Annotated in this window: 508 protein-coding genes, 1 tRNA gene and 5 pseudogenes (1 of these 514 cut by a window edge); 246 read left to right on the top strand and 268 right to left on the bottom strand. The window is 43.0% G+C overall.

What is annotated here, in order from left to right; all coding sequences use genetic code 11:
* Positions 1–124 precede the first annotated feature (124 nt).
* Positions 125–3013, bottom strand: a complete 2889-nt coding sequence (locus tag HC965_RS06595; RefSeq protein ID WP_191030709.1) for a triple tyrosine motif-containing protein — start codon at positions 3011–3013, stop codon at positions 125–127.
* 315 nt (positions 3014–3328) lie between these two features.
* Here HC965_RS06595 and HC965_RS06590 point away from each other — a divergent pair, with 315 nt between their 5' ends.
* From HC965_RS06590 to HC965_RS06545, 10 genes are all read left to right on the top strand, one after another.
* Positions 3329–6424, top strand: coding sequence for a TonB-dependent receptor (locus tag HC965_RS06590; protein ID WP_191030708.1), 3096 nt, complete (start codon positions 3329–3331; stop codon positions 6422–6424).
* 14 nt (positions 6425–6438) lie between these two features.
* Positions 6439–8022 (top strand): RagB/SusD family nutrient uptake outer membrane protein, encoded by a 1584-nt coding sequence (locus tag HC965_RS06585; RefSeq protein WP_191030707.1) that lies wholly within the window; start codon positions 6439–6441, stop codon positions 8020–8022.
* A gap of 51 nt (positions 8023–8073) precedes the next feature.
* Positions 8074–8961 carry a hypothetical protein gene (locus tag HC965_RS06580; protein WP_191030706.1) on the top strand — a complete coding sequence of 296 codons (888 nt, stop codon included), beginning with the start codon at positions 8074–8076 and terminating at the stop codon, positions 8959–8961.
* Positions 8962–9085: 124 nt separating this feature from the next.
* Positions 9086–10036, top strand: coding sequence for a family 16 glycosylhydrolase (locus tag HC965_RS06575; RefSeq protein ID WP_191030705.1), 951 nt, complete (start codon positions 9086–9088; stop codon positions 10034–10036).
* Positions 10037–10071: 35 nt separating this feature from the next.
* Positions 10072–11382, top strand: coding sequence for a glycosyl hydrolase (locus tag HC965_RS06570; RefSeq protein WP_191030704.1), 1311 nt, complete (start codon positions 10072–10074; stop codon positions 11380–11382).
* A 34-nt stretch (positions 11383–11416) separates the two neighbouring features.
* Positions 11417–13654 carry a glycoside hydrolase family 3 N-terminal domain-containing protein gene (locus tag HC965_RS06565; RefSeq protein ID WP_191030703.1) on the top strand — a complete coding sequence of 746 codons (2238 nt, stop codon included), beginning with the start codon at positions 11417–11419 and terminating at the stop codon, positions 13652–13654.
* 41 nt (positions 13655–13695) lie between these two features.
* Positions 13696–13944 carry a hypothetical protein gene (locus HC965_RS06560; protein ID WP_191030702.1) on the top strand — a complete coding sequence of 83 codons (249 nt, stop codon included), beginning with the start codon at positions 13696–13698 and terminating at the stop codon, positions 13942–13944.
* Positions 13945–13963: 19 nt separating this feature from the next.
* Positions 13964–15718 carry a fimbrillin family protein gene (locus HC965_RS06555; RefSeq protein ID WP_191030701.1) on the top strand — a complete coding sequence of 585 codons (1755 nt, stop codon included), beginning with the start codon at positions 13964–13966 and terminating at the stop codon, positions 15716–15718.
* An 18-nt stretch (positions 15719–15736) separates the two neighbouring features.
* The gene (locus HC965_RS06550; RefSeq protein WP_191030700.1) at positions 15737–17230 is read left to right on the top strand and encodes a fimbrillin family protein; all 1494 of its coding nucleotides are present in this window, start codon (positions 15737–15739) and stop codon (positions 17228–17230) included.
* A 188-nt stretch (positions 17231–17418) separates the two neighbouring features.
* Positions 17419–17625 (top strand): hypothetical protein, encoded by a 207-nt coding sequence (locus tag HC965_RS06545; RefSeq protein WP_191030699.1) that lies wholly within the window; start codon positions 17419–17421, stop codon positions 17623–17625.
* On the opposite strand, the gene HC965_RS06540 is transcribed toward HC965_RS06545, so the two are convergent.
* From HC965_RS06540 to gpmI, 3 genes are read right to left on the bottom strand one after another with little or no spacing between them, the layout of a single operon-like run.
* On the bottom strand, positions 17622–18203 hold the full coding sequence (locus HC965_RS06540; protein ID WP_191030698.1) for a DUF3109 family protein: 582 nt from the start codon (positions 18201–18203) through the stop codon (positions 17622–17624). The two genes, HC965_RS06545 and HC965_RS06540, sit on opposite strands and share 4 nt — an antisense overlap.
* A gap of 50 nt (positions 18204–18253) precedes the next feature.
* Positions 18254–18619: a four helix bundle protein gene (locus HC965_RS06535; RefSeq protein ID WP_191030697.1), complete on the bottom strand. Its 366-nt coding sequence runs from the start codon at positions 18617–18619 to the stop codon at positions 18254–18256.
* Between the two features lie 24 nt (positions 18620–18643).
* Positions 18644–20158 carry a 2,3-bisphosphoglycerate-independent phosphoglycerate mutase gene (gpmI, locus tag HC965_RS06530; protein ID WP_191030696.1) on the bottom strand — a complete coding sequence of 505 codons (1515 nt, stop codon included), beginning with the start codon at positions 20156–20158 and terminating at the stop codon, positions 18644–18646.
* 173 nt (positions 20159–20331) lie between these two features.
* Here gpmI and HC965_RS06525 point away from each other — a divergent pair, with 173 nt between their 5' ends.
* On the top strand, positions 20332–22818 hold the full coding sequence (locus HC965_RS06525) for a thiol:disulfide interchange protein (RefSeq protein ID WP_191030695.1): 2487 nt from the start codon (positions 20332–20334) through the stop codon (positions 22816–22818).
* A 214-nt stretch (positions 22819–23032) separates the two neighbouring features.
* On the top strand, positions 23033–23962 hold the full coding sequence (locus HC965_RS06520) for a magnesium transporter CorA family protein (protein ID WP_191030694.1): 930 nt from the start codon (positions 23033–23035) through the stop codon (positions 23960–23962).
* 116 nt (positions 23963–24078) lie between these two features.
* Here HC965_RS06520 and HC965_RS06515 read toward each other — a convergent pair whose 3' ends face one another.
* The 6 genes from HC965_RS06515 to HC965_RS06490 all read right to left on the bottom strand — a co-directional run bounded on the left by HC965_RS06515 (position 24079) and on the right by HC965_RS06490 (position 32979).
* Positions 24079–25620, bottom strand: a complete 1542-nt coding sequence (locus HC965_RS06515; RefSeq protein WP_191030693.1) for a DUF5723 family protein — start codon at positions 25618–25620, stop codon at positions 24079–24081.
* A 181-nt stretch (positions 25621–25801) separates the two neighbouring features.
* Positions 25802–26404, bottom strand: a complete 603-nt coding sequence (locus tag HC965_RS06510; RefSeq protein ID WP_191030692.1) for a ribonuclease HII — start codon at positions 26402–26404, stop codon at positions 25802–25804.
* Positions 26405–26505: 101 nt separating this feature from the next.
* On the bottom strand, positions 26506–28710 hold the full coding sequence (locus HC965_RS06505; RefSeq protein WP_191030691.1) for a sodium-translocating pyrophosphatase: 2205 nt from the start codon (positions 28708–28710) through the stop codon (positions 26506–26508).
* 355 nt (positions 28711–29065) lie between these two features.
* A complete protein-coding gene (trxA, locus tag HC965_RS06500) occupies positions 29066–29548 on the bottom strand; it encodes a thioredoxin (protein WP_191030690.1) in 483 nt (160 codons plus the stop codon).
* 87 nt (positions 29549–29635) lie between these two features.
* Positions 29636–29851, bottom strand: a complete 216-nt coding sequence (locus HC965_RS06495; RefSeq protein WP_191030748.1) for a DUF6132 family protein — start codon at positions 29849–29851, stop codon at positions 29636–29638.
* 281 nt (positions 29852–30132) lie between these two features.
* Complete coding sequence (locus HC965_RS06490) at positions 30133–32979, bottom strand: two-component regulator propeller domain-containing protein (RefSeq protein ID WP_191030689.1); 2847 nt, start codon at positions 32977–32979, stop codon at positions 30133–30135.
* A 289-nt stretch (positions 32980–33268) separates the two neighbouring features.
* Between HC965_RS06490 and HC965_RS06485 the strand changes: the two genes are divergently transcribed.
* Positions 33269–35458 carry an alpha-galactosidase gene (locus tag HC965_RS06485; protein WP_191030688.1) on the top strand — a complete coding sequence of 730 codons (2190 nt, stop codon included), beginning with the start codon at positions 33269–33271 and terminating at the stop codon, positions 35456–35458.
* Between the two features lie 81 nt (positions 35459–35539).
* Here the strand turns inward: HC965_RS06485 and HC965_RS06480 are convergent, their stop codons facing one another.
* The 9 genes from HC965_RS06480 to rimP form a co-directional block, all read right to left on the bottom strand.
* Positions 35540–35863 carry a heavy metal-binding domain-containing protein gene (locus tag HC965_RS06480; protein WP_191030687.1) on the bottom strand — a complete coding sequence of 108 codons (324 nt, stop codon included), beginning with the start codon at positions 35861–35863 and terminating at the stop codon, positions 35540–35542.
* Between the two features lie 264 nt (positions 35864–36127).
* Complete coding sequence (locus tag HC965_RS06475; RefSeq protein WP_191030686.1) at positions 36128–37339, bottom strand: cysteine desulfurase; 1212 nt, start codon at positions 37337–37339, stop codon at positions 36128–36130.
* Between the two features lie 18 nt (positions 37340–37357).
* Positions 37358–38701, bottom strand: coding sequence for a Fe-S cluster assembly protein SufD (gene sufD / locus HC965_RS06470; protein ID WP_191030747.1), 1344 nt, complete (start codon positions 38699–38701; stop codon positions 37358–37360).
* Positions 38702–38703: 2 nt separating this feature from the next.
* Entirely contained in the window at positions 38704–39456 is a 753-nt protein-coding gene (sufC, locus tag HC965_RS06465) for a Fe-S cluster assembly ATPase SufC (protein ID WP_191030685.1), read from the bottom strand.
* 15 nt (positions 39457–39471) lie between these two features.
* On the bottom strand, positions 39472–40977 hold the full coding sequence (gene sufB, locus HC965_RS06460; RefSeq protein ID WP_191030684.1) for a Fe-S cluster assembly protein SufB: 1506 nt from the start codon (positions 40975–40977) through the stop codon (positions 39472–39474).
* The gene (locus HC965_RS06455) at positions 40955–41485 is read right to left on the bottom strand and encodes a CvpA family protein (RefSeq protein WP_191030683.1); all 531 of its coding nucleotides are present in this window, start codon (positions 41483–41485) and stop codon (positions 40955–40957) included. Before HC965_RS06455 ends, sufB begins: the two co-directional genes overlap by 23 nt.
* 112 nt (positions 41486–41597) lie before the next feature.
* Entirely contained in the window at positions 41598–44786 is a 3189-nt protein-coding gene (gene infB, locus HC965_RS06450) for a translation initiation factor IF-2 (RefSeq protein ID WP_191030682.1), read from the bottom strand.
* Positions 44787–44841: 55 nt separating this feature from the next.
* Positions 44842–46140: a transcription termination factor NusA gene (gene nusA, locus HC965_RS06445; protein ID WP_191030681.1), complete on the bottom strand. Its 1299-nt coding sequence runs from the start codon at positions 46138–46140 to the stop codon at positions 44842–44844.
* 2 nt (positions 46141–46142) lie between these two features.
* Positions 46143–46610 carry a ribosome assembly cofactor RimP gene (rimP, locus tag HC965_RS06440; RefSeq protein WP_167961297.1) on the bottom strand — a complete coding sequence of 156 codons (468 nt, stop codon included), beginning with the start codon at positions 46608–46610 and terminating at the stop codon, positions 46143–46145.
* Positions 46611–46782: 172 nt separating this feature from the next.
* Between rimP and HC965_RS06435 the strand changes: the two genes are divergently transcribed.
* Positions 46783–47178 (top strand): hypothetical protein, encoded by a 396-nt coding sequence (locus HC965_RS06435; RefSeq protein ID WP_191030680.1) that lies wholly within the window; start codon positions 46783–46785, stop codon positions 47176–47178.
* A 65-nt stretch (positions 47179–47243) separates the two neighbouring features.
* Here the strand turns inward: HC965_RS06435 and HC965_RS06430 are convergent, their stop codons facing one another.
* Complete coding sequence (locus tag HC965_RS06430; RefSeq protein WP_191030679.1) at positions 47244–47942, bottom strand: SprT family zinc-dependent metalloprotease; 699 nt, start codon at positions 47940–47942, stop codon at positions 47244–47246.
* Positions 47943–48069: 127 nt separating this feature from the next.
* Between HC965_RS06430 and HC965_RS06425 the strand changes: the two genes are divergently transcribed.
* Positions 48070–48852, top strand: coding sequence for a head GIN domain-containing protein (locus tag HC965_RS06425; RefSeq protein ID WP_191030678.1), 783 nt, complete (start codon positions 48070–48072; stop codon positions 48850–48852).
* A 98-nt stretch (positions 48853–48950) separates the two neighbouring features.
* Here HC965_RS06425 and HC965_RS06420 read toward each other — a convergent pair whose 3' ends face one another.
* The 10 genes from HC965_RS06420 to HC965_RS06375 form a co-directional block, all read right to left on the bottom strand.
* Positions 48951–49454: a hypothetical protein gene (locus HC965_RS06420; protein ID WP_191030677.1), complete on the bottom strand. Its 504-nt coding sequence runs from the start codon at positions 49452–49454 to the stop codon at positions 48951–48953.
* A gap of 297 nt (positions 49455–49751) precedes the next feature.
* Positions 49752–50231: a hypothetical protein gene (locus HC965_RS06415; RefSeq protein WP_191030676.1), complete on the bottom strand. Its 480-nt coding sequence runs from the start codon at positions 50229–50231 to the stop codon at positions 49752–49754.
* On the bottom strand, positions 50221–50730 hold the full coding sequence (locus HC965_RS06410; protein WP_044654420.1) for an RNA polymerase sigma factor: 510 nt from the start codon (positions 50728–50730) through the stop codon (positions 50221–50223). Before HC965_RS06410 ends, HC965_RS06415 begins: the two co-directional genes overlap by 11 nt.
* A 61-nt stretch (positions 50731–50791) precedes the next feature.
* The gene (gene argB, locus HC965_RS06405) at positions 50792–51565 is read right to left on the bottom strand and encodes an acetylglutamate kinase (RefSeq protein ID WP_191030675.1); all 774 of its coding nucleotides are present in this window, start codon (positions 51563–51565) and stop codon (positions 50792–50794) included.
* A gap of 56 nt (positions 51566–51621) precedes the next feature.
* Positions 51622–53514 carry a biosynthetic arginine decarboxylase gene (gene speA / locus HC965_RS06400; RefSeq protein WP_191030674.1) on the bottom strand — a complete coding sequence of 631 codons (1893 nt, stop codon included), beginning with the start codon at positions 53512–53514 and terminating at the stop codon, positions 51622–51624.
* A gap of 70 nt (positions 53515–53584) precedes the next feature.
* Positions 53585–54655 (bottom strand): hypothetical protein, encoded by a 1071-nt coding sequence (locus HC965_RS06395; RefSeq protein ID WP_191030673.1) that lies wholly within the window; start codon positions 54653–54655, stop codon positions 53585–53587.
* A 10-nt stretch (positions 54656–54665) separates the two neighbouring features.
* Positions 54666–56432, bottom strand: a complete 1767-nt coding sequence (locus HC965_RS06390) for an HSP90 family protein (RefSeq protein ID WP_191030672.1) — start codon at positions 56430–56432, stop codon at positions 54666–54668.
* A gap of 9 nt (positions 56433–56441) precedes the next feature.
* Positions 56442–58943, bottom strand: coding sequence for a tetratricopeptide repeat protein (locus tag HC965_RS06385; RefSeq protein ID WP_191030671.1), 2502 nt, complete (start codon positions 58941–58943; stop codon positions 56442–56444).
* Positions 58944–59098: 155 nt separating this feature from the next.
* Positions 59099–59626 carry a shikimate kinase gene (locus HC965_RS06380; RefSeq protein WP_191030670.1) on the bottom strand — a complete coding sequence of 176 codons (528 nt, stop codon included), beginning with the start codon at positions 59624–59626 and terminating at the stop codon, positions 59099–59101.
* A 40-nt stretch (positions 59627–59666) separates the two neighbouring features.
* Positions 59667–60269, bottom strand: coding sequence for a nitroreductase family protein (locus HC965_RS06375; protein WP_191030669.1), 603 nt, complete (start codon positions 60267–60269; stop codon positions 59667–59669).
* A 139-nt stretch (positions 60270–60408) separates the two neighbouring features.
* Between HC965_RS06375 and HC965_RS06370 the strand changes: the two genes are divergently transcribed.
* Both HC965_RS06370 and HC965_RS06365 read left to right on the top strand, forming a co-directional pair.
* On the top strand, positions 60409–61044 hold the full coding sequence (locus tag HC965_RS06370) for a viroplasmin family protein (RefSeq protein WP_191030668.1): 636 nt from the start codon (positions 60409–60411) through the stop codon (positions 61042–61044).
* A gap of 33 nt (positions 61045–61077) precedes the next feature.
* Positions 61078–62847, top strand: a complete 1770-nt coding sequence (locus tag HC965_RS06365; RefSeq protein WP_191030667.1) for a glycosyltransferase family 39 protein — start codon at positions 61078–61080, stop codon at positions 62845–62847.
* On the opposite strand, the gene HC965_RS06360 is transcribed toward HC965_RS06365, so the two are convergent.
* The 7 genes from HC965_RS06360 to HC965_RS06330 form a co-directional block, all read right to left on the bottom strand.
* On the bottom strand, positions 62834–64810 hold the full coding sequence (locus HC965_RS06360; protein WP_191030666.1) for an LTA synthase family protein: 1977 nt from the start codon (positions 64808–64810) through the stop codon (positions 62834–62836). The two genes, HC965_RS06365 and HC965_RS06360, sit on opposite strands and share 14 nt — an antisense overlap.
* Before the next feature lie 38 nt (positions 64811–64848).
* Positions 64849–65268, bottom strand: coding sequence for a GtrA family protein (locus HC965_RS06355; RefSeq protein ID WP_167961265.1), 420 nt, complete (start codon positions 65266–65268; stop codon positions 64849–64851).
* Positions 65252–66208, bottom strand: coding sequence for a glycosyltransferase family 2 protein (locus tag HC965_RS06350; RefSeq protein WP_191030665.1), 957 nt, complete (start codon positions 66206–66208; stop codon positions 65252–65254). The genes HC965_RS06355 and HC965_RS06350 overlap by 17 nt, the downstream gene beginning before the upstream one ends.
* The gene (locus tag HC965_RS06345; protein WP_191030664.1) at positions 66205–67008 is read right to left on the bottom strand and encodes a polysaccharide deacetylase family protein; all 804 of its coding nucleotides are present in this window, start codon (positions 67006–67008) and stop codon (positions 66205–66207) included. The genes HC965_RS06350 and HC965_RS06345 overlap by 4 nt, the downstream gene beginning before the upstream one ends.
* A gap of 15 nt (positions 67009–67023) precedes the next feature.
* Positions 67024–68859 carry an ABC transporter ATP-binding protein gene (locus tag HC965_RS06340; protein WP_191030663.1) on the bottom strand — a complete coding sequence of 612 codons (1836 nt, stop codon included), beginning with the start codon at positions 68857–68859 and terminating at the stop codon, positions 67024–67026.
* Positions 68860–69012: 153 nt separating this feature from the next.
* On the bottom strand, positions 69013–70146 hold the full coding sequence (locus HC965_RS06335) for an ATP-binding protein (protein ID WP_191030662.1): 1134 nt from the start codon (positions 70144–70146) through the stop codon (positions 69013–69015).
* 80 nt (positions 70147–70226) lie between these two features.
* Entirely contained in the window at positions 70227–72314 is a 2088-nt protein-coding gene (locus HC965_RS06330) for a BT4734/BF3469 family protein (RefSeq protein WP_191030661.1), read from the bottom strand.
* A 560-nt stretch (positions 72315–72874) separates the two neighbouring features.
* Between HC965_RS06330 and HC965_RS06325 the strand changes: the two genes are divergently transcribed.
* From HC965_RS06325 to HC965_RS06300, 6 genes are all read left to right on the top strand, one after another.
* Entirely contained in the window at positions 72875–73486 is a 612-nt protein-coding gene (locus tag HC965_RS06325; protein ID WP_191030660.1) for an HU family DNA-binding protein, read from the top strand.
* A gap of 271 nt (positions 73487–73757) precedes the next feature.
* Entirely contained in the window at positions 73758–74579 is an 822-nt protein-coding gene (locus HC965_RS06320; RefSeq protein WP_191030659.1) for a hypothetical protein, read from the top strand.
* A 205-nt stretch (positions 74580–74784) separates the two neighbouring features.
* The gene (locus HC965_RS06315; protein ID WP_191030658.1) at positions 74785–76479 is read left to right on the top strand and encodes a lipopolysaccharide assembly protein LapB; all 1695 of its coding nucleotides are present in this window, start codon (positions 74785–74787) and stop codon (positions 76477–76479) included.
* A gap of 148 nt (positions 76480–76627) precedes the next feature.
* On the top strand, positions 76628–77002 hold the full coding sequence (locus HC965_RS06310; RefSeq protein WP_191030657.1) for a DUF3244 domain-containing protein: 375 nt from the start codon (positions 76628–76630) through the stop codon (positions 77000–77002).
* 114 nt (positions 77003–77116) lie between these two features.
* Complete coding sequence (locus HC965_RS06305; RefSeq protein ID WP_191030656.1) at positions 77117–78628, top strand: MAC/perforin domain-containing protein; 1512 nt, start codon at positions 77117–77119, stop codon at positions 78626–78628.
* Between the two features lie 117 nt (positions 78629–78745).
* The gene (locus HC965_RS06300; protein ID WP_191030655.1) at positions 78746–80209 is read left to right on the top strand and encodes an MAC/perforin domain-containing protein; all 1464 of its coding nucleotides are present in this window, start codon (positions 78746–78748) and stop codon (positions 80207–80209) included.
* A gap of 141 nt (positions 80210–80350) precedes the next feature.
* On the opposite strand, the gene HC965_RS06295 is transcribed toward HC965_RS06300, so the two are convergent.
* The 12 genes from HC965_RS06295 to HC965_RS06240 all read right to left on the bottom strand — a co-directional run bounded on the left by HC965_RS06295 (position 80351) and on the right by HC965_RS06240 (position 91540).
* Complete coding sequence (locus tag HC965_RS06295) at positions 80351–81742, bottom strand: hypothetical protein (RefSeq protein ID WP_191030654.1); 1392 nt, start codon at positions 81740–81742, stop codon at positions 80351–80353.
* Between the two features lie 75 nt (positions 81743–81817).
* Positions 81818–82930: a dTDP-4-amino-4,6-dideoxygalactose transaminase gene (gene rffA / locus HC965_RS06290; RefSeq protein WP_191030653.1), complete on the bottom strand. Its 1113-nt coding sequence runs from the start codon at positions 82928–82930 to the stop codon at positions 81818–81820.
* Complete coding sequence (locus HC965_RS06285) at positions 82927–84111, bottom strand: acyl-CoA reductase (RefSeq protein WP_191030652.1); 1185 nt, start codon at positions 84109–84111, stop codon at positions 82927–82929. The genes rffA and HC965_RS06285 overlap by 4 nt, the downstream gene beginning before the upstream one ends.
* 2 nt (positions 84112–84113) lie before the next feature.
* Positions 84114–85196: an acyl-protein synthetase gene (locus HC965_RS06280; protein ID WP_191030651.1), complete on the bottom strand. Its 1083-nt coding sequence runs from the start codon at positions 85194–85196 to the stop codon at positions 84114–84116.
* Positions 85197–86606 (bottom strand): AMP-binding protein, encoded by a 1410-nt coding sequence (locus tag HC965_RS06275; protein ID WP_191030650.1) that lies wholly within the window; start codon positions 86604–86606, stop codon positions 85197–85199.
* Entirely contained in the window at positions 86606–87586 is a 981-nt protein-coding gene (locus HC965_RS06270) for a transketolase family protein (RefSeq protein ID WP_191030649.1), read from the bottom strand. The genes HC965_RS06275 and HC965_RS06270 overlap by 1 nt, the downstream gene beginning before the upstream one ends.
* A complete protein-coding gene (locus tag HC965_RS06265; protein ID WP_191030648.1) occupies positions 87583–88401 on the bottom strand; it encodes a transketolase in 819 nt (272 codons plus the stop codon). The genes HC965_RS06270 and HC965_RS06265 overlap by 4 nt, the downstream gene beginning before the upstream one ends.
* A 1-nt stretch (position 88402) precedes the next feature.
* Positions 88403–89158 carry an SDR family NAD(P)-dependent oxidoreductase gene (locus HC965_RS06260; RefSeq protein ID WP_191030647.1) on the bottom strand — a complete coding sequence of 252 codons (756 nt, stop codon included), beginning with the start codon at positions 89156–89158 and terminating at the stop codon, positions 88403–88405.
* Entirely contained in the window at positions 89142–89381 is a 240-nt protein-coding gene (locus tag HC965_RS06255; RefSeq protein ID WP_191030646.1) for an acyl carrier protein, read from the bottom strand. The genes HC965_RS06260 and HC965_RS06255 overlap by 17 nt, the downstream gene beginning before the upstream one ends.
* A gap of 25 nt (positions 89382–89406) precedes the next feature.
* A complete protein-coding gene (locus HC965_RS06250; RefSeq protein WP_191030645.1) occupies positions 89407–90147 on the bottom strand; it encodes a hypothetical protein in 741 nt (246 codons plus the stop codon).
* A complete protein-coding gene (locus HC965_RS06245; RefSeq protein ID WP_191030644.1) occupies positions 90144–91070 on the bottom strand; it encodes a glycosyltransferase family 2 protein in 927 nt (308 codons plus the stop codon). The genes HC965_RS06250 and HC965_RS06245 overlap by 4 nt, the downstream gene beginning before the upstream one ends.
* Before the next feature lie 44 nt (positions 91071–91114).
* A complete protein-coding gene (locus tag HC965_RS06240) occupies positions 91115–91540 on the bottom strand; it encodes an EamA family transporter (protein WP_223854743.1) in 426 nt (141 codons plus the stop codon).
* A gap of 189 nt (positions 91541–91729) precedes the next feature.
* On the opposite strand from HC965_RS06240, the gene HC965_RS06235 reads away from it, so the two are divergent.
* Complete coding sequence (locus HC965_RS06235) at positions 91730–92521, top strand: family 6 glucosyltransferase (RefSeq protein ID WP_191030643.1); 792 nt, start codon at positions 91730–91732, stop codon at positions 92519–92521.
* Positions 92522–92544: 23 nt separating this feature from the next.
* Here the strand turns inward: HC965_RS06235 and HC965_RS06230 are convergent, their stop codons facing one another.
* The 3 genes from HC965_RS06230 to HC965_RS06220 form a co-directional block, all read right to left on the bottom strand.
* On the bottom strand, positions 92545–93456 hold the full coding sequence (locus HC965_RS06230; RefSeq protein ID WP_191030745.1) for an alpha-1,2-fucosyltransferase: 912 nt from the start codon (positions 93454–93456) through the stop codon (positions 92545–92547).
* A gap of 2 nt (positions 93457–93458) precedes the next feature.
* A complete protein-coding gene (locus HC965_RS06225) occupies positions 93459–94427 on the bottom strand; it encodes a glycosyltransferase family 2 protein (RefSeq protein ID WP_191030642.1) in 969 nt (322 codons plus the stop codon).
* 115 nt (positions 94428–94542) lie between these two features.
* Positions 94543–95535 (bottom strand): glycosyltransferase family 2 protein, encoded by a 993-nt coding sequence (locus tag HC965_RS06220; RefSeq protein ID WP_191030641.1) that lies wholly within the window; start codon positions 95533–95535, stop codon positions 94543–94545.
* Between the two features lie 116 nt (positions 95536–95651).
* Here HC965_RS06220 and HC965_RS06215 point away from each other — a divergent pair, with 116 nt between their 5' ends.
* Both HC965_RS06215 and HC965_RS06210 read left to right on the top strand, forming a co-directional pair.
* A complete protein-coding gene (locus HC965_RS06215) occupies positions 95652–96776 on the top strand; it encodes a glycosyltransferase family 1 protein (RefSeq protein WP_191030640.1) in 1125 nt (374 codons plus the stop codon).
* Positions 96773–97600 (top strand): glycosyltransferase family 2 protein, encoded by an 828-nt coding sequence (locus HC965_RS06210; RefSeq protein ID WP_223854741.1) that lies wholly within the window; start codon positions 96773–96775, stop codon positions 97598–97600. The genes HC965_RS06215 and HC965_RS06210 overlap by 4 nt, the downstream gene beginning before the upstream one ends.
* A 16-nt stretch (positions 97601–97616) precedes the next feature.
* Here HC965_RS06210 and HC965_RS06205 read toward each other — a convergent pair whose 3' ends face one another.
* The 3 genes from HC965_RS06205 to HC965_RS06195 form a co-directional block, all read right to left on the bottom strand.
* Positions 97617–98762: a glycosyltransferase gene (locus HC965_RS06205; RefSeq protein ID WP_191030639.1), complete on the bottom strand. Its 1146-nt coding sequence runs from the start codon at positions 98760–98762 to the stop codon at positions 97617–97619.
* Between the two features lie 626 nt (positions 98763–99388).
* Positions 99389–100828, bottom strand: coding sequence for an MAC/perforin domain-containing protein (locus HC965_RS06200; RefSeq protein WP_191030638.1), 1440 nt, complete (start codon positions 100826–100828; stop codon positions 99389–99391).
* Between the two features lie 652 nt (positions 100829–101480).
* Positions 101481–102464 carry a glycosyltransferase gene (locus HC965_RS06195; RefSeq protein ID WP_191030637.1) on the bottom strand — a complete coding sequence of 328 codons (984 nt, stop codon included), beginning with the start codon at positions 102462–102464 and terminating at the stop codon, positions 101481–101483.
* 196 nt (positions 102465–102660) lie between these two features.
* Between HC965_RS06195 and HC965_RS06190 the strand changes: the two genes are divergently transcribed.
* Genes HC965_RS06190 through HC965_RS06165 form a run of 6 tightly spaced genes read left to right on the top strand, consistent with a single transcriptional unit; the run spans position 102661 to position 108050 of the window.
* Complete coding sequence (locus HC965_RS06190; protein ID WP_191030636.1) at positions 102661–103470, top strand: glycosyltransferase family 2 protein; 810 nt, start codon at positions 102661–102663, stop codon at positions 103468–103470.
* 1 nt (position 103471) lies between these two features.
* Positions 103472–104521: a histidinol-phosphate transaminase gene (locus HC965_RS06185; protein WP_191030635.1), complete on the top strand. Its 1050-nt coding sequence runs from the start codon at positions 103472–103474 to the stop codon at positions 104519–104521.
* Positions 104518–105249: an NTP transferase domain-containing protein gene (locus tag HC965_RS06180; protein ID WP_191030634.1), complete on the top strand. Its 732-nt coding sequence runs from the start codon at positions 104518–104520 to the stop codon at positions 105247–105249. Before HC965_RS06185 ends, HC965_RS06180 begins: the two co-directional genes overlap by 4 nt.
* 17 nt (positions 105250–105266) lie before the next feature.
* On the top strand, positions 105267–106079 hold the full coding sequence (locus HC965_RS06175; RefSeq protein WP_191030633.1) for a phosphorylcholine transferase LicD: 813 nt from the start codon (positions 105267–105269) through the stop codon (positions 106077–106079).
* Between the two features lie 28 nt (positions 106080–106107).
* A complete protein-coding gene (locus HC965_RS06170) occupies positions 106108–107241 on the top strand; it encodes a glycosyltransferase family 1 protein (RefSeq protein ID WP_191030632.1) in 1134 nt (377 codons plus the stop codon).
* Positions 107238–108050, top strand: a complete 813-nt coding sequence (locus HC965_RS06165) for an FkbM family methyltransferase (RefSeq protein WP_191030631.1) — start codon at positions 107238–107240, stop codon at positions 108048–108050. Before HC965_RS06170 ends, HC965_RS06165 begins: the two co-directional genes overlap by 4 nt.
* Here the strand turns inward: HC965_RS06165 and HC965_RS06160 are convergent, their stop codons facing one another.
* The gene (locus HC965_RS06160; RefSeq protein WP_191030630.1) at positions 108051–108962 is read right to left on the bottom strand and encodes a serine/threonine protein kinase; all 912 of its coding nucleotides are present in this window, start codon (positions 108960–108962) and stop codon (positions 108051–108053) included.
* Positions 108963–109194: 232 nt separating this feature from the next.
* On the opposite strand from HC965_RS06160, the gene HC965_RS06155 reads away from it, so the two are divergent.
* Positions 109195–110253 carry a glycosyltransferase family 9 protein gene (locus tag HC965_RS06155; RefSeq protein WP_191030629.1) on the top strand — a complete coding sequence of 353 codons (1059 nt, stop codon included), beginning with the start codon at positions 109195–109197 and terminating at the stop codon, positions 110251–110253.
* Here the strand turns inward: HC965_RS06155 and HC965_RS06150 are convergent.
* The 3 genes from HC965_RS06150 to HC965_RS06140 are packed head-to-tail and all read right to left on the bottom strand — an operon-like array spanning position 110236 to position 113012.
* Complete coding sequence (locus HC965_RS06150) at positions 110236–111312, bottom strand: glycosyltransferase family 1 protein (RefSeq protein ID WP_191030628.1); 1077 nt, start codon at positions 111310–111312, stop codon at positions 110236–110238. The genes HC965_RS06155 and HC965_RS06150 overlap by 18 nt on opposite strands.
* A gap of 59 nt (positions 111313–111371) precedes the next feature.
* Entirely contained in the window at positions 111372–112403 is a 1032-nt protein-coding gene (locus HC965_RS06145) for a glycosyltransferase family 9 protein (protein WP_191030627.1), read from the bottom strand.
* A gap of 3 nt (positions 112404–112406) precedes the next feature.
* The gene (locus HC965_RS06140; protein ID WP_191030626.1) at positions 112407–113012 is read right to left on the bottom strand and encodes a DUF4254 domain-containing protein; all 606 of its coding nucleotides are present in this window, start codon (positions 113010–113012) and stop codon (positions 112407–112409) included.
* A 117-nt stretch (positions 113013–113129) separates the two neighbouring features.
* Here HC965_RS06140 and pdxB point away from each other — a divergent pair, with 117 nt between their 5' ends.
* Positions 113130–114170: a 4-phosphoerythronate dehydrogenase PdxB gene (gene pdxB, locus HC965_RS06135; RefSeq protein ID WP_191030625.1), complete on the top strand. Its 1041-nt coding sequence runs from the start codon at positions 113130–113132 to the stop codon at positions 114168–114170.
* A 94-nt stretch (positions 114171–114264) separates the two neighbouring features.
* On the opposite strand, the gene purN is transcribed toward pdxB, so the two are convergent.
* Complete coding sequence (gene purN / locus HC965_RS06130) at positions 114265–114891, bottom strand: phosphoribosylglycinamide formyltransferase (RefSeq protein ID WP_191030624.1); 627 nt, start codon at positions 114889–114891, stop codon at positions 114265–114267.
* Between the two features lie 98 nt (positions 114892–114989).
* Between purN and HC965_RS06125 the strand changes: the two genes are divergently transcribed.
* Genes HC965_RS06125 through rnc form a run of 3 tightly spaced genes read left to right on the top strand, consistent with a single transcriptional unit; the run spans position 114990 to position 117405 of the window.
* A complete protein-coding gene (locus HC965_RS06125) occupies positions 114990–115226 on the top strand; it encodes an acyl carrier protein (RefSeq protein ID WP_002558672.1) in 237 nt (78 codons plus the stop codon).
* Positions 115227–115241: 15 nt separating this feature from the next.
* On the top strand, positions 115242–116504 hold the full coding sequence (gene fabF, locus HC965_RS06120) for a beta-ketoacyl-ACP synthase II (protein WP_191030623.1): 1263 nt from the start codon (positions 115242–115244) through the stop codon (positions 116502–116504).
* A complete protein-coding gene (gene rnc, locus HC965_RS06115) occupies positions 116470–117405 on the top strand; it encodes a ribonuclease III (protein ID WP_191030622.1) in 936 nt (311 codons plus the stop codon). The genes fabF and rnc overlap by 35 nt, the downstream gene beginning before the upstream one ends.
* Here rnc and HC965_RS06110 read toward each other — a convergent pair.
* A complete protein-coding gene (locus HC965_RS06110) occupies positions 117347–118357 on the bottom strand; it encodes an ATP-dependent 6-phosphofructokinase (protein WP_191030621.1) in 1011 nt (336 codons plus the stop codon). The two genes, rnc and HC965_RS06110, sit on opposite strands and share 59 nt — an antisense overlap.
* A 136-nt stretch (positions 118358–118493) precedes the next feature.
* Between HC965_RS06110 and HC965_RS06105 the strand changes: the two genes are divergently transcribed.
* Complete coding sequence (locus tag HC965_RS06105) at positions 118494–120002, top strand: GH3 auxin-responsive promoter family protein (protein ID WP_191030620.1); 1509 nt, start codon at positions 118494–118496, stop codon at positions 120000–120002.
* Between the two features lie 259 nt (positions 120003–120261).
* Here HC965_RS06105 and mnmA read toward each other — a convergent pair whose 3' ends face one another.
* Positions 120262–121380 (bottom strand): tRNA 2-thiouridine(34) synthase MnmA, encoded by a 1119-nt coding sequence (mnmA, locus tag HC965_RS06100; RefSeq protein WP_191030619.1) that lies wholly within the window; start codon positions 121378–121380, stop codon positions 120262–120264.
* A gap of 52 nt (positions 121381–121432) precedes the next feature.
* On the opposite strand from mnmA, the gene HC965_RS06095 reads away from it, so the two are divergent.
* From HC965_RS06095 to cysS, 3 genes are all read left to right on the top strand, one after another.
* Positions 121433–124270 carry a DEAD/DEAH box helicase gene (locus tag HC965_RS06095; RefSeq protein WP_191030618.1) on the top strand — a complete coding sequence of 946 codons (2838 nt, stop codon included), beginning with the start codon at positions 121433–121435 and terminating at the stop codon, positions 124268–124270.
* A gap of 72 nt (positions 124271–124342) precedes the next feature.
* Positions 124343–125155 carry a Cof-type HAD-IIB family hydrolase gene (locus tag HC965_RS06090; protein ID WP_191030617.1) on the top strand — a complete coding sequence of 271 codons (813 nt, stop codon included), beginning with the start codon at positions 124343–124345 and terminating at the stop codon, positions 125153–125155.
* Between the two features lie 59 nt (positions 125156–125214).
* Positions 125215–126696: a cysteine--tRNA ligase gene (gene cysS, locus HC965_RS06085; protein WP_191030616.1), complete on the top strand. Its 1482-nt coding sequence runs from the start codon at positions 125215–125217 to the stop codon at positions 126694–126696.
* Positions 126697–126834: 138 nt separating this feature from the next.
* Here cysS and HC965_RS06080 read toward each other — a convergent pair whose 3' ends face one another.
* From HC965_RS06080 to HC965_RS06015, 14 genes and pseudogenes are all read right to left on the bottom strand, one after another.
* The gene (locus tag HC965_RS06080; protein ID WP_191030743.1) at positions 126835–129696 is read right to left on the bottom strand and encodes a chondroitinase family polysaccharide lyase; all 2862 of its coding nucleotides are present in this window, start codon (positions 129694–129696) and stop codon (positions 126835–126837) included.
* A 234-nt stretch (positions 129697–129930) separates the two neighbouring features.
* Positions 129931–131481 carry a sulfatase gene (locus HC965_RS06075; protein ID WP_191030615.1) on the bottom strand — a complete coding sequence of 517 codons (1551 nt, stop codon included), beginning with the start codon at positions 131479–131481 and terminating at the stop codon, positions 129931–129933.
* Positions 131482–131583: 102 nt separating this feature from the next.
* Positions 131584–132786 carry a glycoside hydrolase family 88 protein gene (locus tag HC965_RS06070; protein ID WP_191030614.1) on the bottom strand — a complete coding sequence of 401 codons (1203 nt, stop codon included), beginning with the start codon at positions 132784–132786 and terminating at the stop codon, positions 131584–131586.
* 149 nt (positions 132787–132935) lie between these two features.
* A pseudogene (locus HC965_RS06065) lies at positions 132936–134861 on the bottom strand (heparinase II/III family protein); the annotation flags it as partial.
* 11 nt (positions 134862–134872) lie between these two features.
* Positions 134873–138274 (bottom strand): glycoside hydrolase family 2 TIM barrel-domain containing protein, encoded by a 3402-nt coding sequence (locus HC965_RS06060; protein ID WP_191030612.1) that lies wholly within the window; start codon positions 138272–138274, stop codon positions 134873–134875.
* 11 nt (positions 138275–138285) lie between these two features.
* Positions 138286–139512, bottom strand: coding sequence for a glycoside hydrolase family 88 protein (locus HC965_RS06055; RefSeq protein WP_191030611.1), 1227 nt, complete (start codon positions 139510–139512; stop codon positions 138286–138288).
* Positions 139513–139539: 27 nt separating this feature from the next.
* The gene (locus HC965_RS06050) at positions 139540–140442 is read right to left on the bottom strand and encodes a family 16 glycosylhydrolase (RefSeq protein WP_191030610.1); all 903 of its coding nucleotides are present in this window, start codon (positions 140440–140442) and stop codon (positions 139540–139542) included.
* A gap of 93 nt (positions 140443–140535) precedes the next feature.
* Complete coding sequence (locus HC965_RS06045) at positions 140536–142218, bottom strand: RagB/SusD family nutrient uptake outer membrane protein (RefSeq protein ID WP_191030609.1); 1683 nt, start codon at positions 142216–142218, stop codon at positions 140536–140538.
* Positions 142219–142229: 11 nt separating this feature from the next.
* A complete protein-coding gene (locus HC965_RS06040) occupies positions 142230–145004 on the bottom strand; it encodes a SusC/RagA family TonB-linked outer membrane protein (RefSeq protein WP_191030608.1) in 2775 nt (924 codons plus the stop codon).
* Positions 145005–145034: 30 nt separating this feature from the next.
* Positions 145035–146894, bottom strand: coding sequence for a RagB/SusD family nutrient uptake outer membrane protein (locus tag HC965_RS06035; protein ID WP_191030607.1), 1860 nt, complete (start codon positions 146892–146894; stop codon positions 145035–145037).
* A 15-nt stretch (positions 146895–146909) separates the two neighbouring features.
* A complete protein-coding gene (locus HC965_RS06030) occupies positions 146910–150044 on the bottom strand; it encodes a TonB-dependent receptor (RefSeq protein WP_191030606.1) in 3135 nt (1044 codons plus the stop codon).
* A gap of 164 nt (positions 150045–150208) precedes the next feature.
* Complete coding sequence (locus HC965_RS06025) at positions 150209–150589, bottom strand: cupin domain-containing protein (RefSeq protein ID WP_223854752.1); 381 nt, start codon at positions 150587–150589, stop codon at positions 150209–150211.
* Positions 150590–150887: 298 nt separating this feature from the next.
* On the bottom strand, positions 150888–154898 hold the full coding sequence (locus HC965_RS06020) for a hybrid sensor histidine kinase/response regulator transcription factor (protein WP_191030604.1): 4011 nt from the start codon (positions 154896–154898) through the stop codon (positions 150888–150890).
* 173 nt (positions 154899–155071) lie between these two features.
* Positions 155072–156154 carry a glycoside hydrolase family 105 protein gene (locus HC965_RS06015; RefSeq protein ID WP_370539968.1) on the bottom strand — a complete coding sequence of 361 codons (1083 nt, stop codon included), beginning with the start codon at positions 156152–156154 and terminating at the stop codon, positions 155072–155074.
* Between the two features lie 284 nt (positions 156155–156438).
* Between HC965_RS06015 and HC965_RS06010 the strand changes: the two genes are divergently transcribed.
* From HC965_RS06010 to HC965_RS06000, 3 genes are all read left to right on the top strand, one after another.
* Positions 156439–158598, top strand: coding sequence for a polysaccharide lyase 8 family protein (locus HC965_RS06010; RefSeq protein WP_191030602.1), 2160 nt, complete (start codon positions 156439–156441; stop codon positions 158596–158598).
* A 178-nt stretch (positions 158599–158776) separates the two neighbouring features.
* Positions 158777–160012, top strand: coding sequence for a DUF2264 domain-containing protein (locus HC965_RS06005; RefSeq protein ID WP_191030601.1), 1236 nt, complete (start codon positions 158777–158779; stop codon positions 160010–160012).
* 292 nt (positions 160013–160304) lie between these two features.
* Complete coding sequence (locus HC965_RS06000; protein WP_191030600.1) at positions 160305–160715, top strand: PaaI family thioesterase; 411 nt, start codon at positions 160305–160307, stop codon at positions 160713–160715.
* A gap of 98 nt (positions 160716–160813) precedes the next feature.
* On the opposite strand, the gene HC965_RS05995 is transcribed toward HC965_RS06000, so the two are convergent.
* Together HC965_RS05995 and HC965_RS05990 are read right to left on the bottom strand one after the other, a co-directional pair.
* Positions 160814–161683 (bottom strand): DUF3108 domain-containing protein, encoded by an 870-nt coding sequence (locus tag HC965_RS05995; protein ID WP_191030599.1) that lies wholly within the window; start codon positions 161681–161683, stop codon positions 160814–160816.
* Positions 161634–163538, bottom strand: coding sequence for an Ig-like domain-containing protein (locus HC965_RS05990; RefSeq protein WP_191030598.1), 1905 nt, complete (start codon positions 163536–163538; stop codon positions 161634–161636). The genes HC965_RS05995 and HC965_RS05990 overlap by 50 nt, the downstream gene beginning before the upstream one ends.
* 316 nt (positions 163539–163854) lie before the next feature.
* Between HC965_RS05990 and HC965_RS05985 the strand changes: the two genes are divergently transcribed.
* Positions 163855–164463: a DNA-binding protein gene (locus HC965_RS05985; RefSeq protein ID WP_191030597.1), complete on the top strand. Its 609-nt coding sequence runs from the start codon at positions 163855–163857 to the stop codon at positions 164461–164463.
* Positions 164464–164614: 151 nt separating this feature from the next.
* On the opposite strand, the gene HC965_RS05980 is transcribed toward HC965_RS05985, so the two are convergent.
* From HC965_RS05980 to HC965_RS05965, 4 genes are all read right to left on the bottom strand, one after another.
* Complete coding sequence (locus tag HC965_RS05980; protein ID WP_191030596.1) at positions 164615–166144, bottom strand: right-handed parallel beta-helix repeat-containing protein; 1530 nt, start codon at positions 166142–166144, stop codon at positions 164615–164617.
* A gap of 89 nt (positions 166145–166233) precedes the next feature.
* Positions 166234–167826 (bottom strand): RagB/SusD family nutrient uptake outer membrane protein, encoded by a 1593-nt coding sequence (locus HC965_RS05975; protein ID WP_191030595.1) that lies wholly within the window; start codon positions 167824–167826, stop codon positions 166234–166236.
* Between the two features lie 14 nt (positions 167827–167840).
* Positions 167841–170915: a TonB-dependent receptor gene (locus HC965_RS05970; protein ID WP_191030594.1), complete on the bottom strand. Its 3075-nt coding sequence runs from the start codon at positions 170913–170915 to the stop codon at positions 167841–167843.
* Between the two features lie 341 nt (positions 170916–171256).
* Positions 171257–175348, bottom strand: a complete 4092-nt coding sequence (locus HC965_RS05965) for a two-component regulator propeller domain-containing protein (protein WP_191030593.1) — start codon at positions 175346–175348, stop codon at positions 171257–171259.
* Between the two features lie 225 nt (positions 175349–175573).
* On the opposite strand from HC965_RS05965, the gene HC965_RS05960 reads away from it, so the two are divergent.
* The 6 genes from HC965_RS05960 (at position 175574) to lpxA (ending at position 186161) form a co-directional block, all read left to right on the top strand.
* The gene (locus HC965_RS05960) at positions 175574–176050 is read left to right on the top strand and encodes an HU family DNA-binding protein (RefSeq protein ID WP_191030592.1); all 477 of its coding nucleotides are present in this window, start codon (positions 175574–175576) and stop codon (positions 176048–176050) included.
* A gap of 211 nt (positions 176051–176261) precedes the next feature.
* A complete protein-coding gene (locus HC965_RS05955) occupies positions 176262–179369 on the top strand; it encodes a glycoside hydrolase family 2 TIM barrel-domain containing protein (protein ID WP_191030591.1) in 3108 nt (1035 codons plus the stop codon).
* 192 nt (positions 179370–179561) lie between these two features.
* Positions 179562–180737 (top strand): efflux RND transporter periplasmic adaptor subunit, encoded by a 1176-nt coding sequence (locus HC965_RS05950; protein WP_191030590.1) that lies wholly within the window; start codon positions 179562–179564, stop codon positions 180735–180737.
* Between the two features lie 16 nt (positions 180738–180753).
* Positions 180754–183969 (top strand): efflux RND transporter permease subunit, encoded by a 3216-nt coding sequence (locus tag HC965_RS05945; RefSeq protein WP_191030589.1) that lies wholly within the window; start codon positions 180754–180756, stop codon positions 183967–183969.
* A gap of 11 nt (positions 183970–183980) precedes the next feature.
* A complete protein-coding gene (locus tag HC965_RS05940) occupies positions 183981–185372 on the top strand; it encodes a TolC family protein (protein ID WP_191030588.1) in 1392 nt (463 codons plus the stop codon).
* An 18-nt stretch (positions 185373–185390) separates the two neighbouring features.
* Positions 185391–186161: an acyl-ACP--UDP-N-acetylglucosamine O-acyltransferase gene (gene lpxA, locus HC965_RS05935; protein ID WP_191030587.1), complete on the top strand. Its 771-nt coding sequence runs from the start codon at positions 185391–185393 to the stop codon at positions 186159–186161.
* Positions 186162–186289: 128 nt separating this feature from the next.
* Here lpxA and HC965_RS05930 read toward each other — a convergent pair whose 3' ends face one another.
* Positions 186290–186931 carry a carbohydrate-binding family 9-like protein gene (locus HC965_RS05930; RefSeq protein ID WP_191030586.1) on the bottom strand — a complete coding sequence of 214 codons (642 nt, stop codon included), beginning with the start codon at positions 186929–186931 and terminating at the stop codon, positions 186290–186292.
* 111 nt (positions 186932–187042) lie between these two features.
* Here HC965_RS05930 and HC965_RS05925 point away from each other — a divergent pair, with 111 nt between their 5' ends.
* Together HC965_RS05925 and HC965_RS05920 are read left to right on the top strand one after the other, a co-directional pair.
* On the top strand, positions 187043–191098 hold the full coding sequence (locus HC965_RS05925; protein ID WP_191030585.1) for a two-component regulator propeller domain-containing protein: 4056 nt from the start codon (positions 187043–187045) through the stop codon (positions 191096–191098).
* 291 nt (positions 191099–191389) lie between these two features.
* Positions 191390–192925, top strand: coding sequence for an arylsulfatase (locus HC965_RS05920; protein WP_191030584.1), 1536 nt, complete (start codon positions 191390–191392; stop codon positions 192923–192925).
* Positions 192926–193191: 266 nt separating this feature from the next.
* On the opposite strand, the gene HC965_RS05915 is transcribed toward HC965_RS05920, so the two are convergent.
* The 9 genes from HC965_RS05915 to HC965_RS05875 form a co-directional block, all read right to left on the bottom strand.
* Complete coding sequence (locus tag HC965_RS05915) at positions 193192–194994, bottom strand: alpha-L-fucosidase (protein ID WP_191030583.1); 1803 nt, start codon at positions 194992–194994, stop codon at positions 193192–193194.
* A gap of 21 nt (positions 194995–195015) precedes the next feature.
* The gene (locus HC965_RS05910) at positions 195016–197445 is read right to left on the bottom strand and encodes a polysaccharide lyase family 8 super-sandwich domain-containing protein (RefSeq protein WP_223854739.1); all 2430 of its coding nucleotides are present in this window, start codon (positions 197443–197445) and stop codon (positions 195016–195018) included.
* Between the two features lie 43 nt (positions 197446–197488).
* Complete coding sequence (locus HC965_RS05905) at positions 197489–199762, bottom strand: DUF4955 domain-containing protein (protein ID WP_191030582.1); 2274 nt, start codon at positions 199760–199762, stop codon at positions 197489–197491.
* A 131-nt stretch (positions 199763–199893) separates the two neighbouring features.
* The gene (locus HC965_RS05900) at positions 199894–201834 is read right to left on the bottom strand and encodes a PL29 family lyase N-terminal domain-containing protein (RefSeq protein WP_191030581.1); all 1941 of its coding nucleotides are present in this window, start codon (positions 201832–201834) and stop codon (positions 199894–199896) included.
* A 29-nt stretch (positions 201835–201863) separates the two neighbouring features.
* Positions 201864–202748 (bottom strand): PL29 family lyase N-terminal domain-containing protein, encoded by an 885-nt coding sequence (locus HC965_RS05895; protein ID WP_191030580.1) that lies wholly within the window; start codon positions 202746–202748, stop codon positions 201864–201866.
* A gap of 11 nt (positions 202749–202759) precedes the next feature.
* Positions 202760–204721, bottom strand: a complete 1962-nt coding sequence (locus HC965_RS05890) for a PL29 family lyase N-terminal domain-containing protein (RefSeq protein WP_191030579.1) — start codon at positions 204719–204721, stop codon at positions 202760–202762.
* Between the two features lie 19 nt (positions 204722–204740).
* Positions 204741–205859, bottom strand: a complete 1119-nt coding sequence (locus HC965_RS05885) for a DUF5017 domain-containing protein (protein ID WP_191030578.1) — start codon at positions 205857–205859, stop codon at positions 204741–204743.
* A gap of 42 nt (positions 205860–205901) precedes the next feature.
* Positions 205902–207713 (bottom strand): RagB/SusD family nutrient uptake outer membrane protein, encoded by a 1812-nt coding sequence (locus tag HC965_RS05880; protein WP_191030577.1) that lies wholly within the window; start codon positions 207711–207713, stop codon positions 205902–205904.
* Positions 207714–207747: 34 nt separating this feature from the next.
* The gene (locus HC965_RS05875; protein ID WP_191030576.1) at positions 207748–210927 is read right to left on the bottom strand and encodes a TonB-dependent receptor; all 3180 of its coding nucleotides are present in this window, start codon (positions 210925–210927) and stop codon (positions 207748–207750) included.
* A gap of 147 nt (positions 210928–211074) precedes the next feature.
* Here HC965_RS05875 and HC965_RS05870 point away from each other — a divergent pair, with 147 nt between their 5' ends.
* The gene (locus HC965_RS05870) at positions 211075–212016 is read left to right on the top strand and encodes a tRNA-dihydrouridine synthase family protein (protein WP_191030741.1); all 942 of its coding nucleotides are present in this window, start codon (positions 211075–211077) and stop codon (positions 212014–212016) included.
* Between the two features lie 54 nt (positions 212017–212070).
* Entirely contained in the window at positions 212071–213321 is a 1251-nt protein-coding gene (locus HC965_RS05865; protein ID WP_191030575.1) for a DcaP family trimeric outer membrane transporter, read from the top strand.
* Between the two features lie 509 nt (positions 213322–213830).
* Here the strand turns inward: HC965_RS05865 and HC965_RS05860 are convergent.
* The 3 genes from HC965_RS05860 to HC965_RS05850 all read right to left on the bottom strand — a co-directional run bounded on the left by HC965_RS05860 (position 213831) and on the right by HC965_RS05850 (position 219132).
* The gene (locus HC965_RS05860) at positions 213831–216905 is read right to left on the bottom strand and encodes a chondroitinase family polysaccharide lyase (protein WP_191030574.1); all 3075 of its coding nucleotides are present in this window, start codon (positions 216903–216905) and stop codon (positions 213831–213833) included.
* Between the two features lie 36 nt (positions 216906–216941).
* A complete protein-coding gene (locus HC965_RS05855; RefSeq protein WP_191030573.1) occupies positions 216942–217655 on the bottom strand; it encodes a DUF6250 domain-containing protein in 714 nt (237 codons plus the stop codon).
* Positions 217656–217770: 115 nt separating this feature from the next.
* Positions 217771–219132, bottom strand: coding sequence for an LruC domain-containing protein (locus tag HC965_RS05850; protein ID WP_191030572.1), 1362 nt, complete (start codon positions 219130–219132; stop codon positions 217771–217773).
* Positions 219133–219457: 325 nt separating this feature from the next.
* Between HC965_RS05850 and HC965_RS05845 the strand changes: the two genes are divergently transcribed.
* Genes HC965_RS05845 through HC965_RS05825 form a run of 5 tightly spaced genes read left to right on the top strand, consistent with a single transcriptional unit; the run spans position 219458 to position 227795 of the window.
* Positions 219458–220630 (top strand): HEAT repeat domain-containing protein, encoded by a 1173-nt coding sequence (locus tag HC965_RS05845; RefSeq protein WP_191030571.1) that lies wholly within the window; start codon positions 219458–219460, stop codon positions 220628–220630.
* 5 nt (positions 220631–220635) lie between these two features.
* Positions 220636–222111 carry a glycosyltransferase family 2 protein gene (locus tag HC965_RS05840; RefSeq protein WP_191030570.1) on the top strand — a complete coding sequence of 492 codons (1476 nt, stop codon included), beginning with the start codon at positions 220636–220638 and terminating at the stop codon, positions 222109–222111.
* 32 nt (positions 222112–222143) lie between these two features.
* Entirely contained in the window at positions 222144–225110 is a 2967-nt protein-coding gene (locus tag HC965_RS05835) for a hypothetical protein (protein WP_191030569.1), read from the top strand.
* On the top strand, positions 225085–227238 hold the full coding sequence (locus tag HC965_RS05830) for a DUF4838 domain-containing protein (RefSeq protein WP_191030568.1): 2154 nt from the start codon (positions 225085–225087) through the stop codon (positions 227236–227238). Before HC965_RS05835 ends, HC965_RS05830 begins: the two co-directional genes overlap by 26 nt.
* Before the next feature lie 41 nt (positions 227239–227279).
* Positions 227280–227795 (top strand): DUF1573 domain-containing protein, encoded by a 516-nt coding sequence (locus HC965_RS05825; protein ID WP_191030567.1) that lies wholly within the window; start codon positions 227280–227282, stop codon positions 227793–227795.
* Between the two features lie 119 nt (positions 227796–227914).
* Here the strand turns inward: HC965_RS05825 and HC965_RS05820 are convergent, their stop codons facing one another.
* Positions 227915–228472, bottom strand: coding sequence for a DUF4348 domain-containing protein (locus tag HC965_RS05820; RefSeq protein WP_191030566.1), 558 nt, complete (start codon positions 228470–228472; stop codon positions 227915–227917).
* A gap of 214 nt (positions 228473–228686) precedes the next feature.
* Here HC965_RS05820 and HC965_RS05815 point away from each other — a divergent pair, with 214 nt between their 5' ends.
* Complete coding sequence (locus HC965_RS05815; RefSeq protein ID WP_191030565.1) at positions 228687–231305, top strand: thioredoxin-like domain-containing protein; 2619 nt, start codon at positions 228687–228689, stop codon at positions 231303–231305.
* Between the two features lie 8 nt (positions 231306–231313).
* Here the strand turns inward: HC965_RS05815 and HC965_RS05810 are convergent, their stop codons facing one another.
* On the bottom strand, positions 231314–232669 hold the full coding sequence (locus tag HC965_RS05810) for a DUF2851 family protein (protein WP_191030564.1): 1356 nt from the start codon (positions 232667–232669) through the stop codon (positions 231314–231316).
* An 83-nt stretch (positions 232670–232752) separates the two neighbouring features.
* Here HC965_RS05810 and dapB point away from each other — a divergent pair, with 83 nt between their 5' ends.
* The 4 genes from dapB to HC965_RS05790 all read left to right on the top strand — a co-directional run bounded on the left by dapB (position 232753) and on the right by HC965_RS05790 (position 236725).
* Entirely contained in the window at positions 232753–233517 is a 765-nt protein-coding gene (gene dapB / locus HC965_RS05805; protein WP_191030563.1) for a 4-hydroxy-tetrahydrodipicolinate reductase, read from the top strand.
* Positions 233518–233551: 34 nt separating this feature from the next.
* On the top strand, positions 233552–235036 hold the full coding sequence (gene lepB / locus HC965_RS05800) for a signal peptidase I (protein WP_191030562.1): 1485 nt from the start codon (positions 233552–233554) through the stop codon (positions 235034–235036).
* Positions 235037–235127: 91 nt separating this feature from the next.
* Positions 235128–236066, top strand: coding sequence for a signal peptidase I (gene lepB, locus HC965_RS05795; protein ID WP_191030740.1), 939 nt, complete (start codon positions 235128–235130; stop codon positions 236064–236066).
* 20 nt (positions 236067–236086) lie between these two features.
* Positions 236087–236725, top strand: a complete 639-nt coding sequence (locus HC965_RS05790) for a WbqC family protein (RefSeq protein WP_191030561.1) — start codon at positions 236087–236089, stop codon at positions 236723–236725.
* Positions 236726–236864: 139 nt separating this feature from the next.
* Here the strand turns inward: HC965_RS05790 and HC965_RS05785 are convergent, their stop codons facing one another.
* The 20 genes from HC965_RS05785 to HC965_RS05690 all read right to left on the bottom strand — a co-directional run bounded on the left by HC965_RS05785 (position 236865) and on the right by HC965_RS05690 (position 273767).
* Positions 236865–237761 carry an Rpn family recombination-promoting nuclease/putative transposase gene (locus tag HC965_RS05785; RefSeq protein WP_191030560.1) on the bottom strand — a complete coding sequence of 299 codons (897 nt, stop codon included), beginning with the start codon at positions 237759–237761 and terminating at the stop codon, positions 236865–236867.
* Between the two features lie 125 nt (positions 237762–237886).
* Complete coding sequence (locus HC965_RS05780; protein ID WP_191030559.1) at positions 237887–239599, bottom strand: DUF5597 domain-containing protein; 1713 nt, start codon at positions 239597–239599, stop codon at positions 237887–237889.
* A gap of 193 nt (positions 239600–239792) precedes the next feature.
* Positions 239793–240323, bottom strand: a complete 531-nt coding sequence (locus HC965_RS05775) for a hypothetical protein (RefSeq protein WP_223854735.1) — start codon at positions 240321–240323, stop codon at positions 239793–239795.
* Positions 240324–241188: 865 nt separating this feature from the next.
* Positions 241189–242496, bottom strand: coding sequence for an ATP-binding protein (locus HC965_RS05770; RefSeq protein WP_191030558.1), 1308 nt, complete (start codon positions 242494–242496; stop codon positions 241189–241191).
* A 211-nt stretch (positions 242497–242707) separates the two neighbouring features.
* Positions 242708–244954: a glycoside hydrolase family 3 C-terminal domain-containing protein gene (locus HC965_RS05765; protein WP_191030557.1), complete on the bottom strand. Its 2247-nt coding sequence runs from the start codon at positions 244952–244954 to the stop codon at positions 242708–242710.
* 206 nt (positions 244955–245160) lie between these two features.
* Complete coding sequence (locus HC965_RS05760) at positions 245161–247725, bottom strand: SGNH/GDSL hydrolase family protein (RefSeq protein WP_191030556.1); 2565 nt, start codon at positions 247723–247725, stop codon at positions 245161–245163.
* 36 nt (positions 247726–247761) lie between these two features.
* Complete coding sequence (locus HC965_RS05755; protein WP_191030555.1) at positions 247762–249777, bottom strand: DUF5125 domain-containing protein; 2016 nt, start codon at positions 249775–249777, stop codon at positions 247762–247764.
* Between the two features lie 21 nt (positions 249778–249798).
* A complete protein-coding gene (locus HC965_RS05750; RefSeq protein ID WP_191030554.1) occupies positions 249799–251289 on the bottom strand; it encodes a glycoside hydrolase family 30 beta sandwich domain-containing protein in 1491 nt (496 codons plus the stop codon).
* A 30-nt stretch (positions 251290–251319) separates the two neighbouring features.
* Complete coding sequence (locus HC965_RS05745; protein WP_191030553.1) at positions 251320–252855, bottom strand: RagB/SusD family nutrient uptake outer membrane protein; 1536 nt, start codon at positions 252853–252855, stop codon at positions 251320–251322.
* Positions 252855–255860: a TonB-dependent receptor gene (locus HC965_RS05740; protein ID WP_191030552.1), complete on the bottom strand. Its 3006-nt coding sequence runs from the start codon at positions 255858–255860 to the stop codon at positions 252855–252857. The genes HC965_RS05745 and HC965_RS05740 overlap by 1 nt, the downstream gene beginning before the upstream one ends.
* 209 nt (positions 255861–256069) lie before the next feature.
* Entirely contained in the window at positions 256070–257713 is a 1644-nt protein-coding gene (locus HC965_RS05735; protein WP_191030551.1) for a DUF6377 domain-containing protein, read from the bottom strand.
* 122 nt (positions 257714–257835) lie between these two features.
* Positions 257836–260340 (bottom strand): family 20 glycosylhydrolase, encoded by a 2505-nt coding sequence (locus HC965_RS05730; RefSeq protein WP_191030550.1) that lies wholly within the window; start codon positions 260338–260340, stop codon positions 257836–257838.
* Positions 260341–260359: 19 nt separating this feature from the next.
* On the bottom strand, positions 260360–261262 hold the full coding sequence (locus HC965_RS05725; protein WP_191030739.1) for a glycerophosphodiester phosphodiesterase family protein: 903 nt from the start codon (positions 261260–261262) through the stop codon (positions 260360–260362).
* A gap of 59 nt (positions 261263–261321) precedes the next feature.
* Positions 261322–263466, bottom strand: a complete 2145-nt coding sequence (locus tag HC965_RS05720; protein WP_191030549.1) for a fimbrillin family protein — start codon at positions 263464–263466, stop codon at positions 261322–261324.
* An 18-nt stretch (positions 263467–263484) separates the two neighbouring features.
* Positions 263485–264378: a fimbrillin family protein gene (locus HC965_RS05715; protein WP_191030548.1), complete on the bottom strand. Its 894-nt coding sequence runs from the start codon at positions 264376–264378 to the stop codon at positions 263485–263487.
* Between the two features lie 19 nt (positions 264379–264397).
* Positions 264398–265849: a right-handed parallel beta-helix repeat-containing protein gene (locus HC965_RS05710; protein WP_191030547.1), complete on the bottom strand. Its 1452-nt coding sequence runs from the start codon at positions 265847–265849 to the stop codon at positions 264398–264400.
* 55 nt (positions 265850–265904) lie between these two features.
* On the bottom strand, positions 265905–267680 hold the full coding sequence (locus tag HC965_RS05705) for a RagB/SusD family nutrient uptake outer membrane protein (RefSeq protein WP_191030546.1): 1776 nt from the start codon (positions 267678–267680) through the stop codon (positions 265905–265907).
* A 12-nt stretch (positions 267681–267692) separates the two neighbouring features.
* Positions 267693–270689 (bottom strand): SusC/RagA family TonB-linked outer membrane protein, encoded by a 2997-nt coding sequence (locus HC965_RS05700; RefSeq protein WP_191030545.1) that lies wholly within the window; start codon positions 270687–270689, stop codon positions 267693–267695.
* Positions 270690–270720: 31 nt separating this feature from the next.
* Positions 270721–271899: a glycerophosphodiester phosphodiesterase family protein gene (locus HC965_RS05695; RefSeq protein WP_191030544.1), complete on the bottom strand. Its 1179-nt coding sequence runs from the start codon at positions 271897–271899 to the stop codon at positions 270721–270723.
* Positions 271900–272117: 218 nt separating this feature from the next.
* On the bottom strand, positions 272118–273767 hold the full coding sequence (locus HC965_RS05690) for a DUF6377 domain-containing protein (RefSeq protein ID WP_191030543.1): 1650 nt from the start codon (positions 273765–273767) through the stop codon (positions 272118–272120).
* A 273-nt stretch (positions 273768–274040) separates the two neighbouring features.
* On the opposite strand from HC965_RS05690, the gene HC965_RS05685 reads away from it, so the two are divergent.
* Positions 274041–274943, top strand: coding sequence for an alpha/beta hydrolase (locus tag HC965_RS05685; RefSeq protein WP_191030542.1), 903 nt, complete (start codon positions 274041–274043; stop codon positions 274941–274943).
* Positions 274944–275011: 68 nt separating this feature from the next.
* On the opposite strand, the gene HC965_RS05680 is transcribed toward HC965_RS05685, so the two are convergent.
* On the bottom strand, positions 275012–279043 hold the full coding sequence (locus tag HC965_RS05680; RefSeq protein WP_191030541.1) for a two-component regulator propeller domain-containing protein: 4032 nt from the start codon (positions 279041–279043) through the stop codon (positions 275012–275014).
* Positions 279044–279295: 252 nt separating this feature from the next.
* Here HC965_RS05680 and HC965_RS05675 point away from each other — a divergent pair, with 252 nt between their 5' ends.
* The 8 genes from HC965_RS05675 (at position 279296) to HC965_RS05640 (ending at position 295528) form a co-directional block, all read left to right on the top strand.
* A complete protein-coding gene (locus HC965_RS05675; RefSeq protein ID WP_191030540.1) occupies positions 279296–280516 on the top strand; it encodes a glycoside hydrolase family 88 protein in 1221 nt (406 codons plus the stop codon).
* Between the two features lie 278 nt (positions 280517–280794).
* Positions 280795–283944 carry a TonB-dependent receptor gene (locus HC965_RS05670; RefSeq protein WP_191030539.1) on the top strand — a complete coding sequence of 1050 codons (3150 nt, stop codon included), beginning with the start codon at positions 280795–280797 and terminating at the stop codon, positions 283942–283944.
* A gap of 23 nt (positions 283945–283967) precedes the next feature.
* Positions 283968–285809 carry a RagB/SusD family nutrient uptake outer membrane protein gene (locus HC965_RS05665; RefSeq protein WP_191030538.1) on the top strand — a complete coding sequence of 614 codons (1842 nt, stop codon included), beginning with the start codon at positions 283968–283970 and terminating at the stop codon, positions 285807–285809.
* 40 nt (positions 285810–285849) lie between these two features.
* Positions 285850–288609, top strand: a complete 2760-nt coding sequence (locus HC965_RS05660; protein ID WP_191030537.1) for a SusC/RagA family TonB-linked outer membrane protein — start codon at positions 285850–285852, stop codon at positions 288607–288609.
* A gap of 13 nt (positions 288610–288622) precedes the next feature.
* Positions 288623–290299, top strand: a complete 1677-nt coding sequence (locus tag HC965_RS05655; protein ID WP_191030536.1) for a RagB/SusD family nutrient uptake outer membrane protein — start codon at positions 288623–288625, stop codon at positions 290297–290299.
* Positions 290300–290490: 191 nt separating this feature from the next.
* Positions 290491–292395: a heparinase II/III family protein gene (locus HC965_RS05650; protein ID WP_191030535.1), complete on the top strand. Its 1905-nt coding sequence runs from the start codon at positions 290491–290493 to the stop codon at positions 292393–292395.
* 10 nt (positions 292396–292405) lie between these two features.
* A complete protein-coding gene (locus tag HC965_RS05645) occupies positions 292406–293956 on the top strand; it encodes a sulfatase (protein WP_191030534.1) in 1551 nt (516 codons plus the stop codon).
* A 96-nt stretch (positions 293957–294052) separates the two neighbouring features.
* Positions 294053–295528, top strand: a complete 1476-nt coding sequence (locus tag HC965_RS05640) for a glycoside hydrolase family 30 beta sandwich domain-containing protein (RefSeq protein WP_370539967.1) — start codon at positions 294053–294055, stop codon at positions 295526–295528.
* An 88-nt stretch (positions 295529–295616) separates the two neighbouring features.
* Here HC965_RS05640 and HC965_RS26840 read toward each other — a convergent pair.
* Positions 295617–295811, bottom strand: a pseudogene (locus tag HC965_RS26840) (DNA-binding protein); the annotation flags it as partial.
* Between the two features lie 560 nt (positions 295812–296371).
* On the opposite strand from HC965_RS26840, the gene HC965_RS05635 reads away from it, so the two are divergent.
* From HC965_RS05635 to HC965_RS05610, 6 genes are all read left to right on the top strand, one after another.
* Positions 296372–298177 carry a transglutaminase-like domain-containing protein gene (locus tag HC965_RS05635; RefSeq protein ID WP_191030533.1) on the top strand — a complete coding sequence of 602 codons (1806 nt, stop codon included), beginning with the start codon at positions 296372–296374 and terminating at the stop codon, positions 298175–298177.
* A gap of 40 nt (positions 298178–298217) precedes the next feature.
* Positions 298218–299267 (top strand): hypothetical protein, encoded by a 1050-nt coding sequence (locus HC965_RS05630; RefSeq protein WP_191030532.1) that lies wholly within the window; start codon positions 298218–298220, stop codon positions 299265–299267.
* 6 nt (positions 299268–299273) lie between these two features.
* A complete protein-coding gene (locus HC965_RS05625) occupies positions 299274–300734 on the top strand; it encodes a hypothetical protein (RefSeq protein WP_191030531.1) in 1461 nt (486 codons plus the stop codon).
* A 7-nt stretch (positions 300735–300741) separates the two neighbouring features.
* Entirely contained in the window at positions 300742–301200 is a 459-nt protein-coding gene (locus HC965_RS05620) for a hypothetical protein (protein WP_191030530.1), read from the top strand.
* A gap of 26 nt (positions 301201–301226) precedes the next feature.
* Positions 301227–302792 (top strand): O-antigen ligase, encoded by a 1566-nt coding sequence (locus HC965_RS05615; RefSeq protein WP_191030529.1) that lies wholly within the window; start codon positions 301227–301229, stop codon positions 302790–302792.
* A gap of 130 nt (positions 302793–302922) precedes the next feature.
* On the top strand, positions 302923–303069 hold the full coding sequence (locus HC965_RS05610; RefSeq protein ID WP_191030528.1) for a hypothetical protein: 147 nt from the start codon (positions 302923–302925) through the stop codon (positions 303067–303069).
* Here HC965_RS05610 and HC965_RS05605 read toward each other — a convergent pair.
* Positions 303050–303670: an HU family DNA-binding protein gene (locus tag HC965_RS05605; RefSeq protein WP_191030527.1), complete on the bottom strand. Its 621-nt coding sequence runs from the start codon at positions 303668–303670 to the stop codon at positions 303050–303052. The genes HC965_RS05610 and HC965_RS05605 overlap by 20 nt on opposite strands.
* Positions 303671–303991: 321 nt before the next feature.
* Here HC965_RS05605 and HC965_RS05600 point away from each other — a divergent pair, with 321 nt between their 5' ends.
* The 7 genes from HC965_RS05600 to HC965_RS05570 all read left to right on the top strand — a co-directional run bounded on the left by HC965_RS05600 (position 303992) and on the right by HC965_RS05570 (position 314396).
* Positions 303992–304558, top strand: coding sequence for an RNA polymerase sigma factor (locus HC965_RS05600; protein WP_191030526.1), 567 nt, complete (start codon positions 303992–303994; stop codon positions 304556–304558).
* Positions 304559–304672: 114 nt separating this feature from the next.
* Positions 304673–305620, top strand: a complete 948-nt coding sequence (locus HC965_RS05595) for a FecR family protein (protein ID WP_191030525.1) — start codon at positions 304673–304675, stop codon at positions 305618–305620.
* 132 nt (positions 305621–305752) lie between these two features.
* Positions 305753–309088 carry a TonB-dependent receptor gene (locus HC965_RS05590; RefSeq protein WP_223854731.1) on the top strand — a complete coding sequence of 1112 codons (3336 nt, stop codon included), beginning with the start codon at positions 305753–305755 and terminating at the stop codon, positions 309086–309088.
* 5 nt (positions 309089–309093) lie between these two features.
* Entirely contained in the window at positions 309094–310380 is a 1287-nt protein-coding gene (locus HC965_RS05585; protein ID WP_191030524.1) for a RagB/SusD family nutrient uptake outer membrane protein, read from the top strand.
* Between the two features lie 13 nt (positions 310381–310393).
* Positions 310394–311335, top strand: a complete 942-nt coding sequence (locus HC965_RS05580; protein ID WP_223854729.1) for a phosphodiester glycosidase family protein — start codon at positions 310394–310396, stop codon at positions 311333–311335.
* Positions 311336–311347: 12 nt separating this feature from the next.
* Positions 311348–313129, top strand: a complete 1782-nt coding sequence (locus tag HC965_RS05575; protein WP_191030523.1) for an IPT/TIG domain-containing protein — start codon at positions 311348–311350, stop codon at positions 313127–313129.
* Positions 313130–313136: 7 nt separating this feature from the next.
* A complete protein-coding gene (locus HC965_RS05570; protein WP_191030522.1) occupies positions 313137–314396 on the top strand; it encodes an IPT/TIG domain-containing protein in 1260 nt (419 codons plus the stop codon).
* A 233-nt stretch (positions 314397–314629) separates the two neighbouring features.
* On the opposite strand, the gene HC965_RS05565 is transcribed toward HC965_RS05570, so the two are convergent.
* A complete protein-coding gene (locus tag HC965_RS05565; RefSeq protein ID WP_191030521.1) occupies positions 314630–315727 on the bottom strand; it encodes an SGNH/GDSL hydrolase family protein in 1098 nt (365 codons plus the stop codon).
* A 59-nt stretch (positions 315728–315786) separates the two neighbouring features.
* Entirely contained in the window at positions 315787–317007 is a 1221-nt protein-coding gene (locus HC965_RS05560; protein ID WP_191030520.1) for a pitrilysin family protein, read from the bottom strand.
* A gap of 104 nt (positions 317008–317111) precedes the next feature.
* Here HC965_RS05560 and HC965_RS05555 point away from each other — a divergent pair, with 104 nt between their 5' ends.
* The 5 genes from HC965_RS05555 (at position 317112) to HC965_RS05535 (ending at position 322369) form a co-directional block, all read left to right on the top strand.
* The gene (locus HC965_RS05555) at positions 317112–317645 is read left to right on the top strand and encodes a TIGR00730 family Rossman fold protein (protein ID WP_191030519.1); all 534 of its coding nucleotides are present in this window, start codon (positions 317112–317114) and stop codon (positions 317643–317645) included.
* A 4-nt stretch (positions 317646–317649) separates the two neighbouring features.
* Entirely contained in the window at positions 317650–318255 is a 606-nt protein-coding gene (locus HC965_RS05550) for an SIS domain-containing protein (RefSeq protein ID WP_191030518.1), read from the top strand.
* Positions 318243–319163, top strand: a complete 921-nt coding sequence (locus HC965_RS05545) for a carbohydrate kinase (RefSeq protein WP_191030517.1) — start codon at positions 318243–318245, stop codon at positions 319161–319163. Before HC965_RS05550 ends, HC965_RS05545 begins: the two co-directional genes overlap by 13 nt.
* Positions 319164–319298: 135 nt before the next feature.
* Positions 319299–320360, top strand: a complete 1062-nt coding sequence (locus HC965_RS05540; protein WP_191030516.1) for a tyrosine-protein phosphatase — start codon at positions 319299–319301, stop codon at positions 320358–320360.
* 74 nt (positions 320361–320434) lie between these two features.
* The gene (locus HC965_RS05535) at positions 320435–322369 is read left to right on the top strand and encodes a DEAD/DEAH box helicase (RefSeq protein WP_191030515.1); all 1935 of its coding nucleotides are present in this window, start codon (positions 320435–320437) and stop codon (positions 322367–322369) included.
* 168 nt (positions 322370–322537) lie between these two features.
* Here HC965_RS05535 and HC965_RS05530 read toward each other — a convergent pair whose 3' ends face one another.
* The 5 genes from HC965_RS05530 to ruvB are packed head-to-tail and all read right to left on the bottom strand — an operon-like array spanning position 322538 to position 329433.
* Complete coding sequence (locus tag HC965_RS05530; RefSeq protein WP_191030514.1) at positions 322538–324679, bottom strand: S46 family peptidase; 2142 nt, start codon at positions 324677–324679, stop codon at positions 322538–322540.
* Positions 324680–324698: 19 nt separating this feature from the next.
* Positions 324699–326054 (bottom strand): TIGR00341 family protein, encoded by a 1356-nt coding sequence (locus tag HC965_RS05525; protein ID WP_191030513.1) that lies wholly within the window; start codon positions 326052–326054, stop codon positions 324699–324701.
* Between the two features lie 2 nt (positions 326055–326056).
* Positions 326057–327553: an oligosaccharide flippase family protein gene (locus tag HC965_RS05520; RefSeq protein ID WP_191030512.1), complete on the bottom strand. Its 1497-nt coding sequence runs from the start codon at positions 327551–327553 to the stop codon at positions 326057–326059.
* A gap of 30 nt (positions 327554–327583) precedes the next feature.
* Positions 327584–328360: a dienelactone hydrolase family protein gene (locus HC965_RS05515; protein WP_370539966.1), complete on the bottom strand. Its 777-nt coding sequence runs from the start codon at positions 328358–328360 to the stop codon at positions 327584–327586.
* Positions 328361–328401: 41 nt separating this feature from the next.
* Positions 328402–329433: a Holliday junction branch migration DNA helicase RuvB gene (ruvB, locus tag HC965_RS05510; protein WP_191030510.1), complete on the bottom strand. Its 1032-nt coding sequence runs from the start codon at positions 329431–329433 to the stop codon at positions 328402–328404.
* 168 nt (positions 329434–329601) lie between these two features.
* Here ruvB and HC965_RS05505 point away from each other — a divergent pair, with 168 nt between their 5' ends.
* The 5 genes from HC965_RS05505 to ybeY are packed head-to-tail and all read left to right on the top strand — an operon-like array spanning position 329602 to position 334278.
* The gene (locus HC965_RS05505; RefSeq protein ID WP_191030509.1) at positions 329602–330846 is read left to right on the top strand and encodes a nucleoside recognition domain-containing protein; all 1245 of its coding nucleotides are present in this window, start codon (positions 329602–329604) and stop codon (positions 330844–330846) included.
* A gap of 46 nt (positions 330847–330892) precedes the next feature.
* Entirely contained in the window at positions 330893–331738 is an 846-nt protein-coding gene (locus HC965_RS05500; RefSeq protein WP_191030508.1) for a DNA adenine methylase, read from the top strand.
* The gene (locus HC965_RS05495) at positions 331731–333029 is read left to right on the top strand and encodes a hypothetical protein (protein ID WP_191030507.1); all 1299 of its coding nucleotides are present in this window, start codon (positions 331731–331733) and stop codon (positions 333027–333029) included. Before HC965_RS05500 ends, HC965_RS05495 begins: the two co-directional genes overlap by 8 nt.
* Positions 333030–333035: 6 nt before the next feature.
* Positions 333036–333851 carry a site-specific DNA-methyltransferase gene (locus HC965_RS05490; protein WP_191030506.1) on the top strand — a complete coding sequence of 272 codons (816 nt, stop codon included), beginning with the start codon at positions 333036–333038 and terminating at the stop codon, positions 333849–333851.
* Positions 333852–333864: 13 nt separating this feature from the next.
* The gene (ybeY, locus tag HC965_RS05485; protein ID WP_191030505.1) at positions 333865–334278 is read left to right on the top strand and encodes an rRNA maturation RNase YbeY; all 414 of its coding nucleotides are present in this window, start codon (positions 333865–333867) and stop codon (positions 334276–334278) included.
* Between the two features lie 144 nt (positions 334279–334422).
* On the opposite strand, the gene HC965_RS05480 is transcribed toward ybeY, so the two are convergent.
* The 11 genes from HC965_RS05480 to HC965_RS05430 form a co-directional block, all read right to left on the bottom strand.
* Entirely contained in the window at positions 334423–334845 is a 423-nt protein-coding gene (locus HC965_RS05480) for a lipocalin family protein (protein WP_191030504.1), read from the bottom strand.
* 5 nt (positions 334846–334850) lie between these two features.
* The gene (locus HC965_RS05475) at positions 334851–337568 is read right to left on the bottom strand and encodes a prolyl oligopeptidase family serine peptidase (RefSeq protein ID WP_191030503.1); all 2718 of its coding nucleotides are present in this window, start codon (positions 337566–337568) and stop codon (positions 334851–334853) included.
* Positions 337552–339909 carry a DPP IV N-terminal domain-containing protein gene (locus HC965_RS05470; RefSeq protein ID WP_191030502.1) on the bottom strand — a complete coding sequence of 786 codons (2358 nt, stop codon included), beginning with the start codon at positions 339907–339909 and terminating at the stop codon, positions 337552–337554. The genes HC965_RS05475 and HC965_RS05470 overlap by 17 nt, the downstream gene beginning before the upstream one ends.
* Positions 339910–339927: 18 nt before the next feature.
* Positions 339928–342261, bottom strand: coding sequence for a prolyl oligopeptidase family serine peptidase (locus tag HC965_RS05465; RefSeq protein WP_191030501.1), 2334 nt, complete (start codon positions 342259–342261; stop codon positions 339928–339930).
* A gap of 23 nt (positions 342262–342284) precedes the next feature.
* The gene (locus HC965_RS05460; RefSeq protein ID WP_191030500.1) at positions 342285–343997 is read right to left on the bottom strand and encodes a PKD-like family lipoprotein; all 1713 of its coding nucleotides are present in this window, start codon (positions 343995–343997) and stop codon (positions 342285–342287) included.
* 16 nt (positions 343998–344013) lie between these two features.
* Positions 344014–344775 carry a DUF4843 domain-containing protein gene (locus HC965_RS05455; RefSeq protein ID WP_191030499.1) on the bottom strand — a complete coding sequence of 254 codons (762 nt, stop codon included), beginning with the start codon at positions 344773–344775 and terminating at the stop codon, positions 344014–344016.
* Positions 344776–344802: 27 nt separating this feature from the next.
* Positions 344803–346296: a RagB/SusD family nutrient uptake outer membrane protein gene (locus HC965_RS05450; RefSeq protein ID WP_191030498.1), complete on the bottom strand. Its 1494-nt coding sequence runs from the start codon at positions 346294–346296 to the stop codon at positions 344803–344805.
* Between the two features lie 21 nt (positions 346297–346317).
* Complete coding sequence (locus tag HC965_RS05445) at positions 346318–349686, bottom strand: SusC/RagA family TonB-linked outer membrane protein (RefSeq protein ID WP_191030497.1); 3369 nt, start codon at positions 349684–349686, stop codon at positions 346318–346320.
* Positions 349687–349722: 36 nt separating this feature from the next.
* Positions 349723–350928 (bottom strand): FecR domain-containing protein, encoded by a 1206-nt coding sequence (locus tag HC965_RS05440; RefSeq protein WP_191030496.1) that lies wholly within the window; start codon positions 350926–350928, stop codon positions 349723–349725.
* Between the two features lie 248 nt (positions 350929–351176).
* Positions 351177–351746, bottom strand: a complete 570-nt coding sequence (locus tag HC965_RS05435; RefSeq protein WP_191030495.1) for an RNA polymerase sigma-70 factor — start codon at positions 351744–351746, stop codon at positions 351177–351179.
* A gap of 290 nt (positions 351747–352036) precedes the next feature.
* Complete coding sequence (locus tag HC965_RS05430) at positions 352037–352537, bottom strand: hypothetical protein (protein ID WP_223854727.1); 501 nt, start codon at positions 352535–352537, stop codon at positions 352037–352039.
* Between the two features lie 1228 nt (positions 352538–353765).
* Here HC965_RS05430 and HC965_RS05425 point away from each other — a divergent pair.
* From HC965_RS05425 to HC965_RS05380, 10 genes are all read left to right on the top strand, one after another.
* The gene (locus tag HC965_RS05425) at positions 353766–353981 is read left to right on the top strand and encodes a DUF3791 domain-containing protein (protein ID WP_191030494.1); all 216 of its coding nucleotides are present in this window, start codon (positions 353766–353768) and stop codon (positions 353979–353981) included.
* Positions 353978–354478 carry a DUF3990 domain-containing protein gene (locus tag HC965_RS05420; protein ID WP_191030493.1) on the top strand — a complete coding sequence of 167 codons (501 nt, stop codon included), beginning with the start codon at positions 353978–353980 and terminating at the stop codon, positions 354476–354478. The genes HC965_RS05425 and HC965_RS05420 overlap by 4 nt, the downstream gene beginning before the upstream one ends.
* 13 nt (positions 354479–354491) lie before the next feature.
* On the top strand, positions 354492–354686 hold the full coding sequence (locus HC965_RS05415) for a DUF3791 domain-containing protein (RefSeq protein ID WP_223854725.1): 195 nt from the start codon (positions 354492–354494) through the stop codon (positions 354684–354686).
* 740 nt (positions 354687–355426) lie between these two features.
* Positions 355427–357313 carry a tRNA uridine-5-carboxymethylaminomethyl(34) synthesis enzyme MnmG gene (mnmG, locus tag HC965_RS05410; protein ID WP_191030491.1) on the top strand — a complete coding sequence of 629 codons (1887 nt, stop codon included), beginning with the start codon at positions 355427–355429 and terminating at the stop codon, positions 357311–357313.
* 50 nt (positions 357314–357363) lie between these two features.
* Positions 357364–357894, top strand: a complete 531-nt coding sequence (locus HC965_RS05405; protein ID WP_191030490.1) for an adenine phosphoribosyltransferase — start codon at positions 357364–357366, stop codon at positions 357892–357894.
* A gap of 89 nt (positions 357895–357983) precedes the next feature.
* The gene (gene uvrC, locus HC965_RS05400; RefSeq protein ID WP_191030489.1) at positions 357984–359822 is read left to right on the top strand and encodes an excinuclease ABC subunit UvrC; all 1839 of its coding nucleotides are present in this window, start codon (positions 357984–357986) and stop codon (positions 359820–359822) included.
* A 108-nt stretch (positions 359823–359930) separates the two neighbouring features.
* Positions 359931–360383 carry a D-aminoacyl-tRNA deacylase gene (gene dtd, locus HC965_RS05395; RefSeq protein ID WP_191030488.1) on the top strand — a complete coding sequence of 151 codons (453 nt, stop codon included), beginning with the start codon at positions 359931–359933 and terminating at the stop codon, positions 360381–360383.
* Positions 360384–360448: 65 nt separating this feature from the next.
* A complete protein-coding gene (locus tag HC965_RS05390) occupies positions 360449–360787 on the top strand; it encodes a nucleotide pyrophosphohydrolase (protein ID WP_022138037.1) in 339 nt (112 codons plus the stop codon).
* Positions 360774–361676 (top strand): deoxyribose-phosphate aldolase, encoded by a 903-nt coding sequence (deoC, locus tag HC965_RS05385; protein WP_191030487.1) that lies wholly within the window; start codon positions 360774–360776, stop codon positions 361674–361676. Before HC965_RS05390 ends, deoC begins: the two co-directional genes overlap by 14 nt.
* Positions 361677–362081: 405 nt before the next feature.
* Positions 362082–362762: a DUF1266 domain-containing protein gene (locus tag HC965_RS05380; protein ID WP_191030486.1), complete on the top strand. Its 681-nt coding sequence runs from the start codon at positions 362082–362084 to the stop codon at positions 362760–362762.
* On the opposite strand, the gene HC965_RS05375 is transcribed toward HC965_RS05380, so the two are convergent.
* The gene (locus HC965_RS05375) at positions 362763–363737 is read right to left on the bottom strand and encodes a polyprenyl synthetase family protein (protein ID WP_191030485.1); all 975 of its coding nucleotides are present in this window, start codon (positions 363735–363737) and stop codon (positions 362763–362765) included. It abuts the gene before it with no gap.
* Positions 363738–363824: 87 nt separating this feature from the next.
* Here HC965_RS05375 and polA point away from each other — a divergent pair, with 87 nt between their 5' ends.
* From polA to HC965_RS05330, 9 genes are all read left to right on the top strand, one after another.
* Positions 363825–366674, top strand: a complete 2850-nt coding sequence (gene polA / locus HC965_RS05370) for a DNA polymerase I (protein WP_191030484.1) — start codon at positions 363825–363827, stop codon at positions 366672–366674.
* 333 nt (positions 366675–367007) lie between these two features.
* Positions 367008–367403 carry a DUF3836 domain-containing protein gene (locus HC965_RS05365; protein ID WP_191030483.1) on the top strand — a complete coding sequence of 132 codons (396 nt, stop codon included), beginning with the start codon at positions 367008–367010 and terminating at the stop codon, positions 367401–367403.
* 487 nt (positions 367404–367890) lie between these two features.
* Entirely contained in the window at positions 367891–368262 is a 372-nt protein-coding gene (locus HC965_RS05360; RefSeq protein ID WP_191030749.1) for a hypothetical protein, read from the top strand.
* Complete coding sequence (locus HC965_RS05355; protein ID WP_191030482.1) at positions 368255–368668, top strand: hypothetical protein; 414 nt, start codon at positions 368255–368257, stop codon at positions 368666–368668. Before HC965_RS05360 ends, HC965_RS05355 begins: the two co-directional genes overlap by 8 nt.
* A gap of 94 nt (positions 368669–368762) precedes the next feature.
* The gene (locus tag HC965_RS05350) at positions 368763–369509 is read left to right on the top strand and encodes a hypothetical protein (RefSeq protein ID WP_191030481.1); all 747 of its coding nucleotides are present in this window, start codon (positions 368763–368765) and stop codon (positions 369507–369509) included.
* Entirely contained in the window at positions 369506–369772 is a 267-nt protein-coding gene (locus HC965_RS05345; RefSeq protein ID WP_191030480.1) for a hypothetical protein, read from the top strand. The genes HC965_RS05350 and HC965_RS05345 overlap by 4 nt, the downstream gene beginning before the upstream one ends.
* A 239-nt stretch (positions 369773–370011) precedes the next feature.
* Positions 370012–370905: an IS1595 family transposase gene (locus HC965_RS05340; protein WP_191030479.1), complete on the top strand. Its 894-nt coding sequence runs from the start codon at positions 370012–370014 to the stop codon at positions 370903–370905.
* Positions 370906–370919: 14 nt separating this feature from the next.
* Positions 370920–371270 (top strand): hypothetical protein, encoded by a 351-nt coding sequence (locus HC965_RS05335; RefSeq protein ID WP_191030478.1) that lies wholly within the window; start codon positions 370920–370922, stop codon positions 371268–371270.
* On the top strand, positions 371236–371553 hold the full coding sequence (locus HC965_RS05330; RefSeq protein WP_191030477.1) for a hypothetical protein: 318 nt from the start codon (positions 371236–371238) through the stop codon (positions 371551–371553). The genes HC965_RS05335 and HC965_RS05330 overlap by 35 nt, the downstream gene beginning before the upstream one ends.
* A gap of 159 nt (positions 371554–371712) precedes the next feature.
* Here HC965_RS05330 and HC965_RS05325 read toward each other — a convergent pair whose 3' ends face one another.
* Entirely contained in the window at positions 371713–372246 is a 534-nt protein-coding gene (locus tag HC965_RS05325; protein ID WP_191030476.1) for a hypothetical protein, read from the bottom strand.
* Between the two features lie 464 nt (positions 372247–372710).
* On the opposite strand from HC965_RS05325, the gene HC965_RS05320 reads away from it, so the two are divergent.
* A complete protein-coding gene (locus tag HC965_RS05320) occupies positions 372711–374069 on the top strand; it encodes a hypothetical protein (RefSeq protein WP_191030475.1) in 1359 nt (452 codons plus the stop codon).
* A gap of 108 nt (positions 374070–374177) precedes the next feature.
* Here HC965_RS05320 and HC965_RS05315 read toward each other — a convergent pair whose 3' ends face one another.
* Positions 374178–374957, bottom strand: a complete 780-nt coding sequence (locus HC965_RS05315) for a LytTR family DNA-binding domain-containing protein (RefSeq protein ID WP_191030474.1) — start codon at positions 374955–374957, stop codon at positions 374178–374180.
* On the bottom strand, positions 374954–376987 hold the full coding sequence (locus HC965_RS05310; RefSeq protein WP_191030473.1) for a histidine kinase: 2034 nt from the start codon (positions 376985–376987) through the stop codon (positions 374954–374956). The genes HC965_RS05315 and HC965_RS05310 overlap by 4 nt, the downstream gene beginning before the upstream one ends.
* A 122-nt stretch (positions 376988–377109) precedes the next feature.
* Here HC965_RS05310 and HC965_RS05305 point away from each other — a divergent pair, with 122 nt between their 5' ends.
* From HC965_RS05305 to HC965_RS05225, 17 genes are all read left to right on the top strand, one after another.
* The gene (locus tag HC965_RS05305) at positions 377110–378015 is read left to right on the top strand and encodes a serine O-acetyltransferase (protein ID WP_191030472.1); all 906 of its coding nucleotides are present in this window, start codon (positions 377110–377112) and stop codon (positions 378013–378015) included.
* A 16-nt stretch (positions 378016–378031) separates the two neighbouring features.
* The gene (locus HC965_RS05300) at positions 378032–379498 is read left to right on the top strand and encodes a class I SAM-dependent RNA methyltransferase (RefSeq protein ID WP_191030471.1); all 1467 of its coding nucleotides are present in this window, start codon (positions 378032–378034) and stop codon (positions 379496–379498) included.
* A gap of 154 nt (positions 379499–379652) precedes the next feature.
* The gene (locus tag HC965_RS05295) at positions 379653–380204 is read left to right on the top strand and encodes an ORF6N domain-containing protein (protein ID WP_191030470.1); all 552 of its coding nucleotides are present in this window, start codon (positions 379653–379655) and stop codon (positions 380202–380204) included.
* 14 nt (positions 380205–380218) lie between these two features.
* Entirely contained in the window at positions 380219–382414 is a 2196-nt protein-coding gene (locus HC965_RS05290) for a DPP IV N-terminal domain-containing protein (RefSeq protein ID WP_191030469.1), read from the top strand.
* Between the two features lie 63 nt (positions 382415–382477).
* Positions 382478–383752, top strand: a complete 1275-nt coding sequence (gene purD, locus HC965_RS05285) for a phosphoribosylamine--glycine ligase (protein ID WP_191030468.1) — start codon at positions 382478–382480, stop codon at positions 383750–383752.
* A gap of 236 nt (positions 383753–383988) precedes the next feature.
* Positions 383989–384999, top strand: a complete 1011-nt coding sequence (locus tag HC965_RS05280) for a hypothetical protein (RefSeq protein ID WP_191030467.1) — start codon at positions 383989–383991, stop codon at positions 384997–384999.
* Entirely contained in the window at positions 384984–385463 is a 480-nt protein-coding gene (locus HC965_RS05275; RefSeq protein ID WP_167960946.1) for a YqaA family protein, read from the top strand. Before HC965_RS05280 ends, HC965_RS05275 begins: the two co-directional genes overlap by 16 nt.
* A 123-nt stretch (positions 385464–385586) precedes the next feature.
* Positions 385587–386342 carry a tRNA (5-methylaminomethyl-2-thiouridine)(34)-methyltransferase MnmD gene (gene mnmD, locus HC965_RS05270; protein WP_191030466.1) on the top strand — a complete coding sequence of 252 codons (756 nt, stop codon included), beginning with the start codon at positions 385587–385589 and terminating at the stop codon, positions 386340–386342.
* Positions 386343–386385: 43 nt separating this feature from the next.
* On the top strand, positions 386386–387315 hold the full coding sequence (locus HC965_RS05265; protein WP_191030465.1) for a metal ABC transporter solute-binding protein, Zn/Mn family: 930 nt from the start codon (positions 386386–386388) through the stop codon (positions 387313–387315).
* Positions 387316–387380: 65 nt separating this feature from the next.
* Entirely contained in the window at positions 387381–388151 is a 771-nt protein-coding gene (locus tag HC965_RS05260; protein ID WP_191030464.1) for a metal ABC transporter ATP-binding protein, read from the top strand.
* A gap of 261 nt (positions 388152–388412) precedes the next feature.
* Complete coding sequence (locus tag HC965_RS05255; RefSeq protein WP_191030463.1) at positions 388413–391826, top strand: protein O-mannosyl-transferase family; 3414 nt, start codon at positions 388413–388415, stop codon at positions 391824–391826.
* 111 nt (positions 391827–391937) lie between these two features.
* Positions 391938–392552 (top strand): polysaccharide deacetylase family protein, encoded by a 615-nt coding sequence (locus HC965_RS05250; protein ID WP_191030462.1) that lies wholly within the window; start codon positions 391938–391940, stop codon positions 392550–392552.
* A 632-nt stretch (positions 392553–393184) separates the two neighbouring features.
* A complete protein-coding gene (locus tag HC965_RS05245; protein ID WP_191030461.1) occupies positions 393185–393418 on the top strand; it encodes a hypothetical protein in 234 nt (77 codons plus the stop codon).
* A gap of 99 nt (positions 393419–393517) precedes the next feature.
* Positions 393518–394000, top strand: coding sequence for a hypothetical protein (locus HC965_RS05240; RefSeq protein WP_191030460.1), 483 nt, complete (start codon positions 393518–393520; stop codon positions 393998–394000).
* Positions 394001–394053: 53 nt separating this feature from the next.
* Entirely contained in the window at positions 394054–394692 is a 639-nt protein-coding gene (locus HC965_RS05235) for a porin family protein (protein ID WP_191030459.1), read from the top strand.
* Positions 394693–394803: 111 nt separating this feature from the next.
* Positions 394804–395526: a hypothetical protein gene (locus HC965_RS05230; RefSeq protein ID WP_191030735.1), complete on the top strand. Its 723-nt coding sequence runs from the start codon at positions 394804–394806 to the stop codon at positions 395524–395526.
* A 22-nt stretch (positions 395527–395548) separates the two neighbouring features.
* Complete coding sequence (locus tag HC965_RS05225; protein WP_191030458.1) at positions 395549–396022, top strand: lipocalin family protein; 474 nt, start codon at positions 395549–395551, stop codon at positions 396020–396022.
* Between the two features lie 214 nt (positions 396023–396236).
* On the opposite strand, the gene HC965_RS05220 is transcribed toward HC965_RS05225, so the two are convergent.
* Genes HC965_RS05220 through HC965_RS05200 form a run of 5 tightly spaced genes read right to left on the bottom strand, consistent with a single transcriptional unit; the run spans position 396237 to position 404576 of the window.
* Positions 396237–397634, bottom strand: coding sequence for a BACON domain-containing protein (locus HC965_RS05220; protein WP_191030457.1), 1398 nt, complete (start codon positions 397632–397634; stop codon positions 396237–396239).
* A gap of 21 nt (positions 397635–397655) precedes the next feature.
* Positions 397656–398927, bottom strand: coding sequence for a DUF4302 domain-containing protein (locus HC965_RS05215; protein WP_191030456.1), 1272 nt, complete (start codon positions 398925–398927; stop codon positions 397656–397658).
* 9 nt (positions 398928–398936) lie between these two features.
* Entirely contained in the window at positions 398937–399818 is an 882-nt protein-coding gene (locus HC965_RS05210; RefSeq protein WP_191030455.1) for a putative zinc-binding metallopeptidase, read from the bottom strand.
* Positions 399819–399831: 13 nt separating this feature from the next.
* Positions 399832–401427, bottom strand: coding sequence for a RagB/SusD family nutrient uptake outer membrane protein (locus tag HC965_RS05205; protein ID WP_191030454.1), 1596 nt, complete (start codon positions 401425–401427; stop codon positions 399832–399834).
* A gap of 14 nt (positions 401428–401441) precedes the next feature.
* Positions 401442–404576 carry a SusC/RagA family TonB-linked outer membrane protein gene (locus HC965_RS05200; RefSeq protein ID WP_191030734.1) on the bottom strand — a complete coding sequence of 1045 codons (3135 nt, stop codon included), beginning with the start codon at positions 404574–404576 and terminating at the stop codon, positions 401442–401444.
* A 922-nt stretch (positions 404577–405498) separates the two neighbouring features.
* Between HC965_RS05200 and HC965_RS05195 the strand changes: the two genes are divergently transcribed.
* Positions 405499–405720 carry a carboxypeptidase-like regulatory domain-containing protein gene (locus tag HC965_RS05195; protein ID WP_191030453.1) on the top strand — a complete coding sequence of 74 codons (222 nt, stop codon included), beginning with the start codon at positions 405499–405501 and terminating at the stop codon, positions 405718–405720.
* A gap of 157 nt (positions 405721–405877) precedes the next feature.
* Here HC965_RS05195 and HC965_RS05190 read toward each other — a convergent pair whose 3' ends face one another.
* The 3 genes from HC965_RS05190 to kduI form a co-directional block, all read right to left on the bottom strand.
* Entirely contained in the window at positions 405878–407119 is a 1242-nt protein-coding gene (locus HC965_RS05190; protein ID WP_191030452.1) for a DUF4861 domain-containing protein, read from the bottom strand.
* Positions 407120–407213: 94 nt separating this feature from the next.
* A complete protein-coding gene (locus tag HC965_RS05185; RefSeq protein ID WP_191030451.1) occupies positions 407214–408017 on the bottom strand; it encodes a gluconate 5-dehydrogenase in 804 nt (267 codons plus the stop codon).
* Between the two features lie 41 nt (positions 408018–408058).
* A complete protein-coding gene (gene kduI / locus HC965_RS05180; RefSeq protein WP_004307807.1) occupies positions 408059–408901 on the bottom strand; it encodes a 5-dehydro-4-deoxy-D-glucuronate isomerase in 843 nt (280 codons plus the stop codon).
* A gap of 442 nt (positions 408902–409343) precedes the next feature.
* Between kduI and HC965_RS05175 the strand changes: the two genes are divergently transcribed.
* From HC965_RS05175 to HC965_RS05145, 7 genes are all read left to right on the top strand, one after another.
* Positions 409344–412694: a TonB-dependent receptor gene (locus HC965_RS05175; protein ID WP_223854720.1), complete on the top strand. Its 3351-nt coding sequence runs from the start codon at positions 409344–409346 to the stop codon at positions 412692–412694.
* A gap of 2 nt (positions 412695–412696) precedes the next feature.
* Positions 412697–414286: a RagB/SusD family nutrient uptake outer membrane protein gene (locus tag HC965_RS05170; RefSeq protein ID WP_191030733.1), complete on the top strand. Its 1590-nt coding sequence runs from the start codon at positions 412697–412699 to the stop codon at positions 414284–414286.
* Complete coding sequence (locus HC965_RS05165) at positions 414283–416388, top strand: HAMP domain-containing sensor histidine kinase (protein WP_191030449.1); 2106 nt, start codon at positions 414283–414285, stop codon at positions 416386–416388. The genes HC965_RS05170 and HC965_RS05165 overlap by 4 nt, the downstream gene beginning before the upstream one ends.
* Positions 416389–416593: 205 nt before the next feature.
* A complete protein-coding gene (locus HC965_RS05160; protein ID WP_191030448.1) occupies positions 416594–418240 on the top strand; it encodes a glucoamylase family protein in 1647 nt (548 codons plus the stop codon).
* Between the two features lie 20 nt (positions 418241–418260).
* A complete protein-coding gene (locus HC965_RS05155) occupies positions 418261–419937 on the top strand; it encodes a glucoamylase family protein (protein WP_191030447.1) in 1677 nt (558 codons plus the stop codon).
* Complete coding sequence (locus HC965_RS05150; RefSeq protein ID WP_191030446.1) at positions 419934–421388, top strand: sulfatase; 1455 nt, start codon at positions 419934–419936, stop codon at positions 421386–421388. The genes HC965_RS05155 and HC965_RS05150 overlap by 4 nt, the downstream gene beginning before the upstream one ends.
* A 24-nt stretch (positions 421389–421412) precedes the next feature.
* Positions 421413–423251: a fimbrillin family protein gene (locus HC965_RS05145; protein ID WP_191030445.1), complete on the top strand. Its 1839-nt coding sequence runs from the start codon at positions 421413–421415 to the stop codon at positions 423249–423251.
* On the opposite strand, the gene HC965_RS05140 is transcribed toward HC965_RS05145, so the two are convergent.
* Complete coding sequence (locus HC965_RS05140; RefSeq protein ID WP_191030444.1) at positions 423248–423397, bottom strand: hypothetical protein; 150 nt, start codon at positions 423395–423397, stop codon at positions 423248–423250. The genes HC965_RS05145 and HC965_RS05140 overlap by 4 nt on opposite strands.
* A gap of 51 nt (positions 423398–423448) precedes the next feature.
* Here HC965_RS05140 and HC965_RS05135 point away from each other — a divergent pair, with 51 nt between their 5' ends.
* From HC965_RS05135 to HC965_RS05115, 5 genes are all read left to right on the top strand, one after another.
* The gene (locus tag HC965_RS05135) at positions 423449–426283 is read left to right on the top strand and encodes a triple tyrosine motif-containing protein (RefSeq protein WP_191030443.1); all 2835 of its coding nucleotides are present in this window, start codon (positions 423449–423451) and stop codon (positions 426281–426283) included.
* A 212-nt stretch (positions 426284–426495) separates the two neighbouring features.
* On the top strand, positions 426496–428058 hold the full coding sequence (locus HC965_RS05130; protein ID WP_191030442.1) for a sulfatase: 1563 nt from the start codon (positions 426496–426498) through the stop codon (positions 428056–428058).
* Between the two features lie 30 nt (positions 428059–428088).
* On the top strand, positions 428089–431112 hold the full coding sequence (locus tag HC965_RS05125) for a TonB-dependent receptor (RefSeq protein WP_191030441.1): 3024 nt from the start codon (positions 428089–428091) through the stop codon (positions 431110–431112).
* 35 nt (positions 431113–431147) lie between these two features.
* Entirely contained in the window at positions 431148–432920 is a 1773-nt protein-coding gene (locus HC965_RS05120) for a RagB/SusD family nutrient uptake outer membrane protein (protein ID WP_191030440.1), read from the top strand.
* A 5-nt stretch (positions 432921–432925) separates the two neighbouring features.
* Positions 432926–435166, top strand: a complete 2241-nt coding sequence (locus HC965_RS05115) for a glycoside hydrolase family 3 N-terminal domain-containing protein (RefSeq protein WP_191030439.1) — start codon at positions 432926–432928, stop codon at positions 435164–435166.
* A gap of 398 nt (positions 435167–435564) precedes the next feature.
* On the opposite strand, the gene HC965_RS05110 is transcribed toward HC965_RS05115, so the two are convergent.
* Entirely contained in the window at positions 435565–436326 is a 762-nt protein-coding gene (locus HC965_RS05110) for a Fic family protein (RefSeq protein WP_191030438.1), read from the bottom strand.
* A 360-nt stretch (positions 436327–436686) separates the two neighbouring features.
* Between HC965_RS05110 and HC965_RS05105 the strand changes: the two genes are divergently transcribed.
* The 3 genes from HC965_RS05105 (at position 436687) to HC965_RS05095 (ending at position 437906) form a co-directional block, all read left to right on the top strand.
* Entirely contained in the window at positions 436687–436932 is a 246-nt protein-coding gene (locus HC965_RS05105; protein WP_191030437.1) for a hypothetical protein, read from the top strand.
* A gap of 87 nt (positions 436933–437019) precedes the next feature.
* Positions 437020–437568 carry a hypothetical protein gene (locus HC965_RS05100; protein WP_191030436.1) on the top strand — a complete coding sequence of 183 codons (549 nt, stop codon included), beginning with the start codon at positions 437020–437022 and terminating at the stop codon, positions 437566–437568.
* Positions 437569–437585: 17 nt separating this feature from the next.
* Positions 437586–437906 (top strand): helix-turn-helix transcriptional regulator, encoded by a 321-nt coding sequence (locus HC965_RS05095; RefSeq protein WP_191030435.1) that lies wholly within the window; start codon positions 437586–437588, stop codon positions 437904–437906.
* A gap of 308 nt (positions 437907–438214) precedes the next feature.
* Here HC965_RS05095 and HC965_RS05090 read toward each other — a convergent pair whose 3' ends face one another.
* Positions 438215–438523, bottom strand: a complete 309-nt coding sequence (locus tag HC965_RS05090; RefSeq protein ID WP_191030434.1) for a hypothetical protein — start codon at positions 438521–438523, stop codon at positions 438215–438217.
* Positions 438524–438663: 140 nt separating this feature from the next.
* On the opposite strand from HC965_RS05090, the gene HC965_RS05085 reads away from it, so the two are divergent.
* Positions 438664–438885 carry a hypothetical protein gene (locus HC965_RS05085; RefSeq protein WP_191030433.1) on the top strand — a complete coding sequence of 74 codons (222 nt, stop codon included), beginning with the start codon at positions 438664–438666 and terminating at the stop codon, positions 438883–438885.
* Between the two features lie 303 nt (positions 438886–439188).
* Here the strand turns inward: HC965_RS05085 and HC965_RS26615 are convergent, their stop codons facing one another.
* Positions 439189–439632 (bottom strand): hypothetical protein, encoded by a 444-nt coding sequence (locus tag HC965_RS26615; protein WP_223854716.1) that lies wholly within the window; start codon positions 439630–439632, stop codon positions 439189–439191.
* Positions 439633–439739: 107 nt separating this feature from the next.
* On the opposite strand from HC965_RS26615, the gene HC965_RS05075 reads away from it, so the two are divergent.
* The 4 genes from HC965_RS05075 (at position 439740) to HC965_RS05065 (ending at position 441553) form a co-directional block, all read left to right on the top strand.
* Positions 439740–439991: a DUF4248 domain-containing protein gene (locus tag HC965_RS05075; protein WP_191030432.1), complete on the top strand. Its 252-nt coding sequence runs from the start codon at positions 439740–439742 to the stop codon at positions 439989–439991.
* 172 nt (positions 439992–440163) lie between these two features.
* Positions 440164–440631: an N-acetylmuramoyl-L-alanine amidase gene (locus tag HC965_RS05070; RefSeq protein WP_191030431.1), complete on the top strand. Its 468-nt coding sequence runs from the start codon at positions 440164–440166 to the stop codon at positions 440629–440631.
* A 111-nt stretch (positions 440632–440742) separates the two neighbouring features.
* A complete protein-coding gene (locus tag HC965_RS26755; protein ID WP_255508665.1) occupies positions 440743–440865 on the top strand; it encodes a hypothetical protein in 123 nt (40 codons plus the stop codon).
* Positions 440866–441082: 217 nt separating this feature from the next.
* Entirely contained in the window at positions 441083–441553 is a 471-nt protein-coding gene (locus HC965_RS05065; protein ID WP_191030430.1) for an HU family DNA-binding protein, read from the top strand.
* A gap of 583 nt (positions 441554–442136) precedes the next feature.
* On the opposite strand, the gene HC965_RS05060 is transcribed toward HC965_RS05065, so the two are convergent.
* From HC965_RS05060 to metK, 26 genes are all read right to left on the bottom strand, one after another.
* Positions 442137–442316 carry a hypothetical protein gene (locus tag HC965_RS05060; RefSeq protein ID WP_191030429.1) on the bottom strand — a complete coding sequence of 60 codons (180 nt, stop codon included), beginning with the start codon at positions 442314–442316 and terminating at the stop codon, positions 442137–442139.
* A 17-nt stretch (positions 442317–442333) separates the two neighbouring features.
* Positions 442334–442528, bottom strand: coding sequence for a hypothetical protein (locus HC965_RS05055; protein WP_223854714.1), 195 nt, complete (start codon positions 442526–442528; stop codon positions 442334–442336).
* Positions 442529–443153: 625 nt separating this feature from the next.
* A complete protein-coding gene (locus HC965_RS05050; RefSeq protein WP_191030427.1) occupies positions 443154–443405 on the bottom strand; it encodes a hypothetical protein in 252 nt (83 codons plus the stop codon).
* Between the two features lie 230 nt (positions 443406–443635).
* Positions 443636–443920 (bottom strand): hypothetical protein, encoded by a 285-nt coding sequence (locus HC965_RS05045; RefSeq protein WP_191030426.1) that lies wholly within the window; start codon positions 443918–443920, stop codon positions 443636–443638.
* Positions 443921–444090: 170 nt separating this feature from the next.
* Positions 444091–444360: a ribbon-helix-helix protein, CopG family gene (locus HC965_RS05040; RefSeq protein ID WP_191030425.1), complete on the bottom strand. Its 270-nt coding sequence runs from the start codon at positions 444358–444360 to the stop codon at positions 444091–444093.
* Positions 444357–444635 (bottom strand): hypothetical protein, encoded by a 279-nt coding sequence (locus HC965_RS05035; protein WP_191030424.1) that lies wholly within the window; start codon positions 444633–444635, stop codon positions 444357–444359. The genes HC965_RS05040 and HC965_RS05035 overlap by 4 nt, the downstream gene beginning before the upstream one ends.
* A gap of 11 nt (positions 444636–444646) precedes the next feature.
* A complete protein-coding gene (locus HC965_RS05030) occupies positions 444647–445903 on the bottom strand; it encodes a DUF4373 domain-containing protein (RefSeq protein ID WP_191030423.1) in 1257 nt (418 codons plus the stop codon).
* 5 nt (positions 445904–445908) lie between these two features.
* Positions 445909–446229 (bottom strand): helix-turn-helix domain-containing protein, encoded by a 321-nt coding sequence (locus tag HC965_RS05025; RefSeq protein WP_191030422.1) that lies wholly within the window; start codon positions 446227–446229, stop codon positions 445909–445911.
* Between the two features lie 33 nt (positions 446230–446262).
* Positions 446263–446532 carry a hypothetical protein gene (locus HC965_RS05020; RefSeq protein WP_191030421.1) on the bottom strand — a complete coding sequence of 90 codons (270 nt, stop codon included), beginning with the start codon at positions 446530–446532 and terminating at the stop codon, positions 446263–446265.
* Positions 446529–447788, bottom strand: coding sequence for a site-specific integrase (locus HC965_RS05015; RefSeq protein WP_191030420.1), 1260 nt, complete (start codon positions 447786–447788; stop codon positions 446529–446531). The genes HC965_RS05020 and HC965_RS05015 overlap by 4 nt, the downstream gene beginning before the upstream one ends.
* 174 nt (positions 447789–447962) lie before the next feature.
* Positions 447963–448033 (bottom strand) — tRNA-Gln (locus tag HC965_RS05010).
* Positions 448034–448177: 144 nt separating this feature from the next.
* On the bottom strand, positions 448178–449470 hold the full coding sequence (gene tyrS / locus HC965_RS05005) for a tyrosine--tRNA ligase (protein WP_191030419.1): 1293 nt from the start codon (positions 449468–449470) through the stop codon (positions 448178–448180).
* An 87-nt stretch (positions 449471–449557) separates the two neighbouring features.
* Entirely contained in the window at positions 449558–450217 is a 660-nt protein-coding gene (locus tag HC965_RS05000; RefSeq protein WP_191030418.1) for a TatD family hydrolase, read from the bottom strand.
* A 27-nt stretch (positions 450218–450244) separates the two neighbouring features.
* Entirely contained in the window at positions 450245–450520 is a 276-nt protein-coding gene (gene yidD / locus HC965_RS04995; RefSeq protein ID WP_370539961.1) for a membrane protein insertion efficiency factor YidD, read from the bottom strand.
* On the bottom strand, positions 450517–450906 hold the full coding sequence (gene rnpA, locus HC965_RS04990) for a ribonuclease P protein component (protein WP_191030417.1): 390 nt from the start codon (positions 450904–450906) through the stop codon (positions 450517–450519). Before rnpA ends, yidD begins: the two co-directional genes overlap by 4 nt.
* A gap of 5 nt (positions 450907–450911) precedes the next feature.
* On the bottom strand, positions 450912–451658 hold the full coding sequence (locus HC965_RS04985) for a uroporphyrinogen-III synthase (protein ID WP_167960868.1): 747 nt from the start codon (positions 451656–451658) through the stop codon (positions 450912–450914).
* Between the two features lie 4 nt (positions 451659–451662).
* Positions 451663–452496, bottom strand: coding sequence for a DUF4271 domain-containing protein (locus HC965_RS04980; RefSeq protein WP_191030416.1), 834 nt, complete (start codon positions 452494–452496; stop codon positions 451663–451665).
* Positions 452493–453080, bottom strand: a complete 588-nt coding sequence (locus tag HC965_RS04975) for a TIGR00730 family Rossman fold protein (protein ID WP_191030415.1) — start codon at positions 453078–453080, stop codon at positions 452493–452495. Before HC965_RS04975 ends, HC965_RS04980 begins: the two co-directional genes overlap by 4 nt.
* A 79-nt stretch (positions 453081–453159) precedes the next feature.
* Positions 453160–455400, bottom strand: coding sequence for a carboxypeptidase-like regulatory domain-containing protein (locus HC965_RS04970; RefSeq protein WP_191030414.1), 2241 nt, complete (start codon positions 455398–455400; stop codon positions 453160–453162).
* Positions 455400–456407 (bottom strand): DUF4249 family protein, encoded by a 1008-nt coding sequence (locus HC965_RS04965; protein WP_191030413.1) that lies wholly within the window; start codon positions 456405–456407, stop codon positions 455400–455402. The genes HC965_RS04970 and HC965_RS04965 overlap by 1 nt, the downstream gene beginning before the upstream one ends.
* Before the next feature lie 15 nt (positions 456408–456422).
* Positions 456423–457415, bottom strand: a complete 993-nt coding sequence (locus tag HC965_RS04960) for a thioredoxin domain-containing protein (protein ID WP_191030412.1) — start codon at positions 457413–457415, stop codon at positions 456423–456425.
* 73 nt (positions 457416–457488) lie between these two features.
* Positions 457489–458400: a hypothetical protein gene (locus HC965_RS04955; RefSeq protein WP_191030411.1), complete on the bottom strand. Its 912-nt coding sequence runs from the start codon at positions 458398–458400 to the stop codon at positions 457489–457491.
* A gap of 116 nt (positions 458401–458516) precedes the next feature.
* A complete protein-coding gene (locus HC965_RS26610; protein WP_223854712.1) occupies positions 458517–458780 on the bottom strand; it encodes a hypothetical protein in 264 nt (87 codons plus the stop codon).
* Positions 458781–459372: 592 nt separating this feature from the next.
* A complete protein-coding gene (locus HC965_RS04950) occupies positions 459373–459744 on the bottom strand; it encodes a DUF3244 domain-containing protein (RefSeq protein ID WP_191030410.1) in 372 nt (123 codons plus the stop codon).
* A gap of 94 nt (positions 459745–459838) precedes the next feature.
* Positions 459839–461506, bottom strand: coding sequence for a tetratricopeptide repeat protein (locus HC965_RS04945; RefSeq protein WP_223854710.1), 1668 nt, complete (start codon positions 461504–461506; stop codon positions 459839–459841).
* Between the two features lie 177 nt (positions 461507–461683).
* A complete protein-coding gene (gene metK, locus HC965_RS04940) occupies positions 461684–462976 on the bottom strand; it encodes a methionine adenosyltransferase (protein ID WP_044653537.1) in 1293 nt (430 codons plus the stop codon).
* A 228-nt stretch (positions 462977–463204) separates the two neighbouring features.
* On the opposite strand from metK, the gene HC965_RS04935 reads away from it, so the two are divergent.
* A complete protein-coding gene (locus tag HC965_RS04935) occupies positions 463205–463393 on the top strand; it encodes a hypothetical protein (RefSeq protein ID WP_191030409.1) in 189 nt (62 codons plus the stop codon).
* Here the strand turns inward: HC965_RS04935 and folK are convergent.
* The 21 genes and pseudogenes from folK to HC965_RS04830 form a co-directional block, all read right to left on the bottom strand.
* Entirely contained in the window at positions 463368–463853 is a 486-nt protein-coding gene (folK, locus tag HC965_RS04930; protein ID WP_191030408.1) for a 2-amino-4-hydroxy-6-hydroxymethyldihydropteridine diphosphokinase, read from the bottom strand. The two genes, HC965_RS04935 and folK, sit on opposite strands and share 26 nt — an antisense overlap.
* Positions 463854–463880: 27 nt before the next feature.
* Positions 463881–464198, bottom strand: coding sequence for a hypothetical protein (locus HC965_RS04925; protein WP_191030407.1), 318 nt, complete (start codon positions 464196–464198; stop codon positions 463881–463883).
* 9 nt (positions 464199–464207) lie between these two features.
* Positions 464208–465266: a tRNA preQ1(34) S-adenosylmethionine ribosyltransferase-isomerase QueA gene (gene queA, locus HC965_RS04920; RefSeq protein ID WP_191030406.1), complete on the bottom strand. Its 1059-nt coding sequence runs from the start codon at positions 465264–465266 to the stop codon at positions 464208–464210.
* 17 nt (positions 465267–465283) lie between these two features.
* Positions 465284–466006, bottom strand: coding sequence for a tRNA pseudouridine(55) synthase TruB (truB, locus tag HC965_RS04915; protein ID WP_191030405.1), 723 nt, complete (start codon positions 466004–466006; stop codon positions 465284–465286).
* Positions 466006–466860, bottom strand: a complete 855-nt coding sequence (locus HC965_RS04910; protein WP_191030404.1) for an undecaprenyl-diphosphate phosphatase — start codon at positions 466858–466860, stop codon at positions 466006–466008. The genes truB and HC965_RS04910 overlap by 1 nt, the downstream gene beginning before the upstream one ends.
* 2 nt (positions 466861–466862) lie before the next feature.
* Positions 466863–467105, bottom strand: a complete 243-nt coding sequence (locus tag HC965_RS04905; protein WP_191030403.1) for a DUF3098 domain-containing protein — start codon at positions 467103–467105, stop codon at positions 466863–466865.
* A 20-nt stretch (positions 467106–467125) separates the two neighbouring features.
* A complete protein-coding gene (locus HC965_RS04900; RefSeq protein ID WP_191030402.1) occupies positions 467126–468007 on the bottom strand; it encodes an ABC transporter permease in 882 nt (293 codons plus the stop codon).
* A 3-nt stretch (positions 468008–468010) separates the two neighbouring features.
* On the bottom strand, positions 468011–468910 hold the full coding sequence (locus HC965_RS04895) for a methyltransferase domain-containing protein (protein WP_191030401.1): 900 nt from the start codon (positions 468908–468910) through the stop codon (positions 468011–468013).
* Positions 468911–469063: 153 nt separating this feature from the next.
* Positions 469064–469705, bottom strand: coding sequence for a DUF6563 family protein (locus HC965_RS04890; RefSeq protein WP_191030400.1), 642 nt, complete (start codon positions 469703–469705; stop codon positions 469064–469066).
* Between the two features lie 129 nt (positions 469706–469834).
* Positions 469835–470167 (bottom strand): hypothetical protein, encoded by a 333-nt coding sequence (locus HC965_RS04885; protein WP_191030399.1) that lies wholly within the window; start codon positions 470165–470167, stop codon positions 469835–469837.
* A 114-nt stretch (positions 470168–470281) separates the two neighbouring features.
* Positions 470282–473173 carry a SusC/RagA family TonB-linked outer membrane protein gene (locus HC965_RS04880; RefSeq protein WP_191030398.1) on the bottom strand — a complete coding sequence of 964 codons (2892 nt, stop codon included), beginning with the start codon at positions 473171–473173 and terminating at the stop codon, positions 470282–470284.
* Positions 473174–473279: 106 nt separating this feature from the next.
* Entirely contained in the window at positions 473280–473708 is a 429-nt protein-coding gene (locus tag HC965_RS04875) for a hypothetical protein (RefSeq protein WP_191030397.1), read from the bottom strand.
* 157 nt (positions 473709–473865) lie between these two features.
* The gene (locus HC965_RS04870; protein WP_191030396.1) at positions 473866–474543 is read right to left on the bottom strand and encodes a hypothetical protein; all 678 of its coding nucleotides are present in this window, start codon (positions 474541–474543) and stop codon (positions 473866–473868) included.
* A 280-nt stretch (positions 474544–474823) separates the two neighbouring features.
* Positions 474824–475366: a hypothetical protein gene (locus HC965_RS04865; protein WP_191030395.1), complete on the bottom strand. Its 543-nt coding sequence runs from the start codon at positions 475364–475366 to the stop codon at positions 474824–474826.
* Positions 475329–479759, bottom strand: coding sequence for a DUF6443 domain-containing protein (locus tag HC965_RS04860; protein WP_191030394.1), 4431 nt, complete (start codon positions 479757–479759; stop codon positions 475329–475331). Before HC965_RS04860 ends, HC965_RS04865 begins: the two co-directional genes overlap by 38 nt.
* A complete protein-coding gene (locus HC965_RS04855; protein ID WP_191030393.1) occupies positions 479734–482838 on the bottom strand; it encodes a hypothetical protein in 3105 nt (1034 codons plus the stop codon). Before HC965_RS04855 ends, HC965_RS04860 begins: the two co-directional genes overlap by 26 nt.
* An 80-nt stretch (positions 482839–482918) precedes the next feature.
* Positions 482919–483014 (bottom strand): smalltalk protein, encoded by a 96-nt coding sequence (locus HC965_RS04850; RefSeq protein WP_149932071.1) that lies wholly within the window; start codon positions 483012–483014, stop codon positions 482919–482921.
* Positions 483011–483539: pseudogene (locus tag HC965_RS04845) on the bottom strand (N-acetylmuramoyl-L-alanine amidase). Before HC965_RS04845 ends, HC965_RS04850 begins: the two are co-directional and overlap by 4 nt.
* Positions 483540–483639: 100 nt before the next feature.
* Positions 483640–484143 carry an HU family DNA-binding protein gene (locus HC965_RS04840; RefSeq protein WP_191030392.1) on the bottom strand — a complete coding sequence of 168 codons (504 nt, stop codon included), beginning with the start codon at positions 484141–484143 and terminating at the stop codon, positions 483640–483642.
* A 121-nt stretch (positions 484144–484264) separates the two neighbouring features.
* Complete coding sequence (locus HC965_RS04835) at positions 484265–485155, bottom strand: DUF4373 domain-containing protein (RefSeq protein ID WP_191030391.1); 891 nt, start codon at positions 485153–485155, stop codon at positions 484265–484267.
* Entirely contained in the window at positions 485143–485463 is a 321-nt protein-coding gene (locus HC965_RS04830; RefSeq protein WP_191030390.1) for a hypothetical protein, read from the bottom strand. Before HC965_RS04830 ends, HC965_RS04835 begins: the two co-directional genes overlap by 13 nt.
* Positions 485464–485905: 442 nt before the next feature.
* On the opposite strand from HC965_RS04830, the gene HC965_RS04825 reads away from it, so the two are divergent.
* Positions 485906–486619, top strand: coding sequence for a helix-turn-helix domain-containing protein (locus HC965_RS04825; RefSeq protein WP_191030389.1), 714 nt, complete (start codon positions 485906–485908; stop codon positions 486617–486619).
* A gap of 241 nt (positions 486620–486860) precedes the next feature.
* On the opposite strand, the gene miaB is transcribed toward HC965_RS04825, so the two are convergent.
* Positions 486861–488237, bottom strand: a complete 1377-nt coding sequence (miaB, locus tag HC965_RS04820; RefSeq protein WP_191030388.1) for a tRNA (N6-isopentenyl adenosine(37)-C2)-methylthiotransferase MiaB — start codon at positions 488235–488237, stop codon at positions 486861–486863.
* A 336-nt stretch (positions 488238–488573) separates the two neighbouring features.
* On the opposite strand from miaB, the gene HC965_RS04815 reads away from it, so the two are divergent.
* The 3 genes from HC965_RS04815 to HC965_RS04805 all read left to right on the top strand — a co-directional run bounded on the left by HC965_RS04815 (position 488574) and on the right by HC965_RS04805 (position 492067).
* Entirely contained in the window at positions 488574–489056 is a 483-nt protein-coding gene (locus HC965_RS04815; RefSeq protein ID WP_191030387.1) for a ferrichrome ABC transporter substrate-binding protein, read from the top strand.
* 173 nt (positions 489057–489229) lie between these two features.
* The gene (locus HC965_RS04810; RefSeq protein WP_191030386.1) at positions 489230–490729 is read left to right on the top strand and encodes an acetyl-CoA hydrolase/transferase family protein; all 1500 of its coding nucleotides are present in this window, start codon (positions 489230–489232) and stop codon (positions 490727–490729) included.
* Between the two features lie 141 nt (positions 490730–490870).
* Positions 490871–492067, top strand: coding sequence for an ATP-binding protein (locus tag HC965_RS04805; RefSeq protein WP_191030385.1), 1197 nt, complete (start codon positions 490871–490873; stop codon positions 492065–492067).
* Positions 492068–492115: 48 nt separating this feature from the next.
* Here HC965_RS04805 and dacB read toward each other — a convergent pair whose 3' ends face one another.
* Positions 492116–493522 (bottom strand): D-alanyl-D-alanine carboxypeptidase/D-alanyl-D-alanine-endopeptidase, encoded by a 1407-nt coding sequence (gene dacB, locus HC965_RS04800; RefSeq protein ID WP_191030384.1) that lies wholly within the window; start codon positions 493520–493522, stop codon positions 492116–492118.
* 107 nt (positions 493523–493629) lie between these two features.
* Here dacB and HC965_RS04795 point away from each other — a divergent pair, with 107 nt between their 5' ends.
* The 6 genes from HC965_RS04795 (at position 493630) to HC965_RS04770 (ending at position 505494) form a co-directional block, all read left to right on the top strand.
* Entirely contained in the window at positions 493630–494193 is a 564-nt protein-coding gene (locus tag HC965_RS04795) for an RNA polymerase sigma-70 factor (RefSeq protein WP_191030383.1), read from the top strand.
* A gap of 75 nt (positions 494194–494268) precedes the next feature.
* The gene (locus HC965_RS04790; protein WP_191030382.1) at positions 494269–495429 is read left to right on the top strand and encodes a FecR family protein; all 1161 of its coding nucleotides are present in this window, start codon (positions 494269–494271) and stop codon (positions 495427–495429) included.
* Positions 495430–495465: 36 nt separating this feature from the next.
* Complete coding sequence (locus tag HC965_RS04785; protein WP_191030381.1) at positions 495466–498927, top strand: SusC/RagA family TonB-linked outer membrane protein; 3462 nt, start codon at positions 495466–495468, stop codon at positions 498925–498927.
* 34 nt (positions 498928–498961) lie between these two features.
* Positions 498962–500416, top strand: a complete 1455-nt coding sequence (locus tag HC965_RS04780) for a RagB/SusD family nutrient uptake outer membrane protein (protein ID WP_223854707.1) — start codon at positions 498962–498964, stop codon at positions 500414–500416.
* Positions 500416–502956, top strand: a complete 2541-nt coding sequence (locus tag HC965_RS04775) for a TlpA disulfide reductase family protein (protein WP_191030380.1) — start codon at positions 500416–500418, stop codon at positions 502954–502956. Before HC965_RS04780 ends, HC965_RS04775 begins: the two co-directional genes overlap by 1 nt.
* 21 nt (positions 502957–502977) lie before the next feature.
* Positions 502978–505494 (top strand): M60 family metallopeptidase, encoded by a 2517-nt coding sequence (locus tag HC965_RS04770; RefSeq protein WP_223854705.1) that lies wholly within the window; start codon positions 502978–502980, stop codon positions 505492–505494.
* Between the two features lie 265 nt (positions 505495–505759).
* On the opposite strand, the gene HC965_RS04765 is transcribed toward HC965_RS04770, so the two are convergent.
* The 3 genes from HC965_RS04765 to HC965_RS04755 all read right to left on the bottom strand — a co-directional run bounded on the left by HC965_RS04765 (position 505760) and on the right by HC965_RS04755 (position 508812).
* Positions 505760–506959 (bottom strand): TlpA disulfide reductase family protein, encoded by a 1200-nt coding sequence (locus tag HC965_RS04765; protein ID WP_191030379.1) that lies wholly within the window; start codon positions 506957–506959, stop codon positions 505760–505762.
* Positions 506960–507023: 64 nt separating this feature from the next.
* A complete protein-coding gene (gene lpdA, locus HC965_RS04760; protein WP_191030378.1) occupies positions 507024–508367 on the bottom strand; it encodes a dihydrolipoyl dehydrogenase in 1344 nt (447 codons plus the stop codon).
* Positions 508368–508395: 28 nt separating this feature from the next.
* Positions 508396–508812: a PH domain-containing protein gene (locus HC965_RS04755; protein ID WP_191030377.1), complete on the bottom strand. Its 417-nt coding sequence runs from the start codon at positions 508810–508812 to the stop codon at positions 508396–508398.
* 106 nt (positions 508813–508918) lie between these two features.
* On the opposite strand from HC965_RS04755, the gene nadB reads away from it, so the two are divergent.
* Entirely contained in the window at positions 508919–510490 is a 1572-nt protein-coding gene (gene nadB, locus HC965_RS04750; RefSeq protein WP_191030376.1) for an L-aspartate oxidase, read from the top strand.
* Positions 510491–510492: 2 nt separating this feature from the next.
* A complete protein-coding gene (locus HC965_RS04745; RefSeq protein ID WP_191030375.1) occupies positions 510493–510768 on the top strand; it encodes a DUF4884 domain-containing protein in 276 nt (91 codons plus the stop codon).
* A 58-nt stretch (positions 510769–510826) separates the two neighbouring features.
* Here the strand turns inward: HC965_RS04745 and rbr are convergent, their stop codons facing one another.
* Positions 510827–511405 carry a rubrerythrin gene (gene rbr / locus HC965_RS04740; protein ID WP_191030374.1) on the bottom strand — a complete coding sequence of 193 codons (579 nt, stop codon included), beginning with the start codon at positions 511403–511405 and terminating at the stop codon, positions 510827–510829.
* A 247-nt stretch (positions 511406–511652) separates the two neighbouring features.
* Here rbr and HC965_RS04735 point away from each other — a divergent pair, with 247 nt between their 5' ends.
* Positions 511653–513332, top strand: a complete 1680-nt coding sequence (locus tag HC965_RS04735; protein WP_191030373.1) for a SulP family inorganic anion transporter — start codon at positions 511653–511655, stop codon at positions 513330–513332.
* Between the two features lie 187 nt (positions 513333–513519).
* Here the strand turns inward: HC965_RS04735 and HC965_RS04730 are convergent, their stop codons facing one another.
* The 3 genes from HC965_RS04730 to HC965_RS04720 are packed head-to-tail and all read right to left on the bottom strand — an operon-like array spanning position 513520 to position 519196.
* Positions 513520–514884: an efflux transporter outer membrane subunit gene (locus HC965_RS04730; RefSeq protein WP_191030372.1), complete on the bottom strand. Its 1365-nt coding sequence runs from the start codon at positions 514882–514884 to the stop codon at positions 513520–513522.
* Between the two features lie 11 nt (positions 514885–514895).
* Positions 514896–518075: an efflux RND transporter permease subunit gene (locus tag HC965_RS04725; RefSeq protein WP_191030371.1), complete on the bottom strand. Its 3180-nt coding sequence runs from the start codon at positions 518073–518075 to the stop codon at positions 514896–514898.
* A 14-nt stretch (positions 518076–518089) separates the two neighbouring features.
* A complete protein-coding gene (locus HC965_RS04720) occupies positions 518090–519196 on the bottom strand; it encodes an efflux RND transporter periplasmic adaptor subunit (RefSeq protein ID WP_191030370.1) in 1107 nt (368 codons plus the stop codon).
* Positions 519197–519419: 223 nt separating this feature from the next.
* Here HC965_RS04720 and HC965_RS04715 point away from each other — a divergent pair, with 223 nt between their 5' ends.
* Complete coding sequence (locus HC965_RS04715; protein WP_191030369.1) at positions 519420–520331, top strand: AraC family transcriptional regulator; 912 nt, start codon at positions 519420–519422, stop codon at positions 520329–520331.
* Between the two features lie 73 nt (positions 520332–520404).
* Here the strand turns inward: HC965_RS04715 and HC965_RS04710 are convergent, their stop codons facing one another.
* Genes HC965_RS04710 through HC965_RS04680 form a run of 7 tightly spaced genes read right to left on the bottom strand, consistent with a single transcriptional unit; the run spans position 520405 to position 533058 of the window.
* Positions 520405–522444, bottom strand: a complete 2040-nt coding sequence (locus HC965_RS04710; protein ID WP_191030368.1) for a fimbrillin family protein — start codon at positions 522442–522444, stop codon at positions 520405–520407.
* Between the two features lie 31 nt (positions 522445–522475).
* Complete coding sequence (locus tag HC965_RS04705) at positions 522476–522949, bottom strand: hypothetical protein (protein WP_191030367.1); 474 nt, start codon at positions 522947–522949, stop codon at positions 522476–522478.
* An 11-nt stretch (positions 522950–522960) separates the two neighbouring features.
* Positions 522961–524142: a glycoside hydrolase family 88 protein gene (locus HC965_RS04700; RefSeq protein WP_191030366.1), complete on the bottom strand. Its 1182-nt coding sequence runs from the start codon at positions 524140–524142 to the stop codon at positions 522961–522963.
* A gap of 8 nt (positions 524143–524150) precedes the next feature.
* A complete protein-coding gene (locus tag HC965_RS04695) occupies positions 524151–526088 on the bottom strand; it encodes a heparinase II/III family protein (RefSeq protein WP_191030365.1) in 1938 nt (645 codons plus the stop codon).
* A 21-nt stretch (positions 526089–526109) separates the two neighbouring features.
* Positions 526110–527924, bottom strand: a complete 1815-nt coding sequence (locus HC965_RS04690; RefSeq protein WP_191030364.1) for a heparinase II/III family protein — start codon at positions 527922–527924, stop codon at positions 526110–526112.
* Positions 527925–527944: 20 nt separating this feature from the next.
* Positions 527945–529756 carry a RagB/SusD family nutrient uptake outer membrane protein gene (locus HC965_RS04685; RefSeq protein WP_191030363.1) on the bottom strand — a complete coding sequence of 604 codons (1812 nt, stop codon included), beginning with the start codon at positions 529754–529756 and terminating at the stop codon, positions 527945–527947.
* 29 nt (positions 529757–529785) lie between these two features.
* Positions 529786–533058 (bottom strand): TonB-dependent receptor, encoded by a 3273-nt coding sequence (locus tag HC965_RS04680; protein ID WP_191030362.1) that lies wholly within the window; start codon positions 533056–533058, stop codon positions 529786–529788.
* Positions 533059–533333: 275 nt separating this feature from the next.
* Here HC965_RS04680 and HC965_RS04675 point away from each other — a divergent pair, with 275 nt between their 5' ends.
* Complete coding sequence (locus HC965_RS04675) at positions 533334–534767, top strand: sialate O-acetylesterase (RefSeq protein ID WP_191030361.1); 1434 nt, start codon at positions 533334–533336, stop codon at positions 534765–534767.
* A 266-nt stretch (positions 534768–535033) separates the two neighbouring features.
* Positions 535034–539044 (top strand): hybrid sensor histidine kinase/response regulator transcription factor, encoded by a 4011-nt coding sequence (locus tag HC965_RS04670; protein ID WP_191030360.1) that lies wholly within the window; start codon positions 535034–535036, stop codon positions 539042–539044.
* Here HC965_RS04670 and HC965_RS04665 read toward each other — a convergent pair.
* A complete protein-coding gene (locus tag HC965_RS04665) occupies positions 538984–540261 on the bottom strand; it encodes an ATP-binding protein (RefSeq protein WP_191030359.1) in 1278 nt (425 codons plus the stop codon). The two genes, HC965_RS04670 and HC965_RS04665, sit on opposite strands and share 61 nt — an antisense overlap.
* A gap of 324 nt (positions 540262–540585) precedes the next feature.
* Positions 540586–541023, bottom strand: a complete 438-nt coding sequence (locus HC965_RS04660) for a DUF2000 domain-containing protein (RefSeq protein ID WP_191030358.1) — start codon at positions 541021–541023, stop codon at positions 540586–540588.
* A gap of 156 nt (positions 541024–541179) precedes the next feature.
* Here HC965_RS04660 and HC965_RS04655 point away from each other — a divergent pair, with 156 nt between their 5' ends.
* Positions 541180–541647, top strand: coding sequence for an Lrp/AsnC family transcriptional regulator (locus HC965_RS04655; protein ID WP_191030357.1), 468 nt, complete (start codon positions 541180–541182; stop codon positions 541645–541647).
* A 666-nt stretch (positions 541648–542313) separates the two neighbouring features.
* Here the strand turns inward: HC965_RS04655 and HC965_RS04650 are convergent.
* From HC965_RS04650 to HC965_RS04610, 9 genes are all read right to left on the bottom strand, one after another.
* The gene (locus HC965_RS04650) at positions 542314–546156 is read right to left on the bottom strand and encodes a TIM-barrel domain-containing protein (protein WP_191030356.1); all 3843 of its coding nucleotides are present in this window, start codon (positions 546154–546156) and stop codon (positions 542314–542316) included.
* 238 nt (positions 546157–546394) lie between these two features.
* The gene (locus HC965_RS04645; protein ID WP_191030355.1) at positions 546395–547945 is read right to left on the bottom strand and encodes a sulfatase-like hydrolase/transferase; all 1551 of its coding nucleotides are present in this window, start codon (positions 547943–547945) and stop codon (positions 546395–546397) included.
* A 176-nt stretch (positions 547946–548121) separates the two neighbouring features.
* A complete protein-coding gene (locus HC965_RS04640; protein WP_191030354.1) occupies positions 548122–550359 on the bottom strand; it encodes a glycoside hydrolase family 31 protein in 2238 nt (745 codons plus the stop codon).
* 40 nt (positions 550360–550399) lie between these two features.
* A complete protein-coding gene (locus HC965_RS04635; RefSeq protein WP_191030353.1) occupies positions 550400–552580 on the bottom strand; it encodes an alpha-galactosidase in 2181 nt (726 codons plus the stop codon).
* Positions 552581–552623: 43 nt separating this feature from the next.
* Positions 552624–555437, bottom strand: coding sequence for a M60 family metallopeptidase (locus HC965_RS04630; protein ID WP_191030352.1), 2814 nt, complete (start codon positions 555435–555437; stop codon positions 552624–552626).
* 104 nt (positions 555438–555541) lie between these two features.
* Positions 555542–556906: a DUF1735 domain-containing protein gene (locus HC965_RS04625; protein ID WP_191030351.1), complete on the bottom strand. Its 1365-nt coding sequence runs from the start codon at positions 556904–556906 to the stop codon at positions 555542–555544.
* 33 nt (positions 556907–556939) lie between these two features.
* Positions 556940–558856, bottom strand: coding sequence for a RagB/SusD family nutrient uptake outer membrane protein (locus tag HC965_RS04620; RefSeq protein ID WP_191030350.1), 1917 nt, complete (start codon positions 558854–558856; stop codon positions 556940–556942).
* 13 nt (positions 558857–558869) lie between these two features.
* Positions 558870–562268, bottom strand: coding sequence for a TonB-dependent receptor (locus HC965_RS04615; protein WP_191030349.1), 3399 nt, complete (start codon positions 562266–562268; stop codon positions 558870–558872).
* A gap of 40 nt (positions 562269–562308) precedes the next feature.
* Positions 562309–563247, bottom strand: a complete 939-nt coding sequence (locus HC965_RS04610; protein WP_223854704.1) for a FecR family protein — start codon at positions 563245–563247, stop codon at positions 562309–562311.
* A gap of 159 nt (positions 563248–563406) precedes the next feature.
* Between HC965_RS04610 and HC965_RS04605 the strand changes: the two genes are divergently transcribed.
* The gene (locus HC965_RS04605) at positions 563407–563952 is read left to right on the top strand and encodes an RNA polymerase sigma-70 factor (RefSeq protein WP_191030348.1); all 546 of its coding nucleotides are present in this window, start codon (positions 563407–563409) and stop codon (positions 563950–563952) included.
* Between the two features lie 64 nt (positions 563953–564016).
* Here HC965_RS04605 and HC965_RS04600 read toward each other — a convergent pair whose 3' ends face one another.
* Both HC965_RS04600 and HC965_RS04595 read right to left on the bottom strand, forming a co-directional pair.
* Entirely contained in the window at positions 564017–564790 is a 774-nt protein-coding gene (locus HC965_RS04600) for a radical SAM protein (protein ID WP_191030347.1), read from the bottom strand.
* Positions 564791–564915: 125 nt separating this feature from the next.
* Positions 564916–566964 carry a helix-hairpin-helix domain-containing protein gene (locus HC965_RS04595; RefSeq protein WP_191030346.1) on the bottom strand — a complete coding sequence of 683 codons (2049 nt, stop codon included), beginning with the start codon at positions 566962–566964 and terminating at the stop codon, positions 564916–564918.
* 145 nt (positions 566965–567109) lie between these two features.
* On the opposite strand from HC965_RS04595, the gene HC965_RS04590 reads away from it, so the two are divergent.
* The gene (locus tag HC965_RS04590) at positions 567110–567688 is read left to right on the top strand and encodes a DUF4294 domain-containing protein (protein WP_191030345.1); all 579 of its coding nucleotides are present in this window, start codon (positions 567110–567112) and stop codon (positions 567686–567688) included.
* Between the two features lie 347 nt (positions 567689–568035).
* On the opposite strand, the gene HC965_RS04585 is transcribed toward HC965_RS04590, so the two are convergent.
* On the bottom strand, positions 568036–568563 hold the full coding sequence (locus HC965_RS04585) for an RNA methyltransferase (RefSeq protein WP_022138859.1): 528 nt from the start codon (positions 568561–568563) through the stop codon (positions 568036–568038).
* 491 nt (positions 568564–569054) lie between these two features.
* Between HC965_RS04585 and nadA the strand changes: the two genes are divergently transcribed.
* Positions 569055–569993: a quinolinate synthase NadA gene (gene nadA / locus HC965_RS04580; protein WP_191030344.1), complete on the top strand. Its 939-nt coding sequence runs from the start codon at positions 569055–569057 to the stop codon at positions 569991–569993.
* Between the two features lie 68 nt (positions 569994–570061).
* Here nadA and HC965_RS04575 read toward each other — a convergent pair whose 3' ends face one another.
* From HC965_RS04575 to leuS, 4 genes are all read right to left on the bottom strand, one after another.
* Positions 570062–570904: an OmpA family protein gene (locus HC965_RS04575; RefSeq protein WP_191030343.1), complete on the bottom strand. Its 843-nt coding sequence runs from the start codon at positions 570902–570904 to the stop codon at positions 570062–570064.
* Between the two features lie 29 nt (positions 570905–570933).
* Positions 570934–571515 carry a non-canonical purine NTP diphosphatase gene (locus HC965_RS04570; RefSeq protein ID WP_191030727.1) on the bottom strand — a complete coding sequence of 194 codons (582 nt, stop codon included), beginning with the start codon at positions 571513–571515 and terminating at the stop codon, positions 570934–570936.
* 47 nt (positions 571516–571562) lie between these two features.
* The gene (locus HC965_RS04565; RefSeq protein WP_191030342.1) at positions 571563–572480 is read right to left on the bottom strand and encodes a YitT family protein; all 918 of its coding nucleotides are present in this window, start codon (positions 572478–572480) and stop codon (positions 571563–571565) included.
* Between the two features lie 95 nt (positions 572481–572575).
* Positions 572576–575410 (bottom strand): leucine--tRNA ligase, encoded by a 2835-nt coding sequence (leuS, locus tag HC965_RS04560; protein WP_191030341.1) that lies wholly within the window; start codon positions 575408–575410, stop codon positions 572576–572578.
* Positions 575411–576147: 737 nt separating this feature from the next.
* Here leuS and HC965_RS04555 point away from each other — a divergent pair.
* Complete coding sequence (locus HC965_RS04555) at positions 576148–577023, top strand: DMT family transporter (RefSeq protein ID WP_191030340.1); 876 nt, start codon at positions 576148–576150, stop codon at positions 577021–577023.
* A gap of 21 nt (positions 577024–577044) precedes the next feature.
* On the opposite strand, the pseudogene HC965_RS04550 reads toward HC965_RS04555, so the two are convergent.
* Positions 577045–577579: pseudogene (locus HC965_RS04550) on the bottom strand (RNA polymerase sigma-70 factor).
* 143 nt (positions 577580–577722) lie between these two features.
* Here HC965_RS04550 and HC965_RS04545 point away from each other — a divergent pair.
* From HC965_RS04545 to HC965_RS04505, 9 genes are all read left to right on the top strand, one after another.
* On the top strand, positions 577723–578742 hold the full coding sequence (locus HC965_RS04545) for a FecR family protein (protein ID WP_223854702.1): 1020 nt from the start codon (positions 577723–577725) through the stop codon (positions 578740–578742).
* A gap of 176 nt (positions 578743–578918) precedes the next feature.
* On the top strand, positions 578919–582308 hold the full coding sequence (locus tag HC965_RS04540) for a SusC/RagA family TonB-linked outer membrane protein (protein WP_191030339.1): 3390 nt from the start codon (positions 578919–578921) through the stop codon (positions 582306–582308).
* A gap of 14 nt (positions 582309–582322) precedes the next feature.
* A complete protein-coding gene (locus HC965_RS04535) occupies positions 582323–583840 on the top strand; it encodes a SusD/RagB family nutrient-binding outer membrane lipoprotein (protein ID WP_191030338.1) in 1518 nt (505 codons plus the stop codon).
* A gap of 11 nt (positions 583841–583851) precedes the next feature.
* Positions 583852–584919: a metallophosphoesterase gene (locus HC965_RS04530; RefSeq protein ID WP_191030337.1), complete on the top strand. Its 1068-nt coding sequence runs from the start codon at positions 583852–583854 to the stop codon at positions 584917–584919.
* A 24-nt stretch (positions 584920–584943) separates the two neighbouring features.
* Entirely contained in the window at positions 584944–585933 is a 990-nt protein-coding gene (locus HC965_RS04525) for a metallophosphoesterase family protein (protein ID WP_191030336.1), read from the top strand.
* Positions 585934–586195: 262 nt separating this feature from the next.
* Positions 586196–587290 (top strand): glycoside hydrolase family 105 protein, encoded by a 1095-nt coding sequence (locus HC965_RS04520; protein ID WP_370539965.1) that lies wholly within the window; start codon positions 586196–586198, stop codon positions 587288–587290.
* Positions 587291–587323: 33 nt separating this feature from the next.
* Positions 587324–589426: a glycoside hydrolase family 2 TIM barrel-domain containing protein gene (locus tag HC965_RS04515; RefSeq protein WP_370539964.1), complete on the top strand. Its 2103-nt coding sequence runs from the start codon at positions 587324–587326 to the stop codon at positions 589424–589426.
* A gap of 758 nt (positions 589427–590184) precedes the next feature.
* Positions 590185–592776 carry a zinc-dependent metalloprotease gene (locus HC965_RS04510; protein ID WP_191030333.1) on the top strand — a complete coding sequence of 864 codons (2592 nt, stop codon included), beginning with the start codon at positions 590185–590187 and terminating at the stop codon, positions 592774–592776.
* Complete coding sequence (locus tag HC965_RS04505; RefSeq protein WP_191030332.1) at positions 592773–595268, top strand: zinc-dependent metalloprotease; 2496 nt, start codon at positions 592773–592775, stop codon at positions 595266–595268. The genes HC965_RS04510 and HC965_RS04505 overlap by 4 nt, the downstream gene beginning before the upstream one ends.
* A 104-nt stretch (positions 595269–595372) precedes the next feature.
* Here the strand turns inward: HC965_RS04505 and HC965_RS04500 are convergent, their stop codons facing one another.
* Genes HC965_RS04500 through HC965_RS04485 form a run of 4 tightly spaced genes read right to left on the bottom strand, consistent with a single transcriptional unit; the run spans position 595373 to position 601624 of the window.
* Positions 595373–596659: a hypothetical protein gene (locus HC965_RS04500; RefSeq protein ID WP_191030331.1), complete on the bottom strand. Its 1287-nt coding sequence runs from the start codon at positions 596657–596659 to the stop codon at positions 595373–595375.
* A gap of 12 nt (positions 596660–596671) precedes the next feature.
* Positions 596672–596878 (bottom strand): hypothetical protein, encoded by a 207-nt coding sequence (locus HC965_RS04495; protein WP_191030330.1) that lies wholly within the window; start codon positions 596876–596878, stop codon positions 596672–596674.
* A gap of 29 nt (positions 596879–596907) precedes the next feature.
* Positions 596908–598293, bottom strand: coding sequence for a RagB/SusD family nutrient uptake outer membrane protein (locus tag HC965_RS04490; protein ID WP_191030329.1), 1386 nt, complete (start codon positions 598291–598293; stop codon positions 596908–596910).
* Positions 598294–598306: 13 nt separating this feature from the next.
* A complete protein-coding gene (locus HC965_RS04485; protein WP_191030328.1) occupies positions 598307–601624 on the bottom strand; it encodes a SusC/RagA family TonB-linked outer membrane protein in 3318 nt (1105 codons plus the stop codon).
* A gap of 533 nt (positions 601625–602157) precedes the next feature.
* On the opposite strand from HC965_RS04485, the gene mutS reads away from it, so the two are divergent.
* On the top strand, positions 602158–604746 hold the full coding sequence (gene mutS / locus HC965_RS04480) for a DNA mismatch repair protein MutS (protein ID WP_191030725.1): 2589 nt from the start codon (positions 602158–602160) through the stop codon (positions 604744–604746).
* Between the two features lie 167 nt (positions 604747–604913).
* Here the strand turns inward: mutS and lgt are convergent, their stop codons facing one another.
* The 8 genes and pseudogenes from lgt to HC965_RS04440 all read right to left on the bottom strand — a co-directional run bounded on the left by lgt (position 604914) and on the right by HC965_RS04440 (position 617241).
* Positions 604914–605747, bottom strand: coding sequence for a prolipoprotein diacylglyceryl transferase (lgt, locus tag HC965_RS04475; RefSeq protein ID WP_191030327.1), 834 nt, complete (start codon positions 605745–605747; stop codon positions 604914–604916).
* A gap of 17 nt (positions 605748–605764) precedes the next feature.
* The gene (locus HC965_RS04470; protein ID WP_191030326.1) at positions 605765–606682 is read right to left on the bottom strand and encodes a ketopantoate reductase family protein; all 918 of its coding nucleotides are present in this window, start codon (positions 606680–606682) and stop codon (positions 605765–605767) included.
* A gap of 47 nt (positions 606683–606729) precedes the next feature.
* On the bottom strand, positions 606730–607833 hold the full coding sequence (gene ychF, locus HC965_RS04465; RefSeq protein WP_191030325.1) for a redox-regulated ATPase YchF: 1104 nt from the start codon (positions 607831–607833) through the stop codon (positions 606730–606732).
* A 167-nt stretch (positions 607834–608000) separates the two neighbouring features.
* Positions 608001–608411, bottom strand: a complete 411-nt coding sequence (locus HC965_RS04460) for a hypothetical protein (RefSeq protein WP_223854699.1) — start codon at positions 608409–608411, stop codon at positions 608001–608003.
* Positions 608408–609534 (bottom strand): annotated as a pseudogene (locus HC965_RS04455) (GyrI-like domain-containing protein). The gene HC965_RS04460 and the pseudogene HC965_RS04455 overlap by 4 nt, the downstream one beginning before the upstream one ends.
* Positions 609535–609766: 232 nt before the next feature.
* A complete protein-coding gene (locus HC965_RS04450; RefSeq protein ID WP_191030324.1) occupies positions 609767–613207 on the bottom strand; it encodes a bifunctional proline dehydrogenase/L-glutamate gamma-semialdehyde dehydrogenase in 3441 nt (1146 codons plus the stop codon).
* A 1329-nt stretch (positions 613208–614536) separates the two neighbouring features.
* Positions 614537–615679 (bottom strand): MFS transporter AraJ, encoded by a 1143-nt coding sequence (gene araJ / locus HC965_RS04445; RefSeq protein WP_191030323.1) that lies wholly within the window; start codon positions 615677–615679, stop codon positions 614537–614539.
* A 254-nt stretch (positions 615680–615933) separates the two neighbouring features.
* On the bottom strand, positions 615934–617241 hold the full coding sequence (locus HC965_RS04440) for a Fic family protein (protein ID WP_191030322.1): 1308 nt from the start codon (positions 617239–617241) through the stop codon (positions 615934–615936).
* Between the two features lie 222 nt (positions 617242–617463).
* On the opposite strand from HC965_RS04440, the gene HC965_RS04435 reads away from it, so the two are divergent.
* Positions 617464–618669, top strand: a complete 1206-nt coding sequence (locus HC965_RS04435) for an ATP-binding protein (RefSeq protein ID WP_191030321.1) — start codon at positions 617464–617466, stop codon at positions 618667–618669.
* 113 nt (positions 618670–618782) lie between these two features.
* Here HC965_RS04435 and HC965_RS04430 read toward each other — a convergent pair whose 3' ends face one another.
* Positions 618783–620246, bottom strand: coding sequence for a S9 family peptidase (locus HC965_RS04430; protein WP_191030320.1), 1464 nt, complete (start codon positions 620244–620246; stop codon positions 618783–618785).
* A gap of 206 nt (positions 620247–620452) precedes the next feature.
* Between HC965_RS04430 and HC965_RS04425 the strand changes: the two genes are divergently transcribed.
* From HC965_RS04425 to HC965_RS04375, 11 genes are all read left to right on the top strand, one after another.
* The gene (locus HC965_RS04425) at positions 620453–621979 is read left to right on the top strand and encodes a sulfatase-like hydrolase/transferase (protein WP_191030319.1); all 1527 of its coding nucleotides are present in this window, start codon (positions 620453–620455) and stop codon (positions 621977–621979) included.
* Between the two features lie 121 nt (positions 621980–622100).
* Positions 622101–623219, top strand: coding sequence for an aldose epimerase family protein (locus tag HC965_RS04420; RefSeq protein ID WP_191030318.1), 1119 nt, complete (start codon positions 622101–622103; stop codon positions 623217–623219).
* A gap of 42 nt (positions 623220–623261) precedes the next feature.
* Positions 623262–624914: a hypothetical protein gene (locus tag HC965_RS04415; protein ID WP_191030723.1), complete on the top strand. Its 1653-nt coding sequence runs from the start codon at positions 623262–623264 to the stop codon at positions 624912–624914.
* A gap of 21 nt (positions 624915–624935) precedes the next feature.
* Complete coding sequence (locus HC965_RS04410) at positions 624936–625340, top strand: hypothetical protein (RefSeq protein ID WP_191030317.1); 405 nt, start codon at positions 624936–624938, stop codon at positions 625338–625340.
* A gap of 21 nt (positions 625341–625361) precedes the next feature.
* Positions 625362–626984 (top strand): DUF1735 domain-containing protein, encoded by a 1623-nt coding sequence (locus HC965_RS04405; protein WP_191030316.1) that lies wholly within the window; start codon positions 625362–625364, stop codon positions 626982–626984.
* A gap of 40 nt (positions 626985–627024) precedes the next feature.
* Positions 627025–628005: a glycoside hydrolase family 43 protein gene (locus HC965_RS04400; protein WP_191030315.1), complete on the top strand. Its 981-nt coding sequence runs from the start codon at positions 627025–627027 to the stop codon at positions 628003–628005.
* A 139-nt stretch (positions 628006–628144) separates the two neighbouring features.
* Positions 628145–631324, top strand: a complete 3180-nt coding sequence (locus tag HC965_RS04395) for a TonB-dependent receptor (protein WP_191030314.1) — start codon at positions 628145–628147, stop codon at positions 631322–631324.
* A gap of 20 nt (positions 631325–631344) precedes the next feature.
* A complete protein-coding gene (locus HC965_RS04390) occupies positions 631345–633231 on the top strand; it encodes a RagB/SusD family nutrient uptake outer membrane protein (RefSeq protein WP_191030313.1) in 1887 nt (628 codons plus the stop codon).
* A 22-nt stretch (positions 633232–633253) separates the two neighbouring features.
* Complete coding sequence (locus tag HC965_RS04385) at positions 633254–636337, top strand: SusC/RagA family TonB-linked outer membrane protein (protein WP_191030312.1); 3084 nt, start codon at positions 633254–633256, stop codon at positions 636335–636337.
* 25 nt (positions 636338–636362) lie between these two features.
* Positions 636363–638159, top strand: a complete 1797-nt coding sequence (locus HC965_RS04380; RefSeq protein WP_191030311.1) for a RagB/SusD family nutrient uptake outer membrane protein — start codon at positions 636363–636365, stop codon at positions 638157–638159.
* A 30-nt stretch (positions 638160–638189) separates the two neighbouring features.
* Positions 638190–639092 carry a DUF1735 domain-containing protein gene (locus HC965_RS04375; protein ID WP_191030310.1) on the top strand — a complete coding sequence of 301 codons (903 nt, stop codon included), beginning with the start codon at positions 638190–638192 and terminating at the stop codon, positions 639090–639092.
* 221 nt (positions 639093–639313) lie between these two features.
* On the opposite strand, the gene HC965_RS04370 is transcribed toward HC965_RS04375, so the two are convergent.
* On the bottom strand, positions 639314–643324 hold the full coding sequence (locus HC965_RS04370; RefSeq protein ID WP_191030722.1) for a two-component regulator propeller domain-containing protein: 4011 nt from the start codon (positions 643322–643324) through the stop codon (positions 639314–639316).
* 208 nt (positions 643325–643532) lie between these two features.
* Between HC965_RS04370 and HC965_RS04365 the strand changes: the two genes are divergently transcribed.
* The 8 genes from HC965_RS04365 (at position 643533) to HC965_RS04330 (ending at position 655049) form a co-directional block, all read left to right on the top strand.
* The gene (locus HC965_RS04365) at positions 643533–645584 is read left to right on the top strand and encodes an alpha-L-arabinofuranosidase C-terminal domain-containing protein (protein WP_191030309.1); all 2052 of its coding nucleotides are present in this window, start codon (positions 643533–643535) and stop codon (positions 645582–645584) included.
* Positions 645585–645592: 8 nt separating this feature from the next.
* Positions 645593–647164, top strand: a complete 1572-nt coding sequence (locus tag HC965_RS04360; RefSeq protein ID WP_191030308.1) for a sulfatase — start codon at positions 645593–645595, stop codon at positions 647162–647164.
* Positions 647165–647187: 23 nt separating this feature from the next.
* Positions 647188–648318: a family 43 glycosylhydrolase gene (locus tag HC965_RS04355; protein WP_191030307.1), complete on the top strand. Its 1131-nt coding sequence runs from the start codon at positions 647188–647190 to the stop codon at positions 648316–648318.
* Positions 648315–649982, top strand: coding sequence for an arylsulfatase (locus tag HC965_RS04350; protein WP_191030306.1), 1668 nt, complete (start codon positions 648315–648317; stop codon positions 649980–649982). The genes HC965_RS04355 and HC965_RS04350 overlap by 4 nt, the downstream gene beginning before the upstream one ends.
* A gap of 5 nt (positions 649983–649987) precedes the next feature.
* The gene (locus tag HC965_RS04345) at positions 649988–652192 is read left to right on the top strand and encodes a glycoside hydrolase family 2 protein (protein WP_191030305.1); all 2205 of its coding nucleotides are present in this window, start codon (positions 649988–649990) and stop codon (positions 652190–652192) included.
* 481 nt (positions 652193–652673) lie between these two features.
* The gene (locus HC965_RS04340) at positions 652674–653537 is read left to right on the top strand and encodes an SDR family NAD(P)-dependent oxidoreductase (RefSeq protein WP_191030304.1); all 864 of its coding nucleotides are present in this window, start codon (positions 652674–652676) and stop codon (positions 653535–653537) included.
* On the top strand, positions 653534–654058 hold the full coding sequence (locus HC965_RS04335) for an RICIN domain-containing protein (RefSeq protein WP_191030303.1): 525 nt from the start codon (positions 653534–653536) through the stop codon (positions 654056–654058). The genes HC965_RS04340 and HC965_RS04335 overlap by 4 nt, the downstream gene beginning before the upstream one ends.
* Before the next feature lie 67 nt (positions 654059–654125).
* Complete coding sequence (locus HC965_RS04330; protein ID WP_191030302.1) at positions 654126–655049, top strand: AraC family transcriptional regulator; 924 nt, start codon at positions 654126–654128, stop codon at positions 655047–655049.
* A 205-nt stretch (positions 655050–655254) separates the two neighbouring features.
* On the opposite strand, the gene HC965_RS04325 is transcribed toward HC965_RS04330, so the two are convergent.
* Entirely contained in the window at positions 655255–655827 is a 573-nt protein-coding gene (locus tag HC965_RS04325; protein WP_191030301.1) for a DNA-3-methyladenine glycosylase I, read from the bottom strand.
* 189 nt (positions 655828–656016) lie between these two features.
* Here HC965_RS04325 and HC965_RS04320 point away from each other — a divergent pair, with 189 nt between their 5' ends.
* From HC965_RS04320 to HC965_RS04290, 7 genes are all read left to right on the top strand, one after another.
* The gene (locus tag HC965_RS04320) at positions 656017–657666 is read left to right on the top strand and encodes a DUF6377 domain-containing protein (RefSeq protein ID WP_191030300.1); all 1650 of its coding nucleotides are present in this window, start codon (positions 656017–656019) and stop codon (positions 657664–657666) included.
* 212 nt (positions 657667–657878) lie between these two features.
* Complete coding sequence (locus HC965_RS04315; protein WP_191030299.1) at positions 657879–660881, top strand: TonB-dependent receptor; 3003 nt, start codon at positions 657879–657881, stop codon at positions 660879–660881.
* A gap of 36 nt (positions 660882–660917) precedes the next feature.
* Complete coding sequence (locus tag HC965_RS04310) at positions 660918–662405, top strand: RagB/SusD family nutrient uptake outer membrane protein (RefSeq protein WP_191030298.1); 1488 nt, start codon at positions 660918–660920, stop codon at positions 662403–662405.
* Positions 662406–662428: 23 nt separating this feature from the next.
* Entirely contained in the window at positions 662429–663889 is a 1461-nt protein-coding gene (locus tag HC965_RS04305) for a SusF/SusE family outer membrane protein (protein WP_191030297.1), read from the top strand.
* A 22-nt stretch (positions 663890–663911) separates the two neighbouring features.
* The gene (locus HC965_RS04300) at positions 663912–665678 is read left to right on the top strand and encodes a glycoside hydrolase family 66 protein (RefSeq protein ID WP_191030296.1); all 1767 of its coding nucleotides are present in this window, start codon (positions 663912–663914) and stop codon (positions 665676–665678) included.
* Between the two features lie 162 nt (positions 665679–665840).
* The gene (locus HC965_RS04295; protein WP_191030295.1) at positions 665841–668387 is read left to right on the top strand and encodes a glycoside hydrolase family 31 protein; all 2547 of its coding nucleotides are present in this window, start codon (positions 665841–665843) and stop codon (positions 668385–668387) included.
* A gap of 282 nt (positions 668388–668669) precedes the next feature.
* The gene (locus HC965_RS04290; protein ID WP_191030294.1) at positions 668670–670007 is read left to right on the top strand and encodes an ATP-binding protein; all 1338 of its coding nucleotides are present in this window, start codon (positions 668670–668672) and stop codon (positions 670005–670007) included.
* Between the two features lie 622 nt (positions 670008–670629).
* Here HC965_RS04290 and HC965_RS04285 read toward each other — a convergent pair.
* From HC965_RS04285 to HC965_RS04255, 7 genes are all read right to left on the bottom strand, one after another.
* Complete coding sequence (locus tag HC965_RS04285) at positions 670630–672648, bottom strand: glycoside hydrolase family 65 protein (RefSeq protein WP_191030293.1); 2019 nt, start codon at positions 672646–672648, stop codon at positions 670630–670632.
* 261 nt (positions 672649–672909) lie between these two features.
* Positions 672910–675054: a glycoside hydrolase family 97 protein gene (locus HC965_RS04280; RefSeq protein ID WP_191030292.1), complete on the bottom strand. Its 2145-nt coding sequence runs from the start codon at positions 675052–675054 to the stop codon at positions 672910–672912.
* 25 nt (positions 675055–675079) lie between these two features.
* Positions 675080–676552: a glucan 1,6-alpha-isomaltosidase gene (locus HC965_RS04275; RefSeq protein ID WP_191030291.1), complete on the bottom strand. Its 1473-nt coding sequence runs from the start codon at positions 676550–676552 to the stop codon at positions 675080–675082.
* 52 nt (positions 676553–676604) lie between these two features.
* Positions 676605–678107 (bottom strand): SusF/SusE family outer membrane protein, encoded by a 1503-nt coding sequence (locus tag HC965_RS04270; protein WP_223854697.1) that lies wholly within the window; start codon positions 678105–678107, stop codon positions 676605–676607.
* Between the two features lie 21 nt (positions 678108–678128).
* Entirely contained in the window at positions 678129–680006 is a 1878-nt protein-coding gene (locus HC965_RS04265; RefSeq protein ID WP_191030290.1) for a RagB/SusD family nutrient uptake outer membrane protein, read from the bottom strand.
* A 28-nt stretch (positions 680007–680034) separates the two neighbouring features.
* The gene (locus HC965_RS04260) at positions 680035–683121 is read right to left on the bottom strand and encodes a TonB-dependent receptor (protein WP_191030289.1); all 3087 of its coding nucleotides are present in this window, start codon (positions 683119–683121) and stop codon (positions 680035–680037) included.
* Between the two features lie 534 nt (positions 683122–683655).
* Positions 683656–685329, bottom strand: a complete 1674-nt coding sequence (locus HC965_RS04255) for a DUF6377 domain-containing protein (RefSeq protein WP_191030288.1) — start codon at positions 685327–685329, stop codon at positions 683656–683658.
* A 343-nt stretch (positions 685330–685672) separates the two neighbouring features.
* Here HC965_RS04255 and HC965_RS04250 point away from each other — a divergent pair, with 343 nt between their 5' ends.
* Positions 685673–686995 carry an ATP-binding protein gene (locus HC965_RS04250; RefSeq protein ID WP_191030287.1) on the top strand — a complete coding sequence of 441 codons (1323 nt, stop codon included), beginning with the start codon at positions 685673–685675 and terminating at the stop codon, positions 686993–686995.
* Positions 686996–687668: 673 nt separating this feature from the next.
* Here HC965_RS04250 and HC965_RS04245 read toward each other — a convergent pair.
* Entirely contained in the window at positions 687669–691733 is a 4065-nt protein-coding gene (locus HC965_RS04245; RefSeq protein WP_191030286.1) for a two-component regulator propeller domain-containing protein, read from the bottom strand.
* Positions 691734–692063: 330 nt separating this feature from the next.
* Between HC965_RS04245 and HC965_RS04240 the strand changes: the two genes are divergently transcribed.
* From HC965_RS04240 to HC965_RS04205, 8 genes are read left to right on the top strand one after another with little or no spacing between them, the layout of a single operon-like run.
* Positions 692064–693263: a glycoside hydrolase family 88 protein gene (locus tag HC965_RS04240; RefSeq protein WP_191030285.1), complete on the top strand. Its 1200-nt coding sequence runs from the start codon at positions 692064–692066 to the stop codon at positions 693261–693263.
* A 25-nt stretch (positions 693264–693288) separates the two neighbouring features.
* Positions 693289–694539 carry an alginate lyase family protein gene (locus HC965_RS04235; RefSeq protein ID WP_191030284.1) on the top strand — a complete coding sequence of 417 codons (1251 nt, stop codon included), beginning with the start codon at positions 693289–693291 and terminating at the stop codon, positions 694537–694539.
* A 24-nt stretch (positions 694540–694563) separates the two neighbouring features.
* Positions 694564–697656 carry a TonB-dependent receptor gene (locus HC965_RS04230; protein WP_191030283.1) on the top strand — a complete coding sequence of 1031 codons (3093 nt, stop codon included), beginning with the start codon at positions 694564–694566 and terminating at the stop codon, positions 697654–697656.
* Between the two features lie 11 nt (positions 697657–697667).
* Positions 697668–699389 carry a RagB/SusD family nutrient uptake outer membrane protein gene (locus tag HC965_RS04225; protein ID WP_191030282.1) on the top strand — a complete coding sequence of 574 codons (1722 nt, stop codon included), beginning with the start codon at positions 697668–697670 and terminating at the stop codon, positions 699387–699389.
* 37 nt (positions 699390–699426) lie between these two features.
* On the top strand, positions 699427–699738 hold the full coding sequence (gene rhaM, locus HC965_RS04220) for an L-rhamnose mutarotase (protein WP_191030281.1): 312 nt from the start codon (positions 699427–699429) through the stop codon (positions 699736–699738).
* A 28-nt stretch (positions 699739–699766) separates the two neighbouring features.
* Positions 699767–701251, top strand: coding sequence for an alginate lyase family protein (locus HC965_RS04215; protein WP_191030280.1), 1485 nt, complete (start codon positions 699767–699769; stop codon positions 701249–701251).
* Positions 701252–701268: 17 nt separating this feature from the next.
* Complete coding sequence (locus HC965_RS04210) at positions 701269–702519, top strand: BACON domain-containing protein (protein WP_191030279.1); 1251 nt, start codon at positions 701269–701271, stop codon at positions 702517–702519.
* A 26-nt stretch (positions 702520–702545) separates the two neighbouring features.
* Positions 702546–703346: a DUF1961 family protein gene (locus tag HC965_RS04205; RefSeq protein ID WP_191030278.1), complete on the top strand. Its 801-nt coding sequence runs from the start codon at positions 702546–702548 to the stop codon at positions 703344–703346.
* A 62-nt stretch (positions 703347–703408) separates the two neighbouring features.
* On the opposite strand, the gene HC965_RS04200 is transcribed toward HC965_RS04205, so the two are convergent.
* Positions 703409–704278, bottom strand: coding sequence for an endonuclease/exonuclease/phosphatase family protein (locus HC965_RS04200; protein ID WP_191030277.1), 870 nt, complete (start codon positions 704276–704278; stop codon positions 703409–703411).
* A gap of 21 nt (positions 704279–704299) precedes the next feature.
* Complete coding sequence (locus HC965_RS04195; protein ID WP_191030276.1) at positions 704300–708283, bottom strand: hybrid sensor histidine kinase/response regulator transcription factor; 3984 nt, start codon at positions 708281–708283, stop codon at positions 704300–704302.
* Between the two features lie 156 nt (positions 708284–708439).
* On the opposite strand from HC965_RS04195, the gene HC965_RS04190 reads away from it, so the two are divergent.
* The 9 genes from HC965_RS04190 (at position 708440) to HC965_RS04150 (ending at position 721084) form a co-directional block, all read left to right on the top strand.
* Entirely contained in the window at positions 708440–709486 is a 1047-nt protein-coding gene (locus tag HC965_RS04190; RefSeq protein ID WP_191030275.1) for a glycoside hydrolase family 130 protein, read from the top strand.
* A gap of 17 nt (positions 709487–709503) precedes the next feature.
* On the top strand, positions 709504–710751 hold the full coding sequence (locus HC965_RS04185; RefSeq protein ID WP_191030274.1) for an MFS transporter: 1248 nt from the start codon (positions 709504–709506) through the stop codon (positions 710749–710751).
* 165 nt (positions 710752–710916) lie between these two features.
* Complete coding sequence (locus tag HC965_RS04180) at positions 710917–712077, top strand: glycoside hydrolase family 130 protein (RefSeq protein ID WP_191030273.1); 1161 nt, start codon at positions 710917–710919, stop codon at positions 712075–712077.
* An 8-nt stretch (positions 712078–712085) separates the two neighbouring features.
* On the top strand, positions 712086–715253 hold the full coding sequence (locus HC965_RS04175; protein WP_191030272.1) for a TonB-dependent receptor: 3168 nt from the start codon (positions 712086–712088) through the stop codon (positions 715251–715253).
* A gap of 14 nt (positions 715254–715267) precedes the next feature.
* Positions 715268–717208, top strand: a complete 1941-nt coding sequence (locus HC965_RS04170) for a RagB/SusD family nutrient uptake outer membrane protein (protein ID WP_191030271.1) — start codon at positions 715268–715270, stop codon at positions 717206–717208.
* A 33-nt stretch (positions 717209–717241) separates the two neighbouring features.
* On the top strand, positions 717242–717970 hold the full coding sequence (locus HC965_RS04165; protein WP_191030270.1) for a DUF3823 domain-containing protein: 729 nt from the start codon (positions 717242–717244) through the stop codon (positions 717968–717970).
* A gap of 26 nt (positions 717971–717996) precedes the next feature.
* The gene (locus tag HC965_RS04160) at positions 717997–718830 is read left to right on the top strand and encodes an endonuclease/exonuclease/phosphatase family protein (protein WP_191030269.1); all 834 of its coding nucleotides are present in this window, start codon (positions 717997–717999) and stop codon (positions 718828–718830) included.
* Between the two features lie 18 nt (positions 718831–718848).
* Positions 718849–720228, top strand: a complete 1380-nt coding sequence (locus HC965_RS04155; RefSeq protein ID WP_191030268.1) for an SMP-30/gluconolactonase/LRE family protein — start codon at positions 718849–718851, stop codon at positions 720226–720228.
* A gap of 61 nt (positions 720229–720289) precedes the next feature.
* Positions 720290–721084: an endonuclease/exonuclease/phosphatase family protein gene (locus HC965_RS04150; RefSeq protein WP_191030267.1), complete on the top strand. Its 795-nt coding sequence runs from the start codon at positions 720290–720292 to the stop codon at positions 721082–721084.
* A 178-nt stretch (positions 721085–721262) separates the two neighbouring features.
* On the opposite strand, the gene HC965_RS04145 is transcribed toward HC965_RS04150, so the two are convergent.
* Entirely contained in the window at positions 721263–721982 is a 720-nt protein-coding gene (locus tag HC965_RS04145) for a FadR/GntR family transcriptional regulator (protein WP_191030266.1), read from the bottom strand.
* A 240-nt stretch (positions 721983–722222) separates the two neighbouring features.
* Between HC965_RS04145 and HC965_RS04140 the strand changes: the two genes are divergently transcribed.
* The 14 genes from HC965_RS04140 to HC965_RS04075 all read left to right on the top strand — a co-directional run bounded on the left by HC965_RS04140 (position 722223) and on the right by HC965_RS04075 (position 743131).
* A complete protein-coding gene (locus tag HC965_RS04140; RefSeq protein ID WP_191030265.1) occupies positions 722223–725378 on the top strand; it encodes a TonB-dependent receptor in 3156 nt (1051 codons plus the stop codon).
* A gap of 13 nt (positions 725379–725391) precedes the next feature.
* Positions 725392–726909: a RagB/SusD family nutrient uptake outer membrane protein gene (locus tag HC965_RS04135; protein WP_191030264.1), complete on the top strand. Its 1518-nt coding sequence runs from the start codon at positions 725392–725394 to the stop codon at positions 726907–726909.
* A 21-nt stretch (positions 726910–726930) separates the two neighbouring features.
* Positions 726931–728616, top strand: a complete 1686-nt coding sequence (locus HC965_RS04130; protein WP_191030263.1) for an IPT/TIG domain-containing protein — start codon at positions 726931–726933, stop codon at positions 728614–728616.
* Between the two features lie 3 nt (positions 728617–728619).
* Positions 728620–730884 carry a chondroitinase-B domain-containing protein gene (locus HC965_RS04125; protein ID WP_191030262.1) on the top strand — a complete coding sequence of 755 codons (2265 nt, stop codon included), beginning with the start codon at positions 728620–728622 and terminating at the stop codon, positions 730882–730884.
* Positions 730885–730929: 45 nt separating this feature from the next.
* Positions 730930–733137, top strand: coding sequence for a heparinase II/III family protein (locus HC965_RS04120; RefSeq protein ID WP_191030261.1), 2208 nt, complete (start codon positions 730930–730932; stop codon positions 733135–733137).
* A gap of 229 nt (positions 733138–733366) precedes the next feature.
* Positions 733367–733711 carry a cupin domain-containing protein gene (locus HC965_RS04115; RefSeq protein ID WP_044654309.1) on the top strand — a complete coding sequence of 115 codons (345 nt, stop codon included), beginning with the start codon at positions 733367–733369 and terminating at the stop codon, positions 733709–733711.
* 4 nt (positions 733712–733715) lie between these two features.
* Positions 733716–735182 (top strand): MFS transporter, encoded by a 1467-nt coding sequence (locus tag HC965_RS04110; RefSeq protein ID WP_191030260.1) that lies wholly within the window; start codon positions 733716–733718, stop codon positions 735180–735182.
* 24 nt (positions 735183–735206) lie between these two features.
* Positions 735207–735959, top strand: a complete 753-nt coding sequence (locus HC965_RS04105) for an SDR family NAD(P)-dependent oxidoreductase (protein ID WP_191030259.1) — start codon at positions 735207–735209, stop codon at positions 735957–735959.
* A gap of 87 nt (positions 735960–736046) precedes the next feature.
* Positions 736047–737249 (top strand): alginate lyase family protein, encoded by a 1203-nt coding sequence (locus HC965_RS04100; protein ID WP_191030258.1) that lies wholly within the window; start codon positions 736047–736049, stop codon positions 737247–737249.
* A gap of 30 nt (positions 737250–737279) precedes the next feature.
* Positions 737280–738269 carry an alpha/beta hydrolase gene (locus tag HC965_RS04095; RefSeq protein WP_191030257.1) on the top strand — a complete coding sequence of 330 codons (990 nt, stop codon included), beginning with the start codon at positions 737280–737282 and terminating at the stop codon, positions 738267–738269.
* Positions 738270–738275: 6 nt separating this feature from the next.
* Positions 738276–739163, top strand: a complete 888-nt coding sequence (locus HC965_RS04090) for a heparin lyase I family protein (protein WP_191030256.1) — start codon at positions 738276–738278, stop codon at positions 739161–739163.
* A gap of 241 nt (positions 739164–739404) precedes the next feature.
* Positions 739405–740211, top strand: a complete 807-nt coding sequence (locus tag HC965_RS04085; protein ID WP_191030255.1) for an alpha/beta hydrolase — start codon at positions 739405–739407, stop codon at positions 740209–740211.
* A gap of 112 nt (positions 740212–740323) precedes the next feature.
* Complete coding sequence (gene cysK / locus HC965_RS04080; protein WP_191030254.1) at positions 740324–741271, top strand: cysteine synthase A; 948 nt, start codon at positions 740324–740326, stop codon at positions 741269–741271.
* Between the two features lie 93 nt (positions 741272–741364).
* On the top strand, positions 741365–743131 hold the full coding sequence (locus tag HC965_RS04075; protein WP_191030253.1) for a CotH kinase family protein: 1767 nt from the start codon (positions 741365–741367) through the stop codon (positions 743129–743131).
* A 257-nt stretch (positions 743132–743388) separates the two neighbouring features.
* On the opposite strand, the gene HC965_RS04070 is transcribed toward HC965_RS04075, so the two are convergent.
* The 6 genes in view from HC965_RS04070 to HC965_RS04045 are tightly spaced (at most 35 nt apart) and all read right to left on the bottom strand, a layout consistent with a single transcriptional unit that may run on beyond the window.
* Complete coding sequence (locus tag HC965_RS04070) at positions 743389–745746, bottom strand: glycoside hydrolase family 3 N-terminal domain-containing protein (protein WP_191030252.1); 2358 nt, start codon at positions 745744–745746, stop codon at positions 743389–743391.
* A gap of 8 nt (positions 745747–745754) precedes the next feature.
* Positions 745755–748067, bottom strand: a complete 2313-nt coding sequence (locus HC965_RS04065; protein ID WP_191030251.1) for a glycoside hydrolase family 3 N-terminal domain-containing protein — start codon at positions 748065–748067, stop codon at positions 745755–745757.
* Between the two features lie 25 nt (positions 748068–748092).
* Complete coding sequence (locus tag HC965_RS04060) at positions 748093–749727, bottom strand: cellulase family glycosylhydrolase (protein WP_191030250.1); 1635 nt, start codon at positions 749725–749727, stop codon at positions 748093–748095.
* A gap of 22 nt (positions 749728–749749) precedes the next feature.
* Complete coding sequence (locus HC965_RS04055) at positions 749750–750130, bottom strand: hypothetical protein (RefSeq protein ID WP_191030249.1); 381 nt, start codon at positions 750128–750130, stop codon at positions 749750–749752.
* 35 nt (positions 750131–750165) lie between these two features.
* Entirely contained in the window at positions 750166–751791 is a 1626-nt protein-coding gene (locus HC965_RS04050) for a SusD/RagB family nutrient-binding outer membrane lipoprotein (protein WP_191030248.1), read from the bottom strand.
* A 13-nt stretch (positions 751792–751804) separates the two neighbouring features.
* Positions 751805–751959 carry the 3' end of a SusC/RagA family TonB-linked outer membrane protein gene (locus HC965_RS04045; RefSeq protein WP_191030247.1) on the bottom strand. It continues 3025 nt past the right edge of the window, so 155 of the gene's 3180 nt are visible here — the last part of the coding sequence; its start codon lies off the right edge, out of view — the gene reads right to left on this strand; the stop codon is at positions 751805–751807.

The following is a 751959-nucleotide window of genomic DNA, read 5'->3' as shown; positions in this document are numbered from 1 at the left end:
CCGCTATTAGGGCTCACGAGGGACTTGCACCCGTTAGATAATACTCATGCCGAGCATACACGAGGAACGCCGACGGCGAAGGAGAAACCTTCGGTCGGCGTTTTTCTTTTGCCTATATGTGAAGTTAGAAATGTTGCAGGAAATCCGTCAGGTTGACATCGCGGCTCAATTCCATTTTCTTTCGCAGGCGATAGCGTGCCATTTCTACGCTACGAACAGACATATTCAGCAACGGGGCGATATCTTTCGAGCATAAGTCCATCTTCAGGTAAGCGCAAAGTCGCTTATCGCCTACCGTGAGTTGCGGGAAGTGTTCGCCCAGACGTTTCAGATAATCTTCGTAAACCATATCGAAATTATGCTCAAACTTCTGCCAGTCATCATCGTGCTCTATATTTTCCCGAATGTCTTTCTGGACTTTACCCAATAGTTTCACCATTTTTACTTCGTCTTCCCTACCTGATACATAAGTATTGAGTTTGTCCAAGTCTTCTTTTATCTTGAGCAGGATTTCATTCTTACGGATAAGATTCATCGTAGAAGTGGCCAAGTCCTGGGATTTATGTCGCAGATTATATTCCAATGTTTGATTCTTCAACATGACGATTTCCTGTTCACGCTTCCGTGCGTCTTCTTCAAATCGCAGTTGCTGTTCCCGCATTTCTTCTTCTTTGCGAAATTCCACTTCGGCTTCCTTCAATCGGGAACGCATCCTGTCAAAACGTATCAAGAGCCATATTAGTGTAGCGAACAAGATAAAATAGATGTAATAAGCCGTCGAACTCAGATACCACGGAGGGAGTATTTCAAAGTGATAGGCGGTTTCCGATATTCCCGGTTTGAACCGATTCTTGGCACGTACATGAAAGGTATAATCGCCTTGCGGGAGCTTGGTATATTCTTTCATAGCAATCATTGAATAGGAAGACCACTCCTTATCATAATTTTCAAGGAAATAGCTGTACTCCACAGCATCTTCTTTCTCAAATTCGGGCGCGACAAATTCGAAACGTAATGAATTATATTTGAATGGCAGTTTTCTTACGGACTGTTGTTCAATAGTACCTCTGGAACCATATATCAGAGAGTCTTTATTGTTATTGGTCAGATAGACGTTCTTTATAAATACGTCGTTACCCAGTTTCTTTTCATTGGCACGTACTTTGGCGAGATTAATCCAGGAGAAGCCATTTTCGGTGCTGAACAGAACATGATTCCTGTCAATGCAGTTTACGTTTTCGAAACCGAATATACGTTTGTCTTGCAGGAAATTCAAGGAGATGGAATCCAGGGTATAAGTTTGGTCGGGATTCCGGAAAGCAACCGCCTGCATAGTACCGGACATGAAAAATAAGTCACCATAAGGGGATTCGTATAGATGGGCAGCGGCGGGCAGGGCTGCGAAATACTTATTCAGTTCATCAAACAAGACAGCCTTATTACGGGTAAGGTCGAACTTATAGAATCCGGCATCAGAAGAAAATATAATACGGTTTCTAAACTCATTCACCAAATTGTTACGACTGGTCGGAAACCCTCTATTTTCAGCATAATACTCTACATTCAATACCGAATCCGCCTGTGCATCCAAGGTTAAACGGAAGAGTCCTTTCATCCAATGGGTCATCCATATCGTACCGTCATTATCCTCGGCAAACATACCGCTCGACTCTTTAAAACCCTTCAGGTAATGAGAAAATGTCCAACGCCCGTTACGCTTATGCAAAAGAAAAAGACCATCATAAGAACATCCTAGGATATAATCCGGACGGTTCTTCATACGCTCCAACTTCCAGGTTCCATTTACTTGCGGGATACGTTCCGCACGGTCACCCGTAATAATAAAAACGCCCCGGTCGTGTCCGCAAAACAATGTATTATCAATCTCAGTCAGATACCAGACCTGCCCTTTCATGTCTTGTACGGACTTGACTACCTGTTGTTGATTAGCAAGAGGATAGTCTATATAATAGAGTCCTTGGTTTGTACCCAGGTACAGTTTATCTTTATGTACCAGCGAGGCATAACCGGAACCGTATAGATTCTCAGAACCAAACAAAGAAAATTCGGGGGTATTAATGACAACATAATCAATCCCTTTATCCAAGCCCAGCCAAAGATTGCCCGAACGGTCGAATCCTACACTTAGCACTGTGTTATTCTGCATACCGGAAAATGTGTTCACATGTAGCGTTGAATTATCAGACAGGTTCTTTACGAAAAGCCCGTTTGCCACTGTCCCGAAAGCTATCGACTTGCCATCTGTAGCCGCACAGAACACTTGATTCTGTTTTAGAAAAGGATCAATATCCAATGACCAAGGCTCCAAATGTTTTCCGTCATACAGATATACTCCGTGAAAATCAGTAACAAACAGCATTTTGTTCTTTTCGTAAGGCAAAATAGCACAAACTTTTTTGCCTATCAGTTCATCGGTATAAGGCAGGGACATAAATGAATTCCCGGTCAGAATCATCGGGCCTTCCTCACGATTCGACACTAACAGAGAATTATGCACCACTGCGGAGCAATCTATTTTGTGATTGAAGTGATAGGTTTGGACGGTATCCGTATTATACTTATATACATCCCGGTTGCTCTGCAAATAGAATGAATGCTCAATCTTATAGATTTTCCATATTTCGGAGATATCTTTTATAGAATCAAACGCCTGCATCAGGGATTGATAAACAGCTCCTCCATTATTATCCAACTGATAATAACCGAACTCGTTGAATGCGCCGGCATACAAACGTTTGGATTCGGTATCATAAAATACTGAACGCACATTGGTATAGTTGGCTATGGGATAAGTCGCCCAATCCTTGCCATCAAATTCCAACACGCCATTGTTGTTGGCAAAGTAAATACAACCACCCGGATTCTGCACAATATCCCAGTTCTGCGTACCTGATTTATAATGCGTCTTACTAAAATTGCGCACAATCGGATAGATGGAATAAGCGGAATTATGGACAAATAAAAGTGATAGAATTAATAAGAACGTTCTCATAGTATTACTTTTTAATGGCTGATTCGTTTTAAACCCTCGGTTGATTACAAAGATAGGAAAATTGTTGGTTTGTAGGGTTAATCTAATGGAGCATTTTTAATTCATATAGTTCAGACATTTCAAAATAATTACTGATTTACAACAACTTATATATTTTATGTTGAGTTTTTATAGAATTAATAATTGAGCAATGTTGAGTTCTTGTGAAACAAATTACGAGGTATTCCGGGGCAAACAACTCTATCTTTGCAACGTCGGAACAAGACAGGGAATTGATTCCGGACATAAAATTGAGTTACACTTAAAATTAATACCATGAAAAGAGTTATTCTTATTTTTTGCAGCGTGCTGCTAGGACAAATCTCTTTCGCCCAAGCCCTTCGGGTCACAGGTCAGGTCACTTCCGCAGAAGACGGATTCTCACTGCCGGGCGTTACAGTTTCAGTAAAAGGTACTACTAATGAAGGAACCATTACGGACATGGATGGTAATTACTCCATCAATGTGAGTAAAGGGAAGACTTTAGTATTCACGTATGTAGGATGCAAAAAGCATGAGGTCACAGTACAAAAAGCCGGCGCAATGAATATAGTATTGCAGCCGGATGCACAGATGCTGGATGAAGTAGTAGCCATCGGTTACGGTACGATGAAGAAAAGTGACCTCACTGGTTCAGTTGCTTCCGTAAAAGCCGATCAACTACAAAAGACTCCCGCTGCCGGACTGGATCAGGCTTTGCAGGGACGTGCCGCCGGTGTCACAGTCAACGCCAATTCCGGTCAACCGGGTGCTGCTGCTGAAGTACGTATCCGTGGTATCGGTACGGTGAACAACAGTGCTCCTATCTATGTGGTAGACGGAGTAATTGTGGATAATATCACCTATCTAAGTCCGAGTGATATTGAATCCACAGAGATTTTGAAAGATGCTTCGGCCACAGCCATTTACGGTTCGCGTGGTGCAAACGGTGTGATACTGGTAACAACCAAGAAAGGCGGAAAAGACGGGAAAGCTATCGTTTCATTGAATGTATATGCAGGTGTACAGAATCGATGGAACAAACTGGATCTGATGGGAAGCCAGGAATTTGCAGAGACGCTCATCAACATGCACAATGTGAAGTCTGAAATGAGCTACTACCAAAAACAGGGATTCAACAAGTGGTTACAACTATACCGTTTAGGAAAATCCGAATATTACCCGAACAACTTGGATTATTCGCAAATTGATACCGACTGGCAAGATGAAGTATTCAATAAAAATGCATGGATACAAAACTATCATGTATCAGTGGATGGCGGCAATGATAAAAGCAGTTATTCGATGAGCGGAAGTTACTTCACACAGGAAGGTACTATCATGGGGTCTGACTACTCAAGAGTCACTCTGCGTGTCAATTCTTCACACAAAATCAAAAGCTGGCTGAAAGTGGGCGAGAACTTATCATTCATGAGTTCTCACGGCCGTAATGCCATGAACAACAGCAGTAGTCCGGGTGCATCAGTTCTCTCTGCTGCTATCGCGATGGCTCCGTGGGACCCGACTCACTATCCTGCCGGAAGCGTAAACGAACAAGGTAAAGACTTGAGCGGGCAAATCAGTGCTGCATCCAACTTCAAGAACGTAGTCAACCCTTATTCAATGGTAACGACCGCCGAACCTTCCGACAAGACAGAAAGATGGGTAGGTGATATCTATCTTGAGATTACTCCGATCAAAGGACTTGTTTTCAGATCGGACGTCAGCCTGGACTTAACGAATACCCGCTCCAAACTATATAAAGAGAAGTATGAATATTCTACTTATGACAAGTCAGAAAAGAACTTCATCTCCAGTAACATGGCACGTTATTCAACGGTAGGTGTCGAAAACACTTTGACATACACACGTGACATCAAGAAACATAGTTTCTCTGCCATGGTAGGTCAGACTACGGAAGAATACAACTATTACAGCATCGGCGGTTCCGGTTCTTCCATCCTGAATCCGACTGAAACGAACTGGTACTTGTCTCAGGCTACTGAGGATCAGACAAAGGCTTCCGACCAAGCTTCCCGCTCACGCCGTTTTTCTTTGTTGGGACGTCTCCACTACTCCTATAATAGCCGCTACCTTATCACGATGAATTTCCGTGCCGACGGTTCCAGCAAATTCAAGGAAAATCTTTGGGGATATTTCCCATCCACAGCCATCGCCTGGAGAATCAGCGAAGAAAGCTTTATGAAAAATATCGAATGGCTGGATAACCTGAAGCTGCGTGCCGGCTGGGGACGTATCGGTAACGATAAAATCGGTGACGACAGTTTCACGCTCAAAATGATGAATACTGGTCCTACATTCGTGGACTATGTACTCGGTAAGACACAAGGACTAGCCAATGGCGCTACCATCCTGACATATGTAAACAATGGTGGAAAATGGGAAACAACCGAACAATGGAATGCGGGAGTTGACTTCAGCTTATTCAATAATCTATTATCGGGTACAGTAGACTTATTTCTCCGCGACACTAAGGAAATGCTTTTGGGCGTAAAGGCTCCGGCACACGTCGGCAACCGTTACGATGCAACCGCAAACGTAGGTACAGTAAGGAACAAAGGTATTGAAATCTCACTCAATCACCTGAACAGAATAGGAAAAGTCAATTACTCTGTATCCGGTAACGTTTCATTCATCAATAATAAATTGACAGCATTGAACGGCGGTTCAAGAGTGTACGGTGACCGCACCATCTGCGACGAAGGATACGGACTATACACTTTCTGGGGATACCAGTATGAAGGAATCTATCAGACAGACCAGGAAGCACTGGATCATCTTTATGCCTACAAGGATCAGCCGAGCAATATCAGTTATCATGCAGGAGACGCCCGTTACAAGGACTTGAACGGTGATGGAAAAATCGACAATGATGACAAGACAGATATAGGTAACCCATTCCCGTGGTTGACTTACGGCCTCAACCTGGGGGCTGACTGGAAAGGCATCGACCTTCAGTTATTCTTTCAGGGAGTATATGGCAACAAGATATACAATGCAGTGAAACTCCGCACGGAAGGCACCGGATACGAATCGACTTTAAGTACCAGCATGCGTAATGTGTGGACGGCTTCAAACCCGAATGGTGACATTCCCAATCCTTACGGAAGTCCCACCAACAAGGAGAACAACAGCCGGTATATCGAGAGCGGAGCTTATTTAAGATTGAAGAACCTGCAAATAGGTTATACCCTACCCGCCACTATGGTGCGGAAAGTCGGCCTTAGCAGATGCCGTATCTATCTGTCGGCAAACAATCTGTTTACGATTACTCCCTATTCAGGCTACGACCCGGAAGTCGGCGGTGGTATTGATTACGGTAACTACCCACAATCAAGAACTTTCATGCTAGGAGCAAATATTAATTTCTAAGAAACATGAGCCATATGAAAAAGTATATTTATATCAGCATATTATGTTCGATGTCAGCATTATTATCTTCCTGCAACGACTGGCTGACAGAAGAAGGTCCTATGGTAACCAACGCTAAAGATTTCTTTACTAGCGGTGAGACTGCCACCCAATGTGTCAACGCGGCTTACGCCCCTCTGATGTGGGAATACAATACGACTTATTACCCTGAATGGTTTATTGGCGACGTTGTATCGGACGATGCTTTAAAAGGGGGACAAACACTGTTGGATATGTCCGACGTCTATGACCTGGAGAATTTCAAGACCATTTCTAACAACGGTTTATTACTCGACTATTATCGTTCACAATATCAGGGTATCGCACGCTGTAACCTGGCTATCGAAGAAATACCTACGGTCAATCTGGACGAGTCGATAGATGAAAAGCTCCGCAACCGGTTAATAGGGGAAGCAAAATTCCTTCGTGCCATGTATTATTTCCGCCTGGTACGTATGTTCGGCGGTGTTCCTAAAGTGGATTTTGTAGTTTACAGCAGTGACCAGTGGAAACAGCCCCGCGCTACTAAAGATGCTATCTACGAATTAATCATCAGCGACTTGAAAGATGCTGAAACAAAGCTCTGGAAGAAAAGCGAATATGAGGATAAAGATTTGGGACGTGCCACCAAAGGTGCCGCTCAAGCAATGCTCTTAAAGACATATCTTTATATGCACAATTATTCGGAAGCAAAGAAATGGGGAGAAGCCATCAAGATTCAGGAAACAGCCGGAGAATATGACTTATGCGGAAACTATGCCGACAATTTCACTTTAGAAGGTGAGAATGGAATAGAGTCTGTCTTCGAAATCCAATATATGAATGACGAGACTTCCGATTATGGAGAAGGAAACGGTTTCACCCGTGGAACATTTACCACCATCCTGACTCGTTCGCGCTCTACGGCTTTCGGCAGTTCTTCTGCCGGATGGGGGTTCAACAAGCCGACTCAAGACTTGTATAATGAATTTGAGAACAGTGATCCTCGCCGTGACGTAGCCATACTGAATCCTACTGATGCGGAAATTATCAACTCAACTGAAGAAATCTATTTGGGAAGCAGATATTGTAACCGGAAGTACAGCATGATGGGACAGGACGGAAAGTACATTCCTCTTTCACATGCCAGCCGCTCACCTCTCAATTACAGAGTGATTCGTTATGCCGATGTATTGCTGATGTACGCAGAAGCATGTTGTGAAGAGAATGCGACCACAGAAGCCAAAGCCGCACTGGAAAAGGTGCGCAGTCGTGCCAGAGGAAACAATCCGGCCATATTACCGGAATTCCCCGATTACAATAATTATAAAGATACCAAAGACGACCTGATGAAAGCCATTCGCCACGAACGCCGAGTAGAATTGGCTATGGAAGGACACCGTTGGTTCGACCTCTGCCGCTGGAACATTGTCAAAAAGACTATGGATACCTACAAAGCTAACGAAACATCGGAAGCAAGGGCAGAGATGGCAAACTTTATCGAAGGGAAACACGAACTGTTCCCTATCCCGCAAGAAGAGGTAAACCTGGGCGGACTTGAACAAAACCCGGGTTACTAAAATACAAACAACCCAAAAAAAACTTATTGTCTAATTAAAAACTTAATTATCATGAAGAAGAAAAATTTAATGCTGCTTTTTATCAGTGCCTTATTAATGGGATTTACATTCGCAAGTTGTGGTAGTGACGATGATCCGGTAATTGAAAAGCCGGGTACGGAAGAACCGGGCGGAGACGACCCCGACCCCGAAGCGGAAGCTGAAAGACAAGCATCTTTATCTGGAAGCAATTATTACGTTATTGCAATGGACCAGGCAAGCTATGAAAAAATAGAGAGTAAAGTCGTTGCAGATTTCCGCCCGAATGGTGCAGCAGACGGTACGGCAGCCGATGGAAAAAACAAGAACCTTTATGTATGGAACGGTTATGAACCGGGAGCGGAATCCGTAGGTCCGAACTACTATCTGGAACAAGGATGGACTAGTTTCCAGGCTAATGGAGAATGGAATGGAGCCGGATATTTTGTACCCTGGGCATTTCAGGAAGAAGGAGGGGAAATGGCATATATCACTGAAACAAAGAACGCTGTCGAAAAGCTTAAAAATATAGACGGACACTATGAAGATTATTATCTCCACATTGCTGTCAAAGATTTAAAGGCAAGAGATGTATTCCACAATATCACTTTATGGTACGTCGGTAAAGCAGACGGTTCCGACAATAAAGGTACAGTCGTTTTAGGTAATATCCCGAATGACGACGGACAATCTCCTTACAAAGATTTCAGACGTGACGGTGAATGGCAGGCATTCGATATTCCTTTGACTTTGTTTCAGGAACAAGGATTACAGTTCCGCTATGAAGGAGAACTTAGCCTGACTCCTTCCAAACCGGATGATAACAATGTAGGAGTAAATATCCTTTCACATTCAAGCAAGACTACTCTCGGAGTGTCTTTTGATTACGACGCTGTATTTATTTACAAGAAAGCAAAATAAGATTTAGTTCGTTTCAATAGGTATTTTCAATCAGTCTCCATCCTTCATCTATCCCTAATCTACTGTGGTGGAGACTGATTTACAAAGGATAATACAGCCTTTAAAGAATCAAATTATTTATATCATGAAAGCAAATAACAAAGTCATGTTCATACTCGCTATAGCTCTCGCATTCATCGGCTGTACTGAAACAGAAGAGCCATTATCTCCTAATGAAGAGGGAGGAAATGATGCTCCAATTGAGGAAAAAGAAATAGGTTCAGGAGAAACAGACGGTTATACACTGGTATGGGAAGACCTGTTCCACGGTTCAACCCTGAATACCAACAACTGGCAAATAGAAATAAACGGAGACGGAAACGGAAATGCCGAATTACAATATTATCGTGCCGAAAACATATCGGTAGGAGAAGAACCGGAAAGCAAAAAAAGCTGTCTGATACTGACTGCCAAAAAAGAAAACTATGAAGGCAAGTCGTTCACCTCAGGCAGACTGAATACCAACGGTAAATATGCATTCACTTATGGTAAAGTGGAAGCAAGTATCAAATTACCCAAAACAGCCAACGGCTTATGGCCTGCTTTTTGGATGTTAGGCAAAGCATACGCTACAGTGAGCTGGCCTGCGTGCAGCGAAATTGACATTCTCGAAATGGGACACCAGGATGGAATCCGGCAGGGTAAGACAGAGACCTACTTCAATGGTGCCATCCATTGGGGAACGGCCTGGAACCAGCATGCACAGGACTATGGTCCAAAGAATGATGTTGCACCTTATAGCCTGCAAGACGGAAAATTTCATTTATATACCCTCATTTGGGATGAAGAGAAGATTGCCATGTATCTTGATTTAGACAAGCAACCGGAAGCCAAACCGTATTTTGAAATGGCAATCACAGACAAGAGTGACCCGATATGGTCACCGGGAAATTATCTTCATCAGGATTGTTTCATCATCTTCAATCTGGCAGTAGGCGGTAACTTTCCGGGGATATGGAATCCCAACCTGGTAACAGCCTTGCCGGACGGAGAAGCTAAAATGTATGTTGACTTCGTCAAAGTATATCAGAAATAGCAAACCGATTAAAACAAAACTAAATAATTGAAACCATGAAAAAGATTATTTACGCATTTATCTTACTTGCATTATCATTCGGAGCTTGTTCAAGTTCGGATAATGACGGTGAGCCAGAACAGCCACCTCATAACGTCGACGAAGAACCTGTATTCGATTTCCATAACAAGCGGGGAATCGGCTACGGATTTGAGACAAAGTCGGATGCTCCGCTAATGGGTGAGAAAACTATTTTTTGGGGATACAACTGGGGACCGGATTGGGATAGCATGGAAGCGCAACTGAATCCATACGGAAAGGATTTCTGCCCTATGGCATGGAATGCCAGTTATAGCTCGACACGCATCAAGAAATACAAGCAGGATCATCCTGAATGCAAATACTTATTAGCATTCAACGAACCCAACTTGACCGACCAGGCCAACATGAGCCCTCAAAAGGCGGCTGTTTCCTGGCCTCGACTAAAAACATTGGCCAACGAACTGGGACTGAAAGTCATTTCACCGGCCATGAACTACGGTACATTCCCGGGATATTCAGACCCAATCAAATGGCTGGATGAATTCTTCGAGCTAGTTCCATTATCCGATATAGACGGGATATCTGTTCATTGCTATATGGTCTCTCCCGGTGCCTTGAAAGGTTTTATTGAGAAATTCAAGAAATATAAAAAGCCTATTTGGCTGACTGAATTCTGCGCATGGCCGGAAGAGAAACGCCCTATAAGCATCGCCCAGCAAATGAACTACATGAGCGAAGTGCTCAACTATTTGGAATCAGAACCATATATAGAACGATATGCATGGTTTACTCCCAGAGACAATGGCCCTTATACCGACGAGACAAAAACAGAATTTGCCAATGCACTCGTTACAGAGGCATCGAAAGCAAACAAGACCTATGAATTATCGGAACTGGGCATAGTATACGTAAATATGTCTACATTGGATAAAACTGTTTACTATACAAAAGACCAACAAATACCAGCCAGTCAGTATTGTGCCGTATCAGGCAACTTACACTTACGCCCATCGACGGATTCGGACGGTAGCATATTGGATATATGTGATTTCACACGTGACCATTGGGTGGAATATCAACTGGACATTCCCCAGGAAGGTAATTACAAATTAGAAATCCGCTATTCAACCTATATGAATAGTCAGACGGAACTGGCCATAGATGGTGAAGCCGCCACCAACCTGACATTACCTAATACGAGTGAAGCATGGAACACGCTTTCAACGAGTATCAGACTCAAAAAAGGCAAGCAAACCCTGCGCTTCAAAATAGCAAGTGGTAATATAGCTCTCAACTGGCTCCGTTTCAGCAACGAAAGTAATTAAGAACATTATAAAGACAGTCATAATACAAAAGAATATGAACACATTAAAGAAAGCCACCGTCTATGGACTGGCCGCACTCAGTCTCCTTGCCTGCAAACCGGGACAGGACGCTACGGAACAGAAGATAGATGCTCTACTCTCTAAGATGACTCTGAAAGAGAAAATCGGTCAGATGAACCAGTTGACAGGACTCGGACTGGCCGAAGATATGCAAGGTGCCATCCGTAATGGCGATGTCGGTTCAATCCTCAATGAGTTGGATTTAGCTACCACGAACAAACTTCAGCACATTGCCGTGGAAGAAAGCCGCCTGGGTATTCCGCTTATTTTTGCCCGGGATGTTATTCACGGATTCAAGACTATCTTCCCCATTCCATTGGGGCAGGCAGCAAGCTGGAATCCGAAAATAGCTGAGAACGGGGCACGTGTCGCAGCATTGGAAGCCAGTTCGGTAGGTATCCGCTGGACGTTCGCTCCGATGATTGATATCAGCCGCGACCCTCGTTGGGGACGTATTGCCGAGTCATGCGGTGAAGACCCTTATCTTACTTCCGTGATGGGAAATGCGATGATTAAAGGATTCCAGGGAGATACCCTCTCCTCGCCCACCAGCATAGCTGCATGTGCCAAGCATTTCGCAGCCTATGGTGCCAGCGAATCCGGTAAAGATTATAATACCACCTGGATACCGGAAATACAACTCCGCGAACTTTATCTTCCCCCTTTCAAAGCTGCCGTAGATGCCGGTGCAGCCACTTTCATGTGCTCTTTCAATGACATTAACGGAGTACCCTCTTCCGGCAGCACTTTCCTGAACCGCCAAATTCTACGCGACGAATGGAAATATGACGGATTGTTAGTCAGCGACTGGGGTTCTATCCAGCAAATGATTCCTCACGGCTTCTGTGCCGACCTGAAGGAAGCTGGTGAGAAAGCGGCCATCGCCGGAGTCGATATGGACATGATGAGCTACGCCTACATCAACCATTTGGAAGAACTTATAAAAGAGAAAAAGGTGGATGAGAAACTAATCGACGAATCAGTACGCAATATTCTTCGATTAAAATTCCGCCTGGGATTATTTGATAATCCATATATCAAGGAAGGTGCTCCTTCGGCATTTTATCTGAATTCTTCTTTGCAACAGGCTAAAGAAGCAGCCATTGAAAGTGCTATCTTACTGAAGAATGAACTACAAGTATTACCGCTCACTTCTTCTGTTAAATCAGTAGCAGTGGTAGGCCCATTGGCAGATGCACCTGCCGACCAGGTAGGAACCTGGTGTTTCGACGCAGAACCCGAACATTCTGTCACACCGCTGACAGCGATACAACAGGAATGTGAAAATAAAATCCGTGTGATTGCCGAACCGGGATTGACTTACAGCCGGGATAAGAGTGAAGCCGGAATAGCCAAAGCTGTTGCCGCCGCACGCCAGGCAGATGTTATCCTGTTCTTTGCAGGAGAAGAAGCCGTATTATCAGGCGAAGCCCGTTGCCGTGCCGACATCAGTCTGCCCGGAAAACAAACGGAAATGCTAAAGGCACTGAAAGCTACCGAAAAACCCGTTGTATTGGTAATCATGGCAGGAAGACCCTTAACCATCCCTGAAGAAGTGGAAATGGCAGATGCCGTACTATACAATTTCCACGGCGGAACAATGGCAGGCCCGGCTATCTCTGATTTGCTATTCGGCAAAGCTGTTCCTTCGGGCAAGTTGCCGGTGACTCTTCCGCGCATGGTCGGACAAGTACCCATCTATTATGCGCATAAGAATACAGGCAGACCGGCATCAAACATCACACTGATAGATGATATTGAAGTCGGTGCCAAACAGACGTCTATCGGTTTCACCAGTTATCATCTGGATGCCGGAGACGGCCCCCTGTTCCCCTTCGGATACGGACTATCCTATACTACCTTTACTTACGGAGACTGCCAGCTTTCTACCGGCAATATGAAGCCGGGCGATGTATTAACCGCTTCCTGCGACATTACCAACAGCGGAGCTTACGACGCACAGGAAGTAGTACAGCTATATATCCGTGACAAAGTAGGATCACTGGTTCGCCCGGTGAAGGAACTGAAAGGATTCAAGAAAATAATGATTAAAGCGGGAGACACTGTAAGAGTCAACTTCACCCTTACTACCGACGAGCTTGCTTACTGGAATGCCGATATGCAACAACGGGCGGAAGCCGGAGAGTTCACCGTATGGATAGCTCCCGACAGCCAGTCCGGTGAAGGTACAGACTTCAAGCTGACTAATTAGCCCCTATTTTTTATTCTCTATAAACACCTAATTTATACTTCATGAAAACAATTACTTTGTTTACCGGAAAGAAAAATTTTCTTTCCGGCAGCATAAACACACTCTGTTTGTGCGCTCTTTTCTTACTGGCAACGGCTGTTACAGCATGTTCTGACGATGAAGACGGAAAGCCCACTCCACCCCCGGTAGAGGAACCGGAACCGACTCCGGGAACCACAGAAGGTAACCTGGACGAATGGAACTGGGAAGGTGAAAACTCCGACAAGGGATTAGTAGACGTAGAACAATAATAAATCGAAGTAAACAGCCATGAAAACAAATAAAATCAAATTATATGCAGGAATGTTTACAACAGCCTGCATCGCCTTGACCGCCTGTTCGGAGGATGACAATGTAGCTGCTGCCGATGGTTCTCCCATCGCATTCACCGCTTCTATCAAGGCTCCCGCTACCCGTATCATTGATAACCAGTGGGAAGCAAATGAAAAAGTAGCGATTGCCATTGATGGTAGTGCGGAATACAGAATATACACGGTCGGAGCCAATAACCAAATGACCTCGGACAATGCATATGACTGGGATGGTACAGAGCACACGGTCAAAGCATGGAGCCCCATCCTGACAGAAGCAAAGGACATTTCCAACCAATCCGACAACGGCAAATTCTCTGCTTGTGACTTCCTCGCAAGCGAAGCTACCATCAAGTCTAAAGATGTGAAACTACAGTTTTCGCATGTCATGACGAGAGCCTGGTACGAGCTGCAAGTGGCCGAAGGATATTCGGAAGATGAAATCAACAAAGCCGTAATCGAATTTTATGGTTATCCCAAAGCTAACTTTACCAACGGTACTCTGACCGGAGAAGGAACCATAACCACCATAACAACCCGTAAGATGCTGGATGACTGGGGTGTAATGAGACGAGGAGAAGCCTTTCTCGTTCCCGCAGAAATGTGGAATCAACCGCTTATCAAAGTAACAATCGGTGGAAACACGTATACTTACACGCCTTCAAACAAAGACCCCGAAAGCGACGATGTAAAGAAGAAAAGAGGTGTTTTGGAAACTGGAAAATGGCAGCGCTATTACCTGAAAATCAAAGAGAGCGGACTGGAAGTGACCATGACCAGCAGTGTATCGTGGGGAAACAAAGAAGATATTTCTTCTGATGCCATTGAAAACGGAATGTTCCATGCAACAGTAAATGCCGACATCAGCGGAAAAGCCGACTATTCCGCCACCAACATCGAGAACGGTAATATCACCGGAGAAACATTCACTGTCACCTATACGGAAAACGGTACGGGTGGAATCGCCCGCGAAGGCAAGTGTGACATGACACGTACCACTAACGGCACATCGCATACGTATACTTTCTCGAATATCCGTTCCGATATTTCATTATCATACGTAGACGAGTATGTAGCAGTCGGCGATTATTTCTACAGTGACGGTACATGGGGTTCTGCCGAACACAAAGACGGCTTGCAAACTGTCGGCATCGTATTCAAAATCGGTGCAGGAAAGGGAGATGTTCCGGCAAATTATGGATTTACCAAAATTAGAGGATATGTCGCTGCAATATCGAATCTGACTCAGGACAGTTACAAATGGATAAATAACAGTGACGGGAATAATAATGAAAGTGCGCAACTCCTAAAAATGCTTGGTGAAGAACCGGACTACACGCTCGACAAAGAACGTAATAATCAGGAATTATATAACGGATACGCATTGACTCAAAGTATATTATCCCATATCAAAACGAGCATGGATGAATACCCCGTTTTCGCCCAGTTAGCCGGAGAGCAGTGGAAAGCCATTACTTCAGGAAATCAGACTTATTCCTGGTATTTACCATCCGTTGCGCAATTCAAGGATATTGCCGGTTCAGGAAAAGTCGTTCTTACGAACAATTACTGGACGAGTACAAATTCAGCCGACAAAGACGGTGAAGGAAATGTAACCCGTATATGGGCATTCAATTTCAAATCCGCAGATAATAATTCCGGAAATTGTTGGGGTAGCGATGCCTTCAAACTTCTTCCAATCTTAACATTCTAATTCTAAAAACATGAGATTATGATGAAACAAGTACTTACACATATCAAGCTGGCAACCATATCGTTACTTCTGTTTTCAGCTTGCGCCCAAGATGAAATGTTTGTTCAGGGAGAAGAAGGCGCTGCCGCTTCTCCGGGCATGCTCAACATTAACAGCGTTCGTGTCACCGATTTTAAGGGTGACGATGTGACCAGAGCCATCAATAATGGCAATGAAATCACCTTTGAATATGAAGACCAACTCGGAATATTATTGCTTGGCGCAGACGGAGAATTAATCAAAAATGCCCCTTTCAAATATACTGAAGCAGAAGGGATTGCCAGTTGGACGAATGTTGAAAGCCTTAATTATACCAGCAAGATAGCAAAAGCCATCGCCTACTTCCCCTACACGGACAAAGCGAATACCGCCAAATCCATGGAAGACCTGAAAGCAATTGTCGCACTGCAAGCAGACCAAAGTAAGGAAGAAGATTTCAAGAATATGGACTTATTGGTTGACGAAATAGCCGAAGTTTCATCCGCTACACTGGATATTCAGCTAAAGCACGTCTATTCTCTTGTCTCTTTCTCCGCAAAATCCACATTAAAGGTCGGCGAAGAATCATTTGATTATTTCACCGAATTATCTGATGTCGCTTTTGCCATCGCCGACAAGACATACACTCCTTGCTTGCTCGGTGGAGAATATGTATGTCTCATTGCCCCCGGAACAATGTTAACATCGGAAACCTTCCGTTATTTCTACAATACCGGAGAAAACACCTATGTGAAAACGTTGAAAGCAGCTAAAACACTGGCTCAGAACTCCCGTTATACTTTCCCCTGCGAAACAACCGCAGGCGGTGAAAGCACAGTTGCGGCCGGCGACTTCTATTGTATAACACCCAATGGAGCAACTGCCATTCTGCCGGGAAGCGCTTCAGCAATTCCTGCCGGTCTCACCTGTCACGGCATCGTTTTCTATACAATGAATAAAGAAGCCGCCCAAGCATTCGTGGATAACAATGGCATAGCAGACGTAACGATTGCAGATAACAACGCTCCGCACGGTTTGGTTGTATCTTTGAAAAATGGGAACAGAGTGCTTGATGCCTCTATCGGCGATGCAAACAAGGCCGAAATAACCGAAATGCTAAACGGTATCAGCCATGATGAAATGCTGGGATACTTAATCTCGAAGAAATTTGCTGAGAAATATGAAGTGAATTTCACGGCATTAAGCAAGCACACGGAGCCTGTTGCCGGTTCAATCACCGGATGGTACGGCGCTTCTATGAAAGAAATGTTTATCATAGGACGTGGCGGAGAAGGTACCGTAGCCAGCAACGCTGGAATCCAACTACTGAATAAACAAATTCAGAAAGCTCAGGGAGAGACTTTGAGCGGCAATATACCTTCCGTCAGCTTTGAAGCAAATGCCGGTTTCAAAATTCTTGAAAGTGGGTTGGGAACGGAACTAGGCTGGAAAGGATTCCCCGGCGAATCGACTCGTCCGATATGTGCCTTCTAGTATTTAATATATACATGTTATTCGGTTAAGAATTTCACTTTTCCATCTAAAAGAATGCCGGTCTGAAAGAGTCATCTTCCAGTACCGGCATTTTTATATCTACGTCCATCTCTTAATAAAACCTAACAACAGAAGCAAATTCCGGGCAAAATCACTATCTTGCATAAAAACCAAATACAACAGCAACTATGAAATTGAAAACTACGATTCCTAATCCCTTACTTGCAAAGATGAGATTGTTTCTTATTGTCCTGACTTCTTGCGTTATCGTCACCTGTATTTTCTTGATTATCATTCATCCGGAAGCATGGATTGCACCGTCCTTCGGAATAGTAATCGCCTTGTGTATATTGCTATATCAGGTATATTGTATCCGTAAGAGACGAAAATCCTAAATGAGATGTTGCTTCTTCAGTTCTTCGGCCACAACTTCCAGTTCTTTGTACCATTCCTCACCGAATTTACGGATTAAAGGTTCTTTCAGGAACTGATAGACAGGAAGATTCTCTTTCTTGCCCAGTAAAACTGCTGCCTTACATACGTCCCAACGATGATAATTTACCGCCTTATAAACCCCGTAATCGCCGATTCGGATGGGATAAAGATGGCAGGACACCGGTTTATAAAAATCTGTTTTACCTTCCCTGTATGCCTTCTCAATAGCACAATAGCAGCATCCTTTTTCATCATAACAGGTAAAGACGCAGTCCTTATTATTTACAATTGAAGTAACCAGGTCGCCCTCTTCATCTGTATACACCACCCCTTGCTTCTCAATGATCGCACGGGCTTCGGGTGCCAGTTCATCCCAAATAACTGGCAACACTTCTTCCAATTTCTCCACTTCATCCAGTCCTACAGGCGCACCTGCATCACCCTCAATGCAACACTCCCCTTTACAAGCATCCAGGTTGCAAAGAAACTTTGCCTGAAAGACATCAAGAGACACTACTACATCACCAATCTGTATCATTTTTATAAATTAAAAATTGAGAATTAAAAATTGAGAAATAAATGTTTGAGTTATCTATTAAGTGAATCTCTCATAGACTTTACAATAGAAACTAAGAGTGCAATCAATTCATTGCAATCTGAAGCAATAGATTGATAGACAATTTCTTCCATATAATGAGTATCTTTCAATAAAGATAGCCAATAAAACGTTTCATTTGCTTCTTTCAAAGCGACATTCATTTTGTTTAAGAAATCCGCACTACTTTGTGCATGATGAGCCTCAGCAACCAAAGCTCCGATAGCAGTTCCACTGCGCAATAACTGTTTTGATAAAACAAATTCTTTTTCAGATTCTACTAAAAACTTGTATGCGTTTACTATACGAATAGCAAACGCATACGATTTAGTATGAATAGCATTATTCTTTGCTATCATTTTTTAATTCTTAATTCTCAATTCTCAATTTATCAAAACGTTACCATCCATTTCAGCCGGAACTTCCAGACCCATAATTGTCAGGATAGTCGGAGCAACGTCAGCCAAACGGCCGTTTTCTACTTTCGCAGCCTTGTTCTCTGTTACGTAAACGCAAGGAACAGGGTTCAGAGAGTGAGCGGTGTTCGGAGTACCGTCTTCGTTCAAAGCACGGTCGGCATTACCATGGTCAGCAATGATGATTGCTTCGTAATCCTGTGCTTTGGCAGCTTCGATTACATCTTTCACACAAGCGTCTACAGCGATAACTGCTTTCTCGATAGCTTCGTAAATACCCGTATGGCCTACCATGTCACCATTAGCGAAATTCACTACAATGAAATCATATTTGTTTTCGTTGATGGCAGCTACCAGTTTATCTTTTACTTCGTAAGCACTCATTTCCGGTTTCAAGTCATAAGTAGCCACTTTCGGAGATGGAACGAGGATACGGTCTTCCTTATCAAACGGAGTTTCACGTCCACCGTTGAGGAAGAATGTTACGTGAGCATACTTCTCTGTTTCAGCGATATGAAGTTGGCTCTTGCCATTAGCAGCAAGATATTCGCCTAGTGTGTTGGATACATTTTCTTTATCGAACAGGATATGAACGCCCTTGAAAGAAGCATCATACGGAGTCATGCAGTAATATTGCAGCCCCGGAATAGTATGCATACCAGCTTCCGGCATATCTTGCTGAGTCAATACGACAGTCAATTCTTTTGCACGGTCGTTACGGTAATTGAAGAAGATTACTACATCGCCTTCTTTGATTGTTCCGTCAACGTTTGCATTTACAATCGGCTTGATAAATTCGTCTGTCACGCCTTCATCATAAGATTCCTGCATTGCCTGAACCATGTCGGTAGCTTTCTTACCTTCACCGTTCACCAACAGGTCATATGCTTCTTTCACGCGTTCCCAACGTTTGTCACGGTCCATAGCATAATAACGGCCGATGATAGAAGCAACCTTTCCGCCTGATTTTTCGCAGTGTGCAGTAAGTTCTTCAATAAAACCTTTACCGCTCTTCGGGTCAGTGTCGCGACCGTCCATGAAGCAGTGGATGGATGTATTGTCGATATTGTATTCTTTAGCGATGTCGCAAAGTTTGAAAAGATGAACGAGTGAGCTGTGTACGCCACCGTTGGAAGTCAAGCCCATGAAGTGAACACTCTTTCCGTTTTCTTTTGCATAAGAGAAAGCTGAAACGACTTCAGGATTCTTCATGATGCTATTGTCAGCACATGCACGGTTGATTTTCACCAAATCCTGATAAACCACGCGTCCGGCACCAATATTCAAGTGACCAACTTCAGAGTTACCCATCTGTCCATCGGGCAAACCTACGTTTTCACCGCTTGCCTGAAGCTGAGAGTGAGGATAAGTAGTTGTCAGATAATCCCAGTAAGGAGTGGGAGTGTTGAAGATTACGTCGTCTTTCTTTTGGTCACCTAGTCCCCAACCATCGAGGATCATTAAAAGGGCTTTCTTGCTCATAATATTTCAATATTTAAATTATCACTCTGATTTTCGGGCGCAAAGGTACAAAAAAGATGGTTACGTAAACGTTTAATCTATGTTAAGTTAGAGAGTAAAAGAGTACAAGGCTATGGATATTTTTCTTACTTTGTAAGAATACCATTAAACACTTTCATCAAAAAACTACTATTATGAGAACAACTCTACTTTGCATCTTACTTATGCTAACGGGCATGCTCAGTGCACAAACAATCGACAATCCGCCTTTTAAAGCCCGTTCGGGAAGTATTATCAATATTACCCGCATAGAGCGCACACCCGAAAGCACACGAATATATGTACATGCCATCTTCCGTCCGCACTGGTGGATAAGCCTGGACGGAGAAGATTATTTGGTAGACGTCGCAACCGGTAAGAAATACATGTTCAAAAGTGCCGAAGGAATCGAAATTAAGAAAGAGGTCTATATGCCGGATTCTGGGGAGAAGGACTTTGTCCTCATTTTTGAGCCACTGCCAAAGGAAACCGAGACTATCCACTTTATGGGCTCGGAAGAATCTACAGAATGGAATACATACGACATCTCTTTAACTCCACAAAAAGGAAAGAAAATCCCTCCACTGGCAGCCATCAAAGGCAACTGGTTCAAGACGGACAATCCCGGTCGGTGGGAATATGGAATTTATGATTCAATCACTATTATGAATAATCGGATATACACCAATGAAAGTATCCGTAAGAAGGGTAAACGAATTGAGATTACCGTCAAAGATAAGCAAAACGGCGATATCAGTACGCTGCTGATAACTCCACAGAAAAATGGTAACTGTGCCATAAAAACAGACAGAGCAGACGAATTGTTATATACCCGCCAGAAAGGAGACATAAGCATCCTTGAACCAGATAACGGTTTTCAACAATTCTTCCAAAAAGATACCACTTATCTGCAAGGCTATATCGATGGATATGACCCACGACTAGGGTTTGATACAGGACTGATTTACCTGTCTAATGAAATCACCCGCAAAGACTATCCGACTGTTCTACAAATAGCAAAAGATGGAAGTTTCACATGCAAATTCGTTATTAATCATCCGCTAGAGCAATCATTAACCCTCAATAACAACTGGATTCCCTTCTACATTGAACCCGGACAAACTCTCACCATGTATATTGACTGGGAAGAGCTAATGGCACGAAGTCGTGCACGTGACTACAATTTCCCCATGAATAATACAGCATACATGGGGCCGTCAGCTCCCCTTTCTTATATACTATCCGATTTTAGTAAATTAATTGCTTACGGTTATGGGGATTTATCCAAATCACAAAAGACACTTACTCCCAACCAATACAAGGAACATATGAAGCCCATTATCGCACAATGGCAACATGTTGCTGATTCCGTATGCCAAATCTATCAACCTTCTCCAAAAGCTATTTGCTTAATTAAGAATAAAGTAAAACTACAAACAGGGAATGCATTCTTAGATTTTGAAATGAGCAGAGATTATTATGCCCAACAAGACACAGCCAATCAAGTATTGAAAATCAAAGCTGATGATTCGTTCTACGATTTTCTGAAGGAAATGCCACTTGACGATAAAACCGTTCTTGCAGATGAGCGAGCAGACATCTTCATCAACCGCTTTGAATACATGACTCCACTTCGGAAGGCTTATTCGGACGAGGTCGATAATTTGGTGGACATTTCTTTCACTTATCCACAAAAGCCTCTCTTATCATTTCTCAAAGAAAAAGGGGTGAAGCTGAATGCAGAACAAGAAGAATTAAGGCAGAAGCATGAAAAACTTGCCGGACAAAAAGTAAGAATAACGCTTGCAGAACTTCAGGAAGAGGATATGAAAACGAATAACCTATTTAAACAAGAAGAAAAGCTGGTAAAAGAATACATAGACTATACTAAAAAACAGAAAATATCTCAAGAAGAAGAATCGCAACAAGCAAGCGATAGAGCAAGCATAGCAATGGAGCAAAAATATGGAGAAAAGAAAGATACTATAATTGCCCGGCTATGGGGTGACACCAATCCTCTCTTATGGCAAATAGCTAAAGTGCGTAACCTTACTTTTAATCTACAAAATATTAAAACAAAAACAATTGCCCGCGAATATGTAGACAACCTTAAACAGAATCTTACTGACGCATTCCTGGTGGCAGAAGCAGAGCAAGTATTCGAGAATGCTTATCCTTCGGAAGAAGCCTCATCCTATCAGCTTCCGGAAGGCAAAGCAACCGATATTTTCCGCAATATCATCAAGAATCATCCAGGCAAAGTTCTGTTTGTCGACTTTTGGGCAACAACCTGCGGGCCTTGCCGGGGCGGAATAGAAGCGACAGCAGACTTGCGCAAGAAATACAAAAATCACCCGGAGTTTCAATTTATATATATCACCGGAGAAAGAGAATCTCCTGCCGGAGCCTACAAACAATATGTAGAAAAGAACCTGAAAGGAGAAGCAAGTTATTATGTCACCGGGACAGAATATAATTACCTACGCCAACTTTTCCATTTCAACGGTATTCCCCATTATGAACTGGTTGAAAAAGACGGCAGCATCTCTAAAGAAAATTTAGGAAGCCATACCATTGGACAATATCTGAAGAAACGTTTCGACACTTCTGAATCATCGGAACAACAACAGGATGTAAAATAAATATAAACAGAAACAGTAGAAATTATAAAAAAGCGGTGCAAAAGGATGGAAGCCAGCTCGATTTTCCGTACCTTTGCACCGCTTTTAAATTAAAATCATAGAAATATGGACGATTCAAACCCGCGAACGTGCACAACTAGTATTAATTAAAGCGAACAGAGTCATTGCAAACTGGTGTCTCTGCTCGTGCTAAACAACGAAAGGAGACAATAAGATGAGAACGTATCTTTATTGTGAAGCTGGCTTTGTGGAAAAAACACAATGGCTTCCTAACAGCTGGGTAAACATAGTATGCCCGAATGATGATGACTTTGAATTTCTGACCAAAACGCTCAATGTTCCCGAATCATTTCTTGACGACATAGCCGATACGGACGAACGTCCGCGTACGGACACGGAAGGTAACTGGTTGCTCACCATTCTACGTATTCCCGTGCAGAACAAGCAGAACGGCAGTCTGCCTTTCGGTACTGTTCCGATTGGCATTATCACGAACAATGAAATTATCGTATCGGTTTGTTATCATAACACTGATTTATTACCGGATTTTATTGAACATACCCGCAGAAAAGGAATTGTTGTACGTAATAAGCTCGATTTAATTTTCCGGCTTATCTACTCTTCTGCTGTATGGTTCCTGAAATATCTGAAACAAATCAATTTGGATATCAGTGCCGCAGAAAAGGAGTTGGAGCGTAGTATTCGTAACGAAGACCTGCTTCGCCTGATGAGATTACAGAAAACACTGGTGTACTTCAACACTTCTATTCGGGGAAACGAAGTGATGATTGGTAAACTGAAAACGATATTCCAAGATACCGATTTTTTGGATAAGGAACTGGTAGAGGATGTGATTATCGAATTGAAACAGGCACTTAATACCGTAAATATTTATAGCGATATCCTCACGGGGACAATGGATGCTTTTGCTTCCATTATCTCGAATAATGTGAATACTATCATGAAGCGTATGACTAGCTTATCAATAGTCTTGATGCTTCCGACATTGATTGCCAGCTTCTATGGTATGAATGTGGATATTCATTTGGAAGAGGTTCCTTTCGCTTTTTCTCTGATTGTATTATTCTCTATCGGATTGTCAACATTGGCGTTCGTGATATTCAAAAAAATCAAGTGGTTTTAAATACAAAAAAGACAGCCTATCATCTAGTCGCAGATGATAGGCTGAAATTATACGTTTTTACTTCAATAGAGAATTAATTAAAAGAGAATGTTTAGAGAGAGAAATTAAATTTTATTTTATCCTTGTTTGTTTTCTTTTTTTCCACCCAATGGAATAGAAACTCCAACGAATCCATTCACAGAGTTAGAATTCTTTCCTAAGAACATATAGTCGGTTCCGAGGAATACCGGACCTAATTTCAGACCCAGACCGAATGATTTACCTGCCGACTGAATAACTGAGTAACTAAGTGCTACATTAAACCAGCTTTTCGGACGATAGTTTGCAGAGAATGTTAATTCAGTAAGTGCATCCGGCTGTACGAAACGGGTTGTAGACAATACGCCAACTCCCAATTTATTTTCGAATAAGCCATATTCAGCACCCAATACTAATGTGGAAGCCAAACGAGATTTGCGAGACTTACTTGCCTCTTCCGTTCTAAGTTGCAGCATTTCGTAATCGAGTACGTCACCACCGCTAACACGTTCCATGTATCCATTGGCATCTGTCTGCAAATTCTTAATATTATTTTCAATAGCAACAATACTTCCAGGGATATCATTAGGGTCAATACCTGATGTATAGTTACTTCCCTTCATATCAATACCTGCTGCATTAGCATTAGCTATTTGAGTACTACCTTTCGACCATGAGATGAATCCCAAATCCAAAATAGAAGCAGATACAGTCAGATTATCCATAATCTTGTAAGATGCTCCCAGGTCAATACCAAAACCATAACCAGCGATTCCCATATCCTTACTCTCAAAGTCGAAATCACTAATATAGTCCTGTCCATCTTCTTTTTTCAAATTCAATCCCTTGAAAGAACTTTCCAGATGAGCATCTACTGCCAAATTAGCGTGATAGTTATTAATTTCATTTCTTAACTTCGTAATATCCGCAGCATTCAAACCGGACAAATATGCAGGGTCTTGCAACTGACTAATACGAGCATCGCTAGGCAAACTCGCGTTCATTGCCACATTATTAAGCTTCAACTTCATATTACCGATACCCAACAAAGCTTTCACTCTAGCACCTACTGTCAAACGACTGTTTATCTGACGTGAAAGCCCCAAACCAACTTCAGCGTAAGCATTAATATCCAATTGCTGGTTGCTAATATCATAATTACTGTTTCTCCAATTATCTTCTATTGCATCCATCTCATTCAAGAAAGTAAACATATTCTTAGTCAGGTTCGCACCGATATCTGCACGAAGACCAACATTGAATGACCAGAAGTTTTTTCCTTTGTACCATCCGGCAGAAAGAATCTCTGTACTGAAGTTCACATTCATTTTATTATTATCTTTCAGACGGTTCATGAAATCTGTACTTTTATAGAAATCATCACCATCATCAATGATATCAATAATATCCTGATAACCTAATGAAGTAGAACCAACTGTTGCATTTATAGCACCAATAACCGGAAGGTTGAAATACCCCTTAGTCGGTGTCAAAGCCGGATTCAGTTGTTGACGATAGTGCGTCCCTTCCATAAAATAAGAAGTACGCAGGAACTGTGCATTTGCAGAAAGAGCGCAAATCAACATGATAGAAAATACCCCAATTAACTTAGTAGAGCATAATAGCTTGTTTGTTGCCATGATTTTAAACTTTTTAATTCTTGTTACCGTTTGCAAATATATAGCATTTTAATAACAATTAAAAGCACAAAACAACACTTTTTCAACCCAAACAGGACAAAATGAAGGTTATACGTAACAAAATCGTGCTTATTCTGCAAAAAAATGTAGAAAATATAGATTTCGAGAAAATAAAGCCGGTTTATAAGTCCAAAGTTAGCTGCCCGTCACCTAATAGATTGAATGTCATTCGGTGATAGGGAGTTGTACCATGTTCGGCGATGGCGGCACGGTGTTTTTTAGTTGGATAACCTTTATTATGGTCCCAGTCGTAAGATGGAAATTCTTCGTGAAGACGGTTCATATAATCGTCCCTGTATGTTTTGGCTAAAATAGAAGCGGCGGCTATTGAAAGATACTTTCCATCTCCCTTTATTACTGTAGTGTGGGGGATATCGGGGTATTTATTGAAACGGTTTCCATCAATTAGCAGATGCTGCGGGCGGGTAGTCAACTGGTCGACAGCACGGTGCATAGCCAGGAAAGAAGCACGCAGGATATTTATCTCATCTATTTCTTCGGGTGAGACAACGCCAACCGCCCAGGCGATGGCTTCTTTTTCTATTACCTCACGCAGTGCGTAGCGCTGTTTCTCCGTCAGTTGCTTGGAGTCATTCAACAACTCATTCTTAAAATCTTTCGGAAGAATAACCGCAGCGGCATATACCGCACCTGCCAGACAGCCACGACCTGCTTCGTCGCATCCTGCTTCAATCAGATTCTCATTTAAATAAGGTAATAACATCTTTATCGTTTTTATTCAGGCACAAAGGTAAAGGAAATAAAAAAAGGAGACTTGCTTTTTGTCTCCTTTTTCTTGGTAATTTCTTATTTCTTTCTCACTTCTTAGAATAAACTCCAGGCGACAGTAAGTCCTGCCATCACGATGGCTACCATGCTCATAAGCTTTATCAGGATATTCAAGCTGGGGCCGGATGTATCCTTGAACGGGTCGCCTACCGTGTCACCTACTACGGTTGCCTTATGAACTTCACTACCTTTGCCACCGAAGTTGCCTTCTTCTACATACTTCTTTGCGTTATCCCATGCACCACCGGCATTGGCCATAAAAATAGCCAAAACGAAACCGCTACTCAAACCACCGATTAACAAGCCAAGCACACCGGGGACACCAAAGATAAGCCCTGTAAGGATAGGGGCGACAATAGCAATGAGGGAAGGAACAACCATTTCACGCTGCGCACCCTTTGTCGAGATTTCAACACAACGTTCGTAATCCGGTTCCGTCTCGCCTGTCAGGATACCTTTAATTTCACGGAATTGGCGGCGCACTTCGTCTACCATATGTCCTGCCGCACGTCCAACCGCATTCATTGTCAAACCGCAGAACAGGAAAGCCATCATCGAACCGAGGAACATACCTGCAAGCACTTTCGGATTCATCAGGTTCACTTCATAAAAATTCATGAAGTCTGTAAAGGTCGCATTCGCCACGTTAAAGGGACTTCCGTCCGGAAGGGTCAGGTTCACATTTCCGAGACGTGCCAGGCCGATTCGAATTTCCTCAATATAGGATGCCAGCAAAGCCAGTCCGGTCAATGCGGCAGAACCGATTGCAAAACCTTTTCCGGTGGCAGCAGTCGTATTACCCAATGAATCGAGTGCATCGGTACGCTTGCGAACTTCGGCACCCAAGCCGGACATTTCAGCATTACCACCTGCATTGTCGGCAATCGGGCCATAAGCATCCGTAGCCAGTGTGATTCCCAATGTAGAAAGCATACCGACAGCAGCAATACCGATTCCATACAATCCCATACCGACATTGGCAAAATCACCGCCGGAAGCTAATAAATAGGAAGCAATGATACCTACTACCACAGCAACTACAGGGATAGCTGTAGAAAGCATACCTAAACCGATACCGGAGATAATGACCGTAGCAGGGCCGGTCTTACCGCTTTCACTCAATTTCTGCGTGGGGCGATAGGATTGGGAAGTATAATATTCAGTGGAGCGTCCGATTACGATACCGACTAACAAGCCGACTACTACGGCACAAGAAATCAAAATCCAGTTATCAAGTTGCAAGAGCCATAATATAAGGAAGGTAGCGGCCACGATAAGTACCGAACTGAGATTTGTACCAAAAGCCAACGAACCGAGCAGATCTTTCATCGTTGCATTCTCTTTGGTACGGACAGCAAATATACCTATAATAGAAAGGATAATGCCGACAGCCGCAATCAACATCGGAGCAATCACAGCTTTGAACTGCATCACCGTATCTGCCGAATGGATAAAGGCGGCAGCACCCAATGCAGCCGTTGCCAGGATTGAACCGCAATAAGATTCGTATAAATCGGCTCCCATACCGGCTACGTCACCGACATTATCACCGACATTATCGGCAATAGTAGCAGGATTGCGCGGGTCATCTTCCGGGATTCCGGCCTCTACCTTACCTACCAGGTCGGCTCCGACGTCAGCGGCTTTTGTATAGATACCACCACCCACACGGGCAAAGAGTGCTTGTGTGGAAGCTCCCATACCGAAAGTCAGCATCGTAGTCGTAATCACGCAGAGTTTATGGGTAGGTGTCAGTGCATCGGCAGGAATTACTGCATTCAGCAACAGATACCAAAAAGAAATATCAAGCAAACCAAGGCCGACAACCACCAGTCCCATCACCGCACCGCTTCGGAAAGCGATTCTTAGTCCGGCGTTTAGTGAGTTACGGGCTGCATTGGCGGTACGTGCCGAAGCATACGTGGCCGTTTTCATTCCAAGGAAACCGGAAAGACCGGAGAAGAAACCACCCGTCAGGAAAGCAATGGGCACCCATGCGTTCTGTACATGAAAGCCATAAGCCATTATCGAAAACAAAATAACCAATCCCAGGAATACACAACCTACTATTTTGTACTGTTGTTTCAGATAAGACATAGCCCCCTTGCGCACGGCAGCGGCTATTTTTATCATTTGGGGTGTACCTTCACTCTCTTTCATCATTTGCTTATGAAAGTAATAAGCAAAACAGAGGGCTAACACGGAAGCGACTGGAACCAACCAGAAAAGAATGTTATCCATAGATTCAAAATTATTAAAGGGTTTACAGTCGCTAAAAGTATGGAAATCAATCGGAAAAAGCAAGTAAAGAAGAAAGAATTTTCGACTCTGAAAGGAACAATCTTTCGCACATAGTTCCGAATGAATAAGTCGTTTGTTTTTGCTTGTCTTATTGGCGGGTTTCTATACAATTACCCCATCGTAATCAGATGGTATCTCATTGAATCCAGTTCCGCAGTCTTAATAAGTCCACCTTCATAGGCAACGTTTATTTCAGGAAGTAACATGGCTTCATCCATAAATGGAGATGATTATTAAAAAAACGGTCTTAGTTCCTGTGAAGAAATAAGACCGTCTTACTGATTATCAACTTATATCACTTTAAAAGGACTTTATCAATATAATCCTTTAACTGTTCCTTGGACATGGCGCCTACGCTCATTTGCGGCTCCCCTTTCATGGGTACAAACCAAATTGTAGGAAGACTTTGGATACCGAAAGCACCCGCGAGGTCTTGTTCGCTGTCAACATCTACTTTGTAGATATAAATTTTGCCGGCATACTCCTTAGACAATTCATCAAGTGCCGGAGCCATCTTTTTACAGGGAGCGCACCAATCAGCATAGAAATCAATAATCGCAGGTTTATCACCCAAGTACTTAAATTCCTTAGCGCTCGTTTCGTAATCAACTACCTTTTTCAGAAATTCCGCACGGGTCAGATGAATAGGGGCAGATTGCTCTTTCCCGGTTGAATCCGTATCCGGTGCGGGTGTTTGTTTACTTCCGTGTGCTCCCGAACAGGAAGCAAAGAGCAACAATCCCATCAATAGAAAGGAAGCAAGAATAGATTTTTTCATTGTTCTCATTTTTTAGGTTATTAATGCGTTATCTTCAGCGCGATTAACACCGGACATGGAGAAGTTGTTCACCATCCGCACGGCTTGTCAATCCACTTTCTTGGCAGTATTGCCCGGCTTGAATAGATTCAGGAGCAATCCACCCATCACAGCACCCCAAAGGGAACTGTTTACCGGCGAAGAGGTGATAGGACATGTACCTGTTGTACAACCTACGTATCTCCAATACAAATATCCTCCGATGGCTCCTATGAGTATTCCCGCCAATGTGAGCCAGTTCTTTTTAATAAATTCTTTAATCATCTTCATTCTAATGGTTTTAGTTACCTGTTTCTTATTAAACGTTCCTTCGTTCAAATGTCATGCAATGGATAACATTTTTTATAATATAAGGCAGTTTCGTTTCCCCGTAGAGAAACGCCAGTTTCCATACTGGGGAACGCGCGTGTCCTCGTATGGAAACGACAGTATCCAAGGCGAGAAACTGGAGTTTCCTTACATGGAAATTGCAGGAAACTCTAAGCGATTAATTTACAGGCGTATAGGTAGATTCATTTATTCCTTATTAGTTATCTTCAAACCTTCTATCTGTTCTTTTGAGCAAACTCCGTAGGAGTCACTCCAAACTGCTTTTGGAATACTTTGGCAAAGTAAGAAGGTGACTGGAAGCCTACCCTTTCACAGATTTCATTGATACGCAGTTCTCCTTCCTGAAGTAGTTCCGCCGCATGCTTCAATCGGATGACGCGGATAAAGTCGAGCGAGGAAAGGTCGGTCAATGCCTTAATCTTGCGGTGCAGGCTGGAACGGGACATGTTCATGGCGGTTGCCAATGCTTCTACATTATAGTTGGCATCGGAAAGGTTCTCACGCACTTTGGCTATCAGTTGGGACATTAGCTGTTCATCCGAACGGGACATTGCATCACCTTGCGGAGTACAGGCACCATAGGTAATCTGATTGATGAACATTTCATGTGTACGGTGGGATTCGCGTTCGCGTGCCAGTTCGGAGAGCAGTTGCTGTTCGCGAATCTTTTGCACTTCCCTGCGGCGATATGTGCGGAGAGCAAGTACAAAGCTACCGGACAGGAGAACTATATAAATAAGGTAAGCCCATACGGTACGCCACCAAGGGGGAAGAATATGTATCGGCAGAGTGGTTTCCTGCGGATTCCAGACAGCATCGTTGTTACTGCCACGCACACGGAAGAGATAGTCGCCCGGCGGGAGTTGGGCATACGAGGCTGTATGTGTATCGGATGTATAATTCCAGTCTTTGTCGATGCCTTCCATTTTGTAAGCGTAGCGGTTTGCACCCGGGGAGGTATAGCTCAGGGCAACAAAGTCAAAGCTGACGTTGGAACGGTAAGGCAGGCGTACGTCGTCTGACGTGAAAGGAGTCTCGCTACCTTGTACGCGCATGCCGGTGATATATACCGGAGGGACAAATGTATTCCGGCGGATTGTTTGTGGGTTGAAAGAGACAAGCCCGTTGATGGTTCCCATCCAAATAGTGCCGTCACTGGCTGCCAGGGCGGATTTATAGTTAAATTGATTATCAGGCAATCCGTCGTTTCGGGTAAAGACGTGCAGGCTGTCCGTTTCGGGATACAGGCAAACCAGTCCGTGGTCTGTGCCAAACCAAATGCGGTGCTGCTTGTCTTCTACGGCTTTGTAGGTAACATTGTCAGGCAGGCCGTCCGCTTTGGTGTATGTGCGGAAGTGCCCGGTTTCGGGATTGAAACGCATCAGTCCGCCACGGTCTGTAGAAAACCAGAGGAAGCCTTTGCTATCTTCCGAAATCCCTGTCGCTTCATTGGTGCTGATGGAAGTGCTGTCGCCCGGTATGTGTTTGTAACTAATAACATCACCCGTTTGTGAATTATATCTGAAGATTCCGCTACCCATAGTCGCTACCCATATATTTCCGGTTTTATCTTCGAGAATATCGCGCATATAGGCGTAGCCGAACTGCTCCATTTTCTGAAAGGTTCTCCCTTTATCCGCAGAGCGGAAGATATTCCAGCCGTCACCCAGCCAAATCACTCCCTGACGGTCACGGTAAAGGGCAAACACGGAACCTTCGCTGATACCGAGCCGGTCGGGATAACAGATTTGCACTTGTCCCTGAAAAGTATTTTTGGCAGAAGCGGAAGATGCAAGGTTTGGAATAATCCAGTCGACTCCGCCTTTGAAATAGCCTGCACCAATCAAGTCTTCCGAGACAAAGAGACTTAACACATTCTGACGGTCGGGAGATTCGGGGATTTTTGTAAAGGCTCGCATTTCCGGGTTCCAATAACAGACGCCGCCATCCTGGGTTGTAACCCATATCTTACCGTCTTTTCCTTCTGCCATCTCACTGATTCGCCGTCCGCAGACAGTGCCGGGAGCACCCGGAAGGTGAACAGAGAAATCGAGTGTACGGACAGGTAAGTAGCTGGCTCCGCCGAATTGCGTACAAATCCACATTCCGCCTTCATGGTCACGGTAGATTTTGTCGACAATGGCATCGCCAAGTCCATAGGTTTCTCCGGCATTCGCGGGAATATGCTGCACGTTGTTCCGTTTTTCGTTGATGATATAGACACCGTTTTGAGTTCCTATCCAAAGCTCGTCTCCGTAGCAGACAGCATAGCGGATTATTTTACGATATACTTCCGGTGCGGGAAACAGGCTGACTTCACCCGTCTTTTTATTAAACCGTTTCAATGATTCTTCGTGCACCCCGACAATCAGTTCATCGCCATAGTCGCACAGAGTAAAAATGAAATCTCCTTTGAGTGCTTCCGTGGCATAAGGTACGAAGTTATCCTGACCTGGATTATAACGGTAGATACCTGCTCCGTATGTACCCACCCATACTGTGCCGTCTTTATCTATGCAGATAGACTGGGGAAAGTTCCTGCTTTTATCTTTACTCGGACAAGGGATGTAACGGAACAGTTTCCCTGTTTCCACGTGATAACGGAAGACTCCCTGATTAGGGGCGTTCACCCAAATATTTCCCGAATGGTCTGCCAGTATATCTTCAATCCAGTGATTCTTGATTTGTTCCCCTTTCTCTGTACGGGCATCGAAGAAAGAAAATTTGCCCGTAGCAAGGTTTTGAATATAGACGCCGTCGTCCGTTCCGACCCATAACTGCCGTTGATTATCCTCAAAAAGGGCTGAAACGACCTGGTTTCCCTGCTTCAAAGTCTCATCGTAACAATGGTAGAGTTTCATGGAGACACCGTCGTAACGATTGAGTCCATTGCGTGTACCCAGCCAAATAAAACCGTAGCTGTCTTGAATGATGGATTTGACATGGCTGTTCGAAAGACCGGCCGCACCGTCTACTCGAATGAAATTATAGTGTCCCGCCACGGCAATGACCGGAAGGAAGAAACAGACAGAGAAGAGAAAAAGCAACAGTTTACTTTTCATACACGGATATTAGATAGCGACAAATATAGGTCTTTTTGCGCAAAATGCACAGGAGGGATGAAACATTTATTGCAACGGATGCTACAAATGTCGCACCAAAACGGCTTCACAGGCATTTGAAACATTTCTTGCACATCTTGACATAATCGTGTATAGCGACTTACTCTTCTGCCACCTATCTTTATCCCCGCAAACCGGATAGTCGTTTATACATGACAAATTATCATTATCTTTGTGACATACTTATACCCGCAAACTAACTAATACCGAATAATTATTATTAAAAACCATGAAGAAACTATTTGCATTGCTACTGGCATTGTTCACGCTTACGCAAGTGAACGCACAAGAACAGAATGTAATCCGCATCGCAACGGACAACACGGATTTAATCCTTCAAGTGGCTCCGAACGGACGCCTTTATCAGGCTTATCTCGGCGATAAGTTACTGAACGAACGTGACATCGACAATTTCTCCCCTTATGTGAAAGGCGGTACCGACGGAAGCGTATCTACCCGTGGCTGGGAAGTATATCCGGGCTCCGGCGCAGAGGATTACTTTGAACCTGCCGTAGCTATTACGCACAGTGATGGCAATCCGAGCACCATCCTCCGTTATGTATCTTCCGAACAGAAAGCAGTCGCAGGCGGAACGGAAACAATCATCCGTCTGAAAGACGACCAATATCCGGTAGAAGTGACTTTGCATTATATCGCTTATCCGAAAGAGAACGTTATCAAAACATGGAGTGAAATAAAGCATAATGAAAAGAAGCCGGTCACTTTATGGCGTTATGCTTCCACCATGCTCTATTTCTCCGCAAATGAATATTATCTGACTGAGTTCAGCAGTGACTGGGCGAAAGAGGCACAGATGAGCACACAGCCGCTACGATTCGGTAAGAAAGTAATCGACACCAAGCTCGGAAGCCGTGCCGCCATGCACACGCATCCGTTCTTCGAACTCGGTATCGAGCAACCGGCACAGGAAACACAGGGACGTGTGATGCTGGGTACTATCGGATGGACAGGAAATTTCCAGTTTACTTTTGAAGTGGACAATGTAGGCAATCTCCGTGTAATCCCGGCTATCAATCCTTATGCCTCTGATTATGAATTGAAAGCGAACGAAGTATTTACGACTCCCGAATTTATGTTCACTTTCAGCAATAACGGCACAGGCGAAGCCAGCCGCAATCTCCATGCCTGGGCACGCAACCACCAATTGAAAGACGGACAGGGTGACCGTCTCACTCTGTTGAACAACTGGGAAAATACCTACTTCAAGTTCAACGAAGAATTACTCTCCGAACTAATGAAGGAAGCCAAACATCTCGGCGTGGATATGTTCTTGCTGGACGATGGCTGGTTTGGAAACAAGCACCCGCGCAACAGTGATAATGCCGGACTGGGTGACTGGGAAGTGATGAAATCCAAACTCCCCGGCGGTATTCCCGCGCTCGTAAAATCTGCCAAGGAAGCCGGAGTGAAATTCGGCATCTGGATTGAACCGGAAATGGTGAATCCGAAAAGTGAACTGTTCGAGAAACACCCTGACTGGGCTATCACGCTGCCCAACCGTGAAACTTATTACTATCGTAATCAGTTGGTGCTCGACCTCAGTAATCCGAAAGTACAGGATTTTGTTTTCGGTGTAGTGGATAATATCCTGACTGAGAATCCTGAAGTAGCTTTCTTCAAATGGGATTGTAACTCTCCGATTACGAATATTTATTCTCCTTATCTGAAGAACAAGCAGGGACAGCTTTATATCGACCACGTACGTGGCATTTACAATGTGCTGAAACGTGTAAAGGAGAAATATCCCAATACGCCGATGATGCTTTGCTCCGGTGGTGGCGCACGTTGTGACTATGAAGCGTTAAAATACTATACGGAATTTTGGTGCAGCGATAATACCGACCCGATAGAACGTCTGTTTATCCAATGGGGATTTTCACAAATCTTCCCGGCAAAAGCGATGTGCGCACACGTGACGAGCTGGAATAAAAAGACAAGTGTAAAGTTCCGTACGGACGTAGCGAGTATGTGCAAATTAGGCTTCGACCTCGGGCTGAAAGAACTGAACGCAGACGAACTGACTTATTGCCAAGACGCAGTTGCCAACTGGACACGTCTGAAAAAAGTAATTTTAGACGGTGACCAATACAGACTGGTTTCTCCTTATGACGGCAACCATATGTCTGTGATGTATGCGGCACCGGACAAGAATAAGGCCGTTCTTTATACATACGATATTCATCCGCGCTATGGAGAGAAGCTGCTTCCTGTAAAATTACAGGGATTGGATGCCAGGAAAATGTATAAGGTGAAAGAAATCAATTTGATGCCGAATAGGAAATCGAACCTGGATGCCAACGAAAAAACATATTCAGGAGATTATCTGATGAAAGTGGGAATCCATGCGTTCACCACAAACCAGGCTTTCAGCCGTGTGATTGAATTGACTGCGGAATAAACTGATAGGCAAAAACAGAAAAGGGGATTCACCGTTTACCGGCGTTTCCCCTTTCTTTTTTACACACACAATAATAATCAATTAATCCTCAATCTTTACGGCTGTGCCGTTAGCAGTCACCATCAGCATACTGCCACTACCTCCTACTGTCTCGTAGTCCAAATCAACACCTATCACGGCATTAGCTCCCAGTTGGGCTGCCTGTGCCTGCATTTCTTTCAAAGCTGTATCTTTCGCCATACGCAGCACTTCTTCGTATGCGCCGGAGCGTCCGCCTACAATGTCGCGGATGCTTGCAAACAGGTCACGGAATACATTGGCACCTATAATTGTCTCGCCGGAAACTATTCCGTAATACTTCACTATTCTTTTCCCTTCAATGATGGGAGTTGTTGTTACTAACATAGTTTTTTCTCTTTTTAATTGATTCGCTATCTATTAGACGAGGAACACCCTTAAAAAGTTGCAGCTATACCGTAACTTTTTACGATATAGCTGCCATTAATGTTAAAGAGAGAGAATTTATAATATAAGCATGGTCTCACGACCCTCCAAATATTCCTTTTACATATTAGACGCTTGAAACTTCAAATCACTGCACTTGAAGGCATCTTTTTTTAGTTAAAGAATAAAAAAATCGCCATTCCCGTAGGAACAGCGATTCATATTTTAAAACATACGGCTGACGCGTTCGATTCCTGCCACCAGCGCATCAATTTCCGCTTTCGTATTATACATGGCGAACGATGCCCTGACAGTTCCTTCGATACCCAGTCGCTGCATCAAGGGTTGCGCGCAATGGTGTCCGGTACGGACGGCAATCCCTAAACGGTCCAGCAAAGTGCCCAAGTCGAAGTGGTGAATATTACCTACCAGGAAGGAGATTACTGCCCCCCGGTCAGCGGCTTCACCGAATATACGCATATCAGGTATTTCTTTCAGGCGTTGCAGGGCGTAGGTTGTTAGTTCATGTTCGTGTTTCGCAATCTTTTCCATGCCGATGCCGTTCACATAGTCGAGGGCTTTCGCCAAGCCTGTGGTTCCGATGTAATCGGGCGTACCGGCTTCAAACTTGAAAGGAAGTTCGTTGAACGTTGTTTTCTCGAAGGAGACGTGTTGAATCATTTCTCCCCCGCCCTGATAAGGCGGCATACGGTCCAGCCATTCTTCTTTTCCATAAAGTACGCCGACTCCTGTCGGGCCATATACCTTATGAGCGGAGAATACCAGGAAATCGGCATCCAAATCCTGTACGTCCACCTTCATGTGAGGGATAGACTGGGCGGCATCTACCAGGAAAGGTACGCCATGCGCATGAGCGGTAGCAATCATCTCTTTCACCGGATTCACAGTGCCCAGGACATTGGAAACCTGAACTACGCTGACAATCTTCGTACGTTCGGAGAAAAGCTTTTCGTATTCATCCAGTAATAGTTCGCCTTTGTCGTTCATGGGGATTACTTTGATGGCAATGCCTTTGCGGGCTGCCAACAATTGCCAGGGAACGATATTGCTGTGATGTTCCATCACTGAGAGAATAACTTCGTCACCCTCTTGCATAAACTCATCACCAAAACTGGAGACAAGAAGATTGATGCTTTCCGTTGTACCACGGGTAAAGACTACTTCGCTCGTGCTACGGGCATTGATAAACTGACGCACCGTCTCACGGGAGGCTTCATGCAGTTCCGTAGCTTGTTGCGAGAGGTAATGCACGCCGCGGTGCACGTTCGCATTCACGGAATAATACTCGTCCACCAACGAATCAACTACCAAACGGGGTTTTTGAGTCGTTGCACCGTTGTCGAAGTAAACCAAAGGTTTACCGTAGACCGTACGGCTTAATATCGGAAAATCCTCACGTATCTTTTGAATATCCATTTTCTTAGTGATTAATCATCATTTACAGATTGCACAACCCTGGCACCTGTTCAATTCGCCACGGAAACGTTTTTCGACCAACAGATGCAGACGGTCTTTCAATGCCTCCAAACGAATCGTATCAATGACTTCATTGACAAACGCAAACATCAGCAACAAACGGGCTTCTTTCTCTTCAATTCCGCGTGAGCGCATATAGAATAATGCATTCTCGTCCAGTTGTCCGACAGTTGCCCCATGCGAACATTTCACATCGTCTGCATAGATTTCCAACTGGGGTTGTGTATACATGCGGGCGTCGCGTGTAGCACAAAGATTCCGGTTGGTCTGTTGCGAGTTGGTATGCTGTGCGTCGGGACGTACCAATACCAGTCCGGCAAATGCGCCTACCGACTGGTCGTCGAGAACATATTTGAATAATTCGTTGCTGGTACAGTTCGGCACTGCGTGGTCGATGCTTGTATTATTATCTATGTGCTGGTTCTTGTCGGCAATTGCCATACCGCAAAGGTTTATTTCAGCGCCTTCGCCTGCCAGCAGCACTTCGGTTGTATTGCGGGTAGTACCGTTATGCAAAGTCATGCCATTCAGCAGGACATTACTGTTCGCTTCCTGTTTTACGTACAGGTTGCTGATACGGACTGTGCTGGTATGTGTTTCTTCCAGTTCGTACATATCGAATACGGCATTCTCTCCGGCAAAGACTTCAATAACCTGCGTTGCAAGGAAGTTCACGTTATCCATGGCATGGTCACAAATCAGCAAGCGGGCTTGTGCGCCATCTTCCAAGATAATCAGCACGCGGCGGTTTACCATAAAGTTGACATCTGCACGCAGGATGTTTACCAACTGGATAGGCTTTTCCACAATTACATTTTTCGGCACATAGAAGATGACGCCGTCTTGTGCAAAAGTGGTATTGAAAGCCGTCACGCCATCTTTGGAAGTATCCGCCAGTTTGCCGTAATACTTCTTCACCAGTTCAGGGTGTTGTCCGGCTACGTCTTTCAGACTACCGAAGATAACGCCTTCCGGCAAATGACTTTTGGGAAGTGCTTTGTTATAAAATGCATCGTTGACTACGAAATACAAAGCGGTGCTCATATTCGGCACGTCACACTTAAACACTTCATACGGGTTGACCGGGATAGCGAGACGATTCAGGTTCAGGCCGAAGTCCGGTTCAAAGTATTTGCTTACATCCGTATATTTGTACTTCTCCATCTTACGGGTCGGGAATCCGATTCGCTCAAAATCGGCAAAAGCAGCGGCACGGGGTGCATTCAGCACTTCGGCACTATGCTTGCAAATCATGGCTTCCGTCTGTGAGAAGAGTTCTATGTATTGTTGTTCAGCATTCATCATTATTCTCCTACTTCTTTCTTAATCCAGTCATATCCTTTTTCTTCCAGTTCCAGAGCAAGTTCCGGTCCGGCAGTTTTTACGATACGGCCTTTATAAAGTACATGTACCACATCCGGTTTGATATAATCGAGCAGACGTTGATAGTGAGTGATGACAATCGTGCTTGTGTCGGGAGTTTTCAGTTTGTTCACTCCTTCGGCTACAATACGGAGCGCGTCGATGTCCAGGCCGGAGTCTGTTTCGTCGAGAATACTCAAACGCGGTTCGAGCATTGCCATCTGGAAGATTTCGTTACGTTTCTTTTCGCCACCGGAGAAACCTTCGTTCACCGAACGGTTAGCCAGTTTATTGTCCAGTTCAACGACTGCACGTTTCTCACGCATCAACTTCAGGAACTCACTGGCTGTCAGTGCGGGCAGACCTTTATATTTGCGTTGCTCGTTCACGGCAGCGCGCATAAAGTTCACCATACTTACGCCGGGAATTTCCACCGGATACTGGAAACTAAGGAAGATACCTTCGTGGCTACGGTCTTCGGGACTCAACTCCAACAGATTCTTTCCATCAAAAGTGACCGAGCCTTTCGTTACCTCAAAAGCAGGATTACCTACCAGGACGGAAGAAAGTGTACTCTTACCGGAACCGTTCGGTCCCATGATTGCATGTATTTCGCCCGGCTTCACCGTAAGGTTGATGCCTTTCAATATCTCTTTGCCATTAATGCTGGCATGCAGGTCTTTTATTTCTAACATAATCACTTTTATTTTTTATCCTACACTTCCTTCCAACGAAATAGTAAGCAACTTCTGTGCTTCTACCGCAAATTCCATCGGAAGCTTATTCAAAACTTCTTTCGCATATCCGTTCACAATCAGTCCGATAGCATCTTCTGTCGGGATACCGCGTTGATTGCAATAGAATATCTGGTCTTCATTAATCTTGCTTGTCGTAGCTTCATGCTCTACCACTCCTGTCTCATTGCGAATATCCATATACGGGAAGGTATGCGCACCGCACTTATCTCCCAGCAACAGAGAGTCACACTGGCTATAATTACGCGCATTATCCGCTTTCTCCGCTACACGTACCAATCCGCGATAAGAGTTCTCGCTATGTCCGGCAGAGATACCTTTACTCACAATCGTGCTACGGGTATTCTTGCCCAGGTGAATCATCTTCGTACCGGTATCCGCCTGCTGATAATTATTTGTCACAGCCACGGAATAAAACTCGGCAGTCGAATTATCGCCTGTCAGAATACAGGAAGGATATTTCCAGGTAATTGCCGAACCGGTTTCCACCTGTGTCCAGGAGAGTTTACTATCCACTCCTTTGCAGTTACCGCGTTTTGTCACAAAGTTATATACACCGCCCTTACCTTCGGCATCTCCCGGATACCAGTTCTGAACAGTGCTGTATTTTACTTCGGCACGGTCGTGTACGATGATTTCCACAATAGCGGCGTGCAACTGATTTTCATCACGCATCGGAGCCGTACATCCTTCGAGATAAGAAACATAGGCGTCATCATCCGCTATAATCAATGTACGTTCAAACTGTCCCGTGTTACGGGCATTGATACGGAAATAAGTGGAAAGTTCCATCGGGCAGCGTACCCCTTTCGGAATATAGACGAATGAACCGTCCGAGAACACAGCCGAGTTCAACGCAGCAAAGAAGTTGTCACGGTAACCTACTACCGAACCCATATATTTCTTTACCAAGTCCGGGTGCTCCCGTACCGCTTCACTGAATGAGCAGAAAATAATTCCCTTCTCCATCAACGTCTCCTTGAAGGTAGTCTTTACGGAAACGGAGTCCATAACGGCATCCACCGCCATTCCGCTAAGCGCCATCTGTTCTTCCAGAGGGATTCCCAGCTTATTGAATGTCTTTATCAGTTCAGGGTCTACTTCTTCCATACTTTTCGGACCTTCTTTCTTCTTGGTCGGGTCGGCATAATAGGAAATAGCCTGATAGTCTATTTCAGGAATACGGAGATGTGCCCAGGTAGGCATCTCCAGCGTCAGCCAATGGCGGTACGCTTTCAGCCGGAAATCCAGCATCCACTCCGGCTCGTCCTTTTTCGATGAAATCAAACGAATCACGTCCTCATTGAGTCCACGCTCAATGATGTCTGTATGCACCTCTGTAGTGAAGCCATACTTATATTTCTCTTCCGCAAACTTCCTGACAAACTCATTATCGGTCTTCTTCCCTTCGAGTTCATCTTTCTGATTGGGGTTCTTCTTATTGGGTTCTTCTTGTTGCATCTTTATTCTCTAATATATATTGTTGCGTCATATTCTTTGCAGCAGGAAAAAATATCCCCGCAAACGTTTCCATCGGATAATATAACAAGGATTCCTCCTTTTTTGTTGCACTAATTAACTTATTATCGCCATCTATGAACTGTATCGCACCAATCACCACACTTGTTAACAACAGGAACTTCAATGCTCCCAGCCCGCTTCCTAACCAGCGGTTCAGCCAATTCAAGGAAACGGCTTTCATAGCTTTTGTCAACAATGAAGCAATCAGTACAAAAATCAGCGGGACGGCTATCCAAATCATGATAAAAGCCAATACCTGCGCAACTGTCATTGAATCGGTCACTGTCGGACAGAGCTTTTCTGCCAAAGAAGCGTACAAAGCCTTCGCCGCCATCAGGCCGATTATCAATCCCAAGATAGAAGCCAACTGACGAATGAAGCCTTTTATAAAACCTACAATCGCCCCTGCGCCCACTATAATAAGGATTATTATATCAATCGTTGCCATATTCCTTTACTATATTATACAATTCAGGCACGGATTTCACAGATTACACGGATTTATTAATGAACCGTGAAATCCGCGTAATCCGTGCCTGATATGGATTCAGTACTGCTTATTACAGTGTCTGTTTCACTTCAATTTCTTCGAACGCCTCGATCATATCGCCCACCTTCATGTCGTTGCAGTTCACTAAGCTGATACCGCACTCGAAGTTTGTACCTACTTCCTTTACATCGTCCTTGAAACGTTTCAAAGCATTGATGTTTCCGGTAAAGATAACGATACCATCGCGAATCAAACGAGCCTTGTCGCTGCGTTTCACCTTGCCGCTCTTCACCATTGCACCGGCTACAAGACCCACCTTCGTGATGTTGAACACTTCGCGGATTTCGATAGTCGCAGTAATCTGCTCCTTCACTTCCGGAGCCAACATACCTTCCATAGCAGCCTTCACCTCTTCGATTGCATCGTAGATGACAGAGTACTTACGGATGTCGACACCTTCCTGATCCGCCATCTTACCGGCAGCGCCCGAAGGACGTACCTGGAATCCGACGATAATTGCATCCGAAGCGGCAGCCAGAGAAACGTCTGACTCGGAAATTGCTCCCACACCCTTATGGATGACATTTACCTGAATCTGTTCCGTAGACAGCTTAATCAACGAGTCGCTCAATGCCTCAACAGAACCGTCCACGTCACCCTTAACGATGATGTTCAATTCCTGGAAGTTACCCAAAGCAATACGACGACCCAGTTCATCCAATGTAAGGATTTTCTGCGTACGCAAGCCTTGTTCACGAGCCAACTGTTCACGTTTGTTGGTGATTTCACGAGCTTCTTGATCGCTTTCGACTACATGGAAAGTGTCACCTGCGGCAGGAGCGCCATTCAATCCCAGAATCAATGCCGGTTCAGAAGGTCCTGATTTCGTGATGCGTTGGTTACGTTCGTTGAACATAGCCTTCACACGTCCGTAGCTTGTTCCTGCCAATACAACGTCCCCTACTTTCAGAGTACCGTTAGATACCAGCACAGTCGCTACATATCCACGTCCCTTATCCAGTGAAGACTCGATGATAGAGCCAGAAGCATTACGGTCCGGATTTGCCTTCAAGTCGAGCATTTCGGCTTCCAGCAATACTTTTTCCAGCAATTCTTCCACACCCAACCCTTTCTTGGCAGAGATATCTTGTGACTGATATTTACCACCCCATTCTTCAACAAGGTAGTTCATAGCGGCCAGTTCTTCTTTAATCTTATCCGGATTTGCAGTCGGCTTATCCACCTTATTGATTGCAAAGACAATAGGTACTCCTGCTGCCATCGCATGGTTGATTGCTTCCTTCGTCTGCGGCATCACGTTGTCATCGGCAGCCACAATAATAATGGCAATATCCGTTACTTTCGCACCACGGGCACGCATAGCGGTAAACGCCTCATGACCCGGAGTATCCAAGAACGTAATGCGACGTCCGTCTTCCAACTTTACGTTGTATGCACCAATATGCTGTGTGATACCACCGGCCTCACCGGCTATAACATTCGCCTTACGCACATAGTCGAGCAAAGATGTCTTACCGTGGTCAACGTGTCCCATCACTGTAACAATCGGAGCACGCGGTTTCAAATCTTCCGGTGCATCTTCTTCTTCAACGATGGCCTGTGCCACTTCCGCACTTACATATTCAGTCTTGAATCCGAACTCTTCGGCAACCAGATTGATAGTTTCCGCATCCAGACGTTGGTTGATAGAAACCATGATACCGATGCTCATACAAGTAGCGATAACCTGATTGACAGAAACGTCCATCATCGTTGCCAGCTCATTAGCCGTTACGAATTCGGTGAGCTTCAATACCTTACTGTCTGCCATTTCCTGATCTTCCAGTTCCTGCATACGGTTGGAAGCCATTTCACGTTTTTCCTTACGGTATTTTGAAGTTTTGTTCTTGCCTTTGGTTGTCAGACGTGCAAGAGTTTCTTTTACCTGCTTTGCTACATCTTCCTCGCTCACTTCCTGCTTGATAACAGGCTTTTTGAAGCGGTCTCTATTGTTATTGTTATTTCTCCGGTTGTTATTGTTGCCTTGGTTGTTGCCACCACCAGCGTTACCACTGTTGTTACCACCATGTCCACCGGCACCACCTTTACCTTGTACATTCGGTCTCGGAGCAGCAAAGTTGGAAGTTGCCACGTTGTTCACGTCCACCTTCTCCTTGTTGATACGATTCCGTTTCTTCTTGTTAACGTCAGCGTTATCTTTCGCTCCCACTTTCGGTTGCTTGGGATCATCCTTACGAATCTCTTTGATGATAGCTTCCTTCATCAACTTCTTCTGATCCTGACGGATTTTATCTTTCTCTTCGCGTTCACGACGTTTCTCTTCCTTCGATTTTTTCTTGGGACGAGTAGACTGGTTCAACGCAGCCAAGTCAATCTGGCCGATAACATTGATCTTCGCACCCAATTCCGGTTGACGGATTTTGAATACTTCATCGTCTTTAGAAGCCACTTTTTCTGCCGATGCTTCCGGTGCGACTTCTGCCGATGCTGCTTTTACAGGTCTTTCCACTCTGTTATTTTCTTCCGCCTTCACAGGTGCAGCTTTCACCTTCGGCTCTTCTTTAATCACTTCTTCCACTACTTTTTCAACTTCTGCCGGTTTCTTTTCTACTGTAGGTTCCGGTTGTTTCACAGGTTCCGGTCTTACAGGCTCCGGTTGTTTCACTGCCTCAGGCTGTTTCACAGGTTCAGCTTGTTTCACCGGTTCGGCTTGTTTTACTGTTTCAGCTTGTTTCACCACTGGTTCGGACTGAACAGGTGCTACCACCTCTTCCACCTTCACTTCGGGTTCTTTCTTCACTTCAGGTTTAACAACAGGTCGCTCCACAACAGTTTCTTTTTTCTGTTCCGGTTCCTTTTCTACCTTTTCTGTTTTACGACCGTTCAATTTATCCAAGTCTATTTTCCCGACAGGTTTAAACTTCGGACGTGCATCCTCAGGTACGACTGTCTTGATCACATCTTCCGACTTCGGCTTCTCAGGCTGTTTTTCGAAGCCCTCAATCGATACCGATGCCTTATTACGTTCCTTATTCTGACGTTCCTGAATGAAACGCTCCGATTCAAGTCTAAGGTTCTTATCTGTACTAAACTCCTTCACGAGGATAGCGTACTGCTCCTCGCTAATTTTAGTATTAGGATTAGCCTCAACGGTATGCCCTTTCTTTTGCAGGAACTCAACAACCGTTGTGATTCCTACATTCAAATCTCTTGTAACTTTGTTTAACCTTATCGTCATATTTTAAATTTAATGAATAAATGGAGCGAAGAAAATCTCAATTGTAATTACCTAATTACTCTTGTTCCTTTTCCGGTTCTTGTTCTTGTTCCGGCTCTTCTTCTTCAAACTCCGATTTCAAAATGTGTATTACCTCGTCCACTGTCTCTTCTTCCAGGTCCGTCTTTTCAATCAACAACTCGCGTGGAGCATTCAACACAGCCTTCGCCGTATCAATACCGATAGCCTTGATTGCATCAATCACCCATCCGTCGATTTCGTCTCTAAACTCATCGAGATAGATATCCTCATCAGCTACATTCTCATCCAACTCACGGAACACGTCGATAGTGTACTCAGTTAACATACTGGCCAGCTTGATATTCAAACCGCCTTTACCGATAGCCAGCGATACTTCTTCCGGTTTGAGGAACACCTCTGCTTTTTTCTCTTCCTCATTCAGACGGATAGAAGAAATTTTTGCCGGGCTCAAAGCGCGCTGTATAAACAATGAAATATTCGATGTATAATTGATTACGTCGATATTCTCATTGCGAAGCTCACGAACGATGCCATGAATACGACTACCCTTTACACCTACGCAGGCTCCTACGGGGTCGATTCTGTCATCATAAGATTCTACCGCAATCTTGGCGCGTTCGCCGGGGATGCGGGCAATCCTCTTGATGGTAATCAAGCCATCATTGATTTCGGGTACTTCCATCTCAAACAGACGTTGCAGGAAAACGGGAGAAGTACGTGACAAGATAATCTTGGGATTATTGTTCTTGTTATCCACGCGGGCAACTACTGCACGGGCCGTTTCACCTTTACGATAGAAATCGCTCGGGATTTGTTCGGTCTTAGGCAACAGCAGTTCGTTTCCTTCATCGTCAAGAAGCAACATTTCCTTTTTCCAGATTTGATATACTTCCGCATTGATGATTGTACCTACCTTATCTATATATTTATTATAAATACTGTCTTTTTCAAGTTCCAGAATCTTGGAAGCCAGTGTCTGGCGGAGATTCAGGATAGCACGACGACCGAATTTCGCAAAGATAACTTCGTCAGTCACCTCTTCGCCTTCTTCGTAGGAAGCATCAATCTTCTGTGCTTCGCTCAACGAAATCTGCATATTCGGGTTAGTTAAATCTTCATCGGCCACAACTTCACGGTTACGCCATATCTCGAAGTCACCCTTGTCCGGGTTCACGATTACGTCGTAATTCTCATCGGTGCCAAACATTTTCGCGATTACGCTACGGAACGACTCTTCGAGTACGCTAACCATCGTCGTTCTATCGATATTCTTCAGTTCCTTAAATTCCGAAAATGTATCAATCAAGCTGATTGTTTCTTCTTTTTTGGCCATAACTATTTAAAGCTAATTAAGTATTTAGTATATTTTATTTGCTCATAAGTGAAGGTTTCGTCCTCTTCTACCAGCTTCGGGCGCTTGGAACCTTCCATTTTAACTTTCTTCTGTACGGATACTGTAAACTTCTCTTCATCAGCATCTTTCAGGACACCTGCCAGTTTCTGTCCGCCTCTTGTCATCACTTCCACCTCTTGTCCGATGTGAATGTAATACTGTTGCAGCACTTTAAAGGGCTGTCCGATGCCGGCCGAGCCCACTTCCAGTTCATAATCTTCCTCTTCACGGTTCAGTTTCGACTCTATGTAGCGGCTAAGCTCCACACAATCCTCAATCCAAACACCTTCTGCATGGTCAATTTCGACCACAATCTTGTCATCCGGGCTCACGGTCACCTCTACTAAAAAGTAGTCTTTTCCTTCCAGCCACTCTTCTACAATCTGACAAACAGTTTTCTTTTCTATCATTTATTCACTATATAAGAACAAAAAAAGGAGCTTAATTGCCCCTCCACCTTTCATCCGTTTCCGGTTGCAAAGATATAAATAATCTGTTCGACTACAAAACATTAAAGAAAAAAAGTATGAATTAACAGTCTTATCTTCGTATCTTTACACCGCAATTAAAAAAACAGGCACTATGGCACATCGTCTCAACACCAATAAACAGTTCATGCTAGGCAACGGACTCCTTGCTTTCGCAGTTATCTTTGTAGTAGTTATTTTTATCTACATGAGTATGCGTTTGCAACGGGATAAACAGGAAGAACGACATTTTATCGAAACTTATACGATTAGTCTGGTAAAAGGATTTGCCGGAGATTCTATTTCATTGTTTGTTAATGACAGCCTCATTTCCAATAAAATCATGCCTGAAGAGCCCTATACTGTAGAAATCGGTCGTTTTGCTGAGCAGAGCGCTTTATTGATTGTAGATAATAATACAGAATTAGTGTCGACATTCGACCTTAGCGAAAGGGGTGGAACTTATCAATTCGAAAAAGAAGCGGACGGGATTAAGCAATTGGCCAAATAGAAAATGGATATTCAAATAGAAAACAGATGTTTCTAATACGCATTGCTACTTTAACAAAGTCCAGCCTATATTTCAGTACGATATTTTCTCAATTCCCCCCGCAAAGCCAATGCCTTGCCTTCTGTAAATTGATTCAAGAGCGCCCAAAAACGTTCACTATGATTCATTTCACGAGTGTGACATAGTTCGTGCAAAAGCACATAGTCTATCAAATGTGAAGGTAACAGGACTAAATAATAGGATAGATTTATATCTTTTCGTCCCGAACAACTTCCCCACCGACCTTGGCTGGAGTTTATTTTCACGCTTGCGTAAGGTAGCCCACACTGCTTGGACAAACGTTCCAAACGTGGCGGAAGAATACTTTTCGCATTCCGCCGCATTGATTCTTCAATGACTTTATGCAGCCAGTTTTGTAGTTTATCATCAGAGAAATCGGCATGAGGCGGACAAATAATCTCCATACATCCCAATCGGGAATTAGCGAAAAACTGTTCTTTCTCACCGGACAGCAGTGACAACTTGAAATGTTCCGCATCAATCTTATAATTCAGGTCAATCAAAGGACGAGCTATTTTCTGCCGGGAAGTCATAAGTTTGCTGCGCAGATTTTCGATTGCCCGCTTCACTTCTTTCATTGTAGTGCCCGGTGGTACCGAGACGTAGACAGCATCACTTTTTGTTCGGAACACGAGACTTTTTGCACGTGGATTAACACGTACTATCAAACACCCTAATTCATCATCTTCAATAATCTTATCCATTATAATCCTCCTGACAATCATTGCAAAAGTAATAAAAAAGAAGATTCTAACGAAAAAACTTATATAAGATGCAACTTTCCTGAAAGTTCCCCCGTCTAAAGAATATCAATCATAGAAAAACATTATTATGAAAACAAGTTTATTGGTCTTATTAGCTACGGGATTCTTTCTAATATTTACTGCCGGCTCTTGCTTGCAGGGAAAACACGTCACAGGTAGCAAAAACTACATCACCAAAGAAGTAAAAGCAGAAAACTTCAATGAAATCAAGTTATTGGGCAGTATGAACGTCACTTATTACCAAGATAGTCGTAGCCACATCAAGATTTATGGTTCTGATAATATCGTACCGCTTGTGGAAACTTCCGTTGACGGTAGCACATTAGTCTTGAAATTCAAAAAGAACGTAAATGTATGGAAAGGCAAATTAGAGATAAAAGTATTTTCACCGGATTTGAATAAACTGACCATTAACGGTTCAGGAGACGTAAACTTAGCCAATGGAATACAAACATCCAAAGATATTGGTATCCAAATCAACGGCTCGGGAAATATTCAAGGGACAAGATTCAAGTGTCAGAAAATGGCTATTTCAATCAATGGCTCAGGAGATGTAAGATTGCAACAAATAGAAAGCCAGGAATGTCATGCCAGGATTGCCGGTTCGGGAGACATCAGTCTCAACGGCAAAACCAGTCAGGCGAAATATTCCATTGCCGGTTCAGGAGATATTCGGGCTTCAGACCTTCAAGCCAAGAACGTAGAAGCCGGTACAAGCGGTTCTGGGAATATCAGTTGCTATGCAAGTAACAAGTTAACTGCCCGCGTTAGTGGAAGTGGTGATATTGCCTATAAAGGAAATCCTCAGGAAGTTGATGCTCCACGGAAGAAAGTAAGACAGATAAAATAGAAAGGAATATTCAACAGATATCCCCAAAGTATAGAATATAAAGAGTAAAGCTAGCATTAGTTAGCTTTACTCTTTATATTTTCCCTTATTCTCTCCTATTAATCAATATTTAAATCTTTAATTCCGAACCTTTCTTCTTGAGGTGTTGACTCATAGGGTTGCCAAGCAGATATATGTGTACAGATTCGATTAGGTTCTCTTAAATCAATCAGCCAAAAGAAATAACCTTTATCATAATAAATTCCGGCATCATGGGTCATTATCATACTCACTCCATAAAAGCCCCGTTTAACCGGATGTCTGATTATCTTAACATCTTCGACGATTGCTTTCGACTCCTGATTCCTTCCAAAAATTCTTTTTAGATTTTGCAAATAATCTTTGGAACTTTCCGTTTTACCACTGGGCAGAATTCTAAAACAGTTTTCGAAATTATCTTTGAAATAAGACATATCCTTATCCGCAAACGATTTACAATACTTATCAATATGATTAAGTATCGCAGAGCGATTTTCAAGTTCCGCTACACTCTTATCCGAATTCTGCTGTGCACTAATTGGGTATATCACAAACAGAAATAAAGCACAAACCACTATTCTCATATTTTCATTATTATTATGACACCACAAAAATAGTATTTTATCTGACTGTTAAGTAGATAATGTATTATATTTCACTTTTATACCCCTACATATGGAGAAAAGATTATTAAAATACACATTCCTCTATTCATTACTACATAAAAGCATAAAAGGGCTACTGCATCGCGCGGTAGCCCATTTATTTAGTTAGTTTTAATCTAAAAATTTGAGAGAATTGAAAACTTCACAGTTTCGCCTTCGTTGTTGTTTTAATTAAGCACACTAACTATATTATATGTTTAAAGCAAATGAAAATGTCTATTCGTTCATAACCTGCACCTTTGGGTTAATCTTCGCCAGGCTGTCAGCCAGGACCTGATCCGCTTTCACATCGTTTGAGATAGCGACTGATGGTGCTGTTACTTGTTTACCAATGGTATCTGTTGCCAATACACTTCCGTCATCGCCGGAGAAAGAATGTTGTGCTACATTCCCCAACGAAAGGATGATTGCAATTACGGCAGCGGCCTTGAACAGAGGAACGAAACGGCCGGTCAGTGTCAAGCGTTTTGCTTTTACGACCACAGGCTCCACCTCTGCCAGAATACGAGCGTCAAAGTCTTCGCCCAGTCCTACTTCCTGCTGAACCTGCTGATAAACAAACAAGTTCTTATAGCGAAGCAAATGAGCCGGTACGTCTTCTTTTGAGAAGAAGTCGCGCAATGTAGCTTCTTCCTCGATGGAAGTTTCGCATTGCCAGTATCGCTCCAGGAGCTGTTCTATATCCTTATAATCCATATTCGTCAATTTCTAAATACCTTTGTTTTACCTTTTGCCTGGCTCTGAAGAGGTTTACTTTGACCTGTTCCTCTGTCAGATTCAGCAGGGCTGCAATTTTTTTATAGCTTTCACCTTCAATGTCCCTCAGTTGCATGATAAGCCGCTGTTTTTCGGGAAGTTCGTTGACCAGCCTATTGATGATGTTCATTCTTTCATCATGAACCATCTGGTCGTACGGACTGTTTGCATCAGGTTCTTCCTCCATTTCGGGGGTGAGTTCCACGTTTTGAGCTTCTTTCTTCTGACTCCGGTCTATCGCCAAGTTCTTTGCCACTATCAGGCAATAGGCTTCAACCGATTCAAATTGCGACCACTCATCACGCTTGTTCCACACTCTTATCATGGTGTCCTGAACGACATCCTCGGCTTCAGCCCTATCCAGGGTAATTCGGAGTGCCAATCGAAAGAGTTTATCCTTCAGTGGCAAAATATCGTTTCGGAAGCTGATTTCTTGCATCTCTATAATAATGACGGGCTAGGATATGAAAAGTTACAGTTGCCCACTACTTTTTTTTGAATTATTTTTTTATTCTTGTTCCACCGTTGTCGTTAATCGCTGACGCTAAGGTAATTATCACTTCAGACACTCCCGCATTTATTGCTTCAAAAGAGTTCTCCAACTTTGGAATCATGCCACCTTGAATAACGCCATCGACTACGTATTGTTCGAATTCGGTACGGGTAATCTGCGGAATCACACTATCGTCATCGTTCTCATCGCGCAGCACTCCCTTCTTCTCGAAGCAATATACCAACGTCACATCAAACAAGGCCGATAAAGCTTTTGCCGTCTCTCCGGCAATGGTATCCGCATTGGTGTTCAGCATATTTCCTTCTCCGTCATGTGTCAACGGTGCCATCACCGGAACTACACCCTTATGTATCAAGTCCGACAGCAAAGTAGCATCCACCTTTTCCACATCACCGACAAAGCCGTAATCCACTTCTTTCACAGGACGTTTCACCGAACGAATCACATTCATATCCGCTCCGGTCAGCCCCAGCGCGTTGACTCCACGTGCTTGTAGTCCGGCCACAATACTCTTATTCACCAGGCCGCCATACACCATTGTCACCACTTTCAAAGTCTCCGCATCAGTGATACGACGCCCATTTACCATTTTACTTTCAATACCCAGTTGTGCGGCAATCTTTGTAGCCGAACGACCGCCGCCGTGAACCAGCACTTTATGTCCGTCGATAGCGGCAAAGTCATTTAACAACTGACGAAGGGTGGCGTCCTCTTCTACGATTTTGCCACCCACCTTAATTACTGTTAGTTTTTCTCTCATTTCTTGATTTCTAATAAGTTCACCGAATGGAGAATCCGGCTCCGGCACCTTGCCGGTTATTCTAAGTAAGTATATCCGTAAAGTCCCGAACGGTAGTTGGAAAGGAACTCTTTTCCCTCTTCCAGGGAAATCTTACCCTCTTTCACTGATTTCGTCACCCAAGTTTCGAGTGTACGCACCAGTTTCTTCGGATTGTACTGTACATAGTCCAGCACTTCCGCTACCGTTTCTCCATCAATAATCTGTTCTATATTATATCCTTTCTCATTCACGGAAACATGCACGGCATTCGTATCACCGAACAAATTATGCATATCACCCAAAATTTCCTGATAAGCCCCCACCAGGAAAACAGCCAAGTAATAAGGTTCTGTTTTCTTCAAGCTATGCACAGGCAGATAATGAGCCACGTTGCGCGTAGAGATAAAGTTGGCAATCTTACCGTCCGAGTCACAGGTAATATCCTGCAAAGTAGCCGAACGCTCCGGTTTTTCATCCAACCGCTGAATAGGCATAATCGGGAAAATCTGGTCAATCGCCCAAGAGTCAGGAAGTGACTGGAACAACGAGAAGTTACAGAAATACTTATCCGCCAGCAACTTGGACAATCCACGAAATTCATCAGGCGCATGCTTCAAACCACCGGCAATCTGATTAATCTCACGTGTAATAGACCAATACAGACGTTCAATCTGAGCCCGTGTTTTCAAGTCCACGATTCCATGACTAAACAAATCCAGCGCTTCTTCCCTAATCTGTTGGGCATCATGCCATGCTTCCAACATCTTATTCTGATTCAACGAATCCCAAATGCCATATAATTCCTGCACCAGTTCGTGCGCATCCGGAGCGATTATCTCTTCATCGTCCCATTCCGGCAAAGTAGCCGTTTCGAGCACTTCAAAGATAAGCACTGAATGATGCGCTGTCAATGCACGTCCACTTTCAGTAATGATATTCGGATGCGGGATGTCATTTTTATCGCTCACGTCCACTAACGTAGAAATAGAGTCGTTCACATATTCCTGAATGGAATAGTTCACACTTCCTTCACTGCTCGACGAACGGGTTCCGTCATAATCAACACCCAAACCGCCGCCAATATCGACAAACTCCACTTTAAATCCCATCGAATGAAGCTGCACATAGAACTGTGACGCTTCACGCAAAGCAGTCTTGATACGACGAATCTTCGTCACCTGACTACCGATATGGAAATGAATCAGTTTCAGGCAATCCTTCATTCCTTTGCTATCGAGAAAATCGAGCGCTTCGAGAAGTTCGCTGGACGTCAGACCGAATTTACTGGCATCACCTCCCGATTCTTCCCACTTGCCACTACCGGAAGAAGCCAGCTTGATGCGGATACCGATATTCGGCTGCACATTCAATTGCTTCGCCATCTTGGCAATCAGCTTCAATTCATTCATTTTCTCCACGACGAGGAAGATACGCTTGCCCATCTTCTGTGCAAGCAAAGCCAGTTCGATATAACTTTCGTCTTTATAACCGTTGCAGACAATCAACGAGTCGGAATCCGTATTGACAGCAATCACCGCATGAAGTTCCGGTTTGGAGCCGGCTTCCAGTCCGAGATTGAATTTCTTTCCGTGGCTGATAATCTCTTCCACCACGGGGCGCATCTGGTTGACCTTAATCGGATAAATAATAAAATTCTCAGCCTTATAACCATATTCTTCCGCCGCCTGTTTGAAACAAGACGACATCTTTTCGATACGGTTGTCCAGAATATCCGGAAAACGCAACAGCATGGGAGATGCCACATCCCGCAGTTGTAACTCATCGACCAACTCTTTCAAATCGACAGTCACTCCGTCTCTACGCGGTGTAACAACAACATGGCCTTCGCCATTAATACCAAAGTACGAGGTACCCCAACCTGTGATGTTGTAGAGTTCCTCCGAATCTTCAATACGCCATTTTCTCATTTTTCTGTGATTCAGTGTTTTTAGTAAATAATTGGACGGCAAAAATACAGATTAATCTACATGTTGCCAATTAATTGGACATTATTTCTTTCAATCGGTCTGTATATCCGCTATTTCCATTCCGGTCATCATACCGCTGTGCCAGTTCTGCAGCCTGCTGATAGAAATAATCACGCAGCTCAGAGACAGCGTAAACCCCATCCGCACGATAAAGAGGAAATTCTTCCGGCAAAGACAACCGAACTTCCTGACGGTCTGCATGTTTCATTGTCTCTACCATATCACAGGAGAAACGATATTTCTTCAGCAAGTTGGTGCGCAAGCTCCAGTCTATGCAACGTTCAACATATTCCCAGCCTCTTTCCGGCTTCGTCATCATATTGTAGGCAACAAACAGCCCCATATATGACAATAAATATTCATCTTTCTCTCTTCCCGCCAATCCTTCTTCGGCACGGGCACACATATCGGCAGCAATCTCCGGCTTACCGGCTTTCAGTGCATAATAAGATAGTTTCAGAAAAGCACGCAGATTCGCTTCGTAGCAACTCACCTGCTTGGTAATCAACGGCTGTGCCCGGCTGTAAGCCTCATCAAACTGCCCTGTTTCCAAATAATAATCCAGCATGAAGTTCAATTCGCAAGCCTCGCATGACTGGTCGTCAATCTTCTCCGCCAGCATCTTGTCAATATACTCTTTCGCCATCTCATACTGCCGCATCCAGACACATTCTACCGACCAACGATGATAATAACTCCGCAGGGAATATCCATTTCTCAGAATACGCGTCTTATAGTCCTCTCCAACCGCTTTCACCTGCTCCATCGGAATATCAGGAAGGTCGAAAGTACAAGCCCATATCCACTTGTATTTCCACAACAAATCATCTTCCTTAATAATATCCTTGTGATTTTCATAATCATCCAGGATTTTGGAAAACACTGTTATCTCTTCAGCATCCGCCGAAAGAAGATTCAGTTCATAAATAAGGTCGAGACGCATCTCCGTAGCCCATTCCACATCCTCATTATCATCCGCAATGCGAATCGCTTCTTTCAGCAAGTTTGCTTTCTCACGGGGGCGCAAGCTCTCATTTTGAGTCTGCAACAGCAGTTTTTGTATCTCAAGTGTGTATCTCATATTCTTTCAATTAATTCAGGAAGTTAATAAAATCATTCATTTTCGCAGTCATCAATTCGCTAAGCGAATGGTTAAAGAGTTCCATTTCCTCGCTGTTCACCGGATATTTTCCCTGAAGGAGCGACTGTACATACAGTATATGCACCACGTGCTGAAACATCTTATTGTCGCCTTGTATCCGCAACAGCGTCCGCACCATCTCATTATCCGCATTGAACGTCAATGTAGGGGGAATCTGCTTGGCAGTATTCACCGAGCCCAGCACAGCCGCCAGCGGATTGTTGGCACTTTTCACCGTATTTTCTTTCTCTTCCGCCACGAATATCACCGGAATATCCACCGGTGTGAAATGCTTCAGGCGACAGACACAGCCGAAACGCTTCAGCAACTCATTCGCTTTCGTCTCAAAATCCTGAAACTCCTTATTGGTTTCCACTTCGCCAAACTGCTCCAACAGCCGCGAAGGAGATATTTCATCCAGCGTCAGTTCCGAATTCAGGCGGGCATACTTTTTCAGCAACGTTTCATCAAATGTATAAGCAGCATTCACTACCAGCCATCCCTGTGCCCCGGCGATACGCCGCACCTGCCGGAAGTCTTCCAAGTTACGGGTATAGCATATTACATTGCCCGCCGAACGGATACTCCCGAAAGTACGGAATCCTTTATTAGTCTCAAAAGGAAGATAATCCATAAACAAACGGAGCAATTCATTATCTTCCGAAGCAATCGCCTTAATATGGAAGTGATGAACATCCAGAATCTTATTAAACACTTCACGATTATTCTGCACCAATCCCCGCAAATAATCCTTGATAGCCGTTCCAATCTCCTTCCTAGCATCTTTCAGCAAATCATTGCTCACCAAAGACTCCCGCGAAGCGGTAGACAGCAACCCGTCCGCATTCACCAGGCAACGAATAAAGAAAGCCCACGGCGGCAACAAGTTGCAATCATCCTCACTCAACAACATACGTTTCAGATATACCTTATGCGAATTGCGCACGGAAAACTGCGTACGGAAAGGCAGAATATAGAGCACGCCTTCCACCCGGCCGCTTTCGGTCTTTATCCTGAAAGCATCGAGGGCAGACGACTGGAAAGTCTTTGCCCCATAGTCGAGCAATTCCTTACGAGTCGCTTTCGGGTCGAGCCAGACAGGTGACGGGGTATTCACTAACTCCTCTTCACCCTGATAATGCAGATAAATAGGATAAGGCAGCACCTCGCCATAATTGACCAGTATCTTTTTGAACATCTCATATTCAAAAAGATGCATCCAGTCACTCTTGGGATGCAGCACCACTTGTGAACCGATAGGCTGTTCCTCGTCAGACAAAGTCAGCTCGTATGTGCCGTCCACCTTTCCACACCAACGGACAGCCTGCCCGCCCATTGCCGAACGGCTCTCCACCAAAATCTCATTGGTCACCACAAAACAAGACAGCAGTCCGATACCAAACCTGCCTATAAAATCATCCGCATCGGGCGTATCCCGCTTCGAACTTTCTCCGATAATAGTAAGAAAACGATGTACTTCTTCCTCTTTCAGCCCGACTCCATTATCCCGGAATATCACCGTCTTGTCATCATTCAGAAAGACATCAATACGACCTGCATAATTCTCGTCAATATTGCGTAGCGCCGTGATAGCATCTACGCAATTCTGCAACAACTCCCGGACAAAAGTATTCGGATTACTATAAATATGTTCCGACAACAGGGCAATCATCCCTTTCAGGTTGACCTGGAACAAATTATTCCCTTCTTTCTCCATTTTTCTCTTCTATTTTCTCCTTCTTCCAGTGATTTTCAGCGCTTTTTCATTACCATTTTCAGCCGCCTTCTCAAACCACTCCATAGCTGTTTCATCATTTTCATCCACGCCATTTCCCATCAGATAGGCGTTTCCAAGCTCAAATTGTGCTTTATCGTTATTTTTTTCCGCCGCTTTCATCAGCCATTGCACAGCCGTCTCCGGATCGGGCGTACAGCCTTCGCCAGACATCAGCATCTTGCCGAGATAATAAGTAGCGCCGATATTTTCGTTACCGGCCGCATCCGTAAACCAGCGATAAGCTTCGGCGTAATTCTCCTTCACACCTACTCCGTTGTAATAGCAAAGTCCGACCCGATACATACTTGTCACATTTCCGCTATCCGCAGCCAGTGTATAATATTTAAAGGCTTCCGTCTCGTTATCTTCCACTCCGATACCCATCTCGTAGCAGATACCCAGCCCCTCGCTGTACCATTCATATTCATCAGCTGCCTTTTTGAAATAAGAGAAAGCCTTTTCCGATTCATTCAGCCTGTCGTAGTCATACAGATAATACTCACCCATACGTATCATAGCCATCGGAATCTCGTTGGCAACTGCCTTCTCATACCATTCTACCGCCTTCTTATTATCTTCCATGCACGAACCGTAACCAAAGAAATAATAGTCCCCCATTTTGAACTGGGCATATCCATAGTCCTGTTCCGCCGCTTTTGTCATATATTCTACGGCCTTCTGCGGATTTTCTTCCACTCCGGTAGCATTTTCATAAGCCAGTCCCAACTCTGTCAGACAACGGGATTCATTCTTTTCCGCTCCCTTGGAGAAGCACTCAAGTGCCTTATCGAAGTCTTCTTCCGTACCGATACCATTCTTATAGCAACGTCCCAACGCGAAAAGCGCATCCGTATCCTCCGCTTCGGCAGCTTTTGCATACCAGCCCAAAGCTTCTTCCGGTTGCGCTTCGCCGATAACGCCTTTCTCCAAATAAAGCCCTACACGGAACATCGCATAAGGATAGCCCTCACCGGCAGCCTTCGTACACAGTTCGTAAGCCTTTTCATAACTCTTCTCCACTCCGTCACCGTTCTCATACAAGAACGACAATTCTATCATGGCGAAGCAGGAGCCCATTTCAGCCGCCTTTTCATAATATTCTCTTGATTTCACGGCATCCTTCACACCGCTATACCCATTAGCCAGGTAAAGCGCCGCACGGCAATATCCGTCGACATTATCCATCGAAGCCGCTTTCTCATAATATTCCATTGCCTTGGCATAATCCGGTTCTTCGGACAAGAAGCCGCGCTCGTACATCCATCCCAAACGATAGGCTGCATTTCCCGAACCCAGTTCAATCGCCTTCTCCAGCAACTCCTTCGCCCGGTTCATATCCTCTTCCACCAAGTCACCGTTGAAGTAAACGTTTGCCAGTCCCTCGATACCTGCGACGTAATCACCTGCCACACAACGTTCAAGACACATCAGTCCGCGTTCCACATTCTTATAGTCATCATTGTATAAGTAAATCAACGCCAATTCATACGCACTGTACAACTCACAATAGAGCATTCCTTTCTCCAGCCATTCAATCGCTTTAGGCATATCCAGCCACTCTTCTTCCTGATAATTATATCCCAGGAAGTTGGCAGCAGACCACACGCCGGCATGCCAGGCCTTTTCCCAAAGTTCAAAACCAAGTTCTTTTGATTTATTCAGTTCCGGATAGCGGAAATAGAGTGTACCTAAGTTTTTAAGCGTATATAAATTCGGAACTATCTCCAATGATTTTTCGTAATAAGCAGCTTCTTCTGCCACACCGCCTTCTTCCCTGTCGAGCGAATCTCCCAGTGCGGCATATGTATGTGCACGCAAGCGATGTCCTTCAGGCAGTTCGTTCAACAACTCCTGACGCATTTGCAACGCCTTCTCTTTATCACCCGTGAATTCCTCGGCAAACGCACGATAATGTCTGCCCCACAACAGAGCTTCGGGAGAAGAAAGAGCCGCAAAACGGCGTTCGCCCTCCTCTTTGTCCTGTTCGCAATAAAATCCCATGAATCGCCAATAAGCAACGGTTGCTTCCGCTTCCGCCCAGCCCATATCGGCAGCCTTTTCGTAGAATGGGAACAAATAACTCATATCGCGCTTCCCGTAACGAGCTTCGGAATACTGAGCGCCTTTCTGCGCCCACCCGGCTCCACTGAACACAGCAACCCGGTCGCATACCTGCATTACCTTTTCCCACCAAAACTCATATTCTTCGTCATTGAGGTCGACTTCCACATTACAGTCGAACGCGCTGAATATCAATTCAAAAAAGTCTTCTGTCAGCTTCTCATCCTCTTTGGTATCCAAGGCATACTCGCATACAGCCAATGCTTCCCACCAATTTTCCGCATTCAGTAATGAAGAAGGTGTATATTGTGGAAACCATGCCGCAGCAGGCTTTCCGGATGATTTAATCTCAGCAGATAATTTCTCATAATTCTCTTTTAATGTTCCCATGTTATAGACTTCACTTTTATTTTTGTGTTAATAATCAATATATAAAAACTCGTTACGAGTGCAAGGTACAAATATTGACTGAATGAACAAACAAGAGAGTCAAAAAAGATAAAGTCCGAAGAAAAAAGGGTATGACAAACTATCTTCAAGTGGGATTACACCCCGAGAAGTTGTTGCAAACGTTGCACCGACGCATCAATCTGCCAACGGTCTTCCAACTCGTCCGCATTGAAGATATATTGTGCCTGATGATAGAAAGACGCCCGTTTTTCCAATGCCTGAACAATGAACGCTTTCAGTTCGTCATCCTCTTTTCCCTGAAGAATGGGACGCTGTTGTTTGGCTACACGCAAGCGCCTGAACAACACATCTGGATGTACATCAAGAAAAACAGTCTTTCCCACCCGGTTCATAAACTCCATATTATCAAAAAAACAAGGCGCTCCACCTCCCGTAGAAATTACCACATTCTCAAACTCGGCTACTTCGTGGAGCATGCTCCTCTCCAGTTCCCTGAATCCTGTCTCGCCTCGTTCGGTGAATAATTCTCCAACGGTTTTGTGAAAACGCTCTTCAATATACCAGTCCAAATCAATGAACGATATATTCATCTGACGGGCAAAAGCCTTGCCCAATGTCGTTTTTCCGGCACCCATATAGCCGGTAAGGAAGATACGAACCATAAATGACTAATTTTGCTCACAAAATTAGTCATTTAATTCATTATTTGAAAACTTTCACCCGTTCTTCCAATGGCTGAAATTCTTTTTCACCCGGTTTGGCGGTAGGAAGTCCGAACGGCATTTCCGCAATCAGATGCCAGTGTTCCGGCAGATTCCATTCACGACGCACAGTATCGTCAATCAACGGATTATAATGTTGTAATGATGCCCCGAAACCTACATCTTCGAGCATTACCCACACAGCCAGCTGATGCATTGCCGAAGTCTGCACCGACCATCCCGGGAAATTCTCCTGATAAGACGGAAAGGCTTCCTGAAGCCCTTTGACTACCTTCTGGTCTTCAAAGAACAATACAGTTCCATAACCGCAGTCAAATGAATTATCTATTTTCTCTTCTGTCTTTACGAAAGCCTCAGCCGGCACGATTTTCTTCAACGCATCCTTTACAATCTGCCACAATTTCTTGTGAGATTCCCCCAACAGCAGCACTACGCGTGTAGACTGCGAGTTGAATGCCGACGGTACGTGGCGCACTGTCATATTGATGATACACTCTATCTCCTGGTCGGGTATAGGCGACTGATTAGTAATTGAATAGTAAGTCCGACGTTGTTTTAATGCTTCGCTAAAAGATTTTTCCATGATAGTTCCTTTCTTTAGTTCATATTCTTAAAGTCTCTTTTTTTTTATAACAAGTAGCCCCCCTAACTTGTTCAGTTAGAGAATATATTTGTACCTTCGCACCGTCAATTCATTGACTTTATTAATCTACCGTCAAAAAATGGCTAAACAGAAGTTCTACGTAGTATGGGAAGGCGTCACGCCGGGGATTTACACTTCCTGGACAGATTGCCAGCTTCAAATCAAAGGATACGAAGCCGCCAAATACAAATCATTCGATACCCGGGAGGAAGCCGAACGGGCACTAACCACATCTCCCTACGCCTATATCGGCAAAAACGCAAAAGCCAAATCAAATACATCCAAAACCGCTTCAGACACATTGCCGGCCTGTGTAATTGATAATAGTCTGGCTGTTGACGCCGCTTGCAGCGGCAATCCCGGTCCGATGGAATATCGCGGCGTACACGTTGCCAGCCGACAGCAAATCTTCCACTTCGGCCCGATGAAAGGGACAAATAATATCGGTGAATTCCTTGCCATCGTGCACGGACTAGCCTTATTGAAACAAAAAGGATTCGATATGCCTATCTACAGTGACAGTGTCAACGCCATCAGTTGGGTACGCCAAAAGAAGTGCAAGACCAAACTTCCCCGCACCGCAGAGACAGAAGAACTCTTCCTCGTGATAGAACGGGCGGAAAAATGGTTGAAAGAGAACACCTATACCACCCGTATCCTGAAATGGGAGACAAAAGAATGGGGAGAAATCCCGGCAGATTTCGGTAGAAAATAAATCAACATAAAAATTATTCAATAGAAGAAAAAAATGAAAATATTGACTTCAAACAAAGCTTTCTGGTTGTTATTAGCCATCTGCGTAATAACAATTCTGCCTTTTCTTGGTCTGTCAGACTACCATACGAAAGGTGAGCCTCGCGAATCTATTGTTTCCTATTCTATGCTGGATAGCGGAAACTGGATTCTACCTAGAAACAACGGAGGTGAAATGGCGTACAAGCCACCCTTCTTCCACTGGAGCATTGCAGCCGTTTCTTCGCTGTGCGGCGGCCATGTGACCGAGATGACCTCCCGCCTTCCGTCTGCCATCGCCTTGATTGCGATGACTCTCTTCGGATTCATGTTCTTTGCTAAAAGAAAAGGAGTGCAAATCGCGCTGCTGGCTGCCTTTATAACACTGACCAATTTCGAATTGCATCGTGCCGGAGCAAACTGCCGGGTAGACATGGTTCTGACAGCACTCACCGTGTGCGCCTTATATTGTTTCTATAAATGGTATGAGAAAGGGCTGAAAGGGGTTCCCTGGCTAGCCATCCTTCTTATGAGTGCGGGGACACTGACCAAAGGCCCCGTAGGCACCATCATTCCATGTCTGGTGGTAGGTGTATTCTTATTGCTCCGGGGCGTCAACTTCTTCAAAGCATTCCTGCTACTTTCTGCCTGGGCCATCTTGTCATTGATTTTGCCTTTCTGCTGGTATGTAGCTGCCTATCAACAAGGTGGAGAAGAATTTCTAGCATTAGTCATGGAAGAGAACCTTGGCCGTATGACCAATACTATGAGTTACGACTCATGCGTAAACCCCTGGCACTATAACTTCGTGACCTTATTTGCCGGTTACGTTCCCTGGATACTGTTAGTGGTACTTTCTCTTTTCACCCTGACTTACCGTAAATTCAGTATCCAACCCGCCGCCTGGTGGAAACGCTTCACGGCATGGATAAAGAATATGGACCCGGTAGACCTGTTCTCTTTCACCAGCATTGTCATCATCTTCGTTTTCTACTGTATCCCACAGAGCAAACGCAGTGTATACCTGATGCCTATCTATCCTTTCATCGCTTATTTCCTTGCCAAATATTTATTCTATCTGGTCAAGAAACAATCCAAGGTGATAAAAGTCTATGGAAGTATCCTCGCAGTAATCAGCCTGTTGTTGCTGGTATGCTTCATTATTGTGAAATGCGGACTTATCCCCGAAACGATTTTCCACGGCCGTCACGCACAAAACAACATCAACTTCCTGCGTGCCATACAGAATATCAGCGGAATAGGCTCTCTGCTATTAATCGCCATCCCGACATTCCTCGGCATCTACTGGTGGTTCTATCAGCGTAAATATGCGCTAAGCAACCGCTTCTTATATGCCATTGTCGTACTTACCATGGGATTATATCTTGCACTGGACGGCGCTTACCAGCCCCCCATCCTAAATTCTAAATCAGTGAAATTCATTGCGGCAGACATAGAGAAGATTGCCCCCGAAAACGAAGGCGTTATTTATGAATTCATTGAAGAAAGCCTTCATGCGGCAGGCGACCCCGTCCACTATTTCGAACTCAATTTCTATCTGCACAATCGTATCGACAACTTCTATCAGAAACGTCCTTCCGAAGGCTTCCTCTTAATCGGAACGAACGACGCAGAAAAATATCTTCCCGAATTTGAAAAAGAAGGTTATCAGTTCGAGCTACTTTATGAATCGCCCAAACCGGTACTCCGTCAGATTGCCAAGATATATAAATTTGTAAAACAGGCACAACCCGAAAACAGCGAGGTAACTCCTACTGCTGAATAACGGGCACAGAATCTATCGTTTTTCCATGCTTCACCAGGTATTCCGCCGACTGGAGCATGGAAAAACTATATTCTCTCAAAGGTAAGAAACTATCATCCATCGGAACAGTTACCAGTTTGCCATTGTCTATCCGGTACGTAAACTCCTGCTGCGTCTCATAATTATAAAGATACAACAAAGAATCATTGCGTCCCACTATCATATTGTCGGCTGTATAAAACATACAGGGACGTTCCTCACGCAGCAAGTCAACCCCGAAGTTATTCTGCAAATAATCAATGTTCAACATCCCCAGCACAGTAGGCTGAATATCCACCTGTCCGCCAAAAGAGTTTTTCTCTTCAGGAGTAATCTGACTGGAATAAATCATCAATGGAATATGATTATAAGATTGTGGAAGTTCACACTCGGCATCTCCCACAAGTTTGCCATGATCCCCTTCCAGCACAAAGATAGTATTGTCAAACCAGGGCTGCTTGCGTGCTTCGGTAAAGAACTTGCGCAAAGCCCAATCCGCATACTCTACAATCTGTGTTTCCGGTTCACTCGTTTTCGGATGGAAATAAGGCGGTATCACATACGGCGGATGGTTACTGATAGATAGCAGAGTAGCAAAGAAAGGTTGTCCGGTAGCCGCCCGCTGGTTCAGCACCGGAATGGCGTAATCATACAGAAAATCGTCCTGTACCCCAAAGCTATTCACCACTTTATCAGCCGGATAATCTTCCTGTGAGAATACTTCATCGAATCCATTAGTCCGGAAAAAGGCATTCATATTATCATATTGTCCTTCATGCGTCATGAAGAAAAGGTTGTGATAACCGTTTTCCTTCAGTACGGTAGGCAGACCGGAGTAACGGGGAATCACCGAGCCTTTCATCAAGTTCCGTTTCATCATGGCGGGGAAAGAATACAAAGTAGCATACAGGCCGTGATTGGTATGGATACCGGCAGAATAAAAATTGCGGAAACTAAGAGAACGGGTATACAGACTATCCAGGAAAGGAGTCAAAGACTCCGACTGCCCGAAATGCTTCATAAATCCACAAGACATGGATTCCATCATAATCAATACGACGTTAGGACGGCGATGCTGCATACTATCCGTTTTTGAAGCGTACCTGTGCACAGCCAATGGCGAAATTTCAGCTTCTCCCGGGCGATTCAGGAAAGCCTGCGCCTTGCTTATGGCTTCTTGTTCATCCATCAGATGCAGATATTTATTCTCAGGCCGCATGTCATCCATTACACTCGTCAGCAGATTAAACGTCGGGCTTACGCCCAGTTGGTTCAGGAAAGCGTCCTGACAGAAATACGCCGCACTCACTTTAATCGGATTGTATCCCGTACGTCCCCGGATGCCAAAAATACAAAGGCCGATAAGGCATGCACCGAATACAAACGCAACTCCTCTCTTCCATAAAGGGAATATAGTAAAGCCCGCACAACGTTTACGGAAATAGCGTGCCAGAAAAACAATCCAGAAAACGAAAATCACCATAAAAAGAAAGTACAACCCAATAGATAGATAATAGGCACTTTCTCCCAATATCATCCCCGCAGTGGTTCCTGCATAACCAAACCATTCGAATATAGACGAATTAATATGCTTAAAGAAATAATCAAAATAAGGCATATCCGATGCACTAATCAGATAAACCACTCCATAAAAGGTACTGAAAAAGATTGTGAAGAAACGGAACAATGCTTTCCCGTAGTAATTGCAGACTCCGCATACCACCGCTACCGTCAAAGGCAGTAGAAGTATATAGCAGCCTATTACGTTATCGAACCAAATACCATGTATGAAGGCTAGCATGGCCAGCACCTTATCCGACATTGCTTCGGGAGTCAACTGATGATAGGATGAGATAAAAAGCACCAGTCGAAACAACCCTGTAATAATCAGAGCGGAAATATGCACAGCCAGTGTATATAGTATAAGATTCAGAAAACGTTTCATAATAGCCTTTTCTTTTTATGAATTAAACGAAATGAAGATTATTTTTTTCCTTTATAAATATAAACGAAATGAAGAATCAGGAAATTAATAGGTACGACTATAATCATAACCAGTATCGGTGCCAGAAGCTCACCTGCCCCCATCCAAAGGAAAAGATTCAGCAGACCAATCTCAAGCAAATAATTAATAAGGTGACTAAAGCCAAAACCAATAGCATTATGAGAGGAAGGTTTTGAACGGAACGTAAAGAAAGTTGTCAGAAAATAGTTGCAGATAAATCCGACCGCATAACCTGCCGTAAAAGAAATATTGGCATTGGCAACCAGCAAAACCAGGCAATACACGCCATAATGAATAGCCGATGACACTGTACCGACCACTCCAAAACGAGCAAACTGCCAAAATTTATCCCGCCATTCCGGGTGCTTGTCCAGTATAGCCTTACTTATTCTTATCATCGTACAACACTTCTTCCACGTTATAGAGCGGGCGACGTTTCACCTCCCGATAAATCTTACCGATATACACCCCGACTGCCCCTATGGATACCAGAACTACCCCGCCGACAAACCAAATGGACAGCATCAAAGAAGCCCAACCATGTTCCGCCGTTCCCGAAATCAACGCATAAAGAACATAGAATCCTATCAGAATACTGATAAAGACGAATACAATTCCTAAATAAACAATGCCGTAAATAGGTTTCACCGAAAAAGAGGTTATGCCGTCCAAAGCCAGTCCGAGCATTTTCTTCAGTGTATATTTGGAAGTTCCGGCAGTCCGCTCCCGAATCACATCATCTACCGTCGTTGAAGGGAAGCCCAACAAGGGAATAATACCACGCAAATAGATATTTCGTTCTTGATAATGTGATAGCTGTTGCAAGACTCTCCGGCTCAGGAAACGGAAATCGGCGTGATTATAGATAGTTTCCACGCCCATCTGTCGCTGTAACTTATAAAAAGCGGTTGCCGAAAGGCGTTTCAACATCGGGTCTGCCTGGCGGGATACCTTCACTCCATATACCACATCATATCCTTCAGTATAGGCATCAATCATTTCCTCAATCGCATTCAGGTCATCCTGCAAATCGGCATCAATGGTAATAACGGCATCACTCCAGTCTTTAGCGGTCATCATACCTGCCATGATTGCATTCTGATGTCCCACATTTCGTGCCAAATTCATACCTTTGATATACGCATTTGTCTTATGCAACTGTTTAATGATGCTCCAGGTACGGTCCTTACTGCCATCATTCACAAAAAGCACAAAACTATCGGCACTGATTTTCTCCTTCGCAACCAGCTCGTCAAACAAGGCAGTCAAGAGACCGGCTGATTCTTCCAACACTTCCTCCTCATTGTAACAGGGAGACACAATAGCCAATTTAATCATTTTTCGTCCGGTTTATTCAGTTCAGCCAGTTTAATCTCTGCAAATTCCGAGTAAGTAATAAAGGGATACCCTTTTTCTTTCAGTTCCCGGATAAGCATATCCAGGCGTTCCTCCATTCCTCGGCCGGAATGATTGCGGATTATAAAAGGCATCTTATATTCGGGATGTTCATTCAATGGGTAAAATTCCCATGGATGAAAGTAAGTAACGAAGTATCCGTCATGTTTCAGCACCCGGTTTACCAAACGCTGGTACAGCCACATCGGCAGATTGTGGCAAGACAGCCAAAACAGCGGGAATCGAATCCATGGAGTTACAGAAGCGGGAATTTGAAGTACTTTCCCCGTCATAAAGCAAGTACGCGGTTCGGACAGATGCATATATCTGCCGGGGATGAATGCCGGATTCAATGAAGTATTATATACATATCCCATCCGTTCAATCTCCGCATCCGATACAGGAAACATTCGCGGCTGACGATAGCCCTTTATCGTTCTGCCCGTCAGGCGCTCGAGAATTTCTTTGGAACGGCTGACGTCAGAAGCCTGGGGCTGCCAATGGTCGCACCCATGCGCGGCAACTTCATGTCCTTCATCCATAATGCGCCGCATGACTTCCGGCGCATTTTCAGCAAAATTGCTTGTACAAAAGAAAGTGGCTCTCACCCCGTTATTTTTCAGACAGTCCAATATTTTATTTGTACCATAAACAGATACTTTCATTGCTTCGTCCAACGGGATATCTACCCCATGTTCACGGGGGACATCAAATTCCTCTGTATCAAAACTTAATAATATCATTGCAATATCGAAAAATTACAATTGTTGCATATCATGCAAACGTTTATAGTAACCGTTCAGTTCGATCAGCTCTTCATGCTTGCCACGCTCTACAATTTCTCCTTCATACAACACGCAGATTTCATCCGCATTCTTAATCGTAGAAAGGCGGTGGGCAATAGCAATCGTCGTACGTGTCTTCATCAAACGTTCCAATGCTTCCTGCACCAGACGTTCTGACTCGGTATCCAAAGCAGAAGTGGCCTCATCGAGAATAAGAATCGGCGGATTCTTCAGGATAGCACGGGCGATACTGATACGCTGGCGCTGACCACCGGACAACTTACCACCACGGTCACCGATATTAGTGTTGTATCCTTCCGGTTTTTCCATGATAAACTCGTGTGCATTAGCAATCTTCGCAGCTTCTACCACTTGCTCCATCGTTGCATTGTCCACACCGAAAGCAATGTTATTGAAGAAGGTATCATTAAACAGGATAGCTTCCTGATTTACATTACCAATCAGAGTACGTAAATCTGCGATGCGCACATCACGGATACTCGTTCCATCAATTGTTATATCTCCTTCCTGCACATCATGGTAGCGTGGCAGTAAATCTACCAAAGTAGATTTACCGGAACCCGATTGTCCAACCAACGCAATAGTCTGTCCTTTCTTTACAGTCAAGTCTACATGCATCAGTACTTCTCTCTTGCCATCATAGCTGAAAGAGATATCTTTAAATTCAATCTTGTCATTCAACCCTTTCAGCGGTTTCGGATTCGCAATCTCCTTAATCTTATTCTCTGCTTTTATAAGCTTGTCCACACGTTCCATAGAAGCCAAACCCTTGGGGATGTTATATCCTGCTTTCGCAAAATCCTTCAAAGGATTGATTACGCTATACAAAATCACCATATAGAAGATGAATGTCGGAGCATCAATCGTAGCGTTCTGCCCCAAAATCAACGTACCTCCAAACCACAATACAGCTACAATCAGAATCGTTCCTAAAAACTCGCTCATCGGATGTGCCATAGCCTGACGTATAGCAACTTTATTCGTTGCATCACGAAGCTCGTTACTGCATTTGGTGAATCGGTTAATCATCTTATCTTCCGCAATAAAAGCTTTGATAATGCGCAAGCCTCCAAGAGTCTCCTCCAATTGTGACATTGTATCACTCCACTTTGCCTGTGCTTCCAATGACTGGCGTTTCAGTTTTCTTCCGACTACTCCCATCAGCCAGCCCATTCCCGGTAATACAACGATAGTAAAGAGTGTCAACTGCCAGCTGACCGTAACCAATGTCACGAAATATATAACAATCAGAATCGGGCTTTTCATCAACATATCCAATGAACTGGTGATGGAATTTTCCACTTCCCCCACGTCACCACTCATACGAGCAATAATATCTCCTTTTCTCTCTTCTGAAAAGAAAGACATCGGCAGACGCATCACCTTGGCATACACCATGATACGAATATCACGTACAACTCCTGTACGTAATGGAATCATTACAGCTGAAGAAGCGAAGTAACAACCAGTCTTGAACAATGTCATTACCATCAGGAACAGTCCCAGGAAAATAAGAGCCATAGTAGGACCATTATCCACTATCATCTGAGATATATAATAGTAGAAGTTATTCTTAGCAACATCTGCCAAATCGCCGCTACCCCATTCCATAAAATGATATACCTTATCCGCTCCTTCTGTTTTAAACAGGATACTCAAAATAGGAATCAGAAAAGTAAAAGAAAAGACATTGAATACAGCAGACAAAATATTCAGCAAAACAGCCCAGCCGATATACTTCTTATAAGGCGACACAAAGCGTCGCATCAGTTGTAGAAATTCCTTCATTATTTACCATTAAAAAAGTTAAGACCGCAAAGATACAATAAAACTAATTAACTGACAGCGGTTTCACCTAATTATTAACGCGATTTATCGGAAAGCACCTCCAAGAAAATAACAAGTACACCTTTTATAAAACTCAAGAGGCTTCTATCTCACTCAATAACTTTCTTTCAGCCAAATACCCAAAAAGCGATCATAAATTTGATAAGTACCCATTTCCTGAGTCACAAAGTCTTTTTCTAACAATCCTTTCAATGCTGCTTGTACCGAGCTGGCAGAAGCCAACTTGTATTTTTTAATAAAAGCCCCCGAAGTAATGGCTTTGGCCTGCCCTTCTTTCGTAATGGCAATTAACAGTTCTTTCTGTTTCTCAGGCAAGCGGAAAAGGATTTCCGAATAAGTATATCTAAAAGAATCGACAATCTGCCGAATTGCATCCGTCACCATTCCGACTTTACACACCCCTCGCTCCGGAGTCATATCATAAAGTACATTCAAAACCTTTTGTATATACCACGTAATCCCTTCAAACTGTTCATAAATCGCAGCAACCGTTTCTTTTTCTATTGTCTTGCCGCCTCGTTCAAAATGCGTACAGGCAAAAGCTGTATATTCTTCCAAAGGAATACTACCCAAATGCATCATTGATACACTTTGATAGAAAGGTCTGGAAGCTGTCAGGAACATATTTCCCATTATATGCCGCTGGCTACCGGCAAAAATAAAACGGGCATTATTACAATGTTGCACATAAGTGCGTAATGTAGCTTCCACATTTTTCTCCGCATATCCGGTAATCTGCTGAAACTCATCAATTGCAACCAAACAAGGTTTATCTGCCTGCCCTAAATATCTAAAAATTTCGTCAAGCGTATTAGCAGGCGTCTGTATATCCCCCAAACCTAAGTTTAGGGAAGGAACGCCATTCACATCAAAAGAAATACTAGCCTGTAAAGACTTCACACATTCCCAAAAATTCTGCAGCGCCTTCTTTCCGGCAGGTTTAAGCACCTCTAGTATTTCTTTACTGAGTGCAAATACCAAGTCACGCAACGAGCGGCTATCGTATATATCGATAAAAAAAGTATAATAGTTTTTTTGAATTTCAGGAAACAGGAAACAGTGCCGAATCAATCCAGTCTTCCCCATACGCCGTGTAGAAACAAGAGCTAAATTATTCCCATTCATCACTTCACGCATCAACTGTTCACTCTCCCGACGACGATCACAAAAATAATCAGCAGATACATATCCGCTTGTTATAAAGGGATTTCTAATTATAGTCTTCATACCTCTTGGTTTTATTACGCAAAGATAATTATTATAAAGTAATAAAATAGATTTCCTACTTATTATTTCCTCTTATCCGCCTACAACCTTTGTTCAACAGCCACCACATGATAATAAACCCCATGCGTCTTCCTATACGACTTCACACCCAATCTTTGCAGAATACGTCCGAAGTAATTCACCTGTCCCGGAGAGAATTTCATTTTACTCGCCTTTTGTATCCGTTGCAATATATCCGCAGCAAGCATCCATTCTCCTTCCTCTTCATCTTCCGCAACCCGGTAATACACAAGAAACAATTGTTCAATAGCCGGCGACTGCTCAAACTCCTGATTGGCTTCTGTCAGGATAGCTTCTTCCTTTTCATCAAACCAATATCGTTCGTTGTGATACAGTGCCGTCATTGCCTGCGCATAAAGCTGCTCATAGTCAATGGGGCGGACCACATCAATCACTCCCATAACCTCAACACCGATATACCGACGGCTACCGGACGTATCCGTCAGCAAATCTTTATGGTTACTTGTCCCGATGAAAGAAGCATAGCGACGAAGTTCCTCTACTGCCGAAGCATTCGGACGACGTGTGTTAACGACCGGCTTTTGCAGGATATGTTTAACAAAAGGTTGCTGATTGATGCCAATCTGGTCAAACTCATCCATATTAATCAGCAAGAAACGGTTCAGGTACAACTCCGCATCCCGTTTCCGGCTAAAGTCGATGCTATCCGTATAATATGCCTGCAAACATGGCGGAAGAATCAGGCGGCAAAACGTCGATTTCCTGTAAGCCTGCGGACCGACCAATATAGGAGAAGTGCTGTTCGCATGATTTTTACTCAGCCCACGCCAATGCGCTATCATACCAAGAAACCAACGGCGGAATAATTGTTCCCAATGGGGATTGTCACAGGGAACCCGCCTAGCCAGGTCACCGATATAATCCTTGCCATTCCAACGGGGAAGGTCGTAAAGAAATTCCTCAACAGGTTGATAAACCGGTACACGATCAGAATTCAGATAACGCACCACATCCTTGTCCCAAAGTTTAATCCCTTCATACTGCGCATTCATGGTAATGCTCGACATCAACCGCTTGTCTACCGGACGAAAATAGAAATCAAAACTGTTTCGCTGCCGGCATTCCACCTGCGAAGTCAACTGGTTGAAACGAAACTCATAACGCCGTCTCATAAACTCATCCATCTGCATCACGAACAACTGTTCCGGCAACAAGCTGCTCTTACCCGCAAATCCCTTGCAGGTGCGATACACATTCTGCACTGTCTCGCGAATCTGGAAATCATCTTCCGGCAAGCGATAATGGGCACGCGACCACCGTACCGTATCCTCTTCGGGAATACCGGCACGAAAACAATGTCCAGCCAGGCAAACCAACAAAGAATGTATGTCATTTCCCGGAAAATACTCATCCTGCTCATCCAATGCACGTGCAAAAGCAGCCTCAAAAAGCACAGAAAGCGCATGATGGCTCTCATATCCCGGCGCAAGCCGTTGCAAAGGTGAAGTTTCCGTCTGCACCTGTTCGCGGTAAGTCGTTTCTGCCGGCATAGCCATAGGCTGCTTCAGATAAATAGGCATCGCTTCGGGATTGAAATACAAATCCGGATCGAAAGTCAAACGGCAATACTGTTCCAATGAAGGCTCTTTCAGTTCGATATCGAAAGGAAGCTGAGGTTGATAAAACTTCACGGCAAGCCGGTAAGCATGCGCATGGAAAAACTCCGCCTGTTCGCGGTCTTCCGGCAGAAGATCATCGGGATAAGTGAAGCGCACCCATATCTTCACCGACTTTCCGGAAGAACCGGTAAAGGCAAGGTAAGTCTGTGGTAGCTCCTTCACACGCTCTTTCACCTCACTCGCTTCCATAAGCCCAGACAGGTTATTCACCTGGATCATCACAATCCCGTTGTATTCATCCATCGTCATTATCCCGTTCTTACGGACAAAGGCTGCTGCAGGAAGCAGCTTCGGCACTTTCTGTACATAGTCATTTTTATCACCCGGAAGAATATAAGGCAGAACCTCCCTCATTCCTGAGACGAGTTGCGCTTTAGTTTCCACTTTCATCTGTTCTACGAGCTGTTCGATTTTTAACGTCCGCAGAGTATTTACTTTGCCGTCGTCTCTAATTTGTGTTATTCTCATTACTTATTTAGTTTGTCCTGCATATTTGTGTAGGGCGATTATTATAGCACAAATATACTGTAATTATTTCATACAAACAACTTTTCAGAAACACTTACTCCATATTCTACTAGAAAAGTTTTTTTTAATTTCATTTCTCATATTCTCATTAATTTCAGATAAAGCATAGATAATCAAACAAATAGACAATGAGAAATACTTTTTAAAAATCGTATTTCTCATTGTTTTCAAGGTATTTCTCATAGTTGGCCATCTTCCTTTTCTCATTCGCCAACCAACCTTATCTTATATAAAACCGAGCTATCATTTATATGAAAACAATAAAGTATTTACTTGTTTTCCACCTGATATTGTCGTATCTTTGAAAGAACATCCTAACCGTTCCACTCCAGTGCACAAGCCTGTTCACTACAGTAAAAAGTTATGTCTACTAGAGTGCAAAGTTCTATCCACTGGAGTAGAACGATAGAAATGCCGATAAGAAAATAAAATAATACAGGCAGGATAAAACAACAACATCAGTAACATAACATATAAACCACTATTAAATTAGAATAGCAATGGCAATACAATTCGAGTTTTACAAGAATCCCCAACCGGAAAAAGAAGGGGAAGAACCAAGTTACCACCCCAGAGTGGTTAATTTTCAACATGTCACCACCCAAAGACTGGCAAGAGAAATCCACATGGCAACTACTTTCGGAAAAGCGGAAGTAGAAGCGATGTTAATGGAACTGAGCAGATGCATGGGCAACCATCTGCGCGAAGGAGAAAGAGTACACCTGGATGGAATCGGCTATTTTCAAATCACGCTGCAAGCTACCGAACCCATACACTCGCTTACCACCCGTGCGGACAAAGTAAAACTGAAATCGATCAGCTTCCAGGCTGACAGGGATTTAAAAAGTTCATGTATGGCTACCCACCTGCGACGTTCGAAATACAAACCGCATTCCGCCTCTCTCTCAGAAGAAGAAATCGACCGGAAACTCACGGAATATTTTGCAACGCATCCCGTACTGACCCGCAGCAATATGCAGTCACTCTGCTGCTTCACCCAAAGCATGGCCAGCCGACAAATCCGCCGGCTAAAGGCGCAAGGCAACTTGATAAATATCGGGAAACCTACACAACCTATCTATATAGCAGGACCGGGACACTATGAGAAATAAATCCGGCGAGTATGAGAAATAAGCAAAATCAGCGTCATTTTGCGGAAAAGCTATGAGAAATACCTATTTTAAAAAGTATTTCTCATAGTCTATTACATTAGTTATCTGTTATTTATATCGAGTCTATGAGAATATGAGAAATGAAGATCGGAATACATATTAGTAAGACCTAAGAAAAAAAATCATTTATCAGCACACCAAACAAATATTTTTCCTATTTTTGTAAAAGTCATCAGAGACTTGACTATAAACACACTAAACTAAAACCATCATGAGAAACCTACTTAGCATTCTATTCATCCTACTACTTGTTTCATCTTGTTCAGACACAAGCAACACTATTCCTGAAATAACCGATGAGGGTGACCATACTATAGAAAAAGTTATTCCATTAGACCTAGAGATAGAAGAGACACAAAAAAACATCTTCGATTATACCGTATTCAGCTTATTTCCCGACCAATATGGTGTTATGTCTTCTTTATTCGATGTTTATGATTCAATCACATGGAAAGCATCAAATGTAGATGGTAGTTTAAAAATATTTCAGCATACAACCGGCAGTGCTAATTTTATACGCCAATGGTCTCACACTTTCACTAGTCCCGGTAATTATAAGACTTACGTATTAGGATATAAAAACAACGAGGTAATATACAGTGACACAGCGGAAGTAGAAATAACAAACACCAAGGATTTTCTCTGCTATAATTGGAAAGACATAAAAGGTTCTATAGGACACGGTGTCTCATATGTAGACGTTTTAAATGATTATGAATTTTCCACTTTTGAAGATATGCATCTAGGTATGACATCAGTTACAGTCTTCCTTATCGACAAGAAGAAAAATAACAAACCTGCTTTTCTTAAAAAAAGTAAGAAGATATTTACCGATTATATAAATTCACTATACTCCACTCAACCTATTCATTACGAAACAGAAAATGATTTATTAGAAAAATACAATGATTTATTTATATATAAGCCAAAGAGCACCTATCCTATATGTATATGGATAACCCCAAAGTCCAAAATAGCATTAATAAAGGAAGAAATACATAACGAATACCAGCTTTATGCAGAACCCAATTAATATACTAGAAAAATAAATATCGACAAAATTCATTCAAATCTATACATCATTCTTCACTTTTAAATCTTTGTCTGGCATCATTACATTTGCCATATTTTTTTACAGTATTTACAAAAAAAGAATACCTACAAAAGAATAATACACATTAAATTATTAATTTTGTATTATACCTTTAGCATTATGTCCAACCAAAGACAGTGAATATATGAAAAAAAATATAACTATAATTTCCATGTCTATCATCCTACTATTAGGATGTAGCAAAGAACAATCAACTTCCGACAAATTACTTGACAAAGTTGAAAGAGTCATGAAAATAAATCCCGATAGTGCATCAACCATATTGAAAAGTATATTATTGCCAGAAGAATTGAATAATGAGAATTTTGCACGTTGGTGTATGTTATCGGGTAAAATAACTGATAAAATCTTCGATTCCTTATTACCAACAGAACAATTCGAAAAAGCTTCTTCATGGTACTTACAACATGGAGTTCCCATTGAACAAGTACAAATCCTAATCTATCTAGGACGTTCTAATTCCGTTGATGGAAATTATGACAAGAGTATGTCCATATACACCAATGCTTTAGAAATAGCCCAAAAGAATAAACTAAATGATCAGATCGGATACATATATAGTTACATGGGAGATCTATACGAAGAAAAATCCATGCATACACAGGCTATTGACAAGTATAAAATGGCTGCTAGCTATTTTAAGAAAGCAAATAATACAGACAGTTACGCGTGCGCATTAAGAGATTTAGGACGTGAGTATGCATGCGCCGATTCAATATCACATTCTCTAAATATTCTACACACAGCAGATTCTATTTCAGCCAACTCTACAAACAAAAATATAAAAGCATCAATTTGTAATACCTTAGGAAATATCTATGCAATGCAAAAGAACTACCATGAAGCCGAAAAATATCTATTAATAGCACTAACTACTGGAAAAAACAAAATGCCCAATTATATAGCATTAACAGATCTGTATACTGCATCTGACTCCATAGACAAAGCCAAGGGACTACTACATAAAATACAAAAAAATGATCCTACATACACATATAGCATCAAATATCTACATTACCAAATTTATAAGTCCGAGAAAAATTATAAAGAAGCACTTATGAACCTAGAGGAATACACCGACATAGTAGATTCTATTATAAATGCCGACAATCAATCCAAAATATTAAATATAGAAACTAAATACAATCATCTGAAGATCAAACAAGAGATAAATACATTGAAAATCAAAGAACAAAACTATATCAATGCTATAGTAATCTGTTTCTCGATTTTACTTTCAGTAATAATAGGATATATATTATATCGAAAAGAAGCAAAAAATAGAATACACAAACAACAGAACGAATTAAACGAGATAAAAATAGAGTTACTCAACCTTTCGCTCAAGCTAGAAATAAAAAGAAATCAAATAAATGCACTCAAAGAAAAGGACGAGAATTATCATAAAATACAAGAGGAAATAAGTTTACTATCAGTTAATTACAAGAAGCTACAAAACAAGTTACTATCAGATTCATCAATATATAAAAAATTATCATACTTGGCAAATCAACATATACCACAGAACAGCAAGCCATTAATAAGTAAAGAACAATGGATATTTATTGCAAAGGAAATAACATCTATTTATCCTGCTCTTTACAATTATATCTATAACTTATGCCCTAATCTTCCAGAACAAGACTTCCAATACTGCTGTTTATACATGTATGGGTTCGACACCAATGCAGAAGCCAAGCTATTAAATATTAGTACCAACTCCGTCAGAACCAGACATCTTAGACTCAGACAGAAACTAAATATATCATTACCAGCCAACACTACATTATATGAATATTTGACTGAAAACATTCATTAATCATTGTATTTTTATCGACTAAAAATACAATGTATACGCATTTAAAGCTAAACCTCTGATTATCAGTATGTGTTTGTCTACGCCAAGATATGCATTTTAGTTGTTTTTCCTTCTATATCTTGATAAATTTGCAAAAAACTATTAAGATATGAGAAAGTTAAGTTGTACATTACTGCTAATTGTCATTTCATTTATGGCAATAGGAGCTACTGCTCCGACGGGAGAGAAAAGAAGAGTTATAGATCTCAAAAGATGGGACAAACAGCAAAAAGAGGTTATTTTCATTCCAATGGTAGCTATTCTTGAAGATAGCCATATTGAAGTACAGTTCTTAAAGCGTCAAGAACATTTAGGAACCATCCAAATCAAGGACAAATATGATAACATTGTATATCAAGACGTAGTAACTTGCAATGAACAGATAACTTATATAATTAAGTTGGAAAAATTTAATACCGGCCAGTATAAACTACTTTATTCAGATGCAAGCATAAAACTCATCGGAGAATTTGTGATTGAATAATTAGTGGCATATACCTAAATAACGACACAAGAATAAAATCAACAAAATCCTCTCGAATATTTTTTCACTTGCTATATTTTATAGCTCTTATTTAACTATCTAAATATCAACATTATGAAAAAGAGACATTTTTATTTTATTTCTATGATCCTATTAGGATTAGTAGTTAGCAATTGCAGTGAAATGGAAGACGAATTTGCATCAGCGAATGAGAACAAACCACAAGAGGTTACGACCACTACCAGGGCTATGGGAGACGGACAATATCAGGTTTTAGGTTATGGATATGACATCACTGGAGAATATTTGGAAAGACAGTCGATTAAGTTACAAATTCTAAACATAGACAGCTTCGTAAAACAAAACGGAGGGCTGTATCGTGTAGAATCTGTAAATGAAATAAACGACAATATGTATCTTGGTGAAAACTTTATGAACTATGTGAAAGATGTCATAAAGAAGAGTAATTTCTCGGGGTCAGTCGCAGAAAAAATGGCTAAAGTTGATACAGAGAAGGGCGAAGTTCCGTATTCATTTTCAGCATCATATAATGGAGAAAGCACAAAAAAGAAATCTATAACAACAAAGGAGACATTCTTCAAAGTGGATCAGACCAAACATTTAGAACAGTATATTCTCTACGCAGGTCCGGATACTTTATCAAACTACCTAACCACCTATTTTAAAACAAAACTCAATACAGCTTCTCCCGATGACATTGTTGAGGAATTTGGCACGCATATCCTACTTGACTTTCTCGTTGGAGGCCGTTTATCCGCTTATTATACATCCACTATTACAGATAATCTAAATAGTGAATCAAAAACGCACATAGCTAAGGCAGGTGCAACCTTTGCACTAAAAAAAATCGGGCTTTCTTTCTCCGGTGGTTCGACAAGTACGGAAGTAGAAACATACCAAAGAAAAAACACTAACTGGTCATGCCAAGTCATAACAAAAGGAGGACAACATAATGGACATAAAGTAACCATATCATCAGAGGGAGTCGTAAATCACACCTTAGACTTTAGTGAATGGCAAAAGTCTGTCGACAAGAATCATTGTGTTCTGACTGAAATCAATTTTAATAAGACTTATCCTATCTATGAATTCATTAAGGATCCTGTAAAAAAGCAACAAATTAAAGATGCGGTAATCAGATATATCAATAATCAGAAAAGACCAATATTAAAACTCAAACCAATGTTCCAGCTCAAAAGTAAAAATACAGGAGACACATGGTGGGTATATACAAAAGATGAAGTTGATTACGCTGTCAACAGATGGGGAGAAGAATTTCAAGGTCTTTTAGGTTTTGTACTTGCAGAATCCGATCCTGACGCCCGCCCAATGTATAGATTAAAAAGCCGTAAAACATCAGATACTTGGTATACTTTTGACTGGGGAACAGTACAGTACGCCATCGCAAAATGGAATGAAGAATATTCAGGCATAGATGGATACTTGTATGCAAATTCACATGACGATACCCGCCCTTTGTATAGACTAAAAAGTCGTCGCACTTCAGATACTTGGTATACTTGTGATTGGGGAACAGCGCAATACGCCATCGATAAATGGAAGGAAGAGTATGGAGGAATAGATGGGTATGTTATAAATCCATAAATTCAAATAAATATATAATTGCCTCTATCTAGAGAAAACTTAAAACTTGCTTATTTAAAGCTGAAACATATGGTATTTTTTTATCATATTCAATTATTATCTGTAAAATAAAATATTATGAGAAAAAGATATTGTTTATTTTGTTTATTAATCATTTGTTATTCTTGCTCAGAACTTGAAGACTTTCCAGGCAATTCTCCTTCTGAATCCTCATTGAATTCTACAACTAGAGCTGCTGGTGATGAAAAGTATGATGTGTTAGGATATGGTTATGATGTGACAGGTGAATATTTACATCCTTTATCTGTCCGGAATCCTGTGCTTAATATAACAAAGTACGATCAAGAAAAGCATGAACGAGTGCAATATGGCACTTCTTCTTTTGGACATGATCAAATGTATTATGGTTACTCTGCCTCAGATTACACAAAAGACATTATAAATGAAACGAATGTTAATTCAAATATGAGCTATGGCAATGAGAAAGTTGACACAGTACCTTATTTCTCTGGAAACATAACCAATAATAATTATTTAAAAACCGAATATGCCTATTCTGATAAATATTCATTCGCTAGTGTAGACGCCGTTAGGAATCGTAAATATATTAAATTAAACGATGAAGTAAGCAGCTTGTCGCAATACTTATCAGAAAGCTTCAAGGAAGATTTAGCAAGGCTTTCTCCTGATAGATTAATAGAAAGATATGGTACTCATGTATTAACTGATTTTGTCATTGGGGGGCGTTACAAATTAATGTATAGATCTGTTATTACACATACAAAAGATGCAACTCATAAAAAGACGACGGTTGCCTCTGGACTTAAGGCAGCATTGTTTGGAATTGGTTTTTCTTTAAATATTTCAAGAACTGTTCAAACAGATGAATCTTTAGTTAAAGATAATCAGAACAAAGAACTTTTTGTTCAATTTTATGGCGGCAATGGTACAAGTCTTAAATATGATTTAGAAAAAGGAATGCCTACTGGCGTAGACGTACAAAGTTGGGAAAACTCTGTCTCTTTAAGTAATGCATGCCTTACTAACATTAACTGGAAAGAAACTTATCCTATTTATGATTTTATATCGGATCCAGTGAAAAAGGAAGAGATAAAACAGGCTGTATTTAAGTATATAGACAACTCTCGATTTAAAGAGCTCAAATTAAATATCTTATATGCTTACGACTGTCGACAAGGCCGAAAACACCTCGTTACTATTGATGATGGGATAGCAACTCGTTATCCAGATTGGAAATTTTGGAACTATGATGGATACATTCTTGCAGAACAACTACCTGGAAGTATCCCACTATACGAATATAAGACCAATGACATAACATTAGATTTCTTCACAACAACAATTCCTAATTACGATTTAATGAATCCACTCTATAGAAAATCTATGATTTTAGGCTATGTTTATGAAAGTATGACAGAATTTACAGTTCCACTTTATGAATATTATCATACTGAACATGATGACCACTTAACAACTTTAGATCCCAACATTATTTATAATCATGGAGGATGGATCCGAGTAGATCCTCCTATAGTCGGGTACGTTTATCCCAATAATTAAGTATCAAGATGGCACGTGTCAGAATTACAAATCCAAGATCTCAGTTCACAAAAACATATCATAAATAAGAAATACTTAAAAAGGCAGATGCAATTGTTAAGATTATCAAGCATCTGCCTTAACTATATAGTTCATATTGATTCACTGCAAAAGTACATGTACATCTTTATACGTATAAGATTGATATGGAGACTTGAACTGCTTGATAAACTCACCATACAAAGGATGAGAAGTTTCTATAATTAAGACCTCAGCATCCTTTACCTGATCTAACAATTGCAAATCCTCTTCAAACCCAAAACGCGTGTTCCGATAGTTGGTTGGAGCAATATCAACCAATCCATAAAGATGAGGAGTTACAAGATAGTTCCATTGACGTGCCACAACCGTTTTTGATTTAGGTGGAACTACTTTTTGTAAAAAACGAACAACCTCAAGCTGCTGATCCCTAGTTATTGTACAATGGTTATTTTCATCTCTTCGTGTAATCTGATAGTTTTCTGTTGCCTTTACCAAGAAAAAGACTGCAAATGATAGAACAACCAAACAAGATGCTATTCGAACCCAAACAAACAAAATATTATTGAGGATAATTGCTACCAACACCACAACATAAGGAACTATAAAAATCAAGTAGTGGGGCGATGTATCATAATAATTCTGCAACAATAAAAGAAAAATAGAGACAGATAGAAATATCATTCTCTTTATTTCCAATCTACTCGAACTATTCCAAACAATCGGAATCAATAGAACAATAAAAAACATATGAAAAAAACGCTTTCGAAGTACTTCTACAATTCCAGAGAAGCTTCTTCTCCCATATCCTGTTCCCAGCAAAAGAGTAAAGTAATCTCCTTGACCTGTCAAAAAGACAAAAAATAAGTGAACGATTAATACAGAAATCAGTGACCATAAAGCAACCTGCAAAACAGTCAGTATTCTTTCTTTTATCGTCTTATCTACCCTCAGCAATAAAATCAACATAGCATAAACTGGCGCATACAACAATGCGTATTGTTTGCACAAGAAAGCCAACGTTAAACAAAGTCCAGCTATCCCTAAACACCTTTTGTTTTTGAGTAAAATGTAAGTGCCCAATAATCCCCAAAAAGTAGCAAAAGGTTCCAACCCTAAAAAAACAGACTCTACTGAATAAAGATATATTATATATAAAACAATGGTATATTGTCTTATAAACTTACTGATTCCAAAATTCTTTAAGATCAACCATATTAGATATCCATTTGCCAAATTAAAAAGAAACGCAATATACATTGGTACTAATGGAGAAATACCTGTTCCACAAAGCGTATAAGGGATACTTAAAATATAAAAAACAAAAGGAGGATATCCCAAACTTATGTCACGATATGGGATCAAGCCCTGTGCTATACTCTTTGCCGCTCCTACATAATACCCATAATCTGCATTAACCGGAACTATTGTCAAGCTATAAATATAACTACAAACTAAAATGAAGACAAATAGTATGTAACCATATTTGCTTAATATTAACTCAATATTTTTCATATATATATTTTTACATAAAAAGGAGAAAGTTTCTCACTAAAGCAATAAAAGAAAGCATTAGCCTCAAATCCTAAACTAACCACAGATAATGCGAACTATCTCAGCCACCTCTACATCTGCCAACTCATAAAACATAGGTAGACGTACTAAACAGTCTGCAAAATGGTCTGTATTAGCCAATACTCTTCCGTCATGTTTATCATGATAATATTCACTACTATGCAATGACAAATAATGAAATACAGCCAACACTCCATTCTCTTTCAGCTTCTTGATTAATTCAGTACGATGTTCCAATGATTGACAAACCAGATAATACATATGAGCATTGTTGGTTGCATAATCAGGAATATTAGGCAGAGTAATATTTGGCAAAGCTGCTGCTGATAATGCATCATTATATCGGTTCCATAGTTCTGTCCTACGTTGCTGGATATTCTCCAAATTTTCTAACTGTGCCCACAGAAACGCAGCAATAACTTCCGAAGGCAAGAAAGAACTCCCCGTATCAACCCAACCGTATTTGTTTACTTCTCCTCGGAAAAATTCGGCACGGTTAGTACCCTTCTCCCAAATAATTTCTGCACGGCGGATAAATCGTTCATCATTGATGGCCAACATTCCACCTTCCCCAGAAATTATATTTTTGGTTTCGTGAAATGAGAAAGCTGCCAAATGTCCGATACTCCCTAAAGGCTTTCCTTTATAACAAGAATCAATCGCCTGAGCAGCATCCTCAATCACTAAAAGATTGTATTTCCGTGCCAAGTCCATAATAGGGTCCATATCACAAGCCACTCCTGCATAATGAACAGGAACAATTGCCTTTGTATTAGAAGTGATCAGTTCCTCAATGCGTGTAGCGTCAATATTCGGATTATCAGGGCAACTGTCAGCAAATACAATCTTCGCTCCCTGACGAACAAAAGCCAATGCTGTTGAGACAAATGTATATGAAGGAACTATGACTTCATCACCCGGCTGAATATCAGCCAGTATAGCACACATTTCCAAAGCATCAGTGCAAGAGGTCGTCAATAGAGATTTCTTAAAGCCATACTGTTTCTCGAAATACTCCTGACATTTCTTGGTAAACATCCCATTACCTGAAAGTTTGCCACCATACACTGCCTGGTACATATAATGTGCCTCTTTTCCTGTTAAATAAGGTTTATTAAAAGGTATCATAAGATTGAAATTTCACGTGATAACATTGTTATTAAATCATAGCCATCCCAAATCAAAGAGAAGTCTGTCGTTTTGCCAATTGGCACTATACGATCTATTCCCTTGATATGATTATTTAAAACAAACTGTTGTAACTCATCTTTTGAGAACCCGAAGTAAGCCAACGTTTGATATTTAGTAGTAATAATAGATGCCAGGTCGTTAAAATCGGTAGTTGAATATTCTGAGAAATATCCACCTGCACACCTATATTGAGGAATATCAGCAGATAATTCTCTCAATCTGACACGCCATAAGTTATTGTTCTCATTTTCCTCCTTTATCACATCTGACAAAATAGCCTGTCTATAAAATGCAGACAATTTATCAACAGCTAAAATAGGTTCTAACTTATATTTCCGGTCTACATACTGCTGCAAAGCAGTCCAAAAGTATTCCTTAGCTTTTTCTATCTTGTCCTCTGTACCTATCCATATCATTAGTTGTGGTGCTGAACAAGCATTTTGATCAAACAGATAAGTATCATTATAGAAGCCCTCGACAATCTTATCTAAAGAAGGCTCTTCAAGTATAGATATTGCATTGAGCACACAAACAGAATAACGGTCGGCAAATGCGATATCATAACTTCGCGGAGGAAGTGGGGATTGACGTATGGTACGAATAGTTTCATCACCTCCCCAAATAACCCTAACATCAGCTAAAGCCGAATAGGTCGTAGTTTCTATTCCACCACGCTCGTATTTAATTAAATGAATCATTCGGGAAACCGTATGAGACCGCTCATCGGCTGAAAGTGTTCGGAGTGCTTCAACAATTAAATCTACTTGACGAAACTGTTTTCCCGGAAGTCGCACTATATTATTATTACCTGCCAATAATCCACAAATCAGAGAATAGGCAAAATTGACCGGAACATTAGAGGGAGCAATATGAAAAACAATCCCCCGCCCCAAACGCAAAGAATTAGTTGCATACTCTTTCTGAAGATGTAACAGATTTGCCTTTCTACAGAAAAAGGCAAATGTCACTACATCCGGATAATGCCTTACTTCAGGCATCCGGAGTAATGCCGACGAAAGCTCATTCAAATAAAGAATTACCTCATCAGAGAAAGGCGACAAGGGGTAGGATTGTTGAAATTCCTCATCTGATTTATATTGATTAAACAGCCATTCCATAATTATCGTTTTAATTGATACGTATCACTGCATCCTCGGATTTCCGCATTTTGAATCCGTCCTAATATCTTAAAGTATTTTCCTTTGCGACCACATGGGCAATCATCTTCACCCAACAATACACCTTCATCTTCAGTCAGCAAAGAGTGCCCAGGATAGCTTCTCGGCAACATGGAAACAACCTGAATCAGTCCTTTCTCATTTTTTCCTGCAAGACTAAAGTCATCCGCTCTACGAATCAATACATCAGAGAAAAGAGGAGCATGTAGATGCCCGCATTCACACTCCATATAAATCGTTCCCGTTTGCTCAACCATTCCATAGTAGTCGTACACTTTTGACAGTCTGCAAATTTCGGACAATCGCTGTTTAAACTCTTCCTGACTTACTTTCTCCGAAATCAATTTCTTCCAGCCTCCTCCATGTATCAGCAATCCGTTGCTTAGATCCAGATGAACATCTAATTCCTTTAACTGCTTGTAGAAATGCTGCCAAATCATAAAAGTGAAACCAAACAAAAATATCGGCTGACCTTGATGCTGATCCAGGAAAGAACGTACTCCTTCGACATCAAGTTTCATTTCAGAATCAAGAGCATAATAGCGCTTGGAACCAAACATTGAAAACCCCAATATACCCGCTCCCCGTGCTGAAAACATAGCCCGATTCTTGATTACTTCCGAACTATCCAGAATTAACATCGGAACTCGTTGGTTACCAATAAATGACGAAACAATTTTAGCCAAGACTTTCGTTTGCAGACTAGATGTTTCGCGATCTAAATAGATTCTGGAAACAGCTTGTCCTGTCGTTCCGGAAGAAGTCATCGTTTTAACAACTTCATTTCGAGGAACACTCACTAAATCAAACTCCTTAAATAAACGAACAGGTAAAAAAGGCAAGTCCGTATAATAAGGCAAATTATTTAAGTCCAAATTCAAAGCCTGAAGTATCTTCCGATACGGCTCGCAATGTTCCGCATGATACTTCGTTAATTCCCGAATAACCTGATTCATCAATACACCCTTTTCTTCTCTGTCCAAAGAATAAGGGTTTTGTTCTAATATTGCGTTAATATCAATCATTTATTCTATACTTAGGTGAGCATATAATACTTTCCCTGAATTATTTTTAGGTATTTCATCTATCCGTCTTACTATAAAAGCTGAAATATGAATACCTAACTTATGAGCTATAAACGACCGAATTTCATCTTCCTTTCCTAATTGGAGAGTATAAATATACATCTTATCGTCCCTACCAGTACATACAATATCCGAATAAAGTGCTTTCAGGAGCTGTTCAGAGGCATCTAAATTAACCCGGTTTCCGAATATCTTGATAAACCTCTTTTTACGCCCCACAATATAATAATAGCCATCACTATCTACTTGAGCAATATCACCCGTCGCTAAACATCCTTGATTTTCATCCCCTAGTAATAGATCGTCACGCGACTCAGCATATCCCAAAGATACATTTTCTCCAAAATATACCAATCCTCCACTTTTCCCAGCTTCGCTGATCTCATTCCCCAAATCATCCATCAACGTAAAACGTCCTCCCGGAATGGGTATTCCGATACTTCCAATTTTATTTAATGTTTGTTGATATGGCAAATAGCTCATTCGTGCTGTTGCTTCCGTCTGCCCATACATCACAAAGAAGCGCTGCCCCGTCTTTTGCGCATGTAATGCAAAAAACTCAATCAAATTGTCATTCAATTTACCTCCAGCCTGTGTTATCGTCCGCAAATCCGGAAGATTCATCCGTTGAAATCTCAAACGGTACAGCATTTCGAAAGTATAAGGAACTCCTGACATAGAAGTGGCCTTTTGCTCTTTAAGCATATTCCAAAACTCCTTCTCCATCAATCCACGTTTAGACAAAAGCAAAGTTGCTCCTTTTATTACATGGCTATTGATAACAGATAACCCAAAAGAATAATACATAGGTAACGACGTTATCGGTCGTTCTCCTGCTGTAATATCTAAATATTCAGCTATGGAAGAAGCGTTTGCTGAAAGATTTTGATAGGATAGGCGCACTAATTTAGGGCTTCCGGTACTTCCAGATGTAGTCAGAAGCAATCCTAAATCTGTATGTAAATGGATTTGATCGGAATTCAATTCAATTAATGAGTATCCATAATCCTGATATATCAGCTTTACATTTGTAAATTCCTGCACTCTGGAATCAGGCACCCAGATAAGATTCGGCTGGTACTTTCCGACCATCCCCTGCAATAATTCAGAATCCAATTTAGCATCCAACATCAAGGCTACCCATCGATTCTGCATAAAAGAAAGATATCCCAGCAATGAACCGATACTATTTTCTGCTAAGCAAAAGACTAAGGGTCGTTCACGATGATACACCTGCCTTATATTTATTGCAAAAGACAGAGCTTGAGAATAGCTATATGAGTTCCCATCCTCGTCAACGGCAAGAACTGACAACTTATAATTCTGGAGTATATCTTTTATTGAAATCATCAAACCAAAGACTCTAATTTGTTTTCCACTTTTGCAACTATCTTTTCAACCGAAAGCCCTGCTTGTTCTAATAGAAAATCAGGATCTCCCGGACTTAAGAAAGTATCTTCTATTCCAATACGAAAAAGGCAAGGGGCATTTTTCTCCAAAGTTAAACATTCAGCAACTGCAGAACCTAACCCACCCAACACATTATGCTCCTCAAGTGTTACAATCATTTTTTTATTCCGGGAAATTATAGAAGCATCCAATGGCTTGATAGTATGCATATCTACTACCTCGGCAGAGATACCCTTCTCTGCTAAGATTTCAGCAACAGTTAATGCCTTATACACCATCATTCCTGTTGCTATAATCTGAATATCCTCTCCTTCCTTTAAACAAACTCCTTTTCCCACTGTAAATGTGAACTCTTCTTTGTAAATTGTTGGACAATTCAAACCACCTGAAAGCCGTATATATACAGGTCTCTTCAATTCTACTGCAGCATGAAATGCCTTTACGGCCTGCCCGGCATCCGAAGGAGAAAGTATGACTATATTAGGAATAGCTCTCATTACTGCCAAATCCTCTATTGAATAATGCGTATTTCCGGAAAATCCCATTGAAAGCCCAGCGCCACTTCCTATCAAAATAATATTTTGCTGCATATATCCCATATAGTGACGCACTTGCTCACAACTCCTCAAAGAAAGGAAAGTTGCATAAGTGGTAGCAACTGGCAAAAATCCTTCCGCTGATAACCCGGCAGCAACTCCCAGCATATTCTGTTCCGCAATTCCTATATTATAAAAATTATCCGGATATTGGTTTCTGAATCGTTCTAATCCTGAAAGAGTGGCTAAATCAGCAGTGAGTACGACAAGATTAGAATTTTGTCCTATAGCATCAAATATCCCTAAGCCGAATATTGCTCCTCGTTGACCTAACCTGGAATAGGTTCTTGCCTTTAATGAATTAAATTCTGCCACTTGTGTCATGATTGAGAAATTTCTAATAAAGCTTGTTGATACTGTTTTTCTGATAATATAGCATGATGCCACTCTTTCACATTCTCCATAAAAGAAACTCCTTTTCCTTTCACAGTAAAAGCCACTATAACTTTCGGTTTGTTTTCTTCCTGAAATCCATTGAATGCAGTGAGAAGTTCTTGCTCCGAATGTCCATCAACTTCTTGTGTTTCAAATCCAAAAGCAGAGAACTTGTTTCTCAATGATGAAGTATCCATTACAGTCTGCGTAGAACCATCATACTGCAAACCGTTTTTATCTACAATAACGACTAAATTATCCAAATGATAATGTGAAGCACACATCGCAGCTTCCCAAATAGAACCTTCGTCACATTCACCATCACCTATCACACAATATACCTTAGCAGACCTTTGTTTGCGTTTCATTGCCATTGCCACTCCTACAGCAAAAGGTAATCCCATCCCCAAACTACCACCAGAGAATTCTATTCCCCGAGATAATGAACGAGTAGCATGTCCATGCAAAAATGCGCCATTCTGTTCAAATTGTTCTATTTCTTTGTTGGATAAAAAACCGAATCTATTTAATGCTGTATAATAAGCCAAAACACAATGCCCCTTACTAACAATCAGCCGATCACGAGATTCACTCTCTCTATTATTCGGTTCAATCTTCATAATCTCAGAGTATAACACCGAAAATATTTCTATTGCTGACAATCCTCCACCTAGATGAGCTCCATTCTTACCAGCCTTAAAAGCAATATCCAAGGCTTGTTTTCGCATCTCATAAGAGATTTTTTTTATTTGCTCTATGTTCATATTATACGCCTCCATCTACCCGAATGACTTGACCATTAATAAAGCTAGACGAATCAGATGACAAATAGAGAACGAGGTCAGCTACTTCAGCCGGATTTCCTAAACGTCTCATCCCGTTCTGTTCTAGCATTTTTTCTGCAGCTTTTTCCTCCATCTGCTCAGCCATCTCGGTATTAATCAGACCAGGCGCTACTGCATTCACACGAACTCCACTTGTTGCTAACTCTTTAGATAATGTTTTAGTGAAATATATCAAAGCAGCTTTACTTGAGCCGTAAGCAGTGTACCCCGCCATACCATCAATACCAGCTATTGATGCCATATTGATAATTACTCCGCTTTTCCTTTTCTGCATCCACTTAACCACATATTGAGTTATTAATACTTGAGAAAAGAAATTGATTTCAAAAACTTCTCGGAGCTTTGACATTGAAGTCATTGACAGAAAACCACCAAAAGCTACCCCAGCATTGTTCACCAAAATATCCACCGATATTTTTTGACGAAAAATATCCCGCATCGCGCCAGCAATACTTTCAGAATTAGACAAATCAATCTGCAATACTTCAATATGAATATTATAATGTTTACGAAGAGAATCCAGATACAAAGAAAAATCTTCAGTTCTGGTCCGAATACAAGCTACAATATTAACCCCTTGCGAAGCAAACTTCGTAAGAATCTCTTTCCCGATGCCACGATTGCAACCTGTAATCAGAGCTGTTTTTCCCCGTAAATCACTATAATTCGACTCCATACTTTTCTTTCAGAATTTCAAGTCCTTTTTCATAAGATGATAAATCAATTATATCATCTGTTTCCATCATGATATCAAAAGTATCTTCCAAATTTGCCACTAAAGTCATATGTCCTACCGAATCCCATAACTCTACCGATTGATAACTCAATCCTTTCAGTTGATTTTCTGTAATCTCCAGTGTCGAAGTAAAAACCTGATTGTACTTTTCTATATTTGTCATTTTTTCGAGTATATATAATTAGTTTTTAAATTTTCGAATTATGCTTCACAAAGACATTATATATCTTGTTGGGTAAAAAGCCTAATTGAGCATGCAACTTAACAATAGATAAATTATTAGATGATACATAGGTTGAAATATATTTTCCTCCTCTTTGTATGACATCTTCTATAGGTTTCGCTAAAACAGAAAATCCTAGTCCTATTTTTTCCTGATTACCTAGATACAAACCCGCTAAAAACGGATAGTAAGTTTTCTCATCAAGTTGTTTCTGAATAAAAAAGCCAATAGCAGATTCTTTATAAACAATCTCAAATAATTCTGCGCCCCGACTTATCTCATCTCTTATCCAATATTTATAACGATTGGCCGCTTGTTCTTTTGTAAAATTAAGATCAAGATAGATACGATCTGTATTAAAAAGTCCTTTATCAAGTTCTGCCTCAAATTTCTCCAATTCTTCTTTTGCTATCAGTTTACGATAATGAATTAGTGAATTAAACCGTTGTTCTAAAGCAGAAAGTCTATAATTACGAACATCTAAAAACATATTCATATTTGCCTCTATAAAAACGTACCCTAGTTTTGCCAATAAAAAATGAGCTTCAACATTAGGGGCATCTACTTTTACAACCAAATATTGAACAGAAGACAGCCGGGACAATTCATCCTCTACATACAACAGAGAATCATCTTTCTCAATTGTCACTTCACAACAAGTAACTCCTAGATTTCGTTCTTCCCAAGAAGCGTTTATTATCTTCATTTCTCAAGATTTATAGTTTCATCAATAATAAATAATTGTCGATTCTTAACCTCATCAAAAATTTTTCCAATATATAATCCTACAATACCTAACACAAAAATAGTCATTCCGCCAACAAACCAGATCGAAAAGATAGTTGTTGTATAGCCATGTACCAAATTTATTCCTGTAAAATAAGCAATAACATTATATAAAGCTAAAAGTACAGAAATAAAAGAGATTACAAATCCAAACTGTACCGCCAATAATAATGGCTTAGTACTATTAGAAACTAAAACGTCTACCGTTAACCTTACTAATTTAGATAAAGTGTAGCTACTGCTTCCCTCATATCGTTCAGAGTGGGCCACATCAATAGCTGTAGTCTTAAATCCCAGATAAGCGATTAATGAAGGGAAAGAACGAGCTTTTTCTGTCATTTTATTGTATTCCAGAATCACTTTTCGTTTGTAGATCCCAAAATTTGCAATAGTTCGATCGCTCTTACTACCACTTAAGTATGAATAAGCCTTATGGAAAGCCCGCGAACTCATTTTCTTCCAAAAACCATCCAAACGTTCTACTCTTCGAGCATAGACAATATCCCATCCTTCTAAAGCTTTGGCATACAAATTAGGAATCTCATCCGGACGATCCTGTAAATCACAATCCATTACAACTATCCACTCACCGGATGCATAAGTCAATCCAGCTGTTATCGCATAATGTTGCCCAAAATTACGACTCAAGTTTATACCTTTTACTCGCGAATCTTTACGGCAAATCTCCCGTATTTTCATCCATGAATGATCAGGCGAGGCATCATTTACGAGCACAATCTCAAAATCATGCGTTAATGGCTCTACATTCTTGATAATTTGTCGAACCAGTTCTTCTACAATATTCTCAGCTCTATAAATTGGAGATACTATACTTATTTTCATATTTTTATATTTCGAAGACTAAAAAGGTAATCTAGTAATTCACGTTATAACTTTACTGTCACCAAAATACCAATCATGATCAGTAGTAATCCTAAAATCTTACCTATTGTGAATGTCTCTCCAAGTACCAAAATACCAATTACAAAAACCAATGCAGGAGAAAGCGACATAAACGGATAAGCATAAGTTAATTCAAACTTAGTCATAGCCAACATCCAAAAGATAGAAGCAATAAACGCACTTACAAATCCTGAGAAAATCAATGGATCAAATAAAAACTTCACATAAGAAACTATCATTTGCCCCACCCCTTCAGTTGTAGTCAGAGACCAATTTAAATTTGAAATTCTCCACTTTAAAATAACCTGACCATAGACAGTAAACAGAATGGTTAATAATATATATAAATATCCCATTGCTAAGTTTTTAATTAAGGTTGCAAAGATACGACTAAGTAAATAAAAAGCCAAATAATACTGTTTTTTTAAGAGTACACAAACCACTTATTAACAGTGACTATTTCCACCATAATAAAGTAGAATCTACTTTATACAAAAGGGAATTATCGATAATTCATAGAAAATAAAAACACTTCAAATAAATATCATAAAATAAATCTTTATATATTTGCTGCTAATATTAATCAAAAAAGAAGTAAAATGAAAATTGGCATACTATATATTTGCACTGGTAAATATGATATTTTCTGGAAAGACTTTTACCTAAGCGCAGAGCGCCATTTTCTGCAAGATTCATCTTTCACTCTTGAATATTATGTATTCACAGATAGTTATAAACTATATGACGAAGAGAACAACAAGCATATTCACCGAATCAAACAAAAAAATCTAGGATGGCCTGACAATACATTAAAGCGCTTCCATATATTCCTACGCATCAAGGAACAATTAGAGCGAGAAACCGACTACATTTTTTTCTTCAATGCCAATCTATTATTTATATGTTCCATTGGTAAAGAAATGCTTCCAACTCCAGATAGCAACGGATTATTAGGAACTGTACACCCCGGATTCTACAACAAACCTAACTCCGAATTTACATACGAACGAAGAACAACTTCTACTGCCTATATTCCAAAAGGAAAAGGCCTGTATTATTACGCAGGAGGCCTTTCAGGTGGGCGCACAGAAGCCTACTTGGATCTCTGTACAACGATTTGTTCATGGGTTGACAAGGATGCCGCAAACCATTTAGTACCTATCTGGCACGATGAATCCCTAATCAATAAATATTTCATAGATAATCCACCAGCCATTACATTGTCGCCCGCATATCTATACCCCGAAGGCTGGTCCCTTCCTTTTGAACCAATTATTCTCATTCGAGACAAAAACAAACCTGAATATGGCGGACATGAATTCTTGCGAAAAAGATGTTCGTTATGGAAAAGAATTAAACTAATATGCCAAAAAATTAAATTGGCAGATTAGTTTAGTCATTCTATTTATTTCTGTTATAAAAATATAGGATTATGGAAAACTCCTTTCCACTGATATTCAACTTCATCATCACAAAGAATTACAATTTTATCTGCACTATCCCTCAATAAGGCGCCATATTTTCCCAATGTGCCTTTACTTGTTATTTGGTGTTGGCAATAAGCTATCAAAAACAGATCCATATACCCTTTATCCGATCCATTTATATCCACTACTCTATAATTTTGATTCGCAAATTCAAGATAAGGAATAAGTTCTGATGCTACCCATTCTGGCTCATCTGAGAAAAAGTAGAAGTAAGGCGCTATAGTCTCTTTTTTCATATAATCAACAGCCTCTTTAAAATAGCTCAAAGAAGCGGGCTTCCCATACGCTGGAATTTCAACACTCAAATCTCCCCGTCGCACATGTACTGCCACTGAGTTTATATTTTGTTTTATTTCCGACATTAGCATTTTACTATCCTCATCAAATATATCAGATGACATTCTATAAGTAGACATAAATGCGGGTACCCAAATATTTATTGGCAAATGATAATATCCACCTAAATAAATTGGTGGTTTTTTCTCTAAAAACGAGAAATCATCTATCCGTTCTGATGTATTATTCCCAACATAATAAAAATGCCTCTTATAATAGGAAATTTCCAGCTCTGTTGCAATTTTTAGTTCCAAATAAGGAAACACTTTCAACAAATCAAAATTACGAGCAAATTTATAATTCAAATCACTTCCCCATTCTTTATAAAAGGATAAATCATACACAACCTTACATCCATGCTTTCTAAAGAACTCCCCTAATAAATATTGAAGCATTTGAGAACAAACACCACCATCCATCAGCACTACAACCTTAGGAGTAACTAAGTGAGCTTTCAACATTCTTTTATAACAGCTTCTTTGCCACTTTCTAATAATACTCATTTTCATATCTTATTTTGCCAACTATACCGCAACAGATTCAAATATCCCAGCCCGCTAGATATCTTATAAACTGCTACTATTTTTTTCTCTCTATTAGATAAACATTCTTCCAAATCAGGAAATTGCCCAAGTTCTTCCAGTATCCGCCCCATTTCTTTATTGGCATCCACTAGTTTTTTCCAATGAAGCCTCATCATCGTATTTTTCAAATGAAACAATGCCAGCTCCCGCTTCAAGGCCACAGTCAAATTATTTCTATTCATGTAGTCATCAAACCAAGACACATATATATTAAAATCTTTATAAGTTTTATCATCCAGACAATGAGACATTGAAGATGGATATATTCCATAATTGAGAATTGGAGTATCAATAGAAACCACTTTTTTAGAATATAACAAAAGTTGAGACGAAAGTACAGCATCCTCTCCAAAAGCAATATTAAGCCTCTCTACATTATTCAAATACAAAGAACGAAGGTGAAATTTAGCCCAAACCGCCCAATAAGCCTTAAAACTAAGTATATATTTTAGATATTCAAGTCCAGTCATTTCCTCAAACTCTATAACCTCAGAAAGCCATTGTTTTTCTCCTTCACAGAAATAAAATGGAGCTATCACAATATCAGCCTGCGCCTCTTCAGCTTTAGAAACTAAAAGTTCAATAGCATTTTGCTGCAATGTATCATCACTATCTAAATATTGTATATATTTACCACGAGCCAATTCAATTCCATCCTTTCTAGCCTTCACCAAACCCTCATTCGACTTATGTATATATTTTATCCTGTCATCCAAATTCATATACTTACGTATAATATCAGGAGAAGAATCTGTACAACCATCGTCAATGATAATTATTTCCAAATCATCATACGTTTGTCCAATAGCACTTTGGATGCAACCTTCTAAATGGGTTTCACTATTATAAACAGGAATAATTATCGAAACTAAAGGTATTTGTTTTTCCATTTCTAATAAACTTAGTGTACAATAACTTAATCTTTACTAACTGCCATTTTAACAACCCCTCAAATACTTGCTTGCGAGAAAAGCAATAAATAAAAGCAATCCTCACTACAAAGACTCAAAGTTTTATCCTCTTAAATTTATTATAATGGACTAAACGATAAATAGGCCATAAATAAACAAGTTTCCATAATTTCTTATAGCAACGAGGTTCTAATTCTTTCTTTCTCAACAATGGTAATAACCTCTTCATTTTATGCCTCATATCCTTAATTGACTCTTGAAACTCTCCAGGTTTTACCCGCAACATAATATCCTTAAATACAGAAAAACAAATACGCAACATCATAGTTTGTACTTCGCAAAGTTCTTTTCCCTCAAAAACATTCTGTCGGTTTACAAATTCCACCCTACTAAATTCGGCCAAAAAGTAATGGTAATAATTAAAAGGAGTAACAGTATGACATATACTATCTAAACGTTCAATATAATGATAAAAAGGTTTATCCACCCAGACTATAGTGTCACACGTCAATACCCATTCATGCATAACAAGACGATCCTCATACAATCGGCCTACAGGAAACTCTCGTGTGTAAAAAAAAGACTTTTTAAATAGCTTAGTACAAACAGAGCAGCTTATTTTTTCCCACATCATATCCTTGATAAATTCCTTTCGAGAACACAACTCTACAGAACCTGAATTACGAAAAGGATGAACACTTTCTTTATAATCAAAATCAAGAACGTAATTGCAATACGAAAAATCAGCTTTATAAGACAGAAGTGCATCTAACAATTCTTGATACATAGTAGGCTCTATATAATCATCACTATCAATAAACCCCACATAGGGAGCAGAAGCGACTTTTAGACCTTCATTACGAGCTATTGACAAGCCCGCCTCTGAAAGACGCAAGACTTTTACACGTTCATCCAATTTAGCATATTCATCACAAATATCTGCTGAGCTGTCTATTGATAAGTTCTCAACCAATATTATTTCAATTGATTTCAAAGATTGATTACGTACAGAATCCACACATTTACGCAAATAATTTGCCGTATTATGCACTGGAATAATAACACTTATCAAATAATCATTTTCCATATAAAAGCAGATGTATTAATAAATGCAGCAAAGATATATAAAATCCAAGATAGCCAAAGAGCATTACAAAATAAATTTCATACCTTTGCAAAGAGAATCACTAATGCTAATCCAATATGAGTAAAAACAATCAGCCCTTTATTTTATATGACAACCAAATTTTTGATATTCAAAGATTTGGAGGCATATCACGCTATTTTTGCGAAATTATGCGAAGATTAAGTATAAAAAAAGATATCGCTGTACGCTACTCTATCAACTACTATTTAACAACTTATGGGTTGGGAAAACACCGCGCACCACTTCCCCGCTTTATATTCAAACATTATCGAAAACTGTGTCAAAATAAGAACAAAGAATTAAGTAGAAAATTATTAACTCAAAAGAAGAAATATCTTTTTCATCCAACATATTATGATCCATATTTTTTAGACTATATTGGAAATAATCCATATGTCATCACCGTGCATGATATGATTCATGAGAAATTTCCTTCCTTTTTTTCTGATGCCCGTGAGATCATTGCACAGAAAAAAGAAGTTATTAGCCGGGCAAACCGTGTTATAGCTATAAGTGAAAACACCAAAAGGGACATTATCGAGTTACTGCACATTAATCCTGATAAAATAGATGTAATTTACCATAGCACAAGCATGAAACCTCATATAGGAAAGCAAAGCTTAGAGCTACCCAATACGTTTTTGTTATTCGTCGGAGATCGGAATCCATATAAAAACTTCGATCGTCTTGCAAGAGTATTCTCCAAATTAAGCGTTCAAAATGATGAGCTATTTTTAGTATGCACCGGAATGCCATTTAACAAAACAGAAAAAGCGTTTATTGATGAATTAAATATTTCAAATAGAGTATTACAGATAAAAGCCACAGACAAACTTCTTGCTGAGCTATATAGTCGAGCCAAAGTTTTCGTATTTCCTTCATTATATGAAGGATTTGGTATTCCCATTTTAGAAGCATACGCTTGCCATTGTCCAGTCGCCCTAAGTAACACTAGTTGTTTTCCCGAAATCGCAGAGAATGCAGGAGTTTATTTTGATCCCTATTCGGAAGACTCCATATTAAATGCCATCACCGAAATAATTTATAATGATAAAAAACGCACAGATCTTATCCAAAAAGGTAATGAACGCCTAAAATCTTTCTCATGGGAGAAAGCAACCATCTTAACTGAAAAATCTTATTCAAAAGCTTTAAACATAAAACAAATAACAGTATCATGAACATAGAACATCCGATTTTAAGTATCATCACTGTCAATTACAATAATAATATTGGACTAATCAAAACATTAGAAAGTATCAAAACACAGACATTTTCTTCATATGAACATATTATAATAGATGCTGATTCTAAAGATGGTAGCAAAGAGACAATCTTAAAATATAAGAAAGAGACTACACATCTTACTTATTGGTGCTCAGAACCAGACAAAGGAATATACGATGGTATGAACAAAGGCATCGAAAAAGCTTCAGGAGAATACATTTACTTTCTAAACTCAGGAGATTGTTTAATAGAAAACATTCTTCAAAAAATATTTTTCGATGGAACTGATTACATTTATGGCGATATAAAATTTATTGGTGGAAAAAAAAATAGAATAGAAAAAGCACCTAATAAAGTCGATTTAGTATTTTTATTAACAAAATCTTTACCACATCAGGCTTGCTTCATACATCATAAATTATTTGAAGATAAAAAATACGACACTAATTATAAAATTGTAGCAGATTGGATACATAGTATGCAATGTATCATTTTCAAAGAATGCAGTTATAAACATATACCATGCGTCATTGCAGAATATGATTCAAATGGTGTTAGCTCCGATTACACAGAATCTCAACATGAACGCCTAAAATGGCTAAGAAAGAATCTATCAACCCCACTCTACGAAGCCTTCATTGAGCTTTCTGAACTCCAACGCTCCGCATTCAGGGACATAATTCCAATTTTAAACAAAACACGTAAGTTTCAAAAAAGAGCAAAAAAAGTCGTCATGTTTCTATACAAGATTAATTCAATATTAACACAGCACAAGTAGTGTATAATAATAAAAATCATAATCCTGCAGCCACAATAAACTCCGATATATACTCTTTTACAGTATATTTATCAGACATAAAATTCAAAGCATTCTCCCCCATCTTTCTTCGTAATATAGGGTCACTCAACTTGTTTATAGCAGAAGCTAAATCATTAACATTTCCTCTTTTGTATAATATACCATTATAATTATCTCGTATTTGCTCCTTGTTTGCCTCAATATCAGTAGCAATAACAGGCAATCCCATTTTCTGGGCTTCTATATCTACTTTTGATAATGTTTCTGACCTTGAACAGACCAATAGAACATCAGCTTGCTCATAATAAGTTGAGATATTAGTAGTATATTTCACCATAGAAACATATGATTCTAACCCATTTTTTCGAATAAGGCCTGATATATAGTCTGTATAATCCTCTTCGGTTGCACCAACTAAAAAAAGATGAAAATCAAGATTAAACTCTGAAACCAGTAGTTTTGCAGCTCTTACTGCATCTTCTTGTCCTTTATTATCATCAAAATGACCAATTTGCAGAAGAGTATAACAAGAATGCTGCAAAGGTTTTCTCCCAACTAACTCTGCCCCTACAGCAACATGTATTTTCTGAAGTTTATTTATTTCGGAAATATAAGGTTTATAATAATTAAAAGTGTAATCTGAAACAACAAAAACGGATTTAGACAAACGATCAAGCCATCTTAGAATCCTTTTTTCCGCATACAAATAAGAATAGATACCTACATGAGGAGGCACTTCATGAATGAACCAAAAATGGGTATAGTTTCCCCATTTACTTGCTAGAGCCGTCACAGGAGAAGCTATTGTATTGGTCATCACAATATTAGGCTTTATCGTCTTCAAATACCTCAAAGTTTTAAATGCATATTTCAAAATTCTAAAATAACGAAAAAGAGGCTTTATCAAAGGCTTTTTAGGAGAAATCACCATCCACCAAGGTTGTTTTATAATTGCATATCCATCAATATAAGGCTTCAGTTCTTCTACAAGTTCTCTATCTTTTGGAGAAATAAGATATATTTCATAATGTGGATACATAGCCTTCAGTCCTTTCACCAAATCGTACAGACAACCTTGAGCGCCCCCCTGCATACTAGCATCATGAGACATTAAAACTATCCTCTTATTTTGATCAGCCATAAATTATTTAATATCATTTTAAAAGTTGCTCAAAATAAAGACTTTTATCCGAATATTCATTCATTTTTAAAGTATAAATTTAGGCGACTTCAATAAATCTTTCATTTAATAACACTAGTACCCCAGCAAAAAGACAAATTAAAAATGAAAAAAGTTTAACCTTATTTTAAATTTACTACCCAGATGAGCTCCCAAAGGTTAGCAGTAACTCAAAATAAATGGACATCGGTTAAGGCATCATTCAATAATACAACCTCATAATCTATATATGTTCGACCAATACAGATTCAATACGTTATTGCAAAAATAACCAACATAGTTATAATTAGGAATGATTATACCAACCAAGACAAGATATTCTTCCACTATAAACACATTATTAACATTAGTCACCATAACAAACAGACAACATAGATACGTACATTATACTAAAAGGGGATGTGTCAGAACTCCCCTTTTAACGAAATCATCCTCGCCACAGATAGTTGTAGCGAGGATGTTTTTTATTTATAAGGGTTTTGACACCCTCTTCTAGGTAAAAAGATTCATAAACTACATACAATAAATAGGTTCTAAACCCAAATGACAACAAGAGATAACAAAAACATCATTCCTCCTAAAACTTATCAATTACTCAAGGGAGGAACATAACATGAAATATATTCATACTTCCAATTCCCTTCACCATAAGTTGGACTATAAGATGTTGTATAATAATGATCTGTGCCGTTCCAAGCTTGATACAAAGGAATTGCACCAGCAACGGGGGTCGGATAAACATAACCAAGCATACCATCCAACCTATATCCTTGTATTCCTCCCGGATTAAAACCTGTAGTGTAATAATGATCTTTACCATTCCAATATTGGTAATAAGGAACAGTTCCAGGAATCTGCTGAGTGAATATAGCAAAAGCTACATATTCATACTTCCAATTATTTCTATCTCCATATGTAGGGCTATAAGAGGTATTATAATAATGATCAACCCGATTAAAACTTTGATAAACAGGAGATACAGGAAGCATCTCTAATCTCTTCTTTTCAATATATCTAAATACTGCCTGCTTAATCTGTTCTTTTTTTACAGGATCAGATATCAACTCATAAAGTGGAATCGCCTTATCCCAAGCAATATCGACTAATGCAGCATTCTTAAGCGATATAGAGTTTTGCCAAGCACCTAAATCAATAGCTGGAATTCCGCTATTAGGAGTATAAATAGAATTAATAGCTTTGCCACCATAAGATTGAACAAAAAGAGACCAGTCCTCATTTTTTCTCGTATCAGTCTCCGTCACTGTTACGTCTTTATCACCTGACACACTAAAATTCAAAACTTTAGGAAAAACTGCATTAAAACCTGATTTTACGATTTTTTGCTTTACAGAAGTTGAACTCTCCGTATAAATTAAAGAACGAAATGTCAAATTCAATCGCCCCCCAATTGATACATCACAAAGTAAATGTGTACCATAAGCCTCCACAAACTGATCTGGCGTATAATTATCCAAATCTTCTAAGAAAGTATAAATAAGCAATTTCTTTAATTCAGCAATAGCATAGTTAAACCGAATATACTTAATGCGAAATACCTGATCATGACTAGCAAAAGAATATTGCGATGAATAAGAATATTTAGATGTCAGATTTTTATTCTGAGACAAAGTCCCACCAAACAACATTTTTTTATTTCCCTCCGAACCTAAACTTATTGTATCATTCATACTCAAAGACACTCCTGTCTTTTCTACAATTTCTTTCACATAGTCTTCAGAATTAGCACCATAATAGAATCCCCCATTGCTACCAGAAGCCGTTGATACCACAACCCTATTCGTATCAATTTTATTCATATCAATCACAGGAAGCCGCACAGCCAAATCGCTCAGATTAGACACCGTTGCATCATAGCTCATACCTAGAACATCATAGCGCCCATCTCCACCAGCACGAGTCCGTGGTAAAACCGAAGAAGATTCAGCCTTCAAAAGTACCTCTACATATTCTTCCTCATTGCATGAAAAGAAGAATAACACACTAAAAATCAGCAATAATTTTTTCATACTTCTTTTTTTATAAATGAAACACTCTGGTTTTCTGACAATAAAAAGTATCAAAAAAGGACAATAGTTTCTAAGCATCTTCAAGGAGGAAAACATCTTTTTCAGAAAAACAAAAATTCTATTTCCTGAACAAAAATAAACAAATTTAATGAAACAAAGAAAGAATAGTCAGTTTTTTTTATTACTATATCAAAATAATCGCCAAGTTTCCAATTTATTTATTTATTAAATCCACATATTTTCAATCTGGCTAGCAAGTTCATTCTATCTACTCAAAATACAAACATAGAAAAGACCCTCTCTTAATAATAGAGCTCTTCATAATTCATAAATAAGTTATAAAATAACAAGCACAGGAGACTATCAGAAAAAACTTCATATCAAAACAACGCAACGCCCCGGCTATTTAAGAAGAATTCATATAAGATTCAGTATTATATCATAATAGAGTGGAGCATCATTGTCGAACAAACCATAACAGAATAACACTTAGAAAACAAAAGCCGCAAATCAGAAGTAATTCTTTGTAATAAGGATTAAATATCGATTACAAAACAGCTATAATAAGGAAAAAGCAATTAACTAATTATATTACTTATCAACTAGACAATCCCACATGAATATTATTTATTCAAATAAAATCATTCACGAATTATAATCGATCTTTATCACGAGTAATCAACCAAGGTAGTAACCAACTAAAATTTTTATTAAACCGCTCTATATAATAATCACTAGACTTTGACTTTAAAGAAGATACTAAGCACGAAAGGAGTTCCTCTTTAGTTTCAGTAGAAACCTTCAGTCTTTTTATCTCTTTATAGAAACTACCATGACGTACAGTCTTTCTTTGTTTCCCTATGTTGAGAAGAAACTGCTCTATTTTGTTTATTATATATACATCTTCTCGAACTCCTTCTCCTGTCTTTTGAGCCTTCTTGGTAGCACTCACATTATGTAAACGAAACTTGTTCAATTTTTCATAAACTTCAAGTACCATTCCTTGTCTTGCCATTTCTATCCAGAAAAGCCAATCGCCACTATAACGCATTGAAAAACAAGACAAATCCTTTATTTGCTCGAAACATTGTTTACGAAAAACAACGCCACTGGCATTGTAAATATAATTACGCCAATAAAGATTATGCTTTATATAATCTTCACCATCAAAAACACCCATATTGTTAGAATGGCGTAATTGTCTTGAAGTCCAACGGTCAAAATCAGTAGATAGTTGATTCCCTTTTTCGTCTATACAGTGTGAACCTAAAAAGCAGAAAGAAGCGTGGGGATGTTGATTTAAAACAGAAACTGCTTTCTCCAAAAAAGAAGACTCAGCCGCATCATCACTCTCAGCAATCCATATATATTTTCCACGAGACAAACTAATTCCTTTCTGCCATTGAGCAAAAGGGCTTCCTGTGTTGACAGAATTAATTTCCAAACAAGTGACACAAGAGTTTGTTTTATAATGATTTAAAATAGACACACTATCATCGGTTGAAGCATCATCCAATAATATAATCTCGTAATCTGTATATGTTTGTGCCAATATTGACTCGATACGTTGCTGCAAAAAACGAGCATAGTTATAATTAGGGATGATTATACTAACTTCCACCGGATGATTTTCCATTACAAATACGCTATTTATCTTGGTTATTATAACAAACTGACAGCAAATATACGGATATTATTCTTAAAAAGAACGCTAACCCTCTAATGTTTAGCAAAAAAGCCTTCAACGCTTGTCACAACCAAATAAAATGTATACATTTGTAGAATTTTAGCGCAAGCCCCCTTAACTATTTAACTAACATAGTAATAATTATATGAATAAACCCATGGCGAGCAACATAAGTACATCGCTAATTATATCCACCTATAATAGAAGCGACGCATTAGAATTATGCGTTAAAAGCGTGCTACGTCAATCTCTCCTTCCTGATGAAATTATCATTGCCGATGATGGCTCTAAAAAAGATACAGGAGAACTAATTCATCAACTGGCAGCTTCCTCCGAAGTTCCTATTATTCATGTTTGGCATGAAGACCTGGGCTTCAGACTGGCCTCCATCCGCAACAAAGCTATTGCGAAAGCATCTAAAGAATATATTATACAAATCGACGGAGATATTGTATTACATAAAGATTTCGTCAAAGATCATGTGCATTTTGCCAAAAAAGGCAGTTTCGTAACCGGTAGCCGTGTATTAATCCGGGAAGGTTTAACCAAAAAGATGTTAGCAGAAAGAAACTGTATTATCTCCATTCACGACAAAGGTACTAAAAACGCGATCAATGGAGTACATCTACCTTGGTTGAGCCCGCTACTTCAGCATTACCGTCAATGGGATGTTTCATATTCCAGAGGATGTAACATGGCTTTCTGGAAAGAGGATTTATTAAAAGTCAACGGATACAATGAAGCTATTACCGGGTGGGGAAGTGAAGATCATGAATTAGTATGCCGACTTATCAACAGCGGTGTACGCAAGCGTACCATCAAATTTGCGGGAATTGTGTTCCATCTTCATCATGAACTACATGGAACGGATAATTTGAACAATAACCGCAGTATTTTGAACGAAACTAAAGTCAGGAAACTAACCTGGTGCGAAAAAGGAATCATACAAAACTAATATGGAAAAGAATTTAAACTTTTTAGATCGAAACGAATTTAACTACAGCCCATCAAAAGAAGTAGTAGAAGCTTTAAAAAACTTCGATATAAATAAACTTTGTTTTTACACCCGCATTTATGATGAAGGAAAGAAAAGTATATTATCTGTTTTCTTATCCGAACTTTACGATATAGATGAAACACAAGTCTTATTAGGATACGGCGGAGAAGATATCCTGAAACAAGCTGTCCATTACTTCCTGACGCAAGAAGATGGAAATAAAACGATGTTGATTCCTAAGTTCTCATGGTGGTATTATAAATCAATTGCAGATGAGGTAAATGGCCATACTCTGCAATATCCTCTTTACGAAGACGGAAATACTTTCAAATATGACTTTGAGACACTGAAAGATATGATTCAGAAAGAGAATCCGAAGATTCTTTTACTCGCTTCGCCCAATAACCCTACCGGCAATGGTTTAACTCCGAAAGAACTGGATGAACTACTTGCAGAGGTGTCTAGCCAAACAGTGGTGTTAATAGACGAAGCATATGCTTCTTTTGTTTCAACAGACACAAGTTACATCAAAAAGCTGGTTAATAAATATCCGAATTTGATTATTTCCCGTACTTTATCCAAATTTTACGGATTACCCGGCCTACGTATGGGATTCGGATTTATGAGTAAAGAACTGGAAAAATTCAGCAAATACAGCAATAAGTATCTGGGATACAACCGGATATCTGAAGACATCGCCATTGCAGCTCTTAAATCGGACGCGCACTACCGAAACATCGCGAAACTGATGAACGAAGACCGTGAACGTTATGAAAAGGAAATCGGCGTGTTACCCGGGTTCAAAGTATACGAATCGGTTGCCAATTTTATTTTAATCAAATACCCGATAGAGCTAAAAGAGGCTCTACAAAAGGCTTTTGCAGAACAGAGTTATAAAGTGAAATTCATGAATGAACCGGATATCAATACTCATTTGCGCATCACATTGGGACGCCCTGAGCAGAACCGGATCGTTATAGATACAATCAAAGAAATCGCATCTAAATGAAAGCAGTAATATTAGCCGCAGGAATAGCCTCACGCTTACGCCCGCTGACCGATACAACGCCCAAATGCCTTCTCAAGATAGGAGAACGATGCCTTTTGGCAAGAACTTTTGACGCCCTGATACAAAACGGATTCGATGAATTCATCATTGTCACCGGATATCGCCAGCAGCAAATTGTTGATTTTCTACAGATACATTACCCAACCCAAAATATTACTTTCATCTATAATGACAGGTATGAATCTACCAACAATATCTATTCATTATGGCTTACCCGGCCATATACAGATGGGGAGGAAGTATTGTTATTAGACAGTGACATTGTATTTGATCCTCAAATTGTAGAAAAATTACTTCACTCGGGCAAGGATGACATATTGGCTCTGAATCGCCACGAGCTTGGAGCAGAAGAAATAAAAGTCATCGTGGACGATGCACAAAAGGTGATTGAAATCAGCAAGGTCTGTTCTATATCCGATGCTATTGGAGAATCTATCGGCATCGAAAAAATGTCAACTGAATACACCAAAGCCCTGTTCCGGGAACTGGAAATTATGATTACTGCCGAAAGACTGGACAATATATTCTACGAACGGGCTTTTGAGAGACTGATTCCGCAAGGATATAGCTTTTACGTCATGGACACCACCGAGTTCTTCTCGGCCGAACTAGATACAGTAGAGGACTTTCAACAGGCACAGAAGCTGATTCCAGCCAGTCTTTATTAATCAAAATCCTGATAGAAATGGCTAATTACGACATCCGCCCTCTACAGCTTCGCATATTAAAGAACTTATTAGCTGTTGACAAAGTTTGCAAAGAACATAATCTGCGATATTACATTATGGCAGGCACCATGTTAGGAGCCGTCCGTCACAAAGGATTCATCCCCTGGGATGATGATTTGGATATCGGAATGCCAAGAGCTGATTATGATTTATTAATGGCTAATGCCAAAGAATGGTTACCGGAGCCTTACGAAGCTGTATGCGCCGAGAATGACAAGGAATATCCTCTTCCATTCGCAAAGGTACAGGATGCCAGCACAACTTTAATCGAACGTATGCATCTCAAATATCTGGGAGGTGTATATATTGATATATTTCCACTTGACGGGGCTCCGGAAAGCCGTATGGCACAAAGAATGCATTTTGCAAAGTACGAGTTCTACAAGCGAATACTTTATCTTATTCATCGCGATCCATACAAACATGGGAAAGGTCCCAGTTCATGGATACCGTTATTGTGCAGAAAGTTTTTCACCCTCACCGGAGCACAGGAAAGTATCAGGAAGGTAATGAAAAAGTATGATTTCGACCAATGCGCATTAGTCTGTGATTATGATGACGGTATGAAAGGAATCATGCCAAAAGAGATTCTAGGCACTCCTACTCCTATCCTATTTGAAGATGAAGAAATATGGGGTGTACAGCAATACGATACCTATCTGTCACAGAAATATGGAGATTATATGACTATCCCGAAACAAAGCGGACAAAGACAGCATAATTTCCATTATTTAGACTTGAATAAACCTTATCGGGATTTTGAAGTCTAATTATAATCACATAAGGTAAGAAGTAGAAATGAGAATAGGTTTTGACGGAAAACGTGCAGTACAGAATTTCACCGGTTTAGGTAATTATAGCCGCTATATAGTGGATATTTTATGCCAATTCTACCCGGAGAATGAATATGTGCTGTATGCGCCCAAGAAACGGGAAAACAAAAGGCTGGACAAATTAACGAAACAGTATCGGCAACTACAGCTTTCTTATCCCACCACTCCTTTCTGGAAAAAGTTAAGTTCATTGTGGCGGGTATGGGAAGTCACTCGCCAACTGGAAAAAGAGAGAATCGATATATTCCACGGACTTAGCAACGAATTGCCTCTGAATATCCATAAAAGTGAAGTAAGAAGTATTGTAACGATCCACGATCTGATATTTTTGCGGTATCCACAGTATTACCGTCCGATTGACAGGAAAATATATACATACAAATTCCGCAAAGCCTGCGAAAATGCAGATAAAATCATTGCTGTCAGCGAATGTACCAAACGTGATATTATTGAGTATTTCGGAATTCCTGCCGATAAGATAGAAGTTGTTTATCAGGGATGTGATACCTCATTCATACATCCTGTAACTGAAGAGAAAAAAAGAGAAGTTCGAACTAAATATCAGTTACCGGAACACTATATCCTCAATGTGGGAAGTATTGAAGAACGAAAAAATGCACTTTCAGCGGTGCAAGCATTGATGATGCTTCCTGAGCAAATTCATCTTATCATTGTAGGACGTCAAACGGAATATACTGACAGGATTAAAAGTTTCATTAAGGAGAATAAGCTGGAAGAAAGGGTACACATTATCAGCAATGTTTCTTTTGATGATCTACCGGCTTTTTATCAGTTAGCAGAAATCTTTGTATACCCTTCACGTTTTGAAGGCTTTGGCATTCCTATTATAGAAGCTCTATATTCAGGTATTCCGGTAGTGGCCGCTACAGGTTCTTGCCTGGAAGAAGCCGGAGGCCCCGACTCTATCTATGTACATCCTGACGATATCAAGGGGATGGGCAATGCTTTCAAACTGATATACTCAGATCCCGAAACAAAGAAGGATATGATTGAAAAGGGGCAGATTTTTGCCAAAAGATTCTCTGAGAAAAAACAAGCGGAGGAGCTCTTAAACATCTACAAGAAACTAATGAAATGAACGCACTTAAACATACAATAAAGAAATTTATATATGGCACTCTTCCATATTATTTTATGAAGGGGTATAAACCAGACTCACCCTATCTGAAATATTATGAATATATAAAAGAGCACGGATATTCAAGGCATTTGTATGAATTCAAAGATGAATATACAAATATGTCTGTCAATGTACAAAAAGATGAGAAAAAAGGCTTATACTATGTACAACAGGAGAAGAAACGACTATATTTCAGAAAAAGTACCCCACCCAAAAAAATTCAAAAATACTACAAAGCCTTGACTATGGAACAAGACAGGCGCTCACCACACCATTACTTTGACAGCGCGAAAGATGTCACGGGAAAGGTTTTTGTAGATGTCGGTTGCGCCGAAGGATATTCTTCATTGGAGGTCGTAGAGGAAGCCAAACATATCTACTTGTTTGAACAGGATGAACAATGGTTGGAAGCTATCAGAGCCACTTTCGAACCATGGCAAGATAAAGTTACAATCGTCCAGAAGTATGTAAGCGACCATAATTCATCGAAAGAACAAACATTAGACGATTTCTTCAATAACCAAACGAATGAGCATCTATTTCTAAAAATGGATATAGAAGGAGCCGAACGATACGCGTTGACCGGATGCAAGAATTTATTTCAGAATTGCCAGAAGCTGGATTTTGCAATTTGCACATACCACTTGCGTGATGACGAAGAAATTATCTCTGCATTTCTGAATAAGCACAACTGCACATATATAAATCAAAAAGGTTTTTTCAGGCATAAAATCCGCAGTGTAGTCATGCGCGGAAGTAAGAATTAATCATTGATAATCAGCAGAAAGCAGGTCGCAATAATCATACTGATACAAGTATGTATCATAAATGCTCTTTTCTTTTTTCAATAAAAAACGCGAGATATGCGGTTCCCAAGAAAAGAATCTGCGTACGGAACGATATAAACGGAAGAATAAAATCAGGGATACAATATGCTTTTCTTTTTCTTTCCGTGCCGCACGACGATAAATATAATGAGTAAAGAACTGATCGCTATAACGAAGAGCCAGGCTGACAGTAGATTCTATATCCCAGCCCCGCAAAGAAGCATATTCTGTCATTATATAAGTCAGCACCTCACGAGAGATACACAAACGGCACATATTACGGCATACAGTATCACAATCAATATCCGATAGCAGTTGCATGCGATTCACGTCGACTAAAGAGAAGCTATATTCATTCGTATCATTCTGATGAATCAATATATTGCCGGGAGAATAGTCCAAATGCAAGATACCGGCCTGATGCAAGGCAGCAGTATAGTGTGCAAAAGCAGAAAGTTTGTCTTCATTTCCTTCTACTTTTCCATCCATCAGGGAACGGACAGTTTCACCACCATCATAACAACAAATGTAATAGCTATGTGAAAGGAGACTATGCTGAAATTGTTCAATCATAGCAACTGGCTCGGGAGTGTCAAAACCATGTTGCTGGATCTCCATAGAATAAATATAGGAACGCTCTGCTTTCGATTGACGGAAAAACGAATATACAACACGATTAATGATGTGAGGCTTTTTAAAGCTCTTCACCACAACATCAATGCTGCCCAAGCTAATTCGTTTTAGAACATTACGACCATCGTACACCACATCTCCTTCATTCTGGAAGGATCTCGGAATTTCTTCTATCTCCTTCTGCAAATGCGCGTACTTGGGATTTACAATCACTCTCATTACACTCTCCTATACTAATACTAATTACAAAGATTGAGCAAAGATAAAGAAATTAGGCCACATTCCGGCTATATTTTTCTCTTTTCTCACAAAGATTGGCCAACTCTCTCCACATACAGGCATGGTCAGGAACAACTTTAGTCGTTTTTTCTTTTTTCTTTTCATTTATATTTAGACATAAATGCTTTTTTTTAGTTATGTTTGCACGACAAAAGTATAAAGAGATTCAAGCATGAAACCAATCAAAAAAATTCTGATTATTCGATTTAGACAAATAGGAGACTCCATTCTAGCTATTCCATTGTGCAGTACGCTGAAAAAAAGTTTCCCTGATGCTGAAATACACTTTGTGCTTAATAAAAATATAGCCCCGCTCTATGAGGGGCATCCGGACATCGATAAAGTCATTACCTTTGACAAAGACGAGAATAAACCATTTACCTCTTATATAAAAAAAGTATGGCAAGTAATGCATCAAGACAAATACGATGCAATCATCGATATGCGTTCTACCATCCGGACTCTTTTTTTCTCTCTTTTTTCACTAAAAACCCCTTTCCGAATAGGACGTATCAAAGGATATACACGCTTTCTACTAAACTATCGGACAGACACTTACAGCAAAGAACTAACAACTGACATGGTACAACGTAATCTATTACTTGCTGCACCATTAGAAAAGATCAGCCCTATTCAATACACAAAAGAATTTAAGTTATATCTTACTGCCCAAGAGAAAGAAGATTTTCGATGCTATATGAAAAAGGAAGGGATAGATTTCGCGCACCCTGTATTCCTAATAGGAGTCACAACTAAACTTATTCATAAGAAATGGGACACGGGATTCATGATAGCTACACTTCAGAAAATATTGGAAGAACACAAGGACATACAAATGATCTTCAACTACGCACCGGGGTACGAAGAAGAAGATGCAAGAAATATCTACAAGGAATTGGGATGTCCGGAACGTATCAAGATTAATATACAAGCCTCCTCATTACGGCAACTGGTTGCCCTCTGTGCCAACTGTTCGTTTTATTTCGGGAACGAAGGAGGAGCCCGGCACATTGCCCAATCTCTCGGAATTCCCTCATTCTCCATCTACTCACCAAGTGCTTCGAAATCTATGTGGTTACCTGCAAATTCCGTACTTGCCAAGGGGATTAGTCCTGACGACATTCTTCCGCTGGAACAACAAGTGACATTGACCCATGAAGAACGTTTTGCATTAATTACTCCCGAAAAAGTATATGAGCAATTAACTTCAACACTAAGACAATTGGGCTAACTCCCGATATAAATCAAGATAGGCTTGTATATGCTTCTCGTAACTGAATGAAGCGGCATGTTCTTTGATTTTTCCCAAGCGATCCTTGTCTTTATAGAAATCAGGCAGGTGTTCCCGGATACTTTGCACCATAGATTCTGTATCCAAATGATCCCACATGATAGCGTGTCCATTACAAACTTCCGGCAAACTAGTGCGATTAGCAGCAAATACAGCCTTTCCAAACTGCATGGCTTCCACTACCGGCAATCCAAAACCTTCGCCCTCACTGGGAAACAAGAACGCTTCACAGTTCCGATATAACCAAATCTTTTCACTTTGAGAGATAACATCCGTCAAAAAGACATTAGTGAGCTGATTTTCACGAATCAGATTACGCACTTCTTCAGCATAAGCAAAATGAGCGTCACCACAAATATATAAATCATATTCCGGGAAATGGCGCATGACGTCAACTAAGAGATGGAAATTCTTTTTTCTACGGATTTGTCCAATCGTAAAAAAGAAAGGACGTCCCGTAGCAAAAGCAGGTCTTGTTCCTTCCAACGTATCAATCTTCTCCACCCCATTATAGATAACCCGGATTTCTTTTCCCTTCAGATCGATATGCTGACGAATGACATCCGCCACATAATGAGAAATCGTAGTAACTACCGCCGCCTTATTGACTTTATTCTGCATTCGGCGAAGATACATTTTAGCCTTCCAAGGCTTTTTCTCTGTCAGGAAATTAAAGTCATGTATGGTAAAGATAAACTTTGTACCACCGGCAATACGCAACAACTTTCGCTGCTGATTCACTGCATGCCACACATCCACCTTAGGAAGAGTAAAAGGAAAAAACTTATTGATACGACGTATTGGGACAGAGGTCACATTCTCGCCAAAATCTTGCGCATATTTCTGCCTCAACAAATATACAAAATGAAGATCATCTATCGGCATGGATGAAAAAGCCGCCGCATAATTGGCAGCTATCTGTCCAAAGCCTGCTGTGAGGCTACCGTAATTTGTCAGGTCTATCAGTACTTTTTTCTTGTGTTGCATTTCTTTTTTCATCATCTTTAAACTCTGCCACTCATCCAATTTGAAATAATCAGATTTTCTATCGAAAAATATTAATCTATAATCCCCTCTATTTTAGCGATTACCTGTTCCGGTTTTATGTCTCTCAGACACGCATAGTCGCCACGCCAACAGGGTTTCTGGCCATACACCGAACAAGGGCGACATAATAAATCAAGCTGTACTGTATTGACCGGCAGTTGCTTCCAACCCATAAAGCCGGCATAGGGATGAGTAGCTCCCCAAACAGAAACGACCGGAATATTGACTAGGGACGCCAAATGCATATTAGCAGAATCCATTGAGAGCATCACATCCAAATGGCTCATCAAATTCAATTCTGTACGCATATTCAACTTACCTATCATCGAAACTACTGAAGGATATTTGGCCATCCATGCATCAAAAACCTCCTGTTCTTTTTGTCCGCCTCCAAAAAGAAAAACTTTAACCCTTGAATCAGCTGCGAAATGAGCTATAATCTGCTCCTGTAATTCAATCGGATAAATCTTGCCTATATGCTTGGCAAAAGGAGCTATACCAATCCACTTCTGCTCCCCTTTAGGTCCAGTAACAGGTTCTATTTCTGCAAAGTCCCCTTTTCCTTCTCCATAGATAGAAGAAAAATTCAACAAAACTGGCAAACCCAATTTTTCAAGTACATCCGCATACCGACGGAAAGAACTTTTTTGATTTTCCATCACTTTGTGATGGCGGCGAATTAGTTTCTTTTTACCAGCTCTACCTTTACAAATAGAAGCTACTGGTATATTAGCAAGACGAAATCTCCAACATAAATATTTTGCACGAAGCACATGGTGAAAGTCTGCAACATAATCAAAGTTCATTGCCTTCAATTCCGAATAGAGACTATTCAATCCCCATAGTCCTTTATGCTTGCCTGTTAAATCAGCCCCTACAAAACTTACATTATCTGGCAAACTCTGAAAAAGCGGTTGCCAAACAGCACGACTTAACACTGTTATTTCGTGCTGAGGATATTGTACAGCCAGTGAATGTATCACCGGAATTGTCATGGCTACATCACCAAAAGCTGAAAAACGAATAATGAGAATACGCGCCATTCGTTATTTTTTCGCATAAAGCACCGGATTCAATGCCGGGTCATTATACATTTTCATCTGTTTGTATACCTTCATATATTTTCTTCCTGCTTCAATATCATCCAATAGTTGATCAATAGCAGCAGAAAGATCCTTACGTTGTTCCAACAAAATATTCAGTTTCGTTTGGCATTGCGCACGATGTTCTTCAGTAGTATCCGTACGGTCTACTTCTTGTTGCATGTGGTATATTTTCAACGCAAGAATAGACAAACGGTCGATTGCCCATGCAGGACTTTCCGTGTTAATTGTTGCATCCGGCAGAGACTTTACCTCTTTATATTTATCCAGGAAGTAACTATCGATCAATTCGACCAAATCTGTACGATCTTGATTTGATTTATCAATTCGTCTTTTCAATGCCAATGCTGCTACCGGATCAATTTGGGGATCACGGATTATATCCTCAAAATGCCATTGAACAGCATCAATCCAATTCTTCAGATACAAATAATACTCAATAGTTTTCAACTCGTAAGGATTGTTCATCGGTGCATCTACACTATCCGTTACATGGTAATCATTGGTAGATTTCCAAAAAATCTCGTTGCAAAGGTTACTAAATGTCATAATCTTAACTAGCTTATAGGTATATAATAGGGCAAATCTATGTAATATTTTTCAGACAAGCAACCGTTTCTTACTTTTTTATTTGTTACCTTTGTGGGTATTAAAGATGAATTGTATATGAAAATTATTATAGATAATAAAATACCATCTATAAAAGAGGCGGTTCAGGGAATAGCCGATGAGGTAATCTATGCTCCGGGAAAGGATTTCACTCCGGAATTGGTACAGGATGCGGATGCACTTATTGTCCGTACCCGCACGCATTGTAACCGTGAATTATTGGAAGGTAGCCGGGTGAAGTTCATTGCTACGGCAACCATTGGTTTCGACCATATCGATACGGAGTATTGCAAGCAGGCAGGTATCGAATGGACGAATGCACCGGGATGCAATTCCGCTTCTGTTGCCCAATATATACAATCATCGCTTCTTGTATGGAAGTCTGTCAGGAATAAAAGACTGGATGAACTGACTATCGGGATTATAGGCGTAGGTAATGTAGGAAGCAAGGTGGCTAAAGTGGCACAAGATTTCGGCATGCGCATTCTATTGAATGACTTACCACGAGAAGAGAAAGAAGGAAAAGGGAATTTCTCTTCTTTGGATAAAATAGCGGAAGAATGTGATATCATCACTTTCCACGTACCTTTATATAAAGAAGGGAAATATAAGACCTTCCATTTGGCTGACGAAAACTTCTTTCTTTCACTTAAACGGAAGCCGGTTATCATCAATACTTCACGGGGTGAAGTCATTGAAACAGATGCTCTTTTAAATGCTTTAAACAGCCAGGCTATTTCGGATGCCATTATTGATGTATGGGAGCACGAACCGGAAATCAATCGAGAACTGCTGGAAAAAGTTATCATCGGCACCCCGCATATTGCCGGCTACTCTGCTGACGGGAAAGCCAACGCAACCCGTATGTCACTGGATGCGATTTGCAAGTTCTTTCAGATAGATGGAGATTATGAGATCAATGCACCGGCTCCTGCTTTTCCTGTTATTCATGCAAAAAGTCACGAAGACGCACTCCTTCAAATGTATAATCCAGTCGAAGACAGCGACCGATTGAAAAGTCAACCGGAGCTATTCGAGACCTTGCGTGGAGATTATCCTTTAAGAAGAGAGGAGACAGCTTATATAATAAAGTATTAGGTATAAGTTTTAAGTATTAACCGTAGCTGCCTGGAATTCTAATAAGGTTCTGTCGAACGATTATCCGAATGGCATAATACTTAATACTTATTATTTAAAACTTGTTACCTAATACTTTCTCTATAATTTGCGGGAAGTGCTCGTATTCCAAAGCATGTACTTTCTTGGCGACATCATCAGGAGAATCTGTCGAAAGTACGGGACAAGTTGCCTGGAAGATTGTGTTCCCTTCATCATAATGCTCATTAATATAATGTATAGTGATGCCGCTTTCTTTTTCACCGGCAGCTACTACTGCTTCGTGGACACGATCACCATACATTCCTTTTCCACCGTATTTAGGCAAAAGAGCCGGATGTATATTTATTATTTTATCGGGATAAGCATGCAAAAGCAGATCGGGCACACGAACCAGAAAGCCTGCCAACACGATAAAATCAATACGAGCCTCCTGCAAAACAGCCAGAATTTCGTCTCCGGCTATCCAATCTTCCTTTGGGAATACGTTACAGGGCACTCCAAGACGATGCGCACGCTCCAAAACATAAGCATCACTCTTATTAGAAAGTACCAACGAAACCTGAACGGAATCGTTTTTTTGGAAATACCGGATAATATTCTCAGCATTAGAGCCGGAACCGGAAGCGAAAATTGCGATGTTTTTCTTCATAACTCTCATATTCGATGCACAAAACAGTGAAAAATGTGCAAAAGTTTGCATTTATTTACTCAAATATTTGCGCAAAACGATAAATATTCATTCCTTTGCACCGCAAATTTAAAGAAATAAAACTAATTATTAATTAAAAACTTAAAGTTATGTCTGAAATTGCATCAAGAGTAAAAGCGATTATCGTTGATAAATTAGGCGTAGAAGAATCAGAAGTTACAACGGAAGCAAGCTTCACTAACGACCTGGGAGCAGATTCTCTTGACACTGTAGAACTTATCATGGAATTCGAAAAAGAATTCGGTATCTCTATTCCTGATGACCAAGCAGAAAAGATTGGTACTGTAGGTGATGCTGTATCTTATATCGAAGAACACGCTAAGTAATTCGATTTCATCAATATGGAATTAAAAAGAGTGGTAGTAACAGGTCTTGGCGCCATTACTCCCGTTGGCAATAGCGTTCCTGAATTTTGGGAAAACATTGTGAACGGGGTTAGTGGAGCAGGACCTATTACTCATTTTGATGCGTCGCAATTCAAGACCCAATTCGCATGCGAAGTGAAAGACTTCGATGCTACAAAATACGTCGATCGCAAGGAAGCAAGAAAGATGGACCTGTATACTCAGTATGCCATCGCCGTTGCCAAAGAAGCGGTAGAAGATTCAGGGCTTGACACAGAAAAAGAAGACTTGAACAAAATCGGTGTTATTTTTGGCGCTGGTATTGGTGGTATACATACATTTGAAGAGGAAGTAGGCAACTACTACACTCATATGGAAATGGGACCGAAGTTTAATCCGTTCTTCATTCCAAAGATGATTTCGGATATTGCTGCCGGACAGATTTCTATCATGTATGGTTTCCACGGTCCTAATTATGCGACTTGTTCAGCATGTGCTACTTCTACCAATGCCATTGCAGATGCCTTTAACCTGATTCGTCTGGGTAAAGCAAATGTAATTGTATCCGGTGGTTCGGAAGCAGCAATCTTCCCTGCAGGTGTGGGTGGTTTCAACGCTATGCACGCTCTGTCAACCCGTAACGACGAAGCCAGCAAGGCTTCACGTCCGTTCAGCGCAAGCCGTGACGGTTTCGTAATGGGTGAAGGTGGCGGTTGTCTGATCCTGGAAGAGTTGGAACATGCTAAAGCACGCGGTGCAAAAATCTATGCAGAAGTTGCCGGTGTAGGTATGTCTGCGGATGCGCATCACCTGACAGCTTCTCATCCGGAAGGTCTTGGAGCTAAACTGGTAATGTTGAATGCACTGGAAGATGCGGAAATGGACCCGAAAGAAGTAGATTATATCAATGTACACGGTACATCTACTCCGGTGGGTGATATTTCAGAAGCAAAAGCGATCAAGGAAGTATTCGGCGATCATGCGTTCGAATTGAACATCAGTTCAACCAAATCAATGACTGGACATTTGCTGGGTGCTGCCGGTGCGGTAGAATCTATTGCAAGTATCCTTGCCATCAAGAACGGTATTGTTCCTCCGACTATCAACCATGAAGAAGGTGACAACGACGAGAACATCGATTATGACCTTAATTTCACGTTCAACAAAGCACAGAAACGCGAAGTTAATGTTGCCTTGTCCAATACATTCGGATTCGGCGGTCACAATGCGTGCGTTATCTTCAAGAAATACGCTGAGTAATATCGTGTTACGTAACCAAATAGAAAAGATAAGGCTCTTGTTCCGCAAGGACAGAGAGTCTTATCTTTGTTTTTATCAGATACTCGGATTCTATCCGCGTAATATCCAGCTTTACGAGCAGGCTCTTCTGCACAAGTCAACTTCGCTCCGTTCGGAAAAAGGACGTCCTTTAAATAACGAACGCTTGGAGTTCTTGGGTGACGCCATCCTTGACGCCATCGTAGGAGATATTGTCTACAAGCGTTTTGAAGGGAAACGGGAAGGTTTCCTGACGAATACGCGTTCCAAGATCGTACAACGGGAGACTTTGAACAAGTTGGCCGTCGAGATTGGGTTGGACAAGCTCATAAAGTATTCTACCCGCTCTTCTTCTCACAACAGTTATATGTACGGAAATGCTTTTGAAGCATTTATCGGAGCTATTTACCTGGATCAGGGATATGAACGTTGCAAGCAGTTTATGGAGCAACGTATCATCAACCGGTATATTGACCTGGATAAAATATCCCGTAAAGAGGTTAACTTCAAATCCAAGTTAATCGAATGGAGTCAGAAAAGCAAGATGGAGGTTTCTTTTGAATTGATAGAGCAGTTCCTCGATCAGGACAGCAACCCTGTATTTCAGACAGAAGTACGCATAGAAGGGCTTCCTGCCGGAACAGGTACGGGGTATTCTAAGAAAGAGTCTCAACAGAATGCTGCCCAAATGGCCATCAAAAAGGTGAAAGACCCGACATTCATTACGACCATTAACGAGACTAAGGAACAGCAAGCAGCAATAGCTGATGAGTCTGAAACCGAACTGGAAACAGACTCAGAAATGGAGCTGGCTACCACTGAATCTACCCAAAGCAAATTCCCATACGACGACCCTGAATCACCAGATCGTGTTCTTCTGTAACCAGTTTTAGTTTTCCGGCCACTTCTTCAAGGGGGATAGATGAAATATCGTCTCCTCTTAGAGCTACCATGCGTCCGAATTCTCCATTTGCAATCAATTCTGTTGCGTGACCGCCCATACGGGTAGAAAGATTACGGTCGAAAGGAGTAGGCGAACCGCCACGCTGAATATATCCCAATACAGTTTCACGAGTCTCTATTCCGGTTTCATATTCAATTTCCTGTGCAATATATTCTGCCGCACGTTTACGGCCATCTGTCTGAATTCCTTCGGCTACTACTACAATGGAGTAAGGTTTGCCTTTTTTCAGCCTATCCAGAATTGTATTGCCAATGTTCTTTATGCTATAAGGGATTTCAGGGACAAGGATAACGTCTCCCCCACCTGCCATACCGGAATACAAAGCAATCCAACCGGCTTTATGCCCCATCACTTCAATCACCATCACCCTTTTATGAGAGCTGGCAGTGGAATGCAGGCGGTCGATGGCATCTGTGGCAATGCTTACTGCCGAATCAAATCCGAAAGAGATATCTGTTCCCCAGATGTCATTGTCAATGGTTTTCGGGACTGATACTATATTTACTCCCAATGCGGCAAATTTGGCCGCAGTCTTTTGTGTTCCGTTCCCCCCGATGCAGACGACGCAATCCAAACCCATCTCCTGGATATTCTGAAGGATCAGTGCCGGCTTGTCAACATCCGAGATTACACCTCCTTTTTTAAATGGCTTTTCGCGGGAAGTTCCCAGCATCGTTCCTCCAAGATTCAGCAGTCCGGACAGAGATTTATCTGTAAAGGACTCGACGTCCTTCGTCAGCAAACCTTGAAAGCCGCTGTGAATACCTATCACTTCCATCCCATAATAATTGATGGCTGTCTTGCACACGCCACGAATGGTGGCATTAATACCGGGGCAGTCCCCGCCTGAGGTTAAGATTCCAATTCTCATTGTCGCATTTTTTAGTCAAAAACTCGGGGATTCTATTAAACTCGTCAATTTTAACGATTATTTCCGTCGTAAAGATAGAAAAAAAAGATAAATAAGTTACTTTTGCACGACTAAACATTATTATGTTAAAGCAGAAATGAATATTACAAAAATTATTAGTAAGACTTTTGATTCCCGTTTAAAACAAATAGATCTATATGCTAATCAGGCTAGTGAGATTCAACACCGTGTATTGAATCGCTTGGTGAAGCAAGCTGCCCGGACTGAATGGGGTAAAAAGTACGACTATGCCTCTATCCGCAGCTATGAAGATTTCAGAAAACGTCTGCCCATCCAAACATACGAAGAGATAAAGCCTTATGTAGAGCGTTTACGGGCAGGAGAACAAAACCTGCTTTGGCCGTCGGAGATACGTTGGTTTGCAAAATCATCCGGTACGACTAATGATAAGAGCAAGTTTCTTCCTGTCAGCAAGGAAGCATTGGAGGATATTCATTATAGAGGGGGGAAAGATGCTGCGGCCCTTTATTTCCGTATCAACCCGGATAGTCATTTCTTTTCTGGAAAGGGGTTGATTATGGGTGGTAGCCACAGTCCGAATCTTAATTCTAATCATAGCTTAGTCGGGGATTTGTCGGCTATTTTAATTCAAAATGTAAATCCGCTTATTAATTTCATTCGTGTGCCAAGCAAGAAGATTGCATTGATGAACGAATGGGAAACGAAAATAGAAGCAATCGCTAACAGTACTATTCCGGTGAATGTAACGAGCTTGTCCGGTGTACCGTCTTGGACGCTGGTGCTTATCAAACGTGTTCTTGAGAAAACCGGGAAACATACATTGGAGGAGGTATGGCCTAATCTGGAAGTGTTCTTCCATGGTGGGGTGGCTTTCACTCCTTACCGCGAGCAGTATAAGCAGGTGATTCAGTCGCCTAAAATGCATTATGTGGAGACTTATAATGCTTCCGAAGGGTATTTCGGTACGCAGAATGATCTTTCTGATCCTGCTATGTTGTTGATGATTGACTACGGAATCTTCTACGAATTTGTTCCGTTGGAAGAAGTGGATAAGGAGAATCCACGGGTATATTGTCTTGAAGAGGTGGAACTGAACAAGAATTATGCAATGGTGATTTCTACTTCCTGCGGTTTGTGGAGGTACATGATTGGTGATACGGTGAAGTTTACGAGCAAGAATCCTTATAAGTTTGTTATCACGGGAAGAACAAAGCATTTCATCAATGCTTTCGGTGAGGAATTGATTGTTGATAATGCTGAAAAGGGGCTGGCTAAGGCTTGCGCAGAAACGGGGGCACAGGTTTGTGAGTATTCTGCGGCACCGGTCTTTATGGATGAGAATGCAAAATGCCGTCACCAGTGGCTGATAGAGTTTGCCAAGATGCCGGATTCTGTTGAGAAGTTTGCGGCGATATTGGACGCTACTCTGAAGGAGGTCAATTCTGATTATGAGGCAAAACGGTGGAAGGATATTGCGCTGCAGCCATTGGAGGTAATTGTTGCCCGTCAAGGGTTATTCCATGATTGGATGGCGCAAAAAGGAAAATTAGGAGGACAGCACAAAGTTCCCAGGTTAAGTAATACGAGGGAGTATATTGAGGGGATGTTGCCGTTGAATCAATAGTATTCTTTTTCTTTCGTCTTGATACGAAAGAAAAAGAACCAAAAAGAAAGAATCAAGGCTGCGTTTTTTCAGCTACTCCGGTGCTTTCTCCAGCTAAAGGGCAGAAACTCGCTACGCTCAAACAGTCTGCCCTTTTTAACGCTGAAGAAAACACCTGCGCTTGACGCTGAAAAAACGAGGCCGGGAGACCATGCGGGGTGTTCGTGTTATAGGCGTATATAAGTTCTACAATAGTTCTTTTAAGATTGCGTTAAGAAAGTCAGTGGGCAGTTACTATTATTCCGCCGCCTAACAATAGCCCATCTTTATAGAATGCTGCGGCTTGTCCTGGCGCAATGGCGGTCAAGGGTTCATGGAGTTGTACATGAAGTAAATTATCCGGTGTAATAGTAATCGTGCAGTGGTTTTCTTGTTTGCGGTATCGTATCTTCACGATAATATCAGAATGTCCCAAGATGCGTTCGCGGTTCACGATATTCCAGTCTTTCAACCACATTTCTGTTTTTTCCAAGGCAGAGAGGGAGGATAATATCACTTCATTTTTTTCAGTGTTTATCTCCTTTACGAAAACGGGACGGTTCAAATGAATGCCCAGTCCACGTCTTTGACCAATGGTATAAAAAGGATATCCTTCATGCCAGGCTATAAAATTCCCCTTTTCATCGACAAATCGCCCTCGTCTGACCATTTCTGACCACGGCTGACCATTTCGGACTAATGCCTGACCATCTCGGACCAATGTCTGACCATTTCGGACCAACCAGTTTTTCAAGAAGCTTCGGTAGTCCATCGGACAGAAACAAACCCCTATACTATCCTTTTTGGTGGCAACTTTTTGGAAGCCACGTTCAGCAGCCCAGGCACGAGCTTCCACTTTCGTAATTCCTCCCATTGGCAGGAGAATTCTACTGAGTATATCTTGCTTCAAGCCCCACAGAAAAAAGGATTGGTCTTTGTCCGGGTCAACGGCGTGTGTAATATAGTAAGTATCCTCCAGCTTTATTTTTTGGACGTAATGACCGGTAGCTATGTAAAAGATGCCCATTTCATCAGCTATTTTGGCAAGCAAAGGCCACTTTAGATAGTTATTGCACAACGTACAAGGTACCGGAGTATGACCTGCCATATACTCATGCACAAAATATTCAATGATTTGCTCATTGAATATCTCACGGGCGTCATATGTTATATGCCGGATACCGAGACGTTCTGCTAAATTACGGGCATCTTCCAGATATTCGGTCGAGTCGTTCAGTTCATAAAAACGGAAAGTGACTCCGGTTACTTCATAACCGGCTTCCAGCAGTCGCATGGCGGCTACAGAGCTATCCGTTCCACCACTCATACCTAACAATACTCGTTTGTTTTCTTCTATCATGCTACAAAATTAAGGATTTTCCCGTATCTTTGTCAGTTAAAGCCTAAAGAGAATGAAAGAGAAAATAACTAATGGACAAGTCATCATCGTTTTCACAGAACATCCGGTATTCGGCATATTGCTGATTCCTTACATAGCGGAAAGACTGGGCGATGACACGCTGCAATTAGTGGAACAGGCTTTTCATGCTTCTCCCGAAGCTATGGAATGGATGAGTGAGGCGGAAAGACAGGCCATTGATATTGCCTCTCACTATACGGAGAAGTATCTGATGAGCAATTACTCCCGTGAAAAGACCGTTTCGCGTTTTCTACATAAGCTATCTGAGGATCCCGAACGGATCAAAAGTAATATTCGCCCGTTTATTGAGAAGAAGTTGCAGGAGATGCTGACGTTGATACGCGAAAGCGGACTGCCTTTTTATCAAAAACAGGCTGGTAGTAAAGTGCTATATGCTCATCATGCCTATCGAGTGCATGCTGATGATGTAGAGATTCGTGTAATCTTTCATGCCGACAGCAAAACATTCCGTTATCAGTTACAATGTTACGATGGAGGGCAGCCATTCTCTTTGACCGAACTAAAGCCCGTCACCGTACTGACTTCCTCGCCGGCAATTCTGCTATTGGGTATGGAATTATATTTCTTTCCGCATATTGAGAGTACAAGAGTCTTGCCTTTTACAAAGAAAAAATCGATTAGTGTGAATGCTTCCCAAATTGAGAAGTATATAGATAACATTGTGATTCCAATTGCACGCTATCATGAGATTGAAACTCACGGGCTGAATATTATTGAAGAGGAATGTAGCTGCGAGGCATTATTATCTCTTGATACAATTCACGATGAGCAGGTGCTAAAACTTAGTTTTCGCTATGGAGACCAGGTATTTACACCAGATAGTGCCACTGAAATGAAGAAAATCGTTTATCGGAAAGAATCCGGTGGTGTATTCTTCTTCCGGCGCAACATTATCGAAGAAGAGAAAGCAATTCAACTTTTAACGCAAGCCGGATTACAACAGCTTGATACTTCTTTCAAGTTATCGCCTGAAGCTACGGAAAAAACGATTGGGGAATGGATTAACAATCACCGGGAAATGTTGCAACTTTCATTTCAACTTATCAGCAGTATGGGAAATATGCCTTATTGCCTGGATGAGATACGTATCGAACAAAGCTGTGACGACGAAGTCGATTGGTTTGAATTGCATATCACGGTGGTTATCGGCACATTACGTATTCCTTTTTCCCGCTTTCGCAAACATATCCTGGAAGAAAAAAGAGAATATCAGTTGCCCGACGGCCGCATGATTCTCCTGCCTGAAGAATGGTTCAGCAAATATGTGAACCTATTGGAAATGGGGATACAGACGGAAAAAGGAATCCGTGTGAGACGCACGCTCTTAGGTGCTGTACAGACAGCTTTAGGAGAAAATGTGCTCAAACAGTTTCCGTCTCAAAAACACATACACAACATTGCCGTGCCTAAAGTGCTCAAGGCAACATTGCGTCCTTATCAACAGAAAGGATTCTCATGGATGGTACATCTGCACAAATTAGGGTTTGGTGCATGCCTGGCAGATGATATGGGACTTGGAAAAACACTGCAAACCCTTACTTTACTGCAATACATATATAAGCCATATGGCCCTAAGCAGGCTGCTACCCTGATCGTCGTTCCCACATCGCTACTTCACAACTGGCGACGGGAAACCAAACGCTTCACTGCACTTTCAATGGCAGAATACAATAATACTGTATCCGTACCCAAAGAGCACCCGGAGAAATTCTTCGATCAGTTTCATTTAGTTATTACTACGTATGGGATGATGCGGAACAATATCGATATTCTCTCTTCTTACAATTTCGAATACATTGTACTCGACGAGAGTCAAAATATCAAGAATAGTGATTCACTCACTTTCCGCTCGGCTATCCAGTTGCGAAGTAATCACCGGCTTGTACTGACAGGTACTCCGATTGAGAACTCCCTCAAAGACTTATGGGCACAATTTCACTTCATACAACCGGACTTGCTGGGTACGGAGAGTGATTTCCAAAGACAATTCATGATTCCGCTCCGACAGGGAAACACCCGTGTAGAGGCACAGTTGCAACAACTGACTGCCCCGTTTATCCTTCGCAGAAGCAAGAAAGAAGTAGCTCCGGAACTTCCCGCGCTTACCGAGGAGACGATTTACTGCGACATGACTGAAGAACAAAACACCTTGTATGAGCAAGAAAAAAACAGCCTGCGCAACACCCTGCTTCAACATCCACAAAGTACGGACAGGTTCCATTCGTTCAGTGTATTGAACGGGATTCTGCGTTTACGCCAACTGGCTTGTCATCCACAGCTTATCTTACCTGATTTCATCGGACTGTCCGGAAAAACGACACAAATAATCGAAACATTCGATACGCTGCGAAGCGAAGGTCACAAGGTTTTGATTTTCTCGTCATTCGTCAAGCACCTGGAAGTGTTGGCTGAAGCCTTTCAGGAACGTGGTTGGAAATATGCCCTGTTGACAGGAGCGACAAACAACCGTCCTTCCGAAATCGCCCATTTCACCGAACAAAAGGACGTACAAGCTTTTCTTATTTCCCTGAAAGCCGGTGGTGTGGGACTCAATCTCACTCAAGCCGACTATGTATTTATCATCGACCCCTGGTGGAATCCTGCTGCCGAGTCGCAAGCCATTGCCCGTGCCCATCGCATCGGTCAGGACAAACAGGTAATCGCTTATCGTTTCATTACCCAAAACAGTATAGAGGAAAAGATTCTCTATCTGCAAGACGAGAAACGTAAACTGGCGGAAACGTTTGTCACCGAGAGCGAAGCACTGCCTGCATTGAGTAATGAGCAGTGGGTAGATCTGCTTAAATAACAGACTACTTTTCCACGCACTATCTTGCTAAAATACTTTTTTACCCTATCTTTGCACACAAAATGACACTGCATGAAATATAAACTTATCGTGCTCGATCTTGACGGCACACTCACCAATTCGAAGAAAGAAATCACTCCCCGCAATAAGGAGACATTGATACGTGCACAAGAACAAGGTGTTCGACTGGTACTAGCCTCCGGACGACCGACTTATGGCATCGTGCCGCTAGCCAACGAACTACGGATGAATGATTTTGGCGGATTCATCCTGTCCTATAACGGAGGAGAAATCATCAACTGGGAAACCAAAGAGATGATATACGAGAATGTACTACCCAATGATATCGTTCCGGTGCTTTACGAATGTGCCCGCACTCATCATCTAAGCATATTAACTTATGACGGAGCCGAGATAGTGACCGAGAACTCACGTGATCCGTATGTACAGAAAGAAGCATTTCTTAATAAAATGGAAGTGCGCGAAACAAACGACTTCCTTACGGACATCACACTTCCGGTAGCTAAATGCCTTATTGTAGGAGATGCGGATCAACTGATTCCTTTGGAAACAGAACTCTGCCTTCAACTGCAAGGACGCATCAATGTCTTCCGTTCAGAGCCTTATTTTCTTGAATTAGTACCGCAAGGTATTGACAAAGCCCTGTCTCTCGGCGTCTTATTAGAAGAAATAGGAGTAAAACGCGAAGAAGTCATAGCCATGGGAGACGGGTACAATGACCTGTCCATGATAAAGTTTGCAGGACTGGGAATTGCTATGGAGAATGCACAAGGGCCGGTAAAGAAAGCGGCGGATTACATCACTTTAAGCAATGAAGAAGATGGTGTTGCCGAAGCTATTGACAAGTTTCTCTATCAACAATAGACAACATATCCGGATTTTATACTAACTTTGCGCTTCCAATAGAACAAATATAAAAGGTTATGGAACATCAACTTACCATTTACAACACGTTAGATAGAAAGAAAGAGTTGTTCGTGCCGCTTCATGCGCCCCATGTAGGAATGTATGTATGTGGGCCAACCGTATACGGTGACGCTCATTTGGGACATGCACGTCCGTCCATTACATTCGACGTTCTCTTCCGCTATCTCACTCATCTAGGATATAAAGTACGCTATGTACGCAATATTACCGACGTAGGCCATTTAGAGCACGACGCCGATGACGGTGAAGATAAGATTGCCAAGAAGGCACGTCTGGAAGAATTGGAACCGATGGAAGTCGTTCAATATTTCCTGAACCGTTATCACAAGGCAATGGAAGCGCTCAACGTACTGTCTCCGAGTATCGAGCCGCATGCTTCGGGACATATCATCGAACAGATTCAACTGGTACAGAAGATTTTGGATGCCGGATACGCTTACGAAAGCGAAGGTTCCGTTTACTTCGATGTAGCCAAATACAATAAAGACTATCACTACGGAAAACTGTCCGGACGCAATCTGGACGACGTATTGAATACCACCCGCGACCTTGACGGACAAAGCGAGAAGCACAATCCCGCCGACTTCGCCCTGTGGAAAAAGGCACAACCGGAACATATCATGCGCTGGCCGTCTCCATGGAGTGACGGTTTCCCCGGATGGCATGCCGAATGTACTGCTATGGGACGTAAGTATCTGGGTGAGCACTTTGATATTCACGGTGGTGGAATGGACTTGATTTTCCCTCACCACGAATGTGAAATTGCCCAATCGGTTGCTTCACAAGGTGATGACATGGTTCACTACTGGATGCACAACAACATGATTACCATCAACGGTACGAAGATGGGCAAATCACTCGGTAACTTCATTACACTGGACGAATTCTTCAACGGTACTCATAAGTTACTGGCACAAGCCTATACTCCGATGACCATCCGTTTCTTTATTCTTCAGGCTCATTACCGTAGCACGGTTGACTTCAGCAATGAAGCACTGCAAGCATCGGAAAAAGGCTTGCAACGTCTGATGGAAGCTATTGACGCATTGGAAAAGATAACTCCCGCAGCAGCAACTTCGGAAGGTATCAATGTAAAAGAGCTACGTGCCAAATGCTATGAAGCAATGAATGATGACTTAAATACTCCTATCGTCATCGCACAACTTTTTGAAGGCGCCCGTATCATCAACAATATCATTGCCGGAAATGCAACTATTTCTGCCGAAGATTTGAAAGACCTGAAAGAGACTTTCCACCTGTTCAGCTTCGACATCATGGGATTGAAAGAAGAAAAAGGTTCTTCCGATGGCCGTGAAGAAGCTTACGGCAAGGTAGTAGATATGTTGCTGGAACAACGTATGAAAGCAAAAGCCAATAAGGATTGGGCTACTTCCGACGAAATCCGTAATACATTGACCGCACTCGGATTTGAGGTCAAAGATACGAAAGACGGTTTTGAATGGAGATTGAATAAGTAAAAACAAGAAGCATCGCACTTCATTGTGCAGACTAAAGATAAAGAAGACCGGTTCACCACGAACCGGTCTTCTCTTTTTTCATAGAAACATATAATAACTAATACCCTTTTAAAGTTGTTTCTCTTACTTATTCACTAATCACTTATTATCCATTAGTATCTCAACAGGTTGTCCATGTTGGCAAGTCACTGTCAATACAGTATTTTCTCCTTGTTGTTCCACCTGAACGCTCTCCATTGGGCTCGCTAACGTCCAATGCCCTTTGAGACGTATTTCCTTACGAATAGGACGACTAGGCTCTCTTGTCGTATAGGCTTTCTCTTTGATGTTCAAATTCGGATCACAAATACTCAATCGGATACCTTTGGCTGACTCCTTGGCATACATCACCATCGTTTCTGCAGGAATAACAGCAATCAGCTTATCATCAACAGGTTGATAAGTTTCAAAAGCAGCATAGCCTGTAATCCCCGTTTTCTTATCATACACAACATGAGCAGTCTGATCGCGATGCAAAACTTCATAGACAGGAGTTTTACGAAGTTCATCCAAATCAGAGTCAGAGGGTTGTATCAAAACCATATACTCGTATGTTTCACCCTTCGGAGCTTTGCCATGTTCTATCCAGGCAGAAGAGAATTTTCCCTTTGTCACCGCACGGGTCTTTTCATGACGTGACTCCTGTTCCGCAATTTGTGTACGGACGGTTCCATCGACTACATGATAATAATTATCATAACCATCATGCAACCAGTAGTTATCATTCCCTACTTTAGAATCTTTTCCATCGTACTTCGTTTGGAAAAGAGTCGTCTCTGTAGGATAATCCGCATTGCTGTTCGTTATACCTGTACCCAGACAAATCATCCGGTTATCAAAGCAAAATACTGATTTACGGGCTACAAAGTCAGGTGTAAAGTTCTCATACTCCCTTTCCATCAGTTTCATGGCAAACATACCATTTTTACCATTCAGCGAGCTACTACCCGAGAAGTTTTCTTTGGAATGAGCCATGGTAGTTCCTTTCAACGGACTATCCAATAACTCAAAAGGTAAGTGAATGGTAGTTGTGCCCGGCAAACGATTCCAGTCCCAGCCTTCCTGTACAAAACCGCTCCCGGCACGGGATACGGGATTGCCTTTCCCCATAATCTGTACTGATCCGTAGCTTTGGTAACGTCCATAACGATTATCTTTCACATAGATTTCAGCACCCCATACATCGGTCGTATATCCTTTCAGCGTTACCATCCAGTCCGCACGGCGGAAAATGCCCGCCGAACCGTAGTTATAAACGAAGAATCCTTGTGGAGCTTGAGCGGGCTTGATGCCTTCTTTCTTAAAGAAACGCGCATTCGGAGTATCTTCATTACGCACAAGACGCAGATAATCAGCAGCCAGACCACGGTCGAACGTATTCCCCTGACCGGACAAGTCGCCCGACAAAGCAATATTGGCAAATGCCTCAATATCATCACTTCCCATTTTTCCACCAAAAGGATGACGACCGCAAATACCTATCCCCCATTCATAAAAATTGCAATAGTTGCGCATGGCGATAAAAGCGGACTTCATGTGCCAACGGGCATCTTCTGTAAGTTCAAACCCTGTATCATTGGTGAAGGCTATAAATTGTCCCACCGTAGCCAGTACTCCGGTGGTGTATGCCGGATAGAAACCGCCATGATGGAAAGTGGTACCATCTACTTTTATACCACCGATCTTCCCCGGTCTATAACACAAAGAAGAAGACAACCAACGGGATAAGCCACTCAAAGCCTGTTCCTGTTCTCTTGCATCGGGAAACATCATGGCGGAAATAAACTTCGCCATCAGTAATGTATGCCAAGAATCCAACAATTCATCACGCGTTGGCGAACAGGGTTGGCGGGTTTCCTGCAAAGCAGCCCAGAAACGCAGTGTAGACAGATAAGCATCACGGTGAGGATGTTTATAAATCGCATCACGCATCAACCAGGCAGTAGTAAATACCTTACGAATCTGATAACCATAATGATGATTGGTACCCATACCGCTACCAAACGCAAATCCCTGATCCATGGCATAGTCGAATACGGTGAAGTAATTCTTCCTTGATGTTTCATTCTGATTATAATAAGCATCAATCGCAAAACCGGAAAGCATGGTCTCAATATCATTCAATGACATCTCTCCTTTTTTCCTGTTCAGTTCATCGGGAGCAACGATAGGGGTTCCCACAAAACCTGTCCCGGCAGCAGACGGATGAATAGCCGCTTTCTCAAACGTTTTGTAGGCCGCATTAATCCGTCCTTTCGGTGCTTTTTCCACTTCCAGAAAGTCTGTCAGACGTTGTTCGATAGTTTTCAAGTCGCTTTTCTGTTGAGCAGTCAGTTTAGATGCCAATGGAATATCATAAGATTGCTGTTCCCATTTCCATACGAGACACCAATGCCAAAGATCGCGGTTAGAAAGTCCATTATTGGCGGGTAATTGCTGATCCGGAGTAGTACGAAGATTCATTTTCTCCTCGGGGAATGTCAAACGGTCGAGGAAGATACGCCCTTTCCGGTTGGGAGCAATCAGTCGATAGGCTACGATGTTCTTATCTTTCTTGTCTCCTTTCATATATTCGAAAGAAATCCAGCAAGCACGCCAACCGGCTGCCGGCAAATGATAAGAGAACGAATAAGAGACTTCGCCCGCCTTATTCAGAAACTCGAAACGAATGGAATCCTGCTGTGGCTTCTCATTGTAAATCCACAAAGTTATGCCAAACTGTTTCTCCTGCTTCGCATTGAGTGACAAAGGAGAGATTTGAACATTCAAGGCTGAACCGGGTTGAAAATCCCATTCCAGACTACTCTCGCCTTCCTTATAGAAAAGAGAGGAGGTTTTCACTTCTCCTTTTCCTGAAACCTTGAACGCTTCGGGCACTCCGTCTTCAAAGCCGATGAATTGGGCAAAAACGGAAGGAATCGTTCCAAAAAGGAATAATAATATAAAGCATTTTATTTTCATCATTATCATAATGGTAATTAAACGAAGCAGATTAAAGAAATAAAGTTCCCATTCGGAACAAGTATTTTTAAAGCTTAAAACTAGTTTTCGTTTGACTTAAGTTAAACTGTCGAATGACTTGAGTCAAGCTTTCGTTTAACTTAAGTCAAACGAAAACTCATTAGTTAGCCGAAGCAATGAAATTAAGAACAGAGTTCACTATATCTTTCTATTGACTTCCCTAATACTATCTAATCAATAAGGAATCCTGTCAGATAAAATCTTTTCGGAATACCAAGGGTCATTAATTTCTTTCAGCATAGCTCCCATTTCACGATAAAGTTGCTCCACTACTTCCTTATTTTCTTCCAAAGGCAGATTGTGTAACTGATAAGGATCTTTCAGGTCATCGAACAAAAGACTCTTCTTCAGTTGTTTCGTGTTACGGTCAATATATAAAGCCAATGTATATTGCGATGTCTTAATACCTCTTGAAGAAGGGAAATAAGTCTGTACCAATCCATTTTCATCCTTTTCACCGTCTAAATTTTGGATATACAATGCGCCTGTAGGACGAACAATTTCCGCCTTTTCATCGAAGAAAAGAGGGGCAAAGTTACGGCCTTGCACTTCTGCCGGAATAGAATCACCCAAGCCGCACAATCCAAGTACGGTAGGCATAATATCCGGTGACGACAGTAGCAGATTGTCTACTCTCGGCTGAATCTTACCTGGGAAACGAACAATGAACGGAATATTCATTGATTCGGAATAAGGAGAGTTTTTCGGGTCATCAGTACGCTGGCTACACATCGTTTCGCCATGATCGGAAGCAAAGATAACAACAGTGTTCTTATCCAGTCCCATATCCTTCAATGTCTCCAAAATCTGACCGAAAGCGCGGTCAACTCCTGTCACGGAAGCAAAATAATAACGGGCAGATTCCGCTTTCTTCATCTTCAGGTCTACGTTCGGGCGAATCAACAGGCTGTCCAATGGTTTATTCTTATAAAGGTCAAAGTCCTGCTCTTCACAGTCATCTAAAGAACGATACGGGCTATGCGGCGGATTCATGCCCACCATTATAAAAAAAGGCTTCTTTGTATCGCGTACGTTACCTTCGTTCTTCAGATAAGAAACGACTTTTCCCGATTCGTGCAAAGGCGACCATTCTTTCGGGTCATGTCTTTTGCCATCTGTATCCCAATAATGAGGATTCTTATGTTCATCAAACGTACCGTAAGAATACCAGTAATTGAATCCATGGCGACGCTCTTTCGGTGTATAAGCATCCCATGCCGGCCGTCTGGACTCTACGTATTGTCCCGGATGTTCGGGATCGTTGGGGGTCGGAAAGTCGGCATGCAGTTTACCGAAATAAGCACAATCATAGCCAGCCTTGCTGAAAACGTCGCCGATACATTCAGCATCCTCACGCAAAGAACTGATCGGACGTGTGGAATTACAATTCAGAGGTACACCGCTCCGGTTAGGATACATACCCGTAAGTAACATTCCGCGATGAGGGCTACTCAACGGACAATTACTCTGAGCCGAAGACAAAACCATAGATTCACGTGCGAACGCATCTAAATTAGGAGTACGCACGGGATCTGCTTCAAAATTTATTTTATCCCGAAATCCATCCTGATTCCAAAAACCCATCGCTTGATTACGATACTGATCGGGGAATACATAAATAATATTCGGATGTTCGGGTTGTTCCGTTACTTGTTTGGGAGTCTTGCAACCTTGTGCAGCAAACAGGGTCAAGCCACCTAGCAAAAGGTTTATAGGTTTATTCATGGTGATATTATAATTTACAAACAATAAAATGATGAACAGCGAACGGCGAACAAGCTATCTATTTAAGCCAATGTTCACCGTTTACCATTCCATTATCTATAATTATTTCTTTTCCAAATCTCTTTTGCGCATCAATGCTTCCAGAAAGTAATAGTCTGCATAGTTCAAGGGAACATCTATTTCCTGACCGTGAGGAATGCTGCCAACCGAGTGCATCAAAATAAAGTTACCATTCGTACCCACTTCTGCACGATAGGCAGGTGAGCCCAGGCTTTCCATAACTTTATCGGCAGTTGCCTTGTAGTCGTTACCTGGCAGATAGCCGTCCAATTCGTAAAGCGCGGAAGCTGTACAGGCGGCTGCGGAAGCATCACGAGGTTCATTCGGGATGTTCGGCGCATCGTAATCCCAGTAAGGAACGAGGTCTTCCGGCAAGTTCTTGTTATTAAAGATGAAGTTATATACTTTTTGTGCCTGATCGAGGTATTTCTTATCTTTCGTATAGCGATAACAAGTAGTATATCCGTAGAGTGCCCAAGCCTGTCCGCGAGCCCAGGATGATTCGTTCGCATATCCCTGTGCGGTTTGTCTTTTGCGCACTTCACCTGTTTCAGGGTCATAATCTACCACATGATAGCAGCTGTTGTCCGGGCGGAAATGGTGTGCCATCGTTGTGTCGGCATGCTTCACTGCGATATTATAGAAAGTGGAATCTCCTGAAAAAGCTGTTGCTTCGAACAACAATTCAAGATTCATCATATTGTCAATAATCACCGGACATTTCCATCCGCGTGTTCCCTGCCAACCTCTATCAGCATCCCATGACTGGATGACACCAGCATTCGGACGGAAGCGGGTAGAAAGTGATTTGGCTGTTTCAACAATCACGTCTTTATATTCTTTCTTGTCAGCCATGCGATAACCGTTCAGATAGCTGCATCCAATCATGAAACCAACATCATGGTGCCATTTCAGATACTTCACTGAGTCGAGTGCTTCTGTATATTTTTCGGCCAGCGGTAACCATTTGTTATCTCCGGTCAGGTTATAAGTCAGCCATATACTGCCGGGAAAGAAACCGGAGCACCAGTCATCAATAGGTATATAAGAAATACTACCGTCTTTGTTGATAGTTCTCGGATTCAGGATTTTACCGGATTTCTCAATAATATCCGTTTGAATCGTGTTCTGTGCTACTGCGTTGTCAATGTTGTCCTGAATAAAATCTACTTCAGCCTTTTTTTGCCCACCGCAACTCGTAAAGATCAAAAGGGAAAGCCCCAATGCGCTAAGAATTGTTTTCATAATACAGGGATTATTTGTTAAGTGATTAATTTTCCTGATTGCAAAAATAGTGCATTCAATCAGAATAGACCAACCTAAATAATCCAATTAAGGGACAATTTTGGTACATTTGCCCGAAAAAGCGTATTTGAACAGATATTCTCAGAAAACCTACTTATAGTAAATTCATATTTTCCAGATACCTCCCGCTTTTCATCTTTCAGAACAATACGATAGATTTTCTTACCCCACACAGTAGAAAGGCGCGGATCATCCAATTCAATTGTTTCTAAATCAGCCTCAAACCGAACCGGATACAGTAATTCTACTTTCTGTCCCTGTACCTCAATATGTATCTTTCCGGCCGAAGGGAAAGTTACATTCCCCCATGTCAGAAAGTTCACTCGGTTGGATGCCACAAACTCAGTCAATGTATAATCATCTGTGATTTTTAGTTTATGGTTCTCAAGACTATAGGAACGCTTCCAACTCTTCACTTGGGCTTCTGCCGGATACGCGGCGGCTATATCAGTGGAGAAGAAACGTTTTTTCTCATTGCAAACCGTATTGGTAGCCTTATAATTCTGACCAAATTTTTGTGGAACATTATTAATCATGGGCAGATTATGATAGTTGCTTTGCATAGTCCAAATAGTGTATCGTTCTCCACTGAAAGTCTTTCTGGTGTAGGTTCCCACTCCGGTATCAATCAACACCGGAATCGTGTTTACATACAAAGAAAAGGTTCCTGCATCATTATGATTGTGGCTTTCATTATTAAATCCGCCTTTAACAGCGACAAACATTCCGTTCTCGTTCTTCATATGACAGAATTCCGTTTCGGGATACCATGTCACATCCGGCGCATCATGTTTCGGAATCACCTTCAACAGTCCATTGCCGGAAAGTAAAGACTGGAGAGAGCGGAAAGCATCATTGCCCATTGTCACATACGTTTTTTTGTCTTTTAATAAATAAGCAGCAAAGCCCATCATTTCATCACTGTTTACCGCTTTACCAAAACGGTATATCAACATAGCATCACCACCGCCCCGCGCTGAAGCATCGGCAAAGTTGACTACCCATCCGTTACCTACATAAGAACGTGATATATATTCTCCCATTCGGCGAATCATTGGTTCATGAAATAAAGATATTTTGCCTCCGGTACCATCCGACAGAATCTGAAGATAATCATAAAGTTTACCGGCCGCATGCTCCCAATACGAGTTTCCTTCTTCGCAAGCTCCGTCCGCTTTTACATAATTGATGAATTTATCAACTGATTTCATGGAACGATATACTGCCTCAGCCAGTCTGTCCTTATCGTCTTCAAGTAATAAAAAACATTGTAAGACGTTAGAATTGCACCAAGGATTCCAGTTATTTATGATTCCTCCGGGCTTCCGGTCAAAAGCCATCCACCACATCTTATCATCGTTCATATAAGGATCGAGCACACGTTCTTTTATCACTTTACGCATTTGCAAAGAGACTACGGGATTGATCTTATCAAACGGGGCACGGAAAAAATAGTGCACCCATGCCATCAACGCTCCATAGCCACCGGCTCCGAGATCAATGATATGTTCGCGAAAGTCCGGAAAAGAACGTTTGCTGCTTTGACTGGACAGATGGGCCGATTGCACCCATGAAGTCATTTCACAACTCATATATGCCCCATTCAGCAACTGGTCAATAAAGCGTCCTTTACCTTCAGCCAGTTCGGCAAGCATTAACGTATTCAATGCCTGCCGGTTAGCCATATAGGATTCTTCCATAACCTTACGGTTGCCGGTACGTTCGAACTCCAAATAAGCAGTAGCGGGAGTCAACTGCCATTTGTAGGCTAATAGTTTCTCACCCTCTTCGATGAGATATTGTTTGTTGGATCCCGTCAGAGCGTCCCATGCCATACGATCTGTATATGCAGGATAAGGCACCCACGCCTGTTTCATAACTAACACATCTCCCAATATAGCTTTATCAGTCATTTTCTGCAACATATTACGTTCTGTGTATGCGTTTGCTCTGAAAGACAAACCTCCCAGGACCGCTACCCAAAGAACACAACATAAATATCTCATCTGAATCATGGTATTTTTCTTTAGTAAGTGTAACGGAGCGATTTGTTTACATCCCCCGCATTTCTCACCGGAATCAATGTAAAGCCCCATACATAATCTTTATTGGCGGGAATGGTATAACCGGGTTGCACTTTAGCTCCCCAACTATCATAGCCAGCCACTCCCTGCTGTTTCATATCAATACATACTTCCACAAAGTCACGCGGAACGATATCATTGACATGGGTCATCCTGCGAAGCACGTTCTTTGCTTCCGCCTCATTCTTGCCGGCAATTTCTTTCGGAGAACGATTCCGCCATTGATAAGGATGAGAAGATTCTTCGGAGTCAAAATCCTCTACCGTATTCCGCAACGCATTGAAACCGACAGTCTTTTCCGCAAGAACCAGCAAACCTCTCCCCACAGTATTCGTAAAGGATACCCACCGCGTATCAGTACGATGTCCATTCTCCTGCGGACGAACATAATTGACATACATATCGTCAGCACTCGTCTTATATCTTCCCACCATAGAACCGGCATTGCGATCTATGTAATTTTCTACGGGCCCACGTCCGTAGTACTCTACTCTGTTCATTACGTGCGGAATACGGAAACGAACTCCGATACGGGGCACTTCAAGCACATCCTTCTTTTTCGCTTTCTTGCCCGGAGTAAAAGTTGCCAGATTGGTATCCTCCAACACCTCCGTCTTTTCTGCTTCACGGTTGGTCGGCGTAAACTTAACATTCACATTGACCACTCCGTCTCTATATATCCTGTAAGTTATCAGATATTGGTTACCGGCAGGCAGGTCATACGTAACAGACATCAGCATCGTCTCACCTTCTTGTCTAACAGCCGTATCACTCACCTTGAAGCCACGACTCGACTCTTTCCATATCTGCAAACGCTTGGGGTTACTGCTGCCATAATCATTATCATTGGGCGCACGCCAGAAATTCGGCTGCACCCCGAAAGCTTTGTCAAAATACTCGGTTCCATTTACCTTATAGGAGGTAACCATGCCGGTAACTTTATCAAATTCAAAATAAACTTCCGATGAAGATACTATAACCTTTCCATTCTCCGCTTTCCATTCCAACACTTTTCCGGATGTCTCATAAGAGTCTTTTTTCATTTCCAACGGCAAACGAAACTGTTCTTGGGCAATCTCATGTCCGATCGGGATTAGCGGTTCAGCCTGTCTGGTCACCACACTGAAACGTACGAAGTACTCTACTCCGGGTTTACCGACCGTCACTACAACCGGAATAGTAAACTCAGCCGCAGTTTGCGGATTTACCTCTAAAGCTATTTTACCTTTTTTAACTGCACTGCCGTTAGCCTGTAATTCATACCTGATATCGTACTTTTTCAGATTCGTGAAATAAAAACGATTGATAACCTTATATCTGCCTGTTTTCAAATCGACAGCTTCAAAAGCCACATTCTGATGCGCATACTTTACTTCCGCCAACGCCGGATGAGGTTTGCGATCAGGACCGACCAGACCATTACAACAAAAATTCCCGTCACTCGGCATATCGACTCCATAATCACCACCATAAGCCCAGTATTCATTTCCGTCTTTATCCTTTTTCAATATGCCCTGATCCACCCAGTCCCAGATATATCCACCTTGAAGATTAGGATATTTATAAATTTCTTTCCACTGATCCCATAAGTTTCCACTGGAATTTCCCATAGCATGAGAGTATTCCGAAGGAACGACAGGACGATCGGAACCTGTCTCACCTATATATCTCAGCCACTCGGCACTAGGATATTGAGGTACATACATATCCGAATTCCATTCCCACTGCGCACGCTCATAATTGACAGGACGATCCATCAGTTTCTTATCTTTGTCTTTGAGCCACAAATAAGTCTGATAGAAATTATAACCGTTACCCGCCTCATTCCCCAACGACCAAAATGTCAGGGAGGGATAGTTCTTATTACGCTCGTACATATTTATCGTACGATACAAATGCGGCTTCAACCATTCGGGATTATTCCCCAAACTTCCGCCTTTACGCAAATCATAATACATTCCATGAGATTCAATATTCGCTTCATCATATACATATAACCCGTATTCGTCACAAAGTTCATAGAAGCGACGGTCCTGAGGATAATGGCAAAGGCGCACGGTATTTATATTGTTCTGTTTCATCAGTTCAAAATCTTTCCGCATCAGTTCCTCCGTCAGATAATGACCGGTCTTTTCATCGTGTTCATGAATATTCACTCCTTTCAGTTTCAACGGCTGCCCATTAATAAAAAGCAAGACATACGGTTTTCCGTTTTTAGCCAGCAGTTTGCTTTCTTTAATCTCAACACGGCGGAAACCGACATTGAAAGGGACTATTTCCGTCACTGTTTCCCCTTCTTTCAGGGTTATCAATAACTTATAAAGATTCGGCATTTCGGAAGTCCATGTTTTCACGGCAGGCAAACTCTTTTCAAAAGAGACTGTCTGCAGCGCGTTGCCTTCCATCGGTACTTTTCTCGCTGCACTTGCAACTTGTTTACCGCCAGCATCCAAAAGTTCGTAAGATACTGACACTTCCTTGCCGACAGCCCTATTGTTCCTCACATCAACAGCCAATTCAAACAATCCGTTTTCGTACGTATCGTCCAATGTGGAAATAATCCTGAAATCTTTAATTGCGGTCTTTGGCTGCGCATACAAAAAGACATCACGCTCTATACCGCTCAAACGCCAAAAGTCCTGACATTCCAGATAAGACCCTGTGCTCCAGCGAAGTATTTTCAACACCAGCGTATTCGTTCCCTCATACACGTATTTATTGATCAGAAATTCTGCCGGATTCTTTGAGTCTTCATTATATCCCACTTCTTTCCCGTTGATATATACATAAACCCCCGACTTGGCTCCGGCAATATGCAAATAAACGTCGCGGGATAACCAATCTTTCGACACTTCAAATTCCCGCCGGTAAACACCTGTCGGTATATCCGCCGGTAACTGTGGTGGTTGCGGGTTGCTTGCCTTGAACTCATAACCATGATTGGTATAGACAGGTATCCCATAACCTTGAATTTCCCAGTTTCCCGGAACTTGAATTTCACTCCATCCTTTCACATCCGCTTTCACATCTACAACATCAGCTGGCAGCTTACGATGAGAATCGGAATAATAAAACTTCCAGATGCCGTTCAGCAACTTATAATATCTGCTCTTTTCATACTTACCTGTTAATGCGTCTTCACGAGCATCGTAAGTCATAAATGCCGTCCGGGGAGCTTCTCTGTTTACTGATACAGTCTGTATATCCTGCCAATAAGGAATTCCGGTTTCCCGTTCATGAGCTATACCTGCAATAACATCAGACTTTTCTACCTGCTGCGCCAACAAGGCAACAGGTAGAAAAGCGCATACTACTCCAGAAAGTACCTTTCCTAAAATTTTCATAGCATTAATTTCTACTGTTTACTGTTATATCTCAATAAGGCTTCCAAATAATAATAATCCGCATATACCAAAGGAACGTCAATTTCCTGACCATGAGGAATGCTTCCCACACTATGCTTTAATATAAAATTACAGTTTGTACCTTTCTCAGCCAAATAAGTAGGTGATGAAAAAGTCTGCAAAATGTGCTCCGCAGCTTGTGCATATTTCTCTCCTCCTTCAACATAATCCGAAAGTTCTAAAAATGCAGAAGCTGTAATTGCCGCTGCCGAAGCATCACGCGGCATTTCTTCAAACATTTGAGGAACATAATTCCAATCAGGAACATACCCTTCCTGCCCTGCATTAAAGTCCCAGTATGGTACTCCGTCTTCAGGCAGATTAGGATGATTCAGCCAAAAGTCGGCAGTATGAACAGCCATATCCAGAAAATCCTGCCTTTTAGTCTCACGATAAGCCATCGTATAACCATAGATAGCCCATGCCTGACCACGTGCCCAAGCCGAATTGTCCGAGAATCCCTGACAAGTGGCTCTGTGAAGCACTTTTCCCGTCTCTTCATCATAGTTTACCACATGATAATTACTATAGTCTTCACGGAACTGATTCTTTATCGTCGTCTCAGCATGCTTGTTGGCCACATTGGCAAAACAAGAGTCGCCTGTCACCTTCGTCGCAAAGTACAGAAGTTCCAAGTTCATCATATTGTCGATGATTACAGGATAGAACCATTCATCTTTACCATTCCAAGCTTTCCTGTAATTCCACGACTTTATAGCACCCGTTTTTTCATTGAAACGCGTGCACAGTGAACGGGCAGATTCTACCAGAATTTCTTTATAAGCCTCATTGCCTGTCAGACGATAGGCATTCCCGAAACTACAATACATAAGAAAACCGATGTCATGATGATTGGTCAACTTTTTCAAAGGTTCAAGTGCCTCGGTCCACTTGATTGCTGCCTGCTTCCAGTCTTCCGACTTATTGTACTCATATACATACCACAAGCAACCCGGATAAAACCCTTCTGTCCAATCATTCTTTTTTGTTGTCTTCAACGTTCCTTGCTTGTTGATCGTACGGGGATATTCCGTCGGTTCGGGAATGTTTTGCAATTGAGCGGACAATTGCTGTTCTGCCCGCTCAAAACCATTCTTTACCATAATTGCCGTCTCTTTTTCCTTTACACACGAGCAGAGCATCAGCAAACTTGCATAAAATATAACTTTCACGTTCATCCTAATAATCTATTTACCTTAAATTTATTACTTAGTATCTAATGTCCATATACGTATATAATCCACGCAAGCATTGGTCAGATGCGAATCGGCAGGTGCGCTCTTGAAATCTCCTTCATTAGCCCATGAGGCTCCTGTGGAAAGCTGCACATATTCCTTGGTTCTCGAAATCCATTTTTCTTCACCACCCTCTTTGCTGAATTCAGCCTTCAACTCTCCGTCATAATAGATTTTGATCTGATTCTCGTCCCATAACATTCCCCAAACATGGAAACTACCATGCAGACCTGCTGCCGGATAGCGCTTTGAATTTTCCTGATGTTCATCGCCATATCCGTCAATATGAATAGTCGATGCGGTCTTATCCTCTACAAAAGCCGATTCGAAAACGTCTATCTCGGCGCCATCGTTACCTGTTCCATCTACCAAATTCACATCAGGAGACTGAAACCAGAAGGCCGTATGTACCGCCTTATTTGTATCGGCTACCTTAACACGTACCTCAGCATACCCGTAATTCATAAAATATTTATCCCGGGTATTTACCGAACTGCAATACATAACATCAGTTCCTATCTTTTTTGCTTCCAAAACAAGCATACCGCCGTCTTCATTCTGAACTTCCCTTACATTTTCCGGTTTGTGGAACCATTCCTTAATACCTAAAGCAGGGCGTGGAGTACGAGTTTTCGTATCATTATTTATAGTCCATTTATTAAAATCGACACGGGAATCATTAAACTCGTCACTAAATTCCAACTTCCACTGTACACCGCTTACTTCTGCATTGGAATTATCAGGAAGCGCATTGATAGGAGTTTCTGCATCTATTTTAGAAACAGGTTTTACATAGTCACCTTTTTCATCACCACAGGAAACCAGAAATCCAACTCCTGCTAACAGACATATTTTAAACAGATTCTTCATCATTATTCTTTTTAAGTTTTACTTTTTTAATAACAGGCCGCTTTCTTACAAAGAAGATATAGCGACCTGCTATCCCTTAAACCAGTTGATATACCATTATTCCCAGCCCGGATTTTGAACCAACTTCTTATTCTTGAAAAGTTCAGTATTAGCTATCGGATAAAAATACATTCTATCTTCAACCACATTCGTATTTATCCGGCTCTTCTCATAATTCATTTCTGCTCCGGCCTTCGTCACCTTCACACCGTAAATATTTTCCGTCTCATCAAGTTCTTTCCAACGGCGAACATCCCAAAAGCGATGTCCTTCAAAAGCCAGTTCTACTCTGCGCTCATTCTTCAATCGCTTCAAGAACTCGTCAGGAGACAACGTGGCAGGAAGAGCGGGCATTTTCACCCCTTCTCTGTTACGTACACGATTTACAGCCTGTAAAGCCGTCATCCCACATTTCTCTGTTGTATATTCCAAACCGTTTTCACCATAAGCATTGACCATAGCCTCGGCATAGTTCAGCAATACTTCCGCATATCGGAACAACACCCAGTTGTGATGAGCTTGCGCTGTAGGAGCACCTGGTTCAAAGCTGATAGACTTATTCACATATTTACAAAGATAATAACCAGTAGAGGTGGCATTAGGGAGCGGAAGACCATTTGCTCCTCCTTCCCATATCTCTACGTTTTTATCAGCTGGCCATTTCATGTTATTGTGAACAATCGTCATATAAAAACGAGGATCTCTTTTCTCATAAGGATTCTTTCTCATGTTCTCGTCGTTCCAGTCAAAAGGAATTCCAGTCTTCATTTCAAACGCGCTTGCAAGATTTTCCGTCGGGCAAGTGGAAGTCTTTCCCCCCTTTACTCCCATAGGGAAATTCGCAGCTTCAAAAGAGTTGTTACTTCCGGTAGGACGCACAAGGATTACCTCTTTACTCTTATTATTCTCCGGACCAAATAAATTGGAAAAATTCTTATCCAATCCATACCCCAAAGCGGTTTGATCACCGATAATTTCATAAGCCGCTTCTGCCGCCGCAATCCACTTGTCCTTATCACCATTCGGATTAAATAAACGACTTGCTGCATATAAAGCTGCACGGGCTTTCAAAGCCAAAGCCGCTCCTTTGGTAATACGTCCGGTCTCCTTTTCCTTATATCCCGCATAGGTAGTCGGTAACACTTTGGCGGCTTCCGTACATTCGGATATAATAAATTTAAAAATTACATCAGATGACATTTGTTCGACATTGTTTGCCTCCTGCATAGTCAATACTTTTTCTATCAACGGAACATTCTGATAACGCTTTACTAACTCAAAATAGAAGAAAGCGCGTAAGAAACGAACTTCATATTCAAAGTTCGCATACTCTTTCATCCAATTTTCATAATCATCGCCATACTGCCAATCTTCAAATTTCAAATTGGTTAAGTTTTCCAGAAAGAAGTTTGCATCATGTATACCATCATAATAGTGAGCATACTTATCATCCACCGTGTAGTTGGCTGACCATGTTCCATTGACAAAACGCTGAATGCCTGAGCTTTCATACACATGAATTGCATCATCCGTAGCCGCATCCTGCATAGCTCCGTCAAGATTACAAAAATTACTCGGCAAATAACTGTAAACATTCGTCACAAATTGCTTTACTCGTGCATAACTTTCTTCGATTTGTTCCAAAGAATAGTTGTCCGATTCGTCACAATCCATGAAATCACAAGCCGTAAATAGACTTAATGACAAGAGTAATGTTATATATTTATTTATTAATTTCATATGATCATTTTTTAAAAAGACAAATTAAACCCGAATGTATATTGAGTCATGGTAGGATGGACAGCACCCACAGCTTCCGGATCTTGGATATCAATGCTATCAATACAGAAAAGATCGTGTGCACGCATAAAGACTTTCGCCCCACCCAGGAATTTAGTTTTCTTCATCAAATTAGACGGAAGTTTATAATACAGTTCCAACGTTCTCAACTTCAGATAAGAAGCATCGGCCACCCACAACGAGTTGTTATTATAGTTATTGGGAGAGCCCGAATAGCTCAACCGGGGAAGTGTTCCGGAAGGATTTGTCTCACTCCAACGATTCTTATAATAATAATCGGATATGGTATTATTACTGACTATCGGACGATATACACTACGAGTATCCAGTATCTCACTATAATTGCCAACTCCCTGGAACAATGCATAAACACCTATACCTTTGTATTCAGCGCCCAAGTCAAGCGAATAATAGATTTCCGGACAAACAGAATTATATCCCAACGCTACCTGATCGTATGTATCAATTCTTTTATCTCCATTCTGATCCTTGAACATCAAGTCACCCGGACGTACATCCCCTAGATATTGTTTCACTTCACGATTATCAATTTCTTCCTGAGACTGATAAATACCTGTTACCTCATAACCAAAAATCTGTCCCAAAGAACCTCCGGTGCGTTTCTGATAATCATACGGGCGATATTCTTCATTCTGATTAATAATCTTATTGCGTACAAACGAGAATTGCCCTCCCAAGTGATAAGAGAAATCCGAGACTTTATCATCCCAACCAAGAGAAGCTTCAATGCCTCTGTTATCTACCACACCATTATTTAGCTTTGGAACAGAAACTCCAAATACCGAAGAAATCGCATTTCCGCCTTCCACTAAAATATCCGTACGATGGTCATAAAAAGCATCCAATGACAACGAAAGTTTGTTCCATGCTTTGAAGTCAATCCCCACATTCAGTTTATGAGACTTTTCGTAAGTGAAACCATCTATAGCTAACTGATTAAGTTTCATGCCCGACATCGAAGTCGGAGAATCCTTGAAATAATATGAATTTCCACCACCGTAAATATCGCGGAACAAATTGACGCCATAATCAGCACGTCCCGATACACCATAAGAAGCTCTCAATTTCAAGAAATTCAGCCAATCTTGTTTCAAAAAGTCCTCTTCCGACAATATCCAGCCGGCACCTATAGCGGGAAATATACCCCAACGTTTGTCCGGGTCAAGAATACTGGAAGCAGAACCGGAGAGAGAAAAATCTACCAAGTAACGATTATTATATGTGTAATGAACTTGTCCGATTACATCCATGAAAGCACGCCCGGTATTCCTTCCTTTCGAATTCGTTTTATCCATGGCATACATGAAAGTGGCGTTCAGAGCATGCTTCCCGAAATTCTTCATATAATTGGCATAAGCCTCTAAATTAAAATGCGTTAATACAGAACCGACACTCTTTGAGAAGGCAAGTGTACCTTCTTTACGAAGTTCTTTGAATGTTTTTGCTCCCGTTGTCATGTCGATTGAAGCCGAACCATAAGCGTAATTCTTCGTATTGCTGTCCCAATAAGAGGCCGAATTATCCAAAGCTACTTTAAAACCGGCTGATAATCCGGGCAACAAGAAAGAGAAATCCTGTTTCAAATGTATGTCAGCAAATAACGCACGAGTTTGTGAACGTGCATACCCTTTGGCAGAAATGGCAGCTATCGGATTGTTTCCATACACGGTAGTACCTCCCCAGATTCCTTTTTCTGTCTTTATTGGAAAAGCACCGGAAGGTGTCTGATATAGCATATCAAACAAATCATCGGATGTTGTTCCGGGACGATTGTGCTCAGTAAAGTTTCCGAGCAAGTTCAATTGTACGGTAGTAGTAGGTGAAACTTCAATATCTAAGTTGGTACGAATATTCAACCGGGAATATTTAAGTTGTGTTGAATATCCGTCATTGTCGCCCGTCGGTTGCAAAATACCACGATTATCCAAAAAGTTCAACATCGTATAATAACGGACAAATTTACCGCCTCCCCTAGCGGAGAAAGAGACATTATCACCGTAGCTGGCACCTCGCAAAGCCTCATCCATCCAGTCTACATTGGGATAGAACAGCGGATAAGTCTGATTCTTGAACGCATCAAGCTCTGCAGTAGAATAACGTGGAAGCGAACCATCGTTTACCAAGGCTTCATTGAGTGCCGACGCGTATGTATAACCATCTGCAAAGTCCGGCAAACGATTCGGCGTAGCGACATTAAACTCATATGAGAAATCAATCTGAGGAGCCGTCATGGAACCACGTTTGGTCTTTACGAGAATCACCCCGTTGGCTCCCCGAATACCATATATACTTGTAGCCACAGCATCCTTTAGCACACTGACTGACTCTATTTCTTCTGATGACAATTCCTTGATAGAACGCTCGAAACCATCCACCAACACCAGCGGATTCTTAGAGTTCGTTGTGCCCAGCCCTCGTATATACATGGCAGGACCGTCCTCCCATGCTGCACCGGAGTTTTGTAATACTTGCAAGCCAGGCAATGTTCCGAACAATTGATTGCCGGGATTAATACTTCTTTTATGAGAAAGCGTTCCGCTGCCAACCACAGAAACAGCACCGGTCGCTTCTTTCATATCGTGAACGATATTCCGTCCGAAATCCACAGTCACATTATCCCTGTGAGCCGTCAATGTATCTGTTTGCGCCATTACACTCGCAGAACAAAACATACCGGCCAATATTATATTAAGTTTTTTACTCATATTATTTTTCATCTATGTTTTTCATAAATTTTATTCCCAACCCGGATTTTGTACCAAGCCATACCCTTTGTTTACTTCGTTTTGAGGGAAAGCGCTCAAATACCATTTACGTGAATAGTTTCCGGGCTCCCACCAATAACGGCTGCCTTCGGTTCCCAACAGAGGAAACTCTTCACATATATAGGACTGGTCATTTTTATTTTTATAAACATGCAATCCATGCAGAGGTGTAGAGAATTTCTCATCCATTCTCCAACGAATCAGGTCGAAATAACGAACCTCTTCAAAACCGAATTCACAAGCACGTTCGCGAAGTACGGCAGCTCTGAATTGTTCTCGGTTCAACCCCCTTTTCAGCCCTTTCATTCCTACGCGTTCACGCACTTTATTCACATAAAAGTAGGCCAAATCATTAGGAGCTTTATGGTATTCATTCAAAGCTTCGGCATAACTAAGATAGAGCTCGGCAATACGCAAATGAGGCCATTGAATCACGTGATTGTTATATTCACCGGCACGGTCCAGTCCCCATTTGCGACAAGAAACGCCAGTTAACAAACTTTTAACAGTTACCTGACCAACTCCCCAATCTCGACCTTTTGGATAATTAACCTTATCCGCCGGATTTTCATCAGTAACTCCAGCTGTTCTACCCTGAAATATATCTCCATCCAAAATAAATGTTTCGCTTAAACGCGGATCTCTATTGACAAAAGGATTCCGGCGATGTTCTTCATTGTTCCAGTCAAAATCCTCACCATCCGCTGTTTGAAACATATCAAAATACTCCTTTGTCGGATTATAGGCTCCCCAGCGGATTGCTTGATTCGGTAATGAATTGCTATTAGCCTTATATATATTCCGGTGAACGGGAATTAAAGTTTCAGTGGTTCCACGATCGAAATAAGCGGCACGAAACGCGTAACGATATTCATTCGGAGTAACGTCATCCTTCTCCACCAATTTATAAAAATGATTTTCGTCCAAAGCCCTAAAGAAATCTTCACAAGCTTTAACTGCAGCCCCCCAACGCTCATGGTCATAATCACCAAACCATGTCATTTTATGATCTGTAGCTTCGCCCGGATAATAAGGTTCCTCATTATTGAACAGAGGACTTGCCACAAAAAGCAGTAGTCTGGCTTTCAATCCCATGGCCCCTGCTTTAGTGATTCGCCCGTCCCAGTTGGCTAAATCGGAAGGAGAAATGTTCCATGGGAAATGCGGGCAATCAATAGCTTCTTGCAAAATACGAAGAATAAACTTCACAGTATCATCCAAAGTAGCTCTGGCAGGAAAACTTGCTTCATCAGGTGCAATAACTTTATCCACAATAGGTAAAGCACCATAATGGCGTAACATATGCGTATAGTAAATCGCTACAATCGTCTTGGCTTCCGCCTTCAAACGTTCTTTTTCTGCCGGATCCATATCTGGAACACGATCAATATTCTCCACAACAAGCCAAGCGTGCCGAATGGCTGCCCACATGTGACTCTCACTATCATTAAAACGAAGTTTAGTAGCACTGGTTTTCAAAACACGAGGAGCATTTTCTTTGCTCGCATTATAATCTCCCGTATAATACACTGTATTCGCTCCGGAATAATAAATACTAGACTGACATAAATCTGTCAAAGCTTCGATATTAGACAAATACATTGTTGTCCAATATCCGGTTGTTTCCAGTCCGTAAGGAAGATACTGATAAGTATACCATAAAACTCTACGCGCATATTCGGCAGTAGAAAAAACCGTATCAATCGTCACATCCGTGCTGGGCGGCTTTTGCAGGAATTTATCTCCAAATGCTAAATCTTCACAAGAGATCGTCGTTATCAGTCCCAACATTACTATTATGACATGGAAGTGTCTCTTTATCTGTTTCATAATCTTTTTCTTTTATTAAAATCCTACCTTCAAACCGAAATTCACCACTTTTATCAAAGGATAAGCTTGACCATCCGGATTACTTTCCGGGTCACAGAATCCCATATCGTCGAATGTAAGCAAGTTGTATCCGGATACCGAAAGTCGTAATGTTCCCAAATGCATTTTCTTCACCAGTTTTTTAGGAAAAGAATACCCTAGTTCTATATTTTTCAGACGAACGTAAGAAGCATCACGCAACCATAAATCGGAATCTCTATAATTGTTAGCCTTACTAGCTCCGAAAGAAATGGCGGGAGCAGTGGAAGAGTTGCCTTTCTCCGGTGTCCAGGCATCCTTTATCATATAGCTCAACAAAGCACGATTGTTTGTCGTATCAAACGGAACACGATAAAAGCTACTTACCAGACGAGAAGTCTTGAATGCTCCGGACCATACCATACTGAAATCAAGACCATTCCAGGAAAATCCCAATGACATGTTACCTGTCAGCAACGGATATTTAGGATATCCGATAGCAGCCACATCTTTGTCATCTATCTTGTAATCGCCGTTCAAATCCCTATACTTCACATCACCTGCCTTAGGTGAAAAATTATGATCGGGAATACCTCCTTCCGTACCTTTATTAACCGCATACTTTTCTACATCTTCTTGAGAGAAAAAGCCGTCGGTAACGTATCCGAACTGTTGCCCTACAGGACGTCCGGTTTGCTCCATCCACTCATAGGGTTGAGGTATTTCATCTTGGAAAATTATCTTATTTTTTGCATACGACCAGCTTGTGCCTACATAATAGTTCACATTCTGAATTTTATCTTCCCATCGGGCCGTAACTTCAAAACCCTTATTGTCTACCTTACCCATATTCACTGTAGGTAACTTCACTGCCAAATAGCCCGGGTCCAACTTACGAGTAAGCAAGATGTCTTTACGATGTTCAACGAAATAGTCAAAAGAGGTTTTTAAATGACCATCAAAGAAATGCATATCGACACCATAGTTCTGTTTAGAAGCCGTTTCCCAAGTTACATTCGGATTACCAATTTTGGACTCGATAGCCCCGGGTAACTTATAATCATTGGATGAACCGAATCCATAATTACCTGAACTGATAATATAGGAATCAGGCAAATAAAGGAAACGTGAACCATCGGATACCCTGTCATTACCCACAATACCATAAGAAGCACGCACTTTCATATAGCTAAGATAAGGCTTCAAAGGTGACATGAATTTTTCTTCGGACAAAATCCAGCCGGCAGAACCTGCAGGAAAAAATCCAAAACGTTTTCCTTCAGCAAAATTCTCGGAACCATTATAGCCAACACTGAAATCCACCATATAACGAGTCTTATAATCGTAGGTAGCACGTCCCACAAGTCCTACGTAACTACGAGGAATTCCGGGAAACTGCTTATCGGAATAATAATACTTCATCGACTGATTGTACATAGCCAGAGCCGACACGTTGTGATGACCGAACTTACGCGAATAGTTCAACGCAGCCTCCAGATACCAATCACGAGATTGACCAGTACTTTCATCATATGATAATGTAGTTGTTTCCTGAGTCTTTTTTAATAAAATCTCCCCATCCTCACCCGGAAAAGCTTCATATCTTGCTGTACGTCCCTCACGTCTTTTCTTAATGGTGGCTCCACTATTATACGCACCTTTGATATGCGCTTTCAGTCCTTTAGTTACCATATCCAGTTTTTGCTGCAAAGAAAAGTCGAAATTAATTACATTATTAGCGGTCGTATTGTAACCTTTTCCGTAATAAGAGTTAAGAGCATCGTATATTTTTCCAAAACCTCCATACAATGTTTCATTGAGAGTGACCCATTTTCCATCCACGATACCCGGTCCGGCAAAAGGCGGAGTCCAATAAACATCTCTAAAAAGATATTCCACAGTCTTACTGTTACCATTGTCATAATTGGGTTCCCGCCTATCTGTCAGTCGTCCGCCCAAATTAATCTTCATAGATGTTGTTTTCGTTACATCTACATCCATATTGACACGGTAATTGTATCGATTATATTTGAAACCGGAATCATAATCGCCCGTATCAAACATATTAAAAAGACCATCTTGCGTATAGATACCTAACGATGCAAAATACTTAACACGCTTGGAACCGCCTGATATATTAAAATTGTGTTGTGTCTGCCATGCCGAATTTTTAATCACCATATCTGCCCAGTCCGTATCAGCATACATTATCGGATTGCTATGTGTACGAAAAGCTTCCAGCATTTCGGGAGTAAACGTCAAATTTTCCTCCAAAACTCCATCACGCAACTGCGCATTATTAAAAGCGTTTGCATAATCGTAACTGTTAGCAAAATCGGGAATACGGGTAGGCAACTGCAAGGCTGCGCTAGTAGAAAAAGAAACCTTTGCTTTACCTTCACTTCCGCGCTTGGTAGTCACCAATATCACACCATTTGCACCACGTACTCCGAATACAGCTGTAGCCGAAGCATCTTTCAACACGGTAATGTCTTCTACTTCATTGGGATCCAATTGAGAGAAAGAACGCTCAACACCATCTACCAGACATAAAGGAGAAGACAGATTAGTAGACAAAGAACCAACACCACGTACGTATATCGTCGCATCGTCCGCACCCGGTTGTCCACTAGACTGCACGCTAGATAAACCCGGCACTTTTCCGCTAAGAGCATTCGCGATACTTCCAACCGGAGATTTCATAATTTCATCCGATTTCACCGATGAGAGAGCACCTGTGATAGTCACTTTTTTAGTGCTACCATACGCAATGACCTGCACCTCTTCCAAGGCAGTCACATTTTCACTCAATTTCACGTTTAACTGAGACTCTCCCTTATAAACAATCTCCTTATCTTCATAGCCGATAAAGGAAATCACAAGAGTAGCACCTACCGGCACAGTCAGTTTGAAATTCCCGTCCAAATCAGTCACTACACCGTTTGTGGTTCCTTTCACCGAGACCGTTGCACCTATCACGGGGCCCATATCGTCCGATACGACACCGGTCACAACTTTTTTGCTAACTTGTTGTGCAACCAAAGCTGATCGAGAATGATTATCATTTCCCGAGATCCTGCCCGAATACACGACTAACAAAGTTAACGCCAATAACCAAACTTTGTTTCTCATAAATAAACAGATTTTTGATTAAATAAATAATTAATACTTTTAGTAAAAACATTGCAAATGTAAGAAGCATGGAAGCACAAAGCCTGCCCACCGAATATCCGACAGGTGTACAAATTGTGTTCTGAAACAATACATGCCACAAACCGGACAGTTTTACTACCTATTCAAGGTTCAGATTTAACCAGAAAATCAGCGCGCATCGGAGCAAAACTATCAATAAGCACACCTGCCTCCAAACATACACAACCATGCATAACATCCGGTTCTATGTAAATACCATCCCCGGCAGCCACTATCTGCTTCTCATCTCCTACGGTAAACTCAAATTTTCCACTCACCACATAAGTTACCTGTGTATGATAATGAGTATGGGGAGTACCTATTGCACCCTTCTCAAATTTAACTTTCACCAACATCGCCTGCCCGTCATAACCCATAATCTGCCGGGTAACGCCATCGCCTGCCGGTTCCCACGCTTTCTCTTTCTCATAGACAAAAGTCGCACTTCTTGTTTTCTTAACCGGTTGTCCTGTCATTGATTCCATAGCATACAAATTTGGAATTACAGATAGAATCGTAAATACTAAAAGAATCTTCTTTTTCATTATTCTATAATCTTTTTTTGCAAATAAAGCGTTTAGCAGGCAACAAAAGGAGGCAATATTATCCAAACAGCGGCACATTTCATCCTTTCAGACAAAGAGTGCCACAAATCAGACAATGAATCACCGATCAGACTTTTCTCGACTAAAACAACTGCATACAAAAAAAACATAGTTCAGACATGACCTTAAGATAAAAGCCAGAAGAAGAAATCGATATGAACAAAATAAAATCTATATTCTAAAGTTCGGGACCTTTTCTATAGGTCAAGGGAGATACTCCATAAAACGCTTTGAAACAACGGCTGAAATAACGTGGAGAAGTAAAGCCCAAACTGTAAGAGATCTCCGAAATATTATACTGAGGTTCTTCCTGTAACATTCGTAATGCTTCTTCCAATTTTAATTTTAACGCAAATTCATTAGGTGTCAGCCCTGTCACCTCCTTTATACGAGCAAACATCTTGCTACGTCCCATATGCAATTCCGAAGCCAACGTATTCATATCAAAATCGGAATTGTCAAAATTTCGTTTAATAATATCCGTGGCTGTATCCAGGATTCTCTGATCAGACACACTCAATCCCCTGGTTTCTTGCGACATAGTTTTTTCTTTCCGAGCCACCTTATCCAATAAGACGCGCCTGCTTTTCAACAGATTACTACAACAAGCCAATAAAAGTTTAACATTAAAGGGTTTCGTTATATAAGCATCCGCTCCAAACACATATCCCTCTATAGTATGATCATCTGATGCTTGGGCTGTCAACAACACAACCGGAACGTACGCCAGCTCCAAACAATTCTTTATTTTATAGCACATCTCTTTACCGGACATTACAGGCATCATTACATCACTCACTACTATATCCGGATGAATCCTCAAAGCCTGTTCATATCCTGCCTGTCCGTTATCTGCTTTATAAACGGTATAAACGGACGAAAAGATAGACACCAGAAGTTCCATCACTTCTTCACTGTCTTCCACCAGCAAAATAACCGGTTTTACTTTTAGTTCAATCTCATCTTCCTTATCCACAATATCACTAATCACGAGTTCCGTCTGCTTTTCCTGCAATAATAAATTTTCTACCTTAAGCACCTCTGCCCAGTCAGACGAAGAAAGAATGCTCCGTCCATGATCCAACTCCTCCCTAGTAAAATGGGAATTTCCCGTAAGTAACTCTATTTTAAAACAACTCCCTTCATTCCACACACTCTCCACCTTTATACTCCCTTTATGTGCCTCTACCATAGCCTTTGTGAACGCCAATCCAATCCCACTTCCCTGAACTGCGTCAGGCAGCACTTCGTCTCCTCTGTAAAAACGTTCAAATATTTTCGACAAATCCTCGTTCGGGATTCCACAACCGGTATCAGCCACAGCAATCTCAACTATCTGACGCACCCTCTTGATAGTTATTTTTACATTTCCACTTTCGGGAGTATATTTAAAAGCATTTGATAAAAGATTAAACAACACCTTTTGCATTTGCTGCGGATCAAACCACAAATCAATCTTTTCGTCCATAGATTCAAATGTAAAAGTTATGTCTTTCCTACGTGCCAATTCAACAAAGGATCTATATATATCTTTTATAAAAGGAACCACATCTACACATTCTACTTTCAACTTCATAAATCCTTGTTCCTGTTTTCTAAAATCAAGAAGTTCTGTTATCAAGATTCGCAAATTCATCGCATTCCTATATACCGCCTGTATACGTTTAGTCACAACGGGAGACAATTTCTCCATTTGCAACATCATCTCTATCTGCCCGATAATCAAAGTTAAAGGAGTGCGGAACTCATGTGATATATTAGTAAAGAAACGCAATTTCATCTTATTCATTTCCTCTATCCGCATTTTCTCATCTTTCTCTTTCACCAACGATAAGGCCAAAGCTCTGCGCTTGGCTATTACTCGCCAAATACCATACAGTATAAATGATACGATAATAAAATAAAAAATAAAAGCCCCCCATGTGGCAAACCACGGACGATGTATCTTAATAGTAAGTGCAATCTCATTATATTCTCCCCCTTGCATTTTATTTTTCAACTCACGCACTTTCAAGACATAATTACCAGAAGGCAGATTCGTATATTTTAAACGTAACTGTTCGGTAGATTTCCAATCGTCATCAAATCCCTCTAATTTATAGAAAAACCTCACATTTCTTTCATGTTCCACATAGTTGGAACTGGAAAAAAGAATCGCCAAGTTATTTTGCTTATAAGATAAATCAAGCTTACCCGTAAAAGGTAACGCTTCCTCCAACACTTCAGAATCATCTCCGGGGTCAATTCTAACATCATTAATCAGCAGTTCGGAAAAATAAAGCCTGGGTACAGTCTCATTCTCCACATATAAATCTTCCTCCCTGAAAGAAATCATTCCATCTACCCCTCCTACATAAATCTGACCGTCAGTTGCCGCCCATAAGCCACACCCCTCTGCCACAGCCGATATTCCTCCTCTAAGCCCCAGTTCAATAGAATAAATCGAATGATTGAAAGAAGAATAAATAGATAATCCTTTATCACTGGACAACAAGATGTTGTTATTAGGCGTTTCTACTATATTATAGCAAAAATCACTTAATAAATTATCCGATTCCACGGTATGATGCGACCATTTTTCTTTATCATAATTATATACATAAACCCCATTTCCCAATGTGGAAATATAAATAGTACCATCGGACGCTTCCATAATTTTCGTAATCTTCACTTTCCGTTCAGTCATCTGCTTCACTTCCAGGCGTTTTCCACCATCCACTTTGATTTTGTACAGTTCAAAACCTGTAGTCAACCAAATATATCCTTGTTTATCTATTTCAAACGTCAAAAACAGTTTTTCGTTATCCAAAATTTGGAATTCATTTGTATCAGGATTCATCCTCCAAAAACCATTACGAGCAGAAACATACAACCAGCCGTCCTTAAACAACACATGATAGATAATTTGCCCCGGCCCTTTTCCTATTCTTTCAAATGCCTCAAGATAATTATGAAACTTTCCGCTTTTCCGGTCGTAACGACTTAGTCCTCCGGTATATGTACCTATATATACGTGATCACGTTTTTTATCATAAGTAATACTCTTCACATTATTATGTATGATAGAATTTCCACCAGAAGCCATATAATATGTAAAAGTCTTATTTTTTCGGTTCAAACAATTAACCCCACCTCCGTCAGTACAAATCCAGAGATTATGGTCCTTATCTTCCACCATCTGTCCTACAATAGGAAAGCTCAATCCTCCCTCACTTATTTTTTTGTACGGATAATAATGAAACACATCTTTGGATTGATTAAAATAATTGACTCCGCCATAATATGTTCCTATCCAGATAGTTCCCTGGTTATCCTTATATAAAGAAAAAACAGACTGGTGCTCTAAAGCCCCCAATATATAACCGGGACGATAAACAGAGTATGTGTCCAAATAAGGATTATATACCTGTAATCCGTCAAATGTCCCAAACCATATATTCTGTTTATCATCTTCTACAAAGCCCCGTATTTGCTCACTTACCACACGAGTGGAAGAATGTTCCTCTTTTCTAATTTCTCCCTCCTGATTAATACGATACAAACCTTTCATACGCGAAGCAACCCATAATTCATTATGACTGCTAACAAATAATCTAAAGATTTCAATCTTTGGAAGCACACATTTGACCAAATCGTTTTCAAGCACATACAGTCCTTTACTGGTTCCAATCCAAAGTTTTTCTCCTTGTTTCTCCAAACACCAAATAGTAGATGTATTCAGTTTACGAAAAAAATGTAATGAATCTCTATTGCAATCATATTTAAATAATGAATCTCCCATAGCACACCATATTTTTCGATTAATAGAGGCTACAGAACTTACTCTGGAAGAGCGTATTTCTTCCAATTTTTCATTACGTATGTCATATCTAAGTAATGCATGATTATTACGTATATAAATATTTCCCAGCGAATCGCCGACAATCTGATTTATCGAACCGTTTATCAATTTTACTTGTTGAGATTGCCCAACCACATAAGATTTACACTGATGAATCTGTTTACCATCATATATATTAACGCCTTCATTAGTACCAAACCACATACGTCCCAACGTATCCTGATAAATAGCCAATACGGAAGGATTAGAAAGACCGTCTTTCATTCCTAATCTCTTAAAGAACTGTCCATAAAAGCAGCTAGGAAACAGTAATAAAGATAATACAAGATAGTACTTTAATCGAATCATTGAAGTGTGTATTAGATGTTTGATAAACGAAGGTATGAAAATATTTTTAAAAACCGGTTACATTTCATTAAAAAAAAGTAAGAAGGAATATTACCTATAACAGAGATATACGTAGGAATTGCATTGATTTCATATACAACCATATCATTACATGTACACCATGTCCGTTGACTTCATAGAATCTTTTGAACCAACCTATACATTTGATTGCCGGCAAGTAGAAAGGCACCCGCTCCATAAACCTCTGTCATCTTCCGAGTCACTTTTTTAGGATCAGCACCGATAGGTTGTACATACCCCAATTTTCCATCCTTTTCAACAGCTTTCACCAAAGCTTCCCATCCTCTTTTTATGATAGGCATCATATGTTCTTTATCCAGCAACTCCTCATTAACTCCATACGCTAAAGCATATACGATGAACCCGGTTGCACTAGTTTCAGGTGAAGGATAAGATTTCGGATCAAGCAAGCTAGCATGCCAATATCCGTCTTCTCCCTGCAATGAAGCAACACGGTTGGCCAAACGCACAAACAAGTCTTGATAAAACTCACGATGCATATTATTACGAGGCAATGTTTGCAATATCTCACAAAGTCCTCCCAAGACCCAGCCATTTCCACGTCCCCAAAACACTTTTTTGCCATTAGCTTCTTTTTTACCGAAATAACGGTGATCACGATAAAATAGTTGCTCTTCTTTATCAAACAAATAATCATAAGCAGCTCTATATTCTTGATTCAGAAAATTGACATACTTCCAATCATGTGTCAGCATGTACATTTTGGCATATACGGGAGGAGCCATAAACAACGCGTCGCACCATGACCAACGCTCCAATGTTTCCATATTTCCATAGTCTAATTTAAGCGTACTAGACGATGGATGATTAATGACAAACTCAGTGCGTGCCATCGTCGGAAGCAACATGTTCCGATCTCCATATTTACGATACATATCTATAAAAACTTGCCCCACTGCTATGAAATCCGCATGATACATATATTTCCCCACCTGCCAAGCATTACGCCTGCCTATACTTCTCAACCATTTATAATACCTGTTATCTCCATCTTCTTTTTCCGTCAATTCCGCCCAGTCAATCATTCCCATATACAAAGCAGCATGCGTCCAACTCAAGTCGTCATGTTCCGCTCCTTCAGCCGGATTGGCAATCTGCCAATCGGCTACACGCTTCATTACCGACTTTATTTCCGAATTACTAAAAACATCTTGTCCCCAAGAGCAAATACTCATTATAGACAAAACAATAAAAGAGAATAGCACCTTTTTCATACAATTCAATTTATCAATTTTCAATTATGCGATAAAGAAAAACATATTTTTCAAAAAACACCTATCTTCACGCTCCAACTTATTGCACTATTTTATATGAATACACAATAAAGACACATAATCAAACAATATTGCACCTATCTTGCCCCCAACGGACAAACTTCTCCCTCTTAAAAGATAAAATGGGTACATACATTCCTATTTTTCTAATGATATTTGTACCCGTCATTTTTAATAATAAAAATATGAAAATCACTATTCGTTTTATTTTTGTCACATTACTTATTACTAGTAATCTTTTTTCCGCAAAAGCATATCTCAGCGAGAATGTCTACACCAACAGTCACGATGAATTTGAAGTATTAATGAAGAAAATCAGACAAGATTTTGCTCAAAATCCTCATATTGAAGAAGCGCTAGAAAAATACAACAACAAAGACGGTTCTTTCACTGATGTAGATTACAGTAGCATACAACGTACTAATTGGCCCCCGATGACACACCTCGAACGTTTGTATGATTTCGTTTTTGCATATACGAATCCCAAAAACAAATATTATAAAGACAGACTATTATTTGCTAAAATACAGAAAGGGCTGGAATACTGGCATGAACGTAATCCATGGTGCCATAACTGGTGGTATAATCAAATAGCCGAGCCACAATGTCTAGGAATATTACTTATACAAATGCGAACCGGAGAGCAGCACCTTCCCACCGTATTGGAAAACAAACTTTTAAAAAGAATCAAAGAAGATGGCGGACATCCTTCCAAATGGACCGGAGCGAACCGCACTGATATAGCTTTACACTGGATATATCGTTCTTGCCTGAGTAAAAATGATACGGACTTAAAAATCGCGATTGAAAATGCATATAGCCCCATCGCTTATACAACCAAAGAAGGATTTCAGCATGATAACAGCTATTTTCAGCACGGAGTCCAACTTTATATCGGAGGATATGGAGACGAAATCCTGAAAGGTATCACTCAGATAGCTATGTACACCAAAAGCACCCAATATGCCATACCTGAGACAAAATTAGCAATATTGAGCAAATTTATGCGTGAAACTTATTATTCGACCATAAGAGGACAATACATGTTATTCGACGTACTCGGAAGAGGAGTCAGTCGTCCGGGAGTTACAAAAAAAACAAACACAATTTTATTTGCTAAACGCATGATTGAACTGGATCCCACACATGGTGAGGAATTTAAGGCAATAATCAAACGCCTGAAAGGGGAAGAAGCCGCCAACTATGCGTTACAGTCCAAACACACCCATTATTTCCGCGGTGACTATACTCTGCACGTACGTCCTGACTATACCTTCGATGTGCGTATGGTATCCAACCGTACGATGCGTTGCGAATACGGAAACAGAGAAAACCTAAAAACCTATTTCATGTCCGACGGCTGCACCAACATAGTAGTGGACGGTAATGAATATGCAAATATATTTCCTGTGTGGAATTGGACCCGTATTCCCGGAGTTACCGCTCCGCAAATGAATAAAATACCAATGGCCAAAAGCAGTTGGCAAACGCGAGGCACTTCTACCTTTGCCGGAGGAGTATCCGACAGTATTTACGGTGCATCCGCCTATTCCTACACAGATAATTATGCCAACATTAATACAAAAGCCAAAAAGGCCTGGTTTTTCTTCGACGATGAAGTTGTATGTCTTGGAACAGGTATCTATTCCACATCTCCCGAGGAAATATTCACAACAGTGAACCAAAGTTTGCTCTCCCAAAAAGAAATTATATTCTCCGTTGGAAAAAAAACATCACATTTGGAACAAAGTTCTTCAAAGCATATAGAAGCAGACTGGATACTTCATAATAAAATAGGTTATTTATTCCCCGAAAGAAAAAAGATCTTTGTAAGTAATCAGACACAAACCGGTAATTGGTATGACATCAATAACACAGCTTCGAAGCAATCTCAAGAGGCAGATATTTTCACAGTAGGTTTTAATCATGGAAAAAATCCTTCTAATGCCAACTATGCTTACATAGTGGTTCCCAACAAACAGACTGCAGCCGAGATGAAAAAGTATGAAAAAAGTAAGAATATTGAAATCTTATCTAATACGGAAGACCTACAAATTGTTAAAAATAAAAAGCTCGGTATCTGGCAGATGATATTCTACAAAGCAGGAAAATTCAAGAGTAAAGACATATCTGTTGAAGTAAGCGAAGGCTGCGCACTTATGATCAAGGATAAAGGCGAAAATAAAGTAGATGTTCATATAGCTGATCCCAAACAAGCACAATCTACTATAGAAATAGAAATCTGCATGCCGAGAAAATCCTCAAAAACAAATAAAGCTACTTGCAATTTCAGAAATAGCGGAATATATTCCGGCGCTTCTAAAAAGTTAAATTTCCAATTTTAAACTTCGAGTCCGAGAATTTTTGCCTTTATTTCGGCATCCCATCAGCGATGTGGATGATTCGGAAAATAAGTGCAACTATTAAGGACTATTTAGTCAGATAAGATAAAAATAAATGGTGCTATTTTGCCATACATTAATATCTTAATTATATGTATTCAGTTATTTAAGAAGAATGATTATGAAATTGAGAATTGTTTTATTGGCTCTTATTCCTTTCTGTTTCCTGAGTATCAATGCCGCTGATAAGAAAAAAAATCAACAGGTAAACGACAGAACACAGTGGACTGATTTATGTTACAAAATAGCACAACCCATTCTGGAGAATATGAGTAAAGGCGAGTTGCAAAAGAATATGCAACTGGAGTTAAGTCCCACGTGGGACGGAAGAGACAAACGAGTAGCCTATATGGAGGCATTCGGTCGGTTGATGGCAGGTATTTCTCCCTGGCTCGAGTTACCAGATGATAATACGGCAGAAGGAAAGCAACGCAAACAATTACGCGAGTGGGCCTTGAAGGCTTATCAGAATGCAGTTGATCCTCAGAGTCTGGATTATTTGTTGTGGAAAGGACATCAACAGCTTTTGGTAGATGCCGCTTATCTTGCGGAAAGCTTCATTCGTGCCCCTAAGACGACTTGGGGAGAGCTAGACGCTACAACAAAAGAACGTTATATTGAATGTTTTAAGAAAGTGCGCGTCATCCGTCCTGCATATAATAACTGGTTGCTGTTTCGTGGCATGGTAGAAGCCTTCTTGCTTTCCGTCGGTGAAGAACCGGACGGTTATGCCTTGACTACTGGCCTTAATAAAATAAATGAATGGTATCTTAGTGACGGGTGGTATTCGGACGGGGCAGAATTCTCATTGGATTATTACAATTCTTTCGTTATTCATCCTATGTACATCGAGATATTGGAAACGTGCAGCAAGAACCATTTTCCTACTCCAATCAGCTACAAACTGGCAATCAGCCGCATGCAGCGTTTTAATACATTCATAGAACGTCTTATTTCTCCGGAAGGTACATTTCCAGCTTTCGGGCGCTCCGTAACCTACCGCATGGGAGCATTCCAATCATTGGCATTGGCTGCTTGGAAATATGGTCTTCCCGAAGGACTGACTTACGGACAAATCCGGAGTGCATTAAGTGCAGTCATGAGAAATATGTTTTCGGTAGATGGAAATTTTGATGATAAAGGATTCTTGACACTAGGTTTTGCAGGACATCAGCCGGAGCTGGCTAATTATTATACTAATAATGGCAGCTTGTATATGACTTCACTCGTTTTCTTGCCTTTGGGACTTCCTGCCGAACATCCTTTCTGGAGTGATCCGGCCGAGGAATGGACATCTCAGAAGGCATGGGCGGGAAAAGCTTTTCCAATTGACAGGCACCATTCGTTAAAAAAATAAACGCATATATCGACCTTTAATAACAAGTATAAAAAAGAAGAGATGTTCCCCCTATCATTACTCGTTCAACACGAATAATGAGACATCCTTCTTTTTTTCAATATAGGAATTCTTCATTTTATCCTTCCATACTTTGAAACATTTGGAATAGTTTGCCAAAAACTTCGGCCTCACGACCAGTCAAATGTGAATAAATAAGCCTATCTTTGTATTCACAAAAGAAGACATGCCCAAGCATGAAACAATTGTACAAAAAGGTGTCAATACAAGAATTTTCAAACTATAAATAATTATGACCGCACAAGAGTTTTTTAAGAATGACATATTCGCAGAAAACGCAGGTATAGTACTGCTGGAAGTACGCGAAGGATACAGCAAAGCCAAATTGGAAATAAAACCCGAACATCTGAATGCAGGAGCCCGTACACAAGGAGGAGCTATCTTTACATTAGCGGATCTCGCACTTGCCGCAGCAGCCAATTCACACGGCACACTTGCTTTTTCCCTTTCCTCCACCATCACTTTCGTACGTGCCAGCGGACCGGGCGACACTCTTTATGCCGAAGCACGCGAACGTTATATCGGCCGAAGTACAGGGTGCTATCAGGTAGATATTACTAATCAGAATGGAGAGCTGATTGCTACTTTTGAATCCAGCGTATTCAGGAAAGAACAGAAAGTGCCTTTTGAGATAGAAAAATAAAGAGGAATCACAGTAAAATAGATTAGCCAAGATACAATCAAGTGCGAATTTCACAGAGTAAGCCGTGAAATCCGCACCTGATTGTATCTTGACTAATCTTATTTTACAATAGAAGTCAACGGATGGCGATTCCCCCGAACATCATTCAGGAACGCCTTTGCCGAACCAAAATTGAGGAACAAATCCAAACGAACCGGAAGATGATTCTGGTCATCTGTGACAAAGAAAGTAATCACTTCCTTTTCCTTTCCTTTCTTATCATATTCGACCAATGAGAATATCAGGCAGCGATATGTAACTCCATTCTCCGCCTTCACATTTTCTTTTCCACGATAGATAAGCGTTTGTTCTTCCACTTTACGACCGGTAGCCATTGGGAACTTAATCTTATCCCCTACCTTATAATCGGCAGGATCGTAAGAACGCGCCTGTCCAAGAATACTCAGCATATCATATATACAACGACTATCACTTGCTTCCGATTCATCAAATGCCCCATCCCGGTACGTACGTTTCTGATTGACAAAGCACAGCCCGTTTTTATAAGAAAACCAAGCCTCATCTACTGTATAGCGCTTTCCTTCCTCGGCGCCTTTACGGAAATAACGGGGCTCCAGTTTCTCGCCAATCACGCAAGTCAGCGTGTCGCGCATCTTGAAAAAGAAATCCGCACGTTTACTGCCTAAGGCAAGCAGGTTGATACGGTATGCCGGTTCCGAATGGTAGGTAGTCGCATTGGTCGTCAGACTGGCAAGTCCGGCTTTCACCCAGACAAACTTCCAGTTGAAGTACAAATCATACATCACATGTTCGCCGGATTGAAACGCGTCATTCTTCGCCTCACATTGGGCACTGGCGGGAAGGGCGAAAATTCCCATCAGTAATGCCATAAGTCCAATTATCAGACTACGGCGAAAGCTAGCGCCGCCTGTTCTGGCTATTTCGATCTTTTTTCTTCTTGTCTTCATCTGGTTTTTGTTTTTTAAGCTCATCCGGTTTCTGTTTATCCACAGGGGTCGCATGAATATCCCATGGTTGTGTCACGTCCCACAACGCTTTATACTCTAATATGGTCGGATAATAGAAGACCGCTTCCGGTTGCAAGCCTTTTGCAAAGTCCCCCGTGTCCCATTCTCCGTTTCCATTTGTGTCGTTTATCAGCCTGGCGGCATATTTTCCCGGATTCAGGAAGTAGAAATCCACCATTCCATCTTTCTCCACGCGCCGCCTGCGAACAACTTTGTCCTGTGCGTCAAGTAATTCTACGAATGCCAGAGAATCCGCTCCCGTCACATTGAAATGAAGCGTGAAGTATTCATCTTCACTGCGCACCTTGAAGCCTTGTTTGATTTTATCGGTAAACAGCCCGTATATGCCATGAAAAGCTGTCGAGTCTACCGAGAACTCATATTCAAAAGTTGGCTCCCAATCATAAAGCAGATTAAACTTCTTCAGATTCAGAGAATCCTGTCCAAACTCAAACGGCACGTCCTGCCAAAGCGTATCTACCTTCTGTCGCAGATGAATAGCCGTACTGTCAAAGCTGGCTATCGGTTCCTCAAAGTTCAAGGATATATAGCCATATACATCCATCGACGAAGGCGCGCTGACATTCACCGGTAAGAATTTCGTCGGTTCCGGTTCTTCCTCTTCATCTTTCTTTTTCTTCTTTTTCTTCTTCTCCGGTTCGTCTTTCTTATACTTCTGTTTCGAAACCAGATTCAGCGTATCCGTGCGGGGTACTAACTGATTCAAGGTATCCGTATAAAGATAAGTCAGACTCATGGCAAGAGTATCCTGCTTGAAGAGCAAAGAATCCTTCACCCAATAATGAATCGTATCGTTCCGCTGGTTCTTCTCAATGACAAAAGCATCCTTTTCATCGAAGTTCAACCCTTTCAGCACAGGCAAAGTGTCCGCCTTACCTGCAAAATAGAAAGTAAACTTCTGCGGAACAAGTCTCTCGGACTTGATAAGATATTGCGAATAGTTCAGTTCCTTGAAAGCCCGGAGAATGACATCATCCGGCAAATAGTGCATATATTTCTTCTCAACAATCGTGTCATAGGTCAGTGAATCCACCCAAGCCGTATCCATGCGGATACGTTCTTCCATGCGAGGGATAATCAGCGAATCATGGAAAGCAATCATCTCGCTCTTCTGATTGAAAGTAAAGTTCTGGTCGGCATCCATCAGTCCGTATATACGATACTTGCCGGGAGCTATACCACGAATAGAGAATCGCCCGCGACTATCTGTACGTGCCACACGGTCGAAAGGCAGCTTATTGAAAGCCGAATCGTTCAGGTTGGAATGCAGTCCGACCAGGATACCTTTGATAGGTTCGAGGTTAGAGGCATCGAGTATGGTTCCCGATACTTCCATCGTATCAATCTGCGCACCGGTAGAGAAGGTAAACGCAAAGTTGCCCAACGGATTGCCTTCATTATTATCGACAATGGCATCCGAGAAGTCAATGGTATAGGTTGTATTAGGTTTCAAAGAATCGAGCAGGTTCACCTGTATTCGCTTTCCTGAAGCCTTGATTTCGGGTTGCTGTATCTGTGGTGGGGAAACAACCACTTTCTCGGTCGCTTTCTCCAACTTTATAAATTCGTCAAACAGCAAAGAAACTTTCGTTCTTTCATTATTTATAGCCCCGGCAGCAGGATTACTGCCTATGAAACGGGGTGGAGTCTCATCATAAGGTCCCCCGTCCGGTCGCCCGATACTGGCGCAGGAATATAGCATGACTACCAGCGTTACTACCGGAAGCACCTTGCGTACTATTTGTTTTATCTTTTGATTCTCAAACTGTAACATGCTGCAAAAATAAGTGTTCTTTACCAATAAATACCATACTTCTAGCTAATTTATTAAAAAACGGAGCGATGGATTCCTGTAGGAATTATTATCTATGCTGTTTTTATTTCTTTTTCTCACTAATCTTATTACTTTTGTTGCCTGATATTACTTCGTTCGACTATAGTGGAACGCAAAGTAGACTATAGTTGACCTTGCGTTCCACTATAGTTGAACGCAAAGATAACTATAGTGGAACGAAATAAAAACAGCGAATGAATCACATCCGGACAGGCAAACGGATATATAAATATGCCTACATAATACAATCACGCAAATGAGCATACGTTACGACCTTTACGAAACGCCTGATATTCAGCAAACAGGCGAGCAACAGCCACTCCATCCCCGTGTAGTTATCAATGGAACTATTGACCAGAACGAATTTCTGGATCGTGTACACAAATTCACCGGAATAAGCCGCAGCTTACTATCAGGTGCCATGCAGTCTTTTCAAAACGAGTTGAGAGATTTACTTGCCAACGGATGGGTTGTGGAGCTTGGTGACATCGGTTACTTTTCTGTTTCCTTGCAAGGGCCTCCTGCCATGAAGAAAGAGGATGTACATGCACAATCTATCAAACTAAAGAATATCAATTTCCGTCCGGGCACTCAATTCAAAAAGGAAGTGGGTTGGCAAATGAGACTGGAACGTGGAGAGTCTTTCAACCGTTCGCATGGGAAAGGGCGTAGTGAAGAGGAGTGTCTAACTATAGTTAATGAGTATCTCAGGAAACATCCTTGTCTGACCCGTGCCGATTATTGCCGTTTGACAGGGCATGACAAGAAACGGGCTATAAATGAGTTGAATGCTTTTATTGAGAAAGGGGTGTTGATGCGCTACGGGGCAGGGAAACTGGTAGTTTACGCAAAGACGATGGAATGACAGGTCATTGACAAACTGCCACTGTCTGTAAGCCATCGGTATAGAGCATTAAAGATACACCGGGGGGATGGCTTACAGACATGGCAAGATGTTTGTCAATAAAAGATGTTTGTTAATAAAAGAATGTTTGATATTCCTGAAAACAATGTTTTTATTCCATATTGGCAAAGAAATCTTCTATGGATTCCTTATTTACAAAATGACAAGTCTCACCGCCGGCCTGACATTCATCCATCAGAGTGTATAATCCCTGATAACCGTTTTTATCGACATCCAGCACTTTCTGTTGATACAGGACATTAGACGTTTTCAGTGTTCCGTCGGAAGGCAGCTTCCGGTAATTGCCTAAATACCAGTTATCATTAAAATGGTTGTTTGTTGATTCAGTCATTGCAAATTGACTCGTTTCTGCCGTATAAAAGATATTCTTTTTAAAGAATGTACTATCAGCATAACCATTCCAGGAATCGGAAACGATCATACTCCGGTCTATTGCCGCAGAAGGTTTGGCGTTGAGATGAACGATATTCCGTTCAATCAATGTATTCTTCACAGGGCCTGCTACATGGATGCCGGGGGAAAACATTCCGGCACGAGTCTCATTAGGACGAATACCGTCACCGATACTAATATTATAACGTACTATGCTATTTTTATTTCCGACGCTGAAACCTCTCTCTCCGGAATCGCAAACCAACACCATGCCACCGTAGTTGTCATGGCTATAATTATATTGGATAAGTGTGTTTGTGCTGTTATAATCACAGTCAAAGCCCTGCGCATCCCACGGTGCCTTGTGTCCGCTGACTTCATTAAACTGGATAATTGTGTTATCGCAACTCCAAGGCCAAATGCCCGCTGCCGCTTCTGTCGCAGGAAGGACTTCCGGGCAATCACGCATCACATTATATTCGATAAGGGTACTGTCACAGCCTATCGGTACGATGCCGTCTCCCGGCACTTGTTCTATCAGATTATTCCGTACAATCGTATGTTTGCTGGGATGCCAGTTACTGCGGTCATAGTAACCGCTCCATATCATGGCATTACGGGCACACCGCAATATATGACAATTCTCTATCATCAGGCTATCGAAACGGGAAGCAACCGAGTCTCCGCCATTCACGATATAGATGCCGGAACCGCCGCCCAGTTCTTTCACCAATGAACCATTGACATCCCGAATCATCAGATTATGAATCCTAATATTGCGTGATACGCCATAATCCCGGCATTCAACCTTCAATCCGGTACGTCCGGGCAATGGTTTTCTGCCTGTATTTACAATCTCTATATTTTGTACTGTCACATAATCGGAGTTGAATACCCGCATGGCATATAATGACGTGTCGTTTCCCACGATGCAAGGTTTGTCGCCTTCGCCATAGGCATCCACTATAACCGGTTGTGCGGAAGTTCCCTTACCGGTAACTTCCAATTCGCCTCCGAATATCTCTCCGCGCTTGAGCAGCAATTTCTCGCCCGGCCGGAATGTTACCAACTTCGCCCGTTCCAAACTTTTCCAGGCTTTATCAGTAGACAGTCCGTCATTGGCATCATTCCCGTTTGTAGCATCCATATAGTAGCATCTCCCTGCGTCAGATGAACAGGAAATCATCAGAACTGAAAACAGCAAAAGGATACATTGGGACAAACTCTTTTTTCGGATTTTTATTCTCATGGTAATATAGTTTTTGATGAAAAAAAAGGATGATACAAGCAATATCCAAATAATGTTTGACCATCCTTTTTTGTTATTAGCTCCGGTTGTTACTTCCAAAGCTCATGTTGAAGCAATGCTTTGTTTGTGTCCAATTCACCGGTAGGAATAGGCCATACATAATCACGTTCGCCATTGTACTGACGCGCTTCATAGCCCAGTCCCAATGATGTACGTTCTTTTTCGATGTTGGCAACCGCTTTGTCCAATTCTTTCCAGCGATATACATCGAACAGGCGCAATCCTTCAAATGCCAGTTCTACGCGACGTTCATGCTTAATGATATCCAACAGCGCATCTTTAGTAAGTCCTGTGCCTTCTACATCCTGCACCCTGGGCATATCCACATCCGCACGTTGACGCACTTCATTAATCAGCGACATAACCGCGCTTTCATCATATCCACCTTTCTGAACCAATGCTTCAGCCAGTGAAAGAAGAACTTCCGCATATCTTACGACATAAAAGTCCTGACCGTTATCCCATGAATTTCCGGTATCCGTCGGGTCGAAATACTTCATGACATATACTGTAGAGAATGACGCAGCCGCACCGCCATACCAGTTGCCTTCACCACCTTTACCATTCCACTTCATACCGGGAACGAAAAGCGTAGTATACAGACGCGGGTCACGGTTCGCAAAATGCGCTGCGTTAGGCTTGGATACGTCTAATTTGCCATCTGTCATTTCACCGTAATTCGTGTCTGTTGTTTTTTCTCCGGTATTCGCCACATAATAGGCGTCAGCCAGGTCGATAGTACCGTTCAGTGCTTCAAGCGGAGTATTCCAATGGGCGTTGAATGCCGCACCTTCGTCTTTTCCGGGACCTTCATAGCGAACAGAGAAAATAATCTCCGATGAATTTTGTCCTTTGGTGGTGAAAAGGTCAGCATAGCTCGGATCTATGGAATAGCCTAACTTCTGCACTTCTTTATAAGCAGCGATAGCTTCATCCCATTTTTCGTTATACAATGCCATACGTCCCAACAGAGCATAGCAGGCTCCACGAGTAATACGTCCCAATGCTGCCGTAGGCGGAAGATCGGTAGCTATAGTTTTCAAGTCTGCCATCACCGCTCCTACAATGTATTCACGAGTACTTTTCTCACATTCCGAATTTTCCAATGTAAGCGGTTCTGTCAAGTAAGGAACATCCTGATAAGTAGTAGTCAGGTTGATGTACATTAAAGCACGTATAGTGATGGCTTCCGCTTTGTAGCAGGCGATGTCCTCCTTGCTCATACTTACTCTATCAATGTTTGCTATGAGCAAGTTGCATCTGCTTATTACTTCATAGCAGTCTTTCCAGTATGAGCCGATGACCGATGAACTCGGGTTGTGAATACCCATAGCCATATCATAGCCTTCCATCCAGCCACTCCAGTTGAAATGACCGCCATTGTCGGAAATACAATCCATATACAAAGGGCCGAGGCTGTATTGGTCGGAGTTATAAAGCTGGTTGCTTTGCAGCCCGTCATAGCAGGCAGTCAGTGCCATCATGGCATCATTAGGCGTCTGCCAGAAAGTGGAAGAGGAAGATTCCGTCAAAGAGTCTCTCTGGAGAAAACTGTCGGAACAAGAGGTCAGTAATGCTCCCGACAACAGAGTCAAACCAATATATTTATTTATTAATTTCATAATAATCAATCTGTTTAGAATTTAACATTAATACCAAATGAATAAGTTTTTGTATTCGGATGTACGTCATTACGCAAGTCATCACTTTTTTTCTCAGGGTCATAATCATCCAGTGGTGTGAATGTCAGCAGGTTGGTTCCGGCTACATAGACTCTCAGGCTTTGTACGCCCACTTTTGCCAACCAAGCCGCTTTTTGGAAATTGTAGCCGATCTCTAAGTTTTTCAGACGCAAGTAATCTCCTTTCGTCAACCAGAAAGATGAATATCTGTTGTTGATTTCTCCTCCCATACGTGGCATATTTCCGTTAGGATTGTCTGCTGACCAGCGATTTAACCAGCGTGAAGTCTTGTTACCGCCGTTTGATATGGTGGTTTCATCCCAATTGAAGCGTTCGAGTCCGGCTATTCCCTGCCAGAAAGTGCTTACATCGAAATTCTTCCAGGAGAAGCCGAGGTTGAATGAGTATTGCAGTTTCGGAAAAGGATTACCGATAATCTGACGGTCTTCATCTGTTACATCTCCACTATTGTCGAAATCTTCATACATGATGTCGCCCAGTTGAGGAACTTGCCCGTTTTGCTTGATAATCTGTCCGTTGGCATTCACCCGGTTCAAGTCTGCCTCTGTACGATAAATACCTACCGCCTTTAATCCGTAATAAGAACCGATGGCTTCGCCTTCACGGTTGATGGTATTGTTGCTGATGTTCTCTACACCACCCATTTCAAGAATCTCATTCTTTACACCGGACAGTGAGAAACCTGCCTGCCATGTCCATTCGCCTTTCTGGTCATAATAGTTTGCAGCCAATTCCCAACCACGGTTACGTACTTTTCCGGCATTCTGATACGGAGCGTCCAATACTCCCAGGAAAATATTCGGCATAGGCAGACGCAAAAGGATATCGGATGTATTTTTCTCATACCAGTCGAAAACAACGTTTATTTTACCCTGCCAGAATGAAGCGTCGAAACCGAAGTCGGTAATGGTCGTAGTTTCCCATTTGATGTTTTCATTGGCTATTTTTGAGACTTTCATACCTACGTATTTCTTGTCGCCGAAGTAATAACCGCCTTGGGAAGACAATGTTTCTGTATAGGCATAATTACCAATTTCCTGGTTTCCTAACTTACCCCAACTGGCACGCAGTTTTAATGAGTTCAGGAATTTAACGTTTTGCATGAAAGATTCGTTAGAAACCAGCCATGCTCCCGAGAAAGAAGGGAAGTTAGCATAGCGGTTTTTCTTAGGCATACGTGAAGAACCGTCACGACGAACATTCATTTCAACCAAGTATCGTCCACCATAATTGTAGTTGATACGTCCGAAGAATGATTGCAAGGAGCTTTCTTCTGCCGAACCGGTAACTTTGTCATTCTGTGTGCCACCGTCCATTTCGTAGATATTATCGGTAGGAAAACCTTGTTTGCTGGATTCGTTCTTATCCCAGCGTGTTGCCTGAATAGAGTGACCGAGCAATACGCTGAATTCATGCAAACCGATCTTATTGGTATAGGTCAGGATATTTTCATTCGTGTAGCTTGTTTCCAGATAATGGTAATCGGTCAATGTGTTTTGAGTTCCTGCCGGAGCTATTTCTTCGCCTTCTGCGTTATAACGTGCCAAGTCTCTGGGATTGAAAGTTGTAACGTCATTCATATAGAACTTGTAAGCCAGTCCGGAACGGAATTTCAATCCTTTTATAATATCAACTTCACCGAAGAAGTTACCGTCGAAACGATAATGCATATTGTCTTTATGTCCATTGTTCAATGCATACAGCGGATTTTTGGCTACTGACTGGGAGATGCTTGCATTGCCGTCTACATAACCATATTCGCCATTTGAATAGCGGGAAGGTACAGTCGGGCGTGTAAACCATGTCAGGTAGCGCATCAAACCTTCGCCGGTCACACTTGTATTCGGTTCGTCAATGCTTTGACGGCTGCCGGATAAGTTTAAACCGAGTTTCACGATACCAAGTTTGGCATCCAAATTGGAACGGAAATTGAAGCGTTGGTTGGCAGTGTTACGTAAAATACCCTCTTGCTTGAAGTATTGGGTAGAAATCATATAATGCACATCTTTGCTACCTCCGCTGACAGCCAGGTGATGTTGGTGCATAGGTGCAGTGCGGAACATTTCACCTACCCAGTCGGTATTTGCAAAGTGATCGGGGTCAGAGCCATCCTGCAATTTCTGAAGCATTTCGGGAGTATAGGCAGTTCCCGGATGACATTCATTGTACATTTTTGCCCATTCATAAGAATTTACGTAGTCGGGCAATACAGTGGCTTGCTGGATAGCCATACTACCGGAATAAGTAATGGAAGGTTTCTGTTCACCACCACGTTTGGTAGTAATAAGGATAACGCCATTGGCAGCACGTACACCATAGATGGAAGCTGAAGCGGCATCTTTCAATACAGATACGCTGGCAATGTCTTCAGAGGGTAATTGTGAGATTTGGCTTACGGAGCTTTCCACGCCGTCAATCAGTACCATCGGATTGTTTTCATTGAGGGTTCCGACACCGCGTATACGGATTTCAGGATCATCATGTCCGGCTTGCGCACCATTTCCCGTCAGCATAACTCCCGGCAAACGTCCCTGCAACATATTGGCTGTATTAGCTACCGGCATGGAAGCTACGTCTTTAAAGTTAACGGAAGAGACAGAACCGGTCAGGTTTTCTTTCTTCTGTACGCCATAACCTACCACTACGACTTCGTCAATCATTTCCGTGTCTTCTTTCAAAGTAACATTCAGAGTCATATTATTCTTATTAATAACATACTCCTGATTGGCATATCCGATAAAAGAGATAACAACGGTGGCATTGGCACCTACGGAAAGTCCGAAACTACCATTCAAATCTGTTATGGTTCCATTGGTAGTTCCTTTTTCGAGTACACTGGCTCCAATAACCGGTTCACCTGTAGCGTCTTTAACGACACCGGAAACTTTATACTTGCCTGACTGCAAGACTGAAGCACTAACATTCATCGTCGGGATGAGAAAAAAGAAACACAGGAGCAGACTTAACATCTTAAACGCTCCGGTTCCTGTCAGAGTTTTCATGTTCATAATACTATAAATTTAAAGATATAACAAAATATGTTTTTTACCTGACAAAAGTAGGAAGAGCCCACAAAGATGAGGGAGAATTATTACCGAAAAAGGGCGGTAAGCTATCTTGAGAGAGTATTTCCGATAATAATTCTTCCTTATATAGCCGCTTATCCGGTTTTACTCTTTTATATATAATTCCCAATTATCTATTTTACCTTTTGCACCATTATCCATCCAGTTGCAGAAAGGGCATGAGCCCTCCACTCCTGTATGACAGCAGTTGTAAAATGTAAAATAAGTAAAAGACGGAAAGAAATTATTATTACCGGGAAAGGGCTGTTTACTAGCTCTGTAGCCTATTTCCGGTAATCATCACTCATCATATATTCTGTTGGAGTAAGCCCAAACTTTTTCTTAAAGCATGTGCTAAAATATTTCGGATCATTAAAACCTACGGCATACGCCAAATCTGCTACACGGATTTTCTTTTTTTCATCAATCAAGCGGCAAGCTGCCTGCAAACGGACATTGCAAATAAATATGGATGGGGTAAGTCCGGTCAATAGTTTCAATTTATCCGCCAATGTGGTACGTGCCATACCCATTTCAGCAATAAATTGGGCATGTTCAAATTCACAATCGCTCAAATGAGCGTTCACACAATCTATCGCTTTCTGAATAAACGCCTCATCCATAGAGGTATAATTCAATTCTTTCGCTTCAAAGACCAATTGTTTGCGGAAATCGACTCCAATACGTTTGCGCTTTTCAAGCAGGTTCTCTATTTTGGCAAGCAAGACGGACAAGCGAAGCGGTTTGCAGATATAGCCATCTGCCCCGGACTTATAGCCTTCTGCACGATCTTCGTCATAAGTCATGGCGGTCAGCAATATAAATGGTATATGGCAGGTTTCAAATGTTCCTTTTACTTTCTGGCATAATTCCATTCCGTCCATTTGCGGCATCATGACATCAGACACAATCAGGTCTACTTCTTCTCTTAAAAGAATATCCAATGCTTCGATTCCGTTTGCGGCTTTCAGGATGTGATAACGGTTCTGTAATAACCGAACCATCAATGTCAGTAATTCGTCATTATCTTCGACTAATAAGAGAGTCACAGTATCCGGTGCTTTGTCTGTTGTCTCTATATCCGGAAACTCTTCAACTTCTTCTTCCAGTGGTAAAACAGCATAATTCGCATCTTGTGTAGTATGGTCTGTTTCTTCTTTCGGATAAGCGGAAGCAAGAATAGGGAACTCTACAATGAAGCTATTACCTTTTTCCTTCTCACTAACTACTTGCACTGAACCATGATGCAACAAGACAAGATCCTTGACCAGCGAAAGGCCGATACCCGTACCAATTGTATGGAACTTACGGTATTCGCCTTCATAAAACCGCTCAAAGAAATGCTCTATCTTTTCCTTTGGAATCAGTTCACCCGGATTATTAATACAAAACCGGTAGACGCCCGATGTTTCATCATAGCTTTGGGAGACGGTTATAACCCCTCCTTCATGAGTATATTTGGCCGCATTAGAAAGTAGGTTATATACAATCTTATCTAATTTGTCAGAATCAAAATAACCATTATACTCCCTCTCTCCTCCTTCAAACCGGATGTTTAGTTTCTTCTGTCGCACCAACGGAGTGAATGCGGATATGGATTGCTTCAAGAACAAAGTGATATTACCCTGTGAGACACGTAACTTCTGACATCCATTCTCCACTTTTCTAAATTCAAGTATCTGTTGAATCAGCCTTATCAGACGGATCGTATTTTCCGAGATTCCCCGTAATCTTCCTTTTAAGTCGGGGCTTTGTTGTTTCAGCTCTTCTACCGATGCTGATATGATGGATAAGGGGGTGAGCAACTCGTGTGTAATATTTGTAAAGAACTGCAATTTGGCATGATTGATTTCTTCCAGCTTTTGTCGCTGGATATTGCCCAGTTCAATAGTATGTTTCATATTTATCCGGTTGCGTACAGTCCGGTAGAGATACCATAGAAGCGCAATTATCAGAAGGAAATAAATACAATACGCCCACCAACAAAGCCATGGAGGTGGCAAAATTGTAATTTTGATAGTCCGTATGTCCGAGGACCATATACCATTCGCATTGGCACCTCTTACCTTGAACTCATAATTTCCAGCCGGCAGATTGTTATAGTATGCAAAGTGGCGGTATGCGCTCGTCGACACCCATGCATCATCATAGCCGACCAATTGATATTCATATTTATTTAATAGAGGATTAATATAATTCAGTATGGAAAAGTCCAGGCTGAAATTGTTTTGATTGTAAGCCAGTGTTATATGATCGGCATAATCAAGAGGTTTATCAAGAATTTTATCATACTCTTTTCCTTGTATTTTGCGTATAGAGGTATTGTATATCTTTAAGTCGGTGATAACTACCGGATAGGACGTTTTATCATATACAATATCTTTAGGATCAAAAACATTCAGACCATGTACTCCACCAAAGATAAGGATACCGTCCACTCCTTTTGCAGCGGCATTACGGTTAAAGTTGTGCCCTTGTAATCCATCTTCTACCGTATGAGTGTGTATGACAGGAGAACTGCCGTCGATGGGGATATCAATATGATATAATCCCGAGTTTGTAGTCAACCATAATGTTTTCTGATTATCTTCGAGCATACTAAAAACCACGTCTCCATCTTTGAAATACTCATCAAGAACGGAAACAAAACAATCTTTCTCCTTATCATATAGATCGAGCCCGTTTCCATTAGTACCCGCCCATATCCTATTATAACTGTCTACACATAACGCCATGGCTCCCATAGAGCTGCTGCTTTGCTGGGATACTCCATATTGTTTGACTTTATATCTCCCATCAGAAGGAGAAATTTTCCAAATTCCGGCAGTGACGGTCGTCGCCCAAATATCACCATTTTTATCTTCCACAATTTTAAATATGGATGACTGGGGAAGTTCCTGTTTCTTATTGGATACTAAATTCTCTAACGCTCTCAACTGCCCGGAGGTATCTAACATGAATAGTCCCGAGCGCGAACCGATCCACAAATTACCGGTCGAATCTTCCAATAAGGAATAAATGCAGATATCCGTCAGCTCCGGATTAGTTTCCGTATTGACGACTGTCACTTCTTTCCCATCAAAAAGCCAAATGCCATCATCCCATGTCGCAAAACAATATTCTTTCCTTTTCTTGCTGAAAATAATATCATTGACAGTGGAAATGTAAGGTAAATGCTTAAACATGTGCAGGTTATGATAGGAAGTGACCACCTGTGTCTGCGGATCGTACAGGATGAGTCCGAATCCCATAATCCCCATCCACAATTTCCCATCCTCACATTGAAATATACTACGTACGGAACTGGTGGGATAAGACTTCATCAAGGCAGGCAAAGTATCATGGGTAAAGGGCGGTTTGCGTGTATTCACCGTATATATTCCACCGCCGAGCATCCCTACCCACATCAAACCGTCCCGGCTACATAATAAAGCATCCACTTCATTAAAAGGTAAATCACCCGATTTGTCTCCGGGAAGATAATTAGTAAAAGAACCACCATTCTCTTCCGATTCGAGTACACTCAATCCGCTACGAGAGCCAATCCATATTTTCCCGGAATTGCGGTCCTGCGTTATCGCATATATTATATTGTCGGCAAGACTATTCGGATCCCCTTCTTTATGCACAAAACGTTCAAACGAGTAGTGATTCACATCATATGGATTGACTATCTTCATCAATCCATAACGCCAGGTTCCAACCCAGATATTTTCATCTTTGTCTTGATACAGGATATGGGCTGATTCACTGGAATTCAATCCTTTATAAGCATAAAACTGTTCAGTTTCAGGGTCATAACGAAATAATCCCCGTTCCCAGGTTCCAATCCAGATATTCCCTCGTTTGTCTTCAATGATAGACTTTATATCCAAGCCTAACGGGTCTTGCATCTTAAAATTCTTTTCTCCTGATTTTTTACAGTAAAGCCCTTTATTGGCACCAACCCACAAATCCCCGTTAGTGGCACACACAATTGCTTCGATATAGCTGCTCTGCAAGACCGGAGACACTATTTTTTCAATTCTATCTATTTTTTTATCCAGTACATACAAACCATTGTGAGTCCCAATCCATAATTGGTGTTGATTGTCTTCAACTACAATATTAACAAAACCATCCAATGATTTTCCGCTATCCTTTACATCAGGTTTATAAACAATAGTCGAGTACCCATCATAACGCACAAGTCCATTATAGGTAGAAATCCAAATGAATCCTTCACTATCCTGATATAAATTACGGACTTCGTTGGTTGGAAGGGACGAAGTTGTATTAATAGCCTTAAAGTTATATGGTAACTGATTTGAGAAAGTTTGTTGCTTTCCGATTATTAGCAAGAGGAAGAGTAAGATTATATTTTTAGGTTGTGCCATACTTTGTTCTATTGCGCAATTAGGATACAAATATATTATAAAATATATCAAGTTATACAACAAAAGTGTTATTAACTTTGAAATATAATTCCAATTATTAATTAATTTATTCACGCACATATTCTTTTTTCCTTGTCTATGAATTTTGGAACGCATACCTTTGCATCGTGATCACAAAAACAATAATAAAAACGAATTAACTAACTATTAAAAAAAAGAAAGAGTATGGCACTGAAGTATGTTGTCAAGAAAAGAGTATTCGGCTTTGATAAGACAAAGGCCGAAAAGTATGTAGCACAGAATGTTATTACCAATACGGTAGATTTCAGAGATTTGTGCAAAGAAGTATCCATGTTCGGTATGATTCCCGAAGGAGCAGTGAAACACGTAATTGACGCGCTGATTGATGCGCTGAATACGAATCTGAATAAGGGGTTGTCGGTACAATTAGGAGATTTCGGCTGTTTCCGACCGGGAATGAATTGTAAAAGCCAGGACACGGAAGAAAAGGTAGATGCCGATACGATTCAACGGGTGAAGATCGTATTTACTCCGGGGTATAAATTTAAGGAGATGTTGAATAAGGTAAGCATCAAGAAGACGGAAGGAAATGATGGTGCTTCGTCAGGGAATAACGGTGGAAGTAATCCAGAAAAACCGGATGGCGGTGATAGCGGAGAAACACCCGATCCCGCAGCATAAAACAAAAACGCTTAACAGCTGACCGGCTGTTAAGCGTTTTTTATTTTCGTCTCGTAAAACTTCAATGCATAAAGCATAAGATAGGTAAAAAGCTATATAATACAGTCAATTTATTAAAAACTAGCCCTAATTGAATGATTTTTTGCCCTTCATTGAATAAAATAATCCTTATCTTTGGCTCCCGAAATTCAAACCTAATACAAAAAAAACCATGAAGAAACAACTACTTTCCTGTTGCCTGGCGGCATTGGGACTGACGGCAATTCAAGCGCAAAGCTTCAATGAGTGGAAAGACCCGGAAGTGAATTCCGTAAACCGCTCCGCTATGCACACTAATTATTTTGCTTACGCATCGGCTGATGAAGCTAAAGCCGGTATCAAAGAAAATTCAGCGAATTTTATGACCTTAAACGGTCTTTGGAAATTCAACTGGGTGAGACATGCGGAAGCACGTCCGACCGACTTTTATCAAACTAATTTCAACGACAAGGGCTGGGATGACCTTCAAGTTCCCGGTGTATGGGAGTTGAATGGCTACGGCGACCCTATCTACGTAAATGTAGGATATGCCTGGAAAAGCCAGTTCAAGAACAACCCGCCGTATGTTCCGACAGAAAACAATCACGTAGGTTCTTACCGGAAAGAAATCATCGTTCCTGCCGACTGGAAAGGGAAAGAGATTTTTGCCCACTTCGGTTCGGTAACTTCCAATATGTACCTTTGGGTGAACGGACGCTACGTAGGATATAGTGAAGACAGCAAACTGGAAGCTGAATTCAACCTGACCAACTATCTGAAACCGGGTAAGAATGTGATTGCTTTCCAGGTATTCCGCTGGTGTGACGGCAGTTACCTGGAAGACCAGGACTTCTTCCGCTACTCCGGTGTAGGACGCGATTGCTATCTCTACGCACGCGACAAGAAATATATTCAGGACATTCGTGTCACTCCTGATTTGGACAGCCAGTATAAAGACGGTACGCTGGATATCGCCGTTGACCTGAAAGGAAGCGGTACAGTAGCTTTAGACCTGACAGATGCTCAAGGCAACAGTGTAGCTACTGCCGACTTGAAAGGTTCAGGCAAGTTAAACACTACTTTGAACATTTCCAATCCTGCCAAATGGACGGCTGAAACACCTAATCTTTATACACTGACTGCTACCCTGAAAAACGGGAACAGCACAGTAGAAGTAATTCCTTTCAAAGTAGGTTTCCGCAAAATCGAGCTGAAAGGCGGACAGATACTCGTCAACGGACAACCGGTACTCTTCAAGGGAGCCGACCGTCACGAAATGGATCCGGATGGCGGTTATGTCGTTTCTATCGAACGTATGTTGCAGGACATCAAAGTAATGAAAGAACTTAATATCAACGCTGTACGTACCTGCCACTATCCGGACGACAACCGTTGGTATGACCTATGTGATGAATATGGTCTTTACGTAGTGGCCGAAGCTAACGTAGAGTCTCACGGAATGGGATACGGTGACCAGACACTGGCAAAGAACCCGATTTACGCCAAAGCTCATATGGAACGCAACCAGCGCAATGTACAACGCGGTTTCAATCACCCGTCCATCATCTTCTGGTCATTGGGTAATGAAGCCGGCATGGGTCCGAACTTTGAGAAATGCTACACTTGGATCAAGAACGAAGATAAATCACGTGCCGTACAATACGAGCAAGCACGTACCAGCGAGTTTACGGACATTTTCTGCCCGATGTATTACGGTTATGAGGACTGTATCAAATATTGCGAAGGTGACATTAAGAAACCGTTGATTCAATGTGAATACGCACATGCGATGGGTAATTCACAAGGTGGGTTCAAAGAGTACTGGGATATCATCCGCAAGTACCCGAAATACCAAGGTGGATTTATCTGGGACTTTGTAGACCAGTCCTGCCATTGGAAAAATAAGGACGGAGTAGATATTTACGGTTACGGTGGTGACTTCAACAAATATGACGGTTCGGACAATAACTTCAACGATAACGGCTTAATCAGCCCTGACCGCGTACCTAATCCGCACGCTTATGAAGTGGCTTATTTCTATCAGGATATATGGACTACTCCCGTAGACCTCGCTAAAGGTGAAATCAACATCTTCAACGAATATTTCTTCCGTGACTTGTCCGCATACTACATGGAATGGCAGTTGCTGGCAAACGGAGAAGTAGTGCAGACCGGTATTGTATCCGACCTGAAAGTAGCTCCTCAACAAACTGTTAAGATGCAACTTCCGATTGATACAAAGAACATCTGTCCTTGCAAAGAATTATTGCTCAACGTAAGCTATAAGCTGAAAGCTGCCGAAACATTGCTGCCGGCAGGAGCTACCATTGCTTACGAACAGTTAAGCATCCGCGACTACAAAGCACCCGAACTCAAACTGGAAAACGTACAGGCTTCCAACCTGGCAGTTACCGTGCCCAGTATCCTGGATAACGACCGTTATTACCTGATCGTCAAAGGTGAAAACTTCTCGATGGATTTCAAAAAGCACAACGGTTATCTCTGCCGTTATGACGTGAACGGAATGCAGATGATGGAAGATGGCAGCGAACTGACTCCTAACTTCTGGCGTGCACCAACCGATAATGACTTCGGAGCAGGTCTGCAACATAGGTATGCAGCATGGAAGAACCCTGAGCTGAAACTTACGTCTCTGAAACACGCTATCGAAAACGACCAGGCTGTAGTTCGTGCGGAATATGACATGAAGTCGATAGGCGGTAAATTGTTCCTCACTTATACTATTAATAATAAGGGAGCAGTGAAAGTTACCCAGAAAATGGAAGCTGACAAGAGCAAGAAGGTTTCTGAAATGTTCCGCTTCGGTATGCAGATGCGTATGCCTGTCAACTTCAACGAGGTAGAATACTACGGACGCGGCCCGGTAGAGAACTATTCCGACCGTAACCACGGTGCAAAACTTGGCAAATACCGTCAGACGGTAGAAGAACAATTCTATCCGTATATCCGCCCGCAGGAAACCGGAACGAAAACGGATATTCGCTGGTGGAGACTGCTGAACATCAGTGGTAACGGCTTGCAGTTTGTTTCTGAAGCTCCGTTCTCTGCCTCTGCATTGAACTACACCATCGAATCACTGGACGACGGTGACGCAAAAGACCAGCGCCACTCACCGGAAGTTGAAAAAGCGAACTTTACAAACTTCTGTATCGACAAGGTTCAGACAGGATTGGCATGCGTCAACAGTTGGGGAGCTATACCACTGGAAAAGTATCGTCTTCCTTACCAAGACTATGAATTCAGTTTCATCATGACACCCGTATCTCATAAACTGAAGTAATGAAGTAAAAAACATCGTTAAAAAACACGGTATCAGAGTACAAGAATACCGAAAATACCGTACTTTTGCAGCCGGAAACTGATTTAATAGAATTAGTTTCCGGCTTTTATTCCTTAAATCCCCCCTCTATACATAGAGAATGACACACGTGCAACAAAACGCATAATTTTAAAAAACAGATAAATAAGAAGTATGAAAAGTAGAATTGTTTTATTTGCATTTTGCTTGGCCCTTTTCTCCAGTTGTGGTAATAAGGGCAATGATACGGGAAAAGCCCCGGAATATGCAGTACAAGAATTACAGAAGTCGACTGCAAATCTAACGACAGCTTATCCAGCTACCATTAAAGGTAAACAAGATGTGGAAATCCGCCCGCAGGTGTCCGGTTTCATCACCAAATTGTGTGTAGACGAAGGAGCAAGCGTCCGTAAAGGACAGGTTTTGTTCATTGTCGATCCTACACAATATGAAGCGGCAGTGCGCACAGCCAAAGCAGCAGTTGCAACAGCAGAAGCAGCCGTACGTACCCAACAGATTACAGTGGACAACAAACGTGAACTGAACAAAAAGAACATCATCAGTGACTATGACCTGTCAATGGCTGAAAACACATTGGCACAGTCGCAGGCACAGCTGGCACAAGCTCAGGCACAGTTGACTACCGCTCAGCAAAATCTCTCTTTCACACAAGTGAAGAGCCCTTCTGACGGTGTAATCAATGATATTCCTTATCGTTTGGGAGCATTGGTCAGCCCTTCCATCGCTACTCCGATGACTACTGTTTCTGAAATCGAAGAAGTATATGTATATTTCTCCATGACAGAAAAAGAACTGTTGGCTATGACCAAGTCTGGAAGTACTATCAAAGAGGAAATCAGCAAGATACCGGCTATTAAATTGCAGTTGATCGACGGTACCGAATATAACATCGAAGGTAAAGTAGACGCAATCACAGGCGTTATCGACCAGGCAACCGGTTCTGTAACTATGCGCGCTATCTTCCCGAACAAAGAACATATCCTGCGTAGTGGTGGTACGGCAAACGTGCTGATTCCTTACACGATGGATAATGTTATCAGCATCCCGCAGTCTGCAACTCAAGAAATCCAAGACAAGAAGTTCGTTTACGTTCTGCAACCGGACAATACGGTGAAATATACGGAAATAGGTATCTTCAACCTGGATAACGGAAAAGAATATCTCGTTACTTCCGGTCTGAACGCAGGAGACAAAATCGTTATCGAAGGCGTACAGACGTTGAAAGACGGCCAGACAATACAGCCTATCACATCCGCTCAAAAAGAAGCGAACTATCAACAGCATTTGAAAGACCAACGCGAAGGAAATTTAGCTACTGCTTTCAATTAATAACTTAGATAATCGTATGAAATTAGATAATTTTATTAACCGTCCGGTACTATCAACAGTTATTTCTATCTTGATAGTCATCCTGGGTGCTATCGGATTGGCTACACTGCCTATCACCCAGTATCCGGACATCGCGCCCCCTACTGTGTCAGTGAGGGCTACCTATACGGGTGCCAGTGCGTCAACCGTATTGAACTCCGTGATTGCTCCGCTGGAGGAACAAATCAACGGTGTAGAAAATATGATGTATATGACCTCTAACGCATCCAACACCGGTGCAGGTGATATATCCATATATTTCAAACAGGGAACTGACCCGGACATGGCTGCCGTTAACGTGCAGAACCGTGTATCTATGGCACAGGGATTGCTTCCTGCCGAAGTTACCAAAATCGGTGTGACGACTCAAAAACGCCAGACTTCCATGTTGGTGGTATTCTCCCTTTACGACGAAAGTGACACATACACTGACGCATTTATCGAGAACTATGCGAAAATCAACTTGATTCCTCAGGTTCAGCGTGTACAGGGTGTGGGTGATGCTTCCGTGATGGGACAGGACTACTCCATGCGTATCTGGTTGCGTCCGGACGTAATGGCTCAATACAAGCTGGTTCCGGGTGACGTATCCGCCGCCCTGGCAGAACAGAACGTGGAAGCTGCCCCGGGACAATTCGGTGAACGCAGTAACCAGACTTTCCAATATACCATCCGTTACAAAGGACGTCTGCAACAGCCGGAAGAATTCGAGAATATCGTTATCAAGTCTTTGCCCGACGGTGAAGTGCTCCGTCTGAATGATATTGCCGAAATCCAGTTAGACCGTTTGGGATACAACTTTACCAACCGTGTAAACGGACACAAGGCTGTGACCTGTATCGTTTATCAGATGGCGGGAACGAATGCTACACAGACCATCAGCGACATTCAGGTGTTGCTCGACGAAGCAGCGAAATCACTGCCTGCCGGTCTGAAAGTGAACGTTTCCATGAATGCCAACGACTTCTTGTTCGCTTCTATCCATGAGGTATTGAAGACGTTGTTCGAAGCATTTATCCTCGTATTTATCGTAGTATATATTTTCTTGCAGGACTTGCGTTCTACATTGATTCCGACCATTGCCATTCCGGTAGCTCTTATCGGTACATTCTTCGTATTGTCACTGATCGGATTCAGCTTGAACCTGTTGACCCTGTGTGCGCTCGTGCTAGCCATTGCGATTGTGGTCGATGACGCGATTGTGGTCGTCGAGGGTGTGCACGCCAAGCTCGACCAGGGATATACTTCCGCCCGTCTGGCATCTATCGACGCCATGCACGAGTTAGGCGGCGCCATCGTATCCATCACACTGGTCATGATGGCAGTGTTCGTTCCGGTAAGTTTCATGGGTGGTACAGCCGGTACATTCTACCGCCAGTTCGGTATGACGATGGCTATCGCTATCGGTCTGTCGGCATTGAACGCTTTGACGTTGAGTCCGGCATTGTGTGCCGTTCTTCTGAAACCGCATAGTAATCACGGAGATAAAAAGAAAACGTTTGTCGACCGCTTCCATACTTCTTTTAATGCAGCCTATGACTCTATATTAAAGAAGTATAAGAAACGCGTACTGTTCTTCATTCAGAAGAAATGGTTATCCATGGGATTGGTGGTTCTCTCTATCGTATTGCTGATTTTCTTCATGAATACCACTCCGACGGGTATGGTGCCTAATGAAGATACCGGTACATTGATGGGAGCCGTGACTTTACCTCCGGGTACATCACAAGACCACTCGGAAGAGATATTGGCACGTGTAGACAGCCTGATTGCCGCCGACCCTGCCGTAGCTTCACGTACATTGATTTCAGGATTCAGTTTCATCGGTGGTCAGGGACCTTCTTACGGTTCTTTCATCATCAAGCTGAAAGACTGGGACGAACGTTCGATGATGCAGAACTCCGACGTTGTAGTAGGTTCTTTGTATATGCGTGCACAGAAAATCATCAAGGAAGCACAGGTATTGTTCTTTGCTCCGCCTATGATTCCGGGTTACTCGGCATCTACGGATATTGAGGTGAATATGCAAGACAAGACGGGTGGTGACCTGGAGAAGTTCTTCGAGGTAGCCAACAGCTATACAGCTGCGTTGGAAGCACGTCCTGAAATCAACTCGGCAAAGACGACGTTCAACCCGAACTTCCCGCAATATATGATTGACATTGATGCGGCAGCTTGTAAGAAAGCTGGCATCAGCCCGACGGATATCCTTACTACCATGCAGGGATATTACGGTGGTCTGTATGCATCCAACTTCAACCGCTTCGGTAAGATGTATCGTGTAATGATTCAGTCAGACCCGTTGTCTCGTAAGAACATGGAGTCTCTGAAGAGCATCAAGGTACGTAATAATGCCGGTGAAATGGCTCCTATCGAGCAGTTCATCTCCGTGGAGAAAGTATATGGCCCGGACATTATCAGCCGTTTCAACCTTTATACTTCTATGAAGGTGATGGTGGCTCCGGCTGCCGGTTATACATCCGGTCAGGCGTTGGCAGCATTGTCGGAAGTGGCAAGCCAGAATCTCCCGGCAGGTTATACGTACGAATTGGGTGGTATGGCACGTGAGGAAGCACAGAGCAGTGGAAGCACCACAGGCTTGATCTTCGTTCTCTGCTTCGTATTCGTTTATCTGTTGTTGAGTGCACAGTACGAAAGTTACATCCTTCCGCTTGCCGTATTGCTGTCTATTCCGTTCGGTTTGCTGGGTAGCTTCCTGTTTGTCAACGGAATGAGTGCCATCGGTAGTATATCGGTCATGAAGATGGTGCTGGGTACGATGTCCAACAATATCTATATGCAGATTGCGTTAATCATGTTGATGGGTCTGTTGGCGAAGAACGCCATCCTGATTGTAGAGTTTGCCCTCGACCGTCGTAAGATGGGTATGAGTATCACATGGGCAGCCGTATTGGGTGCCGGTGCCCGTCTCCGTCCTATCTTGATGACCTCCCTGGCGATGGTAGTCGGTTTGCTTCCGTTGATGTTTGCCTTCGGTGTAGGTGCTCATGGTAACCGCACGTTGGGTACTGCTTCTATCGGTGGTATGTTAATCGGTATGATTTGCCAGATTTTCATCGTTCCGGCGCTGTTCGTAATCTTCCAGTACTTGCAAGAGAAGGTGAAACCGATGGAATGGGAAGATATTGACAATACGGATGCCGTAACAGAGATTGAACAATACGCTAAATAATGAAATTCGATATGAAGAAACAGATTCTATATATGTTGTGCGCAACTGCTCTCCTGAGCAGCTGCCACATCTATAAGTCGTATGACAGACCCGAAGACATTACGACTTCCGGCCTGTATCGTGATCCGTCAGCGGAAAATGATACACTGGTTTCGGATACAGCCAGCTTCGGTAACCTGCCGTGGAGAGAGGTATTCACCGACCCACAGCTACAGTCTCTCATCGAAATGGGACTGAAACAAAACACTGACCTGCAAAGTGCAATACTGTCTATCAAAGCAGCACAGGCTCCGCTGCTGGCAGCCAAACTGGCTTATGTCCCCGCGTTGGCTCTGTCTCCGCAAGGTACTATCAGCAGCTTTGACCACAGTAAGGCCAGCAAGACTTATTCACTTCCGGTGACAGCCAGTTGGGAAATCAGCCTGTTCGGTGGCTTGTTGAATGCCAAACGAGGCGCAGAGGTTGCCGTCAAGCAAGCCAAAGCCTACAAACAAGCTGTACAGACGCAGATCATAGCCAACGTAGCCAATATGTACTATACGTTATTAATGCTCGACCGCCAACTGGAAATCACCAAAGAGACAGCCGACGTATTAAAGCGTAACGCCGAAACGATGGAAGCGATGAAAGATGCTGCCATGTATAACATAAATTCGGCAGGTGTCGAACAAAGTAAGGCTGCCTACGCACAAGTAATGGCTTCTATCCCGGATATTGAACAAAGCATCCGTGAAGTAGAGAACTCACTGTCTACACTTCTCGGCCAAGCTCCTCAGAGCATCAAGCGCGGTGTGATTGAAAAGCAAATCCTTCCATCGGAATTTTCTGTCGGAGTACCTTTGCAATTATTATCCAATCGTCCGGACGTGAAGGCTGCTGAAATGTCATTGGCTTCTTCTTATTATAACACGAACTCCGCACGTTCCGCTTTCTATCCGCAGATTACGTTGAGCGGTTCTGCCGGATGGACAAACAGCGCTGGCTCTGCCATCATTAACCCGGGCAAGTTCTTGGCGACTGCCATCGGCTCGCTGACCCAACCTCTTTTCTATCACGGTGCTAACATCGCGAAACTGAAAATGGCGAAAGCACAGGAAGAACAGGCTAAACTTGCCTTCCAACAAACACTGTTGAATGCCGGAAGCGAGGTCAGCAATGCGCTAAGTTTATACCAAAAGACCAGTGAAAAGGTACAATCCCGCCAAATGCAGGTAGAATCTGCAAAGAAAGCTTCGGAAGATACAAAAGAATTGTTTAACTTAGGGACTTCAACCTATCTGGAAGTACTGTCTGCACAACAGTCGTACCTGAGCGCGCAGATTTCTCAGGTTTCCGATTGCTTTGATCAGATGCAGGCTGTAGTAAGCCTCTATCAGGCACTGGGTGGTGGAAGAGAAGAATAACTTTAAACATATACTATTATGATTAGTCCGTTAGCTTACGTAGACCCCGAAGCAAAGTTAGGCAAGAATGTAACTGTCCTGCCGTTTGCCTACATCGAAAAGAATGTGGAAATCGGGGATGATTGTATCATCATGTCTTATGCCAGTATCCTGCAAGGTACCAAAATGGGAAAAGGGAACAAGATACATCAAAATGCTGTCCTGGGAGCGGAACCACAAGATTTCCACTATACGGGAGAAGAAAGCAGCCTGATTATCGGCGACAACAATGATATTCGTGAAAATGTGGTTATCAGCCGCGCTACCTTTGCCGGAAACGCCACTAAAATCGGAAACGGAAACTACCTGATGGATAAAGTGCATCTTTGCCATGACGTACAAATCAGCAACAACTGTGTGGTAGGCATCGGCAGTACCATCGCAGGAGAATGTACGCTGGACGATTGCGTTATCCTGAGCGGTAATGTCACCCTGCACCAATATTGCCACATTGGTAGTTGGACGCTGGTACAAAGCGGATGCCGTATATCCAAGGATGTACCGCCGTATGTTATCATGTCCGGCAATCCGGTAGCATACCACGGAGTGAACGCCGTAGTTCTGTCGCAACATCGCAACACGTCGGAAAGAATCCTGCGTCACATTGCCAATGCTTACCGTTTGATTTATCAAGGTAACTTCAGTGTTCAGGATGCCGTGCAGAAGATTATCGACCAAGTGCCGATGAGCGAGGAAATCGAAACCATTGTAAACTTCGTGAAAGCCTCGGAAAGAGGAATCGTGAAATAAACAAAGTTACTTTGTATAAGAGTAAGGGTGATGCAAAAGAAAAGCGTCACCCTTCTTTTTTGCAGATGGATGACGCGTTATCGTTTATGTTCGGAGGCTCGTTTATATTCCAGCCCGAAGTCTAATGATTATTCAAATTCCAGCGTACCGAAGAAGTCGGGACGATGAAAGTCCGGCTGTTCAATCTCTATCGGATTCCACGAAAGGAAATGAGGAGTCTTCAATTCATCACCACATTTGTAGAAATTGGCTTTTATCTCCTTTTCATCGAGTGAATCAATCTGATGTTTGAAGAATACAGCATAAGGGATAATCAGGGCAACTTCCCAATTAGTCTCTTCAACGCGTTCTTCAAAAGGCACATTGCCCAGGCTTGACCAACGCTGTACAAGTGCCGTCACGTCTTTCGGAGCATGTTCGCGACCGTTGCGGGCAGGGCCGGCACCAATCAGAATCGTTCCGATGCAATTGCATTCTATATTATAATATATTCCGTCACCGGCCGGTATAGAGAAGAATTCTACGCAGGAGTCTGTCCATACGGAACCGTTATCTTCACCATACCTGGCACGCACACTCTCTTCTTTTACCTTGAAATGCAACAAAATAGAGTCCTGCGTGTGAGCTATGCGGAAATTTACCTTTGGCTTATAAGGATATTCAGCCCAGTTGACACACTGGATAGACTGAAAATCTATTTTTTCTTCATCGAATAATTTAGGAAGCGAGCAAGCCTCCACGTTAGCCGCACTAATTTTCTTTACTTTCATATATCTTTCGTTTGAATGATACAAATATAGTTACTTTCTTCTAATAAGGTTCACAGAAATGAAATAAAAACGATATATTTGCCAATAGTAATACCTTAAAAGAACGAATTAGTGAGAAAAATAACTCTTTTATTTCTGCTATTTTTAAGCGTAGCCGCCGTCCACACACAAGGTCAGAACATTACTTTCAGTCATTTGACCACGGATGATGGCCTTTCTCAGTTCTCTGTCAACAGCTTATATATCGACGAACGGGGAATTATATGGATCGGCACACGCGAGGGACTAAACCGGTATAACGGTAACGATATCAAAAGTTTTAAACTCAAAAAGAACGACCCGAACAGCCTGTTCAGCAATACAGTGCTGCGCATCACGGGAAACAAAAACGGGAAAGTATATCTGCTCTGCACCGATGGTGTGGCGGAGTTCGATTTGACTACACAGCGGTTTAAGACATTGCTCCAGGGTAATGTGGACGCTATTTACTATAACGAGAAATTGTATATCGGCAAGAGAGAGGAAGTCTTTGTGTACAACGAAAGCACAGGGAACTTCGACTTATTCTACCATCTTGCCGGGAAAGACATTACTTTATCCTGCCTTCACCTGGACGAAAAGAAGAATCTTTGGATGGGAACTACCGGAAACGGTGTCTATTGTCTTTCGGAAGATAAAACGATTTCGCAGCCCGTCACGGAAGGAAACATAACGAGCATCTATGAGGATTCTTCAAAAGAATTATGGATTGGAAGTTGGGAAGAAGGGCTTTACCATATCAAAACAGACGGTTCCATCGAGAATTTCCGCCATGACCCTAAAAACGCAAACAGTCTCTGTTCCGACTTCGTCAGAAGCTTTTGTGAAGACAACTCGGGCAATTTATGGATAGGTACTTTCCACGGTCTGAACCGCTACGAGAAAAGTACAGGTAATTTCCAACTCTATACGGCCAACGCCAGCAAACCGGACGGACTCACCCACTCTTCTATCTGGTGTATTGTCAAAGACGGACAGGGAACGCTTTGGCTGGGGACTTATTTCGGCGGAGTCAATTACTTCAATCCTGAATATGAAATCTATACCCGCTACAAGGTGGGTGATACCGAAAAAGAAGGTCTGAGCAGCCCCATCGTTGGAAGAATGACGGAAGATAAGGACGGTAATCTGTGGATTTGTACCGAAGGGGGTGGCGTGAATGTCTACAACCGCAAAGACAATACGTACCGCTGGTATCGTCACGAGGAAGGGAAAAACAGTATTTCGCACAATAACGTGAAGGCGATTTATTATGACCAGGCGCACGACATTATGTGGATTGGCACGCACTTGGGCGGATTGAACAAACTCGACCTGCGGACAAATCGTTTCACTGTTTACCGGATGAAAGCGGGAGATCCTACTTCATTGCCGTCGGATATTGTGCGTGACATTGTGCCATATGAGGATAAACTGGTGATTGCCACACAAAACGGCGTCAGCCTGTTTAATCCGGCAACGGGTACTTGCCAACAGCTTTTCAAGGAAACCAAGGCGGGAAGAAATATCGGCATGGTGGCTAGTCTCTGTTTCGATAAAGACGGCACGCTGTGGGTGGCAGCTACCGGAGAAGGGGTTTATTCGTATCGCTTTGATACCGGCACGCTCACCAATTACGCACACAACCCGGCCATCTCGAATAGTCTCAGCAATAATAATATCAACAGCATCATGCAGGATAGCAACGGGAACTTATGGTTCTCCACTTCCGGCAGCGGACTGGACCGTTATCGCAAAGAGAGCAATGATTTCGAGAATTTCGATGTACAGAAAGACGGATTGTCCAGCGATTGTATTTACGAGGTATTCGAGTCTTCCATTCAGAAAGGGGATTTGTTGCTGATTACCAATCAAGGATTCTCACAATTCGACTATCCGCATAAGAAGTTCTATAATTACGGTACGGAAAACGGATTCCCGCTGACTGCTGTCAATGAGAATGCGCTGTTCGTTACACATGATGGAGAAGTATTCCTCGGCGGTATTCAGGGAATGATTTCTTTTTGGGAAAAGAAACTGCATTTTACCCCGAAATCTTATAACATCATCCTTTCCCGTCTGATAGTCAACGGAAGGGAAGTAATCCCCGGTGATGAAACCGGAATCCTGAATCAGTCTATCTGCCACACTCCGGAGATTAGTTTGAAAGCGAATCAGTCGATGTTCAGCATCGAATATGCCACTTCCAACTATATTTCTGCCAACAGGGATGAAATCCTCTATCGCCTGGAAGGTTTCTCCAACGAATGGAATCATACGTACCGCAAACAGACGCTTATCACCTATACAAACCTGAATCCGGGAAAATATGTGCTGGTTGTCAAGTCACAACGGGGCGATATAGGGGAAGCCAGGTTGCTGATTAACGTGTTGCCACCCTGGTACGAGACATGGTGGGCTTACCTGATTTATACCATTGCCACCATCAGCCTGTTATGGTTCCTTATTCAGAACTATAATTCGCGAATCAAACTCCGTGAGTCTTTGAAATATGAGAAGAAACATATCGAAGACCTGGAAGCGCTGAACCAGTCAAAGCTGCGTTTCTTTACCAACATCTCGCATGAGTTCCGCACGCCGCTAACGCTTATCGTGGGACAAGTGGAAACGCTGCTGCAAGTGCAGACATTCACTCCCTATATATATAATAAGGTATTGGGAATCTACAAGAACAGTCTCCAACTGCGTGAACTGATTACGGAACTGCTTGATTTCCGCAAACAGGAACAGGGGCATATGAAAATAAAGGTAAGCAAGCACAATCTCGTGGACTTCCTGTACGAGAATTATCTGCTTTTCCTCGAATACGCAAGCAGCAAGCAGATAAGCTTCAAGTTCAACAAGCAAAAAGATGATATTGAAGTCTGGTATGACCAAAAGCAGATGCAGAAGGTTATCAACAATCTATTGTCCAATGCATTGAAACATACGAAAGCGGAGGATACCATTTCTATCAACGTTTCGCAGGAACAAGAGCATGCCGTCATTGAAATAAAAGATACCGGTACGGGTATCGCCACCGCAGAAATAGATAAGATATTCGACCGGTTCTATCAGACCGAGCTCCTGAACTCACTGAATACCGGAGCCGGAACAGGCATCGGACTGGCTCTGACAAAAGGTATCATCGAACTTCATCACGGAAGCATCCGTGTGGAAAGCGAACCGGGCAAGGGAAGCAGCTTCATTATCACTCTTAAACTGGGCAAACAGCATTTTGCCGAAGAACAGATAGCGCAAAGTGATACGGATACTACTATCCAAGAGCCGGAAGCATTCGTTCCTTCAGCAGAAATCCTGCCGGAATCAGAATGGAAAGAGGAAGATAACAAGCGCATTGAAGATGCAAAAATGCTGATTGTAGAAGATAACGAGTCTATCAAGCAGATGTTAGTCGGTATCTTCGAGACATTCTATCAGGTCAGTACGGCTTCCGACGGAGAAGAAGCGTTGGAAATGGTGCAGAAAGATATGCCGAGCATTATTTTAAGTGATGTCGTGATGCCGCGTATGTCCGGTACGGAACTATGCAAGCGGATAAAGACGGATTTCAACACTTGCCATATTCCGGTTGTGCTGTTGACAGCACGCACCGCGATAGAACACAATATCGAAGGGCTGAAAATCGGTGCGGATGATTATATCACGAAACCGTTTAATACCAATCTTCTGATTTCCCGTTGTAACAATCTGGTGAACTCCCGCCGATTGTTACAGGAGAAATTCAGCAAACAACCGCAGGCTTTCGCGCAGATGTTGGCTACCAACCCGATGGATAAAGAGATGCTGGATCGTGCAATGGCTATTATCGAACAGCACTTGGATAATACGGATTTCAACGTTAATATCTTTGCCCGCGAAATGGGAATGGCACGTACGAACCTGTTCACCAAGCTAAAAGCGGTTACAGGACAGACACCGAATGATTTTATCCTGAGCATACGTCTCAAGAAAGGGGCAGTCATGCTGCGAAATAATCCGGAACTGAATATCACGGAGATTTCAGACCGGATAGGATTCTCGTCTTCACGTTATTTCAGCAAGTGTTTCAAGGAGATTTATCATGTCAGTCCGCTGGCTTACCGCAAGGGAGAAGAGAAGGAAGAAGGAGAAGAAGAAACAGACTAATAATCAAGCCATTATCGGGAAAGCCCACACTAAATAATCGGTCACTGCCGTGCCAGGAGAATGCCACCTCGTTGGCACAGCAGTGACATCGTAGTGGCACGCTTGTGCCAAAGTGATGGCACAGTTGTGCCAACGAGGTGGCACTAAACCGTTCTGCACGCTTCCGAATCGGGGAAGCGGAACTTTCCCCAGTGTACTATTTTGTACTTCACTTGTACGTTACTGCTCATTCTTTTTTCTCCAATCGTTTATCTTTGTGCATCTAACATCATTCCCTAAAAAGACAGCATTATGAGAAACGTTTCACGTCTACTTCCGTTATTGCCCGGCATTGCTATGTTAACCGGATGCAACCACGCTCCTCAAAAGAGCAATGGACAAAACGGTCAAAAGCCCAACATTATTTATATATTCGCAGACGACCTCGGTATCGGCGACTTGAGTTGTTACGGAGCTACCAAAGTGAGTACACCTAATATCGACCGTCTTGCCGGACAGGGAGTACAATTCACCAATGCTTACGCCACCTCGGCTACCAGCACTCCTTCCCGTTTCGGACTTCTCACAGGTATGTATCCCTGGCGACAGGAGAACACCGGCATTGCTCCCGGAAACTCGGAACTTATCATCGACACAGCCTGCGTTACCATGGCTGATATGTTGAAGGATGCCGGATACGCCACCGGTGCAGTGGGCAAATGGCACCTGGGACTCGGCCCGAAAGGCGGCACTGACTTCAACAGCCAAATCAGCCCGAACGCACAAAGCATCGGTTTCGACTATGAATTTATCATTCCCGCAACCGTAGACCGTGTTCCTTGTGTATTTGTAGAAAACGGTCGTGTGGTAGATCTTGACCCTAACGACCCTATCACCGTCAACTACGACCACAAAGTAGGCGACTGGCCTACGGGAGAAGAAAACCCGGAACTTGTGAAACTGAAACCCAGCCAGGGACATAACAATACCATCATCAACGGCATCCCCCGCATCGGCTGGATGACCGGTGGAAAGTCCGCCCTTTGGAACGATGAGGATATTGCTGATATCATCACCAACAAAGCTAAGAATTTTATCGCTTCCCACCAAGAAGAACCTTTCTTCTTATATATGGGTACGCAAGACGTACATGTGCCCCGTATCCCCCACCCGCGCTTTGCCGGAAAGAGTGGCTTGGGAACCCGTGGCGATGTCATCCTGCAACTGGACTGGACAATCGGAGAAGTAATGCATACGCTGGACAGCCTCAACATAGCTGACAACACTATCTTTATCTTCACCAGCGACAACGGCCCTGTGATTGATGACGGCTACCAGGATCATGCTTACGAAATGCTCAACGGACATACCCCCATGGGAATCTACCGTGGCGGTAAATACAGTGCTTACGAAGCAGGTACGCGTATTCCGTTCATCGTACGCTGGCCTGCCAAGATACAGCCATCCAAGCAACAGGCTCTTTTCTCACAAATCGACGTATATGCATCGCTCGCTTCACTCCTGAACCAGCCTTTGCGCAAGGGAGCAGCCCCCGATAGCCAGGAACATCTGAATGTACTTTTAGGTAAAAATAATACAGACCGTGAATACGTCGTTCAGCAGAACCTGAACAACACGCTCGCCATCGTGAAAGGCCAGTGGAAATACATCGAACCAAGCGACAGTCCCGCTATCGAGTTTTGGACAAAGATGGAATTAGGAAACGATAAACAACCGCAACTCTATGATTTATCGTCCGATCCATCGGAGAAAACGAACGTGGCAAAGCAACACCCTGACATCGTGAAAGAACTGTCTGCCTTGCTGGAAACCGTAAAAGAGAAATAAAAATATGAGAACAGTAGAATTGTATGATTTTGCACCAATCTTGAATCATTATGTCCACAAGAACGGGCACAAAGTCACTACATTTGTACAGAGTTAAACAATGAATATGCGTTACAACAAAAGCAATATATTACGCGATTTTTCTGACCTTAATTGAAAACGTTTAATAAAAATCAGACTTTAATCAATTTAACCCCCAAAAAGAGAGGAACCGCGAGGCCCCTCTCTTTTTTATTTTAGCACTTCTTATAAAAGTAAAGTTCCGGTTAGCGAGCCTCTTTTATAAGTTCTATTCTCATAAAACGAATATTGTTTTCACTTTCATTCTGAATATCTTCACCGAAGAATCCCAAACGGCTGAATGTTCCTGTAGAATTTACCGCAAGCTCCAGTTCTTTCATTCCTTTCTGTCTGAAGTTCACTGTACCAACATCACTCCATGTCTCCGGATACGAATTCTGACGCACATTAGCCAATTCACCATCTTTCTGCATCAGGACAGAATTAAAGGAAGGATTGTCGTCCACTTTCAGTGTTATTTTCGCTCCTTCGGCAAATGTTCTTCTCCAGTGACGGCTGGTAAAGATTCGTACTTTATAGGTCCCCGGTTCGTCAATTTCACATTTCAACTGTAACTTGCCTGTCCCCGCATGGAAATTCTGTGTATTCCCGCCTTCTGCAATGCTAAGGCTCCCTTCCTTCCCCGGAATGATTTTTCCATTAGCGACAGGAATACTGACTACATTCTCATTCATATAGTTGTCTTCGCTGAAACGAACAGGAGCCTTGCACACCAACTTCACAACCGGTATTTGACCGTAATCCAGTTCAGCAGGAATCGTCAAGGCGTAATGTCCTTTATCCGATACAGGAACAACCCTGCCGGAAGATAGAATCTCGGCTTTCTCTACAGGAGACAGAAGACCTTTCAATATAATACGCCTATTGAGGGGTTCGCGCAACATATGCAGATAGACGACATTATCCTTATGGGTAGCATATCCCCAGGGAAAATTATCATTGAAAGGATTACCCGATGTTCCATAGACAGATTCTGAATTTGCCTGCATCCAGTCACCGATAAAGTTCATGATATCAACACTTGGCTGCGGTACGGTTCCATCCTCTTTCGGACCGATATTAATCATATAGTTCACTCCACGGCTTGCACATTCTATCAGCGAACAAAGTATGTCTTTCGGACTTTTCCAGTCATGGTCATTCTTCTTATATCCCCAGGTATGATTCATGGTGGCGACCATCTCCAAATCCATGTTCACACGTGAGCAAGGCATTTCATTATCTCCCAATGCACCATAATCACCCAGGTTATAACCCACGCGACCATTAATTATACATTCCGGTTGCAGTTCTCTGACCACATTTACAAATGTCCGGCTTTGTTCCTTTGTCAAATCAAACGGAGTATCGTACCACAACAAGTCAATCTTACCATACCGGGTAAGCAACTCTTTCATTTGCGGCAGAGCTTTTTCTTTGATATATCGGTCCAAATTGGGTTTTACCTCGGATTTTGGCTTATCATAATGCCCGTCATATTCATTCTTCATAACGGCCGCATCTTCTTCCCTCCAATCCTGTCGATGAGAATAATAGAATCCAACCTTCAATCCCTGTCTACGGCAGGCCTCTACCAACTCTTTCAAAGGGTCTCTCTTATAAGGGGTACGTTCGATATCAAAATCTGAAACTTCACTCGGATAAAGACAGAAGCCTTCGTGATGTTTAGTCGTAAACACGATATAACGTGCTCCTGCCTGCTTTGCCAACTTTACCCATGCATCCGGATCATAGTTGGACAAAGTGAACTTATCTGCCAGTTGCTCATATTCGCTATTCGGAACCTTCGCAAAGTTCTGTATCCATTCGCCAATACCCTCTACAGGTTTTCCATTCCATTCTCCGGCAGCAACGGAGTAAAGCCCCCAATGGATGAACATTCCAAAGCGGCCTTCACGCCACCAATCCATATCTACCGGTTGTTTGGCTTGCCCGCACACAAACACCCAGCTTAGTAATAATGTGCCTACTAACTTTCTTAAATTCATAGTTTTGTTTTATGCTTAACTCTATTTATTCACTAATGATACATATGCCGGACTGCCTTCGGAAAGCGTAGTTTTCAAAATCGTATTTCCGCGACTGTTACTTTCCAGTGATACTTGCAGGTCCTTATCTCCGGCTTCTACAGTCCATTTTCCTTTCAACTCTATCGAAACTTGTGTGGGAGTCGGCTTCCAGTTATTCTTTGCAATCGTTTCCGGGCGAAGATTCGGGTTGCATAAAGCCAGTTCCAGCTTCTTTCCTGCCTTATCCGGACGTTCCATCACCAATAGTTCAGTTTCGGAAGCACATACTACACCGGCAGATAGATTAGAAGCCGGCGCAAAGAATGCGTAAGCTGTCGTAGCCGAAGGAAGGTGCTTAATCACATGCACGGAGTCCTGTGCGGCAATAACCTTAAAGATACGCTCTTTTTCCTGCTGCGCTGCAAGCTCCTTCATCTTTTCGGGAGTCGTGCCCGGAACAACCATAAACTGATAATTCTTCTTCCCGGGTTTCACTCCGTGATTCAAATAAGCTTTTGCGGCAACTTCCTTACCGGATTCTACAGCCATTCCTACTGATGCAGGAGTCGTTTGTTCTTCATATTTAACGATCAGCTTGTCATGTCCCTTCGGTATAAAATATCCGGTAGTAGTAGGAGCCACTATCCAGGCCGGAGCCTGTGAATCAATAACTAATTCCTTGCCTTTTTCTATTTCCTTGCCATCTACTATCAGCTGTTTGCAATCTTTTGAAATAATGGATTGGAAAAGGTTTGTAGCAGTAATCCATTCGTCGGGATACGTACCTTTTGCCGAGATATCTGTCCCTAAACTAAACAGCATGCCATCAATAGCAAATACAGACTTACAGAATGAGAGATTGGTGGGTTCAAAACGACGGCTTCCCCAACGGTCATCCTGGTCGAAAGCTGACGCAAAGATGCCACAGTCTTTCCAGGATAAGGCACCTGCAAAGTTGGTAGTAGCCGATTTCTGATCGAAACGGTCAGTATCATTCTTATTAGGCATCATCTCTTTCCAGTCAGTATAATGTACGGTGGTACTTCCCGGCATCATATTCCAGTCCCAACCTGCACTTTTCTTCTCTTTATCCGCAGGATAACCGCATTTTGACAATCCGCCTTCATAAAGGATCTCCAATGTTCCGTGACTTTGGTATCTACCAAAGCGGTTCGTTTTGCTATATATCTCTCCGCCCCAAAAATTAGTAGTCGGGCAACGCATGACGGCTACCCAATTATCCTGTCTATACACTCCGGCAGGGCTATAATTGAATTGATAGAAACCATCCACATTCAGTTCGGGAGCGTCCTTATATTTCTTTGTCTTATAGAAATAGTTATAATAAGCAGCCAATTCCTTATCATAAGGTATGCCAAGTATATCTGCTCCTACTTCAATCAATGTTTCAAAAAGCTGCTGCGAAAAATTCACATCCAGCCCTGTGAAAGGGTGTCTTCCTGCCATACTATTCGCAAAATAACGATCCTTATCAGAATTTGAGCGAACGGCCATCAAATAAACACTGACTACTGCTTTGCTCATCCGCTGATATGCTTCCTTTTCTATGCGGAAAGAAGTACCTTTCAAGCGTCCCATATACTCCACCCAGGTCCTGTAAGAGTACATATATCCATTATAATGGGTATTATGATGGAATCCGGTGCCATCCGGCTTCAACACATCATATCCGCTGGGACTATATTGTGTACACGCGGACAAAAAGTGTGAGAAAGCAGACAAGTCTTTGATTGCCTGCTCCTCATCCGGGTTATGGACAGCACAGACAAACAGATGCGGAACGACATTATAGATATAATCCGAATTAACTTTTTGCCTGATTTCTTCGTCGCTAAGATTTAGCTGGTCTGCTTCCAGCAGGTTCTGAGCCGCTACTATCAACCGGCTTTTCCGCATATCGTCACATACAGGTAACGCACTTAATAAATCAGCCGGGACTTTACGGACATCGTTATAATTGCTATACTTATATTTGGGAATACTCTCTATAATATTTTGAGAAAACAAGTAATCCAAAAACAGAAACAAGTCCTTCTTCGCCGCGCCACCGTCCTTAAATGCCGCAAAAGCCAGGGCACGTACCGTCTTTGCGATATCTCTTCCCTGCTGAAGTGTGATTTTGTCTTTGTTCAGCAATGAGCTCCCTGTGACGGTCGTTGCATTCACTCGTTCCAACTGATACATTTGTATCTGCATCAAAGCAGCTTCTACCTCATTGGGATTAGCTTTCGGAGCAGTAAGTTTATACTTTTTCCGAAATTCATTCAGTTCCTTCTTTTGGGTGGAAATATCAGATTGTGACATTTCTGCTTGCATATGAGTAACGGGACATGTGCTTGCTGCACCATGAAGAGGTATTCCTCCCCCACCACATAACAAGAATAAGCAGATCAGGTTTCTTAATTTCATAATCAATCAATTATTATAAGGGTTGTCGTTAAGTGTCATGTTCTTACTTCAGTTCTTTTAGCCAGTCGGGAACAAAGCCCAAACGTTTCTCTAACTGTGCTTCGTAAAGCGATTCCGGCTCTACGGGAGTGCCATGACTTTCATCCAGTTTCACTTGTTCCTGTACAAAATTCAGCGGATCACCATGGAAACCTACAATAACCGGCGGAAGGAACTTCCATCCTTTAAAGCCAATACGCCACCAATCGAACACACCGGCAGGGGCAGAATTCCCGCCTGCCACACGTGATCTTTCCGAATACATATTCCAAATGGTGAGATCGTCAAGATGATTAGGAAGCTGGTCATAGTCACCACCTTGGCGGAATTGCATGAATCCTCCCCGGCAGGCATCTATCAGCGTAGCACGCGGTTGAGTGGCATGCGACTCAAAACAAGCATCTTTTCCCCAATGTACACGCCAAATGACGGCTCCCATACTTGGTTTTGATACTCCGCAGGCATGATATTGTCCGGCACCTTCTTCACGGATATTCCTGTCATCTATCAATAAACCATTCGTACGGTCTGTCACCTTCCCGATGAACACACGCGAAGAACCGGCGGAACGGATGGCAGAGTGTCCCCGGTTACCATCAATGGTTATATTGTAGACGGAGATATTAGCACTGTTTGTTATAGAACTGGCTTCACTGACACTCGTAAATTTGACACGGCGCATCCAGGAGTTAGTTAAGCGGGTCATATCCACAGGCTTGTATGCGCCATCATCTTCCCAGGTTCTATGATGCTTGAAATCATCTACGGCATTTCCCACAAAAGTAAGATCCTCTACTCCTACTTCCTCATAATGAGGATATTGGTGGATTTCCCATCCCCAACGTGCTTCTACTTCGTGCATGATGGGCTCTTTGAAAGTGATACGATTACCGCTTTTTGCTATAATCTGATGAAAGTCCTGAACCCGTACACCGTTTTCTATAATATTAACCATGGTTGCTTCTACAGGATAAGGAGTCAACTCTTTATTCACAAGTTCGGGGTCATTGTTCAACAGATAAAGACATACCCAGTCACCCGTATTCAGCATAGTAGCATCAGAAACTTCTACTGTATGGCTACCTCTGGCAGCGTCAGCCGTTACATCACATAGTTTCTTTAATCCTGAATTATGCTTAATATCAAGCAAAGACGGTGACGAGTACATCACTTCCTTGCTATCCGGCAAATTAGGTGTTTCCATGATTAACTTAGTCTTATCCGGTCCGTCGCCTTTAATAACGAAGTATCCGCCGTTAATAGGAATACGATAGCTCGTGTTATTTCCCTTGCTATCTGTGGCATATGTTTTTCCGGCTTCAGGTTCTCTCATTCCGTTGTCGTCCTCGTTGTGCAAAACATATTCTCCCGCAGGAAAATAGATAACAATGCGTGCATTCGGATTATTACCGTTTTTATCACCGTTACGGGTCATTTTCTTCTCTTTCAGAATATCTATCAAGGCTTCCCGGGCACTCATCTTCTTCTCTTCCATACGCTGTTTCACGTTCATCACCTCATATCCTAGTGAAAAGCCATCGGGTGGTGCTACTTCTCCATGTTTATATCCGGCATAGGAGAAGTCGAGTAACATATTATCGTCACTGTTCATCAGAAATTTCTTCCACGCGGGTGTAGTATTGCTATTATGGGTAGGAAGTGTCAATGAGCTTTCTCCGATACGGGGTTCCAGGACAATTGTACCTGTTTCTTCATTCAAAGTGGCTGAACGGTAAAGGGAGAAGTTTTTGGCTGTTTTTCCTGTCAGGGATGGAACCGGAGAATTACTTAGTCGTTTCCACTGATAGCCGTTATAGGAAACTTGCCAATAGCCGTCCTCACCTATTCCTATCAGGGGGGTAAAGACTGCTTTTCCGGTTTTATTCAGGGCGGAAGCCGGATTGCCTTGCAAGTCTGTCAGGACATAAGAAGCACCTTCTAATTGATAGTTCCAATAACCTTCTTCATCAATGCCCAAAAGAGGAATATCTTTATCTTCGGCAGTTTGGGCATACACATCTGCTATTTGTTGATTGCTCAATTGAAGTTTGTAGTGCCCTTTCTCGTCAGAAGTATAGTCTACAATCTCTACCTTATTTGCCAACATGGCTTGATAGGCAGAAATATTTGTATTGTATTGGGTGATAAGTTCCGTTATTTGCTCCGGTTGGTCGGGGATGGGATTGTTGTTTACTACTTCATCGTCAGAGCAGGAAGAAAAGGCTATATTAACAGCTAAGATAAAAGTAGTGACAGTAGCGTATAAATTCAGTTTCATGCTTTTCATATGTTAAATTAAAATCTATTAATAAGGCGAAGAATCTACCACTATATACTTAGCACCAAAGATTCTTCGCCTTATTCCATACAATATAATCAAGAGATCACATTATTATTCCTTATCTTCATTTATTCAATGTCCGAACCATATTTTCCTTTATAAGTATCATTCAGAATGAATGTACCAGCAGCAAAGTCTGTACTTACAAAAGGAGAGCCTTTCAAAGGCGTTATAGCATTTGTTATCCCTGAAGGTGTGCCGTTACCACCTCTAAAGAACAACCATTTTGCTCCACTCTCGTCAAACACAATATTATCCTCAATCTTTGTCTTGTCTGATGGAGTCGATGATCCCGCCTTAGAACTAATCCAGTTGCAACCACCATTCCAAGCTCCACCATTCCATACTATATTCTTAGCCAATAAGCTCTCATTGCTCGGGATTCCTTGAATATATCCTTGTGAAGAGTTCGGAACAACGTTGACAAATGTATTTCTTTCAACAAGGAAAGTAATATTCGTATTAGCATAAACTAATAATTTCAAATCAATGGTTGTAGCCGCATCTTCAGCATAGAATACATTATTTGTTATCTGAATATTCGAATTGGCAAATGTCGCATTATTGGGATGGAAATTAATAATTTTCGTTTCGGCACTACCATTCGTCAATGAGAAACGGCATGAATTAAGTATAAAATTCTTTATAGAGATAGTAGTGTTACTCCCAGAAGATATACTAAACAGTGCACGGCCATTCCCTGCTTTACCCAATTTAATAATACAATCATCCATAGCCAAGTATTCAAACATACAGGTTCCCTTTCCTTCTAAAGTTGACAAATAATTGGCATTTAATGTGCCATCAAGAATCAAACCTTTGCACAAAAGACCTGTTGCTGTCGCATTTGATGAATTAAAAGCAAAGTACTTGCCAGCTCCCATTTCTACCGTCGCTCTCTTATCCGGATTATTATTAATCAGAATAAGATAATCTTGTATGGACATTTTTGCAGTAAGACTAATATCTGCATCAATGAAATAAACCTTATCTGTTGTAAACACAGTAAAACTACCTGCATTATCTTCAGATATTAATTCCGCATTCGGATAATCATACTTATTAATAACTAAATTTCCAACTTTAATATCCAACCCGGCTTGATATTCTGCCCAGTAGCTATTTGTTATCGTTTTTGCCTTAATCTGATCCGTAGCAGTATTCACTCCATGAGTCACCTCTACTACAATTACACATTCGCTTGCTGTAGAAGGCGGGGTTACAGTTACAGTAACTTCTTTCGCACCAGTCACGTATGGCAATACCTTTGCATTCCAGTCTGTCGGAGCATTCACCCGTACTAAATCTCCTTCAACCAAATTTACTTTTACAGTAAGAGAAGACGCTGTTCCTCCTGCTACCATCCAGAAACCGTTAGTCATAGACGCCGGAGCATTAATAGCACATTCCAGTCCTTTTATAATAGGAATAAGATGTTCAGTCCCATCATTCAGAGTAACCTTAAAGTTATCTCCTTCCACTATCGCAGATTTGATCGGATTTGTTTGGCTATTTGTTCCTTCGGCCAAGCCGTTTTCTAAAACACTCCAATTCGTCCCATTGTCATAACTTACCCACCAGTATTTTTTTCCTCCATCTGCCGGATTAGCTTCAATCTTAAATTTAGGAGTAATTGACGCATCGTCTCCATCTTCTGCTTTGGCACGCAGACCTGTATCCTTTCCACCAATAAACCAATTTCCGTTTTCACCGATTTCAATAGAAGGATAATTGCCACCGGTTGCACCCGGAGTTAAAGTCAATGTTTCGCCATTACTTAAAGTTAGTGTATAAGTATCACCATTAACAGAATAATCTGTAATAGTCTTGTTACCATCCAACAGCACACGAATGATGTTCATTTCATCGTTTAACTGCTGAACCTGTGCTTCGAAATTCGCCACACGGTCTTTTAGAGCATCAATGTCTCTTTCCAGGTCGTCTGTGTTGCATGACACAAAAGTCAATGCCAACAAACTGAATAATATGAATGATTTATAGAATTTCATAATAATTTCTTTGCTTTTATTAGTTCGACTTATTCACTAACCGTCACTTTCAATGGTTTAATCAATCTATATCCTTCTTTAGAGAATATCTGGAAATAAACAGTATACTCGCCCGCTGCTACTCCTTTCGCGCTAACCGTTAAATTATCGGATGCAGCATCCGTCAGATTTACCTTCAAAGGAGTTTGGTCGATAATGATATTGTCGACATTGGTCGGCGTTGCAGTTATAGTTATGGAACCTGCTTTGGCTACTGTTACGGAAGTAAGTTCTCCCGATACGTTTGAAAAAGCCAGATTCAAACCACCCAATAAAGGTATGGTTGTCGAACCGTCAGCAAAACCAAACGTCATATTATTACCCTCTACTGTGACACTTGAGAATATGCCACCTGGAATTTTCTCAATATTAGCAATATTATAACGACCTTCTATGCGCTGTACTTCGCCGCCTTCAATGGTATAACACCAATAGCCATCCGAATCAATTGATATGGTCGGTGTCTTTCCGTCTTTTCCGTCTACCGGAACAGCCGGACAGGGATTGCCAGCCTTATCTGTCAATTCTTTTGTTTCTCCATTAAGAGTGTATGTCCAGTTACCTGCGTCATTAACGCCAAGTGTAGGAATCTCTCCGGCAGGTTGACCACTATAGATAACTAACTTTTTACCATCACTCAATGTGAGGGTGTAATTTCCCTTCTCGTCCATTGAGTAGTCAGTTATAAGAACGAGTCCTTTCATTGCGTCCTGGAAAGATTTAATGCCTGTGTTCAAATCTACAAGGTCATCTTCCAAAGCATCCAAACGGGCATTCAGGTCGTCAATATCTTTACGTATATCATCCTTATCATCACACGCTGTAAAGGTGATGACGGGTAATAAGCAAATTAATAGTATCAATATCTTTTTCATAATTCTAAGTTTTAGCGTTGTGCACCATATTGAGTATAACCATCTTTAGGTATAAAGACACCTGTTGACTTGTCAAAAGTAGATGAGTTAGCTATATCGAATAATCCTTCAACTTTATCTAGTTCTTGTATACCCTCTGGTAAAGCAGCAAAAGACATCTTCAAGTTCATCTCCGAATTCCCGGTATATCCATAATTATTCATACCGACAGCATTAGACATAGCAGTCGCAGTTCTCAGTATAACGGTTGTGGTAATAGGTTTATCATATCCTACAAAAGTCGTAGCCGGATAGGTTAACCAATAGATATTATCTTTAATAGTTAGTTTTGTTATAGCCTTGCAATAAACAATTCCTGTACTGCCACTACCACTTGAAGACTCTACATCTATAAACGTATTGGAGTTTATTATCAATTCTTCTTTAATAGTTCTATTCGTACCTCCGGCAAACAGTTTAAAATTAGCCAAATGATTATCAGCATGATCCTGTCCTACCGCTTGTGAATAATAAACTATATTATTTTCAAATATTAATCGGGAGCAATCCATATTGTTTATCAGATTCAACCCAACACCTGTATCATCAATTCTTATGTTCGAGTCAGTTATTTCACAATAATTCAAATAATGAGTATTGGCCGTTTGTGGCATAATTAAACCTTTATTGGAAGCAACCAAACCGTTTATATTACATTTATTAAATACAACATTAACGTCAGCCGCATTTAAACGTAGCGGATAATGATTAGAAGTATTATTTAAAGTCACATTTTGGCATACAAATGTTCCAGTGAGATAAATTTGTTTGGAAACAGCCAAATTTATTACAGTCACATCCGAAGTAGTTGGTATAATAATCAAATTATCTACTCCTGTAGCTCCCAAATCATAAGTCAGCGTTACATTATTGGTAGACACAAAATAGACTCCTCCTTCCGATATAGCTTGATCTGAAGTAATTTCTGTCGCTTCTCCATATACGTCTTTCTTGATTTCCAATCCACCGACGGCAACAACCAGTCCCTCTTCATATTTATTCAAATTATTGCTATAATCTTTCGGATTCTTCACTTTAATCTTATCAACAGCCCAAAACGCTCCTTTTTGAACTTGAACAGTCACATCCGTAGTGTTATCAGCCATAGCTCTGGTCAATGCCTTAACATCTGCGGCAGGAGCAAAAATCGATAATTGATAGTTGTTACCTTGTTCATCCGCCACATCCAGTTTACTCAAAGTAGCTCTCCAGCCTTGCGGACAGGTAACTTGTGAATTATCGCCTTCTATCTTAACAGGAACAATTACTCTTTCTCCCTTATTAATAACCAAAAAGCCTTCATCATCCAACGCAGACTTATCAATAACACAAACCAGTGTTGCTACAATAGGAAGTGTATGTATACTACCATCTTTTAAAGTCACCACAAAGTTATTGCCATCAACCTCGGCAGATTCAAAGATTTGGTCACCCAGGGAACTTCCACCGGCAATACCTTCGCCACCGGGAACATTCGCCCAAGCACCATCACCGAAGCGTACTTGCCAGTTACCGTTCTCTACACGAAATTCCGGATAACCTTCACCATTCTTACCGTCTTCTCCCACAGCAACGATTCCTGTAGGATTACCATTTATGTACCATTTGCCATCCTCGCCGATTGTTATTTCCGGCTCATTAACCGTTCCTTCTTTACCAATAACGAGAGACAGTTGTCTACCGTCACTCAAAGTGATAATATATTTTTCGACTCCGCCCTCTGTGACAGTCTCGACTTTACTAACCGTCTTATTCTGGGGATCAAGGATATAGCCGATTACAGCCAAATTATTATTCAACAGCTTCACCTGTTCCTCAATAAGCGTCACCCTATCCTTCAGGTTGTTCATATCGTCTTTCAGGTCGTCCAGCGTACAACCGATAACGGTAAAAACCATCAGGACGAAAAGTATATACGATTTTATGTACTTCATAATCTATTAGTATTTAAAGTTATTCTGTTACATTAATAATCAAATCACAAGTCTTGGATGCCGCATGCGCATAATTGGAATTATTCATCAGGAATGTAGCAGTATACGTACCCACTTGATTATAAGTATAAGTGTAAGAATTCAATTCCTGAGAAACATCTTTCACCTTCACTCCCGAATCCGGTGACGGACATTCAAGCAGGTTCAAATAATCAGAAACAAGCCAGGTATATTTCCAGTCTAAACCGGTAGCAGCGCCAGTGACAGCAAAGCTACCGTTTGCTATACTACTCAAATTCCACATACCCGATACACCTGTTGTAACAGAGCCATACTCACGGTCTTTTGGCATGTTTATTTCAGCCTGCTCTTTAAATACTGTCTTATTTTTCATATTTAAAGGAGTAAAGCCAAAAGAAGAAGCATAAGCAGTTGTTACACGACCGTTTTTCCAAGTAGTTTCAACACGCATACCTACGAAATTGAATGTTGACTGGGGAATAGGATCGCCGCTACTGTAAGGAGGAAAGTCGGATGACTTTTTCCCGTCCTTATTGAATGCAATAGCCAATGTCAGCTTTTTACCTATAAACTTTTTCACCGATTCACTATAATTCAGTGCGTTGGCTGCACTACCCAATACTGAAGTAGGCAACTTTGTCCGTGGGATAAAGGTCTTCCATGCTGTAGTTTTCTCTACTAAAACAGAATCAGCCTCAAAATTAGTCTTACTCATCCCCGGAAAAACCGTGCTATTCTCCGAACCGGGTTCCTGTTCATCCGCCAAATATAGTATATCCAACTGATTCGTGCATGAATTTGCATTTCCCGTTGCTGTCCAAACCCCGAACTTCAGTTCACAGGTTTCAACATCTTCCGCGGAATATTCCTTTCTGTCCCGGTAAATATATTGATGTCCGAGTTCACCACTGAAAAAAGATACATAATCAGGATCACCATGAAGCAGAAATTCAACAGGAGTTCCTTTTTTTACAGTCAGTATATTTCCCTCGTATCTTACATTTTCGTTGGTTGCCACACTTACGCTGACATCCGTCAAGTCTCGATCCAGTTCTTTCTCACAAGATGTGAAGTAAAGAACTCCCAAGCTTACTAATAACAATTTATATGTTTTCATCGTCCTATTCTTTTCTTTAATAATTTAATAGACTCAAGGTGATTACCAACCCGGGTTATTATCTGTAATCAGTTTATTCACAGCTTTTTCAGCATCCGGAATGGGGAAATACTGATAAGCGGAAGTCACGCGGTAGAATGGCGCTGCCTGAGAACCCTGGTTCCAATGTGTGCCACTCAGTGCCAGGTCAACTTGTTCATTCATCTTCTCTACAAACTCTCCCCAACGAATCAAGTCGAAACGACGGGTATATTCAAAGCACAGTTCCATGGCACGTTCATCTTTTATCGCGTTGCGGAAAGCAACCTGCGAATTAAGAGAACCTGTATGATCTGTGATTCCTGCACGGTCGCGTACTTCCTTCAGGCAACGTTTAGCCAAATCTGTCGGATAGCCCTGATATTCATTTTCTGCTTCTGCCACCATCAACAATACGTCCGAATAGCGAAGGATCGGGAAGTTGATAGAGGTAAGATTCTTATTTCTCTTGGTAGCAGGTTCATACTCACGACGGAATTTTGCGCAGCATAAGTCTTTTCTTACCTTGTCTGCGGCAACCGCTTTCTTATAAACATCTCCTCTTTGGCTTGTCTTATTGGCAAATTCCTTACCTTCATCCGGGCCATCATAATCATAAGATTTTTCTCCATACCAACCCGCACCGGTTACCAATTCATATAATTCCTTGTTTTCAAAAGTTCTTCCTACAATTCCGGTTTTACCTTTAATACCTGCGTCAGCATCAGCATCCAGCGCACGATAGGTGAAAGGTGCTATGTTCCAGGTGAAACGTTTCTTATCACCATTCTCGGTATACAAATCATAAAGTTTCGGTGTAGCCCAAAGGAATCCGTAAGAATATCCCGGGTCAGCTTTTCCTACCAGAGCGGATTGAGAAGAGAAGTCCGAACATTGAAGTCCAATCGTATTTCCGATACGACCTTCCGAACGTACATCTCCCGTACCGTCACCGGCAAACTCAACTTCCCAAATGCTTTCATTAGAACCGGTTGTATTGTATTTGTTCGAGCACATATCAATGAATGTATCCCAATAATCATCAGCAAGGTCATGTCCTTCCGCCATTACTTTCTGTCCGAAGAAGCTGGCACGTTCGAAATAAGAGTTCGTTTCGGCAGATGCAGGTTTGCCGTCACGATAATGTTCGCCTGCCCAAAACAGATAAACACGTGCCAGGATTCCCCATGCAGCCGACTGCGAAATGCGACTGGGCTTATAACCCAATTCATTGGCAGAAAGCAGCCCCTCATCAGCGGCTTCTTCCATTTCTTTCACAATAAACTTATAAATCACATTCTTGTCGGTACGGGCAATATCTTTATTGGTTACCGTGCCTGACGAATAAGTAGATTCCAGTTTCAAAGGAACATCTCCCCAGCATTGCACCAGGTTAAAATAGTAGAATGCACGCAGGAAACGCGCTTCCGATTTATACTGCGCACATTTCTCAGCACTTATCCCCGGCACTTTATCTATTTCTTCAAGAAACATGTTAGTACGCTCGATACCATTGTATAAATTAGCCCAGAATTGTGTGACAGCCGCGTCACTGGTTGTCGTATTATTACAGATTAATCCTGTATTGGAAATACGTCCGGTAGATCCGCCGTAGAATTCCAAGTCGTCACCTCCTACGAGAACCATATAATCGCCACCATAGAAAGTAGATTGCGCTAAGTTCGCATAAGCTCCGGTCAGAAAGTTCTGAGCCTCCGTTTCATTCTGGAAATAGTTTTCCGGAACAATCTTATATGGTTCCTTTTCCAAAAAGTCACACGACGCCATTGTACATGCAGCTACAAAAGAAAGGAATGCTATTTTTATCGTTTTCATAAATTCTTCTTTATATCTATTATTTCAAATAATATTAAAATCCTAAATTAACTCCGAAGTTGACTGCATAAGCTCTCGGATAAGCGGAATAGTCAAGTCCCGGTGTCAAGGCGCTGTTACGGATAGAAACTTCAGGGTCATAACCGGAATAACCGGAAATTGTCCAAAGGTTCTGTCCTGCCACATAAACACGGGCATTCGAGATTCCCCACTTTTTAATCACCTTCTTGGGCAGAGTATAGCCGATACTCAGCGTCTTTAAGCGAAGGAAAGAACCATCTTCGATAACACGTGAAGATACCACCTTGTTAGAACTGGAGTTCTTGGCAACCGGAATGTCGCTATACGGATTCTCCGGTGTCCAGCGATTAGCATAAGTCGCATACTGATTCAGGTTACGCGAATTATTGACGTTTTCGAAGAATAAACGGTTAGCATTCAAGATATCATTTCCATAAGACCACTGGAAGAAGATACTCAAATCGAAGCCTTTGTATTCAAAATCATTGGTGAAACCACCTGTATGAATAGGCAGGCCACGCCCGATCATAGTACGGTCATTGGAATCTATGACACCATCGCCGTTCAAATCTTTATATTTAGGCATACCGGGTTGTGTATTGCTCTCACTGGAGTAGTAAGGAACACCCGGACGTAATACATATGTATCACCTGATTTATAGAAGTCCTCATACTTGTAAGTTCCTTCATATTGATAACCATACATCATACCCATCGAATAGCCTTTCTTTGCAATATATGTAGGTTGTGTATTGTATGCCTGGTCAAAGTAAGCAGAAGTCAACAAGGATTTCTGACCTTCGGCAAGTTCCAATACCTTATTCTTATTGAATGCGATATTGAAGTTGGTACTCCATTTGAAGCCGTTCTTATTGTAGTTTATCGTATTCAAGGTAAATTCCACACCAGAGTTACGTACCTTACCCACATTCTTCATTGCACTCTTGAAACCTGTTGTATAAGACATGTCCGCATCCAAAAGCAAATCACGGGTTGTTTTCATATACCAGTCAACATTCACACTGATACGTTCGTCGAAAAAGCCTAAGTCCAAACCAACATTCCATTGTTCGGTCGTTTCCCATTTCAAATCTTTATTTGACAAGGCGATAGGTACCATACCGATACTGTTCTGATTGTTTTCAAACGGATAAACTCCTGACGGAATATTATTTGAAGATGCTTTCAGCATTCGCAGCAATGCATAAGCTTCATATTCACCTACACGGTTGTTACCTGTCAAACCCCAGCTGGCACGCAACTTACCATTGGAAACAACAGATTTGAAATCTCGCATGAAGTTCTCTTCACTAAAGTTCCAGGCTAAAGAAGCCGAAGGGAAGAAACCATACCGATTCTTTTTAGCGAATTTGGAAGAACCATCGGCACGGAATGATGCTGTTGCGTAGTATTTAGACAGATAGTTATAGTTCACACGGCCTAAGTAAGACATCATAGCCCACGATGACTTCTCGGAACTGGTAGTACTCGGAATACCTTCACTCATACCGGCCATTCCCATAGATTCATTCGGAATATTGGTAGTCTTGAAAGAGTAGTACTCGTAATCAGAGTTTTGGAAAGTGATACCAAGCAATGAATTAAAGAAGTGTTTCTTCTTTATATTAGCCTGATAGGTCAGGACGTTTTCATTCAACCACGTCAGACGTTGGTTACGAACAACCTGCGCATTGACTTTATCTGTAGAAATCGGGCTACCATAACGTGTCTTTGAATTATTGAATGTATCATTGTTACGGGCATCGTAAGTATAACCGCCTGAAACTTTTAGTTTCAAACCTTTTATAAACTCGTATTCTACGAAACCGTTCAACTGAAGATTATTGGTGTAGTTCTTGCGATACTCATTCTTCAATGACATAATCGGGTTGAAACGATAATCATTAGTCGGCTCTACGGAAGAGTCGAGTGCATTGTCCATCAATGTATTCAATGGAACATCTGGCTCTGTAACCGGGCGATATCCCCATACACTATAGAACAAGTTGTTCATACCGCTGGAAGAATATAGAGAGGTAGAACTACCTGTCTGAATAGCACGTGAATAGTTGGCAGTTATACTCATATTCAGTTTACCACGGCGAACCACTGTATTCATACGTGTCTGGAAACGCTTATAGTTTGAGTTCAGGACGATACCATCTTGGTCGAAATAAGAAGCCGAAGCATTATAGCGAACGCCTTCCGTACCTCCCATCAAACTTACGTTATGGCTCTGCTGCCAGGCAGTACGGAATATTTCGTCTTGCCAGTCATACTGCGGAACACCACGATAATCATCTAATGTCCACTGCTTGCCTTGATGCTCGATGAGATAATTCTTTTGTGTATCTGCCGGAAACATTTCGTTTTGCAACTTCACAAACTCATATGCATCCAGCATCGGAATCGTATTGGTTACTTTTTGCACACCGAAACTTCCGTCATACTTCAGTTGCGGTTTTCCTACCTTACCTTTCTTAGTGGTGATAATAACGACACCATTGGCACCACGTGCACCATAAATGGCAGTAGCCGAAGCATCTTTCAATACTTCAACAGATTCGGCATCCGAAGTGCTAATAGTAGCTGCGATAGCAGGGTCTTCCACCGGGAAACCATCAATGACATACAATGGTGAGTTGTCCTGTGTCAAAGAGTTGTTACCACGGATTACGATGTTCATCGTTCCGCCCGGCATACCTTCGCCCGAACTAACATTCACTCCGGCAATACGTCCACCCAAGGTTTGGTCGAACGAAGAGGTAGGTGTTTTGAGCAAGCCTTCCATATCGACTTTTGCCACAGCACCGGTAAGGTCTTTCTTCTTGATTTCCTGATAGCCTACGATGACTACTTCGTCCAGTGTCTTTGTATCTTCTTTCAGCACAACAGACATAGGTTTAGATGCATCGACTGGCACTTCTTGGGTTATATAACCGATAAAAGAGATGACAAGAATGGATTTCTTGTTAGGAACATTTAGTGAGAATTTGCCGTCAAGGTCTGAGATTGTGCCTTGAGTGCCTCCTTTGACCTGGATGCTTGCGCCAGGCACCGATTCTCCAGTTTGGTCAACAACTGTACCCCGTACAAGTACTTGGGCCAGTGCCACAGAGAATGAAAATAAGGTTAACAGTAACATACTGAGACCTCTCTTCCATGAAAGATTAATTCGGAATTCGGGTTGCATACTATTCGTTTTACATTTAAAATTAGATTTGTCAATGCGCAAATTTATAAACTCACAGCCTACTTTACAGGCCAAAATTATTCAATTATGATACAAAAACATACATATAAAAATATATTAGGTGTATCTTTGTGCAAAAATAACGTAATGCAAGACTTACCCATTCACTTTGCCCCGCTACAGGGGTACACAGAAGCTTTTTACCGCAATGCGCATGCTGCTTGTTTCGGCGGTATAGATACTTATTATACTCCATTCGTACGAATTGAGAAAGGCCGTTTCCGCCATAGAGATGTCCGTGGCATCGAACCGGCAAACAATCAGGTACCGCATCTCGTCCCTCAATTAATAGCGCCGACAGCGGAGAAAGCGGAAGCGATCCTGTCTCTTTTCATCGAGAAAGGATATGAAGAAGCGGACATAAACCTGGGGTGTCCCTTTCCTCTTTTGGCGAAGCGACACAATGGTTCCGGCATCCTGCCTTATCCCGAAGAGGTGGAAGCATTGCTCAGCCTGATTCAGAAGTATCCGCAGATTAGCTTTTCTATAAAAATGAGATTGGGCTGGGAAAATTCGGACGAATGTCTCAAACTGCTTCCTATTATTAATGACTTACCACTGCGACAGGTTACTATGCATCCCCGTTTAGGCAAACAACAATATAAAGGTGAAGTAGACTTGAAAGGATTCGCTGCTTTTCAAGATGCCTGCAAGCACCCGATTATTTACAACGGAGATATAAACAATCTGGAGGATATTCAACGGATTCAGGATAAATTCCCTACACTGGCCGGAATTATGATAGGACGCGGGTTGCTTGCCAACCCTGCATTAGCTGCAGAGCATAGACAAGGTCGTGTTTTCGAGTTCGATGAAATGGTGGAAAAATTACATTCCATGCACAAAAGCGTATACACGCAGTATGCAGAGCAGCTTCAAGGAGGCGACGCGCAACTTTTAAACAAGATGAAAACCTTTTGGGAGTATTTATTGCCCAATGCTGATAAAAAATTATTAAAAGCGATTCATAAAAGTACAAGTCTGAATAAATATAATCAGGCTGTCAGTGCCTTTTTTAATCAACGATAAGCCGATTGCCGGTTATTTTACGTAATTTTGCGCCCGTTTATAAACAAGCACATGATGAAAAAATACATTCTAATCTTTCTTTGCCTGATAACCGTTTCGGGCAGTTTTGCACAGATGAAGGACTTCAAATTCAAGTTCTATGGACAGATTCGCACTGACTTTTACTACAATAGTCGCGCCAATGAGGAAACCGTAGACGGATTGTTCTATATGTATCCGAAAGATAAAGTACGTGACGAAGATGGAAATGATCTGAATTCAACTGCGAATAGTAATTTCTATACGTTATATTCACGTTTGGGAGTAGATGTTGCCGGACCTAAACTGGGAACAGCCAAGACTTCCGCTAAAGTGGAGGTAGACTTTCGTGGTACAGGCAGTTCTTATTCGGTAGTCCGTCTTCGCCATGCGTATCTCAATTTGGATTGGGGGAAATCGGCTTTATTACTCGGTCAAACCTGGCATCCGTTGTTCGGGGATGTTTCTCCGCAGATTCTTAATCTTTCCGTTGGAGCGCCTTTCCAGCCGTTCAGTCGTGCGCCGCAGATTCGTTATCGTTATACCAATAGTGATTTTCAACTCACAGGAGCTGCCGTATGGCAATCACAGTATTTGTCTCAAGGCATCGACTCTGAAAATCCTTCAAAAAGTAAGAAAAGTCAAGAGTATATAAAGAAAAGCTGTGTTCCTGAGATTTATGTCGGAGCAGACTACAAGAAGGGTGGTTTACTGGCTGGTGTGGGCATTGAGCTGTTATCATTGAAACCACGCACAGAGTCTATAGGAGAAACTGGAAAAACATATAAAGTAGATGAACGTATCACTACTCTCTCTTATGAAGCCCATGTGAAATATACAAATAAAGACTGGTTCATCGGTGCAAAAAGTGTTCTAGGCTCCAATCTTACACAAACCTCCGGTCTTGGTGGGTTTGGTATTAAATCTATCAGTGAGCGTACAGGTGAACAAAGATATACGCCGATACGTGTTTCCAGTTCTTGGTTCAATGTTGTTTACGGGCAGAAATGGAAACCGGGAATCTTTGTCGGTTATGCTAAGAATCTGGGGACAAGCGATGATTTAGCAATCGGTCATACCCAACTGTATGGAACAGGAACCAATCTCGACCAACTAGTAACAGCAGGTGCTGAATTAACTTACAACGTACCTCACTGGAAATTTGGCTTGGAATATACATTAAGCTCGGCATGGTATGGTTCGCTCAATGAATCTAACGGAAAAATTATAGATACTCATGCTGTATGCAACAATCGCATTGTTGCTGTTGCCATGTTTATGTTCTAACCTCTACGTAGAGTTACATTTTCTACTTTTTATTGTCACTTGTCACTTTTTGGAGTTAATATTCTAATAACCAATAAATAAGGAGTGACAATAGCCGGTGATAATAGAGTGACAATAGAAACTTATGAATTTTCTATTGTCACTCTACTCTTTATTATCTGCCGTATTCCAAAGACTTCATATACTACTTAAAGACATCCGTCGAGAGTTATAGCGAAAACTTATTCAGTATAGAATAATAGAATGTGACAACTTATTTAGTAACCAGCCTCTAATTATAACTACATCTCCAAGATAAGTCATCTAACTCTTGAATGACTTAATGATAGAATCAGTTTCCCGTAAGGAAACGCCAGTTCCCACACCGGGATACGAGCGTTCCCTCGTTGAGAAACTACAGTATCCGCACCGAGAAACTACAGTTTCCTCGTTTGGAAATTAAAGGAAACTGCAAGATCCTGAATAATAAGCGCATAAGCCTTTCTTGTTTATTTCTGCAGAATAATGGATTACTTCTCCAGTTCCACTTCAAAACTCGCTCCGTCCTTACAAGTAAAGCGAAGTACAGTCTGCTTTTTGTCAGACGAGATCACTTTACAGAAAGCAGTTTCTTTTACATTCCAACAACCTTTTAAAGTGACAGTAACTGGTATCTCACCACTTTCGTTCTTGATCCAGGGACGGGAATAAATACTACGCTCTATCCGTTTTCCATCTTTATCAAAAGCTTCATCACTTGCGCCACGATACAATGCCAAGTCCGGTTGTGCCACAGTCAACAGGATTTTATTAGGAGATTCCTTATGAATCATCACCAGGCAGGATGTATCCGCACGCTGCAATAATCCACCGGGAAGTGATGTTTGAGGAGTTTCAAAAAGTACATAAGAGTATATATCATCGGTTAATGACTGTACAATATGAGCATTGCGATCCTGTTTCAATACTTTATAAGCAGGTTTCTTACTAAATGCTTTCATTGCAGTCTCATCCGTTTGCGGCAGGATGGCATATTCATAACTTCCGCCTTTGGGAGCTTTTCCATGATCCACAATTAATGAAACCCAATCCCCTTTTGTTTCCTTATCTGTATCCTGCATACGGGAATACTGAGAAAAGTTTTTCTCAAACTTGGCTGCAATCGGCACATAATATCCGGTTCCTAAATGGTCAACCCATGTTTTATCTTCATTCTGATAGTTTTTCCAGTAATCATGTCCTGCTTTGTCAGTTACTGCCAACTGGAATACGGTTGTTTCAGTAGGATATTCAGTATTCGTATTTTCAATATCAGAACCTAGGCAAACAATCATTCCGTCGATGAAATGGAAGGATTTGCGTGCCCGGTGAGAACCATTGTACTTATCATGTTCATGTAGCTTCATGCCGAAGTTACCATTTTCTTTCTGTTGTGACAGTCCGCCGGCAAAGGCTTCGTCAGAATAGAGCATTTCTTCCATACCGGAGAATGTATCTACATTCAAAACTTTGGCTTTCAACTGTTCTAGCGGAAGATGTATGGAAGTCACGCCCGGAATTCGATTCCAGTCGAAACCTTCCTGCTGCCATCCACTTGTGGCAAGAGTAACGTTCTGCCCCGGTTTTGCAGTCAGGATTTGCAAGCTTCCATGTGCCAAATAACGACCGTAGAGATTGCGTCCTAAATAATGCTCTGCCGCCCAAAGGTAGCGGGAATGTCCACGAGCCACTGCCGACCAGTTGCCACGACGCTGTACGGATACGCAACCATAGCCAAGCGCTAAATTCCCTTGCGGATCAGATTCTGCACGAAATCCTTTTTCTACAAGTAGCTTCGCAATCTTCCGTTCCTGTGCGTTAGAAACTTTCGGCATGTATTCCGGTTCCTGATCTTTGGAAGAATCGCCTGAAACAAGACGCAGATAGGCGGCTGCCATCTCTTTATCGAACTCAGATTTTCCGTCAGGAGTTCCCGCCATAGCCATCATTGCATAGTGCATTGGTACTAATTTCCCCTTTCCATCGGGATGACGGCCGGACATTGACAAAGGAAAATTCAATTTATTGCAGTAGAAACGCATAGCAAACAATACATTTCTCACTGTTTCATGCGCCAATTCTGAAACAGCAAACTCTGTCTGACTGAGCAAATAAATCATATTGGTCGCTCCGTCCAAACCACCAACAGCATAAGCAGGATAATTATTACGGTGATGGAAAGCAGCGCCATCTACTTTGAACGAGCCGGACAATCCCGGAGCAGGACGGCAGCCATAATCAATCCAACGGGAGAAAGACTTCAGGTATTGCAACTTTTCCGGTGTATCTTCCATCATCAGGATACTTGCGATGCGTCCCGTGGTCTGTGTATTAAATGAGTCCATATCAATACCGTTGCCCTCCGGCTTAGGATATACTTCATTCGTGATGGCATACCAGCGCAATGTGCGTTCGGCTTCCTGCAACTTACCGGCTTCACGGAGCACGTCTTTCATCAGGAAATATGCCAGGTACAATCCACGAACACTATATCCGTAGTGATGGATATTCCCCCAACAACTGCCATAAGTCACTCCCTGATCCGTTATATGGTCATACATAGCCATAAACTTCTGCTTCATCTCTTTCTGAGTATCCGAGTTCTCCGTACTACTATTATATACAACAGCAATTTTCTTCATCAAGTCAAAGTAAGCACGCATCTCTACCCCCAGCTTCGTCAACATATCCTTGTTCCAGTTCGGTATGATTCGTTCATAAGCTTCGGAAGCACGTACCATATAAATAGGTACGCCCGAAACCTTACCATTTTTGTAAGTTATCTGATAGAAATCGTATTTCTTACGGATGGTTTCAATTTCTTTATCCGCAATTTTACTCTTCGTATAGTTCATGTCACGGAAACGCTTCTCCAGTAGTTGCATTTCTTTCTTTTGCATCTCACTGACAGGAGTCAATTCAATGTCCGGCTTCAAAAGAGAGTGTTTATAGACAACCAGCCAATGATTGTTGGTTCCTGCATTTACGAAAGGCACTTGCAAATCGGCCGTTTGCTGACGGGCATCAACCTTGGTCGCAGTGATTAAATGATCGATGAAAAGGCGTCCTTTTGAATTCGGAGCAACAATGCGGAGTTCGTTCATGCCTTCTTCCGGTGTGCCTTGCATATCCCGTTCATAGCAAACCCATGCGGCACGCCAGCCGCTGAAATTGATTCCGAAAGGAAACGAAGTGCATTTCTTGCCGTCTTTCAAGAATTCAAATTCGATAGTGGCGTCTTGGGGTTCTTCATTATATATCCATACTATAAAAGCAGAAAGATACAGATCCTTACCGGTCGGATCTTTCTTTTCAAATTTCAGGTCTTTCTTTAATTCCAATACGGCACCCGGTTCAAATACCCATTCCATCGAATGTTTTCCGTCTTTATAGTGTACATCGGAAATGGAAAGTTGAGATCCAATAGCCGTAATACAGTTTGGCACCTGTGGTTCTTCAAAGGAGAACATTCGTTCGTCCGTCACTACTTGTGCATGAAGAAATGCTGAACATAAAAAGGATAATAGGGTTATTACTCCTAGTCTGGTAAAAGGTTGTTTCATCATGGGTATATTATCTTATTAGATTTTCTATATGCAAGTTTAGAATGTAGTCACTTTAAAGTCAGTAAACATCACGTGATTCTGCAAAAGACGTAAGCCGAAATGTCCGTCTCCCGTACCGTCTGTTATCGAATAACGGAAAAGTTCTTCTCCATTTACCGAGTAAGTGGTTACTCCTTCTTTTACCCGAATCCGAATTTGATACCATTGATTGGGAGCAAGTAGATGTGGCGCATCCGTATATTCATTCAGCAGTGGTTTTACTTTATCGTCCGCCACTCCATAATATTCGCCTTGGTAACGACGGAAACGGGTCGTAGAATTGTCATTTCCCCCGTATCCAACGTAGAAAAGGTTTAATGTATTGTAGTTTTTAAAGACACCATTTCGCCATGCACTGCGTGCAAAAAGGTCATTTGGATATTTAGGATCATTAGCAGCCCAAAAACAATTCAGGTCACTCAAACGATCGTACTTTCCGCCTTTCATCACCATACAGATGCGATAGTTTATTTCATAATCACCAGTTAAGCGTTGCTGATACCACAGTGTCAAGCCACTGGGGACAATCAGCTCCAATGTATCTGCACGCTCTATCATTTGTAAAGCATTGGATTCATCTTCTATTTTCCATTGCTTCGTAAAAGAACTCTTATGCTGTATAAAAGAGTTTTCGTGTTGCGCAAAGAGCACTACACTATTCAAAAAGAAAAAAGAAATCAGACTGTAGCTAATAAAAAATCGCTTCATCATTACGGTATTAGTTTAAAGATCGTTCTTCCGGATACAAAGAAACCCCTCTTTTCGAAAAAAGAGGGGTTCAAATTGTACAAAATATCTCAAATAACGTATTGACTGAGAATTTGTATTACCAATATCTTATGGTTTTCTCTGCATTAGGATTCAAATACCAATCTTTATCTTCAACACCGTTGGTATTTACCCAATTAATAAAGCCAGTATATGCTTCTTTAAAGGATGCACCTTCATGAGCATGTTTGGTTCCAACTGGAAGCTTAACACCCCAAGTATAGCCATCGGCATTAGAATAGTCACCAACTAATTTACTATCTGCATTAACGAGTGCATCATATTCAGCCTGATAAGAAGAAGTTGGCTTATAGCCCTTCATGTGTATTTCTTTACCGTTTCCAACAATAAAGAAGTTCTGTCTCTGAGTATCAAGAATAAGAGCTCTAAATGCTTCAAGCTGAGCTGTTCTATCCGCATCTTTCAAATCAGCCTTACCGATTAATCTGATTTCAGCACGCAGCATAGGCAAACCGATTCTTTCTTTTCCTTGAGTTACTTGGAAGAAATCCTGATTGTTATCACTCAAAGAGGACAATCCATCCAATCGAATGACTGTACCTTCAGCCGGTGCTTTATCAACTGTCACTATAGCAAATCGTTTCCTTGCACCTACAGGATCACTACTCCAGTTCCAACTCGGTACATTAACTGTAACTTTGGACTTCGTTGAAAGCAGCTCTTTTCCTAAGCTTTCCATTGTTCCTTGGCCACCCTTTAATATAATATTAGCAGAAATCAGATCTACATACTTACTATCTAAGCCTTCCAAAATAACCCCTAATTGAGTAGGATATCTTCCACCTATCGCACGAACATCCAAAGTAAGCAACAATTCTTCCTTGCTTCCTTGCTTTTCCATTTGTTCTTCACTCTGACATTCAGTCACCTTCAAGTCATACTCAAAAACAACGTCATTGAAGTCTTGGTCATACCATGAACCCGGTTGAGTCGGCCAACTATCTTCGAACATAACAACACCAGTGTTATGATAGAAAAGGTAACCACCATCCGTTTCATCTGTCGGCTGTACCGCATCCTCAGGAAGTTTCAATGTAACCGATGCCAAACGATTCGTTGCATAATTGAAATTCTGCGCATCTCCACTACGACTAACAGGAGATAAAGCAAACTCTTTGATAGCTTCCGCTCCCGAAACTGTATTATATTTCATATACACCTTCTCGCAAGCAGCAGGAACATTCAACGTAAGCACTCGAGAACCTTCTACAAGCACATCACCCGCAAGTGGACTCGCCTCCAGATCATTCTTATCAAGATACACACTCACAAGCCCTGAAGCTTTTACCGGATCAACCGTTCCCGAACCCTCTTTTCCATTCTCTAACTCCGTATCTGAACACGAAGTACCTACTAACATTGTCCCCATCAGGACAAACATCAAACTTTTAATCTTCATCTTAAATTCCAAATTTTAAATTATTGTTTGTTTTTGTTTCGCATGAAATCACGTCATATGACTCGCATAAACTGGTCTCATTTGTTAACTAATCAAAAATATCTTTAACGCTTAATAGCTTTTTAAGTCTCACTATTTGTAATTTCAATCCTTTCCATCGAAAATAATCATAAGCCCTAAAACATAGCCCAAAAGCCCTGTTCATGAACAATGGATAATATATACAAGTTATTTAGTATCTTTGCATATAGCAGAACATACAATACAACAAATGTACGGCATTTGTTTTGGATTTACAAGTTTTTTAATAAATATCTCGAGGGAAATGGATCAGGTTTTATTTGGCATAGATTTCATAGAATATTATTTCTATTGGATATACTATAAGTTTATTGGGTATCCTTTGATCATAAGAATATGCTCAATCGCTGTAATGTTCTGCATTATCGTGTACTTGTTCCTGTTATTTCATATCATATACGGCATCTTTAAAAGAAGAAAAGAGAAACGGAGGTATAATAAAGCTTTCGATAAGTATTATGAAGAGATGAAAGCTATTTCACTGGACAAAAGCACATTGAGTGAAGAAGAAATAGCAGAAAGGCTAGACTATAATACACGTAAACGTCCCAAGCCTACCGAGTTGCGCATCATCACCCAACTTTTAACAGAAATAAAGAGTATACACGAAGATGAAATCAATGAACTTAACTATCAAGCGATACAAACCGTATTCCAGATAACACGTTTTCTTGAACGTGAACTACAGTTCGGTTCCAAAAGATCCAAGATACAATCTTTAAAACTTATTCAGTCTATCAATGGATATGCTTCCGAAGCTGTATTGGTTCGTTTCCTCCACCATCGCGAAATAGAATTGAGAAACTCCGCACGCTATACTTATATGTGGTTAAGTCAGGGAGACCCGTTCCGTTTCTTCGACGAAGATATTAGTATGAAGTTAAGGCAATGGGATATGATGGAATTACATGCCATTCTCGAACATCGTAAGAAAGTGGGTTACAATACGCCAAGTTTCATTAAATGGGTAAACACTTCGGCCGAGGAAAATGTGAAAATATTCTTCATTAATGAAATCAGGTTATATAATGAAACAGATAGCGCTCCGATTTTAGCAAAACAAATCAATGCGCGTTCTACGGAAATACGGGGGGAAGCGATAAGAACTTTAGGAAAACTAAAATATAAAGAGATTGAACCTAAGTTGATTGAAATGTATCATGTGCAACCGGAAGAGGTGAAACGACAAATCATCACGGCGGTGGCAGACCTGAAAACAGATAAATCTTTAGGTTTTCTTTACAATGCTTACGACGAAGCAGACAACTGGGGAACAAAGCGTGTCATCCTGAAAGCTCTATACGATTATAGCGCAATGGGACGAAGAACATTCGATCAATTGGAGAAAAAAGCTGATTCTCACAGTGCGATACTATTCGCCCATACAAAGCACCCATTAATCAACCAGTTAAACTAGAAAGTATGAAAGATATTATATTTACATTCTTCAACTATTTCGTATTCTTCTATACGAGTATGTTAGCGATAAGTTTCGTCACATTCGCTTTCCTCTCCTTCGTTTCCCTGAAACGGAGAAAAGACTACTACGTAGAGAGCTATGTACGAAAGACCATCAAAGAATCTCCCTATACACCGGGTATTTCGGTGATTGCGCCTGCCTATAATGAAGAAACGACCATTATCGACAATGTCAACTCCATGCTTGCATTGGAATATCCGCTTTTCGAGGTTATCATCGTAAATGACGGAAGTACGGACACTACTCTGGAAAAGATGATCGACTATTATGATTTGGTAGAAGTTCCTTATGCTTATATTGAACGAATCAAGACCAAGCCTTTTAGAAGGCTCTTCAAGTCCAACAACCCGAAATACAGTCGGCTCATCGCTGTTGACAAAGAAAACGGCGGAACCAAGGCGGATGCTTCCAACGCAGGTATCAATGTAGCTTCATATCCTTATTTTATTTGTACGGATGTGGATTGTATTTTGGAAAAATACGCTCTTTATCGCTGCATTTCACCGATCATCTCTTCAGAGAAACAGGTAATCGCAGTAAGCGGAACCATGCTTATGGCCAATGGATGTGTGGTAAAAGACGGGCAGATTGTGGATGTAAAAACTCCGCGTACTCCAATTCCACTCTTCCAAAATCTGGAATATATGCGTTCTTTTTTGATTGGCAAGATGGGATGGTCAGCTATCAATGGTATGCCGAATGTTTCCGGTGGATTCGGTCTTTTTGACCGCGTTGTAGCTATTGCGGCCGGTGGATATGACGGTACTTCCTTTGCGGAAGATATGGACTTGATTACCCGCATGGTAGGATACATGTGCGACTTCTCCCGCCCTTATAAGATTGTACAGATTCCCGACACTTGTTGTTGGACGGAAGGGCCTCCTAACCTGGCGATGCTTTATCGTCAACGTACCCGTTGGGCGCGTGGTTTGTTTCAGACATTGAGTATTCATCATAAGATGATCTTCAAAAGAACTTATAAACAGATGGGGTTGCTAACCCTTCCATATATGCTTATATTTGAGTTTTTAGCACCGATCATCGAACTCGTAGGTCTCACTGTATTCATCTACCTAGCTTTTACAGGAGCTGTAAACTGGAATACGGCATGGGTGATTTATCTGACAATCTATACGTTCTGCCAGTTCCTCTCCATCGTGGTTATCACCTATGATTATTACGTCGGGATGCTTTATAAGAGGGGGTATGAATACTTGTGGATTATCATTGCATCCATATTGGAGCCGATTTTCTACCATCCGATTATTACTTTCTGTTCTTTGAGAGGATATTTCAGTTACCTGACCCAAAGAGACTTTAAGTGGAAGAAGATGGAGCGTGCAGGATTCAAGCAGAAAGAAGGAAGCAGCACTGAAACCGGCGACGCAACTATAAAACCCGAACCGGCAGCGATTTAAATAAATTAGAAAGATATAAATAACAAGATAGGATGAACAGAGAATTTCTCCATAAGATTACCATATTAGGTTGTCTGCTTTTGCTAATCACCTCTTCCGTAGGGACTGACAAGGGCTTCCAGACACCGGAGCAATATGCCCAGATTGTACAGGAGCACTTTGCAAACGAGGAGTGGGAAGCGGGGAAAGAGATATTGGACGAGGGTCTTCAGAAATATCCGAATGTTTCTGATCTTGAATGGCTCATGGGCAAATACTGGTTCCATGAAAAGAACTACGACCAGTCACGCTACCATCTTGTAAAAGCTGTCGATGATAATTACAATAATGTCAATGCCAAGCATTTGCTGGTAGACGTAGAAGATATAACGGAGAACTATTCCAGTGCGATTTGCTATGTAAACGAACTTTTGGAAGTGAATCCGTATTGGAGAGGGCTGTGGCGGAGAAAAATCGAATTATACCGCAAGCAGAATAACGACGTGGAAGCCGATCGCCTGCTGAAACGAATCAACCAGATTTACCCGAATGACACTATTCTAAGAAAAGATTATATCTATAGCATGGAAATCGGCTATCAGCAGATGAAGAAAGGTGGCAACCGGAAAGAAGCGATTGAAAGATTGACAGAGTTAATCAAAATTTCTCCTGATAATGAAGAATATTACCTGGACATTATCAACCTGCACTTGCAGGAAGGTAACAAGGAAGCTGCTTTAGGATGGTCTTCCAATGGCTTGGCCGCTATTCCCGGAAGCAGTGCTCTTATTGTAAAAAGAGCTTCTATCCTCGGTGAATTGACCCGTTATCCTGAAGCGCTGGCATTTATGCGCGAGCAAATGAGAAGAAACAACAGTCCAGCCATACGCCGTATGTACAACGAAATGTTGATGGAAGCCGCCCGTGCAGAAAAGCAAAGAGACCCTTATGTTCTGTATGGAATGGCTTACGAAGGTGGTAATAAAAATAAAGAAGCATTGGATTATCTGCTGAATACTTCGGTGACAAGGGGATATACTGACGATGCACTCTTTTATATCAGAGAAGCCAAGAAGCAATATGGCAACACGGATAAAGGCATCCTGTATAAGGAATACATGCTTTATCGTCAGATGAACGAGGACGACCTTGCTTATTCAGCCTTGAAGAAGTTGTATGATATGTATCCCGATGACTATGACGTCACTTTAGCCATGTCCGCGCAGCACATGAAGAAGGCGGAAAAGCTAATGGAACTCGGTTTGTATGCAGAAGCATTACCGCATGTGTTGTTTGTTTCCCAAAGGCATTTTGACAATGAAGTCAATGGTGCGGCATGGGAAAAAGCGCTGAGTTGCTACATTAACATGAAGCGCTACAATGAAGCATTGGCTACCCTGGATACCATCACACTTCATTTCCCGGAATATGAAAATGGTACGTTGAAAAGGGCATTTATTCTCGATAAAATGGATAAAACCGAAGAAGCCCTGCAACTTTATTTATCCGCCATCGAGCAAAGTGATGAAGATATGCGCATCTTCTATGTCATCGGATATGAAGAATTGGCCGTTCCTTACATCAAGAAGTGTATGGAAGCGGGAGCTACACAAAAAGCATATAGTGAAGCTGTCAAACTCGTCAGCCTGAATCCATCGAGCGATTTAGGATTACGGTATGCTATCAACTCGGCCGGCTTACTAGGAAAGTACGATGAATTCGAGAAATATACGGAACAGGGAATCAATTATTATCCTGAAGAACCGTTCTATCAAGCCAAGAGAGCAACCATCCTTGAACGTGACAAGCGATACGAAGCCTCCCTTGAATTCCTGAAGCCGATACTTAACAAATACCCGAGCAACAAAGAAATTATCGGCGCATTCTCACAAAGCAGTGAATACCGTGCCTTGCAACTGACAAAAGCGAAAGACCCGGAGAAAGCGCTCGCCGTACTCGATACAGCCTTGCTTTACGACAGTCAGAACAGGTCGTTGAAGTACACCAAGGGAGTAGTATACGAAGCGAACAGACAGGCCGATTCAGCTTATTATTATCAGAAGTTTTATGAGCCGTCCATCATGGAATATCGCTCATTCCAACGGCACTTATCGGGTCTTAGAAGCATGATGCTCAAGAATGAGATAGCATTGACTTATCTGCGTGCACGCTACGGAGAAGAAGACATCATCACTTCTGTCGCAAGTGCCGAGTACACCCGTAAGAACCAAAAGAACACCTATACGGGACGTCTCAACTATGCCGGAAGAAGCGGTTCGGCAAGCGACAGCATGGAAGCCGAAGAACAGACACCGGGAGGGGTCGGCATCCAGGTACAAGGCGAATGGACACATCACTTCTCGCCCAAATGGAGTGCTACGGTCAACGCAGCCCTCGCTACCAAATATTTCCCGGACATTACCGCCGATATTGCTTTGAGACATTATCTCAAGAATGATTGGGAAATAGGCGCGCACGTGGGATACAGACGCGTAGCCGCTTACAACAAGCATTACGAATGGAACGACGATTTCTTTGCCGGTAGCAACGGAGAGAATGGGTTCTTATTCACCGGTTGGGACGAGTCAAAGACAAACCTGCTCACCATCGGTGGAGAGGTAGCCAAGACCATCGAGGTAGTCCGGCTTAATACGAAACTGGATTTGCACTTCTTCAACTCCAACTTCTATTACAATGCCCAGATTGGTGCTAAATATTTCCCCGCCAATGACGGAAAGACGAATATCAACGCTATGGCAAGCATCGGTTCGGCACCGGAAACAGCCGTACTGGATTATGCCCTGCCCGGCTCTTTCTCGCACACCAATACCATGGTGGGCTTAGGGGGACAATACATGGTTAGTCCCAACATTACCATAGGCCTGATGGGCACCTGGAATACCTATTATAACCAAACGAATACAGTGCGAGGGACAAGTCCGCTCAATCGAATAGAGTCCATATCGACACGTTATAAAAACTTATACAACATCTATGCACAAATCTATATCTCATTCTGACAAACTCTACCCCCTATTGGCGGGAATGATATGCATTTGCTGTCTGCTATCCGGTTGCCGCATGCAGGCACGTACGGAGATGTTTCCATCGAAAGAAGGATACCTCATAACGATTGGTGAAGACCCGACCGACAGAGATACCCGATGGGCCAAATACCTGTACGAGCATCTCAAGAAACGTGCAAATGACGATGAAATGGTGGCTTTTGGCGTCTCCGAAAAAGAGATGTGGCATGTCATCATACAGATAGACCCTACAGCACAGGAAGGATTCAGAATCTCCCGCAAAGGAGCAGATATAAAATTGACGGCTTCCGACGACCGGCAAATGCTATGGCTGCAATATCAGCTCATAAAAAAGATAAGCAAGGAAGACCCGCGCATAGACGGTTCCGACCTGCCGCCGGCACTGCTCAACCTGACAGATACCTGCGGTACTTTTGCTTTCGATTATCAAAGTATCTATTCACCGGCCGGCCTGAATTCCGACTATACGGGAGTGATGGGACTCAACAACTTTGACGATAGCTGGGGTATATGGGGACACAACCTGCGAAAGGTACTGGGAGACAACACAGACAAAGTGTACGCAACCATTCATGGAAAGACAGACGACTCACAGCTTTGTTTCTCTTCCCCCGAAATGTACACCCAGATTGAAGACTATATCGTAAATAACTTCGGTGAAAAGGGGAATTCCCGTTTTGTTATCGCACCGGATGACAATCCATATGCCTGCACATGCGCCAGTTGTACAGCCCTGGGAAATACCGAGAAGAACGCAACACCTGCCGTCACTGAGCTGGTACTCCGCCTGGCACAACGTTTTCCCAAGCATTTCTTCTTTACCACTTCTTATCTAAGCACACAACAAGCCACAGATAAGCAACTCCCTGCCAACGCAGGAGTAATGGTCAGCGCCATAGATTTCCCGCTCCGCCGGATAGACGGCAAGGACGAACAGGAAAAGAAATTTGCCCAGCAACTGGAGAACTGGAAGAAAGTAACAAAGAACATCTATATATGGGATTATATCAATAATTTCGATGATTACCTTACGCCTTTCCCCATATTAAAGATAGCCCAACAAAGACTCCAATTCTTCAAGAAAAACGGAGCCAGCGGAATCTTCTTCAATGGAAGCGGATATAGCTATTCTTCTTTCGATGAAATGAGGACTTTTGTATTATCAGCACTCCTTATTAATCCCGAACAGGCGGTAGACGATTTAATCAGAAACTATTTCAACCAGGAATATCCCGCATCAAAGAAGTGGTTGAGTGATTACTATATTGATTTGGAAAACAGCGCCCAATCCGGGAAGAAGCTGGGTCTTTATGCAGGAATCCGGGAATCGGAAGGTGCCTATCTCAATCCGGAGAAATTCATCAAATTCTATGATGAAATGGGCGATTTTGTATCCGATGCCAAAGGAAAAGAACGCAAGAAGCTACATGAACTTCAGACAGCCCTGTCTTTTACACGGTTGGAAATGGGACGCGACCACAGTTACGATGCTTACGGATATGCCAAACGGAATGGGAAAGGAATCCAAGCAATTCCCCAAGCGCGGAAATGGGTAACCCAACTCAAAGAACATAAAGCATTCTCCGGAATGGAATATTATAATGAGTCGGCCAATGAAATCGACTATTATATAAAGGAATGGGAGCAATATATACTTGCTTCCGACATAAAAAAAGACTCATTCCTGGGAATTACCCCGTCTTCCACTCCCAAAACGAACAAGAACAGTCTAAAAAGACTTACAGACGGTACACACGGTCTACCGGACAACTATCATTGCGGCTGGATTATCTTCCCGCAGGAAGAATGTACCATCGACTTGCCTGTGAAAGAAATCAATGAATCGGGAACAGTTTACATCAGTTTCCTGAATCTCCCCAGGCATCGCATATATGCACCGCAACAAATCGAGGTATCGAGAGACGGAGCAAGCTATAAGAAAATAAACCTAAGCCCGGATGATTCCGTTGAAAAGGGAGAAATGGTAAAAGCCGTTATCCCCGTTGACTTGAACGGAACGGAGCGGTTAAGCATAAAAATCACCGGTACAAAAAAACCGGGAGCTCAAATTGGCATGGATGAAATCGCGTTCATCCCATAAGAGCCCAAAAAGAAATGATATTATAAAAAAGATTGGCAACTATGAGTAAATCGATATTCTATATCCTCCTATTGACTGTACTTCCTTTCTGCTTCGCAGGATGTAAAAAGGAAGTTCAGCCTACGAGCATGACCGTAAAGGATTCCATCAGGCACTATTACCCTATCAAACAAGGGCAACAGCTTGACATCATGTTCACCGTAACCAATACAGGAGATGCCCCTTTGATTATCTCGGAGATGCAACCTTCCTGCGGCTGTATCATCCTGGACAAAAGTTCGCATATCATCATCCCCGAAGACGGTGTCAGACAATTCAAAGCGACCTATAACAGCATTAAAAATGTAGGCGAAGTCGTTCACCGCATCCGGATTTACGGCAACATGCTCCCCAACGGGAAAGCCGAGTTAAAATTTGATGTCAACGTAGTGCCGGACGCAGATTATACGCGCGACTACGAAGAACTCTACCAAGAGTTCAACACTAAAAACGGTATTGTCAGGGAAATGGTGGACGGAAAAGAATCCGAACTGGGATACTACGTGGGAGAACCTTAAGAAAAAGAGACAGGGGCTGTCAAACAAGTCTGCAAATTACAAAATTCCCCACGTTACAAATGTCTGTAACGTGGGGAAATCATTTTAAAGCTGTCTTGTCAGACAACTCCTTATAACTTTTAAGGATGTATTTCCTTGAATGCCGCATTCTCTTCTTTCACATGCGCTATGGTCTGTTTCAACTCTCCGACAGGAAGGTCATAGCCATACCAACCCGTATAGCAATCTACTACATACCATTTTCCATCAGACAGAAGTTCGAACTCAACACGTAAATCAATCTCAGACTCTTCATACCCCGCCTCGAACACCTTATGTTTAGGTTCGTTCACCGTGAACTTAGAAACATAGATACCGCCTTCTTCCTGTGATATGCGTTCTTCCTTCATCGTCTCGCTATCTAGCAATGGCCATTTTTCTTTGGTAAAAGGGAATGTTTTCTCTGTTTCGCCGTCATCCGCCAATAAAGTAATCGGAGTTTTCAACGGGAACTTGATACGGGTATATTGGAATGTTGCGCTGGAAGTAAACTTATCCAGGAATGCCTTAAATTCTTCACCGGATTGCGCTATCTCATTCTCCGCCTTGGTTTTGGAACTATTGCCACAAGAAATCAAAGATACGCTCATTAGCAACACACTGACTAGCAGACAACATGCAAACCTTTTCACTTTCATAAATATATAATATTAACGGTTTATTCCTGTAATATAAGTACCATCATTCAGGGCACAAAGATAATCACAAGTTCAATATGTCCATACACAGGAGGAACGAAATAGATGCCTCATCGTTAGTTAAACAAGTATAAATCAAAGGAATCAAATGTGGGGATGACTATCTTTACAGGGTATTTATTATAATTAGTGTAATCTTATATCCATCATACTTATGACACACATTTATCACTTTCGCCTTTGGGTTGTTCTGCTACTATGTTGTACTTCAACTATCACATTCGCCCAATCCAACAATTTTCAGACAATACCCGAATCTTTACGGGGGTATTGGCAGTTCAAAACCGACAACGTATCTGACTGGCAAGGTCCTCTCATTGGAGAAAACTTCGTAGAATGCTTGTACACAGTATTTTATGCAGAACAAATGACAAAAGAGTCCGATGAAAGCTATTCTTTCCATTTACGCAACTATAAAGGAGATAAGATGGATTTCCGGCTTACCCTGACCGGCAATGATAGTGCCGACCTCTGGTATCAAGGCTGGAAAGAGCCCCGTCATTGTATCCGCAAACAAACGCCTGACCATACCACTCTCCTTACCCCAACCACTCTGCCGGACATCGTCTATCAAAAATGGGTCAAAGGTCTAAGCGGCGAAATCGCTTATGAATTTATGCGCGACGGAAAACTATTATACGACGGAAAGACATGGGACATCCTGTCGGTCGGATACTTTCTCAATAAAGAATACCGCCTGCTTGTAAAAAGCGGAGAGTTCTATAAACTGATTTATCTCAGCTTTCCTTTCCCCGGAACGATGAATGTGGCAGCCGAACTAAAGAACGAAAAAGTATCCCCCATTGCTTCCAACCCTGCAATATATGCCATCACCGGATGTTGGGTGAACCAGGCAACAGGTGAATGGACGATTGGCTTCTTCGAGAACTTTGCCGTTTACCAATGCCAATTTTGGGATTACGAATCCATACGTACGCAAAAGGATGAAACTGTCGTCAAACTGAAAAACGGTGCAGAACGCTTAACCATACACCTGAAACACAAGAACAAAACATCCTGCAACCTGGCTTTCGGAAAGGAAAACCCGCAAAAATATATCCTATGCAGCGACGAACATCTGCCGGACTATCCGCTGGCAGATACCACCCCATTTCTTGACAACGGATACCGGACAGACAGTGTGACCCTTACCGGATACTTACGGAGCCTTCCTTCTCCGCAGCCCTTCGATGTTGCCATACCCGACATGATTACCGATAAAGAGCAAAAATATCAGACCGACATCGACTCATTAGGACGATTTACACTCCGGTTTCCCGTATTGAACAGCCATAACGTCTTTATCGACTGGGGACGTACCACTATTTGGACGGCGGTAGAACCGGGAGAAACTTATTTTCTATATGTAGACTACGCAAACAATCAAAAGTTCTTCATGGGAAAGAAAGCGCGCATACTCAATGAACTTCTGTCGCACAAAGAACTTAGCGAATACATTGGTTATGAAGAAGGGAAAAAAATGAGCAATCTGGACTATCTGCGCAAAAGAAAGGAAATCATCCGTCATAAGACAGAATTCCGGGAAAAGACACTTCAGGAACATCCGTTACTTTCTGACAAATACCGCTACTACATGGAACAGAACATTCGTTATGAGGCTGCATCCGGCCTGATGCAGCGCCGTTTTTCAGTGGACCGTAACAAACGGGAGCATTTGGAAACTGGATTCATGGGCTATATAGACTCTGCTTTCTACTCAAACCCTGTACGCCCCTATACACTTCTCAGAGACTATGGTTCATTTATGAGAGATTATATCGGTTATATCAGCGATATTACTCCGTCATCCAATAACATGAACGTATCTCCTCAAAAAATAGAGAAACTCTACTACACTTTCGAAGCCGAAGGTAAGATACGATTATCCGAAGAAGAAAAAAGTGCATTGCGCAACTTCAGTAAATATCAGGAAAAGATTGAAGAACTGGAAGCTGCCAAAGCTGACTCTGCAACCATTGCAGCTTATACAAAGGAGCAGGAAACCATCATCAAACCTCAGTTGGAAATAATAGAGCAACTCATAGCCAAAGACGGTCTTTTTAATGAATATATGACAGGAAGTATGTATGTAAACTCAATCAACGCCAATATAGCAATCATTGACTCCCTTCAGATGGACAAGGAGTTGAAAGAGATTCTAAAAACAAACTGCTATTATGAGATGCTCCAGTACACGCACAAAGAACTGCCCGACAGCCTTATCGAAAGATTTAAAAGAGAAGTAACGAATCCTTCCTTGCAGGCTTATGTTTTAACCCAACAGCAGAAATACGACGAAGTATCCAAGAAAACAATTGAATATCCTGAAAGCCTGATGCCTAATGCCCCGCTGGAGGATATAACGGACGGAGAACAGCTATTCCGCAAAATCATCGAGCCATACAAAGGAAAAGTTATTTATCTGGATATATGGGGCACTTGGTGCGGTCCATGTAAAGACATGATGCAATATGCAGGAAACGCGAAAAAGTTATTTGCCGGAAAAGATGTGATTTTTTTGTATCTCTGTAATCATTCGTCGGATAAGTCATGGAAAAACATCATCAAAGAGTATAATCTGACAGGCAAAAGCTCCGCCCACTATAACTTACCGGACAAGCAACAGGCAGCTATTGAAAAATACCTTGAAGTTCATTCTTTCCCGACTTATATGTTGATAGACAAGGAGGGAAACATTGTAAACCGCAAGGCTCCCCGACCTGTAATGACGAATGAGCTACTGAACGCTGTTTACAAAGAACTGGAGAAGTAACATGACGGTTACTTCTTTCTCAAGTATTCATATCCGAAACGGCAGAATAAGCATTTTCGTTTATCACAATACTCTTTCTGCAACTGTATCAACGCCTGGCTATCCGCAGCAGAAGCTACCGGTAGCCCGGCGTTGCTCCATGAACGAATAATATGGTTATCTTCCGCATTCAGCTCTTCCAAGAAACGACCGGCACGTTCACACATCCGCTCGTCCGCTTTATGCAAGCCATAGGTATATAGAAAAGGAATCACCGTATTTATGATAATCAGGTTTTTCGACCTCTCTCCCAACGGTTTCTCTTTTTGCGGGGAGATACGCCCGAATATAAAATGACTTTCCCAATAAGCGGAAGTGCGGGTAGTCAGCAACTCCCTGACTTCCGGCAATGTTTCAGCTTCCAGCAATCGAGAGAACAGCTTATCTCCTTTCTGATAAAGATAAGCCAGCTGTGCCAGGCGGATATGAGGAAGGTTTTCCGGGCGAAGCCGGAGAAAACGCCATAATGTAGCGTCCATCATCTGATTAAACTCAAACTTTCGCTGCAAATAACGGAACTCTTTGCAAAGGCGAAGACTGTATTCGTCTTCTTGTTCTTTATTCTGTACTTTTTCCTGTCCCTTATTCTTTTCTTGACTCTTTTCCTTATTTTTGCCCTTATTCTTTTCCTTATTCAGAAACGTATCTTCGAGCAGTCCTGCCATGCCATAGAAGAAGGCTTCTATCTGGAATAAATCATTGCGGTGCTTATCCATTGCGCGGAACGGGAGTAAACCTGCCCATGTTTCAAAAGCATCCCCATTCAGTCCGAATCCGAAATTGCGAGCGATAGTGATGAAGAAAGCATCTTCCCAATTGTTGTTACAATGTTCAAGACGCTGTGATATTAATTGAGCCTTTTGCTCCAATCGTTCGGTTTGTAAGGCAGTCAGCCAGGAATGGATGGTAAGTTTGGGCAAGGAAGCAAGGACGGAGTAACAAGCGGGATACTGGTCAGCAGTGCAAAGTTCATGATAATGGGATTTCACATCTTCAGGACAGGTTAATACAAGTTGTGGAATCTGTTCGCCGTTAGTGCGGGCTATTTCTTCGTCCGCTTCTCCCACTACATGGAGAATTACCGAATCGTAAGTCTTGTCGCAATGATGTCCGTGGCGAAGCCAGTCTGAAGCATGTGAGTGTATCTCTATGTTTCCCACCCATAGAGTGCCGTTTATTTTTAGTTTTGCATTGAAAAAGTCGGGGCCGGCGTTTGGATTTTGAAGACCGGAATCAATAACTTCTACCGGTAAGCCCTTCGTGGTTTGCAGTACTTTCAGAGGAAATAATTTATGTTTCCACACGTAGTGGAGAAGGTGTTCCATGTTAACAAGACGTTAATGTGCGCTGCAAATGTAATAAAAATCTTATCTTTGCGACTATTATTTTGAATATAAGTCAGAAAACAATGAAAATAGCACTAATCGGTTACGGAAAAATGGGCAAGGAAATAGAAAAGGTTGCCCGTAGTCGCGGACATGAAATCGTCTGCATCATTGATGTCAATAATCAGAATGACTTCGAGTCGGAAGCGTTCAAATCTGCCGATGTAGCCATAGAATTTACCAATCCGATGGTAGCTTACAGTAATTATATAAAGGCTTTCAAGGCCGGAGTGAAACTGGTATCAGGCAGCACCGGATGGATGGAAGAGCATGGCGAAGAAATCAAGAAACTTTGTACGGAAGGGGGAAAGACACTTTTCTGGTCGTCCAATTTCAGCCTGGGAGTTACCATCTTTACCGCCCTTAACAAGTACCTGGCCAAAATAATGAACCAGTTCCCCGGTTATGATGTCACGATGAGTGAAACACATCATATCCACAAGCTGGATGCCCCCAGCGGGACAGCTATCACACTGGCTGAAGGCATTTTACAGAATATAGACCGCAAGGACAAATGGGTGAAAGGAACATTCGCAGCACCGGACGGTACCGTCAGCGGAACCAACGATTGCGCAGCCGACGAACTTCCTATCGCTTCTATCCGCGAAGGAGAAGTTTTCGGCCTTCATTCCGTTCGCTATGAGTCTGATGTAGACAGCATAACTATCACGCATGATGCCAAGAGCCGTGGCGGATTTGTATTGGGAGCCGTATTGGCTGCCGAATATACAGCCCAACACGAAGGCTACTTGGGTATGAGTGATTTATTCCCGTTCCTGAACGACTAAATTTCAGAACCTAGTTCTAAATAAATATACCATTATGAGACAAGCCACACGCGCACAATGGATTAAATGCGCCATTGCTATCCTACTTTATCTCGTCTTCCTGCTTTGGGTACGAAGCTGGTGGGGATTGATTGTTGTTCCCTTTATTTTCGATATTTATATTACCAAGAAAATACCCTGGTCTTTTTGGAAGAAGTCGAAGAATACGACTGTCCGCAGCGTTATGAGCTGGGTAGATGCCATCGTCTTTGCGTTGGTAGCCGTCTACTTCGTCAATATCTATATCTTCCAGAACTATCAGATTCCTTCTTCTTCCCTGGAGAAATCATTGCTGGTAGGCGACTTCCTGTATGTGAGCAAGATGAGTTACGGTCCACGTGTACCGAACACTCCGCTTTCCATGCCACTGGCACAACATACACTGCCGCTCGTCAATACCAAATCATATATTGAATGGCTGCAATGGAAATACAAACGGGTTCCGGGATTCGGCAAGGTGAAGCTGAATGACATTGTTGTGTTCAACTTTCCGGCAGGCGATACGGTAGCTGTCAATTACCAGCAGGCTACAGACTTCTATACACTCGCCTACGGCGAAGGACAACGCATCTACCCCAAACAAATTGAAATGGACAGCCTGACCCGCGCGCAGCAACGTGCCATTTATGATTTGTACTATGCTGCCGGACGGAAGCAGATTATGAGTAATCCACGCAGCTACGGAGAAGTTTTATGGCGTCCGGTAGACCGCCGCGAGAATTACGTAAAACGTTGTGTAGGCCTGCCCGGTGATACGCTTCAGATTGTAGAGGGTCAAGTGATGATTGACGGCAAAGCCATCGAGAATCCCGAAAACCTGCAATTCAACTATTTCGTACAGACCACCGGCCCGTATATCACAGACGATATGTTCCGCGAACTGGGTATCAGCAAAGCCGACCAAATGCTGATTGAGGATTCCGGTTGGGAAATGGGACTGTTGGAAATGGGACTGGACAGCCGGAACGCACAAGGCAGACTGAACCCCGTATATCATCTCCCGCTGACCAAAAAGATGTATGAAAGCCTGACAGGCAATAAAAAACTTATCAGCAAAATCGTAATGGAACCGGAAGATTATGCAGGACAAATGTATCCGCTGAATCTTTATACCAAGTGGAACCGCAACAACTACGGTCCTATATGGATTCCTGCCAAGGGAGCTACCATTACTCTGACAGAAGACAATCTTCCTATCTACGAACGTTGTATCGTAGCTTACGAAGGCAACAAACTGGAAATCAAGCCTGACGGCATCTACATCAACGGCGAAAAGACCGACCAGTACACCTTTAAGATGGATTATTACTGGATGATGGGTGACAACCGTCACAACTCTGCCGACTCTCGTTACTGGGGCTTCGTTCCCGAAGACCACGTAGTAGGTAAACCTATTGTTGTATGGCTATCACTTGACAAAGACCGCGGATGGTTTGACGGCAAGATTCGTTGGAACCGCCTGTTCAAGTGGGTAGACTAAGCAGATTCTATGTTTTAGACGCGTCTAAAATTCCCGATAAAGAGTCCGGCTTTCCCGTGGATAAACGTATATACGAGATTAGAGTAATATGATAAACTTTCGTAAATACAAATGGATATTAGCATTTGCCGGAGCAGTAGTCGTCGTGCTTCTGCTCCGGGGATTTGCTTTTACGTCCTGCCTTATCCCTTCCGCCGGCATGGAGAACTCCATTTTCCAAGGCGAGCGCATCTTAGTCAATAAATGGAGCTACGGACTGCGGGTTCCTTTTATGACGCTTTTTTCTTATCATCGCTGGGGCGAACGTCCCGTGCAGCAGCAAGACATCGTTGTATTTAATAATCCTGCCGGTATCCGGCAGCCGGTCATTGACCGCCGGGAAGTCTATATCAGCCGTTGTATCGGCGTTCCGGGTGATACCTTACTGGTAGATTCCCTTTTCTCCGCCACTTCTCCCGAATCGAAGCTCAATCCCGACAAGAAAAGGCTCTACGCCTACCCTGTCTCCAAAGAAAACTTGATTACCTCGCTCATGCACACACTATCCATCACCGATGACGGACTGATGGGAAGCAGTGACAGCACTCATGTACGCAGTTTCAGCCGGTATGAATATTACCTGTTGGAGCAGGCTATGAACGAGCAAAACTGGCTACAGCCTTTATCCCGAAAAAAAGATATTGAACTGAAACCGCTGATTATCCCCGGCAAAGGGAAATATATCCGGGTATATCCCTGGAATATCACCTTACTGCGGAATACTCTCGTAATGCATGAGGGCAAACAGGCGGAAATTAAGAACGATACGTTATACGTAGACGGAAAACCTTCACAACATTGTTATTTCACTAAAGATTACTATTGGATGGGGGCAAACAATACCATCAACTTATCCGATTCGCGCCTGTTCGGATTCGTCCCGCAAGACCATATCATCGGGAAAGCCTCTGTCATTTGGTTTTCCAAGGAAAAAGGAACAGGCTTGTTTGACGGATACCGATGGAACCGCTTCTTCAGAACGGTAAAATAAAAGACGCCCGAACGCATAAAATGAAAGAAATGAAAACAGCTTATTTATCTTCAGCTTATCTCGCTCCTGTTGAGTACTATACTAAATTACTGGCTTACGACAAGGTATTCGTAGAGCAGCATGACCACTATATCAAACAGACGTACCGTAACCGTTGCACGATTGCCGGTCCTGGCGGAGAGTTAGCTCTTTCCATCCCGACAGTAAAGCCCGATACACTGAAATGTCCGATGAAAGACATTCGCATCTCCGACCACGGTAACTGGAGACACTTGCATTGGAATGCGATTGAATCAGCTTACAACAGCACTCCTTTCTTTGAATACTACAAGGACGATTTCCGCCCTTTCTATGAGAAGAAATATGAGTTTTTGGTCGATTTCAACGAAGAAATTTGCCGGTTGGTCTGCGAACTGATAGATATTCATCCTGATATGGAACGTACCTCTGAATATAAGATAGAATTCACTCCCGAAGAAGTCGATTTCCGGGAAGTTATTCATCCTAAGAAAGATTTTCGGACAGCGGATACAGAATTTGTCCCGCAGTCCTATTATCAGGTTTTTGAGTCCAAACTAGGCTTTCTTCCCAATTTGAGCATTATAGATTTGCTGTTCAATATGGGGCCTGAAAGTTTGCTCGTACTCGGGAAACGTTAAGCATACAAGGAAAACGTTAAGCATACAAGTAAGAGTAGGATTAGAGCAAACTTGTTTAGCTTTATTTTATATCAATAATATCTCTATTAAAGGCGTCAAAAGCATGACAAAATGATACAATTCTACTTTTGACGCACTCTTATAATTTCAATATCTCTTCTGATGACAATCCGGTAACCTCATGGATAGTGTCTATATCCAATCCCTTTAATTTCAAGTTCTTGGCAATTTCTATTTTGCCTTCCATCAATCCTTCTACACGTCCTTCAGCACGACCTTCCACGCGTCCCTCCATTCTACCTTCCAATTTCGCCCCATCCAATACATCATTTTGTATCATAATGGCACTCAAGTGTTCATCATAAGCATGTCGTTCTGCCGGAGACATATTATAATAAATTAGTTTTTTACGAGCTTCTCCCAAGCCTGGTGCTTTGGTATCGGGACGGATACAACCCGTTTTCAGATACTCAATCCATTCCTCCAAAGGAGTGACGGCCGCTTTATTGAATTCATTTACACGAATCAGGAAATATTCAGGGAATATTTCTGCAGGAAGTTTACGGACAAGGGCATCCTTTTCCTTGGTAGTCACTTCAAGATGGTCACCGGTATGTACTCCGGTGAAGCTATTTTGTCCATGATATAAGTAGTCATTCCCTTTGCCTATATCAAAGTACAAAATACTAATAGAATAAATCTTTTTCACCTCATAGTAGCGTTCACCAAGGGAAATATGCTCTGTGATTGCTTTTGCGACTCCATAGAGAATACGCTCCAAGTAATACAGTTCCCGGGTATTTTGAATTTCTACAATGATAATTTCATCTTTACTGTTTCTAGCTTTAATGTCTACACGATTAAATTTATCATCAATAGTCTGCTGATTACTTTCACTTTCCAGCAGTTCAATAATCTTCACATCTTCTCCAAGAAGAACGGTTAAAAAGCCTTCTAGTACACCAAAGTTTGCTTTCTGCCGAAGGAGTCTCTTTACAGCCCAGTCAAAGCGTATATATCTATCCTGCTGTTCCATATCAATCTTTTTTAGTTATGACAAAGCTACGATTTTTTTCTGATAACCGAACTAAAAAAGATGAAAACCTACAGGGCTACAAATAAATAAGATAAGTCGCCAGTATCCTTGTTATTCAGCCCTCTTTACTTATACTCGTATAGCTTCACATGCAGAATACTAAACTCACCAACGGGAATACGTACATGTCTCCCCTGATGATCCTGGTCGCCATTCAAACGCCGGATATATTTCAAGGAACCGTCTTTGTTGACACTCACTTCGTCTACGGAACCAATACCTGCCCGCACACTGCCTTGCCAGGTATTTTCCTGATTCTGTTTTTGCACCTTTCCGCCTACACTGACAAAGCCGTCCTCACCTAGTGCTTGTGAACTTTTCACTTTATCCTCTCCTTTCTTCTTGAATTCGAGAACCAATCCACTTCCGGCAACGATATACTCATTCGGAGCCAGGCGGAGCAGAATTCCGCCGCCTTCCGGCCATACACTACCATCACGGGCACGAGAATCCCAAGGTAGAGTAAAATAGTGACGACAGGTAATTTCCAAATCATCATATGACAGTATCCGTTCCTTGTTCTCACCGTCAAACAAAAGGCCGTTCATCATTCCTTTGCCCTGATATTTGGTTAATAAAGGCATTAACTCCTTCAGTTTGCCATAACTCTGTACTAAAGGAGAGTCCGCCTTGTCCGAACCACTTTCGATAGAGAAAGGACAGAAACCAATCGCGTCATGTTCGCCAAATACATAGAAAGCACGTACACCGTCGTTATCTTCCAATCGTATTTCCGGGATAAAGAGCGGATTATTGTGCAGTTTATACTTCGCTACCCAATTCACGAAACCTTTATCATACAGGTCGGGAGCCAGGAAATCAATGTTGGGGGCACCGTAGTGCCATACGTCTATCAAATGAGCCAATGGCCCTGCTGACGGGTATTCACCCGGTTTTCTTCCGCGGCTGTTCATCGCAGCATTGACATACAGGGGGACATTATGAATAGAACGTGCAATCTTAGCCATCCGTTCCACATATTGGGCATATGACCAAGCCATAAATAATTCATCCGTGTACACATCTGCACCGAACACTTCCTGCCAAGTCCCTTTCTTCTTGAATCCCTGACTCTCCCATTTTGCCAGCATTTCAGGGTGGAGTTGCTTCTTGTTCTTCTGCAAATAGTCGATGAAAAGGGGCGGAACAGGTGCATTAAACAGTTTATCCGCTTCCTTGGAGTAATCGCGGGCATCTTCCAACATTCCGATTTCGTTTTCTATTTGAACCATGACGACTGTTCCTTCTTTGTCAATGCTTGCTATATGCTTCATCCATTCAGAGAAAGCCTTGCTATCTGCCTGGAATACATTTTCAGAGAAAGAACTGGCTATTTCAAGCGGTTTTCCGGCTTTCGTATAGGCACGGGGATATTTCTTATAGTCTTTCTTGAACCATAGCGGAGCATAACAACTCATGGAGTTTTTCCAGGCGCCAAACCAAAGAAAAACGACTTTCAAATCATTCGCACGAGCTTGTTGAATCACTTTATCTGTTAAGGTAAAGTCGAATGCACCTTCCGTGGGTTCTGTCAAGTCCCAGTAGGCAGGAACTAAAACCGTATTCAATCCCATACGTTGTAATTTTGGGAAAATACGTTCTATGTCTTCGATGGATGAAGCCGAAGAATTTCCCAATTCACCGCCAATAATCAAGAAAGGATTTCCGTCTACAACAAGTTGAGTGGCACTTCCTTGTTTCTGCAAATACGGAAGTTTCTGCTGTGCCTGAAGAGGCAAAATGGAAAGAAATAAAATCCAAATGAATGCGTTTCTCATAAAAGTTTGTTTTAATCATTTTGTCTGTAGGCAAAGTTACGACAATAAAAAAAAGGAGCACCAAATGGTAAGCTCCTTTTCTATCGAACAGGTTACAGATGCTTTTTCTTAGGTTACATCTCTATTTTATCTATCATTTATCACTTAATTTTTAGTTGAAAATAGGGGATGATAGAGTGTAGTTCGGTAGTCATTATACGTTTACTGTTTCGCTATCTTTCTCTTCGTTAGTTCCTGTATCCAAAGTTTCTGTATTCAAGGTTTCTGTATCCAAGGTTTCTGTATCCAACCGATTCAGCAAGTATCTAACATTTAGAAGATGTATGTCATTAGTCCAACCCATCTTCTTAAATTGCCAATAGTTTTTAGTCGTATTTATGATACAATTCATTAAAACAGCTACCATATCGGCACCTTGCTGACGATTGGCTTTGGAAACCAATGTGTCCATCATGTACGTCCCGAATCCTTTAATCACCTCTTTCACACTAATAGACTTATAACAACGAATGGCATCGAAAGCTGCCACATTACATCTAAGTACTTTAGCCAAATCTTCCAGTCGCTTTCGATCTGTGCGTTCCAGCAAATAGCTTTCAGGATTAATAAAACGATTGAGAGTCAGATAGAAAGTCATCATTTCATCATCTGATGAAAAAATGGCATGCATGAATTGAGTTGCGTCCCCCGGGCGAACTTGCTGATTGTTTAAAACTTCTTCCATAAGAATTTTAATTAAACGGTGAATAAATTAAGTTCAATGGGGCGAAACAGAAAGGTAGTTTTAGAAAATAAAAGAAGCGGTTCCGCCTGTCCCATTGCTCTTTTCTCATTCACACAAGGCAGCAGGTGCATTAACACTCTACATGGGGGTGCGGAACCGCCCATATAGAATGAACCGGACAGGCATAAAAATGCCTGCCACAATTACAAGGCAGGTTTCCAGCCTTGTGTGATTTTGAAAAAGAGCATTACAAAGATAAGATATAAATCAGAAAAGGAAAAAGAAAATCAATATATTTTGAAGTTCATAGTAATAAACTCAATAAAGACTTCCGAGAACGAATCTACAACTATAAGAAGCATTTAGAGGGTTCACAGATTTCACCTTTGAATTAACAGCTATAAATCAGCGACTTATGGTGACGTAAAGCATTAAATATAGAAGAAAACGTCCTTCACCTCCTTCACATCGTATAAGGTTGCCTTACAACGTTTATTGGATATATAGATGCAATGTGTTGGACATATAGTTCCAACGTCTTGGATATATAGATCCTGCGTCTTGGATATATATACCCAACAACTCAGGTATTAATATCCTAGGTACAGGGTATTAATACCTGACAGTTCAAGTGTTAATAGCTGACAGAACATTTGCTTATAGCATATTTCGTTTTGATTATAGCATAATGATTTTTGCTATAAGCATATTCGTTTTTGATTATAGCATATTTAAAAAAACAGGTGAAGGGTGTGAAGGCTAGTGCATGCTGATTTTTATGCTTTTCTTCACCATAACGCTCTGGATTATAGTTGTTCAGCGAGAAGTGAAACTTGTGAACCTTCGTTTGTAAACTATTAAAGAGTTACATATCTCTTAATGAGAACCCACGATATTCAATCTGATAATCGGCATATTGTTGAGCTATCGCTACCGCTTTATTCTCTAAGATGTGTAAATTAATACGTGTTTCATTCCTTTTCACTTCACCTATCAACATACGCTTTTCGAAATCATTCACTGCCACAATATCAATCTCATTCTCGCCCTTTCTATCCCAATAACCTTGTACATCAGAATACTCCTTAGATTCAGCCAGACAAACACGAAAATATTTTTCCAATACGCTTCCACTGAATGTTTCATAGTCCCGCTCAACAATTTCACGTACATAATCCAAATTGCCAATCTCAACAGCACTACGATATTTATAGACGAACCTGAACCAAAACCGAAGAAAGTTATCTTCTATTTTATACTTATTGTTCCGACTTCCCTCCTTAGCCATAAAAGGGCGTGTACGTCTAATCAAATTATACTCATTTTCCAACTTATCCAAATAACCACCTACAGGCATATTTAACGTACTCTCAATATCCCCTCTGGAAGTTTTGGACGAAGCTATCAATGACAAAACAGAAAAATAATTTGTATAATCCCGACCGAATTCCTCTATCAACACATCTTTTCCTTCTTCCAGAAAATAGGAACCTTCTGCGAGCACCGTATTTAATATCTTATCCTTAGTAAAAGCTTTGCGTACAACCAATTGCTCAATATATTTCGCAACTCCACCCGTTATCATATAAAATGCCAACAAATCTTCTGACGTATATCGGGGATGATAGTCATGTAGTATTTCCTTTAAGGTGGACATATCAAAAGGTTTCAAATGTATTCGGGAAGTCACCCGACCATAAAGAGGCTCCTTGGCATTCTCAAATATTTGTTTCATCATGGAATAAATAGATCCACAAAGTACCAAATTAATCTTGCTTTCCTCTTTTGTTGAATCCCAAATATTCTGCATATCACTGAATACGGATGGATTCAGATTTCTGAACTCTTGAAATTCATCTATAATCAACGTAAAGTTCAAACGTTTGGAAAGTTGCATGATTACTTTAAATAATTGAGAAAAGCTTGTAAACTGCCCCAAAGTCTCATGCAGTTTCATCTCGACTTCATTGACAAACTCTTCGCAAAGCAAAACCTCGTTTTTTCGCCCAACAAAAAAATAAAGCACAGGAGTCTTCATAAACGCGTTCTTCAAAAGCGTAGTCTTACCAATACGACGACGACCTACCATCATTGTCATCTGTGCATACTCGGAAGAGAGTTCTTCAATCTCTTGCAATATCTCTATTTCATGTTTCCTATCGTAGAATTTCATAAGCTATCTATTAATTAACGCAACAGCGGTTACTGTAACAGCGGTTGCGTTAATGCAAATATCACAATTATTCTGCTGAATTCCAAAAGGAAACCATCTTTTCTAATAGCAATTTAGAAAACTTTCAAAGAAAAAGGAGAATGTTACTCCCATCTTGATAAGACAGTAACATTCTCCCAACAATCCATTTTTACCAATCAAATACTTATACCTATTTTAATTCAAAGGGTACAATTCCCTTCATATCCCTTGATGAACTTCCGATAATTGCTTCAAACTTGCCCGGTTCGGCTACCCATTCGTGTTTTGCATCATCAAAGAAGCTCAAAGCTTTTTTGTCTATCGTCAATGTGACGGCTTTCTCTTCTCCCGGAGCCAACTTTACTTTCTTGAAACCTTTCAGTTCCTTTACCGGACGGGGTAGAGAAGATTTCTTATCGCTGATATAGAGCTGGACAACTTCCTGTCCTTCACGTGTGCCGGTGTTCTTCACATTGACAGTGAAGGAAATCGTATCATCGGCTGTCATTGTTTTCTTGTCAGCCGAAGGCTTTCCGTAAGCAAACGTGGTGTAGCTCAATCCGTGTCCGAAGGGGAACAACGGTTTGATTTTCTCTTTATCCGCCCAGCGATAACCTACAAAGATATCCTCGTGGTAGGTTGCGTTAATTGTATCCCCTCTGTGTTTCGACTTTGCCAGTTCCTCCTTATTGCCCGGATATTCACCTAATTTATGAGCACCCACGTCTTCCAACTTTGCGGGGAATGTGAAAGGCAATTTTCCGGAAGGGTTAGTGTCGCCTACCAATACAGAAGCAAGAGCCGTTCCGGCTTCCGAGCCCAGGAACCAACCCTGAACGATGGCAGGAACTTCGTTCACCCAAGGCATAGCCACCGCATTGCCGGAGATATTGACAACAATCAGGTTTTTGTTGACCTTTGCCAATTCGCTGATTACTCTGTCCTGTGCATAAGGCAAGCCCAAAGAAGCACGGTCTGAGTCCTCACAATCCTGATGGTTGCTCTTATTCAATCCGCCGAAGAAGATAACGTAATCCGCATCTTTAGCCACTTGCAGAGCCTCAGCAAGAAGTTCATCTTCCGAACGGTCGTCTTTCAAGTTCTGACCGGTTTTCACGCCGTTATATTCTCCTGTCGGGTCGCCTACATAGCCACGGGCATACACCACTTCGGCTTGCGAGCCTACACGGTTCTTTAATCCATCCAACGGGGAAATCTCGTACTTCACTTTCAAGGAAGAACTACCACCGCCCACTGTCATCATCTTAATGGCGTTTTCACCGATAACGGCAATCTTCTTCGTCTTATTCAGGTCGATAGGCAGCACGTTATTGTTGTTCTGCAAAAGGACGATTCCTTCTTCGCCTATCTGACGACCGGCTTGTCCGTGTTCGGGAGAGCCTAACGAACCGAATGGTTTATTCGGGTCCATTGATGTACGGAAAATCAGGCGAAGGACATTACTTACCTTTTCGTCCAGTTCTTTGGTTCCTACTTTACCCTCTTTTATCAGTTTCAGGTAAGGGAAGGCGAGATAATAATTATCATAGGCGTTGCTTGTTCCGGCAGACAGGCCGTTTGTCCATGAACCAAATTCCAAGTCCAAGCCGTTGTAGATAGCCTGTTCGGTATCATGTACACCACCCCAGTCGGACACTACTACGCCGTCAAAGCCCCATTCATCGCGAAGAATGTCTTTGAGCAGGCGTTTGTTGTGGCAGCCGTGTTGTCCCTGATAAAGATTATAAGAGCCCATAATCGACCATGTTCCGCCTTCCTGAACGGCAGCTTTAAAAGCAGGCAGGTATATTTCATACAGGGCACGGTCGCTTAGATGTACGTTAGTAGTATGGCGGTTGAATTCCTGGTTGTTCAGCGCGTAATGCTTCACACAGGCCGCTACCCCATTCTCCTGTACTCCTTTGATATAAGGAACTACCATTGTGGCAGACAAGTAGGGGTCTTCACCCATATATTCAAAATTACGTCCGTTCAGGGGAGTACGGTAGATATTCACGCCGGGGCCTAAAAGGATGTCTTTTTTACGGTAGCGTGCTTCTTCACCGATACTTTGTCCATAAAGGTGGGACATTTCGGGATTCCATGTGGCAGAGAGACAAGTCAAGGCGGGATAAGCGATGCAAGAGTCGTTTGTCCATCCTGCCTGATCCCATTCATCCCATAACACTTCGGGACGGATGCCGTGAGGACCGTCGGTCGCCCATACTTCGGGAATTCCCAAGCGGGGCACTCCTGCCGAACTGAATTTGGACTGTGCATGAATCATCTTGACCTTTTCTTCAAGGGTCATCCGGTTCAACGCATCTTTCACTCGCTCTTCGATTGGTTTGTTCGTATCCAGATACACCGGCTTTTGCGCTAAGGCAGGCAGTGCGGTCATCATAGACAAACCAAGTAACATTGCTTTGAGTTTCATATTTTATTTATGATATAAGAAATAAGTTATCATTTCAGGTTATATAATATATAGACACGAAAATAAGGGCGCCCAGTAGTCATTTCTGTTTTTTTTAATACTTTTTATAGAATCCGGGGCTAAGTTAGGGTTCTCTCCCAGTGTAGCGATATTATTAATATTAATGATACTTATAATATCGCTTGCCAACCGGGAGAGAGCTATTCTTATTCGGTCTTTACTGTCAAAGTATTCATACTTTGAGCCAGGTTCTCAATCGTTGATTTCGAGCCGTCCAACGGTGCATATATTTCCAGGCTGGACTTCAACATTCTTCCATCGCAGAGTTTATCTATTTCTTCCTGGTTCATAGCAGAACGATAGAAGAATAATTCACTGTATTCCCTGCTTTCTGTGGAAACTTTATCGCCGATGGTGAACTTGCCGACAGTCAGTTTCTCATTCAGTTCTCCTGCCAAAGCCTTGTCAGTATATAGCAATGTGCGTCCTTGTGCATAGTAATGTGTCAGGGATACAACATGCCATTGATTATCCGTAACGCTTGCCGCGCCTTTTATTTCGCCTGCCAAGGGGGAAGTATATACTACCACTCCATCCTGAATCTTCAAAGTTCCCGTCGCATTGCTACCGTTTGTGAAAGTGGCAATAGTTCCGTTTGCCGTACCTTTCACTTTGAAGGAGATTGTAAACGGATGCACTGTTTCTTCGGGGGTAAATTCGATAACTTTCTTATCTGCAAGAGAGTATGAAGTACCGGATACACGTGCGGGCTGGTTTTTGCCTGCGTCTATCGCGTCGAATAGGGAAGGAACCATGGCGTAAGTAAATTCACGATGTCCGTCGGTAGTAGGATGATAAATATCATCACCATTCTGATAACCGGTAGCCCATACACCTTTACCGTCATCTATCGCTCCCAATAAATTGACGGAAGGCAAATCCCACTCATGAATCAACAGATTCATTTGTTTTACATATTCATAGTCGTCTGCATTGAAGTCGCCACGGGTGTAGTTGTTCATCATCACCGGATATTTCCCGTCTTCACGCGCTTTCTTAATCAAAGTCTGCATATTTTCTTTGAACTGGTCGTAAATGGCAGGTTGATTTGCTGCTCCATGAATCCCTTCATTTCCTAATGAAAGGCCGAATATCACGTAAGTGCCGCAATCGTGAATCAGGTCGTTGTAACGTGCCAGCAAGTTGAGCGTGCTATTGCCGTTGACGGCAATTCCCGAAGTGTACCACGGCAATTTGCTTTCCTGGCTGCGGAAACGTTCGTCCAATAATTCACCATACATATAGGCATACCCACGATTATTGGTCGCTCCCTGTCCGTTGGCTACGGAAGAGCCCATTACAGAGATTTTGAAAGGGTCGATGCCTTCTTCGCCACAGTCGATGTAATAGACATACCGGCGTAAATCGAGCGTGATGTGATAGGTACCATGATTCAGGTTGATGTCTTCCGTATCATACCCCTGCGTACCCATACCGACTTCATTGACAGAGCCTTTCACACGCTTCATCACATAGTCCCAACTCTTATTCATTACAAAATTAAAGCGCTCGCGGTCACTCACGCTGGATATTCCGGTCAGTTTTACTCTTCCTGCCCAAACACCTTTGCCCTGATAAGCCAAAGACACTCCTTTGTCTACCGACCATCCATTGGGAGTAACGCTGCCGACAAGTGTCCAGTTTTCCACGGGAATGACGTCATACGTTTTGGTACTCAGGTCAATAGTGAGACGGACCAGTCCGGTCATTGGGGCTGCAATACTATAATTATTGGCGGCTACCACTCCTTCCTTATAACCTTTTCCGATGCTTACGGATTTGCCATCTTTCGTGGTTCCCTTGAATGAGAAATCACCGGACTTGAAAGAAGTATATACTTCAAAAACGTTGGTCGGGCTGCCATCGGCAGATACCATGTGCATCGGCACTTCGCCTTCTTCCACCGCACTGCCACTCATCGTGAGTGATGTAAACTGTTCGGGACGCTCGACATCCTTATATTCTTCTATTTTCAGCGCATTCAACGCAATATAATCACCATTCTTTCTTGAAACGGTAAACTTTATATTGCCTTCGTCGTCGGGGTAGACAAGTTCAGATTCACAGATATTCTGTATATTCTGATTGATGCCCTCGCCACCACAGTTGGTTCCCGAAGTTTGCAGTTCGCCCTGATAAAGATTCAATCCCGACATGGTATAATAGGCCGTGCGTGTCTGTGTATTGCTACGGCTGCCGAATGCATAAAACTTATAGGCTTTCTTCGGGTCAAGGTTGCTGAACGTAAAGCTGCTGTTGTTCTCGCCGGATTCAATAAAGAAGTAATCTTCCGTAGCAGATGCTACGGCAAAGTCTTTCAAAAGTTCAGCCTGGGGTTCAAGCAGGCCGCCGCCACCGCTTTGCCCATTGGTGGAAAAGCGGTTGTTCAAGGTCAGTTCGTATGTTACCGAAGTATTTTCCGAGTTGACAAAAGAAGAGTAGACTGTATTGATTGCAGCATAGTTTCCATCATTATTGAAAATATTATTCCAATAATGACTGTTAGCATCGGGGCCTTCGGTCAGACTTCCTCTCCCATCTGTTTGGGAACCGAAGTCGAAGTATAGCGTTTGTACCAATACAGGTGTTACCGGTTCAGGTATTACAATGTCTTCCCCCGGAGAAGGAGCTACTACCGGTTCGTCATCATTGCAAGAACCTATTGACAGCATTCCAAACAATGCAAATGCCAAGAATATATATTTCTTCATATCTTATTAATCTTATGAGTTATGATTCTTACTGATTTATCTTTCAACATTGGTGTATTCCTCTATCTTCAGAACATTGAGGGCGATATAAGAACCTTCCTGTCTCGCAATGGTAAACTTAATCTTACCGTCATCATCGGGGAAAATCAGTTCCGATACGTAAATCTTCGCAACGTTTTGGTTGATACCTTCGCCACCGCAGTTTGTACCGGCGATTTGGAGTTCACCTTCATCGTTATTATATCCCGATACTTTATAAAGGGCGGTACGCACGTCTGTCGCCTTCCGGCTGCCAAACGCATAGAACTTATACCCTTTATTCTTATCCAAACCGGAGAATGTAAAACTGCTATTATCTTCGCTCTGTTCAATAAAGAAATAATCTCCCGTAGCAGATGTTATCGCCAAATCCCCCAAATTATCTTCTGTTGGGTCTATTAAACCGCCACCACCACTTGCTCCATTCGTTGTAAAACGTGAGTCCAATGTCAGTGCATAAGTTGTTTCGGTGTTTCCCGAATTAATCAACGAAGAATAAACGGTACCTGCGCTTGCATAGTTTCCACTGTTATTTACTATATTATTCCAGTAGTTTCCGTTTCCATCGGGATTCTCGGTCTGTTCACCGCGGGCGGTATTCGTTCCATTAGAACCAAAATCGAAATAAAGAGTCTGCACGACCGCCGGTTCCGGTTTAACCTCTCCATCTGCAATCTTCTTAAAGGAGAGCACACCTTTATCATTTCCAGCTGTCAAATCAACTGTGAGTACATACGTAGCCCCTTCTTCCAGGCTCGCGCCGCTGGCAAGTTCTATATTCTTGCTGTCTGTCAGTTGAATAAGCGATGCAGTTCCGTCGTTTGCCAGCGTTAATTGGCTGAACTCGTTACCATAACCGTTTTGGAAGAAGAACTTGCCACTTATATAGTCGAAACGGAAACGTTGACCATACACAGAGTTATGTTCAGGTCCGGCTACGCCTGTAAACTGGTACTTCTTGGAAGAAATCTCCGGCACACAGTAATTGTTTCCATCATTCCAACCAAACTGGAAGTTCAGCGAAGGAGAACCTACTCCCCATCCCATCAACCAAATAGCTCCATGACCGCTGTCGGATAGACTAGCGTCATTGTCTCCATCCATGCGGGTTACGCCGAAGTATTTCTGTTTCATGTTGGCAACCACACGATACTTACCGTCCATCGGCAAGAAAGTCAGCGTGCCGTTGGATTCTTTCGTGAAGTAATCGGGATTCATCCACCAGCCACTCATATCAATGCCCGACACGACGATTGATTGTCCTTGTGTGAAGGATTTCTGTATAAGATACGTATTTGCATCCTGTGCCGTCATCTTCTCGCCGTCGAACAAGACATTTACCAATGGGGTTACTTCGTAGGTGAGCGCATTGAATGTCACTTCATAAGGTTCGGCAGCCGTACCGGAGAAAGTGATGGGATTCACGTTCTTTCCTTCCGAAAGCAGGTTGTCATTGTCCCAGCCAAAGGTCAGTTCATTGCCGTTTTCTCCAACTTTCGGCGTCTTAATATACGCTTTCAGGTCTTGGGGGAAACTGCCTGTCACACTGTAATTATACAGGGATTGTTTTTTCATCAGATACTCCTCTCCCATTTCGTCCACCAAAGTGACGTAAGGGAAGTCCGGACGGGAAAGTACAACTTCACGTTCCATCTCCGTAGTAGTGAAATGGATATTCTGAAGCACAAACTTCAGCGTGGCTCTACCATCAATCACATTCGGATAATAAGGAATAAAGACCTTTCCGGTGTAATCTTCACCGCTTGTCTTGGTACGGATTACCGTTTCGGATACCTGTTCTTCTCCGTAGAAGAGCTTCGCTTTCAAAGTAGAAAGAGGTATATCCACATCCGAAGCCTTGATTGTAAACGGAAGACTGTCTCCATAAAGAGCACTCATTTTTCCTGTGATAAATTCCATATCCGGGTTGCCCGACAGAAACTCGTCATCACTACAGGAATTCATAGTCAGGATTCCTGCCAACGCCAGTATTATATAGATACTTTTTTTCATGTCTTTATACTTTTAAGGTTCTTATTCCGACTTCGCCCAACGGTAGGAAGTCACAGATTTACCCGGAACATCATAAGCAAAATGACGTTTACCATCGCTGAAAGTTATTCTCTTTGTCTTTTCATTGTTGTTCATCAGGACAAAGGCGTATGTACCATCCGTATTCTCGAAAGCGGAGTACATGATATTACTGTCGGCGTAGCCGGATGCACCGATGCGTACAGCTCCCGGTTTCACTACGCTTGAAAGATGGGCGATGATGTAATAGTGTGAGTTGCGGATAATCGTCTTATAGTCGCTATTGCTGATGTCTACTGCGCCGTAGCAGGTCTGGCAGCCGCCTTCACGGTTGGGAGCACGGTCGTTGTCGAGCATCAGGTTCCATACCATCACGCCTTTGCACCAGTTGTTCACCGTGCCCAGGGCAACTTCCTTCATATCTTCGAGAAGACGTTTCGACAAGTCACGTCCGCTGTTCCAGGTACCGATGGAAGTCTCTGTGAAGAGAAGTTCCTTTTCAGGATATGCCTTGTGCATATTCAGAAGTTCTTCACGGTCACCGCCATAATTGTGATACGCAGCTCCCGCCAGGTAGCGGGAAGCATCTCCGTCTTCGTATATTTTAGCCGGATAGTTCTTTTCCGTTTCAATATTGCTGTAATCGTAGTTATGGTCGTATGCATAAATCTTCGTAGCCAGTCCGGCAGCTTCGAATTGAGGGCCGAGTTCAGACTTGACAAAGTCTCTCTGTTCTTCCCAACTCATATAAAGTGAAGCGGAATTGCCACGGTTCAAGGGTTCGTTTTGAGGAGTAACGGCGTAAATGTCGATTCCTTCGGCCTTAAATGCCTGTACCCACTTCACAAAGTAAGTAGCATAGTCCTGATAGTAAGCAGGATTCAACTGTCCGTTTGTCCATGAAGTCAGCGGAGTGAGGTCTGTCAGGCTCTTTACTTTCATCCATAGCGGGCACGTCCAGGGAGCAGCCATGATTTTAATAGAAGGATTGATAGCCATGATTTCTTTCAGAATCGGCAGGATATAGTTTTTCTCTTCGCTCTGCAAGGCAAAATTCTCAAGACCTTTGGTGTCGCAGCAGGTATATTCACTCAAAGAGAAGTCCGAGCAACCGATGGCAATACGGATATAGCTGAATCCGAATCCGCTGTCGTCAGAAAATGTTTCCGTAAGGAACGCATGACGGTCTGCCGGCTTCATCTGCAAAAGATTGAAACAGGTGGCACCTGTGATGGCAGCTCCGAAGCCGTCCATGGACTGATACTGTTCCGTTGGGTTCAGTGTGATGGAGGTAGGTGCCAGGTTGTCTTTCGAGCTGAAATTAACGGCGTCACGGGACAAGTCGCGTGTCAGGCTATTGGTTGTCACGTAGATAGTCACATCTCCGGTCGGAACGGGTGCAACCGGTTTTTCCGCGTCGTCACTGTTGCTGCATGCAGCCAATATGGTGAAGCATCCTAAAAAGGTCAATGCTATATTTCTCATGTTTATCATAATCGTAAGTTTTCTATGTTTTAAATTGAATTAATAACCCGGATTCTGGTGAATCTTATCATTCGCGTCAATCACCGACTGCGGGATAGGCAAGCGGTAAGAGTTCTTATCGAAAGCGTACACCTGCGTTTTGCGTCCCGAATCTTTGGCATATACAGCGTTCATCACTTCTTCCACTTTGTCCAGGCGAACCAGGTCGAACCAGCGTTGTCCTTCAAAGGCCAGTTCGAGACGGCGTTCTTTGAGTAGAGCATTGAGCATGGCATCTTTGCTTGTGCGGGTAGAAGCAGAAAGCGCTCCCAGTCCGGCACGTTCACGCACTTCGTCGATAATATCGGCTGCGCCTTCCAAGTCCGGGGTATTCTGCATTATCAGGGCTTCCGCTTTCAGCAACAGTACATCGGCATAGCGGTATTTTATGATACTGCTATTCGCCGAACGACATTTGTACATGAATGGATAGTTATCCGATGGATAATAGTTGCTCCAGGTACAATCATAATAAACGACAGTTTCTTTGAAGCGGACTTCGTCCCCTTCTTTTTTAAAAGCATTAATCAGGTCGCGGGATGGGGTTATCCATTTTGCCCATGTGAAGTTCGTGTTCCAGTTCACCAGGTCACGACCGAACATCCATGAGCACCAGTTACCGGCGCCGGGAGTGAATTGTGCTTCGAGGATGGACTCTTTGGTGTTGCGCATCTTTGCGTCCGTTCCGGCGGTATTCATTCCGAACAGGTCATTGAAGTCTTCTACCAAATCGAAACCGTCCGCTTTCACCTCGTCGCAATATTGAATGACTTTGGCATAGTCGCGTAAGGGTTTCTCCGCATAAATCTTCGCCAGTAATGTGCGGGCTACCGATTGAGTAAACAATGTCTTATTTCCCGTCGTGTTGTCCGGAGCGTACAGAACGGCATCCAACAAGTCTTTTTCAATCTGCTGATAGGCTTCCAGTTCCGTATTCTGTTCTGGGAAGTATTGCGGATATACCTCTTCTATATTGTCAGAAGTAATGTCCTCCGCTACGGTGGTAATCACCGGGAAATCTCCCCAAAGACGTACCATATCGAACATTACCATGGCACGGAATATCTTCGCTTCCGCTTTGTATCGTGCCCGTTCGGCAGTAGTCAATGAATTGTCTGTCACTGCGTCAATATTACAAATCAAGATATTGGCACGGGCAACATCTTCCATATACCGGTTCCAGTCACGCTCGAGCACAGAATTGGAGCCTTCAATGGAGTTATTCTCAAACGGAAGAACTTCGGCTCCCGTAGTACCCGCATAGGCATTGTCCGCATGTGAGTCTGCAATCAGAAGCAAGTCCACATACCAATGTTCCTGACGGTCGCGCATCTGATTATAAAGCGTAGTCAAATGTCCTTCAACCGCTGCTTTATCTTTAAAAACTACCTTTTCACCGGTATCTGTCACTCCTTCGGTCACATCCGAATAAGTATCCACAGGGTTATAATCCAGTGAGCAGGAAGAAATTCCCAAAAACAAACAGGAAGTGATTCCTCCTAATATATATCTCAGTTTCATAGTCTTTCCTTTCATTAGAATTCAACATTAACACCAAACATGTATGATTTGGAATGTGGATATGTACCCCAGTCGATACCTTGTACAGTACCACTATTCCCCCATTGGTTCACTTCCGGATCCATACCGGAATAACTAGTCCACGTCAACAGATTGGTAGCCGTGAAATAGGGCTGCAAACGTGTAATTCCCCATTTTCTCAATAGTTTCCCCTTGAAATTGTAGGATAAAGTAATATCTTTCACTCTGAGGTAACTGCCGTCTTCCACAAAATAAGTGGAATTCAATAATTTGAAATTAGCTTTCGGCACATCCGTAATTTGTCCCGGAATCCTCCAACGGTTCAAGACACGGGTCGACTGGTTTTTTCCATCATACATACCTTCCGTTTCAATACGTGAGGCATTATAAATATCGTTTCCATAAGAGCCCTGGATGAAAACACTCAGATTAAATCCTTTATAAGAGAAGGCATTTGTCAATCCATAAGTAAAATCAGGGTTCGGATCGCCAATGTATGTACGGTCGGAAGATGAAATCTTGCCGTCACCGGTCAAATCACGGTACATCAGTTCGCCGGTTTCGGGATCGACACCGTCACTGATATAACCAAAGAATCCACCCAAAGCACGCCCCGGTTCATTACGAACCACATAGTCGTTTATCACATCGCTTGTCTTTGCGTCATAATAAATCTTTCTTAATTCCAGCTTCGTCAACTTGTTACGGTTGAAGGACATATTAAAATCCGTATCCCAGGTAAATGCCCCGCCACGGAAGTTCTTTGTACTGATAGAGAATTCAAAACCCTTGTTAGTCATTGTCCCCTCATTACGGGCTATTTTGGTAGAACCGGCGGAACCTGCAGGAACCTCTGCATTCATCAACATATCCGTCGTTTTCTTGTAGTAATAATCAAGGTTAAGAGTCAGTCTGCCATTCAGCACCGTTAAATCCAGACCGATATTAGTCTGCGTTGTAGTCTCCCATGTTAAGTCAGGAGTACGTAGATTAATCTGATTGATAGTAGGAAGTGCATTTTCATAATCTGTCGTATCTCCCTCTTCGCCTTTCTTGAACCATTGGACGCGACGGATATCATAACGTTGAAGATAAGAATAGTCTCCTAATCCCGACTGGTTACCGGTTTGTCCCCAGCCTCCACGCAACTTCAAGTCATCAATCCATGTCAGATTTTGCATAAACTTCTCCGAAGAGATTCGCCATGCCACTGAGATCGACGGGAATACTCCCCAGCGATGGTCGGGATGCAGCTTGGAAGAACCATCTGCACGTATATTGGCTGTCAGCAGGTATTTACTGTCAAAATTGTAGGATGCACGACCAAAGAAGGACATGATTCCCCATTGCGAACCTCCTGTACCGGTATTATCCCATGCAATCTTATTTGCCGCATTCAACGTCTGTATCAAGTCATTACGGAAATGAGAACCATTTATCCAACTGTTAGAATAATCTGAATCCGTCCATGAGGACCCCGCCATTACCTCTAATCCGTGTTTCTTGAAATTTTTATTGAAAGTCAATACGTTGTCGAATGTAAGCACTGTATTCGTATTCCGGTTGTCCGAAGCTTCTCCATACTGATTACGCCCCCAAGAGGTAGAAATAGGATCGAGAAAAGTAGTATTAACAGCATTACGGCGATCAATTGTGAAAGTAGATTTGAACTTTAGCTCCGGAAACACAGTAACCAGTACATTACCAGATGCCAGCAGACGGTTTTCTTTATCCTTATTGTTTTTCGCACGTGCCATATTCTCCAATGGGTTTGTAATATTACTTACTCCATAAAAGTTGGTATAGTACTGTTGCGGGTTCAAAGGATCCCAAATCGGAGCAAAAGTCGGCGTATTGATAACCGCTAACACGACTCCTCCACGATTGGAACCGGTTCCCATTGCACCGCCTCCGTTACTGGTGTAATCCGAATAAGAAATATTAGCGCTTACCGTCAACCAGTCACGAATCTGATTCTCAAGGTTCACACGGAAGTTATAGCGTTTGTAGTAAGAAATATCCAAGACTCCTTTTTCATCCAGATATCCGGCGGACAGGTAATATTTAATCTTGTCGTTGCCATTGGATACGGCTACCTGATAATTCTGTGTTTTTCCTGTAGAATACGTTTCGTCAAACCAGTCTGTACGGTCGGGCAATCCATCGGGCAAAGACACCAATCCGATTTCGTCCTGCAACTCTTTATATTGTGAAGAATTCAAGGATTCCACCTTATCCACTACCTTATTCAGTCCGAACTGTGCTGTAAGAGAAATTTTAGCCTTTCCTGCCGCCCCTGCTTTCGTCGTTATCAGGATAACTCCATTGGCCGCTCTCGAACCATAGATAGCAGAGGATGAAGCATCTTTCAGAATCTGCATACTCTCGATATCGTTCGGAGAAAGGAATCTTATATTATCTACCGGAACTCCATCCACTACATATAGCGGGTCATTACTACCATTCATAGAAGTAGTACCACGCACACGGATAGACATATCCTCGCCCGGTTTACCGCTGGGGCTGATCACCGATACGCCGGCTGCCTTTCCCTGAATGGCCTGACCTGCCGAAACGATGGGGCGCATATCCAGGTCTTTGGTAGATACGGAAGAAATGGCAGTCGTCACGTCTTTCCGTTTCACCGAGCCATAGCCGATAACAACCACTTCTTCAAGCACCTCATTATCTTCCTGAAGCGTGACTTTCATCTGCCGCGCAGCCTTTATCTCTTGCGACTTATAGCCTACATAAGAGAATATCAAAGTGGCGTTTTGTTGAACATTTAATGTGAAGTTACCGTCCAAATCGGTGATTGCTCCGTTAGATGTACCTTTCTCCTGTACACTAACGCCGATAAGCGGCTCTTTCTGGGCATCCAGGATTTGACCGGATGCAGTAATCTGCTGTGCGGATGCACTCAAAGATAAAAACATTGCCAAGATTGCAAAGAAAATCTTGCGACTCCCCGAAAGGATTTTTCGCCTGTTCTTTTTCATGCGTACTAATTTAAAAGTTAATAATAAACATTCGGCTGCAATGGAACGAATCTCATTGCTTCCGAAGCACAGGTCAAAAGTATAAAGAAATCGAAGCGAGCTCACGGAGAGGGGTCAATAAGTGGATTACCCAAAAAGATAATCCATTTATTATCAAATACTTGCTTCTAGTTTCCTACTCTAAAAAAGTGGATAGTTTACAGTCCCGATTAGCGGATTTTTCGTACTAAATCTTCAAAATCCTCTCGCGAACCACGGGCTTTGTTTTTCACTTTCGCCCGGTAATTATAAATTGTATTCACCGAATAACGAAGAAATTCCGCAATCTGCGAACTGTCTTCAATGCCCAGGCGTATCAAGGCAAAGATTCGTAATTCGGTATTCAGCAACTCGTCTTTCTTCAGCACAATCCGTTCGTTGTCCTGCAAAAGGTCATTGAACTTCTTCACAAAGTCGGGGAAAAGATGCAGGAAAGCTGTATCAAAGTTGGCATACAATTCTTCCAGTTCTTCGTCAAGCGCATCCTGCGAGCGCGTTATCTTTAACAGTTCCGCTATCTGTCCGGCGGATACTTTCTTATTCACCATACGGCGATAGGCGTCCAAACGGTTGATATAGGTGGAGCATAGCTTGATAAAGCGGGCGATATATTCTTCCTTAATCTGATTGGATTCAGAAAGTTCGATATTTGTAGAGGACAGGCAACTGTTCATCTGCCTCAACTCTTCGTTCAATCCGTTTAATTGTTTGTTAGCCACCTGGAGATGGTTACGGGCATCCGCCAATTTCTTCATCTGACGGTAGATATAGCCTAAAGCCACAATAAGCAATAGCAACAGCGCAGTGATAAGCAGCAGATTCTGTTGCAGGCGACCGTTCTGTTTTTCAATCATGGCCTGGTAGGTCTTGTCTATCAATGAAAGTACGTCGGCACTTTGCCAGCTACGCAGGCGGGCGTTATAGAATTTGGTTGCATTCCAGGAAAAGCGCATATACTGATATGCACGTTCCATATCACCGTCTTCGTAAAGCAACTGCGCAAGCATCCATAGCGATGCATGGTCTTTTATCGCCGAGCGGGTATCGGAAATGGCGGAAAGGCATAGGTTCTCTTTCTCGCCTTGCCTGTCATTGCTATATTTATAAATGAGAGAACGGTGATAAGTGCCCATCGCATACTGTGGAGTATAGGGTTCCATTTCTGCCAACCGGAGATCATTAATCTTCAAGGCTTCCTCATACTGGTGACGGTCACGAAGCAGTGCTTCATGCATCAACAGATATTCATCGGATTCATGGGGTAATATGGCATACAAGGAGTCCTTATATGCCTGCGATATACTCCAGTAATGTCCCGAAAGTGTCTTATCCTGGGTATATACGCTTAGTTCACCATATACATGGTCAAAGCAGGTGTAATAATCGGGAATCAGACGGGAAGGTATATCTTTCCGGTCTACCGATTCCAAAACATCAATAGACTCCGTGTACATTCCCGTCGAGGATAATAGTAATGAAAGTTCTAGTTTGCTTTCTATTCTCCGGTCGGTATCATGCAAGCGTTCTGCAATCCGGATATTTTCATTCAAATAATGGATTGCAGAATCGCAGATAAAGGCTTTATATTCTTTGAATATCTGACTGTTCAGATTGTAATGTTCCGCAGAATTGGCTTCTATTCCGTGTACTAAATCTTTAAGATGCACGATGCGGGATTCACGTTGTACAACGTACTTTTCATGTTCCTGAATGGTCAAATCAAGCACACTGAGCAGCGAATCCAGGGTCTTTCCGGCCCAGGTATATAGTGGAAAAGAAAGAATCAAAAAGAATAACAGGTACTTTTTTTTCATCGGAGCATTTAACTTTAATAGAAGATTACAAGACTAATAAAGACAAATGTAGAGAAAATCTTCGTATTCTAAAGTATAAAACAGACAGAAATTAAAAGTACACCTATATACTCATCCACCAACTACTGCATATAAAGACTGGTTACACTTTGCTTATCCTTAAAGAATAATTTAGCTTTCACCACGGCCGAACGGCAAGTGACAGGAGCTTCCCAAAGTGCTGATTCAACCGTCGGTTCCGTGCCGTCCGTCGTATAACGTATCTGTCCGCCTGCGATGGGGGTATTGGCGTACAGAAGTCCGTCTTTGACGGAAAGTCCGGGGTGAGGTAAACGGAAGTTTACCCCTGTCCGGCTCCAACAAGGCATTTCCTTCATACTGATTTTTTCATAGAACAGTGATAAATCCCGGTCAAAGGCTTGCTGTTCTGCCACGCCGGAAAGGGTTTCCCAATCCGGGTGTGCATTCCAGCCGCGTTCTACCAGTCCCATCACTTTCGGGAACATATAATATTCTACCCATTGAAATCCTCGAATCGTTTCGGCAAATAGCTGTGCCTGCACGCCTTTTATATTTTTCCTGCCTGATGCGGTCAGTGTCGTTTTTCCTTTTCCTGCGGCGCTTACATCGACCGGGTTGCCTGCCATGTCCGTGCGGGAAGAACGGTAGACGTCATAAGGAAGCATGGAGAATGCTTTGGACTCATCCACATATCCGCCCCAAAAATGTCCCGGTTCATCGGGATGGGCATCGTAAGCCAAATCCAAATAGAAGTTATTCACGTTGCAGAGAATCACCGGGTAACCGTTGTTGGCTATCTGATAAGGAATCTCGTCTTCTTTCCATTCAGGAACCGTTTTCCATGAGTTGATGCCGGCTGCGTGCCGGGACAGGTAGGTATGAGTCTCCGGTTTATGCTCCAAAGCTACTTCCTGCCAACCGTTAAAGGATAAGTTATACTGTTGCAGGCAGTCAACCACCCGGGTAATGAAATACTCCGCCAAATCATGCGCCTTTGCCATTCCATGTTCTTCCATCAATGCCTGGCACAAAGGAGAACCCATCCACGCGCCCCGCGCTACTTCGTCACCACCCAGGTGGATAGTAGTCAGAGGTACATTAGCCTCTTTATACATAGCCACTATTTCCTGAATCACCTTTTCCATAAAACGATAGGTTGACGGCAAGGCTATATTCATCACATTATCCGTATAGGCTTGTGCGGAAATATAACGGGAAGTGTCTTGCAAGTCACTCAAGAGATATTCCTTCGCTTTCTCGGGGTCGGTATCCATATATTTATTATATCGCGCTTTCATCGATACAATGGCTGCACGGGCGTGACCGGGAGATTCTATTTCAGGGATGACTTGTATATGTCTTTCCGCTGCATATTGCAGGAAATCAATAAATTCGGCACGGGTATAGTAGCCGTTTCCTGTTGTAGCAGAAAAAGGGTCGTATCCACCGTTGTAAGCAGGGTATTGCCATTCCTTTTCATCGACGGTATGTCCCCGTCGCGCACCGATTGTTGTCAGTTCTTCGAGTCCCGGAATTTCCAGGCGCCAACCTTCATCGTCCGAAAAATGGAAATGGAGCACATTCAGTTTATAGGAAGAAAGAATATCTATGAGCTTCTTCAGATTGTCAACCGTCGTGTAGTTCCGGGCAATATCAATCATCTGTCCCCGGTATAATAAATCCGGATAGTCTTGGATAGACATTGCTTCCAGGCGTAACGGGCTGTCCTGCCCTTTCAGCAGTCCTAACAGGGTTTGTGTTCCATTAAAAACTCCATGCGGAGTAGCTCCGCTGATTCTGATTTGCTGTCCGGCAATATGGAGTTCATAATATTCTTCATTTACGGCCTTTTTATCGTCTGCGGGATAATCCAGGACGATAGTCACCGGAGCTTCCGGAGCTATTTCCAGCCCGAACCATCCGGTCAGTTTCTCTTTCAGGAGTTTTGCTTCGTTTGCAAAATCGTCATGGAAGGTCAAGGCAAGTTGCTTTTCCAATAAGATTTCCCCTTCGGCGGGAAGTACTTTCTTGACGGAAGGTATGATATCCGCCGAACGGAATTCTGAAATACGTGCGTTCGCCAAACGAAGATTGGTGTCGTAAGTCTTTTGTGCGGCAGACTTTTGCCATTCTGTAATGGGTAATGGAATGGCATCCAACGCCACAGGAAGCGGCTTTCCTTTGGATGCACCCGACTGGCTTACCCAATAAGCGCCTTCGGGTGCGTGCGAGTTCTTCGGTACTTCGCCGTCGCACTTGAAAATCACTTTCAAGGAGTCTCCCGGAGCTAATGAGGTAAAACCTTCGCCCGGATACATTTTAAAGTAGGTAGCGTTTACTTGCTCTACTTTTACCGGTGATGAAGCATCCGGCAGGATTTTACGGGGAAACTGCGAGTAGAAAATCTCCCAGTCCTTTCCTAAAGGAGCATCGGAAATGTTCTTCAATACAAATGAGTTTTCATAATATTTGCCGTTTTCATCGTAATTTCCCATTTCCCAGGTCAGAGATACCGGAGCTGTGGAATCATTTGCTGATTTACAACCGCTCGCAGCTAGTAGGATACACAGCCATCCCGCTAATAAAGAAAATCGTATATCGTTCATAAATTTCGTTTCTTAGTGATTAGTCATGCCATCCTTTGCTTCTCAGATAATCGAGCATATAAGCCGGAGCGTCTGTTTGCAGGATTCTTGCTCCCAATGTATTGATGAGGTATCCGTAACTTGCGTTCGGGTCTTTTTTCGCGAGTTCATCGTCATGTCCTCCCGCTAAAGAAGCCCATAAGGTATTATACCAAATCAGACTCTTTCCCGCCAGCCGGCGTTCCATCCTGGCAGGTACCGTGCTCGAAGGATTCCGGTAGCACAATTCAAAAGCAACGGGATGCAACTGCTCCATATAGTCTTCGATAACTTTTACTGATTTCTCGTCATCAATCGTTATGACGGGCATATAGATTACTTTATCCAGGTAAGAGCCGAATTCACGTTTCACCGTCTCTACCGGATGGCCGCCTTTCATTATAACTAAATCGGCAGTACCGGTTTTCTCCAATATAGCATATACATCATCAAAAATGTTGTAAGCCTTATCCAGGTTCACCATGATTTGACCTTTGGCGGCCAATAATGCTTCTTCTAAAGTGGGAACGGTATGTTCCGTCAGCCGGCCATCTTTATCCTTCAAACGGAGTTGCTTAATCTCGGCCAATGTCTTATCCTTCACTTTGCCTGTACCATTGGTGGTGCGGTCTATCGTATCGTCATGCATCAGTACTAATTGCCCGTCTTTCGTCTTACGGATATCTATTTCTACAATGTCGACTTTCATCTGAATAGCACTGTCGATGGCTGCCACGGAGTTTTCGGGGGCAATACTCCAGTTTCCACGATGCGCCACCACCAATACTTTGTCCAGGCGCGGATTCAACACATCTTTGCGAATGGTTTCCGCCCGTTGTGCAGCCAGGAAACCTGGCTGCAAACAGAAAAGTAACAAAAGCACAATGAACTTGCTTTTCTTCATATCTTTCATTCTTTTTAATCTTCTTACTTTATTTTACTCAATACCCTGTCACTTCATTACTACAGTCCGGCATCATAGGCACCGGCCTGCATCTTGTTGGCATTACGGGCTGCTCCGCGTTGGTCTACACCAAAGCCATCTTCACCCACCCAGTTGATAAATTGCTGTCCCACAGTAGCATCGAAAGACTTCACGGCATTAATCACTGCCTGTTTCGTTGCAAATTCATCAATAGTACCGGTTACTGTCCATTGGTAGACACCATCGGTCAGAGTAGCGGCAGGAAGAGACTGGGATGAATAGTCGGTATCCGTATCAATAGCTCCCCAAGTGGCATCTGCTGCCTGATAGACGTTGTATCCACCGGAAGTGATGTTACCGGCATAGATTGTTCTGCTTCCGGCTCCCTTGGCAAACAAAGAGTTGACTACAAGAGAAGCCCTTGCGCCGGCACGGAAAACTCCGTTCGGATTACCTGAATTTCCTACAATCGTAGTATTGGCAAGCATGAAGTAGGCGTCTCCGTTTACGGTGATGCTATTTCCTGCCGTACCCGGTGTACCTAGTACAGTTGTATTATTCATGCAAACATATCCGTTTCCTGCATGTATAGTAGTCCCCCAGGCTCCCGGTGCATAATTTTCATGTAGCAGGCAATTATTCATGAATAATACAGAAGCTGCATTATTCGTCAGGATGGCTCCACCCCGATTAAGCGCCCTATTATTTACAAGTTCTACGCGTTCCAGGAAAACACTTCCTTTAGCTATCTTAATAGCCGCTCCTGCGTCAGAAGCACTTTCACGGTTAAAGTTCTTCACAATACAATTTTTCAATTGCAAAGTAGCGTTGCCTTGACCTGCCGCCGCATAAAAACCATTCACATTTCCTTTATCACCTTGCTTATATTGTCCGTCAAAGGTACAATCTTCAAAAGTTATATCTATTTGGTTTCCAAGGCAAAACATTGCGTCAGTTGTAGCAGATGCATTACTGCCCGTATTTCTGACAAAAGCAGTCGTATATTTGCCGGCGTCACGTTTAGTCAGGTCGGTTCCCGTACTCGCAGGGTCGTATCCGCCTGCAACTGTTATCTCCACCTGTTTGCTATAACCGCTATACTCTATCTTCACGCCGGAGTTCTCTTTTGCTATCTCATAAGTGCCCGCAGCTACATAAATCTTCTTGCCGTCCAATTTGACAGCATTAGCATTGGAAACAGCGCTGTTGCCATTCACTTGCAACAAGTTGCGCAATGCATCCACTCCCATGGCATTGTCCCAATCCATACCGGTTGCATTTCCGGCCGGCTGTTCTTTCACATAGTAGGCTGCAAGTTGTAATTCTTCCGCGTCTCCACCTTGGATAGTACCGCTATCCCACGAGGAAACAATCGGTTCGCTGATTGATATTACCGAGCCTTCCACCTTCAAAGTAAATTCGTAACTCTTTCCGGGTTGCAGTTCCGGGATGCCGGGCATCACCAAGTCTTCGCCCAAATAGTTCAAAGAAACAAATGTAGCGGTTGCCTCTGCTTTGCCGGGAGCTACAATAGCCGTATAGCTGCAACCGTTCTGCCCGGCTTTGCCGCCTTCGGGAACGGTGATGAACGGCGATATCAAAGAAGTACCCGATACCACTTCCCCATTCGTATATCCCTGATAAGAGCCTATTTTCACTCCCTGCACCTTACCTTGTCCGCTCACATCCGCCAGTGTCATAATGACTTTCGCCATTTTCCGGTTCATACCCAGGCGAAGGATACGGGAACCGTCGTCGGTGGCATTCGCCACAGTACAGGTCATATAATCGGCATTTGCCAGGTTCTCCAGGCGTTGTTGATTGGCGGGAAGTGTAAAATTAAGCATGCTCGCCCCGCTCACTACCGGATAAAAGGCAGAGTAAGTAACAGGTTCCGTTCCCCATCTCAAATAGTAGTTATCGGTCGGTGCCCATTTACCACCGGAGAGCGCATAAGTCAGATATCCGTCTTCACAAGTCAACTGTATTTGGTCACCTTCATTAAATTGCTTCTGCTGTTCTCCCGCCGCACCGGGATTGCTACGGGTGAAAGCCGTATTAATGGCAGCTTCAATCTGAATAGCACCGGAATCTTCACCATACACTGCAATATCCTTATCTGTATCACAAGCCGCTATACCCGTCAGGATGCATGCAGCCACTATCAGTTTTGTAATCTTCATAGTTTATCTCCTCCTTCTTTAATTCCGGTCGATAAGCTGACCGGTTGCCCAATTTCTGGCTACCATGCCAGCCAATCGCGCAGTTGTATTTACATTGAGAGTTAAGGTATGTTCCACTCCTTTTTCTAGTTCGACGGCTGCCTTGGCAGTCCATATATACAGTTTCCCGTCGTAGCTGAAGTTGATGGAGAAACCTTCTGTCATCGTTTGCGGGGGTAGGATACATTCGCAATACTCCGTCCCTTTATAGGGAGCCACAGTAGCCACTGCCGCATCTGCCGCAGGAACAACCACCGGAGCCGCTGCCGATAAATCACAAGTGCCGTTAACGACAGCCCCATTGACAGCCATATCTCCCAGCTTACTCATATCGGCATCTGCCGTTCCATTGACAGTGAGTTTTATAATCAGCTTGCTCATGGCATGATTTAAGGAAATTTTCAGCTTTCCATCGGCAGTCAAATCCTTCTCCGGGTCGACTGTTGCTTTCATCAGCAGAAAATCGGAAACCATCACATTCTCCCCTGTCGCCTGATTGGTCAATGCGTTCACCGCTAACGGAGCGTCCGGAGCGGCTTCACTCGCATAAGGCGCATAGGCTATCATCATCACAGGCGTTCTTTCCGCGTCCCATAGCATTTGTTGCCCGTCAGACGTGTTCCAGGTGTTTCCTGAGCCAACCATTTGTTTATGGTAGTTATAAGCGGCGTTTTCACTGTTCCGAATCATTAATCCGAAGCGTTCCAGGTTCGTTGCGTCAAATCCTGCACGCGACAGAGGTTCATTCACTTCTGTTATAACGCTGATTACCCGTTCGCCGGGGAAAGTACCCGTCGCCAGCGATTCATCCTCGTTATTGGAGCATCCGGCCAGTCCGATGCCCAAGGCTAGTATATAAAATATCTTTTTCATGTTACAGTCGTTTTACAGTTTAATTGGTCAGAACGGCGTCATAAGCACCCGCCTGCATCTTGTTGGCATTACGGGCTACTCCACGCTGGTCTATTCCGAAAGCGTCCTCACCCGTCCACTCTACAAACACTTCTCCCAAATTGACAATGGGCGAAGCTACCGGATTGAAACTTTTCGCAACTTCTACAATTGCCTGTTTGGTAGCATATCCCTTTACCGCACCAATCTGGCTAAGATTCCATTCATATACCCCGTCTTCATTTAATGCTCCGGTCAGAGCATTGGAGTAAGCCGTATCAAGCGTACTCATCGTAATGCCCGTGACGCGCTGATAGACATTATATCCCTTCGAAAAGGCTTCGTAACTGCTTCCGTTCAGATTGAAACTCGGAGCTGCCGGATTTTCGGCAATCAACAGATTATTAATGAACTTCGTATCACCACCGGCTCCCGTCTCACAGCGTACTGCACCGTGGCTATCACTTGCGTTTCCAATGATTGTACTATTGATTAGCAACATACTTCCACCGCCATTCAAGGCAGCACCCGTACCCATATTGTCTATCAATGTGGTGTTATTCATGCAGATATGTCCTTCCGACATCTGAATACCATTTCCCCACGAACCGGTGTGTGAATTACCTTTCAGCAAACAACCATTCATAAAGACTACCGCAGTCTTGCCACTGCAACGGACAGCTCCTCCACGACCAACCGCCGTATTATCCAATAACCGTACATTATTCAGCCGCACCTGTCCCGACAGGGCAAAGACAGCAGGGCCGCCTTGCTTGGCAGAAGTCGTCACTGTCGATTTACAATCCCTGATTATACAATCCGTCAATTCGAGAGAAGTATCACCCGCACTGCCGCTTACATAAATACCACTTCCGCATTCGGTAGCACTGGCATCCGCTTCGGACACATATCCGTATTGGAAAGTAACTCCCTCAATGCCGATAATTCCTTTCTTAACCAACAGCAAGCCACAGTCTCCCGTATCCGCCTGCTTATTCCCGTTCACGTCGCCACTGATAACCGTTACATACGTGTCTATATCCCGCGCCGAAACGTCCGTTCCCTCGCTAAACTGGCTATATCCGCCTTTAATCGCTTTCACATTCTTGCGGATAATCACGCCAAGCCCGCTCTCTTCGGACATCACATATTTACCCTGGCTCATATAAATAGTGCTCTTGGAAAGGTCGACAGACCCGCTCAACAGTTTGCGGAAACCCGCCGCATCCAGTGCCTGCTCCCAGGAACTGCCGTCCATCCCGCCTTCACCGAACTGGGTTACAAAGTAACTCTCCAATCCTTTCTGCATAATCACCTCTTCGTCCAAATCATCGTCGTAATCGGTCATCATAGGCGGGTCTATCATCTCATAGTCTTCCTGGCATCCCTGTGCCAACAGGATAATGAAAGCCAGCATACACAGCTTCGATATTATGAATAAACTATTTTTCATTTTCTTTCTTTTTTAACTTGTACATTAGATAAGAATAATCGCAAATCTGCCGATTTCATCGGGCAATATCAGGATAACCCGGATTCTGTTTCAGATATTCATTCTGCTCCAGCTGGGTCTGCGACAAGGGGAACAGTTCATAGTGCTTGTCCGCATCCCGTGGTTTGTCCCACCATGCTTCCTGGTATCTGCCGAAACGAATCAGGTCTGTACGCCGGCGGCTTTCCGCCAGGAATTCCCGTCCCCATTCATCAAGCATTTCTTTCAGGTCGAGCACGACATTGCCTTCCGGCTGATAAGCGATATTGGCGTTAAAGTTCTCATAGTTGCGCTTACGCACGCTGTTCAGCAACTTGCCTGCTTCGCCTGCCTGTCCTTGCCGGAGCAGAGCCTCAGCCTGCGAATAGATAACCTCTGCCAAACGAATCTCCGTATAGTCGGACTCGATATAATAACCTCCGGTGAAAGGATAGAAAGGATATTTCACGCAGTAGAGACCAGAGTTAAAGTCGCCATTGCCTAATTTGGATTCCTTATAGGCCGGATTGGAGATATAGCCAGATTCCGCATTTCCCTCGAAACGTCCCACCTGGTCGCGCAGGTAAATCACATATTGATTATCCGGATTCTTGGCATATCCCCCGCTAATTGCGGAATTGGCAATCTTACCTTCAAGAAAGAACATGCCTTCACGTGTATTGTTACTGGTATTTGCATATTGCTTATATCGTATGTCTCCCTGATATTTGGCAAATTTCCGGGTAACCATTCCCAATCCATAGTCGAACAGTTCACGCGGTTGCTGGTTGTCATAGCTCGGTGAAAGCGCATATTTCGGATTCCGTTCGCCATTTCCTTCTATTTTCAGGTAATAGGCGCTGCCGTAAGGCAAGCCGCGCCCGTACACCGTTCTCCTGTCATTTTGCAGATGCCAGCTGGTCAGTCCATAAGAACCGGGGAAACCGAAGATTACTTCATTACACGTTTCATTGTTCCAATCGAAAGGTTCGTACCAGTTATCTGCAATCGCATAATGCCCAAATTCTCCGCCGGTGATACGCTTGCACATGTCGATACATTCCTGCCATTTGGTCTGTCCAATCCAGACTTCCGCATTCAGGTAGAGACGCACCAGCAAAGAGGCGGCGGCAGCTTTCGTAAATTGTCCCTGTTGTGCACCGTTGCCCGATTGTCCGCTTTTAGAGGGCAGGGCTGCCAGGCAGTAGTCTTTCAGTTCACTTTCGATGAAATCGAACAAAACCTGCGGTTCTACCTGTTTCCGGTTTTCCGGCAGTTCATTCACTGCCTGGTCGGATGTGGTAGTCAGGATGCAGTTACGGTGTGTATTCAGCAGACGAAGATAGCCCCAGGCACGCATACAGCGCAACTGTGCCTTAAAACTTTCAAATTCGCTGTCGCCCAAACCAAAACTGGAAGGGTTCAACTGATTCAAGTCATCCAGTACCATATTACATTGGGCGATGCCTACATAAAAGTTTTCCCATTCACCCAGCCAGTCGCCCTGGTTGATGTCGTCATATTGATGGCGGTGGTACATTTCCCACAGACCGCCGTCGTACCACCAGGTACCACGGGTAGGAGTAATCAACTGGTCAGCGGGCAATTCCTCATTCTCATGGCGTATCCAAATACAGCAGTACATATGCTCGAAGGGACGGAAAACAGCATTGATAACATCCTGTTTCGTATTATAATAGTTCTTGGACATCACCTGGTCGTACACCGTTTCCGACAGGTCGGTACAGGACGGCAAACCTAGTACAGCGCCCGCCATCATACCCAATCCTATGATATATTTTGTTATTTTCATAATCGTTCTTTTTTAAAAACTTACTTGTAAACCTAAAATAAACTGGAAGGCAGACGGATAATAGTTGTATCCTCCCCCGAAAGTACCCGGCGTCAGTCCGTTCACTTCGTATGTAGAGGGGTCTACGCCGGTGAATTTCGTAAATGTATAAAGATTGTTAGCCGTACCAAACAGGCGTACCTTTTGGATATACTTCTTATTCAGGTTCATCGTATATCCCAAAGTGATGTTGTCTATCTTCAGGTAATCACCCGGCTCGATGAAATAGTCGGTTATCACGTTCTTTCCTGTCGTGATATGCGCATTCTTCGAATAAGCGGTCGTCAACTGATTGGTGCTCATGCTCTGCAAACCGAAATAGAAATCGTGCACGTTGAATATATCGAATCCGGCAGCGCCACGGAGGGCAACGGTCAGGTCGAAGTTCTTGTAAGTGAAGTTGTGCGTCATGGAACCGGTGAATTTCGGCAAACCGTTTCCGGTCACCGCCTTGTCTTCTTCCGTACCCTGGGCTACCGGAATGACATTTCCTTTTTTGTCATAAATCATCCAGTCACCCTTTTTGTCTACACCTGCATAGCGGTAAGTGTAGTAGTTGCCGATACGCTCGCCCTCTTCAATACGCTGCAAATATCCCGGATTGTTGGGGTTCGCCATGTTACAGGTCGAGTAATATTTCTGCCCTTTGTACACATCGTTGGAGAAGCTGACGAATTTGTTATTATTGGTAGCTCCCACCAATGTGAAACTATAGCTGAAATCCTTGGTACGAACAGCATTCACCGTTACGTCAAGCTCGAAACCCGTGTTTCGGAGTGTACCCACATTCGCGTAGATAGTAGAGAACAGGTTGGGCGGAACGGATACGGAGTAACTACCCAGCAAATCGCTCTGTTTGCGGTGGAAGTAGTTCAATGAACCGGTCACTTTGTGCTTGAAGAGTGAGAAGTCCAAACCGATATTCTGATTATGCCCCTTTTCCCAACGGAGTTCCGAGTTTACGTTCTTGCTCGGTCCCCATACGTGGAAGTTATTGCCGTTATACTGATACCAGCCATATGCCCTATAAGTAGCCAAAGACTGATAGTTTCCTATTTCCTGGTTACCGGTGACACCGTAGTCATAACGTACTTTCAGGTCGTCAAGCCAGGATAGTCCTTTCATAAAATTCTCGTCAGAGATACGCCATCCCACGGATACTGCGGGGAAATTACCCCATTTATGATTCTCGCCGAAACGGGAAGAACCTTCGTGGCGCAGGGAGAAAGTGAACAGGTAGCGTTCTTTCCAGTCGTAGTTGACACGTCCGAAGAAGCTGATTAGTTTATGGTCGTTCTTGTAAGAGCTCATCATGGTCTTTCCCTCTTTTGCCGCTTCCAGCCCAGAGCCGAGATTGTTGTACATCAAGCCGTCGGAAGAGAAATCCCAGTTTTCCGCGCCCATACCGGAGCTTACGCCGTAGTTGTAGCTATATCCTACCATTGCACGGATTTGGTGGTCTTTGATGCGGGTGGAGAAGTTGGTCACCCATTCCAGGTTGTTGCTGGTACTCTTGTCAAAGTCACGACTTGCTTTTCCGGCAACGCTTGAGTTGACATTAGGGCCATAGGTGGACGGGGTGAACCATCCGTTGAATTTATCGACTTGATATTGTGAAACCGTAATCTGTGATTTCAGTACCATATTCGGGTTCTTGGGATTGAACAACGGCAACAGGTTAACAGCGGCAGTGGCGTTCCACTCCAGTAATTTAATCTCGGTGCCGTTCTCTTCTTCGTTCAGTTGCTCGACAATGTTGGAGCTGTCTCCACCTGCCGGGAAACGGTAGTAACCGTTTGCCGACTCGGCATCATAGACGGGCATCGTCGGGTTGTTTTTGATAACACTGCCGTAGACGCTGGCAGACTTGTTACGGTCGATGACACGGGGTGTCATATTTGCCGCAAAGGTGAACAGTCCGTCTTTCGTCGTGTGGCTGATAGTGGCACGGGCACCGTATTCCCGGCGGTCTGAACGCAGGTCGATACCTTGCGCTTTGCGGTAGTCGGCAGTCACACGATAGTTGGTTCTCGCATTTCCACCAGAGAAAGTCAATGTGTGCATGTGCGTCACGCCCAGGCGGGTGACGGCATCGAACCAGTCTGTGGTGGCTCCCATATCGGAAAGCGGATTAGACACGGTGCGGTAAGCACGATATTCTTCGGCGTTCATTATATCCAGTTCTTTCTTCGCCTTGTTGAAAGTTACGGCGGCGCTATACGTAGTATGTACTTCCCCGTCTCTTGTTCCTTTCTTCAGATTTACCAGGATGACACCGTTGCTACCCCGTGTACCGTAGATAGCAGAAGCCGCACCGTCTTTCAATACGTCGATAGATTCAATATCGGCCGGATTGATATTCGTCATATCGCCGCCCGGCACTCCGTCAACAACAATCAACGGGCCCAGGCCGGCATTACGTGAAGATATACCACGAATCTGAATACTTCCCGTACTGTTCGGGTCGGCCAAAGCCGTATTCGAAACGGATACGCTGGATACCTTGCCTTGCAGGAGCATGGAAGCATCGAGACTGGATATCTGATTGAGGTCTTTGGCACCGACGTGCGAGATGGCCGAGGTCATCTCTTTCCGTTTCATCGTCCCGTAGCCCACTACGACTACTTCGTTCAAAGCGGTCGATTCTTCTTTCAGCACGATTCTCAATGATTGGCGGTCTTTGATGGCTACTTCCTGAGTTTCGTAGCCGATATAAGAAATTTTCAGGCGACCGTTCTGCGGAGCATTTACGCTGAATTTTCCTTCTATATTGGTTATCGCTCCTTGTTTCGTCTCTACAACCACCACCGAAGCACCGATGACGGGTTCACCCTTCTCGTCGATAACCGTACCGGATATTTTACGTTCCTGCTGCGCTTCCCACGAAGCTCCCCTTGCCTGGATACCGGAAAACAGCATCAGCAATATACCTAACAGACAGGTACACATTTTGCAATGAATATTTCTCATAAATAGATGATTTTAATAGTAAATGATAAAGTTAACGCAGTCCTCTTGTCTGCAAGGCCGGGATTAATAAGTCCGGTACATCCGTCTGTATCATGCATACCATCGGATAGATTTGCAGGAGTTCATCCAGGTAATTCTCATTCAGCGTGTATTCGGACACGTCACTGCCACTGGCGGGAAGCATATTCACGGTAGCTAACATTCCGTCGTTGATGGAGCTTCCCAAAGGAGTACTTTTCCCGTTGGTCAGGTAGCTGTATTGCACGAAGTAGTTGCCCGGCAGTCCTATCATCGGTTTGTGGCTGCCTGTCCATGTATAGACATGTGCTTTGGCTGTAATGCCCAGTACTTCTTCCGCTTTCTGCGCACTGTTGCAGTAGAAGAATACGGATTCCATCATGTCGAGTTTCATCACGATGTCCACTACCTGTTGGGAAGAAGCCGTACGCGGGGAGTAATCGAGGTTGTAGTAGATTCTGCCACGTCCCGCTTTCAGGAATTCCTCAAGGGTGGGCATCTTTTCATCGGTTACCCGGCCGTTCCGGTCTTTCAGGTTGTACTTTTGTAATTCCGCGTAGGTCATTTTTGTGATGTCGCCCGTGCCGTTCGTGGTGGCATTGATTGTCTGGTCATGGCATACCACTACCACTCCGTCACTTGTCACGTGGGTATCGCACTCTATAATCTCAGCTCCCGAATCAATGGCATCTTCTACGGAAGATACCGAGTTTTCGGGGATAGTACGGTCGGTGGTATGTGCGCGGTGTGTCATCACCCATACTTTTTTGTTAGACGGCTCCCTGAACTGCTTCATCGCTTCCGTCAGTGCCACTAAATTGTAAATGCGGATTCTTTTCTGTACCTCATATTGACCTGCCGTGACGTGCATGGTGTAGTCGCCACTTTGGGTATAGGCATGAGTGATGAGGGTAGCTGCTTTCCCCTCTTTCACCGTCCCGTCGCCAAAATCGACAGTAATATCGGTATTTCCATCAATGTTGTTAAACTTGACCTCTACCACTTCTTTCAACATGGCGCGAGTACTTGTTTGCAGATAAGGGTTCTTTTTCACAGCATCATCGTCAGAGCAGGCGATACAGACTATTCCGCATACGCATAGAATAGTCCAGCACCATATCCAGCTCGCAAGCTGACGTTTCGTTCTTCTTCCTTTTTCCGGTATGGAAAAATGCAGTAAATCATTTTTCATGTGTGTTTTTATAAAGGTTAATAAAAAAAGAAGTTCCCGGGGCGGAATACGTTAGTTCCGCTCGGTTATGACAAAAATAGATGGAAATGCTACGATAAAAAATAGCAAAGGGAATATAAGTGGATATTCACAATATTCTCCAAATGACAATTATCTGATAAATAATATATTAAGCTACATTATGCCCGTATCAAAAGGTAGATTTGATACAGACTTATTTACCGTATTTTAGCTACCAAATCTTCAAAATCTTCGCGTGAAACACGTGCTTTGGTCTTCACTCTCGAACGGTAATTATAAATCGTATTCACTGAGTAATGCAGAAGCTCCGCAATCTGTGAACTGTCTTTAATGCCCAGGCGTATCAGGGCAAAAATACGCAGTTCCGTATTGAGTAATTCGTCCGGCTTCAAGACGATTTGTTCTTCGGGTAATAATAGCGCGTTGAGGGACTCCACGAAGTTCGGGAAAAGATGCAGGAAGGCGGAATCAAAGTTCGCATATAGTTCCTGTACCTCGACTGTTACAATATCGTTACTAAGATGAGTCATTTTCAACAGTTCGGCTACTTGTCCGCGTTGCAACTTCTTGTTCACCAGCTTTCTGTATGCCTGCAAACGGTCTACATAGACCGAGCAGAGTTTGAAGAAGCGGGCGATATAGGCTTCTTTAATAAGGTTGGATTCGGAAAGGTCTAAATTTGTGGAACGAAGATGCCGGTTCACCTCTTCCAGTTCTTCATTCAGTGAGAAGAGTCGTTCGTTCACTTCCTGCAACCCTTTCTTGGCAACGGAAAGAGCTTTCATCTGCCGATAGATGTAGATTAACGCTATCACCAGTAATAGCGCAAGCAGGGCTACACATACGATATAAATCAGCAGTTCCTTGTTTTGTTTCTTGATGATATCCTGATAATTCCCGTTTATCATGGAAAGCGGGGTGATATTCATCCAACTGCGCAACCGCGTTTTATAGAATTGTGATATTTCCCAAGAGAAGTTGATATATGCATACGCACGTTTCAAATCTCCTTTGCCATGCAGTTCCTGTGCCAGTACCATCAACGAAGATTGTTCTTTGATGGCGGAACGTACATCGGAAATTGCGGAAAGAACCAAATAATATAAATGCTCGTCTTTCTTTCCCATGCTTTCAAAAAGACGGAAGCGCTGATACGCCACCAATGCATATTGGGGTGTGCCGAACGAAGATTCCGAAAGCCGCCGGTCACTGAATTCAAGGGCTTCATTATACTTCCCGGCTTCTTTCAGTTGAGTTTCACGCAACCACAGATAAGTATCCGAAGCGGGTTCCAAAACTACCAGCATGGAATCCCGATAAGCACGGCTCAACTTGAAATAATGCGATGAAAACATCCGGTATCGGGGCTGTGCCGCTCCTGCTTCGGCATATACGTGTTCATAACATGTATAGTAATATCCCAGGAGAGATTGTGGAAGTGTCCGGCGGTCTATTGAATTAAGTATGTCCGCTGCTTCCATATACATTCCGATGGATGATAACAAATAGGACAGCTCCAACTGAATTTTAAGTTCACGTTCCCCATCGTTCAACTGCTGTGCCAGTAATCTGTTTTCATTCAGATAGTGGAGTGCGGAATCAGAGCTATATGCTTTGTATTCGGAATAAATCCTATTATTCAGATTATACCGTTCGATGGAAACAGATGGTGTCTTTCCGGCTTCTCTCTTTAGCTCACGAAGCCTGTTCTCCTTAATCTGCACATAAGTATCGGCTTCCTTAATGGTTTTATCAAGTACATTCAGCAGCGAGTCCAAACGCTCATCGGCAAGGACTGAAAAACAAGAAAACAGAAGTAAAAGGTATAACAGGCAGTTCTTTTTCATCGGGCGGACAGGCTTTAGTATGTATAAGATTCAAGAGATTGATTAGACAAATGTAGAGAATTTCTTCGTAATCTTACTATAAACAACTCACAATTTAAAACAGCAAACAGTCTATTGTAAAGAAAGAACAGGATAAGATAAGGGCTATATTACAATTCCTTTAAGAAATGAGTTTAAATTATATCCAATCAGGCTTTCAATTTACAAAGAATAAAATGTAACTTTGTAGCCTTTAGATTCTTATCCATTTCTAATATTCAAAATTTGATTAACATGATGAAAAAAGGTCGATTATTAGCGCTAAGCGCTTTGCTGATATTTACATATACAACTATGAATGCTCAAAAGGTCGTAAAACTGTGGGAGACGAATCCACCGACAAGTAATGAAATAACAGAAGCTGAGAAATCTGAGAGAAACGGCAACTGGGTAACCAATGTATCTTCGCCTGAATTGACTATTTATCAGGCCAACAAAACAAAAAACACAGGAATGGCAGTTGTGATATGCCCGGGCGGCGGATATGCCGGACTGGCTATTCAGCACGAAGGTTCGCAGTTTGCAAAATGGCTGAACGGACAGGGGATAACAGCCTTCGTTCTTAAATACCGGATGCCAAACAAACATAAGGAAGTGCCATTGGATGATGCACAGCAGGCAATACGTTATGTACGCGAGCATGCTAACGAGTTTGGTGTTGATACTAATAAAGTAGGCATCGCCGGTTTCTCGGCAGGCGGACATTTGGCAGCCACTGCTTCTACTCACTATACTACAGAAGGAGTAAGCACAAGACCTGATTTCTCCATCCTTTTTTACCCTGTCATAACTATGGAAACAGCCACTCATGGGGGTTCCCGTTCTAATTTACTGGGTGACAAACTACAGCCTGAAGATATTCAGTTCTTTTCAAACGAAAAACAAATCAACGCGAATACCCCGCCTGCAATCTTGCTATTGAGTGATGATGACAAATCCGTACCTCCTGCCAATAGCGTGTTCTATTATGAAGTGTTGAAGAAAAATAATATCCCCGCAACCATGTATATATTTCCAAAAGGTGGCCATGGCTGGGGGATGAATATAGATTTTGAATATCATTCGCAGATGCTACATTTGTTAGGTATGTGGCTGAAATCTGCTGATGTCCAATTGGGAAAGATTCAGGCGAAGTAGTAAACTGAATAATAGAGAATCTAGAGTGGAAGCAAAAATATCATTTTTCAAACACTTTCACTATTGCCTTACACTTCATCTTTGTCTCCTTCTGTATTATTATTCGTACTTTTTCTGTATGCTTGCGGAGTAATATGATATTTATCTTTAAAGCACTTGCTGAAATATTTTGGAATATTGAATCCTGACTTATCAGATATCTCCGAAATATTTAGCTCTGGATTATTTCTTAGTAAGTAAGCTGCCCGTTTTAGGCGGATGGTCATAATCAAGTCACCGGGAGTTTGCCCAGTCACAGCTTTTAGTTTGGTAAATAGTTTTGTTCGGGCAATCCCCATTTCTGCTGCTAACTGGTCAACATTGAAATCAGCATTCTCTATTTCTTTCTCGATAATCTCCATAGCGTTATCCAAGAACTTCTTATCTAAGGTATTTGTTGCCAAAATCTGCATATTAGTTTGCGGCTGTTTACTGAATTTCTCCTGTAGCATAATCCGATTATTGACTAAATTATTGCAGCGTGACAGCAGAATATTAATATTGAACGGCTTAGTTATATAATCATCGGCTCCCATTCTAAGTCCCTCCATATTGTATTCAACAGCAGTCTTAGCAGTAAGTAATACGACAGGAATGTGACAAAGTTCCAAGTCCTGCTTTACGATTTGGCAAAGTTCTGTACCTGACATTTCCGGCATTACGATATCACTAAGTACGATATCAGGCAATTCTGAGCGCACCTTTGCTACCCCTTCTTTTCCATCAGATGCTGTTACTACAGTATAGAAGATTTCAAATATCTCAACCAGCATATTACGGAGAGAATCATTATCTTCCACAATCAGTATTTTGTATTTCTCCTTCTTCTTGTCTATGTTATCCTGGTCTACAATTTCCTGTTTGTCCAGAAAAGCTCTCCAATGCTTGTGACCTTCCAAATCAATGTTGGTATCAGAATCACCCTGCTTCTGCTCACAGATCTGATCAGAAGTAAAATGATCATTACCGTTTCTTAAATGTATACGGAAAGTGGATCCTTCCCCTTGTTCACTAAACACTTCAATACTTCCATGATGTAATTCTATAATGCCTTTAGTCAAAGCCAAACCTATGCCGGTACTTGCACTAGTCAGTGAGTTCAATTGTTCCGCTTGATAGAAGCGGTCAAATATCTTATCTATATCTTTAGCTGCTATACCTGAACCGGTATCGGTCACTTCAATAATAACTTCCTGGTTTCTTTTCCGAACCGAAATAGAAATATGGTCCTGAGCTTTCGTATGCTTAAAAGCGTTGGATATAAGGTTGTTCATGACTTTTTGCATCTGTTTTGTATCATACCATACTCGAATATCATCGCTGCTTTTTTCAAAAGTGAAAGAAATCTGATGCAATTTTGCATATTCTGAGAATAGCAAATAATGCTCATATACAAAATCTACAATATTATGTTCGCAGACTTTAATAGTCGTATAACCTTGCTCTTGCTTTCGAAAATCGAGTAATTCTGTAACAAGTTCCTTTAATTGCAGACAACTTTTATAGGTTCCTAATATTTTATTATATATATCAGGTACAAGCTGACGTGATAATAATACTTCCATTTGTCCTATAATAAGTGATAGTGGTGTACGGAACTCATGTGAAATATTAGTGAAGAAACGCAATTTTGCTTGATTCATTTGTTCTATATCATTGGCATGTTTCTTCTCATATTTAAGAGACTCTTGCATCTTGATACGTTCTCGGTAAATGCGCACTAAATACCATGTAACCAGCCCAATAAGTATAACATAACATAAATATGCCCAGAGACTAAGATAGAACGGAGGCAATATTTGGATAACCAACAGACTGGGAGGGACTGTAGTTTCGTTTGCATTTTCCGCACGCACTATTAACGTATATTTGCCGGGAGATAAATTAGAATATGTAATTGTATTCTGCTCCAATTTATTCCAGTTTTTTGAGAAGCCTTCTAATCGATAGACAATCCTATCTTTATTAAAAGGCAGATAATCAGTGGTAGTATATTCAATACTGAAAATATCTTGCCCTGCTTTTAGTGTGATTTCCTTTGTAAAACTGATATCTTTCTCCAAAATTCCACTTTTGTCAGCAACACGTATCGTTTGACCATTCACAGTGAGACGGTAAGGCAATATCTTGTATGAACGTGGCATTTGCTCCAAATCGCGTTCATAAAATGAAATAGCCCCGGAAGTTCCTCCTATGAAAATCTCTCCGTTCCTACTTTTGTAGAGAGCATTCTCATTGAGACAACTTAACGGTATCTGAGTATAATTTTTGAATATTTTTTGCTTATAGTCCAATATAGAGAAACCTTTATCAGTAGTAGCCAGCAGTCTGTCAGGAGTCAATTCGCAAATATTATAAACCACATTACTTGCCAAACCGCTATTTTTCATATCAAAATTTTCAAAACTATCAGTCTCTTCCTTATATAAGTCTAAACCATACTCATTGGTACAAAACCAAAGTCTTTGTTGACTGTCCACAAAGATTGAGTTAATACTGTTACTGCTGATACTATGTTTGACAGCATAATTAGCTTTATAACTAGATAGTTTTCCTGTATCGAAATGATAGGTATACACTCCATTGTTATTACCTATTATCCACAAATTACCTTTACCATCTAATACCAGTCCAATAGAGTTTAAAGTTCTTGAGTGCATATTCGGATCCTTAAAGAAACGTGTACACCCCCCTGTTTGCGGATCAAATACTCCAACACCATTGTCAGTTGCCAATAATAGCTTTCCTTGATAAAAAAGAATATCTTCAATATTATTAGATAGGATACCATTCTTATCTTCTTTTTGATATTTAGTTACATGACCAGTTTTCACATCCAATTTATAAAGCCCAGCCATATGTACCCCCAACCATAGAGCCCCACGTTGTGAATCATAGTAGATAGCTTTTATATTATTTCGCAACGTTCCTATGGAACTATCTTCAAGTGTATATCGTTTATAAGTCTGCGTTTCGGCATTATACATATTTACTCCGCCACCTTCCGTACCTATCCAGAAATTTCCTTTATCATCTTCTATTATACGACTAACAATGGGGGAACTCAATCCCTCACTTTCTTTAGGTGATGCTTGATATTCACGAAAGATCTGTTTCTGGGGATTGAAAAAGTTTACTCCGCCAAAATAGGTTCCCGCCCAAATAGTTCCCTGCTGGTCACAAAACAAACTCCAAATGGATGAATAGGATAAACCTTTTTCATTTTCCTGTTTGACATACCGATGAAATTTACCTGTCTTTCTATCATATTTATTAAGCCCATTGAAAGTTCCTATCCAAATGTTCCCCTCCAGATCTTCGCAACATCTATGAACGAAATTGGAACTTATACTTGCCGGATTGTTCTCATCATGAATAAAATTGATTATTTTTTGACCCTCTATGCAGTAGACTCCCTGCCCGGTTCGTGCGGCTATCCAGTAACTGCCTCTACTATCTCTAAATATGTCTACAATGTTCCCTTGTGAAATAAGCTGATTTAATTTTTTCTCAGGAGTAAGTACATATAGACCTTTATTAGTGCCTATAAAGATAGAATCATTGTGTACATACAGTTTTCGTATATATCTATTATCTACAGGCAATTTATAAACAGGCCGCAATTTTTCTCCATTGTATTTGAAAATTTGAGTTGAAGTAGCTATATATAAAGAATCAGCAAAGAATTCTGCTGTGATATTTTGAGTCGTGAGATGTGTAAACTGGTCTTTTTGAATATCATAAGCTGATACTCCCCTATTGGTCATTATATATAGATGCCCCTTTTTATCACCAGTAATTTGGTAGATATCGTTATATTGTATACTGTTGGGATTACCTTTCTCTTTTTGATATATTTTGAAATCTTTGCCATTATATAGACTGATACCATTGTGTGTAGCAAACCATAAAAATCCCCGTTCATCTTGATAGATGGATACTACAGAATTATGCGATAATCCGTCATCAGTTGTCAGGTGACTAAAAGATAAATTTTGAGTTCTTCCTGTCAGTATATATAAGGACAAGAAGCAAAGGATTAACAGAACCTTTTTTTTCATAGTTTCTCTGTGTGTGCTACAGTTTATTCATATACGATCAATTGGCAAATATAACCTTTTTGAACAATATAAGCATTCCAGAATATGACGAAAATGGTCTGTTTTTGTATATATGAACGGCTTATTTTGTACATTTTATCTTTTCAAGCATATATGCACTCACTTTTACCTTTCGTGTATTTTAAGAATCCCTGTTCTCTTTTCCATCCCATACATTTGCACTAATTAATTTATTTTTTTAGTAAAATAAGTATGAAAAATACAATTTGGATTAGTTTCGGAATATCCCTACTGACAATTGTTGCGTGTAAGACGGCAAATTTAGCTAATGACTTTCTTACAGACAACATAGATTATGCCTCAACCCAATATGAACGACAAATAGAAGAGCTTGAAAAAAGTGATAAAATACGTATTCCTCGCACGGTGAAACCAAATGGGGAAATTCAATATGCACCTATTGGTTGGGATTGGACAGCCGGCTTTTATGCTGGTAGTTTGTGGTATCTATATAATCTTACAGGTAACGAGTATTGGCAATCCCAAGCAAAAAAATATACGGAAATCTTAGAAAAGATGCAATATAATACACAGCATCATGATATAGGTTTCATTATTGGTTGTAGTTATCTGAACGGCATCCGCATGGGAAGGGGAGAAAAAGAAAAATATAAATCGGTAGTGACACAAACTGCAAAATCCTTATCAACCCGTTTCCGACCTGCAGCCGGGGTCATACAGTCATGGAATACAGAGAAGGGCTGGCAATCTCAGCGAGGATGGAAATGTCCGGTTATTATTGATAACATGATGAATCTGGAAATTTTATTCGAGGCCACCCGGCTTTCTGGTGACTCCACCTTTTATAATATTGCAATATCTCATGCCAACCAAACATTGAAAAATCATTTCCGTAATGACGGAAGTTCATTCCATGTGGTAGATTATGACCCGGAAACAGGAGAAATACGCACGCGTTGTACTGCCCAGGGATATGCCGACGAATCAGCTTGGGCACGTGGACAGGCATGGGCAATCTATGGCTATACGATGTGCTACCGTTACACCCACGATTCCGAATATTTGAAAATGGCCGAAAAAATCTACGAATTTATATTTACGCATCCTAATATGCCGGAAGATTTGGTTCCTTATTGGGATTATGATGCAGTGAATATCCCTAATGAACCACGTGATGTTTCTGCAGCTGCCATTACAGCATCAGCCTTATACGAGTTAAGTACCGTTACCCAAAAGAAAAGCTATAAAGAAACAGCCGATTTAATAATGGCGTCTTTAGCTTCTCCCAGCTATCGGGCTAAATCGGGAGAGAATCACTGCTTTCTTTTGATGCATTCAGTAGGCAGTATTCCACATGGCAGTGAAATAGACGTACCGTTGAACTATGCGGATTATTATTTCCTTGAATCTTTAAAACGCAAACGTGACTTAGACAATAAACAGAGTCAGTAACGGTACTTGCAGAGGATTTAAAGCGACAGGAGCATACCTCAAGCACATAGAATAAGGGATAGTTTTGTACGAAAAAGTATGATTTTTATCCAAATATCCTATATAAAAATGAGATGTATTATTTATGCCGTTTTTAAGAATATTTAGAGTATGCATTCTTTTTTATACGTTTCTATATTTGCAATATTAACTAAAGAACGACAGAATTAGAAGGATTATATATCTAGTATAGTATTATTAACTTTAATTTAAATGAAATGAAAAACATCTTCAGTCCTATGAAGATACCTCAGAAACAGGTATGGCTGTTAGTCGCGTCTTTGACGTTTGGGCAAACGGCTTTTTCTTCAGAGAATTTCACGTCGAAGAAGATAGTGACTACAAGTACTATCACACAGCAAAATCGCAAGACTGTAGTCGGTACGGTAACGGATAACTTTGGCCCGGTAATAGGTGCCAGTATTGTTGAAAAAGGAACAACCAATGGTGTAATTACCGATATGGATGGTAATTTTAAGCTTGAGGTTCCAGTAGGTGCTACTATCGTTATATCATATACCGGATATAAAGATAAAACGATCGTTTATAAGGGAGAATCTAAGCTCAATGTTGAGTTGAGTGAAAACGTTCAGGAATTGCAGGAAGTACAAGTTGTAGCCTATGGTACAGCAAAGAAAATGACAGTAACGGGAGCTATGTCTTCCATTTCATCGAAAGATGTATTGAAAAGCCCGGTTTCGAGTATTGGTAATGCCTTAGCAGGTAAAATGCCGGGATTGTCTGCGATACAGACATCCGGACAGCCGGGTGGAGATGATCCTACAGTATATGTGCGCGGTGTGGGTTCGTTAAATGAGTCTATGTCTAAGCCGTTAATGTTGGTGGATGGTGTGGAACGTAGCTTTTTCCAGCTTGATCCTAATGAAGTGGAAGATATTACAGTCTTGAAAGATGCTTCTGCAACAGCTGTGTTTGGTGTACGTGGAGCTAACGGTGTAATTCTTGTAACCACCAAACGTGGACAGGAAGGTAAAGCGAAAGTGAACTTTTCCACTTCATTTGCTATACAAAGTCCGACTCGCTTGCCTGAATTTGCTGATAGTTACGAGTACGCTACGGCTTATAATGCAGCACAACTTCGCGATGGAGTTGCCGAAGGGCAGCTAGCTTTTAAACCGGAAACAATCGAAGCTTTCCGCACGAATAGCAATCCTTTGGCTTACCCCAATACAGACTGGATGGACAAGCTGATTCGTAAAACAGCTTTGCAGACACAACATAACCTGACCATTTCAGGTGGTTCACAGAAAGTGCGTTACTTTGCATCGCTGGGTGTATTTACACAAGACGGCCTCTTCAACTGTTTCCAGAAAGACTATGATGACAACTATAGTTACAATCGTTATAACTATCGTGTCAATCTGGACATGAACTTGACGAAAACGACTTTGTTCCGTATGAATATGGGAGGACGTGTTAATGATAAGCGTTATCCTGGCGTGGATGGTGAATCCGGCTTGACTAATATTGAAACCATTTTCCGCGGTATCTATTGGGCTACACCTTTCTCCGGTTCAGGCATAGTGAATGATAAATGGATTTGGTCTGATGCCAGTCATATTTCAAATATTGCCGGAGATATGCGTGATGCGCTTTATACGTATTATGGCAGGGGGTATGATGTCTCTTACGGCAATACGCTTAATTTCGATTTCCAATTGGAGCAAAAACTCGATTTCTTAACCAAAGGCTTGAAGGCTCACGTAAAAGGAGCTTACAACAGTTCGGTGACTTTAACGAAGAAAAGGCGTGGTAAAACTCCTCACTACGAACCGTTGGTGCAACAAGACGGAAGTGTACTTCTCAGCCGGGTTGACGAAGCAACGGTGTTGGGTTATGATGAGGCAATTGGCCGCAACAAGGATTGGTATGTAGAAGCTGCTTTGAACTATAAACGCGACTTTGGTAAACACCACGTCACGGGGCTGGTAATGTACAACCAATCTATCACTTACTATCCTGAAGGGCCTGACGCATTCTTGTCCATTCCGAGAAGCTATATCGGGTTAGTGGGACGTGCTACTTACGATTTTAACACCCGTTATATGGCTGATGTAAATATGGGATACAACGGATCTGAGAACTTTGCCCCAGGCAAGCGTTTCGGTCTGTTTCCCGCCTTTTCTTTGGGTTGGATTATCTCGGAAGAAAAATTTATGCAAAGTCTGAAGCCTTATGTCAGTTACCTGAAGCTGCGTGCTTCTTACGGTATTGTGGGTAACGACCGTGTAAGTGATAAATCCAGGTTCCTTTATTTGCCGGACGTGTACAATCCTGCCAATGGCGGTTTCTTCTTCGGTAACGGCTCTTCCATCACTACAGGTGCTGTCGAATCAAAGAAAGGTAATCCCAATGTGACTTGGGAAACGGCAGCCAAGCAGAATTATGGTGTCGACGCTTACTTTCTCGATAGCAAACTGAAGATGAACTTCGACTACTTCATTGAGCATCGCCGTGACATCCTAACTTCTCGTGGTACAAACCCCGGTTATCTGGCTGTGACACTTCCTACTGCCAATATAGGTAAAGTAGATAACAAAGGCTTTGAGTTCAGCATGACCTGGAGAGATAAAGTAAATGCATTTGATTATAACATTGGTTTCAACATCTCTTATGCTAAAAATAAGATTATCTATATGGATGAAGCTGAATATCCTTACCCTTATATGCAACGTACAGGCAAATCGGTAGGACAGAATTTTGGTCATAAGTTCGATGGTTATTTCTCGGAAGAAGATGTTGCACGCTATGCCACCGAAGAACGTGGTGGTATGCCCGATTATGGTACAGGCTTTACCCCCATGCCCGGCGACGTGAAGTACAAAGACTTGAACGGCGATAAGAAGATAGACCAGAATGATATTACTTCCATTGGTAATCCTACTTACCCTCAACTGTCCGGTGGTATCAACTATGGAATTTCATATAAAGGATTTGACATAAGCATGACTTGGTCGGGAGCAGCAAAAACTTCCCGAATGCTAAAAGACGTATTCCGTACTCCTTTCGGTGCGACCGATTCCCGATCTTTGATGAGGTATTTCACTACCGATACATGGACCCAGAAGGGAGATGCGGCCAAGTATCCGGCTATTTCATTCCTTAATAAATCCAACAATTACCGTGATTCTGATTTGTGGCTGCGTGATGCTTCTTACTTGCGTTTGAAGAATGTCGAAATAGGTTATAGCTTTTCCAAAAAGACATTGGAAAAAATACATTTAGGTAGTTTACGTATATATGCTACGGGATATAATCTACTTACATTCGATAAACTGGATGTGATAGATCCCGAGTCAAAGGCCAGTGCCACACCGATGTATCCGTTGGTGATGGTCATTAATTTCGGTCTGAAAGTAGGATTTTAATTAAAAAATGGAGAATAAACGATATGAAACCACTTAAAAGATATTTTCATGGCTTGATGTTGGCTACGTTATTGACTACAACAATATCATGTGAAGACTTTGCACTAGGTGAGAAATTTCTTCAGAAGCCACCCAGTTCTGATGTAACCATCGATACCATTTTCTCTACGGCCGAATATGCACGCCGTGTATTATGGAACAGTTATGGAAATTTACCCTATACTTTTAATGCGAGCAATCAATACACAAATTCGGTCGGATTATGGTATGGTATTCTGGAAGGATTGACTGACCTTTGCAATTCATCTTTGACATGGGATGGAGTGAATATTAATTATTATAATGGCTCTTACAATGCCGGCTCCGAGGACAAAGCCAACGGTACCAAATATAAGTTTACGGCACGCAATGGCTGGAAGAGCATCCGCATGGCCTGGGTATTTATTGAGAATGTGGATAGAGTGCCTGATATGGGTGCGGACGAAAAATCCCGTTTGAAGGCAGAAGCTAAGATTGTCATCGCTACCCAATATGCCGAAATGCTCCGTCATTATGGCGCATTGCCTATTGTGGATCATGCGATTGAAGCGGATGACGCACAATTACCCAGACGTGGCACTTTGCAAGAGACGGTAGATTTTATCATCCGTATGCTGGATGAAGCTATTGCCTGTAAAGAATTACCTTGGTCTGTTACCGAAGAAGAGTCTGATAACTGGAGCGGACGTTTGACCCGTGCCTCTGCTATGGGATTGAAAGTTCGTGTTCGCCTGTTTGTGGCAAGTCCGTTGTTCAATTCCGATGCTCCTTACTATGAGGGCGAAGCTTCTACCAAGCTGATGACTTGGTTTGGAGGTTACGATGCAAAACGTTGGGAGGATGCAGCCAATGCCGGCAAAGAGTTTTTTGATGAGATGAAAAAGGAGGGATTCTATGGCTTGGTAAAAGAGGCTGAGCCGCGTATGGCATTCCGTGATGCTTACTATACACGCGGTACTACGGAGTCGCTGATTTCGGTACGTCGCCACTATCGTACCAACAATATTGGTGGTATCATGCAAGGAGCACGTTGGGGTGCCTGGGGACCTACAAAAGAATATTTCGATATGTTCCCTATGGCAGATGGCAGTGATTTTGATTGGAACAATCCAGAACATAGCAAAAACCCGTTTATCAACCGTGACCCACGTTTAAGTGAAACTATTTTATTAGACGGCGATATCTTTGGTAGTGGAAGAGCCGATATTTGTAGAGCCAAATCGGATGATAAGACTAACTATCCGGCAGGTATACATTATAATAACAAGACTGTCAGCTTGGACGATAAAGGGCTTACAACCAATGGTATGGCAGCGCGAAAATTCTTGCTTGACCGCCAAGGAGAGTGGAAGAACCGGGTGATCCAGTGGCCGTTACTACGTTTAGCGGAAGTTTATTTGTCGTATGCTGAGGCGCTTAATGAATGCAACCGCACCGCCGATGCTTATCCTTACATCAATGCAGTGAGAAACCGTGTGGGCTTAGGTGATTTAAAAACCGGTTTGGATAAAAAAGATTTCCGCGAGGCCGTACTTCGTGAGCGGGCTTGTGAGTTCGGATACGAAGAGGTTCGCTTTTACGACTTGATTCGCTGGAAGCGTGAAGCCGATTTCACCAAACGTTTGCATGGCCTTTATTTTTATCGCCATGTAGTGCCTGAGGGAACTGATAAATTTGCCGGTGAATATAAATTTGATTTCCCGCAACTGACAGCAAGAGCCTGGCAGAAAGCTGGTGGATTCACACCGAAGTGGTACCTGAGCGCCTTCCCTGCCACAGAGATAAATAAGGGATACGGACTGGTACAGAATCCGGGTTGGGAATAAAATAAAATTTATTATTGAATAAAGTAATCATACTATCCTTATGGAAAAAAGTATAAAGCTATTAATTGCAGGGCTATTGTTTTCTTCTGTTTCAGTAGCTCAGATAGCAGACAGCATACAACATTATGGACGGGGTATCTCGTTCAACAAGAAGGAAGCAACTACCGCCGGAGGCGTGGCGACTTCAGAGCGCTTGAGCCACAGAACGAGCACGGTAGCCTCTAATTCCCTGTTTGGCTTGATTCCTGGTCTTCAGGTATTGCAGAATGCGGGAAACGAATGGGAAAACGGTGCTACACTCTATATCCGTGGTTTGGGCACTACCAACGAAAAGAGTCCATTGATATTGATTGATGGTTTTGAACGCAGCATCGATAATCTGGCTGTACAGGACATCGAATCAGTGACTGTACTTAAAGACGCCACTTCACTTGCTTTATATGGCATTCGTGGTGCCAACGGAGTGGTTTATATAACGACAAAGCGCGGCTATGTAGGCAAACCAGTCATCACTCTCGACTATGAATTCAAGATGGGTACTCCGCATCGCCTGCCTAAGTTTGTAGATGGGTATACTTATGCGCAAGCCTTGAATGAAGGATTGAAGAATGACGGATTGTCTCCTCGATATACAGACAGGGAACTGGACGCTTTCAAGAATCAGACATATCCTGAATTTTACCCCAATGTAGACTGGATGGACGAGGCGCTGCGCGATCACAGTTATGGCAACAACGTGAACTTCTCTATGCGAGGTGGTGGCGATAACGTTCAGTATTTCGCTCAGTTGAATTATTTGAATGATAAAGGTATTCTACAACCAACGGATGACAATGATGGATATTCCACTCAATTCAAGTATTCTAAACTGAACTTTCTGACCAATCTGGATGTGAAGTTGGGTGCAACTTCCAAATTGGAACTGAGTCTCCGTGGTAATTTCGCTGAAGACAACCGTCCTTATACTGCTACTACCGATATATTCAATGCATTGTATCAGGTTCCCGCCGGCGCCATGCCGATAAAAACCTCTCATGGGACTTGGGGAGCTACCTCCATCTATGGCAATAATCCGATCGCACGGATTTCTGGTACCGGTTATGAACGTGGGCAATCCCGTAATCTCTATGCTGACGTAAAATTTGTGCAGAAGTTGGATTTTATAGCCAAAGGTCTGTCGGCTACCGCACGTATCGGCTTGGACAACGAGGCACGTTATTGGGAACGCAACCAGCGCAAATTTGCCAGTGAAGAAGCAACTATGGGATGGGACGGCGAGAAAGACCAATACAAGAAACTGACAGATGAGACTCCCCTGGACTTTACCAGTAGCATCAAGGACGTTGTTCGCCATCTCAATATAAATGTGCAGGTAAATTATGACAGGAATTGGGGTACCGATCACAAATTGAATGCCACCTTGTTCTATGCGATGGATAAAATGACTAAACGTGGTCAAAATGCCGGCAGAGCTTATATGGATATTGTGGGGCAGGCTCACTATACCTATAAGAGTCGTTATTTGTTAGACTTCTCATTGTCAGGTTCCGCTTCCAGCGTACTTGATCCCGATAAGCGTTGGGGTATCTTCCCTGCCATCGGTGCAGGCTGGATATTATCAGAAGAGAGTGCTCTGAAAGCTGACTGGCTGGATATGTTGAAACTCCGTGCTTCGTATGGTATCGCAGGGCGTGCGGATTTTGGCACCCAGCTTTTCAGAAGCTCATATAGTGGAGGTAGCAGCTACTTCTTTGGTGACACTCCGACATCTATTGGTGGATTGAAAGAGTCCCGCCTGGCTGTGGATGGTTTGACCTATGAGAAATCCCATAAACTGAATGCTGGCTTTGATTTCATGGCCTGGAGACGCCTTTCTGTTACGATAGACGGATACTATGATCATCGAACGGATATCCTGGTGGATGGCGACGGTGCTTTATCTTCAGTATTGGGTATTGCTACTCCCTCCATCAATAACGGCATTGTAAATAGCTATGGTGTGGAAGTAGCTGCCAGTTGGAATGACAAGATTGGTAATGTGTATTATCAGTTGGGAGGACAGTTCAGTTTCAACCGCAACGAAATCAAGGAAATGAATGAGGTTTATCGCCCTTATGATTATCTGAAACGTACCGGCCACTCTATAGGACAATACTTCGGTTATGAAGTAGAGGGAATTTATAAAAGCCAGCAGGAGATTGACGAACGTGAAGTGAAGCAAGTTTTGGATGAAGTACAGCCGGGTGATTTGAAGTTTAAAGACCAGAATGGTGATAAGATAATTGATGCGTACGATCAGGTAGCTTTAGGATATAACAACATCTGCCCGGAAATCTATTACGGTTTCAACCTGGGTGCCGAGTATAAAGGATTCGGATTTACTGCCTTGTTTCAGGGTGTAGCAAATTATAGTCAGTTACTGGATACCCGCAGTATCTATCGTCCGTTGGTCAGCAACAATACCATTTCCCAGCATTACTACGACAATCGTTGGACAGCAAGCAATCCGGATGGCAAATATCCCCGTTTGACTTACAACGGCTCGAAAAATAACTATAATACCAACTCCATGTGGGTGGCAGATGCTTCATTCCTGAAACTGCGTACTTTGGAGGTATATTATCAGTTGCCCGAAAGATGGATAAAAAGTCTCCCCGGCGTAAGCCAGGCAAGAGTGTTTGCCCGTGGACATGATTTGTTCAGCATTGACAAGATGGATGGTGTGATAGATCCCGAATTGACAGGAGCGAGTCACCCGTTGATGTCTCAATATACTTTTGGCGTTAATTTACGTTTCTAATAAACTAAGCGAAATGAAACATATGAAATTTAAATATATAGCACTGCTTTTGCCGGCTTTCGTTTTGGGTGGATGCGACTTTATGGACTGTGACGAGTCGACCGACTATCAAAAGCAGGACATCTTCGAGAGCTTTGACCGTTCAAAAAAGATGGTGACCAACATTTACAGTTATTTGCCGCAGGATTTTTGCAACACATCGGACGCTATGCTCGATGCAGCCACCGATGATGCTATCCATGTCTATAAATCTTCGGCCATCCAGTATTTTGTTAACGGTACTTGGTCGGCCAATCATTTGGTGGATGATGTGTGGAGCAAGTATTACACAGCTATCCGTTCGGCCAACTTGTATTTGAAGGAAGCTGAAGGACAGAATTTTGAAGACTGGGAACATTCTAAAAACTATGAGGATATGATGAAAACTTACAGAAACTTTCCATATGAAGTTCGTTTTCTCCGTGCTTTCTATTACTTTGAATTGATAAAGCGTTATCACAATGTGCCTTTGGTGACAACTGTCCTGACGCAAGAAGAAGTGAATGAGGTAATACCTGAAAGTTGTGAGAAAGTGGCGCAATTCATCATGCAAGAGTGTGCAGAAATAGCTCCGATACTACCTGTTAGCTACAAGAGTGGTTTTGCCGATAAAGAAACAGGGCGCATCACCCGTGGTGCAGCATTAGCTTTGAAAGCAAGAGTGGCTCTTTATATGGCAAGTCCGCTTTTCTCTGCCGACGATACTGACAAATGGGAAAAAGCTGCCAAAGCTGCTTATGAAATCATCGGTTCGGCTTCCGAACTAGGATATAAACTAGATAAGTTTGCCAATCTGTTCGGAGCAGCTAATAATACAAGTACAGAAGTTATCCTGGCTCGTTCTACCGGTGAAAACGGAGATTTTGAAAAAGCAAACTTCCCGATGGGAGTAGAAGGCGGAAAAACCTCTACCTGTCCGACACAGAACCTGGTGGATGCTTTCGAGATGAAATCATCCGGAAATGAGTTTGATTGGAATAATCCTGCAATGAAGGCTAATCCATATGCCGACCGCGACCCTCGTCTGGCTATGACCGTTGTTTATAACAATATGGAATGGCCGGCTGCGAAGAAAGTGGAAATATGGGAAGGCGGCGCAAACGGACTTCCGCTGGCTAATGCCACTACCACCGGTTATTATCTGCGCAAGTATGTCAACAAAGATATCAGTTTTGCTTCCGGATCTACTGTTACCAAGAAACATCACAACTGGATTCTTTTCCGTTATGCGGAAGTATTACTGAATTATGCGGAAGCAATGGCGAATGCTTACGGTCCGGATGTCGCAGGTGACGAAACATGCCCGATGACTGCTCGTGAGGCGGTAAATCAGGTTCGTAATCGTTCGGATATAAAAATGCCCGCATTTCCTACAGGAATGTCTAAAGAGGACTTCATCAAACGTCTGAAAAATGAACGTCGTGTGGAACTGGCTTTTGAAGGACATCGCTTTTGGGATATTCGTCGTTGGAAAGACTTGAGTAAAACAGCGGATATTTACAGAGTGAAGATAGAAAAGACTGGTGATAACTTCAATTATGCCAAACTTCTTCATGAAACCAGGACGATCACGGACAATCTTTATTTCTATCCGATTTCCAATACGGAAAAGTATAAGAATCCCAATTTGGGACAGAATCCGGGTTGGTAGTAGAACCGTTTTTATAGTAAGCTAAGAAGAGCGTTTTCTGAGATTTCATAATCAGATGTATGTTACACAGACCTACTTTCCTCTTGTTGGGAGTAGTAGGTACTGTGTAACTACTATAAACGAGAATGAATAGCCATGCTAAACATAGTATAGAAAAAGGATGTATTTTTACGTGAAATAATAAAATAAACATGAAAAGATTGGCGCTGTTATTTCTTGCATTTTTGTGTGCAACTGTCACATTTGCTTATACGGAACGTAATCTATTACAGAAACAAGCAGATATGAATAGCCTAAAGGATGTTTTGGTGTTGAACCAACAATGGGTCACCTATCCCGATTATACCGATCGTGCCGGATGGGATACATTCTTGGGAACATTTAAAGACGAATATATCCGGCGTGGAGAAAAATTATTGGATTATCAGTGGCAAGTGGTGAAAGCTACCGATTATCTGGCTTTTGAGCGTACAGGTAATCGTTCGATGATGGAAAAGCCTTTTGGTGAAAATAATAATGCCATCATCGGTTTGCTGATGGCGGAACTCGCCGAAGGAAAAGGACGCTTTCTCGACCAACTGGCAAATGGCGTATTCCATACCTGTGAAATGACTTCATGGGCTCTTTCCGCCCACCTCATTACGCAGCCTTCTTCCCGTTCTTTACCAACGTACGATTATCCTCTCATCGATCTTACCTCCGGTGATCTTGGCGGATTATTGGCATGGACCTACTATTTTATGCACGATTCGTTCAACAAAGTGGACCCGGAAATCTCACGTCGGTTGCGTCACGAATTGCAAGTTCGTATTCTTGATCCATATATGAATAACGACTCGTTTTGGTGGATGGGACGCAATTACAACGGACGTATGCTCAATAACTGGAATCCTTGGTGTAACAGCAACGCACTGATGTGCTTTATGCTTCTTGAAAATGACCGCGACACTCTGGCGAAAGCTGTTCATCTGACAATGGAATCGGTAGATAAGTTTTTGAACTACATCAAAGCGAACGGGGCTTGCGAAGAGGGCCCATCCTATTGGGGACACGCTGCCGGAAAAACACTTGACTATCTGGAACTTCTCTCGGACATCACCGGTGGGAAGGTTAGCATCTTTCAGGAACCAATGATAAGAAACATAGGAGAATATATTTCACGTTCTTATGTAGGCAACGGCTGGGTCGTGAACTTTGCTGACGCATCAGCGCGTGGTGGTGGCGATGCGTATCTCATTTACCGTTTCGGCAAAGCTGTAGGTAGCGATGAGTTAAAAGGATTTGCCGCCCTGATGCGCAAATCGCCTTCTTTACCTTGGAATGGCCGGGATGTCTTTCGTACCCTGGCTTCCATCGCTATTGACAAAGAATTGCAGCAGATAGAGCCTGAGCATGAAATTCGCCCTTTCACCTGGTATCCTGAAACTGAATTTTGCTATCTTTCTGCAAAAGAAGGAATATTCTTAGCAGCAAAAGGTGGATATAATGACGAAAGCCATAATCACAATGATGCAGGCACTTGCTCGGTTTGGTTCAATCAGACCCCCATACTGATTGATGCCGGTGTAGGAACTTATACACGCAAGACATTCAGCAGTGAGCGCTATACCATCTGGAGTATGCAAAGTAACTATCACAATCTGCCCATGATAAACGGAGTATCCCAAAAATATGGCAGAAAATATAAGGCAACCGAAGTAAAAGCATGGAAAAACGGCTTCTCTGCCAATATAGCGACAGCTTATCCCAAAGAAGCAAAGGCGAAAAAGTGGACACGCTCTTATAAAATAAACAATAGGCAGGTACAAATCAATGATTCCTTTGAACTGGAAGAAGCTATAGTTCCCAATGTAATCAACTTTATGACTTGGGGAGAGATAGACCATCAGGAAAAGGGAAAAGTGTATATTAGGGTAAAAGACATAAAAGCGGAATTACGTTACAATGCAGAAGAATTTGAGCTAAACGTCGAGACGAAAACCTTGAAAGACCCACCACTCGTAAAGGTGTGGGGAAATACAATCTATCGCTTATCGTTCAAAGCAAAGACTCAAGCCAAGAAAGGCAACTATTCATTCGTGGTAAAAAAACTATAGCATACAAGAAATGGAAACAACTTTAAAAAGAATAATGTGGAACGTTCCTGTCATACTTTTAACAGGAGTATCCATACAGGTCTTCGGACAGGAACAACGCCCGAATCTAGTCTATATATTTCCCGACCAATATCGACTGAACGCACTGAGCCTGTGGAGTGATCCCGAATATCGGGATATACTGAATACAGTGGGCGATCCCGTACATACACCTAACCTTGACCGATTGGCCAAACAGAGTGTCATATTTAACCGGGCTTGCAGTACCTGCCCGTTAAGTAGCCCCCACCGGGCTATGCTAATGACCGGCATGTTCCCTGAGACAAACGGAGTACCTACCAATTGCTACAATGGAAGGCCGGAGGGCATTCATGAAAACCTAATCTGTTTTACTGACGTGCTGGCCTCAGCCGGTTATGAAACGGCTTATGTGGGAAAAACACATTGGAATCGCACAGAAGCATTATTCGACAAGGACGGGAATTATGTAGGCACCACCGAAAAACCGGGAGGGCACTGTATATTTCCATACGATACATATATCCCTGAAGGCAGAGGACGCAAAAGTAATAAATACTGGTTCCAGCAACTAAAAGACAATCATTTTAATGCCGCAGCCTACTCCAATCGTCCGGAACTAGTGAATGGAAAGAAAGACGGTGAAGCTTACCGCCCATATCGATTTACTTCGGCAGTGGAAGCAGATGTGGTAATCGGATATCTGCAAAATAAATCAGGACAACGTGACGCGTCCAAGCCTTTTAGCCTATTTTGGAGTCTGAATCCTCCCCACACCCCCTATTCCAGCATTAAGGACTGTAAAGAGGAAGTGTTCAACCAATATTATAAGGACATGAAAAAAGAAGATTTGCTGCTCCGTCCCAACGTGAAGTATGGAGAAGGCACGCAAATCAAGAACGTGAACAAACTAATTTTGGAATCTAAAGTCTATTTCTCCCTAATAAAAAGCGTAGACGATGAGATAGGTCGTGTACTGAAGGCACTGGATGAAGAAGGGCTGACGGACAATACCGTTCTGGTGTTCGCGGCCGACCATGGAGAGATGATGGGCAGCCATGGTCGCATGGCCAAAGGAGTAATTTACGACGAGGCTTTTGCTATTCCATTTTTTGTGCGTTACCCAAACAAACTGAAACCGCAGGTTAACGACCTAATGCTTGGGGCTACGGACATCATGCCGACAATGTTAGGCATGATGAACTTAGGCGACAAGCTGCCTGAAACCGTGAAAGGAAAGGATTATTCGCAAGGTATTATCACCGGAAAATTCAAAAAAGTAAAGAAGCCGATTTCTTCATTCTATTATATGCAGAAAGAAAAAGGAGTACGTACCGAGCGTTATTCGTATCTGGTGACGAAAGAAGGAAACTATCTGTTGTTCGACAATCAAAAAGACCCTTATCAAATGAATCCGTTGAAGTTGGAAGAGACTCCAGCCAAACAAATGAGGCTATTGAAAAAAGAACTGGGTAATTGGTTAAAAGTGTCGGAAGACAGTTGGGCGAAAGAACGGAAGTTCCCCGAAAGAATACAGTACTAACTGTCAAAACAACGATAACTTCCATTCACCGGTATAGAACAACTTGAAAAGAAAAATAGAAGAAACGGTGCAATTGTAAATTAAATTATTTCAATGATGAATCTAAAAAGAATATTAATACTGAGTGGGCTTACAATAAGCCTGACCGGTATGTACGCCCAATCCTTTACATGGATCAGCAGTACGGAAGGGAATGTTTGGAAAGAAACTGAAGTGAAACTTCAAACAAAGAGTAATCAAACACCTGTTTTAAAAGCGGATACCAATGAAAGTATCCAAACCTTCAAAAAATGGGGAACCTGTTTCAATGAATTAGGTTGGGACGCACTAAACATGCTATCAATAGATGACCAGAAGGTGGTGCTAAACAATATTTTTGCTCCTGACGGCGAACTAAAATTCTCTATGGGACGTATTCCGATGGATGCCAACGACTATGCACGCAACTGGTATAGCTGCGATGAAGTGCCGGGTGACTTTAAACTGAATTACTTTAATATCGACCGTGATAAACAAACCCTTATACCTTATGTGAAACGGGCGCTAAAGGTGAATCCTAATATGACGTTTTGGATTTCTCCCTGGTCACCTCCTTCTTGGATGAAAGTGAATCATTATTATTCTGTAAAAAGTAAAGCAGGGGTAAACCAATTACCTGCTCAAGCAGAGATAGCTCTTTATGAAGGGATTGAAAACGTAGATAAGAAGTTCTATCCAAAGCAGGTGGCAGAGAACGACTATTTCATTCAAGACCCACGCTACTTACAATCTTATGCTGACTATTTCTGTAAATTTGTATCAGCTTATCAGAAAGAAAAGATTCCAGTGAACCGGGTGATGTTTCAAAATGAACCATGGGCTTATTCCATTTACCCCGCTTGCGCATGGACTCCTGAAGGTATTATTCGCTTCAATGTGGAATATTTAGCTCCTACTTTGAAGAAACAACTGCCGGAAATAGAACTTTATCTGGGTACACTGAATACAAACCGCATCGAATTGGTAGACAAGATTCTCTCCGATCCCCGCATGAAAGATGCGGTGGAAGGTATTGGTTTCCAATGGTGGGGAGGACAGATCCTGCCGGAAATACGCAAAAAATATCCAAACTATAAATATATGCAGACTGAAAGTGAATGTGGTTCAGGTACTTTCGATTGGAAAGCAGCCGAACACACTTTTAACTTGATAAATCATTATTTGGGTAGTGGATGTGAAGAATATACTTTTTGGAATGCCATCTTGTGTGATGAAGGAACCAGCGGTTGGGGATGGAAACAGAATGCATTAGTTCGAGTAGATTCGAATACTAGTTCCGTTATTTATACTCCGGAATATTATGCTGTAAAGCATTTTAGCAACCGGGTTGTTTCCGGTACGAAGATTTTGCAATATAAAGAGAAAGGTGAAGATAAGCTACCTGTTATGGTATTTCTGACTCCTGACAATAAGTTCTTGGTAGTAGCCGGAAACTTTAATGATACCCCACGACAGCTAACTGTACAAATAAGAAATAAATATTTAGATGTTACTTTACAGGGACATTCTTTTAATACATTTAGTATGAAGTAATTTAAGGATAAATGAAGAGCAAATTCCATCTGAAAAGAGGAAAATTGCTCTTCATTGAATATCAAGACAGGATATTTATTGGATACCCCTAATCAGCAGGCGGTATAATAAAATGCATCTGATTGCCGTGCCCTACCCTTTTGATGATGCCTTCGTCCGCAAATGATTTAAGGTCTGCCAATGCCATGTTCTTGAGCCGTCCCGTCAGTTCCGTATACGTTGTCCTTGTGATAAATCCATGTTGCCGGATATGTTGCAGGACAATCTTTTCCGACTTTTCTCTTTAGCTCACAAAGTCTGTTTTTAATCTCCACACGAATATTGACTTCCTCAATAATCTTATCAAGTACATTCGCGCGGATTCAAACGCTCATCAGCAAAAATTGAAGAACAAGAAAATAAAAGATATAATAGGCTGTCCCTTTTTATCGGACGGACAGACTTTAGTCTGTATAAGATTCAAGAAATTGATTAAGTAAATATGCAGATTTTTTTCGTAATCTTACTATAGATAACTCACAGACTAAAGAGAAGAAAGTAAATAGTATGTCACTATAGTCAAACGAGGTAAGAATCGACTGTAAAGAACATCTCAACCATGTAATAAAAAACGACCAATATCATAATAGGAAATCTATCTACCGAAGCATAATTGCAATGTGTTATTTCTATTTCAAAATACATAATAGAACACATAATACAAAAAATCACAAATCAAGGATAAATTATTTTTAAAAAGAGCCTTATGCACAATTTTATCACATTATTGTATTTTATCGTACATCTATCCCAATATTAGTAGCGACCTTTGCAGGCGTAAAAAACACTTGATATTCAAATACTATGAGAACAATTCTATCATTTATTTTATTCATCTTTTTATTCGGATGTACTTCTACCGATGAAAATAATGCATGGAAAATAGCCAAACGATCTAATACAAACCGTAAAGAACTTGTTAAATTTCTCGACTACTATAAGGTAAAAGGCGATAAAGAAAAATATAAAGCTGCTTGTTTTTTAATATCAAACATACCCAACAAATATTCTTTAAGCGGAAGAGAGAAAAAGCGGATATATGATATAGATATAGTAAAAGCTGACTCTCTTATAGAATCGTTGGAATACTCCTTTTGTTTAAAAACAAAGTGCCCTTATTTACAAAACTACACATTTGAACAATTTTGTGAATACATCCTCCCTTATCGAGTAGCCAACGAGCCTTTACAATATTACTGGAAGTGGGATTGTGTAAAGCACTTCAGCAATGGGAACAGTAATGATATGGCAGAAGCAGCACAAAATATTAATGCACAAATCAAACTCAAATTAGCACCAGAGTTTTACAAAGATTCCCTACAATCATATACATCTCTTATACAAACAAAGTATGGCAAATGCGACGACAGAAGCACATTAGTTGTTATGGCTTTACGCTCAGCAGGTATTCCCGCCGCATTCGAGCTAGTTCCATATTGGGGAAGTAGCAACAACGGGCACTCTTTTGCAGCAGCAATACTTCCAAATGAAAAAACCATATCTTTCCAAAACGAGAACAATAATGATATAAATGATTTACCTATTCGAAAAGTTCCAAAAATTTATCGGAAAAGTTACACAATAGTTTCTAATCAATTGCATGATACTATGGTATTTGATTTTCCGCAACTGTTTAAAGATTGTGATATTCGAGATGTTACAGGAATGTATTTGATAGGTTCTAAGACTATGGCACTTAATTACAATAAAAATAATATATCTTATTTATCGGTATTCTCCCCTAATGGGTGGATCCCAATTGCGGTCTCAACAAATGGCAAATTTTCCAATATAGGTACAGGCACCAAAATAGGAGAAGAATCAGAGGAAGCCTTAAATTTAGGCAATGGTATTTTATATCTACCTTCTATCTTCACAAACGCAGAAATAGCCCCTCTATCCCCACCTATTATTGTATCTAATGATAGTATTCGAGAAATACAACCCAATATCATGCAGGAAGAGACTATTACACTAACCCGCAAATATCCGTTAAATAAAAGAATAGTGAGATTTGCCCAAACGATGATAGGAGGTATTTTTGAAGGTGCCAACCGAATAGACTTTTCCGATGCAGAAGAACTGTACAAAATCACTAGTACCCCGGAAAGTCGAACACAAAAAATAAATATTACATGTAATACAAAATACAAATACATACGATATCGAAAGCCGAAAGGTATATTCAGCATAGCCGAATTTTCTTTACACCAACAAAACGGAACACTTATTTCTTCCTATCCAATAGCCTGCGAAGCTATCCAAAAAGATAGCACAATGATGGCTATTTTCGACAATAATCCCTTAACATATTACCAAGTAGATAGAGGCATAGACTTATGGATAGGGATGGCATTGCCTCAAGCGACTTCTATCGGAGCAATAAGTTTCGCTCCACGCAATGATGACAATTCTGTTGTACCAACGGATACCTATGAACTACTTTATTGGAATAAAGGTTGGAATAGTTTAGGTGAGAAATCCACGACAGAAGACCATATTACTTATAACAACGTACCCAAAAACGCATTATTATGGCTTCGAGATTTAACAAAAGGTAAAGAAGAACGTCCATTTACCTACGAAAACGGGCAGCAAATATGGTGGTAATAAGCACACTTTATTCTAACACATAAATAATAATAATTTTATGAAGAAAATTACTTTTTTTCTAGTCTTACTTCTATCAGGAAGTACCAGTTATTCACAGAGTATCTCTAACGTAGATATCAAAAAACATAAGGAATACCTGATGAAAACGTACAAAATTAATCAGCCAAAAGCCGATAAGTATCTCCAACTATTACTTCCATCTCTGGAAAATGAAAATGAACAGTTGAAAAACCAAAGAATTAGTTCTGTCAAATTTAAAGAGGAACAAAAGAAGCTTTACAATAAGTATGGTATAATGATCAGTCAAGTGTTCAGTAAAGGACGGTACAAGAGTTGGAGTTCCTGTACACAGGGTTTAGAACGATACCACATTTTAAGTGAAACGAAGTTCATTCCACGTGAGAAAATAAATACATTGTACAAAACAGAAAGTGAGTGGAAAAAAAAACGCGATCATATATTGGAGGGAAACGATGAAGAATATATTAAAATCGAAAAAACACAAAACATACTCACAACATTAAATAGTCAAATCCGTCAAATCATAGGAACAGAAATAGGAAACTGGTATATCAATTACAAAGATATGACTTTCAGGACACTTGAGAATATGGATAAATATGGAGCGACTTACAACGAAAGCTGGCAAATATCTCAAATAGAAGTTAACTGCTCAACACAACGTGCAAAAATATGGGAAGAGCGTCCCAAAAACAGGAATGAAAAATTGCAAGAGATTGAAAATTATAAATTAAGTGCTATAAAAAAAGCAGTTCCCCCACAGGTTGCAAAGAAGTGGATAGCAATTAACAATTCACAACTAGATTATGTGCTCGCCAAACGATATGGATTAAATAAGGTACAGATCAATCAATTTAAAAATGCATATAACATATATGCTATTGAAGAATATAAGATAATAAATGAGCAAAAGAAACTTTCTACAGCCGATAAAGCAGAAAAATTAAAAGTTGCAAACGAAACGTTCTTACAGAGCGTTCGTCCGCTATTCAGCAATAGCTCATATAAAAAATGGAGAGGAAAACGAATGTATGATTTGAATAAAAAAAAAGAATATAAAAGATAATATATTATGAAAATATCCTATATTTACACACTAGCATCTATAATGATAATAATGTTCTGTATTGTAAATTGTACAGATGAAGACTCAATAAAGCTAGATACGCAGATAGAAATGAAAGACTTTAGCTTGCAAGAAGCTAAAACTTTTTTTGAAAAACAATCAGAAGTAAGCTTGATAACGAGCCGTTCGCTAAACAATAAATCAATAACTCCCGGTGATTTTATCCCCAAATGGGAAGTTGCTATAGGCTCATCTAAGAATGGAATTGCATGTTACGATATTCCCATTACCCCTACCTATCAATACAAAGCAATTCATGTGGATGAAAAGAATGGCTTTCCCTCTGCAGGGAAAGTTAATATATATCAGAAATTAATAATTATAAAAGATCTCAACAGTAAAAGAATGGGGCAATATATTCTTACATTGATACCTTCAAAAACTTACGATAACAAATACTCTCATGACATTTGCAACAAATTCATAAATTGTGCAGACAAGGGAGAGTTTACAGGGATCGCTATTTACTCGTGCGTGTATTCTAATTTAACCGCCCGAGTGAGCCAATACAAAAATGGAATAAAAACTGATGGTGTATTCTTATTGAGTACCACATCAAAAACTGATTTTATCAGTAAATATGAACAAGCTCGCATGCTAGTATCCGCTATTACCGTACAAAGAAAAAATGTAGTGTTGACACGTGGAGAAGATGATTATGATTTTACTTATGATGGTGGTTGGTTAGACGATGTTATCGTTACTCCACCAGATTACAGTGAGTGGGGAGAAAACGAAATGGAAGACTGGATAAACTCCTCAAGACCTGATACTAGCCCAATAGACCCAGAGCCAGAGCCGGAAAATCCCGCTACCCCAGATGACGAATCCCAAGATAATTCTAATAACGATACAGAACAAAAGCCTATCCAAAGCCAAGATTTTATTGCGGCAAAAGATGACAAATTTGTCATAGCCAAATTACCAGATAGAATGGAAAAGCAAATAGGATACACATGTGTCACTTCCATAATTTCATACATAAAATTAACATTAGGTGGAACAGCGACTTATGATAGTAATGGAGTTTTAAAAGTAGATCACGGGACTATACTCCAAGAATATATAAATTATCAAATAGGGTTGAATCCCAATTTATCAACAGGAGCCATATTAATGGATATAATAGGAAATGGAATGCACATAGAGAAAATCGCAGGATTTGTAGATAAATTCTTCACTACTGTGCCCGCCGATAATATAACATTTGTAGAAGCTATTAACAATGGGTATATTATAATGACAACTATAAAATCAGAGATGGAGCAAAGTGCACATAATATTGCTGTAATAGGATATCACACTAATGGTAACCTTATATACATGGATCCAGAATATGGGTGCTGGAGGGAAGCCCCTGTTTCAGCATTGGGATTATATGCATACGTTATATCAGGAGTAAAATAGTATAAATATGAAAGGAATATTATTAATTTTAATGCTGTCGTGCATTTTTGCTTGTTCATGTCCTTGTTATTTAAAAAAGGATAAGTTATCGACTATGGATTTACTGACTCGAAAAAGTTGGTATTTAACAAAAGGAACATCACCCAATATTATAAATAAAGTAGTATTCAATAAACAAAGTACGAAAACACTTCTTTGGTTTAAAAATACTAATCCCCAAAAGTATCCTCATGCAGAAACCAAACTTACTGGTTCAGTCATGTATTATTTGTCAGACTCAATAGAAAGAACTTTTAAACTTGACAGGATAGGGAAAAAAGAGTATGGAAATTATATCATAAATGAAAATGGAAGTGTTATAGAAATAGTAAAGTTAAATTGTGATACGTTAATTATAAAAACAATTTATCCTGATACAGCTATTTATGTTGGTAATGGTCCATTGTTATATATTACAAAACCATAAAAACATAACGTGATTGTGATTACTCTATGCTAAGAAATCAACTTAACATAATAGATATCCTGTTATTGAGTTATACAGCAATAACAGGATTCTATTTCTGTTTGACATCAAAAAATGAATTTAACTTTTTTGAGATTACTCAATGGAGTGCATTTTTTCTATGCTATTGTATAGCAAGAAAAATATCGCAGAAACAATGGTGCTTATGGGGAATTGTTCTGTTAGGAATTATTGAAGCAACTATCGCAATTTGCCAAAAAGCACATTGGATAGATAGTTTCCATTCTACGTTTAATATGACAGGGACCTTTACCAATCCAGGACCATTAGGTGGTTTTCTAGCCATTGCAATGACTATAATTTTCGGATTTTACCTAGAATATCAAGAACATTCATGGACAAAACTTCTTCTACTCTTTATTATTGTTTTATTATTAGCCATAATTATACTTACTGATTCACGCGCTAGTTGGTTGGCAGCACTTTTCGGTACAGGCTATCTTATCTTCCTCAAGAAAAAGGAACATGGAAATTCACTAAGCAACATCTCAAAAGTAGGGATAATTATATTTGTATTATTATTTTCAGCTTTCGCTTATTACTACAAAAAAAATTCAGCAAACGGTCGCTTACTAATATGGCGTGTATCTTCTGAAATGCTGGCTGATGCCCCTTTAATGGGAAAAGGTATAGGTAATTTCAAAAAAGAATATATGCATTATCAGGCTCGATATTTCAAATCACATCCACATTCTTCATATGCAACGTTAGCAGATAACACAACTTATCCATACAACGAGTTTTTGCTTATAGGAGTAGAGCAAGGAATGGTAGGACTCATTTTTATTCTCTGCATTATAGTATCTGCATTAAAATACGCATCTTATCAAAACTATCATAAAATTTATCCAAGTAGCTTCATTACATTGCTCATTTTCTCTTTATTCTCTTATCCATCCAATGTAGTATTGCTATGGTTATTGGTTCCTCTACTACTAGGAGGCATACAATGCAAAAAAAGCAGAAGTATATCAACAAGTTATAAATTCCAACTAGTGGAATGGTTTGTTTATATATGTTTCCTGACACAATTCTTTTGGGGAAGTTATCGTTATTATGAACTAAAGAATAACGTAAAGAAACTATATTCATTATCACCACAAGAAAGCAAAAAAGCAAAAATATATCTAGAAAAGTCTCGAACGGAATTACAGTCGACACCACGTTTATTAGATGTGTATGCCCAATATTATTATCAGAACTTTCCGCCCTCCGTCAGCCTTTCTGTCTTAAAGCAAGCTACATCTATTATTCCAAGTTCTGAATTGTATTGTCATTTGGGAGATTCTTATAAGAAACTTAACCAGATGGACGAAGCTGTTGTATGTTATACCCTAGCCAGTGAAATGGTACCGAATCGCATACAACCTAAATACAAGTTATTTTGCTTGTATCGTGACAGAAAAGATACTATTCAAATGAAAAAAGCTGCTTTTGAAGCACTACATATAAAAGTTAAGGTAATGAATACTAAAACATTACGTATGAGAGGAGAAATCAAAAGCTCACTAAAACTTACAGATATCAATTAAAAGGCAAACAATAATAACCTTTCACCCTTACTTCAAAATGCTGGAAACTCCCGATGTCAAAGGGAATAATAAACTGACATTGTAAATAGCAGATGTCTTGTTGGTGAATGACACGCTCGATTAAGAAGCGATGCGTATCAAGTGCCGGATATTATTCAAGACGGGACAAAAGGGAGCTTCCAAAAGATGCTATGATAACTTCGTCGCAGAGCATACACGCTTATTGAACGAGAAACCGGCCATCAGTTACGAAGATATCATGGCTGAACTTCAGTAGCTGCCGGCGGTATAATAAAATGCATCTGATTGCCGTGCCCTACCCTTTTGATAATGCCTTCATTCGCAAAAGATTTAAGGTCGGTCAGTGCCATGTTCTTGAGCCGTCCCGTCAGTTCCGTATAAGTTGTCCTTGTGATAAATCCATGTTGGCGGATATGTTGCAGGACAACATTTTTCAGTTTCTCTGTGTCCCACTCTCTTGAGGTGTAGAAGCGTACACACTTCCTACGTTCCAAGTCTCCCCGGATACCTGTACGGAATTCCTTGGATGCGCGGAAGTTTACTCCATTGAAGGAAACGGAACTGGAACGAAGGTCATCCGTCTTTTCCACCAGTCGCGCCTTCACTTTGGCGGAGAAGAACCCAAACTCTGCCAGTTCCACCCGATAGCCTTCACCCAGATATTGCAACGTTTCGTTGCGCAACTCGGAAAGGATTCCTTCTATCACTCCTTCCTTGAATCCGGTTCTTTTGGCAACTGCCTGAATGAGACGCTTTGCCGTAATCGTTCCGTTATAAACAATGTCGGCATACATTGTTTCCGTTTCACCCTCTTTGATGGTCAACGGCGGTTTCTTCTTTAAATTGTAATAAGCCATATTTTTTTTCTACCTATAATTAAGACTTTTCAGTGCAGAGAATAAGGATTTTCAGTGCACAAAATAGTGCGAGTTTATGCGATCGGGAAGTCATCACCTTATAGGGTGACAAATATCACTTTATAGAAAGACAAATAGCATCTTATACCGTGACAAATGGCACTTTATAGAGTGACAACTCCTTAGAGAAACGAGAAAACTCGTAAAGATACACAATTAATCACCGAAAAGCAAGAGGGGGAACTTTATTTCTCCACACAGAATTATTGGATTTTAAATTATTTCAGTACATTTGTCTGCGCCTACATCTATACAGGAAGCATGAAAATAAACGAAATACAGTGCATAAAAGAACTACGCAACGGCTCTTATCAGGCTTTCACGCAGATTTATGAAGCCTATGCCGACCGACTTTACAGCTTCGTTCTTAAACAACTAAAAAATCGTTCCCTGACACAGGATATTGTTCAGGATACCTTTTTGCGCCTATGGGACAATCGTAGCCAACTGGATTGTTTCGGCAATCTGCAAGCCTTTATCTTCACTATTGCCAAACATCAGGTGATTGATTATTTCCGCAGGCAGGTCAACGAGCTGCAATTCGAGGATTTTATGGAATATTGCGAGAGCCGGGAGAGTGATGTCTCACCGGAAGACATATTGTTGTATGACGAGTTTCTGCAACAGCTCAAACAATCGAAGAAGGTACTCTCCCAACGGGAGCACGAGATTTATGAATTGAGCAGGGAAAAACATATCCCCATCAGGCAAATAGCCGAACAGCTGAACCTTTCCGAACAAACCGTAAAGAACTATCTGACTTCCGCCATGAAGATTCTTCGCAGCGAAATGATGAAGTATAATATTCTCTTTATTTTCTTCTTATAAGAAGCCACCTCACAAGACATTCACCCGCCTTTTTGATTTTTATGTTATAAAACACAAAGAAATCATAGTACTCTCCTATTTCATTCACGTATAACCAATAGAAACAGTAATAATATGCCTACACACTTTAAAAACTTATATCGCCAATACATGGAGAAGGGAGTTCCTTCTTCTGACTTCGGAGAGTTCAAAAAAGAACTCGATACTATGCCGGATGAAGAGCTTTGGAATACCATGATGGATATGGAAAAAGAATCTGTAACAGAAATCGGGATGCCACCCATGATGAAAAAGCAGATACGGAAGGAGCTACATCAGATTATATGGAGACGTCGTTGGATACAGTTTGCCAAGTATGCTGCTGTAATTGCTTTGCTCGTCACTTCTTCTTTCGGCATCTATACCTTATTCGAGACTCCCGATACGCAGCAGATGATTACCGCCAATGTGAAACCGGGCAGTAAATCGGAAATCATATTGCCGGACGGGACGAAAGTGCAGTTGAACGGCGCCACTACAATCACATATGATGTGAACAACTCCAGGCAACGACTGGTACACCTCTCAGGAGAAGCTTTTTTCGACGTAGCAAAAAACCCCGACTGTCCTTTCAGAGTGATAGCCAACGACCTGCAAATCGAAGTGCTAGGGACTTCTTTCAATGTAAACACCTATAAGAAGGATATCATCGAAACTTCCCTGCTCACCGGACGTATTAAAATATCCGGCGGCTCGCTTCCACAGGAGTATATCCTCACCCCCGGCGAAAAGGCGACCTATTCAGGCACGGACAAGGCACTTAGAATAACGAAAGCCGACGTCCACGTGGAAACCGGATGGTGTGACGATTATCTGATATTCGATTCCGAACCTCTGATTGATGTTATCGAAGAGATAGAGAGATGGTACGGAGTGGAGATAGAGCTAAAATACCCGCAAATCGGACAGGATTTGCTATCCGGCTCTTTCCGCCATGAAAGCATACAGAATGTAATCCATTCACTAAGCCTGCAATACAAGTTCAAATATGAGATACATAAAGATAAAATCACTATTTATTAACCCATTGAAAGAAAGGAGCCTATGGAGAACAGCCGGTAATTATATAAAAAAACAACCAAAGAATCGCCCAATCCTTTGGTTGTATGTAAGTCGATAAAATTAATCCATTAAACATGAAAAATAGTATCAACTATGAATTACACAAAGTTAATTTTTTCCTTTAGAAAGAGGAGACAGAATCTCCTTATTTTTAGAAACTTTACCATTTTACTTGTTGTGCTGGTTTTATTGCCCGCAGGGGTATTGGCACAAAAAGGAAATGTGTCGGTGAATATCAATAACGGCACGGTGAAAACGTTTATAAAGGAACTTGAGAAGCAGACTCGGTATACGTTTGTCTACCGAAACAATGTGCTCAACGACCAGGCGAAAGTAACCGTCAATTGTCAGAATAAGCCTATCGACCAGGTATTGTCACAGGTATTCACGCCGATGAATATATCCTGGTCGCTCAATAACAATACCATCGTACTGGTAAAGAAAGAAGCGCCACAAAAGAAAAGTGAGAAGAAGACCCTCAAAGGTACGGTGACTGACAGCAGAGGTGAGCCAATCATCGGCGCCAACGTGATACAGGAAGGTGGCGTCGGAACCATTACGGATGTGGACGGAAACTTCACTGTCACGGCAGACCCGGCGAAGCCGTTGAATATATCCTATATCGGGTATAAGAAAAAGGCAATCCGTATCGGGGCTTCCCCGACCATCCACATTGCGCTGGAAGAAGACGCGCACGTGATGGATGAAGTAATTGTCATCGGATATGGTTCGAAAACCAAACGGGATGTCACCTCTTCCATCGGTACGTACAAACCGGGGGACATCAATGTCCGTCAGGCATTGGGAGTGGATGAACTGTTGCAGGGACGTGTCTCCGGTGTTAATATTACCTCCGCATCCGGTGTGCCGGGAAGCAAGAACCGGGTCAGTATCCGGGGAATCGGGTCTATCACCGCAGGCAATGAGCCTTTGTATGTGATTGACGGAGTGCCTATCAACAATACTTCGGGAGATACCGGAGCATGGGGGGCACAGTCGATGAACGGTCTTAATGATTTCAACCCTGCCGACGTGGAGTCCATACAGATTCTGAAAGACGCCGCTTCCGCTGCTATTTACGGTTCGCGCGCTACGAACGGCGTGATTCTGATTACGACCAAGAAAGGAAGCAAAGGTCAGGCAAAGGTGAGCATCGACACGAATGTCAGTTTCTCCAACCTGCCAAGAACGGACAAGCTCGATATGGCGGATACAGACCTCTTTCTGGAAGTTCTGAATGAGGCTATTGATAATTATAATCTTCAGACGAACAGTACGCAAAGCCGAATTGACAACCCGGCTCCGGGAAAGGCGCAGACAAACTGGCTCGACCTGGTACTCCGTACAGCGGTCACTTACACTACGACCGCATCCGTATCTGGCGGTACGGACAAGACCAACTATTACCTGTCAGCCAATTACAAGCATAATGAGGGGGTGATTATCAATAATCAGCTCAAACGGTATAACCTGAAAGTCAACCTGGACACGGAGATAAAGAAATGGCTGAAAGTGGGTACTTCGTTAAATTTGAGTTATTCGCGCAATAACCGTGTGCCTACCGGTTATAATATCGGTACGAGCGTGATAACCCGTGCCATCGAACAGCGTCCGTGGGATTCGCCCTACCGCCCCGACGGGGAATATGCCGTAGGCGGAACGGAACTGGCCAATCATAATCCGATACAGGCTCTCAACGAAGAAGATGTGTATATTGACAACTACCGTGCCCTCGGTTCGCTCTATATGCTGTTCAATATCACGAAAGACCTGAACTTCAAGACGACTCTCGGAGAGGACTTCAACTACAAGGAGGAGCATATTTACTATACAGACAAGCATCCGTATGGCAACAAGGTAGGCAAGCTGATTGACGGACGAAACTCCTACGCAAGTACTTTGTGGGAAAACGTGCTGACTTACAAGCATTCATTCGAGGAAGACTTCTCACTGGATGTCATGCTGGGACATTCCATACAGAAAGACGTATCGTCCTCGTCCGCACAGACGGGTATCGGATTTCCTTCTTCTTCTTTCGATGTAAATTCCGTTGCTGCCGAATTCGCGGATGTAAGTACAGGGCTTTCATCGTTCCTGCTCCAGTCATTCTTCGGCCGTGTGAGCCTGAACTATAAAAACCGCTATCTGCTGACCGGAACGATGCGTACAGACGGTTCTTCCAAATTTATATCCAACAATCGTTACGGATATTTCCCATCTGTCAGTGCCGGATGGAACTTGGGAGAAGAATCCTGGTGGAAGTTTCCGCAGACGGATGTCAAGCTGCGTGCCAGTTGGGGTTGCACGGGTAATCAAGGCGGTATCGGTTCTTATGCCTATCAGGCACTAGCCGGCGGCGGTTACAACTACAATGGAGAGAATGGTCTGGGACTGACTACCGCAGGCAATCGCGACCTCAAATGGGAGAAAGCGCAACAAGGGGATATTGGTGTAGACCTTTCGTTCTTCAAAGGAGCTATCACGTTCACAGCGGACGCATTTATAAAGGATACGAAGGATTTGCTTTATCAGAAGCCCACTCCCGCCACATCGGGTTATACGAGCCAGGTATGCAATATCGGTTCCATGCGTAACAAAGGACTTGAGTTTACCTTAGGAGCCAATTTAGGCAAAGGAGCTTTCTCGTGGCATTCGGACTTCAACATCTCTTTTATCAGAAATAAGCTGACCGCCCTTCTCGACAATAACGAGATATTGACAACCAGCTCCATGCACGCCCTGAAAGTAGGTGAACCGATAGGTTCTTTCTATATGATTAAATGGAAAGGAATTTACCAGTCGGACGACGAAATCCCTGCCAAGATTTACGAGCAGGGAGTAAGAGCCGGAGACTGTATCTACGAAGATGTGGACGGCAATGACGTTATCGACGAGAAAGACAAGCAGTTTGTAGGTTCAGCCAATCCTAAATTCACCGGTGGATTCAACAATACATTCAAATATAAAGGGCTTGACCTGAGCGTATTCTTTACCTTCTCATCGGGAAACAAGCTGTATGAGCTTTGGACGGGTGGTCTGCGAATGGGTAACGGCACATGGCCGATACTGAAATCTTCCGCAGAATCCCGCTGGACAGAGCCGGGAAGTACGAACAAGAATCCGCGTGCCATCTACGGCTACACATGGAACTCAACGAAGTTTGTCAATACCCGGATGCTGCACGACGCGTCCTATATCCGGTGCCGCACGGCTTCTATCGGCTATAGCCTGCCCAAAAGTTGGATTAACCGGATACATATTGACAATCTCCGTGTCTATTTCCAGGCCGACAACCTTTTCGTAATCACGAAATGGCCGTATCTGGATCCGGAAGTAAATGTAAGCCTTAGCGCCACCAATATGGGATACGATTACCTCTATCCCTCACAGCCGCGCACGTTTACAATAGGTGTAAATCTTAAATTCTAACAGCTATGAAGAATTTTATTATATCGCTAACAGCACTACTATTGGTATTTGCCACAAGTTGCAACGAAATGGATCAATATCCCCATAACGCAGTATCCAGTGACAACCTGACTGAAGAGGATGCACGGTTACTGCTTACAGGGCTCTACTTTTATATGCAGAACAAGCCGACAGCAAACGGTTATCTCACGCAGGATGTCGTGGGCGGTGAACTGGTGCGCGGCGGAGCTACCGGGCTCAAAGACCCGATATTGCTGGTCAAAGACCTTGTCACTCCCGAAAGCGGCTTTGTCAGCGGGCCATGGGACGGTTTTTACACGGCTCTCTACCAAGTCAATTCGCTGATTGTCTCCCTGAACAAACTACCCGACACGTCTTCCAGGAATGAGATTCTGGGAGTAGCCAGTTTCTTCCGGGGATTGCTTTATTACAATCTAGTCAGCCGCTATGGTGAGGTTCCTATCCTCGAAGCTCCCGTTTCAGGGGATATTGCCGCATCGTCAGAAGCGGAAGGATGGAGTTTTGTGGAAAAGAATTTCCAGACGGCCATCGACTATGCGCCTGTCTTTACAGATAAGAATTATGTCTCCAAGCAGGCGGCAAAGGCTTTGATGGCACGTACCAAACTCGCCCAGGGGAAAATGGGGGAAGCCGCGAGCCTGGCGGAAGAAATCATCAGTGACGCCAATTTCTCACTGGCGGATTTCGACCAGATTTTCCGAGGAAAAGCAAACAGGGAAGAAATCTTCACGTTTGCCAACCTGCTTAATGAATCCAGTGTCAATCTAAGCGCGTCTCTTTATTCGCGTTCGTCGGCAAATGGGGGCAGTTATACGTATGCACCGACTACGAAAGTGATGAATATGTTCGAACCGGACGACAAACGTACCGCCATCTCTATTGATATGCAGGAAACGAACGAAGTCATTAACAAGTATTCCGGCGGGGAAGTCACTACCGACCCGATTATCATTACCCGTTTGGGAGAAATGTATCTGATTAGCGCCGAAGCGCAAGGACTCGCCAAAGGACTTGGCCGACTGAATGAATTGCGCAAATTCCGGGGACTTCCTTCGGTGCATCCCGCCACCGAAAGTGATTTCATAGACGCTGTCCTTAAAGAGCGCCGGGTGGAACTGTTGGCAGAAGGTTTCCGGTGGTTCGACCTGGTACGCCTCAACCGGTTGGAAAGTGACCTTGGTTTCGAACGTAAATACAACCGTTTGCCCATTCCGGCAAAAGAAAGATCTCTCAATAAACTCCTAAATCAAAATTCATATTGGGCTAACTAAAAAAATAACGAAGATGATGAACTTATTAAAATACATACAGATTCTATCTTTCCTATTGCCGTTTGCATTTTTAAGCTGTTCAAACGATACAATTAAAGATATTCCCTATACTCCGCAAACAGAAATAGGCAGGAAGTTATTGGCGAACAGTGAGACTGTGGCACGTGTATATACCGACACGAGTTTTGTGGTGGCGCTGGGAGTAACGGAAACGGATATTCATTTTCAGAAAGCGGACAGCCGCTCCACCCATCTATTTATAATCGACATCGACTTGAATGTGCCGGGAGTATCGCTCGAAGTCGGTATGCCGTATGACGCCGATGTACGCAATAATTTCCAGCGTCAGACGCTTACGGAAATGGCTGATTACGCCGACCGTCCGTGGCACCGGGTGGCAGCGATGGTTAATGCCGACTTTTGGGATGTCAGTACGATGGACATCAGGGGACCGATTCACCGCAATGGCGTGATTCTAAAAAATTCGTTTATCTACAAAGAGTCGCTTCCCCAACAGGCTTTGAGCTTCATTGCGTTGACGAAAGACAATAAGATGGTAATTGCGGACTCGGTGGAATATCGAGGTATGCAGTATAATCTTAAAGAAGTAACGGGAAGCGGAGTCATCGTATTGCGTGATGGGGAAATATCCGGTGGAACTTATAAAGGTATCGACCCGCGTACATGCGTCGGATATTCAAATGATGGTCATGTCTACTTTATGGTGGTAGACGGGCGTGTGGAATTTTATTCATACGGATTTACGTATCCTGAGATGGGTTCAATTATGAAAGCGTTGGGCTGTTCCTGGGCTGCGAATCTGGATGGCGGCGGCTCTACCCAAATGCTGATACGCCACCCGATAGCGGATATATTCCAGATACGAAACCGTCCTTCCGACGGGCAGGAGCGTCCTGTCGTAAATGCCTGGATGGTAACAGTCAATGAACCTTAAAAATTAAAGAGTATGAAAAATCCAATATTGATTTTATCCATTTTATTCTGCTGTAACGTGTTCTGCGGCTGTTCGGACTCGGACGAGACGGGTTCACAGCAATTTCCCCCGAAACTCATTTCAATTATTCCGAAAGCCGGTTCGGTGGGTGGCACTGCCATCATCTCAGGGGTTTACTTTTCTGATATTATCCTTGAAAATGAGGTCTTTATCAATGGCGTCCAAGCGGAGATTACGGATGCGACTCATAATCGCCTGATCATTTCTCTTCCTGGCAATCCCGAAGGTACTTATTCGGTAAAGGTAGCAGTGAAAGGGGAAACGGTGGAAGGACTTAAAATTACGTATGCTTCCCCCCAGGCTCCACCTGAATTAGCGGTGTTGCAGGTGATGCCGTCTTCTGCCTATGCAGGAGATATGGTGACACTGATTGGACAATGTTTCAGCACGGTTGCCACCGAAAATCAGGTGACGGTTAACGGAGTGGTGGCGGAAGTGAAGGAAGCGACTGCCAGTCAGCTTAAAATTATCATTCCGGATACTGAAGAAGGCAGTTATCCTATTTGCGTGAAGACAGCCGGGAAAGAGGCGAAGAGTCCGTTGTTTACTTATCTGCATACGGTGAAACTGACGACTTCTTCGATTGCTCCTGCACGCGGAAAGGCGGGAGACGAGGTAACGCTTTCGGGAGAAGGGTTTGGTGATACGGTTGAAGAGAATGCGGTGTCTGTCAATGGAAAACAGGCTGTTGTCAAGTCTGTAACTGCGACAACGCTTACTTTCGTCGTGCCGGAAAATCCTGCCGGAAGTTATCCTGTGAAGGTCACTGTGGCAGACAAGACGGTGGAGAATCTTAGTTTCACTTACGAGGATTTCTCTTATACGGTAGAAACGGTGGCAGGTAATTCTGCAACGACATCCACCGATGGCAAGGGAACGGCGGCATCTTTCAAATTCCCGCAAGGGTTGGCTCTGGCTCCAAACGGTGATATATGGATTGCCGAGAGAGGAAATAATGTAATCAGAAAAATGGATCAGGCATATAATGTATCGACTGTCGCCAAAAGTGGAACTGTCACGTTCAATGCTCCCTGGCAGGGGGATTTCGATGCTTCCGGTTCGTATTATGTAGCCAATAAGGCTTTGAATAATATTATTAAGGTCACACAGGACGGCACTTGCTCGGTGTTTGCTACCGGGACGACTTTCAAGAGCCCGATGAGTGTGATATTCGACGGGAATGATAATATGTACGTGGCCGACCGTGATAATAAGGCTGTGAAGAAGATTACTCCTGACGGCACTGTCACCAGCTACGATATGTCTTCACTTAAAGCCGGGCCTAACTGCATGGCCATAGATAAAAAGGGAAGACTCTTTGTTGGCACCGGCGGCACGTACCAGTTGCATATGTTCGATACGGACGGTACGCTGAAAACTGTATTCGGAACGGGGGTAGCACCTACTGCTGCTACTTATTCCGACGGCGAACCGAATGATTTGTCTACTGCGACAATGGGCGGCACGTTCGGTATTGCTTTCGGAGAGGACGATGTTCTCTATATCGCCGATTATACCATGCAGACGATACGTACATTAGCCCCGAATGCGGATGGCGACTATGCGAAGGGAACCTTGAAGACGATAGCCGGTATTCCGGGGACTAAAGGAAAGGTGGATGGTTCTGCCCTGACGGCTACGTTCAATGGGCCTGCCAGCATACTGGTATTAGATAAAATATATGTCGCCGATGAACAGAACCACCTGATTCGCGCGATTACGATTAATAAATAAGAAAACTATGAGAAAGATAACTACCCTATTGCTTGCCTGCTTACTCTTATCATTGTTTGCAGCATGCAGCGATAATGACTACAAAGCGTCAGTGACAGAGCTCAGACTGGTTCTTGTAAAGCCAACCAATGTTTACTCCGGCGAAATAGCTACGATATTGGGACGCAACTTCAGCACTGTGCCCGAAGAGAATGCTGTTTTTATCAATGACCAACAGGCAACTGTTATAGAAGCCGCCAAAGACGAGCTGAAAATAATACTGCCCGAGATGGCTCCGGGAAAGTATTCCATCCGTGTCAAGTCTCCTTCGGGTGAGTTGACGGGGCTTGAACTTAATTATCTGAAGACTCCGGATCAAGAGTATATCGTCCAGACAATCGTCGGGCAAAAAGGCGTCTTTGAGATGAAGGACGGAGTGGGAACCGAAGCTACGACCAAACTCCCCACCGGAATAGCTTTTGCTCCCGACGGCAGCCTTTGGTTCACAGAACGCGGATATAACTATATACGCCGCATTTCTCCGGACTTCCTGGTTACTTCGCTGATTGATGTAGCGGTTGACGGCAGCAGTGCTATCTGGCAGGGCGGATTCGATTCGAAAGGGAATTACTACTTCATTGATAAAGGGAAAGGGATGCTACGGAAAATTGAAACTGACGACATGACGGTTTCTACCATCGCATCCGGTATGAAGAGTCCAATGAATGTGGTATTTGACGATGAAGATAATATATATGTATCGGCACGTGACAATAAAGCGATTTATAAATTCACTCCTTCGGGTACGAAAACGACTTTCGCAACTCTCAATGCTTCGCCGAACTACATTGTATTCGACAAGAATAAGAATATGATTGTCGGTACTTCCAGCAGCTACGCCCTGATTCAGATTAGCCCGGACGGTACTCAAAAGACGATTGCAGGAGATGGAGTGAAAGGTCAGGAGTATTATGACGGTGAGCCCGGCAATCCGCTTACTGCCAAAGTAGGTGCGACTTTTGGTATGGCTGCCGGCTCGGACGGATGTTTATATATCTCTGACAACACCTATAATTGTATCCGCAAATTAACTCCCGACGCAAATGGCGACTACTCGAAAGGAACATTAGAAACAATTGCAGGTTCTGGAAAAGCCGGGTTTGCCGACGGAAAAGGCTTGAAGGCTACTTTCAATCAACCGTATGAAATCATTATTTCGGAAGACTGCAAGACGATGTATGTGGCAGGTGCCGTCAACTATCTGATTCGACGTATTACTGTCAAATAATCAAATGTCCTACGATAGGACGACAGGCTTTTATCAAGTACTGTTTTCAGGAATAACTTAGCACATTTACAAAGAAAAAGGTCAACTCACCCTCATGAGTTGACCTTTATTTCTTTTATCTTTCTGCTTCTATCAGTATTGGTTTTCCATTATGATAGTTCTTTTTCTGTCTTTTTCATCATCTTTTTTCCTGTTATTCATCTCTCGCTTCTCTGATTCATCCTTCACTTCTGTTATTCATCCTTAAACTTGATTTTCAAAATCTTGCCGATAGCCGGTTTATACTTCTTCAACATTCTGTCGAATCCCAAATCATTCGGGTGAGTCCCGTCAACGGTTCCTTCATGGTCTGTTCCCAGGAAGCCGTCTTCTTTGATGAAATACAGATTCTTGACGTTCTTCTTACGTAAAACTTCTATCTGTCCGGCGATAGCTTCATTCTGCTTCTTCACATTTTCGCGGGCTTTCAGATTGAAATTACCCGTTTCACGGATCAATGTTTGTATCACGATAATAGGAGTATCCGGATGCTTCTGCCGCAATGTCATTACAAAATCAACAGTACGTTCAGTAATCTCTTTGGGAGAAGGATTGGGAATACAATCCAAAATAAAGGCGTCCGCATCTATATCTGCTAACATTTCAGCAACTTCTTTCTCCATCTTTCCGTTACCGCTCAATCCTAAATTGATAAAGTTATATCCACTGCTACGGGATAAACGGGACGGGTAAGCCATACCGGGACGGCTGGCGGATGCTCCCTGCAAGATACTTGATCCGTACACTACTATTTTCTCTTTAAACGGATTCTGCCCTTTGCGTATATACGAATCGGAAGGAACTCCGATTTCAAGACTTTTCAGTTCATCATATAAAGGAAGGTACAGCAAACATTCTTTTTCTTCAGTACCCATGTTATCGACAAGTACTCTTTCCGTAGTCACGCCGCCCGGCATTCCTACTCCTGCAAACTGCCATTTTCCATCTCGCTTGATATACAAGTCCAGCCCTTTTTGAGCGACTCTCGTCAGATTGGGTAATTGCGGATTATCAGGTACAGTCCATTTGGCCTTTATCACCGGACTATTCGTAGTAAAGGAAATAGCCAGGCCGGCAGAGTTCGTGAATAGTTTCTTTACCCTGGGCGGCATTGAATGGTACTTCGCCGTGTCTACCCGATGGAAATATTCACCTTCGGAGGTTGCTTTACCTACCAGCAAAAGGTCTTGTGCCGATGTATAGGTAAAGTTGTTCTTTTCTTGTCCGGACATAGCAAGAGGCAGCATCAGCAAACCTAAGCAAATCCAAACATTCCGTGTCAAGTTTTTCATGGTCAATTTAATATTAGTGGTTTATGAGTGGTTCTATCATGCCAAGACAGTATCATACATTATTTATAAATCAACGTAGACAAGTATTCTTCTGCAAACATTTCATTGGCGACTTTCAGCAGTTGTTCAGCTGTTAATGTCTCTATACGTTTAAAGACAAGTTCCGGCGATTCGTGCTTATGGTAATGCAGGTATGTTTTCGCCATTCCTAATGCATTATTCTCAAAATTATCAGATGCTACTCCTATTTGTCCGATGAGTTGTTTCTTAGCCGCGGCCAGTTGGGAAGAGGTCATTTTCGTGTCCCTCATTCGTTTCAGTTCTTTATAAGTCAGTTTCAGACAGGTGTCCATATCTTCGATATCTGTTCCGAAGTAGATGCAGAAAGCTCCTGTGTCGGTATAAGAAGTCAGGTTGGATTCGACATTATAAACCAGTCCTCTACGCTCACGGAGAGATACATTCAGTTTGCTGTTCATACCGGGGCCGCCGAGAACGTTATTCAGCAGATAGAGGGCCGTACGTTTATCGTCATAGGCGTTATAGCCACGACTACCGATCATTACGTGTGCCTGATGCGTATCTTTGGCAATCGTCAAATGCTCGGGGACGTAAAGTGGAGGGGGTACGCGGTGATTGTTCACTTCCACGGCGGGAATATCCGACAGGTATTTCTCCGCCAGGCGGATTATTTTCTTGAAGTCGTATTGTCCCTGAACGAAGAAGACCATATTTCCCGGCTGATAGTACCGGCGGGTAAACGAAAGAACATCTTCGGTGCGGAAGCTCCGTAGCAGTTCCGGTTTACCCAAGATATTTCTTCCCAGCGGATGATTACGGAAAATCATGTCTTCAAAATCATCGAATATCAATTCCGAAGGAGTATCCTCATAGGATTGGATTTCGTCAATAATGACTTCCGTTTCTTTTTCTATCTCGTGTTGAGGGAAGGTAGAATGAAATACAATATCCCCCAACAGTTCGAGTGCCCGCTCCAGATGTTCGGTCAGGAAGGCGGAATAGACTACTGTTTCTTCCTTGTTGGTGTAGGCATTCAGGTCACCGCCCACATTTTCCATCCGGTTGAGGACATGCCAAGCTTTTCGCTTCTCCGTTCCTTTAAAGATGAGATGTTCCACAAAATGAGCCATTCCCTGTTCGTTCTCCGCCTCATCGCGCGTTCCGGCATCAATGGCGAAACCACAATAAGCTACTTTTGAGAGAGTCGGTTCATGGATAATACGCAGGCCGTTGGGGAGTGTATATTCGTTAGATTGCATTGTTTTCTGGTTCCTTATTGAATTATGGTACAAAAATACAATAAAACTTATTGCTGTTTATAGAAAATTGCAGATATTTGTGGACTATAACAGTTACAACGTATATGGAAAAGATAGGAATATTCTGTTCTGCCTCTGAAAACATTGACAAAATGTACTTCGAAAGTGCCCGCCAAATCGGCGAATGGATGGGGAAAACAGGTAAAACGTTGATTTACGGAGGAGCCAACCTCGGACTTATGGAATGCGTAGCCCGTGCCGTGAAAGAGAACGGCGGGAAAGTCATCGGGGTAGTCCCTTCCAAACTGGAAGAAAAAGGCAGTGTAAGCAGCTGCCTGGACGAAGTGATTCGCACTCATAATCTAAGTGACCGGAAAGATGTGATAACCGAGAAATCGGATATACTGGTGGCATTGCCGGGTGGCGTGGGCACATTGGATGAAATATTTCATGTGATAGCCGCCGCTTCTATCGGATACCATCATAAAAAGGTGGTCTTTTACAACGAATACGGTTTCTATGACGAATTATTGAAAGCACTCAAAACATTAGAAGACAAAGGGTTTGCCCGGCAGCCTTTTTCCACCTATTACGAAGTAACAAACACTCTGGAAGAATTGAAAGAAAAAATAAACTGATTATATGATAGACTCCATCAAACAACTTTTGCAACAGGAAGCACAAGCCGTGCTCAACATCCCTGTAACAGACGCTTATGAGAAAGCCGTACAACTGATTGTAGAACAAATACATCAGAAAAAGGGGAAATTAGTAACTTCCGGCATGGGAAAAGCCGGACAAATTGCGATGAACATTGCTACTACTTTCTGTTCTACCGGTATTCCATCCGTTTTTCTGCATCCTAGTGAAGCACAACACGGTGATTTGGGTATCTTACAGAAAAACGATTTACTGCTGCTTATCTCTAATTCAGGTAAGACACGCGAAATCGTTGAATTAACCCGTTTGGCTCATAATCTGGACCCGGATTTGAAGTTTATCGTTATCACGGGAAATCCCGACAGCCCGCTGGCACATGAATCGGATGTTTGCCTGAGTACCGGCAAGCCGGCTGAAGTTTGTACATTAGGTATGACTCCTACTACTTCGACTACTGCAATGACCGTTATCGGTGATATATTAGTAGTGCAGACTATGAAGGAAACCCAATTTACCATAGAGGAATATTCAAAACGTCATCACGGCGGTTATCTGGGAGAAAAATCAAGATCGCTATGCGAAAAGTAATCGGCATCGGAGAGACAATCCTCGATATCATCTTTCGAGGTGACCAGCCTTCCGCAGCCGTACCGGGAGGCTCTGTATTCAACGGCATCGTATCCTTAGGGCGGATGGGAATTAATGTCGGTTTCATTAGCGAAACCGGCAATGATCGTGTAGGGAACATTATCTTGCAATTCATGCGTGAGAATAATATCCCGACGGATCATGTGAATGTATTTCCCGACGGTAAATCACCGGTATCCCTTGCTTTTCTCAACGAGCAAAGTGATGCCGAGTATATTTTCTACAAAGATTATCCCAAACAACGCTTGGATGTCCTGTTTCCAAAATTGGAAGAGGATGATATTGTCATGGTAGGTTCATACTATGCCCTGAATCCGGTATTACGGGAAAAGATTCTCGAATTACTCGACCAGGCAAAGGAGAAAAAGGCCATTATTTATTATGATCCGAACTTCCGCTCTTCGCACAAGAATGAAGCGATGAGGTTGGCTCCGACAATTATCGAAAATCTGGAATATGCAGATATTGTTCGCGGTTCTTTAGAGGATTTCCTTTATATGTATGGAATGCAGGATGCCGACAAGATATACAAGGATAAAATCAAATTCTACTGCCCCCGATTTATCTGCACCGCAGGCGGAGAAAAAGTTTCGCTGCGCACCAACCTGGTCAACAAGGATTATCCGATAGCCCCGTTGAAAGCTGTCAGCACCATCGGAGCCGGTGATAATTTCAATGCGGGACTGATTTACGGATTGTTAAAACAGGATGTTCGCTACCGCGATTTGAACAATCTGAACGAAGAGACTTGGGATAAAATTATTCAATGCGGGAAAGACTTTGCCGCCGAGGTTTGCCGCAGTTTCAGCAATTCGGTGTCGGTGGAGTTTGCGCAGAACTATAAATAATCCCTCATTAGCTGTAAGTACAGTCCGCGTTCGCACGTAAATTACTATTAACTTTGGCTAATTATCGCAAAGGAATTACCATATCTTCCGGTAATTCCTATCTTTGCGTATATGATTCACTCAGACAAAGAAACTATGTACAAGAACCTGTTAAGCTGGCTTACTATCCTGTTAGTGCTTCCGTCCTGCTCCAGCACTCCACCAACCATATCGGTGGTATGTGAAGAAAATAATGTGGGAAATTGCGTGATTAAATGGGAAACAGCGCCACTATTTAAAGGACAGGTAAAAGTATATGCATCTACTTCTCCCGAATTGATTCCCGAAAGCTCTCCTGTAGCAATGAGCGAGATATCCAACGGCAAGATGATAATCGTGCCCAATGATCCGTCCCGGCGCTATTATTATCTGATGGTATTCAATAATAAATACCGGATCAAAGTTGCTACCCGCAACGTTAACATTCCGGGTATTCAAAACTTTCGTGATTTGGGTGGATATAAATCCATTGATACAGGAAAATCGGTCAGTTGGGGCATGCTCTACCGTTCGGCACAGATAGACAGCATTCCACCCTGCTCACGCCGGGAACTGAAGAATATGGGCATACGAACTATCATAGACTTACGTGCCGAAGAAGAACGACATAACTATCCGCAGCTACATGATGACGGGTTTAAGATTGTACACATCCCCATTCCGACAGGAAATATGGATAAAATCCTGCAAGGGATTCAGGAAGAGAAGATAAAAAGCGATACTATATACCGCCTGGTGGAGCGGATGAATCGTGAATTAGTGATGAACTATCAGAAGGAATTCAAAGAATTATTCTCTGTTTTGCTCAATCGTGATTGCTATCCAGCTGTGATTCACTGTACATCGGGGAAAGGACGTACGGGAATCGTTTCCGCCTTGCTACTTGCCGCACTAGGTGTCAATGAGGACGTGATAATGTCAGATTACCGGTTAAGTAATGATTATTTCAATATCCCCAAAGCTTCAAAATACGCTTATCAGTTGCCGGCAAATTCGCAGGAAGCGATCACTACTATCTATTCGGCTAAGGAAGATTTTCTGAATGCTGCAAAGGAACAGATTGAGTCAGAGTATGGAAGCGTACAAGGCTACCTGAAGAAAGGGATCGGACTTTCTGTCGAAGAAATAGAAGAGTTACGCAGTATCCTGCTGGAATAAATGGCAAATCGTAATTAATAATTCGTAATTATTCTCTATCTTTGTGCCCGAAATAAAAGATATACAGAGATTTAATGAAGACATTTGAAGAGCTTGGCGTTTCTCCGGAGATACGTAGAGCAATTGAAGAAATGGGATACGAGAATCCCATGCCGGTACAAGAGGAAGTGATTCCGTACCTTTTAGGAGAAAATAATGATGTAGTAGCTCTTGCACAGACAGGAACAGGTAAAACAGCCGCATTCGGACTGCCCCTGATCCAACAGATTGACGTAAAAAATCGAATTCCGCAGTCGCTCATCCTCTGCCCTACCCGTGAGCTTTGTCTCCAGATAGCGGGAGATTTGAACGATTATTCCAAATACATTGACGGACTGAAGGTACTGCCAGTATATGGTGGTTCTTCCATTGACAGCCAGATACGCAGCCTGAAACGGGGCGTGCATATCATCGTTGCCACCCCCGGACGTTTGCTGGACTTGATGGAACGCAAAACCGTATCCTTATCTACCATCCGCAACGTGGTGATGGACGAAGCAGACGAAATGCTGAACATGGGATTTACAGAAAGCATCAATGCTATTCTGGCCGATGTGCCGCAGGAACGTAATACATTGCTTTTCTCGGCTACTATGAGTCCTGAAATTGCGCGTATTTCAAAGAATTACCTGCGCAATGCCAAGGAAATAACTATCGGCCGTAAGAACGAAAGTACCAGTAACGTTAAACACGTTTCCTATACGGTACAAGCCAAAGATAAATACGAGGCGCTGAAACGTATCGTTGACTATTATCCTCAGATTTATGGTATCATCTTCTGCCGTACCCGTAAAGAGACTCAGGAGATTGCAGACAAACTGATGCAGGAAGGCTATAATGCCGATTCGCTGCACGGTGAACTGTCGCAGGCACAGCGTGATGCTGTCATGCAGAAATTCCGTATCCGCAACCTGCAACTGCTCGTTGCTACGGATGTAGCTGCCCGTGGCCTGGATGTGGACGACCTGACTCACGTTATCAACTACGGATTGCCGGACGACACGGAAAGCTATACTCACCGTAGCGGACGTACTGGACGTGCCGGAAAGACTGGTACTTCTATCGCTATTATCAACCTGCGTGAAAAAGGAAAGTTGCGCGAAATAGAGCGTATTATCGGTAAGAAATTCATTCCGGGAGAAATGCCGACAGCAGCCGGAATCTGCCAGAAGCAGTTATTGAAAGTGATTGACGAACTTGAAAAAGTAAAAGTGAACGAAGAAGAGATATCTGAATTCATGCCGGAAATCTATCGTAAACTGGAATGGCTGAGCAAAGAGGACTTGATTAAACGAATGGTTTCGCATGAGTTCAACCGCTTTGCAGAGTATTACCGCAACCGCGCAGAAATAGAGGTACCAACCGATATGCGTGGGGAACGTGGAGAGCGCGCCGGACGGGGTGATCGCCGAGAAGGTGGTTTCGAGAAAAGAAACCGGAAAGCTGCTCCGGGCTTCAACCGCTTATTTATCAATTTAGGTAAAACGGACAGTTTCTTCCCGAGTGACCTTATCGGTTTGCTAAACAATAACACACGTGGACGCATCGAATTGGGACGCATTGACTTAATGCAGAACTTCTCTTTCTTCGAAGTGCCTGAAAAAGAAGCTATCAATGTAGTGAAAGCCTTAAGCCGTGCAAAATGGAATGGACGCAAAGTTGTTGTGGAAGTATCCAGCGAAGAGGGTGGAAAAGGACGTGAAAATGGTTCAGGCGAACGCAAAGGTGGTAAGCGATTTGGTGGTAAAAGCGAGGAACGTGCTCCACGCTATGAGAATAAGGACAGGAAATCTAAGGATGCTTCTGCCAAAGACTCAAAATCCGGCAAAAAGGATAAACCAAGCCGCACAGAACGGGGATATTCAGATGCCCGTGGCCCTAAGAAGAAAGATGACTGGCAGGAGTTTTTCAAAGATAAAGAGCCTGACTTCAGCGAAGAAGGATGGGCACGCAGAAAACCTAAGAAATAAGATTCTAACCGAATATATACCCTGGAGTGGACTTCAATCATCCCAGGGATTCCTACAATTTAGCCCAGGGCTCATCTCACGTGAACCCTTGGCTTATTTTTATTATCCCGGGGCACACAACTGCTCTCCCCTGGGCATAATTGCTACAAAGAGAAATTATATAATTCTTCACCGGGCTATTTTTAATTCCTGTACCAAATTTCCTGCTTTACCGTATTTCTCCATAATGAAGAGCATATACCGGACATCCACTCCGATGCAGCGTTGCAAATCCGGTTCAAATACAATATCACTACTCATTGCTTCCCAGTTTCCATCGAAAGCCAGGCCGAGCAATTCTCCTTTGCTGTTAAACATGGCACTGCCGGAGTTTCCGCCTGTAATATCATTATTAGAGATGAAGCAAACACTCATATCGCCTTGTTCATTGGCATATCTGCCGAAGTCACCGGAAGAAAGCAGGTTCAGCAACTCCGGTTGGACGGCAAAGTCAATATTCCCGGCATGCTCTTTCACCTTTTCGAATATGCCTTTTACGGTCGTATAATAGTCGTAGGTAGCTCCATCAAAAGGTGAGTAACCATCCACTGTTCCAAAGCTCAAACGCATGGTGGAATTGGCGTCGGGATAGAAATTACGGTCGGCATACATGCGACGCATGGCAGCATTGAACAGACGTTCGCCTTGCTCTATCTGTTCGGAAGCTTCGGAGATACTTTGATTCATCTCGTAGTATTTCACAATCAGGTCGAGACTTAAGGAAACAGCAGGGTCTTCAATCAGATTATAGGTCGTATCCCGTTCCAGGAAACGTTTCAAGCCTTTTGGAGAAGTTATTTGGGACGTTGCGTATAAAGAATCGACATAAGTTTGAATATTTCCGTTGTAAAGCGTATCTATCTTCTGATACATAGCGGGGAGATATTTCTTGTCGACTTTCTCCTGATACTCCTTGAGCATGGCAGCAAAGACCTCTTTATCAATGGAAAGGTCAAGATTATCATACTTTGCCAATAGTTTCTTCATGCGGCTTACTACTTGCTTTTCTTCTGCTTCAAAGTCGAAGTTCAGGATTTCAAGGGCAAGTTGAACCAATTCGGGGCCATTAATAAACGCCTCTCCGAAATAAGCCAAAGCGTGGTTTGTTTCGCGGCGGTTGCTATAGTTCAGTTCCAAAGAAGAAAATAAGCGGAGGAGTTTTTCCCGTTCTGACGGGTGCGATTGAATCCACTCACGGAGTGCAGCCTCAGCAGTACGTTTCTTTTCCAGGACTTTCAGATGTCTGATGGCTTTATTCGTTCCGATGCTATTCTTCCAGTAATTGGAGCTTTCATCGTATTTTGAAGCATATTTGATGCGGATATCCGGACGACGATCCATTTCCCGCTTCCAAACAGCCTGTTTCACCCCACGCACGTCAATCATGGCCTGATTGATGCCATTCATCATTTCCTCAATGCCATACGAAGAAAGATAACGCTCTGTGCTTCCCGGATAACCAAGCGTCATACAGAACGAGCCTTCCTTATATCCATCCAAAGAGATGGGAGCTACATATTCAGGATGATACGGGACGTTTTCAGGAGAATAATCCGCCGGACCGTTCTTGGTGTTGGCATAGATGCGAAATACGCTAAAATCGCCTGTATGACGCGGCCACATCCAGTTATCCGTATCCCATCCGAACTTTCCGACAGAAGAAGGGGGAGCAAATACCAGACGAACATCGTTATAATCCCGGTAGACGGAAAGCCAAAATTCATTTCCCGCATAATAAGCATCCACTATTCCGGTCAATGTAGAGTCCTTTTCAGAAATCTCCATGCCGATTACATTCATAATTGAATCGACAGCTACGCGGCGCTCCGACTCTGTTTTGGCAGATTTTGCGGCGGACAATACCCGCTTGGTCACATTCTCCGTACGAAGCAGGAAACGAACATACAACTCCGGATTCGGCAGTTCTTCTTCAAGACTATGTGCCACAAAACCATCTTTCAAATAGTCGTGTTCCACTGAAGAATGTTGCTGGATACTGCTGAATCCGCAATGATGGTTGGTAAACACTAAGCCGTCTTCGGAAACAACGACTCCCGAACAAAAGCCGCCAAAGCTGACAACAGCATCTGCAAGACATGGTTTCTTCGGGTCATATAGTTTCTTTACAGGCATCTGCAAGCCCAGTTGTTTCATCACTTGTTCCGTCTGCTTGTTTTTATTGAGATTTCCCAACAACCACATTCCCTCGTCAGCAAAAGCTTTCGAGAGACAGATAGAGAGAAGTACGATGGCGGTTAGTCTGAATTTCATGTTCTTATTTTTAGATTCATTATTCTGTAATCAGTCGCAACTGCTTGGCTCCTACACGGGCTTTCAGCCATTCAGCGATTTTTGCTTTTTCTGTTGTGGACGGGTGTTTAGTAAATTTCAGAACAGCCAGTGTCACTGTATCTGTTTTCATCGAATCTACCCGTACTTCGAGCGAATGAGCGATAGAAAGTGTAGTGACAGTAGGGTAAAGCACCTTCAATTCGGGCACTAATGTACGGCTCATAGCATCGTACGTCCTGTATTGTTCGAGCGTTGTCTCCAGTTGGGATATCTTTACTTTCTGCTCCTGGAGTCGCTGTTCACTGTTCTTATAGAAATCCTCCATCACCATGGCACGAATGGAAGAGACGTCTACCGCTTCATTGTTCATGCCTTGCAATACGATTAGTTTCGTATCTTCCATCTTATACTCTTTCAGCTTGCTGCGGGCTATGGAGATAGAAGCGTCCGGCACTTCAGACCCAATCAGAACAACACGGATTTCCTTATGTTCATAACTGATCTTTTTGTCAAGCACCTGCGTATTCTCAAATCCTAGTTGTTCGGTAATAAACCGATTGGCTGCCGCTTCGTAGAAGGTACTTTTAATGATACCAAACGTCAGATAAACAGCCGGGCACATCGTCAGAATCACAATCAGGATGATATATTTACGTACTGTCTTTTCGCGGGTCTTATCTACAAATTCTTTCCGTTGGAAGTGCATCACACGAACTCCGAGGAAGGTAGCCAGACTGATGAATACAGAGTTGATAAAATACAGATAGAAAGCTCCGAGGAAATAGATCAGATTACCTGACGCCAATCCGTATCCCGCCGTACAAAGTGGTGGCATCAATGCAGTAGCGATGGCAACACCGGGAATCACATTCCCTTTTTCTTTAGTGGAAAGGGCTACAACACCCGCCAAACCACCGAATAATGCGATGAATACGTCATAAATAGTAGGCGATGTGCGTGCCAGCAATTCTGATTGTGAACCGGCAATAGGCGCAAGAAGGAAGAAAATGGTCGCCGTCGTCACACTGAAAGCTGTCGTAATAAGGAAGCTCTTCAAAGAGCGTTTCATCAGTTCGAAGTCATTCAGTCCGACAGATAAGCCCACACCCATGATAGGCCCCATCAATGGAGAGATCAACATGGCACCGATAATGACGGCGGTAGAATTCACATTCAATCCGAGTGATGCCATAAAGATGGCGAAGATAAGAATCCATAAGTTAGCGCCTTTGAATTCCACTCCTTTGCGGATGGAATCGACTGTTGCCAGTTCGTTATCCTTATCCTTTCTCAAGTCCAGATATTCGTTCAAAAAGGACTTGATGGCAAATTTATTACGATCATCTGTCTTCATGTTTATTTCTTTTTTATAAATCGGTTAATAACAGGAATCTGGCTCAAAGGCAAGTCCCGCTTGATAATATAACTTACAAACAACAACAAGAGCACCGTGCGGAAAGCAAGGCGAAGCACAAGATTGGAAATCGGCACTTGTTCTCCAATCACATAGAGTACCGCTGCAAGCAACACATACAGTCCAAGGCTTTTCAAATCATATTGAATCGGATACTTCTTCTGACCCATCCAATAAGACAGCAGCATAATTACTCCATATCCGGCAACGGAAGCCCAGGCAGAAGCAATATAGCCGTAAGTAGGAACGAACATAATATTCATCACTACGATAATAGCACAACCTATCAGGGAGAAATAAGCCCCCCAACGTGTCTCGTCCGTCAGTTTATACCAAAAGGAGAGATTGAAATAGATGCCTTTGCAGATTTCCGCAAGCATCACAATAGCCACTACTCCCAAACCTTCCCAATATCCTTTCGCTACCAGATAACGCAGCAAATCAAGATAGAACATTACGGCAAGAAAAGCCAGTAACGAGAAGATAAGAAAATACTTCATCGCAGCCGCATACATCTTCCGGTTATCCCCTTCACGCTCCTTACCAAAAACAAACGGCTCGTAAGCATACCGGAAGGCTTGTGTGAACATAGCCATCACCATGGCTATTTTACTGGTAGCTGCATAAATGCCCAGTTGCACCAACCCTTCCTGCCGGTTTTCAAAAAGGAACGGGTAAATCATCTTATCCACTGTCTGATTCAGAATACCGACCAAGCCCAAAATCAGTACCGGGAAAGAATAGACAACCATTCGTTTCAGCAATGCCCTGTCCAGTTTGTAGGCAAATCCTCTCAATTCGGGGATGAAGAAGAACATCTGACCAACGGAGACTATCAGGTTACTGATAAAGATATAGCCTATCAGATAATCGGGATCATAGAACCATGAGATTGTTTCCGGGCAATGCACATTCAGCCAGGGACACAGCAGTAAGAAAAACAGGTTTAGTCCGATACCGCCAATGATGGAAAGCAGTTTGATTGCTGCAAACTTTACTGGTCGTTTTTTATAGCGTAAATAAGCGAAAGGAATACATTGGAAAGAGTCTAAGGCAACTACAACAGCCATCATTGCTATAAATTCCGGGTGGTCACCATAGTCCAGTAAGTTGGAAATCGGTTGTAGAAACAACAGGCAGAGAAGAACGAAAATCAATGATACGCCGCCTACCGAAAGCAAAGAGTTGGCATATACCTTCATCGGATCTTCTCCCGATTTATTGGCAAAGCGGAAGAATCCGGTTTCCATACCGAATGTAAGCAGCACCAGCATCAGAGCCGTAAAGGCATACACATTGGATACTACTCCATATCCTCCCGTAGAAGCCGGTAAAACTGCTGTGTACAACGGTACCAGCATATAGTTGAGGAATCGTCCGACAATGCTACTCAACCCATAAATTGCAGTATCTTTTGCTAATGATTTTAGTCCAGCCATGTCTTATTAGTGATTAATTTGTCGTTCGGATCAGTGTTTCTTTTTCTGTTTAAATAACCAATCCATAAATCCGGGATAATTGAAAGCCGGATTCCAACTACCGTGATTGCAACTGGGAAACTCGATGTATTCCACATCAGCTCCGGCAGCTTTCAGTGCTTTGTACGCTTCACGCGAACCTTCCACCGGAACTACATCATCCGCATCACCATGAAATATGCGAAACTTCACATCCTTGGCAACAGCCAGGCGGCCCGGATTCACCGTACCGCAAATAGGAATGGCAGCAGCGAATATTTCGGGATAACGTGCGACCAAATCATATGTTCCCATCGCTCCCATTGAAATTCCAATGATATACACCCGCTGTTTGTCTACTTCAGGCATCACAAGATATGAATCGAGCAATTGTTTCAGTGTCTGCAGGAGAGGACTTATCTCCTGTCCTACGGGCATCTCGGCGGGAACAAAAGACTTCGGACGTTCCGTATAAGCCCAATAGCCGTCAGCCGGACATTGGGGAATCAGCACAAAAGCCGGGTACTTCTCCTGGTTTACCGGATTAAGAAACATTTGTCCGCCGTGCGTCAACTGCTTCTCATTATCGTTCCCCCGCTCACCTGCTCCATGCAGGAACAATACCAGCGGAAACTTCTCTCCCGGTTTCACTGACTCCGGGTGAATCATCCGATAACGCAAAGAATCTCCCTTGGAAGATACGAAAATATCTTTCTCATACCCTTTTTGAGCTGATAATGACAAGCTCAAAAAGAGAAAAATAAGTAAAGTACTCCATTGCTTCATAATCCAATCACGCTTTATAATGTTCTTCTTGTACCGTCTCCCTGTCAGTCGTTAAACAGCGTTTTCTGACTGTTATAAAGACTTCTTCCGAGATGCTTGTAAGCAAGTTCCGTCACTTCACGACCACGGGGAGTACGCTTCATAAATCCTTCTTTTATGAGGAAAGGTTCATATACTTCTTCAATGGTTCCCGCGTCTTCTCCCAAAGCGGTTGCAATGGTTGTCAATCCTACCGGACCGCCTTTGAACTTGTCTATGATGGTACAAAGTATCTTGTTATCTATCTCGTCCAGACCATATTTGTCGATATTCAATGCTTCCAACGCAAATTGGGAGATTTCCGTATCAATAGAGCCGGAACCTTTCACCTGCGCAAAGTCGCGCACACGACGAAGCAAAGCATTGGCAATACGCGGCGTTCCACGACTACGGGAAGCAATCTCCGATGCTGCACGCACCGAGCAAGGTACATCCAGGATGGATGCGGAACGACGGATAATGTTACTCAAGATATCATCATCGTAATATTCCAAATGCAGGTTGATACCGAAACGTGCACGGAGCGGAGCTGTAAGCAGACCACTGCGTGTAGTGGCGCCCACTAACGTAAAAGGGTTCAAATCAATCTGAATACTACGTGCCGAAGGACCTTTATCAATCATAATATCAATGCGGTAATCTTCCATGGCAGAGTAAAGATACTCTTCCACTACCGGTGACAGACGATGGATTTCATCAATAAAAAGCACGTCATTCGGTTCAAGACTGGTCAGTACACCTGCCAGGTCGCCCGGTTTATCCAGTACCGGACCGGAAGTCACTTTAAAGCCGACGTTCAGTTCATTGGCGATAATATTCGAAAGAGTTGTCTTTCCCAAGCCGGGAGGGCCATGAAGCAGGACATGGTCGAGCGCCTCGCCACGCAAGCGTGCCGCCTTCACAAAAATGCGAAGGTTCTCCACCACCTTATCCTGTCCGCTAAAGTCCTCAAAGCTCAATGGGCGGAGTGCATTCTCAAAATCCCGTTCCTTTGAAGTTAGCTGATGTTCGCGTATGTTAAAATCTTCTTGTTCCATTTATTTCTCGAAAGTAGGAGACAAAGATAGAGAAATACATTCATTTTCAATATAAGAAAGATGAATAAAAAAAGCCCGGTAGCATGAAAAGCAACTATAAAATATTACTTTTGCACGATATATACCGTACATACGGTATATATAAATCTATAATACACGCAATCGACTATGGTTCTAAATTATATCTGGATAGCTTTCTTCCTTATAGCCTTCGTCATCGCCCTCATAAAAGTGATTTTTCTGGGAGATACGGAGATATTCACCGCTATCATGAACTCAACATTTGACTCTTCAAAGACAGCTTTTGAGATATCTCTCGGGCTTACGGGAGTATTAGCCCTTTGGCTGGGTATTATGAAAATCGGTGAAAACAGCGGATTAATCAGTGCATTGGCACGTTTCCTGAGTCCGGTACTCTGCCGTTTGTTCCCGGATATTCCTAAAGGGCATCCTGTGCTGGGGTCTATCTTTATGAATATGTCCGCCAATATGCTCGGATTAGACAATGCCGCCACACCGATGGGATTGAAAGCAATGAAGGAATTGCAGGAACTGAATCCGAAGAAAGATACGGCTTCCAATCCGATGATTATGTTCTTAGTCATCAATACTTCGGGACTGATTCTTATCCCTATCAGTATCATGGTATATCGTGCACAAATGGGGGCTGCACAACCGACAGATGTGTTTATCCCTATTTTGCTAAGTACTTTCATTTCTACTTTGGTGGGAGTTATAGCCGTCAGCATTGCCCAAAAGATAAACTTAATCAATAAGCCGATTCTGATATTGATGGGTGTGGTCAGCCTCTTCTTTTCCGGATTGATTTATCTGTTTATCAGTGTCTCCCGTGAGGAAATGGGAACTTACTCTACACTGATAGCCAATATCATTTTGTTTGGTGTTATCATCCTGTTTATTCTGACAGGAATCAGGAAGAAAATCAATGTCTATGACTCCTTTGTGGAAGGAGCTAAAGAAGGTTTTACTACGGCTGTACGTATCATTCCTTATTTGGTGGCTTTCCTTGTAGGTATCGCTGTATTCCGCACTTCGGGAGCGATGGACTACTTAGTGGGTGGCATTGGTTATGTAGTAGGATTGTGTGGAGTGGATACCAGTTTTGTTGGTGCATTGCCTACGGCATTGATGAAATCACTTAGCGGAAGCGGTGCAAACGGTTTGATGATTGATACAATGAAAGAGTTAGGCCCGGATTCATTTGTAGGACGTATGAGTTGCGTGGTACGTGGAGCTTCGGATACTACTTTCTACATTCTGGCTGTCTATTTCGGCAGTGTAGGTATCAGTAAAACCCGCAACGCTGTTACTTGTGGCTTGATAGCAGACTTCTCGGGTATCATAGCCGCTATTTTAATCAGTTATTTATTTTTTTTTAAAGTAAGAATTTAACATCAATCTCACAAATTATCTGTATTTTTGCAACAAAGAGTATTTTATGCCAACTAAAAGAACAAATAAATTAGTAATCCCCTTTGTGAAATGGGTAGGAGGTAAAAGGCAGATAATTTCTGAGATTCAGAATCTTCTACCGAAGAAAATTACATCCTATTACGAACCATTTATAGGTGGGGGCGCAGTTTTATTTCATATTCAACCCCAAAGAGCAACTATCAACGATTTAAATGCGGAGCTAATTAATCTTTATCGAGTTATTAAAGAACAACCTTCAGCCCTGATTAAGGATCTATCAAAGCATAAGAATGAGGCCGAATATTTTTACCAGATACGCAGTCTCGATCGCGATAAAGAACAATACTCACAACTGACCGAAGTTGAGCGGGCTTCTCGTATCATATACCTCAATAAAACTTGCTATAATGGTCTTTTCAGAGTAAACAATGCCGGAGAATTCAATACCCCATTTGGTAGATACAAAGAGCCTAATATCATCAATGAAATAACAATAAAAGCAGTATCCTCTTATCTGAACCAAGCACATGTATCTATTCTACAAGGAGACTTTGAGGCATCTTTACAAGATATCCCACACAATGCATTTGTTTATTTCGATCCTCCTTATGACCCTGTTTCAGATAGCGCTTCGTTTACGGGTTATACGCAAGGAGGATTCAATCGCCAAGAACAAATTCGTTTGAAAAGGATCTGTGACGAGTTGAACGAGAAAGACATAAAATTTCTTTTATCAAACTCATACACAGATTTTATTTTAGACCTGTATAGAGATTATCAGATTAATGAAATCAAAGCAAATCGTTTTATTAATTCTAATGCAGAAAAAAGAGGAATGGTTTCCGAAGTTTTAATTAGAAACTATGAATAAAAAGAAAGGAATAGATGCTTATTGGGAAGAAGTATTTAACAAATACAACATTCTCCAAAAGATTGAGAAAGAAGGGGCCTGCATCATTACGGCTGAAGCAATCAAAGAGATACATGAACCTCGACTAATGGCTAAACAGGATCACGAGAAAAACAGACCACAGATTTTTAAAGAGAATCAACTTTCAATCTTACCAGTCACAAGGGGTAGCTATATCATTGGTTCAATGGAGCTATATGAACCCTTTTCTGAGCATAAAGAATCTTTTTACGACAATAATGATGTCACCCTAGTTCCTACTCCAGATTTTATTGAGTCTATTGATTTCAATGAAATAACAAGTGAGGCCACAGCTATCAGCAGTATGTATGTTTCCAACATTCTACACGATTTTCTATCAGAAAGCACGTTAGTCCCTACCGTCAACGGACGTATGAGCTCAGGGAATTTCTCATTTACAGTTAATAGCCTCAAAGAGGCGCCTTCTTCTTACTCAATATCAGTAAATAACTCACAAATAGAAATTGACGGGGGATATGAAAGTAGAAATTCCTTGTGCATTATAGAAGCAAAAAACTCCCTATCGGAGGATTTTCTAATTCGCCAATTATATTATCCATATCGTTTATGGGCAGATAAGATCATAAAACCGATTAGACCCATATTCTTAGCTTTCAGCAATGGCATATACCACTTATTCGAATATGCCTTTGAAGATAAAAACAACTACAACTCTTTGAAAAGAATACAGTATAAGAAATATAAGATTGAAAATGAACAAATAACACTGGCAGATATCTTAGAAATACCGCAAAGAATTACAGTTGTCCAAGAACCAGATGTACCATTTCCACAGGCAGATTCGATAGAACGCCTTATCAATCTTTGTGAACTAATGAAAGACGGCACTTCTTATGATAAAAACGAAATAGCAGAAACATATGGTTTTAATGTCCGCCAATCAGATTATTATGCTAATGCCGGGAGATATCTGGGACTAATACAAAAAGAAAAAAATTCGACTTATAGTCTCAGCATATTAGGTAAACAAATATTTCATTTGCCTTTAAGAAATCGAAATATGCGCATAGCTGAATTAATAATTAGCCACAAACCCTTCAGAGATACATTATTAGAATATATAAAAGAAGGGAATAATCCGCCGAAAGAAAAAGTCATGACTATTTTAATGCAATGCCGACTATATAACAATCCAGAAAAGTCATATTTCAGACGCTCAAGTACCATCCTAAACTGGATTAATTGGATCTTAAATTTGCAGACGGAATAGCCCCACATGAAAAAAGTCGAACCTTATTATAAATCCACAGACAGGTCATTTACACTATTGAAAGGTGATTGCAAGGATGTATTGCAAGATTTCGAATTCAAATTCGATATGATTTTTGCAGATCCGCCTTATTTCCTTTCTAATGGGGGAATTACTCTTCATAATGGTCAAAAAGCTTGTGTAAATAAGGGAGAATGGGATAAAAGTTATGGCATGGGATTTATGAATGCTTTCAATGAAAGTTGGCTAAAACAATGCAAAGAGAAACTTAAACCCGAAGGGACTATATGGATCTCAAGCAGCTACCATAACATCTTTTCTATCGGAGAAACTCTAAATAGACTAAATTTCAAGATATTAAATATCATTACATGGGTAAAAGTTTCTCCTCCTAATAACATATCATGCCATTGTTTCACACATTCAGCCGAATATATCATTTGGGCTAGATATTGTAAAGAAACAATTCATTATTATAACTACAACTATATGAAGAGGCTAAATAATGATAAACAAATGACAGATGTATGGCATCTACCAGCTGTTGCGCGATGGGAGAAGTCATGTGGGAAGCACCCAACCCAAAAGCCATTAGGGCTATTGGCAAGGCTTATAATCGCTAGTACTCACCCAGGAGATTGGATCTTAGACCCTTTCAACGGCAGTGGTACCACAGGCATTGCAGCAAACTTGCTTAAAAGAAAATTTCTAGGTATTGATACATGCAAGGAATACCTAGAACTAAGTAAATCACGAAGAATGGAAATCGATAAGATTGAAATCGCGAACCAGTATTATAAGAACTTACATATTGAATTATAATATATCCACAATTATGGCTGTAACCTATCAAACAGAAGGCGTCAAAATGCCTAAAATCAAGAAACGTGAGACTACGGAATGGATAAAAGCCGTAGCTGCTTCCTATGGGAAAAGACTTGGTGAAATCGCTTATATCTTTTGTTCCGACGAAAAAATACTGGAAGTAAACCGCCAATATCTGCAACACGACTATTACACGGATATTATCACTTTCGACTATTGTGAAGGTGACCGTCTGTCCGGGGACTTATTCATCAGCCTGGATACAATACGTACTAATGCCGAACAATTCGGTGCGGCCTATAATGATGAGCTGCATCGTGTTATCATTCATGGAATACTTCATCTATGCGGAATCAACGATAAAGGTCCCGGAGAACGGGAAATTATGGAAGCTGCGGAGAATAAAGCACTGGCTATGCGATAGGCATAAACAACATCAGGTAGATTATTCAACAGACTGTAATATTAATATTATTAAGAAAGACACCCCATCGTAATCACTACGACGGGGCGCTTCATTAGCAACGTAATGCTAATATTAACACTAAATTATTAAGAGAGAGATTTATTACTTTCCTTTTGGTGCAACTTCCGGAGTCACCAGTTTCTTTATCGATTTGGTATTCAAATACAGAAAAGCCAATCGTGGAGGACCATCATGTGTAACCAATTCCAATGAATCAGGTGTCAGTTTTCCGATACGTTCACGTGTCTTATACACTTCCGTCTTTCCATTATCTTCTTTACTGAAACCTTCGATAATCAAATAGCCATCTTTATCAATCTTCCAAGTCTTTAAATCTAAAGAAGGAATGTTGACTGCAGAGCATTTTCCTCCTTTTTTGAATTCAAACCCTTTGAATTCACCCGTAGACTTGTAGGTATAAGGATTGCACCATTTACCTATAATTTGTTTCTCCACTTTGCCCTGTCCGTAGCTGCTGAATACAAAGCAAGACAGGGTCATAGCTGTAATTAATAGTTTCTTCATTTTATTTATTTTTCTAGTAAATCATATTTCTGATCAATTCCACGTTCTCTTAGATGAATACCCTCTTTCATCCAACGCGGTTCTTTGGTTCCTTTCAAGTAATAGTCGAAGAACTGCATCATCCGGATAGTCCAGTCTTTCTGAGCACCTCTGCCCATTACAAAATGTCCCTCACCTTTGTAATTCAACAACCATGCCGGACGTTGCAGACGACGCATCGCCAGATAAAGGGCACGACCTTGTTCATACGCAACAGCCTCATCCTGATCATTATGCAATATCAACAAAGGTGTATGTATCTTGTCTGCTTCCAGAATTGCAGAACTTGCCAGATACTTATCTTTAGCCTCCCATAAAGTCTTTCCCATGCGACTTTGTGTTTCCTCATACATAAAATATCGTGGCAGACCGCTTCCATTACGTATTCCTAAGTATCCGGTCACCATATCCGTGATAGGAGCCGCTATATTGGCGCAAGTGAAAATATCTGTCTTTGTCACCAAATATGATGTTTGATAACCAGACCAACTATGTCCCTGCAAACCTATTTTTCCGGGATGTGCTATCCCCTGCTCTATCAGATACTTTGTTCCGCTTACTACAGCATCATAACAGCTCTTACCTGGAGTCCCAACCGTGAAATGCACATCCGGCATAAACACAATATAACCATTGCTGGCAAAATACACAGGATCTCCTAACGCACTACTCAGTAAAGGTGCATGATAAATATTCAATTCACCGGAATGAGTTTCATAAAACTGTACCAACACCGGATATTCTTTTTGAGGGTCATAATCCTCAGGTAAGTAAAGTAATCCCTTATTTTCTTTATTCTCATAATTGGTCCACTTCACCAGTTTAACTGTACCCCATTTATAATCCGCTTGTTGAGGATTGGCATTCGTCACTCTGACCGGATTTGAAAAATCAGCTTTACTCCACCACAAATCTCTAAATTCTGTTATATTCTGACGATTCCAAACACAATATTTATGATTCTCGGAAAAACGGTGTATGTTATATATATAAGGCCCTTCCATCAGTTTCTTCAGACGCCCTTTCATATCAAGCTGATAGACACCCTCATCCATCGTATCTTTATCCCAAAGGCTGACAATGACAGTTTCATCCTTCTGAAAAACATCTTTATCTATATTGCTCGTCATTTTACGAATGGCCTTGCCATGTTTACGACCGTAACCTTTAGTCAAGCACTCCGGTCGACGTTCTCCTGTCAAATCAACCTTCCACCAGTCATATGCATCATACAGAAATACATTATTCCCGTCAGCTGTCCACCCAGCTATCCCATAAGCGGGGGCAGGAGCCGGTTTATCATAACTTTCCACGAACATCGGATAACCGATAGCATCAGATATATTAACAACCTTACCGGTAGCACCATCAAACTTATTCCAGACTTGGGCAATCGGATCATACATTACCGCCCACTTGCCATTTACCGACCATTTGGGGGCTGTACGATAACTACGTCCAATCAACTGTTTTGCACCCGTATGCACATTCACCGAATATATATCGAACGGTAAGTGGTCCAACCACTCACGCTGCATCTTATAAGGAGATTCATCCGTATAAAGCACATAATCCAAATTCTCTGCTCCCGATGGTAAGAGTAAATCTACAGTAGATGGAGCAACTTCAGTGAGCTTCTTTGAAGAAATATCATAAATATATGTCACCGACTTATCCTGCCTATAACGTCCGCCCCTTTGTAAAGTCGGAACTTCCATTTCGTTCCATGTCCACAACTCTAATTCAAAGCTCTTGTCTGGTTTCTTCTCCGGTTCTTCCCTTCTACGGGAAATCTGCTGTAAGTCCCGAAGTTCAAGTATCAGAAAATTATGGCTTTTAGACAAATCAATGCGTCCGACAGACATGTCATCAGGCAAAACAATTTCTTTTCGGTCAAAAAGCAAGTCACAACCCGGCTTCTTTAATGAGAAAGCATACCACAAAGAATCATTTACGCTAAACTCCCCGGTCATCTCTTTTTCATTAAAACTATAAGAAGAAGGTTCACTCTTTACAGAACTCTGATAAAGACTTTTATATGGACCGGCTAAAGGACCATAGCATAGCTCGTTCCCTTCTGACTTTCTACGAATGAAAAGAATAGAACGTCCTCCGTCATACAATGTATGATAGCCGATACTGTCAATATGAAAAGCAACTTCTGTCTTTAGATGACGTACCACCAGCCTGTTAAAAGCCGGAACATGATTCACCGTATCTTTCGGCACGTTAGTAACAGAGATTGAGTAAGGAGTCCCTTCTACAGGGCGAAAAGCCTCTTTATGTTTCCATTCGGTCTTTACTCCCGAAGGCAATGACAACAAGATCGTCTTCATCACTCCCGCCGAGTCCGCCAGCCGATAAAAAGCTCCCTGATCGTTATTATAAAACTCCAAGCGTTCTACACCACCATTCAGCAATATTTCTTTCCGTGTACGGGAATCGAATAAATGCAGAGGTTTTTCTTCCTTGCTATCCGGATTATATTCCATCAACGATATACGGTAAGTTACCCACCTGCCTGTCGGTGAAATATCCGGTGCATCAATACGTTTCCAAGATGTACACGCTTCTATATCCAATGGACTCTTCTGAGCCTCAACAGACAGGCTTCCACCCAGCAACAAGCCCGCTATAATCCCTATATGTACAAATATCCGGTTCATCTTATCTTCTCCTGTCATCTTTAATCATATCCTTATTCAAATCGACATCAGAATCAGCCGAGTTGTCATGCAATAACAAGCGGGCAAAGTGACGCCACATTTTATGCTCGAAGAAGTCCTCAGACTCACCGAAGAATCCATGTGTACATTTCGGCAATACAAACATCTCGAAATCCTTATCAGCCTTAATCAATGCATCTACCAGACGCAATGTGTTAGCAGGATTCACAGTTTTATCCATCGCACCGGTAAATAGCAGCAAGCCGTGCTTGTAATTCTTTGCCAGCTCTTGATTCGGACGTACACGGACACTATATTCATACGTCGTGTTTTCTACCCCCAAGCTATCTTTAGTTGTTTTCACCTTCTCATCTACACCGAAATGAATCTCTACAAACCCTTTATTGTAAATGCGATTGTCATGATTACCTGCCGATGAAACAGCAGCCGAATAGAAATCGGGATAAGTGCAAATGGCAGCAGCCGACATAAACCCTCCGCCGGAATGCCCGTAAATACCAACCTTGGTAGCATCAATAAACGGATAACGGGCAGCCAGTTGCTCGATAGCATATTTATCATCCGCCAACGGATAATCACGCATATTGTTGTAACCATAGGTATGATAAGCCTTTCCACGCATCGGAGTACCGCCCCTGTGCCCTACAGTGATTACAATGAACCCCAGTTGAGCCAAGCGGGTGTTATAAACATCATTAATCGTAAAACGTGTAGGCACATATTCGAAAAACGGCCCCGGATAAACATTCGAAATGATAGGATAAACCTTGGTCGAATCAAAATCAGCAGGTTTCCACATTACACCATACAAATCGGTCACTCCATCGGCAGCTTTTACTTTAAAGCGTTCCGGTGCTTTCCACCCCATCTCATAGACAGGTTGCAAATCCGGCTTCTCCAGCGTCATGATAACCTTTCCATTTCGATTACGAACCACATTTACCGGTTCTTGCGAAACGGTAGAATAAGAATCTACCATATATTGGTAAGACGGGGAAATGCTTACCTCATGTGACGCATTCTCCGGTGTGAGCAGACGAACTGCATTCGGACGATCCAATTGAGCTTCATAAAGAATATAGTAATAAGGGTCGATACCTTTCTCCCGACCGTAGCCGTAAAAATACATCTTACGTCCGACAGTATCAATTCGCGCTATCGGACCGGCTACCCATGTTCCATCCGTCACTTGATTTTTCAAGCTTCCAGTAGCTGTGTCGTAAAGGTAATAATGTCCCCATCCATTACGTTCAGAACGGAACAGTATTTCCTTGCCATCGTTCAAGAAAGAGACACTGCGCATTTGGTAATCAAGGTAAGGTTTGTTTTCCTCGTGAATCACTACACGCACCTTTCCCGTCTCCACATCCACCTCACAAATATCCGCCTGATTCCACGGACGGTTGTAGCGTTGGAAGTACAAACGCTTCCCATCTTTTGACATATATAATATATCAATATATTGGTCTGGCCAACGATTAATATCAATCTTCTTCACTTCACGGCTATCCACGTCACCAATCAACAATTCATATTGGGTAACATGCTTGTCACCCGCAAGCTCGGCCTTATACGTTTTCAATGTCGGATAAGGAGTATCCAGTGAATTGATAAGCCATAAGTCACGCACTTTCCGATTATCTTCGCGCACGGCATAAAAACGGTGACTTCCCGGAATCCAATGGGTAGACTCTGCTCCAAACCGTCCTTCTGACTCTCCTTCTTCTTCACGATTGAAAGTGTAATGCCTTTCGCCATCAGTGGTCAGTCTTATAGGTATGGTGTCTTGTCCCTTCTTGGGATTACCTACAAAAAACAGATTATGACGGTTTGCATACAAAAAGAAAAGACTATCCGGTGAATATTTCATCCAATATGGATCACTATTTCCATAGGATGGCTTTTCATTAAGCCGCTTCAACACTTTCGTATGAATATTGTACATATAAAGTCCATTATCAAAATCAATACGAATAGTTTCGTTATCTTTCATAAAAGTGAAAGACAAATGTGGGTCTGCCGAAGAATAAGCCTTCTTGGTATATGCCGCAATTTTGCTCAATAGTTCATCCGTATCAAACAATAAGCGCTTTTCTTTCTTTTTCGGATTGACATAATAATATTTCTTTCCTTCACGTGTTGTGAAAGAATAATAGAAACAATCCGTATCGTTGATAAACGTTGGTTTGACTTCTATAGAATACCTTGTTATAGGATTTTGCTCCAGCAAACGGAACTTCTCCGCCAACTTATAATTCGCTTTCTGCTGTGCACCGGCAAGGCTGCATACAAACAATACAACCACTGGACACACATATCTAAAGAGAGAGTTTTTCATAAAATCTTATCTATTGTCTTATTCCTTACGATTGATATCTCCCCAATAGTCTGCACGAGTATCACCCAGCAAATGTTTGGCAAAGAAACGGTACATCTTCTTCTCAAAATACTTATCGGCGGAGCCATATCCATGACCGGCGCCCGGAATCACCAGCATATCAAAATCCTTGCCGGCTTCAATCAATGCCTGAGCCATGCGATAGGTATGGGCGGGGTTCACGTTCTTGTCCATATCTCCGGTGACGAGCATTAAATGTCCTTTCAGATTCTTGGCAATCTCCGCATTCGACTTCACATTGAACTTGTATTCATACTCTTTCGTCTCATTGCCCAAACTGTCTTTCACCACTTTTTCCACTTCTCTCACGCCGTTGTAACACTCCCCCCAACCACGGTTAAAGATATTGTTATCATGGTTTCCGGAGCAGGAAACGGCCGCTTTGTAAAAGTCAGGATACGTGCAGATAGCTGCCGCAGCCATAAGTCCACCACCAGAGTGTCCGTAGACACCCACTCTGTCTATATCAATAAACGAATGACGCTGAGCCAGTTGCTCAATAGCATATTTATCATCCGCTAACGGATAGTCGCGCATACGATCGTAACCATAGCGATGATATGCTTTTCCGCGCATGGGAGTATCGCCTCTGTGGCCTACAGTGATAACAATAAAGCCAAGCTGTGCCATACGAGTACAATAATTATTGTCCAAAGTAAAGCTGGTAGGTACAAAACCATAGTAAGGACCGGGATAAACAATCGAAATAATCGGATATTTCTTGTCCGGATCAAAGTTTGATGGTTTCCACATCACTCCATACAAATCCGTAGTATTATCGGCAGCCTTCACAACAAAACGTTCGGGCTTTTTCCAGCCTTTGGCATATACCTGTGCCAAATCAGGCTTGGGGAACTCCAGAATCACTTTACCAGTATTGTCTTTCAGTAGTGTCCGCGGCTCCATATCCACCCTCGAGAACGAATCAATGAAATAGCGGCGGGATTTTAAAAAGTACACTTGATGCTGAGCATCTTCTTTAGTTATCTGAGTAACCCCTTTATGGTCTATATGAGACTTATACAATTGATAATAGCAGGGATCCATCTTCGGATCGCCTCCATATCCGTAGAAATAAATCTCACGCTGCAACGTGTCGATAGCGACAATATGCCCGCTCACCCATGGTCCGGAAGTAATGGTATTCTTCAAATTCCCGTCTCCGTCATAATGATAATAATGCCCCCAACCCGTACGTTCAGAACGGAACAGGATATCTTTTCCGTCGTTCAGTACTTCCACACTACGTGCATGTACATCGCGGTAAGGCTTGTCTACTTCGTGAATCAGCTCTTTGACTTCTAATGTGGAAGTATTCACGGAGCAGACATCTACTTCATCCCATGTACGTTTCGTACGTTCAAAGAAAATCAAGTCTCCCTTGGAAGAGGTGGAAAACACCATTATGTATTGATCAGGCCATTTGGCTACATTCGCCTTACGGGCTGTCTTCTCCACTACGTCAATGATGACCAGCTCATTTTGCGTCACGTACTTGTCACCGGGATATTCATATTTGTACTTCACAAGTTCCGGCTTATCCGAGAGGGAATTAATCACCCAAAAGTCGCGCAACTTCCGTTTGTCGTCCATCACAAAATAGACATGCCGACTGTCTTTACACCAACGTGCTTCGGTAGTCATTTCCATATCGGGATAAAAGCCGTCTCGCTCTTCCGCATAAGTGTAAAGAGGCATTCCGTCAAAGGTGAGTTGTACCTCAGTGGTGTCCACACTCAATTCCTTGTTTCCCTTTACGTACAGATTATGATTCTTGGCAAACAGAATATATTTCCTATCCGGAGAATAATTCATATAGAGATAATAGTTCTCATCCTGTATTTTCTTATCCTCCTTCTTGACTTCTTTCAATTTGCGAGTAATGCGGTTGTACTCGTAAACCTTGCTTCTGCGAGCAAAGGTGAATGACTTCTGGTCTTTAGAGAATTTGAAATCATAAAAGTTCAAATCTTTCGGGTCGATTCTCTCTCTTGTCAGTTCCGATAGCGCCATTGCCATCTCGTCGTTGTCGAACAACAATTCCTGCTTTCTTTCATCCGGAATTACATAATAGTAAAAATTTCCGGCTGACGTCTGATTATTAAACCAGAAATTGTCTGTATCATTAATCTCGCGGGGATTAAAGCCAAGACTGTTTCGAGAGAGTTCTCCTGTCATCGAGAAAGCATTAAATCTCTCCGCTAGTTCGTAATTGGCCTGTTGCTGAGGTTTAGCTACTGTAGCCAAGCCTCCGGCAAACAAAGCCAAAAGTATTCCAATTTTATATCCCATATTGTGTTTTGGCAATTTCTTTTCTAGTATGCAAATTCAAGAAATTCTCTTATAGAGCCATACTTATAGAGAACATCTACAACCTTACCAAACTTATTATTTACAGGTTTTTTCGGATCAGGGAACAGTTGGTTAATCTTCACATCCGTAGCGACTCCCTCACTATTTTCCGTCTCCCAAACTTCATAAATACTAAAAGTATTATCTTCCAAAGCCACTCCAAGCTGTCCGTTATGCTCCGGTTGCCATTTTTCAGCATCGGTACTACCACGTGCATAAATATCATTGGAATCCAATGCCTTCACAGAAGAAGCAAAAGAACTATTGATTTCTTTCAATGTCGCTTTGTCTCCTACCCCATATTGGAAATACCACAATTTACTTCCGTCAGCAATTATCGCATACTTTTTATTATTAAACACCGCCAAGTCTGTGAATCCTGTCAAACCGTCAAGATCATATACTTTAAAAAATCCATTGCCAATCTTACTATAGTAAGAATATGTCCCCGTCATCCATTGAAAATACAACAACTTATACTCAGAGCCGTCCTTTATAATTGCTACCCAACTTGGATAGGCATTCTGGATTCCGTCATCTTCTGAGGTTGCCGGCATCATAGTTAGTACTTCCCAACTCTTCGGTAATTTATACTGTTCATCTACAGGACTATTGAGATTATCATTTTCCTGTACGCTGAATATTTGCCCGCTATTATTAGAATGTTTCATTGAAGTAGGATCTTTATAAACAGGACCTGCATCATCAAAAAGCCCCGCAAGTTCATTATCCTCTGTAATAACAGGCATAACGATATGATATTCAGTCATCTTATAGCTTGGATAAATACCCTTGATTTTTTTGTCCTTACCCACCGGGAAAGAAGTATAACCACAAGAATGAAAATCGGTAGGAATAGACATATCTGCCCAATAAATGTGCTTATCGGAATTTAATATAGCCTTGCCTGAAAAAGTCATAGCAGCCATTACCGGATTAAAACCGGCTTTTGGCAAGTCACCCCTAAACTCATCCTCCGTATAAACCTCACGTTCTAAGGTAACACCATTCAACTCAGCCCAACGATCCTGCATTACTATAACTTCATCCGGTACTTCAAACGTTTCACCATAGCTATCCACATAACCGGCATTCAGAAATAATCCCTTCGGATTAGAACCTAACCCAGGCGTAACGTCCTCCATTACGTAACTATATACAAGTGAGTCACGGTCGATCTCTGCTGTCGTAGTGCCATCAGTCACCGCCAATCTATAAGTGATGGAATTGGCACCAATAAAAGAAAGCTTAGATTGCTGCCCATCTTCTGTCAATACTAACCAACCACGGGCAAACGGAGAACGCACCTTCAACGTGCTACTTTTAGAAAACTTCACACCGGTCTTATTGTCTATCACCGTATAAGTAACTTCATACACGCCACCTTTTTCAAAGCTGAATGTACAGGAAGGATTTGTCTCATCCGGCAGTAATACACCATCCACACGCCATTCATAAGAGACGTCCGGATTTTCCTTATCAATAGTAAACTCAAAGGTCGGAGTTATAGTCAGTTCTTGTTGATATACAAGAAAGTATTCATCTCGCATTCCTCCAATACCCACTTTCTCCAGTTTGTTCACCTCACTATAATTATAGTTGTTGTCATCATCAAGACAACCGGACACCCCCACCATGGTTGTCCAAATGAATATATATGTCAATATCTTCTTCATAATCATTATTTTTTAGTTATCCGGCAACAGGCACTTCTATAAGCGCACCTTTTTCATCTCTTAATGGGGCACCTGGATGCAATTCGTTATATTCCGCTACCTCATATTTCAATAATAGAGAGTATTTGCGTAATTTCACTTTGTCTTTACCGTCGAACAACTCATCATCGTTTTCTCTTAAGATTTCCAGAAACATACGATATTTTGTATCCGAATAGAAGCCTAAATAATAGTAGTCAACTGTACTGTATTCACCGTCCATATCTTTTAAATCCCACCAATCGGGTTTTACAAGACGATCAGTCACGGCAATGATGGCCCTGGAATAAGTTGCTACACCTTCACCAACCTCACCTTCTGCATTTATCTTCAAAGCTATATATTTGGTAGTAGTTTTCAAGTCAGGTGAATTCTTGATTTTTACATAAATCGTATCCAGCAACTGTCCGCCTTTAAAGACATATTTCTCAGACAAAATACATTGAGATGCTGGCAAAGTAGACATATTCTCATCCTGAGAAATGGTAAACTCCAAGTCTTTATCCTGAATCTTACCGAAAATAGCCACTTCCACCGGCACTTCAGCAATTTTCACATCCATACCCTCTTCCAAAGGATAAATCTCAAAACTGATTCGAGTAGTATCTTTCGTCAGGTCTTTATTAAAGTTGATATAGGAGATATCATTCCCATTCACAACCAATCCTTCTTCCTGACAGGAAATCAACAGCGATATACCCATATATGCCATTACTCCCGCCAATAATATATTTTTCATTTTCATAAGTCTCAAACTTTCTTAGAATTAAATCGCACTTTCAGATTCAGGCAACGGCAACACCATGTTCGCTTCTGTAGGCAATACCTCTTTTTCCCATCCTACCATCTTCCTACTCAGACGCTTGAACATAAAAAAGGTCTGCCCTTCTCCGAGAAATTCTCTCTGAGCATCATTCACAAGAACATCCATAAACTGATCTTTGGTCACATCATTCAGCTTGGCATTGATACCTCTACCCTTTTTTACTGTCTCCAGATATCCTCTCGCTTTTTCCAAGTCTGTCTCATAGATAGCCTCAGCAGCTATGTAATAGACTTCAGACATACGGAACATGGGAACAATCATATTATTGATTTTAGAATATTTATAGCTATCCGGCTGCTGGTAATATTTCAACGCACGGAAATCTATATAATAATTCTTCTTCTCCATTTGATAACAGATTCTCCAGTCCGTCTCTAAATCTTTGCCATAACGCTCTTCCGCCATATCAGAATCAATACCTAAAAAGCTACTGTCTTTATATTTATCTTCAGTATCATATTTATGATTTATCAAACGATCCCATTCTATCTGATCTTTGGGCGAATAGAGTGCGAATATTATGTCATCATACATCTTTATATTACCATCTCGCATCGCATCCAACGCTTTACTTCCTGTAAGTGCGGCAAAAAGACTATTTTGCTGAATGATAATATCCGCTTGCTCATATGCCTTCTCCGGCATGCCCGCATACAGATATACACGAGCCAGTTCGGCTGTAATAGCATAATAGTTCAAACGGAATCCACGGCTGGAACTAAATAAAGACTCATCATTTTTCCTTTCCACGAAACGATCTCTCCAATTGGCACCCTTATCCACTTCCAACAGCAGTTCTTGTGCTCTTTTCAGATCTTCAATAATCTGCTCCAAGCAATACGAAACCGTCTCACGATTATTGACATAAGCCGGATAAGCATTCACGTAGGGAATAAAAGTACGGTTTCCCGGATTCATCACAGGAGAAGGAGCATAAACACGCAATAGGTCGAATTGTATATACGCACGCAAACCTATCGCTTCGCCCAAAATCATCTTGCGTTCCTTTTCTCCACCAAAAAAGAGTATGCTGTCTGCCACTTCCGCCTGTTGTGCCAATTCATTACAATTGGCTACCACATTCCACGCATCGCTCCACATTTTATCTGTGGAAGGGGTTAAATCTTGATCTGTAAATTTCAATTTTTCAATTTTCTTCATGGCTTGTCCACCTCCATCCATGGCTGCCAAACTCATGTTATACACCTGTCCCCAAGCATCTATAATCCCCCACTTCAAATTGCTTCCGTAAATATTCCAAGAAGCCATTTTACGGTAGATACCATTCAAAGCCGCACGATATCCGTCTCCTGTTTCAAACAAAAACTCTTCTTTGATCTGATCGGACGGATATACATTCAACCAATCATTGCATGATGTTCCTAAAGTGGCCATCATCCCTAACAAAACAATCGTTCTATATATTTTTTTCATATTCTTTGTTCTCCTTAATTATCAGAATTGTGCTTTTAACGAAAAGTCTATCTTCCAGGATTTAGGATAACTCAAGCCACGTTCCTGACGGATAGAATGCCAATTAATGAAATCACTGGAACTCATCTCCAAACGTAACATATTCATGTGCAGATGTTTTTTAATCCATTCACGGTTAAAATCGTAACTCAATGTTACGGCACTCAGGCGGATATATTTATTATCTTGCACAAAACGAGATGAAGGTAAGGTAGTCAATTTGTTATCCGCAATGTTTTTAAATTCCGCTACATCACCCGGCTTCTGCCAACGTTGAGTCAGCACACGTAAATCTACATTATTACCGAGAATATCTGCATTCTCTACACGGTCTACCAATGTCTGGTTATACTCTTGTCCGCCAAATTCATATTGGAAAGCGGCAAATAAACTCCAATTCTTATAGGTAGCGTTCAAACCTATCGAACCGTTCAATTTAGGTTCCGTATTACCAACAACCACTTCTTGAGTAGCATCCCACTTGTCAGCTATAGAACCATCTCTGTTCAGAAACAGTTCTTTTCCCGTTGTGGGATCAATACCCAATGAACGAACCGCCCAAATAGATGTCATCGACTGTCCTTCCTCATATTGTGGAATAGGGATTGAATAGTTAGCGTCTGTTGCAGGGGTACCATAAAGTTCTTGATGCTTCAGTTCTTCTTTATAGAAATTCGCCACACGCTCATTATATGCTTTCTGAGAATCGGAAATCTTCAAAATTTTATTCTTATTATGTGCCATGTTTCCCCACAAAGCAATCGTCCAGTCATGGTCTCTGTAGATATCAGCCCGTATCTGCATTTCAAAACCTTTATTTTCTACCTCACCCATGTTATTCTTGTAGGTAGAGAATCCGGAAGTCTGCGACAGGGTTACGTCATTAATCAAGTCGATGGTCTTTTCATAATAATAATCAAAATCAACTGTAAGGCGTTGATTGAAGAACTGAGTCTCAATACCGAAGTTGAATTTATCAGTCTTTTCCCATGTGAGGTCTTTGTTACCTAATGCTTTCAATACAGCTCCGTAACCAGTGATATACCATTCGTCGAATAAGGACTCATACATTGTAGTCGCCGCATAAGCAGGGAAGTTGACTTTACCGGTACGTCCATAAGAAATTCGCGTTTTCAATTTATTTATATTCTTATTGCCTTTCAAAAAGCCATAATTGTGAATATTCACCCCCACACCACCAGAGAAAAAAGGAGCCCATTTCTGATTAGAACCAAATTCGGAAGAGCCATCGAAACGAACGGAAGCATCTGCCAGATAGACGTCATTCCAAGTATAGTTCATTGTGGCAAGCGCACTGACAAGACGTGTCGTATTCTCCGCACGGGTCGGTTTTCCATACACCTCGGCAGCATAATTCAACGAATTGAACTGACCGGACGGAAACCCCCGATAGTGAGCAGAGGTATTCTCCGAAGTTGCAGCAGAAGCTTCCCAACCAGCGGAGAAATTAAAGTTATGTTTTCCGAAGCTACGGGTATAGTATAAAAATGCGTTAGTATTCCAGGAAAGGCTGGTACCCTTGCCTGTATACAAGTCACCTTGCAAATTAGCATTGCCGTTCGTATCCGACAAAACAGATGACTTCGAAGACAATGGGTCATAGAAATTTTCGCTGCTCGTGTATTGCTTGGTCACGCTAAATTGACCTTTCAATGTCAGATAATCATTCAAATACCAATTGACACTCAAATTATCTATAACTTCATCGTAAGCGCTCCATTGGTAATTGCTCAGCGTAGCTTCATACAAGGGATTATTAAGCTGAGTAATTCCTGTCAAAGAGTATTCCAATGTCTTTACCAAATCTCCATTTTTATACGGAGTATCATAAGGTTGTAAACTCGTATAATCACTGAAAGATCCATAAGGAGATTCCTTTGACTTGGTATGTCCGAAAGTCACCGTATTCTTAACTTGCAGTTTTTTCACGCGATAGTCCAAAGAGAAACCGACACTGTAACGGTCGCGTCCGGAACCTTTCATTACACCATCAGTTCCATTGTATGAAGCATCGACGCCATAACGCAAATTGGGAGTACCACCCTCAATATAGATACTATGCTTATGATTGAAAGCATTGCGTAAAGGCAAAGATAACCAGTCGGTATCCACTCCTCTCTGAATCAATGCATATCTTTCATAATACTGATTCATCCCCATTGCCGTACTGTTATTGCCATTATTACCTTTATCATACAATCCGGCAAGCCGCTCTATTTCCAACTTTTCCGAAGCATTTGCCAGGTTGTAATCACTCAAATCGGGCATTTCCAATGTTCCGGTAAAGTTATAAGAGATACGCACTTCACCCGGTTTCGGAGCAACAGTGGTAATCACAATCACCCCATTTGCCGCGCGAGAACCATAAATGGCGGTAGCGGCAGCATCCTTCAAAATAGTCATACTCTCAATACGAGTAGGGTCTAAGTCGTATATCTTCTCGATGCTTACTTCGAAACCATCCATAATGAAAGTAGGAAGGTTCGGATTATTTTCGAGATTTGATTTGGAAAGCTGATCCTTGTCTAAATCTTTTACACCAAAACCAGAACGACCACGAATATACATTTCAGGAAGCGCATTTGGGTCAGAACCAAATTGAGTATTATTTACTAAACGGAAAGAAGGGTCAAATGTCTGCAAAGCTCCGATTACATTTGTCTGTGATACTTTACGCAAATCATCACCTGTTATTTGAGTAGAACTACCTGTAAAGCTAGATTTACGCACATTGCTATATCCTGTTACGACCACATCTTCCAATGCCTTCACATCGTCAACCAATGTTATCTCAAGCATCTTCTTACGGGTAGCATCCACTTGAAGAGTTTGCTTTTTCATACCAATAAAAGAAACCTCCAAAGCAACTTTATCACTCTTCACATCAAGTGTAAACTCACCCTCAATGTTCGTTGAAGTACCAGTACGAGTACCTTTTACAATGATACTAGCCCCCGGAATCGGTTCTTTATTCGCATCGACAACCATACCGCGAATACGATTCTCGCGCTTCTCCGACTGCATTTTGCGAATGACAACAATGCCATCCTTCACCACATAATCAAACCCTTGCGGATTCAAGATCAACTTCAGAGTCACATCCCATCTCTCGTTTTTGGCGTTGATAGATACGGGTGGAACTCCCTTAAACATTTGTGAATTGTACAACATATTCACACCTGTTTGTTTCTTCACTGCATCCAAGGCAGTCTCGATAGAGACATTGTGCAGGTTCAAAGTTACCGTCTTGTCCTGTGACGGTATAGCCCATGTGCTAAACGTACAGCACACTGCCACTAGAAAACATAGTAGCCATCGTTTTTCTCTCATAAATTAATGATTAAACTTTACCTAATATTCTAATTTTTATTCTTGGTCTTTTATTCCGTCGTATATCAATACATTTCGGCCACTGATCTTATAAGTCAGGTCGCCGGTCAATTCTAATGCATCAAGGAATGAGTTGATTGTTCCGTAACGCTTCAGACTTCCACTATAAGCGATGTCGCGCAGAGCTGGGGTTTCATAATAAACCTGTATGTCGTACCAACGCTCGAACGTTTGCATTATTTCGCCTAAAGAACGGTTGTTGAAGGTGTACACACCGTTCACCCAACCTACATATTCTTCGAGGTCTACCACACGCTTTTCTGAACCATTGGCAGAAACCACTGCCTGTTCACCCGGTGACAAGGTTATATCTGCCGTATACGGTGTGGAGAATTTCACTTTTCCACGCACCAGCGTAGTGTAGCAGACAGGAGCGTCGGCATAGGCATTTACATTAAAGGCAGTACCGAGTACGATGACTTCTCCAAGATGCGTCTGCACAACAAACGGACGTTTCTCATCCGCCACAACATCGAAATAGGCTTCACCTTCCAGAATCACCGTTCTGCGTTTACCGACAAAACGTACGGGGTAAGTTAGTTTGGAACCAGCATTCAAATGAACCGTGGTTCCATCGGCAAGGACTACAGTATTTTCACCCCCACGCGGTATAACCAGTTCATTTGACTTAGCCGGTTGCTCTTCAACGTTTTTTTCCTCGTGTTGCGTTGTAACGGTAGATTGGTAGGACAGTACTCCTTCCTTATATTTTACTTGGACACCGTCCACTATTACATTTACTTCTTTCTTGTGTACGTCAATAATGCTACCGTCGGGCAAAGTCAGTTGTGCCTGTTGGGTACCCGGCTGAATCAAAGCTTTGATTTCTTCTTCCGGTGCGATATAGTTCGACATGTAGAACGAAAGGGCGACTACCAAAGTGGCAACGGCCGCAGCGGCATACCACCAAATCCGGCGAGAGCGACGCTTCTGTTCCTTCGGTTCCATTTGTCCGATTTTCTGAAGAAAGGATTGATAAGCCTTCTTTGATGAATAGTTTTGATATTCACCAAAAGCAACCTTCAATGTCTCCCCATTTTGCAGTTGCTCATATACTTTCTGTAAGTCCGGGCATTCAGCCAGCCGTTTTTCAAGTTCTTGCTGTTCCGTTTCGTTAGCTTCTCCTAAAAGAACCTTCCTCATCAAAGCGGCATCTTGATATACATTTTCGAACTTCTTCATCTTATTGACTTTTTTTTTAATTAAACACTGTTTAATTCTTCTTTATAATAGATATACATAACTTATGGAAAGGGGTGACAAAAAGATGATCTTTTTTTGAAATAGGAGAATAAAGAATCAGAATTTAGGGGCAAAAATATATCATAATGTCACAATACAGAAGAAAAGCTTTTGATTTTAACAAAGAAAACAAATCTTAATCAATCAATAAAAAGATAAAGGAGTAGCAGATTGACTTTTTTATCTTTTTAGAGAAATAAACAAAGAATTATAGAATTCATGGAGTCGCCCAGCTTTTCGCGGAGGAATTTATAGCTGCGGGTCTTTTGAGTTTTCACGGTATTGATACTTATTTCAAGGCGTTCCGCTATCTCTTCCCAAGTGTATCCTTCGATTCTCATCAGGATAATCCGGCGTTGTTCGGCGGGAAGTTCTTCGATATGGCAATATAACTGGCGGATAATTTCTTCTTTCACCGTCAATGCATAAATCATATCTTCATCCTCTACACCTTCTTCTTCGGCTAAAGAATTCAATATGGTATCATGGATTTGATTATTGCGTATATATAATAAGGTGTTATTATAACAGGCACGATAAAGATAGTTGGTAAGCTCTTTGATATCGGAGAAGGTACGCTTGCCCTCCCATACAGAAATAAAGACTTCCTGCACCAAATCTTCCACCGCATCGGGAACCGGCAATATCTTGGAAACATAAACACATAAAGCAGCATAAAAACGATCGTAGAAATCGCCCCACATCTTTTCATCCTTCCGGTTTACTCCCGCTACTATGGTGTCAATTTTATCGTTCATACTGTCACATTACCTGCGAAAAAAGAAAACAGAATTCATAAAAATCACCGTAACTACTTACTTTTGCGAAATTTACGAATGCAAATATATTGTTTTTTTTCAGAAACGCAGACCTTGCCGGCTTACAAAATAGAAAATAAAAAAAGCTCTCTCACATACATAGAGTTTTTTCACTTTTCTCTTTCACCTATCACCGGACATCTTGAAACAGTTTATTCATGGCACTTTCAGGCATGGTGATAGGTTGTCGGCAACCTATCACCTCATCTATCACCTATCACCGCTATTTATCACTCTGATTTCTTATTTTTCCCCTTCAATCTTACCGGGAACCTCATTCTGACACGGCTACGAGCCTTTATTTTCTTAATTGTCATACATAACTTCTTCAACCAACATTTATAACAACAAGTTTGCTCTAACGCAAGTTCTACTGCCAAATCCCGCATTTGGTCATTCTGCTCCAGCCACATTCTGCGTAATACATCCCGCTGTGTTTTTGCTTCTCTATACATTTCTATTTCCTTATCACGCGCACCTAAGAGACAGGCATACGTTACACAAGTCTCGGATTGGTTGATACAAAATCGCTCCAGCATCTTAACATATGCCAGGCTATCCCCTTGCTCTTTGACTTTCAAAAATGCACGAAGACATTCATCATTTACTACAACCGTATTATATTCCTTGAGATAGGCAGTTACTACTTTCATATCCGCCCAAAGTTGGATATACTCTTCATCAAGATTGTATTTCTTAGCCGCTTCTTTTATGCTAATCCATTCCGACATAGTGTTCGTTTTTATGTGTTATACAATTTAAAAGAGTGAAAGCTCTTTTCTTAATATATTAGCACAACGAGCATCTGCGTTTCCTATAATCCGGTGGGCGGAGAATAATTAGGGTATACACAAGGACGCGAAACAAACCGTCCGGACACAAGAAAGGCGCAGATGCTGTTGCACCATTATCCATTCTAGAGGCTAGCAATACCCTTGTGCCAGATAATGATAACAACAGACACCCACGCCAATCGTTTATATATAACACATCTTTCACGGATATGTTGATATACGGCAATTCACGCGGAGTATCTGTTGTATCATCTCTTGACACATAAAAGTTTGCTAATTTCTAGAACAAGAGACAATACGTTATTTACTCCATATAGGAAATAAAAAACACTTTCCGCCAGTTTCATCACGCCGATGGGCTGAAAGTGCGTGACAAAGATATACGTTTTTTTTGAACTATGTCGGAAATACGGGAATAAATATAAGAAGTTTTGCACTAAATACGAGCCGAATAGAAGAGAGCCTTATTTCTTGCTTCTTTGACTATATTAATCTTCCTACAAATAAAAGTTTTTATTGATTTTGCTACCATGCTCCCACAAAATTCATCAAATCCTTTATTCATCAGTATTTCAGCTATGAGAGCAACTATGGTGGCAGCAATGAGAGTAAAAAGTTGCCCTCACTACAGATTGCGTCTAATTAGGCTATTAATAACTGGTTTACAAGGTATTAATAGTTATCGCCTCAAGTATTAACAGTCTAAGTCTTGGGTATTAATACCTGAGAAATCAAGTATTAATACATGAAGAATGATACGGTAATGCCTAATAAGTGGGGTAATATTACCTGAAACGTCAAGTCTCAAACAATATAGGTGAATAAAGATGAAGCAATCAAAGCCTAAAAGCTTAATGTACTTTGGTGTTATCAGCTTCATGCCCGGGCATAACAGTTTCCCTATAAAGAAACGCCAGTTTCGATGCCGGGAAACGGGCGTGTCCCCGTAGGGAAACCGGAGTATCTACACCGGGAAACTAGCGTTTCCTAATATGGAAATTACAGGAAACTCTAATAGACTAATTTATAGATATATAGCGAATAAGTAGGAAGGAGCTTGAGCAAGCTTGCCTTACAACCCAAAACAATCGAATAAAAACTAAAGGAACCGATTGGTTTACGAAGAATTAGTGTTATTTTTGCAAATAACAATCAATTGGCAGATATGAATTTTGAAACGTTGAGCTTTACAACCTTTTGCGTAGGCAGCCTTGCAGATGCTTTGAAAATGAGTGCAGGGAAAACATATGAGTTACTGCGTACTTCCGGGATACTGGCAGATTATCTGATTCCGGGATATGACGTACTTCATACATTCAGTAAAGAATATATCGTAGAAGATCTTATCCAATATATGAAAGAGAAAGGAGTATTAGCATGAAACTATATCATGCATCGTCATTGGCCATCAAACAACCGGATGTATATCATTCACGAGAACATCTGGATTTCGGAAAGGGGTTTTATCTGACTTCTTTGTATGACCAAGCCCATAAATACGCCATGCGCTTTCTACTCAGAAGACAGAAAGCCTATATTAATGAATACATGTTGAATGACGAACTATCAGACTTTAAGATCAAATTCTTTCAAAGTTATGATGAAGAATGGCTGGACTATGTAGGCAAATGCCGCAAGGGAACACAGGACGAACTTTTTGATTTAGTAGAGGGTGGCATAGCCAATGACAAGGTATTCAATACCATTGACCTCTATTTTTCCGGAGCCATGAGCAAAGATGACGCGTTAGGAAGACTGGCATTTGAGCATCCCAATCATCAATTATGTATCTTGAATCAAGAAATAATAATTCGGCATCTTCATTTTATCAGTGCCAAGGAAATAACAATAGGAGGAACCGAGAATGCAAGCCGATAAAATCATACTACAAATGAAATATGCCCGAATAGTCCGGTTGTTCGCTGACCGTCTACACTTGACATATGAAGACGCACTCGGATTCTTCTATGATTCGGATACCTATCGCCTGATAAGTGAAGGAATAGGTGACATGCACTGCCTGAGCGATGAATATCTAGCTGATGAACTATTGATGGAGTGGAAAGCAAAAGATAATAATGACTGAAAATCATTAACGTCTATCAGAACGTAAAATACGAACCGTTCTTAAACTAAAACCTACATATTATTTAAAAGTTCTGCAAAAAGGGCATAAAAAAAGAGCGAATATTCCCGCTCCACTTTAAAGAATCCCCATAAATGGGATTCTTCTTTTTTCATCTTTCATTTACTTGTTACCTGAAAACTACTTTTTTCCTAATACCTAATCAAAACAATCTTTTTCCTAAAAACTAATCTTAAAATCTAATACCTTAATATTGAAATCTAATACCTTCAATTTTATAAACTAATACCTTTTATATATTATCTTTTTCCTAATACCTAAAAATGTCAGTAGTTTCACAACTACAATGCAAAGGTATTGTTGTTTTGGAAAATGACAAAGCCTATAATACAAAAAATCGAATTTCGGCTTGTTTTTTTGATTTATGTCAAGAAGAAGGGCGGATTTAACACTTCGCGTTCTAGTTTTATCCGTATTCTGGCCAGTTTTGAACTAGCAAAAAGAAAGCATAAATGAGTGACTTAAAACAGAAAACAGACATTTTGAAAGAAAATAGAGACAGATAGAGCGAAAACATGCCACTAACATCGAACAAACTGCATATTTCTAAGCCAAAATCACGGCGATTTTTTCAACGGAGTCGGACACCTCCCCGAATTTTCGGAAGCAAAAAGAGCATGAAGATATATTTCTCGCAACTTTTCCGTAACTTTGCACCGTTTGATAATAAATAAGATAGAATGGATTTTAAGTACGACGTAATTGTAATTGGTGCCGGACATGCTGGTTGCGAAGCGGCAGCCGCTTCTGCAAATTTAGGTTCGAAGACTTGTCTCATTACGATGGACATGAACAAAATCGGGCAGATGAGTTGCAACCCTGCTGTAGGTGGAATTGCCAAAGGACAAATAGTACGTGAAATAGATGCACTGGGTGGACAGATGGGATTGGTGACAGACGAGACAGCAATCCAGTTCCGGATACTGAACCGTTCGAAAGGTCCCGCCATGTGGAGCCCCCGCGCCCAATGCGACCGTGCCAAATTTATCTGGTCGTGGCGGGAGCGGCTGGAGAACACACCCAATCTTCATATTTGGCAAGATACCGTATGCGAACTTCTCGTTGAAAACGGTGAAGTGACCGGAGTGATCACGGTGTGGGGTGTTACTCTTACAGCAAAATGTATCGTACTCACCGCAGGAACTTTCCTCAACGGACTAATGCACGTAGGCCGCCATCAGTTGCCAGGCGGAAGAATGGCCGAACCGGCTTCTTATCAGTTGACAGAATCCATCGCTCGCCACGGTATCACTTACGACAGAATGAAAACCGGAACTCCGATGCGAATCGACGCGCGCAGCGTTCATTTCGACTTGATGGAAACACAGGATGGAGAATGTGACTTTCACAAGTTCTCTTTTATGAATACGAGCGTACGCCACCTGAAGCAACTGCAATGCTGGACTTGCTATACCAATGAAGAGGTACATCATATTCTGCATGAAGGTTTGCCGGATTCCCCCCTATTCAACGGACAGATTCAAAGCATCGGGCCACGTTATTGCCCAAGCATCGAAACAAAGATAGTGACCTTCCCCGATAAAACACAGCATCAATTATTCCTTGAACCGGAAGGAGAAACCACACAAGAGTTGTATCTTAACGGATTCTCTTCTTCGCTTCCGATGGACATACAAATTGCCGCATTAAAGAAAGTTCCCGCTTTCAAGGATTTAGTGATTTACCGTCCGGGATATGCTATCGAATACGATTATTTCGACCCGACGCAGTTAAAGCATACGTTGGAATCAAAGATTATCGGCAACCTGTTCTTTGCCGGACAAGTAAACGGTACTACCGGATATGAGGAAGCAGGCGGACAAGGATTGGTAGCCGGAATCAATGCGCACATTAATTGTCACGGCGGAGAGCCTTTCACATTGGCACGCGACGAAGCATATATCGGCGTATTAATCGACGATTTGGTGACTAAAGGTGTGGACGAACCTTACCGGATGTTTACTTCACGTGCAGAATATCGCATCCTGCTCCGTATGGATGATGCCGATATGCGCCTGACCGAACGGGCTTACAAACTCGGACTGGCAACGGAAGAGCGTTATCAATTAATGAAGAGCAAGAAAGAGGCGGTAGACCAGATTGTATCTTTCGCGCACAACTACTCGATGAAACCGGCATTAATTAACGACGCACTCGAAAAGATAGGAACAACTCCCCTACGCCAGGGATGCAAACTGATAGAAATATTGAACCGTCCGCAAGTGACGATTGGAAACATAGCGGAATACGTTCCGGCATTTCAGCGGGAACTGGATAAAGCAACCAGCGCTAATCAAGACCGGAAAGAAGAGATTCTCGAAGCTGCCGAAATCCTAATCAAATATCAAGGATATATTGACAGGGAACGAATGATAGCGGAAAAGCTGGCGAGACTGGAAAGCATTAAAATCAAAGGTAAATTTGATTATGCTTCCATTCAATCATTATCGACGGAAGCCCGTCAGAAACTAATAAAGATAGACCCGGAAACAATTGCCCAAGCAAGCAGGATTCCGGGAGTATCACCAAGCGACATCAACGTATTGCTGGTACTTTCGGGACGTTAGGCGGCAACGTTTCACGTGAAACAAAGCATTTAAAGAAATGATATAATTCAATGATTATGAGCAAAGAAACGCTAATTAAAAGCATTCGGGAAATACCGGATTTCCCAATTCCCGGAATCCTGTTTTATGATGTTACCACCTTATTCAAAGACCCATGGTGTCTGCAGGAATTGTCGAACGTTATGTTTGAGATGTATAAGGAGAAAGGCATCACTAAAGTAGTAGGTATAGAATCAAGAGGTTTCATCATGGGTCCTATTCTGGCTACCCGCTTGAACGCAGGATTCATCCCTATCCGCAAGCCCGGCAAACTTCCGGCAGAAACACTTGAAGAAAGCTACGACAAGGAATACGGGCAAGACACCGTACAGATTCACAAAGATGCGCTGGATGAAAACGACATAGTGCTACTGCACGACGATTTACTGGCAACAGGCGGAACAATGAAAGCAGCCTGTGCACTGGTGAAAAAACTAAAACCAAAGAAAGTATATGTAAACTTCATCATCGAATTGAAAGACCTGAACGGAAAATCTGTATTCGGAGATGATGTAGAAGTAGAATCCGTATTGTCTTTATAAAGGATTTGATTATATTTGCAGGGCGTAGTTGAACTACGCCCTTTTTATTTTAGCAGTTTCTCATTAGTAGTCTCTCATCCCTAACGATTATGAATACAGAACCGGAAAGCAAAACCAATGAATATTTGAAAGGAATCGTAGCCAACCTTCCTGATAAACCGGGTATCTATCAATACCTGAACACGGAAGGGACAATTATATACGTTGGAAAGGCGAAAAATTTAAAGAAAAGGGTCTATTCCTATTTCAGCAAAGAGCATGAACCAGGGAAGACCCGGGTACTCGTCAGCAAGATTGCCGATATTCGATATATCGTAGTCAACACGGAAGAGGATGCTTTGCTGCTGGAGAATAATCTGATTAAGAAGTATAAGCCGCGCTACAATGTGATGCTGAAGGACGATAAGACGTACCCTTCCATCTGCGTGCAGAACGAGTACTTTCCGCGGATTTTCAGAACCAGGAAGATTATCAGGAACGGCTCTTCTTATTACGGGCCGTATAGCCATATTCCATCGATGTATGCACTGCTGGACTTGATTAAGCATTTGTATCCGTTGCGCACTTGCAATTTGAATCTGACGCCGGAGAATATACGTGCCGGAAAGTTCAATGTGTGTCTGGAGTATCATATAAAGAACTGTGCAGGGCCCTGCATCGGACTGCAATCGCAGGAAGATTATCTTAAAAATATCGATGAAATCAAGGAGATTCTGAAAGGGAATACACAGGAGGTCGGCCGGATGTTGTTGGAGAAGATGCAGGTATTGGCGGCTGAGATGAAGTTTGAAGAAGCGCAGAAGATAAAGGAGAAGTATCTGCTGATAGAGAATTATCGTTCGAAGTCTGAGGTGGTAAGTTCTGTTCTACATAATATTGATGTATTCTCTATTGAAGAAGATGAAGCTAATTCGGCTTTTATCAATTATCTGCATATTACGAATGGGGCTATCAATCAGGCATTCACTTTCGAGTATAAGAAGAAGCTGAATGAGTCGAAAGAGGAACTTTTGACGCTTGGTATTATTGAGATGCGGGAGCGTTATAAAAGCATGTCGAAAGAGATTATCGTTCCTTTCGAGCTCGATTTGGAGTTGAATAATGTCGTTTTCACCGTTCCGCAGAGAGGAGACAAGAAGAAGTTGCTAGACCTTTCTATCTTAAATGTGAAACAATATAAGGCTGACCGGCTGAAGCAGGCGGAGAAGCTGAATCCTGAACAGAGAAGTATGCGTTTGATGAAGGAGATACAGCAGGAGTTGCATTTGGAAAGGCCGCCTTTGCAGATTGAATGTTTCGATAACTCGAATATACAGGGGTCTGATGCCGTGGCGGCCTGTGTCGTATTTAAAAAGGCAAAGCCATCGAAGAAAGATTATCGGAAATACAATATAAAGACGGTTGTAGGGCCGGATGATTACGCGTCAATGAAAGAGGTCGTAAGAAGGCGTTATCAGCGCGCTATTGAGGAGAGTTCTCCACTACCCGACCTGATTATTACTGACGGTGGAAAAGGGCAAATGGAGGTCGTTAGAGAAGTCATTGAGGATGAGTTGAATCTTAATATTCCTATTGCGGGGCTGGCTAAGGATAATCGCCACCGCACATCAGAATTGCTTTTCGGTTTTCCGCCGCAGACTATCGGTATCAAACAGCATAGTCCGCTGTTCCGCTTGCTGACACAGATTCAAGATGAGGTGCATCGCTTCGCTATCAGTTTTCACCGCGACAAACGGAGTAAACGGCAGGTGGCGTCTGCATTGGATAGCATCAAGGGAATCGGCGAAAAGACTAAGACAGCCCTTTTGAAGGAGTTTAAGAGCGTAAAACGAATCAAAGAAGCCTCTTTAGAGGAGATTAGCGCTATCGTGGGGGAAGCGAAAGCAAAGACTGTAAAAGAAGGATTGAACGATGAGCAATCAAATTGAAGCCACTTTTGACATACCCTTCCTATAATATTTTTCTTTCAACGCACTGTTTTCTCTTTCTAATTTTGTAAATTTGCCTTTCATAATCACGAAATAGAATAAATAGTAATGCGAACAGTTATACAACGGGTAAGTCATGCGTCAGTGACCATTGAGGGTAACTGCAAGTCTGCCATCGGAAAAGGGATGCTGATATTGGTCGGCATCGAGGAAGCGGACAGACAGGAAGACATTGACTGGCTCTGCAAAAAGATAGTAAATCTACGTATTTTCGACGATGAAAACGGGGTGATGAATAAGTCTATTTTAGAGGACGGAGGCGAAATCCTGGTCATCAGCCAGTTTACGTTACATGCTTCTACGAAGAAAGGAAACCGCCCTTCTTATATCAAGGCTGCCAAGCCGGAAGTCTCTATCCCACTCTACGAGCAATTCTGCAAGGATTTGAGCAATGCGCTGGGGAAAGAAATTGGAACAGGTATCTTCGGGGCGGATATGAAGGTCGAACTTTTGAACGACGGCCCTGTTACTATATGTATAGATACAAAAAACAAGGAGTAACGCACTGATTAATCACTGGCAATGCCTCATTAACCACTAATCGTTAATCACTAACCATTAAAAAAATGACTTTAGAAGAAGCTCAAAAACAGGTAGACCAATGGGTCAAGACATACGGTGTCCGCTACTTCAGCGAACTGACAAATATGGCGGTTCTGACGGAAGAAGTAGGCGAACTGGCACGTGTGATGGCACGCAAATATGGCGACCAGTCCTTTAAAGAGGGAGAGAAAGACAATCTCGACGAGGAGATAGCAGACGTACTTTGGGTGCTTCTCTGCATCGCCAACCAAACGGGTGTAGACCTCACCACCGCCCTTCAGAAGAGCATGGACAAGAAAACGAAACGAGATAATCAAAGACATATCAATAACCCAAAACTGAAAGAGCATGGAAGAGAATAACTCACAGCCCAACAAGTATGATGCCGCATTGGCAAAGTATAATACACATCTGAACGATGCAGATATTCAGGCTCGCGTAGCTGAACTGATTGAGAAAAAAGTACCGGAAAATAATACGGAAGATATTAAGAAATTCCTGTTCAACTGCATCGACCTGACTACTTTGAACAGTACGGACAGCGATGAAAGCGTGATGCATTTCACGGAAAAGGTCAATAAGTTCGACGACGAATATCCCGACCTGAAGAACGTGGCTGCTATCTGTGTATATCCTAACTTTGCCGCTATCGTGAAAAATACGTTGGAAGTGGATGGCGTCAATATCGCTTGTGTATCCGGTGGTTTTCCTTCCTCACAGACTTTTATCGAGGTAAAAGTGGCAGAGACTGCACTGGCTATTGCAGACGGTGCGGACGAAATAGATATTGTCATTTCCGTCGGCAAATTCCTGAGTGGCGACTACGAAGGAATGTGCGAGGAAATACAGGAATTGAAGGAAGTATGCAAGGAACATCACCTCAAAGTAATCCTCGAAACGGGTGCATTAAAGAGTGCTTCCAACATCAAGAAAGCCTCTATCCTATCCATGTATTCGGGCGCAGATTTCATCAAGACATCTACGGGAAAGCAACAACCTGCTGCTACCCCCGAAGCCGCTTACGTGATGTGCGAAGCTATCAAGGAGTATTATCAGAAGACAGGTATCAAAGTTGGCTTCAAACCGGCAGGTGGAATCAACACGGTGAACGATGCGATTATTTATTACACTATTGTCAAGGAGTTGCTAGGCGAAGAATGGCTGGACAACCAACTGTTCCGCCTGGGAACGAGTCGTTTAGCCAACCTATTACTCTCGGATATTAAAGGCGAAGAGGTCAAATTCTTCTAAGAAAATCGAAGGCTACATTAGCAATTCAAATATGCCTTACCGCGCTGGCTCCCGTCTATACGGAAGCCGACGCGGTATTTTTTATTTAAGAAAAACTAAAGATAGTTACTAAGCTATCGGGAAAATTCCTTATCTTTGTAGATGGTTTAGCGAAGAAAACATAGCTAATTAGCTATGTTAGAGAACGTTTCATTTATTACCATATTCCTGGAATTCGGCAAAATTCAAAGTTATGAACGGTAATAAGCAAACGGGTCTCACGCACCTTCATGTATATACTTTTGTTATATATCGAACGGAGCGTGGGACTGTTGCTTGTATAATCATAACGGCTTGCCGAAGCCTCAGGAAAATGCAGGACAACAGTTCTCACGCTTTTTGTATCTTTTAATGGAAGTACAAAGGATGGAAACACATATAAGAACCGTACGATTCAATCCTAACCCTCTGAATCTCTTCCTCGGGAACGAGAGAAAGAAGGGGTTGCGTATCGGATATATGGAAGCTGCATTGGATGGTTTCTATCTCAATTCTATGGATACCGGTGTGCATCCGCAAAAGTTATCAAGACTCTTATCAGAAGATTTCCACTGCACAGATACCGAATCCGTCACCGGATTATTCCAGTTCCTTATCAACGAAGGGGACAGAGTTTCCTATCAAATCATGCTCCCCTATTTGCTATCGACAAGCAACATCTGCGAGTTCGAGGAAATCATCCACAAACGCTTCTTCGGAGTGGAACGCTTCGTTCAGCAGGGAAAGAATCTATACAAATTCGTGAAGTATACAGAGGTAAGAAGAGACCCGATTATATGGATTAATGACTTGGAAAGAGGGGTTATCGGATGGGATATGGGACTGCTGGTCGGATTAGCCCGCGCGGCTTTGGGCAGTGGATACATTACCAAAGAAGAAGCCTGGGAGTATATCGGACAAGCGAGCGCATTGTGCGCGGAAAATCTTCGCACACCGGAAGAGATAGACAAAAGCTACCTGCTCGGCCGAGCCATGAAATCAGGAAGAATAGAAGATTGGGACAGGTCGCTGACTTGTTATTCGCTGCTGGACAAGTACAGGAAGTAATTACTTTTCGCGGTCTACCACGTAGTCCAAATAGGCACGGAGAGCTGCACAAACCTCAGAATCCGGCAAAGAAGCCAGCAGGTCAAAGGCTTTCTGCTTATAGAGGTTCATCGTACGGACTGCATGTTCAATGCCACCGTTTTCTTTGATAAATTCGATTAAACAGGCTATCTCGTCAGGAGTGGCCGTGCCTTCCTTCACACGGAGAGCAATCTCTAGCATGACGCTGTCTTTCGTTGAATTCAGCACATACAGGGCGGGCAATGTCAGTTTGCCTTCGAGCATATCGTTGCCGGTCGGCTTGCCGATTTCTTTGCTGTCGAAGTAATCGAATATATCGTCCTTTATCTGAAAGCAGATTCCGATATATTCGCCCAGCAAACGGGCAAATTCGGCTTCCTCCTCACCTACTCCCACCGAGAAAGCGGCGGCTTTTGTGCAGGCTGCAAAAAGGGCAGCGGTTTTCTTACGGATGACATCGAAATAAACTGATTCGGAGAAGCTATGATTGCTTACATTGGAGAGCTGGAGCAATTCGCCGTCGGCGAGATCCTGTCCCAATGAAGATACTAACTGGATAATAGGGTGGCTATGGGTCTGTTCGGCATGAACAAGGCTTGTAGCCAGCAAGTAGTCGCCTGTCAGTACAGCTACCTTATTATTAAAGATGGCATTTACTGAAAGCTGTCCGCGACGTTCGGTACTTTCGTCCACCACATCATCGTGCACCAGGCTGGCTGTGTGAAGCAGTTCCAGAGAGACGGCGGCATGAAGCGTGGAAGGGCGGACAGCACCGTAAAGGCGCGCCACCAAGAGGACGAGAATAGGACGCATCATCTTACCATTCCTCTGTCGTATATGGGATACGACGTTATCGAGCAATGCATTCGAACTGGAAAGAGAACTATCAAAAAGATTTTTGAAATCCTCCAGTTCCGCTTCAATCGGAGTCCTGATGAGTGAGATACTGTCCATTAATACGTAATTTGAGCACAAAAGTAATAATAAAACGCTTAATACGGTATTTTTTTGTACTTTTACCATGAAAAATTAATTAAATCTATGGATTCAGATAATAAATTATTTCTTTTAGACGCTTATGCACTGATATACCGGGCGTATTACGCCTTTATCAAGAACCCAAGAATCAACTCCAAAGGATTCAATACTTCAGCAATCCTGGGCTTTGTCAATACGCTCGAAGAGGTGCTGAAAAAGGAAAATCCGACGCATATAGGAGTGGCTTTCGACCCTTCAGGGCCTACCTTCCGCCACGAAGCTTTTGAACAATATAAAGCGCAACGTGAAGAGACTCCCGAAGCAATCCGCCTGTCCGTACCTATTATAAAGGATATTATAAGGGCTTATCGTATTCCTATTCTCGAAGTGTCGGGCTACGAAGCCGACGACGTGATAGGAACTCTTGCCACCGAAGCCGGCAAGCAGGGGATTACGACGTATATGATGACGCCGGACAAGGACTACGGTCAGTTGGTGAGCGACAAGGTATTCATGTATCGCCCCAAGCATACAGGCGGTTTTGAGGTGATGGGTATCGAGGAGGTGAAAGCCAAGTTTGATATTCAGTCGCCCGCACAGGTGATTGACATGCTGGGGTTAATGGGTGACTCTTCGGACAATATTCCCGGTTGCCCCGGTGTAGGGGAAAAGACTGCGCAGAAATTGATTGCCGAATTCGGAAGTATCGAGAATCTGCTGGAGCATACCGACCAACTGAAAGGGGCACTAAAAACGAAAGTGGAAACGAACCGGGAATTGATTACGTTCTCGAAGTTCCTGGCAACTATCAAAATCGACGTACCCATCCAACTTGAAATGGACAAGCTTATCCGCGAAGACGCGGACGAAAATTCACTTCGCAGTATTTTTGAGGAATTAGAATTTCGGACGCTTATCGACCGCGTACTCAAAAAGGAGACTACCGGAAATGGAATGACGACGCCAGCCGGAAGCAAAACGCCAACCGGAAAAGGTACTCCCGCTCCTCTCCCACTTTTTCCCGAAGAAGGGGGAGCCGTGCAAGGCGATTTATTTGCAAATTTCACGGGCAACGAGCCGAGCGAAGCAAAAAAATCAAATCTAGAGACGTTAGAATCGCTTGATTGTAACTACCAACTCATTGATACAGAAGAGAAAAGACAGGAAATTATTCAAAAGTTACTTACATCGAAAATTCTCTCGTTAGACACGGAGACCACGGGAACGGAACCGATGGACGCAGAATTGGTCGGGATGAGTTTTTCTATTGCCGAAAATGAAGCATTTTATGTTCCTGTCCCTGCGGAAGAAGAGGAAGCGTTAAAAATCGTCAATGAGTTCCGTCCGGTCTTTGAAAATGAGAATTCGCTGAAGGTGGGACAGAATATCAAGTACGACATGATTGTTCTTAAAAATTATGGCGTGGAAGTGAAAGGCCCACTTTTCGATACAATGATTGCCCATTACGTTCTTCAACCGGAACTTCGTCACGGGATGGATTATCTTGCGGAAATTTATCTGCACTATCAGACGATTCATATTGACGAACTAATCGGACCGAAAGGTAAGAATCAAAAGAATATGCGCGACCTCGACCCGAAGGATGTCTATCGTTATGCTTGCGAAGACGCGGATGTAACGTTGAAGTTGAAGAATGTGCTGGAGGAGGAACTGAAAAAGAATGATGCCGAAGGGTTGTTCTACGATATAGAGATGCCGCTTGTTCCGGTGCTGGTCAATATAGAACGAAACGGGGTATTGCTGGATACGGAAGCGTTGAAACAGTCGTCTGCCCATTTCACGGCGCAGATGGAAAAAATCGAGAAAGAGATTTACGAATTGGCAGGCGAGACATTCAATATTGCTTCGCCCAAGCAAGTCGGTGAAGTATTGTTTGATAAATTAAAGATTGTAGAGAAAGCGAAAAAGACCAAGACAGGACAGTATGTCACTTCGGAAGAGGTGCTTGAAAGTCTTCGCCACAAGCATCCGGTGGTGGAAAAGATTCTGGAACACCGTGGGCTGAAAAAGTTATTGGGAACGTATATCGACGCATTGCCTTTGCTAATCAATCCACGCACAGGCCGGGTACATACATCTTTCAACCAGACGGTCACCGCTACGGGACGTCTGAGTTCGAGCAATCCGAACTTGCAGAATATTCCTATCCGCGACGAGAACGGGAAGGAAATCCGCAAGGCATTCATTCCCGATGAAGGTTGTCTTTTCTTCTCGGCGGACTACTCGCAGATTGAATTGCGCATCATGGCGCATCTTAGCGAGGATAAGAATATGATTGACGCTTTCCTCAGCAATCACGATATTCATGCTGCCACGGCTGCGAAAATATATAAGATTGATTTGAATGATGTAGGTTCGGATATGCGCCGCAAAGCCAAGACTGCCAATTTCGGTATTATATATGGTATATCCGTATTCGGTCTTGCCGAACGGATGAATGTAGACCGGAAAGAGGCCAAAGAATTGATTGACGGGTATTTCGAGACTTATCCGGGCGTGAAGGCGTATATGGACAAGAGCATTCAGGTGGCACAGGAAAAGGGATATGTAGAAACGATTTTCCACCGGAAACGTTTCTTGCCGGACATTAATTCACGAAATGCCGTTGTACGCGGATATGCGGAACGTAATGCTATTAATGCACCTATCCAGGGTAGTGCGGCGGATATTATCAAGGTAGCCATGGCTCGTATTTACCAGCGTTTCCAAGCGGAGGGAATACAGGCGAAGATGATTCTGCAAGTGCATGACGAATTGAACTTCAGCGTTCCCGTGAACGAGAAAGAACGTGTGGAAGAAATCGTCATCGAGGAAATGGAGAAGGCATATCGTATGCATGTTCCCTTGAAAGCTGATTGCGGATGGGGGAAGAATTGGCTTGAAGCACATTAATAAGAGGCGGCACAAGTCATACTGACAGAGTAAATATCAGGAAACCGGGGAGTAAAAGATGTAATAACATTATTTAACTCGGTATCCATAAAGCTAGTAAAAGGAACACTTTCTCAACGAAGTGATTCATTCTATATCCGGCAGATTGACTGCCGGATATTTTTTTGTCACCAATATTGGCAAAAAGCAACTGTTATCCTCTACCCTCTCTTGACATTTTGACAATCTTTCAGCATTTAAATTGCATAAATACCAAATTAATATGTAAGTTTGCAGTGTAAAACTGATATAGTTGTAGAAATATGAAAGTATAACTCAAAAACTTAAATAGCCATGAAAGCAAAAGTATCTTTAAAAATGTTCGTTTTATCAGCAGTTCTTCTTGTTGTGTCGTTCGCTGCTTCTGCACGTAGCTACGATGGTCAATTGGTTTATAATCCAGTAGAAGAAAATGGTGTAACAGTAGGACAAACCGTTTACAAAATGGACGGTAACACTCTCGCTAATTATATGAAGTACAATTATAAGTACGATGATAACAAACGTATGATTGAAAGTGAATCCATGAAATGGAACAGCAGCAAGGATGAATGGCAAAAAGACTTACGCATCAATTACATTTATGAAGGCAAGACTGTCACTACCAATTATTACAAATGGAACGCTAAGAAACAAACCTACGTATTGGTTCCCGAAATGACCGTTACGATGGATAATACAAATATGTAACATAACTCTCTCTCATTCTAATATTCTAACAACAATAGAGACGCCGCTTCTGCTGAAGAAGTGGCGTCTCCTATTTATAAGGTCTATAAAACTTATGATATAGATCCATTGATAATAACGACCAACGATGACTGGGATGAAAATTCCACTCTTGCTTTGCACTTCTCTTTCAGTATGAGGCACTGATTGGTAGAGACTTACTCCAAACTGAAACCTATGAAACCCGTTATACTAATTTGAAAATTATCATTTCACTCATTGCCGTTCAAGAAAGAACGCACAATAAGTCACCGAGAGAAGTCTAAAACGGAATATTCTATGGCAACGATTAGAGAAGCGCCCGCAGTGTCCAAACGTTAAATATGTATATAATTAACACATTTAGTTCATTTCTTCGCATTTTATGCTTACATTTAGAACAAACGATATATATTTAAAAGAATAAAAAATGTATATCCAAAGTATCAACCTATAAAATATTAAGTTTATGAAAAGGGCACTATTTTTAATTGCTGCATTCGCATTGGTATCAAGCGGTGCAGTCGTGAATCAAGCTAAGGCTTCCGACGATACTAAAACAAAATCAACGTTCTATGGCTCTAAAGCTAGCAGTAATTCGAATAATCCTTGCAAAGGAGCAACGACAAGAGTTTGCGGGATAATTGAAACTAGAGCACAACAAATAAGTGTTGGAGTTACTACAGTCACTCAAACAACAACTGATCCTAAAGGCAACATTCTTTCCACTACAATGAGAATCACTGACAAAACGCCTGAACAGATTCGTGAAGAAGTTATACGTAAAGCACTCTCTAAAGGAGCAGTAGCCATCCCCCATATTATAGATAGAAATGACTAGATTCATCACAACATTTATGTTAATCATTTTCTACCAATACTCTTTCGCCCAAATTTCCGGCTTAATGAAAGATATGGTAGAAAATGATTTACAGATTCGCCAAAAGCCAGGAACCGACCGATTGCTCCAAAAATACCTCTCGACCCTTCCCGCAGAAGAAGATACACTTTACGCCATACTCTATAGCCCGATGGACTGCCCGAGATGCGAAGTTGCCATACCAAACTTCTGCCGGTTGCTTAAGAAAAACGATGCTCCAAACCACAAATTCTTACTCATTACAGTCTACAAAGACTCAACGATAGCCGCTATTTATAACCGGAAGAACGATTATCAGGCAGATTACTATTTATACGATACGCAAAATAAATATAAAAAAACGCAATTATATACTATCCTAACCTGAACAAATTGTGAGAGTAATTAGTTATTCTAATAGAGATAACTTATAATTGCGGATTTCTGCTTATATTTGCACATAGAAATAAACTATTGTAAGTATGAAGTGGAAGATTGTATTATTGCTTTGTGGAATTTCCTTAATCATAGGATATTTCTTGGGGGTGTTTCTTCCTTTAGGTCTTGGTCCCTGCGAAATGGCTAATACTCCAATATCTAAAGGTGACTATTATGGTAATGTCATTAATGGGTTCGTTGCCTTCGGAACGTGTTCGGCGGTAATTGTGGCGTTGTTTTTGGACGAAATAAGGTCACTATTTAAAAAAGTGACTTTTGTCATTCAATTAAATAGTGATGAAGCCATTGAAGAAGTCGAAAATATAAAAGGGACGAAAAAAGCGAGAAGGTATCATAATTCTATTCAGTTCTTTAATAATGGAAATATTAATGCCCAGAATTGTGAACTATACGTTGAGAGTGCTTCGTTTATATCTGATAATTCGACTACTACGTTGACAGTGGAAAATGCTCCTATTAATTGGAACTTAGGAAATAATATCGTTTATATCCCATATCAAGGCAAAAAAGTTTTGCCATTATTTGAGATTATTGCACCACAAAAGCAATCAACTCCAGATGGTAAAACAGACATTATTCCAGCAACATTAAAAATGCTTGGCTTGAAAAATATAGAAGCAAAAGCAGGAAAATGGGAAATCATTTATTGCTTGTATTCCACAAATTCCAAGCCGCAAAAATTTAAATATATTGTTGAATGGAATGGTAATTGGGAAGAACGTCAAACTGAAATGAAAGATATTCTAAAAATGAAACTGGAAATGTTATGAAAAAGATAATATTAGTAATATACGACCCGTCATTAGATAGTGACATATTAAGAGATAGAATTAAATCGTTAGGCCCCAATTATACATTTTGGGGAAACCATTGGTTTGTAGAAACGCAATATACAACGAAAGAAGTATATGAAAAAATATCGGCTAATGAGTTTGAAACAAACTCTATATTGGTAATAGAAATGTCTAAGGATATGTATAATTATTACGGCCGTATGAATACTTCTCTATGGGATTGGTTAAAAACAAAATAAGATTTTACAAAAGAGCTTACTTTTATAGTAGGCTCTTTTCTTTTAACCAAAGTAGTGCTTAGACTAGCGAACGAAATACTACACCAAAATTTTCTTTTTTTCATTAATAAAATGTTTCCTAACTCTTTGTACTACTTTGGTTTGTCTGCTATTTTAATAACAATTACATAAGATATTAATAATCAGACATTTGCATATTTCATCTTTTTTTCGTATCTTAAATGAAAAATCGGTGAAATATGAGTAATAACGCTAATTTATTCTACTTCTTTAAACAGTTTCCCGATGAGGAATCTTGTAGGAGATACTTTGAAAAACGCAGGTGGGGAGACTCACCCACTTGCCCGCATTGCGGAAACGCACAGAAGATTTATCGGTATAAGAACGGCAAAACTTTTAAGTGTGCACACTGCAAAAAGCAATTTTCGGTGAAAACGGGTACTATTTATGAAAACTCAAACATTCCATTACAGAAATGGTTTCTTACTTTCTATCTGATTTCATTATCTAAGAAAGGTATCAGCTCTATCGAGTTGTCCAAGACTATCGGTGTCACGCAAAAGAGTGCTTGGTACTTATTACACAAGGTGCGCTATATGTTGGAACATCGTAATTCCGATAACCAGCTACGTGGTATTGTCGAGGTTGATGAAACGTATGTTGGTGGAAAGAAAAAGGGAAAACGTGGTCGTGGTTCTGAGAATAAAACTCCCGTATTCGGGGCTGTACAGCGTGGTGGACGTTTATCCATTACACCTGTACCAAATACGAAGCGCAAAACCTTAGAGCCAATTATTCACAAACGAATTAAGAAAGGAACCCATATAAACAGCGATGAATGGTGGGCATATACTAAACTATGCTCGGACTATGTACACGATGTAGTAAATCATGGACGTAAAGAATATGTTCGTGGTAAAGTACACACAAATACTATTGAGGGTGCATGGTCACATTTAAAGCGGTCAATAATGGGCACTTACCATAGACCAAGCAAGGAACACCTTTCAAAATATTGCTCGGAATTTGAATTTAATTATAATACTCGGAATAATTCACCGGAAATTAAGTTTAGGAAATTTATAGATAAAAACTTAATCCGTGTTAGTTATAAAGACATAACTAGCACATAAAATCAATTAGAATTATGGAAATAGTTTCAGTAAAACTCGTAGTTTTCAAACACCCGGAACCTGCGAGATGGGATACCTATGCAAGTTACTGTCCTGCTACACAAGATTTTTGTGCGTGTGGTAGTAGTGTTATAGAGGTGGTAGATATGTTTGAAAAACTACTTTATCTAGATTTGCAAAATAGGCTTACATACAAAAATCTTCAAAATTATGGTTGGGAAGTATCTGAAAATTCGGCAATTCCACCTATATTTGCAGATGTATATTTAGTTTCCGAAACGGAGCGAATATTTGAGGTAACAATTAAAGAACCCTTAATTATAAAAGTAGATGTCGAACTTCCAAGAGCAGGAAAAACAATATGAGTTACCCTCTGATTTAATAGAGGAGTTTTTATCAGTACATGGTTTTGTAGGGAAATCCATAAATTATATACAGGGATTTACGTTCCTTGCAAAAGAATCTGAAAGGAGGTCTGTAAAAGTACCGACAATGAAAACTCTCAATAAAACTCAAATAGAAAAGTGCCTTATAGATGCGGAACTTACTTTTGCTGATTTAGATGCATATATTGAGCATCTAAAAGTAATGAAAAGATTTGATACTATTATTGAACAGTCATTGAAGCGCCCAACTAATAAAAAATAAAAATAAAAATACGGAGTTTTTTAGCTCCGTATTCTCTTCTACTTCTTTTTATTAGAAGTTAAAAGTACAATGCCTAGTATTACGGCAAAAAACCACCCTATCGGACCGAAAAACAGCAGGATAATAAACAGTACGAAAACAATGCAGCCTTTCATGAGTTTACTTTGTTCGGAAAATTGCTATTTCATATTCATTAACACGCTCATTATTTGTGGACACCTCTAAGTAGACATTTCCGTTTAAGGTAGTCTTTCGATAACGTTTTACGTTAGTTTCATATACATCAGAAGTCTTTTCTGCATTGGAACGTGTGTTCATGTTGTTGCTTTTTGTTATATACTTATAGCCATAGTCAGTCGCTTTTTGTATAAAGTTTTTAGCCTTGTCTCCAAACAGTCTAAGAGTCATTTGTGTTACAACTCCCTTTTTGTTAGATTCCATTCCCACAAAGCAATCTCCGAAATCGTAGAAAAATGTTAGGTCTAAGATACGTACAGGAATTACATCAAATTCCTTTTCTACGGTTGGGATAGTAAAAAATGATGCACCTATCCAATTCGTGTAATACTCAGGAGTAAGCATTGCGATACGTTTTTCTTCTGCTGTTGTAGGTACAGACTTTGCATTTTGTGCGAAACCTAATTGGCTGGTAATGATGATAAATACGGATAAGAAAATCTTTTTTGTTTCCATTTTACATTTTATTTAGAGTTAAACAATAACTTGTAAAACGGCAACGGTGTAAACGAAAGACGTAGAACCACTGCCACACCGCTATCAAGGTTCACCACAAACCCTACTCACTCGTGGAGCGATTCTACGTTATGTGTAGGTACACTTCATCCATGAGTGAGTAGTTTATAGCCTTAGTCCATTTATCTGAGGTGGTGATTCTGATAGCGGTTTGGCTATATGTATCGTATAAGAGTACGCATACTCTTATTATGTCAGTGCAAATGTAGTAATTACATTAGAAATAACAAATAGAGAGTGTTCATTTTTATAACAATATCAAAATAATAGGCTATTTGCAGCTTTCCAACAATTTTAGTATATTTGGTGCAAATAGTATATAATCACGTAAAAAAATATTCAGTTTCAACACTAACGGGCTTTACGGGCTGCATATTCTAAAACTTTGCAAATCCTCCGGTAGAATGCTCATTGGCGGACAATATACTGTGTTAGGTGTGAATTTTGTCCAACAATTGCTTGCCGTATCCTCCCCCATAGATTATCATCTGTACGAAAGCGATGGTGTATCAGACGAACAAGAATTTAGCGCCAGAGTCCCCAAGCCATACTTCATACGAAACGATTACACAGATTATTACTTGGATTGCCCTGCAAACACGATGATATCCAGTGTCTTTGACGTATTGAGATTCGAAAAAGACAAGTTCTATTATTCGGATGTGTTGAACAACGGAGTGTTATGTTTTAGCAAGTCCGACGGAAAGAACAGGTTACAATTCGATATGCTGATTCAAGCAGATAGTATTGAAAAAAGAAAATACATAGATCTGCCGGAGAATATCTTTCAGGAACAACAGAAAAACAATATGTTTTTTTATATCGCTTGCGGCACCAATCAGCTTGACAAGGAGCATATAGGCGTTTCCTATTCGTTACCCAAAGTATTTGTAGAAAACAGCGACGGCGGAAACACGAACTTGGCTTACTACAATTATCCGGCAATCATCTCGCGAAATCCTTCGACGCAGGAATCTGCTCCGCTCATCCCGTTGGATTTCAACCTGTATGGCGAAAGTTTTTTCTATGCACATTTCAACTTCTCCATGGCTGGCGAGCAAATATTGATGGGATGTAAAAAACTGACCTGGCCGATAGAGTTTGAACCAGAAGAGTACAAAAACAATGTATTGATGAACCCTTTCTGCGAAGAATTTTATGAGACAGAAAACCCCATTCTAGCTACATTTGACAAAAAAACCGGAAAACTTATCACGAGATTTGGCAAGTTGGAGGAGTGTCAGAAAAAGAGCCGGACAGGATATTATTACTCCAACCCGCTGTCGTGCACATACGGCAAGGAAGTTCTTTACACCAATGGCTTTTCGGGTCAACTTTATATATCCTCCCTAAAAAACCTCAACAAGCCGGTGGAACATTATTCCCTCTTTAGGGTAGAACAGGAGAAATTTCCCCCAGTCGACTCACTCAACTTCTACAAATACGAGTATGTGAAACCTTACAACCGATTTTTCGACCGCTGCATTCAGGACATAAAGCTTACCCGGACGCACATCTATTGCCTCGTGCGATATGGTATGCCCAATCAAGCATTTAGTTCTAAAGATGAATATACTTTTGCGTTGATCGACAGGAAAAGCCATCTAGTAAAAGAGTTTCGCCTACCGCATTATCTTGATTACGAAGTATTGGGATATGGGCTGAGAGATAACGGGAAAGGATATATACAACCTTTCGCTTTTCTGAAAGACAATAACGTTTATTCTATAAGACTTTTCACGGAAGAATGCAGGGCTGACTAAAAAATCCTCCTTCATCTGTTAGTAGTTTCTAGCATATTTGTTACCGTTTATTTCCATTTTCGGTGGGGCTTTTTTACTCAGCTTCCCATCGTATATAAACCTGATAGATTACAATACGTAAAAGCGTTCTTGCAGTTCTTTCAGGAAATTCCGGGAGATAACCAAGTCGCTCTTGTCATGGAAGGGCGGATAAAGCTGGCAGCACTTGCCGTCAATCATAGCCAGATAATTTACATTTACAATAGCAGACTGACTAATCTGTATGAAAGCTTGTGAATAACCGATAATATCTTCGGCTTTCGTATTCCGTTTCAGGTTCAGCCGGGACTGGTTGAACAGTACGACCTGCCATTGGCGCTTCTCTTTCAGGTATTCAAAGAAGCCGATTTCTTCCAGTCGCAAGAGTTTGAATCCGGTCACTGTGCTAATCATAAACATGCCATGTTGCGGCAGCAGAGCATTGATAGAAGACGCGAAGGAAGGCGGCGGAAGCAACGAAGAGGTTGACATGGCTTTCCGGTAACGGTCTATAATCACTTTCAAATCTTCGCTTTCGAAAGGCTTTAGCAAGAAGTCGAAAGCGGATTCACGCAGGGCTTGCAGCAGATATTTGTCATAAGAGGTATAGAATACCACTTTCATATCCCACAACACATCATCCCTTATTTCACTCAGCAGGTTAAGACCGAGCATGTCAGGAAGTTCTACGTCAAGAAAGAGTAAATCCGGACGCAGTTCCATAATCATCTTCTTACCCTTTGTGCCATTGCTTGCAATTCCCTTTACTTCAAATTCACGATAGGGCTCCAACTCATGGCGCAAAGCATCAATCGCCGAACGCTCGTCGTCAACGATAACTACTTTATACTTTTCTTCTGTCTCCATCATAAATCATAAGAAAAACGAAACGGGATATATACCGAGACTTGCGTTCCGGTCTGTCCATCGTTTCTGTTGGTTATATCAAAACGTATTTTGTCACTTTTATTTTTTGTGTTTAGTAGCTGAATGGTTTGGTAGAGGACTTTCAGTCCTGTGCCGGTGCCGCGTGTCGCGGAAGATAGCTGGGGGAGATAGCCACGGCCGTTGTCGGTAATCGTAATGCGGATTCCGTTCTCCTGGCGGGAGATGGATATGGTTAGTTCTTTTGTTCCGTCCTTCCCTGCCAGTCCGTGCTTGATGGCGTTTTCTACGGGAATCTGCACAATCATAGAGGGAATCATGATGCGGGTGGCATCCAGTCTGTCTTCTATTGTGATTGTCGGGATGAAGTCTTCTCCGACACGTCCTTTCTCCAAGTCGATGTAGGAACGTACAAAGTCCAGTTCGTCCTGTAAAGGTACGCTTAGTTTCTCCGTCAGTTCGAGACTTCGGCGGAGATATTTCACCAGTCCCATCAAGTTGTTTTTTACTTCTTCGGAACCATTGAACTGGTTAATCTCACGTCCTAGCACATTAAAAGTAAAATGAGGGGAAATACGGCTGCGCAGGTTCTCCATGCGGACACGGTTTATCTGCTGGAAGAAACGTTCGCGAAGGAATTCCCGCTTCTTGCGCATATACCAGATGATGACTATCGTACCGGCTATGAGCAGCAGACAGACAAGTACCCAAATATAGACGCTTAGTTTCAGGACTTTCATTTCTCCGGCTTGTTGCTGGATTTGTATCTCTTTACGTAGCACAATCGTGTCCTGTTGATAGCGCATATCCAATTCGGCAACACGCATCTGCACCCGTTCGCTACGAATGGAGTCGTCCAAATGTCCGTCACGTTTGAGATATTCATAGGCACGGCGGTAATCACCGGTACGTTCAAAATAATGCTGGAGATACTGGTTGCGTATAGTCAGCATATTGGCATCGAGATGCCCCACGGGAGCAGTGCGGGCAATCATTTTTTGTGCCTGTGCGATGTTTCCTTTCTTCAGGGCAAGTTCAATCATTTGGGTTTCGATGTAATATACTGCCGAGTTATGCTGTATTTTGGAGAAAAAACGATAACTTTCATCCAGGCATATCTGTGCGGAATCGAGGTTGTCGGTCAATACATAGAGTTCACCCAGGTTCACTTTGATAAAGTTCTGTTCGAACACCATTTGCGAATGGGCGGATACCAGTTTATTGGCTCTGCGCATGTATTTCAAGGCTTCGCGATAGTCTTTTCTGTAGTAATAGTGGTTACCGCGGTTGTTGAGGTATATCCATTTCTCGCCTACGTTCATTTCATCGAAGAATTGCCCTGCCAGTTCGTAGTAATGGTTTGACAGGTCGAAATCACGGAGTTCCATATAGGTTTGCCCCAGTCCGTAGTAGACGGGGAATTTTGTATGTTCGGACAAGTTCAATGAGTCGCAGAGGAACAAGGCACGGCGATAGAACGAAGCGGTATGCGCAAAGTCGCCGCGGTGCAGATAGGCATCGGCTGTGTTGATGCATATATCGGGAAGAATATGAAGCCGGTTCCCTTTCAGGCGGTATTGATAGGCTTGCTTGTAGTCGATGATGGCAGAATCGGGACGGTTCAATTGCATCCATACGTTTCCTGCCATGTTGTAGACATCGGACAGTACGTCATTCCATTGCGGACAGTCATTCGCTTTGCGGGAAAATTCTTTTACCTGACGGTGATAGTAAAGTATGGAATCGTAATCAGAAGAGACAAAGAATGTTTTTCCGTACAGGGCGAGAAGGCGGTAGTAGACTTGGGAATCCTGCACTTGTACCAGTGCGTCACGTATCTGTGAACGGGAATAAAGTACGTTGGCAAACAGGGAATCCTGCACACGTGTTTCCAAAGAATCAACAAAAGTCAGTTCACATAAAGACTTGCTATGATGATTATTAGTATATCCACAACTCAATAACATCAACAGCCCCAACAACCCAAACAGTTTCATAGTAGCCCTTCGATTCATCTGCCCCTTATTCATGTCATGTTTTGAATGTGACAAAAATACATTATTTATCCTGAATCCCAACGAATTTTATTATTTTTTTTAATACCTTTGTCCCCATATAAATATGAGCAACTGACCTAATGAGTCCACTGAACTTCACCCACATTTTGACACAGGCAGTCGATGAGCTATCGGAAAGCGAATCTTACAAAGGACTGTTTCATCAACACAAAGATGGCGAACCACTGCCCTCTGCTAAAGTCTTGTATGAAATTATCGAGCTTTCACGCTCCATTCTCTTCCCCGGATATTACGGGAATTCTACTATCAACAGCCGGACAATCAATTATCACATCGGTGTAAATATTGAGAAACTGTTTGATTTGCTCTGCGAGCAAATCCTGGCAGGATTGTGCTTCGGAACCAATAGCGCAGGGAAATGCAGCGTCTGCTCCGACACGGAGCGGGAAGAAGCTGCACGTCTTGCCTCGAAGTTTATCAGTAAGTTGCCTGCCATGAGGAGAATACTGGCAACCGACGTGGAAGCCGCCTACAACGGTGACCCTGCTGCCGAAAGCTATGGTGAGGTAATCTTCTGCTATCCGGCCATCAAGGCTATCAGCAATTATCGCATTGCGCATGAATTACTGGAGCTGGGTGTTCCTCTGATTCCGCGTATCATCACGGAGATGGCGCACAGTGAGACGGGTATAGACATCCATCCGGCTGCGAAAATCGGCAGCCATTTCACTATCGACCACGGTACGGGTGTCGTTATCGGTGCTACAAGTATTATCGGCAATAATGTCAAACTGTATCAGGGTGTCACCCTGGGTGCCAAGAGTTTCCCGCTGGATATGGACGGAAAGCCTATCAAGGGGATTCCCCGCCACCCGATTCTGGAAGACAATGTGATTGTTTATTCCAATGCCACTATCCTGGGCAGAATCACTATCGGACGCGACGCGACCGTGGGCGGTAATATATGGGTGACAGAGAATGTGCCCGCAGGAGCGAGAATCGTACAAACTAAAGCAAAAAAATAAAATCAAATAACTATATATGAGCGAACAATTCGAGATGATAGCCAAGACCTTCCAGGGACTGGAAGAGATACTTGCAGAAGAACTGACAGCATTAGGAGCCAACGATATCCAAATAGGACGCCGAATGGTTTCATTCACCGGAGATAAACGTATGATGTATAAGGCCAATTTCTGCCTTCGTACCGCTATCCGCATCCTGAAACCAATCAAGAACTTCACAGCGAAGGATGCTGACGAGGTTTATAATCAGATACAGGCTATTCCATGGGAAGAATATCTCGATGTAAACAAGACTTTTGCTATCGACGCAGTGGTGTTCAGTGATGAATTCCGCCATTCGAAGTTCGTTTCGTATAAAGTGAAAGATGCGATTGTGGACTATTTCCGCGAGAAAACCGGAAAGCGCCCGTCTGTCCGTATCAATAATCCGGACGTATTGCTGAATATTCATATTGCACAGACTACCTGTACGTTGTCTTTGGATTCTTCGGGTGAGTCGCTGCACCGCCGCGGTTATCGCCAGGAAGCAGTAGAGGCTCCGTTGAACGAGGTGTTGGCTGCCGGTATGATTCTGATGACGGGATGGCGCGGGGATTGTGACTTGATTGACCCTATGTGTGGTTCGGGTACTATTCCTGTCGAAGCTGCTCTGATTGCAAAGAATATTGCTCCGGGAGTGTTCCGCAAAGGATTCGCTTTCGAAAAGTGGGTGGATTTCGATGCGGATATGTTTGATGAAATATACAACGATGACAGTCAGGAGCGTGAATTTGCTCATAAGATTTATGGATATGATAATAATCCGAAGGCTAATGAGATTGCTACACACAATATAAAAGCTGCGGGCGTATCGAAGGATATAGTGCTGAAACTGCAACCGTTCCAGCAGTTCGAACAGCCGAAGGAGAAGTCAATCATTATCACGAATCCGCCTTATGGAGAGCGTATTTCTACGAATGATTTGCTCGGGCTTTATCAAATGATTGGTGAGCGTCTGAAGCATGCGTTTGTCGGTAATGAAGCGTGGGTATTGTCTTATCGGGAAGAGTGTTTCGACCAAATTGGTTTGAAAGCCAGTCAGAAAGTGCCTTTGTTCAATGGCCCGTTGGAGTGTGAGTTCCGCAAATATGAGATTTTTGACGGAAAGTACAAAGAATTCAAAAGCCAGGAAGGAGAAGAGGAAGATAAGAAAGACTCCGAAGGGGAACAAGCTCCAAGATTCAGAGAAAGAAAAGAGTTCAAACCACGTCGTGAGGGTGAGTTTAAACCACGACGCGAAGGGGACTTCAAGCCACGCAGAGACGGTGAATCCAGACCTCGCAGAGAGGGAGATTTCAAACCGCGTAGAGAAGGTGGTGATTTTAAAGGTGGCGACAGAGATAGAAAGCCACGGGGAGACTTCCGCGGGGGAAGGGATTCAAGAGCGCCGAGAGAGTTTAAAGGGAATCGGGAGCCTAGGATTCCGAAGAAGGAAGAGGAATAGTTGGACATCAATAGTTAATTACACTTTAGTATTCAAAAGAAAGTTAACTACCTGACAAACAATATGAGGTCACAAATTGCAACTTCAAGTTCAAATGACAATTATGTTAAGTAATAGGCGTAGATGGTAAGCTAGCTACCAAATTAAACGAAAAATGAATGAATTAGTCATTATAGAAAATAAGATATATGAAATCAGAGGTCAAAAGGTTATGCTTGACTTTGACTTAGCAGAGATGTATGAGATTGAAACAAAAAATCTTAATAAAGCAGTGAAAAGAAACATAGAACGCTTTCCTGATGATTTTATGTTTCAATTAACTAAAGAAGAATTATCCAACTTGAGGTTCCAAATTGGAACCTCAAGTTGGGGCGGTAGCCGTTATGCACCTTTCGCCTTCACTCAAGAAGGCGTAGCCATGCTTTCCGGAGTACTTCGAAGCCCTAAAGCCATCGAAGTCAACATCAACATCATGCGAGCCTTCGTTCATATGCGTCAATACCTACTCTCCCACGCCCCGAAGCAGGAACTGGAAGAATTAAAGAAAAGGATTGAATATCTGGAAGAAGACGTATCATCGGACAGAGAAAGCTACGAGAAGCAATTTGATGACTTATTCACCGCCTTTGCCAAATTGAGTGCTGCCATTCAGGTAAAAACCACTCCTTTGGACAGAGTAAAAGTAGAAGGATTTAAAAACAAATAATAAAGAAAAGAGCAATGAGTAAAATTGGAAAAAGAACCATCCTGTTGTTGATGGCACTACCAATCGTAATCAATGTTATGGCACAAGAAACCAAAAAGCCAACACTGGAAGAGTTAATTCCGGGTGGCGAAAGCTACCTTTATGCAGAAAACCTGTACGGGCTGCAATGGTGGGGTGATGAATGTATGAAACCGGGCGTCGATACTCTCTATTCGGTTCAGCCCAAAACCGGGAAAGAGACTATGGTCATCACCCGCGAACAGATTAACAAGGTACTTGCCGAGAACGAAGCAGGGAAGTTGTCACATCTGTACTCTATCCGTTTCCCATGGACGGACAAACCACAAATGCTATTCACAATAGCAGGGAAATTTATTGTATATGACTTTAAAAACAATCAGATTGTCAGCACCCTGAAACTAAAAGAAAAGGCTGATAATGAAGATTATTGCACCGCTAGCGGCAATGTGGCTTATACAATAGGCAATAACCTGTACGTCAATGAGCAAGCAGTGACTAACGAACCCGAAGGCATCGTTTGCGGACAATCCGTGCATCGCAATGAGTTTGGCATTAATAAAGGTACTTTTTGGAGCCCGAAAGGCAATCTGCTAGCCTTCTACCGCATGGATGAAAGCATGGTAACACAATACCCGCTTGTAGATATCACCGCACGTGTGGGAAAAGTGAATAATGTACGCTATCCGATGGCGGGAATGACCAGCCATCAAGTACAAGTAGGCATCTATAATCCTGCAACCGAAAAAAGCATTTACCTGAATACAGGCGACCCTACCGACCGTTACTTTACAAATATCAGCTGGTCGCCGGATGAGAAAAGTCTCTACCTCATAGAAGTGAATCGCGACCAAAATCAGGCCAAACTTTGCCAATACAATGCAGAGACAGGCAATCTGATAGAAGTTCTTTATGAAGAGACGCATCCCAAATACGTCGAACCGCAAAATTCAATCGTATTCTTACCATGGGATGCCACCAAATTTATCTATCAAAGCCAACGTGATGGTTACAACCACCTTTATCTCTTTGATACACGCACCAAGACGTACCCCGAAGTACATTCCTCTGCAACAGGTGGAACATACCAACAGTTCTACAAGGTACGACAGCTGACCAAAGGCAATTGGCTGGTAAAAGACATCCTCGGCTTCAATGCCAAACGCAAAGACATTATCTTCACCGCCATCGAAGGCTTGAAGAGCGGTCACTTTGCAGTAAATATCAGCAGCGGAAAGATGAACCAACCGTTCAGCAACTGCCAGGAAAGTGAGCACAGCGGCGTACTTAACGCATCCGGTACTTATCTTATCGACCGTTATTCTACGAAAGACCAGCCGCGCATCATCAACCTGGTAGATACCAAGGATTTCAAAGAAACCGCCAACCTGCTGACTGCCAAAAGTCCCTACGAAGGCTACCAAATACCAAGCATCGAAACCGGAAGTATCAAAGCAGCCGACGGCACCACCGACCTGCACTACCGTCTCATGAAACCGACAGACTTCGACCCGAACAAGAAATACCCGGTCATTGTCTACGTCTACGGCGGTCCTCACGCACAATGTGTCACTGGTGGATGGCAGAACGGCGCACGCGGATGGGATACTTACATGGCCAACAAAGGCTACATCATGTTCACCATCGACAACCGTGGCAGCAGTAACCGCGGACTGGAATTTGAAAACGCCACCTTCCGCCATCTCGGCATCGAAGAAGGCAAAGACCAGGTGAAAGGTGTAGAATACCTGAAATCCCTGCCCTACGTAGACGGCGAGCGTATCGGCGTACACGGATGGAGCTTTGGCGGCCACATGACCACCGCCCTACTACTCCGTTACCCGGAAATATTCAAAGTAGGCGTTGCCGGCGGCCCTGTAATCGACTGGGGTTACTATGAAATCATGTACGGCGAACGCTATATGGACACTCCCGAAAGCAATCCCGAAGGCTACAAAGAATGTAACCTGAAGAACCACGCCGGACAACTGAAAGGCCACTTGCTGATTATCCATGACGACCACGACGACACATGTGTGCCGCAGCATACACTGTCGTTCATGAAAGCCTGCGTAGATGCCCGCACCTATCCCGACCTGTTCATTTACCCGTGCCACAAGCACAACGTATCAGGCCGTGACCGTGTACATCTGCACGAGAAAATCACCCGGTACTTTGAACAGAACCTGTAACCTGCAAAAAGTAACCGCATCCATATCCAGACAAATAACAGTATAACTTATAACAGTACAAAGATGAAGATATTATTACTAGGCTCGGGCGGCCGCGAACATGCACTGGCATGGAAAATTGCCCAAAGTCCGAAAGTTGAAAAACTATACATTGCCCCGGGTAATGCCGGAACAACTGCCGTAGGCGAGAATGTCAACATCAAAGCAACTGATTTTGAAGCTATCAGCACCTTCGCAAAGGAGAAAAACATCGAAATGATAGTAGTAGGCCCCGAAGACCCGCTGGTAGAAGGCATCTACGACTATTTCCAAAACCGTCCGGAACTGAAGCATATTGCCGTTATCGGCCCTTCGGCAAAAGGAGCGCAATTGGAAGGAAGCAAGGAATTTGCCAAAGGCTTTATGATGCGCCACAATATCCCGACAGCCCGCTACAAAAGCATTACTGCCGAAAACCTTGAAGAAGGACTCTCCTTCCTCGAAACACTGGAAGCTCCCTACGTACTGAAAGCCGACGGTCTTTGTGCCGGAAAAGGCGTTCTTATCCTTCCTACACTGGACGAAGCAAAAAAGGAACTGAAAGAAATGCTAGGTGGAATGTTCGGCTCTGCATCCGCAACCGTTGTTATCGAAGAATTCCTTAGCGGCATCGAATGTTCCGTATTCGTCCTGACAGACGGAGAGAACTACAAAGTCCTTCCCGTAGCTAAAGACTACAAACGTATCGGCGAAGGAGACAAAGGCCTCAACACAGGCGGTATGGGTAGTGTAACCCCTGTTCCATTTGCCGATGAAGCATATATGGAGAAGGTACGCACCCGCATCATCGAACCGACCATCAACGGACTGAAAGAAGAAAACATCACCTACAAAGGCTTCATCTTCCTCGGACTTATCCGAGTGAAAGGCGAACCGATGGTTATCGAATATAACGTCCGCATGGGCGACCCCGAAACAGAAAGCGTGATGCTCCGCATCCAAAGCGATTTCGTTGAACTGCTAGAAGGCACAGCCGCAGGCAACCTGAACGAGAAAACGCTGGTAATGGATCCACGCTCGGCAGGTTGTGTTATCCTCGTCAGCGGCGGTTATCCCGAAGCCTACGAAAAAGGATTCCCCATCAACGGACTGGAACAGGCTGCCGCTACGGACAGCATCATCTTCCATGCCGGAACAGCCCTGAAAGACGGACAAGTAGTAACAAACGGAGGACGTGTCATCGCCGTCTGCTCTTACGGTGCAACGAAAGAAGAAGCTCTGGCACAGAGCTACAAAGTAGCGGATATGATTGACTTCGACAAGAAATATTTCCGTCGCGACATCGGATTCGATTTGTAAAAGAAAACAGATTCCATGGACTGGCAAACAGAGTATTAACACCCTGTTTGCAGGCTATTAATAGTTGGCTCGTCAAGTATTAACAGTTGAGCCGAGAAGTATTAACAGTTGGGAACTCAGGTATTAACACCTGAGAAGTTAGTTGCCAATACCGTTCAGGTAAGCTATTAGTACTCTGAACATCAAGCATTTGCATCTACACAACCCAAAGTAGACAGATAACGAGTGATAGATTCATGAGAAATAAAAAACTACAAAATCAGATAACAGCAGGACGGCTCACCCTGCCTGCCGTTATCTTTATCTGCACCCTCTGCTGGGTGTCGACCTATTTTTTATTTCCCGACCTCACAGCTTCCACCACACGCGAAAGCCTTCCCTCGTTTTGGCAAGCCACCCGTGACTTTCTGCTCCCGAGTTGGGCGGAACGAATTGTCAGTTTTCTTGTCTACGCCGTTATCGGCTATTTCCTGATTGAGCTGAACAATCAATTCGGCATTATCCGCATGAGGGCTTCGATGCAGACGGCTATTTACTTTCTGCTAATCACCGCCTGTCCGGAGATGCATCTGTTATACGCAGGAGACATTGCCGCCCTGGCTTTCCTTATTTCGATTTATTTCTTATTCAGGAGTTATCAACAATCGCGTGCGGCAGGCTATCTGTTCTATTCCTTCCTCTTTATCGGGGCGGGAAGCATCCTTTTTCCCCAACTCACCGTGCTTTCTGTGCTTTGGCTGCTTGAAGCCTATCGGTTTCAGGCGCTTACGCCACGTAGTTTCTGCGGTGCATTGCTCGGATGGATGCTGCCTTACTGGATGCTATTCGGACACGCCTTCTTCTACAATGAAATGGAACTGTTCTACCGGCCTTTCATCGAACTGACAACTTTCGGCGACGTCTTTAACTTACAGATTCTTCAGCCCTGGGAACTGGCAGTGCTCGGCTATCTGCTCGTGCTGTTCATTGTCAGCGCCGTTCATTGTATTGCCGCCGGCTTCGAGGACAAGATACGTACACGCGCCTATCTGCAATTCCTGATAGACCTGACCATCTTCCTCTTCCTGCTGATAGCCATCCAACCGAACTATTGCAGCGATTTGTTGCCGCTACTTATGATAAGTTGCAGCATTCTCATCGGGCACTTTTTTGTACTGACCAACAGTAAAAGCTCCAATGTGTTTTTTATTGTTTCACTGGTCAGCCTCATCCTCTTATTCGCATTTAATATATGGACGCTTTTATAGATTCAATAGTACAACTCCTCATAGAGTGGGGACTCCCGGGATTATTCATCTCGGCTTTACTGGCAGGAAGCATCGTGCCCTTCAGTTCCGAACTGGTACTGGTGACATTAGTGAAACTCGGCCTGCCCCCTGTCGCCTGCCTGCTGTCTGCCACTTTAGGCAATACAGTCGGCGGAATGACGTGTTACTATATGGGACGTCTGGGCAAAATAAGCTGGATTGAGAAATATTTCAAAGTAAAGAAAGAAAAAGTAGATAAAATGGTAAACTTCCTGCAAGGTAAAGGAGCATTGATGGCATTCTTTGCCTTCCTTCCTGCCATCGGGGAAGTAATTGCCATTGCACTGGGATTTATGCGGAGCAATACATGGATTACCGTAGCTTCCATGTTTGTCGGCAAATTAGTACGTTATATTCTTCTGCTGTATGTGCTCGAAAGCGCCTGGGACGCAGTGGCAGGATAAAGGTTTTAAGTATCAAGTATTGAATATCAAGTGTTAGGTATAAAGCATTAGATATCAAGCATTAAGTATAAAGTATTAGATATCAGATATTATCAAGTATCATCAGGTAACAGAGATTGCGTAATGGAAAGAATTATTGAGAAAACCGAGGACGGGAGTGCTACCCTATTTGTACCGGAATTGAATGAACATTATCATTCAACGAAAGGAGCACGCACAGAATCTCAACATATTTTCATTGATATGGGGTTGAAAGCTTCTGCCGCCATCTCTCCACGCGTTCTTGAGATAGGTTTGGGCACAGGACTAAATGCCTGGCTCACCCTCGAAGAAGCAGAGAAAAGCGGCCGCAACGTGCACTATACAGGCTTGGAACTATATCCTTTAGAATGGCAGACAGTGGAACAACTGAACTACATCCCGAATGATGAACAATTAACGGTAAACGGTGAACAGCAACCGGCCATCGAGCTATTCAAACAGCTCCACACATCTCCCTGGGAAGAAGAAGTACGACTTACTCCACACTTCACCTTACGGAAAGTACAGGCAGACTTCAATAAATTGAGAATAAAGAATGGAGAGTTGAAAGAGAACATCACCAATGACAGCGCAGCCATTTCTCAATTCTCAATTCTCAACTCTCAATTTAATCTCGTCTACTTCGACGCCTTCGCCCCGGAAAAGCAGCCGGAAATGTGGTCGCAAGAACTATTCAACCGCCTTTATGTTTTATTAGCTAAAGACGGTATCCTCACCACCTACTGCGCGAAAGGCATTATACGACGAATGTTGCAGACAGCCGGTTTCCTCGTAGAACGTCTTCCAGGCCCGCCGGGTGGTAAACGGGAGATTTTACGCGCCCGTAAACAAGAGTAAAAACAAGATTAGATAGAAACAACCCTCGAAATAAAAGAAAGCCATGAAAAAACAACTAAAAGATATGAGAACGCTTCTTCTCCTTGGTTCCTGCCTGCTACTGGCAGCCTGCACAGGACGTGCGTCCAAAAGCAATAACGGCGATGAAGAAAAGCCGGTAATTACCGTCACACTCGAACCGCAGCGTTATTTCACCGAAGCCATCGCAGGAGACAAGTTCAAGGTAATCAGCATGGTTCCCAAAGGTTCCAGCCCGGAGACATATGACCCTGTCCCCCAGCAACTGGTTTCCCTGGGAGATAGCAAAGCATATTTCCGCATCGGATACATCGGCTTCGAACAGACTTGGATGGAACGCCTAATGAACAACACGCCCCATATCCAAGTATTCGATACCTCCAAAGGCATCGATCTCATCCTGAACAACGGCGACCATGACCACGGACACGGACATGGCCCCCATGACGGTCATACCCACGCCGTAGAGCCGCATGTATGGAATTCTACCGCCAATGCATTAATCATCGCCGGAAACACCTACAAAGCCCTCAGCCAACTGGATAAAGCCAACGATACATACTACATGGCACGTTACGACTCCCTCTGCCAGCGTATCCAGCATACCGACAGCCTGATTCGCCAACAGCTTTCCGCACCGGAAGCTGCCAAAGCCTTTATGATTTACCATCCGGCACTCTCCTACTTCGCCCGTGACTACGGATTGCATCAGATTTCTATTGAAGAAGGTGGCAAAGAACCTTCTCCCGCCCACTTGAAAGAACTGATAGACCTCTGCCAAACTGAAGATGTGCGTGTCATCTTCGTGCAACCGGAATTTGACAAACGCAATGCGGAAACCATCGCGCAGCAAACCGGAACGAAGGTTGTTCCCATCAATCCGTTAAGCTACGACTGGGAAGAAGAAATGTTGAATGTAGCCAAAGCCCTTGCCCCGCAAGCAGCCGCAAAGTAAGCGTAAAGTAGGTGCAAACAGCCGTAAACTAGAAGTATAAAGAATAAACCCAGCCATTTCCAACAATGAAACCAATAATCGAAATAAAGAATCTTTCTGCCGGATATGACGGCCACACTGTTCTCCACGACGTCAACCTGAACGTCTACGAACGGGATTTTCTAGGTATTATCGGTCCCAACGGTGGCGGAAAGACGACACTTATCAAGTGCATCCTCGGCCTGCTACCGCTCACAGGGGGAGAAATCATCTTTCACACCCCTGCAGAAAAGGCTTCCAACACCCAGCTTTCACTTGGCTATCTGCCGCAATACAGCACTATCGACCGTAAATTCCCGATTTCGGTGGAAGAAGTTATCCTGTCAGGATTGAGCATACAAAAGTCCCTTATCTCCCGGTTTATACCCGAACAGAGAGAAAAAGGGAAAGAAATCATCTCCCGCATGGGACTTGAAGGCCTTGAACACCGCTCTATCGGGCAACTCAGCGGTGGACAATTACAACGTGCCCTATTGGGACGCGCCATCATCTCCGACCCCGCAGTCCTGATTCTCGACGAGCCAAGCACTTATATCGACAAGCGTTTCGAAGCCCGTCTCTACGAACTGCTGGCAGAAATCAACAAAGATTGCGCTATTATCCTCGTCAGCCATGACATCGGCACAGTGCTCCAGCAAGTAAAGTCCATCGCTTGTGTCAATGAAACACTGGATTATCACCCCGATACGGTTGTCACCACCGAATGGCTGGAGAAGAATTTCAACTGCCCTATCGAGCTGTTAGGACACGGTACGTTGCCGCACCGCATTTTGGGCGAACATCATCATCACCATTGAACTACGCCATATCATAAAATCCAACTCCTCACTTTGGCGAGTCCCAGTTTGTAGAGACAAAGTTGTTCCCCACCGAGGAACAACCTGTTCGGCACCGAGGAACACATTGTTTCTCACCGAGGAACAACTCGTTGGTCGGTGAGGAAGAAACTATACACCCGTTATACTTAATAAATCTTACTTTCTTCTGCATTATATAGTTAAATCACTATCTTTGCGACCGCATAACGCGTTTTTAACGAATAAACTACCATAGTGCTAATGAAACAGTACAGAACCGTAAACAACCTTATGGGTTGGCTTACATTCATCATTGCGGCGACAGTCTATTGTCTCACGATAGAGCCGACCGCAAGTTTCTGGGATTGCCCTGAGTTTATAACCACCGGCTACAAACTGGAAGTCGGTCACCCGCCCGGCGCACCTTTCTTTATGCTGATGGCGAATCTGTTTACCCAATTTGCTTCCGACGTAACCACCGTTGCGAAAATGGTGAATTATATGAGTGCCCTGATGAGTGGCGCCTGTATCCTGTTCCTCTTTTGGAGCATCACCCACCTGGTTCGCAAACTGATTATCACTGACGAAAACAATATCACTAAAGGACAGCTTGTCACCATCATGGGCAGCGGACTGGTCGGCGCACTGGTCTATACGTTTAGTGACACATTCTGGTTCTCGGCTGTAGAAGGCGAAGTATATGCTTTCTCCTCCCTGTTTACCGCAGTCGTTTTCTGGCTGATTCTGAAGTGGGAAGACGTAGCCAATCAGCCGCACAGTGACCGTTGGATTATCCTGATTGCTTATCTGACAGGATTAAGTATCGGCGTGCACTTGCTGAACCTGCTTTGTCTGCCTGCCATCGTACTGGTATATTACTACAAGAAAACACCGAATGCCACTGCAAAAGGCTCTTTAATAGCACTCTTCGGTTCAATGGTACTCGTTGCAGCCGTGCTTTACGGCATCGTGCCGGGTATTGTGAAAGTAGGCGGCTGGTTCGAACTGTTGTTCGTCAACGGACTCGGCATGTCGTTCAATTCGGGTGTAGTAGTTTATATCATCCTGCTTGCAGCTTCTCTTATTTGGGGTGTATACGAAAGTTATACCGAAAAGAGCAAGATGCGTATGGCAATCTCCTTTATCCTGACGATTGCCCTGCTCGGTATCCCATTCTACGGACATGGAGCAAGCAGTATCATTATCGGTATTTTGGTTATCGCCGTACTGGGCATCTATCTTGCTCCGCAGGTACAGGCGCAAATCAAAGAAAAATGGCGTATTTCCGCCCGCACTATGAATACAGCATTGCTGTGCACCATGATGATTGTAATCGGATATTCTTCTTACGCGCTAATCGTTATCCGCTCTACCGCCAACACTCCGATGGACCAGAACTCACCGGAAGACATCTTCACGCTGGGCGAATACCTTGGCCGCGAACAATATGGAACACGTCCGTTATTCTATGGCCCTGCTTTCTCTTCGAAAGTGGCACTTGACGTAAAAGACGGATATTGCGTTCCTCGCCAAACAGAAACGGGAAGCAAATATGTCCGCAAGGAAAAGACTTCACCGGACGAAAAAGACTCTTATATCGAACTCCCGGGACGTGTCGAATACGAATACGCACAGAATATGCTTTTCCCGCGTATGTACAGCTCGTCACACGCCCCGCTCTACAAGCAATGGGTAGACATAAAAGGCTATGACGTGCCCTACGACCAATGTGGAGAAATGGTAATGGTAAATATGCCTACCCAATGGGAGAATATCAAGTTCTTCTTCTCCTACCAGTTGAATTTCATGTACTGGCGATACTTCATGTGGAACTTTGCCGGACGGCAGAATGACATACAGAGCACCGGAGAAATAGAACATGGCAACTGGATTACCGGTATTCCGTTTATCGATAACCTGCTCGTAGGCAATCAGGAATTGCTTCCACAGGATCTCAAAAGTAACAAGGGGCATAATGTATTCTACTGCCTGCCGCTGATTCTCGGCTTGATAGGACTCTTTTGGCAGGCTTATCACAGCCAGCGGGGTATCCAGCAATTCTGGGTAGTATTCTTCCTGTTCTTTATGACAGGTATCGCTATCGTGCTCTACCTCAACCAAACGCCTGCACAGCCCCGTGAGCGAGACTACGCCTATGCCGGTTCGTTCTATGCCTTCGCCATCTGGATAGGTATGGGAGTGGCAGGTATCATCCGCATGCTGCGTGATTACTGCAAGATGCAGGAACTTCCGGCAGCAGTCCTGGCTTCTGTTCTCTGTCTGCTTGTCCCCATCCAAATGGCTGGACAAACCTGGGACGACCACGACCGTAGCGGACGTTTCGTAGCACGCGACTTCGGTCAGAACTACCTGATGACTTTGCAGGAAAAAGGTAACCCGATAATCTACACCAACGGTGACAACGATACTTTCCCATTGTGGTACAATCAGGAAACAGAAGGCTTCCGTACAGATGCACGCACCTGTAACCTTAGCTATCTGCAGACCGACTGGTACATCGACCAGATGAAGCGTCCGGCTTACGACTCTCCGTCTCTTCCTATCACTTGGGATCGTGTGCAATATGTGGAAGGACAGAATGAGTATATCTCTATCCGCCCTGAAATGAAAAACCTGATTGACAGCTACTTCAAGCAAGCAAATGAACTGGCTGCACAGGGAGACACCACTATATTGTCGCTCGTTCACTCCATCTTCGGTGAGAATCCTTATGAACTGAAGGAAATCATCAACCGCTGGATGCTCGGCAAGAACGACCAACTGAAGGAGCTTCTTAAAAAGTCCGGCAAGGACATACAATTACCGCTTATCCCTACGGACAGCATCGTAATGAAGATAGACAAGGAAGCAGTACGCCGCTCCGGCATGAAGATACCGGAAGCTTTGGGCGACTCTATCCCCGAATATATGACTATCACCTTGAGAGACGCCAACGGCAACCCGAAACGTGCCCTCTACAAGAGCGAATTGATGATGCTCGAAATGCTTGCCAACGCTAACTGGGAACGTCCTATCTACATGGCAATCACCGTAGGCAGCGAGAATCACCTTGGCATGGGCAACCACTTCACACAAGAAGGTCTCGCCTACCGCTTCACTCCGTTCGATACGGACAAACTCGACAGCAAGATAGACAGCGAGAAGATGTACGACAACCTGATGAACAAGTTCAAGTTCGGCGGCATCGACAAACCGGGTATCTACATTGACGAGAACGTGATGCGCATGTGCTACACACATCGCCGTATCTTCACGCAGCTTGTAGGACAACTCATCAAAGAAGGCAAGAAAGACAAGGCTCTTGCCGCCCTTGACTATGCCGAAAAGATGATTCCGGCCTTCAACGTACCGTATGACTGGGCAAACGGCGCTTTCCAAATGGCAGAATCTTATTATCAACTGGAACAAACCGAGAAGGCCAACAAGATTATCGACGAACTTGCCAACAAGTCGCTCGAATACATGATTTGGTATCTCAGCCTGACTGATAATCAGCTTGCCATCGCCAGCGAGAATTTCGTATATAACGCCAGCTTGCTTGACGCCGAAATCCGCTTAATGGAGAAATACAAATCAGCAGAACTCGCAAAACACTACTCCGAACAACTCGACCAACTATACAACGAGTATGTTACGAGAATGAAAGGGAAATAAGTAAGTATGAAGTATCAGGTATTAAGTATGAATCGCAGCTGTTAACCAGCTCTTCCGCACGGAATAATACTTAATGCCTGATACCTGATACTCAAAAAAATCACAATCGCAATGTTTATAGAACAACCACCCTGGCTTTTACGGGCGTTGTATCCACAAGCTATCTTCCGTATGGACCCGAACGAGCGGGCAGTCTACCTGACTTTTGACGACGGTCCTATTCCCGAAGTTACTCCCTGGGTACTGGATGTACTGGAAAAGCATTCCATTAAAGCTACCTTTTTCATGGTAGGCGACAATATACAAAAGCACCCGGATGAATACCGGATGGTAGTGGAACACGGACACCGCATCGGTAACCACACTTTCAACCACATCCGCGGGTTCGAATATTCCAACCCGGATTACCTGGCAAACGCCCGGAAAGTGGATGAAATTATCCATTCAGACCTTTTCCGTCCGCCACACGGACACATGGGATTCCGGCAGTATTATACGCTACGCTATCATTACCGCATCATTATGTGGGATCTTGTAACCCGCGATTACAGTAAACGGATGCGCCCGGAACAAGTACTGAACAACGTAAAGCGATATGCCCGCAATGGTTCCATCATCACCTTCCACGACTCTCTGAAATCCTGGAACAACGGAAACCTGCAATATGCACTTCCCCGCTCCATCGAATTCCTGAAAGCAGAAGGATACGAATTTAAAGTATTCTAACTCGCAAGAATAAAGAACCGTTTCTCGCAAGAGAATTCGAAAAAATATAAAAGCCGAAGCCTTACGCCCCGGCTTTTCTTTATAAGGAGCCACTTTCCAGCTCAAATCCGAAAGATAACCGTTTAAGCTATCATCCGGGCATTGCAACGCAGATTCGCCCGATAAAAGGCAAAAAACAGCCAAAACGGTATATCTTTCAAAGAATATGAACCATTATTGTTCTCTCCAAACTTATTTTTTATAAATTTGCACCGGACTCTTCCGCAGAAAGCCTCCGGGTGGTGTGGGGAGAGTCGTTTATATAGAGAAGACGTTTACTAGCGTTTGTCATTCGTATTCAAAACTTCGCACACTTTGACCCCGAAATGACGAACAGCAACTAAGACGTCCTCCTGATGTGTATTTATATGCATCCGTGCCCCGCTTCGACCAAACAAAGGGGGGTTACGGATGTTGTACATATCGGCGTGGGCTTTCTGCGTTGCTCGTTCTCGGGGTAGGGCATTGCGAAGGCCTTGAATTCGGAACGAGCGAAGGTGAGAGATTCCCACGCCTTTTCCATATATTCCTGCCATCTTTATTATTATTTGCCATCCAATGGGAATCAGGAGACACACATAAGCAGAATAGGCATGATTCATGCGGGACAACTTATTGAACGCACGCTTCACGAACAAGGACGCACAGTGACCTGGTTCGCTACCCAGTTATGCTGTACACGCCCCAACGTCTATAAGATATTCAAGAAAGAGAATATCGACATTCATCTGCTTTGGCGTATCTCCTATATCCTCGGGCACGACTTCTTCCGCGACTTATCCGACAGTATCAGTACCGACAACAATACTGCCAGTGTATCCAAATAGGATACAATTCCGTATCGTTCTTGGAACTATGCTTTCCCCCGTTCATGCATTCCTTTCGCATACCTTTGCGAACATATTAACATATAATCACAAAGGGACATGAAAATGAAAAAATTAATCTTAGTTATTTCACTTGCCTTTATCGGTGCAATCGGAGCATATGCACAGAAAACGACCGTGAGAATGCAAGAGACACAAGCTCGCTTGCTGGATGTCACTTCCAACGCTTATGTAAAGCCACTCACAGTAGAGCTGCTGATAGACAAGTCCAAAGGACGTGTCAAGGATGAATGGACGCTCACAAGAGAGCAAGCCGAGCAAGAAATGAACGGAGACTTGATAAATATCCGTAGTTACGCCATCTATATGTCTTCTCAAAAGCATAATGCTGACGTGATAGTAGCCGCCACATTCAATGTCAAGACAAATGAAGATGGTAACGGATATAAAGTAACGGTGATTGGCTATCCTGCAACCTTCATCAACTGGAAAACGGCGGAAGCATCCGACTACGAATGGATACGTATGGAAAAGACACTCACAACAGCAGACAAAGACAAGATTGCCGCCGTCATCAAATAAACGAAAAAGAAAATCATAGTAAAATCACAGTAATAATCAAATAGAATTTCAACATGAAAAAACTATTATCATTGGCAGCCGCATGCTTATTGTGTGCAGGAATGCAAGCTCAAATCGTATCGTCCAGAAGTGTTAGTATCAAATCTGCCCAAAAACAACCATCGGAAACTCAATGGTTCCTGCGTGGCGGACTGAATGTGATGAAGTTCACCGGAGATGGCGCAGAAGACACTGGCAGTAAACTCGGTTACAACTTCGTCTACGGTTTTCAGAAGCCAATCAGTACAGTAGGCACTTATTGGGGAATGGAATTCGGGCTGGGTTCCCGTGGTTGGGGAACCTTTGAGGATGGCTACAAAGTCAGCCAAATGGCACACAATGTACAAGTATCTCCGTTCACATTCGGATACAAGTACAATATCACAGATGCCGTGGCTATCGACGCGCACCTGGGTGCTTACGTCAGCTTCGACTATGTAGGAAAATATAAGGAAGAGGAAGATGGTGAAGAAGTAGGTAGTGCCAACATCGGTGACTGGGAAGATTGGAAGCGCTTCGATGCCGGTATGAATATCGGTGTAGGTCTTTGGTACAGCCGTTTCAACCTCGATTTCACTTATCAGCGCGGATTTATCAAGACCTGGGAATGTAACACCAGCAATGTACTGATCCGCCTGGGTGTAGCCTTCTAACCGGAGTTAACATAGAACCTTGATTATATCATTTTTACAGCGTTCACGCTCTTTTCTCTCTACAGAAGGGACGTGAATGCTGTTTTGTCTAACAAAACAATGAAAAGTAGCATGTTCAAACAACGATTATGGATACTTTCCTTTCTCCTCGCAGGAATAACTCTCCAGGCGACTGCCCAAACATTTACCGAACAGGGGAAGACCTATCCTGTCAGCACAGATGGCAACAAATACGTAGTCACCGGCTTTACTCCTTTCAGCCAACTGAGCGACGAGGGAATTTTCGCCAACACTCTATTATGGACTGTAGAAAATGTTTGTCCCAAACTTCGCGAAGGAATAACTGAAGTAAACGTACCTGCCAAAAACTTCAAATGCGACCTGATACTCAACTCTCCGGCAGATTCAAAACAAAACAATACGTACTACTGCAAAGCCACTTTTCGTGTAGCAAGCGGCAAACTGATCTACTACATCTCCGATATCCTGATTGAATCATCAGTATTCGTAATGAAAAAGGTCACTCCGATGGAGAAGCTATCACCGGAAAAAAAGCCAGCGCATAAGGAAATAATGGACGACTTCGTACAAGCCGAATCACTCATACTCAATAAGATGTTCGACTTCGTTGCAAGTAACCAACTTTCCCCTATCACCCACTGGAACGAAATCAGTATCAGCAAGCCCGTGCAAGGTATGACCCCAGATGAATGTCGGCTAGCTTTCGGCAAACCGCAGACGATTCTCGAATCAAATGGCGAAATACAATGGATGTATTCCAGTTCTTTCTACCTTTTCTTCAAGAACGGACGCGTGGAGACGATTATCAAATAGATCAAATTAAAACCAAACAGTTATGAAAACATTATGTAAACTGACTACCTGTGTAGTCGCAGTATTACTATCATTCAACATCTATTCCTGCGGAGACGATGACGAAGATTCCGTAGGCTCAAGAGATTTATTACTAGGAACATGGAACGGTATACATTATATCGATCAGACATGGGAAGATGGTGAAATGGTAAATAACAATAAGGAAGACTTTGTAAACGGAACCAACCGTTATTCCATCGAATTCAAGGAAGACGGTACTTATGTAGAAAAGGATGTTTATAACACCACTACTGGAAGTGCGAATTACTACCACGGCACTTGGAGTTATTCAGGCAATAAGTTGACAATAGTCGATACTGACGATGATAATTACACAGAAGTATGGACAGTAACCAAGATGACAGATAATGAATTAGTTTATGAACTCCGCGAAAAAGGAAAAGAAGACGGGAGCACATACGAATATTACGAACAGTTTGCCTTTACCAGATAATCTAAGGGTACTATAATCATAAAAGAGGGGTGTTCTATTCACATTTCGACACCCTTAACCAAGCATCCTATAGTGCATGCCGAGCATACAAAAAGAATAGCTGTTTTATCACAAAACAGCTATTCCACTTAATTAATGTAAGCTAAATCTCCTTTGAGGAATTTATGATTCAGCTTGTTTTTAAGCTCGCTCGCTTACACATATTCAAAACATGTTATTTACTAACCAGTTTACTCGTTTCAATTCGAGTAGCAGTGCTATTTCCTGTTCTCATCATACTCCTCATAGCTCTTGCGGTTGACTTAGTCATAACAGGCATTCTCATAAAAGGATCATCTCCTTTAAAAGTGTACATACCATCCGGAGCCTCTCCAAAATAATTGGCGCCTACTACCGGCATAGGTCCCTGACCAATATCAACTTGCCCATTCATCCATTGCACACTTCCATCAGCCTGTAATTGACCAATATAACAAATATAACCACTACCACCGACATAATAGACTTTACCGCCCATTTCAATACGCCCATAGAACATTATATTATATTCAGAACCATCAGCATCTGTAAAAACACCAATATTTTCCTGAGAAGTAATATAAATAAGTCCACTATTCGCATCAAAATTAGCTCGTATCGCAAATTCCGGGTTAACGGCAACAACCGATTTACCCCAACTCGTTACCTTATAAGTAGTCCCGGCAGTAGCTTGGGCAATAGACAGATTATAAGTAAACGCCGTTCCATTATCATATCCTGTCAATGCCCAGTTTCCTATATAATCAGAATAAATAGGCGGTCTTTGGGTCACATCAATAGTAGTAGTCAAAGTCTCGGAAGTAAGAGTAACGACTGCCGTTCGGGCAGGTTCTCCACTATTATCCCCGGCCTTCAAAGTAATAGAAGTCTCATCTTTTGTTACCGTTAACCATGTCTTATCGGATACGGCTGTAAAAGCTAGTGTACTTTCTATCTTAATAGTGAGCTCATCTCCAGCATTATACATAACTATATCCGTCTTTTCAGGGATCAATACAATCCCCGATTGCGTCACTGTTATTTCCGTTTCCAAATCTCCGCTTTTCAGTTTCACATTTGTAGACAAATTATCTAATGTGTAATTCTGCTGTGCAGTAAAGATCAGTTTATCTTTATCTACCCTGGCAGAAAGCCAGGATACATTAGCAGGAACAAATGCCTCAAGCGCCAATGCACTCTCCACTGAGATTTCCTGAGTTCCTCCGTGAGCATCAAACGTAACTATATCCGTTTCAGCAATAGGTATTCTGTTACCGGGTTGAGTAATGGGAAAAGCAACGCTTTCTGTTCCTTTAATTACAGTAATCAGTGCCGTACGTCCTTCCAATCCTTTATTGACTTCAACATTCAGCGTCACCGTCTTGCCTGAAATACTGGCAACACACCAGCCCTGATCCGATAACACCTTGTCTCCTTCCTCGGATAAAGTAACAGTCAACGTTCCTCCGGCAGCCGTAACATCTACATCTCTCCCCGTGATTGCAACTCCCGATGCAGCATTGTCCGAGTCATCGTCACAGGAGACAATGCAGACACAGAGCAATAGCATAAGTATATTCACTAATTTCTTCATAACGTCTTGCTTTTAATCTAATTAATTATCTATTTTCTGCAACACCGGAGTCGGTATCTGGAGTATTCCTCCACTTGATGTTGAACTACCCGGCGCTCCCGTAAATCTCCAGAATAAGAGTGAATCGGCTGAACCATATACTCCATTATCCTTGAATCTTATGGTCAAAGGTTGCCCGTCTTCAGAAACTATAAAGCCATTCAGCCCTGAGCCTACCGCCCATGTCAAATAACCCGCGGTTGCATCCCAAGGACAGAGATAAATATAGTAACCACCGTATATTCCCAAATACTGGAAAAGCACGTCAAAACAGTTTGTATTGTAATTATATGTCAGCTCCAAGTTAAAGGCCGGTAGCCCGCTAAGAGTGTAGCTGGCCCCTTCAACCTTCTGAGAAATAGTTGCGTTAATACGAGTTGACCCATATGTCATAACATAATTACCAATATATTTCGGATAATCGGCCGGTGAATAGAACTCAACAACTGCATCCACTCCCTCGTCAGTACAGATGAAAGAACGATTATCGTTATTCCAACGGAATTCAGACATTGCTACTCCATTCATTTCCAGTGGTTCCAGCATTCTGATACCTTCTGCAGTATAGATAAAAGGATAGTAAGTAGTAGTTGCTTGTCCCCTGTCATCCACCTTTGTTGTAGTCAAGGCATGTTCGGAACGGAGCATTGTTACAACTTCAGTGCCACCGATCTTTAATTTATAGGTCAAATAAGGCGCTGCATTCTTTACTTGGGCAATACTATTCAGATAGGTTTGCCAGGTAACATTTTCCGGCATGGGGGTCATTGTCAATGTAACTCCATGCTTCTTCCCTGTCAGTAAAATCTCTTCTTTCGATACACTTCTGAATATAAATTCATAGTCACCCTGATACCCCGGATCCGTATAACTATTGGGTTCGCAGAACATATGAATCAGTTCATTGTAAGAGTCAAAACTTAATTCTGTTCCTTGAAAAGAATTCACTTTATATAAGGACGTGCATACCTCTCCAATATTATAGTTGCCAGTAGCCATTTCTGAAACCATCTCTACTTTCTCACCATCAAATTTAGCAATCAAGCTATATCCTCCAGACTCGCCTTTCTGACCGGGATAATACTCCAGAAGCCAACCATTGGGTGCACTCTGCAACATCGCTTGACATTCTTCTACAGAAGCCATCGCCCGCTGAGCCGAGGAGTTATCAAACATATCGTCTTCGCTAAACAAGCAAGATTGCATCAGCAGACACAAACAGGCTAGTAAGCCATATAATTTTATATCCTTCATACACGTTTATCATTTAATTGTACTTAAATCCAGTTCTGATATTTCACCCTGACGACGTTGAACTATCCTACGGAGCTCGTCCAAATCCACTCCCCAGGAATCGCGCATATAGTTATATACAATTTCAAACTTCTTATCCAAAATCGGGCGCCCCGTCTCTCCTGCCAGGCTCAACCTGTATTCCCAATCTTCAGGGGTATTTGTCACATAAATGGAAACCATCTCTGCAAAATCCTCGGTTGCACGATCCATTGCATAATTTGAGATACATCCCTTTTTCAATGCGTCGACTATACTTACATGGTTCCAGGTAGATCCTACATAATCGGATTCACTAATACGGTCAAAGGCTGGATCATAAGCTTTCGTTTGGTTCAATATATGGGTGAATTCATGATGCATAGTCTTGAAATAGTATTCATTCAATTGGTCAACATCAATATTATTGAAATCCAATTCATTCACACGGAAAAGAAGCACCTTCAAGCCACCTTCCGCCTGTCCCAATATCATGCCTGATTCCGTATAAGCCACATTACCGATCAACTGAATTAATCTTGGAACATAAGTTCTGGTGTTATCAACTCCCCATAGTTCATCATAAGCTTCCATCCACACATGTTTCACTACTTTCATCAATGCCACCGCATTATCATAATCGGCCGGTACCAAGTCATATTTCACATCCGTCTCTGTATCATCCAAACGATACTTTACCTGTACATTGTACGGATTAACATAGTTGGTAAGAAGCCATTTATCAAAACCATTGGGTTCTTCTTGCGTAATATCAAAGATACTGTTCTTAGTATCAATATCTTCGTCATTGTTGCACGAAACAAAGCATCCGGCAACAACCATCAGGAATACATAAATCAAATATTTCTTCATAACTTCATTCTCTTTAGTTTCTTGGATTAGGTTTCATTCCCGCAGATATTACATCACTCGGAATTTGTATGGCGCGTCTCGGATCGTCTGCCTTCAACTCATCCGTCACGCTTACTGTACCTGAGTTACTGATAAAACGGCGATATACCACAATTCCATAGCGTTTGATGTCAAACCAACGAAGGCCTTCATGCAAGGTCAGTATTCGTCTGGCATGAAGCACACAATGAATGAGATTTTCCTGTGTCGCATCCGCAATAGAAAAATCAGGGTGCAGTTCTTTTTTCACAGTAGGTTCCAGCGGTTTATAATAACCCATATTTCCGTAATAATTATTGATGGCATCCACGGTAAGAAGAGTTGTGGATCTGGTGTAAGCAGACTGCCAAACATTTAGATCGGCAATAGCCTGTGGATAAAATCCGGCACCTTTCATTATATATGCCTCAGCACGACAAAGTAACGTCTCATCCGTAGTAAATGCCGCATTGATAATATGACCATTAATTGTTCCTGCCACAGGATCAACGACTTCCTGGTATTCGGCAACTTTCCGCAACATCACCTTAGTAGGCAATGAGCTGGAATTGCTCCAAGGAAACATATAATAAACATTTGATTCCTTGGCAGGACTATAATTCCCCCAAGGACCATTGGAACGGCAAGTCTCTACAGCTACAAGCGGCCCATGAGCATAGCGCTCACCACGACCGTAAGGATCGACATTGAATCCCCAGTAAGAATTTGTACTGACCAACAACAGATTAGCATTATTATCAGCAGACACATAAGAATTAGGCAGAATATCCTTGTCCAGATCAAGTTCTCCTAAAGAAGCCCAATCACGAACTAAAGTTGACGGATTATTACCTAAAACTTTATCAGCATATTTAATTACATTATCGTAATTCGATTTGTCCGGCTGCACATAATACAGATAGAACCGGGCAGCAAGTGCATAAGCAGCCTTTTTTGTGAAATGATATTTAGGAACTGAATATACATTATCGCTAATCAACTCCACACCTGCCAATAAATCAGATTCAATGTTTTTATAAACAACTTCCAAAGTACCACGTTCATAATTGGGGCTGACAGTTGTTTCAATGTCTTTCATGTATGGAATACCCAAATCTGTCTTTGCTGTTGTACCATATGCCTTACAAAAAATATTTGCCAACAAAAAATGGGCATAAGCTCTACATACCAAAGCTTCCCCTTTGACAGCATTCAAAGAAACAGGATTTCCCGCATCCTCTACCGCTTTCAAAGCTTGGTTACAAGCAGATATTGCAATATAACAAGACTCCCACAAAGCCGCAGGCGAGTCTTGATCCTGCTCCGCAGTACTTTCCCATTTGTAGAGATCCTCCAACAAGCGATCAGAACTAAAATTGTTCGGATAAGCATCCGTATTATCAGAAGAGACTTCACCAATCTCACAAATCGCAGTAGTAGGATATGCCGATACCAGAATTTTACCTACATTATCCGGATTCAGTTCAGTACGGTTATCAGGAAGCTCATCCAAAAAGTCGGCACAAGACGATAATCCGAATGTAAAGACTGTAACCAGACTGGTCCATATGATATATTTCTTCATTTTCATTTCTGTATTATTAGTTAAAGTCCAAATCTTAAAGTCAACGTAAACTGACGGGGAACCGGAGAAGCAACACCGCCTGCATTAAAGAATTCCGGATCTTGTCCATTCAATTTTTTATCCGCATAAATCAGGAATAAGTTAGTAGCCTGTAGTTTGAGTGACAAATCAGAAAGTTTCAGATTTGAGATCCATGATTTCGGGAAGTCATAAGAAAGAGAAATCTCTTTCATCCGAATGAAATCACCTTTGGCAATACGCTCTGTCGAATAATTGTATGCATTATAACCATATCTGATATCTTTATTGCTGTCATAATCACGCTTATTCACGATAGCAGGGATATTTGTCTTATTTTCATCTCCCGACAAAGTCCAGCGATTCTTAAATTCACGCGTCATAGAAGTCAAGTCCGAATATCTTGCGTTAAATACAGGATTCAAACGAATTACATTACCAAAAGAATAAGTAATGAACATATTTAAACGGAATCCCTGATAAGTGAAAACATTCCCCAAGCTACCTGTAAATGTAGGGTCTGTCGGCCCTTCATATTTCAAATAATCCGTTTTCTGACGTTCCTGGAAATTTATACTTGTACTTGTAACTTCACCTTTCTCATTAAGCACCAAAGGAGCTCCGTTCTTATCTAATCCTTCAAAAGGAATAGAGAATAATCCACGCACCGGATATCCTTGCTTGGCAAAGCCGCTGCCTGATACAAGATCCATTACTTTCGCGTTCTGCCGCAATTCGGTTACTTCATTTTTGGTATGGGAGAAAATAAAGTCAGTATTCCATTTAAAAGTCTTGTTCTGAATGTTTCTGGTAGAAATAGAGAACTCAATACCTTTTGACTCCATTGAAGCAATATTGGCGTATTTCAAGATTTGTCCACCCACCCCTTCAGTATTCACAATACCGATCAAGTCGTAGTTGTTACGCGTATACCAATCTATTGCGAAGTTAATCCGGTTGTCCAGGAAGCCCATATCGGCACCAATATTCAGCTCATGCTTCTTTTCATATGTCAATTCACTATTTTCCAGCTCTTTGATATTCAGTCCGAGTTCCTGAATATCGGTAAAGGGGCGGTATGGAGAATAGCTGGTGATAATTGCTTGTGAGTTGGTCACATCCGCCGGACCGCGGTCGGCAGTCAGCGAATAAGAGGCTTTTAATGTAAAATGCGAAAGAACGGATTTTAACGATTCAAAAAAGGCTTCTTCGTGTGCATTCCATGCACCGGATACATTCCATGTAGGCAGCCAACGGGAAGAACGACTCCGTCCCATACGATTGGTTCCTTCATAACGCACTGTGCCATTCAATGTATATCTTCCTTTATAGGAATAAGTAGCATTGGCAAAGAAAGCGACACTACGACTGCGTGTCCGGTTCAAAGAATAGTAATCAGTACCATCTTCAATTCCTTTCTTGAAGAAGTCATAAACATAATAAGGGATTTCGCCCATTCCATATTGCATTCCCCAACCTTGAAAGTAGCTTCTTGAACGATCGGTGGAGTTAATCTCTGTACCGGCAAAGAAATTGGTGATATGAGTATCCTTAAACACATGGTTCCAGCTTGCCGTCGCCCGGAAATCGTACCCTAGCATTTTATAGTCTCTACGTTGATAAATACCTCCTTCAGGCAAAATTGTGATAGGCAAAGCATACGGATTGTCAGGATTGGTGTAAAGGAACGGATTCCTATCCATGATAGTCTTATCATCCAATCCTGCACGATAAGCTTCTGCTTGATTGGAATCATCCTTAATATTATGTTCCTGCGAAGTTCCCTGGTATTTTACCGCCCCCAATGCACTCAGTTCCAGTCCGGGAATGACTTTCCATTTCAACTCTCCCTGAAATTTTACATCGGCAATATTCAAATCCATATAGTTGTTATTCAACTCATTCAAAATATTGAATGGAGAATAATTACTGGTATAATATTCATTCGGATCAAGCGTACGTGAAGTGTTCAACGCATAAGAATAGGGATTAATATCAAAATCACGTTTCACTTGACCGCTTACTGCGTCTATATCCTGCCCCAATGTACCTGGTGCTTTCTGCTTGCGATAAGAAGCGTTGGAAATCAAATTGATACTCAAGTTCTTTAGAATGTTATACGTAGTATTCAGGTTGGCAGTATAGCGGTCTACAGAACTCTGTTTGTACCATCCCGGATCATGCATCACACTCATAGAAGCATAAAATGAGGATTTCTCGGTTCCTGTACTAATACTGACTGAATGATTCTGACTGATAGCGTTGGAAAAAAGCTCCGAGAACCAGTCTGTATTCCTCATTTCGGCAGCACGCAGATAGGTATTTTTGGCAGCATCGGTATTAGGCATCATAAACTGTCCGGTATTCGGATCATAAGTATTGAGCAACTGATACATTCTTCCATAGACACCACTTTCTGCATTACGAGCTGTTTCCGCAAAGTTAAGCCACCCCTTTTCCTGCATTTCTTTATAAACCCCCATCTGTTCCTGGGAATTCATGATATTGAAATCATTATAACTCGGTATCAAGCGAGTCGTAAATTCGCCCGTATAGCTAATTTTACTGACCCCTGCCCTACCTTTCTTAGTAGTTACAACAATCACACCCGCCATAGCCCGCGCACCGTAAATAGAAGTGGCAGAACCATCCTTTAATATTTGAAAACTCTCGATGTCGTCAGCATTCAAACCAGCTATTGCTGAACTAATCAAGGTTTCAGCATCACCCGAAGAAAGCTGGTCGGCGCTAACTTCCACCGCATCTTCCATAATAACTCCATCTACTACCCATAGCGGTTTGGAACTACCATAAATAGAAGTGGCACCACGAACCCGGATTTTGGGAGCTGTCCCAAAGGTACCCGATACATTCTGAACCGATACACCAGCTGCACGTCCTTCCAAACCACGGCTAATATCAGCCAAACCGTCCAGTTTTACATTATCTGCCGAAAGTTTACTGGCAGCTCCCGTAAACAGACGCTTGTCCATTCTTTGCATACCAGTAACAACAACTTCCTGCAATACTTCTGCATCAGATTTCATAACTACTCTAATCGGAGTGGACTTTATTGCAACCTCTTGCGTCTGCATCCCGATGTAGCTGATTTTCAAAGTTCTTGCAGAACTTAATATTAAAGAATATTTGTTTTACAGATTCAAGAACAACTGTCAATATAACCATCTTAGCATCAAAGTGTCAAAATGACATTCACTATCGCTTGTTTTGCCAATATTTCAGTATAAACGCAACATGCAAGATGAAAAAAGTAATCATTTAAGTATCAAAAGAACAATGACGCATATTGACTGTCAATTATTATGTTAATATAAATAGAAAATTCTGTTCTATGTGTGAAAAGAGAATGTAAATTCTTCAATACTGGTTTAATTTGTCAGCTTTGTCTGTTTGTTTGGAGACAGCAGGTAGAAAAAACGAAAGTTGCTTTGTAGCTTTTCCAGTTCTTTATCAATATAAAAATGAGAACAATCGTTTCATTTCCTTATCTTCCGAATGTTTCAAATGCATATATCCTATCCTACTCAATCTTTTTCTATATCGAGGACTTATGAGAAAACACATGTTACTTATAATTGTATTTATATCGCATTATGACAGAAATATTCATTTTACGCCATCTCTTTAAGTCCTCTAGTCCCTATTTGCACATTTCAGATTTAGGGAAATGTATTTAATATTCAAAGTTGCTATTTTTTATCCAGTACCGGCCTTCTTGCAAACTGCCAAATCTTAATGCCCCTAAAAAAATGAACACCAATTTTCCATATAATTAAATTCTCTTCTCAAACTATATTTAATGCTTTTTGCTCTCATAAAGCAACACCTTTCCTGCTTAAAAATAACAATATGCTACCAAATACATGAGATACACTTCCTACGAAAGGCCTTTATTGTTCAATGTATTGCAAATTATCTTGCAAATAGATTGATATTTTTTTTATTGTTTTGCTTTGTTTTTAATAAAATGTGCTTATTTTTGCAAAAACCTATAAACGAATAAACAACTATTGTATAAACTAAATATTTAGGGAGCGTATGAAAAGAAGATTTGTGTTGTTATTGGCCTGCCTATTGGCAGGAATCGGTCTGGCGATTGCTCAAACACCTAAAACAGTCACAGGTGTTGTCATTTCGGAAGAAGACAACCTGCCTGTTGTGGGGGCATCCGTACTAGTGAAAGGCACGTCTATAGGAACTACCACCAACATGGATGGAAAGTTCACTATCAGCAACGCACCAAGTTCTGCAAGTACTTAACCACTGTTTAATATGCCCCTATAGCAAATACAGACTAAACCTTTCGCTCCTGTCTAGTAATTATACGATAGATTATTTCTACTAAAAAAGAATGGGAACTCCCATATAATTACAGGAATCCCCACTTTTCTACTATTTTCAGTTCTTATATCAGATACTAATATGCTACCGAAAGCGGAGCACGCAATTTTTGAGAATATTCAGCCATATATTTATTCCATACATCAGCCGTTTTGATGGCAGCTTTATCCCAGGCAGAGCCCCAGTAATAAGTATATTCAGAACCCGGTTCATATTCACTGATAGCCAGCACATGACCGTCGGCTCCACCACGTTCTTTCTTCTCCTTTTCCGAGAGAAGGACTACTTTAGCTTCTTTTACTTGCGCGGGGAATGCGGCACCGACAAATATCTTACCATTTGCACCGCTACGGTCGGTTGTAGGGTCTACGTAGGTGATATAGCCGTTAGCGGCATCTGCTACAACTGCACCGTCCGATTCACGCAGGACAAGTCCGGTAGCTACGGGCATAGCTTCTTTCAGATTGGTGTATGAAATAACCGCCTTGTTGAGGTATGAGCCAGCATCCAGGGAGATGACACGTGTTTCTACTACGTTAGAGTCACCACGAACTACCAGCGGATTGAATTCCAGTTTTACAGTAAAACGTAATGGGCCGTTATCAAGGATTTCCTGAGTACGATAGCAGTAAGGATAGATAATTGTGTCACCTGCCATCAAAGCAGCCGTACCGCCACCCAATGTAGGACCTACGGCGTAGCAGTCCATTCCGTAACCATGATCAACATGGTAAGAGATAGAACGTCCCAATTCGCCAGCCGCTTTCGGGTCTGTTTTTCTCAGTTCAGCTATCTTGGCACGCTTTTCGGGGTTCAGTTCTTCGGCGTACATAGATTCCAGAATCGGCTCCGTAGTGTTGTACTTCGTGAAAATATCGTAGCCGAAGCCGCGTTCGTTTCTAGCCTGCAAAGCAGGGCCATAGGCACGGAAGCCTACGAGGTCGTTCTCCCAGGCAACGTCGTCGAGGCGTTCGGGATAATATTTACCACAGGCAATCACATTGAAAGGTTCCGGGGTGCCCGGTTGGATAGTGTAGGTGGCTGTGCCGTTTGCTTTCACCGTAGCAGGGAAAACAACCTTTTCATCATAGGTCACTTGGTAAGGTACTTGCTGACCATCAGCGTCAAGTACTACAATTTGTGCTGTGTCTGCCAGTTGCAGTTTTGCAACGACATCGCTCATTGGCACTTCAACCATCTCCCTTGCGCGTTCCAAAGCCAAAGGATTGGTCACGGTGACCGTCATTGACTGTTTGCTGTCGGCACAGGAAGAAAAAGCCATCAAGGCAACAGCAATCAGAATAAATATCTTTTTCATGATTGATTCTTATTAAATAAAAATAAGGTGACAGATGAAAAGAGGATGCTCTTTGCCATTCTATCACCTTATCGGATTAGCTTTCTATCTTGTATTATTTCGGTTGTTTTCCGATATAAGCAAGGATACCACCGTCTACGTAAAGAACGTGACCGTTAACTGCATTGGATGCTTCAGAAGCAAGGAATACAGCAGGACCTGTCAGTTCTTCAGGATCCAACCAACGGCCAGCCGGAGTCTTAGCGCAGATGAATGAATCGAACGGGTGACGGCTTCCGTCTGCCTGCGGCTCACGAAGAGGAGCAGTTTGCGGAGTAGCGATGTAACCCGGGCCGATGCCATTACACTGGATGTTGTATTCACCATATTCAGAGCAGATGTTACGAGTCAGCATCTTCAGACCACCCTTAGCGGCAGCGTAAGCAGATACAGTTTCACGACCCAGTTCGGACATCATAGAGCAGATGTTGATGATCTTACCGGCACGTTTTTCCATCATTGCAGGCAGAACAGCTTTAGCAAGGATGAACGGAGCGTTCAGGTCGATGTCAATCACACGACGGAAATCAGCAGCTTCCATTTCGTGCATAGGAACACGACGGATAATACCTGCGTTATTTACAAGAATATCAATTGTACCAACTTCTTTGGCAATAGAAGCAACCATAGCCTGAACAGCCGGTTCGTCTGTTACGTCACATACATAACCGTGAGCTTTGATACCTTTGTCTGCGTAAGCAGCCATACCTTTGTCTACCAACTCCTGATTGATGTCGTTAAAACAAATAGTTGCGCCTTGTTCTGCATAAGCAGAAGCGATAGCAAAACCGATACCATAAGAAGCACCTGTAACGAGAGCTACTTTACCTTTCAAAGAAAAATTCAAATACTGATTCATAATTTTTTTGTTATTAAATTAGGAAAACTTATTGTAGTTGTTTATTTCAAATCTGTTATTAATGAGAAGTCCTGGTCGCCGTAGTCGAGGTTCTCGCCGCCCATACCCCAGATAAAGGTATAGTTGTGGGTAGCGGCAGCCGAGTGGATAGACCATTCGGGCGAAAGAACTGCCTGGTCGCCCTTCATCCATACGTGACGCGTTTCGCCCACTTCGCCCATGAAGTGGCAGATAGCGTGGTCTTCGGGGATTTCGAAATAGAAATAGGCTTCCATACGACGGCTGTGTACGTGGGCAGGCATGGTGTTCCACACGCTTCCCGGAGCCAGTTCGGTCATACCCATCTGAAGTTGGCAGGTAGGCAATACCTGATTCACCAGCATCTTGTTGATGTTACGGTGGTTGGAACCTTCCAGTGAGCCCATTTCGGCTACTACTGCGTCGGCTTTCGTCACTTTACGGTCGGGGTAGTTACGATGAGCGGTCAGTGAGTTGAAGTAGAATTTGGCGGGATGCGCAGCGTCTTTGCTTTCGAAAGTCACTTCACGGTCGCCCGAGCCTAAATAGAGGGCTTCTTTATAATCAAGTTCAAATTCAGCGTCGCCTGCCTTTACGATACCGGGACCACCCACATTGTAAATACCCATTTCGCGACGGGTCAGGAAGAAAGGAGCTTTCAGCGGGTCTATTGCTTCGAGCGTCAGCACTTCGCCTACGGGAAGGGCTCCACCTACTACCATGCGGTCGTACATGGAATATACCATATTCACTTCATTGGGGACAAATATCTTTTCGATTAAGAAATCTCTGCGGATTCTTGTAGTATCATAACTTTTTGCATCCTCTGGATGCGCAGCATAGCGAATTTCATAGTTCGTTTTCATACCTTATTTATTTATAGTTATTGAATAAATTCTCTTTCTACGTGTACGTCGTTTACGTACACGATGCAAAAATAGCAAAAGAAAACGGGTTTACCTTGCAATTTTGTTCCAATTATCCACCAAAAATGTCCATAATTGTTGCAATGTACACTTTTTTAACGAACTATAATACGATTCGAAAGAGATTTTCACCTAATGAAAGGAAAAGCAAGAGAGGTTTAGATTTTTTTTCAGAGTCGGGGAGATAAAGACATAAATGATGAAAGATGTGAAGTGGGATTGCTTTATTATTCCCCTAATTATAAGTGGGCTATACCGTTAAAATTCTATAAATGGAATGCGACGGATTATAACACTAATTATTATATATTAGCTTTGCAAAGGCTTTAATAGTCAAGTATAGCAACAAGAACAACAATATATGCAACTTATGGCGATTTACATGAGGATATCCCAGGATATACTTAGAAAAACAGGTGTAATATGCATCTGTGCTTTTTTATGTATCACCCTGTGCCATGCCCAAATAAAAAACATTACCGGTATCGTTATTGATGAGGAAAGTGGAGAACCGCTGGTCGGCGCTTCCGTCATCGTAAAAGGGAGCCAGCAAGGTTGCATATCCGATTTGAACGGGAGATTTACTTTCCACCAACCGCTTTCCGAACAACAGGTTTTAATTGTTTCTTACATAGGTTATCTGACCACTGAAGTACCCGTTCGTCATAAGATGATGGAAATCCGGCTGCGGCAGGATATGCATGAGCTTGACGAAGTAGTGGTACAGGTTGCTTATGGCACGGCGCAGAGGAAATCTATTACGGGGGCTGTATCCGTAGTGGACAGCAAGCAAATCGAGATGCGTCCGGTCAGTTCGGTGACTTCGGTATTGAACGGGTTAGTGCCGGGCGTACAGATAATGGACGGAATCGGTCAGCCGGGAAAGGAAGCGGAAGTGCGCATAAGGGGATATAGTTCGATAAACGGGAGCAATAAGCCGCTTTTTGTTGTAGACGGTATGCCTTATACGGGGTGGATAACGGATATTAATCCGGCAGATGTAGAAAGTGTAAGTGTTCTCAAAGATGCTGCTTCGTGTGCGTTGTATGGTAGCCGTGCTTCCAATGGGGTGATTCTAATCACTACGAAGAAGGCTAAGAAACAGGGAGTATCGCTTCAGTTGGATATTCGTCACGGTTTCAGTGCACGGGGACAGGGGGATTACAAGCGGATGAATGCCAACCAGTTTATGGAAGCCATGTGGCAGGGATACCGCAATCAGCTTATCAGTAACGGAAGTACGCCGGAAGAAGCCACAACGGCTGCTAATAACGAGCTTATCAACAGAATAGGAATCAACATCTACAATAAAGCCGATAATGCGCTTTTTGATGAAAACGGGCATTTGGTTGCCGATGCGCAGATATTGGATGGATATAAGGACGATTTGGACTGGTACAGCCCCTACACACGCACCGGACATCGGCAGGAATACAATCTGAGTGGAGAATCCGGTAATGAAAGGAATCGGGTACGTTTCTCGTTGGGGTATCTTGATGAGGACGGATATACTAAAAAAAGTGATTTCAATCGTCTGAGTGGGCTACTTAGCGCGGACTTTACTCCACGTTTGTGGCTCAAAACCGGGCTGTCGCTCGCAGGAACGCATCAAAAGACGAATTGGGACATGGGAGGCGTTGGAAGCACACAAGCCGCTTACTTGACGAATGCTTTCTACTTTGCACGAAGAATGGCTCCTATTTATCCGGTACATCTTCACTATACAGAGGATATATTTGCCGGCGATGGTTCGTTGCTTCATGCCAAAGGAGATTATATACTGGATTCAGAGGGTGGAAAGCAGTATGACGATGGTTCGACAAGTCGTTCGGAAGCAGATGTTTCCAGCAACGGTCACCATCTGATATGGGAAAGCGAAAAGAATAAGCTTTGGAATACAGCCAACACACTGCAAGCGAATGCTTACGCGGATGTCTCTTTCCTGCGTGATTTCACGTTCTCGCTGAGAGGGAATATCAGCCTGCGCAACACGGAAGACCGACAGTACGACAATGCAGAGATAGGAAATTACAAAGGCACAGGATTTATCAGCAAAATCGGCCAGAAATACAAAGAATATACCCTGCAAGAGATACTGACATGGAAACGTTCGTTCGGAAAGCATTTCATTGAGTGGATGGCGGGGCATGAGAATTATGATTATAAGCTGAACTTCGATGCTACCCAAAAGAAGAATGAGAACTTTCCCGGAGTAGATGAGTTGTCGAACTTCACCACAACGACTTATAATGAAGGGTACAAGGATACATACCGCACGGAAGGTTACTTCACGCGTGCGCGTTACGACTATAATGATACTTATTTCGCCGAAGCGTCTTTCCGCCGCGATGGCTCTTCCATCTTTCATACAGACCACCGTTGGGGTAACTTTTGGAGTGCAGGCGTAGGATGGATGCTTTCTAATGAAGCAATTTTGAAAGAAGTATCATGGCTGGATCGTCTCAAATTGCGGTTCTCTTATGGACAAGTGGGTAATGACAACTTTGGAAGCAACAACGGTTTGTATCAATGGATGCCCCTCTACGGCTCTACCGTCAACGGTGGGGAAGCCGCCTACTATAAGGTTCAGAACGAGAACCCGGAGTTGAAATGGGAGACAAATTCTTCACTGAACATAGGTTTGGAAACCCGTTTATTCAACCGTGTCAATCTAAGTTTCGAATACTATGACAAACGTTCCAACGATTTGCTGTTCAAGTTTATTCAACCCTTATCTGCCGGTGCTACGGACTCGTCAACAGGCTTATCGACCGTTTGGCGAAATATCGGAGATGTTTCCAATCGTGGATGGGAGTTCAGTATCGACGGAGATGTGTTCCGCAACCGGGAATGGGAATGGAATGTAGGGCTGAATCTTTCCAAAGTGAAGAATAAAATCGGAAGACTGCCGGATAAAGACCGTGAAGAAGGTATTGTCAACGGGGATTATCAGAAGTTCAAGGAAGGACACAGCATCTATGAGTTCTGGCTGTACCAATATGCAGGTGTAGACCAAATGACAGGACGAAGCGTTTATCTTCCTGATTTCGAGACTTATTACATTGCCGGAGAGGATGGAAAAACACCTGTGAACGGGGAAGAAAGCATAGAAGGAAAGAATCCTATCCCAACAAATAGCTGGGTAGATATTAACGGACAATACTATACCGGAGACCCGCGATATGCACGCAAAGACTGGTCGGGCAGCTCATTGCCCAAGATAAACGGTTCGTTCCAGACTTCCCTGCGTTGGAAAGACCTTACGCTGTCCGCCTTGATGGTTTTCAGTTGTGGTTCTAAAGTGCTGGACCAGCCTTATCAGGCATTGACATCCGTAGGCGTACATGCGCTAAGTACCGACCTGCAAAATGCATGGAACGGTATCCCCGAAGGCATGACTGAAACGTCACCGAACCGTATCAATCCTTCGGGTATCCCACAAGTGAACCTCGATGCCACCGTCAATGGATATAGCAATCAGAAAGCATCTACACGCTATATCGTAAGCGGTGATTACTTGAGTATAAAGAACATCACTCTCGCCTATCGTCTGCCTACCGCATGGAGCAAGCGGCTGACACTCGGAACAATACGTGTACATGCCGCCGTGGAGAATGCCGCCCTGTTCAGCAAGCGCAAAGGGCTGAATCCTATGCAGACTTTTAACGGGATAGTCAATAATTACGCGAGTATCTCCCGTGTTTTCTCATTCGGAGTCAATATCAACTTATAATGATTATGAAAAAAACGAAGCACATGAAATATCTGAATATCATCATAGAATTCTGCCAGTTACTGTTACTGCCGCTGTTATGCTACTCCTGCGCCAGTGATTACCTGGATACCGCCCCTACCAACAAAATATCTCCCGCCGACCTCTTCAAAAATGAAGAATACGCAGCCTATGCCGTCAGCGGACTGGAGAACCTGATGAAAACAACTTATCCTACCAATAAGCTCGACGGCGTATCTTTCAACGGTGAAGGCTCTGTCAAGCTCATGTATGCCGAATACCAGGGAGCCGATATGTACTGCCCGCGCAATAACTTCTACACGATATTCAATGGAGCTTCACACGCTATCCCTACCAGTAGCTACACGGAATATATGTGGCACTATTACTACAAGGTTATCAGTAATGCCAACGCCATCCTCGCCTATGTGAATCCCGAAAGCAGCCGCAAATTCAAATATATGTATGCGCAAGCATTGACTTACCGAGCTTACTGCTATCTGCAACTGCTTCAGTTCTATTCCCCACGCTGGTGTGACTCACAGAATGGAAGTGCGGACGGCGTAGTCCTCCGACTCGATATATCCTCTACCGGCGACTGCCCTCTTTCTTCCATGCTGACTTGCTATGAACAGATATACAAAGACCTCGACCATGCCATCACCTACTATCAGGCATCAGGCATCATCCGTGGAGAAAGTGGAAACCATAAAATCAACATAGAAGCCGCTTACTCCATTTATGCCCGTGCAGCACTTACCCGCGAAGATTGGGCAACAGCCGCCCGGTACGCAGCCTTGGCACGCGCCAACTATCCGCTTATGAGCGCTAATGAATACCTTAGCGGATTCAGCACCGTCAACCAGGAATGGATATGGAGTATCTACGACAGTGCGGAAGAATCGCTGGGAGCTTCCTCCCTGGCCGTACGCCTGGCGTACAATTCAACCTCCATACTTGTATGTACATATCCCGCCTGCATCAACCGTGAACTGTTCGACGAACTACCGGAAAGCGATATACGCCGGAAGTTATTCCTCAATCCCGGCGACTATACCTATAACACCAGCGGCGTAGCAGGCAATGGACTGGGTGGCAGCGGACTGACCGCCTATGCCCATGAACTTTATCCCGAACTGGATACATCAGCCAAAGTATACGCCTATATGTCCTTCAAGTTCAGATGCATCGACAAAGTGGGAGCCATGCCTTTCAATCTCTTCCGAAGCTCGGAGATGTATCTCATCGAAGCCGAAGCCAACTGTCATCTGACACCCAAGAAAGAGGACGAAGCCCGCCAATTACTGAAAGAACTGGTTCACGACAGTGGACGCAACCCCGAATATACCTGTACCAAAAGCGGGCAGGAACTACTGGACGAAATAAGATTCTACCGCCGCATCGAGCTATGGGGCGAAGGTTTCAGTTGGTTCGACTACAAACGGCGCAAAGATACCATCATACGCCATACCTTCAAAGACGGCGGAAACTACATGACCAATGCCGCCATCACCATTCACCCGGAAGATGCCAACAACTGGATGTGGGTGATTCCTGCCAAAGAGTACGAATATAATAAAGAGTTAAGATGAAGAAGATCAGATATATAATCGTGTGTTTATTGGCTGTCCTTTTCGGATTTTCTCCTCCCGCAAAAGCACAGGACAACCCGTACAAGATAAACAATGCTCTCTATCCGCTCTATGAGAAAGCGACCAAACATCGCAACGAAACACTAGGGCTACGGGTAGCCGATACGCTCTACCACAAAGCCATCCGGATGAATGACAAAAAAGCGCAATGCCTTGCGCTTACCATTCCCGTTATTTACTATTTCAACAACGAGGATACGAAACAACTGGATAAAGCCATCGACAGAATCCAGGAAGTATCCCGTAAAAACGACTATCTGCAATATTACTATTTTGGCAGCATCTACAAGGTCAATCACCTGATGAATATAAGCAATACACTGCGCGCGCTTCAGGAAGCCGAATTGGTAAAAGAACAGGCCTTTGCGGATAACTATCCGTATGGTATCGCCACCTGTATGCGAATGATGGGAAACATCTACTATGCCCGCAGGGAAACGCGGACAGCACTGAGCTACTACCAGCAGACTTTGGAATATTCACAGAAGAACTTGCCGGAACAAGACCTCTCCAACATATATTGGAACATATCCATGCTCCAACAGGGTCTGAAGCAGTACGAACTGGCTTTCGAGAATGCAGAGAAAGGTATCAAATGTGCCAAAACTCCTCCCAACGAATACGCCTGTATGCTAAGGAGATGCACACTTTTATATGCGCTCGACAGAACGGAAGAATTCAAAAGTTACTATCAGGAATGTTTGCAAATGACCGAGAAATATGGAAAGACCCGCAGACACGAACTTCTTGGATTGAAAATCTATAATTATGTGCTGCATCAGCAATATAAAGAAGCGCATGCGTTAGCCGATTCTGCCTCTCTACTTCAGGACAGAATGTCTTACCACATCGATATTTACTCAAAAGAGAAAGAATACAAGGAAGCATACTACAAGCTCCGGGAACTCCGCCATCTGCAAGATTCTCTCGACCAGCTCATACAGTCGGCCGACTTGTCGGAACTGAACGTGCGCATCGGCAACGAGCAACTGAAAAGGGAAGCGCAATCCCTGCAATTGGAAAACACGCAACTAAGCCTGCAAACGACAACCCTCGAACTGGAGCGGACGAAGTCGCAAATGGAAATCGAAAAGGTGAACTCCGTAAACAACCAGCTCCAACTCAAGAACCGCAGCCTGGAACTGTCACGCTTCAAAACTGAAGCAGAACGCAAGCAAACCCTTATGAAAGCCCAGCAAGGCGAATCCGACCGCCAACTGATGAGATTAAAATTCGTCTTAATCTTCTTCTGCTTCTTTGCCATCGCCCTGATATTCTATCTCTATTCACGTAGAAGGTCAATCAGAAAGCTGCAAGGAAAGAACGAAGAACTGACCATCGCCCGCAACCAAGCCGAACAGGCGGATAAGATGAAGACGTACTTCATACAGAACATGAGCCACGAAATCCGCACACCGCTCAATGCCATCGTGGGTTTCTCTCAATTACTGTCCGACCCGAATCTTCCCTTGGATGACACCGAGAAGCAGGAATTCAGTTCTCTCGTCATGCACAACTCCGAATTGCTCACTACGCTTGTGAACGATATTCTCGACCTTTCCGCACTGGAAAGCGGTAAATATGCCATGAACCTCGCTCCCCATCCCTGCAATGAAATGTGCCGGGTGATACTCTCCACCGTAACCCACCGTAAACCGGAAGACGTGGAGCTCTGCTATACTTCCGAAGTACCGGACGACTTTCAGATTGTTACGGACGAACAACGTATCCAACAGGTTCTTATCAACTTCCTTACCAACGCAGAGAAGCATACGGAGAAAGGTAAAATACATCTCCATTGTTCCCTTACTGAGAATCCGGGTAAAATCACCTTCTCCGTCACGGATACCGGAAGAGGTATCCCTGTGGAGCAGATGGACAGCGTTTTCGAACGCTTCAAAAAGCTGGATGACTTTAAGCAAGGTTCGGGATTGGGACTGAATATATGCTGTGTCATCGCCGAACGGTTGCATGGAGAAGTGAAAATGGATAAGACCTACACAGGTGGTGCCCGTTTCCTGCTCATACTTCCATTGCAGTAAGAACGTTTTTCTTTAGATAGGCGACTAAAGGACAAACACACGCATTTTGAACATAGCACCCTCATTAACAACATATTGTTCATCTATGTAGTATAGAAATAGTAGTCTGAATCTTCGTTTTTTTCATTCTGACGTATTCGATACGATGCCCGGAATTTGAGTGAATAGCAAGAAAAGCTTTACTTTGCTCAAAAAATAAAAAACTATGAATCACTCCCTGCTAAAGAAAACAGTATTCAGTCTCCTGCTGTCATGTATCATATGCATATCAGGATATGCCGCGTCCATCCGGGCGACGTCTTCCTTCTCATACCATCCCGACTCCGTACGTGTCATATTGGAAGAAGAACAACGTGCCGCATTCAATCATTTCTGGCAATTCGCCAATAAACAGACCGGAATGATTCACGCAGGCACGAATGTCAACAACAAGAATCTGACTACCGGCGGAAGCGGCTTCGGTGTCATGGTGACACTGACGGGAATAGAACGGGGATGGATTACCCGCAAAGAGGGAGCGAAGCGTATTCTCACGCTTGTGCGCTATCTGGATAAAGCGGAACGTATAAAAGGAGTCTGGTCACATTGGATGAACGCGGAAGGGCAGCCGGTCAAGTTCGGTAAGCAGATAGAATCCGGCGATTTGGTGGAAACATCTTTTATGATGATGGGGCTTTATGCAGCCCAGGCTTATCTGACAGAGAATAATTCTGTAGAAAAAGAGATACGGAAAACGGTAAACAGCTTCCGCGAAACCATACAATGGAGCGACTTCGTGCACGACGGAGAACTCTATTGGCTGTGGGAATGTACCAACGGAACGTTTACCTTGCCGCTGCGCGGATATAACGAAGCATTGATTACTTATATCCTCGCCTTAGGCGCACCGGATAAGTATGCCGTCGATGCCGAAGTATATAAAAACGGATGGCAACAGAGCGGAAAGATATTCAAGCCCCGACAGGCACATTATGGTTATCCTTTTGTGATGGGAACTCATTTGAGCGGGCCGTTATTCCTGTCCCACTATTCCTTTTTGGGAATGAATCCAAAGGCGATGCAGGACAATTATGTGGATTATCAGCAATATGGCACCTATCATGCCATGATACACAGGCATTATTGCATGGAAGAAGCTCCCAAAGAATATCAATACGACGTATTCAACTGGGGACTAAGCGCAGGTTCAGGCCCCAATCAGCCTGTCAAGAAAGGCTACAAGCCACGTACTCCGAAGCGGGATGACGGCGTGATAGCTCCTACCGCCGCCCTTTCGTCCATACCTTACACGCCTTTCTACTCCATACAGATGTTGCTCAATCTGCATTACAACTGTCCACAGCTACGCACTCCGGGCGGATTCGGAGACGGTTACAGCCTGGTGGACAACTGGTATTTCAAAGGCAGAATCGCCATCGACCAAGCACCGATTGTCATTATGATAGAGAACTACCGCAGCGGTTTCTTATGGAAACTGCTCGCCAGTCACCCCGACATCAGGAAAGGGATGGAAAAGGCGGGGATACATCGTCCGGTACATCCCACAGGCTTCCCGTATGCGATTGCAGATACACGCACGGGATATTATGACATGATCCGCCATCCGGATCGCAGAATGTACGAACTGGATTTCTATTTGAAAGAAGCGGGTACTGTTTCATTTCAGATTACAGACGAAACTGGTACAAAAGTCCTTTCGGAAATCCAAGCGAAAAAGTATCCGGAAGGCCTCAACCTGCTCTCTTTCGACGGCAGCATATTGAATAAACTGAAAGAAGATACGAAACGCTGCATGATCCGTCTGATAGAAGACGGTAAAGCGAAAGCAGAGGTAAAAGTACAGCTCAATTAATTCCCTTTATCTTATCGAATATGAAACTCCAACCGATACTTTATTTCTTCCTGACAGCCGCCACCTGTTCGTGCAGCTGCTCGGACGAACAGGCTTTCCATTCATCGGAACAGCCGGAGATACCATCTGCCCCCGTCGTTCCCGAAGGGAGCTATTTTGCCGATTCACTGGAATATACACCGGAGAAACAAAGGCAGACGCTGACCGACATACAGCGTGGCTACTTCCGTTTCTTCTACGAAGACTATCAAAAGGACAGCAAGATGGCGTTAATCGGCACGGAACGTCCTGCCATAAACGTGGCACTGGCAGGTTCGGGCTATGCAGCCACCGCCATTCCTGTCGCCGTGGAACGCGGATGGATAAGCAGGAAGGAAGGAGCGCAGCGTTTCCTGGATATGTGCACGTTCCTCAACAGAGCCGAGCGTTATCACGGTGCATGGTCGCACTGGATGAATGGAAAGACGGGAGCAGGTTCTCCTTTCAACCCGAAACAGCAGTCGGCAGGCGATTTGGTGGAGACTGCCTTTATGATGATGGGACTGTTTGTCTGCTCGGAATACTTCAATTCGGAGGATGCAACGGAAGTCCAGGCAAGAGCGCTCGTGACAAAGTTTCACAACGAGATAGACTGGAATTTCTATACCAATGGCGAGAAAACGCTCTATTGGGCATGGGATAAGAACATGGGCTTTGCCCCACTGAAAATAAGCGGGCCATGCGAAGCCCTGCCCGCTTACCTATTGGCATTATCCGCTCCCAAAGAACTTGCCATCACAGAAGATGTTTACACCAACGGATGGCGTGGAAAAAACTTCTTCAACAAGGGACGCACTGCCTACGGATACACCTTTGAACTGGGAAATGAAGAAAAAGGCGGCCCGCTTTTCACCACACAGCACCCGTTTTTATGGATAAACCCTTTCATCTATCAGGATAACTATGCAGATTATTGGGAGTTCTGCACCAACCATGCGCTAATAAACCGGCAATATTGCCTGAACGATGCTCCGAAAGAGTATCTGTACGACGAACGAAACTGGGGCTTGAGCGCTTGCTACGGGCCGGAACCATTAGGGTACAAAGGCCGCTCACCCGGAGAGGGACGCGACGACGGCACCATTTGCGCCACAGGAGCAATGGGAGCCATCACAGTCACTCCGTTCTATGCCCAGCAAGTCATTAACTCGCTCTATGAAACGCCCCGCATGAAAGGAACTTACGGCATTACCGATGCGTATAATACAAGCCTGGGATGGGCAGACTCCCGATATTTATCCATCTCTGTGATGCCTCTCGTATCCATTATCGAGAATTACCGCAGCGGATTGATTTGGCGACTGGCACTGCAAAGTGAACCTATCCGCAAAGGGCTTGAGATGGCAGGATTCAGGGCATCCGGTTATACGGAAGGATTCTGTCAGAATCCCGTGAATCTTCAGACAGGGGCGGCCGATTTAATCGTACACCCCGATACGGAGAATTACAGGATACGATACTGGTCTGATACAGCCTCAGCGAATATCCATTTCACACTCCGTTGTGGAGATACAGTCCGCAAAGTAATTCCCGATGCGATAAGCAAAGGACTCAACACGCTGCTGCTCCCCTACAAGCAATGGAGCAAACGCGCATACAGCCTGAATATGTATAAAGACAATAAATTAACAGATACTTTAAACATTCACCTAAGATGAAAACCCCACTCCTTCAGAAAAGCATAAGTACGGCAACCCTGGCTTTGGGCACCGTAGCCGCCCTTACCGCACAAGACAGACCAAACATACTTTATATCATGTCCGACGACCATTCTTTCCAGACCATCGGTGTATATGCATCGGTACTGAAAGACTACGTGAAAACTCCCAATATCGACCGTATCGCACGTGAAGGAGTCAGAATGGACAACTGTTTTGTCACCAATTCCATCAGTACCCCCAGTCGGGCAGCCATCCTGACGGGACAATACAGCCACCACAACCAGGTATATACCCTTGCCGACGAACTTCCTGCCGGACACCCTTCCATGGCAAAGGAACTTCAAAAGAACGGTTATCAAACCGCCATCGTAGGCAAATGGCATATCGGCACCCAACCCGAAGGGTTCGACTTTTACAGCGTCATGCCCGGACAAGGCAAATATGAAGACCCCGGCTTTATGGAAAGCGGCCTGCCCTTCGACGTGAAGCACGCCGTGCGCACCAAAGGCTACTGCACGGACGTCATCACGGACAAATGCATCGACTGGATGGAGAAAGCGGATAAGAACAAACCTTTCTTCCTGATGTGCCACTTCAAAGCACCTCACACCCCCTTCACCCCGGCAGAACGGCACAAAGACCTGTACAAAGGCGTCACATTCCCCGAACCCGGCAACCTGTACGAGAACCTCGACAACCGCCACATACTGAAATCCGTACACAACAAGATTTCCGGCGGCCGCTTTGCCAACAAGGAATTGCCCAAAGAAGACAGAGTGAAAGATGCCTACCAGGAATATATCCGTACTTACCTCTCCTGCATCGCCGGAATAGACGAGAACGTAGGCCGCCTGCTCAATTACCTCGAAAAGAAAGGGCAACTGGACAACACCATCATTGTCTACACCTCAGACCAGGGTTTCTACATGGGCGAACACGGACTTGTAGACAAACGGCTGATGTACGAAGAAGCCTTGCGTATGCCGCTAGTCATCCGTTACCCCAAAAGAATACCGGAGCACACCGCCTGCAAGACTTTCGTTCAGAACATCGACTTCGCCCCGACACTTCTTGAATACGCAGGCATCTCGACTCCCGACTATATGGACGGCAGGAGCTTCTGCACCTCCCTCGCCGGAAAGGAAGCTCCCGACGCACGCAAAATAGCTTACTACCGCTATTGGATGAACTTCAAGGGATACAATATCCCCGCCCACTACGGACTACGTACCGACCGCTACAAACTGATTTATTTCTACGGAAAATCATGCGGCACGAAAGGCTCTGTCGATAAAGCCGACTTCCAACCCGTGTGGGAGTTCTACGACTTGCAGAAAGACCCGTACGAAATGAGCAACCAGTACGACAACAAGAAATACGCGAAAGTGATAAACGAATTAAAAGAAACCCTCCGCCAAACTCAAAAAGAAATCGGAGACAAGCAATAATCAACAACCTATAAATTTACCAATATGAGAAATATCAATTTTATCCAATGGGGCATCACACTGGCCACCGCGCTATTTATCAGCGGATGTTCCGACGACGATGACGCAACGCAGGGCGGAAACAAGCAAGGCGTAATCACCACCGAAGCCATCATCCCGGAGCCCCTACAATGGAATACGGATAACACCATCGCCCTATACGCGAAGAAAGCGGACTCTGAAAAGAATCTTTTCTATACCGAAGATTCGCAAGTGAACCAGGCTACATTCGAAGCTGTCAAGAAAGCGTTCCCCATTCCGCAAGAAGGCGACTATATCCGCGCATTCTATCCCGCCGGAAAAGCCAAGGACAAGGCAAACGTGACAGGCACTCTCCTGCCCGCTCCCGGCACCGACCCGACCGATGCACAGAACCTGCTTATTCAGAAAGGAAATGCCACGACAGGACATCTTTCCGCCTTCTACTACATGTATGGCGTCAGCATTTACGAAGAGGGCGTCATCAAACCGATTGATTTCCAACCGCAAATGTCCATCCTGACATTCAAAATCACATTGCCCGAAGTACTCACTCCGTCGACTATGGAAATCAGTACAGGCGGCAAGGAATTTATCAAATCCGCCAATTGCAACAACTACCCTCTCGATGCCGCAAACTTCAAGCTGATAGCCAACGAAAGTACCAACAAAGTAACGCTGAACCTGAAAGATTTCGGAGCTTTGCAGGAGTTGGAAGCAAACACATTAATCTTCCCCGTCGATTTAAGCGGCAAGCAATTGACTGTATCCGTCACGGACACGAACGATGAAGTCTACACCGCCACCCTGGACGGCATCACCTTTGAGAAAGGAAAGCAACATACGTTTGAAGTAACCGTAGCCAAAGACGAAGAACCGGAGCCGGAACCGGACGACGACTATACCCAAACGGGAGAAGGAACAGTGGAAAGTCCCTGGATGATCACAACCGCCGGACAACTGCGTGCCATCAGCCGTGATTCGCGTGAAGGTGACGCTACCACAAACTTTGCCGGAAAGCATTTCAAACTGGATGCCGATATCTCCCTTGACGGAGAAAACTGGGAACCTATCGGAAGCAACACTCTTCCCTTTGCCGGCACATTGGATGGTAATAATAAGACTATCAGCGGCATGAAGATTTTCACAGCAAGCGCAGCACGCGGAATCGGCTTCTTCGCCCATACGCAGGCTGCCGAAATAAAGAACCTGACTATCGCAGGAAGCATCGACATTACATCGACAGGCGCCACTCAAACAGGCGGACTGATAGGACAGGGACACAGCACGGTATTATCCGGAAATATCCGTTCGGAAGTCAGCATCACCATAAAGAATACGGCAACAGGAGCCTTAAAGACCGGTGGAATAGTCGGCGAATGGACAAACGCTTCTTCTGCTGCCGACTGTGATTTATCCTACAAAGGAACGATTCGTGTAAATAACCAGGGAGATGCCCATACAGGTGGAATCATCGGGGGTATAACCACCAATTCGGTAATGACCAATGCCAAATGCACAGTCGAAACGGGGGTTATCCTTTCTACCGAATCTCAAACAGGAGTCGTATGGCTAGGCGGATTCCTAGGGAACTCTGCTCCGGGTTTCCTGACGGACAAGCTTCCCGCCACTACTTCCCAAATGCTGGGAATATTATCCGCCAAGAGCAATAGCGCCAAAGACGCCATCATCTGCTATATGGTAGGATGGAGCCAGAACGCAGCAACGACCAAAGGCTTTAGCGAAGTTTACAAAGACAACGCCAACTATAACCTGGAAGGCTCTACCGTAACTTCTGCAAGCGGCAAAGCCTATAAGAACGGAGAAGAAGTAACGGCACCTTAGGTATTAATATCCGGGCTTGTGCCAGTGTATTGACACTGTAGTACCAAAATATTGGCAAGCCCGTGCCAACGTATCGGCGTCATTGCGCCAATACGTTGGCGCAACTGTATATAAGCATAAGTTTTCAGTCCTGCCCCTTGTAGCATTGCTAAAGTTTTGTATTTTTGCTCAAGAACTCCATATATGATGTTGCAACTATGAAATACATTTGTGCGCTCATTACTATATTATTCGTCTCTGCCACTACTTTGGCAGCTTCCATCCCTTTCGTCAGAAATTTCACGAACAAGGAAGTGATGTGTCAGAACTGGGACATCGAACAAGACAGCAAAGGCATTATCTATATTGCCAACCGCTATGGCCTGGTCTGCTACGACGGAAAGACCTGGCAAACCTATACAACAAACGAGAACCGGACTATCCGCTCCCTGCATATCGCGCCGGACGACCGTATCTATATCGGCAGCTACGAAGAATTCGGCTACTTTGAAAGAAACGAATACGGCAAACTGGTCTACTCGTCCATCTCCTCCCTATTCCAGCACAAGGAGCTGAAGAACAAGGATATATGGAGCATCGAGCAGGAAGATAACCTGATTTACTTCCAGTCTTTTGCCGGTTACTTTTCTTTTGATACCCAATCGAAGCAAGTCGCCTTCTACCCGGTGAAGAACATGATGCAACGCCTGTATAAGGTGGAGAACAAAATCTATGTAGTCGTCCAGGATGAACTTTACCGATTGGAAAAGAACAACCTCGTCAAACTGCCCGCCACCCACTCCCCCCTTCAAAGCCCTGTCCGCAGCATATTGCCCTACGGAGACAACCGCCTGCTCATCCAAACGGAAAACCAGGGATTCTGGATTTACGACCAGGGAGAATACACTCCGCAGGCAACCATCAACAAAACCCCGAATATCTCCGGAAATAACGAAGCTCTCTATGCAGAGAACGGTAATCTGCTGGCAGGAACGCGCAGCAACGGCCTGCTCTGTTTCGACCCGCAAGGCGGTCTGCTCTATAAATTAGACCACCAAACGAAGTTGCAGCATAACACCGTCCTGTCTCTCTTCAAGGACAAAGCCAACAATATTTGGATTGGGCTTGAAAAAGGGCTTTCACTCGTATTTATCAACGACTCTTTCTCTTTCCACTACCTGAAAGAGAACAATATCGGCTCTATCTTCGACGTCGCCCTATGGAACGACTATCTCTACATCGCTTCCAACCAAGGTCTGTGGCGAGTAAAAGCCGGGGATTTCCTGGCTCAGGAACAAAGTTTTTCACCGGAACGGGTGAACCTGCAAAACGGCTTCGTACAGAAACTGCTGAAAACCGACGAAGGACTTATCATCGGACACAGCAAAGCCACTTACTTACTGAACAAGCAGAACCAACTGACCGAAATGTACCCTACCGGCGGTGCATTGGCCGGCACGGAGATTCATTACCCGCAGCAACGAAAAGGTTTCCTGCTGGGTAGCTACAACTCTATCAACCTCTATGACGTAGAACCGTCCGGCAACTACTCACTCCGCCAACGGCTGAGTAACTTCAACGGCTATCCGCGATACATGGAATTCGATAATAACGGAAACCTCTGGGTGGCACATACCCGCAAAGGCATATACAAGTTGAAAATGAACCGCGACCGGACGGACTTTACCGGAAACGAATTTCTCTCCTGCATCGGGGATTCAAGCCGCACGCAGATAGGTGTATTCAACATCGGCGGAAGAATTGTATTCACAAACGAGAAGCAGTTCTACACCTACAACGACCTTTCGGACTCCATCGTTCCTTACGACCGCCTGAATACTCATTTGGAATTTATCACCCACACCAAGCGCATCGTAAAGGTGGACAACACCTATTACTGGTTTATCACGGACACGGGAATAGCGTTGGTCAATATGGCGGCTTCCGACATCCCGGTGATAGAAAAAGTACTCCTGTTTGATAACTACAACCTGCGGATGCACAAGGATTTCGAGAGTATTGTGCCCATCACTCCCGAATATTCTATCCTATGCGCGGAGAATGTACTCGTACTGATTCCCAACAAGCCGGAAATCAACCATACTCCCCTCAACCAGGAAATGACTTTCAACCACATCACTTCCTACAATATACTGAAAGACGAGGAACAAAGCCTTCCTGCCCGAACGGGAGATACGACTTATCAACTGACTTCCGATTTCAACAGTCTGGACGTCCAGGTGGCGTATCCTGCTTACAATGAGGACATATACTTCCAGTTCAAACTGGAAGAAAACGGTATTCAAAAACACTGGCAGGAGAAACAAAACACGCCTTCCATCAATATCCAGCGACTTCCGTCAGGAAACTACTGTCTGAAATGCAGGGCTATCGACGAAAAAGGAATAGCCGTGACGACCACTTCTTTCTCATTCAGGATATTACCGCCCTGGTATCTGAGTCCGTGGGCATATGCCGGCTATATTCTCCTTTTGGTAATGATTCTCTTAGCTATCTATGCAGGTGTCCGCCGAAGAACCCTGCGCCAACAACGCCACATTATCAAAGAACGCGAACAGCAAATCATCGAACTTGAAAACAAAAGGCTCAATGATGAAATCCTGTTCAAAGGCAAGGAACTGACGCAATCTACGATGACGATTATCGAAAACAACAAGATACTGCTCGCCATCAAAGAGGAAATAGAGAACCACAAACGGATGTTGGGCAGCCAATATCCCAACAAATACTATCAGAAGTTGATGGACATGATAGACAACGCGACCTCTAAAGGGAAAGAGTGGGATTTGTTTCTCTCGAATTTCGACTTGATTCACGAACATTTCTTCAGAAATCTCCGGCAGCGTTTCCCCGAACTGACGCCCAACGACCTGAAGTTATGTGCCCTGTTACGCTTGAATATGAGTACCAAAGATATGGCGGATATGCTGAATATAGGAGTACGTGCAGTAGAAACAGCCAGATACCGTTTAAGAAAAAAGATGGAACTGGACTCCAACGTCGACCTGGTGCAGTTTCTCATTGATTTCTAGGCATCCGGGGGGTACTTCCGTTTCATAATCCGGTTTATTGCAAGCTGTTTATTATCAACTATTTAATAAGCGAGAAATGCAGTTTGAAGTAGTGATGTAGTATCTGTTTTCCCAAGAAAATTCAGTCTGACGTAACCAAATGGCACTGTTTGTTTTTATGCCTCGCCAAACAATGTTTTTCTTTGCATCACAACGAAAAAATAATGCAACTTATGAAAACAGTCGCCAAAAACAAACTATTATTAGGAGCAGTACTTCCCCTGCTCCCGCTTGCCGGAACTCATGCGCAGAATAAAGCGAAGGAGTCCGCCCCCAATATTCTCTTTATCATGTCCGACGACCATGCCGAGAAAGCCATCAGCGCCTATGGCTCTGAATTTTCCTGTCTGGCTCCTACGCCGAACATCGACCGGATAGCCAACGAAGGAGCGCTTTTCGAGGCTAACTACTGCTGTAACTCCCTGTCGGGCCCGAGCCGTGCTTCCGTGATGTCCGGGAAACACAGCCATGCCAACGGCTTTATGAGAAACGGAAACAAGTTTGACGGTTCGCAGCTACTGGTACAGAAAGTGTTCCAGGCAAACGGATACCAAACAGCCCTTATCGGCAAATGGCACCTGGTGACGAAACCTACCGGATTCGACTACTGGACTATCCTGAACGACCAGGGAGAATACTACAACCCCGACTTTATCACCGAGAAAGATACTGTACGCATAGACGGATACGTCACGGATATTATCACCGAAAAGACCATAAACTGGCTGAATCACCGCGACCGCAACAAGCCTTTCTTCATGATGATGCACCACAAAGCCGTGCACCGCAACTGGTGGCCTGCCGAACGTCATTATCACCTGTATGACGACGTAAACTTCCCCGTCCCCGAAAACTATTTCGACGATTACGAAGGACGCGAAGCCGCCAAAAAGCAGAAGATGAACATCTACCGGGATATGTACGAAGGCCACGACCTGAAAATGAATGTAGCCAAAGGAAGCGACTCTTTACGATTCGACCCGTGGAAGCATCTGAACCAACGAATGACTCCCGAACAATGGAAGCGTTTCAACGACAACTACCGGGAGAAAAACAACTCTTTATGGGAGAAAAACCTGCAAGGCAAAGACCTCGCCATCTGGAAATACCAACGCTATGCCCGTGAATATATGGCAACGATTGCTTCCCTCGACGAAAGCATAGGCAAAATGCTGGATTACCTGAAAAAGGAAGGGCTTCTCGACAACACCATCATCGTATATTGCAGCGACCAGGGATTCTACGTAGGCGAGCATGGCTGGTTCGACAAGCGTTTCATGTACGAGGAATCCATGAAAATGCCGATGATGATGCGCTTTCCCCCGAAAATCAAGGCAGGCACGCATATCACCAAGCTGACACAGAACATCGACTTCGCTCCTACCTTTCTGGAGATGTGCGGCATAGATGTCCCGAAGGAGATACAGGGGGTATCTTTTCTCCCGTTGCTGGAAGGCAGGAAGACACCGGACTGGAGAAAGTATCTGTATTATCATTTCTATGAATTTCCCGGTTTCCACAGCGTGCACAAGCACTATGGCGTGAAGGGAGAGCGCTACAAACTGATGTATTTCTATCAGGATAAAGTATGGGAACTCTACGACCTGAAGAATGACCCGATGGAAATGCACAACATCTACGGTCAGAAGGGTACGGAGAAAATAACAGCGGAGCTGAAAGAGGAACTCACTAAACTGCAACAGCAATACGAAGTGCCTCAACGCTGCATGGAATAATTATTTTATTAGTCTTAAATTCAGAAAAATATGAAGAACAATATGTATTTCAACCTTATGTACAAGACGCTGTTTACGATTTGCCTGCTTATGATAGCAGGTTTATCGCAGGCGCAGAATATCGAAGTGAGCGGAGTGGTACTGGACGAGACGGGAGAACCGCTGCCGGGAGTATCCATCCTGGTGAAAGGAACCCAGCGAGGTGCCACCTCGGGAATAAACGGCGACTTCGCTCTCAAAGCGGCTCCGAGAGCTACGCTTGTATTCTCATTCATCGGTTATGAGAAGCGGGAAGTGGAACTGAAAGGACGGAGCAAACTCCGCCTTCAGATGGAACCGGCAGTCAATCAACTGGACCAGGTGGAAATTGTAGTCGGCTACGGCTCACAACGCAAAGAGGACTTGACCGGAGCTATCTCCACCCTTTCCGGGAAAGAGCTGAACGAAATCCCGACAGTGAATCTGCTCGATGCCATCGGAAGCAAAATCCCCGGTATGCAGGTTTTGGGAACTTCCGAACCGGGAGAAACGGCTTCTGTCAGAATACGCGGCGTAGGGTCTTACAATGATTCGGAACCTATCTGCGTAGTGGACGGCCAGTTTATGACACTAGAAGAGCTGAATGCCATCAATACAAGCGATATCTTGTCTATCACCGTACTGAAAGATGCTTCGGCTACCGCGATTTACGGTTCGAGAGGAGCCAACGGTGTGATTCTCGCCACCACCAAACAAGGTTCGGGCGAACAGGGAATCACCCGCGTGAACGCGTCTGTCAACTTCTCACTGGCGGAAATGGAACGTCTGCTGCCATTGGCAAACACAAGCCAGTATCAGCAGATACGCAATCTTGAATACCTGGCTGATAACTATCAGAATGCAGATGCCATTAACTCCATTCCTTATCCCGACTGGCAAAACGCGGGCAAAGGCACGGACTGGCAAGACCTTGCCAGCCGGACAGCACTGACAGGCAACTATCAGGTAAGTGTATCGGGAAGCACGAAGAAAGCCAATTTCTATGCCGGATTGGGTTACCTTCACCAGGAAGGAGTCATAGAGTACACCAACTACAAGCGTCTGAACGCAAAGATTAATGCTTCTTACCAACTCTACAAGAATCTGAAAATCGGTGTGAATATGCTCTTCACCACCGATAACAAGGGCGGAGTGGAAAACAATGTATTCTCCCTGACAGGAAAACGGCTGCCGGATGCTCCTGTATACAACCTGAGCAGTGACAGCGACAGTGAAAACGACTTCAACGGCGGAGACAACAACCCCTATGCCCTGCTGCACTATACGCACGACCGCTACCGAAAGACAAACAGGTTCAACAGCAACTATTTCCTGGAGTGGAATATTATCAAATCCTTGCAATTCAGGACAGCATTCTCTACGACTTATGCCAATACCGAAGAAAAGATATTCCTTCCGGCTTTCATGGAGAATGTAGAGGATTCCAACTCGCCTTATAAAATATCACGCCTGACGCACAACAGCGCTAACAACAACTCCTGGCAACTGGAAAATACTCTGACCTACAACCTGCACAAAAAAGACCACCGACTGACGGTCATGGGCGGATTCACCATGCAATATTACCGCACGCAATATGCCAACCTGTTCGCCACCGGACTGCCATGGGAAGCCTGGAAGAACCAAAACTTATGGTACGCAGGACAGGGAACATCCGTGACCGGTGCCGACGGTGGTTCGGAAAAGAGTTATGTATCATACCTCGGACGTATCACTTATACCTTGAAAGGACGCTATAACGTGATAGCCACAGGACGCGTGGACGGTTCTTCTTCCTATCCAAAGAACAATCGTTATGGCTTCTTCCCGTCATTGGGACTGGGATGGACGATGTCCGAAGAAAACTTCCTGAAAGGCGCACGATGGATGGACAAACTGAAACTTAGGGCAAGCTACGGAGTAGTAGGTAACGATAAAGGTGTGAGCAACGCGCAGACACTTTATGCCAATAGCATAAACATTGTTACAGGCCCCAACAACGATATTTATTCGACCGATGCCCTCAGATTAATGTACGACACCAGTCTGTCATGGGAAGAAATGAAATCGTTCAATCTCGGCGTCGATTTTGCCGCTTTCCGCAATCTCCTTTCGGTATCGGTAGACTGGTTTTATAAAGAAACATCGAAAGTCATGATGCCGCTATTGATTCAGCCGTCGAAGTTTAATGTAACGAGCAATATCGGAACCGTGACGAACAAGGGAGTGGAATGGAACGTAGCTTATTCTCCCAAACTGGGAAAGGTGAACAGTGTGTTTACCGTGACAGGCTCTACCGTAAAAAACAACGTGAAGAAGATTAACGACAATATCGGCGGTATCAGCAATGCACCCAACCGGACTCTGGAAGGCTATCCCATCGGCAGCTTTTGGGGGTACAAAGCCGTCGGAGTCTTTCAGAACGACGAACAGTTGGCAAGCCTGCCGTATATCAACGGAACGCGTGTGGGAGAGCTGATATTTGAGGACGTAAACGGTGATAAGGTGATAGATACGAACGACTATGTTTACCTGGGTTCTTACATCCCAAAAGTACAACTAGGTTTCAACGCACGGTTCTCTTACAAAGGTTTCACCCTGATGATGGACCTTACCAGCGGACTCGGACATAAAGTCTACAACAGACGTACCCAATACCGCCAGGATGCACAGAACTTTACGACTGCCATGCTGGATGCCTGGCACGGCGAAGGAACGTCTTATCACACGCCGCGCGTATTTGTCCGTGGTGACGCTTCATCCATGGACAGCAGTTACTTCATTGAAGACGGAGACTACCTGAGCATAGCCAACGTGCAGCTCTCTTACGCCTTTCCAAAGAAGCTGCTGAAAAAGATTCGTATGAACAACGCACGCATCTTCCTGTCGGGAGCCAACTTGCATACGTTTACCAAAGCAACCGGCTATAAGACGCAAATCAGCCCCAACGGCAACGCCAACAGGGGCGGTATGGATGATTTCGGACTTTATCCCGACAACCGTACATTCACCATAGGTACTTCCTTTTCATTCTAAACTCTAAAGAACAAGAATCATAAAAAACGAGAATCATGAAGAACAAAAGAATCATTATAACTGCTGTAACAGCCGGTCTGTTTGCCGGGTTCTTATCCTCTTGCATGGATAATTTCCTGGATAAACCGGCACACAATATGACTCCTTCCGTCTCTCTGAACGACCCTATCAAACTTAGTTCATCTATCTACGGTGCCATACTGACACTAAGCGAGGGGCAAGGGGACGCTTTCAGCACCATGGGGGAAATTGCGTCGGACAACGCACTGAGAGGCTCCATATTAAGTGACGCGGGAAATGTGACACACAACCGTATGTACAACCAGTTTCAGAACTTTTACGGGATTGCCCCTTCTTCCACCAATTTCATCAATGATATATGGACGGCAAGCTACAAAGGCATCGACCGTACCAATATCAATATACGTGCATTGAGCAGCTACTTCGACGAGTTCATGAATAAGTATAAGAACGGGCTGATTGCAGAGAACCGGGTGGTGCGGGCTTTCTTCTATATGACGCTGGTCAATACGTTCGGCGAGGTAGTTATTCTGCCCGAAGAAGGAGACATTACTCCTGCCGAATATGCCCGGCTGACGAATGACAAGTCGGTCACACAACTTTATGAGTATATCGTAGAAGATTTGCGCCAGGCAGTCAAGTACATTCCCACCAAGCAGGAATGGGCAGAGCTCTACGGCATCGACTGGCAGGGACATGCACACCTGGGAACCGCGCAAGGTTTATTGGCGAAAGCCTTATTATATCAAGCCGCCAACGAACTTTATTTCAATCATAATCAGGAGAAAGCGGAGCAGTGTTATCGGGAAATCGTGGAAATTGTCAAAGCAATGGAAGAGGATTATCCGCTATACGGCAATTTTGAGGAGATATTCCGAAGGGCGGGAAATTATTGTTCGGAATCCCTTTTCGAGATAGGAACAGAGTCCACCGCCAACGGTGACACCCGTTTTGCCGGATGGCGGCCTTCACAACCCAGGTCGTACAGTGGATACGGTCGTGTAGCTCCTACGCTGAATCTTATCAACCAGTATGAGAAGAACAATACGGGAGAAATAATCGACGCACGTTATTTCGGAACAGTTCTGTTCGGAGTTACCAATCCGCTCAGTGGTATGGCGCATCCGGGCAACAGCAGTCCGTTCCGAAAGATAAACGGTGACTTGATTAATGGAGTGGCGTTTAATAGCAAGAATCTGTTGGCTGCCGGATGGCCGAACCGCTATTCGAGAAAGGCCGCACAGGAGAAACCGGTCAGCACAAGTAATACGCCGCAAACGAATCTCGGCGGAAGTAATCTTAAACTGCTCCGCATGGGTGAAGTATTGCTGATAGGAGCCGAAGCCGCGCATTACGCCGGAGAGAACGGGCTGGCTGTCAAATGGCTGAATCTGGTGCGGAAACGGGCGAACCTGGAAGATTCCCCGGCATCATCGGGCACAGCATTACTGGAACAGATATGGAAGGATAAACGCCTTGAAATAGCCCTTGAATGGAGCAACCGGTACTATGAACTGGTACGTATAGACAAACTGAATCCGGGCTATATGATGGATGCTATGGATGCCAAAGTGAACGACGAGTTCAACGGCATAGAGCAGCATCTGAATAATACAAACGGATGGAACGCTATCAATAAGCCCAATTTTCCGGTCACTCAGGAGAACTTCAGAACGCTGATTCCTCTTTGTAATAAGCTGGAAGTGCCGCGCAATTATACGATGCCTATTCCTACCGCCGTATTATCGGATATGCTGAATGTGAAACAAACCCAATATTACAGATAAAACTTATGAAACGAAACTTCTTGTATGCAGTAGCTTTTAGCCTGCTGACACTATCGTCGTGCGCCAATCAGCGCACGGCTGATAACTCCGACGCAATAATCGCCCAAAAAGTAGACTCTCTCCTGAAAAAGATGACATTGGAAGAGAAGCTGGGACAAATGATTATCTATCCCACCAAAGGGAATATAACAGGGCCGACGGGCTCGGTAGATAACATCGAGGAACTGATAAAAGATGGCAAATGCGGTAATCTATTCGGCTCACTCAATGCCTCGGAAGCTCACAGGTTACAAAAACTGGCAATGGAAAACACCCGTATGAAAATCCCTTTGCTGCTAGGCTGCGATGTCATCCACGGATATAAGACTATCTTCCCCGTCAACCTGGGTATTTCGGCCTCGTGGGACTTGGAAGAGATAGAACGTTTTGCCCGGATATCTGCCGAAGAAGCTTCTTCCGTCGGATTACACTGGACGTTCTCTCCAATGTGCGACATCAGCCGTGACCCGCGCTGGGGACGTGTGTCCGAAGGTTCAGGCGAAGACCCTTATCTCGGCGGACTTATCGCGGCGGCAATGGTACGTGGCTATCAAGGGGATGATTTATCGAAAGACAATACAATCCTTTCCTGCGCCAAGCATTTCATCGCTTACGGTGCCGCACAGGCGGGACGTGATTATCACACGGTGGACATCTCGGAAAGGGAATTGCGGGATACTTATCTCCCACCCTTCAAAGCTGCCATTGATGCCGGAGCGGCTACCGTTATGAGTGCATTCAACGAATACGACGGAATGCCTTGCACGGCAAACAGCTTCCTGATGCGCGACCTTCTCAGAAAGGAAATGGGATTCAAGGGTTTTGTAGTATCGGATTATACGGCTGTAAAGGAGCTGATAGCACACGGCGTTGCCGACAATGACAAAGAAGCTGCCTGCCTGGGCATGAATGCAGGGGTAAATATGTGCATGGTAGATAATCTCTATCTTTTCCACGGCGAAAAGCTGGTGAAGGAAGGGGCAGTCAGTGAAGAAACGGTCAATGAACTGTGTGCCGAGATTCTGACGATGAAGTATAAACTGGGATTGTTTGATAATCCTTATCGCTACGGAAGTGAGGAGAAAGAAAAGAATACCTTATTCAACGACAGCAATCTGTTTGCAGCCAAAGAACTGGCTAAGAAGTCAATGGTGTTGCTACAAAACAAGGATAACGCACTCCCCGTGAAAGACGGGAAAAAGATTGCCCTTATCGGCCCTTTCGCCAACCACAAACGGGAGATGCTAGGTTCATGGGTGCTTGCTCCCGACCCGAAGCGTACCGTCACTTTCCTGGAAGGTTTGGAGAACAGATATGGTAAACAGAATATCTACTTCTCTCCGGGTTGTCAGATACATGAGGAAATACCTGATGGTTTCAGGGATGCCATAGCGCAGGCACAAAAAGCGGATGTGATTTTCTACACAATGGGATTATCTCAAAAGGAAAGCGGTGAGGCGGCAAGCATGACTTCATTAAAATTGCCGGAAGTGCAAATGCAATTGCTTGAAAAGCTGCAATCAACCGGAAAGCCGATTGTTGTCCTGCTGGTTGTAGCCCGTCCCATAGAGCTTAAAGAGGTAGCAGACAAGGTTTCTTCCCTCCTGCTCACCTGGAATCCCGGCACAATGGCAGGAACAGCCTTAGCCGAAGTCGTAAGTGGTGACTACAATCCTTCCGGCAAACTGACACTGACTTTCCCGCTTGCTACCGGACAGGTACCTCTCTACTATAATATGAAAAATACAGGCCGTCCACTCGGTCTGAAATCCGTATCGAGCGAGAAGTACAAGTCACGGTATATCGACTGTCCGAATGAGCCGCTTTATCCTTTCGGATATGGCTTGAGTTATACCACATTCGAATACTCGGATATTCAGCCTTCTTCCGTCATCGCAGAAGAAGGAGACAAGCTCCAATTCAGTGCGACCGTCACCAATATCGGCAATGTGGATGGCGAAGAAGTGGTTCAGCTCTATATACGTGATATGAAAGGCAGCGTGACACGTCCTGTCAGAGAGCTGAAAGGCTTTCAGAAGATTTTGCTCAAAGCCGGAGAAAGCCAGAAAGTCACTTTCAGCTTATCTCCCGAAGCTCTCTCTTTCACACGCAAAGACATGACCTGGGGACAAGAAAAAGGGGAATACAAACTATGGATAGGCGGAGACTCCAATGCAACACTGGAAGCGTCTTTCACCATAAAATAGTCCCGGCTATTGACTTTTCCTTTTTTATTTTGTATCTTTGAAGAACCAAAATAGAAGAAAAAGCAATATGAGTTATATAAAAATCAAGACATAATAGCACATTATCGAACATATATTTCCATGTATGGAAGAACTACAATGGGAGAAAATCAGCAATGGTTTTCTCCCATTTTGTTTATATTATTCCAATAAAACCCTGAAATCCGCCAAAAATAGTTTTTAATAAACGTTGATACCGTTTTTAATAACCCCCTCAATAGTTTATTAAAAACGATATCCGGGTTTATTATAAAACTGTAAAGATATTATTGCTAACAAAAAGGTCATCCTATTCAAATATGAATAGGATGACCTTTAAAACAGTTAATATTATATACAAATAAGCTATAATAATTTTCTTACATCATAATGGAAAGATACTTTTCCAAAGCGTTTTTCTCTGCTTCCGCAACTAAAAGATAAAAATCATCATGCTGTTGTTCCGTATGCGAACGCTCCAATGACTTATAATAATGAAGCTTTGCATCATTATCCCCTTTCAATGTAATAATGACATATCCCTTTCTCAATAAATAAAGGTTCATCAAAAGACGTGAAGTGCGTCCATTGCCATCTATAAATGGATGGATGCGTACTAATTCATCATGCAAATAAGCGGCAATAACGACAGGATGGACACCGTCCTTCTCCATTCTGCCAAATTCCAACATAAAATCTTCCATCAGCTTTTCTATCAGATAAGGTTGTGGCGGCATATGGGTACTACCTGAAATCATCACAGGAACATTGCAATACTTACCGGCATTTTCCCTGTCGATACCATGAAGCACTAAAGCATGAATCTCTTTAATTGTTCGCTCACTTATCTCTATATCCTGCCTGGCCACATCTTTGATATAATCAATAGCTTCTGCATGATTAATAGCTTCCAAATGTTCGCGCATGGATTTACCGCCAATAGTAACACCTTCATTCACAACCAAAGCCGTTTCCTGAAGCGTAAGCGTATTACCTTCAATACGGTTACTCTCATAAGTATATTCTATATCCAGCGCTTCCTGAATCTTTTTCAAAGCTTCAGCAGGCAACGGACGACAAGAAGCCAGTTTTGCCTTCAAAACATCCACTTCCTGCAAAATAGAAATAAGTTCTGTATCCATACTCCGACATTATAAGTATGACAAAGATAATCGTATTAGTTTAATAAGCCGCTTTGAGGTCATAAAAAAAAGAAAAGCCCCGAAAGATATTCTCTTTCAGGGCTACTTTGGTTGTCCTACCAAGATTCGAACATGCTTCTTCATATAGGCTATATTCCAATGTATTACGTTTCAGCAGTTATACGTGTATCCCGAATTAGTCCCCGATAAAAGCCAAAACCCGTATCAATTCTTTTTCAAAGTCCGATTTAATTATAACACAAAGATACTTCCTTTAATCGGATAAACCTAATTAAAGTGACAAATAGTGATAAATATCGCATTTAATTTATTAACTTCACAGCGTAAAAAATATAATTTATGCAAAATTACAGGTATCAAAATTCTTATATGAGAGGCTTAAAAAGAAATGTTATCAATAACATTATAGCGGGAATCATTATAGCAGGAATTATCTTTATTATACAATTGATAGGAAGTTGCGAACAACCGGAAATAACTCATCAAAAAAATCTGATTGACAGTCTACAAATAAACAAAAATGAGGAAATAAACGATTGGGATACTGATACTACTATTTACCATACAACTACTAAACCAAAATAAAAATCTATCCGTAAAACGAAATAATCAACTTATAAGTTGTATGTTTCCCTCTTTTTTTGTATCTTTGTTACAACTAATAAAAAAGATATGATATTCGACAAGATTACTAGAGACGGAAGATTGTGGGCAGTTCGGTTCGATGAAAATGACGATAACGAATTTATCAAAACGATTGACCAATGGGACGACGTACAATGGTTGCGCGCATTTTTCATAGAGAACATTAATGATTTGATTGCCTATTTTAAAATATCTGATATAAACATCGCTATAAGCGATACGATTGACGATAGCGACCGCCTGCAACGTATCATTTTAGATATTTCCCCGGAAGCTGATTTAAACCGGATATTCCGCCCGTTGGATAACAATCAGGCATCCGATGTTATGCTTCAGAAGGAAAAAGCAAGACTGAAACGCAAATTCGGTCATTCGTCATGGTTACGGCTATATGCTATCAAGTTGGTTTCCGGGATATATATCATTACGGGTGGGGCTATCAAATTGACGGCAACAATGCAGGAAAGAGAACATACAAGCAGGGAACTCGCTAAATTGGAACGTGTACGGAACTTCTTGTTGCAGGAAAATGTTATTGATGATACAGGATTTGTTGATTATATGACTGAACTTTAATTATAGGAGAAAAAAGTATGGATAATGACATGAAAACAACCATTGAGAAGTTGGAAAAATATGCATCTTCAACTCCTTCAAAATGGCGTGAAGCACTGGAAGCCAGACAGGAGAACAAAATATGGCTCCGATATTCACAGCGCATAGCCATGTTGATGCTGGATAAAATGGACGAACTGGGGATAAACCAAAAGCAACTGGCAGAAATGATGAGTTGCAGCCAACAGTATATCTCGAAAATATTGAAAGGACGGGAAAATCTTTCATTGGAAACTCTTTCCAAAATAGAAAGAGCGTTGGGTATCTCTATTATCAAAGAAGAACAGGTAGCTGTATAACTCTAAGGGGATATAATACAGAAAACTGATAGCTGATTTTTCCGGGCAAGTTGCTGCAGCTCGGGAAAAGTGCTAGCAAATGTTTCGTCCTGGAAGAAGCCGGCTGCCGGATTCTGCTAGCAGACCGCCCTGATAGCCGCCTCGACACTGCATAGGAACACATTTTTTTTCTTTTTTCTTATACATCTCCCAGGACATGGACGGATGGCAGGCAAGAAATTTCAGATAAAAATACCGCACGACGTAGGAGCGCAGGATATTTTTATCTGAAATAGCGTAGCGGTTCTTGACTGACAGGCGGCTGTGGCCTATCTTTGTAGAAGAAAAGAGGAAAAAGACGCTGTAAAAACGTAAGGTTCCCAGTAGAACGCCATCCATTTGTAAGTACTTGCACTTGATGGCTTGCAGTTGATAGTTTCTACAGATTCCGGCAGATACTTTGTATTGCGGCTTTTCGTCTGATTGCTCACCGTGCCGCCGTGTGGTTCGTGGCAATGCGTGCAGCGGGAATACCGCCGCCCACACAGCCCCGCTCCCCACAGCAGCACTCCGTCAGTGTTTAACCGGAACATTCCTTCACCGGCAGCGTTTCTCGGACGTTCCGTGTTTCTGTGCACCGTGCCGCTTTCCTTGCTTTCCCGTAGCTACCCAATGGGCGCAAAGAAAGCCGCCCTCTGACAGTGTTTCTATGGGACATTCTTGGGGAAGTTTCTAGAAAGTTACTTCTGTGTATAACGGTCGAAGTCATCAAAAGTGAGTGATTACAGAAGTTACACCGCCCGATGTATCCGGCTCCGGCTCCCGCCCATACCCCGGCAAAGTCGGACTACAAGCGACAACCTATGCGGTGGTAGCCCTTGCGGACGATAGCGGAAGTTACTCCCGTCTTATACTCGGGCTCCGGTTGCCGCTCCCTCACTTGCCGAATACAGCAAAGGAAGCAGCACCCTATGCGATGTATACCCTTACGGAACGGTAGCCCATGCGGTACGGGTACAGTTTCGATGACCGGTGCGGTTTCGCTCCGCCCGGCACTAACGCCGGGACTAAGGCGAGAATCCGCTACCTCTTTTCGTCTGGCTATAGGAACGGAAGTGTCAGTCAGGAGTGCAGCCCTGCGGTGCGGGGTTCCCGGGTTTACGGTTGAGCGGGTTTGTCCGTTTGAACTGGAGGCGGCGCAAGCTTCCGCCGCCTCCAGACGTGATGTTGCTAGCGCCGTGGTCTTCCGGTTTTTCTAGTAGAGTGCAGCTTTTGCGCAGGAAATCCGGAATAGCAATTATGTTTAATTAGTCCCAAAACCGTTCCGGATTTTGTGCTTTAATTCAACATAACAGCCTATTCCAGATATTCCTGCTGTTTGGGAGCTTTCCGTTGCTTCAGGAACAGGCTTAAAGTTACTCCGTTTAATGTTTACCCTTGCGGAATACGCCCTGCGGAATGTAAACGCCACCACTGTGGCGGCAAGCCGCCACCCCGACCACCGCCCCTTAGTTACTCCTGCGTGTCCCGGTTTCCTGCGGGTTTCCGACTTCTTGCGGGCGCTTGTACTCCCTTCGGGTTGCGCCTGACGGTGTGTCCGGCTGACTGTTTGCCCCCTGCGGACAGTCTGTGTGAAATAGCGGAAATTCCCGGCGGTCGGCTTCGCCGTCCGCTCCATGCAGCGGGGCGTCCGCCCCGCCGAAAAGTTACAAACAGAGGAAAGTTGTGACAATTGCTCAATTGTCACAACTTTCCTCTGCCAACAAGCATATATAACTATATCTACCAAGTGCATGGATAACAACCAGCCATTAAAACCCCTACCTTTACAATCAGTAAACCAATATCATAACCATGTATACCAACATACACCTACAAAACAACAGTCAAAGCCTGACCAACCGGAGTTACGGTTTTAAAGAACTGGCCGTACTTTATTTTCCCAATATCGCACCCGCTTCCGCTTCTATCCGCCTCAAACAGTGGATAAAGGACGACACCGAACTACTCGAAGCATTGCAAGAAACAAACTATCAGCTAAGCAACCGTATCCTCACACCCCGGCAAAAGGAACTGATAACCACCTCTTTCGGCTCACCCTTTTAAGCCGCGGCGCAGCAGCCCCCACGGCTACAGCCCGAACCCTCTTCGCTAGGGGAACGCCCGGCGGCAAGGGGGAAGAGCACTTCCCCCGACAAGCGTCTCCCCCAACGGGGGACGGAAGGGGGTAGAAATCATACACAACTAAAAAATCACTCACATAATCACCCACAAAACAATGATTAAACAAAGAAACATCACCCTGATTGTGGTGCACTGCACCGCATCCCGTTGCACAAGCAACCTCACCCCGGAAGCTCTCGACTCCATGCACAAACGCCAAGGCTTCGTCGAATGTGGCTATCACTATTACATCACCAAAGACGGAACGATACACCACATGCGCGACATCACCCACATCGGCGCCCACGCCAAAGGCTTCAACACCCCATCGATAGGAGTTGCCTACGAAGGCGGTCTGAACGCCGCCGGACGTGCCGACGACACCCGTACCGACGCACAAAAACAAAGCCTTGAAATCCTTCTCCGCTTCCTGCTGCTTACCTATCCGGGAGCAAAGATTTGCGGTCACCGTGACCTATCGCCCGACCTTAACCACAACGGAACCATAGAACCCTGCGAATATATCAAGCAGTGTCCCTGTTTCGATGCGGCTACTGAATACTTGTATTTAGTGGAGAGTTGAGAGTGATTATGCGGTATATAAACGCATGAAAGCGCAGCAACTCTCAACTCTCCACTCTCCATTCTCAACTTATCCCTTCCTTTGCCGGCAACAATTAAAAAGGAGGTCATTATGAAACCATTTTGGAGAAACACGTTGAGAGTACTGAAAGTTATCGGTAAAATTTTCGTCTGGCTCACCGGAGCTGATGGCCCGGTAAGTGAAAGCGAAAAGAGAACAGACAGCAAGAACTGACGGAGAACATTAAAAACCCCTGTTTTGAGGGCTGCGGAATACAAACCGCAGCCCTTTTTTCATACACTTTAAGAAGTTGAGAGTTGAGAGTTGAGAATGGAGAGTGACCATTCAGTATATAAGCGTAGGAAAGCGCAGCTAACTCTCAACTCTCCATTCTCAACTCTCAACTATTCTTAAGTTTGCAACATTATTAATCATCAAAACACCAATAAACATGGCAATTACAATCAAACCCGCATTACGCAAGAATCCGCAGGACAAAGCCGCAGCAGCAAAATACTACGCACAGGTAGTACTCGCTCCGGAAATGACACAGAGACAAATCGTTGAACAAATCGCAGACCGTTGTACACTTACCGGCTCTGACATCAAGGCGGTACTTGACGCATTGATGGTCGTCATCAAGCGCAACCTCGCAAACGGTTCTCCCGTTCGCCTGGGCGACCTCGGTTCTTTCCGTCCTTCCGTTTCCGGCGTCGGTATCGCAACCGCTGACAAGTGCGGCGCAAACAGCGTAAAGAAAGCGCGTGTCATCTACGTACCTTCTACCGAAATCAAGGAAGCCGTTTCCATGTATGCTTTTTCCAAGGCAGGAGCAGGCGGCACGAGCGGAGAAGGCGGCAATGAAGGCGGAGAAACTCCTAACCCTGACGACGGCGGGGAAACTCCCGACCCGGCAGCCTAAGCCGACAGACGGTCTGACCGTCAGACACTGCAAACAAATTTGATGAAAGCCCGGTGAATGAAAGATTATTCACCGGGCTTTTTTGATGCCATTTTCAGAAAATACGCTTATCAGGGGCTTATGGAAAACATCAGGAGTTTTTCAAAAAACGTCTGACGAAATAAAAAAAACGTCTGATGAATTTTTGAAAACATCTCGAAGGGTTTCAAGTACGTTTTTGCTTCTTTTCCGCCTGTTTCCGGGCGTTTTACGTTTTATTCCCGTATGGTTCTATCCGTAAATAAACGTAGTGACATAGACAGAAACGCAATTATCTATAAAGTGGCGGGAAAGGATAAATGACAAGTTTGCTGTTTTACATCGTATTTTTCCTCTTTTCTTCTACAAAGATAGGTCACGGCCGCCCGTCAGTCAAGAACCGCTACGCTATTTCAGATAAAAATATCCTGCGCTCCTACGTCGTGCGGTATTTTTATCTGAAATTTCTTGTCTGCCGTTCATCCATGCCCTTGGAGAGGTATAAGAAAAAAGGAAAAAAATGTGTTCCTGTGCAGTGTGGGTCGGATAAAAGCGTGTATTAGTCTTAGGCCCAGTATCTACCGAAGTGATTGTGCCTGATTACTTCATCCAACTTCAATTGCCTGCGGCGAAACTTGTTGACTGCCCGTTTGAGCGATTTACGTCCCGATGTGCTGCAGTTCTTTTTTCTCATCCGGCATTGGTAGCAACGGCAGATACCAATACCTGTATGTGATTCTTTCATTTCTTACCGGATTTTGATTAAAACGGAAGGTCATCTCCAAGTGCCGGACGGCAATCTCTTACCGTAAACTTGTTTACTTCAAAGGATTTGATGGAACAAAGAACATAAGCTTTTCTATTCAAAGATTCTGCCAACCGTTTAGCCTCTGTCTCTGCACTTGTCAGGTCGCTGTGTTTATACGCCGGGGTATGTTCACCCTCTACGTATACCATAAAAAAGAAATTTTCTTTCTCGCTCATCATATTTCTGTTGTCTTGTATAAAGCTTCAAATTTACATTTTATTTTGTGACATTGGGGCAATTGTCACGGATTTCCTTTGTCCGTTACTTCCCGGCGGGGCATCCCGCCCCGCTTCGCGGAGCGGACGGCGAAGCCGACCGCCGGGAATTTCCAATGTTCCGCAAGGTGCAAACAGTCAGCCGGGCACGCCGCAAGGCGCAATCCGTAGGGAACACAAGCACCCGCAAGAAGTCGGAAACCCGCAGGAAACCGGGACAGGCAGGAGTAACTACGGGGCGGTGGTCGGGGGCGGCTGCGCCTTTTGCGCCCGCCATCCCGAACACTACGGAAAGGGCGGTAAAGGCGCTGACCGCCGCGGTGGCGTTAACCGTCCGCATGGCTTTTTTCGCCCGGGGGCGGAAAAATAAGACAATCCATATTAAACATAACCACGCATTATGCACCCGACTTGCCTGAATGGCAAGGCGTGCGGGCATAATGACCCGTTATGTTTAATATCGCTACTCCTTTGTTTTTCTTCCGGTCTCTTTTTGGGTGTTCCCCAAAAAGGAAGGCGGAAGGAAAACAATTACTGCCACGGCGCACGCAGCATCACGTCAGCACGCGCCCGAAGGACGGCGAAGGGCGCTTACTTCCACAATACAAACCCGTTCAACCGTAAACACGGGAACCCCGCACCGCAGGGCTGCACTCCCGACTGACACTTCCGTTCCTATAGTCAGACGAAAAGAGGTAGCGGATTCTCGCCTTAGTCCCGGCGTTAGTGCCGGGCGGAGCGAAACCGCACCGGGCACCGAAACTGTACCCGTACCGCATGGGCTACCGTTCCGCAAGGGTTTCCACCGCATAGGCTGTCGCTTGTAGTGGGTAAAACTGCTTTCGTGCTTTCTATGGCAAAGAGTTTCCACCGCATAGGCTGTCGCTTGTAGTCCGGCTTTGCCGGGGTGTGAGCGGGAGCCGGAGCCGTATGCTTCAGGCGGAAGTAACTTTCGTAATCACCCACTTGGCAAGCCTCGACTGTTATACACCGGAGTAACTTTCAAAAAACTTCCCCCAAGAATGTTCCATAGAAACACTGTCAGAGGGCGGCTTTCTTTGCGCCCATTGGGTGGCTACGGGAAAGCAAGGAAAGCGGCACGGTATAGAAACGCTGCCCTTCTGAGAAACGCTGCCGGTGAAGGAATGTTCCGATTAAACACTGACGGAGTGCTGCTGCGGGGAGCGGGGCTGTGTGGGCGGCGGTATTCCCGCTGCACGCATTGCCACGAACCACACGGCGGCACGGTGAGCAATCAGACGAAAAGTTGCAAGCATGACTTTCTTCCGGTTTGCTAGCACATACCTGGCGGGTTCCCGGCTTCATCAACCTGATATCCCCCGCCAACTGCTAGCAGAATCCGGCAGCCGGCTTCTTCCAGGACGAAACATTTGCTAGCACTATTCCCGAGCTGCAGCAGCTGATCCGGAAAAATATGATAGCAAATCTTTCATTGGCCAAGCTCTTCCGGAGCGTATTTTGCTAGCAATCATCCCCTACTCTTTCTCCCTGCCCGCTTTCTCCAACCTGTCGAGTGCCGACAGAAAGCCCCGTACGGCTTCGCCCTGCTCCCGGTACCTTCGTTTCAGTTCTCCGTGTTCCTTCGCTTCCTGCTTGTAGTGGGTACAGAAGCGGGGGTATTCCCGCACAATGTATTTGATTGCTTCGCTGGCGCTTCTTTTCCCGGTAAGGCTTTTCAGCGCTTCGAGTTGTTCGGCTTCCTCGGCAGTCAGCCGCAGGGTGATGGTGCTTACTTTTTCGCTCATGACCGCCCACCCCCTTTCTCTCCGGAGACGGACGGTTCCAGCGAACCGGTGGTTTCTCCGGCCTGTGTCCCGGCGCGCCCCGCTTCCACTTCCACTTCCGCCTGTTGTTTCCGGTTCATCACTTCCGCCCGCCGATATGCTTCCGCATACGTCTGGCAGCGTATTCCGTATCTCTCGATAGTGACGCCTGCGGCTGTCACTTCGTGCGCCACGCACCACCCTGTACGCATTTTGCGGGGGTAGTAGAGCGGCGTCTTGTTTTTATCTTCACTCATAACCGTGTGGCTTACGCCGTTTTTTGCAATTCGTTTTTCTTTGCTTTTTTCAGCCGTGACCTGATGAAACAGCTCACCGAGAGAATCCGCCCTTTCGAGCGTCGTATTTCCCGTATCACCTCTTGCAGGACATCTTCTTTGCCTTTCGCCTCTTCGCATAGTTCGTCCATGTCATAGCTCGGCACGCCGATACCCGACAACATCTGCCTGACGTTATGAACGTCCTCTTTCACCTCATCCGTACACTCTTCCATCATCCGCAGGCGTCCCGTCTTCACCAGTCCACGCAGGGCGGGCAACACGTCTCCGGTGAACGAATAACGCCCGCCGCCAGCCTTCAATTCCTCAATCAGTTGCCATATCGGACTGTCGTCCTGCGCTATGTCCTCTATCCGTAGGACTTCCCGTATATCTCCTTTCGAGCATCCCAGGTCATAACAGATTTTACCCAACCGCTGCAATTTCATCCGGTATTCTTCGGAATGTTCCGGACGTTCCCCGCAGGATTCTGCGGAGACATTTCCTCTATTCCCGTCCGGAGAGAGTGAAACTTTATCCTCATCATCCCTTGTCTGCGGAATAGCCCGGGGGATAGAGGGGGAATTTTCTTTACTTTCTTTTTCTTTGTGCCGTTTTTCCGCAGAATTCCGCGGAGTTTCCGGAATTTCCGCAGAACTCTGCGGAATAATGACGCCGGAAGATATTCCGGCAGTGATTACGGTCTGTTTTCCGGTACCGGTTGCGGTTTCTTTTCCGATATCGGTTGCAGCCTGTTTTCCGGTCTCCAGTTTGGGAGAACCATAAACTGTTTTTCCGGTTTTCGTCTCGATTTCCTGACCGGAGAAAAGAGGTAGCGGCGCACTATCCATGCCGGATGGCGCATCTTGTATCTCGACAAGCCGTATATCTTCGGGTATTACGATTTTCTTCTTGGCTCTCCGGCAGATTTCGAGATATCTCTGCTGAATATCTACGGAAGTAAGTACATGATTCGTATGCCAGGTGATGGTGTCGAACAATTCCACTTCCGTGCAATATTCAATGATTTTTTCTACCCGTTGCTCTTCAATGCCCCAGTATTCGGAGACATCAAACATTTGGTCGTCCGTGAAACGGATATAACAGCCTTCTACCCGGTATATCTCATTCTGTATATACTGGTACACTGCATACCCTTCGCAGCCGTACCGCTTCTTCAGGCGTTTTACCTTGATGTCCTGAAAGCGGTCGGTTTCCGCCTGATAATATGATAATCCTGTTTTTGCCATTGCCGCTAGATTCTTCTACTGTAATTGGATGCGAGGTAATTCATGATTTCTTCTTTGCTGTATAGGAAAATCCCACCCAGTTTGTAGAATGGGATTGCGTGCTCCGTACGCATGTTCCTTAACGTTGAGTTACTGATGTTGAGCAATTTGCATACGTCCGTCGAGCGGATGAACACGGCATCTTCCGGAACGGTTTCGAGTGTGACGGGTTCCACGGGTTTGTACTTCGGTTTTCCGGCGGCTTTCTCCTTTTGGGGTTCTACGGCGGCTTTTTCAGATTCCTTTTCAGGTTTCACGATTCTCATGCTGTTGGTTTCTGTTTTCATGATTCTGTTTTTTTTATGTGAGTGAGTTAATTATTAGGGGGTAACCGGCTGTTTATCCAGGCAGGTGAAAGCTACCCGGTCGAGGTCTTTCAGTTGGCTGCTGTCGAGGGCGTAGATGGTTTTTATAATCCACCCTTTCAGGACGATTTCCCGGTGCCCTTCCCTGTTGGCGTAGTGATGCAGCGCACGGGTGACTGCTTCCTTCATTTCCTGTCCGGAAATGAGGCTCTTCTCATAGGCTATCATGCTGTCGACAGCTTTCTGCTCCAGTTCTTCCTGGCTGATGGTTACGGTTGTTTTCATTCGTTTACGGCTTTATCGGGTGATTTTTGAGATTCCTTCTTTGCGTACATGTCCTTGAGAGCGGCCATGTCGTCCATGACTTTGTTATCCACAACCTTCGCATAGATTTGTGTAGTAGACAAAGCGGCATGCCCGAGCATCTTGCTGACTGTTTCAATAGGAATACCGTGCATAAGTGTGATAGTCGTGGCAAACGTATGGCGGGCCATGTGGAAGGTAATCACTTTGTTAATGCCCGCAATCCTGGCAATCTCTTTCAAATAGCGATTAATTACCTGGTTCATTGGTACAGGGAACAGATGATGAGTTTTCTCCCCTTCGTGATAACTGTGGTATCTTTCTATAAGAACGTTGGCAGGCTCAAGCAGTGGCAACGCTACACGAATATCCGTTTTTTGTCGGTTGAATTGCAACCAAAGGCTTTTATCAATGCCTCGTACAATGTTTTCAAGGGTCATTTTAGACACATCCACATAGGCAAGCCCGGTATATACGGAAAACATGAAAATATCTCTTGCTATGGCCAGATGCGGTTTCAAAATCACATCTTCGAGCTTCTTAATCTCACTTTCGGTGAGAAATCCTTTCTCTACTTTTGTTTTCTTTATCTTGAGCAGGCAAACCGGGTTTCTGTCTATCCATTCATTTTGCAATGCCAGATTCATCACTCGTTTAAAGCGGGTAATGTGTTTTAATGCGCCATTGACGGCACAACGAATGCTCCCCTCTCTTCTGTAACCCTGCAAATAAGCGAAAAATTCCTGTACAAACGGTTTGTCGATAGCCGTAATCTTGTAATCGGAAAGATGATACTTAATTCGAATATAGTCCAACAGGTGTTTTTTGGTGACCATATAGCCACGATAACTCCCCTCGCGTAGGTTCTTACGGTCAATGATTTCGTGATAATCGAACAGTCTGCGAATGGTATCGTATTCATTTTCCCGTGCCTGGTAGGTAAGACGAAAGTTTTGAACGGTCAACTCATGCCCTTTGTCATGCAGCTTTCTGACTGTTTCATCAATCAGGAGCTTTACATCTTCGATGCGGGTATTTGCATCCCTGTCCACCTCTGTCTTTCCTGTAGACTTTTGCGCCGCAGCATTCCAATTTCGCGCTCGTACTTTACAATTGAGAGGAAATTCGTATCTTTGTCCTCGGATGGTTATCCGGCAAAATAACGATGCTTCGGCATCACTCTGTTTATTCCTACGCATCAGGAATAAAACGTTAAAAGTTCTTTTTTTCTGTTCCATGTTCCATGTTTTTGCTGGAACTTCAAAAAAGAATTGATTTTAACCGGATAATGTCTCCCGATAAATCTCCCGAATGAGCGTCAACTTTTTTCGGAAGAGCTTATTAAAGGACACAAAAAAACCCGCAAAATAACGTTTTTTGCGGGTTTTTACTTGTAATAAACTGGAAAGTTGTTGTCCTACCAAGATTCGAACTTAGACAAACAGAACCAAAAACTGTTGTGCTACCATTACACCATAGGACAAACTCAGGGTGCTTTCTGTTAAAAAGCGGTGCAAAGATAGAAGTATCTGACTAAACTTCCAAATATTTCGGTGTTTTTTTATCAAGTTTTGTCAGACTCATGCTGACAAAACCTGATTTTTCAGTCATTCAACTATCTCTTTTCTTATTTTGCAATCAGCAAATAGTAGTTCTTTTTACCACGCTGAACAAGCAGATATTTCTCATCGAGCAGGTCAGCAGTTGTAATTACCTGGTCAAAGGCTGTTAGCTTCTCCTTATTCAACGAAACGCCGCCGCCTTGAACCAACTTGCGCATTTCACCTTTCGACGCAAATACAGCCGCATTATCGACCAACAGGTCTACCGCCTTCACTCCTTCTGCCAACGCATCACGGGAAATCTCAAATTGAGGTACTCCTTCGAATACAGCCAGCAAAGTATCTTCGTCCAGTTTACGCAAAGCATCGGAAGTAGCATTACCAAACAGAATGTTCGATGCGTCTACCGCTGCGTTGTAATCTTCTTCAGAGTGAACCATCACAGTCACCTCTCTGGCAAGACGTTTCTGAAGGATACGCAAGTGCGGAGCAGCCTGATGTTCGGCAATTAATGCTTCAATTTCTTCCTTTTCGATAGAAGTGAAGATCTTGATATAACGTTCAGCATCGGAATCACTTACGTTCAGCCAGAACTGGTAGAACTTGTATGGAGATGTGTAACGAGCGTCCAGCCAAATATTTCCGGATTCTGTTTTACCGAACTTACCACCATCAGCTTTTGTAATCAACGGGCAAGTCAGCGCGAAAACCTCTCCCCCGTTGGTACGGCGAATCAATTCGGCACCGGTAGTGATGTTTCCCCATTGGTCGGAACCACCCATTTGCAGCTTACAGCCTTTAGTCTCGTATAAGTGAAGAAAATCGTATCCTTGAAGCAACTGGTAAGTGAACTCTGTAAATGACAGTCCGTCACGCGCTTCGCCATTCAAACGACGCTTTACAGAGTCTTTTGCCATCATATAGTTCACAGTGATGTGCTTACCTACCTCGCGAACAAAATCAAGGAAGCTGAAGTTTTTCATCCAGTCGTAGTTGTTCACCAGTTCGGCACGGTTGGGTACATCCGACTCGAAGTCGAGGAACTTGGCAAGTTGATTTTTAATACACGCCTGATTGTGATTCAACGTTTCCTCATCCAGCAGGTTACGTTCTGCCGACTTACCGGAAGGGTCACCAATCATACCTGTAGCGCCACCGATCAATGCCAACGGCTTATGACCGCAGCGTTGGAAATGACGAAGGATCATCACTCCACAAAGGTGACCAATGTGTAGCGAATCGGCAGTCGGGTCGATACCCAAATAGGCAGTCACCTGCTCTTTGATTAGCAACTCTTCTGTTCCCGGCATGATATCTTGCAACATGCCACGCCATCTCAATTCTTCTACAAAATTCATCGTATTACTCTTTAATTATTAGGTTTTTTATTGTATTTCAATCCTATACGCGACAAAAGTACGACTCTTTCACGGAAGATACAACACTTATGCCTTAAAAAAGACATTTTGAATATTTCTATGGATTGTCTCGCGCAGTGCCTCCACTCCCACTCCACGCACTTCGGCTGCCCGGCGCAGGATGTCTTCAATATCGAGCGAACTTTCGTCTGTCTCCAAAAATAAGCGGTCATCAGGTATCAGCTTCATCGTTTCATCGGGATAATGCTCTCCCAAAGAAAGATAGAATCCCTGCTTCAGTAATTGCATTGCCTGTTCAGGTTTTCCCCGGAAACCATGCCATATCCAAGGCTGTATGGGACGAAATCTCTTTTTCACAGCCAACATTTCATCCATCGCTTTCACGCAGTGAATTATCAATGGCAAGCTGTACTGTTCCGACAGGGTTATCTGCATTATAAATGCCGTTCGCTGAAGTTCCATCGGAGTCTCTGCCAATTTGTCCAGTCCGCTCTCCCCTATGGCTACAATACGCTTATCGGGTAATTGACTGATAATAAAATCCTGTTGCTCTTCTATATTAGCCATTGTCAGTTCCCAGGGATGGATGCCGATAGAATAATAATAACCTTCCAAAAGCGGCGCTCCTGTCAACTGTTTATAATTGATAATGGACTTGCCTTCAGAGTCGGCTTCCCGTCTATGGGTATGAATATCCAGGATCGTATTTATCGTTTTCCCTTCCATATTTGATTCTTTGTTTTAATTCTTTTTTTAGGGCACAGGGTCATAACCGGAGCCACCCCAGGGATGGCATCTCAGGATACGTCGCACAGTCAGATAAAACCCTTTCACAGGCCCGTGTTTCTTTATCGCTTCGACTGCATAAGCCGAGCAAGTGGGTGTGAACCGACAAGAAGGAGGTGTAAGCGGAGAAATACAAATCCGGTAGAAATAGATGGGGATAAGTAACAAGAGCGAAAATATCCTTCTCAAAAATCCTTTCACGGATACCCAAATGGAGGATATCCCGGAGCCTTGGGATTTCATGAGGAAAGCTTTTCGGAGATGCGCGAAAGCGCTATTTTCATCTTCTCTTCCAATTCGGCAGTAGCTGTAAGCTCGTCCGACAGATAGATAAAGGCGACAGCCAGGCGCTGTTCACGCCGTTGCAGTTCACCTATCAGGAGTTCTTTGTTTTTTCGGTAGGCTTCGCGTATCTGACGTTTCACCCGATTGCGCTTTACCGCCCGTTTGAAGCGTCGTTTCGACACGCTGATCAGTATGGAAGCCGAAGCCTCACCCTTTTCGACAGGCATATATACAACACGTATCGGAAAGATGGAAAACGACTTCGAAACGCCGCCCTCAAACATCTTTCCGATCTGTATTTTACTGTTCAGCCTTTCGGCTTTGCACAAAGTATATATACCCACTCTGTTTATTTATTGTTTTCCTTGATAAACATGTCAAGTGCGGCAGTCATTGACGGAGCCTGCACTGTAGGCGCTTCAAGGTCCAGACGAAGTCCGGCATCACGTACAGCCTGTGCGGTAGTGGAGCCGAAAGTTCCGATCTTAATCTCTTTCTGATTGAAATCGGGGAAGTTCTTCTTTAAAGAAGTCACTCCTGCCGGGCTAAAGAACACCAACATATCATAATCAAACTCTTCTTCTGACGTGAAGTCGTTGCTCACTGTGCGGTACATCACAGCTTCTGTGTGTTGAATACCGTTCTTGTCGAGCAGGTTTTTCACATCATCATTGTGTACGTCCGACATCGGGACGAGGTATTTCTCTGTCTTGTGCTTCACGATGGAAGGAACGAGATCTTCAATCTTTCCGGTAGCTCCAAAGAAGATTTTACGCTTGCGATACTGTACATACTTCTGGATATACAATGCCACCGCTTCCGTCACGCAGAAATACTTCATTGTCTCGGGAATCGCTACACGCATCTCAGTACACAAACTGAAAAAGTGGTCAATAGCATGACGCGAAGTGAATATAACGGCAGTGTGGTCGAGAATCGAAATTTTCTGTTGCCGAAATTCTTTCGCCGAAAGACTTTCAACCTTAATAAACGGCCGGAAATCTATTTTTACGCCATACCTCTCAGCTATGTCGTAATAGGGAGATTTCTCTGACGCAGGCTTAGGCTGCGACACTAGTACTTTTGTAATTTTCAACGTCCTAAAATTTTATTAGCAAAATATTGTTCATTTGAATCATACCTTGGTAGAGTAGCAGACAAGGTACTATTTCTAGAGCGCAAAAGTACACAATTAAAAGGAGAAGGCCACTAAATTGATGAAAAAAAAGCTTTATCCACTTATAAAACATCAATATTTTAGCGAAAATTAGAATAATTGAACCAATTACAATCAAATTGATGAGACTTAGATCGAAATAAACTAGAAAAAGTACGAACGGGAAAAGGGCAAATCCGGCATAATATATGAGTGTAGAATAAGATTCCAACCATAGATTTGTCCTATTTTCGTCAAAAAAAATCCATCCCAGGAACATGTAAAGCAACCATTTTAGTAAGAAATATGCCAGGCAAAAACCGACATAAATTCCGAGTAAAAGGAGAGGGGATACATGGTTCATCAGAGCGGGACAAGTGTCATGAAAATAATTGAAAAAGGTGATTCCTGCCAACACGCAGGTTTGCAATACGAGTACAAGAAGATAGCGCATGTCGGCCGCCGTGGAGCTATCAAAGATGCTCGTCCGCTCCCGATGCAGCACAAAGTCTTTCACTTGCTGCGAAAGAAATCTCTTTCCGCGTGCCAAAGCGATGGAAGAAAGGAAGAAGCAAGCCAGCAACGTCAACGAGATTGCGTCATCTATACGGGGAGAATAGGGGATAGGGGTTCCCTCAAAGCCTGATTCAACTTCCTGCGCAGTATGAGCCGCAGTCAATTGCAAACTATCACTATCCGCCTTTGCCGGGGCAGTCTGCCCTTGTTGGAACAGTAGCAGAGTATCAACGCGTTGTGTACTTAGCGTATCGCCTATCATATGGCTGCGAATTTACGAATGGAAATATCCCACACCGGAGTCTCATAAAGCAACTTTACGGCTTCTTCAGGCGTCCGGGCTACTTTCCATATATCTCCATGCTGTTGACGCATAAAGTTCTCCTCAATTGCCTTTTCAAGCATTTCAAGCAGTGGATCAAAGAACCCGTTTACATTGAGAATAATAATAGGGTTAAGATATAGCCCCAATTGTTTCCAGGTAATAATTTCAAGGAGTTCTTCGAGTGTTCCGCATCCTCCCGGCAGTGCGATGATGCCATCACTCAGATTTGCCATCTTTTGTTTGCGCTCATGCATAGATTCCACTTCAATCAGTTCTGTCAATCCTGTATGGTGCCAGTTCTGCTCTACCATAAAATGAGGGATTACTCCGGTCACTTCACCACCATTCTTCAAGACTGCATCTGCCACAGAGCACATCAATCCGATACTGCCGGCTCCGTTAATCAAACGGATATGATGTTCGGCAAGCAAACGGCCGAGCTCTTCGGCTGCTTGAAAGTAGACGGGATCTATCTTGGTACTGGAAGCACTATATACGCATACGGAATTTATCTGATTCATCACTCTTTACGGGGTTTATGGTTGTAACGAGTGCAAAAGTACAAAAAAACATAGAATAACAGACTATAGTTCACACTAACTAAAATGTAAATTGATAAGAGACAGATGGCAGTGCACCATACAAATACATTTTATGCATGCCAATATCAGAGAAATCATAGTCATCTCTACTCGTATAGATAGTAAACACATTTTTTCTGTTATATGCATTCATCACAGAAAGAATCAATCGCCCCCCTTTGTTTGTTTTACAAGTCATGGATAAATCCAACTCATGAAAGGCAGGAGCACGATAACCATTTCTTGTAGAATAGATATAGAAAGCTGTACCGTTCACCCGGTAATGAGCAATAGGCAATGTCAGATTCATCCCTGAATTGTACGAGAAGGTAGCTGCAAAAGCACATCTTCGCTTACGTCCAGCCTCATAATTTAGAAATATCTTCAAGCTATGTGGACGATCATAGACAGGCGGATATTCCTTATCTTCGAAAGTAGCAATGTAATTTCGGGCATGTGAAAGGGTATAGCTAATCCATCCGGTTAGCCGTCCTCTGTTTTTAGATACATAGAATTCCGCTCCATAGGCCTTTGAATAACCTGTATTCAACTGTGTTTCTATCTGATTATTCAAAAAGATATTCGCATTATCTACAAAATCAACGATATGATCCGTCTTTCTATAATAAGTCTCCAATGAGAGTGTATACATTCCTTTTGCCAGGCTTCTCTCATACCCTAAAACCATTTGTTTCATCACTGCAGGTTTCAGTTGTCCGTTAGCAGGTACCCACATATCCGAAGGAATACCAACGGAGGAATTAGACAACATATGCAGGTTTTGTGAAGACTGCGTGAAAGCCGCATGCAAACGGTTCCCAGTTCCGGGAGAGTAGGACAACTCGGCTCTCGGTTCAGGCATTATGTAACTCTTTTGCTTGAGTTCTCCCACTTTAGGAGTATAAAAAACGGAAAAACGAATTCCTCCATTCAGCTGCCATGCTGATAAAATCTTATAGGTCGCTTCTCCATAGGCTGCCATATCCAGCAGGGACCGCCTATCCATTCGATAGGGAACCACATTACTAAAGTCTCCCCAACTGCTAATACTCCCAGGCATTGTGGTAAATACATGCGCAGAAAGGCCACTCCTAATATGTAGTGCATTGTTAACAGTATAATCTGCATCATATTTCAATTGATAAGATTGGATATTCGATTTCCACAAGAACTTCATTCCGTCTGTTATTGATTTATAGCGATAATAATAATTGCTAAAAATAGCACTGAAGTTTCCCGACAACCGATCTGTCCAAACATGATTCCATCGAAAAGTAGCAGTAGTATTTCCCCAATTCATACCATAACCGCGTACCAGTTGATTAAAAAAAGTATGATCGCCACCATTATATACTGAAAAGAGAATCCGGTTCCGGTCATTTAATGTAGAATTAATTTTAGCATTCACATCATAAAAGCTCATTTTGGTACCACGGAACTGCTTCAGCACACTAAGCACAGCTCCCGGATAAGCAAATCTAGCAGATACCAAGTAAGACGCTTTCCCTTTCTTTATCGGACCTTCCAACTGGATTTTAGAGGCGATAACTCCAATGGTAGCACTCCGGTGCTTCTCCTGATTGTTTCCTTCGCGCATTTTGACATCAATAACAGACGAAGTTCTTCCACCATACTTCAATGGAAAATAAGATTTATAAAGACTCACTTGCTGTATAGCATCATTATTGAACACAGAAAAGAAAGACAATGCATGGTTCGGATTATAAACCATTGCTTCATCCAGCAATATCAAGTTACCCCATTGATTACTCCCTCGAACAGATATATTATTGGAGCCTTCATTACCACTAATGACTCCTGGAAGATATTGCAATGACTTCAATACATCAGGTTCGCTTCCTAAAGTGGGAAGTGCCTGAATATCTTTCTGGTTCAATGTCAACTGTCCGCCTGCTTTCCGATTTCCCATTACCTCTACATCGCTTAGTTGATAGTTATCGGGCATCAAAGCAAAATTATGAACCGAATTTGCAGCCAGAGTCAACGTATCCATTTGGGTTACATAGCCCAGCATCGAACATCTTAAGACACAACGTCCACCCTTAATACGGATGGAATATAGTCCATATGTATTAGCAGCCACTCCTGTTCCCGACATGAGGTCTCCTATGTTAGCATCCGAGAGCACTTCTCCGGTCTTTCTATCGGTCACACGACCTCTGACTGTGATCGTCTGTGCATTACATATGGTGAAACTTCCACAGCAGGATAATATAAATAATAACAAATATTTTTCCATCAAATCCTATGTTTCTTATAAAAATATACTTCAGAGATAGCGCTGACACGAAATATGCCATAAGCACCATTACTAATGTTGCTTTTTACAGAAGCCGGACGTGGAGAAAAAGTTCCACCATCCGAACGTATTTGCTTAATCATTTGATCAAACACCTGATAGCAGTTTTCAGATATGGATTGCATTTTTATCCAGATGGAATCGCTTACAGGATAACTAAACCCAGGACGATTGGGAAGTACAAACTGTTCTCCCTCGCTCACAACATAGTCTACCACATTTTCCGCCAAATATTCGTCATCCAAAATAGAATATGGCCAACCGGCACTATTTGTTGTTCCATAATATAGATTATAAACAGATGCGACACGAAGTACTTTTGAAGAACAAAAATCTGTTTTAAGCAAATAATAGTTATGCTCTTCAGGAGGATTATGAAAACTGATACATGGAGTTTCATTAGGTTCACCTTCCCCAGTATCAATACGTTTCATTACTATTTTGTCGATTGGAGTTTTAGGCACCATCCGTTCGCATGCTGTATACTCCCTCCCTTTGTATTTAATATGAAGTTCGTAGGTATGATTTTCGATCCCATAAATCTTATTAGTAACATAAAGCCCACCAGGCGTTTCACTAGGAAGCCATTTCATATAAACAGTAACGTCTTTATGCCTATAGTGATCATAAAATCGAAAATCCTGATAATCAGTCAACTTGGCATTTTGCAACGTATCTCTTATGCCTGTTGTCAAATCAACAATAACAATTTCTGCATCATTAATTCTATCAAAGCTACGATTTTCAGGGTGTTTCAGTTTAGTTGACGGTTTACTTAATACAAAATAATAGGGTGGGGGTTCATCGGTTATCACTCCATCAAATACTATGGCGTCTTCCGGGAGCGACATACCTACATCAAACGGCTCCTCGCAGGCAATACAGAGATATAAAGTCTGCATTAAAAATAGATAAACTATCTTATTCAGATTGAAATAAAGCCTCATCTTTTATCTTTTGTGTTATAATTCATATTCCAATAGCTTGGACAACTCTTCATAGCTATTTGTGACGTACACCAAACGATCATTAATTATGATGGTAGGAGTAGCCATCAGCCCTCTATCTACTAACTGATTGATGACCTTATCCATCTTCTTATATTTGTCAGAAGAATGTAAGTAGGCATCAAATTCTTTCATATTCAATCTTTTAGACTTTGCTAAGTTATATATAAAAACAGAATCTGCTACTCCTGAACAGTTAAATATAGAATCATGAAAAGTCCAGAATTGTTTTTGTTCACCAGCAGCTTCACATGCCAAAGCCGCTAACGAAGGAGCATCCGCAAAATGCACAAAACCAAATTTAACCCGCCCTTTATAGCTGTCATAGAGTTTGGACAATGTCTTTTCAAATTGCACACAACGCTCACAATTATAATCGGAGGCTACAATAAAAGTAACAGGAGCATCTAAATTTCCTCTATAGTACACACACAAGTCCCTCACAACACATTCCGGTTGTTTAGGAGGATATAAATATCTTTTAATATCCGCCTTTTGATATAAAGAATCAATCAATGCCTGAACAATCCGACTCCGAAGTTTCTGTTGATAAGATAGTTTCTCCTCAATCGAACCTTTTACTAACGGGACTAATTCACTTTTTATATAAGAGCTTTGTGTATTGAATCCATATCGTTTTTTCAAACTATCCTGTCCTACACATATTTTTTGCTGGACAAACCAATCGATAAACTCTTCCAAAGACATTTTTTCTTTTTTGGCTGCATCCTCTAACAATTTCTGTTTGATCATACCCGCAAGTACCCGACTTTTGATTTCATACGCCGTATTCAATATATCAAAAATCTCTTGTTTACTTTGAGACGCTAGCTCTGAAAGAAGAATCTTTTCTCCATTCACTTCTGCAACAATATCATTCTTATTTATAACAGGAGTATTGCAAGCAATAAAAAGAAAAGAGAAGAGAAAGAAATGCAATATTTTCATGTTTATATACTAATTAAATCAATTCTTATTGGCAAGTTTTACCAATAAGAATTGATTATAAACAAATTAATAACTAGATAGATGATTGCACCAATTTTGTGAAATTAGTTTTATCCGTATTAAGGCATATGTGATATCTTGTATTTCTATCCAACTGGACTCCATAAAATGAACCTTGCGGATCACTGTGATGTTGGTGCCCTATCCATACTTGTGCCCAATTTTTATTCTTATGATCTTCATCATCAAAATACAAATTGCCTGAAGCCATATTAGCAGGAGCAATGACTCCATAATTAATACCTACAGGTCCCACTGGAATATCGCCCCATTTATTCATATTCCTATCTATATTCCATGCCAATGTAGCATTAGAATCCAATTTAGACATTCCAGAAATGTGCATTACATCATAATAATTAGGGTCATCAGACCACACACCATTATGACCACCATCTTCTGTATCATGATAACGGACCAATGTCATGGTCTCTAAAGGTACATCCTCAAACAAAAAGACTCCCCCCGGATAACGAAACCCCGCATCCACCATGCAAAATTCGAGACGCATATTATCTCCACCATCAACATATGTATCTCCAACATTGCCACTTACGCTAGATTTACTATTTCCGTTTTCACAATCAATTTTTATCGACAAATACTTGTAATTACCACAAGAACCAACTCTGAAAACTCCGACCCTTGGCGATGCTACACCATAAGCCGTACGCATAACCTTCTCCTTAGCAACTTCCATCCGTCCCATAATTTCCGCGATATAATTATCCTTCAAAATCTGAATGGAGTCTTCATCACCCAAAGTTTCACATTTCAAACCATTATCACCCGCTTCCAACGTACCTAGTTCATACTCATTGTTCAAGCCATTTAATTCGGATTCTGTATCAAGTAATACAGAATTTCCCGCACAAGAGCAGCATAAAGCCACCATTGCTCCGAAAATCAATAGATTCTTTTTCATCGTGATTAAATTTTAATTAGATTTTATTTAATAAGAAAAGTATTCCAGCACACTCTTATTCATAAGCATTATGATAACAGACTACTCAATAAATATTTTACATATTTATCAATACTCTAAGTAGTAGATGAATAGACTGTTTTCTTAGATCCTACATCTTTTAAGATATTTACAGTAGTAGCTTCAATAAGTGAAAATTCAATCAATATCAATGAATTTTCCAGTAAAGCATTAGGCAAGAAGAAAATTGAGTATGACTGCATTTGAGTCACATCAACCAAAAAGACTTGGCATTTCGCTTTCTGTTCTATTACATATATACTTATATATGTTTGCAACAAAATAGCTAGTAACAAAAAGAATAGAAGTTTCGATTTCATAATGTCTGTGTGTTTATAATCTGTGTCCAAAGATACAAAAGCATAACGAAAGATACCAATCCCACTTGGTAACATAGGTAACAGTTCTAAACGAAATAGGTAATGAAGTGTAACACACACTGAATTCTACTAATAATCGCTTCAAAATATGCATCTAAACAATCAAAAAGCTAGTTTTACTTTTTTCTTACTTATTTTCCATAAAAAAAATCTTGGACTTCTGAATCAGAAGCCCAAGAGCCTTTCTCACAGAGAATACATCTATTGCAGATATCGCATCTGCAAACAGATGTATCAAATTGCCGCTGAATGAACTTTTATTCGAATAACCAGTTTGTTCGAACACCCTACCAGCTTTCAGCAAAGCAATTATTATAAGTGATTTTATTTTCAAAATATACCTAATAACTATTATATGCCTTTCGCAAGGAACATTAAGCCCACGAGTCAAAATCAACCGTTTCTTTCCCCTTTCGGTCGACATCTAATCGCCAACGCTATTTCAGCAATGCACTATATACTCAATAGCGGAGCTTTAATAGTTAATTATTTAGGTATATTTATCTAGTTGCAAATATATCTATTACAGAGATTAGTCTAATTCAAACTCTCCGGCATAGGTTTCAGTCGGAAGTTGTATTTCTACAATATACTTACCTTTCTCTTCACCTGCAAGATTAATATTAATCTTTTGTACATTCAAATCAGTAGATGAATAAACTACTTCTTCCGTTTCTGCATCTTTTATGATGATTGTCACAGAAGTAACAGGTACAACAAGATCAATGGATAACATCGGGCTTTCAACAAAAGCAATAGGTATAATAGGAATAGATCTATGCTGTGCCTGAGTTTTATTTCTTAGTTCAATCTGACGCAAAGATTTCATTTCTCGTGCAAAGGAAGTTGTGTTTACCTGAAGTAAAATGGTCAACAATAACAGAAGTAAGAATTTAGCTTTCATAATAAATTGAGTTTAAAATTTCGCCCCAAAAATACATAGTTGATATAAAAAAAACGATTTTTATGTGGTAACAATGGTAACAGGACACTATAATTTACAGATTATCAATGCTAAATACATATTCAAACATCTCTGCATCCATTTTATTCTTAATTCGATTCTTACGTGTTTTAAGAGCATCTGATGTAGTATCCATTAATTCCATAATAACAGTTTTGGAACAATGAAGTTTGGAAAGAATACAATAAAACAAATCGTCATGAGTTAAAGTTGGACAACATTCTTGCAAATTCGTCATCACATCAATAAATGTTTTGCATATAACAGTATGCATCTCCGCTCTCAAATTACGCATCACTAATAATTGCTTAGGAGTCGCTTTCTCCAAAGCTTCCAATTTACTGTAATAATCGGTATTCTGAAACACAGACACACATAATTGAAACTGTTGTTCTCTCAATTCGGACATTTTCTTATTAACAAGTTCCTTATTGGACTCAGAAACTTCTTCCTCTTTTAGTAACATAGTATCTACTCGCTTTTGAGTTAACTCATGTTGCAAAGCTATATAACGCTTTTTTCGTTTCCTGTCATTCCACATAAAGGAAAAAACACATATAATCATCAAAGAAAGAAATGCAACAATCAAACTACCAATTAATATTTTAGTACGCTCTGACAACACTCTTTTATGCTCTTCCAATTGATGCTTATCCATAAGTCGATTAAGTTCCTCATTATCAGCAATCACCTGAATTGAATCATAAAGTATCTTATATGCATCAATATTTTCTGCTGCAACCTTCCATTCACCTTTTCTCTTCGCAACTTGATACATACCATCATAACAAGCAACCTTACCATAAATATCAAGCTGCTCTATATTCCTACAGTAAAAATAGCTAGCAGAATCAAGCTTATTCAAATTAAGCATAACTTTTGCTTTTAATAAACAAGCATTAAAAGATCTATTATAATCCATTGTCGCAATCGCCTTTGATATATATCTATCTGCTTGAACATAATCCTTTTCTTCACTGTAAACCATAGCTAAATCATGATAAAGTGCACCTATCAAATTAGGATCTTGATCTGCTAATGCACAACCAAGAGCATATTCATAATAGTATAGTGCACTATCTTTCTCATTCTGCAACAAAAATGTACGCGCAATACCTCTCAGTGGATATATTTGTTCACTTTTCCCTCTCAATATCTGATAAGCTGAGCGATAAGCCTCCGCTGCTACACTACTCAAATCTTCTTCTTCATAACATTCCGCCAAATTATCATATATCATCGCCAAAAACTCATCTTTAACAGGCATCAACCGAATTGCCGTCAAGTATTCTTCTACAGCGAAAGAAGTATACCCCATATCCCGGTAAGTAGCTCCCCAGTAATAATGAGCCTTTGCAGCATACAAACTCTTTTTTCTATCACCATAGTACTCAACAGCCGTTTTTATTAACGAATCATCCTCTAAAGCAATATAATTCTTATACTTCGCTTGCGTAAGCAACAACGCATATAGCGCTCTATCAGCACGTGGTAGCTTCTGTGGAGAAGAAATAGATTCCAAAATGAATAACGCACTATCAGGATGTGCTTCCATTAATGAATCAGCACACAATAGCAAAGGATTCTTCACTGAAGAAGAACATGAAGATAGAGATATAGATGACAGAATGCCACCCAGACCGACAAATAAGCAAAGAAAGACCAATAAATGGCATCTTGAACAGAAATATTTTATTTTCATCTGGCAATTGTTCGTTTCATGAAACAAAAGTAGCAAATTCCTGCAAGACGAACTTAGTATCCAAAATACATTTATTTAAATATAACTTATAAAAAACAAGAGCCACAACCCCATCTTCCCGTGAAAGGAAGGTGAAATTGTGACTCTTTTATACAACAAGCTAAGCTCTAAACAGACTTACAGAGCGAAAGCGGCTTTAATTTTATCAACATAATCAAGCTTCTCCCATGTAAAGAGCTCAACGTCTACCGTTTTCTCACCCTCATAGCGAGAAGAGAATTTCTTTGTAACCACTTGCGGCTCACGTCCCATATGACCATAAGCAGCAGTTTCCTGATAAATAGGATTGCGAAGTTTCAGACGTTCTTCGATAGCTTTCGGACGAAGGTCGAACAATTGGTCAATGATGCGGGCAATCTCGCCATCAGTCATATTCACATGAGAACGGCCGTAAGTATCCACAAAAATATTGATCGGACGAGCCACACCAATAGCATAACTTACCTGCACAAGCATTTCATCTGCTACACCTGCCGCAACCATATTCTTAGCGATATGACGTGCTGCATAAGCTGCGCTACGGTCTACCTTGCTAGGGTCCTTTCCGGAGAAAGCACCACCACCGTGAGCACCTTTGCCACCATAAGTATCAACGATAATCTTACGACCTGTCAATCCGGTATCTCCGTGAGGACCACCGATTACAAACTTTCCGGTAGGATTAACATGATAGATGATCTTGTCATTGAACAGTGCCAACACTTTATCATGATGGATAGAAGCAATCACACGAGGCATCAGAATCTCGATCACATCACGACGGATGATAGACAGCATTTCTTCGTCAGCTTTTAACTGAGCTGCTTGTGAATCATCTTCCGGCTGGATAAAGTCATCATGTTGAGTAGAAACAACGATTGTATCAATGCGAACAGGAGTTCCATTGTCGTCATATTCGATAGTTACCTGGCTTTTGGCATCGGGACGGAGGTAAGTCATCACCTTGCCTTCACGACGGATATCAGCCAGCACTTGCAGAATGCGGTGTGCCAAATCAAGAGAAAGCGGCATGTAGTTTTCCGTTTCATTCGTAGCATAACCAAACATCATACCCTGGTCGCCTGCACCCTGTTCCATCGGGTCCTGACGCTCTACACCGCGGTTGATATCGGGGCTTTGCTCATGAATAGCGGACAATACACCACAAGAGTTACTTTCGAACATGTACTCTCCTTTGGTATAGCCGATTTTCTTAATCACTTCGCGTGCGATGAGCTGGAGGTCAACGTACGCTTTTGTTTTCACTTCACCCGCTAGCACCACTTGTCCGGTAGTTACTAGTGTTTCGCAAGCTACTTTCGAACTGGGGTCGTAAGCCAACAGTTTGTCAAGTACGGCATCCGATATTTGATCGGCTACCTTGTCGGGGTGTCCTTCTGACACCGATTCGGATGTAAATAAGTATCCCATCTTTCTTAAATTAAGAATTAAAAAATAAGAATTAAGAATGAGAGAGTAGGAGAGGTGAGTGCTGCAAGGAGTAAACCGCAAAGCGTCGATAAGACGTGTTTTAGCATTTTTTTCCGTGGTTGCAAGCTACTCAAATCTGTCCACACTTTCATTTCGGTTGCAAAGATAAAGAGAATTCGGAGATTATCAGTATCTTTGGCACGTATTTAACACATAAATAGATTTAAAATGATTCTAAATAAGAGAGTAAGAACGATTTTCGTTTTGGCACTTTATGTCGGATTTACGATTGCCATTTACGCCATTGTATGCCACTTTATCAACCGCGAGTTTCGGGATATTGAGCTACTGTATGCTGTATTGATAGGCTGTTTAGCCTATTTGCCGCGATTTATTGCTGACAAGAAGAAGAAATAAGTTCGCGCATCGTTTTTCCAAGCACGGGATGCACAAGTTCCGGCGCAATCTCTGCCAACGGCTTCATCACGAAGTCGCGTTCTGTCATAAGCGGGTGGGGGAGATTCAGTTCCACTCCGGTCGGAGAGGTCACAGAAAGTACCAAATCTTCATACATCAACAGGTCGATATCAATCAAACGGTCACTATATGCGCCATTGATTGATTTTTTCATGCGTCCCAGCTCACGCTCAATCGCTTGCGTTTTCTGCAGCACATCCAAAGGAGATAATTCCGTCTCTACACAAGCGGCGGCATTCAAGAAACTATTTTCGGAAGTAAATCCCCAAGGGGCGGTAACATAAAAAGCAGACAGGGAAACGACTTCCCCTATCTGCTCTTCTATTTTTTGCACGGCATCCCGAAGATTCTGTTCTTTATCTCCCAGGTTTGTGCCGAGCCCTACATAAACTTTTGCCATTATCTATTTTCAAACAAGAAGATACCACTATCTTTCATCCAAGGGAATGAAAAACTCCACCTTGCCACATTTCGGGCAAACATACAGATCAAAAGATTCGCGATTCTGAAACAATTCAAATAAGTTTCCAAAGAGTCCGGTACTCATTCCTTCGTGAAATTTATATTTACCAGAGTATTCCATCTCAACCTGACAGCGCAAACAATCAATAGAACGTTCTTCTTCCTCTACCGATTCCAGCTCATTCAGGTCTAAGACTTTATCTTCCGGGAAACTATAATTGCAATTCCAGCAAATATCAAAGCTATCTTCTACTTCCTCATGGCATTTAGGGCAGATCTTCATAGCCGTATCTTATTTGTCTAAAATCAACATCGCGTCTCCGTATGTACCGAAACGGTAACCTTCTTTCAATGCTACATGATAAGCATCCATCACCTGGTCATAACCGCCGAAAGCAGCTACAATCATCAACAACGTGGAAAGCGGCATATGGAAGTTGGAAATCATTGAATTGGCCACAGTAAATTCATATGGCGGGAAGATAAACTTGTTCGTCCATCCTTCAAATTCCTTCAAATGCCCGTCGGTGCTGACTGCGCTTTCGATGGCACGCATCACTGTCGTACCTACCGCACACACATTCTTTCCGCTATCTTTAGCACGATTAACGGCTTTCACTGCAGCTGCATCTACAAACATCTGTTCCGAATCCATCTTATGCTTCGTCAAGTCTTCTACGTCGATGTCGCGGAAGTTGCCCAAACCAGCGTGCAGGGTGATATATGCAAAGTCCACTCCCTTGATTTCCAAACGCTTCATCAATTCACGGCTGAAGTGCAGGCTGGCAGTCGGAGCTGTTACCGCACCTTCATTCTTCGCGAAGATAGATTGGAAACGTTCTGCATCTTCCGGTTCTACGGGACGGTTGATAATCGTATGTGGCAGCGGAGTTTCGCCCAATTCATACAAAGCTTTTTTGAACTCGTCGTGAGGTCCGTCATAAAGGAAACGCAGTGTACGTCCACGAGAAGTAGTATTATCAATAACTTCGGCCACCATTGAATCGTCCGGGCCGAAATACAGCTTGTTACCGATACGAATCTTACGTGCCGGATCCACCAATACGTCCCACAAGCGAAGTTCTTCATTCAATTCACGCAACAAGAATACTTCGATACGCGCACCCGTCTTCTCCTTATTACCGTACAAGCGAGCAGGGAATACCTTCGTATCGTTAAATATAAACACATCCTTATCATCAAAGTAGTCCAAAACGTCCTTAAACATCTTGTGTTCAATCTTACCTGTATTACGGTGTAATACCATCAAACGAGACTCATCTCTATACTTCATAGGATGTAGAGCGATCTTATCCTCGGGTAACTTAAATTTGAATTGTGATAATTTCATACCTATTCCTTATTACGTTAATTATTTTCTTCCTCATTTTCTATTTCCTGCTGGTCTATCCACTCCTTGAAGTGTTCGGGATCCGGGCAGTCTTCCAACCGGACGTCACCTACACGGGTGCGAATCAGTCCTGTCAGATGCGCTCCGCTATGAAGCGCTTCACCGATGTCACGTGCCAGCGCACGGATATACGTCCCTTTGCTGCATACGACACGGATTTGAATCATCGGCTCCGGAGCATCCAATCGACATTCCAGCAATTCAATCTCGTCGATAACAAGCTGCTTCGCCTTTAGTTCTACTTCCTCGCCTTTTCTTGCCAGTTCGTAAGCGCGCTTTCCATCCACCATACAGGCAGAAAAAGCAGGCGGTATCTGTTCTATCGTACCGATAAAGTGCGTCAGCACTTCTTCCACCATCTCCCGCGTGATATGTTCAGTAGGGTAGGTGACATCTATCTCGTGTTCCAAATCATACGACGGGGTGGTAGCGCCCAACCGGAGTGTAGCAACATACTCCTTCGTTTGATATTGAAATTCTTCTATTCTCTTCGTTGCCTTGCCTGTGCATACAATCATTACCCCAGTCGCAAGAGGGTCCAGCGTACCGGCATGACCGACTTTTAGTTTTTTCACCCCTATCCGGCGACAAATATGATAACGGACATGCCCTACTACCTTAAATGAAGTCCAACCAAGAGGTTTATTAAAAAACAGTACTTCTCCTTTTTTAAAATTCATCAGCCTATTTCCAAGTTATATCCCAACAACAGCATTATCAGGATCGTTCCACCCACGATAATTCTGTACCAACCGAACGCCTTAAAGCCATATTTGGTAACAAAGCTTATAAAGAACTTTATAGCCAGCAGGGCGACGATAAAAGCCACCACATTACCAATAATAAGAGCCGACATATTGTTGACCAGAATTTCCGTACCACCATCCAGGAATAGCTTCAGCACCTTATATCCGGTTGCCGCAAACATAGTCGGCACTGCAAGAAAGAATGAAAATTCAGCAGCTTCCTTACGTGTCAGCTTCTGTGCCATACCACCAACGATGGTCGCCATCGAACGGGATACACCCGGTATCATGGCAATACATTGGAACAGACCAATATTGAATGCTTTTCTCTCTGTCAATACCGTATCTTCGCTTCCTTTCGTGAATATCTTGTCACAAAACAACATAAATATTCCACCGATAACCAGCATCACGGCAACTATCACCACACTTTCCAGCATCTCGTCTATCTTATCGCTAAACAAGAAGCCCAATATGGCAGCGGGAATAAAAGCGACTAACAACTTCCAGTAAAAATCAAACTTATGCAGAAAACGTTTCAAAGCAGAAGTACCCGCCGGAACCGGTGTATGATTCAGCCGGAAGAAGCGCTTCCAGTAAAGACATACGACTGAAAGAATGGCACCAAACTGAATAATAACAGTAAATGCCTTTACAAATTCCGTACTTTCTATGCCTAGTATGTTTTGCGTTATAATCATGTGTCCTGTAGAAGAAACCGGAAGAAATTCCGTCAATCCCTCTACGATAGCAATAATAATCGTTTCTAATGTTGTTAAATCCCCCATTTTTATTCCTCAGTTTTTTGTGTTTTAGGTTTGCGTAATACAGCGTAAATCATTGACAAAAATCCCAACAGGCAAACGACAGGCGCCACCTTTATTCTGCGTACACTGAAAATATCCGGTTCAAAAACCGTTTCGGACGACGGAGGTCCCGACATCAATAGAAAGCCGATAATAACAATCGCCATTCCTATTGCTAGCAAGATAAAGTTCACTTTATCAAAGGCAAATTTCTGCTTGTCAGACATAAGCTTTTTCTTCTTTTGAATTAAATATAGTATAAGCTGTTCGCCTTCATTCTCAAGTACTTATTCATCGAGAAGTAGGCGCATAGCCATGTTATTACAATTCCAAACACTAATACGCTTGCGCATACTATCAACATGACTTCGGGTGTGATAACCTGAAGCAGTTCCTGTTCATACGTCACAGCCCAATAGGCGGTTCCCATCAATACGGCATCGGCAATCGTAGCCGCCAGCACACCGCTCCACACGTTTTTCCGGAGAAACGGCCCCCGGATAAAGCCCCAGCTCGCCCCCACCAGCTTCATCGTATGAATGAGGAATCGCTTGGAATAGATGGCAAGTCTTATCGTATTGTTTATCAAGGCAAAAGAAATAAAAGTGAGCACCACCGCCAAAGCAAGCAGCACCAGGCTGATATTCCGTATATTATCATTCACGGCATCAATCAGCTCTTTCCTGTAAAGCACATCCTGTATATTGGAATTCTTCTTTACCAGTTTCTCTATTTTCGCAATGCTGTCGGAATTGGCATAGTTGGAATGGAGCTTGATTTCGAGGGACGCAGTAAAGGGATTATAACCCAGGAACTCCTCGGGATCGGTTCCCATCGCTTCCGTCTGCTCCTTCAGAGCCTGTTTTTTAGAGATATATTCGGATTGCTTCACGAAAGGCTCCTGATTCAGCTTCTTCTGAAGTTTCAGAATATCGGCTTCCTTCATATCGTCACTGATAAGAATAGAAAAACTGATATTCTCGCGGACGTACACGGAAAGATTATGCGCCGTCAGCACGAAAAAGACAACCAGTCCGAGCAGCAACAACACTAGCGTCGTACTGATACTCGACGTAATGAACTGCATGTCGAATACTGAACTTGACTTATATTTGTTTTTACTTCCCATGCGTTATCTCTTTTTTCGGAATACGTAAATCATAGAACTACTCCGCTCCTTCCGTCCCAAAGCGCTGAACCAGGCCAACGTCCCGGCATACATTCCTTTCAGGAGGCTGTTCGAACTGCCACGATGCTTCTCGCTCAACATAGATACATAGAATGCATCAAACGGCATCGGATGGCGTGCCGCCATAATGAAGCCGTGGCGGGAGGCCAACTGCTGTATCGTGCCCGGAGTGAAATGCCAAAGATGGCGGGGTACGTCATAAGCCGCCCAATATTCACCATAACGCTTGGCGTCATAAGAAGAACAGTTGGGCACTGCCACAATCAACACACCTTTTTCCGTCAGCAACTCACGAAGCATCTCCCAAATTTCGTTGAGGTGCTCCAAATGTTCCATCACGTGCCAAAGAGTGATTACATCAAAGCTATCGGGAGCAAACTCCTTCAACGCTGATTCGGGCTTCACATCCAGGTCGAAATTCGTTTTCGCGAACTCACGTGCCTGCGGGCTTTTCTCCACCGCTTCCACTTTCCAGCCACGACGCACCATTGTATGGGCGAAATAGCCGGTTCCCGTACCTATATCAAGCAAACGCCCCGTCTTACGATGCGACTCTCTTGCTACCAGGCGCGCTTTGCGACCCAGCATATAGGAACGTACATAATGGTAAATGTTATTCATCGCGCCCTTGCGCGTATCAGAGTGGGAGATGTAATCGGGAGTCTCATAATACTTGCCTATCTCTGCTTCTACGGGAACGCCTTGCGTGAATGTAAATCCGCAGTCTTCACACGAATACAGTTCAAACTGTTCGCCCGAAGCATAAAAATCCGTACAAGTCATGACGCGTTTCAAGTGCGTACTGCCACACACCGGACAAGCATTTATACTGAGTTTCTCCATTAATTCTAAACAAAATTAAGTGCTGCCTCAAATCAAGAAGCAACACTATACCCGAATTTGGTGCAAAGAAACAAATAAAATGTGATGTAATGGGCTTTTGTTAAGGACTTTTAATAGAAAACAAATAGCCGAATGAAGCGAAAACTCAAGAACTCAATATTTATGTAACAAGTGAAGTTTAGACAAGTATTCAATGACAACATCTGCCGCCCCTCTTCTCTTTTTATCAATAGAGTTATAACTATCAAGTAAATCAGGAGATTCTTTCAGTATTTCCTCCATATATGCAGGAGTAATGCGCTCTACTTTATTGGCATCGGACGCAATAATATAACATGACTGATTTTTCAACATATCCGCCGCAGTAATAGCTCCGCCCACAGCACCAAATAGTCCTCCCATTGCCCCGGCCTTCATCGCCTCACTTTTGCCAACCGTCATAGAAATAAAGCAGACTTTGTCTTCTCCAAGACGAAATCCGAGAGCATATCCTTTCCCCAATACATATCTGCCATACTTCAAAGAACGACAATTCACAAAAAGAGTATCATTGCAAATAACAAAGCGCACCTGTTTCTTCAGTAATTCATGAGTCTCATCATTCTCAACGATTGGTCTGAAATCGGCCCCTCCGCTCCAAAACTTATTTCCTTGAGTTCGTCTTTCCATCTTCAACGAATCCGAAAGTTCCCATCTATCATTCACATAATCGGAAAAAGTAAATGCATATTTCCCTTGGGCAAAAAGATTACCCACTCCCATTAACAACACAAATAACAATAAATACTTTCTCATCTTTTCAGTAAAAATAATATTATTCTTTTAAAAGGCTATCCTAAGTAAGATAACCCCTATTTTATAACTTCATTTTTTTATTCGACAATCTATAAAGAAAAGGGCAAAGATGACTATTGAAACTTCTATCTATACATCTTGAAAATCTTCAGATATTTCTTCTAATGTCCCAAAATCAGTTTTCCATATATCAAGTTCATATAGATCCCCTTCCTCGTCTAAATACAAAGAAGCTATGACCGCCACTCCATCTATATCTTTAAATAGGCAATCGCTCACTTGAGAACCAAATTTTCGTTTCTTACAAGCCACCCCCGAAGGATATAAAGACAAACTTCCCATTCCTTCATCACTCAAATTGGACACCAATAAATTGTCTTTCCAATCAGGAGAAATATCAATATTTGCTTTTGAAATAAGCTCTTCCAAAAGCGCTATTTCTTTATCAGTCGCATGTCTCATTTCACAGATTGTTGCATAGCGTCCAAATAATAAAGAAGACCATCATCCTAATCACCTTTATGCACATATATACGCAAAATTAATAAAAATATGGACAACCTTTCCACTTTTTCATCAAAAAGTCAGATTAACAGAAAATCCCATATTCCTGTAACTGGGTTGGCGGAAAAAGTCAATGCCCTGATACCAGGTTCCGGTACTGGCAGTAGATTCCGGATCAAACGGAGCTTTATTATACAACATCAGTAGATTACGTCCCACCAATGCCACCCGCACATCTTGTATCCACTTCACCCATCGGTTGACAGGAATATGATAAGCCAGCGATAACTCGGCAAGACGAATATTTGTAGCATCATAGGTGTATAACGTTCCCGTACGCGCCCCACCTACCGTTTGGTAATAGTTCTTAGCCGGAATATTCTCACCGCTCACCCAAACACCGCCATTATCCCGGGCTACAGCCGTAGCTTGAGATACTCCAAATTGATCCATAATCGCTTGAGTCATCGACAGCCCCACACCTCCGAAGCGGGCATGAATCACGAAATCAAGTTCGAAACCTTTCCAAGCAAAACTGTTTGCCAGTCCCATCGTATATTTAGGGTCAGCATTACCCGCATAGATATAATCCCGGCCAGGAGTAACGTTCTGCGAAGTTTTATCAACAACGGCATTTCCTTGCGCATCTCTCTGTAAATCGGTAACATATATATCACCAATCGAACCACCTTTCTTCAACGGAATATACCAACTGCCACCTTCTGCCATCTTAACTTCATCCAACACCACATCTTCACCCGTTATAGGATTCTTCCGAACTTCTCCGAGCTGTTTTATTTCATTCTTATTGATAGAGTAAGTCAAACGCCCGTTCCACTTCACCTGCCCGATATTCATATTTGTCCCCAAGACGAGTTCGAAACCTTTATTATCAATTCTGCATCCGGTATCCATTAAATAGAGATCTGTGGGAGAACTTGTAGAAGGATAAGGAACAGAAACATATCCTCCAAACGGCAAATCAGAGGTAGATGTCTTATACATTGTAAACGCCAAGCTGATCTTATCATTAAGAAAGCCTGCATTCAGTCCTATTTCGTGAGACTTGGTGTGTTCGGGCTTCAGATTATTATCAACCAGCCTCGGCTCCAAACCTATCCTTTCTTTGTTCAAAAAGATATAATCAGTAAAGCTATTTCCGGTTTCGCTATACGTATAGTTGAGTTTTAGAAATGAAAGAAACCTGTCGGGATTATCGGACAGCCATCCGGTTGGTACCACAGACACTCCTACCGAAGGATAGAACACATCAGTAGAAAAGCTCGAATCATCATCATCCCAGAATTTAAGCCATTCCATTCGTCCGCCCAAATCCAGAAATAACCGTTCTTTATATCCTAGTTGCGCAAGCATAAACAAGGAGGTAGTTCGATCGTGATAATCCCATTGCATGGAGTAGTACCTCTTCTTATCCAATGCGGATAATTCGAACTGGTTCAGCACCTCCAGCGAACCACCATAGTTAGAATAATCAAACTTTGTATCGCAGAGCGAACTACCCAGAGTTGCATCAATTGAAAAATCCCCCACCGCTTTGCGAGCATTGAACAATAATTCGGAATAGACCTGCGTGTTTTTAATCTCATTTTCATAGTACGTCCCCAACCTATCGGCAAATACAGTAGATGCATAAAGTTTTTCAGTCCCGTTCTCTTTGTCACGGTCATAATGAACACGCCCTGATACATTGAGCCAGGAAGTCAAATCAAACTTAGCCCCTACACCGCCTATCAAACGTTTCTTTTTCCGATTATACATATTACGGTTTATTGTCCAATACGGATTCTGCATACCAAGCCCCATATCTCCCAAAGGCCAATATTGCGTATTACCGCCTAACTCCGGATCGTAAGCCTCAAAAAGATCTTTATAACTATATTTATTGCTACTGCCTGGATAGACGGGAATTCTCTCTTGCAATACATCAGGAAGCAGATAAACAGGAACCAACGGATTGCCATACATGCCCTGTGATTGCATATTCTGTTCAGCGGTATGGATATACCTCAGGTTAACGTCAAGTTTCAGCCTATGACGTAATAAAGAAGAGGTGTTGCGCAACGAAAAGTTATAGCGATCTACATCGTTATTGGGAATCATACCGGCACCATTCATTGTGACAGCCGAAACACGAGTCTGATTATATTCATTTCCGATAGACAGAGCAAGAGAATTATTGATAGAATGTCCGGTACGAAAAAAGTCCGCAGGATCCCACGATTGGGGATGGCTCATTTTTTCTCCCCACCGCCAGTCGTAAGTCTGCTGGAATTCAGGCATGACCATCGGTGAACTAAAAGTTGTACTATTTCCCAGCTCTACCCTGAGTTTCCCGGTATGTGCCTTTTTCGTGTTAATCATTACCACGCCACTAGCGGAACGGCTACCGTATAAAGCAGAAGCTGCCGCAGTACTCAACACGGATATGCTTTCTATATCATCAGGACAGATAGCAGCCATGCCATCACCCGTCTGCCCACTGCCCGAATAGATATTATAAGGCTGTCTTGCCTCCAATCGTGGCAAAGGTACACCATCCAGAGTGAATAACACATTATTTGATTTCAATATGGAACGATAACCACGTAGCACCATCCTCACTGAACCTCCCACACCGGAAGCACCAGGATTGATAGTTGCACCCGCCAATCTTCCTATCAGAGAATTCACAAAATTAGCATCTTTGACTTTCATCAGATCAGCGCCGTCAATCTGTTGCGAGATATAAGATGACTTTATTGTATCTTGCAGAAGATTCGTTTTGTCAGTAGTGGAGCTTTGTATCAGATGAGTAGGATTCGCACTTTCATTCTCTGCATGAAGCATAGAAACAGGCAAAGCAGTTGATAGCAATAAAGCTATTCCAATCTTTTTCGCTGATGATACACACATAGTATGTAAATAGTAGCGGTTAGTCAAGTCTTTTACATTGTGTTCTTTCATAATATCTTATCAAAAGTTATTTTGCTTCTGTTTCTACAAAACTACTAATATATTTGTGAATATACAAGACATTCATCTCTTTATGAGCATAGATAAACGAAAATCATTATAAGTAGTCTATATATAATCCTTCGGAGTCACATTGCCTAATAAAAGAATCTTCAATTTTAATTTTGTCAGAAAGACGAAAAATACATCCATCATAAACTACCACTAGCATCTCCACATCTTCACCATTCTTTTTATAAATCATATAATGACATAAGTATGTCAGAATATCTGTGCCTACAATTTGTTCAATATAAGTAGAAATGGACTCTTTCGTAATCAAAAAATAACAATCGGGGACTATAATATCTCTGGAAAAGTTATCCTCAATTCGAAAAAAGGCAAGCTTTTCATAAGCGCGGCACTCTACAAAATAAGCTGGCATCGAAAATGCCAATATACTTTCTGAAGGTAACTGCGAAATAATATCTATCAATATTCTTTTTTGAAAACCCTCATAATTATCATTAGCTTCTTCTTTTTCCATAACACAATCATTTAACAATGTGATAACCTGCAAGATCAACCCTTTTTTCTTTTCGTATAATTATTTAGCCTACCCACATCCAACATTTTAACAAAACATACGCTATTCTCATTCATATGATAACCTAATGGTGTTAAGACAAGACTAAGGCATATGTCTAAGAATCAATATTATCATATTTTCTTTTTATATCTTCACCAATCATTCGTATTTGTCTCTTCAATCTGGGCAACATCACTTCTTGCCTTTTCAATATAGTATCCAGTTCAATTTCTTTTATATCGTTATAATAGAACCCCATAGCGATATTATCTATAAATATTTGCTGCATATTTCTCTCAAGCAATCTTGTGTGTTGATAAAAGACACCCGGATAATTATTAAAGAGAGTATAGCATGCATCAACCATGGCTTCTCCTACATATCCATCTATATGAGTATTTTTCATTAGTTCAAACAATACATGAATATAAAAAGACAGTGATTCTTTATTTGCCTTCGTCGAAAAATCACATAAACTTAATATTTCAAAGATTGTATCTATTTCATATATTGTTGCATATCGGTCATAATAACGCAGAAGTACATTATCAAATTTGCACTTATAATCATGTATAAACTTAACCTTTGAATCACTAGGCAAATCATCAAAAACACATGGCGCAACATCATAGTCAGGTTCAATCAGATTTTGAGTATCCGCCAATAGAATTTCTTGCACTTCATCAACGCCCATCTGACTATCTACAGAATCAAATTTCTCTTTAGTACTTCTATTTGAATTACATGACAGTAATCCTAGCAGAATTAAAAAAAATATTGATAGTCTTTTCATCTTTATGTTAATTACAAAATGGAATCTGACTGGGTAAATTTAAACAAATATATTGAATATCAGTAATCTTGTATTCAAATCTTTCACTAAATCACCATTTGCGCCTTAGACATATTTGATAATAGCCTTGAGTCCGTTCTTAAATTCGAGGTTGTTAGAAGCAGTGGAGATAGATGAGTAGAGCATGGTCTGCTTTGAGAAATAGAGCAGGAAACACAAAATCCCGTTAATCCTTGTAGACTAACGGGATTTAATTTACTACTAAAAATCAGTACACAAACTATTTGCTAATAATTAGCATACCGGTTTCACAATCAACATTCATTGTCACATTGTTTTGGTACAAAATATCTATTAGATATTTTATCTCCTCGTCTGATAAAAAGCTAGAAATAGCTCCCCTTTCATTAAAGAAAGCAGAAATTAAATTTTTCATTTCTCCATTATATACAGAATCTATCCGACATTGAGGTTTTACAGTTTTTGCTTCCAATAACGAATAGGTAACACTATCAATTTCTAAAGTGTCATTTTCATCTAATGCATATTCAAAAGCTTTTTGATATTTTTCTCTCAAATAACTTATTTCTTCTCTTGCAACTACACGATAGACCGTATCACAATAACTAACATTGATAACAATAAATGGAGGTCTATTACTTACCTTTAATAATTGCCTATATTTCTCTTCAAAAAGTCGCTCTTCTTGAAGTTGTTTATTTACGCCTTTGTATATACGCATAACTACAAAGCACGTAATAAGTATTCCTAAAATAAGGAAAACTCTACTCCAAATATTTTTCAGGTATTTTTTTCCCTCCATAGCTAATCCTCCTGGGATCTCCCGTTTTTATTCTTATTTTATTTTCTGTATTAATTGCGCGTACTTCCATTATTCCAATTCCATTCTCTGTTTTTTCAAATGTAACAGAACCAACATCTGCATCATAGGAATGTCTCAATTCATGGCTTAAAGCAGTTCGGGGATTTCTTCTTTTTCCATTTATATCTGTCCAATTATAGGGATCATATCCAATAACACTACCTTGAGAAACTCCTTCAACAGCTTTATTTTCATCAAAAGTCGATGAGTTCTCATTTTTATCTTTTCTAGGCATCGTGATAGTGTGCATATTTGTGCTTTTTTCCAACTTTTCAATCATATCGCCAACTTCTTTATTATCAGTTTTAAGTCGTGATATATCCGCTTTTACCAGTTTCTGAAACTTCGTATCAAATCCAAAATACAACTTTATTTGGTCAAATAATCCATTAGGATTGGCTTGAATAGAGAGACTGTCTCCATTAATGTCTATGATATTTACCGGGTTATTTGCCGCATACTGATAAGGAGATAAAGCAACATACTTTTCAGCATATCTATCCATCTTCATAAATCTTCCCAACGTAGCATCATAATGCCTTGCACCGTAATCATACCAATCCAGTCCACCTTTTCTGTCCAACTCTTTACCATTATACTTATAAGGCTGAACATTCCCTTTCTGAGCACACACACCACCGAACGGATAATAATGATTTTCCTCTTCTACATTTCCATCCTGATCAACAACCACACGGGTATTTCCTTGATGATCTTGCAAGAAATAATGATAAACTGTATCCGGAAGAGTTATATATCCACATTCAGTAAGTAATAACTTAGGCACTTCGTTTTCATAGATCACATTGGCATAGTAATCAGTCGTAGTAGTATTTCCATCTATTATATGGGTAGTACGAAGCTTAGTCCCGTTCGCATCATAAACATAGGAAATACTATTGCCGTCCTCAAACTGTACCTGATTGGGCAAATTTAAACAATTATATTGAATATCAGCTATCTTTTTATTCAAATCTTGGATTAAGTTTCCATTAGAATCATAAGTATATTCTATTGTTTTTTGAATTCCATCTTTGAATTCGAAGCCTCCAGCATAAGCAGAGTTGGTTGATTCATCATCCACAGACCTTAATTGATTACCATTATAAAAGAAAGACAGGTCATCTATTAAACCATAGTCATTTTCTGAGATTTGCCCAAAACGCTTTAAACCGACAATATTCCCCATCTTGTCATAGCCAGTCACTTGTTCGTTGAAATGGCCTTCATTGTTAGACAAACTATTACCTTCACCATAAACAGCATTCTTCAATCGCGAAAATCCGTCATAAGAGAATTGATAACCGCGTATTGTTGATGCATCAGTTTGCCAAATCATACTACTGATATTTCCACTGTAACAAGGAGTACCCAGACCATCTGTATAGTGTAATGCCTGTTTGAAAATCGGACTCTCAATACTAGTCAACCAGTCACGGATATTGTAGCTGTTTGTTGTTGTCAGAGAATCAGTACCGTTAATACGTGTCAGACTTTCCATCCTTCCCAATTCATCATATCCATATTTAAAACAAACAGGCAACTGAGTACCTATTATATGTGTTTCTTCTGTTAATCTTCCTTGATGATCATACACATAACTTTTTTCTAACCGCACACCATTATCATATTCTTCACATGAGGCCATAGGTTGTCCATTGAAATTAAATATAGATTTAGCAACCACTACATTTCCAGTAATTGTTGTTTGGCGCGATTGTATCAGATTCCGATTGTAATCATAGTAATAACTACTGTATAACTCTTGATTAGTCTCTAATACACGTGTCATGCAACCAGTAAGCAGCCCCTTACAATGCTCTCTTACCTGATCGTTTCCATAACGTTTACCGTAGTTCTCATCTGCCTCATAATTTAGCGCTGAGACGAATCCGGACAAATGATTTCCATATTCGTACGTATCAAAATATTTAGCCTGTAGTACTTCCAAGTTGTCAAGAACAATTTCTTTGAGATTACAAAAAACGTATCCATACTTGGCTGTTGCACTATCCGGAGCAAAAACAACATATACATTTGCAGATTCGAAAGCTACAGGATCCAATACACCGTGATAGATTCCCCTCAATAACTGACGTCCAAATAAATCCGAGAATTGAAAACTCCACTCCTGCTTTTTCCTCTGCTCGCCATCCTGAGAGAACAATAATCTGTCTGCAAAATCATACACATTTTCTATCCAATCACATCCAGGAAACTTCTTGCCTATACATCTATTACGAGAATCATAACGATACTGGTATGCATAACGATCAAGTATTTCCTGCATATTATTCTTTGCCAGGCTATCAGTAGCAACCGGAGGTAATACAAAGCATAAGTTATTAAAATCATCATATACATAATATGTATCCAATGTATCATTCTCTGCTATTTGCCGCTCCAAAATAACGTTCTCACGTTTATCTGTAAACTGATAGTTAAGATGATTATCCTCATCCTTTGTTTCAACTATTTCCAACTCACTGACAGGGTATGCCTCATTATACATCTGAAGAACAGGAAGAGTACGTTTTCCAGTCACCTTAAAATACTTACAGTAATCTTGGAATACATTCGTTCGATATATATTTTTTATACCCTTCTCTGCATTTTGCCACACCTCTCCTGCGCCATAATTTTCCAAAATACGATTTAAAGAAGACATTTCATATATTGTTCTTTCATATGCACATGCATCCTGATATAAATCTAAAGAAATCCTTTTTACATCTTCCAATGACATGTAAGTTGCAGCATTCGCACTTACAACAGGAAGCCATTTAGCAGACTCACGTCCCAGTTCATCGTATTCTGCATAAGTAATATAATCTTGCAGAGTAGGAGAAGCAGCATATTGTATATCTTGCTTTAACCTACCTAAATAATCATAATAACTAACAGATTGGCGTACTTTCAAAGGATTATTCATAAGCCCACTTGTCGATATAGCAATATTAGGTGTCAGTGTTGTAACATAATTTTTATTATTCGAGATAAAACGGTCATAATGTTTGTCACCCTTTACACATAACGTTATTTCACCATCCTCTTTATTACCTTCCGAAACGATATAATAAATGCCTGGTTTTAGATTTTCTACCAGCATTTCTTCCTTCAAACTAGTATCTAATATTGCCAGAACCTCATCTTCCCCGTTCAGCAATAGGATAGAAGCCCCACTTTTCAGAGAGCAGAAAGGAGCAGATATTAAAATATCCAACGAATTCTCAAGTACCAAACGATGAAATACATCCTTAGTGCTTTTCCCGTGATTAACAGAACTCGCATAATAAAAATCAGAATATTCAGAAGTATCAAACGCCTTAATGTAGTCAATTACATCAGAGACAACCGGGATCAGAAGCGGATCTTGTTTTCTATCTCCCACAGGCAAATCAAACTTTCCCGCAATATCAAGATTCATATTAGAGTAATCTTTAAAGTAGATATGTACAAAATAATCGCCAGGTGCCACTACTATTTCTCCTATCTGTGGATAAGAATCATTCTCCAGAGGGAAATCATCACTTACCGCTATGAGCTGTCCGGTCTTATTCACCAATTCAATAGAAGAAACATTTGCTGATCCTTGAGAAGATACATGTAGCTTCATTGGATATCTCAAATTAATAAAGTAACAGACTTCATTAGAATCATGTTCAACGAATGTACCAGAAAATTGATAGTAAAAATCCTCACTAAAATACCCAACTTCCACTGGCTGCTCCGAAGAAATTCCTATCGGATTAATATAAATATTATTCCTTATTATTCCATTATAATCATTACCATATACATCATCACCTTCAACAAAAAGTATATAATGCCCCGGTTGTACCATTTGAAATATAAGATCTCCCAAGCATCCATGCACTATGTTTTCATCCAAAGAAACATTCAAGTACCCATATAATTTGTCAAACCGCTGAGGTAATTCTTCCTCATAATTCTCTTCGGTAATAGGGTCAGTAACATCCACATAGTCCTCATTCTCGTCCAAAGGCATATAAAGCAAACGTGCATTTATTCCCACCAAATCAGAACCATTAAAATTTGCCAATATTAATGTCGGACGATATACAGTAAAAAAGAAACAAACTTCATTATTCTCATTTCCAAAATCATTTGCCGCTTTTCTTGTATCATAATATTCATGAAGTTTCATCGGCTCAAAAATCTCTCCCAGATTAATGTCCAGCGGATAGTTCCTATTGGCAAACGCTGAATTTCGTGCATTAGCGTCTATCGACAGTAATGCCAAAAGTATAAAAACTAAATATCTAAGTGTCTTCATATACAATTCATTATTCATTAATAAGATGATATTCATTCAATTGCAATATTTCCTGCTTACCGCTCTCTCCGATGCGATAGCTCTTCTCTAATCTTCCTTTAGTATCATACTCATAGTAGATTGTCTGCCCATTGGGTGAAGTCTCACTACTCACACCCACATTTGGTATATAAGTATAATTAGTTACCATTGCACGTGGTAACCTTTCTCGAAGTCCTTCCACCTCATCGGCAAAAACTAGATAATCAGACTGGCCAGATATATTTTCAGGAGAATTTCCATCCAAAGCCTCCATCAATTCTTCGTAGGTAGCATTTTCTATTTTAGCAGTCAGATATCGTCCGTCATATCCCCAAATATAAAGGTATGACTTTCCATCCTTCTCTATATGAACAGGATTTCCATTACGATCATATTTGATATATACAATTCTCTTTTCCAGATGCTGTTTATCAGTTCCGGAATAGTAGCTAGAGAGTACAGGCCATTCTTTACCTCGCCCTTCCTGCATAAAATAGTCAAAATGTTCGCATTGTATATTCTTTGTTTTTCCTGAGTTACGCACAACCTGTGTCTTATCAGTAACATACGAAGGCATCTTCTCCAAATATTTAAAACTGGTAATCAAGCTATCTCCTTCCGGCAAGAGAAAGGTCTGCTCTTTCAGATATCCGCAATCATCGTATTTATATAGTTCTTTTTTAGTCAACACACGGAAGTTGTCATCATACTCGGTAACCTGTTTCTCAAACAACAGATACATACCGAAATATTCTTTATTGACGTGCGTATAAACTCCATAGTGTGTTCCAGGATGAAGACTTTCTCTATAAATACACAAACTATAATCTTCCGGGTATACATCTTTATATACATAATTGACACTCTTCTTCAAGGCATGCTTGTCATCATAATAATATTCGCCAAGAACTTTTCCGTTCTTATAACTTTCACTTCTTCCCGGCCAGCGGAATCTATTTACAAGAAAGTATGGTGCACTAATACTTCCCGGCAATATACAAACTACCGGATGAAATTCTGCCTGAGTATAAGTATTATAGAAAAAATCCGTATAATCTGCAAAATGCATTTCTGTATAGAATCGTGTTGTCTTATACGGACTTTCCTCTTCATTCATACTTTGTTTAGGATCGATATAATATTCACTTACTTCCGGATATAGAATATGTTGCGAAGGATTGAACTGCCGTCCAAAGCCATCACTATCTTCATATGTATCTCCCAGCATAAAGTCAGCATAATTATAGACACCCCAACATCTGTATAGAGGCATATAAGTCAATATTCCTTCCATTCCCGAACTATCAGCATATCTGTAATGAATTTCCCTGACAGGTATTTTCGGATCTTCGTCGTGGAATTTAACTTTCCATATCCGTGCTCCTCCTGTTATTGCCTCGCCTCCAGGAACATAACGTTTTTCTATATTGTAGTAATTTATAGCATCTTGCACAAAGCAATATGAATATTTGTGAGGTTGATATTCAAAAGTAGACTTTCCACCGGTAGGATACACTACCGATTGCAAGAGAGTCGCGTCACAATTAGCAGGAGAAGGATCACGAAGTGTAGTTGTCAATTTGACATCATAAGAAATCACATTACTGGCATAACGGGTACCTGGCATTATATCTTTTTCAGTACTACCTCCCGTCCAGTACCCCCAGTGGTCAATATTAGAAGTAGTAGGAAGTACATTTATGTCAGGTATCTTATAAGAGAACTGAAATTTTCCTTTTTGCGAATGATTCAAGCCACTCAAAAATAAACGATTAGCACATTGATAAGAATAAGTAAATGAATGATTCTGACGTTCTTCCCCATCATGACTGACACTAATCGAATCCAGTTGCGCACCACGGAAACGATAGAAGCCAGAGCCCACAAAATGTTGCTCCGTATATTTCTTTTTCAGTGAATAATGAAAATCGACCCGATAAGCATCTCCTATAGTAATATAATCAATCAGTGCTACTTTATTTAGACTATAAAAATAAGAATTGGCCTTTTTATCATAAAGTTCTCCAGGAGGGTCAAGAAGCCCCATCGGTTTGGAAGTACGGTAAGCAGCACGCCCTGTTAAGGAATAAAGAAGGGCGATATCCTGCCATTCTGATTCAGGAAGAAAACCGATATCCAACAACTGATTGATACTTTTATGATACTTTTCAGCTATATCCTTATAATAAATACATAGCTTACGCCCATTAGGTGCTTTTATCTCAGTCAGATACCAAGCAGTAATAGCATGTTTGTGATAAGCATCATATCCCAAAGCTGGCTGAGCTTCTTCCCATGAAGCAGCAGAATATTCCACCGGTCCATAACTATCACCACCAAATGTATATACATAGCCGTCATCTGTCTTTATCCTAATAACAGTAGAATGAGCATATACTCCTTTTGCCATTTCATAATCGCTCAAATCTACTTCATAACGATGTCCATCATACCCTCTTGCAGTAACAGTACCATCAAAGTTGATCATAAATCGTCCCGAATGCTTTCCAAAGTTGAAAAAATACATATCTGCCGCACTTTCAACATTAGTATTCGGAATTGTAGGCAAAGGCGCATAATCATCCTTACCATGAGCATACTGATAAGGATTTCTAGTGATATTATTTCTCATTTCATTCATATCAAATCGTCCTTTCCCAACCAATGACATAAATCCTTCGAAGGAATAATCATTACCCGCACCTTCCAATATGGGGACAAATATATGATAGTCACTAAGATCATCAGGTATCCCTCTCACTTGCCGGTAAATCATGCCCCCACAACGCAGAGCCCAACCACGTCCAACATAATTATCCGCTTCTGTAGGCTTGAAGCCGTCTGAATTATAAAACAGAGAAATCGGAAAATCAAAATCCCTGTCTTCGATATTGACTAGCGGAATATTGAAGTCAATACGTCCTGTACTCATATTTACAGGCATTTCATCATAACGAATCATCGCCGATGTTTGCGGTGAGTATACAGTTGGTTCGAGGATAAACGAAGGCATTTGCTGCCCGCTAATATCTCCACAACAACCACCGATCAATGCTATTATCGTCAAATATATCTTAAATAAGTTCGTTTTCATTTTGTTAATTATTTATTCATCATAATATAATACAGGAAGGAGCTCTTACCTCTCCTTCCTATAACTCATTATTTTCACTCTTACAGATTCATCGCATTAGCGCCCAAAACGCCTGCTACAGCCGAAGCCACTGCGATAACCACCTTCAGGATCATATCCCATACTGATTTCTTCATTGCCATAATTTACCTCCTTTCCGTTTCTTTAAATTGTTGTGTTACTCTGTGTTCTTCCGCATTCTCTGTCTTCGCAGCAAATTCTCCGAATTCACTCGCCACATCGAAGCACGGGCACTGTTTAATCCACTCTTCCGGTTCTATCACGCCGTTTCCATTACGGTCCGGCGAGAGATCACGATGTCCGCATATCCGGCAGCCGGGGAATTTCTCTTGCAACTGCTGTACGAGTTGCCGTAGCGTGGAGCGCTGTGCCGGAGTCCGGGTGTCTGCCGGGCGTCCCCGGCAGTCCAGACCACCTTCATAGCAGATTCCGATACTGTTGGCGTTGAAGCCCTTTGCGTGGGCGCCGATGCGTTCGATGGGACGGGTGAGGTACAATGTTCCATCCTTGCGGATGTAGTAATGATAGCCTGTTCCGTTGAATCCGCGACGGCGGTGCAACAGGTCTAAAGCTTCGGGAGAAAGCGTACAATCCCCCCGCGTGGCACTACAGTGCACCACGATTAAGTTGATAATTCGCATGTTAGTGGATAATTACTAGTTTAGTTAAAAGTCAGACGTTTAGTTAAGTCTACCAAAGTCTGCCGTTTACATTTTGTGTATTATTTCATTACAAGAACACTTATGCTGCCGGGTCCGGTGTTTCTCCACCGTCGCCGCCGGAACCACCGCCATCGGGCTTGCCGCTATTCCCGCCATCCGAAGACGAGGTGTCAGCAAGGTCGAAACGGACACACTTGGCGCCTGTCACCAAAGAGCGGGTGGCGGTAGTGCGGTCGGGATTCTTGGTATAGTTGGGCAGGAAGCGGACGGTAAGGGAAGCCTGGGCAGCCGATACTTTTTCCGGCAGTTCCACACCTTTTCCGTTGGACTTCATCACCATGCGGAAAGTACCGAAGCCGTCGAGCGTTACACTTTCCGATGCTTGCAGGTGCTGGGCAGCCACCGTCACCAGGTTATCAAGCGTGTTCTTCACGTCACCTGTGGAGAGAGACGAATAAGCGGCTATCTCTTTGGCGAGTTGAGTGGTTGTCACATTGGCCGTGTATATCACACGGGGATGAAATAATTTCTTTTTGTTCTTGTCTTCCAGAACCGACTGGAAGGGTTTGTACAATACTGGCATAATCGTAATAGTTTTTTACGTTAATAAAATAGTTTAGTTTTGTCCTTAAGCTTAATGACACTGTAAAGATACGGGCTTTATTCAGACTGACCCAATCATTTTTTCAAAGTGCGTTCATAAATTAATTAATTACGCTCAGAAGATAATGTCCCGGCAATTTGATTTTCCCATTGCTCCCGCGGATGTTACTGAAACCCTTCCACACCGGGTGTCCGATAGCTCCGAAGTTACTTTTCAGGATAATGGCATATTGCTCGGAAGGCGGAATCTTGTAAGAGCGAAGGTTCTCCAGCAGTCCCTCGAAGTTACGTTGCATACCGTCGTTGGGTGGTTGCAGATTGTTGATGTCTTCCTGAGTCATCACTTTCCTTCTTTTCAAAATTTTTCCTCCTCCGTCCTCTCCTTGAGGAGAGTCAGAGAGGTGGTTTATTTTGTTTTGATTTGTTTTTGTTTGTTTTTCTTTGTTTTGTGTACCCGATCTCGCAAATTCGGCTTCCATTGTTACAGAATCGGTGTTTGATGTTGCATCATCAGTACTTGATGTTACATTATCGGCTGTTTGGGTATCAGTATCATCCGCACCGCTTTTGCTACTTTGAGAAGGGTGGTAGGAGGCAAGTTCTTCCTCCTCCAGCAGGCAGTAGTCCGGTTCTATGAGCGAACTGCTGCGCCGCTTGGTGATAAAGAGATACTGCCGCTGGATGTCGGCGGAAGTCAGGATGCCGTATTGCCGGAAAAGCCCGGCATCAAACAACCCGCATTCCACGGACAGGGCGATGATACGTTTCACATCATCAATATCCGTACTGTAAAGGCCATCCGTCAGTTCGTCGTAAAACTCATCATTGACAGAGATATAATAGCCTTTTCCGGCATAGATGTACGACAGCGTTTCTACCAACGTGGCAAAAGCGGCATCACCTTCCCGTTTCATGACACGGCGCACTATGCGGTCGTGCATGAAACTGGTGCTCATGGGGAAATAATCAAGTCCCCGTTTTATTCTTCCCATAATGCGTGTAGTTTTTCCTTTTCCTGCTTCCGGCGAATACTGTCAGCCACCACCTGGCGGGCGTGGCGGATAAGGAGCATCCGCAAAGCGTAGTCCTTTACTTCGGTTATCACCGGATAGGAGACAGGTTTATTTTCAAATGATATACTTTTATCCTGATTGCGATGTCTGCGTGTGTTTGCCTTACGGCATTCTTTGCAGTAGTTGTCCGTAGTCCGGGTACGCTGGTTCATATAAAAGGCTTCCTGTGGAAGTTCTCGCTTGCAACATCCGCAGATGCACAGAGATTTGTTCATAATGGTTTCCATACTGCTTTTCCGTTTTTATAGTTTTCATTTCTAAATATTTGTTTGTATATTGGAGATATAGTGCTTGCGTACAGGACATATAGTTGCTGCATATTGGGGATATATCGGCTGCACATTGGATATATAGATGCTAGACGCAGGATATATAGATGCTGCAAGCGGGCTCGATATGGCTTCCGTTCTTCCGGCACGGTGTCCTTAAAAAGGCGGCGGATGAGGTTTTTTGCAACCTTTCGTAAACTTTTTGCGGTTTCTCATGGTTTTTCTAGTTTAAATTTATACTTTTGAAACATATTTGTGATTTCGTCGCTACAAAGATAAAACAGTTTTCATAAAGAAAACAAATGATTTTGGAAATTAATCTTCAAAAAGTAGATAACAGATTATTAATGAGCAATTAGCGAGTTTATGAATTTTTACATCAAAATTAAACGATAATAGAATGGATACATTTCTGGATGTTACAGGAATCGTGAAGCGTGCCAAACAGGCGCTGAACTTCAAGAATGACAGTGAATTAGCTGAATATTTAGGCGTCTCACGCGCCACAGTATCCAACTGGTGCGCACGGAACAGCATAGACTTCCGCCTGTTGCTTAATAAATTAGGAAATACAGTGGACTACAACTGGCTGCTGTTAGGAAAAGGCAATCCGAAACATCAACCGAGATTTTGCGAAAGCGAACTGGTATCGGGAGAAGTGGAGATTTTACACAATCCGAAAACAGTAGAACCGGTAGATGACCGGAGCGTGATGTTATATGACATTACGGCGGCAGCAAACTTGAAAACCTTGTTCACTAACAAGCAACAATATGCGTTGGGAAAGATATTAATTCCGAATATTTCCGCATGCGACGGAGCGGTGTACGTGAATGGAGACAGCATGTATCCGATTCTAAAATCAGGGGATATTATCGGATATAAGGAAATCAGCAGTTTTAATAATGTCATTTACGGGGAGATATATCTCGTTTCGTTTATGATAGACGGAGACGAGTATCTGGCGGTGAAGTACGCAAACCGTTCGGAAAAGGAAGGGTGCATTAAGCTGGTGAGCTATAATACGCATCATGAGCCGATGGATATTCCGCTGGGGGCCATCAATGCGATGGCTATCGTGAAATTTTCCATTCGCCGGCATATGATGATGTAGGGAAAAAGGTCTGATAACATAGGGAAAAGCCTGTTGACACAGGAAGAAATACCCGATGAGTCAGACAGAGATGATTCAGAGATGATTCAAAAAATAGGAGGGTGTGTCAAAACCCTTATAAATAAAAAATCACCCTCGCCACAGATAGTTGTAGCGAGGATGATTTCGTTAAAAAGGTAATTTTGACACACCCTCTATTATTATGCGGAAAAAGGTGCGGAAAAGAGAGAGAGAAGAGGGTTTAAAAAACCTCTTCTCCTTTTAGTGTAGCCGAGCTGGCTTCCGTGACACGCACGTTGACGAAATCGCCGACACGATGCGTACCTCTGTCGAATACGACGACACGGTTCTGCTCCGTACGGCCGAACAGTTGGTCGCGCGAACGTTTGGAGACACCTTCAACGAGGACTTCATACGTCTTGCCGATGCAACGCTGGTTGGATTCGGCAGACAGACGGTTCTGAAGGGCGATAATTTCATTCAGACGGCGTACTTTCACATCTTCGGGAACATTGTCTTCGAGATGCTTCGAAGCATACGTTCCCGGACGCTCGGAATATTTGAACATAAAGGCGGCATCGTATCCACATTCTTCCATCAGGGAAAGGGACAGCGCGTGGTCTTCTTCCGTTTCAGAATGAAAACCGGAGAAGATGTCCGTTGTCAGCCCGCATTCGGGGACGATGCGTTTGATGGCGGCAACCCGTTCCAAGTACCATTCGCGGGTATATTTGCGGTTCATCAGTTTGAGGATGCGGGAACTTCCGCTTTGCACGGGCAAGTGGATATGCTTGCACACGTTGGGAACTTGCGCGATGACTTCCAGTGTCTCGTCACTCATGTCTTTCGGATGAGAGGTGGTGAAACGGACACGCACGCCCGGAGCAGCTTCGGCTACGGTGCGCAGCAGCATCGGGAAGGTGACGACTTCGCCCGTAGGCTTCTCAAAACGGTAAGAGTTGACGTTCTGTCCCAGCAGGGTGACTTCCTTGTAGCCTTTCGCCACGAGGTCTGACACTTCGTTGAGGATACTTTCCACATCACGGCTGCGCTCGCGTCCACGGGTGTAGGGGACGATGCAATACGTACAGAAGTTGTTGCAGCCACGCATGATGGACACAAAACCGGAGATATGATTGCCGCAGATACGCGAGGGAATCACGTCCCGATAAGTTTCGGTGGTAGAAAGTTCCACGTTGATTGCCTTCTCACCGGTTTCTACGGCGGCAATCAGGTCGGGCAGGGTCAGGTAGGCATCCGGGCCTACTACGAGGTCGACATGATGATTCGTAATCAAATCATCCTTCACCCGTTCGGCCATACATCCCAGCACGCCTACAATGAGGTGTTTTTTCTTTTTCTTCAGCGAGTGGAAAAATTCCAGGCGGTTCAGAATCTTCTGCTCCGCATTGTCGCGGATGGAGCAGGTGTTCATAAACACGGCGTCGGCTTCTTCGAGCGTTTCGGCTACGGAGTACCCCGCCATTTGCATCACCGAGGCAATCACCTCGCTGTCGGCTACGTTCATTTGGCAGCCATAGGTTTCGATAAACAACTTTTTGTTGTCATCGGCCGTTTCAGTTGCGGATTTAAAGTCCGCTCCCGTTAATTCGTTCATATTCAAATCTTAGTTTTAAAATTCGACCGCAAAGATACGGCTTCGCTTTCAATAAGTGGTAAATTGGTACAAAAATTACGCAAAAACTTATGGTTTAGCATGCTAACTTGTAATTAATGTTAAGGGATTAAACATTTTCCGGTGATATCCTTGGCAAATTTAAATTTATTTTTCACATTTGTGCAATGAAAGAAACATTAGATTTTTTCATAGTTAAGGTTTAGGTTAAAAAAATTAAGGGGAGCTGTGAAGCTGCCCTTTTTTCATTATAAAAAGTTAGCCCGAACCGGATTTTATGTGTAACTTTGGCGGATAACTAATTAGCAGTGAAACATAATGGAAGATTTTTTGAAATTTCTCGCGATAGCAGGGGTCATTCTTATGGGAATAATCCAGGAGGTGAATAAGAGGAGTAAAGCAAAAAAAGCGACCAATAAACGCCCCGTTCCCCCGATATCATCACCCACCGAAATAGAACCGGATGCTGTTCCTATGCCCGAAATGTGGGGCAGACCCAAATCGCTGGACGAATTGTTTCAGCCTGTATCTACAGAACAGCCGGTTTCCAAAAGGTCTTCGCAACAGGCTTCAAGGCAAGCGTCCAAGCAGGCACCTAAGCAGAAAAAGAAGAAAGAAGAAGTATCCGTTGCCGCATCACTAGCAAACAGTGCCGCTCAGGACCAACTGAACGCCAGGCAAGGTTCTCATTACGACGCTACTCACGAATCATCAGATAACAACGAAGATTTCACAATCCACTCGGCAGAAGAAGCCCGCCGCGCTATTATCTGGGGAGAAATACTTCAACGGAAGTATTGACAGGGAGCAAATACTAAGTATCAGGTATAAAATATTAAGTATTAGAGACTGAATATCAAACGCTGATTATCAAGCGATAAAGATTAAGAGAGTATTACACATTGGTTATAAGAACATTGAGCATAATTAACCATAAAATATCAACTGTATTTTAACACGAAATTGTACTATTTATGTCATTCAATCGTATTTCGGCAGCAGAAGCTGCAAGCCTTATTAAACATGGCTACAACATCGGCCTGAGCGGATTTACTCCCGCAGGAACGGCCAAGGCTGTTACAGCAGAACTCGCAAAGATTGCGGAAGCGGAACATGCCAAAGGAAATCCATTTCAAGTAGGTATTTTTACTGGTGCATCTACCGGTGAGTCTTGTGACGGCGTGCTGTCACGCGCAAAGGCTATCCGCTACCGTGCTCCCTATACCACGAACTCTGATTTCCGCAAAGCCGTGAACAGTGGAGAGATTGCCTACAACGACATACACCTCTCACAGATGGCACAGGAAGTGCGCTACGGATTCATGGGCAAAGTGAACGTAGCCATCATCGAAGCCTGCGAAGTGACTCCGGACGGAAAGATTTATCTGACTGCTGCCGGTGGTATTTCTCCGACTATCTGCCGCCTGGCTGACCAGGTTATCGTGGAGTTGAACAGCGCACACAGCAAGTCCGGCATGGGACTACACGATGTGTACGAACCGCTTGACCCGCCTTACCGTCGCGAAATACCTATCTACAAGCCAAGTGACCGTATCGGTACGCCTTATGTACAGGTTGACCCGAAGAAAATCGTTGGTGTGGTAGAGACTAACTGGCCGGACGAAGCCCGTTCTTTCGCCGATGCCGACCCGTTGACTGACAAAATCGGACAGAACGTTGCCGACTTCCTTGCTGCGGATATGAAGCGTGGCATTATCCCGTCTACTTTCCTGCCGTTGCAGTCGGGTGTGGGAAATATCGCTAATGCGGTACTTGGTGCGTTGGGACGCGACAAGACGATTCCGGCATTTGAAATGTACACTGAGGTGATTCAGAATTCCGTAATCGGGCTGATTCGCGAAGGTCGTATCAAGTTCGGCAGTGCTTGTTCGCTGACTGTGACAAATGACTGTCTGGAAGGAATTTACAATGATATGGATTTCTTCCGTGACAAACTGGTGCTCCGTCCGTCGGAAATCTCCAACAATCCGGAAGTGGTTCGTCGTCTCGGTATCATTTCTATCAATACGGCTATCGAAGTCGACCTGTATGGTAATGTAAACTCTACACATATCGGCGGAACGAAAATGATGAACGGTATCGGTGGCTCGGGCGACTTTACCCGCAATGCTTATATTTCTATCTTCACTTGTCCGTCTGTGGCTAAGGAAGGTAAGATTAGCGCTATCGTCCCGATGGTGTCTCACCTCGACCACAGCGAACATTCCGTGAATATCATCATCACCGAGCAAGGTGTTGCCGACCTTCGTGGCAAGAGCCCGAAAGAACGTGCACAGGCTATCATCGAAAACTGCGCGCATCCTGACTACAAACAGTTGCTTTGGGATTATTGCAAACTGGCTGGTGGCAAGGCACAGACTCCACACGCTATTCAGGCTGCACTCGGCATGCACGCAGAACTGGCTAAGAGTGGCGATATGAAGAATACGAATTGGGCTGAATACGCTAGATAAATCAGCAAAATAAGAAGATAGGATATACACTATTCGGTCTTTTACCATTATAATTGTATTCTCTGGTAAACAAAATCCATATATTTTTGTTTATTAGAGAATACAATTGTATTTTTGTAGAAGAATCAAGATGTCACTCCTATGAAACAATTATTCACTACATTCTATCAACTGAGAGAGAGGGTTTCACTCGACTTTATAAGATACCTATATCGCGAGATTCGTTGGGACAACCGACTGATAGCCATAACAGGTGCCCGCGGAACAGGGAAAACGACTCTTATGCTTCAATATATAAAGGAGCATTACCCCGGCTTTAACAACGACTCGCTCTATGTTTCATTAGACAATATATGGTTTACTACCCACTCCCTGGTTGAATTGGCCGACGAGTTCCAAAAAATGGGTGGAAAAGCTCTGTTTCTGGACGAAGTGCACAAATACCCAACCTGGTCAAGAGAAATCAAAAACATCTATGACAGCTACCCGGACCTGAAAATCGTATTCACAGGTTCTTCCTTATTGGAAATACACAAAGGCGAAGCAGACCTTTCAAGAAGGGCTGTCACTTATCATCTGCACGGACTCTCTTTCCGGGAATTCCTGCAATTTGAGTATGGGCATAAAATGGAAGCGCTTCCGCTTTCCGATATTCTGACCAGACATATCGAAATAGCCATCAACATAGGTAATCAACTGAAACCGCTTGCGGCATTCAAAGAGTACCTGACCTACGGTTATTTTCCTTTTTATAAAGAAGACAAAGTGTTGTATCACGAGAAACTTCTGGCCACATTGAATACCATTCTGGACGTAGACTTACCTGCTACCGAAAAAATAGATTATTACTCCATCGGCAAAATAAAAAAGCTATTTGCCATCCTCTCCGGGCTCGTGCCGTATATTCCCAATATATCAATGCTCAGCAAGGAGATAGAAGTCAGCCGCATCAGCCTGTTGAATTATCTATCTTATCTCCAGAAGGCCAAAGCACTCCTGCTACTTGACAAAGAAGCGTCCGGCATCAAGCAATTGGCCAAACCGGAAAAGATTTACTTGGGAAATACCAATTATGCGTATGCACTGGGAGGAGAAAAAACCGACATAGGAAACGTTCGGGAAACTTTTTTCTTTAACCAGACAGCTGTAAAATATAAGGTTACTTATTCTTCGCAAATAGACTTCACACTAAATGAAACATATAACTTCGAAGTCGGCGGTAAGAATAAAACGAAGAAACAACTGGAAGGAGTAGAAAACGGATATCTGGCACTTGATAATATAGAAATAGGATTCGGCAACGAAATTCCACTCTGGTTGTTCGGGTTGATGTATTGAGATATGGATGTATTTTATGATGGATGTATTTAAGATTGATATATTAGTCTACCGCCCGATAATCGTCTCGCAAACCTTATCCTGAAACGCTCTTGCTTTGGCAGCCGAAAGTACATTCTGATTCATAATGGCAAACGCCACTTCGTGCCCGTTCTTCATCTTCAGATAGCCGGCAAGTGCATTTATCGCTGTGAACGAGCCTGTCTTGGCATGTACATTCCGGAATGTAGGAGCGCTTTTCATTCTGTTTTTCAGAGTTCCGTCTATTCCGCCAACGGGAAGGGATTTGTATAGCTGTTGGAAGATAGCGGTTCGGGAGTATGCATACTTCAGAAAATCGACCAGCAGGGCGGGAGAGAGGTAGTTGTAATTGGATAGCCCGCATCCGTCCGCAATCTTATAGTCTTTCGGGTCGTGTCCCAAACGGCGGATAAGCTTCATTATTTCGACGATACCGTCTTCAGCGGCTACTTGCTTCTTTCCTGTAGCCTGTGCGCCAAGGCGGCAGAGAAATGCTTCTGCATTCAGGTTGTCGCTCTCCTTCATCAATTGATTCAGGACTTTCTGCACGGAAGTATTCCAGCAAGCAATTCGCTCTACTGGTACGCTATCGCGGGGTAATTCGGCGAAGCCGTAGGATTGGGGAGCTGTGATACCTTTTCCCCGAAGGCGTTCGAGGAAAGTGTGCATAAAGAAGCCGGGGGAGTCGTAGATATTGATATCATCTTTCCGTATGGAAGCTACATTGCCCGAAACAACAAGATTATTTCCATTCGTCAGCCAGTCTCTTGTGAAAGAGAACTTTCCGGCAGAGGAAGTACGTGTTTTTGTCCGGTTCGCCAAGGTGTAATAAGAGGATACAGGGCGGCAGGAAATGCTTGCCGTATCACCCTGCACGGTAGAGGGAACAACGGAAATCTGCACCGTTCCTTTGCAGAACATGAGCGGGGACAGATAAGGCTGATACCCGGCCGGCGTGTCGTCCCACGCCCATCCGTGCCCCCAGTAAAGGGAGTCTTTCATGGAGACATCGCCATATACTTGTCCGTTAATCACGGAAAAAGGGAAAGTGATTACTTCTTCTATCAATGAATCCATTGCCTGACTGTCAAATTCGGGGTCGAATCCACCTACTACATATAAGTTACCCTGCAATGTATCGTGTTCTATCACGCCATCGTGCCACACTTCCGTACGGAAAGGGTCATTGGCTTCGGGGCGGGAGAGGGCGGTAATGGCAGTCAGCAGCTTCATAGTGGAAGCGGGGCGGGAGAGCTTCTCCGCACGGTAATTATAAAGCGACTTCTTTGCCGTCAGGTCATAAACGGATATGCCGACTTCGGATGTTTCGGGAAGCATCTTCTTGATAAGCGAATCTATTTGGGAGAAGTCTCTTTGTCCCCATAAAGGAAGAAAACAGACTGACAGAACAACTAATAAAAGACCTTTCTTCATCGGATTACGGTTTATTGATTGAATCACATCCACAAATATAGACTTTTTTATTAAAAAGTTTTTGTGATAAAAGAAAATACGTACTTTTGCGTGCATAACAGAATCAGATGATAGCACTTCAAAATAGCAATATTGACAATGTAGGAGCGCAAGGAATGAGTAGTAAAAAAGAATTTGATCTATTTTTCAAAAAATACTATACCCTATTTCTTTCCTTCGCCTGCCGGTATCGTTTAGATACAGAAGAAGCGCGTGATATCGTCCAGGATGTTTTCATCGCTTTTTGGGAACAACGGGAGAACTTCTCCTCTATCATGACTATCAAAGCATTCTTTTACCGTTCCATCGCCAACCGTTGCCTCAACTATCTGAAACATGAGGATGTAAAAAACCGCTATGCGGAAAGCCAACTGGAGAGGATGCAGAGCGAGGAATTTATCCAGGAGAATATTATCCGTGAAGAAGTCTCTTTCATCGTGAGGAAAAAAATCAAGCAACTCACGCCGCGTGAACAGGAAATCATCATCCTTTCGCTTCAGAATAAATCAAACCAGGAGATAGCTGATATGCTTTCATTATCCGTCCCCACAGTGAAAACGCATAAGATGCACGCCTATGCCCGACTGCGTGCCGAACTGGAGGAATTAAGATTTCTACTACTTATTTTATAAAAAATCAAATTTCATATCATACTACTTTTTAAGTATGTTGTTTTACTTATAAACAACATAGATTCCTTATTATACATGATAGACGATAAAATCAAAGAAAATATTCAGATAGCCGAAGAATTGGCTAAAGAAATATGCACAGGTAAGACTTCTACTTCACCTTTAGCCGGAGAATGGAAAGAAGAATCACCGGAGCTATACGAAGAACTGCGGAAACAGGAACAACTTCCCGATGAGATTTCTTTCCACGACTCCATCAACGTAAATGAAGCGCTGCAACAAGTGAACAAACGAATTATTCTTCCGCCGAGAAGATTCAATATTCGCGTGATAAGTAGTGTCGCTGCGTCTTTCCTTTTAATTATAGGTACAGCTACGCTATGGTTATGGATGGAAAACAGGGAAGAGGTCGTTCCCGAATGGGTTGCTTCCGCTCCCGCCGCTCCGAAAACTTCTATCATTGCACAAAACGATGAACCAGTGGAATTGGCGGAAAGTAACCTGACAGTCAAAGGCAATCAACTGTTCGGAAGTTCACTGGACGGCAAAAAGAACATCTCTATTGAACTGAAGCCCGATAATGAATTTAATAAACTGTCCGTTCCAGCAGGCGGCGCCTACCAACTGACACTGGAAGACGGAACAGTGGTTCAAGTCAATGCCGCTTCCGAATTACTCTTTCCTACACATTTCAAAAAACATCTGCGCCAAGTGGAACTACGGGGAGAAGGATATTTCAAAGTAAAAGCCAACCCGGGAAGTCCGTTCAACGTACTGCTAGGCACACTGAACGTACAAGTCACGGGAACTACCTTTAATATTAAAGCTTACGAAGAAGAGGAAAATACGTGTATCACCCTGATTGAAGGTTCAGTCAACGTGCGCGAAGGGCAAAAGTTACTCGCCACTCTGTCTCCCGGTGAACAATTCATCTACCGGAAAGCCTCACACGAATACAACACAACGCAAGCCAACATATCCGTTACCACCGGTTGGACAGAAGACAAATTTGTCTTCCACAATGAAACTATCGGCAACATCATGACCGAACTATCCCGATGGTACAATGTAGAAATCAATGTAAGTGATGATATACGGAATCTGCGGTATAGTGGTATTCTGTCGCGTAAACAACCCCTTACTGATATACTGAACATCCTTCATCTGACCAACGAGCTCGATTTCAAATATTACAAAGACAGAAAGATAGATGCAGTAGAGAAAAGAGACAAATAAACAATAACATCTAATATTATAAAAATTCACACAGTTATGACGAACAAGTTTATTTCCAAAGGACTAATGATGGCAGTTGCCCTCATGTTGTCTTGTACGGCTCCGTTAGCATATGCACAGACAGGCCATACGGAAAAGATCACGGTAACGGTTACTAAAAAATCGTTGGAAAATGTGTTGGAAAAACTAAGTAAACAGTACAATTACCAGTTTTTCTATAATGCCTCTTTATTGAAAGGAGTCAATGTATCTGTCTCTCTTCAGGAAGCTGACATCAACAGTGTGATGAAGAAGCTTTTGGAAGGAACCGGATTGCAGTATTCTATCAAGGACAGGACGATTGTCATCACAACCATTCCTAAAAAAGCTGTTACTAAGACATTGCTGCACGGACGTATCACCGACAGCGATGGCAATTATCTTCCGGGAGTCGCTATCTTCACACAAGACAAATCTCAAGCAGCCGTCACAGATATTGACGGGCGTTTCTCTTTCTCACAACCGCTAAAATATGGTTCAGTGCTGCAATTCACTTCTGTCGGCATGAAACCTCACAACGTAGTTTACAGTGGGGAAGGAATGCTTCAAGTTGTCATGATAGAGGACGTAAAACAACTGGATGCAGTTATCGTCACCGGTTACCAGACTATTTCACGCGAACGGGCAACAGGTGCAGCTGTTATTATCAACAAAGAAAAGATAGACAAGATTCAGTCTACCAACCTGATGAGTAAGCTCGAAGGTATGAGTGCCGGACTTAGTACCTATGGCGGAACTATGAGCATACGTGGTACTTCTTCATTCGCTGTCGGTACCTCACCGTTGATTGTATTGGACGGACAGGTAGTGAATCAAGGTATGTCCGGTATCAATCCCGAAAACATTGAGAATATCACGGTATTGAAAGATGCTGCTTCTACTTCTCTCTATGGTGTACGCGCATCCAATGGTGTTATCGTAATAACAACCAAGAAACCAAAAGATAAGAAAGCCGTAATCAATGCCTCAGCAAATTTCTACTTCCGTCCTGTCGCTTCACTGGACTATCAACATTATGCATCAACCAGTGATATCGTAGATTATGAAGTAAATTATCTGCTCACCGATTCTTATTACAAAAATAATCCGATGGATTATTTCGACAAAAAGAATGACCCTGACAGACCCCAAAGTTACACCCAAATAGAAAGGCTGTACTACGAGATGGCAAAAGGTAATATGACACAAGCACAAGTGGAAGGTGCTATAGAAAAACTTCGTGAATATGACTATAGAAAGGAATATCAGGACAAACTAACACAAATGGCTTTCACCCAAGATTACAATGTATCTTTGTCCAAAGGAGGTGATAAATCAGATATGTTCACATCCATCCGTTTCCAAGACTTTGGAAGCAACTCAAAAGCTTCCATGAAAAGCAATAAATTGAGCTTCTACCTGAAGAACTCACTCGACTTCACCAAATGGCTCAAATTCACTTATGGAACCAACATCGACTATCAGAACGGCAAGTCGGGAGGAGGAGATTACGGCTCACTGGCTTTCATGCCTTACGAACGAATCACTGACGACAACGGGAATCCTGTCTATCAATATATGTACAATTATTACCGTGCACAAGAAATTGACAATACAGAAGGATTGAAGTCTTTAAAATATAACGTAATGGATGAATACAGGAGAAACGCAACAAAGACTCGTAACCTGTATCTGCGTCTGTTCACCCAATTAGACTTAAAAATTGCCAAAGGATTGGACTTAGACTTGAAATTCCAGTATGAGGATAATTATTATAATTCTGAGACGTATGATGAAGAAGACTCATTTTATATGCGTAATATGATAGATACCTATGCCAGTTCGGATGGCAAGGGTGGATTCACATACAATATCCCGGAAGGTGGGCACATGAAAGAACAAAACAGGCGTTCAAACTTCTACAATGTCCGCGGACAGTTGAACTATAATACGACTCTTGCCGAAAAACATAACATTACAGCCCTTTTGGGAGGTGAAGTCCGTCAGGATAAATGGCGGACTACCAACGGCGAACGATATGGCTATAATGATCAGAAGTTGACTTACAAACAAGTTAACTGGATGGCATTGCAGGAAGGAGTCATAGGACAGCTATACAATAATGCCAGATACTCAAGCGAGAGTGCGTCAGTCAGTGAAATCATGCACCGTTATGTTTCCGGATATGCCAATGTAGGATATACCTATGACAGCCGTTATTCATTCAACGGAAGTATACGTATAGAACAGGCCGACCTTTTTGGTACTGATCCCAAATACCGCTACCGTCCTTTGTGGTCGGTCGGTTTGAGCTGGAACATCAACAATGAAGAATTCATGAAACCTATCACTTGGCTGAATCTGCTCAAACTGAGAATGACTTATGGTATCACAGGTAATGTAGACCAAAATACCAGCCCATATCTAATCGGAGTTTATTTAACCAATTTCCTGACAAATACAGGGGTTACAGAAATCATGACTCCCCCGAATCCTATGTTGCGCTGGGAAAAGACCGCTACTTTTAACTTCGGTGTTGACTTTGCAATGCTAAAACGGTTGAATGGTTCATTCGATGTATACCGCCGTTATAGTTCGGATCTGCTTGCCAACAAGACCCTTGACGCTTCAGTAGGTTGGGCACAGGCAGTATTCAACAACGGTGCCATGAAAAATATTGGTATGGAAATCAGCCTTTCCTATGACTGGTTGAAAACCCGCGACTGGGCACTGAACACTTCATTAACAGCATCTTACAATAAAAACAAAATAGAAAAAATCGGCTATGTACCGACAAGTGCCAAATCCATGATTACAAGCCCATATTCTAATTATATGGTAGGAGATACTTACGGAACTATGTATGCGTTCCGTTATGCCGGACTGACAAGTGAGGGCGACCCTTCCGTCTATGACGAAAACGGAGAAATCAAGTCAAACGTAAACATAGACAATACGGAAGCTATCGTAAAAGTAGGCCAGCTAACTCCCAAATGGCAGGGGGCATTCAACGTCAACCTACGTTGGAAATCGGTAGAAATGTTCGCTAAGATTGTTTACTACACAGGACATTCGTTACGCAAAGACGTGACTCCAATCTACCAGGAAGCATCTGCCGGCATGCATGAAGATTTCGTAAACAGATGGACACCGGATCATACAGATACCGATATTCCCAGAATGGGGCTGCACAACGCAGCCGATACATATAGAAGCCAGCATTGGAAATATGCTGACAAACAAGTGACCAGTGCTTCATTTATCAAGATGCGTAACATCGGACTGTCGTACACATTACCTCAAAAATTAACCCATAGCTGGGGATTCAACAATATCAGCGTACGTGCACAAGTGGACAATCCGTTCTACTGGGCTGCCAACCATAACGGTATTGATCCCGAAGCGTTCAATGCCAACGCAGGCACACGCACGGCAGAACAGGTAACCAGTTATGTAGTAGGATTAAACATTAACTTCTAAAAAAGTAAAGACAATGATGCAAAAAAATATCATAATGGCATGTATTTGCGTCGCTGCCAGCCTTTCGGCATGCGACAATTATCTGGACATAGAACCTAAAGGAAAAGCAGTACTGAATACGGTAGAAGACTATCTCGGCTTATTGGAGCCGGTAGATGCCGAATACGTACATGATAATTTCTGCTACGTAGCCAATGAACAAACAACAGGTAATATGGCTGAACTTGAGGGCTACAAATATCCTATATATTCTTCCTGTTTTTTTTGGGATGAAGAGTATGACCGTGCAAGTAATATTACGGATGGTGAAGCTTGCTCGTTATTATACAATAAATGTTATTCACGGATTGCCCGTTATAACATCTTGATTGACAACATAGGAGATGCAGAAGGACCGGAAAGCGAGAAAAAAATGGGAATAGCACAAGCAAAAGCTATGAGAGCTTATAATTACTTCTTCTTGATAAACACATTCGCAAAGCCTTATAATCCGTCAACCGCTGATACAGACCATGGAATCATTGTTCGTAAAAAGTTCGAACTTGAATCAGAAGGCAAGCAATACAGTGTCGCTGAAACTTATGCGTCTATTCTTCAAGATATCAACGAAGCGCTCCCTGATCTTCCGGAGAAATCTGTCAACGCCTACCATTCGGATAAAGCCTTTGGCTATGCTTTGAGAGCAAAGGTACATCTCTATATGAGAAATATAGAGGACGCATTAAATGACGCGTTGGAAGTTCTCAAATTTCCCAATCACGAATTATGGGACTTGAGCGGGGAACTGGCCGCATACTTGGCTCAAAATCCGCAATTTGCAGTTCTTCCTGACGCAACGAAATATCAGATGTTCCGTAATATGGTATTGATGTTGAACGGACACAAATATTCTCATCCGGAAAACCTGCTCTATTGTCCAAGTAGGACAGCCGGAGGTCCTGTTGCCTTACGTAAATACATCAGAGACTCTTTTGATGCACAAGCAGACTTAAGATACAACGTTATTTGTATGCCTGAGATGCCGGCCCGCCCGACGGCGGAACCCGGATGCCTATACTTCATGCACTCTACCACCACCCTGCTTAATACGAGTGGTATTCGCCTGTCTGAGATTTATCTGATAATTGCCGAATGTTATGCACGCCAAGGCAATATAGAACTCACCTTGAAATATCTGAACGACTTGCGAAAAACGCGTTTTGATACCAGATATTATAAAGATCTTGTATCTGCCGATGTTAACAATAACAAGGATGAAGCACTAAAGTATGTCAGGGAAGAAAGAGTACATGAACTTTTCAGCAGCTACAACTGCTTCTTTGATATGCGCCGTTTCTGTACAGAATTCGACGAGACACTGACTAAAACATACACTGATACCAATGGTGAGACGCATACTTATACATTGAAACCAGATTCTCACTTGCTGACTTTCCCGTTCCCTGTAAAAGCCATACAAACAACCAACTTAATACAGAACTCTAAATAATGAAACAGTTTACCCTATTTATAGTCCTGCTGCTGACTGTATTCAGTCAGCAGGCAGAAAGCAAAGCTTTCCAGAGTAAAGCTGCGCAAGTAACCATTATTAACAAAACAGGTAAAAAGTGCTATTTTCAACAGGAAGGTATTAACGGATACGACCTTCTCAGTCTTGATGCCCAAGGTCAAAAGACTCTCAGTATTGACCTGCAATCTCCTGCTTATTATCAATATATGAACGAAGCAATGAGAAACTACACCGTTTATCTGACTCCCGGTTCAAAAACCAATATTATAGAAAACACAGATGGAATATCCATTGAGGGAGACAATGCTTCAATCAACACCTTCATTAACACAAACCGTTTCTTTGGTTATCCCAAAGCGAGAGTGGAAATGTACACACCCCAATGGCAGAAAGATTGCAAAGAAGAATTGAATAACCTCTGCAACAAGTTAGCACAGGGTGGCTTCTCTGAGGATTTTGTAAAAATGCACAAACTATACTACCAATTCGGTTATTATACCCAGCAACTGAACGCTCCTCTCATGGCCGCATTTATGAAGAAAGAACTGAAATTACCTGATAGCTATTATGATTTCCTAAAGACTGTACGGTTTGACAGCCCCGATATACTTTCTATCCCTAAATGGTTCGAAACCATGTCGAACGCTCTTGGTGAAATGGAAAAAAGAGGAATTATCCCTGTGGATAAAGACCAGTTCATGCAGATATATGCCGGAAGAATTGAAAACGAAAAAGTACGTTCCACCTTTCTGGTGCAACTACTCGACCTAACATTGAAGAAAGGGTATTCAGACAATTTCCCCGCCTATGTAGAAAGTATTCGCAATAAAATCACCGGTGAGAAGGATCAGGCAGCATTGAAAGGACTGGAAGCCAAATACGCTATCCTGAAAGAAACTAACAAAGAGATTCTACGGGGTATGCCCGCACCGGACTTTACAGCAGTCGATGTAAATGGCAAAGAATATAAATTGTCTGACTTTGCAGGCAAAGTGATTGTACTCGACTTCTGGTTTACCGGTTGCGTTCCCTGCAAAATGGAAATGCCATATATGGAAAGTATTGCTGAAAGCATGAAAGACGCGCCTGTCCAGTTTATCTCCATGTCATTAGACACAGGCAATCAGCTACTGTCGGCATGGAAAGAAATGACAAAGGAGAAAAAAGGCGTAGTGCTCAATCTCAATGTTCCCGGCGGATTCAAATCACCACTGGCGCTAAAGTTTGGCATCCGTTCCGTACCACGTATAATTATCATCGACCAGCAAGGAAAAGTATATGATTCAAATGCATTGCGCCCTTCTGACCCTAAACTGAAACTGACTGTGGAAACATTAACTGGTACCGGCAATGCCAAACAGGAAATACAGAAAATGATGATGAAAATGATGCAAACTGAAACCGCAGAACAAAAAGACATCATATTGAAAGACGCACTCGCTAGATTCAAAAAAGTAACGGAAGTCTCATCCATGCTGAATATGATGATATATCAGGTCATACAGGCTTATGCCGGAGAAAAGAAATATGAGCAGGCAGACAAATATATAAACATGATTTCTCCATCAAGATTTCGTCGGGACTTGATATATATCACTGGTGTCAAATACGTTGAAAATGGTGTTCTTGACAGAGCTGCCCCTCTTCTTGAGGAAGCTGCCGAGACAACTCTCCAAGCTCAAAAAGAAAATCCACAAGATGCAGAAGAAAACGAAAAACTTCCTGTCATCACCGGTACCTATGGTAATCTACTCGTTGCCCAAAATAAACCCTCAGAAGCCGAAAAATGGGTGGAACTGGCTTACGCCAATGGCGAGAAGGCCGATTTCGAACTTAGAAAAAGTTATATAGCTGTCCAAATAAACAAGAAAGAATATAGCAAGGCATTCCCAGTACTGGAAGATATCTTCAGACATGGTATGAGTACGGAAACCATGAAAGTCCAACTTAAAGAAGCATATGTACACAAGAACGGTTCAGATAAGGGATTTGACAAATACCTGAACGGACTCCTAAAAGAATCAGCCAACAAGCAAAAGGAAGAGGTTCTGAATCGGATTGTCAATGAACCCGCCCCTGCATTCACTTTGAAAAACATAGAAGGCAAAGAAGTATCATTGGCTGCACTAAAAGGAAAAGTGGTAATACTCGACTTTTGGGCAACCTGGTGTGGTCCTTGCAAAAGCTCGTTCCCTGCCATGCAGAAAGCAGCTAATAAATATAAGAACAATAAAAACGTGGTCTTCCTGTTTATCAATACATGGGAAAACTCCAAGAATCCTCTACCGCAAGTAAAGAAATTCATAGAGGAGCATAATTATGACTTCAATGTATTGTTCGATCTCAAAGACCCGGTGAGTAAGAAATGCGGAGTTATAGAAAGCTATGGTGCAAAAGGCATTCCAGCAAAATATATTATTGACAAAGAAGGTAATATACGCTTTAAACTAGTAGGTTTCTCCGGTTCTGACGAACAGGCGGTAGGCGAATTGAGCGAGATGATAAACACACTATTGTAAAACACTATAATTTTTCAAGTCATGATAAATATAAAGAATATATTGATAGTATGCATTAGTCTGGTGATGTATAGCATTGTTTTTTCCTCCTGCAAATCAGATGATATTGCCAGTGGTATTTTTGAGATTGCAACTAAAGATTTAGTTGTTGACGTAGACAAAGAATCAACAACTGTTTATATCCCCGTCAATAGTTCACTGACTATTAATGATTGGGAAGTAGACTATGATAAATCGTGGATTACGCACGGCAAGAAAAGAAACTCTCTTGTATTGTCATTCGAAGCCAACCCCGGAAAAACTAAGAGAACGGCTGCAATTAAAGTCACTTCCCCTGTGGCCGAATATACATTGGCCATCAACCAATATGGACCGAATGATGTAGTAATAACAGATGATAAGGATGTCAGAGTAAAGCCTACAAGCGGTATTGGAACTAACCCATCAGGAAGTAACACTATTGAATGCACATGGGATGGAAGCCCCAGACCTTATATGACCTACACTGTTCCCGCAACGCTGGAATACTTTTTCTCAGGAACCGAAGTTATTGATTATATCATATATGCCCCCACTTCTACCGGAAATTTCGGCAAATTGAAGCTATATACAGCCACTGCTGAAAATCCTGAATATACATTAAAAGGAGAATATAACTTTGAAATGAAAAGTGAGAGTTCAACTATTCACTTCACAACGGGGATCAAAGCCACCAAAATAAAGTTTGAGGTTCAGGAAGGAAAAAACAATATGGCAGGCTGTAGTGAAATGGAATTCTGTACCAAGACTATTACACTGACACAACAATTACTGAATGTATTTGCAGATATAACTTGTTCAGAGTTAAAACCAGATATTAATGATGATGCCATTGAAGAATTACCCGCTGAGTATTTTAAGCGCATAGCTTATGCTTTAAAAAACAACCGATACAGTGAATGGGAAAAAGAGTTTCGTGTTCAGGAATATAAAGCATACAGCAATAATGAAGAATGGGCTACCAAATTAAAAATAAAGAAATATACCGATCTCGACAATCCGACAGGAATCAGTGTGGAGAAAGGCGATGAATTGATTGTCTTAGTCGGAGACACCCATAATCAATCTATATATCTTGAGTGTATCGATGAAGAAACTACCAGTTCTAATGATGATCATGAATACCAACGACCCGCCGCCCATGGACATACATTCAGTCTAAAGCCAGGTGTCAATAAATTAGTCATGACAAGTTCAGGACAATTGTTTCTGATATACACTGCCGATATCTTTTCTCCTGACGCACAGCCTATCAAAATCCATATACCACTGGGAAGTGGAAAGGTTACAGGATATTTCGACACCGAAAAGCACAAGACAAATGAAAAATATGCTGAACTATTATCAAAAGCAACCCACAAATACTTCTGTATACGCGGAGAAAGAATCATGTTCTATTTTCATACTGATAAACTTCAAGAAGTAGTGCCACACAAGATTTTACCATCTATTGACTTTTGGAGCAATATCATCAAATGGGAACAAGAGTTGATGGGTATCGAAGATATCCAACCCAGTCAAATGAACAATCATCTCATGGCCATCTCACCGGAAGGCAGCTATATGTGGGCAAACGATTATCGGATTGCCTTCGCGAAAAGTACGCTTTATAAGATTTTGATACCGGAAAAAGTAATGTCGGCAAAAGATAATGTATGGGGACCGGCACATGAAATAGGGCATGTTCATCAGGGAGCTATCAACTGGCCGAGTTGTACTGAAACTAGTAATAATCTATTCTCCAACTACGTACTATATAAACTTGGCAAGTATTGCTCACGCGGACTAGAAATCAGCAAACTGGCTGATGCGTACGGACTAAAGCGGTCATGGGTTGAGCTAGGATATTCAGAGTTATATATGCGTATGCAATGGCAATTATGGAATTACTTCCATCGGTTAGGAAATATGCCTAACTTCTTTCCTGAACTTTTCAAAGAATTACGTGCCAACCCTCTCACTTTCAACAATCCAGGACTTGCACAATTACAATATGCCAAAGCTGTCTGCAAAGTGGCAAATATGGATATGACCGAGTTCTTCGAGAGGTGGGGATTCTTCAGAGAAGTAATGCTTATGAACTACGAAGATTATGGCAAGTATATGTATATTGTCAATCAAGGAATGATAGACCAAGCAAAAGTATATATGGCAACTTTCTCTAAGAAAGTACCGCCTATCTACTATCTAGAAGACCGTAAGAACGGTGATGTAGGCATCGAAGATTACAAAGTGGGTGACGTTGGCTATTATACACAGTTCCAGGACAATGTGAAGATTACAGGTACTCCCACTTATAAACTATCAGGAAGCAAAATTACTGTAAATAACGGCACACAGGCCGTAGCATTCGAAGTGCGTAAAGGTAACGAGAACGGAGAGTTACTATATTTCTTCAACTTCCTGTCCTATACGCTTCCACAGACTGTACTTGTTGATGGTATTAAGTTCTATGCTGTACAAGCGGATGGTAAAAGGATAGAAATGAAAGAAGAATAATTATCCGAAAGTATAGAGAGAAAGAAGAAGGTGTCAAAACCCTTATAAATTAAAAATCATCCTCGCTACAACTATCTGTGCCGAGGATGATTTCGTCAAAAAGGGAGTTTTGACACATTTTTTATAATACACAAAAGACATGGTTGCTTTTATCTTATTATACTAAACCAATAGTATATAACAATAGGAAAAAAACAACCGAAATTACACTAGGTAAAGCTTATTCACTATATAATTAATATATTATGCAAAATAGTTTTATCCTTTATTTCAGATGCTTTTCCACCTGTTCAAGAAGCGAACCGGGGCCGTAGCCCGACCATATATCCCGGATTTTCCCATCGGGAGCAATCAGTACATAATGAGGGATTCCTTTCACCTGATAACTCACAGCAAGACCGATACGTCCTCTACGAAGCTCATTCCACTGGTTGCCACTCATCCCTTTCGTCTTGACATATTCTTTCCAACGCGCTTTCGGGTCTTCGCTGATACTAACCACGGTCATTTTATCCTTATATGTATTTATGACTTTCTCCATCTCCGGTATCGACTGCACACAAGGACCACAACCACTGCTCCAAAAATCAAGCAAAATGAATTTTCCCTTGAACTCTGAAATATGGCGGAGCGAATCGTTCACATCATACAAATCACCATCAACCATCATATCTCCTATTCCCACAGCGGAAGGAGGATAAATATACGCTGTAATCTCCTGTCCGTCCCCTGTCTGCTTCTCGTCTTCAGACATTCGGGCATACAAGCTTTTCACCTCTTCTTTATAAGGCATTACGGTTTCGTATTTCATCATAGACGCATACAGCAGTAACTTATCTATCCATACCCTGCCGATAGAAGCTTCTTGCATATATTCCAGTTCCTTTTTCCAGATTTCTTTCTGCAAGGGGTCTGTCAGCTTTCGGATAGAATCTATCTTAACCCAACCCTTTTTCTCAAATTCCCGATCGCCCGCATGGTCTATATACATCATCCGTTGCCAGTCATACTCTGCCGCCACGTGCTGCATCAGTTCTTTCTGTTGGGACATTGCACAAGCCGTAAAGCGGTTTTCTTCCTGCTGTTCGGGGATATCGCTTATCACTTCCCATGTTTTCAACAGTTTATCCTGTCCCTTGATTTCTATAGATTTGCCCGGTGCTATCCACACTTCCAGCCATGTACCCGGAAATCCCCGGTTATCAGACATAATCAGCATCTTCCGTGTAGCGGAAACCGTATCCCGGAAAGAGAACCTTCCATCAATGAGCGTATCCCTCGCCACACAGTTGAAAATATTCCCTTCATCTACATAAAGACCAATCACTATACTGTCCGAAAGATTTGCCAATTCTCCCTGAATCAAATATTCGTTTGCAGCAACTGCCTTATGGTTGGATGTACAATAACACATTACAACGCAAACCATTACCAATAAGACCGGAGTTATAATATATTTCTTCATATATGCTCTATTTATAAGTAAGATATCATCATGAATGAATGACCTACCAAATATCCGAATCCGTCTATAACGCTTCCCTGAATATTTCTCCCACCGTAGGATGCGGGAAAACAATCTTCTTCCACTGCCCTGCGGTCAGTCCCAGTTCAATGGCAGTTCCTGCAAGCGTAATGATCTCCGAAGCCGGATTGCCCAGTACATGCACGCCAATTACTCTTTCCTGCTCGTCCAGCAGTACTTTGCAGACGCCATTCACTCCTTCATTCTCTGCCACAAAGCGACCGGAATAAGCCATAGGAAGTTTTACTACTTTATAATCAATGCCTTTTGCTGAGGCTGATTCTTCCGTTTCACCCACTCCGGCAATCTCCGGATTGGTATAGACAACTCCCGGAATAGCACGATAGCTCATCGCGTCTTCTTTGCCGAGGATGGAATGTACGGCAACTTCCGCTTCGCGGACAGCCGTATGAGCCAGCAGAGAGAATCCGGTCAAGTCACCACAAACGTAAACATTGGGGAGAGAAGTTTGCATTTTCCCGTTTACTTTGATAGCGCCGCGCTCTGTCTTTTCCAAATTCAGATTTTCAAGTCCGAAACCTTTCGTTACCGGACGACGGCCGACACTCATCAGTAACTTTTCCGCTACAACCGTACCATTACCCTCTGCATTTTCATACGAGACGACAGCACCTTCTTCTGTTTGCGACAAACCAACGACTTTCGTACTCAACAGGAATTTAATGCCCCGTTTCGTATAGTCCGCACGCAGTAGAGCGGAGAGTTCCTTATCCATTCCACCGAGGATTTCATCCATCATTTCTACGACTGTCACCTGTACTCCCAAGCTATTGAAGAAAGACGCAAACTCCATTCCGATGACTCCACCGCCAACGATAGCCAGAGATGCAGGCAGTTCTTTGTTATCCAGGGCTTCCCTGTGCGTCCAGTAATTCACTGTGTCCACACCCGGAATAGGCGGGATAAAGGTTTCCGAGCCCGTACAAAGTATCAGATTCTCACCTTCATAGGTTTCTTCGCCACAACGGACTGTATTTTTATCAATGATTTGTGCTTCTCCCGATAGAATCGTGACATTGTTGGAAGTCAGTTTGGCTTTCACTCCCAATACCAGTTTGCGCACTACTTTACTTTTGCGGGCTATAATTTTAGGTAAATCGAAGGATACTTCGGGTATGTTCACGGCATACTTCGATGCGTGCCTGGCACTATCATAAGTCTTTGCCGAATATAGCAATGTCTTTGTCGGAATACATCCTTCGTTCAGGCATACGCCACCCAGATTGTTTTTCTCGATAAGCAATACGCTTAAACCGGCTTTGCCGGCAGTTTCGGCGGCTGTATATCCTGCAGGGCCACCGCCAATAATAATTACTTGATATTTCATAGTATGTAATCAGTTAGTGTTTTCGTTGTTATTTATTCTCTTCGAGGTGTATTGCCTTGATTCTCTTTTCGAGCAGTTCGGCAAATTCCCGTTCTTTGACAGGCATCACAGATACAAATTTACCTTTCCCGTATTCTATCAACACATATTCGGTCACCGAGAAGCGGCCGAACTTCATGGAATGGCATTTCTTTATAGCGGTAATCTCGGAAACAGGAATTACTTTTTTACGAATAAAGCGTCCGGTGGATATTTCCAGGATTCCATCGGGAGTAACAGTATATACCGTATGGATAATCTGTTCGATTACAATAATTAGCATGAGCATCAGCAGTACTGCCGGCAAGATATATTTACACCACAGGGCACCGACGACATTCACGGTAAGCACCACCAGCAGGAAATACTGGTACCAGGCAATACGGGCATGGAAAATTCGATTCATTTTGTCAGATTTTTGCCTGCAAGGTAGCAATTTTATGAATTAGTGACAACGAAAAGTACAACGAAGTAACTTATTTTGTAGCTTTGCGGTGAGAAATAACAAAACTATGGTAAGAAAATTCGATTTCCTCGTCATCGGCTCCGGAATTGCCGGTATGAGTTTTGCGCTGAAAGTGGCGCACAAAGGTAAAGTTGCTCTTATCTGTAAAAGTGGGCTGGAAGAAGCCAATACGTACTTCGCACAAGGTGGAGTGGCGTCCGTCACCAACCTGCTGGTAGACAATTTCGACAAACACATTGAAGACACGATGATTGCCGGAGACTGGATTAGTGACCGTGCCGCAGTGGAGAAGGTAGTGCGTGAAGCTCCTGCGCAAATTGAAGAACTGATTAAGTGGGGCGTAGACTTCGACAAGAACGAGAAAGGCGAATTTGACCTGCACCGTGAAGGGGGACACTCCGAGTTCCGTATCCTTCACCACAAGGACAATACGGGAGCAGAAATCCAGGACAGCCTGATTAAAGCCGTACAACGGCATCCCAATATCACGGTGATTGAAAACCAGTTTGCCGTTGAAATCCTTACACAACATCATTTGGGGGTAACCGTTACCCGTCAGACACCGGACATCAAATGTTATGGTGCTTATATCCTCGACCCGAAAACCGGAAAGGTAGATACCTATCTCGCTAAAGTGACTCTGATGGCCACCGGTGGAGTAGGAGCTGTCTATCAAACGACTACCAATCCGTTAGTAGCTACGGGAGATGGTATCGCCATGGTTTACCGTGCCAAAGGTACTGTGAAGGATATGGAGTTTGTCCAGTTCCACCCTACCGCACTGTATCATCCGGGCGACCGCCCTTCTTTCCTGATAACGGAAGCGATGCGCGGTTACGGCGGCGTACTCCGAACCATGGACGGCAAGGAGTTCATGCAGAAATACGACCCGCGCCTTTCACTCGCTCCGCGTGACATCGTAGCACGTGCCATTGACAATGAAATGAAGAACCGTGGAGACGACCATGTATATCTGGACGTTACCCACAAAGACCCGGAAGAAACAAAGAAACATTTCCCGAATATCTATGAGAAATGCCTTAGTCTGGGTATAGACATCACCAAAGAATATATCCCGGTAGCTCCGGCTGCCCACTATCTTTGTGGCGGTATCCTTGTAGACGGAAACGGACAGTCGTCCATCGAACGCCTTTACGCAGTAGGAGAGTGCTCTTGCACCGGACTGCACGGTGGTAACCGCCTGGCTTCAAACTCATTGATTGAAGCAGTGGTCTATGCCGATGCTGCCGCCAAGCATTGTTTGGAAACCGTTGAACAATATACCTACAACGAAGATATTCCCGAATGGAATGACGAAGGGACTCGTTCTCCGGAAGAAATGATACTTATTACACAGAGCATGAAGGAAGTGAATCAGATTATGAGTAGCTATGTGGGTATTGTCCGCAGCGACCTCCGTCTGAAACGTGCCTGGGACAGACTGGATATTATCTACGAAGAGACTGAAAGCCTGTTTAAACGCAGTGTAGCTTCCAAAGAAATCTGCGAATTGCGTAATATGGTCAATGTCGGCTATCTGATTATGCGTCAGGCAATGGAACGTAAGGAAAGCCGCGGATTGCATTATACGATTGATTATCCTCACGCAAAGAAATAGTCATGAAAACATTTGCCCAACTCTTCATTTCTTTATTCTGCATCATAGGATTAGCTTCTTGTTATGCAGGTATTCCGCTAAAAAGCGGGAAATCGGAGAACAACAGAACCTACGAGGTAAGTTATCTGTTTGAGCATGACGGAGTGAAAGTCTACCGTTTTCTTGATATGGGAAACTATGTATATTTCACCACCCGGGGAGATGTAACCAGTATCAAAAACGATTCGGCAAGGCAGCGGACGATTACTATTTATAAAGACAGCCTGCGAAACAAATAAAAAATGCCGCTTGCAAATGATTGCAAGCGGCATTTTCTTTATCTGATTAATCTCTGGATTAATAGTTTTCTTTCTTCACTTCGAAGTATGCTTGCGGATGCAGACATGCCGGACAAACTTCAGGAGCTTCCTTACCTACAGCGATATAACCGCAGTTACGGCATTGCCATACCACTTCGCCTTCTTTAGCGAATACAGTCATATTTTCGATGTTGTTCACGAAAGCGAGGTATCTTTCTTCGTGACCTTTTTCAGCGATTGCGATATTGCGGTACATAGCAGCAATCATTGGGAAACCTTCCTGTTCTGCTACATCAGCAAAATGAGGATAATCCAGTGACCATTCTTCGTGTTCGCCGGCAGCGGCAGCGCGAAGATTTTCGAGTGTAGTACCGATTACACCTGCCGGATAGCTGGCAGTAATTTCTACCATACCGCCTTCGAGGAACTTAAACATACGTTTTGCATGTTCCTTTTCCTGGTCAGCCGTTTCTGTGAAAATGGCGGAAATTTGTTCGTAACCTTCTTTTTTAGCCACACTAGCAAAGTAAGTGTAACGCATTCTTGCCTGTGATTCTCCTGCGAATGAAGTTAACAGATTCTTCTCTGTCTGGGTTCCTTTAATACTCTTAGCCATAATTCTTTTTATATTTTAAATTGGTTGATTACCATACGTAACTTGTCGTACTATTTATAACACAAATATAAGCGAATTGTTCGTAATAAGCTACATTTTCTTCATTAATAAAAACTATCAGCTCATTGATAAAACCTATCAACAGACAAATAGTATGCTGAAAAACACACTTCTTTCGATTATTTTATATAATTTTGCAACCTCGACTTTACAAAAAAGCCGGATATTCACGTAACAACTGATAATAATGAAGCTATTTGAATTTAAACCCAAACTGGTTTCTTGTTTAAAGAATTATTCGAAAGAAACATTCATGGCAGACTTGATGGCAGGTATCATCGTAGGTATCGTTGCCTTGCCGCTAGCCATTGCCTTTGGTATTGCTTCGGGTGTATCGCCCGAAAAAGGTATCATTACCGCTATTATTGCCGGATTCATCATCTCTCTGCTGGGCGGAAGCAAAGTACAGATTGGTGGCCCGACGGGGGCATTTATCGTCATCATCTACGGCATTATCCAGCAATATGGCGAAGCCGGGCTGATTGTAGCAACGCTTATGGCAGGCGTTCTCCTTATATTATTAGGAGTATTCAAGCTCGGAGCCGTTATCAAATTTATTCCTTATCCTATCATCGTGGGGTTCACCAGCGGTATCGCTGTAACCATCTTCACTACACAGATTGCTGATATCTTCGGTCTGTCGTTCGGGGGTGAGAAGGTTCCCGGCGACTTTGTAGGAAAATGGCTCATCTATTTCCGCCATTTCGATACGGTGAACTGGTGGAATACCATCGTAAGCATTGTCAGTATAATTATCATAGCTATTTCGCCCAAGTTTTCCAAAAAAATTCCCGGCTCGCTGATTGCTATCGTTGTAGTGACAGTGGCTGTTTACCTGATGAAAACGTATGGCGGCATCGACTGCATCCCGACGATTGGCGACCGGTTCACGATTAAATCCGAACTGCCCGATGCCGTTGTCCCGGCTTTGAACTGGGAAGCTATCAAGAACCTGTTCCCCGTAGCCGTCACGATTGCCGTGCTGGGAGCTATCGAATCACTGCTGTCTGCTACCGTTGCCGATGGTGTGATTGGCGACCGTCACGATTCCAATACGGAATTAATAGCCCAGGGCGCAGCCAATATCGTAGCTCCTTTGTTTGGCGGTATCCCTGCCACCGGAGCCATCGCCCGTACCATGACCAATATCAATAACGGCGGCAAGACACCGATAGCCGGAATCATCCATGCAGTCGTACTGCTTCTGATTCTGCTTTTCCTGATGCCGCTTGCACAATATATCCCAATGGCGTGTCTTGCCGGAGTGCTGGTTATCGTATCTTATAATATGAGTGGATGGCGTGTATTCAAGGCTTTGCTGAAAAATCCGAAATCAGATGTCACCGTACTGCTGATTACTTTCTTCCTCACGGTTATCTTCGACTTGACGGTGGCTATCGAGATTGGGCTTATCATTGCCTGCATCCTCTTCATGAAGCGTGTCATGGAAACTACTGAAATTTCTGTGATTACAGACGAAATAGACCCGAATAAGGAATCAGACCTCTCTGTGCACGAAGAAAATATCATAGTGCCTAAAGGAGTGGAAGTATATGAAATCAATGGCCCTTACTTCTTTGGTATCGCCACGAAGTTTGAGGAAACGATGGCACAACTGGGAGATAATCCCCAAGTACGTATCGTTCGTATGCGTAAAGTTCCGTTTATCGACTCTACGGGTATCCATAACCTGACTAATCTTTGTGAAATGTCACAGAAGGACAAGATTACGGTTATCCTTTCCGGAGTCAATGCCAATGTACATAAAGTATTGGAGAAATCCGGTTTCTATGAATTATTGGGTAAAGAGAATATTTGCCCGAATATTAATGTGGCGTTGGATAGAGCAAAGGAAATTATAGAATAAAAACGATAAAAGAAAGAAAGAGGTGCGCAATGCTTTCGTATTTCCTGCGTCCTCTTTCATTCCCGAAATATACGGATGATACTCACTATATCATATAAGACGAACTTACAAAGCGGGCTGCCACAGAATCACTTCTCCGGCAGCCCTTCTTTCTTCAGTTTAAAAAACAGAGAAAGTATGATATCATTTATTCCTGACCTCCTCCTAAAGCTCGGTATAGGTTAATTAAGCTTTGTATTTCTGTAAAATGATTGGCCGTCTGAGACAATTGCGCGCTAAGCAATGACTGGCGGGCGGTAAGCACTTCCAGATAGGTAGCATTACTATGCTCCATCAATAGTGAAGTACTTTGTAAAGCTGTTTGCAGGGAAGTAATCTGTTTGTCCAGCAAAAGCCTTTTCCCCTGACTGGTCTGACAGGCAATCAAAGCATCGTTCACTTCGCTGCCGGCATTGAGCAATGTCTGCTGAAAACCGAGAACAGCTTCTTCCTGCTGCGCACGGGCAATACGGTATTGTGCCACCACCTGTCCTTTATTAAAGAGCGGCTGTGTGAGCGAGCCTACCGCCGATGCCAAAAACTTACCCGGATTGAGAATCAGTGACCCGGCAGAGTTCGTCCATCCGGCACTTCCGCTTAAAGTGATGGAAGGATAGAAAGCCGAACGTGCCGCATTGGTGCCATAGAACGCTGCTTCCAGTGTCCGCTCTGCCGAACGGACATCGGGACGGGAAGAAAGCATCCGGACAGGAATCCCTATCGAAAGTTCCGTAGGAAACTGCTGCTTTGACAGTGTACCGCGTTCATAGCTGCGGGGTGTCTCCGCCAACAATAAGGCAAGGCTATTCTCTACCTGGCTAATCTGCTGCTGCAAATCGAGCACAGAGCCCTGCACCTGATAATAAGCAGCTTCCATCTGTGACACAGCGGATTCATTTGCCAGTCCGGCATTCATCAGTGCACGGGTGGATGCCACGGTTTCTTTCCATGCCGCTTCCGTCTGACGGGAAAGGTCGAGTTGTTCATCCAGCATCAGCAAGGTATAATAAGTATTGGCTATACCTGCTATCAACTGTGTACGGACAGCCTGACGGTAATCCTCGCTTTGAGCATAAACAGCTTTCGCCTGTTTCTTGGAATTGCGCATACGTCCGAATACGTCCAGTTCCCAACTGGCAGTAACGGGTAATGAGTAAGCCTGTGTAGCTTTGTGCGTATCGAAGCTGCTCACCGTTCCCTGTGGGGAAAGGGCAAAAGCAGGCAGAAAGGCTAGTTTGGCAGACATCAGTGCCGCCTGTGCTTGTTCCACACGAAGCTGGGCGGTCTGATAGTCGGTATTGGTCTTCAATCCCACTTCGATGAGGGACTGCAAATAAGGGTCGGTGAAGAGTTCCTGCCAATCCATATTACCCAGACTGGCAGTGTCTTCGGCCACTACTTCCTCTCCATAAAGATGGTCGGGAACGACAGTGGCGGGTTTGTATTTGGTATAGATGCCGCAACCGCTCAATGACAGACTGATGGCAACTAATATAATGATATTCTTCTTCATTCTTTCTTCATTTAATTACGTTCGCGTTCAACTTCACTCTTTTCTTTCTCTAAAAGCACCTGTACGTCTGCTTCTTCCTCCATCGGTTTTCGGATTTTCTCCTGCAAAAACTCAAAGATGATGTAGAAAACCGGAACGACAAAGAGCAACGCCAGTGTCCCGACAGCCATACCGCCTACCACACCCGTACCCAGTGAACTGTTACCATTGGCACCTGCACCGGAAGAGAACATCAGCGGAAGCATACCGAAAATCATCGTCAGTACCGTCATGAGGATAGGACGCAGGCGGACTTGTGCGGCAGAGTAGGCAGATTCCACAATCCCCATTCCTTTACGTCGGCGCTCTATGGCGTACTCCGTAATCAGAATGGCTGTCTTAGCCAGCAGACCAATCAACATAATCACCCCTGTCTGCAGGTAGATATTATTCTCCAATCCGAACAATCTGGCGAAAAGGAACGAACCCATCAGTCCGAACGGCACGGAGAAAATAACGGCAAACGGAACAAGGAAACTTTCGTAAAGACAAGCCAGAATCAGATAGACCAGGAAGATACAGACCGCATAGATAAAGACTGTCTGTGCTCCACCGCTACTTGCTTCTTCGCGTGCCATACCACCATATTCGTATCCGTAGCCTATCGGCAAAGATTCTGCGGCCACTTCTTCAATCACCTTCTGCACCTCACCGGAAGAGTAACCGTCGGAAGGGTTCACATTGGCTGTGATGGTACTGTAAAGGTTGAAACGGTTCGCCGTTTCCGGTCCCAGCACTTGTTTCAGCGTCACGAACTGGCTTACCGGAGCCATCTCCGTACCATTACGCACAAACATATTGTTCAGTGACTGTTCATCCAAGCGATATTCAGGGGAAGCCTGCATCATCACACGATATACTTTACCATACTGGTTGTAGTTGGAAATATACGCGCCACCGCAATAACTACCTACTACATCGAGCACCGCACTTGGCGAAATACCCGCACGCTTGCATTTGGCTGCATCCACTTCCACGGATATTTGCGGGAAGTTGATAGCATAAGAGGTATAAGCCATCGCTACTTCCGGACGCTGGTTCAGGGCACCGAGGAACTGGATAGCCGCTTCATAGAACGTACCCAAATCTCCACCCGTCATATCCTGAAGGTTCAACTCAAGGGAGTTACCCATACCGTAACCCGGAATCATGGCAGGCTGGAAGCTGAATACCTGTGCTTCTTTTATGGACTGGAATTGCGCATTAAGACGGGAAACCACGGCATCCGAGCTATGCTCCTTGCCTTTTCGTTCGCTCCAGTCTTTCAGGCGGACAATAATCGTACCGTAAGAAGTTCCCTGTCCGGATATAAGCCCATATCCTGCTACGCGAGCATAGTGTTCTATTTCGGGCGTATCTTTCATGATATTTTCCAACCGGTCCATCACTTTCGTCGTTTCCTCAAGTGTACTTCCCGGTGAAATGCTGACATTCACCATGATGACACCCTGGTCTTCCTGCGGCACAAGTCCTGTCTTCGTAGTACTCATCAGATAAATCAACAGGGCAATGGCCACCGCCAATGAAGTCCATACCATCCAACGATGGCGGATGAAGAACAGCACACCTCTCTTATATTTGCCCAGTACGGCATTGAACGAAGCATTATAAGCCGCGCGTACCCGTCCGTTAATACTCTTGGTGCTCTTGGTTCCGTCCGACGGACGCATCATGATGGCACACAAAGCAGGACACAGCGTCAAAGCCGAAATCATGGAAATACCTACCGCAGTAGCCATCGTGATACCGAATTGTGTATAGAACACGCCCGAAGTTCCTCCCATAAATGTAACGGGAATAAACACAGCCATAAACACGCAGGTACAGGAGACGATAGCCATCGTCACATCACCCATTGCATCCTTAGTGGCAAGATAAGGCGATTTATACCCGGCATCAAACTTGGACTGCACCGCTTCTACCACCACAATGGCGTCATCCACCACCGTACCGATGGCAAGCACCAAAGCAAACAATGTCAGAATGTTCAGACTGAATCCCGCAGCCACCAGACAGGCAAACGTACCCACCAATGAGACAATAATGGAAATGGAAGGGATTAGGGTACTCTTTAGGTCTTGCAAGAAGAAATACACCACAAGGATGACCAGAATGATAGCAATAATCAGCGTCTCCACCACATTGTGTATGGAAGCGAAAAGGAAGTCATTCGAGCTCATCATAGTGACAAACTCCGTTCCTTCCGGCAGATTTTTCTCCATCCGCTCTATCTGCGCGGTAATTTCTTTATTGACAGCAGTAGCATTGGAACCGGCTGTCTGGAATATCATATAGAGAACGGCAGGCTGACTGTCCATCTCACTACGGAAGCTATAAGTCATAGTGCCCAGCTCTACTTCCGCCACATCTTTCAAGCGGAGTATCGAACCGTCTTCACGCGAACGGACAACGGTATTCTGAAATTCTTCCACGCTCTTCAGGCGTCCGCGATATTTCATCGTAAACTGAAAAACGTTCTGTGAACTCTCACCCAGCGCACCGGTAGGAGCTTCGATGTTCTGCTCGCCCAATACGCCGGTTATGTCCGACGGCACCAGTCCGTATTGTGCCATCCGTTCCGGTTTCAGCCAGATACGCATACTATAGGTATCACCCAACTCCATCACATCTCCCACTCCCTCGATACGTTTGATTTGGGGAATGACGTTGATGTCGAGGTAATTGGCCAGGAAAGTCTGGTCGTAACGACCGTCAGTACAGACCAAAGCGCCAATCTGCAAGAAACTGGTCTGACGCTTCATCGTGCTTACACCGACTTTCGTCACTTCAGCCGGAAGTAATCCCTGAGCTTTAGCCACGCGGTTCTGCACGTTGACTGCTGCCATATCGGGGTCTGTGCCCTGCTTGAAGTAAACCTGAATAATAGCCAAACCTGCATTGGAAGCGCTCGAACTGATATACATCATGTCTTCCACACCGTTGATACTTTCTTCCAGAGGCATGATGACACTGTTCATCACCGCTTCGGCATCAGCACCGGTATAGCTGGCAGTCACATACACCGTCGGGGGCGCAATATCGGGATATTGCTCCACGGGCAGTGTGAAGAGTGAAATAAGCCCGATAGCCAGAATCAGCACGGAGATGGAGATTGCCATCACCGGCCTCTTAATAAACATATTTCCTTTCATAATCAGTCTCCTTCTTATTTAACTTGCGTGCCTTCGCGTACCAGTCCGGCGCCTTCCGATACAATTTCATCACCGGCTTTCAGTCCGCTCAATACCACATATTCGCGTCCGTCATTGATTCCGACTACGGTTATCAGGGTTGAGACAGCTTTACCGTCCACTACCTTATATACGATAGTCTTGTCCTGCATCCGCACAGTAGCCGTTTGCGGAATGGCAACGCAGTCTTTATAGATACTCGGCACTACTACCGTGCCCGATGCTCCGCTATGAAGCAACCGTGATTCGTTGGGAAACACCACACGCGCTACGACAGTACCCGTCTGGCGGTCGATGACTCCACTGATGGATTCAATGACACCTTTCTTATCATAGACAGAATTGTCGTTCAGGTACAATTCCACTTCCGGCATGTTCTTCAATGCTTCGTCCATATCACCGTACTCGCGGGTAAGGGCAAGCAACTGATTCTCCGTCATGGAAAAATAGACATACATATCCGAGTTGTCACTGACTGTGGTAAGCGGGTAGGGGATATTGGCACCTACCAATGCGCCTGCACGATAAGGCAATGCACCCACTACTCCGTCACTGGGACTTTTCACCTCAGTATAAGAGAGATTGTTGCGGGCATTGATTTCCTGAGCTTCCGCCTGCGAGAATTGCGCCTTGGCAGTGAGATAGGTATTCTCGGCTGTTTTCAGGCTGAATTCGGAGACTACTTTCTGCGCATACAGTTCTTTGTTGCTCTTGTAAGTCAACTCGGCAGTGCTCATCGCAGCACGTGCTGCTTCTACATTGGCAGTGGCGGTTTTCAGTGCAGCTTTGTAAGGCACCTGATCGATGACGAAAAGTAATTGTCCCCGGCGCACTTTCTGTCCCTCGGTCACGCAGAGTTTCTCAATCGTTCCCGACACCTGCGGATAGATGTCAATATCCTGCCGCCCACGTATGCTCGCCGAATAGGAAGAAGAAAATTCTTTGTCCCCCGCTTCTATCTGCATTACTGCATAAGAAGAAGATTTCACTCCCGCATCCGATGCCTGCTTGCAAGATGCCATCCATACTGTACAACCGACAATCCCTATCAGCCGTATCCATTTTTTGCTTACTGTAATCATACTTTCTCTTTTGTTCTTTGATTAAAACCTGGACAAAAGTAGGAGAAAAGAACAAGGCAATAGTGACCAATTTCCCTCTATAACTGTCCTATTTTCGCCTTTTATGTTTTTTACAGCTAACTATTTGTCAATAAACGACATATCAGACAATTTCCAAGGCAATCAGGACATTCTGTTTTCCGCTTTATTCACCAACTTTGCAAAAAGAAAAAAAGAAAAGGATATGGAAAAAGAGAACATCAGGCCAATAGATATAAAAGACTTTAAGGACGGCCAGCATACACTGGATTATATAGATAATGACTTTGCAGTAATCAACAGCTTAGAGGGAATTCCTGATAATAATGATATTGTCAGACTGGAATGTTTCATCATCGCTGTTTGCATAGAAGGGTGCATCCAACTGGATATCAACTACCGGACTTACCAGTTGAAAGCAGGCGACTTGTTGCTCGGACTTCCGAATACCATTATCAGCCATACGATGCTAAGTCCTAAATATAAGGTATGGTTTGCCGGATTCTCCACCCGTTTTCTGCAACGTATCATTAAAATGGAAAAGGAAACGTGGAATACGGCCGTTCATATCCACAATAATCCGGTGAAGTCCGTAGGCGACGATGAAGACAATTCTGTTTTCAAATTCTACCGGGATTTGGTTGTAGCCAAGATAAATGATGAACCTCATTGTTACCACAGGGAAGTGATGCAACATCTCTTTTCCGCCCTCTTCTGTGAGATGATGGGGCAACTTCATAAGGAAATGGAATGTTCGGACAAGACTGGTCGTTCGAAAGAAAATATCAAGCAGGTGAATCATACCCTACGGAAATTCATGGAACTATTATCAAAAGACAAGGGGATACACCGCTCGGTGAGTTATTATGCCAATGAGCTGTGCTATACACCGAAGCATTTCTCTAAAATTATTAAGCAAGCGTGTGGCAGGGCTCCGTCAGACTTGATTAATGAAACCGCCATGGAACAAATAAAATATCGGCTGAAGCATTCGGACAAATCCATCAAAGAAATTGCAGAGGAGTTCAACTTCCCTAACCAGTCCTTTTTCGGGAAATATGTAAAAGCATATTTGGGAACATCACCTGCCAGTTACCGAAGCAGGAAAGAGGAGTGAGAAAAAGCGCATATTCTTGCAATTGAATATGCGCTTTTTCTTCTATTTGCTCCTTTTATACATAATCATAAAATCAACGGTTCTCCGTATCCTTCATACAACGCACGGAGAAAGCATGAGAGCGGCCGGATGAATGTGTCCAGGTAGTATCGAGTACTTTATAATAGAGGGAAGTAGCTCCCTGGTCTTTATCATTTCCATAACTGCTGGCCGATGAGTTAGACCAATAGCAGGCAGCACCTTTACTTGCGTCCAAGCCTGTGTTATTGCCGTTATTACCACCATTAGAGCCCCACTTACAGCCTGCCAGCGGCCAATAAGCATAGTTCATACCATCATAGCAGTATTTGAGCACTGCGATCGAACTCAATTTCACAAATTCCGCTTTTTGCTCTATCTCGTTCAGGACGCGGGGAGAGACAACCCGATACCCTTTCGGACAAGGGTCATAAATGGATTTATGCCCATCGGAAGGATTGAGATAAGTACTCGATTCGTTCGGATTACCCCAAAAATCATCTTTACGGTCGGTACGTGCACCAGTCCAGGCACCCAAATACCAGTCGGATTTCGTATTTTCTACTTCATTGGTATAAAGCAGGGAACGGGGATTTTCGATAGAGAAGCGGACATCAGTCGCTTTTGTAGGAATGTTCGTACCTACGGTTCCCGACCAGCCGACCGGTGTGGGACGTCCCCATTGGAAATAGACGCCATTGGCTTTCCAGTTGTTTCCTTCTCCCGTCATGTAAGTTCCCAAGTTACGGTCCAGTACTGTATAGCCTGTGTTACCATAAGCCTGTTCCTGCGGAGTAGGAGTCATCCATACGATAAAACTCCATAATACAGTAGTCTGGTCGTCTCCATAGATAGCCACTTGGCCGCAACCACCGTCATAACCTCCGCTCACCTTATACGTATTGATTGTGATGGTATAATCACCGGCAACAGGAGAAATATCCGTTGTATTTCCATTCACACCAATCATCTTATGATTTACATTCAAGTCACAGCCGAGAATCGTCTTTGCATATTTGGGTTCTTCCACTTCCATGAAGTTACCGCGTGCCTTCACACTAATCGTATTGCTCACACCACTGGTAGAAATATCTGTCAAAAGACAGTTGGACTCACCATATGCCCATCCGCCTGCCAACAGACGCGTTTCCACAGGCTCATACCATTCGCAGGAATTATCCGAGAGCTTCAGATTATTGATAGCAATCGTGTTGACTGCATTCGCTTTCAATTCCTTGCCCTCTTTACGAATAGGAATCGTAACAGTCTGCTGGTCGTTCTCCAAAGTAACGACGATATATACCGGCTTATCGGTCAAGTCAGCAGGATATGTAGTCAGATAGATGTCCTGTGTGGAAGCAAGCAACTCGGGAGTTGCCAGGGAAACAGTGGCATACGGTTTCGCTTCCGCTCCGAATGTCAGCTCGTCTGTATCCAGATTGGCAGTGAATGTACCGGAGAGAGGGGTTTTCGCATCCTTGTCATATAGAGAAACACTTTTCAACTTATAGGTGGAAAGCTCCTGGGAAGCGATACTGAATTTCACATACGCCATCGCGTGCTTCAAGGTAAACTTGGCCAGCATTTCCGGACTGCTGACCGTTGCTTTGGCGTAGGCAAAGCCATACTTTCCGATATGATGGCTATCTCCGGGGCGACTCTGTTCCTGTTCGACAAGCAGGGAAGCGGTAATCTTGTTACCGCTTTCAGCCAATGCCGTATTTGCCCGGTAAGGATAGTAGATAAGAAGTTCCGTAGCACCCGTTTCCGCCATCTTCACGTCGTCCGAGGTAAAAGTACCGGAGTTTTGCCCGATGGATTCATCGCTCAATAACGACTGCACATTGTTGATGTCCGTTCCTGCCGTACGTGAGAAGACACCCAAAGCGTCCCCCTCACTCCAAATTACCGGATACACATCACCCGCTTTATCGCCGATAGAAACACGCGTCTGCGGAGACGAGAGCCCTACCAAAGTCAGACATGAACCTGAATTGGCCGGTTCTCTGCCATTGTCGGACGAAACAATCTCGTCCTGCGTGCAACTTGCCATTATCAGAGCCATTGCACCTATTACAAATAATATATTTTTCATACCATTCATTCTTTAGAGTTACATCCTTCCTTTACCACTCATTCTCGTCCAAATCACCCGCGGAACCGCCATCGCTCCATGCACCTTCCGTTCCTGATGCCTTCCAGGTCTGAAAAGCGGAACACACGGCACGTCCTTCGTCATTGTAGGCGATGATGGCAGTGATATAGTTGACTCCCGGGCGTAGCCCTTCGGCTATCTTACGGGTGTAAGGCAGAGATACAGGCACTCCGTTCTCTTCTACGAATTTCACCAGTTTCACTTCAATGTTATAGTCAAAGCCAATGTCAGCTACCGGATAAAACTCAAGCACTTTCGCTCCGAAAGTCGTTCCCGTCTTTTGTTCGGAAGCAATCAGAGCCGTATTGTCAACAACCTCCGAAACAGTCAGGGTCATGGTAGGAATGACACGCGGTGCCGAGTCATCCTTGTCCGAGCAGGCGGCAATTGCCAGCAGTAATACGGAGACAAATGCCATTCTTATATATAAGTTCTTCATAATCATATGTATTAGTTTTATTTTTGTAGATTCTTATACCGCAGTAATGCTTCTAAAAAGTAATAATCGGCATAGGTCAGGGGGACATCCACTTCGCTCTTATCAGGCAGTGCGCCGACACTGTGCTTCAGGATGAAATTCCCGTTGGTATCCGTCTCTGCCAAATATTCTTTTGAAGCAAGCGTGCGGAGCTGCTTTTCCGCCATTGCCAGATAAGACTCTTTCGCTTCCGTTCCGGGGATATAACGGCTTAGTTCGATAAAGGCGGAAGCCATGATAGCCGCGGCGGAAGCATCCCGGTAAGTCTGCCCGTCTACCGGAGCATCAAAATCCCAGTAAGGAATACCGTCGGCAGGCAGACGGCGAATCAGTAAATCGGCAATATGCCCGGCCTGCAACAGGTAATTCTGATAACCGGTCAGGCGGAACATCATCGTATAGCTATACAAAGCCCAGGCTTGTCCGCGACTCCAGGAAGAATCGTCCGAGAATCCCTGCACGGTCTGGTTGCCGCGCACCTGTCCGGTTTCGGGATCATAGTCCACCAGATGATACGTGGAATAATCATCCCGGAAATGATGCTGGATAGTCGTATTGGCATGCGTACAGGCAATATTCTGCAATACGTCGTCGGCATAGGCTTTCGACATGGAGAGCAATAATTCCAGATTCATCATATTGTCGATAATCACCGGAAACTTCCAGTCACAACCCTTGCGCACAAAGTCCCAGCTACGAATCACTCCGGCAGTAGGGTTGAAGCGGGTAGAAAGGGATTTGGCTCCCTGGTAGAGCACCTGTTTATAAGCCTCGTTGCCCGTCAGCCGGAAACCATTCCCGTAACTGCAATTCAACTGGAAGCCGACATCATGGTCTCTGGTCACATATTGTATGGAGTCCAATTTCAGCGTATTCTTTTCGGCAAGTGCTTTCACTTGCTCATTGCCCGTATATTCGTAGATATACCACAGGGAGCCGGGATAGAACCCGCTGCACCACCAATAGATATTCGAAGGCACGAACTCGCCGTCGGCGGAGAGGGTGCGGGGAAGCGTCTTTTCTGTCAGACGGGTATCCATATGTATGTACTGCTGCTCCGCAACGGAAAACACACGGTCAATCAATGCTTCCATCGACTCCTGTTTGGAACAGGAAGCCAATGTCAAAAGTCCAAGTATAGATAATAATAAGATTCTCATACGTTCAATCAATTTTGTTTGGGGGTGAGGGTAGTGGTAAACGAAGCAGTCTGATTGGCTGTGACAGTTGCTTCAAAGCCAACCATGTAAGTGCCCGGATTGGCCTGGTCGTAGGAGTTTTCACTCGTGGTGCTCCAGGTTTTGTAACTGGGCTTCACGGTTCCGCTGGCGGTGAGATACATCACTTTGCTTCCGTTTGTCAGCACAATCCGGTTTGATTCTACGGTAGGAACGGCGGGAGTCACCATACACCAGCGCACTTTTGCCGATTTATCCGTGCGTGCCTTTATTTCATCTATCACTACCAGGTTTTCGTCGTTTACGATTTTCACGGTGCGGGTGGCGGATGCAGCCTGGTCGGATACGACGTCCGTCAGGTTGAAGATAGCTCCGAGCTCCGTTGCCGTATTAATCGTAGAGGTCAAAGTAGCCGCGCCGCCTACCCGGTGACGGGCATCATTGATGGAGATGGTACTATGATTCAGGTTGTTCAACCGGAAAACATCCCAGCGCATCGAGTTCTGCCCCATATCCCAAAGGTTACCGCCCAAGCCTGCCAGTACCGACTCGAGAGTAGTATAACTCTGCAAGCCGAAATCCATCGACCAACGCACTCCATACGCATCGTACACGAATGAGCCTGCATCCATATGTCCGTGGCTCGAACCTGCCATACCGCCTTTGATGCCGAGATACTTATCCGTATCGGTGTACGTCCAGTCCGTATGTACCATCACAACGGGAGTTTCCCCTTTTCCGCTCCACAGCTTATTGGAAGGGGCGGAAACCGCGTCCAGGTTCAGATTATTGGCGAAAGCCATAATCATCGGCAGCAAGCGGTTTTCGGCACAGGAAGCATATTCACCGTTCTTCAGCATCTTCAGTTCATTGTAGAGCAATGACGGATTATTGTATTTATCGGCAAACCACCACGAAGCCAGCGCCGCCGTAGAAGAAGGGGCACAGTCCGAATAATTGAAGAACTTGCTGTTAAGTCCTGTCATATACAACATATATTCCGCTGTCTTTGAGAATCCCGGAATAGAGGAAAGTCCGTTGTCCGTGCCTAGCGTGCTGTCAAGGGCGGCGAGCATCAATACCTGATACAGCGTTCCGTAGCACCAGTAGCCACTGCCTTCGGGATAGTTTCCATCGGGGGAATACATCACTTCCAAGGCCGGCTTGTTCGATTCGAGCGCCTTTTCAATCATGTCTTTCGCTTCCGAAGGGTTGTTCTCATAAGAAGCCAGTGCCGCGCAGACCAGTCCGCCGTTGCAAACCTGGTTCCAGTTGTTGGTCGCTTCGTAGAAGTTCAGGTTCCAGTTCTTCTCCTGCGCCTGCTGGAAAGCAAATTTCAGCAGGGCGTTCGCTGCTTTCGTGCGGGTGGCTGCGCTGAGTTCGTTATAAAGCCAGTCATAGCCGAAGGCGACAGCCGTTGCCATTTCACCTACATCGAGAAAGTGGCGCTTGGAGTTCCAGTCGGGGAAGTTGCAGACGGCGTTTATATCCTTTTCCGCTTTCGTCAGATACTTTGCGTCGCCCGTCATGCGGTAAGCGTAGGCACAAGTGAAAATACGCAGCAGGGCATCACGGGATACGTCGAGGATACGCTTATTGCTGGCATCCAGCTTATATACAAGGTCTGCCGCGTTCATCCCCTTGCTATTGCATACGCCCATGATGGTGTTGTGAAGCAAAGTCAGGTTAGCGCTCGTATTGGCATTTACTTTCGCCTTCAGCGCGGTGAAAGCCTCATCGTTCATCAACAGGCGGGGATGATTGTCCGCAGTCAGTTTGGAGAAATCCAGTCCGCCTTCGGGCTCCGTGGGGTTCGGTTTTTCATGGGTGGAACCCGGACGGAATCTGTTCTCGTCTTCGTCGGAACAACCGGCGGTCATCCCTACAAAGAAAGCTATGATGATTGTTTTAAAAAGAATCGTTTTCATGGTTCAATGAATTTATTTGTATTACTTCAAAGGAATAAGCCGTACTTTCAGTTGCGAGGTACGGTTGGCGGGAATCACGGTTTCAAAGCCCACGCGAAGCGTTCCCGGATTGCGGAAATCATACTCGTGCGGGGGGACGTTCGACCAAATCTTCATCTCCGCTTCCGTGTCCGTTTCCGCTATCAGCAGCATCCGCTGACCGTCTTTTGTCAGCTCAATCCGGTTTTTGCCTACAATCCTGGCATCGGCGGGAGTTACCATAATCCAGGACACGGCAGCTTCCTTGTCGCCCGTCTCCAAGCGGTCTGTCACTTCCAGGTTATCTTTCTTATCCAGCATCACCGTGCGAACGGCCTTATTCACGCTGTTGGCAAATACGCTCGACAGGTCTACTTCCGCCCCTTTCCGCTTCTTCGACTCGAAAGTACGGGTAATCGGAGCATTGCTCTCTACAAGATGCCGTTCACCATTTATCGTCAGCGTGTTGTGCGCTATATTGCTTAGTCGGAACACTTCCCACCGTTGTCCGTTCTGCGACATGTTCCACAAGTCCACTCCCTTGCTTTCGAGCGTGATATAGCTCTGCATGCCCAAGTCCATCGCCCAGCGCACGCCGTCTCTCTCGAAGATAAACGAACCGGCATCCATGTGTGCGTGCGAAGTGGAAGGCGAACCGCCTTTCACACCCAAATAGGTATCTTCCGTCCTATCCCATCCGCCACGATAGATAAATACAGGCGTATCGCCGCGGCTGAACCAGAAGTTCTTTTTGGGACGGCTGATATTCTTCAAATCGAGCTGCGAACCGAAAACCATCAGGCTGGGCAACAGCCTGTCTTCGGCAAACTGCATTTCCGGCCGGTCGAGATACTGACGTTCAATCCACAGCAAAGAGAGGTCTTTCTCCTTCCCCGCAAACCAAAACATCATCATATTGCACTCCGCCTCTACCGGAGAATCGGAGAAGCAGAAGCAATCTCCACCGGGAGCCGTCATGTACTGCATGAAGCGGGCGGACTCCATAAAGCCGGGGGCTTGGGAGAGCCCATTGTCTGTGCCGAAAGCACTTTCGAGCGCAGCAATGAGCATTACCTGAAAACTTGTCCCGTACCCCCAATATCCGAACCCTTCGGGATAACCGCCGTCGGGGCCATAACCTACCATCGCTTTCGGATTTGTCGCCATACACTTCTCGATAATTCCTTTCGACACTTCGGGAATCTCCTCAAAGAGAGCCAGCGCACCATACGCCAGTCCGCTGTTACATACGGAGTTCCAGTTGTTCTTGGCTGTATAGAACCAGGCATGGCGGGTGTTCTTCGCCTCATCGAATCCTTTCTCTACGATGGCTTCGCGCACTATCCGGCGGGTTTCGGGCTGCAAAGAGTCATACAGCCAGTCATAGCCGATAGCCAATGCCATTACCATCTCGCCCACATCCAGGAAGTGGGTAGGATTCCAGTCCGTGAAACGGCTGACAGCCAGCATCTCCTGTTCGGCACGATGGGCGTATCTCACGTCTCCCGTCATGCGGTATGCATAGGACAGGTAGTAGATACGCTTCAGCGCGATGCGCGAAATCGCCAGCAGGCGCTTGCCTTCCATGATACGTTCCACAGGTTGTTCTGTAAGTGTCCGGTCGCAGAGTTTCATAATCCGCCGGTGAACAGCAGCCAGCGGCGGATATTCCGCCATCGCCTGCCTGACTGATTCTTCGCCCCCCTTCGGCAATAACAACCGGGGATGGGGCGCTATTTTGTCATAATCAAACTGCTGCGCAAATACACTTGTGTAACCGGACACAACCATGAGTAATAATAAAAGTATCTTCTTCATCTATCTTCTTTTCTAGCTGATTAATAAGCCCAACCGCTGCGTTTAGTCAAGTTCGGGTTCTTCTGTGTCTCGCTGATAGGAGCAGTCCACGGCCATATATAATCGGTGTAATACCAGTTATATTCTACCATATCGCCCCACCAGGACTTACCGCCATTCACGTCTTTTCCCTGGAATTTGGTTGCTTTATACGTTCCCCAACGTACTTCGTCGAAGAAGTTGATACCTTCCAGGCAAAGTTCCACGCGGCGTTCGTAGCGCACTCTTTCAATCATATCTTCCTTTCCGTTCACTGCGCACGCACCGCTACCGCCTTCTGTCAGTGCAGGCATATGGGCGCGGGTACGTACTTTATTCACCAGGCGGATGGCTTCTCCGATTTCATCGGTCTGCGCCAATGCTTCCGCATACTGCAACAGTACGTCCGTATAGCGAATCAACGGCCAGTCCGTATGGCAACGGCTACGGCTGATAAGACGTCCTTTCTCGAACTCGTTGTACTTGCGGTAGCAATAGAAAGCCGAAGTACGCTTGTCCAACCAGAAGTCTCCGCCATTCGTTCCCTGCTCTTTCAGCGGCCAGCGGGCTTGCTTGCCTATCTGATTGGCGTCTCCGGCATAATTAGGCTTGTAGCAGTCTACCGGGACGTAAGGGGTGACTACCGTTTGTTGCAGACGCGGGTCGCGGTTGTCATACGCCTTTTTGATACGCGCTTCATTGCCGCTGTTCAGATAATATTTCTGATACACATCTTCGCCTACCCGCTTGATAAGCGCGGTCTTTTGGGAAGACATGGATTCCAGTCCGTCACGGCAGAAGAAAATCTCACGCTGTTGCGGAGTCAGCAAGTCCCAGTCTTCCAGTCCGTCCACTTCCGACCATTTGAAGTCCGAGCCGTCGGCATTCTTATAATAGTCCACAAAGTCTGCGGAAGGTTTTATCTCTGTCCAGCCGTCATACGTATCACGTGCGCCTGTCATTTGCTGCATATTATCACAATAGCCCGTCTCTTCGCTGAACTGAAGCGGGAAAATCATTTCCTTATCCTTTTCGTTCTCATAGATGAAAAAGTCGGCATATTCGCCCGTCCACAGTCCGTAGCCACAAGTTTCCACCGCTTTGAAGTCGCTGCATGCTTCCTTGTATTGTTTCTTCCACATATATACCATGCCGCGCAGCGCATAAGCCGCGCCCTTTGAAGGACGGCCGTAGTTCTCGCTCAAGGTGTTGTCCGGGAAGTCAGGGGTGTTGATGCAATAGGTCAGGTCGTCCAGGATTACTTGCCATACATCATCGGCTGACGACTGACCAAGGGTACAATCCTCATTATTGATAGGTTCGAGGTAGATGGGGACACCCTGATAGAGCATATTCAGACGGTGGTATGCCCAGGCACGCAGGAAATGGGCTTCGCACTGGTAACGCGCCAGTTTGGACGCGGACATACCTGCCTTATGAAGATTGGCAATCGCGTCGTTGCACGCATGGATGATGGTATAGCAGAATTTCCACTCATACCACACCTGGAAGTCATTGGCGGGTTTGGTAGCCAACGAAAGCAGTTCCACCGGATAGTTGTTTGAATAATAATCGGTGGCAAAGCCCATCGCTTCGATACCTTGTCGGTTCAGTCCGTCGGCACGGCGGAGCTGGGTGGAAGAAAGCTGTGTGGCATAGAACGGATAGTAAAGCCCTGCCATCCCTTTGTCGGCAAGTTCCTCCGTCGTCCACATGTTCTCACTCGCTATCTGGTCTTCGGGAGCCACATCGAGAATATCCATGCAGGAAGTGGCGGCCAAAGCCATCGTTAAAATCATTAATATCTTTTTCATATCAGATTCTGTTTTTTAATTCTACATCGTTAAAAGGTAATCTGCCCGCCAAAAGAAATCTGACGCATCAATGGATAGCCGATGGCCGTTCCTATCTCCGGGTCGAGTCCCGGATAGCTCGTTATCGTCAGGATATTGTCCATTGACACAAAGGCGCGGAGCTTGTTGACAAAGAACTTGTTGGAGATTCGTTGCGGCAATGTATAGCCGACTTGGATATTCTTCAGTTTGAAGTAATCGCCGCGGTATTCGTTCCAGTCACTTTGGATTCGGTTGTTATAGGTCGTTCCGTAGGTGAGGCGGGGATATTTGCCTGCCTGGTTGGTACGGGAATCTTCCGGGTTGGAAGGGTCGAAAAAATAATGGTTGTCGGCGATATGCTCGATAATGCCGTATCCGTGGCTGACGAGTGTCGAGTTATAATAATCCGTGTTCCAGTTGAGGTAATGTCCGAAAGCGCCTGCCCACAACATGGAGAAATCGAAGTTCTTGTAAGAGAAGGCACAGTTGAAGCCCAGGTTGTACTTCGGCACACTGGTATGGCCGGAAAAGTCCCGGTCGTTCGTATCGCCGTAGTTCATGTCTTCGTTGCTGTCGGCATAGAGGATGTCGCCATACCAAAGCTGGTCTTTGGCGATGGTTTTCATTCCACCGAACGAGTAGCCGGAGTCAATCATCGCCTGTACCCATACCATATCTTCTTTGGTACGTATCATTCCGTCCTTCGGGCCTGCATGGATGTCTACCGCACCGCCGGTATACCCTTCGCCGGAACCTCTGTACACTTTATACATATACGTTTCACCCAGTTGGCGGCCTTCGGAGATGTATCCGCTGAAACCGGACTCTGCCACATCGCTGAAGTTGTTGACGTAGCTCACTTTGTTGCCTTCAGCGTCATACGTCCAGTATTTCTGGAGTTTTCCTTTGAATTTCATCACCTTGTTGGCGTTGAAGGAGAAGTTCACTCCTATTCTGTATTCAAAGTCCTTACCGATACGGTCGTTCCAGTTGAGGGTAAATTCCATACCACGGTTGCGCACTTCGCCAAGGTTTTCGGGGGCGGATTCTACGACACCCATCGACAGATAGAGTTCGGGATGATAGAGAATGTCCGAGGTATATTTATTGTAGTAGTCAATCTCACCCGTCAGGCGGTTGTTGAAGAAGCCGAAGTCAAGACCGATGTCGGTGGTGGCGGTACTTTCCCAATGCAGTTTGTCGTTGCTCAGTTTCTTGCGTACAAGCCCTTTCGTTCCTTCACCGTCGATGACAACATTGCCTGTGGCATAATTGGCTTGCCAGTCGTAGTTGCCCGTAGAGTTGTTGCCCGTCTTTCCCCATGAGACACGCAGTTTCAGGCTGGAAAGGTAGTCTTTAGTGGGTTGCATAAAGGATTCTTCCGAAATACGCCATCCACCGGAGAAAGAGGGGAAGTATCCCCAACGCTGGTTCACGCCGAAACGGGAAGAAGCATCGGCACGAAGGTTGGCTTCAAACAGATAACGTCCTTTATATCCGTAGTTGACACGGCCGAAGTAGGAGATGAGCCCCCATTTGGCGGGTGACGAACTGGAAGAGCTTACCAGTGTTTCGTAGGTGCTGAGTTCGTTCAGTGTCCAGTCCGTCGCTCCTTTGCGGGAGACGGCGAAGCTCTTGCTATAATACTCCTGTGCGGAATAGCCGAGCAAGGCGCCCAAGTCGTGGTCTTTCTTGATGGTAGTGTTATAGCGCACCAGTATTTCCGCGCTCTGACGCCAGGTTCGTGCGCTTGTATTGGTGATGGAAGCGTTCTCCAGAGCACTCTCGCTGACGCGCTGGTCGGTCACGTAGTCCCAGTATCCGTTCTGGCGGCTATAGGAAGACCGGTCGGTGAAAGTCGGCGAATAGTTGAATGTACCTTCGATGTTGAGCCCTTTGTAGGGGGAGATAATTCCGTAGACCGAGGCATTGAGACGCCACACGGTGTTGAAGCCGGTAGCTCCCGCCATCTGACCGAAGATGTTGTTGGCATTGGAAGATTCTTCACTTGCCAGCGCGGCACGTCCCCAGTAGTTCGGTTCGCCGGGATAGACGCCCGGGGTGGTCTGATACAGATATTTGAAGCCGTTGCTGATATTAGCCATGCCGTAATCCTGCTTTTGCCCGTAAAGGCGGGTGCCGACGGTGAGCCATTTCACAATCTTTGCTTCCAGGTTGGTGCGGAAGTTAATCTTCTGCGTACTTGAGTCGAGGTTCCAGCGGTTCATCACTCCCTGGTTGTCGAGGTAGCCGAGGGAGAGCATATACTTCACTTTCTCCGAGCTGCCGGATACGGACAGGTTGTGTTCCTGCGAGAATCCCGTGTCGAATACTTCGTCGAACCAATCGGTGTTCGGGTAGGCCACGTAATTGGGGACGCCGTACTCATTCAGCCCGTAGGGGTCGGCGGAAGCGGAACGCCAGCGGTCGATGCTCTCTTGCGAGAAGATGCCTTTGGTATCCACGTTTTCGGATGCTTCGTTGACCAGTTCCATGTAGCGGGCATAGTCGCTGACAAAGGAGAGTTTGTTGTAAGGCATCTGCACGACTCCTGAGTAAGAGTAGGAAATCTGTGGTTTGCCTTTTCCGCTTTTGGTGGTGATGAGGATAACTCCGTTGGCGGCACGCGTACCGTAGATAGCGGTCGAGGCAGCGTCTTTCAGTACGGAGATGCTTTCGATGTCGTTGGGGTTCACGTTGTCCATGCTCCATTCGATGCCGTCTACGAGTACAAGCGGGGAGTTTGTATTGAAAGTGCCGTTACCACGCACGCGGATGGTGGCACCGTCCGAACCGGGTTGTCCCGAACCTTGCGTCACGTTCATACCTGCCGCAAGTCCCGAAAGGGCAGAAGAGACACTCATGATGGGGCGGCCTTCCGTCTGGTCGGCAAAGTTGATGGAGGTCACGGAGCCGGTCAGGTTCACTTTCTTCTGTGTGCCGTAACCTATCACTACTACTTCATCCAGCACTTTCGTTTCCACTTTCATCTGTACATCGAGTTTGGTACGCCCGTTCAGCAGAAGGGTAGCCGTCTCATAACCAATGTAACTGAAAGAAATGGAAGGTTTGGCAGAAGTTGTTTTCAGGGTATAATGTCCGCTCAGGTCGGTCAGTACACCATTGGTCGTACCTGCTTCGACAACGGAAACACCCGGCAGGGTTTCCCCGTTCTCATCAGTCACTACTCCACTTACCGTTACGGAGGTCTGTGCCCACACCACATCCGTCAGTAAAAAGAGCGAAGCCAATAGGAATAAAAGGTAATGCTTCTTTTTCATTGTATTAGATTTAATGAAACAATTAGGTTGTTAAATACTCACAGTGCAAAGAAATGGGTTATTTAACCAATCTAATAATACAGTTTAGGCGATTGATGCCACTAATTAATAAAATTCGGCGGAGAATGGAAAGGAAAAACAAGGTTTTAAGATTTCGACTAGCTTTTATCAGAAAATGACTAGGGATTCTTATCCTATATTTAAAAATAGGTTGTATTTTTGCATGCATACCTGTATGTATATCAATCATCTAATATCTAATTTTTATAATAGTTATGAAAAGACATTTCTTGATTCTTGCTTTCTCTCTTTTATTCCTTCCGTTCGCACAAAGCAAAGTTAAACTTCCCGCAATGATGGGAGACCATATGGTGCTTCAGCAGAACAGCTCCGTCAAGTTATGGGGATGGGCGGACGGCAAGAAAGTGACTGTCACTACTTCGTGGAACAACCGGACTTATCAGGCATCTGTCGACAAGGACGGAGCCTGGCTGGTGAAAGTGGATACGCCTGCCGGTGGTTATACTCCTTATTCTATAACAATCAGTGACGGAACTCCGGTCACTCTCTCGGATATTCTGATAGGAGAGGTATGGATTTGCTCCGGTCAGTCTAATATGGAAATGCGCATGATGGGTAATTCGGCGCAACCTATTGATAATTCGCTCGAAACTCTTCTGAATGCGGGCAACTACCGCGACCGTATCCGGTTTATCACCGTGCCGAGGACAAAGAACATCGAACGCCGCACGGATTTCGAAGGAAGGAAATGGGAGATGTCAGCACCCGAAACGACGATTGATTGCAGTGCCGCAGCTTATTTCTTTGCCCGTCAACTGACGGAAAGCCTTCATCTCCCTGTGGGACTGGTTATCAGCAGTTGGGGCGGTTCGCGAATCGAAGCATGGATGGACGAACAGACACTGGGCTCTATCGAAGGGGTGGACATGGAAGCTGCCAAAAGCTCCAAGCGGGATATACATCAGCGTTTGGGATGCCTGTACAACTCGATGTTGTGTCCTGTGAAGAATTTCACGGCACGCGGTTTCCTTTGGTATCAGGGGGAATCGAACCGGGGATACCACCAGTTCTACGCACCGATGATGACTGCCATGGTGCAACTGTGGAGAAATATGTGGGAAGCTCCCGATATGCCTTTCTACTATGTACAGATTGCTCCTTACCGATATGAGAACAGCCGGAATATAGATGGCGCCCTGTTGCGCGAAGCGCAAATGGAAGCGCTGAAAACGATTCCAAATTCGGGCATCGTGCCTACTACGGATATCGGCGACGAGTTCTGTATCCATCCGCCGCAGAAGAATATCGTAGGGCTCAGGTTGGCTACTCTTGCGCTGACCAAAACGTATGGTATCGGCAGACTGCCGTCCAACGGCCCGGTGATGACGAAAGTAGACTACTCCGACAGCAAGGCGATAGTGACATTCGATAATGCTCCCGCCGGATTGTTCCCTACTTTCTCCCAACTGGACGGATTCGAGATAGCGGGAGCCGACAAGAAGTTCCACCCGGCAAAAGCGAAAATCGTGGGACGTACCAACACGGTGGAAGTATGGAGCGAAGAGGTTGCCCAACCGGTAGCCGTCCGCTATGCGTTCCGCAATTATGCAGGAAATATCACCTTGCGCAACACCTTCGGGCTGAGTGCTTTTCCATTCCGTACCGATACGTGGGATGAGGTGAAATAAGAGTCTTCGCGAAGGGGGTTATTACACTGTTTATTGGGCATATAGTTCCTGCGTATTGGGCATATAGCTCCTGCATGTTGGGCATATAGCTCCTGCATGTTGGGCATATAGCTCCTGCATGTTGGACATATAGCTCCTGCGCGTTGGGCATATAGCTCCTGCACGTTGAGTATATATGCCCGATAAACAGGGCTGGAATACCTTGCAGAGGGGTATATATCAACGAAAACTAAATCGAACCGGATAAATAAGAAAGGCAACTTATTATGAAACGATTCATTCTTCCCATATGCATTTTGTTTGCATTGGCTTCCTCGCTCTCCGCCAATATTTACAAGAAATATGATGTAAGGTCGGGGCTATCAGGCAATTGTGTCCGCAGCATCCTTCAGGACAGCATCGGATATATGTGGTTTGCCACGCAGGACGGGCTGAATCGTTTCAACGGCATTGAATTTACCAACTACGGGCATTCTTCGGAAAACGGCGGAAACAGCTATATGAATATAGTGACCATCTGCCGCCACCAGGATAACAAGCATATTTGGGTAGCAAGTACGGAGAAGTTGTATCTATTTGATTCGCGCGAAGAGAAGTTCGCCGTATTCGACAAGCAGACGGAAGACGGAGTGACGGTGAACAGCGCTTTCGGAATGGCTTATGACGACTACGGGCAACTGTGGATTGGGACAGCCAACGGACTGTTTGTCTACGATGAAAAGAAAGGTACGTTGAAGCATTATCTGCATTCTTTCTCTGACCCTCATTCGTTGCCGGACAATCATGTGTGGGTGATTTATAACGATTCGTTCGGCACCATATGGATAGGAACCCGGAACGGACTGGCAAAATACAACCAGCGCACGGACAACTTCACCGGTTATGTCTCCGAGGAAACGTCCTTCGGACGTCCTGCCTGCAATGAGATTATTTCCCTGATGGAGAGTTCCCAAGGGGTGTTATGGGCGGGTACATGGTATGGCGGACTGGCTCGTTTCAACAAGGAGACGGGGCAATTCCGTTATTACTTCGGCGAAGGGGATACGCTTACCATTCCGCGCATCCGCACACTGTTTCAGCGTACCGCCAACTCTTTCTATCTCGGCTCCGACGACGGACTCTATACCTTCAACACGACCACCGGAGAGTGTCTGTCCACTGATGACGAACAAAATAAAGAGAGTATCTATGCCTGTTATCAGGATAGGGAAGGGGGGATTTGGATTGGTACGTATTTCAGCGGAGTAAGTTACCTGTCTCCCAAGCATAAGGATATCGAATGGTATTATCCTAACGGAACGGAGAACTCGCTTTCGGGCAATGTTATCAGCCAATTCTGCGAAGACCCCGATGGCAATATCTGGATTGCCACCGAGGACGGCGGACTGAATGTGTTTGACCCCCGCACCCGGAAATTTAAAAACCATCTGCTAAAAAGCGGCAATCCCAACATCGGTTATCACAACATTCACGCATTGCTCTATAATGAGGGGAAGTTATGGATTGGCAGTTTCTCAAGAGGTTTATATATCCTGGATATTCAGACGGGAAAGACTCAAAATTACCGTCACAACCGTGCCGACCCGCATTCGATTCCGAACGACCATATCTATTCCATCTACCAAACGAGAGATGGCAGCATTTACCTCGGCACGTTGTCCGGCTTCTGCCGGTACAGCCCGGAAGACGATTCCTTCCGGACATTGGAACCTTTAGGGCATATCTTCATCTATGATATGGTCGAAGACCAACACGGCGACTTATGGCTGGCAAGCAAAAGGGATGGCATATGGCGTTACAACCGCAACACGGGCAAGCTGCACAACTATCGCAACATTCCCAACGACCCGTCTTCTCCTTGCAGCAACTGGGTGATTCGTGTGTATATCGACCACAAACAGAATCTTTGGTTCTGCACCGAAGGGGGCGGCATCTGCCGTTACAGTTATCAGCAGGACAATTTCGAGAATTTCTCCACGAAGGAGAATCTTCCCAACAACATTATCTACGGCATACTGGACGACCAGTCCGGCAATTACTGGCTTTCTTCCAACAGGGGACTGATTCGGTACGAGCCACAGAACAAGCGGGCGCAACTCTATACCATCGAAGACGGATTGCAAAGTAACCAGTTCAACTTCCGCTCTTCCCTGCAAGCCAGTGACGGTAAGTTTTATTTCGGGGGCGTGAACGGATTCAACTGTTTCTATCCGTTCAAGTTGTCTATCAACAAGGTGAAGCCTACGGCTTCCATTTCGGCTGTATATATGCACAGTCCCGATGATAAGATAAGCCTTAGCAAGCGTATATCCGCTCTTAGTGGAAGGGTTACGATTCCTTATCAGGTAGTATCGTTCGATATTATGTTCGAGAGTCTGAGTTATGTGGCTCCGGGCAAGAATCTCTATGCGTACAAGATGGACGGGATTCATAAAGATTGGATTTATACGGATAAGAATAATGTATCGTTTCTCAATCTGCCGCCGGGAGAGTACACTTTTCGTGTGAAGTCGAGCAATAATGATGAATATTGGAGCAATGATGATGGTTGCCTGCATATTGAAGTGCTTCCGCCGCCCTGGAAAACGATTTATGCCAAGATTTTCTATCTGCTGGTTATCTGCGGACTGCTTTATCTGTTGGTACGGCTCTATCTGCGCAAGCAGCAGGCGATGAAGCTAAGAAAGATGAAAGAGATGGAGCAGATAAAGAATCAGGAACTGTTCCAGTCCAAGATAACTTTCTTTACGCAGGTGGCGCATGAGATAAAGACGCCTGTCAGTCTGATAAAAGCTCCGTTGGAAGCTATTCTGGAGACGCACGAGTGGAACAGCGAAGTGGAAAGTAACCTGTCTGTCATACAAAAGAACACCAACCGACTGATGGAACTTATCAGGCAACTGCTTGATTTCCGCAAAGTCGATAAAGAGGGATATGCTCTTTCGTTCAACGAAGTAGACATCAATAGGATGATAGAGGAAGTAATCGAACGTTTCCGTGCCATTTCCCTGACGGGCATCTCTTTCAGTGTGTCCTTGCCGAAAGGGCATCTACGCTATAATGTAGATCAGGAAGCATTGACCAAGATTGTCAGCAACCTGCTGACGAATGCCATGAAGTATGCCCGCACGCGTATTATGGTGATTTTGGACGAGCATCTGTCTGCCGACGGGCGCATGCTTTCTCTTTGTGTGCGCGATGATGGGCCGGGAGTTCCGCAGGATGAATGCAGCAAGGTTTTCGAACCGTTCTATCAGGCGGGAAATACGAGCAATAACGGTTCGGGAGTGGGCATCGGATTGAGTCTTGTCAAGTTGTTGGTAGAGAAGCATAAGGGGAAAGTATATATCAATCCCGGTTATACGGAAGGATGCGAGGTTTGTGTCGAGATTCCTTATCTGGAGAAAAGTATCTCCGTCAGCCCTTCCATTACTTCCATGCCCGATGAGGCTCCCGCATCGGAAGAGGAAACGGAAACGGGCGGTTATTCCCTCCTTGTAGTGGAAGATACGACGGATATGCTGGAATTTCTGGCAAAGAACCTGGGAAATGCCTATACCATCCATACCGCCACCAACGGCAGGGAAGCCCTGGAATGTCTCGAGACAACGACGGTAGACCTTATCATCAGTGATATCGTCATGCCGCACATGGACGGGTTCGAACTCCTAAAGTCCATCCGTTCCGACCATATGCTTTGCCATATTCCTTTCATCCTGCTTTCGGCACTCGACAGCATTGATTCGAAAATCGCCGGTCTTGATTATGGAGCGGACGCTTATATCGAGAAGCCTTTCTCCCTGAATCATATGAAAGCGACTATCAACAACCTGCTGGAAAACCGGCGTATGTTGTTCAACCACTTCACAAGTGTGCCTAATATGTCGTATGACCAGGCATTGATGAACAAAACCGATGTGAAATGGATAAACACGGTGAATGACATCATCACCCGCAACTTCACGAACGAGGAATTCACGATTGATAAGCTGGCGGAAGAGATGTCTGTCAGCCGCTCCAACCTGCAACGCAAACTAAAAGGACTTAGCGGCATGCCACCCAATGACTATATCCGGCTGATACGGCTCAAGACTGCCGGAGAACTTTTGCGCGAAGGGGAGTACCGGATTAACGAAGTCTGCTACATCGTAGGGTTTAATAATCCTTCGTACTTCGCCCGTTGCTTTCAGAAGCAATTCGGGATATTGCCGAAGGATTATGTGAAAGGTGGGGACATAACCCATTCCCAAAAAGGAACGACTTCAATATCCCCATAAGTTTTCTTCTGGTTGTAGGTAAGCAGGGTTTTCTTTTCGAGTACCACATTTTCCAGCTCGAATCCGTACAGTTCACGTTTCAGGTTCATGTCATTCAGTTCATAGCAAACCTGAAAGCCATAAGCTTTCCCGTTTTTATATGCCAAAAAATCACATTCCGTCTTGCTATTGTCGAATGAAATATTCTCATATCCTTTATTCCTCAATTCATTATAAACGAGATTCTCCAAGGCACTTCCACTTTGTGGAGAATAACGAAATACATTGGCTGAAACCAGACCATTGTCTATGAAATAGCACTTATGCTGGGAACGGGAAGTCTCTTTCAAAGAATAAGAAAAGTTACGCACATCGACGCAAATATAACTGTCACACAAAAAGTTGAGATAGGACGCAACTGTATTTTCATTGCTTTTCAGCGCCTTACCCACAGCCGGTATAGAAAAACGGCTCCCCATATTTTGCATTAAGTAACTGACCAGACGAAAGAACAAATGGGTGTCACGTATGCCACTATAAACGATGCAATCCTTCTGCACAATGGACTCGAAATAGCTTTTCAATAATTCCTGCTTGATGTCCTCATCGGCATCACCTAATACTATTTCAGGAAAACAACCCGTAGAAAGGACATTATCCATGATACGTAGAACTTTCGGTGTTTGAGTATAGCAATCAAGCAAAGTCATTATTCCTTGCGAACGAAAAACTTCCCGAATAGAAAACGGACGCACTTCATTCTCGAAATAACGACCGGACAACAAGGCGGAAAAACGGTTCTGTAACAATTGCGAGTTAGACCCCGTAATATATATCTTTTCAAATATCTCAGTGTCATAAGCACTTTTTACGAATATCTCCCAATCACATAAATGTTGTATTTCGTCCAAAAACAGGTATTTCACTTTCTCTCCCGTCAAACGCTCCGCATTTTCTATCACCCCGAATAATTTGGAAGAATCATCCCAGAATGGAATGAACTGCGGATCATCCAAATTAAGTACAAGAATAGACTTACCACTCACTCCCGATTGTAGTAGGTCATTGATTAATAGTTTGAAAACGGTAGATTTGCCACAACGACGTACACCAGTCAGTATCTGGACGTGACGCATCGTTTTCTTTTTCAAAAGATTGTCCATGATGTCTCTTGGGCACAAGTGATCGAACATTTTGCCGTTCCATTGGGCATTCTGGCGTATCAGAGTCTTTTCCATACCAAAATCAGTTTTTATGATAACTTTCAATTCCTGCAAATATAAGAAGATTAGTTCATTTACCTAATTATGTTTCCTACAAATCACCATTTTGCCTAAACATAATTAGGTAAATAGACTCATACCAGATACTAAAAAACTATCTTACCCTATGATTTATAACAACAAAGTCTATAAATTCTTTAGAAAACACACTTTCAGAAGAAAAGTGTTATTTGAAAAGAACGTTTTCTCTCTAAAAGTGTGTTTTACAAAGAACATTTATCTAATAATTAATAGCAGCTATTATCATTCAATCAAGAAAGGATGACAAGAAGAAAGGATTTACCGAATCAGGCTCAAATTACCCGTAGCTTTATTCACCGCTTTCTTCTCCGCACAGATGCCGATACCGATATAATGCAATTCATCATCGTTTGCTTCAGCCATCGCCTGTTCATACTCATCGTATGTCCTGGCATGCTGGGCGATGGTAGAGAAGTCTACTAAAACCGCATTGTCCAGATCTAAGGAGAGGAAGTGGCTATATATCTCTTTTATTTTGTCTCCGGATGCTCCAAGTATGGGGATAGGCAGTTGGGTGATGCCCAAATGTTTTTTCCCTTGTTTGTCGTATACATCGTGACTGACAATATTATCGACTTTGCAGCCGAGTGTCATGGATAATACACTGGCAATATTCGCTACTACGCCCGTAGGTTGGGCATTGTCAATCACTAAAACACACTTGTGTGTGGCGCTCGAAAGAGTTTCTGTTCCCATGTTTATTTATATCTTTGGTTGGTGCAAAGTTATGGATAATAGATTATTTTCCTATATCTGACAATCACATACGATAATTTTCCTATTTTTGCTATTATTTCTATACATTCTTCCTGAATGAGAGATTCTAAAACATTAAAAACAGGAAAAAAGACTATGGCACAATTAGACGAAACGGATATCAGGATTCTTCAATCACTGCAACAGGACGCAAAGGTGAATACCAAAGAACTGTCCGAACAGCTTCATATCTCTAAGACTCCAATCTATGAACGTATCAAACGACTGGAAAACGACGGGTATATCAAAGGATATGTCGCACTGGTAGACAATAAAAAGGTGAGCTTACCACTTATCGCTTTTTGTAATGTGTCATTGGCCGTACATGATGATGAGCATATCCAGCGTTTCAAAGAGGAGATAAAGAATATTGATGAGATTATGGAATGTTATTCCACAGGTGGCATCTACGATTTCCTTCTGAAGATTGTCGTCAGGGACTTGGATGCCTACAACCGGTTTGCTTTTGAAAAGCTGACCAAAGTACACGGGATTGTGAAAATGCAAAGCTCGTTTGTCCTTAGCGAAATTAAGCATACAACGGTTCTGAATATAGAAAAGTAGATTTGTTTTTCAAAACAAAGATATTTATCAAGTGAATTATTTTATATCCAACAATATATATTCCTACTTTATTGCCTTGAAATCATTTGTGACATTTTTGTTCTTATCTTAAGTATTATACGGGGAAAAACAAAAATGTCACAGAACTAATAATCAACTATTTAACCCTAAAAACCACCCTATTTTAAGAGAAGTTCACAAAAAACAATAGGATGTTTTTGCAGTTTTCTGTTGGGAAACTACATTTTCTTTGTAATATGCTATTTACTAATACATTACCTCTACATTTATATCTTTTCATTCTCCAAAACCTTCCTTTCAAACCAGTAGCCGTTTGCACTTGTGCATTCTCCGAAACGGACTTGGGTAACTAACGGGTTACACAAGTGCAACAGGCCATCTGTTCAAGTGTATTCGATGAATATATATAGTAGAATTGGCTAACTGATGGAAAGAAATCATTAATTCATGCAGAAGAGACGATTAGTTCTACCTTATGAATAGATAAAATCACCCTATAAGCTGAATAAAGAATAGGGTAATTTATCCTTGATATTTTGTGAGCTTAAAACAATAAGAACGACCGGTAGAGTCGGAATTTCATTCCTATTCTACCGGTCGCCCAACCAAGTTTAATCTATTAGAGTGATAGAGAGATTTAGCATCTTAGAATGAGTGCATCCGCAGTCGTTTATCAACCAACATTCCGTCTTTCAAAGTCAATTCAAACTTCACTTTGCGTTTCGCTTTCAGTTTCAGGATGAAGAGGTCTTCCGAACCTTCCAGTGAAGGCTGATTACCCAGGTTGACAAATGTAGGATAGAGTGATTTCACGCCGTTGGTATGCAGACGGTCGTAAGTCAGGTTCTCCATCGCTTTCATATTCAATGATTCTACACTTACGAATTCATAGTCGTTCTGGTCGTAAGGCAGGGCAAAGCTAAGTGCATTCACTCCTTTCAGGTCATTGCCTTTCACACGGATTTCTACGATTTCGTCTTTCAGATACTGACGTTTCGGAGTGCTGATGGATAATGAACCGGATACTTTTACCGTATCTTTCCGAGTGATTCCACCTTCGAGCTGAGTAGCTACTACAGATATGTCATAAGCATCTATCAGGTCGTTCATATTAATATCGCCCTTGCTGATATAACCTTCATAATCCGAATCACCACGGCGCAATCCCGTGTAGTTCATATAAGAAGTCAGGTCGTTGCGGTCAATCTTACCGTCGTTGTTAATATCGCCTTGCAGATAGCTGGCTGTTCCGGGCACTTTGAATACGTAGAGTTCACGACCGGAAGCGTAGTTGCCTACACCTGCCGTTATGTTAAGCTTGATATAACGTGCGGTAGGATGGTTGGCAAATTCGAAGACTTTCACTTCACCGTCGCGTTTCCAGTCGAATGCTCCGGCTTCTGTCCAATGCTCCTTATCCATACTGTAAGATACGAAACCTTTCAGTATCGTACCGTTTCCGGCATCGGTGCGTGGCAGGTAGTGGAATTTATCCAGTTGGTTAACGGTCTTGAGGTCGATGGTCAAATCCAATGGGATAGCGTTTTCACGGTATTTCGTATGCCAGTTGTCACCTGATTCGGTAAAGTCGAACAAGCGGTTGACCCCGAATCCTCCCTGTGAAGGAGCAGTAGATTCGCCTTCAATGCCTTGGATGGCAAATTCCAATGGGTTTGCTTTTGTTGTTACCTGAATTTCAGCCCAGTCGGAAACACCGTCTTTGTTAACTGCACGTACTTTGAAAGAATAAGGAGTTTCGGCTTCCAGTCCTTCAAACAGCAGATAAGTGTTACGGATGGTTGTGTAGAGCATTCCGTTAAACTCGATTTCGTAGAAGTCGGCATTGGCTATTTTATCCCAAGTCGGTTTCAGGGTATATGCTTCTCTGTTTTCTTCGGTTACTTGTGCGTTCTGCGGTGCTGTCAGGGCTCCGGTGGTTACACGGTAGCGGTCGGCAGGTTCAAAACGGAAGCCTTCTACGTTCACTACGGTCTGATAGGCGGTGATGTCGGTAGTAGCCAGTTTGATACGCACCTGCGGATTCTTTGTGATAGCTACTTTTTCGAAGTCGCTGCCTTTCGTGGCAAACTTATTCAGGTTCGGAGTTTCTTCATACCAGAAGACGTTTTCACCTTTCAGGAAGTCATCGGCTGTGCGCACTTCTGTCAGTTTCACGGTTTTACCGTTTATTTTGGCAGACAGTTTCTTCGGTTTTTCGGTGACGTTAATGCGCAGTTCTGTCTTTTTATCCTTCACGAAGCCGTCGAAGTTGCCGGCTGCCGGATGGATGGTAATCGTTAGACTGTTCTTCTTGTCGATTACGTTGGACTCAATCAGGGTGGATACTGATTTCTCCTGGCGATAGGCTTCAGTCACTCCGTCGTCGTCATATTCTACGGTTGCCGTATGGCGGTTCGGGTAGAACTCATAGATGCGGAGAGACGGGTCTATCTCGCTGACATTGTTGTGGGGGTGTGTCATCGGGATGATGGAGCCGTTTTTCACAAATACGGGAAGTTTCCAGATGGGGGTATCAAAGTTGTTGAGGATACGGTTGCCCTCGTACTTCTCGCCGGTGAAGTAATCAATCCAGGCGCCTTCGGGCAGGTAGATACCGTCACGGATATCATTGCCTTTCTCGTCGGCTTTGGTGTTCTGATAGATGGGAGCTACGAGGAAGTCCGTGCCATACATGAACTGGTACTGCGTAGCAGGCCCGTAGGTGTACGCGTTGGGGTAGTCAAGGAACATGGCACGAATAAGCGGCATTCCGTCTACCGCTTCCTTGGCAAAACTATATGTGTAGGGGATTAATTCGGATTTCAGCTTCAGGTACATTCGGTTGATGGATGTAGCTGGCTCGCCTAAAGCATGGGGGTACTTCTCATTGGCGCCCCAGCCATCCATATTCAACTGCATGGGGGTAAATGTCTTCCATTGGAAATCACGAATATTGACTGTTTCATTTTTGCCACCGAATATTCCGTCCATATCCGAACAGATATTGGGCTGACCGGAAAGACCGGAACCGATGTAGGTCGGTATATGGAAACGGATATATTCCCATACGCCACCGGTCTGGTCGCCTGACCAGATGCCTGCGTAACGTTGCGTGCCTGCCCAGCCGTCGAGTGAGATGATGAAAGGACGGGCATCGTTGCCATAATAAGGCATGATGCGTCCTACATCGGCTACACCGTTCAGTCCGAAGGAGTATCCGGCTCCTACCCAGGCTACGTCGGTCTTGAGCACACGTACACCTGCGTCGCGGACTTCTTTCACGATGTCACGTTGCAGCAGGGCGCTTACGCCTTCTTTGGGATGCAGATCGGACTGTGTCCAAAGTCCGATTTCCACTCCGTTCTTACGGGCATATTCGCCCAGGCTTTTCAGGTTGGCGATATTTCCGTCCAGTGTTTCTGTCTGTCCGTAGCCGGCTCCGTAACCATCGTTGGGGAGCAGCCAGCCGAGGGGCATGTCATAGTTCTTGTAGCGGTCGATAACGGCACGTGCCGAGAACTGGTAGTTGTTTTTTTCACCGTTCAGAGATTCTTTGATACCGCCATTGTCTTTCTGGCTTTCTTTGTAACGTTTTCCGTCTTCAAAGAGGATTCCTTTTTCATCCTCTTTCCAATAGTCGCGGTTGTAGGCGTTGAGGTGCCCTTCGTAAAAACCGAATTTGGGCAGGAGTACGGGATTTCCCGTCAGTTGGTAAAAATCGTTCAGCAGGGCAACGGCTCCGTCGTTGACCATGTAAAATAAATCAAGGTAAGAAGAATTGTGAGATAGTTTCACTACGTTTTTTTCTGTTGCTCCAAAGTCATATTGTCCTTTCTTGAAGGTGTACCACATCATTCCATAGCCTTTTGTAGACCAGTAGAAGGGGCAGGGGGAAGCGACTCCGCCGTCTGTCCAGCTATTCTGGTTTTCGATGGCTGTCACTTTGCCTTTGTGGGAGAAGCGTCCGTTCTGTACGCCACCGCCGTAGAAATATTCGTCCGGCTGTTCTTTCAGGGTGACGGTCACTTCTTTCGGGCTGAATACTACAGGAGCAGCCTGTTCAATGACACATGCGTTTGTTTCAAGGTTAAAGACTTTCATCAGGGAAGTCTGTTTGTCGAGTTCAATCCGTACTTTCCCGGTAGTCAGGATGATACGGCCGTCTTTATCGTCCAGTGCAAGGCCGGATACCTTGCGGCGAGGTTGGTCGACGAGTATTTGTGCTTCAGGTTTCGCTTCGGGATCACGAATAATACCGCCAGAGTTATCCTGAAAAATACGGAAGATGTTCTCTCCGTAAAAGTCGATTGTCATTCGCTGGTTGTTTGTAAACAGCACATCGACTGTGGTCGGATTTACCTTTTCTGCCCGAAGGATCCCTGAAGTTTCGGATGCTTGTATGGAAAGATAGGAAAGGGGATGTAATAGCAATAATAGTAATGCGATAAGTCTGAAATACCGCGAAAAAAGAAAATGACTGTTTTTCATGCTTTATTTATTTAATTAGACATTAAGATTGCTTGTCGTTATACAATGATAAATACACGTAAAACGCCCGCTACCCTAATTTTATCCCCGTTTTTTTAATTATTCTTTGTTCTTATTACTTTTTTTCACTATTCAAGGGTAGTAAGAGTGGAAAACATAGGGGGATATGAGAACAGCAACATTAATACCTGCGAAAAGGAATTTTAATGTTGCTGCTCATCATTCATCGCGTCAAGAATTAGTAACGCGTCACTTTATTTGTAGTCGATTTCAAATACTCGAAGCGATTGATTAACTCACCCAGTTTCTTCGGATATTTATGTGCCAGGTTTTCCTGCTGGCCGATATCATTTTTCAGATTATACAGTTTGTAGCCGTATCCCAATCCTACGAAATCACCGTCTTCTTTGCTGTAAGGATTGTAATAAGGCGGAATCAGTGCCCAGTCACCCTGGCGATACGCATAATTGAACATACCTTCGATAACAAGTTCTTCGCGTCCTTTCTTGCTCTTTCCGAGGAAAGCGTCCAGCGTATTTTCGCTATCCAGCTTTTCAGGATAAGTTTGTCCTAGCAGAGAAGCAAAAGAAGCTAGCAAGTCCATCTGACATACAAAGGCATCGGATACTTGCGGTTTCACCGCTGCCGGCCAACGAAGCATGAACGGGATACGTGTACCGCCATCAAACATACTTGTCTTTCCGCCGCGAAGCGGGCCTGCTATTTTGTGGTCGCCTACCAGTTTTACTGCGTCATCTTTGTATCCGTCATCAAGTACAGGGCCGTTATCGCTGGTAAATACTACGATTGTATTTTCTGCCAATCCCAGTTTGTCCAGTTCATTGAGGAATTCGGTTACGCACCAGTCAGCTTCAAGGATAACGTCTCCACGAGGTCCCATACCCGATTTGCCGACAAAGCGTTCGTTCGGAACACGAGGCACGTGCGGTTGATGCAATCCGTAGTAGAGGAAGAAGGGGGCGTTCTTATGGTCGTTAAGGAATTGCTTTGCTTTATTCAGGAACAGTTCTGCCATCTCTTCGTCTTTCCACTGTGCAGCTTTACCGCCTTTTTGGAATCCGATACGGGGTACTCCGTTCACTATCGAACCGGCATGTCCCACACTCGGATGCATACGGAGCATTTCGGGATTGTTCTTTCCGGTAGGTTCGCCGGGGAAGTTCTTGCGATAATCCACATACAACGGATCGTTAGGGTCTAAGCCTACTACACGTCCGTTTTCAAGAAAGACACAGGGAACACGGTCGTTCGTAGCTGCCTGGATAAATGAATAATCGTATCCTATTTCGGCTGCGCCGGGATGAACATCTTTGTTCCAGTCTACATTGCCGTCTCCCAGTCCGATATGCCATTTACCTACGGAACCGGTGGCGTATCCTGCCTGTTTCATCAGTTTCGGCAGGGTAATCTTTTTGGTATCAATAATCAATGCTGCGTTTCCCGGAAGGATTTTCGCGTCCACATTGGTCCAGGGATATAGTCCGGTCATTACGGAGTAACGGCTGGGGGTGGAAGTAGCTGCCGTACAGAATCCCTGTGTAAAACGGATTCCTTCGTTAGCTATACGGTCCATACCCGGTGTGGAGATGCGATGTGCGCCGTAGCAGCTCAAGTCACCGTATCCCAGGTCATCGGCCACAATCAGGATAATGTTCGGCTGTTGTTTGTCAACCGATCTTTTCTCCGGTTGGGCCTGTCCGACCAATAGCGTGGTAGGTATCGAGGAAATACCGGCTAATGTACAAAATACATAATCTAAGTTTCTCATGTCTTATTTAATTAGAATTTAATCACTTATTATAAATACACGTCAAATCTTAATGTCCCTATCCGAAAATCCTTTTTTATTAGTTAGATACACAATAAATCTATCATCTAGTCTTATATACACTAAAAAAAAGGCTGTCTCATTTCTGAAACAGCCTACTATTGTTTGCAAAAGAATTATTTTACAATTATTTCAATGGTTTTCCTTATATCAGTAGCTTTTACCGGAATAATTATTCCATTTATATTACTGTCTGCTATTGGTTTAACAGTTCTTCCATTCACCTTGACTTTGGATTTAAGGCTAACCTCGGGCAATTCGATGCGATAAGCTCTTTTTTGAGGTTGCCCCTTGTAGCTGCCTACCGTAGGATGAATACTGACTGATACAGACTCGTTTTCCTTTTTATAAGTCATATCAGTAGTAGCATACTTGCCTTTGATATACTCTGTAGTCAAGCCATCATCCTCATACAATGAATAAGTATTATTACTTCCTTCATTTCCCGGATAACAACGTATTACGAGAGTAGTCAACGGAGTAGAAGCCATACGCGCGGTATAAGGCTGCATCGGCAAAGGCCAACCACCCTTTACAAAGACTGGGGATTCCTCTAACGGACAACTTACAACAGCTGTCCTTCCGCCTTCATATTTACTACCCGTAAAAAAGCTATACCAGTCGGAACCCTTTGGAAACCATACAGATTGATTCACAACTTTATCTTCCCCACTTCCTGCTTGCGTAATGGGAGAAGCCAAAATCAAATCGCCAAAAAAGAATTCTTCTTCATGTTTATAGGATTCCTTATCAGTAGGGTATTCAATATAAAGCCCACGATTTAACGGTAGCATCTCCGTATGGCACTGACGGACACTACTATAGATATAAGGCATCAATCTTGAACGCATATGATAAATACGTTGCATAGCCTTTTCTTCACGTTCTCCCCAAAGCCATGGACGGCGATCCATCTTATCACCTACTACCGAATGAATACGTAATGAAGAATTCAGGAGTCCAAATTGCGTCCAACGAGTATATAGTTCAGGATCCAGCCCACCATAAAAACCTCCAATGTCATGTGCCCAGAAAAAACAACCGACATTGCCACTGGTAGTGGTCAGCTTAACTTCGAACTTTAACATATTCCAATTACCGACAGCATCGCCGGAGAACTGAATTGGATGACGGTGATCACCCCATCCTCCCCAACGGGAAAATCCTGCCCCGCGAAGATTGCCCTGTTTTGAGTAATTATAATATAACTCATTTAACCAAGGCACATGTTTGGTAGTCGTACCACGTACCAAAGGATATGCATAATCCTGTTGCCAGTCAAGCCACCAAAAAGCAACTCCCATAGAATCACTCTCCTGATGAGCATATTTCATAAAAGCATCCATATACTTTCGATCACCGGCATCGAAAACAGGAACAATATCTTTATCTGTATCTATTCCTAATGCCCGGGCAAATTCAGGATAAACATCCTCATGAGGTCGAAGTCCATCGTGGGGGTGTTCATTAATAGTCACATAAATCTGCTGATCATGGAATTCCCGGATTAATGCTCCCGGATCGGGAATTAACTCACGATTCCAGCTATATCCGGTCCATCCACGCGTAAAAGCATGTCCGGTGCCAACCTTACCGTCTTTACGATGCCAATCCATATCGAATACCATCATATCCAGCGGAAAATCATGTTCGTGGTATCCCTTTACCAACTCCCGATAATCATCCGCCGTATATTGCCACCAACGACAGTACCAGGAACCATGTACATACTTACGAGTCATAGGAACTGCGCCACTGATTGCCTTAAGAGAACGCAAAGCCGATTTATAATCGTTACCATAGACAAATAAATACAAATCCTGAACATGATCACGGTCCCGAATGGATAACCATCCATTCTTATAAATATCTTTGCCTGTATCATTAATCAAATACCATCCGTCACGACTCAATAATCCTTCCTGAAGGGATATAGGAGCGCCTACCGCATCAAGTGTAGTAACAGCACCCTTTAAATTACCCTGCTGTTCGTCCGTCATACACCAGTTTTTACGCTTTCCATTCATTTCAAAAGATACACGTACATTATTCTGTCCGAAAGGAAAACCATCGTTTTCAAATTCAATTGCCATCATTGATGTAGAAAGTATATATTTCCCACTCTTCCTTTCAACTTTCACATCTACATTTCCAGGCTGGCGGTTAACAGCAAACAAAGTAGAATCATCCAGAAACTTTTGATGATTAGCATACTCCATCCGAACCAGATTCTCTGTAATGAAGGTGAAACGGCTATTTCCTATTACAACAGGATTATTTTCAGCCCTGGTCAACATTCCTGACAGGACAAACAGTCCTGTCAGGAAAATCACCTTAAAACTTATTCTTCTCATTATTTACACTGCTCATTTTTAATAAATACTTCATTCTGTCTTATTCAGCCGTCAACTCCAGTACGACACTTGCATATTCCTGCCATAAGGGGATAGCAAGTCCCGTATTCATAAGTACAGAACCTGAAATCAGCTTTTCATCCAAGAAACAAGGTTTTCCATTGGGTGTCACTTCTTTCAATTTGTAATTCTTTTGCGGATCAAGCCCTGCCAAACGTATACGAGGTATCATCTGATTAGCGAAATGTTCCATCTTATAAGCAAAAAAGACCGCTTTTGTCTGTTCATCGTTTGTATACATCAACGATGCTACCCCTTTACGGTCGTAAGGAGATGCCAGGCGGTAAAGGTTACCCAACTGTATAACCGGACGAATCTTCTTATAAGATTCAATAGATTTTCGTGCAAACACCTTCTCGTCCTCTGTCATGTTCTTTGGCTGTATTTCCATACCCAAGCGTCCGCTCATGGCTACATCGAACCGGAATTTAAGAGGAAGACGGCGCCCCGTCTGATGATTGGGAGAAGCACTCACATGTTGCGCCATCGCATTGGAAGGATAAAAATAAGAAGTACCCCATTGCATATAAATACGTTGTAAGGCATCTGTATTATCACTTACCCAAAACTCATCATTATAAGGCATCACACCATAGTTGACACGCCCACCGCCGCCACCGCAAGCCTGAATAACTACATCCGGATATTTGGCACGAATGCGCTCAAGTACTTTTATCAATCCACGGTGATAATCAATATAAATATGCGACTGCTTATTTTTAGGCAAATAAGTAGAGCCGTAATTCTTCAGTTCCGTATTGGCATCCCACTTTATATAGGCTATTTCGGGGTAGTTCGTCAACAAAGTATCTACCAGATTAAATGCAAAATCCTGTACTTCAGGATTACACAAATCCAACAATAATTGTGTCCCACCACGTCCATAATTGAATGCACGCCCTTTTACCTGAAGTACCCAGTCCGGATGTTTTTCAAATAACTCGCTCTGACTATTCGTACTTTCCGGCTCAATCCAGATTCCAAACTTGATACCATACTTTTTAGCAGTATCTGTCAGTCCTTTTATGCCTTTAGGTAGTTTATTGGTATCTACCACCCAGTCTCCTAACGAAGAAACATCATTTTTACGAGGATATTTACTACCAAACCATCCGTCGTCCATAACAAAAAGTTCACCACCCATACCGGCAATATCGCTCATCATCTGATCCATACCGGGTTCGTTGATACCAAAATAGACACCTTCCCAACTATTGAGTAGAATATCGCGTGTTCCCCATCCATTATGTAATTGATTATTGCGCGCCCAGCGATGAAAGTTACGACTGGCTCCGCTTAAGCCTTCCTTCGAATAAGTAATAGCCAGTTTAGGAGTTATAAATACTTCTTTGGGTTCTAACTTATATTCTGAAGCCTCATCATTAATCCCTGCAAAAATATGATGTACTGAATTGTTATCCGTATCAATACGAAATTTATAGTTACCACTCCAGCAAAGGGCAGCTCCCACCACACGACCGGCATTCTCATTAGGCTTTCCATCCAGCGACAACATAATTTCCGCATGATCATTCTGACCATTTCTTGATCCATCCATATTCTTGATTACTTTCATACCCGGTTCAAGCCTTTCAGTAGTCACGAAAGTTTCTGAAGCCCATGAACCGTGCATATGGGAAATCCAAACATCACCTTGACTTAAAAGAAAATGTCCTGAATCAAAACGTTTCAAGGTTACCGCTTTCTTCTCTGTATGTGAAATCTCCGCCCAAGTCTCTATCATATCTACGTTATCATAAGCCTTATAATACAGTTTCACAATAAAAGGATATAGTTTATCAACAAGGGTAATCACAATTTGCTGTGCATTCTCTACTGTCCGGGTTTCTATATTTTCCGTTACCATATCCAACGTCCAGTCTCCGCTTGCGTGTTCCACTTGCAAAGCGGGAGTTTGTGAACAACTTGCTCCGAATACCGGATAAGCAGGACGGTTCAATCCATTTCCACTACTATAAATATGAGGAATTTGTCCGGAAGTGATCTTATCACCAAAATACTGGAATCGCAAACTGTTTCCCTTTTCCGCATAGAGAAGAAGGGAAGTTCGGGGAGTGGAAATTAAAATATGGTTGTCCCATGCCCAAAGAGCTGGCAGGGAGACAACTGTCAATAATACAAATAGATAAAATCTTTTCATTCTTCTTGTTTTAACAATTTATTAAGTTCTTCAAATATTATAATCATTTATTGAACGTAACTTCTACACGTCCCTGAGTGGCAGATACAGCATACACCCTATAAGAATCTTTCCAGGACGGGACTGTGAATCCGTAAGGACGCTCCAATGCATTGGCTACATATACAAGCTCACCATTTTCATTTTCTACTTCATAAGCAACTACATTGTTCCAACTGCTCAATGTAATTGTACCGCCATCTCTGGAAGAGGTACCCGCTTGAACCGGTTTATTCTCAATAAAGTAGTTCAGATTATTGTCTGATATATATTCAAAAGTTGCTGTTTCTTTTTCCAAATCAAGAGATTTTATTCTCATAAGAACCGCATCAATCTGTTTTTGCGTTATAACAATTTTACCATCTCCATAGTCATCTACCGTCACATCTACCGGAGTAAGGAATCCCCACTTCTTAAAAAAATCAGTCAGGTCTTTCTTGGCTTTCAAGCAACATATATATACAAATTCCAATTGTTGTTCCCCCGCTGTCGGCAAATCCGGATTCTTTCGGATATGCTCATAAACCTGCGGATAAAATCCGTCCCAACCATTACTTTCTTTCGGTGTGAACCCTTTTACTTTTCCCCAATAAAGTTCCAATTGCCAGAAAGGAACCAGTTTCATAAAGAAATCCGTTTCCTGAGCATGAGCCCGCCTTTTTGCAATAATCCCTTCCCACGCTTTTGTGTACCAACCTTCTGACTGCAAACGCGAAACATTCCCCCAAACAGTTGTCTGAATATATTGAGACATAATATTATTTGTCACCTCAGTCAGTCCATGCCACTTCAATCCCGGACGTGTCTGATTACAATGTCCTATTTCATGGGCCGGTCCCCAACAACCTGTCGTTTTCAACCTGTCAGGATTACATAGCTCATCTATCGTATCATCATGGTATGCTGTATGATAGTCGCTGGCATACATAAAATTGTGATACATTACATTCAAATATATGCGGTTCATGAACATACCACCATACTTCTTCAGCCCCATGAAAGTCTGTTCTTTTTCTACAAGTTCATCATACAAATCAATCAGTTCTTTTCCTCTGTTTCCTGTGGAACTACGTAGGCGACTTACTGGAAAAGTCAGATGCGCATAGGCGCCCAATACATCAAAATAACTGCATGCTGTATTGTTTATCAATTCTGTCCAACGGGAAGCTTCATGCTTCTTACTATCAAAATATCCATTTACCTTACCCGAAGCAAAATGCATTTTTACGGGTTGCTTGCCTACCAATTCTTCTAAAGATGCAGTATGATACATTACATATACAAGTCCCTTGTTTTTCACTTTTATCTTATTGACTCCTGTCGTCAGTGGATATGTATCTCCTCCAAATCCGTCTCCTCCCGGCTTGTCCAGATTCTGTATACAGATACTCATACTCTCATTATGTGTATCGGCCACTAATACAACCAGTTCTTGTCCCTGAGTAACATAAATGCCTGTCGGATTATCAAGCAAACTGTAAGCACTGGTCTTATTGATTGCTTTTTGTATATCCGGATGAGGATAAGCCTTGAACTCTGCTATGCGAAATTCTCGGGGGTATTTCTGACGATACATATAATAAGCAATATTCTTAAAGAATGAGTAAGTACAGCCTTGAATATCTTCCTCGCTTATGCCAGGCTTGAGTTCACTACAACTGGCATCGGTAAACAGCATTGAATAATCAAAATGATCAGGATTCTTTTTATAAAACTCCATTTCCGCACAGGAAGCAAAATCGCCTACACCCGAATTGACAACAAGCTGCACAGCAGATACTCCGATTTGAGAAACGGGAAAATCAACTCGAGTAGCGCTGGAAGAACCACCAAAATTTTTCCGAATGATAGTAGTCCATTCGTCGGTTCCATAAGTATTGGCATTAGAACGCACACGAATCTCAACTTCCTTGAACCGACCATTAACACCACCATCTATACGAGGATAGTATACTAAATAATCCATATCGGTACCTTCATCAAAATAATAAGTCAATATTGCGGGCGATTCTTCCGTCACTTTATTATCATTATACGGAGAATGATAAATTGTGCTCATGTTCCCGTCAAATGTTTTTTCAATCCCTTCACTGATAGATTGTGCTTTATTTACCTCACCACGCACAACCGCCACTTTTATATCATCTTTAATTCCCTCAATACCTGTAGATTCATAATCATCTTTCATCTTCTCCTGAGTGATTGTCAATGAACCTGATTCTATTTCCGAGTTTTCATCTTTATCTTTTACCCAAATAGTAGTCTCCCGATATTCGGTTACGTTCAAATCAGCCTTATAAACAAATTTATTTGTTACCATTTCGTGGGCGGAACGGGTTTTAGGCACTGTATGTATCCAGTCACAACCTTCCTCTATCCGAATATCATATTCTATATTGGCAGTCACCTCGAAAGAGAATTCTTCTCCTACAGGAAGCACTTTAATACTTTTCGGTGATACAAGAATGCCTTTTCCCCATCCTAATTGCGCTATTTGAATGGTTTCCTTCAATTGGGAAGCAACTATCTGAATGGAAGTTCTACGAATATCCTTTTCCGTATTTTCATCCATATGAATCACAAGCCGATCTGACTGCATATCAACATGACACCAAGCCTGACCTTCAGAAGCTACCGAAGCTGTCCATTCTACATTGGAAATCACAGAAATTTCCTTGGTCATAGCCTCCTCACCAATATAAACAGTCTTACTCCCTACCTCCAATACCGGAGTTATAATCTCCTTTTCGTCTTCATTACCACATGCCAAACATATTATGGTGGAACATAATAAAAGAACGGCGAATCTATTTTTCATGTCTTATTCTCTATTTAAGTTGATACAATAATTAGACTAAAATAGGCCTGCTTCCACAACGGAATGCAGAAACAGGCCCAATCAAATTTGAATATAACAGACAATTATTGCCCGTAAATAATCAGATCGTCAAGATTGAAATAACCTTTATCACCTTGTTTAGCCATCTCTCCATTCGGGCCTTTAGTCACGCACCAGCGCAAATAAGTGAACGGTTCGGCAGCCTTAAAGAATCCTGACTGATATTTAGTGCTTTGTGTTGTCGGCAAACCTTTTTCAATAACTGCCAGTTTGTTCCACTGATTACCATCATTACTTGTGAACAATTCAAGTCTTAACGGGGTTCCGTTATTGGTATTCGACCGTGTCCAGTATTCGAACAGCAATGTTTGGATAGATTCTTTAAAGTGAATCTGAATATAGTGTCCGTAAATGGGGTCGATTACAGAGCCATTATAATTACTATGATAATGTTTACCATTTCCGGTTCCGTCGAACAATCCTGTCAATCCCGTACCGTCTCCTTCAACAGTGGCGTTAGCACTCAACATACTCAAGTTCAGAGGTATATTGGGTAAAGCATAACAATAGCCTATTAATACAAGATTCTTTGTATTCTGGATTTCAAAACGGGGATGCGTGCATTTCTTGAGTTTCAAAGGTAACAGGTAGTTGCCATTATCCAACCCTGAACGGTCGATAGTTACTTTTATCGACATACTGTTTACACCAGGTTTGAACGTCACAGTCTTGTCATAAGCATATGCTGTTTCCGGTAAAAGACTGTAATCTCTGCCATTCTCTTCATTATATTGTTCTACCGCAGTCTCGTCAACGCCTATTTCACAATCAAATTCCCATTTATTTTGGAAGGGCACAGTGATAATTCTTTCAAGTTCTACTTTTGCCGGATCACTTTCAGTAACTGTTATTTGTTCAAAATCCGTATTTTGGAAATAGATAGTAGGCGTAGTAGCCTTAGGATGGAGCAATAATGTCTTTTTCTCCTCATTTACTGTCTGAGTAGATGAAAGACTAAATGGTAACGCATACTCACTATTCTTGTCCAATGCATCAATCTTATCCGAGTCAAAACTTACAGGAAATGTATGAACCATCTGAGAAGATTCAAATTGAAAATCCTTCTTCTGCTCAGATTGATAACAATTTGACGGTAACATTTTATAATGAGTATCATTGGCGAGGTTATATTCCTGCAATTCTTCCTCTGTCATTAATGTCACAGTAGCATCCGATGTAGCCGACAAGTCACTTCCTGCTTTGTATATAGCTATATTATAAGTAGTAGGTTCACCTACTTTCAGGCACTCTACATCTTGTATCCCGCTATTTGTAAAATACATAATTGTAGAATAGTCATCCAGAAATTCAGTTTTTCCATCTTCATCGCAGGCACTCATTGTCAACAACATGCCTACCATTGAGAAATATAATAATTGTTTCTTCATATTGTCTATTAATTAGATATTCTTTTTTTAAGGTTACCATCCATAGTTTTGAGTCAGAATCTTATTTCTATCTAATTCTCTTTGCGAGAACGGATATAAATAATGATTACTCTTGAACACACGTGTTTCGAATACGGTGCGCTTCCAAAATCCATCCGGGGTTTCATTTGCGTTCATGCCTTCTTCCAGCGGACAAGTAGTATCCATACCATACATTGGTCCATTATCCGTTTGCTCGGCAATCATCCAAGTACGTGTATCGAAATAACGTTGTCTTTCAAAGGCTAGCTCCACTCTTCTTTCTTTACGACATAATTCTATCAGTTCTTCTGCCGTTGCATTCGGATAGATGTCCATAATCGGTTCCATGCCAGAGCGTTTACGCAAATCATCCCATTTATCCATGGCTTCTTGTTCATATCCATTAGGAAGGGTGACTCCATGCTTTTTACATTCAAGTACCGACTCAATAAAGTTCAGATAAGTCTCTCCTAAACGGAACAATGGAAAAGTGACATTTCCCCATGAACCATTGGCTGAGTTCAAAGTGTGATCATAACATTTGTTTACCAAATATCCGCTTTTCGGATAGTCATGGGATTTATTTCCATTAGCTCCTTTGGCAAAAGAAGTCATTGTTTTGCCACCTTGTCCGTGCAACCAATAGTTTCCACCGAAAAATACAGAAACATAAAAACGAGGTTCACGATTCTTATACATATTTGGGGCCTCAATCGAATAGTCAGATGCTACCGACCATCCTTTGCAAGGATATGTCCAGGTTGATTTTTCAAACTCGTCTTTGCTATATCCCGATTGTGAGTCAATAACAGGAGTACCATCCTGTTCATAACCTAAAATCGGATAACGTCCGTTATTCATTGCATATGCATCTACTTGTTGCTGAGTCGGGCCGATAGAACCATACGCAGTACCACCGACACTGGTAGGTACGGTACCCGTTCCCCAAGCACTAAGACTACAATACCTGTCTGTCCAAATTAGCTCACTATTCCAGGTTTCATGAATAATACCGTAATAGTTTTCATACGGATCATCATTTGCCGACCGGTATAAAGTGTAGCTACCGTCATCAAATACTTTATGAGCAGCCTGTGCAGCTTCTAACCATTTATTAGCATTATAGTCCTGTGGAAAGAGATTCACACCTGACAACTCAGGGAAATCCGACATAACCGGATTCTTCACATCTTTATATAGTTTATTTCCATTATACAAATCACGTGCAGAATATAGTTTCAAACGGGAAACAACAGCATAACAGGTTCCTTTTGAAGCAAGCCCATAATATGAATCCGGCATTTCAGACTGCTTGTACATATATTCGTTTTCAGCGCAAGCAACCATTTCTGCTGCTACATAATCAACGCATTGCTCCCAAGTGTTACGAGGACGATACAGTTCTTCAGTTGAAGCTGAGAAATCCAGCAATTCGTCACCTACCAGGAATACCGGTCCATAATCACGCATCAATAGAAAGTAATAATAAGCTCTCGCAAAACGGGTCTGTACTTTCCACTCTTCAATCTGTTGTTTCGTCAAAATAGGGTCGGACGAACGGTCTACATTTTGCATGAATATGTTACATTCACGAATTCCCCTATAATATTTGGCAAACCGATCATAGGGAACGTTGTTTGCATTCCATGAACCAAAATTAAGTTTGCGATAATCACGGTCCCAAGCTACAGAAAATTCATCAGCGGCTCCGATATAAGGATCATTGTCCACATGATTACTGATATTCTCATTAGGCAGGAATGACATGGTAGTCAACCAATATTGCCTGATAGTATTCCGAGATTCCCAAATCTTATCAAAGGTAAGTTTTTCATCCTCCTGTCTGTCCAGAAAATCATTGCAAGAGGAAAAGAGCAGACCACATGTAGCAGCCAGTATATAAATAGTTTTATTCCAAGATTTTTTCATTACTTTTTCTTTTTTAGAAGTTAGCATTAAATCCTACTGTAAATATTTTATTCAACGGATAACCGGAACCATCACTACTTCCTTTTTCCGGATCCCATAATTTAAAATTACTGAATGTCAGCAGGTTGTTGCCCGACATATAGAATCGTAAAGATTTGATAAAAGTCTTTCCAGTCAGTGACTTCGGAAGAGTATAACCTATCTCAAAGTTTTTCAAACGCATGAAACTTCCACTACGCAACCACCAGGTAGAACTCTGTGAGTTATTGGAAGCACCTGCACCACCGCTACCATTACTCATACGGGGGTATATAACATTCGCATTCTGCTCATCCGTATTAGTTGACATCCATACATTTCCATACAGGTCTTTATTAATAGCTGCACGTTCCATATTGCCGGCAGAGAAAGGAGTACGGATAGAGGAACCATTCAGAGAAAAACTTGTACGCCCGACACCTTGAAAGAAGATATTAACATCCCAGTTTTTCCATTGGGCTGTTGCTCCAAACCCATAAACTATTTCCGGAAGATTAGTATATCCGATTGCTATCTGGTCCTGACTGTCAATCGTTCCATCACCATTAATATCCTGATATTTAATATCACCGACACGATATTCACCGAATGACTGTTTCGGGCTGTTATCAATTTCCTCCTGACTTTGGAATAATCCTAAAGCAACCAATCCGAAAGGTTGCATATTACCACCTTGTCCGAAAGGCTTTCCTATACGGTTCTGATATTTATATGCCCAGTCAGGTTCATCATTATTCAGAAGTTTATTACGTGTATAAGTCAAGTTACCGCGGGCTGTAACAAATACTTGACCAATCTTCTGTGAATATTCAATTGTACCATCAAATCCTTGGTTAAGCGTTTCTCCCACATTCACATAAGGAGTGGTAGAAAGTCCCACGATGGCGGGAAGTCCGGCACGTTGTAAGAATATACCGGTTCTTTCTTCACGGAAATAATCAGCTTGCACTTTCACCTTATTAAATAAAGAGAATTCTACTCCCACATTCAGCTTCAATGCTTCTTCCCAAGATGCGTTCAGATTTTCCACTTCACCGATACGAATTCCTTGTCCACCATCATTTCCTGTCTTGCCATAATACCATTTGTCACTACTATTTACAATTGTAGATTCATATACCCAACGTCTTTGTCCACCGATATCATCATTACCTACCTTACCGTAAGACCCTTTCAGTTTCAGCATATCTACCGTTTTAGTCAACGGTTCGAACCACTTTTCATGTGATACCATCCAACCGGCAGCCACAGCCGGGAAAAATCCGAAACGGTGACCACGAGCAAAATTCTCAGAACCATTGTACCCCATATTTACTTCTGCGAAATATGTATCTTTGAAAGCATATGTCACACGTCCTGCAATACCTTGATTTTTATAAGGAAGTGAGGAGTTACTGTCACCAGCCTGTGTTTTTGTATGAATTTTCTGATTGTAAAGGAACAATGCACCCACTCTATGCTTATCGTTAAACAAACGATTGTAATTCAGCGAACCTTCCAGATAGCGGGTCATAGTTCCATCCCGACCTATATTATAGTTCAACTGTTCATCTCCCTGATGCACAGGATCCCAAATGCCATCTTCATTATTATCATCATACCTGAGACTTCCGTCGGCATTCCTTCCACGTGCATGATACCAGGTTACCGATTTACTGCGACGTTGAAGAGTTGTATTCCAGGCATCCCAGGAAAACTTTATGTTTGCAGTCAATCCTTGTAAAGGTTCCCACAATTTACCAATGTCCTGTGTAATTCCGATCAAGGATTGTGCAGAATTCCAAAACTGTTCACGATAACCGGAATGTGCCAGCATATTCCATGGGTTTGCTCCCGAATCAGTAGACGGACCGGATATTACTCCATCCGAATATTCGGCCGGAAAAGCATTAGGGCTAGTCATAAAAGTATAAGACCAGATGCTTGAATCATCATCTCCGTAACCCGGTCCGAATGATTTCTCATAGATATTCGCCAAATTCAAATTCAAGACTGTACTTGGAGTCACATTCAAATCTATATTAGCACGGAAATTGAACTTGTTGTAACGCAAAGAAGAATTATATCCATAAATATTACCTGCATTCTTATAAATAGAGTTCTCGTTATAGAAAGAACCGGCCACGTAATATCTTACAATATCACCTCCTCCGCTTATATTCAGATTAACACGTTCGCTCTCTGCCATCTCATCAAACAATGTATCGAACCAATTTACGTTCGGAAACAGGTCAGAGTCTGAATTTTCACGATATTTACGAATATCCTCAGGAGAATAATATTGAGTCTGGAAAGCCTCATTGTATAATTCAGCCCACTCTGCCGAATTTACCATTTCAGGTCTTTTTGTCGGACTGGTAAATCCGAACTCTGTACGTACATTAATAGATGGCTTACCTTCCTTTCCTTTCTTTGTCGTAATCAGAATTACCCCATTTGCACCACGTACACCATATACGGCCGATGCAGAAGCATCTTTAAGGATAGAAAAAGAAGCAATATCATCTGTATCAACAAGGTCTAAATCACGCTCGATACCATCTACCAATACCAGCGGAGTAGAAGTTCCCTTGAAAGAAGATACACCACGAATATAGAAATCAGCCGCACTATTCTTGCCCGGTTCTCCGGAACGTGTTACGGCCACTACACCAGACAATTGTCCTGCCAAAACATTCGAAATAGACGAACCTGGAACTTTCAAGTGAGAAATGTCCAGCGTAGAAATAGCTCCCACAACACTTTCCTTTTTCTGATTACCATAGCCCACAACTACCACTTCATCCAGTACTTCTGTATCAGGAGCCAAAATGACATTAATCACTTTCTGATCTCCAATTACAATTTCCTGTTTTTTCATCCCCACATACGTAAACTCAAGCACGCCGCCAACTCCTTCAACAGTAATTGAATACTTTCCATCCAGATTCGTTACAGCACCAGCCGAACTATTCTTCAGCCATACACTGGCTCCGATTATCGGTTCTTTGGTTTCCGAATCCACAATAATTCCTGTTATCGTGCGTTTTTTTTGTTGCTGTGCAACGGTTGCCGGATTACTTACTTTAAAAACAACCTCTTTACCATTAATAATAAAATTCACATTACTTCCGGCGAATAGTTCCTTTAATACTTTATCAATCGTACCCTTACAGCTAATATCCTTTCTTGAAGTATCTTTCAAATCACTATCTTTATAGAAGAAAGTATAATCACTGGTTTCTTCTATATACCGAATAGCTTCTTTGAGAGAAAACTTCCCCTTTATCTGAATATCTCCTTGTGCCGCTAACATCATAGTCGGCCATAACAATAAGAGTACTACAAGATAACTTAAATACCGCTGTCGATACAAAAAAATACATTTTTTCATGTTCTCATTTATTAGATTAGACATATAATTTATTAAAGTTTCAATTTCTGATAATAATTTTGTTTCCTGTCCTTTCCTCTTTCAGGTTCATAAGGAAACAGATTTTGAGAATAATATCGTCCAATGTTTCTTCCTGACGAATGGTACCACTGAACGGAGAAGACGCATCTTTACCTTCATATACGATATTAGCATGATACATCTGATTAATAATAGAGATGAGGCGATTAAGCGGCATAACATCAAACTTGAATTTTCCATCCTGCCATTCTATATTTTCAATCTTCTGTATCTTCATTTCTGTATTGACCGAGTTATAGAAGATTTTTTCCATCGGTTTCATTACTACTTGCTTACCGGTCGCTTCCATATTAAATTCTACACAACCATTGAACAGTGTTATTTCATTATTTCCCGCCTCTTTTTTATCTACTAAAAACCGAGTACCTTTCACCTCTATAAAGGCTTTATCAATATAAACCTTGAAAGTATTTCCATGTTGTTTGCGTACATGAAACATTGAGCTTCCTTCCAACCATACCCTTCTGTCTTTATTGAAATCCTTGGCAAAACGAATAGAGCTATTTGGATACATCCATACTTCAGAACTGTCCGGCAACTGATACAACATATTTTGAGTAGCTACTATTTCAGAGAATTCTTCTTTCAGGAAGAAATCACTATTCATATAAAAAAGCCATCCGCCCAGCACTGTGACTAAAGCCACACAAGCTGCCGCCAAAGGATAATAGATTCGTCGAATCAGTTTACGCTTTGAACGTACTTTATATTCCCTGAGTATTTTCTCCCATATCTGCTCCCCAATCTCCGGGTCTATTCTTTCAGCATTCTCTTTCCATTGTTCCTGCATGCTTTGCTCTACAATATCAATTTCAGATAATGCGCCTACATCGTGTCTCTTAAGTTTGTCTTTAAACAAATCCTTTATTAATTTATGATTCTTATTTATCTTTTCCATTGCACATATTTTACTCGTTTGCTATAAATACACTTCCCGATTTCCCACACCCTAGTGAAAAACTCATCTTTTTTTTGATTTCTTTTTAATTGCTCATTTTTTTCTTATTTTATTTTGTTAATGCATCTAATTATCTACTTTTGTGGGACAGAAGTTAAGATGATACAAAAAGAATTAATACAAAAGCTCAAGAAAGGGGATGATGAGGCCTTTTCAGCCATGTACAAACTCTATTGGGAGAAAGTATATAACTTTTCCCGTCTATACCTTGCATCATCCGAAGACGTTGCTGAAATAGTACAAGAAGTATTTATTAAACTGTGGGAGACACGACATTTGATAGACGAAGAACAGTCATTCGAAGGTTTTCTTTTCATTATTACCCGCAATCAGATATTCAACTATTCACGCAAACGCCTGAATTATTCTTTTCTGAAAATGACAGTCATGCAATCAATAGAAAAGTCTTATGAAGAAGAAGACCAACTTGAAATTGCTGATTTAAAGAAACATCTTTCCGTACTGATATCCCAATTACCGGAACGGCAACAAGAGATATTCCGCCTGAGTCGTGAACGACACATGACGTACAAGCAAATTGCCGAACAATTGTCAATCAGCGAAAAGACGGTGGAATATCATATGACAGCAGCTTTGAAATACTTACGGAAGAATTTATATCTGCTGTCACTATTCCTTGGCTAAGTTTTGTGTGTGCTTACGCAATTTTGTTATTTACTTTATTATACCTATTTATAAAAATTCAATATTAATAAGAAGCCGTTGCCGAAATACCTTCTTTTTCCAGCAAAGCTACAATACGGTCTAACTCCTCGTGGGTGGCTTTCTGTAAATCGTGGTCAGGTGTTTCACGGTCAATGGTGTATATCATTACCTGACTGGGAGCAATTTCCTTCACCGCTTCTATCCAGGGGAGTACATATTTATCGGATGTATTATCCATATCTTTTCCCTTGTAGCCGCCTTTCAGAAACATGGTCTGCACGATACAGTTTCCTTTGAACTCTTTCATTTTTTCGATAATCTTCCTTACGGAATATTTTCCATTCGGACGGTCTAACTGACGAATGTATTCTTCGTCCACCGTATCCAGTTTCAGGATATTGTTATCAATCTTATTCAATGCGTCAAAGACAGCGGGACGGTCAATAAAAGTAGAATTACTCAGTACACTGACTTTCGCTTTCGGAAAATAGGTATCGCGGAGTGCGAGTGTATCTTCTATGATTTCCGGAAAATGGGGATGTGCTGTCGGTTCACCGTTTCCGGCAAATGTAAGTACATCGGGAGCAGGGCCGTTTACCTGCATATCTTTCAGTTTTTCTTCAAGAGCTGTGCGGACTTCTTCACGGGTAGGAAGAAGTTTCTTCGTACGATGTTCGGCATTGAAACCACATTCACAATAAATGCAGTCGAATGAGCAAACTTTACCGTCGTCCGGTAATAAATTAATTCCCAAAGAAACACCCAGACGGCGGGAATGGATAGGGCCGAAGATGGGTGAAGGAAAAATAATAGTCATCTTATTCTAATTTTATCATTTACAATTTACTACTTTATCAACCGATTATCCTTCGTTGATACTGCAATATTAAACTGCTTAACTTTGTCTACTAATTTCTCCAATTAGTTCCGTACAAAGATAGCTTAAAACTTGATGCGCAGTTGCATTTGTACATCTGCTTTTTTATTTCCCCGAATCAAATCGTTGCCGGAACCTATTTCGTTCCGGTCAAGGTAGACGGTTTCTCCAAACTTGGTTATGAACAACCAGTGTTTATTCAGTTCATATCTTAAACGGACACTGCATCGGAATCCACGCCCTTGGAATGACGGAGTATAGAATGTATAAAGCAATCCTTTTTCGGCTGCATACACACGAGAATCATAACTGTCTGTAAAAAAGTAACTGCCTTGAACGTCAGCAAACAGCCTGGCCCAAGGCAGTTGGGAGGATATCATCTGTGTAACCTGATATCCTATGTCAGCAGCTCTGTCCTGAGAATGAAAATGATTATAATCTAAAGTTGTACGACTGCTAAACACATCTTTAAAAGAATAGTTCAAACGATAACGAAATTGGTGGTGAAAAATAGGAAGCGTTAGTGTTCCTTTACTGCCTGTCCAGTCACGTTCTTTTTGTTTATAACGATATTTCAGTTCCATAGAGAGATAAGTGCGTGGGGTAAACGTAGCTTGTGCCAGTCCGTCCATTCCACGGGAAGATTTATTAATTCGGTATCTTTTCCACGGAAAAGAAAACAAGTCGAAAGAAGCAAAGAATTTCCAATGGGCGAAAGGAGAGGTTTCCAGTCCTAAATAGTATCCCTGTTCATTTTGAGTTGCACTTCCCTCTCCAAAAGAATGGGCGAACATTGCCCAATAATTATAGGAGTAAAACCGGTGTATCAACATGAGTTGAACGTCTTGAACCGGTGAATATTGGAAACGGTTCAAAGAAGCCCAGCCCTGTTTTCCGATTGCTGTCTCTCCCTGAAAAGAAAAACGATGCCAGCGATATGCGTAATCTATTCCTAAATTATAGAAGTTATTTCCATGAAGATTGTATTTGGAATAACCTGTTAATTCCGGTTCATAAGGTCGGTTGAAAACATAGTAAATACCGGTGATACCCAGTCTGATACGGTTCTGTTGATAACTTATGTTTCCACCTGTTAATTGTAATGTGAACAGGTGCTTTTTATCCGCTTCCTTTTGGCTTCGGTGAAGTCCGGTTTTAAAGATAGAGGTGATTTCTTCATTCGTTATCACACCATCCAATGAACGATGTGAATAAAAGCCGGAAATATCCCAATGCTTCGTTAAAGCAACAGTAGCCGCTATTCCCCGAAAATAGTTGTATTCGTCAGTAGAAGAGTGTTTCTTTATCCCGCTGCTGCGATTGTTGAAAGAGGAAGCGTAGATTGTTTTTCCCATCAGATAATCTGTACTAATCACTAGTCCCTGGCCGAAACTAAGCCGGTAGTTACCAATAGCTAATGCTTTCAATCTTCCACAGTTTTTCAGTAACAGGTAAAAGGAATAATAATCATATCCATAACGATTGTGTAAAGCAGCAAAAGGTTCTCCGCCATCTTTCTCGGCGACGATTCCTGCATAGAGTCGGTCACTATATCGAAAGCTATACTTCACAGAGTTATAAACAGCAGGACCCAGATAGGTATGTTCATAACCTTTTCGCTTGTAAAACGGTATATCCATGCGAGTTAGCACTTCATTCTTACCATACTTCGCTGCGCTTTTCAACATAGTTTTCCACCGAAAAGCAGGTTCATTGTTAATAGCTTTTATACAGACAAAAGGCAATAAATACTGGATAGTCTGTCTATCCATATCTTCTATTAACTGAAGTTCATAAATGGTTTCCATCTGTCCGTGTATATAGATATATGCCAACAGATGTTCAATCTGAATATCGCTCAGAAAAGGAAATTGTTCGAGTTGTTCGCGGGTAGCGGTATTCAGATTAACCGGCTCTTGCAGACGGGTGGAAAGCTCTTCCAGTTCATTTTCCCAGTTCAGGGTATTAACAGAGTTATTAATATCGTTATTAACAGACAAATCTTCAAGAACATCCTCCAAAAGACTTTCAGTAGGGTTTTGAGCACTACAAGCAGGAATTATGAACAGGCTGTTTATAATACTTATCAACCGAAATAGTTGAGTAGTTTTCATCAATAAAATGTGCGTTATCTTCTTGCATTTTCAAGTGCAAGGGCGCAAAGATACTTTAAATAGGTTAACGTCATTGCGAAAAGAGTAAATAATAAAATTTTAATCCTATTTTTGTAACGTGAAAAGAAGGCTTAACATAGTAATAATGACGCTGTTTGCTGTTGTTTTCTGTGCATTGCGCCTGCAAGCCCAAGAAAAGCAAAGCATCAATGGATACTTGGTTCCGATGTGTATCTATAATGGAGATACAATTCCATGTGTCCAGTTAAGAACTGTGTATATCTTCCGCCCGTTAAAGTTCAAGAATGAAAAAGAACGCCAGGAGTATTACCGACTAGTGCGCAATGTAAAAAAGGTATATCCCATCTCCAAAGAAATTAACCAGGCTATTATTGAAACTTACGAATATCTGCAAACTTTACCCAATGAGAAAGCCCGTCAGAAACATATCAAACGGGTGGAAAAAGGACTGAAAGAACAATATACTCCCCGAATGAAAAAGCTCTCTTTTGCACAAGGAAAACTGTTGATAAAATTGATAGACCGTCAAAGTAATTCTACCAGTTATGAACTGGTGAAAGCATTTATGGGCCCTTTCAAAGCCGGGTTCTATCAGACATTTGCTGCGCTGTTCGGTGCCAGTCTGAAGAAAGAATATGACCCGGAAGGGGAAGATAAGCTAACGGAACGTGTAGTGCTGTTGGTAGAGAATGGACAAATCTGAAATAAATGCTTTATAAGTTCACCAACCCTATAAACCAATTGTCAACTATCCAAACCATATCGGTTATCATTTCAAAAATTAACAGGCTTCTCATAAGATATTAATAGCCACTTTCTCAGAAGTTAATACTTGAGTCGTCAGGTATTAATAGCCTGCATGACAAGTATTAATAGTTGAGAACTCAAGTATTAACAGTCTAAGAACAGACTATTAATAACTATAATAATAACCATTGAACCGATATAGGACTATATAGTTATAAACAATACATATCTATTGATTATTAATGAATTAACCAAACTATTAACTGCTTATAAACAATTTATTAACCAGTCCTGTTTGTGCCGCTAACGTAGCTTTTTAAACAAATCCCAAATCACAATACCAGTAGTTACGGAGACATTCAAAGAGTGTTTCGTTCCATATTGGGGAATCTCTATACAGCCATCCGAATGGTTGATAACCTCTTGCTGCACCCCTTTTACCTCATTTCCCATTACGATAGCGTACTTTTTAGTCTTATCCAGTTCCAGTTCATCCAGCATGATGCTTCCTTCCGCCTGTTCTACGGAATACACGATATATCCTTCATTTTTGAGGTTATCAACAGCATCAACAGCGTTATTAACATACTTCCAGTCGACAGTGAATTCAGCACCTAGCGCAGTCTTATGCATTTCGGGGTGTGGCGGGGTAGCAGTAATGCCACAAAGATAGATACATTCAATGCGGAATGCATCCGATGTACGGAACACAGAACCGATATTATGCAAACTACGAATATCGTCCAGCACTACCACCAGAGGCAGTTTTTCAACCTGTTTGAACTCTTCGGCACTGATACGGTTCAGCTCTGTTATTTTCAGTTTACGCATACGTCTTTTCTTTTATTATGTTCATGTGTGCAAAGGTAGTTCTTTTCTGTTAACAGAGGTGTTGATAACGGTTTAAAACCTGTCAAAACTATCGGCAAAGATTTTGAAAAATAATTCTTGCATTATTCAAAAGAAGGTATAAGAGGCCTTCGTTATGAACATTCCAAAAAACTAACCCAAAACTTTCTACACAGACATCAACATATTTTTCAGCACTTATCTGCCTGTTTATATCCATAAAGTTTTTAACTTTGCACTTTATCAACAGGGAGTTAATAGCAAACTCCCAATTGATGGTGCTTTCATTGATAATGAAGCGAGTAGGATAGGATATTTCTTCTTTATATCAGTTCATAACCGACTCATAAAGCAGAAGTATGGACTAATAACTTATCCGGCAAGAAAAATCGTATTTATTTGCTAACACTATTAACAGGCTATCATTACTAACAAAGGATTTTTTTTTAAAAGAAAGAAATAAGAATATTATAATGAATGAACTAATAAAAGCTATAAACGAGCTGAAGAAAGAAAAGAATGCAATCATTCTGGGTCACTACTACCAGAAGGGTGAAATACAAGATATCGCCGATTTCGTTGGCGACAGTCTGGCATTGGCCCAATGGGCGGCGAAAACGGAAGCGGATATTATTGTGATGTGTGGCGTTCATTTTATGGGTGAGACGGCGAAAGTGCTCTGTCCGGGAAAGAAAGTGCTGGTTCCCGATATGGCGGCAGGTTGTTCATTGGCGGACAGTTGTCCGGCGGACAAGTTTGCGCAGTTTGTCAAAGAGCATCCGGGGCATACTGTTATTTCGTATGTCAATACGACGGCTGCGGTGAAAGCAGTGACAGATGTGGTGGTGACTTCCACCAATGCGAAACAGATTGTGGAAAGCTTTCCCAAAGATGAGAAAATAATCTTTGGCCCGGATCGAAATCTGGGTAATTATATCAACTCAGTTACGAACAGGAATATGATTCTTTGGGACGGAGCTTGTCATGTGCACGAACAGTTCTCTGTTGAAAAGATTGTGGAACTGAAAGCGCAGCATCCCGAAGCATTGGTACTGGCGCATCCCGAATGCAAGAGTACGGTGTTGAAACTGGCTGATGTGGTAGGATCTACGGCAGCTCTGTTGAAGTATGCCGTGAACCATCCTGAAAATACGTATATCGTGGCTACCGAATCGGGTATCTTGCATGAGATGCAGAAGAAGTGTCCGCAAACAACGTTTATCCCTGCTCCACCGAACGATAGTACATGCGGATGCAATGAGTGTAGCTTTATGCGGTTGAATACGTTAGAGAAGCTGTATGAGTGTCTGAAGAATGAGTCACCGGAAATAACGGTGGATCCTGAAGTGGCAGAGAAGGCAGTGAAGCCGATTCAACGGATGTTGGAGATTTCGGCGGAATTGGGATTATAAAAATAAACGGCTGACAGAGTATTCAAAATCTATCAGCCGTTTATTATATATAGGACTTTCTCTAAAGTTTAATGAGCTTCTTCCGAATTCTGCAACATCTGGAACAACTTATCGAGTTTCGGAGCCATGATAATTTCTGTACGGCGGTTTTTGCTTCTTCCTTCCACTGTTTCATTATCATCCACAGGCATATATTCACCACGTCCGCTAGGCTGTATCTGCAAAGGATTTACATGATAATTCTTAATCAGGATACGGACAACGGAGGTAGCACGAATCACGCTCAAATCCCAGTTATCTTTGAACTGTACCGTGTTGATAGGTTTATTATCCGTATGTCCTTCGATAAATACGTCAATATCCGTCTGCTTGTTCAACACTTCGGCCAATTTGCCAAGAGCTTCCTCACCGCGTTTATCCAAACGGGCGCTTCCTGACTGGAACAGTAACTTGTCCGACATTGCCACATATACTTTCCCGTCTTTTTCGCGAACAGTCAGTTCCTCACTGCTGAATCCTAATAACGCATCTTTTACACTGCTCAACAGCTTCTGCACTTTCTCATTCTGTGCATTAATCATCTGTTGCAACTCGTTGATGGTGCGTTCCCTTTCGTTCAGTTCATTCTTCTTTTGGCTCAACAGGGCATTCAGTTTTTCCTGTTCGGTCATGTTCACGTTCAGCATACTTTGATACTGGCGGATACTGTTTCCCATCTTTGTCGTATCACGCAAAAGATTCCTGATTTGTACCGACATTTGAGCGTTTGTATTGCGGCAGTCGGTCAATAATCCTTGCAAGCTATCTTTACTTACGGTAGCTGCCATTTCTGCCAGCATGAACTTCTTTTTCGTTACACACGAAGTACATAATAGCAGTGCTAGAAGAGTAAATAACGTAATTTTTTTCATTGCGTTTTATTTTTAAAGAGTATGAATAATCAGCGTTGCAGGAATTCGCAGAGCTTCTGCACAGCCAACGCACGATGACTAATTTTATTCTTTATATCATTTCCCAGTTCGGCGAAAGTCTTGTCATAACCTTCCGGTTTGAATATAGGGTCGTAACCAAAGCCGGAATCACCGCGTTTCTCTTTGATTATTTCGCCTTTTATCACTCCTTCGAAGAGATATTCCTTTCCATCCAGTATCAACGAAATGGCGGTACGGAATTGCGCTTTGCGGTTTTCTTTTCCTTCAAGGTCGTGGAGTAGTTTGAGCATATTGGCTTGAGCGTCGTGTCCTTCTCCGCCTGCATAGCGTGCGGAGTAGACTCCGGGAGCTCCGTCCAGTGCTTCCACTTCCAGACCGGTATCGTCGGCAAAACAGTCCAGTCCGTAGTTCTTATAGATAAAGGAAGATTTCAGCAGGGCATTTCCTTCCAGCGTATCGGCTGTTTCGGGAATGTCCGTATGGCAGTCTATGTCATTCAGGCTTAACAGTTCTATCTGTTCTCCCAATATAGCAGCCACTTCTTCCAGTTTATGAGCGTTGTTGGTAGCAAATACAAGTTTGCGTTTCATCATTTTGTTTCTTGTTTTAGCAAAGTTATCCGATAGTTATCAATCTGTTATTTAACTTTCAGTTTGTCGAAACCTTCTCCATATACTCCGATGACGGAACTTTGTGAGATAAAGGCATTCGGGTCGATGCGTTTCACCAGGCGGAAGATTTCGAGCGATTGGCGTTTCTTGGCCAATACAACGAGCACTTTCACATTGCTTTTGCTGTACCATCCTGTGCCGTCGAGTACTGTTACTCCACGATCGGCATCTTTAATGATACGGTCGGCTATTTCGTCATACTTCTTTGAGAAGATGAAGAATTGAACCGATTGGCGGGCACTGTTGATAATCCAGTCGAGCACAACACCGATGATAAACAGGGTGACGAAACCGAAGATAACGCGACGCCAGTCGTGGAATATAAAGTAGCAGGAGCCAATGATGAATACATCACAGATCATAATCATTCTGCCGAGTGATACGTCTTTATATTTGTTGACGATGGCGGCGATAATATCCGTTCCACCGGTACTTCCGTTGTAGTTGAATGTGATACCCAAGCCTACACCACACATGGCCGCACCGATGATACAAGCCATAAAGTCTTGTCCGGCACCGAGCAAAAGCGGTTTGCCATCCGGCGTCATATCCGGTGCTACAATGTAGTTGTTTACTATTAACTGAAAAAACCAGAGCAAAAAGGTCAGCACAAAGATAGCATAGGTAGTCTTTATGCTGAATCGCGGGCCTAATATCCGGATGGCAAATGTCATCAGAACTGCATTGATAATAAAATACGACCACTGGATTGGAAATCCGGTTGAGTAATAAATGATAGCTCCGATACCGGTGGTGCCTCCTGTAGTTATTTGGTAAGGTAGCAAGAATGCCGCCCATCCCAAAGAATAACTTATCAGTCCGAGAGTGATATAGATATAATCTTTCACTTCTCTCATTACTTCCGCTTTTGCCAGTTTATGCATAGGGTTTATAATTATGTTAGGCACGGATTACACAGATTTCGCGGTTTTGATTCACTCTAAACCGTGTTATCCGCGTAATCCGTGCCTAATTTGTTTTATACTACAACGTTTACAATCTTCTTAGGAACGACAATAACCTTCTTCGGTGTCTTGCCTTCTATCCATTTCTGTGAACGTTCGTCAGCCAATACTACAGCCTGGATAGCTTCCGAAGTTTCGTCTGCCGCAAATTCCATATTGAAACGTGCCTTTCCGTTGAAAGAAATAGTATAGTTGATTGTATCTTCTTTCAGATATTCTTCGTTGAATGCAGGCCACTCGGCATCACATACCGACGTTTCGTGTCCAAGTACATCCCACAACTCTTCGCAAACGTGCGGAGCGAAAGGAGCGAGAACAATAACAAGTTGTTCAAGTACTTCCTTCTTGCTGCATTTCAGGTTGAAAAGCTCGTTTACACAAATCATGAACGCGCTGACAGAAGTATTGTAAGAGAACTGTTCGATGTCTCCCGTCACTTTCTTAATCAGTTTGTGGAGAGCCTTCAATTCTTCTTTCGTTGCCGGTTCGTCCTTCACCAGATACTCGTCTGTGCGACTGTAGAACAGTGACCAGAATTTACGGATAAAGCGGTGTACACCGTCGATTCCGTTCGTATCCCAGGGTTTGGATTGTTCTACCGGGCCGAGGAACATTTCGTACATACGAAGTGTATCCGCACCGTATTTTTCTACAATCATATCCGGGTTGACAACGTTGAACATAGACTTGCTCATCTTTTCAACTGCCCATCCGCAGATATATTTTCCATCTTCGAGAACGAATTCTGCTGTCTTGTATTCGGGACGCCATGCCTTGAATGCTTCCAAGTCAAGTATATCATTAGATACGATGTTTACGTCTACGTGGATAGGAGTCACCTCGTATTGATCTTTCAGATTCAGTGAAACGAATGTATTGGTATCTTTGATACGATATACAAAGTTACTGCGACCTTGGATCATACCTTGGTTTACCAGCTTCTGGAACGGTTCTTCCATAACTGACACACCTACGTCGTGCAGGAATTTATTCCAGAAACGAGAGTAAATCAAGTGTCCGGTAGCATGTTCCGTGCCACCTACATAGAGGTCTACATTCTTCCAGTACTGGTCGATTTTCGGATCAACCAATGCTTCGTGATTGCGCGTATCCATATAACGCAGATAGTAAGCCGAAGAACCTGCGAATCCCGGCATCGTATTCAGTTCCAACGGGAAAATAGTAACATTGTCTATTTTCTCATTGTCTGCGATACATTTGTTTACTGTATCCCAAGCCCATTTGGTAGCGTGTCCCAATGGAGGTTCGCCTGTTTCGGTAGGCAGGAATTTAGCAACTTCCGGAAGTTCCAGTGGTAGACAGCTTTCGTCAATCACATAAGGCATTCCGTCTTTGTAATAGACAGGGAACGGTTCGCCCCAATAACGTTGGCGTGAGAAGGTAGCGTCGCGCAAGCGGTAGTTCACCTTTACACGTCCCAGGTTATGGTCTTTTACATATTTCTTGGTCGTTTCAATCGCTTCTTTGATAGTCAGTCCGTTCAGAGAGAGGTCACAGTAAGGAGTTACGTCCGGGCGCGGAGAGTTGCAAACGATACCTTCTTTCGCATCGAAACTTTCTTCGCTGACATCACAACCTTCTACCAACGGACGGATTTCCAATCCGAAATGCTTGGCAAAAGCATAGTCACGGCTATCATGACCAGGTACAGCCATGATGGCTCCTGTTCCGTATCCAGCCAATACATAATCACTGATCCAGATAGGTACTGCTTCACCCGTGAACGGATTGATAGCATATGAGCCACTGAATACACCGGTAACACTGCGGTCAACGATACGCTCACGTTCCGTACGTTTCTTGGTACGGTCGATATAAGCGTCTACTTCCGCCTTTTGTTCAGGAGTGGTAACTTGCGCCACCAGTTCACTTTCCGGAGCCAGTACCATGAAGGTAACACCGAACATCGTATCTGCACGGGTAGTAAATATCGTAAACTCGACATCGCTGTCTTTTACCTTGAATTGGATTTCAGCACCTTCCGAGCGTCCTATCCAGTTTCTTTGAGTTTCTTTCAGTGATTCGGTCCACTCGATAGTGTCCAATCCGTCAAGCAAACGTTGTGCATAAGCGGATACACGCAGACACCATTGGCGCATCTTCTTTTGAATGACAGGGAAGCCGCCGCGTTCACTGACTCCGTCTACAACTTCGTCATTAGCCAATACAGTTCCCAGTTCAGCGCACCAGTTTACCATTGTTTCGCCTAAGTAAGCGATGCGGTAATTCATCAGTATTTCCTGCTTTTCCTTTTCGCTTTTAGCCTTCCATTCTTCGGCTGTGAAACTGATTTCTTCGCTACAAGCGGCATTCAGCCCTTCGTTTCCGTAAATAGCGAAAGCCTTTTCCAATTCTTCGATAGGACGAGCTTCCTGTTCGTCATTGCAATAATAGCTGTTGAACATTTTCAGGAAAGCCCATTGTGTCCAATGATAATATTCCGGGTCGCACGTGCGGATTTCACGATTCCAGTCGAAAGAGAAACCGATTTTATCCAACTGCTCGCGGTAGCGGTCGATATTGTTGATGGTAGTGATTGCAGGATGCTGTCCGGTTTGGATGGCATACTGTTCTGCGGGCAGGCCGTAAGCGTCATATCCCATCGGATTGAGTACATTGAAGCCCTGCAGTCGTTTGTAACGGGCATAAATATCCGAAGCAATGTATCCCAGCGGATGTCCTACGTGTAGGCCCGCTCCCGATGGATAAGGGAACATGTTTAGTACATAAAATTTTTGCTTCGAATCATCTTCCGTAACCTGGTAGGTTTTCTCTTCCACCCACCTTTTCTGCCACTTCTTTTCAATTTCTCTGAAATTGTACTCCATAGTGATAAAGTTTTTATTTATAGTGATTTATACTGTTATTTCATTTTGAGGCACAAATTTACGTGTTTATTTTCAGATAACCACGAAGAGTGATGAAAAACCTTTCTTTTATAACTAAGGTAATACCGGAATACAGGAAAAAGCAGCAACAAATATTACTTCTCTATTGACTTTCTCATTTTTATTTCGTATATTTGGAGAAATTAAAACAGAAAAGAGAAAATGAAACATATAAATATTATTACATAAGTTCAATAGGTTAGATGTGCATTATGCACTACGAGGATAACGAATGGGCAAGAAACTGTGAAGGTTCTTGCCCATTTTTGTTCTAATATTTTAATTCGCACCTCTGAAAGTGTCTAAAAATCGTTTTTAATAAACTCTGATACCGTTTTTAATAAACCCCTCGAAAGTTTATTATAAACGATCAGAGAGTTTATGCGATTTCGGGCATAAAATGTAAAGAAGAAATATTGTTCTGGTTTATAGGTTTCATTTTTACCCCTTTTTGTGGTAAAAATAGTATATTATTCTACTTGACTAATTATTTTACAAACAGGTCACTTTTTGCTTTTGATTTCCCGGTTCGATAATCATTCGTATCCAAAGATGATTCAATATTCGTGAATCGGATTGGTTTTATATAAACGAATTTTCGTTTGAAATATATCGGGGAAAGTCTGTGTGTATATTCATGTTTCCCTGTATCTTTGCATCGTCTTAAAAGCATAGATATGGAACTGAAACATGGATACTACCACTTGATTGCGATACTGACCGTATCCATTTGGGGATTGACCTTTATATCAACCAAAGTACTGATAAACCATGGACTGACTCCACAGGAAATATTCTTCTATCGTTTTCTGATTGCTTATGCAGGTATTTGGATTATCTCTCCCAAGCGTTTGTTTACCGATAACTGGAAGGATGAGCTTTGGTTAATGGCAGGCGGTATCTTCGGCGGCTCACTCTATTTCTTCACAGAGAACACTGCGCTGGGAATCACGCAGGCCTCGAATGTCTCTTTTCTTATCTGCACAGCTCCTTTGTTGACAACCATTCTCTCCTTGCTCTTTTATAAAAGTGAGAAAGCTACCAAAGGATTAATCGTTGGTTCATTATTGGCATTGGCTGGCGTAGGGCTGGTTGTATTTAATGGAAGCGTGATATTGAAAATATCTCCTGTCGGAGATTTACTAACTCTGCTTGCTGCCCTTTCCTGGGCATTTTATAGTCTGATTATACGAAGAATGACCGGACGTTACCCTACCGTATTCATTACCCGTAAGATTTTCTTTTATGGAGTATTGACCATTCTTCCTGCTTTTCTACTTCATCCGCTGCAACCGGATTTTGCCGTGCTTTCACAACCGACTGTATTATTCAATCTTCTGTTTTTGGCAGTTTTGGCTTCTTTGATCTGTTATGTTCTTTGGAATGTGGTATTGAAACAGTTGGGAACTGTGAGAGCTTCCAATTATATTTATTTGAATCCGCTGGTGACGATGGTGGCATCAGTCATGATTCTTCATGAGCAAATCACATGGATTACTTTGATGGGGGCAGCTTCTATTGTATTGGGTGTTTATTTGGCAGAAAAGAAATAAAATAGTTTACTTTTTATCTATTTAGAATAAATAGTAATACTGTTCACCCAGAGACTTCCGGATTTGTTTCAGTGCTTTAGTAATCTGTGCTTCTACTGTTTTGACAGATATATCCATTGATTCTGCAATTTCCTGATTTGTCAGATTATTTGTGCGACTTTTCTGAAATACTTCACGGCATTTGTCGGGAAGTGAAAGGATAGCTTCCTGAATTAGATTATTCAGTTTCCAGTGCGTCGGTGACGTTTACTTGAGGGGCATCTTGTCCATTAATATCATCTAGTGATACGGTCGCTTTTCTATCCCGTATAGCATTCAAGCATCTGTTTTTTGCAGCTTGGAAAAGATAGGCTTTGAAAGTTAGTCTGATTTCAAGTTTTTTCCTATTCTCCCATAAGGACGCAAAAATATCGCTTGCTATGTCTTCCGCTTCTTGCGTATTTCCCAAATACAGATACATAAAACGGCAAAGAGCAGTGAAGTAAGTGTCGAAAATATATTTGAACGCTTGCTTATCACCATTCTTTATTAATTGCAAAAGGAAGATGTTGTCCATAGTGTTTGCGATTATATTAATAGGATGTTGCAAAGTTAAAGAATATTTTTTTAGTAAAAACTAAAAAAAAGCGTTTTCTGAATAAGGGTATGAATCATTTTTTGTGTCATAGTATCAGTAACAGTTAAAAAAGACGGCGAAGCATGAAAAAGGAAATACCTTGGGAGCTAATCATCTCCGAATTAAAACAAGACATATCTGATGCTGACAGTAAGCGGTTAGAGAGGTGGTTGTCTTTCGGTGAAAACCGGGAGATATACGAAGAACTTCGGGGAGTCTGGGAGAAGGTGCGTGCTGAGGTTATCGATTATACACCGGATGTAGCTTTCTATTGGAAAGAAATGATGCAGCGTATGAAGGAATGTGAGGAGGCGGAGAACTTGGTTGTAAAGAAAAAAAGCACTTTAAAATCCTTTAGACGTGCGTTGGTACTTTCGATGAAATATGCTGCTGTTTTCTGCTTGTTGATAGCAGGCACTTTTTTTGTGACTAAACACTATATGTCTGAAGAATTTGGAAAGAAATACACGGTTGTCACCGCACCGAAAGGTCAGCGTGTGAAGGTGGACTTGCCTGACGGAACCGTGGCATGGCTCAGTCCTTGCAGCCAGTTACGTTTTTCCGGTTCGTTTAATAACAAGGATCGTATAGTAGAACTGGATGGAGCTACTTTCTTTGATGTGGCAAAGAATCCCGATAAACCATTTGTTGTTGCTGTAAAGCAATACCGCGTGCAGGTATTGGGCACAAAATTCAATATATCGGCCTATGCTGCGAGTCCCGAGTTTGAAACAGATTTATTAGAAGGAGCAGTATATGTATATGATTCAACTAATGCCGGGAACGAGATATTGCTGAAACCCAAAGAAAAAGCGGTGCTATGGGGAGATAAACAGGTAAAGCGTCCTTCGGACTTTAATAATGAAGAATACCTGAAGAATGGCATAGTAACTTTCCAGTCTGAATCTTTCGGGAAAGTGATAAATCAGGTTGCTTTGTGGAATGGAGTGCACTTCACTATCAAAAAATCGGTGGACCTGACAAGAAAAATATCCGGTAAATTCAGGCAAAGCGATACGGTGGAAAGTATATTGAAAGCTTTGCAGGGTACTACTCCTTTTAAATACACTATAATCGATGAAAATGAGATAATTATTTATTAAACACACACTTTGTTAAACCTTTAATTTTTTTAAATGCCTATGAAGTAAAGATTCCCGGATTCAAAAAAGAGAGGAAAATGGTCCGTTACACCTTTTTCCTCCCAGTAAAGTCAATACCCTTGACTATTTCTCTTCAAAAAAATAAAAAAGTATTAACCTTATTACATTGCAAAAGTATGAAAAAAAACTTATTGCTCACCGCGTGTGTACTTAAACAACGTGAATTTAAACAAATCTTACGAATTATGAAATGCACCGTTTTGCTATTATTCTTACTTATATTTCAGGCACATGCCAGCCATGTAAGTTCGCAAAATGCGAGAGTCAGCATCAATCGAGATCAACTGAAGTTGAAAGAACTGATGACAGAGATAGAGAAACAGACGGACTATCTCTTTATCTACAGTGATACGGAAATCAATGTGGAGAACCGCGTCAATGTGAAGAAAGGCACGCATCGGGTAGCAGATCTGCTGAATGAGGTACTTTCAAAAAATAATATCTCTTATAACTTTGCCAACAATTATGTTTCGTTGCACGTTCGCAAGGCGCTGCAAGCCGATTCGACACAAGAAGTACAGCAAAAGAAGAATACTGTAAGCGTGTCGGGTACAGTGGTAGACCATGCGGGCATTCCTATTATCGGTGTCAATATCAAGTTGAAAGGTGATAAAGGACATGGAACAATTTCGGATATCGACGGAAACTTTAAACTGGAAGTTCCGGTCAATGGTGTGCTGGTGCTTACTTACATTGGATATAAGATGGAAGAAGTTTCGGTGGATGGTAAGTCGATGCTTAAGATTATAATGACCGAAGATGCCAAAGCATTGGATGAGGTGGTAGTAACTGCTTTGGGTATCAAGCGTGAAGAAAAGGCATTGGGATACGCTATACAGAAGGTGAGCGGAGAAAAAATCAATACTGTGAAAACGGTGGATGTGGGTACTTCCCTGACAGGTAAAGTGGCCGGACTGAATATTGAGAACAGTACTGAGTTTAACACAGCTCCCAAATTGTTACTTCGTGGCGAGACTCCATTGCTCGTTATTGACGGAGTACCCTATGGTAATGTAGGCCTGAGAGACATCGCTGCGGATGATATTGAATCTATCGACGTGTTGAAAGGTGCTACGGCATCTGCACTGTATGGTGCGCGTGGTGGTGCAGGTGTTGTGATGATTACCACTAAGAAAGGTGGAGAAGAAGGATTGCACGTAAGTGTGAACAGCAGCACTATGTTCCAGGCAGGTTATCTGATGCTGCCGGAAGTACAATCGGGTTATAGTTCTGGTATCGGTGGCAAATATAATTCCGACGACTTTGTGTGGGGAGATAAACTGGACATTGGCCGTACAGCTGTACAGTATGATCCCGTGACGCACGAGTGGGTGGATATGCCATTGGTCTCGAAAGGGAAGAATAATTTCAAGAATTTCCTTGAAAACAGCTTTGTCACTAATAATAATGTGAGTATCAGTCAGAAAGGGAAATACGGAAGCATACGTACTTCGCTGACGCATGTATATAATAAAGGTCAGTATCCCAACACGAAGTTGAATAAAATCAGTTACTCGGTGTCGGGAGATATGAAATGGAAAAAGTTCTCGTTCGATGGTGGATTGACCTACAACAAGCGTTTCTATCCACAGAATTATGGTACCGGATATGGAAAGGGTGGTTATTTGTATAATCTGCTTGTATGGACAGGGCCTGACTATGATGTGCGTGACTTCAAAAATTACTGGGTGAAACCGGATGAACAGCAGAATTGGATGTATGAAAAATGGTATGATAACCCTTATTTCATTGCTAACGAAATTACCCGTTCGAGCAATTATGACATTGCTAATGCGTATGCTAATTTGAGTTATGATTTCGCTCCGTGGTTGAAAGCTACCTTACGTTCAGGTATTGACTCCTATAGTGAAAGGAAAGAATGGCAGAATCCGAAGAGTGCCCATGCCGGTTGGGACGAGAACGGCTATTATGAAATGGAGCGTAACGGAGGATTCAGTATGAATAACGACCTTATGCTGAATGCTTCGCATAAGTTTGGCGACTTTACGTTGGATGCTTATGTGGGTGGAACGATGTATTATTATTATGACGACAAGGTGCAGGGAAATACCAAAGGCGGTCTGACTGTTCCCGGTTTCTATTCCTTGAAAGCATCTGTAGATCCTGCTGTAACATCCAGTACATATAAGAGCAAACAGTTGAACAGTGTATGGGGACGTTTCTCTGCATCTTGGAAGAGTACTGTTTTTGTTGATGTGACTGGACGTAACGATTGGTCGTCTACACTGGCTGCCGATGCCCGTTCTTATTTCTATCCTTCCGTGTCGGGTAGTGTGGTGCTAAGTGAACTGTTTGAATTGCCTGAATGGCTTTCGTTCTGGAAAATACGTGGCTCGTGGACTCGGACTAAAAAGGACTTGGATGTATATGAAATCAATAACGTATATGGTGTGACTAGTGATGCCTGGGACGGCATGAGTTCAGCCTCTTATCCTACTTCTATCCGTGGGTCGCTAATTAAACCGAAAACATCCGACTCATGGGAAATCGGTACAGGTGTCAACTTCTTCAATAACAGACTTCGTGTAGATTTTGCGTATTATAACACATTAAAATACAACCTGACTCGTAAGGCTACTATCAGTAGCGCAGCCGGATTTGAGGATACGTTGATTAACTATGATGAAGAGCAATTGCGCAGAGGAATGGAGCTGACTATTTCGGGAGACATTATCCAGACACGTGACTGGAATTGGAATGCGATGTTCAACTGGTCGCGCGACCGTTATTTTTATGATAAAGTGGATAAACTTTATTCTACGCAGAAAGAATATGTGGCGGCCGGTAAGCGTTGGGACTGGCTTGATGTGGAAGATTGGGAACGGGATCCGCAGGGAAATATTATCCATGGTGCTGACGGATTGCCAATACTAAGTGATTATCCCACTTTGATAGGTTATGAATTTCCCGACTGGGTGTGGGGGCTGACTAATACGATTCGCTACAAAGATTTTACCCTGAGTTTTACAATTGACGGACGTGTGGGCGGACTTTCATACAATAAGATGGTGCAATCATTGTGGAATACCGGAGCCCATCCTGACTCAGACAACCAATGGCGTTATGACGAAGTAGTGAATAATAAAATAAACTATATTGGCAAGGGGGTTAAAATTGTTTCGGGTTCTGTGGAACGCGATGCTGATGGAAAGATTGTGAAAGATACGCGTGTGTTTGCCCCCAATGATAAAGAGGTGTCCTATCAGTCGTATATCCGAGAATACAATCCGAATGCCGGTAGTCCGGCACGCCAGAATTATCAGTTAGAGACATTCCTGAAATTGCGTGATCTTTCGTTAACCTACGATATGCCTAAGAGTATCTATCAGAAGTTGGGGCTGACAGGACTCTCCATAAGTTTTGTGGGACAGAATCTGCTGATATGGACTAAGGAATATAAATTCTCTGATCCGGATGTGGGTAGTGATAATCTGAACTCACCCTCTATTCGTAATATCGGATTTAATGTCAAGTTTAACTTTTAATGATGTATGAAATTATGAAAAGACTCAGTATATATTTAATGTTTGCATTGATGCTTGCTTCAGTATGCTCATGTACCAGTTTTGATGAATTGAATACTGATCCTGATGCTACTACCAAGGTCAGCCCGGAGATGATTGCCACTAATTTGATTTTGAATATTACCACTCCATCCACAGCCAAATCCTTCTTCAACAGTAGTTTTATGATGAAGTATATGGCATGGGGTGAGGGAGCGGCTACCTATCAATACAATAAGTTTGGGCGTAGTGGTTTCGGTTCATATTATAAGCTGATTAGTGCGCAGAAGATGGTAGAGCTTGCCAAAGACTATAACCAGGAAGCCTATATCGGACTGGCAAAGTTTGTTGAGGCTTATAAAATGTATTATCTCACCATGGAAGTGGGGGACATACCTTATAGTGATGCTCTGAAAGGAGAAGAAGGCGGTATAAAACCGATATATGATACTCAGAAAGAAGTAATGCTGCGAATATTGAACAGTTTGGAAGAATCGTATGCTAACTTCTCGAAAGCAAAAGACTTCGACGGCGACCCTATGATGGGTGGTAACATAGAAAAATGGAAAAAGACTGTGACTGCTTTACAATTGAAGGTGTTACTGAATCTTTCTCTGAAAGTGTCTGACCCTGACTTGAATGTAAAAGGGCGCTTTGCCGATATTGTAGCCAACTCTTTGTTGATGGAATCAAACGATGACAATTTTCAAGTGGTCTTTTCCGCAAAGAAAGGACAGCGTTATCCGACTTATAAGGACGACTTTAACTATAGCCAGTACCCTATGTTGTCTGTCACCCTTATCGACGTATTGAAGAAGTTTAAGGACTACCGCATGTTTTATTATGCAGAGCCGGCTGTAGCTAAGATCAATAACGGTATTTCCGGAGATTCATGGGATGCTTATATAGGAGTAAATCCTTCCGCTCCCAATAGTGATATCATGGAAATCTATGGTAATAAAGAATTCTGCAACATCAACTTGCGATATAAAGAAAAGCCTGAAGGCGAGCCGTTTATTACTTTAGGATATGCCGAGCAGAATTTTATTCTGGCAGAAGCTGCGTTGAGAGGATGGATTAGCGGTTCCGCCGATACTTATTATAAAAAAGGTATCGAAGCGAGTATGCGTTTCATTGCGGACAATACGGCAGATGAATACTGCCACAATCATAAAATTACAGATGAATATATTGTTGATTATCTCAATAGTCCTGAAATACAGCTTACCCAAGGCAGAGACAACGGTCTGGAAATGCTAATGACCCAACGTTATCTGGCGGGATTCCTGCATTTCCCTTGGGATGCCTATTATGATCACCGTCGGACAGGATGGCCGGAGATGCCGATGAACGAAGAGACTAACCAGAATGAAGTGAAAACACAATTTCCCAAGCGCTGGATGTATCCGCAGTCTGAACTGGATTACAATAGTGATAATGTGAAAGAAGCTATACAACGCCAGTATGGAGGTGAGGACAATCATAATGCTTTGATGTGGATTCTGGAAGAATAATTCATTATATTATGAGAATAATTGTATTAATTGTATTTCTTGTTGTGCAGGTCGTTATGGCCTTTGCACAAGTTTACCCCGTGCGGGCTGAGTTGAGTAATAAGCAATCATTTTCAATGATTCTGTTGCCCGATCCGCAAAGTTATATAAAATTTGATGCCAATCAGCCGCTGTTTGAGTTGCAGACTGCCTGGGTAGCCAACAATATGGAGCGGTTGAAGATAAAAGGAGTATTGTGCACTGGTGATTTAGTTGAGCAGAATGAAATTCGTATACCGGATGGTGTGAATGGAAACCAAACCAGTGAAGAACAATGGAAAGCGGCATCCCGTGCTTTTGAGCGTCTGGATGGTAAGTTGCCTTATGTGATTTGTACCGGCAATCATGATTACGGATATGAGAAATCTGAAAACAGGCTGTGCCACTTTCCTTCGTATTTCCCGTCGGAACGGAATAGCTGTTGGCGGAATACGTTGGTAGCCGTGGGACGCGACTCAAACGGAGTACCGACATTGGAAAACGCGGCATACGAGTTTGTGGCAGATACATGGGGAAAGATACTGGTCGTTTCGTTGGAGTTCGCTCCGCGTGACGAAGCCATCGAGTGGGCACGAAAGGTGACCGAAAGTCCGAAGTATAAAGACCATAAGGTATTATTGCTTACACACTCTTTTCTGGATTATAAAGGCGAACGTTACGTAAAGGAGGACTATAAAATATCTCCTGCCAATTATGGGGAAGCCATCTGGCAGAAGTTGGTTTATCCGTCAAAGAATATCTGCTTAGTGATTTGCGGACATGAGTGCATCATAAGTGATTATAAAAATAATGTAAGTTTCCGTACCGATAAGAATGCTTCCGGGAGAGTGATTCCGCAAATGATGTTTAATGCTCAGACAGCGGATGGGCAGTGGCATGGAAATGGAGGTGATTGCTGGATACGGATTATGGAGTTTATGCCCGACGGACGAACTATTTCCGTAAGAACGTTTTCTCCTTTGTTTGCCTTGTCGCCCCAAACATCTGATAAAGCGTGGAGAACCGAATCGTATGACCAGTTTAACATAAAGATTGAATAACAAATTAATTAATATAATACAAGCATGAAGCGTTTATATATTTTATTAGCTCTAGTATGTATGGGCTTGCAGTTTACAGCCGCACAACAATCGACTCTGAAATTCAATAAAGACGGTAGGTTTAAAATTGTCCAGTTTACTGATGTTCATTATATCTATAATGACGAGCGGTCGGCTGCCTCCATCGAACGGATTAATCAGGTGTTGGATACCGAAAAACCCGACTTGGTACTTTTTACCGGTGATGTGATTTATGGCCAGCCGGCAGAAGAGAGTATGCGTACCGTTCTGAATCAAGTGTCGAAAAGGAATTTACCATTTGCTGTGATGTTTGGAAATCATGATAATGAGCAGGGATTGACCCGTGAAGAACTGTTCAAAATTATTCAGTCTATTCCCTGCAACCTGACGACAACAACTCCGGACATTGCGGGAGTCACTAATTTCATCCTTCCCGTACGTTCGTCAGATGGCACAAAGGATGCGGCGGTTCTTTATTGCCTTGATTCTCATTCTTACTCCCAGATTAAGGGTGTCAGCGGATATGATTACATTAGGATGGACCAGATACAGTGGTATAAAGAGAATAGTAAGAAGTTTACCGATAAGAATGGGGGCGTTCCCTTGCCGTCGTATGCTTTCTTCCATATCGCTTTGCCAGAGTATAATCAGGCTGCTTCTTCCGAAGAGGCTATTCTTTATGGTGTCCGTAAGGAGAAAGCATGTGCTCCGCAACTTAATTCCGGCTTATTTACCGCCATGAAAGAGATGGGAGATGTGAAGGGAGTATTCGTAGGACATGACCATGATGATGATTATGCAGTATTCTGGAAAGGAATTTTGTTAGCTTATGGCCGTTATACGGGAGGAAATACGGTGTATAACCATTTGCCTAACGGTGCCCGCGTGATTGAACTGGACGAGAAGGCGGCCGATAGTTTTAAAACATGGATACGTTTGAAAGACGGAGTGACTCAGTCTGTCATCTGTCCTGCTGATTTTATCAAGAAGTGATTTTAATATCAGAGGATAGATATTCGCCAAGATAGATGTAAAAGCGGCATTTGAGCATATTGTTTATTGGGCATATATATTCAACATAATGGGTATATATGCCTTTTATATATTCACCACACTGAGTATATATACGTCCGATAATTGTCTTTATTATATCCGATATTTGGCGTATATTTGTATTCGACCGGATATCGGAATAAAAACAACTACAAAACTTTATAATATTTACAGACGAATGAATCTAAAAAGAAAAACAGGGATGATTGCTGCCTTATTGTTTGCTATCAGTATACAGGCGCAGGATATGCCTTTCCGTAAAGCGGAAATAAAAGAAACAATGAAGAAAGTTGCCGACTGGCAAATCGCTCATCCCAACAAGGGAGCCGAACACGGTGACCTGAACTGGACAAATGCCGTACTCTATGTTGGTATGCTCGACTGGGCGGAACTGGCGGAGCGTGAAGACGGTGACAAAGAATACTTTAAATGGCTTACCCGCATAGGCAGCCGGAACGGATGGCAGCCGGACAAGAGAATGTATCATGCCGACGACATCGCTGTCTCACAAGTCTTTATCGACCTCTACCGAAAATACAAAAATAAGCGTATGCTCGACCCTACTATCGCCCGTACGGACTGGGTGATGAAAAATCCTCCGACAGATGATTTCAAACTGGACTATCGCAAATCCGAAACGCTGGAGCGTTGGACTTGGTGTGACGCTCTTTTCATGGCTCCGCCGGTGTACACCAAATTATATGTCCTGACGGGTGACAAGAAATACATCCGCTTTATGAACCGTGAATTTAAAGCCACCTACGACCATCTTTTCGATAAGGAAGAGAACCTTTTCTATCGTGACTGGCGATATTTTGACAAGCGTGAAGCAAACGGTCAGAAGGTCTTTTGGGGACGTGGCAACGGCTGGGTGCTTGGAGGACTGGTGGAAATACTGAAAGAACTTCCCGCAAAAGATAAGAACCGTAAGTTTTACGAGACGCTGTTCGTGAAGCTCTGTTCCCGTGTGGCAGGTTTGCAGAATGAGGATGGATTCTGGCACGCAAGCCTGCTCGACCCTGCTTCTTATCCGTCGCCTGAAACAAGTTGTACTACATTTATCGTCTATGCTTTGGCTTATGGCATTAATGAAGGATTGCTGGATAAGGATACCTTTCTTCCCGGTTTGGTAAAGGGATGGAATGCGCAAGTATCTGCTGTGGATGCAGACGGAAAGTTGGGCTATGTGCAGCCTATCGGAGCCGACCCGAAAAAGGTGACGCGTGATATGACCGAAGTATATGGTGTGGGCGCTTTCCTGATGGGTGGATGTGAGATTTATAAGATGGCAAAGTAGAAAAATACAATCAACAGAACGATGAAAAATAGAATGATTGTGTTTCTGCTTTTATTGGCAGGAGTCATTGTGAACAACAGTACATTTGCCCGTGACGTAGTCTCCTTCAATACCGGCTGGCAATTCAAACGGGGGCCTTTCTCTGTGGAACCTATGCGCGCTTCCCGGCAATGGGAGGGTAAATGGGAAGAAGTGACGCTTCCCCATACCTGGAATGCGAAAGATATGCAGCAGAAAGCCGATGCTTTTTACGAAGGTGCCGGCTATTACAGGAAGAGGCAGTTTTTTGGTAATGAATTAGCGGGTAAACGTGTCTTTCTTCGTTTCGAAGGTGTGGGAGCCTGTACCGAAGTCTATGTCAATGGAAAGTTGGTAGGCACGCATAAAGGCGGCTATGGCGCTTTCGCTTTCGAGATAGGCACAGCTTTGAAGTTGGATACTGAGAATGAAATTGTCGTGAAAGCTGACAATACGGCCCGTCCCGATGTGATTCCCGTTAATCATAGCCTGTTTGGTGTGTATGGTGGTATTTACCGTCCCGTATGGCTGATAACGACGGAGCAGAATAATATCACAGTGACTGATTGCGCTTCTCCCGGTGTATATATCACTCAAAAGAATGTATCGAAACGCTCGGCGGACATCACCGTCAAAGTGAAGCTGGACAATGGCAGCCTGACTCCTGCGCATCTTGTTTTGGAAAACAGCATTTATACGCAGGAAGGGAAGAAAGTAAGCTCCCGGAGCCTGCCGCTCGAACTGACTCCGCAAGGGACACAAAATTATACATCAACCTTTAAGCTTTCTAATCCTCATCTTTGGCAAGGCAGGGAAGACCCTTATCTTTATAAAGTGGTCTCCCGTTTGCTTGCGGACGATAAAGTGATTGATGAGGTCACGCAACCTTTGGGTATTCGTCATTATGAGATTGTTGCCGGAAAAGGTTTCTATCTGAATGGTGAGAAATATCCGATGTATGGTGTCACCCGCCATCAGGACTGGTGGGGACTGGGCAGTGCACTGACTAACCGTGAGCATGATTTTGATTTGGCTCAGATTATGGATATTGGCGCTACGACTGTGCGTTTCGCCCACTATCAGCAGTCGGACTACTTGTATTCACGGTGTGATACGCTTGGACTGATTATTTGGGCTGAAATACCTTTTGTCAATCGGGTGACAGGCTATGAATCGGAGAATGCGCAAACACAGCTCCGCGAACTGATTCGTCAAAGTTTTAATCATCCTTCCATTTATGTATGGGGGCTGCATAACGAAGTTTACCAACCCCATGAATACACGGCATCATTAACCCAGTCTCTCCACGATTTGGCAAAGACGGAAGACCCTGACCGCTATACGGCTGCTGTGAACGGTTTCGGACATGCGAATCATCCGGTGAACCAAAACGCGGATATACAGGGTATGAACCGTTATTTCGGCTGGTACGAAAAGAAGTTGCAGGACATCGAGCCTTGGGTGGAAGGACTTGAAAAAAACTATCCCTGGCAGAAGTTGATGTTGACCGAATACGGAGCCGATGCCAATCTCGACCATCAGACAGAATATCTGGGGGATGCCTTAAACTGGAGCAAACCTTTCTATCCCGAAACTTTTCAGACGAAGACACATGAATATCAGTGGAGCGTAATAGCCGAACATCCGTATATCATTGCTTCTTATCTGTGGAATATGTTCGACTTTGCCGTACCTATGTGGAGTCGTGGCGGCGTACCTGCCCGCAACTTGAAAGGATTGATGACATTCGACCGGAAAATAAAGAAAGACTCCTACTACTGGTATAAAGCGAATTGGAGTAAATCTCCCGTACTTTATCTGACGCAGCGCCGCAATACTGACCGTGAACGTCAGCAGACTTCCGTCACTGTCTATTCAAATATCGGAACTCCCAAAGTCTACCTGAATGGTAAGGAATTGGCAGGTATCCGTAAGGGATATACAGATGTACATTATGTATTTGATGAAGTAATGCTTGAAAAAGGGAAAAATACGATTAAAGCTGTCGCAACACAGGATGGAAAAGAATACGTTGACGAAATCGAATGGAACTATTCGGGTGAAAAGAAACGGGACGCAGATGCCCGTGAGAATAAAAAAGAACATGCCGGATGGTAGAAATCCGATAGTTCTCAATAATAACCTATTAATCGTTCTCTGAAAAATAATCCATCTTAAAAAATGAATATTAAAACGGTCAGGAATACCGTTAATCACGTCGACTGATTGAGAAGAATAGAAAAGCTCCGGCATTTGAGAGTATTAAATTCTGTCTTTTTATCATTCAGGGAATATGCTTGTCATATTGTGACTTTTTCTCATTATTATTGGATGTTTGGATGGTAAATATCCAGTAGGAAACTCCTTTTGTTATTTTGCTTTTTCGATAGATTAAGGACAACCAGAGGAGAAACGAACTTCAAACAAGCCTTTTATTCCTTCCTCACCGAGAAGAAGCAGGTTCCTCGGTGGGGAAGGAACCGTTCCTCACCGGGGAACACCCTGTTGGTTTTAAACTTTCGAAGCTCAACTGGCAGGAATAATTGCATATTCTATGGAGGTTTTATGCAATATAAGTCCGTGTTCATGCATATTATTGCATTTATTTATGCAATCTCTACTCTAATTCATACCTTTTAGTGCTGCAACTTTTCAATGCAATCTTAAAAATAGCACATTAAGCTTCAAAATCCCGGCATATATTATTTATCAAACAGGAAAATGGTTATTTATAGTTCTGTTTAGACGAAGTTTAGTTTGAAATATGTCGGTAGAGTTCACAACATATGTCTGTGATTCCCTGTATCTTTGTGATATTAGTTATCACTCATCTTGAACACGAAATTAGTGAGCCATATTTTAATACATTTATCAATATGAAAAAAATCCTGATTGCTTTCCTTGCATTTTCCATGCTGGGAGTATCTGTATCGGCAAACGCGATTTCTTTGAAGCGTAAAAAGTCAAAAAAGAAAGAAGTTGTTGAGAAGGAAAAAACTGCTTATGATAAACTATTCTCATCCAATCATTCAAAAGCAGAAGGTTTTATTACTGTACACAAAGTAAAGGAGAAAGTTTATTTTGAACTTCCGTTGGCGATGTTGCAACGTGATATGTTGCTGGGCTCTACAGTAACAGAAATCAGTGATAATAAAAATGCTATTATTGGCTCGAAACCTACCACGCCGCTCCATTTTCGTTTTGAGAAATTGAATAATAAAGTCTGCCTGTCAGCGGTGCAGACCAATAATGTGAGTGATGACAATGACCACCGGTTGAAGGCGGCTATTGAGATGAGCAATATGAACGCAATTTTGCAGGTATTTGATATTTCGGCTTATAATAACGACAGCACAGCAGTTGTTTTTGATGTTACCGAGTTCTTTGTAAGTGACAATAAGCTGATGTCGCCGTTCGATAAATACAGTGTGAACACATCGGGGGGACGCAAACGTTCGGCTTCATTTCAAAGCAACAAATCATTTATTGATAGTTTCAAGGCTTTCAAAGATAACGTATCTGTCCGTAGTTGCCTGAATTATACGTATTCGCTGACCGGGGGAAAAGGAAAAGACATTAAAGATGAACCTCTGACGGCAAAGGTAACCCGTTCGATTATATTGTTGGATACCATTCCTTACCGTCCCCGACTGATGGATAGCAGAATCGGTATCTTTCCTACCATGAAGAATGAATATTCGGCTGCGAAACAGACGACACGTGCCGTCTATTACGCAAACCGTTGGCGTTTGGAGCCTTCCGACTTGAAACGTTATCTGGAAGGAGAAAAAGTGACTCCTGTAAAACCGATTGTGTTTTATATAGACAGTTGTTTTCCCGAAAGCTGGAAGGGCTCTATTTTTGAGGCTGTGAACCAATGGAATAGAACTTTTGAAAAAACAGGCTTTGTGCAGGCCATCCGGGCGGAAGAGTTTCCGAAAGACGACCCGGAGTTTGACCCGGATAATTTGAAATACTCATGTATCCGTTATGCCCCGATAGGGATTGAAAATGCGATGGGGCCGTCATGGGTTGACCCTCGTAGCGGGGAGATTCTGAATGCTTCGGTCTATCTGTACCATAATGTGATAAAACTGCTGAATAACTGGCTGTTTATCCAGACTGCGCAGGCAGATAAGCGTGTACGTCATAAAGTGATTCCAAGAGAGGTGATGGACGATGCCTTGCGTTATGTTGTTTCCCACGAAGTGGGGCATTGCCTGGGATTTATGCATAATATGAGCGCTTCTTCTGTCATTCCGGTTGACTCGCTCCGTTCTCCTTCGTTCACGCAAGAGCATGGCACTACCACTTCCATTATGGATTATGCACGTTTCAACTATGTGGCGCAGCCCGGTGATATGGAACGGGGCGTTCGTATGACGCCGCCTTATTTTGGTTTGTATGACGATTATTTGATTCGATGGAATTATACCCCTGTGCCCGAAGCCAAGACCCCGGAAGAAGAATATGCCATTACATCGAAATGGATTACTGATTTGTCGGACAACCCTGTATACCGGTATGGAAAACAGCAGTCGGATATACTCGACCCTCGTTCTCAGACGGAAGACCTGGGCGACGATGCAGTGAAAGCTACCCAATATGGAGTGAAGAATCTGAAATATATCCTGGCTAATTTGAATCAATGGCTGGGAGCGGAAGACGCGGATTATACCCACCGGTCGGATATCTATGATGGCATAATCATGCAGTATCTGACTTATATGTTGCATGTATATCATAATATAGGCGGAATCTATCTGCACGAAAAACTGGTTGGCGACAAGGTGGAAGCCTTGCAAGTGGAACCCAAAGCGAAGCAGAAAGAAGCGATGAACTATTTCCTGGAACAACTCGCAACCCTGGATTGGCTGGATGATGAGAGTATGCAGAAAGTATTGCCTATGATGGGGAAACCATCGGATGCCTTGCGGGATGTCATGATGAAACTATTGATGAAAGCTCCTGCACGGGTAGAATTTTCGGCATTGAAGGCCGGCAAGGAAGGTGGATATGATATTGAGGAGTGTATGAATGATATTTATACCTATATATGGAACCCTACTATGCAGGGACGCAAGCTGAACGCTACTCAAATGAAATTGCAGAATTTGTTTATCAAACATCTGTCTTCGACAGCCGGAATCCGTTTGAGTAAAGATACTAAGTCATTGAAGAATGAAGAAAATGTATGGGAGCAGTTGGCTGTTTTTCATCACAAGGAAGGCGCAGGACATCAGGGATGTTGTTGTGTCTCCGATGTTGGACGTATGTTTAATCCGGTAGCGGGATTTGAAGAACCGATGGCCGAGTATTTTATTCCCAAGAGTCAGGATAGCATGTGTTACGGTTATTTCCTGCGTGTACGAGATTTACTGAACAGCCGGAAGCAACATGCCGATAAAGATACACGGCTTCATTATCAGTTATTGCTCCATCAAATGAATAATGCATTAAATCGTTGATTATGAAGAATAAATATATCTTTTTGTTCTTTTTATCAGTCTTTGGAGGGCTTGTCTTTTCTCCTTCGGAGGCTGTTGCCAAGAAAAAGGGGAAAACAGAGCAGGTTAAGCCTAAAACTGAATATGAGAAACTGCTGAAGGATAAACCGAATAGCGTTGAAACGAAAGGACTGATGAATCTTTATTGGGTAGACAATAAAGTATATATGGAAATCCCCAGGGATGTTTTGGGCAAACGCTTGCTGATGGGCGGTGTGGTTGATAAACTAAGTAATCCGCAGGAATCATCTGTCGGTTTTTGTGCCGCTACCCCTTTGCAGGTGAGATTCTGCCGGGCTGACTCTTTGGTCAGGCTATACCGGATAACGAATCGTCCGGTAGCGGAGCAGGATTCCCGTATCGGAGAGGCGCTGAAAAAAAGTTTCAGTGATGTCATTTTAAATCAGTTCTCTATAAAAGCCTATTCGCCGGACAGCGCTTTGGTGATTGATGTTACATCTTTTGTCTTTCAGGATGACATATATATGAATCCGATTGACCCGAAGGCATACAATACGATGGGGGGCTGGGTGAAGCGGAAAGCGACCTTCAAACAGAAACAGTCGATGATATCCGGGATAGCTTCTTATTCTGATAATGTATCTGTCTCATGCTATATGAGTTATGAATTGGCGATGTCGTTATTCGGTATTTTCCCGATAGCGGATAATATCCCTTTTAGCGCGGTTGTGAAGCGTACTTTTATGCTGTTGCCGGAAGATGGGGATTATCGTCCTCGCCTGGCTGACCCCCGTGTCGGGACTTTATGGAGCGGCAAGGTGAATTTCTCGGGTGAGGAGCAGGGGAGTAAGGTACAGTATTGGGTGAACCGCTGGAATCTGACTGCTGATAAACCGATTGTATTCTACGTAGATACGTTGTTGCCCGAAAAATGGCAGAAGTGTGTGTATCATAGCGCTGAAATATGGAACAAGGCATTTCAGCAAATCGGTTTCTCTAATGCGTTGGACGTGAAGCCTTATCCTCGAGATAGTACGGGATTTGATGCTAACAGCATCACGAAGTCCTGTGTCCGGTATGTCGTTTCACCTTCCGGTCAGATTACGGATAACTGCTGGAGTGACCCGTTGACAGGGGAAATAATAAGTGCTAATATTTATATTCCGCATAATCTAGCTTCAAAAATCCAGTTGAATTATTTCTTGCAGACAGCTTCCTTTAACGAGAAAGCCCGCACGCTGTTGCCGGACGAGGACTTAGTGGAAGAGGCGTTGACTTCGTTATTGTTGAGGCATTGGGGACATTGCCTGGGGCTGACGGATAATATGGCAGGTTCTATTGCTTATCCGGTGGATTCGCTTCAATCGAAAGAGTTTGTAAAGCAGCACGGTTTGTCTGCGTCGGTCATGGATAAGCTGCCGATGAACTATTTGCTTTCGGCTGATAATTATAGTGTTGATATGCCTTTGGCACAACAAGTGTTGGGAGAATATGACAAATGGGTGGTTCGTTATCTTTATCAACCGATGAATCAGAAAACTCCGCAAGAAGAATTACCGGATTTGCAGAAGCTGGTTTCTGAACGGAATCAGAATCCATTATTGCTCTTCAAGCGTCCGCAAAGCAGGAAAGCGTATTACGACCCCCGCGGGATGGGAATGGATTTGGGTAATGATGCGATTCGTGGGGCAACCATTGCTTTTGAGAATTTGGGCAAAGTGATAGCGAACGCAAACCAATGGCTGGACAAGGAGGATTTCAATTATGAGCAACGAACCTCGCTGTATGGCGAAATTATCAACCAGGCGGATGAATATGTGAAGCATGTATTGCAGCAAGTCGGTGGAATCTATCTGAATGACAGTTATCAGGGAGATGCCTACCCTTCCTATCAGCCGGTGTCCAAAGAATTGCAACGCCGTTCGTATCAATGGATGATGGAAGCCATCGGTCAGATGAACTGGCTCGACAACCGGGAATTGCTGGACCATTGTGCGCTGACAGGTAGCGCAGCAGACTATTCGCAGAAGTTCTTTGCCAATTTTTTATTGATACAACTCAATAACCTTTGGCTTAGCGAGAGTAAATCGGATGACCCTTATACGCAACAACAAGCTGTTGAAGATTTGAAGAGCCAACTTTTCAAGGAGACAAGGGCAGGAAAGGAACCTGACGACTGGAAACGTTTCTTGCAGGGGCAATTACTGGGATTCGTCATCTCCTCGTCGAATGTGAATGTCCCGAAAGGGAAAGAAGAGGCGGATAAGGCTGCTTCCAAACTGGCTCTTCAGAATGTCTATCCTTACCGGGGCATGACGGCTATTGAAAGTATCCCTTACTCTTCTGCTCCTGAGCGGGCTCCATTTTGGTATGGTTGTCTGCTGGATTTGAAAGGTGAGTTTGCGAAAGCAAAATCCGTTGCGCCTAACCGGGCAATGAAGGAAGAATATGACTATCGTTTGTTTACGATTGAGAAGGCACTGCGAAAATAGCTATCAGTGAAAGAATAAGCAGATATAAAAAAAAGAGTGTCAAAACTCTTATAAATTAAAAATCACCCATGCCGCAGTTTAAGTTGTAGCATGGGTGATTTCGTTTACTCTGTCACTCGAGTGAATGCATAAGTTACACCAAAGAACAGTGCGTCGAATTCATAACCGAACATTTCAAATGTTGCGCTGAAGAAATCTGTTGGTATATAATCGTGGAAATAAATGATGATATTATCATCGTCTACCTTATCCAATCCTATAAACGCATTGCCAAGTTCTGTTTTTCCTTTGGAGAAACAACGGTTCACTTGAGAAGCGATGAAATAAGGAGCGTCATATTCTTCATCCGTTATCCAGTTGTAGAGGCTTTTCTCTATATGGTCAAATACAACCGTGTGTCCCTGTGGATTGCAAAAGAAATTTTTCAAGTCCCCTGTCAGGTACGGGATTATTTTATCCGTGCCATCTTCCTGGTGTACAAACTCCAGGTAGTCATTTGCTCCATTCTTTTCCGGCAGACTGTTTACCCAGTCTTCATCGGGCATACCGATATATACATAATTGTCTTTATCCTTAATTTCTACGGGTCTCCATTTACCCAGCATGTCGGTAAACTTCAACTGGTCCAGTTTTATATTATAGGATGCGAATGAGCCCGGATAGTAAAGCTCAGAGTTATCAACCGGCGTACCCAATTTCAGGATAACATTCTTGCCCGTATAATCTTCTGCTCCTTCTTTTATTTTTATCTTAAAGATGGTATAGTAAGAACCTTTTGGAATGGTGACGGAAGTGATTCCGTTTTCAAATTCAAAGTCCTCGTTCAATATGGCTGTGCTGGACGGGTCTATTTCCAATGGCAACACAACATCTGTAGTTGTCCTGAATTTGCTGCCACTATATTCTCCTTCCACTTCAACTCTGATGTCTATTTCACTCAGCAAACGGTAAACCATAGGCTTGAAAGTGTACATAATGTGTTCTTTCACTTCAACAGGGATAATCGCTATTTTCTTATCACCGAGCGCATATCCGGAAACCGGATTGATGGAAAGACGGATTTCACGGTTGGATGTCAGGTTGTTTTTGGGAGTGATGGTTAAAGTGGCACTCGTTTCTCCGGCTTTTATAACAAACCCGTTGGCCGAGATTTCATAGTCTTCATCCAGTATGGCACTACCTTCAATGATGACAGGAATGCTTAAGTCTGTTTCAGGAGCTACGGAAGCCCTCAATTCCACTTCCAGGCTGCCGCTGGCTGGTAATATGTATATGGAGCGACTAAAAGACAACTTTGCAGCTGACGAGTCATCATCATTGCAAGCCGCTGATACCATGACTAGGATAATCATTAGCAGGAAAGCGCCCGTTATTCTGATTTTTGTTTTCATTTTAATCCCTTTTTATTGGTTAATGGCATTGTTGTATTCATCCCATAATGCCTGTACTTCTTCACGGTCTTGTGCATTCAGGATACTTCCGGTGGGGAGTAAATAATCTGTTGATGTATCATCTACTTTAGGGGTCAACTCTTCCGGCTTATCACATGAAACCAGGAGAGCGGAAGAACTTGTAGCAATGAAACATAGGATATATAGTCTCTTTTTCATAACTGTTTTTGTTTTTTTGATGGAATAAATTATTCTATGTAGCCCGGATTTTGAATGAGCAAACCGGGATATAGATTGATATCCGCTTTCGGAAAAGGAAATGTATAGAGATACTTTTCTGTGATAAATTTCTTTCCTTTGGCAGTAACCCAGAATTCCGGGCGTCCGTTGCGTTTTAATTCAAACCAGCGGTCGCCCTCAGCAAACAGTTCTTTACGACGTTCACAAAGGATGGCGGACATCAGCTTTGTCAAAGGAATACCCGTAGCATCGGTTTTTATGTTTTGTTGAAAAACTTCCGGTAGATTATTCATCGTGTAAGCTGCGTAATCTTGAGTGATTCGTTTGGAACGAAGCAGATTAAGATAACCTAATGCATCCGTTTCCTGGTTCAGGTGCGCATAGGATTCAGCTATGATGAGGCAAAGCTCTTCGCTGCGCATCTTGGTGGTGATGATTTTGTTGACAAGTCGTTTGGAGTCATGGTTGCATCTGCGACGCACATCGTTGTCAGTGGCTGCAAATAAATCAACCATATTTTTGTCGACAGGGCGTGTCTTTATGTCGGCTTGTGCGGTGGCGTAACTCATGGTTCCAATATCATCATCCATCGTGAACGAACGGATGATGACATTATGTGCTTTTGCCTGTTTCAGACTAATGGCTTCTACATATTCGTCAGCTTCCAGCATCGGGTATTTCTCCAATACTTCTTTGGCATAGGTGATGGCATTTCCCCAGTTCTGCGTCCAAAAGAAGAAACGTGCGAGGTAGGCTTTTGTCACTGATGAGGTAAAGAGAAAATCTTCATTGGACACATTATATGAGAGGGCATTTCGGAACCCTTCTTCTATAAATTCGGCTGTTTCTTTCAGGCTGGAACGTGCCGGTTTTGCTTCCATGTCGAAATCATCGACCAACGGAAGTCCGAGAGTCTCTTGTGCTGTTTCCGGGCGGTATGGCTCACAGTAGCGTTGCATAAGGTTATAATAGCAAATGGAGCGAATACTCCAGGCTGTTCCCAATAATGTTCTGGCCAGGTCGGATTCCGTATCATCCATGTTGCCGATAATCATATTACAATCTTTGATAATCGAGTAAAGTGTCTTATAACCAGCCTGATTCTTGTTAATGGCACTTCCGACATAGATACTTGTATAGCCGAAATTACTGGCAAGCGTTGCATTCAGATCATCGGCAAACATCTCTAATTTAGTCGTTTCTCCGGGATTGGAAATGATAACATCATCTCTTCCCTTTTCTATCTGGTCCAACCAGTAATGGATAATGGTGGAAAAGTCTTCGGCTGTTTCAGGAATTATTTTTCCTTTGGGTTTTACGTCTAAGTAACCGCTGCATGAAGTCAGCAATAGTATCAGAACGCAATAGGTAGATATGAATAGTTTATTTTTCATCGTTTATTGTTATTTAAAATCCAACATTTACGCTAAACATCACAGAGCGACTTATCGGATAAGTAGCACCCGGGGTTTCGGGGTCCATGCCCGAGTAACTGGTGAATGTGAAAAAATTATTCAATGACAAAGAAAAATCTACATTAGAGAGAGCGGATTTATTTATCAACTTATTAGGTAGCGTATATCCTAAAATGATGCTCTTGATTCTGGCATAAGACAAGTTGGTAAGAAAAGCTCCATGGGTGATTTCCTTGTGCATAGGGTTGTAATAGCCGAATCCGTAGACTTCACCGAACGGATTCCATACACGCGGGTAAGTACCGTTTGTGTTGTTGGGTGTCCATCGGTCGGCCGCTGCTTTCGGAACATTCAGGTGGTGCGCGAATAAGTCATTCTGGAAGACTTGTTCGCGTTCTGTGTAATTGAAGACTCCATTGCCGCTCACAGTGGTGGCGGAAGTTGGCGACTTGATGAATTCAAAATTCTTGGCTCCTGTGGCGAAAGTGCCGTTCACACTGAGACGGATGCCTTTATATTCGGCAGTGACATTGAATCCGCCGGTTACGGGAGCTTCACTGGTGCCCAAGTAATGTCGGTAATTATCGGGCTTGTTCAAGTCGGTAGCTGTGTGTATCTCGGCATCAGGACGCAGTTGGAATGTATATAATCCTGTTTCCGGGTCAATACCGGTGTATTTTCCACTATAAATAGCGTCTACCGGATATCCTTCCCATAGGTTGTTATATCCCATACTGCTATAGGTAGCCTTATATTTAGTCACCTTGTTCTTGTTGTAAGCGATGTTGGCAGAAAGAGACAGGCGGAAATCTTTTGTCTTGACGGGAGTTCCGTTCAAGGTAGCTTCGATACCTTTGTTGTCAATATCGGCAGTATTGTATTTCTGCTGGTTGAATCCGGTGCTGCTCAACGTTTGTACGCCGGTCACAATGTCTTTACTCTTCCTGTAATATCCTTCCACTATACCTGTCAGGCGGTCGTTAAACATACCGAAGTCAAGGGCTACTTTTACGTCTTGTGTCTTTTCCCAGCGTAGATTGGGATTCGGTGGGCTAACGACTTTTCCTATATGATAGATGTTGTTGGAAATATTGCGGTAGTCATCATAGTAACTGATAATCATTTGCGGGCTGACACTACGGTTGATATTGCCGGTAAATCCGGTTGCTACACGGAGAGTTAACCTGTTCAATACAGGTTTGAGCGGAGCCATGAAACTTTCTTCACTGGCATTCCATGCCGCGCCGGCTGCCCAGTTCGGATTAAATTGCTTGTCACTACCAAAGTTGGAACTTCCGTCGGTACGGAAAGAGACATTCAATACATATTTGTTTTTGTAGTAATAGTCGGCAGACGCATAGAAAGAGACAAAGCGTTGCTCACTCCATGTTTCTCCGTTTGAGCCGTCAATGGCTGCCAGGTAGGCTTTCAATTTTTCGTAACCTACCCCTGTCGGATCATCAGGAAGCGGGGTTATGGCATTTCCGGTGATTTCGTCGTAGCCATATCGTTTGCTGTACAAACCGTCGGATTTGCTTCCGCGGAATTCGGCACCGGCAATAAGGGAGATAGAATGGTCGCCGAAAGAATCATCATAGGCGAAGTGCCCGCGGGCCATGTAGCTCTCATTGTCTACATTGCGTTGCAAAATAGAAGCGTACTCTTTTTTAGTATTGTTATCGACAGAAAGGCGGTTGTCGAAAGCCGCTTTCGTATTCTTGCCGTATATTTCCTTCAGACGGTTGGTGGAGTAAGTGTATGAGGCTAGTCCCACAAAACGCAAGCTACTGATAATGTTGTAATCAATACCTGCACGAACCATCGTTTTTATATTCTTTGTGCGCGAAGAGGTTTCGTCCATTTCGCGAAGCACATTAAATCCACTATCCGGGATAATCTTGGTACTTGTCTTATTATTGTTATATTCTCCTAGCGCATAGTATGTTTCGTCTGCCCGGTAACTGCCGTCTTCGTTATATGGACTTTCATATGGATTGGCAAAATAAGCATACTGGAAAGGGTCGAGACTACTCAGCGCCGGAGACTTTGAGTATTGATAAGACATGGATGCCCCAAAGTCAATCTTGACTTTCTGGCTGGGATTCATTGATAGATTAGTCGTCAGGTTATAACGGTCGTAATCATTGTTTTTCAATAAACCGGCATTGCGGGTATAGGCTAATGAAGTATAATAGGTGTATTTGTCACCACCACCATTAATAGACAGATTGTGGGTCGTGGAAACACTGTTGCGGAACAGTTCGTCATACCAATCGGTATTTGTCTTGCCTAATTCTTCGATATATGTATCCTGCTGCTCTTTGCTCCACCCCGCAAACCGTCCTCTGCCTGCGCGGATGATGCCTACCACTCCTACTACCGGATAGTCCTTATTCCCCGCTTCAAAGCCCGGAGCGGAAAATTCGTTCCATAATCCCTGTTCATAAGCAAGTTTCTCTTGCGAATTCATCAGAGAGTAGGTGCGTTGGGGCGACATCGTAACCGCTACGTTGCCCGAATAGTTAATCTTGGCTTTTCCTGATTTACCTCTTTTGGTAGTGACAACAATAACTCCGCCGGCTGCCCGTGAACCATAAATAGCGGCAGCGGAAGCATCTTTCAAAATGGTAATGCTTTCTATGTCGCTGGGATTGATTCCGGCGACACCATTCATGAACAGGTCGTCAAATTGCCCGGATTTTATTTCAGAACTGCTAGGCATATCAGTACCCCCGCTCTGCATAGGAACTCCGTCGATAACCCACAGCGGGTCGCCGTCTCCGGTGATTGTATTGGTACCTCTGATTCGTATCTTTTGTGTGCTACCAGGTTGTCCGGAAAGGGCTGATACAGCCACACCCGCTACTTTACCTTGCATAAGGGCGTCTATCGTGGGTTGAGGCTGGTCTTTCAATTGGTCGGCCGAGATAATCCCAACGGAACCGGTCATTTTCTTAAAAGTCGTTTGGGTATAACCTGTGACGACAATCTGGTCCAGTTCGCTCGTTGCAGATTCCATTTTAATATTGATAAAGGGCGTCGCCCCTTTCAATAAGCGCTCTACATTTTTCATGCCAATGTAAGAAAAAACAAGGGTCTTGCCTTCTTTCATTTCCTTAATGGAAAACTTACCATCAATATCTGTGGTAACACCGACTTGGGGGAGCTCCTTATAGCGGACGGATACGCCAACTAATGGTACCCCACTTTCGTCAGTTACAATACCTTTCACTGTTACCTGTGCATTTGCAAATAAAGGTAAAATAAAAGCAAAAAGTAATGTTAATGAAAAAATGGGAACTTTATTCATAATCATATTAATTAGGTGAGTATAATTACAAATGTATCGTTCCTGGTTAATATAAACAAGAAGATGTTAATTAATAGGCGCAAAATGTGTAATTGTGTATGACAATCTAGCCTTATGGTTTTATTGTATTTTTTATAAAAGTATAAAAAATAAGTTTTAGAGTGTTGAAGCGGATTTTTAGAGGAGACATACGGGCATAAAAAAAGGAGCAACGCCTTGCTCCAACCTTTGTTAACCTTAAATCTAATACTATGAAAAACACATTGCAAAGATACGGACTCTTGGGAAATTAGCAAATTATCCAAGAAAAACAGTATGTTTTATAACACGTTTTAATATTATCTCCCTATTTGTTAAGAAAAACGCCGTTCCTTTTTAAATGTATGCAACACTTATTTTGAAAATTGAAACAGGAGATACCGTTGATTCTCTGCCGAAAAACCGTTATCTTTGCGAAGATATTGTAATTGTTTACTCTAAATAAAAAAGAAAGGGAGAGAACCGTGAACGAAGAAGAAATCGTCCTCACCCCGATGATGAAACAGTTTCTGGATTTGAAAGCACAACATCCGGATGCAGTGATGCTGTTTCGTTGCGGCGACTTTTATGAAACATATTCTACGGATGCTATCGTTGCGTCCGAGATATTAGGAATCACACTGACAAAACGCGCTAACGGAAAAGGAAAAACTGTTGAGATGGCGGGATTCCCCCACCATGCTCTTGATACATATCTGCCGAAACTGGTTCGTGCCGGAAAGCGTGTCGCTATCTGCGACCAGTTGGAAGACCCCAAAATGACAAAGAAGTTGGTGAAACGCGGCATTACCGAACTGGTGACTCCCGGTGTTTCTATCAATGATAATGTGCTGAATTATAAGGAGAACAACTTCCTGGCTGCCGTTCATTTCGGAAAGGCTTCCTGTGGTGTTGCCTTTCTCGATATCTCTACCGGCGAATTTCTTACTGCGGAAGGACCTTTTGATTATGTAGACAAGCTGTTGAACAACTTCGCTCCGAAGGAGATTCTTTTCGAACGTGGCAAACGCCTGATGTTTGAGGGGAATTTCGGCGGCAAGTTCTTCACGTTCGAGCTTGACGACTGGGTATTTACGGAAACTACCGCTCGTGAGAAACTGCTGAAACATTTTGAAACGAAGAACCTGAAAGGTTTCGGCGTGGAGCACTTGAAGAATGGTATCATTGCTTCCGGTGCTATCCTGCAATACCTGACGATGACGCAGCATACGCAGATTGGGCATATCACTTCGCTGGCTCGTATTGAGGAAGATAAATACGTTCGTCTGGATAAGTTTACGGTGCGCAGCCTGGAACTGATTGGCAATATGAATGATGGCGGAAGCAGCCTGATTAATGTCATCGACCGGACGATTAGTCCGATGGGGGCACGTCTGCTGAAACGCTGGATGGTCTTTCCGCTAAAAGATGAGAAGCCTATCAATGAGCGGTTGAATGTTGTGGAGTATTTCTTCCGCCAACCGGATTTTAAGGAACTGATTGAAGAACAGTTACATATGATAGGAGACTTGGAACGTATCATTTCCAAAGTAGCCGTGGGGCGTGTATCACCCCGTGAGGTGGTGCAGTTGAAGGTGGCTTTACAAGCTATTGAGCCGATAAAGGAGGCATGTATGGAAGCTGATAATGCGAGTCTGAACCGGATTGGCGAGCAACTGAATCTTTGTATTTCCATCCGTGACCGGATTGCCAAGGAGATTAATAATGACCCGCCACTATTGATTAATAAGGGTGGCGTGATTCAAAATGGGGTGAACGCGGACTTGGACGAGTTACGCCAAATCTCTTATTCGGGAAAAGATTACTTGCTCAAAATACAGCAGCGTGAAAGTGAACAGACGGGCATCCCGAGTCTGAAGGTAGCTTATAATAATGTATTCGGCTATTATATTGAGGTTCGTAATGTCCATAAAGATAAAGTTCCGCAGGAATGGATTCGCAAACAGACATTGGTCAATGCAGAACGTTATATCACGCAGGAACTGAAAGAATATGAGGAGAAGATTCTGGGAGCAGAAGATAAGATTCTCGTTTTGGAAACGCAGCTATACACGGATTTGGTGCAGGCATTAACGGAGTTTATTCCTCAGATTCAGATTAATGCGAATCAGATTGCCCGCCTGGATTGTTTGCTGTCATTTGCCAATGTGGCTCGTGAGAATCGTTATATCCGTCCGATTATTGAAGATAATGATGTATTGGATATTCGCCAGGGTCGTCATCCGGTGATTGAGAAGCAGCTTCCTATCGGTGAGAAGTATATTGCCAACGATGTAATGCTGGATTGTAATACGCAGCAGATTATCATTATAACCGGTCCTAACATGGCCGGTAAATCAGCTCTTTTGCGTCAGACTGCATTGATTACGCTGCTGGCACAAATCGGTTCGTTCGTCCCTGCGGAAAGTGCCCATATCGGATTGGTAGATAAGATATTCACCCGCGTAGGAGCGAGTGACAATATCTCTGTTGGCGAATCTACGTTTATGGTAGAGATGAATGAAGCGGCGGATATCCTGAATAATGTTTCTTCCCGAAGCCTGGTGTTGTTTGACGAATTAGGCCGTGGCACGTCTACATATGATGGTATTTCTATTGCCTGGGCGATTGTAGAACATATCCATGAGCATCCGAAAGCGAAAGCGCGCACGTTATTTGCTACGCACTATCACGAACTGAACGAGATGGAGAAATCCTTCAAGCGTATCAAGAACTATAATGTATCCGTGAAAGAGGTGGATAATAAGGTTATCTTCCTCCGTAAACTGGAACGTGGCGGTAGTGAACACTCTTTTGGTATTCATGTGGCAAAGATGGCAGGTATGCCGAAGAGCATTGTGAAACGTGCGAATGTGATATTGAAACAGCTTGAATCTGATAATCGTCAACAGGGTATCTCCGGTAAACCGCTGGCGGAAGTGAGCGAGAATCGCAGTGGTATGCAGTTGAGTTTCTTCCAGTTGGATGACCCGATTCTTTGTCAGATTCGTGATGAGATATTAAACCTGGATGTGAATAATCTCACTCCGATTGAAGCGCTGAATAAACTGAATGATATTAAGAAGATAGTTAGGGGGAAATAAAACAGAAATAAAACAGAAATAAGGCGAAAATAGTAGGTAAATATGCCCTAGAGTATATTCTCGATCGTTTTCCTGGTGTCAGGAAAATGATATCCACCCTAACGGGAAAGAGTAAATGATAAAAAAAGGGATTAGCGATGTTTAAATCGCTAATCCCTTTTTCTGTTTCAGGCTACTTTCTTCTTTTTGTCATAGAAGAACATAAAGTAGACACCTATTATAATGAATGGAACGCTTAACCATTGTCCCATATTGAACATCATACCGTTCTCGAAGTCTTCCTGATTCTCTTTCAGGAACTCGATAAAGAAGCGGAAGGTGAAGATATACGTCAGACAGAGGCCGAAGAAGAAGCCGCGATGCAGTTTCTTACTGTAATTCTTATACAGGTAAATCATGATGAAGAACAGGATAAGATAGGCAATAGCTTCGTAAAGCTGTCCCGGATGACGGGGGAGCATATCCACACGTTCGAAAACAAATGCCCAGGGTACATCAGTCGGTTTACCGATAATCTCAGAGTTCATCAGATTGGCAAGACGAATGAAACAGGCCGTGATTGGCGTAGCTACGGCAATCATATCCAGCACATCCATATAATGAAGTTTCGTCTTACGGCAATACAGCCAAAGGGCAACTATCAATCCTAGTGTACCGCCATGGCTGGCCAATCCTTCATATCCGGTGAATTTCCAGTTTCCATCCGGCATGAATTTGATGGGAAGAATCATCTCCCAAAAATGAGACAGGTAATATCCCGGGTCATAGAACAAGCAATGCCCCAGGCGGGCACCGATTAGAATACCAAAGAAACAGTAAAAGAAAAGCGGGTCAAACTTCTTCTCCTCTATCTTTTTATCCCGGTACTGGTAGTGAACAACAACATAAGCAAAGAATATTCCTACTGCCCACAATAATCCGTAATAACGGATAGAAATGCCGAACAGGTTGAATAGTTCGGGGTTCGGGTTCCAGTTGATGGATAATAGCATGGCATTCATTCTATATTGGATTAATGTTAATGATTAGATTCTTTGAATTTCTCCGCAACCATCCGGTAGGTCGGTATATCGACTCCTTGCTCTTCGGCCGCTGTAATCATGTCGAAGAGCAAGCCTTGTATCTCGGACTCGTGTCCGCGTGCCAGGTCTTTCTGCATGGAAGCGGTACTTTCGGGGTCGAGCTTATCAATCACTTTCAGATTATAGCTGACGGGATCTTCCGGAAATTCAACGCCCAACTTCTTTCCTAAAGCGGCGCTTTCCGTAGAAAGTCCGATAAATGTATCCCGCACCTTTCCCGGTTTTTGGACTTCGCCCATCGGAACATCGTAGTAAGCACCCGTTAGAGCCATGGCAGAAATGAACGACCATTTGATGAATGTATCCCGGTTGATATCCGGTGAAAGGTCTACCTTTATACCTGCTTCCTGCAATTCTTCCCGGATGGCTTCCAGTAATCCGGGTTTGACAACAGTGCCACGGTGAGCACCATATACTAACCGGAATATTTTCCCCATTTGGGTGATTTCTCCTGTGCCGGAAACGAAGCCTACGATATAGATACAACCATCCAGGACAGTGACTCCCGGAACAAGTTTCTGTATGCGCGGTCCTGTTCCATATACATTCAGAATAGGGATGACAACCGTATCTTTGTGTGCTGCTCTTTTTATCAGTTCTACGATGGAATCGACCGAATAACCTTTCACGCATACAAATATCACATCTGCTTTCCCGTTAAATTCTTCAGCCGTAGTTGCCGGGATTCGGAGCGTATGTTCGCCCTTTAAATTCGACTTCAGTTTCAGACCGTTTGTCTGAATCGACTGCAAATGAGCTCCACGGGCAATACAAGTTACATCTTTGCCTGCCAGCGACAAGAATCCTGCGATACTGCCGCCTACACCTCCGGTTCCTGCAATGAGATATTTCATGTTGTTAGCGAATTAGTAATTAATAAGTCGTTGGTGATTACCGATAATCACACGTTGAAACGGAAATGCATGATGTCGCCATCCTGTACGACATATTCTTTTCCTTCCACACCCAGTTTACCGGCTTCCTTCACGGCTGCTTCCGAACCGTATTGGATATAATCTCCGTATTTGATTACTTCTGCACGGATAAAACCTTTCTCGAAATCGGTATGGATAACACCTGCACATTGCGGAGCTTTCCATCCCTTTTCGTACGTCCAGGCACGTACTTCCTGTACGCCGGCTGTGAAGTAAGTTTCAAGATTCAATAATTTATAAGCTGATTTGATAAGACGTGCCACGCCCGATTCTTCCAAACCTACCTCGGCAAGGAACATCTGACGGTCTTCGTATGTTTCCAGTTCGGCGATGTCCGCTTCTGTCTTGGCTGCGACAACGAGGATTTCTGCATTCTCGTCTTTCACGGCTTCACGTACCATATCTACGTATTTGTTTCCGTTTACCGCGCTTGCTTCGTCTACGTTGCAAACGTACATCACCGGCTTGCTGGTCAATAAGAACAGTTCGTGGGCAATCTTCTGTTCGTCTTTCGTTTCGAAAGTGACAGTACGTGCCGACTTGCCCTGTTCCAATGCGGCTTTATACTGGATCAGTATATCATATGCCTGTTTTGCAGCTTTGTCACCACCTGTTTGTGCCTGTTTCTGTACCTTTTGGATGCGGCTTTCGATAGTTTCCAAATCCTTCAATTGAAGTTCGTAGTCGATGATTTCTTTGTCGCGGACAGGGTTTATACTTCCGTCTACGTGCGTCACGTTCTCATCGTCAAAGCAACGAAGAACGTGAATAATTGCATCCGTCTCACGGATATTGGCAAGGAATTTATTTCCCAGTCCTTCACCTTTGCTTGCGCCTTTCACCAGTCCGGCGATATCTACGATTTCTACTGTTGTAGGAACAATTCTTTGGGGATGTACCAATTCTGCCAGTGCATTCAGACGTTCATCGGGAACGGTGATTACACCTACATTCGGTTCAATTGTACAGAAAGGGAAGTTTGCCGCTTGTGCCTTTGCGTTCGACAAACAGTTGAAAAGTGTTGACTTACCCACGTTCGGTAGTCCTACAATACCACATTGCAATGCCATATTAATCTATTATTTCTTTTATTATCAATAGGATACATATAAGTGAACAACAAATTGGCGACAATGTCCGGATAAAAAAGAGTGTTTGTTACCAAGTTGCCCATTTTAGTTTGCAAAGATAATCATTTTTGAACTAATAAAGGAAACTTGGTGCACTTTCTGTCTTCTCATTCCACAGTTACCTTGAAACGGCATTTATCTGCGCCACCCAAAACGGTTTCTATTATTTCCACGCTGATATTCTTATCGGGCAATAAATTTCCGATAATATACAATACACTTTGGCGTGAACATTCGCAATGTGATGCATCCTTTACTTTTCCGCTTTTTACGTCCGGACAGACGCACGCAGGATAACCAATCTCATAAATATGTCCTTTTTCGATTGTCTTTGCGGAAAGCCATTCTGTATTTCCGTACCGTTTGTACTGTTCGTCTAGGCAGCAACCACATTCTTTGAATTGCTTTCTTTGCATTGGCAATATGGTATCTTTGACACACTTTATCGCTTTGTCTTTATAATTCATTTTATTCTCCTTTTTTAATTCGTTTTCTATTTCCTGATTCATATATTTCATACCTCTTTCTTCATAACTGGGATATAGATATCTGTCACCAACTCCGAAGCCGGAGTCTTTTCGGGTGTGTCGATATAGGTTTCAAAAGTAAACTGCTCCCGTAGAGCATAATCGCTTGTCGGCAACCAGTCAAGGTAAATATGGCGATATACCCTGTTTAGCTGATGATAAAATCCTTTGAAGCGAAAGACGGAATATTCTCCCGCAGGAATTTCATAATGGCCGAAGCCTTTGGGAATCCTGAATGATTGCGGCAATGTCACCCCTACCATGAAACGTATCTGTTCTTCCGGCGTAATCAATGGATAGTCGAGGGTCAGACTTATATATTTGCATCCTTTTGATGATAATTCATGGTTTTCAGAAAATTGCAGCAGTTGTCTCCATAGGACAGAAAAGCTATGGCTGACATTCTGTGTCCTTTCCAGTTTCAAATACGCGACTCGGATTCCTGGTATTTTTTCAATACTAAAGTCTATTTGTATGGGGTTTTTTCTTTCAGGACTGACTTTTGAATGTTTTTCGCGAAACTCAGGTATAGAACAATTAAAATAACTTTTGAATGCCCTTGAAAGAGTATGCTTGTTCTGATAATTGATTTGGCTGAGAAGTTTCGGAACACTTACATCTGTTGTTATTAACTTAAATGCAATATATTCTAATCTTAATCTTTGAATGTAATTTCCAATATTCTCGCCACAAACTGCTTTAAAAAGCCTGCGGAAATGATATTTGGAAATAGATGCAATCTGTGATAGTGTATCAGAATCAAGTTCGTCAAACAAATGACGATTGATGTATTCCTGAACTTTTATAATTAATTCGTATTGTATATGGGCAGTATTGACCTTCTGTTCCACCTCTTGATATGCGGAAGCCGCTTGGACATAACTTCTCTCAATTCCTCCGATGTGTAATTAATACCTGTCTCTCTATAATATTCTTCGGGAAAAAGTCCCCAAAGGTAAATGAGATAATCCATTGAAAAGTCATATAGTTTGACTCCGTTTTTCAGACAATACTCGCAATATTCCTCATTCTGTTCTAACCCAAGATTATTATAATCAATCTCTAATGGGATTCCGCAAGTTTGGCAATATTTTGTTTCAGTATTGATTTTCATAAGCTTTCTATTATTTAAGTGCAAAGTTACTCAATAGATTATGCAAAAGGTTACCATAAATAGCTATTTTCCGTTTACACGTTTTAATTTAGGTAATGAGGTGGTAGTTGAACTTTGTCGTGCTTTGGGCTATGGCTGGCTTTGACTGCTCAAAAGAAAAGCCAAACAAAGGACATTACTCGCACATTATTAAACGATTGTCCTTGTTTGGCTGATTCTAGCTTTTTATTCGTTACTCACAAGGTGGCACTTCGGAAATACTACCGTATCGGTGGTACTCGAAAGAGATGCTTTGTTCCTGGATATAGTGTAGCAGTTCGATGCGTCCTTGCTTAACGGGCGGTGCTGTCGCGATGTACATATCATATTCCGCGGCTACTTCATACATTTCTTTGGGAATATTGGGTGAACAAGTCCGTATTCTTGCATAATCTATCATCACCTCCAGGAATTTCTCCATTGGCTCTTCCCTTAGTTTGCAACCGGTTTCGGCAAGTGCGGCGCTACGGTTGTCTGTCGGGTCGAAGCTGATGACGAGCGGTGTTCCGCAGGTCTTTGCCGCATGGGCAATCATCAATGCTTCCTCGTCCGTATCCTCTGGAAATAGACGCAGAATCATTTCATACAGAGGCAGATAACGGAAAATATTCTGTTCTCCGTATAGCTTGTTGATGTCTTTGGCTTTTGAGAATTCTTCCTGCCAGGCTTTCTCGTAGCTTTGTTTATAATCAGTCTTGCTGTCCGGCTTGTCTGTGATTTCTACAAAGCAAGTGCAATAATTGGGGCCGCCCGCTTTGAGGCCGCCACCAAAAGCGGACATATTCATTCCGCCGAATGGCTGGCGGTTGACGATTGCTCCCGTAATTCCCCGGTTGATATACAGGTTTCCTGCCGATAGGGTGTCCTTCCACAGTTTCTGTTCAGCTTCGTCGAGGCTCTGTAATCCTGAAGTCAATCCGTAGTACAGGTCATTGACCAGGTCAATACCTCTTTCGAGATTATCAATGCAGCCGACACTTAGTAGCGGGCCGAATAACTCGGTGTCGAAAGAGGGGCTCCCCGATGTTACTCCCCATTTTACGGTGGGGGCCAACATATATTCTTTCTCGTCGATAAAGCGGGGTGGAACCAGCCACGACTCTCCCGGCCTGAGGTTGAAGGCTTTCAGCAGCTTGTCGTTCTTGTTGGTAATCATCGGGCCTACCATATTTCCGGCATTCCAGACACTGCCTACTTTCAGACTTGTTGCCGCGTCTTTCAGTTTGCTTTGGAAGTTCTCGTCTTCGTAGACCGAACGTTCTACTAGCAACAGTGAGCAGGCGGAACATTTCTGTCCGGCATTGCCGAAGGCGGAAGCGACGATATTCATGATAGCATGGTCGCGGTCGCCCGATGCCGTGAGGATAATGGCGTTTTTGCCACCGGTTTCTGCGGATAGTGGAGTTGTCGGAGCAGTCTTTGCGATATTTTGGGCGGTATCCGTGCCGCCTGTCAGTATAATATGCTTGACGGCGGGAGCGGTAGTCAGTACTTTCAGTGCCTCCCGGTCGGTAATGATGACCTGTAATGTCTCTTTGGGTACTCCTGCATCCCAAAATGCCTTGGCCAACATCCAGGCAACCGGAGCCGCCACAGTAGCAGGTTTCAGGATAACCGTGTTTCCGCCCGCCAATCCTGCTACTATGCCACCTACGGGGATAGCGCAAGGGAAATTCCAGGGAGAAATAACCAGTATCGTTCCCTTCGGCTTTATCTCTATATCATCCAATGCGGCAAACTTCTTCATCGCCGTTGTATAGAAACGGGCATAATCTACCGCTTCCGAAACCTCCACATCACCCTCAATCACCGTTTTACCCGTCACGGCACACATACAACCTATCAGGTCGCCTCTCATATCTGCCAACCGGTTGGATGCGTCATACATAATCCGATGCCGTTCTTCCAGCGTGGTCTTTCTCCATCCGGCAGGATCTGCTTCTGCAATCCCGATAATCTTTTCCACTTGCTCACTGTCCGCTTGTGACATTTCACAGATACAGACTTCATCATTCTGACAACGGTCGAGGTATTTGTAACGACTTTCGCATACTACCGTTTCCGCACCTATCTGCAACGGAATGATTTCCGGTTCTTCCGTCCCGTTTTTCTTCCATTTGGCAAAGATACGACGTACCCATTCCTGATTCTGTGGCAAATCGAAATCCGTATCCGGCTCATTCTTCATCGTATCTGACGGCGCAACGGGGGTATAAGGGAGATTACGATTCTGAATACGTGGCGATACATGAGTAATATTATCTTTCATCGCATACGCATCTTCAAACTGCTTCGCAAGGAAATCCCATTCTTTCGTATTCGGTTTCAGATTGAAAGAGTGGGTCAGGAAGTTGTCAGGCGCCGTGTTTTCATCCATCCGGCGGACAAGATAAGAAACTGCATTCAGGAAATGCTCGTTCTTGACTACCGGAGTATAGAGAATCACCCGATTGCCGAGCATAGACTGGGCACGCCATAGATGATTGGCCATTCCCTCCAGCATTTCAAAAGTCATAAATTCGGCTGTGCCATACTTCTGAGCTAGCAAATAAGCGTAAGCGATAGAGAACAGATTATGAGAAGCTACGCCAAGATGCAATGCCTTGGCATTTTCGGGCATCAATGCCCGTTCCAACAGGTGCAGATAGTTGGCATCCACTTCCGTTTTGGAAGGAAGAATCGGATTTGGCCAACCTCTCAGGGAAGAAATAACCGTTTCCATCTCCAGATTACACCCTTTCACGAGACGCATCTTGATAGGAGCACCGCCTTCCGCCATGCGGGCTTTGGCAAATTCCAACAATTCCGTTTGGAAATCATGGGCATCCGGCAGATAAGCCTGAACAACGATTCCCGCAGAGTAATTCTTAAACTGTGGCAAACTAAGCACAGTCTTGAAAAGACGCAATGTGAAATGCGCGTCTTTGTATTCTTCCATATCCAAATTGATGAATTTGGATTGTTTTGCCCCGGTTTCGTCTATATATGGGAAATCAATAGCCTTCTGATAAAGTGCAGACATTCGTGAGACGAGTTCAGGAAAACTTTCCTCATAATTCAGGGAATGCGTCTGAGCGTATATTCCCGATATTTTCACAGAGATATAATTAATATCGGGTGATTCCAATGCTTCCAGATAATGGTGGTAGCGATAGTCGGCTTCCCCATTGCCAAGCACTACTTCACCCAGCAGATTTACATTCTGTCCGATTTTCTCTTGTGCACGGGTAGCGAGATGCTTTGTGAGTTGCGGACGTTCCTCATTGATGATGACTTGCGAGGTATCCATACGCAAACGCTTTTTGATAATCGGAATAGCGATAAAATCGAAATGATAGCCGAATGCCTGGTACATCTTGAATAAGAAAGCATCCCGTTTGTTCAGAAATTCGGGTACGCCGTATTGGTCGAGAAGGGTCTTGATGCGTTTGGCAAGTATTTTCCGGTCACGGATTTGCGATGATTCATCGAGCATCTTGACCAGGAACTTCTTGTCTTGCGGACGCTGCACCATGACAGCGTATTTATGCTGTTCCCGGCGTTCGGCCTTGGTAATGGTATCTTCACAAGTCTGATATAGCTTGAGTACCCACTCCTGCACTTCGGCAAGGGTCGGTTGAAATTGTTTGTCCATAAGAATTTGTTCTATGTAGATTGTGGAAAATGAAGAAAAGAATCTCAAATTGCAATTTACATATCACGAAAGGTGGGGCTGAACATAACAGCACGGTAGCGATGCAGGGTTTGCAACGCTTGCTGCGAGAAGCGGTCGAACAGATACTGTTGTTTCATATTCGTCGTTTTTTAAAGTTATTAGAAACGAAAGGCTTACACTTCTCACAAAGATAAAAATAAATTGTTGATTTTCAAGTAAAAGGAGAAGAAAATGCAACGCAACTGCGCTAAATTCGTGTTTCAAAAGATTTAGTATGAGTTGACTTATTTCATAATGTAAAACGCTACAGAAATGAGCCAAACCTTTTAGGCTATTTTATTCCGCAGATTAGTTATCAATACCTATTTCATTGCCTATTTTTATTTCGTATGACTATAGTCCCCCTTGCGTATGACTATAGTTATGCGCAAGGAAGACTATAGTTATCTTTGCGCATAACTATAGTTAAACGAACTAATAGTAGGCAATCGAAATAATATAATTAGGTAATCAGAGAAGTCCAATCAACATCAAAACTATATATGGACTATTATTCGGTTCATAACGGTGTAGAAATGAATCAAATGCTATTTTAATTTCTTTTTCTACCTAATCTAATTAATTTCATTACTTACTCTTTTTGCGTTTGACTATAGTTGGACGCAAGAGTAACTATAGTGCACCTTGCGTCCAACTATAGTGGAACGCAAAGTACACTATAGTGGAACGAAATAAAAGTAATGAATGAGATAAATTCGAATAGTGAATCAGTTATATAAAAATGCCTATAGGAATCAGTAGAAATAAGGGGAACAGCCGGATGAATCCATTTGCTCCCCTTCGGGTTGCTAGCCTCTAAAATATATTGTAAAAGGCAAGTAGCAACATCTGAATGTTACGTTTTCGACCTTATAGCCGTCAGATGCCAGACGCCCCCGCCTGATTTTACTTGTCTTTATAGTCATTACAAGATAATGGTTCTTATCCTTTTGCAAACGCATAGACATAAAAAAAGCGGAAGGGTATTTACCTATCCGCAAATGAGGGAGTCCAAGCCCTTGCACACAAACAGGAAACACCCCCCGCCTATTGCAGGGAGCATTCGTCTGTTTTCGTGTGTGCTTGATAATTTGGACTTTTCATTTGCACAGAAACCAGCTAAACGCTTTTTTATTTAAAATGTAAATACATGTCGCGCTACGACCGTACAAAGATAGTAAATTATTGAATCAATAACCGTTCAGGTCTTTCTTTTTTCATTCAATGGTTTGATTTTCTTTTTTACCGGGTACACTGATTTTAAGAGTCTTAATATTTAGCTTGATATTTCTTATAAAAAATAAGGAATAGAGTGAACCCGATTAAAGCGAATGGAACCCCTGTAAGTGCCGGATAGCGGTATCCGCTGCTGATGGCAAGTCCGCCTGCATAGGCACCGATAGCATTTCCCAAATTGAAAGCGACCTGTACACAAGCGGCTCCCAACATCTCTCCGCCTTTGGCTACACGGATAATTAACACCTGCTCCGGACTGGATACGGCAAACAGCCCTGCCGTACAAAGACACATTAGCAAAGCTGCCGCCCATTTGTAAGGTGAAAGGAAGAAAATAAGCAATAGCATAATGCAGATAAGTGCCTGCGCAGCAGTTCCCACCTTTCCGGGAGTGTAACGGTCGGAGAGACGTCCACTAATCAGATTTCCCATTACCATTCCGAAGCCGGCAAGAATCATTAAAGGAGTAATACTTTCGGCAGAGAAACCGGAAACATGAGTCAGCATGGGATTGATATAGCTATACCAGCAGAATACACCACCATTTCCCAATGCCGTAGCACCGAGAATCAGCCATGGAGCCGGAGTTTTAAGAAAGCGGAATTGTCCCTTGAAACCTGTATCTTTCAATCCTTCCACGTGAGGAACCCAGCGCCAGATATAATACAAGATAACAACTCCCCAAATACCTACCAACAGGAAGGTGGCACGCCAGGAAAGCATAGTACTTAGAGAAGTTCCCAGCGGTACGCCGAAAAGGTTGGCAATAGTCATTCCGGCAATCATAATCGAAACTGCTTCCGAACCTTTTCCCTTGTCAGCCAGTTTCTCGGCAACAATGGAACCCACGCCGAAGTATGCTCCATGAGGCAGACCGGAGATGAAACGGGCAGCGAGCAACACCCAATAATTGGGAGCCATAGCCGCGCAGATATTACCTACCATAATCAAGGTAACTAATACTAAGAGAATATGTTTCAACGGATATTTGCGAGCCAGTGTCAGTACAGGTGCGCCAACACAAACGCCTAAGGCGTAAGCTGAAATGAAATGTCCCGCCATAGGGATGCTGATACCTAAATCTTTTGCCACGTCGGGCAATATTCCCATCATTACAAATTCGGCAATACCTAATCCAAGCGTACCGAATGCCAATGCAATAAGACTTTTCTTCATACGAAACTATACCTAATACTGTTACTTTTTACCTTAATTATCTGCCGCTGCTTTTTTTCGGCTGCAAAGGTAAAACAAAATCAGTCAGAGTGAGTTCGCACGGGTAAATTTTGATTTAAATCAATTTATACAATACCTCATTAAAAGTAAGGTAATACATTTAATGAGGTATAATATGATATATGAACTATGGCTAATTATCTATTCTTTCCAATTCTTGCAAATTCTTCAAATATTTGCAAGAATTGATAAGGTTAAGTAATTGATTTAACTATTTCATCAAACATTTCTCCTTTTACATATCCTTTCTTTACTTTATTGAGTGATATTTCATCTATTAGTTTTCTTTCTACAAGACCGTCAATATCATTTTTAGCAGTAGTATGAGTGACAGAAAACCTGTTCTGTAGTTCTTTTACAGTAAATAATATTTTAGGATTATCATTAATAAGCCTAAGAATATCTGCCTGGCGCTCGTTGATATTATCTAATTTGTAGAATACAGAAGCCTGGTGTTTCTGCTCTAATTTACGTTTAATGTAGGTTTGTAGTTCTTTAAAGGCAAGTTCCAACACCCGGAGGTTATAAGCTATGAAATATCCCATGTCTTTCTCATCAGCTTCCGTGTATAAGTAAGCATTTTCATAGGACTTTTTTGATTTGGCAATGACTCTTGAAATAGATAAATATTCAGTCAACCAGTAGCCACTTTTTAGCATATACCAATAGAACAGGGCTCTTGCTGTACGTCCGTTTCCATCCACAAAAGGATGCATATAGGCAATCATAAAATGAATGATAATGCCTCTGATTATCGGATGAATAAATACTTTGGGGTTGTTCTCATTGAAGAATATGCATAAATCTTCAATAAACGGAAGAATGTCTTCATATGGAGGTGGTGTATGTACTACTTCATGCGTTATGGCATCTTCCACCACTACTTCATCGTTCGTTCTGTATCTCCCGGCATCGGCAGGGTTTTCTAATGTCTTTTCGGTCATTAAAACATGAATTTGTTGTAATAGTCCGGATGATAAAGGGGTGTTTATATTTTGAGTTATAAAGCGTATGGTTTGATAATTGTTGAATATCATCTGCTGAGACTTGTCTTGTGGAGAAAGGCTTTTTCTCAACATCTCCTTTGCTACTTTTCTGGTGGTGGCGGCTCCTTCCATTTGACTGGAAGATATGGCTTCTTCCATTAATGAGCTAATTAGATATTGCTCTTTGTTTTCTGCCGGAATGATTGAGCTGCTTCCCCAGGAACCACCAAAGTTCATATCGAATTCGTGGCACATTCGTTGCATAGCATTGGTTATACTGATAGATATACCATACTTTTTCCATACGATAATTCGTTTTGCTTTTCGGGATGCCTTTATGTAGCACCACAATTCTTTATTGGATATTCCATCAGGAGTCCTTTGATATTTTATATCAGACCAGTAACTATACTTATCATTGTTTTTTTCTATGATTGCTTTGAGTTTTTCAAGCGGTTCAGTAAGAAGAGCACTTAAGTATTCATCCTGGCTTATTTGAGGTGGAAGTTCAATCATACTATCACTTGTTTATATTATATTTTGGTCTACAAATATAACTCTTTTCTTTCCAATTCTTGCAAATGTTTGAAGAATTTGCAAGAATTGGAAAGAATAATAACTTTCGGGCTGATGCCAATTTAAATTTCTATCAACTATAAAAGATAAAATTGAAATATTTAGTGGTTTTATCTACTATAAAAGATAAAATCATTATTTTTGTATCAAAACTCATTTCTTATGAAATTAATAAATCGTCCTCAATATACGAATAGAATCAGACCTTTTATTGGAAAAGGGCTGATAATCGTTTTAACCGGTCAGCGTCGTGTAGGTAAAAGTTGCATTCTACAACAATTGATGGGTGAATTGTCTCAAAAGGAAAATGCTAATATCATTTATATCAACAAGGAGAAAATCGAATTTGATTTTATTCAAAGTTACATGGAACTTTCAGAGTATGTAGATGAGCATTTGGTCGTTGAGAAAGAGAACTATTTGTTTATTGACGAAGTGCAGGATATAAAAGAGTTTGAGAAAACTTTGCGAAGCCTGCAAGCTGATGATGAGTGCAATATTTTTATAACCGGAAGTAATGCAAAAATGTTGTCAAGTGAATTGGCGACTGTATTGTCCGGAAGATACATTGAGTTTCATATCCAAAGCCTTAGCTATGAAGAATTTTTGGAATTCCATCAACTGGAAGACAATGACCAGTCATTAATGAAATATATGACCTATGGCGGGCTTCCACAATTGTATAGAATCGGTTTGGACGATAGGGATTTAGCATTGGACTATCTCCATAATATATATAATACGATTATGCTGAAGGATGTGATTGCCCGTGAACAGATTCGCAATGTCCCTTTTTTGGAGAATCTTATTTATTTTGTCAGTGACAATATAGGCAAACTGATATCCGCATCAAGCATAAGCAAATATATGAAATCGCAGAATGTAGAGGTTACAGCTACCGTTGTGCTGAATTATTTGAGCTATTTTTGCAATGCTTTTATTATAGACAAGGTTTCCAGATATGACATTCATGGAAAACGGTTGTTGGAGTCAAATGAAAAATATTATTTTGAGGATTTGGGGTTGAGAAATACATTGGCTGGTATCAATCAAGTGGGTGATATAGAAAAGTTGATTGAAAATGTAGTTTATCTTCACTTGAGAAACTTAGGATTTGAAGTCCTTGTCGGTCAATTCAGGCAAATGGAAATAGATTTTGTAGCTAAAAAGAAAGGAGCGATTATTTATTTTCAAGTTACCTATCTATTGTCTTCAGAAGAAACGATAGAACGGGAGTTTGGTAATTTACAATTGATAAAAGATAATTATCCTAAATATGTGATTTCACTTGATTCTTTCTATTCGGGGGGCAAGCGTGATGGAATAATATTACTTCATTTGAGGGAGTTCTTGAAAATGAGCTTCTGACTATAGCTTTTGATAAGTAATGATTCTTTTGCTCTATTTTCATGGAATGTGAAAATAGAGCAAAAGCTAAGAAAATAATCAGATTATTAGATATTTACATATATTGTTTTTAATCAGATACATGAATCTAATGTGTCTATAAACGTTTTTAACAATCCAATTGATGGGCTTATTGTTTTTTTTATCCAATCAGTAATATCTTTCAATACTTCCGGACTGATAGTCTCTTCCAGTTGTCCATATTCGGCCAATGTCCCTTTTTCGCAGGTCTGAAACAGATGATTTAAGTTCGGATAGGCTTTTACAGTTACCTTCTTATTTCCATTTTCACTGATTCTTTGTTGGATGGCTGTCAGGTTCATGGCGGCATCCACTTGAATATCCTTTTCTCCGTTTAACGCAAAAACGGGACATTTAATTTTCTTCATGTCCTTGGCGGGGTCATATCTCATAAAATGGAGATACCACGGTGAAGTCATTGAACTGATTTGGGCGGAAATCTGCTGTACGGTATTCAAATCCTTCAGTTGTTCGGGCGACATGCTTTTAGTAACGTCTGCATATAGTTCTTTTTGCAGTTCGCCCGTTGTTTTATCCGCCTGTTGCAGCATGGCATATCTGTTTCGTACAGACGGTTTCATTCCTTGCCAAACCACATCCGGCATTCCCTGGGATTTGGAAATTGATTCTACTTGTTTCAGCATCAGGCTGTCACCTCTTACCCCGGCTCCTGCCAATGAAACAATAAATGCAACCGACGGGTCTTTGGCAGCTACGATGAATGCTATAATTCCGCCTGCGCTATGTCCAACTATGCCAATCTTCTTTGTGTTTATTTCTTTTCTGCCACGCAGATAGTTGATGGCAGCTTCCGTATCTGTTACGAAATCCTCGTTGGTAGCTGTTGTATGGTCACCTTGCGATGCGGCTGTTCCTCTGTCGTCACATCTCAGCACTGCGATTCCGTTCCGGGTCAGATAGTCGGCGATGACAAGAAAAGGTTTATGTCCCATAATCTCCTCATTCCGGTCCTGTGCGCCGCTGCCTGTCACCATAACCACTGCCGGAAATTTACTTCCCTTTTCGGGAAGAGTCAGTGTTCCTGCAAGATTGATTCCTGCCTGTTCATTCCTTACCGTGACTTCTTCGCTTCTATAAGGGAAAGGCGGTTGAGGCTCTTGCGGACGTTTGAGGGGAGCCGCTTCTCCCTTTTCCAAATTCAGCGGCATGGGTATTCCTTGCGTGAAAGTTCCACTTATCGTATGATTACTGCTCAATTTGCCTTTGTAGGAAGCATGGATAGAAGGTATCTGAATCGTCACTATGGAGTCCTTGAAAGAAGTGGATTGCGTCTTTATGCCGTTGGCGCCCTGGTCGGGGCTGTCGAGTGTTGTCACATAAACTCCTTGCTCTGTTTGATTGATGTGGAATACGATAGTCAGCGAACCGGTGGGGACAGTTAGTTTTCCGTGCCAGGTGCCCGAAATATCCTGGGCAGATATGGAAGATGAGAAGAACAGTCCGGTCAGTAGCCCGGTAATGGCAATAACGATATGGAAAGCTTTCAATATTTTCATAAGAGAAAAAATTAGATGGTTGTAATGATAGCTGTATGATATGTACAAAGATAACTATTCTTTTGGCATGTGAAAATGAGTACCGAACTTATTTTTCTTTCAGGAATATCGAAGGATGGACATAACTCCCCATTATTAAACATCTGTTCTATATAAATAAGCAAGTGGTGGCTACATTTGCATTGTTATAAACTACACATAATAGTATGAAAAATGTAATCTATCTTGTTCCTGCGTTGTCGTTAGTAGGTTGTACCTCTCAACAAGTAGAAGAAAAGCCGAATGTGATTGTGATTCTTGCCGATGATTTGGGCTTTGGTGATGTCAGTGCTTATGGTTCCACTACCATCCAAACTCCGAATATCGACAGCCTGGCACATGGCGGAGTTTGTTTCACGAACGGATACGCCACTTCGGCAACGTCCACTCCCAGCCGTTATGCCCTGATGACCGGAATGTATCCGTGGAAAAATAAAGACGCGAAGATTCTTCCGGGTGATGCCCCTCTTATTATCAATGAAAACCAGTTCACGCTGCCGAAGATGATGCAGCAGTGCGGCTATGTGACCGGAGCCATCGGAAAGTGGCATTTGGGTATGGGCGACGGAAACGTCAACTGGAACGAAACCGTGAAACCGGGCGCGAAGGAAATCGGCTTCGATTACTCCTGCCTGATTGCGGCGACAAACGACCGTGTCCCGACCGTTTACGTAGAAAACGGAGATGTGGTAGGACTCGACCCGTCCGACCCTATCGAGGTGAGTTACGAAAAGAACTTTGAAGGCGAACCGACCGCCATCTCCCACCCGGAAATGCTGAAGATGCAGTGGGCGCACGGACACAATAACTCAATAGTAAACGGAATACCCCGTATCGGATATATGAAAGGCGGCCAGAAAGCCCGTTGGAAAGACGAGGATATGGCGGACTATTTTGTAGATAAGGTGAAGAATTTCATTACCGGACATAAGGATGCTCCCTTCTTCCTCTACTATGGCTTGCACGAACCCCATGTTCCACGTGCTCCCCACGAACGTTTTGCAGGAAAAACAACAATGGGGCCTCGTGGTGATGCCATCGTTGAGGCGGACTGGTGCGTCGGTGAACTGCTCGCCCATCTGAAGAAAGAAGGATTACTTGAGAATACGCTGATTATCTTCTCAAGTGACAACGGCCCGGTTCTGAATGACGGATACAAAGACGGAGCAGCCGAGCTTGTCGGCGACCATCTTCCCGCAGGCGGATTGCGCGGTGGTAAATACAGCTTGTTTGACGGCGGCACGCATATCCCCCTGTTTGTCTATTGGAAAGGGAAGATTCAGCCGGTAGTATCCGATGCTTTGGTTTGCCAGGTGGATATTCTCGCTTCTCTTGCTTCCATGGTGAATGCCGGCTTGCCGGAAGGGCTTGACAGCCGGAACTATCTGGACGCTTTCTTCGGCAAGGAACAGACCGCCCGCAAAGATGTAGTCCTGGAAGCACAGGGACGTATGGTCTACCGTTCGGGCGACTGGATTATGATGCCCCCCTACAAAGGTTCGGAACGGAACCTGACCGGAAATGAACTGGGCAACCTGGGCGAATACGGACTCTTCAATGTAAAAGCCGACCGGACACAACATCAGAACGAAGCGGCGCAACATCCCGAACTGCTGGATTCCCTGAAGCAAGATTTCTTTGCCGAAGTAGAGGGATACTACCGCAGTGAAGTAGAAGAAGAACCACTAAAGTAAGGTCAAATGTCTTTTTGAACATAACTCCCCGGTGATAAAACAATCGTTCTACCCTGGGGGGATTTATTTCTCTACCTTTGTTCTGTTCGATAGTGAACGATTAACCTTGAAGATTGATGATATGAGAAACACCGTTTTTTTATTCTTCCTTATATTATTGATTGCTTGTCGCTCCGAGTCTCCTTTGACACTGCTGCCGGAGTCCCGTTTCCAAACGGAGATAGACGGCAAGCCGGTTTCGCTTTATACACTCTCCAATCAAAACGGACTGACGATGCAGGTAACCAACTGGGGCACCCGTGTGGTATCTCTTTGGACACCCGACCGCCGGGGCAACCTGGATGACATCGTTCTTGGTTATGACAACATCGACAAGTATCTGAATAGCCGTGGCTTTTGGGGAGCCACAGTCGGTCGTTTCGGCAACCGCATTGCTAACGGGCGTTTCTCATTAAATGGAGAAACCTTCCAACTCTCCGTATCTGACAACGGCCAATGCCTGCATGGGGGCGATAAAGGCTTCGACCGTGTAGTATGGAACGTCGATTCCATAGCCTCGGACTGCCTCTCCCTTTCCTATTATTCAAAAGACGGGGAAGAAGGTTTTCCTGGAAACCTGACGATAAAGATGACCTACTCCCTCACCCCCGCCAACGAATTTCGCATTGACTATACAGCCGTAACAGATAAAAGCACCCCGGTGAATCTCACCCATCATTCGCTGTTCAATCTGAAAGGCGAGGGAAACGGTTCCATTGAATCGCATCAACTATGCATTGCGGCCGATTACTATACACCGGTAGACAGCGTACTGATTCCGACGGGTGAAGTGGTTTCAGTAGCCGGAACACCGTTCGACTTTCGTTCTCTGATACCGATTGGCGGGCAATTGGAACGTTCTGACGCACAATTAGCGCAATGTCATGGATTTGACCATAACTTTGCCTTGAACCGGAAGACGACGGACGAACCGGAACTGGCGGCTTCCGTCTACGAGCCTTCTAATGGGCGTTGCATGGAAGTATGGACTACCGAGCCCGGACTCCAGTTTTATAGCGGCAATTCATTTGACGGCAGTATAAAAGGGAAAAGCGGAAAGAGCTATGCGCCCTATGGAGCCCTGGCTTTGGAGACACAGCATTTCCCGGATTCCCCCAATCAGCCGGATTTCCCTTCCACGATATTGAATCCGGGGGAAGTCTATCATCAGGTTTGTATCTATCGGTTTAGTGTGAAATAAAGAGTTCAACCTTTTTTTAAGTGATTTATTATGAAAAAAAGTATGTATATGAAAGTGAAGGCCTTTTTAATGTTTGTATTGCTGTTCTTATGTTCAATGGGAACAAAGGCGCAGGAATTGGGAGCAAACTATAACGAAAATATAGACTACCCGATTACTGAAATAGAGATGCTGAAGAAATCGAAAGTGACCTGGGTGAGAGGATTTGTCAATGTCCCCCAGTTGTTTCTCCAAAGTGAGAATGGAAAGATTGTGGGTGTGAAAGAAGATGCTATCAGAACACATATCCCCACGCTGAAATATATCCAGGCAAAGAAAGCATTGGGCGACCAGGTGAAATTTATGTTGAGCCTGAAGATTCCTTTTGAATCTTATACCGACCTTGTCCCGGAAGTGGGCAGCGCAGAAATGGAATACATTTTCACTGCGGTGAAACTCTTGCTCGACACATACAATATGGCGGAGAACATCGACATCCTGGTGATGGGTAACGAACCGGAATTTGAGAACAAGAACACGACTACCGGAGAATCCGATGCGGAAGGCTATAAAGCATTCCTGTATGAGTTTGCCAATCGGCTGACTACCTGGAAACAGGAAAACGGCTGGACATTCGACATCTTCGCCGGAGCGCTGAACCGTGTATCCGAACTGCTAGGAAGTACGACTGTCCCCGCTGTGGTTTCGGTAGTCAACACGAATCCGAATGTAGTGGGGCTGGACTTGCATATCCATGCCCAGTATATCGAGCAGGCAGAGAACGACTTAAAGAGAATCCGCAATTACTACGGAGTGACCAAGAAGATAATCAGCACGGAATTCTCTATGGTGCGCGCATTGAATCCGTATGTAGCCACTACTTTGGGAACTTGGGGAGCCAATAACGGCTATTCTGCCACGATGAAACTCTATGAATATCTCAACACGGTAGCCGAGAAAGCAAGTGCCGGCACTCCGGTCACTTCAAGCGAGTTTCAAAGCCTGTTCCATAGTTTCTCCTGGTATCCGAAAAACTGGTACACTACTTTCTATGAGAAGTTCAAGCAATACGATACGTATGCCATTACAGGACGTTTCAGCGTTGTTCCCGGTGGAGCCAGGGCTGTTTACGACGCAAGTACGGAGATGTGGGAACTTGGCGGTATTTATCTCTCCCGCTATTTGGGCATTGATGAAGATGGCCTGTACACTCCGAGCCCTTTGGTATATCATGATTTCATCGCTATCCAAAACGGGCAGTCCGTCTCCAGGTTTGTAGAGGGACAGAAAGAAATCTTTATCCAGTGGGGAACCGGAGTCGACAAGACCTGCCAACTGGTAGTTAAGGATGAAAGCGGTAATACGACCTCACAGGCATTGCCGCAGGATGCCAATTACACGCTTATCGAGAATCTGCTTCCCGGAAAATCGTATCATATCTCTTTAGTGAAGACTGATAACAGTGTGGCATGGGAAAGAGACATCAAGACCAAAACGAAAGTGCGTGACTTCCCTATGCTGAAATACCAGCAAGCAGGTGACTATATGCTGGTTCAGGTACTGAACCTGCCCGGAGATGTCGCTTCCTATAAAATGAAAATGGACGGACGTGAAATCGGCAGCGTGAATCAGAGCCTGGGCGGACAAGTGCTTTCGGTGGATATCACCTATAACGATGGCTCGGTAGAAACATTGTCTACATCAATTGTGAAGTAATTATCTTAAATTTATTCGCTTATGAAAGTAATATATGTATTATTAGTATGTTTGTTGACCTTAGCTTCCTGCGCCGAAACGGAGTTTGCGGAAAAAGGAATCGGCAAAAAGGATATAACGGGTTACAACGATACAGGTTTTTACAGTTTGGACGGCGTCTGTTCTTTCACGGTGGACAATCAGAACCAGACTGCGGTTAACTCTAAACGCCTGACTTATCGTTTACAGAATCAAGACCAAAGCCAATACATTCATGTACAGTTTGCCGAGAAACCGGCAACAGTAGGGCAGACAGTGAAAGCTACTTTCTCCTGCCGGGGGATTTCTTTCCTGAAAGATGAAATGCAAATGGAAGTCGTCCGGACGGATGAAGGAAAGATATGGTTATCGGGCGATAATGCCGGTATAATAATTCCTGTTTTTTAATCATTAAAAGAGAAATAACTTATGAAAAGATATATTCCCGTTGTGACGTTGTTAACGGCGTTTTCATTGATTTCATGTGGTGAAGTCATGGATTTGACGCAGCCGGAAAAGGCTGAAGTCACCCATTCGAACATTACTTTGTCGCTCTATGAAACCGGCAAGTACGACTTGTATCTCGACAACCCCGAATACCAATATACCATCATGGTGGCAAAGAGCCACTGCGAAAAAGAAGCGAAGGCAGAATTTGCGGTAGTCGACGCGAAAGAATTTGGCGAAGAATACAGCTTGTTGCCGACGGCTTATTATGACTTGGATGGCGGTAAGATGGAATTTAAAGGAGACGATGTACTGCATATGGTAAACCTGCATTTCCATGACTTGGGCACGCTCGACAGCTCCAAGAAATACGTTCTCGGTCTGAAACTGGTTTCCGACGATTTAGCAGTCAATCAGGAAAAGAATACGATGACCTTCTTCCTGCAACAGGAACAGGGTGGCATTGATAATCCGTATATCCTGACCACTGTCAATGAACTGGTTGCCCTCGGCGATAAACTGAAAGACGGCAAGACCATCTATGCCGAATTGCAGAATGACATCGACCTGCAAGGTGTAGACTGGCAACCGATAGAAACCTCGACTTCCAGGCAGATTATATTCGACGGCGGCGGTCATACCATCCGTAACCTGAAAGTAACTACATCATCAACCGGTAACCAGGGATTCTTCGGTCTGCTGGTAGGCAAGTGCTCCAATATCATCTTTGAGAATGCACAGATTACAGCGGATACAAAGATGGCGGGTATCCTTGCCGGACAGGTGGGGGCTGCTGCTTCACCGGGTATAGTAGAGAATGTGCGGGTATCCGGTACAATCTCCTTGAATTCGGGAACAGCCGCCTGGGATAACGGTCAAGCCGGTGGAATTTGCGCAAGACTTCATGGTGCGGACAGTAAAATCCATCAATGCGCATCGGCAACGAACATTACTGCCGTATGGTGTGCCGGAGGTATCTGTGGGGAAGCAAGAGAAGGGGCAACCGTTTCTCAATGTTCCTCTACCGGAGACATTGTGACCGAATCATGTGTGGGAGGTATCATCGGACGTATGCTGTATGCTACCGTTACACAGTGTTATTCTTCAGGTCTTGCACAGGCTTACCCGATGAGAGTGGCGAACCCTGCGGGCGGTATTGCCGGATTTGTGGAACCCAATCCGACTTCTGTAATCTCTTATTGCTATTCCGATAGCGAAGTTTCCGCCCAAAATCAGGTGGGAGGTATTATGGGACTTGCCAACAAGCCGACAGGAATCACGGTGACTCATTGTATAGCCTGGAATCAGAAGTTGTATTCTAACGGCGCGCCCAAGTCGGGAAGAATCTGCGGACGCTTTAATATGAATGACGGTAATAACTGTTATGCGAATCCGGCTATGGAATGTCGTTTCTCTGCCAATACACCGACTATCGTAGATGAAGAAACGCCCGACTATGCAGCGCAAACTTTTGGCGCCGACCGTTACAATGGCCTTTCTACAATGAGTAATCCGATAGACGCCGCTAAAGCGCTCGGATGGAATCAGACCATTTGGAACCTTGACGGAGAAAGACCCCGCTTGGCTTGGGAACTGGCAAAATAAGCAATCAATATCTTATATTAAGAAATAGTTTATCATACTTATGAACGAATACAAGACTATCAAAAGAGTTATTTTTATACTACTGATTACGTGTTTATCCATTCCCCAATCATGGGCGGATTCATGGAAAGAGATTACGTATGCCGACCCGACCATCTTTGTAGAGAACGGCAAATACTACCTGACAGGAACCCGCAACTGGGAACCTTACGGATTTGCCGTGCTCGAATCGACAGACCTGAAACACTGGACTGTTGCCAACGGGGACTCCCTGCAACTGATACTGCGGAAAGGCGACCATGTCTTTGGTGAAAGAGGTTTCTGGGCACCCCAGTACCTCAAGGAGAAAAACACCTACTACTTCACCTATACAGCCAATGAGCAGACGGTGATTGCTTCTTCCAAATCCGTGTTCGGCCCTTTCCGTCAGAAGGAAATCAAACCGATAGACGCGTCCGCGAAGAATATCGACTCATTCCTCTTCAAGGATGACGACGGTACATACTACCTGTATCATGTCCGCTTCAATAAAGGCAACTACCTGTGGGTAGCCGAGTTTGATATGAAGAAGGGAAGCATCAAGCCGGAGACACTGAAACAATGTATGGACTGTACGGAGCCTTGGGAAAAGACTCCGAATTACAAGTCCGCGCCGATTATGGAAGGGCCTACCGTTATGAAGTGGAACGGCCTGTATTACCTGTTCTACTCCGCCAATCATTTTATGAATATCGACTACTCAGTAGGATACGCCACTTCCTCTTCCCCCTTCGGTCCGTGGAAGAAACACCCGAACAGCCCGATTATCCATCGTAGCCTGGTGGGAGAAAACGGTTCGGGACATGGCGACGTATTCAAGGGACTGGACGGAAGATACTATTATGTCTATCACGTCCATAACACAGACACCAAAGTACAGCCGCGCAAAACACGCATCGTCCCGATGGTTTTGCAAAAAGAAAACGGTGTGTATAGCATAACAATAGATAAAGAACAGGTCATAAATCCGGTGTGGAAGTGATTTGTTCAGAAATGTAGTAGATACATCTATTTTGCACATTTGTACGGGTTTTAAGGAGAATCGTCCCTCTGTTTTGGATATTTTCCCCGTTAATTTGTGTTGTGAGTAAAGAATTTGTTAACAGTTAAAACTAATGTTTATGAAAAGGAACAGACTTTATTTTTCTTTCTTCTGTCTTTGTTGCTTTTTACTCTGTACGTTGAGTGTGCAGGCGCAACAGAACTATTGGAAGGGACAAGTGAAGGATGCTGTATCCGGTGAACCGATGATTGGTGTCAGCGTTCGCGTGAAGGGTACGGGCAGCGGTACAATTACTGATTTCGACGGTAATTTTTCGCTGAAAGCATCGAAAGGAGATATACTTGTCATTTCTTATGTGGGTTATAAAACGCTGGAACTGGATTTAAAGAATAAGACAACCATAGGAGTCATCTCCCTGGCTGAAGATACGGAAACACTGGAAGAAGTGGTAGTTGTAGGATACGGCGTCCAAAAGAAAGCTTCCAGTGTCGGCTCCATTGCCACCGCCAAAGGGGATGATTTATTGAGAGTGGGGAATGTAAACTCCGTGTCCGAAGCCCTGCAAGGGCAGATGCCGGGTGTGGTTGCCATCAATTCCACTTCAAAACCGGGTTCCGACCAGGCTTCTTTGCTGATTCGCGGTAAGTCTACCTGGGGAGAGGCCGAACCTCTTGTATTGGTGGACGGTATCGAGCGTGACTTTAATGACGTGGATGTGAACGAAATCGAATCCATCTCCGTCTTGAAAGATGCTTCGGCCACCGCAGTTTATGGTGTGAAGGGTGCCAACGGCGTTATCCTGCTGACTACCAAACGCGGACTGGAACAGAAGCCGGAAATCTCTTTCACTGCCAACTTCGGATTCAAGCAACCCTCTGCCGCTCCCGAATGGTCTGACTACGTCACTTCCATGAAGCAGTACAACAGAGCCCAGGCGAACGACGGTAACTGGGGAGCATTGGTTCCCGAATCTACTATTGCCGCATGGGAAAATGCCTATGCTACCGGAAACTATGGCCCGTACAACGACGCCTTTCCCCAAGTGGACTGGTGGAAAGAACTGGTGAAGAATGTAGGTTACGAGCAGAATTATAACCTGAATGTGCGGGGTGGTACGAAGAAAATGAATTATTTCGTTTCTTTGGGTTATTTGCATGACGGTGATATTTTTAATACGAGCAAACAAGAGGAGTTCGACCCCTCATTCTCTTATCGCCGCTATAACTGGCGTAGTAACTTCGACTTTAATATTACTTCGTCAACGAAACTCTCGTTCAATGTAGCCGGTAAGATGGGTTATCAGAACCAACCCTCTTATTATGAGAATACCGATTCACCGGATGAGCGTTTTTTCGGAACGTTCTTCACGGCTCCGAGCAATGAATTCCCGATTAAATACAGCAATGGGGTATGGGGAGACGGAACAAGTTCCGACCAGAATATCGCTTGCCTGATGCTGGAAGGAGGTAGCCGTAGTATAAAGAGATACCAGGGTTTCTACGATGTTATCCTGAACCAGAAACTGGACTTTATTACCAAAGGCTTATCATTGAAGGCATCGCTATCCTATACCACTTCTTCGTCATGGACTACCCAGATAATGCCGGGTAAGATTTTAGGCAAGGACGACTTGGTTGCCCAGCGTACGCATATCCGCATTAATCGCGTGTATGATTATGCCAACCCTATTTACAATGCCGACGGAACAATTACCTATAATTATACCGAGAAACGCTATCCGGATGAAAATGCTGCCGGAGACTTGCCTATCGGCGGTGTATATGACGGATTCAAGGCTTACGGACGTAAACTTTACTACGAACTGGCATTGAATTACAGCCGTAAGTTCGGCGACCATGACATAGGCGCTTTGTTCGTATTCAACCGCAAGATGAACGAATCGACCAATCAGGATGTGATGAACTTCCCGGCTTACGAAGAAGACTGGGTAGGACGTGTCACTTACAACTTCAGGGAACGCTATCTTGCCGAATTCAATGGTGCCTATACCGGTTCGGAGAAGTTCGCTCCGGGACATCGCTTCGGTTTCTTCCCGTCCGCTTCTATCGGCTGGCGTATCAGTGAAGAACCTTGGGTGAAGAAGTTGACAAAAGGGGTGCTGACTAACCTGAAAGTGCGTTATTCCTATGGTGTGGTAGGTAATGATAAGGGTGCTACGCGTTTCAACTATATTCAGAAGTTTGAGCAACTCTCGGACAATACTCAGTTCGGTAAATATCAAACCAGCAACTGGGGACCTTTATACAAGGAAGGAAAACTTGCCGACCCGGACGCAACCTGGGAAGAATCCATCAAGCAGAATATCGGTATCGAAATCGGTCTGTGGAGTAAACTGAACATTACGTTGGACTTGTTTGACGAAAAGCGTAATAACATCCTGATGACGCGTAACACAATTCCGTCCTGGGCGGATAGTGGTATCGCCTTCCCGCAGGTGAATCTGGGTAAAACCAAGAATCACGGTCTTGAACTCGATATTGCGTGGAACGACCATATAGGAAAGTTCAATTATTATGCGAAATTCAACTTCGCAACCAGTGAAAACCGTATCGTATTTATTGACGACCCGAAGAATCAGAGCGAATATCTGAAGCAAGCCGGAAAATCCATCGGATACGTAAACAAATACCTGGCAACAGGAAACTTCGAATCATTGGATGATATTTATAACTCGGCACAGTCGACCATCGCCAACGGTGCACATAACACCTTGATTCCCGGTGATTTGTACTATATCGACTACAATGGTGACGGTATGATTGACAGCAAAGATATGGTTCCGATGAAAGACCTCAACTATCCGGTGACTACTATCGGGTTCACGTTGGGTGGTTCTTACAAAGGATTCGGATTCAATATGTTGTGGTACAGTGCCCTGGATGTTTATAAAGAAGCTATCCCTTCTTATCTGTGGGACTTCCCGCAAGGCAATATCAAGGCGCAGCCAAACACGTTGAATACATGGACGGCAGACGCTCCGGTTCAGAGCGGCGCGGTTCGCCCCAGCATCCATGTCCAGAGAAGCTATAACTCCGTAGCCAGTACGTACACATATACCAACCATGCCTATCTTCGCCTGAAGAACCTGGAAGTGAATTATCAACTTCCGAAACGCTGGTTGAAGCCTGTGCATCTGAGCAAACTGCAAGTATATGTCAACGGAACCAATCTGCTGACCTTCACGAAAGGCGATTCACGCCGTGACCCTGAACATGCAGGACAAAATATTTATCCGATGGTGAGACGTTATAATATTGGTTTTAGATTAGGATTATGAGACACTTTAAATTTACTGATATGAGAAGACATAAGTTGAATTGGATATGGGTTATCGTGTTGGCGTTGTTCTGTGGAAGTTGCGAAGACTACCTGGACCGTTCACCGGATGACGGACTTTCCGAAGATGATGTTTATAAGGACTATAACAGCTTGTCGGGTTTCATGGACCGCATCTTTCAGAATGGCGATATATTAATCTTTACGCATGGTATCAACTCTTATGCGAATACATATGTAACGGTAGGCAATTTGTCGGATGAATATGCATCCGTTCGTGATAATGACCCTTCAAAGTTTGTCAATGCCGGTAACTGGCTGGAGAACGCCGGTACCCGTTTCGAAATCGGGAGTAAAAGTGACGCGGGGAATTTCAGAACTGCTATCTCCCGTGCCTATACCGGGCTTCGTATCGTGAACCGTGTGATTAACGGCGTAGACCAGGTGAAATCCATCACGGATGAACAAAGGAGGAAACTCCTGGGACAGGCTCACTTCCTGCGTGCTTACTTCTATTTTGAAATTATCAAGCGATATGGTGGAATGCCTATCTTTGACCAGCTATGGGGAGCATCGGACGATTTCGACTTCCCCCGCAAAACCTATCAGGAATCCAACGCATGGATGCAGACCGACCTGGACAGGGCTATCGAATACCTGCCGACAAGCTGGTCGGATGAAGAACACGGACGCCCGGACAGAGTATCTGCGATGGCTCTGAAAGCGATGACACAGCTTTATGCCGCCAGTCCCCTGATGCAGAATGACCTGAATACGATTGAAAACAAAGGCTACGGAAAAGACATGGCTGCCGAAGCTGCCCGCAGTGCGCAGCAGGCTATCAACGCCATCGAAAGCCACGAATATTACCGCCTGATGAATCATGACGAATACCGTAGCATCCAGTTAATGCCGAACTCTAACCAGTTCGCGCAACCGGAATATTTGTGGTTCCTGCGCTGGCATCACGGCAACTGGTCGGCTTTCGTCAGGGCACAATGGTTGACACAGCCTTATGATAACAAGACGGGTGCCGAAGGTACGCCTTACAATGCTCCGACGCAAAATGCAGTAGATATGTACGAGCGTATGGGAACCGATGGCAAGTACTATCCGATTACCGACACGCGTTCCGGTTATGATGCGGTAAAGACTACCAACCCATATTCGGACAGAGACCCTCGTCTTGCTAACAATATCCTCGTGCCGGGCGAACAGTGGGGGAAGAACCTGCAAGGTACTCCTTACTATACGACCACCTATTCAGGCGGTTACTCGGAGAACTTCATTTCGACCAACCAGTTCACACGTGGTTCCCAACAGACCGGATATATGTGCAAGAAGTTCACCTGGCCGGAAGCAAGTGTGCCATTATTCGACGACGCGGGCTTCCAGTTATATCGCCTGGTAGCCGTATATATCCGTGTATCCCAAGTATATCTGGATATGGCTGAGGCTTCTTATGAAGCGACAGGCAGCCCGGATGCAGTGGTGACAGGTTGTACGATGTCCGCCCGCCAGGCGCTGAACAAGATTCGCGTGAGAGCCGGAATCGGCGAACTGCCGGACGGAGTTGATTTCAGAGAAGCCTACCGTCGCGAACGGGGTGTGGAATTGATGTTCGAGGGACACCGCTGGTACGATATTCGTCGCTGGATGATAGCCGAAGACCTGTTTAAAGGTGAATATCCTATCATGGGCGTCAAGGCAACCCCAATCAACCATTCTTATACTGCCGACCAGTTGAAAGTGGAAAAAGCCTGCACATATAAGTTGACGGACTTCACTTATGAATATGTTCCGGTCAGAACTGCCGTGCGAACATTCAATAAGCGTAATTATTGGTATCCGCTGCCGATGGATGAAGTGGCAGCTTTGGACAATCTTCAGCAGAATCCCGGATGGTGATAATTAAAATAAAGAAAAGTATATGAGAAACAAGATTAGATATATAAGACTGATAGGGCTCATATTTGTCCTTATCGTTGGCTCTAGCCTGACTTTCGCACAGAACAAATCAAAGAGAAAGTCGGCGAAAAAGCCTTTGGTGGAAATAGTTTCTATTGTTACCGACGAGAAAGGTAACCCGTTGAAGAATGTTTCTGTCATTTGTGGTGAAGGTGCTGTCGTTCTATATACGGATGCAAAAGGACGTTTCCAGACCAAGCTGGAGAATGACGCCACCCTGATGATTGAAGCGCTGGGATACGAAGATAAAACGTATAAGCTGACAGGCAGCAATATCGTCCCCGAAAAGATTGTGTTGAAGAAAGAACCTCTTTTCATGACGAAAGAGTCTCTGGTGAACAGAGCTGACGGCGGACAGACCTATAAAGCGAATGAAGTAGGTGCTACGAGCGTACTCGACAACGGACAGTTCGGTACTTACCCGGATTTGAATCTGACCAATATGCTGCAAGGAAAGATGCTGGGCTTGCAGATACGTTCTACGGTCAGCGGACTGGGAAACAACACGGGTGATGTGTATATCCGCGGGCTTCACGGCATGTCGGAGAATACGGCTATCGTTATCATCGACGGTGTGGAACGCCCTGTGGCGGATTTGATTCCCGAAGAAATAGAGCGTATCGAGTTGCTGAAAGATGCGACTGCCAAGATTCTGTACGGAGCACGCGCAGCGAACGGTGTCCTTTGGGTAACTACCCGCAGAGGAAAGGCGAACCGCCGTATTTATAACGCGACCGCCGAATTGGGAATAGTGCAAATGACCCGCACCCCCGACTTCCTGAACTCTTACCAGTACGCCAACCTCTACAACGAGGCACGCGCCAACGACGGAATGACTCCTTACTATAACCAGAAACAACTGGAAGGATACAAGAACTCCAAAGGTGCCAACGACCTGCTCTACCCGAATGCAGACTTGTATGACCAGCTACTGAACAAGAACGCCAACTACCGGAAAGTATCGTTCGACATGACCGGCGGTACCGACAGGGTACGTTACGCCCTCATTGCCGGATATGTAGGCGGCAGCGGATTCGAAGACGTGGCCTATACTCCCCAGCTGCACCGCCTGACCCTTCGCGGAAACCTGGACTTCAACGTGACTGATTTCCTTACCGTATCAGCCGACGTTGCCGGACGTATGGAAATGCGTAAATGGGGACAACTGGACTGCGGACAGGTATTCACCGCATTGTCTACCCATCGTCCGAATGAATATCCGCTGACTATGTCACCCGAAGAAACCGGACTGACAGCCTCGGATGGAATACCTTTGTTCGGTGCAAGTCTGCTACGGCCGATGAACGCCTATGCGGAAACCATGTACGGCGGCTATACGGACGAACGCTATACACGCAGCCAAACTAACTTTGGTGTGAAACTGGACCTCGATATGCTGACGAAGGGGCTGAAAGCCGGAGCATTCCTCTCCTTCGACAACTATGACTACCTGCAACTGTCCCTTAGCAAAGTCTATCCGACGTATGCCATCAAGTCATACAACAACTTTGCCGGTGACGAGGAAATCATGTACACCCAAATGAAGAAGATGGATGTAGCTACTTCACAAAGCCGCAAATCCACCACCTTGCAACAAACCCTGGGATGGAATGCCTTTGCCGCTTACGAAAATACATTCAACACCAAGCATGACGTATCGGCGCGAATGACCTATATGTACTCGAAAACGAGCAACCAGGGAGTGACGCAGGACATCATCAATGCCAACTACGCATTGCGCCTGAACTATATGTACGACCGCCGTTATGCCATAGAAGCCGATATGGCTTTGATGGGCAGCAACCGTTTCGAGTCGGGAAACAAATATTTCTTCTCGGCAGCGGGCGGACTTGCCTGGATTCTGAGCAACGAAGACTTCCTGAAAGACAACGAATACGTGAACTTCCTGAAGCTGAAAACAAGTGCCGGTATCCTGGGTTACGACAGAAGCACAGACCATCTGCTATATGAGAAAGCCTGGACACAGGACGGCAGCTTCCGCTTCGGAACGACCAACAACGGTGCGACTGCTTACTATTCCACCTTTGTCCGTGCAGCCAGCCCGAACCTGAAATGGGAAAAATCAGCAGAATGGAATGTCGGCGTAGAAGGTATGTTCCTCAACAACCGTTTATATACCGAGATGAACTATTTCCGTGAAAAGCATACCGACATCATCGGTTCGGTCGATGCCTCTTACGGAGACTATACAGGCAATTTCTCTTATCAGGCCAATATGGGTTCCGTCCTGAATCACGGTCTGGAAGCAATGGTTACCTGGAGCGACCGTGTCAACGACTGGTCTTATTCCGTAGGAGCCAATCTCGTATGGTCAAAGAATAAAGTACTGAAATGGAACCAACTGAAACATGGTGAAGAATACCGCTACACGGTAGGACGTTCTACCGATGCCATGCTCGGACTTGTTGCCGAAGGATTATTCGGCAAGGACGTAGCTATCAACGGTCATCCCGTTCAGACGTTTGCCGACTATCAGGAAGGCGACATCGCCTACAAAGACCTGAATGGTGATAAAATCATCGACGGCCGCGATGTGGAACAACTGGGTAACTCGTTCCCCCGTACTACTTTGGGTATCGACTTCAGTGTAAACTATAAAGGCTGGGGCTTGTACGTTCAGGGATATTCCGAACTGGGCGTCCACACATGGGCTACCAATGCTTATTACTGGAACAACGGAGAAGGCAAATACTCCAAACTGGCATTAGACCGCTATCATCCGGTGAATAACCCGACCGGAAGTTATCCGCGCCTGACAACGACAGCCGGTGAGAACAACTTCCGTAACTCTTCCTTTTGGTTGGAGAATACCAGTTTCTTCCGTATGAAGAATGTAGAATTGAGCTATACGTTCAATCAGTTTTCACCGAGTTCGGTAGTGAAGAAGATTAAAGTCTTTGCCCGTGGCGCAAACTTGTTTGTACTCTCTTCTGTGAAAGACCTGGACCCTGAACTGTTGAATGCCGGTGTGACGAACTACCCGGTTACACGGAGTTTTACAGGCGGAGTCTCTTTTGTATTTTAATTCTGAACAATTAATAGATGGCAATATGAAACATATATTAGGAAGTTGCGTTTTGGCAGGTCTGTTTCTCTTTTGTGCTTGTGACGACACATTGGACACAAAAGTGACATGGCAGATTGATGACTCTGACACCTGGAGAGTGCCGGAACTTGCTCAAGGCGTACTATACAAAGCTTATAACGGCATAGCCAACCGTCCCGACTGCTTCGAAGACAACTTTTTGGACTGTGCCACGGACAACGCAGTGACAAACGCGCGTAGCTCTTCAGTCTACAAAGTAAGCATGGGCGGAACGACAGAATTCGCCAACCCCATTGGGAACTGGACTCAGGCTTACAACATGCTGAACTATGTAAACTCTTTCCTCGAAAACGGCCTGACCGACCAAGTGCTCTACAACCGCCCCGACCCGGCGATTGACAGACAGATTAAGTTGCGTCTCGAAGGTGAATCTTACTTCCTGCGTGCATGGTGGCATTTCGAACTGTTGAAGATGTATGGCGGAAAAGCGAAGAACGGCAAGGCGCTGGGTATTCCATTGGCCGACCATTTTATCTCGCAGGAAGAAGCTGCGCAGAACGGTGAGTTTCTCCGCCCCACTTACCAGGCAACTGTCGATTTCATCGTTAACGACCTGAATAAGGCCATCGAACTGTTACCGAGCGTTTATCAGGGGGATGACCTGGAATTTGGTACGACTCAGATAGGCCGTGCCACGAAATCCGCTGCAGGCGTGCTGAAAAGCCGTGTTCTCCTGTACAGTGCCAGCCCTGCCATGCAGGATGACGATGTAACGAAGATTACAGGCATGGGACAATACGAAATCCTGAACTCTACCGTCTATCAGGCAAAATGGGAAGCGGTAGCCAAAGAGATTAATAAGATTCTGAGCATGGATGGCTTCGGAGTTTTCGTTCCTATTACTGCGGCCGGCATTGCCGATGCACAGACGGAAAGTGCTGATTATGCGTTCCGCAGATATTTCAATAATAATCTGTTGGAAGGTCTTAATTTCCCGCCGTTCTATTATGGAAGTGGGCGCACTGCTCCTTCTCACAACCTGGTAAAAGCTTTCTATGCGAAAAACGGTTATCCGGTGACAGACACTCGTTCGGGCATCAATATGGCCGACCCGAACTTCAGCATGATGCAGCTTTACGCTGTACTCGACAATCGCTTTGCGTTGAACGTTTACTATCATAGTTCGACTTTCGGTGACTCCGGCCAGGCTTTGGATATGTCCGAAGGTGGCAAAGATTCTCCTTCTTTCAGCGAGAATGCTACCCGTACCGGCTATTACCTGGCTAAGTTCGTCTCCAAGAAATCGGCTATGCTGAATCCGATTCAGACGCTCAACTCGGTTCATTACAATCCGTTGTTGCGCAAATCGGAAGTTCTTTTTAACTTCGCCGAGGCTGCCAATGAAGCATGGGGAAATCCGCAGGTGGCGGGTGACGGATGCCTGTATTCCGCTTATGAGATTATGAAGAATGTCCGTTCGCAGGCGGGTGGCATCACTTTCGACTCATATCTGGACGAGGTAGCCCAAAGCAAAGATTCTTTCAGGAAACTGATTCAGAACGAACGTCGCCTGGAATTTGCTTTCGAGAGCCATCGTTACTTTGATATGCGCCGTTGGGTACTTCCGTTGAATGAAGATGTGACAGGCGTTGCCGTTACCCGCAATGAAGATGGTACATTCGGCTTCAAAGAGCAGGTGGTGGAGAAACGGAAATACGAAGTGAAGAACTATTTCGCTCCGTTGCCCTATTCGGAGTTGGCGAAGAACAAGAATCTGGTTAATAACCAGGGTTGGGAATAAAGTACGGTTGATATAAAAATACTTATTATAATGAAAAAACTAACGATAGTATGGGTAGCATTAATAAGCGTTCTGATGACTGCTTGTTATGACGATTATGAAAAGGACTACGAAAAAAGTGTGGTTTACTTTGCTTCGCAGAAACCTTTGCGCACGCTGGTAGCCGACACGGATATGTCGATTAAAGTGGGCGTTGCCATTGGTGGAAAACGTGAAGTGAATACCGGTGATTGGGCTACATTCGAGATAGATGCGTCTCTGCTCAATGGAACGGGATTGACGCTGATGCCGGAAAGCTACTATCAGCTTGCCAATCCGAACAAAATGGCAATCAGCAACTCGAACCTGGCAATAGCAGATGTGAAAGTTACTTTCTCCGATGCTTTCTATAACGACGACGCTGCTCTGAATACTCATTATGCCATCCCTTTCCGCCTGACAGACCATAATCAGGATGAAGTGAGCACCGACGTGAATGGTGAACTGAAGGATTACAGCATCGTAGTTGTCAAATTCGTCAGCCAGTATCACGGCACTTACTTTGTGAAAGGAAAAGTCACGACCCTGTCTACTCAGCAGGTCACGGAATACAACAATAAGGATCTGAGCCAGAATTTTACCCGTGACTTTGTCTCATTGGGTAGAAATAAAGTGCGCAGACCCGGCTTCGGACAAACACTGGAAAACAACGAATCAGTGAATCTGACAGTAAACTCTGATGGAAGTGTCGGCATTGAAGCCGGCGGAAGTGTCGCTATCACAGATGCCACCGCCACATTGGACCCCGCTGCCGAATCATTGGAGTTTGTAGGTAAACAGCCTAAGTTTACACTTTCTTATAAATACACGAAGAATAGCGTTACTTATCAGGTCGAAGAAGAACTGATTCGTCGTCAGAATCCCGAAGCGGACTTGCGCTTTCAGGAATGGTAGAATAGGTGTTGGTTGATATAGGTCTTTTGGGTGGTCGCCGGTGAATTAGCTTGCAGTATGATGCAACTAATTCCCGGCGATATTTTTTTATTTGTAGCCTTTCTCTAATGGTGATAGTTTTAAAGGGTCATTTAAAGGGTCATTTAAAGGATCATTTAAAGGGTCATCTTCAAACATTGTTGAGTATAAGGAGATTTACCAGTGGCAGTTATTTCGGCAGATTACTTCAACTGTTTAAGAAACTCCGTCGGAGTGAGATTAAACTCTTTCTTAAAGCATTTCGTGAAGTAATTCGGGTCTGATATGCCGACAGCGAACGACGCTTCCGAGACATTCATGCCGTTTAGTAAATGCGTCTTTGCCTCTTTCATCTTGATAGTCCGCATAAATTGGGTGATGGAGCATCCGGTGAGCGATTTCAGCTTCATATGCAGCAGGCTGCGGCTGATACGGAGATGCGCTGTGATTTCCGTTACTCCGAAATCCTCTTTCGTCAGATTCGCCATAATCAATTCAACCAGTTCTTTCATAAATATTTCATCCCGCGGGTTGTTGGTGATTTGCTTGATATTCAGTTCTTCCGCCTGTTTGAAGTGCTCGATGTTCTGTTTCCGGCTCTTTTGGATATTCTGCACCAGCAGTTCCAGGTTCTTGGCGTTGAAAGGTTTGGTGATATACGCATCGGCTCCGCGCAGATACCCTTCCGTGTGGTCGTTCTCGTCCGTCTTGGCAGTCAGGAGAATGACGGGGATATGGCTGGTCATCACTTCCTGCTTGACGTGGGCGGTAAATTCCAGTCCGTCCATGACGGGCATCATTAAGTCCGAAATGATAAGGTCGGGTAGTTGTTTCGCTATCTTCTTGCAGGCTTCCGCTCCGTTGTACGCACGGATAATATCATATTTATCGCTGAATATGCTGGTCAGATAGTCATTCATTTCTTTGTTGTCCTCTACAATCATAATAGACTCCCTGCCAGGGTCTTTCTCCTTATTAGTCAGCTTTTCGGGGATTAGTTCGATGGTTTCCTTGATTCGCTGGTTATACTTCTGTATCTCTTCGGTCGTGATGTTTTCAGAAGAACGTTCATCCGGGGCGTAGGCATTTTCCGATACATTCAGGGTGACGATAAATTCCGAACCCTTGTTGACTTCGCTCTCTACGTGGATTTCACCTTTATGCATATGTATGAGCGAACGGGTGAGCGACAATCCCAGGCCGAAACCTTCCCGGTGGTCGCGCTTCTCTACCTGATAGTAACTTTCGAATATCTGCTCCCGGGCTTTGGGCGGGATTCCCCTGCCGTTGTCCTTCACGGAGATTTGTACGAACGTGCCGTTCTCATTCTTTATCAGTTTGGCGCTTAACCAGACGAATCCGCCGGGCTGCGTATATTTGAATGCGTTTGAGAGCAGGTTATAAAGAATCCGTTCCAGCTTGGACGGAGAGAACCATACCTCTTCTTCGGTTTCTTCCAGGTTGACGATAAAGTCGATTTCCCTTTCTCCGGCCACCATGTCGAAGATATGCGACAATTCCTCCAGGAAATGCATGATATCGCCTTTGCGGACACTGATATGCATCTGCTTCATCTCTATCTTACTGAATGTAAGCAGCTCGTTAATCAGATAATTCATCCGGTTGGCATTGCGGTAGATAACCGTCAGTTTCTCCTTGTCGTTATTGCTGATTTGCGGTTGCTGAATCAGTCGTTGGAGAGGAGACAGGATCAGTGTCAACGGAGTTTTCAGGTCATGGGAGATATAAGTGAAGAAGTTTATTTTCTGTTGGTTCATGTTCTCCATGTTGACTCGCTGTTCATGTTCCGTTTTCAGTCGCATGAGCAGGATGATACGCGTCTTGGTATATCTGTAAGCAGCGTAGATGATTAATAAGGAAATCAGCGCATAGACGAAGTATGCCCACGGCGACAGCCACCAAGGAGGAAGGACTCTGATTGCCAGGTTCTTCTGCCCTTGCTCGTCCCAATGGACTCCGTCCTTACTGGCTTTTATTTTCAAGATATACTTTCCCGACGGTAAGTTGGAGAAACGTACCTGATGCTGATTGCCGACAAACTGCCAGTCTTTGTCGATTCCTTCCATTTTCATGGCGTACTGGGTGTTGTAGGTATATTGGTAGTTCAGTCCTGAGTATTCGAGACGCAGGGACTGGGCTTGCTCGTGCGTCAGGGTGATTTCCGTCAGTTCGGAGATGGACGAGGGGATAGCGGCCTTCTCGTTGTTGGGCGACATATAGTCACTGTTGCTCCATATGCCGGTCAGTGCGATGTTGAAGTGCGGGTTGACGGAACGTACCTGTTCGGGGTAGAAAGAAATCATGCCGTTGATAGTGCCGAAGTAAAGTTCTCCGTCGGGCTTCTTGCAGGCGGATGAGTAGTTGAACTGGTTGATGGGAAGTCCGTCCGCCACCGTGTAGCGGTCTGCCGTTTGCGTTTGGGGATTGATGCGGCAGAGTCCGCTGCCGGTTCCTACCCAAATGTTGTTCATTTCATCTTCGATAATACCTTTGATAGCACTCGAACCCAGTTGGGCTTTGCTGTAAGAGGCGATGATGCTTCCGTTACGGTCGGATACGTAGAGTCCGTCGTTATCGGTTCCTATCCATATCCGTTGATGTGAGTCCGGGTAGATATAGGTCACGTAAAGGTCGGTGTGCGGCAATATCGGGAGCGAGGTTACTTTCAGGGTACGTGTGTTGATTTGGAATATACTGCCTTTTCGCGTACCTGCCCACAATATGCTGTCGTTGAAGACAGCCAGGTTCATCACCCGGAGAGGCGCCACTTTTTCCGGGCGGGCGTTCGCCTTCTTCTTGTCTATCAGGAACAATCCCGAAGGTCCACCATACCAGATATGGTCGTTTTTATCCTCGATGATGCAGAAACCCGAAGAGACTTCGTTGGACAGCAGGTTATAATCGACCGTCCGGTTCGATTGCGGCATATAGTGAAGAGCACCCTTCAGGAACAGTCCTATCCAAAGGCTGTTATCCTTGTCGAGCCATAAAGAGTGTATGTTTTTGGCGTATATCTGCATCTGCTTGTGGAGCCGTTCGGCGCGGGTAATCTCCTTTTTTTCGTTCAGGTAGTTCAATCCGCCGTCTTCGGTGGCGATATACAGTCCGTTGCCCGGGGCATTGATGATTTGGCGTACCGCTTTTCCGCTGAGATGGTTGGAACTGCTTCCGTAGGGATATATTTGGAACTGGTCGGCACCGAATATATAATAATTGACTCCGCCGAAATACGTTCCAACCCACATATTATGGGCTTTGTCCTGATAAAGGCTGTAGATGGGCGAGTCGTTCAGCGCACTTAAATCCCGTTCGGATTGCTCGTAGTGCGCAATCTGCTGGTAGAGCTTGTTGAATACGAAAATGCCGTATTCCGTACCTATCCATATATTACCGGTATAATCCATCGACGCACACCGGAAGTCTTTCACATTGAGATCTTTCGAGAGATTGCACAGTGTGTTGCTTGGGATATGATAGATGAAAAAATCGTTGTTCGTATTGAACAGAAGTTGGTTGGGAGAGATAAGGATGGCGTTGTTACAGCTTGCCGCGAAAGGTTGGAGCAATGCTGGCAGCGGGATAAATTGCTGCTGCTCCAGGCTGTATTTTAATAACCCTTCGTTCGTATTCATCCATAAAGTCTTGTCCCCATCCTCTGCGAAGTACCTGACCTGCGTCTTTCCGTCATTGAATAAATAGGGGACAAACAGGCTGTCCGCTTCGTCGTAGCGGTACAGTCCGTTGCTGCATGCCGCCAGGAGTACCCGTCCGCTGGTATTCAGGAAACAGACATCGTCTTTGGTATTACCTTTAATCTGATAGCGGGTGAAATCCTCCGTCCGGTAGTTGTAACTGCAAATCCCCTGGTCAGTAGATACCCACAGGACATTGCGGAGCGAGTCATTGTACAGGCGGGTGATGAAATCGTGGCAGAGCGAAGTGCTGTCGGCATCATCGTGCGCAAAGAGCGAGATATTATACCCGTCGAACCGGCATAAACCGTTGCGCGTGCCGAACCACATAAAGCCGTGATTGTCCTGCGCGATGGCATTAATCGTACTATGCGGAAGCCCTTCGGCTATACTCAACTGCTTGAAACGTATGTTGTTGTATTGGATTTGCCCTGTGGATATGCTTGCATACAAGAGCATGAGACTGAATAAGAGCACGTTTTTGCGGAGGATGGTTCTCATAGCTTTCTCTGGATTTGATTTCATGACCAAAGATACGTTTTTTTTGTTTCGCACAGTCGTAAGATTGTTCAAACGGGCAGTACATATGTTCAGTTTGTGTCCTGTCGGTTATTTTTTATACATGATTGCAGTTATTAAGCACTATTGTTCTGTTATTCCTGGATATAAAAAGCCACATTTGTAGTGTGAAACTCTAAAAACAAATGCTATGAATCATCCGACATTAAAATCCTTTGCTTTGAGTATCGGTCTGCTTCTCACATTGCCTTTGGCATATGGGAACGGTTTTTCTTCTTCCGGCTCTCCCGACGGAACATTGTATATCAACAAATCAAAGACACATAAAGTAGCCCCTGTGAAGTACGGCTTCCACTATGAGGAAATCGGAATGATGGGAGAAGGCGCCCTGCACGCCGAAATGGTGCGCAACCGCTCGTTTGAGGAAGCCACACCGCCTGCCGGATTATCCATAAAGAACGGGCTTTATGAAAACGTACCCGCTCCCCGCGCAAGGGAAAAGAAAGTATTTGCAGTCGATCCGCTGATAGGATGGACTACTTATCCGCTGTCTTACGCCCCTGTCTTTGTCAGCCGCACGGAGAACGAGCCGATGAGCGAAGAAAATAAATATTCCATGCTGGTCAATGTAACGGGCGACATCGCCAATCACCCCGGAGCAATGATTCTCAACCGCGGATATTATGGAATGAGCCTGAATACCAACGCATCCTACCGCCTGTCTCTGTTTCTGAAAAACAGGAACTACTCGGCTCCGCTGCGCATCTTCCTGGTCGATGAACAGGGAAAAAAGGTCAGCAATATAATCGAACTGAAAGTCGAAGGGCGTGACTGGACGAAATTTACCGGAGAACTGAAACCGGAAAAGAACGTCCAACGGGGAATGCTTGCCATACAACCCGTGACGAAAGGACAATTTCAGATGGATGTTGTCTCCCTGTTCCCTTCCGACACCTGGAACGATGGAAAATCCGTATTCCGCAAAGACATTGTTCAGAACCTGAAAGACTTTTCCCCCAGCTTTATCCGTTTTCCGGGTGGATGCATCGTGCACGGAGTGAACGAAGAAACCATGTATCACTGGAAGAAAACACTGGGACCTATCGAGAACCGCCCGGGACAATGGAGCAAATGGGCGCCCTATTACCGTACCGACGGAATCGGTTATCACGAATTTTATGAACTGTGCGAATATACGGGAGCCGACGCGATGTATGTGCTGCCTACCGGCATGGTTTGCACCGGCTGGGTAAAACAAACCACCCGCTGGAACTTCCAGCAACCCGAAGTGGACTTGGATGCTTATATCCAGGACGCACTGGACGCTATCGAATACGCCATCGGTGACACGAATACCCGATGGGGAGCCGAACGTGCCCGGAACGGGCATCCCGCCCCTTTCCCACTGAAATATGTAGAGATTGGAAATGAAGATTTCGGCCCTGTATATTGGGAACGTTACGAGAAGATTTACCAGGCATTATCCGCCGAATATCCCGACTTGATTTATATTGCCAACAGTATCATCGGCAAAGAGAACAACGACAAGCGGAAAGACATTGCGAACTTCGTCAACCCCAAAAACGTGAAAGTATTCGATGAACATTTTTACCAGTCCATCGAGTGGGCGTGCAAGCAACACTACCGCTTCGACAACTACAAGCGCGGAGTGGCCGACGTATTTATCGGCGAACTGGGAATTGACGGAAAATTCCCTTATAACCTCCTGGCTACCGGAGCAGTCCGCATGTCGATGGAACGCAACGGCGATTTGAATCCTCTCTTTGCCGAACGTCCCGTGATGAGGCACTGGGACTTCCTCGAACACCGCATTTTCCTGCCGATGCTGATTAACGGCGTCGACAGTAGCATAAAGACTTCCTTCTTCTACCTGTCGAAGATGTTCAGGGATAATACGTTCGATGTATGCCTGGACGCATCTATTAAAGATATGGAAGGCTTGCAGAACATCTTCGTTACGATGGGATATGACACCGCCACCAAGCAGTATATCCTGAAACTGATAAACCTGCAAGATAAGAAAGTCACCCTCCGCCCCGAAGTCTCCGGCTTCAAGCGTCCGGTAAAGGCTCACATGACAAGCCTGCTTCTAACCCCGGGTAAGGAGAACATTCCCGACACCCCGAATGAAGTAAAACCCGCGGAAGCCGACACCACGCTGGACTTGAGCCAGCCGTTGGAACTCGAAGCCGCTTCCATGATTGTATATCGTTTTAAATAACAGCCATTATGAGAAATACAGCCTTTTGCCTGACAGGAATAGCCATACAGAGCTTGTCCATGTCATTGATGGCACAAACCGGCAAACCGAATATTGTAGTAATCATGACCGACCAGCAGCGTGCCGACTTATGCGGCAGGGAAGGTTTTCCTCTGGACATCACCCCGTATGTAGACCGGCTGGCACAAGAAAACGTATGGTTCGACAAGGCATACACCGTAGCTCCGGCAAGTTCTCCGGCACGCTGTTCCATGTTCACCGGACGCTTCCCCTCCGCCACCCATGTACGTACGAACCACAATATCCCGGATATTTACTTCAAACAAGACCTGGTAGGAGTCTTGAAAGAAAACGGTTACAAAACGGCTTTGGTCGGCAAGAACCATTCCTACCTGAAACCTGCCGACCTCGACTTTTGGTCTGAATACGGACATTGGGGAAAGAATAAAAAGACCACCGCTGCGGATAAGGAGAGCGCCCGCTTCCTGAATCAGCAGGCGAGGGGGCAATGGCTCGACCCGTCTCCGATTCCTGTGGAGAAACAGCATCCTACGGAGATAGTCAACGACGCATTGGCATGGATTGGGCAGCAGAAAGAGAATCCTTTCTTTGTATGGGTATCTTTCCCCGAACCTCATAATCCCTATCAGGTATGCGAACCTTATTATTCCATGTTCTCACCCGACAAGCTTCCCGCCCTGCGGACTTCCCGCAAAGACCTGTCAAAGAAGGGAGAGAAATATCAAATCCTGGCGGAACTGGAAGACGCGTCCTGCCCGAACCTGGAACAGGACTTGCCCCGTCTCCGTGCCAACTACATCGGGATGATTCGCCTGATAGACGACCAGATAAAGAGACTGATTGAATCACTGAAAGCCAGCGGACAATACGAAAACACCCTCTTCGTAGTACTGTCAGACCACGGCGACTACTGGGGAGAGTACGGATTAATCCGCAAGGGAGCCGGACTTTCGGAAAGCCTGGCACGTATCCCGATGGTATGGGCGGGTTATCAGATAAAGAATCAGTCTGCCCCTATGGACGGTCATGTGTCGATAGCCGACCTTTTCCCGACGTTCTGTTCCGCTATCGGCGCAGAGATTCCGGCAGGAGTGCAGGGACGCAGCTTGTGGCCAATGCTGACCGGGAAGGCGTATCCCAAAGAAGAATTTTCCAGTATCGTCGTGCAGCAAGGCTTCGGCGGAGCCAATGTCGGCCTGGACGCTTCTCTCACCTTCGAGCAGGAAGGCGCGCTGACTCCGGGTAAGATAGCTCACTTTGACGAACTCAACACCTGGACGCAGAGCGGCACCTCGCGTATGATTAGGAAAGACGACTGGAAACTGGTGATGGACAACTACGGTCACGGCGAACTTTATAACCTGAAGAAAGACCCTTCGGAGATTCATAATCTCTTCGGCGAGAAGAAATACATCACTGTCCGGACAGAACTTCTGACGAAGCTGCTGGCATGGGAACTGCGTCTGCAAGACCCGCTGCCCCTTCCTCAAAAGCGGTATCACTTCAAACAGAATCCGTATAATTATCTTCAGCCGGAACAACAAGGAACGAAAAGATAGCGTAAACATAAAAACTGGAATATATGAAATTGATTTTGCGATTAGGATTGATATTGCTTACAGGATTTACTTTTATCTGTACGGCATCAGCGCAGTTATATGGAACGGCGGATACGAACGCTCCGGAACTACGTGTTCCGAAATCTGTAGAACCGGCATTTGACTATTGGATGCGGGACACCTGGGCTATCCTCGGCCCCGACGGATATTATTATATCACAGGAACCACTTCCACCCCCGACCGTTACTTCCCCGGACAGCGGCATTGCTGGGACTGGAACGACGGCTTGTATCTCTGGCGTTCGCAGGACATGAAAACCTGGGAAGCGAGAGGACGGATATGGTCGATGGAGAAAGACGGTACCTGGCAACAGAAGCCGAAAGTGTATAAGGCAGGAGAGAAATATCAGAAGAAGTCTATCAATAACGACCCGATGGACAACCGTTTCCATGCGGTATGGGCACCGGAGATGCATTACATCAAAAGCGTGAAGAACTGGTTTATCGTGGCTTGCATGAATGAGTCGGCAGGCGGACGGGGTTCTTTTATCTTGCGGAGCACCACGGGCAAGCCGGAAGGCCCTTACGAGAACATCGAAGGAAACAAGGACAAAGCCATCTACCCCAACATCGACGGAAGCCTGTTTGAAGATACGGACGGCACGGTATATTTCGTAGGACACAATCATTATATCGCCCGCATGAAACCGGACATGAGCGGATTTGCCGAAGAACTGAAGACACTGAAGGAGAAGAACTTCCGGCCTGAACCGTACGTTGAGGGAGCTTTCATCTTCAAGTATGACAATAAATACCATCTGGTACAGGCGATATGGTCGCATCGCACGGCAGAGGGGGATACGTATGTAGAGAAAAAGGGAGTCACCTCACCCAAGACACGGTATAGCTATGACTGCATCATAGCCACCGCCGACAATGTATATGGCCCGTACAGCGAACGTTACAACGCAATCACAGGCGGCGGACACAACAATCTTTTCCAGGATAAGGATGGAAACTGGTGGGCTACGATGTTCTTCAATCCGCGCGGAGCGCAGGCGGCGGAGTACAAAGTGACGTGCCGTCCCGGATTGATTCCGATGCTGTATGAGAATGGTAAATTCAAACCCAATTTTAATTATAAGACAAAATGAAAACTTCCTTATTGATAGCAGGCGGCTTGGCACTGGGCGCGATGGCTCATGCCCAGGAGAAACCGAATATTATAGTCATACTGGCAGACGACCTGGGTTTCTCCGACCTCGGCTGCTTCGGCGGTGAGATTCATACGCCGGTACTCGATAAACTGGCAAAGAACGGCGTCCGTATGACGCAGATGTATAACAGTGCACGCAGTTGCCCGTCCCGTGCCAACTTGCTGACGGGGCTTTACCCGCATCAGACGGGGCTGGGACATATGGACGGCAGTCATCCTGCATGGCCGAAAGGCTATTCCGGCTTCCGTTCCGATTCGGACAATGTCACGATTGCGGAAGTGCTGAAAGAGGCCGGTTACTTCACGGCTATGTCCGGAAAGTGGCATTTGGGGAATAAGTCGAATCCGATTCATAGAGGTTTTCAGGAGTACTACGGACTCTTGGGCGGCTTCAACTCCTTTTGGAATCCGGCGGTATATACCCGTTTGCCGAAAGACCGCACACCGAGACAGTACGAAGAAGGAACATTCTACGCTACGAACGTGATAACGGACTATGCGATTGACTTCATAGACCAGGCTCATCAGGAGAAGAAACCCTTATTTCTGTATCTGGCATACAATGCCCCCCACTTCCCGTTGCATGCGCCTAAAGAGGTGACGGATAAGTATATGTCTGTCTATATGCAGGGCTGGGACAAGATTCGTGACGAACGCTGGAAGCGGATTGTCGACCTGAAACTTCTGCAAGGAAAGCCGGAACTCAGCCCCCGTGGTGTCATTCCCGAAAGTCTCTTTGAGGATGAAACACATCCGCTGCCCGCATGGGACTCGCTGACAAAGGCGCAGCAGACCGACCTGGCACGCCGTATGTCTATTTTTGCCGCTATGGTGGATATCATGGATATGAACATCGGCCGCGTAGTCGATGAGCTGGAGAAAAACGGAGAATTGGACAATACATTTATCATGTTCATGTCCGATAACGGAGCTTGTGCCGAATGGCACGAATTTGGCTTCGACAAGCAGACCGGAACCGAATATCACACGCATACAGGCGAAGAACTCGACCAAATGGGGTTGCCGGGCACGTATCATCATTACGGAACGGGTTGGGCAAACGTTGGTTGCACACCTTTCTCGCTGTATAAACATTATGCACATGAAGGCGGTATCTCTACTCCGTGCATCGTCTCCTGGGGCAACCATATAAAGAACAAAGGCAGGATAGACCACCAGCCTGCGCAATTCTCCGACATCATGTCCACTTGCGTGGAACTGGCGGGAGCTGCTTACCCGAAGGAATATCAGGGAAGAACCATTCTCCCTACACCGGGAAAATCCATCCTTCCCATTGTGAAAGGAAAGAAGATGCCCGAAAGATATGTCTATGCCGAGCACGAAGGCAACCGCATGGTGCGCAAGGGCGACTGGAAACTGGTTTCCGCCAACTTCAAAGGGGACGAATGGGAATTGTACAATATCAGGCAAGACCGCACCGAGCAGCACAACCTGATTGACAAGCATCCCGCTATGGCTAAAGAACTGGAAGCCGCCTACTTCGAATGGGCGGACAAGAGCGATGTCCTGTATTTCCAAAAGATGTGGAACACGTACAATAAGAATCGACGGAAAGATTTTAAAGAATATAAAACCCGCTAATGCTTATGGATAAGAGAATCTTACTTACTTTGGCCTTAGGTGCCATGTCGCAGGTGTTTACCCATGCATGGGAACCCAAAGGAGATAAAATAAAAACAGTGTGGGCTGAACAGGTGACGCCCGATAATGTGTGGCAGAGCTATCCCAGACCACAGTTGCAGCGTGCGGAATGGCTCAACCTGAACGGATTGTGGAAATATGCCGTGACGGATAAGGAAGCCACCCGCAAGAGTGTTTCTTTCGACGGGGAAATCCTTGTGCCGTTTGCGATAGAATCGTCTTTGTCGGGCGTGCACAGAACTTTCCTTCCTTCGGACAAACTATGGTATCAGCGCGAGTTCACACCGGATGCTTCCTGGAAGAACAAATTGACTATCCTGCATTTCGGTGCGGTGGATTATGAATGTCAGGTATGGGTGAATAACCGCCTGGTCGGTACTCATAAAGGCGGTAATAATCCGTTTTCGTTCGATATTACCAACTATCTGAAGAAGAGCGGCGCGCAAACCATCGAAGTAGCGGTCACCGACCCTACGGATACGGAATCCATTTCCCGTGGCAAGCAGCAACTCAACCAGGAAGGTATTTGGTACACTCCCGTATCGGGTATATGGCAGACGGTTTGGCTGGAAGCGGTGGATAAGACGTATATCCGCCAGGTACTCCCTTTGGCAGATATTGAAAAGAAATCCGTCAAACTGGATTTTGACGTGGCGGGAGCTAAAGGCAGTGAAGAAGTGAAGATAGAAGTACTGGATGAGGGGAAAGTCATCAAGACGGTAGAACGGAAATTGCGTGATGTTGTCGAGATAGACGTTCCGAATGCTGTTTTATGGTCGCCGGAATCTCCGAAACTTTATCATATGAACATTATCCTATCCGATAAAGGGCGTGTACTGGACAACGTAAAGAGTTATTTCACCTTACGAAAAGTGGATATTCGTCAGGATGCCTGCGGATATAACCGCATCTGTTTGAATAACGAGCCTGTTTTCCAGTATGGCCCGCTCGACCAGGGTTGGTGGCCGGACGGGTTGTTGACTCCTCCTTCCGAAGAAGCGATGTTGTGGGATATGGTGCAGTTGAAGAAGATGGGATTCAATATGATTCGCAAGCATATCAAGATAGAACCGGAGCAGTATTATTACTACGCCGATTCGCTCGGACTGATGATGTGGCAAGACATGGTTTCCGGTTTTGCTACGTCGAGAAAGAAAGAGGAGCACGTGACTCCGCTTGCTGCCACGGACTGGAACGCTCCCGAAGAACATAGCCGCCAATGGCAAAAAGAGATGTTCGAGATGATAGACCGTCTGCGTTTCTATTCTTGTATTACTACTTGGGTAGTGTTCAATGAAGGATGGGGACAGCACAATACGGTGGAAATTGTAAATAAGGTGATAAAGTACGATGATTCACGTCTGATAAACGGAGTTACCGGCTGGACGGACAGGGGGGTCGGCGATATGTACGATGTGCACAATTATCCGGTCACTTCGATGATTCTGCCGGAGAACAACGGTAACCGCATTTCCGTTTTGGGAGAGTTCGGTGGTTATGGATGGGCGATAAACGAGCATATATGGAATCCGAACATGAGAAACTGGGGATACAAGAATATAGACGGTGCAATGGCTCTTATCGACAGCTACGGTCGCCTGGTATATGACTTGGAAACACTGATTGCCCAGGGATTGAGCGCGGCAGTCTATACGCAGACCACCGATGTGGAAGGCGAAGTGAACGGCTTGATTACCTACGACCGCAAAATTACCAAAATACCGGAAGGCTTATTACATCTGATGCACAACCGTTTGTATGAAATCAATCCCGTGAAAGCGGTTACCCTGATTGCAGACAGTCAGAACGGAAGCAAGAACACCCGCCTTGTCAGCGTGAATGGTCAGGAACTGAAAATGACTTCCTTACCTTTCGAGTGTCCCCCTCGTTCCACCATAGTATCCGAAGCTACTTTTAATGTGGATAAGGATTTCAACCACTTGTCTTTATGGCTGAATATTACCGGAGAAGCAAAGGTTTGGCTGAACGGCGTAGAGGTTTTTGCGCAGGAAGCCAAGCAGACCAGGCAATATAATCAATACAATATCAGCGATTACAGCCGCTATCTGCGAAAAGGCAGTAACCTGTTGAAGATTGAAGTGCAGGATACCAAGAAGATGAGATTCGATTATGGATTGAGAGCTTATTAGTCAGACTCGTTTTTCACTTTATTAGTTCTACCATAAAGTTGAAAAACAAAAAGTATCTGCCACCTTACACTAATGCCACTGTATTGCGTTGAAATATAGTGCATTAATAGGGTGGCAGATACCTGTGTAAGATGGTGGCAGATAAAAGTATCTGCCACTGTGTAGTTTCAAGCTGTTTCAATAGGATGAAACATTTTGTTTCAACGCTTGAAACACTTTGTTTCACGGTGAGGAACACTTTGTTTCAAGGCATGAAACTGTTTGTTTCAAGGTAGGAAACAAATAGTTTGCCTACATCTCCTCTTTGACTTCCCTACAGGTGGCATTATTTATCTATCAACTCTATTCTATATTTTCAGTAGTTACCGTCAAGTATTTGCTAGATAGCTCCGTTTTGTATCCAACTATCTCCGTTTTGTTTAGTTACCTATTTAATGAAGACTTGTACTTTTGCTTATTATTAAGCCTAAATAGGACAGATATGGAAAATAAAATCATTCTCATTACCGGAGCATCAGATGGCATCGGAAAAGAAACTGCCAAAGCATTGGCAAAGCGAGGGCATATAATCATTATGCACGGTCGCAATCCGCAAAAAACAAAATCCGCATGCGAAGAGGTCAAAGCGGAATCGGGCAACGATAAAATTGAATATCTGACAGCCGATTTTCTGTCGCTTGCCGAAGTCCGCAATTTCGCTGACAAAATAAAGCAGAAATACGACCGTTTGGACGTGCTTGTAAATAATGCAGGGGCACAGTTTACAGGAAAAAGGGAAACGACTGTTGAGGGACACGAAAAAACAATGACAATCAATGTTTTTGCACCGATGCTCTTGACAATACTTCTGCTGTCCCTGTTGAGGAAAAGCCAGTCTGCACGCGTGGTTACCGTTGCTTCGGCTGCGCATAAAATGGCAGGTAAACCTGACCTGAACGATATCGAGTTGAATAATAACTATTCTATGGGTAAGTCATACGGCTTGTCGAAGCTTTATGTAATTTGGATAATGCGACACTTTGTGACTGAAATGAAAAAGGCAGGCATCAATAATATCACATTCAATACGGTACACCCTGCATCGGCAACATCAAATCTCGGTCGGGAATCCACAAAATCATTGGGGACAAAGATTATTTATTTCCTTTGGAAGCCCCTTATGAAAACAGCCGCACAGGGAGCCGCCAGCAGTATCTATGCGGCAACCTTTCCCGAATTGGAGGGTGTCACGGGTAAATATTACGGACTCAAAGGAGAGGAAAAGCCTAGTGAAAAGTATTATTCGCCGGAAAATGAACAGATAGTTTGGAATTACAGTATGAACCTCATAAAACCGTACTTATGAAAATAGCATTTTTTAGTCTGCTTGCCTTGATAATACTTGCAACGGGCGTTTTCGCACCGAGAATTATCAAAGACATACAAAAGAAACAGAATTATGCAAATACCTATGCGATACAAAATGTAGGAACGGATAAATGTCTCCGCCCATATAACGCCGGAAATGGCGATGGCACAAAGATTATCTCATACAGTCATAATAATTGGGAGTGCCTGACGTGGCAGATGATTGAATTGGATAAGGATGCATATCTGCTCAAAAACCTCTATACTCAAAAAACTTTCGAACCGTCAGCGACGCCCGAATCGGGTATGGGTTTATGGCAACAAACATTAGGCGGCAGTCGTTTACAATATTGGGAGTTTATCAAACGATCGGATGAAACTTATCTGATACGTTTAAAAGATACTGAGCTATATCTTACCACCACTTCTGACGAAAATAATTCAGATATAATTCTTATGCCCCGGCAGGATTCTAACAATCAGCAGTGGAGGTTGATACGGCAAACCCCTATTATTTAGTGTGATATTTATGGAATAATAAAATATACTATATTTGTGAATGTCAAACGAATAAATGATTTAGATAATGGAATCCAACGAACTGAAAATCGGCGATAGCCAACTAATCAAAATAAATACAATTGAAGAATATACAGAACTCTTTGGTTGTCCGTCCGCTAATCATCCGCTGATAAGTATTAATCGGCTGACGGATGTTAAGGAGTTTATTCCTATAGGAAACCCTGTACAGCTTAACCTGTACACCGTTACAATAAAAGACGGCTCCACCTGTAACTCAAAATACGGTTGGCGTGATTATGATTTTAAGAAAGGAACAATAAATTTCTTCGCTCCGGGGCAGATACACTCTTGGAATGAGAAAACAGAAAATTCCGGCAGATGGGGTTGGCTGTTAGCATTCCACCCTGATTTTATCCGCAAGTATCCATTGGGAACGAAAATCGACAAGTTAAAGTTCTTTTCCTATGAAACGAACGAAGCCCTGCATATGTCCGATGCGGAACGGTCGATGATCGAGGGGATAATGGAAAGTATCGAAAACGAATACAAACAGAATATAGACGAACATACACAGGATATAATCGTTTCCCAACTGGACGTATTGCTGAACTACTCCGAACGCTTTTATACACGGCAGTTCCGGACACGAAACAGTGTCGAATCAGATGTATTGACACGCTTTCAATCCGTGCTCCATAGTCATTTTGAAAATGATAAAGACAAACTCATTACTGCCAACGATATTGCTTCGCAGTTGGCGATGTCCACGCATTATTTGAGCGATTTACTTCGTAATCTGACAGGATTGAATACACAGCAACACATCCATGCCCACCTGATTGAACGAGCGAAAAATCTGTTGCTGACCACCAACTTGTCCGTGAACGAAATAGCCTATGCTCTCGGATTTGAGTACCCGCAATACTTTAGTCGTTTGTTTAAAAGTAAGACCGGACAAACCCCTGTCGAGTTTCGTAACACGAACTAAAAAAGCATCAATGAAGCATCAATGAGGATATATAAGGTCACAAGAATAATGAGGTGATATGTATCCACCTACGGTAAAAAGGCTTATTAATAACTGCCATACTGATTATTATAGATATGATTATTATAAACATAATTATTATGTTTATAATAAAGTAGCTTATTGCAACCTATCCCGCATCTTATCAGGAAAACAAGTGTTACTTTTATTTTGCCCGGCAAGCGCAGTCCGTCAAATGGTCGTTGATAAACCCCGAAGCCTGCAAGTGGGCGTAACAAATCGTAGAACCGAAGAATTTGAATCCTCGTTTTTTCATATCTTTGCTCATGGCATCGGATTCGGGAGACGACACCGGAATCTCACTCAATGAACGGAAAGTATTGACAATCGGTTTTCCGTCGGGAAAGAATGTCAGTGTGTAATTATAAAAACTGCCGAACTCCTTTTGCAGGGCGAGAAATTGCCTGGCATTGGTGATGGTCGATTTGATTTTCAGGCGGTTTTTCACAATGCCCTCAAACTGCATCAACCGCTCCACGTCTTCATCGGTCATTTGCGCCACCAGCGTAGCATCGAAATCACAAAAGGCTTTGCGATACCCCTCACGCTTTCTAAGGATAGTTATCCAACTCAATCCGGCTTGGGCACTCTCCAACACAAGAAACTCGAACAGCGTTTTATCGTCTGTCACCAATTTTCCCCACTCCTGGTCGTGGTATTTCACATATAGTTCGTCAGTTCCGCACCAACCGCAACGTCCGTTTATTATATCTTGCATATGCATAACATTTTGTAATAGTGTGTGTAAAGATAGCTGATTCACAGTGTCGTGCCAAATATTTATCAGTTTATTATTTCCGAAAACTACCCGCAGGGGTAAATTATGATTTATATAACTACAATCTTTTGTTTGAAAGCAGAAAGTTTCTGAAAGACTTTTATCTTTGCAATATAATACATACGCCCTATGAAAAAAGTTATTTTGATTCTTGTGACAATTCTCCTTCCCGCTTTGCTTTCTGCAAAAGACAATAAGAGTACCGATGCGTTACTCCGTGAGATTGACGGCATCATCAAGAACCGCCAGACTTATGGAGCGGAGAAAGAGGTGCGTATTGCTGACTTAAAGAAATTATTGGTTGAGTCCACTTCCGACGAACAGCGATATGGATTCTGCGGACGTCTTTTCGATGAATACCGGGCTTATAACCTGGATTCGTCTTTTGTCTACGCCCAGCGGAAACAGGACTTGGCACACCGTCTGAACAAACCGGATTACCTGGATGATTCTGCCATGAATATGGCGGAAGTGATGGGAACTACCGGAATGTATAAAGAAGCGCTTGAACTATTGGGAGAGATTGACAAGAAAACTTTGCCCGATTATCTGTATTCCTATTATTATCATTTATACCGTACTATTTATGGGTTGATGGGCGATTATGCCGTCACGGCAAAAGCCAAAAAAGAGTATTACCGCATGACGGACTTATACCGTGACTCTCTTCTACAAACCAATGTATCCGATTCTTTAGGTCATGTATTGGTAATGGCGGATAAATGCACAGTTCATGCACAATATGACCAGGCAATACATATGTTGGCAGACTTCTACAAGAAACCCTTTTTGGATGCTCATGCACAAGCCATGATAACCTATACGCTTTCGGAAGCCTACCGTTTGAAAGGAGATAAGAAAGGACAAAAGCATTACCTGGCTCTTTCGGCTATTGCCGACCTGAAATCGGCAGTAAAAGAATATGTTTCTTTGCGGAAGCTCGCGTCGCTCGTCTACGAGGACGGAGATATCGACCGTGCTTACAACTATCTGAAATGTTCCCTGGAAGATGCCACTCTCTGCAATGCCCGCCTTCGTACCCTGGAAATCTCGCAAGTCTTTCCCATTATCGACAAAGCCTACCAATTAAAAACGGAACGCCAGCAACGGGAAATGAAGACTTCCCTGATTTGTATCAGCCTGCTTTCCGTATTTCTACTGGTAGCTATCTTCTTTGTGTACAAGCAGATGAAGAAAGTAGCCGCCGCCCGCCGCGAAGTCATTGACACCAACACGCTCCTGCAAGAACTGAACGAAGAACTGCACGACTCCAACTCGCAACTGAAAGAAATGAACCATACGCTCTCGGAAGCAAACTATATCAAGGAAGAATATATCGGCCGCTACATGGACCAATGTTCCGCCTACCTGGATAAGATGGACTTATACCGCCGCTCCCTGAATAAAATTGCCGCCGCCGGCAGAGTGGAAGAGCTTTATAAAGCCATAAAATCCTCTCAATTCCTCGACGAAGAATTGAAAGAGTTCTATGCCAACTTCGACATGACCTTCCTGCAACTCTTTCCTAACTTCGTAGACGAATTTAATGCCCTGCTTACCGAACCGATGCAACCCAAACCGGGAGAACTGCTGAACACCGAACTCCGCATCTTTGCCCTTATCCGATTGGGAATCACGGACAGCACTAAAATAGCGCAATTCCTCCGTTACTCCGTGACTACCATTTATAATTACCGGACACGTGTCCGCAACAAAGCTTTGGGAGAAAGAGATGAATTTGAAACTAAAGTAATGAAAATAGGGAAGGTGGAAGAGTAAGAAAACCACTACTTTTTTAGTCTGACTGCTGTTTTATAACGTTCTTATTCTTAGTGGTTTATACTGTGAGAAACTGTATAAACCACTATATTTTTGCTATCTGCTCAAAGAAGCAGTATTAAATGTGGATACTTTTGTTTCACAGTCATTCAGGAAATGACGCAGCGAATAAAAACAAAAGTAACCCTAATATTAACTTTAAATTAATGTACATGAAACAGAGCATGAAGTCGAAAGGCTTTGAACGCCGCCTCTTATTAATAATGTGGGGCTTGTTCCTATCTCTTGGTGCATTCGCACAACAGATTTCAATAAAAGGACATGTCGTAGATGCTACGGGCGAGCCGGTTATCGGTGCCAGTGTGGTAGAAGGAAGTACGACGAACGGTACGATTACCGATATGGACGGAAACTTTTCTCTGAAAGTGTCTCCTAAGAGTACGCTGACCGTTTCTTTTATCGGATATGCCACCCAGACCGTTCCGGTAAACGGAAAAACGTCTCTGACCATCACGCTGAAGGAAGATACCGAAGTTCTCGACGAAGTCGTAGTAATCGGCTACGGCACGATGAAGAAAAGCGACCTGACGGGTGCCATCTCTTCCGTTTCTTCCAAAGACCTGATGAAACAACCGTCCCCCAGTCTTGGAGCAGCCTTGCAGGGACGTGCCACCGGACTTCAGGTGATTTCCAGCGGCGCGCCGGGCGATAACGTGTCGATGAAGATTCGCGGTATCGGCTCTATCAACAACAGCGACCCGTTGCTCGTCATTGACGGAGTGCCGACCGATGTTCCCCTGAACATGATTAATATGGACGACGTGGAGACGGTAGACGTATTGAAAGATGCTTCCGCCACCGCTATTTACGGCTCACGCGGAGCTTACGGAGTTATTATCATCACCACAAAGAAAGGAAAATCAGACGCCTCGCGCTTTAACTTTAAAGCTTCTTACGGCATTGAGAAAGCCATCCGCACACTGGACTTACTGGATGCCACCCAATTCGCTTCCCTTCACAATGAAATGATGACCGCCAACGGTCAGCCGCAAAACCCGCTGTTTGAAGACCCCACCTCACTGGGCAGGGGAACGAACTGGATAGACGAACTTTTTCAGACGGCTGCCACCCAAAACTATTCACTGAACTATTCCGGTGGAAATGATAAAACGACTTATTATGTATCCGCCGCTTATTTCAACCAGGAAGGTATCGTGCGCACTACTCAATATGAGCGTTACACCGTACAATTCAATATGGATACCCAAATGAACAACTGGCTGAAGATGGGAAACAAACTGTCCCTGAACCATGACATCAAGCAAAAAGGAGAATACAGCATCAAGAATACCATGCTGGCCCTACCTACACAGGCCATCAAGAATGACGACGGCTCATGGGCCGGCCCGGTAGGACTCCCGATGTACGTAGGAGATATTGCCAACCCTATCGGAAAGATGATGACTAACTCCACCACTACCAAAGGTTTCAATGTACTGGGTAATATCTACGCCGAAGTGAAACCGTGGGAATGGCTGACTTTCAAAACCATCGTCGGTGTGCAGGCACTCTTCTGGGACGATAAAGGCTGGTCGCCCAAATACGACTGGCAACCGATTTCACAACCGGAATCCTATGCTTCCCGCAAATATAACAAGAGCCTTACTTTACTGTGGGATAACACCCTGACCTTCAACAAGACTTTTGCAGAAAAGCATCGACTCACAGTGATGGTCGGCTCTTCCGCACAGACCAATACTTATGAATACATGAGCGGCTCTATCATGGGCTTTATCAGCCCCACCGCACAGCAATTGGATAACGGTACGCTCGAACCGACAGTGAACGGCAACGGAAGTGACTGGGCATTGCTCTCTTACCTGGGACGTGTCAACTATACCTATGACAACAAATACCTGCTGACAGCTACCATCCGCCGTGACGGCTCTTCCCGCTTCAGCAAGCAGAACCGTTGGTCTAATTTCCCGTCCGTATCTTTGGCCTGGAGACTTTCCGAAGAGCCGTTCTTCAAAAAGAGCTTTTGGCTCAGCGACGTAAAAATCCGTGCAGGATATGGCTTGACAGGTAACCAGGCAAGTGTGGGCAACTATGCATATGCTTCTACTATCCAAACCATCCAGTACAACTTCAACGGCACACAGGTGAATGCGATTGCCCCCTCGGTAATGCCGAACCCGAATGTCCGTTGGGAAGAAGTGGAACAATACAACATCGGTGCAGACTTGTCATTAATCGACAGCCGCATCAATTTGAGTCTCGATGCATACATCAAGAACACGAACGATATGCTTGTCAACATGGTAGTGCCTATCTCCACCGGATATTCGGACATCAATGTCCCCAAGATTAACGCGGGCAAGATGCGCAACAAAGGTTTTGAAGTATCCGTCAGCTCCCGCAATCTGGAAGGAGAGTTCTCATGGAATACGTCTCTCAACGCTTCTTATAACAAGAACGAGATTATCCGCCTGAATGGAGATGTCCCGATGTATTTCGATAATAATATCCATGCAGTCGGTCGTCCGGTCAGCTCTTACTACGGTTACGTGACGAACGGAATCTTCCAGACACAGGAAGAAGTAGACCGTTACGCCATTCAGACACAGGGGAACGACCCTTACAACCGCACTTCTGCCGGAGATATTAAATTCAAAGACCTGAATAACGACGGAGTCATCAACGACAAAGACCGTACTTATCTCGGCAATCCCACCCCGACGTGGATTTTCTCTATGAACAACTCCTTTGCCTGGAAAGGCTTCGACCTCGAAATCTTCCTGCAAGGAGCAGCCGGAAATAAAATCTATAATGCCAACCGCGCCTCTTTGGAAGCCATGTCCGTGGCACAGAACCAAATGACGACCGTTCTCGACCGCTGGCGCGGCGAAGGGACAAGCAACAGTATGCCGCGTGCCGTATTCGGTGACCCGAACAAGAACGGACGTGTCTCAAACCGCTTCATTGAGGATAGCAAATACCTGCGTCTGAAGAACGTAACGCTCGGATATACCCTTCCCGCCGCATGGAGCAAGAAAGCAGCGATGTCCTCTGTACGCTTTTTCGTCTCGGGACAGAACTTGCTGACTTTGACCCGCTATACGGGACTCGATCCGGAGGTTTCCGGTTCGGGAAATGACAACAACGTCTATCCCGTAGCCCGTAATATCACATTCGGTGCATCTGTTTCTTTCTAAATACCTTTATATAGAATCTTTAATTGATTGACAAATATGAAAAAGTTCAAATATATACTCCCTTGCTTCCTGTTGGGCTTGACATTGAGTAGCTGTAACGGCTTCCTGGATAAAGAACCGTGGGATTCCATCGACACTTCCAAGAGCTTTCAGGCGGAAGAAGATGCGATAGCAGCCGTGAATGGCGCTTATCAGCCGCTTCAATGGCCGAAACTGTATAATATGCGTATGTGGACACTGGATATCGTAGCCGGAAACAGCATCGTTGGTGCGGGCGGCGGTACGGACGGTATCGAGACTACCGACCTGGCGAACTTCATCACCACCACCGACAATGCTGGTGTGCTGGACGTATGGCGTGGCCCTTCTCCGGGCATTCTCCGTTGCAACTTCGTTATCAAGAACGTGCCGGGCATGAATATAGACCAAAGCTTGAAGAACCGTTGCCTGGGTGAAGCCAAATTCCTGCGTGCCCACTATTACTTTATCCTGGTGCGTCTTTTCGGCGGAGTGCCTTTGCTGACAGAACCACAGACTTCGGATGACGACCTGAAACCTTTCCGTGCGTCTAAAGAAGAAATCTATAAACTGATAGAGAATGACTTGAAAGAAGCCATCAACCTGCTTCCCGACAAGTCTTCTTATTCTGCTTCCGACTTAGGCCGTGCTTCCAAAGGTGCAGCCATGGGATTGCTGGCAAAAGTGTATCTGACTCAGGGAAAAGAATATGCGGAGATTGTACGTCTTTGTGAGGAAATTCAAAAGTTGGGCTATCATCTGAATGAGGATTACAGCGACAACTTCAATCCGAATAAGAAGAACGGCCCGGAATCATTGTTTGAAGTGCAGTATTATGGCAAGACCAGCTATGATTTTTGGAGCAATGAGAATCAGGCTTCCTGGTTGAGCGCATTTACCGGCCCGCGCAATTCGGATATGGTGGCAGGCGGTTACGGTTGGAATCAGCCGACAGCCGAGTTTGTCAGCCAGTACGAAGAGGGGGATAACCGGAAAGATAAGACCATTCTTTACCTGGGATGCCCCGACTTTGACGGGAAGCAGTACCAGTCGTCTTATTCCACCACGGGGTACAACCTGCGTAAATTCCTCGTGACGAAATCCGTCTCTATGGATTTCAATACAAGCCCTGCCAACTTTGTAGTGCTCCGCTATGCCGATGTACTGCTGATGAAAGCGGAAGCCCTGAACGAACAAGCCCTGACGACCGATGCGGAAACCCCTCTGTACGAAGTAAGAAAGCGTGCGGGACTGACCAACCGGGCGGACATCGAAGGACTGACACAAGCCCAGATGCGCGAAAAGATTATCCACGAACGCCGTATGGAACTGGCTTTCGAAGGCGACCGCTGGTTTGACCTCGTCCGTCTGAAAGATAACTATGCCTTGAATTTCTTTCATTCTATCGGAAAAACCAATGCGACGGAAAAGCATCTGCTGATGCCTATACCGCTGAAAGAGATAGAAGCGAATGGAAACCTGAAGCAGAATCCGGGATATAATTAAGAACCTAAAAGATGAAACAAATCATGAAAACTAAGATAATGAGTCTGCTCATGTTGGCAGCAGGCTGTTTCGCATGGACTTCGTGTGCGGAAGATGATATGGAAATGAATAAAGGGAGCGAACCCTTGAAGTTGTCGGCTTCTACCCTGCAACTGGTTCTCGACCAGCGTCTCGACGACAAAGAAGCACTCCAACTGACCTGGACTCCGGGGTCTAATGAGGGAACGGGCGCGGCTATCTCTTACCGGTTTGAGATGGATATACAAGGCAATGACTTTGCGGGCGGCGTCAAGAAGGAAGTCGGAAAGACCGATTCACGGGTCGTTTCGTATACGCATAAAGAACTGAATGATTTATTATTGAGCACCTGGAGTCTTCCCGTAGAGGAAGAAGCTATGTTTGAAGCTCGCGTGACGGCTGTGGTCGCGGCAGAATCTGTCCCGACGCAAATCTCGGAAGTAGTGACCTTCAAACTGACTCCTTATAAATTCAGAATACTGAATCTGTGGATGATAGGTGACGCCACTCCTAATGGCTGGACGCTGGAAAGGGCTACTCCGATGAATCCGGTGACGGACGTGAAAGGTGGTTTTGTATGGGAAGGTCTGTTGCAGAAGGGTGAATTTAAGCTTCTCACGAATCTGCTTGACTGGACACCTGCTTACAACAGGGACGAGACACAGGAGAATAAGCTTGTATATCGCGACCATTACGATGAAGATAACCCGGATACGAAGTTTGCTATCGAAAAGGTGGGAACTTATCGTGTGGAATTAAGTATTGAAACACTGGATATTACCATTAAGAACCTGGATGGGGAAGTGCCGTATACGGAACTGTGGATAGCCGGTTCTTCAGCAGGCAATACCCCGGTGGCAATGGCACAGGATGCTGACGACCCATTCTCTTTTGTCTATAACGGAAAACTGGTTCCGGGTAAATTCCAAATTGTCTCTTCTGCTACCGGAACGGACTGTGACGTATACCAGCCGGCAACGGAAACGGAGTCTTTACCGGCTTCTTCCGCCATCGAATGGGTGAAGAATGGCGCGGCAGCTACCAACTACTGGAATGTAACGGCAGGTAATAAATATACATTGAAACTGAACCTGCGCACCAAACGTCTGTCCGTTTCCCAATACGTGGCTTATGAACAGGTATGGATGATGGGCGACGCAACTCCCGGCGGATGGGATTGGGATAACGTGATGTCAAAATCTGAAATGACACAGAATCCGGATAATAAGAACCAGTTTATCTATGAAGGTTCCCTGAATACCGGCGAGATGAAGTTCCCGGTAGAGATAGACCGTTCTTTCGGTGGTAAATTCATCATAGCCATGAAGCCGGGTGCAAGCATTACATCTGATACGGACTTTCAGATAGTGGCCGGGGGAGATAATAAATGGAAGATAGAAGAAGCCGGAGACTATAAGATTGTGGTCGACCTCTACGAGGAGAAAGTCTTTTTCACAAAGAAGTAGTAAACTATAAAACGAACGATTTATGAAAAAATTAGCATATATAGCGTTAGCAATGACCCTTTCGTTTTCGTTGGGCAGCTGCATTGACGATGAGCCTTCGCACAATCCTATTACGTATGGTGACGGGTATATTACCGTACTGCTGTCTACCGATAAGGCTGCCTACAAACCGGGGGAATCGGTACAGCTCTCTCTGAATAATCTGCCCGAAGGGCAAGTGACCATCCGGTACAAGCATCTCAACGAGGTGCTTTCCGAAGCTCCCCTTACCGGAAAATCATGGAGCTGGACGCCACCTGCGAATGATTTCAAAGGGTATATGGTCGATTTGTATACGGTAGATAGTGGCGAGGAAGTTGTTTTGAGCAGCATTGCCATTGATGTGTCTTCCGACCCCGCACGTTTCCCGCGCAACGGATTCCTTTCCGAATATGGCAAGATGAGCGAAAAGGAGATTGATAAGATTATGGATAATCTGAACCGGCATCATATCAACTATGTGCAGTATCAGGACTGGCATTACAAGCATCATAAGCCATTGGCGGGTTCGGCTTCTTCTCCGATGGAGGTATGGAAAGATATTATCAACCGTGATTGTTACCGTTCTACCGTACAGGGATATATTGATGCCGGCCATAAGCGGGGTATGAAATCTCTTTTCTACAACCTTGCCTACGGAGCATTGAACGATGCGGCGGACGACGGCGTGAAAGAAAACTGGTATCTCTTTAAGGATAAGAACCACGGGAATAAGGATTATCATCCGCTAGGTTCTCCTTTCAAGAGTAATATTTATCTGACGAATCCTGCTTTGCAGGAATGGAGAGACTATATGGTTCAGCAAAACAACGATGTATATGAAGTCTTTGATTTTGACGGCTATCAGATTGACCAGTTGGGCGACCGGGGGACTTTGTATAACTACGATGGCAATGCTGTCAACCTTGCCTCTACTTTCCCCGCGTTTATAAAAGCGATGAAAGAAGCGCAGCCGGAAAAGTCTTTGGTAATGAATGCCGTATCGCAATACGGTCAGAAAGACCAGATAGCCAATTCTCCGGTGGACTTCCTCTATACGGAAGTTTGGGACAAACCGACTAGTAATGGTTTCAGCATCCTTTCCGGGGTTATCACGGACAATGATAAATGGTCGAACGGAAAGAAAACCGTATTGGCTGCTTATATGAATTATAAGCTCGGCGGCGAGGGACGCGGTTATTTTAATACGCCCGGTGTATTAATGGCAAATGCCGCTATCCATGCATGGGGTGGTGCGCATCTCGAATTAGGCGAACATATGCTGACAACCGAATATTTCCCTAACAGCAATCTGTCGATGAAAGGGGAACTGAAAAAAGCGATGGTTACTTACTACGACTTTATCACCGGATATGAGAATCTTCTGCGTGATGGCGGAGAATTTTATGGTGCTACTGTTTCTTCTACGGATGGAAAGATGACTATTAACCAATGGCCGCCCGTCCGCAATCAGATAGCAACTGTCGGAAAACGGTTCGACAACAGGGATGTGATTCATTTCCTGAATTATACAAATGCCGTGCATCTCGATTGGTGTGACTCTAACGGAACACAGGCTGTACCTTCTCTGATTGAGTCGGCTCAGACAAAGATAGCCGTAAAGGGTACGGTAAAATCCGTTTGGGTAGCTTCGCCGGATGCAAGTTTCGGAGTATCCCGAAAGCTGGACTTTACGCAGGAGGGGAACGAGATAAAGGTGACGCTTCCGTCATTGAGTTACTGGACAATGCTCGTTGTGGAATACGAATAAACGAGTGGAAATTGTGAATATGAACAGGATAATATGCGCAGAAAAACATGCGCAGAAAAACATGCGCAGAAAAACATGGGCAGAATAATATGAACAGAAAACATAAGTAGAAATATATGAGCAGAATAGTATGAATAGAATAATATGGACAGAATAATAGGTATGAACAGGATAATAGTCAGAAGTGGAAACACTGTAAGGGGGAGCCAAAGAAGTATAATAGTATGGATAATAGCCTGTTTCCTCCCTCTTTCAGTGCTTTGGGCAACTGATGGCGCGAAAACATGTACTTCTTTCTCGCAGCAGGGACGCCGGGTGACTTTTCACCTGGCGGACAGCGCCGCCTTGCAACTGCAACTTTGCAGCCCTTCCGTAGTAAAAATATACTTCTCGCCCGACGGGCGATTTCAGCGGAAGAACGCTTCTTTTGCCGTCATCAATGAGGAACTGGAAGAGTTAGGCGCGATTCATGTGGACGAGCAGGCAGCATGCTACGAAATATTCACCCCGAAGCTGCGCATCCGTGTGAATAAATCACCCATGAGCCTTCAGATATTCGACAAGTATCAGAAACTCCTGTTTAGTGACTATGCCGACAAGGGGCATGTGAGTGAAGGAACAAGGAAAGTGGAATATAAGGTTCTCCGCCGTGACGAGCATTTCTTCGGACTTGGTGAGAAAGCGGGCAAAATGAACCGTCGTGGAGAGTCATATAAAATGTGGAATAGTGACAAACCTTGTTACAGTGTTGCGGAAGACCCGCTTTACAAAAGCATCCCTTTCTTTATGAGTAGCTACCGGTATGGCATCTTCCTGGATAATACATATAAAACGGAATTCAAATTCGGCACGGAAAGCCGTGATTATTATAGCTTCGAAGCCCCAGACGGCGAAATGATTTATTACTTTATTTTCGGCAAAGACTACAAAGAAATCATCAGCCAATACGTCGACCTGACCGGCAAACCTATCATGCCGCCGAAATGGGCTTTAGGTTTTGCGCAATGCCGTGGCTTGCTGACAAGCGAGAAGTTAAGTCGCGAAATAGCCGAAGGCTACCGTAAGCGGGGAATTCCCTGTGATATTATCTATCAGGACATCGGCTGGACAGAACATTTGCAGGACTTCGAATGGCGGAAAGGGAACTATGAGAACCCGAAGAAGATGCTCTCTGACCTGAAAGAAATGGGCTTCAAAGTAATCGTATCCCAAGACCCGGTAATCTCCCAAGCCAATAAAAAACAATGGGAAGAAGCAGACCGCCTGGGTTATTTCGTAAAGGACAGCACGAACGGCAAGAGTTACGATATGCCCTGGCCTTGGGGTGGCAACTGCGGTGTGGTGGATTTTACCTTACCCGCCGTAGCCGACTGGTGGGGAACTTATCAACAGAAACCTATCGACGACGGCATCTCCGGCTTTTGGACGGATATGGGCGAACCTGCCTGGAGCAACGAAGAGCAAACGGAACGTTTGGTCATGCATCATCATTTGGGGATGCACGATGAAATCCATAACGTCTACGGCCTGACCTGGGATAAGGTTGTCAAAGAGCAATTTGAAAAGAGAAACCCAAATCGTCGTGTTTTCCAAATGACCCGTGCCGCCTATGCAGGCTTGCAGCGTTATACTTTCGGTTGGACAGGTGATTGTGGCAACGGAGACGATGTATTGCAAGGCTGGGGACAGCTAGCCAATCAGATTCCCGTCATGCTTTCCGCCGGCTTGGGACTAATCCCGTTTTCTACTTGTGATATTACAGGCTATTGCGGAGACATCGAAGATTATCCCGCTATGGCAGAGCTTTATATCCGTTGGGTGCAATTCGGCGCTTTCAACCCCTTGAGCCGTATCCACCACGAAGGGGATAACGCAGTAGAACCCTGGCTATTTGGCCCGGAAGCGGAAAAGAACGCGAAAGCTGCCATCGAACTGAAATATCGTCTACTACCATATATCTATACCTACGCCCGCGAAGCTTACGATACAGGATTGCCTATCATGCGCCCTCTTTTCCTTGAATATCCGACGGATACGGAAACTTTCTCCACGGATGCCCAATTCTTATTCGGCCGTGAATTATTAATAGCCCCCGTCGTTAAGAAAGGTGTCCGTACAAAGAACGTCTACCTGCCCGAAGGTACATGGATTGATTATAACAACAAACAGACGGTCTACACGGGTGAGCAATGGACTACCGTAGATGCTCCCTTGGCTTCCATCCCGATGTTTGTAAAGCAAGGCTCTATTATACCTACCATGCCTGTAATGAACTACACCCATGAGAAACCGGTATATCCCCTTACTTTTGAAGTCTTTCCGGCACAAGAAGGTGCACAGGCGAGTTTTACTCTCTACGAAGACGAAGGAGAAGACCTGGGATACCAACGTGACGAGTTTGCAAAAACTCCCATTGTATGCCGCACCTTGTCGAATGGCTATGAACTCACTATTTCTGCCCGCGAAGGAAAAGGCTACACTGTCCCCGGCCCAAGAAATCTTCTGTTTCGCATTTATTCAGCTAAAGCTCCCAAGGAAGTAACCATCCAGGGAAAGAAGATAAAGAAGTCCAAACCGGAACGACTGGAAGCAGATTTGGAGAATGATACGGAAACTGTACTATGGAGTTGGGATAAAGAAACCGGTGTATGTAGTGTGAGAATACCCGATAAGGGGGATAATAAGCAGATTATGATTACCTTTAAATAGTAAAAACAAACATAAATCATGGAAAGTAGATTCACTGTTTATCAGTGAACTATTTCCTGTTTATTGGGCATATATATTCAGTGTGGTGGGTATATATGCCCATTGTGTTGTATATATATGTCCACCAGGCTGGATATATATACTCATCCACATATGGCTTATCCTATGTTTTCAGCTCGATTACTACGTTTTTTGCCTATGTTTTTAGATAAATATTCCCTTTTTTTGCCTATGTTTTTAGATTTAAATACTATCTTTGAACCTGATAAACAATGATTTTATATGTTTAAACGTGATATTTATAATCAATTGCAGGAATGGTCTGAACGTTCGGGCCGTAAGCCGTTAGTGTTGCGTGGAGCTCGTCAAGTGGGAAAAACTACGCTGGTCAATGAGTTTGCCCGGAATTTTGAGAACTATCTTCATCTGAATTTAGAGCGTGAAGAAGATGCGCGTTTATTTCAGGGGAGTGATAAAGTGCAAGAAATAGTTAGAATTGCATGTTTTCAGAAAAATCTCCTTTTACGTGAAGGACGTACGTTATTGTTTATAGATGAGATACAGAATGTACCTAAGGCTGTAGCACTGCTTAGATATTTCTATGAGGATATGCCTGATTTGTTTGTTATTGCGGCAGGTTCACGTTTACAGTCATTATTAAAAGAACGAATTTCTTTCCCTGTAGGGCGAGTAGAGTATATGCAACTTGCTCCCTGTACTTTCGGAGAATACCTGACTGCTACTGGTGACGAACATTATCGTCTTGCAATGGATGAAGTGAACTTACCACCTGCATTACATGAAGAAGCAATGGCTCGTTTTCATCGATATACCTTAATTGGCGGAATGCCGGAGGTAGTAGCAGATTATGCAGAAAATGGTGATTTAGTACGCCTGAAACCCATTTATAATTCTTTATTGAAAGGCTATAACGAAGATGTTGAGAAGTATGCTCTCTCTCAATTACAAACTCAAGTTATCCGGCATATTCTTCGGGTAGGATGGAATAGGGCGGGGCAAACTATAAAACTGGGAAATTTTGGTGAATCGAGTTATAACTCCAAAGAAGTACGTGAAGCTTTTAATATTTTGGAGAAGGCTTTTATATTACATTTAGTTTATCCTGTCACAGCTGTGCATGCACCGGCATTGCCTGCACTAAAACGTGCTCCCAAATTGATGTGGTTGGATACCGGATTGGTTAATTTTGCAGCAAATATCCAAACGGAAGTTTTGCATGACCATACATTAATGGATACTTGGCAAGGAGCTATTGCCGAACATATCGTAGCACAGCAATTACGTGTATTACTCGATGACCAATATATTTCTGATTTACATTTTTGGGTGCGTGACAAACAAGGTTCTAATGCCGAAACGGATTTTGTATGGCAAAAAGGTACACAGATTATTCCAATCGAAGTGAAATGTGGAAGCAACGCTCACCTCCGTTCGTTACATTCTTTTATTGATTTGTCGGGTGGTGACTTGGCTGTTCGTGTTTGGAATAGTCCATATTCTATTGATGAAGTAAAGACTGTTGCCGGAAGAAGTTTCCGACTGCTCAATCTTCCTTATTATTATTTGGGTAGTTTGCCTAAAATACTTTCTTCTATTTAGAGCCTGTACTGATTCTTGAATTATTTATCACAAAGATTCATGCTCTTTTTACTCTAGTCAGTGCCAATAATGTGTTTTTTGTACAAAACTCGTATCGAAAATGTGTAAATTATTACATATCTGATATCAAATTCTCTTTGATAAATTACGGGAAAGGTTTATTGCTTATTCTATTTGTGGAGGGATGTCCGAACCTACTACTTTGATGATTGACTTTAATGATATGGAAAAGATGGATTTGGCACTTCGTGATATATTAATAAACTATTCTTTTCCCAAGTATTAATATCTGACTCTTCAACTGTTAATACTTGGTAGGTTTACTAACTGTTAATACTTTGAAAATCAAAATTGTGAAGGTGGAATATTGAAAAGAATCACTATTCTTTTTTCACAGCTTGTTAAGCAGTTCCAGTCAGTCTTTTTCATCTTTTCAATTTTTTTAGTCAACAGCGCATTATAGACTCTCTCTTTTCATTTCAAGACAGTCTCTCGTGTGATGTCAAGCTGTCTTGGGTCGTCATCCAACAAGAAAATGCGCATTCCTTCTCTATGTGTCCGGAAGGAATGTGCATTCTATGCATTAGGGATATTATGGGATGGAGATATGTGTCTCCTAATCCTAGTGGTTGATATACACTCTTTTGTCGTTCCCAATTCCTTTTATAGTCACCTTTTTCCAATGCTTTGGAAGAGTAGCTGGTAATTGAATAATCCCCTTATCAGTGATTTGTAAGCCACAAAAGCCATTAATTACAGCTTGTAACAAGCCTCCGGCTCCGGTCATAAAGTATGGATTATTACTTGTTGGTGTTTCGGCCAATACGCCGAAAGGAGGACGTTGGTTGGGCTGATAACTGCGAAGAAACATCTCGTAAGCTTTATCAGAATCTCCCATTCTGGCATATTGTACACAGAATACGGCGAAAGACATGGCTGGACCGTGTTGAGGATCGATCTTTCCGGCATAATACTCTAAATCTTTTCTTAGTTGCTTTTCGTCGGTAATGATTCTTAAGGGATACCCTAGTAAGTTTACGTCAGCCTGTTTTATCATCTCTCCGTTATAAGTAGCATGTTCTTTGGTTACTCCGTCGGGCATTCGATGAATTTTCAGCCCGTTTGCTACGATTTCCCATTGTTTGTTGGCTTTTGTGCTGCAAGCCGTGGCTGCTTTTGTCGCATACTGTAGAACCAGTTTAGCAGAAGCATTAGTAAAAGCATTGTCTGTAGCACCATGTTTATATTCGTTGGCACCTACTACATTGTTTATAGACCAAGTACCATCATCATTGCAGGTAGCGCGACTGCTCCAAAAGTCAGCTACGGCTTTCAACAACGGATATCCTTTGTTTTTTAGCCATTCCTTATCACGAGTTACACAGTAATAATTCCAGCAGGCAATACCGATATCGGCTGTGATATGGTGCTCAAAAGGACCAGTTAAAGCTGTAGTAGGAGTAGCTTCTTCTCCAGCATCATCACTTTCCCATGGATACATGGCACCACGATATCCATAAGACATTGCTTTTTGGCAAGCTGCAGGTAAGCGTTCGATGCGATAATTCACCATTGATTCGGCCAACTTTTGGTTAAATAATAAGATGGGTGGAAACATCCAGATTTCAGTATCCCAAAATATATGTCCATTATAATCTTGCGAAGAAAGTCCCATAGGAGATATACTAAGCCCATTTCCTTCACGACACGAAGAATATAGATTGAATAATGCAAAACGTACAGCACGCTGAGTCTCATCATCACCTTCTATTAAAATATCTCCTTGCCATAATTCATTCCACAGACGTGTATGGGCAGCTAGCAGCGAATGAATACCTTCATGATGCGCATAGATAATTTCTCGCTCCGCTTCATTGCAAGGATCAATAAAGTCACGTGAAGAGCAAATACTACCTACCAAAGCGAATGTTATTTCTTCGTTCTTTTTTAGACTGATACCAAAACACAGTTCCTTAGAACTGTCGCTGAATGTGGGGATTATCTCTTTTTCCTTTTCAAATAAAAAGGCTGACGAAGATGCCACTTGTTGTTTTCGCCAAGGGGTAGAGGCATAAGAATGTAACATGTACACTTTGATACCATCAGATTCAGTATCATGAAATTCGCGTGTGCTACTCGCATATTCTTCGGGGATATCCATATGTGTACCAACATTCAAATTTATGTCCTGTAAAGCTTTTACGGTCACACGAATCAGACCGGCATATGGCATATTACGCAATGCGCAGAGAGAATAGGAAATTTCAGCTTTTCCATCAGCAATAAATTCAGATATGTGAGTAGCTTCTTTCATGTCGATTGTCTGCTTCCATTGTGATATATTATCCAAGCTAATAGCATCTCCGTTGACTTTAAGAGTCATCAGAAAAGGATTGATACCCTTCAAAACACGGCTCACCCCCCGTTCTCTATCAGCATCGAATACATGATTTAGAATGACATGCCTTACCGAAAATGGCTCGCGCCATGGAAGTATTCCGATTCCTCCATTGGCCATGGGAGTTCCCACGTAAAGAGATTGTACATCAGTGGTTGTAAGTTGCCACAAATTTGGACTTTCTTTTGCTTTGGAATATTGAAATCCAGAAAGAAGCAATAATAAAAAAAGTATCCTTCGCATACTTAGACAAATTAAAAAGTTATTATATATGAGAATAGATATAATAACCCGTTGGCGGAACTGAAAGCTGTCATAGAATAGCAAGTAATTTTAAAAGGACACTATACACTACCTCGAAGAGGTGTAATGCCTCATAGACCTTAATAGTAAATATGCAATTATTCAAAACAGGGAACTTTAATTCTGCCAACGGGTATCCTTACTAGAAAACTATTTATCGCATTCTGTTTAGCAAGGACTTGTTGTTATCCTAAAAATGTTCTATTTCAATTTTTTTAGTCCTTTTAGAACAGTTTTATCGGCAGCCTCCATGATGCTGATAGCATACCCGCCACCCGGCGCGGCTTGCAGTTTCAACACTGATTTGACCGATACGGTGCCTTTACGAATGTTGTAAGCCTGTGGATTATCCCGATAATGAGCATCTTTACCATCCTCATAGATAGTTGCGATGTACTCCTTATCCTTATCTAAAAAGTCTAGTTTCAGTATAGATGTGTGTCCCTCCTCACTACTGGTGCAACCTATAAACCAATTGTTTGTACCTTTTGCTTTGCGGGCAGCCACGATATAATGTCCTGGTTCAGCTTCCAAATATTTACTGTCATCCCAATCGACAGCTACATCTTTAATGAATTGGAAAGCATCTATAAAACGTTCATAGTGTTGCGGATAATCGGCTGCCATCTGGAGCGGACTGTACATGGTGACATACAAAGCCAACTGACGAGCTAATGTCGAGTTTACATGCGAGTGACTGTTAGAATTGATTTTGTTGATATCCATTTCAAAGATACCAGGAGTGTAATCCATTGGACCTCCTTGCAGGCGGGTGAAAGGTAATATAGTTGTGTGGAAAGGTTTGCTGCCCACGAATGCTTCGTATTCTGTACCACGAGCCGATTCGTTACCAATAAGATTTGGGTAAGTACGGCATAATCCGGTGGGACGTACAGCTTCGTGTGCATTTATCATGATGTGGTGTTTGGCAGCTTCTGTTACTGCATAAAGATAGTGATTGTTCATCCATTGTCCATAGTGGTGCTCGCCACGCGGTATCATGTTGCCCACATAGCCACTTTTTACCGCATTATATCCATATTGGTTCATCAGTTGATAGGCAGTTTCCATGTGACGTTCGTAATTGCGAACGGAAGCTGAAGTCTCGTGATGCATCATCAGACGCACTCCTTTAGAGTGTGCATATTCATTTAAGTATTTGATATCGAAATCAGGATAGGGAGTAACAAAATCGAATACAAAATCCTTTGAGTTACCAAACCAATCTTCCCAACCGACATTCCATCCTTCCACTAATACTTGATCGAAGCCATGTTCAGCTGCAAAGTCGATATACCTTTTTACGTTAGCTGTATTAGCAGGATGCTGTCCATTCGGATTCACTTTTTTGTAATCGGTTTCACCGAGCTTCACCGAGGGAAGTTCCCAAGTATATGACCATGGTTTTCCTCCAGCAATCATTTCCCACCATACTCCAATGTATTTCACGGGTTTAATCCAAGAGGTATCCTTGTATTTGCATGGCTCATTCAGATTCAGAATTAGGTTCGATGCCAATATTTCACATGCATCGTCACTAACCATTACTGTACGCCACGGAGTGCTACAAGGTGATTGTAGATACCCTTTGTTGCCTTGTGCATCCGGTGTCAGCCATGATTCGAAAGTCAGGTTCTTGTCATCCAAATTGAGGTGCATACATGAATAATCTACTAAAGCAGCCTCGTGCAGATTGATGTATAATCCCTCTGCAGTCTTGAGTTGAAGAGATGTTTGTACTCCTGTAGACGAGAAGATTGCTTGTGAAAGATTATCATTGATAGCAGTAGCCAGCAAACCGGGAATTTCAGAAAGTTTTGATTCCGTATAATCATATTCTTGTGTATCATAGTCGCCGGGAATCCACCAGGCAACGTGGTCACCGGTCATAACAAACTGACTGTGTTCTTCCTTGATGATAAAATAAGACAGGTTTTTTTGTTGTGGAAATTCATATCGGAAACCAATGCCTTCATCATAAATGCGGAAGCGAATATTCATAAAACGGTCAGTAGATGTCTGCTTAAGTTCTACTAATAGTTCGTTATAATGATTACGTATATTTTTCGTCTCTCCCCACACAGGTTGCCAAGTTTCGTCAAAACTGGAGGAGGAAGTTTTTACAACTTCGAAACCGTTCAGCAGGTTTTCCTTGTTATTCAGTTCGAGTCCCAACTTGCTGGGTTTGATGACCGGAATATCTTTGTATGTCATCGCATACGTCGGAATCCCATTCTCAGCTAAGTTGAAATTTAAGGATACGGTACCTGACGGAGAGGAGATGCCCTCCGCTTTTGCCACAAAGGCAGAAAGAAGCAAGCCAATACCTAAAAAAAATCTTTTCATACTTGATAAATGTTTTGTTTACTTATTATTTACTCAGTTTTACAATTTTGCATTCGTGAGCTCCAATTTCTACTTCCAGTTTATCGGTTTCACCTTCATCTTGGTGTTTCCACAAGTCGCGCACTTTTTTTGTCCCTTCTATACCTATTTCTGCGAACTGTAAGGAACGTTTTTTAGGTTCATTATCCCGGTTGAAGAATCCTACCACATAATCGCCATTGCTCATCTGCCCATACCATATCTGACTTTTTTCATCACGTACGTTGCGTAGTAAAGGTTGACCGACAAATCGGTCGGTATTCAATGCCAGCATTTCTTCGTTCTGATAAAACTTCAGATTATCTCCGATGGTATTGTGTTGGTCGGCCACGGTAATCGGACCTCCTGCCATCAACTGCAGCGAGATGACAGACTCCTTCTCGGCATCTGTGTTAAATGTATTCAGACGGATAAAATCGCCATCGGGAATGACTTTGTTTCGGCCGGTAATCTGTGACCAGTGGATGAAGCCATCGAACATATTCATGCAGTTGGGCCATCCATCGAACACGTTTCCACGCTTATCTTCAGAGAAATGTTTCCATCCGCCATCGCCTGTATCGGCCACGATACGTACCATGTTACCATACTTTTTCTCCAACTCGGCTTTATTATTAAGATGAGGCATCACCAGTGAAGTGAAGATGCCATAACGAGTGGCCGATGTACAGATATATTCCAAAGCTTTATCATAACATTCTTTACCATAGCCACGGCCCACGATGCCATTACCCCAATACTCGTTCATGCCACGATCAAAACCGTCTTCATACCAACTCAGAAAATCCATACGGATATATTCTACCCCCAATTCCTTATAGTGTTTGAAGAAACCATCGATATACTCTTTTGCGCCCTTGTGCGTAGCTACTGCATAGGTAAAGAACTTATCTTCTTCATTCGGATAATTTACCACATCGGTGGTAGCATCATATCGCAATTGTCCCAATGTGATGTTGTCGGTGTTCTGAATGGGTGTTTCGTCTTTTCCATGCAGCCAAAGCGGATTGTCGTAAACACCTAACTTTAGTCCTTTTGCTTTGCATTTGGCAACAATGTCTTTTAGATACATACTACCATATTTGTCCATGTAACCATGTTCATTTTTCTCACAAAGCATGGGTATAAACCCGTCTGTACAGAGCATATCGTAACCATACGGCTTTAGGTTGGTAGCTATCCAGTCAATAGCTTTGTCCCATTCGGCTTCATTCATGTCCATCTGATATTCAGGAATCCCATTCTGAGCCATTTGCCAGCAAAGTTCATAGACGCTCCAATAGAGCGGAGCCTTGAATGTGTGGATATTGCTGATATCCACTTTGTCATCTGGTATCTCAACAACAGGATCATCCGAAATCATATCGGGAGTCCATCCTGTACCATCTTCCTTGCAACCTGTACTTGTAAGGGCATTTGCCATAAATAAGGCAATTAGGGTTAATTTATAATGTTTCATATTATTTTTTTAGTAGGTGTGAAGTTTTTTGGACTTCACACCTGTAAGTTTATTACTTCTTGATAAATTTAATCTTATTATTCATAACATCCAATGTTATAAGATATTCACCGGCTTCGCTTGCTTCTACTTTCCATTGATAATCTTTGTTATCATTGCGTGACACATATTGTATGCTGGTCTCTGAAAGGGATGCATATCCTTCACCATTTGCATTACTCGGCATTAGGTAATCGATACTTCCGTAACCATCCAGATTTAATGGTAACTTGAATGTTCCGGCTTTCAAATCTCCCTTCCACGTGAAAATGCCTTGCTGCGTAGCATCATAATCATATCCAAACATCTGGTTGGCGGTTGCGCTCAAGTCCCATCCGGCAGCTGTGGCATCTCCTAAAACCCAAATTGTCTTATAGGGCACTTCATTCGGTATTTCCTGTTTGGACTTTTCAAATTTAATAGTCATGGTATAAGCGTTCAGGGCCATGCGATAGTTACCTGCCTTTGTGATATTCCACTTATAATCATGTCCTCCCGCCTCAATGTGTTCCATGCGGTTGTCTCCATTCTCTGTGGTTCCATTCTCTACAGGCATAAGGAACGCAACGTTCCAATCCTCACGCAGCTCTAACGGGAATTTTATCTCTCCCGTATTTAGCCATCCATCATAGTAGAAAGAAACCTGATTTTGTGGGTCTTTCTCTAGTTTTACTGATTTCATAATATCCCACCCAGCCGGGGTTGCTGCACCTACCATCCAAATATTTTTATATTCGGTAGTCGGATAAATAGATTCTAATGTGAATGTCTCAATATTGAGTGTCAGAGAATAGAATCCGTCTTTTTCAATAGTAAAGAGCGTCTCATTTCCGGTTCCTGTTTCATTAAAGACAACACTGCCCGGTTCTGTTCCCTGTGTGTAAGAAGGTGTCAGACTGCTATTGCTTAAAATGAATTTATAGGTCCCCTCTTTCATTACTCCATTCCATGTATATTTTTCTTCAGGTATCTCTTCTGTCATCCGAACCGCCTTTGCCGGGTCCAACCCTTCAATAGCAGTACCTACTACAAAGACATTATGTGGTTGTACCTCATATCCTACAACGTTGAAACGCACGGTCGATAGTTCTGGTTTGATGTATTGGCTTACTCCTTCAATTTTGGCTATGACTTCAGCTTCTAATGTAACACTTTCTCCAGGTGTAACCTTCCAACTACCTAGCCACGCATTCAGCTTCTTGTGAGTTAAACTGAAACTGTTACTTCCAGCCGGCATTTCTATTTTGTCAATAGAACTTGCAAAATCGTTATCTGCAATATCCATTTTAAAGTAATAAGTCACTTGGGTGTTCTGTTTAATGTTTGATGTTTCATTCCATGTAAAGGTTATTGCTGTTTCTTGTCCGAGTTCCTGTTCCAGTTCGACACTCTCGGCAGATACCTTCAAACACATGGTATCATCGGGACGGATAATGCTATAGCGTATATCTTCGTCCTGGCAACTTATCGCAAAGCAGGAAAGCATAGCTAATAAAAGATATATTCTGTTTTTCATTTTTTTCTTGTTTTAATGTGATTATTTCCAGAGCGGAAGTTGTTTTAGCTTATCATTTTTCTCCATTTCGCTCTGATGTATAGGGAACCAGTAATAGGCTGGTTTATATACACGAGTTTGGTAAACTGTACGCTCATAGAAAGAAGCTGCATCTTTACCGTTATAATTCATTCCATAGAAATCACCATTTAATGTGCCTTCTGCTTCTTGCCAACGGCGCAGGTCATCGTAGCGGATTCCTTCTCCACATAGTTCTACCCGGCGTTCAGCACGAATAACTTTGCGTACGGCTTCTTGAGTGTCATCCACATGTATTTTTTGAGCAACAGCAGGATCCACGGCTTCCAATGTGTATGGACGGATACCGGCACGTTCACGAATCTTGTTTACATAACTCAACGCTTCCTGCCGACTGGTATAGTCGTTTTTATATTCGTTCAACGCTTCTGCATAGTTTAGATAAGCCTCTCCCAAACGATAGACAATTCCCGGACGATATTGGTAATTCTTTTCTTTTACATTCGTCTTGGGAGATACACGTTTGCGGATGAGGTATCCGTTTTGTGGGGCATCGTGTGTATGCGTATTGTCTGCTGCTCCGTTGAAGAAATCGAACAGGCGTTTTTCGGTAGGAAAATAAGAATTATTGAAAGCTACGCTTACATAAAAACGCGGTTCGCGGTTGCAATACATATTGTAGGTGTTTTCATAAGTAATAGCACCACCATTCACTTCTTCATCCCAAATTGTATTGTTGAGTGTTACTTTTTGGGTAGAAAATCCTTCTTCTTTATATCCGGCTGAAGGATTGTCGATAGGCAGCCCGTTTTGCATGAAGAAGGCATCTACTAGCGACTGCGTTACACCTAATCCACCACTACCACCACTGGCAGTCGGGGTAGCATGCTTCTCGTAGGAACCATAGTCACTGCTGGGGCGGGCAAACAATATTTCGGTGTTTCCTTCATCAAAGCGCTTTAAAAACAGATTTTGATAGGACATGAACGGGTCAATAGTACCATCTTCCTTCTTTTCTGTATACAACTTGTATCCGCTCTTTTCGGCTTCGTCTATCAACAGCTTACAAGCCTGCACGGCTTTCTCCCAATGTTGGGGATCGGGAGTCGTATTGAATAGGTTTTCACCTTTGTCGTTTTTGTAGTCTGCATAATCGGGATTGCCATTCACCAATGGGCTGGCTGCAAAAAGGAGCATTCGGGCACGTACAGCTAGACACATAATGCTGGTGGCACGTCCGTATTTGCGTGCTTCCGTATATTTAGCCGGTAAAACATCAGCGGCTTCAAGCAGAGTTTTATCCACCCAGTCTATTACAGTATAATAAGGCGTTTGTCCTTCCATAAGGTCGGCCAATACAAAATCAGTTGGGGCGATGTAGTCTGGTTTAAAAGGAACAGCTCCATATGTATTGGCAAGCAAATAGTAATAGTAAGCTTTCATAAACTTACATTCGGCTTTCATATATTCCACTTCTTTCGCGCTAATACCTTGGGCTGGCAGCGGATGTATATTCTCTATAAAAATATTAGCTTCGCGGATACATTGAGGAAGACGTTTCCAAAACTCTCCTTCCCAATCGCTGTTGGGCGTCCATTCCCCTAATGTATAAGGAATCACTTTCCAACCCCATTGGCGCCAGCGCTCAGAAGGTGTCTGGTCGTCGGCTAAGATTTCCCATCCTAATGTATTGGTATATCCCCAATAGGGATCAGGAATGGCTGAATAGACATTGGCAAGCCAACCCTCGATACGGGTTTTGTCTTCGAATACCATCGGAAGTGTCAGTTCAGTATCCGGTTCTTTATCAAGATAGTCAACGCAAGATGTCAACGAAGCAACACCGATTAACCCTGTAAGAATATATTTTGCAAATTTCATAGTTCTATTATTCATATTTCATTCGATATTAAAAGTTTACTTCCACTCCCAGCATCAAAGAACGCATGGAAGGATATTTCAGACCATCGGAAGTGGCTAACTCCGGATCCCACAATTTGAATTTGGAGAAATAAAACAGGTTGTTGCCACTGGCGAAGAAACGAATTTTCTGTGCACAAATTTTGTCAGTAATGTGTTTAGGCAGGCTGTAACCTATTTCTAGAGTTTTCAACCGGAGGAAACTCATGTTTTTTTTCCAGAAAGTTGACGCACGGTTGTTGTTCATATTTGTACTTTCGGAAAGACGTGGCCAAAATGCATTTTGAGAAGGATTTTCTTCAGTCCAGCAGTCTGTATAGTTTGTATAGACATTACCTAATACCCCTTGTCCACTACCGGGGATGAAATAATCGGATCCACCAATGATACGATATGCATCTCCTGTTCCTTGGAAGAAGAAACTGAAGTCCCATTGGCGGAAATTTATATTCCCGCCGAAACCATAGACAATGCGTGGATCAGTGGTATTGCCAATATATCCTTCATCGGCTGCGGTAATGTAACCGTCATTATTCATATCACAGTATTTGATGTCTCCTGGACGTACTTCTGATCCCAGTTGTGGAACCGGAATTCCTTCCTTTAGCTTGCCATTTTCGAAATCGGCTTCTGTAAAGAGTCCTTCAGCTTGTAATCCCCACAGAGTGTTGATGGAACGACCTGTAATAGAACGATAAGTACCCTTGATGGATTCTGGTTCATCACGCTCGATTATTTTATTTTTAGCATAGGTGAAAGTACCTCGGAAGTTGATATTCCAGTCTTTATTGAAACGTTTGTTGTAGTTCAATGCAATATCTATACCTTTATTGTCCACTTTACCATAGTTTGCATAGGGGTTATTGATAAATCCTATTTGTGTGGGGATAGTAGCACGCTGCATGAAGATACTAGTTCTCTGTTCTTTGAAAAAATCCAGTTGAAGATCGAATTCGTCCCAAAGGCCTATTTCCAAACCGAGGTTCATTTTGAGTGCTTTTTCCCAAGTCAGGTTTTCTACACCGACTTCTCCTTCTTGTACGCCATCACGGTAGGTATCGCCTGTATAGCCCCAATTGTAGCCGTTGGCTTTAGAGTTGATGGTAGTAATGTAGGCAAAGCGACGTCCACCAATGTTGTCATTACCTACTGAACCGATGGAGGCACGAAGTTTCAGTTTGCTTATAATATCATGCGCCGGCTCCATAAAATGTTCTTCACTGATAAGCCAGCCTAAAGCTATTGAAGGGAAGAATCCAAAACGCTTGCCTTTAGCAAAGTTTTCCGAACCATTATATCCAAAGTTAAACTCAGAAACATAGCGGCGGTCATACGTATACGAAAGACGTCCTGCAATCCCTTGTGTACGGTTAGGCTGGATATCCCCCCAATCATAGCTGCGTTGATTATATAAGAAAAGAGCATCTACTGCATGTTTATTGGCAAAGGTCCGATTGTAAGTAATGGCAGCTTCCAAATAAACGCTTTGATTACCATAATTGGCATTACTGGAATGATCCAAAAACTCACTTCCATATTTCAGGATACTATGTATTAATTCTCCTTCGTCGTTTCTATTCTTGGCGACGCTATAATAATCTGGCTCTTTGCCACGTGTTACAAAATTTTCGTTATAGGTATCGAAAGCAAAGGTAACTTTAGCTTTTAGTCCCGGAGTTATCATTTTGAGGTTTTGCTCTACAGCGAATAATGATTCCAGCTTGCTTTTTCCGCTATGATAATATCCGTTCTGTGTGCTGATGGCCCAAGGGTTGGGACGATTGCTACTCGCAATGGGAATAGTGCCATCAGAATAGACAGCCGGATGTACAAAAGGAGGAGTTTCAAAGGCTGCGCCGAACACCTCATCCGTACCACTGCGGCTTTTACGCAGATTTTGCAGGTAGCCTCCCACATTGAATCGTAGCAAGGTTGTTTTTGTCAAGTCTAGGTCGACATTGGCACGTATATTATAGCGGTTTAGTTTACTTTGAGTATCATAGGGCAATGTTTTGTCGGAAGCCATAATACCATTTTCATGATAGAGGGAAGCTGTGAGTGAATAGCGAAGTATTTCGGTACCTCCACTTACTGTTAGGTTGGCGCGTGTAGAGTTTGCATAATCCTTGGTGATAGCATCAATCCAGTCTACATCGGGATATAAATCCTTGTCATAACCATAATAGGTTTTCAGAATCTGGTCTTTGGTAAACATTCGCTTGGAAGGGTCGCTCTGCAATGTGTTAAGCAAGTTCATGTATTCAGCGGCTCCAATAAATTGTGGTAATTTGGTTGGAGCTTGAATGGATTGCTCCACGCGCACATTAATAGAGGGGGCGGCTACAGTTCCTCGTTTAGTATTGATGATAATGACTCCGTTGGCTCCACGCACACCATACATGGCACTGGCCGATGCGTCTTTCAATACAGAGAAAGATTCAATCTCGGCAGGGTCCAAGTCATTCAAATTGCGTTCTACACCATCTACCAATACCAATGGTGAGGTATTTCCGCTAAAAGAGGCAATACCGCGAATCCAGAAGTTGGAATTATCATATCCCGGTTCACCCGAAGGCTGTACGGCAATTACACCAGCCAACTGTCCAGCCAGATTATTACTCATAGAACGTGAAGAACCTACTTGAAGTTTAGTTGGCTCTAAAGTTTGTACTGAGCCAATGACTGACAATTTTTTCTGATTGCCATATCCTACTACTACCACTTCATCCAATGCTTCCACATCTTCGTCCAATGTAATGTTGAAGTTGATATCGTTTCCTACTACTATCTCTTTGGTTTTAAAACCGATGTAAGTCACGATTAATACACTTTGTTTGTTGGGCACTTCAATATAGAAATGGCCGTCCGCATCAGTAATAGTACCTATAGTTGATTTTTTTACGGTGACATTAACACCCGGTAATGGCGTTTTTTCTTTGTCGAGTACGGTACCGCTGATGCGGATTCCTTTTGTCTGTTGGACAATCATACTTTCTGTCATCAGCGTCTCGGCATGTATCGGAAAAAGACCGATACCTAAGAACAACGATGCAAGAATAGTAGTTTTTACATTCATAGCTTTTTTAAATTAGATTGTTAATTGAAATTAGATTGTTAATTGAAATTGGATTATTTTTATTGTTACCGTCATTTCTCAAAGGCTGATGCAAAAATCAATATTTCTTTTTTGGTATAAAACGTCGTGCTATAAAAATACAAATAGATGTATTTATATAGTGTTGATTAGTAGTATGTTGGTGCGAAGTAGATAAACTAGAATACAAAGTATATACAAGATTCAACTTGCTTGATAAATCTTTAAAAATGTAAAATCAGAGTTTTTCTCTATTCCTGTCGGTCTTGAAGTTATATGAAAAAGCTGGTTCCAAATTTTGTAACTAGCCTGCTTCTTTTGCAAGTAATTTATGAGTGTATATACCTATTGAAAACGTTGTTTTGTGAAATGATTATTCTGTGATAGTAGCCGATAATGTCATATTGTTAATGGTTATTACAACATTATTTAAGTGAAGATAAATGGCGTAACCAGCTTTTCATATTCGTATGTGAACTAAGCTTATAAAGCGTCTTGTCCCCTTATGTTATGAATTTATAGGTGCATAATTTGTTCTTCAAACTGTTCAGGAGAGAACGACTTTAAACGTACTCGTGAACGATAGGAATAAATGGTAGCTTTGGAGCATCGGAGGAAAGAAGCTATACGCTCATTGTCGGTAATGCCTAAACGAAGCAGAGCGAAGACGCGTAACTCAGTGGACAGTCCGCCTTTCTTAGGGGGGATAATTGCTTCATTTTCGCGAAGCAAGCTGTTAAATTGTTCTACGAAATTGGGAAACAGATGAAGAAACGTTTCATCAAAAGTGCTATAAAACGAATCCAATTCTTTTTCTATGAATGAAGAAGACTTTAGTTCCTTATACAATGAGTCTAATTTGCCTGCAGCTGCAAGTTTGTTGAGTTGCCGACGATAAGTGTCTATTTTGTCAATATAGGCGGAACATTCGCTCATAAATCGGGTTATGTAGGTCTCTTTGATATTGTTGGCCTCTGTTAATGATTTGTTGGTTGAAGATAATATATTGTTGGCTTCATTAAGTTGGTCATTAGTCGACAATAATTGTTCGTTTACAGTTTTCAGTTCTACGTTAAGCTTTTGCAACTGTTGATTGGCCTGATTTAGTTGACTCCGTGTTTTTGACAGTCTTTTCAATTGTATTCGAATGAAAAATAACAGGATTACCAAAGAAAGGATCAATATGGTGGTAAAAATAAGAGCGTTTTGCTGACGCCGTTGTTCTGTATGGTTTTTTAATAGATAAGCATTTTGAATGATAGGTAGCGTTTGTGTTATTTCAAGAGTACGTAGGCGGGCATTACTGAAAGCTGCATCATCCAGAGAACGGTTCACGTATGTATAGGCGCGTTCAATATCCCCTTCTTGATAGAGAATTGTAGCCAATCTCCATAAGGATATATATTCTTTTATTCCCCATTTTATATCGGATAGTGCCGAAACTATTAGATATTTTTTCTCTTCTTCTATATTACCTTGCCGACGATAAAAATCAGAGATAGCATAAGCCGTATAAGCTATTTCCCGATTTTCAGGATTGACTTTTTCAAACGTATCCAATAATAACTTCAATCCTTTCTGATAATTTCCGTCTATGATGAGCCGGTCTGCATAGATATAAGGATTACTATAGTTGCAGTTTATTAAAATAGAATCTTTGTACTCTGTGGCTTTTTGTCTATACTTTTCCGTACTGGAGCTATCTAACGAATGCTTTAGCATCGATTCATATAGTATATTGTAAGTTTGGAAATAGTAATCTTTCAAATAATCAACCATCTGTGAACGGTCGATATTATCTAGAATGTCAGAAGCTTCCTTATACATTCCCGCTAATATGAGAACTCTAGCAATATTAATGTGCGAATCGTCTATATATTCCTGCTTTCCTATTTTTTGTGCTGAAATAAGTTTCTCTTTAGCATAGTGCAATGATGAATCCACTTTATATGCAGTATATTCGTTAAATAAAAGATTTTTTAGACGGTAACGTTCCTCATCTGTTGTAGCCTCTTGAAGTGCTTTTTTATTAACATGAATATTTTCTTCGCGCTTGTTTACATAAATTTGTTGTTCTACTATTGCCTTATCTAAATCATTTAAAGAAGGAAATTTCTTTTTTTGGGCAAATGTTGGGTAGATGCACAAAGAAAGTAGAAAAATGATATAACTCCGGGTGTGTATTTTCATTTTTAGTACAGTGTATTCAATTTACAATAGCAAATATAATCTTATTATTTCGTTAAATGAAATATTTTTGGGAGTATATTTGTAATTCAGCTCATTGGTTAACACGCATCGTAAGTTCCTTGAATGTAGTCACCTATAGCTCGTTTTCATAGATATACCTTAATTGGCGGAATGCAGGAGGTAGTAGCTTCTGTCTAAAGTTTGTGTTGATTAAAAAATTGTCTATCACGAAAATTTATGCTCTTTTTACTCTATTTCGTGTGAATAATGTGTATATTTGCACGAAACTCATATCAAAAATGTGTAATTCATCACATATCTGATATCAAAAATGTGATTGACTATGTTTGAAAGAGAAGTTATCCTGCAGTTGGCGACCTGGAAAGTGGATAAAAACAGGAAGCCATTGGTTGTTCATGGAGCCAGACAAGTGGGTAAAACGTGGGCTCTGAAATATTTCGGTAAGAAATATTTTGAGGATGTCGCATATTTTAGTTTGGATAAGGATGAGAGTGGACTTTGTGATATATTCAAAATAACAAAAGACCCGAAAAGAATTATTCAGCAATTATCTTTTTTGCATGGAAGGAAAATTAATCCTCAAACGACGTTGTTGATATTGGATGAGATTCAGGAATGTAATGAAGCGTTGAATGCTTTGAAATATTTCTGTGAAGAAACGCCTGAGTATGCAGTAGCTTGTGCAGGTTCTTTATTAGGAATTTACTTGAATCATATCGGTAATTCGTTTCCAGTTGGAAAGGTGAATCATTTATTTATGTATCCCCTTACTTTTACAGAGTTTCTGAAGACTAAGGATGTAGCTATGTATGAATATATGTGTTCTATCAGGGAAATAGCTCCTCTTCCTCAAATCTTCTTTGATAAATTGCGGGAAACGTTTATTGCTTATTCTATCTGTGGAGGAATGCCCGAACCTGCAACCTTGATGATTGACTTCAATGATATGGAAAAGGTGGATTCGGCACTTCGTGATATATTAAATGACTATGCCCTGGATTTTGTGAAACATACTACACCGGCATTAGCTCCACGTATTAATTACGTATGGAATTCCCTACCTTCGCAATTAGCCAAAGAAAATCGTAAATTTGTTTATCAGTTAGTTCGCCCCGGGGCACGTGCCCGTGAGTACGAAGATGCTATTTTATGGCTGGAACAGGCAGGTCTTATCAATAAGGTTGTTTTGAGCAAGTCTCCCAGATTGCCATTAAAAGCCTATGATGATTTGTCTACATTTAAGCTCTATGCACTGGATGTAGGGTTGTTGAGACAATTATCGGAATTGGACGCAAGTGTTTTGCTGTTACCCACTCCCGGTTATACAGAATATAAGGGGGCTTTGGCTGAAAATTACGTATTGCAAAGTCTTACGGCGCAGTTCCAAACATCTTTTCGTTATTGGACTTCCGGTAATAAAGCAGAGGTTGATTTTCTACTTCAATGTGATAATCATATTTATCCTATAGAAGTGAAGGCAGACCAAAATATAACAGGTAAAAGTTTAATTCAATATGAAAAACTTTTCCAACCTGCTTGTCGTATCCGGTATTCGATGTTGAATCTGAAACAAGATGGAAATTTGATAAATATCCCTTTATTTTTGGCAGATAAAACAAAGGAATTGTTGAAGAATAAAGTGTAGGGGGAAGAGCTATGAACTGTTTTCGTAGTGAATATTGGATTAACTCTTATGTTGGATACTACCTTGTTTTCAATGTGCAGAATATGTATACTTACAGCCATTATTGAGAGAACCTTTTAAAAGAATCTGTCGATTGTTGAAAAAACGATGATTCTTAAAAAAAGAATATTTAATCATCTGAGAAGGGCGTGAATTGTAGCTCTGATAAAGGAAAATTGAAATATGCCACGCATTGGTTATTACGAAATTCTCTTTTTTATTGTTTTAGGAATATGTTAATCGAATTGTGGTAGATTCTTGATAGATTTTGATATTTAAGATGTGAATAGCTTTGAAACTAATCATTTTGTTATTTTCTGATTTCCGGTATTTTAGGATAAACTAGATAAGAAATGCTTCTTTAATAATCCTTTTTTGTCTTCCTCACTGGGAAACGAGGTGTTCCTCGGTGAGTGTCGACCTGTTCGGCACCGAGGAACAAGCCGTTGGTTTTAAAGTAATGAAGTGTTCCGAATAGAAAAAAGATGTATATTCTGTTTGGATTTATACAATATGGGCTGTTCTTTTTGCATACTAATACACTTCTTTATGCAGTTTATTCTCCGGTTTGCTACTTTTCAATTAGCTATTTTCTTGCAGAATATTAAAAATAGGACATCGAAGGTATATATTATCAAATGCGTGATTGCCCAAAAGATTCTGGTTTTTGTTCTTGATGAACCTTTCGATAGGCAGTAGGAGATATCCCGAAGTATTCCTTGAAGCTTTTTCCAAAGTAATTCAACGAGCTGAAACCTAGTTGGAAACTGATGTCGCTGATATTATAGTTTTCATTCTCCCGAAGCATTTTGGCGGCAGTTTTGAGCTTTATGTTTTGAATAAAAGAATGAGGAGATTCTCCTGTTATCTTTTTCATTTTCAGAAATAATTTTGTACGGCTTAATCCTAATTCAGCACATAGTAGTGTGACGTTAATGTCACCGTTTCCTTCTTCTAGTTTGGTTTGTACAATTTTAACTATCTGATCGATAAAATCCTGGTCAAGTTTGTTGTTGGTCAGTTGTTCCGCACTACTGTTTTCTAATGCTCTGTATCGTTCCTGCAGTTTTCGTCTGTTATTCAGCAGGTTAATACATTTTGCAATTAGGATTCTGATATTAAAAGGTTTGGTGATATAGTCATCGGCACCGCAATTCAGACCTTTAATATTATGTTCTATGCTGCCTAGTGCAGTGAGTAGGATAATCGGTATGTGACTGGTATCAAAATGAGACTTTATTCTTGCACAGAGATTTATACCGGAGATGCCGGGCATCATGACATCCGATAAAATAAGATCCGGTGAGTTTAATTGTGCGATTTTAAATGCATCTTCACCATTCCTGGCTTCAAAGATTTCAAAGATAGGTTCAAATATCTCTATGAGTAGCTTCCGCAATTCGTCATCGTCTTCAACGATAAGTAAAGTCGATGAATGATTGAAGTTCTGTTTTTGCTGTGCAATGAAATCTTCAAGATTTTCTTCTTCTCCTTCTATACTTAGGGCGTTGTTAGTAATTTCTTTATTTCCATCGTCTTCTATGATAGTGATATTCTTATCCTCTTTGAAATGTTCCTTGCCGACAGGCAATTTAACAATGAATGAACTGCCTTTGTTTTCTTCACTTTCTACAGTTATTAGTCCGTGATGGGCTTTCACGATATTGAGTGACAGTGATAGTCCTATGCCGGTTCCGGTGTTGGATAATCCTTTGTTCACAGAGTTGTTCACTTGGAAAAAACGTTCAAAGATTCGCCCGGTCATATCCTTAGGGATTCCGATGCCGGAATCAGTGAAAGTTATGATTACAGAAGAACCGGACGAGGTTATTTTTATCTCGACTATCCCATTCTCTGGAGTAAACTTGAAGGCATTTGACAGTATGTTGTTGAATACTTTTTGTAGCTGGACTTCGTCAAACCATGCGTTTTGGCTCTTCTGGTCGAACACAAAATTGAAATGGATATTCTTTAGTTCGGCATAACTGACGAAAGAATCATATATTTCCTGTGTGAATAAAACGATATCTTGCTGTTTGATTCGTAACATGAAATTTTCTTTGTTGTATTTCAAGAAGTCGAGTAGTTCATTGATTAAAGTACCCATTTTGGCAGCCCTGTTATGTACCTCACGCAAGCTGTTCTGGATAGTAGGCATTGAATAATTTGACATAAGAATAAGTTCCAGTTGTCCGGATATTAATGCGATCGGTGTTTTCAACTCATGTGATATATTTCCGAGGAAACGCATTTTGGAATCATTTATTGCATCTTTTTGCAGTTTATCCCGTCTTTCAAGTTCCAGTGAATTTCTTAACAATAACTTGGAACGGTAGAAATAGGCAATGCTGATAATGATGGCTAATATTAGCAACGTATATAATAGATAAGCGTACCAGGTGGCATAAATAGGAGGGATAATTGTGATTCCCAGACTGATTTCATTGAGTTCGGCTTCATCTTTAAAGGAAATGTTTCTTACTTTTAACTTATAGTCTCCATAAGGTAAGTTCATGTAGTTGATTGATCTTTGGGGATGAAATTCAATCCAGCTATTGTTATACCCATCCAGTTTATATTGATATCTGGATTGTCCGAGATTTACGAAGTCGTTGGTTCCGATTTCGACAGATATATTATTCTCATGATGTTTCAATCTGATGCGGTCTGTTGCAAAAAGAGAACAGGGTAATATCCGGGAAGAATCATTTGCCGACACTTCTTTGTTATTAACGAATAGTTTGGAAAAGAACATTTTAGTGGGTAGACTTTCCGGAAACAAATTCTTTTCAGAAATCATGGCAAGGCCGTTTATTCCTCCCATGATGATACGGCTATCGCTGCTTTTCATTATGTCACCCGGAATCATTGACGGTAAGACGAACTTGTTTTGTGACTTATAATTATAGCTTCTTTTTGTTTTGAGATCGATATGGGATAAGCCGTTTGCGCTAGTGACCAAAAGCTGATGAGCGGACAGAGGATAAACGGCACTTAGATAATCACTGTCGAGATTACTGTTCTTGCTGTTTATCTGTTCGAGCCTATCTTGAGTAGGATGATAAATAAGAATACCTGCACCTAATGTGGTGGCTATGATACGATTGCTATTATCCTGAATAAGGGACGTAATGGTATTCTTAGAAGAAGCGGTGATTTTAGCAAGATATTTGTCAAGGCTGCGTACATAATTCTGTTTGATACTGTAATAGCACAGGTTATTCCCTCCAATCCACAAGTTGTCCTGCTTGTCTATCATCAATGAGTTTACAGCATAGATGTATTTGTCGAGAAGGTGTAGCTTTTGAATGCTGCCATCTTCCAGGTTCATATAATATACCCCCGAAAGCGTACCCAGATATAAGATATCTTTATGACGGATGATAGCCTGAACGATTTCCGACCGTTTCGTATGGTCGGATGGGTCGATAATGAAATGCTTGAATTCTTTTTCGTCAATCGAGTAACTGCAAAGTCCGCCAAGATGAGTCCCGATCCATACTGTACTGGCTGTATCATCATAATATAAGGTCTTAATATTGTTGTGAGATATTGTATTGTTTTCTTTTGTATAGTATGTATATGAATTTGTTTCGGGTAGGTAGGATACCAACCCGTCTCCTTCTGTACTGATCCATAGCCGTCCAGTCTTGTCTTCTATAATTTTACTGATTACGGGACCGATACCGGCGTGTCCCAGTTTCAGATTATTATATTCAAAGATGTCCGTATGCGGATTATAGTAGTCCAGTCCTCCATAGTAGGTACCGAACCACATTGTACCTTGATCGTCTTTCATGATAATCCAGACAGAGAGGTTGCTTAGTCCCGCACTACCCTCTTTTTCCAGACCATAAAAACTGATATCACCTGTTTGCGGGTTGATGACATTCAATCCCAACATGGTTCCTATCCAGATGTTTCCGTTGTTGTCTTCACATACCGTTCTTACATAATTGCTGGCTAAGGTAGGTTCCGTATATTGGATAACGTCGCCCGATGAGGTTAGTTTGAATAATCCTTCATTCAGGGTGCTCACCCAGATGTTGTTCCGGCTATCTTCGTTTATCGATATAATTTCACTGCGGGTAGTCAGTACTTTCTGTTGCCTGCCCGATGGGTCGATGGTAAATACCCCGTCATGTTTGGTGCCAATATATAATAGTTTGCCGGACGCTTCTTTCAGTGATGAAATGCTTAGGTGGCTACCGTCAATTTTATATCTGGACTGGCATATACCCTCCTTATAATTATAGACGCTATCCAATAAACCGATCCATAATGAGTTGATACCATAATTGAAGGCGATGGACGGCAATATCTGTGTGTTTGGCTGGCTGAATATGATGCGGCTTTCCTCTTTTATCAGGTCATATTCAATGATGCTGTAATCCGTATTGACATATAAGTGTCCTTTCTTGTCTCCACAGATTGTCGGAACAAGGTTGGATTGTATCCAGTTGTTTATTCCCATGAAGTTGACAGATTCGATATAATTTCCATTATACTTCTTCACACCGTCTTTAGTTCCAATCCATAAGATGCCGGATTCGTCCTGATAAAGTCCGTTGATCGTAATCTGGGGAAACATGGAATTGAGTGATAGATGCTGGAAGTTTGCGGTCTCGAATCCAGCGATGGATGAGATGCATGAAACCAGCATAAATATAATAGCGATTAGTCTGTTATGTTCAGGCATATATTAAAAGCGTTAATTAAGTTTCTATTGTTTTCGGAACTTCCTATATTTAGTTTGGGTATTAATCTTAGGGATTCATATAATGGGGGACTATTATTATATATCTTATATCTTAGCAGGTTCGATAATCACAAATGTATCGTTATTTTTTGAGATAATGAAACAAAAAACGGTTTGTAATAGGGATATGAACAAAATTATAGAACCTTTGGTACTTTTTTATCCAATGCTGCTTCCCGTAATCTCCTACTTTTGCTCTTGCTGTCGGGAGAAAACCTTTGGATGGATCTTTAAATTTTTAATATATCTCAAATTATAAGCAAAGAAAATATGAAAAATTATGTGGCGATATGTCTGCTCTCATTGATGGTATCAGGATGTACGAAATCCCTGGAACCTTCTATGGAACACATGGTCGATTATGCCTTGAACCGGGCGGTAGAACAATATAAGTATATGTACTCTGTCATGGATTCTATTCCGGAGATGTTACCCCGTTCGGTAGATAAGAATGGTGGGCTTGAAACCTCGGATTCTTATTTCTGGACGAGTGGCTTTTATCCCGGAACTCTTTGGTATTTGTATGAATATACCGGAGATGAGCAGCTTAGGGAGATGGCTTCCAGGATGAGTGATAGAGTTGAGATTCAGAAGTATAATAAAGACAACCATGATGTCGGTTTTATGATAAACTGTTCTTTCGGAAATAAATACCGGCTATTGGGCGATACTTCCTGCCGGGATATAATCACTACTACAGCCCGATCATTATCTACACGTTACCGTTCTGCTGTAGGATGCACACGTTCATGGAGTCATCCGGGCACTTTGCATTGGCAGTTTCCTGTAATCATTGACAATATGATGAATCTTGAATTACTTTGTCGGGCAACGGAGTTCTCGGGTGATAAACGTTTCTATGATATAGCAATTTCTCATGCTGACAAAACAATGGAGAATCATTTCAGACCGGATTATAGCTGTTATCACGTGGTGAATTATGATACAATCAGCGGCAATGCGCTTCAGAAATGTACATGGCAAGGGTATAGTGACGAATCAGTATGGAGTAGGGGCCAGTCCTGGGCATTGTATGGGTATACTATGATGTATCGGGAAACGAAACAACCACGTTATCTGGAACAGGCAAAGCATATTGCCGGCTTTCTTCTTAATCATCCGAAGATGCCTCAGGACAAGATTCCTTATTGGGACTTTGACGATCCAAAAGTACCGAATGCCTTGAGAGATGCTTCAGCTGCTGCCATTATGGCTTCTGCTTTATTGGAACTGTCAGGTTATGTAGACAAGGTAACCGGACAAGAATATATCGCTGTTGCTGAAACGCAACTTAGAACATTAGTTTCGGACGAGTATCTGGCAAAGCCGGGAGAAAACTGTAATTTCATACTTAAACACAGCGTAGGCTTTTTACCACAGAATAGCGAAGTGGATGTACCTCTGACATATGCAGATTATTATTTTGTAGAAGCATTAATGAGGTATAGAGCCATGCATTTGAAAGAATAGAGTTACTAACTAAAATCATTACTATATGAAAAACAAGTTGATGAAGGTATCATTGTTACTGTTTTTGATGGTTCTCATCGCAGGGAAGTCACTTTCGCAGAACCAATCGGTTAGAATTAAAGCGGAACATCCCCGCCTGATTCTGTCGAGTGCGGATATTGAGTTGATGCGGGGAAATGCTCTTTCGGGTATTGAGCCTTGGAAAACAGCTTGGGAAAAACTGAAAAGTGAGATAGACGGTTATGCAGATGAGAAATGGAAACCGAATGTATATCGGGGGGATGCCAGTATGTCTTTCTATAAAGCCGCCATACGTGATGGGTCGGCTGCAAGAGATTTGGCAATAGGCTATCAGATTACTAAAGATAAACGCTATGCACGTAAAGCTATTGAAATAATCAATGAATGGTCTTCTCCTAAAAATGCTCCGGGCACTTATTTCGATCCGAATAAATTCTATCCTAATACCGGAATGTTGGTTTCACGTGGTGTATTTGCGTTCCTTTATGCCTATGATTTACTTTGTGCGGATAATCTTATTGAGGAGAGTAGGCAAAAGCAATTTAAAGACTGGCTCAATGTATTGCTTCCTCACGTCAAAGAGGGAGCCAGACGATGGGCAGCTAATGATTATTTCGGGCAACAGTACTATCAGAATCATATTGTGGCAGAGGTTGTAGGTTTGATGTCTATTGGTATCATTCTTCAGGACGATGAACTGGTAAACTATGCTTATAATGGGGAAACAAATTCACGTAATATAAAGGATGTAATTGAAGGTATGATTTTGATGAAAGGGCAACCACCTTATTCCGGCGAACCCGGTGAATGGCCTACACAGGATGGAGAAATTATGGACAGGTACAGACATTTTGTGTTGACTCATCACGGATATACTACGAAACCTAACAGGGCTTTGCAATATGTGGGACTATCGACCAATCTGTTGATGATAGCTGCAGAGATGGCAAGACTGAATGGAGTGGATCTTTATGGTTATGTAGCACCTTCCGGTGAAAATATTAAGCTGCCTTTGATCTTTTATGCTGATTTTTATATAACCAAAGATGCTTCTGTGAAAGGAGGATTTTATTCTGGCGAAGACTCCTGGATTAACCATAATGACCAGGCAGTATTCACTCTTTGGGAAGTTGGTCACGCGCGTTATCCGGAAGAGAAAATCTTTAATGAGGTTTTGCGTACTAATGATCGGACTGCTCATAATTTACATTTATTAGGCCCGGTAGTTCTCACTCACGGACGTTGTATTGAATAAATTAATCTTTAATAATTAATATCTATGAAACAGAGAAACATCACTAAAGGAATATATTCATTGTATATGTTTATATTCATGCTAATGATACCGATAGATAGTATCCGGGCACAGGAACCGCTGAATATAAATGGGATGGTTGTGGATGCGAATAATGAGCCTATGATTGGAGCCACTGTTCAGGTGAAAGGCAAGACAACAGGAACTATTACCAATATAGACGGGCGGTTCTCCATAAAGGTTCAGGCAAAAGATATACTAGTCTTTTCTTATATGGGATACGCTTCTGAGGAAAGGGTTGCTTCCAAGGCAAATGGAGCTACGATCACTTTAACCGAAGATGGAAAAACACTGGAAGAAGTTGTGGTAGTAGGATATGCCACCCAAAAGAAAGTAAACCTGACCGGTTCGGTGTCTACTGTAAATCTGACGGAGCAGGCGGAAAGTAGGCCGATGACGAGCCTGTCTACAGGTCTGGCCGGATTAAGCTCGGGATTATATGTGAATCAGGGATCGGCACGTCCGAATAATGATGGGGCTACCTTACTGGTCAGGGGGCAGGGAACACTGAACAATTCTTCTCCACTTGTTATCATTGACGGAGCGGAAGGGAATATCAATGAAGTCAACCCGCAGGATGTAGAATCTGTTTCTGTTTTAAAGGATGCATCTTCTTCGGCTATTTATGGTTCAAGGGCTGCGAATGGGGTTATTCTTATAACGACTAAAAAAGGTTCGGAGGGTAAGGCATCTATTTCTTATAATGGGTATGTTTCTTTTCAGAAACCTTCCAATACTATTAAGACAGTGAATAATTACGCAGATTATATGGAATATTATAACGAGGCGGCTTATAATATTGACCCTACGGCAACGCCTGTATATTCAGAGAGAAAAATAGCGGAATGGAGGGTACATCCTAATGAGCCTTATCTGTATCCAAACACAAATTGGGCAGATGAGATATTTTCAACCGGAGTATCTACTAACCATAATTTATCGTTTTCGGTTGGAAACCAAAAACTTAAAGCTTTTGGTTCTGTTGCTTATCTGAATAATCCGGGTATTGTGGAGAATTCGGCTTATGAAAGATTTTCTGCCCGGCTTAATGTGAACGCCGAACTGAAACCTTGGATAACGTTAGGCATGAATATCAGCGGGCTTAAATCAGATGCGGAGATGGGGTCTAAATATATGAGTTCACTATTTAGTACGATAGCTAATCCCGGTATCGTTTATCGTCACCCTGACGGTAGGTATGGAGCTGTTGAGAATCCGGAGGAGAATCAGCAGGTACAGAGTCCTCTTTATCATTTAAATATGTATCAGGGAAATATAGAGGTTAATAATATCACTTCCCGGTTTTGGGGAAATATAAAAGTTTTCAAAGGCTTAAATATAGAAGCTTCATATACGTACCGCCGTAATAATACACAAGAAGAAGAGACTCCCGCTTATGTCGACCGTTGGAGCTTTCAGGCCAATACGATAACACAGTTGGCTGCCGGCAGAACGTATGTGAGGAATAAGAACTGGACAAATACACATCATGTAGCTGATGTAGTGGCACGTTATCAAAAGACATTATTTAATAAACTCGATGTGGGCATATTGGTGGGTGCCAGTCAAGAGAAAGATAATGTAAAATGGTTTGAAGCTAAACGCTATGACCTTTTGGCTGATAATTTATCAGTGATAAATGGGGCTACCGGTGACTCTGAAACGAGCGGAGCGGCAACGGACTGGGTGATGCGTTCATACTTCGGGCGAATAAACCTTTCGTGGGCTGATAAGTATCTGTTTGAAGGCAATATACGCCGTGACGGGTCTTCTCGTTTCCATAAAAAACACAGGTGGGGAACATTTCCTTCTTTCTCTTTAGGGTGGCGTGTGTCAGAAGAGAACTTCATGAAATCCGCCAACTGGATTAACATGATGAAATTGCGGCTCTCATGGGGGGCATTGGGGAATAATGCGGTAGATAATTACGAGTATCAGTCTGTATATAATAAGGCTAACTATGTGTTGGGAAATTCAGTTATACCAGGCCTGGCACAAACGCAATTGGCCAATGCGATGGTTTCATGGGAAACGACATATGTAACTAATATCGGACTTGATTTTAATCTCTTCGGGTCAAGACTTGATGGTACAATTGATCTTTTTAGCAAAGACACCCATGACATTCTTATAGACCTTCCAGCGCCATTATTGGTAGGTAATGCTTCTGTTCCGACACAAAATGCTGCAAGGGTCCGGAATAGAGGTGTAGAAGTGAACCTGAAATGGAATCATAAAATTGCTAAAGTGAACTATTTTGTGGGAGGTAACTTCACTTTTATAGACAATGAAGTAACTCGTTATAAAGGAGAAGAGAGGTCTATTTCCGGCACAAACATGATTCAGGAAGGATATCCTATAAATGTCCAATATGTGTTGGCGGTAGACCGGATTCTTCAGACAGATGAGGATATGCTATTTGTTGAGAAGATGATTAAAGATGCTCCGGTTGACCCGTCTACGGGACAACGTGTCAATCCGTTTGCCTCATATGGAACTCCGCAAAAAGGTGATTTCCTGTATAAGGATATCAATGGAGATGGAATCATTGATGATAATGATAAATATGCTGTAGGCCATGGTCTTGCTCCCCGTTTAACTTATGGGCTCACATTCGGAGCTGAATGGAATGGATTTGATTTTGCTTGCCTGTTTCAGGGAAATGCTGGAATTAAGGTATATTGGCAAGATAAATTTTATAGGGGATGCATTGATTATGGGAGTGTGATCAATAAAGAAATTGCTGAAGGTGCTTGGAGAGAAGGAAGAACCGATGCCAAATATACGAGGTTGTTGACTAATTTAAGTACTATAAATACTCAACCAAGTGATTTCTGGGTACAGAATAAGTCATATCTGCGATTAAAAAATGTCCAGCTAGGATATAAGATACCGAGGAAACTTCTCCACAAACTGGAAATATCACAACTACGTGTATATACAAGTTTGGAGAATATGTTGACATTTACTTCTTATAAGGGAATTGACCCGGAGATAAATGGGACAACTTATCCTACGATGAAACAGATAACTGTGGGTATAAATGTAGTCTTTTAAAAAATATGATTATGAAAACAACTGGATATATTGCTACAATACTTTTGATAGTATTAGGATTAAGTGGCTGCTATGATTTGGATGTAGCCCCGTATGATAAGGTAGCTCAGGGTAACTATTGGAAGACGGAAGCCGATGCCAAGTCCGGAGTAATGGGAGTATATGCCCAATTAAAGAGTAATGGAGCTTATGGCTATATGCCGTTATTTGATACTTATTCGGATATTGCTCATGGTCCTGGAGGACCGGTTGAGCAAGGAACATACAACGGTGCATATGATTTCCTTGTACAAAATTGGAAAGATACATATGATGGCGTGCAACGTGCCAATACCGTGATTAAAAATGTGTCAGGGATGCCAATTGATGAAAAGGTGAAAAATAATGTTTTAGGGGAGGCTCATTTTTTGAGAGCTTTGTATTATTTTCATTTGGCCGATCTTTTTGGTGGTGTCCCTATTTATGATGAGAGTTGGGAAGTTTCCGAATCATTCAATGAAATGTTATTGCCACGAAACTCCAGAGAAGAAGTATGGCAGTTCATCATTAAAGATCTTACTTTGGCCATAGCCAATCTGCCTCTCAAGTGGGATGCTGCCGATTATGGCAGGGCGACTAAAGGTGCCGCATATGCTTTGCGCGGAAAGGTATATTTGTATATAAAGAATTGGGAAAAGGCAATTGGAGATTTTGAAGAAATCGTGTATAATAAAACTAATCAATATGGCTATAAATTATATTCTGATTATTTGACCTTATTTACTTCAGCAGGACCGATTCCCGGAGATTATGAAACAATTTTTGCTATTCAGAACAAAGGTACTACCGACAATTTGTATGGCATGCCGTTTGCCACCTTGTATGGAACACGTGGAACTTATGGAGGAGGCCGTGGCACTTGTCTGCCTTCGGTGACATTGGCGGATATGTATGAAGAGAAGGATGGTAAAGAGTTTGATTGGAATAATTACATTCCGGGATACAACGAGAATGATGCAATAAAGAAAAAGGCATTTCAGGCGACGTTGAATGCTACAAAGCAAAAGCTGGAAACGATTCCCGATACAACATTGCTGGGTAGTATTTATAGAAATAGGGATTCTAGAATGATGCAATCGCTGATTGTCCCTTATTCTTATTATAATGGCTATATCGTAGGTACTGGTTCGAAGAAACAACTTTATGCAATTGCGGCGGGAACTACTGTCGCTAACGGGTTTATCCAGTTTGATAAAGGGTGGAACGTGTATTTTTACCGTAAATTTGTTCCCATTGAAGATATGGGAGGTGAGATAACTAATCGTAATCATACTCCTATAAATTTCCCTGTTATTCGTTTGGCCGATGTATTGCTTATGTTGGCTGAGGCGTATAATGAAAATAATCAGTTGGATGAGGCTGTGGTTGAACTGAATAAAGTAAGAAAAAGACAATCTACTAATATGCCTGGATTAAACAGTGGACCGGCATGGTTGCAAGTTACTGATAAGGAAGAGATGTTTGAGCGTATCATGCACGAACGTGCCATAGAGTTGATTGGTGAAGGGCATCGTTTCAGTGATTTGAGACGGTGGGGACTAGCTATGCAATATCTGAATAATCGTCAGGAGAAAGATTTTACAGGAGAAATCCGTTTTACACGTAAATTCTCAGAAAGAGACTATTTATGGCCTATTCCAAGTGAGGAAATCCAACGGAATCCGGCTTTAAAACCAAATAATCCGGGTTGGTAGGCTATCCATTTTTTTAATCGGAAAATTGAAGTAAACCATGAAAAGAGAAGCTTTTAAAATGTATCTGAAACCCGGTTTTGAAGAAGAATATCAAAAACGGCATAGTGAAATATGGCCTGAATTAGTGAAGTTGCTAAAGGCTAATGGGATATCTGACTATTCTATTTTTTTAGATAAGGAGACTAATGTGCTGTATGCTATACAGAAGAATAACGGCGCGGGTTCACAGGATATGGGAGAGAATGAAATCGTGAAGAAATGGTGGGACTATATGGCGGACATCATGGAAGTAAATTCTGATAATTCACCTGTCAGTATCCCGCTAAAAGAAGTATTTTATATGGAATAAGTTTATTAACCATTAAATAAAAAAGAAAATGAGATTAAAATATAAACATCCGGTCATTTGGGTACTGCTGTTATTGGCACAGATGGTTATGGCGTGCAATGATAATGCGAAAGATACAGCAATATCTTTGGTATCTGAAAGTGTTGTCAAGATTGGATATGGAGGTGGTGAAGAACTGGTTAAGTTTATTTGTTATGATAAATGGGCTATTTCGTCTGATGTGGCATGGATAAAATTTGTGAGTCCGACAGAAGGTAATGGAAATGCAATTGTTAAAATAAATATAGATAAAAACACCTCTACTGAAAAGCGTATAGGTAAGTTGACAATTGTTTGTGGAGGTAACGTTGAAGTTATAGAAGTGGAACAAGCCATCCAGACAATAGGGTTTGTTCATAAACATCCTTCCATACTTTATACAAAAGAGGAATTGTTGAATATCAAGAGTATAATAGAAGCTGGCAGTTCGGCAAGTATAACGGCAACTTACAATAATTTGATGAACCGTTGTAATAAAGCTCTTACTTATGCAACTACCCCTTATACCGGACAAGATCCTGCTAAATTCATTGATGCAAGTTATGCGCCGGGCTCAAACTCTCGTGATTTAGCTATGGCATACTGGTTTACAAAAGATGAAAAATACGCGCAAAAGTCAATAGAGATTATGGAGGTTTGGGCTAAAGCGTGTAAGGATATAAGTTACGTAGCTGATGCTGGAAGTGCCATGTATCTTGCCAGAGGAATGTATCCGATGGTTTGTGCATACGATATGTTGGTTTCTGAAAATATCATGGATGAGGAAACTAAAAAAAATATTATAGATTGGTTTCAGATTTTATATAGAGAAGGGATACTCAGTATTGAAAAGTGGGAAAACAATGATTATTTCAATAAGCAATATTTCCAAAATCATCTCGTAGCCCATACAATGGGCATTTTGATGCTCGGTCTGGTTACGGATAATGATGAGCTGATTCAATTTGCCATAGATTCTCCGTCCAATCCGAGGGATATATACGAACTGCTTACCGGCTGTATATTTATGGATGGCGATATCCCGTGTTCAAGAGAAAAAGCAGGCGCCCCTGCCCCTGTAAAAGGAGAGATTTACGATCGTTATCGTCATGACACTGCACCTTTGAAAGGGCTGCAATATACCCATCTGACACTGACTTTATTATCTACTAATGCCCGAATGTGTTATAACAATGGCTTGGATATATTTGCATATACTGCGCCTACAGGAGAGAATTTACGCTATCCTTTTGAGTATTATAGTGATTTTTATCGGTTGATGGATTCGTGTATCAAATCAGGATATTATTGCGGGGAAACTGAACGTTTGGCAAAAGCCGGTGATAATCCGGGAATGTATGAAATAGGATTCCGGTATTATCCCGATAGTGAATCGATTAAACAAATGATAAATTCAGGTACATTTAACAGGGAGTCGTCTTATATGGATTTGTTTGGATATACGCGCTTTCTGTCAGCAGGAATCGACGAATAACTTAAAAGGAGGTAATTATGAATAAATATATTTTATATCATTGGATAATTGATACGCTCAAAAAAACGAGTGTATGTATGGGGCTATTATTGATATCCATAGGTTTTCTGCAATCTTGTGATGGCGATGATGAAGTGAAAAATAAGCCTACTCTTTATATTATAACAGAAAATATAGGAGGGTTGAGTACATATGGAGGAACTATTCCGGTGGAGTTTCTTTGTAATCTGGATTGGACAGCATCTTCAGAAGTCTCCTGGATTACGTTGGATGAGACAAGTGGTAGCCAAAGTGGAGTGATTCATGCTAAAGTTACAAAGAATGAAGAAGAGGTAGAAAGGACAGGGATTATTAAAATTGTGGCAGGTGAATTACAGAAGATTTTGCACATAAGCCAAAAATATAGGGATACTTCTATTCCTCAACTGGATATAACCACGAAAAGCCCGATAAAACTAGCTTTTGAAGGAGGAAATCAATCTATTTCTTTTGTGTGTAATGTGGGTTGGGAAGTTTCAGCCGATGTTGACTGGATTACCTTTACTGATCCGCTTTCAGGTTTGGAAGATGGGACATTGAACTTTGTGGTAGAAAAAAATGAAGAAGATGAGGTTCGTGAAGGTAAGATTAGTATTGTTGCTCAAGGTATTGTCAAAACGGTGGATATTATACAACAGACCAAAGCTATGGGAGGTGTGAATTTACTAGATACTCCGGAAGAAGACTATAGTTTTGAGAGAATTACTACTAATAAATATTGGCCTGCTCTCGGAGAATGGGGCGGATCGAATACGGAAGGTATTGGTAAATTTGGAGCCAGTGCTACTGCCATCAGGGTTTCTGCAGGCTCTCCTTCTCCTCATACCGGAAACTCCTATCTGTTCTTACGTATGCGTGATGGTGAACAGGCAAATTCTTTGGACTGGCTGTGGAGAAAACTGAATGGATTGATACCCGGTAAATCCTATACGTTCTCCTTCTGGTATAAGACTCCTCCGGAAAAGGATATGGTACAAACAGGAAATATCAGGTTGGGCGCTGTTGTTGATGTAGCCGATATATCGACTTTGTCCAACCCGTTGGCACCGGAAGTAACCTTTGGATATGTCGCTGCTTCTGATGGTGTCTTGAGTAGTTCCGATGAGCATAAAAAAGTATCTTACACATTTACTATGCCTGCCGGGAAGACAGAAGTATATATTGTTTGGAGAAGAAATGGTCATCAGCAACCATTCCTTGACGATATGAGTTTGGTACTGAATCCATAGAAATCTTATTGAATGGAAATGGAAAGATGAAAAATATGATTCTTAGTTTGTTCTTTTTGCTATGCCCCTGCTGGATGCTATTGGGGCAGCAAAATGAACTGCAAAAGCAATTCGACTTATTATTGGGACAACCGGCGCAATTGGTATTTGAGGATAATTTTCAACATGCATGGTCGGAAAAGTGGCATCTGGATGGTGAAAAGGCAAGGATAATGCAGAAAGATGGGCAACTTGATATGTATGCAGGTGAAAGAGCTTATGTAGATGCAGATCACTTGGTGCTGTGGACAAAAGAGGAATTTGAAGGAAACTTGAAAATAGAATATGATTTTATGAGACTGGATTCTTCTAGACATTATTGTGTGAATATACTATATATTCAGGCTCAAGGGTCGGGAAGAAGACCATTTGTTAAAGACATATTCAAGTGGAATGAGCTTCGCAAAGTTCCTCGGATGAGTACGTATTTCAATAATATGGATACTTATCACATTAGTTATGCAGTGACGGAAGTTGCGTCAGAAAATAAGCCTGAATATATCCGTGCCCGTCGGTATATGCCTCAGTGGAAAAAAGGGCTGGAAGGAACGGATCTGAAGCCTGAATATTTGAATACGGGTTTATTTAAGATTGGAGTCACTTATCATCTGACTTTTATAAAATATGATACGGATTTATATATGAATGTAAAGGGAGATGGACAAGACAAGACTTTCTATTTTGACGCCTCTTCTTTTCCGGGGATAGATAAAGGAAGGATAGGCTTAAGACAAATGTACACTCGCAGTTCAAGGTATGCGAATTTTAAAGTTTACCATATGGATTAAGTAATTCTTTAGAGAAGTTACAACTCGTTTTTTCAGGTTGTAACTTCTCTGATATTTAACCACTACTTATTATATTTTAGTACCGCCTTTATTGGAAAATGATCTGAAGGAATATGTGCTTCGTACTTTCCGGTAACTTCATTCTTAGCTCGATAAGTATCTGTCAATACACCGTACTTCTCTACGATAAAGTTCTTGGTTACGAAGATATGGTCGATGCGATTAGGAGTATATATATTCGGGTTCCAACCTGCACATGTTCCATTAGTGGCATATTTCATTTGGGCAACTTCGTAAGAGTCTGATAATATGCCGGATTCGTGAAGTTCCTGGTAACTTTCACTGGTTTGGTCTACATTGAAATCACCAGTCAGTATGACGGGATCTTTACCACACATCTCTTTAATTTTGCTGATAACCAGCTTGGCACTTTCGCGACGAGCCACTATGCCGATATGATCCATATGCAGATTAAAGAACCAAAATCTGAACTTACCGGTTTTGTCCTTGAATTCTCCCCATGTACAGATGCGGGTATAGGCCGCATCCCATCCTTTATTCGGCTTGGTGGTATCTTCCGATAGCCAAAAGTTTCCGGATTTGAGCGACTTGAATTTATCTTTCCGATAAAAGACAGGAGCGTATTCCCCTTTAGTCATTCCGTCATCCCGGCCTACACCTATATAGCTGTATTGCGGCAGGGCATTCAGCATATCTTCCAATTGATTGTGTTTCACTTCCTGCGCCCCGAATATATCGAAGTCGTGAAAAGTGATTAATTGAGTGAGTACCGGACAACGTTGTTCCCATCCGTTTCCCTCTTTGGCATCGTTCGGGTTACTGTTTCGTACATTGTACGAAGCTACATTCAATTGTTGCGCATTCAGTATTGACGCACCGCAGAGCGCCAATACAATAAAAAGTTTTCTCATTGTTTTTTTATTGTTAGATAGTTATTTAGTATCTTTTTCTTCTGTTTGTTCGCTTCTATATTCTTTGGGAGAAGTGTTGTATAACTTGGCAAACTCCCGGTAGAAATAAGACTTGTTGGAGAAGCCCGATTTATACATAATCTCTGTAACGGTGAGTTTGGTCGTTTTTAACAGACCGGCCGCATATTCCAGGCGGATGGTTCGGACAAATTCACTGGGTGTCTTTTCCGTCAACTCTTTGAGCTTGCGATACAATCCCGCTTTGCTTACTCCTATAAAGTCTGCAAGAGAATCCGGGCTCATGGATTCGTCATCAATATTATCTTCAATGAATTTGATTATCTTGTTCAGTAACAGTTCATCCTCTTTGTGCATGGAGATCCCATCTCTGACAATGAGAGAGGAACGGCCGGATTTGAAATACTCTTTCATCAAAGAATATTTGTTAATCATATTCTCTACCGCACTCAGTACATGTCTTGGATGGAAAGGCTTGGGAATATATAAATCCGTTCCATGATTATACGCATTGATTTGGTCTTCGATAGAATTCTTGGCAGAGATATGGATAATCGGAATGTGAGCAGTGCGTTCGTTCGACTTCAATATATCTGTCAAAGCGATGCCATCCAGTTTGGGCATCAATACATCACTGATGATAATATCCGGTTGCTTCTGTTCCACCTCTCGGAGTGCCTCTTCTCCATCGGCGGCTTCCCGAACCTGATAATAAGGGAGCAGAATATCTTTCAACAGTTCGCGGATATTCTTCTCATCTTCTACAATCAATATCGTAATCTCCTTCTGCCTGGGAACGAAAAGCATTTCGCTGACTTCCATCTCTTCTTCTGTCGGCTGACTCTCTTTCTCGGAATTCATATGCATAGGTGGCAGAGATACATTGAATTCTACATACTCTCCCAATATGCTTCCTACATTGATTTCACCACCCAATAACTCCGTTAAACTCTTAGTCAGATTCAGTCCGACTCCGGTACTTCCCGCATGTTTCAGGTTACTGCTTTCAAAAATCTTGAACCGGCTGAATATCTCACCCATTTGTTTGTCAGTCAATCCCTTGCCTGAGTTACGAATACGAAAATGTAATGTTCCGTCAGTAACATTCTGTCGTATTTCAGCACGGATATATCCGCCGGATGGCGTGTACTTGAATGCATTGGACAGTAAGTTGAAGATTATTTTCTCCAGTGCATTCCGGTCTGTCGTAAAAGACGATACTTCTTTACTTTTGAAACTGAAGTCAATCTTGTTTTCTTCAGCAATTTCGGTATAGTTGTCCGATATATAATCAACGAGTAACTGAATATCCACTCTCTCCGCATAGATAGCCGTATGCCCCGATTCTGCTTTCCGAAACTCCATAAGTTCATTGATAAGCTTTTGCATCCGGTCGGCATTGTTCTTGATGATGTAGATATATCTCTTGGTATAACTGTCGAGATCGGCCTTTTCCAGCAAGTGCTGTGCCGGGCCATATATCAGCGTCAGCGGAGTGAAGAACTCATGTGCCACATTGGTGAAAAAGTTCAGCTTCGATTCGTGGATACGTTGCTGGTTCTGCTTCTCTATATGCTCTAACAGGATCTGACGATTCAGCCGAATCCGGTTTTTGATAACGGACTGCGTGATATAAATAGCAATGGCAATCAAGATAAAGTATATAATAAAAGCCGTGGTACTAAGCCACCAGGGATAAGCAACGTCCAAATGGAGCGAATAAACTTGATTGCTCCATACCCGGTCTCCATTGGTACATTTTACTTCCAGTTTGTATTTTCCTGGCGGCAGCTTGGTGATAACGATATTCGAATTATTCTCATTGTAGATCCATTCGTCGGCAAAGTCGATAATGCGGTAACTGAATTCGCAATTCTCATTATTGATAAAATCATGCGCGGCAAATCCCAATGTGATATAAGGTTCGTCGTAATCCAGCCGAAGAGTGTGATTACGGATACGTTCGTAGATGTTCTGACTGGTATTGTTTATCTTCAGACTGCTCAGGCTTAAAGAAGCAATATGCTCCCGCAAACGTATCTTGTTCTCGTCGAAATAATTCAGTCCGCTGACACCGCCGAAATACAACCATCCGGCTTTGTCCTTAAAAATAGCTCCGTCGGAGAATTCATCGTTTTGTAGCCCGTTTCTCGAAGAATAGTTCGTAATCTTTCCCGAAGGCAGGTCGATAAAGGAGATACCTTGATTGGTGCTTGCCCAGATATTTCCATTCTCATCCTTCAGGATACCGTGAATCGTATTATTGGGCAATCCGTTATTATCCGTATATTCCATGATAGAAGGCGGAGTGGCTGCCGGAAACAACCGGTTCAGCCCATAGCTCGTACCTATCCAAATGCTGGTGGAATCTCCTTTAGTCAGATAAATCACATCATTGTTAGTCAGAGACAAACCGGAATCTATTTCATTAATCTGCCGGAAACGTTCGGAAGTAATATCGAACTTATTGATTCCTCCGCCTCGCGTACCTAGCCAAAGCTCATTCTCATTGTATCCGGCAATAACCGAATAAATAATATTATTGCTTGGCGAAGAAGGGCCGGGAGATTTATATTGTTTCATACCTGTTACCAGATAGTTTTTCCCTTCCCTTCGCAAGCTTAATCTGATAAGTCCGTAACCGGAAGTCCCCAACCATAAAAGCGAATCATTATGGGTAAACAAGATGCTGTATACTGCTCTGAAAGCCGGAAATTCAGCCGGAATATTCAGCTTCTTTACCTGGCTGCTGTTGAGTGGAATATAATTAATGCCTGCCCCTTCGGTTCCGATGAATATATCCCCGGACATATTTTTCCGGATAGTATAAACGGAATTGGAGATTAACCCGTTAGCGGTTGATAGATAGGGATTGACGCTCCGTTCCTGTTTATCGAGTAAAAGGATACCTTCTCCTTTCGTTCCTAAGAGTATATTGCCATTATCTTCCTCACAGAAACAACGTACCGGATAATTCGTCTTTACGGTGTGGAACGGTGAACTATGTTCGTACACTTCCAATATTCCTTGTCCATCCGTGCCTACCCAAAGGATATTCTGCGAACCGATATAAATAGTGAAAATAGAAGCCTTCTCCGGTAATTGAAGCAACTCCATCGAAGTCCCGTTTTCGAGGTTATGCCTGATACATCCGCCTTCGATAAAGCTGACAAGAAGATACTCCCCGTGGCAGATAACTTGTGAAACAGTCTTGTTATCAGGAATATCAATACGGTCCAGTACACGGTTATCTTGTGAAACAGTCAGTGTCCGGTCATTGTTAATGATGAGGCAATCCTGGGAAAGATAAATATTGGAAACGGAAGCAGGCTGCCTGATTTCTTCTTTGAACGAGAGTGCGGGATTGGAATTGCGGACAGTCAGTTGATAATGTAATAATTGTCCGTGTCCTGTGAGAAAAAATAGTTGGTCTTTGGAATCAATGACGAAGTTTCTGATGTCATCGGGAAGGTCATTCTTCAATGAGACAAACTCCTGCTTCCGGTCATCGAAATAGAATAAACCCTGTTCTTTCACGTAGCAGATGATATGCTTACCGGAAGTGATACCCAGCAGAAATGATTTCTCCTGTTTCGGCGGATTATTCTGCGTGCCTAAATAATAAGGAGTAAACTGCTGTGTGGAACGTTTCCAACGGTTTACTCCATAGTCTGTAGATACCCACAAGATAGAATCGCTCTGCTCAATAATCTGCCAAATGACATTGTTGCTGATAGACCCGGCATCTCTCTTATTGTAAGAATAGGTTTTGAAACTACGTCCGTTGTATGCATTCAGCCCGTCCCATGTCCCTACCCAAAGCGTATGTTCCGAATCTTCCAGGAAGCAATTCACCGAATTATTGGATAATCCGTCCGCATTGGAAATCTGTTTTACTACATTCTGTGAATGTAATAAAGCAGGCATCAGGCATGAATAAATAAGGATGCAGATGTAACGGAAATATGAGTGTCTTCGTAGAATCATATCGCAAAGATAGAGAGGAAAAATAAGAAAACAAAGATAAAAATATGCTGTACAACACCTGTATACCCTTTTGAGAATATAGTACACTCTTTCCGTTGAGGCGTGGGGTAGCTTTGCCACGAGAAATAAAAACAACACATATTTAATAATCTGAAAATGGATATTGCAAAACGATTTCATCAGAACCCGTTACTGAAACCATCCGATTTACAACCGGGAATAGAAGGAATGGAAATTACCTGTTTCCTGAATCCCGGCGTGTTCCGTTTTGACGGAAAGATTTGGTTATTGTTGCGGGTGGCCGAACGCCCTGTGCAGAAACAGGGAGTGATTAGCTTTCCTGTATATAATAAGGAAGGGAAGATAGAAGTACTCTCTTTCGATGAGAATGATCCGAAACTGGATGCTTCCGACCCTCGTGTGATCGGGTATGCAGGGCAGAATTATCTGACCACTATGTCTTATCTTCGACTGGTATCGAGCGAAGACGGCATTCATTTTAAAGAAGAACTGGATTATCCGCCTATTTTCGGCAAGGGAGCTTTGGAAGCCTTCGGCATCGAAGACTGCCGGGTAGCCACTACTGCCGACGGCTATTACCTGACATTTACGGAAGTCTCTTCTGTTGCTGTCGGCGTAGGACTGATTCATACCCATGACTGGAAAAACTATACTCGTCATGGTATGATTTTCCCCCCTCATAATAAGGACTGTGCCTTGTTTGAAGAGACAATAAACGGAAAACACCTTGCCCTGCATCGTCCGAGCAGTCCCGAACTGGGCGGTAATTATATTTGGCTTGCCGAATCTCCCGACCGCTTGCATTGGGGTAACCACCGTTGTATTGCGACCACCCGTCCTGATAGCTGGGACTGTGCCCGGGTGGGTGCGGGAGCCGCACCTATCCGCACAGAAGAAGGGTGGCTGGAAATTTATCACGGTGCTGATCATCAAAACCGTTATTGCCTGGGAGCTCTCCTGCTTGATTTGGAAGATCCTTCAAAGGTTATTGCCCGAAGCAAAGACCCAATTATGGAACCGGTCGTTCCTTACGAACAAACAGGATTCTTCGGGAATGTAGTCTTCACTAACGGTCATTTGGTAGAGGGAGATACAGTGACTATTTACTATGGTGCAAGTGATGAAGTAATCTGTGGAGCGAAGTTATCTATTGAAGAAATTCTTCGTTCATTAAAGTCATGACATATATAAGGTAGAGAATGAATAAACTTAAAAGAGAATATCAATTCTTCAGGCAACAGACGCCTAATGTACGTGTACTGTTGATGACTAACCTGCTCTATGCGTTCGTACTTCCTGTGGTGGAGATATTTGTAGGCGCTTATGTGATGCGTCACACGAGCGAGCCTGTTTCCGTAGCTTTCTATCAGCTTTTCATGTATATCGGTATCATAGCAACCTCGTTTGTCAATGGCTTCCTGTTGCGGCATGTCAGCGTGAAGATATTGTATGCAGGTGGAATATTAGTGAGCGGACTGTCGATGTTTGCCATGATGCTGGTAAAGTCGCTGGGCTTTGTGGAATTGGGCATAGCCGGTTTTGTACTCGGGGCTGCATCAGGCTTCTTTTGGACTAACCGTTATCTGCTGACTCTTAACAATACGACCGATGACAGCCGGAACTATTTCTTCGGACTGGAATCTTTCTTTTTCTCCATCACCTCGATAACTGTGCCTTTACTGATTGGTGCCTTTATCAGTCAGATAGACGGCAAAGAAATCATGGGATGCCTGATTGACATAAACGGAGCTTACCGTTTGGTGACGGTCGGAGTCATTATAGTGACTCTGTTTGCCGTAGCAGTTTTGTGGCGCGGCAAGTTTGCCAATCCGGTGCAGAAGAGCTTTCTGTACTTCCGTTTTTGTACACTTTGGAAGAAAATGCTGTTACTGGCTTCTTTGAAAGGAATGGTACAGGGATTTTTGGTGACTGCTCCTGCCATCCTGGTTTTAAAATTGGTAGGCGATGAAGGTGTATTAGGTCTGATACAGGGAATTAGTGGTACACTGACGGCTATCCTGGTCTATGTACTGGGACGTATTGCCAGACCCGAAGACCGTCCGAAGATATTTATTGCCGGGTTACTTGTCTTTTTTACCGGTACTCTGTTCAACGGAGTCTTGTTTTCAGCCACCGGAGTGATTATCTTTGTCCTCTGTAAGGTGATCTTTCAGCCCTTGTTTGACTTGCCTTATTATCCTATTATGATGCAGACCATCGACGCAGTAGTTAAAATCGAGAAAAGAAATGAATACACCTATATTTTAAGCCACGAATTCGGATTGTTTCTGGGACGTGCTTTCGGACTCATCCTTTTTATGGTACTTGCCTTTGCCGTATCACAGGATTTTGCTTTGAAATATGCGTTGATATTGGTAGGAGCTTTGCAGTTGATAGCCTACCCGCTGGCTCAGAACATCATTAAACAGAATCAAACGGTTCACTAATATTCCAAAATCATTAAGTCGTCATTGCAAACGGATGAATTATTATGTTGTACAGCACCTATATACCCTTTTGAGAATATAGTACACTCTATTTTTGCGGGGCTACGGTAGTTTTGCCGTCAGAAAAACGATGAACGACTGATTTGAAAAACTAAAAAACGACGTATGATAACACTAAGATCTGTAATCTATCTATTCAGTATGATGACACTGGTCGGATGCTCCGGTCAAAAACAGGCATCCGTAACTGCCGAAGAGCAGAGTGAACAATGGACACTGGGGCCTTTTGTCCGTCCGGAAGGGGTGAATCCGGTGATTTCCCCGCAACCGACAACTTTTCAATGTCCGATGCGCAAACAGTTGGTAAGATGGGAGGAGAGTGATACCTTCAATCCGGCGGCAACGGTCAAAGATGGAAAGATTGTGGTACTCTACCGTGCCGAAGACAACTCGGCACAGGGGATAGGAAAGAGAACATCCCGCATTGGTTATGCGGAAAGTACCGACGGAGTGATGATGAACAAATCGGATGCACCGGTATTGTTTCCTTCCGAAGACAACTTTAAAGAAATAGAATGGGAAGGCGGTTGTGAAGACCCGCGTGTGGCAATGACGGAAGACGGATTGTACGTAATGCTTTATACAGCCTGGAACCGCAATCTCCCCCGTCTCGCGGTGGCTACTTCCAAAGACTTGAAGAACTGGACAAAACACGGACTCGCTTTTGCGAAAGCATACAACGGACGTTTTGCCAATATAGCAAGCAAGTCGGCTTCTCTTGTCACCGGAGTGAAAGACGGCAGGCTGGTCATTGAGAAAGTGAATGGCAAATACTTTATGTACTGGGGCGAAAATGCCGTATGTGCGGCTACTTCCGATAACCTGACCGACTGGACTCCGGTACTGAACGAGAACAACGAACTCAGGGAAATAGCCAAGCCCCGCAGCGGATATTTCGACAGCCGCCTGACGGAATGCGGCCCACCTGCTATAAAGACAGCGAACGGTATTGTATTGCTATATAATGGCAAGAACGGATATAAGGAAGAAAGAGATCCGGCATATCCGGCAGGCGCTTATTGTGCAGGACAGTTCCTGTTTGATGCCAAGGATCCTTATAAAGTGCTTGCCCGCCTGGACAAACCATTCTTTGTGCCCGAAGCCGCTTTTGAAAAGAGCGGTCAGTACAAGGACGGAACCGTATTTCTCGAAGGGCTTGCTTACTTTAAAAACAAATTATATCTCTACTATGGCTGTGCCGATTCGCAGGTTGCAGTGGCGATATGTGATGATAATATAGATTCGAAACTTAAAACACATAACTAATTTAATCTATGAAACATGCTTGTAAAATGAACACGGTTGTCTCGAAGTCGTTAAACGACAGGCTGAAGATAGCTACTGTTTCAGCTTTAATGGCGGGGACTTTCCTGTGCGTACCGTTTACGGTATATGCAGATAGCCTTTCGATATCAGCTATCGAACAGACAGTTCGGAATATTTCGGTGAAAGGTGTGGTTGCCGATGCCGGCGGAGAGCCGGTGATCGGGGCTTCTGTACAACTGAAAGGTGCTGCCGGAGTAGGCACGATTACCGATGTGGACGGCAAGTTCACCCTGTCGGTTCCCGCTAACGGAGTATTGCAGATTTCCTATATCGGATATAAAACTACTGAAGTAAAAGTGAACGGACAGTCCGGCCTGAAAGTGACCTTGCAGGAAGATACGGAAACACTGGACGAAGTAGTGGTGGTAGGCTACGGCATTCAGAAGAAGGCTTCTGTGACCGGTTCGGTAGCTGCCATTTCCTCGGATAAGCTGATGGAAGTAAAAGCCCCCAGTGTGACGAATATGCTTGCCGGACGTTTACCGGGCTTGCGTGCCGTACAGCGTAGCGGTAGCCCCGGTGATGACGGAGCTTCCGTCGATATTCGCGGATATGGAAGCATGCTGGTGATTGTAGACGGTATCGAGCGTGATTATACCCAACTCGATCCGAACGACATTGAATCCATCTCTATCCTGAAAGATGCCGCCGCAGCCGTCTACGGTTTCAAAGGCTCCAACGGTGTTCTGCTGGTTACTACCAAAAAAGGAACGGAACAGAAAGTAAAGATAGATTATAACGGCTATGTGGGTTTTCAGAAAGTAACCCGTTATCCGGAAATGATGAATGCTTATGAATATGCTTCACTCTATAATGAAGCAATCCACAACGCTAATCCATGGCGCGGAGCTTCGGCTTATTCGCGGGAACAACTGGAAGCCTACCGGAACGGTACGGCAGGCACAGACTGGTGGAATGAAACGATGCGCAGCACGGCTCCACAAACTTCGCACAACTTGAGCCTGACAGGCGGTACGGAGAAGGTGAAATATTATATGTCCATCGGATACATGGATCAGGGTGGTATCATCCGTTCGGGCGACTGGAATTACCAGCGCTACAATGTCCGCTCCAACTTAAGCGTGGAAGTGGCTAAAGGGCTGAACGTAGAACTGCGTTTGAGCGGCCGCTTTGATAACCGCAAGAAGCCTTACAATGGCGATAACCTGTTCCGTTCGGCACAAATGGCTATCCCTACTTATTCCATGTATGCCAATGATAACCCGGATTATTGGGGAGCGGTAGGCGATATGGCGAACCCCGTGCATGTATCCGCTTCGGATGACAGCGGCTACGAAGACCGTTTGCGCCGTGAGTTTAACAGCTCGTTGGCTATCACCTGGCAACTTCCCTGGATAAAAGGACTAATGGCAAAAGCATTGGTTGCCTACGATTATACAAACAAGGAATGGAAAACGTGGCGGAAAGACCTCTCTGAATATACATATGATTATGCCAATGAGGAGTATATAGAGAAAGTGGTTAACACCGCACATTTGGAATCGAAACTGGAGAACTATGATAAACCGACCTATCAGTTTTCGATGAACTATAATAATACATTCGCCGGGAAGCATAATATCGGTGCTATGCTGGTGTGGGAAATGTATAATGATAAAAAGAGCTGGGTGACCGGAACACGTGATTTTGCCATCGGGCTGATTCCCGACTTGGACTATGGAGATAAAACGAATCAGGAAGCTTCAGGTAAGACACAGGAAACTGCTCATGCCGGACTGGTAGGACGTGTGAACTATGATTTCTCCAACCGTTATCTGGTGGAATTTAATTTCCGCTATGACGGGACTTATAAATTCCGCGCGGGCAATCGTTGGGGATTCTTCCCGGGTGTTTCTTTGGGATGGCGTGTTTCCGAGGAAGCTTTTTTCAAGAAACTGTTGCCTGATATGGATAACCTGAAAATCCGCGCTTCATACGCCAAAGTGGGCGACGAGGGAGATTTCGATGCTTTCCAATATTTGGATGGATATACGGCTCACGGAAGCTATATCATGGGTAGCAACGGAGTGACTTCCGGCATGACTACGGTAGGTATGGCAAATCCATGGCTCACCTGGTATGAGTCGAAGATTATGAATATCGGCTTTGAAGCGTCCTGGCATAGAGGACTGATTTCCGTAGAATTTGACTGGTTTCGCAGAAACCGTTCCGGTTTGCCTGCCACCCGTGTAGGCTCGCTGCCTACTATTTTCGGAGAATCAATGCCGCAGGAAAATCTGAACTCTGACATCAATACCGGATTCGAGATTGTAGTGGGACATAAGAACCGGATTGGTAACTTCAATTATAATGTGTCGGCTAACTTCTCCACTACCCGGATTGAGTATGATTATGTGGTACGGGCGGCTTCTACCAATATGTATGACGATTGGCGCAACAACACGAACGGGCGTTACAAAGATATCCGTTGGGGAAAGAAAGTGATCGGGCAGTTTACTTCCTTCGAGGAGATTTTGAACTCACCGGTTCAGGATAAGGACGGTAACCGTTCGCTGATGCCGGGTGATTTGAAATTCGAAGATTATAACGGCGACGGCATTATCGACGATAACGATACGCAACCGCTCGGACATGGTGCTACGCCCCGTATGTACTACGGCCTGAATATGTCCGGAGAATACAAAGGATTCGACCTGACAGTCTTTTTCCAGGGAGCTGCGGGACATGATATTTATGTGAGCGGAGATATTCTGGATCCGTTTATCCAGCAAGGTTTGGGGAATGGTTTAGCCATCATGACCGATCGTTGGCACCGGGAAGACCCGACCGATCCGTATAGTAAATGGATTCCGGGATATATGCCCGCCGCACGTGTGGCAGGTGTCGCCGACAACCGCTCCGGTAACTCATGGTCATTACACAACGCAAGCTACCTGCGTCTGAAAACCCTTGAATTGGGATATACACTGCCTAAAGCCTTGACAAAAAAGGCTGCTATCGACCGGGTGCGCTTCTATATCAACTGCAACAATCTGCTGACTTTCACCAAGCGTGACGGGCTGATGAAGAATGTTGACCCGGAAAGCAACTCTAGCGGAGTGCGTTATTATCCGCAGATGAAGACGTATAACTTTGGTGTAAATGTAACCTTCTAAAACCCGTAAAGACAATGAATAGAAATTATCTGAAATATATATTGATAGGCGGAGTATCCATCTTCGTATGGACGGGATGTGATGATTATCTGAACCGCGAAAGTACCAGTGGTGTCAACACGCCGGATTTGATTTGGCAAAATCCGAAAGCAATCACAGCCGTATTGGCGGATATGTATGACTCAGGATTGAAACTGGATGAATACGATGACTGGTATGGAAGTAAGAAAGCGAACCTGGCGAATCAGACCAGTCTTTCGGATGAGGCTACCGCCAGTTATCAGAAAGAAAGCGCGTTCGATAAGTCAAATTCTACCTATTCTTATGGAGACTATGTGTTCAACGACGACATGGTGACCCGCTATAAGCAAATCCGTATCGTGAATAACTTCCTGCTGAATATCGAAAAGACTTCCGTATTGAGTGAGGATGAGAAAGAAGAGCTCGGAGCGGAAGCCCGTTTTATCCGTGCCATGCAGTACTTTGGGCTGGTGAAACGCTACGGTGGTGTTCCTTTGCAGACAGTTCCGCAGGAATATACCGCCGGAAATACGGAGACTCTTTATCAGGCTCGCGACACGGAAGCCGCTACCTATGATTTTATTATCAATGAATGTAAGGCTATCTATGAGTCACTGCCGGAAGTACGCAGCAGCGATGCCAAATACCGGGCAAACCGTGGAGCAGTACTCGCTTTGTGGTCTCGGGCGGCTTTATATGCCGGCACTATCGCCAAGTATTCCAAGACACTGACTCTGACGGGCGAAGCTGTTTCCAGGGGATATGTGTATATTCCCGAGACAGAAGCGGAACGCTACTTCAGCGAATGTTATACTGCTTCATCAAAGATTTTGGATGAGATGGTTCCCCGTGTATATAGCTTGTATGAATCGGCAAGTACCGCCCCGGAAGAACTGGCGCAGAATTTTTACAATCTCTTTTCCAAGGCAGTGAATGGTGATAATGGCGAATATATATTCCAAAAACAGTATAACGTAGCTGCCGGTAAAGGACATATGTGGGATAAGCTGAATGTTCCTTTCTCTTATCGTGGTGATGGCTGGGGATGCGGTATGTCTCCGGTATTGGAAATGGTCGAAGAGTTTGAATATATCGACGGTACGGAAGGAAAACTGAAGATGAAGGACAGTGGGGGAAAGGCAATCAGCTACGACAGCCCGTATGACATCTTTAAGAATAAAGACCCTCGATTGTTAGGTTCCGTATATCTGCCCGGTGCTGATTATAAAGGATATGGCGGTGGTAAGATTGAATGGATGCGCGGCGTTATCAACGGACAGGAGGGTATAGGAACCAAGTACGAAGCTTCTGCCCAGCCGGATAAGGAGAATAAGGTCGTAGTAGACGGACAGACTTACAATACTTCCGGGAAAGACGGCGGTTCATTAAGTGTGGGCGATGCCAGCAAGACAGGCTTTTATCAACGTAAATTTTTGGATGAGAGTCTGACGGATTATACGGACATCGACGCAAAACGCTCTTCTACTCCCTGGGTTGTTTTCCGCCTGGCGGAAATCTATCTGAATCGTGCAGAGGCTTGTATGGAATTGAACCTGCATTTGGATGTGGCTTTGAAAGATATGAATGAGATTCGCGGCAGGGCAGGTATCAAACTATTGACCGCCGGCAACCTCACACTGGACAAAGTGCGCCATGAACGGAAAGTGGAACTTGCTTTTGAGAAGCATCGTTACTGGGATTTGAAGCGTTGGCGCTTGGCTCATTTGGATGTAAGTAGGGGCGGTTTGACGAATTTCCGGGGTACAGCTCTTTGTCCGTATTATAATATCAAGAGCGGTAAGTACACTTTTGAAACCGGTGTACCCGAAAAGAGAAAACGTCTTTTCCTCGAAAAGAACTATTACACGGTTTTCCGGGCGGAAGATTTGAGTACGAATCCGTTAATGACGCAGAATCCGGGTTACGGCAATTGATATGTCCAACTATAAGTTTAAAGAAAGAACGATATGAATAAAATAATAAACATAGGATTGACTGCATTATTCGCCTGTTTTGTGATGGCTTGCGAAAATGATATCGACAATTATGATGCCCCGAACGGCGGCATATACGGTACTATCTATGACAAGGAAACGAATGAGCCGATTCCCATGCCTGTGCCGGGAAGCAGCGGTGTGATGATGAGTCTGTATGAACAGAATACGGGGGCTACAGCTTCCGTCGATTTCCGTGCCCGTCAGGATGGAACGTTTGAACACACCAAGGTTTTTAATGGCAGCTATCGCGTTCAGGCAAAGGATGGTCCTTTTGTCGGAGTATGTGAGGGATATGTCACCGTGAACGGACAAACGCAGCTTGATCTGTACACGATTCCGTTCTCACGTATCAGCCTCGATGTAACTGTATCGGCTGATAATAAACTGACCCTGACTTATGACGCGAAAACATCGAACGAGACATTGCAACTGACGGATGTCTCCGTTATATGGAACTATGCTCCGGGGGTGGACGTGAACAATGCGAACCATGCAACTCTCTCTTCACTGGGAACAAAATCGAATGGGACACACGTCATCGACCTGATGAGTGATACCGAATTTATAGAGAATCACTATAAAATTGTCTCCAACAAGAACAGGGTATATGTGCGCGTTGCGGCTACGGTGACGGCGGAAAGCAAACCGTACGTGAATTATAGCCGGGTAGTGGAGGTAACTGTGAATGATATCAGATAAGATAAACGATAAAAAAGAATGTAACAATGAAACATAAATTCTATGTATTACTGGTACTATTGATGAGCGGCTTATTCGCCGGTTGCAGTTCGGATGATGACGGTGTAACCCCGCCCGATGAGAAGGACGGAGTATTGGTAAAAGTCATGTCTTACAATATATACAGCGGGCAGAAAATTTATTCCGGGAAAAAAGGAATGGAGACAATTGCTCAGGTGATTAAAAAGATAAACCCGGATTTGGCGGGTTTGCAGGAGTTTGAAACGAAAACCAACAAGGTAGAGAAAGCGGATATTATCGCCCTGATGAAAGAAGTGTCGGGAATGCCTTATGCTTTCTTCGTCAAAACCCGTGATGTGGACGGTGGCGAATATGGTAACCTGATTCTCTCGAAATATCCGATAAGTGACGGAGTGAACTATGATTTGCCGAGAATAGAGACTGTGGAAGATGTCTACCCGCGTTCTATGGGCGTAGTGAAAACAGAAAAAGATGGGAAGAGTTTCTACTTCGGAGTGGCTCATCTGTCTCATGTAGGTAATGAAACCAATCGTATCAACCAAACCACAACTATTCTTGAGAAGACACAGGGATTGGATATGCCGATGATATTGACTGGTGACTTCAATGCTTTGGCCGACTCCGGCCCGATGAAGATATTGTATGAACGTTTTGATATCGGTTGCCTGAACGGGAACTACGGGCTCACAACAGGGACACCCGTTCCGGTGAAAGCGATTGATTTCGTATTGTACACTCCGGACGAAGGAATGACTCCGAAGGCTTATGATGTATATTATGATGCTTATGTAGAATCAGACCATTTTCCGGTGGTAGCTACATTCAGTATAAACGATTAATCTAAAAAAGACAGAAACATGAAAACATTGATACATCATTTGAAACGATTTTCTATATATTCCCTGTTGTTTGCGTCCGTCGGTTTTGTTGCTTGTGAGGATGAGAACCGACAGGATATGACGCCTGAAATCGGAGAAGGCGAGGTTGCTCCCAAAATAACCATGTACACACCGACAGCCGGCGGAAAGTCTACAAGCCTGACTTTATACGGCACGCATTTCGGTACGGATTTGGATAATGTCCGCGTGACTGTCAACGGGGTGGATGCTGAAGTGACAGGTGCATTGGGGAATATTATTACTGCCAACGTACAGAGGGGGGCCGGTTCCGGCCCGGTGAAAGTATATATCGGCCGGGGAGAAGACGCACAGGAACTGACGTATAAAACGGAGTTCGAGTATTCCCAATCTCCTATTGTGAGTTCCTATATTGGCAGCTATGTTCCTGCCGCAAAAACGGAAAAGAAAGAGGGGACTCTTATGGAAGCGGTTCTTTGGAAACCGGGCTCTATCGCTTTCGATAAGGAAGGGGCTTTGTATATTGTTGAAGACGATGACCGTGATATCCGCATTGCGAAAAACAATCAGGTTGCTACTTTCCTGCGGGGAGATGGAGCAGGTGGGGCTGTATTCAGAATGATGAATATTGCTTTTTCGCTGGACGGCAGTACTTTATTCCTGTCCAATGATGCGAATGCTTCGGGCAATGCGCATATTGCAACGATGCCATGGAACAGTGATACGCATCAGTATGATGCCGGCAATCTGACTGCGATATGGTCAATCACTTCCTCTTTGGGCAATGGTGTCACCAATGTGGGTGTACATCCTGTCACAGGAGAGGTCTTTTCCGTGGCTCATGGGAATGCCATGATTTATAAATATGACCCGGAGCAGAATACGATGGTGACCACCGGAGTGCAACTTCCCGATGGCGATGGCAAAAACGCATCGAAAGTGAAAATCCGCTGTATTCTTTTCGATAAGGCAGGGACTACTGTATACATGAGCTCGCAGGAAAAGGATGTGATTTATAAAGGAGATTATGATATGGCGACGGGAGAGTTCTCCAATCTCCATATTTGGATTGGACAGTATGAGAAAGCCGGTTTTACAGAGGGGCAGGGAAACGATGCCAAAATGGAAGAACCTTGTCAAATGGATTTGGATGAAGAAGGCAATATTTATGTGGCAGTTCGTAAAAAACACCGTATCGCAAAAATTACTCCTGACGGCGTACTGACAAGCTATACCGGTACAGGTACTTCCGGTGTGACGGATGGTCCATTGGATAAGGCGCAGTTCAATCATCCTGAAGGAGTACAGTTCGGCCCCGACGGAGCATTGTATGTTTCAGATTATTGGAATCATAAGATTCGTAAGATAGAAAAGGATTGATTTTATATCAGGTAGGAAAGATTGGTTTTCAGGATAACATTCACTTATTAATTGATTGCATATGAATTTCAGAATATGTATTTCTTTGTTTCTGATGTGCTTTCTGCTGCCACCCATGATGGCGCAGAAGACTACGGAGAAACAGCAAGAAGTCACGGTAAAAGCGATGACTTACAATACTTACAGTGGACGTAAGCAAGGCATTGATAAAATCGCTGAAGTCATCAGAAAAGAGAACCCGGATATTGTTTCGCTTCAGGAAATAGAAAGAAACACGGAGATAAATCCATGGGATACTCCAAAGAAACTGTCGGAATTGACGGGGATGAAATTTTATTATTTTGCCCATGCACTCGATATTCCGACCGGCGGAGATTACGGCAATGTGATTCTTTCCAAATTTCCAATATCTGAAGAGAAATGCTTTAAATTGAGTGTGCTGAAAGAGGGGGATTATGTTCGTTCTTTCGGTTATGTGAAAGTGGTGAAGGACGATAAGGAATTTTACTTCGCTACGACACATTTAGATCATAAATACGAGGATGCTGCTCGTTTGAAACAGGTTGAAGAGATTCTTGCCTGTGTGGAGCAACTGGATAAACCGGTTATTTTGGGTGGAGATTTGAACTCCCGTCGTGGCTCTGACACCATGGCGGCTTTTCAGAAGTATTTCACTGTCAACTGTTTGAGCGATGGTGCTCCGTGGACAGTACCCGCTCCAAATCCGACTTATCCGTGTGACTGGTTGATTTATGCCCCGAACGAAGCATTTACAGTGAAGTCATACAATGTTTGTTATTGGGCAGATAAGGAATCGGACCATTATCCGGTAGTGGCTACTTACCTTATAAAATAAGATTAATTGCCCGGATACGATCAAATAATCTTCCATATGCATAAAACTAATCTTTCCATCGAATGAATTTATTCGTCTGACAACTGTTGAACTTTCGTCTGACAGCTGTTAACTTTCCGTCTGACAGCTGTCAGACGATTAATTTTATGTATAAACAAAATTAGTTATGCGGTATATCTTAGATATGTCCGTATTCAAACTCCGGTATATCTTCTTTTGCTGATATTCTTGCAAAATCAATCAGATTCGAAAGGTGGCGAAGTACTAATTCCTTCATTCCTTCTTTGTCTCTATCTTTTATCTTCTGAAGCATTTCCCTATGTTCCGCATGAACCGTTTTTTGCGGTACGGCACAAACTTTATATTTTTGATAATATTTTAAAATATCGGGGGTGATGATGAGTAGTAATGAGCTGATTACCGGATTGTGTCCACCCTGCGCAATAGCCTGGTGGAAAGCAAAATCTTTCTCAACGCGGAGGTCGGTGTCAAACTTCTCTTCAAGTTCTATAAGCGTATTTTCTATATTCTTCAAATCCTCTTCTGTTCGGTTGGTAGCGCATAATTTACATACTTCAATCTCTAATAGAACACGTACATAGACCAAACTGGAAAAGTCATATTTGCTTATCTTCAGAGCATCTGTAATCATGGTATCCAACTGGTCTTTTGAGAACTCGGAGACTACCGTTCCACTTTGAGGATATGTTTTTACAATTCCATATAGCTCCATCTTTTGCAAAGCTTCACGAACATGCGAACGGCTGACATTCAGCAATTCCGATAATTTCCGTTCAGACGGTAGACGTTCACCAGGCAGAATCTGACGCTCTGCGATTTGTTTCTTTATGTGCTCAATGACAAGTTTAACTGGTTGCGAATTTACTTCGTCTTTCATAAGATATAAATATTTTAAAAGGTTTTCCTTTCTGTTTCGGCTGTAAAAGTACGAATATTATCTTTCAAAGTAAAGCTTTATAGTAAAAATATTCTTTTCCCCTTTTATAAAGAGGTACGCGTAACGTGCTATTTATAAGTGAGTTATATGGTATTGTTAATAAATAATAATTGGTAGACCAAAATTTTGGTTTACCAATTTTAATCGCTACGTTTGTCCTAGAAATTAAAACACTAATCTATGAACAACTCCTGTATTTTAAAAAAAGTCGTATTGATGTTCCTGTTGTTGGTAGGGACATTGAACGTTTACTCCCAGCATGTAGTTACTGGTAAAGTGATAGATGAACAGGGTCCGTTGATTGGAGCTTCAGTAACAGTGAAAGATGCTTCTGTTCCTACGGGGACTGTGACGGACGCTGAAGGTAAGTACTCCATTAAAGTTCCTAATTCCAAGACAATTTTGGTTTACTCGTATATCGGTTACGTTGATAAGGCGGAAGCGGTAGGCAAACGCACAGTAGTGAATGTGACGTTGGAAGAAGATTCGAAGATGTTGGACGATGTAGTGGTGATCGGTTATGGTACACAGGCAAAATCCCATTTGACAGGTTCGATTTCGAAATTGGAAGGTGAGAAACTGATTAATGCGCCGGTAAGTGATGTCACTACCGCCCTGCAAGGTTCGATGAGTGGACTTACTGTTTCAAACGAGACATCGGAAGTGGGTGTGACGCCGTCTATCCGTGTACGCGGAACAGGTTCTATCTCTGCCGAAAGTGAGCCGTTGGTTATCATTGACGGTTTTCCGGTAGCAGGCGGGCTCTCGTCTATCAATGCGGCGGACGTGAAATCCATTGAAATCTTGAAAGACGCGGCTTCTGCTGCTATCTACGGGTCACGCGCTGCCAACGGTGTTATTATGGTGACAACGAAAAGCGGTACTCCCGATAAACCGAAATATTCATTCAAATTCTATCAGGGATTCAAGTATGCTTATCAGTTGCACGACATGATGACTTCTTCCGAATGGCTGAATCTGTTGACCCAAGAAGCGGAAATGGGTGGTCCGTCGGTTCCGGCGAATGCACGCGGAGCCGCTTACCTGGAAAGCCAGATGGGTACTACCGATTGGCAAAAAGAAGGCTTGCGTGATTTGGCTGGCATTACGAATGTACAGATGAGTATTTCCGGCGGACGTAAGGAGACGAAATATTTTGTATCTGCCGCTTATACCAAAGATCAGGGTGTGATGCTTCAGAACTCATTGGATAAATTGAATTTCCGTACGAAGTTGGATGCTAAACTTTCAAACATTGTCAGTGTCGGGGTGAACGTATCCGGAACTTATACGAAAACGGAACGTCCGAAGAATAATTTTATAGATTTCTATCGTACTCCTTCTTTCCTTCCGGTTTATCACAATGATTGGAGTACTGAGCTGACTGGTTATTCAGGTTTTGCAAGAGGTAGTCATTTCAATAACATCATGACTCCGACAGGAACGCCGGATGCGGACGGAAATCCTACTTTGGAGAAATCTTCTCCTTTCACTTCTGCCAATAACAATCCGAAAAGTGTGATGGCTAATACAACACGCTGGAGCGAATCTATGCAGGGACTGGCTAGTATGTATCTGACGATTGATATTTGTAAAGGCTTGCAATTCAAGACTTCCAACGGTCTGAATGTACGCTTTAGCCCTTCCTACTACTATGGAAACAAGGATGCTACGAAGGACAAGGAAGAGAGTAAGGCTACTTACTTCAGCACGCTTTATGTCGATCTGCTGAGTGAGAATACGTTGAACTATCATTTGGATTTCGGAAAAGACAAAGCCCATAGCCTCGATGCTTTACTGGGTTATACGATAGAAAGCACACGCAACCAGCGTGTAGCCATGACTGGAACAGGATTTGCCACCGATGATATTCATACATTGAATGCGGCAACCGTTTATTCACTGGCAAGTAACGGCAATGGAAATACCGATGGTACGGGAACATTCCGCTATCCGGACGTGGTACTCGAGTCTTATTTGGGACGTATCAATTACAACTATTTGGGTCGTTATTTATTGTCTACTTCTTTGCGCTTGGACCGTTCTTCCTTATTCTCAAAAGGAAATCGCAATGCATGGTTCCCGTCCGTGTCACTGGGCTGGCGTGTGAACGAGGAGAAGTTTATGAAGAATATCAAGGCTATTTCTAACTTGAAACTCCGTGCTTCTTACGGTGTGACGGGAAATAACCGTATCAGTTATGATGCCGCCCTCGAAGTGTTGAACAGTGCGAATTATGTGACTGGTACAGGAAACGGGCAGTTAGTGAACGGTTCGGCCAATATCTCTTCTTCGCTTGCCAATCCTCATATCACGTGGGAAAAGACGGATGAGTTTAACTATGGTTTGGATGTAGGATTCCTGAAGAACCGGATTAATCTTTCGATTGATGCTTATTATTCAGTGACCCGTGCCCTGTTGTTCGAACAGCCTACACAGTCGTTCACCGGTTATAGCTATTATTGGAATAACATTGGAAAAGTTCGTAATTCCGGCGTGGAAATACAGCTTGATACACACAACTTTAAGAATCGTAAGTTTTCATGGGATACAAATATAAATTTCTCCTTGTCACGCAACAAACTCCTGGAACTGGGTGGTGAACAACAGGTTATCAATCAGGGAGAAAGAAGCGAATGTTATATTGCAAAAGTTGGTTCACCGCTGATTCAGTTCTATGGATATAAGACAAACGGTGTATGGAACAGTATGGAAGAAATTAATGCGAACCCACACTTCTCGAATGACGTACCAGGTGGATTGCGTATTGTAGACACGAACGGCGACGGTTCTTTGACTCCTGAAGACCGTGTTCCTTTGGGTAGCCCGTACCCTGATTTCACATGGGGTATCACAAATACGTTCCAAATCAAGAACTTCGACATCTCGTTCCTGATTCAGGGAGTACAGGGAATCGACGTTTACAATGGCGACGTTTATTACAACGAAACCTTGAAATGGAATAAGAACTACACGAAAAACCGTTGGGTCAGCGCGGAGAATCCGGGTAATGGAAAAGTGCCTTATCTGAAACTGGGTTATGACATCTGTCTGACCGACTATCCGTTGCAGAATGCTTCTTATGCATGTTTGAGAAACTTCACGCTGGGATATACGCTGCCAAGTGCGGCTGCGCGCAAGATGAAGTTGTCCGGTGTACGTTTCTATGTCTCAGGCAGCAACTTGTTCTATATTTGGGGAAGTGGTTATAAAGGCATCAATCCTGAATCACGTCTTACTTCTTCCCAGTACTCAAGCTCTATGATTTCGGGATATCAGCGCGGTGGATTCCCATTGACCAGTACTATCTCCGCAGGTTTTGATATTAACTTTTAATGGAAGGTGAACGATGAAAAAAGTAAATTATATAGGATTACTGTTAGTAACGTTACTGTTTGCATCTTGTGATTTGGACAAGTATCCTTATTCGGAAGTGGCTGCGGATGAATATGTGAAAGACGCTTCTTCGGTGAATAATTTGGTGCTTGGTTGCTATAATTCTCTTCATAACGTGATGTATTATGAGTGGGCGGTGACAGAGTTGCGTTCGGACAACGGACGTATGTATGCCACGGGTTCTTCTGCCAGTACCACGAAGTTGGTGGAACAACTGGACCAGGGTACTATCGTAGCGGAACATCAATGGGTGGAAGATTACTGGAACTCCTGTTACGCAACCATTGCCCGTGTCAATAATGTGATTTCATATCTTGATATAATAGAGGACGAAACGGTGCGGAATCAATATGAGGGGGAAGCCCTGTTTCTCCGTTCTTTAGAATATTTTAATCTTGTTCGTTTGTGGGGTCCGGTCTTTATCGTTACTTCTAAGGTTCCGTCGGATGTGGCCCGCGATATGCAGCGTTCTACTGTAGAAGAAGTATATGCGCTGATTGAAGGTGATTTGGAGAAGATTCTCGATAATGAATTGTTGCCGGAAAAGATGGCGGACGCTGATTTGGGACGTGCAGACAAGAATGCTGTCAAGGCTCTGTTGGCAAAGGTATATGCCACTCATTATAAGTCAGGCGATGCCAAGTATGCCCGTGCGGCACAGTTATGCAAGGAAGTTCTCGAAAGTGCTGCGGTAGGTAATCCACAATCGGGGTCTGATTTGGTGGCGTATGATAAGGTATTCGATACTTCGAACGAGATGAATAAAGAAATCATCTTTGCCGCCCGTTATCTTTCAGGCAATGTGGGGCTGGGTTCACCGTTTGGCAATATGTTTGCTCCGGTCAATAATGGTGCGAATGTGATTATAGGCGCGTCTCTAGGTTACAATACGCCGAGTGATAATATCATTGCTGCTTATGAAACGAGAGGTACTGCCGATAAGCGTTTGGATGTGAATATCGCGCAGAAGTATTTCAACTCTACTACGCAGGAATGGGTGACTACCGGCAACTGCCGTTATTGCAAGAAGTACACGAACGCTGTTTCTACACAGTATGACGGTGAAAGTGACTGGCCGATTATTCGTGTGGGAGATATAGCTCTGTTGTATGCGGAGTTGACTAATGAAGTCTCCGGCCCGTCGGCTGATAACCTGAAATATTTGAATATGATTTGTGAGCGTGCCGGTGTTTCTACATATACGTTGGCAGACCTTTTCAATCGGTATGATTTCAGGGAAGCTGTACGCAATGAGAGAAGACTGGAACTTGCTTTCGAAAATCAACGTTGGTTCGACCTGCTTCGCTGGGGAGACGCTAGCCAAACAGTGAACAAGTACTTCAAAAGCGAGACTTTTTATTCTGAATATACGTATGTGGTGAATGACATTGAAGATTGGCAAACATTCCTACCAATTCCGGTGAGTGTTATCAATATCAATCCGGACATAGCACAGAATACGGGTTATTAATCTCTTAAAATGAATACGAATATGAAACAATATAGAAAATGGAGCCTTGCATCTTTATTGGTATGCATGATCTTATGGACCAGTTGTGATTCTATATCTATGAAAGACGTTGTGGTGAGTGCTCCACAAGTTCTTTCCTTCTCACCGGAGAGTGGGAGTGTAGGAAGCGAAATCGTGATAACCGGAGAATATTTGGACGATGTAGTCAGCGCAACGATTGGCGGCGAGAAAGTCACTATCCTTCAGAAGGTATCCAACGAACGTTTGTCCTTGAAAGTGACAAGTAATGCAAAAAGCGGAAAGATTGTATTGAGCAATTCGATTGGCGATGGTGTATCAGAAGCTAATTTTACGATTGAATATCCGGCTCCTGCCATCTCTGCGACAGGAATGCCTACCGAAGTAGAGATGGGTAATAAGCTCCTGCTTTCAGGAACCCATATGAATGTGATTAGTGCCGTACTCTTTACAGCCGAAGGACATACGACCGGTAACGAAGCTACCATACTTTCACAAAGTGAAAATGAAATCCTGGTGAAGATTCCTTATGTGGAAAGTGATAAAGCTTCTATTACCTTTAAATACTTTAATGGAACATCGGAAGTAGAAACTCCGCTTGAATCTGCACCGCAGATGGTTGTAGCCCGTTATGAACCGAATGTCACTACTTCTTCATTTGAAGCGGCAAAAATCGGAGATATCATCGTGTTGTCCGGTACTTATTTGAATAAGATTGATAAGGTATTATTAGGAGATCTCGAATGTAATATTACTCTTCAAAATGAGAATGAACTGAAATTTGCCGTACCTTCGTCAGAGAACTATGTAGATGGAGATAATACGATGGCACTGAAGATTTCTTATTTTGACGGACGCGAAGTGCATACTCTGACAGACGCATTTGTGGTTAAAGTGCCTTTCGTTTATTTTTGGGAGAACAAGAAAGCGTATGGTCAAGGACGTGATGTAGAAGAGATGTCATCCTTCTTCTCACCGGAGACGGGATTGGTATATGCTAATTCGGATTGGAGAGAAAAAGTAGATCCTATATCTTATAGTTATCAAGCTGCGACCTGTTCTGCCGCCAATAAACCGGCAGTGTCGGAAAGTGAATATAATTCAGTGAATCCATACTTCTTCTTCTCCGGTGTAAATGCGGGACAGTTACAGATTAATAGTCCGGCAGCTTCTGCAAGCCAGTTGAAAAACTTCTATTGGTTCAATAATTCAGCCAATGAGTATCGGGTGACGGGAGCAAATGGAAACTGTTACGGTACGCCTGTATTGACTTTCTTATACCTTGATCCGTCAAACTCCAAATCCAAGGCATTGGCAGATAAGGTGAAGAACGGTACGTTGGATAACATTGATGAGGCTACTTTCCCGATTGATGTAGATGCTAAGACTTGTGGTGAAATAAGTATTGCAAGTATGAAAACATCCCTTAATACAGATGTTTGGGCAAATGGAATCTTTACGGTTGGCGTAGAGAAGAAAGCGACTGTAGATGCTGTCATATTGATTCTTTATTACAATGTAAATGGTTCGACATCCAATGTTGCAGAGAATGTGAAACGTATTGGGCTGTTGCATATAAAGACTGTTGATTTTAAGATGTGGAATAACACCAATGCTCCTTCATCCAGCTCGATTGAATTTGATATGTACTGGCAGAAGAAAGATTACGATTACTCAAAAGTTCAATAATTAATGATGACACGAAATATACATAAGGCAATTATAGCTTCCCTGCTCATCGGGCTACCGTTAGTCTCTTTTGCAAAAAGATATGACGTAACGCTTCCCGAAGTAGCTTCCTGCTTAAAAACTGTGCAACCGGGTGACCAAATCTATATCAAGGACGGTCAGTACAAAGACATGCAGTTGAAGTGGATGGGTAAAGGAACCGAAAAAGCTCCCATTACCATAGAAGCCCTGAACCCAGGAAAGGTAAAGATAGAAGGCGGCTCCACCCTGCGGATAGCAGGCGAATGGATGTCTGTCAGCGGATTACATTTTACTGATGGATACGCTCCCAAGGGTTCCGTAATAGAATTCCGTAACGGACAGGAACTGGCTAATCACTGCCGCCTGACGAATTGTGTGATAGATAAATTCAATCCGTCCCGCCGGGATCAGGCTTATAGCTATATATTGCTTTATGGTCGTCACAACAGAGTAGACCATTGTTCGTTGACAGGAAAACTTAATTTGGGGGTGACATTAATTGTCATCCTCAACGACGAACGTTGCCTGGAAAATCATCACCTGATCGACCATAACTATTTTGGTGAAAGACCTGTATATGGATCGAACGGAGCCGAAACAATGCGTGTGGGAACTTCTCAACAGGCTTACAGTTCCTCAAATACAATCATTGAAAATAACCTGTTCGAACGTTGCTCCGGCGAAGTGGAAGTAATCTCTATTAAATCCAGTGATAACATTATCCGAAACAATACTTTGCTGGAATGTGAAGGAGTAGTCGCTTTGCGTCATGGTGACCGTAATACGGTGAATGATAATTTATTTATCGGCAACGGGCGTCGTAACACAGGCGGTATCCGTGTAGTCAATGCCGGACATCAGATTTACGATAATCTATTGGTCGGCTTGGCAGGCACCCGTTTCTTTTCAGCTTTAGGAGTCATGGATGCCGTACCCAATTCATTGCCAAACAGATATTGCCAGGTTGTCGATGTCAAAATGTACCGCAATACATTCGTCGATTGCACGAATATAGAATTTGGTACAGGCAAAGATATGGAACGTACCCTTGCGCCTGAAAGAGTCTCTTTTACAGACAATACCATTATTAATAAGGAACTCGACCAGCCCTATATAGCCGTTGACGACGTATCGGGTATCCAGTTCAAAGGTAATAAAGTGCAATTGGGCAAGAACTACTCAGCACCGGGATTCACTACGGAAAAAGTGAAAACTCCTCAGTTGCCCGACGATGCTGTGATACGTAAGGACAAAGGCGCTTCATGGTTTAAAAACCAGATAGCACAATCCACAACCAATACCCATAAAAAATATAATGTATCTCCGGGAACGAATCTGTCCGAAATCATTTATTCGGCAGAACCGGGCGGTATCATTATTCTGTCGAAAGGTACGTATCCCATTCAGCGCTCTATGCTCGTCGACAAACCGTTGACGATTCGTGCCGCTGATCCGGCGAATAAACCGCTTGTCCGTTTCAACGGTGACAAGCCGGATAATATGGTGACTATCGCCGATGGCGGTGAACTGGTCATTGAGAATATCGCCTTCGACGGCGTATTAGAACCTGGAAAAGCACTGGCTAAAGCCGGAATTTCCACAGCTCTTGATATGATTCAGCCTTATACACTGACAGTAGACGGTTGCGAATTCCAAAACTTTGGAGAAGGCGGATTCTTTGCAATCAAAGGAACAAAAGCTACTTTTGCCAAAAGCGTTACTATCAGAAACTGCTTCTTCCGCGATTTATCAGGGGATGCTATCAATTACGCAGCAGAAAAAGATGATATAGGTCGCTATAATGCCGATGATATGTTGATTGAGAACTGCTCTTTCTACCGCTTGCTGGGTTTACCCATTAATATTTATCGCGGTGGAAGTGACGAAAGTACGGCAGGTCCTTATATTACTATCAGACATTGCACCTTCGTAGACTGCTGCAACAAAGAACGCGGAAGCGTCATGCGCCTGATCGGACCGCAAGTACTGACAGTGGAAAACTGTAATTTTGATAACAGCGGACGTGGCGGAGCAACCATCCGTTTGGATGAGGCCACCTGGGAAAAAGTACGCATTGCGAACTGTAACTTGTGGAACTCCGGCAGAATGGTAACCACCACTTCTCAAGCCATACAGGGAAAGATGTACAATATTCGTCCCGCCTATACCAACGCTGAAGCATACGATTATGCTCCGGTTCAGGGTAGCGAACTGGAAAAACTCTCTATCGGTTTGAAGAAGAATTGAACAGCTATCACGCGATACCAGTATTGAAAAAGAAAATGATATAAGATGAGAAAACTTATTAGTTGTATATTCATGGTTTTAGGAGGATGTCTCCTTTCATTTGCCCAGCATCCGTCCCTTCTTTTCACACAGGAAGAAGTGAACGAGATCAGGGCAGGAAAGGGGACGATACCCGGATTCGACAAATCGCTCTCGGAAGTGTTGGGCGCAGCCGATGCAGCAGTAAACTCTCCTATATCCGTTCCGGTTCCGATGGATGGCGGTGGTGGAGTGGTGCACGAACAGCATAAATCCAATTACTATGCCATGTTCCATTGTGGAGTCGCCTATCAACTGACCGGCGATAAGAAATATGCCGCCTATGTAGCCAATATGTTGGAAGCCTATGCGAAACTATATCCCACTTTGGGTTTCCACCCCTTGCAACTCTCTCCTGTTCCGGGACGTCTGTTTTGGCAGACACTGAATGAAAGCGTATGGCTGGTACACACAGCAGTAGCCTACGACTGTATCTACAATACACTTTCATCCAAACAACGTGCCACTATCGAGAAGAACCTGTTTGTCCCGATGGCAGACTTCATCATGGATGGAATGGGAGACAACCATGCCAATAACAAGACTTTCAATAAGATGCACAACCATGCCACATGGGCTACGGCTGCCGTCGGCATGATCGGCTTTGCCATGAACCGTGAAGATTACGTGAAGAAAGCACTTTACGGCTCTGACGAAACAGGCAAGCGGGGCGGCTTTATCCGCCAAATGGATTACCTGTTCTCTCCTGACGGTTACTTCACGGAAGGAGCCTACTATCAGCGTTATGCCATCTGGCCTTTCGTCATCTTCGCCCAGTGTATCGAGAACAAACTGCCCGACTTGAAAATCTTCAATTACCGGGACAACATTCTTTCGAAAGCACTCTCCACATTGATACAGCTCTCTTATGAAGGTGAATTCTTTCATATCAATGACGCATTGCTGAAAGGACTTTCCGCGCAAGAACTGGTATATGCGGTAGACATATTGTATAACGTCAATCCTTCGGATAAATCACTGTTATCCGTTGCGGATAAGTACCAGCATACCTATCTCCCTACTATCGGCGGCTTCAAGGTAGCCCGTGATATTGCCCGTGGAGAGGCTGCTCTGATCCTTTACCGTAGCAGCGTATTTCGCGACGGACGCAAAGGCGATGAAGGCGGCATAGCCGTGATTCGCTCCACAGACTCCGGTCTGAACAGCGCCTTGACACTAAAAGCTACCTCACACGGCTTGAGCCACGGTCATTTTGATAAACTGACGATGGCTTATTACGACAATGGAAACGAGATTCTGTCCGACTACGGCGCTTCCCGCTTCCTGAATATCGAAGCCAAATACAAAGGACATTATACCCGTGAGAACCAATCGTTTGCCAAGCAGACAATCGCGCATAACACGTTGGTGGTAGATGAAACATCCAACTTCGGCGGAGATATGAAAGTATCTTCCCGTTACCATTCGGACATCATTTACCATGATTTCAACGGAGAACATTTTCAGGTAATGATAGCAAAGGACACCAATGCTTACCCCGGCGTAGAGATGAAGCGCACATTAGCTTACGTGACCACACCTTTCCTGCAATTCCCCCTGATCCTGGATGTACTACAAGCAAATGCGGACAAAGAGCATCAGTACGACTACCCTCTATGGTATAACGGGCATTTCGTCTCTCTGAACTTCCCCTACACCAAAGCCGGTAACGAACTGAAAACTCTTGGAACAAAGGACGGCTACCAACATCTTTGGCTGGAAGCCTGGGGGCAGAATGAGAGCAAGAATACATCAAACTTTACCTTTGTCAATAAGAATCGTTTCTATACTATCAGTACGGCGACTACTCCGCAGACAGAGATGAAAATGCTTCGCTTGGGAGCCAATGACCCGGACTTTAATCTGAGAAACGAGACTGCCTTCCTGATAAGGGAAAAAGCACGGAAGAACCATACATTTGCCACATCTATCGAGACGCACGGAGATTATGATGTGGTAATGGAAACTTCCAATAACCTGACTTCCTCTTGCGAAGAAGTAAAAGTGGTGATGGATACGGCTTCCTATACAGTTGTGAAGGCTATATATAAAGGTGGACATTTTGTGATGCTTTGCCTTAGCAATACGGATAATAGTAAAGAGAAGAAACATAATCTGACCATCGACGGTCTTAATTATGCATGGAACGGGCGTTGCGGAGTATTTATGAAATGATTATTAATCTTCCGTTTTTCAGGTGTTAATACCTGACTTCTCAAGTATTAATACTTGTCAGCTCAACTGTTAATACCTGACAACTCAATTATTAATACCTGACGGATGATAAATTAATGACCTGAAAATGACCTGTTAATAGCCTGTTTTTAGAATATGAATATGAAGCGAGACAATTAGTAAAAGGTGAATAAGTTAAGAATATAACAAACCATTAATAGACAGAAGTATGAAAACATGTAGTGAAACTTTTCAGTTTGAGAAAGATTTGAAGTGGGAAAATCCTGCTCCGGGTGTTAATCGTCAAATAATGGCCTATGACGGTCAGTTGATGATGGTCAAAGTAAAATTTGACAAAGGTGCGATAGGAAGTATGCACGAGCATTACCACAGTCAGGCAACTTACGTAGTAAGCGGCAAATTCGAACTAACCATCGGTGACAAGAAAGAAATTCTTTCTGCCGGAGACGGTTATTATGTAGCCCCCGACGAGCTGCACGGATGTGTTTGCCTCGAAGCCGGTATCCTGATTGATACATTCAGCCCTGTACGTGCAGACTTTTTAAACCTCTGATAATATGAAGGTAAAAGGACTCCGATGGGTGGTTATCGGGTTAATCATGCTGATAACCATTATCAATTACCTGGATAGAGGTACGCTCAACTATATGTGGGTGGCTAATATCGACTATCACCTGGTTCCCGAAGCGGATGCATTGGCAGATAAAGGCAACCATGCCGTCCTGACAGGAGAACAGTATATCCTGACGGCCGCAAACGGAAACCGGGACTCTGTCAGCGTAGCCAACGTACAGATGAAAGAGAAAAATGGAGTTACGTTCGTGACCAATCGCGAAGGTATTGCCATCGACCTCGGACTGATAGACCGCAATGACCCTGACGCTTCGCAAAAAGCGAAAGATATTCTCGGTCTGATTACTATCTTCTTTATGATAGCCTACGGTATCAGCCAGCTTGTTTCCGGAAAACTGTATGATAAGATCGGATGCCGGAAAGGTTTCTTCTGGAGTGTACTTATATGGGGTACGGCAGATGCATTGGCTTCTCTTTCCAGGGGAATTTTCTCGCTGACTTTCTTCCGGATGATGCTCGGACTGGGCGAAGCCGGACCGTGGCCCGGTACGACGAAAAGCAATGCCGAATGGTTCCCACAGAAAGAGCGTGCTTTTGCACAGGGATTGTTTGGAGCGGCAGCTTCCATCGGCTCTATCCTTGCACCGATTATTATCCTGATGCTGTTCATTGCCTTTGGCTGGAAACTGACGTTCGTCGTAGTCGGCGGATTAGGATTGATTTGGTTGATTCCCTGGTTGATTATCAATAAGGAAGGACCGAAGAAACATCCCTGGATTACAGAAGAAGAACGGACTTATATCTTGAGTGGTCAGCCTGAAAAGGAACTGAAGACAGAAGAAAAAGGAAAGAGCTGGGGCGAACTGCTCCGGGTGAAGAAGAACTGGTCTGTTATTTTAGGACGATTCTTTCTTGATCCTATTTGGTGGATGTTCGTGACGTTCCTGCCGCTTTATTTGGCAGATGTATTCCATCTGAATATTAAAGAAGTGGCATTCTCCGCCTGGGTACCTTATGTAGGTGCGGCATTGGGAAGTATTGCCGGCGGTTGGTATTCCGGTTGGCTGATAAACCGGGGACATACGGTGAATTATGCCCGCAAGGCGGCTATGTTGATTGGTGGGTTTATCATCATCCCGTCCATCCTGGCAGCTATCATGTCTACTACGGCTCCGGTTGCCATCGTCTTTATGGCTTTGGTGTTGGGAGGTTTCCAGTTCTTCATGACGAACTTGCAGACCATTCCGAGCGATTTGCACAGCGGCAAGTCTGTCGGTTCCTTGGCCGGACTGGGTGGCGCTTCGGCAGTATTAGGCACTATCCTGGCAATCCTTTTTGCCAGTTATATCACGAATTGGATATTATTATTCAGCCTGTTGGGAGCTTTGGTGCCGCTATCCTTGTGCTCCATCTTCCTGACAGTAGGAGAGATTAAACAAATAGAAAAATAAACGTATTTTAAAAACAAGACAATTATGAAATTAGAAGGTAAAGTAGCTATCGTGACAGGTGGCGCGCGCGATCTTGGTCGTGCAATATCAGTGAAACTGGCAGCAGAAGGTGCTAAAGTTTGCTTGAACTATTTCGACAATGAAGCCGATGCACAGGAAACACTGGCATTAATTAAAAATGTCGGTGGCGAAGCAATCGCTGTTCAGGGCGATATGACAAAGGCTGCCGCGGTGAAGAATCTTTTTGCAGAGTGCAACAAGGCTTTTGGTGACAAGGTGGATGTATTGGTGAATGTGGTGGGCGGAATTGTAGGCCGTAAGAAAATCACCGAACAGGACGAAGACTGGTATGACTTCCTGATGGATGTCAATATGCGTTCTGTATTCCTTTGCACCCGTGAAGTAGTTCCGATGATGCCGGCAGGTGGTTCTATCGTTAACTTCTCTTCATTGGCTGCACGCGATGGCGGTGGTAACGGCGCTTCCATGTACGCAACTGCGAAAGGTGCGGTAATGACATTTACCCGTTCTATGGCGAAGGAACTCGGCCCGCAGGGCATCCGTTGCAACGCTATCTGCCCGGGTACGATTGCCACTTCTTTCCACGACCGCTTCAATACGCCGGAAAACCGCGAACGTATGAAAGGCTCTTACGCATTGCGTCGTGAAGGAACTGCCGAAGAAGTTGCCGACCTGGTTTGCTTCCTCGCCTGCTCCGAATCTTCTTACCTGACAGGTACAAACATTGATATTAACGGTGGTTGTTTCTTCTCTTAAAGAAGAATTATTGATTCAATAATAAACAGTAGCCGGGCAGTAAGTCATTAACTGCCCGACTACTTACCTACTTTAAAGACAATAGTTATGAGACGAATCTTTGCTATATGGGCTGTATGCCTCTGCTGGGGAATACTGAATGCCGCTCCGTTAGGCCCGTTTAACGCGACATTGCTTGAACAGCTAAAGAACGATTATCAGAAAGGTGACAAGGACGTTACCCAGTACATCGAATTGCAGGAAAAGATGGCAGAGAAATATATAAAGATGACTCCTCTATCGGTAACTGCCAAAAAGAAACTCCCCCCTAGCAAAGACCCCCGGGATTATATGACCTTATCTCCCTACTGGTGGCCTGATTCTACAAAAACAGACGGACTTCCCTACATCCGGAAAGATGGCGAACGCAATCCTGAAGTCTACGAATACCCCGAACGTGAGAATGCCAATCGTTTCGGCGATGCCGCTTTCTGCCTGGGTGTACTCTATTATATCACCGGGAAAGAAGCCTACGCCAAAGCATGTGCCGATCATTTAAGAACTTGGTTTACAGACCCGAAACTGGGCATGAACCCGAATATGACTTACGCACAAGCCGTGCCGGGTATGAAGAATATGCGTGGTTCGGGCTTTATTGACTCACGTCGTTTCAGTCGTGCGCTGGGTGTCGCCAAACTGATAGAAGGCTCTAAAAGCTGGACTCCCTCGGACAAGAAAAAACTCGATGACTGGGCTACTGCTTTCTGCTACTGGATGGAGAACAGCACGCAAGGGCAAAGAGAATCTCATGCAGCCAACAATCATGGATTGTGGTACGAAGCCATTCACTTGATGGTGTTGGCCTACTTAGACCGTACCGACCGCATCCGCGAAGTGGCTGAACAAAGCATCCTTCCCAAAATGGGTGCGCAGATTGCCGATGACGGTTCATTGCCCCAGGAGTTGAAACGAACTCTCTCCCTGCATTATTCAACTTTCGCTTTGGAAGCCTTGATGGAAGCCAATCAAATCACGAGCCAGATAGGCATCAACTTATGGAGCACCCCTGCTTCGAACGGAAAAGTGGCCTCACAGGCAGTAGATTATCTATATCCTTATTATCTGAACCCCGAAAGCTGGAAATTCAAACAGATTAAGCCTTTCGACCAATCCCGTGCTGCCATTCTTCTCTATGAGGCGGGAACGGCATTGGGCAATCAGAAATATGTCGATATGGCAAAGCGCATCGGATTGAAATACAGTACGTCCGATGTGGAAACGATACCGTATCTGATTTTAAAGAAGAAATAAAATTATCCTCACCTAATATAACGTGATAACATGAAATTGAAACTGATTTTTTGTTTGTGTATGCTGCCGCTTCTCTGCATTGCGCAAGAAGCTCAACCGCAGCAATTCTCCAACCGCTATGGCATGAAGATGACGCAGAACGATGACGGTTCTTATTCGTTGCTGTATGCAAAGAAATATGCAAAGTTCATTGATGTGAATACCATTCCCGATGTGATGGTTCCCTATACCTATCAGGCAGACCGTCTGAAAAGCAAGGACTACAAAGGAGTAACCACCAAGGACATTGTTTACAAGAAACATAAGGATTATGAACTGACACTCACAGTAGACTTTGCAGAGACAGATAAACCTGCTCCTTTTGTGGTTTACATCCACGGTGGCGGATGGGCACGGGGCAATAACGGTTCGTCCCGGTCTTTGTCCCAGTATTTGGCGAAACAAAAAGGGATTACGGGCGTACGTGTCTCCTACACATTGGCTCCGCAATCCGATGCGACTGTGAAAGTCTCTATCCAGGATATTTTGGACGCAGTGAAGTATGTTCGTGAACATGCGGCAGAGTTGAATATCAACCCTGATTGCTTCGGATTCCTGGGTACTTCTGCCGGTGCGCATTTGGCTGCGGTGGCTGCAATGACCGTTCCCGGAACGAAGGCTTTTGTCGGCTATTCCGGTATTTATGATTTGGAAAAGGCTGCTATCACCATGAAGACGAAAGATCCTCAACGCATCGCGTATTTCTGTGACCGGGCTCCGAAAGTGCTTCGTGAAGCATCTCCGGTCAATCTGATTCCGAAGAAGAATGTTCCTGCTTCCATGTTGGTATGTGGCACATGCGATGTTACGGTAGAGTGTGAGCAGAGTGAAATGTTCGCATCCGCCTTGAAGAAAAAAGGAGGAGTCTGTGACCTGTTGAAGTATGAATATTATGACCATAATGTCAGTTCAAAAACTTCTGATAAAATGGAAGAGATTTTCTTCAAGTCGGTAGATTTCCTGACCAATCATATTAAATAAATCCAAATGAGAAAAGGAATCTTATTCTTAGCCCTTTTTGCTTTTATCGCCTGCTCCAACAGTTCGTCGGAAGTGATAGACGAGAAAGAACAGCCGAAGCCGGAACAACAGGTGGACGGCACATTGATTGCCGACGGCAATAGCACAAAAACGTATGATCTGATTAAACGTTCGGGCTATAACCATGAAGCTCCCGATTCCTCGCGTGAACATAAGACCGCGCATTTTCAGCATATTCAGCAGGTACATGATAACCTGTTGAATAAGTACGTCTTTGCTTTCTTTATTCATGTTGCGATAGATGATGACCGTGGACTGGCAAATATCACCGACCGTCAGCGTAATGAGATAAAGACGGATAACAAATCACCCAAAAACCTTGTCGGACAAAACGGAGAGACTATGGTATTCCGTTGGAAATTCTGTTTGCCGACAGGATTTCAGACGACGACCAAATTCTCCCATCTTCACCAGTTGAAAGGCATTGATAATTCGTCGGGCACGGCAGATGTCGGTTCTCCGCTTATCACCCTGACTGCTTATTCCAACAGCAAAGGCGGTCAGCAACTGCGGGTACGCTATGATAAGCGCGGTGAAGGCACTACCACTCTTGCCAGTACAGACCTTGCAGACTTTCTCGGCAACTGGGTAGAGGTGGAAGAAAAAGCCTGTTTCGGCGAGAACGGCTCTTATGAAGTAACCATCACGCGTATCAAAGACGGAAAAGTTCTTTTAAAACTCGCTCCTGAAAAGATGGATATGTGGCGCACAGACTGTACGGGACTTCGTCCCAAATGGGGCATCTACCGTTATTTGGGCGAGAACCGGAGTTGGCAAGACCAGTTGCGCGATGAGGAAATCCGTTTTGCCGATTTCTCCATCAAGAAACTTTAGAGAGAGATTTTAAAGAAAACATAAGAGAGGGACAGACGGTTAGTTTTGTCTATTATGGTGGATTCTCCTGTCTGAAATATACTTCCGGGTATATTTTCGGATGGGGGAACTTTTTTTATCTATGGAAATTTACAGTCGATTATTTGCGTGATACAAAAGATGTACATAATTTTGTCCATACGGCTGATTTTATGCCGGATAGTCCGGCCATGAAACGAAAGAATACTAATATTTAAACTATATGAGAACTCGAATCCTTCTTCTATTACTAGCCTGTGTTGTGTCACTGTCAGCACAAACGATTTATAAAGACAAGAAAGACATTTCTTATCTTTTGGAAAATGAAACGGATGCCTATCGTCAGGAACGTTGCAAACTGGATATTTACTACCCGGAAGGTATCAAGGACTTTCCAACAATTGTTTGGTTTCATGGTGGTGGGCTGACGGGTGGGAGTAAGCATATTCCCAAAGAACTAAGAGAACAGGGATTCGCTGTGGTAACAGTCAACTATCGGTTAAGCCCGCGTGCCACTAATCCGGCTTATATCGAAGATGCTGCCGAAGCTGTGGCATGGGCATTCAGACATATAAGCCAGTATGGCGGTAGCCCGGATAAGATTTATGTATCCGGTCATTCTGCTGGTGGTTACTTGGCTTTAATGTTGGCGCTGGATAAAGATTATCTTCAAAAGTATCAGGTAGATGCGGATAAAGTTGCCGCCTGGTTTCCGTTGAGCGGGCAGACAGTGACACATTATACGATTCGTAGCGAACGGAAACTGAAAGAAGGAATACCTGTTATCGACCAGTTTGCCCCACTATCTAATGCACGCCCGGGAACACCACCTATCTACTTAATTACAGGTGACCGGAATCAGGAATTGGCTGCCCGTTATGAAGAAAATGCCCATTTGTACGCCGTACTTCGCAGCATAGGCAACGATAAGGTTTACTTGCATGAATTGCAGGGCTTTAATCATGGAAGTATGTGTGCGCCCGGTTGTCTGTTTATGGTCAATTATATCAAAAAACAGATGAGTAAGTAATTTTAGTCAGACATATGTGGTATGAATTTACCACATATGTGGTATTTACTCTGAACAGAATCCGCCCTATCTTTGTACTATATTAAAACAAGAGAAATTAAAACAGATATATATGGAAAAGATAGCAAGAAAATTGACGGATTTGGTAGGTAACACTCCGTTGTTGGAACTGGGAAATTATAATAAGAGTCATAATTTGAAAGCCCGTTTGGTAGTGAAACTGGAATCTTTCAATCCGGCGGGAAGTGTGAAGGACCGTATAGCATTGGCAATGGTTGAAGATGCCGAGGTAAAAGGCGTTTTGCAGCCGGGAGCTACCATTATTGAGCCGACTAGCGGGAATACCGGTGTAGGACTGGCATTTGTAGCTGCTGTCAAAGGTTATAAACTGATATTGACTATGCCTGATACGATGAGCGTTGAACGTCGTAATCTTCTGAAAGCCCTGGGTGCGGAATTAGTTCTGACTCCCGGCGCGGACGGAATGAAAGGAGCCATAGCCAAAGCGGAAGAATTGAAAGCAGCTACTCCGGGTTCTGTTATCTTGCAGCAGTTTGAGAATCCTGCTAACCCCGCCATGCATTTACGCACAACCGGCCTGGAAATATGGAGAGATACCGAGGGGAAAGTCGATATCTTTGTAGCCGGAGTAGGTACTGGCGGGACTGTTAGCGGTGTAGGCGAAGCGCTGAAGATGCGTGACCCGAGTATCAAAATAGTAGCGGTAGAACCTTCTGACTCTCCGGTGTTGTCCGGTGGAAAGCCCGGACCGCATAAGATTCAGGGCATCGGTGCAGGTTTTGTACCGAAGACATATAAGGCTTCTATTGTAGATGAAATTATCCAGGTACAGAATGATGAAGCTATCCGTACAAGCCGCGAACTGGCAAAGCAGGAAGGTTTATTGGTAGGTATCTCTTCAGGAGCAGCCGTATATGCTGCTACGGAACTTGCCAAGCGTCCCGAAAATGAAGGAAAGATGATTGTAGCATTATTGCCCGATACGGGAGAACGTTATTTGTCTACCATCTTATACGCTTTTGAGGAATATCCTTTATAATTAAGATACTTTTAAGAAAAAAAGAGAGAGAATAATCCTATGGTTACTTGGCAAAGTCGTATATTTGCCAAGTAACCATTTTTATTTAATGCTATGTTAAACAAGACTTTAGGAATTATAGTAACTATTCTCTTACTATTCTCCGGTTGTAAAGACGAAGATTCTACCCTTCCTGCTCCGAAGCAGTTGATTAGCTTTTCTATTCTGAAAGGTGATAATCAAGGTAAGATTGCAAATGATGTAGAAGCCTCTATTCAGGAGAGTGTGATAACTTTGCCATTAGATAAATATGATGATTTGAAGTCATTGGTTGCCATATTCGAATATAATGGAAAGTCAGTTACGGTAAATGGTGTTGAGCAGGAATCGGGAATTACCTCGAATGATTATTCCCAACCTTTGGTTTTTACAGTGGAAGCAGAAGATGGGAGTAAACAACAATATACAGTGAAAGTCACGTTGAATGATACCAGTGTGCTTTCCGCTTTCCGTTTTTTGAAAAAGAATAATACATTCCTGGCTGCTGATGTTTCATCTTCTATCGGAGAAGGAAGTATAATTCCCCTTGTCAACTTCTCACAATCCGAGCTCATTCCTACCTTTACCACGAATGCTGTGAAAGTGTTGGTGAATGATGTTGAACAAAAAAGTGGAATGACAAAGAATGATTTTTCATCTCCTGTAACTTATCAGTTTATAATGCCGAATGGAGAGACTTATCAATATACAGTAAAGGCTGAATTCCTATTATCGGCTATTCCTGAATTGACTATTACTACGGCAGACCCCTCTATATCAGAAATACCAAGCAAAGATTATTATTTGGACGCCACTTTAACAGTCAGCGGTAAAGGTGTATATGAGGATTATACGGGGAAAACTGAAGTAAAAGGACGTGGCAATTCAACTTGGGGATATCCTAAAAAGCCCTATCGATTGAAACTAGATAAGAAAACAGAAGTTTGCGGCTTTGGAAAAGCAAAGAACTATGTGTTGTTGGCGAATCATTTAGACCCTACATTAATGCTCAATTCAGTAGCCTTTAAAATCGGGCGTTTACTGGAACTTCCTTTTACCAATCATGCGATACCTGTAGATGTGGTTCTGAATGGAAAATATAAGGGTTCTTATCTACTGACCGAGCAGATAGAAGTTAAAGAAAATCGTGTAGACCTAGATGAGAACAATAGCGTCATGTGGGAACTTGATTCTTATTTTGATGAAGAACAGAAGTTTAAATCGACTACATTCAAGCTCCCTGTAATGGTGAAAGACCCTGATTTAACTACTGAACAGTTTGAATATTGGAAGAAAGACTTTAATATATTTGAAACGCAGTTCGCTAAAGAGCCATTGGAAGGGAATACATACGTTGACTTGATTGATATTGAATCGGTAGCCAAATATCTGATAACTTTTAATCTAGTGCATAATATGGAAATCAATCATCCTAAAAGCATTTTTCTCCATAAGGAAGGAAATGGCAAGTATGTGATGGGACCGATTTGGGATTTCGATTGGGCGTATGATTATGAAGGTACGAATAAGCATTTTGGGCGTTATAATACACCACTATTCTCAAGCAGCATGGGTGGCGTTGGAACAGCATTTTTTGAGCGCTTTCTTAAAGATAGCCGTGTGAAAGCGATATATAAGAAAACCTGGCAAGATTTTAAGAATAATAAGCTGGACGCATTGTTGCAGTATGTAGATGATTATGCTGCAATGCTTAAACCATCTGTGGAAAGAAATAGTACATTATGGGATAATACTAAGTCATTCAATACCAAAGTCGGAGAATTGAGAAACTGGTTGAAGAATAGGGCAAACTATATAGATAGTGAGGTCAGCAGGCTCTAGTACTACCATAGATGATTGCTGGATAACTCAAGTTTCGCAGGTATTCTGCATTGATAAATACTGAAAGCCTATTGATAGAATAAATGTGCACGAGAGATATCTCTGCTTAAAAATACAGACAAGGCAACTATTTCGTAATGAATTAGTTGCCTTGTGTTTTTTATTACTGAATATTCCTTTTTATAGCATTGTAAAGGAATATCTCTTGTTCTTTCTGAAACATTTTACTATGTATTCAGCTAATAACTTATTTGAATTTATTGAACCTCAAAACTTCCCTTCAACCGGGTATCTTGAGAGGAAGCTCCCACCATCACCGAGAAACTTCCCGGTTCTACGGTGAATTGATTATTCTTATCCCACAATCCCAAGTCCTGCGGTGTAAGAGTGAAGCTGACAGTCTGCTCTTCTCCCGGTTGTAAATGAATACGTTCAAAGCCACGCAGTACCTTGTCATAAGTAGTTACACTACTGAAATCATCCCGGATATAAAGCTGAACCACTTCATCACCCGCTCTTTTTCCTGTATTCTTTACGGTACATGAAAGAGTGATATTCTCCAGCGGACCGATAACAGGCTTCGAGATTTTCAAATCCGAATAACTAAAGTTCGTGTAACTCAACCCATATCCGAAAGGATAAAGCATACCGTCGACACGTACTTTACCTTTAGAGTCCGAACCCGGTTTGAACGGGAAAGCAAATGGAACTTGCCCTACGGATTTCGGGAAAGTAACAGCAAGGCGACCGCCCGGATTGTAATCTCCAAAAAGAACTTTGGCAATGGCATCTCCCATAAACTCGCCGGGGAACCAGGCATGAACGATTGCAGGGATATACTTATTTGCCCAGTTAATAGTAGCCGCTCTTCCGTCCACCATAACCAGTACCACAGGTTTGCCCGTTGCATATACCGCTTCCAACAACTGCTGTTGACGTCCGCAAAGATCGAGGTTAGTGCGTGAGAACTCTTCCCGGACAGTCTTTTCATTTCCGCCTAATACAAGAATCGAAACATCCGAACTCTTAGCCAGTTCTACCGCTTCATCAATCATAGCCTGCTCCTGTGCATCCAACGGAACATTGTACAATTCACTTTCTGGAAAATACTTATCAATAATATCACAACCCTTCGCATACCGAACTTCCGAACCGGGCAGATATTCCTTGATTCCCTGATACACCGTCTTGATAGGCGCATGGGCAGGACCGTATCTGCAAGTCAGTTCCTCCACTTCTTCCGCATTCGGACCAATAACAGCTATCTTGCTGAGGCTTTTTGATAATGGAAGCATCTCCTTATCGTTTTTCAGAAGCACGATAGACTCCAAAGCAGCCCTCATGGATACATCCTGATGGGCGGCATTATGTACCACCGCTTCCGGGCGACGGTCATCACCGGGATAAGGATTATCAAAAAGTCCCATCATAAACTTGACACGGAGAATCTCGCCGACACGCTGGTCGAGCGTATGCAAAGAGACTTTGCCTTCACCGATAGCACGACGCAACGGAAGAATAAAATCCTGTGGCGGAGTGAAGTTCGTGCGGATATTCAATCCTGCATTCACTACTTGCGCGGTCATCTCTTCCTCGGTAGGAGTGATACGATGCTTCGTATGCAGAAATTCCACCGCTTCACTGTCTGAAACTACATATCCTTTGAATCCCCATTGCTGACGCAGAATCTCCGTAAGGAAATGATAACTGCCCGAAACCGGTTCACCGTCATAGTCATTGTAAGAACTCATAACCCCCAATGCACCCGCTTCCTGAATACCTTTGCGGAACGGTTCCAAATACAACGTTTTCATTTCGCGCGGAGCCACATGCGGGTCGGTACGGGTACCACCGTCACGTCCGCCAACCGGAATACTGTAAACGGCAAAATGCTTCGGAGTAGCAACAAGCCCTTCAGCTTGCAGACCGAGAATCATTTGTTTACCCAGTTCGCCCACCAAATAAGGGTCTTCCCCGTAACTCTCTACGACACGTCCCCAACGAGGGTCCTGTGCAATGTCTAAAATCGGAGAATAAATATTCGTATATCCGAGTGCTTTCGCCTCATCTGCAGTGACTTTCGCGATTTCCCGGATTAGCTTTTTGTTCCACGTGGCACCTTGCCCGCATTGAGCGGGGAACATAGTCGCACGGTCATGGCATAATCCGCGTATTCCCTCATTCGTAAAATCAACAGGAATACCCAACCGTGTCTGCTCTACAAACCAACGCTGAACAGCATGACGGTTCTTCACACTATTGGCATACGGATAAGAGATTTCAGAACCGAACTTACCCAGTCCGTTCGCCTGTTCATCAATATTTCCGATACCGTCTTTCCAAATTTCCCCAGACCATCCCGCAGTAGGCCACGCATCCTTCAATACCCGTCCCGAACCGTACAGAGTAGCCATCTGGCAGGTCTTCTCTTCCAGTGTCATCTGCGAAAGTAAATCCGCGATACGGGCTTCGATAGGAGCGGTGGGGTCTTCATATACATCCTTTACTCCATTTTTGTTAAAGTCAATCCAAGTCTTTTTGTATATGTCCTTACTGCCGGCAAACAAGCTACCGGCAGATAAGAACAGGGTGAGTCCACATAGTAATTTCTTCATATCTATCTTTATTTCACTGTAAGTATCACACTTTGCAGGTCGGCATCTCTTGAAGAAGCTCCCACCATAATCTTGAAAGTCCCTTTTTCTACACCATAGTGCATATCAGCATCATAGTAAGACAGCATTTCGGGAGTGAGAGTAAACGAAACTTGTTTCGTTTCCCCCGCTTTCAAAGGTACGCGGGCAAAATCTTTCAACTCTTTGACAGGACGGGTAGCCGAACTATATTCGTCGCGGATATAAAGCTGAACCGTTTCTTCTCCGTTCCTCTTTCCGGTATTCGTGACATCTACGGTTACTTCCACGCTCTTGTCGGGAGCCGTTGTTGCTTCAGACAGTTTGAGATTATCATATGCATACGTCGTATAACTCAAACCATAGCCGAACTCGTACAAAGGTAATGAATTTCCTGTTGCATACGGAAACCAATGATTGGTAAATTTATGATTGTACATACATTGAATCTGTCCCGTGCTTCGTGGAATAGTGATAGGAAGTTTGCCGCTCGGATTCACCTTTCCGTAAAGAATCTCTGCCAACGCCTGTCCTCCGGCTACTCCCGGCTCCCATGCTTCGATGATGCAAGGCATATTTTCAGCAATCCATTCCGTGGTCAGCGGGCGACCGTTGACAAGTATCACCACCGTCGGAACACCCGTAGCAGCCACGGCTTCCACTAATTCCTGCTGACGTCCCGGCAAAGAAAGCTCGTAGCGGTCACTGTTCTCTCCACAAGTCTTTTCATTCCAGTGATAACGCATGGAATTTTCTCCAACCACAAGAATCGCCAAATCAGAATTACGTGCCCGTTGTACCGCTTCTTTAATCTGACTGTCGGATAGCAGACGTACATTCCAGCCAAGGTCGAGGAAATTATAATTCGTTTCGGGGCTGATAGCTTTCAAACCTTCCAGTACAGTAGTTACGTGCTCTTCCGGCTGCTGCATGGCCCAGTCTCCCAAGATGGACTGATTGTCTGCATTATGCCCCGTGACGAATACTTTCTTATACTTCGAAGTCTCCAATGGCAATACATTCCCCTCGTTTTTCAGCAGGACGATAGACTTCCGTGCTCCTTCCAATGCAGTCTTCTGATGTTCCGCATTGAATACGATTTCATCTTTCTTTTTCAGGTCGACAAACGGATTCTCAAACAGTCCGAGTCTGAACTTGGCTTCCAGTATTTTAGAGACGGCAGCATCTACCTTCTTTTCGGAAATGCTTCCTTCTTTCACACATTCGATGATTGCTTCGTAGAATTCCGGCCCGTGCATATGCATACCCATTCCGGCATCTACACTAATCCGGTAAGCATCTTTCAGAGTCTCTGCCACATTGTGATAATCGTGCATACGTTCAATATCCATCCAGTCGCTGACTACAAATCCGTCAAACTTCCACTGGTTGCGCAGAACTTCCGTCATCAGATATTTGCTGCCATGGCAAGGAATGCCGTTCAGCTCATTATGAGCCGTCATTACCGTAAACACTCCTGCATCTAAACAATCTTTGAAAGGAGGGAAAAATACCTCTTGCAGCGTTCTTTCCGACAACTCGGCAGGCGCGCCGTTGATTCCGTTGGCAGGCTGACTGCCGCCTACAAGATGCTTGACGCAGGCGATTACTTTATCATCGCCCGTAAAGTCTTTAGTCTGAAACCCGCGTACGGTAGCCGCTCCCATCTGTCCAACCAAATAAGGGTCTTCTCCGAATGTCTCGCCCACACGTCCCCAGCGACTATCGCGGGCAACTTCCACATTCGGAGTGAAAGTCCAGTGCATACCGCTTGCCCGCATCTCGACTGCCGTCTCGCGAGACATCCGCTCAACGAGCGCAGGGTCGAAAGTGGCAGCCTGTCCGATAGGAGTCGGATAAATGGTAGCGCCACAGTTAAGCCCATTTCCGTGAATGGCATCAATGCCAATCAGGAGAGGAATTTTCAGACGGCTCTGCTGTGCCAGCGATTGCAGATAATTCGCTTCTTCCGCTTTTACGACGTGCAGGAACGAACCTATCATACCTTTTTTAGTCAACTCTTCCACATCCGAAGAGTGCAGGTTCGGATAGAATCCTTGTGCATGACTATGCTTCAAGTCCTCTGCGGACATGTTTTTCTCGGCTGTCTTCATATGTTCCAGTCCTACGTACTGGCACATTTGGGCTACTTTCTCTTCCAATGTCATTTGTGACATCAGGGCGGAGACGCGCTCGGATACAGGTAAGTCAGGATTGGTGTAGTCTTTCCCTCCATCCTGACAAGCCGATGTAGAGACGCCGATAGCACAACTGATTCCTATAGCAATAAATATTTGTCGCATATTTCTCTTTTTTGAATGAGTATAGTTATTTTGTTAATAAGTCCAACACTTCTTGCTCAATCACGTTTCCCTGTGAGTCACAGAAACCGAATCCCGCTTTATATTCCCAATAAGAATAAGCGATGTGGCGTTCGCGGAAGATAGATACTACGTCCCGTATCCACTGCATCCTGTCAGCAGCCGGAGTCTTTTTGTAACAGCCGAATTCACCACAATAGACTTGCACGCCGAGACTGGCAGCTTTCATTTCCGCTTTCAACACCAATGATTCGAGTGTCGTTTTATCATACGTCCCCATATAGGGCGTCACCAACTTCTGCATAGCTTCGGATAACTGGTTGAAATCTTCTTCCTTTATCAGTTCGCCCGGATAATGAATAGCTACATTCAAGTCTTTTTCTTCCGTCCACTCGGCCTGATAGTGCGTGAGAGGATGCGGATTGTAGAAGTGGAAACTCAGAATGATGTTCGGGTCACCGGCGGGAATAGCCAGTTCATTGAAAGTGTTGACACTTTGCCAGCGATTGGAGCCGATGATGAGTTTACGTTCCGGTTCCGTCTGACGGAGTTCGCGAATCAACTGCATAGAAAGTGAATTCCATTGCGAAGCATAAGGAGCTACCGGTTCATTCAACAGTTCGTAAGCAACGAGGTCGTTGGGATATTGGTTCAACTCTTCAGCCAGGACTTTCCACAAATCGAGATATTTGTATTGGGAATCTTTGTCCGTCCAGAGTTTCGGAACAATCGTTGTAGTACCCGTTTCAGGATAAATCTTGTTATCTCCGGTTTTGCTGTCGGAGAAGAAAACATCGTCGAAATAGATTGTTTCTCCCTCTTGCGGACGGATGGCGATACGACCGCAATTCTTATTATAATTGGAGACATCTACTGCGATTTCTTCCCATTCATTCGTCTTCGTGTTATCATATCCGTAGTAACCGTCATTCGTATTGTTCTCGTCGCTAAGCACAACGGTAATCGTACTTTTGGTGCTTTTGTATATTTTGGCACGAAGATACTTGAATTGCATTTTTCCGGTTCCCACCGGCAATGCGCCAAATTCTTTTTTCTTGGCGTTCGACCAGTTGTCCACTCCCGTTTTACGTTCGGCCATAAATACCCTGTTACTGGTGTTTATACCGCTTTTGCTTGGATTATCTACATTGTTGACTGTCACTCCGGGGCCATTAGCGAACCAGTTCGCCCATTTCGTGTCTTCAAACGTGTCGTAGAAACTCTCAATCGGGTCGCCCGATGTGGTGACGGTCGTATTAAAATGATGGTCGCGCAATACGTGCAAGTCTAAAATCACTTTCATGCCGGCATCCCTGCACCATCCGATGGCATTGTGCATCAGAGTGAACGCTTCCGGAATCTTCTCCCCGTCTTCCGTAAAGAACAGCTTTTCTTCTATCGGCAGGCGGATATGGTCGAAGCCGTATGAAGCGAGTTTTTGCGCTTCGGCCTGTGAGAATCCGTTGGCAGGTATAGCTTCCATTTGCGAAAGCCAGTTACTGATGTTCACTCCTTTATTGATAGCAAAAGGAATGTAAGTCTGCGGTTCTCCGCCGCCATTGGTTATTTCTTCTTTCTCTGTGCAGGAAGCTACCAGGCATGCGAATAAGCTTGCCAGATAGATTATAAGTCTTTTTTTCATACAATTCTTGTTTTAAGATGGTTTATTCCGTCGGTTCGGTCACTTCGATAATAGCTTCGCGGTTGGTCTCCTTGGTCGGAGTCTTTACAATCAGTTCGAGATGGAAAGTACCGATGGTAGAAGGTACATATTCCAGTCCCACTCCTTTGTGGCTTTCTCTTCCGTCCAGATACCATGTGCCTTCGCATAGTTCGGCAGGCGTGTACTGTACATTAATCGAGAGCACCTGATTTAAAGGAATCGTGAATTTTCCCAGTGTACCGTCTTCCTGTTTGTCCGGCCAGCGGCCTAATATACATGGGTACTCGTCGGTAGTCAATGCCGGAGTGTCTATATCATCACTGCAACCACTCATGGCAAACAGGGATACCAACAATGTGCATATAAATAGAATTCTTTTCATAATCGTTTTTCTTTTTTAGTGTTGATAACCTAGATTTATTTGTCCCACCATACCGGTGAATTCCAGTCGTCTTTACCGCCCATAGCCTGAACGGCGGACTGATAGCCTTCGGGATTGTAAGAACTCTCGAATAGCGGGTAGCAGAGACGCAGCGGCGTAGTCTGCGAATCAATCGTTACAGCTCCGTAGTGGGGAGAAGGAAGTAATACGGGAATATCCGTTCTTCTCCAGTTGGCATACCCTTCGGGGATATTGTTGAAGTGCAGAATCCATAACTGGGTATTGATAGCAGTCAGTTGTGCTTCCAGTCCGCCGGCGGGGAGTGAATTGGCCTGCAAGTAAGTATCGATGGCCTGTTCGTTGAAAGCCTTGGCTCCGAACTTTTCAAGGAAGTGGATGGCGGCACGTACACCGTTCTCATAGTGTGTGGAAGCATCTGCGCCGGTTGCTACCTCACCTGCCCAGCGGGCTTTGGCTTCTGCCAACAATAGCTCAACTTCCGCGTATGTCATCACCACTCCGGGCATATCGCCTTTCAGGAAAATATTGTTGAGTTGCGGACGGGTAGCTTTATCCTGCCATTTATTGGTCAGTTGGCTCCAATAACCTTGTGGCCATGTTCCGTTGCTATACCAGAAGTATCCCGGGTTGCACGGCTGGAATTTGGCTGCTTCCGTAGCAATCATTTCCTCTGTCAAATCTACGCGTCCGAATGGATTATTTGCTGAACTTTCGTCATAGCAACGTCCGAAAACGAACTGCCGTGGGTCGGAAGTGGTGTCTAACTGTTTCCAGAATGTACTGCAAATATAAGCAGTAGGATACGCTTCGCGTCCTCTCCACATTTGGGCAAGCCCGTTTCTGCGGTATTCATCGGATGCCCAGTCGACAATGTCGGTATAGGTAATCAGAGCATCGTCGGCAGCGGACTGCATCAGACCCGCTTCCTGTCCCAGCACTTTGATAACTTCCTGTTTAGCCAGTTCCGGCTCCGCGTTCACGATACGCATGGCATAGCGCAGGTGCAGGGAGTTGGCGAAACGTTTCCATTTGTCAATGTTGCCCTGATAGATAATATCCCCCGTCACTTTGTCGCCGTCGGCGGTCAGAGTTTCCACAGCTTCGCCAAGCTCTTTCAGGAAGTCTTTGTATATCAGTTCCTGTTTGTCATAGGCGGGCTTTACGTTGCCGTTGATAAAACCTTTTCCCGCTTCAAAGTAAGGGCAGTCGCCGTACATATCCGTCAGTATGGAGAAAAGATATACTCTGTAAATGCGGGCTACGGAGTGGATGTTGACTTCTCTTTCATTATCTTTGGTTTTATCCAGAATGTCGACAATATTCTTGATTAATGCCGGATACATCAAATTCCATGTATTTCCCATTTCCGCGTCATTTTTGCGATACTGTCCGCCATAGTTGGTGGTGTTCCAGTCGCCCTGCATATATTGTGCGAAGGCTGCGAGATAGAAAGGATAGGGCTGGCACATCTGCCAGTGTCCGCATGTTTGCAACTGAATCATGGATAGTTGTTGATTCGGGTCGGTAGACGAAGACTTGGAAGGGTCTGTATTCAGTTCCTCGAAGTCGGTACAGGCTCCCAGCAGAAGACTGCATACACATACCATCATGCCAAAGGTGATTTTATAGATTGTTTTCATGATTGCTTACTTATTAGAATTTTACGTTAACGTTGAAACCATAACTTCTTCTGGATGGCAGCGAGCCATATTCCAGTCCCATTCCCGAACCGTTGTTGTAGTTGGAATCCGGGTCGATATTCGGCACATTCTTGTAGATGATGAACGGATTGCGCGCCACGAACGATA

Source organism: Bacteroides sp. GM023, assembly GCF_014750685.1.
GTDB lineage: Bacteria > Bacteroidota > Bacteroidia > Bacteroidales > Bacteroidaceae > Bacteroides.
This window is presented reverse-complemented; position numbering and strand designations above follow the sequence as displayed.

What these genes read in the sequence shown, in the direction of transcription:
- HC965_RS06595 (WP_191030709.1), bottom strand. Translation starts at nt 3,013, where the DNA reads ATGAGAACGTTCTTATTAATTCTATCACTTTTATTTGTCCATAATTCC.
- HC965_RS06590 (WP_191030708.1), top strand. Translation starts at nt 3,329, where the DNA reads ATGAAAAGAGTTATTCTTATTTTTTGCAGCGTGCTGCTAGGACAAATC.
- HC965_RS06585 (WP_191030707.1), top strand. Translation starts at nt 6,439, where the DNA reads ATGAAAAAGTATATTTATATCAGCATATTATGTTCGATGTCAGCATTA.
- HC965_RS06580 (WP_191030706.1), top strand. Translation starts at nt 8,074, where the DNA reads ATGAAGAAGAAAAATTTAATGCTGCTTTTTATCAGTGCCTTATTAATG.
- HC965_RS06575 (WP_191030705.1), top strand. Translation starts at nt 9,086, where the DNA reads ATGAAAGCAAATAACAAAGTCATGTTCATACTCGCTATAGCTCTCGCA.
- HC965_RS06570 (WP_191030704.1), top strand. Translation starts at nt 10,072, where the DNA reads ATGAAAAAGATTATTTACGCATTTATCTTACTTGCATTATCATTCGGA.
- HC965_RS06565 (WP_191030703.1), top strand. Translation starts at nt 11,417, where the DNA reads ATGAACACATTAAAGAAAGCCACCGTCTATGGACTGGCCGCACTCAGT.
- HC965_RS06560 (WP_191030702.1), top strand. Translation starts at nt 13,696, where the DNA reads ATGAAAACAATTACTTTGTTTACCGGAAAGAAAAATTTTCTTTCCGGC.
- HC965_RS06555 (WP_191030701.1), top strand. Translation starts at nt 13,964, where the DNA reads ATGAAAACAAATAAAATCAAATTATATGCAGGAATGTTTACAACAGCC.
- HC965_RS06550 (WP_191030700.1), top strand. Translation starts at nt 15,737, where the DNA reads ATGATGAAACAAGTACTTACACATATCAAGCTGGCAACCATATCGTTA.
- HC965_RS06545 (WP_191030699.1), top strand. Translation starts at nt 17,419, where the DNA reads ATGAAATTGAAAACTACGATTCCTAATCCCTTACTTGCAAAGATGAGA.
- HC965_RS06540 (WP_191030698.1), bottom strand. Translation starts at nt 18,203, where the DNA reads ATGATACAGATTGGTGATGTAGTAGTGTCTCTTGATGTCTTTCAGGCA.
- HC965_RS06535 (WP_191030697.1), bottom strand. Translation starts at nt 18,619, where the DNA reads ATGATAGCAAAGAATAATGCTATTCATACTAAATCGTATGCGTTTGCT.
- gpmI (WP_191030696.1), bottom strand. Translation starts at nt 20,158, where the DNA reads ATGAGCAAGAAAGCCCTTTTAATGATCCTCGATGGTTGGGGACTAGGT.
- HC965_RS06525 (WP_191030695.1), top strand. Translation starts at nt 20,332, where the DNA reads ATGAGAACAACTCTACTTTGCATCTTACTTATGCTAACGGGCATGCTC.
- HC965_RS06520 (WP_191030694.1), top strand. Translation starts at nt 23,033, where the DNA reads ATGAGAACGTATCTTTATTGTGAAGCTGGCTTTGTGGAAAAAACACAA.
- HC965_RS06515 (WP_191030693.1), bottom strand. Translation starts at nt 25,620, where the DNA reads ATGGCAACAAACAAGCTATTATGCTCTACTAAGTTAATTGGGGTATTT.
- HC965_RS06510 (WP_191030692.1), bottom strand. Translation starts at nt 26,404, where the DNA reads ATGTTATTACCTTATTTAAATGAGAATCTGATTGAAGCAGGATGCGAC.
- HC965_RS06505 (WP_191030691.1), bottom strand. Translation starts at nt 28,710, where the DNA reads ATGGATAACATTCTTTTCTGGTTGGTTCCAGTCGCTTCCGTGTTAGCC.
- trxA (WP_191030690.1), bottom strand. Translation starts at nt 29,548, where the DNA reads ATGAAAAAATCTATTCTTGCTTCCTTTCTATTGATGGGATTGTTGCTC.
- HC965_RS06495 (WP_191030748.1), bottom strand. Translation starts at nt 29,851, where the DNA reads ATGATTAAAGAATTTATTAAAAAGAACTGGCTCACATTGGCGGGAATA.
- HC965_RS06490 (WP_191030689.1), bottom strand. Translation starts at nt 32,979, where the DNA reads ATGAAAAGTAAACTGTTGCTTTTTCTCTTCTCTGTCTGTTTCTTCCTT.
- HC965_RS06485 (WP_191030688.1), top strand. Translation starts at nt 33,269, where the DNA reads ATGAAGAAACTATTTGCATTGCTACTGGCATTGTTCACGCTTACGCAA.
- HC965_RS06480 (WP_191030687.1), bottom strand. Translation starts at nt 35,863, where the DNA reads ATGTTAGTAACAACAACTCCCATCATTGAAGGGAAAAGAATAGTGAAG.
- HC965_RS06475 (WP_191030686.1), bottom strand. Translation starts at nt 37,339, where the DNA reads ATGGATATTCAAAAGATACGTGAGGATTTTCCGATATTAAGCCGTACG.
- sufD (WP_191030747.1), bottom strand. Translation starts at nt 38,701, where the DNA reads ATGAATGCTGAACAACAATACATAGAACTCTTCTCACAGACGGAAGCC.
- sufC (WP_191030685.1), bottom strand. Translation starts at nt 39,456, where the DNA reads ATGTTAGAAATAAAAGACCTGCATGCCAGCATTAATGGCAAAGAGATA.
- sufB (WP_191030684.1), bottom strand. Translation starts at nt 40,977, where the DNA reads ATGCAACAAGAAGAACCCAATAAGAAGAACCCCAATCAGAAAGATGAA.
- HC965_RS06455 (WP_191030683.1), bottom strand. Translation starts at nt 41,485, where the DNA reads ATGGCAACGATTGATATAATAATCCTTATTATAGTGGGCGCAGGGGCG.
- infB (WP_191030682.1), bottom strand. Translation starts at nt 44,786, where the DNA reads ATGACGATAAGGTTAAACAAAGTTACAAGAGATTTGAATGTAGGAATC.
- nusA (WP_191030681.1), bottom strand. Translation starts at nt 46,140, where the DNA reads ATGGCCAAAAAAGAAGAAACAATCAGCTTGATTGATACATTTTCGGAA.
- rimP (WP_167961297.1), bottom strand. Translation starts at nt 46,610, where the DNA reads ATGATAGAAAAGAAAACTGTTTGTCAGATTGTAGAAGAGTGGCTGGAA.
- HC965_RS06435 (WP_191030680.1), top strand. Translation starts at nt 46,783, where the DNA reads ATGGCACATCGTCTCAACACCAATAAACAGTTCATGCTAGGCAACGGA.
- HC965_RS06430 (WP_191030679.1), bottom strand. Translation starts at nt 47,942, where the DNA reads ATGGATAAGATTATTGAAGATGATGAATTAGGGTGTTTGATAGTACGT.
- HC965_RS06425 (WP_191030678.1), top strand. Translation starts at nt 48,070, where the DNA reads ATGAAAACAAGTTTATTGGTCTTATTAGCTACGGGATTCTTTCTAATA.
- HC965_RS06420 (WP_191030677.1), bottom strand. Translation starts at nt 49,454, where the DNA reads ATGAGAATAGTGGTTTGTGCTTTATTTCTGTTTGTGATATACCCAATT.
- HC965_RS06415 (WP_191030676.1), bottom strand. Translation starts at nt 50,231, where the DNA reads ATGGATTATAAGGATATAGAACAGCTCCTGGAGCGATACTGGCAATGC.
- HC965_RS06410 (WP_044654420.1), bottom strand. Translation starts at nt 50,730, where the DNA reads ATGCAAGAAATCAGCTTCCGAAACGATATTTTGCCACTGAAGGATAAA.
- argB (WP_191030675.1), bottom strand. Translation starts at nt 51,565, where the DNA reads ATGAGAGAAAAACTAACAGTAATTAAGGTGGGTGGCAAAATCGTAGAA.
- speA (WP_191030674.1), bottom strand. Translation starts at nt 53,514, where the DNA reads ATGAGAAAATGGCGTATTGAAGATTCGGAGGAACTCTACAACATCACA.
- HC965_RS06395 (WP_191030673.1), bottom strand. Translation starts at nt 54,655, where the DNA reads ATGAGATACACACTTGAGATACAAAAACTGCTGTTGCAGACTCAAAAT.
- HC965_RS06390 (WP_191030672.1), bottom strand. Translation starts at nt 56,432, where the DNA reads ATGGAGAAAGAAGGGAATAATTTGTTCCAGGTCAACCTGAAAGGGATG.
- HC965_RS06385 (WP_191030671.1), bottom strand. Translation starts at nt 58,943, where the DNA reads ATGGGAACATTAAAAGAGAATTATGAGAAATTATCTGCTGAGATTAAA.
- HC965_RS06380 (WP_191030670.1), bottom strand. Translation starts at nt 59,626, where the DNA reads ATGGTTCGTATCTTCCTTACCGGCTATATGGGTGCCGGAAAAACGACA.
- HC965_RS06375 (WP_191030669.1), bottom strand. Translation starts at nt 60,269, where the DNA reads ATGGAAAAATCTTTTAGCGAAGCATTAAAACAACGTCGGACTTACTAT.
- HC965_RS06370 (WP_191030668.1), top strand. Translation starts at nt 60,409, where the DNA reads ATGGCTAAACAGAAGTTCTACGTAGTATGGGAAGGCGTCACGCCGGGG.
- HC965_RS06365 (WP_191030667.1), top strand. Translation starts at nt 61,078, where the DNA reads ATGAAAATATTGACTTCAAACAAAGCTTTCTGGTTGTTATTAGCCATC.
- HC965_RS06360 (WP_191030666.1), bottom strand. Translation starts at nt 64,810, where the DNA reads ATGAAACGTTTTCTGAATCTTATACTATATACACTGGCTGTGCATATT.
- HC965_RS06355 (WP_167961265.1), bottom strand. Translation starts at nt 65,268, where the DNA reads ATGATAAGAATAAGTAAGGCTATACTGGACAAGCACCCGGAATGGCGG.
- HC965_RS06350 (WP_191030665.1), bottom strand. Translation starts at nt 66,208, where the DNA reads ATGATTAAATTGGCTATTGTGTCTCCCTGTTACAATGAGGAGGAAGTG.
- HC965_RS06345 (WP_191030664.1), bottom strand. Translation starts at nt 67,008, where the DNA reads ATGATATTATTAAGTTTTGATACAGAGGAATTTGATGTCCCCCGTGAA.
- HC965_RS06340 (WP_191030663.1), bottom strand. Translation starts at nt 68,859, where the DNA reads ATGAAGGAATTTCTACAACTGATGCGACGCTTTGTGTCGCCTTATAAG.
- HC965_RS06335 (WP_191030662.1), bottom strand. Translation starts at nt 70,146, where the DNA reads ATGAAGACTATAATTAGAAATCCCTTTATAACAAGCGGATATGTATCT.
- HC965_RS06330 (WP_191030661.1), bottom strand. Translation starts at nt 72,314, where the DNA reads ATGAGAATAACACAAATTAGAGACGACGGCAAAGTAAATACTCTGCGG.
- HC965_RS06325 (WP_191030660.1), top strand. Translation starts at nt 72,875, where the DNA reads ATGGCAATACAATTCGAGTTTTACAAGAATCCCCAACCGGAAAAAGAA.
- HC965_RS06320 (WP_191030659.1), top strand. Translation starts at nt 73,758, where the DNA reads ATGAGAAACCTACTTAGCATTCTATTCATCCTACTACTTGTTTCATCT.
- HC965_RS06315 (WP_191030658.1), top strand. Translation starts at nt 74,785, where the DNA reads ATGAAAAAAAATATAACTATAATTTCCATGTCTATCATCCTACTATTA.
- HC965_RS06310 (WP_191030657.1), top strand. Translation starts at nt 76,628, where the DNA reads ATGAGAAAGTTAAGTTGTACATTACTGCTAATTGTCATTTCATTTATG.
- HC965_RS06305 (WP_191030656.1), top strand. Translation starts at nt 77,117, where the DNA reads ATGAAAAAGAGACATTTTTATTTTATTTCTATGATCCTATTAGGATTA.
- HC965_RS06300 (WP_191030655.1), top strand. Translation starts at nt 78,746, where the DNA reads ATGAGAAAAAGATATTGTTTATTTTGTTTATTAATCATTTGTTATTCT.
- HC965_RS06295 (WP_191030654.1), bottom strand. Translation starts at nt 81,742, where the DNA reads ATGAAAAATATTGAGTTAATATTAAGCAAATATGGTTACATACTATTT.
- rffA (WP_191030653.1), bottom strand. Translation starts at nt 82,930, where the DNA reads ATGATACCTTTTAATAAACCTTATTTAACAGGAAAAGAGGCACATTAT.
- HC965_RS06285 (WP_191030652.1), bottom strand. Translation starts at nt 84,111, where the DNA reads ATGGAATGGCTGTTTAATCAATATAAATCAGATGAGGAATTTCAACAA.
- HC965_RS06280 (WP_191030651.1), bottom strand. Translation starts at nt 85,196, where the DNA reads ATGATTGATATTAACGCAATATTAGAACAAAACCCTTATTCTTTGGAC.
- HC965_RS06275 (WP_191030650.1), bottom strand. Translation starts at nt 86,606, where the DNA reads ATGATTTCAATAAAAGATATACTCCAGAATTATAAGTTGTCAGTTCTT.
- HC965_RS06270 (WP_191030649.1), bottom strand. Translation starts at nt 87,586, where the DNA reads ATGACACAAGTGGCAGAATTTAATTCATTAAAGGCAAGAACCTATTCC.
- HC965_RS06265 (WP_191030648.1), bottom strand. Translation starts at nt 88,401, where the DNA reads ATGAACATAGAGCAAATAAAAAAAATCTCTTATGAGATGCGAAAACAA.
- HC965_RS06260 (WP_191030647.1), bottom strand. Translation starts at nt 89,158, where the DNA reads ATGGAGTCGAATTATAGTGATTTACGGGGAAAAACAGCTCTGATTACA.
- HC965_RS06255 (WP_191030646.1), bottom strand. Translation starts at nt 89,381, where the DNA reads ATGACAAATATAGAAAAGTACAATCAGGTTTTTACTTCGACACTGGAG.
- HC965_RS06250 (WP_191030645.1), bottom strand. Translation starts at nt 90,147, where the DNA reads ATGAAGATAATAAACGCTTCTTGGGAAGAACGAAATCTAGGAGTTACT.
- HC965_RS06245 (WP_191030644.1), bottom strand. Translation starts at nt 91,070, where the DNA reads ATGAAAATAAGTATAGTATCTCCAATTTATAGAGCTGAGAATATTGTA.
- HC965_RS06235 (WP_191030643.1), top strand. Translation starts at nt 91,730, where the DNA reads ATGAAAATTGGCATACTATATATTTGCACTGGTAAATATGATATTTTC.
- HC965_RS06230 (WP_191030745.1), bottom strand. Translation starts at nt 93,456, where the DNA reads ATGAGTATTATTAGAAAGTGGCAAAGAAGCTGTTATAAAAGAATGTTG.
- HC965_RS06225 (WP_191030642.1), bottom strand. Translation starts at nt 94,427, where the DNA reads ATGGAAAAACAAATACCTTTAGTTTCGATAATTATTCCTGTTTATAAT.
- HC965_RS06220 (WP_191030641.1), bottom strand. Translation starts at nt 95,535, where the DNA reads ATGGAAAATGATTATTTGATAAGTGTTATTATTCCAGTGCATAATACG.
- HC965_RS06215 (WP_191030640.1), top strand. Translation starts at nt 95,652, where the DNA reads ATGAGTAAAAACAATCAGCCCTTTATTTTATATGACAACCAAATTTTT.
- HC965_RS06210 (WP_223854741.1), top strand. Translation starts at nt 96,773, where the DNA reads ATGAACATAGAACATCCGATTTTAAGTATCATCACTGTCAATTACAAT.
- HC965_RS06205 (WP_191030639.1), bottom strand. Translation starts at nt 98,762, where the DNA reads ATGGCTGATCAAAATAAGAGGATAGTTTTAATGTCTCATGATGCTAGT.
- HC965_RS06200 (WP_191030638.1), bottom strand. Translation starts at nt 100,828, where the DNA reads ATGAAAAAATTATTGCTGATTTTTAGTGTGTTATTCTTCTTTTCATGC.
- HC965_RS06195 (WP_191030637.1), bottom strand. Translation starts at nt 102,464, where the DNA reads ATGGAAAATCATCCGGTGGAAGTTAGTATAATCATCCCTAATTATAAC.
- HC965_RS06190 (WP_191030636.1), top strand. Translation starts at nt 102,661, where the DNA reads ATGAATAAACCCATGGCGAGCAACATAAGTACATCGCTAATTATATCC.
- HC965_RS06185 (WP_191030635.1), top strand. Translation starts at nt 103,472, where the DNA reads ATGGAAAAGAATTTAAACTTTTTAGATCGAAACGAATTTAACTACAGC.
- HC965_RS06180 (WP_191030634.1), top strand. Translation starts at nt 104,518, where the DNA reads ATGAAAGCAGTAATATTAGCCGCAGGAATAGCCTCACGCTTACGCCCG.
- HC965_RS06175 (WP_191030633.1), top strand. Translation starts at nt 105,267, where the DNA reads ATGGCTAATTACGACATCCGCCCTCTACAGCTTCGCATATTAAAGAAC.
- HC965_RS06170 (WP_191030632.1), top strand. Translation starts at nt 106,108, where the DNA reads ATGAGAATAGGTTTTGACGGAAAACGTGCAGTACAGAATTTCACCGGT.
- HC965_RS06165 (WP_191030631.1), top strand. Translation starts at nt 107,238, where the DNA reads ATGAACGCACTTAAACATACAATAAAGAAATTTATATATGGCACTCTT.
- HC965_RS06160 (WP_191030630.1), bottom strand. Translation starts at nt 108,962, where the DNA reads ATGAGAGTGATTGTAAATCCCAAGTACGCGCATTTGCAGAAGGAGATA.
- HC965_RS06155 (WP_191030629.1), top strand. Translation starts at nt 109,195, where the DNA reads ATGAAACCAATCAAAAAAATTCTGATTATTCGATTTAGACAAATAGGA.
- HC965_RS06150 (WP_191030628.1), bottom strand. Translation starts at nt 111,312, where the DNA reads ATGAAAAAAGAAATGCAACACAAGAAAAAAGTACTGATAGACCTGACA.
- HC965_RS06145 (WP_191030627.1), bottom strand. Translation starts at nt 112,403, where the DNA reads ATGGCGCGTATTCTCATTATTCGTTTTTCAGCTTTTGGTGATGTAGCC.
- HC965_RS06140 (WP_191030626.1), bottom strand. Translation starts at nt 113,012, where the DNA reads ATGACATTTAGTAACCTTTGCAACGAGATTTTTTGGAAATCTACCAAT.
- pdxB (WP_191030625.1), top strand. Translation starts at nt 113,130, where the DNA reads ATGAAAATTATTATAGATAATAAAATACCATCTATAAAAGAGGCGGTT.
- purN (WP_191030624.1), bottom strand. Translation starts at nt 114,891, where the DNA reads ATGCAAACTTTTGCACATTTTTCACTGTTTTGTGCATCGAATATGAGA.
- HC965_RS06125 (WP_002558672.1), top strand. Translation starts at nt 114,990, where the DNA reads ATGTCTGAAATTGCATCAAGAGTAAAAGCGATTATCGTTGATAAATTA.
- fabF (WP_191030623.1), top strand. Translation starts at nt 115,242, where the DNA reads ATGGAATTAAAAAGAGTGGTAGTAACAGGTCTTGGCGCCATTACTCCC.
- rnc (WP_191030622.1), top strand. Translation starts at nt 116,470, where the DNA reads ATGCGTGCGTTATCTTCAAGAAATACGCTGAGTAATATCGTGTTACGT.
- HC965_RS06110 (WP_191030621.1), bottom strand. Translation starts at nt 118,357, where the DNA reads ATGAGAATTGGAATCTTAACCTCAGGCGGGGACTGCCCCGGTATTAAT.
- HC965_RS06105 (WP_191030620.1), top strand. Translation starts at nt 118,494, where the DNA reads ATGAATATTACAAAAATTATTAGTAAGACTTTTGATTCCCGTTTAAAA.
- mnmA (WP_191030619.1), bottom strand. Translation starts at nt 121,380, where the DNA reads ATGATAGAAGAAAACAAACGAGTATTGTTAGGTATGAGTGGTGGAACG.
- HC965_RS06095 (WP_191030618.1), top strand. Translation starts at nt 121,433, where the DNA reads ATGAAAGAGAAAATAACTAATGGACAAGTCATCATCGTTTTCACAGAA.
- HC965_RS06090 (WP_191030617.1), top strand. Translation starts at nt 124,343, where the DNA reads ATGAAATATAAACTTATCGTGCTCGATCTTGACGGCACACTCACCAAT.
- cysS (WP_191030616.1), top strand. Translation starts at nt 125,215, where the DNA reads ATGGAACATCAACTTACCATTTACAACACGTTAGATAGAAAGAAAGAG.
- HC965_RS06080 (WP_191030743.1), bottom strand. Translation starts at nt 129,696, where the DNA reads ATGAAAATAAAATGCTTTATATTATTATTCCTTTTTGGAACGATTCCT.
- HC965_RS06075 (WP_191030615.1), bottom strand. Translation starts at nt 131,481, where the DNA reads ATGAATAAACCTATAAACCTTTTGCTAGGTGGCTTGACCCTGTTTGCT.
- HC965_RS06070 (WP_191030614.1), bottom strand. Translation starts at nt 132,786, where the DNA reads ATGAAAACAATTCTTAGCGCATTGGGGCTTTCCCTTTTGATCTTTACG.
- HC965_RS06060 (WP_191030612.1), bottom strand. Translation starts at nt 138,274, where the DNA reads ATGAAAATTTTAGGAAAGGTACTTTCTGGAGTAGTATGCGCTTTTCTA.
- HC965_RS06055 (WP_191030611.1), bottom strand. Translation starts at nt 139,512, where the DNA reads ATGAACGTGAAAGTTATATTTTATGCAAGTTTGCTGATGCTCTGCTCG.
- HC965_RS06050 (WP_191030610.1), bottom strand. Translation starts at nt 140,442, where the DNA reads ATGATGAAGAATCTGTTTAAAATATGTCTGTTAGCAGGAGTTGGATTT.
- HC965_RS06045 (WP_191030609.1), bottom strand. Translation starts at nt 142,218, where the DNA reads ATGAAATTAATAAATAAATATATAACATTACTCTTGTCATTAAGTCTA.
- HC965_RS06040 (WP_191030608.1), bottom strand. Translation starts at nt 145,004, where the DNA reads ATGAGTAAAAAACTTAATATAATATTGGCCGGTATGTTTTGTTCTGCG.
- HC965_RS06035 (WP_191030607.1), bottom strand. Translation starts at nt 146,894, where the DNA reads ATGAAACAGATAAAGAGACACTTCCATGTCATAATAGTAATGTTGGGA.
- HC965_RS06030 (WP_191030606.1), bottom strand. Translation starts at nt 150,044, where the DNA reads ATGAGAAACAAAGTTTGGTTATTGGCGTTAACTTTGTTAGTCGTGTAT.
- HC965_RS06025 (WP_223854752.1), bottom strand. Translation starts at nt 150,589, where the DNA reads ATGGAATCAATGACAGGACAACCGGTTAAGAAAACAAGAAGTGCGACT.
- HC965_RS06020 (WP_191030604.1), bottom strand. Translation starts at nt 154,898, where the DNA reads ATGATTCGATTAAAGTACTATCTTGTATTATCTTTATTACTGTTTCCT.
- HC965_RS06015 (WP_370539968.1), bottom strand. Translation starts at nt 156,154, where the DNA reads ATGAGTATTTGCTCTTGGGGACAAGATGTTTTTAGTAATTCGGAAATA.
- HC965_RS06010 (WP_191030602.1), top strand. Translation starts at nt 156,439, where the DNA reads ATGAAAATCACTATTCGTTTTATTTTTGTCACATTACTTATTACTAGT.
- HC965_RS06005 (WP_191030601.1), top strand. Translation starts at nt 158,777, where the DNA reads ATGAAATTGAGAATTGTTTTATTGGCTCTTATTCCTTTCTGTTTCCTG.
- HC965_RS06000 (WP_191030600.1), top strand. Translation starts at nt 160,305, where the DNA reads ATGACCGCACAAGAGTTTTTTAAGAATGACATATTCGCAGAAAACGCA.
- HC965_RS05995 (WP_191030599.1), bottom strand. Translation starts at nt 161,683, where the DNA reads ATGAAGACAAGAAGAAAAAAGATCGAAATAGCCAGAACAGGCGGCGCT.
- HC965_RS05990 (WP_191030598.1), bottom strand. Translation starts at nt 163,538, where the DNA reads ATGTTACAGTTTGAGAATCAAAAGATAAAACAAATAGTACGCAAGGTG.
- HC965_RS05985 (WP_191030597.1), top strand. Translation starts at nt 163,855, where the DNA reads ATGAGCATACGTTACGACCTTTACGAAACGCCTGATATTCAGCAAACA.
- HC965_RS05980 (WP_191030596.1), bottom strand. Translation starts at nt 166,144, where the DNA reads ATGAGAATAAAAATCCGAAAAAAGAGTTTGTCCCAATGTATCCTTTTG.
- HC965_RS05975 (WP_191030595.1), bottom strand. Translation starts at nt 167,826, where the DNA reads ATGAAATTAATAAATAAATATATTGGTTTGACTCTGTTGTCGGGAGCA.
- HC965_RS05970 (WP_191030594.1), bottom strand. Translation starts at nt 170,915, where the DNA reads ATGAACATGAAAACTCTGACAGGAACCGGAGCGTTTAAGATGTTAAGT.
- HC965_RS05965 (WP_191030593.1), bottom strand. Translation starts at nt 175,348, where the DNA reads ATGGCACAACCTAAAAATATAATCTTACTCTTCCTCTTGCTAATAATC.
- HC965_RS05960 (WP_191030592.1), top strand. Translation starts at nt 175,574, where the DNA reads ATGGCACTGAAGTATGTTGTCAAGAAAAGAGTATTCGGCTTTGATAAG.
- HC965_RS05955 (WP_191030591.1), top strand. Translation starts at nt 176,262, where the DNA reads ATGAAGAAACAACTACTTTCCTGTTGCCTGGCGGCATTGGGACTGACG.
- HC965_RS05950 (WP_191030590.1), top strand. Translation starts at nt 179,562, where the DNA reads ATGAAAAGTAGAATTGTTTTATTTGCATTTTGCTTGGCCCTTTTCTCC.
- HC965_RS05945 (WP_191030589.1), top strand. Translation starts at nt 180,754, where the DNA reads ATGAAATTAGATAATTTTATTAACCGTCCGGTACTATCAACAGTTATT.
- HC965_RS05940 (WP_191030588.1), top strand. Translation starts at nt 183,981, where the DNA reads ATGAAGAAACAGATTCTATATATGTTGTGCGCAACTGCTCTCCTGAGC.
- lpxA (WP_191030587.1), top strand. Translation starts at nt 185,391, where the DNA reads ATGATTAGTCCGTTAGCTTACGTAGACCCCGAAGCAAAGTTAGGCAAG.
- HC965_RS05930 (WP_191030586.1), bottom strand. Translation starts at nt 186,931, where the DNA reads ATGAAAGTAAAGAAAATTAGTGCGGCTAACGTGGAGGCTTGCTCGCTT.
- HC965_RS05920 (WP_191030584.1), top strand. Translation starts at nt 191,390, where the DNA reads ATGAGAAACGTTTCACGTCTACTTCCGTTATTGCCCGGCATTGCTATG.
- HC965_RS05915 (WP_191030583.1), bottom strand. Translation starts at nt 194,994, where the DNA reads ATGAATTTAAGAAAGTTAGTAGGCACATTATTACTAAGCTGGGTGTTT.
- HC965_RS05910 (WP_223854739.1), bottom strand. Translation starts at nt 197,445, where the DNA reads ATGAAATTAAGAAACCTGATCTGCTTATTCTTGTTATGTGGTGGGGGA.
- HC965_RS05905 (WP_191030582.1), bottom strand. Translation starts at nt 199,762, where the DNA reads ATGAAACTGAATTTATACGCTACTGTCACTACTTTTATCTTAGCTGTT.
- HC965_RS05900 (WP_191030581.1), bottom strand. Translation starts at nt 201,834, where the DNA reads ATGAAATTCTATAAATCATTCATATTATTCAGTTTGTTGGCATTGACT.
- HC965_RS05895 (WP_191030580.1), bottom strand. Translation starts at nt 202,748, where the DNA reads ATGAAAAAGATATTGATACTATTAATTTGCTTATTACCCGTCATCACC.
- HC965_RS05890 (WP_191030579.1), bottom strand. Translation starts at nt 204,721, where the DNA reads ATGAAGTACATAAAATCGTATATACTTTTCGTCCTGATGGTTTTTACC.
- HC965_RS05885 (WP_191030578.1), bottom strand. Translation starts at nt 205,859, where the DNA reads ATGAAAACATATAAATTGTTATTAGTAAGCTTGGGAGTTCTTTACTTC.
- HC965_RS05880 (WP_191030577.1), bottom strand. Translation starts at nt 207,713, where the DNA reads ATGAAAACGATAAAAATAGCATTCCTTTCTTTTGTAGCTGCATGTACA.
- HC965_RS05875 (WP_191030576.1), bottom strand. Translation starts at nt 210,927, where the DNA reads ATGCAACCCGAATTCCGAATTAATCTTTCATGGAAGAGAGGTCTCAGT.
- HC965_RS05870 (WP_191030741.1), top strand. Translation starts at nt 211,075, where the DNA reads ATGCAAGACTTACCCATTCACTTTGCCCCGCTACAGGGGTACACAGAA.
- HC965_RS05865 (WP_191030575.1), top strand. Translation starts at nt 212,071, where the DNA reads ATGAAAAAATACATTCTAATCTTTCTTTGCCTGATAACCGTTTCGGGC.
- HC965_RS05860 (WP_191030574.1), bottom strand. Translation starts at nt 216,905, where the DNA reads ATGATGAAACAACCTTTTACCAGACTAGGAGTAATAACCCTATTATCC.
- HC965_RS05855 (WP_191030573.1), bottom strand. Translation starts at nt 217,655, where the DNA reads ATGATGAAGCGATTTTTTATTAGCTACAGTCTGATTTCTTTTTTCTTT.
- HC965_RS05850 (WP_191030572.1), bottom strand. Translation starts at nt 219,132, where the DNA reads ATGAAGATTAAAAGTTTGATGTTTGTCCTGATGGGGACAATGTTAGTA.
- HC965_RS05845 (WP_191030571.1), top strand. Translation starts at nt 219,458, where the DNA reads ATGGATCAGGTTTTATTTGGCATAGATTTCATAGAATATTATTTCTAT.
- HC965_RS05840 (WP_191030570.1), top strand. Translation starts at nt 220,636, where the DNA reads ATGAAAGATATTATATTTACATTCTTCAACTATTTCGTATTCTTCTAT.
- HC965_RS05835 (WP_191030569.1), top strand. Translation starts at nt 222,144, where the DNA reads ATGAACAGAGAATTTCTCCATAAGATTACCATATTAGGTTGTCTGCTT.
- HC965_RS05830 (WP_191030568.1), top strand. Translation starts at nt 225,085, where the DNA reads ATGCACAAATCTATATCTCATTCTGACAAACTCTACCCCCTATTGGCG.
- HC965_RS05825 (WP_191030567.1), top strand. Translation starts at nt 227,280, where the DNA reads ATGAGTAAATCGATATTCTATATCCTCCTATTGACTGTACTTCCTTTC.
- HC965_RS05820 (WP_191030566.1), bottom strand. Translation starts at nt 228,472, where the DNA reads ATGAAAGTGAAAAGGTTTGCATGTTGTCTGCTAGTCAGTGTGTTGCTA.
- HC965_RS05815 (WP_191030565.1), top strand. Translation starts at nt 228,687, where the DNA reads ATGACACACATTTATCACTTTCGCCTTTGGGTTGTTCTGCTACTATGT.
- HC965_RS05810 (WP_191030564.1), bottom strand. Translation starts at nt 232,669, where the DNA reads ATGGAACACCTTCTCCACTACGTGTGGAAACATAAATTATTTCCTCTG.
- dapB (WP_191030563.1), top strand. Translation starts at nt 232,753, where the DNA reads ATGAAAATAGCACTAATCGGTTACGGAAAAATGGGCAAGGAAATAGAA.
- lepB (WP_191030562.1), top strand. Translation starts at nt 233,552, where the DNA reads ATGAGACAAGCCACACGCGCACAATGGATTAAATGCGCCATTGCTATC.
- HC965_RS05790 (WP_191030561.1), top strand. Translation starts at nt 236,087, where the DNA reads ATGAAAGAAATGAAAACAGCTTATTTATCTTCAGCTTATCTCGCTCCT.
- HC965_RS05785 (WP_191030560.1), bottom strand. Translation starts at nt 237,761, where the DNA reads ATGGAACAGCAGGATAGATATATACGCTTTGACTGGGCTGTAAAGAGA.
- HC965_RS05780 (WP_191030559.1), bottom strand. Translation starts at nt 239,599, where the DNA reads ATGAGAAACGCATTCATTTGGATTTTATTTCTTTCCATTTTGCCTCTT.
- HC965_RS05775 (WP_223854735.1), bottom strand. Translation starts at nt 240,323, where the DNA reads ATGGAAGAAGTTTTAAACAATCAGCAAGTTCGCCCGGGGGACGCAACT.
- HC965_RS05770 (WP_191030558.1), bottom strand. Translation starts at nt 242,496, where the DNA reads ATGAAATTCTACGATAGGAAACATGAAATAGAGATATTGCAAGAGATT.
- HC965_RS05765 (WP_191030557.1), bottom strand. Translation starts at nt 244,954, where the DNA reads ATGAAACTCAAAGCAATGTTACTTGGTTTGTCTATGATGACCGCACTG.
- HC965_RS05760 (WP_191030556.1), bottom strand. Translation starts at nt 247,725, where the DNA reads ATGAAGAAATATATATTCTTGGCATTTGCATTGTTTGGAATGCTGTCA.
- HC965_RS05755 (WP_191030555.1), bottom strand. Translation starts at nt 249,777, where the DNA reads ATGAAAAAAAGTATCTATATAATACTGGCGTTGGCAGGAATCCTGACT.
- HC965_RS05750 (WP_191030554.1), bottom strand. Translation starts at nt 251,289, where the DNA reads ATGATAAACATGAGAAATATAGCATTGACCTTTTTAGGATGCTTCACC.
- HC965_RS05745 (WP_191030553.1), bottom strand. Translation starts at nt 252,855, where the DNA reads ATGAAAGGAAAGACTATGAAACTGAGATATATATTAGGAGGAATCACT.
- HC965_RS05740 (WP_191030552.1), bottom strand. Translation starts at nt 255,860, where the DNA reads ATGAAAAAGAACAGGCGAAAAATCCTTTCGGGGAGTCGCAAGATTTTC.
- HC965_RS05735 (WP_191030551.1), bottom strand. Translation starts at nt 257,713, where the DNA reads ATGAAAAAAAAGTACCTGTTATTCTTTTTGATTCTTTCTTTTCCACTA.
- HC965_RS05730 (WP_191030550.1), bottom strand. Translation starts at nt 260,340, where the DNA reads ATGAACGATATACGATTTTCTTTATTAGCGGGATGGCTGTGTATCCTA.
- HC965_RS05725 (WP_191030739.1), bottom strand. Translation starts at nt 261,262, where the DNA reads ATGAAGAAAAGCAAGTTCATTGTGCTTTTGTTACTTTTCTGTTTGCAG.
- HC965_RS05720 (WP_191030549.1), bottom strand. Translation starts at nt 263,466, where the DNA reads ATGAAGATTACAAAACTGATAGTGGCTGCATGCATCCTGACGGGTATA.
- HC965_RS05715 (WP_191030548.1), bottom strand. Translation starts at nt 264,378, where the DNA reads ATGAAAAAGATATTTTATATACTAGCCTTGGGCATCGGACTGGCCGGA.
- HC965_RS05710 (WP_191030547.1), bottom strand. Translation starts at nt 265,849, where the DNA reads ATGAAAAATAGTTTATTCATAATATCGAAGCTGTGTATGCTGGCTTTC.
- HC965_RS05705 (WP_191030546.1), bottom strand. Translation starts at nt 267,680, where the DNA reads ATGAAAATAACAAAATATATCATAGGATTGGGTATGATGGCGGGCGCT.
- HC965_RS05700 (WP_191030545.1), bottom strand. Translation starts at nt 270,689, where the DNA reads ATGAGAAATATTCATTGCAAAATGTGTACCTGTCTGTTAGGTATATTG.
- HC965_RS05695 (WP_191030544.1), bottom strand. Translation starts at nt 271,899, where the DNA reads ATGAAAAATGATTTACTGCATTTTTCCATACCGGAAAAAGGAAGAAGA.
- HC965_RS05690 (WP_191030543.1), bottom strand. Translation starts at nt 273,767, where the DNA reads ATGAAAAAGAACTGCCTGTTATACCTTTTACTTCTGTTTTCTTGTTTT.
- HC965_RS05685 (WP_191030542.1), top strand. Translation starts at nt 274,041, where the DNA reads ATGATGAAAAAAGGTCGATTATTAGCGCTAAGCGCTTTGCTGATATTT.
- HC965_RS05680 (WP_191030541.1), bottom strand. Translation starts at nt 279,043, where the DNA reads ATGAAAAAAAAGGTTCTGTTAATCCTTTGCTTCTTGTCCTTATATATA.
- HC965_RS05675 (WP_191030540.1), top strand. Translation starts at nt 279,296, where the DNA reads ATGAAAAATACAATTTGGATTAGTTTCGGAATATCCCTACTGACAATT.
- HC965_RS05670 (WP_191030539.1), top strand. Translation starts at nt 280,795, where the DNA reads ATGAAGATACCTCAGAAACAGGTATGGCTGTTAGTCGCGTCTTTGACG.
- HC965_RS05665 (WP_191030538.1), top strand. Translation starts at nt 283,968, where the DNA reads ATGAAACCACTTAAAAGATATTTTCATGGCTTGATGTTGGCTACGTTA.
- HC965_RS05660 (WP_191030537.1), top strand. Translation starts at nt 285,850, where the DNA reads ATGGAAAAAAGTATAAAGCTATTAATTGCAGGGCTATTGTTTTCTTCT.
- HC965_RS05655 (WP_191030536.1), top strand. Translation starts at nt 288,623, where the DNA reads ATGAAACATATGAAATTTAAATATATAGCACTGCTTTTGCCGGCTTTC.
- HC965_RS05650 (WP_191030535.1), top strand. Translation starts at nt 290,491, where the DNA reads ATGAAAAGATTGGCGCTGTTATTTCTTGCATTTTTGTGTGCAACTGTC.
- HC965_RS05645 (WP_191030534.1), top strand. Translation starts at nt 292,406, where the DNA reads ATGGAAACAACTTTAAAAAGAATAATGTGGAACGTTCCTGTCATACTT.
- HC965_RS05640 (WP_370539967.1), top strand. Translation starts at nt 294,053, where the DNA reads ATGAATCTAAAAAGAATATTAATACTGAGTGGGCTTACAATAAGCCTG.
- HC965_RS05635 (WP_191030533.1), top strand. Translation starts at nt 296,372, where the DNA reads ATGAGAACAATTCTATCATTTATTTTATTCATCTTTTTATTCGGATGT.
- HC965_RS05630 (WP_191030532.1), top strand. Translation starts at nt 298,218, where the DNA reads ATGAAGAAAATTACTTTTTTTCTAGTCTTACTTCTATCAGGAAGTACC.
- HC965_RS05625 (WP_191030531.1), top strand. Translation starts at nt 299,274, where the DNA reads ATGAAAATATCCTATATTTACACACTAGCATCTATAATGATAATAATG.
- HC965_RS05620 (WP_191030530.1), top strand. Translation starts at nt 300,742, where the DNA reads ATGAAAGGAATATTATTAATTTTAATGCTGTCGTGCATTTTTGCTTGT.
- HC965_RS05615 (WP_191030529.1), top strand. Translation starts at nt 301,227, where the DNA reads ATGCTAAGAAATCAACTTAACATAATAGATATCCTGTTATTGAGTTAT.
- HC965_RS05610 (WP_191030528.1), top strand. Translation starts at nt 302,923, where the DNA reads ATGCGTATCAAGTGCCGGATATTATTCAAGACGGGACAAAAGGGAGCT.
- HC965_RS05605 (WP_191030527.1), bottom strand. Translation starts at nt 303,670, where the DNA reads ATGGCTTATTACAATTTAAAGAAGAAACCGCCGTTGACCATCAAAGAG.
- HC965_RS05600 (WP_191030526.1), top strand. Translation starts at nt 303,992, where the DNA reads ATGAAAATAAACGAAATACAGTGCATAAAAGAACTACGCAACGGCTCT.
- HC965_RS05595 (WP_191030525.1), top strand. Translation starts at nt 304,673, where the DNA reads ATGCCTACACACTTTAAAAACTTATATCGCCAATACATGGAGAAGGGA.
- HC965_RS05590 (WP_223854731.1), top strand. Translation starts at nt 305,753, where the DNA reads ATGAATTACACAAAGTTAATTTTTTCCTTTAGAAAGAGGAGACAGAAT.
- HC965_RS05585 (WP_191030524.1), top strand. Translation starts at nt 309,094, where the DNA reads ATGAAGAATTTTATTATATCGCTAACAGCACTACTATTGGTATTTGCC.
- HC965_RS05580 (WP_223854729.1), top strand. Translation starts at nt 310,394, where the DNA reads ATGATGAACTTATTAAAATACATACAGATTCTATCTTTCCTATTGCCG.
- HC965_RS05575 (WP_191030523.1), top strand. Translation starts at nt 311,348, where the DNA reads ATGAAAAATCCAATATTGATTTTATCCATTTTATTCTGCTGTAACGTG.
- HC965_RS05570 (WP_191030522.1), top strand. Translation starts at nt 313,137, where the DNA reads ATGAGAAAGATAACTACCCTATTGCTTGCCTGCTTACTCTTATCATTG.
- HC965_RS05565 (WP_191030521.1), bottom strand. Translation starts at nt 315,727, where the DNA reads ATGAAAAACTTGACACGGAATGTTTGGATTTGCTTAGGTTTGCTGATG.
- HC965_RS05560 (WP_191030520.1), bottom strand. Translation starts at nt 317,007, where the DNA reads ATGCAATCTAACGAATATACACTCCCCAACGGCCTGCGTATTATCCAT.
- HC965_RS05555 (WP_191030519.1), top strand. Translation starts at nt 317,112, where the DNA reads ATGGAAAAGATAGGAATATTCTGTTCTGCCTCTGAAAACATTGACAAA.
- HC965_RS05550 (WP_191030518.1), top strand. Translation starts at nt 317,650, where the DNA reads ATGATAGACTCCATCAAACAACTTTTGCAACAGGAAGCACAAGCCGTG.
- HC965_RS05545 (WP_191030517.1), top strand. Translation starts at nt 318,243, where the DNA reads ATGCGAAAAGTAATCGGCATCGGAGAGACAATCCTCGATATCATCTTT.
- HC965_RS05540 (WP_191030516.1), top strand. Translation starts at nt 319,299, where the DNA reads ATGTACAAGAACCTGTTAAGCTGGCTTACTATCCTGTTAGTGCTTCCG.
- HC965_RS05535 (WP_191030515.1), top strand. Translation starts at nt 320,435, where the DNA reads ATGAAGACATTTGAAGAGCTTGGCGTTTCTCCGGAGATACGTAGAGCA.
- HC965_RS05530 (WP_191030514.1), bottom strand. Translation starts at nt 324,679, where the DNA reads ATGAAATTCAGACTAACCGCCATCGTACTTCTCTCTATCTGTCTCTCG.
- HC965_RS05525 (WP_191030513.1), bottom strand. Translation starts at nt 326,054, where the DNA reads ATGAAGACAGATGATCGTAATAAATTTGCCATCAAGTCCTTTTTGAAC.
- HC965_RS05520 (WP_191030512.1), bottom strand. Translation starts at nt 327,553, where the DNA reads ATGGCTGGACTAAAATCATTAGCAAAAGATACTGCAATTTATGGGTTG.
- ruvB (WP_191030510.1), bottom strand. Translation starts at nt 329,433, where the DNA reads ATGGAACAAGAAGATTTTAACATACGCGAACATCAGCTAACTTCAAAG.
- HC965_RS05505 (WP_191030509.1), top strand. Translation starts at nt 329,602, where the DNA reads ATGGTTCTAAATTATATCTGGATAGCTTTCTTCCTTATAGCCTTCGTC.
- HC965_RS05500 (WP_191030508.1), top strand. Translation starts at nt 330,893, where the DNA reads ATGCCAACTAAAAGAACAAATAAATTAGTAATCCCCTTTGTGAAATGG.
- HC965_RS05495 (WP_191030507.1), top strand. Translation starts at nt 331,731, where the DNA reads ATGAATAAAAAGAAAGGAATAGATGCTTATTGGGAAGAAGTATTTAAC.
- HC965_RS05490 (WP_191030506.1), top strand. Translation starts at nt 333,036, where the DNA reads ATGAAAAAAGTCGAACCTTATTATAAATCCACAGACAGGTCATTTACA.
- ybeY (WP_191030505.1), top strand. Translation starts at nt 333,865, where the DNA reads ATGGCTGTAACCTATCAAACAGAAGGCGTCAAAATGCCTAAAATCAAG.
- HC965_RS05480 (WP_191030504.1), bottom strand. Translation starts at nt 334,845, where the DNA reads ATGAAGAAACTATTAATTACAGCTATGACCCTGTCTTGCTTTGTATTC.
- HC965_RS05475 (WP_191030503.1), bottom strand. Translation starts at nt 337,568, where the DNA reads ATGACAGGAGAAGATAAGATGAACCGGATATTTGTACATATAGGGATT.
- HC965_RS05470 (WP_191030502.1), bottom strand. Translation starts at nt 339,909, where the DNA reads ATGAAAAACTCTCTCTTTAGATATGTGTGTCCAGTGGTTGTATTGTTT.
- HC965_RS05465 (WP_191030501.1), bottom strand. Translation starts at nt 342,261, where the DNA reads ATGGGATATAAAATTGGAATACTTTTGGCTTTGTTTGCCGGAGGCTTG.
- HC965_RS05460 (WP_191030500.1), bottom strand. Translation starts at nt 343,997, where the DNA reads ATGAAGAAGATATTGACATATATATTCATTTGGACAACCATGGTGGGG.
- HC965_RS05455 (WP_191030499.1), bottom strand. Translation starts at nt 344,775, where the DNA reads ATGAAAAATATATTATTGGCGGGAGTAATGGCATATATGGGTATATCG.
- HC965_RS05450 (WP_191030498.1), bottom strand. Translation starts at nt 346,296, where the DNA reads ATGAAAAAAATATATAGAACGATTGTTTTGTTAGGGATGATGGCCACT.
- HC965_RS05445 (WP_191030497.1), bottom strand. Translation starts at nt 349,686, where the DNA reads ATGAGAGAAAAACGATGGCTACTATGTTTTCTAGTGGCAGTGTGCTGT.
- HC965_RS05440 (WP_191030496.1), bottom strand. Translation starts at nt 350,928, where the DNA reads ATGAAGAAGTTCGAAAATGTATATCAAGATGCCGCTTTGATGAGGAAG.
- HC965_RS05435 (WP_191030495.1), bottom strand. Translation starts at nt 351,746, where the DNA reads ATGAACGATAAAATTGACACCATAGTAGCGGGAGTAAACCGGAAGGAT.
- HC965_RS05430 (WP_223854727.1), bottom strand. Translation starts at nt 352,537, where the DNA reads ATGTCGGAATGGATTAGCATAAAAGAAGCGGCTAAGAAATACAATCTT.
- HC965_RS05425 (WP_191030494.1), top strand. Translation starts at nt 353,766, where the DNA reads ATGAATTTTGAAACGTTGAGCTTTACAACCTTTTGCGTAGGCAGCCTT.
- HC965_RS05420 (WP_191030493.1), top strand. Translation starts at nt 353,978, where the DNA reads ATGAAACTATATCATGCATCGTCATTGGCCATCAAACAACCGGATGTA.
- HC965_RS05415 (WP_223854725.1), top strand. Translation starts at nt 354,492, where the DNA reads ATGAAATATGCCCGAATAGTCCGGTTGTTCGCTGACCGTCTACACTTG.
- mnmG (WP_191030491.1), top strand. Translation starts at nt 355,427, where the DNA reads ATGGATTTTAAGTACGACGTAATTGTAATTGGTGCCGGACATGCTGGT.
- HC965_RS05405 (WP_191030490.1), top strand. Translation starts at nt 357,364, where the DNA reads ATGATTATGAGCAAAGAAACGCTAATTAAAAGCATTCGGGAAATACCG.
- uvrC (WP_191030489.1), top strand. Translation starts at nt 357,984, where the DNA reads ATGAATACAGAACCGGAAAGCAAAACCAATGAATATTTGAAAGGAATC.
- dtd (WP_191030488.1), top strand. Translation starts at nt 359,931, where the DNA reads ATGCGAACAGTTATACAACGGGTAAGTCATGCGTCAGTGACCATTGAG.
- HC965_RS05390 (WP_022138037.1), top strand. Translation starts at nt 360,449, where the DNA reads ATGACTTTAGAAGAAGCTCAAAAACAGGTAGACCAATGGGTCAAGACA.
- deoC (WP_191030487.1), top strand. Translation starts at nt 360,774, where the DNA reads ATGGAAGAGAATAACTCACAGCCCAACAAGTATGATGCCGCATTGGCA.
- HC965_RS05380 (WP_191030486.1), top strand. Translation starts at nt 362,082, where the DNA reads ATGGAAACACATATAAGAACCGTACGATTCAATCCTAACCCTCTGAAT.
- HC965_RS05375 (WP_191030485.1), bottom strand. Translation starts at nt 363,737, where the DNA reads ATGGACAGTATCTCACTCATCAGGACTCCGATTGAAGCGGAACTGGAG.
- polA (WP_191030484.1), top strand. Translation starts at nt 363,825, where the DNA reads ATGGATTCAGATAATAAATTATTTCTTTTAGACGCTTATGCACTGATA.
- HC965_RS05365 (WP_191030483.1), top strand. Translation starts at nt 367,008, where the DNA reads ATGAAAGCAAAAGTATCTTTAAAAATGTTCGTTTTATCAGCAGTTCTT.
- HC965_RS05360 (WP_191030749.1), top strand. Translation starts at nt 367,891, where the DNA reads ATGAAAAGGGCACTATTTTTAATTGCTGCATTCGCATTGGTATCAAGC.
- HC965_RS05355 (WP_191030482.1), top strand. Translation starts at nt 368,255, where the DNA reads ATGACTAGATTCATCACAACATTTATGTTAATCATTTTCTACCAATAC.
- HC965_RS05350 (WP_191030481.1), top strand. Translation starts at nt 368,763, where the DNA reads ATGAAGTGGAAGATTGTATTATTGCTTTGTGGAATTTCCTTAATCATA.
- HC965_RS05345 (WP_191030480.1), top strand. Translation starts at nt 369,506, where the DNA reads ATGAAAAAGATAATATTAGTAATATACGACCCGTCATTAGATAGTGAC.
- HC965_RS05340 (WP_191030479.1), top strand. Translation starts at nt 370,012, where the DNA reads ATGAGTAATAACGCTAATTTATTCTACTTCTTTAAACAGTTTCCCGAT.
- HC965_RS05335 (WP_191030478.1), top strand. Translation starts at nt 370,920, where the DNA reads ATGGAAATAGTTTCAGTAAAACTCGTAGTTTTCAAACACCCGGAACCT.
- HC965_RS05330 (WP_191030477.1), top strand. Translation starts at nt 371,236, where the DNA reads ATGTCGAACTTCCAAGAGCAGGAAAAACAATATGAGTTACCCTCTGAT.
- HC965_RS05325 (WP_191030476.1), bottom strand. Translation starts at nt 372,246, where the DNA reads ATGGAAACAAAAAAGATTTTCTTATCCGTATTTATCATCATTACCAGC.
- HC965_RS05320 (WP_191030475.1), top strand. Translation starts at nt 372,711, where the DNA reads ATGCTCATTGGCGGACAATATACTGTGTTAGGTGTGAATTTTGTCCAA.
- HC965_RS05315 (WP_191030474.1), bottom strand. Translation starts at nt 374,957, where the DNA reads ATGATGGAGACAGAAGAAAAGTATAAAGTAGTTATCGTTGACGACGAG.
- HC965_RS05310 (WP_191030473.1), bottom strand. Translation starts at nt 376,987, where the DNA reads ATGAATCGAAGGGCTACTATGAAACTGTTTGGGTTGTTGGGGCTGTTG.
- HC965_RS05305 (WP_191030472.1), top strand. Translation starts at nt 377,110, where the DNA reads ATGAGTCCACTGAACTTCACCCACATTTTGACACAGGCAGTCGATGAG.
- HC965_RS05300 (WP_191030471.1), top strand. Translation starts at nt 378,032, where the DNA reads ATGAGCGAACAATTCGAGATGATAGCCAAGACCTTCCAGGGACTGGAA.
- HC965_RS05295 (WP_191030470.1), top strand. Translation starts at nt 379,653, where the DNA reads ATGAATGAATTAGTCATTATAGAAAATAAGATATATGAAATCAGAGGT.
- HC965_RS05290 (WP_191030469.1), top strand. Translation starts at nt 380,219, where the DNA reads ATGAGTAAAATTGGAAAAAGAACCATCCTGTTGTTGATGGCACTACCA.
- purD (WP_191030468.1), top strand. Translation starts at nt 382,478, where the DNA reads ATGAAGATATTATTACTAGGCTCGGGCGGCCGCGAACATGCACTGGCA.
- HC965_RS05280 (WP_191030467.1), top strand. Translation starts at nt 383,989, where the DNA reads ATGAGAAATAAAAAACTACAAAATCAGATAACAGCAGGACGGCTCACC.
- HC965_RS05275 (WP_167960946.1), top strand. Translation starts at nt 384,984, where the DNA reads ATGGACGCTTTTATAGATTCAATAGTACAACTCCTCATAGAGTGGGGA.
- mnmD (WP_191030466.1), top strand. Translation starts at nt 385,587, where the DNA reads ATGGAAAGAATTATTGAGAAAACCGAGGACGGGAGTGCTACCCTATTT.
- HC965_RS05265 (WP_191030465.1), top strand. Translation starts at nt 386,386, where the DNA reads ATGAAAAAACAACTAAAAGATATGAGAACGCTTCTTCTCCTTGGTTCC.
- HC965_RS05260 (WP_191030464.1), top strand. Translation starts at nt 387,381, where the DNA reads ATGAAACCAATAATCGAAATAAAGAATCTTTCTGCCGGATATGACGGC.
- HC965_RS05255 (WP_191030463.1), top strand. Translation starts at nt 388,413, where the DNA reads ATGAAACAGTACAGAACCGTAAACAACCTTATGGGTTGGCTTACATTC.
- HC965_RS05250 (WP_191030462.1), top strand. Translation starts at nt 391,938, where the DNA reads ATGTTTATAGAACAACCACCCTGGCTTTTACGGGCGTTGTATCCACAA.
- HC965_RS05245 (WP_191030461.1), top strand. Translation starts at nt 393,185, where the DNA reads ATGATTCATGCGGGACAACTTATTGAACGCACGCTTCACGAACAAGGA.
- HC965_RS05240 (WP_191030460.1), top strand. Translation starts at nt 393,518, where the DNA reads ATGAAAATGAAAAAATTAATCTTAGTTATTTCACTTGCCTTTATCGGT.
- HC965_RS05235 (WP_191030459.1), top strand. Translation starts at nt 394,054, where the DNA reads ATGAAAAAACTATTATCATTGGCAGCCGCATGCTTATTGTGTGCAGGA.
- HC965_RS05230 (WP_191030735.1), top strand. Translation starts at nt 394,804, where the DNA reads ATGTTCAAACAACGATTATGGATACTTTCCTTTCTCCTCGCAGGAATA.
- HC965_RS05225 (WP_191030458.1), top strand. Translation starts at nt 395,549, where the DNA reads ATGAAAACATTATGTAAACTGACTACCTGTGTAGTCGCAGTATTACTA.
- HC965_RS05220 (WP_191030457.1), bottom strand. Translation starts at nt 397,634, where the DNA reads ATGAAGAAATTAGTGAATATACTTATGCTATTGCTCTGTGTCTGCATT.
- HC965_RS05215 (WP_191030456.1), bottom strand. Translation starts at nt 398,927, where the DNA reads ATGAAGGATATAAAATTATATGGCTTACTAGCCTGTTTGTGTCTGCTG.
- HC965_RS05210 (WP_191030455.1), bottom strand. Translation starts at nt 399,818, where the DNA reads ATGAAGAAATATTTGATTTATGTATTCCTGATGGTTGTTGCCGGATGC.
- HC965_RS05205 (WP_191030454.1), bottom strand. Translation starts at nt 401,427, where the DNA reads ATGAAAATGAAGAAATATATCATATGGACCAGTCTGGTTACAGTCTTT.
- HC965_RS05195 (WP_191030453.1), top strand. Translation starts at nt 405,499, where the DNA reads ATGAAAAGAAGATTTGTGTTGTTATTGGCCTGCCTATTGGCAGGAATC.
- HC965_RS05190 (WP_191030452.1), bottom strand. Translation starts at nt 407,119, where the DNA reads ATGAAAAAGATATTTATTCTGATTGCTGTTGCCTTGATGGCTTTTTCT.
- HC965_RS05185 (WP_191030451.1), bottom strand. Translation starts at nt 408,017, where the DNA reads ATGAATCAGTATTTGAATTTTTCTTTGAAAGGTAAAGTAGCTCTCGTT.
- kduI (WP_004307807.1), bottom strand. Translation starts at nt 408,901, where the DNA reads ATGAAAACGAACTATGAAATTCGCTATGCTGCGCATCCAGAGGATGCA.
- HC965_RS05175 (WP_223854720.1), top strand. Translation starts at nt 409,344, where the DNA reads ATGAGGATATCCCAGGATATACTTAGAAAAACAGGTGTAATATGCATC.
- HC965_RS05165 (WP_191030449.1), top strand. Translation starts at nt 414,283, where the DNA reads ATGAAGAAGATCAGATATATAATCGTGTGTTTATTGGCTGTCCTTTTC.
- HC965_RS05160 (WP_191030448.1), top strand. Translation starts at nt 416,594, where the DNA reads ATGAATCACTCCCTGCTAAAGAAAACAGTATTCAGTCTCCTGCTGTCA.
- HC965_RS05155 (WP_191030447.1), top strand. Translation starts at nt 418,261, where the DNA reads ATGAAACTCCAACCGATACTTTATTTCTTCCTGACAGCCGCCACCTGT.
- HC965_RS05150 (WP_191030446.1), top strand. Translation starts at nt 419,934, where the DNA reads ATGAAAACCCCACTCCTTCAGAAAAGCATAAGTACGGCAACCCTGGCT.
- HC965_RS05145 (WP_191030445.1), top strand. Translation starts at nt 421,413, where the DNA reads ATGAGAAATATCAATTTTATCCAATGGGGCATCACACTGGCCACCGCG.
- HC965_RS05140 (WP_191030444.1), bottom strand. Translation starts at nt 423,397, where the DNA reads ATGCTACAAGGGGCAGGACTGAAAACTTATGCTTATATACAGTTGCGC.
- HC965_RS05135 (WP_191030443.1), top strand. Translation starts at nt 423,449, where the DNA reads ATGAAATACATTTGTGCGCTCATTACTATATTATTCGTCTCTGCCACT.
- HC965_RS05130 (WP_191030442.1), top strand. Translation starts at nt 426,496, where the DNA reads ATGAAAACAGTCGCCAAAAACAAACTATTATTAGGAGCAGTACTTCCC.
- HC965_RS05125 (WP_191030441.1), top strand. Translation starts at nt 428,089, where the DNA reads ATGAAGAACAATATGTATTTCAACCTTATGTACAAGACGCTGTTTACG.
- HC965_RS05120 (WP_191030440.1), top strand. Translation starts at nt 431,148, where the DNA reads ATGAAGAACAAAAGAATCATTATAACTGCTGTAACAGCCGGTCTGTTT.
- HC965_RS05115 (WP_191030439.1), top strand. Translation starts at nt 432,926, where the DNA reads ATGAAACGAAACTTCTTGTATGCAGTAGCTTTTAGCCTGCTGACACTA.
- HC965_RS05110 (WP_191030438.1), bottom strand. Translation starts at nt 436,326, where the DNA reads ATGGATACAGAACTTATTTCTATTTTGCAGGAAGTGGATGTTTTGAAG.
- HC965_RS05105 (WP_191030437.1), top strand. Translation starts at nt 436,687, where the DNA reads ATGCAAAATTACAGGTATCAAAATTCTTATATGAGAGGCTTAAAAAGA.
- HC965_RS05100 (WP_191030436.1), top strand. Translation starts at nt 437,020, where the DNA reads ATGATATTCGACAAGATTACTAGAGACGGAAGATTGTGGGCAGTTCGG.
- HC965_RS05095 (WP_191030435.1), top strand. Translation starts at nt 437,586, where the DNA reads ATGGATAATGACATGAAAACAACCATTGAGAAGTTGGAAAAATATGCA.
- HC965_RS05075 (WP_191030432.1), top strand. Translation starts at nt 439,740, where the DNA reads ATGTATACCAACATACACCTACAAAACAACAGTCAAAGCCTGACCAAC.
- HC965_RS05070 (WP_191030431.1), top strand. Translation starts at nt 440,164, where the DNA reads ATGATTAAACAAAGAAACATCACCCTGATTGTGGTGCACTGCACCGCA.
- HC965_RS26755 (WP_255508665.1), top strand. Translation starts at nt 440,743, where the DNA reads ATGAAACCATTTTGGAGAAACACGTTGAGAGTACTGAAAGTTATCGGT.
- HC965_RS05065 (WP_191030430.1), top strand. Translation starts at nt 441,083, where the DNA reads ATGGCAATTACAATCAAACCCGCATTACGCAAGAATCCGCAGGACAAA.
- HC965_RS05060 (WP_191030429.1), bottom strand. Translation starts at nt 442,316, where the DNA reads ATGAAAGAATCACATACAGGTATTGGTATCTGCCGTTGCTACCAATGC.
- HC965_RS05055 (WP_223854714.1), bottom strand. Translation starts at nt 442,528, where the DNA reads ATGGTATACGTAGAGGGTGAACATACCCCGGCGTATAAACACAGCGAC.
- HC965_RS05050 (WP_191030427.1), bottom strand. Translation starts at nt 443,405, where the DNA reads ATGCGGTGGAAACCCTTGCGGAACGGTAGCCCATGCGGTACGGGTACA.
- HC965_RS05045 (WP_191030426.1), bottom strand. Translation starts at nt 443,920, where the DNA reads ATGAAGCCGGGAACCCGCCAGGTATGTGCTAGCAAACCGGAAGAAAGT.
- HC965_RS05040 (WP_191030425.1), bottom strand. Translation starts at nt 444,360, where the DNA reads ATGAGCGAAAAAGTAAGCACCATCACCCTGCGGCTGACTGCCGAGGAA.
- HC965_RS05035 (WP_191030424.1), bottom strand. Translation starts at nt 444,635, where the DNA reads ATGAGTGAAGATAAAAACAAGACGCCGCTCTACTACCCCCGCAAAATG.
- HC965_RS05030 (WP_191030423.1), bottom strand. Translation starts at nt 445,903, where the DNA reads ATGGCAAAAACAGGATTATCATATTATCAGGCGGAAACCGACCGCTTT.
- HC965_RS05025 (WP_191030422.1), bottom strand. Translation starts at nt 446,229, where the DNA reads ATGAAAACAGAAACCAACAGCATGAGAATCGTGAAACCTGAAAAGGAA.
- HC965_RS05020 (WP_191030421.1), bottom strand. Translation starts at nt 446,532, where the DNA reads ATGAAAACAACCGTAACCATCAGCCAGGAAGAACTGGAGCAGAAAGCT.
- HC965_RS05015 (WP_191030420.1), bottom strand. Translation starts at nt 447,788, where the DNA reads ATGGAACAGAAAAAAAGAACTTTTAACGTTTTATTCCTGATGCGTAGG.
- tyrS (WP_191030419.1), bottom strand. Translation starts at nt 449,470, where the DNA reads ATGAATTTTGTAGAAGAATTGAGATGGCGTGGCATGTTGCAAGATATC.
- HC965_RS05000 (WP_191030418.1), bottom strand. Translation starts at nt 450,217, where the DNA reads ATGGAAGGGAAAACGATAAATACGATCCTGGATATTCATACCCATAGA.
- yidD (WP_370539961.1), bottom strand. Translation starts at nt 450,520, where the DNA reads ATGAAATCCCAAGGCTCCGGGATATCCTCCATTTGGGTATCCGTGAAA.
- HC965_RS04980 (WP_191030416.1), bottom strand. Translation starts at nt 452,496, where the DNA reads ATGATAGGCGATACGCTAAGTACACAACGCGTTGATACTCTGCTACTG.
- HC965_RS04975 (WP_191030415.1), bottom strand. Translation starts at nt 453,080, where the DNA reads ATGAATCAGATAAATTCCGTATGCGTATATAGTGCTTCCAGTACCAAG.
- HC965_RS04970 (WP_191030414.1), bottom strand. Translation starts at nt 455,400, where the DNA reads ATGGAAAAATATTTGTTATTATTTATATTATCCTGCTGTGGAAGTTTC.
- HC965_RS04965 (WP_191030413.1), bottom strand. Translation starts at nt 456,407, where the DNA reads ATGAGGCTTTATTTCAATCTGAATAAGATAGTTTATCTATTTTTAATG.
- HC965_RS04960 (WP_191030412.1), bottom strand. Translation starts at nt 457,415, where the DNA reads ATGAAAATATTGCATTTCTTTCTCTTCTCTTTTCTTTTTATTGCTTGC.
- HC965_RS04955 (WP_191030411.1), bottom strand. Translation starts at nt 458,400, where the DNA reads ATGAAAAAGAATCTATTGATTTTCGGAGCAATGGTGGCTTTATGCTGC.
- HC965_RS26610 (WP_223854712.1), bottom strand. Translation starts at nt 458,780, where the DNA reads ATGAAATCGAAACTTCTATTCTTTTTGTTACTAGCTATTTTGTTGCAA.
- HC965_RS04950 (WP_191030410.1), bottom strand. Translation starts at nt 459,744, where the DNA reads ATGAAAGCTAAATTCTTACTTCTGTTATTGTTGACCATTTTACTTCAG.
- HC965_RS04945 (WP_223854710.1), bottom strand. Translation starts at nt 461,506, where the DNA reads ATGAAAATAAAATATTTCTGTTCAAGATGCCATTTATTGGTCTTTCTT.
- metK (WP_044653537.1), bottom strand. Translation starts at nt 462,976, where the DNA reads ATGGGATACTTATTTACATCCGAATCGGTGTCAGAAGGACACCCCGAC.
- HC965_RS04935 (WP_191030409.1), top strand. Translation starts at nt 463,205, where the DNA reads ATGATTCTAAATAAGAGAGTAAGAACGATTTTCGTTTTGGCACTTTAT.
- folK (WP_191030408.1), bottom strand. Translation starts at nt 463,853, where the DNA reads ATGGCAAAAGTTTATGTAGGGCTCGGCACAAACCTGGGAGATAAAGAA.
- HC965_RS04925 (WP_191030407.1), bottom strand. Translation starts at nt 464,198, where the DNA reads ATGAAGATCTGCCCTAAATGCCATGAGGAAGTAGAAGATAGCTTTGAT.
- queA (WP_191030406.1), bottom strand. Translation starts at nt 465,266, where the DNA reads ATGAAATTATCACAATTCAAATTTAAGTTACCCGAGGATAAGATCGCT.
- truB (WP_191030405.1), bottom strand. Translation starts at nt 466,006, where the DNA reads ATGAATTTTAAAAAAGGAGAAGTACTGTTTTTTAATAAACCTCTTGGT.
- HC965_RS04910 (WP_191030404.1), bottom strand. Translation starts at nt 466,860, where the DNA reads ATGGGGGATTTAACAACATTAGAAACGATTATTATTGCTATCGTAGAG.
- HC965_RS04905 (WP_191030403.1), bottom strand. Translation starts at nt 467,105, where the DNA reads ATGTCTGACAAGCAGAAATTTGCCTTTGATAAAGTGAACTTTATCTTG.
- HC965_RS04900 (WP_191030402.1), bottom strand. Translation starts at nt 468,007, where the DNA reads ATGGGAAGTAAAAACAAATATAAGTCAAGTTCAGTATTCGACATGCAG.
- HC965_RS04895 (WP_191030401.1), bottom strand. Translation starts at nt 468,910, where the DNA reads ATGGAGAAACTCAGTATAAATGCTTGTCCGGTGTGTGGCAGTACGCAC.
- HC965_RS04890 (WP_191030400.1), bottom strand. Translation starts at nt 469,705, where the DNA reads ATGAGAAAGTATTTATTGTTATTTGTGTTGTTAATGGGAGTGGGTAAT.
- HC965_RS04885 (WP_191030399.1), bottom strand. Translation starts at nt 470,167, where the DNA reads ATGAGACATGCGACTGATAAAGAAATAGCGCTTTTGGAAGAGCTTATT.
- HC965_RS04880 (WP_191030398.1), bottom strand. Translation starts at nt 473,173, where the DNA reads ATGAAAGAACACAATGTAAAAGACTTGACTAACCGCTACTATTTACAT.
- HC965_RS04875 (WP_191030397.1), bottom strand. Translation starts at nt 473,708, where the DNA reads ATGGAAAAAGAAGAAGCTAATGATAATTATGAGGGTTTTCAAAAAAGA.
- HC965_RS04870 (WP_191030396.1), bottom strand. Translation starts at nt 474,543, where the DNA reads ATGAAAAGACTATCAATATTTTTTTTAATTCTGCTAGGATTACTGTCA.
- HC965_RS04865 (WP_191030395.1), bottom strand. Translation starts at nt 475,366, where the DNA reads ATGGAGGGAAAAAAATACCTGAAAAATATTTGGAGTAGAGTTTTCCTT.
- HC965_RS04860 (WP_191030394.1), bottom strand. Translation starts at nt 479,759, where the DNA reads ATGAATATCATCTTATTAATGAATAATGAATTGTATATGAAGACACTT.
- HC965_RS04855 (WP_191030393.1), bottom strand. Translation starts at nt 482,838, where the DNA reads ATGAAAACGAACTTATTTAAGATATATTTGACGATAATAGCATTGATC.
- HC965_RS04850 (WP_149932071.1), bottom strand. Translation starts at nt 483,014, where the DNA reads ATGAAGAAATCAGTATGGGATATGATCCTGAAGGTGGTTATCGCAGTG.
- HC965_RS04840 (WP_191030392.1), bottom strand. Translation starts at nt 484,143, where the DNA reads ATGCCAGTATTGTACAAACCCTTCCAGTCGGTTCTGGAAGACAAGAAC.
- HC965_RS04835 (WP_191030391.1), bottom strand. Translation starts at nt 485,155, where the DNA reads ATGGGAAGAATAAAACGGGGACTTGATTATTTCCCCATGAGCACCAGT.
- HC965_RS04830 (WP_191030390.1), bottom strand. Translation starts at nt 485,463, where the DNA reads ATGGAAACCATTATGAACAAATCTCTGTGCATCTGCGGATGTTGCAAG.
- HC965_RS04825 (WP_191030389.1), top strand. Translation starts at nt 485,906, where the DNA reads ATGGATACATTTCTGGATGTTACAGGAATCGTGAAGCGTGCCAAACAG.
- miaB (WP_191030388.1), bottom strand. Translation starts at nt 488,237, where the DNA reads ATGAACGAATTAACGGGAGCGGACTTTAAATCCGCAACTGAAACGGCC.
- HC965_RS04815 (WP_191030387.1), top strand. Translation starts at nt 488,574, where the DNA reads ATGGAAGATTTTTTGAAATTTCTCGCGATAGCAGGGGTCATTCTTATG.
- HC965_RS04810 (WP_191030386.1), top strand. Translation starts at nt 489,230, where the DNA reads ATGTCATTCAATCGTATTTCGGCAGCAGAAGCTGCAAGCCTTATTAAA.
- HC965_RS04805 (WP_191030385.1), top strand. Translation starts at nt 490,871, where the DNA reads ATGAAACAATTATTCACTACATTCTATCAACTGAGAGAGAGGGTTTCA.
- dacB (WP_191030384.1), bottom strand. Translation starts at nt 493,522, where the DNA reads ATGAAGAAAGGTCTTTTATTAGTTGTTCTGTCAGTCTGTTTTCTTCCT.
- HC965_RS04795 (WP_191030383.1), top strand. Translation starts at nt 493,630, where the DNA reads ATGATAGCACTTCAAAATAGCAATATTGACAATGTAGGAGCGCAAGGA.
- HC965_RS04790 (WP_191030382.1), top strand. Translation starts at nt 494,269, where the DNA reads ATGATAGACGATAAAATCAAAGAAAATATTCAGATAGCCGAAGAATTG.
- HC965_RS04785 (WP_191030381.1), top strand. Translation starts at nt 495,466, where the DNA reads ATGACGAACAAGTTTATTTCCAAAGGACTAATGATGGCAGTTGCCCTC.
- HC965_RS04780 (WP_223854707.1), top strand. Translation starts at nt 498,962, where the DNA reads ATGGCATGTATTTGCGTCGCTGCCAGCCTTTCGGCATGCGACAATTAT.
- HC965_RS04775 (WP_191030380.1), top strand. Translation starts at nt 500,416, where the DNA reads ATGAAACAGTTTACCCTATTTATAGTCCTGCTGCTGACTGTATTCAGT.
- HC965_RS04770 (WP_223854705.1), top strand. Translation starts at nt 502,978, where the DNA reads ATGATAAATATAAAGAATATATTGATAGTATGCATTAGTCTGGTGATG.
- HC965_RS04765 (WP_191030379.1), bottom strand. Translation starts at nt 506,959, where the DNA reads ATGAAGAAATATATTATAACTCCGGTCTTATTGGTAATGGTTTGCGTT.
- lpdA (WP_191030378.1), bottom strand. Translation starts at nt 508,367, where the DNA reads ATGAAATATCAAGTAATTATTATTGGCGGTGGCCCTGCAGGATATACA.
- HC965_RS04755 (WP_191030377.1), bottom strand. Translation starts at nt 508,812, where the DNA reads ATGAATCGAATTTTCCATGCCCGTATTGCCTGGTACCAGTATTTCCTG.
- nadB (WP_191030376.1), top strand. Translation starts at nt 508,919, where the DNA reads ATGGTAAGAAAATTCGATTTCCTCGTCATCGGCTCCGGAATTGCCGGT.
- HC965_RS04745 (WP_191030375.1), top strand. Translation starts at nt 510,493, where the DNA reads ATGAAAACATTTGCCCAACTCTTCATTTCTTTATTCTGCATCATAGGA.
- rbr (WP_191030374.1), bottom strand. Translation starts at nt 511,405, where the DNA reads ATGGCTAAGAGTATTAAAGGAACCCAGACAGAGAAGAATCTGTTAACT.
- HC965_RS04735 (WP_191030373.1), top strand. Translation starts at nt 511,653, where the DNA reads ATGAAGCTATTTGAATTTAAACCCAAACTGGTTTCTTGTTTAAAGAAT.
- HC965_RS04730 (WP_191030372.1), bottom strand. Translation starts at nt 514,884, where the DNA reads ATGAAGAAGAATATCATTATATTAGTTGCCATCAGTCTGTCATTGAGC.
- HC965_RS04725 (WP_191030371.1), bottom strand. Translation starts at nt 518,075, where the DNA reads ATGAAAGGAAATATGTTTATTAAGAGGCCGGTGATGGCAATCTCCATC.
- HC965_RS04720 (WP_191030370.1), bottom strand. Translation starts at nt 519,196, where the DNA reads ATGATTACAGTAAGCAAAAAATGGATACGGCTGATAGGGATTGTCGGT.
- HC965_RS04715 (WP_191030369.1), top strand. Translation starts at nt 519,420, where the DNA reads ATGGAAAAAGAGAACATCAGGCCAATAGATATAAAAGACTTTAAGGAC.
- HC965_RS04710 (WP_191030368.1), bottom strand. Translation starts at nt 522,444, where the DNA reads ATGAAAAATATATTATTTGTAATAGGTGCAATGGCTCTGATAATGGCA.
- HC965_RS04705 (WP_191030367.1), bottom strand. Translation starts at nt 522,949, where the DNA reads ATGATTATGAAGAACTTATATATAAGAATGGCATTTGTCTCCGTATTA.
- HC965_RS04700 (WP_191030366.1), bottom strand. Translation starts at nt 524,142, where the DNA reads ATGAGAATCTTATTATTATCTATACTTGGACTTTTGACATTGGCTTCC.
- HC965_RS04695 (WP_191030365.1), bottom strand. Translation starts at nt 526,088, where the DNA reads ATGAAAACGATTCTTTTTAAAACAATCATCATAGCTTTCTTTGTAGGG.
- HC965_RS04690 (WP_191030364.1), bottom strand. Translation starts at nt 527,924, where the DNA reads ATGAAGAAGATACTTTTATTATTACTCATGGTTGTGTCCGGTTACACA.
- HC965_RS04685 (WP_191030363.1), bottom strand. Translation starts at nt 529,756, where the DNA reads ATGAAAAAGATATTAATGATTTTAACGATGGCTTTGGCCGCCACTTCC.
- HC965_RS04680 (WP_191030362.1), bottom strand. Translation starts at nt 533,058, where the DNA reads ATGAAAAAGAAGCATTACCTTTTATTCCTATTGGCTTCGCTCTTTTTA.
- HC965_RS04675 (WP_191030361.1), top strand. Translation starts at nt 533,334, where the DNA reads ATGAAAAGACATTTCTTGATTCTTGCTTTCTCTCTTTTATTCCTTCCG.
- HC965_RS04670 (WP_191030360.1), top strand. Translation starts at nt 535,034, where the DNA reads ATGAAACGATTCATTCTTCCCATATGCATTTTGTTTGCATTGGCTTCC.
- HC965_RS04665 (WP_191030359.1), bottom strand. Translation starts at nt 540,261, where the DNA reads ATGGAAAAGACTCTGATACGCCAGAATGCCCAATGGAACGGCAAAATG.
- HC965_RS04660 (WP_191030358.1), bottom strand. Translation starts at nt 541,023, where the DNA reads ATGGGAACAGAAACTCTTTCGAGCGCCACACACAAGTGTGTTTTAGTG.
- HC965_RS04655 (WP_191030357.1), top strand. Translation starts at nt 541,180, where the DNA reads ATGGCACAATTAGACGAAACGGATATCAGGATTCTTCAATCACTGCAA.
- HC965_RS04650 (WP_191030356.1), bottom strand. Translation starts at nt 546,156, where the DNA reads ATGAAAAACAGTCATTTTCTTTTTTCGCGGTATTTCAGACTTATCGCA.
- HC965_RS04645 (WP_191030355.1), bottom strand. Translation starts at nt 547,945, where the DNA reads ATGAGAAACTTAGATTATGTATTTTGTACATTAGCCGGTATTTCCTCG.
- HC965_RS04640 (WP_191030354.1), bottom strand. Translation starts at nt 550,359, where the DNA reads ATGAGAAGAATAAGTTTTAAGGTGATTTTCCTGACAGGACTGTTTGTC.
- HC965_RS04635 (WP_191030353.1), bottom strand. Translation starts at nt 552,580, where the DNA reads ATGAAAAGATTTTATCTATTTGTATTATTGACAGTTGTCTCCCTGCCA.
- HC965_RS04630 (WP_191030352.1), bottom strand. Translation starts at nt 555,437, where the DNA reads ATGAAAAATAGATTCGCCGTTCTTTTATTATGTTCCACCATAATATGT.
- HC965_RS04625 (WP_191030351.1), bottom strand. Translation starts at nt 556,906, where the DNA reads ATGAAGAAACAATTATTATATTTCTCAATGGTAGGCATGTTGTTGACA.
- HC965_RS04620 (WP_191030350.1), bottom strand. Translation starts at nt 558,856, where the DNA reads ATGAAAAAATCTTGGAATAAAACTATTTATATACTGGCTGCTACATGT.
- HC965_RS04615 (WP_191030349.1), bottom strand. Translation starts at nt 562,268, where the DNA reads ATGAAAAAATGTATTTTTTTGTATCGACAGCGGTATTTAAGTTATCTT.
- HC965_RS04610 (WP_223854704.1), bottom strand. Translation starts at nt 563,247, where the DNA reads ATGGAAAAGATAAATAAGAATCATAAATTAATAAAGGATTTGTTTAAA.
- HC965_RS04605 (WP_191030348.1), top strand. Translation starts at nt 563,407, where the DNA reads ATGATACAAAAAGAATTAATACAAAAGCTCAAGAAAGGGGATGATGAG.
- HC965_RS04600 (WP_191030347.1), bottom strand. Translation starts at nt 564,790, where the DNA reads ATGACTATTATTTTTCCTTCACCCATCTTCGGCCCTATCCATTCCCGC.
- HC965_RS04595 (WP_191030346.1), bottom strand. Translation starts at nt 566,964, where the DNA reads ATGAAAACTACTCAACTATTTCGGTTGATAAGTATTATAAACAGCCTG.
- HC965_RS04590 (WP_191030345.1), top strand. Translation starts at nt 567,110, where the DNA reads ATGACGCTGTTTGCTGTTGTTTTCTGTGCATTGCGCCTGCAAGCCCAA.
- HC965_RS04585 (WP_022138859.1), bottom strand. Translation starts at nt 568,563, where the DNA reads ATGCGTAAACTGAAAATAACAGAGCTGAACCGTATCAGTGCCGAAGAG.
- nadA (WP_191030344.1), top strand. Translation starts at nt 569,055, where the DNA reads ATGAATGAACTAATAAAAGCTATAAACGAGCTGAAGAAAGAAAAGAAT.
- HC965_RS04575 (WP_191030343.1), bottom strand. Translation starts at nt 570,904, where the DNA reads ATGAAAAAAATTACGTTATTTACTCTTCTAGCACTGCTATTATGTACT.
- HC965_RS04570 (WP_191030727.1), bottom strand. Translation starts at nt 571,515, where the DNA reads ATGAAACGCAAACTTGTATTTGCTACCAACAACGCTCATAAACTGGAA.
- HC965_RS04565 (WP_191030342.1), bottom strand. Translation starts at nt 572,480, where the DNA reads ATGCATAAACTGGCAAAAGCGGAAGTAATGAGAGAAGTGAAAGATTAT.
- leuS (WP_191030341.1), bottom strand. Translation starts at nt 575,410, where the DNA reads ATGGAGTACAATTTCAGAGAAATTGAAAAGAAGTGGCAGAAAAGGTGG.
- HC965_RS04555 (WP_191030340.1), top strand. Translation starts at nt 576,148, where the DNA reads ATGGAACTGAAACATGGATACTACCACTTGATTGCGATACTGACCGTA.
- HC965_RS04545 (WP_223854702.1), top strand. Translation starts at nt 577,723, where the DNA reads ATGAAAAAGGAAATACCTTGGGAGCTAATCATCTCCGAATTAAAACAA.
- HC965_RS04540 (WP_191030339.1), top strand. Translation starts at nt 578,919, where the DNA reads ATGAAAAAAAACTTATTGCTCACCGCGTGTGTACTTAAACAACGTGAA.
- HC965_RS04535 (WP_191030338.1), top strand. Translation starts at nt 582,323, where the DNA reads ATGAAAAGACTCAGTATATATTTAATGTTTGCATTGATGCTTGCTTCA.
- HC965_RS04530 (WP_191030337.1), top strand. Translation starts at nt 583,852, where the DNA reads ATGAGAATAATTGTATTAATTGTATTTCTTGTTGTGCAGGTCGTTATG.
- HC965_RS04525 (WP_191030336.1), top strand. Translation starts at nt 584,944, where the DNA reads ATGAAGCGTTTATATATTTTATTAGCTCTAGTATGTATGGGCTTGCAG.
- HC965_RS04520 (WP_370539965.1), top strand. Translation starts at nt 586,196, where the DNA reads ATGATTGCTGCCTTATTGTTTGCTATCAGTATACAGGCGCAGGATATG.
- HC965_RS04515 (WP_370539964.1), top strand. Translation starts at nt 587,324, where the DNA reads ATGATTGTGTTTCTGCTTTTATTGGCAGGAGTCATTGTGAACAACAGT.
- HC965_RS04510 (WP_191030333.1), top strand. Translation starts at nt 590,185, where the DNA reads ATGAAAAAAATCCTGATTGCTTTCCTTGCATTTTCCATGCTGGGAGTA.
- HC965_RS04500 (WP_191030331.1), bottom strand. Translation starts at nt 596,659, where the DNA reads ATGAAAACAAAAATCAGAATAACGGGCGCTTTCCTGCTAATGATTATC.
- HC965_RS04495 (WP_191030330.1), bottom strand. Translation starts at nt 596,878, where the DNA reads ATGAAAAAGAGACTATATATCCTATGTTTCATTGCTACAAGTTCTTCC.
- HC965_RS04490 (WP_191030329.1), bottom strand. Translation starts at nt 598,293, where the DNA reads ATGAAAAATAAACTATTCATATCTACCTATTGCGTTCTGATACTATTG.
- HC965_RS04485 (WP_191030328.1), bottom strand. Translation starts at nt 601,624, where the DNA reads ATGAATAAAGTTCCCATTTTTTCATTAACATTACTTTTTGCTTTTATT.
- mutS (WP_191030725.1), top strand. Translation starts at nt 602,158, where the DNA reads ATGATGAAACAGTTTCTGGATTTGAAAGCACAACATCCGGATGCAGTG.
- lgt (WP_191030327.1), bottom strand. Translation starts at nt 605,747, where the DNA reads ATGAATGCCATGCTATTATCCATCAACTGGAACCCGAACCCCGAACTA.
- HC965_RS04470 (WP_191030326.1), bottom strand. Translation starts at nt 606,682, where the DNA reads ATGAAATATCTCATTGCAGGAACCGGAGGTGTAGGCGGCAGTATCGCA.
- ychF (WP_191030325.1), bottom strand. Translation starts at nt 607,833, where the DNA reads ATGGCATTGCAATGTGGTATTGTAGGACTACCGAACGTGGGTAAGTCA.
- HC965_RS04460 (WP_223854699.1), bottom strand. Translation starts at nt 608,411, where the DNA reads ATGAAATATATGAATCAGGAAATAGAAAACGAATTAAAAAAGGAGAAT.
- HC965_RS04450 (WP_191030324.1), bottom strand. Translation starts at nt 613,207, where the DNA reads ATGGACAAACAATTTCAACCGACCCTTGCCGAAGTGCAGGAGTGGGTA.
- araJ (WP_191030323.1), bottom strand. Translation starts at nt 615,679, where the DNA reads ATGAAGAAAAGTCTTATTGCATTGGCATTCGGTACGCTTGGATTAGGT.
- HC965_RS04440 (WP_191030322.1), bottom strand. Translation starts at nt 617,241, where the DNA reads ATGATTGAACTTCCACCTCAAATAAGCCAGGATGAATACTTAAGTGCT.
- HC965_RS04435 (WP_191030321.1), top strand. Translation starts at nt 617,464, where the DNA reads ATGAAATTAATAAATCGTCCTCAATATACGAATAGAATCAGACCTTTT.
- HC965_RS04430 (WP_191030320.1), bottom strand. Translation starts at nt 620,246, where the DNA reads ATGAAAATATTGAAAGCTTTCCATATCGTTATTGCCATTACCGGGCTA.
- HC965_RS04425 (WP_191030319.1), top strand. Translation starts at nt 620,453, where the DNA reads ATGAAAAATGTAATCTATCTTGTTCCTGCGTTGTCGTTAGTAGGTTGT.
- HC965_RS04420 (WP_191030318.1), top strand. Translation starts at nt 622,101, where the DNA reads ATGAGAAACACCGTTTTTTTATTCTTCCTTATATTATTGATTGCTTGT.
- HC965_RS04415 (WP_191030723.1), top strand. Translation starts at nt 623,262, where the DNA reads ATGTATATGAAAGTGAAGGCCTTTTTAATGTTTGTATTGCTGTTCTTA.
- HC965_RS04410 (WP_191030317.1), top strand. Translation starts at nt 624,936, where the DNA reads ATGAAAGTAATATATGTATTATTAGTATGTTTGTTGACCTTAGCTTCC.
- HC965_RS04405 (WP_191030316.1), top strand. Translation starts at nt 625,362, where the DNA reads ATGAAAAGATATATTCCCGTTGTGACGTTGTTAACGGCGTTTTCATTG.
- HC965_RS04400 (WP_191030315.1), top strand. Translation starts at nt 627,025, where the DNA reads ATGAACGAATACAAGACTATCAAAAGAGTTATTTTTATACTACTGATT.
- HC965_RS04395 (WP_191030314.1), top strand. Translation starts at nt 628,145, where the DNA reads ATGAAAAGGAACAGACTTTATTTTTCTTTCTTCTGTCTTTGTTGCTTT.
- HC965_RS04390 (WP_191030313.1), top strand. Translation starts at nt 631,345, where the DNA reads ATGAGAAGACATAAGTTGAATTGGATATGGGTTATCGTGTTGGCGTTG.
- HC965_RS04385 (WP_191030312.1), top strand. Translation starts at nt 633,254, where the DNA reads ATGAGAAACAAGATTAGATATATAAGACTGATAGGGCTCATATTTGTC.
- HC965_RS04380 (WP_191030311.1), top strand. Translation starts at nt 636,363, where the DNA reads ATGAAACATATATTAGGAAGTTGCGTTTTGGCAGGTCTGTTTCTCTTT.
- HC965_RS04375 (WP_191030310.1), top strand. Translation starts at nt 638,190, where the DNA reads ATGAAAAAACTAACGATAGTATGGGTAGCATTAATAAGCGTTCTGATG.
- HC965_RS04370 (WP_191030722.1), bottom strand. Translation starts at nt 643,324, where the DNA reads ATGAGAACCATCCTCCGCAAAAACGTGCTCTTATTCAGTCTCATGCTC.
- HC965_RS04365 (WP_191030309.1), top strand. Translation starts at nt 643,533, where the DNA reads ATGAATCATCCGACATTAAAATCCTTTGCTTTGAGTATCGGTCTGCTT.
- HC965_RS04360 (WP_191030308.1), top strand. Translation starts at nt 645,593, where the DNA reads ATGAGAAATACAGCCTTTTGCCTGACAGGAATAGCCATACAGAGCTTG.
- HC965_RS04355 (WP_191030307.1), top strand. Translation starts at nt 647,188, where the DNA reads ATGAAATTGATTTTGCGATTAGGATTGATATTGCTTACAGGATTTACT.
- HC965_RS04350 (WP_191030306.1), top strand. Translation starts at nt 648,315, where the DNA reads ATGAAAACTTCCTTATTGATAGCAGGCGGCTTGGCACTGGGCGCGATG.
- HC965_RS04345 (WP_191030305.1), top strand. Translation starts at nt 649,988, where the DNA reads ATGGATAAGAGAATCTTACTTACTTTGGCCTTAGGTGCCATGTCGCAG.
- HC965_RS04340 (WP_191030304.1), top strand. Translation starts at nt 652,674, where the DNA reads ATGGAAAATAAAATCATTCTCATTACCGGAGCATCAGATGGCATCGGA.
- HC965_RS04335 (WP_191030303.1), top strand. Translation starts at nt 653,534, where the DNA reads ATGAAAATAGCATTTTTTAGTCTGCTTGCCTTGATAATACTTGCAACG.
- HC965_RS04330 (WP_191030302.1), top strand. Translation starts at nt 654,126, where the DNA reads ATGGAATCCAACGAACTGAAAATCGGCGATAGCCAACTAATCAAAATA.
- HC965_RS04325 (WP_191030301.1), bottom strand. Translation starts at nt 655,827, where the DNA reads ATGCAAGATATAATAAACGGACGTTGCGGTTGGTGCGGAACTGACGAA.
- HC965_RS04320 (WP_191030300.1), top strand. Translation starts at nt 656,017, where the DNA reads ATGAAAAAAGTTATTTTGATTCTTGTGACAATTCTCCTTCCCGCTTTG.
- HC965_RS04315 (WP_191030299.1), top strand. Translation starts at nt 657,879, where the DNA reads ATGAAACAGAGCATGAAGTCGAAAGGCTTTGAACGCCGCCTCTTATTA.
- HC965_RS04310 (WP_191030298.1), top strand. Translation starts at nt 660,918, where the DNA reads ATGAAAAAGTTCAAATATATACTCCCTTGCTTCCTGTTGGGCTTGACA.
- HC965_RS04305 (WP_191030297.1), top strand. Translation starts at nt 662,429, where the DNA reads ATGAAAACTAAGATAATGAGTCTGCTCATGTTGGCAGCAGGCTGTTTC.
- HC965_RS04300 (WP_191030296.1), top strand. Translation starts at nt 663,912, where the DNA reads ATGAAAAAATTAGCATATATAGCGTTAGCAATGACCCTTTCGTTTTCG.
- HC965_RS04295 (WP_191030295.1), top strand. Translation starts at nt 665,841, where the DNA reads ATGAACAGGATAATAGTCAGAAGTGGAAACACTGTAAGGGGGAGCCAA.
- HC965_RS04290 (WP_191030294.1), top strand. Translation starts at nt 668,670, where the DNA reads ATGTTTAAACGTGATATTTATAATCAATTGCAGGAATGGTCTGAACGT.
- HC965_RS04285 (WP_191030293.1), bottom strand. Translation starts at nt 672,648, where the DNA reads ATGCGAAGGATACTTTTTTTATTATTGCTTCTTTCTGGATTTCAATAT.
- HC965_RS04280 (WP_191030292.1), bottom strand. Translation starts at nt 675,054, where the DNA reads ATGAAAAGATTTTTTTTAGGTATTGGCTTGCTTCTTTCTGCCTTTGTG.
- HC965_RS04275 (WP_191030291.1), bottom strand. Translation starts at nt 676,552, where the DNA reads ATGAAACATTATAAATTAACCCTAATTGCCTTATTTATGGCAAATGCC.
- HC965_RS04270 (WP_223854697.1), bottom strand. Translation starts at nt 678,107, where the DNA reads ATGAAAAACAGAATATATCTTTTATTAGCTATGCTTTCCTGCTTTGCG.
- HC965_RS04265 (WP_191030290.1), bottom strand. Translation starts at nt 680,006, where the DNA reads ATGAAATTTGCAAAATATATTCTTACAGGGTTAATCGGTGTTGCTTCG.
- HC965_RS04260 (WP_191030289.1), bottom strand. Translation starts at nt 683,121, where the DNA reads ATGAATGTAAAAACTACTATTCTTGCATCGTTGTTCTTAGGTATCGGT.
- HC965_RS04255 (WP_191030288.1), bottom strand. Translation starts at nt 685,329, where the DNA reads ATGAAAATACACACCCGGAGTTATATCATTTTTCTACTTTCTTTGTGC.
- HC965_RS04250 (WP_191030287.1), top strand. Translation starts at nt 685,673, where the DNA reads ATGTTTGAAAGAGAAGTTATCCTGCAGTTGGCGACCTGGAAAGTGGAT.
- HC965_RS04245 (WP_191030286.1), bottom strand. Translation starts at nt 691,733, where the DNA reads ATGCCTGAACATAACAGACTAATCGCTATTATATTTATGCTGGTTTCA.
- HC965_RS04240 (WP_191030285.1), top strand. Translation starts at nt 692,064, where the DNA reads ATGAAAAATTATGTGGCGATATGTCTGCTCTCATTGATGGTATCAGGA.
- HC965_RS04235 (WP_191030284.1), top strand. Translation starts at nt 693,289, where the DNA reads ATGAAAAACAAGTTGATGAAGGTATCATTGTTACTGTTTTTGATGGTT.
- HC965_RS04230 (WP_191030283.1), top strand. Translation starts at nt 694,564, where the DNA reads ATGAAACAGAGAAACATCACTAAAGGAATATATTCATTGTATATGTTT.
- HC965_RS04225 (WP_191030282.1), top strand. Translation starts at nt 697,668, where the DNA reads ATGAAAACAACTGGATATATTGCTACAATACTTTTGATAGTATTAGGA.
- rhaM (WP_191030281.1), top strand. Translation starts at nt 699,427, where the DNA reads ATGAAAAGAGAAGCTTTTAAAATGTATCTGAAACCCGGTTTTGAAGAA.
- HC965_RS04215 (WP_191030280.1), top strand. Translation starts at nt 699,767, where the DNA reads ATGAGATTAAAATATAAACATCCGGTCATTTGGGTACTGCTGTTATTG.
- HC965_RS04210 (WP_191030279.1), top strand. Translation starts at nt 701,269, where the DNA reads ATGAATAAATATATTTTATATCATTGGATAATTGATACGCTCAAAAAA.
- HC965_RS04205 (WP_191030278.1), top strand. Translation starts at nt 702,546, where the DNA reads ATGAAAAATATGATTCTTAGTTTGTTCTTTTTGCTATGCCCCTGCTGG.
- HC965_RS04200 (WP_191030277.1), bottom strand. Translation starts at nt 704,278, where the DNA reads ATGAGAAAACTTTTTATTGTATTGGCGCTCTGCGGTGCGTCAATACTG.
- HC965_RS04195 (WP_191030276.1), bottom strand. Translation starts at nt 708,283, where the DNA reads ATGATTCTACGAAGACACTCATATTTCCGTTACATCTGCATCCTTATT.
- HC965_RS04190 (WP_191030275.1), top strand. Translation starts at nt 708,440, where the DNA reads ATGGATATTGCAAAACGATTTCATCAGAACCCGTTACTGAAACCATCC.
- HC965_RS04185 (WP_191030274.1), top strand. Translation starts at nt 709,504, where the DNA reads ATGAATAAACTTAAAAGAGAATATCAATTCTTCAGGCAACAGACGCCT.
- HC965_RS04180 (WP_191030273.1), top strand. Translation starts at nt 710,917, where the DNA reads ATGATAACACTAAGATCTGTAATCTATCTATTCAGTATGATGACACTG.
- HC965_RS04175 (WP_191030272.1), top strand. Translation starts at nt 712,086, where the DNA reads ATGAAACATGCTTGTAAAATGAACACGGTTGTCTCGAAGTCGTTAAAC.
- HC965_RS04170 (WP_191030271.1), top strand. Translation starts at nt 715,268, where the DNA reads ATGAATAGAAATTATCTGAAATATATATTGATAGGCGGAGTATCCATC.
- HC965_RS04165 (WP_191030270.1), top strand. Translation starts at nt 717,242, where the DNA reads ATGAATAAAATAATAAACATAGGATTGACTGCATTATTCGCCTGTTTT.
- HC965_RS04160 (WP_191030269.1), top strand. Translation starts at nt 717,997, where the DNA reads ATGAAACATAAATTCTATGTATTACTGGTACTATTGATGAGCGGCTTA.
- HC965_RS04155 (WP_191030268.1), top strand. Translation starts at nt 718,849, where the DNA reads ATGAAAACATTGATACATCATTTGAAACGATTTTCTATATATTCCCTG.
- HC965_RS04150 (WP_191030267.1), top strand. Translation starts at nt 720,290, where the DNA reads ATGAATTTCAGAATATGTATTTCTTTGTTTCTGATGTGCTTTCTGCTG.
- HC965_RS04145 (WP_191030266.1), bottom strand. Translation starts at nt 721,982, where the DNA reads ATGAAAGACGAAGTAAATTCGCAACCAGTTAAACTTGTCATTGAGCAC.
- HC965_RS04140 (WP_191030265.1), top strand. Translation starts at nt 722,223, where the DNA reads ATGAACAACTCCTGTATTTTAAAAAAAGTCGTATTGATGTTCCTGTTG.
- HC965_RS04135 (WP_191030264.1), top strand. Translation starts at nt 725,392, where the DNA reads ATGAAAAAAGTAAATTATATAGGATTACTGTTAGTAACGTTACTGTTT.
- HC965_RS04130 (WP_191030263.1), top strand. Translation starts at nt 726,931, where the DNA reads ATGAAACAATATAGAAAATGGAGCCTTGCATCTTTATTGGTATGCATG.
- HC965_RS04125 (WP_191030262.1), top strand. Translation starts at nt 728,620, where the DNA reads ATGATGACACGAAATATACATAAGGCAATTATAGCTTCCCTGCTCATC.
- HC965_RS04120 (WP_191030261.1), top strand. Translation starts at nt 730,930, where the DNA reads ATGAGAAAACTTATTAGTTGTATATTCATGGTTTTAGGAGGATGTCTC.
- HC965_RS04115 (WP_044654309.1), top strand. Translation starts at nt 733,367, where the DNA reads ATGAAAACATGTAGTGAAACTTTTCAGTTTGAGAAAGATTTGAAGTGG.
- HC965_RS04110 (WP_191030260.1), top strand. Translation starts at nt 733,716, where the DNA reads ATGAAGGTAAAAGGACTCCGATGGGTGGTTATCGGGTTAATCATGCTG.
- HC965_RS04105 (WP_191030259.1), top strand. Translation starts at nt 735,207, where the DNA reads ATGAAATTAGAAGGTAAAGTAGCTATCGTGACAGGTGGCGCGCGCGAT.
- HC965_RS04100 (WP_191030258.1), top strand. Translation starts at nt 736,047, where the DNA reads ATGAGACGAATCTTTGCTATATGGGCTGTATGCCTCTGCTGGGGAATA.
- HC965_RS04095 (WP_191030257.1), top strand. Translation starts at nt 737,280, where the DNA reads ATGAAATTGAAACTGATTTTTTGTTTGTGTATGCTGCCGCTTCTCTGC.
- HC965_RS04090 (WP_191030256.1), top strand. Translation starts at nt 738,276, where the DNA reads ATGAGAAAAGGAATCTTATTCTTAGCCCTTTTTGCTTTTATCGCCTGC.
- HC965_RS04085 (WP_191030255.1), top strand. Translation starts at nt 739,405, where the DNA reads ATGAGAACTCGAATCCTTCTTCTATTACTAGCCTGTGTTGTGTCACTG.
- cysK (WP_191030254.1), top strand. Translation starts at nt 740,324, where the DNA reads ATGGAAAAGATAGCAAGAAAATTGACGGATTTGGTAGGTAACACTCCG.
- HC965_RS04075 (WP_191030253.1), top strand. Translation starts at nt 741,365, where the DNA reads ATGTTAAACAAGACTTTAGGAATTATAGTAACTATTCTCTTACTATTC.
- HC965_RS04070 (WP_191030252.1), bottom strand. Translation starts at nt 745,746, where the DNA reads ATGAAGAAATTACTATGTGGACTCACCCTGTTCTTATCTGCCGGTAGC.
- HC965_RS04065 (WP_191030251.1), bottom strand. Translation starts at nt 748,067, where the DNA reads ATGCGACAAATATTTATTGCTATAGGAATCAGTTGTGCTATCGGCGTC.
- HC965_RS04060 (WP_191030250.1), bottom strand. Translation starts at nt 749,727, where the DNA reads ATGAAAAAAAGACTTATAATCTATCTGGCAAGCTTATTCGCATGCCTG.
- HC965_RS04055 (WP_191030249.1), bottom strand. Translation starts at nt 750,130, where the DNA reads ATGAAAAGAATTCTATTTATATGCACATTGTTGGTATCCCTGTTTGCC.
- HC965_RS04050 (WP_191030248.1), bottom strand. Translation starts at nt 751,791, where the DNA reads ATGAAAACAATCTATAAAATCACCTTTGGCATGATGGTATGTGTATGC.